827 protein-coding genes, 19 tRNA genes, 9 rRNA genes, 2 other RNA genes, 5 pseudogenes and 3 riboswitches (2 of these 865 cut by a window edge) are annotated in these 910,984 nt (G+C 66.3%); of the genes and pseudogenes, 440 read left to right on the forward strand and 422 right to left on the reverse strand.

The features are described 5' to 3' along the window. On the forward strand, positions 1–74 hold the final stretch of the coding sequence (ribD, locus tag AC731_RS09840; protein ID WP_048705680.1) for a bifunctional diaminohydroxyphosphoribosylaminopyrimidine deaminase/5-amino-6-(5-phosphoribosylamino)uracil reductase RibD. The gene continues 1,021 nt to the left of window position 1, outside the view; 74 of the gene's 1,095 nt are visible here — the last part of the coding sequence; the start codon falls outside the window, past its left edge; its stop codon occupies positions 72–74. Here the strand turns inward: ribD and AC731_RS09845 are convergent. From AC731_RS09845 to AC731_RS09860, 4 genes are read right to left on the reverse strand one after another with little or no spacing between them, the layout of a single operon-like run. Then, the gene (locus AC731_RS09845; protein ID WP_048705682.1) at positions 71–826 is read right to left on the reverse strand and encodes a HesA/MoeB/ThiF family protein; all 756 of its coding nucleotides are present in this window, start codon (positions 824–826) and stop codon (positions 71–73) included. The genes ribD and AC731_RS09845 overlap by 4 nt on opposite strands. A 26-nt stretch (positions 827–852) precedes the next feature. Continuing rightward, positions 853–1,302: a hypothetical protein gene (locus tag AC731_RS09850; protein ID WP_048705684.1), complete on the reverse strand. Its 450-nt coding sequence runs from the start codon at positions 1,300–1,302 to the stop codon at positions 853–855. An 18-nt stretch (positions 1,303–1,320) separates the two neighbouring features. Further along, positions 1,321–2,694, reverse strand: a complete 1,374-nt coding sequence (locus AC731_RS09855; protein ID WP_004291452.1) for a S41 family peptidase — start codon at positions 2,692–2,694, stop codon at positions 1,321–1,323. A 46-nt stretch (positions 2,695–2,740) separates the two neighbouring features. Then, a complete protein-coding gene (locus AC731_RS09860) occupies positions 2,741–4,114 on the reverse strand; it encodes a murein hydrolase activator EnvC family protein (RefSeq protein ID WP_053085814.1) in 1,374 nt (457 codons plus the stop codon). Positions 4,115–4,245: 131 nt separating this feature from the next. Between AC731_RS09860 and AC731_RS09865 the strand changes: the two genes are divergently transcribed. The 6 genes from AC731_RS09865 to AC731_RS09890 are packed head-to-tail and all read left to right on the forward strand — an operon-like array spanning position 4,246 to position 7,277. Next, positions 4,246–4,575, forward strand: a complete 330-nt coding sequence (locus AC731_RS09865) for an ArsR/SmtB family transcription factor (RefSeq protein ID WP_004263063.1) — start codon at positions 4,246–4,248, stop codon at positions 4,573–4,575. Between the two features lie 24 nt (positions 4,576–4,599). Then, positions 4,600–5,016 carry a rhodanese-like domain-containing protein gene (locus tag AC731_RS09870; RefSeq protein WP_004263058.1) on the forward strand — a complete coding sequence of 139 codons (417 nt, stop codon included), beginning with the start codon at positions 4,600–4,602 and terminating at the stop codon, positions 5,014–5,016. A 2-nt stretch (positions 5,017–5,018) separates the two neighbouring features. Then, positions 5,019–5,288 (forward strand): glutaredoxin 3, encoded by a 270-nt coding sequence (grxC, locus tag AC731_RS09875; RefSeq protein WP_198291537.1) that lies wholly within the window; start codon positions 5,019–5,021, stop codon positions 5,286–5,288. Between the two features lie 56 nt (positions 5,289–5,344). Beyond that, positions 5,345–5,809: a protein-export chaperone SecB gene (secB, locus tag AC731_RS09880; protein WP_004263050.1), complete on the forward strand. Its 465-nt coding sequence runs from the start codon at positions 5,345–5,347 to the stop codon at positions 5,807–5,809. A gap of 14 nt (positions 5,810–5,823) precedes the next feature. Further along, positions 5,824–6,288, forward strand: a complete 465-nt coding sequence (locus AC731_RS09885; RefSeq protein WP_048705691.1) for an SH3 domain-containing protein — start codon at positions 5,824–5,826, stop codon at positions 6,286–6,288. Beyond that, on the forward strand, positions 6,276–7,277 hold the full coding sequence (locus tag AC731_RS09890) for an NAD(P)H-dependent glycerol-3-phosphate dehydrogenase (protein WP_048705692.1): 1,002 nt from the start codon (positions 6,276–6,278) through the stop codon (positions 7,275–7,277). The genes AC731_RS09885 and AC731_RS09890 overlap by 13 nt, the downstream gene beginning before the upstream one ends. An 11-nt stretch (positions 7,278–7,288) precedes the next feature. Here the strand turns inward: AC731_RS09890 and AC731_RS09895 are convergent, their stop codons facing one another. Then, complete coding sequence (locus AC731_RS09895; protein ID WP_048705693.1) at positions 7,289–7,753, reverse strand: tRNA (cytidine(34)-2'-O)-methyltransferase; 465 nt, start codon at positions 7,751–7,753, stop codon at positions 7,289–7,291. 53 nt (positions 7,754–7,806) lie between these two features. Next, on the reverse strand, positions 7,807–8,526 hold the full coding sequence (locus AC731_RS09900; protein ID WP_048705695.1) for a ComF family protein: 720 nt from the start codon (positions 8,524–8,526) through the stop codon (positions 7,807–7,809). A gap of 63 nt (positions 8,527–8,589) precedes the next feature. Between AC731_RS09900 and AC731_RS09905 the strand changes: the two genes are divergently transcribed. Together AC731_RS09905 and AC731_RS09910 are read left to right on the forward strand one after the other, a co-directional pair. Then, positions 8,590–9,513, forward strand: coding sequence for a methyltransferase domain-containing protein (locus AC731_RS09905; RefSeq protein ID WP_048705697.1), 924 nt, complete (start codon positions 8,590–8,592; stop codon positions 9,511–9,513). Between the two features lie 32 nt (positions 9,514–9,545). Beyond that, positions 9,546–10,193 (forward strand): pyrimidine 5'-nucleotidase, encoded by a 648-nt coding sequence (locus tag AC731_RS09910; RefSeq protein ID WP_004263036.1) that lies wholly within the window; start codon positions 9,546–9,548, stop codon positions 10,191–10,193. A gap of 3 nt (positions 10,194–10,196) precedes the next feature. Here the strand turns inward: AC731_RS09910 and AC731_RS09915 are convergent, their stop codons facing one another. The 3 genes from AC731_RS09915 to yihA form a co-directional block, all read right to left on the reverse strand. Next, entirely contained in the window at positions 10,197–10,649 is a 453-nt protein-coding gene (locus AC731_RS09915; RefSeq protein ID WP_237266513.1) for a GNAT family N-acetyltransferase, read from the reverse strand. Positions 10,650–10,696: 47 nt separating this feature from the next. Then, the gene (gene hemB, locus AC731_RS09920; protein WP_004263032.1) at positions 10,697–11,713 is read right to left on the reverse strand and encodes a porphobilinogen synthase; all 1,017 of its coding nucleotides are present in this window, start codon (positions 11,711–11,713) and stop codon (positions 10,697–10,699) included. A 196-nt stretch (positions 11,714–11,909) separates the two neighbouring features. Continuing rightward, entirely contained in the window at positions 11,910–12,596 is a 687-nt protein-coding gene (yihA, locus tag AC731_RS09925; RefSeq protein WP_004263031.1) for a ribosome biogenesis GTP-binding protein YihA/YsxC, read from the reverse strand. 122 nt (positions 12,597–12,718) lie between these two features. Between yihA and AC731_RS09930 the strand changes: the two genes are divergently transcribed. The 3 genes from AC731_RS09930 to ccsB all read left to right on the forward strand — a co-directional run bounded on the left by AC731_RS09930 (position 12,719) and on the right by ccsB (position 16,735). Further along, on the forward strand, positions 12,719–13,348 hold the full coding sequence (locus AC731_RS09930; protein WP_004263029.1) for a c-type cytochrome: 630 nt from the start codon (positions 12,719–12,721) through the stop codon (positions 13,346–13,348). A 127-nt stretch (positions 13,349–13,475) separates the two neighbouring features. Next, positions 13,476–15,554: a cytochrome c biogenesis protein ResB gene (locus AC731_RS09935; protein WP_038012017.1), complete on the forward strand. Its 2,079-nt coding sequence runs from the start codon at positions 13,476–13,478 to the stop codon at positions 15,552–15,554. Continuing rightward, on the forward strand, positions 15,551–16,735 hold the full coding sequence (gene ccsB / locus AC731_RS09940; protein ID WP_232435114.1) for a c-type cytochrome biogenesis protein CcsB: 1,185 nt from the start codon (positions 15,551–15,553) through the stop codon (positions 16,733–16,735). The genes AC731_RS09935 and ccsB overlap by 4 nt, the downstream gene beginning before the upstream one ends. 18 nt (positions 16,736–16,753) lie before the next feature. Here the strand turns inward: ccsB and AC731_RS09945 are convergent, their stop codons facing one another. Next, positions 16,754–17,563, reverse strand: a complete 810-nt coding sequence (locus AC731_RS09945) for a ferritin-like domain-containing protein (protein WP_048705701.1) — start codon at positions 17,561–17,563, stop codon at positions 16,754–16,756. 129 nt (positions 17,564–17,692) lie between these two features. Between AC731_RS09945 and moeA the strand changes: the two genes are divergently transcribed. The 3 genes from moeA to phoU all read left to right on the forward strand — a co-directional run bounded on the left by moeA (position 17,693) and on the right by phoU (position 20,414). Further along, a complete protein-coding gene (moeA, locus tag AC731_RS09950; protein ID WP_048705703.1) occupies positions 17,693–18,943 on the forward strand; it encodes a molybdopterin molybdotransferase MoeA in 1,251 nt (416 codons plus the stop codon). Between the two features lie 16 nt (positions 18,944–18,959). Beyond that, a complete protein-coding gene (rpiA, locus tag AC731_RS09955; protein WP_048705706.1) occupies positions 18,960–19,622 on the forward strand; it encodes a ribose-5-phosphate isomerase RpiA in 663 nt (220 codons plus the stop codon). A 96-nt stretch (positions 19,623–19,718) separates the two neighbouring features. Further along, on the forward strand, positions 19,719–20,414 hold the full coding sequence (gene phoU / locus AC731_RS09960; RefSeq protein WP_048705709.1) for a phosphate signaling complex protein PhoU: 696 nt from the start codon (positions 19,719–19,721) through the stop codon (positions 20,412–20,414). A gap of 111 nt (positions 20,415–20,525) precedes the next feature. On the opposite strand, the gene AC731_RS09965 is transcribed toward phoU, so the two are convergent. From AC731_RS09965 to AC731_RS09985, 5 genes are all read right to left on the reverse strand, one after another. Then, positions 20,526–20,798, reverse strand: coding sequence for an oxidative damage protection protein (locus tag AC731_RS09965; RefSeq protein ID WP_004263011.1), 273 nt, complete (start codon positions 20,796–20,798; stop codon positions 20,526–20,528). A 2-nt stretch (positions 20,799–20,800) separates the two neighbouring features. Further along, positions 20,801–22,243 (reverse strand): sensor domain-containing diguanylate cyclase, encoded by a 1,443-nt coding sequence (locus tag AC731_RS09970; RefSeq protein ID WP_048705711.1) that lies wholly within the window; start codon positions 22,241–22,243, stop codon positions 20,801–20,803. Next, positions 22,240–23,574, reverse strand: coding sequence for an amino-acid N-acetyltransferase (gene argA / locus AC731_RS09975; protein WP_004263007.1), 1,335 nt, complete (start codon positions 23,572–23,574; stop codon positions 22,240–22,242). Before argA ends, AC731_RS09970 begins: the two co-directional genes overlap by 4 nt. A gap of 171 nt (positions 23,575–23,745) precedes the next feature. After that, entirely contained in the window at positions 23,746–25,230 is a 1,485-nt protein-coding gene (gene pap, locus AC731_RS09980; RefSeq protein WP_048705714.1) for a polyphosphate:AMP phosphotransferase, read from the reverse strand. Positions 25,231–25,282: 52 nt separating this feature from the next. After that, positions 25,283–26,005, reverse strand: a complete 723-nt coding sequence (locus tag AC731_RS09985; RefSeq protein ID WP_048705716.1) for a 16S rRNA (uracil(1498)-N(3))-methyltransferase — start codon at positions 26,003–26,005, stop codon at positions 25,283–25,285. 50 nt (positions 26,006–26,055) lie between these two features. Here AC731_RS09985 and AC731_RS09990 point away from each other — a divergent pair, with 50 nt between their 5' ends. From AC731_RS09990 to AC731_RS10010, 5 genes are all read left to right on the forward strand, one after another. After that, the gene (locus tag AC731_RS09990) at positions 26,056–26,865 is read left to right on the forward strand and encodes an inositol monophosphatase family protein (protein ID WP_004263001.1); all 810 of its coding nucleotides are present in this window, start codon (positions 26,056–26,058) and stop codon (positions 26,863–26,865) included. Between the two features lie 92 nt (positions 26,866–26,957). Next, entirely contained in the window at positions 26,958–27,833 is an 876-nt protein-coding gene (locus AC731_RS09995; RefSeq protein ID WP_004262999.1) for a phosphoribulokinase, read from the forward strand. Positions 27,834–27,959: 126 nt separating this feature from the next. Continuing rightward, positions 27,960–29,975 (forward strand): transketolase, encoded by a 2,016-nt coding sequence (tkt, locus tag AC731_RS10000; protein ID WP_048705719.1) that lies wholly within the window; start codon positions 27,960–27,962, stop codon positions 29,973–29,975. Between the two features lie 136 nt (positions 29,976–30,111). Next, positions 30,112–31,140 carry a type I glyceraldehyde-3-phosphate dehydrogenase gene (gene gap, locus AC731_RS10005; RefSeq protein WP_048705721.1) on the forward strand — a complete coding sequence of 343 codons (1,029 nt, stop codon included), beginning with the start codon at positions 30,112–30,114 and terminating at the stop codon, positions 31,138–31,140. Between the two features lie 67 nt (positions 31,141–31,207). Beyond that, positions 31,208–32,392, forward strand: coding sequence for a phosphoglycerate kinase (locus AC731_RS10010; protein WP_048705724.1), 1,185 nt, complete (start codon positions 31,208–31,210; stop codon positions 32,390–32,392). Between the two features lie 67 nt (positions 32,393–32,459). Here AC731_RS10010 and AC731_RS10015 read toward each other — a convergent pair whose 3' ends face one another. Further along, entirely contained in the window at positions 32,460–32,858 is a 399-nt protein-coding gene (locus AC731_RS10015; RefSeq protein WP_048705726.1) for a hypothetical protein, read from the reverse strand. Positions 32,859–33,054: 196 nt separating this feature from the next. Here AC731_RS10015 and pyk point away from each other — a divergent pair, with 196 nt between their 5' ends. The 3 genes from pyk (at position 33,055) to fba (AC731_RS10030) (ending at position 36,885) form a co-directional block, all read left to right on the forward strand. After that, entirely contained in the window at positions 33,055–34,515 is a 1,461-nt protein-coding gene (gene pyk / locus AC731_RS10020) for a pyruvate kinase (protein ID WP_004262989.1), read from the forward strand. Positions 34,516–34,593: 78 nt separating this feature from the next. Continuing rightward, entirely contained in the window at positions 34,594–35,619 is a 1,026-nt protein-coding gene (locus AC731_RS10025; RefSeq protein WP_004262986.1) for a peptidoglycan-binding protein, read from the forward strand. A gap of 201 nt (positions 35,620–35,820) precedes the next feature. Beyond that, positions 35,821–36,885, forward strand: coding sequence for a class II fructose-bisphosphate aldolase (gene fba, locus AC731_RS10030; RefSeq protein WP_048705730.1), 1,065 nt, complete (start codon positions 35,821–35,823; stop codon positions 36,883–36,885). Between the two features lie 113 nt (positions 36,886–36,998). Here the strand turns inward: fba (AC731_RS10030) and AC731_RS10035 are convergent, their stop codons facing one another. The 3 genes from AC731_RS10035 to AC731_RS10045 form a co-directional block, all read right to left on the reverse strand. After that, on the reverse strand, positions 36,999–38,243 hold the full coding sequence (locus tag AC731_RS10035) for an OmpA family protein (RefSeq protein WP_048705731.1): 1,245 nt from the start codon (positions 38,241–38,243) through the stop codon (positions 36,999–37,001). Continuing rightward, positions 38,240–39,100, reverse strand: coding sequence for a toll/interleukin-1 receptor domain-containing protein (locus tag AC731_RS10040; protein ID WP_048705734.1), 861 nt, complete (start codon positions 39,098–39,100; stop codon positions 38,240–38,242). Before AC731_RS10040 ends, AC731_RS10035 begins: the two co-directional genes overlap by 4 nt. A 192-nt stretch (positions 39,101–39,292) precedes the next feature. Beyond that, positions 39,293–40,213, reverse strand: coding sequence for a LysR family transcriptional regulator (locus AC731_RS10045; protein ID WP_004262972.1), 921 nt, complete (start codon positions 40,211–40,213; stop codon positions 39,293–39,295). Between the two features lie 121 nt (positions 40,214–40,334). Between AC731_RS10045 and AC731_RS10050 the strand changes: the two genes are divergently transcribed. The 10 genes from AC731_RS10050 (at position 40,335) to AC731_RS10095 (ending at position 52,659) form a co-directional block, all read left to right on the forward strand. Further along, positions 40,335–41,801: a form I ribulose bisphosphate carboxylase large subunit gene (locus AC731_RS10050; protein ID WP_048705737.1), complete on the forward strand. Its 1,467-nt coding sequence runs from the start codon at positions 40,335–40,337 to the stop codon at positions 41,799–41,801. Positions 41,802–41,836: 35 nt separating this feature from the next. Then, positions 41,837–42,262, forward strand: coding sequence for a ribulose bisphosphate carboxylase small subunit (locus AC731_RS10055; protein ID WP_004262967.1), 426 nt, complete (start codon positions 41,837–41,839; stop codon positions 42,260–42,262). A gap of 211 nt (positions 42,263–42,473) precedes the next feature. Next, positions 42,474–43,376: a CbbX protein gene (gene cbbX, locus AC731_RS10060; protein WP_048705739.1), complete on the forward strand. Its 903-nt coding sequence runs from the start codon at positions 42,474–42,476 to the stop codon at positions 43,374–43,376. A 64-nt stretch (positions 43,377–43,440) separates the two neighbouring features. Then, a complete protein-coding gene (locus AC731_RS10065) occupies positions 43,441–44,529 on the forward strand; it encodes a class 1 fructose-bisphosphatase (RefSeq protein WP_048705741.1) in 1,089 nt (362 codons plus the stop codon). A gap of 17 nt (positions 44,530–44,546) precedes the next feature. Continuing rightward, entirely contained in the window at positions 44,547–45,428 is an 882-nt protein-coding gene (locus AC731_RS10070) for a phosphoribulokinase (protein WP_004262957.1), read from the forward strand. A gap of 412 nt (positions 45,429–45,840) precedes the next feature. Beyond that, entirely contained in the window at positions 45,841–47,868 is a 2,028-nt protein-coding gene (gene tkt / locus AC731_RS10075; RefSeq protein ID WP_048705743.1) for a transketolase, read from the forward strand. A gap of 43 nt (positions 47,869–47,911) precedes the next feature. Further along, positions 47,912–49,159, forward strand: a complete 1,248-nt coding sequence (locus tag AC731_RS10080; protein ID WP_048705746.1) for a phosphoglycerate kinase — start codon at positions 47,912–47,914, stop codon at positions 49,157–49,159. A gap of 51 nt (positions 49,160–49,210) precedes the next feature. Further along, on the forward strand, positions 49,211–50,257 hold the full coding sequence (fba, locus tag AC731_RS10085; RefSeq protein WP_048705748.1) for a class II fructose-bisphosphate aldolase: 1,047 nt from the start codon (positions 49,211–49,213) through the stop codon (positions 50,255–50,257). Between the two features lie 341 nt (positions 50,258–50,598). Further along, positions 50,599–51,897, forward strand: a complete 1,299-nt coding sequence (locus AC731_RS10090; RefSeq protein ID WP_048705750.1) for a DUF3422 family protein — start codon at positions 50,599–50,601, stop codon at positions 51,895–51,897. Between the two features lie 99 nt (positions 51,898–51,996). Beyond that, positions 51,997–52,659: a dioxygenase family protein gene (locus AC731_RS10095; RefSeq protein ID WP_048705753.1), complete on the forward strand. Its 663-nt coding sequence runs from the start codon at positions 51,997–51,999 to the stop codon at positions 52,657–52,659. Between the two features lie 100 nt (positions 52,660–52,759). Here the strand turns inward: AC731_RS10095 and AC731_RS10100 are convergent, their stop codons facing one another. Both AC731_RS10100 and AC731_RS10105 read right to left on the reverse strand, forming a co-directional pair. Next, positions 52,760–53,263, reverse strand: coding sequence for a GNAT family N-acetyltransferase (locus tag AC731_RS10100; RefSeq protein WP_048705755.1), 504 nt, complete (start codon positions 53,261–53,263; stop codon positions 52,760–52,762). 182 nt (positions 53,264–53,445) lie between these two features. Further along, the gene (locus AC731_RS10105) at positions 53,446–54,060 is read right to left on the reverse strand and encodes a DNA-3-methyladenine glycosylase I (RefSeq protein WP_048705758.1); all 615 of its coding nucleotides are present in this window, start codon (positions 54,058–54,060) and stop codon (positions 53,446–53,448) included. A 149-nt stretch (positions 54,061–54,209) separates the two neighbouring features. Here AC731_RS10105 and AC731_RS10110 point away from each other — a divergent pair, with 149 nt between their 5' ends. The 6 genes from AC731_RS10110 (at position 54,210) to AC731_RS10135 (ending at position 60,169) form a co-directional block, all read left to right on the forward strand. Beyond that, positions 54,210–55,145, forward strand: a complete 936-nt coding sequence (locus AC731_RS10110) for a phosphoribosylaminoimidazolesuccinocarboxamide synthase (protein WP_048705760.1) — start codon at positions 54,210–54,212, stop codon at positions 55,143–55,145. A gap of 159 nt (positions 55,146–55,304) precedes the next feature. After that, a complete protein-coding gene (locus AC731_RS10115; protein WP_048705763.1) occupies positions 55,305–56,078 on the forward strand; it encodes a DUF2189 domain-containing protein in 774 nt (257 codons plus the stop codon). A 142-nt stretch (positions 56,079–56,220) separates the two neighbouring features. Beyond that, entirely contained in the window at positions 56,221–58,305 is a 2,085-nt protein-coding gene (locus AC731_RS10120) for a M3 family metallopeptidase (RefSeq protein WP_048705767.1), read from the forward strand. After that, positions 58,302–59,075 carry an exodeoxyribonuclease III gene (gene xth, locus AC731_RS10125; RefSeq protein WP_048705770.1) on the forward strand — a complete coding sequence of 258 codons (774 nt, stop codon included), beginning with the start codon at positions 58,302–58,304 and terminating at the stop codon, positions 59,073–59,075. The genes AC731_RS10120 and xth overlap by 4 nt, the downstream gene beginning before the upstream one ends. 40 nt (positions 59,076–59,115) lie before the next feature. Then, on the forward strand, positions 59,116–59,817 hold the full coding sequence (locus AC731_RS10130) for a Crp/Fnr family transcriptional regulator (protein ID WP_048705771.1): 702 nt from the start codon (positions 59,116–59,118) through the stop codon (positions 59,815–59,817). Between the two features lie 160 nt (positions 59,818–59,977). Continuing rightward, positions 59,978–60,169: a YgaP family membrane protein gene (locus tag AC731_RS10135; protein WP_004262927.1), complete on the forward strand. Its 192-nt coding sequence runs from the start codon at positions 59,978–59,980 to the stop codon at positions 60,167–60,169. Positions 60,170–60,252: 83 nt separating this feature from the next. On the opposite strand, the gene rsmA is transcribed toward AC731_RS10135, so the two are convergent. The 4 genes from rsmA to AC731_RS10155 are packed head-to-tail and all read right to left on the reverse strand — an operon-like array spanning position 60,253 to position 65,927. Further along, a complete protein-coding gene (gene rsmA, locus AC731_RS10140) occupies positions 60,253–61,056 on the reverse strand; it encodes a 16S rRNA (adenine(1518)-N(6)/adenine(1519)-N(6))-dimethyltransferase RsmA (protein ID WP_048705774.1) in 804 nt (267 codons plus the stop codon). Between the two features lie 20 nt (positions 61,057–61,076). After that, positions 61,077–62,087, reverse strand: a complete 1,011-nt coding sequence (gene pdxA, locus AC731_RS10145) for a 4-hydroxythreonine-4-phosphate dehydrogenase PdxA (protein ID WP_048705776.1) — start codon at positions 62,085–62,087, stop codon at positions 61,077–61,079. Continuing rightward, positions 62,084–63,400 (reverse strand): peptidylprolyl isomerase, encoded by a 1,317-nt coding sequence (locus AC731_RS10150; protein WP_048705779.1) that lies wholly within the window; start codon positions 63,398–63,400, stop codon positions 62,084–62,086. Before AC731_RS10150 ends, pdxA begins: the two co-directional genes overlap by 4 nt. Positions 63,401–63,431: 31 nt before the next feature. Beyond that, entirely contained in the window at positions 63,432–65,927 is a 2,496-nt protein-coding gene (locus AC731_RS10155; protein ID WP_048705781.1) for an LPS-assembly protein LptD, read from the reverse strand. A gap of 99 nt (positions 65,928–66,026) precedes the next feature. Between AC731_RS10155 and AC731_RS10160 the strand changes: the two genes are divergently transcribed. The 4 genes from AC731_RS10160 (at position 66,027) to AC731_RS10175 (ending at position 70,405) form a co-directional block, all read left to right on the forward strand. After that, the gene (locus AC731_RS10160) at positions 66,027–67,055 is read left to right on the forward strand and encodes an aminoglycoside phosphotransferase family protein (protein ID WP_048705783.1); all 1,029 of its coding nucleotides are present in this window, start codon (positions 66,027–66,029) and stop codon (positions 67,053–67,055) included. A gap of 17 nt (positions 67,056–67,072) precedes the next feature. After that, on the forward strand, positions 67,073–67,753 hold the full coding sequence (murU, locus tag AC731_RS10165; RefSeq protein WP_048709968.1) for an N-acetylmuramate alpha-1-phosphate uridylyltransferase MurU: 681 nt from the start codon (positions 67,073–67,075) through the stop codon (positions 67,751–67,753). A gap of 92 nt (positions 67,754–67,845) precedes the next feature. Continuing rightward, positions 67,846–69,201, forward strand: a complete 1,356-nt coding sequence (locus AC731_RS10170) for an aminopeptidase P N-terminal domain-containing protein (protein WP_048709971.1) — start codon at positions 67,846–67,848, stop codon at positions 69,199–69,201. Then, positions 69,194–70,405: an FAD-dependent monooxygenase gene (locus AC731_RS10175; RefSeq protein ID WP_048705793.1), complete on the forward strand. Its 1,212-nt coding sequence runs from the start codon at positions 69,194–69,196 to the stop codon at positions 70,403–70,405. The genes AC731_RS10170 and AC731_RS10175 overlap by 8 nt, the downstream gene beginning before the upstream one ends. A 104-nt stretch (positions 70,406–70,509) precedes the next feature. Here the strand turns inward: AC731_RS10175 and AC731_RS10180 are convergent, their stop codons facing one another. From AC731_RS10180 to AC731_RS10190, 3 genes are read right to left on the reverse strand one after another with little or no spacing between them, the layout of a single operon-like run. Continuing rightward, positions 70,510–71,310: a MetQ/NlpA family ABC transporter substrate-binding protein gene (locus AC731_RS10180; RefSeq protein ID WP_048705795.1), complete on the reverse strand. Its 801-nt coding sequence runs from the start codon at positions 71,308–71,310 to the stop codon at positions 70,510–70,512. Between the two features lie 23 nt (positions 71,311–71,333). Continuing rightward, positions 71,334–71,993, reverse strand: a complete 660-nt coding sequence (locus tag AC731_RS10185) for a methionine ABC transporter permease (protein WP_048705798.1) — start codon at positions 71,991–71,993, stop codon at positions 71,334–71,336. Continuing rightward, positions 71,993–73,021 carry a methionine ABC transporter ATP-binding protein gene (locus AC731_RS10190; protein WP_048709974.1) on the reverse strand — a complete coding sequence of 343 codons (1,029 nt, stop codon included), beginning with the start codon at positions 73,019–73,021 and terminating at the stop codon, positions 71,993–71,995. The genes AC731_RS10185 and AC731_RS10190 overlap by 1 nt, the downstream gene beginning before the upstream one ends. Positions 73,022–73,238: 217 nt before the next feature. Here AC731_RS10190 and dusB point away from each other — a divergent pair, with 217 nt between their 5' ends. The 6 genes from dusB to hemF all read left to right on the forward strand — a co-directional run bounded on the left by dusB (position 73,239) and on the right by hemF (position 78,899). Beyond that, positions 73,239–74,273 (forward strand): tRNA dihydrouridine synthase DusB, encoded by a 1,035-nt coding sequence (dusB, locus tag AC731_RS10195; protein WP_048705801.1) that lies wholly within the window; start codon positions 73,239–73,241, stop codon positions 74,271–74,273. Then, positions 74,270–74,509, forward strand: a complete 240-nt coding sequence (locus tag AC731_RS10200) for a helix-turn-helix domain-containing protein (protein WP_004262710.1) — start codon at positions 74,270–74,272, stop codon at positions 74,507–74,509. The genes dusB and AC731_RS10200 overlap by 4 nt, the downstream gene beginning before the upstream one ends. Positions 74,510–74,621: 112 nt before the next feature. Then, entirely contained in the window at positions 74,622–76,211 is a 1,590-nt protein-coding gene (gene purH, locus AC731_RS10205; protein WP_048705805.1) for a bifunctional phosphoribosylaminoimidazolecarboxamide formyltransferase/IMP cyclohydrolase, read from the forward strand. Between the two features lie 31 nt (positions 76,212–76,242). After that, positions 76,243–77,520, forward strand: coding sequence for a phosphoribosylamine--glycine ligase (purD, locus tag AC731_RS10210; RefSeq protein ID WP_048705807.1), 1,278 nt, complete (start codon positions 76,243–76,245; stop codon positions 77,518–77,520). Positions 77,521–77,651: 131 nt separating this feature from the next. Then, entirely contained in the window at positions 77,652–77,984 is a 333-nt protein-coding gene (locus AC731_RS10215; RefSeq protein ID WP_048705809.1) for a YegP family protein, read from the forward strand. A gap of 6 nt (positions 77,985–77,990) precedes the next feature. Continuing rightward, positions 77,991–78,899, forward strand: coding sequence for an oxygen-dependent coproporphyrinogen oxidase (gene hemF / locus AC731_RS10220; protein WP_048705812.1), 909 nt, complete (start codon positions 77,991–77,993; stop codon positions 78,897–78,899). A gap of 82 nt (positions 78,900–78,981) precedes the next feature. Here hemF and AC731_RS10225 read toward each other — a convergent pair whose 3' ends face one another. From AC731_RS10225 to hemC, 4 genes are read right to left on the reverse strand one after another with little or no spacing between them, the layout of a single operon-like run. Beyond that, complete coding sequence (locus AC731_RS10225; RefSeq protein WP_048709978.1) at positions 78,982–80,196, reverse strand: heme biosynthesis HemY N-terminal domain-containing protein; 1,215 nt, start codon at positions 80,194–80,196, stop codon at positions 78,982–78,984. A 10-nt stretch (positions 80,197–80,206) separates the two neighbouring features. After that, positions 80,207–81,436 carry a uroporphyrinogen-III C-methyltransferase gene (locus tag AC731_RS10230; protein ID WP_048705815.1) on the reverse strand — a complete coding sequence of 410 codons (1,230 nt, stop codon included), beginning with the start codon at positions 81,434–81,436 and terminating at the stop codon, positions 80,207–80,209. 9 nt (positions 81,437–81,445) lie between these two features. Further along, the gene (locus AC731_RS10235) at positions 81,446–82,249 is read right to left on the reverse strand and encodes a uroporphyrinogen-III synthase (RefSeq protein ID WP_205626584.1); all 804 of its coding nucleotides are present in this window, start codon (positions 82,247–82,249) and stop codon (positions 81,446–81,448) included. 20 nt (positions 82,250–82,269) lie between these two features. Beyond that, positions 82,270–83,202 carry a hydroxymethylbilane synthase gene (gene hemC, locus AC731_RS10240; RefSeq protein WP_048709985.1) on the reverse strand — a complete coding sequence of 311 codons (933 nt, stop codon included), beginning with the start codon at positions 83,200–83,202 and terminating at the stop codon, positions 82,270–82,272. Between the two features lie 94 nt (positions 83,203–83,296). Here hemC and AC731_RS10245 point away from each other — a divergent pair, with 94 nt between their 5' ends. After that, positions 83,297–83,752 carry a thioredoxin fold domain-containing protein gene (locus tag AC731_RS10245; RefSeq protein WP_156480694.1) on the forward strand — a complete coding sequence of 152 codons (456 nt, stop codon included), beginning with the start codon at positions 83,297–83,299 and terminating at the stop codon, positions 83,750–83,752. 60 nt (positions 83,753–83,812) lie between these two features. Next, positions 83,813–86,563 (forward strand): phosphoenolpyruvate carboxylase, encoded by a 2,751-nt coding sequence (gene ppc / locus AC731_RS10250; RefSeq protein WP_048705819.1) that lies wholly within the window; start codon positions 83,813–83,815, stop codon positions 86,561–86,563. Here ppc and AC731_RS10255 read toward each other — a convergent pair whose 3' ends face one another. Next, positions 86,564–87,337 (reverse strand): LytR/AlgR family response regulator transcription factor, encoded by a 774-nt coding sequence (locus AC731_RS10255; protein ID WP_048705822.1) that lies wholly within the window; start codon positions 87,335–87,337, stop codon positions 86,564–86,566. Continuing rightward, positions 87,334–88,362 (reverse strand): sensor histidine kinase, encoded by a 1,029-nt coding sequence (locus tag AC731_RS10260; protein ID WP_048705824.1) that lies wholly within the window; start codon positions 88,360–88,362, stop codon positions 87,334–87,336. Before AC731_RS10260 ends, AC731_RS10255 begins: the two co-directional genes overlap by 4 nt. An 86-nt stretch (positions 88,363–88,448) precedes the next feature. Here AC731_RS10260 and argH point away from each other — a divergent pair, with 86 nt between their 5' ends. From argH to AC731_RS10295, 7 genes are all read left to right on the forward strand, one after another. Then, positions 88,449–89,882, forward strand: coding sequence for an argininosuccinate lyase (gene argH, locus AC731_RS10265; protein WP_048705826.1), 1,434 nt, complete (start codon positions 88,449–88,451; stop codon positions 89,880–89,882). 11 nt (positions 89,883–89,893) lie between these two features. Further along, positions 89,894–91,180 (forward strand): serine/threonine protein kinase, encoded by a 1,287-nt coding sequence (locus AC731_RS10270; protein WP_004262743.1) that lies wholly within the window; start codon positions 89,894–89,896, stop codon positions 91,178–91,180. Beyond that, positions 91,177–92,082: a fructosamine kinase family protein gene (locus tag AC731_RS10275; RefSeq protein ID WP_048705829.1), complete on the forward strand. Its 906-nt coding sequence runs from the start codon at positions 91,177–91,179 to the stop codon at positions 92,080–92,082. The genes AC731_RS10270 and AC731_RS10275 overlap by 4 nt, the downstream gene beginning before the upstream one ends. A 218-nt stretch (positions 92,083–92,300) precedes the next feature. After that, positions 92,301–92,837 (forward strand): hypothetical protein, encoded by a 537-nt coding sequence (locus AC731_RS10280; RefSeq protein WP_156480695.1) that lies wholly within the window; start codon positions 92,301–92,303, stop codon positions 92,835–92,837. 11 nt (positions 92,838–92,848) lie between these two features. Continuing rightward, on the forward strand, positions 92,849–93,130 hold the full coding sequence (locus tag AC731_RS10285) for a hypothetical protein (RefSeq protein WP_048705833.1): 282 nt from the start codon (positions 92,849–92,851) through the stop codon (positions 93,128–93,130). Further along, complete coding sequence (locus AC731_RS10290) at positions 93,127–93,996, forward strand: HprK-related kinase A (protein WP_237266515.1); 870 nt, start codon at positions 93,127–93,129, stop codon at positions 93,994–93,996. The genes AC731_RS10285 and AC731_RS10290 overlap by 4 nt, the downstream gene beginning before the upstream one ends. Next, positions 93,993–95,096 (forward strand): nucleotidyltransferase domain-containing protein, encoded by a 1,104-nt coding sequence (locus AC731_RS10295; protein ID WP_004262760.1) that lies wholly within the window; start codon positions 93,993–93,995, stop codon positions 95,094–95,096. The genes AC731_RS10290 and AC731_RS10295 overlap by 4 nt, the downstream gene beginning before the upstream one ends. 64 nt (positions 95,097–95,160) lie before the next feature. On the opposite strand, the gene grxD is transcribed toward AC731_RS10295, so the two are convergent. The 9 genes from grxD to AC731_RS10330 all read right to left on the reverse strand — a co-directional run bounded on the left by grxD (position 95,161) and on the right by AC731_RS10330 (position 102,290). Further along, on the reverse strand, positions 95,161–95,490 hold the full coding sequence (gene grxD, locus AC731_RS10300) for a Grx4 family monothiol glutaredoxin (RefSeq protein ID WP_004262761.1): 330 nt from the start codon (positions 95,488–95,490) through the stop codon (positions 95,161–95,163). Between the two features lie 90 nt (positions 95,491–95,580). Then, positions 95,581–96,444, reverse strand: a complete 864-nt coding sequence (gene prmC / locus AC731_RS10305; protein WP_418081380.1) for a peptide chain release factor N(5)-glutamine methyltransferase — start codon at positions 96,442–96,444, stop codon at positions 95,581–95,583. Beyond that, positions 96,441–97,520, reverse strand: a complete 1,080-nt coding sequence (gene prfA / locus AC731_RS10310; protein WP_048705837.1) for a peptide chain release factor 1 — start codon at positions 97,518–97,520, stop codon at positions 96,441–96,443. The genes prmC and prfA overlap by 4 nt, the downstream gene beginning before the upstream one ends. Before the next feature lie 54 nt (positions 97,521–97,574). Continuing rightward, positions 97,575–98,828 (reverse strand): glutamyl-tRNA reductase, encoded by a 1,254-nt coding sequence (gene hemA / locus AC731_RS10315; RefSeq protein ID WP_048705839.1) that lies wholly within the window; start codon positions 98,826–98,828, stop codon positions 97,575–97,577. A 297-nt stretch (positions 98,829–99,125) separates the two neighbouring features. Beyond that, positions 99,126–99,593 (reverse strand): DUF6641 family protein, encoded by a 468-nt coding sequence (locus tag AC731_RS10320; protein ID WP_048705842.1) that lies wholly within the window; start codon positions 99,591–99,593, stop codon positions 99,126–99,128. Between the two features lie 100 nt (positions 99,594–99,693). After that, entirely contained in the window at positions 99,694–100,398 is a 705-nt protein-coding gene (locus AC731_RS19575) for a macro domain-containing protein (RefSeq protein WP_082794302.1), read from the reverse strand. Positions 100,399–100,405: 7 nt separating this feature from the next. Then, positions 100,406–101,455: a DUF4433 domain-containing protein gene (locus tag AC731_RS19580; RefSeq protein WP_082794303.1), complete on the reverse strand. Its 1,050-nt coding sequence runs from the start codon at positions 101,453–101,455 to the stop codon at positions 100,406–100,408. Between the two features lie 158 nt (positions 101,456–101,613). Continuing rightward, on the reverse strand, positions 101,614–101,799 hold the full coding sequence (locus AC731_RS10325) for a hypothetical protein (RefSeq protein WP_156480696.1): 186 nt from the start codon (positions 101,797–101,799) through the stop codon (positions 101,614–101,616). 164 nt (positions 101,800–101,963) lie between these two features. Then, on the reverse strand, positions 101,964–102,290 hold the full coding sequence (locus tag AC731_RS10330; protein WP_048705848.1) for a hypothetical protein: 327 nt from the start codon (positions 102,288–102,290) through the stop codon (positions 101,964–101,966). A gap of 138 nt (positions 102,291–102,428) precedes the next feature. On the opposite strand from AC731_RS10330, the gene AC731_RS10335 reads away from it, so the two are divergent. Then, the gene (locus tag AC731_RS10335) at positions 102,429–103,013 is read left to right on the forward strand and encodes a tyrosine-type recombinase/integrase (protein ID WP_205626585.1); all 585 of its coding nucleotides are present in this window, start codon (positions 102,429–102,431) and stop codon (positions 103,011–103,013) included. Positions 103,014–103,204: 191 nt separating this feature from the next. Here AC731_RS10335 and AC731_RS19905 read toward each other — a convergent pair whose 3' ends face one another. The 3 genes from AC731_RS19905 to AC731_RS10350 form a co-directional block, all read right to left on the reverse strand. Then, the gene (locus tag AC731_RS19905; protein ID WP_156480698.1) at positions 103,205–103,906 is read right to left on the reverse strand and encodes a hypothetical protein; all 702 of its coding nucleotides are present in this window, start codon (positions 103,904–103,906) and stop codon (positions 103,205–103,207) included. 212 nt (positions 103,907–104,118) lie between these two features. Then, on the reverse strand, positions 104,119–105,420 hold the full coding sequence (locus AC731_RS10345; RefSeq protein WP_205626586.1) for a tyrosine-type recombinase/integrase: 1,302 nt from the start codon (positions 105,418–105,420) through the stop codon (positions 104,119–104,121). Between the two features lie 101 nt (positions 105,421–105,521). Next, positions 105,522–105,597: transfer RNA gene (locus tag AC731_RS10350), tRNA-Phe, on the reverse strand. Positions 105,598–105,767: 170 nt separating this feature from the next. Between AC731_RS10350 and AC731_RS10355 the strand changes: the two genes are divergently transcribed. Together AC731_RS10355 and AC731_RS10360 are read left to right on the forward strand one after the other, a co-directional pair. After that, on the forward strand, positions 105,768–106,436 hold the full coding sequence (locus tag AC731_RS10355; RefSeq protein WP_048705856.1) for a response regulator transcription factor: 669 nt from the start codon (positions 105,768–105,770) through the stop codon (positions 106,434–106,436). Beyond that, positions 106,426–107,865 (forward strand): sensor histidine kinase, encoded by a 1,440-nt coding sequence (locus AC731_RS10360; RefSeq protein ID WP_048705858.1) that lies wholly within the window; start codon positions 106,426–106,428, stop codon positions 107,863–107,865. Before AC731_RS10355 ends, AC731_RS10360 begins: the two co-directional genes overlap by 11 nt. A gap of 75 nt (positions 107,866–107,940) precedes the next feature. On the opposite strand, the gene AC731_RS10365 is transcribed toward AC731_RS10360, so the two are convergent. From AC731_RS10365 to groES, 6 genes are all read right to left on the reverse strand, one after another. After that, complete coding sequence (locus AC731_RS10365; protein ID WP_048705860.1) at positions 107,941–109,659, reverse strand: cation acetate symporter; 1,719 nt, start codon at positions 109,657–109,659, stop codon at positions 107,941–107,943. Further along, on the reverse strand, positions 109,656–109,964 hold the full coding sequence (locus tag AC731_RS10370; protein WP_004262781.1) for a DUF485 domain-containing protein: 309 nt from the start codon (positions 109,962–109,964) through the stop codon (positions 109,656–109,658). The genes AC731_RS10365 and AC731_RS10370 overlap by 4 nt, the downstream gene beginning before the upstream one ends. 148 nt (positions 109,965–110,112) lie before the next feature. After that, positions 110,113–111,597, reverse strand: coding sequence for a sensor histidine kinase (locus AC731_RS10375; RefSeq protein WP_038011974.1), 1,485 nt, complete (start codon positions 111,595–111,597; stop codon positions 110,113–110,115). Beyond that, positions 111,572–112,258: a response regulator transcription factor gene (locus AC731_RS10380; RefSeq protein ID WP_004262786.1), complete on the reverse strand. Its 687-nt coding sequence runs from the start codon at positions 112,256–112,258 to the stop codon at positions 111,572–111,574. Before AC731_RS10380 ends, AC731_RS10375 begins: the two co-directional genes overlap by 26 nt. A 390-nt stretch (positions 112,259–112,648) precedes the next feature. Then, positions 112,649–114,298: a chaperonin GroEL gene (groL, locus tag AC731_RS10385; protein WP_004262789.1), complete on the reverse strand. Its 1,650-nt coding sequence runs from the start codon at positions 114,296–114,298 to the stop codon at positions 112,649–112,651. 52 nt (positions 114,299–114,350) lie between these two features. Continuing rightward, complete coding sequence (gene groES, locus AC731_RS10390; RefSeq protein WP_004262792.1) at positions 114,351–114,641, reverse strand: co-chaperone GroES; 291 nt, start codon at positions 114,639–114,641, stop codon at positions 114,351–114,353. Between the two features lie 172 nt (positions 114,642–114,813). On the opposite strand from groES, the gene AC731_RS10395 reads away from it, so the two are divergent. The 5 genes from AC731_RS10395 to AC731_RS10410 all read left to right on the forward strand — a co-directional run bounded on the left by AC731_RS10395 (position 114,814) and on the right by AC731_RS10410 (position 120,888). Next, positions 114,814–116,031 carry a glycoside hydrolase family 2 TIM barrel-domain containing protein gene (locus AC731_RS10395; protein ID WP_156480699.1) on the forward strand — a complete coding sequence of 406 codons (1,218 nt, stop codon included), beginning with the start codon at positions 114,814–114,816 and terminating at the stop codon, positions 116,029–116,031. Between the two features lie 69 nt (positions 116,032–116,100). Beyond that, positions 116,101–117,951 (forward strand): AAA family ATPase, encoded by a 1,851-nt coding sequence (locus AC731_RS10400; protein ID WP_237266516.1) that lies wholly within the window; start codon positions 116,101–116,103, stop codon positions 117,949–117,951. Then, on the forward strand, positions 117,945–118,523 hold the full coding sequence (locus AC731_RS20245) for a S16 family serine protease (RefSeq protein ID WP_237266517.1): 579 nt from the start codon (positions 117,945–117,947) through the stop codon (positions 118,521–118,523). The genes AC731_RS10400 and AC731_RS20245 overlap by 7 nt, the downstream gene beginning before the upstream one ends. 72 nt (positions 118,524–118,595) lie before the next feature. After that, on the forward strand, positions 118,596–118,925 hold the full coding sequence (locus AC731_RS10405; RefSeq protein ID WP_048705866.1) for a YMGG-like glycine zipper-containing protein: 330 nt from the start codon (positions 118,596–118,598) through the stop codon (positions 118,923–118,925). Positions 118,926–119,085: 160 nt separating this feature from the next. Next, a complete protein-coding gene (locus AC731_RS10410; protein ID WP_048705868.1) occupies positions 119,086–120,888 on the forward strand; it encodes an SLC13 family permease in 1,803 nt (600 codons plus the stop codon). A gap of 113 nt (positions 120,889–121,001) precedes the next feature. On the opposite strand, the gene AC731_RS10415 is transcribed toward AC731_RS10410, so the two are convergent. The 3 genes from AC731_RS10415 to AC731_RS10425 form a co-directional block, all read right to left on the reverse strand. Continuing rightward, positions 121,002–122,894, reverse strand: a complete 1,893-nt coding sequence (locus AC731_RS10415; RefSeq protein WP_048705870.1) for a propionate--CoA ligase — start codon at positions 122,892–122,894, stop codon at positions 121,002–121,004. A gap of 97 nt (positions 122,895–122,991) precedes the next feature. Further along, entirely contained in the window at positions 122,992–124,191 is a 1,200-nt protein-coding gene (locus AC731_RS10420) for a GGDEF domain-containing response regulator (protein WP_048705872.1), read from the reverse strand. A gap of 12 nt (positions 124,192–124,203) precedes the next feature. Then, positions 124,204–125,199 carry an oxidoreductase gene (locus AC731_RS10425; RefSeq protein WP_004262825.1) on the reverse strand — a complete coding sequence of 332 codons (996 nt, stop codon included), beginning with the start codon at positions 125,197–125,199 and terminating at the stop codon, positions 124,204–124,206. Between the two features lie 162 nt (positions 125,200–125,361). On the opposite strand from AC731_RS10425, the gene AC731_RS10430 reads away from it, so the two are divergent. The 3 genes from AC731_RS10430 to AC731_RS10440 all read left to right on the forward strand — a co-directional run bounded on the left by AC731_RS10430 (position 125,362) and on the right by AC731_RS10440 (position 127,826). Next, complete coding sequence (locus tag AC731_RS10430) at positions 125,362–126,225, forward strand: HDOD domain-containing protein (RefSeq protein ID WP_048705875.1); 864 nt, start codon at positions 125,362–125,364, stop codon at positions 126,223–126,225. A 94-nt stretch (positions 126,226–126,319) separates the two neighbouring features. Further along, entirely contained in the window at positions 126,320–126,895 is a 576-nt protein-coding gene (locus AC731_RS10435; protein WP_048705878.1) for a LemA family protein, read from the forward strand. Positions 126,896–126,923: 28 nt separating this feature from the next. Further along, on the forward strand, positions 126,924–127,826 hold the full coding sequence (locus AC731_RS10440) for a hypothetical protein (RefSeq protein WP_048705880.1): 903 nt from the start codon (positions 126,924–126,926) through the stop codon (positions 127,824–127,826). Between the two features lie 6 nt (positions 127,827–127,832). Here AC731_RS10440 and AC731_RS10445 read toward each other — a convergent pair whose 3' ends face one another. After that, a complete protein-coding gene (locus AC731_RS10445; protein ID WP_048705882.1) occupies positions 127,833–129,752 on the reverse strand; it encodes an ATP-binding cassette domain-containing protein in 1,920 nt (639 codons plus the stop codon). A gap of 141 nt (positions 129,753–129,893) precedes the next feature. Here AC731_RS10445 and AC731_RS10450 point away from each other — a divergent pair, with 141 nt between their 5' ends. Further along, positions 129,894–132,032, forward strand: a complete 2,139-nt coding sequence (locus tag AC731_RS10450) for a site-specific recombinase (RefSeq protein ID WP_048705885.1) — start codon at positions 129,894–129,896, stop codon at positions 132,030–132,032. Positions 132,033–132,049: 17 nt separating this feature from the next. Beyond that, a tRNA-Arg gene (locus AC731_RS10455) sits at positions 132,050–132,124 on the forward strand. A 30-nt stretch (positions 132,125–132,154) separates the two neighbouring features. Here AC731_RS10455 and AC731_RS10460 read toward each other — a convergent pair. The 7 genes from AC731_RS10460 to AC731_RS10490 form a co-directional block, all read right to left on the reverse strand. Then, on the reverse strand, positions 132,155–132,964 hold the full coding sequence (locus AC731_RS10460; RefSeq protein WP_156480700.1) for a S1 family peptidase: 810 nt from the start codon (positions 132,962–132,964) through the stop codon (positions 132,155–132,157). Beyond that, positions 132,961–133,929 carry a lytic transglycosylase domain-containing protein gene (locus tag AC731_RS10465; RefSeq protein ID WP_156480701.1) on the reverse strand — a complete coding sequence of 323 codons (969 nt, stop codon included), beginning with the start codon at positions 133,927–133,929 and terminating at the stop codon, positions 132,961–132,963. Before AC731_RS10465 ends, AC731_RS10460 begins: the two co-directional genes overlap by 4 nt. A 23-nt stretch (positions 133,930–133,952) precedes the next feature. Continuing rightward, on the reverse strand, positions 133,953–135,233 hold the full coding sequence (locus AC731_RS10470) for a nucleotide sugar dehydrogenase (RefSeq protein ID WP_048705887.1): 1,281 nt from the start codon (positions 135,231–135,233) through the stop codon (positions 133,953–133,955). A gap of 46 nt (positions 135,234–135,279) precedes the next feature. Next, a complete protein-coding gene (gene prsT / locus AC731_RS10475) occupies positions 135,280–138,084 on the reverse strand; it encodes an XrtA/PEP-CTERM system TPR-repeat protein PrsT (RefSeq protein WP_082794305.1) in 2,805 nt (934 codons plus the stop codon). Then, positions 138,081–139,445 carry a PEP-CTERM-box response regulator transcription factor gene (gene prsR / locus AC731_RS10480; RefSeq protein ID WP_048705890.1) on the reverse strand — a complete coding sequence of 455 codons (1,365 nt, stop codon included), beginning with the start codon at positions 139,443–139,445 and terminating at the stop codon, positions 138,081–138,083. Before prsR ends, prsT begins: the two co-directional genes overlap by 4 nt. Then, complete coding sequence (gene prsK, locus AC731_RS10485) at positions 139,435–141,519, reverse strand: XrtA/PEP-CTERM system histidine kinase PrsK (RefSeq protein ID WP_048705892.1); 2,085 nt, start codon at positions 141,517–141,519, stop codon at positions 139,435–139,437. Before prsK ends, prsR begins: the two co-directional genes overlap by 11 nt. Positions 141,520–141,596: 77 nt before the next feature. Beyond that, positions 141,597–142,979: a TIGR03013 family XrtA/PEP-CTERM system glycosyltransferase gene (locus AC731_RS10490; RefSeq protein ID WP_048705895.1), complete on the reverse strand. Its 1,383-nt coding sequence runs from the start codon at positions 142,977–142,979 to the stop codon at positions 141,597–141,599. Positions 142,980–143,378: 399 nt separating this feature from the next. Between AC731_RS10490 and AC731_RS10495 the strand changes: the two genes are divergently transcribed. After that, positions 143,379–143,828: a MaoC family dehydratase gene (locus AC731_RS10495; protein ID WP_048705897.1), complete on the forward strand. Its 450-nt coding sequence runs from the start codon at positions 143,379–143,381 to the stop codon at positions 143,826–143,828. 136 nt (positions 143,829–143,964) lie between these two features. Here AC731_RS10495 and rrf (AC731_RS10500) read toward each other — a convergent pair. From rrf (AC731_RS10500) to AC731_RS10525, 6 genes are all read right to left on the reverse strand, one after another. Further along, a 5S ribosomal RNA gene (rrf, locus tag AC731_RS10500) occupies positions 143,965–144,078 on the reverse strand. 106 nt (positions 144,079–144,184) lie between these two features. Continuing rightward, positions 144,185–147,069, reverse strand: a 23S ribosomal RNA gene (locus tag AC731_RS10505). Positions 147,070–147,330: 261 nt separating this feature from the next. Continuing rightward, positions 147,331–147,406 (reverse strand) — tRNA-Ala (locus AC731_RS10510). A gap of 27 nt (positions 147,407–147,433) precedes the next feature. Continuing rightward, positions 147,434–147,510 (reverse strand) — tRNA-Ile (locus AC731_RS10515). A gap of 74 nt (positions 147,511–147,584) precedes the next feature. Beyond that, positions 147,585–149,122: ribosomal RNA gene (locus tag AC731_RS10520) — 16S ribosomal RNA — on the reverse strand. Together the 16S, 23S and 5S rRNA genes with 2 tRNA genes alongside form the textbook arrangement of a ribosomal RNA operon. 404 nt (positions 149,123–149,526) lie before the next feature. Continuing rightward, a complete protein-coding gene (locus AC731_RS10525; protein WP_048705900.1) occupies positions 149,527–150,855 on the reverse strand; it encodes a hypothetical protein in 1,329 nt (442 codons plus the stop codon). Between the two features lie 261 nt (positions 150,856–151,116). Here AC731_RS10525 and AC731_RS10530 point away from each other — a divergent pair, with 261 nt between their 5' ends. Continuing rightward, complete coding sequence (locus AC731_RS10530; RefSeq protein ID WP_048705901.1) at positions 151,117–151,911, forward strand: thymidylate synthase; 795 nt, start codon at positions 151,117–151,119, stop codon at positions 151,909–151,911. Continuing rightward, complete coding sequence (locus AC731_RS10535) at positions 151,908–152,405, forward strand: dihydrofolate reductase (RefSeq protein WP_048705903.1); 498 nt, start codon at positions 151,908–151,910, stop codon at positions 152,403–152,405. The genes AC731_RS10530 and AC731_RS10535 overlap by 4 nt, the downstream gene beginning before the upstream one ends. A gap of 73 nt (positions 152,406–152,478) precedes the next feature. On the opposite strand, the gene AC731_RS10540 is transcribed toward AC731_RS10535, so the two are convergent. The 3 genes from AC731_RS10540 to apbC all read right to left on the reverse strand — a co-directional run bounded on the left by AC731_RS10540 (position 152,479) and on the right by apbC (position 156,694). After that, positions 152,479–154,722: an arginine/lysine/ornithine decarboxylase gene (locus AC731_RS10540; protein WP_004260892.1), complete on the reverse strand. Its 2,244-nt coding sequence runs from the start codon at positions 154,720–154,722 to the stop codon at positions 152,479–152,481. A gap of 148 nt (positions 154,723–154,870) precedes the next feature. Continuing rightward, the gene (dcd, locus tag AC731_RS10545; RefSeq protein ID WP_048705906.1) at positions 154,871–155,437 is read right to left on the reverse strand and encodes a dCTP deaminase; all 567 of its coding nucleotides are present in this window, start codon (positions 155,435–155,437) and stop codon (positions 154,871–154,873) included. A 165-nt stretch (positions 155,438–155,602) separates the two neighbouring features. Beyond that, entirely contained in the window at positions 155,603–156,694 is a 1,092-nt protein-coding gene (gene apbC, locus AC731_RS10550; RefSeq protein WP_048705908.1) for an iron-sulfur cluster carrier protein ApbC, read from the reverse strand. A gap of 219 nt (positions 156,695–156,913) precedes the next feature. Here apbC and AC731_RS10555 point away from each other — a divergent pair, with 219 nt between their 5' ends. From AC731_RS10555 to AC731_RS10575, 5 genes are all read left to right on the forward strand, one after another. Next, positions 156,914–157,507, forward strand: a complete 594-nt coding sequence (locus tag AC731_RS10555) for an OmpA family protein (protein WP_004260905.1) — start codon at positions 156,914–156,916, stop codon at positions 157,505–157,507. A gap of 109 nt (positions 157,508–157,616) precedes the next feature. Beyond that, entirely contained in the window at positions 157,617–159,785 is a 2,169-nt protein-coding gene (gene metG, locus AC731_RS10560) for a methionine--tRNA ligase (protein WP_048705911.1), read from the forward strand. A gap of 162 nt (positions 159,786–159,947) precedes the next feature. Continuing rightward, positions 159,948–161,639: a SulP family inorganic anion transporter gene (locus tag AC731_RS10565; protein WP_048705913.1), complete on the forward strand. Its 1,692-nt coding sequence runs from the start codon at positions 159,948–159,950 to the stop codon at positions 161,637–161,639. Continuing rightward, complete coding sequence (locus AC731_RS10570) at positions 161,632–161,931, forward strand: acylphosphatase (RefSeq protein WP_048705915.1); 300 nt, start codon at positions 161,632–161,634, stop codon at positions 161,929–161,931. Before AC731_RS10565 ends, AC731_RS10570 begins: the two co-directional genes overlap by 8 nt. 111 nt (positions 161,932–162,042) lie before the next feature. Then, positions 162,043–162,963 carry a mechanosensitive ion channel family protein gene (locus AC731_RS10575; protein WP_048705918.1) on the forward strand — a complete coding sequence of 307 codons (921 nt, stop codon included), beginning with the start codon at positions 162,043–162,045 and terminating at the stop codon, positions 162,961–162,963. Positions 162,964–162,979: 16 nt separating this feature from the next. On the opposite strand, the gene dnaE is transcribed toward AC731_RS10575, so the two are convergent. The 4 genes from dnaE to AC731_RS10595 form a co-directional block, all read right to left on the reverse strand. Next, a complete protein-coding gene (gene dnaE / locus AC731_RS10580; protein ID WP_048705921.1) occupies positions 162,980–166,495 on the reverse strand; it encodes a DNA polymerase III subunit alpha in 3,516 nt (1,171 codons plus the stop codon). Between the two features lie 134 nt (positions 166,496–166,629). Beyond that, a complete protein-coding gene (locus AC731_RS10585; protein ID WP_048705923.1) occupies positions 166,630–167,604 on the reverse strand; it encodes a quinone oxidoreductase family protein in 975 nt (324 codons plus the stop codon). A gap of 46 nt (positions 167,605–167,650) precedes the next feature. Then, positions 167,651–168,856 carry a phospholipase A gene (locus AC731_RS10590; protein WP_048705925.1) on the reverse strand — a complete coding sequence of 402 codons (1,206 nt, stop codon included), beginning with the start codon at positions 168,854–168,856 and terminating at the stop codon, positions 167,651–167,653. A 77-nt stretch (positions 168,857–168,933) separates the two neighbouring features. Then, complete coding sequence (locus tag AC731_RS10595) at positions 168,934–171,222, reverse strand: NADP-dependent malic enzyme (protein WP_004260922.1); 2,289 nt, start codon at positions 171,220–171,222, stop codon at positions 168,934–168,936. A 299-nt stretch (positions 171,223–171,521) separates the two neighbouring features. Here AC731_RS10595 and AC731_RS10600 point away from each other — a divergent pair, with 299 nt between their 5' ends. Beyond that, on the forward strand, positions 171,522–172,301 hold the full coding sequence (locus tag AC731_RS10600; protein WP_004260924.1) for a ParA family protein: 780 nt from the start codon (positions 171,522–171,524) through the stop codon (positions 172,299–172,301). A 21-nt stretch (positions 172,302–172,322) separates the two neighbouring features. On the opposite strand, the gene AC731_RS10605 is transcribed toward AC731_RS10600, so the two are convergent. After that, entirely contained in the window at positions 172,323–174,536 is a 2,214-nt protein-coding gene (locus AC731_RS10605) for a UvrD-helicase domain-containing protein (protein WP_048705928.1), read from the reverse strand. Between the two features lie 336 nt (positions 174,537–174,872). Here AC731_RS10605 and AC731_RS10610 point away from each other — a divergent pair, with 336 nt between their 5' ends. From AC731_RS10610 to AC731_RS10655, 10 genes are all read left to right on the forward strand, one after another. After that, a complete protein-coding gene (locus AC731_RS10610; protein ID WP_004260929.1) occupies positions 174,873–175,199 on the forward strand; it encodes a hypothetical protein in 327 nt (108 codons plus the stop codon). 266 nt (positions 175,200–175,465) lie between these two features. After that, positions 175,466–178,093 carry a leucine--tRNA ligase gene (gene leuS / locus AC731_RS10615; RefSeq protein WP_048710004.1) on the forward strand — a complete coding sequence of 876 codons (2,628 nt, stop codon included), beginning with the start codon at positions 175,466–175,468 and terminating at the stop codon, positions 178,091–178,093. A gap of 10 nt (positions 178,094–178,103) precedes the next feature. Then, entirely contained in the window at positions 178,104–178,661 is a 558-nt protein-coding gene (locus tag AC731_RS10620) for an LPS-assembly lipoprotein LptE (protein WP_156480702.1), read from the forward strand. Between the two features lie 27 nt (positions 178,662–178,688). After that, entirely contained in the window at positions 178,689–179,699 is a 1,011-nt protein-coding gene (gene holA / locus AC731_RS10625; protein ID WP_048705930.1) for a DNA polymerase III subunit delta, read from the forward strand. A gap of 59 nt (positions 179,700–179,758) precedes the next feature. Then, positions 179,759–181,036: a glutamate-5-semialdehyde dehydrogenase gene (locus AC731_RS10630; RefSeq protein WP_048705933.1), complete on the forward strand. Its 1,278-nt coding sequence runs from the start codon at positions 179,759–179,761 to the stop codon at positions 181,034–181,036. 29 nt (positions 181,037–181,065) lie between these two features. Further along, positions 181,066–181,650 carry a chalcone isomerase family protein gene (locus AC731_RS10635; protein WP_048705936.1) on the forward strand — a complete coding sequence of 195 codons (585 nt, stop codon included), beginning with the start codon at positions 181,066–181,068 and terminating at the stop codon, positions 181,648–181,650. A gap of 49 nt (positions 181,651–181,699) precedes the next feature. Beyond that, positions 181,700–182,149 carry a methylated-DNA--[protein]-cysteine S-methyltransferase gene (locus AC731_RS10640; protein ID WP_205626587.1) on the forward strand — a complete coding sequence of 150 codons (450 nt, stop codon included), beginning with the start codon at positions 181,700–181,702 and terminating at the stop codon, positions 182,147–182,149. After that, positions 182,146–183,075, forward strand: coding sequence for a site-specific tyrosine recombinase XerD (gene xerD, locus AC731_RS10645; RefSeq protein ID WP_048705940.1), 930 nt, complete (start codon positions 182,146–182,148; stop codon positions 183,073–183,075). Before AC731_RS10640 ends, xerD begins: the two co-directional genes overlap by 4 nt. Before the next feature lie 52 nt (positions 183,076–183,127). After that, positions 183,128–183,616 carry a Cys-tRNA(Pro) deacylase gene (gene ybaK / locus AC731_RS10650; RefSeq protein WP_004260952.1) on the forward strand — a complete coding sequence of 163 codons (489 nt, stop codon included), beginning with the start codon at positions 183,128–183,130 and terminating at the stop codon, positions 183,614–183,616. A 177-nt stretch (positions 183,617–183,793) separates the two neighbouring features. Next, positions 183,794–184,156, forward strand: coding sequence for an H-NS histone family protein (locus AC731_RS10655; protein WP_048705942.1), 363 nt, complete (start codon positions 183,794–183,796; stop codon positions 184,154–184,156). 66 nt (positions 184,157–184,222) lie between these two features. Here AC731_RS10655 and AC731_RS10660 read toward each other — a convergent pair whose 3' ends face one another. Continuing rightward, positions 184,223–184,597 carry a dihydroneopterin aldolase gene (locus tag AC731_RS10660; RefSeq protein WP_004260958.1) on the reverse strand — a complete coding sequence of 125 codons (375 nt, stop codon included), beginning with the start codon at positions 184,595–184,597 and terminating at the stop codon, positions 184,223–184,225. A 123-nt stretch (positions 184,598–184,720) separates the two neighbouring features. On the opposite strand from AC731_RS10660, the gene plsY reads away from it, so the two are divergent. Next, positions 184,721–185,326 (forward strand): glycerol-3-phosphate 1-O-acyltransferase PlsY, encoded by a 606-nt coding sequence (gene plsY, locus AC731_RS10665; RefSeq protein ID WP_198291526.1) that lies wholly within the window; start codon positions 184,721–184,723, stop codon positions 185,324–185,326. Between the two features lie 22 nt (positions 185,327–185,348). On the opposite strand, the gene tsaD is transcribed toward plsY, so the two are convergent. From tsaD to AC731_RS10685, 4 genes and pseudogenes are all read right to left on the reverse strand, one after another. Continuing rightward, positions 185,349–186,383, reverse strand: a complete 1,035-nt coding sequence (gene tsaD / locus AC731_RS10670; protein ID WP_048705944.1) for a tRNA (adenosine(37)-N6)-threonylcarbamoyltransferase complex transferase subunit TsaD — start codon at positions 186,381–186,383, stop codon at positions 185,349–185,351. A gap of 55 nt (positions 186,384–186,438) precedes the next feature. Continuing rightward, a pseudogene (locus tag AC731_RS10675) lies at positions 186,439–186,831 on the reverse strand (transposase); the annotation flags it as partial. Positions 186,832–186,853: 22 nt separating this feature from the next. After that, positions 186,854–187,888, reverse strand: a complete 1,035-nt coding sequence (locus tag AC731_RS10680) for an IS630 family transposase (protein ID WP_048705947.1) — start codon at positions 187,886–187,888, stop codon at positions 186,854–186,856. Between the two features lie 42 nt (positions 187,889–187,930). After that, positions 187,931–188,575: pseudogene (locus AC731_RS10685) on the reverse strand (IS630 family transposase); the annotation flags it as partial. A 148-nt stretch (positions 188,576–188,723) separates the two neighbouring features. Here AC731_RS10685 and rpsU point away from each other — a divergent pair. From rpsU to AC731_RS10795, 22 genes are all read left to right on the forward strand, one after another. After that, positions 188,724–188,936: a 30S ribosomal protein S21 gene (gene rpsU / locus AC731_RS10690; protein ID WP_004260978.1), complete on the forward strand. Its 213-nt coding sequence runs from the start codon at positions 188,724–188,726 to the stop codon at positions 188,934–188,936. A gap of 136 nt (positions 188,937–189,072) precedes the next feature. Further along, positions 189,073–190,929, forward strand: a complete 1,857-nt coding sequence (gene dnaG, locus AC731_RS10695; protein WP_048705950.1) for a DNA primase — start codon at positions 189,073–189,075, stop codon at positions 190,927–190,929. A gap of 48 nt (positions 190,930–190,977) precedes the next feature. Further along, positions 190,978–192,969, forward strand: coding sequence for an RNA polymerase sigma factor RpoD (gene rpoD / locus AC731_RS10700; protein ID WP_004260987.1), 1,992 nt, complete (start codon positions 190,978–190,980; stop codon positions 192,967–192,969). Between the two features lie 9 nt (positions 192,970–192,978). Then, positions 192,979–193,057, forward strand: a tRNA-Ile gene (locus AC731_RS10705). Between the two features lie 412 nt (positions 193,058–193,469). Next, entirely contained in the window at positions 193,470–193,697 is a 228-nt protein-coding gene (locus AC731_RS10710; RefSeq protein ID WP_038011770.1) for a hypothetical protein, read from the forward strand. Between the two features lie 51 nt (positions 193,698–193,748). Continuing rightward, a complete protein-coding gene (locus AC731_RS10715) occupies positions 193,749–195,095 on the forward strand; it encodes a pilus assembly protein TadG-related protein (RefSeq protein ID WP_048705952.1) in 1,347 nt (448 codons plus the stop codon). A 21-nt stretch (positions 195,096–195,116) separates the two neighbouring features. Beyond that, positions 195,117–196,022 (forward strand): hypothetical protein, encoded by a 906-nt coding sequence (locus tag AC731_RS10720; RefSeq protein ID WP_048705954.1) that lies wholly within the window; start codon positions 195,117–195,119, stop codon positions 196,020–196,022. After that, a complete protein-coding gene (locus AC731_RS10725; protein WP_048705956.1) occupies positions 196,006–196,773 on the forward strand; it encodes a hypothetical protein in 768 nt (255 codons plus the stop codon). Before AC731_RS10720 ends, AC731_RS10725 begins: the two co-directional genes overlap by 17 nt. Next, entirely contained in the window at positions 196,770–197,438 is a 669-nt protein-coding gene (locus AC731_RS10730; RefSeq protein ID WP_048705958.1) for a hypothetical protein, read from the forward strand. The genes AC731_RS10725 and AC731_RS10730 overlap by 4 nt, the downstream gene beginning before the upstream one ends. Next, positions 197,435–197,620: a hypothetical protein gene (locus AC731_RS10735; RefSeq protein WP_048705960.1), complete on the forward strand. Its 186-nt coding sequence runs from the start codon at positions 197,435–197,437 to the stop codon at positions 197,618–197,620. The genes AC731_RS10730 and AC731_RS10735 overlap by 4 nt, the downstream gene beginning before the upstream one ends. Before the next feature lie 11 nt (positions 197,621–197,631). Beyond that, the gene (cpaB, locus tag AC731_RS10740; RefSeq protein ID WP_205626588.1) at positions 197,632–198,465 is read left to right on the forward strand and encodes a Flp pilus assembly protein CpaB; all 834 of its coding nucleotides are present in this window, start codon (positions 197,632–197,634) and stop codon (positions 198,463–198,465) included. A gap of 60 nt (positions 198,466–198,525) precedes the next feature. Then, positions 198,526–199,926 (forward strand): type II and III secretion system protein family protein, encoded by a 1,401-nt coding sequence (locus tag AC731_RS10745; protein WP_048705964.1) that lies wholly within the window; start codon positions 198,526–198,528, stop codon positions 199,924–199,926. A gap of 15 nt (positions 199,927–199,941) precedes the next feature. Continuing rightward, positions 199,942–201,609: an ATPase, T2SS/T4P/T4SS family gene (locus AC731_RS10750; RefSeq protein WP_048705966.1), complete on the forward strand. Its 1,668-nt coding sequence runs from the start codon at positions 199,942–199,944 to the stop codon at positions 201,607–201,609. Further along, complete coding sequence (locus AC731_RS10755; RefSeq protein WP_048705968.1) at positions 201,606–202,454, forward strand: type II secretion system F family protein; 849 nt, start codon at positions 201,606–201,608, stop codon at positions 202,452–202,454. Before AC731_RS10750 ends, AC731_RS10755 begins: the two co-directional genes overlap by 4 nt. Then, the gene (locus AC731_RS10760) at positions 202,451–203,362 is read left to right on the forward strand and encodes a type II secretion system F family protein (protein WP_048705970.1); all 912 of its coding nucleotides are present in this window, start codon (positions 202,451–202,453) and stop codon (positions 203,360–203,362) included. The genes AC731_RS10755 and AC731_RS10760 overlap by 4 nt, the downstream gene beginning before the upstream one ends. Further along, positions 203,359–203,715, forward strand: coding sequence for a DUF192 domain-containing protein (locus AC731_RS10765; RefSeq protein WP_237266518.1), 357 nt, complete (start codon positions 203,359–203,361; stop codon positions 203,713–203,715). The genes AC731_RS10760 and AC731_RS10765 overlap by 4 nt, the downstream gene beginning before the upstream one ends. Continuing rightward, positions 203,712–204,410 (forward strand): glutaredoxin family protein, encoded by a 699-nt coding sequence (locus tag AC731_RS10770; protein ID WP_082794306.1) that lies wholly within the window; start codon positions 203,712–203,714, stop codon positions 204,408–204,410. Before AC731_RS10765 ends, AC731_RS10770 begins: the two co-directional genes overlap by 4 nt. Beyond that, entirely contained in the window at positions 204,407–205,369 is a 963-nt protein-coding gene (locus AC731_RS10775) for a TadE family protein (protein ID WP_048705974.1), read from the forward strand. Before AC731_RS10770 ends, AC731_RS10775 begins: the two co-directional genes overlap by 4 nt. Positions 205,370–205,387: 18 nt before the next feature. Next, positions 205,388–210,895, forward strand: a complete 5,508-nt coding sequence (locus AC731_RS10780; RefSeq protein ID WP_048705977.1) for an RHS repeat-associated core domain-containing protein — start codon at positions 205,388–205,390, stop codon at positions 210,893–210,895. Then, positions 210,892–211,599: a hypothetical protein gene (locus tag AC731_RS10785; protein WP_237266519.1), complete on the forward strand. Its 708-nt coding sequence runs from the start codon at positions 210,892–210,894 to the stop codon at positions 211,597–211,599. The genes AC731_RS10780 and AC731_RS10785 overlap by 4 nt, the downstream gene beginning before the upstream one ends. 46 nt (positions 211,600–211,645) lie before the next feature. Beyond that, the gene (locus AC731_RS10790) at positions 211,646–212,278 is read left to right on the forward strand and encodes a hypothetical protein (RefSeq protein ID WP_156480703.1); all 633 of its coding nucleotides are present in this window, start codon (positions 211,646–211,648) and stop codon (positions 212,276–212,278) included. Further along, positions 212,275–214,311, forward strand: coding sequence for a hypothetical protein (locus AC731_RS10795; protein WP_048705981.1), 2,037 nt, complete (start codon positions 212,275–212,277; stop codon positions 214,309–214,311). Before AC731_RS10790 ends, AC731_RS10795 begins: the two co-directional genes overlap by 4 nt. A 256-nt stretch (positions 214,312–214,567) precedes the next feature. Here AC731_RS10795 and ssrA read toward each other — a convergent pair. The 3 genes from ssrA to acuI all read right to left on the reverse strand — a co-directional run bounded on the left by ssrA (position 214,568) and on the right by acuI (position 216,573). Further along, positions 214,568–214,895: a transfer-messenger RNA gene (ssrA, locus tag AC731_RS10800) on the reverse strand. Positions 214,896–214,942: 47 nt separating this feature from the next. Then, entirely contained in the window at positions 214,943–215,521 is a 579-nt protein-coding gene (locus tag AC731_RS10805; RefSeq protein WP_004261052.1) for a peroxidase-related enzyme, read from the reverse strand. Positions 215,522–215,589: 68 nt separating this feature from the next. Next, positions 215,590–216,573 (reverse strand): acrylyl-CoA reductase (NADPH), encoded by a 984-nt coding sequence (acuI, locus tag AC731_RS10810; RefSeq protein ID WP_048705984.1) that lies wholly within the window; start codon positions 216,571–216,573, stop codon positions 215,590–215,592. A 143-nt stretch (positions 216,574–216,716) separates the two neighbouring features. On the opposite strand from acuI, the gene AC731_RS10815 reads away from it, so the two are divergent. Beyond that, positions 216,717–217,961 carry a nitronate monooxygenase gene (locus AC731_RS10815; protein ID WP_048705986.1) on the forward strand — a complete coding sequence of 415 codons (1,245 nt, stop codon included), beginning with the start codon at positions 216,717–216,719 and terminating at the stop codon, positions 217,959–217,961. A gap of 65 nt (positions 217,962–218,026) precedes the next feature. On the opposite strand, the gene gloA is transcribed toward AC731_RS10815, so the two are convergent. Genes gloA through ffh form a run of 5 tightly spaced genes read right to left on the reverse strand, consistent with a single transcriptional unit; the run spans position 218,027 to position 222,146 of the window. Next, positions 218,027–218,416: a lactoylglutathione lyase gene (gloA, locus tag AC731_RS10820; protein WP_004261063.1), complete on the reverse strand. Its 390-nt coding sequence runs from the start codon at positions 218,414–218,416 to the stop codon at positions 218,027–218,029. A gap of 44 nt (positions 218,417–218,460) precedes the next feature. After that, the gene (locus tag AC731_RS10825; protein WP_004261067.1) at positions 218,461–219,243 is read right to left on the reverse strand and encodes a M48 family metallopeptidase; all 783 of its coding nucleotides are present in this window, start codon (positions 219,241–219,243) and stop codon (positions 218,461–218,463) included. After that, positions 219,240–219,989, reverse strand: a complete 750-nt coding sequence (locus tag AC731_RS10830) for a competence/damage-inducible protein A (protein ID WP_048705988.1) — start codon at positions 219,987–219,989, stop codon at positions 219,240–219,242. Before AC731_RS10830 ends, AC731_RS10825 begins: the two co-directional genes overlap by 4 nt. Then, positions 219,986–220,762, reverse strand: a complete 777-nt coding sequence (locus AC731_RS10835; RefSeq protein WP_048705991.1) for an EI24 domain-containing protein — start codon at positions 220,760–220,762, stop codon at positions 219,986–219,988. The genes AC731_RS10830 and AC731_RS10835 overlap by 4 nt, the downstream gene beginning before the upstream one ends. Positions 220,763–220,775: 13 nt before the next feature. After that, the gene (gene ffh, locus AC731_RS10840; protein WP_004261078.1) at positions 220,776–222,146 is read right to left on the reverse strand and encodes a signal recognition particle protein; all 1,371 of its coding nucleotides are present in this window, start codon (positions 222,144–222,146) and stop codon (positions 220,776–220,778) included. Positions 222,147–222,197: 51 nt separating this feature from the next. Between ffh and AC731_RS10845 the strand changes: the two genes are divergently transcribed. The 10 genes from AC731_RS10845 (at position 222,198) to AC731_RS10890 (ending at position 232,494) form a co-directional block, all read left to right on the forward strand. After that, positions 222,198–223,028: a cytochrome C assembly family protein gene (locus AC731_RS10845; RefSeq protein WP_038011754.1), complete on the forward strand. Its 831-nt coding sequence runs from the start codon at positions 222,198–222,200 to the stop codon at positions 223,026–223,028. A gap of 117 nt (positions 223,029–223,145) precedes the next feature. Further along, entirely contained in the window at positions 223,146–224,858 is a 1,713-nt protein-coding gene (gene pilB / locus AC731_RS10850) for a type IV-A pilus assembly ATPase PilB (protein ID WP_048705994.1), read from the forward strand. A 20-nt stretch (positions 224,859–224,878) separates the two neighbouring features. Further along, positions 224,879–226,108: a type II secretion system F family protein gene (locus tag AC731_RS10855; RefSeq protein ID WP_038011757.1), complete on the forward strand. Its 1,230-nt coding sequence runs from the start codon at positions 224,879–224,881 to the stop codon at positions 226,106–226,108. Positions 226,109–226,111: 3 nt separating this feature from the next. Continuing rightward, on the forward strand, positions 226,112–226,963 hold the full coding sequence (locus AC731_RS10860) for a prepilin peptidase (RefSeq protein WP_048705996.1): 852 nt from the start codon (positions 226,112–226,114) through the stop codon (positions 226,961–226,963). A gap of 146 nt (positions 226,964–227,109) precedes the next feature. Continuing rightward, the gene (locus AC731_RS10865; protein ID WP_048705998.1) at positions 227,110–227,373 is read left to right on the forward strand and encodes an FmdB family zinc ribbon protein; all 264 of its coding nucleotides are present in this window, start codon (positions 227,110–227,112) and stop codon (positions 227,371–227,373) included. Between the two features lie 57 nt (positions 227,374–227,430). Further along, entirely contained in the window at positions 227,431–228,054 is a 624-nt protein-coding gene (locus AC731_RS10870) for a DUF502 domain-containing protein (RefSeq protein ID WP_038011779.1), read from the forward strand. Positions 228,055–228,122: 68 nt separating this feature from the next. Next, positions 228,123–229,922, forward strand: coding sequence for an aspartate--tRNA ligase (aspS, locus tag AC731_RS10875; RefSeq protein ID WP_048706000.1), 1,800 nt, complete (start codon positions 228,123–228,125; stop codon positions 229,920–229,922). Between the two features lie 182 nt (positions 229,923–230,104). Further along, entirely contained in the window at positions 230,105–231,754 is a 1,650-nt protein-coding gene (locus tag AC731_RS10880; RefSeq protein ID WP_048706002.1) for a response regulator, read from the forward strand. 18 nt (positions 231,755–231,772) lie between these two features. Then, positions 231,773–232,129 (forward strand): guanyl-specific ribonuclease, encoded by a 357-nt coding sequence (locus tag AC731_RS10885; protein WP_048706004.1) that lies wholly within the window; start codon positions 231,773–231,775, stop codon positions 232,127–232,129. Further along, complete coding sequence (locus AC731_RS10890; protein ID WP_048706005.1) at positions 232,126–232,494, forward strand: barstar family protein; 369 nt, start codon at positions 232,126–232,128, stop codon at positions 232,492–232,494. Before AC731_RS10885 ends, AC731_RS10890 begins: the two co-directional genes overlap by 4 nt. Here the strand turns inward: AC731_RS10890 and AC731_RS19585 are convergent. Beyond that, the gene (locus AC731_RS19585) at positions 232,460–232,684 is read right to left on the reverse strand and encodes a cysteine-rich CWC family protein (RefSeq protein ID WP_082794307.1); all 225 of its coding nucleotides are present in this window, start codon (positions 232,682–232,684) and stop codon (positions 232,460–232,462) included. The genes AC731_RS10890 and AC731_RS19585 overlap by 35 nt on opposite strands. A gap of 139 nt (positions 232,685–232,823) precedes the next feature. Here AC731_RS19585 and AC731_RS10895 point away from each other — a divergent pair, with 139 nt between their 5' ends. After that, positions 232,824–233,261, forward strand: a complete 438-nt coding sequence (locus AC731_RS10895) for an Hsp20/alpha crystallin family protein (protein ID WP_004261107.1) — start codon at positions 232,824–232,826, stop codon at positions 233,259–233,261. A 173-nt stretch (positions 233,262–233,434) separates the two neighbouring features. Next, positions 233,435–234,337, forward strand: coding sequence for an acetylglutamate kinase (argB, locus tag AC731_RS10900; protein WP_048706008.1), 903 nt, complete (start codon positions 233,435–233,437; stop codon positions 234,335–234,337). A 48-nt stretch (positions 234,338–234,385) separates the two neighbouring features. Here the strand turns inward: argB and AC731_RS10905 are convergent, their stop codons facing one another. Then, positions 234,386–235,393 (reverse strand): NAD-dependent epimerase, encoded by a 1,008-nt coding sequence (locus tag AC731_RS10905; protein WP_004261111.1) that lies wholly within the window; start codon positions 235,391–235,393, stop codon positions 234,386–234,388. 123 nt (positions 235,394–235,516) lie between these two features. On the opposite strand from AC731_RS10905, the gene waaA reads away from it, so the two are divergent. Further along, positions 235,517–236,794, forward strand: a complete 1,278-nt coding sequence (gene waaA, locus AC731_RS10910; RefSeq protein ID WP_048706011.1) for a lipid IV(A) 3-deoxy-D-manno-octulosonic acid transferase — start codon at positions 235,517–235,519, stop codon at positions 236,792–236,794. Here the strand turns inward: waaA and AC731_RS10915 are convergent. The 4 genes from AC731_RS10915 to AC731_RS19590 form a co-directional block, all read right to left on the reverse strand. After that, entirely contained in the window at positions 236,772–238,079 is a 1,308-nt protein-coding gene (locus tag AC731_RS10915; protein WP_048706012.1) for a TolC family outer membrane protein, read from the reverse strand. The genes waaA and AC731_RS10915 overlap by 23 nt on opposite strands. Positions 238,080–238,105: 26 nt before the next feature. Further along, positions 238,106–238,429, reverse strand: a complete 324-nt coding sequence (locus tag AC731_RS10920) for a rhodanese-like domain-containing protein (RefSeq protein WP_048706014.1) — start codon at positions 238,427–238,429, stop codon at positions 238,106–238,108. Between the two features lie 10 nt (positions 238,430–238,439). Next, positions 238,440–239,093 carry a protein-L-isoaspartate O-methyltransferase family protein gene (locus AC731_RS10925; protein ID WP_048706016.1) on the reverse strand — a complete coding sequence of 218 codons (654 nt, stop codon included), beginning with the start codon at positions 239,091–239,093 and terminating at the stop codon, positions 238,440–238,442. A 222-nt stretch (positions 239,094–239,315) separates the two neighbouring features. After that, positions 239,316–240,968, reverse strand: coding sequence for a carbonic anhydrase (locus tag AC731_RS19590; RefSeq protein ID WP_082794308.1), 1,653 nt, complete (start codon positions 240,966–240,968; stop codon positions 239,316–239,318). Positions 240,969–241,063: 95 nt separating this feature from the next. Next, positions 241,064–241,159, forward strand: a riboswitch (TPP riboswitch). Here AC731_RS19590 and thiD (AC731_RS10935) point away from each other — a divergent pair. The 3 genes from thiD (AC731_RS10935) to AC731_RS10945 all read left to right on the forward strand — a co-directional run bounded on the left by thiD (AC731_RS10935) (position 241,152) and on the right by AC731_RS10945 (position 245,315). Continuing rightward, positions 241,152–242,039, forward strand: coding sequence for a bifunctional hydroxymethylpyrimidine kinase/phosphomethylpyrimidine kinase (thiD, locus tag AC731_RS10935; RefSeq protein ID WP_048706018.1), 888 nt, complete (start codon positions 241,152–241,154; stop codon positions 242,037–242,039). Its footprint overlaps the riboswitch before it by 8 nt. A gap of 103 nt (positions 242,040–242,142) precedes the next feature. Next, positions 242,143–244,059, forward strand: a complete 1,917-nt coding sequence (gene thiC / locus AC731_RS10940; RefSeq protein ID WP_004293502.1) for a phosphomethylpyrimidine synthase ThiC — start codon at positions 242,143–242,145, stop codon at positions 244,057–244,059. A 155-nt stretch (positions 244,060–244,214) separates the two neighbouring features. Next, the gene (locus AC731_RS10945) at positions 244,215–245,315 is read left to right on the forward strand and encodes an NAD(P)-dependent alcohol dehydrogenase (RefSeq protein ID WP_048706022.1); all 1,101 of its coding nucleotides are present in this window, start codon (positions 244,215–244,217) and stop codon (positions 245,313–245,315) included. A 72-nt stretch (positions 245,316–245,387) separates the two neighbouring features. Here AC731_RS10945 and AC731_RS10950 read toward each other — a convergent pair whose 3' ends face one another. From AC731_RS10950 to AC731_RS10960, 3 genes are all read right to left on the reverse strand, one after another. Next, positions 245,388–246,053 (reverse strand): YiaD family glycine zipper/OmpA-like lipoprotein, encoded by a 666-nt coding sequence (locus tag AC731_RS10950; RefSeq protein ID WP_004293505.1) that lies wholly within the window; start codon positions 246,051–246,053, stop codon positions 245,388–245,390. A 114-nt stretch (positions 246,054–246,167) separates the two neighbouring features. Further along, positions 246,168–246,551: a fluoride efflux transporter CrcB gene (gene crcB, locus AC731_RS10955; protein WP_048706024.1), complete on the reverse strand. Its 384-nt coding sequence runs from the start codon at positions 246,549–246,551 to the stop codon at positions 246,168–246,170. Between the two features lie 104 nt (positions 246,552–246,655). Beyond that, positions 246,656–247,912 carry a mechanosensitive ion channel family protein gene (locus AC731_RS10960; protein ID WP_048706027.1) on the reverse strand — a complete coding sequence of 419 codons (1,257 nt, stop codon included), beginning with the start codon at positions 247,910–247,912 and terminating at the stop codon, positions 246,656–246,658. Positions 247,913–248,075: 163 nt separating this feature from the next. On the opposite strand from AC731_RS10960, the gene AC731_RS10965 reads away from it, so the two are divergent. The 13 genes from AC731_RS10965 to mnhG (AC731_RS11030) all read left to right on the forward strand — a co-directional run bounded on the left by AC731_RS10965 (position 248,076) and on the right by mnhG (AC731_RS11030) (position 262,206). Beyond that, positions 248,076–249,812, forward strand: a complete 1,737-nt coding sequence (locus AC731_RS10965; protein WP_048706028.1) for a glutamine--tRNA ligase/YqeY domain fusion protein — start codon at positions 248,076–248,078, stop codon at positions 249,810–249,812. A gap of 429 nt (positions 249,813–250,241) precedes the next feature. After that, positions 250,242–251,135 carry a restriction endonuclease gene (locus AC731_RS10975; RefSeq protein ID WP_004292770.1) on the forward strand — a complete coding sequence of 298 codons (894 nt, stop codon included), beginning with the start codon at positions 250,242–250,244 and terminating at the stop codon, positions 251,133–251,135. Between the two features lie 12 nt (positions 251,136–251,147). Beyond that, complete coding sequence (locus AC731_RS10980; protein WP_004292771.1) at positions 251,148–252,293, forward strand: efflux RND transporter periplasmic adaptor subunit; 1,146 nt, start codon at positions 251,148–251,150, stop codon at positions 252,291–252,293. Between the two features lie 27 nt (positions 252,294–252,320). Next, entirely contained in the window at positions 252,321–253,016 is a 696-nt protein-coding gene (locus AC731_RS10985; RefSeq protein WP_048706032.1) for an ABC transporter ATP-binding protein, read from the forward strand. Further along, a complete protein-coding gene (locus AC731_RS10990) occupies positions 253,013–254,221 on the forward strand; it encodes an ABC transporter permease (RefSeq protein ID WP_048706034.1) in 1,209 nt (402 codons plus the stop codon). The genes AC731_RS10985 and AC731_RS10990 overlap by 4 nt, the downstream gene beginning before the upstream one ends. Positions 254,222–254,226: 5 nt before the next feature. Continuing rightward, positions 254,227–255,426: an ABC transporter permease gene (locus AC731_RS10995; RefSeq protein WP_048706036.1), complete on the forward strand. Its 1,200-nt coding sequence runs from the start codon at positions 254,227–254,229 to the stop codon at positions 255,424–255,426. 416 nt (positions 255,427–255,842) lie between these two features. After that, complete coding sequence (locus AC731_RS11000; RefSeq protein WP_048706038.1) at positions 255,843–256,076, forward strand: hypothetical protein; 234 nt, start codon at positions 255,843–255,845, stop codon at positions 256,074–256,076. Positions 256,077–256,299: 223 nt separating this feature from the next. Next, positions 256,300–259,098, forward strand: coding sequence for a hydrogen gas-evolving membrane-bound hydrogenase subunit E (gene mbhE / locus AC731_RS11005; protein ID WP_048710020.1), 2,799 nt, complete (start codon positions 256,300–256,302; stop codon positions 259,096–259,098). A 1-nt stretch (position 259,099) separates the two neighbouring features. Then, positions 259,100–259,513, forward strand: a complete 414-nt coding sequence (locus AC731_RS11010) for a sodium:proton antiporter (RefSeq protein WP_048706040.1) — start codon at positions 259,100–259,102, stop codon at positions 259,511–259,513. Continuing rightward, positions 259,510–261,003 (forward strand): proton-conducting transporter transmembrane domain-containing protein, encoded by a 1,494-nt coding sequence (locus AC731_RS11015; protein WP_048706042.1) that lies wholly within the window; start codon positions 259,510–259,512, stop codon positions 261,001–261,003. The genes AC731_RS11010 and AC731_RS11015 overlap by 4 nt, the downstream gene beginning before the upstream one ends. 11 nt (positions 261,004–261,014) lie before the next feature. Beyond that, positions 261,015–261,521: a Na+/H+ antiporter subunit E gene (locus tag AC731_RS11020; protein ID WP_048706044.1), complete on the forward strand. Its 507-nt coding sequence runs from the start codon at positions 261,015–261,017 to the stop codon at positions 261,519–261,521. After that, positions 261,518–261,844 carry an MrpF/PhaF family protein gene (locus AC731_RS11025; protein WP_004292780.1) on the forward strand — a complete coding sequence of 109 codons (327 nt, stop codon included), beginning with the start codon at positions 261,518–261,520 and terminating at the stop codon, positions 261,842–261,844. The genes AC731_RS11020 and AC731_RS11025 overlap by 4 nt, the downstream gene beginning before the upstream one ends. Further along, positions 261,841–262,206: a monovalent cation/H(+) antiporter subunit G gene (gene mnhG, locus AC731_RS11030; RefSeq protein WP_004292781.1), complete on the forward strand. Its 366-nt coding sequence runs from the start codon at positions 261,841–261,843 to the stop codon at positions 262,204–262,206. The genes AC731_RS11025 and mnhG (AC731_RS11030) overlap by 4 nt, the downstream gene beginning before the upstream one ends. Here the strand turns inward: mnhG (AC731_RS11030) and AC731_RS19600 are convergent. From AC731_RS19600 to AC731_RS11065, 7 genes are all read right to left on the reverse strand, one after another. Beyond that, positions 262,179–263,318 (reverse strand): pseudouridine synthase, encoded by a 1,140-nt coding sequence (locus AC731_RS19600; protein ID WP_082794409.1) that lies wholly within the window; start codon positions 263,316–263,318, stop codon positions 262,179–262,181. The genes mnhG (AC731_RS11030) and AC731_RS19600 overlap by 28 nt on opposite strands. Positions 263,319–263,396: 78 nt before the next feature. Continuing rightward, positions 263,397–263,807, reverse strand: coding sequence for a Na+/H+ antiporter subunit G (locus tag AC731_RS11040; protein ID WP_004258593.1), 411 nt, complete (start codon positions 263,805–263,807; stop codon positions 263,397–263,399). 11 nt (positions 263,808–263,818) lie between these two features. Beyond that, positions 263,819–264,088, reverse strand: a complete 270-nt coding sequence (locus AC731_RS11045; protein ID WP_004258591.1) for a K+/H+ antiporter subunit F — start codon at positions 264,086–264,088, stop codon at positions 263,819–263,821. Continuing rightward, positions 264,085–264,612, reverse strand: a complete 528-nt coding sequence (locus AC731_RS11050; protein ID WP_048706048.1) for a Na+/H+ antiporter subunit E — start codon at positions 264,610–264,612, stop codon at positions 264,085–264,087. Before AC731_RS11050 ends, AC731_RS11045 begins: the two co-directional genes overlap by 4 nt. Continuing rightward, the gene (locus tag AC731_RS11055; protein WP_048706051.1) at positions 264,612–266,132 is read right to left on the reverse strand and encodes a monovalent cation/H+ antiporter subunit D; all 1,521 of its coding nucleotides are present in this window, start codon (positions 266,130–266,132) and stop codon (positions 264,612–264,614) included. The genes AC731_RS11050 and AC731_RS11055 overlap by 1 nt, the downstream gene beginning before the upstream one ends. Then, positions 266,129–266,542 (reverse strand): Na+/H+ antiporter subunit C, encoded by a 414-nt coding sequence (locus AC731_RS11060; protein ID WP_048706053.1) that lies wholly within the window; start codon positions 266,540–266,542, stop codon positions 266,129–266,131. The genes AC731_RS11055 and AC731_RS11060 overlap by 4 nt, the downstream gene beginning before the upstream one ends. Beyond that, positions 266,542–269,403: a monovalent cation/H+ antiporter subunit A gene (locus AC731_RS11065; RefSeq protein WP_048706055.1), complete on the reverse strand. Its 2,862-nt coding sequence runs from the start codon at positions 269,401–269,403 to the stop codon at positions 266,542–266,544. Before AC731_RS11065 ends, AC731_RS11060 begins: the two co-directional genes overlap by 1 nt. Positions 269,404–269,604: 201 nt before the next feature. Between AC731_RS11065 and AC731_RS11070 the strand changes: the two genes are divergently transcribed. Then, positions 269,605–270,426, forward strand: a complete 822-nt coding sequence (locus AC731_RS11070; protein ID WP_004258575.1) for an IclR family transcriptional regulator — start codon at positions 269,605–269,607, stop codon at positions 270,424–270,426. A 6-nt stretch (positions 270,427–270,432) separates the two neighbouring features. Here the strand turns inward: AC731_RS11070 and pbpG are convergent, their stop codons facing one another. The 3 genes from pbpG to AC731_RS11085 all read right to left on the reverse strand — a co-directional run bounded on the left by pbpG (position 270,433) and on the right by AC731_RS11085 (position 275,186). Continuing rightward, positions 270,433–271,539 carry a D-alanyl-D-alanine endopeptidase gene (pbpG, locus tag AC731_RS11075; RefSeq protein WP_004258573.1) on the reverse strand — a complete coding sequence of 369 codons (1,107 nt, stop codon included), beginning with the start codon at positions 271,537–271,539 and terminating at the stop codon, positions 270,433–270,435. 170 nt (positions 271,540–271,709) lie between these two features. Continuing rightward, a complete protein-coding gene (locus AC731_RS11080; protein ID WP_004258570.1) occupies positions 271,710–272,846 on the reverse strand; it encodes a patatin-like phospholipase family protein in 1,137 nt (378 codons plus the stop codon). A 66-nt stretch (positions 272,847–272,912) separates the two neighbouring features. Beyond that, positions 272,913–275,186 carry an NADP-dependent malic enzyme gene (locus AC731_RS11085; RefSeq protein ID WP_048706057.1) on the reverse strand — a complete coding sequence of 758 codons (2,274 nt, stop codon included), beginning with the start codon at positions 275,184–275,186 and terminating at the stop codon, positions 272,913–272,915. Positions 275,187–275,611: 425 nt separating this feature from the next. Between AC731_RS11085 and AC731_RS11090 the strand changes: the two genes are divergently transcribed. Together AC731_RS11090 and AC731_RS11095 are read left to right on the forward strand one after the other, a co-directional pair. Continuing rightward, on the forward strand, positions 275,612–277,459 hold the full coding sequence (locus AC731_RS11090; RefSeq protein WP_048706059.1) for a phosphoenolpyruvate carboxykinase (GTP): 1,848 nt from the start codon (positions 275,612–275,614) through the stop codon (positions 277,457–277,459). Positions 277,460–277,563: 104 nt separating this feature from the next. Continuing rightward, positions 277,564–278,736, forward strand: a complete 1,173-nt coding sequence (locus AC731_RS11095) for a pyridoxal phosphate-dependent aminotransferase (RefSeq protein ID WP_048706061.1) — start codon at positions 277,564–277,566, stop codon at positions 278,734–278,736. Positions 278,737–278,781: 45 nt separating this feature from the next. Here AC731_RS11095 and AC731_RS11100 read toward each other — a convergent pair whose 3' ends face one another. The 4 genes from AC731_RS11100 to cysD all read right to left on the reverse strand — a co-directional run bounded on the left by AC731_RS11100 (position 278,782) and on the right by cysD (position 283,399). Next, the gene (locus AC731_RS11100; RefSeq protein WP_038011391.1) at positions 278,782–279,621 is read right to left on the reverse strand and encodes a transglycosylase SLT domain-containing protein; all 840 of its coding nucleotides are present in this window, start codon (positions 279,619–279,621) and stop codon (positions 278,782–278,784) included. A gap of 331 nt (positions 279,622–279,952) precedes the next feature. After that, positions 279,953–280,483, reverse strand: a complete 531-nt coding sequence (ampD, locus tag AC731_RS11105; RefSeq protein ID WP_205626589.1) for a 1,6-anhydro-N-acetylmuramyl-L-alanine amidase AmpD — start codon at positions 280,481–280,483, stop codon at positions 279,953–279,955. A gap of 3 nt (positions 280,484–280,486) precedes the next feature. Then, complete coding sequence (cysN, locus tag AC731_RS11110; RefSeq protein WP_062450104.1) at positions 280,487–282,400, reverse strand: sulfate adenylyltransferase subunit CysN; 1,914 nt, start codon at positions 282,398–282,400, stop codon at positions 280,487–280,489. Between the two features lie 81 nt (positions 282,401–282,481). Then, a complete protein-coding gene (gene cysD / locus AC731_RS11115; RefSeq protein ID WP_205626590.1) occupies positions 282,482–283,399 on the reverse strand; it encodes a sulfate adenylyltransferase subunit CysD in 918 nt (305 codons plus the stop codon). 193 nt (positions 283,400–283,592) lie between these two features. On the opposite strand from cysD, the gene cysQ reads away from it, so the two are divergent. From cysQ to AC731_RS11155, 8 genes are all read left to right on the forward strand, one after another. Beyond that, the gene (cysQ, locus tag AC731_RS11120) at positions 283,593–284,363 is read left to right on the forward strand and encodes a 3'(2'),5'-bisphosphate nucleotidase CysQ (RefSeq protein WP_048706066.1); all 771 of its coding nucleotides are present in this window, start codon (positions 283,593–283,595) and stop codon (positions 284,361–284,363) included. A 16-nt stretch (positions 284,364–284,379) separates the two neighbouring features. After that, a complete protein-coding gene (locus AC731_RS11125) occupies positions 284,380–286,116 on the forward strand; it encodes an SLC13 family permease (protein ID WP_048706068.1) in 1,737 nt (578 codons plus the stop codon). Positions 286,117–286,296: 180 nt separating this feature from the next. Next, the gene (locus AC731_RS11130) at positions 286,297–287,877 is read left to right on the forward strand and encodes an acyl-CoA ligase (AMP-forming), exosortase A system-associated (RefSeq protein WP_048706070.1); all 1,581 of its coding nucleotides are present in this window, start codon (positions 286,297–286,299) and stop codon (positions 287,875–287,877) included. A gap of 42 nt (positions 287,878–287,919) precedes the next feature. Continuing rightward, positions 287,920–289,125 (forward strand): right-handed parallel beta-helix repeat-containing protein, encoded by a 1,206-nt coding sequence (locus tag AC731_RS11135; RefSeq protein ID WP_048706072.1) that lies wholly within the window; start codon positions 287,920–287,922, stop codon positions 289,123–289,125. A gap of 150 nt (positions 289,126–289,275) precedes the next feature. Then, positions 289,276–291,072, forward strand: a complete 1,797-nt coding sequence (locus tag AC731_RS11140) for an asparagine synthetase B family protein (RefSeq protein ID WP_082794310.1) — start codon at positions 289,276–289,278, stop codon at positions 291,070–291,072. Positions 291,073–291,139: 67 nt separating this feature from the next. After that, the gene (locus tag AC731_RS11145) at positions 291,140–292,381 is read left to right on the forward strand and encodes a pyridoxal-dependent decarboxylase, exosortase A system-associated (protein WP_205626591.1); all 1,242 of its coding nucleotides are present in this window, start codon (positions 291,140–291,142) and stop codon (positions 292,379–292,381) included. Positions 292,382–292,549: 168 nt separating this feature from the next. Further along, complete coding sequence (locus AC731_RS11150; protein WP_048706075.1) at positions 292,550–292,930, forward strand: antitoxin Xre-like helix-turn-helix domain-containing protein; 381 nt, start codon at positions 292,550–292,552, stop codon at positions 292,928–292,930. Between the two features lie 61 nt (positions 292,931–292,991). Then, entirely contained in the window at positions 292,992–293,609 is a 618-nt protein-coding gene (locus tag AC731_RS11155) for an RES family NAD+ phosphorylase (RefSeq protein WP_237266520.1), read from the forward strand. A gap of 65 nt (positions 293,610–293,674) precedes the next feature. On the opposite strand, the gene AC731_RS11160 is transcribed toward AC731_RS11155, so the two are convergent. After that, the gene (locus tag AC731_RS11160; protein ID WP_048706077.1) at positions 293,675–296,101 is read right to left on the reverse strand and encodes a hypothetical protein; all 2,427 of its coding nucleotides are present in this window, start codon (positions 296,099–296,101) and stop codon (positions 293,675–293,677) included. Between the two features lie 52 nt (positions 296,102–296,153). Beyond that, positions 296,154–296,348, reverse strand: a complete 195-nt coding sequence (locus tag AC731_RS11165) for a hypothetical protein (protein ID WP_048706080.1) — start codon at positions 296,346–296,348, stop codon at positions 296,154–296,156. A 325-nt stretch (positions 296,349–296,673) separates the two neighbouring features. On the opposite strand from AC731_RS11165, the gene AC731_RS11170 reads away from it, so the two are divergent. The 4 genes from AC731_RS11170 to pth (AC731_RS11185) all read left to right on the forward strand — a co-directional run bounded on the left by AC731_RS11170 (position 296,674) and on the right by pth (AC731_RS11185) (position 303,011). Continuing rightward, positions 296,674–298,260 carry an MBOAT family O-acyltransferase gene (locus AC731_RS11170; RefSeq protein ID WP_048706082.1) on the forward strand — a complete coding sequence of 529 codons (1,587 nt, stop codon included), beginning with the start codon at positions 296,674–296,676 and terminating at the stop codon, positions 298,258–298,260. A 7-nt stretch (positions 298,261–298,267) separates the two neighbouring features. Next, the gene (locus tag AC731_RS11175; protein WP_048706085.1) at positions 298,268–299,392 is read left to right on the forward strand and encodes a hypothetical protein; all 1,125 of its coding nucleotides are present in this window, start codon (positions 298,268–298,270) and stop codon (positions 299,390–299,392) included. 146 nt (positions 299,393–299,538) lie between these two features. Continuing rightward, the gene (locus AC731_RS11180) at positions 299,539–300,882 is read left to right on the forward strand and encodes a UDP-glucose dehydrogenase family protein (RefSeq protein WP_048706087.1); all 1,344 of its coding nucleotides are present in this window, start codon (positions 299,539–299,541) and stop codon (positions 300,880–300,882) included. Positions 300,883–301,103: 221 nt separating this feature from the next. Further along, positions 301,104–303,011 carry an aminoacyl-tRNA hydrolase gene (gene pth / locus AC731_RS11185; protein ID WP_048706089.1) on the forward strand — a complete coding sequence of 636 codons (1,908 nt, stop codon included), beginning with the start codon at positions 301,104–301,106 and terminating at the stop codon, positions 303,009–303,011. Here pth (AC731_RS11185) and AC731_RS11190 read toward each other — a convergent pair. From AC731_RS11190 to AC731_RS11200, 3 genes are read right to left on the reverse strand one after another with little or no spacing between them, the layout of a single operon-like run. Continuing rightward, positions 303,008–303,820 carry a hydrolase 1, exosortase A system-associated gene (locus tag AC731_RS11190; RefSeq protein ID WP_237266521.1) on the reverse strand — a complete coding sequence of 271 codons (813 nt, stop codon included), beginning with the start codon at positions 303,818–303,820 and terminating at the stop codon, positions 303,008–303,010. The genes pth (AC731_RS11185) and AC731_RS11190 overlap by 4 nt on opposite strands. 46 nt (positions 303,821–303,866) lie before the next feature. Beyond that, positions 303,867–304,700 (reverse strand): hydrolase 2, exosortase A system-associated, encoded by an 834-nt coding sequence (locus AC731_RS11195; protein WP_082794311.1) that lies wholly within the window; start codon positions 304,698–304,700, stop codon positions 303,867–303,869. A 2-nt stretch (positions 304,701–304,702) separates the two neighbouring features. Then, positions 304,703–304,951, reverse strand: a complete 249-nt coding sequence (locus tag AC731_RS11200) for an acyl carrier protein (RefSeq protein ID WP_048706093.1) — start codon at positions 304,949–304,951, stop codon at positions 304,703–304,705. A 152-nt stretch (positions 304,952–305,103) separates the two neighbouring features. On the opposite strand from AC731_RS11200, the gene AC731_RS19605 reads away from it, so the two are divergent. After that, entirely contained in the window at positions 305,104–305,793 is a 690-nt protein-coding gene (locus tag AC731_RS19605) for a GNAT family N-acetyltransferase (protein WP_082794312.1), read from the forward strand. A 42-nt stretch (positions 305,794–305,835) separates the two neighbouring features. Here AC731_RS19605 and AC731_RS11210 read toward each other — a convergent pair whose 3' ends face one another. Further along, entirely contained in the window at positions 305,836–306,456 is a 621-nt protein-coding gene (locus tag AC731_RS11210) for a tetratricopeptide repeat protein (protein WP_048710038.1), read from the reverse strand. Positions 306,457–306,559: 103 nt separating this feature from the next. On the opposite strand from AC731_RS11210, the gene AC731_RS11215 reads away from it, so the two are divergent. Continuing rightward, positions 306,560–308,233: a hypothetical protein gene (locus AC731_RS11215; RefSeq protein WP_156480706.1), complete on the forward strand. Its 1,674-nt coding sequence runs from the start codon at positions 306,560–306,562 to the stop codon at positions 308,231–308,233. Here AC731_RS11215 and AC731_RS11220 read toward each other — a convergent pair. The 3 genes from AC731_RS11220 to AC731_RS11230 are packed head-to-tail and all read right to left on the reverse strand — an operon-like array spanning position 308,230 to position 311,794. Continuing rightward, the gene (locus tag AC731_RS11220) at positions 308,230–309,777 is read right to left on the reverse strand and encodes an asparagine synthase-related protein (protein ID WP_048706100.1); all 1,548 of its coding nucleotides are present in this window, start codon (positions 309,775–309,777) and stop codon (positions 308,230–308,232) included. The two genes, AC731_RS11215 and AC731_RS11220, sit on opposite strands and share 4 nt — an antisense overlap. 59 nt (positions 309,778–309,836) lie before the next feature. Beyond that, entirely contained in the window at positions 309,837–310,841 is a 1,005-nt protein-coding gene (locus AC731_RS11225) for a glycosyltransferase family 2 protein (protein ID WP_048706102.1), read from the reverse strand. Next, positions 310,838–311,794, reverse strand: coding sequence for a glycosyltransferase family 2 protein (locus AC731_RS11230; RefSeq protein WP_048706104.1), 957 nt, complete (start codon positions 311,792–311,794; stop codon positions 310,838–310,840). Before AC731_RS11230 ends, AC731_RS11225 begins: the two co-directional genes overlap by 4 nt. Before the next feature lie 132 nt (positions 311,795–311,926). Between AC731_RS11230 and AC731_RS11235 the strand changes: the two genes are divergently transcribed. After that, entirely contained in the window at positions 311,927–313,381 is a 1,455-nt protein-coding gene (locus tag AC731_RS11235) for an oligosaccharide flippase family protein (RefSeq protein ID WP_048706105.1), read from the forward strand. Positions 313,382–313,404: 23 nt separating this feature from the next. Here AC731_RS11235 and AC731_RS11240 read toward each other — a convergent pair whose 3' ends face one another. The 19 genes from AC731_RS11240 to AC731_RS11330 all read right to left on the reverse strand — a co-directional run bounded on the left by AC731_RS11240 (position 313,405) and on the right by AC731_RS11330 (position 335,020). Next, entirely contained in the window at positions 313,405–314,385 is a 981-nt protein-coding gene (locus tag AC731_RS11240; protein ID WP_237266522.1) for a polysaccharide deacetylase family protein, read from the reverse strand. Further along, the gene (locus AC731_RS11245) at positions 314,382–315,740 is read right to left on the reverse strand and encodes a putative O-glycosylation ligase, exosortase A system-associated (protein WP_048706108.1); all 1,359 of its coding nucleotides are present in this window, start codon (positions 315,738–315,740) and stop codon (positions 314,382–314,384) included. Before AC731_RS11245 ends, AC731_RS11240 begins: the two co-directional genes overlap by 4 nt. Before the next feature lie 14 nt (positions 315,741–315,754). Then, the gene (locus tag AC731_RS11250) at positions 315,755–317,113 is read right to left on the reverse strand and encodes a phenylacetate--CoA ligase family protein (protein ID WP_048710044.1); all 1,359 of its coding nucleotides are present in this window, start codon (positions 317,111–317,113) and stop codon (positions 315,755–315,757) included. 5 nt (positions 317,114–317,118) lie between these two features. Then, positions 317,119–318,372 carry a glycosyltransferase gene (locus AC731_RS11255; protein ID WP_048706110.1) on the reverse strand — a complete coding sequence of 418 codons (1,254 nt, stop codon included), beginning with the start codon at positions 318,370–318,372 and terminating at the stop codon, positions 317,119–317,121. Then, positions 318,365–319,579, reverse strand: coding sequence for a TIGR04063 family PEP-CTERM/XrtA system glycosyltransferase (locus AC731_RS11260; protein ID WP_048706112.1), 1,215 nt, complete (start codon positions 319,577–319,579; stop codon positions 318,365–318,367). The genes AC731_RS11255 and AC731_RS11260 overlap by 8 nt, the downstream gene beginning before the upstream one ends. A gap of 35 nt (positions 319,580–319,614) precedes the next feature. Further along, a complete protein-coding gene (locus tag AC731_RS11265) occupies positions 319,615–319,935 on the reverse strand; it encodes a type II toxin-antitoxin system PemK/MazF family toxin (protein ID WP_237266523.1) in 321 nt (106 codons plus the stop codon). After that, positions 319,935–320,087 carry an antitoxin MazE family protein gene (locus AC731_RS11270; RefSeq protein WP_237266524.1) on the reverse strand — a complete coding sequence of 51 codons (153 nt, stop codon included), beginning with the start codon at positions 320,085–320,087 and terminating at the stop codon, positions 319,935–319,937. The genes AC731_RS11265 and AC731_RS11270 overlap by 1 nt, the downstream gene beginning before the upstream one ends. Positions 320,088–320,178: 91 nt before the next feature. Next, entirely contained in the window at positions 320,179–322,131 is a 1,953-nt protein-coding gene (locus AC731_RS11275; RefSeq protein WP_048706120.1) for an XrtA/PEP-CTERM system amidotransferase, read from the reverse strand. Positions 322,132–322,146: 15 nt separating this feature from the next. Next, positions 322,147–323,322 carry a TIGR03088 family PEP-CTERM/XrtA system glycosyltransferase gene (locus AC731_RS11280; protein ID WP_048706122.1) on the reverse strand — a complete coding sequence of 392 codons (1,176 nt, stop codon included), beginning with the start codon at positions 323,320–323,322 and terminating at the stop codon, positions 322,147–322,149. Further along, positions 323,319–324,839, reverse strand: a complete 1,521-nt coding sequence (gene xrtA, locus AC731_RS11285; protein WP_048706124.1) for an exosortase A — start codon at positions 324,837–324,839, stop codon at positions 323,319–323,321. Before xrtA ends, AC731_RS11280 begins: the two co-directional genes overlap by 4 nt. A gap of 6 nt (positions 324,840–324,845) precedes the next feature. Next, entirely contained in the window at positions 324,846–326,078 is a 1,233-nt protein-coding gene (locus tag AC731_RS11290; protein WP_048706126.1) for a TIGR03087 family PEP-CTERM/XrtA system glycosyltransferase, read from the reverse strand. Between the two features lie 4 nt (positions 326,079–326,082). Further along, complete coding sequence (locus tag AC731_RS11295; protein WP_048706128.1) at positions 326,083–327,132, reverse strand: FemAB family XrtA/PEP-CTERM system-associated protein; 1,050 nt, start codon at positions 327,130–327,132, stop codon at positions 326,083–326,085. Positions 327,133–327,161: 29 nt separating this feature from the next. Further along, on the reverse strand, positions 327,162–328,004 hold the full coding sequence (locus AC731_RS11300) for an XrtA system polysaccharide deacetylase (protein WP_048706130.1): 843 nt from the start codon (positions 328,002–328,004) through the stop codon (positions 327,162–327,164). Positions 328,005–328,006: 2 nt separating this feature from the next. Continuing rightward, a complete protein-coding gene (gene wecB / locus AC731_RS11305) occupies positions 328,007–329,203 on the reverse strand; it encodes a non-hydrolyzing UDP-N-acetylglucosamine 2-epimerase (RefSeq protein ID WP_048706132.1) in 1,197 nt (398 codons plus the stop codon). Continuing rightward, positions 329,200–330,276, reverse strand: a complete 1,077-nt coding sequence (locus tag AC731_RS11310) for an XrtA/PEP-CTERM system-associated ATPase (protein ID WP_004258401.1) — start codon at positions 330,274–330,276, stop codon at positions 329,200–329,202. The genes wecB (AC731_RS11305) and AC731_RS11310 overlap by 4 nt, the downstream gene beginning before the upstream one ends. Positions 330,277–330,287: 11 nt before the next feature. Next, the gene (locus tag AC731_RS11315) at positions 330,288–331,778 is read right to left on the reverse strand and encodes a TIGR03016 family PEP-CTERM system-associated outer membrane protein (protein WP_048710046.1); all 1,491 of its coding nucleotides are present in this window, start codon (positions 331,776–331,778) and stop codon (positions 330,288–330,290) included. Between the two features lie 13 nt (positions 331,779–331,791). Further along, positions 331,792–332,745 (reverse strand): XrtA-associated tyrosine autokinase, encoded by a 954-nt coding sequence (locus tag AC731_RS11320; protein WP_048706136.1) that lies wholly within the window; start codon positions 332,743–332,745, stop codon positions 331,792–331,794. Positions 332,746–332,759: 14 nt separating this feature from the next. After that, positions 332,760–334,307 carry an XrtA system polysaccharide chain length determinant gene (locus tag AC731_RS11325; protein WP_004258392.1) on the reverse strand — a complete coding sequence of 516 codons (1,548 nt, stop codon included), beginning with the start codon at positions 334,305–334,307 and terminating at the stop codon, positions 332,760–332,762. 83 nt (positions 334,308–334,390) lie between these two features. Then, a complete protein-coding gene (locus AC731_RS11330) occupies positions 334,391–335,020 on the reverse strand; it encodes an XrtA/PEP-CTERM system exopolysaccharide export protein (protein ID WP_048706138.1) in 630 nt (209 codons plus the stop codon). Between the two features lie 273 nt (positions 335,021–335,293). On the opposite strand from AC731_RS11330, the gene AC731_RS11335 reads away from it, so the two are divergent. Further along, positions 335,294–336,703 (forward strand): MBL fold metallo-hydrolase RNA specificity domain-containing protein, encoded by a 1,410-nt coding sequence (locus AC731_RS11335; protein ID WP_048706141.1) that lies wholly within the window; start codon positions 335,294–335,296, stop codon positions 336,701–336,703. Here AC731_RS11335 and AC731_RS11340 read toward each other — a convergent pair whose 3' ends face one another. From AC731_RS11340 to AC731_RS11350, 3 genes are read right to left on the reverse strand one after another with little or no spacing between them, the layout of a single operon-like run. Further along, complete coding sequence (locus AC731_RS11340) at positions 336,704–338,098, reverse strand: sigma-54-dependent transcriptional regulator (protein WP_048706143.1); 1,395 nt, start codon at positions 338,096–338,098, stop codon at positions 336,704–336,706. It abuts the gene before it with no gap. Continuing rightward, on the reverse strand, positions 338,095–339,690 hold the full coding sequence (locus AC731_RS11345; protein WP_048706145.1) for a sensor histidine kinase: 1,596 nt from the start codon (positions 339,688–339,690) through the stop codon (positions 338,095–338,097). Before AC731_RS11345 ends, AC731_RS11340 begins: the two co-directional genes overlap by 4 nt. Continuing rightward, entirely contained in the window at positions 339,656–339,913 is a 258-nt protein-coding gene (locus AC731_RS11350; RefSeq protein ID WP_048706148.1) for a PP0621 family protein, read from the reverse strand. Before AC731_RS11350 ends, AC731_RS11345 begins: the two co-directional genes overlap by 35 nt. A 164-nt stretch (positions 339,914–340,077) precedes the next feature. Here AC731_RS11350 and AC731_RS11355 point away from each other — a divergent pair, with 164 nt between their 5' ends. Genes AC731_RS11355 through AC731_RS11365 form a run of 3 tightly spaced genes read left to right on the forward strand, consistent with a single transcriptional unit; the run spans position 340,078 to position 343,073 of the window. Then, on the forward strand, positions 340,078–341,235 hold the full coding sequence (locus AC731_RS11355; RefSeq protein ID WP_048706150.1) for a pyridoxal phosphate-dependent aminotransferase: 1,158 nt from the start codon (positions 340,078–340,080) through the stop codon (positions 341,233–341,235). 57 nt (positions 341,236–341,292) lie between these two features. Then, positions 341,293–342,393 (forward strand): S-methyl-5-thioribose-1-phosphate isomerase, encoded by a 1,101-nt coding sequence (mtnA, locus tag AC731_RS11360; RefSeq protein ID WP_048706153.1) that lies wholly within the window; start codon positions 341,293–341,295, stop codon positions 342,391–342,393. Beyond that, a complete protein-coding gene (locus tag AC731_RS11365; protein ID WP_048706156.1) occupies positions 342,390–343,073 on the forward strand; it encodes a class II aldolase/adducin family protein in 684 nt (227 codons plus the stop codon). The genes mtnA and AC731_RS11365 overlap by 4 nt, the downstream gene beginning before the upstream one ends. A 27-nt stretch (positions 343,074–343,100) precedes the next feature. Here the strand turns inward: AC731_RS11365 and AC731_RS11370 are convergent, their stop codons facing one another. Beyond that, complete coding sequence (locus AC731_RS11370; RefSeq protein WP_048706158.1) at positions 343,101–343,982, reverse strand: NAD(P)-dependent oxidoreductase; 882 nt, start codon at positions 343,980–343,982, stop codon at positions 343,101–343,103. An 11-nt stretch (positions 343,983–343,993) separates the two neighbouring features. Next, positions 343,994–344,875 (reverse strand): NAD(P)-dependent oxidoreductase, encoded by an 882-nt coding sequence (locus AC731_RS11375; RefSeq protein WP_004258354.1) that lies wholly within the window; start codon positions 344,873–344,875, stop codon positions 343,994–343,996. An 86-nt stretch (positions 344,876–344,961) separates the two neighbouring features. Between AC731_RS11375 and ybiB the strand changes: the two genes are divergently transcribed. Next, positions 344,962–345,879, forward strand: a complete 918-nt coding sequence (ybiB, locus tag AC731_RS11380) for a DNA-binding protein YbiB (protein ID WP_048706162.1) — start codon at positions 344,962–344,964, stop codon at positions 345,877–345,879. Positions 345,880–345,918: 39 nt separating this feature from the next. Continuing rightward, entirely contained in the window at positions 345,919–346,284 is a 366-nt protein-coding gene (locus tag AC731_RS11385) for a PilZ domain-containing protein (RefSeq protein ID WP_048706165.1), read from the forward strand. Between the two features lie 33 nt (positions 346,285–346,317). Here the strand turns inward: AC731_RS11385 and AC731_RS11390 are convergent, their stop codons facing one another. Continuing rightward, entirely contained in the window at positions 346,318–347,187 is an 870-nt protein-coding gene (locus AC731_RS11390) for a pirin family protein (protein ID WP_048706167.1), read from the reverse strand. A gap of 89 nt (positions 347,188–347,276) precedes the next feature. Beyond that, positions 347,277–347,876, reverse strand: coding sequence for an FMN-dependent NADH-azoreductase (locus AC731_RS11395; protein WP_048706170.1), 600 nt, complete (start codon positions 347,874–347,876; stop codon positions 347,277–347,279). Positions 347,877–347,970: 94 nt separating this feature from the next. Between AC731_RS11395 and AC731_RS11400 the strand changes: the two genes are divergently transcribed. Continuing rightward, the gene (locus AC731_RS11400; protein ID WP_048706172.1) at positions 347,971–348,918 is read left to right on the forward strand and encodes a LysR substrate-binding domain-containing protein; all 948 of its coding nucleotides are present in this window, start codon (positions 347,971–347,973) and stop codon (positions 348,916–348,918) included. 36 nt (positions 348,919–348,954) lie between these two features. After that, entirely contained in the window at positions 348,955–349,470 is a 516-nt protein-coding gene (locus AC731_RS11405) for a disulfide bond formation protein B (RefSeq protein WP_048706175.1), read from the forward strand. A gap of 46 nt (positions 349,471–349,516) precedes the next feature. Here AC731_RS11405 and AC731_RS11410 read toward each other — a convergent pair whose 3' ends face one another. The 9 genes from AC731_RS11410 to AC731_RS11450 form a co-directional block, all read right to left on the reverse strand. Continuing rightward, a complete protein-coding gene (locus AC731_RS11410; RefSeq protein WP_004258327.1) occupies positions 349,517–349,837 on the reverse strand; it encodes a hypothetical protein in 321 nt (106 codons plus the stop codon). Positions 349,838–349,962: 125 nt separating this feature from the next. Then, complete coding sequence (locus tag AC731_RS11415; protein WP_004258324.1) at positions 349,963–350,187, reverse strand: YgaP family membrane protein; 225 nt, start codon at positions 350,185–350,187, stop codon at positions 349,963–349,965. Next, positions 350,184–353,447 carry an efflux RND transporter permease subunit gene (locus tag AC731_RS11420; protein WP_048706178.1) on the reverse strand — a complete coding sequence of 1,088 codons (3,264 nt, stop codon included), beginning with the start codon at positions 353,445–353,447 and terminating at the stop codon, positions 350,184–350,186. The genes AC731_RS11415 and AC731_RS11420 overlap by 4 nt, the downstream gene beginning before the upstream one ends. Positions 353,448–353,461: 14 nt before the next feature. Further along, a complete protein-coding gene (locus AC731_RS11425; RefSeq protein ID WP_048710050.1) occupies positions 353,462–354,532 on the reverse strand; it encodes an efflux RND transporter periplasmic adaptor subunit in 1,071 nt (356 codons plus the stop codon). A 74-nt stretch (positions 354,533–354,606) separates the two neighbouring features. After that, entirely contained in the window at positions 354,607–354,996 is a 390-nt protein-coding gene (locus AC731_RS11430) for a sirohydrochlorin chelatase (protein WP_048706180.1), read from the reverse strand. A gap of 58 nt (positions 354,997–355,054) precedes the next feature. After that, positions 355,055–355,909 carry a tRNA threonylcarbamoyladenosine dehydratase gene (locus tag AC731_RS11435; protein WP_048706183.1) on the reverse strand — a complete coding sequence of 285 codons (855 nt, stop codon included), beginning with the start codon at positions 355,907–355,909 and terminating at the stop codon, positions 355,055–355,057. Positions 355,910–355,925: 16 nt separating this feature from the next. After that, a complete protein-coding gene (locus tag AC731_RS11440) occupies positions 355,926–356,891 on the reverse strand; it encodes an MBL fold metallo-hydrolase (protein WP_048706185.1) in 966 nt (321 codons plus the stop codon). A 109-nt stretch (positions 356,892–357,000) separates the two neighbouring features. Continuing rightward, the gene (ssb, locus tag AC731_RS11445; RefSeq protein WP_004258307.1) at positions 357,001–357,492 is read right to left on the reverse strand and encodes a single-stranded DNA-binding protein; all 492 of its coding nucleotides are present in this window, start codon (positions 357,490–357,492) and stop codon (positions 357,001–357,003) included. Positions 357,493–357,541: 49 nt separating this feature from the next. Then, positions 357,542–358,726 (reverse strand): MFS transporter, encoded by a 1,185-nt coding sequence (locus AC731_RS11450; protein ID WP_048706187.1) that lies wholly within the window; start codon positions 358,724–358,726, stop codon positions 357,542–357,544. A 150-nt stretch (positions 358,727–358,876) separates the two neighbouring features. Here AC731_RS11450 and uvrA point away from each other — a divergent pair, with 150 nt between their 5' ends. Beyond that, complete coding sequence (uvrA, locus tag AC731_RS11455) at positions 358,877–361,717, forward strand: excinuclease ABC subunit UvrA (RefSeq protein WP_048706189.1); 2,841 nt, start codon at positions 358,877–358,879, stop codon at positions 361,715–361,717. 25 nt (positions 361,718–361,742) lie between these two features. Here uvrA and galE read toward each other — a convergent pair whose 3' ends face one another. The 47 genes from galE to AC731_RS11685 form a co-directional block, all read right to left on the reverse strand. Then, a complete protein-coding gene (gene galE, locus AC731_RS11460) occupies positions 361,743–362,765 on the reverse strand; it encodes a UDP-glucose 4-epimerase GalE (protein WP_048706191.1) in 1,023 nt (340 codons plus the stop codon). Positions 362,766–362,847: 82 nt separating this feature from the next. After that, complete coding sequence (gene rplQ / locus AC731_RS11465; protein WP_004258295.1) at positions 362,848–363,243, reverse strand: 50S ribosomal protein L17; 396 nt, start codon at positions 363,241–363,243, stop codon at positions 362,848–362,850. 25 nt (positions 363,244–363,268) lie between these two features. Next, positions 363,269–364,249, reverse strand: a complete 981-nt coding sequence (locus AC731_RS11470; protein WP_048710054.1) for a DNA-directed RNA polymerase subunit alpha — start codon at positions 364,247–364,249, stop codon at positions 363,269–363,271. A 38-nt stretch (positions 364,250–364,287) separates the two neighbouring features. After that, the gene (rpsD, locus tag AC731_RS11475; RefSeq protein ID WP_004258287.1) at positions 364,288–364,917 is read right to left on the reverse strand and encodes a 30S ribosomal protein S4; all 630 of its coding nucleotides are present in this window, start codon (positions 364,915–364,917) and stop codon (positions 364,288–364,290) included. Positions 364,918–364,931: 14 nt separating this feature from the next. Continuing rightward, a complete protein-coding gene (rpsK, locus tag AC731_RS11480) occupies positions 364,932–365,321 on the reverse strand; it encodes a 30S ribosomal protein S11 (RefSeq protein ID WP_002931621.1) in 390 nt (129 codons plus the stop codon). 12 nt (positions 365,322–365,333) lie between these two features. Further along, the gene (rpsM, locus tag AC731_RS11485) at positions 365,334–365,696 is read right to left on the reverse strand and encodes a 30S ribosomal protein S13 (RefSeq protein WP_004258282.1); all 363 of its coding nucleotides are present in this window, start codon (positions 365,694–365,696) and stop codon (positions 365,334–365,336) included. A 53-nt stretch (positions 365,697–365,749) separates the two neighbouring features. Next, the gene (gene rpmJ / locus AC731_RS19610) at positions 365,750–365,863 is read right to left on the reverse strand and encodes a 50S ribosomal protein L36 (RefSeq protein ID WP_004258276.1); all 114 of its coding nucleotides are present in this window, start codon (positions 365,861–365,863) and stop codon (positions 365,750–365,752) included. A 24-nt stretch (positions 365,864–365,887) separates the two neighbouring features. Beyond that, on the reverse strand, positions 365,888–366,106 hold the full coding sequence (gene infA / locus AC731_RS11490) for a translation initiation factor IF-1 (protein ID WP_002931617.1): 219 nt from the start codon (positions 366,104–366,106) through the stop codon (positions 365,888–365,890). A gap of 3 nt (positions 366,107–366,109) precedes the next feature. Next, complete coding sequence (gene secY / locus AC731_RS11495) at positions 366,110–367,435, reverse strand: preprotein translocase subunit SecY (protein WP_004258275.1); 1,326 nt, start codon at positions 367,433–367,435, stop codon at positions 366,110–366,112. Between the two features lie 14 nt (positions 367,436–367,449). Further along, a complete protein-coding gene (gene rplO / locus AC731_RS11500; RefSeq protein WP_048706202.1) occupies positions 367,450–367,887 on the reverse strand; it encodes a 50S ribosomal protein L15 in 438 nt (145 codons plus the stop codon). A gap of 1 nt (position 367,888) precedes the next feature. Next, positions 367,889–368,071: a 50S ribosomal protein L30 gene (gene rpmD, locus AC731_RS11505; RefSeq protein ID WP_004258273.1), complete on the reverse strand. Its 183-nt coding sequence runs from the start codon at positions 368,069–368,071 to the stop codon at positions 367,889–367,891. Between the two features lie 3 nt (positions 368,072–368,074). Then, on the reverse strand, positions 368,075–368,599 hold the full coding sequence (gene rpsE, locus AC731_RS11510; protein ID WP_004258252.1) for a 30S ribosomal protein S5: 525 nt from the start codon (positions 368,597–368,599) through the stop codon (positions 368,075–368,077). A gap of 12 nt (positions 368,600–368,611) precedes the next feature. Then, on the reverse strand, positions 368,612–368,965 hold the full coding sequence (gene rplR, locus AC731_RS11515) for a 50S ribosomal protein L18 (RefSeq protein WP_004258249.1): 354 nt from the start codon (positions 368,963–368,965) through the stop codon (positions 368,612–368,614). 11 nt (positions 368,966–368,976) lie between these two features. Next, on the reverse strand, positions 368,977–369,510 hold the full coding sequence (gene rplF, locus AC731_RS11520) for a 50S ribosomal protein L6 (RefSeq protein WP_038011369.1): 534 nt from the start codon (positions 369,508–369,510) through the stop codon (positions 368,977–368,979). Between the two features lie 10 nt (positions 369,511–369,520). Further along, entirely contained in the window at positions 369,521–369,916 is a 396-nt protein-coding gene (gene rpsH, locus AC731_RS11525; RefSeq protein WP_048706205.1) for a 30S ribosomal protein S8, read from the reverse strand. Between the two features lie 13 nt (positions 369,917–369,929). Continuing rightward, the gene (gene rpsN, locus AC731_RS11530) at positions 369,930–370,235 is read right to left on the reverse strand and encodes a 30S ribosomal protein S14 (RefSeq protein ID WP_004258236.1); all 306 of its coding nucleotides are present in this window, start codon (positions 370,233–370,235) and stop codon (positions 369,930–369,932) included. Positions 370,236–370,242: 7 nt separating this feature from the next. Next, positions 370,243–370,782 carry a 50S ribosomal protein L5 gene (gene rplE, locus AC731_RS11535; RefSeq protein WP_004258233.1) on the reverse strand — a complete coding sequence of 180 codons (540 nt, stop codon included), beginning with the start codon at positions 370,780–370,782 and terminating at the stop codon, positions 370,243–370,245. Between the two features lie 9 nt (positions 370,783–370,791). Further along, entirely contained in the window at positions 370,792–371,109 is a 318-nt protein-coding gene (rplX, locus tag AC731_RS11540; protein WP_004258231.1) for a 50S ribosomal protein L24, read from the reverse strand. An 11-nt stretch (positions 371,110–371,120) separates the two neighbouring features. Then, positions 371,121–371,489, reverse strand: coding sequence for a 50S ribosomal protein L14 (gene rplN / locus AC731_RS11545; protein WP_004258229.1), 369 nt, complete (start codon positions 371,487–371,489; stop codon positions 371,121–371,123). Positions 371,490–371,641: 152 nt separating this feature from the next. Next, positions 371,642–371,911 carry a 30S ribosomal protein S17 gene (gene rpsQ / locus AC731_RS11550; protein WP_004258226.1) on the reverse strand — a complete coding sequence of 90 codons (270 nt, stop codon included), beginning with the start codon at positions 371,909–371,911 and terminating at the stop codon, positions 371,642–371,644. Beyond that, a complete protein-coding gene (gene rpmC, locus AC731_RS11555; RefSeq protein WP_004258225.1) occupies positions 371,908–372,102 on the reverse strand; it encodes a 50S ribosomal protein L29 in 195 nt (64 codons plus the stop codon). Before rpmC ends, rpsQ begins: the two co-directional genes overlap by 4 nt. Before the next feature lie 2 nt (positions 372,103–372,104). After that, positions 372,105–372,521, reverse strand: coding sequence for a 50S ribosomal protein L16 (gene rplP / locus AC731_RS11560; RefSeq protein WP_004258222.1), 417 nt, complete (start codon positions 372,519–372,521; stop codon positions 372,105–372,107). Then, a complete protein-coding gene (gene rpsC / locus AC731_RS11565; RefSeq protein ID WP_004258219.1) occupies positions 372,521–373,291 on the reverse strand; it encodes a 30S ribosomal protein S3 in 771 nt (256 codons plus the stop codon). Before rpsC ends, rplP begins: the two co-directional genes overlap by 1 nt. 9 nt (positions 373,292–373,300) lie before the next feature. Next, positions 373,301–373,630, reverse strand: a complete 330-nt coding sequence (gene rplV, locus AC731_RS11570) for a 50S ribosomal protein L22 (RefSeq protein ID WP_004258218.1) — start codon at positions 373,628–373,630, stop codon at positions 373,301–373,303. A gap of 9 nt (positions 373,631–373,639) precedes the next feature. Further along, the gene (gene rpsS, locus AC731_RS11575) at positions 373,640–373,915 is read right to left on the reverse strand and encodes a 30S ribosomal protein S19 (RefSeq protein ID WP_004258198.1); all 276 of its coding nucleotides are present in this window, start codon (positions 373,913–373,915) and stop codon (positions 373,640–373,642) included. A gap of 10 nt (positions 373,916–373,925) precedes the next feature. Continuing rightward, positions 373,926–374,753, reverse strand: coding sequence for a 50S ribosomal protein L2 (rplB, locus tag AC731_RS11580; protein ID WP_004258193.1), 828 nt, complete (start codon positions 374,751–374,753; stop codon positions 373,926–373,928). 6 nt (positions 374,754–374,759) lie between these two features. Then, positions 374,760–375,065 (reverse strand): 50S ribosomal protein L23, encoded by a 306-nt coding sequence (rplW, locus tag AC731_RS11585; RefSeq protein WP_004258188.1) that lies wholly within the window; start codon positions 375,063–375,065, stop codon positions 374,760–374,762. Further along, a complete protein-coding gene (gene rplD / locus AC731_RS11590; RefSeq protein WP_004258181.1) occupies positions 375,062–375,682 on the reverse strand; it encodes a 50S ribosomal protein L4 in 621 nt (206 codons plus the stop codon). The genes rplW and rplD overlap by 4 nt, the downstream gene beginning before the upstream one ends. A gap of 10 nt (positions 375,683–375,692) precedes the next feature. Then, positions 375,693–376,331 (reverse strand): 50S ribosomal protein L3, encoded by a 639-nt coding sequence (gene rplC, locus AC731_RS11595; RefSeq protein ID WP_048706211.1) that lies wholly within the window; start codon positions 376,329–376,331, stop codon positions 375,693–375,695. A gap of 112 nt (positions 376,332–376,443) precedes the next feature. Further along, complete coding sequence (gene rpsJ, locus AC731_RS11600; RefSeq protein WP_004258173.1) at positions 376,444–376,755, reverse strand: 30S ribosomal protein S10; 312 nt, start codon at positions 376,753–376,755, stop codon at positions 376,444–376,446. Between the two features lie 63 nt (positions 376,756–376,818). Then, a complete protein-coding gene (gene tuf / locus AC731_RS11605; protein WP_004258139.1) occupies positions 376,819–378,009 on the reverse strand; it encodes an elongation factor Tu in 1,191 nt (396 codons plus the stop codon). Between the two features lie 30 nt (positions 378,010–378,039). Further along, a complete protein-coding gene (gene fusA / locus AC731_RS11610; RefSeq protein ID WP_048706214.1) occupies positions 378,040–380,139 on the reverse strand; it encodes an elongation factor G in 2,100 nt (699 codons plus the stop codon). Positions 380,140–380,247: 108 nt separating this feature from the next. Next, complete coding sequence (gene rpsG, locus AC731_RS11615; protein ID WP_004258166.1) at positions 380,248–380,718, reverse strand: 30S ribosomal protein S7; 471 nt, start codon at positions 380,716–380,718, stop codon at positions 380,248–380,250. Positions 380,719–380,751: 33 nt separating this feature from the next. After that, positions 380,752–381,129, reverse strand: coding sequence for a 30S ribosomal protein S12 (gene rpsL, locus AC731_RS11620; RefSeq protein WP_004258162.1), 378 nt, complete (start codon positions 381,127–381,129; stop codon positions 380,752–380,754). 133 nt (positions 381,130–381,262) lie between these two features. Further along, positions 381,263–385,477 carry a DNA-directed RNA polymerase subunit beta' gene (gene rpoC, locus AC731_RS11625; RefSeq protein ID WP_048706216.1) on the reverse strand — a complete coding sequence of 1,405 codons (4,215 nt, stop codon included), beginning with the start codon at positions 385,475–385,477 and terminating at the stop codon, positions 381,263–381,265. A gap of 86 nt (positions 385,478–385,563) precedes the next feature. Beyond that, positions 385,564–389,697, reverse strand: a complete 4,134-nt coding sequence (rpoB, locus tag AC731_RS11630; protein WP_048706217.1) for a DNA-directed RNA polymerase subunit beta — start codon at positions 389,695–389,697, stop codon at positions 385,564–385,566. A 196-nt stretch (positions 389,698–389,893) separates the two neighbouring features. Then, positions 389,894–390,268 (reverse strand): 50S ribosomal protein L7/L12, encoded by a 375-nt coding sequence (gene rplL, locus AC731_RS11635; protein WP_004258155.1) that lies wholly within the window; start codon positions 390,266–390,268, stop codon positions 389,894–389,896. 65 nt (positions 390,269–390,333) lie between these two features. Beyond that, a complete protein-coding gene (rplJ, locus tag AC731_RS11640; RefSeq protein WP_048706220.1) occupies positions 390,334–390,834 on the reverse strand; it encodes a 50S ribosomal protein L10 in 501 nt (166 codons plus the stop codon). A gap of 266 nt (positions 390,835–391,100) precedes the next feature. After that, the gene (gene rplA, locus AC731_RS11645; protein ID WP_048706223.1) at positions 391,101–391,799 is read right to left on the reverse strand and encodes a 50S ribosomal protein L1; all 699 of its coding nucleotides are present in this window, start codon (positions 391,797–391,799) and stop codon (positions 391,101–391,103) included. A gap of 2 nt (positions 391,800–391,801) precedes the next feature. After that, a complete protein-coding gene (rplK, locus tag AC731_RS11650) occupies positions 391,802–392,233 on the reverse strand; it encodes a 50S ribosomal protein L11 (RefSeq protein WP_004258147.1) in 432 nt (143 codons plus the stop codon). A 131-nt stretch (positions 392,234–392,364) separates the two neighbouring features. Beyond that, positions 392,365–392,898, reverse strand: a complete 534-nt coding sequence (gene nusG / locus AC731_RS11655) for a transcription termination/antitermination protein NusG (protein WP_004258143.1) — start codon at positions 392,896–392,898, stop codon at positions 392,365–392,367. A 1-nt stretch (position 392,899) separates the two neighbouring features. Beyond that, positions 392,900–393,247 (reverse strand): preprotein translocase subunit SecE, encoded by a 348-nt coding sequence (secE, locus tag AC731_RS11660; RefSeq protein ID WP_004258141.1) that lies wholly within the window; start codon positions 393,245–393,247, stop codon positions 392,900–392,902. A gap of 24 nt (positions 393,248–393,271) precedes the next feature. Continuing rightward, positions 393,272–393,347 (reverse strand) — tRNA-Trp (locus AC731_RS11665). A gap of 57 nt (positions 393,348–393,404) precedes the next feature. After that, positions 393,405–394,595 (reverse strand): elongation factor Tu, encoded by a 1,191-nt coding sequence (gene tuf / locus AC731_RS11670; RefSeq protein ID WP_004258139.1) that lies wholly within the window; start codon positions 394,593–394,595, stop codon positions 393,405–393,407. 85 nt (positions 394,596–394,680) lie between these two features. Then, positions 394,681–394,755: transfer RNA gene (locus AC731_RS11675), tRNA-Thr, on the reverse strand. Between the two features lie 17 nt (positions 394,756–394,772). Next, positions 394,773–394,846 (reverse strand) — tRNA-Gly (locus tag AC731_RS11680). Positions 394,847–394,932: 86 nt separating this feature from the next. Further along, positions 394,933–395,017: transfer RNA gene (locus AC731_RS11685), tRNA-Tyr, on the reverse strand. A 241-nt stretch (positions 395,018–395,258) separates the two neighbouring features. Here AC731_RS11685 and AC731_RS11690 point away from each other — a divergent pair. The 3 genes from AC731_RS11690 (at position 395,259) to AC731_RS11700 (ending at position 400,427) form a co-directional block, all read left to right on the forward strand. Continuing rightward, positions 395,259–398,789, forward strand: a complete 3,531-nt coding sequence (locus AC731_RS11690) for an indolepyruvate ferredoxin oxidoreductase family protein (RefSeq protein WP_048706226.1) — start codon at positions 395,259–395,261, stop codon at positions 398,787–398,789. 65 nt (positions 398,790–398,854) lie between these two features. Then, positions 398,855–399,607: a class I SAM-dependent methyltransferase gene (locus tag AC731_RS11695; protein ID WP_048706229.1), complete on the forward strand. Its 753-nt coding sequence runs from the start codon at positions 398,855–398,857 to the stop codon at positions 399,605–399,607. Between the two features lie 112 nt (positions 399,608–399,719). Beyond that, positions 399,720–400,427 carry a P-loop NTPase family protein gene (locus AC731_RS11700; protein WP_048706232.1) on the forward strand — a complete coding sequence of 236 codons (708 nt, stop codon included), beginning with the start codon at positions 399,720–399,722 and terminating at the stop codon, positions 400,425–400,427. 15 nt (positions 400,428–400,442) lie between these two features. Here AC731_RS11700 and AC731_RS11705 read toward each other — a convergent pair whose 3' ends face one another. Next, positions 400,443–401,072 (reverse strand): response regulator transcription factor, encoded by a 630-nt coding sequence (locus tag AC731_RS11705; RefSeq protein WP_038011402.1) that lies wholly within the window; start codon positions 401,070–401,072, stop codon positions 400,443–400,445. A 239-nt stretch (positions 401,073–401,311) separates the two neighbouring features. Between AC731_RS11705 and AC731_RS11710 the strand changes: the two genes are divergently transcribed. The 3 genes from AC731_RS11710 (at position 401,312) to AC731_RS11720 (ending at position 404,626) form a co-directional block, all read left to right on the forward strand. Then, positions 401,312–402,211 (forward strand): ABC transporter substrate-binding protein, encoded by a 900-nt coding sequence (locus AC731_RS11710; protein ID WP_048706234.1) that lies wholly within the window; start codon positions 401,312–401,314, stop codon positions 402,209–402,211. Continuing rightward, a complete protein-coding gene (locus AC731_RS11715) occupies positions 402,208–404,130 on the forward strand; it encodes a hybrid sensor histidine kinase/response regulator (protein ID WP_048706236.1) in 1,923 nt (640 codons plus the stop codon). Before AC731_RS11710 ends, AC731_RS11715 begins: the two co-directional genes overlap by 4 nt. 73 nt (positions 404,131–404,203) lie before the next feature. Further along, positions 404,204–404,626 (forward strand): PhaM family polyhydroxyalkanoate granule multifunctional regulatory protein, encoded by a 423-nt coding sequence (locus AC731_RS11720; RefSeq protein ID WP_048706238.1) that lies wholly within the window; start codon positions 404,204–404,206, stop codon positions 404,624–404,626. Positions 404,627–404,680: 54 nt separating this feature from the next. Here AC731_RS11720 and AC731_RS11725 read toward each other — a convergent pair whose 3' ends face one another. From AC731_RS11725 to AC731_RS11760, 8 genes are all read right to left on the reverse strand, one after another. Beyond that, complete coding sequence (locus tag AC731_RS11725) at positions 404,681–405,871, reverse strand: CaiB/BaiF CoA transferase family protein (RefSeq protein WP_048706240.1); 1,191 nt, start codon at positions 405,869–405,871, stop codon at positions 404,681–404,683. A gap of 54 nt (positions 405,872–405,925) precedes the next feature. Continuing rightward, positions 405,926–407,161 (reverse strand): phenylacetate--CoA ligase family protein, encoded by a 1,236-nt coding sequence (locus AC731_RS11730; RefSeq protein ID WP_048706242.1) that lies wholly within the window; start codon positions 407,159–407,161, stop codon positions 405,926–405,928. Positions 407,162–407,222: 61 nt separating this feature from the next. Next, on the reverse strand, positions 407,223–408,038 hold the full coding sequence (locus tag AC731_RS11735) for an ABC transporter ATP-binding protein (RefSeq protein WP_004258106.1): 816 nt from the start codon (positions 408,036–408,038) through the stop codon (positions 407,223–407,225). Between the two features lie 54 nt (positions 408,039–408,092). Continuing rightward, entirely contained in the window at positions 408,093–409,424 is a 1,332-nt protein-coding gene (locus tag AC731_RS11740) for an ABC transporter substrate-binding protein (RefSeq protein WP_048706245.1), read from the reverse strand. A gap of 49 nt (positions 409,425–409,473) precedes the next feature. After that, the gene (locus AC731_RS11745) at positions 409,474–410,550 is read right to left on the reverse strand and encodes a branched-chain amino acid ABC transporter permease (RefSeq protein ID WP_048706248.1); all 1,077 of its coding nucleotides are present in this window, start codon (positions 410,548–410,550) and stop codon (positions 409,474–409,476) included. Between the two features lie 15 nt (positions 410,551–410,565). Beyond that, entirely contained in the window at positions 410,566–411,495 is a 930-nt protein-coding gene (locus tag AC731_RS11750; RefSeq protein WP_048706251.1) for a branched-chain amino acid ABC transporter permease, read from the reverse strand. 12 nt (positions 411,496–411,507) lie between these two features. Then, positions 411,508–412,329: an ABC transporter ATP-binding protein gene (locus AC731_RS11755; protein WP_407084166.1), complete on the reverse strand. Its 822-nt coding sequence runs from the start codon at positions 412,327–412,329 to the stop codon at positions 411,508–411,510. 11 nt (positions 412,330–412,340) lie between these two features. After that, the gene (locus tag AC731_RS11760; RefSeq protein ID WP_048706253.1) at positions 412,341–414,320 is read right to left on the reverse strand and encodes an AMP-dependent synthetase/ligase; all 1,980 of its coding nucleotides are present in this window, start codon (positions 414,318–414,320) and stop codon (positions 412,341–412,343) included. Positions 414,321–414,581: 261 nt separating this feature from the next. Between AC731_RS11760 and AC731_RS11765 the strand changes: the two genes are divergently transcribed. Then, positions 414,582–415,658 (forward strand): flagellar motor protein MotA, encoded by a 1,077-nt coding sequence (locus tag AC731_RS11765; protein ID WP_048706255.1) that lies wholly within the window; start codon positions 414,582–414,584, stop codon positions 415,656–415,658. A 3-nt stretch (positions 415,659–415,661) separates the two neighbouring features. After that, the gene (locus AC731_RS11770; protein WP_048706258.1) at positions 415,662–416,786 is read left to right on the forward strand and encodes a peptidoglycan -binding protein; all 1,125 of its coding nucleotides are present in this window, start codon (positions 415,662–415,664) and stop codon (positions 416,784–416,786) included. A 16-nt stretch (positions 416,787–416,802) separates the two neighbouring features. Here AC731_RS11770 and AC731_RS11775 read toward each other — a convergent pair whose 3' ends face one another. The 3 genes from AC731_RS11775 to icmF form a co-directional block, all read right to left on the reverse strand. Then, on the reverse strand, positions 416,803–417,204 hold the full coding sequence (locus tag AC731_RS11775; RefSeq protein ID WP_048710060.1) for a DUF2721 domain-containing protein: 402 nt from the start codon (positions 417,202–417,204) through the stop codon (positions 416,803–416,805). Between the two features lie 96 nt (positions 417,205–417,300). Further along, positions 417,301–418,935 (reverse strand): methyl-accepting chemotaxis protein, encoded by a 1,635-nt coding sequence (locus tag AC731_RS11780; RefSeq protein WP_048706261.1) that lies wholly within the window; start codon positions 418,933–418,935, stop codon positions 417,301–417,303. Positions 418,936–419,142: 207 nt separating this feature from the next. Then, on the reverse strand, positions 419,143–422,409 hold the full coding sequence (gene icmF, locus AC731_RS11785; protein ID WP_048706263.1) for a fused isobutyryl-CoA mutase/GTPase IcmF: 3,267 nt from the start codon (positions 422,407–422,409) through the stop codon (positions 419,143–419,145). A gap of 229 nt (positions 422,410–422,638) precedes the next feature. Here icmF and AC731_RS11790 point away from each other — a divergent pair, with 229 nt between their 5' ends. The 4 genes from AC731_RS11790 (at position 422,639) to AC731_RS11805 (ending at position 427,179) form a co-directional block, all read left to right on the forward strand. Then, positions 422,639–423,676, forward strand: a complete 1,038-nt coding sequence (locus AC731_RS11790) for an AraC family transcriptional regulator (protein WP_205626676.1) — start codon at positions 422,639–422,641, stop codon at positions 423,674–423,676. 144 nt (positions 423,677–423,820) lie between these two features. Then, on the forward strand, positions 423,821–425,881 hold the full coding sequence (locus AC731_RS11795) for a PAS-domain containing protein (protein ID WP_048706267.1): 2,061 nt from the start codon (positions 423,821–423,823) through the stop codon (positions 425,879–425,881). After that, positions 425,878–426,606, forward strand: coding sequence for a response regulator transcription factor (locus tag AC731_RS11800; protein ID WP_004258058.1), 729 nt, complete (start codon positions 425,878–425,880; stop codon positions 426,604–426,606). The genes AC731_RS11795 and AC731_RS11800 overlap by 4 nt, the downstream gene beginning before the upstream one ends. Positions 426,607–426,696: 90 nt before the next feature. Beyond that, on the forward strand, positions 426,697–427,179 hold the full coding sequence (locus AC731_RS11805; RefSeq protein WP_048706269.1) for a VOC family protein: 483 nt from the start codon (positions 426,697–426,699) through the stop codon (positions 427,177–427,179). Positions 427,180–427,257: 78 nt separating this feature from the next. Here the strand turns inward: AC731_RS11805 and ypfJ are convergent, their stop codons facing one another. Both ypfJ and AC731_RS11815 read right to left on the reverse strand, forming a co-directional pair. Then, positions 427,258–428,124 (reverse strand): KPN_02809 family neutral zinc metallopeptidase, encoded by an 867-nt coding sequence (gene ypfJ, locus AC731_RS11810; RefSeq protein WP_048706272.1) that lies wholly within the window; start codon positions 428,122–428,124, stop codon positions 427,258–427,260. A 71-nt stretch (positions 428,125–428,195) separates the two neighbouring features. Continuing rightward, positions 428,196–429,602 (reverse strand): KamA family radical SAM protein, encoded by a 1,407-nt coding sequence (locus tag AC731_RS11815; RefSeq protein ID WP_048706275.1) that lies wholly within the window; start codon positions 429,600–429,602, stop codon positions 428,196–428,198. A gap of 494 nt (positions 429,603–430,096) precedes the next feature. Between AC731_RS11815 and AC731_RS11820 the strand changes: the two genes are divergently transcribed. The 6 genes from AC731_RS11820 (at position 430,097) to mnhG (AC731_RS11845) (ending at position 436,222) form a co-directional block, all read left to right on the forward strand. After that, a complete protein-coding gene (locus AC731_RS11820; RefSeq protein WP_048706277.1) occupies positions 430,097–433,006 on the forward strand; it encodes a monovalent cation/H+ antiporter subunit A in 2,910 nt (969 codons plus the stop codon). Beyond that, entirely contained in the window at positions 433,006–433,347 is a 342-nt protein-coding gene (locus AC731_RS11825) for a Na+/H+ antiporter subunit C (RefSeq protein ID WP_004258037.1), read from the forward strand. The genes AC731_RS11820 and AC731_RS11825 overlap by 1 nt, the downstream gene beginning before the upstream one ends. A 79-nt stretch (positions 433,348–433,426) precedes the next feature. Beyond that, positions 433,427–435,061: a monovalent cation/H+ antiporter subunit D gene (locus tag AC731_RS11830; protein WP_004258035.1), complete on the forward strand. Its 1,635-nt coding sequence runs from the start codon at positions 433,427–433,429 to the stop codon at positions 435,059–435,061. Next, complete coding sequence (locus tag AC731_RS11835) at positions 435,058–435,582, forward strand: Na+/H+ antiporter subunit E (RefSeq protein ID WP_048706281.1); 525 nt, start codon at positions 435,058–435,060, stop codon at positions 435,580–435,582. Before AC731_RS11830 ends, AC731_RS11835 begins: the two co-directional genes overlap by 4 nt. Then, the gene (locus AC731_RS11840) at positions 435,579–435,863 is read left to right on the forward strand and encodes a K+/H+ antiporter subunit F (protein ID WP_004258028.1); all 285 of its coding nucleotides are present in this window, start codon (positions 435,579–435,581) and stop codon (positions 435,861–435,863) included. Before AC731_RS11835 ends, AC731_RS11840 begins: the two co-directional genes overlap by 4 nt. Next, positions 435,860–436,222 (forward strand): monovalent cation/H(+) antiporter subunit G, encoded by a 363-nt coding sequence (gene mnhG, locus AC731_RS11845; protein WP_048706282.1) that lies wholly within the window; start codon positions 435,860–435,862, stop codon positions 436,220–436,222. The genes AC731_RS11840 and mnhG (AC731_RS11845) overlap by 4 nt, the downstream gene beginning before the upstream one ends. Positions 436,223–436,351: 129 nt before the next feature. On the opposite strand, the gene accC is transcribed toward mnhG (AC731_RS11845), so the two are convergent. The 4 genes from accC to scpA form a co-directional block, all read right to left on the reverse strand. Further along, the gene (gene accC, locus AC731_RS11850) at positions 436,352–438,343 is read right to left on the reverse strand and encodes an acetyl-CoA carboxylase biotin carboxylase subunit (protein WP_048706285.1); all 1,992 of its coding nucleotides are present in this window, start codon (positions 438,341–438,343) and stop codon (positions 436,352–436,354) included. 22 nt (positions 438,344–438,365) lie between these two features. Beyond that, positions 438,366–439,898, reverse strand: a complete 1,533-nt coding sequence (locus AC731_RS11855) for an acyl-CoA carboxylase subunit beta (protein WP_048706289.1) — start codon at positions 439,896–439,898, stop codon at positions 438,366–438,368. A 63-nt stretch (positions 439,899–439,961) separates the two neighbouring features. Then, positions 439,962–440,975 carry a methylmalonyl Co-A mutase-associated GTPase MeaB gene (meaB, locus tag AC731_RS11860; protein WP_048706290.1) on the reverse strand — a complete coding sequence of 338 codons (1,014 nt, stop codon included), beginning with the start codon at positions 440,973–440,975 and terminating at the stop codon, positions 439,962–439,964. 76 nt (positions 440,976–441,051) lie between these two features. Further along, positions 441,052–443,217 carry a methylmalonyl-CoA mutase gene (gene scpA, locus AC731_RS11865; protein ID WP_004263800.1) on the reverse strand — a complete coding sequence of 722 codons (2,166 nt, stop codon included), beginning with the start codon at positions 443,215–443,217 and terminating at the stop codon, positions 441,052–441,054. 368 nt (positions 443,218–443,585) lie between these two features. Between scpA and AC731_RS11870 the strand changes: the two genes are divergently transcribed. Beyond that, on the forward strand, positions 443,586–444,251 hold the full coding sequence (locus tag AC731_RS11870) for a GntR family transcriptional regulator (RefSeq protein ID WP_004263804.1): 666 nt from the start codon (positions 443,586–443,588) through the stop codon (positions 444,249–444,251). A gap of 15 nt (positions 444,252–444,266) precedes the next feature. On the opposite strand, the gene paeA is transcribed toward AC731_RS11870, so the two are convergent. From paeA to AC731_RS11885, 3 genes are all read right to left on the reverse strand, one after another. Next, a complete protein-coding gene (gene paeA / locus AC731_RS11875; protein WP_038012104.1) occupies positions 444,267–445,583 on the reverse strand; it encodes a polyamine export protein PaeA in 1,317 nt (438 codons plus the stop codon). Positions 445,584–445,787: 204 nt separating this feature from the next. After that, complete coding sequence (locus AC731_RS11880) at positions 445,788–447,467, reverse strand: cation acetate symporter (RefSeq protein WP_048706294.1); 1,680 nt, start codon at positions 447,465–447,467, stop codon at positions 445,788–445,790. Continuing rightward, complete coding sequence (locus AC731_RS11885; protein WP_004263816.1) at positions 447,467–447,787, reverse strand: DUF485 domain-containing protein; 321 nt, start codon at positions 447,785–447,787, stop codon at positions 447,467–447,469. Before AC731_RS11885 ends, AC731_RS11880 begins: the two co-directional genes overlap by 1 nt. A 165-nt stretch (positions 447,788–447,952) precedes the next feature. On the opposite strand from AC731_RS11885, the gene AC731_RS11890 reads away from it, so the two are divergent. Continuing rightward, a complete protein-coding gene (locus tag AC731_RS11890; protein WP_048706296.1) occupies positions 447,953–448,735 on the forward strand; it encodes an enoyl-CoA hydratase/isomerase family protein in 783 nt (260 codons plus the stop codon). A 54-nt stretch (positions 448,736–448,789) separates the two neighbouring features. Here AC731_RS11890 and AC731_RS11895 read toward each other — a convergent pair whose 3' ends face one another. Beyond that, positions 448,790–450,250, reverse strand: a complete 1,461-nt coding sequence (locus AC731_RS11895; protein ID WP_048706297.1) for a TolC family outer membrane protein — start codon at positions 450,248–450,250, stop codon at positions 448,790–448,792. Positions 450,251–450,460: 210 nt separating this feature from the next. Between AC731_RS11895 and AC731_RS11900 the strand changes: the two genes are divergently transcribed. From AC731_RS11900 to AC731_RS11935, 8 genes are all read left to right on the forward strand, one after another. Beyond that, complete coding sequence (locus AC731_RS11900; protein WP_232435119.1) at positions 450,461–451,174, forward strand: transglutaminase-like cysteine peptidase; 714 nt, start codon at positions 450,461–450,463, stop codon at positions 451,172–451,174. Between the two features lie 37 nt (positions 451,175–451,211). Then, entirely contained in the window at positions 451,212–453,170 is a 1,959-nt protein-coding gene (locus tag AC731_RS11905; protein WP_048706298.1) for a bifunctional diguanylate cyclase/phosphodiesterase, read from the forward strand. 350 nt (positions 453,171–453,520) lie between these two features. Continuing rightward, positions 453,521–455,644, forward strand: coding sequence for a type I secretion system permease/ATPase (locus AC731_RS11910; RefSeq protein WP_156480708.1), 2,124 nt, complete (start codon positions 453,521–453,523; stop codon positions 455,642–455,644). Then, positions 455,644–457,059, forward strand: a complete 1,416-nt coding sequence (locus AC731_RS11915) for an HlyD family type I secretion periplasmic adaptor subunit (protein WP_004263836.1) — start codon at positions 455,644–455,646, stop codon at positions 457,057–457,059. The genes AC731_RS11910 and AC731_RS11915 overlap by 1 nt, the downstream gene beginning before the upstream one ends. After that, the gene (locus AC731_RS11920; protein WP_038012108.1) at positions 457,056–457,676 is read left to right on the forward strand and encodes a response regulator transcription factor; all 621 of its coding nucleotides are present in this window, start codon (positions 457,056–457,058) and stop codon (positions 457,674–457,676) included. The genes AC731_RS11915 and AC731_RS11920 overlap by 4 nt, the downstream gene beginning before the upstream one ends. Positions 457,677–457,810: 134 nt before the next feature. Further along, a complete protein-coding gene (locus AC731_RS20345; RefSeq protein WP_156480709.1) occupies positions 457,811–461,050 on the forward strand; it encodes a retention module-containing protein in 3,240 nt (1,079 codons plus the stop codon). A gap of 76 nt (positions 461,051–461,126) precedes the next feature. Continuing rightward, a complete protein-coding gene (locus AC731_RS11930) occupies positions 461,127–462,353 on the forward strand; it encodes a glycosyltransferase (RefSeq protein ID WP_048706315.1) in 1,227 nt (408 codons plus the stop codon). A 26-nt stretch (positions 462,354–462,379) separates the two neighbouring features. After that, a complete protein-coding gene (locus AC731_RS11935; protein ID WP_038012110.1) occupies positions 462,380–462,727 on the forward strand; it encodes a hypothetical protein in 348 nt (115 codons plus the stop codon). A 105-nt stretch (positions 462,728–462,832) separates the two neighbouring features. On the opposite strand, the gene AC731_RS11940 is transcribed toward AC731_RS11935, so the two are convergent. From AC731_RS11940 to AC731_RS11960, 5 genes are all read right to left on the reverse strand, one after another. Then, the gene (locus AC731_RS11940; protein ID WP_004263853.1) at positions 462,833–463,642 is read right to left on the reverse strand and encodes an NF038132 family protein; all 810 of its coding nucleotides are present in this window, start codon (positions 463,640–463,642) and stop codon (positions 462,833–462,835) included. Positions 463,643–463,999: 357 nt separating this feature from the next. Then, a complete protein-coding gene (locus AC731_RS11945; protein WP_048706318.1) occupies positions 464,000–464,635 on the reverse strand; it encodes a DUF3299 domain-containing protein in 636 nt (211 codons plus the stop codon). Position 464,636: 1 nt separating this feature from the next. Continuing rightward, the gene (locus tag AC731_RS11950) at positions 464,637–465,923 is read right to left on the reverse strand and encodes an ABC transporter permease (protein WP_048706319.1); all 1,287 of its coding nucleotides are present in this window, start codon (positions 465,921–465,923) and stop codon (positions 464,637–464,639) included. Continuing rightward, positions 465,920–466,651 (reverse strand): ABC transporter ATP-binding protein, encoded by a 732-nt coding sequence (locus AC731_RS11955; protein WP_048706321.1) that lies wholly within the window; start codon positions 466,649–466,651, stop codon positions 465,920–465,922. The genes AC731_RS11950 and AC731_RS11955 overlap by 4 nt, the downstream gene beginning before the upstream one ends. Then, positions 466,651–467,214, reverse strand: coding sequence for a DUF2796 domain-containing protein (locus tag AC731_RS11960; RefSeq protein WP_048706324.1), 564 nt, complete (start codon positions 467,212–467,214; stop codon positions 466,651–466,653). The genes AC731_RS11955 and AC731_RS11960 overlap by 1 nt, the downstream gene beginning before the upstream one ends. Before the next feature lie 84 nt (positions 467,215–467,298). Between AC731_RS11960 and AC731_RS11965 the strand changes: the two genes are divergently transcribed. Genes AC731_RS11965 through AC731_RS11985 form a run of 5 tightly spaced genes read left to right on the forward strand, consistent with a single transcriptional unit; the run spans position 467,299 to position 470,692 of the window. Continuing rightward, a complete protein-coding gene (locus AC731_RS11965) occupies positions 467,299–467,763 on the forward strand; it encodes a Fur family transcriptional regulator (RefSeq protein WP_038012116.1) in 465 nt (154 codons plus the stop codon). Beyond that, positions 467,760–467,984, forward strand: coding sequence for a hypothetical protein (locus AC731_RS11970; RefSeq protein WP_048706326.1), 225 nt, complete (start codon positions 467,760–467,762; stop codon positions 467,982–467,984). Before AC731_RS11965 ends, AC731_RS11970 begins: the two co-directional genes overlap by 4 nt. A gap of 1 nt (position 467,985) precedes the next feature. Beyond that, the gene (locus AC731_RS11975) at positions 467,986–468,810 is read left to right on the forward strand and encodes a metal ABC transporter ATP-binding protein (RefSeq protein WP_048706328.1); all 825 of its coding nucleotides are present in this window, start codon (positions 467,986–467,988) and stop codon (positions 468,808–468,810) included. A 44-nt stretch (positions 468,811–468,854) separates the two neighbouring features. Beyond that, positions 468,855–469,721, forward strand: coding sequence for a metal ABC transporter permease (locus AC731_RS11980; protein WP_048706330.1), 867 nt, complete (start codon positions 468,855–468,857; stop codon positions 469,719–469,721). A 35-nt stretch (positions 469,722–469,756) separates the two neighbouring features. Beyond that, a complete protein-coding gene (locus tag AC731_RS11985) occupies positions 469,757–470,692 on the forward strand; it encodes a metal ABC transporter solute-binding protein, Zn/Mn family (protein ID WP_048706331.1) in 936 nt (311 codons plus the stop codon). A 34-nt stretch (positions 470,693–470,726) separates the two neighbouring features. Here AC731_RS11985 and AC731_RS11990 read toward each other — a convergent pair whose 3' ends face one another. The 5 genes from AC731_RS11990 to ilvD form a co-directional block, all read right to left on the reverse strand. Continuing rightward, entirely contained in the window at positions 470,727–471,533 is an 807-nt protein-coding gene (locus AC731_RS11990; protein WP_004263888.1) for a sulfite exporter TauE/SafE family protein, read from the reverse strand. Between the two features lie 72 nt (positions 471,534–471,605). Then, a non-coding RNA gene (ssrS, locus tag AC731_RS11995) (6S RNA) lies at positions 471,606–471,788 on the reverse strand. A 24-nt stretch (positions 471,789–471,812) separates the two neighbouring features. Further along, entirely contained in the window at positions 471,813–472,109 is a 297-nt protein-coding gene (locus AC731_RS12000) for a cell division protein ZapA (RefSeq protein WP_004263892.1), read from the reverse strand. Between the two features lie 11 nt (positions 472,110–472,120). Beyond that, a complete protein-coding gene (locus AC731_RS12005; RefSeq protein ID WP_004263894.1) occupies positions 472,121–472,315 on the reverse strand; it encodes a hypothetical protein in 195 nt (64 codons plus the stop codon). 36 nt (positions 472,316–472,351) lie between these two features. Next, positions 472,352–474,202: a dihydroxy-acid dehydratase gene (gene ilvD / locus AC731_RS12010; protein WP_048706334.1), complete on the reverse strand. Its 1,851-nt coding sequence runs from the start codon at positions 474,200–474,202 to the stop codon at positions 472,352–472,354. Between the two features lie 99 nt (positions 474,203–474,301). On the opposite strand from ilvD, the gene AC731_RS12015 reads away from it, so the two are divergent. The 11 genes from AC731_RS12015 (at position 474,302) to AC731_RS12065 (ending at position 483,505) form a co-directional block, all read left to right on the forward strand. Continuing rightward, positions 474,302–474,991 carry a YceH family protein gene (locus tag AC731_RS12015; protein ID WP_048706336.1) on the forward strand — a complete coding sequence of 230 codons (690 nt, stop codon included), beginning with the start codon at positions 474,302–474,304 and terminating at the stop codon, positions 474,989–474,991. 42 nt (positions 474,992–475,033) lie between these two features. Next, positions 475,034–475,816, forward strand: coding sequence for a prolipoprotein diacylglyceryl transferase (gene lgt, locus AC731_RS12020; RefSeq protein WP_048706339.1), 783 nt, complete (start codon positions 475,034–475,036; stop codon positions 475,814–475,816). A 165-nt stretch (positions 475,817–475,981) separates the two neighbouring features. Next, positions 475,982–477,364, forward strand: coding sequence for a malonyl-CoA decarboxylase (locus AC731_RS12025; RefSeq protein ID WP_048706341.1), 1,383 nt, complete (start codon positions 475,982–475,984; stop codon positions 477,362–477,364). A gap of 74 nt (positions 477,365–477,438) precedes the next feature. Further along, positions 477,439–479,889, forward strand: a complete 2,451-nt coding sequence (locus tag AC731_RS12030; RefSeq protein WP_048706342.1) for an EAL domain-containing protein — start codon at positions 477,439–477,441, stop codon at positions 479,887–479,889. A 54-nt stretch (positions 479,890–479,943) separates the two neighbouring features. Further along, entirely contained in the window at positions 479,944–480,351 is a 408-nt protein-coding gene (locus tag AC731_RS12035) for a hypothetical protein (RefSeq protein ID WP_205626593.1), read from the forward strand. 82 nt (positions 480,352–480,433) lie between these two features. After that, a complete protein-coding gene (locus tag AC731_RS12040; RefSeq protein ID WP_048706347.1) occupies positions 480,434–480,643 on the forward strand; it encodes a hemin uptake protein HemP in 210 nt (69 codons plus the stop codon). Positions 480,644–480,687: 44 nt separating this feature from the next. Further along, positions 480,688–480,927: a (2Fe-2S)-binding protein gene (locus AC731_RS12045; protein ID WP_048706349.1), complete on the forward strand. Its 240-nt coding sequence runs from the start codon at positions 480,688–480,690 to the stop codon at positions 480,925–480,927. Beyond that, entirely contained in the window at positions 480,924–481,403 is a 480-nt protein-coding gene (gene bfr / locus AC731_RS12050; protein WP_004263943.1) for a bacterioferritin, read from the forward strand. Before AC731_RS12045 ends, bfr begins: the two co-directional genes overlap by 4 nt. A 42-nt stretch (positions 481,404–481,445) precedes the next feature. Then, positions 481,446–482,300 carry an energy transducer TonB gene (locus AC731_RS12055; RefSeq protein ID WP_082794316.1) on the forward strand — a complete coding sequence of 285 codons (855 nt, stop codon included), beginning with the start codon at positions 481,446–481,448 and terminating at the stop codon, positions 482,298–482,300. Positions 482,301–482,303: 3 nt separating this feature from the next. Further along, on the forward strand, positions 482,304–483,074 hold the full coding sequence (locus AC731_RS12060; RefSeq protein ID WP_048706351.1) for a MotA/TolQ/ExbB proton channel family protein: 771 nt from the start codon (positions 482,304–482,306) through the stop codon (positions 483,072–483,074). Continuing rightward, positions 483,074–483,505: an ExbD/TolR family protein gene (locus AC731_RS12065; RefSeq protein WP_048706353.1), complete on the forward strand. Its 432-nt coding sequence runs from the start codon at positions 483,074–483,076 to the stop codon at positions 483,503–483,505. Before AC731_RS12060 ends, AC731_RS12065 begins: the two co-directional genes overlap by 1 nt. Positions 483,506–483,573: 68 nt before the next feature. Here AC731_RS12065 and AC731_RS12070 read toward each other — a convergent pair whose 3' ends face one another. Together AC731_RS12070 and AC731_RS12075 are read right to left on the reverse strand one after the other, a co-directional pair. Next, positions 483,574–483,990: a Fur family transcriptional regulator gene (locus AC731_RS12070; protein ID WP_048706356.1), complete on the reverse strand. Its 417-nt coding sequence runs from the start codon at positions 483,988–483,990 to the stop codon at positions 483,574–483,576. A gap of 139 nt (positions 483,991–484,129) precedes the next feature. Continuing rightward, a complete protein-coding gene (locus tag AC731_RS12075) occupies positions 484,130–485,125 on the reverse strand; it encodes a cytochrome-c peroxidase (protein ID WP_048706359.1) in 996 nt (331 codons plus the stop codon). Between the two features lie 283 nt (positions 485,126–485,408). Here AC731_RS12075 and AC731_RS12080 point away from each other — a divergent pair, with 283 nt between their 5' ends. From AC731_RS12080 to AC731_RS12110, 7 genes are all read left to right on the forward strand, one after another. Then, the gene (locus AC731_RS12080) at positions 485,409–486,677 is read left to right on the forward strand and encodes an efflux RND transporter periplasmic adaptor subunit (protein ID WP_156480710.1); all 1,269 of its coding nucleotides are present in this window, start codon (positions 485,409–485,411) and stop codon (positions 486,675–486,677) included. Further along, the gene (locus AC731_RS12085; RefSeq protein WP_048706364.1) at positions 486,674–488,662 is read left to right on the forward strand and encodes a MacB family efflux pump subunit; all 1,989 of its coding nucleotides are present in this window, start codon (positions 486,674–486,676) and stop codon (positions 488,660–488,662) included. The genes AC731_RS12080 and AC731_RS12085 overlap by 4 nt, the downstream gene beginning before the upstream one ends. Positions 488,663–488,679: 17 nt before the next feature. Beyond that, complete coding sequence (locus tag AC731_RS12090) at positions 488,680–490,092, forward strand: efflux transporter outer membrane subunit (RefSeq protein WP_048710066.1); 1,413 nt, start codon at positions 488,680–488,682, stop codon at positions 490,090–490,092. 467 nt (positions 490,093–490,559) lie between these two features. Continuing rightward, the gene (locus AC731_RS12095) at positions 490,560–492,875 is read left to right on the forward strand and encodes a TonB-dependent receptor (RefSeq protein ID WP_048706367.1); all 2,316 of its coding nucleotides are present in this window, start codon (positions 490,560–490,562) and stop codon (positions 492,873–492,875) included. 144 nt (positions 492,876–493,019) lie between these two features. Then, positions 493,020–494,195: a DUF1513 domain-containing protein gene (locus AC731_RS12100; protein WP_048706370.1), complete on the forward strand. Its 1,176-nt coding sequence runs from the start codon at positions 493,020–493,022 to the stop codon at positions 494,193–494,195. Positions 494,196–494,253: 58 nt separating this feature from the next. Continuing rightward, on the forward strand, positions 494,254–495,375 hold the full coding sequence (locus AC731_RS12105) for an alpha-hydroxy acid oxidase (protein ID WP_048706372.1): 1,122 nt from the start codon (positions 494,254–494,256) through the stop codon (positions 495,373–495,375). 38 nt (positions 495,376–495,413) lie between these two features. Next, a complete protein-coding gene (locus tag AC731_RS12110; protein WP_048706375.1) occupies positions 495,414–496,097 on the forward strand; it encodes a Fe2+-dependent dioxygenase in 684 nt (227 codons plus the stop codon). A gap of 40 nt (positions 496,098–496,137) precedes the next feature. On the opposite strand, the gene AC731_RS12115 is transcribed toward AC731_RS12110, so the two are convergent. From AC731_RS12115 to AC731_RS12150, 8 genes are all read right to left on the reverse strand, one after another. Next, positions 496,138–497,433: an NnrS family protein gene (locus AC731_RS12115; RefSeq protein ID WP_237266527.1), complete on the reverse strand. Its 1,296-nt coding sequence runs from the start codon at positions 497,431–497,433 to the stop codon at positions 496,138–496,140. A 13-nt stretch (positions 497,434–497,446) separates the two neighbouring features. After that, the gene (locus tag AC731_RS12120) at positions 497,447–498,313 is read right to left on the reverse strand and encodes an ABC transporter ATP-binding protein (protein ID WP_048706378.1); all 867 of its coding nucleotides are present in this window, start codon (positions 498,311–498,313) and stop codon (positions 497,447–497,449) included. Further along, positions 498,310–499,101 carry an ABC transporter permease gene (locus tag AC731_RS12125; protein WP_048706380.1) on the reverse strand — a complete coding sequence of 264 codons (792 nt, stop codon included), beginning with the start codon at positions 499,099–499,101 and terminating at the stop codon, positions 498,310–498,312. The genes AC731_RS12120 and AC731_RS12125 overlap by 4 nt, the downstream gene beginning before the upstream one ends. Further along, positions 499,098–500,129 carry an ABC transporter substrate-binding protein gene (locus tag AC731_RS12130; protein WP_048706383.1) on the reverse strand — a complete coding sequence of 344 codons (1,032 nt, stop codon included), beginning with the start codon at positions 500,127–500,129 and terminating at the stop codon, positions 499,098–499,100. The genes AC731_RS12125 and AC731_RS12130 overlap by 4 nt, the downstream gene beginning before the upstream one ends. 1 nt (position 500,130) lies before the next feature. After that, positions 500,131–502,191 carry a TonB-dependent receptor plug domain-containing protein gene (locus AC731_RS12135; protein ID WP_048706385.1) on the reverse strand — a complete coding sequence of 687 codons (2,061 nt, stop codon included), beginning with the start codon at positions 502,189–502,191 and terminating at the stop codon, positions 500,131–500,133. 244 nt (positions 502,192–502,435) lie between these two features. Beyond that, positions 502,436–502,735: a hypothetical protein gene (locus tag AC731_RS12140; protein ID WP_004292424.1), complete on the reverse strand. Its 300-nt coding sequence runs from the start codon at positions 502,733–502,735 to the stop codon at positions 502,436–502,438. Next, the gene (gene rpsD / locus AC731_RS12145) at positions 502,732–503,343 is read right to left on the reverse strand and encodes a 30S ribosomal protein S4 (protein ID WP_048706391.1); all 612 of its coding nucleotides are present in this window, start codon (positions 503,341–503,343) and stop codon (positions 502,732–502,734) included. The genes AC731_RS12140 and rpsD (AC731_RS12145) overlap by 4 nt, the downstream gene beginning before the upstream one ends. 15 nt (positions 503,344–503,358) lie before the next feature. Next, the gene (locus tag AC731_RS12150) at positions 503,359–503,658 is read right to left on the reverse strand and encodes a hypothetical protein (RefSeq protein ID WP_048706393.1); all 300 of its coding nucleotides are present in this window, start codon (positions 503,656–503,658) and stop codon (positions 503,359–503,361) included. A 220-nt stretch (positions 503,659–503,878) separates the two neighbouring features. Here AC731_RS12150 and feoB point away from each other — a divergent pair, with 220 nt between their 5' ends. Both feoB and AC731_RS12160 read left to right on the forward strand, forming a co-directional pair. After that, a complete protein-coding gene (feoB, locus tag AC731_RS12155; RefSeq protein ID WP_048706397.1) occupies positions 503,879–505,840 on the forward strand; it encodes a ferrous iron transport protein B in 1,962 nt (653 codons plus the stop codon). Between the two features lie 13 nt (positions 505,841–505,853). Beyond that, a complete protein-coding gene (locus AC731_RS12160; protein ID WP_048706401.1) occupies positions 505,854–506,108 on the forward strand; it encodes a ferrous iron transport protein A in 255 nt (84 codons plus the stop codon). Between the two features lie 99 nt (positions 506,109–506,207). Here AC731_RS12160 and AC731_RS12165 read toward each other — a convergent pair whose 3' ends face one another. Continuing rightward, a complete protein-coding gene (locus AC731_RS12165) occupies positions 506,208–506,921 on the reverse strand; it encodes a response regulator transcription factor (RefSeq protein ID WP_048706404.1) in 714 nt (237 codons plus the stop codon). Positions 506,922–506,939: 18 nt separating this feature from the next. Next, positions 506,940–508,496 carry an ATP-binding protein gene (locus AC731_RS12170; RefSeq protein WP_048706406.1) on the reverse strand — a complete coding sequence of 519 codons (1,557 nt, stop codon included), beginning with the start codon at positions 508,494–508,496 and terminating at the stop codon, positions 506,940–506,942. 222 nt (positions 508,497–508,718) lie between these two features. On the opposite strand from AC731_RS12170, the gene AC731_RS12175 reads away from it, so the two are divergent. Together AC731_RS12175 and AC731_RS12180 are read left to right on the forward strand one after the other, a co-directional pair. Further along, entirely contained in the window at positions 508,719–510,359 is a 1,641-nt protein-coding gene (locus AC731_RS12175; protein ID WP_048706409.1) for an acyl-CoA synthetase, read from the forward strand. A gap of 113 nt (positions 510,360–510,472) precedes the next feature. Beyond that, a complete protein-coding gene (locus tag AC731_RS12180) occupies positions 510,473–511,891 on the forward strand; it encodes a solute carrier family 23 protein (protein ID WP_004264454.1) in 1,419 nt (472 codons plus the stop codon). 76 nt (positions 511,892–511,967) lie between these two features. Here AC731_RS12180 and AC731_RS12185 read toward each other — a convergent pair whose 3' ends face one another. The 8 genes from AC731_RS12185 to AC731_RS12220 form a co-directional block, all read right to left on the reverse strand. Continuing rightward, the gene (locus AC731_RS12185; RefSeq protein ID WP_004264457.1) at positions 511,968–512,294 is read right to left on the reverse strand and encodes an AzlD domain-containing protein; all 327 of its coding nucleotides are present in this window, start codon (positions 512,292–512,294) and stop codon (positions 511,968–511,970) included. Next, on the reverse strand, positions 512,291–512,995 hold the full coding sequence (locus AC731_RS12190) for an AzlC family ABC transporter permease (RefSeq protein WP_048706415.1): 705 nt from the start codon (positions 512,993–512,995) through the stop codon (positions 512,291–512,293). The genes AC731_RS12185 and AC731_RS12190 overlap by 4 nt, the downstream gene beginning before the upstream one ends. Positions 512,996–513,072: 77 nt before the next feature. Beyond that, on the reverse strand, positions 513,073–513,648 hold the full coding sequence (locus tag AC731_RS12195; RefSeq protein WP_048706417.1) for a TMEM165/GDT1 family protein: 576 nt from the start codon (positions 513,646–513,648) through the stop codon (positions 513,073–513,075). Positions 513,649–513,655: 7 nt separating this feature from the next. After that, positions 513,656–513,839: riboswitch (yybP-ykoY riboswitch) on the reverse strand. A 56-nt stretch (positions 513,840–513,895) separates the two neighbouring features. Continuing rightward, positions 513,896–516,976 carry an efflux RND transporter permease subunit gene (locus AC731_RS12200; protein ID WP_048706419.1) on the reverse strand — a complete coding sequence of 1,027 codons (3,081 nt, stop codon included), beginning with the start codon at positions 516,974–516,976 and terminating at the stop codon, positions 513,896–513,898. Beyond that, a complete protein-coding gene (locus AC731_RS12205) occupies positions 516,973–517,947 on the reverse strand; it encodes an efflux RND transporter periplasmic adaptor subunit (protein ID WP_048706421.1) in 975 nt (324 codons plus the stop codon). The genes AC731_RS12200 and AC731_RS12205 overlap by 4 nt, the downstream gene beginning before the upstream one ends. A gap of 51 nt (positions 517,948–517,998) precedes the next feature. Next, positions 517,999–518,913: an adenylate/guanylate cyclase domain-containing protein gene (locus tag AC731_RS12210; protein ID WP_038012182.1), complete on the reverse strand. Its 915-nt coding sequence runs from the start codon at positions 518,911–518,913 to the stop codon at positions 517,999–518,001. A gap of 207 nt (positions 518,914–519,120) precedes the next feature. Continuing rightward, positions 519,121–520,011 carry a ribose-phosphate diphosphokinase gene (locus AC731_RS12215; protein WP_048706425.1) on the reverse strand — a complete coding sequence of 297 codons (891 nt, stop codon included), beginning with the start codon at positions 520,009–520,011 and terminating at the stop codon, positions 519,121–519,123. Beyond that, the gene (locus tag AC731_RS12220; protein ID WP_048706429.1) at positions 520,011–521,597 is read right to left on the reverse strand and encodes a thymidine phosphorylase family protein; all 1,587 of its coding nucleotides are present in this window, start codon (positions 521,595–521,597) and stop codon (positions 520,011–520,013) included. The genes AC731_RS12215 and AC731_RS12220 overlap by 1 nt, the downstream gene beginning before the upstream one ends. A gap of 605 nt (positions 521,598–522,202) precedes the next feature. Between AC731_RS12220 and AC731_RS20410 the strand changes: the two are divergent. From AC731_RS20410 to AC731_RS12230, 3 genes and pseudogenes are all read left to right on the forward strand, one after another. After that, a pseudogene (locus AC731_RS20410) lies at positions 522,203–522,478 on the forward strand (methyl-accepting chemotaxis protein); the annotation flags it as partial. Between the two features lie 51 nt (positions 522,479–522,529). Continuing rightward, complete coding sequence (locus AC731_RS20415) at positions 522,530–522,892, forward strand: CZB domain-containing protein (RefSeq protein WP_232435123.1); 363 nt, start codon at positions 522,530–522,532, stop codon at positions 522,890–522,892. A 104-nt stretch (positions 522,893–522,996) separates the two neighbouring features. Next, a complete protein-coding gene (locus tag AC731_RS12230; RefSeq protein WP_004264477.1) occupies positions 522,997–523,419 on the forward strand; it encodes a CBS domain-containing protein in 423 nt (140 codons plus the stop codon). Between the two features lie 28 nt (positions 523,420–523,447). Here AC731_RS12230 and AC731_RS12235 read toward each other — a convergent pair whose 3' ends face one another. Next, entirely contained in the window at positions 523,448–524,476 is a 1,029-nt protein-coding gene (locus tag AC731_RS12235; protein WP_004264479.1) for a DUF5924 family protein, read from the reverse strand. Positions 524,477–524,708: 232 nt separating this feature from the next. Between AC731_RS12235 and AC731_RS12240 the strand changes: the two genes are divergently transcribed. After that, complete coding sequence (locus tag AC731_RS12240; RefSeq protein ID WP_048706435.1) at positions 524,709–525,815, forward strand: glycoside hydrolase family 5 protein; 1,107 nt, start codon at positions 524,709–524,711, stop codon at positions 525,813–525,815. On the opposite strand, the gene AC731_RS12245 is transcribed toward AC731_RS12240, so the two are convergent. Continuing rightward, on the reverse strand, positions 525,801–527,567 hold the full coding sequence (locus tag AC731_RS12245; protein ID WP_048706437.1) for an ABC transporter ATP-binding protein/permease: 1,767 nt from the start codon (positions 527,565–527,567) through the stop codon (positions 525,801–525,803). The two genes, AC731_RS12240 and AC731_RS12245, sit on opposite strands and share 15 nt — an antisense overlap. A 156-nt stretch (positions 527,568–527,723) precedes the next feature. On the opposite strand from AC731_RS12245, the gene AC731_RS12250 reads away from it, so the two are divergent. Continuing rightward, positions 527,724–528,380 carry an HAD family hydrolase gene (locus AC731_RS12250; protein ID WP_048706440.1) on the forward strand — a complete coding sequence of 219 codons (657 nt, stop codon included), beginning with the start codon at positions 527,724–527,726 and terminating at the stop codon, positions 528,378–528,380. On the opposite strand, the gene AC731_RS12255 is transcribed toward AC731_RS12250, so the two are convergent. The 7 genes from AC731_RS12255 to ftsY all read right to left on the reverse strand — a co-directional run bounded on the left by AC731_RS12255 (position 528,377) and on the right by ftsY (position 537,513). Continuing rightward, entirely contained in the window at positions 528,377–530,083 is a 1,707-nt protein-coding gene (locus AC731_RS12255; protein WP_048706444.1) for a diguanylate cyclase domain-containing protein, read from the reverse strand. The genes AC731_RS12250 and AC731_RS12255 overlap by 4 nt on opposite strands. Before the next feature lie 86 nt (positions 530,084–530,169). Further along, the gene (locus tag AC731_RS12260; protein ID WP_004264494.1) at positions 530,170–532,059 is read right to left on the reverse strand and encodes an ABC transporter ATP-binding protein; all 1,890 of its coding nucleotides are present in this window, start codon (positions 532,057–532,059) and stop codon (positions 530,170–530,172) included. A gap of 144 nt (positions 532,060–532,203) precedes the next feature. Next, positions 532,204–533,769, reverse strand: a complete 1,566-nt coding sequence (gene ahpF, locus AC731_RS12265; RefSeq protein WP_048706447.1) for an alkyl hydroperoxide reductase subunit F — start codon at positions 533,767–533,769, stop codon at positions 532,204–532,206. Positions 533,770–533,898: 129 nt separating this feature from the next. Continuing rightward, positions 533,899–534,462 (reverse strand): alkyl hydroperoxide reductase subunit C, encoded by a 564-nt coding sequence (gene ahpC, locus AC731_RS12270; protein WP_048706452.1) that lies wholly within the window; start codon positions 534,460–534,462, stop codon positions 533,899–533,901. Between the two features lie 206 nt (positions 534,463–534,668). Then, on the reverse strand, positions 534,669–535,565 hold the full coding sequence (gene ftsX, locus AC731_RS12275; protein WP_004264503.1) for a permease-like cell division protein FtsX: 897 nt from the start codon (positions 535,563–535,565) through the stop codon (positions 534,669–534,671). Next, complete coding sequence (locus AC731_RS12280) at positions 535,562–536,257, reverse strand: cell division ATP-binding protein FtsE (RefSeq protein ID WP_004264505.1); 696 nt, start codon at positions 536,255–536,257, stop codon at positions 535,562–535,564. The genes ftsX and AC731_RS12280 overlap by 4 nt, the downstream gene beginning before the upstream one ends. Next, positions 536,254–537,513 (reverse strand): signal recognition particle-docking protein FtsY, encoded by a 1,260-nt coding sequence (gene ftsY, locus AC731_RS12285; protein ID WP_048706455.1) that lies wholly within the window; start codon positions 537,511–537,513, stop codon positions 536,254–536,256. The genes AC731_RS12280 and ftsY overlap by 4 nt, the downstream gene beginning before the upstream one ends. A 162-nt stretch (positions 537,514–537,675) precedes the next feature. Here ftsY and AC731_RS12290 point away from each other — a divergent pair, with 162 nt between their 5' ends. Genes AC731_RS12290 through AC731_RS12310 form a run of 5 tightly spaced genes read left to right on the forward strand, consistent with a single transcriptional unit; the run spans position 537,676 to position 541,746 of the window. Next, positions 537,676–539,058 carry a M16 family metallopeptidase gene (locus AC731_RS12290; protein WP_048710072.1) on the forward strand — a complete coding sequence of 461 codons (1,383 nt, stop codon included), beginning with the start codon at positions 537,676–537,678 and terminating at the stop codon, positions 539,056–539,058. A gap of 31 nt (positions 539,059–539,089) precedes the next feature. Further along, positions 539,090–540,454, forward strand: a complete 1,365-nt coding sequence (locus AC731_RS12295) for a M16 family metallopeptidase (RefSeq protein WP_048706459.1) — start codon at positions 539,090–539,092, stop codon at positions 540,452–540,454. Continuing rightward, the gene (rsmD, locus tag AC731_RS12300; RefSeq protein WP_004264121.1) at positions 540,451–540,990 is read left to right on the forward strand and encodes a 16S rRNA (guanine(966)-N(2))-methyltransferase RsmD; all 540 of its coding nucleotides are present in this window, start codon (positions 540,451–540,453) and stop codon (positions 540,988–540,990) included. The genes AC731_RS12295 and rsmD overlap by 4 nt, the downstream gene beginning before the upstream one ends. Next, the gene (gene coaD / locus AC731_RS12305) at positions 540,987–541,478 is read left to right on the forward strand and encodes a pantetheine-phosphate adenylyltransferase (protein ID WP_048706462.1); all 492 of its coding nucleotides are present in this window, start codon (positions 540,987–540,989) and stop codon (positions 541,476–541,478) included. The genes rsmD and coaD overlap by 4 nt, the downstream gene beginning before the upstream one ends. Before the next feature lie 16 nt (positions 541,479–541,494). Next, positions 541,495–541,746 (forward strand): YfhL family 4Fe-4S dicluster ferredoxin, encoded by a 252-nt coding sequence (locus AC731_RS12310; RefSeq protein WP_004264114.1) that lies wholly within the window; start codon positions 541,495–541,497, stop codon positions 541,744–541,746. A gap of 126 nt (positions 541,747–541,872) precedes the next feature. On the opposite strand, the gene AC731_RS12315 is transcribed toward AC731_RS12310, so the two are convergent. Both AC731_RS12315 and mutM read right to left on the reverse strand, forming a co-directional pair. Then, positions 541,873–543,834: a dynamin family protein gene (locus AC731_RS12315; RefSeq protein WP_048706465.1), complete on the reverse strand. Its 1,962-nt coding sequence runs from the start codon at positions 543,832–543,834 to the stop codon at positions 541,873–541,875. Positions 543,835–543,972: 138 nt separating this feature from the next. After that, the gene (mutM, locus tag AC731_RS12320) at positions 543,973–544,794 is read right to left on the reverse strand and encodes a bifunctional DNA-formamidopyrimidine glycosylase/DNA-(apurinic or apyrimidinic site) lyase (protein WP_004264108.1); all 822 of its coding nucleotides are present in this window, start codon (positions 544,792–544,794) and stop codon (positions 543,973–543,975) included. 204 nt (positions 544,795–544,998) lie between these two features. On the opposite strand from mutM, the gene AC731_RS12325 reads away from it, so the two are divergent. The 7 genes from AC731_RS12325 (at position 544,999) to pth (AC731_RS12355) (ending at position 550,717) form a co-directional block, all read left to right on the forward strand. Continuing rightward, the gene (locus AC731_RS12325) at positions 544,999–546,711 is read left to right on the forward strand and encodes a tetratricopeptide repeat protein (RefSeq protein ID WP_048706469.1); all 1,713 of its coding nucleotides are present in this window, start codon (positions 544,999–545,001) and stop codon (positions 546,709–546,711) included. Positions 546,712–546,713: 2 nt separating this feature from the next. Beyond that, a complete protein-coding gene (lolB, locus tag AC731_RS12330) occupies positions 546,714–547,295 on the forward strand; it encodes a lipoprotein insertase outer membrane protein LolB (protein WP_232435121.1) in 582 nt (193 codons plus the stop codon). Continuing rightward, positions 547,277–548,152: a 4-(cytidine 5'-diphospho)-2-C-methyl-D-erythritol kinase gene (gene ispE, locus AC731_RS12335; protein ID WP_048706471.1), complete on the forward strand. Its 876-nt coding sequence runs from the start codon at positions 547,277–547,279 to the stop codon at positions 548,150–548,152. The genes lolB and ispE overlap by 19 nt, the downstream gene beginning before the upstream one ends. Positions 548,153–548,201: 49 nt before the next feature. Beyond that, positions 548,202–548,278 (forward strand) — tRNA-Gln (locus AC731_RS12340). A 92-nt stretch (positions 548,279–548,370) separates the two neighbouring features. Continuing rightward, the gene (locus AC731_RS12345) at positions 548,371–549,321 is read left to right on the forward strand and encodes a ribose-phosphate pyrophosphokinase (RefSeq protein WP_004264090.1); all 951 of its coding nucleotides are present in this window, start codon (positions 548,371–548,373) and stop codon (positions 549,319–549,321) included. 88 nt (positions 549,322–549,409) lie between these two features. After that, a complete protein-coding gene (locus AC731_RS12350; RefSeq protein ID WP_048706474.1) occupies positions 549,410–550,006 on the forward strand; it encodes a 50S ribosomal protein L25/general stress protein Ctc in 597 nt (198 codons plus the stop codon). A 45-nt stretch (positions 550,007–550,051) separates the two neighbouring features. Then, on the forward strand, positions 550,052–550,717 hold the full coding sequence (gene pth / locus AC731_RS12355) for an aminoacyl-tRNA hydrolase (RefSeq protein ID WP_048706477.1): 666 nt from the start codon (positions 550,052–550,054) through the stop codon (positions 550,715–550,717). Between the two features lie 18 nt (positions 550,718–550,735). Here pth (AC731_RS12355) and AC731_RS12360 read toward each other — a convergent pair whose 3' ends face one another. Then, positions 550,736–551,605 (reverse strand): ATP adenylyltransferase family protein, encoded by an 870-nt coding sequence (locus AC731_RS12360; RefSeq protein ID WP_048706481.1) that lies wholly within the window; start codon positions 551,603–551,605, stop codon positions 550,736–550,738. A 197-nt stretch (positions 551,606–551,802) separates the two neighbouring features. Between AC731_RS12360 and ychF the strand changes: the two genes are divergently transcribed. Beyond that, positions 551,803–552,894, forward strand: a complete 1,092-nt coding sequence (gene ychF / locus AC731_RS12365; protein ID WP_004264080.1) for a redox-regulated ATPase YchF — start codon at positions 551,803–551,805, stop codon at positions 552,892–552,894. Between the two features lie 171 nt (positions 552,895–553,065). On the opposite strand, the gene ltrA (AC731_RS12370) is transcribed toward ychF, so the two are convergent. From ltrA (AC731_RS12370) to AC731_RS12390, 5 genes are all read right to left on the reverse strand, one after another. After that, a complete protein-coding gene (ltrA, locus tag AC731_RS12370) occupies positions 553,066–554,418 on the reverse strand; it encodes a group II intron reverse transcriptase/maturase (RefSeq protein WP_237266529.1) in 1,353 nt (450 codons plus the stop codon). Positions 554,419–554,900: 482 nt separating this feature from the next. Beyond that, a complete protein-coding gene (locus AC731_RS20155; protein ID WP_048706488.1) occupies positions 554,901–555,908 on the reverse strand; it encodes a PEP-CTERM sorting domain-containing protein in 1,008 nt (335 codons plus the stop codon). 276 nt (positions 555,909–556,184) lie between these two features. Continuing rightward, on the reverse strand, positions 556,185–557,075 hold the full coding sequence (locus AC731_RS12380) for a DMT family transporter (RefSeq protein WP_048706491.1): 891 nt from the start codon (positions 557,073–557,075) through the stop codon (positions 556,185–556,187). Between the two features lie 8 nt (positions 557,076–557,083). Continuing rightward, positions 557,084–557,626, reverse strand: coding sequence for a response regulator transcription factor (locus AC731_RS12385; RefSeq protein ID WP_004264068.1), 543 nt, complete (start codon positions 557,624–557,626; stop codon positions 557,084–557,086). Further along, the gene (locus AC731_RS12390) at positions 557,623–558,960 is read right to left on the reverse strand and encodes an ATP-binding protein (RefSeq protein WP_048710075.1); all 1,338 of its coding nucleotides are present in this window, start codon (positions 558,958–558,960) and stop codon (positions 557,623–557,625) included. The genes AC731_RS12385 and AC731_RS12390 overlap by 4 nt, the downstream gene beginning before the upstream one ends. Before the next feature lie 222 nt (positions 558,961–559,182). On the opposite strand from AC731_RS12390, the gene nosZ reads away from it, so the two are divergent. The 10 genes from nosZ to AC731_RS12440 all read left to right on the forward strand — a co-directional run bounded on the left by nosZ (position 559,183) and on the right by AC731_RS12440 (position 568,994). Further along, positions 559,183–561,135 carry a TAT-dependent nitrous-oxide reductase gene (nosZ, locus tag AC731_RS12395; RefSeq protein WP_048706496.1) on the forward strand — a complete coding sequence of 651 codons (1,953 nt, stop codon included), beginning with the start codon at positions 559,183–559,185 and terminating at the stop codon, positions 561,133–561,135. Between the two features lie 156 nt (positions 561,136–561,291). Then, a complete protein-coding gene (locus tag AC731_RS12400; RefSeq protein WP_048706498.1) occupies positions 561,292–563,472 on the forward strand; it encodes a NosR/NirI family protein in 2,181 nt (726 codons plus the stop codon). Positions 563,473–563,500: 28 nt separating this feature from the next. Further along, on the forward strand, positions 563,501–563,926 hold the full coding sequence (locus AC731_RS12405; RefSeq protein ID WP_048706501.1) for a hypothetical protein: 426 nt from the start codon (positions 563,501–563,503) through the stop codon (positions 563,924–563,926). A 154-nt stretch (positions 563,927–564,080) separates the two neighbouring features. Next, positions 564,081–565,364 (forward strand): nitrous oxide reductase family maturation protein NosD, encoded by a 1,284-nt coding sequence (locus tag AC731_RS12410; RefSeq protein ID WP_048706505.1) that lies wholly within the window; start codon positions 564,081–564,083, stop codon positions 565,362–565,364. Between the two features lie 16 nt (positions 565,365–565,380). Continuing rightward, positions 565,381–566,295 (forward strand): ABC transporter ATP-binding protein, encoded by a 915-nt coding sequence (locus AC731_RS12415; RefSeq protein WP_237266530.1) that lies wholly within the window; start codon positions 565,381–565,383, stop codon positions 566,293–566,295. Between the two features lie 10 nt (positions 566,296–566,305). After that, positions 566,306–567,136, forward strand: coding sequence for an ABC transporter permease (locus AC731_RS12420; RefSeq protein WP_048706511.1), 831 nt, complete (start codon positions 566,306–566,308; stop codon positions 567,134–567,136). A 24-nt stretch (positions 567,137–567,160) separates the two neighbouring features. Beyond that, positions 567,161–567,712, forward strand: a complete 552-nt coding sequence (locus AC731_RS12425) for a nitrous oxide reductase accessory protein NosL (RefSeq protein WP_048706513.1) — start codon at positions 567,161–567,163, stop codon at positions 567,710–567,712. A 15-nt stretch (positions 567,713–567,727) separates the two neighbouring features. After that, positions 567,728–568,000 carry a hypothetical protein gene (locus AC731_RS12430; RefSeq protein ID WP_048706516.1) on the forward strand — a complete coding sequence of 91 codons (273 nt, stop codon included), beginning with the start codon at positions 567,728–567,730 and terminating at the stop codon, positions 567,998–568,000. Continuing rightward, entirely contained in the window at positions 567,997–568,368 is a 372-nt protein-coding gene (locus tag AC731_RS12435; RefSeq protein ID WP_048706519.1) for a toxin-antitoxin system TumE family protein, read from the forward strand. The genes AC731_RS12430 and AC731_RS12435 overlap by 4 nt, the downstream gene beginning before the upstream one ends. Then, positions 568,365–568,994 (forward strand): nitrous oxide reductase accessory protein NosL, encoded by a 630-nt coding sequence (locus tag AC731_RS12440; RefSeq protein ID WP_082794318.1) that lies wholly within the window; start codon positions 568,365–568,367, stop codon positions 568,992–568,994. Before AC731_RS12435 ends, AC731_RS12440 begins: the two co-directional genes overlap by 4 nt. Before the next feature lie 81 nt (positions 568,995–569,075). Here AC731_RS12440 and AC731_RS12445 read toward each other — a convergent pair whose 3' ends face one another. Beyond that, entirely contained in the window at positions 569,076–569,498 is a 423-nt protein-coding gene (locus AC731_RS12445) for a c-type cytochrome (protein WP_048706526.1), read from the reverse strand. Between the two features lie 259 nt (positions 569,499–569,757). Here AC731_RS12445 and gluQRS point away from each other — a divergent pair, with 259 nt between their 5' ends. Together gluQRS and AC731_RS12455 are read left to right on the forward strand one after the other, a co-directional pair. Next, the gene (gene gluQRS / locus AC731_RS12450; RefSeq protein ID WP_082794319.1) at positions 569,758–570,681 is read left to right on the forward strand and encodes a tRNA glutamyl-Q(34) synthetase GluQRS; all 924 of its coding nucleotides are present in this window, start codon (positions 569,758–569,760) and stop codon (positions 570,679–570,681) included. Positions 570,682–570,689: 8 nt separating this feature from the next. Beyond that, a complete protein-coding gene (locus AC731_RS12455; protein WP_048706528.1) occupies positions 570,690–571,115 on the forward strand; it encodes a CoA-binding protein in 426 nt (141 codons plus the stop codon). 19 nt (positions 571,116–571,134) lie between these two features. Here the strand turns inward: AC731_RS12455 and clsB are convergent, their stop codons facing one another. From clsB to AC731_RS12475, 4 genes are all read right to left on the reverse strand, one after another. Then, a complete protein-coding gene (gene clsB, locus AC731_RS12460; RefSeq protein ID WP_082794320.1) occupies positions 571,135–572,298 on the reverse strand; it encodes a cardiolipin synthase ClsB in 1,164 nt (387 codons plus the stop codon). After that, positions 572,295–573,044 carry an endonuclease/exonuclease/phosphatase family protein gene (locus AC731_RS12465; protein WP_048706532.1) on the reverse strand — a complete coding sequence of 250 codons (750 nt, stop codon included), beginning with the start codon at positions 573,042–573,044 and terminating at the stop codon, positions 572,295–572,297. Before AC731_RS12465 ends, clsB begins: the two co-directional genes overlap by 4 nt. 25 nt (positions 573,045–573,069) lie before the next feature. Continuing rightward, positions 573,070–574,170 carry a quinolinate synthase NadA gene (gene nadA / locus AC731_RS12470; protein ID WP_048706535.1) on the reverse strand — a complete coding sequence of 367 codons (1,101 nt, stop codon included), beginning with the start codon at positions 574,168–574,170 and terminating at the stop codon, positions 573,070–573,072. A gap of 100 nt (positions 574,171–574,270) precedes the next feature. After that, a complete protein-coding gene (locus AC731_RS12475) occupies positions 574,271–574,723 on the reverse strand; it encodes a rhodanese-like domain-containing protein (protein ID WP_004264015.1) in 453 nt (150 codons plus the stop codon). Positions 574,724–574,785: 62 nt separating this feature from the next. Here AC731_RS12475 and AC731_RS12480 point away from each other — a divergent pair, with 62 nt between their 5' ends. The 12 genes from AC731_RS12480 (at position 574,786) to yacG (ending at position 586,400) form a co-directional block, all read left to right on the forward strand. Next, on the forward strand, positions 574,786–575,979 hold the full coding sequence (locus AC731_RS12480) for a cation diffusion facilitator family transporter (RefSeq protein WP_082794321.1): 1,194 nt from the start codon (positions 574,786–574,788) through the stop codon (positions 575,977–575,979). Between the two features lie 214 nt (positions 575,980–576,193). Beyond that, a complete protein-coding gene (gene glnA / locus AC731_RS12485; RefSeq protein WP_004264013.1) occupies positions 576,194–577,603 on the forward strand; it encodes a type I glutamate--ammonia ligase in 1,410 nt (469 codons plus the stop codon). A gap of 136 nt (positions 577,604–577,739) precedes the next feature. Continuing rightward, positions 577,740–578,228, forward strand: coding sequence for a DUF4124 domain-containing protein (locus tag AC731_RS12490; RefSeq protein WP_048706538.1), 489 nt, complete (start codon positions 577,740–577,742; stop codon positions 578,226–578,228). A gap of 51 nt (positions 578,229–578,279) precedes the next feature. Further along, positions 578,280–579,347 carry a nitrogen regulation protein NR(II) gene (gene glnL, locus AC731_RS12495; RefSeq protein WP_004292858.1) on the forward strand — a complete coding sequence of 356 codons (1,068 nt, stop codon included), beginning with the start codon at positions 578,280–578,282 and terminating at the stop codon, positions 579,345–579,347. Between the two features lie 35 nt (positions 579,348–579,382). Further along, positions 579,383–580,807 carry a nitrogen regulation protein NR(I) gene (ntrC, locus tag AC731_RS12500; protein ID WP_048706544.1) on the forward strand — a complete coding sequence of 475 codons (1,425 nt, stop codon included), beginning with the start codon at positions 579,383–579,385 and terminating at the stop codon, positions 580,805–580,807. Between the two features lie 76 nt (positions 580,808–580,883). Beyond that, the gene (locus AC731_RS12505) at positions 580,884–581,738 is read left to right on the forward strand and encodes a biotin--[acetyl-CoA-carboxylase] ligase (RefSeq protein WP_237266531.1); all 855 of its coding nucleotides are present in this window, start codon (positions 580,884–580,886) and stop codon (positions 581,736–581,738) included. Further along, positions 581,735–582,469, forward strand: coding sequence for a type III pantothenate kinase (locus tag AC731_RS12510; protein ID WP_048706550.1), 735 nt, complete (start codon positions 581,735–581,737; stop codon positions 582,467–582,469). Before AC731_RS12505 ends, AC731_RS12510 begins: the two co-directional genes overlap by 4 nt. A gap of 18 nt (positions 582,470–582,487) precedes the next feature. Beyond that, positions 582,488–583,852 (forward strand): TrpB-like pyridoxal phosphate-dependent enzyme, encoded by a 1,365-nt coding sequence (locus AC731_RS12515; protein ID WP_048706554.1) that lies wholly within the window; start codon positions 582,488–582,490, stop codon positions 583,850–583,852. Between the two features lie 27 nt (positions 583,853–583,879). Then, complete coding sequence (locus tag AC731_RS12520; protein ID WP_048706556.1) at positions 583,880–584,707, forward strand: SPOR domain-containing protein; 828 nt, start codon at positions 583,880–583,882, stop codon at positions 584,705–584,707. 3 nt (positions 584,708–584,710) lie between these two features. Next, positions 584,711–585,346: a dephospho-CoA kinase gene (gene coaE, locus AC731_RS12525; protein WP_048706560.1), complete on the forward strand. Its 636-nt coding sequence runs from the start codon at positions 584,711–584,713 to the stop codon at positions 585,344–585,346. An 82-nt stretch (positions 585,347–585,428) separates the two neighbouring features. Beyond that, the gene (zapD, locus tag AC731_RS12530) at positions 585,429–586,184 is read left to right on the forward strand and encodes a cell division protein ZapD (RefSeq protein ID WP_004292878.1); all 756 of its coding nucleotides are present in this window, start codon (positions 585,429–585,431) and stop codon (positions 586,182–586,184) included. Positions 586,185–586,190: 6 nt separating this feature from the next. After that, complete coding sequence (yacG, locus tag AC731_RS12535; RefSeq protein ID WP_048706564.1) at positions 586,191–586,400, forward strand: DNA gyrase inhibitor YacG; 210 nt, start codon at positions 586,191–586,193, stop codon at positions 586,398–586,400. Here the strand turns inward: yacG and AC731_RS12540 are convergent. The 3 genes from AC731_RS12540 to AC731_RS20325 are packed head-to-tail and all read right to left on the reverse strand — an operon-like array spanning position 586,397 to position 588,337. Further along, positions 586,397–587,344, reverse strand: coding sequence for a Nudix family hydrolase (locus AC731_RS12540; RefSeq protein ID WP_048706567.1), 948 nt, complete (start codon positions 587,342–587,344; stop codon positions 586,397–586,399). The two genes, yacG and AC731_RS12540, sit on opposite strands and share 4 nt — an antisense overlap. A gap of 8 nt (positions 587,345–587,352) precedes the next feature. Then, positions 587,353–588,216, reverse strand: coding sequence for an ATP-binding protein (locus AC731_RS12545; protein ID WP_048710086.1), 864 nt, complete (start codon positions 588,214–588,216; stop codon positions 587,353–587,355). Then, positions 588,209–588,337 (reverse strand): hypothetical protein, encoded by a 129-nt coding sequence (locus AC731_RS20325; RefSeq protein WP_257721756.1) that lies wholly within the window; start codon positions 588,335–588,337, stop codon positions 588,209–588,211. Before AC731_RS20325 ends, AC731_RS12545 begins: the two co-directional genes overlap by 8 nt. Before the next feature lie 321 nt (positions 588,338–588,658). Between AC731_RS20325 and mltA the strand changes: the two genes are divergently transcribed. Beyond that, positions 588,659–589,705, forward strand: coding sequence for a murein transglycosylase A (mltA, locus tag AC731_RS12555; protein WP_205626679.1), 1,047 nt, complete (start codon positions 588,659–588,661; stop codon positions 589,703–589,705). A 67-nt stretch (positions 589,706–589,772) separates the two neighbouring features. Here mltA and AC731_RS12560 read toward each other — a convergent pair whose 3' ends face one another. From AC731_RS12560 to rpsF, 12 genes are all read right to left on the reverse strand, one after another. Further along, positions 589,773–590,504, reverse strand: coding sequence for a DsbC family protein (locus AC731_RS12560; protein ID WP_048706573.1), 732 nt, complete (start codon positions 590,502–590,504; stop codon positions 589,773–589,775). A gap of 18 nt (positions 590,505–590,522) precedes the next feature. Then, a complete protein-coding gene (locus AC731_RS12565; RefSeq protein ID WP_048710092.1) occupies positions 590,523–591,686 on the reverse strand; it encodes a UbiH/UbiF family hydroxylase in 1,164 nt (387 codons plus the stop codon). Positions 591,687–591,826: 140 nt separating this feature from the next. After that, a 5S ribosomal RNA gene (gene rrf / locus AC731_RS12570) occupies positions 591,827–591,940 on the reverse strand. Positions 591,941–592,046: 106 nt separating this feature from the next. Continuing rightward, positions 592,047–594,931, reverse strand: a 23S ribosomal RNA gene (locus AC731_RS12575). Positions 594,932–595,192: 261 nt separating this feature from the next. Beyond that, positions 595,193–595,268 (reverse strand) — tRNA-Ala (locus tag AC731_RS12580). A 27-nt stretch (positions 595,269–595,295) separates the two neighbouring features. After that, positions 595,296–595,372, reverse strand: a tRNA-Ile gene (locus tag AC731_RS12585). Positions 595,373–595,446: 74 nt separating this feature from the next. After that, a 16S ribosomal RNA gene (locus AC731_RS12590) occupies positions 595,447–596,984 on the reverse strand. Between the two features lie 392 nt (positions 596,985–597,376). Then, complete coding sequence (dnaB, locus tag AC731_RS12595) at positions 597,377–598,774, reverse strand: replicative DNA helicase (RefSeq protein ID WP_004291707.1); 1,398 nt, start codon at positions 598,772–598,774, stop codon at positions 597,377–597,379. 164 nt (positions 598,775–598,938) lie between these two features. Beyond that, on the reverse strand, positions 598,939–599,388 hold the full coding sequence (gene rplI, locus AC731_RS12600; RefSeq protein WP_004291709.1) for a 50S ribosomal protein L9: 450 nt from the start codon (positions 599,386–599,388) through the stop codon (positions 598,939–598,941). Between the two features lie 15 nt (positions 599,389–599,403). Further along, positions 599,404–599,679, reverse strand: coding sequence for a 30S ribosomal protein S18 (rpsR, locus tag AC731_RS12605; protein ID WP_004291711.1), 276 nt, complete (start codon positions 599,677–599,679; stop codon positions 599,404–599,406). Between the two features lies 1 nt (position 599,680). Further along, the gene (priB, locus tag AC731_RS12610; RefSeq protein WP_038012337.1) at positions 599,681–599,995 is read right to left on the reverse strand and encodes a primosomal replication protein N; all 315 of its coding nucleotides are present in this window, start codon (positions 599,993–599,995) and stop codon (positions 599,681–599,683) included. A 1-nt stretch (position 599,996) separates the two neighbouring features. Then, positions 599,997–600,383, reverse strand: a complete 387-nt coding sequence (gene rpsF / locus AC731_RS12615; RefSeq protein ID WP_004291715.1) for a 30S ribosomal protein S6 — start codon at positions 600,381–600,383, stop codon at positions 599,997–599,999. 239 nt (positions 600,384–600,622) lie between these two features. Here rpsF and AC731_RS12620 point away from each other — a divergent pair, with 239 nt between their 5' ends. After that, on the forward strand, positions 600,623–600,961 hold the full coding sequence (locus tag AC731_RS12620; RefSeq protein WP_004291717.1) for a hypothetical protein: 339 nt from the start codon (positions 600,623–600,625) through the stop codon (positions 600,959–600,961). A gap of 28 nt (positions 600,962–600,989) precedes the next feature. On the opposite strand, the gene hrpA is transcribed toward AC731_RS12620, so the two are convergent. Next, positions 600,990–605,210 (reverse strand): ATP-dependent RNA helicase HrpA, encoded by a 4,221-nt coding sequence (gene hrpA, locus AC731_RS12625; RefSeq protein WP_082794322.1) that lies wholly within the window; start codon positions 605,208–605,210, stop codon positions 600,990–600,992. 113 nt (positions 605,211–605,323) lie between these two features. On the opposite strand from hrpA, the gene AC731_RS12630 reads away from it, so the two are divergent. The 11 genes from AC731_RS12630 (at position 605,324) to mgtE (ending at position 615,568) form a co-directional block, all read left to right on the forward strand. Further along, on the forward strand, positions 605,324–605,842 hold the full coding sequence (locus tag AC731_RS12630) for a DUF2478 domain-containing protein (RefSeq protein WP_004291721.1): 519 nt from the start codon (positions 605,324–605,326) through the stop codon (positions 605,840–605,842). Between the two features lie 3 nt (positions 605,843–605,845). Further along, positions 605,846–606,100 (forward strand): zinc/iron-chelating domain-containing protein, encoded by a 255-nt coding sequence (locus tag AC731_RS12635; RefSeq protein WP_048706579.1) that lies wholly within the window; start codon positions 605,846–605,848, stop codon positions 606,098–606,100. Positions 606,101–606,180: 80 nt separating this feature from the next. Further along, on the forward strand, positions 606,181–607,005 hold the full coding sequence (locus AC731_RS12640; RefSeq protein WP_048706581.1) for an undecaprenyl-diphosphate phosphatase: 825 nt from the start codon (positions 606,181–606,183) through the stop codon (positions 607,003–607,005). Positions 607,006–607,018: 13 nt separating this feature from the next. Next, on the forward strand, positions 607,019–607,609 hold the full coding sequence (locus AC731_RS12645) for a YqiA/YcfP family alpha/beta fold hydrolase (protein ID WP_048706585.1): 591 nt from the start codon (positions 607,019–607,021) through the stop codon (positions 607,607–607,609). Next, on the forward strand, positions 607,606–608,487 hold the full coding sequence (locus AC731_RS12650) for a class I SAM-dependent methyltransferase (RefSeq protein ID WP_048706587.1): 882 nt from the start codon (positions 607,606–607,608) through the stop codon (positions 608,485–608,487). The genes AC731_RS12645 and AC731_RS12650 overlap by 4 nt, the downstream gene beginning before the upstream one ends. Before the next feature lie 129 nt (positions 608,488–608,616). Then, entirely contained in the window at positions 608,617–609,537 is a 921-nt protein-coding gene (gene rarD / locus AC731_RS12655; protein ID WP_048706589.1) for an EamA family transporter RarD, read from the forward strand. Between the two features lie 64 nt (positions 609,538–609,601). Further along, positions 609,602–611,509, forward strand: coding sequence for a ribonuclease catalytic domain-containing protein (locus AC731_RS12660; RefSeq protein ID WP_048710098.1), 1,908 nt, complete (start codon positions 609,602–609,604; stop codon positions 611,507–611,509). Positions 611,510–611,518: 9 nt separating this feature from the next. Next, complete coding sequence (locus AC731_RS12665) at positions 611,519–612,430, forward strand: energy transducer TonB (RefSeq protein WP_156480711.1); 912 nt, start codon at positions 611,519–611,521, stop codon at positions 612,428–612,430. An 8-nt stretch (positions 612,431–612,438) separates the two neighbouring features. Beyond that, positions 612,439–613,272 carry a shikimate dehydrogenase gene (gene aroE, locus AC731_RS12670; RefSeq protein ID WP_048706591.1) on the forward strand — a complete coding sequence of 278 codons (834 nt, stop codon included), beginning with the start codon at positions 612,439–612,441 and terminating at the stop codon, positions 613,270–613,272. A 6-nt stretch (positions 613,273–613,278) separates the two neighbouring features. Beyond that, complete coding sequence (gene mtgA, locus AC731_RS12675) at positions 613,279–613,980, forward strand: monofunctional biosynthetic peptidoglycan transglycosylase (RefSeq protein WP_048706594.1); 702 nt, start codon at positions 613,279–613,281, stop codon at positions 613,978–613,980. A gap of 145 nt (positions 613,981–614,125) precedes the next feature. Then, the gene (gene mgtE / locus AC731_RS12680; RefSeq protein WP_004291740.1) at positions 614,126–615,568 is read left to right on the forward strand and encodes a magnesium transporter; all 1,443 of its coding nucleotides are present in this window, start codon (positions 614,126–614,128) and stop codon (positions 615,566–615,568) included. Positions 615,569–615,976: 408 nt separating this feature from the next. Here mgtE and hemL read toward each other — a convergent pair whose 3' ends face one another. The 3 genes from hemL to thiD (AC731_RS12695) all read right to left on the reverse strand — a co-directional run bounded on the left by hemL (position 615,977) and on the right by thiD (AC731_RS12695) (position 618,867). Beyond that, positions 615,977–617,260 (reverse strand): glutamate-1-semialdehyde 2,1-aminomutase, encoded by a 1,284-nt coding sequence (gene hemL / locus AC731_RS12685; protein WP_004291741.1) that lies wholly within the window; start codon positions 617,258–617,260, stop codon positions 615,977–615,979. A gap of 106 nt (positions 617,261–617,366) precedes the next feature. Continuing rightward, positions 617,367–618,005: a thiamine phosphate synthase gene (gene thiE, locus AC731_RS12690; protein WP_237266532.1), complete on the reverse strand. Its 639-nt coding sequence runs from the start codon at positions 618,003–618,005 to the stop codon at positions 617,367–617,369. A gap of 4 nt (positions 618,006–618,009) precedes the next feature. Then, complete coding sequence (gene thiD / locus AC731_RS12695) at positions 618,010–618,867, reverse strand: bifunctional hydroxymethylpyrimidine kinase/phosphomethylpyrimidine kinase (protein WP_048706596.1); 858 nt, start codon at positions 618,865–618,867, stop codon at positions 618,010–618,012. A gap of 114 nt (positions 618,868–618,981) precedes the next feature. Here thiD (AC731_RS12695) and AC731_RS12700 point away from each other — a divergent pair, with 114 nt between their 5' ends. From AC731_RS12700 to AC731_RS12725, 6 genes are all read left to right on the forward strand, one after another. Beyond that, positions 618,982–619,134 carry a rubredoxin gene (locus tag AC731_RS12700; protein WP_004291746.1) on the forward strand — a complete coding sequence of 51 codons (153 nt, stop codon included), beginning with the start codon at positions 618,982–618,984 and terminating at the stop codon, positions 619,132–619,134. A gap of 81 nt (positions 619,135–619,215) precedes the next feature. Beyond that, entirely contained in the window at positions 619,216–619,605 is a 390-nt protein-coding gene (locus AC731_RS12705) for a response regulator (RefSeq protein WP_004291748.1), read from the forward strand. A gap of 26 nt (positions 619,606–619,631) precedes the next feature. Further along, positions 619,632–619,997 (forward strand): response regulator, encoded by a 366-nt coding sequence (locus tag AC731_RS12710; RefSeq protein WP_004291750.1) that lies wholly within the window; start codon positions 619,632–619,634, stop codon positions 619,995–619,997. Positions 619,998–620,004: 7 nt separating this feature from the next. Then, positions 620,005–620,514, forward strand: coding sequence for a chemotaxis protein CheW (locus AC731_RS12715; RefSeq protein ID WP_004291752.1), 510 nt, complete (start codon positions 620,005–620,007; stop codon positions 620,512–620,514). 54 nt (positions 620,515–620,568) lie between these two features. Next, positions 620,569–622,707, forward strand: coding sequence for a methyl-accepting chemotaxis protein (locus AC731_RS12720; RefSeq protein WP_004291754.1), 2,139 nt, complete (start codon positions 620,569–620,571; stop codon positions 622,705–622,707). A gap of 26 nt (positions 622,708–622,733) precedes the next feature. Next, positions 622,734–628,589, forward strand: coding sequence for a hybrid sensor histidine kinase/response regulator (locus AC731_RS12725; protein WP_048706599.1), 5,856 nt, complete (start codon positions 622,734–622,736; stop codon positions 628,587–628,589). Positions 628,590–628,677: 88 nt separating this feature from the next. Here the strand turns inward: AC731_RS12725 and AC731_RS12730 are convergent, their stop codons facing one another. Then, positions 628,678–629,841, reverse strand: a complete 1,164-nt coding sequence (locus AC731_RS12730) for a MalY/PatB family protein (protein WP_048706601.1) — start codon at positions 629,839–629,841, stop codon at positions 628,678–628,680. A 61-nt stretch (positions 629,842–629,902) separates the two neighbouring features. Beyond that, the gene (locus AC731_RS12735; RefSeq protein ID WP_048706602.1) at positions 629,903–631,342 is read right to left on the reverse strand and encodes a cryptochrome/photolyase family protein; all 1,440 of its coding nucleotides are present in this window, start codon (positions 631,340–631,342) and stop codon (positions 629,903–629,905) included. Between the two features lie 86 nt (positions 631,343–631,428). Here AC731_RS12735 and AC731_RS12740 point away from each other — a divergent pair, with 86 nt between their 5' ends. From AC731_RS12740 to AC731_RS12760, 5 genes are all read left to right on the forward strand, one after another. Beyond that, positions 631,429–632,004, forward strand: a complete 576-nt coding sequence (locus tag AC731_RS12740) for a YqgE/AlgH family protein (RefSeq protein ID WP_038012421.1) — start codon at positions 631,429–631,431, stop codon at positions 632,002–632,004. Continuing rightward, a complete protein-coding gene (ruvX, locus tag AC731_RS12745) occupies positions 631,997–632,476 on the forward strand; it encodes a Holliday junction resolvase RuvX (RefSeq protein ID WP_048706603.1) in 480 nt (159 codons plus the stop codon). The genes AC731_RS12740 and ruvX overlap by 8 nt, the downstream gene beginning before the upstream one ends. Next, positions 632,463–632,966, forward strand: coding sequence for a bifunctional pyr operon transcriptional regulator/uracil phosphoribosyltransferase PyrR (gene pyrR, locus AC731_RS12750; RefSeq protein ID WP_004292184.1), 504 nt, complete (start codon positions 632,463–632,465; stop codon positions 632,964–632,966). Before ruvX ends, pyrR begins: the two co-directional genes overlap by 14 nt. Positions 632,967–633,037: 71 nt before the next feature. After that, positions 633,038–633,997: an aspartate carbamoyltransferase catalytic subunit gene (locus AC731_RS12755; protein ID WP_004292185.1), complete on the forward strand. Its 960-nt coding sequence runs from the start codon at positions 633,038–633,040 to the stop codon at positions 633,995–633,997. A gap of 32 nt (positions 633,998–634,029) precedes the next feature. Then, complete coding sequence (locus AC731_RS12760) at positions 634,030–635,310, forward strand: dihydroorotase (RefSeq protein WP_048706605.1); 1,281 nt, start codon at positions 634,030–634,032, stop codon at positions 635,308–635,310. Positions 635,311–635,412: 102 nt separating this feature from the next. On the opposite strand, the gene AC731_RS12765 is transcribed toward AC731_RS12760, so the two are convergent. From AC731_RS12765 to AC731_RS12775, 3 genes are read right to left on the reverse strand one after another with little or no spacing between them, the layout of a single operon-like run. Further along, positions 635,413–635,994, reverse strand: coding sequence for a YggT family protein (locus AC731_RS12765; RefSeq protein WP_004292187.1), 582 nt, complete (start codon positions 635,992–635,994; stop codon positions 635,413–635,415). A 6-nt stretch (positions 635,995–636,000) separates the two neighbouring features. Next, a complete protein-coding gene (gene proC, locus AC731_RS12770) occupies positions 636,001–636,825 on the reverse strand; it encodes a pyrroline-5-carboxylate reductase (protein WP_048706606.1) in 825 nt (274 codons plus the stop codon). Positions 636,826–636,871: 46 nt separating this feature from the next. Next, positions 636,872–637,573: a YggS family pyridoxal phosphate-dependent enzyme gene (locus tag AC731_RS12775; protein ID WP_038012414.1), complete on the reverse strand. Its 702-nt coding sequence runs from the start codon at positions 637,571–637,573 to the stop codon at positions 636,872–636,874. A 91-nt stretch (positions 637,574–637,664) separates the two neighbouring features. Here AC731_RS12775 and AC731_RS12780 point away from each other — a divergent pair, with 91 nt between their 5' ends. Next, complete coding sequence (locus AC731_RS12780; protein WP_038012416.1) at positions 637,665–638,708, forward strand: type IV pilus twitching motility protein PilT; 1,044 nt, start codon at positions 637,665–637,667, stop codon at positions 638,706–638,708. Between the two features lie 81 nt (positions 638,709–638,789). Next, a complete protein-coding gene (locus tag AC731_RS12785) occupies positions 638,790–639,923 on the forward strand; it encodes a PilT/PilU family type 4a pilus ATPase (protein ID WP_048706607.1) in 1,134 nt (377 codons plus the stop codon). Positions 639,924–639,976: 53 nt separating this feature from the next. On the opposite strand, the gene AC731_RS12790 is transcribed toward AC731_RS12785, so the two are convergent. From AC731_RS12790 to AC731_RS12835, 10 genes are all read right to left on the reverse strand, one after another. Next, a complete protein-coding gene (locus AC731_RS12790) occupies positions 639,977–641,146 on the reverse strand; it encodes a THUMP domain-containing class I SAM-dependent RNA methyltransferase (protein ID WP_048706608.1) in 1,170 nt (389 codons plus the stop codon). Between the two features lie 163 nt (positions 641,147–641,309). Then, a complete protein-coding gene (locus tag AC731_RS12795) occupies positions 641,310–642,332 on the reverse strand; it encodes a formate dehydrogenase subunit gamma (RefSeq protein WP_048706611.1) in 1,023 nt (340 codons plus the stop codon). Positions 642,333–642,342: 10 nt separating this feature from the next. After that, on the reverse strand, positions 642,343–642,579 hold the full coding sequence (locus tag AC731_RS12800; RefSeq protein ID WP_004292193.1) for a hypothetical protein: 237 nt from the start codon (positions 642,577–642,579) through the stop codon (positions 642,343–642,345). Further along, positions 642,576–643,208, reverse strand: coding sequence for a formate dehydrogenase FDH3 subunit beta (gene fdh3B, locus AC731_RS12805; RefSeq protein WP_004292194.1), 633 nt, complete (start codon positions 643,206–643,208; stop codon positions 642,576–642,578). Before fdh3B ends, AC731_RS12800 begins: the two co-directional genes overlap by 4 nt. Positions 643,209–643,226: 18 nt before the next feature. Then, positions 643,227–646,130, reverse strand: a complete 2,904-nt coding sequence (locus tag AC731_RS12810; RefSeq protein ID WP_048706612.1) for a formate dehydrogenase subunit alpha — start codon at positions 646,128–646,130, stop codon at positions 643,227–643,229. A 13-nt stretch (positions 646,131–646,143) separates the two neighbouring features. After that, positions 646,144–646,350, reverse strand: coding sequence for a hypothetical protein (locus tag AC731_RS12815; RefSeq protein WP_004292196.1), 207 nt, complete (start codon positions 646,348–646,350; stop codon positions 646,144–646,146). Positions 646,351–646,384: 34 nt separating this feature from the next. Next, a complete protein-coding gene (locus tag AC731_RS12820; protein WP_004292197.1) occupies positions 646,385–647,032 on the reverse strand; it encodes a TorD/DmsD family molecular chaperone in 648 nt (215 codons plus the stop codon). Further along, positions 647,029–649,125 carry a 4Fe-4S binding protein gene (locus AC731_RS12825; protein ID WP_048710103.1) on the reverse strand — a complete coding sequence of 699 codons (2,097 nt, stop codon included), beginning with the start codon at positions 649,123–649,125 and terminating at the stop codon, positions 647,029–647,031. Before AC731_RS12825 ends, AC731_RS12820 begins: the two co-directional genes overlap by 4 nt. A 189-nt stretch (positions 649,126–649,314) precedes the next feature. Then, positions 649,315–649,959, reverse strand: coding sequence for a DUF3306 domain-containing protein (locus AC731_RS12830; protein ID WP_048706615.1), 645 nt, complete (start codon positions 649,957–649,959; stop codon positions 649,315–649,317). After that, positions 649,956–650,423 (reverse strand): DUF3305 domain-containing protein, encoded by a 468-nt coding sequence (locus AC731_RS12835; protein WP_048710105.1) that lies wholly within the window; start codon positions 650,421–650,423, stop codon positions 649,956–649,958. The genes AC731_RS12830 and AC731_RS12835 overlap by 4 nt, the downstream gene beginning before the upstream one ends. Before the next feature lie 158 nt (positions 650,424–650,581). Between AC731_RS12835 and AC731_RS12840 the strand changes: the two genes are divergently transcribed. From AC731_RS12840 to AC731_RS12905, 14 genes and pseudogenes are all read left to right on the forward strand, one after another. Beyond that, a complete protein-coding gene (locus AC731_RS12840) occupies positions 650,582–651,409 on the forward strand; it encodes a formate dehydrogenase accessory sulfurtransferase FdhD (protein WP_048706616.1) in 828 nt (275 codons plus the stop codon). A gap of 61 nt (positions 651,410–651,470) precedes the next feature. Next, a complete protein-coding gene (mobA, locus tag AC731_RS12845; RefSeq protein ID WP_205626594.1) occupies positions 651,471–652,109 on the forward strand; it encodes a molybdenum cofactor guanylyltransferase MobA in 639 nt (212 codons plus the stop codon). A gap of 7 nt (positions 652,110–652,116) precedes the next feature. Continuing rightward, positions 652,117–653,055 (forward strand): helix-turn-helix transcriptional regulator, encoded by a 939-nt coding sequence (locus tag AC731_RS12850; protein ID WP_048706617.1) that lies wholly within the window; start codon positions 652,117–652,119, stop codon positions 653,053–653,055. A gap of 96 nt (positions 653,056–653,151) precedes the next feature. Next, positions 653,152–653,397: a type II toxin-antitoxin system Phd/YefM family antitoxin gene (locus tag AC731_RS12855; RefSeq protein WP_048706619.1), complete on the forward strand. Its 246-nt coding sequence runs from the start codon at positions 653,152–653,154 to the stop codon at positions 653,395–653,397. After that, positions 653,387–653,689 carry a type II toxin-antitoxin system RelE family toxin gene (locus AC731_RS12860; protein ID WP_048706621.1) on the forward strand — a complete coding sequence of 101 codons (303 nt, stop codon included), beginning with the start codon at positions 653,387–653,389 and terminating at the stop codon, positions 653,687–653,689. The genes AC731_RS12855 and AC731_RS12860 overlap by 11 nt, the downstream gene beginning before the upstream one ends. Positions 653,690–653,716: 27 nt before the next feature. Then, positions 653,717–655,057, forward strand: a complete 1,341-nt coding sequence (gene gorA / locus AC731_RS12865; RefSeq protein ID WP_082794412.1) for a glutathione-disulfide reductase — start codon at positions 653,717–653,719, stop codon at positions 655,055–655,057. 93 nt (positions 655,058–655,150) lie between these two features. Continuing rightward, positions 655,151–655,453 (forward strand): nucleotidyltransferase family protein, encoded by a 303-nt coding sequence (locus AC731_RS12870; RefSeq protein ID WP_048706624.1) that lies wholly within the window; start codon positions 655,151–655,153, stop codon positions 655,451–655,453. 319 nt (positions 655,454–655,772) lie between these two features. After that, positions 655,773–655,973 (forward strand): annotated as a pseudogene (locus AC731_RS12875) (hypothetical protein); the annotation flags it as partial. Between the two features lie 282 nt (positions 655,974–656,255). Beyond that, positions 656,256–656,343 (forward strand): annotated as a pseudogene (locus tag AC731_RS20425) (prepilin-type N-terminal cleavage/methylation domain-containing protein); the annotation flags it as partial. A gap of 1,051 nt (positions 656,344–657,394) precedes the next feature. Then, positions 657,395–657,871, forward strand: a complete 477-nt coding sequence (locus tag AC731_RS12885) for a hypothetical protein (RefSeq protein ID WP_237266534.1) — start codon at positions 657,395–657,397, stop codon at positions 657,869–657,871. Continuing rightward, positions 657,871–658,719 carry a hypothetical protein gene (locus tag AC731_RS12890; protein WP_048706631.1) on the forward strand — a complete coding sequence of 283 codons (849 nt, stop codon included), beginning with the start codon at positions 657,871–657,873 and terminating at the stop codon, positions 658,717–658,719. The genes AC731_RS12885 and AC731_RS12890 overlap by 1 nt, the downstream gene beginning before the upstream one ends. A gap of 77 nt (positions 658,720–658,796) precedes the next feature. Then, positions 658,797–659,051, forward strand: a complete 255-nt coding sequence (locus AC731_RS12895; protein ID WP_048706634.1) for a type II toxin-antitoxin system Phd/YefM family antitoxin — start codon at positions 658,797–658,799, stop codon at positions 659,049–659,051. Then, positions 659,051–659,458, forward strand: a complete 408-nt coding sequence (locus tag AC731_RS12900) for a type II toxin-antitoxin system VapC family toxin (RefSeq protein ID WP_048706635.1) — start codon at positions 659,051–659,053, stop codon at positions 659,456–659,458. The genes AC731_RS12895 and AC731_RS12900 overlap by 1 nt, the downstream gene beginning before the upstream one ends. 19 nt (positions 659,459–659,477) lie before the next feature. After that, positions 659,478–660,380, forward strand: a complete 903-nt coding sequence (locus AC731_RS12905; RefSeq protein WP_048706636.1) for an ABC transporter ATP-binding protein — start codon at positions 659,478–659,480, stop codon at positions 660,378–660,380. Here the strand turns inward: AC731_RS12905 and AC731_RS12910 are convergent. The 6 genes from AC731_RS12910 to AC731_RS12935 form a co-directional block, all read right to left on the reverse strand. After that, on the reverse strand, positions 660,377–660,955 hold the full coding sequence (locus AC731_RS12910) for a Uma2 family endonuclease (RefSeq protein WP_048706638.1): 579 nt from the start codon (positions 660,953–660,955) through the stop codon (positions 660,377–660,379). The genes AC731_RS12905 and AC731_RS12910 overlap by 4 nt on opposite strands. 127 nt (positions 660,956–661,082) lie before the next feature. Further along, positions 661,083–661,574, reverse strand: coding sequence for a molybdopterin-guanine dinucleotide biosynthesis protein B (gene mobB / locus AC731_RS12915; protein WP_048706640.1), 492 nt, complete (start codon positions 661,572–661,574; stop codon positions 661,083–661,085). After that, on the reverse strand, positions 661,571–663,682 hold the full coding sequence (locus AC731_RS12920; protein WP_048706643.1) for a sensor histidine kinase: 2,112 nt from the start codon (positions 663,680–663,682) through the stop codon (positions 661,571–661,573). The genes mobB and AC731_RS12920 overlap by 4 nt, the downstream gene beginning before the upstream one ends. A 37-nt stretch (positions 663,683–663,719) precedes the next feature. Continuing rightward, positions 663,720–665,138, reverse strand: a complete 1,419-nt coding sequence (locus AC731_RS12925) for a sigma-54-dependent transcriptional regulator (RefSeq protein ID WP_048706644.1) — start codon at positions 665,136–665,138, stop codon at positions 663,720–663,722. Positions 665,139–665,162: 24 nt separating this feature from the next. Beyond that, a complete protein-coding gene (locus tag AC731_RS12930; protein WP_004291552.1) occupies positions 665,163–665,573 on the reverse strand; it encodes a CopD family protein in 411 nt (136 codons plus the stop codon). An 87-nt stretch (positions 665,574–665,660) separates the two neighbouring features. Continuing rightward, the gene (locus AC731_RS12935; RefSeq protein ID WP_048706647.1) at positions 665,661–666,539 is read right to left on the reverse strand and encodes an SDR family oxidoreductase; all 879 of its coding nucleotides are present in this window, start codon (positions 666,537–666,539) and stop codon (positions 665,661–665,663) included. A gap of 21 nt (positions 666,540–666,560) precedes the next feature. On the opposite strand from AC731_RS12935, the gene AC731_RS12940 reads away from it, so the two are divergent. The 4 genes from AC731_RS12940 to AC731_RS12955 all read left to right on the forward strand — a co-directional run bounded on the left by AC731_RS12940 (position 666,561) and on the right by AC731_RS12955 (position 673,050). Beyond that, positions 666,561–667,583 (forward strand): CDP-6-deoxy-delta-3,4-glucoseen reductase, encoded by a 1,023-nt coding sequence (locus AC731_RS12940; RefSeq protein ID WP_048706649.1) that lies wholly within the window; start codon positions 666,561–666,563, stop codon positions 667,581–667,583. Positions 667,584–667,619: 36 nt separating this feature from the next. Then, positions 667,620–668,756: an EAL and HDOD domain-containing protein gene (locus AC731_RS12945; protein ID WP_048706652.1), complete on the forward strand. Its 1,137-nt coding sequence runs from the start codon at positions 667,620–667,622 to the stop codon at positions 668,754–668,756. Positions 668,757–668,852: 96 nt separating this feature from the next. Continuing rightward, positions 668,853–670,829 (forward strand): ATP-binding protein, encoded by a 1,977-nt coding sequence (locus AC731_RS12950; protein WP_048706654.1) that lies wholly within the window; start codon positions 668,853–668,855, stop codon positions 670,827–670,829. A 52-nt stretch (positions 670,830–670,881) separates the two neighbouring features. After that, the gene (locus AC731_RS12955) at positions 670,882–673,050 is read left to right on the forward strand and encodes an EAL domain-containing response regulator (RefSeq protein ID WP_004291543.1); all 2,169 of its coding nucleotides are present in this window, start codon (positions 670,882–670,884) and stop codon (positions 673,048–673,050) included. 90 nt (positions 673,051–673,140) lie between these two features. Here AC731_RS12955 and AC731_RS12960 read toward each other — a convergent pair whose 3' ends face one another. From AC731_RS12960 to AC731_RS12970, 3 genes are all read right to left on the reverse strand, one after another. Beyond that, positions 673,141–673,449, reverse strand: coding sequence for a c-type cytochrome (locus tag AC731_RS12960; RefSeq protein WP_048706658.1), 309 nt, complete (start codon positions 673,447–673,449; stop codon positions 673,141–673,143). Positions 673,450–673,609: 160 nt separating this feature from the next. Then, positions 673,610–674,455, reverse strand: a complete 846-nt coding sequence (gene queF, locus AC731_RS12965; protein ID WP_048706660.1) for an NADPH-dependent 7-cyano-7-deazaguanine reductase QueF — start codon at positions 674,453–674,455, stop codon at positions 673,610–673,612. Then, a complete protein-coding gene (locus AC731_RS12970; protein WP_048706663.1) occupies positions 674,452–675,954 on the reverse strand; it encodes a cobyric acid synthase in 1,503 nt (500 codons plus the stop codon). The genes queF and AC731_RS12970 overlap by 4 nt, the downstream gene beginning before the upstream one ends. Before the next feature lie 173 nt (positions 675,955–676,127). Here AC731_RS12970 and cbiB point away from each other — a divergent pair, with 173 nt between their 5' ends. From cbiB to AC731_RS12990, 4 genes are all read left to right on the forward strand, one after another. Then, entirely contained in the window at positions 676,128–677,072 is a 945-nt protein-coding gene (gene cbiB, locus AC731_RS12975) for an adenosylcobinamide-phosphate synthase CbiB (protein ID WP_048706666.1), read from the forward strand. Further along, positions 677,065–678,117 (forward strand): threonine-phosphate decarboxylase CobD, encoded by a 1,053-nt coding sequence (gene cobD / locus AC731_RS12980; protein ID WP_048706669.1) that lies wholly within the window; start codon positions 677,065–677,067, stop codon positions 678,115–678,117. The genes cbiB and cobD overlap by 8 nt, the downstream gene beginning before the upstream one ends. Continuing rightward, a complete protein-coding gene (locus AC731_RS12985; protein WP_205626595.1) occupies positions 678,114–679,052 on the forward strand; it encodes a cobalamin-binding protein in 939 nt (312 codons plus the stop codon). The genes cobD and AC731_RS12985 overlap by 4 nt, the downstream gene beginning before the upstream one ends. 119 nt (positions 679,053–679,171) lie before the next feature. After that, complete coding sequence (locus AC731_RS12990) at positions 679,172–680,230, forward strand: MBL fold metallo-hydrolase (protein ID WP_048706671.1); 1,059 nt, start codon at positions 679,172–679,174, stop codon at positions 680,228–680,230. A gap of 13 nt (positions 680,231–680,243) precedes the next feature. Here AC731_RS12990 and AC731_RS12995 read toward each other — a convergent pair whose 3' ends face one another. Further along, positions 680,244–681,392, reverse strand: a complete 1,149-nt coding sequence (locus tag AC731_RS12995; RefSeq protein WP_048706673.1) for a M48 family metallopeptidase — start codon at positions 681,390–681,392, stop codon at positions 680,244–680,246. Between the two features lie 288 nt (positions 681,393–681,680). Here AC731_RS12995 and AC731_RS13000 point away from each other — a divergent pair, with 288 nt between their 5' ends. The 3 genes from AC731_RS13000 (at position 681,681) to AC731_RS13010 (ending at position 685,927) form a co-directional block, all read left to right on the forward strand. Then, positions 681,681–683,225 (forward strand): DEAD/DEAH box helicase, encoded by a 1,545-nt coding sequence (locus AC731_RS13000; RefSeq protein ID WP_048706676.1) that lies wholly within the window; start codon positions 681,681–681,683, stop codon positions 683,223–683,225. A gap of 193 nt (positions 683,226–683,418) precedes the next feature. Further along, positions 683,419–684,717: an acetyl-CoA hydrolase/transferase family protein gene (locus AC731_RS13005; RefSeq protein ID WP_048706679.1), complete on the forward strand. Its 1,299-nt coding sequence runs from the start codon at positions 683,419–683,421 to the stop codon at positions 684,715–684,717. A gap of 103 nt (positions 684,718–684,820) precedes the next feature. Further along, positions 684,821–685,927, forward strand: coding sequence for an HPP family protein (locus AC731_RS13010; protein WP_048706681.1), 1,107 nt, complete (start codon positions 684,821–684,823; stop codon positions 685,925–685,927). Between the two features lie 30 nt (positions 685,928–685,957). Here the strand turns inward: AC731_RS13010 and AC731_RS13015 are convergent, their stop codons facing one another. From AC731_RS13015 to AC731_RS13025, 3 genes are all read right to left on the reverse strand, one after another. Further along, positions 685,958–686,392, reverse strand: a complete 435-nt coding sequence (locus AC731_RS13015; protein WP_004263175.1) for a CBS domain-containing protein — start codon at positions 686,390–686,392, stop codon at positions 685,958–685,960. A 233-nt stretch (positions 686,393–686,625) separates the two neighbouring features. Next, on the reverse strand, positions 686,626–687,480 hold the full coding sequence (gene asd / locus AC731_RS13020) for an archaetidylserine decarboxylase (RefSeq protein WP_048706684.1): 855 nt from the start codon (positions 687,478–687,480) through the stop codon (positions 686,626–686,628). A 107-nt stretch (positions 687,481–687,587) separates the two neighbouring features. Next, entirely contained in the window at positions 687,588–688,193 is a 606-nt protein-coding gene (locus AC731_RS13025) for a LysE/ArgO family amino acid transporter (RefSeq protein WP_048706686.1), read from the reverse strand. 124 nt (positions 688,194–688,317) lie between these two features. On the opposite strand from AC731_RS13025, the gene AC731_RS13030 reads away from it, so the two are divergent. Further along, on the forward strand, positions 688,318–689,202 hold the full coding sequence (locus tag AC731_RS13030; RefSeq protein ID WP_048706689.1) for a LysR family transcriptional regulator ArgP: 885 nt from the start codon (positions 688,318–688,320) through the stop codon (positions 689,200–689,202). A gap of 30 nt (positions 689,203–689,232) precedes the next feature. Here AC731_RS13030 and AC731_RS13035 read toward each other — a convergent pair whose 3' ends face one another. Genes AC731_RS13035 through AC731_RS13065 form a run of 7 tightly spaced genes read right to left on the reverse strand, consistent with a single transcriptional unit; the run spans position 689,233 to position 696,489 of the window. Next, entirely contained in the window at positions 689,233–690,561 is a 1,329-nt protein-coding gene (locus AC731_RS13035) for a cobyrinate a,c-diamide synthase (protein WP_205626596.1), read from the reverse strand. Between the two features lie 3 nt (positions 690,562–690,564). Beyond that, positions 690,565–691,413, reverse strand: coding sequence for a uroporphyrinogen-III C-methyltransferase (gene cobA, locus AC731_RS13040; protein WP_048706691.1), 849 nt, complete (start codon positions 691,411–691,413; stop codon positions 690,565–690,567). A 4-nt stretch (positions 691,414–691,417) separates the two neighbouring features. Then, positions 691,418–692,023, reverse strand: a complete 606-nt coding sequence (gene cobO / locus AC731_RS13045) for a cob(I)yrinic acid a,c-diamide adenosyltransferase (protein ID WP_048706693.1) — start codon at positions 692,021–692,023, stop codon at positions 691,418–691,420. Next, on the reverse strand, positions 692,020–692,814 hold the full coding sequence (locus AC731_RS13050) for an ABC transporter substrate-binding protein (protein WP_004263199.1): 795 nt from the start codon (positions 692,812–692,814) through the stop codon (positions 692,020–692,022). The genes cobO and AC731_RS13050 overlap by 4 nt, the downstream gene beginning before the upstream one ends. A 10-nt stretch (positions 692,815–692,824) precedes the next feature. Continuing rightward, positions 692,825–693,622 carry an ABC transporter ATP-binding protein gene (locus AC731_RS13055; RefSeq protein WP_048706696.1) on the reverse strand — a complete coding sequence of 266 codons (798 nt, stop codon included), beginning with the start codon at positions 693,620–693,622 and terminating at the stop codon, positions 692,825–692,827. Then, positions 693,619–694,599 (reverse strand): FecCD family ABC transporter permease, encoded by a 981-nt coding sequence (locus tag AC731_RS13060; protein WP_048710121.1) that lies wholly within the window; start codon positions 694,597–694,599, stop codon positions 693,619–693,621. The genes AC731_RS13055 and AC731_RS13060 overlap by 4 nt, the downstream gene beginning before the upstream one ends. A 54-nt stretch (positions 694,600–694,653) precedes the next feature. Continuing rightward, positions 694,654–696,489 (reverse strand): TonB-dependent receptor domain-containing protein, encoded by a 1,836-nt coding sequence (locus AC731_RS13065; protein WP_048706699.1) that lies wholly within the window; start codon positions 696,487–696,489, stop codon positions 694,654–694,656. Between the two features lie 131 nt (positions 696,490–696,620). After that, positions 696,621–696,862, reverse strand: a riboswitch (cobalamin riboswitch). Between the two features lie 92 nt (positions 696,863–696,954). On the opposite strand from AC731_RS13065, the gene cobU reads away from it, so the two are divergent. From cobU to rfaE1, 5 genes are all read left to right on the forward strand, one after another. Next, positions 696,955–697,503, forward strand: coding sequence for a bifunctional adenosylcobinamide kinase/adenosylcobinamide-phosphate guanylyltransferase (gene cobU, locus AC731_RS13070; protein WP_048706701.1), 549 nt, complete (start codon positions 696,955–696,957; stop codon positions 697,501–697,503). A gap of 55 nt (positions 697,504–697,558) precedes the next feature. Further along, positions 697,559–698,605: a nicotinate-nucleotide--dimethylbenzimidazole phosphoribosyltransferase gene (cobT, locus tag AC731_RS13075; RefSeq protein WP_048706702.1), complete on the forward strand. Its 1,047-nt coding sequence runs from the start codon at positions 697,559–697,561 to the stop codon at positions 698,603–698,605. A 10-nt stretch (positions 698,606–698,615) separates the two neighbouring features. Next, on the forward strand, positions 698,616–699,422 hold the full coding sequence (locus AC731_RS13080; RefSeq protein WP_048706703.1) for an adenosylcobinamide-GDP ribazoletransferase: 807 nt from the start codon (positions 698,616–698,618) through the stop codon (positions 699,420–699,422). A gap of 14 nt (positions 699,423–699,436) precedes the next feature. After that, a complete protein-coding gene (gene cobC / locus AC731_RS13085; RefSeq protein ID WP_048706705.1) occupies positions 699,437–699,988 on the forward strand; it encodes an alpha-ribazole phosphatase family protein in 552 nt (183 codons plus the stop codon). A 66-nt stretch (positions 699,989–700,054) separates the two neighbouring features. Continuing rightward, positions 700,055–701,368 (forward strand): D-glycero-beta-D-manno-heptose-7-phosphate kinase, encoded by a 1,314-nt coding sequence (gene rfaE1 / locus AC731_RS13090; protein WP_048706707.1) that lies wholly within the window; start codon positions 700,055–700,057, stop codon positions 701,366–701,368. Between the two features lie 47 nt (positions 701,369–701,415). On the opposite strand, the gene AC731_RS13095 is transcribed toward rfaE1, so the two are convergent. From AC731_RS13095 to AC731_RS13115, 5 genes are all read right to left on the reverse strand, one after another. Then, positions 701,416–702,744 (reverse strand): UDP-glucose dehydrogenase family protein, encoded by a 1,329-nt coding sequence (locus AC731_RS13095; protein WP_048706709.1) that lies wholly within the window; start codon positions 702,742–702,744, stop codon positions 701,416–701,418. Between the two features lie 76 nt (positions 702,745–702,820). Beyond that, complete coding sequence (locus tag AC731_RS13100) at positions 702,821–703,483, reverse strand: sulfotransferase family 2 domain-containing protein (RefSeq protein WP_004263223.1); 663 nt, start codon at positions 703,481–703,483, stop codon at positions 702,821–702,823. 39 nt (positions 703,484–703,522) lie between these two features. Further along, positions 703,523–704,620: a glycosyltransferase gene (locus tag AC731_RS13105; RefSeq protein ID WP_048706713.1), complete on the reverse strand. Its 1,098-nt coding sequence runs from the start codon at positions 704,618–704,620 to the stop codon at positions 703,523–703,525. After that, positions 704,617–705,726, reverse strand: a complete 1,110-nt coding sequence (locus AC731_RS13110; protein WP_048706718.1) for a glycosyltransferase — start codon at positions 705,724–705,726, stop codon at positions 704,617–704,619. The genes AC731_RS13105 and AC731_RS13110 overlap by 4 nt, the downstream gene beginning before the upstream one ends. Then, on the reverse strand, positions 705,723–706,841 hold the full coding sequence (locus AC731_RS13115; protein WP_048706720.1) for a glycosyltransferase: 1,119 nt from the start codon (positions 706,839–706,841) through the stop codon (positions 705,723–705,725). Before AC731_RS13115 ends, AC731_RS13110 begins: the two co-directional genes overlap by 4 nt. A 120-nt stretch (positions 706,842–706,961) precedes the next feature. Here AC731_RS13115 and AC731_RS13120 point away from each other — a divergent pair, with 120 nt between their 5' ends. The 6 genes from AC731_RS13120 (at position 706,962) to AC731_RS13145 (ending at position 713,694) form a co-directional block, all read left to right on the forward strand. Beyond that, a complete protein-coding gene (locus tag AC731_RS13120) occupies positions 706,962–708,056 on the forward strand; it encodes a glycosyltransferase (RefSeq protein WP_048710124.1) in 1,095 nt (364 codons plus the stop codon). A 24-nt stretch (positions 708,057–708,080) separates the two neighbouring features. Then, positions 708,081–709,622: a hypothetical protein gene (locus AC731_RS13125; protein WP_156480712.1), complete on the forward strand. Its 1,542-nt coding sequence runs from the start codon at positions 708,081–708,083 to the stop codon at positions 709,620–709,622. A gap of 13 nt (positions 709,623–709,635) precedes the next feature. After that, positions 709,636–710,682 carry a glycosyltransferase family 9 protein gene (locus AC731_RS13130; protein WP_156480713.1) on the forward strand — a complete coding sequence of 349 codons (1,047 nt, stop codon included), beginning with the start codon at positions 709,636–709,638 and terminating at the stop codon, positions 710,680–710,682. Then, positions 710,679–711,767 carry a glycosyltransferase gene (locus AC731_RS13135; RefSeq protein ID WP_048706728.1) on the forward strand — a complete coding sequence of 363 codons (1,089 nt, stop codon included), beginning with the start codon at positions 710,679–710,681 and terminating at the stop codon, positions 711,765–711,767. Before AC731_RS13130 ends, AC731_RS13135 begins: the two co-directional genes overlap by 4 nt. Next, a complete protein-coding gene (locus AC731_RS13140) occupies positions 711,764–712,834 on the forward strand; it encodes a glycosyltransferase (protein WP_048706731.1) in 1,071 nt (356 codons plus the stop codon). Before AC731_RS13135 ends, AC731_RS13140 begins: the two co-directional genes overlap by 4 nt. Before the next feature lie 86 nt (positions 712,835–712,920). Beyond that, positions 712,921–713,694 carry a polysaccharide deacetylase family protein gene (locus tag AC731_RS13145; protein ID WP_048706733.1) on the forward strand — a complete coding sequence of 258 codons (774 nt, stop codon included), beginning with the start codon at positions 712,921–712,923 and terminating at the stop codon, positions 713,692–713,694. Positions 713,695–713,733: 39 nt separating this feature from the next. Here AC731_RS13145 and msbA read toward each other — a convergent pair whose 3' ends face one another. Continuing rightward, entirely contained in the window at positions 713,734–715,515 is a 1,782-nt protein-coding gene (gene msbA / locus AC731_RS13150; protein WP_048706734.1) for a lipid A export permease/ATP-binding protein MsbA, read from the reverse strand. Between the two features lie 342 nt (positions 715,516–715,857). Here msbA and AC731_RS13155 point away from each other — a divergent pair, with 342 nt between their 5' ends. From AC731_RS13155 to rfbC, 20 genes are all read left to right on the forward strand, one after another. Next, positions 715,858–717,729 (forward strand): class I SAM-dependent methyltransferase, encoded by a 1,872-nt coding sequence (locus AC731_RS13155; RefSeq protein WP_082794326.1) that lies wholly within the window; start codon positions 715,858–715,860, stop codon positions 717,727–717,729. A gap of 116 nt (positions 717,730–717,845) precedes the next feature. Then, positions 717,846–718,631, forward strand: a complete 786-nt coding sequence (locus AC731_RS13160) for an ABC transporter permease (RefSeq protein WP_048706739.1) — start codon at positions 717,846–717,848, stop codon at positions 718,629–718,631. Between the two features lie 8 nt (positions 718,632–718,639). Further along, complete coding sequence (locus AC731_RS13165; protein WP_082794328.1) at positions 718,640–719,959, forward strand: ABC transporter ATP-binding protein; 1,320 nt, start codon at positions 718,640–718,642, stop codon at positions 719,957–719,959. 55 nt (positions 719,960–720,014) lie between these two features. Beyond that, the gene (locus AC731_RS19620) at positions 720,015–721,079 is read left to right on the forward strand and encodes an acyltransferase (protein ID WP_082794329.1); all 1,065 of its coding nucleotides are present in this window, start codon (positions 720,015–720,017) and stop codon (positions 721,077–721,079) included. A gap of 112 nt (positions 721,080–721,191) precedes the next feature. Beyond that, positions 721,192–722,355, forward strand: coding sequence for a glycosyltransferase family protein (locus AC731_RS19925; RefSeq protein WP_156480714.1), 1,164 nt, complete (start codon positions 721,192–721,194; stop codon positions 722,353–722,355). A gap of 5 nt (positions 722,356–722,360) precedes the next feature. Beyond that, on the forward strand, positions 722,361–723,635 hold the full coding sequence (locus tag AC731_RS13170; protein WP_082794330.1) for a glycosyltransferase: 1,275 nt from the start codon (positions 722,361–722,363) through the stop codon (positions 723,633–723,635). 465 nt (positions 723,636–724,100) lie between these two features. Further along, entirely contained in the window at positions 724,101–724,697 is a 597-nt protein-coding gene (locus AC731_RS20070; protein ID WP_169800064.1) for a glycosyltransferase, read from the forward strand. Continuing rightward, complete coding sequence (locus tag AC731_RS19630; RefSeq protein ID WP_082794332.1) at positions 724,694–725,935, forward strand: glycosyltransferase family 4 protein; 1,242 nt, start codon at positions 724,694–724,696, stop codon at positions 725,933–725,935. Before AC731_RS20070 ends, AC731_RS19630 begins: the two co-directional genes overlap by 4 nt. Then, positions 725,932–726,786, forward strand: coding sequence for a dTDP-4-dehydrorhamnose reductase family protein (locus AC731_RS13175; RefSeq protein WP_048706744.1), 855 nt, complete (start codon positions 725,932–725,934; stop codon positions 726,784–726,786). Before AC731_RS19630 ends, AC731_RS13175 begins: the two co-directional genes overlap by 4 nt. 12 nt (positions 726,787–726,798) lie before the next feature. Continuing rightward, a complete protein-coding gene (locus AC731_RS13180) occupies positions 726,799–727,809 on the forward strand; it encodes a polysaccharide biosynthesis protein (protein ID WP_048706748.1) in 1,011 nt (336 codons plus the stop codon). After that, on the forward strand, positions 727,802–728,932 hold the full coding sequence (gene wecB / locus AC731_RS13185) for a non-hydrolyzing UDP-N-acetylglucosamine 2-epimerase (protein WP_048706751.1): 1,131 nt from the start codon (positions 727,802–727,804) through the stop codon (positions 728,930–728,932). Before AC731_RS13180 ends, wecB (AC731_RS13185) begins: the two co-directional genes overlap by 8 nt. Positions 728,933–728,936: 4 nt before the next feature. Then, a complete protein-coding gene (locus AC731_RS13190; RefSeq protein ID WP_048706753.1) occupies positions 728,937–729,890 on the forward strand; it encodes a UDP-glucose 4-epimerase family protein in 954 nt (317 codons plus the stop codon). Beyond that, the gene (locus AC731_RS13195) at positions 729,887–730,438 is read left to right on the forward strand and encodes a sugar transferase (RefSeq protein WP_048706755.1); all 552 of its coding nucleotides are present in this window, start codon (positions 729,887–729,889) and stop codon (positions 730,436–730,438) included. Before AC731_RS13190 ends, AC731_RS13195 begins: the two co-directional genes overlap by 4 nt. A 16-nt stretch (positions 730,439–730,454) precedes the next feature. Next, on the forward strand, positions 730,455–732,290 hold the full coding sequence (locus tag AC731_RS13200) for a polysaccharide biosynthesis protein (RefSeq protein WP_048706758.1): 1,836 nt from the start codon (positions 730,455–730,457) through the stop codon (positions 732,288–732,290). A gap of 90 nt (positions 732,291–732,380) precedes the next feature. Next, complete coding sequence (locus tag AC731_RS13205; protein WP_048706760.1) at positions 732,381–732,971, forward strand: nucleotidyltransferase domain-containing protein; 591 nt, start codon at positions 732,381–732,383, stop codon at positions 732,969–732,971. After that, the gene (locus AC731_RS13210) at positions 732,961–733,404 is read left to right on the forward strand and encodes a hypothetical protein (protein WP_048706763.1); all 444 of its coding nucleotides are present in this window, start codon (positions 732,961–732,963) and stop codon (positions 733,402–733,404) included. Before AC731_RS13205 ends, AC731_RS13210 begins: the two co-directional genes overlap by 11 nt. 136 nt (positions 733,405–733,540) lie before the next feature. Next, the gene (locus tag AC731_RS13215) at positions 733,541–733,819 is read left to right on the forward strand and encodes a type II toxin-antitoxin system Phd/YefM family antitoxin (protein WP_048706766.1); all 279 of its coding nucleotides are present in this window, start codon (positions 733,541–733,543) and stop codon (positions 733,817–733,819) included. After that, positions 733,816–734,169, forward strand: coding sequence for a type II toxin-antitoxin system RelE/ParE family toxin (locus AC731_RS13220; protein ID WP_048706768.1), 354 nt, complete (start codon positions 733,816–733,818; stop codon positions 734,167–734,169). Before AC731_RS13215 ends, AC731_RS13220 begins: the two co-directional genes overlap by 4 nt. 45 nt (positions 734,170–734,214) lie before the next feature. Beyond that, a complete protein-coding gene (gene rfbA / locus AC731_RS13225; RefSeq protein WP_048706770.1) occupies positions 734,215–735,096 on the forward strand; it encodes a glucose-1-phosphate thymidylyltransferase RfbA in 882 nt (293 codons plus the stop codon). Continuing rightward, positions 735,096–735,644, forward strand: a complete 549-nt coding sequence (rfbC, locus tag AC731_RS13230) for a dTDP-4-dehydrorhamnose 3,5-epimerase (RefSeq protein WP_048706771.1) — start codon at positions 735,096–735,098, stop codon at positions 735,642–735,644. Before rfbA ends, rfbC begins: the two co-directional genes overlap by 1 nt. 40 nt (positions 735,645–735,684) lie before the next feature. Here rfbC and gmhA read toward each other — a convergent pair whose 3' ends face one another. Both gmhA and polA read right to left on the reverse strand, forming a co-directional pair. After that, on the reverse strand, positions 735,685–736,740 hold the full coding sequence (gene gmhA, locus AC731_RS20460; protein ID WP_048706772.1) for a D-sedoheptulose 7-phosphate isomerase: 1,056 nt from the start codon (positions 736,738–736,740) through the stop codon (positions 735,685–735,687). A 137-nt stretch (positions 736,741–736,877) separates the two neighbouring features. Then, positions 736,878–739,640 (reverse strand): DNA polymerase I, encoded by a 2,763-nt coding sequence (polA, locus tag AC731_RS13240; RefSeq protein WP_048706773.1) that lies wholly within the window; start codon positions 739,638–739,640, stop codon positions 736,878–736,880. Between the two features lie 85 nt (positions 739,641–739,725). On the opposite strand from polA, the gene AC731_RS13245 reads away from it, so the two are divergent. The 12 genes from AC731_RS13245 to AC731_RS13300 all read left to right on the forward strand — a co-directional run bounded on the left by AC731_RS13245 (position 739,726) and on the right by AC731_RS13300 (position 748,755). Next, positions 739,726–740,451 (forward strand): LOG family protein, encoded by a 726-nt coding sequence (locus tag AC731_RS13245; RefSeq protein WP_048706774.1) that lies wholly within the window; start codon positions 739,726–739,728, stop codon positions 740,449–740,451. Positions 740,452–740,550: 99 nt separating this feature from the next. Further along, positions 740,551–740,871, forward strand: coding sequence for a DUF2782 domain-containing protein (locus AC731_RS13250; protein WP_048706775.1), 321 nt, complete (start codon positions 740,551–740,553; stop codon positions 740,869–740,871). Positions 740,872–740,948: 77 nt separating this feature from the next. After that, complete coding sequence (locus tag AC731_RS13255) at positions 740,949–741,413, forward strand: DNA-deoxyinosine glycosylase (protein WP_237266640.1); 465 nt, start codon at positions 740,949–740,951, stop codon at positions 741,411–741,413. 31 nt (positions 741,414–741,444) lie between these two features. Next, positions 741,445–742,398 (forward strand): homoserine kinase, encoded by a 954-nt coding sequence (locus AC731_RS13260; protein WP_048706780.1) that lies wholly within the window; start codon positions 741,445–741,447, stop codon positions 742,396–742,398. After that, positions 742,395–743,207: a BPSS1780 family membrane protein gene (locus tag AC731_RS13265; protein ID WP_048706782.1), complete on the forward strand. Its 813-nt coding sequence runs from the start codon at positions 742,395–742,397 to the stop codon at positions 743,205–743,207. Before AC731_RS13260 ends, AC731_RS13265 begins: the two co-directional genes overlap by 4 nt. A gap of 10 nt (positions 743,208–743,217) precedes the next feature. After that, positions 743,218–744,021, forward strand: coding sequence for a BPSS1780 family membrane protein (locus AC731_RS13270; RefSeq protein WP_048706783.1), 804 nt, complete (start codon positions 743,218–743,220; stop codon positions 744,019–744,021). Continuing rightward, a complete protein-coding gene (gene nadD, locus AC731_RS13275; protein WP_048706784.1) occupies positions 744,005–744,691 on the forward strand; it encodes a nicotinate-nucleotide adenylyltransferase in 687 nt (228 codons plus the stop codon). Before AC731_RS13270 ends, nadD begins: the two co-directional genes overlap by 17 nt. Before the next feature lie 84 nt (positions 744,692–744,775). After that, positions 744,776–745,138 carry a ribosome silencing factor gene (gene rsfS / locus AC731_RS13280; RefSeq protein ID WP_004293110.1) on the forward strand — a complete coding sequence of 121 codons (363 nt, stop codon included), beginning with the start codon at positions 744,776–744,778 and terminating at the stop codon, positions 745,136–745,138. A 1-nt stretch (position 745,139) separates the two neighbouring features. Beyond that, the gene (gene rlmH / locus AC731_RS13285) at positions 745,140–745,610 is read left to right on the forward strand and encodes a 23S rRNA (pseudouridine(1915)-N(3))-methyltransferase RlmH (protein ID WP_048706786.1); all 471 of its coding nucleotides are present in this window, start codon (positions 745,140–745,142) and stop codon (positions 745,608–745,610) included. Between the two features lie 24 nt (positions 745,611–745,634). Beyond that, positions 745,635–746,246 carry a Maf family protein gene (locus tag AC731_RS13290; protein WP_038012577.1) on the forward strand — a complete coding sequence of 204 codons (612 nt, stop codon included), beginning with the start codon at positions 745,635–745,637 and terminating at the stop codon, positions 746,244–746,246. An 84-nt stretch (positions 746,247–746,330) separates the two neighbouring features. Then, positions 746,331–747,785 carry a ribonuclease G gene (gene rng, locus AC731_RS13295; protein WP_048706789.1) on the forward strand — a complete coding sequence of 485 codons (1,455 nt, stop codon included), beginning with the start codon at positions 746,331–746,333 and terminating at the stop codon, positions 747,783–747,785. Positions 747,786–747,810: 25 nt separating this feature from the next. Next, complete coding sequence (locus AC731_RS13300; RefSeq protein ID WP_048706791.1) at positions 747,811–748,755, forward strand: prenyltransferase; 945 nt, start codon at positions 747,811–747,813, stop codon at positions 748,753–748,755. Between the two features lie 38 nt (positions 748,756–748,793). On the opposite strand, the gene AC731_RS13305 is transcribed toward AC731_RS13300, so the two are convergent. Continuing rightward, entirely contained in the window at positions 748,794–749,417 is a 624-nt protein-coding gene (locus AC731_RS13305) for a Crp/Fnr family transcriptional regulator (protein WP_169800065.1), read from the reverse strand. Positions 749,418–749,614: 197 nt separating this feature from the next. Between AC731_RS13305 and cydP the strand changes: the two genes are divergently transcribed. Genes cydP through AC731_RS13330 form a run of 5 tightly spaced genes read left to right on the forward strand, consistent with a single transcriptional unit; the run spans position 749,615 to position 753,036 of the window. Further along, positions 749,615–749,812: a cytochrome oxidase putative small subunit CydP gene (gene cydP, locus AC731_RS13310; protein WP_048706795.1), complete on the forward strand. Its 198-nt coding sequence runs from the start codon at positions 749,615–749,617 to the stop codon at positions 749,810–749,812. Next, positions 749,802–751,364: a cytochrome ubiquinol oxidase subunit I gene (locus AC731_RS13315; RefSeq protein ID WP_048706797.1), complete on the forward strand. Its 1,563-nt coding sequence runs from the start codon at positions 749,802–749,804 to the stop codon at positions 751,362–751,364. The genes cydP and AC731_RS13315 overlap by 11 nt, the downstream gene beginning before the upstream one ends. A 16-nt stretch (positions 751,365–751,380) precedes the next feature. After that, positions 751,381–752,523 (forward strand): cytochrome d ubiquinol oxidase subunit II, encoded by a 1,143-nt coding sequence (cydB, locus tag AC731_RS13320; RefSeq protein WP_048706799.1) that lies wholly within the window; start codon positions 751,381–751,383, stop codon positions 752,521–752,523. A gap of 29 nt (positions 752,524–752,552) precedes the next feature. After that, positions 752,553–752,711, forward strand: a complete 159-nt coding sequence (gene cydX, locus AC731_RS20440; protein WP_048706801.1) for a cytochrome bd-I oxidase subunit CydX — start codon at positions 752,553–752,555, stop codon at positions 752,709–752,711. 16 nt (positions 752,712–752,727) lie between these two features. Continuing rightward, positions 752,728–753,036, forward strand: a complete 309-nt coding sequence (locus AC731_RS13330) for a cyd operon YbgE family protein (protein WP_237266535.1) — start codon at positions 752,728–752,730, stop codon at positions 753,034–753,036. A 31-nt stretch (positions 753,037–753,067) separates the two neighbouring features. On the opposite strand, the gene AC731_RS13335 is transcribed toward AC731_RS13330, so the two are convergent. The 5 genes from AC731_RS13335 to AC731_RS13355 form a co-directional block, all read right to left on the reverse strand. After that, positions 753,068–753,784, reverse strand: a complete 717-nt coding sequence (locus tag AC731_RS13335) for an ABC transporter ATP-binding protein (RefSeq protein WP_048706804.1) — start codon at positions 753,782–753,784, stop codon at positions 753,068–753,070. Further along, on the reverse strand, positions 753,781–754,530 hold the full coding sequence (locus AC731_RS13340) for an ABC transporter ATP-binding protein (RefSeq protein ID WP_048706807.1): 750 nt from the start codon (positions 754,528–754,530) through the stop codon (positions 753,781–753,783). Before AC731_RS13340 ends, AC731_RS13335 begins: the two co-directional genes overlap by 4 nt. Further along, positions 754,527–755,525, reverse strand: a complete 999-nt coding sequence (locus AC731_RS13345) for a branched-chain amino acid ABC transporter permease (protein WP_252100472.1) — start codon at positions 755,523–755,525, stop codon at positions 754,527–754,529. Before AC731_RS13345 ends, AC731_RS13340 begins: the two co-directional genes overlap by 4 nt. An 8-nt stretch (positions 755,526–755,533) precedes the next feature. Further along, positions 755,534–756,454, reverse strand: coding sequence for a branched-chain amino acid ABC transporter permease (locus AC731_RS13350; RefSeq protein WP_048706813.1), 921 nt, complete (start codon positions 756,452–756,454; stop codon positions 755,534–755,536). An 87-nt stretch (positions 756,455–756,541) separates the two neighbouring features. Beyond that, positions 756,542–757,702 carry an ABC transporter substrate-binding protein gene (locus AC731_RS13355; RefSeq protein WP_004292299.1) on the reverse strand — a complete coding sequence of 387 codons (1,161 nt, stop codon included), beginning with the start codon at positions 757,700–757,702 and terminating at the stop codon, positions 756,542–756,544. 302 nt (positions 757,703–758,004) lie between these two features. Here AC731_RS13355 and ruvA point away from each other — a divergent pair, with 302 nt between their 5' ends. The 3 genes from ruvA to AC731_RS13370 are packed head-to-tail and all read left to right on the forward strand — an operon-like array spanning position 758,005 to position 760,044. Continuing rightward, positions 758,005–758,604: a Holliday junction branch migration protein RuvA gene (ruvA, locus tag AC731_RS13360; RefSeq protein ID WP_048706816.1), complete on the forward strand. Its 600-nt coding sequence runs from the start codon at positions 758,005–758,007 to the stop codon at positions 758,602–758,604. A gap of 9 nt (positions 758,605–758,613) precedes the next feature. Continuing rightward, positions 758,614–759,669 (forward strand): Holliday junction branch migration DNA helicase RuvB, encoded by a 1,056-nt coding sequence (ruvB, locus tag AC731_RS13365; protein WP_048706818.1) that lies wholly within the window; start codon positions 758,614–758,616, stop codon positions 759,667–759,669. 21 nt (positions 759,670–759,690) lie between these two features. After that, positions 759,691–760,044: a hypothetical protein gene (locus tag AC731_RS13370; protein WP_048706820.1), complete on the forward strand. Its 354-nt coding sequence runs from the start codon at positions 759,691–759,693 to the stop codon at positions 760,042–760,044. A gap of 18 nt (positions 760,045–760,062) precedes the next feature. On the opposite strand, the gene AC731_RS13375 is transcribed toward AC731_RS13370, so the two are convergent. The 6 genes from AC731_RS13375 to AC731_RS13400 form a co-directional block, all read right to left on the reverse strand. Next, positions 760,063–760,560 carry a helix-turn-helix domain-containing protein gene (locus AC731_RS13375; RefSeq protein ID WP_004292293.1) on the reverse strand — a complete coding sequence of 166 codons (498 nt, stop codon included), beginning with the start codon at positions 760,558–760,560 and terminating at the stop codon, positions 760,063–760,065. A 203-nt stretch (positions 760,561–760,763) separates the two neighbouring features. Next, positions 760,764–761,699, reverse strand: a complete 936-nt coding sequence (locus AC731_RS13380; RefSeq protein WP_048706822.1) for a tyrosine recombinase XerC — start codon at positions 761,697–761,699, stop codon at positions 760,764–760,766. Positions 761,700–761,734: 35 nt separating this feature from the next. Beyond that, complete coding sequence (locus AC731_RS13385; protein WP_004292289.1) at positions 761,735–762,370, reverse strand: DUF484 family protein; 636 nt, start codon at positions 762,368–762,370, stop codon at positions 761,735–761,737. An 86-nt stretch (positions 762,371–762,456) separates the two neighbouring features. Beyond that, positions 762,457–763,290, reverse strand: a complete 834-nt coding sequence (gene dapF / locus AC731_RS13390; protein WP_048706825.1) for a diaminopimelate epimerase — start codon at positions 763,288–763,290, stop codon at positions 762,457–762,459. A gap of 102 nt (positions 763,291–763,392) precedes the next feature. Then, entirely contained in the window at positions 763,393–764,265 is an 873-nt protein-coding gene (locus AC731_RS13395) for a lysophospholipid acyltransferase family protein (protein WP_048706828.1), read from the reverse strand. Then, positions 764,262–765,161, reverse strand: coding sequence for a lysophospholipid acyltransferase family protein (locus tag AC731_RS13400; RefSeq protein ID WP_443080700.1), 900 nt, complete (start codon positions 765,159–765,161; stop codon positions 764,262–764,264). The genes AC731_RS13395 and AC731_RS13400 overlap by 4 nt, the downstream gene beginning before the upstream one ends. Before the next feature lie 277 nt (positions 765,162–765,438). On the opposite strand from AC731_RS13400, the gene metK reads away from it, so the two are divergent. Next, a complete protein-coding gene (gene metK / locus AC731_RS13405) occupies positions 765,439–766,602 on the forward strand; it encodes a methionine adenosyltransferase (RefSeq protein WP_048706830.1) in 1,164 nt (387 codons plus the stop codon). Between the two features lie 124 nt (positions 766,603–766,726). Next, entirely contained in the window at positions 766,727–767,818 is a 1,092-nt protein-coding gene (locus AC731_RS13410; protein ID WP_048706833.1) for a calcium/sodium antiporter, read from the forward strand. 18 nt (positions 767,819–767,836) lie between these two features. Here AC731_RS13410 and AC731_RS13415 read toward each other — a convergent pair whose 3' ends face one another. After that, complete coding sequence (locus tag AC731_RS13415; protein ID WP_048706835.1) at positions 767,837–769,471, reverse strand: methyl-accepting chemotaxis protein; 1,635 nt, start codon at positions 769,469–769,471, stop codon at positions 767,837–767,839. 394 nt (positions 769,472–769,865) lie between these two features. Here AC731_RS13415 and ahcY point away from each other — a divergent pair, with 394 nt between their 5' ends. The 4 genes from ahcY to AC731_RS13435 all read left to right on the forward strand — a co-directional run bounded on the left by ahcY (position 769,866) and on the right by AC731_RS13435 (position 775,039). Beyond that, the gene (ahcY, locus tag AC731_RS13420; protein ID WP_048706838.1) at positions 769,866–771,281 is read left to right on the forward strand and encodes an adenosylhomocysteinase; all 1,416 of its coding nucleotides are present in this window, start codon (positions 769,866–769,868) and stop codon (positions 771,279–771,281) included. Between the two features lie 21 nt (positions 771,282–771,302). After that, on the forward strand, positions 771,303–772,160 hold the full coding sequence (locus AC731_RS13425; protein WP_048706840.1) for a TlyA family RNA methyltransferase: 858 nt from the start codon (positions 771,303–771,305) through the stop codon (positions 772,158–772,160). Next, positions 772,157–772,990 (forward strand): methylenetetrahydrofolate reductase [NAD(P)H], encoded by an 834-nt coding sequence (gene metF / locus AC731_RS13430; RefSeq protein ID WP_048706841.1) that lies wholly within the window; start codon positions 772,157–772,159, stop codon positions 772,988–772,990. Before AC731_RS13425 ends, metF begins: the two co-directional genes overlap by 4 nt. Before the next feature lie 135 nt (positions 772,991–773,125). After that, complete coding sequence (locus tag AC731_RS13435; protein ID WP_237266536.1) at positions 773,126–775,039, forward strand: GGDEF domain-containing response regulator; 1,914 nt, start codon at positions 773,126–773,128, stop codon at positions 775,037–775,039. A 6-nt stretch (positions 775,040–775,045) separates the two neighbouring features. On the opposite strand, the gene AC731_RS13440 is transcribed toward AC731_RS13435, so the two are convergent. Together AC731_RS13440 and AC731_RS13445 are read right to left on the reverse strand one after the other, a co-directional pair. Beyond that, the gene (locus tag AC731_RS13440) at positions 775,046–776,554 is read right to left on the reverse strand and encodes a helicase HerA-like C-terminal domain-containing protein (RefSeq protein ID WP_048706843.1); all 1,509 of its coding nucleotides are present in this window, start codon (positions 776,552–776,554) and stop codon (positions 775,046–775,048) included. A gap of 37 nt (positions 776,555–776,591) precedes the next feature. Further along, positions 776,592–777,236: a hypothetical protein gene (locus tag AC731_RS13445; protein WP_156480716.1), complete on the reverse strand. Its 645-nt coding sequence runs from the start codon at positions 777,234–777,236 to the stop codon at positions 776,592–776,594. Positions 777,237–777,370: 134 nt separating this feature from the next. Between AC731_RS13445 and AC731_RS13450 the strand changes: the two genes are divergently transcribed. The 8 genes from AC731_RS13450 to AC731_RS13485 all read left to right on the forward strand — a co-directional run bounded on the left by AC731_RS13450 (position 777,371) and on the right by AC731_RS13485 (position 780,487). Continuing rightward, positions 777,371–778,096, forward strand: coding sequence for a YebC/PmpR family DNA-binding transcriptional regulator (locus AC731_RS13450; RefSeq protein WP_004293214.1), 726 nt, complete (start codon positions 777,371–777,373; stop codon positions 778,094–778,096). 76 nt (positions 778,097–778,172) lie between these two features. Then, on the forward strand, positions 778,173–779,054 hold the full coding sequence (locus AC731_RS13455; protein ID WP_004293212.1) for a DMT family transporter: 882 nt from the start codon (positions 778,173–778,175) through the stop codon (positions 779,052–779,054). 31 nt (positions 779,055–779,085) lie between these two features. Continuing rightward, positions 779,086–779,403, forward strand: coding sequence for a heavy metal-binding domain-containing protein (locus tag AC731_RS13460; RefSeq protein ID WP_048706846.1), 318 nt, complete (start codon positions 779,086–779,088; stop codon positions 779,401–779,403). Then, the gene (ruvC, locus tag AC731_RS13465) at positions 779,400–779,948 is read left to right on the forward strand and encodes a crossover junction endodeoxyribonuclease RuvC (RefSeq protein ID WP_004293208.1); all 549 of its coding nucleotides are present in this window, start codon (positions 779,400–779,402) and stop codon (positions 779,946–779,948) included. The genes AC731_RS13460 and ruvC overlap by 4 nt, the downstream gene beginning before the upstream one ends. 94 nt (positions 779,949–780,042) lie before the next feature. Further along, a tRNA-Lys gene (locus tag AC731_RS13470) sits at positions 780,043–780,118 on the forward strand. Between the two features lie 78 nt (positions 780,119–780,196). Further along, a tRNA-Thr gene (locus tag AC731_RS13475) sits at positions 780,197–780,271 on the forward strand. Between the two features lie 28 nt (positions 780,272–780,299). Further along, positions 780,300–780,375 (forward strand) — tRNA-Gly (locus AC731_RS13480). 35 nt (positions 780,376–780,410) lie between these two features. Next, positions 780,411–780,487, forward strand: a tRNA-Asp gene (locus AC731_RS13485). A 132-nt stretch (positions 780,488–780,619) separates the two neighbouring features. On the opposite strand, the gene AC731_RS13490 is transcribed toward AC731_RS13485, so the two are convergent. Next, complete coding sequence (locus AC731_RS13490) at positions 780,620–781,201, reverse strand: phasin family protein (RefSeq protein WP_004293206.1); 582 nt, start codon at positions 781,199–781,201, stop codon at positions 780,620–780,622. Between the two features lie 109 nt (positions 781,202–781,310). On the opposite strand from AC731_RS13490, the gene AC731_RS13495 reads away from it, so the two are divergent. Beyond that, positions 781,311–782,000 carry a methyltransferase family protein gene (locus AC731_RS13495; RefSeq protein WP_048706848.1) on the forward strand — a complete coding sequence of 230 codons (690 nt, stop codon included), beginning with the start codon at positions 781,311–781,313 and terminating at the stop codon, positions 781,998–782,000. An 8-nt stretch (positions 782,001–782,008) separates the two neighbouring features. Here AC731_RS13495 and AC731_RS13500 read toward each other — a convergent pair whose 3' ends face one another. The 6 genes from AC731_RS13500 to AC731_RS13525 all read right to left on the reverse strand — a co-directional run bounded on the left by AC731_RS13500 (position 782,009) and on the right by AC731_RS13525 (position 792,547). Further along, a complete protein-coding gene (locus AC731_RS13500) occupies positions 782,009–782,830 on the reverse strand; it encodes a proteasome-type protease (protein ID WP_048706850.1) in 822 nt (273 codons plus the stop codon). Between the two features lie 73 nt (positions 782,831–782,903). After that, positions 782,904–783,851 carry an alpha-E domain-containing protein gene (locus AC731_RS13505; RefSeq protein ID WP_004293200.1) on the reverse strand — a complete coding sequence of 316 codons (948 nt, stop codon included), beginning with the start codon at positions 783,849–783,851 and terminating at the stop codon, positions 782,904–782,906. A 37-nt stretch (positions 783,852–783,888) separates the two neighbouring features. Continuing rightward, positions 783,889–785,337, reverse strand: a complete 1,449-nt coding sequence (locus tag AC731_RS13510; protein ID WP_004293198.1) for a circularly permuted type 2 ATP-grasp protein — start codon at positions 785,335–785,337, stop codon at positions 783,889–783,891. A gap of 129 nt (positions 785,338–785,466) precedes the next feature. After that, entirely contained in the window at positions 785,467–786,402 is a 936-nt protein-coding gene (locus AC731_RS13515; RefSeq protein ID WP_048706852.1) for a transglutaminase family protein, read from the reverse strand. 16 nt (positions 786,403–786,418) lie between these two features. Then, the gene (locus AC731_RS13520) at positions 786,419–789,064 is read right to left on the reverse strand and encodes a circularly permuted type 2 ATP-grasp protein (protein ID WP_048706854.1); all 2,646 of its coding nucleotides are present in this window, start codon (positions 789,062–789,064) and stop codon (positions 786,419–786,421) included. Between the two features lie 6 nt (positions 789,065–789,070). After that, positions 789,071–792,547 carry a transglutaminase family protein gene (locus AC731_RS13525; protein ID WP_048710138.1) on the reverse strand — a complete coding sequence of 1,159 codons (3,477 nt, stop codon included), beginning with the start codon at positions 792,545–792,547 and terminating at the stop codon, positions 789,071–789,073. A 295-nt stretch (positions 792,548–792,842) separates the two neighbouring features. Between AC731_RS13525 and AC731_RS13530 the strand changes: the two genes are divergently transcribed. The 10 genes from AC731_RS13530 to nusB all read left to right on the forward strand — a co-directional run bounded on the left by AC731_RS13530 (position 792,843) and on the right by nusB (position 800,912). Continuing rightward, positions 792,843–793,943 (forward strand): VanZ family protein, encoded by a 1,101-nt coding sequence (locus AC731_RS13530; protein ID WP_048706856.1) that lies wholly within the window; start codon positions 792,843–792,845, stop codon positions 793,941–793,943. A gap of 62 nt (positions 793,944–794,005) precedes the next feature. Beyond that, positions 794,006–794,329 carry a (2Fe-2S) ferredoxin domain-containing protein gene (locus AC731_RS13535; RefSeq protein WP_004292657.1) on the forward strand — a complete coding sequence of 108 codons (324 nt, stop codon included), beginning with the start codon at positions 794,006–794,008 and terminating at the stop codon, positions 794,327–794,329. Further along, positions 794,326–794,991 carry an alpha/beta hydrolase gene (locus AC731_RS13540; RefSeq protein ID WP_048706858.1) on the forward strand — a complete coding sequence of 222 codons (666 nt, stop codon included), beginning with the start codon at positions 794,326–794,328 and terminating at the stop codon, positions 794,989–794,991. The genes AC731_RS13535 and AC731_RS13540 overlap by 4 nt, the downstream gene beginning before the upstream one ends. Positions 794,992–795,152: 161 nt before the next feature. Then, complete coding sequence (locus AC731_RS13545) at positions 795,153–795,764, forward strand: glutathione S-transferase (RefSeq protein ID WP_048706860.1); 612 nt, start codon at positions 795,153–795,155, stop codon at positions 795,762–795,764. A 103-nt stretch (positions 795,765–795,867) separates the two neighbouring features. Continuing rightward, positions 795,868–796,194 carry a divalent-cation tolerance protein CutA gene (gene cutA, locus AC731_RS13550; RefSeq protein WP_048706861.1) on the forward strand — a complete coding sequence of 109 codons (327 nt, stop codon included), beginning with the start codon at positions 795,868–795,870 and terminating at the stop codon, positions 796,192–796,194. A 34-nt stretch (positions 796,195–796,228) separates the two neighbouring features. Then, entirely contained in the window at positions 796,229–798,067 is a 1,839-nt protein-coding gene (gene dsbD, locus AC731_RS13555; protein ID WP_048706863.1) for a protein-disulfide reductase DsbD, read from the forward strand. 58 nt (positions 798,068–798,125) lie between these two features. Continuing rightward, complete coding sequence (locus AC731_RS13560; RefSeq protein WP_048706865.1) at positions 798,126–798,740, forward strand: riboflavin synthase; 615 nt, start codon at positions 798,126–798,128, stop codon at positions 798,738–798,740. Positions 798,741–798,800: 60 nt separating this feature from the next. Next, entirely contained in the window at positions 798,801–799,889 is a 1,089-nt protein-coding gene (gene ribBA / locus AC731_RS13565; RefSeq protein ID WP_048706867.1) for a bifunctional 3,4-dihydroxy-2-butanone-4-phosphate synthase/GTP cyclohydrolase II, read from the forward strand. Between the two features lie 19 nt (positions 799,890–799,908). Then, positions 799,909–800,412 carry a 6,7-dimethyl-8-ribityllumazine synthase gene (ribH, locus tag AC731_RS13570; RefSeq protein WP_048706869.1) on the forward strand — a complete coding sequence of 168 codons (504 nt, stop codon included), beginning with the start codon at positions 799,909–799,911 and terminating at the stop codon, positions 800,410–800,412. Beyond that, complete coding sequence (gene nusB, locus AC731_RS13575) at positions 800,409–800,912, forward strand: transcription antitermination factor NusB (protein ID WP_004292673.1); 504 nt, start codon at positions 800,409–800,411, stop codon at positions 800,910–800,912. Before ribH ends, nusB begins: the two co-directional genes overlap by 4 nt. A gap of 13 nt (positions 800,913–800,925) precedes the next feature. Here nusB and AC731_RS13580 read toward each other — a convergent pair whose 3' ends face one another. Then, positions 800,926–801,594, reverse strand: a complete 669-nt coding sequence (locus AC731_RS13580) for an Lcl C-terminal domain-containing protein (protein WP_048706873.1) — start codon at positions 801,592–801,594, stop codon at positions 800,926–800,928. A 113-nt stretch (positions 801,595–801,707) separates the two neighbouring features. Then, positions 801,708–802,685 (reverse strand): META domain-containing protein, encoded by a 978-nt coding sequence (locus tag AC731_RS13585; protein ID WP_048706874.1) that lies wholly within the window; start codon positions 802,683–802,685, stop codon positions 801,708–801,710. A gap of 126 nt (positions 802,686–802,811) precedes the next feature. On the opposite strand from AC731_RS13585, the gene hypA reads away from it, so the two are divergent. From hypA to AC731_RS13635, 10 genes are all read left to right on the forward strand, one after another. Beyond that, entirely contained in the window at positions 802,812–803,153 is a 342-nt protein-coding gene (hypA, locus tag AC731_RS13590; RefSeq protein ID WP_004292678.1) for a hydrogenase maturation nickel metallochaperone HypA, read from the forward strand. A 42-nt stretch (positions 803,154–803,195) separates the two neighbouring features. Beyond that, positions 803,196–804,155, forward strand: a complete 960-nt coding sequence (gene hypB, locus AC731_RS13595; RefSeq protein WP_048706876.1) for a hydrogenase nickel incorporation protein HypB — start codon at positions 803,196–803,198, stop codon at positions 804,153–804,155. 80 nt (positions 804,156–804,235) lie between these two features. Further along, positions 804,236–805,447: a Kae1-like domain-containing protein gene (locus tag AC731_RS13600; protein ID WP_048710141.1), complete on the forward strand. Its 1,212-nt coding sequence runs from the start codon at positions 804,236–804,238 to the stop codon at positions 805,445–805,447. 2 nt (positions 805,448–805,449) lie between these two features. Continuing rightward, positions 805,450–805,710: a HypC/HybG/HupF family hydrogenase formation chaperone gene (locus AC731_RS13605; protein ID WP_048706879.1), complete on the forward strand. Its 261-nt coding sequence runs from the start codon at positions 805,450–805,452 to the stop codon at positions 805,708–805,710. 8 nt (positions 805,711–805,718) lie between these two features. After that, positions 805,719–806,894: a hydrogenase formation protein HypD gene (gene hypD, locus AC731_RS13610; RefSeq protein WP_048706881.1), complete on the forward strand. Its 1,176-nt coding sequence runs from the start codon at positions 805,719–805,721 to the stop codon at positions 806,892–806,894. Then, positions 806,891–807,952 (forward strand): hydrogenase expression/formation protein HypE, encoded by a 1,062-nt coding sequence (gene hypE / locus AC731_RS13615; protein ID WP_048706884.1) that lies wholly within the window; start codon positions 806,891–806,893, stop codon positions 807,950–807,952. The genes hypD and hypE overlap by 4 nt, the downstream gene beginning before the upstream one ends. 205 nt (positions 807,953–808,157) lie before the next feature. Continuing rightward, positions 808,158–808,856 (forward strand): YXWGXW repeat-containing protein, encoded by a 699-nt coding sequence (locus tag AC731_RS13620; RefSeq protein ID WP_048706886.1) that lies wholly within the window; start codon positions 808,158–808,160, stop codon positions 808,854–808,856. A gap of 136 nt (positions 808,857–808,992) precedes the next feature. After that, entirely contained in the window at positions 808,993–809,796 is an 804-nt protein-coding gene (locus AC731_RS13625) for an amino acid ABC transporter substrate-binding protein (protein ID WP_048710143.1), read from the forward strand. A gap of 179 nt (positions 809,797–809,975) precedes the next feature. Next, positions 809,976–810,626, forward strand: a complete 651-nt coding sequence (locus AC731_RS13630; protein WP_004263598.1) for an amino acid ABC transporter permease — start codon at positions 809,976–809,978, stop codon at positions 810,624–810,626. Between the two features lie 34 nt (positions 810,627–810,660). Continuing rightward, positions 810,661–811,413 carry an amino acid ABC transporter ATP-binding protein gene (locus AC731_RS13635; protein WP_004263600.1) on the forward strand — a complete coding sequence of 251 codons (753 nt, stop codon included), beginning with the start codon at positions 810,661–810,663 and terminating at the stop codon, positions 811,411–811,413. A gap of 31 nt (positions 811,414–811,444) precedes the next feature. Here AC731_RS13635 and AC731_RS13640 read toward each other — a convergent pair whose 3' ends face one another. Beyond that, positions 811,445–812,320 (reverse strand): LysR family transcriptional regulator, encoded by an 876-nt coding sequence (locus tag AC731_RS13640; protein ID WP_048706889.1) that lies wholly within the window; start codon positions 812,318–812,320, stop codon positions 811,445–811,447. A 113-nt stretch (positions 812,321–812,433) separates the two neighbouring features. Here AC731_RS13640 and AC731_RS13645 point away from each other — a divergent pair, with 113 nt between their 5' ends. After that, entirely contained in the window at positions 812,434–813,036 is a 603-nt protein-coding gene (locus tag AC731_RS13645; RefSeq protein ID WP_048706892.1) for a cysteine hydrolase family protein, read from the forward strand. A 108-nt stretch (positions 813,037–813,144) separates the two neighbouring features. On the opposite strand, the gene AC731_RS13650 is transcribed toward AC731_RS13645, so the two are convergent. Both AC731_RS13650 and AC731_RS13655 read right to left on the reverse strand, forming a co-directional pair. Further along, positions 813,145–814,452, reverse strand: coding sequence for a DEAD/DEAH box helicase (locus tag AC731_RS13650; protein ID WP_004263610.1), 1,308 nt, complete (start codon positions 814,450–814,452; stop codon positions 813,145–813,147). Positions 814,453–814,954: 502 nt separating this feature from the next. Further along, entirely contained in the window at positions 814,955–815,230 is a 276-nt protein-coding gene (locus AC731_RS13655; protein ID WP_004263612.1) for an HU family DNA-binding protein, read from the reverse strand. Positions 815,231–815,461: 231 nt separating this feature from the next. Between AC731_RS13655 and AC731_RS13660 the strand changes: the two genes are divergently transcribed. Then, entirely contained in the window at positions 815,462–816,625 is a 1,164-nt protein-coding gene (locus AC731_RS13660) for a hypothetical protein (protein WP_048706894.1), read from the forward strand. A gap of 15 nt (positions 816,626–816,640) precedes the next feature. On the opposite strand, the gene AC731_RS13665 is transcribed toward AC731_RS13660, so the two are convergent. After that, positions 816,641–817,138, reverse strand: a complete 498-nt coding sequence (locus AC731_RS13665; protein ID WP_004263636.1) for a flavin reductase family protein — start codon at positions 817,136–817,138, stop codon at positions 816,641–816,643. A gap of 130 nt (positions 817,139–817,268) precedes the next feature. Between AC731_RS13665 and mutY the strand changes: the two genes are divergently transcribed. After that, positions 817,269–818,336, forward strand: a complete 1,068-nt coding sequence (gene mutY, locus AC731_RS13670) for an A/G-specific adenine glycosylase (protein WP_048706896.1) — start codon at positions 817,269–817,271, stop codon at positions 818,334–818,336. A gap of 7 nt (positions 818,337–818,343) precedes the next feature. Here mutY and AC731_RS13675 read toward each other — a convergent pair whose 3' ends face one another. The 10 genes from AC731_RS13675 to AC731_RS13720 form a co-directional block, all read right to left on the reverse strand. Then, on the reverse strand, positions 818,344–818,955 hold the full coding sequence (locus tag AC731_RS13675) for an LON peptidase substrate-binding domain-containing protein (RefSeq protein WP_048706898.1): 612 nt from the start codon (positions 818,953–818,955) through the stop codon (positions 818,344–818,346). Beyond that, positions 818,952–819,590, reverse strand: a complete 639-nt coding sequence (locus tag AC731_RS13680) for a flavin prenyltransferase UbiX (RefSeq protein WP_048706901.1) — start codon at positions 819,588–819,590, stop codon at positions 818,952–818,954. The genes AC731_RS13675 and AC731_RS13680 overlap by 4 nt, the downstream gene beginning before the upstream one ends. 35 nt (positions 819,591–819,625) lie before the next feature. Continuing rightward, entirely contained in the window at positions 819,626–820,792 is a 1,167-nt protein-coding gene (locus AC731_RS13685; RefSeq protein ID WP_048706903.1) for an ABC transporter substrate-binding protein, read from the reverse strand. Between the two features lie 101 nt (positions 820,793–820,893). After that, positions 820,894–821,820 carry a branched-chain amino acid ABC transporter permease gene (locus tag AC731_RS13690; RefSeq protein WP_048710145.1) on the reverse strand — a complete coding sequence of 309 codons (927 nt, stop codon included), beginning with the start codon at positions 821,818–821,820 and terminating at the stop codon, positions 820,894–820,896. 44 nt (positions 821,821–821,864) lie between these two features. Then, positions 821,865–822,740 (reverse strand): branched-chain amino acid ABC transporter permease, encoded by an 876-nt coding sequence (locus AC731_RS13695; RefSeq protein WP_038012084.1) that lies wholly within the window; start codon positions 822,738–822,740, stop codon positions 821,865–821,867. A 102-nt stretch (positions 822,741–822,842) separates the two neighbouring features. Then, a complete protein-coding gene (locus AC731_RS13700) occupies positions 822,843–823,817 on the reverse strand; it encodes an NAD(P)H-dependent flavin oxidoreductase (protein ID WP_048706906.1) in 975 nt (324 codons plus the stop codon). Between the two features lie 141 nt (positions 823,818–823,958). Next, a complete protein-coding gene (locus AC731_RS13705) occupies positions 823,959–826,124 on the reverse strand; it encodes a phage holin family protein (RefSeq protein ID WP_048706907.1) in 2,166 nt (721 codons plus the stop codon). 120 nt (positions 826,125–826,244) lie between these two features. Continuing rightward, positions 826,245–826,886 carry an MBL fold metallo-hydrolase gene (locus AC731_RS13710; RefSeq protein ID WP_048706908.1) on the reverse strand — a complete coding sequence of 214 codons (642 nt, stop codon included), beginning with the start codon at positions 826,884–826,886 and terminating at the stop codon, positions 826,245–826,247. Between the two features lie 149 nt (positions 826,887–827,035). Further along, complete coding sequence (gene gdhA, locus AC731_RS13715; protein ID WP_048706911.1) at positions 827,036–828,379, reverse strand: NADP-specific glutamate dehydrogenase; 1,344 nt, start codon at positions 828,377–828,379, stop codon at positions 827,036–827,038. 244 nt (positions 828,380–828,623) lie between these two features. After that, the gene (locus AC731_RS13720; protein WP_004263680.1) at positions 828,624–829,103 is read right to left on the reverse strand and encodes an OmpA family protein; all 480 of its coding nucleotides are present in this window, start codon (positions 829,101–829,103) and stop codon (positions 828,624–828,626) included. Positions 829,104–829,294: 191 nt separating this feature from the next. Here AC731_RS13720 and lysM point away from each other — a divergent pair, with 191 nt between their 5' ends. The 3 genes from lysM (at position 829,295) to AC731_RS13735 (ending at position 831,690) form a co-directional block, all read left to right on the forward strand. Then, entirely contained in the window at positions 829,295–829,777 is a 483-nt protein-coding gene (lysM, locus tag AC731_RS13725; protein ID WP_048706913.1) for a peptidoglycan-binding protein LysM, read from the forward strand. Positions 829,778–829,871: 94 nt separating this feature from the next. Beyond that, positions 829,872–830,303 carry an acyl-CoA thioesterase gene (locus AC731_RS13730; protein ID WP_004263682.1) on the forward strand — a complete coding sequence of 144 codons (432 nt, stop codon included), beginning with the start codon at positions 829,872–829,874 and terminating at the stop codon, positions 830,301–830,303. A 37-nt stretch (positions 830,304–830,340) separates the two neighbouring features. Further along, complete coding sequence (locus AC731_RS13735; RefSeq protein ID WP_048706915.1) at positions 830,341–831,690, forward strand: TIGR03862 family flavoprotein; 1,350 nt, start codon at positions 830,341–830,343, stop codon at positions 831,688–831,690. Between the two features lie 79 nt (positions 831,691–831,769). On the opposite strand, the gene AC731_RS13740 is transcribed toward AC731_RS13735, so the two are convergent. Continuing rightward, the gene (locus AC731_RS13740) at positions 831,770–832,795 is read right to left on the reverse strand and encodes a TRAP transporter substrate-binding protein (RefSeq protein ID WP_048706918.1); all 1,026 of its coding nucleotides are present in this window, start codon (positions 832,793–832,795) and stop codon (positions 831,770–831,772) included. Between the two features lie 33 nt (positions 832,796–832,828). Beyond that, positions 832,829–834,133, reverse strand: coding sequence for a gallate dioxygenase (locus AC731_RS13745; RefSeq protein ID WP_048706922.1), 1,305 nt, complete (start codon positions 834,131–834,133; stop codon positions 832,829–832,831). Positions 834,134–834,278: 145 nt separating this feature from the next. On the opposite strand from AC731_RS13745, the gene AC731_RS13750 reads away from it, so the two are divergent. The 4 genes from AC731_RS13750 to AC731_RS13765 all read left to right on the forward strand — a co-directional run bounded on the left by AC731_RS13750 (position 834,279) and on the right by AC731_RS13765 (position 838,287). Further along, a complete protein-coding gene (locus AC731_RS13750) occupies positions 834,279–835,196 on the forward strand; it encodes a LysR family transcriptional regulator (RefSeq protein WP_048706924.1) in 918 nt (305 codons plus the stop codon). A 78-nt stretch (positions 835,197–835,274) separates the two neighbouring features. Then, positions 835,275–836,687 (forward strand): prephenate-dependent tRNA uridine(34) hydroxylase TrhP, encoded by a 1,413-nt coding sequence (trhP, locus tag AC731_RS13755; protein WP_048706926.1) that lies wholly within the window; start codon positions 835,275–835,277, stop codon positions 836,685–836,687. A 58-nt stretch (positions 836,688–836,745) separates the two neighbouring features. Then, positions 836,746–837,414, forward strand: coding sequence for a DsbA family oxidoreductase (locus tag AC731_RS13760; RefSeq protein ID WP_048706929.1), 669 nt, complete (start codon positions 836,746–836,748; stop codon positions 837,412–837,414). 75 nt (positions 837,415–837,489) lie between these two features. After that, on the forward strand, positions 837,490–838,287 hold the full coding sequence (locus AC731_RS13765) for an EcsC family protein (RefSeq protein ID WP_048706931.1): 798 nt from the start codon (positions 837,490–837,492) through the stop codon (positions 838,285–838,287). On the opposite strand, the gene AC731_RS13770 is transcribed toward AC731_RS13765, so the two are convergent. Next, a complete protein-coding gene (locus AC731_RS13770) occupies positions 838,284–840,815 on the reverse strand; it encodes an EAL domain-containing protein (RefSeq protein WP_082794335.1) in 2,532 nt (843 codons plus the stop codon). The two genes, AC731_RS13765 and AC731_RS13770, sit on opposite strands and share 4 nt — an antisense overlap. A 240-nt stretch (positions 840,816–841,055) precedes the next feature. Between AC731_RS13770 and AC731_RS13775 the strand changes: the two genes are divergently transcribed. The 3 genes from AC731_RS13775 to AC731_RS13785 all read left to right on the forward strand — a co-directional run bounded on the left by AC731_RS13775 (position 841,056) and on the right by AC731_RS13785 (position 845,552). After that, on the forward strand, positions 841,056–841,259 hold the full coding sequence (locus tag AC731_RS13775) for a heavy-metal-associated domain-containing protein (protein WP_004263698.1): 204 nt from the start codon (positions 841,056–841,058) through the stop codon (positions 841,257–841,259). Between the two features lie 54 nt (positions 841,260–841,313). Further along, positions 841,314–842,765: a 3'-5' exonuclease family protein gene (locus tag AC731_RS13780; RefSeq protein WP_205626597.1), complete on the forward strand. Its 1,452-nt coding sequence runs from the start codon at positions 841,314–841,316 to the stop codon at positions 842,763–842,765. 129 nt (positions 842,766–842,894) lie between these two features. Beyond that, positions 842,895–845,552 (forward strand): bifunctional diguanylate cyclase/phosphodiesterase, encoded by a 2,658-nt coding sequence (locus AC731_RS13785; protein WP_053085818.1) that lies wholly within the window; start codon positions 842,895–842,897, stop codon positions 845,550–845,552. A 558-nt stretch (positions 845,553–846,110) separates the two neighbouring features. Here the strand turns inward: AC731_RS13785 and rrf (AC731_RS13795) are convergent. From rrf (AC731_RS13795) to AC731_RS13835, 9 genes are all read right to left on the reverse strand, one after another. Next, a 5S ribosomal RNA gene (gene rrf, locus AC731_RS13795) occupies positions 846,111–846,224 on the reverse strand. Positions 846,225–846,330: 106 nt separating this feature from the next. Then, a 23S ribosomal RNA gene (locus AC731_RS13800) occupies positions 846,331–849,215 on the reverse strand. 261 nt (positions 849,216–849,476) lie between these two features. After that, positions 849,477–849,552: transfer RNA gene (locus tag AC731_RS13805), tRNA-Ala, on the reverse strand. Between the two features lie 27 nt (positions 849,553–849,579). Then, a tRNA-Ile gene (locus AC731_RS13810) sits at positions 849,580–849,656 on the reverse strand. A 74-nt stretch (positions 849,657–849,730) separates the two neighbouring features. Next, positions 849,731–851,268, reverse strand: a 16S ribosomal RNA gene (locus tag AC731_RS13815). 347 nt (positions 851,269–851,615) lie between these two features. Next, positions 851,616–851,990 carry a ribbon-helix-helix domain-containing protein gene (locus tag AC731_RS13820; protein WP_048706934.1) on the reverse strand — a complete coding sequence of 125 codons (375 nt, stop codon included), beginning with the start codon at positions 851,988–851,990 and terminating at the stop codon, positions 851,616–851,618. 73 nt (positions 851,991–852,063) lie between these two features. Further along, complete coding sequence (locus AC731_RS13825; protein ID WP_004261372.1) at positions 852,064–852,642, reverse strand: DJ-1/PfpI family protein; 579 nt, start codon at positions 852,640–852,642, stop codon at positions 852,064–852,066. A 217-nt stretch (positions 852,643–852,859) separates the two neighbouring features. Continuing rightward, the gene (gene ltrA / locus AC731_RS13830) at positions 852,860–854,230 is read right to left on the reverse strand and encodes a group II intron reverse transcriptase/maturase (RefSeq protein ID WP_062450116.1); all 1,371 of its coding nucleotides are present in this window, start codon (positions 854,228–854,230) and stop codon (positions 852,860–852,862) included. A gap of 427 nt (positions 854,231–854,657) precedes the next feature. Further along, a tRNA-Arg gene (locus tag AC731_RS13835) sits at positions 854,658–854,734 on the reverse strand. Positions 854,735–854,882: 148 nt separating this feature from the next. Between AC731_RS13835 and AC731_RS13840 the strand changes: the two genes are divergently transcribed. Beyond that, positions 854,883–855,326: a c-type cytochrome gene (locus AC731_RS13840; RefSeq protein WP_004261276.1), complete on the forward strand. Its 444-nt coding sequence runs from the start codon at positions 854,883–854,885 to the stop codon at positions 855,324–855,326. Positions 855,327–855,422: 96 nt separating this feature from the next. Here the strand turns inward: AC731_RS13840 and AC731_RS13845 are convergent, their stop codons facing one another. Together AC731_RS13845 and AC731_RS13850 are read right to left on the reverse strand one after the other, a co-directional pair. Further along, complete coding sequence (locus AC731_RS13845) at positions 855,423–857,417, reverse strand: UvrD-helicase domain-containing protein (RefSeq protein ID WP_048706936.1); 1,995 nt, start codon at positions 857,415–857,417, stop codon at positions 855,423–855,425. Between the two features lie 115 nt (positions 857,418–857,532). Then, positions 857,533–858,210: a DUF4197 domain-containing protein gene (locus tag AC731_RS13850; RefSeq protein WP_048706938.1), complete on the reverse strand. Its 678-nt coding sequence runs from the start codon at positions 858,208–858,210 to the stop codon at positions 857,533–857,535. Between the two features lie 199 nt (positions 858,211–858,409). Between AC731_RS13850 and AC731_RS13855 the strand changes: the two genes are divergently transcribed. Beyond that, positions 858,410–858,907: a TlpA family protein disulfide reductase gene (locus AC731_RS13855; protein ID WP_004261265.1), complete on the forward strand. Its 498-nt coding sequence runs from the start codon at positions 858,410–858,412 to the stop codon at positions 858,905–858,907. Between the two features lie 2 nt (positions 858,908–858,909). Then, positions 858,910–859,542: a pentapeptide repeat-containing protein gene (locus AC731_RS13860; protein ID WP_048706940.1), complete on the forward strand. Its 633-nt coding sequence runs from the start codon at positions 858,910–858,912 to the stop codon at positions 859,540–859,542. 32 nt (positions 859,543–859,574) lie between these two features. On the opposite strand, the gene AC731_RS13865 is transcribed toward AC731_RS13860, so the two are convergent. Further along, a complete protein-coding gene (locus AC731_RS13865) occupies positions 859,575–860,171 on the reverse strand; it encodes a chemotaxis protein CheB (RefSeq protein ID WP_004261259.1) in 597 nt (198 codons plus the stop codon). Positions 860,172–860,197: 26 nt separating this feature from the next. Continuing rightward, entirely contained in the window at positions 860,198–861,070 is an 873-nt protein-coding gene (locus AC731_RS13870) for a CheR family methyltransferase (RefSeq protein WP_004261257.1), read from the reverse strand. Positions 861,071–861,272: 202 nt separating this feature from the next. Here AC731_RS13870 and AC731_RS13875 point away from each other — a divergent pair, with 202 nt between their 5' ends. The 4 genes from AC731_RS13875 to AC731_RS13885 all read left to right on the forward strand — a co-directional run bounded on the left by AC731_RS13875 (position 861,273) and on the right by AC731_RS13885 (position 866,083). Beyond that, on the forward strand, positions 861,273–862,235 hold the full coding sequence (locus AC731_RS13875) for a restriction endonuclease (RefSeq protein WP_048706942.1): 963 nt from the start codon (positions 861,273–861,275) through the stop codon (positions 862,233–862,235). A gap of 56 nt (positions 862,236–862,291) precedes the next feature. After that, on the forward strand, positions 862,292–863,326 hold the full coding sequence (locus AC731_RS13880) for an IS630 family transposase (RefSeq protein ID WP_048705947.1): 1,035 nt from the start codon (positions 862,292–862,294) through the stop codon (positions 863,324–863,326). 425 nt (positions 863,327–863,751) lie between these two features. After that, positions 863,752–864,819, forward strand: coding sequence for a hypothetical protein (locus AC731_RS19930; protein ID WP_156480718.1), 1,068 nt, complete (start codon positions 863,752–863,754; stop codon positions 864,817–864,819). Between the two features lie 79 nt (positions 864,820–864,898). Then, the gene (locus AC731_RS13885; protein WP_156480719.1) at positions 864,899–866,083 is read left to right on the forward strand and encodes an IS4 family transposase; all 1,185 of its coding nucleotides are present in this window, start codon (positions 864,899–864,901) and stop codon (positions 866,081–866,083) included. Positions 866,084–866,154: 71 nt separating this feature from the next. Here the strand turns inward: AC731_RS13885 and AC731_RS13890 are convergent, their stop codons facing one another. Next, positions 866,155–868,176 (reverse strand): sigma-54-dependent Fis family transcriptional regulator, encoded by a 2,022-nt coding sequence (locus AC731_RS13890; RefSeq protein ID WP_004261222.1) that lies wholly within the window; start codon positions 868,174–868,176, stop codon positions 866,155–866,157. A gap of 86 nt (positions 868,177–868,262) precedes the next feature. Then, positions 868,263–869,036: an acetoin reductase gene (locus AC731_RS13895; protein WP_004261220.1), complete on the reverse strand. Its 774-nt coding sequence runs from the start codon at positions 869,034–869,036 to the stop codon at positions 868,263–868,265. Positions 869,037–869,494: 458 nt separating this feature from the next. Here AC731_RS13895 and AC731_RS13900 point away from each other — a divergent pair, with 458 nt between their 5' ends. Beyond that, positions 869,495–871,294: an NAD(P)/FAD-dependent oxidoreductase gene (locus AC731_RS13900; RefSeq protein WP_004261219.1), complete on the forward strand. Its 1,800-nt coding sequence runs from the start codon at positions 869,495–869,497 to the stop codon at positions 871,292–871,294. Between the two features lie 86 nt (positions 871,295–871,380). Then, on the forward strand, positions 871,381–872,448 hold the full coding sequence (locus tag AC731_RS13905; protein ID WP_004261217.1) for a 2,3-butanediol dehydrogenase: 1,068 nt from the start codon (positions 871,381–871,383) through the stop codon (positions 872,446–872,448). A 67-nt stretch (positions 872,449–872,515) separates the two neighbouring features. Here the strand turns inward: AC731_RS13905 and AC731_RS13910 are convergent, their stop codons facing one another. Then, positions 872,516–873,550: an IS630 family transposase gene (locus AC731_RS13910; RefSeq protein ID WP_048705947.1), complete on the reverse strand. Its 1,035-nt coding sequence runs from the start codon at positions 873,548–873,550 to the stop codon at positions 872,516–872,518. Positions 873,551–873,579: 29 nt separating this feature from the next. After that, the gene (locus AC731_RS13915) at positions 873,580–874,830 is read right to left on the reverse strand and encodes an IS4 family transposase (RefSeq protein WP_335338867.1); all 1,251 of its coding nucleotides are present in this window, start codon (positions 874,828–874,830) and stop codon (positions 873,580–873,582) included. 297 nt (positions 874,831–875,127) lie between these two features. Here AC731_RS13915 and AC731_RS13920 point away from each other — a divergent pair, with 297 nt between their 5' ends. After that, entirely contained in the window at positions 875,128–875,736 is a 609-nt protein-coding gene (locus tag AC731_RS13920) for a DUF1294 domain-containing protein (RefSeq protein ID WP_048706945.1), read from the forward strand. Positions 875,737–875,743: 7 nt separating this feature from the next. On the opposite strand, the gene AC731_RS13925 is transcribed toward AC731_RS13920, so the two are convergent. From AC731_RS13925 to AC731_RS13985, 13 genes are all read right to left on the reverse strand, one after another. Further along, the gene (locus AC731_RS13925; protein WP_048706946.1) at positions 875,744–878,812 is read right to left on the reverse strand and encodes an efflux RND transporter permease subunit; all 3,069 of its coding nucleotides are present in this window, start codon (positions 878,810–878,812) and stop codon (positions 875,744–875,746) included. Then, on the reverse strand, positions 878,809–879,858 hold the full coding sequence (locus AC731_RS13930; protein ID WP_048706948.1) for an efflux RND transporter periplasmic adaptor subunit: 1,050 nt from the start codon (positions 879,856–879,858) through the stop codon (positions 878,809–878,811). Before AC731_RS13930 ends, AC731_RS13925 begins: the two co-directional genes overlap by 4 nt. Positions 879,859–880,086: 228 nt before the next feature. Continuing rightward, positions 880,087–881,034, reverse strand: a complete 948-nt coding sequence (gene lipA, locus AC731_RS13935) for a lipoyl synthase (RefSeq protein ID WP_048710156.1) — start codon at positions 881,032–881,034, stop codon at positions 880,087–880,089. A 63-nt stretch (positions 881,035–881,097) separates the two neighbouring features. Beyond that, complete coding sequence (gene lipB, locus AC731_RS13940) at positions 881,098–881,769, reverse strand: lipoyl(octanoyl) transferase LipB (RefSeq protein ID WP_048706950.1); 672 nt, start codon at positions 881,767–881,769, stop codon at positions 881,098–881,100. Continuing rightward, positions 881,766–882,050 (reverse strand): YbeD family protein, encoded by a 285-nt coding sequence (locus tag AC731_RS13945; protein ID WP_004261973.1) that lies wholly within the window; start codon positions 882,048–882,050, stop codon positions 881,766–881,768. Before AC731_RS13945 ends, lipB begins: the two co-directional genes overlap by 4 nt. Further along, positions 882,040–882,903 carry a D-amino acid aminotransferase gene (locus AC731_RS13950; protein ID WP_048706952.1) on the reverse strand — a complete coding sequence of 288 codons (864 nt, stop codon included), beginning with the start codon at positions 882,901–882,903 and terminating at the stop codon, positions 882,040–882,042. The genes AC731_RS13945 and AC731_RS13950 overlap by 11 nt, the downstream gene beginning before the upstream one ends. A 17-nt stretch (positions 882,904–882,920) precedes the next feature. Continuing rightward, positions 882,921–884,048: a D-alanyl-D-alanine carboxypeptidase family protein gene (locus tag AC731_RS13955; RefSeq protein ID WP_048706953.1), complete on the reverse strand. Its 1,128-nt coding sequence runs from the start codon at positions 884,046–884,048 to the stop codon at positions 882,921–882,923. A gap of 125 nt (positions 884,049–884,173) precedes the next feature. Then, positions 884,174–885,280 (reverse strand): septal ring lytic transglycosylase RlpA family protein, encoded by a 1,107-nt coding sequence (locus AC731_RS13960; RefSeq protein ID WP_048706954.1) that lies wholly within the window; start codon positions 885,278–885,280, stop codon positions 884,174–884,176. Positions 885,281–885,295: 15 nt separating this feature from the next. Then, the gene (gene rodA / locus AC731_RS13965) at positions 885,296–886,441 is read right to left on the reverse strand and encodes a rod shape-determining protein RodA (protein WP_004261960.1); all 1,146 of its coding nucleotides are present in this window, start codon (positions 886,439–886,441) and stop codon (positions 885,296–885,298) included. Next, positions 886,438–888,390: a penicillin-binding protein 2 gene (gene mrdA, locus AC731_RS13970; protein WP_048706955.1), complete on the reverse strand. Its 1,953-nt coding sequence runs from the start codon at positions 888,388–888,390 to the stop codon at positions 886,438–886,440. The genes rodA and mrdA overlap by 4 nt, the downstream gene beginning before the upstream one ends. A 12-nt stretch (positions 888,391–888,402) precedes the next feature. Continuing rightward, positions 888,403–888,924 carry a rod shape-determining protein MreD gene (gene mreD / locus AC731_RS13975; RefSeq protein WP_004261954.1) on the reverse strand — a complete coding sequence of 174 codons (522 nt, stop codon included), beginning with the start codon at positions 888,922–888,924 and terminating at the stop codon, positions 888,403–888,405. A 3-nt stretch (positions 888,925–888,927) separates the two neighbouring features. Beyond that, complete coding sequence (mreC, locus tag AC731_RS13980) at positions 888,928–889,809, reverse strand: rod shape-determining protein MreC (RefSeq protein WP_048706957.1); 882 nt, start codon at positions 889,807–889,809, stop codon at positions 888,928–888,930. Between the two features lie 68 nt (positions 889,810–889,877). After that, a complete protein-coding gene (locus AC731_RS13985; RefSeq protein ID WP_004261950.1) occupies positions 889,878–890,921 on the reverse strand; it encodes a rod shape-determining protein in 1,044 nt (347 codons plus the stop codon). A gap of 171 nt (positions 890,922–891,092) precedes the next feature. Between AC731_RS13985 and gatC the strand changes: the two genes are divergently transcribed. The 8 genes from gatC (at position 891,093) to AC731_RS14025 (ending at position 899,229) form a co-directional block, all read left to right on the forward strand. After that, positions 891,093–891,380: an Asp-tRNA(Asn)/Glu-tRNA(Gln) amidotransferase subunit GatC gene (gene gatC, locus AC731_RS13990; protein WP_048706960.1), complete on the forward strand. Its 288-nt coding sequence runs from the start codon at positions 891,093–891,095 to the stop codon at positions 891,378–891,380. Positions 891,381–891,429: 49 nt separating this feature from the next. Continuing rightward, on the forward strand, positions 891,430–892,902 hold the full coding sequence (gene gatA, locus AC731_RS13995; RefSeq protein WP_048706962.1) for an Asp-tRNA(Asn)/Glu-tRNA(Gln) amidotransferase subunit GatA: 1,473 nt from the start codon (positions 891,430–891,432) through the stop codon (positions 892,900–892,902). 11 nt (positions 892,903–892,913) lie between these two features. Continuing rightward, positions 892,914–893,408: a hypothetical protein gene (locus AC731_RS14000; protein WP_048706964.1), complete on the forward strand. Its 495-nt coding sequence runs from the start codon at positions 892,914–892,916 to the stop codon at positions 893,406–893,408. A 34-nt stretch (positions 893,409–893,442) separates the two neighbouring features. Continuing rightward, positions 893,443–894,903 carry an Asp-tRNA(Asn)/Glu-tRNA(Gln) amidotransferase subunit GatB gene (gene gatB / locus AC731_RS14005; RefSeq protein ID WP_048706967.1) on the forward strand — a complete coding sequence of 487 codons (1,461 nt, stop codon included), beginning with the start codon at positions 893,443–893,445 and terminating at the stop codon, positions 894,901–894,903. Between the two features lie 205 nt (positions 894,904–895,108). Then, complete coding sequence (locus AC731_RS14010; protein ID WP_048706970.1) at positions 895,109–896,203, forward strand: YeeE/YedE family protein; 1,095 nt, start codon at positions 895,109–895,111, stop codon at positions 896,201–896,203. A 72-nt stretch (positions 896,204–896,275) separates the two neighbouring features. Then, positions 896,276–897,100, forward strand: coding sequence for a class II glutamine amidotransferase (locus AC731_RS14015; protein ID WP_048706973.1), 825 nt, complete (start codon positions 896,276–896,278; stop codon positions 897,098–897,100). Between the two features lie 76 nt (positions 897,101–897,176). Continuing rightward, positions 897,177–897,590 carry an HIT family protein gene (locus AC731_RS14020; RefSeq protein WP_004261919.1) on the forward strand — a complete coding sequence of 138 codons (414 nt, stop codon included), beginning with the start codon at positions 897,177–897,179 and terminating at the stop codon, positions 897,588–897,590. Positions 897,591–897,621: 31 nt separating this feature from the next. Continuing rightward, complete coding sequence (locus AC731_RS14025) at positions 897,622–899,229, forward strand: hypothetical protein (protein WP_048706974.1); 1,608 nt, start codon at positions 897,622–897,624, stop codon at positions 899,227–899,229. Here the strand turns inward: AC731_RS14025 and phoR are convergent. Together phoR and phoB are read right to left on the reverse strand one after the other, a co-directional pair. Next, positions 899,216–900,484, reverse strand: a complete 1,269-nt coding sequence (gene phoR / locus AC731_RS14030; protein WP_237266538.1) for a phosphate regulon sensor histidine kinase PhoR — start codon at positions 900,482–900,484, stop codon at positions 899,216–899,218. The genes AC731_RS14025 and phoR overlap by 14 nt on opposite strands. Before the next feature lie 76 nt (positions 900,485–900,560). After that, complete coding sequence (gene phoB / locus AC731_RS14035) at positions 900,561–901,271, reverse strand: phosphate regulon transcriptional regulator PhoB (RefSeq protein WP_004261905.1); 711 nt, start codon at positions 901,269–901,271, stop codon at positions 900,561–900,563. 155 nt (positions 901,272–901,426) lie between these two features. On the opposite strand from phoB, the gene AC731_RS14040 reads away from it, so the two are divergent. From AC731_RS14040 to AC731_RS14055, 4 genes are all read left to right on the forward strand, one after another. Then, positions 901,427–901,849, forward strand: a complete 423-nt coding sequence (locus AC731_RS14040) for a gamma-butyrobetaine hydroxylase family protein (RefSeq protein WP_004261901.1) — start codon at positions 901,427–901,429, stop codon at positions 901,847–901,849. A 7-nt stretch (positions 901,850–901,856) separates the two neighbouring features. Beyond that, positions 901,857–902,594, forward strand: coding sequence for a bifunctional demethylmenaquinone methyltransferase/2-methoxy-6-polyprenyl-1,4-benzoquinol methylase UbiE (gene ubiE, locus AC731_RS14045; RefSeq protein ID WP_004261896.1), 738 nt, complete (start codon positions 901,857–901,859; stop codon positions 902,592–902,594). Between the two features lie 19 nt (positions 902,595–902,613). After that, the gene (locus AC731_RS14050; RefSeq protein ID WP_048706979.1) at positions 902,614–903,480 is read left to right on the forward strand and encodes a Tim44 domain-containing protein; all 867 of its coding nucleotides are present in this window, start codon (positions 902,614–902,616) and stop codon (positions 903,478–903,480) included. Positions 903,481–903,566: 86 nt separating this feature from the next. Next, on the forward strand, positions 903,567–904,148 hold the full coding sequence (locus AC731_RS14055; RefSeq protein WP_048706981.1) for a ubiquinone biosynthesis accessory factor UbiJ: 582 nt from the start codon (positions 903,567–903,569) through the stop codon (positions 904,146–904,148). A 109-nt stretch (positions 904,149–904,257) separates the two neighbouring features. On the opposite strand, the gene AC731_RS14060 is transcribed toward AC731_RS14055, so the two are convergent. The 9 genes from AC731_RS14060 to AC731_RS14100 form a co-directional block, all read right to left on the reverse strand. Beyond that, a complete protein-coding gene (locus tag AC731_RS14060; protein ID WP_004261883.1) occupies positions 904,258–904,683 on the reverse strand; it encodes a F0F1 ATP synthase subunit epsilon in 426 nt (141 codons plus the stop codon). 53 nt (positions 904,684–904,736) lie between these two features. After that, a complete protein-coding gene (gene atpD / locus AC731_RS14065) occupies positions 904,737–906,137 on the reverse strand; it encodes a F0F1 ATP synthase subunit beta (RefSeq protein ID WP_004261872.1) in 1,401 nt (466 codons plus the stop codon). 26 nt (positions 906,138–906,163) lie between these two features. Continuing rightward, positions 906,164–907,033, reverse strand: coding sequence for a F0F1 ATP synthase subunit gamma (atpG, locus tag AC731_RS14070; RefSeq protein ID WP_004261869.1), 870 nt, complete (start codon positions 907,031–907,033; stop codon positions 906,164–906,166). A 21-nt stretch (positions 907,034–907,054) separates the two neighbouring features. Then, the gene (atpA, locus tag AC731_RS14075; RefSeq protein ID WP_004261865.1) at positions 907,055–908,593 is read right to left on the reverse strand and encodes a F0F1 ATP synthase subunit alpha; all 1,539 of its coding nucleotides are present in this window, start codon (positions 908,591–908,593) and stop codon (positions 907,055–907,057) included. Between the two features lie 13 nt (positions 908,594–908,606). Next, entirely contained in the window at positions 908,607–909,140 is a 534-nt protein-coding gene (locus tag AC731_RS14080; RefSeq protein ID WP_004261862.1) for a F0F1 ATP synthase subunit delta, read from the reverse strand. 3 nt (positions 909,141–909,143) lie between these two features. Further along, entirely contained in the window at positions 909,144–909,617 is a 474-nt protein-coding gene (locus tag AC731_RS14085; protein ID WP_038011884.1) for a F0F1 ATP synthase subunit B, read from the reverse strand. A 47-nt stretch (positions 909,618–909,664) separates the two neighbouring features. After that, positions 909,665–909,910, reverse strand: coding sequence for a F0F1 ATP synthase subunit C (atpE, locus tag AC731_RS14090; RefSeq protein WP_002925444.1), 246 nt, complete (start codon positions 909,908–909,910; stop codon positions 909,665–909,667). A 65-nt stretch (positions 909,911–909,975) separates the two neighbouring features. Further along, positions 909,976–910,821 (reverse strand): F0F1 ATP synthase subunit A, encoded by an 846-nt coding sequence (gene atpB, locus AC731_RS14095; RefSeq protein WP_048706992.1) that lies wholly within the window; start codon positions 910,819–910,821, stop codon positions 909,976–909,978. A gap of 2 nt (positions 910,822–910,823) precedes the next feature. Next, positions 910,824–910,984, reverse strand: partial view of an ATP synthase subunit I gene (locus AC731_RS14100; protein WP_048706995.1) — the final stretch only. 181 nt of this gene lie beyond the right edge of the window; 161 of the gene's 342 nt are visible here — the last part of the coding sequence; its start codon lies beyond the right edge, outside the window; the stop codon is at positions 910,824–910,826.

The following is a 910,984-nucleotide window of genomic DNA, read 5'->3' on the forward strand; positions in this document are numbered from 1 at the left end:
CCCAGCTGGAGTTGCGCGACGTCCGCCAGGTCGGACGCGACATCCGCCTGATCGCCCGCCTGCCCCGCGCCTAACGCTGCGTCGAACCACAGACGGCGCAACCGGGGTCGCGCCCGAAGCCGACGCTGCGCCACTCCATCGCCAGGCCATCGAGCAGCAGCAAGCGCCCCGTGAGCGGCGTTCCGCAACCGACGATCAGCTTGAGCGCCTCTGCTGCCTGCGTCGTCCCGATCATGCCGACAATGGGAGAAAACACGCCCATCACGGCGCAGCGCACCTCCTCGATGTCCTCGCCTTCGGGGAACAGGCAGTGATAGCAGGCCGCCTCCGGATCGCGCATGTCGAACACCGACACCTGCCCATCGAAGCGGATAGCGGCCCCGGAAACCAGGGGTTTGCGGTGCTTCACGCAGGCACGATTGACCGCATGCCGGGTTGCGAAATTGTCGCAACAGTCGAGCACCAAATCCGCTGCGGCGACCTGCTCGTCGAGCGCCGCATCCTCGAGCCGCGTATGCAGCGGCACGACGTTGGCAAGCGGGTTGATGCGCTGCAGGCTGGCTCGTGCCGACTCGACCTTGGGGTGCCCGACCATCTCGGTCGAATGCATGATCTGGCGCTGCAGGTTGGTGAGATCGACCGTATCGTTGTCTGCGATCACCAGCTTGCCCACGCCGGCGGCGGCCAGATACATGGCAACCGGCGACCCCAGTCCACCTGCGCCGATCACGAGCACCTTCGCATTGAGGATGGCCTCCTGCCCCTCCACCCCGATCTCGGGCAACAGGATGTGGCGGCTATAGCGCAGCAGCTGGTCGTCATTCATGGCTAGGGATCCGTGGCCTTGCTTGCTTACTTGTATTCGCGCAGATCGACCGGCGTGTCATCGTGATCGCCATGCGCGTGCTGGTCCCAGGCCTGGATGTAGACCTCGTGCGACTGCTTGATCAGGCGTTCGGGGGAAATCAGGTTGTGGCGCTGCGTCTCTTCACAGAAGTACACGAGCGCACGGACCAGCTTCGAATACAGCGTGTTGTCGAGCGCATAGCCCGCTTCACGCAGCGCGTCCTCGAGGGTTTCGAGGGAGTAGTCGAGCACCGAGTAGCGAACGCGCAGGCAGAGCGGATCCTGAGTCCGCTCGACATGCAGATCCTTCAGTACCCGCAGGGCCAGCCACGCGCGTTCGACCTGCCCGGGCGGCAAGGGCTTGAAGCGGATCTCCCGCTCCTTCTCGATACCCGTTCCCGGCGCAGGATGGTCGTGATGCCTGCCTGCCAGCTTGTAGGCGGTCTCCCGACGCATCACGTTCCCCTTGTCGCCTTATGGCTTTTTATTCTGGACGATCTGCAGGCCCTTGAGAAGGTTGATCGCCTGCATCAGCTGGTGATCGTCCTTGCTGGCGAGCTCGAAACGGACCGGCTCGGCCTCGTCGTCGCCGTTGTTCTGCCCTGCTTCCTGCTTCGCCTTCTGCTCGGCATCCGGATCCTTGTCGTTGCCCAGGTGACCCTGCAGGTCGGCCTCGCGCACACGGCGGCTGGAGCCATTCGCGCTTTCCTCGACGACGATATCCGGCTCGATACCCTTGGCCTGGATCGAACGGCCGCTCGGCGTGTAGTACCGGGCGGTCGTGAGCTTGATCGCGGTACTGTTGTTGAGCGGCAGGATGGTCTGTACCGACCCCTTGCCGAAGGTCTGCGTACCCATCACGACGGCACGCTTGTGGTCCTGCAGCGCCCCGGCCACGATCTCGGACGCCGAAGCCGAGCCACCATTGACCAGCACCACCATCGGCACGTCCTTCGCACCAGCCGGCAGCCGGCGCAGGAAGTCGTCGCGCGAGCCACGCAGGTAGTCCTCGGGGGTCGCGCGGTACTCGCGCTTGGCATCCTCGGTGCGCCCGTCGGTCGACACGACCAGTTCTCCGGCCGGCAGGAAGGCCGCCGACACACCCACTGCGCCATGGAGCAGACCGCCCGGATCATTGCGCAGATCGAGCACCAGGCCGGACAAGGGGCCTTCGGTCGTCAGCTTGCCCAGGTGCTCGACCACCGCCGCTGCGGTGTTCTCCTGGAACTGGGCGACGCGCAGGTACGCGTAGCCCGGCTCGACGAGCTTGGATTTCACGCTCTGCACCTTGATGACTTCGCGCGTCAGGGTCAGCACGATGGGACGGCTCTCGCCCTTGCGCATGATCGTCAGCGTGATGTCCGTCCTGGGTTTGCCGCGCATGCGCTTGACCGCATCGTTCAGGCTCATGCCCTTGACCGGCGTTTCGTCGAGCTTGACGATCAGGTCACCCGCCTGGACGCCGGCGCGGAAGGCGGGCGTGTCCTCGATCGGCGAGATCACCTTGACGAACCCGTCCTCCATGCCGACTTCGATGCCGAGCCCGCCGAACTCGCCCTGCGTGCCGACCTGCAGATCCTTGAAGGCCTCGGCGTCGAGATAGGCCGAATGCGGATCGAGACCCGACAGCATGCCGCTGATCGAATCGACGATCAGCTTCTTGTCCTCGACCGGCTCTACGTAGCCCTGCTTGATCGCATTGAACACGTCTGCATACGCGCGCAACTCCTCGACCGGCAGCGGCACCTGCGTCGTGCGGTCGGCATTGGCGGAGAAATTGAGACTGAGCATCACGCCGGCGAACACGCCAGTCATGACAAGGCCGAGCTGTTTCAGCTTGCTGCGCATGAGAACTCCATCGGGGAAGCGGCCCTTGCCCTTCGCGCCGGATTAACTAGTTGAGTCGCACCCACTGCATCGGATCGAGCGGACGACCCTGATGGCGGAGTTCGAAGTATAAACCCGATTCCCCGCCCCCTCCGCTGGTGCCCACGCTGGCAATGGCGTCGCCACCGGCCACCGCATCGCCGACCTCTTTCAGCAGGGCATCGTTGTTGCCGTACACCGAAAGATAGTCGCCGCCGTGGTCGACGATGATCAGGTTGCCATAGCCCCGCAGCCAGTCGGAATACACCACCTCCCCGCCGGCGACGGCCCTGACGTCTGCACCGGTGCCAGCCCGGATGAATACCCCCTTCCAGGTCGTACCACCTTCGGCCCTTGGAGCACCAAAGCGCCCCACGAGTTCTCCGCGTACGGGAAAGCGCAACTGGCCGCGGAGCTGGGCGAAGCGCACGCCGGTCGGTGTCGCGCCGGCACTGTTGCGGACTTCCCCGACAACGGGCTCGACCCGCTTCGGCGCGGGGGCTGGCGCACGGCTGGCCGGCGCCGGGGCGCTTCCCGCGCTGGCCTGCGCCTGTGCCGCAGCGCGCGCTGCCGCCGCCCGTTCCTCGGCGGCCCTGCGTTCGGCCGCACGCTGCTCAGCCTGGCGTCGTGCCGCCTCCCGCGCCGCGGCCTCGCGCGCACGCTTGACCAGCGTGTCGATCACGCGCGCTAGACGCTGCTCGTCCTCGCGCAGCGTCGCGACTTCCCGCTTCTGCGTCTGCAACTGCTTGGACAGGGCGGCGAGCGCATCCTTGCGCTGCACGAGGCTCGCCTCGAGCTGCGCGCGCTGGGCGCGCTGGTCGGCCTCCAGCGTCGCGAGACGATCACGACGGGCGACGATCTCCTGCGCCCGCTGCTCCGTGTCGCGCAGATCAGCGCGCATCGCCTCGAGCAGGGTGAGCCTGGCCCGGCCGAGATGCTCGAGATAATAGGCGTCGCGGGCAAGCTGATTGGGATCCCGGGCCGACAGCAAGGGCGCCACGCTGTCGGCCGCGCCATTCACGTAGTGCCGGCGAAGCCATTCGGCCAGCTCCTCGCGCCGCGCGGCAATCCGCCCCTCGACGTCGCGCTGCGCCTGCTCGAGCGCCACCAGCCGGGTTTCGGCCTCGGCGCGCTCACGTTCGAGCTGGAGGGCACGACGCTGGGCGCGCGAGACCTCGCGCTCGGAATCGGCAACGGCCTTCGCGGCACCCGAGCGGTTCGCCTCGGTGCGCGACATCTCCTGCTGCAACTCGCGGATGCGCTTCTTCAGATCGTCGAGATCGGAGCGCTTGTCGGCGATCTCGCCGCCGGCCTGCGCCAGCACCGCCGTCGGCACGACGCCCGACGCCAGCGTGCAGCCGACAACAAGGGCTGCCAAATAGCGACGACCGGCCAGGCTCATGCAGCGCGGGCTCCGAGTAAAAGACGCGGGGGAGTGGGCGGGCTGGCGGGAGCAAACGACAATCGTTCGCGGACCGCGCAAGACCCTAACGCGTTATTTTATACTAGCGTTTTACGTCGGCCCGCCCCATCGTGAACAAAGACGACATTTTCACGCTCATCGACAAGCATGAGCACATCGAGACCGCCGCGCGCGCGCTCAAGGCCATCGCCCATCCCTTGCGGCTCAAGATCCTGTGCGTGCTCGGCGAAGGCGAAGTCTGCGTGCAGGACATCGTCGATGCGGTGGGCACCTCGCAAAGCAACATCTCCCAGCACCTGGCCATCCTGCGGGACAAGGACGTGTTGCAGACGCGCAAGGATGCGAACCGCGTCTTCTATCGCGTGGGCGACCCCCGCACGCTGCAGCTTGTCTCCCTGATGCGGGAAGTCTTCTGCGGCGTCGACAAGGACGACAACTAACCCCCAACCGGAGCACCCCAAGTCGTGGAATTCCTGCAACAGAACTGGTACTGGGCCGCCCTGGCTGCCGCGAGCGGCAGCTGGCTGATGGTCGAACTGATCCGCGGCCGCGGTGACAAGAGCCAGATTTCCCCGGTCGAAGCGACCCTGCTGATCAACCGCGAGGACGCGATCGTCATCGACGTCCGCGAGCAGGGCGAATACGCCCAAGGGCACGTGCCCAACGCACGCCATATCCCGATGGGCGACATTTCGCGCCGCAGTGCCGAGATGGAGAAGTGGAAGAATCATCCGCTGATCCTGTGCTGCGCCAGCGGCGCTCGCTCGGCAGCGGCCGGCGCCCAGCTGCGCAAGGCCGGTTTCGAGAAGATCTACAACCTGCGCGGCGGCATGGCCGAATGGGAAAAGGCTGGCCAGCCCATCAGCCGCAAACGGAAATGAGCATGCAGCCCCGCATCCGGATGTACGCCACCGCGGTATGCCCCTACTGCGTGCGTGCCGAACAGCTGCTGCTCAGCAAGGGCGTCGCCGACATCGAGAAGATCCGCATCGACCTCGACCCGGCCCAGCGCGACCACATGATGCAGCTCACCGGCCGTCGCACGGTTCCCCAGATCTTCATCGGCGACTACCATGTCGGCGGCTGCGACGATCTCTACGCCCTCGACCGCGCCGGCAAGCTCGACCCCTTGCTGCGTGGCGACTCCGCCTGAGCTCCGTCGCCGCAACCTCCCAGCCTCATTCACGCCACTTCACCGGATCAAACCCAATGTCTGAAAACGCGCAACCCGTCTTCTCGATCGAAAAACTCTACGTCAAGGATCTCTCGGTCGAGGTACCCGGCGCCCCGCAGATCTTCCTCGAGCGCGAAGCGCCCCAGGTCAACGTCCAGCTGCGCACCGAAGGCCAGAACGTCGATGACGGCGTGTTCGAAGTCACGCTGACCGTCACCGTGTCGGCCAAGATCGGCGAAGATCGCACCCTGTTCCTCGTCGAGGTCGCGCAAGCCGGCATCTTCCAGATCCGCAACGTGCCCGACGCCGACCTCGAGCCGGTGATGATGATCGGCTGCCCGAACATCCTCTTCCCCTATGCACGCGAAGCCGTGTCCGATGCGGTCACGCGCGCGGGCTTCCAGCCGGTGCTGCTGTCGCCGGTCAACTTCGAGGCGCTCTACCAGTCGCAGCGCCAGCAGGTCGCCCAGCAGGCCGCGGGCGAAGTGCCGATCCAGTGACGAGGCTTCACGCCATGAACCGCCTGCGCCGACCCGCCCTGCCCCGCCTTGCCACGATGCTCGTCGCACTCGCCGGCGCAACGGTCGGCACGGCGCAGGCCATCGAATTCCGCTCGCTGAGCGAACCCGCGATCATGTACGACGCGCCCTCCGAGCAGGGCAAGCGCCTCTTCATCCTGCGAACCGGCACGCCGGTGGAAGTCGTCGTCACGCTGGACAAATGGATCAAGGTGCGCGAGCCGGGCGGCTCGCTCAACTGGGTCGAGCGCCGGGTGCTGGCCAACCGCCGCACGGTGCTGGTCACCGCGGAACGTGCAGCCGTTCGGCGCGAAGCGCGCGAGGAGTCGCCGCTCAGTTTCGAGGCGGCGCGCAACGTCGTGCTCGAGCTGGCCGAACCGCCGAGCCTCGGCTGGGTGAAGGTTCGCCATGCCGACGGCCAGGTGGGCTACATCCGCGCGGGCGACATATGGGGGCTGTAAGCCGCCAGCGCATCGCCGTGTTCGGCGCCGGCGCCTGGGGCACGGCGCTGGCACAGGCCTTCAGCAGCACGCACGACGTGCGCCTGTGGGCCCGCGACATGGCGCATCTGCAGACCCTGGCGCTGACGCGCGAGAACCGTCGCTACCTGCCCGACGTGCGTCTGAGCGACACACTGGTCTTCGAGCCCGACTTCGCCGTCGCCGCCCAGTCCGCGGACCTGCACCTGGTCGTGACACCGTTGGCGGGCCTGCGCGAGACCGTGCGCGAGCTGCACCGGCTCAAGCCTCGCACACCGCTGCTATGGGCATGCAAGGGGCTGGAAGCCGGCACCGGCCGCCTGCCGCACGAGATCGTCACCGAAGAACTCGGCAGCGACGCGGCCTGCGGCGTGCTGACGGGACCGAGCTTTGCCGCCGAGGTCGCGCGCGGCCTTCCAACCGCAATCACGCTCGCCGCGGCCGACGATCACTTCGCCAGCCGCTGGGTCGCAGCCCTGCACCAGCCTCGCCTGCGGATCTACGCCAACACCGACCTGGTGGGCTGCGAGATCGGTGGCGCGATCAAGAACGTCATGGCGGTCGCTGCCGGCGTCTCCGACGGTCTGGGTTTCGGACTCAACGCACGCGCCGCCCTGATCACACGCGGCCTGGCGGAGATCGCCCGCCTTGCCGCCGCACTCGGCGGCCGCAGCGAAACGCTGATGGGCCTGACCGGCATGGGCGACCTGATCCTGACCTGTACCGGCGACCTGTCGCGCAACCGTCGCGTCGGCCTCGAGCTCGCCAAGGGCAGCACGCTGGCGGACATCCTGCGCGATCTCGGCCACGTGGCCGAAGGGGTATCCACGGCGCGCGAAGTCGTCGCGCTCGCCCGCCGCAAGGGCGTCGAGATGCCGATCTGCGAAGCGGTCGATGCGCTGCTGCATCACGGGCTCGACGCCCGCAGCGCGGTCGAGCGCCTGCTCGCGCGCGATCCGCGGCACGAATAGTCCCTGCTCGGCTAAGCGGCCCCGGCAAAGCCCTGCTGGCGCCAGGCTTCATACACCACCACCGCCACCGCGTTGGACAGGTTGACGCTGCGGTTGGTGGGCCGCATCGGGATGCGGATGCGCATGTCGGCCGCGAACTGCGCCAGCAGCTCCGCCGGCAGCCCCCGGCTCTCCGGGCCGAACACCAGCACGTCGCCTTCGCGGTAGGCCACGCTGTCGTGACGGCGCGAGCCGCGCGTCGTCAGCGCGAAGAAGCGCCGGCCTGCCAGGACTTCCTGGCATGCAACCCAGTCGCGATGCACGGTCACGCAGGTCAGGTCGTGGTAATCCAGCCCGGCGCGAGCCAGATGCTTGTCGGACAGATCGAAGCCGAGCGGCTCGATCAGATGGAGCCGGCTACCGGTATTGGCGGCGAGGCGGATGATGTTGCCGGTGTTGGGCGGAATCTCGGGCTGGAAGAGGACGATTTCGAACATCGGGCAGAGGCTTTCGGGCTGCGCCGGCCAGGCGCGAAGGCCGCAACTGTAGCTCAGCCCGGCGTCGGCGTGCGCGCCACGACGAGATTGCCGACCCAGCTGGCGCCCTGGCGCTTCAGGCAGCACGCGAGTGCGCTCAGCGTGGCGCCGGTCGTCATCACGTCATCGACCACCAGCACCCGCGCACCTGCCAGGGCCAGGTCGCAGTCGAACACCCCGCGCGGACTGCGCAGCCGCGCCTCGCGGTCGAGCGTCGCCTGCGCGGGCGTGTCGCGCACCTTGGCGACCCGCGCCAGTTCCATCGGCAGACCGGATACCCGGGCCAGTGGTCGCGCAATCTCGACGGCCTGGTTGAAGCCGCGCTCGGCCAGTCGCCGCGCATGCAGCGGCATCGGCACAAGGAGATCCGCGCGACGGGCGAACGCGCCGCCGACGGCGCACAACTCCTGGGCCAGGTAACGCGCCACCGACAGCTGGTGGCCGTACTTCAGCGCATGAACCAGGCGATCGACCGGGAATGCATAGTCGAACAGCGCCAGTGTGGCGTCGTAATCCGGCGGCTCGCGCAGGCACTGGGCGCAGGGCCCGCCGTTGAGCCCCGGCAGTGCGCAGACCGGACAGGCGGTGGGTGGCCGCCGTGGCAGCTCGTCGCAGCAGTCTGCGCACAGGCCGTCGGACCCGGCAGACTCGCCGCAGACCAGACAATCCTGCGGCATCAGGACGTCGAGGACGCGGGCCAGCAGGCGGCGGGAGTCACGAGCGAGGTTTGACAAGATTTCCGGCCTTGGCAGAACATGCGAACCTCGCAATTACAGCCCCTCGCGCCGGAAATGACAATGAATTCGACCGCGCCGTCCGACGCCGGGCACTTCTCGCTCGACCACCGCCTGCTGCGACGACGCTTCGAGCGCGCCGCCTCGCACTATGACGAAGCCGATGTCGTGATGCGAGAGATCTCGCGCCGGATGGACGAACGACTCGACTACATCCGCATCGAACCGCGACGCATCCTCGACCTCGGCTGCGGCACCGGCGCCGACCTGCCGAGACTTGCACAACGGTTTCCACAGGCCACGCTGCTGGCAGCCGACTTCGCCGCGCCGATGGTCGCCCGCGCCGGTGCGCGCCTGCAGGCCGAAGCACCCCAGCCCGGCCTGCTGCGCCGCCTGCTGGGCGGCAACCCGCCGCCGCCTCATCTGGTCGCCTCGGCCAATGCCCTGCCCCTGGCTCGCGGCAGCCTCGGGCTGGTGTGGTCCAACCTGATGTTTCCAGCGCTGGACGATCCCCTGCCCGCACTGAAGGAGATCCACCGCACGCTCGAAGTCGGCGGCCTGCTGATGTTCTCGACCCTGGGCCCGGATTCGCTGAAGGAACTGCGCGCCTGTCTGCCGGGCGCCGCCGGCGAACGTGTGCATCGCTTCATCGACATGCACGACCTGGGCGATGCGCTGGTGGGCGCCGGCTTCTCCGACCCGGTGATGGATATGGAGATCCTGACACTGACCTACGCCGACCTCGACGGCCTGCTGCACGACCTGCGCACAAGCGGCGCGGCCAATGCAGCCTCGACGCGACCGCGCGGCCTGTCGGGCCGCGCCGGCTGGGCAAAGGCCCGCGCCGCCTACGAAGCCCTGCGCCAGAATGGCCGCCTGCCGGCCACGCTGGAAATCATCCAGGGTCACGCATGGAAAGCCGCCCCCAAGACCACCGAAGACGGTCGCAGCATCGTCCGCTTCCAGCCCCGTCCGACAGCGCGCTGAGCTGCCGCGACACGCCCCATCGCACCAAGCCCATGCATTCCGACCCCGTCTGGCTGTTCGACCTCGACAACACGCTGCACAACGCCAGCCCGCACATCTTCCCGCACATCAATCGCAGCATGACCGCCTACCTCGAACAGCACCTCGCGCTGTCGAGGGAGGAAGCGAATGCGCTGCGCATGCAATACTGGCACCGCTATGGCGCCACGCTGCTCGGACTGATGCGACACCATGGCACGGACCCGCGGCACTTCCTGGTCGAGACACACCGCTTTGACCGACTGCACGAGATGATGGTGTTCGAGCGCGCGCTGCGCGGCCTGCTGCGCAAGCTGCCGGGGCGCCGCTTCGTGTTCTCGAACGCACCGCGCCACTACGCGCTGGCCGTGCTGGACACCATGGGCATCCGTGACCTGTTCGAAGACGTGATCGGCATCGAGGACCTCGACTACCACCCCAAGCCGGGCATTCGCGGCTATCGCAAGCTGCTGTCGTCGCGTCGGCTGAATCCGGCGCGCTGCATCATGCTGGAGGATTCGGCGGTCAATCTGCGCACGGCCAAGCGCCTGGGCATGCGCACCGTGCTCGTCGGCCGCAACCTGCGCACCCCGGCCTACGTCGACGTCAAGCTTGCCTCGATCCTCGACCTCAGGCGCGCGCTGGGCCGCCTGCTGGGCTGAAGTTCAAACGAGCCGCATCAGCACGGCCCCCACGCCGTAGCCCTCAGGCAGCGCCTGCGCACAAGGCACGAAACCGAGCCGGCGCCAGAAGCCGACCGCGTCGGCCAGCGCCACCAGTTGCAGGCCCCGGTGCTCCGCCGCCCGCGACCAGTCAAGGACCTGCGCGAACAGCCGTCCACCGAGCCGCTCGCCGCGCGCACGCGGAGAAACCGCAAGATCGTGCAGGAAGCCGTGGTCGGCCGCAGGCGGCAGGCTGGCGAGCGGAGCATGCAGCCGCGGCGCGCCCGCGGTCCACGGATGGGCGAAGACATAGCCGAGGCCGACGCCGTCGCGCTCGGCGAACCAGCAGGCATCGGGGGCGAGCCGCAGCTTGCGGGCGAGCACCTCGGCGGATTCCTGGTAATCGTCGCCGTAGGCCTCGCGCTGGATGCGGAGCACCGCGTCGAGGTCGTCCATGCGCATCGCCCGCAGCATCACGGGCGATGTATGCGGCACTCGCGCGATCACGCGCCGGACTTCATCCAGCGCGCGGCGTCGAGCGCGTAGTAGGTCAGGATGCCGTCCGCACCGGCACGCTTGAACGACAGCAGCGCCTCCATCGCGCAGGCCTTTTCGTCGAGCCAGCCATTGGCCCCGGCCGCCTTCAGCATCGCGTACTCGCCGCTGACCTGATAGACATAGGTCGGCACCTCAAGCTCGCGTTTCACGCGACGCACGATGTCCAGGTAGGGCATGCCGGGCTTGACCATGAACATGTCGGCCCCCTCGGCGATGTCGAGCGCGACCTCGCGGATCGCCTCGTCGCTATTGGCCGGGTCCATCTGGTAGGTGTACTTGTTGCCCTTGCCGAGATTGCCGGCCGAGCCCACGGCGTCGCGGAACGGACCGTAGAAGCTCGACGCGTACTTGGCCGAATAGGCGAGGATGCGGGTATGGATGTGGCCGGCGCGATCGAGTTCGGTGCGGATGCGGCCGATGCGGCCGTCCATCATGTCCGACGGCGCCACCACGTCGGCGCCCGCCTGGGCGTGACACAGGGCCTGCTTCGCCAGCGCCTCGAGCGTCTCGTCGTTCATGACGTAGCCGCGCGGGTCCTGCGGGTCGATCAGGCCGTCCTGGCCATGGCTGGTGTAGGGGTCGAGCGCGACGTCGGTGATCACGCCCAGCTCCGGGAAGCGCGCCTTCAGCGCCTGCACGGTACGCGGCACCAGGCCGTCCGGGTTCCACGCCTCTTCGGCGCCATCGGTCTTGCCGGCGGCGTCGATCACCGGGAACAGCGCCAACGCCGGAACGCCCAGCGTCAGCGCCTCTTCTGCCACATGCAGCAGGCGGTCGATCGATACCCGCTCGACCCCTGGCATCGATGCCACCGATTCGGTGCGCTGCTCGCCATCGAGCACGAAAACCGGATAGATCAGGTCGTTGGCCGTGAGCACGTTCTCGCGCATCAGGCGGCGGGAAAAGTCGTCGCGGCGCATGCGGCGCATGCGCGTTGCAGGGAAGGCTCCAGTCGGTCGCATCGGAATCTCGTGATCTGGTTGATTTCGCTCCGTTCATCCGCCGCCACGACACATGCGGTAACGGATGGCTTACGGAACTTTCGGTAAGGGCGGTCTATCTTAGCAAGCAGACGGCAGCGCGCCCCCGCGTCATCCCGTCTCCCGCTTCACCTCCCTGAGCGGGTGCCTCACGCCAGTGAGGCATTTTCACCCCCGACTACTCCCCTGGTCGGGGGTTTTTGTTTTCTGCGTCCGCAATGGCAGGCTCCGCCGCAGGCGCTTCGGCCGCAGGCGCTTCGGCCGCGGGCTCACCGAGGCCCAGCCAACCGGCGATCACGCGCTCGGCCTCCTCGACACCACTTTTCTTCAGGCTAGAGAACAGCTGCACGGTTACCTGCGGCCCCAGCGGCGCCAGTTCGCGCCGGACATCCTGCAGTACCGCCGCCGCCGCGCCGCGCGAGAGCTTGTCGCTCTTGGTCAACAGCACGTGCATCGGTCGGCCCGAGGGCGCGAACCAGTCGATCATCTGCCGGTCGAGCGGCGTCAGCGGATGGCGCGAGTCCATGATCAGCACCAGCCCGATCAGGCTCTCACGCTTCTTCAGGTAATTCTCGATCAGCCCCTGCCACTGCCGCCGCACTTTCTCGGGCACCGCGGCATACCCGTAGCCCGGCAGGTCGACCAGCAAGGCGCCACTGTTGAGGCGGAAGAAGTTGATGAGCTGCGTACGACCGGGCGTCTTCGAAACGAAGGCGAGTCGGACATGGCCTGCAAGCGTGTTGATCGCGCTCGACTTGCCCGCGTTCGAGCGTCCCGCGAAGGCGATCTCCGCACCGGAGGGAGGCGGTAAGCCGGACGGCTTGGCGATCGAGATCTCGAATTGTGCGTTGCGGAACAGGGGCATGAATAAGTGGGGTAAAAGGCCGGCGGACTGCGGAACAAAGCCCACATCGCATCGCGCAACGCGGGTTTCCTGATATAGAATACCGCGTTTGAAACAATCACTCACGGCTTTCCGAGGACATCATGATCAAGCGTTCCCTGCTGCTCTCGTCCCTGTTGCTTGTTGCCGGCGGCCTGCAGGCCCAGGAGCAGGCTCCGGACCTCGCCAAGGCGAAACAGACCGCCGAAACGGTCTGCGTCGCCTGTCACGGCGCTGACGGCAACAGCCAGCTGTCGGCCAACCCGAAGATCGCCGGGCAGCACGAGGACTACCTCTACAAGCAGCTGCGCGAGTTCAAGGGCTGGGACGGTGCCAAGCCCCTGCGCGAGAACGCGGTCATGGGCGCGATGGTCGCCGGCCTCGAAGACGCCGACATGAAGGGCCTGGCGAAGTACTTCGCGTCCTTCGAGCTGCAGCCCGAGCCGGCCAAGAACCTCGAAACCATCGAACTCGGCCAGAAGATCTGGCGTGCAGGCATCGCCGCCAAAGGCGTGCCCGCCTGTGCCGCCTGCCACGGTCCTGCCGGCGCCGGTCTCCCCGCCCAGTATCCGCGCCTGTCGGGCCAGTTCGCCGAATACACCGAAGCCCAGCTCAAGGCCTTCCGTGACGGCGGACGCGACAACGACCCGAACCGCATGATGCGCATGATCGCGCTGAAGATGACCGATGCCGAGATGAAGGCGGTCGCCGACTTCGCGGCTGGCCTGCGCTGAGCACACCCGGCCTTTGACGCGTCCCGTGGAGGGGTGGATTGCTCCACCCCTTTTTCTTTTTCCGGCCGGCCCTGCGCCTGACACCTGACGCCATGGCCGACGCCCTGACCCAATGCCCGGGGGCCTGATGCAACGCGGCACCTCACGCGCCCTGTTCGAGCTGTTGAGCTCGATGCGCTTCGCCATCAGCCTGCTGACCATCCTGTCGATCGCCTCGGTGATCGGCACCGTCATCAAGCAGAACGAACCCTTCAACGCCTACCTGAACCAGTTTGGTCCGTTCTGGTTCCCCGTGTTCGACAAGCTGGGCCTGTACTCGGTCTACAACGCGCCCTGGTTCGTCGTCATCCTCGCCTTCCTCGTGCTGTCGACCTCGCTGTGCATCGTGCGCCAGACCGCGCCCATGCTGCGCGAGATGCGCCACTTCCGCGAGCATGCGCGCGAGGCTTCGCTGCGCCAGTTCGGCCACCAGGCGAGCTTTGCGCCCGCACTCGAAGGGCCGGCCGCGGTGGAGCGTACCCAGGCCTACCTCACCCAGGCCGGCTTCCGTTTCCGCACCGATGCGCGGAGCGACGGCACGCTGGTGGCCGCCAAGCAGGGCAGCACGGGCCGCCTCGGCTACTTCCTCGCCCACGGCGCCATCGTGCTGATCTGCATCGGCGGCCTGCTCGACGGCGACCTGCCGCTGCGAATCCAGATGTGGGCCGGCGACAAGCAGCCCACCGCCGGCAACCAGCTCATCGCCGGCATTCCCGACGCGGCACGGATGAGCGAATCCAACCCGAGCTTCCGCGGCAACGTCTTCATCCCCGAGGGCCGCTCGGCGAACGTCGCGGTGCTCGCCGTCGGCGACAACATCCTGCTGCAGGAACTGCCGTTCACGATCTCGCTGAAGAAGTTCCACATCGACCACTACGAGAACGGGATGCCCAAGCGCTTCGCCAGCGACATCCTCGTCACCGACGACGAGAGCGGCGAGAGCTTCGAGCACACGATCGAGGTGAACAAGCCGCTCGAACATCGCGGCATCACGCTGTACCAGTCGAGCTTCGACGACGGCGGCTCGATCCTCGAACTCGTCGGCCACAGCCTGCTGGTGGGTGAAGCCGGCAAGCTGCTCGAGTTCAAGGCCGAGGTCGGCGAAGCGCGCCGGATCGAACACCCGAAGTTCAAGTACACGCTCGAGCTGACGAATTTCAGGGCCTTCAACGTCGAGGAAATGGGCGAAGGCGGCAATGCCACCGAGACCGCGCGCGGCATGGCCAGGCTGCAGGAGCACCTCGGCAGCGGCGCGAAGACGCCGCACGAGAAGGATCTGCGCAACATCGGCCCGAGCTACACCTTCAAGCTGCGCGACGAAGCCGGCCAGGCACGCGAGTTCCAGAACTACATGCTGCCGATCGTGCAGGGCGGCCGCTGGTTCATGTACTCGGGTACGCGCGACGCCCAGTCCGAGCCCTTCCGCTACATCCGCCTGCCGCTGGACGAGGACGGCCGCATCGACACCTGGTTCGCGCTGCGTCAGATGATGTTCGATCCGGAGAATCGCGCCGAGATCGCCGCGCGCTTTGCCGCACGCAGCTTCGGCCTCGACGACGCCCGCGCCCAGATGCGCGATGCGCTGGCCCAGACCGCCGCCCACACGCTCACGCTGTTCGCCGACCGCGGCTACGAGTCGGTGGGCCGCTTCCTCGAGAGCACCGTCGCCGCGGGCGAACAGGAGCGCGCCGCCGACGTGTTCGTCAAGATCCTGCAGGGCCTCGCCTGGGAAGCCTGGGCGCTGGCGCGCGAGCGCAGCGGCATGACGCCGCTCGAGCTGAACCAGGCCCGCGCCCAGTACCTCAACGACACGCTGGCGGCGCTCTCGGACAGCCTCTTCTACGGCGTGCCGGTCTTCCTGCAGCTGATGTCGTACGAGGAACGCCAGGCCACGGTGCTGCAGGCGACCCGTTCGCCGGGCCAGCCGCTCGTTTACCTGGGTTCGCTGCTGCTGGTACTGGGCGTGTTCGCGATGCTGTACATCCGCGAACGTCGCCTGTTCGTGCTGCTGAAACCGAACGAGGCCCTAGTGGCGATGTCTTCGAACCGCAAGGCGATGGATGTGGACGAGACTTTCCAGCGCCACGTGGACGGCCTGCGCGCCGCTCTCGGCACCGCCCCGACCGACTCACCCCTTGCCGCAACCGACCCCGTCAGAGGTTCATGATGGACATCGCCCAGCCTCGCCCCTCCAGCCCGACCAACCTGCCGCCCGAGGCACTGCCCCCCCGGCGTCACTGGCTGCGCCAGCTCGGCGCGCTCGACTGGCTCTATGCCTTCGCCCTGGTGCTCGGTGCGATCTTCGCGCTGCGCGAGTACGGCGACTTCATGGATGTGTACGACAAGGGCATCCTGATCCTGCACGTCCCGATCCTCGCCGCGATCGGCTGGCACTGGAAGGCCTTCCGCCCCTATCTCGCCGCCGTCACCGTGCTGTCGCTGACGGCGATCTGGCTCTATCAGGGCGACCTTGCGCGTGCCGAGCAGACCTTCTTCCTGAAGTACCTGATCTCGAGCCAGACCGCGATCATGTGGATGAGCGCGCTCATCTTCATCGCCACCGGCGCCTACTGGCTGGGCCTGCTGGCGCGCTCGGACTTCGGCGACCGCACTGGCACGGCACTGACCTGGATCGCCGTCGTCATGGGCACGACCGGCCTCTTCGTGCGCTGGTACGAGTCCTACCTGGTCGGCCCCGACGTCGGCCACATCCCGATCAGCAACCTGTACGAAGTCTTCGTGCTGTTCTCGCTGATGACCGCCCTGCTCTATCTGTACTACGAACTGCGCTACGCCACCCGCAAGCTGGGCGCCTTCGTGCTGCTGGTGATCTCGGCCGCGGTGGCCTTCCTGCTGTGGTACACCTTCACCCGCGGCGCACACGAGATCCAACCGCTGATCCCGGCGCTGCAGTCCTACTGGATGAAGGTCCACGTGCCGACCAACTTCATCGGCTACGGCGCCTTCGCACTGGCAGCGATGGTGGGCAGCGCCTACCTGCTGGCCGAACGCGGCCTGCTCGCCTCGCGCCTGCCTGCGCTGCGGGTACTGGAAGACGTGATGTACAAGTCGATCGCGATCGGCTTCGCCTTCTTCACCATCGCCACCATTCTCGGCGCACTGTGGGCGGCCGAAGCCTGGGGCACCTACTGGCAGTGGGACCCGAAGGAGACCTGGGCCCTGATCGTGTGGCTGAACTACGCCACCTGGCTGCACATGCGCCTCACCAAAGGCCTGCGCGGCGCGCTGCTGGCGTGGTGGGCAGTGGTCGGCCTGCTGGTGACGAGCTTCGCCTTCATCGGCGTCAACATGTTCCTGTCGGGCCTGCACTCCTACGGCGCGCTGTAAGCCGCGCCAGGCCCTGCCTCATCCCTTGCGCGGACGGGACAGCCTGTCCAGTTCCGCCGCGCTGAATCCCGCCGCCCGCCGCGCCTCGATGTGGAGCGGCGGCTGCGGCCGCGGTGCGCGGAAGTCGTCGATCAGTTGCAGGTAGGTCGCCTCCGGCTCCAGCCCGCGCGCAGCGCACTGCTGGCGAAACCAGCGGTCGCCGATGGCGACGTGGCCGATCTCGTCGCGCAGGATGATCTCCAGCACGGCAACGCTCTCTGTATCGCCGATCGCCTTCAGCTTCTTCATGATCGGCGGCGTCGCATCCAGCCCGCGCGCCTCCAGCACCCGTGGCACCAGCGCCATCCGCGCGAGCAGGTCGTGCGCCGTGCGGCAGGCCATGTCCCACAGGCCGTCGTGCGCGGGAAAATCGCCGTAATCGAAGCCCAGCGCCTGCAGGCGCGCCACCACCAGCCCGAAGTGATCGGCCTCCTCGGCCGCGACCTTGAGCCAGTCGTCGTGGAAGGCGGTCGGCTGGCCGCGGAAGCGATGCACGCAGTCGAGCGCGAGGTTGATCGCGTTGAACTCGATGTGCGCAATTGCGTGCAGCAGCGCAGCATGGCCTTCGCGACTCCCGGGACGGCGCCCCGCCAACTGTGCCGGCGACACGAGTTCGGGCCGCGCCGGACGCCCCGGCTCGCGCAGCGGCTCGACGATGTCGGCCGCGCGCGTCACGACCCGCGTTCCCGCCAACCAGTCCGCGCGCAGCGCAGTTGTCGACGCGCATTTCTGCCGGGGGTCGCTGATCATCAGGGCGGCCAGCGCCGCATCATGTACCGAGGCTTGCATGGGCGCGGAGTCTAGCAAAAGCCCGCCCCTGCGGCGCCATCGTCGCCGTGCATCCACACCCGGGCCGCCAATGTGGGAAAATGGCGGCCGTCGCGACCCAGCCGGGTCGCCCCTCCCGGACCCACGCAGATGACTCAGTCCACTTCTGGCGGCGACGCGGGACGCAATTTCCTGAGTGTCGCCGATGCACGCAGCCTGATCCTCGATGCCCTGTCGCCGATCGACGGCTGGGAGCGTGTCGCGGTACGCGCTGCGCTCGGCCGCGTGCTGGCGCGCGACGTGATCGCGCCCTACAACGTGCCGGCGCATGACAATTCCGCGATGGACGGCTACGCCGTGCGCGCCGCCGACCTCGCGTCCGACGCGGAAACTGCGCTGGCGGTGGTTGGCACCGCCTTCGCCGGACGCCCGTTCTCGGGCATCGTCGGGCCCGGCCAGGCCGTACGCATCATGACCGGCGCCGCAATCCCGCAGGGCGCGGACACCATTGTCGTGCAGGAAGTCGCCCGCCGCGAACACGACCGCGTCTTCGTCCCCACCGGCCAGAAGCGGGGCCAGAACCTTCGCCATGCCGGCGAGGATCTTGCCGAAGGCAGCATCGCCCTGGCGGCCGGCACGCTCTGCGGCCCGGCGGAACTCGGCCTGATCGCCTCGCTCGGCATCGCCGAGGTCGTCGTGCAGCGCCGCCTGCGCGTGGCCTTCTTCTCCACCGGCGACGAGATCGCATCCATCGGCCGGCCGCTGGCGCCGGGCGAGGTCTACGACAGCAACCGCTACACGCTGTTCGGTGCGCTCTCGCGCCTGGGCTGCGAACTGCTCGACATGGGCGTCATTCCCGACGAGCCGGCCGCGCTCGAGGCTGCCTTCCGCGACGCCTCGCTGGCAGCCGACGTCATCATCACCAGTGGCGGCGTATCGGTCGGCGAGGCCGATTTCATCCGCGAGATGATGGCGCGCATGGGCGAAGTCTCGTTCTGGAAGCTCGCGATCAAGCCCGGCCGGCCGATGGCCTTCGGCCGTATCGGCAAGGCCATGCTGTTCGGCCTGCCCGGCAACCCGGTCGCAGTGCTGGTGACCTTCTACCAGTTCGTGCAGGACGCGCTGCTGACACTGATGGGCGTCACCCCGCTGCCGCCGGCCGAACGCTTCGCGGTCCGCGCCGACTTCGCCCTGCGCAAGCAACCCGGCCGCGTCGAGTACCTGCGCGGACGCCTGCAGCGCGACGGCGCCGAGCTCTCGGTCGCCATCGCTGGCGCCCAGGGCTCGGGCGTGCTGCGTTCGATGTCCGAAGCCGACTGTTTCATCGTGCTGCCGGAAGACTGCACCGCGGTGCAGCCCGGCGACGCTGTTTTCGTACAACCTTTCAATGGCCTGGTCTGAGAACCGGGAAACACACATGACCCAGGACGAACTCAAGAAAGCCGCCGCCCTCGCCGCCCTCGACTACATCGAGGGCGGCAGCATCGTCGGCGTCGGTACCGGCTCGACCGTCAATCATTTCATCGACGGCCTGGCCGGGATGCGCGACCGCATCCGCGGCGCCGTCTCCAGCTCCGAGGCGAGCTCGAAGCGCCTCGCCGCACACGGCATCCAGGTGTTCGATCTCAACGACATCGACAGCATCCCGGTGTATGTCGACGGCGCAGACGAGATCGACGGCAGTTTTGCGATGATCAAGGGCGGCGGCGGCGCGCTGACGCGGGAGAAAATCGTCGCCGCGGTGTCGAAGCGCTTCATCTGCATCTGCGACGCCAGCAAGCGGGTCCTCACCCTGGGCCGCTTCCCGCTTCCGGTCGAAGTCATCCCGATGGCACGCAGCCACGTCGCCCGCGAACTCGCCCGCCTCGGCGGCGAACCGCGGCTGCGCGAAGACTTCGTCACCGACAACGGCAACCTGATCCTGGACGTCCACGGACTGGCGATCAGCGACCCCGTCGGCACCGAGACCCGCGTCAACCAGATCGTCGGCGTCGTCACCAACGGTCTCTTCGCCGAGCGCGGCGCCGACCTGCTGCTGCTCGCCGGCAGCCACGGCGTGGAACGGCTGCAGCGCCCCTGACCCGGTGCCGCAGAGGTTTCAGCGGGATGACTTGCAACAAAACCTTAACCTTGTGCTGCTAGCCTCCATGCTTCTCTCGAACGGATCACGGCGAAGATGACGCAACACACCTACAAGCAGTTCAACGTCGAACTGGAAGAAATCCGCAGCGGCGTGCTGCAAATGGGCGGACTGGTCGAATCACAGGTCAAGAACGCGCTGGAAGGCCTGCGCACCGGCGACCTCGCCCTGCTCGACCAGATCATCGACGAGGACCAGCGCGTCAATCTGATGCAGAAGGAACTCGACGTCGAGTGCAACCACATCATCGCCAAGCGCCAACCGGCCGCGGTCGACCTGCGCCTGGTGATGACCGTCATCAAGTCGGTTGGCGACCTCGAACGCATCGGCGACGAAGCCAAGAAAATCGCCAAGGCCGCAAAGCGCCTTCATTCGAGCGAAGTCACCTTCACGCCGCGCGTCGACCTGTCGCATGCCGCCCAGCTCGCACTGTCGATGCTGCATTCGTCACTTGACGCCTTCGCCCGTGCCGACGCCAGCGTCGCCCCGCGCATCAAACGCCAGGATGCCGAAGTGGACGCGAACTTCAAGGCGACCATGCGCCAGCTGATTACCTACATGATGGAAGACCCGCGCACGATCACCAACAGCATCGAGCTGCTGTTCGCCGCCAAGGCGATCGAACGCGTCGGCGACCACGCGATGAATATCGCCGAATACGTTGTCTTCCTCGTGGAGGGCGAGGACGTGCGCTACGCGAAGGCCGAAGCCCGCCTCGGCGACAAGAGCTGACACGCACAGCAACCGCCCGACTTACGGCCGCAGACAGTAAAAGAGGGATGGCTCAGCCACCCCTCTTTTGCTTTGCAGTGCGTGCGACGGACAGCGCCCGCCGCCCACGCCTTACTGCGCGGGCGGAACGTAGCCGCTGATCTGGTCGGCGCCGCCTTCGAAGAAGTGCTTCTCCATCTGCTCCGCCAGGTACTTGCGCGCACGCGCGTCCATCAGGTTCAGGCGGTTCTCGTTGATCAGCATGGTCTGGTACTTGACCCATTGCTGCCACGCCTCCTTCGACACATTGTCGAAGATGCGCTTACCGAGCGCGCCCGGCACCGGGGGAAGATCCAGGCCTTCCGCCTCGCGACCGAGTTTCACGCAGTTAACCATGCGAGCCATGTTCATTCCTCTCTGCTATCGGGTTCATCGGAGCTCGAAGCCCGCATTCTAGCGGATTCACCCGCCGTCCTCGCGGACAGCGTCCAGCGATTGCGCCCCTCGGACTTCGAGCGGTACATGGCCTCGTCCGCCGCCGCGATCAGTGCCTCGGCGTCGAGCCCGTTGTCGGGGAAGACGGCGATGCCGATGCTCGCCGTCACACCCGCGTCCTTGCCCTCGAAACAGAAGCGCAATCCGGCGACGGTCTCGCGCAACCGGCCCGCCAGCTCGGCCAACTCATCGATCTGGGCATCGGGCACCAGCATCGCGAACTCGTCGCCACCGATGCGGAAGAACATCTCGTGCCGGCGCACGATGCGGCTGACACGCTCGGCAAGTCGCACCAGCACCTCGTCGCCGGCCTGGTGTCCGAAGGCATCGTTGATCGGCTTGAAACCATCGAGATCGATGCCGAGCAGGCCCACCGCGTGCCCGCGCCGGCTCGCATCGGCCAGCGTCCGCTCGAGCTCCTCGTGGAAACGACGGCGGTTGTACAGGTTGGTGAGCGGATCGCGCTCGGCCATCTCGACCAGTCGCGCCGAGATGCGGCGCGCCTCGGTGACGTCCTCGTAGATCCACACGCGCCCGATGCCATGCCCCTCGACCGATCCCTCGACCACCGCCGAGCGATCGGTGACGATGCGCCCGTCGACGAGGCGGAACTCGAATGCATCGCTGACGCCCTGGCGCCGCTCGACCACCTCCGCGACGTGGGCGAAATAGGCATCCGGATCGGCAAGCTGCGGCCTCACCGTCTCCTGCACCACACTTTCGCGCGTGCCGATCAGGTGGGCATCCGGCGGATAGCCCCAGATCTCGAGCATGGCGCGGTTGTAATACAGCACGCGCTTGTCCTGATCCATGAAGAGGATGCCGAGCCGGATCAGGTTGAGCAGCGCGGCCAGGCGCTGGCGCTCGTCGTTGCTGCGCAGCAGGTAGTGTTCACGCAGCGCCTGCGCGCGGCGCAGTTCGGTGACGGTCTCCAGCAGCTTGTACTCGGTCTGCTTGCGCGCCTGGATGTCCTCTGCCGACAGGCGCAAACGCCAGTGGCCGCCGCTGTCCACGCGCCGCCAGTGCGACGCGACCCAGGCCGTCTCGCCGTCACGCCGCACGAACCGCAACTCGAAATCCTGCGGCAGGCCGTCTGCGGCAAGCTGCGCCACGGCCCGCGTGCAGTGCGCACGGTCGGACTCGTGGACGATCAGCGCGAACAGATCCTGCGCGACGAGACAGTCAGCGGGCGCATAACCGGTGACCCGCTCGATCGAGGGGCTGATCCACAACAGCCGAAGCTGCTCGTCGAACAGCGCCTCGACACCGTGCACACCCTCGGCCACCTGGCGACAGTAATCGTCCTGGGCGTTGACCGCCTCGTCTGACGCAGCGCGCTTGGGCCACAGGATCATAGGGACTTCACGAAGACCTTGGAGCGCCGCTGGAAGTTGTAAAGCTCCCGCTTCTGACGCGGCAAGGCCTCGGGACCGATCTCGTTGAAGCCGCGCTCGCGGAACCAGTGCGCGGTGCGCGTCGTGAGCACGAACAGACGCTCGAGGCGCTGAACACGGGCACGACGCTCGATGCGCTTGAGCAGCTGGTCGCCGAGGCCCGCCCGGCGGTACTCCGGCGTCACCGCAAGGCAGGCGAGTTCGGCCGCGTTGTCTTCCGAGAACGGATACAGCGCCGCGCAACCCACCAGCACGCCATCGTGCTCGACCACGGTGAAGCGCTCGATCTCCTGTTCGAGCAGCTCGCGCCCGCGACGCACGAGCGTACCGTCCGCCTCCATCGGCGAGATGAGCGAGACCAGCGCGGCCACGTCATCGACCGTCGCCTCGCGCAGGCGGAACAGCGGGTCGCGCGACACCACCGTCCCGACGCCGGCATGGGTGAAGAACTCGAGCAGCAGGCCGCCGTCCTTGTCACGATCGATCAGGTGGCAGCGCGCCACGCCACGCCGCACCGCGCGGATCGCACAGGGCAGGAAGAGATGGAGGTCCTCGGTCAGCCCTTCGCCGGTCTCGATCTTGGACTGCGCCTCGTCGGCCGTGACCGACTCGACGAGCTGGCCCTCGGCGTCGAGCAGGCCGGGCGCATCGCACAGGTAGATGAGCTTTTCGGCCTTCAGCGCCACCGCGACCGCCTCGGCCACCTCCTCCATCGCGAGATTGAAGATCTCGCCCGCTGGCGAGACGCCGAGCGGCGTGATCAGCACCACGTTCTGCTGGTCGAGGTCGGCGTTGATCTCCTCGGCGATGATCTTGCGCACAGCGCCGGTGAACTGGTAGTCGACCCCATCAACCACGCCGAAGGGACGCGCAGTGATGAAGTTGCCGCCGGTGACGCGCATGTAGCTACCGGCCATCGGCGTGTTCGGCAGGCCCTGCGACAGCAGCGCCTCGACCTCGAAACGCGTCACCGCCATGGCGGATTTGACGCACTCCAGCGCCTCGGCATCGGTCACGCGCAATCCGTGGTGGAAACGCGGTTCCAGCCCGCGCCGCGCCAACTCGACGTCGATCTGCGGCCGCGCCCCATGCACCAGCACCAGGCGGATGCCCAGCGCCGCGAGCAGATTGCAGTCGTAGGCCAGGCTTTGCGCGCGCTCGCCCGCCGCCACCTCGCCGCCGAAGCCGACGACGAAGGTCTTGCCGCGAAAGGCGTGGATGTAGGGGGCCGCGCCGCGCACCCAGGCGACGAACTGCGAGGTGGGATCCTCGGTCGCCGGCACGGCCGGCATGGCGGGTTTCGATTCAGCGTTCACGCATTCACCGCGACAGGAGCCGGCCGGACGGCCACGGGGGCCAACACGAGCGGCAGGATTTCGAATGACGGAATTCTAACGGATGCCACAGCCCTGCGCCGCGGCCTCATCAACACGGTCTCGGCGAGCACGACCTGATCGCCCCCATCATTGCGCAAGCACCGCCTCGAGCCGCTCGCAGATCGTGCGCAACACCTTGATACGCGCGAAGTGCTTGTCGTCGGCCTCGACCAGCGTCCAGGGCACGGTGCCGGTGCTGGTACGATCGACCATGTCGCACACCGCCCGCGTGTAGTCGTCCCATCTGTCGCGGTTGCGCCAGTCCTCGGGCGTGATCTTGAAGCGCTTGTGCGGTTCGGCCTCACGCTCCTTGAAGCGCTCGAGCTGCTCTTCCTTGCTGATCGCCAGCCAGAACTTCACCACCACCGCGCCGGCTGCGGTCAACTGGTCCTCGAAGTCGTTGATCTCGGCATAGGCGCGCATCCAGTCGGCCTCGGAGCAGAAACCCTCGACACGCTCGACCAGCACGCGGCCGTACCACGAGCGATCGAACATCACGACCTTGCCGCGCGGCGGCACATGGCGCCAGAAGCGCCACAGGTAGGGCTGCACGCGCTCCTCCTCGGTCGGTGCGGCGATCGGAATGATGCGGTACTGGCGGATGTCGAGCGCGCCGGCGACGCGGCGGATCGCACCGCCCTTGCCGGCCGCATCCATGCCTTCGAACACCAGCACCAGCGAGTGCCGGCGGAAGGCGTCCTCGCGCGTCAGCAGCGCAAGCCGGCCCTGCAGCAGTTCGAGCTCGCGCTCGTACTCCTTGCGCCCCATGTCCTGGCGCACGAGGCTGTCGACCAAGTTGCGCTGGTCCACCCGCGGCGCGAGCGGCGCCGCCGACAGGCGCGGCTTCCAGTTCTGGGAGGCCGCGTCGAGCCGGTGGCGCAGCGCCGACAGCAGCGTGCGCGCGACGAACAGCGCGCGGTAGTTGGGGTCCGAACCATCGACGATCAGCCAGGGCGCATCGCCCGTGCTCGTCGTGCGCAGCACGTGCCCGGCCACCTCGCGGTAGCGGTCGTACAGCTCGTAGAAGCGCCAGTCGCGCTCGGTGACGCGCCAGCGCGTGCGCTCATCCTTCTCCAGCTCTTTCAGTCGCTTTTTCTGCGCGTCCTTGGAGAGATGGAACCAGAACTTGATCAGCAGCACGCCCTCGTGCGCGAGCATCGCCTCGAAGCGACGGATCTCGTCCAGGCGCTGATCGAGTTCGGCGCGCTTGCACACGCGATCGACGCGGTCGCGGATGGGCTGGGTGTACCAGTTGTTGAACAGCACGCCGATCTTGCCGTGCGGCGGCAGCGCACGCCAGAAGCGCCACATGAACGGATGTTCGGCTTCCTCCGGCGTGGGCGTGTCGAAAGCCCAGGCCTGGATGTGGCGCGGGTCCATCCACTCGTTGAGCAGGTTGGCCGTCTCGCCCTTGCCCGCCCCATCCACGCCGTTGATCAGCACGACGACGGCAAACTGCTTCAGTTGCAGCAGATCGAACTGGGCGTCGAGCAGATCGGCGCGCAACCGCGGCACGATCGCGTCGAATTCTTCCTTCGTGGTCCGGTGACCAAGTTCCGCGGATTCGAACATCGATGCCCCTCGTCGGTTGTCGTCCAGCAGCCGGCACCCGCATGGCACCGGATCAGAAATCGCCCCACTGCGCCTGCAGCACGGCCAGCGCGGCCAGCCCTGCCGTCTCGGTCCTGAAGACCCGCGGCCCGAGCGTCACGCGCCGGAAACCGGCGGCGTCGCAGGCCGCCAGTTCGGCCTCGGTCCAGCCGCCCTCGGGGCCGATCAGGACATGCACCGCGCCCTCGGGCCGCGCCTCACCGCCGAAGCCGGTTCCACCACCGGGCGCCAGCACGTAGCCACGCTCGCCACGCACCGCAGCGAGCCACGGCACCAGCGGCTGCAAGGGATGGACCTGCGGGATGCGGTTGCGCCCGCTCTGCTCGCAGGCCGAGACCGCCACCTGCTGCCAGTGCGCAAGCCGCTTCTCGGCACGCTCGCCGGACAGTCGCAACACCGATCGCTCCGCCTGCACCGGCTGGATCGCCATGACGCCCAGCTCGACCGCCTTCTGCACCACCCAGTCCATCTTGTCGCCCGAAGCCAGTGCCTGCACCAGCACCACCTGCAACGGCGACTCGCGGTCGAGCGTCCGCCGCTCCCCCAGCTGCGCGAACCCTGCCTTGCCGCGCACCACCAGCCGGGCATCGACCTCGCCCCCCCGACCGTCGAACAGCACCATCGGCTCGCCATCGCGCAGGCGCAGCACGCGCAAGGCGTGGTGCGCGAGCCCCTCGGGCAGCGCGACCTCGCCGGACTCGGGCAGATGCCCCGGAAAATGGAATCGAGAAATCATCGTAAGATTATAGGCTCCGCATCCCCGCGCCCGACCGGCAAGGAGCCCACATGCCCACCGCAGCCCAACGCCTCGCCCGCGCACGCGCACTCGAATCGATGGTGCGCGACATCGCGCGCGCGGAAATCCTGCCCCGCTACCTGAAATCGGCACGCAACCGCAAGCCCGACGGCTCGCTGTTCACCGAGGCCGACGTCGAGTCGCAGCGACGTTTCACCGAGGTTCTGCCGCAGTTCCTTCCGGGGGCCGTGCTGGGCGAGGAGATGACCGCCACCGAGCAGGCCCACCTGTGGAACGAGGGCGGGCGCGGCATGTGGTGCATCGACCCGATCGACGGCACGACCAACTTCGCCAACGGCATCCCGCTGTTCGCCGTGTCCATCGCCTACCTGATCGAGCGCGAGCCGGTGCTGGGCGTCGTATACAACCCGATCACCGACGAGTCCTTCTACGCTGCGCGCGGCGCCGGCGCCTACCTCAACGGTACGGAGCTGCCCTTGCGCCAGGGAGCGGCCCGGCTGGCCGACGCGGTGGCGGGCGTCGATTTCAAGCGCATCAGCCACCACCTCGGCGACGAACTGGCGGTTCGTCCTCCGTACTACTCGCAGCGCAACTTTGGCTCCAGCGCGCTGGAATGGTGCTTCGTCGCGGCAGGCCGGCTCGATGTCTACCTGCACGGCGGGCAGATGCTGTGGGACTACGCCGCCGGCCGCCTGATCCTGGCCGAGGCCGGCGGCCAGGCCGAAGCCCTGGGCGGCGGCTCGCTGATGTCGGGGCCCGCGGTCAAGCGCGGCGTGATCGCCGCCGCCAACCCGGGCCTGTTCGCCGAGTGGTCGGCGTGGGTCAAGGCGCGCTCCTGAGCCCCGCAGCGCGTGTAAACGAATCTCACCGCAATTTGCTGCAGCGCAATATACTCGAGTGACGATACCGTTCGCCCAGCGCGGAGACCACCATGTCCATGAAGCACCCGATCATCGCCGTCACCGGCTCATCCGGCGCAGGCACGACCACGGTCAAACACACCTTCGAGGCGATCTTCCACCGTGAGCACGTGAATGCGGCCATCGTCGAAGGCGACAGCTTCCACCGCCACACGCGGGCGGAGATGCAGTTGCTGATCGAGGAGGCCGAGCGTCTCGGGCAACGCGGCATCAGCCACTTCGGCCCCGAGGCCAATCTCTTCTCCGACCTGGAAAGCCTGTTCCGGGCCTACGGCGAAGCGGCAACCGGCCGCCGCCGGCACTACATCCACAACGAGGCGCAGGCCATGCGCTGGAACCTGCCGATGGGCACCTTCACCGAATGGGAAGACCTGCCCGTGGGTACGGACTGCCTGTTCTACGAAGGCCTGCACGGGGCAGTCGTCACCGACACCGTGGATGTGGCACGCCATGTCGACCTGCTCATCGGGGTCGTGCCCACCATCAACCTCGAGTGGATCCAGAAACTGCACCGCGACACCAAGATCCGCGGCTATTCGCCCGAGGCCGTGCAGGACACCATCCTGCGCCGCATGCACGACTACGTGCATTACATCGTGCCCCAGTTCGCGCGCACCCACATCAACTTCCAGCGCGTGCCGGTGGTCGATACGTCGAACCCCTTCATCGCTCGCGACGTGCCGACACAGGACGAGTCGATGGTCGTGATCCGCTTCAAGGACCCGCGCGGTGTGGATTTCCCCTACCTGCTGCGCATGATCCACGACGCCTTCATGAGCCGCGCCAACACCATCGTGATTCCGGGCGGCAAGCTCGACCTGGCGATGCAGTTGATCCTCACCCCGCTGATCTGGAAGCTGATGGAGCGCCGCCGGCAGTGGGTTTGATCGCCCGACACGCTCACCTGACCATCTGTCGCCCGTACAGATGTCGCATTGCAGCATTGGCATCGCCGGGAACTTTTAAGGGATAATTGCGGCTTTTCCGATGGTGGCCTCCGGCCCGAGAACAGCATGCAGTCGACCCGCAACGTCAAAGCCCCGGTCTTCAACCCCATCACCGGCGCGATCCGCGCCCTGGCGATGGACGCCGTGCAACAGGCCAATTCCGGCCACCCCGGCGCGCCGATGGGCATGGCCGAGATCGCGGAAGTGCTGTGGCGCCACCACCTCAAGCACAACCCGGCCAACCCCAAGTGGGCCGACCGCGACCGCTTCGTGCTGTCCAACGGCCACGGCTCGATGCTGATCTACGCGCTGCTGCACCTGACCGGCTACGACCTGCCGATCGAGGAACTCAAGCGCTTCCGCCAGCTGCACAGCAAGACCCCGGGCCACCCCGAATACGGCTACGCGCCCGGCATCGAAACCACCACCGGCCCGCTCGGCCAGGGCATCACCAACGCCGTGGGCATGGCGCTGGCCGAGAAGATCCTCGCCGCCGAGTTCAACCGCCCCGGCCATGAAGTGGTCAACCACCACACCTACGTCTTCCTCGGCGACGGCTGCCTGATGGAAGGCATCTCGCACGAAGCCTGCTCGCTCGCCGGCACCTGGGGCCTGGGCAAGCTGGTCGCGTTCTACGACGACAACAACATCTCCATCGACGGCCACGTCGACGGCTGGTTCACCGACGACACCCCGAAAAGGTTCGAAGCCTACGGCTGGCAGGTCATCCGTGACGTTCAGGGCCATGACCCGGTCGCCATCGAAGCCGCCATCCAGCAGGCCAAGGCCAACACCGCCCAGCCCACGCTGATCTGCTGCAAGACCATCATCGGCGCCGGCGCCCCCAACAAGCAGGACAGCCACGACGTGCATGGCGCCCCGCTCGGCGCCGCCGAGATCGAGGCCGCGCGCGCCCACATCGGCTGGAACCACCCGCCCTTCGAGATCCCGGCCGACGTGTATGCCGCCTGGGATGCGCGCGCCAAGGGCGCCGAACGCGAGGCCGAGTGGAACGCCGCCTTCGCCGCCTACCGCGCCGCCCACCCCGAGCTCGCCGCCGAGTTCGAGCGCCGCATGGCCGGCGAGCTGCCCGCCGACTGGGACGCCCACGTCGCCGCGGTACTCGCCAAAGTCGCCGACAAGGCCGAGACCATCGCCACCCGCAAGGCCAGCCAGAACAGCATCGAAGCCTACGCGCCCAAGCTGCCCGAGCTGCTCGGCGGCTCGGCCGACCTCGCTGGCTCCAACCTCACGCTGTGGTCGGGCGCCAAGGGCGTCAGCAAGAGCAGCGGCGGCAACTACGTCTATTACGGCGTGCGCGAGTTCGGCATGGCGGCGATCGCCAACGGCACCAGCCTGCACGGCGGCCTGATCCCCTACACCGCCACCTTCCTGATGTTCAGCGAGTACGCGCGCAACGCCCTGCGCATGGCCGCGCTGATGAAGGTGCGCCAGATCTTCGTGTTCACCCACGACTCGATCGGCCTCGGCGAGGACGGCCCCACCCATCAGCCGGTGGAGCAGACCGCCACGCTGCGCCTGATCCCCAACATGGACGTGTGGCGCCCCTGCGACACCACCGAATCCGCCGTGGCCTGGGCGAGCGCGATCGAGCGCCGTGACGGCCCGACCAGCATGTGCTTCTCGCGCCAGAACCTGCCCTTCCAGGCCCGCACGGCGGAACAGGTCGCCGCGATCCGCAAGGGCGGCTACGTGCTGTCGGAAGCTGCCGGCGGCAAGCCGCAGGCGGTGATCATCGCCACCGGCTCCGAGGTCGCGCTTGCCATCGCCGCGCAGAAGACGCTGGCCGAGCAAGGTGTCGCAGTGCGTGTGGTGTCCATGCCCTCGACCAACGTCTTCGACCGCCAGGACGCCGCCTACAAGGCGAACGTGCTGCCCGCCGGCCTGCCGCGCGTCGCGGTCGAGGCCGGCTGCACCGACGGCTGGTACAAGTACGTGGGCCTCGAAGGCCGCGTGATCGGCATCGACCGCTTCGGCGAGTCGGCGCCGGCGGGCGAGCTGTTCAAGTATTTCGGCATCACTGCGGATGCGGTGGTGCAGGCAGTGAAATCGGTGCTCTGACGAGAACCTGACGCGGGAGCGGCTCCGGAATCGGACTGCTCCCGTTGCACATCGGGGCTCGGTCCGGCACGCGCCGGCAGGGCATCGGCAAGGACAAACATTCAGTTTTACGACGTTATTTCAGGGAGAAGCATCGATGAGCATCAAGGTCGCCATCAACGGTTTCGGTCGTATCGGTCGCTGCACGCTGCGCGCCATCTACGAGCAGGGCCTGCAGAACGAGTTCGAAGTGGTCGCCATCAACGCCTCCGGCGATCTGGCCACCAACGCCCACCTGCTCAAGTACGACACCACCCACGGCCGCTTCGCGACCTCGGTCGACACCGAGGGCGAGAACGTCATCATCATCGACGGCAAGAAGATCCCCTTCTACTCCACCAAGGACCCCAAGGGCGTCAACTGGGGCAGCCACGGCGTGGATGTGCTGCTCGAGTGCACCGGCGCCTACACCACCAAGGCCAAGGCCCAGGCCCTGCTCGACATGGGCGCCAAGCGCGTGCTGATCTCCGCCCCGGGCGGTGACGACGTCGACACCACCATCGTCATGGGCGTGAACGAAGAGGTGCTGCGTGGCGACATGACCGTCGTCTCCAACGCCTCGTGCACCACCAACTGCCTGGCCCCGGTCGCCAAGATCCTGGCCGACAGCGTGGGCATCAAGCAGGGCCTGATGACCACCATCCACGCCTACACCAACGACCAGGTCACGGTGGACGTGCGCCACAAGGACCTGCGCCGCGCCCGCGCCGCCGCCGCCAACATCATCCCGACCAAGACCGGCGCCGCCAAGGCCGTCGGCCTGGTGCTGCCGCAGCTCGTCGGCAAGGTCGATGGCTTCGCGCTGCGCGTGCCCACCATCAACGTCTCGCTGGTCGACCTCACCTTCACCGCCGAGCGCGCCACCACCAAGGAAGAGATCAACGAACTGATGACCGCCGCGGCCAACGGCCCGCTGAAGGGCATCCTCGCGGTCAACACCGAGCCGCTGGTGTCCTCCGACTTCAACCACACCACCGTGTCCTCCACCTTCGACGCCACCCAGACCCGCGTCATCAAGGGCGAGGACGGCTCGGTGCTGGTCAAGGTGCTGGCCTGGTACGACAACGAGTGGGGCTATTCCTGCCGCATGCTCGACGCCGCCCGCGCCTTCGCCAACGCCAAGTAAGCCCGGCGGCCATCGCAATTCATCGACGCCCTGCCCCGCAGGGCGTTTTCACGAGACCGACACGACCATGCAAGTCAAGAAGCTCAACGAAATCGACGTCCGCGGCAAGAAGGTGTTCATTCGCGCCGACCTCAACGTGCCGCAGGACGACGCCGGCAACATCACCGAGGACACCCGTATCCGTGCCTCGATCCCGTCGATCCAGTACTGCCTCGACAACGGCGCCGCGGTGATGATCACCTCCCACCTCGGTCGTCCAACCGAAGGCACGGTCGGCCCCGACGACACCCTGGCGCCGGTCGCCGTGCGCATGGGCCAACTGCTGCACCGTCCGGTGCGCCTGATCGCCGACTGGGTCGACGGCGGCTTCGAGGTCAAGCCGGGCGAGGTCGTCCTGCTCGAGAACTGCCGCTGCAACGTCGGCGAAAAGAAGAACAACGAAGAACTGGCGAAGAAGATGGCCGCGCTGTGCGACGTCTACGTCAACGACGCCTTCGGTACCGCCCACCGCGCCGAGGCCACCACGCACGGCATCGCCCGCTTCGCCCCGGTGGCCTGTGCCGGGATGCTGATGGGCGCCGAGATCGACGCGCTGTCCAAGGCGCTGCATGCGCCGAAGCGTCCCCTGGTCGCCATCGTCGGCGGCTCCAAGGTGTCGTCCAAGCTGACCATCCTGAAGTCGCTGGCCGACAAGGTCGACCAGCTGATCGTGGGGGGCGGCATCGCCAACACCTTCCTGCTCGCTTCCGGCAAGCGCATCGGCGAATCGCTGGCCGAGCCCGAGCTGGTCAAGGAAGCCCAGGCCATCATGGACATGATGAAGGCCCGCGGCGCCGAAGTGCCCCTGCCGGTCGACGTCGTCGTCGCCGACGAGGTTTCCGCCCTCGCTCGCGCCAACCGCATTTCGGTGGACGAAGTCGGCCCGCACGACCGCATCCTCGACGTCGGCCCGAAGACGGCGGCCAAGCTGTCGGAAATCATCGCCAACGCCGGCACCATCGTCTGGAACGGCCCGGTCGGCGTGTTCGAACTGCCGCAGTTCTCCGGCGGCACCAAGATGATGGCCTCTGCCATCGCCCACTCGGAAGCCTTCTCGATCGCCGGCGGCGGCGACACCCTCGCAGCCATCGCCAAGTTCCACATCGCAGAAGACGTGGGCTACATCTCGACGGGCGGCGGCGCCTTCCTCGAGTTCCTCGAAGGCAAGACCCTGCCTGCGATCGCAGCACTGGAAGAGCGCTTCACCGCCTGATTCGTCTCCGCACGCGGGCAAAAGCAAAGGCCACCCCGCAGGGTGGCCTTTGTCCATTCAGGGGCAGCTAGAGCACCGGCTGGGCCAGCAGGTCCGTCTTGCGCCGACCGCTCGTCACGCGCCGATCCTGCGAAAGCTCGGTGATCGGCGCCCGCCGGGCATGAATGTAGGGGTCGCGGCGATTGTGGTGGCGGCGATCCTCGTAGTGCAGGTAGATGCATTCGCAACTGGTCTGATTGCAGCCCGACAGGGGCAGCTGCGGGGCGTGGGCGGCCAGGAAGCGCTTGCCCGCCATCCGACGCACGGCCTCGCAGCCGCCGCCGCGCGCCTCGACCGCAACGCAATGGTAGGGATGGGCCGGTATGTCGGTCTGCGCAGGCATGGGCTGTGGCCGGCGGCGTAAGGTCGTCCATCCGGTGACGAACAACGCCGCGATCACGATGCTGAGAACGACTGTCAGGTCCATGAGCCTACCCCTCTTGTTTATCCGTCAGTCTAGTACAGCCGCATGACTTTTCCATTTCATCGCGCGACGCGCATCCGAACACTGCACCGCCGCATCGACACGTAGGCGCGGAAGCCCGGTTTAGAATGTGCAGAGGGGCTGCGCAACACATTCCACGCCCCGCCTCGCTCAAAAGAACACGCTTTCGGGAGACCTCATGTCGCGCCATACCAAGATCGTCGCCACCCTCGGCCCCGCCTCCTCAGACCCGCAGGTGCTCGAACGCATGGTGCAGGCGGGCGTCGACGTCGTGCGCATGAACTTCTCCCACGGCAAGGCCGAGGACCACGTCGCGCGCGCCGAGGCCATCCGCGAGGCCTCGGCCCTGGTCGGCCGGCCGGTCGGCATCCTCGCCGACCTGCAGGGCCCGAAGATCCGCATCGGCAAGTTCGTCGATGGCCGCATCACACTCGACCGCGATGAGCCCTTCATCCTCGACGCCCGCTGCGAGATGGGCAATACGCAGCGTGTCGGCCTCGACTACAAGGACCTGCCCAAGGACGTGAAGCCCGGCGACGTGCTGCTGCTCGACGATGGCCGCCTCAAGCTGACGGTCCAGAAGGTGATCGGCCATGAGATCCACACCGTGGTGAAGGTCGGCGGCGAGCTGTCCAACAACAAGGGCATCAACCGCCAGGGCGGTGGGCTCACCGCGCCGGCGCTCACGGCCAAGGACATGGACGACATCCGCACCGCCGCACAGATCGGCGTCGATTTCGTCGCCGTGTCCTTCCCCAAGAGCGCGGCCGACATGTACATGGCGCGCCAGCTGATGCGCGCCGCCGGTGGTGGCGACGCGCTGCTGATCGCCAAGATCGAGCGCACCGAGGCCGTCGCCAACCTCGAGGAGATCCTCGATGCCTCGGACGGCATCATGGTGGCGCGCGGCGACCTCGCCGTCGAAGTGGGTGACGCCGCCGTGCCGGCGCTGCAGAAGAAGATGCTGCGCGCCGCCCGCGACCGCAACAAGCTCACCATCACCGCCACGCAGATGATGGAATCGATGATCACCAGCCCGGTACCGACCCGCGCCGAAGTGTCGGACGTCGCGAACGCGGTGCTCGACGGCACCGACGCGGTGATGCTGTCGGCGGAAACCGCATCCGGCAAGTTCCCGGTCGAGGTCGTCGAGGCCATGAGCCGCGTTTGCCTGGAGGCCGAGAAATCCAACGAAGTCACGCTCGACCGCGAGGTGCTGAACCGCGTCTTCACCCGCATCGACCAGTCGATCGCGATGGCGGCGATGTGGACCGCCTACCACCTCAACGTCAAGGCCATCGCCTCGCTGACCCAGACCGGCTCGACCGCGCTGTGGATGAGCCGCCTGAACTGCGGCGTGCCGATCTACGCGCTCACCCCCGAGGTCCGTGCCCGCAACCAGATGACGCTGTACCGCGAGGTCTATCCGCTGCTGATGAGCCAGACCCACCAGGATCGCGACGTGCTGCTGTGGGAAGCCGAGCAGATCCTGCTCGAACAGGGCGTGGTGGAGTACGGCGACCTCATCGTGCTGACCATCGGCGAGCCGATCGGCGCCTCGGGTGGCACCAACACGCTCAAGATCGTGCGCGTCGGCGACCATCAGGCGCCAGGCGGCCTCGGCGCATCCGACTTCTAGACCTCGGTGGCATAACGCCGTTTCATTTTGTTAAGATCCCCGTTCCTTTCTACAGATACACCGGCACGGGGTTCTTCGATGAAAAACAACAAGCTCAAATTCCTTGCGCTCGCGGCGCTCACCACCACGCTCGCGGGTTGCGTCGGCTCCATGCCGGTCCGCAGCGGCGACGCCGGTGCGAAGACCGTCGCGACCGGTGCAGCCGGTGGCGCCAACGCCGAGAACGCGAACACCGAACTCGAGCGCTGCGACCGCCCGTTCGGCACCATCGCGGTGGTCGAGGACCAGAACGCCGACTGGTATCGCATCCTGTCCGGCCAGTACCGCCTGACCTCCACGGTGCCGGTGCTGCGCCTGCTGATGCAGCAGTCGAACTGCTTCATCGTCGTCGATCGCGGTCGTGCAATGGCCAACATGGCGCAGGAGCGCGCGCTGCAGCAGAGTGGCGAGCTGCGTGCCGGCAGCAACTTCGGCAAGGGCCAGATGGTCAGCGCGGACTACTCGCTGACGCCTGAAGTGCTGTTCAGCGAACGCGGCACGGGCGGCCTGGGTGCCGCAGCCGGCGCCGTGGGCGGCGGGCTGGTGGGCGCCATCGTCGGCAGCATCAAGACCAATGAAGCCGCCACGCTGCTGACGCTGGTCGACAACCGCTCGGGCGTCCAGGTCGGCGTCGCGGAAGGCAGCTCCAAGAACACCGACTTCGGACTGGGCGGCCTGCTGGGCGGCGGCGGCGCGGTCGGCGGACTGGGCGGCTACACCAACACGCCCCAGGGCAAGGTCATCGCCGGCGCCTTCATGGACTCCTACAACCAGCTGGTGCGCGCGCTGCGCAACTACACCGCCCAGGGCATGGGTGACCGAGGCCTCGGCACCGGCGGTCGTCTCGGCGTCGATGGCGCCTCCCAGCCCGCCGGCTACAGCGGCGGCAAGATCAGCCTGCGCGATGCCCAGTCTCGCCTGAACGAGCTCGGGTTCGACGTCGGTACGCCCGACGGCAAGATGGGCGCAAAGACCCAGGCCGCCCTGCGTGACTTCCAGGCCGACCGTGGCATCCCGGTCACCGGCCGGCTCGACGCCACCACGCAGGCCGAGCTGCAGCGCTGATACGGCACGCGCCAGCGTGAGAAACGGCCCGGGTCCGCCCGGGCCGTTTTCGTTTACCGGCGTGCGGCTGCCGGACGCGTGCGCACGCCCTGCGACGCCCAACGCATCGACTCGGCTCGTATTAGAATGCGAAGCTAACCGAACACACAGCGCGGTCCTGCAATGGCCCGCCCTTCTCGCCCAGTCATCAGGAGAACCTACATGCCCCTCGTTTCCATGCGCCAGCTGCTCGACCACGCTGCCGAACACAGCTATGGCCTGCCCGCGTTCAACGTGAACAACCTCGAACAGGTCCAGGCCATCATGGAAGCGGCGGCGGAGTGCGACAGCCCCGTGATCATGCAGGCCTCGGCCGGCGCGCGCAAATACGCGGGCGAAGCCTTCCTGCGCCACCTGATCGACGCCGCCGTCGAGGCCTACCCGAACATCCCCATCGTCATGCACCAGGACCACGGCCAGAGCCCGGCGATCTGCATGGGCGCGATCCGCTCGGGCTTCTCCAGCGTGATGATGGACGGCTCGCTGCTGGAAGACGGCAAGACGCCCTCCTCCTACGAATACAACGTCGCCGTCACCCGCGAGGTGGTGAAGTTCTCGCACGCCATCGGCGTCAGCGTCGAAGGCGAGCTCGGCTGCCTCGGCTCGCTCGAGACCGGCCAGGCCGGCGAGGAAGACGGTGTCGGCGCCGAAGGCACGCTCGACCACAGCCAGATGCTGACCGACCCCGACCAGGCGGCCGACTTCGTCAAGCAGACCGACTGCGACGCGCTGGCAATCGCCATCGGCACCAGCCACGGCGCTTACAAGTTCAGCCGCAAGCCCACCGGCGACATTCTCGCCATCGAGCGCATCAAGCAGATCCACGCCCGCATCCCCAACACCCACCTGGTGATGCACGGCTCCAGCTCGGTGCCGCAGGAACTGCTCGAGATCATCCGCCAGTACGGCGGCGACATGAAGGAAACCTACGGCGTACCGGTCGAGGAGATCGTGCAGGGCATCAAGTACGGCGTGCGCAAGATCAACATCGACACCGACATCCGCCTGGCAATGACCGGCGCGGTGCGCAAGTTCCTGGTCGAGAACCCCTCCAAGTTCGACCCGCGCGAGTTCAACAAGCCCGCGCGCGAAGCCGCCAAGCTGGTGTGCAAGGCCCGCTTCGAAGCCTTCGGCTGCGCCGGCATGGCCAGCAAGGTCAAGCCGGTCTCGCTCGAGAAGATGGCCGCACGCTACAAGGCCGGCGACCTGACGCAGATCGTGCGCTGAGTCTTCGCGGCTTCCCAGGCAGTTCGAAACGCGCCCACGTGGCGCGTTTTCTTTTGCGCGAACCTCCGCGCCGCCCCGGCGACTCCCGCCGGGGCGGCCACCCGATTCAAGCCTCAGGCCGGCGCGCAGTTGACCACGCGGAACTCCACGCGGCGATCCATCGCATCGCTGGCGTCGCCGCGACCGGTGCCGACCATCGCCTCACGCGACCCATAGCCGGCCGCGATCGTGCGCGTCGTCAGCCGTGCATCGTTGGCGACAAGGAGTCCGCGCACGGCTTCGGCACGCAGGAGCGAGAGCCGTTCGTTCAGCGGCTCGGGTCCGCTGCGACTGGCATGCCCTGCCACTTCGAGACAGGCCTCTCGCGCCGCAGCACCGCGCGCGATCTCGGCGAGCCACATCGGATAAGCGCCCGACAACCTGCGTTCAGCAACGAAACCGGTACTGCCGGGACGGAAAAGGAACTTCATCGCCAGGCGCTGCTGCTCGAGTCCGAAATCCACGAGGCGGCCGAAGGCCCGGCCTGCGGCTTCGGCATGCCCCAGGCGCGTGTTCGCCAGATAGAGCCCATTCAGCACCCGCAACTGCCGCCCTGCCGGCGTGGCCTCTGCCGCCTCATAACGTTCGAGCGCTTCTCGATACCGGCCAGCGTTGTAGGCCTCGACCGCCTGGCTGATCAGGCTTGCGGTCAGAATGCCGTCAAGATAGGCGGGCTGGATCGGGTCGCCGGCCTTGGTCCCCTGGCAGGTGCGGATGTAGGCCTCGACACGCGGATCCCGCACCCACGCCGGACTGTCGCGAAAGGACGCCAGCGGCGTGCCATCCACGCCTTCCAGCTGAGAACGCGCCAGCCCTTTGCTGACGATCCTGCCGCTCCCCAGGTCGGCCAGCGCGAGACAGATCCGATACGCGGCCCGGCTGCCCTCGGTGCGCCCCTCTGCGCTGACGGGCGTGAAGGTGCCCACCAGCACCCAGGGCGCGCGACGAAGGCTGGCGCTGTCGAACGGCAGGATCTCGAAGTGTGGATAGCGGCTGCGCGCCAGCTCGGCGATACGCTCACCCATCGCCCGGGTGGCGGCGGTCTGCTCGCCGGCCATGCCATCGACCAGCGGATCGACCACCAGCGCGATGCGCTCCGTGCCCGCGGGTACGCTGGCGCGGGCGAACACGTCGTTGGCAGCAGCGAGCACCGCGTCATCGAACGGCAGGATCGGCGGCGGAGCGGGCGCGGCGGCCTGCGCAGGTGCCGAGGGTGCGGGTGCAGTGGTCGAGCCGCCGAACAGGGGCGACATGTTGGTACAGGCGCTGCTGGCGAGCCCTATCGCGAGGGCGAGAATCGGAATGGTCTTGCGCTTCATCGCGTGCACTCCTTGCGTTCGGCGTCGGATACCGGCTCACCGAGCTGCATGCGCTCGAGCACCGACGCACAGCGCGCCGACAGCGTCGAGCGGCTCACCCGCGTCTCCACCTTCGGTGCGATATCCGGCGACGGCGTGCGCGCCGTCGCTCCCTGCAGATCCACACGGGGGACCGAAGACGGGCCTGCGTCCGGCGGCGGCAGCGCGGCCTCCGGCCGTACGGGCGACGGCACGGACGCCGGACCATCGCCGGGCGCCGGCGCATGATCGCGGGGGGAAGCGTCGACCGGCATCGACGCCGGCACCGCGGTCGGCTGCGTATTCACCGACCACCACAGGCCAGCAAGCACGAGGGCCAATGCCGCCAGGACGATACCGGCTCCCCACGCGTACCGCTCGAGCCCAGGCCGCGGCGGCTCGGGCAGCAGTGGCGACGCGTCGGGTGACGCAGCCCCTCTTTTCGGCGGCCCCGCGAGCGCGGAAATGGCCTTCGTCAGGGACACGAAGTCGGCGGCCTTGAGGTCGCCTTCCCAGCCGCTCAGGTCACACACCTGAACACTGCGAAACCCCATCGGTGGCCGCACCGGCTCGATCAATACCGGGACGAGCCGGGCGCGCGCCAAACCCTCCTCCGCCTCCTCATGCACCCAACGGCTGACGATCGAGCTTTCCGACCACAGCACGACCATGCACCGCGTACCTTCGATCGCACGCTCGATGGTCTCGCGCCACGTGCTGCCCGGTGCAATCTCCCGATCCCACCACACGCTCCACCCCAAGGCTTCGAGCGCGTTCGAAACGGCGCCAGCGCGTGCGCGATCCTCTTCGGCATAGCTGAGAAAGACATCTGCCTGCACCGCGCCTCCCGCAAGCGAACGGGAACCCTGATTGCGTTGTGGCAGACGCCCATTGCGCTGTCAATGCGATTGCAGGCCCCCTACTCGCTCGCCCGGATCAGCACCGGGCACCCGGGCACCGACCGGGGATTGCCCACCCACCGCCGACGCTTCGGGCGGGGCCGGCGCAGGGCTTCGCGCCGGCTGAGGCGCTCACCGCTCCATCGCCCGCATCCGCGCCGCCCCTTCGGTCTGCAGGAACTCCAGCAGCGCGTCGAGCGCCGGCGTCATCGGCCGGTCGGTGCGCGAGACCACGTTCCACTCCCGGATCACCGGCGTATCGGCCACGTCCAGCCGCACCAGGCGCCCGCTTTCCACCTCCATCGCAAACGTGTGGTGCGACAGGAAGGCGATGCCCATGCCGGCCATCACCGCCTGCTTGAGCGTTTCGTTGCTGCCGAGTTCGTCGGCGGCCAGCGGCTTCACGCCGTGCGCGCGCAGGAAACGCTCGAGGTTGTCGCGCGTGCCCGAGCCCTGCTCGCGCAACAGCAGGCGCTCCTCGGTAAGCGCCGCGACCGGGATGCGCTTGCGTCCGGCCTGGCGGTGATCCGGCCGCGCGACGAAAGACAGCCGGTGCGGAGCGAAGGGAATGCGGCGCAGGTCCAGGCCGCGCGGCGGCTGGCCCATGATCGCCACGTCGCAGCGCTGTTCCTGCAGCAGCGTGCGCACGCGCTCGCGGTTCTCGACCGTCAGCCGGAAGGTGATGTCCGGATGGCGCCGACCGAACTCGGCCAGCAGATGCGGCACGAAATACTCGGCGGTGGTGATCGCGACCACGTCCAGCGTACCCGCTGCCACGCCCATGCGCGCCTTCAGCTCGACTTCGGCCAGTTCCAGCGCCTGCAGGGCCTGGCGCGCCGCACGGGCCACGATCTCCCCCGCCGCGGTCAGGCGGATCTCGCGCCGGCCATCGACCAGCACCTGACCGACCACCCCTTCCGCATCGCGGATCTGCATCGAGATGGCTGGCTGCGTCAGGTGCAGCAGGCGCGCCGCCTGCGTGAAGCTGCCACTGTCGGCCACCGCGACCAGCGCGCGGAGCTGCTTGAGCGTGAGGCGTTGGGCCAGCTTCATCAGAAATCCTGATCTCAAATACAGACAAAACGTCATTGGAGCTTATTTTCGAATCGACCTATTGTCCAGTCACCACCGCTTGACAGTGACCACTCGCAGCACACAGGACAAGGAGACCGACATGGGCGCAGCCGAACACCCGCAGCAGATCCTCGACCCCAAGAAGCGCTACCAGGCCGGCGTGCTCAAGTACGCGCAGATGGGCTACTGGAACGCCGATTACGAACCGAAGGACACCGACGTGCTCGCGGTCTTCCGCATCACCCCGCAGGAAGGCGTGGATCCGATCGAGGCCGCCGCCGCGGTCGCCGGCGAATCCTCCACCGCGACCTGGACCGTGGTGTGGACCGACCGCCTGACCGCCTGCGACAAGTACCGCGCCAAGGCCTACCGCATCGAGCCGGTGCCGGGCCAGGAGGGCCAGTACTTCTGCTGGGTCGCCTACGATCTCGACCTGTTCGAGGAAGGCTCGATCGCCAACCTCACCGCCTCGATCATCGGCAACGTGTTCAGCTTCAAGCCGCTCAAGGCCGCGCGTCTCGAGGACATGCGCCTGCCCGTGGCCTACGTCAAGACCTTCCGCGGCCCGCCCACCGGCATCGTGGTCGAGCGCGAGCGCCTGGAGAAATACGGCCGCCCGCTACTGGGCGCGACGATGAAGCCCAAGCTCGGCCTCTCCGGCAAGAACTACGGCCGGGTGGTCTATGAAGCCCTGCGCGGCGGACTGGACTTCACCAAGGACGACGAGAACATCAACTCGCAGCCCTTCATGCACTGGCGCGACCGCTTCCTGTACTGCATGGAAGGCGTCAATCAGGCCGCGGCGCAGACCGGCGAGTCGAAGGGCCACTACCTCAACATCACCGCCGGCACCATGGAGGAGATGTACAAGCGCGCCGAATTCGCCCGCGACCTCGGCTCCTGCATCGTCATGGTCGATCTCATCATCGGCTGGACCGCGATCCAGTCGATCAGCAACTGGTGCCGCGAGAACGACATGATCCTGCACATGCACCGCGCCGGCCACGGCACCTACACCCGGCAGAAGAACCACGGCGTGTCCTTCCGCGTCATCGCCAAGTGGCTGCGCCTGGCCGGCGTCGACCACCTGCACGCCGGCACCGCGGTCGGCAAGCTCGAAGGCGACCCGATGACCGTGCAGGGCTTCTACAACGTCTGCCGCGAGATGGTGACGAAGCAGGACCTGCCGCGCGGCCTGTTCTTCGACCAGGACTGGGCCAGCATCAAGCGCGTGATGCCGGTCGCCTCCGGCGGCATCCATGCCGGCCAGATGCACCAGCTGCTCGACCTGTTCGGCGACGAAGTCGTGCTGCAGTTCGGCGGCGGCACCATCGGTCACCCCATGGGCATCCAGGCCGGCGCCACCGCCAACCGCGTCGCGCTCGAATCCATGGTGCTCGCCCGCAACGAAGGCCGCGAGATCCTCAACGAAGGCCCGCAGATCCTCGCCGACGCCGCCAAGTGGTGCCAGCCGCTGCGCGCCGCGCTCGATACCTGGGGCGACATCACCTTCAACTACACCAGCACCGACACGTCCGACTTCGTGCCGACTGCCAGCGTGGCCTGAAGTCCAGCCCCATAACGGAACCGAGGAGACCCACCATGCGCATCACCCAAGGCTGCTTTTCCTTCCTGCCCGACCTCACCGACACCCAGATCGCCGCGCAGATCAACTATTGCCTGGACCAGAACTGGGCCGTCGCCCTCGAATTCACCGACGACCCCCACCCGCGCAACACCTACTGGAACATGTGGGGCCTGCCGATGTTCGACCTGCGCGACCCGGCCGGCGTCATGGGCGAGCTCAAGGCCTGCCGCGAGGCCAACCCCGAGACCTACATCCGCATCAACGCCTTCGACTCCACCAAGGGCTGGGAGACGGTGCGCATGTCCTTCATCGTCCAGCGCCCCACCGCCGAGCCCGGCTTCCGCCTCGTCCGCCAGGAAACCCGCGGCCGCAACCTGCGCTACACGATGGAGAGCTACGCCGTCGGTCGCAACCCGGAAGGCGCGCGCTATGCGCCCTGATGACTCAAGAGGCTGATCGGGGGGGACGGATAGAGGCTGGACGGGGGATTCCTGGAGGCGGGCGAGGACTGTCTGAGCCCGAAGGGCGAGTTCCGCAGCTCGCCGGAAGGAATCCCCCATCCAGCCGGCGACGATCCAACCGACGTTCCACGAGCCCCTTTGGCCAGCCAGATCCAGCAACCCCGAGACGACACCGACAGGAGACGCGACCATGAACGCCCCCGAGAAGGCCCCCGCCCCCGCCAGCATCGACCTCGGCGCCGAGTTCCGCGACGCCGGCATCGGTGAAGTGCTCGAGTCCCTCGACCGCGACCTCGTCGGCCTCGCCCCGGTCAAGCGCCGCGTGCGCGAGATCGCCGCCCTGCTCCTCGTCGACCGCGTACGCCAGCGCCTCGGGCTGGCCACCGAACACCCCTCGCTGCACATGAGCTTCACCGGCAACCCCGGCACCGGCAAGACCACCGTCGCCATGCGCATGGCCGAGATCCTGCACCGCCTCGGCTACTGCCGCCGCGGCCACGTCGTCGCCGTCACCCGCGACGACCTCGTCGGCCAGTACATCGGCCACACCGCGCCCAAGACCAAGGACGTGCTCAAGCGCGCCATGGGCGGCGTGCTCTTCATCGACGAGGCCTACTACCTCTATCGCCCCGAGAACGAAAAGGACTACGGCCAGGAAGCCATCGAGATCCTGCTGCAGGTGATGGAGAACCAGCGCGACGACCTCGTGGTGATCCTCGCCGGCTACGCAGATCGCATGGAGCGCTTCTTCGAGTCCAACCCCGGCATGAAGTCGCGCATCGCCCACCATGTCGATTTCCCCGACTACAGCAACGACGAACTGGGCGAAATCGCCCGGCGCATGCTCGCCGGCTGGAACTACCGCTTCGACGAGGGCGCGCGCCGCGCCTTCGACGACTACATCGTGCTGCGCCGCCGCCATCCCCACTTCGCCAACGCGCGCAGCATCCGCAACGCGCTCGACCGCATGCGCCTGCGCCAGGCCCTGCGCCTGTTCGAAGCAGGCGGACTGGTCGATGCGGAATCGCTCACCACCCTCACCGAAGCCGACGTACGCGCCAGCCGTCACTTCCAGCCAGCCGAAACCGCCTGAGCCGAGCCGGCGCACACGCACAACGACAAGCACCGATCCGGCACCACGCCGGGGGAGACAGACCATGTTCAGCCTCGACCGCAGCACGCTCACCGAATACCTGATCGAGCACCGCCGCAACAACCCCTGCGCCACCGGCGAGTTCAACGCCCTGATCCTGCAGGTCGCGCAGGCCTGCAAGGCGATCTCGCGCGCGGTCGCGCACGGCGCGCTCGCCGATGTGCTCGGCAGCCACGGCAACGCCAACGTGCAGGGCGAGGAACAGAAGAAGCTCGACGTCCTCGCCGACGAGATCTTCCTGCGCGCCACCCACTGGGGTGGCGACCTCGCCGGCATGGTGTCCGAAGAGAACGAAGCCCCCATCCCGCTGCCCGCCAGCGACCAGCGCGGCAAGTACCTGCTCGCCTTCGATCCGCTCGACGGCTCATCCAACATCGACGTCAACGTCGCCGTCGGCTCCATCTTCTCCATCCTGCGCGCGCCGACGCCGGGCGAAGACGCGCCGGCCGAAGACTTCCTGCAACCCGGCAGCCGCCAGGTCGCCGCCGGCTACGCCATCTACGGCCCCTCCACCATGCTGGTGCTGTCGGTCGGCAACGGCGTCGCCGGCTTCACCCTCGACCCGATCATCGGCGAGTTCTACCTCACCCACCCCGACATCCGCGTGCCCGAGACCACCCGCGAGTTCGCCATCAACGCCTCCAACGCGCGCTTCTGGGAGGCCCCGGTGCGCCGCTATGTGGACGAGTGCCTTGCCGGTCGCAGCGGCCCGCGCGGTGTCGACTTCAACATGCGCTGGATCGCCTCGCTGGTGGCCGAGACCCACCGCATCCTGATGCGCGGCGGCGTCTTCCTCTACCCGCGCGACCGCAAGGACCCGGCCAAGCCCGGCCGGCTGCGCCTGCTGTACGAATGCAGCCCGATCGGCTTCCTCATCGAGCAGGCCGGCGGCCGCGCCAGCACCGGCGTGCGCCCGGTGCTCGAGGTCCAGCCCGAGTCCCTGCACCAGCGCATCGGCTTCGTGTTCGGCTCGAAGGAAGAAGTCGAGCGCATCGAGCGCTACCACCACGAGCCGATCATCGGCGTGGAACAGGAAGAACTCCCCCTGTTCCACGCCCGCTCGCTGTTCCGCGACACCGAATTCGCTCAATAAGCCACCGGGGAACCATCATGTCCGAACGTCATCCGATCGTCGCCATCACCGGCTCGTCCGGTGCCGGCACCAGCACCGTGCAGCGCACCTTCGAGGAAATCTTCCGCCGCGAGAACGTCACCGCGGCCGTCATCGAGGGCGACAGCTTTCACGCCTACGACCGCAAGACCATGCGCGAGAAGCTCGCCGCCTGCGAAGTCGGCGGCGCTTGCCAGTTGAGCCACTTCGGCCCCGAAGCCAACCTGTTCGCCGAACTGGAACAGCTCTTCCGCAGCTACGGCGAATCGGGCGGCGGCATGCGCCGCAAGTACCTGCACAGCCAGGAAGAGGCCGAGCACTGGAAGCAGGAACCCGGCACCTTCACACCCTGGGAAGAACTGCCGACCGGCACCGACCTGCTCTTCTACGAAGGCCTGCACGGCGCCGTGCAGCACGAGGACGTGGACGTGGCGCGCTACGTCGATCTGCTGATCGGCGTGGTGCCGGTGGTGAACCTGGAGTGGATCCAGAAGCTGCACCGCGACAAGAGCACCCGCGGCTATTCCACCGAGGCGGTCACCGACACCATCCTGCGCCGCATGCACGACTACGTGCATTACATCTGCCCGCAGTTCGCTCGCACGCACGTCAACTTCCAGCGCGTGCCGATGGTGGACACCTCCAACCCCTTCATCGCGCGCTCGATCCCGACCGCCGACGAGTCGATGGTGGTGATCCGCTTCGCCAACCCGAAGGGGATCGACTTTCCCTACCTGCTCAACATGATCAACGACAGCTTCATGAGCCGCGCCAACACCATCGTGGTGCCCGGCGGAAAGATGGAGCTGGCCATGCAGCTCATCTTCACCCCCTTCATCTGGCGCCTGATGGACCGTCGCCGCAAGGCACTGTCGCAATGACAACGAGACGCCACCTGGTCCGCCCCAACAGCGTCCCGCAGCACGCGTGTCTTTCACGGCCCCTGTGCACCACCCACATCCAGCGGAGAGCAGGCGGTGTTCCTGAAGCTGGCGAGGACTGTCTGAGCGACCGCAGGGAGCGAGTTCCGCAGCCAGCGGAAGGAATACCGCCTGCTAGGCCGCGGGTTTGTGGAACGGGCAGTGGTTGATCAACCGTTTTTGAAGCAGTCGCAGCCCGACGGCCAGTTCTTCTGAAGCGCGGCGCACGGGGCATTTCTTCCGCAGCCTGCGGAACTCGCCCTGCGGGCTCGGACAGTCCTCGGCTGCTCCAGAAACGCCCCATACGCCACGCTGGCCACATAGGTTTTCAGACGCCGACAAAGCCCCTTCATTTGTGACTGGAGACGTTCCGATGAACATGCGACTCACCCAGGCCCCGATCGACACCCTGTGCGCCAACGCCCTGCGCTTCCTCGCCATCGATGCCGTCGAAGCCGCCCAATCCGGCCACCCCGGCATGCCCATGGGCATGGCCGAGATCGCTGTCGCACTGTGGACCCGGCACCTGCGCCACAACCCCGCCGACCCCGCCTGGCCCGACCGCGACCGCTTCGTGCTCTCCAACGGCCACGGTTCCATGCTGCTCTACGCCCTGCTCCACCTCAGCGGCTACGGCCTGCCGATCGAGGAACTCAAGCGCTTCCGCCAGCTCGACAGCCGCACGCCCGGCCACCCCGAGGTCGGCCACACCCCGGGCGTCGAGACCACCACCGGCCCGCTCGGCCAGGGCATCACCAACGCCGTCGGCATGGCACTGGCCGAGAAACTGCTCGCCGCCGAGTTCAACCGCCCAGGCCACGCCATCGTCGACCATCGCACCTGGGTCTTCCTCGGCGACGGCTGCCTGATGGAAGGCATCAGCCATGAGGCCGCCAGCTTCGCCGGCGTGCAGCGCCTGTCCAAGCTCATCTGCCTGTGGGACGACAACCGCATCTCGATCGATGGCAGCGTCGAAGGCTGGTTCGCCGACGACACCCCGGCCCGCTTCCGCGCCTACGGCTGGAACGTCATCGAGGCGGTCGACGGGCACGACGTCGAAGCGGTCGACCGCGCCCTGCGCGAAGCGATCGCCAACGCCGACAACGACATCGGCCCGACGCTGGTCTGCTGCCGCACCACCATCGGCCAGGGCAGTCCGGCGCGTGCGGGCACGGCCGATATTCACGGCGCCCCGCTCGGTGCCGACGAGATCGCCGCCACCCGCGCCGCGCTGGGCTGGACGCATACGCCCTTCGACGTTCCCGCCGAGATCCGCAGCGCCTTCGATGCGCGCGCGACCGGTGCCCAGCGGCAGGCGGGATGGCAGCAGCGCTTCGACGCCTACGCCGAAGCCTTCCCCGAACCGGCCGCCGAGTTCCGCCGCCGCATGGCGGGCGAACTGCCCAGCGCCTTTGGCGTGCTGTCCCACGCCATCCTGCGCGGCGTGAATAGCGAGGCGGCGACCGTCGCCACGCGCAAGGCCAGCCAGCAGGCCATCGGCCGCCTGGCACGCGCGCTGCCCGAACTGCTGGGCGGCTCGGCCGACCTCACGCATTCCAACCTCACCGACTGGCCCGGCTGTGGCGCGGTGCGGGCCGACGCCGCCGGACGCCACATCAACTGGGGCGTGCGCGAGTTCGGCATGGCGGCGGCACTCAACGGCATCGCGCTGCACGGCGGCTTCATCCCCTTCGGCGCCACCTTCCTCGTCTTCTCCGACTACGCCCGCAACGCCATCCGCATGAGCGCGCTGATGAAGCAGCGCGTGGTTTACGTGATGACGCACGACTCGATCGGCCTCGGCGAGGACGGCCCCACCCACCAGCCCGTCGAGCACATCCCCAGCCTGCGCCTGATCCCGGGGCTGGACGTGTGGCGCCCGTGCGACGCGGTCGAAACCCAGGCCGCCTGGAACGCCGCGGTCACCCGCCGCGACGGACCCACGCTGCTTGCCCTGTCGCGCCAGAACCTGCCGCACCAGACGCGCGACGAGGCCCAGCTGCAGGCGATCGCGCGGGGGGGCTACGTGCTCGCCGACGCACCGCGCCCGGCGCTGGTCGTCATCGCCACCGGATCGGAAGTCGCGCTGGCCATGAGCCTGCGCATGCAGTTGCACGAGCGCGGCATCGCCGCACGCGTGGTGTCGATGCCCTGCACCGCGGCGTTCGACCGCCAGTCCGCCGACTACCGCGCGGCCGTGCTGCCGCCGGACGTGCCGCGACTGGTGATCGAGGCCGCACAGCCCGACAGCTGGTGGCGCTACCTGGCCGGCGTACGCGGCGACGTGGTCGGCATCGCCCGCTTCGGCGAATCGGCCCCCGCCGCCGCGCTGCTGGCGCGCTTCGGCTTCACGCCGCAGACGGTGCTCGACCGCGCCCTCGCCCTGCTCGCCCACGCCTGAACGCTCACCGCCACCCCACCCAATCCAGACCAAGGAGACCCCGATGGACTTCCTGCGCCTGTCCGACATTCCCGCCGCCCAGCTGGCCGGCAAGCGGATCTTCATTCGCGCCGACTTCAACGTGCCCTTCACGGCCGACGGCGCGCTGTCCGACGACACCCGCATCCGCACCGCGCTGCCGGGCATTCGCGCCTGCCTCGACGCGGGCGCGGCGGTCATGGTCACCTCGCACCTGGGGCGCCCGGAGGAAGGTGCGCTGACTGCTGCCGAATCGCTCGCGCCGGTCGCCAGCCACCTCGCCAAGCTGCTCGGGCAGCCGGTGCCGCTGGTACGCGACTGGACGGACGGCCGCTTCGAACTCGCGCCGGGCGGCATCGTCATGCTCGAGAACTGCCGCGGCAATCCGGGCGAGAAGGCCGACGACCCGGTCCTTGCCGCCCGCATCGCCCGCTTCGTCGACCTCTACGTGAATGACGCCTTCGGCACCGCTCACCGCCGCGAATGCACGCTGCACGCGCTGGCGCTGGCCGCCCCCGTCGCCTGCGCCGGGCCGCTGATGACGGCCGAACTCGACGCCCTGGGCCGTGCGCTCGCCCAGCCAGCACGGCCGCTGGCCGCCATCGTCGCCGGCTCCAAGGTGTCGACCAAGCTCACCATTCTCGAGAGCCTGGCCGACAAGGTCGACGTGCTGGTCCTCGGCGGCGGCATCGCCAACACCTTCCTCGCCGCGCGTGGCTGCCCGGTCGGCGCCTCGCTGCACGAGCCCGACCTGCTCGACGCGGCCCGCGCCGTCGAGCGCCGGCTGGCCGAGCATGCTGGTGTGGTCTGGCTGCCCGAGGCCGTCGTCGTCGCCGACCGCTTCGCGCCCGACGCGCTAACACGCACCGTGCATGTCGATGACGTGCCCGAGGGCTGGATGATCCTCGACATCGGCCCGGACAGCCGCGACTCGCTTGCCGACGTGTTGCAGCGCGCCGGCACCATCGTATGGAACGGCCCGGTGGGCGTGTTCGAGATGGACGCGTTCGCCGCCGGCACGCGCGCGCTCGCCACCGCGGTCGCCGCCAGCCCGGCCTACAGCATCGCTGGCGGTGGCGACACGCTGGCTGCCATCGCGCGCTTCGGCATCACCGACCACATCGACTACATCTCCACCGGCGGCGGCGCCTTCCTCGAATTCCTCGAGGGTCGCGAACTGCCGGCGCTGGCAGCGCTGCGCGCCCGCGCACGCCCGGCCAGCCGCCGCCTGCCGCCCGCGCCGGTGTTCGAGAACGAGCCCGAACCGGCCTGAACCGTCCCCAGTTCCATCCCAACGCCACCCCAACCCCACCGGGAGAACCCCATGGCCATGATCGCCCTGCGCCAGCTGCTCGACCACGCCGCCGAACACGGCTACGGCGTGCCCGCCTTCAACATCAACAACATGGAGCAGATCCACGCCATCATGCTCGCCGCCGAGGCCACCGACAGCCCGGTCATCCTGCAGGCCTCGGCCGGTGCGCGCGGCTATGCCGGCGAGTCCTTCCTGAAGAAGATGGTCGAGGCCGCCGTCGAACAGTGGCCCGACATTCCGATCTGCCTGCACCAGGACCACGGCGCCAGCCCGGCGGTGTGCCAGCAATCGATCCGCAGCGGCTTCACCAGCGTGATGATGGACGGCTCGTTGCGCGAGGACATGAAGACCCCGGCGAGCTACGCCTACAACGTGGACGTCACCCGCCGCGTGGTCGAGATGGCGCACGCGGTAGGCGTGTCGGTGGAGGGCGAACTCGGCTGCCTCGGCTCGCTCGAGACCGGGCAGGCCGGCGAGGAGGACGGCGTCGGTGCCGAAGGCACGCTGGACCACAGCCAGATGCTCACCGACCCTGCCGAGGCCGCCGACTTCGTCGCCGCCACCGGCGTCGACGCGCTGGCGGTGGCCATCGGCACCAGCCACGGCGCCTACAAGTTCTCCCGTCCGCCCACCGGCGACATCCTCGCCATCGACCGCATCGCCGCCATCCACGCCCGCATCCCCGACACCCACCTGGTGATGCACGGCTCCTCCAGCGTGCCGCAGGAATGGCTCGCCATCCTCCGCGAGCATGGCGGCGAGATCGGCGAAACCTATGGCGTGCCGGTCGAGGCCATCGTGCAGGGCATCCGGAGCGGCGTGCGCAAGGTCAACATCGACACCGACCTGCGCCTGGTCATGACCGGCGCGATGCGCCGGCTGATGAGCACCGACCGCAAGGAGTTCGACCCGCGCAAGTTCTTCAAGGCGGCGCGCGACGCCGCGCGCGACATCTGCCGCGCCCGCTTCGAGGCCTTCGGCTGCGCCGGCCACGCCAGCCGCATCAAGCCGCTCCCCCTGGACGCCCTCGCGCGGCGCTACGCCGCCACACGCTGAAGGCCTCCTCGTTCCCGGACGCGTCGCCAGCGCTCCCCTTGAGCGGCAACCCGTCGGCGCCCCCTCCTCCGCGCCGGCGCGGCACCCGGCGGCGCGTCCCCCTCCTTTCCCTGCCTTCGGGCCTTGCGCCCGTTTCCCGTCCCGGAAGCGGGCTCCCTTTTGCCGATCGCGTTCCCGGCCCTCCCCCGCCAGCCGCTCACTGTCCGCGCCCGCGCTTGTCACGGCGCAAGGCACTGGGCAAGAATGCCGGCTGGCTTGCCCCGGCGGCCGCGCTGCAACCCGACCTTCCGTCCATTACGCCGCCTATCCCATCGCCGCCCATCCCATCGCCGCCGATCTCCATGTCCCTGTTCGAACAGCACCCCCTGCGCCAGACGCTCAACGACGAGGTGCATGCGCGTCCGCCCGTCCCGCTCGACACGCCGGAATACGTCAGCTACCTCGCCTTCCTGCACCACGAAGGCAGCGCGGGTCGCGAGGCCGCGCACCTCGCCTCGCTGGCCGAGCAGTTCGGACTGCCGGAACCCGGCACCGACAGCGGCCACCTGTTCCTCGACACCGGCAGCTTCCGCCTCAAGTGGGAACGGCACAACGAGTTCTCCAGCTACACCTTCATCCGCCGCATCCAGGCCGGCGACAGCAACGACGAACACGCCCTGCTCGCCGTGCCTGCCGCGTGGCGCAAGGACATCCCCGGCCAGCTCATCGCCGCCACCCACATCGAACTGCGCAACAGCGACGACGTCTCGCCGGAGAGCGTGCTCAACCAGGCCTCGCCGCGCGGCGAAACGCTGGTGGCCGCGCGCGTGGCCGAATGCGCCGGTTGGGTGTTCACCGACTTCCACATCCACGACGGCTTCTCGCGCTTCCTGCTGCTGGACGACGGCCTCACCCCGCGCCAGGCCGGCCGCACGGTGCAGCGCCTGGTCGAGATCGAGACCTACCGCGTGATGGCGCTGCTCGCCTTCCCGGTCGCCAAGGAAGTCGGCCGCCTGCTGTCGCGCGCCGAGGACGAACTCGCCGACCTGATGGACGGCCTCGGCCAGGCCCGCAACACCGAGGACGACCGCGCCATGCTCGGCCGCCTCACGCGGCTCGCCGCCGAAGTGGAGCGCTCGGTGGCACGCACCACCTTCCGTTTCGGCGCCGCCGCCGCCTACTACCGCCTGGTGCAGCAACGCGTCGATGAACTGCGCGAAACCCGGCTCGGCGGCTTCCCCACCATCCGCGAGTTCATGGAGCGTCGGCTCGCTCCCGCCATCGCCACCTGCGCCACCATCGCCCGCCGCCAGGAAGACCTCTCGGGCCGTATCGCGCGCAACTCGCAGCTGCTGCGCACCCGGGTCGACATCGAGCTCGAACGCCAGAACCAGGAACTGCTGGCGCAGATGAACCGCCGCGCCAAGATCCAGCTCCACCTGCAGGAAACGGTGGAGGGCCTGTCGGTGGTCGCCATCACCTACTACGCCTCGCAACTGGTCAATTACGTTGCCAAGGGCGCCAAGGACTACATCGCCCCCACCACGCCGGAGGTGATCACCGCGGTGTCGATCCCGGTGATCGCCGGGCTGGTGTTCATGGGACTGAGGCGGATGCGCAAGCTGCTGAGCGAGGAAGAAGGCAGTGGCGTGAATCCGTGACGCAGAGGCCCGCTGGGTACCAAGGCTGATCGTCGAACACGGCGGAACCGCAGCCAACAGCTAAGGTCCTCAGTGCATCTGCACCACGGGAGTCGCACCATGTCGTCCCACTCCAGACTGCGCCGCCGGGTCATCCTCGGCGGCAGCGCGGCGCTGATTTCCGCGCCGCTCGTCGCGGCACAGCGCGCGCTGACGCCCAGCCAGACCGCCGGCCCCTTCTATCCGCTCACGCCACCGCTGCACAAGGACAACGACCTGACCCGGGTCGAGGGCAGCAGCGTTCGCGCCGCCGGTCAGATCGCCGATCTCTCGGGCCGCGTGCTGGACATGGACGGCCGGCCGCTGGCGGGCCTGCGCGTGGAGATCTGGCAGTGCGACGCCAACGGGCGTTACCGTCATCCGCGCGACCGCAGCGACGCCGATGAGGACCCGAACTTCCAGGGCTTCGGCCACACGATCACCGACGCCGAAGGGCGTTACCGCTTCCGCACCATCCGCCCCGTGCCCTACCCGGGGCGCACACCGCACATCCACGCCGCGGTGTTCCAGGAAGGCGCCCGCCCCTTCGTGACCCAGATCTACGTGGCCGGCGAGCCGCTCAACCTGCGCGACGGAATCTTCATGCGCGTGCCCGAGGCCCTGCGCCCGCTGCTGCTCGCGGACTTCGTCCCGGCGGACGATCCGGTCGCGACGCGCTCGGCCGCGTTCGACTTCGTGCTGTCACCGGTGCTGGCGGGGTTGTTCGAGACGCATTCGGCCTGAAGCGAGCACCGGGAAGGCAACTGGCTCGCGAGACGGATGATCAGCAGGCGCTCCACGCGGAGCGCACGGTATTTCGACGCAAGCCAGCCCCCGCGAAGGCTCAGGCGACGCAGGGGTCAAGGGAGAGACAGTAGAACTTCGTGTCCACAGACATTACGGGGAAGGACTCGGGCAACGCCGTCTTGGCGATCCCGGCAAAACCGCTCTTCTCGTAGAACCGGTGTGCCGCAAGAAACTTGGCGGTCGTGCCAAGGTACACCCTCGCGACCTGCTTCTCTGCAGCCCACTTGAGCAGTTCCTGCAGCAGGCTCCGCGCAACCCCGTGCTCTTTTCCGCGGTAGGGCGCGGCGACGAACATCTTGCGCAGCGCTGCATTGTCGTTGCCGATATCGAGCAGCGCGATTGTTCCAACGATATTGCCGTCAATCTCGGCGACCCAGAAGTTGCCGCAGCCGTGCTGATAGAAGCCGCGAATATCGCTCAGGTCGGGTTGCGCCTCGAGGGTGATCGGGATACCGAACTCAAGCTGCTGGATCGGCAGGATCACCGCGGCGATCACGCTCGCGTCATCGGGCTCTGATGATCGAATGTTCAGCATGGCCATGCCCCCAACGTCCGTATCCGTCAGCCGGCCCGCTGGACGTGATCGATCAGACGGCCGCGATGTCGCTCCTGCGCTTGCATGACGCCTCCCTGCGATGCCGGTCAACTCCCGGTAATAGTAGGTCGGTGGGCGTGGGAATGACAGGCTTGGCCAAAGCTACCTGCCGTTGTGGGGCGCCCCGCTCAGCCAAAGCCAGGCGCACGGAATCGCCTTCGGCTGTCATCAACCTCGCTGCGCACGATGCAGCCCTCGGCATGATCGTTGACGAGTCCCATCGCCTGCATAAAGGCATACATGGTCGTCGGGCCGACGAACTTCCAGCCTTGCTTCTTCAACACCTTCGAGAGTGCGATAGACCCGGCCGATGTCGAGGCCGTTTGCGGCGCGGCAAGCTCGCCCGGCGCTGGCTCGAACTGCCAGAAGTAGGCGGCCAGCGACCCCTCGCTGTTCGCCAGTTCAATCGCACGTTGCGCGTTGTTGATGACCGCCTCGATCTTACCCCGATGCCGCACGATGCCTTCATCCTGCAACAGGCGGGCGACGTCGTCCTGCGTAAACCGCGCGATCCGGTTGTAGTCGAAGCCATGGAAAGCCGCCCGGAAGTTCTCCCGCTTCGCGAGGATGGTGCGCCAGCTCAATCCAGCCTGAAAGCCCTCCAAGCACAGTTTCTCGAACAACCGAAAATCATCATCGACCGGGAACCCCCATTCCCGGTCGTGATACGCAAGGAGCTCTGGCGCCGCGGCGCACCAATGGCACCGTGGTTTCCCGTCAGGCCCTGAAAAGGTGACACTCATCGCTGATTCTCCACGCCTTGCTTCCACAGGAGCGCCCGGCTCCGACCTGGATTCTGCCGGCACGACCACAGAGTCGTTTGGATGCGACACCGCCGGGTACCTCCACCTCCCATATAATCTCAGCTTTGCCAGCAACCCGAGGCCCCACCGTGGCGACGCCCCTTTTCGAAACCTCCATCAAGAGCCTGCCGCTGCTCGGCCGCGGCAAGGTGCGCGACATCTACGCCGTCGACGACGAGAAGCTGCTGATCGTGACCAGCGATCGCCTGTCGGCCTTCGACGTGATCCTGCCCGACCCGATTCCCGACAAGGGCCGCGTGCTGGTGGCGCTGGCGAACTTCTGGTTCGACAAGCTCGCCCACATCCTGCCGAACCAGCTCACCGGCATCGATCCCGAGACCGTGGTGGCCGCCGACGAGCGCGACCAGGTGCGCGGCCGCGCGCTGGTGGTGAAGCGCCTGAAGCCGCTGCCGATCGAGGCGGTGGTGCGCGGCTACGTGATCGGCTCGGGCTGGAAGGACTACCAGGCCACCGGGGCAATCTGCGGCATCGCGCTGCCGGCGGGCCTGCAGCAGGCGGCCAAGCTGCCGGCGCCGATCTTCACACCCTCGTCCAAGGCCGACATGGGCGAGCACGACGAGAACATCTCGTTCGAGCAGGCGCAGGCACGCTGCGAGGCGCTGATGAAGGACGCGCTGGCCGGCACCGGCAAGACCGGCGCCCAGCTGGCCGAGGAAGCGCGCAAGGCCGCGATCGCGCTGTATTCCGAGGCGGCCGACTACGCGGCCAGCCGCGGCATCATCATCGCCGACACCAAGTTCGAGTTCGGCATCGACGCCGCAGGCACGCTGCACCTGATCGACGAAGCGCTGACTCCCGACTCGTCGCGCTTCTGGCCGGCCGACAGCTACCGCGAGGGCATCAGCCCCCCGTCCTTCGACAAGCAGTACGTGCGTGACTACCTGGAAACGCTGGACTGGAACAAGACCGCGCCCGGCCCGAAGCTGCCGGCCGACGTGATCGAGCACACCGCGGGCAAGTACCGCGAGGCCTACGAGCGCCTGACCGGCCAGAAGCTGGCCTGAGCCTCGACGTTCCGCGCGCCGCAGGGGCGCGCGGAACAAGAACAACTCCCATTCGCGAACTCGCGAATGCTGTCCTACTCTAAAGAGCAACCCGACACCGCCACGCGCGGCGGGGCGGTGCGGTGTTTTCCGACCCACGTCCGATCACCGGAGGTTGCCATGGACAAGCCGTTCAACTCCTTGGAGCAGCATTTCCATCTGCCCCACATCCGCGAGGTCGACGCCTCACGGCCGTTCGAGTGGTTGCGCATGGGCTGGAGCGACATGCGCGAGAACCTCGGCGCCAGCCTGTCCTACGGCATCGTGATGGCGGCGATCGGCTACGTGATCCTGTCCTACGCGGCGAACATGCCCTATCTGTTCACCGCGGCCATCTCGGGCTTCTTCCTGATCGGCCCGATCGCCGCCGCCGGGCTGTACGAGATCTCCCGCCGGCACGAGCGTGGCGAGCGGGTCTCGCTGATGAGTTCGCTGCGCGGCCTGCGCCGCCACGCCGACAGCATGGCCTATTTCGGCGCCTTCCTCGCGATTGCCCTGATCGGCTGGGAACGTATCTCGGCGATCCTGTTCGCGCTGTTCTACGGAGGGGAGATCACCGACGTATCGAACTTCTTCCGTGACGTGTTCCTGTCGGGCGACTACGTTCACTTCGTCTTCGCCTACCTCGTGGTGGGCGGCGCCCTGGCCGCAGTGGTGTTCTCGCTGTCTGCCATCGTGATCCCGATGATCATGGACCGCGAGACGGACACGGTCACCGCGGCGATGACGAGCTTGCGCGCGGTCGGGCTCAACCTCGGTGCGATGGCCGTGTGGGCGGCGATCATCGTCGGCCTCGTCATGGTCGGCTTCGCGACCATGATGATCGGCATGGTCATCCTGCTGCCCCTGCTGGGCCACGCAACTTGGCATGCCTATCGCGAGCTGGTCCACTGAGGGGCCACCGACGAAGCCCTGAACCGGGTGCCCGCCCACGGCGGGCGCCATTGGAAACCCTGCGGGCGCCGATAGCGGCGCCCGTGCCATTTTTTGCGGCACAATAGCCTGCAACTCAACCCCCATGCAGAGACCTGATTCCATGAACGATGCCGTCGCCAATCCCCTGCTCGACTTCTCGGGCATGCCGCGTTTCGCCGACATCAAGCCGGAACACGTGGAGCCCGCCATCCGCGGCCTGATCGACGAGAACCGCGCGCTGATCGAACGCCTCACCGCCGACCCCGCCACCCCGACCTGGGACGACTTCGTCAGCCCGATGGACGAGGCCGGCGAGCGCCTCGGCCGCGCCTGGGGCGTGGTCGGCCATCTGCACAGCGTGTTCGACGTGCCCGAATGGCGCGAGGCCTACAACGCGATGCTGCCCGAGATCTCGCGTTTCTACGCCGAGGTCGGGCAGAACCTGGCGCTGTTCCAGAAGTACAAGGCGCTGCACGACAGCCCCGAGTTCGCCACCCTTTCGCCGGTGCGACAGCGCATTCTGGAACACGCGCTGCGCGACTTCCGCCTGTCCGGCGCCGAGTTGCCCGACGACCAGAAACCGCGCTTCCAGGAAATCCAGGAGGCGCAATCCCAGCTCGCCGCCAAGTTCTCCGAGAACCTGCTCGACGCCACCAACGCCCACGCCGAGTGGATCACCGACGAGGCTGGCCTTGCCGGCATCCCCGAGGATGCGCGCGAGGCCGCCCGCGCCGCCGCCGAGGCGGAAGGCAAGGAAGGCTGGAAGTTCACCCTGCAGATGCCCTCCTATCTGCCGGTGCTGCAGTACGCCGACGACCGCGCACTGCGCGCGCGCATGTACCGCGCCTACGCCACCCGCGCCTCCGAGCTCGGCAAGCCGGAACTGGACAACGGCCCGCTCATCGGCCGCATCCTGGCGCTGCGCGACGAGGAAGCGCGCATGCTCGGCTACCGGAACTTCGCCGAGGTCTCGCTGGTGCCCAAGATGGCCGACACGCCGGAGCAGGTGCTCGGCTTCCTGCACGACCTCGCCGCCAAGGCCAAGCCCTTCGCCGAGAAGGACCTGGAAGAGCTCAAGGCCTTCGCCAAGGCCGATCTGGGTCTGGACACCCTCGAGCCCTGGGACGTGGCCTACGCCTCCGAAAAGCTCCGCCAGGCGCGCTACGCCTACTCCGACCAGGAGGTGAAGCAGTACTTCCCCGAGCCCAAGGTGCTCGACGGCCTGTTCGGCGTAATCCGCACGCTGTATCGCGTCGACATCCTCCCCGACGAGGCACCGAGCTGGGACCCGGACGTGCGCTTCTTCCGCATCGAGAAGGAGGGTGCGAACGGACCGGAACTCGTCGGCCACTTCTACCTCGACCTGCATGCACGCAGCACCAAGCGCGGCGGCGCGTGGATGGATTCGGCGCGCAGCCGCCACCGCAACACCTGGGGCAGCGACACGCCGGTCGCCTACCTGGTGTGCAACTTCCCCGGCCCGGTGGGCGGCAAACCCGCCACCTTCACCCACGACGACGTGCTCACGCTGTTCCACGAGTGCGGCCACGGCCTGCACCACCTGCTCACTCAGGTGGACGAGCTCGCGGTGTCCGGCATCCACGGCGTGGAATGGGACGCGGTCGAGCTGCCCAGCCAGTTCATGGAGAACTTCTGCTGGGAGTGGGACGTGCTGCAGGGCATGACCGCGCACGTCGACACCGGCGCGCCGCTGCCGCGCGCGCTCTACGACAAGATGATCGCCGCCAAGAACTTCCAGAGCGGCATGCAGACCGTGCGCCAGCTCGAGTTCTCGATGTTCGACCTGCGCCTGCACAGTGAACTTGATGCCTCCGCCGGCCCGGTGCCGATCGAGCGCGTGATGACCCTGCTCGACGAGGTCCGCCGCGAGGTGGCGGTGATGATCCCGCCTGCCTGGCACCGTTTCCCGCACAGCTTCTCGCACATCTTCGCCGGCGGCTATGCGGCGGGCTACTACAGCTACAAGTGGGCCGAGGTGCTGTCGGCCGACGCCTTCGAAGCCTTCGAGGAAGCTGGCGCGGGCAAGGGCAGCCTGCTCGACCCCGAGACCGGTGAGCGCTTCTGGCGCGAGATCCTCGCCGTCGGCGGCAGCCGCCCGGCGCTGGAGTCCTTCAAGGCCTTCCGTGGCCGCGAGCCCAGGGTGGACGCGCTGCTGCGTCACAGCGGCATGGTGGCGCAGGCATGAAGATCGCCACCTGGAACGTTAACTCCCTGAAGGTCCGCCTGCCGCACGTCCTCGACTGGCTGGCGGCCAACAAGCCCGACGCGCTGTGCCTGCAGGAACTCAAGCTCGAGGACAAGGCCTTCCCGGTCGCCGAGCTGGAGGCGGCCGGCTACCACGCCGTCTTCGTCGGCCAGAAGACCTACAACGGCGTCGCCATCCTCAGCCCGCGGCCGACCGACGAGGCCAGCGTGGTGCGCAACATCCCCGGCTTCGAGGACGAACAGAAGCGCGTCATCGCCGCCACGATCGACGGGGTACGCGTGGTGTGCGGCTACTTCCCCAACGGCCAGGCGGTAGGGTCCGACAAGTTCGAGTACAAGCTGCGCTGGCTCGCCGCACTCACCGACTGGCTGCGCGAGGAACTGAAGACCCACGAGCGCCTGGTGCTGGCGGGCGACTTCAACATCGCCCCCGAGGACCGCGACGCCCACCCCGACTGGAAGGACGAGATCCACGTGTCCGAGCCCGAGCGCGCCGCCTTCCGCGCGCTGCAGGATCTCGGCCTGATCGACGCCTTCCGCCTGTTCGAGCAGCCCGAGCGCGCGTTCTCGTGGTGGGACTACCGGATGATGGCCTTCCGCCGCAACTTCGGCCTGCGCATCGACCATTTGCTGGTATCGCCCGCGCTGCGCGAAGCCTGCCGCGGCTGTGTGGTCGACAAGGAGCCGCGCCGCCTGGAACGCCCCTCGGACCACGCCCCGGTGGTGCTGGACCTGGCGCTGGGCGCGTGACGGCGTCCCGTCCGGTTGCAATCCGTACGACAATGTGCCGATGAGTTCGAACGCCGCGCCCGGCTCCGTGCCGATGACCGAAACCGAGCGTCTGGAAAGCCGCTACCCGGTGCTGGCCGCCCTGTCCGCACCCGCGCGCGCGCTTCTGCTGAAGAGTGCCCAATGGATGCGCGTGCCTGCCGGCGCGATGCTGTTCGACGACCGCCAGGCCTGCGAGGGCTTCCCCTTCGTGGTCGAGGGCACGGTACGGGTCAGCAAATGCGCGGCGAGCGGGCGCGAGCTGCCGCTGTACCGCGTGGGGCCGGGCGAGACCTGCATCATCTCCTCGTCCTGCCTGCTCGGCCACGAGGACTACAACGCGCGCGGCGTGACCGAGTCCGACACCTTGCTGATGCTGCTGCCCAAGGCCGTGTTCGACGAGATGATGGCCGAGCGCCCGTTCCGCGATTTCGTGTTCCACCTGTTCGCCGAACGCATCGCCGACCTGATGCAGCTGATCGAGGAAGTGGCCTTCCGCAAGCTGGACCAGCGCCTGGCCGCACTGCTGCTGGGCAAGGGCCGGCTGCTGCACGTCACCCACCAGCAGCTCGCCGACGAGCTTGGCAGCGTGCGCGAGATCGTCAGCCGGCTGCTGAAGAGCTTTGCCGACCAGGGGCTGGTGCGGCTAGGGCGCGAGCAGGTCGAGATCCTCGACCCGGCCGGCCTGCGCCGGCTGTCGGCCGAAGGCTCGGTAAAGGCCTGAGCTTCGTGCCGGGCGCACCGGCCGCACATGACATCGACGTTCTTCGCAAAATGCCGGCGGGCCATCTATCCTGCAAGGGCTATGTAACCATGGTTACAGACGGCCGACGGGCCGGCGTGATCCAATCGCGCCACTGTCCCATCCCTGCAAGGAGAAACTCATGAAGACGAATGTTGGCGGCATCGACAAGATCCTGCGTATCCTGGTCGGCATCGCGCTGATCGCCTGGGCGCTGATGGGCGGCCCGGTGTGGGCGTGGATCGGCATCCTGCCGCTGGTCACCGGCGCAATGGGCTGGTGCCCGGCCTACACCCTGCTCGGCATGAACACCTGCCCGCTGAACAAGAAGTAAGCGGCTTCCACCGCAGAATGCAGAAAGCCGGCTTGATGCCGGCTTTTCTCTTTTGGGGCGCGGCACTCGCCTTCCGGCGTGGATCAGCCGCGCGCGCAGCAGTGGTTGGCGATGGCGACGAACTGCTCCACCGACAGCTTCTCGCCGCGCAGGCTCGGATCGATACCAAGCGCCGCGAAGTCGGCATCGCCCATGTAGTCGCGCAGCGTGTTCTTCAATGTCTTGCGGCGCTGGCCGAAGGCGGCGGTGACGATCTTGCCCAACAGCGTCTCGTCCTGCGCCCCCAGCTGATCCTTGGGCAGCGGCGCCATGCGCACGATGCTGGACATGACCTTGGGGGCGGGACGGAAGGCCCCCGGCGGCACGTCGAACATCCGGCCCATGCGAAAGCGATACTGCAGCATCACCGACAGGCGGCCGTACTCCTCGGTGCCCGGCTCGGCCACCATGCGCATCACCACTTCCTTCTGCAGCATGAAGGTCATGTCCTTCACACGGTCGGCGTACTCGGCCAGATGGAAGAGGATGGGCGTGGAGATGTTGTAGGGCAGGTTGCCGACGATGCGCAGTGGCTGGTCGCCGCCCGCGCACAGGCTACTGAAATCGAACTTGAGCGCATCGCCTTCGTGCACCGTGATCTGCGCGGGCGCATAGGTCTCGTGCAGGCGGGCGATCAGGTCGCGGTCGATCTCGACCACGTGCAGGTGCCCGAGGCGCTCGATCAGCGGCGCCGTCATCGCGCCCAGACCGGGGCCGATCTCGACCATCAGCTCGCCCGGTTGTGGTCGGATGGCGTCGATGATCTTGCGGATGATGTTGGGGTCGGACAGGAAGTTCTGGCCGAAGCGCTTGCGGGCGCGATGGCCGTCGGTCTCGAAGTCTTGCATGGGCGTCCTTGTCGTGTCGCTCAGCGCACGGCGCGCGCGGCGACCATCGTCGCGGCCAGGTCCAGGGCGGCGAACAGGCTGCCGGGGTCGGCCTTGCCGCTGCCGGCCAGGTCCAGCGCCGTACCGTGGTCCACCGAGGTGCGGATGATCGGCAGGCCCAGCGTGACATTGACGCCGCCGCCGAAGCTCGCATGCTTGAGCACCGGCAGGCCCTGGTCGTGATACATGGCCAGCACCGCGTCGCCCTGCGCCAGCGTGTGCGGCACGAACAGCGTGTCCGCCGGCAGCGGGCCGATGAGCTGCATGCCTTCGGCGCGCAGTCGCTCCAGCACCGGGATGATGACGTCGATTTCCTCGCGCCCCATGTGCCCGCCCTCGCCCGCATGTGGGTTGAGCCCGGCGACGAGGATGCGCGGCGCGGTGATGCCGAAGTGGCGTACGAGATCCGTATGCAGGATGCGGATCGTTTCTTCCAGCGCCGGCGCCGTGACGGCCGCCGGCACCTGCGCGAGCGGCAGGTGAGTGGTGACGAGCGCCACCCGCATGCCGCCACCGACCAGCATCATCACGACGCGTGGCGTGTGGGTTTGCTCGGCGAGGTACTCGGTGTGGCCGCTGAAAGGCATCGCATCGGGCGCACCCAGGCTCTCGCAGATCACGCCCTTATGCACCGGGGCGGTGACCATGGCGGCGAATTCGCCTTCCATGCAGCCCTTGATGGCGCGATCCAGAAGCTCGAGCACATAGCGCCCGTTTGCGGCATCCAGCACCCCGGGCCGGGACGGCCGGGCGAGCGGAACATGCAGGACCGGCAGCGCGCCGTCCGGCGACGCCTGCCCTTCCCAAGGCACGAAGCGCAGCGGACTGCCGGTGAGCGCGGCGCGTGCGCGCAAGAGATCGATGTCGCCAAGGATGACCGGCGTCACCGGCCATTCGCGCCCGGCCAGGCGCGCGCACAACTCGGGCCCTACGCCAGCCGGCTCGCCACTGGTGACGGCGACGACCGGCTTCGCGCCACGGCCTGTGGTCATTCGCGCTCCAGGCGCAGGTCGACGTAGGTGCTGTCGCGGAGCTGGCGCAGCCAGTCCTCGTAGGCTTCTTCCGCCTTGCGGTCACGCAGTGCGGCACGGGCGGCATTGCGCTTGCGCTCGTCGGTGACGTCCTGCACGCGGCGCTCGACGACCTGGATCAGGTGCCAGCCGAAGGGAGACTTCACCGGGGCACTGACTTCGCCCGGCTGCAGCGCGTTCATCGCGCGCTCGAACTCGGGCACGGTGTCGCCCGGGTTCAGCCAGCCGAGATCGCCGCCCTTGGCGGCGGACAGGTCGGCCGAACTGGCCTTGGCCAGCTCGCCGAAATCGGCGCCATTGACCACGCGCTCGCGGATGCCCAGCAGGCGCGCTTCGGCGTCCGTGTCGGACAGCACCTCGGAGGTCTTGATCAGGATATGGCGCGCCCGCGTCTGCTCGAGCTTTGCCACCGCCGCATCGCCACCGCCACGGCGATCGACGAGGCGGACGATGTGCAGGCCGGAGGCGCTGCGCAGCACCTGCGAAGTCTCGCCCGGACGCATGTTGCGGACCGCCTCGGCGAACAGCGCCGGCAGGCGGTCGAGCGGACGCCATCCCAGGCTGCCGCCCGACAGGCCATCGGGTGCGTCCGACACCTCGGCGGCGACGCGGGCGAAGTCCTCGCCCGAGCGCAGTCGGGCCATGACGCCTTCGGCGCGCGTGCGCAGGGCCTCGATCTGCTGCGGCGAAGCCTGCTCCGGGGCGCGCAGCAGGACGTGGGCGACCTCGAACTCCTGGCCCGAGAAGGCGTCGGGATTGCTGGCGAGGAAGTTGTCGATCTCGGCGTCGGTCACGACGACCTTGCTGTCCACCTCGCGCTCGCGCAGGCGGGTCAGCAGGATCTCGGTGCGGATCTCGTCGCGGAACCGCGACCACGTCACACCGTCCTTCGCCAACGCCTCACGCAACTGCTCGACGCTCAGGCGGTTGTTGGCAGCGATACGGTCGATCGCACGCTCGAGCGTCGCGTCATCGACGCGCAGCGAGGTTTCGCGCGCCAGTTGCAGCTGGGCACGCTCGACGATCAGCCGCTCCAGCAACTGGCGTTCGAGCACGTCTGCCGGCGGCAGCTGGCCCCCCTGGCGCTGGAGCTGGCGCACGGCCTGGTCGACACGCGCCCGCAGTTGCAGGGCAGTGACCACTTCGTTGTTGACGACCGCGACGATGCGATCGACTTCGACCGGCCGCGGTGCGGCATGCAACGGCAGACTCAAGGCCAGGCTGCACAGGCCGGCGGCAAGCAGCAAACGGGGACGGGACAGGTTACGGTTCATGGTGTGATTTTGAGGGGTGACTCGCACGGATTCAGTCGACACCGAACACGCGGTCGGCCGAAGAGGCGTTGATCTTGCCATAGCCCGGCACGCTGCGCGTGAGCAGGCTGAGCGGGTTGGAGCCGATGCCGGCCAGATCGTTGAGCTCGAGCTGGACGTAGATGGCCTGTGAAACGTCGTCGCGTTCGATCGCGAAGCGGTGTACCGCCACCCGGAACGCCCAGCAGCCGCCGTCGTATTCAAGGCCACCGATGGCTTCGGTGACCCTGCTTTCCTTGAGCGAGCGGGTCACACGGCCAACGCCGTACCAACCGCGACCGATCGGCCACTGGGCGGAGACATCAAGATCCTCGAGGCCGAGCTCGCCGCCGTAGCCGACGACATTGCGACCGTAGCGATAGCTGACATTGAGGGCCTTGGCATAGGCCGGCTGGTAGCGCATCGTGGCATTGAAACGCTCTGTCTGCCCTTCGCCGGTGTCGTACTGCAGATAGGAGTCGACAGACACGTGCTGCGTCACCTTGCCACCGAGGCCGGCGAGCACGTCCGTCCGTCCGCCAGCCTGGATCAACTCCTGGCCTTCGAATAGCCCGACCTCCTGGTCGGAAAAGTAGTAGCGCTGTCCAATCAACGCACGCAGGCGCTCGGCACCCGTTTCAGGGTCGATAAGCCGCGTCGTGACCGCCGCGGTCAGATCGTTGGCGTCGCCAATGCGGTCGCCGCCGGAGAAGCGGTTCTCGGAAAAGATCTCCGCGAAGCTCTGGGTGTAGAGCGTGGTGTCGAACAACGGGATGTCGCGCTGGTCACGCTTGGGCACACGCAGATAGAACAGACGGGGCTCGAGCGTCTGGACGAAGTCAGTGCCAAACCAGGAAGTTTCGCGTTCGAAGAACAGTCCGCCGTCGAACGAAAGGATCGGGACATTGCGCGAGATCGAATCCGGCTTGCCGGCATCGGCCGTGGGACGGTCGATATCGTAGGACGAGGCGTGGAAGCCTGCCTTAGGCGTCAGGAACCAGGCTGCGCCCTGCATGGGCAGGGACATTTGCGGATAAGCCGTCAGGCGGTCGGCCTCGGCGTAGGCCTTGTCGGGATGGGCGAAACGGACGTACTCCGCATCGAGATCGAACACGAGGCCACCCGGCAAACCCGGTCGGTAACCGTTGAACAGCAGTTGCGGGACCCGGCGGTACGGCGTGGCGGTGATCGAGTCGGGATCCGGGTTCAAGGTCTGGTAGCTCTGCACCAGCGCCGATGCATTCCACCACGAGCCGCTGGAGTAATAGAGGCTCCCCTGCCGCAGCAGATGTACCTGCGAAGCGACCGCAATCCGCGATGACAGATCCTCGAAGTAGCTGTCGTCCGACACCGAATTGAAGTCCAGCGAGCCGTAGAGCTGCGGCGTGATCCGCTGTTCGTGCTGAATCGACGCCAGTCTGCGCTCCTCGCCGGTGAGGTTGTCCTTCGCCATCCACTCGACCCGGGACTCGCCACGGTAGGTTTCGTTCAGGTAGCGGAACTCACCGCCGAGCTGCATGCCGCGCCGGCTCATCAGGCGCGGCGTGATCGTCGCGTCGTAGTTGGGGGCGATGTTCCAGTAGTAGGGCACCGCCAGGTCCGCGCCGGTCTTGTTCGAGGAGCCGAAGGTGGGCGGCAGCAGACCGGACTGGCGCTGGCCCGAGAGCGGAAACTCGGCCCACGGCATCCAGAAGATGGGGACGTCCTGGAACACGATCGAGCCGCCCTGCGCGGTGCCGACCTGACGGTCGTAGTCGAGCTCGAGTTCGCGCGCCTTGATGTACCAGTCGGGGTCGCTCGCCTGGCAGGTGGACCAGGTGGCGTTCTTGAGGCGGTACTGGTTCTCGCCTTCGAGCCGGAGCACATCGGCACTTCCGCTGCCGGAGACCGGGCGGGCGCTTTCACCGGCCGCGGTCGGAGCCCGATCACGGGTCAAGGTGTAAGCCGGCGTCTCGAACTGGCCGGTGCTCTCGCCGATGACCAGCGTGGCCTTCGGCCCGGTGATCGTGTCCTGGCCGGCACGCAGCACGACGTTGCCTTCGGCCACGGCCTCATCCACCGGCTCGCGGTAGGTGACGCGATCGGCGGTCAGCACGGTGTCGTCGCGCTGCAGCTCGGCATCGCCGTCCGCCACGAGTTCGACACTGCGCGTACCGAGGATGCGCTGGGCCTTGATCAGCGTGTCCCCCGCGGCCAACGACGGGTCCCGGGAAGCCATGGGCTTCGGCGCGGGTCCGCGTTCGACAGCGGTCCGGGGCGCGGAAGCGGGCGGAGTGCCGGCGCGCGCAGCGTCCGTGGCTGCGGAGGCCGGCGCAGCACGGGGGGCCGGCGCGGATCGCGTCGCAGGCGCGGGCTGCGCAGCCGCGGCCGGCCGGGGCGTCGCGGCTGCGCGGCCATCGCGGACCAGGTCGGGCGAAACCAGCAGCGGCGGCAGTCCGGCGGCAAGGACCGGGCCGGACATCAAGCACAGCAACAGGGGGATCAGACGCATGCGCGTATTCAGGGGCATGACAGGCTTCGCGGCTCGCGTCGCACGCAGGCTCGTCCCCTGGCGCACGACCGTGTTGATAAACTCGCGGATTGTACACGAACCCCGTGGAGAACCCGTTTGCAACGCCTCGAACAACTGCGCGCCTGGCTCGCTTCCACCCTGCCCGGCCAGGCCTTCGATCTCGCGCCGGCCTCGGCCGACGCCAGTTTCCGCCGCTACTTCCGCGCCACCTTTGCCGACGGCAGCCCCTCTCGCATCGTCATGGACGCCCCGCCCGAGAAGGAGGACCTGCGCCCCTGGCTGCACGTGGCCGAGCTCTTCCGCGTCGCCGGCGCCCATGTGCCCGAGGTGCTCGCCCAGGATCTCGGGCAGGGTTTCCTGCTGCTCTCCGACCTCGGCTCGACGACCTACCTGCAGGCGCTGAAGGTGCAGCCCGACGAACACCGCGCCGCCCACCTCTACGCCGACGCCCTCGGCTCATTGGCCGCAATCCAGTGCGCCAGCCGTCCGGGGGTGCTGCCGGAATACGATCGTGCGCTACTGCTGCGCGAACTCCAGCTCTTCCCGGAGTGGTACGTCGCCCGCCACAAGGGTGTCACGCTGACCGCGGCCGAGACCGCCACGCTGAACGCGACGTTCGACAAGATCCTCGCGACCAACCTCGCCGAACCACAGGTCTTCGTGCATCGCGACTACCATTCGCGCAACCTGATGCTGCTCGAGCCCGCCGCCGGCCTCGGCACCAACCCCGGCATCATCGACTTCCAGGACGCGGTCTACGGCCCGATCACCTACGACCTGGTGTCGCTGTTCAAGGACGCCTACATCCGCTGGGACGAGGCCTTCATCCTCGACCGGCTGATCCGCTACTGGGAAACCGCGAAGAAGCTCGGCCTGCCGGTACGCGAGGAGTTCGCCGACTTCCACCGCGACTTCGAGTGGATGGGCGTGCAGCGTCACATCAAGGTGCTCGGCATCTTCGCCCGCCTCTACCACCGCGACGGCAAGGACGGCTACCTCGCCGACATGCCGCTGGTGATGGATTACCTGCGTCGCGCCTGCAAGCGCTACCGCGACCTCGGCCCGCTGCTGAAGCTGCTCGACCGCCTCGAGCCCGAGGACGTACAGGTCGGATACACCTTCTGATGACCCGCACCCGCGCAATGATCCTCGCCGCCGGTCGCGGCGAGCGCATGCGTCCGCTCACCGACCACACGCCCAAGCCGCTGCTGCCCGTGGGCGGCAAGCCACTGATCGTGTGGCACATCGAGCGCCTGCGCGCCGCCGGCTTCACCGAGTTCGTCATCAACCACGCTCACCTCGGCCACCGTCTCGAAGATGCGCTGGGCGATGGCTCGGCGTTCGGCGTCCGCATCGCCTGGTCCCCCGAAGCCACCGCGCTCGAGACAGCCGGGGGCATCCGGCATGCGCTGCCGCTGCTGGGCGAGGAGCCCTTCGTCGTCATCAATGGCGACGTCTTCTGCGATGCCGATTTCGCCGCTCTGCGCACCGCAGCCGAAAGCCTGAGCGCCGAAGGCCCCCTCGCCCACCTGCTACTGGTCGACAACCCTGCGCACCACACCGAGGGCGACTTCCGCCTCGCCGCTGACGGCCACATCCACGCCGACGGTAATCCGCGCCTCACCTTCGCGGGCCTCGGCGCCTACCACCCGGCTCTGTTCGCCGGCCTGGCCGACGACACGCCGGCCAAGCTCGCCCCCCTCCTGCGCGAAGCCATGAATGCCGGCAAGGTGACCGGCCAGCACCACACGGGTCGGTGGATCGACGTCGGCACCCCCGAGCGCCTGGCGGAACTCGATTGCCAACTCGCCCGCGCACGCTGAACCTCGCACCGGATAGCCCATCGAACCGCAGGGCGCACTGCGCCGGCGCCCCTACATTCGCCCGTCCTACTGCCAGTGCCATAATGCCGCCCATGAACGCTCCCACGATTCCGAACCTGAACACCCCAGGGGACAACACGCCCTTCCGCGCCCGCCGCGACCGCCTGCTCGCCCGCATGCAGGCCGCCGGCGGCGGGGTCGCGATCCTGCCGACCGCGCCCGAGCGCATCCGCAACCGCGACGCTCACTACCCGTACCGCCACGACAGCTATTTCTACTACCTCACCGGCTTCCGCGAGCCCGAGGCGGTCGTCGTGCTCGTCGCCGGCAAGGAAGCGAGGCAGATCCTCTTCTGTCGCGAGAAGAACGAGGAGCGCGAGATCTGGGACGGCTACCGCTACGGCCCCGAGGCCGCGCGCGAGGTCTTCGGCTTCGACGAGGCCTGGACCATCGGCGACCTCGACCGGCGCCTGCCGGACTATCTGGCCGACCAGCCCCTGCTGTGGTCGGGCCTGGGCTACGACAACGACTGGGACGCCAAGGTGCTGGGCGCGCTGAACGCCGTGCGCGACAAGGCGCGCACCGGCCTCACCCCACCGCACTCGGTGCGCGACCTGCGCGCCGAACTCGACGAGATGCGCCTCGTCAAGGACGCCTCCGAGCTCGCCACCATGCGCCGCGCCGCGCAGATCTCGGCCGACGCCCACTGCCGCGCGATGCGCGCCACCCGGCCAGGCCGCTTCGAGTACGAGATCGAGGCCGAACTGCTGCATGCCTTCCGCGCCGCGGGCAGCCAGGCGCCGGCCTACACCTCGATCGTCGCCGGCGGCGCCAACGCCTGCGTGCTGCACTACGTCGAGAACGACCAGCGCCTCCAGGACGGCGACCTGCTGCTGATCGACGCCGGCTGCGAGCTCGACGGCTACGCCTCTGACATCACCCGGACCTTCCCGGTCAGTGGCCGCTTCTCTGCCGCGCAGCGCGAGGTCTACGCGATCGTGCTCGCCGCACAGGCTGCCGCACGCGACGCGACCCGCCCCGGTGCACACTGGAACCAGCCGCACGAGGCCGCCGTCAAGGTGCTCGCCCAGGGCATGCTCGACCTCGGCCTGCTCAAGGGCAGCCTCGACGCCGTGCTGGAGAACGGCGACTACCGCCGCTTCTACATGCATCGCACCGGCCACTGGCTGGGCATGGACGTGCATGACGCCGGCGAGTACAAGCTCGGCGGCGACTGGCGGCCGCTCGTCGAAGGGATGGTGCTGACCATCGAGCCGGGTTGCTACATCCGCCCCGCCGACGACATCCCCGAGGCCTTCTGGAACATCGGCATCCGCATCGAGGACGACGCGGTCGTCACCGCCGACGGCTGCGAACTGATCACCGAAGGCGTCCCCAAGGCGATCGACGACGTGGAGGCGCTGATGCGCGAGGCGCGCCATGGCTGAGACGGCGCCGGAGCGCGTGCATGATCTGCTGATCGTCGGCGCCGGCCCGGTCGGTCTGGCGCTGGCGCTGGCGCTCAAGGATGCGGGACTCGACATCGTGCTCGCCGACACCCGCCCGCGCGAGGCGGTGACGAAGGACCCGCGCGACCTCGCGCTCGCGCACGGCACGCGGCTGACGCTGCAGCGCCTCGGCGTGCGCGACACCCTGCCGACGACGGCGATCCGGCACATCCACATCTCGCATCAGGGCGGGCTCGGCCGCACGCTGATCGACGCCGCCGAACACGAGCTGCCGGCGCTCGGCTACGTCGCCTCCGCCGGCGCGCTCGCCGCCGCCCTGCGCGAAGCGGTCGACGCCGCCGGCATCCCGGTCCTGGACGAAACCGAGGTCACCAATCTGGCCGCGGGCGACGACGACGTGATCGCCAGCCTCGCCGGCCCGGGCAGGCCGGCAGGCACCTTGCGCGCCCGCCTCGCCGCCTGCGCCGAGGGCGGACTGCACGCCGGTGACGCCAACGTCGTCGAGCATGACTACGGCCAACATGCGCTGATCGCCGACGTGCAGGTTGCCGGCGGCCACCGCCATACGGCATTCGAGCGCTTCACCCCGCAAGGCCCGGTCGCGCTGCTGCCCAAGGGGCAGGGTTACGCCCTGGTGCATGTCGCCCGGCCGGAGACGGCGGACGAGTTGCTCGCCCTCGACGACACCGCCTACCTCGCCCGCCTGCAGGCGCACATCGGTGGCCGCGCGCGGCTCACCGGCGTCGGCCCGCGCCTGCGCTATCCGCTGGTGCTGCGCTACCGGCGCTCGACCATTGCCCCACGCACGGTCTGGCTGGGCAACGCCGCCCAGACGCTGCACCCGGTCGCCGGCCAGGGCTTCAACCTCGCGCTGCGCGATGTCTGGGCACTCGCCGAGACGCTGTTGCGCGCCCGTGACGACAGCGCGCGCGCACCATCCGGCGCGACCAGCGAGGCCTTCGATGCCGGTGCGGCGCGCATCCTCGCCGCCTATGCCGACGCCCGCGGGCTCGACCGCCTCGGCACGATCCGCTTCACCGACACGCTGGTGCGGGTCTTCAGCACCGACTTCGCCCCGCTGCGTCACGCCCGCGGCGCCGCGCTGCTCGCGCTCGACCTGCTGCCGCCACTGCGCGGCTTCATCGCGCGGCGGATGATGTTCGGCGCACGCGCCTGGCCCTGAGCCCACCCGACGTTCGCCAATGCAAAAAGGCCTGCGACCCGTGACCGGGAGCAGGCCTTTCGCTTCAGGGGCGCCGCGATTGCGCGACGCGCGCCTGAGTGCGATCAGAACGCCGGCACTACCGCCCCCTTGTACTTGTCGGCGATGAACTGCTTCACCTCCGGCGAGTTCAGCGCAGCGACCAGTTTCTTCATCGCCGGGCTATTGGCATTGTCCTCGCGCGCCACCAGCAGGTTGGCGTAGGGCGAGCTGGCATCCTCGATGAAGAGCGAATCCGTCAGCGGGTTCAGCTTGGCCTCGATCGCGTAGTTGGTGTTGATCACCGCCAGGTCGACCTGGTTGAGGATGCGCGGCAAGGTGGCGGCCTCGAGTTCGCGGATCTTGAGCTTCTTCGGGTTGCCGGCGATGTCCTTCTGGGTGGCCGAGATGTTGTTCAGGTCCTTCAGCGTGATCAGCCCGTTCTTGGCCATCAGCAGCAGCGCGCGGCCGGAGTTGGACGGGTCGTTCGGGATCGCCACGGTCGCGCCCTCGGGGATGTCGGCCGCCGTCTTGTGCTTGCCCGAGTAGGCGCCGAGCGGCTCGACATGGACCTTGGCGACCACCGTCTGGATGTCGTTCTTCTGCTTCTTCTTGAACTCGTCGAGATAGGGCTGATGCAGGAAGAAGTTGCCATCCACGCGCTTCTCGTTGGTCTGCATCGAGGGCTGCACGTAGTCGGTGAACACCTTCACCTCGAGTTCCACGCCTTCCTTGGCCAGCATCGGCTTGACGAACTCGAGGATCTCGGCATGCGGCACCGGGGTGGCGGCGATGACCAGGCGGTCGGCGGCGGACGCCGCGCTGCCGGCGGCGAGGGTCAGGGTGCCGAGGGCGGCGGCGAGCAGCTTGCGCAGGGTAAACGACATCGTTGAAGTCTCCTTCGTGGGGATCACTTGCGGGTGAAATACAGCACCAGGCGGTCGCCCGAGTACTGGATGATCTGGACGAGCACGACCAGCAGGGCGACGGTGATCACCATCACCTCGGTCTGGAAGCGCTGATAGCCGAAACGGATCGCGAGGTCGCCGAGGCCGCCGCCGCCGATCACGCCGGACATCGCAGCATAGGACATCAAGGTGATCGCCGTCACGGTGATCGCGGCGATCAGCCCGGGCAGCGCCTCCGGCAGCAGCGCGCCGAAGATGATGCGGTGGGTGCGGATGCCCATCGCCTGACAGGCTTCGATGACGCCGCGATCGACCTCGCGCAGCACGTTCTCGACCAGGCGCGCGAAGAACGGCGCAGTGCCCACCACCAGCGGCGGGATGGCGCCTTCGACACCGAGCGAGGTGCCGATCAGGATCACCGTGACCGGGATCATCACGATCAGCAGGATCAGGAAGGGCACCGAGCGCAGCACGTTGACCACGAACGAGAGCACCGTATAGACGAAGCCCTGCTCCAGCAGCTGGCGCTTGGCGGTGACGAACAGCAGGATGCCCAGCGGCAGCCCGAGCAGGATGGTGAAGAACAGGGACACGCCGGTCATGACCAGGGTTTCCCAGGTCGCGATCCAGATGTCGCTCCAGTCGATGACGGACAGGTCCATTACTGCAGCACCTCGTGGTGGATCTGGTGGCGGTCGAGCTCGGCGAACACCGCGCGGATGTCATCCTCGCCACCCTCGAGTTCGAGCAGCAGCTGGCCGAAGGGCACGTCCTTGATGCTGGAGACCTCACCCTGAAGGATCGTCACCTGCACCTTGGCGCCGGCCATGATGCGGCTGAGGATGGGCTGGTAGGTCACGTCGCCGATGTAGGTCAGGCGCGCCAGCGTGCCGCGCAGCTTGTCGCTCATGTAGGCGTGTGCAGGATCGAAGCTCGCCGCAGCGAGCGCGTCGCTCTGCGCCACCATGCTGCGCGTGACCGGATGCTGCGGATGCAGGAAGACGTCGACGACCTTGCCCGACTCGACGATGCGCCCGCCGTCGATCACCGCGACGCGGTCGCAGATCGTGCGGATCACCTGCATCTCGTGCGTAATGAGCACGATGGTCAACCCCAGCTGGCGGTTGATGTCAAGCAGCAGGCGCAGGATGGACTGCGTGGTCTCGGGATCGAGCGCCGAGGTCGCCTCGTCGCACAGCAGCAGCTGGGGGCGGTTGGCCAGCGCGCGCGCGATGCCGACGCGCTGCTTCTGCCCGCCCGAGAGTTGCGACGGATACTTGTGCCCGTGCTCGGACAGGCCGACCAGCGCCAGCAACTCCTGCACCCGCGCGGCGCGCGCGGCGGCGTTGGTATGCCCGGTCGCCTTCAGCGGCCAGTCGATGTTGTCGGCGACCGTCTTGGCATTGAGCAGGTTGAAGTGCTGGAAGATCATGCCCACGCGGCGGCGCAGCGCGTAGAGGCCTTCGCTGTCGAGCGTGGTAATGTCCTCGCCGTCGACCAGCACGCGCCCGGCGGACGGACGCTCGAGCAGGTTCAGGGTGCGGATCAGGGTGCTCTTGCCCGCGCCCGAGCGGCCGATGATGCCGAACACCTCGCCGGCACCGATCTCGAGGTTGATGTCGGTGAGCGCCTCGACCTCGCGGCCGTCGGCCGCGCGATAGGTCTTGCGCAGGTTTTCGATACGGATCACGGCAACCACGTCCCGAACGGGAAAAAAGCGCGAATTTTACCTGCGCGCGGAATTCGGCACCATGTTTGCGCGCAAGGCGGCGACACAGCCGTTCGTGCGTTCCGGCCCGGCGGCGGGCCGGTTCACGAACTCGGGGTTGTACCGACGCAACGGCAAGCGCGCCCAAGCACTTGAGCGATGAGGTAAAATGCCGCCTTTTCCCTCGCCTGACCCGTCCATGCAGTTCGCCGGCTTCGCCTTGCGCAATAACCTTTTCGTCGCTCCCATGGCGGGCGTGACGGATCGCCCTTTCCGACAGTTGTGCAAGAAGCTGGGGGCAGGCGTGGCCGTGTCCGAGATGGTCACCTCCAACTCGCTGCTCTACGGCAGCGAGAAGACCCGCCGCCGCGCCGACCACACCGGCGAGGTCGATCCGATCTCGGTACAGATCGCTGGCGCCGACCCGGCGATGATGGCCGAGGCCGCACGGTACAACGCCGACAACGGCGCACAGATCATCGACATCAACATGGGCTGCCCGGCCAAGAAGGTGTGCAACGTGATGGCCGGCTCGGCGCTGATGCAGGACGAGCCGCTGGTCGCGCGCATCCTCGAGGCGGTGGTCAAGGCCGTGCCGGATACCCCGGTCACGCTCAAGTTCCGCACCGGCTGGAACCGCGCCAACAAGAACGCACCGACGATCGCCCGCATCGCCCAGGAATCCGGCATCCGCGCCATCGCCATCCACGGCCGCACCCGCGCCGACCAGTACATGGGCGAAGCGGAGTACGACACCATCGCCCACGTCAAGACGCTGGTGAAGATCCCGGTGATCGCCAACGGCGACATCACCAGCCCGCAGAAAGCCAAGCACGTGCTCGACTACACCGGCGCCGACGGCGTCATGATCGGCCGCGCCGCGCAGGGCCGGCCGTGGATCTTCCGCGAGATCGAGCACTACCTCGCCACCGGCGAGCTGATGCCGCCGCCGCTGGTCAGCGAGATCCATCAGGTCTGCCGCGAGCACCTCGCCGACCTTTACGGCTTCTATGGCGACGAGCGCGGCGTGAAGATCGCGCGCAAGCACATCTCCTGGTACACCAAGGGCCTGGTGGGCTCGGCGGCCTTCCGCCGCGCGATGAACCAGATTCCCGACATTCCCTCCCAGCTCGCCGCGGTGGACGAATTCTTCGGCCTGCTCGCAGAGGCCGACGCCCGCCTGAGCTACGAGACGGACCCGCAAGCCGAATGCCCGCAGGAACTCGCAGCATGACCAGCCGCAGCAACGAGATCGCGGACGCCGTCGTCCGCACGCTGGACCAGTACTTCCGCGACCTCGACGGCGAGAAGCCCGCCGCCATCCACGACATGGTGATCCGCAACGTCGAGCGCCCGATGCTGCAGTTCGTCCTCGAGCAGGCTAAGGGCAACCAGACCGTCGCAGCCGAAATGCTGGGCATCAACCGCAACACGCTGCGTCGCAAACTGACCGACTACGAACTGCTGTAAGAAAACCGGCGCTGCGGCCGTCTCGTGCCGCGCGCGTGCAATTCCTGCACTTCGTGCACCTCGCAGTCCAAGACTTTTCCGCTTCCCCTTCAAACTTGCTTCCGGTCCCACGATGAACGTCACCCAAGCCCTGATCAGTGTTTCCGACAAACGCGGCGTGCTCGATTTCGCGCGCGAACTCGCCAGCCTTGGCATCAAGCTGCTGTCGACCGGCGGCACTGCCAGCCTGCTGCGCGAAGCCGGCCTGCCGGTGACGGACGTTTCCGAGCACACGGGCTTCCCCGAGATGCTCGACGGCCGCGTCAAGACCCTGCATCCGAAGGTGCATGGCGGCATCCTCGCTCGTCGTGACCTCGCCGAGCACATGGACACGATCGCCGCACACGACATCGGCCGCATCGACCTGGTGGTGGTGAACCTCTACCCCTTCCAGCAGACCGTGGCCAAGCCCGACTGCACGCTGGAAGACGCGATCGAGAACATCGACATCGGCGGCCCGACCATGGTGCGCGCCGCGGCCAAGAACCACGGCAACGAGGACGGCGGCGTCGGCATCGTCACCGACCCCGACGATTACACCGGCATCGTCGCCGAGCTCAAGTCCAACGCCGGCAAGCTCAGCCACAAGACCCGCTTCGCGCTGGCAGTGAAGGCCTTCACCCACACCGCGCGCTACGACTCGGCAATTTCCAACTACCTCACCGCGCTGGTCACCAACGAGGCCGGCGACGTGTCGCTGCAGACCTACCCCGAGCGCCTTCAGCTGGCCTTCGACAAGGTGCAGGATCTGCGCTACGGCGAAAACCCGCACCAGACCGCCGCCTTCTACCGCCAGCCCGGCGCAGCTGAGGGCGGCGTCGCCGGCTACACCCAGCTGCAGGGCAAGGAGCTGTCGTACAACAACATCGCCGACGCCGATGCGGCATGGGAATGCGTCAAGGCCTTCGACGGCCCGGCCGCGGCCTGCGTCATCGTCAAGCACGCCAACCCCTGTGGCGTGGCCCTCGGCGCCACCCCGCTGGAAGCCTACAAGAAGGCCTTCTCCACCGACCCGACCTCGGCCTTCGGCGGCATCATCGCCTTCAACGGCGAAGTCGACCGCGCCGCGGCCGAGGCCGTCTCCGCCCAGTTCCTCGAAGTGCTGATCGCGCCCGCCTACACCGCCGAAGCACTCGAGTTGCTGCGCGCCAAGCAGAACGTGCGCGTGCTCACCTGTGCGCTCGGCCAGCCCGCCGGTGCCTTCGACTACAAGCGCGTGGGCGGCGGCCTGCTGGTGCAGAGCGCCGACGAAGCCCGCATCCAGATCGCCGACCTCAAGGTCGTCACCAAGCGCGCGCCGACGGAAGCCGAGCTGCGTGACATGCTGTTCGCCTGGCGCGTGGCGAAGTACGTCAAGTCGAACGCCATCGTGTATTGCAAGGACGGCATGACCATCGGCGTCGGCGCCGGTCAGATGAGCCGTGTCGACTCGGCCCGCATTGCCAAGATCAAGGCCGAGAACGCCGGCCTGCAGATTGCCGGCTGCGTGGTCGCCTCGGATGCCTTCTTCCCGTTCCGCGACGGCCTCGACGTGCTCGCCCAGGCGGGCGCCACCGCGGTGATCCAGCCCGGCGGCTCGATGCGCGACGCCGAGGTGATCGCCGCCGCCGACGAACAGAACATCGCCATGGTGTTCACCGGCTTCCGCCATTTCCGCCACTAAGCATCGTCCCCGCAGAAACACGGAGCGCCTCATGAAAGTTCTCGTCATCGGTTCCGGCGGCCGCGAACACGCGCTGGCCTGGAAGCTCGCCCAGTCGCCCAAGGTCACCCGCGTGCTGGTCGCACCGGGCAACCCCGGCACCGCGCGCGAGCCCAAGCTGCACAACGTCGCCGTCACCGCGGTGTCCGACCTGGTCGAACTCGCCCGCCACGAGCAGGTCGGGTTCACCGTGGTCGGCCCCGAGGCGCCGCTCGCGGCCGGCGTGGTCGATGCCTTCCGCGCCGCCGGCCTGCCGATCTTCGGCCCGACCAAGGCCGCAGCCCAGCTCGAAAGCTCGAAGGACTTCGCCAAGCAGTTCCTGGTCCGCCACAACATTCCGACCGCCAAGTACCGCACCTTCTCCGACGCAGCGGCCGCGCACGCCTACATCGACGCCGAAGGCGCACCGATCGTCATCAAGGCCGATGGCCTCGCCGCCGGCAAGGGCGTGGTCGTGGCCATGAGCGCCGACGAGGCGCACGCCGCGATCGACATGATGCTGCTCGACAACAGGATGGGCGATGCAGGCGCGCGCGTCGTCGTCGAGGAGTTCATGGAAGGCGAGGAAGCCAGCTTCATCGTCATGGCCGACGGCCGCCATGCAATGGCCCTCGCGACGAGCCAGGACCACAAGCGCCTGAAGGACGGCGACGAAGGCCCCAACACCGGCGGCATGGGCGCTTACTCGCCCGCCCCGGTGGTGACGCCCGACGTGCATGCGCGCGTGATGCGCGAGATCATCAACCCCACGCTGGCCGGCATGGCCGCCGACGGCCTGCCCTACACCGGCTTCCTGTATGCAGGCCTGATGATCGACGGCGAAGGCAAGCCGCGCGTGGTCGAATTCAACTGCCGCATGGGCGATCCGGAAACGCAGCCGATCATGATGCGGCTCAAGACCGATCTCGCCGACCTCGTCGAGGCAGCGATCGCCGGCAAGCTCGACCAGACCGAAGCCGAATGGGATCGCCGTTTCGCCCTCGGCGTGGTGCTCGCCGCCGCGGGCTACCCCGACAGCCCGCGCAAGGGTGACGTCATCACCGGCCTGCCCGGCGGCGCGCTCGAGGATGCACACGTCTTCCATGCCGGCACCGCGGAACAGGACGGCCAGATCCTTACCGCAGGGGGCCGCGTGCTGTGCGTCACCGCCCTCGGCGACAACGTGCGCACCGCACAGAAGCGCGCCTACGAGGTGGCTGACGGCATCAGCTTCGACGGTCGCCAGTATCGCCGCGACATCGGTCATCGCGCGCTCTCGCGCAAGAGCTGACCCCTCCGCACCGCAGACGGCGGTCGACCGCGGATGTCCGCATGCGCTGACATCCGCCACCTTCACGACTATCCTATCGCTGCGCACGCATAGGGCGCGCGCATCCCGAGTGATCAGTCATGGAGACACCGATGTCCGTCAGATTCGAGATTACGAAGAACGAAAAGGGCGAGTTCCACTTCAAGCTGCTCAGCGGCGACGGCAAGACGCTGCTGCGTAGCGAGGGTTACAACGCCAAGACGAGTTGCACGAACGGTGTCGAGTCGGTACGCAAGAACGCGGCCGACGACAAACGCTATGACCTGAAGACGGCCTCGGACGGTCGCCCCTACTTCAACCTCAAGGCGAGCAACGGCCAGGTCATCGGCACCAGCCCGATGTTCGCCGATGCTGCCGCCTGCGAAGCGGCGGTCGCCGCGACCAAGGCCGGCGCCGCCGACGCACCGGTCGATGACAAGAGCTGATCCACGATGAATCCTGCCACCGTCAAACCCTGGTTCACCGATCTGCAACAACGCATCGTCAGCCGTCTCGAGGCCTTCGATGGCATGGCCTTCAAGGCGGACGGCTGGGAGCGACCGGGAGGCGGTGGCGGGCTCACCCGCGTCATCGAGGACGGCAACTTCTTCGAACGCGGCGGCGTCAATTTCTCGCACGTGATGGGCGACGGCATGCCGGCGTCCGCCACCGCGCACCGCCCGGAACTCGCCGGCCGGCGGTTCGAGGCCATGGGCGTGTCCCTGGTACTGCACCCGCGCAACCCCTATTGCCCGACGGTGCACATGAACGTGCGCTGCTTCGTCGCGATTGCCGAAGGCAAGCCGCCCGTATGGTGGTTCGGCGGCGGCATGGACCTGACGCCCTACTACCCGTTCGAAGAGGATGTGCGCCACTTCCATGCCACCTGCAAGGCCGCGGTAGTGCCGTTCGGCGGCGAAGCGGAATATGCGCGCCTGAAGGACTGGTGCGACCGCTACTTCTTCCTCAAGCACCGCAACGAGCCGCGCGGCGTCGGCGGGCTGTTCTTCGACGATCTCGGTGCCGACGGCAAGACGGACTACGGCACTGCCTTCGGCCTGACGCAGTCGGTGGGCAACGCCTTTCTCGACGCCTATCTGCCGATCATCGAACGCCGCCGGGACACCCCCTACGGCGAACGCGAACGCGACTTCCAGGCCTACCGGCGCGGGCGCTACGTCGAGTTCAACCTCGTGTTTGACCGTGGCACGCTTTTCGGCCTGCAGTCGGGCGGGCGCACCGAGTCGATCCTGATGTCGATGCCGCCGATCGTGAAGTGGCGCTACGACTGGCACCCCGAGCCCGGTTCGCCCGAAGCCCGGCTCTACGACGAATACCTGAAGCCACGCGACTGGGCCTGAGGCCTCGACTCGAACCCGGGCGCTGTCGCCTCGAGCGCGCGCGCCGCGACAGGCGCGCCCGCCCGAGCAAAACTCGGCTGTTTTACGCCGGCAACAATGCCACCGCAGTCTTCTGCTTGCCGGCCACCATTTCGGCCGCCGCACGATACTGCCCCTGGGCTGCGTCGGTGCGCTCCAGCTTCTCCAGCAGATGGGCAAGCGCAAGGTGGGCGTCGACCGTCGCCCCATGCTGGACCGAGGCCTCCAGATAGCTCTGCGCCTTGCCCCAGAGTTGCGCGTTCAGGCAGAGCTGACCCAGCGCGTACAGCAGGCCGGCATCGCGCGACTGCTGCGGCAGCCAACTCTCGGCCTTCTGCAGACAGGCGCGCACATCGCCTTCGGTCGCCGCACAGTACGCGTACTGGCGCGCCAGCCCCGAGTCCCAGCGCTCATCGAGCAGGCGTTCGACCTGTTTGCGGGCAAGCTCACCCCGCCCGACCGCAGCAAGCAGCGGCAACACGCGCTCGATCAGCCCCCGGTCCTGCAGCTCAACGGAAGGAATGTCTTTCCAGTACGCGGCCAGCGCATCACCGTCGCCCGCCAGCTCGCGCATGCGTTCGACATGACCGCGGCGCAACATAGGCGCGGCCTGCTCGTCGGTCAATGCCTTGTGCTTGCGCAGCTGGCGCACCGTCTGCACCAGCTCTTCCCAACGCCCCAGGGCCGAGGCCACCTGCGCCTCCAGGCGCAGCATGGCGATGTGACGATTTCCGCCTGCGCGCAGCGTGGCCAGCTTGGCCGCGGCCTCGTCGAACCGGCGGGCCTCGATGGCGAGTTCGGCCTCGGTCATCAGCCGCGCCACCTCACCCTGCGCACCGTGCTCGGCCGCATGTTCGAGCCATTCCCGGTACCGCGGTTCGTCCTGCAACGCATGTGCCGCACGGGCCGCGATCAACGCGGCCATCGACGAGCCCTCGCCCGTCTCGTAAGCGCGCGAAGCCGATTTCAGCGACTGCGAGAAGCGCCCTTCGAACAGCGCATTGATCGAATCATTCAACGCACGACCAGCCCGTGCGCGACGGCGGCGTTCCCGCCATTGCGCCACCCGACCGGGCAGCTGCAGGGTGCGGCTGATGATGCGGATCAGCGCATATGCAAGCGCAAACCCCACGACGACAATGACGACGAGCAGGTTGAGCGACAACTGCACGCGCCATGGCGGCGCCACCAGCAGCACGTAACCATCGTTGAGCCCGGCCACCATGGCCACGCCGACGGCCAGGGCGAAAATGCCGATCAGCCAGATCAGGGTACGCATCGTGCCCCCCTCAACGCGCTGGCGCGCCATTCGCGCCGGCAGGGACTTGTTCCGTCGCGGGCACGCTCGGCTCGGCACGCGGAATCGCCGGCTGAAGCGGGCGCTCCGGACGCACCTGCATGGTCCGCAGCGCAGCAAAACTCTCGGTCAGCGTCGGCAGCTCGGTGCGAATCGAAACCGACTCGAGCTCCCGCAATTCCTGCAGCGCCATCTGCACGCGCTCATCACGACGGTCGAAGAAGCGCTCGATCCACACCCTGGCCTGAGCCAGGTCGGCGGAATAGGTGCGGCCATCCCGCGCAAGCAATGCAAGGCGGGCCGTGAGCAGGCGGATCTTCAGGTTCTCGCGCAGGAAAGTGTTCTGCGCCGGCGCCAGCAGCACCGGATCGTCCTGATCCAGCCGCTCCATGCGCACCAGCCCGCGAACCTCGTGCCACACGTCGCCAATCAGCTCGCGCGCATAGCCGAGCACCTTCGTCGTCCACGCATCGGTCGTCGCGTCAGCCTGAGCCTTCGCTGCCGGCGTCTCGGCCACCGTCGCCGAGAGCTGGCCTTCGAATGCGAGCGGCATGGCATCTGCGCGTTCCAGCAGCCGCTCGAGCCGCAGGCCAAGCCCGGGCACATCGATGACCGGCTGCAGCTTCAGCGTCTCGATGTCGCGCGCAAGCGCCCGCCGCAAGCTCGCGTACTGTCCGCGGTCGTGCGCCGCAAGACGTGCATCCGCCTGCTGCAGGGCAATCAGGGCGGCCTCGAGGTTACCCGCCAGCTGCAGTTGCTGGGCTGCGAGCGCAACCGCCTGCTCGACTTCCGCCACCACGCTGTCCTCGCGCGAACGCGAAAACTCCTGATACATCGCTTCCAGCGCCGAAGCCTGACCTTCGGTCGCCTCCACCTTTGCCTCCAGCGCGCCGAGCTTGCCCTGCATCGAGGCGATGGTCTCCTGCTGCTGGCGCACGATGCCCCGCGCCTCGGTGGCAACGCTCTCGCCTTCGGCAAGCCGGCTGGCAAGCGTCTCGCGCAACTGCACCGCCTGTTCGTGGGTATCGCGTGCCTGCCAGGCAGCCCATGCCGCGGCGCAACAGGCTAGCAGCGCAACAAGCAAAGCCCACCAGGCCATGGTCTGGCGTGTCGGCGCGGAAGGCGCGGCGTTCCCGGTCGATCGTTCGGGCATGTCATCGTCCTTGCGGGAAGCTTGGGCCGCGCCCGGCGGTTGAGTCAGTGCGGGGGTTTCGTCGTTCATGGCCAGAGTTTAACCAAAGTGCCTCGTCAATGCCTGCAGCAGTCCTTCGTCACCGGCCGGCGTCTCGATGACCACGGCGAAGCCTGCCTCACGTGCTTCCGCGGCGATGCGCGCATGGGACGCAAACACTGGCACCGCCTGCAGCACACGCAAGTCCCCGGCACCGAACATGCTGCACAGATTGCGTACGCCCTCGCTGCTGGTGAGCAACAAGCCGTCGAGTTTGCCGTGTGCGGCAGGCTGCAGCAGGATCGCGGGGTCGAGCTTCGGGCAGTAGCGCCGGTAACAGGTGACATATTCCACGTGCGCGCCGCGTTCGCGCAAGGTGTCGCGAATCAGGTCGCGTCCACCATCGCCACGGAAGATCAGCACCTTGCGGCCACGGATCGCCCCGGCGGAAAACTCGGGCAAGGCCAGCACCGATTCGCTGTCGAAACCGTCCTGCGGCACCACCGGGTCGCGAAAGCCGCGTTCCAGCAGCACCCGCTCGCTCCCCTTGCCCACCGTCGCCACGCGCAAGCCGGCAGGCCAGGCCCGACGTGCAAGGACGAACTCGAGCGCATGGTGTATCGCATTGGGGCTGACGAAGAAGGCCAGGTCGAACTCGTCCAGGCGCGGCACGATCGCCTCGAGCTGCGCGGGATCGGGTGCCGGTGCAATGGCCAGCACCGGAAAGCGGATCGCCGTTCCGCCCGCCGCCTCGATGCGGCGGCACAGGCTGCCGGCCTGCTCCAGCGGCCGTGTCACGGCCAGCGTGCGCCCTGCGAGGGGGAGGGACTCGCCGTGGGCGGCCGCCTGGTTATCGATGTGCATGCCGGATGCGGGTGCGCCGCTCAGCCGAGGTCGGCGAGGATCGCCTCTGCCCCCTGCGCCCGCAGGTCTTCAGCCAGCGCTCGGCCCAGGGCCTCGGCCTCGGCCGGCGAGCCCTCGCGTTCAGCGCGCACGATCTCGCTGCCATCCGGTCTGGCCACGAAGCCGCGCAACCAGACCCTGCCTTCGCGGATCAGCGCATAGGCACCGAGCGGCACCTCGCAGCTGCCGGCGAGCGCGCGCGCCACGGCGCGTTCGGCCAGCACGCAGGCGGTGGTGTCGGCGTGGACCAAGGGCTGGAGCCAGCCGATCACGTCCTTGCGCGCGGCCAGGCACTCGATGCCGAGCGCGCCCTGCCCGGCTGCCGGCAGCGACACTTCGGCCGGCATCACCGAGCGAATGCGTTCGCCCAGGCCCAGACGGGTCAAACCCGCAGCGGCGAGGATGATGGCGTCGTACTGGCCTTCGTCGAGCTTGCGCAGGCGGGTATCGAGGTTGCCGCGCAGGCTGGTCACGCCGAGGAAGGGATACTGGGCATGGATCTGGGATTCGCGGCGCAGCGAGGAGGTGCCCACCACCGCTCCCGGCGGCATGTCGGCGAGGCTCTCGTAGCGGCTGGAGACGAAGGCGTCGAGCGGTACCTCGCGCTCGGTGATGCAGGGCAGCACGAAATCCCCGCCCATCACCATCGGCACGTCCTTCATCGAATGCACGGCGATGTCGGCACGGCCGTCGAGCAGTGCGGTCTCGAGCTCCTTGACGAACAGCCCCTTGCCACCCACCTTTGCCAGCGGCCGGTCGAGGATCTGGTCGCCACGGGTGGTCATGCCGAGCAGCTCGACGCGGCAGCCGGGATACAATCCCTCGAGGCGAGCCTTGATGTGCTCGGCCTGCCAGAGGGCGAGGCGGCTTTCACGGGTGGCGATGACGATGCGCTCGGGGTTCGCTTGGCTCACGATTGGGATCACTCAAGTACAGGATTCGACCATGCCGGGGAGGCTCGACTTTCGCCGCACCGCAGCATCAGGGTTCGCACCAATGGTGCGCAGGATGGCCGCGATTCTAGCATGCGTGCCGATCGCACTTTCGGCGGCACCGCCGGCCCTGCCCAAGGCAAGCGACCTCGCACGCGATGCGGCAACCATGCGCAGCGAGCGCATGCCGATGGTGGTGCTGTACAGTCAGGCCGGCTGCAGTTATTGCGAAACCGCGCGCAGTTACCTGGTGCCGATGTCGGCCCCCGAGGCCCAGGGCCGACGTGCCCTGTTCCGTCAGATCGACATCGACTCGGATGCCGCGCTGGTGGATTTCACGGGCACCCGGTCAACGCACCGGGCCGTGGCAAGGACGCAGAAGGCACGCTTCACGCCGACCGTCCGCGTGTTCGACGCCGACGGCCGCGCCGTGGGAGACGATATCGTCGGCATGCGGCTTGAGGATTTCTACGGCCAGTATGTCGAGAACGCGATCGACGAGGCGCGCAGCCGCATGGGCGCCACCGACTGAATATTCCGCCAGGTCCCCGATGGGCGCCTGCGGCCCACCAACCTCACTGCCCCATTCGAGATGACCCAGGACAAAGACGCGCCGCTGCGCGAAGACATCCGCCTGCTCGGGCGCCTGCTCGGCGACACCGTGCGCGACCAGCAGGGCGCCGCCGCCTTCGAGCTGATCGAGCGCATCCGCCAGAACTCCGTGCGCTTTCGCCGCGACGACGACATCGCCGCGCGGCGCGAACTCGAGGACATGCTCGATGCGCTGTCGCGCGACCAGACCATCCAGGTCGTGCGCGCCTTCAGCTACTTCTCGCACCTGGCCAACATCGCCGAGGACCAGCACCACATCCGCCGCTCGCGCGCGCACCTGATCGCGGGCTCCGCCCCGCGCGAAGGCAGCCTCGCCCATGCGCTCGAGGCGGCGCTCGCCAGCGGCACGACCGACGCCGCCGGGCTGGTCGAGTTCTTCGACACCGCCCGCGTCTCGCCGGTGCTCACCGCCCACCCCACCGAGGTGCAGCGCAAGAGCATCCTCAACTGCGAGACGGTGATCGCACGCCTGCTCGACGAGCGCGACCGCATGCAGCTCACCCCGGAGGAATCCGAGGCCAACCTCGAGGCGCTGCGCCGCGCGGTGCTCACGCTGTGGCAGACGCGCATCCTGCGCACGGCCAAGCTGTCAGTGATCGACGAGGTCAACAACGGCCTGTCCTACTTCGACACCACCTTCCTGCGCGAGCTGCCCCGCCTCTACGCCAGCCTGGAGGACCGTCTCGCCACCGCCGCGCCGGGCCTGACCGGCACCGAGCTGGCCAACTTCCTGCAGGTCGGCAGCTGGATCGGCGGCGACCGCGACGGCAACCCCTTCGTCACCGCCGAGGTGCTCGACAAGGCGCTGGCGATGCACGCCGCAGTGGCGCTCGAGTACTACCTCAACGAGCTGCACACGCTGGGCTCGCAGCTGTCGATGAGCCACGGCTTCGTGAGCGCCTCGGACGCGCTGCTGGCGCTGGCCGAGCACTCGGGCGACCACTCCCCGCACCGCAGCGACGAGCCCTACCGCCGCGCGGTGTCCGGCCTCTACGCCCGGCTGGCCGCCACCTACCGCGAACTGCTCGGCCACGAACCCGCGCGCCACGCCGTCGCCCGCGCCGAACCCTATGCCGATGCGGCCGCGCTGTCCGAGGATCTCGACACCCTGCACCGCTCGCTGGTGGCCAACGGCTCGGCCGCGCTCAGCCGCGGGCGGCTGCGCCAGCTGCGTCGCGCGGTGAAGGTGTTCGGCTTTCATCTGGCACCGATCGACCTGCGCCAGAACTCGGACGTGCATGAGCGGGTGGTCGCCGAACTGCTCGAGACCGCCCGCCCCGGCACCGACTACCGCGCCCAGGACGAAACCGGCCGCTGCGCGCTGCTGCTCGAGGAACTGGCCACCGCGCGCCCGCTCGCCTCGCCCCACGTGCGCTACTCGGACGAAACCGAAGGCGAGCTGGCGATCTTCCGCACGGCGCGCCGCGCGCACCAGCGCTACGGCCGCGCTGCCATCCGCCACTGCATCATCTCCAAGACCGACGACGTATCCGACCTGCTCGAGCTGGCGGTGCTGCTGAAGGAAGCCGGCCTGCTGCGCCCGCTCGAGAACGCGCTCGACGTCGACATCGTGCCGCTGTTCGAGACCATCGGCGACCTGGAGAACGCCGCCGGGGTCATGGAGCGCCTGTTCTCGCTGCCCATCTACCGGAACCTGCTGGCCGCCCGCGGCCAGACCCAGGAGGTGATGCTGGGCTACTCGGACAGCAACAAGGACGGCGGCTTCCTGACCTCGGGCTGGGCGCTGTACAAGGCCGAGGGCGAGCTGGTGGCGACCTTCGCGCGCCACGGCGTGCGCCTGAGGCTCTTTCACGGTCGCGGCGGCTCGGTGGGCCGCGGCGGCGGGCCGAGCTACCAGGCCATCCTCGCCCAGCCCGACGGGGCGGTGCAGGGCCAGATCCGCCTCACCGAACAGGGCGAAGTGATCGGCGCCAAGTACGGCAACCCGGAAGTGGGCCGGCGCAACCTGGAGGTGCTGGTCGCAGCCACGCTCGAGACCAGCCTGCGCCCGGCCGGGGCCGAGCCCACGCCGCCCGCGTTCATGGACGCGATGCAGGCGCTGTCGGACGCGGCCTTCACCGCCTACCGCGGCCTGGTGTACGACACCGAGGGCTTCGAGCGCTACTTCTGGGAATCCACGGTGATCAGCGAGATCGCCGCGCTCAACATCGGCAGCCGCCCCGCCTCGCGCAAGAAGAGCACCGCGATCGAGGACCTGCGCGCCATACCCTGGGTCTTCAGCTGGTCGCAGTGCCGGGTGATGCTGCCGGGCTGGTACGGCTTTGGCAGCGCAGTGCAGGCCTTCCTCGCCCGGCATCCGCAGGACGGCCTGGCACTGCTGCAGCGCATGCACCGCGAGTGGTCCTTCTTCGCCACGCTGCTGTCGAACATGGACATGGTGCTCGCCAAGAGCGACCTCGCGATCGCCAGCCGCTACGCCGACCTGGTCAAGGACGTGGCGCTGCGCGAGGCGATCTTCGGGCGCATCCGCGCCGAACACCAGGCCACGGTCGAGGCGCTGCTGCAGATCACCGGCCAGCGCGAGCTGCTCGAGGCCAACCCGCTGCTCAAGCGTTCGATCCGCAACCGCTTCCCCTACCTCGATCCGCTCAACCACGTGCAGGTCGAGCTGCTGCGCCGTCACCGCGAGCACGGCGACGACCCGCGGATCCGCAACGGCATCCACATCTCGATCAACGGCATTGCCGCGGGATTGCGCAACAGCGGCTGATCAGAGGCCGAGTGCCTGCCTCACCACCGGCCACTGCCGGCGGCTGACCGGCAGGCGCTCGTCCACGCCCCTCAGCAGCACCTCCCAGCGGCCCTCGCTGTCGCCTTCGCCGACACGCTCGACCCCCTGCACCGCGTCGCGCGCCACCAGGCAGTTGCGATGCACGCGCAGCAGGCGCTGCGGGAACTCCTGCTCCAGTTGCACCAGCGACTCGTCGAGCAGGTAGTCGCGCTCGGCCGTACGCGCCGTCACGTACTTCAGCTCGGCCCTCAGGTAGAGAACATCGGCCACGGGCAGCAACAGGATTCGTCCGCGCTCGCTGACGCTGAAGTGCCGGCGCTCGCCTGGCGCCAGCGCGGCGAGATCGGGTGCTGGCGCGGGCCGACGCGCGCGCAGCTTCTCCAGTGCTGCGGCGAGCCGCTCCGCGCGCACCGGCTTCAGCAGGTAATCCACCGCTGCCAGCTCGAAGGCCTCGACGGCATACTGGTCGTAAGCCGTCACGAAGATCACTGCGGGGGGTGCCGACAGGCGCGGCAGATGACGCGCGAGTTCGACGCCGTCCATGCCCGGCATGCGGATGTCGGCCAGCACCACGTCTGCCGGCTGCAGCTCGAGCAGGCGCAAGGCCTCGACCCCATTGGCAGCCATGCCGACGACCATCGTCGGCTGAGCGTCAGCGATATCGCCCAGCAGGTCGCGCAGCCGGCTGCGCGCCGGCCCCTCGTCGTCGACGATGAGCACGCGCAGGACATCATTCGGGGGTGAGATCGTCATCCCTTGGCACTCCGGAAAGGCAGGCGGATGCGCACGCGATAGCGCCCATCGGCGCAGTCGATGTCGAGCCCCGCCTCGAGGTCGAAGAACAGTGTCAGGCGTTCGCGGATGTTGTCGAGCGCCATGCGGTTGCCGCTGTGATGGCGTCCGGCATCGCAGACCGGGTTGTCCACCTCGACGCGCAGGCTGTCGCTCTGCCGGGCGACACGGACCACGACTTCGCCCGGACCGGTCGAGGGTTCGATGCCGTGATACACGGCGTTCTCGAGCAGGGGTTGCAGCAACAGCGCCGGCACCCGCGCCTGCAACAGGGCGGCGTGTTCGACCGACCCGGCAAGCGGCATCTCCCAGCGTACGCTCAGGCGGTCGCCCAGCCTGAGGCGCTCGAGGTCGATGTAGCGCTCGCACAATGCAAGCTCGTCACCCAGCGGCACCAGCTCGCGGTTCTCCTGCATCAGCGCGCGGAACAGGTCCGCCAGTTCCTCCAGTGCGCGTTCGGCGCGGCGCGGATCGGAACGGATCACGCCCAGCACGCCATTCAGGCTGTTGAACAGGAAATGCGGCCGGATGCGCGCCGTCAGCGCCTGCAATCGCGCCTCGGCCAGCGCCGGTGAGAAACGCCGGCTGCGATACTCGAAATACATCAGGCACAAAGCCGTCGCCGCCAGCGCCCAGACGAGGTGGCGGAACAGGCTGTCGCCCCCGCCCAGCAACGGGTAACTCAGCACCACGGCCAGGACCACGACGGCCACAAGCACCGCGGTCGCCGCACGCGGCGGCAGGGACGCGAGGCGCGGCGAAACGAGATCGAGCATCAGCACCGCGAGCAGCAGGGGGAACTCGACGCGGCCGGCCATCAGCGTCAGCTCGGCTGCAAAGCGCGGTCCTTCGTCCACCCGGATCAGCACGGTGACGAGCGCGAACAGATTCACGGCCAGCAACAGCCGCAGAATCACACCGAGGTTGCGAAAGTCGGGCATGGCACCAGCGCCGAGCGGCATGGTCTTTTGCTTTATACTTTTCATCGTTTCTTCCTGCCGCGACGGCGGCGGAGCCCCTCATGCCAGGCCAGCCGGACCCGGCCAGCCGACATCTTCTTCCGACACGCATTATGACAGACACCACGACGCCGGCCGCTGGCGGCAACGAACCCGCCAAGGCCTGGTCCGGCCGTTTCACCGAACCCGTTTCCGACCTCGTCAAGCGCTACACCGCCTCGGTCTTCTTCGACCAGCGCATGGCGCGCCAGGACATCCGCGGTTCGCTCGCGCACGCAAAGATGCTCGCGCGCCAAGGCATCATCGGCGCAACCGACCTTGCCGACATCGAGCGCGGCATGGCCCAGATCCTGGGCGAGATCGAGCGCGGCGAATTCAGCTGGAACCTCGATGACGAGGACGTCCATCTCAACATCGAGAAGCGCCTCACCGCGCTGGTGGGTGACGCGGGCAAGCGCCTGCACACCGGCCGCAGCCGCAACGACCAGGTGGCGACCGACATCCGCCTGTGGCTGCGCGACGCGATCGACCAGATCCTCGCGCTGATCCGCGCGTTCCAGCACAACCTGCTGGACGTCGCCGAGGCCAACGCCGACACCCCGATGCCCGGCTTCACCCACCTGCAGGTCGCCCAGCCGGTCACCTTCGGCCACCACCTGATGGCCTACTACGAAATGAGCCGGCGCGACGCCGAACGCTTCGCGGATTGCCGCCGCCGCGTCAACCGCCTGCCGCTGGGCTCGGCCGCGCTGGCCGGCACCAGCTATCCGATCGACCGCGAGTTCGTGGCGGCGGAGCTGGACTTCGACGAGGTCTGCTACAACTCGCTGGATGCCGTCAGCGACCGCGACTTCGCCATCGAGTTCTGCGCCGCCAGCGCGCTGCTGATGACTCACCTGTCGCGCCTGTCGGAAGAGCTGATCCTGTGGATGAGCCCGCGCGTGGGCTTCATCGACCTCGCCGACCGCTTCTGCACCGGCAGTTCGATCATGCCGCAGAAGAAGAACCCGGACGTGCCCGAGCTGGTGCGCGGCAAGACCGGTCGCGTCAATGGCAGCCTGATCGCCCTGCTGACCCTGATGAAGGGCCAGCCGCTGGCCTACAACAAGGACAACCAGGAAGACAAGGAACCGCTGTTCGACACCGCGGACACCGTCATCGACACGCTGCGCATCTACGCCGACATGGTGACCGGCATCCGGGTCAAGGCCGATGCGATGCGCGGTGCGCTCACGCAGGGCTACGCCACCGCCACCGATCTCGCCGACTACCTGGTCAAGAAGGGCCTGCCCTTCCGCGACGCGCACGAGGCAGTCGCGCTGGCGGTGCGGGCGGCAGACGTCAAGGGCTGCGACCTGCCGCAGTTCTCGCTGGACGAACTTCGCATCGCGATGGCGCACGTGCCGGGCGCAGCGGAGCGGCTCGGCGACGACATCTTCGCCGTGCTGACGGTCGAGGGCTCGCTCGCCTCGCGCCGCCACATCGGCGGCACCGCACCCGAACAGGTGCGCGCCGCGATCGTGCGTGCGCGCCAGCAGATCGCCTGACGGGCCCCGCCATGGCGGCGGAACGGATCGGCAAGTACGAGGTTCGCCGCCAGCTCGGCGCAGGGGCCACCAGTGTCGTCTATCTGGCCTGGGACCCCTTCAACCTGCGCGAGGTGGCCATCAAGCAGCTGCGCCCCGAGATCCTGCGTGACCGGGAGCGCGGCCGGCTGCATCGTCAGCTGTTCCTGAACGAAGCCGCCTTCTCCGGGCGGCTGCACCATCCGCATATCGTGCAGACCCACGACGCGGTGGTGGACGATCACAACGCCTACGTGGTCATGGACTACGTCCCGGGTGGCACGCTCGAACGACTGACACGCCCAAGCTCGCTCGCGGCCTTCGAACGCGTAATCGAGATCATCTTCAAGGCCAGCCGCGCACTGGACTACGCCTTTCACCAGGGCATCACGCATCGCGACATCAAGCCGGCCAACATCCTGCTGATGACCCCCGAAGGCAGCGACATCCGCGTCTCCGACTTCGGCGCCGCCCTGCACACCGCCCAGGAAACCACGCAGATCGCCGGCGTCGGTTCGCCGGCCTACATGTCGCCGCAGCAGGTGCGCGAGGTGCCGCTCGACCATCGCACCGACATCTACTCGCTCGGCGTGGTCATGTTCGAGCTGCTGACCGGACGCCTGCCTTTCGAGAGCGACAACAACTACACCCTGCTCTACCGCATCGCCAACGACACCCCGCCCAAGCCCTCCGAGCTGCGCCCGGAAGTGCCCGAGGCCCTTGACACCATCGTGCGACGTGCCACCGAACGCGACGTCGAACACCGCTACCAGAGCTGGGCCGAGTTCTCGCACGACCTCGCCCTCGCCTTCCGCAACCACAGCGTCGAGATCACGCGCGGTTCGATACCGGACACCGAGAAGTTCGAAGCCCTGCGCACGATGCACTTCTTCCGTGAGTTCGCCGATGCCGAACTGTGGGAGGTCATCGGCCTGAGCCAGTTCGGCCGCGTACAGCCCGGCACCCTGATCATGCGCGAGGACGAAGGCGGCGACTCCTTCAGCTTCATCCTTGAGGGCGAGGCCCACGTCAAGCGCCGCGGCCACCTGCTCAACATCCTGACGGCAGGCGAGTGCTTTGGCGAAGTCGCCGTCTTCTCCGCGGCTGGGGGCGTGCGGTCCGCATCAGTGGAGGCCGCCACCGAAGTCAGCCTCATCACGATTCGCGCCCACGCACTACGCCGCGCCAGCGACACCTGCCGCATGCGCCTCTACAAGGCCTTCCTCGAAGTCCTGGCGACCCGCCTGTCACTCGCCACTGCCCGCATCAGCAACCTATGAGCCACCCTGCGCTTCCGCTCATCGAGCACGCCATTCGCCAGCGCGTCGGGAACCAGTTCAGCATCCGCGACATCGCCCCCGTCAGCGGCGGATGCATCCACGAAGCCGTCGTCGTCACGGGTCACTGCGAACGCTTCTTCGTCAAGCTGGGCAATGCCGCACGACTGCCGATGTTCGAAGCCGAAGTCGACGGGCTGCTCGCGCTCGCCGCAGCGGACGGCTTCCGCACGCCAACCCCGATCGCCTGTGGCGCTGACGACGCACACGCCTTCCTCGTGCTGGAGCACCTTACGCTCCGGCCTCTTCACTCGGCCGACGAGGGCGCACGCTTCGCCGACGCCCTCGTCCGGCTGCACCGCACGCGCGGCGCGCACTTTGGCTGGCGCCGCGACAACTTCATCGGCAGCACGCCGCAGCGCAACACGCCGGCGGACAACTGGGCGCGGTTCTTCGTCGAACACCGACTTCACCCCCAGTTCGCGCTCGCCCGTCAGCATGGCTTCAGCGGCGAACTCCAGAAACAGGGCGAGCGCCTGTTCGAGCGCGTACCCGCCCTCTTCCTCGACTATCGCCCGACCGAGAGCCTGCTGCATGGCGACCTGTGGCACGGGAACGCAGCCGTCCTCGAGGATGGCACACCCGCGATCTTCGACCCCGCAGTCCATTACGGCGACCGCGAATCCGATCTGGCGATGAGCGAGCTTTTCGGCGGCTTCCCGGGCAGCTTCTACGCCGAGTACCGCAAGGCGTGGCCGATGCAGGACGATTACGAAAAGAGAAAACTGCTATACAGCCTGTATCACATACTTAATCACATGAACCTGTTCGGGCGAGGCTATCTGCGGGAGGCGACGCGGTTGGCGACACGACTGAATGAGGAATTGGGGCGGCGACCGGCTTGAGGCCGTGACGGCAAAGCAGCAAAAGGACTGTCGGATAATCTTACAGTCGCATGCCAAAGGAACAATCTGCCGCAGAAAAACCCCTTCAGAGGCAATTGTTTAACTCGCGACTTTCACTCCGGCGTGAAATTTGCTACGGCTGTACAAGCATACGAATTCCGTCCGCGCCTAAATGGCTATAATTCGATTGGCGCCAACGATCTCAAGGTTAAAGAATCATGAGCAAGACACCGCAAAACAACTCGTCCGAAACACGACGGCGCTTGCTCAAGAGTGTGCTCGGTGCGTCGACGGTGGTCACGCTCGGCTATGGTGGCAACGCAGCCGCAGCGTCGATTTCATGCGTCGCCAAGGTGAGGGATCTGGCGTCCGGCGGTCCCCCCGCAGGCACGGCGCAGTTCACCATGATTGAGCCGAAACCCACTCAAGCTAAGACGAACTGGGGTTGGCTACGGGTTGACGTCAGGCGCTATGATTTATTAAAGAAGGGCCCAGCGTTCGACGCATTCGAGGCTGGCGGGAAGATCTACAAGACGTCTGCGCCCGATGTCGAGGTGGTCGGCGCAAGCCTCGCAAAGAATCAAAATGGCTATCCAAAGGACGCCTGGGTGCTCGCTTATTTTGACGATAGCGGCGCTTTAGTCTCGACCTACCCAAGCGAACAACTCGCTGAACCCGGCGCCACGCCTGCTGCTCAGTCCTGCCTCGCTTCGGTCAATCCGGGCGCCGTCGGCAACTTCACCTTCGGTGGCTGACCCGATACCTGATGCCGTTTCCAGACAGCCCCCGTGACTGGATGAACGCTCACTGCCCGTTGCTCGACGGGCAGTTTGTTTTTCTGGACCCGCAGTGGTGGGACACGCACCTTCTCAGCGACGGCGCCGTCGAGGTGCTGCGTGAAGCTGCACGCGCAATCGAATCAGACCACTTCGAGGCTTTCCTTCAGGATGTCGAAGCAGCAGGCGGCTGGCCACCGGGCTTGGAACGACTGGCTCATGCCTTGACCACCCTGCCGGGTCGCTCCACGACCAAAGGCCAGCCCGAGTGACCCCGTCCGCCTATCGGTTGATCGACCTCGGTGCAGCCCGCGTTGCAGTCAACTCCCCGCTGAACGACTTCAACGCCCACCTCGACTTGGTCTATCAACATCACGGCGACGGAGATCCGCTCAGCTTTGCCGATGTCCGCGTGAGCCTGCTCCCGAGCAGGGGAATGCGGTTCTGGAAAGGCCGGGTTTCGCTGTGGTCCGAGGCGACGTGCCCTTTTGAACCCTACCCGATGCGTAGCGCGCTGCCGCTTTTCGAGTGGGGAAGCAACTGGCTGCTGGCGCAACGTCTCAACGCCTATCTGCTGCTGCACGCAGGGGTGGTCGCGCGGGACGACCGCGCCCTGATCCTGCCCGCTGCACCCGGCTCAGGGAAAAGCACGCTGACCTGCGCGCTGCATCTCGCCGGCTGGCGTTTTATGTCGGACGAGTTCGGTGTGCTGGACCCGGACAGTGGCAATCTGCTGCCGCTGCTCAAACCCGCCGCGCTCAAGAACCGCTCCATCGCCATCATCGGCGCGCACCCGCAGGCCAGGCTTGGACCCGTCTTTCCCGGAACGCGAAAAGGCGATGTGGCCCACTTTGTTCCACTGCGCGACAGCATTGTCGAGCGCCACCGCCACGCTCGCCCGCGGCTGGTCATCTTTCCGCGATACCGCGACGGTGGCACGCTGAAATGTACGCCGCTGGACGCCGCCAATACCGCCATGCGGCTGGGATTGAACAGCTTCAACTACCGCACGCTCGGCGCGGTCGGTTTCGATGCCGTGGTGCGCCTTGCCCGCACGACACGCGCCTTCGAGCTTGAGTACGGCGACCTATCCACTGCGATCGCGCACATCGACACCTTGTTCGCGGAACACGCATGACGCCACCCCTCTCCCGCGAGCTTCAGTTGCTCCTGCGCGCACTGAGCGAACCCCTGGACACCGACAGCGCCACCTGGGAACGCCTGCTGCGGTTGGCGCGCATGACTGCGCTGCATGGAAGGCTGGCTGCGGCCAACCGGGACAACCCCACGGTGCCGGCGCCGGTCCGGCGTCACCTGCTCTCGGCCGAACGGGTCTGCGCCTTCAACAACCAGATGCTGCGGGCAGAACTCGCCGCGCTCGCGGCGCTATGCGATGGGTCGTTCCCCGTGCTGGTCCTGAAAGGCGGCGCCTATGCCCTTCAGAACCAGCGTGTCGGGCACGGACGTTTCGTCTCCGATGTCGACCTGCTCGTTCCGCGCGAACACCTGCGGACCATGGAGCAAGGCTTGCGGGCGGCGGGGTGGGTACCGGCCCAGCTCGATCCGTATGACGAGCGCTATTACCGGGACTGGAGCCACGAGACCCCGCCCATGCGCTTCCCGGGGCGCTTCCTCGAGGTCGACCTGCATCACGCGATAACGCCCGTCACCGGAAGCCTGCATTTCGACCCGGCGCCGCTGTTCGACGCCAGCGTGCCGCTGGCGGACTCCCCATTCCGTACCCTGTCGGCAGAGGACCAGGTGCTGCATGCCTGCGTACACTGTTTCCAGGACGGCGACCTCGCCCTCAGGGTGCGTGAAGTGGTCGATATCGACGGACTCGTGCGCGCGGCGGCCACACAGCACGGCTTCTGGACGCGACTGGTCGGACGTGCCGGACAACTGGGTCTGCAGCGTCCGCTTTGGTACGGCCTGCACTTCGCTCATGCATGGATGGAGACCCCCCTGCCGCAGAGTGCGCTGACCGCTCTGCCCGCCCCGTCCGCCCTGGCACGCAGACTGATGGACCGGCTGGTCCCGCTGGTCATGTTGCCGCCCGACCCCGACCATCCGCCACCCGCATCCGTACGCGTCGCACGGCTGGCCATGCTGGCACGCTACCACCTGCAACGCATGCCGCCGTCCATGCTGCTGCCACACCTCGCCCGGAAGGCGACAGTGCGTCTGCGCGAGCGCTTTACCCACACACCCGCGCAAAATGCAGAAAACCAGCCCTGAGGCTGGTTTTCCATCAATACCGGACGCGGCACGAAACCGCCTGCGCCCTACCGGCGGATCAAATTCAGGCGGCGTCGACGACGCCCGCATCCTTCAGCATCTGCTGCAGTTCACCGCTGTCGTACATCTCGCGCATGATGTCGCTGCCGCCGACGAACTCGCCCTTGATGTAGAGCTGGGGGATGGTCGGCCAGCTGGAATACTCCTTGATGCCCTGGCGGATGTCGTTGTCGGCCAGCACGTTGACGGCCAGCACTTCCTTCACGCCACAGGCTTTCAGGATCTGCACGGCGGCAGACGAGAAGCCGCACTGCGGGAACTGGGGCGAACCCTTCATGTAGAGGACCACGTCGTTGCTGGTGACCTGGTCGCGGATGACGTCTTCGATGCTCATGATGGTTGGGGCCTGAAAAGTTGAGTTTAATAGTCGGGTAATTCTAGTAACGCAACACGAGTGCGTCAATATCGACAGCTCGGCGGCAGGTCAGTCGCGGCCGAGCCAGCGCCCGCCCGAGACACGCTCGATACCGGCAATGTCCTTCCACGAGGCGATCGCCGCGAAGCCGGCATCGGCCAGCAGGCTGCGCACCGCAGCCGCCTGGTCGTAACCATGCTCGAGGAACAGCCAGCCGTCGTCTTCCAGCCGCGACGGCGCCTGCATGACGATCTCCTCCAGATCATCGAGACCGCTCGGCCCTGCCGTCAGCGCTCCAGGTGGCTCGAAGCGCACGTCGCCCTGCTCCAGGTGCGGGTCGGCCGCGGCGATGTAGGGCGGGTTGGCGACGATCAGATCGAAGCGCTCCTCACCCAGCGCAGAGAACCAGTCGCTCTGCACGAAGGACACGCTCGCCCCGAGTCGCGCGGCGTTGGCCATCGCCACCCACAGTGCCTCACGCGATCGATCCAGCGCGGTCACGTCCGGCGCATCGAGCTCGAGCGCCAACGTGATCGCCAGCGCACCGCTGCCGGTGCCCATGTCCAGCACGTGCGCCCCCTTGCGGCCGGAAACATGGGCAAGGGCCAGTTCGACCAGCAGTTCGGTATCGGGACGCGGAATCAGCACCGCCGGCGTGACGATGAATTCGCGGCCGAAGAACTCGCGCTCGCCGGTCAGATACGCGACCGGCTCGCCCGCCAGACGGCGTTCAACCAGTTCGCGATAGGCCGCCCAATCCTCGCCCGCCAGGCGCTGCTCCGGCCAGGCCACCAGCCGCGCAGCCGGACACTGCAACACGTGGCGCAGCAGCACGCGCGCATCCATCAGATCGATCTGCGTCCTCGCCCAGGCCAGCGCACCGGCGATATCGACGCTGTCGGGCGCGCTTGTCGGCGTCCGTTCCGTCATCATTCGTCCGCCAGCGCCGCGAGCAAATCGGCCTGGTGCTCCAGGGTCAGCGCGGCGACGAGCTCATCCAGTTCGCCCTGCATGACGACCTCGAGCTTGTACAGGGTGAGATTGATGCGATGGTCGGTGATCCGCCCCTGCGGAAAGTTGTAGGTACGGATGCGCTCCGACCGGTCGCCGCTGCCGACCAGACTCTTGCGCTGCGCGGCCTCCGCGCTCTGCTGCGCCCGCACCTTCGCGTCGTACAGGCGCGCCGCCAGCACCGACATGGCCTGCGCCTTGTTGCGGTGCTGCGAGCGATCGTCCTGGCATTCGACCACGATGCCAGTCGGGATGTGGGTGATGCGCACCGCGGAGTCGGTCTTGTTGATGTGCTGCCCGCCCGCGCCCGAAGCACGGAAGGTGTCGATGCGCAGGTCGGCCGGGTTGATGTCGACCGCGGCGACCTCGTCAGCCTCGGGCAGCACGGCTACGGTGCACGCCGACGTGTGGATTCGACCCTGCGTCTCGGTCACCGGCACGCGCTGCACCCGATGCCCACCGGATTCGAACTTGAGCTTCGAATACGCGCCATTACCGACGATGCGGGCGATCACCTCCTTGTAACCACCGAGATCGGAGTCGCTGGCCGACACGATCTCCACCTTCCAGCGCTGGCGCTCGGCGTAGCGGGTATACATGCGCAGCAGGTCGCCGGCAAACAGCGCCGCCTCGTCGCCGCCCGTGCCGGCGCGGATCTCGAGGAAGAGGTTGCGCTCGTCGTTGGGATCACGCGGCAGGAGGGCACGCTGCAACGCCTCCTCCAGTTCGGCGATCCGCGCTTCGCCCGCCGCCAGTTCGAGCTCGCCCAACTCGCGCATCTCCGGGTCGGCCAGCAGTTCGCGCGCCGTGGCACAGTCAGCCTCGGCCTGGGTGTAAGCAGCATAGAGCAGGACGACCGGCTCGATCTCGGCGCGCTCGCGCGACAAGTCTCGGAAGGCGTTCATGTCGCGAGCGGACTCCTCGGCCGCGAGGCTGCGGTCGAGTTCCTGAAGGCGCGCGGCGAGATGCTCGAGTTTGTCGCGAATGCTCTGTTTCATGGATGAATGGTGAGCTGCCGCCGCGCCGCAGGCGGGCACGGCGGTCGGCCGGGGCTAGCCCTGGCGCGGGAGGTTGAAGAGCTGGTGCACGAGCTGGCCGACTTCGGCCTTGTGCTCGCCTTCCGCCTGGTTGAGGTAGCGGGTCGGCCCGTGCATCAGCTTGTTGGTGAGTCCGTGCGACAGCGCTTCGAGCACCTTCTGCGGGTTCTCGCCCTTGGCAAGCAGGCGCATGGCACGCTCGAGCTCGGCCTGTCGCAGCGTTTCGGCGCGGTCGCGCAGCGCACGGATCGCGGGCACCGTGACGCGGCCGGCCATCCAGTGCAGGAAACCGTCGACGCGCGTGTCGATGATCTGCTCGGCCTCGATCACCGCCTGCTGGCGGGACTCCATGCCAGCCTCGACGACCTGGGCGAGATCGTCGACCGTGTAGAGGAAGACGTCGTCGAGCGCAGCGATCTCGGGCTCGATGTCGCGCGGCACGGCGAGGTCCACCATCACCATCGGCCGGTGCCGGCGAGCCTTGACGGCGCGTTCGGCCATGCCGAGCCCGACGATGGGCAGGGGCGCGGCCGTACAGGAGACGACCACATCGAAGCGCGGCAGCATTTCGCCGATCTGATCGATGCGCATGGTCTGCGCCCCGAAGCGCTGCGCCAGGACCAGCGCACGCTCGGCCGTGCGATTGGCCACCGTCATCGACTTTGGCTGCGCGCCGGCGAAGTGCGCGGCACACAACTCGATCATTTCGCCGGCGCCGATGAACAGCACATGCTGGTCGGCCACGCTTTCGAAGATGCGCTCGGTCAGATGCACCGCGGCAGCGGCCATCGACACGGTGTTGGCGCCGATCGCGGTCGTCGAGCGAACTTCCTTCGCCACCGCAAAGGTGTTCTGGAACAGCTTGTGCAGCAGCGTGCCCATCGTGCCCGCCTCTTCGGCGTGACGCACGGCATCCTTGACCTGGCCGAGGATCTGCGGCTCGCCGATCACCATCGAGTCGAGCCCGCTGGCGACCCTGAAGACGTGCCGCACGGCATCGCGCTGCGGATAGGCGTACAGGTAGGGCGAAACGTCGTTGAGCGGAACCTGATGAAAGCGTGCCAGCCAGTCGGCCGCATGCTGCGGCTGCTCGGCGGCGAAATACAACTCGGTGCGATTGCAGGTCGACAGAATCGCGGCTTCGCGCACCGAATCGGCATGCGTCAGATCGTGCAGGGCCTGACCCAGCCGCTCAGGCTGGAACGCAACGCGTTCGCGGATGGCGAGCGGTGCCGTGTGGTGATTCAGGCCGAGGGCGTAAAGCTGCATTCGAGATCTGGCTAAGTCGGCGCACTGCGACGCGATGCCGCGGATTATAGCATCGCGGTTTCCGCCCAAAACTTGAGCGGAATCAGCCACTTTCTAACGACGATTGGACAGCTGAAAGCAAAACGGGCCGACACATGGTCGACCCGTTCGCGAAATTCTTGGTGGCCAGGGACGGAATCGAACCGCCGACACGCGGATTTTCAATGGATTCATTGGCGAATAATCCTTTTAAAACATGGATTTAAACGCCAAATTCGGCCTGTGCCACACAATGTGCTACAGCCAAATGCCATGATTTCAGCGCGCCGCTGGCTTTCGGGGCGACGTGAGTATGCCACGCCCGACTGGTCTCTGCACAGCCTCAATGGCCCTATCGAGTTCCCCTGCTTCCACCGCCTGTTTGACAAGCTTCAGCACAGGCACAAGTTGGTCTTTGTCGCCGATGACGATGGTCGTCATCTCATCTCGAACCTTCAGTGTTCTGTTGCCGTACCTTACCTGCAACTTCAACTGACCATCGTCGTCGATCCAGAACCATCGTCTAGCTGGTCGTTCGGTCATCAACGTGACCTGCTGATTGGTCTCTGGATCTGCAGCAGTACGCATGAAGCGTCTCATGTACTGCCGCCCTTGCAGATACTCCTCTGCTACTTCGATCTGCTCGTGCAATGCCTTCATCAACTTGTGACGCCTGAACATCGTTGGCGTCAGCTTCTTGAATCGTTCTTCAGCTGAAACGTTGAGTGTCTCAAGCAGGCTTGTCATTTCGGAATCCTTCGTTGTTCAACACGTTTTGATCCTACGTGGAACAAATAAGGATTCCTAGGAAAGAACAACCTAGCCCCGTCGGCACCTCGTGCAAATCTCAAAAAAGCGACTGCTGCACGTTGTTCTTTAAACTTCCTGCGACAGACTCACTCTGTGCAAGTATGAAAACACGTTCAAGTGTTTTAATTCCGACACCATCAATTCTCGCCAACTGATTCAGCTGAACAATGCTTGGATCACGCACAGCATCGAAAAGAGCCTCAACATAGTTTCTACGTAACCCAGAGACCTCCGCGACAGTCGCTACATCACGTGACAATATCCACGCCTTCATACTCTCAAAGAGGTCATCACCTGCTCTTGGATCGTACCTATAAATCTCCACATCAATTTTTAGGTTACCAAGATACCTCTGCATCAACTCCAAACTTACACTCGGATCAATCCCGCCCTTATCTGCACCCAGCAAAGGAAATGCAATTGACTGCACCCCCCGCTCCTCGTATGTATCTACAAATCGCTTCAGACCCGCATGGAGATACTCAAGCTTCGACGGATACCTCCAATGTCTCTTGGTAGGAAAATTTAATATCCACCTATCCGTACCCTTGTAAATCCAAAGCAACCCTATATCGATTTTTTTCTCTGCGCAAAGCTGAACATACCTCTTGTACAAATCTGGGTAACGCAACCGAATCTCGAGAGCAATACCCGCACCCATCACTCCAACACAGTTAACCGTGTTAACGATAGTCTGGCATTTACTCTTAAATATGTTTCCATTTACCACTAAAGAACCCATGACATTCCTAAAAAAACAATTCTCGCGATACTACTGCCTCGCAACCGTAGCTCCTTACCATCCGAGCCGTCTCTGGCGATGCACAGTGCACCCTGACAATATAATCAGGAGCGACAAATGGAAAAATTAGCACTTCCGCACAACGTTTTCTTTTACCATCAGTAAAGTCATTCCAATACGATGCCCTTAAAACATCCCAAGGCATATATATCAGATCCTTCACCTCTCTATAAAACCTTGTTTCGCGCGACGCTGCATTGCCATCCGTGTACAAATAATCATAACTGTCAAGAACCGAAAGAGAAATCTCCAATAAGCACAGCTCGTTTTGCAAATGCTTCCTAACATAAAGCATCGGATTTCTTACGTTAATGTAAAGCGGAGCATAATCATGAACCTTTCTGTTGTAAAACGGCTCAATCCTTTCCCTCCGCTTTTGAACATCCTGATTTGAAATATCAATAGGCTTAAACTCTGAAAATGCTTGCGTATTGCTTACCACCCCATCATCCAGAATGCTCTTTATATTATCCCGATGCGTGATATGCCAGAGCGAATGAACGCCGAACACTTTTAAATGTGACGCTACCGTCGTCCGTTCCTCGACGTTCAATGTTGGTTGCTGCTCACCGCCCTGGGAATATTTTACTGAACCAGAATCCTCAATGCCGCAAGACACCCCTTGCTGGGACTCACTCTTTGTACGTTTCTCCCCACCAACTGACTGAACATCACTACAAGATTCTACGTTTGATGAAGACACCAAGGTTGTCTGAGAGATCTCAGTCGGCTTAGCTTCTTCATTTTTTTTATCACCCGAAGCAGGAGAGTCTAGAAAAAACTCATTCTCCTCGAGCTGCTTCAGGCGTTTTGCCCTCTGAATAGCTCTCTGAATAGCTTCTTGATTTTTTCTATAAGCAGTCTCTGCCGAATCTTCGACCTTTTCTTTTTTTACACGACCCTCATTTTTTAACTCTCTTCTCTCACCCGCTCTTGAGGAAGCCCCGCTCATCATTGAAATGAGCCATATCACAAACAACCCGACAATCCACTCCATAGACCCACCTCAATGCAATAAATTCATGAAGCTTTGAATTGTCGCCTTTAGTTCCGAAAATGACTTAAGAACTCGACGGGCAATGAGTCTCCGCATTCAATTAAACCTCAAAATAATAGCCTCTCATCCTGATAAAACCACATCCCGAATATAACTAATCACATCATAACCTTCGGAATCTCGACCGTTCTGAATGCTTCTTCCCAATATCCTGCTATCGCAAAATCAGGATCATCGACAAAGTGCGCGAGTTGCTCTTTAAGCGCATACACACTTTTCTCGACCCCGTCATACAGAACTTCGTCTCTTGAAAACGGAAGAAAGCCGCCGCTGCTCACTGGCAAGTGAGACTTCCTGAACCACTCTTTCCTCGACATAAGACGCAGCGCGAAGCGGTTTCGTCGCATCGCCTCATATCTCATCTCGCGATACTTTTGTGACAGAAACTTCTTCGCTAGCTTGAAAGCTGTTTTCGATACGCGATCAAGGCATCTTCCCTGTGCTGCCTCTAGCCTTCGCTCATGAACTCGGTCACTGGCTTTTTTGCTTTTGGCTCTCCTCTCTGGTTCCGCTCTTTCTGAACGATCTCAAGACCAAGTCTTTTTAGACGGTTAATCGCCTTTACAACGTCGATGTTGTTGCACTTGTTCTCCTTACACACAGCGTCCATCGCGGCATAAAGGGCCTCCATCCCTGGCGAATCTTTCTTCAAAACTCCCTCGCCTTTAAGCTTAGCCCTCAACACCTCCAACTTCGCTTGCTGATTCTTCAGTGCAGCTTCAGCCGCTACGATCTGCTCTTCAATCGTCAACTTCTTCTTAGTGCCTGCTCTCATCACGTGCTCCGCAGTTTCACCACATAATGTGTAAATTCTGATTTAATCGTACAGCCTGTTGAATTCCAATCAGGTTTTCTAAGCAGTTCCGTTCTAGGAATCCTCTTTCGCCATCATTAACATGAAGTCATCGATAACATGGTGGCGCTCAAAATGGGACAAGCAAAAACCCTCAACGAGAAAGAGTTCAAACGAGTCTTGGCCATAGTCGCTACGACACGTTATGCAGAGCGTGACCGCATGGTGCTGTTGATGTCGTTCTGGGGTGGTCTTCGTGTCGGCGAGATTGCAGCACTCCGTATCGGCGATGTTGTTGGAGCAGATGGAAGCATCAAGCAGCAGTTCACCCTGACGCCCGAGCAGACGAAGGGGAACAAACCTCGAACGGTGATGGTAGCTGAGAAGCTTCGAAAGGAGCTAGCGTCATATGTCGCTGGCTTGAAGCACAAGGACCCAAAACGGGCACTGTTTGGCTCACAACGCTCACGTGATGGGTTCTCGGCGAACACCTTATGCAAACGTATGAACCACCTCTTCGCACTAGCTGGAATCGACGGTGCAAGCTCCCACTCGGGGCGACGTACCTTCATCACGACGTTAGCGAACAAGGGCGTGGGCGTGCGGGTGCTGATGGCCCTTGCAGGACATCGAAACATCGGCACAACGCAGCGATATATCGACCTCAACGACGAGCTTGTAAAGGTTGCCGTCAACCTCATCTAAGCAACGGCTTCAGACGTGAAAAAGGGGTTGAACTTTGATGCTCAACCCCCTGCCTTGATCTCGTTTGCTTTGACTAAGGGTGTTGCAGACGAGATCAATCCAACACGATCACCGTCACTGCGCCCTTGGCCTGCAGCCTTTTCAACTGCTCGGCCACCTTGCGTGGATCGTCTTCCTCGATCATCAGAAGCTTAAAGGTCTTGGACCTCAGCATCTCGATCAACTCTTGCTTGTTCTTTGGCTTGATCATTCTTGGCTCCCATCTTCATCGCCGCGATGTATTGTTCCCGCTCCTTCCATTCACGTTTATTTATGGTGACGTGCTCTGGCTCGAAGGTGAAGAAATCATCGTTTAGCGTTGGGCCGTCAAGTACTGCGATCTGCGTGGATGCACTTTTGAGAGAGTAGGCCGCAATCCGATCATGATCTTCATTGAGCTTCTGAAACTGCATGTAGCAGCCGCTCTCGTTCTTGTAGCCAATCCCTCTTGATCCGAAGTATGTCTTGAAGCCATCCGTGACGATGTAGCTCGGGTTATTGACCAAACCGTCTAGCTTCATCATCCTTTTGATGAACACCTCTTCATCGCTGGCGGTTTGCTGGATGATCATATGTGAATGCCAATGACCAGTCTCACTACGTTCGACTGCAACAATACCTTTAACGTATCTGTTCCTTGATGACCCATTGTTCAAGAAGCTATTCATGAGCCTTACAAAGCCTTTTGTCGCAATGATCGCATTTTCTTTTGAAGGATCTCTCCAACCTCTTGTCTCAGCATAGCGATAGCCTGGGTGCAATGTGATCGCCCAGTTCGCCTTTGCGTGACCTTGCGACTCCCTCAGCAATCCCAGGATCAACTGATTCATATTTTCTTTAGTGGTTCTTCTCATTCCTCAGCCCAATCCTTACAGACAATACCTCACCAACTAAACCCCAACGGAGTTCAGCGCCAGGCCGCGATATCGAAAACATCAATATGCGTAAGTCGCGTAGCACGTCTTCACGACTCACATTTATTTATGCTTTCGGGGCTTGCGTTATTGTAAAGTTGAGATGAATATTTTAATTAAATTTAGCGCCAGACCATAGGAATTTTTAATTATTAACCCTCGGTCTGTTCTGCCTTGTCGTTTGGACGACGCTTTTTGTTCTTTGCTGATGCTGTCAAGTCTTCGGCCTTTGGCTTCCACCGCTTGCCTGCGATCCTGTCTGCGATCATCGTGGGCTTGAGATGTGAGTAGTGCTTCTCAATCATCTTGACTGACGTGCCCATCTGAATCGCTAAATCATGGATGCTGATGTCGCCGCCCTTGTTCAACATCACGTACGTTGCGTAGGTGTGTCGCAGTGAATACAGGGTTCGCTCATTGCCTTGTGCATCTGTCAGCAGCTTGTATTTCACGAGAAACTGCTTGAACGTGGCGCCGAGGGCGTTGGTGACCGTTCCATCAGAGAGCCTGAACACGAGATCATCACGCTTCTGTTTGAGCAGTTGATCGAATGTCAGGCCCTTGTAGGCCTCAAAGCCGTTCTTGATGTTCGTCAGCCACGTTTCCACGTTGTGACGCGCGATAAGCTCTCGTGGCCCTGTCTTTCCATCGACGTGGAGCTTCAGATACCGCTCCCCGCTTTTGTCGGTGTGCCACTCGATGTTCGACCACTTCAGCCCCAAGCTTTCGGTGCCATGCCGCATCCCTGTGTTGGCAAGGATATTGACGTAGTTGTGCAGCAGCGACCGCATCATGCGTGTCTTGGCCGTATGGCCTTGCTTGGCAAACTCGGGCAAATACCTTTGGACCGTTCTCCACTCTTCACTCGTGAATGCGGGTCGTCGGGTCGATTTCTTGCCTCGGTTCTTCAACTCGGGTATTTGACTCTGCTGCATCCAGCCACGAGCAACCGCCACGTCGAACACTCTGTTCAATGCGCTCACGTGGTTTGTGATCGTTGATGCTGCTGGATCGCGGCCTAGCTTCTCGGCTCGCCACGCATCGAACTGTTCAAGCTCATGCACATCGACGTTGTTGATGTGCTTGCCGCCAAAGTACGGAATGAGCCAACGCTCAAGGACTTGGATGTAGGTGATGTAGGTCTTCTTACCGTGACCTGCATCGAGCGCGTCCTGCATCTCTTTGATCGCGATCCTTGCCACCGCATCAAAACGTCGAGATACCGCAGGCTGACCGAACTTGTGTCGGTACTTCGCCTCCATGTACGCGTCTTTGGCGACCGACTTCGCACGATCCAAATCAGGAGTTTTGGTAGACATGCGATGCCAGCCACCGTCGGCCAACTTGTAACGGGCTTGCCAAGCCTTGATGGCGCCTCGTTTGTACAAGACGACTTCACCATCGAGCAAATGAATCAGAGGATGTTTGTCTGATGGTGGTAGATTCTGGCTCATTCACAGAATCTACCATGGTTGCAGCATTGCGCCGCTTCAGACTGTGCTACGTGTGTGCTATGAGTGCCGTAGCACAGAACCACACGTAACCCATTGAATTCTGGTGGCCAGGGACGGAATCGAACCGCCGACACGCGGATTTTCAATCCGCTGCTCTACCAACTGAGCTACCTGGCCGAAGAGGTCCGCATTATAGCCCGAACGAAGGCTCCGTCAAGATAAATTTTTCACTTTCTTCCATGCCGCGCCCGCCCCGGCTCAAACTGTGCGGCCGGCCACACAGCCCCGCCCGCTGCGCGCTACGATGTCGTTCGCACGGACCGAGGGCCCGGTCGATAGAGGACAAGATGCGCGTACTGCTGGTTGAAGACGACCCGACCCTGGCGGGCGGAATCACTGAATTCCTGCGCGGCCAGGGGGACGAAGTCTGCCACGAGGTGGACGGCCTCGCCGCCGACCGGCGCCTGCAGGACGAGGGCTTCGACTTCGTGCTGGTCGACGTCGGGCTGCCCGGACTCGGGGGCTACGAGGTCGTGCGCCGGATTCGCAGTCGTGGCCAGCGGCTTCCGGCGATCCTGATCACCGCGCGCGACGCACTCGACGACCGGATCTACGGACTCGATCTCGGCGCGGACGACTATCTCGTCAAGCCATTCCAGCTCGCGGAACTGACCGCACGCATGCGCGCCGTGCAGCGGCGAGGGAGCGCCATGGGCGCGCCGCCGCTGAGCTTTGGTCCGCTGCTGCTGGACGCCGAGGGACGACTGGCGGAGCTCGACGGCGAGGCCCTGGCGCTGACCGGGCGCGAATGGGACATCCTCGAAGCCCTCGTGCGCGCCGACGGGCGCACGGTGGCACGGGAACGCCTGCAGGGCGACGGTAGCGGCAACGCGCTGGAAGTGTACGTGTCGCGTCTCCGTCCCCGGCTTGAGGCGGCAGGGCTCCTGATCCGCACGGTGCGCGGCTTCGGCTATCGCCTCGAACGACTGAAGGATCGACGCGACGGTGCAGCCTAGCCTTCGCCGCAACCTGCTGCAGGCGCTTGCCGGCCCGACCACGCTGCTGATGCTCGCCGCAGGTGCCGTGGCCTACGGCACGGCCAAGAGTGTCGTCAACAGCGCGTACGACCAGAACCTGCTCAACCTCGCGCACGGCGTCGCCAGCCATGTCCACCCGATCGGCAATTGGCCCGAGCTGGACCTCCCGGCCGAAGCCGAACGCATGCTGCGCACCGACACCCAGGACGAGATCTTCTTCCGGGTGCGCGACGAACGGAACCGCGTGCTGGGCGGGGATGCCGACTTCCCCATCCTGGACGACCTTGATCCGGCCTCGACCTTGCCGATCCCTTACCAAGCCGAGCCCGCGGCCGGCGCGAACACCCCGCCGCCGAAGCCCCCGCGGACAGCGGTGTTTCGCGAGCTGGAATATCGAGGCGAACCGGTGCGCGCCGTGCGCCTGTACCGCAGCGTGGGCGACGGCGGCATCTACGTCACGGTCGGGGAGACCCTGCACAAGCGCCGGGACGCAATGGATCGGCTGCTGCTGGGCTTCGTCTCGGCCAGCGTACTGCTAGCGCTCGCCGCTGCCGTCGCCGCGCGCTTCGGCATCCCCTCCGGCCTTGCCCCGCTGCAACGCCTGGCCGACTCGTTACGCAGACGTGCCGGCACCGACCTGTCCGCGATCGACCTCGCCGCCGTGCCGGACGAGATCCGCGAAGTGGTCGGTGCACTCAATGCCTTGTTCGAACGCCTGCGCAAGGCCAGCGCCCGGCAGCGCGAATTCCTGCAGGACGCAGCACACCAGTTGCGCACGCCGCTGGCCGGATTGCAGATGCAGCTCGAGCTGCTCGAAGCCCGGCCGCTGGACGAGACCGCGCGGGCCCGCCTGCGGAGTTCGGTCGATCGCGTCACCCGTCTGGCGAACCAGCTGCTGGCGCTGGCGCGCGCCGAGTCCGGCGGTCGCATGCTCGCGGACGCCACGCCGGTCGAACTGGCGCCACTGATCGACGACCTGGTCGAAGGCTGGCTGGAAGTCGCCGACCGCCGCGGCATCGATCTCGGCATCCAGCGCGAGGCGGTGAGTCTCGTCGGCGACCCTACCCTGCTGCAGGAGCTGATCTCCAACCTGATGGATAACGCATTGAAGTACACGCCAGCCGGCGGCAGCGTGACCCTCCATTGCAGCCAGGCAGCCGACGGTCATCGCATCGAGATCGAGGTGGCGGACACCGGACCGGGCATCCCCGAATCCGTCCGCGCGCAAGTCTTCGAGCGTTTCTATCGCCACACCGGCACGACCGTGGGGGGCAGCGGGCTCGGGCTACCGATCGCGCGCGAGATCGTGCACTGCCACGGCGGCCACATCACCCTCGCCAGCGGCGCTCACGGGCATGGCACGGTCGTTCGCGTCAGCCTGCCCGCCTCGAACGACAGGGGGCGGTGAGCCCTCGCTCACCGCCCCCTGTCCGGCCCCAGGCCCTTGGCCCTTCCCGCTTCGGGAACGGGCCGGGGACGCGACTCAGTGGCTCGATGCCGCCGCGGCGCCGATGCCGGTTTCCGCACGCACCCGCTGCGCGAGATAACCGGCGCGGTCTTCACGGGCACGCGCGCTGCCGTCGAGAATCGAGAACAGCCAGATGCCGATGAAGCCGGCCGCCATCGAGAACAGCGCGGGCGAGGTGTAGGGGAAGAGCGCCGACCCCTTCGGATTGCCCAGCGTGGCCTCCCACACCGACGGCGACACGATCGTGAGCGCCACCGCGGTGATGAGGCCGATGAAGCCACCGATGGTCGCGCCACGCGTCGTGCAGTCCTTCCACAGCACCGACATGAACAGCACCGGGAAGTTAGCCGAAGCGGCGATCGCGAAGGCCAGCGACACCATGAAGGCGATGTTCTGCTTCTCGAACGCGATGCCCAGGATGACGGCAACGAAGCCCAGCACCAGCGTGGTGATGCGCGACACCTTCAGCTCGGCCGCCGAGTCGGCCTTGCCCTGCTTGAACACCGTGGCGTACAGGTCATGCGACACCGCCGAGGCGCCGGAGAGCGTCAGGCCGGCAACCACCGCCAGAATGGTGGCGAAGGCGACCGCCGAGATGAAACCGAGGAAGACGTTGCCGCCGACCGCGTTCGCCAGGTGGATCGCCGCCATGTTGCCACCGCCCATCAGGCCACCCTTGGCATCGAGGAAGCTGGGGTTGGTGGACACCAGCACGATCGCACCGAAGCCGATGATGAAGGTCAGGATGTAGAAGTAGCCGATCCAGGTCGTCGCCCAGAACACCGACTTGCGCGCCTCCTTGGCGTCCGGCACGGTGAAGAAACGCATCAGCACGTGCGGCAGGCCCGCGGTGCCGAACATCAGCGCCATGCCGAAGGAGATGGCCGAGATCGGGTCCTTGATGAAGGAACCCGGTCCCATGATGGCCTGGCCGAGCAGTCCGGCCTCCTCTGCCGTCTTGCCTCCGGCGATCGCGCCCTCGGTCTTGATGCGCACCGCGTCGGCGAACAGCGCCTCGGGCGAGAAGCCGTAGGCAAGCAGGACCATGAAGGCCATGAAGGAGGCGCCGCCCAGCAGCAGGCAGGCCTTGATGATCTGCACCCAGGTCGTCGCCGTCATGCCGCCGAACAGCACATACACCATCATCAGCGCACCGACGATCACGACCGCCATCCAGTACTCGAGCCCGAACAGCAGCTTGATGAGCTGGCCCGCGCCAACCATCTGCGCGATCAGGTAGAAGGCCACCACGACCAGCGTACCCGAGGCCGCGAAGGCGCGGATCGGCGTCTGCTTGAAGCGGTAGGCGGCGACGTCGGCGAAGGTGAACTTGCCGAGGTTGCGCAGCTTCTCCGCCATCAGGAAGGTGATCACCGGCCAGCCGACCAGGAAGCCGATGGAGTAGATCAGGCCGTCGTAGCCGCTGATCATCACCGCCGCCGAGATGCCGAGGAAGGACGCGGCCGACATGTAGTCGCCGGCGATCGCGAGCCCGTTCTGGAAGCCGGTGATGCCGCCGCCGGCCGTGTAGAAGTCCGCCGCCGACTTGGTCTTCGCCGCGGCCCACTTGGTGATGTACAAGGTGCCCATGACGAACACCCCGAACATGATGATCGCGGTCCAGTTCGTCGCCTGCTTCTCGGCCTGGCCGAGGTCGCCACCGGCGGCGAGCGCAACGAGGGACAGTGCAGCCAGCGCCAGGCCCGCGGAGAGACGTGCGAGATGAGCGTTCATTTGCCGCTCTCCTTGACGATATCGGCGGTCAGCGCATCGAACTCGGAGTTCGCGCGGCGCACGTAGATGCCGGTGATGATGACGGTGAAAGCGATGACGCCCAGGCCGACAGGAATGCCGACGGTCATCACTCCCTCGCCGAGCCGGACGGCCAGCGACTCCTTGCTGAACGCGATCACCGCGATGTAGCCGTAGTACACGACCAGCATGATGATCGTCAGCAGCCAGCCGTAGGACGTGCGAACCCCCACGAGCTTCTGGTATTTCGGATTGGCGGTGATTTTCTTCACCAGATCGTCTTCCATGTTTCCCCTCCTCGCCTTTAGTGAACCGGCCGGGCAGGCGCCCAGTCCGACACAAGGTAGGGTCGAAGACTTACATTCCGCTTACGCGCTCATAAAAATATCTTTTAATAACAAATACTTAACGCAATCTTAACGCCAGCTGAACGCATCAACCTAGGGGATAGACATCGCCCTGCACCGCCGGCGGCAGCTGCAGATGGGAGCGCGGGAACACCACGCGCGCCAGGGTGCCCTGCCCCGCCGGGTTGGCATCCAGCGTGACGGTCGCACGGTGCAACTCCGCAATCTCGCGCACGATCGGCAAGCCGAGCCCGGACCCGTCCACACCGCTGCCGAGCACACGGTAGAAGCGTTCGAACACGCGCTCGCGGTCGGCATCCGGAATCCCGAGACCGGAGTCCTCGATCTCCAGCACCGGAGAACCTGCGAAGCGCGTGCGTACGGTGACATGGCCACCGCGCGGCGTGTATTTGATCGCGTTGTCCACTAGGTTCTTCACCAGTTCGCGCAACAGCACCGCATTGCCTTCGACGAGCAGCTCGCCTTCGCCGCCCTCCGCGCCGAGATCGATGCTCTTGGTCTGCGCGCGTGGGAACAACTCCAGCGCCACCTCGCGCACCACCGCACCCAGATCCACCGGCTCGACCGCGTACAGCTTTTCAAAGCTCGCCTCGGCCCGCGCCAGCGACAGCAACTGGTTGATGAGGTGGGCGGCACGGTCCGTGCTCTCGGCAATATGGGCGAGCGACTGCCGCAACTGCTCGGGATCGGTCTCATGCAGCGCAAGATCGGTCTGCATCTTCAGGCCGGTCAGCGGCGTGCGCATCTGGTGCGCGGCGTCGGCGATGAAGCGCTGCTGCGCCTGGAGGTTCTCCTCCAGCCGCGCCATCATGTCGTTGAAGGCGATGATCAGCGGACGCACCTCCTCGGGCACGCTGGCCGGCGGGACGGGCGACAGATCGGTCGGACGCCGGCGGCGGATCAGGCTCTGCAAGCGGTTCAGCGGGGCGATGCCGCGCGACAGGCCCACCCATACCAGCACCACCGCAAGCGGGATGATCGCGAACTGCGGCAGCAACACCCCGGTCACGACGCGCGACGCGAGGTCGCTGCGCTTGTTGCGCGTTTCGGCCACCTGCACCAGCACCAGGGGCGATGCGTCACCCTCACCCGGACGCAGCAGACGATAGGCAACACGCGTCTCCTCACCGTGGATGATCTCGTCGCGGAACAGCACCTCCTCGCCCACCGGACTGACCAACTGCTGCGGTCGCGGAATCTCCGGGTCGCCAGTCAGTGTCACGCCCTGCTCGTCCGCCACCTGAAAGTACAGCACGTCGTCCTGGTCGGCACGGAACAGCGCCCGCGGCGGTGCCGGGAAATGCACGACGACCTGGCCGTCGGCGAGCGTCACTAGGCGCGAAAGCGCACGCACGCTGTCGGCCAGTGCAAGATCGTAAGGCTGGTTCGCGATGTTGTCGGCGACGTTGTGGGTGACGATGATCGAGATCGGCCACAGGAACAGCAGCGGCGCGAGCATCCAGTCGAGGATCTCGCCGAAGAGCGAATTCGGCGGCCCGGTGCGCCTGGCGCCGGGCGCCACCTTCTCAGGCTTTCGTCGCCGGGACCGCATCCGAGTTTTCCAGGCAGTACCCCAGCCCGCGAACGGTCACGATCCGCACCCCACTGGCCTCCAGCTTCTTGCGCAGGCGATGGACATACACCTCGATGGCATTGCTCGAGACCTCTTCGCCCCATCCGCACAGATGGTCCACCAACTGGTCCTTGCTGACGAGGCGCCCGACACGCAGCAGAAAGACCTCCAGCAGCCCGATCTCACGCGCGGACAGCTCCAGCACCTGTCCATCCACCTTCACCACGCGGTCAGCCTGGTCGTAGGACAGCCGTCCCAGCTCCAGGCAACGCGCCTGCCCGGTGCCGCGGCGCGTCAGCGCCCGCACCCGCGCCTCGAGCTCCGGCAGCGCAAAGGGCTTGGTCATGTAGTCGTCGGCCCCGGCATCGAGACCTCGCACCCGGTCATCGACGCCGTCCTGCGCAGTCAGGATCAGCACCGGCAGCGCCGACTTGCGCGCGCGCAGCCGCTTGAGCACCTCGATGCCCCCCAGGCGCGGCATGCCGAGGTCGAGAATGAGCAGATCGTAAGGCTGCGAGGCCAGCGCCGCATCGGCCTCGACGCCGTTATCCACGTGATCTACCGCATATCCGCTGCGCTTGAGGGCACGACCAATGCCGTCGGCGATCACTGGGTCATCTTCGGCGAGAAGAATGCGCATGAAATTCCGGATGTAAGTTACGTGTAAGCGGTCGCGCCTAGCATCGGTCCCGCTGTTCTCCTTTTGCTCGGTCATCGGAAGCGCGCCAGCACGGCTTGCGCGCTTCAGGGAGCGGCCTGCTCAAGCCGTCGCCGCTCCCTGCCGACTTTTCTCCGACCGCCCTTGCCTCTTTCCCTGCGCAGATCACGTGCCGGACGAGGTCGTCGATCGTCCCAAGTCCCGAAGATTATCCCACGGTTTGCGCAGCCTTCCGTGATCGCTGCGCGCGGCCCACCGAGGACCAACACGCGTCGCGTGAACGACTCGCGTGAACGACAAAAGCCCCGCTTGCGCGAGGCTTTTGTCTTGAAGCCAGTGCAGCCCCGATGAACCGGGGCTGCGGACCGGGCATTACATGCCCATGTCCATGCCGCCCATACCACCCATGCCGCCCATGCCCGGCATGCCGCCGGCCGGCTTGTCTTCGGCCAGCTCGCCGACCATGCAGTCGGTGGTGAGCATCAGGCCGGCGACGGACGCGGCGTTCTGCAGCGCGGTGCGGGTGACCTTGGTCGGGTCCAGCACGCCCATCTCGACCATGTCGCCGTACTCGCCGGTCGCAGCGTTGTAGCCGAAGTTGCCCGACCCCTCGACGACCTTGTTGACCACCACCGAGGCTTCGTCACCGGCGTTGGCGACGATCTCGCGCAGCGGCTGCTCCATGGCGCGCAGCACGATCTTGATGCCGGCGTCCTGGTCGTGGTTGTCGCCCTTCAGGCCGCCCAGGTTGGCGCGGGCACGCAGCAGCGCAACACCGCCGCCCGGGACGATGCCCTCTTCCACTGCAGCGCGGGTGGCGTGCAGGGCGTCTTCGACGCGGGCCTTCTTTTCCTTCATTTCGACTTCGGTCGCGGCACCGACCTTGATCACGGCCACGCCACCGGCCAGCTTGGCCACGCGTTCCTGCAGCTTCTCGCGGTCGTAGTCAGAGGTCGCTTCCTCGATCTGCACGCGGATCTGCTTGACGCGAGCTTCGATGCGCTCGGCCTGGCCAGCACCGTCGATGATGATGGTGTTTTCCTTGCCGACTTCGATGCGCTTGGCCTGGCCCAGATCTTCCAGGGTGGCCTTCTCCAGCGTCAGGCCGACTTCCTCGGCGATGACCTGGCCGCCGGTCAGGATGGCGATGTCTTCCAGCATGGCCTTGCGACGGTCGCCGAAGCCCGGGGCCTTGACGGCGCAGGTCTTCAGGATGCCGCGGATGTTGTTCACCACCAGGGTGGCCAGGGCTTCGCCTTCGACGTCTTCGGCGATGATCAGCAGCGGACGGCCGGCCTTGGCGACTTGCTCCAGCACCGGCAGCAGGTCACGGATGTTCGAGATCTTCTTGTCGAACAGCAGGACGAAGGGGTTGTCGAGGATCGCAACCTGCTTGTCCGGGTTGTTGATGAAGTAGGGCGACAGGTAGCCGCGGTCGAACTGCATGCCTTCGACGACGTCGAGTTCGTTCTGCAGCGACTTGCCGTCTTCGACGGTGATGACGCCTTCCTTGCCGACCTTGTCCATCGCGTTAGCGATGATGTCGCCGATGTCGCTGTCGGAGTTGGCCGAGATCGAGCCGACTTGGGCGATTTCCTTGTTGGTCGAGCAGGGCTTCGACAGCTTCTTCAGCTCGTCGATGGTGGCGATGACGGCCTTGTCGATGCCGCGCTTCAGGTCCATCGGGTTCATGCCGGCGGCGACGAACTTCATGCCTTCGCGCACGATCGACTGGGCCAGCACGGTAGCGGTGGTGGTGCCGTCACCGGCGATGTCCGAGGTCTTGGAAGCGACTTCCTTGACCATCTGCGCGCCCATGTTCTCGAACTTGTCCTTCAGTTCGATTTCCTTGGCGACGGAGACACCATCCTTGGTCACGGTCGGGGCGCCGAACGAGCGCTCCAGCACCACGTTGCGGCCCTTCGGGCCCAGGGTCACCTTGACTGCGTTGGCGAGGATGTTGATGCCGGCGACCATGCGTTCGCGGGCGGAATCACCAAACTTGACTTCTTTAGCTGCCATTCTTCAGAACTCCGTAAATGTTTCGGTTAGCGTTTCAGGGATTGGCGGAGGCTCAGGCCTCGACCACGCCCATGATGTCTTCCTCGCGCATCACGAGGAGCTCTTCGCCTTCGACCTTGACGGCCTGGCCGGCATACTTGCCGAACAGCACCTTGTCGCCCACCTTGACGGCCATCGGACGCACCTTGCCGTCGTCCAGGATCTTGCCGTTGCCGACGGCCAGCACTTCGCCCTGATCGGGCTTCTCGCCGGCGCTGTCCGGGATCACGATGCCGCTGGCGGTCTTGCGTTCGGCTTCCAGACGCTTGACGATCACGCGATCGTGCAGGGGACGAATCTTCATCGAGTTCTCTCCTATCTACGGTTCAACTGTTTGGGTTGATTGAGTTGCGGGCCGGGCCCGCGGATAAATTCGCAGTCTGCTTCTGCGCGGCGATATCGCTATCGCACGAAGCTTGTTAGCACTCACTGCCAACGAGTGCTAATAATAGGGACGGGTTGGGGGGATTTCAAGGGTGCTTCGAACTAAAAAGTTTTCAGGTCATCTGCTCGGGCTGCTGTCACTGTGTGTGACCCTGCTGAGCCCGTGCGCAACGGCCAGCGGCACACCGTGGCAGGGCGCCGCGTTCGAAGGCGATCGCGCCAGCCTGGCGCGCCTGGCGGCGGCGGGGGCCGAAGTCGTTCGCGTCTATCGGCAGGCCGACGCATGGGTGCTCGACGAAGCCCAGCGGCTCGGCATGAAGGTGGTGATGGGTCTGTGGCTGGAACACCCGCGCCACGGCTTCCGCTACGACGACCCGGCCGCGGTGAGGCGACAGGAGGCGGCCGTGCTCGACTTCGTCGCGCGCCATCGTCACCACCCCGCCCTGCTCGCGTGGGGCGTTGGCAATGAGGTGGAGACCGGCGTGACCGACCCGATGCCGCTGTGGCGCGAGGTCGACCGCCTCGCCGGCCTCGTCCGGCGGGTCGATCCGGCCCATCCGACGATGATGGTGGTCGCCGACACTGGCATGGACGCCTTCCGCGCCCTTGCCGGGTGCTGCCCGAACGTGGACCTGCTCGGCATCAATGTCTATGCCGGCGCGGTGTTCGACCTGCCGCAGCGGCTGCGCGCCGCCGGCATCACGAAACCAGTGGTGGTCGCCGAACTCGGCCCCCTCGGCCAGTGGCAGGCCGGGCGCAAACCCTGGGGCGCGCCAGTCGAACTGACCAGCACCGAGAAGGCGCGCTTCTTCGTGGACGCCCTCGCCTTCCTGAAGACGCACCCTCAGATTCGCGGTGCATTCCCCTTCCTGTGGGGTGCAAAGCAGGAACAGACGGGCACCTGGCACGGACTACTGCTGGCCGACGGCAGTGCCACGGCGATGAGCGACGCGGTGACCACCGCCTGGGGCGGGCAGCCCGGCACGCCGGCGCCGGTCGTGCGCGGCATCGGCATCGCCGCCGACGTCTTCGCGCCGGGGGCGGAGGTATCGGCCGGCATCGACGCCGCGGCCTCCGACGGCACACCCCTGCGCACCGAATGGCAGGTGCTCGCCGAAGCCACCGACCTGCGCAAGGGTGGCGATGCCGAAACGCCACCCGATGCCGCCGACATCCGCGTGCTGCATGAGGATGCTTCCAGCGTTCGCTTCATCGCTCCCCCACGGCCAGGCCCTTACCGCCTGTTCATCACCGTGCGCGACCGTCACGGCAAGGCGGCCACCGCCAACCTGCCCTTCCTGGTGCGCTGAACACGCGTTGCATCCCGCCTCGCCTCGCGCGGTCTATGATGGCGCAAGAAGAACAGCAAGGTCCTGCAGATGCACGTCGCCCCGCTGCCGCCGGAACGCCTCCGTACCGTTTGCGACCCTTCTTCCCTCGGGTTCTCATCCACCGCCGAGATCGACGACGCCGACGTCGGCTTCATCCATGCCCGCGCGATCGGTGCGATCCGGCTCGGGCTGGACATCGAAGGCCCCGGCTACAACCTCTTCGTACTCGGCGACACGGGCAGCGGGCGGCACGACATCGTCGCCCGTCTGCAGGAGAACCAACGCCATCGCGGCGCGCCGCCGGCGGACTGGTGCTATGTCTGGAACTTCGCCCAGGCCTCGCAGCCGCGGCTGCTGCGCCTGCCCTGCGGGCGCGGCGCGGGCTTCCGCAGCGACATGGAGCGCTTCGTCGAGGAACTGATGCCTGCGATCGGCGCGGTGTTCGAGAGCGACGACTACCGCAACCGCATCGAGGCCTTGCAGGAAGACGCCAAGCAGCGCGAGGAGGCCGCCCTGCGCACACTCGGCGACGAAGCGCAGAAACTGGGCATTGCCCTGCTGCGCACGCCGCACGGCTTCGCTTTCCTGCCGATGAAGGACGCCGAGAGCACGCTGTCGCAGGATGAGTTCGAGAAACTGCCCGAGGCGCGGCAGAAGGAACTGGGCGACAACATCAAGCTGCTGCACGAACGCATGCATCGCCTGATGGGTGGCGACTTTCCGCGCTGGCGGCGGGAGCTGCAGAACCGCATCCGCGACGCGGGACGCGACGCGCTCGGCGTGACCGTACGGCACATGATCGAGGAGCTCAAGCCCGCCTATGCCGACCTCCCCGAGGTCAGCGCCCACCTCGACGCGGTCTTGCAGGACATCATCGCCAGCGGCGAGTCGCTCCACGCCGCCCCGCACGCCGACGAGGATGCGGACACCGTCACCTACTCCGGCACGATCACCGTGCAGCGCTATCTGGTGAACCTGCTCGTCGAGAACCCCGCCGACGGCACGCGACCGGTCGTATGCGAGGACCATCCGACCTTGCAGAACCTCGTCGGCCGCATCGACCACCTCGTGCACATGGGTACGCTGGTCAGCAACTTCACGCTGATCAGGGCCGGCGCCCTGCACCGCGCCAACGGCGGCTTTCTGGTGGTGGACGCCGTCAAGCTGCTGTCCCAGCCCTTCGCCTGGGAAGGCCTGAAGCGCGCGCTGAAGTCGGGGCGACTGCGCATCGAGTCCCTGTCCGAGCTGATCGGCGTCACCGGCTCGGTGCAACTGGAGCCCGAACCGCTGCCGCTGGACCTGAAGGTCATCCTGATCGGCGAGCGCCTGATCTACTACCTGCTCACCCAGTACGATCCGGAGTTCGCGCCACTGTTCCGCATCAATGCCGACATGGAAAGCGAGATCGTGCGCACGCAGGAGAACACCGCAGCCTATGCGCGCCTGATCGCCGGCCGCGCCCGGCACGAGGCCCTGCCCCCGCTGTCGGCCGCCGCCGTGGCGCGGCTGATCGACGATGCCGCGCGCCAGGCGGGCGACGCCGAGCGCCTGAGCGCGCGCACCCAGGCCCTCGACGACCGCCTGCGCGAAGCGGCGCGTTTCGCCACCGCGGCGGGCAGCCCGCAGATCGAGCGCGAACACGTGGAGGCGGCCCTCACCGCACACCGCCAGCGCCACGAGCGCATCCGCCTGCACTACCAGCAGGAGATCCAGCGCGGCCAACTGCTGGTCGACACCGACGGCGAGCACGTCGGCCAGGTCAATGGCCTGGCGGTGATACCGCTGGGCGAAGACAGCTTCGCCCATCCGGTGCGCATCACGGCCACGGTGCGCGTGGGCGAAGGCGAAGTGATCGACATCGAGCGCGAGGCGGTCCGATCCACGCCAAGGGCGTGCTGATCCTGTCGTCCTTCGTCGCCTCGCGTTTCGGCATGACCCTGCCGCTGTCGCTCAAGGCGAGCCTGGTGTTCGAGCAATCCTACGGCGGCATCGAGGGCGACAGCGCCTCGCTGGCCGAACTCGCCGCGCTGCTGTCCGCACTGGCAGGCGTGCCCGTCCGTCAGTCGATCGCCGTCACCGGATCGATCAACCAGTTCGGTATCGTGCAACCGGTGGGCGGCATCAACGAGAAGATCGAAGGCTTCTTCGACCTGTGCGCGGCGCGCGGCCTGACCGGCGAGCAGGGCGTGCTGATTCCGCACGCCAACGTGTGCCACCTGATGCTGCGCGAGGACGTCGTCGTCGCCGTACGCGACGGCCGCTTCCGGATCTGGGCCGTGACCGACGTGGATGAGGCGCTGGAACGCCTGACTGGCCTGCCCGCTGGCACGCCGGACGCGAACGGCCGCATGGAACCCGAGGACTCGGTCAATGGCCGCGTGGCCGGGGGCCTGAAGAAGCTGGCGCAGTTGCGACGCGAATTCAACGCATCGCTCGCAGGCCGCCGCAGTGACAAACGCAACATTTCCTGACACCGGGCAATCGACAGGCCGGTCACGCGCCCAGTAACATCCACGCATCATCACAACCTGATTGGAATCGCCATGCTCACCCGCCTCAAGCCCCTGCTGCCAGCCCTTCTCTCGCTCCTTATCGCCGGCACGGCCCAGGCCGGCGGCTCGACCGCGCTCGGCGGCGCCATCGGCGGTGGCGCCGGTGCCGTGATCGGCGAGGCGATTGGTGGACGCGAAGGCGCCATCATTGGCGGTGCCGTGGGCGGCGGCGTGGGTGCTGCTGTCGGCTACGACAATGAAGAGCGCCGCGTGCGCGAACCGGTTCGGCACGAAGAGCGCCGCTACTACGAGGACCGCCGCCACGCTCCGAATCGCGGCCACTTCTGCCCGCCGGGACAGGCCAAGAAAGGGCACTGCTGAGCCCCTTTCCGCGTCGATTCGCCGCCGTCGCCCTCATTTGCCGAGTCAGCCGAAACGGGCGGCGCATTGCACTCGAATGAATAAGCAATCCACTTTTTAATCTAAAACAGTCATAAGCCTGGCGGTAAGCTTCGGCGCTCTGTCGTGCCTTACCGCCACCATGCTCCTGCCGGAAACCCTCGCCGCGCCTTTCGTCGGCCTCGTCCTCGTCGTGCTGTTCGTCGCCTTCGTGCGCGAATGGCTCAAGCCCGACGTTGCGGCGATGGCGGCCGTCGCCGTATTGCTGGCAGGCGGTGTGCTCAGCGCCCGTGACGTCGTGGGCGTATTCGGCAACAGCGCACCCATCACCATTGCCTGCCTGTTCATCATCAGCGGCGCACTGTCGCGCACCGGCTGCGTAGACACCCTGGGTGAATGGCTGTCCGCGGCCGCGGGCGGCAGCGAACGCAAGCTGTTGTTTGCACTGATCGCCACCAGCCTGCTCGTCTCGCCCTTCATCAACAACACGCCGGTCGTGATGGTGATGATCCCGGCCGTCATCGCCGTCGCCAGCCGCAACGGCCTTGCGCCCTCGCGCCTGCTGATCCCGCTCTCCTACGCCACGATCATGGGCGGCCTGGTGACCCTGGTCGGCACCTCGACCAACATCCTCGTCGACGGCGTTGCCCGCGCCCAGGGCCTCACGCCGTTCACGATGTTCGAGATCAGCCTGCCGGCCATGCTGATGGCCTTGGTCAGCAGTGCCTTCATGCTCATCTTCGCGCCGCGCCTGCTGCCGGTGCGCGAGACGCTGACCCAGCAGTTCACCGGCAGCGGCGACCGCTGGTTCATGACCGAGCTGTTCGTGCCCGAAGGCTCGCACCTGCCCGGCAAGTCGCTGCGCGAGGCCCGCCTGAGCAATGGCACCATCCAGGTGCTCAACCTGGTGCGCGGCGAAACCGAGCTTCACTCGCCCGATCCCGCGACCCGGATCGAGGTCGGCGACCGCATCGTCGTGCGCAGCCGCAGCAAGGCAATGATGGAACTGCGCAGCACCGACCTCGTCGGCCTGCAGGCCCAGCCCGGCACCGATCCGCACGAACTCGAGACCCTCCGGCGGCGCGACGTCGTCATGGTGGAGGCGATCGTCGGCCAGACCTCGCGCTACATCCAGCGGCCGATCTGCGACCTCGACCTGCTCGCACGCTACGGCATTCACCTGATCGCGGTGCATCGGCGCGACGCGTCCTTCTCGCAGATCGGCGACGACTTCCAGTTGCTGGGCGGCGACGTGCTGCTGGTCGAGGGCACGCCGGCACAGATCAAGCGCTTCTGCGACAACGGCGACCTGTTCGCGATCACCGAGGGGCGCCAGCTCACCAGCCGGCGCCACAAGGCGCCCGTCGCGCTCGGCACCATCGTGGGCGTGATGCTGCTTGCCGCCCTCGACCTGATGCCGATCGAAGGACTGGCACTGATCGGCGCCGTCGCCGTCATCGTCACCGGCTGCATTACCAGCGACGAGGCCTACAAGTCGATCGAATGGCCGATCCTGACCCTGATCTTCGCGATGCTCGCGATCAGCGTCGGCATGCGCAATTCGGGGCTGGACATCCTGCTCGCCGGGCAGCTCGCAAGCCTTGGCGACGGCCTGTCGCCGTGGATGATGCTGTCGCTGGTGATCCTGATCACCTCGCTCGCCACTGAGGCCCTCAGCAACAACGCGATCGCGGTGCTGTTCACGCCGGTCGTGATCGGCCTCGCCCAGCACATGGGGGTCGATCCGCGCCCTTTCGTCGTCGGCGTCATGTTTGCCGCCAGCTGCAGCTTCGCCACGCCGATCGGCTACCAGACCAATACGCTCGTCTATAGCGCCGGCAACTACCGCTTCAGCGACTTCGCCCGCCTCGGCGTACCGATGAACATCATCACCTGGCTGCTGTGCAGCGTGCTGATTCCGCTGTTCTGGCCGTTCCATCCCTGAGACCGGCAGGCGACAACGCGACGTCGGAAAAACAAGACGGGGGCACGTATGCCCCCGTCTTCATCTGATACCCGTCACGCAAGGCGCCAGCCAGAGCTGGCGCCCGCCTGCGATCAGCCCTTCAGCACCGACTTGATCTGCTCCAGCGTGCTCGGATCGTCGATCGTGGTCAGGTCGCCGGCATCGCGGCCCTCGGCCAGCGCCTGGATCGAGCGCCGCAGCATCTTGCCCGAGCGCGTCTTGGGCAGCCCGTTGATGAAGTGCACGCGGGCAGGACGTGCGATCGCCCCCAGGCTTTCGTCGACCTTCTTCATCACCTCCTTCTCGAGCGCGGCACGCTTCTCGGCGGTGTCGACATCGGCGGCATTCTTGACCACCGCGAAGGCCATCGGCATCTGGCCCTTGAGCTCGTCGGCCACGCCCACCACGGCCACTTCGGCGATCGCCGGGTGGGTCTGCACCGCTTCCTCGATCTCGCGGGTGCCGAGACGGTGGCCGGCGACGTTGATCACGTCGTCCATGCGGCCGAGGATGGTGTGGTAGCCCTTCTCGTCCTTGATGCCCCAGTCGGACGACGAATAGACGACCGGCTCGGTGAACAGGCTGAAATAGGTGCTGACGAAGCGCTCGTCCTGGCCCCACACGGTCGACAGGCAGCCCGGCGGCAGCGGCGGCATGATGCCGACAATGCCCTTCTCGTTGGCGCCGCACTCGGTGCCGTCCTCGCGGAAGATGCGCAGGTCGTAGCCATAGACCGGGAAGGCGGGCGAACCGAGCTTGATCGGGCTGTCCTCGACACCGCGGCAGATGGCGAGCATCGGCCAGCCGGTCTCGGTCTGCCAGTAGTTGTCGATCACCGGGATGCCGAGCTCGCTCATGATCCACTGGTGCGAGGTCTCGTCCAGCGGCTCGCCGGCCAGGAACAGGTGCTTGAGTGAGGACAGGTCGTACTTCTTGAGGAAGGCCGGGTCCTGCTTCTTCAGCACGCGCACCGCGGTCGGCGCCGAGAACATCACGCTGACCTTGTACTTCTCGACGATCTGCCACCAGATGCCGGCATCCGGGCGCAACGGCGTGCCTTCATACATGATCGTGGCCATGCCGGCGATCAGCGGCCCGTAGATGATGTAGCTGTGGCCGACCACCCAGCCAATGTCGGAGGTCGAGAACATGGTCTCGCCTTCGCCACCGGTAAAGATGTGCTTCATCGACGCCGCCAGGGCCACGGTGTAGCCGCCGGTGTCGCGCTGCACACCCTTGGGCTTGCCGGTGGTGCCGGAGGTGTAGAGGATGTAGCTCGGCTCGGAGGACTCCAGCCACTCGACCGGCACCTTCGCGTCCATGTGCTTGGCGCGCAGCTCGGCGTAATCGACGTCACGGCCTTCGACACGTGGGAAGCCCTTGTCCAGGCCGCGGTCGACGATCAGCACTTTGGCGGGCGGGAATTCGGCGAGCTTGCAGGCTTCGTCCACCAGGTGCTTGTAGGGCACCGGCTTGCCGTTGCGCATGCCGGCGTCCGAGCTGACCATCAGCACCGGCTTGGCGTCGTCGATGCGGGTGGCGAGGGAGCCGGCCGCGAAGCCGCCGAACACCACCGAGTGGATGGCGCCGATGCGCGCGCAGGCCAGCATCGCGAACGCGGCCTCGGCAATCATCGGCATGTAGATCAGCACGCGATCGCCGCGCTTGACGCCGAGATCCTGATAGATCGCCGCCATGCGCTCGACTTCGCGCTGCAGCTCGGCGAAGGAATAGACCTTCTCCTCGTTGGTCTCGGTCGAGATGTACACCAGCGCACGGTCATTGGGGCGCTTGGCGGCATGGCGGTCCACTGCGTTGTAGCAGAGGTTGGTTTCACCGCCCTTGAACCACTTCACGAAAGGCGGCTTCGAGAAGTCGCAGATCTGTTCGGCGGGCGTGTTCCAGTGCACGAGCTGCGCCTGCTCGGCCCAGAACCCGTCGCGGTCCTCGATCGAGCGGCGGTGAAACTGCTGGTAATCGGTCATTGCTTCCTCTCCCTTTTCGATTCCCTGTCTTGCAAATGACGTGCTGCCCGAGACGCTGCGCCGGGAAAGCGCCTGCGCCACGCGCAGCCATTTCGACTCAGATGGCGGTCTGTGTGCCATCCATCTCGTCACTGCCGGTTTCCGGCTTGTATTGGTATTGTTCGAGCTGCTCCAGCGGCAACCCGCAGTGCAGGCGTGATTCTATCAACTCGAGTAGCGGCATCAGCGTACCGACGATGTCGGGCAAGCGGGCCTCCACCTCCTTGGTCGTACCGGCACGCAGGTGACGCAGGGCGGCGTCGATGCTGCACAACCGCGTCGTGTTTCCAGCCTGCGTCGCCTGGTCGACCAGGCCGCGGTCGGACACCACGCAGTTGCCACCCACACGCTGCCCCTGCTGCAAGCGCGCGCGCGCCGCGGCGAGCAACTCACTGACCTTGCCCTTGCCGTCGACGGCGGAGTTGGCCACCCCGATCGTGACGGTGATCCGAATGCGCTCCTCGCGGTAGGCCATGACCAGCTTCTCGAGGCTGGCGCGAAGCCGCAGCGCGAACGCACAGCTCGACAACATGTCGATGCCGGGCGACAACAGCGCGAACTGCGAGGGCGAATGCTTGGACAGGCTGTCCTCGGCGCGGATACGCCCGGTCACGATCTTCGAGATCTTGCGGCCGATCAGCTCGACCACATGCAGGCCATACCGCTCGACCAGCTGATCGAACTGATCGAGTTCGATGACGAGTGCCGCGATGTCGGTTTCACGGCGACGCGACTCCGCGAGCGCCTGCTCCCCGCGATGCTCCAGATAGCCACCGGTGACAAGCCCGGTCTCCGGATCCTGCGGGCTCTGCCGCGCCAGCGCGGCCCGGCTCTCCTCGAGTTCGTTCTGCGTCTTGGCCAGCCGCACCAGGGAATCCAGCGTCGCCAGCAGTTCGACGGTGCCGACGCCCTTCGGGATGAAGCCGTTCGCGCCCAGCTTGAGCGCGCGCTCGCGAGCGTTCTCGTCCTCGTCGCCCGAGATGATAACAACAGGCAGGTTGCGTACCCGCGCGACCTTGGATTCGCGAATGCGCTGCAGCAGGCCGAAACCATCCAGACGCGGCATGCCGATGTCGGTGACGACAAGGTCTATCGCCGGATCGACCAGCAAGGCCTCCCAGCCCGCCTCCCCGTCCGGCTCCTCCCGCGCATCGAAGCGCCCGCGGATATGCTTGATGATCGATGCGCGCACCATGCGCGAATCGTCCACGACGAGTACGCGGGCCACCTTGTCGTCTTCAGTCGTCACCGGCCACATCTCCCGAACACCTCAGGCACCAATCCGCACGACCGTACGGCCCTTGACGCGACCCTGGACGAAATCATCAAAAGCGCCCGGCAACGCATCGAAGTCGATCACACGCGTGACCTTTGCAAGGTGGCGCGGCTTGAGGTCGGAGGCCAGACGGTCCCACACGCGCTGGCGGGTGGGGAAACCCATGTAGCCGGAATCGATGCCGAGCAGGCTGACCCCGCGCAGGATGAAGGGAAATACCGTGGTGTTGATGTTGAAGCTGGCGGCGTTGCCGATGCTCGCAACCGTGCCGGCCTGCTTCATCGTCGCCAGCACCCAGTGCAGGATCTGCCCGCCCACGTTGTCGACCGCCCCGGCCCACTGCGCAGCCTCGAGCGGGCGCACCTTGTCGAAGTCGATCTCGGCGCGCAGCTTGATCTCGGCTGCACCCAGTTCGCGCAGATAGTCGGCCTCGGACGCCTTTCCGGTAAGAGCGACCACGTGGTAACCGAGTTGCGACAGCATGTCGATGGCAAGACCGCCAACACCACCGGTCGCGCCCGTGACGATGACCGGACCGTTCGCGGGCGCAAGGCCGTTGTCTTCCATCCGCACCACGCCCAGCGCGGCGGTAAAGCCCGCCGTACCCAGCGCCATTGCCTCGAACAGGTCCAGCCCCGCGGGCAGTGGCACCACCCAGCCGGCGGGCACGCGTGCGTACTCTGCATAGCCGCCGTGATGCGCCACGCCGATGTCGAAGCTGGTCGCAATGACCTTGTCGCCCGCCTTGAAGCGCGCGTCCGTGCTGTCGACCACCTCGCCCGACAGGTCGATGCCACCCACGCACGGGAAGCGCCGGATGATCTTGCCCGCCCCCGTCGCCGCCAGCGCATCCTTGTAGTTGATGCTCGAGTAATGCACGCGAATCGTGACCTCGCCCTCGTCCAGCTGTTCGGGCGCAAGCGTCACCATGCGGCTGACGAGCTTCCTGTTCTCGTCCTGGTCGATCAGGTAGGCCTTGAACGGGCTCATGCAGGCAATCTCCTCGTGGCGTGACGCATTCGTTGCTTGTGCTGCGATTCAGCATGATTATAGCCACATCCCCGGTATGCCCCGTGGTGTCGCTGCGGGCCGCTTCAGTTCGCGCGCGTTTGGACGATAATCCGCGCAACCCATCCACTCAGGTCGCTGAACATGAGCCAGCTGGTATCGCCCCTGCCGACCGTCGACGACTATGTCGCCCACTTCTCGCACCAGCCGCTGCCGGTGCTGCGGCGGACCGTGCGCGAGCTCGACGCGCTGCGCGCCGACATGGACCGGGTGGGGGGCCGCCAGATCGCGGCCGTGGTCCTCAGCGACCCGCTGATGACGATGCGGCTGCTGACCCATCTCGAGACCCATCGCCGTCAGTCGCAGAACCACGACATCACGACGATCGAACGCGCCGTGATGATGCTGGGCGTGGATCCGTTCTTCCGTCTCTTCGATCAGCTCCCCACCGTCGAGGACGCGCTGAAGGCTTCGCCGCAGGCACTCTTGAAGGTGCTGCGCGTCATCGCGCGCGCCCGGCGCGCGGCCGATCTCGCGCGCGAGTTCGCGATCGCCCGTCATGATCTCGACGTGCAGGAGATCACCGTTGCCGCCGCGCTGCACGAAGCGACCGAGATCGTGTGCTGGATCTTCGCCCCCACGCTCACCGAGCGCGTCTATGCCTTGCAGCTGGCCGACCGCACGCTGCGCTCGGGGGACGCGCAGCGCCAGGTGTTCGGCGTCACCGCCGCCGAGATCCAGCTCGAGCTCATTCGCGCCTGGCGCCTGCCGGCGCTGCTGGTGCAACTCCTCGATCCCTCGCTCAAGGACGACCCGCGCGTGCGCACCGTCATGCTCGCCACACGCACCGCCCGCCACCTTGCCCGTGGCTGGGACGACGCCGGCCTGCCCGACGACCTTGCCGACCTCGAAGCGCTGCTGCGCGTGCCGCGCGAGAGCCTGCTCGCACGGCTGGGCGCGCCCGAGGAAGCGCGCGCACGGCTGCTGACGCCCCCCGAACCCGACTGAAGCGTTACCGCACGCACGCCGCAGCGTGCGCCATGCAACAGTCGTGGAACGTGAGCCCGTGTAGCATGTCGCCCTCAAGTCCGGAGCCCATTCGATGAGCATCACCGCTGCAATCATTCTCGGCCTGACCGCAGTGGCCCTGGCCTATGGCGTGCTGGTCTACAACGGCCTCGTGAGCCTCAAGCACAACGTCGCCAAGGCCTGGGCCAACATCGACGTGCTGCTCAAGCAGCGCCACGACGAGCTGCCCAAGCTGGTCGAGGTCTGCCGCCAGTACAAGCAGTTCGAGGAATCCACGCTGACCCGCGTCACCGAGGCCCGCGCCCGCGTCGCCCAGGCGCGCGAATCACACGACGTATCCGCGCTGGGCGCTGCCGAAGGACTGCTGCGCGCCGGGCTGGGGCAGATCTTCGCCGTTGCCGAGGCCTACCCGGAGCTCAAGGCCAACGAGCACTTCATGCAACTGCAGACCCGCATCACCGCGCTCGAGAACGGCGTCGCCGACCGGCGCGAGTGGTACAACGAGGCGGTCAATGTGCACAACGTGCGCATCGAGCAATTCCCCGATCTCATCATCGCGCGCATGTTCGGGTTCGACGCGCAGGCCCTGCTGCAATTCGCAACGGCCGAGAAGGCCGACGTGGACCTGAAGGCGCTCTTCAACGCCTGACCGACACCGACGCCAGGGCCCGACACGCATGCTGGTGCGCCTCAGGCAGCGGCGGCTCGAAACCGTCCTGCCGCTGATCCAGTTCGCCGCGATTGCGCTCGCAGTCCATGCCGACACCGGCAGGGGCAGCGTCGCCGCACTGGCGGTCCTGCTGGTGACCGGGTTCTTCGGCTGGCTGCGCGCCATCCGCCACGCCCGCCTGATCGACGACACGCCCACGTCGCGGATCGCTTCGGCCGCACAAGGCTATGTGGAATTGCGCGGCCGTGCGCAAGCGCTGGACGGCACCCCGCTGCTGTCGCCGGTCGATGGCCTGCCGGTGCTGTGGTACCGGGTGGTGACCGAGCGCAAGCGCAGCGACGGCAAGTGGCATCGCGTCTCGACCGACGAGAGCAACACGTCCTTCCTGCTCGAGGACGGCAGCGGCACATGTGCCGTCGATCCCGAAGGTGCGGAGATGATGGTGGGGCGACGCGACGTCACCCTGCGCGGCGACACCCGCTACACCCAGCATGCGCTGATCCGCAACGACACGGTCTACGTGCTCGGCGACTTCACCACGATCGGCAGCATCGACCCGGACTTCAACGTTCGCGAGCAGGTGCGCGAACTGCTCGCGAGCTGGAAGAAGGACCACCCGCGCCTGCTCGAACGCTTCGATCTCGACGGCAATGGCGAACTGGACCTGCAGGAATGGGAGCTCGCCCGCCAGCAGGCCAGGCGCGAAGTCGAGCGCCGGCGCGACGAGGCCATGGCGGCGCCCGAAGCGCACCTCGTGCGCCGGCCCAGTACTGGCCGCCTCTACCTGATCTCGGATTTCGACCCCGGGCGCATCGCCCGCCGCTATCGCTGGCTCGCGCTCTTCCACATCGTGCTGTTCCTCGCGGCCATCGCGGGCCTGGCCTGGTTCAGCCAGGTCGGGATCATCTGATCCGGCTCAGGACGCCGCAGCGCGCGCCTCCAGCTCTTCCCAGCGCAGCATGGCCGCCTCGATCTCGGCCTCCAGCGCCTCCAGACGGGCCTTGACCTGCGCGACTTCCTGCGGTGCCTGCTGGTAGAGGGCCGGATCGGCCATGCGCGCATGCAGCGCGCCCTGCTCCGCCTCCAGCGCCGCGATGCGGTCGGGCAGGGCCTCGAGCTCGCGCTTGTCGTTGAAGGACATCTTGGCGGGGCGGGCCGTCTTCGCCTCGGCAGCGCGCGGCTTGTCGACCGGCGCGGGGCTGCGCCGGGCACTTTCGCGCGCAGCGGCCTCCTCGGCGCGCGCCGCCTGCACGCGCTGCCAGTCGCCATAGCCGCCGGCGTACTCGCCCCAGACGCCGTCGCCCTCGGCGGCGATGACCTGGGTGACGACGTTGTCGAGGAAGGCGCGGTCATGGCTGACGAGGAACAGCGTGCCGTCGTAGCCCGCCAGCAGTTCCTCGAGCAGGTCGAGGGTCTCGATGTCGAGGTCGTTGGTCGGCTCGTCCAGCACCATCACGTTGGCCGGTCGCGCGAACAGCCGCGCCAGCAAGAGGCGGTTGCGCTCGCCACCGGACAGCGACTTGACCGGCGAGCGCGCGCGCTGCGGCGCGAACAGGAAGTCGCCGAGGTAGCCGATGACGTGCTTCTTCTCACCTCCGATCTCGACGAAGTCCGAGCCCGGACTGATCACTTCGGTCAGCGGCAGTTCCGGATCGAGCTGGGCACGGAGCTGGTCAAAATAGGCCACGCTCTGGCGCGTGCCGCGCCGCACCGAACCCTCGTCGGGCTCGATGTCGCCGAGGATGAGCTTGAGCAGCGTGGTCTTGCCCGCGCCATTGGGGCCGATGAAGCCGATGCGGTCGCCGCGCAGGATGCGGGTGGAGAAGTCCCGCACCACCGTGCGGTGACCGTAGCGCTTGGAGACGTGGGTCAGCTCGGCCACCATCTGGCCGCTCTTCTCGCCGCGGTCGACCGCGAGACTGACGTTGCCAAGCCGGTCGCGCCGCGCCGCCCGCTCACGCCGCAGGGCCTCGAGCCGTCGCACCCTGCCTTCGTTGCGGGTACGGCGGGCCTCCACGCCCTTGCGGATCCACACTTCTTCCTGCGCCAGAAACTTGTCGAAGCGCGCCGACGCCTTTTCCTCGGCCTCGAGCTCCTCGGCCTTGCGCCGCTGGTAGTCCGAGAACCGCCCCGGGTAGCTGGCAAGATGGCCGCGATCGAGCTCGATGATGCGGGTGGCCACGTTGTCGAGGAAGACGCGGTCGTGGGTGATGACGATGACGGCACCCCGGAACTCGCGGATCAGCCCTTCGAGCCACAGGATGCCATCGAGATCGAGGTGGTTGGTGGGCTCGTCCAGCAGCAGCAGGTCGGGTTCGGCCACCAGCGCGCGCGCCAGGGCCACGCGCTTGATGCCGCCGCCCGACAGGCTCGAAACCTTTGCCGCGGGATCGAGTCCGAGACGCGCCAGCATGTGCTCGACACGCTGGTTGAGGCGCCAGCCCTCGGCCGCCTCGACCGCGTGCTGCAATGCATCAAGGCGGGCCATGGCCTCGGCGCTGGCCTGCTCGGCCACCGCGAGCATCGCCGCATGGTATTCGACCAGCAGTTGCGCAGCCTCACCGAGGCCATCGGCGACGGTGCCGAAGACATCGCGCTCGAGATCGAAGTCGGGCTCCTGCGGCACGTACGCGGTCACCATGCCCGACTGGCGCCAGATCGTGCCATCATCCAGCACCGCCTGCCCCGCCAGCGCACGCAGCAGGCTGGACTTGCCCGAACCGTTGCGCCCGATCAGGGCGACGCGCTCGCCGGGCTCGAGCTGGAAACCCACGTGGTCGAGCAGATCGACGTGCCCGAAGGCGAGACAGGCGTTATCAACGGACAGCAGGGGCATGGGAAAGAGTTGGCCAGGTCGGCCGGTGATGATTGAAACCGAATTTTAGCCGCCCACTGCGAATCAGGGCGGATTACCCGATAATGCACCGCACAATTGTCGTCATGTCGGCGACCAGCAACGTGTAGGAGCCGATGATCGATGGAAAGTACGCTTCAGCGCTTTGCGCATGCAGGCGAGGATCCGGTCGCCCTGTGGACCGCCCTCGTCGGCCGTCTGCGCCCCCCGCGCGCCAGCCAGATCGACAAGGCCAGCGAGAACCTGCGCACGCTCACGCACATCCTCGCACGCCGGACCGACCTGCTCGCCGACGTGCGCGCCTCCTTTCTCCGCCTGTTCGCCGAACGCAAACAGGTGTCGCTCTACGTTTCCTCGGGGCTCCTGCCCTCGACCGGCTTCTTCTCCGAAACCTCCAGCCGTATCTCGCGCCGCCTGCTGCCCGACGTACTCGACACCAGCTATCTGCGCGACATGGTGTCGGCGGTCTTTCACCGTGCGGACGATGAGATCTGGGTCAATGGCATCGCCGACGAGGTATGGCTCGACTTCCTCGCCACGCTGGTCGGCGAGGAAACGCCGATGGCCGAGATCGACGCCGGCCCCCTCCCCCCCGCCCTGGCGGAAATCCTCGAAGCCCTGCGGGTGCTGTCGTACCACGTCTCGGCGATCGGACTGGATCCCGAGCTGGTTCGCATCGACCCCAACCTCGAGGAATACGAGTCGCCCTTCCTCGCGCAGAACGCCGAACTCCTGACCTATCTCGAGCACTACAGCGCCTGGTGGACCACGCTCGGCGCGCTGGTGACCGACGACGCCCATCTCACGGTGATGCTCGCCCAGTGCGACGAGGTGCTGCAGCGGGTGCGCAAGCGCGCAACCAAGATCGGCACCAGCCTCACGCTCACCTTCAAGCTCGAGCGCCTGCGCCAGCATCTGGACCGCATCGACGAACTGGTGTCGATGCTGCAGGAGCTGCGCGAGCGCAGGATGTTGCAGGATGTGGCACCGCGCGCCGTGCGGCTGTTCAAGACCCTGGTGCGTGCGGAATGCCGCAAGAACCACCTGACCGACTACTGGGGCAAGAACGTCGAGATCCTGTCGCTGCGCATGACGGAAAGCGCGAGCAAGACCGGCGAGAAGTACATCACCAGCACGCGCAGCGAATACTTCGGCATTCTCGGCTCGGCCATGCTGGGCGGACTCATCATCGCCTGCATGGCGGGGATGAAGGTCGTGCTCGGCAAGCAAGGCCTGGCGCCGCTGAACGAGATGCTCGCTTTCTGCCTCAACTATGGCCTCGGTTTCGTGCTGATCCACGTCCTGGGCGGCACGGTCGCAACCAAACAGCCCGCCATGACGGCCAACGCGATCGCCGCCTCGATCGGGGAGGCGCGCGGCCATACCCGCGACCTCGAAGCCCTGGCCGATCTCATCGCCCGCACGGTGCGCAGCCAGCTTGCGGCCATCCTCGGCAACATCGGCGTCGCGATCCCCGTGGCCATCCTGATCGGGCTGGCGATCCAGAGCGCCACCGGCGCCCATTTCGTCACGCCCGAGAAGGCGCATGACCTGCTCGGCGAGGTCGATCCGCGCAGCGGCGCGCTGTTCTTCGCCGCGGTGGCGGGCGTGTGCCTGTTCCTGTCGGGGCTGATCGCGGGCTACTACGACAACCTGTCGGCCTACAACCGCATCCCCGAGCGGCTGCTGCAGCTGCGCTGGCCACGCCGCCTGCTTGGCGAAGCACGCATGCTGCGCGTCGCAAGCTACGTCGAGAACAACCTCGGCGCGCTCGCCGGCAACTTCTTCTTCGGCTTCCTGCTCGGCGGTGCCACTGCGCTGGGCGTGCTGTTCGGCCTGCCGCTGGACATCCGCCACATCGCCTTCTCGTCCGCCTACGTGGGCTACGCGGCCACGGCACTCGACTTCTCGCTGCCGTGGCAGGCTGCGACGCTCGCCCTCGGGGGGGTGCTGCTGATCGGTCTGGTGAACCTCGCGGTCAGCTTCTCGCTGACGCTGTCGGTGGCGATGCGCGCGCGCCGCATCAGTTTCGCCCAAGGGCAGAACCTCGGCCGGCTGCTGCTGCAGCGCCTGCTGCGCCGGCCGCAGGACTTCCTGCTGCCACCGCTGCGCAACCCGGCGCCCGCGACAAGCCCCGCCGAGGCCAGCAAGGAAGCGCCCCTCACGGAAACGCGCGCCGCACTGACGGCCAGCCCCAAATCCGCCCTCGGCACTGCACCGGGCACCACCCCGCCTATTGGTGAGCCGCCGCCGAACGGCTAGAATGCGCGGCCTGCAGTCTCGTCATAGTTCAATGGATAGAACGGGCGCCTCCTAAGCGCCAGATCCAGGTTCGATTCCTGGTGACGAGGCCACTTCCCTCCGGTGCCGGCCACGATCCGGGTTCAGCGCACTCCCGCCAGCAGCCTGTTCACGTACTCCACCGGAATCGCGTAGCTGATCCCTGATGGATCCGACAGGACGTTTTCCTTGGTCGATTTGACGAAGACCATGTTCAGCACGCCGATCACCTCGCCGGTGCGCGGGTCGAACATCGGGCTCCCGCTGTTTCCGGGATAGGCGGTCGCATCGAGCTGGTAGACGCGGAACACGTCGTTGGCGAGACGGCGAACCAGGGCGGGGTTCAGATCGCGCGCCTTGCCCTGGGGGATGCCGATCGGCGTGATCGCCGAAATGAGCCCGCGGTGCGTGACCGGCGTCAGTCCGAGCACGGCACCGATCGGGAAACCGGTGAACGCGATCTCCTGCCCCTCCTGCACGCGCTCGTCCCGCGCCAGCGCCAGCGCCGGTAGCGGAGGACCGCCCTCGAGCCTCAGCACGGCCAGATCGCGTTCGCGGTCAGCGGCAATACGCGCGACCGGACGCGCCATGGCACTTTCGTCCTCCCCCGGCACGGCGATCACGAGCGCTTCCATCTTGTCTGTCGCCACGGTGTCCGGCAGCACATGCGCGTTGGTGACGATCAGGCGACCATCGCCAACGACGAATCCGGTCCCGCGAAACTGGAATGCGGGGCTGCGCGTGCGCTGGTAGGTACCGACCGCCACGATGGACGGCTTGATGCGAGGAAGGACGCCGACCAGATCGGCCAGGGCCGGGCCCGGCACCATGGCGGTCGCAGCCGCCGCACAGGCTGCAAGCAACAGGCGACGGCGAACCGTCCGGAGCCCCCCGCGGGGCGTCGTATCGTTCATGTCTCGTGATCCTCCTGGCTCGCCAGCCGCAAGGTGCGCAACATCGGGCTAGGAGCCACCACGCTGCGGTCGTAGGGATGCCGGTCCTGGCCGACATGACGAAGGATGCGATCGACGTAGGCGCGGGTCTCGCGGTAAGGCGGCACGCCGCGGAACCGATCGACCGCCCCTTCCCCCGCGTTGTATCCCGCCGCGACCAGCGCCACCTCCCCTTCGAAATAGGCCAGCAGCCAGCGCAGGTAGGTCAGGCCACCACGGATGTTCTGCTCGGGATCGTAGGGCCGCGTGACGTTGAAGCGCTCGGCCGTTTCCGGGATGAGCTGCATGACGCCCATTGCGTTCTTCGGCGACAGCGCATTCGGATTGAGCGCCGATTCGGTCAGACCGATCGCCAGCGCGAGCGCGGGCTCCACACCGTACTTCGGCGCGAGCTCCGCAAGCAGCCGGGCTACAGCCTGACGCTCGGCCGGCAGTCGCGCAATCAGGCCGTCGACCGGCCAGCGCTGTTGCAGGATCTCGGACGGCGTGTGCAGGCATGCCGGCACCGCACCGGTGTAGTCGCCCATGTAACGCTGGATGCGCGCGGCATGCGCGTTGCCGAGAAAGGCCGCCATGGCAAAGAGCGTGTTGGCGTAAGCATCGTTGCGCTCCACACCGCGCCCGTTGGCATAGATCCAGCCCAGTGCGTACATGCCCTCCGCATCGCCGAGACGAGCCGACTCGCAATACAGCCGCGCGGCATAGGGCTGGTCACGCGGCACACCCTCGCCATGTTCGTAGCCGAGGGCTTCGCGTGCGAGGTAGCGGGCCTGCTCGGCAAACGCCTGGGCAACCCGATCGCGGTCGTCAGACCGCGCAGACGCCGGCATCAGCGACAAGGCGATGGCAGCCAGCGACACCGCCGTGCGCAGCTTGCGCGGTAGCGCACCGGACCTGCGTCGAAGCGGAGACTGTCGCCGTGCCATGACTACCTCACCGGTTTACCTCGTCAGAGGCGCCAGACGACCGCCCCCGCTGCGGACAAGGCGGCCGGGTCGTACGACGATTTTACGTCCGCAAACACGCCACCGCTCGAAAGTTTCTCGAGCAGTTTCGGCACCGGCATGGAGAGGTACTGATGATGGGCGACCGCCGCGACGATCGCCTGTACCTTCGGCAAGGCTTCCCAGGGCGTGAGATCGACGCCGTACTCATGCACCGCTTCCGCCGGCGAAGCGACGGGATCATGCACGTGGACCTTGCAGCCATAGCTCTGCAGCTCGCGAATGACGTCGATGACCTTGCTGTTGCGCAGATCCGGGCAGTCTTCCTTGAAGGTCAGGCCCAGCACCAGCACGTCCGCGCCCTTGATGCTGGAACCGGCGGCAATCATCTGCTTGACCGTCTGCTCGGCGACGTACTTGCCCATGCTGTCGTTGATGCGGCGGCCGGCGAGGATGACCTGCGGGTGGTAGCCCAGCATGTCGGCCTTGTGCGTGAGGTAGTACGGATCGACGCCGATGCAGTGCCCGCCCACCAGGCCGGGGCGGAACGGCAGGAAGTTCCATTTCGTGCCGGCGGCCTTGAGCACTTCCAGCGTGTCGATTCCGATCTTGTGGAAGATCACGGCGAGCTCGTTCATCAGCGCGATGTTGAGGTCGCGCTGGGTGTTCTCGATCACCTTTGCGGCCTCGGCCACCTTGATGGAACTTGCCGGATAGACCCCGGCCGTGATCACGGCACCGTAGATGCGCTTCACGACCTCGAGCGTCTCGGGGGTATCGCCCGACACGACCTTGACGATGCGGGTGACGGTGCGCTCCTTGTCGCCCGGGTTGATGCGTTCGGGCGAGTAGCCGACGAAGAAGCCCTCCTTCCATTTCAGGCCCGACTCGCGCTCGATGATCGGGATGCAGACCTCTTCGGTCGCGCCCGGATAGACGGTGGATTCAAAGACGACGATGGCGCCGCGCTTGATGTGGCGGCCGACGGTTTCGGATGATTTCACCAGCGGCGTGAAGTCGGGCTGGTGCGCGTCATCCACCGGGGTCGGCACGGCAACGACGATGAAATCCGCCTCGGCGATCACCGACGGATCGGTATGGCAGCTCAGCTGGGTCGCGGCACGCAGATCCTCGGACGAGACTTCGCCGGTGGGGTCATAGCAATCGCGGTACGCGGCCACCTTCTCCGCAGAGAGGTCGAAGCCGACCGTCTTGTACTTCTTGCCGAACTCCACGGCAAGCGGCAGGCCGACGTAGCCCAGCCCGATGACGGCGATCGTGGTCATGATGTTCTTCCTTGTGTTTCGGTGTTTTCAGATGTGCGGGTTCGGTTCAGAGGGTGCCGAGCAGATCGGTCGCGTCCTTGTGCAGCGGCGTACCGGCCTGCGCCTTCGCCAGCACGGCGTCGAGCTCCCGACGCGCGTCATCCTTGCGCCCCGCCCCGGCATAGGATCTCGCCAGGTTGAGCCGCAGCGGCAGCAGGTCCGGCGCGAGCGACACGGCCTTCTGCAGGTTGGCCAGGCCCTTCTCGGTCTGTCCGCGGTCGATCTGGATCATGCCCAGGGTATCGAGGATCGCAGGATTCTCCGGAGCCAGCTCGTGTGCCAGCTCGGCATACGAGAGCGCCTTCGGATCCTTCGTCTGGCTCGACGCCCAGGCCAGGTTGTTCAGTACCAGCGGGTTGCGCGGCGAGATCTCGTCCATCGCGCGGAACATGGCGACGGCGTCCGCGTAGCGACGCTCGGCCAGCGCACGCTCGGCGACATAACCGCGCATCGAGAGATCCTTGGGCTGCTGGCGCAGCCAGTCCGCGACGAGCTTGTCGGCTTCGGCCTTGCGTTCGGCGCGCAACAAGGTGGTATGCAGCCGGACCGCCACGTCGCCTCCGGCCTTGCGTTCGAGCGCGCGACGATAGGCCGTCACGGCTTCGCCCAAGCGGTTGGCGTTGATCTGGATCTCGGCTTCGAGGATGTGGCCGGCCGGAGCTTGCGCATGCTGCTTCTGCACGTCGCGCGCGATCTTCAGCGCACCGTCGCGATCGCCCTTCTCGAGCAGCAGCCCGGCAAGGCGTTGCTGGACGTCGAGGGCATCGGGGCGGACGCCCAGCGCCTTGCGCAACACCTGCTCGGCAGCGGCATTGTCCTTGGCGCCACGATGCACGTCGGCCAGCATCAGCAGCGGAACCGTCGACTGCGGGCGCAGCCCGGCGAGCTTGTTCAGCGAGGAGATGGCCTGCTGGGTATCGCCGCTGGCCATCTGCGCGCGCGCCAGCATCTCGACGGCGCGCACGTCATTCGGGTACGCCGCGCCCGCCCGCTGCGCGGTGGCGAGCGCCTTCGGGAAATCGCGGTTGCGCAGATGATGCTGGACGATCGCCAGCGCCGGCGCCAGGGTGCCGGGCGCGGCCGCCTCTGCGCGCTCGAGCGTCGCCAGCACGTCTGCCGGTGATGCCCCGGTGGCAGACTGCAACTCCGCCAGCGCCAGACGCGCTTCGGCATTCTTGTCGTTGCGATCGGCCAAGGCCCGCACCCGCGCAAGCGCATCCTGCGGCTTCTTCTCGGCCAGATCGATGCGGGCGAGGTTGAGCACGGCGGCCAGGTAGTCGGGGTTGATCGCCAGCGCCTTGTCGAACGCCGCGCGGGCTGCAACCAGATCCTGCTTTGCGAGCATGACCCCGCCGCGCAGGTTGTGCACCAACGGGTTGTTCGGTTGCTTCGCCTCCAGCTGAGCCTGCGCCGCCAGCGCCTTGTCCGCATCCCCGCGGCGCAGATGCGCCGCCACCAGCGCCAGATCAGCCTGGATGGCCTCCTGATCCATCGCCGAGGCGCTCGAGAAGTCGGCGAAGGCGCCTTGCGCATCACCGCCGAGCAGACGCGCAACGCCCAGCCGCAGGCGTGCGCGCGGGTCTTCCGGCGCGGCCTTGGCCGCGCGCTGCAGGAATTCCTCTGCGCGTTCAGCATCGCCGTTGGCCAGAAAGACCTGGCCGGCGAGCCCGAGCAGGCGCGGATCGTTGATGGGTCGGTCCAGAAGTGGCTGCAGCAGTTCCTGCGCGCGCGCCCCCTCGCCCGAGGACAGGTGGGACAGGATCAGCAGGCTGCGGGCAAGGGTCTGCCCCGGCGCCCGGCTGAGGACCGCATTGAGGTAGCTGCGGGCCTGCGCCTGGTCATTGAGGCGCAGCAACACCGTGCCCGCCAGCAACTGGGCGGGAAGGTAGTCCGGCGTCTGCTTGAGCACCTGCATCACGCCGTCACGCGCTTCGGTCAGCCGATTAGCACGCAGGTCGATGAAGGCCTGGAGGTAACGGGTCGAAGGATGCCCGGGCGCAACCTTCTTCATTGCCTCGAAACGGGCAATGGCGTCGTCCTGACGCTCGAGCTGGAACAACTGCGACACCAGGGCATAGTGGTAAGCGATGGCATCGGGGCGGAGACGAAGCGCTTCCTCGAGCGCCTTCACGCTTTCATCGGGCTTGCCCTGGAACTGCAGTACCTCCGCCAGCGCCGCCTGGGCATCGGCGAACTGCGGTTTTCCGGCAACCAGCTTCCGTGCAGTCTCCTCCGCCTTCGCGGCCTCTCCGCTGAACAGCTGGGCCCGCACCAGACCAATCGCTGAGGCCTCGTCGTCGGCATGCAAGGCCAGCGCGGCTTCGAACGCCTTGCGCGCTTCGGCGACGTTGGCCTTGCCCATGTGCGCATCGCCGATGGCGCCCAGCAGGCTGGCCTGGCCCACGGGGTCCGAAAGGCGCTCGGCAGCGAAATCCGCCAGCACACGATCGAACTCCGCCGCGCGCACGCGCGCACGCGCTAGCAGCGGGATGACCCGCTCGCGCGGATAGCCGAGATCGAGCGCACGCTGCAGTTCCTTGGCCGCCCCCGGAACGTCCCCCTGCTCGAGGTTGACCTTGCCGAGCAGGAACCGGGCCTCGGCCAGGTTCGCGTTCTCCTGAAGGGCGTTCTTGAGCTGGATGCTGGCCGCGTTCAGATCGTCCTTCGCCAGATATCCCTTCGCCGAGTCGAGCATCTGCTCGGGGCTCTCACCGCAGCCCGACAGAAGCAGCGCGGACAGCAGGGTCGCGGCGAGCCCACTCTTGCGACGACTCCAGTGCTGCGACGACATGTCCTTGGTGTTGCTGCTCACGATCCGTTCTCCTTCTTCAGGCCAAAGCGATTCATCAAGTCATACAGGGACGGGCGACTCACGCCGAGGATCTCGGCGGCACGCGCAATGTTGTTGTTGGTGCGCGCCAGCACGCGCAGGACGGCCCTGCGCTCCGCCTCGTCGCGCACCTGCCGCAGATTCAGACGCTCCAGATCCTCCTCCACGGCCTGAAGGCCAAGCTCGTCGGCGGTAATGCGGTTGCCGTCGGCCATGATCACCGCCCGCTTCAGGCAGTTCTCGAGTTCGCGCACGTTACCGGGCCACGGGTGCGCCTCGATGGCAGCGAGCGCGTCATCGGTCAGTGTCATGCTGCCACGCGCGTTCTCACGGGCGAAGCGCTGCACGAAGGCATGTGCAAGCAGTGCCGCGTCGCCTTCGCGATCACGCAGTGGCGGGATATCGACGACGATCTCCGCCAGGCGGTAGTAGAGGTCCTCGCGGAACAAGCCGGCCCTGATCTGATCCTTGAGGTCACGATGGGTCGCGCACACGATGCGTACATCGACTGGAATTTCCTCGCGACCGCCGATGCGCTCGATCACCCGCTCCTGCAGGAAACGCAGCAGCTTCGCCTGCAGCGGCATCGGCAGGTCGCCGATTTCGTCGAGGAACAAGGTGCCCTTGTGCGCCGTCTCGATCTTGCCCAGGGTCTGCTTGACGGCGCCGGTGAACGCGCCCTTCTCGTAACCGAACAGCTCGCTCTCGAGCAAGGTATCGGGGATCGCCGCGCAGTTGATCGCGACGAAACGTTCATTCGCGCGCTGCGACAGCGCATGCAGGCCACGCGCCAGCACTTCCTTGCCCGTGCCACTCTCGCCCAGCAGCGCAACCGTCACCGAGGCGCCCGCGACCTTCTCGATGGTGCGGCCGATCTTCAGCATCCCCGGGTCCCGGGTCAGCAAGCCGGACAGCGGGCTCGCGCTGAGCGCGGCCAAGCGCACATTCTCGGCCTGCAGGTCATGCATGCGAAAGGCGCGCTCGATGGTCAACGCGAGCAGTTCAGGCTCGAAGGGCTTGGCGAAGAAGTCATATGCGCCCAGTCCCACGGCCTTCACCGCGTTCTCGCGGTCGTGCTGACCGGTGAGCACGATGACCTTGGTATCCGGAGCCAGCGCGAGCATCTCGCGCAACAGCGCGAAGCCCTCGGTGACATCGTCGGGCGCTGGCGGCAACCCCAGGTCCATGGTCACAACCGCAGGCTCGTGGCGACGCAGTTGCGCAATCGCGCTTTCGCGATCGTCGGCAACAACCGTCTCGCAGGAATCGAATGCCCACCGCATCTGCTTCTGCAACGCGGGATCGTCCTCCACGATCAATAGCGTTCGCTGCTTATCCGGCATGGATCTCACTGGCTCCGTCTTGAATTGTGTCCCGCGCCAGCGTGGCGCGCGGCAGCTGTATGGTCACACGTGTTCCGCGGCCGACCTCGCTTTCGAATTGGAGATCGCCGCCAATCTCGTTCAGGTACTGCCGGGTCTCGAAGACTCCGATGCCCATTCCGCTGGACTTCGTCGTCTGGAACGGACGCGACAGCCGGTCGCGCAGAAAGTCAGCCGACATGCCACAGCCCGAGTCCTCGACCACGATGCGCAAGCATACGTCATCCGCCGCCTCGAGTCTGACCCGGATCTCGCCGCTCGCTTCCGTTGCATCGATCGCGTTCTGGACGACATGGCCCACGATCCGCTCCAGGCGCTCCGGATGCGCCTTCGCCTGGGCCTGCTGCTCCGCGGGCTCGAGCAATTCGACTTGCGGCAACTGGCCGCGCTTCGACTGGCAGACGTTGCGCAGGATCTGCACCACGTCCACGACACGCGGCGGATCGATCGGCCGTTTCTCCTGCAACTGAAGCATCAAGCCCCGCATCCGGCCCTCGACATGCGCCACCGTCTCCAGCATGTCCTTCTGAAACTCCGGATTGCTCCAGTGCCGCTCCGCATTCTTGAGCATCAGCGACAGTTGCGCGACGAGATTCTTCAGGTCATGGACAACAAACGCGGACATGCGATTGAAGGAGTCGAACTTCCGCGCCTCGAGCAGTGCCTCGGCCGCGAGCATCCTCTCCAGGTAGCCTGCGGCTTGGCGCTGCGCGGTCTTCAGCAGGTCGAGCACCTCCCAGTCGATCTCGAAGGGCGCCCGCGGCAGCGAGAGGACAACGAATCCGACCAGCGTTTCCGAACTCTTGAGCGGAATCACCAGCCAGGCGTCTCCCAGCGTCGACAGCCATTCGGGCAGCACCAGCCCTCCATAGGGCTGCGGCCTGACGCGATACTCCTCCAGGTTGATCACCCATTCCCGATCACTCAGAAAGCGGCAGAGCTCCGACTGCTCGGTCTCGTCAACATCCACCAGCGGCCGGTTCAGGCGCGCGAAGGGCACGAACTTCCCATAGCTGTCGCGGAGCCACAGGACGCCCCCTGGACTCTCGACCAGATCGGACAGCGCCTTGATCACTGACTGCCCGAGATCCAGACCCTTCCCCGCCATGGCGAGAGCCTGCGTGAAGCGCAGCCACTCATTGCGATAATCATAGCGGTATGAGAACAGGTGCTTGCTGAGAAAGACCTTCAACCGGGCGCGTTGCGAACCGGAGAACAGCAGCGCGCCCAGGAGGACAAGGCCGGCAAACAAGAGCGAGAGTTGCAGCGCCCTGCCCCAGTCGCCGCCAAAGTAACGCACGTAGTACGCCACCGCGGCAATGACCAGCAGGTAAGCGCCCGCCGCGGCAAGCGCAGTCGAATGGAACACCATCTCCCGCGACATCGCCATGCGCAACGTCCACGACGGATTGCGCGAGCCCGACAGTGCGATGAGCGGGATCAGCGTCGCGTGCGCGAGCCCGCGCACCGCCCACACGTCCCCGTCGATGCGCGAGAAGAGCGTCGCATCGGCAAACAGATAGAGTTCGAATATGTAGCCGGCACCAAGCGCAATGCAGAGCGGCTTGATCCCCCAGCGCGAAGCCCCGGGCAGGGCGCGATAGAGATGCTCGACCAGGATCAGCCCGACCACTGCATGTGCAAGCCAGGCGACCAGCACCGGGCGCATCGCCGCCCCCTGGAAGTCACCGAAAAACTCGGCGATCAGGCCCAGCACCTGGCCAAGGACGGTACAGGCGGCGAGGATGGCCGGCCAGCGCATGCGCCCCGGCCATAGGGGGCGCATCAACACAATCAGGAACAGAAACCAGGCGCCACCCCGGGCAACATCCAGCACCATGCTGCCCCAGGCCACGACACCGCTGGAAACATGCGCGCTTGCCATGCCTCCAAGCGCCCAGAGAAGGGAACTGACGACGGCGACGAACAGCAGTCCGCCGGGCAGACCACCGCGCCAAGCAAAGAAAACGTAGAGGGCGAACAGGAAGAAGCCTAGCGCCGCGAAACCGTATCCCCAGAATGCGACGTCAGCCACTTACAACTCCCTGAGCCATTGCCCTGCCTGCCTTTTGCGCCGTCCACGCCCTCCAGCGCGTCAACCGCCTCTCGCCTTCAATGCGCGCCCTCACCCGTCAGCACGACGCGGACCGTTTCAAAAAGCACGAGGGTATCGAGAATGAGCGTGTGATTCTTGACGTAATAAAGGTCGTACTGCAGCTTCTCGATCGCATCATCGACCGATGCGCCGTACTGGTACCTGACCTGCGCCCAACCCGTTACACCAGGCTTGACGCAGTGCCGGACGTTGTAGAAAGGAATCTCGCGGGCCAGTTGATCCACAAAGAACGGCCGCTCGGGCCGCGGCCCGACCAGGCTCATGTCACCCACGAGCACGTTGAACAACTGCGGCAGTTCATCGATACGCAACTTGCGGATGATCCGCCCGACCCGTGTGACACGGTCATCGTTCGACGTCGCCCACCGGGGCTTTCCATCCTTCTCCGCGTCCCGCCGCATGCTGCGGAACTTGATCACGCGAAACACGCGCCCCCCGAAACCGACCCGCTCCTGCCGATAGAAAACGGGGGCACCGTCCTCGATCACGATCAACAAAGCCGTGACGAGCATCAACGGAAGCGACATCAGCAGCAGGATCAGCGCCACCACGATGTCGAACAGGCGCTTGACGCAGGTGCGTGCCAACCCCTGGCGGAAACCATCCCCGTAGATCAGCCAGCTCGCCCTGAGCGATTCGAGACGCACCTGTCCCTGCACCCGCTCAAAGAACGACGACAGATCGACGATTCGAACCCCCGCAAGCTTGCAGTCGAGCAACTCCCTGATCGGCAGGACGCCACCCCTGCGTTCGCGCACGGCCACGACGACCTCATTCACCCGCAACTCGCGCACGATATCCAGCAACCCGCGGGGAGCGAGAACCTGCCGAGGATCAACCTCCGGCCTTTCGTCACTGCCCGCACGCAGGAAACCAACGACCTCGACACTCTTCTGCAGCGGGCGGGTGAGGTCCCGGTAAACCGTCGCGGCGTCCTTGCCCGTACCAATGATGAGCACGCGTGGTGCAAACAGCCCCGAGGCCTGGCGCTGATTGACGATCCCCCTCATCAGCAGCGTCGAACTTAGCAACAGCACAACGCTCCACTGCAGTGAATGCGGCGCCAGGTCCGCCCACGGCAGAAGCCCGAACACCGCATAGGCAACAGGCACACTCACTACGAGCGATAGCGCTACGCGCGCGAAAGCCTGCCGCGAACTACGCTGCAATACAGGCCTGTACAACCCCATCGCGGTGTTCAGACCGACCATCAACAATGCGAAAGTGAGCGCGGAGGGCGTGAACACCATCCACTCGGGGTCACCCGGCCCAGCCGACAGACCAACTGCAAGCAGCACCACGACAAAGAGCAGCACGGCATCAAAAAGCACCTGTTGCAGTGTGTGCGACGGAAAATAGTGGCTGAAGACCTTCAGCATGCTTTACCCCTGTTGCCTCGTCATAACGGAACGCAGGTTGTGCCCAACACGGAGGCATTCAACGACCTTACCTTATCCGAGAACGGACTTTACGCCCGTTAAGCCGGTCACGGGCAAATGGCGTCCGCCAAGCCCGAAATTCACGTTTTTTCAGCGATTTAGCAGCTTTGCGCAAAATTCCGCATCTTCAAAATAAATGCCATTTACACACTCACACGACGACCTACGGTTTCCAGTCTTGGGGCAATCGGAGCACCCGCGCCCTTCGGGCAAACCGCATGCGCGACACCGAGCCTTCCCGTCAACCTAGCAGCGACGCATTACCGACACTTGAATCCGCTATAGTGCCGGTACCTTAAGCCCAGTCCGACTCCACTAGCATTTTTCGAGGTATCTATTATGAATGAGACCACGCGTGACTTCACCGAACTGTACGGACATTCTTTCGAAGCACTGCAGATCGGCATGTCTGCGTCGCTTTCGCGCACAGTTTCCGAGGCCGATATCCTGATGTTTGCCGGCGTGTCCGGCGACACCAATCCCGTACATCTCGATGCCGAGTTCGCCGCAAGCACAATGTTCGGCGAGCGTATCGCGCACGGGATGTTCTCCGCAGGTTTGATCTCCGCCGTCTTTGGCACGAAGCTTCCGGGTCCCGGGTGCATCTATCTGTCGCAGAGCCTGAAGTTCAAGGCGCCGGTCAAGGTCGGACAGACCGTCGTGGCAAAGGTGACCGTGAAGGAGTTGAAAGCGGAGAAGCGCCGCGCCGTGTTTTCGACCGTATGCACATGCGGATCGACGGTGGTACTTGACGGCGAGGCGGAGATCATGCTCCCTGCGCGTGGATGAGGGAGTGAGAGGAGACCGCTGCCTGTGTTGATCACAGGCGGTGGCTTTCGCGCGCAGTTTCTGTTTGTTCGGATATATTTGTGTTGACGTAAAAACGCCCAGACATCGTTTTGATGCTGGGCGTTTTTTTTGGTTAGTCTGACGATGACCTACTTTCACGAGGGCAATCCTCACTATCATCGGCGCGTTTGTGTTTCACGGTCCTGTTCGGGATGGGAAGGTGTGGTACCACAAAGCTATGGTCGTCAGACTTTGACTTGTTACCTGGGGTTGATCCAGGCCAAAGCGGGAAGAAGTGTTGTGTGATTGGGTGTTTTTTGACACCGGTGTTACGAGTTTGTCTTGAATAAGGTTATAGGATCAAGCCACACGGGCAATTAGTATCGGTTAGCTTAACGTGTTGCCACGCTTCCACACCCGACCTATCAACGTTGTGGTCTTCAACGACCCTTCAGGGGGCTCGAGGCCCCGGGGAAGTCTCATCTTGAGGCGAGTTTCCCGCTTAGATGCTTTCAGCGGTTATCTCTTCCGCACATAGCTACCCGGCGATGCGACTGGCGTCACAACCGGTACACCAGGGGTGCGTTCACTCCGGTCCTCTCGTACTAGGAGCAAGCCCTCTCAAACTTCCAGCGCCCACGGCAGATAGGGACCAAACTGTCTCACGACGTTTTAAACCCAGCTCACGTACCACTTTAAATGGCGAACAGCCATACCCTTGGGACCGGCTACAGCCCCAGGATGTGATGAGCCGACATCGAGGTGCCAAACTCCGCCGTCGATGTGAACTCTTGGGCGGAATCAGCCTGTTATCCCCAGAGTACCTTTTATCCGTTGAGCGATGGCCCTTCCATACAGAACCACCGGATCACTATGACCTGCTTTCGCACCTGCTCGACTTGTGGGTCTCGCAGTCAAGCCACCTTTTGCCATTGCACTATCAGTACGATGTCCGACCGTACCTAGGTGACCTTCGTACTCCTCCGTTACCTTTTGGGAGGAGACCGCCCCAGTCAAACTGCCCACCATGCACGGTCCCCGATCTGGATTCACAGACCTGGGTTAGAACCTCGACGACACCAGGGTGGTATTTCAAGGACGGCTCCACCAGAACTAGCGTCCTGGCTTCATAGCCTCCCACCTATCCTACACAAATCCCGTCAAAGTCCAATGCAAAGCTACAGTAAAGGTTCATGGGGTCTTTCCGTCTAGCCGCGGGGAGATTGCATCTTCACAAACATTTCAACTTCGCTGAGTCTCAGGAGGAGACAGTGTGGCCATCGTTACGCCATTCGTGCAGGTCGGAACTTACCCGACAAGGAATTTCGCTACCTTAGGACCGTTATAGTTACGGCCGCCGTTTACCGGGGCTTCGATCAAGAGCTTGCACCCCATCACTTAACCTTCCGGCACCGGGCAGGCGTCACACCCTATACGTCCACTTTCGTGTTTGCAGAGTGCTGTGTTTTTAATAAACAGTCGCAGCCACCGATTCTCTGCGGCCCCTTCGCCCTTCGGATGTACTCCTACAAGCTAATGGGGCATACCTTCTCCCGAAGTTACGGTATCAATTTGCCGAGTTCCTTCTCCTGAGTTCTCTCAAGCGCCTTGGTATTCTCTACCAGCCCACCTGTGTCGGTTTGCGGTACGGTCACTCTATGACTGAAGCTTAGAGGCTTTTCCTGGAAGCAGGGTATCACTCGCTTCGGACCCGAGGGTCCTCGTTATCATGCCTCAGCTTAGCCGCGCGGATTTGCCTACGCAGCACGCCTACACACTTGAACCACCTATTCCAACAGATGGCCGAGCTAACCTTCTCCGTCCCCCCATCGCATCATAGAGCGGTACAGGAATATTGACCTGTTTCCCATCGACTACGCATTTCTGCCTCGCCTTAGGGGCCGACTCACCCTGCGCCGATGAACGTTGCGCAGGAAACCTTGGGCTTACGGCGAGGGTGCTTTTCACACCCTTTATCGCTACTCATGTCAGCATTCGCACTTCCGATACCTCCAGCATCCCTTACGAGACACCTTCGCAGGCTTACGGAACGCTCCCCTACCACGTGTCAAAGACACATCCGCAGCTTCGGTTCATGGCTTGAGCCCCGTTACATCTTCCGCGCAGGACGACTCGACTAGTGAGCTATTACGCTTTCTTTAAAGGGTGGCTGCTTCTAAGCCAACCTCCTAGCTGTCTATGCCTTCCCACCTCGTTTGCCACTTAGCCATGCATTTGGGACCTTAGCTGGCGGTCTGGGTTGTTTCCCTCTTGACACCGGACGTTAGCACCCGATGTCTGTCTGCCGTATATCACTTTGCGGTATTCGGAGTTTGCTATCGCGGGGTAGATCGCAGTGACCCCCCCAACGATTACAGTGCTCTACCCCCGCAAGTGTCCGTACGACGCACTACCTAAATAGTTTTCGGGGAGAACCAGCTATTTCCGGATTTGTTTAGCCTTTCACCCCTATCCACAGCTCATCCCCTAACTTTTCAACGTTAGTGGGTTCGGACCTCCAGTACCTGTTACGGCACCTTCATCCTGGCCATGGATAGATCATCCGGTTTCGGGTCTACGCCCAGCAACTCTGACGCCCTTATCAGACTCGCTTTCGCTACGCCTCCCCTACTCGGTTAAGCTCGCTACTGAACGTAAGTCGCTGACCCATTATACAAAAGGTACGCAGTCACCCCTTTCGAGGCTCCCACTGTTTGTATGCATGCGGTTTCAGGATCTATTTCACTCCCCTCCCGGGGTTCTTTTCGCCTTTCCCTCACGGTACTGGTTCACTATCGGTCGATCACGAGTATTTAGCCTTGGAGGATGGTCCCCCCATCTTCAGACAGGATTTCTCGTGTCCCGCCCTACTTGTCGCACGCTCAGACCCGCCACCGGCTTTTCGCATACGGGACTATCACCCTGTATCGTCGGACTTTCCAGACCGTTTTGCTAAGCTGATGGTTTAGTCGTGCAGGCTGCTCCGCGTTCGCTCGCCACTACTTGCGGAATCTCGGTTGATTTCTGTTCCTGCGGCTACTTAGATGTTTCAGTTCGCCGCGTTCGCCTCCTCAGACCTATGTATTCAGTCTGGGATACCCCTTGCGGGGTGGGTTTCCCCATTCGGACATCGTGGGATCAAAGCTCTATTGCCAGCTCCCCCACGCTTTTCGCAGGCTTACACGTCCTTCATCGCCTGTGATCGCCAAGGCATCCACCACATGCACTTAGTCGCTTGATCCTATAACCTTAGTGCCTCTTGTCGAAGCACCGGTCATAAGACGAACTCGTTTGTGCGATCACACCACTGCTGACAACGGTGATGTGATCAATGCAATCACACAACTTGCAGTACGCACCGGCTCGGTACGTACTACACTTCTTCCACTTTGTTAAAGAGCGAACCTCAAACAACCGACAGTTTGCGCTGCCGATCGAGAAGTCAGAGATGATGACATCGCTATCGTCATGTCTGACTACTCGAATGCGTCTGCACGAGTCCTGGTGGAGCTGGTCGGGATCGAACCGACGACCTACGGCTTGCAAAGCCGCCGCTCTCCCAGCTGAGCTACAGCCCCGTCCTTCTCGAGCAACCCAAAAAAGCTTGGTGGGTCTGGTTGGATTCGAACCAACGACCCCCGCCTTATCAAGACGGTGCTCTAACCGACTGAGCTACAGACCCTCACGCCTTCGAGGCTCTTGGTCTGAACAACCGATAAGTTGTGGATACTTGGCCGTACGCGGCCTTTTCTCTTGAAAGGAGGTGATCCAGCCGCACCTTCCGATACGGCTACCTTGTTACGACTTCACCCCAGTCATGAATCTCACCGTGGTAAGCGCCCTCCCGAAGGTTAAGCTACCTACTTCTGGTGAAACCCACTCCCATGGTGTGACGGGCGGTGTGTACAAGACCCGGGAACGTATTCACCGCAGCATGCTGATCTGCGATTACTAGCGATTCCGACTTCACGTAGTCGAGTTGCAGACTACGATCCGGACTACGATCGGCTTTAAGGGATTGGCTCCACCTCGCGGTTTGGCAACCCTCTGTACCGACCATTGTATGACGTGTGAAGCCCTACCCATAAGGGCCATGAGGACTTGACGTCATCCCCACCTTCCTCCGGTTTGTCACCGGCAGTCTCACTAGAGTGCCCAACTGAATGGTGGCAACTAGTGACAAGGGTTGCGCTCGTTGCGGGACTTAACCCAACATCTCACGACACGAGCTGACGACAGCCATGCAGCACCTGTGTTCTGGCTCCCGAAGGCACCCTCGCCTCTCAGCAAGGTTCCAGACATGTCAAGGGTAGGTAAGGTTTTTCGCGTTGCATCGAATTAATCCACATCATCCACCGCTTGTGCGGGTCCCCGTCAATTCCTTTGAGTTTTAACCTTGCGGCCGTACTCCCCAGGCGGTCGACTTCACGCGTTAGCTGCGTCACTCAGTGCATTGCTGCTCCGAACGACTAGTCGACATCGTTTAGGGCGTGGACTACCAGGGTATCTAATCCTGTTTGCTCCCCACGCTTTCGTGCATGAGCGTCAGTACAGGCCCAGGGGGCTGCCTTCGCCATCGGTGTTCCTCCTGATATCTACGCATTTCACTGCTACACCAGGAATTCCACCCCCCTCTGCCGTACTCTAGCCTTGCAGTCACAAACGCAGTTCCCAGGTTAAGCCCGGGGATTTCACATCTGTCTTACAAAACCGCCTGCGCACGCTTTACGCCCAGTAATTCCGATTAACGCTCGCACCCTACGTATTACCGCGGCTGCTGGCACGTAGTTAGCCGGTGCTTCTTAGTCCGGTACCGTCATCCAGCGACTATGTTAGAGTCGCCGATTTCTTCCCGGCCGAAAGAGCTTTACAACCCGAAGGCCTTCTTCACTCACGCGGCATGGCTGGATCAGGGTTGCCCCCATTGTCCAAAATTCCCCACTGCTGCCTCCCGTAGGAGTCTGGGCCGTGTCTCAGTCCCAGTGTGGCGGATCATCCTCTCAGACCCGCTACAGATCGTCGCCTTGGTAGGCCTTTACCCTACCAACTAGCTAATCTGACATCGGCCGCTCCAATTGCGCGAGGTTCCGAAGAATCCCCCGCTTTCCCCCTCAGGGCGTATGCGGTATTAGCGCGACTTTCGCCGCGTTATCCCCCACAAATGGGCACGTTCCGATGCATTACTCACCCGTTCGCCACTCGCCACCAGGCCGAAGCCCGTGCTGCCGTTCGACTTGCATGTGTAAAGCATGCCGCCAGCGTTCAATCTGAGCCAGGATCAAACTCTTAAGTTCAATCCAGCAAAGTACTCAAAATACTGACTTAATCAGCATGAGCACCTAATCATTGCGAAACCAAGCAGCCTAAGCTGCCGACCACAACAACCAAGCACCCACACTTATCGGTTGTTCAATTTTTTAAAGAACCGCTACCACCCGGCAGCGAAGAAGCGAGATTATGTTCAACTTCACACAACCTGTCAAGCATCCACCGAAACTTTTTTAACCGCGTCGCCCGAATCATCGAACAACCCAAAGCCCCGGCGAAGCTCCCGCCTCATCCTTCCAGCCCCGCCGCCGCTTCCGAAGAAACCGCGTCAGCGCTGAAAGAGGTGCGCATTATAGACACACAAACAACATCGTCAACATCAATTCACAATAAAGAAATCTATGGATCGATCAGCCCCGCAGAGCAGCTGTCAGCCCAGTTGATAGACCCTCATTGCAAACCCCTGGCCTACCCACGACGATTCGAGAGGGCGGAGCTTGTACACGGCAGCCGCAGCCCGAAGGAAGAGTGCATCGTCACGGAGCACGCTGGCAGAGGGCGCAATCAGTCTCGCTGCCTCGCCACGGGCTAGGGGGCCGCAAAGCAGAACCTCAGCCGGAGCGCGCCCGTCCTCGACCGTCGCAGTACGCGCAGCGCGGGACACGAGTTGCAGGCCGCACCGGACGCCGCCCGACTCGACGCGCAGGCGTCGCACCAGCCCGAGGTGCACCAGATCCGCATCTTCGAACCGGACGCCTACCAGTTCTCCGATGGATGTGCAGTCGATCGCCGAATCGCTCTCGCTGACGAGACCCATGCTCGTACGGCTGGCATCCAGAACGGACCAGCGTGACGCCGATGCATCGACCTCACCGGCAATCAGTCGCCTGCACTCCTCCACACCGCGCCCCACAATCACACGGCCAGCCATCGGGTGACGCTTGGCTCTCCGCACCGGTGGCTCGTCCGACCAGTGACATAACAGATGCTGCGTAACCGCAAGGTACTCGCGTGGATGCCCCCGATCGAGTGCCGCCGGGCTCAGCCCCTCGGTCAGGCGGCCTGCCAGACCTTGCAGCCACTCTCCGGCCGCTTTCGTCGAAAGATGGAACGCAGCCTCCGGCGGCGCGACGAGGCAACGCCGCGGGGGCATACCCAGTTCGGGAAAGGCAAGGTAGTGAGGCGCGGGCGGCGCCCGCCGCGACATCGCCAAGAAAGGAAGGCTCATCTCGAGCAGATGGCAAGCCGGAACCAGCAGACTCCGGTCAATCTGATCGAGCGCGGCAGCGTGATAAGACACCGCTCGCAAGTAATGCTTGGCGACGGACTCGAGATCCCCGGCGATGAGCGAAAGCCCGGCCTCAAGTTCGGAACGCAACAAACTGCCCAGCCGCTCCCAAAGCATTGGATCCGGCGCCATGCCTCCCAGGGCATTCCACTTCAGCGCTTCGGCGCAGGCCGCAGCGACACTCAAGCGCGAGACTGCATGCCCTTCCTGCACGAACAGACTCCAGTATGCGTCGGCCAGGGCCCGGGTGGCCAAGCGAACCCCCTTCAGCTCCTTGATACGCCCGCCCCCTGCAATGAGCGTACGCAATTCATCCTCGGCGCGCAGGACGCCCTCGAGCGCGACCGCAGGATTGCGGTCCACGGTGGAGAGGGCGACTGACAGGCGATCGGCGAGTTCACGGAGCGCGGCAGCCACGCTGTCATCGGCCTCGCTGGAGGCGCAAGATGCCAAAGGCAACTTAGCGTTCATCGGAGTTCATCCAGGCAGGATAGGGTAATTGACGGCCGGCCGGTCCGAAGAAGCCGGGGGCAGTCGCCCCGACCGACGGCAGCCGCTGAAGCCGCCTCGAAGCCTAGCACAGCGCATATGCAGACACGCTATTCCCTGCACCCCGCACCCACGGTCCGTCGATGCGCGCCACGGCAGAGCGAGACACGAGGCACTGCCGCGGCCGAATCGGTTCGTCCGACGGTGTAACATTGCGACCTCATCAGTCCATACCCTGCAACCATGCGACAGTATCTTGAACTCATGCGTCACGTGCTCGAACACGGTGACCGCAAGACCGACCGGACGGGAACCGGCACCCTGTCCGTCTTTGGCTGGCAGATGCGCTTTCGGCTGCAGGACGGCTTCCCGCTTCTGACCACGAAGAAGCTGCACACGCGGTCGATCATCCACGAGCTTCTGTGGTTCCTTCAGGGCGACACGAACATCCGCTACCTGAAGGACAACGGCGTCTCGATCTGGGATGAGTGGGCAGACGAGAAGGGCGAACTCGGTCCGGTGTACGGAAAACAGTGGCGGCGCTGGGAAACCGCGGACGGCACGACGGTCGACCAGATCACCAAGCTGGTCGAAGGCATCAAACGCAACCCGGACTCGCGCCGCCATATCGTTTCGGCGTGGAACCCGGGTGAAGTGGATAGGATGGCACTGCCGCCCTGTCATGCCCTGTTCCAGTTCTACGTCGCCAACGGACGCCTGTCCTGCCAGCTGTACCAGCGTAGTGCGGACATCTTCCTCGGCGTGCCGTTCAACATCGCATCCTATGCGCTGCTGACGCACATGGTGGCACAGGTGTGCGAGCTCGAACCGGGCGATTTCGTGTGGACGGGAGGCGACTGCCACCTCTACCTGAACCACCTGGAGCAGACCCGCGAGCAGTTGTCGCGCGAGCCGCGCGCACTGCCGACGCTGAGGATGAATCCGGCGGTGAAGGACATCTTCGGCTTCCGCTTCGAGGATTTCAGCCTCGAAGGCTACGACCCGCATCCCCACATCAAGGCGCCGGTGGCGGTATGAGCACCCTTCCCGAACTCGTGATCGTCGCTGCAGTCGCCCGCAATGGCGTGATCGGCCGCGACAACGGCCTGCCCTGGCGCCTGAAGGCCGACCTGCAGCATTTCCGCACACTCACCATGGGGCATCCGATCCTGATGGGCCGCAGGACATGGGAATCCCTGGGCCGCCCCCTGCCCGGAAGGCGCAATCTGGTCGTCACCCGCGATGCGACCTACCAGCCGGAAGGGGCGGAGGTCTTCACCGACCCGGAGGCGGCAATTGCGGCGGCCGCGGGAGCCGAACGCCTGTTCGTGATCGGCGGCGCACAGCTCTATGCCACGCTGTTCCCGCGCGTCGATCGCCTCGAGCTGACGGAAGTCTGGGCCGACGTGCCGGGCGACGCGCACTTCCCTCTGTTCGACCGCTCGGACTTCATCGAGGAGCGGCGCGATGCACGCACAGCGGACGCGGACAACGAGTTCGACTTCGACTTCGTCGAGTACCGCCGCCGCTGATCCACCTGCCGCAAGAACGACAAGGGCCGCTTCAGCGGCCCTTGTCTTTTCGGCATCACAGGATGAGCGCGACTCAGTCCCTGACGCAGTCCACGTGGTAGCGCCCGTCCTCGCCCTTGACCAAACCATGAATGTCGGTCTCGAAGCCGGGGAAGCGCGCGTTGAAATCGCGCGCGAACTTCAGGTAACGCACGATCGTCGCGTTGAAACGCTCGCCCGGGATCAACAACGGAATGCCCGGCGGGTAAGGCGTGACCAGCATCGCGGTGACACGGCCTTCGAGCTCATCCAGCACCACGCGCTCGATCTCGCGGTGCGCCATCTTGGCGAAGGCGTCCGCAGGCTTCATCGCCGGCACCATGTCCGACAGGTACATCTCGGTCGTCAGTCGCGCGACGTCGTGGTCCTTGTAGAAGCTGTGGATCTGATTGCACAGGTCCTTCAGGCCGACGCGCTCGTAGCGGGGGTGCTTGGCGATGAACTCCGGCATCACGCGCCACAGCGGCTGGTTGCGGTCGTAGTCGTCCTTGAACTGCTGCAGCTCGGTCACCATCGTGTTCCAGCGGCCCTTGGTGATGCCGATCGTGAACATGATGAAGAAGGAATACAGGCCGGTCTTCTCGACGATGATGCCGTGTTCCGCCAGGTACTTGGTGACGATCGCTGCCGGGATGCCGGTATGTTCGGCGAAGTCGCCGTCCATGTTCAGGCCCGGAGTGATGATCGTGGCCTTGATCGGGTCGAGGATGTTGAAACCCTCGGCGAGGTTGCCAAAGCCGTGCCAACGCTCGCCTGCCTTCAGCGTCCAGTCCTCGCGACTGCCGATGCCTTCCTCGGCGAGGAACTCCGGCCCCCAGACCTGGAACCACCACTCTTCGTCGCCAAAGTCGGCATCGACCTTGCGCATGGCGCGGCGGAACTCGACCGCTTCCGACAGCGACTCGTTCACCAGCGCGGGGCCGCCCGGCGCCTCCATCATCGCCGCCGCCACGTCGCAGGACGCGATGATCGCGTACTGCGGCGAGGTGGACGTGTGCATCAGGTAGGCCTCGTTGAAGATGTCGCGGTCGAGTTTGCGCGTCTGCGAATCCTGCACCAGGATCTGCGAGGCCTGGCTCAGGCCCGCCAGCAGCTTGTGCGTGGATTGCGTCGAGAACACCATCGACTCGCGGCAGCGCGGCCGGTCGGCGCCGATCGCGTGGTAGTCGCCGTAGAAGTCGTGGAAGGCGGCATGCGGCAGCCAGGCTTCGTCGAAGTGCAGCGTGTCGATCTGGCCGTCGAGCATCTCCTTGATGGTCTCGACGTTGTATACCACGCCGTCGTAGGTCGACTGGGTGATCGTCAGGATGCGCGGCTTCTTGTTTTTGGCCTCGCGCGCGAAGGGATTGGCCTCGATCTTCTTCTGGATGTTCTCCATCGAGAACTCTTCCAGCGGGATCGGGCCGATGATGCCGTAGTGGTTGCGCGTCGGCGTCAGGAACACCGGCACCGCACCGGTCATGATGATCGAGTGGAGGATGGACTTGTGGCAGTTGCGGTCCACGACGACGATGTCGCCGGGCGCCACCGTGGTGTGCCACACCATCTTGTTCGAGGTCGAGGTGCCGTTGGTGACGAAGTAGAGATGATCGCAGTTGAAGATCCGCGCCGCGTTGCGCTCCGAGGCGGCGACCGGGCCGGTATGGTCGAGCAGCTGGCCGAGCTCATCCACCGCATTGCACACGTCGGCCCGCAGCATGTTCTCGCCGAAGAACTGGTGGAACATCTGCCCCACCGGACTCTTCAGGAAGGCGACGCCGCCGGAGTGCCCCGGGCAGTGCCAGGAATACGAGCTGTCGGCGGCGTAGTGCACCAGCGCGCGGAAGAAGGGCGGCGCCAGCGAATCCAGGTAGTTCTTCGCTTCGCGCACGACGTAGCGCGCGATGAACTCCGGTGTATCCTCGAACATGTGGATGAAGCCGTGCATCTCGCGCAGCACATCGTTGGGGATGTGGCGCGTGGTGCGCGTCTCGCCGTGCAGGAAGATCGGGATGTCGGCGTTGCGGAAGCGGATCTCCACGACGAAGGCGCGCAGATCGGCAATGGCCTTGGCCGAAGCCTCGGGCGAGGAAAACTCCTCGTCGTCGATCGACAGGATGAAGGTCGAGCCGCGGCTCTGCTGCTGCGCGAACGAGGTGAGGTCGCCGTAGCTGGTAACACCCAGCACCTCCATGCCCTCGTCCTCGATCGCCTTGGCGAGCGCGCGAATCCCCAGCCCCGAGGTGTTCTCCGAACGGAAATCCTCGTCGATGATGATGATGGGGAAGTGAAATCTCATCCTGGTCGTCTCCAGCGGGGTCCTTGCGGGACGGAAAAAAACGGAAGTGTAACCCCCGGATCATTGCCCGGGCGTTACTGAAATTGAATCGAGAAAAGCACAAGGGGCCGTCAGGCGGCCCCATATTCCGATTGCTGAGCGTCGGCGATCAGATCTTCGGCAGCGTGACGCCGGTCTGACCGAGGTACTTGCCACCGCGGTCCTTGTAGGACGTCTCGCACACCTCGTCCGATTCGAAGAACAGCATCTGCGCTACCCCTTCGTTGGCGTAGATCTTGGCCGGCAGCGGCGTGGTGTTGGAGAACTCCAGCGTCACGTGACCTTCCCACTCGGGCTCGAGCGGCGTGACGTTGACGATGATGCCGCAGCGCGCATAGGTGCTCTTGCCCAGGCACACCGTGAGCACACTGCGCGGGATGCGGAAGTACTCGACCGTGCGCGCCAGCGCGAAGGAGTTCGGCGGAATGATGCAGACGTCGCCGGTGAAATCGACGAAGTTGCGCGCATCGAAGTCCTTGGGGTCGACGATGGTGGAGTTGATGTTGGTGAAGATCTTGAATTCGTTCGCCACGCGCACGTCGTAGCCATAGCTCGAGGTGCCGTACGAGACGATGCGGCCGCTGTCGTTGCTGCGCACCAGTTCCGGCGCGAAGGGCTCGATCATGCCGGCCTCTTGGGCCATGCGGCGGATCCACTTGTCGGACTTGATGGACATGGGCGCGGGTTCCAGCGGTTGCGTTGCGACCGGCGGACGGTCGGAAAAGCCGCGTAGTGTAGGACAAGCGCCGCGGCGGGGAAAGACTCTGCGGCACAAATCGTGCGGCAGCGCAATATCCCCGGCGCGGCGCTCTTGCTGCAGGGCGGAAAGCAACCTGCCCGGTCAGCTGTTCTTGATGACGATGTTGGGGAACTTGTGCGTCATGTCCTTCGACTTCTCGGCGATGCGCACGGCCACCTTGCGCGCGATCTGTTTGTAGATCCCGGCAATGCGCCCGTCCGGATCGGCGACCACCGTGGGTGCGCCGCTGTCGGCCTCGGAGCGGATCTGGATGTCCAGCGGCAGCGCGCCAAGGAAGGGGATGTTGTAGTCCGCGCACATCTTCTCGCCGCCGCCCTGGCCGAAGATGTGTTCTTCATGACCGCACTTCGAACAGATGTGGATGCTCATGTTCTCGACCACGCCGAGGATGGGTACTCCGACCTTCTCGAACATCTTCAGGCCCTTGCGCGCGTCCAGCAGGGCGATGTCCTGCGGCGTGGTGACGATCACCGCGCCGGTCACCGGCACGCTCTGCGACAGCGTCAGCTGGATGTCGCCGGTGCCCGGCGGCATGTCGATGAGGAGGTAGTCGAGGTCGTTCCAGGCCGTGTCCTTCAGCATCTGGTTGAGCGCCTGCGTCGCCATCGGGCCGCGCCACACCATCGGCGTGTCCTGCTCGATCAGGAAACCGATCGACATCGCCTGGATGCCGTAGGCCTCGAGCGGAATCATGGTCTTGCCGTCGTCCGACATCGGCCGCTGGTCGCCGATGCCCAGCATCTGCGGCTGCGAGGGGCCATAGATGTCGGCGTCCAGGATGCCGACGCGCGCGCCTTCGGCCGCCAGCGCCAACGCGAGGTTGACCGCGGTCGTGCTCTTGCCCACACCGCCCTTGCCCGAAGCCACCGCGATGATGTTGCGCACGCCCGGCAGCAGCTTCACGCCTTGCTGCACCGCATGGGCCACGACCTTGCTGTTGACCTTGATGTCCACCCGGCCGATGCCCGGCAACCCCGCCAGCGCATTCGCCAGCTGCGCCCGGATCGGCTCGTGCTGGCTCTTCGCCGGATAGCCGAGCTCGACCTCGAAGGCGACATTGCCGCCATCCACCGCCAGGTTGCGGATGCAGCGGGTGGAGACAAAATCCTTGCCGGTGTTGGGGTCGATCACCTGCTTGAGCGCATCGGTTACGGTTTGCTGGTCAAGACTCATCGCGTTTTCCTCGATAATCGGAGCACCCGCAGCGGGGTGAAGACTGCGGAATCATACCGGAGCCCGTGCGATCGCTCATCCGCGCTACCATCAGGGTTTCCCGAACCCTGACCACCCGCGCCGCGAGCGGCGGGCGCCAACGCCCTGCGGGTCATTCACCGCCCCGACCGAACCCGCCCGCGCGGACCCTGGCCGCGCGTCAACGAATCAACTGCTGCAATGAACCTTCGTCCCCACCTGTCGCTCCTTGCCCCCGTCGTCGCGGCAGTGCTGATGTCCGCCTGCGCCACGCCGGGCACGCCCGACGCCTCGGCTGTCCTTCCTGCAGCCGACGACCCGATCCACCGCCACGCCCTGGTGCGCGAGCCTGCGCCCACCCCCGACTGGACGCGCCTGCGCCAGACGCTCAACGAGGCAACGCGCAACGCTCCCGGCGTCACCGTCGGCGCGGGCGACGCGCAGGGCCTCAAGATCGAGATCCCGGTGGCCGACGGCTTCGCCTCCGGCAGCACCGTGATCCGCCCCTCGCTTGCCTCTGCACTCGACACGATCGCGCCCTCCCTGGCCAGCGAGGCGGGCGTCGCGATCAAGGTCGTCGGCCACACCGACAGCCAGGGCAGCGAGATGATCAATCTGCGCCTGTCGATCGACCGCGCCGAAGCGGTCGTCGCCTACCTGGCCACGCGTGGCGTGGCGCCCGAGCGCCTCACCGCCGACGGCCGTGGCGAGGCGGACCCGCTCACCGGCAACGCCACCGAAGAGGGGCGCGCGCGCAACCGGCGCGTCGAACTGCTGCTGCGTGCAACGCCCTGACTGATGCCGCATGGCGTGCCCTGGCCGAAGTGGGCATGCCCGCAAGCGGCGGGGCGGCCCTGCCTGCGCTTTGTTAAACTTGCATCCTTTGATTCGCGCCGAACAGACCATGCCCCGCAAGATTCTCGTCACCAACGCCCTGCCCTACGCCAATGGCGACATCCACCTCGGCCACCTGGTGGGCTACATCCAGGCCGACATCTGGGTCCGCTACCAGCGCATGCGAGGCCATTCGGTGCACTACGTCTGTGCGGACGACACCCACGGCACGCCGGTCATGCTGCGCGCCGAGAAGGAAGGCCTGACGCCCGAGCAGCTCATCAACCGCGTACATGGCGAACACCTGCGTGACTTCACCGCCTTCGGCGTCGCCTTCGACAATTACCACTCCACGCACAGCGCCGAGAACCGCTTCTACGCCGAGGACATCTACGGCAAGCTGAAGAGCGGCGGGCTCATCGACACACGCTCGATCGAGCAGTACTACGATCCGGTCAAGGAGATGTTCCTCCCCGACCGCTTCATCAAGGGCGAGTGTCCCAAGTGCGGCGCAGCCGACCAGTACGGCGACAACTGCGAGGCCTGCGGCGCCGCCTACGCCCCCACCGAGCTCAAGAACCCCTACTCCGCGGTGTCCGGCGCCAAACCGGTGCTGAAGACCTCGGAGCACTACTTCTTCCGCCTCTCGGACGAGCGCGCGGTCGCCTTCCTGCGCGAATGGACGCACGGCACCAACGCCGCTGGCGAACGCCGCCTGCAGGCGGAAGCGGCCAACAAGATGAAGGAGTGGCTGGGCGAGGAAGGCGAGAACAAGCTCTCGGACTGGGACATCTCGCGCGACGCACCCTACTTCGGCTTCGAGATCCCGGGCGCGCCGGGCAAGTACTTCTACGTCTGGCTTGACGCGCCGATCGGCTACCTCGCCAGTTTCCGCAACCTCGCAGAGAAGCGCGCCGCCGCCGGCGAGGCGATTGCCGTCGAGGACTACACCGACGCCGCCCGCGCCGCCGCAGCCGGCACCGAGATGGTGCACTTCATCGGCAAGGACATCCTCTATTTCCACGCCCTGTTCTGGCCGGCGATGCTGAAGTTCGCCGGCTACAACACGCCGAGCCAGCTGTGCGTCAACGGCTTCCTCACCGTGGACGGCGCCAAGATGAGCAAGAGCCGCGGCACCTTCATCACCGCGCACTCCTACATCGCGCAGAAGCTCAACCCCGAGTGGCTGCGCTACTACTTCGCGGGCAAATCCAACGGCACCATGGAAGACGTCGACCTCAACCTCGACGACATGATCGCCAAGGTGAATTCCGACCTCGTCGGCAAGTTCGTGAACATCGCCAGCCGCTGCGCCGGCTTCATCGGCAAGCGCTTCGACGGCAAGCTGGGCGCGGTCGATGCCGCCGCCTGTGCCGAGTTCGCCGCGGCCTGGACCGAGGGCCGCATCGCCGCCGCCTATGACGAGCTCGACTACAGCCGCGCACTGCGCGAGATCATGCGGCTGGCCGACGTCGCCAATCAGTACGTCAACGACCACAAGCCGTGGGAACTCGCCAAGCAGGAAGGGCAGGAAGCCCATCTGCATGCCGTGTGCAGCACCGCGCTGACGATGTTCCGCGACCTCACCCGCTATCTCAAGCCGGTGCTGCCGGCGCTGGCCGCGCAGGTCGAGGCCTTCCTCGCCATCCCCGCAATGGACTGGCAGGGTGATTGGGCAGCGCTGCCCGCCGGCCACGCCATCCAGGCCTACAGCCACCTGATGACCCGCGTCGAGCGCAAGCAGATCGACGCCCTGCTCGAGGCCAACCGCGAATCGCTCGCGCCGGCCGCTGCCCCGGTGAAGGACGCCAAGGCGGCCTCCTCCCAGCAGCGCCACGCCGAGAAGCAGCAGCACACCGCGCAGGCGGCCGAGACGCCGTCGCCCCACATCTCGATCGACGACTTCACCAAGGTCGACCTGCGCATCGCCCGCATCGTCAACGCGGAGCACGTCGAAGGTGCCGACAAGCTGATCCGCCTGCAACTCGACATCGGCGAGACCGACGAGGCCGGCAACGCCAAGCCGCGCCAGGTGTTCGCTGGCATCAAGTCGGCCTACGACCCGGCAACGCTGATCGGACGCACGACGGTGATGGTTGCCAACCTCGCGCCACGCAAGATGAAGTTCGGCATGAGCGAAGGCATGGTGCTGGCTGCCTCCGACCCGGAAGGCAAGACCGGCGGCCTCTACATCCTGTCGCCGGATGCGGGCGCCGAACCGGGCATGCGGGTGAAATGACATGCTGAATCACACGCGGGCACTGGAACCCTGAGGCCATGCCGCTGACGCCCTCGAAACGCTGGATCATCCTGCATCGCGCAGGTCGAGGGCGGCTGTCTCCCTGATGCCGCCCTGCCGGGCGGCCGCACGAAACGCATCCCGATTCGAAGCGGAGACAGCATGAAGATCCAGTTCCGACCCAAACTCCTAGACACCCTGCCCGGCTACGGCCGGGCCGGATTCACGCAGGACCTGTCCGCCGGCATCACCGTCGGCGTGCTCGCGCTACCGCTGGCCATGGCCTTCGCCATCGCCTCGGGCATGTCCCCCACCGCCGGCATCTGGACCGCCATCGTCGCCGGGCTGCTCATCTCGCTGCTGGGCGGCTCGCGCGTGCAGATCGGCGGCCCGACCGGCGCCTTCATCCCGATCATCTACGCCATCGTCGCCGACCACGGCGTGCAGAACCTGCTGATCGCGACGATGATGTCCGGCGTGCTGCTGTTCGCGATGGGTGCGCTGCGGCTGGGCAACATGATCCGCTTCATCCCGCTGTCGGTCGTCATCGGCTTCACCAACGGCATCGCGGTCGTCATCTTCATCTCGCAGATCAAGGACTTCCTCGGCCTCGAGATCGACAACCTGCCCGGCGAGTTCTTCGCCAAGATGGACGCGCTGTGGGCTGCGTTGCCGACGATCAACCTGCCGACCGTTGCCGTTGCCGTCACGTCGCTCGCCGTGCTGCTGGCCTGGAACCGGCAGGCCAGGAAGGTGCCCTGGATGGCGCGCCTGCCCGGCCCGCTGGCGGTGCTGATCATCATGACGGCGCTCAATGCCCTGTTCGCGCTACCGGTGGACACCATCGGCAGCCGCTTCGGCGGCATCCCGCAGGAACTGCCCCGCATCGGCCTGCCGGAACTCAGCCTCGGCACGCTGGGCAAGCTGGTCACGCCCGCCATCACCATCGCGCTGCTAGGGGCGATCGAGTCGCTGTTGTCGGCTCGCGTCGCCGACAGCCAGATCGACGACCGCCATGACCCCAACCAGGAACTCATGGCGCAAGGCATTGCCAACGTCGCCGCACCGCTGTTCGGCGGCTTCGCCGCCACCGGCGCCATCGCCCGCACCGCGACCAACATCCGCAGCGGGGGCCACACGCCGGTCGCCGGCATCCTGCACGCCGGCGTGCTGCTGGCCATCGTCCTCGCGCTGGCGCCGCTGGCCAGCGCCATCCCGCTCGCCACGCTGTCGGCCATCGTCGTCATCGTCGCGATCAACATGGGCGAGTGGCATGCCTTCGCGCCCAGCGAACTGGCGCGCTACTCGCTGAACTACCGCACGATCCTGCTCGGCACCTTCTTCGTCACCGTGGTGTTCGACCTGACGCTCGCGGTGGAACTGGGCATGGTGCTGGCGAGCCTGTTCTTCATCTACCGCATGTCGGACCTGACCCGCATCGAGCGCGTGCCGCTGGAGGAACATTACGGCACCGAGGCCATGAGCCGTAAAGACGGCACCCCGCGCATCCTCGCCTACAAGCTGTTCGGCAGCCTGTTCTTCGGCGCTGCCAACAAGCTGGAGAACCTGCTGCTGATGCAGGACGGCCACCCGGACGTGGTGATCCTCGACCTGGACAAGGTCATCAGCCTCGACACCACCGGCCTCGACATCCTGCAGACCCTGCACCGCAACCTGCAGAAACGCGGCGCGCACCTCATCCTGTGCGGTCTGAACTCGCAGCCCGGCTCGCTGGTGTTCCGTTCCGGCTTCATGGAGCGCCTCGGTGACGAGAACGTCACCGCCAACATCACCGACGCGCTGCTGCGCGCCCAGTGGCTCAGCGGCCAGAACCCGGAGATCGCCTATGCCTGAAGACGAGGACATCGAGATCGTCGCCCGCCACCTGAGCATCCAAGGGCGGGTGCAAGGGGTGTGGTATCGCGCCAGCGCGCAGGCCGAAGCCCGTCGGCTGGGCCTGCGCGGGTGGGTGCGCAACCGTCACGACGGCAGCGTGGAAGCCTTGGTCATCGGCCTGCAAGCCGCGATCGACGCATTCATCGATTGGGCGCAGATCGGCCCGCCGAAGGCCCAGGTGCTGCGCATCGAGATCAGTACGGCCGACGAGGAACCGACCGAAGGCTTCGAGCAACGGCCCACGTGCTGAGCGCCCCTGACGCCGGAGCGCCCACGCCGCCCGCCCGGCGTCCTGCTATAATGCCAAGCCTCTGAAAACAAAAGGCATTCAATCGCCTTTCACTTCGTCGAAAGGGGCGTCATGAAGGTTCCCGAGTCTGCGCCCTGGCTGCGCAACGCAACCGGTCTCGTCCTGCTGGTACTGACGGCCGTGTTCGCGGAGCCGCTGCTGGGCTTGCTGCCGCCGGGCCTTGCGCTCGAGGAATGGTCCGACGCAGTGCGCAACGCGGCCATCGCCCTGGCGACGTTCACCGGCGCCCATCTCATGCATTCGCTGGCGGCTGCGCGGCTTTCGCAACGCCGCAAGGGGCACAGGCCGGTGCCCAAGGTGCTGCTCGATCTGCTCAGGGTGTTCCTGTACGCGCTGGCGCTGCTGGTCTCCCTGTCATTGCTGTTCCGCCAAGACCTGTCGGGCATTCTCACCGGCTCGGGCCTGGTGCTGGCGGTGCTCGGCTTCGCCATCCGCAACGTGGTCGCGGACACGCTGTCGGGCATCGCCCTCGGGATCGAGGCGCCGTTCCGCATGGGCGACTGGGTGCGGATCGAGACCCTGGCCCAGGGCCGGGTACAGGAGATCGGCTGGCGGACGACACGACTGGTCACCCGCGACAGCACCTATGTGATCCTGCCCAACAGCCAGATCTCGCGCCAGCGCATCACCAATTTCAGCGCGCCACGCAAGGAGTACCGCGACCATGCCGAACTCACCCTGCCGGTGACCCTGGCGGTGGCGGACGCCAAGGCGCTGATCCTCGAGGCCCTGCAGCAGGCCGAGAACATCGTCGGCGAAAAGGCACCCGAGGTCCAGGTGGTGAATTACGGCCCGCAGGGCGTCACCTACCAAGTGAAATACTGGGTGCCGCAGCACGACCGCGAGCCGGTCTGCCGCAACGAGGTCTTCAGCCTGGTCGATGCGGCGCTGCGCGCCCGGGGCACGCCGCTCATGCAGGTCCCGCCCGCGTGCCCCGTGTGCAACGCCGACCGGATCGAAACATGCCCCTGACGCTGCGCCTGCAGCTTCAGGGGTAGATCACCTCCACCGACTCGGGCGGCAACCATTCGCGCAGGCTTTCCAGCAAGGCGTCGTCCAGCCGCACGCGCCATCCGTCGCCGAAGGGCAGGTCGGCCTCGGCCGCGGCGTTGCGATACGTCACCCGGATCGGGCAGCCACCTTCACGGAAAGGCTCGAGCAGGGTCTGCAGCTTGCCGGCTGTCGCAGCCGCGCCTCCGCCCGCCCCGACCTCGCCATTGATGCGCAGCTGCAGCGCGCGCGCAAAACGGCTCCGCGCCTCGCCCAGCGTCAGCAGGCGGTCGGCGATGATACGCAAGCCCCCCGAGAACTCGTCGTTGCTGACCTTGGCCTCGACCACCAGCACCTCGTCGGTGACGATCTTGCCGCGGTTGGCGTCCAGCACTTCGGAATAGACCATCACCTCACGCGGCTGGGTGCCGTCATCGAGCAGCACGAAGGCCATCTTGCCGCGGTTACCCATTTTGGTCCGCGTCTCCATGACCACGCCTGCCAGCATGGTGATGTCGCGCGAGGGCTCGAGCTGCGCAAGCGTGCGGCGTACGAAGCGGCGCACCTCGCCCTTGAAGCTGTTGAAAGGATGGCCCGACAGGAAGAAGCCGATCGCGAGCTTCTCTTCCTTCAGCCGCTCGCGCTCGGTCCAGGGCCGGATCTTCGCGAATGCAGGCGCTGCGCCCGCAGCTTCCGGCATCAGGTCGAACAACCCGCCCTGCATCGCATTCGCTGCAGCCTGCTCGGCCGCCTCCATCGCCAGCGCAACGGTGGCCATCAGCTGGGCGCGGTCCAAGCCCTGGTGGCCGGACAGCGTGTCCATCGCGCCAGCGCGGATCAGCGCCTCGATGACGCGGCGGTTAACCATGCGCCGGTCGACGCGCTCGCAGAACTCGAACAGATCGCGGAAGGCCCCCGCCTTCTCGCGTGCCGCCAGGATCGCCCGCACCGCCGGCTCGCCCACCCCCTTCACCGCGCCCAGGCCGTAGCGGATCGTCTTGCGGTCCACCGGCACGAAGCGGTAGTCCGATTCATTCACGTCCGGCGGCAGCACCGCGATGCCGTTGGCGACCGTGTCCTCGTAGAAGATCTTGACGGTATCGGTGTTGTCCAGGTCGGACGACATCGTCGCCGCCATGAAGGCCGCGCAGTGATGAGCCTTGAGCCAGGCGGTGTGGTAGGTGACGACCGCGTAGGCGGCGGTGTGCGACTTGTTGAAGCCGTACTCCGCGAACTTGGTCATCAGATCGAAGAGCTGCTCGGCCAGCGCCGGATCGTAGCCCTTCTGCTTGGCGCCCTCGGCGATGGTGGCGCGGTGCTTGGCCATCTCCTCGGGCTTCTTCTTGCCCATCGCGCGCCGCAGCATGTCGGCGCCGCCCAGGGTGTAGCCTCCGATGATCTGGGAGATCTGCATCACCTGTTCCTGATACACGATGACGCCGTAGGTCGGCTCCAGGCAGGCTTTCAGGTCGGGATGGAAGTAGTCGATCTCCTGCTGGCCCTTCTTGCGCAGGATGAAGTCGTCCACCATGCCCGAGCCGAGCGGGCCCGGCCGGTAGAGCGCGAGCACCGCGATGATGTCCTCGAAGCGGTCGGGGGCAAGCTTCTTGAGCAGCTTCTTCATGCCGTCCGATTCGACCTGGAAGATCGCCGTGGTGTTGGCGTCCTTCAGGATCTGGTAGGCGGCCGGGTCTTCGAAGCCCAGGCTCATCAGGTCGGGCCGGCTGCCGGTCATGCGCGCGATGTATTCCAGCGCCAGCTCGATGATGGTGAGGTTGCGCAGGCCGAGGAAGTCGAACTTCACCAGGCCGACGGCTTCCACGTCGTCCTTGTCGAACTGCGACACCGGCGTGGCGTCGTCGCCATCGGCGATGTACAGCGGGCAGAAGTCGGTGAGCTTGCCCGGCGCGATCAGCACGCCGCCGGCGTGCATGCCGACGCCGCGGGTCAGGCCCTCGAGCGGCTGCGCCAGGCCCCACAGGGTCTGGACGGCCTCGCCGTCGTTGCCGTCCTTCATCATCTCGCCGATCTGCGGCTCCATCTCGTAGGCCTTGTTCAGCGAGACGGGCTTGGCCCCTTCGATCGGGATCAGCTTGGACAGGCGGTCGCACAGGCCATAGGGCATGTCGAGCACCCGGCCAACGTCGCGCACCACGGCCTTGGAGGCCAGCGTGCCGAAGGTGGCGATCTGGCTCACCGCCTCCTTGCCGTAACGCTCGCGCACGTACTCGATGACGCGGTAACGGTTGTCCTGGCAGAAGTCGATGTCGAAGTCGGGCATCGACACCCGCTCCGGGTTCAGGAAGCGCTCGAACAGCAGCGCGTACTCCAGCGGGTCGAGGTCGGTGATGTCGAGCGAATAGGCCACCAGCGAGCCGGCGCCCGAGCCGCGGCCCGGACCAACCGGCACGCCGTTCTTCTTGCCCCAGCGGATGAAGTCGGCAACGATCAGGAAGTAGCCGGGGAAGCCCATCTGGATGATGGTGTCGGTCTCGAACTTGAGCCGTTCCTCGTAGCGAGGACGTTGCTTCTCGCGCTCCTCGGGTTGGGGATAGAGTTGTACGAGACGTTTCTCGAGGCCGGCCTTGGCCTCCTGCACCAGGAAGTCGTCCAGCGTCATGCCTTCCGGCGTCGGAAACAGCGGCAGGAAGTTCTTGCCCAGCTGTACCGTCAGCGAGCAGCGGCGGGCGATCTCGACCGCGTTCTCGAGCGCCTCGGGGATGTCGGCGAACAGCTCGCACATCTCCGCCTGGCTCTTGAGGTACTGCTCCTCGGTGAAGTCGCGCGGCCGGCGCTTGTCGGCCAGCACATAGCCCTGGGCGATGCACACCCGCGCCTCGTGCGCCCGGAAGTCCTCGCGCTTGAGGAACTGCACGGGGTGGGTCGCCACCACCGGAATCCCCAGTTCGCCGGCGATATCGAGCGCGTGACGGATGTACGCCTCGGTACCCGGATGGCCTGCGCGCTGGATCTCGAGGTAGAACGCATCGGGAAACAGCCGCGACCAGTCGGCTGCGAGTTGTGTTGCCAGCTCGCGATTGCCCGCGGCAATCGCCACGCCGATGTCGCCGTGCATCGCGCCCGACAGGCACAAGAGCTCACTGGCGGCGCCGTTCTCGAACCACTCGCGCCGCATCTCGGCACGGCCGCGGTACTTGTTGTCGAGATAGGCGCGTGTCAGCAGTTCGCATAGCTGGCCATAGCCCACGCGGTTCTTGCAGATCAGCAGGACGCGGTGGGGCTTGTCGCGCTCGGCTTCGTTCTGGATCCAGGCATCGACACCGACGACCGGCTTGACGCCCTTGCCGCGGGCGGTCTTGTAGAACTTGACCGTGCCAAAAAGGTTGGCGAGGTCGGAGATGCCGAGCGCCGGCATGCCATCATCGGCAGCGGCCGCCACGGCTTGGTCGATCTGGACGATGCCGTCGGTGATCGAGAACTCGGAGTGAAGGCGAAGATGGACGAAGCGCGGCTGATGCGGCGTAAGGGAGGAAGAATTCGGGTCGGCAATCATGCGCCGAATTTTACCCGAGCTCGCCCATCTTCACCGGCGCGACGGCGGCAGGCACGGTCACGCCAGCGCTCGGCGGCCGAGCGATCGCGCCGGCCGGATCACCGGCGCGGAGCGAGTCGCCCGGCGACGGAGACTCAGGGCAGCAGGATGGTCGAGCCGGTGGTCCTGCGCCCTTCGAGGTCGCGGTGCGCCTGCTCTGCATCCTTCAATGCGTAGCGCTGGTTGATCGCGATGCGCACCCGGCCCGAGCCGACGACCTCGAACAGGTCGGTGCAGCGTTGCGTCAGTTCTTCACGCGTGGCGATGTAGTCCAGCAAGCCAGGACGGGTCACGTAGACGGACCCCGAGCGCGCCAGCAGCGCACAATCGAACGGCGCCACCGGGCCGGTCGCATTGCCGAAGCTCACCATCATGCCGCGCCGCTGCAGGCAGGATACGGAATCGAGGAAGGTATCGCGGCCGACCGAGTCGTACACCACCGCCACGCCCTTGCCCGCCGTCAGCTCGCGCACCCGCTCCGGAAAGCGCTCGCGCGAATAGACGATCACGTGGTCGCAGCCCAGCGCCTTCGCCTGCACGGCCTTGTCGTCGTTGCCAACGGTGCCGATGACGGTGGCGCCGAGCAGCTTCGCCCACTGCACCAGGATCGAGCCGACCCCGCCGGCCGCGGCATGGACCAGGATGGTCTCGCCCGCCTGCACCGGGTAGGTGCTGTGCAGCAGGTAATGGGCCGTGACCCCCTGTAGCATCATCCCCGCGCCCTGCTCGAAGGAGATCGCCTCCGGCAGGCGTACGAGGTGACGCGCCTCGATGTTGCGCGCCTCGGCGTAGGCCCCGAGCGGCCCGCTGGTATAGGCGACGCGGTCGCCGACCTGCAGTTCAGCCACGCCCTCGCCCACCGCCTCGACCACGCCGGCGCCTTCCATGCCGAGCCCTGAAGGCAGCGGCAGCGGATACAGCCCGCTGCGGTGATAGGTGTCGATGAAGTTCAGACCCACCGCATGGTGACGCACGCGGACCTCGCCAGCGGCCGGTGCCGGCAGCTCGACGGCCTCCCACTGCAGCACTTCGGGACCGCCCGTGCGGTGGAAGCGGATTGCATGGATCATCTCTGTCTCCTTCATTCAGTTGGGGTCGGATCGGCGTCTCGCCGTCTCAGCGCACCAGCGAGAAGCCGATGCGCCACTGGCCGTCGCTCTTCTCGTTGTAATCGAGCAGGGTCTCGCCGTAGCCGCTCAGGTACTGCAGGTGGGCGAAGGCGCCGACGCCCGAGAAAACGCTGCGGCGCAGGGGATAGGAAAGATCGAACTGGCGACGCATCTTGCCGGCCGTTCCCCGGCGCAGCAAGGAGGTCAGCATCAGCCCGTCCTCACGCCCGAGCCGCAGGCCGAGTTCCGCATAGCCGCGGTAGCGCGCGATGTCCGGATTGTCCGCGCGGTCGAGATAGCTCCAGACCTTGGGCTCGATACCGAAGTAGGTGACGCCGTCCTCGAGGTAGTAGCGACCTTCCGCCTTCAGGAACAGCGTGTCGATGCTGCGCGATGATTCGTCGTCCTTGCCGTTCGACTCATGCTCGTAGCCGCCCGACAGGGCGACGAAGCCGCCGCGCTCGGGATCGGACAGCCGCCAGCGGTAGAACAGCGAGGGGCGGAAGCTGGAATCGCGGAAGGGCTTGGAGTCGGACTGCAGGTCCCACAGCGAAGTCTGTGTGAAACCGAAGTACAGCCCGCGCGCCACCGGGAAATGCTCGCCCACCACGCCGTGGTCGTCGAACAGGCGGTAGCGGAAGCTGAACTGGAAGCGGGCAGAGACCGGATCCTCGCCCCCGACGAGGAAATACATCGGCTCGTGGAAACCCAGCGCCGAGGCCTCGACCGCCGGGCCCGAGGCCGCTGCCGCCGGTATCACATCGCCGCGCGACGCCACCGTACCCGACTGCGCGGTCTGCAACGGCGTACGACTTGCCGCACCCGCATCGAGCACGATTCGGGCGGACGCTGCATCCACCAGCGACAGCGTCGCAAAGCCGAGCACCTCCTCCGGCCAGCGTCCGACATAGCGCCGCTGCTGGGCGCGCTCGTCGGTCGGCGCAGCCGCGACCAGTTCGAGCGCAATCCGCGGCCCGCCATCGGGCAACTCGATCTGGGCCGGCAGTCGCTCGGGCAGATCGGCGCCCCCCGGCAGGCCGATCACCACCACGCTGAAGCTGCTGCCCGGCACCACCCGGGGTTCCGGTGAGGCCAGCAGCCAGGCGGAGGCCATGGCCGGCATGGATGCCAGCAGCCCGGTCAGGACGAGCGCGCGACGGCAGATCGACGAAATGTGCATTTTCTCGACAAGCAATGGAAAACGGGCAGCCATGATAAGGGCTGCCCGTTCCCGGGTTGGTGAGGATTCGTGTCGGCGGCCGCCCGCGGCGGGCGGCACGCCGGCAGCGCTCAGCGCGCCCGTGCCTCCTGCGCATCCACCACCGCCAGCGCGGTGATGTTGACCAGACGGCGCACGGTCGCCGACGGGGTCAGGATGTGAACCGGCTTGGCCGCCCCGAGCAGGATGGGACCGATCGACACGCCGTCGCCGTTGGCCATCTTCATCAGGTTGAAGGAGATGTTGGCGGCGTCGAGGTTGGGCATCACCAGCAGGTTGGCCTCGCCCTTGAGGCGCGAGTCGGGATGCAGATTGTCGCGGATCTCCTCGGACAGCGCGGCGTCGCCGTGCATCTCGCCGTCCACGTTCAGGTCGGGCGCGGTTTCGTGGAGGATCTCGCAGGCACGACGCATCTTGCGCGCCGAAGCGGAGTTGGAGCTGCCGAAGCTGGAGTGCGACAACAGCGCGACGTTGGGTTCGATGCCAAAGCGACGCAGTTCCTCGGCCGCCATGCGCGCGATCTCGGCGACTTCCTCCGCGCTCGGGTTTTCGTTCACATAGGTGTCGGTCACGGCCAGCATCCGCTTGGTCAGCATCAGCAGGTTCATCGCGGCGAACTGCTTGGCGCCGGGCGCGAGGCCGATCACGTCGGCGACCTGCTTGAGGTGGTACTCGTAGGTGCCGAAGGTGCCGCACACCAGCGCGTCCGCGTCGCCACGGCGCAGCAGCATGACGCCGATCAGCGTCGTGTCACGACGGATCCTGGCCTTGGCGAGGTCGGGCGTGACGCCGTCGCGGCCCATCAGCTTGTAGTACTCGGTCCACAGCTCGCGGTAACGCGGATCGGACTCGGGATTGACGACCTCGAAATCGCGGCCCGGCTTCAGGTTGAGGCCGATCTTCTTGATCCGCATCTCGATGACTTCGGGACGGCCGATCAGGATCGGACGGGCGACGCCCTCGTCCAGCACCACGCGGACCGCATGCAGCACACGCTCGTCCTCGCCCTCGGCGTAGATCACGCGCTTGTGCTCGTCCGGCACCGCCTTTGCGGCGGAGAACACCGGCTTCATGACGATGCCGGACTGGTAGACGAAGGCATTGAGGCTGGACACGTAGGCGTCGAAGTCCTCGATCGGCTTGGTCGCCACGCCGGAGTCCATCGCCGCCTTCGCCACCGCGGGCGCGATCTTGACGATCAGGCGCGGATCGAAGGGCTTGGGAATGATGTACTCGGGGCCAAAGCTCAGCTCCTGGCCGCCATAGGCGCTGGCGACGATGTCGCTCGCCTCCGCCTCGGCCAGCTCGGCAATCGCCTTGACGCAAGCGAGCTTCATCTCCTCGTTGATCGTGGTCGCGCCCACATCCAGCGCGCCGCGGAAGATGAAGGGGAAGCACAGGACGTTGTTGACCTGGTTCGGGAAGTCGGAGCGGCCGGTCGCGATCACGCAGTCCGGGCGAACCGCCTTGGCGTCGGCCGGCAGGATCTCGGGGTTCGGGTTGGCAAGCGCGAAGATCAGCGGCTTGTCGGCCATCTTCGCGACCATCTCGGGCTTCAGCACGCCGGCCGTCGACAGGCCGAGGAAGACGTCGGCCCCCTCGATGACCTCACCCAGCGTGCGCGCCGCGGTCTTCTGCGCGTAACGGGCCTTGGTCGGCTCCATGTTGGCCTCGCGGCCTTCGTAGATGACGCCCTTGGAGTCGCAGACGGTGATGTTCTCGCGCTTCATGCCGACGCTGACCATCAGGTCGAGGCAGGCGATGGCCGCGGCGCCTGCGCCCGAGCACACCAGCCTGACCTTGTCGATGTCCTTGCCCACGACCTTCAGGCCATTGATCAGGCCGGCGGCCGAGATGATGGCCGTGCCGTGCTGGTCATCGTGGAAGACCGGAATCTTCATGCGCTCGCGCAGCTTCTGCTCGATGTAGAAGCATTCGGGCGCCTTGATGTCCTCGAGGTTGATGCCGCCCAGCGTGGGTTCCAGCGCGGCGATGATCTCGATCAGCTTGTCCGGGTCGTTCTCGGCCAGCTCGATGTCGAACACGTCGATGTTGGCGAACTTCTTGAACAGGCAGCCCTTGCCTTCCATCACCGGCTTGGACGCCAGCGGCCCGATGTTGCCCAGGCCCAGCACCGCCGTACCGTTGGTCACCACCGCGACGAGATTGCCGCGGCTGGTGAGCTCGAAGGCTTCGGCCGGATCGGCGACGATGGCATCGCACGCAGCGGCCACGCCCGGTGAGTACGCAAGCGCGAGATCGCGCTGGTTGGTCAGCCCCTTGGTGGGAACGACCGAGATCTTGCCCCGCGTCGGCGAGCGGTGATAGTCGAGCGCTGCGGCGATGAAATCCTGATCCATGTGTTCTCCCCTCGTGCAAATGAGGTGTGTCTTATTGATTGAAATGGGCGCCAAGCCCACCTGCCGCGCACCACCCGGGACGTGCGGGCGCGATTCGATCGTTGCGGACGTTTGTTGTTGTCGGTCTGTACGCCACGCCTCGGTCCGCTGCGGGCATCGGGTTTACCCTCGATTGACGTCGCGGAAGTTTAGCGCAGCCACCCTGCTTTGGCACGTGCGATGACGGCCGGCTGCAGCGTGAAACCCCTTCTGGGAGCGCATTTTTGGCAGAATGCGGACTCGGACGGAGGGAGTGAAGCATGCGACGTGTGGTATTCAATCAGAAAGGCGGCGTCGGCAAATCGACGATTACCTGCAACCTGGCAGCGATCAGTGCGCAACAGGGCAAGCGCACCCTGGTGATCGACCTCGACCCACAGGGCAACTCGACCCAGTACCTGCTGGGGGCGGCCGTCGATGACCTCGAGGCCACGCTGGCGGACTTCTTCGACCAGACGCTCAATTTCAAGCTCAACCCGCGCGCCACCGAGGAGTTCGTCGTCGCCACCCCGTTCGAGCGCCTGCACGTGATGCCCTCGCATCCCTTGCTCGAGGAACTTCAGAGCAAGCTCGAATCGCGCTACAAGATCTACAAGCTGCGCGACGCGCTCAACGAACTGGCCTCGGAATACGACTGCGTGTTCATCGACACGCCGCCGGCGCTCAATTTCTTCACCCGCTCGGCACTGATCGCCGCCGACACCTGCCTGATTCCCTTCGACTGCGACGAGTTCTCGCGCAAGGCGCTGTATTCGCTGCTCGAGAACGTGCAGGAGATCAAGTCGGACCACAACCGCGACCTGCAGGTCGAGGGCATCGTGGTCAACCAGTTCCAGCCGCGCGCCAGCCTGCCGCAGAAGGTGGTGCAGGAACTGGTCGACGAGGGCCTGCCGGTGCTGCAGCCCTACCTGTCAGCCTCGGTGAAGATCAAGGAGTCGCACGAGCAGGCGAAGCCGATGATCCATCTCGACCCGAAGCACAAGCTGTCGCAGGAGTTCGTCGCACTGCATGACACCCTGGCGCGCACCTACGGCGCCTGAACTGAGCCGGCCGAGCCGGGCTTACACCGGCTCCAGCTTCGCCACCGCCAGCAGCAGCCATTTGACGCCGGCGGGGCCGAAGTTGATCTGCACCTTGGCGTCCGCGCCGCTGCCCTCGGCGGCGACGATCACACCCTGGCCGAACTTCGCGTGGCTGACCGACTGCCCGATGCGCAGACCGTTGGGCAGCGTGGCGAAGGTCGGCCGCGGCGCACGCTGCACCTGCGACGCAGATGAAGGCTTGAAGTAGCCCCCGCCCATGCCACCCATCGCGCCCCCCGCCGCCGAGCGCGGGTTCGGCGGGGTCAGCCACTTGGTCAGCTCCGCCGGGATCTCCTCCAGGAAGCGCGAGCGCAGGTTGTAGCGCGTCTGCCCGTGCAGCATGCGGCTCTGCGCGAAGCTCAGGTACAGCCGCTCGCGCGCACGGGTGACCGCCACGTACATCAGCCGGCGCTCCTCCTCCAGGCCATCGGTCTCGAGGATGCTGTTCTCGTGCGGGAACAGGCCCTCCTCCAGCCCGGACAGGAACACCACGTTGAACTCCAGGCCCTTGGCCGCGTGCACCGTCATCAGCTGCACCGCATCCGCGCCCTGGTCGGCCTGGTGGTCGCCGGCCTCGAGCGAAGCGTGGGCGAGGAAGTCCGCCAGCAGCGCGTGGGGCTGCGCCAGCGCATCCGCATCGGCCTGCGACTCGGCGAGGAAGTTCGCCGCAGCGTTGATCAGTTCGTCCAGGTTCTCCAGGCGCTCGCGGCCTTCCTTGTCGGCCTTGTAGTGCCCGCGCAGGCCGCTGAGGTCGAGCACGTGGTCGACCAGCTCAGGCAGCGGCAGGCTGGCGGTATCGCGGCGCAGGTCCTCGACCAGGCGCACGAACTGCGCCAGCGAAGTGCCGGGCTTGCCGGTGAGATGCGGCACCGTCGCATACAGGCTGGTGTTGTAGACGCGCGCCGCATCGGTCAGCACCTCCAGCGAACGCGCGCCGATGCCGCGGGTGGGAAAGTTCACCACCCGCGCGAAAGACGTGTCGTCATCGGGGTTGGCAATCAGGCGCAGGTAGGCGAGCGCGTGCTTGATCTCCTGGCGCTCGAAGAAGCGCAGGCCGCCATACACGCGGTAGGGGATGCCGGCCGAGAACAGCTGATGCTCGAGCACCCGCGACTGCGCGTTGGAGCGGTACAGCAACGCGGTCTCGCTCCTCAGCGCGCCATCGCGCACCAGCGACTGGATCTCCTCGACGATCCAGCGCGCCTCGTCGCCGTCCGAGAAGGCCTCGAACACGCGAATCGGCTCGCCCGCGCCCTGGTCGGTCCACAGGTTCTTGCCCAGGCGGTTGCTGTTGTGCCGGATGATCGCGTTGGCGGCATCCAGGATATTGCTGTGCGAGCGGTAGTTCTGCTCCAGGCGGATCACGTTCTGCACCCGGAACTCGCGTTCGAAGTCGCGCATGTTGCCGACTTCGGCGCCGCGGAAACGATAGATGCTCTGGTCGTCGTCGCCGACGCAGAACATCGCCGCGCCGCCCTCGCGCCCCTCATCGGCGAAGAGCTTCAGCCAGCGGTACTGCAGGCGGTTGGTGTCCTGGAACTCATCGACCAGGATGTGGCGGAAGCGGCGCTGGTAGTGGCGGCGCAGCGGTTCGTTACGCTCCAGCAACTCGTAGCTGCGCAGCAGCAACTCCGCAAAATCCACAACAGACTCGCGCTGGCACTGCGCTTCATACTCCTGAAACAGCTGTACCCGCTGGCGAGTGTAGTCGTCCCAGGCCTCGACCGCGTGCGGCCGGTTGCCGGCTTCCTTCTGGCCGTTGATGAAGTGTTGCAGTTCGCGCGGCGGGAATTTCTCGTCGTCGACGTTGAGCGTCTTCAGCAGGCGCTTGATGGCGGCAAGCTGGTCGCCCGAATCGAGGATCTGGAACAGCTGCGGCAGCCCTGCATCCCGGTGATGGGCGCGCAGCAGGCGGTTTGCCAGGCCATGGAAGGTGCCTATCCACATGCCGCGGGTACTGACCGGCAGCATCGTGGACAGCCGGGCCAGCATCTCCTTGGCCGCCTTGTTGGTGAAGGTCACCGCGAGGATGCCCGCGGGGTCGACCTGGCCCGACTGGATCAGCCACGCGATGCGGGTCGTCAGCACACGCGTCTTGCCCGAGCCGGCACCAGCCAGGATCAGCGCGTGTTGCGACGGCAGGGTGACGGCCTGCAGTTGTTCGGAGTTGAGATTGGCAAGCAGGTTGGACATCGGCGTTCCTTCGTGAGGACCGCATTGTAGACCGGCACGGCGCAGCGAGCTTCCGCCGGGCGGAACGCCACGGCTCAGGCATGAGCCTGTTGCACCGCAGCAACACTTGACTTGTCAGGACGACAATCGGCAGCTATTTTTGAATTGTGCATAGCAACATTTTTTGAATTCCGGCGGAACCAATTCACACTTCGCCGAACTAAACAGCCGTAAAATCAACGCTTATAAAGAGGCCGCAGCAGGATATTGCGGCACACCATAATCCCTGGGTTTGCGCAGCCCAGAAGGTTTGCGCAGGGACTGGGGCGAGACAATCGCCCTAACGGAGAACGCATCATGAAAACACCGAAACTACTCCCCTGGTACGCCCGCAAGGCGGGCATCTCGACCGAACGCGCCGAAACGCTGTGGCGCAAGGCCGTACGCGAGGCGACCGCAGAAACCGGCTGGGTCGGCAACTCGGAATACTGGGGCGCCTGCATGGACGCCTTCGTCCGCCTGCTCGAAGAAGAACGCAACACCCTCTGCGCGCCCAAGGTCCTGCCCTTCGTGCAGAGCCAGGCCCGCATGTGGCGTCTGCCGCTGCTGGCCATGGAAGACGTCTTCTCGGCCATCCATGCCAACTGGCAGCGCAACCTGGGCGTTCCGCGCAAGGCCGCTTGAAGCGGCGCTGGACACAAACCCGGCGCCTCGCCCTCGAAGACGGGCGCCAAACCTGAATTGCGACGTGCAGCCCCGCGCTGCCCGTCCTGGTCTCCCTCCCTCTCCTTCAATGGAGATTTGGCATCCCGCCTTGCGGCGGGGTGCCATTTTTTTGTCCACGCCCGACGTGGCACCGGTTGTCACTTACTGAGCGCGCCTGCACGGTGGGCCCCGGCTTCGCGGTATACTCGCGCGTTTTCAACGCTTTCAGCCCCGCGCGCACGCTCATGCAGGACAAATACCAGCCCGCCGCCGTCGAGACGGCCGCCCAGCAGCACTGGGACTCCACCGACGCCTTCCGTGTGACGGAAGACGCGAGCAAGCCCAAGTACTACTGCCTGTCGATGTTCCCCTACCCCTCGGGCAAGCTGCACATGGGGCACGTGCGCAACTACACCATCGGTGACGTGCTCGCGCGCTTCCACCGCATGAAGGGCTACAACGTGCTGCAGCCGATGGGCTGGGACGCCTTCGGCATGCCGGCCGAGAACGCCGCGATCCAGAACAACGTACCGCCGGCGAAGTGGACCTACGCCAACATCGAGTATATGAAGGCGCAGCTCAAGCGCCTCGGCTTCGCCATCGACTGGTCACGCGAACTCGCCACCTGCACCCCCGAGTACTACCGCTGGGAGCAGTGGCTGTTCACCCGCCTGTTCGAAAAGGGGCTGATCTACAAGCGCCTCGGGACGGTGAACTGGGACCCGGTCGACGAGACCGTGCTCGCCAACGAGCAGGTCATCGACGGCCGCGGCTGGCGCTCGGGCGCGCTCGTCGAGAAGCGCGAGATCCCCATGTACTACATGAAGATCACCGCCTACGCCGACGAACTGCTGTCCGCGCTGGACGATCTGCCGGACTGGCCGGAGCAGGTCAAGCTGATGCAGAAGAACTGGATCGGCCGCTCGGAAGGCGTGGAGATCAGCTTCCCGTTCGATGTCTCCAGCATCGGCCACGAAGGCGTGCTGAAGGTCTTCACCACCCGTGCCGACACCCTGATGGGTGCGACCTACGTCGCCGTGGCCGCCGAGCACCCGCTCGCCACCCAGGCCGCGGCCAACAACCCGGCCCTCGCCGAGTTCATCGAGGAATGCAAGCGTGGCGGCGTCGCCGAAGCCGACATCGCCACGATGGAAAAGAAGGGCATGCCCACCGGCCTCAAGGTGCGCCACCCGCTCAGCGATGAGCCGCTCGAGGTCTGGGTCGCCAACTATGTGCTGATGGGCTACGGCGAAGGTGCGGTGATGGCGGTGCCGGCGCACGACGAGCGCGACTTCGCCTTCGCCACCAAGTACGAACTGCCGATCCGCATGGTGGTCGGCTCGGACGCCTACACCGACACCGTCGCGCCCTGGCAGGACGCCTACGCCGAATACGGCCATCTGGTGAACTCCGGCAAGTACGACGGCCTGGACTTCCAGGGCGCGGTCGACGCGATCGCCGCCGACCTCGCCGCCAAGGGCCTGGGCGCCAAGCGCGTGCAGTACCGCCTGCGCGACTGGGGCATCTCGCGCCAGCGCTACTGGGGCTGCCCGATCCCGATGATCCACTGCGCCGACTGCGGCGACGTGCCGGTGCCGGACGAGCAACTGCCGGTGGTGTTGCCCGAGAACGTCGAGATCACCGGCCGCGGCTCGCCGCTGGCCAAGATGCCCGAGTTCTACGAATGCAGCTGCCCCAAGTGCGGCAAGCCGGCCAAGCGCGAAACCGACACCATGGACACCTTCGTCGAGTCGTCCTGGTACTTCCTGCGCTACGCCTGCGCCGACAGCAGCACCGCGATGGTGGATGAGCGCGTCAACTACTGGGCGCCGGTCGACCAGTACATCGGCGGCATCGAGCACGCCATCCTGCACCTGCTGTACTCGCGCTTCTTCACCCGCGCGATGCGCGACTGCGGCCTGGTCAACGTTTCCGAGCCCTTCAGCGCCCTCCTCACCCAGGGCATGGTGGTGGCCGAAACCTATTACCGCGATCTCGACGGCGGCAAGAAGCAGTGGATCAACCCCGCCGATGTCCTTGTCGAGCGTGACGACAAGGGGCGCATCGTCGCCGCCAAGCTCGAGTCCGACGGACTGCCGGTGGTCATCGGCGGCACGGAAAAGATGTCGAAGTCGAAGAACAACGGCGTCGACCCGCAATCACTGGTGGACCAGTACGGCGCCGACACCGCGCGCCTGTTCATCATCTTCGCTTCGCCGCCCGACCAGCAGCTCGAATGGTCCGACGCCGGCGTCGAGGGCGCCTCGCGCTTCCTGCGCCGGGTGTGGAACTACGGCCACGCCTTCACCAGCGAAACGCGCGCCGCGCTGCCGGCCGAACGCAAGCTCGCGGCCAACGCGCTGCCCGCTACAGCGGCCGACGTGCGCCGCGAGATCCACACGCATCTCAAGCAGGCGAGCTACGACTTCGGCAAGCACCAGTTCAACACCGTGGTGTCGGCGGCGATGAAGATCCTCAACGCGCTGGAGAAGGCGCACAAGGATCTGGCCGCCAATGAGCCGGCCGCGCATGCCGAGGTCGCCGAGGAAGGCTTCTCCATCCTGCTGCGTCTGCTGTCGCCGATCACCCCGCACATCTGCCACGCGCTCTGGCAGGACTGCGGCTTCGGCAGCGACATCATTGCCGCAAGCTGGCCGGCGGTCAGCGAGGACGCGCTGCGACAAGACGAGATCGAGTTGATGGTGCAGGTCAACGGCAAGCTGCGCGGCAGCATCAAGGTCGCCGCCGATGCGGCGAAGGCCGACATCGAGGCGCTGGCGCTGGCCTCGGAAGCCGCACAGAAGTTCATGGAAGGCAAGCCGGCGAAGAAGGTCGTCGTCGTGCCCGGCCGCCTGGTCAACATCGTCGCCTGAGGACGCCATCATGCACAGCCGCACGCATGCCGCCCTGCCGGCCGGTGACACGAGCACCATCGCATCGACGGCAAGACGGCGCCTGCTGCTCGGCGGTGCCGGGCTCGCCGGCCTGCTGCTGTCGGGCTGCGGCTTCCGCCTGCGGGGGCCGCAGCGGCTGGATTTCGCCACGCTGCATGTGAACGTCGGCGAGCTCACCGAACTCGGTGCCAGCATTCGTCGCCTGATCGCCACGACCGGCAGCACCACCGTCGTCGAGGACGCCGCGCAGGCGGACGCCCGGCTGCAGATCCTCGGCATCGATCGCGGACGCGAGATCCTGAGCCTCACCGGCGCCGGCAAGGTGCGCGAATACCAGCTCCGGCAGACGCTGCGCTTCCAGCTGCTCGACAAGAGCGGCAGGGCCGTCATTCCGCCCACGGCCCTCTCGGCATCGCGCGAGTACACCTTCGACGACTCCCAGGTCCTCGGCAAGGCGCAGGAAGAAACCCTGCTCTACGAGGACATGCAGAAGGATCTGCTGCAGCAGATGATGCGTCGGCTTGCGGCCGCCGAGCGCGCCGGCTGATTGCCTTCACCGGACTCGCACCGCGCCGTGAACCTGCGTCCCGACCAGCTTCCCGCCCTGCTCGACAGGCCGCTGGCGCCACTGTGGCTGCTGCACGGCAACGAACCGCTGCTGGTGCTGGAAGCCGCCGATACGATCCGCGCCGCCGCCCGGCGGCAGGGCTTCGAGGAACGTGAGACGCTCGTCGTCGGCCAGGGCTTCAAATGGGACGCCCTGACGCTGGCCGCCGGCAACATGTCACTTTTCGGTGGCGCCAAACTCATCGACCTGCGCATCCCCACAGGCAAGCCCGGTCGCGACGGCGGCGAAGCCCTGCAGCGCTACGTCGCCAGCCTGCCGATGCAGACGCTGACCCTGATCACCCTGCCCGAACTCGACTGGCAGGCGCGCAAGACGGGCTGGTTCAAGGCCGTGTCCGAAGCCGGCAACAGCCTCGAGTTCAACGCCCCCGAGCGCGAGCGTCTGCCCGAGTGGATCGGCCGCCGGCTCGCCTTGCAGAAGCAGACCGCCAGCGCCGATGCGCTCGCCTTCATCGCCGATCACGTCGAAGGCAACCTGCTCGCCGCACACCAGGAGATCCTGAAGCTCGGGCTGCTGCACCCCGAGGGCGCGCTGACGCTCGACCAGGTGCAGGACGCCGTGCTCAACGTCGCGCGCTACGACATCGACAAGCTGCGCCAAGCCGTCGTCGAAGGTGATCCGGCGCGCTGCGCCCGCCTGCTCGAAGGCCTGAAGGGCGAAGGCGCGGCCCCACCGCTGGTGCTGTGGGCCCTGGCCAACGAGACACGCAGCCTCGCCAACCTCAGCGCCGGACGCGACGCGGGCCAGCCGCTGCCCGCGCTGTTCAAGGCCGAACGCATCTTCGATCCGCGCCGCCAGCAGGCCGTCGGCCGTGCACTCGGCCGCCTCGGCCAGGGCACCCTGCGCGCCGCGCTGATGCACGCCGCGCGCATCGACCGCATGATCAAGGGATTGGTGCCGGGCGACGTATGGGACGAGTTCCTGCAACTCGCGCTACGGCTGGCGCAACGCCCATAGCCCCCGCGCGCTGTTCGGTGTTTTAATTGCTGTTTAGCTCGACACCAACCGACATCGCGATGGACATCCAGAACTACATGCAGACCCTCGGCCGCCAGGCCCGCGCCGCCTCGCGCGTGCTGGCCGCCGCCTCGACCGAGGCCAAGAATGCCGCGCTGCTGGCGATGGCCGCCGAGATCCGCGCCCGTCGCAGCGAATTGCTCGCGGCCAACGCGCAGGACCTCGCCGAAGCCCGTGCCGCGGGCCTCGAGCCCGCGCTGATCGACCGCCTGACGCTCAACGAAAAGGGCGTCGAAGCCATTGCCGTTGGCCTCGAGCAGGTCGCCGCGCTGCCCGACCCGGTTGGCGAGATGACCGACATCAAACGCCGTCCCTCCGGCATCCAGCTCGGCAAGATGCGCGTGCCGCTGGGCGTGATCGGCATCATCTACGAAGCTCGCCCCAACGTCACTGCCGACGCCGCGGCGCTGTGCCTGAAATCCGGCAACGCCGCAATCCTGCGCGGCGGCAAGGAAGCGATCAACGCCAACCGCGCGATCGCCGCCTGCGTGCGCGCCGGCCTCATCGCAGCCGGGCTGCCCGAGCATGCGGTGCAGGTGGTCGAGACCACCGACCGCGAAGCCGTCGGCACCCTGATCACGATGCCCGAGTACGTCGACGTGATCGTGCCGCGCGGCGGCAAGAGCCTGATCGAGCGCATCTCGAAGGACGCGCGCGTGCCGGTGATCAAGCACCTCGACGGCAACTGCCACGTCTACATCGACGACGAGGCTGATCCCGCCAAGGTCGTGCCCATCGTCGAGAACGCCAAGACCCAGCGCTACGGCACCTGCAACACCGCCGAATCGCTGCTGGTCGCGCGTGACGTCGCCGACATCTACCTGCCGGAAATCGGCCGCATGCTCGCGGCCAAGGGCGTGGAGATGCGTTGCTGTGCCGATTCGCTCGCCCTGCTCGCGGAGGCAGGCATCGACGCCGGCAAGCTCGTCGCCGCCACCGAGGCCGACTGGCGCGAGGAGTACCTTGCCCCGATCATCGCCGTGAAACTGGTTGACGGGCTCGACGACGCGATTGCCCACATCAACACCTACAGCTCGGGTCACACCGAAGCCATCGTCACCGAGAACTACACGCACGCCATGCGTTTCCTGCGCGAAGTGGATTCTTCCTCGGTGATGGTCAATGCCTCGACGCGCTTTGCCGACGGCTTCGAATACGGCCTCGGCGCTGAAATCGGCATCTCTACCGACAAGATCCACGCCCGCGGCCCGGTCGGTCTCGAAGGGCTGACCAGCCAGAAGTGGATCGTCTTCGGCAACGGCGAGATCCGTCGCTAACCCCTCTTTCCCCGACAGGCTCCATCCTCATGAATCGGTTCGCACGCAAGCTGCTGGCCACGACCCTGCTGACGGCCAGCCTGGGCATCGCCCACGCCGCCGTCGAAGTCGCCGGCATCGGCTTCAGGTCGCAGGAGACGCTCGACAGTGGTGCGCTCATGCTCAATGGTGCCGGCCTGCGCACCCGGCTGACTTTCAAGGTCTATGCGATGGGGCTGTACGTGCGCACCCCGGCCACCGACGCTGCGGCGCTGCTCCAGGACTCGGGCGAGAAGCGGATCCGCATCGTCATGATCCGGGACCTCGAGGCCAAGCAGTTCGCCGACGCGATGCGCGCCGGCCTCGAACGCAACCACGATGCTGCCGCGCTGGCCAGCCTCAAGCCCTCCACCGATGCGCTGCTGGCAGCCGTAATGGGGAGCGGCGATGCCAGGTCGGGCACCGAACTCATCCTCGATCAACTGGCCGACGGCTCGACCCGCCTGCTGGTCAACGGGCAAGCACGTAGCGACATCGCCGACCCGGCGCTCTACCCGGCCCTGCTTCGGATCTGGATCGGCGACCGCCCCGCGGATGCGGATCTGAAGGAAGACCTGCTGAATCGCAAGAAGTAAGGCAGTGACGAGGGCGCCTGCCGAGCTCCGGACGCAAACGTTCGACGCAGTGATCGCGCTGCCGTTCGGACCGTTCGGCATCCGCACGTCGGGTGGCGCGGTCAGTGAACTGGTGTTCCTTCCCCCGGACACCCCCTTGCAGCCGCCCGCGACCGAGACTGCAAGCGCAGCGGCGCAGGCGCTGCGGGACTGGATCGACGATACCGGTGGCGCCTTCCCTCTGCCGCTGAGGGCGCGTGGCACCGCCTTCCAGCGTCGCGTGTGGGCGGAAATCTCCGCCATCCCCACCGGGCAGACGCGCCGCTACGGCGAGCTTGCTGCACGTCTTGGCAGTGCCGCACGGGCCGTAGGTCAGGCCTGTGGCGCCAACCCCTATCCGCTGGTCGTGCCGTGTCACCGCGTCACCTCTGCCGCAGGGCTTGGCGGCTTTGCCAACGCCCGCGACGGCTGGCTGCTCGAAGTCAAACGCTGGCTGCTACGGCACGAGGGCGCCCTGTGAGCGCACGGCCGCCCGCGGTCGATGCCAGCCTGCCCGCTCACACCCGCGCCGAGCTCGACCGCTTCATCGACAGCCTCTGGCTGGAGCATGGCCTGGCACGCAACACGCTTGCGGGCTACCGCAGCGACCTGACGCTTTTCGCAGCCTGGCTGAACGCACGCGGAACGGCCCTGCCGGCAGCGCGTGCGGCCGACCTCGCCGCCTACCTGGCGGAGTTCAGCCTGCGCGCCAAACCCGCGAGTCAGCGCCGTTTGCTGGCCGCCTGGCGGCGCTACTACCGTCACCTGCTTGCCAACCGCGAGATCGCGGATGACCCGACCCTGATGCTCGACCCGCCGATGCCCGGCCAACGCTTTCCGAAGACACTGAGCGAAGCCCAGGTCGAGGCCCTGCTGGCCGCACCGGATATCGACACGCCACAGGGCCTGCGCGACCGTTGCATGCTCGAGGTGCTCTACGCTGCGGGTTTGCGTGTATCCGAGCTCATCGGGCTGAAGCTCTTTGCCGTCAGCCTCGATCAGGGGGTGATCCGGGTGATGGGCAAGGGCAGCAAGGAGCGCCTCGTACCGCTCGGCGAGGTCGCCGCGGACTGGATCGTGCGCTATGTGCGCGAAGGCCGTCCCGCCCTGCTCGCAGGCCGGCAATGCGACGAAGTCTTCGTCACTCGCCTCGGCGCCGGCATGACAAGACAGATGTTCTGGCGCATCATCAAGCAGAACGCGGTCGTTGCCGGCATTCCCGTCGAGCGCATTTCACCGCACACGCTGCGCCATGCATTCGCGACCCATTTGCTCAATCACGGCGCGGACTTGCGCGTGGTCCAGTTGCTGCTTGGTCATGCCGACATTTCGACGACACAGGTCTATACGCACGTTGCCCGCGAGCGCCTGAAGCAATTGCATGCAAAGCATCACCCGCGCGCCTGACTGGAGTGCAGCACCATTCAGCGTCCGCCAATGGTCTAATTGGAATTTCACCATGAGCCGACAGAACATCCACGCGCCGGAAACGCCGGCCACACGCTTCCTCCGCCAACATGGCGTGGCCCATTCGAATCACCTTTACGAATACGAGGAACATGGCGGCACGACCGTTTCTTCGCGCGAACTGAATGTCAGCGAGCACGCCGTCGTGAAGACGCTGATCATGGAGAACGAAAATGCGCAGCCCCTGGTCGTATTAATGCACGGCGACCGAAAGGTCTCGACGAAGGAACTCGCACGGCAGATCGGCTGCAAGCATGTCGAACCCTGCAAACCCGAAGTCGCCAACCGCCACACGGGCTATCTGGTGGGCGGTACATCACCGTTCGCCACACGCAAGACCATGCCGGTATATATGGAGCGGACGATCCTCGAGCTGCCGCTGGTCTACATCAACGGCGGGCGCCGGGGATTCCTGGTCGGGCTGCACCCGCACGACATTCTACGGGTATTGAAGCCCACGCTCGTCGAAGTCGCGAATTGAGCATTCAACCCGGGAATATCGCCAGACAATTGCCACGAAAAATAAAAATCATCCGCTTCTCCTTCAATTGCTGGCAGAATCCGGATAGTGATATCCGCTAGCGTCGCGTGGTCAGCAGCAATAGTCGCAAAGCCATCGCGGACGGGCACACGAATACAAATATACGAAGGAGAAATGATGGACCTGTCGAATTACTCGCTTCCCGAGTTGCGCCGCCTGGCGGCGAAGGTCGAAACCGAGATCCGCCGTCGCAGCGACACCACGCGCCGCAACCTGCTGAAGCGGGTGCAGAAGATGGCGGCCGAAGAGGGCCTGACGCTCGACGATCTGCTCGAAACCCCTGCCGCCACGCCGGAGACGAAGGCCGCGCCCAAGGGCACGGGCCGCCGCGCCAGCGCGAAGAAGACCAAGGCAGCCCCGGTGGTGAAGTATCGCAACCCTGCCAATCCGGAACAGGGCTGGAGCGGCCACGGCCGTCGTCCGCAATGGGTCCTCGACTGGCTGGCACAAGGCAAGGCAATGGACGAACTGGCCGCCTGATTTCGCGGCGTCGGATCGAATCGCCGGATGGAGGCAGCAGCCTCGATCCGGCGATTTTCATTTGGCTCAGCCGGTATGCGGCGGCAAGCTGCCGTCCCGTCCGCGCTGGATGAATACCCCGACACGGCGAACATCTTTCATCACGCCAATCTTCGCCACTTTCAGCTTGACCCAGGGCGCGCCGAATTCATCGAACAGCATGCGCACGACGAATTCCCCCAGGCTTTCGATCAGGTTGAAATGGCGCTGCCCCAGTTCCTCTCGAATACGCTGCGTCACCACCGCATAGTCGATCGTGTCCGCAATGTCGTCATGCTCGGCGGCGGCGTCGGGAACACCGAAGGTGAGATTGAGCTCGACAGTCTGGGGGCCCGTCTTCTCACGTGCGTAAATGCCGACCCAGGCCTTTACACGCAACTCCTCGATGAAGATGAAATCCATGGTGGTTCCCGTTTAGAATCGCTGCGATTCTATCCTGTGCGCCCGCCGACAGCGGTGCCAGCGCGCCCACGCTGAACCTTTTCTGCATTCGTTCCCCGACCACACGGGGTACGTGGAGCAATGATGTCCCTGCTTGCCCTGCTCGTCGCCGCGTATCTGCTAGGCTCGATTCCTTTTGCCATCGTCACCAGCAAGCTATTCGGGCTGGAGGACCCCCGCAAGTACGGCTCGGGCAACCCGGGCGCCACCAACGTATTGCGCAGCGGCAACAAGGGCGCCGCCGCACTGACTCTGGTTGGCGACTGCCTCAAGGGCTGGCTGGCCGTTTGGGCCGCGGCGCGGCTGGGCTTCGGCCCCACCGAAGCAGCCCTCGCCGGACTGGCCGCATTCCTCGGCCACGTGTTCACGATCTTCCTGCGCTTCAATGGCGGCAAGGGCGTGGCAACGGCGCTCGGCGTGCTCGCGGGTGTGGACGGCCGCATTGCGATCCTGTGCGCACTGGTATGGCTGGCGGTCGCGTTCACCACCCGTTATTCTTCGGCCGCCGCGCTATCGGCGGCCGTGGCCGCTCCGCTTGCCGGCCTCCTCTTCCTCGGACCGCAGGCCAGCGTGATCGTGCTGCTCGCCATGGCGGCCATGCTGATCTGGCGCCACGCGCCCAACATCCAGCGCCTGCGCGCCGGCACCGAGGGCAAGATCGGCGGCAGCAAGAAGCCGAAGACGGACTAAGGCGTCCGGCCGCGCATCGGCATCAGATCGCCGCACCCGGCGGCGGCTGCAGTTCCACCAGTGGCCAGCGCGGACGGATGCGCACAGCCGGCTCGCCGCGCCCACGCTCCCCCGCCGCAAATCGCATCGCCCCGGCAAACGCGATCATCGCGCCGTTGTCCGTACACAGCGCCGGCTCGGGGTAATGCACCCGGCCTCCACGCTTGGCCAGGGCCGCGTCGAGCACCTCGCGCAATCTGCGGTTCGCCCCCACGCCCCCAGCCACGACCAAGGTCTTGAGCCCCACCTTCTTCAGCGCAGCGAGCGCCTTTGCGCACAACACATCGACGACCGCATCCTGGAATTCGGCAGCGAGATCCGCCATTCGCGCGGGGTCCCAGTCTGGCGCGGAGACCACGTTCAGCACGGCCGTCTTGAGACCGGAGAAGCTGAAGTCGAGATCACCCGAATGCAACATCGGCCGCGGCAGGCGGAAGCGCCCTGCCACGCCCTGCGTCGCCAGCTGCGCCAGTTGCGGCCCGCCCGGATAACCGAGCCCCAGCAGTTTCGCCGTCTTGTCAAACGCCTCGCCTGCGGCGTCATCGACAGATTCGCCCAGCAGGGCGTAGTCGCCCACGCCGCGCACCCGCATCAGCTGCGTGTGACCGCCCGAGACCAGCAGGGCGACGAAGGGAAACGCCGGCGGATCGTCCGACAGCAGCGGCGACAGCAGGTGACCTTCAAGGTGATGCACTGGCAGCGCCGGGATTCCGCGCGCCATCGCGAAGGATTCGGCGACGCTGGCGCCGACGAGCAGCGCCCCTGCAAGTCCCGGTCCAGACGTGTAGGCCACGGCATCCAGCGCTCCGCCCTCGAGCCCCGCCGCCTCGAGCGTCTGCTTCAACAGGATCGGCAGGCGCCGGATGTGGTCCCGCGACGCAAGCTCGGGCACGACGCCGCCGTAGGCTGCGTGCAGGTCGATCTGCGAGTGCAGGCAGTGTGCCAGCAGGCCGGTCTCGGTGTCATACACCGCCACGCCGGTTTCATCGCAGGAAGTCTCGATCCCCAACACTTTCATTGCTTGCATCCGTTTGATTCGATGCCGCATTTTACTAACTTTTCAATAAGTAGAGTCATTCCAGGATATAGCGGCACTCTGGCTGCCTGAAAAATGACTTCACGAGTTCAGGGAGCTTCTGGATGCTGCGCAATGCACCGAGTGCGAGTCGCTTCATCTCCTCGGCACTCTCGACCAACTGGCGCGAAACCTTGCGCTTCACATGAGCCCAGACCGTTTCATCGGGGTTCAGATGCGGCGAGTACGGCGGCAGGTAGAAGAGTTTGAGCTTGCCGTCCAAGCCCTCGACGTAGCTCTTGACCATCTTTGCCTTGTGGATCGGATGACCATCGACGATCAGAAACACCGGCTTCTCGGCATTGACCATCAAGCGCTTGAGGAACTCGACGAACACCTTCGCGCCAACCGAGCCTTCATGCAACATGAATCGAAACTCGCCCTGCGTGCTACTAACTTTTCAATAAGTAGAGTCATTCCAGGATATAGCGGCACTCTGGCTGCCTGAAAAATGACTTCACGAGTTCAGGGAGCTTCTGGATGCTGCGCAATGCACCGAGTGCGAGTCGCTTCATCTCCTCGGCACTCTCGACCAACTGGCGCGAAACCTTGCGCTTCACATGAGCCCAGACCGTTTCATCGGGGTTCAGATGCGGCGAGTACGGCGGCAGGTAGAAGAGTTTGAGCTTGCCGTCCAAGCCCTCGACGTAGCTCTTGACCATCTTTGCCTTGTGGATCGGATGACCATCGACGATCAGAAACACCGGCTTCTCGGCATTGACCATCAAGCGCTTGAGGAACTCGACGAACACCTTCGCGCCAACCGAGCCTTCATGCAACATGAATCGAAACTCGCCCTGCGTGCTAACCGCCGAGATCATGTTCAGCGAGAAGCGCCGGCCCGTCGCCTGCACCACCGGCGTCTGGCCCTGCGGCGCCCAGGTCGTGCCGGTGTGGTAATCCGAGCGGATACCCGACTCGTCGCCAAAGTAGATCGTTGCGCCGACCCGCTTGGCTTCGGCGCGGATCGTGGGGTAGGTCTCCGTCTCCCACGTGCGCACCAGCACCGGGTCTTGCTGCCACGCCTGGTAGAGCGGCTTCTGGGCGCTGAAGCCCAGGATCTTCATGAGACGGTGGACCGAGGAGACCGACAACTCCTTCTTGAACTGGCGCTTGATCAGGTGACGGATCAGCGACAGCGTCCACAAGCCGAACTCGAACTTGAACTGCTGCGGGTTATGGTCACGAACGGCATTGGCGATCCACGACAACTCCTCGGCGCTGAGTTTGCTGGGGCGCCCCGGAATCGGCTTGGCCAGCAATGCGTTCTGCCCGCCATTGGCAAAGTCGGCGAGCCACCGGAAAACGCTGCGCTCATTCACGCCATACGCCGCCGCGACGCTTTGCACTGTCTGCCCCTCACGCACTGCTTTGACAGCCTGCTGCCGCATCACCTGCAAGGTGTGATGATCGAGGGCACGGCCGTCGGAAGGTCGTTTGCATTTCATGGGGCATATTATCGCTCACATGACACTACTTACGGGAACGTTAGTAACCGCCGAGATCATGTTCAGCGAGAAGCGCCGGCCCGTCGCCTGCACCACCGGCGTCTGGCCCTGCGGCGCCCAGGTCGTGCCGGTGTGGTAATCCGAGCGGATACCCGACTCGTCGCCAAAGTAGATCGTTGCGCCGACCCGCTTGGCTTCGGCGCGGATCGTGGGGTAGGTCTCCGTCTCCCACGTGCGCACCAGCACCGGGTCTTGCTGCCACGCCTGGTAGAGCGGCTTCTGGGCGCTGAAGCCCAGGATCTTCATGAGACGGTGGACCGAGGAGACCGACAACTCCTTCTTGAACTGGCGCTTGATCAGGTGACGGATCAGCGACAGCGTCCACAAGCCGAACTCGAACTTGAACTGCTGCGGGTTATGGTCACGAACGGCATTGGCGATCCACGACAACTCCTCGGCGCTGAGTTTGCTGGGGCGCCCCGGAATCGGCTTGGCCAGCAATGCGTTCTGCCCGCCATTGGCAAAGTCGGCGAGCCACCGGAAAACGCTGCGCTCATTCACGCCATACGCCGCCGCGACGCTTTGCACTGTCTGCCCCTCACGCACTGCTTTGACAGCCTGCTGCCGCATCACCTGCAAGGTGTGATGATCGAGGGCACGGCCGTCGGAAGGTCGTTTGCATTTCATGGGGCATATTATCGCTCACATGACACTACTTACGGGAACGTTAGTAACCCGCGACCTGCATCTTCTGCGCGCGGAGTACTTGCCATCGCCTGGCGCGTGGTTTATATTCGCCGTCTTTCTGCCCACCAGACACCCAAGGAAGTCCGCAATGCCCGGTATCCGCGTCAAGGAAAACGAGCCGTTTGAAGTTGCGATCCGCCGCTTCAAGCGCACCATCGAAAAGACCGGTGTGCTGACCGAACTGCGCTCGCGCGAGTTCTACGAGAAGCCCACCGCCGAGCGCAAGCGCAAGCTGGCCGCCGCAGTGAAGCGCAATCACAAGCGCCTGCGCAGCCAGATGCTGCCGCCGAAGCTGTACTGATACGCTCCGCACCCGGCTTTCCGGTTGCCCGCACGCCGGGCGAAGGTCACTCGACCTTCGCCCGGCGTGATGCTTTTCCCGTTTCAGTTCCGGCCCGTCATTACGACGGTCCGCAAGCCCCGCTCGCCCGCGTACGATGATCCCTCAGTCCTTCGTTCAGGAGCTGCTGTCGCGCGTCGATATCGTCGACGTCATCGAACGCTATGTGCCACTGAAGAAGAGCGGCGCGAACTACTTCGCCTGCTGCCCCTTCCACGGCGAGAAGTCCGCCTCGTTCTCGGTCAGTCCATCCAAGCAGTTCTACCACTGCTTCGGTTGCGGCGTGCACGGCAGCGCACTCGGCTTCCTGATGGAATACAGCGGACTGGGCTTCGTCGAGGCGGTCAAGGAGCTGGCCGCTCAGGTCGGCCTGCAGGTCCCCGATGACGGACGCAATGCCAGTCCGCAGGACGACAGCAGCGAACGCCTGTACGAGGCGATGGGCCTCGCCGCGCGCCTCTACCGCGAACAGCTCAAGCCCGCCCGCCGCGCCATCGACTACCTGAAGCGCCGCGGTCTTTCGGGCGAGGTCGCAGCGCGCTTCGGCCTCGGCTACGCGCCCGACGAATGGCAGGCCCTGCAGAAGATCTTTCCCGACTATCAGGCAAAGACGCTCGCCGACGCCGGCCTGGTCATCGACAACGACCAGGGCCGCCGCTACGACCGCTTCCGCGACCGCATCATCTTCCCGATCCACGACCGGCGCGGGCGCATCATCGCCTTCGGTGGCCGCATCCTGGACAAGGGCGAGCCGAAGTATCTGAACTCCCCCGAGACACCACTGTTCGAGAAGGGGCGGGAGCTCTACGGCCTGTACCTGGCGCAAAAACCGATTCGCGACGAAGGCTTTGCCGTCGTGGTCGAAGGTTACATGGACGTAGTCGCGCTCGCGCAGTACGGCATCGCCAACGCCGTCGCCACGCTCGGCACAGCAACCACGCCGCAACACGTTCACACCCTGCTGCGCCAGACAGACCGCGTCGTATTCTGCTTCGACGGCGATGCCGCCGGGCGCCGCGCGGCCTGGCGCGCACTGGAAAATGCACTGGAGTCCCTTCGTGACGACGCCACGCTGGCCTTCCTGTTCCTGCCCACGGAGCACGACCCCGACTCCTTCGTGCGTGCCGAGGGCGCCGACGCGTTCCGCAAGGCCGCGACTGCTGCCACGCCACTGGCCCGTTTCCTGATCGAGGAACTGCGCAGCCGGCACGACATGGACGCCGCCGAAGGCCGCGCCGCCTTCGTGCATGAGGCAATGCCATTCATCAACCGCATCTCCGCACCCCTGCTGCGATTGCAGGTGATCAAATCGGTGGCTGAAGCGAGCGGACTGACGCAAGCGGAAGTCGAGCACGCCCTTGACCTCCCGGCGCCAGCCCGGCGGGATCGACAGCCCCGGCGCCCCGAACCGCAGGCCAGCCCGCCCTTCGACGACACGCCCCGCCCGGCCTTCGCCGGCAAGCGCAGGCGGGAGGGCACATTCCGCCCTCGCCCCGCCGGCAGGCGCAAGCCACCTTCGACCGCAGGCACCCTGTTGCGTCTGGTGCTTCAGCACCCGACCTGGGCCGCGCGCATGCCGGTGGATCTGATCCCCTCCGACAGTCCGGAAGGCCTTGCGCTCATCGCCATCATCGACCTGCTGAGCCTGGGGGAGCCCATCCCCGCCGGCGGACTCGGCGCCCTCATCGAGCGCTTCCGTGACACCCCGCACGGCGAAACCATGTCAAGAGTCGCGGCAGAGCTCGTCAACGCCGAGTTCGACGAGGCCGTCGTCGAGATCCTGTTCGAGGACAGCCTGAGAAAACTGCATGCCGACAGCCTCGCAAACGAGATCGCCACACTGCTGCAGCAGGACCGCGAACACGGTCTCGATGCAGCCGGACGCCATCGCCTCGGCGAGCTGCTTCTGGAGAAGCGCGAACTCTCGAATGCGTCGAAAGTCTCAGATTTATAGTACAATTTTCGGTTTCCCATTTTCTTACACCCTCACCTGAGGAGTGCTATGGCACGCGAAACAGCCAAGGATTCGGCGCGCAAGGTCAGCCCCAAGCGGACCTCCAAAGCGAAGGACAAGGCCGCACAGGTCGTCGAAAGCCCCGTCGCAGCACCGCTCGACGCCGAAGTGCGCCGCACGCGGCTGAAGACACTGATCACGCTCGGCAAGGAGCGCGGCTATCTCACGTACGCCGAGATCAGCGACCACCTGCCCGATGATGTCGCCGACGCCGAACAGATCGAAGGCATCATCGCCACCTTCAACAACATGGGCATTCAGGTCTACGACGAGGCACCCGCCGCCGAAGACCTGCTCATGTCGGACAGCGTCGCGACCAATGTCGATGAAGACGTCGCCGAAGAAGAAGCCGAGCAGGCCCTTTCCTCCGTCGACTCCGAGTTCGGCCGCACCACCGACCCGGTGCGCATGTACATGCGCGAGATGGGCACGGTCGAACTGCTGACCCGCGAGGGCGAGATCGAGATCGCCAAGCGAATCGAGGACGGCCTCAAGCACATGGTGCAGGCCATCTCCGCCTGCCCCACCACGATCGCCGAGATGCTCGCGATCGTCGACCGCATCGCCGCCGACGAAGCCAAGATCGACGAACTCGTCGACGGCCTGATCGACCCCAACGCGAGCGAAGGCACGGAACCCGCCGCCGACAGCGATATCGAGGAAGCCAGCGCCGCTGCCGATGAGGAAGCCGACGAGACCGAGGCCGACGAGGACGAAGAAGACGACGCCGCCAGCGCCGAGAGCGCCAATGCGGCCTCGCTGCTGCAGCTCAAGAACGACGCGCTCGCCCGCTTCGCCGCCATCCGTGAGCTCTACGCCAAGCAGATGGACGCCCTGCAGAAGCGCGGCTCGCAGGACACGCACTACCTGCTGCTGCAGCAGCAGATTTCGGACGAACTGCTGAACATCCGCTTCACCGCCAAGGCCATCGAGAAGCTGTGCGACTCGGTACGCCATATGGTCGAACAGGTCCGCGGCCACGAGCGCCAGATCCTGCAGCTGTGCGTCGATCGTGCAGGCATGCCGCGCACGCACTTCATCAAGGTCTTCCCGGGCCAGGAAGCCAACCTCGACTGGCTCAAGGATGAGATCGCCACCGGCAAGAACTACGCTGAAGGCCTGATGCGCATCCACCCGGCGGTGCTCGAAGAGCAGCAGAAACTCATCGACCTGCAGGAAAGACTGGGCATTCCGCTCAAGGAACTGAAGGACATCAACCGTCAGATGTCCACCGGCGAGGCCAAGATGCGCCGCGCCAAGCGCGAGATGACCGAGGCCAACCTGCGCCTGGTGATCTCGATCGCCAAGAAATACACCAACCGCGGCCTGCAGTTCCTCGACCTGATTCAGGAAGGCAACATCGGCCTGATGAAAGCGGTGGACAAGTTCGAATACCGACGCGGCTACAAGTTCTCGACCTACGCCACATGGTGGATCCGCCAGGCCATCACGCGCTCGATCGCCGACCAGGCACGTACGATCCGTATCCCGGTGCACATGATCGAGACGATCAACAAGATGAACCGCATCAGCCGCCAGATCCTGCAGGAAACCGGTGCCGAGCCGGATCCCGCCACGCTGGCCGAGAAGATGGAGATGCCCGAGGAGAAGATCCGCAAGATCATGAAGATCTCCAAGGAGCCCATCTCCATGGAGACGCCGATCGGCGACGACGACGACTCGCATCTGGGCGACTTCATCGAGGACACCGCGACCCTGGCGCCGGCCGAAGCCGCGATGTACTCCGGCCTGCGCGACGCTACCGGCGAGGTGCTCGACTCACTCACCCCGCGCGAAGCCAAGGTGCTGCGCATGCGCTTCGGCATCGAGATGAACACGGACCACACGCTGGAAGAAGTCGGCAAGCAGTTCGACGTTACCCGCGAGCGCATCCGCCAGATCGAAGCCAAAGCCCTGCGCAAGCTGCGCCATCCCAGCCGCTCGGAGAAGCTCCGCAGCTTCCTCGATAGCGACCAGTAAAGCCTCAACGGGCCTCTAGCTCATGCCTGGTTAGAGCAGCGGACTCATAATCCGTTGGTGCTGGGTTCGACTCCCAGGGGGCCCACCAGCAGCACTTGAAGCCGTCAGTCCGAAAGGACTGGCGGCTTTGTCGTTTACGACGCCACGAGGGAGCTCCGGGCCGACTCATGCGGCTACGCGTCACCCTCCCGCCCACTCCATGCCCGCGCCAAAACGCCGTACATCCAGCTCAAGGACGCGATGAGGGCAAGGCGATACGCGGGCCCTTTGCCCTTGATTCGATCTCCGCAAGAGGAGCACCGAGCACCAAACAATGCTTTAAGCATATTCCAATTAATGACAAATGCGTTTATGCTTTAAACATTCGCCGACAACCCGTCTGACGGGATGACGACCGACTCATCAGCCTGTCGTCGGATGGCCTCGTAGATCGACCTCATGGAGACCCGTTCATGCGCAACAGCATCCACCTCCCAGCCCATCGGCAAGGCGGTCAGGGCATGACTGAGTACATCATCATCGTGGCGATGATCGCGATCGCGGCCATCGCGGTGTATCAGTACTTCGGCCAGACCGTCCGCAACCAGACGGCCGCCATCGCCCAGGAACTGTCCGGCCAGGATGGCACTGCCGCTCGGACCGCGGCTCAGACCTCGGCCAACACTGCCCAGACCGTAGGCAACGAGCGCCAGACGCTCGACACCTACGTCAATCAGGTCGCCAAATGACCGGCCACTCCGCCAGGCCAATCGCCGCGGCGGGGTACAGAGGCGCGGGCGATGACCTTTAGCTCCCCTGGACAGCAGCATGGGCAAGTCCTGCCTCTGGCCCTGGTGCTGCTTGTCGCGGTCGCGGCCACGACGTTCTACATGTTCAACAGTGGCCAACTCGTGCAGGAAAAGCTGCGCCTCACCAACACCGCCGACGCAGTCGCTTACAGCGCCGGCGTGTTCGAGGCGCGGATGCTCAACTACGACGCCTACACCAACCGCGCAATCATCGCGAACCAGATCGCGATCGGTCAGGCTGTCGGGCTGGCCTCGTGGGCGAAGTACATGGGTACATCGGCCGACAACATCGGACCCTACCTCTACCTGATCCCCTACGTCGGCCCGGCCCTCAAGGCGGCGATGGACCATGTCGCGTCCATCATGGAGATCTTCACGTCAGCCCTTGCCGCTGCGATCCCGCTGCACGACACAGCGATCCAGGCACTGGCCCTGTCGCAGCAGGTCATGCACGGCCCTGGCGACAGCGTTGCGCTGGGGAACCGCCTGGCCGTCATGCAACGTGTGGCGCGGGAGAACGATCCAGAGGCCGTTGTCGATCCCGTGCCGATCAGCGACGACTTCATCGGCTTCACCCGCAATCATGAATCGCGCGAAGAGCGTCGCCGCATGGGACGCGTCGTCAGCGACAGTCGCGAATCCTTCCTGCGCAGCCGGAACTGGAACTTCGGCCTCGTCGTGCTGTGCACCGGCATCCAGTTGCGCAAACGCGGCGGCACCGAACTCATCGATCTCGCGGACGGTTGGAAATCCATGGACACCCTGTCCGCACACCGCTATCGCATCCGTCGTTTCAGCTGCCGGCGCTCGGAGAGACCGATCGGCTACGGCACAGCGTTCTCCGATGAAGATCTACCGGACAGCGCCTACAGCTACTCGGGCTCACGCAGCACCAACCCCAGGGCAAGCCGGCGCGCTGATTCAGGCGAAGGCATCGCCGAAGGCTTCGATCCCGCACCGAGCACGATAGGCGGTGGCGCGATCCCGACCTTCAAGGAACTCTCATCACGCGCCCTCGAAATGGACGACCCGGTCACGCAGCTCACGATCCGGGTCACGAAGGCCGCCGGCGACCAGCGCTATTCGGGCGGCGCGAGCCTCATCCGGCCCCAGGGGCGGCTCGAACTGTATGACGGCGCCCATTCGGGCGGCCAGAGCGCGGCCGCCGCACGCGTGGAAGTCTTCTTCGAGCGTCCGGACGCAGGCAACCCGCGCCATCCGGACCGTAACGAGCTCGGCAGCCTCTTCAACCCCTACTGGCAGGTCCGCCTCGCCCCGATCACGCCGGCCGAACGCCTCATGGCCCAGTTGCGTCAGGGCGGACTTCAACTTCCCTAGATCCGCCTCAAGCCCACCGCGATGCTGCAAGGTTTCCGCCCCCCACCTCAAAGCCCGCTCGCGTTCGCGCAACTGGCCTTGTGCTGCGCGGTGCTCTGCACGCAAGCAGCCGCGGCGGCACCCGAAGCGGACGGCTACGAAATCCGCCGCGAAGGCACATCCCCCTTTGTCCGTGACGCGGCCATGCGCACCGCCGTTGCACGCGAGGCGCAGTGCAACGCGCTGGCGGCCCAATGCCGTGTGCTCGCGACAACACACGGCAGCGCCGCGGGCGCCGCATGCCTCGCCCGCATGCAATCCTTCGAGCTGATCGGCGACCCCGGCACGGCTGGACGCCGCGAGGTCATCGAATACCACCTGCCCGCCAGGCAGAAGTCCTCGGTCACCGTGCGCACCCTGGAACTGGTTGAAACCGCCGTCTGCCGCCTGGAAGTCCTCGAGCGCGTGACGACCACCATCACCCATCATCGGCCACGGGGGCGACGGGTGTTTACCCGCGTCATCAACCCCCGAAAGGGCGCGCAACCGTGGCGCAGCCAGCAGCTTCCCGCGCTCGGTGCAGACAGCCTGGCCCTGGTCAGCGAACGCTTCGCGATCGACGCGACGATGGTCGTAAGCCCGCTGCCGGAGCGCGGGGAAGAACGTTTCGCCGGTATGCCGTGCCACTGGAAGCGGATCACCGGACCGTGGACGATGGCGTTGTGCGAGTCCACACACAGTCTGGGCATGCCGATCAACCGCAGCCTCAGCACCCAGGTGACCGGACCGGGCGCTGACGGCCCGGAGGTTCTTCTCGAGGAAAAGGTGGTGCTGTTCCGCGGTCCGGTCGCGCTCTCGACAACGCATTTCGAACCCGGCGGGCATCGGACGGACGAGGCCAGCCACGAACCTGCAGCCGAGGAGGACGACAATGCGCACGCCGACTGAACGTCCTCCTTGCCGGCGGTCGCGCGTTGGCGGGCAGTCGACGGTCGAGTTCATCGTCCTGGCACTGGTGCTCATTCCCCTGCTGCTCACCGTGCCGCTGATCGGCAAGTACATGGATTTGGCCCAGACCACCACCTCGGCGAGCCGCTACGTCGCCTTCGAGGGCATGGTGCATCACGGCTCGAGCCTTCACCCGTGGAAGTCCGACGCCGCGCTCGCCGTCGAGGTGCGCCGCCGCTTCTTCAGCAACAACGATGCGCCGATCAAGCACGACGACGTCGCGGGCGACTTCAACGCCCATCGCAATCCCCTCTGGTTCGATCACCGGGGCGACGCCCTGCTGCCGTCCTTCGCGAGCAACGTCGGCGCCTCCAGCCAGCGCGAATCGCTCGAACAGCCCTTTGGCGCGGCGTACGCATCGGGCATGGGCCTGAGCCGGACCAACCTGCACACGGGCGTCGCACGCGTCACGGTCGCGGACGTCGAGGGACTGGCTCCGTTCGACACGCTGGGCCTGGCCATGCAGCGCAGCACGACCGTCCTCGTCGACCCCTGGTCCGCGTCCGGTCCGAACGCTGTCCGCTCGGCAGTACGCAACGACGGCTGGAACCCGCTCGGGCACTTCCCCTATCGCCCGCTTGAAGCCCTGGTGACCCCGATCGAACCCTTCGTCGCGGTCCTCGAGGGCGCCAGTCCGCCCGACATCGGTCGCGTCGATCCCGACTTCGTCCCCGCCGATCGCATCCGATGAAGACCTCGCGCTTAGCACTCTGCCTCCTGATGACCTCGGTCGCTGTCCACGCCGCGCCGTGGCCGCGCGTGAAGCCCCCGCCCGAGGCGCGCGTCGAAACGATCGGCGAGCAGATCCGCCTCAATGGCATCCCGATGCACATGGCGCGGATTCGCTCCCGTTCAGCCACGGCCGAGCTGCTCGACCACTACCGGGAAGCGCTCGGCAAGCCCGTCGCGCATGCGCAGGTTGCCGACACGCACGTGCTGTCCCAACGGCGCGGCGACCACTTCATCACGGTTTCGATCAATGCGACGGACTATGGACTGAGCGAGGCATTGCTGTCGATCGCCGACATGCAGGCCGCCCGCCAGGCGGCCGATCGCCCACTCGCCTTCAGACTTCCCGCTGGCTCCGAAATCCTGTCGGACCTGGAGTCGGTCGACGGACCGATCAGCGCACGCCAGCTCGTGCTGGAGAACGCGCACACGCTGCGCACCAACCTCGAACAGCTCTCCCGCAGTCTCGCCGACCGCGGCCTTACGCCCGATGGGCCACCGCTCACCGACGTGGACACAGCCATCGTGCAAGGTTTTCACGGCCCGGTCGGCGAGGCTCGCCTCGTGCTGGTTCGCCACGACGGCAGCACCCGTGCCGTGCTCACCCTGCGACTCAAGCGCTCATGAAACGCGCCTTCGCCATTGCCGGGCGCGGCCAGGCACTCACCGAATACCTCGTCGCCCTGCTCGTGCTGATGATGCTCTTCGGCATCGCCTTTACCGGTGAGGAATCCGTGGTCGACACCCTGCTCGCCGCCGTCCGCAGGGCCTTCGATCGCCAGAGCGCCTTCATGTCCCTTCCCCTGTGACGTCCACCGACATGCTGAACAAAACCAGGAAAAACTGGCTCATCCTCGTCCTGTCCCTCGTCCTCGGCGCCGCCGCGGCGTTCGGGGCAAGCCGCTATCTTTCGCAACGCATGGCCGAGATCGAGGCACGTGGCAAGGACAGCGACACCGTCCGCCTACTGGTCGCAAAGACGAACCTTGCAGGCGGCGCCACCCTCAGCCCCGACACCGTCGCCGTGCGCGAAGTACCGCGTGCCTGGGCGCACTCCGGCGCCATCACGCCGGACCAGTACAGCCGCGCAGAGGGCTCGGTGCTCGCGCATCCGGCCAATGCCGGGGAGCCCATCCTGTGGGCGCAGCTGGAGGGACGCCGTGCGCCGACCTTCTCCACGCGACTGCAGTCCGGCCAGCGCGCCGTCACGGTGCCCGTCGACGAGATCAGCTCGCTGTCCGGGATGGTGGTACCCGGCGACCTCATCGACATCGTCGTCTCGGTCCGCGACGGCAAGCGCAACTACACCTTCACGCTGCTGCAGCGCGTGCGCGTGCTGGCGACGGGCAGCAAAGCCAACGTCGACGCGCGCGACACCGACGGCCGCCCCGGCTTCACCACGATCACACTCGACACCGCTCCGGACGATGCCAAGCGCGTCATCGCGGCACGCGAAATCGGTCACGTGACGGCGCTGCTGCGCGCGCCAGGCGACGTTGCCGCCGTGTCGGATGCGATCACCGAGGCCCGTAGCCTTCTCGGCCTACCCACCGGACACGACAACGGCGTCAGCAGCGTCCCGGTCATCTACGGCGGCGGCCCGATCACCGAGGGGCTGACCCTTGGACAACGCGCCCCCGCGACCGAGGACTGAGGCCGGCACGGCACACCGTCATCAGCCCCCCATTTCAACCGCCTCCGCCCGCGAACTCCGATGCGCCCATTCCGACAACTCCTGCTTTGCCTGACCGCAGTGCTTGTGACGCCTGCCGTCGCCCTTGCCGACGATCCCGTCGAACTGACGATGTTCGAAGGCGAGACCCGGGTCATTCCCGAACCCAACGCCGGCCGACTCGCGGTCGGCAACGGCCAGGTGCTGTCCGCGGCGGTCCTCGACGACCGCGAGATCCTGCTCATCGCCAACAAGGTGGGCATCTCGTCGCTGCACGTCTGGTCCTCGAAAGGACGTAACCGGCGCGTCAAGATCACCGTGGTACCGGCCGACACCCCACGCGTCAATCGCGAGATCGCGGCGTTCATCGCCGGCATTCCCAATGCGCGTTCCTCGGTCATCGGCGACAAGGTGGTCGTCGAAGGCGACGGCCTCAGCAACCGCGACCAGGCCCGTATCGAGGAGTTGGCCAAGCGCTATCCGCAGATCATCAACTTCACCAACCCGGTGGGCTGGGAAAAGATGATCGTCATGGACGTGCAGATCGTCGAGTTCCCGATCAACATGCTGAGGGAAATCGGCCTGGCGTGGAACGCCACCGGCGGCGCCGCGATCGGGGGCATCTGGATGCCCGGTCGGCGCGGCAATGCGCCACTGCAGATCGACGTCCGCACCGGCACCGAGAACGCCCCGCCCATCGTCAACCCGGACGACGCCATCGGCCCGGTGCCGCTCAGCTCCAGCCTCAACGTCCTGTCCGCCATCAACGTCGGTCTAAACGCGCAACTGCGCCTGATGGAACAGAACGGCTCGGCCTCCATCCTCGCCCAGCCCGTGCTTTCGGCGCGCAACGGCGCCGAGGCGAGCTTCCTCGCCGGCGGCGAATTCCCCTACAGCGTCAGCAACATCAACGGCACGACGATCCAGTTCAAGCCCTACGGCATCCGGCTGGAGATCACGCCCACGGTCGATCACAGCGGCGTGATCCGGGCGCGGATCATGAGCGAGGTCAGCGATCTCGACCTCTCGGTCATGGGCAGTTCAGGCCCCGCGCTGCGGACGCGCAAGACCGAGACCGAGTTCAACGTGTTGCAGGGCGGCACCATCGTCCTCAGCGGACTGCTGAGCCGGGACATCAACGCCTCGATCGACAAGGTCCCCTTCCTGGGCGACATCCCTGTCCTGGGCGCCCTGTTCCGCTCGCGACGTTTCCAGAACAACGAGACCGAACTCGTCGTTTTCGTCACACCGCATGCGGTCGACAAGCACACCGTCGAGCAGGCCGAAACCATGCTGCGCGCCCGGCAACGCCTGGACGGCACGCCGCGTGCCACCGAACCCGATCTCTCGGCCGTGCCAGGCCTTCCCGCAGCCGCCAAGGCGCCGGACGCGGGGACTACGGACAGCGCGCTCGACCAGCCCTTCCCCTGGGTCAACAACTGACGCGGGGGCACCAGTATGTTCCAGGTCACCATTACCGCTCCGGAAGCGCCGCCACGCATCGAGTCGATCACCGACACCTCGGCCATCATCGGCAAGGGGCGGGAGTGCCAGCTGCGCCTGCCCGGCTGGAAAGTGGGTCGCGAGCACGCGCGCATCTTCCGTACCAAGGCTGGCCTCCACATCCAGGACCTCGGCCAGCTCTTCGGCACCAGCGTGAACGGCAACCGCATCCAGCAGTACGGACCGATCACGCGCGGCGACCGCATCGGCGTCGGCCCCTACACCCTCGTCATCGAGGACCGGCTCGAGACGCCATCACTCCCCATCGCCGCGCAGACCTCCGACACCGGCGACAGCCCCGCCGTGGATACACCCAGCCCGCGCAGCGTCAACGACGGCAAGGTGCCAACGCCCCAGCAGTTCTGGCGACAGCGCATCCACGAAGCCCTGCTCGATGCGATCGATCTGCGCCGGCGCGATCTCGTCCGCATGGCCGACGAGGAACTGCGCGCCGAGACCGAGGCCCTGCTCGTCGAGGTCATCGACAAGGAGTCCGCACTCCCCGACAGCATCGACCGCGACAGCCTGCTCCGCGACGTGCTCGACGAGGCGGTCGGCCTCGGTCCGCTGGAGACGCTGCTCGACGACGACACCATCACCGAGATCATGGTCAACCGCCATGACGAGATCTACCTCGAGCGCAACGGTCGGCTCGAACGCCACCCTGGCTGCTTCACCAGCGACCGCGCCGTGCTCGGCGTCATCGAACGCATCGTCGCGCCGATCGGCCGGCGCATCGACGAAGCCTCGCCCATGGTCGACGCCCGCCTCAAGGACGGCTCCCGGGTCAACGCCATCATCCCACCGCTCGCCATCAAGGGCCCGGCACTCACGATCCGCAAGTTCGGGCGCAAGGTGTTCTCGCACACCGATCTCGTCCAGCTCGGCGCCCTGAGCCCGGCCATGGCGGAGTTCATGCGCATCTGCGTGCGCCATCGCAAGAACATCCTGATCTCGGGCGGCACGGGATCGGGCAAGACGACCCTGCTCAACGTACTGTCGAACTTCATCCCCGATGGCGAACGCATCATCACGATCGAGGACGCCGCCGAACTGCGGCTCGGGCACTCGCACCTCATCAGCCTCGAGGCGCGTCCGTCCAATGCCGAGGGGCGCGGCCAGATTGCCATCCGGGATCTCGTCAAGAACGCACTGCGCATGCGTCCGGACCGTATCGTGGTCGGCGAGTGCCGTGGCGGTGAAGCGCTCGACATGCTGCAGGCGATGAACACCGGCCACGACGGCTCGCTGACCACCCTGCATGCCAACAGCCCGCGCGATGCGCTGGCCCGGCTCGAGACCCTGATCCTGATGGCCGGCATGGATCTGCCCTTGAACGCCATTCGCGACCAGATCGCCTCCGCCGTCGACATCGTCATCCAGCAGGCGCGGCTGCCCGATGGACGACGCGTGGTCACCGGCATCGTCGAGGTCAGCGGCGTCGAATCCGGCCGCATCCAGATGCAGGAGCTGTTCCGCCACGAGAAGCTCGGGCGAAACGCCGACGGACGGGTGCTCGATCGTTTCAGCGCCTGCAACGCCGTTCCCGGGTTCTACGAGGACCTGCGCGAGACCGGCGTCCCCCTCGACCTTTCCCTGTTCAACGCGGCAGACGCGCCATGAGCCTGACGCTGCTCCTGATCGTCGTTGCCGCCACCGTGGCCCTGCTGGTGTGGGCCTCGGTGGATGTCGGCACCCGAATGCTGCGGGCCTGGCGAACGCACTTCACGCGCGAAACCGGCTTCCACCTGCGCGAGTTGTTCCTGTTCGTCGACCCAGCCCGACTCTACGCACTGACCCTGGCGCTAACCGTGCTCGCCGCAGGCAGCGTGTGGCTGGTGACCGGCAGCATTGCCCTGAGCCTGGCCGTCGCCCTGCTGCTGGCCCTGTCGCCCGGCCTCGTGTTCCGCTCGCTGCGCACCCGCCGCATCGAGAAGATCGCGCAACAACTGCCCGACGCGCTGCAGATGCTCGCCGGCACCACCCGCGCCGGACTGTCGCTGCCCGCAGCGATACGACAGATCACCACCGAGCTGCGGCCTCCCCTCTCGCAGGAGTTCATGCTCCTCCAGCATGAGCAACGCCTGGGCGTCAGCCTCGACGACGCACTCGAGAGCCTTGCCCTGCGCATACCCGCCCAGCCCGTCAAACTGATGGTGTCGGCCATGCGCATTGCCCACGAGACCGGCGGCGGCCTGGCCGAAACGCTTGAGCGCACGGCCAACATGCTGCGCAGCCAGCATGCGATGGAATTGAAGATCCGCGCGCTGACAGCCCAGGGCAAGCTCCAGGCCTGGGTGGTGGGGCTGCTGCCGCTGTTCCTGCTGTGGGTCCTGAGCCGCATGGAGCCGGATGCCATGGCGCTGCTGTGGACAACCCGACTCGGCTGGGGCGTGCTGGCCGCGGTGCTGGTCATGGAACTCATCGGCGTGCTGCTCATCCGCCGCATCGTGGCCATCGACGTATGAACGCGTCTTCGTCCCTGGTCGAGATACTCGACCCCAGCTGGGTCATCGGTGCGATCGCGCTGAGCACGGGCCTCTCGGTCGCGCTCGTCGGCTGGCTGGTGTCCCGCGCCGCCGCGGCAGTTCCACCGCAGGACCGCCTCTGGCTCGACCCACCGCCAGCGGGCTACCGGATCGTGTGGTGGCCGGTGCAGTGGCTTTCACACTACCTGCAAGCACTCCTACCCGAGCGCCATGCCCAGGCCAGCCTTGCACGCCTGCGCCTGGCGGGGCTCGACTTCGCGCTCGACCCCGGCCAGTTCATCGCCGGACGCCTCGTCTGGGGGCTGCTGTGCGCCGCGTTCGCATTCTGGCAGGCCGAGACCTTCCAGCTTCCACCGGGCTGGCCGATCGTCGCAGGCTTCGCCCTTGGCTACCTCTACCCGCTGATCTGGCTGCGCGACCGCATCGATGCACGACGCCGGCAGACCTTCAAGTCCCTGCCCTTCATGCTCGACCTCATCACGTTGTGCGTCGAGTCGGGCCTCAATCTCAACAGTGCCCTCGCCCAGGCCGTTGCCAAGGGCCCCGCGGGACCGCTGCGCGACGAGTTCGCCCGCCTGCTGCGCGACATGCGCGCCGGCCGCCCACGCAGCGAAGCCCTGCGCGAACTGGCCGACCGGCTCGACATGCCGCCAGTCTCGAGCTTCGTCGCCACCCTCATCCAGGCCGAAGCGACCGGCATGAGCCTGGGCCCCATCCTGCGCGCTCAGGCCGAGCAGCGTCGCGCCGAACGCTTCGCCCGTGCCGAAAAGCTCGCCATGGAGGCGCCGGTCAAGCTGCTTTTCCCCCTGCTGTTCTTCATCTTCCCGTGCGTGTTCGCGATCCTCATGTTCCCCATTGCAATGAAGTTCCTGGCGGCCGGCCTATGACCCGGATGCCACCGCTCGACGGACTCACCTTACGCCGCGCCGAACACTGGCGCGACCGCCTGCGCGGGCTCCTGTTCTCGCCGCCGCCCGCACCGGGGCAGGCGCTGCTCATCACGCCCTGCGCTGCCGTGCACACCGCCTTCATGCGCTATCCGATCGACGTGGTGTTTCTCGACCGGCGCGGCAGCGTGCGCAAGGTCGCCCGCGCCCTGCCGCCGTGGCGCATCGCGATCTGTGTGGGCGCACGCCACACCCTCGAACTTGCCGCCGGCGAGGCGCGCCGGCTCGGGCTGACGCCCGGCCGGACGCTTCCTCGACGTCTCCTCCATCACCATCCGGGGTCAAGCCAATGAGAGTCACCGCATTGATCGCCGGCCTTGTCCTCAACGCCACTGCAGCTTCCCCAGCCCTGGCTGTCGATCCCTTCGGCATCGCCGAGCGCGGGCTCCGCAACATGCGCCCCCCGGCAACGGAGTCGGCCATCCGCAGCCTGGCCGAAGTGATCGTCATGAGCGTGCCAGACGGCACCTACACCGACGATGCGGCAGCGGGCGACCTCATCCTGTACACCCGGCCCGGCTGCGGATACTGCGTCCGCGCCATCCGACATCTGCGATCCCGGGGTACGCCCTTCGTCGAGCGGAACGTCCAGGGCAACCCCGTCGCCCATGCCGAATTCCGCCAGCTCGGGGGGCGTGGCGTACCCCTCCTTGTTGCAGGCGATCAGGTGGTGCACGGCTTCAGCGCACCGCAGTACGACCGCGTGATCGCGCAGGTGAGCGTCCCGGCATCGGCAGCCCGATCCGTCCCACCGACACGCCCCTTCAACTCCCCTGCCCGGACCTACAAGGCGGGCGACCGCCTGTTGCCGGCCTACGGCCCCCTCCACCTGCTCGGCATGCCGCAGGCGAGCGGCGTCCCGATCGGCACGCTTGCCCGCGGTACGCCGGTGATCTTCATCGGCCCGAGCCGCAACGGCTACCTCCATGTCAGCGCCGGTCAGCTCGAGGGCTGGGCCGAAGCCCGAAGCCTCGCACCCTTGCCGTGAAGCACTGCATTGCTACCGCACGATCGCGCGGCGCCACCTTGGTCGAATTCGTCATCGTCGGCCCGTTGGTGCTGTTCATCGTGCTCGTGCTCATGCAATACGCCCTGCTCTTCCACGCCCGGGGACAGCTCAACTACGCCACCTTCGAGGCGGCCCGTGCCGGCACCGTCGCCAACGCCCGGCTCGCCGCCATCCGTGCCGCCTTCGACCGCGCCATGACCGGCTACCACGGCGGCGGCACGACCACCGCCGAACTCGCCATCTCGCGAACCCGCGCGCTTGCCGAGGCACCCTTCACCCGCATCGAGATCCTCTCGCCCACCCGCGAGAGCTTCGACGACTTCCACAGCCCCGCCCTCGCCGCGCGTCTGGGTCTGTCCGCCCGCGTCATTCCCAACACCAACATCGCGCACCTCGACTGCCCGGTCGACCGCCCCGAATGCAACCGCGACCCGGCCACCAACGCCAGCGGCCAAACGCTGCAGGACGCCAACCTGCTCAAGCTGCGCATCACCTACGGCATCCCCGCCCGCAAGCAGATCCCGCTCGCAGGCCCCTTCATGGCCCGCGCGCTCGCGGTACTGAATCCGGCTGACGACGATCCCTTTCGCGCCGCGCTCGTCGCCGGCGGACGGATCCCGGTCATCACCCACACCGTCATGCGCATGCAATCGCCTGCTATCGAGGCCGGCAACCCGTCGGTCCCCGACCCAGGCAACGCCGGCACCCCGACCGATCCCGGCCCGACGCCCGAGGGTACTGGACTACCCAGATGCCCAACCACCGACCCGGCATGCACGGCGACACCCGATGTGCCGGCCCCTGAACCCAGTCCCGAGCCCGAGCCGACACCCGGTTGCAATCCCCTCATCGAACCCGGCTGCAAGCCACTCCCGCCGGCTTGCCAGGCGCCACCCGGCTGGCTCGACAGCCGTCCGGCGCCGGAACAAGCGCCGTGATCTCCGCCCGATCTCGCCATGAACCTGCTCCAGCCCCGCATCGCCATCCTGATCCTCTGCACCCTGCTCGTGCTGCCACCAGCGGCAAGCGCGGCAGCCGCGACAGGAATTGGACAGGCCAGTCCAATCGGAGGCATGTCCCCGGTCTCCACCACGCCCCTTGATCCAGACTGCCTCCCGAGCGACGGTGGTGACCCTGGGGCGAACCCCTGCGGACAGACTGCGCCGGCAAGCCAGGACGACAACGACAAGGTCGAGCAGGGGGCCGGCAACCCGATCGACGTGATCACCGGCAACAAGTACCAGCGCGAAACCGACATGCCGGCCCTGCCCGGCATCCTGGGCATCGAGATCGTGCGCCACTACAACAGCGCACAGGCCGGCCCCGACGCTCCGCTCGGCCTGCTCGGCCGCGGCTGGCGACTCTCGTATGAGACCGACCTGCATGTGATTGGGCAGCAGTTGCACATCATCCAGGCGGACGGCAGGCGGCTGGTCTTCTTCCGCGACGTTGGCGACGCGAGGCGCCATGTCGGTTCAGACCCGATGCGCGGCGTGGTGACGGCCGAGGGGTTGCCAGGGCCGCATGTCCGATACCGCTGGCGCTGGCCGGACGGGCGCACGCTCGATTTCGATGCGCGCGGCAAGCTGGTGCAGATCCAACTTCCAAGCGGGGAGTTCGTCAGCCTGACGCGCGGTCCGCAGGGCGAACTGATGAAAGTCACCGACCCGCAGGGGCGCAGCCTGAGTTTCGAGTACGCCCCTCGGGGTGCCGAAGGATTCCGCGGCGTCGTCGCGATCAGCAGCCCGCTCGGTCGCTTCACCTATGCGCATCAGAACACCCCCTCCCGACCAGGCCTGAGCAATCTTGCGGTTGCAACGCATCCGGACGGTGGCGCGCGGCGTTACCACTATGGCGCTGACCCTGGCGAAGCAACGCCGGCCTGGCCCCATCACCTGACCGGCATCAGCCTCACCGAGAAACCGACCGGCGATACGGCCAGCGCTGCCCCGAACACGCGACGGCTATCCACCTACGCCTACGACAGCAAAGGGCGTGCCGTCATGAGCGTGCGCGGCGCAGCGCGCCAACTCGACGAGGCCGGCAAAGTCGTGCCTGGCACGGGAATCGGGCAAGTCGAACTGGACTTCTCGACGCCAGGCTCGACGCTGCTCACCAACAGCCTGGGCCAGCACACCCGCTATCGTTACGCTCGCCTCGGCGGCGAAGCGCGATTGCTGGAGGCCATCGGCCCTGGCTGCGCGAGCTGCAGCGAGACCAATGTGCGCTATGGCTACGATAACCGCGGTCGGCTGGTCGAAGTCACCCGGCTGGACGCCACAGGGCGCGCGCTGGCCGCGACGGTGATCGAACGCGACGCCATGGGACGCGTCGTGCGAGAGTCGATTCTCCCCCATGCAGGCCGCAATCCCATGCCCGCGCGACTGCTCGTCCGCTACGAGTACGCCGATGACGGCGCACGACCAGTCCTTGTCGCGCGCCCAAGCGTGGTCCGCGGTCGAGAACACCAGTTGCGCTACAGCTTCAACGCGGCCGGACAGATCACCCGAGTGACCGAGCACGGCTTCAGCTCCCTTGGTGGGTCCGGGGTTCCTGCAGCGGACCCCAGCGAGGCAACGCCGATCGAACGCACGACCACCTTCACTTATACGATGATCAATGGCCGCTCCCTGCTCGCCGCCATCGATGGCCCATTGGCCAATGGTCCAGGCGCCTCGCCCGCCGACTCGGACATCGCGATCTTCCACTGGGACCCGCAGGGTTCCCAGATGATCGCGCTCACCAAACCCGGCGGCAGCCGTCACACGCTCGACTACCATCCATTGACCGGCCTGCTGCAGCGCGTGAGTAACGACGAAGGCCAGGCGACCGCGTTTTCGTACAACCCTCGTCAGCAGGTGGTCACGGCAGGTAGCGACATGCCGGGTTGGGCGCAGCCCTGGGCGCAACACTTTCGCTACGACGACCTCGGCCGCGCGGTGGCATCCTCGAATGCCACGCGGCCGGTAGAGAACTGGCTGCGCGCATGGGATGAGCACGGCCGCCTGATGTGGCACGCGAGCGCACTCGGCCTCCTCGACCATTACGCCTATGACACGGAGGGACGCCTGCTCGAGCGCAGCCGCCGCAGCGCATCCTTCGTCCAGACCGAGTCTCGCCGCTACGACGAGCAGGGGCGGCTCATCGCCGTCCGCGACAACGCCGGCCGCGGCCGCCAATGGCATTACGATGCACTCGGGCGCCTGCGATACGCCGTCGATGCTGACGGCCTCGTCCATCCGGCAGCTCGCACGCCCAGCGCCACATCCTTAGCCCCCGAGTCACCAACGCCCCCGCAGACCCTTCGCGACGACTTCGGCCGCATGGTCTGGCTGCACGGTCCGGACAGCGGAACCATCGTGCGCGAGTACGACGAAGCCGACCGGCTGGCCGCCATGCGCGACGCGCGCGGCAACCGCGCCCACTACACCTACGACACCTGGGGGCGCATCCGCTACCAGCGAATCACCGACGCCCGCACCGGCGCCACCGAAGAAACAGAGTGGCGGTATGCCGGGCGTCGTCTGGTCGAGGTCCGCCATCCCACCCAGCACGAACGCTACGAATACGACGCCCGCGGCCTGCGCAGCGCGCACATCGTCACCCTGCCCACCGCCGACGGAGCGCTGACGACGATCACCCGCTACGAGCACGACGACGCCGGTCAACTCGTCGCCACGACGCTGCCCGACGGCAGCCACCTCCGTTACGAACGCAATGGCCAGGGTCAGGTCATCGCGCTCAGGCGCGAATCCGCTGGGGCACCATGGCCAGGCTGGCTCGCGCGCGAGGAACTCATCGCCAGCGAGTTCGAGCGCGACCTCGTCGGCCTACGCCGCTATGTGACGGGCAACGGTATCGAGACCCGCTTCCAGCGGAGCCGCGAAGGCGTGCTCGCACGCGTCGTTCACCGTCATCGTCCACTGCCGCAGCACCGGGTAGCCAACCGCTTGAAGCCCTGGCCGCTCGCCCGCACGCCCGCTGAGGCAGTCGAACAGCTCTTGGGTATCGGCGACGCCCGCGCCCAATCCACCGCGACTGTCACACCTGTGGCTGATATCTCCGCGGAAAGCTCTCTGGCGAATACCGGCAACCTGCCAGGCGCCCTGGGAGATCCTGACGATCCGGCCGCACTGCTCGACCATCGTTACCTCTGGGACGTGCGCGGCAACCTGCTGCACGGCCGCCAGCGTGCCGTCGGCGGAAACGCCCAGCCCACGGCAAGCGGCCACGCCTACGATCGCGACAACCGCCTGCTCGCCTCGGTCCGGTGGCGGATGAAGGACGACACCCTCGTCGAACAGGCCGTCTGGCGATACGCCTACGACCCGTCCCAACGCCGCATCCTGAGCCAGCAGAATGTCGCCTCGCAGCGCGAACTGCAGGCCGGCACCCAGCGCAGCCATTTCGAGCCGCTAACCCACCGCGTGCTGGCTTCGCCCGACTCACCTTCACGCTACAGCACCAGCGGCCAACCCGAGCGGCTCGGGCAGCGCGACTACGAGTGGGATGCCCGCGGCCGGCTCGTTGAAGTCCGCGAGGACAGCACCGTCATCGCCCGCTACGGCTACGACCATCGCGGCCTGCGCAATACCAAGCACGCCGGCGGCCGCACAACACACACCCTCTACGACGAACACCACCAGCCCCTGGCGGAACTCGACGCGAAGGGCCGCATCCTGCGCCAATACATCTGGCTCGCCGACCTGCCAGTTGCCGTGATCGATACCCCGGAGGGCGTCGCCGCCGCCGCAGCCGACGACAGTGCCACCGCCCGTTTCTTCAGTGATCTGCAACGACTTTGGCGCAACGCCTTCGGCTCGAACGAAGGCGTCGCCTGGCTGCACGGCAACCACCTCGGCGCCCCCGAGCTCGCCACCGACGCAGACGGCCAGGTGCTCTGGCGGGCCACCTACGCCCCCTTCGGCGCCGCCACCATCGAGTCCCGCACCCTCACCCTCAACCTGCGCCTGCCCGGCCAGTACTTCGACCCCGAAACGGGCCTGCATTACAACCGCGCGCGCTACTACGACCCGGAACAGGGCCAGTACCTCAGCCCCGACCCACTCGGCACTCCGGATGGGCCGAACCCCTACGCCTACGTCGCGCACAACCCCCTCCGGTTCATCGATCCGGACGGGCTCATCCTGTTCGCGTTCGACGGTACGGACAACTCCCGTGATCGGCGCGAACTTGAGCGCCTCGGTGGCTCCCTGACGAACGTCGCGCGGTTTGTGCGACTTTATGACGATGGTCCGCGCCGCTACGTGTCCGGCGTGGGCACGCACCATTTCGAGGATGGAAACACCAACTATCTGGACGATGAATATCTGGACATCCTGCCGAACGGCCTCGGGCCGATCCCTGATCGCGGCGGCAACTTCACCGGACGCGCGCGCATCGACCGCATGTGGCGCTACTTCATCGACGAGGCCGAGGGCCATCCCGATGACGAGACCATGGACATCGACATCATGGGCTTCAGCCGTGGTGCCGCACAGGCGCGGGAGTTCGCCAGCCGGCTGGCCGCGGCCAGCATCGTGCACGATGGGGTCCGCTACCTCCGGTACACGGCCATCGACAGAGCCTCGGGCCAGAACGTCACACGCTGCCAACCGGTAAACCTGCGCTTCATGGGTTTGTTCGACACCGTCCTGAGCACCGATCTGCCTTGGGGCGCAGCCTATCGCTTGGCGATACCGGCGGAGTTTGCCCACGTGGCGCACGCCGTGGCACTCAACGAGTACCGCAGCCAGCCCTATTCGTCCGACGTGTTCGGCTACCCCTTGAATGCGGCCTTCTGGAATGCGACCCGCCGCAACCTGCCCGACGACCTGCACCAGGGCGGCTTCCCGCTCGAATCCATTGGCGCGAGCCGCTACACCCCCGGACAGGTACGCATCGAGCGCGGCTTCATCGGCGCGCACGCCGATATCGGCGGCGGCTACGAGGAGGGTGAGAACCAGTTGTCCTTCGTGGCACTGAACTGGATGGTCGAGCAGGCGCAGAAGGCGGGGGTCAATATGCGTCCCCCAGATGCCGATAGCAGCATTCCCATGGCCAACCCCATCATCCACGACCAGAGCAACACGTTACGCATCGGCGACCCGCGCGACACGCCGACGGTCTCACGCGAGGTTCAGCAGGGGGACATGACGTTCATCGAAACGGAGCGCCTGCGCGCCGAAGACCGCGAGGTGCGCGGCGCCGTCGGCGGCACTACCCAGCGCGACATGGGCTTTACCGACTTCGGTCCTGACGACCGCAGTCTGACCACGGGCGAGACGCACGACTTCATTGCCTACACCGAGCGTCCTGTGACGGGCAATCCAAGTGATACCTGGAATGCGCTCACGGGCAACCGGACAGGGCTGGTGGACATCGCTGCATACATGGGTTGGCTGTGCCAGCACGGCTATTTCGAGCAAAGCTCGGCACCTTGCGCATCTGGAGTAACACCATGACAAAGAGATCACGCTCCCCGCTGCCGTCCTCTTCCCGACGCACGCTGCTGGCGCTGAGCGCCGCCTTCCTGGCTGGCTGCCGCGGCAGCGCTCCCAGGCTAGAGCAGGCCCCACGCCCCCCTTTGAGCGCGGAGAACGAGGCGCTCAAGCGCAAGTTCCGAGGGCTCGAAGGGGGTCAGTTGCGGGTCGATTCGCTGTTCATTGTTCGTGGGTTGAACATCTTCGACGAACATGGGTGGTTGTTTTTTGCGGCGGCGAGCATGAGCCCCCCCCGCGGTAACTTCATCGGTAGCTATGGTGCGGAGTTTGGCGTGCCGAAGTTCTTGCGGGTGGAGTGGCGAGACCGCTACGTCACCGCGTACGATCCGCCGCAACCTCGGCCACCAGGTCATGTGACTGGGGCGTTTTTTGGAGGGACCGTTTTGGGCGACTACACGATCCCCGTGGCCTCCCGCATCCCCGACGCGCTGCTCGAGGAGAAACGCCGGAACGGCGGCGGGTTCCGGCTGAAGATTCGGATTCACCCCGACGGCCCACTGATTGGCTGGGATCTGGAGCGCGGGCCGGGAACAGCACCCGATGGTTCGAAGTTCCACCATGCCGGGGGCGATTTCCAGGAGGCCTACATCTACAACGGCAAGGTCCTCCGGAAGGGCTGGTACACCCACCCCAGGACCGGTGAGCGCATCGAAACGGATTTCTAAGCGAGGCAACGACATGACATCGTCGAAACACGAAGCGAGGCGAGGCATGCGACTGTCCCTTGTGACGGCAGCAGCGGCGAGCGCCGCGATCGTGCTGGCAGCTTCTGCCCATGCACAGAGCGGGAAATCCGCCGCCCCCCCGACAACCACGCAGCCTGGGGACGGAGATCACGCAAGCCAGCGCTGGCACCTGATGCCCCAGATGGAGCCGCTGCTGGCTTACCTGCGCTGCGAGGAAGTCCCGCTAAACCAGTTCGGCGAAGCCGAGCATCCCATCGAGGCGCTGTCGTTTCTCGCCGAACGTTTCCAGGCGCTCAGGGCAGGGCGCGAACTGCCACTGATTCCGCTGGAGGTATGGCCTGGCATACGGGCCCAGTTGCAGGTGTTGGCGGGATACGGCTTTTTCGGCGTAGTCCAGTTCTATCCCGCAGAGGACAGGGAGGGGCTGTTCAAGGCGCTGACGGCCGCCGGATGGGCGTTGGAGCGTGCCCCTTCGGACGACGCGGCACGGCTTCTTCCTGCGCTTGCCCTCGTCCCTGTGTACCAAGCCTCGAAGCCCATGGGCAAGCTTGTGCGCGACCTGATGTTCATGGACGCACACGTAAACCAGCTCGCAGGAACGGTAGCCGCGAATGGCCTGACCGTGATCTGCACCTACAGAAGGATGAATGACCGATGATGCGCTTCTGGCCATGTCTTTGGATCTTTGGCATCGCGGTGCTCGCACCGCCAGACGCGCGCGCGCAACAGGACGCCGCCGCGTTTGAGTGGATTGCCCGCACCAGCGAAGCCGATCCCAATCTTGGGTTGGATCTCAATGCGTCGTTCGAGCCTCGCGGTGCGGCGCTGCGACAGATCAGGGTTGACCGGAATCTTGTCAAGGTGAGCGACTTGTCGAATGGTCGCTGGGTTACCGTCCGCGCTCTGAGACACCAGATGTCGGGCACGTACTACCCTCGTGTCGCTCCGAGTTTCGACCGGCAAGCCGCTTACCTCTGGAGTTTCGACGGCGAACTGCGCATCTTCCAGTTGGGTGAGCTCGGGAGTCCGGCGCCTTTGCTCTCGCTCCAGGATCCGCGGCTGCGCGATCTCATGTACGCACAAAGTGCCGGGCGGGTGAGTGGCGACGCAGCCCATGGCTTCTGGGTGACGAACGCTTACGCGGGCAGCGCCTTGTTCATCGAGCCGGGCACGTGGGCGATACGCGAGGTTCCGGGGCTCACCTTGCCACCCGACGGAGGGAGACATCAAGCCGCCTTCAGAGCGGCGGCGTTGGGCGCAGAGGGATCATTGTGGGTTATGGAGCCGGGCTCAAGAGATATTGTCCGACGCGATTCGCACGGTGAGGAACTGACCCGGGTATCGTGGCCGTTTGCTGCCGATGTACCGGCCGGCGTGAGTCTCTACGGTGACGGAGCCCTTGAACCATCCAAGGCAGGCGTACTGGCAATCTCGAACACTCGGCTTGAACTGGCGTCCATCAACAACGCCGGCCAGATTCTATGGCGGTTGGCCGTGTGTCCATCGGGCATCGGAGCCCGTTGCGCGCAGGAGGCATCCCAGCGCGGTCAACTGTCGACGATCCAACGCGCGGTGGCAGACGAGGCGGGCCATGCCTGGGTCGCCGACAACACCCGGTCACTGTATGTCCACCGGGGAACAGGGGATCCGGAGCGCCTGTTCGGCAATCTGCCGCCGTGTCTGCCTGAGGGTTCGCCTGCGTCCGCGGGCAAGCAGCAGAGTCCTCCTTGCGTGGGAGCAAACGACCGCCTGGTTCAACTGGCTGATCACCGGTATCTCATCTACTCCCGGTCCGGCGGTTTCTCGGTGCGCCACATGATGCAGATCGAGCCGGGGCAGCCATCACGCATCAGCTTCGAATCGCTGAAAACCGGGGCGGCCGATCTCCCACGGATTGACCGTCAGGCGGTGCTGCAGAGTCTCGCTGACCAGCGGGTGTGGGGATTCGGTGAAAGGCGAAGCGGGCTGGCGGAACGGTCGGATTCGACCGAAATGGGCGTACCGACCCGTCGCGGCATCGCGACCGCCTCAAAGATGATGGGCAAGTACCTGAGCCCGCCGGGAGACGCGATCCGCACGCCAGAAGACGCAACCCTGGCCAAGCTGTTCGAACCAACCCGCCCCTTCGACCAAGGTAGCCATTCGATGGCGCGCTTCGGGGAAGACGCGGTGGTGATCAAGGACCGGCGAGTCCCGCCAACGCAACTGGCCCTCTACGACATGCGCACAGGTGAACTTCGCCAGGGCATCGAGGTTCGCGGCCTGCCGGCACCGGCGGGCTGCGGGCAAGCGCACACCGTGCTGGAGTACGTCTTCAACGACAACGTCGACACGCTGTACATGATGCGGGAATGGTCGGGCGAAATATTCGTCATCGATTCGTCCTTTACGGCAACACGTTTGGCTCGCTTGCCCCACGCAAACGCCGGCCGGTCAGCGGCGTGCGGAGCGGTGGTCGACGCCGGTGCGCGCGTTCCGATTGCTGCGCGGACACCGGGGGGAGATCTGGTGATCGCCACCGCCAATGGCGTGTTTGTCCAGCGCGGCGAAACGTTCGATCGCGTCGAGGCACCCGCGTCGGTCGTACAGTTGGTCGTTCTGAACGACGCCGAGGCACTGGTGGTCGCCAAAGGAGGTTTGGCCAAGCTCAAACTTCCCCCCAAATTTCGTCTTCCAGGAGATGGGGTATAACGCCCCGGCAAACTGGAAGGAGAAAGCGAGTTGAAGATGCCGAAACAGGAGTTCACGGCACTGGCGGTGACGCCGGCAGATGCAAGTCGAGCCACGCAGAGATCACTCGGCGACATGAGGGGAAGGCAGGCGCTGTGAAACGAAGCACGATGCCCGGAATCGACAGCGAATCGATACCCGCCGAGATCAGCTACAAGCCAGAAATTCGATGTGCTTTACGGTTGTTGACGTACCCGACGAACGCGGGCCGTAGACGTGACGATGGGGACCGAAGTCCCCACCGGCTTTTCTTTGGTAACAAGGCTCAAGCAGCCTCGGCATAGGCCTTAAGCGGCCAGTGCGAAACGCTCATCGTTGGCGTTTGTGGTTTTGCGCGGATTACGTCCGTCGCCTCTCGGGTTGCCTGCTCACCTTTGCCCGCCCTGTCGAAACCAGTACACCCCCACCCAAACGCACTCCCGAATGCCCTTGGGTGGAGGTGAGGGGAATCGAACCCCTGTCCAGAACGCCTCCAGATTGCCGGGATTACAACCATGGGCGCCATGTTACGCACTGACGGGCCGGCATTCAATGCCTTGGGGCACCGAGCCGGCCATTCAGTTGTAAGCAGGTCTGTCGTCCCGCCCCATGCTTAGCGCTTGGGCACGCGGCCCATCAGGTAGAAAGGCTCGTTGGGCGGCGTGCCGGTGAGGTGCACGAGACGGTTGCTCATTGCGAAGAAGGCGGTGATGGCGCCGATGTCCCAGATGGCCTCGTCGTCGAAGCCGTGTTCGCGCAGCGCGGCGAGATCCCCGTCCTCGATCTCGCCACCGCGCGTGGAGAGCTTGACGGCGAAGTCGAGCATGGCGCGCTGGCGCGGGGTGATCTCGGCCTTGCGGTAGTTGGTGGCGAGTTGGTCGGCGATGCGCGGGTTCTTGGCGCGGATGCGCAGCACTGCGCCGTGGGCGATGACGCAGTAGAGGCATTGGCTGGCGGCCGATGTGGCAACGACGATCATCTCGCGCTCGGCCTTGGTGAGGCCGACGTCCTTCTCCATCAGGGCGTCGTGGTAGTCGAAGAAGGCACGGAACTCCGCCGGCCGGTGAGCCAGCATCAGGAACACATTGGGCACGAATCCGGCCTTTTCCTGCACGGCGAGGATGCGGCTGCGAACGTCCTCGGGCACGTCGGCGAGGTCGGGAATGGCGAAGCGGCTGATACGGTCGGTCATGTGAAACGTCTCCTCAGTGATGTCGATATGCGGCGGCGGGCAGCATGCCGCCACGGAACTGAACTGCGTCAGCGATTGACGTCGACCACGACACGACCACGCACCTTGCCTTCGAGCAGTGCAGCAGCGGTGTCGATGGTCTCGCCCAAGCCGATTTCACGGGTCATCAATGCCAGCTTCGCGGGATCGAGGTCGCGCGCGAGGCGGCTCCAGGCCTCGATGCGTTCCTCGCGCGGCGCCATCACGCTGTCGATGCCCACCAGTGTCACGCCACGCAGGATGAAAGGCGCGACCGTGGCCGGCAGGTCCATGCCCTGCGCGAGGCCGCAGGCCGCGACCGTGCCGCGATACCTGGTGCTTGCGCATACGTTGGCGAGCGTGTGGCTGCCGACGGTGTCGACCGCCCCCGCCCAGCGTTCGCGTGCCAGCGGCTTGCCCGGCGCGGCGAACTGGGCACGATCGAGGATCTCGGTCGCACCGAGCGCCTTGAGGTAATCCGCTTCGTCAGGACGCCCGGTCGACGCCACGACGGTGTAACCGAGCCCCGCGAGCACCGCCACGGCGACGCTGCCGACACCGCCGTTCGCGCCGGTCACCAGCACCTCGCCCTTGTCGGGCGTCACGCCCTGGCGCTCGAGCGCCATGACGCACAGCATCGCGGTGTAACCGGCCGTGCCGATGGCCATCGCCTCCCGCGGCGTGAAGGCCGCGGGCAGGGGTACGAGCCATTCGCCCTTGAGCCGCGCACGTTGCGCCAGGCCGCCCCAGTGGCCCTCGCCCACGCCCCAGCCGTTGAGCAGCACACGATCGCCCACCGCAATGCCCGGGTGGCTGCTCGCCTCGACCGTGCCCGCGAGGTCGATACCCGGCACCATCGGGAACTTGCGCACGACCGGCCCCTTGCCGGTGATCGCCAGTCCGTCCTTGTAGTTGAGGGTCGAGTACTCGACCTTCACCGTGACGTCACCCTCGGGCAGCGCCGCATCGTCCAGCTCGCGCAGGCTGGCGCGGTAGCCGGCATCGTCCTTCTCGATCAAGACCGCATTGAACATCGTGTCCTCCTCCGTGGCCCCGGGGCCGCATGTAAATATTGGCAGGAAGATGGTAACCGATGCGCGGGACACGAGACGGGACTGGGCCGAAGCCCCCGTCTCGGGTGATAATGGCGGACTGCCGAACTTACGGACTGGAAGTGATGAAGCGCGTTGACGATTTTCGCCTGAAACTCGGATCACACGAGTTGGTACCGATCATGGTCGGAGGCATGGGTGTCGATATCTCGACCTCCGATCTCGCCCTGGAAGCTGCTCGCCTGGGCGGCGTCGGGCACATTTCGGACGCAATGCTGCCGACCGTGTCGGACCGTCGCTACAACACCAAGTACGTCAAGAACAAGCTGCAGCAGTACAAGTTCAACGTCGCCAACACCGACAAATCGGTGGTGCAGTTCGACCTGGGGCTGATCGCCGAAGCCACGGCCACCCATGTCAGCCGCACGATGGAGCGCAAGCGCGGCTCGGGCCAGGTGTTCATCAACTGCATGGAAAAGCTGACCATGAACGCCCCGAAGGAGACGCTTCGGGTGCGCCTGCGGGCAGCCATGGACAATGGCATCGACGGCATCACGCTCGCCGCGGGCCTGCACCTGGGTTCATTCGCGCTCATCGAGAACCATCCCCGCTTCCGCGACGTCAAGCTCGGCATCATCGTCAGTTCGCTGCGCGCGCTGCAGCTCTTCCTGAAGAAGAGTGCCCGCACCGGTCGCCTGCCCGACTACGTCGTGGTCGAAGGCCCACTGGCCGGCGGTCACCTGGGCTTCGGCCTGGACTGGGCGCAGTACGACCTCGCCACCATCGTGGCCGAGATTCGTGACTGGCTGAAGGAACAGCAACTCGACATCCCGTTGATCCCGGCCGGCGGCATCTTCACCGGCACCGACGCGGTGAATTTCCTCGAAATGGGTGCGGCAGCCGTGCAGGTCGCCACACGCTTCACGGTGGCCGCAGAATGTGGCCTTCCCGCCGAAGTGCAACAGCATTACTTCAAGGCCAGCGAGAACGAGATCGAGGTCAACCAGATCTCACCGACCGGCTATCCGATGCGGATGCTCAAGAGCAGCCCGGCGATCGGCAGCGGCATCCGCCCCAACTGCGAGGCCTACGGCTATCTGCTCGACGCCAGCGGTAACTGCCAGTACATCGAGGCCTACAACCGCGAGGTGGCCGCGCACCCGGACGCCAAGAAGATCAAGGTGTTCGACAAGACCTGCCTGTGCACCCACATGCGCAACTTCGACTGCTGGACCTGTGGGCACTACACCTATCGGCTCAAGGACACCACGGTGCGCGAGGAGAACGGCGATTACCGCATCCTGTCGGCTGAGCACATCTTCCGCGACTACCAGTTCAGCACCGACAACAAGATCGCTTTGCCGGCCTGAGCACTGCAAAGCAAAAGGGCGGCCCCGCGGGGCCGCCTTTTTTCGTCCGTAGCGCGGGGACGCCTTCAGAATGTGTGGCGTTCGATCAGCTCGACCTTGTAGCCGTCCGGGTCCTCGACGAAGGCGATCACCGTGGTGCCATGCTTCATCGGCCCTGCCTCGCGCACGACCTTGCCGCCCCGCGCACGGATCTCGTCACAGGCCTTCTTCGCGTCCGGCACCTCGAGCGCGACGTGCCCGTAGGCGGTGCCGAGTTCGTACTTGTCCACGCCCCAGTTGTAGGTCAGCTCCAGCACGGCACCGTCCTGTTCATCCTGATAGCCGACGAAGGCCAGCGTGAACTTGCCGTCCGGATAGTCGTGGCGGCGCAGCAGGCGCATGCCCAGCACCTCGGTGTAGAACGCGATCGAGCGCTCCAGATCGCCAACACGCAGCATGGTGTGAAGGATTCGCATGGTCAGTCTTCCTTAGTGTTCGATTCGCCGCCTCCGGCAAATCCTCAGTCTTCCGAATCGATGAAACCGGTGTCGGCCGCCTCGGCTGCACCGATCACCGGCAGGGTCAGCGCAGCAGCCCGCAACTGTGCCCGCGCATCACGCCAGGCCGGGTAGACCGACTCCACCACAGCCCAGAAGCGCGGAGAGTGGTTCATCTCGCGCAGGTGCGCAACCTCATGCGCGACCACGTAGTCGATCAGCTCCGGCACCAGATGGATCAGCCGCCAGTGCAAGCGAATGCCCGACAGGCTGCTGCAGCTTCCCCAGCGCGTGCGGGCACTCGACAACCGGACCGGTGGAACCGGCAGGCCCAGGCGATGGCAGAACTCCTCCACCCGACCGCGATACCAGACCAGTGCGCGCGCCTGCAGGGCCTTGCGCACCGCTAGCGTGGCATCGACTGCCGACGGCAGATGCAGTTCCTCGACCCCATCCGCCGCAAGCCGCCATTGAGCGCGGCGCGCATCGACGTACCGCAGGCGCAAGGGCCGACCGAACAGCGGCAGCTCCACCCCGTCGGCCGGCACCAGCGTCGGCGCCTGCGGTCTGGCGGCCGAACGCCGCAAGCGATCGAGCAACCACGCCCCGTGCCCGCGCACGAAACGCTCGACCTCGGCGAGCGGCGCACGCAAGGGCACGGATACGCGTGCGCCCCGATGGTCGACCTGCAAGGCGAAGGAACGTCGCGCCGAGCGCCGCAGCACCAACTGGATCCGCGTGCCCCCGATGTCGACGTGATGCGGCTCCTCGGTCGCCGACGTCCCGGCCCTGCGCACGAGGCTCAAGCCTTTTCCTGCCACTCCAGGCCACGCACATCCATGTCGGCCCGGATTCGCGCCATGGCCTCGGCCACGCGCGCGGCCTTGCCCTTCACGCCCAACTCCAACGACCGGCGCTGCCCTTCGGTCGCCAGCGTGGGCAGGCTGAAGAGCGTGGTGTCCGGAAAATCCGCCGTAATCTGGCGCATCAGTCCGATCAGCTGACCTTCGTAGGCATCCCATACGGTGATGGCCTGCTCGACGTAATCCTCGGCGTGATGCAGGTGCGCGTACTTCGTGTCGAGCACCCATTCCACCATCGGCCACGCCATGACCGGAAAGCCGGGCGTGAAGTAATGCTGTTGGATGGAGAAACCCGGGATGCGGTTGTAGCTGTTCGGGATGATCTCGCTGCCGACCGGGTAGACGCCCATCTGCAAGCGCTCGGGGGTGATCTCGTCACCGAAGCGGGCCCGGATCTCGGCCTCTGCCTCGGGGTGCAGCGCCAGTTCGAGACCGAGCGCCGCACCGGCCGCCTCGCGCGTCCGATCGTCCGGCGTGGCACCGATGCCGCCGAAGCTGAAGACAACGTCGTCAGTGGCGAAGGTCTGGCGCAAGGTCTCGGTCAGGCTTCGAAAATCATCACCGCAGTATCGCGCCCACGAGAGCTTGAGACCGCGTGCGCCCAGCAGTTCGATGAGCTTGACGAGATGTTTGTCGCTGCGGCGGCCGGACAGGATCTCGTCGCCGATGATCAGGGCACCAAAGTTCATTGGGTCGTCTGCGGAGGGTTGCGAGGCTCGGCATCGAGCAGCGTCACGCCACGCACCTGACGGTCGTGGCGCAGGCGCTCGAGGAGGTAATGGACGAACGCCAGGCCCGCATAGGCTGGCGCGACGAGATTGACCACCGGCACGTAGGCGAGCAGTGCGCTACCACCGCCCAGCAGCAGCATCTGCGGACGCCAGTCGCGACGCAGGCGGTTCAGCTCCTCTGGATCGGCGTGGAGCATAAGTGCGTCGTAGCCGAAGGCGCGCTGGTTCAGCCAGCCGGTCAGCACGACCGAAGCAAGCAAGCCCACGCCGGGGATCAACCAGAAAGGCAGTGACAGGATCAGGAGAACGATGAAGAGCACGCCCGCCACGACCGAGTTCAGCGCGCTGCCCAGGTTCGATCCGCCACGCCGCTGCACCAGGTCCGCATAATCACTCCGCCCCACCCGTTCGAGCATCAGTGGCAGCGCAATCGCCGCGACGATGAGCGCAGCCGTGACGTAGACCAGGGGCACGAAAGCCAGCGCAACGGCGATCTTGATCAGCACCAGGGTAACCGCGGCAGCGGCGTCCGACGTCGAAATCCAACTGCCGACGAAACTCCATCCCCCTACCCAGGCGAAGATCCAGTCGGTGACCGGCACCCAAGCCACGATGGCGACGACTGTCCACACCAACATCGACACCAGACCTGGCCATACCAGATGCCAGAAGATGTCGCGGCGGAAAAGACTTCGCGTGGCACGACCAAAGGCAACGAGGATGTCCTTCATCGCGGGCGCAAGCTCAACGCGGCATGCCGGGCAGGCCGCCCGGCATCATGCCCTTCATCGCACGCATCATCTTGTGCATGCCCCCCTTCGAGAACTGCTTCATGACCTTCTGCGTCTGCTCGAACTGGTTCAGCAGGCGATTGACTTCCTGCACGGTCACGCCCGCGCCGGCGGCAATCCGCCGCTTGCGGCTGGCCTTCAGGAGTTCGGGCTTGGCACGCTCGAGCGGCGTCATCGAGTTGATGATGCCCTCGATGCGGCCGATGGCCTTCTCTTCGGCGCCCCCCTGCAGCTGGCCGGCCGCCTGGGCAAACTGGGCCGGCAGCTTGTCCATCATCGACGCGAGGCCACCCATCTTGCGCATCTGGGCAATCTGCTCCTTGAAGTCGTTGAGGTCGAAGCCCTTGCCACTCTTGAGCTTCTGCGCGAAAACCCGCGCCTTCTCCTCATCGACCCCCCGACGCGCCTCCTCCACCAGGCCCAGAATGTCACCCATGCCCAGGATGCGGCTGGCCATGCGGTCGGGGTGGAAGGGCTCGAGCCCGGACAGCTTCTCGCCGACACCGGCGAACTTCAGCGGTTTTCCGGTGACATGACGCACAGACAGCGCCGCACCGCCGCGCGAGTCGCCGTCGAGCTTGGTCAGCACCACGCCGGTCAGCGGCAGTGCGTCATTGAAGGCACGCGCCGTATTCACCGCATCCTGACCCAGCATCGCATCGACCACGAACAGGGTCTCGATCGGCGCCACCGCGGCGTGCAGGTTCTTGATCTCGGCCATCATCGCTTCGTCGATGGCAAGACGGCCCGCGGTGTCGACCAGCAGCACATCGACGTGGTGCTTCCGCGCATAGTCCAGCGCCGCCCGCGCGATATCGACCGGCTGCTGACCGACTGCGGACGGGAAGAACTCCACGCCCGCCTGCGCCGCCACCGTCTTCAACTGCTCGATTGCCGCCGGCCGATACACGTCGGTCGAGACCACCAGTACCTTCTTCTTCTGCTGCTCGTGCAGCAGTTTGGCGAGCTTGCCCGTGGTGGTGGTCTTGCCCGCGCCCTGCAGGCCGGCCATCAGCACGACGGCCGGCGGCTGGGTGGCGAGGTTCAGTCCCTCATGGACCGTGCCCATCAGGTTTCGCAGTTCGTCGTGCACCACGCCGACCAGCGCCTGTCCCGGGGTCAGCGAGCCAATGACCTCCTGGCCGACGGCCTTCTCCTTGACCCTGGCGATGAAATCCTTCACCACCGGCAAGGCAACGTCAGCCTCCAGCAGCGCCATGCGCACCTCGCGCATCGCCTCCTGGATATTGTCTTCCGTCAGGCGCGCCTGACCGCGCAAGGTCTTGACGACCTTCGACAGGCGCTGGGTGAGATTATCGAGCATGTGCGAGAGAGCCTTCGTCGGGTGATGACTTGGAGTAAACTTCTGTTCTGTATGCGCACAATTCTACTTCATCTGCTTCCCGCCTCGCTTTACGCCGCACTCGGCGTAGCCTTCTGGCGCAGTTGCATCGCGCGCCCCGCAGGCGCGACACGGGCGAACTGCATGGCCAGGCGGGAGCGCCTCGTCCTGCTCGTTGCCATGCTCGCGCACGGCATCGCGCTGCATGCGTCCATCTTCCCCGCCGACCAGATGCGCTTCGGGTTCGGGGTGGCGGTATCTCTGATGGTCTGGCTGGCGATTTGCTTCTACTGGGTGGAAACCCTCTATACCCGTCTCGAAGGGCTGCATGCAGTCGTGATGCCTGCCGGCGCGCTCGCCAGCCTGCTGCCGCTGTTCTTCCCCGGCGAACACGTGCTCGCCAACGCAACGTCGCCTGCCTTCCGCGCCCACTTCGTCATCGCCATGCTGGCGTACAGCCTGTTCACCCTCGCTGCGCTGCATGCAATGCTCATGTCGGTGGCAGGCCGCCAGTTGCACAATGCGCGCTTCAGCCGTCTGCTGGCCGGCCTGCCGCCCTTGCTGACCATGGAAGCGCTGCTGTTCCGCCTCATCGGCATCGCCTTCATCCTGCTGACTATGACCCTGATCAGTGGCGTGGCGTTCTCCGAAACCCTGTTCGGTCAAGCTTTCCGCCTCGAGCACAAGACGCTCTTCGCATTCATTTCCTGGCTGCTTTTCGGCGCCCTCCTCGTCGGGCGCCACCTGTGGGGCTGGCGAGGCCGCGTCGCACTGCGCTGGACGCTTGCAGGCTTCATCGCACTGATGCTGGCCTACGTTGGCAGCCGATTCGTCATCGAGGTCGTCCTGCAGCGCGTAGGCTGATGCCGGAAGGGTACTTGCCCACACCGCCGGCGTCATGAATATGACCGGCGGCCGGCAAGGTCTTTACAAGGTTTTACGCGGCGGGCAACATCGACGCACTTCAGTCCAAGGCAAGGCATGGCGGCGAATCCCCAACCTGCCCTGAGCGGTTTCGCTCGGGCCCTCATCCAGCATGGACGGCTGTCCGAAGCAGACGCACTCGCGTGTACCGCGCAGGCCAGCGACGGCACCAATGCATTCATCCTGGAGGTCGCGGCACGCGGCCTGATGTCGACGGCGGCCATCGCACGTTTTGCGGCCGACACTTTCGGCTACCCCCTGCTCGACATCGCCGCATTCGACAAGTCGATGTTCGCCAGCGATGCGGTCGACCGCAAGCTGATGCACAAGCACCAGGCGCTCGCGCTCGCCAAGCGCCAGAACCGTGTCACGCTTGCCATCGCCGATCCCTCCAACATGCGCGCGCTGGACGAGATCCGCTTCCAGACCGGCATGCAGCTCGACCTCGTGATCGCCGAGGCCGACAAGCTCAAGCGCGTTGCCGATGCACAGAACGAGTCGACCGAGCAGACCCTGAAGGAGCTGACGGGCGACGAGTTCGACATGGACCTGCTCAAGGAAGAGGCGCCTTCGGAGCACAAGGAAGAGGACACCAGCGACGTCGACGACGCTCCGGTGGTCAAGTTCATCCAGAAGGTGCTGATCGACGCGATCAATGAAGGTGCGTCCGACATCCACTTCGAACCTTACGAGAAGTATTACCGCATCCGGGTACGGACCGACGGCGTGCTGCGTGAGATCGCGCAGCCGCCGCTGGTACTGAAGGAAAAGATCGCCGCACGGATCAAGGTCATCTCGCGCCTCGACATTTCGGAGAAACGTGTCCCGCAAGACGGACGCATGAAGCTCGTGCTGTCGAAGAACAAGGCGATCGACTTCCGTGTCTCGACGCTTCCGACCCTGCACGGCGAGAAGATCGTGATGCGTATTCTCGACCCGAGTTCGGCGATGCTCGGTATCGATGCCCTGGGTTACGAGCCTGACCAGCGCAAGGCGCTGATGGAAGCGGTCGAGCGCCCCTACGGCATGATCCTGGTCACCGGCCCGACCGGCTCCGGCAAGACGGTGTCGCTCTACACCTGCCTCAATATCCTCAACAAGGCGGGCGTCAATATCTCGACCGCGGAAGATCCGGCCGAAATCAACCTGCCCGGCATCAACCAGGTCAACGTCAACGAAAAGGCCGGCCTCACCTTCTCGGCGGCGCTGCGTGCCTTCCTGCGCCAGGATCCGGACGTGATCATGGTGGGTGAAATCCGCGACCTCGACACGGCCGAGATCTCGGTCAAGGCGGCGCAGACGGGCCACCTGGTGCTGTCGACCCTGCACACCAACGACGCACCGACCACCCTCGAGCGCCTCAAGAACATGGGTGTCGCGCCGTTCAACATCGCGTCATCGGTGATACTGATCACGGCCCAGCGTCTGGCGCGCCGGTTATGCTCGTGCAAGAAGCCGGCCGACATACCGCTCGAAGCCCTGCTCGAGGCGGGCTTCAGCCCGGATGAACTCGATGGCAGCTGGCAGCCCTACGCGCCCGGCGGCTGCGACCGCTGCAAGGGCAGCGGGTACAAGGGCCGCGTGGGTATTTACCAGGTGATGCCTATTACGGAAGAGATTGCGCATATCATAATGACCGGTGGCAATTCGATGGACATTGCCGCCCAGGCAGAAAGCGAGGGCGTGCGCGACCTGCGCAAGTCCGGCCTGCTCAAGGTCAAACAAGGCGTGACCTCGCTAGAGGAAGTGCTGGCGACAACCAACGAATAAGGCAAAGGAAGCTCGATCACATGGCAACGGCTAGCCGCGCAATGCGCCCCGCAGGCCCCCAGGAGGATCTGTACAACTGGGAAGGCAAGGACAAGTCCGGCAAGATCGTGCGCGGCGAGATCAGGGCTTCCGGTGACGCGGTCGTCAAGGCCATGCTCCGCCGCCAGGGCATCCTGGTCACCAAGGTCAAGAAACAGAAGCTGTCGCGTGGCGGCAAGATCAGCGAGAAGGACATCGCGCTCTTCACCCGCCAGCTGGCGACAATGATGAAATCCGGCGTGCCGCTGCTTCAGGCCTTCGACATCGGCATCAAGGGTTCTGGCAACCCTGCGCTGGCACGCCTGCTGAACGAAGTCCGGAACGACGTCGAAACCGGCTCGAGCCTGTCGCAGGCCTTCGCCAAGCACCCCGTGCATTTCGATCGTCTGTTCACCAACCTGGTCGCCGCCGGCGAACAGGCCGGCATCCTGGACAGCCTGCTGGACCGGATCGCCACCTACAAGGAAAAGATCCTTGCCATAAAGGGCAAGATCAAGTCGGCGCTGTTCTATCCGATCGCGGTCGTCGTGGTGGCCGCACTGGTGATCTCGGTGATGATGCTGTTCGTCATTCCCGAGTTCAAGAGTGTCTTCTCCGGGTTCGGAGCCGAACTGCCGGCGCCGACCATGATCGTCATCGGAATTTCCGACTTCTTTGTCGAGTTCTGGTACATCGTGCTCGGCATCCCCATTGTCGCGATCATGGCCATCAGCTGGATCTACAAACGCTCCGTCGCCATGCAGATCGCGATCGATCGCCTCGTACTCAAGCTGCCCGTCGTCGGCGACATCATCCGCAAGGCGACGGTGGCACGCTGGACCCGTACGCTGTCGACCATGTTCGCAGCCGGCGTCCCCCTTGTCGAAGCGCTGGATTCGGTCGGCGGCGCCTCCGGCAACCACATCTATCTGACTGCGACCCGCCAGATCCAGAGCGACGTGAGCACCGGCACGAGCCTGACCGTCGCCATGCAGAACGCCAACGTGTTCCCGACCATGGTGGTGCAGATGGTGTCGATCGGCGAGGAGTCCGGTCAGCTGGATGCCATGCTCGGCAAGGTGGCGGACTTCTTCGAGCAGGAAGTCGACGAGGCCGTATCCGGGCTGTCGCAGCTGCTCGAGCCGATCATCATGGTCTTCCTCGGCACCGTTATCGGCGGCCTGGTGATCGCGATGTATCTTCCGATCTTCAAGCTCGGCTCGATCGTCTGATTCATGCTGGCGCTCTTGCAAGACCCGCTCGCCTTCACCGGCGTGGGCGCCCTGCTGGGATTGTTCGTCGGCAGCTTCCTGAACGTCGTGATCCACCGCCTGCCAAGGATGATGGAGCGTGACTGGCATGTACAAGCTGCCGAGTTGAGGGGCGAGGAGGTCCAGCCGACCGAGCGCTTCAATCTCGCGACGCCGCGGTCGCGCTGCCCGCACTGCGGGCACCTCATCGGCGCGCTCGAGAACATCCCGGTCCTGAGCTACCTCGTGCTGCGGGGGCGCTGCGGCCACTGCGGCGCCCGGATCAGCCTGCGCTACCCGATCGTCGAGGCGTTCACCGCCCTGCTCTCGGGCTACGCTGCCTGGCATTTCGGTTTCGGGCTCGCGGCTGCCGGCGCCCTGCTGTTCATCTGGACGATGGTGGCGCTGGCCTTCATCGACATCGATACGCAGCTGCTGCCCGACGATCTGACGCTTCCTCTGCTTTGGCTTGGCCTGCTCTTCAACCTGGGCGACACCTTTACCGATCTGCCCAGTGCAGTGATCGGCGCCATGGCAGGGTATCTTGCGTTGTGGTCAGTGTATTGGCTGTTCAAGCTCGTCACCGGCAAGGAAGGCATGGGCTATGGCGACTTCAAGCTGCTGGCAGCCATTGGCGCCTGGCTGGGCTGGTCGCTGCTGCCGCTGACGATCCTGCTCTCGTCGCTCGTCGGCGCGGTCGTCGGCATCACCCTCATCGTCCTTGCCCGCCACGGTCGCAACGTGCCGATCCCCTTTGGCCCCTACCTGGCCGCAGCGGGCATCATCGCCCTGTTCTGGGGCGAGACCCTGACGTCCCGCTACCTCGGTCTGCTCTGACGCGTCAGCCTTGCAGGCCAGGCACCGCCGGCTTGAACTCGATTGGGCTCAGCCCCATATATGCTTGGGGCGCGCCGTCTGGGTACGCGCCTTTTTCCTTATGCTGCATTGCGTTAGACTTGCGCACTTGTTTTCGGGAGCTTGTCATGCCCATCTACGAATATCGTTGCCCGAGCTGCGGTTTCCAGAAGGAACACCTGCAGAAAATGAGCGATGAACCCCTGTCGTCCTGCCCGTCCTGCGGTGCCACCGGCTACGCCAAACTGCTGTCGGCCGCCGGCTTCCAGCTGAAGGGCACCGGCTGGTACGCCACCGACTTCAAGGGTGGCAGCACCGCCTCTTCGCCCTCTACCGACAGCAGCCCATCGTCCGCCCCCGCTTGCGCCGGCGGCGGCTGCGCCTGTCACTGAGGCCGCTGCACGCGCCATCGTCCGGCCTGCCCCGTGCAGGCCCTGCAAGAAGATTCCGTGAAGAAATACTTCATCACCGGCCTGCTGATCTGGATTCCGCTGGCGATCACCTTCATGGTGCTCGCGTGGATCGTCAACACGCTCGATCAGATCCTGCTCTGGCTGCCCAATGGCGCACAGCCGCAGACCGTTCTCGGATTCAACATCCCGGGCATTGGCGTGCTGATGGCCCTGGCCATCGTGCTGGCGACCGGTCTCGTGGCCGCGAACGTGCTCGGCCAGAAGATCGTTGCCCTCTGGGAGGCCGTCCTCGCCCGCATCCCGGTGGTGAAGTCGATCTACTACAGTGTCAAGCAGGTATCGGACACCTTGTTCTCGAGCAGCGGCCAGGCCTTCCGCAAGGCCCTGCTCGTGCAATACCCGCGCCAGGGCGCGTGGACCATCGCCTTCCTCACCGGCAAGCCCGGCGGAGACGCCGCCCACCACCTCGCCGGCGACTACGTCAGTGTCTATGTTCCGACCACGCCCAACCCGACCTCCGGCTTCTTTCTGATGATGCCGCGGGACGACGTGATCGAGCTCGACATGAGCGTCGACGAAGCGTTGAAGTACATCATTTCGATGGGCGTCGTCGCGCCCCCCAGCCGCCGTGCCGAGCGCCCGGCGCTGCTAAACGAATAAGCCAGCCCACTTTCAAGACCGAAGCGCGGCGTATCGTCGTCGCCCACCAGACCTGCCGGAACCCTGACATGCGAACTCACTATTGCGGACAAGTCACCGCCGCCGACCTCGACCAGATCGTCACCATTTGTGGCTGGGTACATCGTCGCCGCGACCACGGCGGCGTGATCTTCATCGACCTGCGCGACCGTGAAGGCCTGGTTCAGGTCGTATGCGACCCCGACCGTGCCGAGATGTTCAGGCTCGCCGAGTCGGTGCGCAGCGAGTTCGTCCTGAAGATGAGCGGCAAGGTCCGCCGCCGCCCGGCGGGGACCGAGAACGCCAACCTGACGTCCGGCGAGATCGAGATCCTGTGCCACGAGATCGAGGTGCTGAACGCGGCGGCGACGCCCCCGTTCCAGGTGGATGACGAGAACCTGTCCGAGACGGTGCGTCTGACCAACCGCGTCATCGACCTGCGCCGCCCGCAGATGCAGAAGAACCTGATGCTGCGCTACAAGACCACGATGGCCTTCCGCCGCTTCCTCGACGGCGCCGGCTTCATCGACGTCGAGACGCCGATGCTGACCAAGAGCACACCTGAAGGCGCACGCGACTACCTGGTACCCTCACGCGTGCACCCGGGCCAGTTCTTCGCCCTGCCTCAGTCGCCCCAGCTCTTCAAGCAGTTGCTGATGGTCGCCGGCTACGACCGCTACTACCAGATCGTCAAGTGCTTCCGCGACGAGGACCTGCGCGCCGACCGCCAGCCCGAGTTCACCCAGGTCGACCTCGAGACCTCGTTCATGAACGAGCACGAGATCACCGCGCTGGTCGAGGAGATGATCCGCTTCGTGTTCAAGGAGGCGATGGCGGTCGAGCTGCCCGCGCCCTTCCCGCGCATGACCTACGCCGAGGCGATGCGCCGTTACGGCTCGGACAAACCCGACCTGCGCGTCACGCTGGAACTCACCGACGTCACCGACGCTGTGCAGGACGTCGCCTTCAAGGTCTTCAGCGGCCCCGCCACCTCGGGCGGCCGGGTCGCCGCGATGCGCGTGCCCGGCGGCAACAGCCTGACCCGCGGCGAGATCGACGAGTACACCAAGTTCGTCGGCATCTACGGCGCCAAGGGCCTGGCCTACATCAAGGTCAACGACGTCACCCAGCCCAACGAACAGGGCCTGCAGTCGCCGATCGTCAAGAACCTGCACGAGACGGCGCTGCGCACCATCCTCGAGCGCACCGGCGCGCAATCGGGCGACCTGATCTTCTTCGGCGCCGACAAGACCAAGGTGGTCAACGACGCCATGGGCGCACTGCGCATCAAGCTCGGCCACGAGAAGGGCTATGTTACGGGCGAGGCATGGTGCCCGCTGTGGGTGGTCGACTTCCCGATGTTCGAGTACGACGAGGACGACAAGCGCTGGGTCGCCTGCCACCACCCCTTCACCAGCCCGAAGGACGAACACCTCGACCTGCTGACGACCAACCCGGGCGAGTGCCTCGCCAAGGCGTACGATCTGGCACTGAACGGCTGGGAAATCGGCGGCGGCTCGGTGCGTATCCACCGCGCCGACGTGCAGGCCAAGGTGTTCGACGCGCTCAACATCGGCCCCGAGGAGCAGCAGGTGAAGTTCGGCTTCCTGCTCGACGCACTGAAGTATGGCGCCCCGCCGCACGGCGGCCTGGCTTTCGGCCTCGACCGCATCGTCACCATGATGACCGGTGCCGAGTCGATCCGCGACGTCATTGCCTTCCCCAAGACCCAGCGTGCGCAGTGCCTGCTGACCAACGCCCCGGGCGAAGTGGATGAAAAGCAGCTGCGCGAACTGCACATCCGCCTGCGCCAGAAGGTCGAAACCCAGGTCGAAGTCGGCAAGACCTGAGCTTGCCGCACAGCCCCCCAGCGGGCTCCACCGCGCCCTGTATCCCCTGAGGATGCCCGGCGTCGTGGAGCCCGTCTCCGTTTGCGTCGACGACCGACCGAACACCGCCCTTTCAGATTTCGACAGGGATGCCGTAATCTTCTCCTGAAGCACGCCCCTGCGTGCACATGGCGCCATTACAGATGCTCCTGCCGAACGAGCTCGAAGTCCTCGTCGTCGAAAGCCAGCCCAACATGCGTGCGCAGCTGCGCACGATGCTGTCGTCGATCGGCATCGAGAACGCCCAGTACGCGGTTTCCGCAACGGCCGCGATGAAGCGGCTGCGCGAACATCGCTACGACCTGATCCTGTGCGAATACAACCTCGGCGAAGGCCAGGACGGCCAGCACCTGCTCGAGGACCTGCACGCCCACGGCATCATCCCGCTCGACACCGTGTTCGTCATGATCACCGGCGAACGCAATTACGAACGCGTCACCAGCGCGTGCGAGCTCTCCCCCAACGACTACATCCTCAAGCCGCTCAACGCCGAGACGCTGCGCGTGCGGCTGCTGCGAGCCTTCCAGAAACGCGACATCTTCCTGCCGGCATGGCAGTTGATGCGACTTGGCGATCCGGTTGGTGCCATCGAGTACTGCCGCATCGCACGCGACGAGAACCCGCAACACCTCACTGACCTGCTGCGACTGCAGGCGCAGTTGCACGCCAGCATCGGCCAGCTCGACGAAGCCGAGTCGCTCTATCGCGAGATCCTCGGCTCGCGCAGCATCCCATGGGCCGAACTCGGACTTGCCCGACTGCTGGTACTCAAGAAGCGCTACGTCGAGGCCGAGGACATCCTGACAGGCCTGATTGCGCGCCATGACCGCTTCATCGCCGCCTACGAACTGCTCGCCCAGCTCCGCGAAGAAACCGGTCGTCCGGACGAGGCCTGCGCCACCCTGAACGCTGCCGCGGAGAAGTCGCCGCACCGCGTCGCGCGCCTGCGGCACCTCGGCACGCTGTCACTCGCCATCGGAAATCCGGCGGGCGCGGAAGAGGCGCTTGCAGAGGTTGTCCGCAAGGGCAAGTACTCCGAATTCCGCGATCCGGAGGACCACGTCCGCCTCGTCCAGGCACAGCTTGCCCAAGCCAAGGTGCAGGATGCCCAAGGCACCATCGCAGACCTCGACCGCAGCATGGGACGACAACCCAAGGGTGAGGTCTGCAAGGCCGTGTGCACGGCGCTGGTGCATGCCCACAACAACGATCGCGCTCGAGCGCAGGCTGCGCTGAAGGCCGCAGCGCTAGCCGGCGGCACCGTGCGCGAGCTGTCGGTCGGGCTGCGGCAGGACCTGATCAGGGCCTGCTTCGACCAGGACATGCAGGAGCAGGCCAGCGAACTCGTCACCGACCTGTTGCGCAGCTCGGCCGACGAACGCACCATCGAGACCACGCGCGCGGTACTCGACCAGCGCGGACTCGGGCACCTGTCACAGGAGATCGAGGCGCGCATCCAGACCGAGGTCAAGTCGCTCGTCACCACGGGCGCGGAGAAAGCACGCGCAGGCGACTTCGACGGCGCCGTGGCCGAGATGATGAGCGCGGCGCGCAAGCTGCCGGGCAATCCCCATGTGCTGTTCAACGCCGCCCTCGCACTGCTGCGCCACATCGAGAACCGCGGTTGGAACGATGCCTTCGCCACCCAGGCGCGCGGCCTCATCCAGCGCGCCCAGCGCCTGTCCCCCGCCAATCCACGGCTGGCTGCGATCACCGAGTTCATGCACGCGCTCATCAAGCGCTACGGCATCCGGCCGGAAAAGGTCTTGGGCCGCCCGGCACGAACCTTCTGAACACCGCCGACTGCTGCAATGTTCCGCACGCTGCTGCTCCGCCTCGCGCTCCTCCTCGTCCTGCTTGCAGGCTGCACGCCGACCGGCCCGGACCGCGACACGCTCGCCGGCCTGCCGCAGGAGGCGGTCGAGACCATCAGCCTGATCCAGAAGGGCGGCCCCTTCCCCTACCGCAAGGACGGCACCGTGTTCCAGAACCGTGAGGGCCTGCTGCCACAGAAACCGCGCGGCTACTACCGCGAATTCACGGTGCCGACGCCCGGCTCACGCGACCGCGGCGCACGCCGCATCGTCACCGGCGGCAATCCGCCCGAGGTCTTCTACTACACCCACGACCACTACCGGAGCTTCCGCCAGGTGGAGCCGCGCCCATGATTCCCTCTCCTTCCGACTCACCTTTGGACGTGCGCGTCGAACTCGCCGACTGCACGGACAAGGCTGGACTGCTCAGGCGTTTCGCCGAGGCCTTCCGCTTTCCGGACTGGTTCGGACACAACTGGGACGCCCTGGCCGACTGCCTCACGGACCTGTCGTGGCTGCCCGCACCGGCCTACCGCGTGGTCCTGTGCAACTCCTCGACCCTGCGCACGACGCACCCCGACGTGCTGGCCACCACATTCGACATCCTTGACGACACGACGCGCTGCTGGGCTGAGGCCGGCATCGCGTTCAGCGTCGAGGTCATGGAAGACGACGCCCCTTCCGCTAGCGCCCGCCCGCCGCACGACGCGCCTCGATAAGCTCGGCGAGACACCTCGGACAGTAACAGGCGCCGGTCTCGGGTACGGATTCCGGCGCTGGCACGGCAAAAGCGGCCGGGTAGGCCGCACACCAGCAGGCCGCCTCGCCCGCGCGCATGCCACAGGTGAAACGCGCGCCGCAACGCGGACAGAGGTTACTCGGCGTCGAGTCTGGCACTGAGGGGTTCATGATGAATCGGTTTCCTTGAATGCACCGCCCGAATGATAGGACGGATGCAGCCTCGCCCTTGAATCCTCGTCGGCCGGACCTATATTTTGTCTGAGGCCGGATTCCTGCCGGCAGGCTTTGGACAAGAGGAGATCAGGACATGAGCAGCAATCTCACCCGTCGTACCGACCCCCTGGACGACTTCTTCCGCGGCTTCTTCGTACGTCCCGTAGACTTCGGCGGCGGTCCCCTCGCCAATGCAGGCGTGGAGGCCCCGCAGATGCGCGTCGACGTCAAGGAGACCAGCGAGGGCTACGAGGTCCATGCCGAACTGCCCGGCATGAAGAAGGAAGACATCCACGTCCATATCGACGGCCCGGTAGTGTCGATCAGCGCCGAACGCAAGCAGGAAAAGGAAGTGAAGGAAGGCGAGAAGGTGCTGCGGACCGAACGCTACTTCGGCAAGGTGTCGCGCAGTTTCCAGCTCGGTCAGGAAATCGACGAAGCCAAGGCGGCCGCCAAGTTCAAGGACGGTGTGCTCGAACTCTCCCTGCCGAAGAAGGCGGAGGCCCAGGCCAAGCGCCTGACGATCGACTGATCCGCAGTCCCCACGCCGGCCGGCCCGCATGCCTGCTTGCAGGCTGCGGGCTTTTTCATGCGCGGCGGGCCGTAACATGTGTGGTGACAGAATCGGGCCGGCAACACGCCCACAACCGGGACGCCCGCAGTAAACTGCGCGCTGTCTATCCGCACCGCAACAAAGGACACCCCATGACCGACACCCGCCCCGCCGACCCCGTCACCCCCGCCCGCAAGGCCGAGATCCTGGCCGAGGCCCTGCCTTACATCAAGCGCTTCTTCGACAAGACCATCGTCATCAAGTACGGCGGCAACGCGATGACCGACCCGCACCTCAAGGAATGCTTCGCGCAGGACGTCGTGCTGCTCAAGCTGGTCGGCCTGAACCCGGTGGTCGTCCATGGCGGCGGCCCGCAGATCGAGACCCTGCTGACACGCGTGGGCAAGAAGGGCGAGTTCATCCAGGGCATGCGCGTCACCGACGCCGAGACCATGGAAGTGGTCGAGATGGTGCTCGGCGGTCAGGTGAACAAGGAGATCGTCAACCTGATCAACCAGGCGGGCGGCAAGGCCGTCGGCCTCACCGGCAAGGACGCCAGCTTCATCCGCGCCAAGAAACTGCTGATGCAGAAGCTCGACGCGCCGGCGGGTGACCTGATCGACGTCGGCCAGGTGGGCGAGATCACCAGCATCGATCCCAGCCTGATCGCCTTCCTCGACAAGGGCGACTTCATCCCGGTGATCGCGCCAATTGGCGTCGGCGAAGAGGGCGAGACCTACAACATCAACGCCGACGTGGTCGCCGGCAAGCTGGCCGAGATCCTGAAGGCGGAGAAGCTGGTGCTGCTGACCAACACGCCGGGCGTTCTCGACAAGGCCGGCAACCTGCTCACCGGCCTGACGCCGCGCGAGATCGACGAGCTCGTCGCCGACGGCACCCTGTCGGGCGGCATGCTGCCCAAGATCGGCTCGGCGCTGGACGCGGCACGCAACGGCGTGAAGTCGGTGCACATCATCGACGGCCGCGTCGAACATTGCCTGCTGCTCGAGATCCTGACCGACCACGGCGTCGGCACGATGATCAAGAGCAAGTAAGCACGAAGTGAACCGCCCCCGCCGCCTGGTGCGGGGGCGCCTCTGTACTCAGACGCGGTAGTAGTCGCGATACCAGGCAACGAAGCGGGCGACGCCGTCCTTCACGCTGGTCGCCGGCGCAAAGCCGGTCCAGGCGTTCAGCGCCTCGGTATCGGCGTAGGTCGCCGGCACGTCGCCATCCTGCAGCGGCATGAAGTTCTTCTGTGCGGTCACGCCCAGGGTTTCCTCGATCGCCGACACGAAGGCCATCAGCTCCACCGGGTTGTGGTTGCCGATGTTGAACACGCGGTACGGGGCGTTGCTGCGGCCAGGGTCCGGGTTGTCCGAATCGAAGGCGGCATCCGCCGCCGCCGTTCGGTCGAGCGTACGGATCACGCCCTCGACGATGTCATCCACGTAGGTGAAGTCGCGCTTCATCTTGCCGTGGTTGAAGACGTCGATCGGACGTCCTTCGAGGATGGCCTTGGTGAACAGGAACAACGCCATGTCCGGGCGCCCCCACGGACCATAGACGGTGAAGAAGCGCAGGCCGGTCGTCGGCAGGCCGTAGAGATGGCTGTAGGTATGCGCCATCAGTTCGTTCGCCTTCTTGGTCGCGGCGTAGATGCTCACCGGATGATCGACGCTGTCGCGCTCCGAGAACGGCATCTTGGTATTGCCGCCATAGACGCTGGAACTCGACGCATACACCAGATGCTGCACCTTCGCATGCCGGCAGCCCTCCAGGATGTTCATGAAGCCAACCAGGTTGCTGTCGATGTAGGCATGCGGGTTCTGCAGCGAGTAGCGCACCCCGGCCTGCGCCGCGAGGTGGATCACACGATCGAACTTCTCCTCGGCGAACAGGCGCTCCATGCCGGCACGGTCGGCCACGTCCATCTTCACGAAGCGGAACCCCGCGTGCGGCGTCAGCCTAGCCAGGCGCGCCTCCTTCAGCGTCGGGTCGTAATAGTCGTTGAGATTGTCGAGTCCGACCACCTGGTCCCCGCGCGCGAGGAGACGTTGGGACGCATGCATGCCGATGAAGCCGGCGGCACCAGTGACGAGGATTTTCATGACGATGTCGGGTTGGGAGAATCGAAGACGCTGGATTATCGCATGCGCGCACGGGCGGCGTATGACAGTCCCACCCCCTGGATCCTTGCTTATACTTGCGCGGTCGTCTGCTGATCCGCCTTGATGCTCACCCGCCTGCCTTACACCCTGCTGTGGATCCTCGCCCTGCCCCTGGTCGTGTTGCGCCTGCTGTGGCGCGGACGACGCCAGCCGGGTTACCTGAAACACCTCGGTGAGCGCTTCGGCCGCTACCGGATGCGCGCACCAGTGCGCGTCATCTGGGTGCATGCCGTGTCCGTGGGCGAAACCCGCGCCGCCGAACCGCTGGTCAGGGCCCTGCTGAAACGCTGGCCCGAACACACGGTCCTGCTGACGCACATGACGCCCACCGGCCGCGAGACCTCGAAAGCACTGTTCAACGGCGACTCCCGCGTACTGCGCTGCTACCTGCCCTACGACCTCAGCTGCTTCGCGGGCGCCTTCCTGCGCCACTTCCGCCCGCAGTTCGGAGTGATCATGGAGACCGAGCTGTGGCCGAATCTGCTCGCAGCCTGCCGCCGGCGCAGCGTGCCGGTGATCCTGGCCAATGCCCGCCTGTCGGAACGCTCGGCGCGACGCTATGCCCGCCTGCCGGCCTTGAGCGCCCTGACGATGGGCGCGCTGAGCGCGATCGGTGCGCAGACCGCGGCCGACGCCGCCCGGCTGTCGGCGCTCGGCGCCCGCCGGGTAATGGTCACGGGCAACATCAAGTTCGACATCTCGCCCCCCGAGAACACCAAGGCCCTCGCCAGCCTCTTCCGCGCACGCATCGGCTCACGCCAGGTGCTGCTTGCCGCCAGCACGCGCGACGGCGAAGAGGCCCTGCTGCTCGACGCCTTCGCCCGCCTCGCGCCGCCCGAGATCCTGCTCGCCCTGGTGCCTCGCCACCCCCAGCGCTTCGACGAGGTGGCCAGGCTCGCCGCGGCACGTGGCCTCGCGCTTCAGCGCCGCTCGGAGGATCAGCCGGTCGCGGCGCAAACCCGCGTCTGGCTCGGAGATTCGATGGGAGAAATGTTCGCCTACTACGCCAGTGCGGACGTCGCGCTGATCGGCGGCAGCTGGCTGCCCTTCGGCGGCCAGAACCTGATCGAGGCCTGCGCGGTCGGCACGCCGGTGGTCGTCGGCCCCCACACCTTCAACTTTGCTGCAGTGGCCGAACAAGCCATCGCGACGGGTGCGGCCCTGCGAATCGAGACGGCCGATGCGGGCGTCAACGCCGCCCTGGAACTGCTGAAAGAAGCGCGTCGCCGTGGCGACATGGCCGAGGCCGGTTTGCGCTTTGCCGCGGCAGACCGCGGCGCCACCGCGCGTACGCTGGAACTGCTGGAAGGCGTCGCGCTCAGGGCGCCAGCAGCGCGTTGATCTCGCGCACGTCGTCCTCGCCGAGCGTACCGGCAGCAGCCTTCAGGCGCAGTTGGGCGAGCAGGGTGTCGTAGCGCGCACGCGACAGTTGCTGAAGCGTATCGGCCAGTTGCGTCTGGGCGTTGAGCACGTCGATGTTGATGCGCACGCCCACTTCGTAGCCGAGCTTGTTGGCTTCGAGCGCGGAGGTCGACGACACCTTCGCGGCTTCCAGCGCCCTCACCTGCGCCATGCCGCTGGTCACGCCCAGCCATGACTGGCGCGCGGCCAGCGCAGCATTGCGGCGCGCATCCTCGAGATCGGCATCGGCCTTCATTCGCAGCGCCGCCGCTTCGCGCGACACGGACGACACCCGCCCGCCGGCATACAGCGGCAGATTGAGCTGCAGCCCGATCGTCGTCGCCTCGCTGCGCTCGGTCGACACCTGCGGCCGGTTGTTAACGCCATGGGTTGCGACGATATCCACCGTCGGCAGGTGCCCGGCGCGTGCGCGCTCGACCTCACGCGCGGCGATCTCGCGCACGAGTTGCTGCGCCTGCACGCCGAAACTGCCCGCCTCGGCCGCGGTGACCCAGTCCGCGATGTTGTCGGGTTGCGGACGCTGCAGTTGCACGCCCTCTCGCAGACCGGCCAGAGCCTCGGGCTGCTTGCCGATGATCTGCGCCAGCGTCTGGCGCGCGACCTCGAGCTGGTTCTGTGCAGCGATCTCCTGCGCCGAGGCCAGGTCGAAGCGCGACTGCGCCTCGTGGACGTCGGTGATCGTGACCGTGCCGACCTCGAAGCTGGTCTTCGCCAGATCGAGCTGTTCGCCCGCCGCCGTACGCAACTGCGTCACCGCGGCAAGCGCATCCTGCGCATTGAGAACGTTGAAGTAGGCCTCGGAGACCCGCAGCACCAGGTCCTGCCGCGCCACGCCGAACTGCGCCTCGGTCAGCGCGGTCTGCAATTCGCCCTGCTTGAACTGCACCCAGTTCTGCCAGCGGAACAGCGGCTGGGTCAGCTGCACACCGTAGCCGTTGCTGTTGTAGGAGTAGTCCATTGCCCGCGGACTCGAACTCGTGCGCAGCTCGGCGTCGTTCCAGCGCGTTTCCGCGTTCAGTCCGATCTGCGGCAGCAGGCCGGAACGCCCCTGCACGACCTTCTCCTGTCCGGCCTCGAACTCGGCCCGTGCCGCGGAGAACTTCGCATCATTCGCGAGCGCCTCCTGATAGACCTGCATGAGGTCGGCGGCCCACGCGCCGCTCGAGAACAGGCCTGCCACACAGAGTGCTATCGCTCGCTTCATTACGTCCTCCGGAAAATGCTGCCGCGTCAGTACTGCGGCATCTTCGGGTCGACCTGCGCCGCCCAGCCAGCGACACCGCCAGCCAGATTGATCACGTTGCCGAAGCCCTGATGCTCGAGGAACATGCACACCTGCGCGCTGCGCCCGCCGTGGTGGCAGACCACCACGATCTCAGCGTCACGGTCGAGCTCGGCAAAACGTGCGGGCACGCTGCCCATGGGCATCGGCACGGAACCCTCGATGTGACAGATCCCGAATTCCCAGGGTTCGCGCACATCGAGCAGCAGGGGCTTGTCGTCCCCCGCATCGCTCAGGCGGTCGGCAAGTTCGCGCGGGCTGATCTGACGCATGGTGTCGTACTCAGAAGCTGAAGGCGTCGTGGCGCGGCGCGTTGCGCAGCATGGGCACGACGGTCTCGAAGATGTCCTCGGTGCGGAAACGCCCCTCGGCCTCGCAGGTGATCAGGCGTCCCTTCATGACCGGCGCCTCGCCCACGAACGCGAACAGGCGGCCACCCACCTTGAGCTGCTCGAGCAGCGCCTGCGGCACGAAGGACACGCCGCCCGATACCACGATGACATCGTAGGGGGCACGCTCGGCCCAGCCCGCCATGCCGTCGCCCTGCGCCACCACGACGTTCTCGACACCGTTGCGGGCGAGGTTGTCCGAGGCGAACTTCACCAGCTCGGGCTCGATTTCCAGGGTGCGCACCCACTCCGCGCGCGCCGCCAGCAGTGCGGCGAAAAACCCGGAACCGGTACCGATCTCCAGAACCGAGTCGGATTTCGCCAGTTGCAGCGCCTGCAGCACCTTGCCCTCGATGACCGGCTTCAGCATCACCTGGCCGCAGCCGATCGGGATCTCCACGTCGGCGAAAGCCAGCGACCGCGCGCTCGCGGGCACGAACTCCTCGCGCTTGACCGTCATCAGGAGGTCGAGCACGTTCTGATCCAGCACCTCCCAGGGGCGGATCTGTTGCTCGACCATGTTGAAGCGCGCTTTCTCGAAATTCATCAGGAACTCCTGGCGAAATATTAGCACACGCTAATTAATAGCGTCGTCCGTTACGGCAAAACCGCATCATTCTAGCGCAGTTGCTGCGCTGCGATGGGGCGACGCGGCGCCCGTCAAGCAAGGGCAGTGACGATGGACAAGGCCCGCGGTCCCGGGCGCAAACCGCATGCTGGCCCGGGTCTCGCGCCTGGCGGCGAGCCGGGTCGTGCGGACGTTCCGGGATCAACGCGACTCGAGCACCAGGCGACCATTGGCCGGCTGGATCGGGCGGGTGTTGCGCGGGTAGAGGCGCCCGAACACGGCCAACTGGTCGTCAGCCATCGGCATCGGCGTCTTCATCACCACCCAGATGACGTCTTCGGTGCAGGGCGGCACGGGCAGCGAGCCGAGATAGAGGAAGTGCGCGGGATTCTCGGGGACGAAACCATTGAGGTCGATCACGGCATCCGGCACGAACTCGCGCCCGCGATCGAGTGGCAGGTTGTTCCACAAGGTCTGCAGCAAGGCGTTCGGCGCGCCGCCCGCCTCGAGCAGGATCGACACGATCGCCGTGCGACCGTCGGCGCTGCGGTGCTCGAGATAGGCGGCCATGTCATAGGCCATGCCGCCGACACGCTCCTGCGACGGGCGATGCAGGGTGAAACGCTCGAGCGCGTAGCGCGTGCCGCGGATCTCGACCCCCATGCCTTCGCCAACGTCCACCTGCAGCGTGTTGCCGGTGTCGCGGATGCGAAAACCGGTGCTGCGGTAGTGGAACTTGACCGGTGCCAGATCCACCGCCACGCCGTCACGCAGGTCGATCGGCGACTGGCGCGTGCCCTCGCTGCACAGACGCCAGTCGGGACGCAGGCGCCCCCACGCCTCCGGACCCAATTCCCCCTCGTAGCGCCAGCCGGGATCGAAGGCGTTGTCGCGCTGGGCACGCAGCAGCACCTCGACCGGGTCGGGCGGCGCCGGGGTCGCCGGCACCGACGGGGCCTTGACCTGCGGTCGCGCCAGGGCAACGGGCGCCGGAGTCTGCGGACGGGGCGTCTCACGCACCTCCGCGCGTGACGGCTCCGGCCTGCGCTCCGCGCCCGGCCGCGCCGGCGGAGCCGACTTCTCGGCCTTGCGCACCGTCTCGGCGGTCGCAGGCTTGGGTGCCTCGCGCTCGACCCTCTCGGGATCGGGCTTGGCGGGCCGGATGTTTGGCAGCGGCGGCAGGATCAGCTTCTTGTCGCCCTGATCCACCGCACCGTTCGGGGGCGCCGCCTCGACCGCCTTGGGCGGTTCAGCGGCACGCAAGGCCTGCGCCGTCGTCGTAGCGGTTTCGATCGGCGCCGCGCGGGCGGGCTGGGCCGTCGCCGGCTTCGCGGACCGCCCGGCCTTTGCGGGGGCCGGCGCGGACGCCTTGGGTGCTGCGGGCGCAGCGGCTTCCAGCCTCGGCTGCATCGAATCGGCCAGCTTCTGCACCTCGTCCGCCACCCTCTGCAGGTCGGCAACCGACGGCGGGCCGCACACCTCGCGCCACATGCGCTCGTCGACCGAGCTCGGCGTCACCCGCAGCGGCGTCTGGTCCTCGACATTCTCCTCGCGCACCAGGTTGTCATCGGCGTCGAGATACACGCGCTTGATGGTGGAGAAGGTCCGGTTCTGGCAGTCATACCGGTTCAGGGCCTTGATCGTCGCATATCCCGCCGCCGCGACCTCGTTGTTGGCCAACACCACCCGCCCCCACGACACCTTGGTGCCACGATCCGAAGTCAGGATGCTGCCGCGGTCGATCTCCACCCGGCGGTTGCGATCACTCAGCACCAGCTGCCAGTCGGCGGCGAGCGCGACCTGCAGCGGGCTGGCGATCATCAGGGCCACGAGGGCCAGGCGGGAGAGTTTCATCGATGCGGAGAACGGGCAGTAATGCAATCCTATACGGCGTGCGCACCGAAATCTTGAGCACCTTGCCACACACGAGGGCATACAGTATCGTCCGCAGTTCTCGTTGGGGGTGCCCGCTGCGCACGGGCTGAGAAACACCCTTGGAACCTGATCCGGCTCGCACCGGCGTAGGGAAACGTCAATATGCGTTCGTCCGCTTCATCCGCCGCTGCAACCAGCAGCGCGTCCCGTATTTCCAATGTGGTCTCGATCGCCGGCGTGGACCCGAGTGGGGGCGCCGGCGTGCTTGCCGACCTCAAGGCCTTCTCGGCGCTCGGCGCCTATGGCTGCGGCGTCATCGCTGCGCTGACGGCACAGAACACCCAGTGCGTGACCGGCGTGCATGTACCGCCGACCGACTTCCTGCGCCTGCAGATCGACACCCTGTTCGCCGACGTCGCGATCCACGCGACCAAGATCGGCATGCTCGGCAGCGCCGAGGTCACCGCCACCGTGGCCGACCGCCTTGCCCACTGGCAGGCCGCCAACGTCGTGCTCGACCCGGTCATGGTCGCCAAGAGTGGCGACAGCCTGCTGGCCAGGAGCGCGATCGCGATGATGCGCGAGGCGCTGTTCCCGCAAGCCTTCCTGATCACCCCCAACCTGCCCGAGGCGGGCGTGCTGCTCGAACAGCGTGCGCCGGAAACGGTCAAGGAGATGTACCGCGCCGCCGAGCGCCTGCGCGAACTGCTGCCAGTCTCGAGCGAGCGCTGGGTGCTGCTCAAGGGCGGCCACCTGCCCGGCAACGACCTCGTCGACCTGCTGTTCGACGGTGACCGCATGGTCGAACTGCCCGCGCCGCGCATCGAGACCAAGAACACGCACGGCACCGGCTGCAGCCTCTCGTCCGCCATCGCCGCCCTGCTGCCGCAGCGGGCAGGCGGATTCAGGCCGGTGGAGTCGGCCGTGCGCGAGGCACGCCAGTGGCTGCTGGGCGCCATCGCACATTCGGGCGAGCTCGGCGTCGGCAGCGGACATGGTCCGGTCCATCACTTCCACGCACTCTGGCGCAGGAACGCAGTTCCGCACTGAAGCGGCCTCGCCCGCTGATCCCTGCCCGATCGTCGATTGCTCGCGCGGACGCCCAGCCGCGCGCCCTTACACAACACCATAGCGCCCCACGGAGACACCCTACATGAACGCCAACGAAAAATTCATCGCTGCCACGGCCCAGGTGGATGAAGCCGCGATTGCCCCGCTGCCCAACTCGCGCAAGATCTACGTCGAAGGCTCGCGCCCGGACATCCGCGTGCCGATGCGCGAGATCACCCAGAGCGACACCCCCGCTTCCTTTGGCGCCGAGCCCAACCCGCCGGTCTTCGTCTACGACTGTTCCGGCCCGTACTCCGACCCCGCGGCCAAGATCGACATCCGCTCCGGCCTGCCCGCGCTGCGCCAGCGCTGGATCGAGGAGCGCGGCGACACCGAGGTGCTGCCCGGGCTGTCCTCCGAGTACGGCCGCATCCGCGCCGCCGACAGCGCGCTCGACGAGTTGCGCTTCCCCGGCCTGCACCGTGCGCCGCGCCGCGCCAAGCCGGGCGCCAACGTCACCCAGATGCACTACGCCCGGCGCGGCATCATCACGCCCGAGATGGAATACATCGCCCTGCGCGAGAACCTGAACCGCGAGCAGTACATCGCCTCGCTGCGCGCCACCGGCCCCAAGGGCCAGAAGATGGCCGACATGATGCTGCGCCAGCACCCGGGCCAGAGCTTCGGTGCCAGCCTGCCGCCGGTGATCACGCCCGAGTTCGTGCGTGACGAGGTCGCCCGCGGCCGCGCCATCATCCCCAACAACATCAACCACCCCGAATCCGAGCCGATGATCATCGGCCGCAACTTCCTGGTGAAGATCAACGCCAACATCGGTAACTCCGCGGTCACCTCCTCGATCGCCGAGGAGGTCGACAAGATGACCTGGGCGATCCGCTGGGGCGGCGACACGGTGATGGACCTGTCCACCGGCAAGAACATCCACGAGACCCGCGAGTGGATCATCCGTAACAGCCCGGTGCCGATCGGCACCGTGCCGATCTACCAGGCGCTGGAGAAGGTCAATGGCAAGGCCGAGGACCTGAGCTGGGAGATCTTCCGCGACACCCTGATCGAGCAGGCCGAGCAGGGCGTGGACTACTTCACCATTCACGCAGGGGTGCTGCTGCGCTACGTGCCGCTCACCGCCAACCGCATGACCGGCATCGTGTCGCGCGGCGGCTCGATCATGGCCAAGTGGTGCCTGGCGCACCACAAGGAGAGCTTCCTCTACGAGCACTTCGAGGACATCTGCGAGATCATGAAGGCCTATGACGTGGCCTTCAGCCTGGGCGACGGCCTGCGCCCGGGCTCGATCTACGACGCCAACGACGCGGCGCAGCTGGGCGAACTCAAGACCCTGGGCGAGCTCACCGACATCGCCTGGCGTCACGACGTGCAGGTGATGATCGAGGGCCCCGGCCACGTGCCGCTGCACCTGATCCGCGAGAACATGGACCTGCAGCTTGAGCAGTGCAAGGAGGCGCCCTTCTACACCCTGGGCCCGCTCACCACCGACATCGCGCCGGGCTACGACCACATCACCAGCGGCATCGGCGCGGCCACCATCGGCTGGTACGGCACCGCGATGCTGTGCTACGTGACGCCCAAGGAGCACCTGGGCCTGCCCAACAAGCAGGACGTCAAGGAAGGCATCATCACCTACAAGCTCGCCGCGCACGCCGCCGACCTGGCCAAGGGCCACCCGGGCGCGCAGATCCGCGACAACGCGCTTTCCAAGGCACGCTTCGAGTTCCGCTGGGAGGACCAGTTCAACCTCGGCCTCGATCCGGACAAGGCCAAGGAATTCCACGACGAGACCCTGCCCAAGGACTCGGCCAAGGTGGCGCACTTCTGCTCGATGTGCGGCCCGCACTTCTGCTCGATGAAGATCACCCAGGACGTGCGCGACTTCGCCGCGCAGCAGGGCCTGGATGAGGCCGAGGCGCTGAAGAAGGGCATGGAGGTCAAGGCCGTCGAGTTCGTCAAGAGCGGGGCCGAGGTCTACCGCAACGTCTGACCTGGCTTACGGGCGGGGTCGCGGCCGGCAAGCGGCCCCGCCCGTGCGCCGGGTTCGACCCAGATCAAGGTCGCGGACGTCATCATGGTCCATAGTCTACCTGGCTGTTCGCATCGGTTTTCGCGGACCCACCTTCCCCTACCAGGAGACGCCTCATGACTGCCATGATGAAAGCGACGGTCTTCGTCGCCCCCGGCCGCATCGAACTGGTCGACAAGCCGATCCCCGCGATCGGCCCGAACGACGCCCTGATCCGCATTACCACGACCACGATCTGCGGCACCGACGTCCATATCCTGAAAGGCGAATACCCGGTCGTGCCGGGCCTGACCATCGGCCACGAGCCGGTCGGCGTGATCGAGAAGCTCGGCAGCGCGGTGCAGGGCTACCGCGAAGGCCAGCGCGTCATCGCCGGGGCGATCTGCCCCAACTTCAACTCCTATGCCGCGCAGGACGGCGCCGCCTCGCAGGACGGCAGCTACCTGATCCCCTCCGGCCACTGCGGCGGCCACGGCTACAAGGCCACCGCCGGCTGGCGCTTCGGCAACCTGATCGACGGCACCCAGGCCGAGTACGTGCTGGTACCGGATGCCCAGGCCAACCTCGCGCCGATTCCCGACGGGCTGACCGACGAGCAGGTGCTGATGTGCCCCGACATCATGTCCACCGGCTTCAAGGGCGCCGAGAACGCCAACATCAAGCTCGGCGATACGGTGGTGGTGTTCGCCCAGGGACCGATCGGCCTGTGCGCCACCGCCGGCGCCCGGCTGATGGGCGCGACCACGGTGATCGCGGTCGACGGCAACGATCACCGCCTCGGCATCTCGAAGGTCATGGGCGCCGACGTGACGCTGAACTTCCGCAACTGCGACGTCGTCGGCGAAATCATGAAGCTCACCGGCGGGCGCGGCGCCGACTCCGCGATCGAAGCCCTGGGCACCCAGGCCACCTTCGAGCAGGCGCTGCGCGTGCTCAAGCCCGGCGGCACCTTGTCCAGCCTCGGGGTGTATTCGAGCGACCTGACGATTCCGCTGTCGGCCTTCGCCGCCGGCCTGGGTGACCACCGCATCAACACCGCGCTGTGCCCGGGCGGCAAGGAACGCATGCGCCGGCTGATGAACGTGGTCGCATCGAACCGCGTCGATCTCGGCGTACTCGTCACCCACACTTACAAACTCGACGACATCGTCGCCGCCTACGAGCTGTTCGCCAACCAGCGCGACGGCGTGCTGAAGGTGGCGATCAAGCCGAACTGATGCACCGCTGAACACGGCAACGAAAAGGGCGCCCGCGGGCGCCCTTTTCGATCCGCCGCGACGCGGCCCGGATCAACGCGCCGTTTCGGCGACGAAGATCTCCACGCGGCGATTCATCGCACGACCCGACGCCGTCGCGTTGTCGGCGATCGGCTGGCGCGAGCCGCGACCGTCGATCGCGATGCGCTGCGACGACACGCCGCGCGCCACCAGATAGTCGCGCACCGCGGCGGCACGGTTGACCGACAGCGGGTTGTTGATGGCGTCGGTGCCGGTGCTGTCGGTGTGGCCGACGATGGAGATGGTCGTGACCGGATGCTGGTTCAGGCTGTTCGCCAGGCTGTCGAGCACCGGGCGCATGTTCGGCTTGATGTCGTAGCGGCCGGTATCGAAGGAGATGTCGCTCGGGATATCGACCTTCAACTGGTTGTCGGCGGTCTGGCTGACGCCGATGCCGGTGCCCGCCGTCGCCTGCTCCATCTCGGCCTTCTGCTTCTGCATGTTCTGCGACCACAGGTAGCCGCCCGCCGCACCAATCGCGGCACCGACGGCAGCGCCCGTCGCCGTGCTCTTGGTCTTGTTGCCGCCCGCGGTCGCGCGGCCGATGACCGCACCGGTCACGGCACCGATGCCTGCGCCGATGCTCGTGTCGCGCTGGGTCTCGCTCATGTTCGCGCAGCCCACCAGCCCGCTCGCGGCAACGGTGAGCGCAGTCAGGGAAACGACGATCTTGTTCATGGTTCTCAGCCTCCGGATTTGTAACAGGCCAGTCGATTATGGGCGCGAGCCCCGACTCCACGCCTGTGGCAGTGTGCAACAAAGCATGACGACGGCCGATCAGGGATAACGCGATCAGCCGCGCAGCGCGTTGAAGATCGAGTAACCCGCCCAGGTCATCAACACCGATCCGCCGACATGCAGCGCGAGATGCAGCGCCAGCCAACCCGCAGCACCCCGCTGCAACAGGTGGAAGGCCTCCGCCGAGAACGTGGAGAAGGTCGTCAGCCCCCCCAGCAGGCCGGTCGTCAGCAGCAGTTTCAGGGCCGGGCTCATCGCCGGCCACGCCTGGACGAGCCCGAGCGCCACGCCCATCAACAGGCCGCCCACCAGGTTGGCCACCAGCGTGCCGAGCGGCACGAGGGTGAAGAGCGGATTGAGCCAGAGACCCAGCCCCCAGCGCAGCCACGCGCCGCACGCAGCCCCCAGGCCCACGGCAAAGAATGCAGCCGTCCCCATCGCTCCTGCCATCCCCTTGTCCCCCGTCCCGCCGACAAACCGCCGGCATGGGCCGCAGTTTACCCAAGCGCGGGACCGAGGGGCGGGATCGGCGCCCGAGGCACTCAGATGTCTGCCACCGCCGCCAGGTGGCTACCTGCCGCACGCATGTCGGCACCGCTCGGATGCTGGAACACGCGCAAGCCGAACTCCGGGATGATGGCGAACAGATGGTCGAAGATGTCGGACTGGGTCCCCTCGTATTCAGCCCAAACGGTCGTGTTGGCAAAGCAATACACCTCCAGCGGCAGACCGTCGGCCGTCGGTGCCAGTTGCCTCACCATCAGGGTCATGCCCTGATGCACGCCGGGGTGGCGACGCAGGTAACGCTCGACATAGGCACGGAAGGTGCCGATGTTGGTCACCCGCCGGCGGTTGACCACGTCGCGCTCGGCGCGCGGCAGCGTCGCATTCCAGGCCTCGAGTTCGGCCTCCTTCGCCGGCAGGTAGCCGTCGAGCAATGCGAAGCGATCCAGCCGGCGGCGCTCCTCGTCGGTCAGGAAACGCACGCTGTGCTGGTCGACGTAGAGACTGCGCTTGATCCGTCGCCCGCCCGCTTCGCGCATGCCACGCCAGTTGCGGAAGGAATCCGAGATCAGCTTCTTGGTCGGGATCGTCGTGATGGTCTTGTCGAAGTTCTGCACCTTCACCGTGTGCAGGGCGATGTCGATCACGTCGCCATCGGCGTTGAGCTGCGGCATCTCGATCCAGTCGCCCACCCGCACCATGTCGTTGGAACTGAGCTGCACACTCGCCACCAGCGACAGCAGCGTGTCCTGGAAGATCAGCATCAGCACCGCTGCCATGGCGCCCAGGCCGGACAGCAGGATCAGCGGCGAACGGTCGATCAGGCTCGCCACGATGAGGATCGCGGCGACGAGGTAGATGGCGATCTTGAGCACCTCGATATAGCCCTTGATCGGCCGCAGGTGTGCATCAGGGCGACGCCGGTAGAGCGCGTTCAGCAGATTGAGCGCCTCCGCCAGGGCCAGCGCCACCGTCAGCACGATGAAGGCGCTCGACACGTTCTCGACCACGGCAACCAGTGCCGCCGGCAAGGCCGGCACGGCGCGTATGCCAAGCATCAGCACCAGCGCGGGCACCACGTTCGACAGCCGCGACACCACGCGCAGGGGCGTCAGTTCGAGATCGTTCGCGACCACCACCGCGCTCAGCAGACGGCGCAGGCCGCGCAACAGGATGTGCTTCGTCATCCAGTTCGCAAGCCAGGCCACGAGTACCAACCCGACCACCACGACCACGGCATAGGCGGGCGGATGCTGTTCCAGCCAGCCGATGGCGACTGCCATGTCCTGCGTCATGCACACTCCCTGAAAGGCCGCCAAGGGCCAAAAAAACACATTCCGACCAAACAGCACGCACCGTGTTCCCCAGACGCGTCCCGCATCACGGCCGCCAGCCCCGTCGCGACAGGGGGATCGGCTACAATCCTGCGATTCCGTCTTTCAGTTCGCATTGCATCCGATGACCCCCAACGACAAGAAGGCCGACACCGCAGCCGTCGCGCCGAGCAACTTCATCCGCAGCATCATCGACGAGGACAACCGCTCGGGCAAATGGGGCGGCCGCGTCGAGACGCGCTTCCCGCCCGAGCCCAACGGCTACCTGCACTACGGCCACGCCAAGTCGATCTGCCTGAACTTCGGTCTCGCCGAAGCCTATGGCGGCGTCTGCCACATGCGCTTCGACGACACCAACCCCGAGAAGGAAGAGCAGGAGTACGTCGATGCCATCCTCGAGGCGGTGAAGTGGCTCGGCTTCGAGTGGGGCGAACACCTTTACTTCGCCTCCGACTATTTCGACCGCATGCATGCCTGCGCGGTCAGCCTGATCAAGGCCGGCAAGGCCTATGTCGACTCGCAGTCGGCCGAGGAAATGCGCGCCAACCGCGGCACGCTGACCGAGCCGGGCAAGGACAGCCCGTATCGCAATCGCAGCGTCGAGGAGAACCTCGACCTCTTCGCCCGCATGCGCGCCGGCGAGTTCGCCGAGGGCACGCACATCCTGCGTGCCAGGATCGACATGGCGAGCCCCAACATCAACCTGCGCGACCCGGCCATTTACCGCATCCGCCACGCCAGCCATCATCGCACCGGCGACGCCTGGTGCATCTACCCGATGTACACCTTCGCCCATCCGATCGAGGATGCGATCGAGAACATCACCCACTCGGTATGCACGCTGGAGTTCGAGGACCAGCGCCCGTTCTACGACTGGCTGCTGGATGCGCTCGCCACTGAGGGGCACTTCCCGCGCCCGCTTCCGCAGCAGATCGAATTCGCCCGCCTCAACCTCACCTACGTGGTGCTCTCCAAGCGCAAGCTGATCCAGCTCGTCAACGAAGGCCACGTCGCCGGCTGGGACGACCCGCGCCTGCCCACCCTCGTCGGCGCCCGCCGCCGCGGCTTCACCGCCGCCGGCTTCCGCCGCTTTGCCGAACGCATCGGCGTCTCCAAGGCCGACTCGTGGATCGACATGAGCGTGCTGGAAGAATGCATGCGCGACGACCTCAACGAGGCCGCCGAACGCCGGGTCGCAGTGCTCGACCCGTTGAAGCTCGTCATCACCAACTACGCCGAAGGCACCACCGAGCTGTGCCAGGCGCCCAACCATCCGCTCAAGCCCGAACTGGGCAAGCGCGACATGCCCTTCGGCCGCGAGCTGTGGATCGAGCGCGAGGACTTCATGGAGGAGCCGGTCAAGGGCTTCCACCGCCTCTACCCGGGCAACATGGTGCGGCTGCGCTACGGCTTCGTGGTGAAATGCACCGGCTGCGAGAAGGATGCTGCGGGCAACATCACCGCGGTGCTCGCCGAATACATGCCCGACTCCAAGTCCGGCACCCCCGGCGCCGACAACTACAAGGTCAAGGGCAACCTGCACTGGGTGTCGGTGGCGCACGGCTACGAGGCTGAGGTCCGCATCTACGACCGCCTCTTCGCCCATCCTCACCCCGGCCAGCGCCGCGAGGGCGACGCGCCGGACACCGAGCGCGACTTCCTCAACGACATCAACCCTGACAGCAAGCGCGTCATCACCGCCTACCTCGAGCCCGCGCTCAAGGACGCCCGCGCCGAGGACCGGTTCCAGTTCGAACGCCACGGCTACTTCGTCGCCGACCGCGTGGACTCGAAACCCGGCGCGCCGGTGTTCAACCGCACGGTCACGCTGAAGGATTCGTGGGCCAAGGGCGGGAAGTAAGTCAGGTCGGAAAGGAGAGCGAGGATGGCAACGAAGGGTTCGACCGATACGATAGCCGCCTCGCTCGTGCGCCGTTGCAGCCGCCCTGCTCGGGTCCAGGAGCATGCTTTTGCCACTCTCGGCACGAGGATCCCGCCGGTACCGTGCGGGGTATTCCTTCTGCAGGCTGCGGAACTCGCCCTTCGGGCTCGGACAGTCCTCGCCTGCGCCAGGAACACCCCGCACCGCCCCTGCCCGCGCTTCCGGGTTTCGTCGGCCCAGCACAACCTCCTGTCGGCGTCCCCCCTGAGTTTCGGACGGCGCAAGCGGTTCCGGGATGCGTACGTGGTGTTCGTGGAGAGGCGAGGACTGTCCGAGCGAAGCGAGTTCCGCAGCCTCGTAAGGAACATCACGTACGCATCCCGCGCACAAGCCTGAGGCATCACCACAATGAGCGTCCCGAAGTACCACGAACTCATTCGCCCCCTGCTCGATCTCGTCGCCGATGGACGTCCTCGCAACCTGCGAGAAGCGTCGCAAGAGCTTGCAGAGCAACTGCAACTTACCGACGACGACCTGGCTGAAACCCTCCCCAGCGGTTACCCGCGATACCTGAACCGCGTCGGCTGGGCGAAAAGCGATCTCAATAAGACAGGTCTCATCGAGAGCTGTGGTCGCGGCTTGTTCCGGATCTCGGCAAAAGGTCGTGCTGCGCTCCCTGAACTCCCGGGCCAACTCGATCGAAAGTACTTCGAGGCCCGCGGGATGGGGAGTTGGAAAGCCGTCATAGCTCAGAATGCGCCCGATGCAGCACCAGAAGCACGCGCCGACGAGACCCTGACCCCGGAAGAGCAGATCGACGAAACGCTGACTGAACTCCAGGACACGCTTGAACAGGAGGTCCTCGCGCAGCTTCGGTCAATCAGCCCGGCGAGCTTCGAGCGCTTCGTCGTGCGTCTGCTGGCGGCCATGGGTTATGGCGTCGGTGAAGTGACGGGCCGTTCCGGAGACGGTGGAATCGATGGCGTGATCTACGAGGACCGGCTGAAACTGGACCGGATATATTTGCAGGCGAAGCGTTGGGCCGATGCGCCGGTCGGTGGGCCGGAGATCAACGGTTTCCTCGGTGCCTTGGCCAAACATGGTGCCGATCGCGGGGTGTTCGTGACCACCAGTAGATTCACTCAAGACGCCAGACGAGCGGCAGAGCTTCCGCATCTGCGACTCGTCCTCATCGATGGAGAGGAGCTTGCCCGGCTCGCTGTGGAACACAACGTCGGCGTGTCGATCAAGCGCAAGATCGAATTGAAACGCCTGGACACAGACTTCTTCGACGACCTCTGATACCGCTCCGCCATGAAAACCCTCCGCCGCCTGGTTCCTCTCATGATCGCGATCGCACTCATCGGCGCGGCAGGCTGGTGGCTCACCCGTCCGAAGCCGGTTGCGGTCGTGGTGCATGAGGTCGGCCGCGGACTGGTCGAGGCGACGCTGTCGAACACCCGCGCCGGCGAGATCGAAGCCTGCCAGCGCACCAAGATGGCGACCATCGTGGGCGGGCGCATCGATTACCTGGGGGTGAAGGAAGGCGACCGGGTCGAGGCCGGGCAGGTGCTGATGCGGCTGTGGCATGGCGATCTGGACGCGCGCCTGGCGATCAACCAGGCGCAGCGCGCCACCGCGCGCCAGCGCGTGCAGGAGGCCTGCACCGTGGCCGACAACGCCGAACGCGAGGCCGCGCGCCAGGCGCAGCTCGTCAAGCGCGGCTTCGTGTCCGCCAGCGCCGAGGAGAAGGCCCGCACCGAGGCCCGCGCGCGCCGCGCGGCCTGCGACACCGCGCGTGCGGATGTCGCCACCGCGCAGGCCCAGCTCACCGCCACCGAGACCGAGCGCCAGCGCCTGGTGCTGGTCGCGCCCTTTGCCGGCACCGTGGCCAAGATCAGCGGCGAACTGGGCGAGATCTCCATCCCCTCCCCGCCCGGCGTGCCGACGCCGCCGGCCATCGACCTGATCGACGACTCTTGCCTGTACGTGAAGGCGCCGATGGACGAGATCGACGCACCCAAGATCCGCCCCGGCCAACCGGTGCGCATCACCCTGGAGGCGATGGCGGGCACGGTGTTCGAAGGCCGGGTCAAGCGCGTCGCGCCCTACATCACCGCGGTCGAGAAGCAGGCCCGCACCGTCGAGGTGGACGTCGACTTCGCACGCCCGGACGAGGCCCGTGGCATGCTGGTCGGCTACAGCGCGGACGTCGAGATCGTGCTCGACACCCGGCCGGACGTGCTGCGCATCCCGACCGCCGCGCTGCGCGAAGGCCGGCGCGTGCTGGTCGAGCAGAACGGCGTGCTGGTCGAGCGCAGCCTGCGCACCGGCCTGTCGAACTGGGAACAGACCGAGGTCGTCGAGGGCCTGCAGGCCGGCGAGCGCATCGTCACCTCGCTCGAGCGCACGGGCGTTGCGCCCGGCGCACGCGTCAGCGTCGAATCCGTCACCCGCTAGCGCACAGCCACCGGATCGCGGGCAGACATGGCGCAGATCGAGCTCGACGGCATCAACCGCATCTTCCAGCTGGGCGACAGCCAGGTGCATGCGCTGTGCGATGTGTCCTTGCGCATCGAGGCCGGCGAGTACGTCGCCGTGATGGGGCCTTCCGGCTCGGGCAAATCCACGCTGCTGAACCTGCTCGGCCTGCTCGACCGCCCCAACAGCGGTCACTACCGGCTGGAAGGGCGCGACGTCACCACGCTCTCCGCCGACGAGCAGGCCGCGGTACGCAGCGCCCGCATCGGATTCGTGTTCCAGAGCTTCCACCTCGTGCCGCGGCTCACCGCGGCCGAGAACATCGCCCTGCCGCTGATGCTCGCCGGCATGCCGGCCCACGAACGCAACGACCGCGTGGCTCAGGCGCTGAAGGACTTCGGCCTCGGGGCACGCGCCAACCATCGGCCGGACGAGCTCTCGGGCGGACAGCGCCAACGCGTGGCGATCGCGCGCGCGACCATCATGCGGCCCGCGATGCTGCTGGCCGACGAACCCACCGGCAACCTCGACCGCACGACCGGCCAGGAGGTCACGGCCCTGCTCGAGGCGCTGAACGCCGCCGGCATGACCCTGATCGTGGTCACCCACGACCCGACCATGGGCGAGCGCGCCCGCCGCCGGGTGCTGATGGAAGACGGCGCCATTCGCCAGGACGTGCGCCGCGCCCCGGAACCGGCATGAGCCCGGCCGACACGCTGCGCTTCGCCAGCCGCGCCGCGCTCGGCTACCCGCTGCGCACCGCGCTGATGGTGCTGGCGATGTCGATCGGCGTGGCGGCGGTGGTGATGCTCACGGCGCTCGGCGACGGCGCCCGCCGCTACGTCGTCGAGGAATTCTCCGCACTCGGCGCCAACCTGCTGATCGTACTGCCGGGCCGCACCGAGACCGGTGGCGTCAATCCGGGCAGCTTCGTCAGCAGCACGCCGCGCGATCTCACCAACGACGATGCCGCGGCCCTGCTGCGCGTGCCGCTGGTGCAGCGCGTCGCGCCGCTCACCGTGGGCAACTCCGAGATCTCGGTCGGCGGCCGCCTGCGCGAGGTCATGGTGGTCGGCACCACTGCCGACTACCTCGACATCCGCGGTTTCGGCGTGGCCGGCGGTCAGTTCCTGCCGCGCGAGGACTTCGGTCGCGCCACGGCGGTGGCGGTGATCGGCGAGACGATCCGGGCCGAGCTGTTCGGCAACCAGAACGCCATCGGTCGCATGATCCGCCTCGGCGATCGCCGCCTGCGCGTGATCGGCATCATGGGGCCGGCAGGCCGCGGGCTAGGCATGAACTCCGACGAGCTGGTGCTGGTGCCGGTCGCCACCGCACAGGCGATGTTCAACACCAACGCCCTGTTCCGCATCATGGTCGAGACCCGTGGCCGCGAGGCGCTGGCGCCGGCCCAGCGCCAGGTGGAGGACCTGCTGCGCGCCCGGCGCGACGGCGAGCTCGACTTCACCGTCATCACCCAGGACGCGGTGCTCGGCACCTTCGACCGCATCCTCGGTGCGTTGACGCTGGGTGTCGCCGGCATCGCCGCGATCAGCCTGGCGGTGGCCGGCATCCTGGTCATGAACGTGATGCTGGTGGCCGTCACCCAGCGCACCGGCGAAATCGGCCTGCTGAAGGCGCTCGGTGCCAGCGCACGCGCAATCCGTCTCGCCTTCCTCGCCGAGGCCGGGCTGCTGTCGCTGGCCGGCGCGCTGACCGGGTTCGCGCTCGGTCACGCGGGGGCGTGGGCCATACGGCTGGCCTTTCCCGCCCTGCCGGCCTGGCCGCCCGACTGGGCCGTGGCCGCGGCGGTGGGCACGGCGCTCGCCACCGGGCTGCTGTTCGGGGTGATGCCCGCACGCCTCGCGGCTGCACTGGATCCGGTGCAGGCGCTGATGAAGCGGTGAGCGCGATGCGCTGGATCGACTTCCTGCACCTCGCCCTGCGCTCGGTCACCGCGCACCGCATGCGCAGCGGCCTGACGCTCGGCGGTATCGCCGTCGGCATCGCCGCGGTGATCCTGCTGACCTCGATCGGCGAGGGCCTGCACCGCTTCGTGCTGCAGGAGTTCGGCCAGTTCGGCACCAACGTCATCGAGATCAACCCCGGCCGCCAGGGCCCCCGCGGCGGCCCGCCCGGCCTGCCGTCCACCGCGCGCGACCTCACCCTCGACGACGTCGCCGCCCTGGCCCGCCTGCCGCATGTGCGCCACGTCACCGGCAACGTCAGCGGCAACGCCGAGGTGCGCGCCAACGGCCGTGTGCGGCGCACGATGGTGCTCGGCGTCGGCCCCGACATGCAAGCGGTGTACGCGATGCGGGTGCGCGTCGGCCAGTTCCTGCCGCCCGACGACAGCGACAGCCCGCGCGCCTTCGTGGTGCTGGGGCCCAAGCTCAAACGCGAGCTGTTCGATGCCGGCAATGCGCTCGGCGAGCGGGTGCAGATCGGCGACGAGCGCTACCGGGTCATCGGCATCATGGAGGAGAAGGGCCAGTTCCTCGGCATCGACCTCGACGACACCGCCTTCATCCCCACCGCACGCGGCCTTGCCCTGTTCAATCGCGATGGCCTGATGGAGATCGGCCTCGACTACGAAGAGAACGTTCCTGCCGCCCGCGTGGTCGAGCTCGTCAAGGGCAGCCTGACCGCCCGCCACGGCCGCGAGGACTTCACCATCCGCACCCAGGAGGACATGCTCGCCACGCTGTCCAACATTCTCGGAATACTCACCGCGGCAGTCGGTGCCCTTGGCGGTATCTCGCTGCTGGTGGGTGGGGTCGGCATCGTCACCATCATGACCATCGCAGTGTCCGAGCGCACCAACGAGATCGGCCTGCTGGTGGCACTCGGGGCGCGCCGGCGGACCATCCTCGGGCTCTTCCTGGGCGAAGCGGTGGTGCTGGCTGCGGCCGGTGGCGCGGTCGGCCTCGCGATCGGCGCCGGACTTGCCCATCTGCTCGGGCTGATGGTGCCGGCGCTGCCGGTGAGCACGCCGTGGAGCTTCGTCGTGGCGGCCGAACTGCTGGCCGTGTCGATCGGACTCGCGGCCGGGGTTCTGCCCGCACGCCGCGCAGCCCGCCTGGACCCGGTGGAGGCCCTGCGTGCAGAGTGAGCCTCGCCGCCACACCGCCGCCGTCCGCCTTGCACGGGCGGCGACGCTGGTGCTCGGCCTGCACGCACCCGCCGCCATGGCCGCCCCCGCCCCTTGGTACGTCTGGATCAGCAGGATCGATGGACGCCCGTTCTGCACCCAGTCCGACCCGGGCCCCGGATGGACACGGAGCCGCGGCCCCTATCGCGACAGCCAGTGCCACATGCCGCACGAGACGCAGCCACGGCCGCCCGGTGCCCGCCCGCCAGCCCTTGACGCAGGTCAACCTTCGACCATTTCACCCGGCACCCCACGCACCAGCGACTAGACTGGAATCAGTTGGCGTCCGTGAATTTCGTCACGAACATGCGGCGATACAGGCAATACACGCCATAAACGAACTCACGGACCGTTCTGCACCATTGAAGGAGACTGCCATGAGCATCATCGACTCCCCGATCGGGCGCTGCGAAGCCGTCCACGAGATGGTCCTGCTGGACGAGACGCAACAGGAATGCGCCTGCGAGCACGGATGTCCGCCTGGGTTCGACTGCCCGCTGGCCGGCTACTTCGCCGAGGTCAGCGGACTGAGCGAAGTGGACGCCGAAGTGATGAAGCATGCGGGCACCTGCATGAAGATTCCAAAGGAACGCGCCCGCATCGCCGCCTGAGGCGGCCCACCGTTTCACCCTGCGCCCGGCTTACGGGGTCGCGCAACGCAAGGCGCGCACCCGGTAAGCCGGGCGCAGTCACGTCGCGCGGGTCCGCCTTCGGGAACCTCGCAAGCGCGCGTCCTGTCACTTTCCCACCAACACGAATAATGCGGGCCGGCAACAACGGCACGCGCCGCTCACAGGGGGAGACGACAGACATGCTGCTCGGGGAATGCACGCCATGCTGATCAGCATCAGCCTGGTCGCACTGACGATGCTGCTCGCACCCTTGCTGACGCGCTGGCTCGGCGAGCGCGCGGCGTGGGTGCTCGCGCTCGCACCACTGGTCGTGTTCGGCCACTTCGTGTCGCTGACACCGGAGATCGCCGCGGGCGGCGTCATCATGGAGCACCACGCGTGGGTGCCTGCGCTCGATATCGCCCTCGCCTTCCGCCTGGACGGACTGTCGCTGCTGTTCGCGCTGCTGATCAGCGGCATCGGCACGCTGATCGTGCTCTACGCCGGCAGCTACCTGTCGGACCACCATCACCTCGGACGCTTCCATGCGTACCTGCTGGGCTTCATGGCGGCCATGCTGGGCATGGTGCTGGCGGACGACCTGATCGCGATGTTCGTGTTCTGGGAGCTGACCAGCGTCGCGTCCTTCCTGCTGATCAGCTTCCAGCACGACAAGCCTGAGTCGCGCCGGGCCGCGCTGCAGGCGCTGCTGATCACCGGCGGCGGCGGGCTCGCCCTGCTCGCCGGGCTCATCCTGCTCGGCAGCGCCGGTGGAGGCTGGCAATTCTCGACCCTGTCGGCGAGCGCCCTCGAGGGGCACGCGCTGTATCCGGCGATCCTGCTGCTGGTCCTTGCCGGCGCCTTCACCAAGTCGGCGCAACTGCCCTTCCACCTGTGGCTGCCCAACGCCATGGCGGCGCCGACGCCGGTCTCGGCCTACCTGCACTCGGCCACCATGGTGAAGGCCGGGGTCTATCTGCTTGCCCGTCTCAATCCGGTGCTCGGCGGCTCGACGGGCTGGAGCACGATCCTGATCATCATCGGCGCCGCCACGGCGCTGGTGGGTGCGGTGCTGGCGATTCGCCAGACCGACCTGAAGCGGGTGCTCGCCTACACGACCGTGACCGTGCTCGGCCAGCTGACCATGCTCCTCGGGACGAACACCCGCTACGGGCTGCAGGCCTTCGCCATCTATCTCGTGGCGCATGCCCTCTACAAGGCGGCGCTGTTCATGGCGGTGGGCGCCGTCGACCACGCCACCGGCACACGCCAGATCTCGCGCCTGGGCGGCCTGATCCGCTACATGCCGCTCACCGGCTTCGCTGTGGCCCTGGCAGCCTTCTCGAACGCCGGCCTGCCGCCCTTCTTCGGCTTCATCGCCAAGGAGTTCAAGTACGCCGGCCTCATCGAACTGGGCGTCGCCGGCTGGATCACCACCGCGGTCATGATCCTCACCAACGCCTTGCTCCTCGCCGCCGCCGGTCTCGTCTTCGTGCGCACCTTCCTCGGCCGCGAGGGGCGTTATCCGCTTCATCCGCACGAGGTCAGCCTGCCGATGTGGATCGGGCCTATGTTGCTCGCCTGCGGCGGCTTCGTATTCGGTGCGTTCAACAACATCGCCGAAATCTGGCTCATCGACGCCGCGGTTCAGGCCGTGGCGCGCGACGCGGTCAACGTGCGTCTGTACCTGTGGGGCGGACTCACGCCGGCGGTGGTGGCCAGCGTGCTGACGGTGGCCCTGGGCGTTTTCTTCTACCTGCAGCGCACGCGCGTGCGCCGCCGCCTGTCGCTGTGGCGGGTGCTGTGGCGCGTCAGCGGCGACATGCTCTGGGATCGTCTGCTCAAGCGCATCTTCGCCTTCGCCACCCGGATCGCGGACCGCTTCCAGCATGGCTCCCTGCGCCAGCACATCAGCCTGCTGGTGCTGGCGATCGCAGGCTTCACGCTGGTCGGCGTGATCTCCGCGCTCGCCGCCGGCGGCGGTATCCGCTGGCCGATCCCCACCAGCCCGCTATCCGTCGCCGGCACCGTCGGCTGCGTGCTCGCGGTGGCCGGCGCCGCAGCGGCGGCGGTGATGCGCGGCCGGGTCGCGCTGGTCGCCACGCTGGGCACCAGCGGCCTGGGCCTGGCGCTGTTCTTCCTTGCCGCCAACGCGCCGGACGTCGCCATCACGCAACTGATGGTCGAGACCTTGACGGTGATCTTCCTCGCGCTGGTGCTGCGCAAGCTGCCGCCCCTGTCCGGCGTCGGCTCGCGCAACCCGGCGGCCAAGCGCTTCCATGCGATCGTCGCGGCCGTGCTCGGCACCATCGTCACCGCGCTGCTGCTGATCTCGATCAGCGAACCGCTGCCCGGCAACATCGCGCGCTGGTACCTCGACAACAGCCTGCCCGCGGGGCACGGGGCCAATGTGGTCAACGTGATCCTGGTCGACTTCCGCGCGCTCGACACGCTGGGCGAGATCCTCGTCGTGGCGCTCGCCGGCCTCGCCGCCGCCTCCCTGCTCGGCACCGGCCGGAAACGGGCGGCGCCGACGTCCCGCGCCGCGGCCGCCACGGGCAGCACGGAGTTCGGCTCGGTACTGCTGCTACATGGACTGAAGCCGCTGTCCGCCTTGCTGCTGCTGATGTCGCTGGTGCTCCTGTGGCGCGGCCACAACCTGCCCGGCGGCGGCTTCATCGGCGGGCTGGTCGCGGCCTGCGCGGTCGTGCTGCTGGCGCTGGGCGACGGCGCGGAGCAGGCGCGCCGGATGCTGCGCGTGCCACCCGCCATCGTCGCCGCCATCGGGCTGGCGGTGGCTGCTGGCGCCGGCGTCATCGGTCTGCTGCGGGGCGAGGCCTTCCTGGCCGGTAGCTGGATCTTCCCCGGCGGCCTGCCGCTGGGCTCGCCGCTGCTGTTCGATGCCGGCGTGTTCCTGACCGTACTCGGCGCCGTGCTGCACATGCTGCTGCGCCTGGTCGAACGCGAGCAGGCAGACGACGGGATGCGCCAGGGGGCCGCAAGCCGGCCCACGGAGGGCTGACATGGAAATCGTCGCATCGGTCACGGCCGGCCTGCTCGTCGCCATCGGCATCTGGATGCTGCTCGACCGCAGCCTGCTGCGCGTGGTGCTCGGCGTCGTCGTGCTGGGCAATGGCGTCAACCTCGCCGTGGTACTGGGCGGACGGCTGGGCGGCAGTGTCGCCGCCTTCGTCGATGGGGGCCTCAGCGCCGGCATCGGCGACGCCATGGTCAATCCACTGCCTCAGGCCCTCGTGCTGACGGCGATCGTGATCGGCTTCGCGCTGTTCGTCTTCGCCCTCGCGGTACTCAAGCGCACCTGGGAACTGCACGGCAACATCGAGACCGACCGCATCACCGCGGTGGCCGAGGAGCCGGCGCCCGACCTGCCGGACGAGCCCCCGCCCGCAACGGAATCACGCGAGGCGCGCCGATGAACACCCTGCTCGTCTCGCCCTTGCTGATTCCCCTCGCCACGCTGGTGTTGTGCCTGCTCGCGCGGCGCTCGCCGAGGCTGGTCGGCGCGCTCAGCCTGATGGGCAGCGCCGCGCTCACCGCGGCGGGGCTGGCGCTGGTCAGCATCGCCGCCGGCGGCGAGATCATCGCCGGCCAGGCGGGCGGCTGGGCCGCCCCCTACGGCATCACCCTGGTCATCGACCGGCTGTCGGCGGTCATGGTCGCCATCACCGGCATCGTCGGCCTCGCCACCGTCCTCGTGGCGCAGGCGCGCGACACCGACCCCGCGCGCGGACGCGACTTCCACCCGCTGCTGCACGGTCTGCTGGTCGGCGTGTGCGGTGCCTTCATCACCGGAGACGTATTCAACCTCTACGTGTGGTTCGAGGTGCTGCTGGTCGGCTCCTTCGCGCTGATCGTGCTTGGCGGCGGCCGCCGGCGCCTGTCGGGCACCGTCGTGTATGTGGTGCTGAACCTGGTCGCGACGATGATGTTCCTGCTCGCCGCCGGCCTGCTCTACGGCGCCAGCGGCAGCCTGAACATGGCCGAACTCGCGCACCTGTTCGCCTCCGGCGAGGTGCCGGCCACCGCCAATGCCGCGGTCGGGCTGATGCTGGTCGCGTTCTCGATCAAGGCCGCGTTGTTCCCGGTGTTCGGCTGGTTGCCGGCCTCCTATCACCTCGCCTGGACGCCGATCTCGGCGCTGTTCGCCGGCCTGCTGACCAAGGTCGGCGTGTATGCGCTGATCCGGCTCGTGACGCTGCTGTGGCCCGACTCCGGCATCGCCCACGAGGTATTGCTGTGGGTCGCGTGCGCGACCATGCTGATCGGCGTGCTCGGCGCGGCGGCGCAGACCGAGGTGCGCCGCATCCTGTCCTTTCACATCGTCAGCCAGGTCGGCTACATGATCCTCGGCCTCGCGCTCGCCACGCCGCTGGCGCTGGCCGGCGCAGTGTTCTACCTGATCCACCACATCGTGGTGAAGGCCAACCTGTTCTTCATCGGCGGCATCGCGGCGCGCCTGACGGGCGCCGAGCGCCTGGCCGCGATGGGCGGCCTGTATGCGCACGCACCGTGGCTGGCGATCCTGTTCGCGATACCGGCGCTGTCGCTCGCCGGCATTCCGCCGCTGTCGGGTTTCTGGGCCAAGTTCGTGCTGGTGAAGGCCAGCCTCGACGCGAGCGCCTGGATTGCCGCCACCGTGGCGCTGCTCACCGGCATCTTCACCCTGCTGTCGATGAGCAAGATCTGGAACGAGGCCTTCCTGAAACCCTACCCCGGGGGCGAGGGCGCGCTGCGCCGCGTGGCGGGCCTGCGGCCGGCCCTGTGGGCGATTTCGGCACTGGCGGCGATGACCCTGGCGATCGGCCTGCTGGCCGGCCCCGTGATGGACTACGCCAGTGCCGCCGCCGAGCAGCTGGCCGCGCCGCAGGGCTACATCGACGCCGTGCTGGGCACGCCGGCCCGTTAGCGGAGGACACCATGCTCGGACTTCACATCCTCGTCGCCATCGGCCTCGCCGCCTTCGCCAAGACACTGACGCCGCTCGGTGTGCTCGCGGCCTTCGCGCTGGCGCATCTCGCGCTGCGCCTTGGCGCCGACCTGCTCGGGCTGCGCCGCTACGTGCGCCGGCTGGAGCTGGGCGTGCTGTTCGGCGGGTGGTTCGCGCTGGAGGTGATCAAGGCGAGCCTCGACGTCGCGCGCATCGTGCTCGCGCCACGCGTCGATCCACAACCGGCCGTGGTCGCGCTGCAGCTGCGCGAACCGGACGAACGTATCGCCACGCTGCTCGGCTGCCTGCTGACACTGACGCCCGGCACCCTGGCGCTCGACTACGCGGCCGACACCGGCACGATGTTCATCCACGCCATCGATGCACAGGATGCGGACGACATCCGCGATGGCGTGCGCGAGATCGAATCGCGCCTGCTTGCCTGGCTGCACGCGGGCGATCCGGCCCGGACACCTGTGGGAGGAAGCGAAGCATGAATGTCGAATTCGCCGGAGCCGGCTGGGTGCTGCCGCTGGTGTTCGCGCTGCAGGGCCTGTCCGCAGCGCTGATCGTAGTCCGCCTGCTGCGCGGGCCGCGCGCCACCGACCGCGTGGTGGCCATCGACGCGCTGACCCTGCTGGGCATCGGCGTGGTCGCGCTGATCGCGCTCACCACCGCGCAGCCGGTGCTGCTCGACGCCGCGGTGGTGCTGGCGCTGGTGTCCTTCCTCGGCACCGCTGCCTACATGCTGATGTTCCGCCGCCACGGCCGCACGCCGGAGACGGCCGGCGAGGACGACGGCGGGGAGCGCGCATCGTGAGCGGCGGCGTGCTGCCCTGGCTGGCGTCGGCGCTATTGCTGGCGGGCGCGCTGATCGGACTGGTCGGCGCCATCGGCGTGCTGCGCCTGCCCGACAGCTACACGCGCATGCATGCAGCGAGCAAGGCCGGTGCGCTCGGCGCCGTACTGGTGCTGGCCGGCGTCGCCGCGGCGAGCGAAGGCGCGGTGTCGCTGGAGGCCCTGTTCGCGATCGCCGTACTGCTGGCGACCACGCCGCTGGCCGCGCACGCGGTGTCGCGCGCCGCCTACCGCGCCGGCATCCTGCCGCGCACCGGGCCGGTGGGCGACGCGATGGCGCAGGCCGGGGCCAGCGATCAGAAGGATTCGTCCTCGCGCAGATAGCGCCACTGACCAAGTGGCAGGTCGCCCAGCTTGACCTTGCCAATGCGCACGCGCTTGAGGCCCACGACCTTCAGCCCCACGAGTTCGCACATGCGCCGGATCTGGCGCTTGCGGCCTTCGCGCAGCTGAAAGCGCAGCTGGTCGTCATTGATCCACTCGACCTTGGCCGGGCGCAGCGTCACGCCGTCCAGCTCGAGGCCATGGTTGAGCAAGGCCAGTCCGTCGGGCTGCAGCGTGCCCTCGACGCGCACCAGGTACTCCTTCTCGACCTTGGAGTCGTCGCCGATCAACTGGCGCGCGACGCGACCATCCTGGGTGAGCACGAGCAGGCCGGTGGAGTCGATGTCGAGCCGCCCGGCCGGCGCGAGGTTCTTCAGCTGGCTCGGATGGAAGCGCTGCGCGGTGTCGCGGTCGAACTGGTTGTCAGCGCCGATCAGGCTCACCGCGGGCGCGTAGCCCGGCTCGGGCTGGCCCGAGACATAACCGACGGGCTTGTGCAGCAGGATGGTGACGCGCTGGCGCTGCGTGCGGGTCGCCTCGGGCGCCAGATCGATGCGGGCGTCGGGGTCGATGCGGATGCCGAGCTCCGACACCCGCTTGCCGTCAACGAACACCCAGCCGCGCTCGATGAACTCGTCCGCCTCGCGGCGCGAGCAGATGCCGCGCTCGGCCATCACCTTGGACAGGCGTACGCCCTCCGGAGCCGGTGCGGCGCCGTCGGATGCGGGCCGGGCATGCGCGCCCTGCGCCGGTGCAGGCGCCGGCTTGCGGGCCTGCCTCACGGGTTCGGTACGCGAGGCACGCCCCGCCCCGGAAGGCGCAGGCCCGGACGGCTTCGAGCGGGCGCCGGACGCCGGGCGCGCGGGCCTGCCCGCATCGGCGGACTGCGCCGGCCGCGCAGGCCGTGTCGCCGGTTTGGTCGCCGGTTTGGTCGCCGGTTTGGTCGCTGGCTTCTGGTCCGCCTTGGCAACGGGTCGGGCAGCCGCTTCGGGCGCCTGTTCGCCTGCGTCAGGCGCCACGGCCTCGTCGTCGGCCTTGCGCGACCTGAGTCGGAGTGTGCCGCTGACGCGCTGCGGCGCAGGAATGGGAGGCTTTCTGCGAACGGTGTTCAAGGCAATGTCCGGTGAGATCAGGCGCGCATTATCGCCCATTCTCACCTACTCACGCCGCCCGGCGCGTCAGCGCCGTTCTCAGTGATGCGCCGCCTTGTGGTCGTCGCCCTCGCCCTCCTCCTCGGTCGCCGGCAGGCCGTCGAAGGTACTCCAGCCCCGGGGCCGCCCCGTGGGCGGCAACTGCTCGCGTAGATCGGCCGCATGCTCATGCAGGTGCGCCTTGGCAATGAAATGGGCACTGATCGGCGCGGTGAGGAACAGGAAACCGGTGATCAGCAGCTCGTGGATCGTCAGGGAGCCCTCGAACACGGCGAAGAACAGCATCGACGCGGCCAGCGCGCCGCCAACACCCAGCGTGGTCGCCTTGGTCGGCGCATGCAGCCGGGTCAGCAGGTCGGGCAGCTTGACCAGGCCGATCGACCCCACCACCGAGAAGAAGCCGCCCAGCACGATGAGGACGGACACGATCATTTCGAAGACGAAATCCATGCTGCCCCCGCTCATTCGATGACGTCGCCGCGCAGGATGAAGCGGCAGTAGGCGACGGTGGAAATGAAGCCGAACATCGCGAACAGCAGCGCACCCTCGAAGAAGATGGTGGTGCGCTGCTGGATGCCGAACAGGATGATCAGCGCGATGGCATTGATGACCATCGTATCGACCGCGAGCACACGGTCCATCAGCGAAGGGCCGCGCACCAGCCGCCACAGGTTGAGCAGCAGCGCGAGCGAGACCGCACAGAATCCGAACATCAGCGCATATTCGATCACGGGAAGATCTCCATGAGACGGGCCTCGTAGCGTTCCTTCATCTGGCGCACGGCCTCCTCCGCATCCGGTGCGTCGAGGCAATGCACCAGCAGGCTGCGGCCATCGGCCGAGAGGTCGCAGGACACGGTGCCGGGCGTCATCGTGATGGTGCCTGCCAGCACGGTGATCGCCTCGGGCGAGCGCAACTCGATCGGCAGCGTGACCCAGCGTACGTGGAGCTGGTCGGTGCGGCGGAAGAGGATCAGCCGCGTGACATGCAGGTTGGCGACGACCACGTCCCAGAGCACCAGCCCCATGTAGACGAACGCCTTGCCGTAGGCCCGGATCGGCGGCCGCTCCGGCCAGAAAGTGCTCGTGACGCGCGGGATCACGATGCCGAGCACGGCCCCCATCAGCAGCCCGCCCACGCTGAAAGCGTTCAGCAGCAGTATCCACAGCACGATCAGGAGCAGCGTCAGCATCGGATGCGGCAGCCAGCGCTGCACGAAGGTGCGCTTGTCGAGCGCTTCGGTCTTGCCACCCATCAGCGGACCTCCTGCAGCGTGCCCATCACCGCCTCGATATACCCGGCGGGCGCGAATAACTGCGCTGCCGCCGCCTCCAGCCAGGCATGCGCCGGCCCTGCGAACACCGTCAGCGCCACCAGGCAGGCCAGCAGCCCCCCGACGGCGACGAAGGGCGCTGCACCAGGCCGATGCGCCGAGGGCGTCGCCGGCGGCAGCGCATGACTCTTCCAGAACACCAGGCTGCCACCGCGCGAGAAGCCAACGATCGCGATCAGCGAGGTCGACAGGATCAGCGTCCAGAACCAGGCCGCATGTGCCGAATCACGCACGCCATCGAGGATCAGCAGCTTGCCGATGAAGCCCGACAGCGGCGGCATGCCGGTGACGCCGATCGCGGCGACGAAGAACATCGCGGAGATCAGCCCGACCTGGGCGAACCGCGGCGCCGCGACGAAGCGGTCGCGCTGCACGCCGCGGCGCTCGGCGACGAGGTCGGCAATCAGGAACAGCGCACCCGCGGCAAAGGTGGAATGGATGAGGTAGTACAGGGCAGCGCCGATGGCCTGCTGGGTGAACACCGACACGGTGGCGAGCAGCATGCCCATCGAGCCGATCACGGCGAAGCTGGCCATCTGCCCCAGGCTGCGCGCGGCGAGCACGCCGGTCATGCCCAGCACCAGCGTCAGCAGGCTCGCCGGCAGCAGCCAGGGCGCGGCCAGCCAGGCTGCGTCGCCCGCCTCGGCGCCGAAGGCAAGCACGTACATGCGGATGATCGAGTACGCCCCCACCTTGGTCATGATCGCGAACAGCGCGGCGACCGGCCCGGGCGCATTGGCGTAGGTTCCGGGCAGCCAGAAATGCAGCGGCACCAGCGCCGCCTTCACCGCGAACACCAGCAGCAGGAGCACCGCACCGGTCTGCAGCAAGGCCTGGTCGCCCGCCGGCACCTGCGGCACCTTCAGCGCCAGATCGGCCATGTTGAGCGTGCCGGTGACGCTGTAGATGAGGCCGACCGCGATCAGGAACACCGAGGAGCCGACGAGGTTGGTGACCACGTACTGCACGCCCGCCTTCACCCGCAGCCCGCCGCCGCCATGCACCATCAGGCCGTAGGAGGCGATCAGCAGGATCTCGAAGAACACGAACAGGTTGAAGAAATCGCCGGTCAGGAAGGCGCCGTTGAGCCCCATCAGCTGGAACTGGAACAGCGGGTGGAAATGCTTGCCGCGCAGGTCCCAGCCGCCCACGGCGTACAGCAGCACGCCGAGGCCGAGGAGCGCATTGAGCACCAGCATCAGCGCGGCGAGGCGGTCGAGCACCAGCACGATACCGAAGGGCGCCGGCCATGCGCCCAGCGCGTAGGTGCGCACGCTGTCGTCGCTGGCTATCGCGAACAGCGCCAGCGCCACGCCCAGCAGCAGCACCGCCGACGCTAGCGAGAAGGTCCGCGCCAGCACCTTGTCGTAGCGCGCCGCCATCACCAGCAGCGCGCCGACCACGGCCGGCAGCAGGATGGGCAGGATCAGCACATGGTTCATGGCCGCGCTCCGCCGCCGGTTGCCGATGCGGGCGCCTGCTTGCGGCCGCGCAGCTTCCAGTCGTCCTCGCTCGCCTCGGGCGAGGCATCGCCGGGCAGGTCGACGTGGTCGTTGCCGGTCTCCAGATAGGCGCGCAGCGCCATCACGACCACCACCGCGGTCATGCCGAAGGAGATCACGATGGCGGTCAGCACCAGCGCCTGCGGCAAGGGGTCGACATAAGTGCCGGCGGTCGCGCCGATCACCGGCGGCTGGTTGACCGCGAGCCGACCGGTGGCGAACAGGAACAGGTTGGTGGCGTAGGTCAGCAGCGACAGGCCGATCACCACCGGGAAGGTGCGGGCGCGCAGGACCATGTAGATGCCTGCGGCGGTCATCACCCCGATCGCACTGGCGACGAGAAACTCCATCAGTTGGGCTCCTTTGCGCTGACGGCGCTGGGATCGACGTCCATCGCGCTCTGGTTGACCGGCAGCTGGGCCGTGCGGCGGCCCATGCGCGACAGGTTGGCCAGCGCCAGCATCACGGCGCCGACGACGGTGAGGAAGACGCCGGTGTCGAAGGCCATCGCGCTGGCGATCTCGACCTCGCCGACCAGCGGCAGGTGGACGTGGGCGAAGGTCGAGGTCAGGAAAGGCTGCTCCATCACCATGGCGCCGATGCCGGTGGCCGCCGCGACCAGCACGCCCGCGCCGATCATGGCGTGGTAATTCACCCTGACGCGCTGCGCAGCCCAGCCGAAGCCGCTCGCCATGTACTGCATGATCAGCGCAATCGACACCACCAGCGCGGCGATGAAGCCGCCACCCGGCTGGTTGTGGCCGCGCAGGAAGATGTAGGCGCCCACCAGCATCGCCAGCGGCAGCATCACGCGCGTGGCCACAACCATGATCATCGGATGGCGGTCCACCGACTGCGGCAGGTCGGGCGTCCAGGTGCTCAGGCGGCGACCGACGCGGCCGAACAGCGAGCCATCGAGCAAGGCGTAGATCGCCAGCGCGGCGATGCCCAGCACGGTGATCTCGCCGAAGGTATCGAAACCGCGGAAGTCGACCAGGATGACGTTGACGACGTTGGTGCCGCCACCTTCGGACACCGAGTTCTCGAGGTAGTAGCGCGACAGCGAAGTGCCGTCGCGGGTCAGCATCGCCCAGCTCGCCCCTCCCATGCCGAGGCCGGCGACGATCGCCAGCACCGCATCGCGCAGGTGGCGCATCGGGTCGGCCCTGACGCTGGAGCTGTGCGGCCCTTGCTTGGGCAGGAAGTACAGCGCAAGCAGGATCAGGATCACCGTGGTCACCTCGACCGAGATCTGGGTCAGCGCCAGGTCGGGCGCGGACAGGTAGATGAACGCGACGCAGACGATCAGGCCCACGGTGCCGGCAACCAGCACCGCCAGCAGGCGGCGGCGGAACAGGAAGACCGTCAGCCCGCAGCCGCCGACGAGCAGCAGCCAGGCCACGATCGCCACCGGCTCGGCCGGCAGCAGCGGGCGCGTGCCCGGCGCATGCGAGGTGCCGAAGAAGGCGGCGAAGCCCGCCGCCGTGACGGCGGTGATCGCGAACGCGAGATAGCGCTGCAGCGAACCGTTATGCAGGCCGTGGGTGACACGCTGCGCGAGCGCCACGAGCGCCGCGAGGACGGTCTCGAACATCGCCTTCGCCTCCGGATGCGGCCCGGCCGCCCACGCCGCGCGCACCCGCGGGTAGAAGCGCAGCAGCGTCAGGCCGACCGCTACCGCCACCACGCTCAGACCGAGCGCCGGCGTGATGCCGTGCCACAGCGCGAGGTGGTAGTCCATCAACTGGCCGCCCGTTACGGCCCGCGACACCACCGCCACCAGCGGGCCGGCAACGGCATCGGGGAAGAGGCCGATCAGCACCACCAGCACCACCAGCAGCGCGGGCGGCAGCCACATGCCGGCCGGCGGGTCATGCGGCTTGCCGGGCAGGCGGGTGCGCGTGCGGCCGAAGAAGACATGCACGATGTAGCGGAAGGAGTACGCCACCGAGAAGCAGGCCGCCAGCGTCGCCAGCGCTGCGATGAGCCAGCCCGAGCCGAGCCACTCGGCGGCCACGGCCTCGTGCAGCATCATCTCCTTGGAGATGAAGCCGTTGAGCGGCGGCAGCCCCGCCATCGAAGCGCCCGCAACCATCGCCAGCGTGGCCGTGATCGGCATCACGTGGAGCAGGCCGCCCAAGTGCGGGATGTGGCGGGTGCCGGTCTCGTGGTCGACGATGCCGGCGTTCATGAACAGCGCGGCCTTGAAGGTGGCGTGGTTGAGGATGTGGAACACCGCCGCGACCGCCGCCAGCGGCGTGCCGAAGCCGAGCAGCATCGTCACCAGGCCGAGGTGGCTCACGGTGGAGAAGGCCAGCAGGCCCTTCAGGTCGTCCTTGAACAAGGCGATCACCGCGCCCACCAGCATCGTCACCAGGCCGGTCGTGGCGACGATGTAGAACCACTCCGTCGTCCCGGCCAGCACCGGCCACATGCGTGCCATCAGGAAGATGCCCGCCTTCACCATCGTCGCCGAGTGCAGGTAGGCCGACACCGGCGTGGGCGCCGCCATCGCGTGCGGCAGCCAGAAATGGAAGGGGAACTGCGCGCTCTTGGTGAAGCAGCCGACGAGGATCAGCAGCAGGGCCGGCAGGTACAGCGGCGACGCCTGGATCGCCTCGCGCGCCAGCAGGATGTCCGACAGGTTATAGGAGCCGGCGATCTCGCCCAGCAGCAGCATGCCGGCGATCATCGCCAGGCCGCCGGCACCGGTGACCGTCAGCGCCATGCGGGCGCCCTGGCGGCCTTCGGGCAGGTGCTTCCAGTAGCCGATCAGCAGGAAGGACGACAGGCTGGTCAATTCCCAGAACACCAGCAGCAACAGGATGTTGTCCGACAGCACGATGCCCACCATCGCGCCCTGGAAGAGCAGCAGATAGGTGTAGAAACTGCCCATCGGGTCGTCTTTCGACAGGTAGAAGCGGGCGTAGGTGATGATCAGCAGGCCGATGCCCAGGATCAGCCCGGCGAAAAAGAAGCCCAGGCCGTCGAGGAAGAAGCTGGCATTGAGACCAAGGCCGGGCAGCCAGTCCCAGCTGACGCGCACCACCTCGCCGTCGAACACGGCTGGCGCGTGCGACAGCAGCAGCGCAAAGGCAAGCAGGGAAAACGTGAAGGTCGTCGTCGCGCATGCCGTGCGCCCGGCACGGATCATCAGCGCCGGAAAGAGGGCGCCGAGGAAAGGCAACAGCACGATCAGCAGAAGACTCATCGGCGACTCCGGGCCAGCCTGCACACCCCTCGCGCAGGGGCAACCGTATCGCAGGCTACTGTCAAGTAAAAACGCCCGGACCGGATCCGGGCGCAGTGTGTTGCGGCCAAAGTATAAGCCCCTGGCTCGCCTTCACGGAACGGCACTCCATTTCACTAGGCGAAATCGGACCAGACGAGTAACATTTGAGTTCCGCAATCCATGCTCATATCGAGCGTTACCGTGTCCGCCAAGAAGATCGACCCCGCGCCCGCCACCGAGGGCAAGAACCCCATCCAGGTCATCGATCGCATGATGAAGCTGCTGGACGTGCTTGCCCAACACCCCGACCCCGTGCCGCTCAAGCAGCTTGCGCTGGAAACCGGGCTGCACCCGTCGACGGCGCACCGCATCCTCGGTGCGATGACGCAGAGCGGCTTCGTGGACCGTTCCGAAGCCGGCATCTACCGCCTCGGCATCCGCCTGCTGGAGTTGGGGAGCCTGGTGAAGTCGCGCATCTCGCTGCGCGACACAGCCATGCCGCTGATGCTCAAGCTGCATGGCGCGACTGGCGAGAGCGTGAACCTGGGCATCCGCGCCGGGGACGAGATCGTCTATGTGGATCGCACCTCGAGCGGCCGCTCCTCGGTACGGGTCGTGCATATCGTCGGCGCGCGTGCGCCGCTGCACACCACCGCCACCGGCAAGCTGTTCCTGGTCGAGGACGGGCTCGAGCGCATTCGCGACTACGCGCGCCGCACCGGCCTGCCGCCGTCCACGCCCGCTTCGATCACCACCCTGCCCGCGCTGGAGAAGGAACTCGACCGCGTGCGCCGTCATGGCGTGGCCTTCGACCTGGATGAAGTGGAAGCCGGCGTGCGCTGCATCGCCGCAGGCATCCGCAACGACGGCGGCGAACTCGTTGCGGGTCTGTCACTGTCGACGCCGTCCGAGCGCTTCAACCCGGACTGGGCACCACTGGTGCGTGAAACCGCCGACGAGATTTCGCGCCTGCTCGGCCACACGCCCGCACGCAGCGCCTGAGGCCGCTCAACCCTCGCGCCGGATCGGCGCAGCCGCAACGCGATGGGCGGCGGCCTGCTCCAGCCACTTGCGTACCCGCTTGGCGTCGGCCGTGCGCGTGTAGCGCCCGGTAGAATCCATCAGCACCATCACCACCGGCTGCTGGTGCAGCCAGGTCTGCATCACCAGGCAACGCCCCGCCTCGGAGATATAGCCGGTCTTGGACACGCTGATCGACCATTCCGGGCTCTTGACCAGTCCGTTGGTATTGCCGAAGCGGGTCATGCGGCCCCGGACATCGACGTAGCGCTCCTGCGCAGTCGAGAACTCGCGGATCAGCGGATAGGACGCCGAGGCTGACACCATCTTCGCCAGGTCGCGCGGGCTCGACACATTGGCCGGATTGAGACCGGTGCTGTCATGGAAGCGGGTGTTCCACAAGCCCAGCAGTCGGGCCTTGACGTTCATCGCCTCGATGAATGCCTGTTCGCCGCCCGGGTAATGGCGTGCCAGCGCCGACGCGGCGCGGTTCTCGGACGACATCAGCGCCAGATGCAGCATCTCTTCGCGCGTCAGCGTGGTACCGATGGCCAGACGCGAACCGGTGCCCTTCAGCGTGTCGATGTCGCCATTGGAAATGGTCAGCGGCTCGGACAGGCTCTGACCGGCATCGAGCACGACCATCGCCGTCATCAGCTTGGTGATCGAGGCAATCGGCACCACGGACGTGGCGTTGCGCTCCAGCAGCACTTCGCCGCTGGCCGGGTTGACCACGTAGAAGGCGCTGGAACCCAGTTCCGGCAAGCCGTTGGCGTCAAGCGCGAGCGGCAGGTCGTCGGCCTCGGCCGACGGCGCCATCAGCGCAGTCGTCGCAGCGGCGGCGGGCGCCATGCGCACGGCTACGCGCTGCACGTTCTTGGCCGCCGGCTTGGCGCGGGTCTTCGAGACCGCCTTGCGTGGCGCAGACTTGGCAGCAAGCTTCTTCTTTGCGCTGCTCTTGGCCACGGCCTTCTTTGGCGCAGGCTTCGCACTTGCCTTCGTCACCTTGGCGGTGGACGCCTCGGCGAGGTTGGAAACCGGCTGCAACATGAAAAGGCCGAGTACGGCGGCGGCAAGCAGGGAGCGTGGTTTCATGGCGGGCTAGTGCTACGTGAGATGTACCTAGCTTGAATCTGTAACAAAAATAAGCAGATAGCAAGACTTTTTGAAGCTGATTCGCGGAATGCTGAGAAATTGTCACATGAATGCCCACCCTGGAGCACCGACTGATACAAAAAATCCCGCACACGTAGGGGCGTTTTCGCCTAGAGGCGGAGGAAATCCACCACCTCGCCGCGGCGCGCCATCGCGTCCTCGTAGCCGAGCTCGATGAGCGCCTGCGTGAAGGCGGGCTCGAACAACAGGTAGGACAGCAGCGTCGAGCCCTCGCGCCGCATCGCGCCAAAACTGCGCAGCAGCGTTCGCAAGAGCAGCGGCAGCGCCTCGCGATGACGCCCCGCAATGGCATCGAGCCGCTGCGAAGGCAGCATCACCAGCGTCTCGATGGGCTTGAGCGTCGCGCCCGAGGCCAGGCGCTGCTCGGGGCTCATCGCCCCGGCCGTCTGGTTGATGCGATGCAGTCGCTCGAGATCGACCGCAAGCGTGTCGAGGAAGATGCTCGACAACGCGTGGCCCGCGATCTGCGCCGGCGAAGGATAGGACTCGGCGCGCTGGCGCCCCTCCTCCGCCAGCCGCCCCGCACCGATCACCATGATGCGATCGGCACCGAGATGGATCGCCGGACTCACGGGCGCCAGCTGGCGCATCGAGCCATCGCCGAAGTACTCGCGGTGGATATGCACCGCCGGAAACACGAAGGGCAGCGCACTGGTCGCCATCAGGTGGTCGACGTTGATGCGGGTGCGGACGCCCATGCGGTGCGTGCGTCGCCAGGGCTGGATGTCGTCCGCGGCCTCGAAGAAGGCCAGGCTCTCGCCCGACGCGTAGCCCGAGGCAGTGACGCTGAGCGCGCGCAGATGGCCGCGGCGGATGGAGCGGCCGATCGCCGAGAAGTCGAGCACGCGCGCCAGGAGTTCGCGCAGCGGGGCGTTGTCGAGCAGCGAACGCGGCGTCTGCCGGATGGCCCAGCCGGTTCCGATCGCGAGCCCCCAGCGCCCCATGCTGCCAAGCAGCGCGACCGGGTCGGCGCGGTAAACCTGGTCGACGTGAAAATGGCGCCAGATGTACTCGATCTGGTCGACTGCATGATTGAAGCTGCTCGAATACACCGCCAGCGCGGCGGCATTGATGCCCCCCGCAGAGGTGCCGCACAGGATCGGGAAGGGGTTGCCGCCACGGCGCCCGCGCAGCTCGCGAATGGCGGCCAACACCCCCACCTGGTAGGCGGCACGCGCGCCGCCCCCCGTAAGCACCAGCGCAGCCTGCCCGCCCCCATCCTTCATCGTCCACCGTACCCGTCCGCGCTCACCCGGGAAGCATGAACGAGATGAAGCGAGGCGGGCAAGGGCTCAGTCGTGCTGCCCTGCCTCGACCACCGTCAGCGCAGTCATGTTGATGATGCGGCGCACGGTGGCCGAGGGCGTGAGGATGTGCACCGGCTTGGAGGCACCGAGCAGGATCGGGCCGACCGTCATGCCTTCGCCCGCCGCGTTCTTCAGCAGGTTGAAGGCGATGTTGGCCGCATCCAGCGTCGGGAAGATCAGCAGGTTGGCGTCCTCACGCATCTTGGCGTTGGGGAAGATCTGCAGGCGGTGCTTGGCGTCGAGCGCCGAATCGCCGTGCATTTCGCCCTCGACCGGCAGGTCGGGATGCTGCGCGTGGAGCATGCGCAGCGCGGTGCGCATCTTCTCGGCGGTGGGCGAATCGGCCGAACCGAAGGACGAGTGCGACAGCAGCGCCACCCGCGGCTCGACACCGAAGCGCTTCATCTCCTCGGCGGCCAGCAGCGTCATCTCGACGACCTGCTCCGGCGTGGGATCGTAGTTGACGTAGGTATCGGCCAGGAACAGCGTGCGACCCGGCAGGCTCAGCAGGTTCACCGTGTACAGGTGATCCACGCCCTCGCGCCGGCCTAGCACCGTCTCGACGAACTCGCGGTGCAGGCGGTGCATGCCGTAGGTGCCGCAGATCAGGCCGTCGCCGTAGCCGAACTTCAGCAGCAGCGTGCCGATCAGCGTGGTGCGGCGGCGCACTTCCTTCTTCGCGTACTCCACCGACACGCCGCGACGCTCCATCAACGCATGGTAGTGCTGCCACAGCTGGTTGAAGCGCGGATCGGAATCGGGGTTGACCAGCTCGTAGTCGCGGTCGGCCAGCATGCGCAGGCCGAAGCGCTCGATGTTGCCCTTCACGATGTCCGGCCGGCCGATCAGGATCGGGCGCGCCAGGCCTTCGTCGACCACCGTCTGCACCGCGCGCAGCACCTTCTCGGATTCGCCTTCGGAGAAGATGATGCGCTTCGGGTTCTTGTGCGCGGCAGCGAACACCGGCTTCATGATCAGGCCCGAGTGCCACACGAAGTTGTTGAGCTGGGCGCGGTAGGCATCCCAGTCGGTGATCGGGCGCGTCGCCACGCCCGAGACCACCGCGGCCTCCGCCACCGCCGGCGCGATCTTCACGATCAGGCGCGGATCGAAGGGGCGCGGGATGATGTACTCGGGCCCGAAGCCGCCCACCTTCTCGCCGTAGGCGGCGGCGACGATGTCGCTCTGCTCGACGCGCGCCAGTTCGGCGATCGCCTTCACCGCCGCGAGCTGCATCTCGTCGGTGATGGTCGTGGCGCCCACGTCCAGCGCACCACGGAAGATGAAGGGGAAGCACAGCACGTTGTTGACCTGGTTCGGGTAGTCCGAACGGCCCGTCGCGATCAGCGCATCGTCGCGCACCGCCTTCACCTGCTCGGGTAGGATCTCGGGCGTGGGGTTGGCCAGCGCCAGGATCATCGGATTGGGCGCCATCTTCGCGACCATCTCCGGCTTCAGCACACCGCCGGCCGACAAGCCGAGGAAGACGTCCGCGCCCTCGATGATCTCGCCCAGCGTGCGCGCATCGGTCTTCTTGGCGTAGCGCGCCTTGATCGGGTCCATCAGCGCCGTGCGGCCCTCGTAGACCACGCCCTCGATGTCGGTGACCCAGATGTTCTCGACCGGGATGCCCAGCTTCACCAGCAGGCCCAGGCAGGCCAGCGCCGCGGCGCCGGCGCCGGAGGTCACCAGCTTCACCTTCGTGAGGTCCTTGCCCTGCAGGTGCATGCCGTTGAGGATGGCCGCGCCGACCACGATGGCCGTGCCGTGCTGGTCGTCGTGGAAGACCGGAATCTTCATGCGCTCGCGCAGCTTCTGCTCGATGTAGAAGCATTCGGGCGCCTTGATGTCCTCGAGGTTGATGCCGCCGAAGGTGGGCTCGAGCGCGGCGATCATGTCGATCAGCTTGTCGGCGTCAGGCTCGTCGATCTCGAGATCGAACACGTCGATGCCGGCGAACTTCTTGAACAGCACGCCCTTGCCTTCCATGACGGGCTTGGCCGCCAGCGGGCCGATGTTGCCCAGGCCGAGCACCGCGGTACCGTTGGTGACGACACCGATCAGGTTCGAGCGTGCGGTGAGCTCGGCCGCCTGCGCGGGGTCCTCGACGATCGCATCGCACGCCGCCGCGACGCCCGGCGAATAGGCCAGCGACAGGTCGCGCTGGTTGGACAGCACCTTGGTCGGCGTCACCGAGATCTTCCCGGGGCGCGGGTAGCGGTGGTAATCGAGGGCGGCGCTACGGATCAGTTCATCCATGGTCTTCTTCCTGTCTCGTCTTCGGTGTGGAGTGCGCGCCGCGCACGGCCGACGGACCCGACAACTCGGCAAGCCGGACGGCCCTCGCGCGACCCGGGCAGGATACTCCGAAACGCCTTTTTTTCATATCGCGAAAAGAAAACTTGCAATGTGAAACCTGCGTATCGCAGTCGACGTGTCGGCGCCCGCCTCAATAATAGTCCGCGCGCCACTCACCGATAGTTACGTCCCCGTTCATACGAGGGGTTTGGTCGTGGCATAATTACGGGCTTTCACCGATTGCGATCTGACGCAAGGTCTGTCGCAAGCGGAGGTCGGGGCGTCCCAGCAGGCGCCCGAGCAGCCCGCCGGCCAGGCAGCACCTGCTTCAATGATGGCCGACCGACGGGAATGGTTTCGCATCACAGCACGGGAGAGCTGTACACATGTCTCAGAACCACGCCCAGGCGGCCATTGCCGCTGCCCCCGAATACGTTCGCCACGAAGGCCTGAAGCAGTGGGTCGGCGAGATCGCCGCCCTGACCGAGCCCGACCGTGTCGTCTGGTGCGACGGATCGCAGGAAGAATACGACCGCCTGTGCGCAGAGATGGTCGAGTCCGGCATGCTGATCAAGCTCAATCCGGAAAAGCGCAAGAACTCCTACCTCGCCTGCTCCGACCCCTCGGACGTCGCCCGCGTCGAGGACCGCACCTTCATCTGCTCGCAGGACAAGGCCGACGCCGGCCCGACCAACAACTGGGAAGACCCCAAGGTCATGCGCGACACCCTGAACGGCCTGTTCAAGGGTTCGATGCACGGTCGCACGATGTACGTGATTCCGTTCTCGATGGGCCCACTCGGCAGCCCGATCGCCCATATCGGCATCGAGATCTCCGACAGCCCCTACGTCGCCACCAACATGCGCACCATGACCCGCATGGGCAAGGGCGCCATCGAGGTGCTCGGTACCGACGGCGAGTTCGTGCCGTGCGTACACACCGTGGGCGCCCCGCTCGCGCACGGCGAGAAGGACAGCCGCTGGCCGTGCAACCCCACGACCAAGTACATCGTCCACTTCCCCGAAACCCGCGAGATCTGGTCCTACGGCTCGGGCTACGGCGGCAACGCGCTGCTGGGCAAGAAGTGCTTCGCGCTGCGCATCGCGTCGACGATGGCACGCGACGAAGGCTGGCTGGCCGAGCACATGCTGATCCTCGGCGTCGAATCCCCCGAGGGCGAGAAGACCTACGTCGCTGCCGCCTTCCCGTCGGCCTGCGGCAAGACCAACTTCGCCATGCTGATCCCGCCCAAGTCGTTCGACGGCTGGAAGATCACGACCGTCGGCGACGACATCGCCTGGATCAAGCCGGGCAAGGACGGCAAGTTCTACGCCATCAACCCCGAAGCCGGTTTCTTCGGTGTCGCTCCGGGCACCTCCGAGAAGACCAACTTCAACGCCATGGCGACGCTGAAGGAAAACATCATCTTCACCAACGTCGCGCTGACCGACGACGGTGACGTGTGGTGGGAAGGCATGACCAAGGAGGCGCCCGCCCACCTGATCGACTGGCAAGGCAAGGACTGGACGCCCGAGATCGGCCGCGAGACCGGCCGCAAGGCTGCGCACCCGAACTCGCGCTTCACCGCACCGGCCAGCCAGTGCCCGTCGATCGACCCGAACTGGGAAGATCCCGCCGGCGTGCCGATCTCGGCCTTCATCTTCGGCGGCCGCCGCGCCACCACCGTGCCGCTGGTGTACCAGGCCTTCAACTGGAACTTCGGCGTCTACATGGCCTCGACCCTCGGCTCCGAAACCACCGCTGCCGCCTTTGGCGCGCAGGGCGTGGTGCGCCGCGACCCGTTCGCCATGCTGCCCTTCTGCGGCTATCACATGGGCGACTACTTCAACCACTGGCTGAAGATGGGCCACGTGGTCGAGAACACGCCCAAGATCTTCTGCGTGAACTGGTTCCGCATGGACGAAAACGGCAACTTCATGTGGCCGGGCTTCGGCGAGAACATGCGCGTGCTGAAGTGGATCGTCGACCGCTGCAAGGGCAAGATCGCCGCCAAGGAAACCGCGCTCGGCTGGATGCCGCGTTTCGAGGATCTCGACTGGACCGGCGCCGACGTCACCCGCGAGGAGTTCGAAGCCCTGACCCAGATCGACGCCGATGCCTGGCGCACCGAACTCGCCCTGCACAAGGAATGGTTCGACAAGCTGCAGGACCGCCTGCCGCGCCAGCTCGTACTCAAGCGCGAACTGTTCGAACTGGCGCTCAACGCCGACTGAGCCTGCCCGGGCGCTGACGCGCTCCGCACCGAAAAAGCGCCGCCGGTCGGCGCTTTTTCTTTTTCGGGCGACAATGCCTGCCTTTGCTGTACAGGACACATGCCATGCTTCACCGCTCGACCCGCCTCGATGAGATCCAGCCCTTTCACGTCATGGAGCTGCTGCGCCGCGCGCGCGAGCTCGAGGCGCAGGGACGCGACATCATCCACATGGAAGTCGGCGAGCCGGACTTTCCGACGCCGCAGCCCATCGTCGAGGCCGCAACCCGCTTCATCGCCGGCGGAGACGTGCATTACACGCCCGGCCTGGGCCTGCCTGCGCTGCGCGAGGCCATCGCGCGTTTCTATCATGACCGCTTCGGCGCCGACGTCAGCCCCGAGCGCATCATCGTCACCTCGGGCGCGTCCGGCGCGCTGATGCTGGCCCTGGCCGCCACCACCGACCCGGGTGACGAATGGCTGCTGCCCGATCCGGGCTATCCGTCCAACCGCCATCTGGTGCGCAGCTTCGAAGGCTGCGCCCGCGCGCTGCCGGTAGACGCCGCAAGCCGCTACCAGCCCACGCCGGCGCAGGTGGACGCCGCATGGAGCGAGCGCGTGCGAGGTCTGATGGTGGCGACGCCGTCCAACCCGACCGGCACCCTGCTGAGCACTGCCGAGATCGCCACGCTGTACGGCGTCACCCACGCGCGCCGCGGTGTGCTGCTGGTCGACGAGATCTACCAGGGACTGACCTACGGCGTCGAGTCCTCCACCGCCCTCGCCCACCCCGCGCTGAACGCCGCCGACGACCTGTTCATCGTCAACAGCTTCTCGAAGTACTTCGGCATGACCGGCTGGCGCCTGGGGTGGCTGGTGGCGCCAAGCGGGATCGTGCGCGACATCGAGAAGCTCGCGCAGCACTTCTTCATCTCGCCGTCGACCCCGGCCCAGCATGCTGCGCTGGCGGCCTTCCGGCCCGAGACGCTGGAGATCCTCGAAGCGCGCCGCCGCGAGTTCGCCGCGCGGCGCGACACGCTGCTGCCTGCGCTGCGCAGCCTGGGCTTCACGGTCGCAACCGAGCCGCAGGGCGCCTTCTACATCTACGCCGACGTGTCGAAGCTGACAGAGGATTCGGAAGCGCTCGCGCGTCGCCTGATCGAGGAAGCCGGTGTCGCGGCCACGCCGGGGCTGGATTTCGGGCATCACCTGCCGCGCCAGCACCTGCGCATCGCTTACACCACGCGCCGCGAGCGCCTGCTCGAAGCGGCCGAACGCATCGCCCGACTCAAGCTGTAAGGGTCGAGCCCAGGGGAGGAGCCGGCGACGCTCGCCGGCACGGCCTCAGCCGGCGGACGCGGGCGTCTCGTTCCGGACCAGGGCTTCGCGGCCCGAGGCTGCGACCAGTCGCTTCTTCACCGCCATGACCTTGCGCGTGTAACGCGCATTCGGATCCTTCAAGGCGCCGTTGTAGTACTGCAGTGCGCGCTGCATGGAGCCATAGCGTTGCAGGCCCTCCTGCAGCACCTGGGTACCGACGCGGACATTGAGTTCGGGGTCGAACAGCGCGTACTTGCCGCGCTTGGTGCCGATCTTGTCCTGATGGAAGCGCGGGATCACCTGCATCAAGCCCTGTGCCCCCATGTTGCTGACGGCGCGCGGATTGAAGCTGGACTCCACCGCCATGATCGCCACGATCAGCAAGGGGTCGAAGCCGTGCTCCTGCGCCGACTCCTCGGCCGCCATCAGCGCGGTTTCGAGCACCTCGTCGGACACACGATAGGTATCCGAGATCCAGTCGCGCACCCGTGCCATCTCCGGCGACAGGCCGTCGTCGTCCTCGGCAGCCAGGTCGAAGTCGGGCAGCGCCAGCGCCTCGAGCGCCGCCGCGTGGCGAAGACGCGGCGCAGGCACGCTGAGCCCCGGCACAGACTGGCGTGGCGCCTTCAGCGCCGGTAGCGCGCGATCGGCATCGGCCAGCGCCATTGCCGCCTCGCCAACCGTCGGGCCGACCTGCAGGTCACCGCGGGTATTCGCGTAGCTTACCGTTGAGGGCGCACCACCTTCGGTGGCGACGTAAGCCATGCCCATGAGTCCAATGGAAAGAACGGCGCCGTGCGCGATGCTGAACACGACCCCGCCCGCCTGACGCGCGAGCGCACTGATTCGAGTTGCGTGTTTCATGGTGTCCTCCATGCTGTGGCCGGAGGGACTGCGATCGGAGCACCGTGGTTGGAGCATCCGGACTTCCGCGTGGTCGGCAGAAGCGATGGGCCGCGCGGCCGGTAAGCCACGCCTGCGTGCAGTCACGCTCGGTCGCCAGTAGGTGTTCAAGCCTGTCGCCGCAACCAGACGACGGGCCCCGCGGTGCGTGCGTCCATGAAACTGCGTCTCCCCTTGAGGAAGGCGCCGCACCGAGATCGGTCAAGGAATAAGAATGCTGCAAAGCAGCAGGGGGCGGATCTTATTCTCGCCCAAACATTTTGTCAAAACTTGACATGCAGATATGCCGGCTTCAAGCCGTGCGCGCCCGGGCTAGCAGCGCGCCGAACCGCCCCCAGTCGAAGCACGGCCCCGGGTCGGTCTTGCGCCCCGGCGCGATGTCCGAGTGCCCCACCACGGCCTCGATCGGATAGCGCCGCTCGAGCTCGGCGACCAGCCGGGCAAGTTGCTCATACTGGGCAGCCTCGAACGGCAAGGTGTCGCAGCCCTCGAGTTCGATCCCGATCGAGAAGTCGTTGCAGCGCTCCCGCCCCTGCCATGACGACACCCCGGCATGCCACGCCCGCAGGTCCGGATCCACGAAGCGGATCAGCGTGCCGTCGCGACGGATGAAGTAATGCGCGGACACGCGCAGGTGGTGGATGTCCGCGTAATAGGGGTGCTCGCCAGGATCGAGGGCGTTGGTGAACAGCTGCGCCACGCCCGGACCACCGAACTGGTCCGGCGGCAGGCTGATGGCGTGCACCACGATCAGGCGGACGACCTCGCCTTCGGGGCGCAGGTCGAAATTGGGCGAGGGAAGGAAGAGCGTCAGCGCCTGCACGATCTACACTTTCGACCCAAGGATGCCACGCTGGAGCAGGTCGCTCAGCACCTCGTCGACCACTTCCTCCACCGTGCGGTTCGCGGTATCGAGCCGGATCTCGGGCGACTCCGGCGCCTCGTAAGGCGAATCGATGCCGGTGAAGTTCTTCAGCTCGCCCCGCCGCGCTTTCCTGTACAAGCCCTTCGGGTCACGCGACTCTGCCACTTCGAGCGGCGTATCGACGTGGATCTCGACGAACTCACCCTCCTCCACCAGCGCCCGCGCCATGCGCCGCTCCGACTTGAACGGCGAGATGAAGGCGGTCAGCACGATCAGGCCGGCGTCCACCATCAGTTTCGCGACCTCTGCCACGCGGCGGATGTTCTCCACCCGGTCGGCGTCGGTGAAGCCCAGGTCCTTGTTCAGGCCGTGGCGCACGTTGTCGCCGTCGAGCAGGTAGGTGTGGTGGCCCAGCGCGTGCAGCTTCTTCTCGACCAGGTTGGCGATCGAGGACTTGCCCGCGCCCGACAGGCCGGTGAACCACAGCACGCAGCTCTTCTGGTGCTTCTGGGCCGAGCGCGCCGCCTTGTCGACATCGACGTGCTGCAGGTGGATGTTGTGCGCGCGGCGCAGCGCGAAGTGCAGCAGGCCCGCGCCGACCGTGTTGTTCGACAGGCGGTCGATCAGGATGAAGCCGCCGGTGTCGCGGTTGGCCTGGTAGGCATCGAAGGCGATCGGCCGGTCGAGCGACAGATTGCACACGCCGATGGCGTTGAGCTCCAGCGTCTTGGCCGCCACATGCTCGAGCGTGTTCACGTTCACCTGGTACTTGATGTCGGTGATCGTGGCCGTGACCGTCTTGGCGCCGATCTTGAGCAGGTAGGGCCGGCCCGCGAGCAGCGGCTCGTCGTGCATCCACACGATCGTGGTCTCGAACTGGTCGGCCACCTCGGCCGGCGCCTCCACGGTCGAGATCAGGTCGCCGCGCGAGATGTCGATCTCGTCGGCCAGCGTGAGCGTGATCGACTGCCCGGCCACCGCCTGCGCAAGGTCGCCGCCGTGGGTGACGATGCGCGCCACCGTGCTCTCGCGCCCCGAGGGCTGCACCCGGATGCGGTCGCCCGGGCGGATCACGCCGCTCGCCACCTGGCCGGCGAAGCCGCGGAAGTCCAGGTTCGGGCGGTTCACCCACTGCACCGGCAGGCGGAAGGGGGCGCGCTGCATGCGCGCGTCGTCGACCTCCACCGTCTCCAGGTAGCCCATCAGCGTCGTGCCGTGGTACCAGGGCATGGCGCTGCTCGGGGTGGTGATGTTGTCGCCCCTGAAGGCCGACAGCGGGATGAAGGTGACGTTGTCGAGCCCGATCTGCGCCGCGAACGCGGAATAGTCCTCGACGATGTCGCGAAAGACCTTCTCTGCGTAATCGACGAGGTCCATCTTGTTGATCGCCACCACGATGTGGCGGATGCCCAGCAGCGACACCAGGTAGCTGTGGCGCCGGGTCTGGGTCAGAATGCCCTTGCGCGCATCGACCATCAGGATGGCCACATCCGCCGTCGACGCGCCGGTGACCATGTTGCGGGTGTACTGCTCGTGGCCCGGGGTGTCGGCGACGATGAACTTGCGCTTGTCGGTGGAGAAGAAGCGGTAGGCCACGTCGATCGTGATGCCCTGCTCGCGCTCGGCGGCCAGGCCATCGACCAGCAGCGCGAAGTCGATCGCGTCGCCCTGGGTGCCGAACTTCTTCGAGTCGGCCTCGACCGCGGCGAGCTGGTCCTCGAACAGCATCTTCGATTCATACAGCAGGCGGCCGATCAGCGTGCTCTTGCCGTCATCCACGCTGCCGCAGGTGATGAAGCGCAGCAGGCTCTTGTGCTCGTGCGCCTTCAGGTATTGCTCGATGTCGGTGGCGATCAGGTCGGAAACGTGTGCCATGTCAGGCCTCCTGCAGGGCCGCCCCAAAGGAGGCCTTCGCCCCCTCGGGGGGCAACGAACGAATGTGAGTGTGGGGGCGCATCAGAAGTACCCCTCTTGCTTTTTCTTTTCCATGGAAGCGGCGGAATCGTGGTCGATCACCCGACCCTGGCGCTCGGAGGTGCGGGTGAGGAGCATCTCCTGGATGATCGCCGGCAGCGTGTCGGCCTCGGACTCCACCGCACCGGTCAGCGGGTAGCAGCCCAGGGTGCGAAAGCGCACCTTCTTCATCATCGGCACCTCGCCGGGCTTCAAGGGCATGCGGTGGTCGTCGACCATGATCAGCGTGCCGTCGCGTTCCACCACCGGGCGTTCGGCGGCGTAGTACAGCGGCACGATGGGGATGTTCTCGAGATAGATGTATTGCCAGATGTCGAGCTCGGTCCAGTTCGACAGCGGGAACACCCGGATCGACTCGCCCTTGTGCTTTCTGGCGTTGTAGAGCTTCCACAGCTCGGGGCGCTGGTTCTTCGGGTCCCAGCGGTGCTGCGCGGTGCGGAACGAGAACACGCGCTCCTTGGCGCGCGACTTCTCCTCGTCGCGGCGCGCCCCGCCGAAGGCGACGTCGAAACCGTACTGGTCGAGCGCCTGCTTGAGGCCCTCGGTCTTCATGATGTCGGTGTGGATCGCCGAGCCGTGGGTGAAGGGGTTGATGTCCTTCTCCACACCTTCGGGGTTGATGTGCACCAGCAGGTCCATGCCCGTCTCCTGCGCCATGCGGTCGCGGAAGCGGTACATCTCCTGGAACTTCCAGCGCGTATCGACGTGCAGCAGCGGAAACGGCGGCACGGCCGGGTAGAAGGCCTTCATCGCCAGGTGCAGCATGACCGCGCTGTCCTTGCCGATGGAGTACAGCATCACCGGCTTGTCGGCCTCGGCGACGACCTCGCGCAGGATGTGGATGCTTTCGGCTTCGAGCCGTTGCAGGTGGGTCAGATTGATCGACTGAAGGGCTTGCATGGAATCGGAAGGCAGATCTGCCCGAGGAAAAACGTGAAGCGCGAATGATCGCGCATCCTGAGCGCGCACCGGCAGAAAACTTGGATGGGATGTGCTGGATCGGCAGCGAAAGTCGCTCCGGACAGGGATCGCCCGCCCCGACTGCACGGGCAGTCGCTAAAATGCAGCGCCTTGCCCCCTGCGGACCAGCACCGTGACCATCCAGCACCACGCCGACTTGCTCGAGGACCTCCTGCCCATCATCCGCGCTGCCGGCGATGTCGTGATGGCGGTGTACCGCACGGACTTCGCGGTGCGCGGCAAGGACGACGCCTCGCCCGTGACCGAGGCCGACGAACGTGCCGAGGCGCTGATCCTGCCCGCGCTCGAAGCGCTGCTGCCGGGCACCCCCATCGTGGCCGAGGAGGCCGTCGCCGCCGGCGCCCTCCCCGAGGTGGGCGAACGTTTCTGGCTGGTCGACCCGCTCGACGGCACCAAGGAGTTCATCAGCCGCAACGGCGAGTTCACGGTCAACATCGCCCTCATCGAGCACGGCACGCCGGTGCTGGGCGCCGTCCTCGCGCCGGCGCTCGGTCGACTGTTTGCCGGCCGCGTCGGCGCAGGCGCGTTCGTGGAAGAAGGCGGCGAGCGCCGCCCGATTGCCTGCCGCGGGGTGCCGGCCGATGGCCTCACGGTCGTGGCCAGCCGCTCGCATGGCGACGCCGCGGCGCTGGAGGCGTTCCTTGGCGGGCGCAAGGTCGCCGCGCTCAAGAATGCCGGCTCCTCGCTCAAGCTGTGCCTGATCGCCTGTGCGGAGGCCGACCTCTATCCCCGCCTCGGTCGCACCATGGAATGGGACATCGCCGCCGGTCACGCCGTGCTCGCCGCCGCGGGGGGCCGCGTAAAGACCCTGTCCGGCGAACCGCTGCGCTACGGCAAGCCGGGTTTCGACAACCCTCACTTCGTCGCCTGCGGCGCCGCATGACACGCACAGTCCGCAGATGACGGCCTACCTCGTCCTCGGCTCCATCGCCGTCCTGCTCGCCCTGCTCGTGCACGGGCGCATCAGCCCCGCCATCCTGTTCGCCACCTGGGCGGGCGGCTACCACCTGCTGGGGCTGTCGAGCCAGCAGGCCTTCCTGTCCAGCTTCACCAACCCGGCACTGGCCACGCTGATCCTGCTGCTGCTGGTGTCGCTGGCGCTGGAACGCTCACCGCTGCTCGACCGCCTGTCCTCCTCGCTGCTCAAGGGCAGTGAAGGGCGCGCAATACTGAAACTCGGCGGTTTCGCCACCCTGATCTCGGCCTTCATGAACAACACCGCGGTCGTCGGGGCCCTGCTGGGGCCGATCTCGAAACAGCGGCGCCATCCACCTTCGAAGCTGCTGATACCCCTGTCATACGCCTCGATCCTGGGCGGGATCACGACCCTGGTGGGCACCTCGACCAACCTCGTGGTGAATTCCTTCGCGATCGAGGCCGGACTGCCCCCACTGCACATGTTCCAGTTCACCGTGGTCGGCCTGCCGGTGGCGATCATGTGCATCGTGGTCATGGCACTCGGTACGCGGCTGCTACCCACGAATGCGGCCACCGAGGAGGAATCGCGTTCAGCCTATTTCCTCGAGGCCCGCCTCGCGCCCGACTCGCCATTGGTCGGCCGCAGCATCGAGCAGAACCGCCTGCGCAACCTGGAGGGCCTGTTCCTCGTCGAGATCGAGCGTGACGGCCACCTGATCTCGCCCGTCGGCCCCGCCGAGGTCCTGCTCGCGGGCGACGTGCTCGTCTTTACCGGAGAGGTCACCAAGGTTCAGGCCCTGCAGCGGTTTCCGGGCCTTCAGGTATTCGGCGCAGGCGCAGACGCCCTGCTCAAGTCGAACTTGGTCGAGGTCGTCATCTCCAACCAGTCGGAGCTGGCCAACCGCACGCTACGCGATGTCGACTTCCGCACCATGTTCGATGCCGGCGTCGTCGGCATCCGCCGCGGCGACAAGCGCCTCACCGGCCAGCTCGGCCGCATCCCGCTGCGCGTCGGCGACAGTCTGCTGCTCGCCGCGGGACCGGACTTCTTCCAGCACCGCAACCTCGACCGCAACTTCCACGTGCTCAATGGTGCAGGCCTGCGCCCGCGCATGACGGCGCGGCAGAGCACGCTGGCGCTGTCGGGCTTCGCCGCGGTCATCCTGCTGTCGGCACTGGAATGGCTGCCGCTGTTCAGCGGGCTGCTGATCCTGCTGGCGGCCCTGCTCGCGAGCGGCCTGCTGACGCTTGGCGAGATGCGGCGGCGTTTTCCCTTCGAGCTGATGATCGTGATCGCCTCCGCGCTGACGATCGCCGGCGTCATCGAGCGCTCCGGCGCCGCGGAACTCATGGCCGGCTGGATGCGACAGCTCTTCGACGGCTACGGCGTATCCGGCGCACTGGTCGGCGTTTACCTGATCACCCTTGCACTCACCGAACTCGTCACCAACAACGCCGCTGCGGCGCTGGCCTTCCCGATCGCGCTGGGCACCGCACGCGCCTTCGGCGTGGACCCGACCCCGTTCGTGATGGTCGTCGCCTACGGTGCCAGCGCAGGCTTTCTGATCCCCTTCGGCTACCAGACGCACCTGATGGTGTATTCGGCGGGCCGCTACCGCATGCGCGACTTCCTGCGCGCGGGGCTGCCAATCAGCCTGACCTATTCGATCGGCGTGCTGCTGCTGGTGCCGCTGGCATTTCCGTTTCGCCCGGGCTGATTCGCCCCCGTCCGCGTGAAGGCCGCAGCCCTCGACGGAGCAGGCGCGCCTCCGTGGAGCAAAGCACGGCGACGCGCCTCCTGGTCCTTTTTCCGACGCCAGGCGGTTGTCGCCTCAACGCTCTGCGACTAACCTTGTGGCATTGCATCATTCACCGACTGTTGCCGACCCTGGTTCGATATGAACGCCACTCACTTGCTGCATCAGCTTATTCTTTCCTCCGCCCAGCAGACGCCCGAAGCGGCCGCCCTGAGCTTCGGCGCCGAACAGCGCAGCTATGGCGCACTGGCCGCCGAGGTGCAGGCCTTTGCCGCCGGACTGCGCCAGCTGGGCCTGGAGCGCAGCGAACGGGTCGGCATCTACTTGGACAAGCGCATCGAGACGGTGGTGGGCATGTTCGGCGCCACGGCCGCGGGCGGCGTGTTCGTGCCAGTGAACCCGATACTCAAGCCCGAACAGGTCGGCTACATCCTGCAGGACTGCAACGTCCGGGTGCTGCTGACCTCGCCCGAGCGCTTCGCCGCACTCGCCCAGACCCTGGGCAGCTGCCATGACCTGCGCCACGTCGTGCTGACCGGCAATCCGGCAGAGCTCCCTGCCCTGCCCGGCGCATCCGTGCATCGGCTCAACGACCTGATGGCGGCGCCGGCCGCTCCCGGCCACCGCGTCATCGACGCCGACATGGCCGCCATCCTCTACACCTCGGGCAGCACCGGCAGACCCAAGGGCGTCGTGCTCTCCCATCGCAACATGGTCACCGGCGCCAAGAGCGTTGCCGAGTACCTTGGCAACAACGCCAACGACACCCTGCTGGCGGCACTGCCGCTCTCCTTCGACGCCGGTTTCTCACAGCTGACGACCGCCTTCCACAGCGGCGCCCGCGTCGTGCTGCTCAACTACCTGCTGCCGCGCGACGTGCTGAAAGCCATCGAGAAGGAGAAGGTCACCGGCCTGACCGCCGTTCCGCCGCTGTGGATCCAGCTCTCGCAGCTGCAGTGGCCGGAAACCATCACCGAGCACCTGCGCTACATCGCCAACACCGGCGGCCGCATGCCACTCGAGACCCTGACCACGCTGCGCGGCATGCTGCCGAAGACCCGGCCCTTCCTGATGTACGGTCTCACCGAGGCCTTCCGCGCCACCTACCTGCCACCGGAGGAAGCCGACCGCCGGCCCGACTCGATCGGCAAGGCCATCCCCAATTCCGACGTGGTCGTGCTGCGCGAGGACGGCAGCGAATGCGCGCCCAACGAACCGGGCGAGCTGGTGCAGCGCGGCGCGCTCGTCGCGATGGGCTACTGGAACGACCCCGAGAAGACCGCCGAACGCTTCAAGCCCTTGCCCAGCCACGCGCCGGGCCGCCAGGGCGGGCTGGTGCTGCCCGAGATCGCCGTGTTTTCCGGCGACACCGTGCGGCGCGACGAAGAGGGCTTCCTCTACTTCATCGGCCGCCGCGACGAGATGATCAAGACCTCCGGCTACCGCGTCAGCCCAACCGAGGTCGAGGAGATCCTGTACGCGACCAAGCTGGTCGGTGAATGCGCGGCCTTCGGCGTCGCGCACGACACCCTGGGCCAGAGCATCACCGTCATCGCCACGCCACCGCAGGGTGGGTCGCTCGACACCGCGGCACTGCTGGCCGAATGTCGCCAGCGCATGCCCGCCTACATGGTGCCGACGCGCATCGAGATGCGCGACGGGCCGCTGCCGCGCAACCCCAACGGCAAGATCGACCGCAAGACGCTGTCCAGCGAGGTCTGACCGAGCTCGGCGGTGCTCATGTCTCGCGGATATGAAGGGGCCATGCGGCCCCCTCGCCCGATTGCCGCGCGGCGCAGCCGACGCGCGCATACGGCACTTCTCCATGCGGCACTGCTCATAGCCACCTGCATCCTGTCATCGGATCTCGCTGCAGCCGTCATCCGCGTCGGTCCGGGCGAAGCCTTCACGCGCATCGCCGATGCAGCGAAGGCCGCACGGGACGGCGACATCGTCGAGATCCTGCCTGGCGAGTACCGGGGCGACGTCACGGTGTGGCACCAGAAACGCCTGCTCATCCGCGGTATGGGCGAACGGCCAGTGCTGATTGCCGACGGCAAGAACGCGGAGGGCAAGGCCATCTGGGTGATCCGCAACGGCGACATCCGGATCGAGAACATCGCTTTCCAAGGCGCCCGCGCGGCTGACGGCAATGGCGCCGGCATCCGCTTCGAGCGTGGGCGACTGGAAGTGAGCAACAGCAGCTTCGTCGACAACCAGGTCGGCTTGCTGACGGCAAACTTCGAAGAGGCGGAACTCATCATCCGCGACAGCCTGTTCGCACAGGCCCCGCGGCAGCCGCAACCGCTGCCACACCTGCTCTACGTCGGCCGCATCGCCCGTTTCGAGATCAGCGGCAGCCGCTTCCATCAGGGTTACCACGGCCACTTGCTCAAATCGCGCGCGCGCCATAACGACATCCGCTACAACCTGCTCTTCGACGGTCCGGCAGGCGAAGCGTCCTACGAGATCGACCTGCCCAACGGCGGCCTGGCCTTCGTCATCGGCAACATCATCGGCCAGAGCGCCCATACCCAGAACCCGGTGGTCGTGTCCTACGGCGCAGAAGGCGAGGCCTGGCCCGACAGCGCGCTCTACCTGTCACACAACACCCTGCTCAGCGATCGCCTGACCGGCACCTGGTTCCTGCGTACCTTCACCGACAAGTTGCCCGGCAATGTCGAGGTGCTGGGCATCAACAACATCACTGCGGGCATCGGTGCCTTCACACTTGCGGCGAGCGGCGAGTTCCGGGGCAACGTGCCCCTTCCCCCCGGCGGTCTGCTTGCGCCCGACGCACTCGACTTTCGCCCTCGCGGCGCCAAGCTGCTGCGCCACCTCACCACGCCGGCCGGCAGCGCACGCGGCGTTTCGCTCGTGCCCGAAGCGGAGTTCGCACTGCCGATCGGCACCCGTCCGCTCGTCCCGTCGCCAAACGGGTTGCCCGGGGCCTTGCAGAACGACTTCTGAATGCACGAGACGGCTGGGACGCTGACCGGGCATGGGCGATGCGGACTTCTGTCATATCCGGATCGCACTCGGCACTGACAATCCCGCCTTCATGCGGCATCATCCCGTCGATTCGAAACTTTCCAGCCTACGCGGCCAACGGAGTTCAGTGTGCTTGAGCGGTTCTGTGGTGTTCTTCACGCGTCGGACGCAGTCACCGACACCAGCCGGATCTTTCCCGAAACGCTGGCGCGCCTGCAGTTTCCCCAAGGTGCAATCGGTTACCGGACGGATGTAACGGTCTTCCAGGAAGACGGCAGCGTCTGCCTTGCGCTTGGCACGCCCCGCTTCAAGGACGCCGCCCTGCAGCAACTCAAGGATCAGCGCGGCGCGGCTGCGGCCTGGGCGCAAGCCTTCCGCACCCTTGGCGATGACGCCCTGCAGCAAGCCGCCGGCCGCTTCAGCGTCATCCTGATCGCCCGGGATGGCAGCCAGGCATTGCTCGCCACCGACCGCTTCGGCACCTGGCCCATCTGCTATGCCGAACACGAGGGACGACTGCATTTCTCGGACCGCGCCGACACGCTCCCCGGCGTCCCGCGGAAGATCTCGTCGCAGGCGGTATTCGAGTACCTCTTCTTCCACATGATCCCGGCGCCGACGACCATCTTCGAAGGCGTCTTCCGGCTTCCCCAGGGCCACCTGCTCAAGTGGCAGGATGGCAAGGCAGAATGCCGGCGCTGGTGGCAAGCGGTCTTCGAGGAAGACAACACCCCGAGCCTGGAGGAGTCCAAAGCACGCTTCCTCCAGATCATCGAGGACGACGTACGCCGCGAGGCCGAAGGCGCCAGCGTGGGCTGCTTCCTGTCGGGCGGCACGGATAGTTCCACCGTCACCGGCATGCTGTGCAAGGTGCTCGGCCAACCTGCACGCAGTTATTCGATCGGTTTCGACGCCAGCGGCTACGACGAGATGGCGTACGCCCGCATCGCCGCAAAGCGTTTCGGCGCCGACCACCGCGAGTACTACGTCACCCCGGACGACCTCGTAGCAGGCATTCCGCAGGTCGCCACCCACTACGACCAGCCTTTCGGCAACTCGTCCGCCCTGCCCGGCTGGATCTGCGCCGCGCGTGCGCGCGAGGACGGCATCGAGCGCATGCTCGCCGGCGACGGCGGCGACGAACTGTTCGGTGGCAACACCCGCTACGCCAAGCAGCGGGTCTTCGGCTGGTACGACGGCGTGCCCGGTCTGCTGCGCCGTGGCCTGCTCGAGCCCACGCTGGCCCTGCCCGGCATGGACCGCATCCCGGTGGTCAAGAAGGGCGTCAGCTACGTCGAGCAGGCCCGCGTGCCCATGCCCGACCGCATCCACATGTACAACATGCTGGTCCAACTGGGCATGGACACCGTCTTCGCGCCCGACTTCATCGCGCGTGTCGACACCGACCGCCCCTACCGCGCGCAGCGCGAGGTGTGGCAGGCCACCAACGCCCACGCCCACATCAACCGCATGCTCAACTACGACTGGAAATACACGCTGGCCGACAACGACCTGCCCAAGGTCATCGGCACCACCCAGCTGGCCGGCGTGGACGTGGCGTTCCCGCTGCTCAGCGACGAGCTCACCGACTTCTCGCTCACGCTGCCTCCGGAATGGAAGCTCAAGCGCCTGACCCTGCGCTGGTTCTTCAAGGAAGCCCTGCGCGGCTTTCTCCCCGACGAGATCATCGCCAAGAAGAAGCACGGCTTCGGCCTGCCCTTCGGTGTCTGGGCCTGCCAGCACGCGGGCCTCAAGGGGCTCGCGACCGACGCGCTGGGCAGTTTCCGCAGCCGCGGCATCGTCCGCCCCCAGTTCATCGACGAACTGCTGAACACCCACCTGCCTGCCCACCCCGGCTACTACGGCGAGATGGTGTGGATCCTGATGATCATGGAATTCTGGATGCGGGAACACGAGACAGCCTGACGCTCGTCACACGCCACCCGACAACGGATCACGCGCAACGCCCCGCCCTGCCGAATCGAGACTCAAGATGACCGAAACCCGCAAGCTGCCCGAACACACGCCGATGACCCAGTTCCCCGCTGCCAGCAGCGAACTGCTCATCAACGGCCAACCCCTCAGCCGCATTGCCGCACGTGTGGGACGCACGCCCTTCTACGCCTACGACCGCAGCCTCCTCAGCGCCCGCGTGGCGCAGTTGCGCGCCGCCCTGCCGGCCGAGGTCAAGCTGCACTATGCGATGAAGGCCAACCCCATGCCGGCATTGGTGTGCCACATGGCGACGCTGGTCGACGGCATCGACGTGGCGTCCGCGGGCGAGCTGATGGTGGCGCTGGACGCCGGTGCCGATCCGCAGGAGATCAGCTTCGCCGGCCCCGGCAAGACCGACGCCGAGCTGCACCAGGCCGTGGCCGCCGACATCCTGGTCAACGTCGAGTCCTTCCGCGAGGTGCCCATCCTCGCCGCCGCCCAGCAGGCGCTCGGCCTGCCGGCGCGCGTCGCGGTGCGCGTCAATCCGGATTTCGAGCTGAAATCCTCGGGCATGAAGATGGGCGGCGGGCCCAAGCAGTTCGGCGTCGATGCCGAACAGGTGCCCGAGCTGCTTGCCGCGATCGACCGCGCCGGGCTCGCCTTCGAAGGCTTCCACCTCTTCGCCGGCTCGCAGAATCTCAAGCCCGAAGCCATCGTCGAGGCCCAGCAAAAGAGCTTCGCGCTCGCCTGCCGGCTGGCCGAACACGCGCCCTCGCCGGTCAGGTTCCTCAACCTCGGCGGCGGCTTCGGCATCCCCTACTTCCCGGGTGAACAACCGCTCGATCTCGCCCCGATCGGTGCCAACCTCGCCGACATCGTGGCGCAGGCGAAGGCGGCTCTTCCGCACGCCGAGATCGTCATCGAACTCGGCCGCTACCTCGTAGGAGAAGCGGGGTTATACGTCGCCAGGGTTCTGGACAAAAAGGTCTCGCGCGGCCACACCTACCTCGTCACCGACGGCGGCCTGCATCACCACCTGTCCGCCTCCGGCAACTTCGGCCAGGTCATCCGCAAGAACTACCCCGCGGCCATCGGCAACCGCATGGACGCAACCATGCAGGCAACCGTCTCGGTCGTCGGCCCGCTGTGCACACCGCTCGACCTGCTGGCCGACCGCATGAACCTGGCCGCTGCCGAGCCGGGCGATCTGGTGGTCATCTACCAGTCGGGCGCCTATGGCGCCACGGCCAGTCCGCAGCGGTTTCTGGGGCATCCGGCGGTCACCGAAGTACTCATCTGAGCTGCCGGGATCAGCGCGTGGCACATCAGCTCGAAGGGCAGCCGCGCGGCATCGTTCGTCCCAGCGCCCTTGAGCGACGGCATCAAGCCACATTCGCACTTCAACCGACGCCCCTCCTTTGCAGCAGAAATAGATATCAACTAATATTTCAGCAGAAAGGAGAGCTTCATGACTGCGCCTGCCACTGCCACCATCCCAACACCCGATGCCGCGGCCGTGCTCTCGAAGGCCGTCGCACGTGCGGCTGAACGGCTCAACGTTTCGCGGGTAAACCTCGCCAGAATCCTGGGCCTCAGCCCGTCGACCGTCACGCGGCTCTATGCCGGCGACTACCTGCTCGAGCAACACCGCAAGGAGTGGGAGTTCGCGCTACTGTTCGTGCGTCTGTTCCGCTCGCTCGACTCCATCGTCGGCGACGAAAACACCGCGCGCAAATGGCTCAACAGCGAAAACAAGGGACTCAACGCGCGTCCTATCGAACTCATCAGCCACACCGAAGGACTCGTTCGTGTTGTCCATTACCTGGACGCCTCTCGCGGTCTCGTCTGAAGCACGCCCATGGGCGGCACCGGCCTGGCGTATCGTCGAAGCCCAGCACGTCGCATCGACCATGAAGATCGTCGATGACTCAGCCGAACAGGATGTGCTGGAGTTGCTGCTCGAAACCAGCAAGCCACCTCGGCCTGCCAGCGTCCACGCGCTGGACCCTCTGCTGGCAACACCGTTTCGCTACGACTCAAGGCGCGGTGGTTCGCGCTTCAGAGGCGCCACAGATCCCGGCGTGTTCTACGGCGCGGAAAGTGTGCGCACAGCCTGTGCCGAACTGGGGTACTGGCGCTGGAAGTTCCTCCAGGACGCTGTCGATCTCGAGCGCATCGAGCCCGTGGCGCACACCGCATTTCGGGTCAGACTCGCAACCGCTGTTGTCGACCTGCGAGAGCCCCCCTTCGCCGCCGACCTCAACGCCTGGAGACACCCTACCGATTACGGCGCCACCCAAGCTCTCGCACGCGTTGCGCGAGAGGGACGCGTCGGCGGAATCCTCTACCCATCGGTCCGCGCCACGGAAGCCGCGTGGTGCGTCGCCGTTCTCGACCCGGCCGCTTTCGCGTCCCCCAAACCCGATCCCTCCATGCAAACCTGGTGGCTCGCCGTACAGCACGACGCCGTGGTATGGCGGCGGGACAGCGAACGCTTTGTGTTTGCTACAACCGCCTGGCTCTTCTGACCTGCTGCGGGGCCTCGAGCGCTCGAACCCATCCGGAGTCGCCGGAAGACGCCGGGCGCCGAGTGCTAAGGCGCCCGTGCCGCCGCACCCCCGCTCTGCAGCCCCAGCGCCGCGAACATCAGCAGATACGCGAGCATCGCCAGGCGCGGCGCGTCCACCAGGCTATCGAAGGCGCCGACGATGAAGAAGGCGGTCAGGCCGGCGAGCAAGGGCGGGGCCAAGGGGTGCGCTGACGCGCGCCCCAGCGTCAGGCGCGACGCCGCGGCCACGCACAACAGCGAGAACGCGACCAGTCCCAGCCACCCCTGCTCCACAAAAAAGTGGAGCCACAGGTTCTTGGCATGCCAGGGCAAGTGATGACGATCGCTGGAGAAGAACCAGTAATCCGCCCCCTGCTCGAAGTGTCCGTTGCCCAGTTGCTCACGCCCACGCGCATCGATCAGGCTCAGCTCGTCCACCTCGAGCAAGGCACGACTGTCGTTGGCAATCGAGAACACCGTCAGCCGTGGCAAGCCCGCAGCCGGCACACCGAGACGCCCCGGGGGCAACATCAACTGGTAGGTGTTCCAGGCGCTCCCCTGCGGCACCCGAATACCGGCTGTTGTGCACCCCCCGTCGTACAACAGATGCTTGCGGCACACCTCGACCGCCAGGCGGGCATCCTGCTCGGGAGCGCGCAGGCGCACCGCCAGTTGCAAGGGCGAAGCCAAGCCCGGCGACACGCGCTGCGAAACCCGGTACAGCTCACCAAAACCCAGCACGTGACGCGGCGCCCCCAGCTTCAGATAGGGATTCCCCGCATCGAAACCCAGGGTGTGCGACCCCGGGAACACCTCCTGCGGCGCGTGCCAGAAATACGCCTCGGCAAACTGCCCCACGCCCACGCCGAGCCACTGCGCCCCCTGCGCAGACGGCAGCGATGCGGCATAGGACCAGTGTGCAAAGCGGCCTTCCAGATCGGCAGCAGCACGCTCCATGCGCTGGGCCGCGTAGTAGGTGTTGAGGCTCACCACAGTCAGGGCCATCGCGCCCAGGCAGAGCGAAACCAGCACCCAACCATGCACCGTCGGCCGCCAACAGCGCGCGGGCTGCAAGCGCACCCACGCAAGCGGCAAGAGGACGAAGAGCGCGCACAGCAGGGCCGGCAACAATCCGCCTGATTCGGCCCAGTGGTGACTCACCAGCACCGCGTTCGCCGCCAGCCACCCGAGCAGGCCCAGCACCAGACCGACCGCCACACGCTCAAGCCGTACCGGAAGATGCGCGAACAAGGCCCAGCCCAGCGCCACCGCATTGAATGCATAGGCGAGGTACACCCCTTTCGGCACAAGGACGATGGCGATCGCGCTCGCGACAGTCCCCCCCAGTGCAAGCAGCAGCGCAGCCCCCAGCGCACCGCCCGACGCCAGCGCGAACACCGGTGCCACCCCGAAGACTGCCAACGCAAGGCCCAGCATGGCCGCCAACCCACGAAAACCGCCGGCCTGGAACACCCCGCCGAGCAGCCAGATGCACGCCGCCGCAAACCCGGCCCACACAAGCACCGCCGGAAGCGACACCCGCCACGCCCCACGCCGCAGCATCGCGAGCAGAAGTACCGCAACCCCCACCGCCAAGCCCAGGTACAGCCCGCGGGAGAAGGTCGTGAAGCTCGCATAGGCCAGCACGGCAAGCACCCCCGCCCCGATCGCCAGCCGGCGTGCATCACGCTCACCCAGCACCCACCACAAGGCCACGGGCACCGTCAACGCCAGCCAGCCGTCCAGCGTGGCGCCGCCCACGTTCATCTCCCAGAACAGTGCCGTGGTACGGTAATCGCTCGCGAAGTCCGACAAACCGGTGAACGCCCAGCGCTCCCACACCGCAGCCAGCGAAACCAACACAGCCCCCGCCACCAAGCCGAACACCAGCGTCTGCGTCGCCGTCTGCGGTCGGTCGCGCAAGGCCTGCGCCAGCAGCGGCAGCAACAACACGGCCCAGAGAAAACCCTTGGCGAGGCGCGGCCCGTTCAAGGCGGTGCCGTACCCCATCCATAGCGCTGCATCGCCCGCCGCCTCGGCCACCGCAGTCCACTGCGTCGACACCAGAAAACTCAGACCCAGCAATGCGACCACGCCGAGCTGAAGCGGGCCGAACCGCCAGGGCCGCCCGCCCTTAATATCGGCTCGCGCCAGACGCATGGGAGCCATCGACTGCACACTGCCCACCAGCAGCGCGCTCATCACCAGCGCATCGCTCTCGGTCAAGTGAATGGCGCCGGACCAGCCCGCCAGATCGACCACGGGCGCCAGCGCCGGCACACAGAACAGCCAGGCGTCGCGGCGTGCGCTCATCAGGGCAACAACGCCGATTGCGATCACACACCCGGCGACCACGCCGAAAGGGTGACGCAGGGCAAACACCACCAAGCCCGTCAGACCACACAGCGCCAGCAATCCCCAGCCCGTCGATATCAGCGCGCTGCCCTTCAAGCCTCCCGAATGCGCCCCCATGCTCCGCCTTCCCCCTGTCCTCAATGAGCAGCCAGTCTACGGGGCAATCGGGTCAGACTCCATCGATCCTCACATTCTTTGAAACACCGTCCTTGAACGGCAGCAGCACCCGGCACACCACCTCGAAAGACGCACCTGCAGCCTCCATGGTCCGGGCAGCCCTCGACAACGGCATGGACCCGCGCGCAACGGCACGGACGCACAAATCCACCACCCGGCGCAGCTTGGTCTGCGTACGTTGCTCCATTTCCTCTCCTGATCCGCTAAGCAGCCTGCAAACGCACTGCAGTTGCAAAAACACATTTGCATCGATCAAAGCAAGAACCGTTCTTGCTTGATGAGCGCAGCTGAACTTTTTCTGGATCAATAACCTGCGGCACGAGCATCGCGATGCAGGACGCTCAAGACCCCGAACGGTGTAAGAAACCTCGACACCCAGGTGCCCGTCCGCGAGCGCGGCCATGCAACCAAGCAGTGCACCATGCGGGCACGCCCTTTGACCTGCTGACAATGCACTTTTCATCGGTCATTATCACGTGCCACCCCGGGCGCTCCGCGACGCGTGACAGCCAATGCTCTTCAACTCGTACGAATTTCTTTTCCTGTTCCTGCCGATTACGCTCGCAGGCTACTTCTGGGTAGCGCGGCGAGGTCATGAGCCAGCGATTGTCTGGCTGGTGCTGGCTTCGCTGTTCTTTTACGCGTGGTGGCGGCCGGCTTATCTGCTGCTGCTGCTCTTTTCGATGCTCGTTAACTTCGGCCTCGGTAGCCTGCTCGAACTCGCGCACCGCCAAGGCCGTCGGCATGTCGGCAAAGCCTGGCTGACGGCTGGTGTCGTCTTCAACCTCGCCCTGCTCGGCTACTTCAAGTACGCCAACTTCACCGTCAACAGCCTCAACGCCATCGCAGGCACCGACTTCCACCTCGACACCATCATCCTGCCGCTAGCGATCTCCTTCTTCACATTCCAGCAGATCGCCTACCTCGTCGACGCATACCAAGGCCAAGCGCGCGAATACCGGTTCGCCCACTACGCGCTCTTCGTCACCTTTTTCCCACAGCTCATCGCCGGCCCCATCGTCCATCACCGCGACATACTGCCGCAGTTCATGAAGCCCGGTGCGCTCACGCCGCGGGCGCAGAACATGGCTATCGGCGTCAGCATCTTCGCCCTCGGGCTTTTCAAGAAGACCGTCCTCGCCGACGGCGTCGCCCAGTACGCCACTCCGGTCTTCAATGCCGCCGCCGCGGGTAGCACGCTTAGCTTCTTCGAGGCCTGGGGTGGCGCGCTCGCCTACACGCTTCAGCTCTACTTCGACTTCTCCGGTTACTCCGACATGGCAATCGGGGCCGCGCGCATGTTCGGCATTGTCCTGCCGGTCAACTTCCACTCGCCCTATAAGGCCACCAACATCATCGAATTCTGGCGGCGCTGGCACATGACGCTGTCGGCATTCCTACGCGACTACCTCTACATAGCGCTCGGCGGCAACCGCGCAGGGCGGCTCATGCGCTACCGCAACCTCATGCTCACCATGCTGCTCGGCGGCCTGTGGCACGGCGCGGGCTGGGCCTTCGTCGCCTGGGGCGCGCTGCACGGCCTGTATCTGTGCATCAACCACGCCTGGCGGCACACCACCACACGCCTCTGCCCGCAGGGGTTGCTTCCAGCACCGCTTGCCAAGGCCCTGTCGTGGCTCGTCACCTTCGTCGCCGTCGTCATCGGCTGGGTATTCTTCCGCGCAGGCAGCTTCGACACTGCCGTCGCCGTGCTGCAGGGCATGGCCGGCCTCAACGGCATCGCACTGCCCAACGCCATCGCCGCACGACTAGATGCGGTGTGGCCCGTACTCGCCAGCTTCGGCTTCAACACCTACCTCGGCGGCGGCTCGCAGTTCGTCTTCACTTGGCTGTGGATCGCCGCGCTGCTGCCAATCGCTCTCATCATGCCCAACACGCAGCAGATCATGCGCTACTCCCAGCCCGGCCTTCATCTGCATCGAGGTCGCGACGAAGACGAACTCCAGCCAGGCAAGCAACTCACGGACAAACTCGCTTGGCACGAAAGCATCAGCTGGGCCATTGGCATCGGTCTGCTCGCCTCAATCGCCGTGCTCGCCATGACGCGCATCTCCGAATTCCTCTACTTCCAGTTCTGAACCCGCCATGGACAGCCCCACCGCCTCGCGTCGCTTCCTGCTCTGGTTGGCGCTCAGCTTTGCCCTGGTGTGCGCTGCAGTTGCCTGCCTCAATTACCTCATCGACCCCTACGGCCTGTTCGGTACCCCCCGCACCCAAGGCTTCAACGCCATAAAGCCCGCCGCCGCTGAACGCGTGCGAGTTGCCAAGCCCTACATGGCCACCGCTGCACGCCCGGCCACAGTCATCGCCGGCAACTCACGCCCCGAACTCGGTCTCAACCCGCAAAGCCCCTGTTGGCCTGATGACTACAAACCGGTCTTCAACACCGGTATCCCCGGCGCCAGCTTCTACATGCAGACGCAGTACGCAAAGCACGCCCTAATGGCCGGCGGCGGCAAACACGTCCTGCTCGCGGTTGACTTCCTGGATTTTCTGGAGGACGAAGACGCGCCGGCCCACGCGCCCAACTGGCCCGCGCTGGCACGGAGCTACGCCGGGCGCCTTCACATCCGCAGCGAGGATGTTCCCGCCTGGCAACTCATTCAACTGCAGGCCCGGGACAAACTCGGCGCACTGTTCTCACTCACAACCCTGACTGACTCGCTCGAAACCGTGATCCAGCAGCAGGTCCCCCTCACGTCGGACCGTAGAGCCGACGGTTTCAATCCCGGGCGTGACTATCAGGCCATTATTCGGAGCGAAGGACAGCACGTTCTCTTTGCACAGAAAAACGCGGAGCTGCGCACCCGCCTATCCAAGCCTACGCTCGGCCTCCTACCTCGCGGCCAGCAGAGCTCGGAAAGCTTCGACGCCCTGCGCAATTTTTTAGACTGGGCGCGGCAGCACGAGTTATCCGTCACGCTCTTCATCAATCCTTACCACGCCGACTACCACCGAATCATCGCCGAATCGGGATTGGGCGACACCTACGCGCAGTGGGTCAGCAAAATTGAAGAAATAGCGACGACTTCGGGCGTGCCGTTCACGAACTTCAACACGCAAGGGCTCGATCTGGACGAGGAGCCACCTGGCCCGGAGATTCGGAACAAGCACATACGGTGGTTTTGGGAGCCTGCGCACTACACGGCAGAGTTGGGCGAGGTGATGCTTGCACGGCTCCTCGACAACAACAGCTGCCTACCTAACTGAGAGTGATCCACAACTCACCCGCCCCCCGCTCCCCGCGAACCGCCGCCCCTGCCGTTGAAAGCGTCATCCTTGGGGGCTAGGCTTTTGACATTACATCTATGCCTCGTCAAGATCAGCGCCCTAATTAACACAACAGCGAGCCATCCATGAAACTCACCATCTTCGGTACCGGCTACGTCGGTCTGGTCACGGGCGCGTGCCTGGCAGAAGTCGGCCACACAGTCGTCTGCATGGACATCGACCAGAGCAAGATCGACAGGCTCAAAGCCGGGGTCATACCGATCTGGGAGCCGGGCCTGCAGCCCATCGTCGAGCGCAACGTCGCCGAAGGCCGGTTGCGCTTCACCACCGATGTGGAAGATGCGGTCAAACATGCCGAGGTGCAGTTCATTGCCGTCGGTACACCGCCCGACGAAGACGGCTCGGCCGACCTCCAGTACGTGCTCGCAGTGGCCGAGAGCATCGCCCGCCACATGCCGAGCTACCGCGTCATCGTCAACAAGTCCACAGTCCCGGTCGGAACCGCAGACAAGGTCCAGGCCAAAGTCGAACAGGTCCTTGCAGAGCGCGGCGAGCAGATCGCCTTCGATGTCGTTTCCAACCCCGAATTCCTCAAGGAAGGTGCCGCCGTCGGTGACTTCCTGAAGCCCGACCGCATCATCATCGGCACCCGCTCGGCCAAGGCGCAGGAACGGATGCGAGAGCTCTACGAGCCTTTCAACCGCAACCACGAACGGACCATGTTCATGGACGTGAAGAGTGCCGAGCTCACGAAGTACGCCGCTAACGCCATGCTCGCCACCAAGATCAGCTTCATGAACGAGCTCGCCAACATGGCCGAGATCCTGGGCGCGGACATCGAGGAAGTGCGCAAGGGTATCGGCGCCGATCCGCGTATCGGTTACCACTTCATCTACCCCGGCTGCGGCTACGGTGGGTCCTGCTTCCCCAAGGACGTCCAGGCTCTGGGCCGCACCGCCGACCAGATCGGCTACGAGGCCCCGCTGCTCAAGGCCGTCGAAGCGGTCAACAATCGCCAGAAGACCACCCTCTTCGCCAAACTGGCCCGCCACTTCGGCGGTGCCGACAAGCTCGCAGGCAAGACGATCGCCGTCTGGGGACTCGCTTTCAAGCCCAATACCGACGACATGCGCGAGGCCCCAAGCCGCACGCTCATCGAGGCGCTGTGGGGCGCCGGCGCCAAGGTACAGGCCTTCGATCCGGTGGCAATGGACGAGACCCGGCGCATCTACGGCGACCGGCCTGATCTCGCACTGTGCGGCAACAAGTACAGCGCGTTGGAAGGCGCCGATGCACTGGCAATCTGCACGGAATGGCAGCAGTTCCGGGCACCGGATTTCGAGGAGATGGCGAACCTGCTCAAGGGCAAGGTCATTGTGGACGGACGCAACCTCTACAGCCCGAACCGTCTGGAAGAAGACGGCTGGCAGTACTTCAGTGTTGGCCGCCCCGCACGCCAGCGGACATGATGAAGAACTAGACGACCTCCGCGGGATGAGTCATGCCGTCATGGACTCGCGTTGCCGACATAACTCCCCGCCACGTAGCCTGAGCAAGCCCAGCAGTCGTAGCCGCAGTGATATCGCCTCGCAGGCCCAGCGCTCCCTGGAGTGCCCCTGCAAAGCGAGCCGTTTTGCGTCAGCACCATGTAGCTTTTTTCACTTTGAAGTTCGGACGTGAGGAATTCGTCATGAGAGGTGCCGCTGTCAGCCTGCTGGACAACCTGCGACGCGCCGTGGAATGGCGCAGCATAAGGGTGCATGATCGTTGCGTCCTTGCGTTGGCACGCCTCAAGCGGCGACGACTCAAGGATACGGTCTTCGTTGGCATCACCGGCTCAGCCGGAAAAACCACAACGAAGGACCTGGCCGTGGCCATCCTGCGCCGTCTCGGCCCGGTCAGTTGCAATCATGCGTCGCTCAACTACCTTCCGGAAGTCGGAATGGTCATCCTCAACACAGGGGGCCGGGACCATTTCTCTGTCATAGAGATCGCAACCCTTCTGCCCGGCGACATTGCCTGCAAGACCGAGTTGGTACAGCCGAAGATTGGGGCACTGACCGTAGTGCAGCGGGAGCACGTGAAGAGTTTCGAGTCGATCGAGGCAATTGCGGACGAAAAGGCGGCGATGATTCTGGCCCTGCCCGAGAACGGCGTCGCCGTCTTAAATATCGACGACCCTCTCGTGCAATCGATCGGGGCCCGGACCCGCGCAAGATGCCTCTGGTTTGGCAGCGCACCGCAGGCGGACATCCGGCTCATTGAAGCAACATCTTCCTGGCCTGACCCCTTGACGCTCGTCATCGAGTACCAAGGCGTGCAATACCGGTGCGCTACCGCCATACACGGCAAACACCTGGTGGTGCCCGTTCTCGCTGCCATTGGCATCGGCATCGCTGCAGGCGCACCCATCGACACGTGCCTGGCTGCGCTCGGAGACGCGACGACGACGCCGGGACGGATGCAGATTGTCAGCGAATCCGACGGGGTCACCTTCATCCGCGACGACTACAAGGCTCCGTACTGGTCGTTCCCCATAACGCTCGAGTACCTGCGGGACGCCAGAGCAAAGCGCAAGGTCGCGATCATCGGGACCATCTCCGACTATTCGCTTTCCGCATCCAAGCTCTACCCCAAAGCGGCGCGGCTGGCCATGGACGTCGCCGACCTCGTCGTCTTCGTCGGGCCTCATGCCTTGCGAGCGCTGAAGGCAAGACAAAGTGAAGACGATCACTCCCTGGTCGGCTTCACGGAACTCGAGGACGCCCACCGTTTCCTGCAGCGCGAATTACGCGAGGGCGATCTGGTCCTGTTGAAGGCATCGAATCACGCCGACCATCTCTTGCGACTCCTGCTCGCCCGCCGCCGTCAAGTTCTCTGTTGGCGTCGGGACTGCGGCTTTAACCGCTTCTGCGATGCCTGTCCGGAACTGGACAAGCCGGCCCATGGCGCGAACGTGGCGACCGCATCGGTAGTCGCATCCGGCATCACGACAGGCCCCGACATAGCTTCCCCCGGCATCGGATCACCAGCGCACTCGAGCGAATCAGCCCACCCGGGATGGCTCATCGTGGGCATGGGAAACCACGGCGAAGCCTACACCGGCACTCCGCACAACATCGGTTTCGCCGTACTCGACCACCTTGCCGAGCGGCTATCAGCACAGTGGCAGATGACCGACGAAGGGATGCTGAGTCACGCGAAGATCAACGATCACGAAGTCATCCTGTTCAAGCCGTCAACACTGACGAACTTGTGCGGCCCTTTCGTTGCCCGCACCCTGCAACGATTTGGCGTGCACCCCAACCGCATCGCCCTTGTTCATGACGATGCCGACCTCAACCTGGGCGACGTGCGCTCGAAGCACAGTGGGAGTGACGGGGGACACAAGGGATTGCGTTCAGTTTTCTCAGCCTTGGGGAATGGTGGTGCAATCTCGCGCATCCGCGTCGGCGTACGCAAGACGGATCGCGCAAGAAGCTCGGCACGCTCGATCGTGCTCGAACGGTTTCAGGAAGAGGACCACGACCTGCTCCGAAGCGCACAAACCAAAGCGATCGAGCAGGTTCAGACCGTCATTGCGAATGGTGGTCGCTAACCGGTATGTGCCGCGATCCGGTTTAGCCACTCGAGCGTCGCCAACTCGATCGCATGTCGATGCTCCGAACTTGAAAACGTGTGATCAGCATCGTCGAAGTGGCGAAGGACGCAACGCTCTGAGCGGATCAGCGCCGACCAATTGCGGTCGGCGGCCGCGCACTGCTCGAACTCCCGCGCCACATAATCCCGCCCGCTCAGAAAGACGGCAATCGGTACGCTGCACGACTGCAACCCCTCGATCATCCGCACAGGCACGCTCGCCTGCTGGCCGGAGCCGGACGCCTGCCCGTCAGCGCCCGCCGCCTGTCCAACCGCAGATGTCACGCCACCCAAGGCCCTGCGAATGCTGACCCCGCCCCGCAGCAGCTTGAGCCAGAACTGCCGGTCAAAAAGCCGGCGCAGGTAATAGTGCTTGAGCATCGTCCGTGCTTCACCGGAAGCGGTGCGCACCCAGGGATTCAGCAGCACCGCGCCGCCCACGCGCGCGTCGCGTCCAAGGCCAAAACAGATCGCGCTCGCGCCGTCACACAGGCCCCAAAGCACGACCTTGGCCACGCTGGGCACCTCGCTCACGAATGTATTGATGGCCGCAGCGAGATCCAGCGTCACACCCTCGAAGTCCCGCGCAGCGCCAGTCGCATCGCCCATTCCGCGGTAATCGAAGCGCATGCACGGCACGCCGTTATCGGCGAGGAATCGCGCCAGAAGCACGAACTGGCGGTGACTGCCAACGCGATACTGAGGCCCCCCCACCACGATCACCACACCGATCCCGGCGGGCCGTTCACTCGCCGCGGGCAGAGTCACTACACCGATCAGCCGTTCTCCCTCGCAGTCGAAACTTACCGCTCGCTCAGTGTGCACGGCGCCACCCTTCCAACACCTCGCACGATGCCTCGATGAGCGTCGGAGACGTCTCGATCTCCTGGGTCTGCCAGAAGGCAGGCCCCTGAAGGGCCCGCGCCTCCACCGTGCCCCCCTGCTTGCGTAATCGATCCACGAGCAGGCGCAAAGCGGGGGAACACTCGGGCTCCGGCTGGCCTACCAGTTCAAGCATGCAGATCGGTGCGGCATGACCTGGCGCAATGTCCAAAACCGACGACTCCAGGCCATCGACCAACTCCGGCGCAATTGCATACCCCGCAACCTCGACCACCTGTCGCTCGGCCAAAGCCTGTCGCAAAGCAGACATCGTTGCCTTCGCATCCGCCTCAGCCAGCATTTCGCTGACGCCCTTCAGGCGCAAGAACTGCTGCAGATGCTGCTTCCCGTTGCTCACGGGGTGCCATGCCAACCAAGGCAACGCTCTACCGGCCTTCTTCATCCAGTCCGCGGCGAGCAGGCTACCGGCGCGCAGACTCCAGATCACGGTCGGCGCATCGTCGTCCTGTTCCAGCCAGGCACATGCTCGATCGACATCGTCCAGCCAAGCCGCCCAACTGGCATCACCAAAATCGCCTGCGCTGTCACCACAGCCGAGCAGGTCGTGCTGCAGCACACGCCAACCACGCTCGGCAAAAGCCTGGGCAGCCAGCGCCGTCATGCGCCGTGACTTGTTCAGCTCTTCTGCAAACGGCGGCACCAAAAGCACATTGCCGGCGCGCACCGAGGCGTGATGTGTATGCACGCAAAAGCGCCCACCACCCCCTGCTTCCAGAAAGAAGGCCTCGCGGACCACGTCCGTCATGCTCAGGCGAGCTTGCCTTCCACAAACTCCACCAAGGTACCCACGGTCGCGAACGACGATCCGTCGATCTCATCGTCTTCAACAACGAACCCGAAGCGCTCCTCGATCAGGTTAATCAAGCCGACCACCGCCATCGAGTCAAGCTCGGGAACCGCTCCGAGCAAGGGCGTATCCAGGTCAAACGAATGTGCACGCCCACCAAGGCTGAGCACCTCATCGATGACGGCCAGCACTTCCTTCTTGATATCCAAAACAGTCTCCTGTGATCTTGCGTTGAGTTTCGTCCAGCCAGTGCAGCCCGTGCGCGGCCTGGAAGCGCGCGTATTATATGGCCAGCATCCGCTCAACCTGCATAAACAGGCTGGCATTCCGCCTGCCGCCGACACAGCCTCACGACCCACCCATGTTAGCCGCCCGTCTGAAAAGCGTATTCAACCAGTTCGGCGTTCGCGAAGGGCTTTACTACCTCGCAGCCAAGGCACTCTCCGCCGCCAGCCGCGGCCACATCACCTTCATCAGGTACCACTTCGTCGCACAACCCATACCCGAAACCTCCACACCTGGCAACCGCACGTCCGCAAAAAGCACCGTCCGTATCGTCAGCCCTGGGGATCCTGTCGTGGCGAGCTTTCCGCGACCGGCCGAGGTCATCGCCAACCGGTTTGCAAACGGCAGCACCTGCTTCGTGGCCGAAACCAACGGACGTTTCTCAGGATTCCTCTGGCTTGCCCACGGTGCATACGAAGAAGACGAAGTGCGCTGCCGATACGTCCTTGCCGATCCGTCCCGCTGTGCATGGGACTACGACGTCTACGTCGAACCCGACTTTCGCATCGGCCGCACCTTCTCCCGCCTGTGGGAGGCCGCCAACACACACTTGGCTTCAGAGGGGGTGCGCTGGAGTCTGTCGCGCATTTCGGCGTTCAACCCAGCCTCGCTCGCCGCGCATCGACGACTCGGCATAAGGAAGGTTGCCACGGCAAGTTTTCTAAAATGTGGCCGCCTGCAACTCAGCGCACTGGACCGCCGTCCTTATCTGCACCTCAGCCTGTCTGCGCGAAGGCCAGCGCTGCGACTCAGTCCGCCTCACTGAAATGGGACGGGCCCAGCAGGCGATGCCGCGAAACGGTGCGGCTTACTGTGGCAAGTCTCTCCACGCGCCGGCCCTGCGCAGACGGTCCTTCAGCCCCGGGAGCGGAAAACCAAGAGCATAGGCGGCATGCGCACTCTCCAACGCCTTGTCATGCTGCTTCAGGTCCATGTAGGCCAGCCCGAGGTTGTAATGCACATTGGCGTCATCGCCAGCAATCTTTCGTGCCTCCTCGAGCTTCTTCACCGCCTCACCGGGACGCCCATGTTTAAGGTGGTACAGCCCATAGATCACCTTCACCATGCCGTCTTCAGGCTGGTACGTTTCGGCTCTTTGAAGAAAACAGGCAACCGTGTACTTTGCTCCAAGTGGCTGGTTCGTCCTCTCCTTGATCCCGAGGTTCACCATCGCCATCAACGCGCGGTGGTGATTCGGAAACGCCCCCAGCGTATAGCCGATGTCCCCCCCATAAGGACCCGTCTTCTGCTTGGTAAAAGTCTCAACGCCTACATCGAAGTGATATCGCTCAACAAGCGGCAACTTATCCTTCGCAACTCTGTAGTCATATGGGCCATAGCCGCCGGGCTGCTTCTGCACCGTCCCGCACCCCATCGCGTCCAGGTTACCTTGCGCCAGCGCCAAGACAGGCAGCAGGCAGACCGTCATCACGGCCAAGCAGATAGACTTCCTCCGAGCATCCATTTCATTCGCCTTTCATCAAACGTGGCGCACAACGCCTTGATTGCTCTAATCCCGGACACGGACGCTCATGCCTGCCCAGTTCCCTTCCGCGCTCGATCAACTGCTGACTGATTTGGGGACGGCGATCGCACAGTCGATTGACCCCAACCACGGGCTCATCGACACGCACACCGGTAAACCCACGCCACCCGACCACTACGGGCAGACCTGCGCAGCGCTCGCTTTATGTTCCACCATCCACGGGAGCACAAGCAAACGTGATACGGCACTGAGCGCCTGGATACGGACGCCCGACAGCCAGATCGACCATCTGCCCTTCAACCGCCTAGCAATGCACCTGTTGCGCACTCTACACCCAGCGCAACTCGATGTCGGGCTCGCTACTCTCATCGAGCACGGCATCGCCCGCTGCCGGCTTCGTCCCCGCTATCCGTCGAACAACTGGACGCTGCTCGCTGCCACGTGTCGATTGCTCGAAGCTCCGCCAGCAGAGCGCCCCCGCCACGCGCGGACCATGGCCTGCCTGATCCAGCGCTGGACAACGGCAAAAGGCGCCTTCATCGACTACCCTGCCAAACCCGGCGCCAACCTGTGCACGCCGCTCGCCTATCACCACAAGGCACTCTTCCTAGGCGCACTCGCACTGCGGTTCTGCGCCGATGATGGACTGGCGGCACAAACCCGCCGCCTGTTCGACTGGCTGGTCCATTGCTGGGACAGCGCCGGATACGCGGGCGGCTTCGGCCGCAGCACACACGCACTGTTTGGCGACGGCTGCCTAATCGCCACCCTGCTGTTGCTCGACATAGACGAGAGCGGCCCGATCGACGCGATCGCACAACGACTCCTGAAGCAGCGGCGTCCCGACGGTTTCCTGTGGCTTGACCCTTGGGGCCCAACCGAAGGTGCAGCACATTGGGACGACTACATGCATCTGTCGGTGTACAACGCCTGGGCCGCCGCCATGATCCAAGCTGCGCGTGCCATCCGAGCAGGCTATCCGCTCGCACCCCAGATGCAGCACCTTGCGTGGAACGCCAACCGCCCAGGGCTTTTCCACGACGAAGAAGCCGGACTGGCAAGCTGGCGCGACGAAGCCGGCAACGTGGTCCTGCTCAGCACCACCGGCCAACCGCCGCAAGCCCCCGCCAGCTGTACAGCGGATCTGCGATACAGCGGCGGGCGGATCTACCACCTCCGGGTTGGCAGCAGCCCGGCCGTCATGACCCCTAGCTACCGCGGGCCGCTCTCGCAGCTTCAATCCACCCCGGACCTGGCCGACCCCACGCCACTCCTGCGCGAGGGCACCCGGCTGTGTGTCATCGATCGCTACCCAGATCCGGCGCTCGAAGCCACCGCAAGCGGCTTCACGCTCCGCCTGCACGGACAAGCCCATCTGGTTGCCCCCTCGCCCCCTGCATCCCTCCGCGGGCGCATCGTGGCCGCCATCGACTGGCGCTTCCTCGGCGGGCGCCTGGGTCGCGGCGCGAATCTGAAACGTACGCCCCTACCCGGGCACGACGCCACCCGGACGTTACAACTCGACGCCAGCCCCCAAGGCTTCACGGTCACGGAGGAACTTGCGCTCCTGCCTTTCTCCCACGCGCGCTGCGTGCATCCGGCCAGCGAGCAGTTCAGCGAGCCGGCGGGGGCACCGCCGGGGAACACCGCGCCCTACGTCTATCGGCGATGCAGGCGCTACAGTCTCGCCACGGGCACGGCATCCTCCGCGCCTGCTTAGCAGCCCAGCCGCAGACGCTCCAGTTCGATGGTCTGCAGCGCCGGCCGCATGTACCACATGGCCTGGCTCCGCGACGTCAGCAGATCGGTACCGATCCGTGCATACAACTGCGTTTTCCGCAGCGAGGCCGTCGCTGCCACCGGCGCCTGCCGAAGGTAAGAAAAGAATGCCCGTCGCGCCGCGCGATAGTAAGCATGATCAGTTGCCGACATCACCGCCTTGACGCGCTTGTCCTCATAGGGGATGTCAGCGTACTCGGGATAGGCGCGACGGATGGTTGCGTCGTGCAGGCGACCGCCCTCCATCATCGAAGGGTCTAGTGAAAAGAGATAGTCGAAAACGTCATGATCCAGATACGGCACATGCACCACGGGAATCTGATGAAGAATCGCGAACGGGATCGAGCCCACACAGCGCCGTGTCCGATTGGCAAAGAGGAATGAGAGAAGTGGATTGGGACGCCCCGCATGTCTGCGCAACTCCGGCACCAACCTCTCCACCGCCTCATTCAAGTGGATCCGGGAACGAAACCCGTCGGTGAACACGCTGCGCAGCATCGGCTCGGCATTGCTATCTCCCAGAATGAGGTGTGCCAGACCCTCCCACGCCTCCTCGCGAAAAAGCGCTGTCTTGCGGTTATCAAGCATGAAGCCAGCAGAAAGGATTTCTCCGGCCAAACCGTCGTAAACAGTCGAAAACTGACCTACAAGCCGCGACGCGAGCGGCAGAATCCAGCCATGCCCGCCACCGCAGTGGTTGGTCAGGTGAATCTCCTTCAACTCCGCATCGAAAAAGCTCGAGGGCTTGTCGATCTCGATGTGCGCGATCCCCAGCCGATCAGTGAGCAGCCTGGCCACCCGCATGTCCTCGTCGGTCGACGGCGGGCGAAACCTCACCGTTGCGCAAGCCGGCGGACGCACTCCCTGTTTGACGAGTTCAAGGAGGATGTGGCGCGAATCCCGCCCACCGCTCAAGGGCACCATGAAGCGCTCGTCGCCCGGCAACCTGCGTGCGATCGCCCGGGAAAAAAGCGCGCCATAGTTATCCACCGCCTCGTCGAAAGTGGGCGCCAGTACGGACGAGGGCAAGGCGCCCGCACTATGCTGGCGGATGTCTAGGCGCCCGTTCTCCCAGGTCAAGGTGCTGTTGGGCGACATGAAACGCACGTCCTCGAATGGCGTATCGCTCCCGACGAAATGCCCCATGCGAAAGAAGATGGCGAGCGCCGGATAATCCAACTGGCGATCCGAATTGCCCCTCACCACCTGCTCAAGCGAAGGCGAAATGCAGATCGAGTGCGATTTGGCGCAGTAGAACAGGGGATAGAGGCCATATCGGTCGTTCGTCACCACGAGCCGCTGTCCATCCCACGACCACTCCAGGAACACGCCATCGTCAAGCTGGCCCGCAGCTAGAGGCACGCGCCGGCCAAGCAGGCAATGTGGCACCCCCTCGCTCAGTACCAGCCCGTTTTGCAAGCTGGCGCGAAAGAACGGTTTGGGTGCGTGACTGACGTTCGCGATATTGGATTCAGCACCGGACATGAGCTCTGCCTGCGTTTGGGTTGTTGATCACGGGTTCGACACCATCAGGACAGCCCCGGTTAATGCGTGCCTGAGGTACGGCCGCCTTTAAGGCCGAACAACGCGAGAATGGCCGCGGGGTCTCGGCGCAGGGTTCGCAACACCAGCCTCCAGTCGAAACGCATTCGCCGCTTGAGAAGGTGGACGAGGTTTGCCACGAAGTCCTTACGTGCAGAGATCAGTTGCCCGTCAACGTACTGACGCTGCCGTTCATTCAGAGGGAGTTCGGCACGAACGGTCTTCGCGAGCTCGATATAGCTGGAGCTCAACACCAGTGCCTTTGGAGAGCCCCAAGAGGCACTGTCGAATATGTTCACGCCCTCGCCTTCAATGCACAGGACGCGCGGGCTGAAGGCGACTCTTTTCACCCGTCGGCTGAGATGCAGTTTGAACAAGCGATCCTGACCATTGCGCAGCCGCTCGCTGAAACGCAACTCGGATGCAATGCTCCGCCGATAGGCCATTGCTGACGAACTCATGATGCTGCTCCGCCGAACGGCATAGTCGAAAAAGTCTCCGCGATACTGGTACAGCGCCTGATCCGAATCGATCAATAAATGATCTTCTGCGCGCAGATGGAGCGCAGGATCTGCCTCCCAGTGGAAGCGTGTGGCCTGCTGCGAGAACCTCCGGCTGTCGCTAAAAAAGAGGTCGCAGCCCTCGTTCAGGGCATGTACCGCGACAGCGAGAAACCCGTCCGCCCACTGATCGTCTGAGTCCATGAGCGCAACATACTCCACAGCGGCACCGACGCTATCCAGTGCCTTGTTTCGTGCCGCCCCCGCTCCGGCATTCGACTGGCGAACGATGCGCACCCGCGGGTCCATAAAGCCCGCAAGGCGAAGATCTTCTTCGGCAGATAGTGGCGAACCGTCATCGACGATCACCACTTCCAGATCAAACGGCCCTTCCTGTGCAAGGATGGATCTCACACATCCCGCAAGCACACCGAGTTTGCGCTGGTAGTACGGGATGACGACAGCAACGCGCGCGCGCCGTTCGACGCCCGTCAAGCCGCCGCTCAAGCTCTTGCTCCTTTCAGACTCTGCAGCCATGAGAGCGCTGCATAAGCCCACGAACGCAGGTGGGTCGGCTTTTCCCTGGCACTCGCGAGGAACTCGCTCAGGGCCTTGTCGTAGAGGGATTTGCCATAGTGTCGATAACCGCAAGAAAAGTGGATGTGCTGCAGGCGCGCTGAAAGTTGTTGCGGCGTTATCGATTCGCCGTTAGGGCTGGATAGGCCCCATCTGCCCGTCGCCCGCCGGATGATGTGCGCGGCATAGTTGAAGTCGGCACCTCGCGCAATCGCGCTCCCCGGGTGCTGCCGGTAAACGGCAAAGACGCGCTTGAGCACGTGGATCTCAGTCTCCCGTGACGCCCGGAGGAAAAAATCGTAGTCCTGCCCCAGACGTAGCGTCTCATCGAACAGCCCGATCCTCTCCACCAGAGCCCGGCGCATCATGACCGTGGTGGTCCAGACGTAGTTATCCAGCAGCATCTTGTGGTATCCCCAGCCCGACGCATCGGGGTCGACCGCAGCGGGGTCGATGGCCGCGTTGCCAGCGGCGAGTGCGGCCGGGTCGCCGAATCTGCCATCGGCATCGGCCACCCAGGGGGCGAAGCCGGTGCCGAGCATCGCGATGTCGGGGTGGGCCTCGAAGTAGTCGAGCTGGGCCTTCAACTTGCCGGGCAGCCAGACGTCGTCTGCATCGAGAAAAGCGATGTACTCTCCCCTCGCCTCACGCAGCCCCACGTTGCGGGCAGTGGCAGAGCCGCCGTTCTCCTTGCGGAAAAGCCTCACCACCGGGAAGTTTTGCTCGACAAAGTCCGCCGTTCCGTCACGCGACCCATCGTCGATGACCAGAATCTCCACCCCGGGCACGTCCTGCAGAAACACACTGTTGATCGCCTCTGCGATGAACGCCTTCACATTGAAGGCCGGCATGATTACGGACACCTTAGGCACGACCTGACTCATTTCTTCTCCCGAGGACGGCTGCGCAGCATGACACAGCGACGTTTAGTTCATGCGGTTATTATAGGGGCCGTGCGTTTGACAAGCCGTCACTTGCCCGCCATCCACCAGCCCACAGTCCGGACCAGAACCTCGATGGGAACACGCAGGGCCCTTGGCGTCACATCCGCGTCACAACTCATCTCGTTTGCACTGAACCTGCTCAATGTCATCGTCGTGGCACGACTGCTTACGCCGTCCGAGATCGGCGTGTTTTCCGTCGCTGTCTCGTTCCAGGCAATCGTCCATGTGTTCAGGGAGTTCGGCGTCAACCAGTATCTCGTACAGGCCACGTCTGTTGCCGAGGATGACTTCCGGGCTGCCTTTACGCTGACGTTGATGTTCTCGTGGACAGTCGCGCTGTTCTTGTTCGTAGGCTCAGGTCCTCTTTCCGTGTTCTACAACCACGACGGCGTGGCAACAGTGCTTGCACTGCTTGCCGTCAACTTCTTGCTCATGCCTTTTGGCACGCCTTCGCTAGGAATGTTGGTCCGGGAGTTGCGTTTCGAACGCCTTGCAGCAATCCGCATCGCCAATCTCTCCACGGCCACGATCGTGACAATCACTGCAGCATGGCTCGGGCAGAGCTATCTGAGCATGGTTTGGGGTGCAATCGCCGGGCAAATTGCCAATCTCGTGGCCGTATCGATCGCCCGTCCCCAAGGGATCCTGATGTTGCCGACGCTCAAGGGCGTGCGCTCCATCTTCCGTTTCGGCTCAATTTCGAGTGCGGCGACACTGATTCAGGAACTCGGGCGTAGCGCCCCCGACTTGATCCTGGGGCGGACGCTAGGCTTTTCAGCGGTGGCCTACTACAGCCGGGCGGCCGGTTTGCGTGACATGCTGCTTGGGCAACTCGTTGCCGTGGTGAACGGGGTGCATTTTCCAACCTTTGCCCAGGCAATCCGAGATGGCGCCGATCCTGCAGAGCTTTACACACGGGCAACGACCTACCTGATAGGGGTCACAATCCCATTTCTGGCCCTGCTTGCTCTTCTGGCAGAACCGCTGATCCTCTTTTTCTTCGGCGATCAGTGGCTGGTATCCGCACCACTGGCAGCGCTACTGTGCCTCTTCGCGATATTCACGGCGCCCTACGCGCTTGCAAGGCTTTCGCTTATCGCGAGCGGCCAAGTATCCAGTGTCCTGTACCTGGAGTGTGTCGTGCAGGCAATCCGCATTGCGGTCCTGCTCACCTCAATCTGGCTGCCGCTCGAACGCGTGGTCCCGCTTCTCGGGATCGTCGCTGCGATCGAAGCCGCCGCCTACCAGTACGGGTTGCGACGATACCTCGGCGTCGGCTTCGCACAGTTGTGGAAGAGCATCGCCACCGCATCCGTGCTCTCTTTTCTCACGCTCCTTGGTCCAGGCCTTCTGTGGCTGTCGCCGATTGCAGATGCCGACTCAATGTCCATGAGGTTCTCCCTTCTTGCCCTGTCGGGCCTAACAGCCCTTGGAGCTTGGGTTGCCGGACTATTCCTGCTGAAACACCCGTTGCGCGAGGAACTCGTCAACGTGATCAGCACGGCTGTTCGTTTCGTGAGGCGCTAAGCATCAAGAGTCGTCTGCTGCAGTCATGCTCCGGGGTATCGACGCCGCAGGTTTGAAGCAAGGCGCAGGCCGAATCGGCCGGCATCCTTATCCCATGGCGTAAAACGCGGCAACTGAAATAAATCACAACCAGCGCCGGCCGCTCCCCAGTTTGTGGATACGGCCGCCTCGAAACCGAGAGATTTCACAAGCCCGACATGCTCACCGCAGTAATCTGCGTCGAGCTTTCCGTTGGGATAGGCAAACAAGCCTAGCTTTTCGCCCAACAGCGCCTCGAGGACATGCTTGCTGGTTGCGACCTCCTCCTGCGCACGTACGAATTCCAGCCGGGCCAAAATCGGGTGGCTGACGGTGTGGGCGCCCACCACCATGCCACCGTCTCGCAGTTCGCGCACCTGGGCAGAACTCATCATCAAATCGTTTGGCAGCATTGCAGCAGAAGACTCTGCCACTTCAGCAACAGCCTCTGCCCGCTGAGTGGAGGGGAGATGCTTGATCCCGTTGATCAGTGTGGTCAGCGCGCTTCTTTTCTGTTCTGTCGTTCCCAAGGCAAGCGGGGAGATCCCCGCAGTCTTGCAAGCCAAACTATCCAGCTTCGTGCCCCGCACCGACTCGATGATCGTATCGTTCCACATACGACCGCCATCGAGAAAACCGGTTGAGATGAAAAACGCCGCCGACAACTTGTGCTTCTGCAGCAAGGGCATGGCAATCGTTCTGTTATCGGCGTAACCATCATCAAAGGTGATCGCCGCAGCCCTGGGCGGCAAGCTGCCCGCCTTGAGCCTCCGCACCGCCTCGTCGAGCGGCAAGACGTTCATCCAGTGACGCAGCCAGGTCAGCAACTCATCAAAGCGCGCGGCATCGACCTCGTCTGGGAACAAGGGGTCCGGCGTGGGCAGTACCCGATGGAAGATCAGGATCGACAGCCGGCCACGCTGCCCGCCGGGCGAGAGCGCAGACAGCACCAGTTTCGGGACACGCAAACCAAGGGGGCTGATCACGTTTTCACCGGCATTGTTCGATTACTCCCTTGGGGAGTCGGCACAGCGGAAGGTCCGCCCTGCTGGTGCTTGGAACGTCGCAGGCCTGCATATTCTAGGAAAGACACCGGCGCCTCTCGCTCCCAGGCGCGGGTGACGACCCAACGCTTGGCGAGCACCACCATCACCATCACGTTATAGGGCAGGTCAAAATACGAGAGACTCAGAAAGGCTCCTCCGACGGCAAAGCCCACAAAACATACCTGCGCCATCGCGCCCAGATCGGCGGCCCAGCGACTCTCCGGGTTGTCGCGGGCATTCCTGTTGAGCCAGCCAGCCATGCGGTAGGCGGACACCCACATCGCCAGATAGAGAAACAACCCGATGAAGCCGTGGTTGCCGAGGATCTGGAAGTAGATGCTGTGAGCGGCAAGCGTTTTCTGATCGTAAACCCCGTACAGCATGAAAAGGATCTCATGCTGGTAACTCATGCCGGCACCGAAAAAATGATGCTTGGCTACCTCGAAGGCCACGATCCAGGCATTGATGCGCCCCATGGCGGACGCGTCTTCCTCGTAAGTCCTGATCGTATCCATCCGACTCCACCAGTGCTCGGGCATCATCGGCAGCAGTGCAAGTACCACCACGCCGATCATCAGTGCAATCGGGCCCTTCTTCTTGCTGCGCCACCAGAACATGGCGCCCATGGCGGCAATGGCCAACAACGCGCCACGGGAGTGGGAACCCAACGCCGACGCGGCGCAAAGCAGCATGGCGGCGGATATGCCATGGCGGACCCAAGCCTTCCTGACCTGAAGTTGCAAGAAGTGCAGCAACGGGATAGCCATGATCAGGGCAAGCGCAAACTCATTGTTGTCCTGGATGAAGGACCCGGTCGGGCCCCAGGTCCGATAATTGCCCCCGGTCAGGATCGTGAAGACCCCGCCCTTGACCCCAAGCACAGCCAGGGAGCCCGCCGAGACCCAGGCAAACGCAATGATGTGGTGCTTGGAGAACAGCAGTGCAGCCGCCACAAAGGTCATGAAGTAGATCTTCATCACCTTGTTCCACTGCTCGTAATCGCCAGCGGGATCCATGCCCAAAAGCCAGGAAAACGTTATGGCCAATGTGAGCAGCAGGAACCACACCATGGGCGGCCCCTGGAAGGGGCTTTGCCGTTCCCGCGTAAGGAACAGGCCAAGCAGGGTTACTGCGGCCGCGACCGCTGCGAGCGGCGCCGAATAGGCGAAGCCCCATGCATAACGGTGCGGACTCATAATGCTGAGCCAGGTCCAGAGCATTACGCCGATCCAGGGGCGCTTGAGCGCCATCGCCGCCATCACGCCCACGATCGAGACAATCAGCAAGTCACGCATCTGGCTTTGCTTCCTTACCGGACGGCCACGTGGCTGACCACGTAGCGGAACTTCCCGGACTTCTCGGCCGGGATGGATTCAACAAACTCCACCGACACCTGCACACCTGCCCCAAGCCTGCGGCGGAAGCCGTCAATCACGGCGCAGTCCAGCCCATCGGTGCTCGCCCCCAACTCCGGCACGATCAACGCCCGCGTGTGGCTGCGGGTTTCCTGCACGATCTTGAAGGCACGCACCGCGGGGATGTCGCGCAGGATGTAGATCAGCGACAGGCCGTGCAGCACCGTGCCGTCTTCGGCCACCACGAAGTCCGTGCTCCGCCCCTGGATGTCCCTGAGAATGGGCAGCCCGCGCCCGCAGGGACAGGCTTCGTCACCCAGCGTGCCGATGTCGCCAGTGCGGTAGCGGATGAAGGGGTAGTCGCGCGTGGCCAGGTGGGTAACGACGATCTCTCCCGACTGGCCTGCCGGCAGCACCCTGCCCGCCTCGTCGATGATCTCGACGACGATATCCTCGGCGGTGATGTGCATGTTGCCGCTGGGGCATTCGTGGGCGATGAAGCCGGCGTCGCGCCCGCCGTAGCCATTGGCAACCGGGCAGCGGAAGAGCCGGCTGATCGTCTCACGCTGGTGCTCGTAGAGTCGTTCAGACGTGCAGAACACCACCTTGATGCCCAGGTCGTCGAGTCGGACACCACGCTGCTCGGCGCGCAGGGCGATGTGGCTGATGGCCGAGGGGTAGCCGAACAGCATCTTCGGCCGGCGTTCGCGGATGCGGGCGATGAAACCATCGACCTTGTCGTCGGACATCTCGAACGCACGCAGCAGCTCGGTACGCATCAGCGCGTCGCGCACCAGGCGCACGCGGTCTTGCGTGCCGAGTTCGATCGGCGAGCCCCACACCACGATCTCGCGATCGCCAATGTCGACGTCCCACCAGCGCGTGGCGCGCCATTTGGCGGCGACGTCGTGGGTGACGCGCTCGGTGCCGATGAAGAAGATCAGCGGCTCGCCGCTGCTGCCACCGGTGTTGAAGCGGGCCAGACCCACCGCGTTATCGGCGCGCAAGGCGTCGATATGCGCGCGGATCTCGGCCTTGGTGAGGAAGGGTAGCGCCTGCAGGTCGGCCACGCTGCGCACGGAGGCGGGGTCGAAGCCGATGCGGGCGAAGAGCGTGCGGTAGTAGGGCACATGCACGGCCACGTCATTCAGCAGTGCCTTGAGACGCTGGAGTTGCAAGTCCTGGATGCGCTCGCGCGGCCACCACTGCGAGGCGTCCATTTCGCGATGAACGCGCACGGTGTCGTGCTTCTTGAGGCGTTCCTGCAGCGGGAAGAGCACGCCGGAGACGAAGCGGGTGTAGAGGTCGGTCACTTCGATCACACTTTGCTGGATTGCGGGGCCTCTGCCATGGTCGCGCCCGTACTTCGAGTCATCTCGGCAAAAGCCGCGCACAAGAGATCTACGCGGCCGTCCCAGGCATTCTGTTCTGCATGGTGTCGAATCGCGGCACGGTCCCAGGGTGCCGCCAGCGCGCGGTCCAATGCAGTTTCCAAAGCTTCTGCATCGCCAAACGGTACGACAAAGCCCAGGCTTTCGCGGTCGACGACTTCACGGTTGCCGCCCACGTCGGTCGTCACCACGGGCAGGCCGCAGGCCATGGCCTCGAGGAAGACATTGGCCCAACCCTCGTTCCGGGTCGAGAGGACGAACACGTCTGCCGCCGATAACGGCTGCTTGAGCGCATCCGGCGGGAGGCTGCCAAGAAAACGCACAGTGTCACCCAACCCGAGTTGCGCCACCTGCTGCTCTAGTTGCGGACGGTTGTTGCCTTCTGCGCTTGCGCCGCCCACGACCAGGTAGATCAGCCCGGGCCAGCGCTCGCGTAGTCGCGGCAACAACTCGATGACACGATGAAATCCCTTGCGCTCAACCAAGCCCCCAACCGAAACGAGCACCGGTACATCCGATGGAAGGCCTAGCGCGGCGCGCGCGTCAGCGCGATCAAGGGGTACGAAACGTGTGGTGTCGACTCCGTTACCGACCACGGTAACTTTCTCCGCAGGCACTCCGATCGACACAGCCACCTGTTTGAGCGCACCGGCCACCGCGAAAACTCGATCTGCACCGAGAAGCGCCTTCAACAGCAGCGGACGCAACACCGGGTCAGCCGCATGACGCAACTCGGTGCCGCGCAAGGTGATCGTCACAGGCACGCCCAGCCAGCGCCCGAGCAGTACCGCTGCGTAACCATCTGGATAGCCGAAATGGGCGTCGATCAGGTCAAGCCGCCCCATGCGCTTGAGCGCACGAAGGCGAGGGTAGGCGCCAAAAGCCATGGCCAGGCCATCGAGGCGCTTGAGCGCACTGGGCACCGAGAAAAAGCGTGGATACCAGACGTCGAAGCCTTGCTGCTGCTCATAGCCGGGGGCGCCGGGGCGGAAATGCGGCCGCCAGCGGCGCAGCAAGGCCTGAAGGGGAAACCACGGCGAAGGAGCAACGACACACAGCGGCAAGCGCCGGCCGACGCGGAACATTCGCTCACGCACGAACAAGCCTGCACCCGGCTGCACACTGCTGGGAAACAGGCTGCTGAGGACCACGACTGCCGGGCGTTTGCTGGCTTCAGGCATCGACGATGGAATCCTTGCCCGCCAACCGACTATAGACGCTGACATAGTTGGCCACACTGTTCTTCCAGTTGCGCACCTTCTCGACGAACTCGCGCCCGGCCGCCCGCATCGCCGGCCACTGCTCGCGATGATCGAGCATGTCGCCGACGGCGCCGGCGAGCGCATCCGGATCGCCGGCACGGAACAGCTTGCCCGTTTCGCCATCGCGAATCAGTTCCTTGTGCCCGCCGACGTCGGAGGCGACGAAGAGCCGCCCCTGCGCCATGGCCTCAAGCGGTTTGAGCGGCGTGACGAGCTCGGTCAGGCGCATCGAGTGGCGCGGGTAGGCCAGCAGGTCGATCTGGTCGTAGTAGCGGCTGACCTCGCTGTGTGGCACGCGCCCGGTGAAGACGATCTTGTCGGCAATGCCCAATTGCTGCGCCTGCGCCTTGAGGTTGACCTCCTGCGGACCACCGCCGACCAGCAGCAGGCGCAGGTCGGGACGCTTCTGCAGCAGCGCAGGGAATGCGTCGAGCAAGAGGTCTAGACCTTCGTAGGCATAGAAGGAGCCAACGAAGCCGATGGTAGTGCAGCCTTCCAGACCGAGTTGGCGGCGCAGCTCGACGTCCGGATCGCCGGACAGCTGGAAGCCCTCAATATCGACCGCATTGGGGATCACCGTGATCTTGGCGGACGGAATGCCACGTGCGACGATGTCCGCGCGCAGCCCTTCGCAGATGGTGAAAGCGTGATCGACCCGCTTGAGCGCCCAGGTTTCCATGGCGCGGGTGGCGCGGTAGCGTAGGCTGCCCTCGGCCGTGGTGCCGTGATCAACAGCGGCATCCTCCCAGAAGGCCCGGATCTCGTACACCACGGGAATCCCCAGGCGCTTGCCGACACGGATGGCGGGGATGGCATTGAGCACTGGCGAGTGCGCATGCAGGACGTCAGGCTTCAATTCGCGCGCCAGTTGCTCCAGCCGCGCTTCAGTAGCACGCATCAGGCGCAATTCGTTGATGCCGGCCGGCCCTGCTTCAGGCACCGGGCAGCGATAGAAACGCAGGCCGTCGACGTCCTCGACGTCAGCCGCCGTCTGGCCCTGCTTGGCCGATGTCAGGTGAACAGTTTCCCATCCCAGCGCCCGCTGCTCACGCAGGATGGCCGCAGTGCGGAAGGTGTAGCCGCTATGCAGCGGAATGGAGTGGTCGAGGATGTGGAGGATTCGCATGTGCCGAAATCAATGGGGTCAGACTCGACCTATTCTCAAGCCAGCCCTAGGAACAACATCAAGGACCGATTGACAGCAATCTGTGCTTCATCAGACAACCGGCCCAGGCTGGGACCGATCTTCTCCTTGGTCACAGTCTGAATCTTGTCAACCATGATCTGTGATCGCTGACGCAGGCCATTCTCTGGTGATGGCTCGATGGTGATGCGAAACAGCGGTGTGTCGCGTAAATCACTGGTCAGCGGCAGGAGCGTGACCGACGGGTGCTCGTCGAACAAGTCTGACTGAACGACCACGGCTGGACGGGGTTTGCCATAGTCGCCCTGCAAGGCGACGGTAATCAGATCGCCACGCATCACACCCAGCCGTCCGTGTCAGCGACCCGCTCGAGCCAGTCGAGCACTTCCTGCTCCTGCGGATCGCCCTTCAGCAAACTGGACTGCCTGCGGCACTCCTCGGCAAAACCCGGCTTGCGCGTGTCTGGCACCCAGATCTGGACCGGGCGCAAGCCTGCCTCCCGAAGACTTGTGCGGTAGCGCCCAACACGCTCAGAAACACTGGCAGCCATCGAATCCTCCCAATTCCCGCATCGTTACATGCTACGCAGCATAGACCGCACCACCGTTACATGCAACGCCAGAAGCAATCGAGTCTGCCCCCGTTGATCCGTTGTTCCGCACGAACGCCTCGAACATCAACAAGGTCCACAGCGGCGCGCTGTAGTCACGCGCGCCGGACTGATGGGCGTCGACCAGATGCTGCAGGTAATCACGGTTGAATATACCGGTCGCCGCCAACGTCTCGCCCAGCACTGCGTCACGCACGCGCTGCTTAAGCGGACCACGGAACCAGCGCGCCAGAGGCACCGAAAAACCCATCTTCGGCCGGTAGAGCACATCGTCGGGCAGGAAGGGCTCCATCGCCTTCTTGAACAGGTACTTGCCTTCGTTGCCCTGGATCTTGAGGCCCGAGGGCAGCGTGGCGAGCCATTCGACCAGCTTGTGGTCCATCAGCGGTTCGCGCACTTCCAGCGAATGCGCCATGCTGGCGCGGTCGACCTTGGTGTTGATGTCGCCGACCAGGTAGGTCTTGAGGTCGAGGTACTGGATCAGCGCCAGCGGATCGTCGGTGTCGGCATTCGCCGCATGACGACGGAAGACGTCGAGCGCGTCGTAGCCGCCGAGCTTGTTGCGGAAGTCGGCACTGAACAGCTTGTGCCGCATGTCGCCACGCAAAATGGAAACGCTGTGGAAGTAGGCCTCGGTGGCGTCACGCGCCATGGCCTGGAAGGTGGTCTTGGCGCGGAAGACACGCGGCGCCCAGTCGGCCTTGGGATAGACGCGGCCCAGCAGTCCGAACATAGGCTGCCGCAGCCCCAGCGGCAGGGCCGAGCGCATCTTCTCTTCCATCAGGTGCATGCGATAGCGGCGGTAGCCGCCGAAGCTCTCATCGCCGCCATCGCCCGACAGCGAGACGGTGACGTGCTTGCGCGCGAGCTGACACACCCGGTAGGTGGGGATGGCGGAGCTGTCGGCGAAGGGCTCGTCGTAGAGCGCGGCCAGGGTGTCGATGAGGTCGAAGTCGTCGGACTTGACCGTCTCGACGAAGTGATTCGTGCGGTAGCGGTCCGCGACCCTCTGCGCGAACTCGGACTCGTTGAACTTGGGGTCGTCGAAGGCGATGGAGCAGGTGTTGACCGGTTCGTCCGACAACCCCGCCATGGTGGCGACGACCGCGCTGGAGTCTACCCCGCCCGACAGAAAGGCGCCCAGCGGAACCTCGGAGATCATGCGCAGGCGCACGGACTCGCGCAGACGCTCGGTGAGCTCGGCGGTGGCCTCCGCAAGGGAGAGATTGTTGTCGAGCGTGAAGCGCACGTCCCAATACTGCCGGGGCTCGGGGATGGGCTGACCGCGGCGGATGCAGAGCGATTCGCCCGGCCCGAGCTTTCTGGCGCCGAGGAAGATGGTGCGTGGTTCGGCAACGTAGCCGAGCGCGAAGTACTCCTCCACCGCCTGCGGGTCAATGCGGCGATCGAGGTCCGGATGCTGCATCAGCACCTTGAGCTCTGAACCGAAGGCGAGCGTGCCGTCCGGCAACAGCGCGTAGAACATGGGCTTGACCGCGAGACGGTCGCGCGCCATGAAGAAGGTGTCGCGGTTGCGGTCGTGCAGGGCGAAGGCGAACATGCCGCGGAAGCGCTGCACGCAATCCTCGCCCCAGGCTTCCCAGGCGTGGACGATGACCTCGGTGTCGCTGCGGGTGTGGAAGACGTGGCCCAAGGCCTCGAGCTCGGGGACGAGTTCCTGGAAGTTGTAGATCTCGCCGTTGAACACCACCGCCACCGAGCCGTCCTCGTTGAACAGTGGCTGCTGGCCGGTGGCGAGGTCGATGATGGACAGCCGCCGGTGCGCGAGCGCGACACCGGGCTCGAAGTGGTAGCCGCCTTCGTCCGGACCGCGGTGGTGCTGGACGTCGTTCATGCGCTGCATCAGCGCGCGGTCGAAGTTGCGCTTGCCGCGGGTGTCGAAGAGGCCGGCGATGCCGCACATAAGCGAGAGTCCTTGTTATCGGGCGCCCGTCGGGCGCAGCAGGGATTCGTAGAGTTGCGTGTAGCGCGTGACCATGTTGTCGATGCTGAAATTTTGCTCGACGCGCTGCCGTCCGCTGGCGCCGTGCCTTTGCCGCAATGCAGCATCAGAAGTGTAGCGCAGTAATGCCTGTGCCATGGCGTCGGGATTTTCTGCAGGCACGAGCGCCCCGGTTTCACCCTCAACGACGAGCTCGGCATTGCCGCCAACGTAGGTGGCGACCACCGGCAGGCCGCTGGCCATGGCCTCGAGGATGGTGTTGGAGATACCCTCGGCGCGCGAAGGCAATGCAAACACATCGATGGCGCGCATGACCTCGGGCACGTCGCTGCGCTCACCGGCGAGCCAAGTGATGTCGGCGATGCCAGCGGCACGGATTTCGGACGCGACCTCGGCGCGCTGCGGGCCGTCACCGGCGATGAGTAGCCGCAACGCCGACCCGTCCACGCCCTGCTTGCGCGCGATGGCGACTGCACGCACGAGGCTCACCTGGTCCTTGACCGTCTGCAACCGGCCGACAGTGCCAATGACGACCGCCGCCGGGTCGGCAAACGGACTGCCAGCAATACTCGCCCGCTGCACCGCAGGCCGGAAGCGCTGGGTGTCCACGCCATTGCAGATGCGCTCGACACGGCCGCGGGCGATCCCTACGCGATCAGTCAGATAAGACTCGATCTGGCCGGAAAGGGCCACGTAGCGATTGACGAAAGGGCTGTAGGCGCGGCGCAGCAGCTGGTACTTGCGCCGCGTACCGCCGGGGTCGGAGGTATCCCAGCCGTGTTCGCCATGGACACGCGCCCGCACGCCCGCAAACGCGGCCGGCACCGCAAACTCCAGCGCGGCAAGATTGCGTGTATGAACAATGGCCGGGCGCGTCTGGCGAAACAGCCGGTACAGGCGCGGATAGAGCTTGACGCCGTGGCCGGGGGGTTTGTGTAACGAGATGAACTCGACATCCGTTCGTCGTACTCGCTGGCAAAAGCTCGGTGCGCACTGCGCAATCGCCACCACGGCGTGGCGAAACCGGTCGTACGCCATGTGGTTGATGAGATTGACGACGCCGTTCTCGAGCCCGCCCACGTCGAAGCTGTAGAGCACATGCATGACCAGCGGACGCTCGTCACCCTTGCCGACGGAACCCCGGACGATCATCTCGGAATGCTCTGTGCCGGCGCCTCCACCGCTTGCTCGATCGCGGCGGCGTGGCTCGAAAGGAACGCCTGAAGGCGAGCGCGTGCGGCTTCTTCATCCAGCCCCTCGGGCGTAGCGAGCACGACGACCGCGGAGTCGTCGGCCATTCCGAGCAGCCGGTCGAGCACCAGCCGCAGCTTGGCTTCGACATCGCCTACCAGGCTGCGGCCGTTGATGCGGTACCAATGCCAGGTGAGCACGCGCCCCTGTGGCGTGGAGATCAGACTCTCGCGCACCGACTGGCCTGCGAAGATAAGCGTGCGCGAGGTCCGCAACAGGCTGACGTCCTTCATTGAGGGTGAGGCGGGGCCATTGCCCCAGGCCACCATTTCACTGTTCTCGCGCTGGCCGAAGTACCAGGCGGCATGGAGCAGCACCGGCGCTGCGCTTTCATGAGTTGCATAGTTCCGCGAGATCTCGGCACGAGCGCCCGCATACACGGGGCGATAGTCGAAAGACGCGCCAGGAGAATCGATCCAACCTTCGGCCGGCGCGGGCGCGGACAGCGCGACCGGAAACTCGGGAACCGGAGCATCGAGCAGCTTGAGCACGGGAGGGAACAGGGCCACGGTCACCAACACAGGCAGGACCGCGAGCCCGCGCATGACGCGCGCCTGATCACCCTGGGCCGCCTCGCCTTGCGGCACCACGGGAGCCGGCGCCTCCTGCCATCTGCCGCCGATCCAGAACATCAGGAAGATGACCACGCCGAAGAAGACCCAGCCATAGAGGAGGTGATCGACGCCAACCGCGATCTTGTTGTCGGAAAGATAGCCAAGCATGACGATAAAGTACGCCCGCAGCCAGTTGGCGAGGATGGGCACTGCAACGGCGACGAACATGAACAGCAGGCGGCGCTTGAAGCTGGTGTAGTGCAGATAGGCATAGAGCGCCCCCACGAAAAGCGAGGCAATGAGGTAACGCACCCCGCTGCAGGCTTCGACCACGGACCAGCGTCCGTTGGGCACGATGAAATGCAGCCCTTCCTGGTACACGGGCACGCCGGACAGGCGCAACGCCCAAACGGTGAACTCGGCGGTGTAGTGCATGAGCGTGGGCAGCATGAACTCGCCGATCGGCACGCCGAAGAAGAGGAACAACAGCGGAAACAGCAGCACCCGACTCAGCCGCCAGCCGAGCACACCGACGAAGGCAGAAACCAGCAACGCGAACAGCGCAAAGTGCTGTGCCGCTGCGACGCTGACCATACCGCCAAGCAGCCAGAGCGATCCGGCGGCGAGGATGGGTAGCGTCATCCAGGCAGTGGGCTGTGGTTGCAGGCTGCCGACACGATCCCGCGCGCGCCACACCAGCCAGCCGAAAGCAGGCAAGACTGCCAAGCCGTGCGCAAAGGTTTCGGAGTGCCACCAGATACCCGCGATACCCTGCGCCGTCTGCAAGTACCAGCCGAGCACCCACAGAAACGTGAGTGTGAGCGCGAGGGCGACAACGGAAAAGGCACGGTATGTATGGGTCATGGCGGATCAGCGCGCTCGTGGGAGCGCATCCTTTGCGAGCACATCGAGCCGGGCAAGGTGGGCTTGCCAGCTGTAGTTTTCCACCACACAGCGCCGCGCGGCGGCGCCCATCGCGCAGCCGACGTCTGGATCTTGCAGAAGCCGGGTGACCATACGGACGGCCTCCTCGCCATTCTGTGCAATCTCGCAGTCTTCTCCCTTACGGGCGGAAAGCCCAACGGCGGCCTCTGCCGACACCACCACCGGCCGCGCCATCGCCATGGCTTCCAGCACCTTGTTCTGGATGCCGCGCGCGATGCGTAGCGGAGCGACGACGACATCGGCGTGGGCGATGTAGGGACGCACGTCCGGCACCGTACCGGTGACGGTGATGCCTTCGCCCGCCAGGGCCTGGACGGCGGGGGCGGGATTCATGCCGACAATCCAGAAGCGCGCCTCTGGCACGCTGCAGCGGATCTGCGGCAGCAGCTCGGTGGCGAACCAGGTGACGGCGTCGATATTGGGCCAGTAGTCCATGGCGCCGCTGAACACGATCACCGGGTCACCCGCCGGATAGGGCGATTCGCCGCCGTTGGCCGGCGAGAAGAAGTCCGCATCCACGCCGTTCTGCATGACCTGCGTGCGCTCGCGCGCCTCGGGTGCCGAGCGGATGAACAGGGCCGCCTCGGCTTCGGTGACGAAGAGGCTCGCATCGCTGGCCATGGCCGCCCTGCGCTCGAAGGCCAGCAGGCGATCGCCTTCGCGGCGGTAGAGCCAGGACATCGGCCACGGCCGGTCGGCGGCGTACTGCGTCCACTTGGCCGAATCGACGTCGCAGAAATCGACGATGCGACGCTGCAGGCCTGGCACGTCGAGATACTGGGCCATCGGCCCCGAGAAGGCCACCGCCTGAGTGATGCCATGCTGCGCGACTGTGGTGCGCACCCATTGCGCGAGGCGCGCGCTGCGGTAGTACGGGAGGCTCAGCGCCTCGCCGGTCAGCAGGCCGCGCAGGCTCTTGATGCGGCCGAATCGCGGATCGAGTTCGACCGCGCAGACGTCCTCGCACCATTCGCCAAGCCGGGCGACATGCTGGCGGTCGTCGGGATGGTCGACGAAAGTGCCGAGGAAGACGCGCCGGGTGCGCGCCAGCTGGCGCAGGATGTTGAACGAGCGCACCTTGTCGCCCTTGTTGGGCGGGTACGGGATGCGGTGCACCAGATACAGGACCGGAGGAAGGGAAGCGCGCGGATCAGCCAAAGCCCTACCCCAGGTTGCGCACGATGTGCGGCCCGATCGCGTTGGCCACGCCTAGCGGCAGGCGCTTCCACAGCGCGATGAAGGCGCGGTACTTCGGGTTCATCGGGTTGTTCTGCGGCACGCTGTCGCGCTTGTACAGGCGATATTCGTAGGACAGCGGCTGCGGCTCGAAGCCCCAGTTCTTCTTGAAGCTGTAAGGACCGGTGCCGACCTTGCTGCGGCCGTAGTCGAAGACCTTGCAGCCACGCTCGCAGGCGCGGCGCATCAGCTCCCAGTATTTGAAGTCATTGGCGGCCAGGTCGCGCGCGGCCAGGTCGTCGCCGGCGTAGTACGGCAGCACCTCGTCGCGGAAATAGAAGCTGAGCACGCTGGACAGCGGCTTGCCCGCGGGGTCGGTGACGGTGAGCACCTCGCAGGCCTCGCCGAAGCTGTCCTTGAGACGCTGGAAGAACTTCTTCGACAGCGCCGGCGTGCCGTGGCGCCGCACGTTGTCGGCGTAGAGCGCGAAGAAGCGGTCGACGTTGGCGTCGATCTCGCTGACGAGCGCGTTCTTGATGCCCTTGCGCACCATCGCGCGCTGCTTGCGCGGGATGGCGAGCATGTTGTCCTCGACCTCGGGCAGGATGGCCTTGCGGAAGGTGACGTAGAGGTCCTGCCGCGGCCAGTCGTCGTGGCGGACCTGAAGGTTGCGGTATTCGAGGTGCTGCACGCCCAGCTTGCGGGCGAGCGCGTCGGCCTCGGCCTCGAGGGCGGACACGGCCTCGGGCCCGGCATCGTCCGCCGCGGCAATGCCGCCATAGACGCAGAACGGCAGCGAGGTCAGCGCATGGCCGAAGAGCCGGCTCCTGACCTCGGCCAGCGGCAGCACGGCGATGATCTCGCCCGCGCGCTCGGCGAACAGGAAGAAGCAGCGGTGCCGCAGCACGTCCTCGACGATGCCCTGCCAGGCCGACAGGTGGAAGAAGGTCGCCTGCGGGCAGGCGCGCACGAAGGCGTCCCAGCGCGGGACATCGGCGGGCGTGAGTGTGCGGACCTTGATCGGCAGTCTGTCCATGGCGTCCTCAGGGCGAACTCAGGTCGTGTTCAGGCCGCGTCGCGGAAGACTTCATCCGCGCGCCCCCAGGCGAAGTCGGACAGCAGGCGATCGAGGCGCGATTCGGTACGCTCGAGGTTGATGTAGTGGCGGAAGCGGGTCTTGGCCGTGGCCTCGCGCACGCGGGGCTGCCCGGGATCGATCTCCCACGGATGGAAGTAGAAGATCGCCGGGCGCTTGTCCGCCGCATTCACGCGGGCGATCTGCCAGCGCGACACCGTGTAGGGCAGCAGCCGGAAGAAGCCACCGCCACCGGCCGGCCAGTTGCGGCCAAAGGCGCGCAGCGTGGTGACCGGCACTTCCATCAGCCCGTTCTCGAGGCGCCACGGAAAGCGCGGTGCGTCGGGAATGCCGTAGTGGTCGTGCTTGACCGGATAGACGCTCGAACTGTAGGCGTAGCCGGCTTCAGCGATGCAGTCGTGCGCCCACAGGTTGTTGGTACCGATGGAAAAACTCGGCGCCCGATAGCCGCTGACGCCCTGTCCGGTGATGTCCTCGAGCACGGCCTTCGCCAGACGGATGTCGGCGGTGAAGGCCTCGGGCGTCATGGCGCTGGCGCGTTCGTGACCGTAACCATGGCTGGCGACCTCGTGGCCGTTGTCTGCGATGCGGCGGATGAGTTGCGGGAAGCGCTCGGCGATCCAGCCCAGCGTGAAGAAGGTGCCGCGGGCACCGTGGCCATCGAGCAGCGCGAGGATGCGGTCGACGTTGCGCTCGACCCGGCAGGGTACGGCGTCCCAGCCTTCGCGCGGAAAGTGCGGCGCCAGCGCAGAGACCTGGAAGTAGTCCTCGACATCGCAGGTGAAGGCATTGGTGATGCGGCTGCTGCTCATGGTCACACCTTTGCGGCCTGGGGTTCGGCACTGGCCTGTGCGTCCAACCAGTCGTACAGGTGGGCCGCGATCCGTTCGGCGGTATGGCCGTCCCAGTATTCGGGAATGCGACCGGCCTTGCCACCGGTGGCCAGGATCGTGCGCGCCGCCGCCACGATGGCCTCGGGCGCGATCCCCACCAGCGTGTTGGTGCCCTGCTCCACCGTGATCGGGCGCTCGGTGTTCTCGCGGATGGTGACGCAGGGCACGCCCAGCGCCGTGGTCTCTTCCTGGATGCCGCCCGAGTCGGTGAGCACCAGGCGCGCGCCCGACATCAGGCCGAGCATCTCGAGATAGCCCTGCGGCGGAAGGATCAGGAAGCCATCGCCGTCGAGTCGATCAAGCATGCCGAAGCGCTCGAGGTTGTTGCGGGTGCGCGGATGCAGCGCGACGATCAGCGGCAGCGCCTGGCTGACCTCGCGCAGGGCGTCGATGATCGGGCCGAGCGTGTCGGCACTGTCCACGTTGGACGGCCGGTGCAGCGTGACGACCCCATAACCGTTCGCGATGCGGCTGCCATCCAGGCCTGCGGCGGCGAGCAGCTCGGCGGCCGGCACGGCCTTGGGCAGACTGGCGCGCAAGCTGTCGATCATGACGTTGCCGACGAAGACCGCCCGCTCGTCAGGAATCCCCTCGCGCGCCAGGTTGTCGTGTGCGCTGCGCTCGGTGGTGTACAGCACGTCCGACAGCTGGTCGGTGAGGATGCGGTTGATTTCCTCGGGCATGCGGCGGTCGTAGCTGCGCAGGCCGGACTCGACATGCACCACCGGAATGTGGCGCTTGCTGGCGACAAGCGCGCAGGCCAGCGTGGAATTCACGTCACCCACCACCAGCACCGCACGGGCGCCATGCTGGTCGATGACGGGCTCGAAGCGCTTCATGACCTCAGCCGTCTGCACCGCGTGCGAACCGGAGCCGACAGCCAGGTTGACGTCGGGCTCGGGCAGATCGAGGTCGGCGAACAAGCGGTCCTTCATCGCCGGGTCGTAGTGCTGCCCGGTGTGCACCAGCAGTGTCGGAATCGGCGGATTGTGGGCCGCGAAGGCCTTGATGATCGGCGCCACCTTCATGTAGTTGGGGCGCGCACCGACGATGCAGATGACCGGCGCGGCGGACGGAGCGATAGAAAACGGCGGGGCGGTCAACGTCGAGAGGGTCATTGCGTCTTCTCGCTGGCAGGCGCATCGCGGCGCACGGCCTGCAGCAACTGGTTGAGGACATTCAAGGTGGCCGAGACGGAATGCTCGAGGCCGGCCAGGCGGGCCTCGATGCGCTGCATGTCGAACCCGGCCGCCATGCCCGCAACCTGATCGGCCAGTTCGGGCGCGACCTGCAGGCGCTCCAGCGCCAGTTGATCGAATGCCAGGCCCTGCGGATGGTGTGGCGCGCCCGCGGTATGCACTGCACGTGCCCCCGCCGCCGCGAACTCTTCCTTCAGTTCTTCGATGACCTCGCGCACGTCGGCTTCGCCGATCGTATGCCGTTCGGACAGGTAGGCACCCAGCAGCAGACGATCGCACAGGGTGTTGATCTTGCGGGGGATGCCGCCGGTGTAGCCGTAGATGGCGGTGTAGGCGCCGGGCTCGAAGGCGGGGTCGTTGTTCCAGCCGACGTGGCCGAGCCGGTGCTCGATGTAGCCGCGCGTTTCCTGCGAATCGAGCGGCCCGAGGTGGTAGGACGCGATCACCCGCTGGCGCAGTTGCTGCATTTCGCCGCTCTGCATGATGTCGCGGAACTCGGGCTGCCCGACCAGGAAGCTCTGCAGCAGCGCGTGGTCCTCGAGCTGGAAATTCGACAGCATGCGCAACTCCTCGACCGCCGCCGGGGTGAGGTTCTGCGCCTCGTCGACGATCAGCAGCGCACGCTTGCCGGAGGCGGCCACGGACACCAGGAAGGTCTCCAGCGCCAGCAGCAGGCCGGCCTTGTCCAGCGTCCGGCTCGGCACGCCGAATGCGGCGGCAACCATGCGCAACATGTCGCTGGCGTCGATCTGGGTACTGACCAGGTTGGCTGCCACGACCTTTGCGGGGTCGAGGTGCTCGAGCAGGCTGCGCACGATCGTGGTCTTGCCCGCACCGATCTCGCCGGTGATGACGATGAAGCCCTCGCTCTGGTGCAGGCCGTACTCCAGATACGCCATCGCGCGCTTGTGCCCGCGGCTGCCGTAGAAGAAGGACGGATCGGGGTTGAGCTGGAAGGGCTTGCCCTTGAACTTGAAGAAGGATTCGTACATCGGGTGTCCGGTCAGAAGCGCATGCCCAGCGTGGCGGTGACGGCGTTCTCGGTGTAGTCGTCGCTTCCCTCGGCCTTCTGATGTCGGTAGCTGAGACCACCGGTGGTGTCGGGGCCAAGTTTGCGCGTCACACCGAGGGTGTAGATGGAGCGATCAATTTCGCGGTTGCTGTCACCCTGCCCTTCTGACCTGGAGCGCGTGAGCGCGCCGTTCAGCGTCGCGAGGCCCGAGAGCTTGTGCGTCAGCGAGACAGAGGCCGAGCGTGTCTTGATGTAGTCGAACTCGCTGAAGTCGTCGGTCAGCAGGAAACCCGAGAAGGTATTCAGGCGCTGGCGCTCGGTCTGATTGAGGGAAACCGACAGGGTGTTGCGGGCACCGGTGAACGTCACGCCCGCGCGCGCCGAGCGCTGGACGAAATAGGCGTTGGTGCGAATACCCACACCTCCGGCCCGCTCGTAGGCCGAGCGTGCGATGCGAACCCTCTCGGCTTCCGGCAACGCCGGGTCGGTCAGCTGATAGAAAAGCTGGAAAACCGGGTCAAGGACGAACCCACCCGCCAGCTCATCGAGCGAAGAGGTGATGTCGCGGCTGATGGAAACATTCCAGACGGAGCGCGCCATGCGATGGCGGACCTGGACGTCGTAACCGGTGCCGAAGATCCGATCCTCGCCCGTGACCGAGATGTTGGTCCGCTCGGTTGGGTACCAGTCGAACCCCATCCCCCAGATCGCACCCTCTTCGCCGTCGGCGACCGCGTAATCATTCGACTCGTATCCCCCGATCGCGCGCACTCGGAACTGGGGGTCGATATTGACGAACAAGGTGGCACGACCGACGTCCTGCGTCACGTCGCGCCCCTGCTCTTCCTCATAGCTGTTGTCAGTGCGGACGTAATCGACCCCCCAGCCGAAGAGCCTGAACGCCCCCGGATCGGACAGGCCGAGGGTCCAGCGCTTCTGGTGCTGGTCGCCGATGCTCGCACTTCCACCCTGCAGCCAGCGCGACTCATAGCCGAGCCGCCCCGCCCCCGCATCGCCGAACCTGAACTCGTAGCGCGGTGCAATGGACCATACGCGCGTCTCGTTGTCCTCGCTGGCGCTCAGCTCATCGCCGCTATAGCGACGACCGAACGAGGAGGTGCTGTTGCGGCTGATCGAGCCCGACGCCGCGATGAACACCGCGTCTTCGATGGCCTCGAACTCGCCGTTGCCCTGAAACGCAAGATAGGTCTCGTTCTGGTCGGTTTCCCGGGCATGAACGAGGTTACGCAGGCTCGCATCCAGGTAGCCGCGAAACCGGCCCGAAGCGCGCGACACCGATACGCCGGGAGAGACCTCCGCAATCCAGTCCTGCCTGGGATCTTCGCCATCGGTGTCGACGTTGTCGGTCCACGTGAGCCGCGTATTGAGCGTCGGCGTCACGGTCACCGTCTGTGCGAACGCCGGTGCGGTGGCCACGACAGCGAGCGTCAGCACCGACAGCAACGGCGGCATGGCCTGCATGCGTGCGCGCACTTCAGGCCGCCTGTTCCCGCGGAGTATCGCCATAAGAGTAACCATAGCCATAGTAGGAGCCGGGACTGCGCTCGCGCGACTTGTTGAGCACCATCAGCTTGATCGGGCAACTCTCGATCGTTGCCAGTGCCTGCCTGATCGTTGCGTGCGTGGTGCGCTCGGCTTCCACGACCATCACGATCTGCCCCATGTGGGTGGCAAGGACACGGGACTCGGTCGTGACCAGCAGCGGCGGCGAATCGAAGATGATGATGCGGTCGGGATAACGCGTCGCCATCTGCTCGAGCAGGCGCGTCATCGCCTCGGAGGCGAGCAGTTCGGTCGCACGCTGGTGCGGCATGCCGGCAGGCAGGATCGAGAGCTTCTCGATGTTGGTCCGAAGCAGGACATCGCTGAGGTCGGTGACGTCGCCGGCAAGCACGTCCATCAGTCCCTTCTCGGGCGGCAGGCCGAGTTGCCGGAGGACGGAAGGCCGCGAGACGTCCGCATCCACGAGGAGGACGGTGTAGTCCAGCTCCATGGCCATGCTGATGGCGAGGTTCACCGAGTTGAAGGTCTTGCCCTCGCCCGGGAGGGCGCTGGTCACCATGATCAGGTTGCCGTCGTCAATCTTCGCGGCCCCCGTGGCCGTGGCGTTCCGAAGCAGCGGGCGCTTGATGACCCGGTATTCTTCGGCAGTGGTGCTGCGCGGCCGGTCGGGCGTCACCATTCCGAGCGAGTGAAGCCGTCCGAGATCGATCTGGGCAACGCGGGATACGACACGGCTGAAGGTGTGGCTGTCGGCCTTCGGCACCTCCGATGACTGCACACCGGCAGCCTCCGTCGCGGGTGCCGGCTCTGCCGGCGTGGAGGAAGGCACAGTCGCGGCGGGCTTGACGAGCAGTTCGTCCTCGGGCTCGGCCGAGGCCTGCTTCAGCTGGTCTAGCCGCTGTGCGGCTTTTTCGATAAGGCTCATCGTAGCGTTTCCATTCAGCCCTGGATCAGTTTGAGTGCGACGACGGCAACGGCAAAGCTCGCTGCATACGCGAGCACGCCCCCGCCGAACGCAAGCAGCCCCCTCCGCCGCTTGCGCCTGCGCTCATCGGTCTGAAGCATCGACACGACCCCCAGCACCGGAAGGCCGGTGACCTCACGCAACATGCGCCCGTCGGCAAATGCTGGACGGAGCTGGCTGATCAGGAAAGTCAGCGCGAAACCGGCACCCAGGCCTGCCAGGGCCGCAAGTGGCAGCAGCAGGAGACGATTGGGCGCCGACGGCGCGGTCGGCAGCGTCGGCGGATCGATCACGCGGAAATCGGCAATCCCGCCCTGCGTGTTCATTTCGACCGAAATCGCCGCTGACTCGCGTCGGGACACGAGACTGTCGTAGTTCGCCTTGTTCACGTTGTAGTCGCGGTTGAGCTGCGCCATCTCCGCCTCGATCTCGGGCACCCGCTTGGCGAGCTCCTGCAGTTGGTCGAGGCGCCCCTGGTACTCCGCCACGCGCGCGCGCATCGACGCCACCCGCGATTCCGACTCGGCCAGCGCGAGCTTCATCTGCTGGAACACCGGGTTGGAGTTCAGCGCCCCGAACTGCGAACCCCCGCCCGCAGCCCGCATCGTCTCGATCTGCTGGCGCTTCTGCGCCTCGAGATCCTCGATCACGCGGCGGGCGCCGATCACATCCGGATGCTGATCGGTGTAACGCTGCAGGAGGCCGTCGAGGTTGCGCTGGAGCGCTTCGATGCGCCCGTCGATCTCGGGAATGGACACCGCCGAATTCGGTGGCGTCTGCGGCAGCAGGACCGGCTCCTCGCCGACGAGCTGGCGCTGCATGGCGTCGCGCGCGTTCTCGGCCTCGCGAAGCTCGAGTTGCGCCTGCTGGAGCTGTGCATTGAGCTGAGCGATCTGGGTGATGTAGTCGCGTCCGCCGTCGCCGAGCAGTCCCATGTTGCGCAGCCGGAACTCCTTTACCCGGTTCTCGGCTTCGACAAGCTTCTGCTCGTAGTTGCGGATCTGCTCCTCGATGAAGCGGCGGGCAGCGTCCGAGTCCTGCCGCTTGCTGCCCAGCCCGGACTCGACGAACAGCGAAACCAGCGACTGCACGACACGCTGCGCCCGCTCGGGTTTCGTATCGGAGTACGCGAGCGCGAACAGGTTGGTGCGATCCGCCGAACGAATCTGCAGATCCCTTGCGAGACGGGTGATCAAGGCCTCGCGCTGCTCGGGCGTGCGTACGTCGAGATCGAGATCCGCCATGGTGATCAGCTTCTCGACATTGGGCCGGCTGATCAGCGTACGGCTCAGCATGGCGATCTGCTGGTCGATGTTGGGCTGGACCGCCAGCCCGGACATCAGCGGACGAAGAACCGACTGTGTATCGACATGAATGCGGGCGGTGGACTCGTAGCGGTCCGGCATCAGGTAGATGGCCACGCCTGCGGAGAGCCCGACGACCCAGGCGAACGCCAGCCCCCACCACCGGAAGCGCCACATGCCGCGCAGGTATCCGACGATCTGTGTTACGAGTTCTTCCATCGAGTTTCTTCAATCGACACGGAGCCCGCCGTCGCGCACGTGCGCAGGACGAGCGAAGCCCCGGAGGTTGGTGGACTGGCGAATCAGAACCAGCTTTGCGGAATGATCAGGACGTCGCCCGGGCGCATCTCGACGTTGGCCGAAACGTCGCCACGCTTGACGAGATCCTTGATGCGGACGCTGTACTGTTTGTTGCCCTCAGCGGTCCGCAGGATGGTGGCGCTGTTGCCGTCGGCGAACTCGGTCATGCCGCCCACGGCGATCATGACGTCGAGCAGGGTCATCTTCTGGTTGTAAGGGAGGATGCGCGGTTGGGCGGCTTCACCGACCACGCGGATCTGCTCGCTGTAAGGCCCGACGAAACCGGTGACGATGACCGTGACGACCGGGTCGCGGATGAACTTCGCCAGTTCCTTCTCGATGTCGCGCGCCAGCGTGGTGGCGTCCTTGCCCATTGCAGGCAGATCCTCCACCAGCGGCGTGGTGATCTTGCCGTCCGGGCGCACGGGCACGGACATCGAAAGTTCGGGGTTGCGCCAGACGACGATATTGACGTTATCGCCCGGCCCGATCACGTAGTTGTATTCCGAATCGGCTGCCGACGCAGGAGCGGGCGGGAAAGACGTCGCGCATCCAGACAGCAGCAGCCCGGCCAGCGCCAAGGCCACCACCTGCCAGACACGGCCACACACGGACGAAACACACATCTTCATGATCGGGGCTCCCTGTTTTGAATGCGCCATATGATACGTCGACATGCCGCCATTACATCCTACGAAGTCGCCAAATGCAGCCGGCAGGAACAATTGCACACTGACGTGACAACGGTTCGACCGGATTACCCAAAAATCGGCGCAAGTGACGGAGATTTCAACGTATTTGCCGTTTGAAAAACAATACAAGCAAATATCAGCATTTGTACGGCAAATCGTTGCGGCAATCTGCAGGGCTCGCCTGCGATCTCACATGACATATAGAATGATGTCATGAACCCGACCATTCTCCACCACGGCGCCCGTCACGGCGTCACCGGCTCGTGTCATCAGCTCTTCATCGAAGGCACAAACAGCCTGCTCGTCGATTGCGGCCTGTTCCAGGGTGCGGAAACGGCGCCCGACGGCCGGTCGGGTCCCGACCAGCTGGAGATTCCCTTTCCCGTGGACCACGTCGGGGCGTTGATCCTGACCCATGTCCATATCGACCATTGCGGCCGCTTGCCCTGGCTGCTGGCCGCAGGCTTCAAGGGGCCGATCCTGTGCAGCGAACCCACGGCGCGCCTTCTGCCGACCGTGCTCGCCGACGCATTCGAGATCAGCGTGACCCGCGACAAGCGCCTGGTGGAGCGCTACCTGCAGATGATCGAAGCACGCCTGCGCCCCCAGCCCTACCGCCAGTGGCACACGCTCTACCGCAGCGCCACGGCCACCTGCCGCATCCGCCTGCAGCGCGCCGGACACATCCTGGGCTCGGTCTACGTCGAGGTCGAACTGTCTGGCAGTGCCTGGCCAACGCGCCGACGCGTGCTGTTCTCGGGCGACCTGGGCGCGCCGCATGCGCCCTTGCTGCCGGCCCCGCAACCGCCATGGCAGGCCGACATCGTCGTGCTCGAGAGCACCTACGGCGACCGCGTGCATGAGGACCGCAAATCGCGCCGCGAACGCCTGCGCGCCGTGGTCGAGCGCGCGCTGGAAGACGGCGGCACGGTCATCATCCCCGCCTTCAGCATCGGCCGCACCCAGGAACTGCTGTACGAGTTCGAGGACATCCTGCATCGCCAGCGCCAGAAGCCCGGTCCCAACGCGGCGCGCTGGGCCGGGCTTCCGATCTATCTCGACTCACCGCTGGCGAGCCGCTTCACCATGCTCTACCGCGAACTCCAGCCCTTCTGGGATGCGGAAGCGAAGGCCAGGGTGCGCGCCGGCCGCGAACCCCTGAACGACGCGCAACTGGTCGCGATCGATGCGCACGACGCGCATCTCGCCAACGTCCGCCGCCTCGCGCGCAGCGGCGAACCGGCGATCGTGATCGCCGCCAGCGGCATGTGCACGGGCGGGCGCGTCGTCAACTACCTGAAGGCGATGCTGAACGATGCACGCCACAACGTGCTGTTCGTCGGCTACCAGGCCCGCGGCACGCCGGGCCATGCAATCCAGACCTACGGCCCGCGCGGCGGCCATGTCGACCTCGACGGCGAGCGCATCGCGATCCGCGCCGGCATCCACACGCTGTCGGGTTATTCGGCCCATGCCGACCGCGATGACCTCACCCGCTTCATCACCCGCATGCGCCACCTGCCCGCCGAAGTGCGGCTGGTGCATGGCGAGGACACAGTGCGCGAGGCCTTCGCCGCGCACCTGCGGCAAGCAACCGGCAGCCAGGTGCGCGTGCTGGCCTGACTACTCCATGCCCCACTTCTGCAGGCGGTAGCGCAACTGGCGCAGGGTCATGCCCAGATTGCGCGCCGCCGCCGAACGGTTCCAGCGCGTATCCTCCAGCGCCTTGAGCACCCGCATGCGCTCGACCTCGGTGTCGTGACCGTCATGCTCGACAGCATCCGCCCCAGCCGTGGAGCCAGTCTCGGCTGCGGTTGCGTCGGGCCTGGCGGTCGCAGAGGAAAAGCAGGCCGGCTGCAGGTCGATGTCGTCCGGCCCGATCTCGTCGCCTTCGCACAGCGCGCAGGCGCGCTCGAGCAGGTTCTCGAGTTCGCGCACGTTGCCCGGAAAATCATGGCGCTGCAGCGCGACCATCGCCGCCGGGGAAAGCCGGCGCGGCGGGCCGCCTTCGCGCTCGGCGACCCGGGCCAGGATGTGCTCGGCCAGCGCAGGGATGTCCTCGGCGCGCTCGCGCAGCGGCGGGATGCGCAGCGTGATCACGTTGATGCGGAAGAAGAGGTCCTGACGGAACTTGCCATCGGCCACGAGCCGGGAAAGGTCCTGGTGCGAGGCGGACAGGATGCGCACGTCCACGGGCTCCTCCGCATGTGCGCCCACGGGCCGCACGGCCCGCTCCTGGATCGCCCGCAGCAGCTTGACCTGCATGGCCAGCGGCAGCTCGCCGATCTCGTCCAGGAACAGCGTGCCGCCGCTCGCGGCCTGGAACAGCCCTTCCTTGTCGGTCGCTGCGCCGGTGAAGCTGCCCTTGCGATGGCCGAAGAACTCGCTTTCCATCAGTTCGGGCGAGATCGCACCGCAATTCACCGGCACGAAGGGGCCGTTGGCGCGCGCGCCGAGCCCATGGATGAGACGCGCGATGACCTCCTTGCCGGTGCCGGATTCGCCGTGGATGAAGACCGGCGCCTGGTTGCGCGCGAGCTTCTCGGCCTGCGCGCGTAGCTGCAGGAAGGCGGGGGAACTGCCGATCAGCGTGCGTCCGCCGGGCGCGACGACAGCAGCCGAAGGCTCGAGCTTGAGGGCATGGGTGACGAGCTCCCGCAGGCGCTTGAGCTCGACCGGCTTGGTCACGAAGTCGAACGCACCCAGCTTGAGTGCACGGATGGCGGTCTCGATGCTGCCAAACGCGGTGATGACGGCCACCGGCGTGCTCGGCTGGCGCGCCTGGATGAACTCGACGAGTTCGAGCCCGTCGCCGTCCGGCAGGCGCATGTCGGTCAGGCACAGGCGGTAGCGACGACGCTCGATCAGCGCACGTGCCTCCTGCACCGAACCGGCCGTGTCACAGCCCAGCCCCATGCGCATCAGGGACAGCTCGATCAGTTCACGGATGTCGTCCTCGTCGTCCACCACGAGGACGTCGATCGAATCGGGACGATTGCGGCGTTCGGTGACGGTCATGGTCTTTGGCGCCCGCTGAGCATGAAGTTCGCACCCGGCCCGGCTGCCGCAAGCTCCAGCGTGGCATCGTTGGCCTCGGCCAGTTCGCGCGCGATGTAGAGCCCGAGCCCGGTGCCCTTGGGATGGGTCGTGAAAAAGGGTTCGAAAAGATGTCGCCGTGTCGCTTCATCCAGCCCCGGCCCGTCGTCCCGTACGTGCAGCACGATGCGCCCGCCTGCTTGCGGCAAGGCCTGCAGCTGCACCGCGCCGGGCTTGCCCGAACAATGGCGGCAGGCATTGGCCAGCAGGTTGTCGAGGATCTGGTGCAGATGGGCACGGTCGATCGCGAAGGTCAGCGTCGGATCGATGTCGACGTCGACGATATTGTGCTCCTCCGGATGGCGGAACACGCGCTCGTCGATCACCCCGGCCACGAACGCCGCAAGCGGCAGCGCCTCGGGCAAGGCCTGTTCGCGGCGCCCGAGCGCCAGCACATCGCGAATCATGTGCTCGATGCGCAGGGCGTTGTCGTTGATGATGCGCACCAGGCGGCTCTGCATCGCGGCGCGCTTTTCGTCGGCCAGCAGCTCCGCCGCCTGGGTGACGGCCGACAGCGGATTACGGATCTCGTGCGCCATGCTGGCCGTGAGGCGGCCGAGCGCGGCAAGCTTGATCTGCTGCAGCTGGCGCTGGATGTCCTCGAAGTCGGTCAGGTAAATCAGCGTGTCGCCGGCCGCGGCGCTTCCCGGCTCGCCGCACACCGCGCGACAACGCAGCAGCCGGCCGGCCGGCCCGATGCGCAGCAGCCGGCCCTCGTCCGCATCGCAGCGCAGCAGCACCTCGTCGAAGGCCGCGTCGATGTCGGTCAGGCGACGCCCTTCGATCATCGCCGGTCCCGCCTCGCACAAGCCCAGCAGCACCGCAGCCTGCGGGTTGGCCTGCAGCGCGCGGCCATCCTGGCTGGCGACGATCACGCCGTCCTGCATGTCGCGGATGATGCGTTCATTCACCGCCTGCTGCTTGGCCAGCAGCGCGCCGCGCTCGGCGGCCAGCGAGGCGTTGTTCTGCGCGCGCAGGGCAAGCAGGCGCGCGACGAGCGCGATGCCGAAGAAGCCGGTGCAGAAGATTCCGACCTGCAGGAAATCCACCGAATGGCCGCCCACCGCCAGCCGCCACGCATTCTCGACCAGTACCGCGAGCGTGGCGATCGAGGCGAAGAACAGCACCATGCGCCCTTCGGCGACCAGCCCGGCCCCGGCCAGGATCACCATCATCAGCACCGGCATGCCGCTGCGGTAGCCGCCGCTCGCCCACATGATCACCGACAGCGCGAGGATGTCGATGATGGCCTGCAGCGCGATGACGCGATCGACGCCGAAGCGGCGCTGGGCATCGGGGAAGCCGAGCGCGAGCACCGCGGCCAGATAGCCGATGGAGATGACGTTGAAGACGAGCGGCGCTTCGTTGCCGAGGCCGAATTCGCGCCCGGCGACGACGAACAGGCCGGCGAGGAGCAGCCGGAACAGGTTGAAGTAGCGCAGCGAAAGGCGGCGCGAACGCTCCGAGGCCTCGCGCACGTCAGTCGGCACGGGGTCCGGCGATACGGTGCGCATCTGAACAGTAGAAGCGGTCGCCATCGCGCACGCCCTCCGATTCGGGGACGTTGAGGCCGCAGTGCGCGCATTCCCTGATGCGCTCCGGCGCGGCAACGGCACGCCCGCCCGTCTTGCGGCCGTTCCGGCCCGCTGCCGCAGCCCGCTCCTTGGCACGGGCGATCGCGCGCTGCACCCACCAGATACCGGCCACGACGAGGATGAGGATGAGCAGATTGCGCACGATTCAGGGGGCGAGAAGGCACTCGCGGGCTGGATTGGAACGGCCGGATTCTAACATGCGCAAGGGTTGCGCCCCCGGCAGCGGATCGGACCGAGGGCGTCAGCGGCTGCCATCGCCACGCGGTCTTTGCGACAATGCCCGATCCTTCCGCAATCGCTTACGCCATGCCCCACTTTCCTGCCCCTGTCGCATCCCGCCTGCCCGGCGTCGGCACGACCATCTTCACCGTGATGTCGCGCCTTGCGCACGAATGCGGTGCGATCAACCTGTCGCAGGGCTTCCCCGATTTCAACGCCGAGGACCTGCTGTTCGAGCGCGTCGCACACTGGATGCGTGCCGGTCACAACCAGTACGCGCCGATGGCGGGCTGCCTGCCCCTGCGCGAGGCGGTGGCTGCCAAGGTGGAGGCGCTGTACGGCACGCGCTACGACGTCGAATCGGAGATCACGATCACCGCGGGCGCCACGCAGGCCCTGTTCACCGCGGTGACGGCCTGCGTGCGGCCGGGCGACGAGGTGATCGTGTTCGAGCCGGTCTACGACGCCTACGTGCCGGCGATCGAACTCGCGGGCGGCACGCCAGTGCGCCTGCAGCTGGCCGCACCGGACTACCGGCCCGACTGGGCAGTGGTGGCCACCGCGATCACGCCGCGCACGCGCATGATCATGATCAACACCCCGCACAACCCCACGGCCACGGTCTGGACGCGGGCCGACCTCGACCACCTGGCCGCGCTGACGCGCAACACCGGCATCGTCGTGGTGGCGGACGAAGTCTATGAGCACATCGTCTTCGATGGCGCCACGCATGCCAGCTGCGCCGCCCACCCCGAGCTGGCGGATCGCAGCTTCGTGGTCTCGAGCTTCGGCAAGACCTATCACATCACCGGCTGGAAGGTCGGCACCATCGTCGCGCCGCGCGAGCTGATGGCCGAGTTCCGCAAGGTTCACCAGTTCAACGTCTTCACCGTGAACACCCCGGTGCAGCTCGCGCTCGCCGACTACATGACCGACGCCTCGCGCCACCTCGGGCTGGCGGCCTTCTACCGGGCCAAGCGCGACTTCTTCCGCGACGCGCTGGCCGGCTCACGCTTCGAGCTGCTGCCCTCGCGCGGCACCTACTTCCAGCTCGCGCGCTACACCGGAATCTCGGCGCTCGGCGACGCCGCCTTCTGCCAGCACCTGACGCGCGAGGTCGGCGTCGCCGCGATCCCGGTGTCGGCCTTCTTTGCCGACGGCCGCGACGACCGTATCGTGCGCTTCTGCTTTGCCAAGAACGAGGCCACGCTGAGTGCCGCCTGCGAGCGGCTGCTGCGCGTGTGAGCGCGCGGGACACGCTTGCCACGCACCCTTGCCCCTTACCCGCATGAACCGCCGCCCATGACCGCCCAGCCAGCCCTCACACAGCCCACCTTTGTCCAGCCGATCCCGACCCTGCGCCGCGAGGGCGATCAGGTCCTCGTCCTCGACCAGACGCTGCTGCCCTTCCGCACCGAGACACGCACGCTGCGCACCCTCGCCGATGCCGCGCACGCCATCCGCAGCATGCAGGTGCGCGGCGCGCCGCTGATCGGCGCCACCGCGGCCTACGGCGTAGCCCTGGCGCTGCTGCACGAGGGCAGCGAGGACGCCGCCCTGGGCCGTGCGCTGCAGGTACTGGGCGCCACCCGTCCGACCGCGGTGAACCTGCACTGGGCACTGGCGCGCATGGCGCGCCGCCTGCGGCCACTGGCGCGCGCCGAACGCCTCGACGCAGCCTGGGCCGAGGCCGAGGCCATCCGCGCCGACGACGCCGCGACCTGCGACGCCATCGGCCGCCACGGCCTGGCGATCATCGAACGCATCGCCTCGCGCCGCCCCGGCCCGGTACGGCTGATGACGCACTGCAACGCCGGCTGGCTGGCCACCTGCGGCGCCGGCACGGCGCTGGCGCCGATCTATGCCGCGCAGGCCGCCGGCATCGCGGTGGAGGTCTTCGTCAGCGAGACTCGCCCGCGCAACCAGGGTCTGCTCACCGAATGGGAGCTGCGCGCGGCCGGCGTGCCGCACACGCTGATCGCCGACAACGCCGCCGGATTGCTGCTGATGCAGGGCGAGGTGGACATGGTGATCACCGGCGCCGATCGCATCGCCGCCAACGGCGACACCGCAAACAAGGTCGGCACCTACCTGAAGGCCCTCGCCGCGCAGGCCGCGGCAGTGCCCTTCTACATCGCCGCGCCCCACTCCACGCTCGACTTCGCCTGCCCCGACGGCCGCGCGATCCCGATCGAGGACCGCGGCGCGGACGAAGTCTGCGTGCTGCGCGGCCTGGCCGACGACGGCACGCTGGCCGAGGTCCGCCTGGCACCGGCCAGCACGCGCGCGGCCAACCCGGCCTTCGACATCACGCCCGCAGCGCTGATCAGCGGCATCGTCACCGAGCGCGGTATCGCGGCCGCAGGCGAGCTGGCGACCCTGTATCCGGAGGCGGCACGATGAGCGCAGACAAGGAAGACGACCGGGAGGATGCCGGACTGCGCAGCGCGCTGCTCGACACCCTGCGCGCGATGGGCAATGCACGCCTGAACGTCGGCACTGCCGGCAACGCCAGCGTGCGCCTGCCCGGCGCTGCACACGCGACCGTACGCATGCTGATCACGCCCAGCGGCGTACCGGCCGAGCGTTGCCGGCTGGAGGACATGGCCGTGGCCGAAGCCGACGGCAGTTACCACGGTCCGCTCGCGCCCTCGTCAGAGTGGCAACTGCACCGCGACATCTACGCCGCCTTCCCGGCCGCGGGTGCGGTGCTGCACGCGCATTCGCCCTTCGCCACCGCACTCGCCTGCCAGCGCGTCGAGATCCCGCCCTTCCACTACATGATCGCGCGCTTCGGCGGCAGCACCATCCGCTGCGCCGCCTATGCCACCTTCGGCACCCAGGCGCTGTCGGATGCGACCGTCGCCGCACTGCAGGATCGCAGTGCCTGCCTGCTCGCCAATCACGGCATGGTGGTCTTCGGTCGCGACCTCACGCACGCGCTGGCGCTGGCGATCGAGTTCGAGACCCTGTGCGAGCAGTACTGGCGCACGCTGCAACTCGGTGCGCCCGTGCTGTTGTCGGCGGCCGAGATGGCCGAGGTGTTGGAACGCTTCCGCTGGTACGGCAAGCCGCGCAGCTGAGCGCAGCCGCCGCGTCCGGCAAGCCGCTCAGCCCGCGCCGCGCGGCGAAGCGGCCTCCAGCACGCGCAACAGGCTGGACGTATCGTCCCGCCCCCAGCCTGCCCCCATCAGCGCATTGAGCTGCTGCCACACCTGGGCGGCAACCGGCAAGGGCGCGCCAAGCCGTGCCGCCTCGTCCATCAGGAGGGCGAAATCCTTGTGATGGAGCCGTGCCTCGACCCCGGCTGCGAAATCGCGTTCCACCATCTTCGCCCCCATCACCTCGAGCACCCGCGATCCCGCCGAACCACCCGACAGCGCCGTGCGCACCGCAGCGAGATCCACCCCGTGCGCGTCGGCCAGACGCATGGCCTCGGCGCAGGCCTGGATGGCGGCCACCATGATCATCTGATTGCAGGCCTTGGCCACCTGGCCGGCACCCGGCGGGCCGATATGGACGATGCGCTTGCCCATCGCCGCGAGCAGCGGGCGTACCCGTTCAAGCACGTCCGCCTCGGCGCCCGCCATGATCGCCAGCGTTGCGTCGCGAGCCCCCTGGCCGCCACCGGACACCGGCGCATCGACAAAACCGATGCCACGCGCGGCATGGCGTTCGGCCAGGGAACGCGCCATCGCCGGCGCAATCGTGCTCATGTCGACGTGGATGGCACCGGGCGCAAAGCCTGCGGCCAGTCCATCCGGGCCGAAGGCCAGGGCGTCGACGTCCGCGCTGGCGGTCACAATGGTGATCACCACCTCGCTGCGCGCGGCCAGTTCGGCCGGCGTCGCGTACAGCGGCACCCCCTCGGCGACCAGCGCTGCTGCCGACGCCGGGCGCCGCGCCCACACCGCCAGGTCGTGCCCCGCAGCCCGCAGGTGGCGCGCCATCGGCTCGCCCATCACGCCGAGCCCGATGAATCCGACTTTCATTCGCGATGCCCTCATTCGTCCGCACTGCCGCTCATGCGCTCGAGCAGCTTCAGCATCGCGATCGAATCGTCCTCGCCCAGGCCGCTGCCGACCATGGCGTTGAACATCTGCGCCGTCGCCGCCGACGACGGCAGCGCCAGACCGAGGCGATGGGCCTCGTCCATGACGATGCGCAGGTCCTTCTGGTGCATCCAGGCCTTGAAACCGGGCTTGAAGTTTCGATCGAGCATGCGCTGGCCGTGGTTCTCCAGAATGCGCGAGTAGGCGAAGCCGCCCAGCAGCGCTTCGCGCACCTTGGCCGCATCGACGCCACTCTTGTGGGCGAAGTTGAGGGCTTCGGCCACCGCAGCCACGCCCACGCCGGTGATGATCTGGTTACAGGCCTTGGCGACCTGGCCGGCACCGGCCGCGCCAATGTGGGTGGCCGACCGCCCCATCGCCTCGAACAGGGGCCGGACGCGCTCGAACGCAGCAACATCGCCGCCCGCCATGATCGTCAGCGTCGCGTTGATCGCGCCGATCTCGCCGCCCGACACCGGGGCATCGAGCGCCGTCACGCCGCGCGCGGCCAGACGTTCGGCGAGGGACTGCGCAGCGGCCGGCGCAATCGTGCTCATGTCGATGTGGATGTGGCCGGCCGACGCGCCGTCGGCGACACCGTCCGCGCCAAGCGTCACCTGCTCCACATCGGGCGCATCGGCCACCATGCTGATCGTGACCGGCGCGCGGCGCGCAAGCTCGGCGGCGCTCGCGCAGTCACCCGCGCCGGCCTCGAGCAGCGGCTGCATCGACGCACGCCGCCGGCTCCATACATGTACCGTGTGGCCGGCCTTGATGAGGTTGAGTGCCATGGGCCGCCCCATGAGGCCGAGGCCGATGAATCCGACATCCATTGGGGTGTATCTCCTTGTCCGGGGTTCGATGCGCGACACGCGCGGCGGGCTGGCAGGGCGGTGCAAACCTGCCCATAATCGCCGCCATGAACTACGGCCCAATGATCAAGGAAATCGGACGGGGCGCCAAGGGCGCGCGTTCGCTCGACACCGCCACCGCCGCCGCGCTGTTCGGCGACATGCTCGACGGCAAGGTCCCGGACATCGAGCTCGGCGCCATCCTGATCGCCTTCCGCATCAAGAGCGAATCGCTCGACGAACTGATCGGCTTCAAGCAGGCGATGGATGCGCGCACGGTGCAGGTCGCCGTGCCCGACGGCCCGCGCTGCGTCGTCCTGCCGACCTACAACGGCGCACGCCGGCAGGCCAACCTGATGCCGCTGGTGGCGATGCTGCTGGCGCGCGAGGGCGTGCCGGTGCTGATCCAGGGCCGCCACGACTTCGAGACCCGCGTCAGTCCCTTCGAGCTGCTCGCGGCCCTCGGCCTGCAGCCGGCGACCAGCGCGGACGAGGCATCACGCCGGTTGGCGACGGACCGGCTCGCCTGCATCGGCGTCGACAAGCTGCTGCCCGGACTCGATCCGCTGCTGGCGCTGCGCACGCGCATGGGGGTGCGCGCCAGCGGCCACACCGTCGCCAAGCTGCTCGACCCCTGCCGCAGACGCAGCGTGCGCGTGGTTGCCGTGACGCATCCGGAATATCTCGAGCGCATGGATGCCTTCCTGCGCGTCGATGGTGGGCGGTCGATGCTGCTGCGCGGCACCGAGGGCGAGATCTATGCCAATCCGCGACGCTGCCCGGAAATGCAGGTGTATGTCGACGGCAAGGCGTCGATCGGCGTGGCGGGCGAGGATGGCGGCGCGCCGCCGCTGGCCGGGCTGCCGGATGCACCATCGGTGCGCGAAAACGCCGAACTCATCCACGCCATGCTGCGCGGAGAAGCTGCCATCCCCGCGCCCATCCTGGCGCAGGTGGCGACGCTGAGGAAACTGGCGACCGCCTGAGCGACATTCATTTCAACGGATCGACCCCGGAGGCAGCACATGCACACACCGGATCAGCGGCACTTTGCCCGCATCCAGTTCCACCACGGCGCACAGCTTCTCCTTGACGGCAGGCGTACGGGCTGCGAAGTCGTTGACCTGTCGCTCAAGGGCGCGCTGCTACGGCCGGAGCAGGCGCTCGCGGTGGCGACCGGGGCAGTCTGTACCCTGGAGCTCGTACTCGACGACGGCGATTCGGTGGTGCGCATGGAAGGGTCGGTCGCCCATGCCGAAGCGGACCGCCTGGGCCTGGTGTGGTCCTCGATCGACATCGACAGCATCACCCATCTGCGCCGACTGCTCGAACTGAACCTGGGCGACGCAAGCCTGCTCGAGCGGGAGTTCGTCGCGCTGCGACGCGAGTGATCGCAGCGCTGACGTCGACACCGCCCGCGGCAGTCAGGTGGCGAGGCGGCCGGCGCGGTAATCGGCCACCGCCTGGTAGATTTCCTGCTCGGTGTTCATGACGAAGGGCCCGTACTGCGCGATCGGCTCGTTCAGCGGACGGCCGGCGATCAGCAGGACGCGGGTGTCGGGTCCGGCCACGATATGCACACCGTCGCTGCCCGCGTCGTTGGCGAGGATGGCCATGCGCCTGGCCGGCACCCGCGTGTCGCCCAGCGTCAATTCGCCACGATAGACATAGACGAAGGCGTTGTGCCCCGCAGGCAGTGCCTGCGTGAAGCACGCACCGGCCGGCAGGTGCAGGTCGAGATAGAGCGGCGCGGTGGTTTCGCGCGTGACCGCCCCGACGACGCCGTGGCTTTCGCCCGCGATGACCGTGACCTCGACGCCCTCCCCGGTCGCGAAGCGCGGCAGCTCGTCACCCGCGAAATCACGGTACCAGGGGGCGCACAGCTTGTCCTTGGCCGGCAGGTTCAGCCACAACTGGAAGCCTTCCATCAGGCCTTCTTCCTGCTGCGGGATCTCGGAGTGGATCACCCCGCGCCCTGCCGTCATCCACTGCACGCCGCCGTTCTCCAGCAGGCCTTCGTGGCCAGCGCTGTCACGGTGCCGCATGCGGCCGGCGATCATGTAGGTCACCGTCTCGAAGCCGCGATGCGGATGGTCAGGGAAACCGGCGATGTAGTCATCTGCCCTGTCGCTGCCGAAGGCATCGAGCATCAGGAACGGATCGAGCCGACGCTGCAGCGGCTGGGTCAGCACACGGGTGAGCTTGACCCCCGCGCCATCCGAGGTGGCCTGGCCGGCGACGAGACGCTCGACGTTGCGCGGGCGGATGACGGTTTCGGTGGGACGGATGGACATGACGGCTCTCCTCGAGTCGGGACGGGTATCGGAAATGTGCCGGGCACCGTGGCGCCCGGCCTCATCCTGGTGGGACGGCTGCCCGGCGATCAGGCCAGCGCTGCGGCCATGTCGGCCTCGGCTTCGGCAAAGCCCTGCTGCGCCGCGTCCTCGCCCATGTTCAGGCCTTCAGCATAGACAAGGCGAAGGTCGGTCATGCCGAGGAAGCCGAGCACGGTCTGCAGGAAGGGGGTCTGCGTGTCGGCCGGCGTGCCACGGTAGCGGCCACCGCGGGCGAAGGCGAGGATGACCTTCTTGCCCTTGATCAGGCCTTCGGGGCCGTTCTCGGTGTAGCGGAAGGTGACGCCGGCGCGGGCGATGGCATCGATCCAGTTCTTCAGCTGAACCGAGATGCTGAAGTTGTACATCGGCACGCCGATGACGATGACGTCGGCGGCCTGCACCTCGGCGATCAGCGCATCGCTCTGCGCGACGCGGGCGGCCTGTTCGGGCGTACGCTGCTCGGCCGGGGTGAACAGGGCGCCGAGCGCGGCTTCGTCGACCACCGGGGCGGGATTGCGGGCCAGGTCGCGCAGTACCAGCTTCGCCTGCGGATTGGCGACCTTCAGGCGGGCGACGATGTCGTTGGCGACACGGGTGGAGTTGGCGCCTTCACTGCGGGCGCTACCGTTGATCTGCAGGATGTTCATGTTCGCTCTCCGAGGGGGCTGTTGAGGTCCGGGTCTTGTTCCAGGACGGTGATGAGAGTCTAATCGTGCCGACCATAATCATTAACCCACCTTTATGCGCAACATTGTCCCGCAGGCGGAACAATACGACCCCAACGACCTGCTGATCTTCGCCCGCGTGGCCGAAGGCGGCAGCTTCACCGCCGCCGCCGAGCGCCTTGGCCTGCCCAAATCGACGGTTTCGCGGCGCATCTCGCAGCTCGAAGAACGCCTCGGCGAACGGCTGATGCTTCGCACGACACGCCGCCTGACGCTGACCGAGTTCGGCGAGGCGTTGCTGGAGCACGCGCGCCAGGTCGCGAGCGAGATCGACGCGGTGAAGGCGCTGGCCGAGAGCCGACAGGCGCGTCCGAGCGGACGACTGCGGGTGTCGATGCCGAGCGACTTCGCCAACCTGCTGCTGACCGACACCCTCGCGGCCTTTTCGGCGCTGCATCCCGCGGTGTCGCTGGAACTGGATCTGTCGCCACGTCGGGTGGACCTGCTGGGCGAGAACTTCGACGTGGCCATCCGCATGGGCGAGCTGCCAGACGACGCCTTGCTCGCCGCACGCCGCCTGGCCGTTTTCCCCAACGGGCTGTACGCCTCACCCACCTATCTCGCCGAGCATGGTGAGCCCGACCGGCCCGAGGTGCTCAACACGCACCGGGCGCTGCGGCTGCTGGCTCGGACCGGCGAACCGGTCGGCTGGACGCTCATACGCGGTGAGGACCGCTGGCAGGGCACGCCGCCGGGCAGCATTACGGCGAACTCGCCCGAGTTGCTGATCCGGTTGGCCCGGGGCGGCGCCGGCATCACCGCGGTGCCGGACTACTTCGCCGAACCCTATGTGCGCCGGGGCGAACTGCGCCGCGTGCTGCCGGACTGGTGCCTGCCCTCGCACAGCGCCTGGGCGGTGTTTCCAGGCCGCCGGCTGATGCCGGCCAAGACGCGCGCCTTCCTCGACATGCTGCAGACCGCACTGGGAACCTCTGCCGGCACGCCGCGCTCCGAGGGAGCATGACCTACAATGGGCGCCCGCCCTGGAATGCGAAACACGATGCCCCTGCTCCAAACCCTGCTGCGCCTGCCGGCGCGCGTGCTCTACCTCGCCCTCTTCGTCACCGCCATCGGGCTGCTCGGCTTCGGTCTCTATCTGCAGCACGTCAAGGGTCTCGAACCCTGCCCGATGTGCATCATGCAACGCTATGCCTTCCTCGGCGTCGCCCTGATTGCGCTGGTGGGTGGGCTGCACGGTCCGGGGCAGACCGGCAGCCGCGTCTATGCGGGACTGATCGGCCTGGGTGCGCTGACCGGCGGCAGCATCGCCGCGCGCCAGACCTGGATGCAGCTGTACCCGCCCGAAATCCCGGAATGCGGGCCCGGGCTGGAGTTCATGCTGGAGAGTTTTCCGCTCGGCGAGGCGCTGCCGATGATCTTCCGCGGCGCAGGCGATTGTGCCGCCATCGACTGGACCTTCCTCGGCCTGTCGATCGCCAACTGGTCGCTGGTGACCTTCTCGGCGACCGTGGCCTTCGCGCTGTGGATGCTGGTCCGGCGTGAGCCGGCCCGCTGAGGCGCGCCCTGAGGCGCGAACCCTGATCTGAACCGCCGCGCCGGACTTAATCGACCACGCGCACGATCCGCCCGCCGATCTCGTACCGGCCATCACCGAGGGCGTTGCAGCGGATCACTTCGAGCTTGGTGATGAGCGGCGGCCGGTCGGGCGTGGGCGACCCCTGCGGCCCGAGCACCGCAACGTCGATGACTTCGTTGCGCCCCGGCACATAGGCCGCATGCAGCGTCATTCCGCCGACCCCGATCTCGACGCAGACCGCATCGACCCGTTCGCCGTTACGCAGCGCGATGAAGGCGGGACAGCCCAGCGGCAGCCGCCGGTCGAGGCGTCGATCCTGGTACGGCGGAATGTCCTTCATGTTCATGTGCGTACGGGGCAGATCAGAATTACGCGATTCTAGCGCCACCAGCCGCCAGCAGCGCTGCCGCGCGCAGGGCTTTGCGCGCCGGCGTGCACAACATCACGCCGTGCGGGCGCATCCGGCCCGCCTCAGCTCGAACAACTTGCCTTCTCGTCCTTGACGCCGAGCTTGTGCAGGATGTTCACCAGCGGGCACAGGCCGGTGAAGGCGCTCTGGAACAGGTTGGCGCCGACGAAGGCGGTGAACCACAGGAAATGCTGGCTGACGAACAGCGGCGAGGCCTCGACGCCGAGCGCGAGCGAGATCAGGACAAAGCCGCCGGCGAAGGCGCGGACGTATTCATTGGTGGTCATGCGGAGTTCTCCTCGGGGTTTTGCAGGCGGGCGATGCGGCCGCGCATGGCCGCGTAGTACAGGACCGGGATCACCACCAGGGTGAGCACGGTGGACACGAAGATGCCGAAGATCAGGCTGATGGCCAGACCGTTGAAGATCGGATCGTCGAGGATGAAGATGGCGCCGATCATGGCCGCCAGCGCGGTGAGACCGATCGGCTTGGCGCGTACGGCCGCGGCGCGGATCAGCGCCTCGCCGAACGCCATGCCCTCAGCCACCTGCTGATTGACGAAATCCACCAGCAGGATCGAGTTGCGCACGATGATGCCGGCCAGCGCGATCATGCCGATCATCGACGTGGCGGTGAATTGGGCACCGAACAGCGCATGGCCGGGCATGACGCCGATGATGGTGAGCGGGATCGGCGCCATGATGATCAACGGCACCAGATAGCTGCGGAACTGCGCCACCACCAGCAGGTAGATCAGCACCAGGCCGACCGCGTAGGCGGCCCCCATGTCGCGGAAGGTCTCGTAGGTGATCTGCCACTCGCCGTCCCACTTGAGCTGGTAGCCGGCGTAGGGATCGTCGGGCTGGCGGATGAACCATTCGCCGAGCGTGCCGTGCAGCCCCGGCGCGCCCTCCAGCGCCATGCCATTGACGCGCGAACGGATGTCGAACATGCCGTACAGCGGCGAATCGAGCTTGCCGCCCATGTCGCCGGTGACATAGACCACCGGCAGCAAGTCCTTGCGGTACAGGATCTGCTCGCGCCGCGTTTCGGCGACCTGCACCAGTTCGGAGATCGCGATCAGCTTGCCATCGCGGGCACGCACCTGCATCGCCAGCAGGTTGCCGACCTCGGACTGGCGTACCGCCGGCAGCTGGATACGCACCGGGATCTCGTACTTGTTGTCGCCGCCATGCACCGGGGTGACGTTCTCGCCCGACAGGCCGAGGCGCACCACTTCGACGATGTCGGCCTGCGCCACGCCCATGCGCGCGGCCTTGGGCTGATCGACGCGCAGCACCAGCTTGGGCGCGTCCTCGTCCACCGTGTCGTCCACGCCGACGATGTCGGCAGTCGACTCGAACGCCGCGCGCACGCGCCGGGCCACCTCGAGCTGGCCGTCGTAGTCCGGGCCGTAGATCTCGGCGACGATCGGCGACATCACCGGCGGACCGGGCGGCACTTCCACCACCTTGGCGTTGCCGCCGTTGCGGCGCGCGATCTCGGTGACGGCCTCGCGCACCGACACTGCGATCTCGTGGCTCTGCCGGCTGCGCGCGGTCTTGTCGACCAGATTGACCTGGATGTCGCCCTGCTCCGGCGCGCTGCGCAGGTAGTACTGGCGCACCAGGCCGTTGAAGTTGATCGGCGCAGCGGTGCCGGCGTAGGACTGCCAGTCGGTGACCTCGGGCACGGTCGCCAGGTGCGCGCCGATCTCGTTGAGCACGCGCGCGGTGTCCTCGACCGGCGTGCCCACCGGCATGTCGAGCACGACCTGGAATTCGCTCTTGTTGTCGAAGGGCAGCATCTTCATGACCACGAGCTGCACCACCGGCAGCGCCACCGAGGCGCCGATCAGCGCCAGCACCCCGAGCCACAGCATCAGCCGGTTGCGGGCGCCGCGCTGCGCGTCGAGCATCGGCGTCATGATGCGGCGGAAGACGCCGTCGAGGCGCCGGGTCATCTTGTCCTCGCCCTCGTGGTGATGGGCATCGACGCCCTTCAGCATCTTCTGCGCCAGCCAGGGCGTCACGACGAAAGCCACGACCAGCGAGATGAACATCCCCATCGAGGCGTTGATCGGGATCGGGCTCATGTAGGGCCCCATCAGACCGGTGACGAAGGCCATCGGCAGCAGCGCCGCGATCACGGTGAAGGTGGCGAGGATGGTCGGTCCGCCGACCTCGTCGACCGCCTTCGGGATCAGCTGCCACAGCGGCGTGTCGGGCTCGAGCGTGTGCCAGCGGTGGATGTTCTCGACCACCACGATGGCGTCGTCCACCAGGATGCCGATCGAGAAGATCAGCGCGAACAGCGACACCCGGTTGAGCGTGAAGCCCCAGGCCCAGGACGCGAACAGCGTGGCGGCCAGCGTCAGCGACACCGCGATGCCGACGATGATCGCCTCGCGCCGGCCGAGCGCGAAGAACACCAGCGCCACGACCGCGGCGGTGGCGAAGGCGAGCTTGCCGATGAGCTGGTTGGCCTTGTCGTTGGCGGTCTTGCCATAGTCGCGGGTGACGGTGACCTCCACGCCTTCCGGGATGAGGCTGCCGCGCAGCTTGTCGAGGCGCTGCATCGCCGCCCGGGCGACGTCGGCGGCGTTGGCACCGGGCTTCTTCGACAGCGCGAGCGTGACCGCCGGGAACAGGCCCTGCTGCGCGATGCCACTCTGCTCCGCCGCGGCGCCGGTGCCGAACCAGACGTACTGCGAGGGCTGGTCCGGCCCGTCGCTTACCTCGGCCACGTCCCGCAGGAACACCGGCTTGCGGTCCTCCACGCCCACCACGAGCTTGCGCACGTCCTCTGCCGACTCGAGGTAGGTGCCGGTCTGCACCAGCACCTCACGGTTGCCGGACACCAGGCTGCCCGCCGGTTGCGAGGCGTTGGCCAGTTGCAGCGCGCCGCGCAGGTCCTGCGCGGTGATGCCGTGCGCGTTCATGCGCTCGGTGTCCATGTTCACCCGGATCACATGGCCGGGGCCGCCAATGGTGGCGACGTCGCGCGTGCCGGGGATGCGCTTGAGCTCGGTCTCGGTGGCGCGCGCGACCTGCTGCAGCTCGAAGCCGGCGCGCTCGATGTCGGCCGTCCAGAACGTGAAACTGACGATGGGCACGTCGTCGATGCCCTTGGGCTTGATCAGCGGCGTTCCCACCCCCAGTTGCGGCGACAGCCAGTCGGCGTGCGAATGCACGGTATCGTAGAGGCGGACCAGCGCCGTCTGGTTGGGCACGCCCACCTCGAACTGCACCGTGATCACCGCCATGCCGGGGCGCGACACGGTATAGACATGCTCCACGCCAGCGATGCGCGACAGCACCTGCTCGGCCGGTCGCGCGACGAGCGCCTCGACGTCGCGCGCCGAGGCCCCCGGGAAGGGCACCAGCACGTTGGCCATGGTGACGTCGATCTGCGGCTCTTCTTCCTTGGGCGTGATCAGCGTGGCGAAGATGCCGGCCAGCAACAGCACCAGAGCCAGCAAGGGCGTGATCGCATTGCGCTGGAACGCGGCCGCGATGCGGCCGGAAATGCCGAGGCGGTTTTCCATGATCGCCTCCCGGCTCAGCGCTCGGCCGCGGCCGCGCGGGCCTGGATGCCGGCCTGCACCGGATCGAGTGCCAGCGTCTCGTCGCCCTTGAGGCCGGACAGCACCTCCACCGTCTCGCCACCCTGCAGGACACGGCCAAGGCGAATCTGGCGCAGCGCGAAACCGTCTTGGCCGGCAGCGACATACACCGCGGTGAGTTCGCCGCGACGCAGCACCGTCTTGGCCGGAATCACGAGCGGCTGCGATGCGAGCGGCAGGACTGCAGCGGACTGGAAGTGAACGCGGGCGAAGCTGCCCGGCAACACGTTGCCGGTACTGCCCGGCAGATCGACGCGGACCCTGACGGTATGGGTGCGCGCATCGGCCGCCGGCAGCACGGTGATGGCGGCCGCCTCGATCAGGCGGCCATCCGACAGCTCCACGCTCGCCTTGAGCGGTCCGTCGCCCAGCAGCGCGAGGCGCTGGGGCGCCAGGTCGGCGACGGCGCGCATCTGCACAGGATCGTAGACCGTGAGCAGAGCCCGGCCGGGCTGGGCCATTTCGCCGGCCTCGATGTGGCGCTCGGCGACCAGACCGTCGAGCGGCGAGTCGACCGTGGCATAGCCCTGCACCGTCGACGCCTGCACGCGCGCCGCGCGCGCGGCACGCACCTGGGCCTCGGCCGCTTCGAAGCGGGTGCGAACGGCATCGAGCGCCGACTGGCTCAGGAACTTGCGCTCGACCAGGCTGCGGGCGCGGTCGTATTCGGCACGCGCGTTGATCAGCGCGGTCTGCGCCTGGGCGACATTGGCATCGGCCGCCGCCACCGCCGCACTGGCCTCTGCGGGGTCGATGCGCAGCAGCACCTGCCCCCTGCGCACGCGGTCACCGGCATCGACAGCAAGTTCCACGATGCGACCGGGCACCTGCGCTGCCAGCGTGGACTGGCGCACGGCCTCGATGCTGGCTTCCGCCGCCAGGCTGGCCGCCTGCACGCGGGACTCGATACGCACGGTCGGCAGCTCGGCGTGCGCCGACGCGATCGCGAGCACGCCAGCGAGCGCGAAGCCCGCACGCGCAAGCATGGGAATCAGGGAGATCTTCATGCGCATAAGTATATGCTTATATTTATGAAGATCAAGCACGTAGCAGAGCTACGCGCGCCCAGCGCAGTCAGCGCTCAGGAAACGCAGCTGCGCGCGTAATCGGCCATTGCGGCGACAACCGGTTCGGCCTCGCCGGCCGCCGTCGCGAGCGTGATCGCGCACTGGGGATGCGCCTGCCGCACCTCGTCCAGCAGCAGCGGCAGGTCGCGCTTGAGGTGGCCGCCCTGCGCCAGGAAGATCGGCACGACCGCAATGTGGCGCGCTCCGGCGGCCGCCAGCGTGGCGACGGCCTCGGGCAGCGTGGGTTGCATGAACTCGAGGAAGGCGAGTTCAACCGGAGTCGCGTCGGGCTGGGCGAGCATGCGCTCACGGATGCGCCGCATCGGTCCGGCCCATTCGGGATCGCGCGCACCATGGCCGAACAGCACCACGGCAGAAGATTCGGTAGGCGAGGTCTGGCTCATGCTTCAACTCCGGTCAAAGTGAGCTCCGACTCGCGGAACCCGTGATCGTTCGTGATCCTCAACCGGCCAGCCGTGCCCGCCCCGCGCGCAGCAGGTGCTCGATGGCACGCGACACACAGAACAGCCCGACGCTTGCGGTCATGGCCATGCTCGAGCCGTAGCCGGCACAGGCCAGCCCGTGGAGGCCGCGCCGCGTGGCTGGCGCGTCCGCTGCCGCGATCTCGCCGACGTCGCAGGCGCTCGCGGCAGGATAGCGCAGCGGTTCGGTGGAAAACACCGCCTCGATGCCGAACCGCTTCTTCGGGTCGCGCGTGAAGCCATGCTCCTTGCGCAGACGCGCACGCACCTTCGACAGCAGCGGATCCTGCAGCGTGCGGGCCAGATCATCCACACGGATCTGCGCCGGATCGAGCTTGCCCCCGGCGCCGCCGGCCATGACCAGCGGCAGCGCGCGCGCGCGGCAGGTGGCGGCGATCGCCACCTTGGCGCGGACGTTGTCGATGGCATCGACGACGACGTCGAAGCCGTGCAGCAGGGCCCCGGCGTTCTCGACCGTCAGGAAGTCCTCGACCGTGTCGACACGGCAGTGCGGGCTGAAGGCCGCGATACGCGCGGCCATCGCCTGCACCTTGGCCTGGCCCAGCGTGGTGTCGAGCGCATGCACCTGTCGATTGATGTTGGACTCGGCAACGTGGTCGAGGTCGATCAGCGTGAGGCGCCCCACGCCGCTGCGGGCAAGCCCCTCCGCCGCCCAGGAGCCGACGCCGCCGATCCCGATCACGCAGGCATGCGACGCGGCCAGCGCGTGCGCCGCCCCTTGGCCATAGAGACGATCGATGCCGCCGAAGCGGCGCTCGGCATCGACCTCAGGCAAATCGGACGCAGTGGCAGGCAAGGCGGGGACCGGCGACATCGGGCAGCGGCCCTGCTCAGGCCGGCTGGGCTTCGACGGCGCGCTGGCTGTCGAGCCACACGCCCAGACCCTGCGCATTGAGTTCGAGGTCCATGCGCAGCAGCTCGAGCGTCTGCTCCTCGTCGAGCGCCCATTTCTGGCGGTCGGTCTCCTCGCGCATCACCTGTTCGAGACCGGCGAGGATCTCGACGTGGCGTGCGACACCGTCGCCACGCGCAGCCTGCGCCACAGCGACCATGGCATCGATCAGGCGATGGAGATCGGCCGCGAGGCGCGGCACGTCGGTGACGCGGCTGTAGTGGGTCAGGTACATGGCCTGCGGCTGCATGGCCATCATGCGGTCGATCGACTCGTGCATCGCCTGCGGATCGAACTGCGTCGGCGTCGTGGTCGGCACGACGAAGGCGCGCCCGTCCACATCGAGTTCGCGATAGGACAGGCCGAAGGTATCACCGGTGAAGAAGGCGCGGGCGGTGTTGTCCCAGATGCAGATGTGGTGGCGCGCATGACCCGGGGTGTCGAAGACGCGGAAGCGACGGCTGGCCAGGCGCAGCTCCAGCCCGTCGGTCGCGGGCACGATGCGCTCGGCGGACACCGGCACCAGCCGGCCATACAGCTGATAGGCGCGCTCGGCGCCGTAGACGGCCGAAGTGCCTTCCCACAGTTTGCTCGGATCGACCATGTGACGCACGCCGCGCGGGTGCACCAGCAGCTTCGCATTGGGCAGCGCACACATCAGGCTGCCGCCCCCCCCGGCATGATCGAGGTGGATGTGGGTCAGCATGACCCAGTCGACGTTCTCCGGCGGGATGCCCAGCGCAGCGAGTGCCGAGAGCACGCGCGGCACGGAGTCGTTGCTGCCGGTATCGACGACCGCCGCCCGCCCCTCCTCGACCACGATATGGATGGCGGCCAGCAGCGGCCGGCCATAGCCGGATTCGAGGGCATAAATGCCGTCGGACTGGCTGATGAGTTCGTTCATTGTTCTCCCTCCTCGTACCGCAACTTTGGGTTCGAACGCCCAAATTCAATCCTAGGCGCGAGATACGCCCGCGCCCCGGACACACGTCACGTTGTGCAGCGCACTCGTGTCAGAACGGGATGTCGTCGTCGAAATCACCGAAGCCAGACGAGGACGGCGCAGGCTGCGACTGCGGACGCGGCGCGGCAGCCGGAGCCTGCTGGCGCGGGGCCGCTGCGGGAGCGTCGTAGCCGCCGTCGTTGCCGCGCATCGGCGCGTCACCGCCTTCGCGGCGGCCGAGCATCTTCATCTCGTCGGCGCGGATCTCGGTGGTGTAGCGATCCTGACCGCTCTGGTCCTGCCACTTGCGGGTGCGCAGGCTACCTTCGATGTAGACCTGGCTGCCCTTGCGCAGATACTGGCCGGCGATCTCGGCGAGCTTGCCGTAGAACGTCACACGATGCCACTCGGTGGCTTCGCGGCGTTCGCCGGTGTTCTTGTCGCGCCAGTTCTCGGTGGTCGCCAGGCGGATGTTGCAGATGGCGTCGCCGGACGGTGCGAAGCGGCTTTCGGGATCGGCGCCGAGGTTGCCGATCAGGATGACTTTGTTGACGGATGCCATCGGGTTTCTCCTAGGTGTGCAAGTGGCTGCGCGATGCGCAGCGAAAAATTCAGTCCCGCGTCGGTGCGGGTACGACACGCAGCGGCGGCGGGTTCATGCTGGTCGACAGCACCAGCCAGGCCAGCGCCAGCACGCCGCAGAACAGGCTGACGGCACCCGCGCCGAAACGCTGCCCCAGCCAGCCGCCGAGCAGGCCACCGAGGAACAGGCCGACGGACTGCAGGGTGTTGTAGACCCCGAGCGCGGTGCCCTTCGCATGCGCGGGCGCGATGCGCGAAATCCACGACGGCTGCGTCGCCTCGAGCACATTGAAGGCGACGAAGAAGAGCGTCAGCAACAATGCCAATGGTATCAGCCCATCACCGATCAGCCACAGTCCGAACTGAACCAGTGCCAGCAATCCGACCGCGGCATTGAACACCGGTTTCATCAGGTTGCGGCGTTCGGCAATGATCACCGCCGGCACCATGACGACGAAGGACAGCAGCACCGCCGGCAGGTAGACCTTCCAGTGCTCGGGCACCGGCAGGCCGCCGCTCGACACCAGCGCGGCCGGCACCATCACCCACATCGTGGTCTGGATCAGGTGCAGCGCGAACACGCCGAAGTTCAGCCGCATCAGCTGGCCATCGCGCAGCACGTCGATGAAGCGTCCGCCGTTGGAACGCGGCACCGGCGGCGCCTCCGGCACGACCCACAGCAGCACGCCAATCGCACCGAATGCGAGCACCGCCGTCAGCCAGAAGATTCCGTCCATGCCGATGGCGGCATACAGCAGCGGCGCCGCCACCATCGACAGCGCGAACACCAGGCCGATCGAAGACCCGATCATCGCCATGACCTTGGTGCGATGCTGGTCGCGCGTGAGATCGGCGGCCAGGGCGGTGACGGCGGCCGAGATGGCACCCGCGCCCTGCAGCACACGCCCGGCGATGATCATGTGGATGCTGTCGGCCAGGGCTGCCACAACGCTGCCGAGCACGAACAGCACGAGGCCGAAGACGATGACCGGCTTGCGACCGAACCGGTCGGACGCGGCACCATAGGCGATCTGCAGGCAGGCCTGGGTGAGCCCGTAGGCGCCGATCGCCAGACCCACCAGCGTCAGATTGTCACCGCCCGGGATGCCCGCCGCGTGCACCGCGAACACCGGCAGGATCAGGAACAGGCCGAGCATGCGCAGCGCGAAGATCGCGGCCAGGCTCATGCCTGCGCGACGTTCGGCGGAAGTCATCGGATCTCGCGACGGAACGGACATGCAAAAGGCCGGTTGCGATAAAGCGGCGAATTCTAACATTTCCCCACCCTTGGCTCACGGATTGCGTTGGCCCGGACAGGCGTTCTCTCTTATAGTTTCGGGTTACCTACCGCCAGCCCTGCCGCCATGGACGAGATCCGCATCCGCGGTGCCCGAACCCACAACCTGAAGAACATCAACATCGATCTGCCGCGCAACCGGCTGACGGTGATCACCGGGCTGTCGGGCTCGGGAAAGTCTTCGCTGGCGTTCGACACGCTCTACGCCGAAGGGCAGCGCCGCTACGTCGAGTCGCTGTCGGCGTATGCGCGCCAGTTCCTGCAGCTGATGGAAAAGCCGGACGTGGACCTGATCGAGGGTCTGTCGCCGGCGATCTCGATCGAGCAGAAGGCCACCAGCCACAACCCGCGCTCCACGGTCGGCACGGTGACCGAGATCCACGACTACCTGCGCCTGCTCTACGCCCGCGCCGGCACGCCGCACTGCCCGGATCACCCCGAGCACGCGCTGGAAGCGCAGAGCGTGGCACAGATGGTGGACCACGTGCTGGCGCTGCCCGCCGAGACACGGCTGATGATCCTGGCGCCGGTCGTGGCGGGCCGCAAGGGCGAGCAGCACGACCTCTTCGCCGACCTGCGCGCCCAGGGTTTCGTGCGCGTACGCGTCGATGGCGAAGTGATGGAGCTCGATGCGATGCCGCCGCTGGAGAAGGGCCGGCGCCACGACGTCGAGGTCGTCATCGACCGCCTGAAGGTGCGCGACGACGTACGCGGACGCATCGCCGAGTCCTTCGAGACCGCGCTGACGCATGCCGACGGACGCGCGATCGCGGTCGAGATGGACTCCGGCCGCGAGCACCTGTTCTCGGCCCGCTTCGCCTGTCCGGTGTGCAGCTTCGCGCTCGCCGAACTCGAACCGCGGCTGTTCTCGTTCAACAATCCGGCCGGCGCCTGTCCCAAATGCGACGGCCTGGGTCAGGTCGATTTCTTCGATCCGGCGCGCGTGGTCGCCCACCCCGAGCTGTCGCTGGCAGCGGGCGCGATCCGCGGCTGGGACCGTCGCAACCAGTTCTACTTCCAGATGCTGGCCAGCTTGGCAGCGCATTACGCCTTCGACATCGAGGCTGCGTTCGAGACCCTGCCAGAGCGCGTACGCGGGGTCGTGCTGCACGGTTCGGGCAAGGAGAAGATCGCCTTCCGCTACATGGCGGACAACGGCCGCATGGTGCTCAAGGAGCACCCCTTCGAGGGCATCATTCCCAACCTCGAGCGGCGCTTCCGCGAGACCGACTCGATCGCGGTGCGCGAGGAACTGACCAAGTACCGCGCGACCCAGCCCTGCCCCAGCTGCCATGGCAGCCGGCTGCGCAGCGAGGCGCGCCACGTGCTCATTGGCGGGCGTGCACTGCACGAGGTGGGGCATCTGCCGCTCGGCGAATGCCGCGACTTCTTTGCCGGCCTGAACCTGAGCGGCGCGCGCGCCCAGGTCGCCGACAAGATCGTCAAGGAGATCGCCGACCGCCTGAGCTTCCTGATCAACGTCGGCCTCGACTACCTGTCGCTCGACCGTTCCGCCGACACCCTGTCGGGGGGCGAGGCCCAGCGCATCCGCCTCGCCAGCCAGATCGGCTCAGGCCTGACCGGCGTCATGTACGTCCTCGACGAACCCTCGATCGGCCTGCACCAGCGCGACAATGACCGCCTGCTGGCGACCCTGGCGCAACTCCGCGACCTCGGCAACACCGTGATCGTCGTCGAGCACGACGAGGATGCGATCCGCAGCGCCGACTATCTCGTCGACATGGGGCCCGGCGCAGGCGAGCACGGCGGCCACGTCATCGCGCACGGCACCCCGGCCGAGGTCATTGCCGATCCATCCTCCGTCACGGGCGACTATCTCTCCGGGCGTCGTGCCATCGCCGTCCCGTCACGCCGCACTGCGCCCGACGAGACGCGCCAGTTGCGCATCATCGGCGCCCGCGGCAACAACCTGAAGAACGTGGAGGTGTCGCTGCCACTGGGTCTGCTGACCTGCGTCACCGGCGTATCGGGATCGGGCAAGTCGACCCTGATCAACGACACCTTGGCCGCCGCCGCCTCGCGCCAGCTGTACAAATCCGCCACCGAACCGGCCCCGCACGAAGCCATCGAGGGCCTCGACGCCTTCGACAAGGTCATCAATGTCGACCAGTCCCCGATCGGCCGCACTCCGCGATCCAACCCCGCCACCTACACCGGCCTGCTGACACCGATCCGCGAACTGTTCGCCGGCGTGCCGGAGGCGCGCGCACGGGGCTACGGACCGGGACGGTTCTCCTTCAACGTCCGCGGCGGCCGTTGCGAGGCCTGCCAGGGCGACGGCCTGATCAAGGTCGAGATGCACTTCCTGCCCGACATGTACGTGCCCTGCGACGTCTGCCACGGGAAGCGCTACAACCGCGAGACCCTCGAAATCCGCTACAAGGGCCGCAGCATCCAGGAAGTGCTGGAGATGACGGTCGAGCAGGCACTGGAGTTCTTCGCCCCCGTGACGACCGTCGCACGCAAGCTCGAAACCCTGATGGACGTCGGCCTCGGCTACATTCGCCTGGGCCAGAGCGCCACGACGCTGTCAGGTGGCGAAGCCCAGCGTGTGAAGCTCGCGCTCGAGCTCTCGAAGCGCGACACCGGCCGCACGCTCTACATCCTCGACGAACCCACCACGGGCCTGCACTTCCAGGACATCGAACTGCTGCTGAAGGTCCTGCACCGCCTGCGCGACAACGGCAACACCATCGTCGTCATCGAGCACAACCTCGACGTCATCAAGACCGCCGACTGGATCATCGACATGGGCCCCGAGGGGGGCGCCCGCGGCGGCACTGTGGTCGCCTGCGGCACACCGGAAAGTGTCGCAGCGCATCCGCAGAGCCACACGGGCCGCTACCTCGCCAAGGCCCTTGCCGGCGGCGGCGCTGCACACGCCTGACCCAAGCCCGCGGGTCAGGCGCGTTTCAGGTCTTGCGGTAACCGAGCGGATTCATGCTCTGCCAACGCCACGCATCCGCGCACATCGCATCCAGATCTCGCTCAGCGCGCCAGCCGAGCACCGACTGCGCCCGCGCCGGATCCGCCCAGCAGGCCGCGACATCCCCGGGGCGGCGCGCGACGATATCGAACGGCACCGGCCGGCCCGACGCCTTCTCGAAAGCGCGCACCATCTCCAGCACGCTGTAGCCCCTTCCGGTTCCGAGGTTGAGCGTCGTCACGCCCGCCAAGGTGTCGATGCGCTCGAGCGCGCGCAGATGCCCCAGCGCCAGATCGACGACGTGGATGTAATCGCGCACGCCGGTACCGTCCGGCGTCGGATAGTCGTCGCCGAAGACCCGAAAGCGTGGCAAACGCCCCACCGCGACCTGGCTGACGTAGGGCATCAGGTTGTTCGGAAGCCCGTCCGGATCCTCCCCGATGCGGCCGCTGGCGTGCGCTCCGACCGGGTTGAAGTAGCGCAGGAGCACGATATGCCAGCGCGGGTCAGCAGCGCCGAGGTCGCGCAGCATCTGCTCCCCCATGAGCTTTGTCCAGCCGTATGGATTTGCCGCCGCGGTCGGGAAGCTTTCGTCAATCGGCACGCTCGCCGGGTCACCGTATACGGTCGCCGACGAACTGAACACGAGCTTCCGGCAGCCTGCGGCCTCCATCGCCTGCAGCACCGCGAGCAATCCGTTCAGGTTGTTGTCATAGTAGGCGAGCGGCTGCGCGACCGACTCACCGACCGCCTTCTTCGCCGCGAAGTGAACGACCGCGTCGATCTCGTGCGTGGCAAACACCTCACCCATCAACCTGCGATCACGGACATCGCCGCGGATGAAGGCGCGCAATCGACGCCCGGCCAGCTCCTCGATCCTCCGCACCGCCTCCGGCGACGCGTTGGACAAGTCGTCGACGATCACAACGTCTTGCCCCGCACTGAGCAACTCCACACACGTATGCGAGCCGATGTAACCCGCTCCACCGGTAACCAACGTCACAGCCATTTCGTGCCTCTCCACCACCACACTAACCGCAGGCGAAAAAAAACCGGGCGATTGCCCGGTTTCCTCTACTTCACGACCCGACTCAGGCCGCTTCGCCTTCCACGTCGACCGCTTCCCCATCCGGGCGATCCAGCAGTTCGACAAACGCCATCGGGGCGTTGTCGCCATCGCGGAACCCGCACTTCAGGATGCGCAGATAGCCGCCATTGCGGGTGGCGTAGCGCGGGCCCAGTTCGTCGAACAGCTTCACGACCATATCGCGGTCGCGAAGACGGTTGAACGCCAGACGGCGGTTGGACAGGCTGGGCTTCTTGCCCAGGGTGATCATCGGCTCCACCACGCGGCGAAGTTCCTTCGCCTTCGGCAGGGTCGTCTTGATCACTTCGTGACGCAGCAGCGAGTTGGCCATGTTGCGGAACATCGCCTGGCGGTGGCTGCTGGTACGATTCAGCTTGCGAAGACCATTACGGTGACGCATTTCAATTCCTCACTTGCCCGGCGTCTCAACCGAGCTTCTCAAGCCCGGCCGGCGGCCAGTTTTCCAGTTTCATGCCAAGGGTGAGACCGCGCGAGGCCAGCACTTCCTTGATCTCGTTCAGCGACTTGCGACCCAGGTTCGGGGTCTTCAGCAGTTCCGTCTCGGTACGCTGAATCAGATCGCCGATGTAGTAGATGTTCTCGGCCTTCAGGCAGTTGGCCGAACGCACCGTCAGTTCCAGATCGTCGACCGGACGCAGCAGCACCGGATCGATCGTGACCTCGGGCTTCGTCACCTGCGGCGCAGCCGTGCCTTCCAGCTCGGCGAACACCGACAGTTGGTCCATCAGCACGCGCGCAGCGTAGCGGATGGCCTGCTCGGGATCCACGGCACCATTGGTTTCGATGTCGATGACCAGACGATCCAGGTCAGTGCGTTGCTCGACGCGAGCGCTCTCGACCAGATAGCTGACGCGACGCACCGGGCCAAACGACGCATCAAGGACGATGTGACCGATCGCCTTGCTTTCGGCATTGACCGGACGGACGTTGCCAGGCACGTAGCCGCGACCTTCCTCGACCTTGATCTGCATGTCCAGCGTGCCGCCAGGCGCGATGTGCGCGATGACGTGGTCGGGGTTGATGATCTCGACGTCATGACCCAGCTCGATGTCGGCCGCCGTAACGACGCCTTCGCCCGACTTGGCCAGACGCAGGGTGACTTCGCTACGGTTATGCAGCTTGAACACCACACCCTTGAGGTTCAACAGCAGATCGACGATGTCTTCGCGGACGCCATCCAGCGTGGAGTACTCATGGAGGACTCCCTCGATCGTCACTTCGGTCGGTGCATGACCGGGCAGCGACGACAGGAGGATGCGCCTCAGCGCATTCCCCAGCGTGTGACCGAAACCCCGCTCGAACGGCTCCATCGTCACCCTCGCCTGTACCGGCGAGGTGCTCTGGACGTCGATGATGCGCGGTTTCAGCAGTGCATTGCTTTGCATCAGCATTCCCTCGGAACTAGAAGAGGATCAGCCCCCGATTAACGGGAGTACAGTTCCACCACCAGGCCTTCATTGATCGTGGGCGGCAGTTCGGAACGAACCGGGTAGGCCTTGAAAACGCCCTTACCGGCCTTCGTGTCGACATCCAGCCACTCGGGGAAGCCACGCGAAGCAGCCGCTTCCAGCGCAGCCTTGACCCGCAGGTGACCACGCGCACGTTCGGTCAGCTCGACAACATCACCCGGACGCACGACGTACGACGGGATGTTCACGCGCTTGCCATTCACCAGCACGCCATTGTGACGCACGACCTGACGCGCCTCGGCACGCGAAGCGCCGAAACCCATGCGATACGCAACAGAGTCCAGACGACCCTCGAGCAGTTGCAGCAGGTTCTCACCGGTCTGACCGCGACGACGGTCCGCCTCGGCGTAGACCTTGCGGAACTGGCGCTCGAGCACGCCATAAAGACGACGGATCTTCTGCTTTTCACGCAGCTGCACGCCATAACCCGACAGACGCTGACCCGAGCGCTGGCCGTGTTGGCCAGGCGCGTAGGCACGGCGCTCGATGGCGCACTTGTCGGTGAAACACTTTTCGCCCTTCAGAAACAGCTTTTCGCCTTCGCGACGGCACTGACGGCACTTGGGATCGAGATTACGAGCCACTTATCAACTCCTTGTCAGATACGGCGCTTTTTCGGCGGACGGCAGCCGTTATGCGGGATGGGGGTGATGTCCGTGATGCTGGAAATCTTGATCCCCAGCGCGTTCAGCGCGCGAACGGAAGACTCGCGACCCGGACCGGGGCCCTTGATACGCACTTCCAGGTTCTTGATGCCGCATTCCTGCGCGACCTTGCCAGCCGCTTCGGCCGCTACCTGCGCAGCGAACGGCGTGCTCTTGCGCGAGCCCTTGAAGCCAGCGCCGCCGGACGTTGCCCACGAGAGAGCATTGCCCTGACGGTCGGTGATGGTGATGATCGTATTATTGAAGCTCGCGTGAACGTGGGCGATACCCTCAGCCACGTTCTTCTTGACCTTCTTACGAACCTTCGTTCCAGTCTTAGCCATTATCGGTTCCTATTACTTCTTGCCGGCGATCGCCTTGCGGGGACCTTTGCGGGTACGCGCATTCGTACGAGTGCGCTGACCCCGCAGCGGCAGGCCGCGACGATGACGCACGCCGCGATAGCAGCCCAGGTCCATCAGTCGCTTGATGTTCATCGTCACTTCACGACGCAGATCGCCCTCAACAACGAAACGACCGACTTCGTCACGCAGCTTTTCCATGTCCGACTCGGTCAGATCCTTGATCTTCGTCGAGCGAACGATGCCTGCGGCGTCGCAAATCTTCTGAGCACGCGTACGGCCGATCCCAAAGATTGCGGTCAACGCGATCTCGGCGTGCTTGTGATTGGGAATGTTTACCCCAGCAATACGGGCCATCCGTCTACCCCAAAACGCGAAACATTAAATTTTAATAGCTAGAGTTGACTTAATCAACCCTGGCGCTGCTTATGCCGCGGATCGGTGCAGATGACGCGAACGACACCTTTGCGGCGGATGATCTTGCAATTGCGGCAAAGCCGCTTGACTGAAGCCTGGACTCGCATGTTCTTGCTCCTGTTTCTCTATTCTCACTTGGTCCGGAACACGATCCGGCCCTTGGTCAGGTCGTAAGGGGTCAACTGCACCGTAACCTTGTCTCCAGGGAGGATGCGGATGTAATGCATGCGCATCTTGCCGGAGATGTGGCCGAGGACCATGTGTCCGTTCTCGAGCCTTACGCGGAACGTTGCGTTGGGGAGGTTTTCCGTGACCTCGCCCTGCATCTCGATGACATCTTCCTTGGCCATGTCTTACCGGGTCGGGAGACCGGCCCCCTTGAAGTTCGCCTTCTTCAGCAGACTCTCGTACTGGTGCGACATCACGAACGCCTGAACCTGTGCCATAAAGTCCATCGTGACGACCACGATGATCAGCAGGGAGGTGCCACCGAAGTAGAACGGCACGTTCCACTTCAGGATCAGGAACTCGGGCAGCAGGCAGACCAGGGTGATGTACACCGCGCCGGCCAGCGTCAGCCGCATGAGAATCTTGTCAATGTAGCGAGCGGTCTGATCGCCCGGGCGGATCCCCGGAACGAACGCCCCACTCTTCTTCAGATTGTCGGCCGTCTCGCGAGCGTTGAACACCAGCGCCGTGTAAAAGAAGCAGAAGAACACGATCGCCAGCGCGTACAGCATCACGTAGATCGGTTGCCCCGGAGACAACGTGGATGCGATGTCCCGCAGCCAGTACATCCCCTCGGAAGAGCCGAACCACTGCCCCAGCGTCGCCGGGAACAGGATGATGCTCGACGCGAAGATCGGCGGAATCACGCCGGACATGTTCAGCTTCAGAGGCAGGTGGGAACTCTGACCACCGTAAACCTTGTTGCCGACCTGCCGCTTGGCGTAATTCACCAGGATCTTCCGCTGCCCCCGCTCCACGAACACCACGAAGCCCGTCACCAGCGCCACCAGCACGCAGATGAACAGCGCGGTGAAAGGATGCATCGACCCAGTCCGAACCAGTTCGAACAGACCACCGATCGCACTCGGCAAGCCTGCTGCGATGCCTGCGAAGATGATGATCGAGATACCGTTGCCGATGCCACGTTCCGTAATCTGCTCGCCCAGCCACATCAGGAACATCGTCCCCGTGACGAGCGTGGCGACGGTGACGAAACGGAACATGAGTCCCGGTTCCAGCACGAGGCCAGGCTGCCCTTCAAGCGCGATCGCGATACCCAGCGACTGCGCGAAGGCCAGCACGAGCGTACCGTAGCGCGTGTACTGGGTGATCTTCCGACGCCCCGCCTCACCCTCCTTCTTGAGCGCCTCCAGCGTAGGCACCGCCACCGTCATCAGTTGCATGATGATGGAGGCCGAGATGTAGGGCATGATGCCCAGGGCGAAGATCGTGAAGCGCGACAGCGCGCCACCCGAGAACAGGTTGAAGACGCCGAGAATGCCGCCCGCCTGCGACTGGAACAGCTCAGCCAGCCGCTCGGGATCGATACCCGGGACGGGGATGTGCGCACCCAAACGATAGACGATGAGCGCGCCCAGCAGGAACAGAAGGCGACGCTTGAGGTCGCCGAACCGCCCCGGATTGCCCAGCGTGGCAGAAGGAGTAGCCACAGCCTGTCCCTTTATTACTCAGCCGACACGGAACCGCCGGCAGCTTCGATCGCTGCCTTGGCACCCTTGGTCGCACCGACGCCGCGCAGCACAACCTTGCGGTTGATCTCGCCCGACAGAACGACCTTCGCGGACAGCGCATCGCCCGGAACCACACCTGCCTGCATCAGCGTCAGCAGGTCGATTTCCTCGACCGGCACGGCTGCAAGTTCAGACAGGCGCACTTCCACGTTGCGGGCACGCGTCAGCGAGACGAAGCCACGCTTCGGCAGGCGACGCTGCAGCGGCATCTGACCGCCTTCGAAGCCCGTCTTGTGGAAACCGCCCGCGCGGGATTTCTGACCCTTGTGGCCACGGCCGCAAGTCTTGCCCAGGCCGCTACCGATTCCACGCCCGACGCGCTTGGCGACGGTCTTGGAGCCAGCTGCGGGCTTGATGGTATTCAGGCGCATATCAACCCTCACACTTGACCAGGTAGGACACCTTGTTGATCATGCCGCGCACCTCGGGCGTATCCGCCAGCTCAACCGTGTGGTTGAGTCGGCGCAGACCGAGCCCGCGCACGGTGGCGCGGTGCGACTGCTTGGTGCCGATCACGCTCTTGACGAGCGTCACCTTGATTTTCTTGTCCGACATCGCTTACCCCAGGATCTCTTCGACGGACTTGCCGCGCTTGGCAGCAATCTCCGCCGGGGTGTTGATCGCCATCAGGCCGTTGATGGTGGCACGCACGACGTTGTAAGGATTGGCCGAGCCAATGCACTTGCAGATCACGTCCGTCACACCCATCACCTCGAACACGGCACGCATCGGACCGCCGGCAATGATGCCGGTACCGGCCGGAGCGGGCTGCATCAGCACGGACGACGCGCCATGCTTGCCGATCACGGTGTGCTGCAGGGTGCCGTTCTTCAGCGACACCTTGCGCATCTTGCGACGCGCCTCGTCCATCGCCTTCTGAACCGCCACCGGCACTTCACGGGACTTGCCCTTGCCCATGCCGATCGCACCGTCACCGTCGCCGACCACGGTCAGCGCCGCGAAGCCGAGAATCCGACCACCCTTGACGACCTTGGTCACGCGATTGATCGCGACCATCTTCTCCCGCAGGCCGTCATCGCGCTCGTCGGAGGCTTGCGCGCGTTTAGTTTGCTGCTTAGCCATTCGATTCCTCGCTTAGAACTTGAGGCCGCCTTCGCGGGCAGCCTCGGCCAGCGCCTTCACGCGGCCGTGATACAGGAAGCCGGAGCGGTCAAATGCGACCTGCTCGATCCCAGCAGCCTTGGCGCGCTCGGCGATCAGCTTGCCGACGAGCTCCGCAGCAGCCTTGTTGCCACCGTTCGGCACCTGTGCGCGCACGTCGGCTTCGACGGTCGACGCGGCGGCGAGAACCTTCGAGCCGCAGCCCGAGATGACTTGCGCGTAGATATGGCAGTTGGACCGGAACACCGCGAGGCGAACCGCCTTGAGCTCCGCCAGCTTGGCGCGAGTTTTGCGCGCACGGCGAAGACGAGTTTCTTTCTTGTTCATGACGAACCGCCTTACTTCTTCTTGGTTTCCTTGAGCACCACCACCTCGTCCGCATAGCGAACGCCCTTGCCCTTGTAGGGCTCGGGAGAGCGGTAGGCCCTCACCTCGGCCGCGACCTGGCCAACCTGCTGCTTGTCGACACCCTTGATCAGGATCTCGGTCTGCGTCGGTGTCTCGACCTTGACGCCAGCCGGCATCTGATGGACGACCGGATGCGAGAAGCCGAGCGACAGGTTGAGCTTGTCACCCTGAGCCTGCGCACGATAACCGACACCTACCAGGGTCAGCTTGCGCTCGAAGCCCTTGGTCACGCCCGTCACCATGTTGTTCACCAGCGCACGCACGGTACCCGACATCGCGCGCGCATTCGGCACGCCATCGCGCGCCTTGCAGACGATCGCGTCACCCTCGCGCTCGACACTGACCTGACCGGTCAGCGGCTGGCGAAGCGTGCCCAGCGGGCCCTTCACGGCGATTTCAGCGTCGGAAATCATGACTTCGACACCGCTCGGAATCGCCACCGGATTCTTAGCTACACGAGACATGGCATCCCCCTTAGGCAACTAGGCAGATGACTTCGCCGCCGACGCGATTCGCACGCGCGCTACGGTCAGTCATCACACCACGCGGGGTGGACACGATGGCAACGCCCAGGCCGTTCATCACGCGCGGCAGCTCGTCGCTTCCCTTGTAGATACGCAGACCGGGGCGGCTGACGCGCTCGATGCGCTCGATCACCGGACGACCCGCGTAGTACTTCAGCGTCACGTCCAGCGTAGCCTTGCCGGCCTCGTCATTGACGGCGAAGCCGTCGATATAACCTTCGTCCTGCAGCACCTTCGCGATCGCGACCTTCAGCTTCGACGACGGCATCGATACTGACGCCTTCTGAGCCTGTTGGCCATTGCGGATGCGCGTCAGCATGTCGGCGATGGGATCGGACATACTCATCTTCGAATTCTCCTTACCAGCTCGCCTTGGTCATGCCAGGCACTTCGCCGCGGAAAGCGATCTCACGCAGCTTGTTGCGGCACAGACCGAACTTGCGGAACACACCACGCGGACGACCGGTCAGCGCGCAACGGTTGCGCTGACGCGTCGGATTGGCATTGCGCGGCAACTGCTGCAGCGCAAGACGAGCCGTCATGCGTTCTTCTTCGGACAGCTTCATGTCCTGGACCTGCGCAACCAGCGCCGCACGCTTGGCAGCAAACTTTGCCACCAGCTTCGCACGCTTGGCTTCGCGATTGATCAGAGCGAGTTTCGCCATATCACCCTCAATTCTTGAACGGGAACTTGAACGCACCCAGAAGCGCACGCGCCTCTTCGTCCGTCTTCGCCGTCGTCGTGATGCTGATGTTCATCCCGCGCAGAGCATCGATCTTGTCGTACTCGATTTCCGGGAAGATGATCTGTTCCTTGACGCCGAGGTTGTAGTTGCCACGACCGTCGAAACCCTTGGCACCGATACCACGGAAGTCGCGAACACGCGGCAGCGCGATCGTGACCAAGCGATCCAGGAACTCGAACATGCGCGGACCACGCAGCGTGACCATGCAACCGATCGGGTAGCCATCACGAATCTTGAAGCCCGCAATCGACTTGCGGGCCTTGGTGGCAACCGGCTTCTGACCAGCAATCTTGGTCATGTCGCCGATGGCATGCTCGAGAATCTTCTTGTCGCCAACAGCCTCACCCACACCCATGTTGAGGGTGATCTTGGTGATGCGCGGCACTTCCATCACGGACTTGTAGCCAAACTGCTTTTGCAGCGCCGGCGCCACTTCGTCCTTGTAAACCTGTTGCAAGCGAGCCATCGTCACTCCTTAGGCGTTCACCAGCTCGCCGTTCGACTTGAAGAAGCGGACCTTGCGGCCGTCTTCAAGCGTCTTGATCCCGATGCGATCACCCTTCTGGGTAGCGGGATTGAACAGCGCGACGTTCGAAACATGGATCGGCATCTCCTTCTCGACGATGCCACCCACTTCACCCTTCAGCGGATTCGGGCGCACATGCTTCTTGACCCGATTCACACCCTCGACCACGACGCGCTCGTCATCGACGCGGCGCAGCACAGTGCCACGACGGCCACGATCCTTGCCCGTCAGCACCACCACTTCGTCACCCTTGCGGATCTTGTTCATCTAGCGACTCCTCAGAGCACTTCAGGCGCCAGCGAGACGATCTTCATGAACCGCTCGGAGCGCAGCTCACGCGTCACCGGCCCGAAGATACGGGTGCCGATCGGCTCAAGCTTGTTGTTCAGGAGGACGGCCGCGTTGTTGTCGAACTTGACCAGCGAGCCGTCAGGACGACGAACACCCTTGGCAGTACGAACCACCACGGCGTTATAGACGTCACCCTTCTTCACACGACCGCGCGGTGCGGCATCTTTCACGGTGACCTTGATGATGTCGCCAATGCCGGCATAGCGGCGCTTGGAACCACCCAGGACCTTGATGCACATCACCGAGCGCGCGCCGGTGTTGTCGGCCACGTCCAGTCTGGACTGCATTTGAATCATGAAAATATCTCCAACTTATCCCGCATGTGCGGACAGTCTTGGAACCCGTCAGGGTAGGATGCCCCGAGCGAGCCCCGGAGCAAAGAGGCAAAAGTATAACAGCCTGGCACCAAGGCGCCAAGCTGTTTTTTCGTTTGCTACTTACTCACTACTCAGATGACACGTGCCTTCTCGAGCACCTTGGCGACACGCCAGGTCTTGGTGCGCGAGATCGGACGGCATTCCTCGATTTCAACGAGGTCGCCAGCCGCCGCCACGCCGTCTTCGACGTGGGCGTGGTACTTCGCCGAACGCGTGATGATCTTGCCGTAGAGCGGGTGCTTGACCCGGCTCTCGACGAGGACCGTCACGGTCTTCTGCATCTTGTCGCTCACCACACGCCCAACCAGCGCGCGACGAACCTTTTGAACTTGCTCGCTCATTGCTGACCCGCCTTTTCGCGCAGGATGGTACGCACGCGCGCGATATCGCGACGAACCTTCCCGATCTGACTCGTATTGCCCAACTGCTGCGTCGCATGCTGCATGCGCAGCGAAAACTGCGCCTTCAGCAGGTCGAGCAGCTCCGTGTTCAGCTCATCAGCGCTCTTGGCGCGGAGATCACTCGCTTTCATGCTCAAGCTCCCACCATGCGAGTGACGAACACCGTTTCGATCGGGAGCTTCGCGGCAGCAAGCCGGAATGCTTCACGAGCGAGGGCCTCGTCCACGCCATCCATTTCATACAGCACCTTGCCGGGCTGGATCTCGGCAACCCAGTACTCCGGGTTACCCTTGCCGTTACCCATACGAACTTCGGCGGGCTTCTTCGAGATCGGCTTGTCCGGGAAGATACGGATCCAGATGCGACCACCGCGCTTGATGTGGCGGGTCATCGCGCGACGCGCGGATTCGATCTGGCGCGCCGTCAGTCGGCCACGACCGACCGCCTTCAGACCGTATTCGCCGAAGGACACCTTCGCACCACGGGTAGCGATACCCGTGTTGCGGCCCTTCTGCTCCTTGCGATACTTCCTTCTAGTCGGCTGCAGCATCATTCACCCCTGCTTTCTTCTTGCCGGCCTTCGCCACGACGGGCGGGACGACGACCCGGACGGCCTTCGCCATCACGCGGGGCGCCACGGCGGCCACGGCGGTTGTCGGCTTCCGGCTCGGCAGCAACCGGCTGTTCATTGCGACCCAGCATCTCGCCCTTGAACACCCAAACCTTGATGCCGATGATGCCGTAGGTCGTCTTCGCTTCCGAAACACCGTAGTCGATGTTGGCGCGCAGGGTGTGCAGCGGCACACGGCCTTCGCGATACCACTCGGTACGGGCGATTTCGGCACCATTCAGACGACCCGAGCTCATGATCTTGATGCCCTGGGCACCCAGACGCATCGCGTTCTGCATCGCGCGCTTCATCGCGCGGCGGAACATGATGCGCTTCTCGAGCTGCTGCGCGATCGAATCGGCGATCAGCTTGGCGTCGACTTCGGGCTTACGCACTTCCTCGATGTTGACGTGAACGGGCACGCCGACGATCTTCTGCAGGTCGCGCTTCAGCGCCTCGATGTCTTCACCCTTCTTGCCGATGACCACACCGGGACGTGCGCTGTACAGCGTGACGCGCGCATTCTTGGCCGGACGCTCGATGATGACGCGACCCACCGATGCGTGCGCCAGACGCTTCTTGAGGTACTCACGGACCTTCAGGTCCTCGTGCAGCATGCCGGCGTAGTCGCGGCTGGAAGCGAACCAGCGCGAACCCCAGTCACGCGTGACGGCGAGGCGGAAGCCAGTGGGATTGATTTTCTGACCCATGTTTACTCCTTACTCGCCGACAGTCACGTAGACGTGGCAGGTGGGCTTGAGGATGCGGTTGCCGCGACCCTTCGCACGCGCGGTGAAGCGCTTGAGCGTCATGCCCTCTTCCACGTGAATGGTCTTGACCTTCAGCGCGTCGATATCGGCACCGTCGTTGTGCTCGGCATTCGCGATTGCGGACTCGACCACCTTGCGGATGATCTTGGCGCCCTTCTTCGGCGAGAAGGCCAGAATGTTGAGCGCCTGCTCGACGGACTTGCCGCGAACCAGATCGGCGACCAGACGGCCCTTCTGGGCCGACAGGCGTACGCCACGGAGAATTGCTTTGGTTTCCATGTCGTCCTCTTAGCGCTTGGCCTTCTTGCTGGCGGCGTGACCCTTGAAGGTACGCGTCAGCGCGAACTCACCCAGCTTGTGGCCGACCATGTTTTCGGTCACGAACACGGGAATGTGCTGCTTGCCGTTATGCACGGCAATCGTCAGACCGATGAAGTCGGGCAGGATCGTGGAGCGACGCGACCAGGTCTTGATCGGGCGCTTGTCGTTGCTCGTCCGAGCCGCGTCGACCTTCTTCAGGAGGTGCGCGTCGATGAACGGGCCTTTCTTGATAGAACGTGCCATCTTTTACCCCTTAACGCTTATGACGACGCTGCACGATCATGTTGTCGGTGCGCTTGTTGCTGCGGGTGCGATAACCCTTGGCAGGCGTACCCCACGGGCTGACCGGCTCGCGAGCCTCACCGGTGCGGCCTTCGCCGCCACCGTGCGGGTGATCGACCGGGTTCATCGCCACGCCGCGAACGGTCGGGCGAATACCACGCCAGCGATTCGCACCCGCCTTGCCGATCTTGCGCAGGCCATGCTCTTCGTTGCCGACTTCGCCGATGGTGGCACGGCACTCGACATGCACGCGGCGGATTTCGCCCGAGCGCAGACGGAGCTGAGCGTATGCACCTTCACGCGCGAGCAGCTGAACCGAAGTACCGGCAGCGCGTGCGATCTGGGCGCCCTTGCCCGGCGTCATCTCGATGCAGTGAATCGTCGAACCGACCGGGATGTTGCGGATCGGCAGGGCATTGCCCGGCTTGATCGGGGCCTCGGCGCCGCTCAGCAGCTGCTGACCGACTTCGACGCCACGCGGAGCGATGATGTAGCGACGCTCGCCATCGGCGTAGCACAGCAGTGCGATGTGCGCCGAACGGTTCGGGTCGTACTCGATACGCTCGACCTTCGCCGGGATGCCGTCCTTGTTCCGACGGAAGTCAACCAGGCGATAGTGCTGCTTGTGACCACCACCCTGGTGGCGCACCGTAATACGACCGTTGTTGTTACGACCGGCGTTCTTGCTCTGCTTCTCGACCAGGGACGCAACCGGACGGCCCTTGTAGAGGTCTGGATTGACAACCTTGACCTGGGCGCGACGGCCGGCAGAGGTAGGCTTGAGTTTTACGATTGCCATGATCTATCACTCCCCAGCCGCAAAGTTGATTTCCTGGCCGGGCTTCAGGCACACAAAAGCCTTCTTCCAGTCCTTGCGACGACCCATGGTCTTGCCGAAGCGCTTGCTCTTGCCCTTGACGTTCAAGACCTGCACCGACTTGACCTCGACCTTGAAGAGTGCCTCTACGGCCGCCTTCACTTCGGGCTTGGTTGCATCGGCGGCGACTTTGAACACCACCTGCTCATTCTTGTCGGCGACGAAAGTCGCCTTCTCGGAGATCTGCGGGGCGAGCAGCACCTGCAGCAGACGTTCCTGACTGATCGCGCTCATTGCCACGCTTCCTCCATCTTCGCCAGCGCACCCTTGGTGACCAGCACCTTCGGGAAACGCACCAGCGACACCGGATCCGCTTCGTTGACTTCCAACACCAGAACCTGGTGCAGGTTGCGCGAAGACAGGAACAGGTTCTCGTCGATTTCGTCGGTGATGACCAGGACGGAATCCAGGCCCATACCCTTCAGCTTCTGCGACAACAGACGAGTCTTCGGCGCCTCGACGCTGAAGCTATCCACGATCGCGAGACGATCTTCACGCGCCAGCTGCGAGAGGATCGCCGCCACGCCGGCGCGATACATCTTGCGGTTGACCTTCTGGCTGAAGTTCTCGTCCGGCGTATTCGGGAAGATCTTGCCGCCCCCGCGCCACAGCGGGCTCGAGGCCATACCGGCACGCGCATTGCCCGTACCCTTCTGGCGGAAGGGCTTGCGGGTCGACTTGGCGATCTCCGAGCGGCCCTTCTGCTTGCGGTTACCCGAGCGCGCATTCGCCATGTAGGCGGTCACGACCTGGTGCACCAGCGCTTCGTTGTAGTCACGACCAAACAGCACATCCGACGCTTCCAGCGTCGACGCGGCCTGACCCTGATCATTCAAGAGTTTCAGTTCCATTCCGCGCTCCTTAGGCCTTGACCGCCGGGCAAACGACCACGTCGCCGCCCTTCGAACCCGGCACTGCACCCTTCACCAGCAGCAGCTGACGCTCGACATCCACGCGAACGATCTCCAGACCCTGGGTCGTGCGCTGCACATTGCCGTACTGACCAGCCATGCGCTTACCCGGGAAGACACGACCCGGATCCTGCGCCATACCGATCGAACCCGGCGAATTGTGCGAGATGGAGTTACCGTGAGAGGCACGGTTCGACGAGAAGTTGTGACGCTTGATCGGACCCGAAAAGCCCTTACCGATCGTCACACCCGTCACATCAACCTTTTGACCGACCTGGAACAGGTCAGCCTTGATCACATCACCCGCATTGAAGGCGGCAACCTGATCTTCAGCGATGCGGAATTCCTTCATGCCGCGGCAGGGCTCGACACCCGCCTTGGCCAGATGGCCTGCAACCGGCTTGGTGATGCGGCTGGCGCGACGCTTACCATAAGCGACCTGCACCGCGGCATAACCGTCGGTCTCAACCGTCTTGATCTGGGACACACGATTGTCCGACACGTCAAGCACCGTCACCGGGATGGTACGACCATCCTCTGCGAAGATGCGAGTCATGCCGACCTTGCGTCCAACAAGGCCTAGACTCATTTTTTTCTCCTGAATCCCGGTTGCGATTGACCGGGGGTCACAATTAATGCGCCAAAAGGCACAAAGGCCGGATTATACCGGCCTACTCGAAACTTCTGCAAGCAGGGATCACTTACTGAAGCTTGATCTCGACATCCACACCCGCCGGAAGATCCAGCTTCATCAACGCATCGACCGTCTTGTCGGTCGGATCGATGATGTCCATCAGGCGCTGGTGAGTGCGGATTTCCATCTGGTCACGCGACGACTTGTTGACGTGCGGCGAGCGCAGCAGGTCGAAGCGCTCGATGCGGGTCGGCAGCGGAACGGGACCACGAACCACGGCGCCGGTGCGCTTGGCGGTTTCAACGATCTCGAGGGCCGACTGGTCGATCAGGCGGTAGTCGAAAGCTTTCAGACGAATGCGGATTTTCTGGTTCTGCATGGTTTTTCCTAAAGAGCGAAAAGAGCGGAAGGCGGAGCCGCGAAGCTCCGCCCAAATCGAGTCTTACTCGATGATCTTGGCGACGACGCCGGCGCCGACGGTACGGCCACCTTCGCGGATCGCGAAGCGCAGACCTTCTTCCATGGCGATCGGGGCGATCAGCTTGACGGTGATCGACACGTTGTCGCCCGGCATGACCATCTCGGTGCCCTCGGGCAGCGCGATCGAACCGGTCACGTCCGTCGTACGGAAGTAGAACTGCGGACGGTAGTTGTTGAAGAACGGCGTGTGACGGCCACCTTCTTCCTTCGACAGCACGTAGATCTCGCCGGTGAAGTGGGTGTGCGGGGTGATCGAACCCGGCTTGCACAGCACCTGACCGCGCTCGACGTCTTCACGCTTGGTGCCGCGCAGCAGCACGCCGACGTTGTCACCGGCCTGACCCTGATCCAGCAGCTTGCGGAACATTTCCACGCCGGTGCAGGTGGTCTTGACCGTGGGCTTGATGCCGACGATTTCGATTTCCTCGCCAACCTTGACGATGCCACGCTCGACACGACCGGTCACCACGGTACCGCGGCCCGAGATCGAGAACACGTCTTCGATCGGCAGCAGGAACGGCTTGTCGATCGCGCGCTCCGGGGTCGGGATGTAGCTGTCCAGCGCTTCGGCCAGGCGCATGATCGCCGGCTCGCCGATGTCGGACTGGTCGCCTTCGAGCGCCTTCAGTGCCGAACCCTTGACGATGGGAATGTCGTCGCCCGGGAAGTCGTACTTCGACAGCAGCTCGCGCACTTCCATCTCGACCAGCTCGAGCAGTTCTTCGTCGTCGACCATGTCGCACTTGTTCAGGAACACGACGATGTACGGCACACCGACCTGACGCGCCAGCAGGATGTGCTCGCGGGTCTGCGGCATCGGGCCGTCAGCGGCCGAGCACACCAGAATCGCACCGTCCATCTGGGCCGCGCCGGTGATCATGTTCTTGACGTAGTCCGCGTGACCCGGGCAGTCAACGTGCGCGTAGTGGCGCGTCGCGGTCTCGTATTCGACGTGCGAGGTGTTGATGGTGATGCCGCGCGCCTTCTCTTCCGGCGCGCTGTCGATCGCATCGTAGCCCTTCGCTTCGCCACCGAACTTCTTCGACAGGATCGTGGTGATCGCCGCGGTCAGCGTGGTCTTGCCGTGGTCAACGTGGCCGATGGTGCCGACGTTCACGTGCGGCTTGGTACGTTCGAACTTACCCTTTGCCATGTTCGTGAGTCCTTGAGTTGAGTGTGTTGATTACTTACGGCTGCTGATGACGGCTTCGGCAACGCTCTTCGGAGCTTCAGCATAGTGCTTGAACTCCATCGAGTAGGTTGCGCGACCCTGGGTCAGCGAGCGCAGCTGGGTAGCGTAGCCGAACATTTCCGCAAGCGGCACCTCGGCCTTGACTTCCTTCATTCCGCCCGGGATGTCATCCATGCCCTGGACGATGCCACGACGACCCGACAGGTCGCCCATGACGTTACCCATGTAGTCTTCCGGAGTCTCGACCACGACTGCCATCATGGGCTCGAGCAGCACGGGGCTGGCGCGACGCATTGCTTCCTTGAAAGCCATCGAGCCGGCCATCTTGAACGCGTTTTCGTTCGAGTCCACGTCGTGGTACGAACCGAAGTGCAGCGTGACCTTGACGTCGACCACCGGGAAGCCCGCCAGAATGCCGTTGTTGAGCGTTTCCTGGATGCCCTTGTCGACCGCCGGGATGTACTCGCGCGGAACCACGCCACCCTTGACGGCATCGACGAACTCGTAACCCTTGCCCTGCTCCGCCGGCTCGAGGTTGATGACCACGTGACCGTACTGACCACGGCCGCCCGACTGCTTGACGAACTTGCCTTCGACGTCGTTCGCGGCCTTGCGGATCGTCTCGCGATAAGCCACCTGCGGCGCACCGACGTTGGCTTCGACGTTGAATTCACGCTTCATGCGGTCGACGATGATCTCGAGGTGAAGCTCACCCATACCCGAGATGATGGTCTGCCCGGACTCTTCGTCCGTGCGCACGCGGAACGACGGATCTTCGGCCGCGAGTCGCGACAGCGCCAGACCCATCTTCTCCTGGTCGCTCTTGGTCTTCGGCTCGACGGCGACGTGGATCACCGGGTCCGGGAAAACCATGCGCTCGAGGATGACAGGCGCCGACACGTCACACAGCGTCTCGCCGGTGGTGACATCCTTCAGGCCGACCACGGCCGCGATGTCTCCCGCCAGCACTTCCTTGATCTCTTCACGATCATTGGCGTGCATCTGGAGGATGCGGCCAATCCGTTCCTTCTTGCCCTTGATCGAGTTCAGGACGGTGGAGCCCGACTCGAGCACGCCCGAATAAACGCGGATGAAGGTCAGCTGACCGACAAAGGGGTCGGTCATCAGCTTGAACGCGAGCGCCGAGAACTTCTCGTCATCCTTGGCGTAGCGAACCACTTCCTTGTCATCGTCATCAACACCGGCCACAGGCGGAATGTCGATCGGCGACGGCAGGTACTGGATAACCGCATCCAGCATGCGCTGCACACCCTTGTTCTTGAATGCGGTACCGCAAAGCATCGGCTGAATTTCGCACGCGAGCGTACGGGCACGCAGACCGGCAACGATCTCGTCTTCGGACAGTTCGCCTTCCTCGAGGTACTTGTTCATCAGTTCCTCGCTGGCCTCGGCTGCCGCCTCGATCATGCTGGCGCGCCACTCTTCCGCGGTCGCCATCAACTCGGCCGGGATCTCGTGATACTCAAACTTCATGCCTTGGGACGCTTCGTCCCAGATGATCGCCTTCATCTTCAGAAGATCGACGACACCCGTGAAGCTATCCTCGGCCCCGATCGGGATGACCACCGGAACCGGATTGGCCTTGAGGCGCGTCTTCATCTGGTCGACGACCTTGAAGAAGTTCGCACCCGACCGGTCCATCTTGTTCACGAAGGCAAGGCGCGGCACCCGGTGCTTGGTCGCCTGACGCCACACGGTTTCCGACTGCGGCTGCACACCACCCACGGCGCAGTACACCATGCAAGCGCCATCAAGGACGCGCATCGAGCGCTCGACTTCGATGGTGAAGTCGACGTGGCCCGGGGTGTCGATGATGTTGAAACGGTGCTCAGGAAGCGAGCGATCCATGCCCTTCCAGAAGCAGGTCACTGCAGAGGACGTGATGGTGATGCCACGCTCCTGCTCCTGCACCATCCAGTCGGTGGTCGCTGCACCATCATGCACCTCACCGAGCTTATGGCTCACGCCGGTGTAGAAGAGGATACGCTCGGTCGTAGTCGTCTTGCCGGCGTCAATGTGAGCGGAGATACCGATGTTGCGGTAGCGCTCGATGGGTGTCTTGCGAGCCACGTTATACCTGCCTTCTGTTATGCGCGCCGTAGACGCGATCAACGAATTTCTTGCGTTAGAAAACAATCGAGCCCTATACAGGGCCCGAGTTACCGCCACCGACCAGAATCAGAAGCGGAAGTGCGAGAACGCCTTGTTGGCTTCAGCCATGCGGTGAACTTCCTCGCGCTTCTTCATGGCGGCGCCGCGGCCTTCAGCAGCCTCGAGCAGCTCACCAGCGAGACGCTGGGCCATGGACTTCTCGGCACGCTTGCGCGCAGCCTCGCGCAGCCAGCGCATCGACAGCGCCATGCGGCGCGACGGACGCACTTCGACCGGCACCTGGTAGTTGGCACCACCGACGCGACGGCTCTTGACCTCGACCACCGGCTTCACGTTGCCAACGGCAGCGGCAAACACTTCCAGCGGATCCTTGCTGGACTTTGACGTGATGTGATTGAACGCACCATAGACGATGCGCTCGGCAACGGACTTCTTGCCCGACTGCATGATCACGTTAATGAACTTCGAAACGTCCTGGCTACCGAACTTCGGATCGGGCAGGACTTCGCGCTTGGGTACTTCACGACGACGCGGCATGACAACCTCTCGCTAAATTTCTTAGGCCAACAATCAGGCTTTCTTCGGACGCTTCGCGCCGTACTTGGAGCGCGACTGCTTACGATCCTTGACACCCTGCAAGTCGAGGGAGCCGCGAACGATGTGGTAACGCACACCCGGCAAGTCCTTGACACGACCACCCCGAATCAGAACAACCGAGTGCTCCTGCAGGTTGTGACCTTCACCACCGATGTACGAGATGACCTCGAAACCATTGGTCAGGCGGACCTTGGCGACCTTACGCAGCGCCGAGTTCGGCTTCTTCGGGGTCGTGGTATAGACGCGGGTGCACACACCACGCTTCTGAGGACAAGCTTCCAGGGCAGGAACCTTGCTCTTCGAAGCTTCCATCTGGCGCGGCTTGCGGACAAGCTGATTGATTGTTGGCATAGCTTAAGAATTTCCCAAAAAACCGAGGCAGCCCACCACGGGCCGCCTCGGGCGGATTATTCCGGCTGCGACTGACTACGATTGGTCAGTCCACAAAAAGAGGCCGGAGTTTATTCCGAGACGACAGAAAAAGTCAACTGGCCTCGATGTCCTGCTGTGTTTCGCTCGAAGCTTCGACAGGCGCCCAAGCGTGTTCGGCCCCCAGATCCATGCCTTGCTCCTGCGCCTTGCGGCTGCGGTGGTAGGCGAGACCCGTACCAGCCGGGATCAGACGGCCGACAATCACGTTTTCTTTCAGGCCACGCAGTTCGTCGCGCTTGCCCATGATCGCCGCCTCGGTCAACACGCGCGTCGTCTCCTGGAAGGACGCCGCGGAGATGAAGGAGTCGGTCGACAGCGAAGCCTTGGTGATACCGAGCAGCACGTTCTCGTACTGCGCCGGCAGCTTGCCTTCGGCTTCCATGCGGTCGTTCTCGTCCAGCACTTCCGAACGCTCGACCTGCTCCTCGCGGATGAAGCGGGTGTCGCCCGGATCGGTGATGACCACGCGCCGCAGCATCTGGCGCACGATCACCTCGATGTGCTTGTCGTTGATCTTCACACCCTGCAGACGATAGACGTCCTGCACCTCATCGATGATGTAGCGCGCCAGCTCGCTGATCCCCTGCAGGCGCAGGATGTCGTGCGGGTCGGCCGGGCCGTCGACGATGAGCTCGCCCTTGTTCACCACCTGGCCATCGTGGACCATCAGGTGCTTGTCCTTCGGGATCAGGAACTCGTGTGCCGTGCCGTCGGGCTCGGTGATGACGAGACGCTGCTTGCCCTTGGTTTCCTTGCCGAAGGACACCGTACCGGTGTACTCCGCCAGCAGGCCGGCATCCTTCGGTGCGCGTGCTTCGAACAGTTCCGCCACGCGCGGCAGACCACCGGTGATGTCGCGCGTCTTTGCAGACTCCTGCGGAATACGCGCCATGATGTCACCGACGCCGATCTGCTGGCCGTCCTTCACGGTGATCAGCGAACCGACCTGGAAGGTGATCGCCACGGCGTGATCGGTACCTGCGATCTTGACCTCTTCGCCGTTGTCGTCCAGCAGCTTGACCTGCGGACGCACACCCTTGGTGCTGCCGGTGCTGGAACGCCGCTTCGAGTCGATGACCACCAGCGTCGACAGGCCGGTCACTTCGTCGATCTGCTTGGCGACGGTCGCGCCTTCCTCGACGTTCTCGAACTTCACGGTACCAGCATACTCGGTCACGATCGGACGGGTATGCGGGTCCCAGGTGGCGAGTTGCGTGCCCGCCTTGACGGTCGCGCCGTCGTCGACCAGCAGCATTGCGCCGTAGGGCAGCTTGTGACGCTCGCGTTCGCGCCCCATGTCGTCGGCGACCACGACCTCGGCCGAGCGCGCGATGACGACCTTCTCGCCCTTGGCGTTGGAGACGTAGCGCATGTTGCCGGCGAAACGGATCGTGCCGCCGGACTTGGCTTCGACGCCGCTGGCAGCCGCAGCCCGCGAGGCCGCACCACCAACGTGGAAGGTTCGCATGGTCAGCTGGGTGCCCGGCTCGCCGATCGACTGCGCGGCGATGACGCCCACCGCCTCACCGGCGTTGACCATCGAACCGCGGCCGAGGTCGCGGCCATAGCACTTGGCACACAGGCCGTAGCGCGTTTCGCAGGTCAGCGGCGTACGCACCTTGACCTCGTCTACACCCAGGCTCTCGATCAGGTCGACCGCATTCTCGTCGAGCAGGCTGCCCGCCTCGATCGCGGTTTCCTGCGTATCGGGATTCACGACGTCCTCCGCCGTAACACGGCCCAGGATGCGCTCACGCAGCGGCTCGACGACTTCACCGCCCTCGATCAGCGCCTTCATCGCGAAACCGTCACGCGTGCCGCAATCGTCCTCGATGACCACCAGATCCTGCGTGACATCGACCAGACGACGCGTCAGGTAACCCGAGTTCGCGGTCTTCAGCGCGGTGTCGGCCAGACCCTTACGGGCGCCGTGCGTCGAGATGAAGTACTGCAGAACGTTCAGGCCTTCGCGGAAGTTCGTCGTGATCGGCGTCTCGATGATCGAGCCGTCCGGCTTGGCCATCAGGCCACGCATGCCGGCCAGCTGTCGGATCTGCGCCGCGGAACCGCGTGCGCCCGAGTCGGCCATCATGTAGATCGAGTTGAACGACTCCTGGCGGACGGTCTTGCCTTCGCGGTTGACCACTTCCTCGGTGCCGAGCTGCTCCATCATCGCCTTGGCGACCTGGTCGCCGCAGCGCCCCCAGATATCCACGACCTTGTTGTAGCGCTCACCATCGGTCACCAGACCGGAGGTGTACTGCTGGGCGATCTCCTTGACCTCGGCTTCGGCTGCACGGATCAGATCGTGCTTGGCGGTCGGCACCAGCATGTCCTTGACCGCGATCGACAGACCGGCACGCGTCGCCAGCCGGTAGCCGAACTGCATCAGCTGGTCGGCGAAGATCACCGTCGCGCGCAGTCCGCAGCGGCGGAAGGAGGCGTTGATCAGCTTCGAGATCTCCTTCTTCTTCAGCGGCTTATCGATGACGCTGAACGGCAGGCCTGCCGGCAGGATCTCCGACAGGATCGCGCGGCCGGCGGTCGTCTCGTAGCGGTTGATCTTCTCGATGCGCTCGCCGTTGGGGCCAAGATCGGCCTCCTTCAGACGAACGGTGATGCGCGCATGCAGCGCGATCTGGCCGGATTCGTAGGCGCGCTTGACCTCCGCCACGTCGGCGAACAGCATGCCTTCGCCCGGCACATTCACGCCCTCACGGGTCGCGTAGTACAGGCCGAGCACGATGTCTTGCGACGGCACGATGATCGGCTCACCGTTGGCAGGCGAGAGCACGTTGTTGGAAGCCAGCATCAGCGTACGCGCTTCCATCTGCGCCTCGAGCGACAGCGGGACGTGGACGGCCATCTGGTCGCCGTCGAAGTCGGCGTTGAACGCGACGCAGACCAGCGGGTGGAGCTGGATTGCCTTGCCTTCGATCAGCACCGGCTCGAAAGCCTGGATGCCAAGACGGTGCAGCGTCGGTGCGCGGTTCAGCAGCACCGGATGCTCGCGGATCACCTCTTCGAGGATGTCCCACACCACCGGCTCCTGCGACTCCACCATCTTCTTGGCCTGCTTGATGGTCGTAGCCAGCCCCATCAGCTCGAGCTTGTTGAAGATGAAGGGCTTGAACAGTTCCAGCGCCATCAGCTTGGGCAGGCCGCACTGGTGCAACTTGAGCTGCGGGCCCACGGTAATCACCGAACGGCCCGAGTAGTCGACGCGCTTGCCGAGCAGGTTCTGGCGGAAACGGCCACCCTTGCCCTTGATCATGTCGGCCAACGACTTCAGCGGGCGCTTGTTGGCGCCGGTCATCGCCTTGCCGCGGCGGCCGTTGTCGAGCAGCGAGTCGACGGCTTCCTGCAGCATGCGCTTTTCGTTACGCACGATGATGTCGGGCGCCTTGAGCTCGAGCAGGCGCTTGAGGCGGTTGTTACGGTTGATGACGCGGCGATACAGGTCGTTCAGGTCGGAGGTGGCGAAGCGGCCACCGTCCAGCGGCACGAGCGGACGCAGGTCGGGCGGCAGCACCGGCAACACTTCCAGCACCATCCACTCGGGCTTGATGCCGGACTGCTGGAAGGCCTCAAGCACCTTCAGGCGCTTCGAGAACTTCTTGATCTTGGCTTCGGAGTTGGTGGTTTCCAGGTCGCCACGCAGCTTCTCGACCTCGAGGTTCACGTCGAGCGTACGCAGCAGTTCGCGGATGCCCTCGGCGCCCATCACGGCGTCGAAATCGTCACCGTACTCCTCGACCTTGGCGAGGTAGTCGTCTTCGGTCAGCAGCTGAGCGCGGTTGAGCGGGGTCATGCCCGGCTCGACGACGACGAAGGCTTCGAAGTACAGGACGCGCTCGATGTCGCGCAGGGTCATGTCGAGCACCATGCCGAGACGGCTCGGCAGGCTCTTCAGGAACCAGATGTGGGCGACCGGTGAGGCCAGTTCGATGTGGCCCATGCGCTCACGGCGCACCTTCGACAGGGTCACTTCGACCCCGCACTTCTCGCAGATCACGCCGCGGTGCTTGAGGCGCTTGTACTTGCCGCACAGGCACTCGTAATCCTTGACCGGGCCGAAGATCTTGGCGCAGAACAGACCATCGCGTTCAGGCTTGAAGGTGCGGTAGTTGATGGTTTCCGGCTTCTTGACTTCGCCGTAGGACCAGGTGCGGATCTTGTCGGGCGAGGCGAGGCCGATGGTGATCGCATCGAACTCTTCCTCGTTCGGCAGGGTTTGCTTGAACAGATCAGCGAGCAGGCTTTTCATCTATCACTCCATCCGGGCCGCCGCATCGTGTGCGGCGGCCCCGGGATTCAATCGCAGGCGGGTTATCGGGAAGGAATCGGATGCGCTTATTTGCGGTCGAGATCGATGTCGATCGCGAGCGAACGGATTTCCTTCACCAGCACGTTGAAGGACTCCGGCATGCCGGAATCGATCTTGTGCTCGCCCTTGACGATGTTTTCGTACACCTTGGTCCGGCCGGTCACGTCATCGGACTTGACCGTCAGCATTTCCTGCAGCGTGTAGGCCGCACCGTACGCCTCCAGCGCCCAAACTTCCATCTCACCGAAGCGCTGGCCACCGAACTGCGCCTTGCCGCCCAGCGGCTGCTGGGTGACGAGCGAGTACGGGCCGGTCGAACGCGCGTGCATCTTGTCATCGACCAGGTGGTGCAGCTTGAGCACGTGCTTGTAGCCCACCGTCACCTTGCGCTCGAAGGCCTCGCCGGTACGGCCATCGAACAGCGTGACCTGACCGCGGACCGGCAGGCCGGCCAATTCGAGCATCTGCTCGATCTCGGATTCCTTGGCACCGTCGAACACCGGAGTCGCGAAGGGCACGCCCTTTTTCAGGTTGCCTGCGAGATCCAGCACTTCGTCGTCGCTGAGGCCGGCGATGTCCTCGGCCTTGCCGCTGCCGTTGTAGATCTGGTCCATGAAGCCGCGCAGCTCGTCGGCCGACGCCTTGGCCTGCATCATCTTGTCGATCTGCTGGCCCAGGCCCTTCGCCGCCCAGCCGAGGTGCGTCTCGAGGATCTGGCCGATGTTCATCCGCGACGGAACGCCCAGCGGGTTCAGCACGATGTCCAGCGGCGTGCCGTCTTCCATGTAGGGCATGTCCTCGACCGGGACGATCTTCGACACGACACCCTTGTTACCGTGACGGCCGGCCATCTTGTCACCCGGCTGCAGGCGACGCTTGACGGCCAGGTACACCTTGACCATCTTCTGCACGCCCGGGGGCAGTTCGTCGCCCTGGGTGAGCTTCTTCTTCTTGATCTCGAAAGCCTGATCGAAGTCCTTGCGGGTGTTCTCCAGGCCCTCGCGCACCGCTTCGAGCTGGGTCGCCAGCGTCTCGTCGGCCATGCGGATGTCGAACCAGTGGTAGAACTCGAGCGAGTCGAGGTACTCCTCGGTCAGCACGGCGCCCTTGGCGAGCTTCTTCGGACCACCATTGGCCTTCTGGCCCAGGATCATGCGCTTGATACGGGCGAACGCGTCGCGTTCGACGATGCGCATCTGGTCGGCGAGGTCGGTCTTGAAGCTGCGCAGCTGGTCGTCGATGATCGACTGCGCGCGCTTGTCGCGCTCGATGCCTTCGCGGGTGAAGACCTGCACGTCGATGACGGTGCCGACCATGCCCGAGGGTACGCGCAGCGAGGTGTCCTTCACGTCGGACGCCTTCTCGCCGAAGATCGCGCGCAGCAGCTTCTCTTCCGGCGTCAGCTGGGTCTCGCCCTTCGGCGTGACCTTGCCCACCAGTACGTCGCCGGCCTCGACCTCGGCGCCGATGTACACGATGCCCGACTCATCCAGGCGCGACAGCTGCGCCTCGCCCAGCGATGCGATGTCGCGGGTGATTTCCTCGGGTCCGAGCTTGGTGTCACGGGCAACGACCGTCAGTTCCTCGACGTGGATCGAGGTGAAGCGATCGTCGGCGACCACGCGTTCGGAGATCAGGATCGAGTCTTCGAAGTTGTAGCCGTTCCACGGCATGAAGCCGACCAGCATGTTCTGGCCCAGCGCGAGCTCGCCGAGGTCGGTCGAGGCCCCATCGGCCACGACGTCGCCCTTGGCGATGCGATCGCCCACCTTCACCACCGGACGCTGGTTGATGTTGGTGTTCTGGTTCGAGCGGGTGTACTTGATCATGTTGTAGATGTCGACGCCGACTTCACCCGCGAGGGTCTCGTCGTCGTTCACCCGCACCACGATACGGTTCGCATCGACGTAGTCGACGATGCCGCCACGCGTGGCCTGCACGGCGGTGCCCGAGTCGACCGCCACACGGCGCTCGATGCCGGTACCGACCAGCGGTTTCTCCGGACGCAGGCAGGGCACGGCCTGGCGCTGCATGTTGGCGCCCATCAGCGCGCGGTTCGCGTCGTCGTGCTCGAGGAACGGGATCAGCGAGGCAGCGACCGATACGATCTGGCCCGGCGCAACGTCCATGTACTGGACCATGTCCGAGGTCGCCAGCAGGAACTCACCCTTGTGGCGGCAGGACACGAGGTCGCCCGCCAGCATGCCGGCGGCGTCGATCTCGGCGTTCGCCTGCGCGATCACGTACTGGCCTTCCTCGATCGCCGACAGGAAATCGATCTGGTCGGTGACCTTGCCGTCGACCACCTTGCGGTACGGCGTCTCGAGGAAGCCGTGGCGGTTGGTGCGGGCATACACCGCCAGCGAGTTGATCAGACCGATGTTCGGGCCTTCCGGCGTCTCGATCGGGCACACGCGGCCGTAGTGGGTCGGGTGCACGTCGCGCACCTCGAAGCCGGCACGCTCGCGCGTCAGACCGCCCGGACCCAGCGCCGAGACGCGACGCTTGTGCGTGATCTCGGACAGCGGGTTGGTCTGGTCCATGAACTGCGACAGCTGGCTCGAGCCGAAGAACTCCTTGATCGCGGCCGAGATCGGCTTGGCATTGATCAGATCGTGCGGCATCAGGTTGTCCGACTCGGCCTGCGACAGACGCTCCTTGACCGCGCGCTCGACGCGCACCAGGCCGGCGCGGAACTGGTTCTCCGCGAGTTCGCCCACCGAACGCACGCGGCGGTTGCCGAGGTGATCAATATCGTCGATCTCGCCGCGACCGTTGCGCAGCTCGACCAGCACGCCGATGACGGCCAGGATGTCTTCATTGACCAGCACGCCCGGGCCGTCTTCGCCCTGGGCGCCGACGCGCTCGTAGAAGCGCTTGAGCCAGCCCGGCGCCTTGTCGTCGATCTTCTCGGGATAGGCGCGGCGATTGAACTTCATGCGACCCACGGACGACAGGTCGTAACGCTCCTCGGCGTAGAACAGGCCGTTGAACAGACCTTCGACCGCGTCTTCGGTGGGCGGCTCGCCCGGACGCATCATGCGGTAGATCGCGACCTTGGCAGCCCACTGATCAGCGGTCTCGTCGATACGCAGGGTCTGCGAGATGTAGCCACCGCGATCGAGGTCGTTGATGTAGAGGGTACGCAGTTCGGTCACACCGGCGAGACGCAGCTTGTCGAGCAGGTCCTCGGTGATCTCGTCGTTGGCGCGCGCCAGCACCTCACCGGTCTCGGGATCGGCGATGTCGTTGGCGATCACGCGACCGAGCACGAAGTCGTCGGGCACGCCGATCGTCTTGACCCCGGCCTGGTCGATCTCGCGGATATGCTTGGAGGTGATGCGCTTGTCACGCGCGACGATGATCTTGCCATCGGGGGTGACGATGTCGAAACGCGCCACCTCACCACGCAGGCGATCGGGAACGAGCTCGAACTGAGCGCCCTCGCCCTGCAGGTGGAAGTTGTCGAAGTCGTGGAAGGTCGCGAGGATCTCTTCCGGCGTCATGCCAATGGCGCGCAACAGGATCGTGACCGGCATCTTCCGGCGGCGATCGACGCGGAAGTACAGGTAGTCCTTCGGGTCGAACTCGAAGTCGAGCCAGGAGCCGCGGTAGGGGATGATGCGGGCGGAGAACAGCAGCTTGCCCGACGAGTGCGTCTTGCCGCGGTCGTGCTCGAAGAACACGCCGGGCGAACGGTGCAGCTGCGACACGATGACGCGCTCGGTACCGTTGATCACGAAGGAACCGGTCGTGGTCATGAGCGGAATCTCGCCCATGTAGACTTCCTGTTCCTTGACCTCCTTGATGGTCTCCTTCGGCGCTTCGCGATCCATGATCACAAGGCGCACGCGCGCGCGCAGCGGCGACGCGAACGTCAGCCCGCGCTGCTGGCACTCCTTCACGTCGAAGGCAGGCTCGCCCAGCATGTACTGGACGAACTCGAGCCGCGCGTTGCCGCTATGACTCGAGATCGGGAAAATCGAGGAAAAGGCCGCCTGCAGGCCCTGGGTGCGCCTGGCTTCCGGCAGGGTTTCAGCCTGCAGGAACTCGGCAAACGACTCGATCTGGGTGGCGAGCAGGAAAGGCGCATCGAGCACGGCCGCGCGCTTGGCGAAGCTCTTGCGGATACGTTTCTTTTCAGTGTAGGAATACGCCATGGATGCTCCGGCTAGAGGGCTAACATCGGAAAGACAGAACACAGCGTCCGCATGACTTCAAGCCGCCGTGCGGCCCGCAAACGCTCTGCTCTGGCTTCGGACTCGGCTTGCCTGCCCAGATGGGTCGCAAGCTTTGATACAAAGCACGAAAGGGCTGGCACTCCTGAGAGTGCCAGCCCCGCTGGAAAGCCGAATATTACTTGATTTCGACCTTGGCGCCAGCGTCTTCCAGTTGCTTCTTCAGCGCGTCGGCGTCGGCCTTCGAAGCGCCTTCCTTCACGGTCTTCGGCGCGCCGTCGACCAGATCCTTCGCTTCCTTCAGACCCAGGCCGGTGGCAGCGCGGACGACCTTGATGACCTCGACCTTCTTGTCGCCGGCGGCGGTGAGCACGACGTCGAATTCGGTCTTCTCTTCGGCGGCCGGAGCGGCAGCGCCAGCGCCCGGAGCGGCCACGGCCATCGCGGCGGCGGACACACCGAACTTCTCTTCGAACGCCTTGACCAGGTCGTTCAGTTCCATAACGGTCATCGCGCCAACGGCTTCGAGGATGTCTTCTTTGGTGATTGCCATGTCAAAAACTCCAAAAATCTAGAATGTTCAGATTGCTTGTGCGAACTGGTCGAAGATCACCGCGCTCAGGCAGCGGCTTCTTCTTCGCGCTTCTTGGCGAGAGCGGCCATGGCGCAGGCGAAGCCCGACACCGGCGCCTGCATGACACCCAGCAGGGTGGACAGCAGCTCTTCGCGGCTCGGGATCGAAGCGAGCGCCTGCACGCCGGCCTTGTCGAGCGTCTTGCCCGCGTAGGAACCGGCCTTGAGCGAAAGCTTGTCGTTGCCCTTGGCGAAGTCGTTCAGCACCTTGGCAGCAGCGACCGGATCGGTCGAGATGCCATAGATCAGCGGACCGGTCAGTTGATCAGCCAGACCCTCGAACGGGGTACCGGCGATCGCACGACGGACCAGGGTGTTCTTCAGCACACGCAGATACACACCAGCGTCGCGAGCCTTTGCACGCAGCGCGGTGAGATCACCCACCTCGATACCGCGGTACTCGGCCACCGCGATCGACTGTGCGTTGGCCACTTGTGCCGACACCTCAGCCACTACGGCTTTCTTGTCATCAAGATTGAGACCCACAGGTCTTTCCTCCTATCAAGTCAACACGCGAATCGCAAACAGCGCGACTCGCACCTACGGCGACCTGGATCAGGAGCGGGGCTGGGTCACAGCCATAATCCTGTTCTGGGCACACCATCTGCGCAGGCCGTCCTGGGACGATTAGACGGTTGGTCAACGACCCCTCCCGCACCTGCGGTCTTTGACGATCCGTGCCGACGTCGAAACGGCGGCACGGCCCAAAGTTCTGTTGCCGCCTGCCTGAAAGACAGGCAGCGAGCACATCATCAAGCGGCGTTGACGCTGCTCGGCTCGACGCGGACGCCGGCACCCATGGTGCTCGACACCGCGATGCGGCGCAGGTAGACACCCTTGGCAGCAGCCGGCTTGGCCTTGACCAGCGCATCGACGAAAGCGGACAGGTTCTGCTGCAGCGCGTCGACGCCGAAGGAGGCGCGACCGATGGTGGCGTGCACGAGACCCGCCTTGTCGGTGCGGTACTGGACCTGGCCGGCCTTGGCGTTCTTCACGGCCGTGGCGACGTCCATGGTCACGGTGCCAACCTTGGGGTTGGGCATCAGGCCGCGCGGACCCAGGATCTGACCCAGCTGACCGACAACGCGCATGGCGTCCGGCGTTGCGATGCAGACGTCGAAGTTGAGGTTGCCAGCCTTGATCTGCTCGGCGAGGTCGTCGAAACCGACGACTTCCGCACCGGCGGCACGCGCGGCTTCAGCCTTGTCGCCCTGGGCGAACACGGCCACGCGAACGCTCTTGCCGGTACCGGCGGGCAGCACCACGGAACCGCGCACCACCTGGTCGGACTTACGTGCATCGACGCCGAGATTCACGGCGATGTCGATCGATTCGTCGAACTTGGCGGTGGCGCACTCCTTCACCAGCGCCAGCGCTTCGGCGACGGGGTAAGCCTGATTGCGGTCAACCTTGGCGCGCAGCGCCTGAACTCGCTTGGACAGTTTCGCCATGATTACAGGCCCTCCACAGTGATGCCCATGCTGCGGGCGGAACCGGCGATCGTGCGCACGGCAGCGTCCATATCGGCAGCGGTCAGATCAGGCATCTTCGCCTTTGCGATTTCCTCGACCTGCGCACGGGTCAGCGAGCCCACCTTGTCGGTGTGCGGCTTGGCCGAACCCTTCTGCAGACCGGCGGCCTTCTTGATCAACACGGTCGCCGGCGGCGTCTTCATGATGAAGGTGAAGGACTTGTCGGCGAAGGCGGTGATCACCACCGGAATCGGCAGACCCGGCTCCATGCCCTGAGTCTTGGCATTGAAGGCCTTGCAGAATTCCATGATGTTCAGGCCGCGCTGACCCAGCGCCGGACCGATCGGGGGGCTGGGGTTGGCCTTGCCGGCCGGCACCTGCAGCTTGATGTAGCCAATGATTTTCTTTGCCATTGCGGCTTGCTCCTATGATGAGTGCTAGCGCACCGGATTCCCCGGCGCTCCTCGCGATGCACGCCTGATGGCGCACACGGAGGTGCGCGTCAACAGGCTACGGCAGGCCCTCAGGCCTGCCGCTCTTGCACTCAGGTCTTTTCGACCTGGGTGAAATCCAGTTCCACCGGCGTCGCGCGACCAAAAATGGTCACCGAAACGCGCAGCTTGTTCTTCTCGTAGTTCGCATCTTCGACCGAGCCATGGAAGTCCGTAAACGGACCTTCCTTCACGCGCACGACCTCGCCGATCTCGAACAGCACCTTCGGACGCGGCTTGTCGACGCCTTCCTGCATCTGCTGCATGATCTTTTCGACCTCCTTCTCGGAGATCGGGGCCGGCTTGTTGGCCGTCCCACCCACGAAGCCGGTGACCTTTGGCGTCGACTTCACGAGGTGCCAGGTCTCGTCGTTCATTTCCATCTCGACGAGGACGTAGCCCGGGAAGAACTTGCGCTCGGTAATGCTTTTCTGGCCGCCCTTCATCTCGACGACCTCTTCGACCGGAACCAGGATCTGGCCGAAGGAATCCTGCACGCCCGCACGATTCACGCGCTCGATGAGCGCGCGCTGCACCGACTTCTCGAAGCCGGAATAGGCATGCACCACGTACCAACGCTTCGTCATATCACTTCCAACCCAGAACGAGATCGTAAAGAACCCATTCCAGGCTCTTGTCGGTCAGCCACAGGAAAATCGCCATCAAGACGACAAACGCAAACACGAGACCCGTCGTCTGAACCGTTTCCTTGCGACTCGGCCAGACAACCTTCTTGGTCTCGGTGATTGCTTCGCGCGCGAACTCGACGAAACGGCGACCCGGTTCGGAGAACCACGCGACAGCCACGCCCGCCGCCACGCCCGCCAGGACGGACAGCACACGCAACACGAGCGGCTGCTCGGAAAGCAGATAGAAGCCGACAACACCGGCCGCCAGCAGAGCCAGAGCCAGCGCGAACTTCAACTTATCGGCCATTACGGAAAACCACCCGGAAAATTATGGCAGGGGCAGAGGGAATCGAACCCCCAACCTTCGGTTTTGGAGACCGACGCTCTGCCAATTGAGCTATACCCCTGCAGCAGAGACTACAAGGCGCACCCGCACGGATGCGCCCTGCATCGATCAGCGAGTCTTACTCGATGATCTTGGCGACGACGCCGGCGCCGACGGTACGGCCGCCTTCGCGGATCGCGAAGCGCAGACCTTCTTCCATGGCGATCGGGGCGATCAGCTTGACGGTGATCGACACGTTGTCGCCCGGCATGACCATCTCGGTGCCCTCGGGCAGCGCGATCGAACCGGTCACGTCCGTCGTACGGAAGTAGAACTGCGGACGGTAGTTGTTGAAGAACGGCGTGTGACGACCACCTTCTTCCTTCGACAGCACGTAGATCTCGCCGGTGAAGTGGGTGTGCGGGGTGATCGAACCCGGCTTGCACAGCACCTGACCGCGCTCGACATCTTCACGCTTGGTGCCGCGCAGCAGCACGCCGACGTTGTCACCGGCCTGACCCTGATCCAGCAGCTTGCGGAACATTTCCACGCCGGTGCAGGTGGTCTTGACCGTGGGCTTGATGCCGACGATTTCGATTTCCTCGCCAACCTTGACGATGCCACGCTCGACACGACCGGTCACCACGGTACCGCGGCCCGAGATCGAGAACACGTCTTCGATCGGCAGCAGGAACGGCTTGTCGATCGCGCGCTCCGGGGTCGGGATGTAGCTGTCCAGCGCTTCGGCCAGGCGCATGATCGCCGGCTCGCCGATGTCGGACTGGTCGCCTTCGAGCGCCTTCAGTGCCGAACCCTTGACGATGGGAATGTCGTCGCCCGGGAAGTCGTACTTCGACAGCAGCTCGCGCACTTCCATCTCGACCAGCTCGAGCAGTTCTTCGTCGTCGACCATGTCGCACTTGTTCAGGAACACGACGATGTACGGCACACCGACCTGACGCGCCAGCAGGATGTGCTCGCGGGTCTGCGGCATCGGGCCGTCAGCGGCCGAGCACACCAGAATCGCACCGTCCATCTGGGCCGCGCCGGTGATCATGTTCTTGACGTAGTCCGCGTGACCCGGGCAGTCAACGTGCGCATAGTGGCGCGTCGCGGTCTCGTACTCGACGTGCGAGGTGTTGATGGTGATGCCGCGCGCCTTCTCCTCCGGCGCGCTGTCGATCGCATCGTAGCCCTTCGCTTCGCCACCGAACTTCTTCGACAGGATCGTGGTGATCGCTGCGGTCAGCGTAGTCTTGCCGTGGTCAACGTGACCGATGGTACCGACGTTGACGTGCGGCTTCGTCCGCTCAAACTTACCCTTAGCCATATCGCTATCCTTAAAATCAGAACCAGAAAAACCAGTGCGGCGCCCAATCGTGTTGGCCGCCGCGCCAGGCCAGGCAGAAAATGAGTGGTGCCCTTGACGTGGATTGAACACGTGGCCTCTCCCTTACCAAGGGAGTGCTCTACCACTGAGCTACAAGGGCGCCGAAAACAGCACATCTGGAGCGGGTGAAGGGAATCGAACCCTCGTCGTAAGCTTGGAAGGCTTCTGCTCTACCATTGAGCTACACCCGCGCCTGCCACTGCAAAACAAACCGCAGTCGATTCACTACAACCGCCACGCCAACCGCGCCATGTGCGCACCTGACGTTAAGTATTACTGGTGGAGGGAGAAGGATTCGAACCTTCGAAGGCTGAGCCGTCAGATTTACAGTCTGATCCCGTTGACCGCTTGGGTATCCCTCCACGCGGGAAGCCCCGCACTATAGGGGACACCCTTTACCCTGTCAAATACTTTTTGCGTCGCAGGTCAAAAAAGTCCGAGCCTGCGTCCTCGTGGGGCTCCATTCAGGGTTTGCCGCCATTGAGCCCCCCCCGGTCTCCGCCCTAGTCTGGACGTGACTTAAGCGCGCCGCGCCGCGCGCCAGAGTGCGGCAGCGCGGCCGGCCCGACCTCAGGAAGACTGACTCTGGAAGGAGACGGCATCATGGGCGACCCCGGATTTTCGGCTGCATCCGGCAGCGTCAGCCTCGACGACAAGTACACGCTCGAGTCCGGGCGCGTCTACATGACGGGCTACCAGGCACTCGTCCGGCTCCTGCTGATCCAGAAGGCTCGTGACGAGGGCGCAGGCCTGGATACGGCGGGCTTCGTGTCCGGATACCGCGGCTCGCCGCTGGGAGGGCTGGACCAGACCCTGTGGAAGGCACGTGCGCACCTCGAGCGACACCGCATCGTCTTCCAGCCCGGCGTAAACGAGGACCTCGCGGCGACGGCCGTGTGGGGCACGCAGCAGCTTCAGTTGTCGCCGGGTGCGCGCCACGCCGGCGTGTTCGCGATGTGGTACGGCAAGGGCCCCGGCGTGGATCGCTGCGGCGACGTGTTCCGCCATGCCAACGCGGCGGGCAGCGCGCGATTCGGCGGCGTGCTGGTCGTGGCTGGCGACGACCATGCTGCCAAGTCGTCCACGCTGCCCCACCAGACCGACCACTTCTTCAAGTCGATGATGATGCCGGTACTGGCTCCGGCGGGGGTACAGGAGTACATCGACTTCGGCGTGCATGGCTACGCGCTGTCACGCTACTCGGGATGCTGGGTGGCGTTCAAGGCACTGGCGGATACCGTCGAGACGTCTGCCTCCGTCGCGATCGACCCGCACCGGGTGCAGGTGTCGATGCCAACCGATTTCGCGTTGCCGCCGGGCGGCCTCAACCTGCGCTGGCCCGACCCGCCGCTGGTGCAGGAGAAACGCCTGCTGCACTACAAGCTCTACGCTGCGCTGGCCTACGCGCGCGCCAACGGGCTCAACAGCATCATCATCGACTCACCCCACCCCAGGCTGGGCATCATCACCAGCGGCAAGAGCTACCTCGACGTGCGCCAGGCGCTCGACGACCTCGGCATCGACGACGCACTCGCCGGCGTGATCGGCCTCAGGCTGTACAAGGTCGGCATGGTGTGGCCGCTCGAAGCCGACGGCGTGCGCAGTTTCGCCGAAGGGCTGGACGAGATCCTGGTGGTCGAGGAAAAGCGCCAGCTGCTCGAGTACCAGCTGAAGGAAGAACTCTACAACTGGCGCGAAGACGTGCGCCCGCGCGTGGTCGGCAAGTTCGACGAGAAGGGTGAATGGGCCCACGTGCTGCGGCCGGACGGGACGATCGACCATGGCGACTGGCTGCTGCCGGCCGCCGGCGAGCTGACCCCGGCGATGATCGCCCGCGCCATCGCCAACCGCATCGGTCGTTTCTTCACCTCCGAGCGCATCGAGGCCCGCCTCGCCTTCCTGCAGGCCAAGGAAGCGGCGCTGGCACGCCGCGCTTTCCAGGCGGACCGCGTGCCGACCTTCTGCTCCGGCTGCCCGCACAACACCTCCACCCACGTGCCCGAAGGCAGCCGCGCGCTGGCCGGCATCGGCTGCCACTACATGGTCACCTGGATGCCGGAACGTCGTGCCGGCACCTTCACCCACATGGGCGGCGAGGGCGTACCCTGGGTCGGGCTCGCCCCCTTCACCGACGAGAAGCACATCTTCGCCAACCTCGGCGACGGCACCTATTTCCACTCCGGGCTGATGGCGATCCGCCAGGCGGTGGCCGCCCGAGTCAACATCACCTACAAGATCCTCTACAACGACGCGGTGGCGATGACCGGCGGCCAGCCGCACGACGGCCCGCTCGACGTGCCGACCATCGTGCGCCAGTTGCAGGCCGAGGGCGTGCACAACATCGTTGTCGTGACCGATGGCACCGAGCGCGCCTACGGACCGTCCGACCTGCCCCACATTCCGATCCGACACCGCGACGAGCTCGACACCATCCAGCGCGAGCTGCGCGAGTCGGGCGGGGTCACCGCACTGATCTACGACCAGACCTGCGCTGCCGAGAAACGCCGGCGCCGCAAGCGCGGCACCTACCCCGACCCGGCACGCCGCGTCTTCATCAACGAGGCGGTATGCGAGGGGTGCGGCGACTGCGGCGAGCAGTCGAACTGCATGTCCATCCTGCCGGTCGAGACCGCCCTCGGGCGCAAGCGCCGCATCGACCAGTCCTCCTGCAACAAGGACTACTCCTGCCTCAAGGGCTTCTGCCCGAGCTTCGTCACCATCGAAGGCGGCCGTCTGCGCAGGGGCCAGGCGCTGCAGACCGCGACGACCGAGTTCGACGCGCTGCCACCCCCGCGACTGCCCTCAACCGCACGCCCCTTCGGCATCCTCGTAACCGGGGTCGGCGGCACCGGCGTCATTACGATCGGCGCGCTGATCGGCATGGCGGCCCACCTCGACGGCAAGGGCGTGACCGTGCTCGACATGACCGGACTGGCGCAGAAAGGGGGCTCGGTCTACAGCCACGTCCGCATCGCCGATCATCCGGACGCACTGCACGCCGTCCGCATCGCCGCCGGCGAAGCGGACGCGGTGATCGGCGGGGACCTCATCGTCAGTGCCAGCACCGAGGCCCTGGCCAAGATGGCGCCCCGCCGCACCCGGGCCGTGATCAACGTCGCCGAGATCCCGACTTCGGAATTCGCCCACAACCCGGGCTGGAAGTTTCCGCAGGCCGAGATGATCGCAACGCTGCGCGAAGCCATGGCGGACGGCACGGACTTCATCGACGCTCAGCGCCTGGCCACCGCGTTGCTCGGCGACGGTATCGCGACCAACCTCTTCCTGCTCGGCTTCGCCTGGCAGCGGGGCATGGTGCCGGTTTCAGAGGACTCGCTGATGAAGGCCATCGCCCTCAATGGCGTCGCCATCGACCTGAACCGCAGCGCCTTCGTGTGGGGACGGCGGGCAGCCCATGACCTCGCTGCCGTCGAACGCCATGCGGCGCCCCAGGTGTCCACCGAACCCATCCCGGCGGACCTTGATGCGCTGGTCGCGCACCGCATGGCACTGCTCACCGCGTATCAGGACGCCGCCTACGCCGAACGCTTCCGCGGGCTGGTCCACCGCGTGCGCGACATCGAGGCGCAGCGGGTCGGCGCGGGCAGCACACGCCTTGCCGAGGCGGTCGCCCGCAGCTACGCGAAGCTGCTGGCCTACAAGGACGAGTACGAGGTCGCGCGGCTCTACACCGCACCGGCTTTCCAGCAGGCGCTGGCGGCCACCTTCGACGGCGATTACACCATCCGCTTCCACCTCGCGGCGCCCTTGCTGGCGAAACCCGATCCGAATACCGGCCTGATTGCCAAGCACAGCTTCGGCCCGGGCATGCTGAAGGTCTTCCGCGTCCTGGCGAAGCTGAAACGGCTGCGCGGCACGCGCTGGGACCTTTTCGGCCACACGGCCGAGCGCCGCGCCGAACGCGCCCTGATCGAGCAGTTCGAAACCGACGTCGACGAGCTGCTGTGCACGCTGAACTTTGCACGCCTGCCGCTGGCCGTGCAGATCGCCTCGCTGCCCGAGCACATCGGCGGCTTCGGCCACGTCAAGGCGCGGGCGATGGCACGTGCCGCAGAGCGTCGCGCCGAGCTGCTCGCCGAATGGCGAGCCCTCCCCCAGCGGCAGACGAGCGCTTGAACGCGGGTGCAGGGAGCTGCGTCGGGACGCTATGATCACGTCCTCCCACCTTCACCTGCGCCCGCATGCCCCCCGCCGCCAAAGCCCTCCTGGCCCAGCTCGCTGGCGCCGCTGGTGCCCTCGTACTCGCCCGCAACGGATGGCTGACCGGACTCTGGCCGCTGGTCGGGGCTCAGGCGGGGCTCGCCGCCGCCGTGGCGTTCGGCATGGGCAGCGCACGCTGGTGGCTGCCGATCCATCTCGGCTTCCTGCCACTCGCAGTCGTCGCCCTGCAGCTGGGCATCGCCCCGGCGTGGTACCTCGCGGCCTTCGTGCTGTTGCTGCTGGTCTACTGGACCAGTTTCCGCACCCAGGTGCCGCTCTACCTCAGCAACCGCCCGACCGCCGCGGCGGTGGCCGGGCTGCTGCCGGCCAGGCCCCTGCGTCTGCTCGACATCGGGGCCGGCACCGGCTCGCTGCTCCGTCCGCTGGCGCGCGCGCGCCCCGAAAGCCGCTTCACCGGCGTCGAGCTCGCCCCCGCACCGTGGCTGATCGGGCGCCTGCTGTGCGCGCCGCTCTCCAACATAGACTGGCGACGCGCCGACCTTTTCGCACCCGCGTGGGCAGACTACGATGCAGTGTATGCCTTCCTCTCCCCCGTGCCGATGCCGGCCGTGTGGGCCAAGGCCGTTGCCGAAATGCAGCCGGGCAGCCTGCTGATCAGCAACAGCTTTGCCATTCCGGACGTGCAACCCGAGCGCATCGCGGAAGTGGGGGACCGGCGCGGCACGCGCCTCTACGTCTATCGCATCCCGAGCCCGACGGACAGCGGCCGATAGATCGAAATGGCGCCACGAAGCATCGCTTTTCCGGCGCTTACCGCACGTCCCGGCTCGCGATAATCCTGATCGTGCGGCCACTGGCGGTCGCAAGCAAAGGACGAAGGGATCCATGGCTGAGATCATCTGCGTGATCGGCAACAAGGGCGGCACCGGCAAGACCACGCTGTCGCACATGCTGTGCCAGGGGCTGGGGCTGCTGGGGCAACGCGCCGCCTGCGTGCTCACCGACACCTCGCGCGAACCGCTGTTGCCCGGGGGGCGGCGCTACGTGACCGCCGATGCGCGCACCCGCGACGCCCTGACCAAGGTCGTCGACAAGCTGCGCAGCCTCGACGACTGGATCGGCGTCATCGACGGCGGCGGCAACCGCACCGAGATGGACCGCAAGCTCTATGCACTGTCCGACATCGTGCTGCTACCCTTCCGCGAGTCGCACGAGGACATCCGCACGGTGGTCCGCGACCTCGAGATGTTCCCGCGGGCCTATGCCGTGCCGACGCAATGGCCAACCAACGCCTGGCAGCGCGATGCGGCCGACCGCAACGTCGCGCAGTTGATGAGCGCCTATCGCCACCGCATCCTGCGGCCGGTCAACGCCTTGTCGTCGACCAAGCTGCTGTTGCAGAAGCAGGTGCCGGAGCAGATGCCCACCCCGCTCGCCAATGCCTGCCGGGCCATTGCGCGCCAGGTCCTGCAGGTGCTGGAGATCGACTTCTCGGAAACCACGGTGGACGAGGACCTGATCGACGAGGTCGAGCCGCTGCCGGCGGCGGAGATGCCGTTGCGGCTGACCAACGCCGCGCGCCGCTCGCACTGAGGACAGCGGGCGCCCTCAGAGGCGCGTGCCGCTGCGCGACATGACGACGAGCGCCTGGGCGCGATTGGATACGCCCAGGGCGCGGAAGATCGCGGTGACGTGAACCTTGACCGTGCCCTCGGACAGGCCGAGCAGGTCCGCAATTTCGCGGTTGGTCTTGCCGCTGGCGAGCAGATCGAGCACGCGGGACTGCGCCGTCGTGAGGCCAAAGCGCTCGCTCGGGGGTACGCGGCGGCCACCGGGCGCCGACGCGGAACGAGTCGCCGGGGTATGCACGCCGCCGGCGAGCACCACGCGCACGGCCTCGAGCAGCACGTCGCCCGGGTTCGACTTCGACACGTAGCCCGAGGCGCCCGCCTTGATCGCTCGCCGCACCGACGCCTCGTCGTCGATGGCCGAGACAACGATCGCCGGGACATCCGGAAAGCGCTTGGCCAGCACCCCGAGCAGCGAGAAACCATTCATGTCCGGCAGCATCAGGTCGATGATCGCGAGGTCGATGTCCGCATCGGTTTCAAGCCGGACAAGCGCCTCGTCGGCGCCACTGGCCTCGATGCACACCAGCCCGGCCTGCAGGCGCGCGAGGCTCTGTGCCATGGCTTCCCGCACCAGGGCGTGATCTTCGACGATGAGAATCCTGCTCAAGAATGACTCCAGGCGCGGCAGAGCGTAGGCATGCGGATGCGTGAAGCATAGCACGCCCCCCATACCCTCCCTCTACCGGCAAGCCGCGAAAGCACGCACAATCGCGCTACCGCGCCACCCGATCGAGATATCCCGGTTTGTTCCCGTTTTGCCTTCCGGCCCATGCCACTCCACAGGAACACGACCGGGCAACCCCATGCTCAAGGAGGCGGGGCGAAACCTTCAGCCGCTGGCTGCTCGTGCTGCTGATCGTGCTGCTGATCGTGCTCGGACCGCTGGCGCCCGCGCAGGCCGCCCAACGCATCCTGATCGTCACGAGCACCGAAACGCCGGCGCAGACCGAGGCCGTCAGCACCTTGCAAGCCGAGCTGGAGGAGCGCGGGCGCGCACTCGAGACCCGCCCCTGGGATCAGACCTCGGCCGAACAGACGCGCGCCGTCGACATCGTCGTCACGGTCGGCACGCCGGCAGCGCGCGCCGTCGCGAATCACGCCAGCCCGGCACCGGTGCTGCACATCCTGCTGTCGGCCCACAACTACGCTTCCCTGCCCGCCCGCGCCAGCGGGCGCCAGTCGGCAATCGTGCTCGACCAGCCTCCTGCGCGCCTCGTCGCACTGGTACAGCTCGCCTTGCCGGCGCTAGAGCGTATTGCCCTGATTGGCGGGCCGCAGAGCGAGGATCTCGTCGCCCAGCTTGCGCAGGCTGCGGCGCACGCGCGCCTCGGCATCGCGCAGGCTTCCATCGTCCGGGAAAACGAACTGTTCGGAGCGCTGCAGGCCGTGCTGGCCGAACCCGCGGTGCTGGTCGCCACGCCCGATCCGGCGGTCTTCAACCGCTTCACCGTGCAGAACATCCTGCTCACCGCCTTCCGCCATCGCTCGCCGGTACTCGGTTTCTCGGCAGCCTACGCCAAGGCGGGTGCCCTGTTGAGCCTGTATTCGACCCCCGCCCAGATCGGCAGCGATGCCGCACGGGTGGTCGAGTCCGTGCTGCGCGGCGGCGCCCTGCCTGCGGTCTCGGGGCCGCACAGCTTCGAGGTGCAGACCAACCCCACGGTGGCACGCTCGCTGGGCATCGAGCTGCCAGCGGCCGAGACGCTGACCGCTCGGCTGCGCAGCCTGGAGGAGGCGAAGCCATGATGCGCAACTGGGGCATCCGTGCCCGGGTGATGTTCGTCACCATCGTGCCGATGCTGGTGCTGGCCGCGCTGATGACGGCCATCTTCACCAGCCTGCGCCTGTCCGACCTGGATGACGCGCTCGGCGCACGCGGCCAGGCCTTTGCCCGTCAGATCGCCGCCGCGAGTGAATACAACGTCTTCGCCGGCAACCGCGACGCCTTGCGTCTGCTGGCCCTCGCGGCAACGGGCGAGGAGGATGTGCTCGCGGTACGGATCCTGGACGCCGACGGCCAGACGCTTGCGGCGGTCGGCGCTCTGGCCGCCGACCGCCTGCCCGCGGCGATGCCGACCTCCCTGCCGCCGCTCACGGTCGCGGAAGGTGCACGCCTGCGTGTCATCGAGCCGATCCGGGCGAGCCCGATCGACATCGACGACGGCTTCACCCTCGATGCATCGCCGACACCGCGCCGCGATGCCATCGCGCAGGGCAGCATCGTCCTCGAGCTGTCCCTCGAACGCATCCACCAGCACCGCCGGCAACTGCTGCTGGCCGGCGTCGGCGCCATGCTCGCGGTGCTCGTGGGCAGCGTGATGCTGGCAGCGCGCATGAGCCGCGGTGTCAGCGGCCCGATCCGCGAGGTGGCGGACGCCGTGCTGCGCATCGGTCACGGCGCGCTTCACGAGCGCCTGACCGTGCGGGGCGGCGGCAGCCTGCGCCGGCTTGCGGTCGGCGTCAATGACATGGCCGCACGCCTCGAGCATGCCCACGAGGACATGCGGCGCCAGGTGAGCGACGCCACGGCCGAACTGCGCGCCCGCACGCTCGAGGCAGAGCAGGCGAACGTCGCCAAGTCGCGCTTTCTGGCCGCGGCCAGTCACGATCTGCGCCAGCCGATGCATGCGCTCGGCCTGTTCATCTCCGAACTTGCCCAGCAGTCGCTCGATGCCCGCAGCCGTCAGATCGTGGATCGCATCGCAGCCTCGGCCAATGCCATGGACCAGTTGCTCGACGGCCTGCTCGACATCTCGCGGCTCGATGCCGGCGTGATGACACCCGTCGTGCGCGCCTTCGACCCGCAGCCCGTGCTCGAACGCATCGTCGCGGAGCGGACGTCTGCCGCGCGCAGCCGGGGCCTGCGGTTGCGCCTGCGTCCAGGTCGTGGCTGGGTGCGCAGCGACCCGATACTGTTCGAGCGCATCGTCGGCAACCTCGTCGGCAACGCGATACGTCACACGCAGTACGGCAACATCCTCGTCGCATGCCGCCGCCGCGGTGACCGGCTGCGCATCGAGGTGCGCGACAACGGCCCGGGGATTGCAACGGAATCACAGGAAATCATCTTCCACGAGTTCGTCCAGCTCGGAAATCCCGAGCGCGCACGCGACAAGGGGCTGGGACTGGGCCTGGCGATCGTGCGTCGCCTCGTCGACCTGCTGGCCCACCGTCTCGAGCTGCGCTCCGCCCCCGGTCGGGGCTCGACCTTCGCGGTCGAGTTGCCCCTGACCGCCCCCGAGGTCGAGGGCCGTCCAGCGGAGGACGCGCGTGCGCTGGGCAGCCTCGACGGGCTGCGCGTCGCGATCGTCGAGGACGACCCGCTGGTCCGCGACGCGATGGCGGGGCTGCTGTCCTCGTGGGACTGCGAGCTGACCATCGCCGGCAGCGCCGAGACCCTGCTCGCGCTACACGCAGCGTCGCCTCAGGGCTTCGACGTCGTGATCACCGACCTCCGCCTGTCCGGTCCCATGGATGGCATCGATCTCGTCGCGGAACTGCGCGCCACGGGCGACGGCACGGGTCCGCAGGCGATCCTCATCAGCGGCGACACCGCGCCCGAGGTCCTCGCCCGCGCCCGCGCGGTCAGCCTGCCGCTGCTCTACAAGCCGGTACGCCCGGCCAAGTTGCGCGCCCTGCTCCAGCGCATGCTCGGCGCCAGCTGACACGCTCCGCCACAGCGTTGCATGGCTTCGGTTACTATTGGTCCATTCTCAAGACACAGCCGGGAGAACGCCGATGTCGCAAGATCAGAACGCTCAGGACCCGCTCGAATTCGTCCGCGGCATGTGGAACAGCATGGGCTTCTCCCTGCCGGGCATGGTGACGCCGACGCTCGATGTCGACGAGCTCGACAAGCGCATCGCCGACATGAAGGCGGTCGAGGGCTGGCTCAAGATGAACCTGAACATGCTGCAGATGAGCATCCAGGGCCTGGAGATGCAGCGCGCGGCGATCGCTGCCGTCAAGGCAATGAGCCAGCAGGCCAAGGCCGGCGACGACCAGGCCGACGCCGGCGCCAACCCGTTTGCCGCCGCTGCCGCGATGTGGCCGTGGAACTTCATGAATGGCGAACAGGGCACTGCGGCCGACGTACCACCGTCTGCGTCCGAACCCAAGACGACGCGCAGCACGCGCCGCAAACCCTCCGACGGCAAATAGGCGTCCGCCTTCAGCCCGGCACACGGCCCATCCCGCGGATGGGCCGTTGTGTTTTCAGATGGCGCCGGCCCCGCGCAGGCGTTCGATATCGGCCGGCGAAAAGCCCGCCTCTGCCAGCACCGTATCGCTGTCCGCGCCGGCGACGACCGGTGCGGGCCGGGCCTGCACGGCCGGCATCCCGGACAGTCGCACCGGCGGGCCGAACTGCCTGACCCCGCCCACCTCCATGACCATCCCGCGCGCGCGCAGCTGCGGGTTGTCGAGGCTTTCCTCCATCGTCAGCACCGGGGTCACGCAGCAATCGACGGCATCGAACACGCCGACCCACTCCGCCTGCGTGCGTGCGCCGAAGATGGCGGCCACCTCCGCCCGTGCCGCCGCGCCCGCCGCGCCGGTGGCCAGGTGCGCCGGCTTCAGGTCGGGACGGCCCAGCGTGTCGCACACCAGATGCCAGAACTTTTCCTCCAGCGCGCCGACCGCCATGTAGCGCCCGTCCGCCGTGCGATACACGCCGTAGCACGGCACCTCGCCGGTCAGCAGGTCCTCGCCGCGCGGCCGCACGCGGCCATTGGCCAGCACCTCGGTCAGCGGAAAGATCGCATGCGCCATCACGCCATCGGTCATCGAGACGTCGACGAGACGCCCCTTGCCGCTCGCGCGCGCATCGACCAGGGCCACGAGCACCCCGAACAGCGCGCTCATCGTGCCACCGAGGAGGTCACCCAGTTGCAGGTTGGAGATCGCCGGCGCGCCGCCCGCGGTGCCGATCTGGTCGAGCACGCCGGCGTAGCCGATGTAGTTGATGTCGTGCCCGGCGCGCAGCGCATACGGCCCGGTCTGCCCATAGCCGGAGATGCTGCAGAACACCAGTCGCGGGTTGATGCGCGCCAGCGCCTCGTAGCCGAGGCCCAGCTTGTCCATCACCCCGGGGCGAAAACCCTCGATCACGATGTCCGCGGTTTCCACCAGCTTCTCGAACGCGGCCTTGCCGTCCGGGTGCTTGAGATCGAGCCGCAGGCTGCGCTTGTTGCGGTTCACCACCTGGTACAGATAGCTGGTGTCGCCCCCCATCGCGCCGAGCGTTCGCGCGTAGTCGCCCGCGCCGGTGTCCTCGATCTTGACGACATCCGCGCCGTAATCGGCGAGATGCTGGGTGGCGAGCGGACCAGGCAGCAGGCGGGTCAGGTCGAGCACGCGCACACCCGCCAGCGGCAGGCGTGCTGAAGCATTCAGGGTATCGGTCATGAGCGTGAAAGCGGCGCCCCGCAGGCGCCGCGCAGAATGAAGACGAAACCGAGCTTACGCGTAGGTGCGCACGTCGTCGATGACCTTGCCATCGTTGGCCAGCGCACCGTTCGGCAGGAAGGCGACCTCGCCACGCAGCTTGGTCACCTCGCGGATGCTGGCCGCGACCGCCGTTGCCAGGGCTTCGCTGCCGCCGCCAGCCACTTCGCACATCAGGGTCATGCGGTCGTTGAGATCGGGGTTGTCCACCACCAGTCGCGCCCGCACGATCTCGGGGTGACGGCGCACCACCTGTGCGATCTGGCCTGGATGCACGAACATGCCCTTGACCTTCGTCGTCTGGTCGGCGCGCCCCATCCAGCCCTTGATGCGCAGGTTGGTGCGACCGCAGGGCGAGCTGCCGGGGAGCAGCGCCGACAGGTCACCGGTGCCGAAGCGCACCAGCGGATAGTCGGGATTGAAGGTGGTGACGACGACCTCGCCCACCTCGCCCGGCGCCACGGGATCGCCGGTGCCCGGACGAACGATCTCGAGCACGATGTCCTCGTCCACCACCAGCCCTTCGCGGGCCTCGGTCTCGTAGGCGATGAGGCCGATATCGGCGGTTGCATAGGCCTGGTAGGCCGAGATGCCACGTGCGGCGAAGGCGTCGCGCAGGCTGGGCGGAAAGGCCTCGCCCGACACGAAGGCCTTGGTGAAGGACAGCTTCACGCCCAGTTCATCCGCCTTCTCCAACAGGATGCGCAGGAAGGACGGCGTGCCGACGTAGGCATTGGGCTGCAGGTCGGCGATGGCTGCCAGCTGCTGCTCGGTCTGGCCGACTCCGGCCGGGAAGACCGTGCAGCCCAGCGCATGGGCCGCGGTTTCCATCATCGAACCGGCCGGCGTGAAGTGATAGGAGAAGGCGTTGTGCACCAGATCGCCGGCGCGGAAACCTGCGGCGAACAGCGCCCGCGCCAGGCGGTAGTAGTCGGGACCCGCCCCTTCGGGTTCGTACAGCGGCCCGGGCGACGCAAACACGCGACGGCAGGCACTGCCCCAGCCGACGGCGGCAAAGCCGCCGAACGGGCGCGCCGCCTTCTGCATCTCCAGCAGTTCCGACTTTCGTGTCACCGGCAAGGTGGCGAGCGCCGACCGGCTCGTCACCGAGTCGGGTTCGACGTCCGCCAGCAGGCGGCCGAAAGCCGGCGCACCGGCACGGGCGTGGGCGATCTGCGCCGGCAGTCGCTCCATCAGCTCGCGCTCGCGCGCTTCGGGGGGGCGGGTTTCCCGCGTGTCGTAGAAGTTCATGTCGGCATCCCTGCTCGATGCAATGTGGTGTTCCGTCTTGCCTGCCGCCCTTTCGGCCGGTTCAGCTCAGCCAGCGCTTGCGCCGGCGGTAGTGCTTGATCTCGCGGAAGCTCTTGCGCCCTTCGCCCGACAGGCCGAGGTAGAACTCCTTCACGTCCTCGTTGTTCGACAGCTCGCTGGCGGCGCCTTCCATCACGATGCGGCCGTTCTCCATGATGTAGCCGAAGTCGGCATAGCGCAGCGCGACCATGGTGTTCTGTTCGGCGAGCAGGAAGCTCACCTTCTCCTTGGCGTTCAGATCCTTGACGATCTCGAACACCTCCTCGACGATCAGCGGCGCGAGGCCCATCGAGGGTTCGTCCAGCAGCACCAGACGAGGCTTGGCCATCAACGCACGGCCAATCGCGCACATCTGCTGTTCACCGCCGGACGTGTAGGCCGCCTGGCTGTTGCGACGCGTCTTCAGACGCGGGAAGTAGTTGTAGACCTTCTCCAGCGTTTCCTCGACGGCCGCCTTGCCGTCGGTGCGGGTGTAGGCGCCGGTGCGCAGGTTCTCCTCGATCGTCAGGTGGCCGAAGCAGTGGCGGCCTTCCATGACCTGCACCACGCCGCGCTTGACGAGGTCCGCCGGCGTCATCGCCTCGACGCGCTCGCCCTTGTACTCGACCGAGCCCTTCGTCACCTCGCCGCGCTCACCCTTCAGCAGGTTGCTGACCGCGCGCAGCGTGGTCGTCTTGCCGGCGCCGTTGCCGCCGAGTAGGGCCACGATGCTGCCCTCCTGCACCGACAGGGACACGCCCTTCAGGACGAGGATCACGTGGTTGTAGATGACCTCGATGTTGTTGACGCTGAGGAATGCTGAGTTCGGAGCGTTCATCTCGAATTCCAGGCAATGGCCCCCGCACCCTGCGGCACGGGGGCATGTTTCAACTTACTGCGCGCACTGCTCGGCGGTACGGCGCTGGATGTTCTTCTCGGCCGCATACTTGGACGCAGCCTCGAGCACCATCGGGCGCAGCACCTTGTCGTCGGCCTGGTACCAGTCGGACGTGAAGCCCCACTTCGAGCCGTCCCAGGTGTGGACGCGAACCCACGACGAGCCCATGTGGTCCGTGCAGGTCGTCTGGACCGGGCGCATCACGCCGGCAAAGCCCATCCCGTCAAGCTTGGCCTGATCGAGGTTGAGGTTCTCCAGACCCCAGCGCACCTGCTCGCCGGTCATGACCTTGCCCTTGCCGTAGCGCTCCTGCGCCTGGCGCACGCCCTCGACACCCAGCATGGCGGAGATCAGGCCGCGCATGTAAAGCACGGAACCGACTTCTTCCTTCGGACCCGTACCCTGGCCCTTGTCATGCAGCGCGGCGAGGATGTCCTTGACGACCTTGCTGTTCGGCTCGGCGCCATGCTGCAGCGCGAGCGCGCTGTAGCCCTTGGCACCGGCGCCGACGTCCTTGACGTCCGGTTCGGCACCGGCCCACCAGATGCCCAGCATCTTCTCGCGCGGGTAGCCAGTGGCCTGGGCTTCCTTGATGGCGGTGGAGTTCATCACGCCCCAGCCCCACAGCAGCACGTGATCGGGACGGTCGCGGCGGATCTGCAGCCAGGTGGCCTTCTGCTCAACGCCCGGGTGGGCGACGGGCAGCAGCTGCAGGTCGAAGCCGTGCAGCTTGGCGCGCTCCTGCAGCACCGGGATCGGCTCCTTGCCGAACGGGCTGTCGTGGTAGACCAGGGCGATCTTCTTGCCCTTGAGCTTGTCCAGCCCGCCTTCCTGCTGGCCGATGTGCTGGATGGCAACGTCGGCGCCCACCCAGTACGAGCCCAGCAGCGGGAAGTTCCAGGCGAACACCGAACCGTCCTGCGATTCGCTGCGGCCGTAGCCGGCAGTGATCAGCGGAATCTTGTCGACCGCGGCCTTGTCGGTCAGTGCGAAGGTGACGCCCGTCGACAGACTCTGGAACAGGGTGGCGTTCTTGCCCTTCAGGCGCTCGTAGCATTCCACGCCACGGTCGGTGGCATAGCCGAACTCGCATTCCTCGAACGACAGCTTCACGCCGTTGATGCCGCCCTGCGAATTGATGAACTTCAGGTAATCGACATAGCCGTTCGCCCAGGGGTTGCCGTTGGCGGCATAGGCGCCGGTGCGATACACCAGCACGGGGAAGAACTGTTCCTGCGCCTGGGCGTTGGCGGCAGGCGAGAACGCGGCGGACGACAGCCCCACCGAGGCAATGGCAGCCGCAAGGGCCAGGGAACGGAATTTCATGAGTCTCCTCCTTGTAATAAGCATCATGGGCACTGCGAACGGCACTGCATCAATGCGGGAAAGGCCACAGACGCAGTTTCTGCTTGGCGATCGACCACAGTCGGGCGAGGCCATGCGGCTCGACGATCAGGAAGAAAATGATCAGCGAACCAAAGATGATGAACTCGGCATGCGAGATGCCGGCGGTCGACACCGTCACACCCACCAGGCTGCCGAGGAAAGGCAGGAACTGGTTCAGGAAGATCGGCAGGACCACGATGAAGGCGGCGCCGAAGAAGCTGCCCATGATCGAACCCATGCCACCGATGATGACCATGAACAGCAGCTGGAAGGAGCGATCGACCGAGAACGCCGCCGGCTCCCACGAACCCAGGTGCACGAAGCCCCACAGCGCACCCGCCACACCGACGACAAAGGAGCTGACCGCGAAGGCCGACAGCTTGGCGTACATCGGGCGGATGCCAATCACCTCGGCGGCCACGTCCATGTCGCGGATCGCCATCCACTGGCGGCCGATGGTCGCGCGGGTCAGGTTCTTGGCCAGCAGCGCGAACACCACGACGAAGGCCAGGCAGAACAGGTACTTCTCGGCCGGCGAGTCGATGATCCAGCCGAAGGCGTCGAGCTTGGCGACCGACACCGAACCCGAGCTGGAGTTGTTGGTGAACCAGCCGATGCGCAGGAAGGCCCAGTCGCACAGGAACTGCGCGGCCAGCGTCGCCACCGCAAGGTAGAGGCCGCGCACCCGCAGGCTGGGAATGCCGAACAGGATGCCGAAGCCCGCCGCCGCCACACCACCGAGCAGCATTGCGAGGATGAGCGGCATGCCGTCGATGCGCACCATGAAGTTGTATGCGGCATACGCCCCGATCGCCATGAAGGCGCCCGCGCCCAGCGTGATCTGGCCGCAGTAGCCCACCAGCAGGTTCACCCCCAGCGCCGCCAGCGACAGCACCAGGAAGGGAATCAGCACGGCACGGAACAGATACTCGTCCGCGAGGAGGGGCACGCCGATGGCGGCGAAGGCGATCAGGCCGAGGACAAACCACTTGTCCTGGGCAATGGTGAAGATCTGTTGGTCGGCCAGGTAGCTCGTCTTGAACTGGCCATTCTCACGATAAATCACAGTGTGTTCTCCAGGTCAGACGCGGTTGATGATCTTCTCGCCGAACAGGCCCTGCGGCCGGAACAGCAGCACGATGAGCGCCATCACGTAGGCGAACCAGATCTCGATGCCGCCACCCACCATCGGCCCGATGTACACCTCGGACAGCTTCTCGCCGACACCGATGATCAGGCCGCCGACGATCGCGCCCGGCACCGAGGTCAGGCCGCCGAGGATGACCACCGGCAGGGCGCGCAGGGCGACGGTGACGAGCGAGAACTGCACGCCCATCTTGGAGCCCCAGATGATGCCGGCCACCAGCGCCACCAGACCTGCCACGCACCACACGATCACCCAGGTCTTGTTCAGCGGAATACCGACCGACTGCGCGGCCTGGTGGTCGTCCGCCACCGCGCGCAGCGCACGGCCGATCGCGGTCTTCTGGAAAAAGATGGTGAGACCGCCGACCAGCACCGCCGCCAGCGCCGCGGCGATGAAGTCTTCCTTGTTGATCATGACGCCGCCTTCGATCAGGCCTTCGAACATGATCACCGGGTCCTTCGGCATGCCGACGTTGATCGAGTAGATCTCGCTGCCGAAGAAGGTCTGACCGAGGCCCTCGAGCACGTAGGCGATGCCCAGCGTGACCATCAGCAGCGTCGCGCCTTCCTGATTCACCAGCTTGCGCAGCACGAAGCGCTCCACGCCCCACGCCACGATGAACATCACCACGCCGGCACCGATGATGCCGATCACGTTGGCCAGGAACAGGCTGTCACCGCCCAGCGCGGCGTTGGCCCATTCCGAGAAACGCGCCATCGCGAGCGCCGCCACCAGCACCATCGCGCCCTGGGCGAAATTGAACACGCCGGAGGCCTTGAAGATGAGCACGAAGCCCAGGGCGACCAGCGAGTACAGCATGCCGGTCATCAGCCCGCCCAACATCGTTTCGATAAAGAATCCCATGTCCCGCTCCGCTCAGTGACCGCTGCCCAGATAGGCGTTGATGACGTCCTGGTTGTTCCGGACTTCGTCCGGCGTCCCGTCGCCGATCTTCTTGCCGTAGTCGAGCACCACGACGCGGTCGGAGATGTCCATCACGACGCCCATGTCGTGTTCGATCAGCACGATCGTGGTGCCGAACTGGTCGCTGATGTCGAGGATGAAGCGGCACATGTCCTGCTTTTCCTCGACGTTCATGCCGGCCATCGGCTCGTCGAGCAGCAGGATCTGCGGCTCCATCGCCAGCGCGCGACCGAGGTCGACGCGCTTCTGCAGGCCGTAGGGCAGCGCGCCCACCGGCGTCTTGCGGATGTGCTGGATCTCGAGGAAGTCGATGATCTCCTCGACCTTCTCGCGGTGCGCGATCTCCTCGTTGCGTGCTGCGCCGATCCACAGGGCCTGCTGGAAGATGTTGGTCTTCATCTTCAGGGTGCGGCCGGTCATGATGTTGTCCAGCACGCTCATGCCCTTGAACAGCGCGATGTTCTGGAAGGTGCGCGCGATGCCCTGCTGGGCCGCCATGTGCGGCTCCATCTTCTTGCGCTCCTCGCCGCGGAACATGATCTTGCCTTCCTGCGGGTGGTACACGCCGTTGATCACGTTCAGCATCGAGCTCTTGCCGGCACCGTTGGGGCCGATGATGGCGCGGACCTCATGCTCGCGGATGTTGAAGCTGATGTCGGTCAGCGCTTTCACGCCGCCGAAACGCAGCGAGATGTTCTGCAGGTCCAGGATCACGTCGCCGAAGCGGCGGCCCGGCTGGGCGACGGCTGCGGGGTTCATGTCGGTCATGTTCATTCCTCGTTTCCTCAGGCCGCGCGCTGGCCGGCCTGCGGCGCAAAGGTCTTCACTTCCTCGATGCGCAGGTCGGCGGAGACCTTGCCGGTACGGCCGTCCTCGTACTTGACCTGGGTCTCGATGAACTGGCTCTTCCTGCCCTCGAACATTGCGTCGACCAGCACGCCGTACTTCTCGGCGATGAAGTTGCGGCGCACCTTGCGCGTGCGGGTCAGCTCGCCGTCGTCGGCATCGAGTTCCTTGTGCAGCACCAGGAAGCGCTTGATCTGGGCGCCGCTCATCTTCGGATCGGTCGCGAGGTCGGCATTGATCTTCTCGACGCAGCCGCGGATCAGCTCATACACCGCCGACTGCTGGGCCAGATCGGCGTAGCCGGAGTAGGCCATGCCCTTCTTCTCCGCCCAGTTGCCCACCGCCTCGAGGTCGATGTTGATGAAGGCGGTGACGAAGTCCTTGCCGTTGCCGAAGGTCACCGCTTCCTTGATGTGCTGGAAGAACTTGAGCTTGTTCTCGATGTAGTTGGGCGCGAACATCGAGCCGTTCGACATCTTGCCGACGTCCTTGGCGCGGTCGATGATCTTCAGGTGGCCGTCCTCGTCGAAGTAGCCCGCGTCGCCGGTCATGAAGTAGCCCTCGGCGTTGATCGACTCGGCGGTGGCGTCCGGGCGCTTGTAGTAGGCCTTCAGCAGCATCGGCCCCTTCACCAGGATCTCGCCGTTGTCGGCCAGCTTGACCTCGACGAAGGGCGCGGGCTTGCCCACCGAATCCAGCTTGATCTGGCCGTCGGGCTGCAGGCACACGTAGGCGCAGGTTTCGGTCTGGCCATAGAGCTGCTTGAGGTTGATGCCGATCGAACGGTAGAAGCGGAACAGGTCCGGCCCGATCGCCGCGCCGGCGGTGTAGGCCACGCGGATGCGGCTCATGCCGAGCACGTTCTTGAGCGGGCCATATACCAGCAGGTTGCCCAGCCAGTACTGGAAGCGGTCGCCCCCCGACACCGGCTTGCCGTCGAGGATGTCGGCGCCGCAGCGGCGGGCGACATCCATGAAGTGATGGAAGACCTTGCGCTTGAGGCTGCCGGCGTCCTCCATGCGGATCATGACCTGGGTCAGCAGGTTCTCGAACACGCGCGGCGGGGCGAAGTAGTAGGTGGGGCCGATCTCGCGCAGGTCGGTCATCACCGTTTCGCCGGATTCCGGGCAGTTGATGGTGAAACCGGCCACGGTCGCCTGGGCGAAGGAGAACAGGTGGTCGCCCACCCAGGCCATCGGCAGGTACGAGAGGATGTCCTCTTGGTCGGTGAGCCTGTCGAACTGCATGCCACCGCGCGCCGCCGAGATGAAGGCCTCGTGCGTCTGGCACACGCCCTTGGGCTTGCCGGTGGTGCCCGAGGTGTACAGCATTACCGAGATGTCGTCGGGCGAACCCTTGGCGATCTCGCCGTCGAGAAAGTCCGGCTGGTTGCGGTCGTGGATGCGCCCCATCTCCTGCAACTCGTCCAGCCCCATCAGCAGGGTCTGGGTGTAGTGGCGCATGCCGCGGGCGTCGTCGTAGATCACATGCTCGAGCAACGGCGCCTCGCCGGCGATCTCGAGCATCTTGTCCACCTGCTCCTGGTCCTCGACGATGGCGAACTTGATCTCGGCGTCCTGCAGCACGTAGACCATTTCCTGCGCCACGGCGTCCTGGTACATCATCACCGGAATGCCGCCGAGGCACTGGCAGGCGGCCACCGACCAGTACAGCCGCGGCCGGTTGTCGCCGACGATGGCGATGCGGTCGCCGCGCTTGAAGCCCAGTTGCGCCAGCCCGCAGGCGATCGCCCGCACGTTCTCGGCCACCTGCGCCCAGCTATAGGTCTGCCAGATGCCGTATTTCTTCTCGCGCATGGCGGGCCGCTGCGGCCGCACCTGCGCATGGTGCATCAGGTAACGCGGAAAGGTATCCAGCCCCCCTTCCTGCCCTGCATTCCGCACTTGCTTGTCGGACATGCCCCTTTCTCCTCCGGTGTCGTACTGCCTGTCTCCTCACCCGCCCCCCTCGGCTTGTTCTTCGGGGCCGGACGCGACACGGCGTGCTGCCCGTGTCGATTCAGGCTGCAGTCTCGCAAGGCATGTTTGCGCAACTGTTTGTGGAATGTACTGAATTGTTGCAGTTGCCGGGCCGACCCGGCGCAGCGCCGGGCGAAGGCGTCTGGCGCTCGAATCGCGCTAGACTGCGGGTCACGCCGAACCCTGCGCAAGAGGTCGCCGATGGAACACAAGGTCTTCACCAAACCGGTCCATGTCACCACCTGGATGGGCGTCTTCCTGGCCCTGGTCGCGGTGCTCGCCGCAGTGCTGGTGCCACAGCTCAAGCACGCCTTCCTGGCCAACGCCGCCTTCAATGGCCTGATCGTGTTCGTGCTGGCGATCGGCATCGCGGTGAACCTGCGCCAGGTCTGGCGCCTGCAGCGTGAAGTGCTGTGGATCGAGGCCTTCCAGCAACACCCGGATGCCACGACCGACACCCCGCGGCCCACGCTGCTGGCACCCATGGCGCGGCTCCTGTCGAGCCGCAAGCGCGGCCAGTTCCACCTGTCGCCGGCGTCGATGCGCACGCTGCTCGACAGCGTGCAGATCCGCCTGGAGGAGCAGCGCGACCTGTCGCGCTACCTCATCGGCCTGCTGATCTTCCTCGGCCTGCTCGGCACCTTCTGGGGCCTGCTCGTCACGATCCGCTCCATCGGCGAGATCATCGGCAACATGAGCGTGGGCAGCGATCCCGTGGCGATGTTCGAAGCGCTCAAGACCAAGCTCGACGCGCCGCTGGGCGGCATGGCCACCAGCTTCTCGACCTCGCTGTTCGGCCTGGCCGGCTCGCTGATCGTCGGCTTCCTCGACCTGCAGTCGGGCCATGCACAGAACCGCTTCTACAACGAACTGGAAGAATGGCTGTCGCACATCACCCGCCTGCCTTCGGGCACCGGCATCGAAGGCGAGGCGAGCGTACCCGCTTACGTGCAGGCCCTGCTGGAACAGACCGCCGAGGGCCTGGACCGCATGCAGCGCTCCACGGCCGAATCCGAGCGCGAGCGCCGCACCTCCGCGGAACACCTCGCCGAGCTCAACACCCAGCTTGGCCGCCTGGCCGAACTCATCGGCCGCGAATCGCGTGACCTGTCCGCGCTGTCGGCCTCGCAGGACGAGTTGCGCGGCCTGATCCGCCAGCTCGCCCAGCAGCCGGCACAAGGTGTGCAGTTCTCGGAAGACCTGCGCGCCGAACTGCGCCTGCTGTCGCGCACCATCGCCGCCGCACTGGGCGGTGCAGGCAGCCAGAAGGCGGACTGAGCCATGGCCCGCCTGTCCCGCCGCCGCGCGCTGGACTTCTGGCCCGGCTTCGTCGACGCCCTAGCCTCGCTGCTGATGGTGTTGGTGTTCGTGATCCTGATCTTCGTCATCGGCCAGTTCGTGCTCGCCGACGCGGTGAGTGGACGCGACCGCGCGCTGGCGCAACTCAACGCCGAACTCGCAGCCCTGGCGAAGACGCTCAGCCTGGAGCAGTCGGCCCGCGAACTGGCTGACGTCCGGGTGGGCGAACTGAGTGCCTCGCTCGCCGGTTCCGAGCGCGAGCGCGAAGCCCTGTCCACCGAGTTGCTCAGCGCCCGCGGCGAACTTCATGCCGCACAGGATGAAGCCAAGGCGCAGCGCGAGGAAGCCGCCCGCCTGTCCGCCGACATCGCGGCGCTGGCGCGGCTCAAGAGCGAACTCGAGGCCGAGGTCGCGCGCCTCGCCAGCGCCCTCGACACCTCGGAACGCGGCCTCAAGGAGCAGACCGCGATGTCGGAGCAGGCGATCGCCCAGGTCGAACTGCTCAACCGCCAGCTGGCGGCGGTGCGCACCCAGCTCGAACAGCTCAACGCCGCGCTCGCGGTCGCCGAGGCTGCGGCCCGCGACAAGGACCTGAGGATCGAGGAGCTGGGCCGCGAGCTCAACCTGGCGCTGGCCGCCCGGGTGAAGGAACTGGCGCGCTACCGCTCCGAGTTCTTCGGCCGCCTGCAGGCGGTGCTCGGCAATCGCAAGGACATCCAGATCGTCGGCGACCGCTTCGTGTTCTCGAGCGAGGTGCTGTTCCCGACCGCCTCGGACGAGGTCAGCGCGGAAGGCATGATCCAGCTCACGCGGCTGGCCGAGACGCTGAAGACGTTGTCGGCAGAGATCCCGGCCGATCTGCCCTGGGTGCTGCAGGTCGACGGCCACACCGACCGCCGGCCGATCTCAACGGCGCGCTTCCCGTCGAACTGGGAACTCTCCACCGCGCGCGCGCTGGCCATCGTCAAGTTCCTGCGCAGCCAGGGCATTCCCCCCCAACGGCTGGCGGCGACAGGCTATGGGGAATTCCATCCGCTGGATTCGCGCAACGCCGAGGACGCCTACGCCCGCAACCGCCGCATCGAGCTGAAGCTGACGAGCCGCTGAGGCGAAGCCGCGCCGCTCAGCCCTGCGGCGGACGGCGGGCGTCCTCGAGATCCTTCACCACCACCGACAGGGCCTCGGTCGAGATCAGCACCTCGACCAGCGACAACACCAGGGACAGCGCCAGCGTGAGGATGCTGGCGCCGAACAGCAGCTTGCCGGGCAACTCGGACTCCATGAACAGCGCGAACATCGACAGGGCGCACAGCAGGAAGCTGAACACGCCGAAGCTCTGCATGTACTTCGTCAGCAGAATGCGGCGCTTGAGCCCCGGCAACTGGCGCTGGACAAGATCCGCGCTTCGATCGGCCGAGACATTCAGCTGGCGGATCACCTGGGCCAGCGTCAGGAAGCGGTTGGTATAGGCGAGCAGCAGCAGCGAGATGGCCGGAAAGAGCAGCGCGGGCGTGGTCAGATTCATCATGCGGCGAGTGTAACCCGAGCCCGGCCGGCTACCTCCGCCACAACCCTTGGCGCCATGGCCCAGACCGCCCCGCCACGTTGCGTCGCACCCGCGTCAGACCTTCACTCGCGCCAGGGCTGCATCCAGGGCGCTGGACACCTCGGCAAGCCCGCGCGAGGTATCGGCGATCCCGGTCACGGCCATCGCGGAATCCTCGGCACGCCGTGCGATGTCCTCGACACTGCCGGCGATCGCAGCGGCAGCGCTCGCCTGTTCCCGCGTCGCCAACTGGATTCCGTCGCTGAGGCGCAGGCTGTTCTCCGCAGACTCGCGGATTTCCGTCAGCGCAGCGAGCGCCTCCTGGATCAGGCCCACGCTGAACTGGACGCGGGCGCTTCCGGACTCGGCACTGCGGACCGCCGCGAGGGTCTCGGTGTGCAGCGTCTCGATGATGGCGCCGATCTCCACCGTTGCAGTGGTCGTCCGCTCCGCCAGCTTGCGCACTTCGTCCGCCACCACCGCGAAACCGCGCCCCTGCTCGCCCGCCCGCGCCGCCTCGATCGCCGCGTTCAACGCGAGCAGGTTGGTCTGGTCCGCGATCTCCTTGATCACGGTGGCAATCTTGCCGATCTCCTCCGACGACAGGCGCAGTCTGTCCATGGTCGCCGTCGTCTCGCTGACTGCCTGCGCGAGTTGCTCGATCTCGCTCACCGCATGGCCCGCCTGCTCCATGCCTTCAGCCGCCATGCGTCGTGTCTCGCGCGCCGCCCCGGCCGACGCCACGGCATTCTCGGCCACCTCGCCGACAACCACCGTTACCTGCTCGACGGCAGCGGCGGTATTGGACGCCGAATCGCTGGTCCCCGCGGCGCTGTCCGAGACATGGTCGCTCGATCGTTGCAGCGTGCGCGACTCCGCCACGATCCGGGCGCCCGCTTCGCGCACGTTGATCATGATCGCCTGCAGGTTAGCCATCATCGCGTTGTAGGCGTCGCCGATGGCTTGCAACTCCCCACCTCCCTGAAGGCGTGCGATACGTCTCAGGTCACCATCCTGTTGTGTCGCAGCCATCGTCTCACGCAGGCGTGACAGATCTGCGGACATGCCGCGCACCACGCCGAACTGCAGCCACACGCCGACGAGCAGGGCCAGCGCCAGCAGGCCCCACAACCATGCGTCAGGCAGCGCAGCGCCACTCAGCGCGGCCGCGGCGAGGAACGCGGCCGCCGCCGTCATGACGCCAAGCCCGCAACCGAAACGCCCCACCAGCGACCAGTTCGTCAGCCGCCCGAGCATTCCGGCACGGACCACGCGGCCGTCACGCACATCGAACTTGCCGGGACTGGCGCGCATGCGGCGGTAGGCCGCATCGACCCGCGCGATGACCTCGCGATCCGGTCGGCGGCGAACCGATTCGTAGCCCACCACCTCGCCGTTCTCCCTCACCGGCGACGCGAAGGCGTGCACCCAGTAGTACCCGCCATCCTTGCGCCGATTCTTGACGTAGCCGCTCCAGGACATACCGGCCTTCAAGGCACGCCACAGGTCCGCAAAGGCCTCCGGCGGCATGTCGGGATGGCGAACGATGTTGTGCGGCTGTCCGATCAGCTCGTTGCGGTCGAATCCGGACAGTGCGACGAACAGATCGTTTGCCACCTCGATTCGCCCGGCACGATCCGTCCGGCTGTAGATGAACTCCCCGTCGGGGACGATGGTTTCGTCCGAGCTGACTGGTTGGTTGATGCGCATTTATTCCTCCCTCGGGTACTTGCATCCTTCACATACGGCGCATCCTGGTACCACGAGGGCATTCCTTGAGCGTGCACGTGCATATGGCTGCGGATTTTGCGCCATATCAAGGAAATGCCAAGCGAAACACGCCACGTACAGGCAAAAAAAACGGCGCCGAAGCGCCGTGTCCCATTAGGGAGAGGGGAAGCCGGGAGAGACTGTCCGTTACATGCTGCGGCGGTACTGGCCGCCGACCTTGTAGAGCGCATCGGTGATCTGACCCAGCGAGCAGTAGCGCACCGCGTCGACCAGCACCTCGAAAACGTTGGAATTGGTGATCACGGCCTGCTGCAGCTTGGCCTGCCACTTGGGCGCCTCGGCCTTGTTGCGGGCATGGAAGTCGGCCAGGCGCTTCAACTGGCCCTGCTTCTCTTCCTCGGTCGAGCGCGCCAACTCGATCTCCTGCTGGGCCTGGCCCTTCGGGTTGAGGAAGGTGTTCACGCCGATGATCGGGTAGGAGCCGTCATGCTTCTTGTGTTCGTAGTAGAGCGACTCCTCCTGGATCTTGCCGCGCTGGTAGCCGGTTTCCATCGCACCCAGCACGCCGCCGCGGCTGGCGATCGCCTCGAACTCCTTGAGCACGGCTTCTTCGACGAGATCGGTGAGTTCCTCGATGATGAAGGCGCCCTGGTTCGGGTTCTCGTTCTTGGCCAGGCCCCACTCGCGGTTGATGATGAGCTGGATCGCCATCGCACGGCGCACGGACTCTTCGGTCGGCGTGGTGATCGCCTCGTCGTAGGCGTTGGTGTGCAGCGAGTTGCAGTTGTCGTAGATCGCGATCAGCGCCTGCAGCGTGGTGCGGATGTCGTTGAAGTCCATCTCCTGCGCGTGCAGCGAGCGGCCCGAGGTCTGGACGTGATACTTCAGCTTCTGGCTGCGCTCGTTGGCGCCGTACTTGTTCTTCATCGCCACCGCCCAGATGCGGCGGGCGACGCGGCCGATCACCGAGTACTCCGGGTCCATGCCGTTGCTGAAGAAGAAGGACAGGTTGGGCGCGAAGTCGTCGATGTGCATGCCGCGCGCGAGGTACGACTCCACGTAGGTGAAGCCGTTCGACAGCGTGAAGGCGAGCTGGCTGATCGGGTTCGCACCGGCTTCGGCGATGTGATAGCCGGAGATCGACACCGAATAGAAGTTCTGCACCTTGTTATGGACGAAGTACTCCTGGATGTCGCCCATCATCTTCAGCGCGAATTCGGTGCTGAAGATGCAGGTGTTCTGGCCCTGGTCTTCCTTCAAGATGTCGGCCTGCACCGTGCCGCGCACGGTCGACAGCGTCCAGGCCTTGATCTTGGCGTACTCGTCCTCGGTCGGGTCGCGGCCGTTGTCGGCCTTGAACTTGGCGATCTGCTGGTCGAGCGCGGTGTTGAAGAAGAAGGCGAGGATGATCGGCGCCGGGCCGTTGATCGTCATCGACACCGAAGTGGTCGGCGCGCACAGGTCGAAGCCGTCGTACAGCACCTTCATGTCGTCGAGCGTGGCGATGGACACGCCGGAGTTGCCGATCTTGCCGTAGATGTCCGGACGCGGATCCGGGTCGCAGCCGTACAGGGTCACCGAGTCGAAGGCGGTCGACAGGCGGTGCGCCGGCATGCCTTCCGAGACCCGCTTGAAGCGGCGGTTGGTGCGGAAGGCGTCGCCCTCGCCCGCGAACATGCGGGTGGGGTCCTCGCCCTCGCGCTTGAACGCGAACACGCCGGCGGTGTAGGGGAAGGAGCCGGGAACGTTCTCCTTCATCAGGAACTTGAGCGTCTCGCCCTCGTCCTCGAAGCTGGGCAGCGCGACCTTGCGGATCTTGCTGCCGGCCAGCGAGGTGTGCGTGAGCTGGGTGCGGATCTCCTTGTCGCGGATCTTCACCACGTACTCGTCGGCGGCGTACAGCGCCTTCTCGGTCGGCCACTGCTCCAGCAGCTTCTTCGCTGCCGGGGTGAGCTCACCGTCCTTCCAGTTGATCAGCTCGTCGAACGAACCGGCGTCCTTGCCGCACTGCTCGAACAGCCCCTTGGCAATCTTCAGCGACTGGCGCTCGCGGGCGACGCGGGCCTGCTGCTCGACGTGCTTGTGATAGCCACGGACCGTGTCGGCGATCTCGGCGAGGTAGCGGATGCGCTCGGCGGGGACGATGGCACGGCCTTCCGAGGACGCCTTCACGCTCACTGCAGGCAGCTTGCTCTTGGCGGCCTTCAGGCCCTTTCCGACCAGGGCCGGCAGCACGGCCTGGTACAACGCGGTGACGCCATCATCGTTGAAGCGCGCCGCCATGGTGCCGAAGACCGGCATCTCGTCGGTGTTCTGGCCGAACAGTTCGCGGTTGCGCTGGTACTGCTTGCGCACGTCGCGCAGCGCGTCCTGCGCGCCCTTGCGGTCGAACTTGTTGATGGCGACGAAGTCGGCGAAGTCGAGCATGTCGATCTTCTCGAGCTGGCTGGCGGCGCCAAACTCGGGGGTCATCACGTACAGCGACAGGTCGACGAAGGGCACGATCGCGGCGTTGCCCTGGCCGATGCCGGAGGTTTCGACGATCACCAGGTCGAAACCGGCCAGCTTGCATGCGGCGATGACTTCGGGCAGCGCGGCCGAGACTTCGGAGCCGGTGTCGCGGGTGGCGAGCGAGCGCATGTAGATGTTGTCGTGCTCGATCGCGTTCATGCGGATGCGGTCGCCCAGCAGCGCGCCGCCGGTGCGCTTGCGCGAGGGGTCGATCGACACGATGGCGAGCTTGAGCTTGTCGTCCTGGTCGAGACGGAAGCGGCGCACCAACTCGTCGGTCAGCGAGGACTTGCCCGCGCCGCCGGTGCCGGTGATGCCCAGCGTCGGCACCTTGGTCTTTGCCGCGGCGTCGATCAGCGCCTTCTTGACGTCGTCGCCGTAGCCGCCGTTCTCGAGCGCGGTGATGATGCGCGACAGCGCACGGCGATCGCCGGCGGCCAGCGCCTTCAGCACCGCGTCGGCCTTCTGCGGCGCAGCCTTGGTGATGTCGGTGTCGCAGCGCTCGACCACGCTGTTGATCATGCCCTGCAGGCCCATCTTGGCGCCGTCTTCGGGCGAGAAGATGTGGGTGACGCCGTACTCGTGCAGCTCCTTGATCTCGGCCGGCACGATCACGCCGCCGCCGCCGCCGAAGACCTTGATGTGCTCGCCGCCGTTGGCCTTGAGCAGATCGATCATGTACTTGAAGAACTCGACGTGGCCACCCTGGTAACTCGTGATGGCGATGCCCTGCACGTCTTCCTGCAGCGCGGCATTGACGATCTCGCCCACCGAACGGTTGTGGCCGAGGTGGATGACCTCGGAGCCGGTCGACTGCAGGATGCGGCGCATGATGTTGATCGAGGCATCGTGGCCGTCGAACAGCGCCGCGGCGGTAACGAAACGCACCTTGTTCTTCGGCTTGTAGGGCTGCAGCTTGTGCGCAACGCTCAGGTCGGTCATGTCGGTCTTCCCCCGGACGTGTTGATGATGGTGGTGCTGCTGTTATGGCCTGAATGGTAGAAGGCGCCCGGCGCCTTTGCCATTGCGCTTGCCGACGGCAATCATGCAAAATCCGCCAATCTTCGATGCAGCACGGCGCCTACCCGTCCCCTCCGACACCATGCTCCCGAACAAGCGCGAACGACAGCGCGGTCATCGCCAGGCAGCCCGAAATCAAGCCACTGTGGCGATGGGCTTCGTCGACGGCATGCTGTCGGGCCTGCGCCGCCGGGGTCACGACCCCACCCCGCTGCTGACCGCGACCGGCATCAGCCTTGCAGATGTCGCCAGCCGCGTCCCGGTCGACCGCTATGCCGCGCTCTACAACCTGATCATCGCCGAACTCGACGACGAGGCCTTCGCCCTGTTCTCGCGACCGATGCCCACCGGCAGCTTCGAGTTCCTCTGTCGCGGCATGCTGGGCGCGGCGACGCTCGACGACGCCCTGGCGCGGGCCTACCGCTTCCTGCGCATCGTGCTGCCCGACCTGCGGGTGAGCGTCCGCCGTGACGGCACGCGCGCCGAGCTCGAGATCGCGGAGGCGCAGCCCGTGTTCGCCGGGCGCGAAGACCCGGCCCGCGTCTTCGCCTTCGAATGGCTGCTGCGACTGGTGCATGGCGTGGCCTGCTGGTTCGTCGGCCGCGGCCTCGCGCTCGACAGCGTGCGCTTTCCCTACGTCCGGCCGGCGCATGCGGACGACTACGCGCTTGTCTATACCGAACGCTCGAGCTTCGAAGGCGACACCCTGCTGGCCCGCTTCCACGACAACCTGCTCGACCTCCCCATCCGGCGCGACGACCCCGCGCTCGGCCGCTTCCTGGAAGGCGCACCGGGCCGCATCTCGATGCTCTATCGCCGTGACCGCGAGATGGTGCTGCGGGTGCGCGACCTGCTGCGCGCCGCGCTGCCGGACAACCTGTCGATCGAACAGGTCGCACAGCAGTTGCACCTGTCGACCCGCACCCTGCACCGCCGGCTCGAGGACGAGGGCTCCAGTTTCCGCCTGATCAAGGAAGCCACGCGGCGCGACATCGCCTACGCGCGCCTGACGAAGACCGCGCAGCCGATTGCCCAGCTGGCGGCGGACCTGGGCTACGCCGACACCTCCACCTTCTACCGGGCCTTCGTCGCGTGGTCGGGACAGTCGCCCGAGCAGTTCCGCAGCCAGCTGGCCGCACGACACGGCGCCATGACAGGCGGGAAGCCCCAGAGAAGCGAACGGCGATAACGTTGACGTAAACGTCATCATTTCGTCAGGATGCCGGATTGACGCGGCTTGCCACGGATGTGACGCCTGCCCTGCCCGGCAGCGACGAACTGTGCAACCATTGGTCAGAAGACACGCGAGAGACACAGGAGGCGCGCCGGGATCATGGCGAAAGCAGTCGAGGACGAACTTCAGTTGACCGCATCGTCGCCCGAGCAGCGCCGCCGCTACGACCTGCTGATGGCGGGTCTCGACCTGCTGGATCAGGCTATCGCCGTGTTCGATGCGTCGCCGAAGCTGGTGACCTGGAACAAGGCGCTGCTGCGCCTGCTCGACTTCCCCGAATCGCTGGTCCGCGTCGGCACGCCGTTCGAGGCCTTCGTGCGCTTCAACGCCGAGCGCGGCGAATACGGCGAAGGCGACATCGAGAAGCTCGTCGCCGCGCGCATGGCCTCGGCCCGCGCCTTCGAACCGCATTACGTCGAACGCGTACGCCCCAACGGGCGCGTGCTGGCCGTTCGCGGCGTGCCGATCCCCAACCTGGGCTTCGTGTCGCTGTGGACCGACGTCACCGAACAGCGCCGTGCCGAGGCGCTGATCCAGGAACAGAACGCGCGCCTCGAGGCCCGCGTGCGCGAACGCACGGCCGAACTGGAAAAGGCCAACCGCGAGATCGACCAGATCGCCGAGGCGCTGCGCCTGTCCGAGGGCCGCATGCGGCTGATCCTCGACGCCATCCCGGCGATGATCGCCCATGTCGACGCCGGCCGCCGCTACCGCTTTGCCAACCGCGCCTACGCCGAATGGTTCGGCCTGACGAAGGAGAGCATCGTCGGCCGCTCCATCGTCGAGGTGTTCGGCGACGATGCCTACGCTGCGATCGAACCCTATCTCGAGGACGCCGAGAACGGCGAGCGCGTCAGTTACGAGTACGCACGCAGGAATGCCGAGGGCCGGCTGGTCCATGCACGCAGCGCGGTCGTGCCCGACGTGTCGCTCGAAGGCGGCTTTCGCGGCTATTTCGTGATGTCGATCGACATCACCGAGCAGAAGGCCAGCCAGGCCGCGCTGGTGCAGGCGCAGAAGATGGAGGCGGTCGGGCAGCTCACCGGCGGGCTGGCGCACGACTTCAACAACCTGCTCACCATCATCATCGGCAACCTGTCGGCCCTGCAGGGCAAGCTGGCGGGCGGCGAGGGCAGCGAATACGTCGACCCGTCGCTGCAGGCGGCGCGGCGCGGCGCGGAGCTGATCCGCCGCCTGCTGACCTTTTCGCGCCGCCAGACGCTGGAGCCGACCGCGGTCGAGGTTGGCGAGCTCGTGCGCAACATGACGCAACTGCTGGTGCGAACGCTGGGCGAAACCATCGCCGTGCATCTGCAGTTGCCCGACCGGCCGATGTACGCGCTGGCCGACGCCAACCAGCTCGAGAACGCACTGATCAACCTCGCCATCAACGCACGCGACGCCATGCCGGAAGGCGGCGAGCTGACGATCACCGTGCAGCCGCGTCGGGTCGACGGCGCGCTCGCGAAGCTCGGCGAGGTCGCGCCCGGGGACTATGTGCAGTTCGATGTCAGCGACACCGGCAAGGGCATCGAGCCGGCCGTGCTCGCGCGTGTGTTCGAGCCTTTCTTCACGACCAAGCCCTTCGGCGGCGGCAGCGGCCTGGGGCTGTCGATGGTGTACGGCTTCGTGCGCCAGTCGGGCGGCAACATCCGCATCCTCAGTACGCCGGGCAAGGGGACGAGCGTGCGCTTCGTGCTGCCCGAGACGCCACCGCTCAAGCAGGCCCCTGTCGCGGCCGGCCGCCGCGACGCGCCCGCGGCCGTGCTCACCGGCCCCATCCTGCTGGTGGAAGACGAGCCCGAGGTGCGCAAGGTGATCCGCATGCAGCTCACGGCACTCGGCCATGCGGTGCTCGAAGCCAGCGACGGCGTCGAGGCCCTGGCGCTGCTCGAAAGCGTCGAGGACATCGCGGTGCTGATCAGCGACACCGTGATGCCGGGCGGATTGAACGGCCGCGAACTGGCGCAACGCGCCCGCGCCCTGCGCCCTGCGCTGCCCATTCTGCTTGTCACCGGCTATGCGCGCGATTTGCCGGCCGGCGACGATGCGGCTGCCGGAATCCCGGTGTTGCGCAAGCCTTTCGACCCGCCGGCGCTCGCCGCCGCGCTGGCCAGCCTGACCCTGACGGACCCGACCACGGAGCCTTCCGCCACATGACGATGAACGCAACGGATACCGGCAACCCGATCATCTTCGTGCTCGAAGACGAGCCGGACATTGCCCGCCTGATCTGCAGCAGCCTCGCCGAGTACGGTTTTCGCTGCGAGCACCTGCGCACCGGGCGCGACCTCCTGGTGCGCGCACGCTCGACGACGCCCGACCTGTGCATCGTCGACCTGGGCCTGCCCGACATGGACGGCATGCAGGTCGTGCGCCAGTTGCAGGAAGGCACGCCGTGTGCGGTCCTGATCCTGACCGGCCGCAATGACGTCACCGACCGCGTGCTCGGCCTCGAACTCGGCGCCGACGACTACATCGTGAAGCCCTTCGAGCCGCGCGAGCTGGTCGCCCGCGTGCGCTCCATCCTGCGCCGCTACCAGCGTTCGGCGGCGGCTGAGGCGATCACCGAGCGCAACATCGCCAGCTTCGCCGGCTGGATCTTCGATGGCAACCGCCACACCCTCACGGCCCCCGACGGTCGCGAGATCGGCTTGTCCGCCGCGGAGGCCGGCCTCCTCGCCACGCTGCTGCGCCGCCCGAACAAGATCCTGTCGCGCGAGCAACTGCTGGGCGAACGCGACGTCGATCCCTTCGACCGCAGCATCGACGTACGCATCTCCCGCCTGCGGCGCAAGCTCGACGACGACCCGCAGAACCCGAGGCTCATCAAGACCGTTTACGGCGCTGGCTACCTGTTCGCGGCCCAGGTGTCATGGCAGTGAGCCAGCGGCACGGGATGGCAGGAGGTTTTCAAGTCTGGTCGCGCCGTTCATAATTATGAGTTATTGATTAGCCACTACCGGAGTCCCCCAATGTCGTCCCCGCGCCCCTTCAAGATCCTCGGCATCCAGCAGATCGCCATCGGCGGCCCGAGCAAGGAAAAGCTCAAGACCCTGTGGGTCGACATGCTCGGCCTGGAAGTCACCGGCAACTTCGTCTCCGAGCGTGAGAACGTCGATGAGGACATCTGCGCGATGGGCGCCGGCCCGTTCAAGGTGGAGGTCGACCTGATGCAGCCGCTCGACCCCGACAAGAAGCCCGCGGTGCACACCACGCCGCTGAACCACGTCGGCCTGTGGGTGGACGACCTGCCGAAGGCGGTGGAGTGGCTGAGCGCCAACGGCGTCCGCTTCGCCCCGGGTGGCATCCGCCGCGGCGCAGCGGGTTTCGACATCACCTTCCTGCACCCGAAGGGCAACGAGGAATTCCCGATCGGCGGCGAAGGCGTGCTGATCGAGCTGGTGCAGGCGCCGGCCGAGGTGATCGAGGCCTTCGCCAAGCTCGCCGCGGGCTGAGCACTGCACTCGTCGCTCCAAAGGGGCACGGCCTTGCGGGCGTGCCCCTTTTTCACTCGCCGCCCCGCGGCGCGAAGACTACAGCGCCGCCACCGAGAAGGTGTCGCACGCACGCAGGTCGCCCTGCGCCAGGCCGACACGGAACCAGCGCACCCGCTGCGCAGCACTGCCATGGGTGAAGCTGTCGGGCACGGCATAGCCCTGCGCCTGCTTCTGGATGCGGTCGTCGCCAATCGCGGTGGCGGCGCGCAATGCCTCATCGACGTCGCCCTGCTCGAGGACCTGCCGCGTGCGATCGGCGTGGTACGCCCACACCCCGGCCAGACAGTCGGCCTGCAGTTCGAGCCTCACGGACAACTGGTTCGCCTCCCGCTCGGACAGGCGCTGGCGTGCCTGCTGCACCTTGTCGGAGATGCCGAGCAGGTTCTGCACGTGGTGGCCGACCTCGTGCGCAATCACATAGGCCTGGGCGAAATCGCCCGGCGCGCCGAAACGACGGTGAAGATCGTCGAAGAAGGACAGGTCGAGATACACCTTGCCATCGACCGGACAGTAGAAAGGCCCCATCTGCGCCTGCCCGACGCCACAGGCACTGCGCGTAGCGCCAGTGTAGAGCACCAGCTTCGGTTCCTGGTACTGGCGGCCGCCGGACTGAAAGATCGGCCCCCAGGTGTCCTCGGTGTCAGCCAGCACCATCGAGGTGAAACGCGCCAGCTCATCCTCGGCCGCCGAGCGCGGCACGCCCGGCTGCGAGGACTCGATTGCCGGCGGCTGCACCATGGTCGCGGTGTCGAGCACCACGCTCGGGTCGATGCCGAAGTACATCGCCACCAGCACCAGCACGAGGGTGCCGATCCCGATCTTGCCGCGCCCGCCCAGGTGAGGCCCGCCCTGTCCGCGGCGATCCTCGACGTTGCGGCTTTCCCTGCCGTTGCGAAAGTCCATGATCCTCTCCCGCCGTTTCCTGTTGGCATGCTACTCCGCCAACCGTGGCGGCGGGAAAGGATGTCGCGCGCTCAGTCCGCGTGAGCTGCCGCGGCGAGCTTGTCTTCGCGGATCGCCTCGTACTCGTCTTCCCAGAACCACTTTTCGTCGCCGAAGGCCGGCTTCAGGTGGTGCAGCCAGGTGGCCTGGTCGTCGTACCGGGCGAAGAACGGACGCTGCACCCAATCCGGATTGCGGCCCTGGATGAAGCGCAGCGCGAACACCTTCTCGCCGGCGATCTCGGCCACGCCCTGGATCTCGATCTTGCCAGGGCTGGCGCTCATGCTCGGCCCGCGCGCGGTGCGGGCGAGACCCGACACCTGCTGCATGGCCTCGCGGTAGATCTGCCAGGCACGCGCCAACGGCACCTCGAAGTAGGCGCGCGCGCCGGTGTCGCGCTCGGCGAACAGGTAATAGGGGACGATGCCGAGCTTGACCTGCAGCTTCCACATCTTCGCCCACACTGCGGGGTCGTCGTTGATGTGCGCCAGCAACGGCCCCTGCGCGCGGATCACCGCACCGGTGCTGCGGATGCGACGGATCGCAGCCTGCGCGACCTCGGTGTCGAGCTCCTTCCAGTGGTTATAGTGCGCCATCAGCGCGACGTGCTTCCCCGCCTCGACCAACTGCGTCAGCAGGCGGATCAGGTCGTCGGCGTCCTCGGCCCCGAGGAAGCGATGCGGCCAGAAGGTCAGCGCCTTGGAGCCGATGCGGATGGTCTGGATGTGGTCGAACTCGGGCTGCAGCAGCGGCTCGAGATAGTCGCGCAGATGGCGCGTCTTCATCACCATCGGGTCGCCGCCGGTGAACAGCAGGTCGGTGACTTCGGTGTTGCGACGCAGATAGTCGTGCAGCGTCTTGGCTTCGGAGGCGGCGATGCGCAGTTCCTTGTCGCCGACGAACTGGGCCCAGCGGAAGCAGAAGGTGCAGTAGCTGTGACAGGTCTGGCCCTGGCTGGGGAAGAACAGCACCGTCTCGCGGTACTTGTGCTGGATGCCGTCCAGGCGCGTGCCGTGCTCGTCGCGCGGCATGTTCATCTCCATCTGGTCGGCCGGATGCGGGTTGAGCTCGTGGCGCACCTCGGCGATGGCCTGCTCCAGTTCGGCCTTGTCGGCACCGTTGCGCAGCAGGGTGGCGATGCGTTCGAAGTGCGCCGGCGCCAGCATGCCGCGTTGCGGGAAGGTGAGCTGGAAGATGGGGTCGGCCGGGATGTTGTTCCAGTCGATCAGTTCGTCGATGACGTACTGGTTCACACGGAAGGGCAGTACCGAGGACACCACCTTCATCTCGAAGCGCTGCGCAGCGGAAAGTCCTTCGAGCTGCGGGATGCGATCGAGGTCGCGCTGCGTGTAAACCTTGAACGGCACCGGCTCGAAAGCGGCCTGGGCGGCCTCCTCGATGCGCCAACGGGGCTGGAGGGCCTGCACTTGAGCACTCATCTGTCGTCTCCTTGCGGTCTGGTCTTGCAATTTGCGTCGGCGCCACGGAGGCGGCGCCCACAGCCCTGCGACCGGATGCAGTTGGATCGGTCGGACGGTCGTCAGGGAATCAGGGAAAGCGTCCGGCGGCGCAGAGGGATGGCGCCAGGCTCCGGATCGGGATGCGCCCGCTTCCGCGGGCTCGATGGAAGTGGGCGCATGTTATTTCACGAAGTTAATTTGTGCAAATATGATTGAGCGGCCCGCAATTTAGTTCCCGACGGAATCGCCTGCAGCCTTCGCGCGCGGCATCTCGGCCCGCTGGCGCCCATCGGCATCCGGCACGCGCAAAGTCCGCCTGAAATGGAGGGAACCCGGCGCGAAAAAATGCATCCCTCCACCCTTGGCATCAAAGTTGCTGTGTTACCTTTAACCTCACTCCGGCCATCCCTCAGGGACCCTGCCGGATCGCGCTGCGCCCGGTCGCCACTCGATTCGCCGCCTGATCACGTTCAATGCTGCTCGCCTCACTCATCCTCATCCCGTTCCTCGGCAGTGCCCTTGCCGCACTGATGCCGCAGGACGCGCGCAACCGCGAATCCTGGCTGGCGATCGCGGTTGCGGTTTGCGGTCTGCTGATCGCACTCGCCCTGTTTCCGCAGATTGCGAGTGGCGAAGTGCTGCGCGAGGAGTTCGCCTGGCTGCCTGCGCAGGGTCTCTTCTTCGTGCTGCGGGTCGACGGGCTGGCCTGGGTGTTCACCATCCTGGTGCTGGCCATCGGCCTGCTGGTGGTGCTCTACGCACGCTACTACATGTCGCCCGACGATCCGGTGCCGCGCTTCTTCTCCTTCCTGCTCGCCTTCATGGGCTCGATGCTGGGCGTGGTGCTGTCGGGCAATCTGGTTCAACTGGTGGTGTTCTGGGAGCTCACCAGCCTCACCTCCTTCCTGCTGATCGGCTACTGGCACCACCGGGCCGACGCCCGTCGCGGCGCGCGCATGGCCTTCACCGTGACCGCCACCGGCGGACTGTGCCTGCTCGCCGGCGTGCTGGTGCTCGGTCATATCGTCGGCAGCTACGACCTCGACACCGTGCTTGCAGCCGGCGACCAGATCCGCGGCGACGACCTGTATCTGGCCGCACTCGCCCTGATCGCGCTCGGCGCGCTGACCAAGAGCGCGCAGTTCCCGTTCCATTTCTGGCTGCCGCACGCAATGGCCGCGCCCACCCCGGTGTCGTCCTACCTGCACTCGGCGACGATGGTGAAGGCCGGCGTCTTCCTGCTGGTGCGGCTGTGGCCGGCACTGGCGGGCACGCCGGAGTGGACCTGGATCGTCGGCGGAGCCGGCGTCTGCACCCTGCTGCTCGGCGCCTTCATCGCCATCTTCCAGCACGACCTCAAGGGCCTGCTGGCGTACTCGACCATCAGCCATCTCGGCCTGATCACGGTGCTGATCGGCATTGGCACGCCGCTGGCAATGGTCGCAGCGATCTTCCACATCCTCAACCACGCGACGTTCAAGGCCTCGCTGTTCATGGCCGCCGGCATCATCGACCATGAATCGGGAACGCGTGACCTGCGCCTGCTGCGCGGGCTGCGCCACAAGCTGCCGGTCACCGCCACGCTGGCCATCGTCGCCAGCGCTGCGATGGCGGGCGTGCCGCTGCTGAACGGCTTCCTGTCGAAGGAGATGTTCTTCGCCGAGACGCTGCACGTCGGCGGCGACCGCAACTGGTGGATGTCCTTCGCCGCGGTGGCGATGGGGATGTTCAGCGTCGCCTACTCGCTGCGCTTCATCTCGATCTTCTTCGGCACGCCGGCGCAGGACCTGCCGCGCGATCCGCACGAACCGCCGCGCTGGATGCGCTTTCCGGTCGAGCTGCTGGTGCTCACCTGCCTCATCGTCGGCATCGCACCCGGCATCAGCATCGAACCGATCCTGAACATCGCGGTGCATTCGGTGCTCGGCAGCGCTGCCCCGGACTATGACCTCGCGGTGTGGCACGGTCTGAACCTGCCGCTCTTCATGAGCGTGCTCGCGCTCGCGGGCGGCGTGTTGCTGTACATCGTCCTGCGGCGCCACTTCGATCTGCAGCAGCGCGAGCAGGTGCCGCTGATCCACCGCTTCAACGGCGCGCAGGCCTACGAGACGACGATGCTGCAGCTGACACGCTCGGCAGGCTGGCTGCTCAGGCGCATCGGCACCACCCGGCTGCAATCGCAGTTGGTGCTGCTGATGCTCATGCTGCTGGTGGTGCCGCCGATCCTCGTCGGCGCGCCGCCCGCGTGGACGCGCATCCCGCTGCAGGACTTCGACCCGCTGTTCGCTGCGATCTGGGCCATCGGCGGCGCCTGCGCCGTTGCCGGCGCCTGGATGGCGAAGTATCACCGCCTGGCCGCGCTGGCCCTCATCGGCGGCACCGGCATCGTCACCGCAGCGACCTTCCTGTGGCTGTCCGCGCCCGACCTGGCGCTGACCCAGCTGATGGTGGAGACCGTCACCACCGTGCTGATCCTGCTCGGCTTGCGCTGGCTGCCGCCACGGCTCGAGTCGGTCGACACCCCCGCGCAATCGCCCACCCGCGTGTGGCTGAGGCGTTCGCGCGACCTGCTGATCGCGGTCGGTGGCGGCCTCGCGCTGGCCGCGCTCACGTATGCGGTGCTGGTGCATCCGGCCTCGGACACGATCGCCGACTTCTTCCTGCTCAACGCACTGGGCGGCGGGGGCGGCAGCAACGTGGTCAACGTCCTGCTGGTGGACTTCCGCAGCTTCGACACCCTGGGCGAGATCACTGTGCTGGCGATCGTCGCCCTCACGGTGTATGCCCTGCTGCGTCGCTTCCGCCCGGCCCCGGAAAGTGCAGGCGTCCCGCCGCAGCAGCGCTTCGAGGCGGACCCCGCCAGCAGGCAAACCCCTGCGCAACAGGCGGACAGCGGCTACCTGCTGGTCGCCGGCATCTACATGCGCCTGCTGCTGCCCTTCATGGGCGTGATCGCAGTCTATTTCTTCATGCGCGGCCACAACCTGCCGGGGGGAGGCTTCGTCGCCGGCCTCATCTTCGCCGTCGCCATCCTGGTGCAGTACATGCTTGCGGGCACGGTCTGGGTCGAGAGCCACATCAACCTGCGCCCGCATCGCTGGCTGGGCTTCGGCCTGGTGCTGGCCTGCGTCACCGGCCTGGGTGCATGGCTGTTCGGCCATCCCTTCCTCACGACCCACACCGCGCACGTGGACTGGCCGCTGGTCGGCGAGCTGCACCTGCCGAGCGCCTTCGTGTTCGACCTTGGGGTGTTCACGGTCGTGGTCGGCACCACCATGCTGATGCTGGTCGCGCTGGCCCACCAGTCGCTGCGGGCACACCGCCTGCCGGGCGAGGAGGCCCAGGCCGTCGAACAAGGCAACGCCGACGGGAGGGCGAACTGATGGAACTGGTACTGGCGATCGCCGTCGGGGTGGTGTTCGGCTCGGGCATCTGGCTGATCCTGCGCCCACGGACCTTCCAGCTCATCACCGGCCTGCTGCTGATGTCCTATGCGGTGAACCTGTTCATCTTCGCGATGGGCCGCCTGTGGGTGGACAAGCCGCCGATCACGCCCACCGCCGGTGTCGATCCCGCCCAGTTCGCCGATCCGCTGCCGCAGGGCCTGGTGCTGACCGCCATCGTGATCGGCTTCGCCACCACCGCGCTCTACCTGGTGATGATGATCGGCGCGCGCGGCCTGAGCGGCAGCGACCACGTCGATGGCGAGGAGCCGCGCGAATGAGCGCGCCCGCACGGCCGCCCGAAGGGAAGCGCTCTCCTCCCCCGGGGAGGATGTCGCGCAGCGACAGGAGGGTAGTCCAATGAACCCGCTGCCCTGGATGCACCACCTGATCATTGCCCCCGTGCTGCTGCCGCTGCTGGTCGGCGCGCTGCTGATCCCCGTCAACCAGAAGCGCCACGCGCGGAAGTTCGCCTTCAGCGTCGCCAGCGGCGCGCTGCTGTGGGGGGTGGCGATCGCCCTGCTGGTGCTGGTGGACCAGGAACACTGGCCGGATGGCATTGGCGTGTATCTCGCCTCGAACTGGGCGGCGCCGTTCGGCATCGTGCTGATGGTCGACCGCCTTGCCGCGCTGATGCTGGTGCTGACCTCGACCATCGCACTGGCCGTGCTGGTGTTCTCGGCACGGCGCTGGGACCGGGTCGGCGTGCATTTCCACTCGCTGTTCCAGTTCCTGCTGATGGGGCTCAATGGCGCCTTCCTGACCAACGATCTGTTCAACCTCTTCGTGTTCTTCGAGGTGATGCTGGCGGCGTCCTACGGTCTGGTGCTGCACGGCTACAACCTGCGCCGCATCCAGGCCGGCATGCAGTACATCGCGATCAACCTGGCCGCTTCGCTGCTGTTCCTGATCGGCGTGTCGCTGATCTATGCGGCCTCGGGCACGCTCAACATCGCTGACCTCGCGACGCGCGTGAGCGGCCTCGGTGCCCAGGACACCTGGCTGTTGCAGATCGGCGCCACCGTGCTGGCGCTCGCCTTCCTGACCAAGGGCGCGATGTGGCCGCTCGGGTTCTGGCTCCCCACCACCTATGCGTCCGCCTCCGCACCGGTCGGCGCGATGCTGGTGCTGATGACCAAGGTGGGGGTGTATGCGGTGCTGCGGGTGTGGCTGGCGGTGTTCGGCGAGGGCAGCGGCGAAGGAGCGAGCGCGCTCGCCGGCTTCGGCCTTGCGGCGCTGACCGTCGGCGGGCTCGCGACCCTGCTGTTCGGTGCCGTCGGCATGCTGTCCAGCGAGGACGGCGGGCGCATGGCGGGCTACGGCGCGATCATCTCGTCCGGCACGCTGCTCGTGGTGATCGGCCATTCCGGCAGCGCGGTGCTGGCCTCGGGGCTGTACTACCTGCTCGGTTCCACGCTGGCAATGGCGGCCTTCATGCTGCTGATCGAACTCACCGAGCGCATCCGCCCGCCGGGCGCGGCGCTCCTCGCCATCACCATGGAAGCCTTCGCCATCGAGGACAAGCCGGAAGACCCGGTGGGCGTCGGCATGCCGGGAACCCTCACCTTTCTCGGGCTGAGCTTCGCTGCATGTGCGCTGGTGATCAGCGGCATGCCGCCGCTGTCGGGCTTCGTCGCCAAGTTCAGCCTCTTCCACGCGATGCTGGGCGCGACGCAGGGCGAGGTGCCGGCCACCACCTGGCTGATCATCGCGCTGATGGTGCTGGGCGGACTAGCGGCGATTATTGCCCTGATGCGGCTGGGTGTGCGCACCTTCTGGGCGTCGGGCGCCGTGACCGCGCCGCGGCTGCAGTTCTCCGAGGCCGTGCCCGTCGGCGCACTGGTGTTGGCGTGCGTGCTGCTGACGGTGCAGGCGGGGGCGGTGTTCGACTACCTCGGGCGCACCGCCAACGGCCTGCTGCGCAGCACCGATTACAGCGCGCGCGTGCTGGGCGAACCGCCCGTGCAGCGGGCACCGGCAGGAGGCGCGCAATGAGACGCTGGCTACCCGCACCGCTGTTGTCGGTCTGCCTGTTGCTGACGTGGCTGCTGCTCAACCAGAGCGTCGATGCCGCACACTGGCTGCTGGGCGGCGTGCTCGGCATCATTGCGCCACTGCTGGCGCGTCCGCTGCAGCCCCACGGCCATGCCCGGCTCCGCCGCCCGCTGGCGCTGTTCCGGCTGCTGTGGTTCTCGGCGATCGAGATCGTCCGCTCATGCTTCAACGTCAGTCAGATCATCCTGCTGCGCCGCTCGGCCGACGTGAACTCGCAGTTCATCCGGATCCCGCTCGACCTGCGCAGCCCGCACGGCCTGGCCCTGCTGTCCTGCCTCATCAACTCCACGCCGGGTACGGTGTGGGTGGAACTCCTGCCCGACAGCCACGACCTGCTGCTGCACGTGTTCGACCTGCACGATGCACAGTGGTGGGTGGAGACGATCAAGACGCGCTACGAGCAGCCGATCATCGAGGTCTTCGAGTCGGCCGGCGCGAGAAGCCAGGGAGAAGCTGCATGACGACCGTGACGCTGCTTTCGGCGGCAATCCTCTTCGCGCTGGCCTGCGTGATCCTTGCCATGATCCTGTGCACCCTGCGCCTGCTGATCGGGCCTTCGGCCCAGGACCGCGTGCTGGCGCTCGACACGCTGTGGATGTGCACGATGGTGCTCGCCCTGATGCTGGGCATCCGTCACGGCAGCCAGATCTATTTCGAGGCGGCGCTGATCATCGCCCTGCTCGGCTTCGTGTCGACGATCGCGCTGGCCAAGTTCCTGATGCGCGGCGAGGTGATCGAATGAGCACGGTTGCATCCCTGCCCTGGTGGGCCGCGGTGCCGGTGGCCATCCTGCTCGTACTGGGCGGACTGATCACGCTGCTCGGCACGCTCGGCCTCCTGCGCCTGCAGACCTTCTATCAGCGCATCCACGGCCCCGCCATCACGACCACCCTCGGCGCGGGCTGCATTCTCGTCGCCTCGATGGTGTATTTCACCGTGGGGCAGTCACGCCTCGTGATCCACGAATTGCTGATCAGCGCCTTCGTGCTGATGACGGCGCCGGTCGTGGCCATGCTGATCATGCGCGCCGCCGTCTACCGGGACCTTCGCAACCACCGCGACCCGGTCGCAACCGGCGATCAGCCGCCAGAGCCGGACTGATCCGTAACCTCGAGCGCTTCGTGCAGAAAAAAAACGGGCCTGCTCGCGCAGGCCCGCCGATTCGACAGGCACCCGGACACAAGGCCCGGATCTCCCTCCCCATCGATCAAAAACGTCTCATGGGTTCGATCACTCGAACTCGATGATGACCTCGTCCACCGACAGGCTGGCGCCCGGCTTGGCGACGATCTTCTTGACCTTGCCGTCCTGCTCGGCCCGGAGCAGGTTCTCCATCTTCATCGCCTCGATGACGGCGAGCTTCTCGCCCGCCTTCACTTCCTGACCTTCGGCCACAGCGATCTCGCGCAGCAGGCCCGGCATCGGCGACAGCAGGAACTTCGACATGTCGGGCGGCAGCTTCGCGGGCATCAGCGACAGCAGGTGCGCGGCACGCACCGTCATCACCATCGGCTCGACCTGCAGGCCGAAGTGCGAGATGCGGTAGCGCAGGCCGCGACGCTCGATCTGCAGGCCGATTGGCGCGCCATTGACGGTGCCGCTGAACAGCAGGTCGCCGAACTTCCAGTCGGAGACGATGTTGTAGGTCCTGCCCTCATGGGAGACGGCGAGCCCGCCTTCAATCGGCTGGGTGCTCATCGCGTACTGCTTGCCGCCCATGACCACCACCCACTCGCTGGCGACCTTGCGGCCGTGGCCGGCAAGCTGGCCCTCGATCTGCACCGCGCGCTCGATGTAGCGCATGCGGGCGAAGGTGGCGACGGCGGCGAGCAGCGCCGGATCGTCGTGCGGCACCATCGAGGCGTCGAAGCCCTGCGGATACTCCTCGGCGATGAAGCCGGTGTTGAAGTTGCCCGAGCAGAAGCGCGGGTGCTGCAGCAGCGCGGCCTGGAAGGGAATGTTGGAGCTGATGCCACGGATCACGAAGTGGTTCAGCGCGTCGCGCATGCGCTCGATGGCCTGCTGGCGGTCCTTGCCGTGCACGATGAGCTTGGCGATCATCGAGTCGTAGTACATCGAGATCTCGCCGCCTTCATACACGCCGGTGTCGACGCGCACCTGGCCCGGGACCTCCTGCGGTGCCTGGAACTTCACCAGACGACCGGTGGAAGGCAGGAAGCCGCGGAACGGGTCTTCGGCGTTGATGCGGCACTCCATCGACCAGCCGTCGATCTTCACGTCGGCCTGGGTGAGCGGCAGCTTCTCGCCGTAAGCGACGCGGATCATCTGCTCGACGAGGTCGAGGCCGGTGATCAGCTCGGTGACCGGGTGCTCGACCTGCAGGCGGGTGTTCATCTCCAGGAAGTAGAACTCCTTGGTCGCGCCGCTGACCACGAACTCGACCGTACCGGCCGACTCGTAGTTCACCGCGCGTGCCAGCGCCACGGCCTGCTCGCCCATCGCCTTGCGCATCGCCGGATCGACGAAGGGGCTCGGCGCCTCCTCGATGACCTTCTGGTGACGGCGCTGGATCGAGCAGTCGCGCTCGTTCAGATAGACGTAGTTGCCATGCGAGTCGCCCAGCACCTGGATCTCGATGTGGCGCGGCTCGAGCACGTACTTCTCGATGAAGACGCGGTCGTCGCCGAAGGCGTTCTTCGCTTCATTGACGCAGGAGGCGAAGCCCTCGTGGGCCTCCTTGTCGTTGAAGGCCACGCGCAGCCCCTTGCCGCCACCGCCGGCGGAGGCCTTGATCATCACCGGATAGCCGATCTTCTTCGCGATCTCGACGGCCTCGTCGGGTCCCGCGATCGCGTCGTTGTAGCCGGGGATGGTGTTCACGCCCGCTTCGATCGCCAGCTTCTTGGACTCGATCTTGTCGCCCATCTTGGCGACCGAGTAGTGCTTCGGGCCGATGAACTTGATGCCTTCCTCTTCCAGGCGGCGCGAGAACTCCGCGTTCTCCGACAGGAAGCCGTAGCCCGGGTGCACCGCTTCGGCGCCGGTCTGCTTGCAGGCGGCGATGATCTTGTCCATCACCAGGTAGGACTCTTTGGACGGCGCCGGGCCGATGCACACCGCCTCGTCGGCCATCTCGACGAACAGCGCGTCCTTGTCCGCTTCCGAATGCACGGCGACGGTCTTGATGCCCATCTTGCGGGCGGTCTTGATGACGCGGCAGGCGATCTCGCCGCGGTTTGCAATCAGGATCTTCTTGAACATGTATGTATTCCTCGTGCGCGGATCAGAGCGGGATGTTGCCGTGCTTGCGCCACGGGTTTTCCAGTTCCTTGTCCTTGAGCATCGCCAGCGAACGGCACACGCGCTTGCGGGTCTCGTGCGGCATGATCACGTCGTCGATGAAGCCACGCGCGCCGGCCACGAAGGGGTTGGCGAAGCGGCGCTTGTACTCGGCCTCGCGCTCGGCGATCTTGGCCGGGTCGTTCTTTTCCTCGCGGAAGATGATCTCCACCGCACCCTTCGGCCCCATCACCGCGATCTCGGCGCTCGGCCAGGCGAAGTTGACGTCGCCGCGCAGATGCTTGGACGACATCACGTCGTAGGCGCCGCCGTAGGCCTTGCGGGTGATGAGGGTGACCTTCGGCACGGTGCATTCGGCGTAGGCGTACAGCAGCTTGGCGCCGTGCTTGATGATGCCGCCGTATTCCTGCGCGGTGCCGGGCATGAAGCCGGGGACGTCGACCAGCGTGACGACCGGGATGTTGAAGGCGTCGCAGAAGCGCACGAAGCGCGCGGCCTTGATCGAGCTCTTGATGTCCAGGCAGCCGGCCAGCACCAGCGGCTGGTTGGCGACGATACCCACCGGGGCGCCTTCCATGCGCGCGAAACCGATGATGATGTTCCTGGCGTAGTCCGGCTGCAGTTCGAAGAAGTCGCCGTCATCGACCATCTTGATGATCAGCTCCTTCATGTCGTACGGCTGGTTGGGGTTGTCCGGCACCAGGGTATCGAGCGAGTAATCCAGACGGTCGGCCGGATCGACGCAGGGCACGACCGGCGGCTTCTCGCGGTTGCTGGCGGGGATGAAGCCGACCAGGCGGCGGGTCATCATCAGCGCCTCGACGTCGTTCTCGAACGCGAGGTCGGCCACGCCCGACTTGCTCGTGTGGGTGACGGCACCGCCCAGTTCCTCGGCGGTCACTTCCTCGTGGGTCACGGTCTTCACCACTTCCGGACCGGTCACGAACATGTAGGACGAGTCCTTGACCATGAAGATGAAGTCGGTCATCGACGGCGAATACACCGCGCCGCCGGCGCACGGCCCCATGATCAGCGAGATCTGCGGCACCACGCCCGAGGCCAGCACGTTGCGCTGGAACACGTCGGCGTAGCCGCCCAGCGAATCCACGCCTTCCTGGATGCGCGCACCGCCCGAGTCGTTGAGGCCGATCACCGGCGCGCCGACCTTCATCGCGTGGTCCATGACCTTGCAGATCTTCTCGGCGTGGGTCTCGGACAGCGAGCCGCCGAACACGGTGAAGTCCTGCGAGAACACGAACACCAGACGGCCATTGATCGTGCCGTAACCCACCACCACGCCGTCACCCGGAATGTGGTCGGCGTTCATGCCGAACTCGTTGCAGCGGTGCTCCTTGAACATGTCCCATTCTTCAAAGCTGTCGTCGTCGAGCAGCAACTGGATACGTTCGCGCGCGGTGAGCTTGCCCTTGGCGTGCTGAGCGTCGATGCGCTTCTGGCCACCACCGAGGCGGGCCTTCTCGCGCTTCTCCTCCAGCTGACGAATGATGTCGTGCATTGATGATCTCCTGTCAGATCCTGGGATTGTCGGCCCGCGACCGGCACGGGCCCTTGATGTGATTCATAGATGGCCGAGCAGGCGCAATGCGGCGATCGAGGGCGTGGTGCTGCCCTCTTCCACCGCCCGCGCCAGCGCCGGCAGTTCGTCCTTCACCTGTGGATGGCTGCGGAAACGGCTGCGCAGTCCGGAATCGATCAGTTCCCACATCCAGGCCAGCGCCTGGTGGCGGCGCTTGGCGTCGAGTTCGCCCGACGCGGTCAGCGCCTTGCGGTAAGCCATCACCGTGTTCCAGAACTCGGCGATGCCTTCCTTCCTCAGCGCCGACAGCGTCAGCACCGGCACGGTCCAGTTCGGACTTGCCGGACGCAGCATGTGCAGCGCGGTCTTGATCTGCGACTTGGCGCGCATCGCCGCCGCGGGATCGATGTCGGCCTTGTTGATGACGATCAGGTCGGCGATCTCCATGATCCCCTTCTTGATCGCCTGCAGGTCGTCACCGGCGTTGGGCAGCTGCAGCAGGCAGAAGATGTCGGCCATGCCGGCCACCGCCGTTTCGCTCTGACCCACGCCGACGGTCTCGATGATGATGACGTCGAAGCCCGCGGCCTCGCACACCAGCATCGACTCCCGCGTCTTCTCGGCCACGCCGCCCAGGCTGCAGGCCGAAGGGCTCGGGCGGATGAAGGCGCCGGTGTTCTGGCTGAGCAGCTCCATGCGCGTCTTGTCGCCGAGGATGGAGCCGCCCGTCACCGACGAGGACGGGTCCACCGCCAGCACGGCCACGCGCAGGCCCTGCTCGATCAGGTACAGCCCGAGCGCCTCGATGAAGGTCGACTTGCCCACGCCGGGCACGCCGGAAATGCCCACCCGCATGGCACCGCCGGTATGCGGCAGCAGCGCCTCGAGCACGCGCTGGGCACGCAGCTTGTGGTCCTCGCGCTGCGATTCGACCAGCGTGATGGTCTTGGCCAGCGGTCGCAACTGACGCGCAAGCACGCCCTCGACGAGGCTGCGGTCGGCGGCATCGAGCTCGGGTTGCGCTACGGACGGGAGTTCGGGTCTGTTCATCGGCATCGGGACACGGATTGCGCGGTGTGGCGCACGACCCCGCACGGCGGACGCACCGCACGGGGCCGGGAATGGCGCGAACTCAAGCGGCCTTGCGCGCGGCGCGGATCTGCTTCAGCACTTCGCGCGCGGCGGCCGGGATCGGCGTGCCGGGGCCGAAGATGCCCTTGGCGCCAGCGGCGTACAGCGTGTCGTAGTCCTGGGCCGGAATCACGCCACCGACGAAGGTGATGATGTCGTCGGCGCCGAGGCGCTTGAGCTCATTGACGATCTGCGGCACCAGCGTCTTGTGACCGGCGGCAAGGCTGGAGCAGCCGACCGCGTGGACGTCGTTCTCGACCGCGTGGCGGGCGGCTTCTTCCGGGGTCTGGAAGAGCGGGCCGATGTCGATGTCGAAACCGAGGTCGGCAAAGGCCGAAGCCACCACCTTGGCGCCGCGGTCGTGGCCGTCCTGGCCGAGCTTGGCGATCATCACGCGCGGGCGGCGACCCTCTTCGGCGACGAAGGCTTCGATGTCGGCCTTCAGGGCCTTCCAGTCTTCCTGTTCTTCCACAACCGCTCCATACACGCCGGACACGGCTTGCGGGTTGGCACGATAGCGGCCGAAGACGACCTCGAGCGCGTCGGACACCTCGCCCACGGTGGCGCGCAGGCGGATGGCCTTGACGGTCAGGTCCAGCAGGTTGCCCTGGCCGGTCTTCGCGCATTCGGTCAGTGCCGCCAGTGCAGCGTCGACCGCGGCCTGGTCGCGCATCTTGCGCACGCGCGCGAGGCGCTCGATCTGGGCCTCGCGCACCGCATGGTTGTCGATGTCGAGGATCTCGATCGGATCTTCCTTGGCCAGCTTGTACTTGTTGACGCCGACGATGACGTCCTTGCCCGAATCGATGCGCGCCTGCTTGTCGGCAGCACACTCCTCGACCTTCATCTTGGCCCAGCCGGACTCGACCGCCTTGGTCATGCCGCCCATGGCCTCGATCTCCTCGATCAGCGCCCAGGCCTTGTCGGCCATGTCCTGGGTGAGCTTCTCCATCATGTAGGAACCGGCCCACGGGTCGACGACGTTACAGATGTGGGTCTCTTCCTGGATGATGATCTGGGTGTTGCGCGCGATGCGCGCGGAGAACTCGGTCGGCAGCGCGATCGCTTCGTCGAGCGCGTTGGTGTGCAGCGACTGGGTGCCGCCGAACACCGCCGCCATCGCCTCGATGGTGGTGCGCACGACGTTGTTGTACGGGTCCTGCTCGGTGAGCGACCAGCCCGAGGTCTGCGAGTGCGTGCGCAGCATCATCGACTTGGGGCTCTTCGGGTTGAACTGCTTCATGATGCGCCACCACAGCAGACGCGCGGCGCGCATCTTGGCGATCTCGAGGTAGAAGTTCATGCCCACCGCCCAGAAGAAGGACAGGCGGCCGGCGAAGGTGTCGACGTCCATGCCGCTGGCGATGCCGGTACGCACGTACTCGAGGCCGTCCGCCAGCGTGAACGCCAGTTCGATGGCCTGGTTCGCGCCTGCTTCCTGGATGTGATAGCCGGAGATCGAGATGCTGTTGAACTTCGGCATGTGCTGCGCGGTGTAGCCGAAGATGTCGGCGATGATCTTCATCGACGGGGTGGGCGGATAGATGTAGGTGTTCCGCACCATGAATTCTTTGAGGATGTCGTTCTGGATCGTGCCCGAGAGCTTGTCCTGGCTGACACCCTGCTCCTCGGCGGCGACGATGTAGCCGGCGAGGATGGGCAGCACGGCGCCGTTCATGGTCATCGAGACGGAGATCTTGTCGAGCGGGATGCTGTCGAACAGGATCTTCATGTCTTCGACCGAGTCGATCGCCACGCCGGCCTTGCCGACGTCACCTGTGACGCGCGGATGGTCGGAGTCGTAGCCGCGGTGCGTGGCCAGATCGAAAGCCACCGACACGCCCTGGCCGCCGGCGGCCAGCGCCTTGCGGTAGAAGGCGTTGGACGCCTCGGCCGTCGAGAAGCCGGCGTACTGGCGGATGGTCCACGGCTTGACCGCGTACATGGTGGGTTGCGGACCGCGCAGAAAGGGCTCGAAGCCCGGCAGCGTATCGGCATGCTTGAGACCCTCGGTGTCGGCCTTGGTGTACAGCGGCTTGACCGTCAGGCCTTCGGGCGTGATCCAGTTGAGCTTCTCGACATCACCCCCGGGGGAATGCTTGGCGGCGGCTTTGTTCCAGGCCTCGAGATCGGGCTGGGGATAGGTCGGCTCGTTGGCGTTCGACATGGAAACCTCTTGGCATCAGGCGCCGCTGGCGCGGCAGTTCAATTTCGACATCAGGTCACGACGGCATCGTCTGGCGGCGCCGGCCGTCTTGCACAGACGGACCCGCTACACGCCCGGACGGCGACGAAACCGCCCGTGGCGTGCTGCCACGAGCGGTCGTCGACGCTCCGTCACGCCGCGCGGCCCCTCTCCTGTTCGCCGGGCTGTCGCCCGACGCCTCCCACGCCGCGCAGCGCGAAGGAAGTTGACTTGTTGCATCGACAAAATAATACTTTATCCATAATTATGAACGCAATCCTTACCGACAGTGCAGAAATGACGGCCCACGGATTCAGACAGGCGCGCCCTGCTCACACCACACCTTGCTCATGAACGCATCCCGCATCGCTCCCCTCGCCCTGTACCAGGAAGTCGCCGAACGCCTGCGCGAACGGATCTTTTCGCACGAACTCCCCCCGGGCACCTGGGTGGACGAGCAGGCGCTGGCCGAGCAGTACGGAATCTCGCGCACGCCGCTGCGCGAGGCGCTCAAGGTTCTGGCCTCGGAAGGCCTCGTGACGCTCAAGCCGCGCCGCGGCTGTTACGTGACCGAGATCTCCGAACGGGATCTCGACGAGGTGTTCAGCGTGATGTCGATGCTGGAAGGCGAGTGCGCGCGCGCGAGCACGGAGCACGCCAGCAAGGCCGACCTGGAGCGCCTGCAGGCCATCCATGTCGATCTGGAGAAGGCTGCCGCGGCAAACGACATCAATGGCTTCTTCGAGGCCAACCAGGCCTTCCACCACGCGATCCAGGAAATCGCCGACAACCGCTGGCTGCTGCACGTCATCGAGGACCTGCGCAAGGTCATCAAGCTGTCGCGCCACCATTCGCTGTTCTCGGAGGGGCGGCTGGAGCAGTCACTGGCGGAACACCGTGGCATCCTCGACGCCCTGCTCGCCCGCGACCCCGCGGCGGCCGAGGCGCGCATGCGCGAGCACATCCGCAGCGGTCGCCAGGCACTGGCGCGGATCGCCAAGACACGCGCTGCCTGACCGCCCTCGAGCCCCTCAGGCCGGTACGGCAGCGGTCCTCGCTTCGCTCGCGCCCTCGCGCGTCACCAGCACCTGGTCGATGCGGTAATTGTCGATGTCGACAACCTCGAACTTGTAGCCCTCGTACACCACGAAATCGGTCCGCTTGGGCACCTTGCGCAGGCGGTACATCAGGAAGCCAGCCACCGTCTCGTAGTTCTGGAAGCCTTCGAACACCTCGATGTCGAGCGCCTGCATCACGTCCTCGATCGGCGTGACGCCGTCGATCAGCCAGGAGTTGTCGTCACGGCGCACGATCAGCTCCTCCTGGAAGGGGCTGACGAGGTCGCCCATCACCGTGTTCATGACGTCCTGCAGCGAAAGCAGCCCCACCACCAGGGCATACTCGTTGATGACGAGAGCGAAGTCCTCCTTCGCGTCGCGGAAGCGCTCGAGCGCCTCGAACAGCGTCAGCGAGTCGGGCAGCATCAGGATCTTGCGCACGATGGGCTGGGTGCGCAGCGACAAGTCCTGTCCCTGCACGATCCGCGGCAGGATGTCCTTCGCGTCGACATAACCGATCACGCTGTCGATGCCATCCTCGCAGACCGGGAACTTGCCATGCGGGTGCTCGGCGATCTTGCGCCGGATGCTCTCCTCGGACTCGGACAAGGTCAGGAAGACGATGCTCTCGCGCGCGGTCATCGCCGACGGCACGATGCGCGCGTCCAGCTCGAAGACATTGCTGATCAGATACTGCTCCTGGCGCAGCAGCGCACCGGTCTGCGCCCCGGCATCAGCCATCGCGACGATGTCGGCCGCGGTGATGTCCTCGGTGCGCTTGCTCGGCACCTTGAGCCAGCGGAACAGGAGGTCGGCCACGCTGCTGAAGACCCACACGAGCGGCGCGAAGATCCACATGCAGATCTGCATTGGCCGCACGACGCCGACGGCGATGCGCTCGGGCTGCACCATCGCCAGGCGCTTGGGCATCAGGTCGGCAAAGAGCACGAACAGCGAGGTCACGAACACGAAGGACAGCACGAAGCTCAGCGTACCGAGCAAGGGGCCGTCGTAGAGCGGCCGCAGCAGGTCGGCGACATGGGGCGACAACGCCTGCTCGCCGACGATGCCGCCGAGGATGGCCACCGCGTTGAGACCGATCTGCACCACGGTGAAGAAGTTGCCCGGACTGTCCTGCAGGGCGAGTACGCGCTGCGCGTTCGTGTGTCCGCCCTCGGCCATCAGGCGCAGCTTGATCTTGCGCGAGGCGGCGAGCGAGATCTCCGACATCGAGAAAAAGGCACTGACTGCAATCAGCAGCAGGATGATGAACAACTGATCGAGCAACACAAGGACTCCTTTGGGATGGGGCCCGCCGGAAGGCAAAACCGCAGGACAACACCCCGGAGTCTATCACTTCGCCATTTCGGCCCCACCGCCCCCGCGTTGCCGGCCCCTGCCGGACGAAAGGAAAAACCCCGCCGGACATCGCTGTCGGGCGGGGTTCTCGATGAATGCCGCGGGGTGGCAAACCACCTCGCGGCGATACGGCGATCAGTGCGAGGCCGCGGTAGCCGCCCCGACGCCCGTCTGGGCGCGCACGTACTGGTCCTCGAAGGCTTCGATCTCGGCCTTCGCCGCGGTGCTGCTGTCCATCTTCGACACCAGGATGGTGGCGAGGAAGGCGATCGGCATCGAGAACAGCGCAGGCTGGGTATAGGGGAAGATCGCCGAGGTGAAGCCGAGCACGTCAACCCACACCGACTTCGACAGCAGGACGAAAGTCACCGCGCTGAAGAGACCCAGGTAGCCGCCGGCCAGCGCGCCCTTGGTGGTCAGCCCCTTCCAGTACATCGACAGGATCAGCACCGGGAAGTTGGCCGAAGCCGCCACACCGAAGGCCAACGCGACCATGAACGCGATGTTCATCTTCTCGAAGGCCATGCCCAGCAGCACCGCCACGACGCCGAGGCAGATGGTGGCGTACTTGGACACGCGCAGCTCCTTCGCCTCGTCCGCCTTGCCCTTCATGATCACGCGCGAGTAGATGTCGTGCGAGATCGCCGAGGCTCCCGCCAGCGCCAGACCCGCCACCACCGCGAGGATGGTCGCGAAGGCCACGGCCGACAGGAAGCCGAGCAGCAGGTTGCCGCCGACCGCATTGGCCAGGTGCATGGCGATCATGTTGCCGCCGCCGACGACCTTGCCGCCGATCTCGCCGCCTTCGAAGAACTGCGGGTTCTGGCCGACGATGATGATCGCGCACAGACCCATGATGGCGATGACGTTGAAGAAGTAGGCCACGATGCCCGAAGCATAGAGCACCGACTTGCGAGCTTCCTTGGCGTCGGTCACGGTGAAGAAGCGCATCAGGATGTGCGGCAGGCCTGCGGTACCGAACATCAGGCCCAGACCGAGCGAGATGGCGGTGACCGGATCGGCGAGCAGGCTGCCCGGGTTCAGCAGCTTCTCGCCCAGCTTGTGCACTTCCATCGCGCGGTTGGTCAGTTCCTCGAAGCTGAAGTTGAACTCGCTGAAGGCCAGCACGCCCACAGCCGTGCCGCCGATCAGCAGCATGCAGGCCTTGATGATCTGCACCCAGGTGGTGGCGACCATGCCGCCGAAGGTGACATAGACCATCATCAGCGCGCCGACGACGACCAGCGCGACGTTGTAGTCCAGGCCGAACAGCAGCTTGATCAGCTGGCCGGCACCGACCATCTGTGCCACCAGGTAGAAGCACACCACGGTCAGCGAGCTGATTGCCGCCATCGTGCGCACCTTGCCCTGGTTGAGGCGGTAGGCGGTGATGTCGGCGAAGGTGAACTTGCCCAGGTTGCGCAGGCGCTCGGCCATCAGGAACAGGATGATCGGCCAGCCGACGAAGAAGGACAGCATGTAGATGTAGGCATCGACGCCCTGCATGTACATCATCGCCGTCAGACCCAGCAGCGTGGCGGCCGACATGTAGTCACCCGCGATGGCAAGGCCGTTCTGGAAACCGGTGATGCCACCCCCGGCCGTGTAGAAATCAGATGCCGACTTGGTGCGGCTGGCCGCCCAGTAGGTGATCCCCAGGGTCAGCAGCACGAACACGAAGAACATCGCGATCGCGTGCAGGTTGAGCGGCTGCTTCTGCATCGCGTCCATCGCGGGGCCGGCTGCAAGCACGGGCACCGAAACGGCGAGCGACAGCAGGCCCGCGCCGAGGCGGGATACGAGTTTGCTGTTCATCATTTTTCCGCCTTCCATGCAGCCTGGACGAGTTCCTTGTTGATGTCGTCGAATTCGCCGTTGGCGCGACGCACATACACCAGGGTCAGGACCCAGAAGAAGATGAACTGCAGCAGGCCGGCGAGGATACCGAAGGTCAGGTTGCTGCCCTCGAACAGGCGCTTGCCGATCAGCTCGGGCGCGAAGGCCACGAGCAGCACGAAGCCATAGAAAACCACCAGCACGACGGCCGCGAGCAGGCCTGCAAAGCGGGTGCGCTTGGCCACCAGTTCCGCAAAGCGCGGATTGCGCCTGATGTGCGCATAGACAGAGCTAGACACTTTCTCCCTCCTCAAGGAAAAGCAACGTTGAAAACGCCACCCCTCCACCCTCCTTTTTCCGACGAGCCGTCTGACGCAGCCGTTCGGATTAATGAATGATATATCATCGATAAGACTCCATACATGTCCGTATGGAAATTTTTTATCTTTTTATCCAGAAACCGCATGGAATCAAAGATTGCGTTCGACCTCGCCGACGGCATCGCCACCGTCACCCTGCACAATCCGGGCAAGCTCAACGCGGTCAACGCCGCGATGTGGCGTGGCCTCTCCGCCGCGCTGCGACGCGTCGCCGACACCCCGGAGGTACGCTGCGTGATCCTGCGCGGCGCCGGCGAGGAGGCCTTCGCGGCCGGCGGCGACATCGAGGAGTTCCTGACCGTGCGTGCCACGGTGGAGGATGCCCTGCACTATCACGAGGAACTCGTCGCCAATGCGCTGGATGCCATCCGCGACTGCACGGTCCCGACCGTGGCCGCCATTCGCGGCGCCTGCATTGGCGGCGGACTCGAGATCGCCGGCTGCTGCGATATCCGCATCGCCGGCGAATCCTCGCGTTTCGGGGCGCCGATCAACCGCCTGGGCTTCTCGATGTATCCGGGCGAGATGGCCGGCCTGTTGGCGCTGGTCGGCCCCGCGGTGATCCTGGAAATCCTGCTGGAGGGGCGCATCCTGAGCGCGCGCGAGGCGCTGCAGAAGGGCCTGCTGTCGCGTGTGGTCGACGACGAGCAGGTGTTCGACGAGGCTGCTGCCTGTGCAAGGCGCATCTGCGCGGGCGCGCCGCTGGTGGCGCGCTGGCACAAGCAATGGGTGAAGCGGCTGATGACGGGAGCACCGCTCACCGAGGACGAGAAGCGCCAGGCATTCGACTTCCTCGCCACCGAGGACTACCGCGAAGGGCTGGACGCCTTCCTCGCCAAGCGCTCCCCCGTGTTCAAGGGACGCTGAACGGCGCGCCCCGCCCGCCGTCGTGAAGCCGGGGCGGGACGGGAACGGACCGGGTCAGCGCGCGGGGGACGCGCCCGCCTCCCGCAGCGCTTCCTCGAACAGCGCCTTCTTGTCGATCTCGAGCGGCGTCGGCGCCTCGGGCGGGCAGATCGAGGCCGGATCCAGGACTTCCTGCTCCGCGCCGAGTTCGGCCTGGGTCGGCATGTCCTCGCGCGCAACGTCGAGCGCACGCATCAGCGTCCCCATGCCGGCGAGCGTGCGAGCTTGCGCCAGCACGAGATCGTAGCGGGCATTCACGTAAGCACGCCGGGCCTGGAAGTACTCGTTCTCGGTGTCGAGCAGGTCGAGCAGCGTGCGCTGGCCGATGTCGAACTGGCGCCGGTAAGCCTCGCGCGCCTTCTCGATCGACAGCTGGTGCTGGTCGAGATAGCCCAGCTGCTCGCTCAGGCGCTGACTGTCGTTGTAGGCGATGGACAGGGTCTGACGCAGGTCGCGGCAGGCCTTCTCGCGCAGGTCCTTGGACAGGTTCAGCTCATCGGCAGCCTGGCGGATGCGCGCCTGATCCGCACCGCCGCGGTACAGGTTGTAGTTCAGGACGAGTTCGACCACGCCTTCGCGCGTGGTGCCGTTCACACCATCGAGATTGCGATCCACGGCCTGACGGGCACGCAGGTCGAGACGCGGCTGATTGGCCGCCCGACGACTATCCACCTGCGCCTGCCCGGCACGGACGTTTTCCACCGCAGCGTTGAGCGCCGCGTTGGTGCTCAGCGCGGCACGCAAGGCATCCCCCGCCGAAGCCGGAATCAGGCTGGCGCCGATCGATTCGGGCATCGGCGCCAGCGTGTCGGCCGGCGCGGCGCCGACGATGCGCAGGTAGCGCGCGCTGACATCGTGCAGGTTCGACACCTCGGTCAGCAGGTTGGATTCGGCCAGCGCCAGACGGCCGGTCGCCTGCTCCAGATCGACACGCCGGCCGACGCCCGCGTTCGCGCGCTCCGCGATCTGGTCGTGCACCCGCTTGTGCTCGACGTAGTTCTGTTTGGCGAGCGTCACCTGCTCGCGGTAGCGGAGCACGTCGGCGTAGGCACGAACCGCCTCGAGCGCAGCCGACTCCGACGCGTCGACCAGTTCGTGGTAGCGCACCAGCCGGGCATGCCCCAGTCGCTTGACTTCGTTACGTGTGAAGAAGCCGTCGTAGACCATCTGGTTGAGCGACAGCACCGCGCCTCGACGGTTGAAACTCTCGGTCGACTCGCCCGGCTGCCGGAGGCGCTCACGCCCCACGCCGGCAGTCAGATCCACCTGCGGCAGGAAACCGCCGCGGGCGACGTCCTGTTCGGCCTCCGCCGCCCTGAACGCGTTCCAGCGGGCCTGTACCTCGGGGTTCGACACGACGGCCTGGCGCGCGGCATCGCGCAACTGCGGCGGCAACTGCGGCGGCAACTGGGCTGCGGCCAGCGAGGGCAGCACCGCAAGCAGGGCGAGCGACAACAGGGAGCGAAGATTCTGCATGGGTTATTGTTCCTCTGGATGTTCGACAAAGTGCGACCGGCGCCGGCTGACGACACATCTCGTCCACTATTGCTTCGGGGCCGAATAATAGCCCGTCGGCATCGCCCCGACTGCCAACTAGTTATCGGGCAGGCGAACATGTGCGGCGGGCGAACGTCCCGAGCGACAAGCAATGCAGGATAATTCCGGGCACTAAACCCGCGCCCGTCCATGCCTTCACGCCCTCTCGCCCATCGTCCGCCTCCGCCAGCGTCGCCTGCGCTCGCGGCACGGCTGTGCGCGTTGTGCTGCGGCATCGTCGCCTGCGTTGCACTGGCCCTGCCCGAGTTCGACCGCATGCAGCAAGTCGCCGCCCAGCGTTACGGCGAAACCGCTGTGGAGTCGGTCAACGCCTGGCGGCGACTGGTCGGAGAGGCGCGGGATCTGCCCGACGAACAGAAGCTCGCCCGCGTGAACGCCTTCTTCAACGCGCGGGTCAGCTTCGACGACGACCTCCTGGTCTGGCGCACGGCGGACTACTGGGCCACCCCACTCGAGACGCTGGCCCGCAGTGCGGGCGACTGCGAGGACTTCGCCATCGCCAAATACATGACGCTGCGCCTGCTCGGCATTGCCGACGAGCGCCTGCGCCTGATCTACGTGCGCGCCCGCATCGGCGGCGCCAACAGCAGCGTTTCGCAGGCGCACATGGTGCTGGGCTATTTCCCGAGCCCCGCCGACGAGCCGCTCATCCTCGACAACCTCATCCGCGACATCCGGCCCGCGGCACGGCGGCCGGATCTGTTCCCGGTCTTCAGCTTCAACGGCGACGGCCTGTGGGTCGCCGGCGCGCAGCAGTCGTCCGCTGACCCCACCGCTCGCCTGTCGCGCTGGCGCGACGTGCTCGAGCGCGCACGCCAGGAAGGCCTTGCGATCCAGCCATGAACCGACACGACACGCATCCTCACGGAGCCTTTGCCCCATGTCCCTGATCAAGCAACTCTGGCTGGCGATCAGCCTGATCACCTTACTGTCGCTCGGCGGCAGCTTCATCGTCAGCACGCTGTCGGCCCGTCACTACCTGCAGCAGGAACTGGCGGTGAAGAACATGGACAACGCCACCTCGCTGGCGCTGTCGCTGTCGCAGATGCCCAAGGACCCGGTGACCGTCGAACTTCAGATCTCGGCCCAGTTCGATGCAGGGCACTATCGCCAGATCCGCTTGACGAGTCCGACCGGCGAAGTGCTGGTCGAACGCAAGTACGACGGACGAACGGCGAAAGCGCCGCACTGGTTCATGGCGATGGTGCCGATAGAAACCCGTGCCGGCATCGCCCAGGTTCAGGACGGCTGGCGCCAGTTCGGAACGCTGCAGATCGAGACGCACGACCACTACGCCTACGACTCGCTCTGGGCGGCAACCGTGCAACTGCTCTGGTGGTTCCTTGGCGGCGGACTGCTGACGGGACTCATCGGAACACTCGCGCTGAAACTGGTCACCCGCCCCCTCGGACGCATGGTCGAACAGGCGGAGGCCATCGGCAACCGTCGCTTCGTCACCACGCCCGAGCCACGCACCCGGGAGTTTCGCAGCGTTGTTCGCGCCATGAATTCATTGTCCGGACGTATCCACACGATGCTGATCGAGGAATCGCAAAGGCTGGAACAACTACGCCGCCAGACGCAGCATGACGAACTCACCGGCCTGTTCAACCGCTCGCAGTTCCTGAACCAGCTCGATGCCGCCCTGTCTCGCGATGACGCCAACGGATTCATCTACGTCGTTCGCATCTCCAACCTGACCGGGATGAACCAGCTCGCGGGACGTGCGAAGGTGGATGAAGTACTCGTTCATCTCGCCGCCGCGTTACGCACCTTCCCCCTCCCGGCCGACCGGATCGAGCATGGGCGCCTGAATGCATCCGAGGTCGCGCTGCTGACCCTCGGCGAGGACGAGGACAGCATCGCCGCACTCGACACTCTGACCACACAACTGCGCACTCTTGCAGCCAAGGAGCTGCCGGGCGCGGAGCTCCGTGCCGCGGCCGCTCGCTACGCGACCGGCGAGGCCCGCGGCACCCTGCTGGCACGTCTAGATGGCGCACTCGCCGGCGCGGAAGTGGACGGCGCCGCCCACACCGTGTTCGCAAACGCGCACCAACCGCTGCACACCAGCGTGGCCGACTGGCGCCAGGCCATCGTGGATGCCCTGGAACAAGACGGGCTCGCCCTGCATCGCTTTCCGGTGCTCGACCTGGCGGGTCGCGTGATGCATTTCGAGTCCCCCGTCCGCCTCCGAATGGCCGGCCGCTGGCTCAACGCAGGCCAGTTCCTGCCGTGGGCGGCACGCTGCGGCCAGATCGAGCAGATCGATGCGCGCGTGGTCGCAAGCGCGTGTGCCGCACTGGCCGACGACCCGACAGGCCCCGGACTGGCGATCAACCTTTCCACCGAAGCGCTCAGCAGCACCCGGGGCCGCGAGGACTTCATCGCAACCCTGAAGGCCCACCGCCACATCGCGCATCGACTGTGGGTGGACGTGAAGGAAAGCTCCGCCCTGCGCTACCCCATCGAGTTCCGCATGCTCTGCGTTGCGCTGAGCGCGCTCGGCTGCAAGATCGGACTGAAGCACGCCGGCGAGGACGTTGCACGCTTCGCCGAACTGCACGATCTCGGACTCGACTACATCAAGATCAGCGCTGCCTTCATCCGCGACATCGACGCCAACCCGGGCAACCAGGCCCTGGTCCGGGGGGTGTGTACCCTCGCACACTCGATCGGGCTGAAAGTGATTGCCGAAGGCGTCAGCAGTCACGGCGAAGCGTCGGTGCTGGCCGATCTGGGACTGGATGGCATGACCGGCCCCCGGATTGTCGAGAACAGTCGATCCAGCGGCGACGTGTCGCGGGATCCGGCGGGCCAGGCCATGACTTCGCAATAAGCCCGGGGGCGGAGCGCGTCCGCGCAAGCGCCTCCGCGCCTCGCTTTCGGGCCTGCAGGCAGGGGCCCATTCTCGAGCCATCGAGGAACACGATCACGCTTGCGGATGGTAGTCGCATGCGAAAATTCCCTTGTCGGGGCATGGATTCACTCTGCTCGTCGCAGGCCTCCGGCCCGCACTTCACGACGGCGCCTGGTCGCTACACGGACGTCGCGTCCAGCCCCCGGTGCGCATGATCACCATGCGCCATTTCATTCTGAGAGGTTGCCTGACTCGTGGCTGAAGGATCTGCAGCGGACTTTCCGCACACGTCAAAACACCCCGATGTTGCCGGGCCGGCAGCAGATGCAGTGCCCGGCAGATCCGATGATCTGCTCGAATGCCTGCTGCTGGTGGCGCGCGCCCACGGCCGCACGATCACGCGTGACGCAGTGCTCGGCGGACTGCCTGTGGCCGACGAGGGCCTGAAGCCCTCGCTGTTCGAGCGCGCAGCCAGGCGGGCAGGCTTCACCAGCCGCATCGTGAGCAAGCCGCTCGGCGGACTCAACGACGCACTGCTGCCAACCATCCTCCTGCTGCACGGTGACGCGGCCTGCGTGCTGACGGGCTGGAGCGAAGATCGCAGCCACGCCCGCGTGGTCTTCCCCGAACTCGGCGACACGGTGGTCGATCTCCCGGTGCAGGCCTTGCAAGCGCGCCATAGCGGCCGCGCGATCCACGTACGGCCACAGGTGCATTTCGATGCCCGCACCCCGATCGTGCGTGCGCAGCGTGGCAACCACTGGTTCTGGGGCGCGATCATCGAGAACCGCTCGCTGTACCGGGACGTCCTGCTGGCCGCTTTCATGATCAACGTGTTCGCGCTCGGCGTCCCGCTCTTCACCATGAACGTCTACGACCGCGTGGTGCCGAACAACGCGGTGGACACCCTCTGGGTACTCGCCGCAGGCGTCGTGGTCGTGCTGCTCGGCGACCTCGTGCTGCGCACGCTGCGCGGCTACTTCGTCGACCTGGCGGGCAATCGCGCCGACGTGCGGATCTCTGCCCTGATCATGGAGCGGGTGCTCGGCATGCGCATGGAAGAGCGGCCCCCTTCGGCCGGATCCTTTGCGGCCAACCTGCGTGCCTTCGAATCGGTGCGCGACTTCATCGGCTCGGCAACGGTAGTGTCCTTCATCGATGTGCCCTTCGCGCTCGTCTTCCTGGTGGTGATCGGCTGGATCGCATGGCCCATGCTGTTGCCCTTCTTCCTCGGCGTGGCCGTCGTACTGCTCTACGCGCTGAGCGTGCAGCGTCGCATGCACGAGCTGTCGGAGCTGACCTATCGCGCCGGCGCCCAGCGCAACGCCACGCTCATCGAAGGACTGGTCGGACTGGAAACCGTGAAGTCGCTCGGCGCCGAAGCGCCGCTGCAACTCAAGTGGGAGAAAAGCGCCGCGCTGCTCGCACGGGTCGCCGCGCAGTTGCGCCTGTTGTCGGCCACCGCGACCAACGGCACATCGACCGTGCAGCAACTGGTCAACGTGTCCATGATCGTGCTCGGCGTCTATCTGATCAGCCACAACGAATTGTCGATGGGCGGCCTGATCGCCTGCTATCTGCTGTCGTCACGCGCGATGGCGCCGATCGGGCAGGTCGCCGGGCTGCTGATCCAGTACCACAACGCATCCACCGCACTCGAGTCGCTGGACCAGATGATGCTGCGCGAGGTCGAGCGCCCCGAGGGCAGCGCCTTCATCAGCCGCGGCAGCTTTCGCGGCGAGATCGAGTTCCGCGATGTCAGCTTTGCCTACCCGGGACAGCAGACGGAGTCGCTGCGCGCGGTATCCCTGCGCATCCGCCCGGGCGAGCGGGTCGGCATCCTCGGTCGCATCGGCTCGGGGAAGACGACACTGGAGAAACTCATCCTCGGTCTGTACCGGCCGACCGCCGGTTCCGTACTGATCGACGGCATCGATCAGCGCCAGCTCGATCCGGCCGAACTCCGTCGTCACATCGGCTACGTGCAGCAGGACATCACGCTGTTCTACGGCGCGCTGCGCGAGAACATCACCATTGCAGCCCCGCATGCCGACGACGCCGACGTCATTCGCGCCGCGGAAACGGCCGGCATCCTCGACTTCGTCAATTCGCACCCACGCGGCTTCGACATGCTGATCGGCGAACGGGGCGAGTCCCTGTCGGGCGGCCAGCGCCAGGGCGTCGCGATCGCGCGCGCCGTCATCAAGGATCCGCCCATTCTGCTTCTGGACGAGCCGACCGCTTCGATGGACAACTCGAGCGAGGAAGCCATCAAGCGCCGCCTGACCGAATTCGCCCGTCACAAGACCTTGCTCATCGTCACTCACCGCACCTCGCTGCTCGACCTGGTCGATCGCGTCATCGTGCTCGACGGCGGGCGCATCGTCGCCGACGGCCCCAAGGCCCAGGTCGTCGAAGCCTTGCGTCAGGGCCGTATCGGAAGGGGGTCGTGATGGGAGGTATCGAAGAGCGCGCCTTCAAGCGTATTGGGGACCTCGCCGATCGTCCCTCGGGTTTCGGCACCCGTGTTTTTGGCGGGCTGGTATCGCGGCTGGCGTCGATCGAGCGCGACGACAGCCTCGACTGGTCGAGCGACGCTGACTGGGCGCGCTTGCAGCAGGAGCCGCTGCGCGCGCGCGCCCTGCTGCGAGTCGCCGCGGTGGTGGTGATCGTGCTGCTGCTGTGGGCCGCCTTCGCAAAAGTGGATGAAGTCACGCGGGGCGAGGCCAAGGTGAGCCCTTCGCGCCAACTGCAGATCGTGCAGTCGGTCGATGGCGGCGTGGTCGAGAACATCGCGGTGCGCGAAGGCCAGATCGTCGAGACCGGCGACCTGCTCCTGCAGGTAGACCCCACCCGCTTCATGTCCTCGCTGCTGGAGAACCGTGCCGAGTACCTGTCACTCGAGGCCAAGCGCGCGCGACTGGAGGCGCTGACGCAGGGCACGCCGTTCTCGCCGCCGCCGGAGGTCGAACAGGAAGCGCCCGACATCGTCGCGCACGAACGACGGCTCTATGGATCGACCCGCGCCGAAATGGAGGCACAGCTTTCGATCGCCCGCGATCAGCTGCGCCAGCGCGAACAGGAACTGAACGAGGTCCGCGCACGCAATACGCAGGCAAGTCGCGCCTTCGAACTGGCCCAGCAGGAACTGACGGTCACCAAACCGCTGGCCTCGTCGGGCGCGGTTTCCGAGGTCGAACTGCTGCGCCTGGAGCGCGACGTCGCGCGTCTGCGCGGCGAGCGCGAACAGTCGGCGGCGCAGATCTCACGCGTGCAGTCCGCGATCACGGAATCGACGCGCAAGATCCAGGAAATCGAACTGAATGTCCGCAACCAGCTACGGGGCGAACTGTCCGAGACCATGTCCCGCCTCGGCAGCCTGTCGCAGGGCAGCCGGATGCTGGCCGACCGCGTCAAGCACGCCGAGATCCGTTCGCCGGTGCGCGGCACCGTTCAGCGTCTGCTGGTGAATACCGTGGGCGGCGTGGTCCAGCCGGGCAAGGAAGTGGTGGAAATCGTCCCCCTCGACGACGCCCTGATCCTCGAGGCCCGGATCAAGCCGAGCGACATTGCCTTCCTGCGCCCCGGCCAACAGGCACTCGTGAAGTTCTCCGCTTACGACTTCGCCATTTATGGCGGGCTTGAAGCCGAGGTCGAACACATCTCTGCCGACACCGTGATCGATGACAAGGGCAATGCAGCCTATGTCGTTCGCGTCAGGACACACGCGTCGACGCTGGGCGAAAATCTGCCCATCATCCCGGGCATGATGGCCGACGTGGACATCCTCACCGGCAAGAAAACCATCCTTTCCTACCTGCTCAAGCCCGTGCTGCGGGCAAAAGCCAACGCACTGACCGAACGATGAATCGACACATTTTCATGAGCGGCCACTCGCTGGCGGCGGCCCGCTGGCAAGAGGCGATCCCGCACGCGCTGATCGTCGAGTCTGGACGTGGCCTCGGCATCGGCCCGAACGACGTGGTGTGGCTGAGCGCCGAAGTCCCCGATTGGCGTACCCGGATCGTCGATCTGGTCACGCAGAATGGTTGTTGCGTCGTGGTGCTTTCGCTGCAGCCCGACCAGAACGAGGCGATCGCAGCCCTCGAACTGGGCGCTCGCGGTTATGCACATGCGCTCGCCACCCCGACCTTGCTGCGCGAGATCGCCGCGGTGGTGAAGCACGGTGGACTCTGGGTGGGGGAGGATCTGATCGGCAGACTCCTGGGCGCACTGCAGGCACGCTTGCCGGCGGTGCGCAACCACGCACTTGCCGGACTGTCGCAACGCGAACTCGAGGTGGCGCATGCAGTGGCCTCCGGCATGAGCAACAAGGAAGCGGCCCGCGTCCTCGGCGTCACCGAGCGCACGATCAAGGCCCACCTCGGCGCCATCTTCGAAAAACTCGGGGTGCGCGACCGACTTCAACTTGCGCTACGCGTCGGTGCCAGCAAGGTCGAACAAAGTACACGCGTCCCCGCATGACGGCATGAGCGCAGCCTGCCGACCCTGTCCTTCCGTCCAATAGTCGGACTCGTCGGCGCGGGATAGGATCGAATCGTCATCGAATTCCGCACGGCCGCGCCTGCGTCCGCACCATTCCCATTTAGAGGTTTACAATGGCTACCGTCCTTCCTCCCATCGCTACAGTCGTCGCAATCAAGGGGGCAGCGTTTGCCCGTGACGCAGACGGCAATACCCGCCCACTGAAAGCGGGCGACGTGCTCCGTGAAGGCGAAACCATCGTCACCTCGCCCGGCGGTCGCGTCGAACTGGCCATGGCCGACGGCGCACGCCTGGAGATCCCCGACAACCAGACGGTCACCCTCAGCGCAGAGATGGATGACACCATCCGCCCGGGTGCATCCGACGCCGAACTGGCCCTTGGCGATATCGATCGCGTGATCCAGGCACTCGAGCAGGGTGGCGATCTCGGCGAAACGCTCGAAGCGCCTGCGGCCGGCCTGGCGGGCGGCGGCGGGGGCGAGGGCAGCAACTTCGTCCGCCTGCTTCGTATCGCCGAAGGCGTGACGCCCTTGGAATTCGATTTCGGCTTGCTCACGCAGGACGAGACGCCGCTCTTCCTCGGCGCCGCAAACGACGACTCGCCCGAATCTCCAAGCAGTGTGGTGCCGCCGTCGACGGAGAACGTCACCGAAACCATCACGATCACGGTCACCGACACCGTCACGCTCACCGAAACCGTCACGCAGCCGATCACGGACACGGTGAGCGGCATCATCACCGACACGATCACCGGCATCGTCACCCAGACCGTAACGGGTACCGCGCTGACCGAAACGGTGACGTCCGCGACTCTTACCGTCACCGGTACGGCACTGACCGAAACCGTCACCAATGGCACCCAGACCGTCACCGGCACCGCAAACACCGAAACCGTCACCAATGGCACTCAGACGGTCACCGGTACGGCACTGACCGAAACCGTCACCAGCGGCACCCAGACCGTCACCGGCACCGCACTGACCGAAACCATCACCAACGGCACCCAGACCGTCACCGGCACCGCATTGACCGAAACCGTCACCAATGGCACTCAGACGGTCACCGGTACGGCACTGACCGAAACCGTCACCAGCGCCACCCAGACCGTCACCGGCACCGCAGCGACCGAGACCGTCACCAGCGGCACCCAGACCGTCACCGGCACCGCAATGACCGAAACGGTCACCAGCGCCACCCAGACCGTCACTGGAACTGCAGACACCGAAACCGTCACCAGCGCCACCCAGACCGTCACCGGCACGGCGCTCACCGAAACCGTCACCAGCGCCACCCAGACCGTCACCGGCACGGCGCTCACCGAGACCGTCACCAGCGGCACTGAGACCGTCACCGGAACTGCAGACACCGAAACCGTCACCAGCGCCACCCAGACCATCACCGGCACGGCGCTCACCGAGACCGTCACCAGCGGCACCGAGACCGTCACCGGGACCACACTGACCGAAACCGTCACCAGCGCCACCCAGACCATCACCGGCACAGCGCTCACCGAGACCGTCACCAGTGGCACCGAGACCGTCACCGGGACCGCACTGACCGAAACCGTCACCAGCGCCACCCAGACCGTCACCGGCTCCGCACAGACCGAAACGGTAACGAGCGCCACGGAGACAGTGACGGGCACCGCAATGACCGAAACCGTCACCGCGGCCACCGAGACGGTTGCGACCACCACCACCACTCCATTCGCCACGACGGATCATGCCATTCAGCCGGGTGGACCGTCCTACGGCTACATCACTACAGACCGCATCCAGATCAAGTACACGCCCGACGCTGGCCACACCGTCAACACCAATCAAGGGTGGCTGGGTGTCGACAACACGCATATGGAAGGAGGCGAAGCGGTCAACGTCGCCATCACGATGCTGGATGGAACGCCTGCGAACATCCATTCGCTGGTGATGAAGATCGACGGTGCAGGCAAGACCACGACGTTCGACATCACCGTCAATGGCGTAACCACGAGCTACTCAGTGCCAAAGGGCATATCCAGCATCACGATCACTTCTGACACCCCATTCAACGACTTCCGAATCAAACATACGGAAGGCCGATTCCAGATCGGCGGTATTCAGGCCGGCGGCGAACGGGAGATCGCAATCACCCAGACCGTCACCGAGACAGGGACGATGATGACGGAGACCGTCACCAACGGCACCGAAACCATCACCGGTACCACGTTGACCACAACCGTCACCAACGGCACCGAAACCATCACCGGTACTGCATTGACCGACACTGTGACCAGCGGCACCCAGACCGTCACCGGGAGCGCCATGACCGAAACCGTCACCAGCGGCACCGAGACCGTTACGGGCACTGTCTTGACCGAAACCGTTACCAGCGGCACTCAGACAGTCACCGGCACTGCCGCGACCGAAACCGTCACCAGCGGTACCGAGACCATCACGGGCACCGCCCTGACGGACACAGTGACCAGCGGCACCCAGACCGTCACCGGTACCGCCATCACCGAAACCGTGACCAACGGCACCGAAACCGTCACCGGCACCACATTCACCGAAACGGTCACCAGTGCCACCCAGACGGTCACCGGCACGGCCATGACCGAAACCGTTACCAGCGGTACCGAGACCATCACGGGCGCCGCATTGACGGACACGGTGACGAACGGCACCCAGACGGTGACCGGCACCGCCATCACCGAGACCGTCACCAGCGGCACGGACACCGTGACCGGCACCGCGCTGACCGAAACCGTCACCAACGGCACCGAAACCGTCACCGGCACCGCACTGACCGAAACCGTTACCAACGGCACCGAGACCGTCACCGGCACCGCACTGACCGAAACCGTCACCAACGGCACCGAAACCATCACCGGCACCGCACTGACCGAAACCGTCACCAACGGCACCGAGACCATTACCGGCACCGCACTGACCGAGACCGTCACCAACGGCACCGAGACCGTCACCGGCACCGCACTGACCGAGACTGTCACCAACGGTACGGACACGGTGACCGGCACGGCGATGACTGAAACCGTCACCAGCGACACGGAAACCGTGACCGAATACACCGAGACCGTCACCCTCAGCCAATGGACGGAGACGGTGACGCTCGCAACGGCCACGGAAACGATCACCGACACCGCGACCCTGACCGACACCGCGACCGATACGGTACAAAGCCAGACGGTTACGGGCCAGGCGCTTTCCGCAGGCGACGTGCTACCTCAGGACGACGACCTTACCGGGGGCGGCACCGCGGGCGGCGGGAGCGCCGATACGGGCGCAGACGTACTCGCAGCCTTCCAGCCGGACCCGATCAATCAACTGCTGCAAAACACACCGACTGTCGATTGAGCCGCAGTCGGTGTCGTGAAATGGCGGCGGGCTCCCGGCCTGCCGCCGTGCTCTTTTCTGAAGAGGCAAACAATCGATGAGGATACTGTTCATCCACGAGGGACTTGGCCAGTTCCAGACCCTGCATGAACACCTGAACAGCGAAGGGCTGGCGCACTCCTGGTTCCTGTGCACCGCTGGCGTCTATAACGCCAACAAGGACAAGATCCCCAACCTCGTACCGTTCGCCGTAGCCGGCGAAAACCCGAACAGCTACTTCTACACCAAGAATCTCGAAGCCCGGATCCAGCGCTCCTTCCTCATCAAGCAGGCAATCGGCGAACTGCTCAAGAAGACCGGCATCGACCTCATCGTCGCCCACGGTTCGGGCGGCTTTCCGCTGCAGCTTTTCGACGAATTCGACATCCCCATCATCACCTACATCGAGTTCCCGTCCTTCGGCCATCACGGCCACGACCCGAAGTATCCGCAGCCGGACTACGCGACCTTCCGCGACAAGGTCTTCGAGATGACGAGCTATCACCAGGTGCTCAAGAGCGACCTGGTGATCGTGCCCAGCGCCTACGCCAGGGACATGTTCCCGAGCTGCCTGCACGAACGCATCGTGCCGCAGATGGAAGGCTTCGACATCACCCGCAAGCCGTCGACCTTTGCCAAGGAAGAGGGTGTGTTCCACATCGGCTTCTCGGCACGAGACCTCTCGTCGGCGAAAGGCTTCGAACAGTTCATCCTGATCGCCAAGGAAATCCTCAAGGTCCGGCCGCAAGTGCGTTTCGTCTTCTGCGGCGCCCCAAAGGTGCTCTACAGCTACGAAGAAGCCTTCCTGCAGAACAACTTCCCGGTCGAATCGCGGCCGGAATCCTTCATGCAGTATGTGTTGCAGCGCGAAGGCATCACGCTCGGCGAGGGTGCGAGCTTCCAGCATGTCAGCTTCGCCGGCTATGACGACTTCGCGAGCTACGTCGAGGCGATGGACATGTTCCTCTACCCGCTGCAGTTCGGCTCGGCCAACTGGGGGCTGTTCGAACTGCTGTTCCGTGGCAAGAAGATCGTCGCCAGCGACCGCTGCTTCGTCCCCGAGGTCATCCGCCACGGCTACAACGGGCTACTGTGCAAGTACGACGACATGGCAAGCTGGGTGCGCTACGCCACCGAGATCATCGACGCCCCGCACAGTTTCGCCCATCTGGGCGAGAATGCGCTGGCCGATGCCCACCAGCGCTTCCACATCAGGAAGGTCGCGCCGCGCTATTTGTCGATCTTCGACACCGTTATCCAGCGCCGCAAGCTCGGCGTCTTCTGAACAACAGCAGCGACGGAGGCGGCGCCATGCCGTACGTAGAGCGAAATTCCAGCGGAGAGATCATTTCAGCGCGGCTTGTGCCGTCGGCGACAGCCGACGAATGGGTCGAACCCGGCAGCGCAGAACTCGCTGCGCTCACCGGCATCAGCCCGCCCAAGCCCGACCCCGGAAACGTCCGTGCGTCCCTCGAGCACTCCGATCAGGGCCTCATCCGCGTGCTGGAAGACCTCATCGACACCCTGCTCGCCAAGGACGTCATCTGCTTCACCGACCTCCCCCTGCCAGCACAGAATCGTCTGCTGCAACGGCGCTCGCTACGCGATTCGCTCAATCGGAATGCCGATCTTCTCGATGACGATAGCGGCTTACTGTAGCTCGAAACGGTAATGCTAAAAAACCGGGGCCAGGTGGATCCTTGTCCACCTGGCCCCGGTTTCGCGGTGGTGCGCCGGCACCACCGTACGGATCATGACACGCGATCAGGCCGCCTGACGACGACGCCCCCAGGCAAGGCCGGCAAGGCCGAGGCCGAGCAGGGCCAGCGAACCGGGTTCCGGAATCGGGTTTTCCACCGGCGTGCCACCGACGGTGATGCCATCGAAGGCGAGACCGGATTGATAGCTCCCGTCCTCCCAGTTCGCAACGCCGAACTCGAGAATATAGTTGCCAGCATTGAGAATGCTGTACTTCGACTTGATCCAGCCCGAGTAACCGCAGCCTTCGTCAAAACAGGTGTTAGAGCTGCTGCCCAGGGGTGACCAGGTCGGGGCTCCTTCGTTGATCGTCACGAACGACGGCTCGATTTCCGCTGCAATGTCAGGAAGGCCCACGCCGGGAACACTGTTTCCGTCCGGGGTCGTGCGAGCAGTGAACAACACCGCGACCTGGGTCAGGTCCGAAAGCAGCAAGCGCGCCCAAGCGTAATCAGAGTAGGCGCCGCCGTCGGAGGTGACGTAGTTGAAATGGAACTCCAGGCTGTCACCCGCACTTGCCGAGAAAACGCTGCTCAGCACACGCGACCCGTTCGTGCCACCGACGCCGGCCAGCGTGGCGCCGCTGACGCCATTGTTCGTCGACACCCAACCATAGGCACCGCCTTCGGGCGAGGCCGTCACCACGCCATCGGCGCCCGATGTGCCGAAACCGCCGACACCCGTCCAGCCGCTCGGGAGCCCCCCATCGAAGGCCGTGGGCGCTGCGGATGCCATCGCCGAGAAGCACAGCGCCGTGGCCGCAGTCAGGCTCGACAGCATTACCCGCTTGGGCAGGAACAAGTTCTTGTAAGACATGACAGACCTCGCATTCATTGTTTATTTGAATCGATACCACTCACCCTAAAAAATAAGCAAAAGACGTGCCTGTCATTTCAAGCTCAATCGGGAAACTCTTAAAATAACGTGATAACCCGCTGATTTTCTGCTCTAAAGCCCTTTTTACTGCATTGATTTTACTGGGCGATTCCGGGCACTGTGATTTTTATCACGGAGACTGCACGAAACTTTCCTGGGCCTTATCTGATCAGTTTTTCTGATGGAATTCCGGGGCGACTGTAAGATTTTTCGACACTTTCAACGCGCAGCCCCCCCCGAGACACGCAGGGCAATACGCCTTTGAAGCGTCAATCGAACTGCCGGATTCGTACCCCCTCAGCGCGGTAGCGGATCCTTGTATTCCTCGACCTTGATGCCGCGCATCTGGTATCCGGCACTCCCCATCTCCGATTCGACCCGGCCAACATTCAGCACGCCATTGACCCACACCGGCGACATGTTCAAACCCGCCGGCACGGGTTTGTCCGGAATCACGTGGATGAGCTGGTTGGCCGGTGGCGGCGGCACATGCACGCAGGCGCCGAAATAGGGCACGAGCAGGAATTCGCGGATCGTCTTGCCGTCGCTCTCGAGCGGCACCACGAAACCCGGGATACGCACCTGCTGGCCGGAGAAACGATCGACCACCGGTGCGCGATCCCATTCCGCACGCATGCGTGCCATCACGTCGGCGACGCGCGGATCGTTGTCCTGCAGGTCGTCGAGATCCAGGTCCGCGAAGAATTTCTGCGGATCCCAGTCAGCCGGGATCAGGTCGTCCCAGCTGATCTCGCGAAAGCCCGCCCTGGCCGCGGCCTTGCCACTCTTCGCCGGCGCGGCGAGCCGGTCGCCCACCTTGTAGTCAGCGCCCGCCGCACTATCGGACTGTGCCGCGACCGATGCCGACAGGCCAATCCCGGCCGCCATCAGGACGGCCACGACTACAGACTGCAAACGTCTCGAAAACTCCATCTCAGATCCTTATCGTCAGACCATCGGCCAGCGAGTAACGGTATGCACGCCAGGCCGGCACCAGGCTCGCCAGCAGGCTGGCAGCCATCACTGCGACGAGCAGACGCCACTCGCCTGCGGATGGCCAGCCCAGCCCAAGTTCGAGACCCCAACCCGCGGCCAGCCCGGGCGCCGCCAGCGCGCCCGCACCATACAGCAGCCCGAGACCGAGCACGATGCCCGCCAGCGACATCAGCACGCTCTCGAGCGCGAGCAGCACGAACACCTGCGGCGGACTGGCACCCAGTGCGCGCAGGATCGCCAGTTCGCGCCGGCGCTCGCCCAGGCTCGCAACCACCACGGCGACCAGGCCAGCCAGCCCCACGACCACCACCAGCGCCGACACCGCCAGCAGCGCCCGTTCGGCGACGCCGACCAGCGACCACAGTTCCTGCAGCGTGGCGCCCGGCAGGATCGCGGTCAGCGGCTCCTCGTCCATCGTGTTGATCTGACGCTGCACGCGGAACACCGCGATTCGGCTGTCGAGCCCGACCAGTGCGGCGGTGACGGACTTCGGGCTCAGATCGAACTTGCGCACATGCTCGGGGCCGATCGTCAGACCGGGGATCGGGGCGCCGCCGTGCCAGTCGACATGGATCGCCTCGATGCCCTCGAGCCCCACCAGCACCGCCCGGTCAACCGGCGTTCCGCTGCGCGCCAGCACGCCGACGATGGGGAACGGCTTGTCGGCATGATCGGCGAAACGCGGGCCACCGTCCCCACCCAGACTGCCGTGGCTGAGCACGATCCGCTGACCGACGCTGTAGCCGAAACGCATCGCCACCTCGGCGCCGACGACCGCCTCGAACAGCCCCTCGGGCGCAGGCGCGAAGGGCCGCCCGTGCGCGAAAGCCAGCGCACGGTCCTCGCCGTGGCGGTAGTGGCGGAAGAAATCCGCTGTGGTGCCGACCACGCGCATGCCGCGGTGCGAGTCCCCGAGCGACAGCGGCACCAGCCACTTCACCTGCGGCAACGCCGCCACGCGCTGCATGCTCTGCCACGACACGTTGTTGCTCGCGTGGCCGATGTGGAACACCGAGTACAACAGCAACTGCACCGCCCCGCCACGCGGGCCGACGATCAGGTCGGTGCCCGACACCGTCTGCGCAAAGCCATCGCGCGCATCGTTGCGCACGCGCTCGACCCCCAGCAGCAGCGACACCGACAGCGCGACTGCGACCACGGTGAGGAGCGCCGACAGACGCCGGTTGGCGATGCTGCGCAGGCTCAGGCTCAGTAGCGGCGTCATGCGCCCGCCTCCGCCACGACCCGGTTGAGCTGCACCAGATCGACGACGCGGTCGAAATGGTGCGCCAGGCGCAGGTCGTGGCTGACGAAGAGCAAGGCCGCACCGGCCTCGGCGCACTCGTCGAGCAGCAGGTCGATGAAGGCCTGCTGGCGGTCGGCATCGAGCGCAGACGTCGGCTCGTCGGCCACGATCAGCCCCGGCTGGCCGATCAGCGCCCGGGCGGCGGCAACACGCTGCTGCTGGCCGACCGACAGTTCCGCCGCCGGCCGGTGCAGGACCGCGCCAAGCTCGAGCCGGCTGGCCAGACGCTCGGCTTCGGCGTCCGCCGACGTACCGCGCGCGGCCAGCCGTGCCCGCCGCGTGGCAGAAAATCGACAGGCGAGCAGGATGTTGTCGCGCGCCGACAGATAAGGCAGCAGGTTGAAGAGCTGGAACACGAAGCCCAGGTGGTCGGCACGAAACCGATCGCGCGCGCCCGCCGACAACTGCGCCAGCGGCTGCCCCGCAATGCTGACCGTACCCGCCTGCGGCAGGATCACGCCGCCCACCAGCGACAGCAGCGTGGTCTTGCCGCTGCCGCTCGGTCCCCTCAGGAACACGCGCTCGCCAGCCTCGATCTCGAACTGCTCGATCGACAGGCAGTCATCCGCCGCACCGGGCCAGCGATAGCGCATCGCCGCCACGCCGACGGCCGGCACAGCCTGCGCCGCAAGCGTCTCGCGCTGCATCACAGGGGCAGCTCGGCCTGCCCGGCCTTCAGCACCGCCGCGCCCTGCCCGCGGGCAGTCGCCCGCTCCGCCCGCAGCTCCCGCAAGCGGGGAAAGGCGTCGAAAAGCCCAATGCGCAGGCTCTCCAGTGCCGCCGGCCGGGCGCACTCGAACCGATACCCTGCCACCAGCTCCGCGTGCCCGTCACTTGCCGGTTCGGCATGCGCATGGGCGTGGTCATGGCCATGGTCGTGGTGCTTGCCCTGCAGCCAGGGCGAATCGAGCGCGACATCCGCCAGGCGGCAATTCGCCGCCGCGGATGGCTGGAACAGCCCGGCACCATTGCGCAGCGCCGCCTCGGCATCGGTCATCGCCTTGCGCTCGGCCGGCGTGCGGGGCGGGTGCTCGAAGCCCACCAGATTGTCGAGCGGACTGGCGAACTCGACGACCAGCGCCTCGCCCTCGGCCACGACCCGCAACTCGGCAACGCCATGCTCGTGCGCCGCATGCGCATGCTGAGCCCGGGCGGGGGCGCCGGCGACAACGCCGGCAAGCACGACGGCGGCAAGGACTGCAGATTTCATGTCATCTCCCAAAGCGGTCACGTACTGACGACCCATTCAAATGCTACAATGTTGCATCAAAAGCCGGCCCACGACCAGACTGCCATGCCTGATTACGCGCCTTACCGCCATCCCCTCCCCAGCGCCCGCGAGCTCATCTCGGCCCACGGCGGCCGCGTCACGCGCACGCGCATTGCGGTCATCGAGACCCTGCAGGCCGGCCAGCATCCCCTGTCGCACGACGAAATCGGCGCAGCCCTGACAGCCGCTGGCGTCGTGCACGACCGCGTCACGCTCTATCGCGCGCTCGACTGGCTGGTGGAACAGGGCATCGCACAGCGCATTGCCGGCGGCGAACGCGCCTGGCGCTTCGAGATCCGCCACGATGGTGCGCACCGCCACGCTCATTTCCACTGCGACCGCTGTGGCCAGATCCTGTGCCTCGAGGATGTTCCGACCGAGAGCAGCCCGACACTTCCCGCGGGCTTCGAGTTGGACCGTGCCGAACTGGTTCTCCATGGCGCCTGTGCCGACTGCGGACGACAGGGCATCAAGGCTGGGACGCGATGACGACACCGACCTCCCACGCGCACGAACACGCCCCCGCCGGCAGTCACGATCACCTGCCGTCCCACGTGCATTCGCACGCACCCTCGCACTCCCACGCGCCGTTGCTGGCGCGCGCCTTCCCGCCTCGCAGCCTGCTCGGCCTCGGCGTGCCCGCGCGGCTTGTGCTGGCAGCGCTCGCCACCGGCCTGCTGTGGCTCACCGTGCTGTGGGCCTTGAACTGACATGCATCCCGTTCCTCCGCCGCTGATCCGCATCGAGAACCTCACGCTGGGCTATGACCGCCATCCTGCGGTCCACCACCTGAGCGGCGACATTCCCGCGGGTGCCCTGGTGGCCGTCATCGGTCCGAACGGCGCCGGCAAGTCGACCCTGCTCAAGGGATTGGCCGGCGAGTTGCGTCCGATCGGCGGCCGCATCCTGATGCCGACGCTGCCACCCGGCGCGCTGGCCTATCTGCCGCAGCGCGGCGAGATCGACCACAGCTTTCCGGTATCGGTGTTCGACGTCGTCGCGATGGGCTTGTGGCGCGAGATCGGCGCTTTCGGCAGCCTGTCCCGCACACAACGCCAGCAGGTACGCGACGCGCTGGCCGCGGTGGGTCTGTCGGGCTTCGAGTCGCGCCCGATCGGCTCGCTGTCCGGCGGACAGTTGCAGCGCGCGCGCTTCGCCCGCCTGATCCTGCAGGACGCGCCCTTGATCCTGCTCGACGAGCCCTTCGCCGCCATCGACAGCCGCACGGTGGACGACCTCGTGCAGCTCATCGTCGCCTGGCATCGCGAGGGGCGCACCGTGCTCACCGTGGTACACGACCTCGAGCAGGTGCGCCGCCATTTCCCCACCAGCCTGCTGCTGTCGCGCGAACCGGTGGCTTTCGGCCCGACGCCCCAGGTTCTCACCCCCGAGATGCTGGCGCGCGCGCGCCGCCTGTCCGAGGCCTTCGACGAAGACGCACCCGAGTGCCACATCGAGCTGCCGGAAGACACACCTTCCTTGGCCGCCACCGCTCACGCGCATCACGCCCCTGCCGGCACGCCTCACCGGCACTGAGCCCGCCTCGCCTCACACCGCCGTCCACCCGAGTTGCCCGCAACGTGACCGAATTCCTGATCTCCCCCTTCACCGATTTCGCCTTCATGCGCCGCGCGCTGGCCGGCTGCCTGGCGCTCGCACTCGGCGCCACGCCCGTCGGCGTGTTCCTGCTGCTGCGCCGCATGAGCCTGATGGGCGATGCGATGAGCCACGCCATCCTGCCCGGCGCGGCGCTCGGCTATCTCGCGTTCGGCCTGTCGCTCGGTGCGATGACGATCGGCGGCATCGTCGCCGGCCTCGTCGTGGTGCTGGCCGCAGGCCTGGTGACGCGAGCCTCGGTGCTGAAGGAAGACGCGAGCCTCGCCGCCTTCTACCTGCTGTCGCTGGCAGCCGGGGTGATGATCGTGTCGCTGCGCGGGCGCAACCTCGACCTGCTGCACGTGCTGTTCGGCTCGGTGCTCGCGCTGGACGACGGCTCGCTGCTGCTGATCGCCTCGATCGCCAGCGTCACCCTGTTCTGTCTGGCGCTGCTGTTCCGGCCGCTGGTCATGGAGTGCTTCGATCCGGCCTTCCTGCGCGGCGTCAGCCGCTGGTCGCCGGTGGCGCACTACGGCTTCCTGATGCTCGTGGTGCTCAATCTGGTCAGTGGCTTCCATGCGCTCGGCACGCTGATGGCGGTGGGCATCATGATCCTGCCCTCGGCCGCCGCACGCCTCTGGGCGAAGGGGCTGCCGATGTTGCTCACGCTGGCGGTGCTGTTCGCCTTCGGCAGCGGCGTGGCCGGCCTGCTGCTCTCCTTCCATGCCGACGTGCCTGCCGGGCCGGCCATCGTGCTGGTGTGCGGCGTGGTCTATTTCTTCTCCCTGCTCGCCGCGCCCGGCGGACTGCTGGTCGGGCGACTGCCCGTCCGTCATCACCTCAAGTCCTGATTGCCCCGCCTCCCCTGTCTCACGGAAACAGTCCCATGAAGAACACCCGTCTTATGCAGCGCCAGCTCGCCGGCCTCTGCGCCCTGTTCGCCCTTTCGAGTTCGGCCGCGCTGGCCCAGACGCCACCGCTCGAGGTCACGGCCAGCTTCAGCATCCTCGGCGACCTGGTCCGTCAGGTTGGCGGCGACAAGGTCAGGGTGCGCACCCTGGTCGGCCCCGACGAAGACGCTCACGCCTTCCAGCCGCGCCCGTCGGACGCGCGCGACATCGGCGCCTCGGCGCTCGTGGTGGTCAACGGCCTTGGCTTTGACGACTGGATGACGCGGCTGGCGCGCTCGGGCGGCTACAAGGGCGACGTGGTGGTCGCCAGCAAGGGCGTGAAGACGCTCGAGATGGACGGCCACGGACACGACCACGCGCACGACCACAAGCATGGGCATGCAGCCGACCCGCACGCCTGGCAGGACGTCGGAAATGCGCAGCAGTACGTGGCCAACATCACGGCAGCGCTGGTCGCGGCCGATCCGGCCAACGCGGAAACCTACCGGCACAACGCCGAACGCTATGACGGCGAACTGAAGGCCCTCGACGCCGAAATCCGCAGCGCCTTCGCCGCGCTGCCGGCCGAGCGCCGCAAGGTCGTGAGCTCCCATGACGCCTTCGCCTACTTCGGCGAGGCCTACGGCATCCGCTTCCTGTCGCCGGTCGGCGTGTCGAACAATGCCGAGCCGACCGCCAAGGGTGTCGCGCGCCTGATCGGGCAACTGAAGAAGGAGAAGATCCCGGCGGTCTTCATCGAGAACGTCGCAGATCCGCGCCTGATCGAGCGCATTCGCGCCGAAAGCGGCACCCGCGTGGGCGGCACGCTGTATTCCGACGCCCTTTCCGCGTCAGCCGGCCCTGCGCCCGACTACCTGTCGATGATGCGCTCGAACTTCAGGACACTTCACGACGTGCTCGTCGCCGAGTAAGCCGGCAGCGGCCGGGCGCCGGGCCCGGCGCGCCTCAGCCGAACACGCTGTGCAGCATCTTTGCGCACAGCGCCATGAGCAGGCCGGCAAAGATCTTCTTCAACGTGGCAACGGGCAAGCGGTGTGCGAGCGACGCACCAATCGGTGCCGCCCACATGCTCACCAGCGCCATCAGCACCAATGCCGGCACATAGACATAGCCGAGCGTGAGCGGCGGCGTGCCCGGCGCGTTCCAGCCATTGACCAGATAGCCGACCGTGCCGGCAATGGCGATCGGCAGGCCGATGGCCGCCGAGGTGCCAATCGCGTTCTGCACCTTGACGTTGCACCAGGTCATGAAGGGCACCGACAGCGAGCCGCCACCGATCGCAACCAGCGCCGACACGCCGCCGATGCCCAGTCCGGCGACCGTCATGCCCGCCTTGCCGGGCAGGTCACGACTGGGCTTGGGCTTGATGTTGAGCAGCATCTGGATCGACACGTAGGCCATGAACACGGCGAAGAAGATCGCCAGCGCCGCCGTATCGACCCGCGAGGCGATGAAGGTCGCGCCGAAGGTGCCGACCAGGATGCCCGGCGTGATCTGCCGCACCACGTCCCAGCGCACGGCGCCATGGGCATGGTGCGCCCGCAGGCTAGACACCGAGGTCAGCACGATGGCCGCCATCGAGGTGCCGAGCGCCATATGGACGACCTGCTCGAGCGGGAAGCCCTGCGCCAGGAACAAGGTGGTCAGCATCGGAACCATGATGCCGCCGCCGCCGACGCCAAGCAGGCCGGCGAAGAAGCCGACAACAGCCCCCAGCACGGGGTAGGTCAGCCACCAGATATCGAAAGTCATGCGAATCAGTCCGTTATGCATCAGGTGCCGTAGACGAAAAAGGCGCAACCCGATGGCTGCGCCTTTTTTGTTTGGCCCCCCGCCTGTGCCGTCTCCGCCGGGCATCCTGAACCATGGGTTCAGGGAGGTCGCATCCCTTCCGCTTCAGGATCACCCGCAGGGGGCGTTCACACCAGCGGCATCGATGGTCAGCAACCGTGTCTCTCGACTATTGGTTCAAGGAATCTACGACTTCGACGAACACTGCAGGGGATTGATCGGTATTGCCTATAGGCACCCTCAGAAGAGTTTTTCCTGCTGGGCCAGCACCCCGTCGAGGCGTGCTTTCATGAGTCCGATTCTACGCTTCACGCCCGGTATGTCAAACCCGTTGCCACGCTGGTGCTGCAAGAACTCATGGGCGATGTTGAGGGCCGTCATGACTGCCAGCTTCTCGCCGGATGCGTTCGACTTGGCGCCAAGTTCGCGGAACTTGTCATCAAGATAAGCCACGGTTGCCAGCAGCGCGTCCCTTGTCTCGGGGGTGCAGGAAACGCGATATTCCTTCCCGAGCAACATCACGTCCAGATGATCCATCGACACGTTCTTCAGGCCTCCGGCAGTTTGTCGAGCAGGGCTTCGAGGCGCTCGATGGCCCGCTTGAGCTTGGCAGCAAGCTGGCGATTCTCCGCGTCGAGCTGGGTAACGCGGCCGTGCAGGCCGATGTTCTCGGCCTTGACCCGGTCGTGCAGGCTGATGAGTTGCTCGAGCTGGGCTTCGAGCTGGGCGAGTTCGCTATCCATGGCGCCGATCGTAGACAGGGGATCGCGGCCGGTCAATCAGCGCTGGACCTGGGTGACGTCGCGCACCGCGCCGGTGTCGGCCGAGGTCGTCAGCGCCGCGTAGGCCTGCAGTGCGGCCGAGACGACACGCTGGCGGTTGGCGGGCTTCCACGCCGCGCTGCCCTTCGCCTCCATTGCCGCGCGTCGCGCAGCGAGTTCGGCGTCGGAGACGGCGAGGTGGATGCGACGGTTCGGGATGTCGATCTCGATGGTGTCGCCATCCTCGACCAGCGCAATCGCGCCACCGCAGGCCGCCTCGGGCGAGGCGTGGCCGATCGACAGGCCGGAGGTGCCGCCCGAGAAGCGACCGTCGGTCAGCAGCGCGCACTGTGCGCCCAGGCCACGGCTCTTCAGGTAGGAGGTCGGGTACAGCATCTCCTGCATGCCGGGGCCGCCCTTCGGACCTTCGTAGCGGATCACCACCACGTCGCCTGCCTGCACCTGCTCGCCGAGGATGCCCTCAACCGCGTCTTCCTGGCTCTCGTACACCCGCGCCTTGCCGGTGAACTTCCAGATGGATTCATCCACCCCGGCGGTCTTCACGATGCAGCCCTTCTCGGCGATGTTGCCGTACAGCACGGCAAGGCCGCCGTCCTGGCTGAAGGCGTGCGCCTTGTCGCGGATGATGCCCTGCGAGCGATCCATGTCGAGCTCGTTCCAGCGCCGGTCCTGAGAGAACGCGACCTGCGTCGGCACGCCACCGGGGGCGGCACGGTAGAGGGTGAACACCGAGGTGTCGTGCGCCTGCATGATGTCCCAGCGCGACAAGGCGTCCGCCATCGTCTTGCTGTGGACGGTCGGCACATCGCGGTTGAGCAGGCCGGCGCGGTCGAGTTCGCCGAGGATGGCCATGATGCCGCCGGCACGATGCACGTCCTCGATATGCACGTCGGCCACGGCCGGCGCAACCTTGCACAGGCAGGGCACGCGACGGCTGATGCGGTCGATGTCCTTCATCGTGAAGTCCACGCCGGCCTCGCGCGCCGCCGCCAGCAGGTGCAGCACGGTGTTGGTCGAGCCGCCCATGGCCACGTCCAGGCTCATCGCGTTCTCGAAGGCTGCGAAGCTGGCGATCGAACGCGGCAGAGCCGATTCGTCATCCTTCTCGTAGTAGCGACGGGCGAGGTCGACGATGCGGCGGCCCGCCTCCTTGAACAGCTGCTCGCGGTCGGCATGGGTCGCCAGCGTGGTGCCGTTGCCCGGCAGCGACAGACCCAGCGCCTCGGTGAGGCAGTTCATCGAGTTGGCGGTGAACATGCCCGAGCACGAGCCGCAGGTCGGGCAGGCGGAACGCTCGACCGCGTCCACTTCCTCGTCCGAACAGTTCTTGTCCGCGGCCTTCACCATCGCATCGACCAGGTCGAGCGAGATGACCTTGGCCTCCCACTTGACCTTGCCCGCCTCCATCGGCCCGCCCGAGACGAAGATCGCCGGGATGTTGAGGCGCAGCGCGGCCATCAGCATGCCCGGGGTGATCTTGTCGCAGTTCGAGATGCACACCAGCGCATCGGCGGTGTGGGCATTGCACATGTACTCGACGCTATCGGCGATGAGCTCGCGCGAGGGCAGCGAATACAGCATGCCGCCGTGACCCATGGCGATACCGTCATCGACCGCGATGGTGTTGAACTCCTTGGCGACACCGCCTGCGGCCTCGATCTCGCGCGCGACGAGCTGACCGAGATCCTTCAGGTGCACGTGGCCGGGCACGAACTGGGTGAAGCTGTTGGCGATCGCGATGATCGGTTTGCTGAAGTCTTCGTCCTTCATGCCCGTGGCGCGCCAGAGTGCGCGGGCACCTGCCATGTTGCGGCCGGCGGTGGAAGTGCGGGAACGATATTGGGGCATGACGACGCTCCGGAAAAGCTGCGGGAAAGCGTGTGATTCTAACGCGGGCGACGAAGCATGCGTATCATCCGTGGCTCTCGACTTTCGCCAGGAGCCGTCATGCAGGACACCCCCGTCACCGACACTGCCAGCGAACCGGGCTTCGATCTGGACGCGGCCGAGATCCGCGTGCTCGGCGTGCTGATCGAGAAATCCTTCATCACCCCCGACGCCTACCCGATGTCGGTCAACGCCATCGTCACCGGCTGCAACCAGCTGACCGCGCGCGAACCGGTGATGAGCCTGTCGGAATCCGAGGTCCAGTCCGCAATCGACAGCCTGATCGGCCGCCGCCTCGTCGCCAAGCGCGACCAGCCCAGCGCGCGCGTCGCCAAGTACGAACACCTTGTGCGCCTGCGCCATTCGCTGCCGCCCGCCGAGCAGGCCGTGCTGGCCATGCTGATGCTGCGCGGCGCGCAGACTGCCGGCGAACTGCGCCAGCGCTGCGAGCGCCTCCACCGTTTCGACGACATCGCCGCGGTGGATGCGGTGCTCGAGCATCTGGCGGAGAAATACCCGCCGCTGGCCGCTGCCCTGCCGCGCGCGCCCGGCACCAAGGAGACGCGCCACGTGCATCTGCTGGGCGGCCAGGCCGCCGTCGAGGAGATGGCCGACAGTCTTCAGGCCGGCGGCGGCACGCCGGGTGGCCGCGGCCGCATTGCGGAACTCGAGGACGAGATCCGCCGTCTCCGGGAAGATTTCGACGCCCTGCGACGCGAGTTCGACACCTTCCGCCAGCAGTTCGACTGACCGCCGCGAAACCTCGCTTCCCGGCCCCGCTTCCTCACGCCCATGCTGACCCACCCGCAGTTCGACCCCATCGCCCTCTCCATCGGCCCGCTTTCGGTACGCTGGTACGGGCTCATGTACCTGATCGCCTTCGTGCTCTTCGTCGTGCTCGGCCGCCTTCACGCACGCCGCCGCCCTGAACTGGGCTGGAATGCGCAGATGATCGACGACCTGCTGATGTATGGCGTGCTGGGCGTGATCATTGGCGGGCGCCTGGGCGAAGTGCTGTTCTTCCAGCCAGGCTATTACCTGCAGCACCCGGGCGAGGTCCTCGCGATCTGGAAGGGCGGCATGAGCTTCCACGGCGGCTTCCTCGGCGTGCTGGCGGCGATGTGGCTCTACGGGCGGCGTCACGGCAAGGGCTTCTGGCAGGTCACCGACTTCATCGCGCCACTGGTACCGACCGGCCTGGCGGCCGGTCGCATCGGCAACTTCATCAACGGCGAGTTGTGGGGGCGCCCGGTGGCGACCGACCTGCCTTGGTCGATGATCTTTCCGTGGGTCGACGCCCTGCCCCGCCATCCGTCGCAGCTCTACCAGGCGATGGGCGAAGGCCTGCTGCTGTTCGCGATCCTGTGGTGGTACTCGGCCAGCCCACGTCCGCTTCGCGCCGTGTCGGCCGTCTTCCTGATCGGCTATGGCAGTCTGCGCTTTGCCGCGGAGTTCTTCCGTACGCCCGACCCCGGTATCTTCGGCACGCTTGCGCTGGGTCTATCCACTGCGCAATGGCTGTGCGTGCCCATGATCATCATCGGTGCAGGCCTGCTGTTGCGCAGCCGCCGCTGAACCGGACCGGCAGGCCATCAGTCGAATCGCAGGCGCGCGCGCCGACGGTATCGGCACGTGCAAAAAGATCCTGCCATTTCCTTCAATTCCTGCCCATTTCGGGCCCAAGACGGCCGCCCCGCGTTATGATCCGTGGGAACGGGCATGACGTATGAGGGGGAACACATGACTGCCGCAGGACTGGTTTCGAGAAGCCTTTCGAAGATGCGTCAGCTGGTCGGCGGGCAGGCACGGCGCGATGTCGAGCCGAGCACGCGCGACCTCGAGCGCATCCGCGGCCAGCTGCAGGAGTGCGCGGAAGGAAGGGGGGGCGAGATCTCGACGCGACAGCGCGCCGCCCGACTCGCCGAGACCTATCTCCGCCTTGACGAGGCGGGCCGCCGCGCCGTGCTGAAGATGATCGCGCTCGAGTTCGGCCCCGACCCGGCACGTGTCAATGCGGCCCACAAGGCCTACCAGGCCGCCGTCGGCACGCGCGACCAGTGGGACGCCGAAGCCCAGCTGCGGGCAGCGATGCGGTCGCGCCGGCTGCGCATCCTCACTCAATTCAATGCCATCCCGCAGGGCGTCAAGTTCCTGGTCGACCTGCGCGCCGACCTGTTGCGCTTCGTCGCCGACGATCCGCAGCTCAAGCCGCTGGACCGCGAACTGGAAGCCCGCCTGTCGGCGTGGTTCGACGTCGGCTTCCTGGAATTGCAGCGCATCACCTGGAGCTCGCCCGCCGCGCTGCTCGAGAAGCTCGTCGAATACGAGGCGGTGCACGAGATCCGTTCGTGGGACGACCTCAAGAACCGGCTCGACTCCGACCGCCGCTGCTACGCCTTCTTCCATCCGCGCATGCCGCTCGAGCCGCTGATCTTCGTGCAGGTCGCGCTGCTCGAAGACCTCGCCGACGACGTGCAGCGCCTGCTCGATATCGAAGCGCCGCTCACCGATGCGAGCAAGGCCACGACCGCCATCTTCTATTCCATCAGCGCCACGCAGACGGGCCTGCGCGGCGTGTCCTTCGGCAACTTCCTGCTCAAGCGCGTCGTCGAGGACCTGCAGCGCGACTTCCCGCGCCTCAAGACCTTCGCCACGCTGTCGCCGATTCCCGGACTCGTGCGCTGGGCGCAGAGGAATCCGCAGGAGCTCGCCGCGGCGATCACGCCATCGGACTGGAAGCGCCTGGCTGCGGCCGGCATCGAGGACGCGGATTCCCCGCGCCTGGCCCGCATTCTCGAGGCCACCCCGGAATGGACCGAGGACGAAGCGCTCGCGCGCGCCTTGCGCGACCCGCTGCTCAAGCTGGCGGCGCGCTACCTCGTGCATGCCAACCGTGACGGCAAGCCGGTGGATGCGGTCGCCCGCTTCCACCTCGGCAACGGCGCCCGCGTGGAACGGCTCAACTGGCTCGCCGACACCTCTGCGAAGGGGCTCGGGCAATCGTGGGGCATCATGGTCAATTACCTCTACGACCCAGACCGCATCGAGACGAACCTCGAGGCCTTTGCCAGCGAGGGCCGGATCGACGCATCGGCCGCCGTCAAACGGCAAGCGCGACGCTGACGCCGCGCCCAAGCCCATGACCGGTTCGCGCCTGCTCCCTTCACGCCGACGCCCTGCGCGCTGAGGACTCTCGCATGCGCCTGCCCTTTCACCGCGCCTCGATCCGGGTCCGCCTGCTGCTCGCCAGCACGACCGTGCAGGTCGTGCTGCTGAGCCTGCTGCTGGCCAACAGCGTGCGCCTGATGAACGACGCCGCATCGGCCAGCCTCGACACGACCATCAGCCAGAACGCCAGCATGCTGCATGCCATGGCGACGGCCTATGGCGAGCAGCAACGCTACGAGGCGCTGGAGGACGTTCTCGGCGAACTGCTGGAAGGCAGCACGGAAGGCCTGGTCTATGTGCGCATCGTCGCACCGGATCAGACGCCGCTCGTCAGCGCCGGACTGCCCGACATGGCGCAACTGCCTGCGCCAACCGAGATGGGCGGCGGATTCTTCTCGCGCCTGCGCGGCGACACCCTGGTGCACGTGCGCCACCCACTGCTGCTGCCACGGAACGAGGTGGGATTCATGCAGTTCGGCGTATCGGTGGAAACGCTTGCCGCCGCTCGACGTGCCATTACCGAACAGGGTCTGGTGATCGCCCTGGTCGAGATCGCGCTGACCTTCCTGCTGCTGTCGACCGTCGGCTACTTGCTGACGCGTAACCTGGGACGGCTCCTGGCCGGCAGCCGGGCGATCGCCGACGGACACCTCGATCATCGCGTCCCGGCACGAGGCGACGACGAACTGGCAGTCATCGCCCGCCACTTCAACATCATGGCCTCGACCCTGCAGCGGCGCGTTGCCGAACTGCAGGAGAGTGCCGCACGCCTGAAGGCCAGCGAGGAGCGACATGCGCTGGCCATGCGCGGCGCCAACGACGGCCTGTGGGACTGGGACATCCCGGCCGGTACCGCCTATTACTCGGACCGCTTCTGCGAGATCCTCGGCCTGGCACCCGGCACCCTGCCGAACGTACCCGAGGCCTTTCTCGAATACATCCACCCGGACGATGTCACGCCGTATCGCGAACGGATGATCGCCCACCTCAAGGGCGAGAGCAGTCAGTTCATGATGGAGCACCGGGTACGCCAGCCAGCCGGCGACTACCGCTGGGTGCTCACACGCGGCGTCGCGCGCCCGAACGGCAAGGCGCGCGTCGGCCGGATGGCGGGCTCCATCAGTGACATCGACCAACGCAAGCGCGCCGAGCAGCAGCTGATCCATGACGCGCTGCACGACGGGCTCACCGGCCTGCCGAACCGGGCGCTCTTCATCGAGCACGTCAACCGTGCGCTGGCGCAGCGGCGCCGTGACGAAGGCTTTCAGCTGGCGGTGCTGGCCATCAACGTCGAGCGCTTCAGCCTCGTCAACGACAGCTACGGCCATGCCATCGGCGACGATCTGCTTCGGCGCGTGGCGAACCACATCACCTCGATGATGCGCGAAGGCGACGTTGTCGCCCGCGTCGGAGGCGACCAGTTCGCCGTGCTGCTCAACGGCCTGCAGAACTCGGCCGAAGCGCTGCGGATCGGCGAGTCGCTGATCGCGCTGCCGGCCTTCGTCGTGCGCAGCGCCGACCGCGTCCTCCATCCCCGCTGCCGCATCGGCATCGCGCTGAGCGAGGACGAGGAAGATGCCCAGGCGCTGCTGCGCGACGCCGACAACGCCTTGCACAAGGCCCGGCAGAGCGAATCGGCGCCAATCGAATTCTTCCATGCATCGATGCACGCACAGGCCGTTCGGGCCCTGCAACTGGAGTCCGACCTGCGCTGGGCGCTCGCCCATGGCGGACTGGCGGTGCATTACCAACCCATCGTATCGCTGACCACACGCCGCACGTCGAGCTTCGAAGCACTGGTGCGCTGGCCGCACCCCACCCATGGCCTGCTGTCACCGTCCGAGTTCATCCCGCTGGCCGAGACGCTGGACCTGATCCACGACCTCGGCATGGAAGTGCTTCGCATCACCTGTGCCGACCTGCGCCGCTGGCGCGATACCGCACCAGGCATCCCGCCCGCACGCATCAGCGTCAACCTGTCGGCGCGTCAGCTGGCTCGCCCGATGCTGACCACCGAACTGCTCGCGGTCATCGACCGCCATGGCGTCGCGCACGACCAGATCCGCTTCGAGGTCACCGAAAGCCTGCTCGCGCATCCTGCCGGACCGGCGATGAAGACGCTGCGCGATCTGCGCGCAGCCGGCATCGAGATCCTCATCGATGACTTCGGCACAGGCTACTCGACACTGAGCTACCTGCACACGATGCCCTGCAATCAGGTGAAGCTGGACGGCTCCTTCGTGCGCTCGATCACCGAGGACCTCCGGCTGCGCGCGATTGTCCGCCGCAGCATCGAGCTCGCGCACGACCTTGGCATAAGCGTTGTCGCCGAATGCATCGAGAACGAACAGCAGCTCGAGGTCCTCCTCGGGCTGGGCTGCGACTTCGGCCAGGGCTATCACTTCGCGCGCGCGATGGACCGCGACGCGGCGCATGAATGGCTGCGCGGCGAATTGCCGTCGCGACAAGCCGCGCACTGAAGGATCCAGCCGATGCCCCCCTCACCCCGCTGCGCTGCGCTCCGGATCTGGGCCGTGCGCTTTGCAGCGCTGACGGTCCTGCTGGCATCCGCGGCACACGCGGAGGTGATTCTCGTCACGTCGGCCGATTCGAGCGTGGAAACGCTGAATCGTGAGGACGCGGAGCAGCTTTACCTCGGCCGCCGATCCTCGCTTTCGGGTGGTTCCCCCCTGCTGCTGCTGGACCTGCCACCGGGCCCGGTACGCGATCGCTTCTACCGCCTGCTGACCGGGAAGAACCCGAGCCAGATCCGGGCTTACTGGTCGCGCATGGTCTTTACCGGCCGCGCCTTGCCGCCGCGCGAATCCGCCAGCATTGAAGATGCCCGCCGCCTCCTGCTGGAAAACCCGGGCACCGTCGGTTACCTGCCAGCCACGTTCTCGACCGACCCAAGCCTGCGCATCCTGCTCCGCCTCGAGTAGCGAACACCAAGCCCACAGAACAATTGACGCATTTTCGCGCCCATGTTGTAATGCGAATCGTTCTTGTTTTTGTAATCAGATCATGTCGCCAACCCCGACCGACCTGGCTTCCAGCGCAGAACCGGCTCACGCCGGCGCCCCCGCATCACGCACCGTGCAGCCGAGCGTCGCGGGCCAGCCCCTATCGAGCGATGCGCTGCTCGCCGGGCGCACGGCAGTGACGATCGAGCATCTAGGCGAACGTTACGTCCTCCGCGCAACGCGCTCCGGCAAGTTGATCCTGACCAAGTGAAGCGCCCGCAGGACCGGGCAGAATCCAGCATCGAGGCTTAAACTATGTATGTCTGTGTGTGCAATGCCGTCACCGAACGCCACATCGTCGCGGCCGTGCGCGACGGGTCCACGACCCTGCGCCATCTGCGGCGCGATCTCGGCGTGACGGCCGAATGCGGTCGTTGCGCCAGGTGCGCGCATGACTGCCTTCGGGCTGCTCTTGCCGAGCACACCAGCGAGCCCGCCGCGACACAGCCCGTGTTCGCGCGGCCTACGTTCCCGCTCGCTCTGGAGGCGATATGAAAGGCGACAAGAAGGTCATCCAGTTCCTCAACAAACAGCTCACCATCGAACTGACCGCAATCAACCAGTACTTCCTGCATGCACGCATGTACAAGAACTGGGGTTTCACCCGCCTCGGCAAGCACGAGTACGAGGAGTCGATCGAGGAGATGAAGCATGCCGACATGCTGATCGAGCGGGTGCTGTTCCTCGAGGGCCTGCCCAACCTGCAGAACCTCGACAAGCTGCTGATCGGCGAGAACGTGCCCGAGTGCATGCAGGGCGACCTCAAGCTCGAGCACGGCGGCCGGGCCAACCTGATCGAGGCGATCGCCTACTGCGAGTCCTGTAAGGACTACGTCTCGCGCGAACTCTTCGAGCACATCCTCGAAGACACCGAAGAGCACATCGACTACCTCGAAACCCAACTGGGTCTGATCGACAGCGTCGGCCTGCAGAACTACCTCCAGTCGCAGATGGAGCCCAGCGCTTCCTGACACCGACCATGCGCGCCCCACGGGGCGCGCATTCAATTGCCGATGACATCCGCTGCCCACGCGTTCCCGCCGTTGCCACTCTATCCGCCCCCCGACCCGCACAAGTACCGGCTCGAGACCGTCAGTGTCCCCGTGCGGCGTTCCGGCGCGGGGCTGCGACTCGCGCGCGGCAACCGCATCCAGCGCGCTGGCGTGGCGACCCTGGTCGTATTCGCCCATCTGGCCGGCCTCGCAACTCTGGCTCACCTGGCAAGCCGCCCGGTCGTGGTGCCCGAGCTGACGAGCATCACCCTTGCGCTGATCCCGGCCGAACCCGCGGTACAGCCTGTTTCGCCCACGCCGGTGGAGACGCCTCCGCCCCCCGCTCCACCGCCCCCCAAGGTCGAAAAAGTCGAGCCGCCGAAGCCGCAACCGCCCAAACCGACCCCGACGCCCAAACCCAAGCCCCACCCCGCTCCGCTACCGAAAGTGACGGAGTCGCCGACCGCCCTGACGCAGGAAGCACCCACGCCCGAGCCGAGCCCGCCGGCGCCCGCAGAGCCTGCCGCCGTGGCACCCGCCGCTCAGCCCACGCCGCCGGTAGCCGCTGCGCCGACCGCGGCTGCGCCGATCACGGCGGCACGCTTTGATGCGGCCTACCTCAACAATCCGGCGCCCGCCTACCCCATGCTGTCGCGCCGTCTGCGCGAGGAAGGCCAGGTCATGCTGCGCGTGCTGGTGTCGCCCGATGGACGACCGAATCGTATCGAGCTGCGCACCAGCTCGGGCTCCGAGCGTCTCGACCGCGCGGCCGAAGAGGCCGTCGCACGCTGGCGTTTCGTCCCCGCACGCCAGGGCGAAGCAGCCGTCGAAGCCTGGGTGCTGGTGCCGATCGTCTTCAAACTCAAAGGGAACTGAACAATGGAAACAACGCAGGCCTTCGGCCTTGCTCACCTGTGGGCGCAATCCGACGCCGTCATCCGCGCCGTGGCCCTGATGCTGCTGCTGATGTCGGTCACGAGCTGGTACCTCATCCTGGCGCGCGCTCTGCGCCAGCTGCGGGCGCGTCATCATGAAGGTGCAGTGGAGGCCTTCTGGGCCGCACCAGACCTGGAGAGCGGCCTGAAGCGCCTCAGCACCCAGGCGCCCGAGTCACCGTTCGAGGCACTGGCCCAGCAGGGCGCCGCCGCCGCGCAGCACATCCGTCGCCACACCGCCAGCGAAACGCTGGGCGGCAAGCTCGATGCGGACGAGGTGATCACCCGCGCGCTGCGCAAGTCGATCGCCTTGTCGACCGCGGGTCTCGAATCGGGCATGACCGTGCTCGCCTCGATCGGCTCCACGGCCCCCTTCGTGGGCCTGTTCGGCACCGTATGGGGCATCTATCACGCGCTGGTGAACATCAGCGCCTCGGGCATGGCGACGCTGGACAAGGTGGCCGGACCGGTCGGCGAAGCGCTGATCATGACCGCCTTCGGCCTCTTCGTCGCGATCCCTGCCGTGCTGGCCTACAACGCCATCACCCGCGCCAACCGCGTCGAGCTGTCCGAACTGGATGCGTTCGCCCACGACCTGCACGCCTGGTTCTCGACCGGTGCCCGCATTGCCCCGGTGGCCCTCCAGGCCGCCAACGAGCGTACGTCGGCGCGGGCGGTGGCACCGATCGACGGAGCAGCAAACGGAGCGGCATGATGGCCTTCGGCGGTTTCAACAACGGCGACAGCCGTCCCCTGCAAAGCGAAATCAACATGGTGCCGCTGATCGACGTCATGCTGGTGCTGCTGATCGTGTTCATGATCACCGCGCCGCTGCTGACGCACTCGGTCAAGATCGACCTGCCGCAGGCCTCGAGCCAGCCCACGCAGGAGAAGCCCGAGACGGTATCGCTGTCGATCAACGGCGAAGGCAAGCTGTTCTGGAACAACGACGCGCTCGATGACGCGGCGCTGCCGGCCCGCCTGAAGGCCGCCGCCGAACAGACGCCGCAGCCGGAGCTGCACCTGCGGGCCGATCGCGAGACACGCTATCAGAAGCTGGCCGAAGTGATGTCGCTGGCACGCGAGGCGGGCATCGAGAAGATGGGTTTCATCACCCAGCCAAGCAGCGAGCCGAACACCCGCTAGACCGCGGGCTGAAGACAGGAAAGGAACGCGGCCGCCCTTGGGCGGCCGTTCTGTATCCGGCAGCGCGATCAACCGCGCTTGCCGCGCACCCGGATGATCACATCGACCTGCTCGAGCTCGACGCCCTCGGGCAGACGCGGCACGCCGACGACAGTGAGCTCGTCAGCCGCGACATCGCGCACTTCGCCGGTATCGACGTCGTACAGGTGGTAATGCGGATCGGTGTTCGAATCGAACACGACCCGGTCCGGATCGACGATCAGTTCGCGTACCAAGTTTTTCTCGCGGAACAGGCGCAGCGTGTTGTAAACCGTGGCGCGCGAGGTCTCGGGCGCATTGACACGCACCCGCTCGAGCACCTGATCGGCCGACAGATGCACGGGACGCGCGAACAAGACGCGCGCGATCTCGATGCGCTGATGGGTGACAGGGACGCCGACGCTGCGCAGGCAGGCAATCGCGTCTTCGGTGGCATCTACATTCATGTCTCTCTCTGGGCCCACCCGGGTCTTGTCTTGTCTTCGGAACGAATACCTAGCTGCGTCGAGTCTACGCCTGCCAGCCCGTCCCTGCAAAAAAACCGGCCCTCCACACGGGGAGTCGGCCGGGTTCGTACAGCAAGGCTTACTGCCAGGGATTCGGCTTCGGCGTCGCGTTGGACGACGGCGGCAGGATCGGCATCACGAAGGTCGGCTGGTCGCCGGTCAGCGTCTTCAGGAAGGCGACGATGTCGGAGATCTCCTGTTCGCTGTACTTGCGACCCAGTTGCAGGCGGCCCATGAGCTCCACCGCCTGTTCCAGCGTCGCGGCTTCGCCGTCGTGGAAGTACGGGTAGGTGAGCTCCACGTTGCGCAGTGTGGGCACCTTGAAGTTCATGCGGTCTTCATCCTTGCCGGTGACGCCCGCGCGGCCTTCGGCCGGGTTGTTCGTCTTGTACGGCTCGAACAGACCCATCTTCTGGAACGAGGTACCGCCCGCCGCCGGACCGTTGTGGCAGGCCACGCAGCCGCTTTCCTTGAACAGGCCGTAACCGGCGAGCTCGCGGTCGTTCAGCGCCTTGTCATCGCCCTTCAGCCATGCATCGAACGGCGAGTTCGGCGTGACCAGCGTTTCCTCGAAGGCGGCGATCGCCTGGGTGATCTTGTCGATGTTGATGTCGGCCGAGCCGAACACCGACTTGAATTCGGCCACGTAGCCCGGGATGGTGCGCAGCGTGCCGACGGCCAGGTCGTGCGTGAAGGCCATTTCGCCCGGGTTGGCGATCGGACCGCCCGCCTGCTCCTTCAGGTCAGCCGCACGGCCGTCCCAGAACTGCGCCACGGCCAGGCTGGAGTTCAGCACGGTCGGCGAGTTGATCGGCCCCTGCTGCCATTTGTCGCCAATCGAGGTCTTCAGGTTGTCGCTGCCGCCCATCGACAGGTTGTGACAGGAGTTGCAAGAAATGAAGCCCGAGCGCGACAGGCGCGGATCGAAGTACAGCTTCTTGCCCAGTTCGACCAGCGCCGGATTGGTGACCTGCGCCGGCTGGATCGGCTGGATCGGCTCGTCGCGGGTCGTCGCGGCCCAGGCGGTGCCGGCCACGGCCAGCGCGGAAGCAATCGCAATCGCCTTCAATTTCATGGTGCTCTCCTTGCTTGATTGAAGCCTTGTTTTAAGACTGTTTTAGACTCGATCTAAATTTGAGCCCCATTAGACCCGCGCCTGCAGCCGGCTTTCTTGATCCAGATCAGAAGTCATGCGCGGGCCGGTCCGTGGCTTCATTACGATACAAAGCCCTCCCCGACGAACGTCTATGCTTGGCGCGCTGTCTTCCAGAGGCCACGCACCGGCTCTTCCGAACCTTCCACGCACCACAATGAACCAGAACACAGCCTCTTCAGAAGCCCGATCCCCACGCCGCGGCTTGCGCACCAGCCTCGTCCTCATCGTGCTCGGTCTTGCCGGCGCCGGAACCTGGCTGGCCTGGCCGCAGCTGGTCGGACGGACCGATCCACTCGCCGCCTATCAGTTCGCCACCGTGCAGCGCGGCGATGTCGAAGACCTCGTGACCGCCACCGGCACGCTGCAGCCACGTGATTACGTCGATGTCGGCGCCCAGGTTTCCGGCCAGCTCAAGAAGATCCACGTCGAGGTCGGCAGCGAGGTGAAGGAAGGCGAGCTGCTTGCCGAGATCGACCCCACGGTCTATCGGGCACGCGTCGACGCCTCGCGCGCGCAACTGCGCAACCTGCGCGCATCGTTGAAGGAGCGCGAGGCGCAACTCACGCTGGCGCACATCCAGCTGCGCCGCCAGCAGGCTCTGATGGCCGAAGACGCGACCACCAAGGAAAGCCTGCAGACCGCCGAAGCGAGCGCCAAGTCGGCCGAGGCGCAGCTCGAGGCGCTCGGGGCCCAGATCGAGCAGATCGAATCCACGCTGCGCGCCGACGAAGCCAACCTGCAATACGCACGCATCCTGTCGCCGATGAGCGGCACCGTGGTGTCGATCACCGCCCGCCAGGGGCAGACGCTCAACACCAACCAGCAGGCGCCGGTGATCCTGCGCGTAGCCGACCTCAACACCATGACGGTGCAGACCCAGGTGTCGGAAGCGGACATCAGCCGGCTGAAGCTCGGCATGGACGCCTACTTCACGACGCTGGGCGGTGGTGGCAAGCGCTGGCAGGGCAGACTCGAGAAGATCGAACCGACGCCGACCGTGACCAACAACGTGGTGCTCTACAACGCACTGTTCGACGTGCAGAACCCCGACGGCCTGCTGATGACGCAGATGACGGCGCAGGTCTTCTTCGTCGTCGCCCAGGCGAAGGATGCCTTGCTGGTGCCGATGGCGGCGCTGGCTAAGGGCGCCATCCGGCCCGCACCGGCGGCCGGCGGCACCCGCACCGGCGGTGGCGCGAGCGGTTCGAACAACGGCGGCGGCGAAGCCTCTGGCGCCAGTCGCACTGGCGGTCCGCGCCCTGGCACATCGCGCGCCCCACTTTCGGGCGGCACGGTCAAGGTCCTCAACGCGGGCGGCGTGCTGGAGGAACGCAAGGTGCGCATCGGCGTATCCAACCGGGTGCAGGCCCAGGTTCTGGAAGGCCTCGAGGACGGCGAGCGCGTCGTCGCCGGCCTTGGCAGCAGTGGCGCCGAAAGCAGCAACCGTCCGCAGATGCCGCCCAGACTATGAAGGCCGAACGTCTTCCACCGCTGGATTCGACCGCGTCGTCCACGCCCGCGTCGACCACCACGGCGCCGCTGATCGCACTGCAGGGCATCACGCGCAGCTTTCGCAACGGTGAGGTCGAGACCCAGGTGCTGCACGGCATAGACCTCGAGATCTACCCCGGTGAGTTCGTTGCGATCGTCGGCGCCTCCGGTTCGGGCAAGTCGACGCTGATGAATATCCTGGGTTGCCTCGACCGTCCGACCAGCGGCACCTACCGCTTCATGGGCGAGGACGTCGCCGGCTTCGACCGTGACGCGCTGGCGCGGGTGCGGCGTGAGGCTTTCGGCTTCGTGTTCCAGAGCTACAACCTGATCGGCGGCGCCACCGCGCGCGAGAACGTCGAGGTCCCGGCCGTGTATTCCGGCATGCCGCCCGACGAACGCCACCAGCGCGCGTCCGAACTGCTGTCGACGCTGGGGCTGGCCGAACGTGTCCACCACCGCCCCAACCAGCTCTCGGGCGGTCAGCAGCAACGCGTGTCGATCGCGCGCGCACTGATGAACGGCGGTCGCATCATCCTCGCCGACGAGCCGACCGGCGCGCTCGACAGCAAGAGCGGCGCCGAGGTCATGAAGCTGCTGCGCGAGCTGTCCGCAGCCGGCCACACCATCGTGCTGATCACGCACGAGCGCGAGGTCGCCGAGCAGGCCCAGCGCATCATCGAGATCCGCGACGGGCGCATCGTATCCGACCCTGGCCCGCGGCGGTCGCAGGAACCCGAACCCGACTTCGCCCCGCACATCGATCGCACCTCGCAACTGTCGGATGTCGTCGAGGCCACCCGCACCGCGCTGCGGGCGCTGCGGGCCAACCTGTTCCGCGCCATCCTGACGCTGCTCGGCATCGTCATCGGCGTGGCTTCGGTGATCGCGATGCTCGCGATCGGCGACGGCGCCAAGCAGAAGGTCATCGACCAGGTGAGCGCGATGGGCACCAACCTGCTCACGATCCGCCCCGGCGCGCCCAACACCCGCGGACGGGATGCGCCCGCGACGCTGGTGATCGAGGACGTGCAGGCCATCGCCGAACTGCCGAACGTGCTCGCCTCGGTGCCCGAGCAAGGGGGCACGATCACGGTGCGCACCGGCAACGTCGACCACCGCACCAGCGTCAACGCCACCTCGGCCGACTACGTCGTGGCGCGCAACTGGGCGCCTGCCGCCGGCACCTTCTTCAGCGCCGAAGACGAGGCGCGCTACGCCACGGTCGCCGCGCTCGGGCAGACGGTGGCCAGGGCCCTGTTCCCGGCCGGTGACGGTATCGGCCAGTTCGTACTGGTGAACAACATCCCCTTCCAGGTGGTCGGCGTGATGACGCCCAAGGGCGCCACGCCCTGGGGGCAGGACCAGGACGACATCGTGTTCGTGCCCTACACCACCGGCAGCCTGCGCATCACCGGCCAGCGCTTCCTGCGCAACGTCACGGTGGCGGTGGAGGACGTCGCACAGATCGACGACACCCAGGCCGAGGTCACGAGCCTGCTGCTGGCACGCCACGGCGTCGAGGATTTCCAGATCCGCAACATGGCCTCGGTGATCGACACCGTGTCCGAGACGCAGAACACGCTCACCATCCTCCTCGGCACGGTGGCGGCGATCTCGCTGCTGGTGGGCGGCATCGGCGTCATGAACATCATGCTGGTGTCGGTGACCGAGCGCACGCGCGAGATCGGCATCCGCATGGCTACCGGCGCACGCATGAAGAACATCCTGCAGCAGTTCCTGATCGAAGCGCTGGTGGTGTCCGCCGTCGGCGGGCTGATCGGGGTAGCGGTCGGGCTGGGCAGCGCGGCGATCATCGCGCGCTTCGGCACTGCGGTGCAGTACTCGCTCACGCCGGTCGTGCTCGCCTTCAGCTGCGCCTTCCTCACCGGCCTCATCTTCGGCTACCTGCCGGCACGCAAGGCCGCCCGGCTCGATCCCGTCGTCGCCCTGGCGTCGGAATGAAACAGAACCCCCCGAACATGCACCCCATTCACGCCCGCTCGAACGCAAGCCGCACCACCACCGGAAAGCGCGTCGCACTCGTCCTTCTGACCACCGGCGTCCTGGGTGGCTGCGCCATCACAGAGCCGGTCGTGCGCCCTGAATTCGCGCTGCCCGACCATTGGTCCGAGGCCGCATCCGGCACCGCAGCGAAGCTTCCCGACACCTGGTGGCAGGACTTCGGCTCGCCGCAGCTCGACGCGCTGGTCGCCGAAGCCCTGCTCGCCGCGCCCGACCTGCTGATCCAGGCCGAGCGCGTGGTACAGGCCGAACTGGCGCTGCGCCAGGCCGGCGCCTCCTTGCTACCCTCGCTGTCGCTCGCCGGCGGCAGCGGTGTGCAGAGCGCGGAAGGGGACGAATCCGGCTCGACCAGCGTCAACCTCAACGCACGCTATGAAGTCGATCTGTGGGGCCGCCTGGCCGCAAGCCGCGACGCAAGCCGCGCCAACCTCACAGCGACGCGCTTCGACCGCGACGCGGCGCGCCTGTCGATGGTGGCCAACGTCGCCACGCTGTGGTTCCAGAGCCTGGCGCTGGCAGAACGCGTCGACATCGCGCGCAACAACCTCGCGATCGCTGAACGTGTGCTGCGCGTGGTGCAGGCGCGCTACGACAACGGTGCCGCTTCGGCGCTGGAGCTCAGCCAGCAGCGCAGCACGGTGCTGAACCAGCGCAAGGCCATCGAGCCGCTCGAGGTCACGCTGCGCCAGACGCGCTCGGCGCTCGCCATCCTGCTCGGGCGCAATCCGCAGGCCGGCTTCATCGTCGGCGAGCGACTCGCCGGACTGCAAGTGCCCGCGGTCTCTGCCGGGCTCCCGTCCGAATTGCTGTTGCGTCGTCCCGACATCGCCGCGAGCGAAGCCGGCCTCGCCGCCGCCGCCGCCAATGTTGCCGCGACGCGCGCAGCCCTGCTGCCCAGCATCAGCCTGTCGGCCGGCGCTGCAACCAGCAGCGCGGAGTTGCTGTCGCTGGTCGGGCGCAACAGCGTGCTGTCGCTGTCGGCCTCGCTCCTGCAGACGATCTTCGACGGCGGACGTCTCGCTGCCGATGTCGACATCCAGCGCTCACGCCAGCGCGAGCTGGTCGAGACCCACCGCCGCACCGTGCTCGCCGCGCTGAAGGAAGTGGAGGACGCACTCGCCGACAGCGCCCGCGACGCCAACCAGGAAACCGCACAACGCGAGATCCTGGCCGAAGCGCAGCGCAGCCTGCGCCTGGCGGAACTGCGTTACCGCGAGGGCGCCGACAGCCTGCTGACGGTGCTGGATGCACAGCGCACGCTGTTCTCCGCGCAGGACCAGATGGCGCAACTGCGACTGGCGCGGCTGACGGATGCGGTCAACCTCTACAAGGCGCTCGGTGGCGGCTGGCAGGCGCCGAGCGACGGCTAGCCCGAAGCGGCTGCCACGGCCGAGCACTGCCCGGTACTGATCCGGCACACTCCTCAGCCATCCGGCCCACGCACATAGCGATGGTTTGCGTGTTGTATTAATGCGAACCCTTCTCAGTCGCGTTGACACATGCAGCTCTCTTACTGAGAATAGTAAGCATCTGCAACAGCAGAGGTGGGATAGGTCGTCTGCGCTTCGCCACACGATCGATTTCCCGCCCTAGCCAGCCACTCCGCGACGTCGGATCAGCCAGCCAAGCCAGCCCTTCATCGCTTGACCCGGGGATCCGTACGTCCGATCACGGCGCACGCCACGAGCTGTTCGCCGTCTTCCCGCTCGACGCGAGCACCCACGCCATGCGGCCAGCCGTGCCGGCGTGAGCCGCTCGGCGAACACGGACTCGACATCCCCGCCAGGCCAGGGCTGATCACCCGAACGTTCTCGCAACCCGTGATCAGGAAAACTCGATGTCCATGAAGAACCCTCACGCCAGGCAGCCCGCATCGCTGCGCAAGCGCCCCGCCGCCATTGCCCTTGGCCTGTCGACTGCCGTGCTGATGCCGATGGCCGCCATCGCGCAGGAGCAGAAACCCGCCGACGAATCCAAGCTGGAGACCGTCAACGTCGTCAGCACTGCGCTCGAAGCCAATCCGAATGCCGAACCGGGCGTGCCCTACAAGGCGAAATACTCGGGCGACGAGCGCCACAAGCGTGCGCTGGCCGATACGGCCCAGAACATCCAGGTCCTGACCAAAGCCCAGATCGAAGACTCCGGCTACACCGACCTGCGCGAGATCCTCGACGCCCAGCCCGGCATCACTCTCGGCACCGGCGAGAACGGCAACGCCTTCGGCGATCGCTACATCATCCGCGGCCAGGAGGCCCGCAGCGACGTCTTCGTCGACGGCCTGCGCGACCCCGGCATGACCATCCGCGAAAGCTTCGCCACCGAACAGGTCGAAATCTCCAAGGGCCCGAACTCCAGCTTCGCCGGCCGCGGCACCTCGGGCGGCGCGGTCAACTCGGTGACCAAGCAGGCCACCACCGACTACTCCTACACCCGCCTGTCGACCGGCTTCGGCACCGACAAGCACACCCGTCTGACGCTGGACACCAACCAGGTCGTCAACGAAGACCTCGCCGTGCGTGCCAACCTGCTGTACGGCTACGAGGAAGTGCCCGACCGCGCCCCGACCGACCGCGAGCGCAAGGGCCTGGCGCTGTCCGGTTTCTGGACCCCGACCGACGACCTCGACATCACGCTCGATTACTACGGCCTCGACGCGGACGACAACCCGGACATGGGCGGTTTCCTGGTCGGGACGGTACCGAACCGCAAGCCGGCCAAGAATGTCCCCGTCTATGCGCAGAAGCAGGATTTCCTGAGCTCGGACATCGACACTCTCACCGCCCGCCTGCGATATCAGTTCGACCGGGACACACGGATCACCAACCTGACTCGCTTCGGGCAGACAGACAACGGCTACGTCGTCACCGGCGCGCGGGCCAACGTGTTCGCCGCGAGCGATCCACGCGCGGGCGCACCCACCATCAGCCTCAGTACCCATCAGGGCTGGCAGGAGGTCGAATACTTCGTCAATCAGACGAACCTGCATCTCGATCGCGAAATCGGCGGCTTGAAGCATGAGTTCATCCTCGGTGTCGAGTACTCCGATCACAGCGTGCTGAACGGGGTCTACAACGTCGCCAACTCGGGCGAAAACTGCATGGCCCCCGGCCGGGGCGGCGTCTCCTCGGGCTGGTGCATCACGGATGCGAGCGGCGCCCTGCTCAACGGCATCGATACGATCATGAACCGCAACGTCACCAAGGGCGCGTGGGATAGCGACTGGAACGTGAAGACGATCTCGCTATCGGCTATGGATACTGTCGATCTCTCGGACAAATGGACAGCCTTCGCCGGCCTGCGCTGGGACCATTTCGACTACGACCTCGGCACGCAGAACACAACGACCTTCGCGCGCACCGACTACAGCACCTCCGACAGCCTGTGGAACGGCCATATCGGACTGACCTACAAGTTCCGTCCCGACGCAAACGTGTATGCCAGCTACGCCACCGCCAGCGACATCAACGGCGGCGAGTCGGATGTGGGCACCAACGCCGGCTATGGCGGGTTCATTCCCGGCTCGGCCAAGCCCGAGAAGACCAAGCTGATCGAACTGGGTACGAAATGGAACCTGATGGGCGAGAAGCTGCTGGCGACCGCTGCCGTCTTCCAGATCACCAAGTCGGACGTCATGGAAGGCAATGGCTACGAGGCGACCGGTACCTTCAACTCCAGCGAGAACCGCGTGCGCGGCATCGAGCTCGGCCTGACGGGCATGATCACAGACAAACTGACCGGCCAGGCCGGCATTGCCATCATGGACGCCGAGGTGCTCAAGTCCGCAACCCCCTCGCGTAAAGGCAAGACGCTCAGCAACTTCGCGGACAAGAGTGCGTACGTACAGCTCAAGTACCAGGCGACTGACAAGTTCTCCTTCGGCGGCGCGGTGAAGTACGAAAGCGAGAAGTACGCCGGTCAGCCGGATACGGCAGCAGGATTCGACGCCACCACCGGCAAGTACAGCAACCCGATCCCGGCCTACACCGTGCTCGACCTGTTCGCCAACTACCGCATCAACAAGAACATGGACGTGCGCCTGAACGTGGGCAACGTGACCGACAAGGATTACTACACGGCCGCCTATCAGTCGGGTTCCTTCCTGTACAAGGGTGACGCACGCAACGCCCGCGTGACCCTGAACTATGACTTCTAAGTCCTAGCGCTTCGTCCGGCCGGGTCGCGCGTCAATGCGCCGCCCGGCCTTCTTCATTGCGGACGGGCTCGCCTGACCCATTGTCTGGCCCATTGCGGAGACGAATGGGTCGGCTGGCACGTTCGTCACCTTCTGGAATCGTCCATGCACGCCCAGTCCGCTCACCAACTCACACCGCAGTCCTTCCACCTCTCGCGCCGACGCGCCCTGCAGGCCCTGGCGGCCAGCATCGCCGGCACCACCTTCCCTCGCCTCGTCCAGGCGAATCCGGGCGGAACCCACGCAGTCATCGGTGCAGCCTGGCGCGGTCCGCGCGAGCGTGACCCGAACTTCGCCGGCACCCTGGTCGCAGACTGGGAAGCGCGCAAGCTCGCCTTCGGCTATGCGGTGCCGCTACCGAGTCGGCCTCACGGCCTGATGGCCGAGCCCGGCGGCGGGCTGCTGGTGTGCAGTGCCCGGCCCGGCACCTGGATGCTGCGTTGCGATGCGCAGGGCAAGGTGGTGCAGCAGATCGACGTGCAGGAAGAAGGCATGTGCCGCCTGGGCGGCCATGTCATCGCCTCGGCGGATGGCGAGCGCCTGTACACCACCGAAACCGATTTCCGCAGCGGCAAGGGCAGGATCGGCGTGCGCGACCGCCGCAACCTGCGCAAGCTCGCCGAATGGGACACCCACGGTCTCGACCCGCACCAGCTGCTGCTCGACGCCCAGGGCCACCTGTTCGTCGCCAATGGCGGCATTCCGCGCACACTGAGCGACAAGAAGGTCGACCTCCACCGCATGGACGCCTCGCTCGTGCGCATCGACACCGCCAACGGCGCCCTGCTCGGTCACTGGCGCGTCGACGACCCACGGCTGAGCCTACGCCACATGGCCTGGAGCCGCCCGCCGCAGGATGGCGACGCCCTGCTTGGCATCGCCATGCAGGCCGAGCACGACCTCGAGGCCGACCGTCGTCGCGCCCCCATCCTGGCCGTGTTCGATGGCGACCACCTCAGCATCCCGACACAGGAGAACGACGGCATCGGCTACGCCGGCGACATCGCCCCGGCACTCCACGACGGCTTCGCGCTCTCCAGCCACCAGGCCGACGTCACCAACCTGTGGCACCCCGGCCTGCCCGAGAGGATGCGGCCCATCGTGCAGCTCAAGGCGTCCTATGCCTTGACCGGCTGGCACGGCCCGCAGGACGGCGGCGGCGTGCTGGTCGCCACCGCCTACGGACTGGGCCGCTGGCATCCGAGCGCCCCCGCCAACCTGCTCGCGTGGCCGGAGCCGATGGCGCTCGACAATCACTGGATTCTGATCGAGGAAGCCTGATCCGCCGGGTGCCAGAGCCTGCCGTCGGCGGCGCCCCGGCCCCTGCAAGGCATATCGAATGAACGACACCACAACGCCGCACGCGCCCCTGTCGCGGATTCCATCCGACATCCTGTGCGCACAGGACTACGAGGCCCTTGCCGCGCATTTCCTGCCGGCCACGCACCACGCCTACATCGCCGGCGGCAGCGGCTTCGAAGCCACGCTGCGCGCCAACCGCGAGGCCTTCGAACGCGTGCAGATCCTGCCGCGACTGCTGCGGGACGTTACCACAGGGCACACGCGCCTCACGCTCCTCGGCCAGTCCCTGCACCACCCCATCCTGCTTGCCCCACTGGCCTTTCAGGCGTTGGCTCACCCCCGGGGCGAACTCGACAGCGCACGCGCCGCGGAGGCGACCGACACTTGCCTGGTCGCGAGCACACTGTCGTCCTGGCCGCTGGAAGACATCGCAAGGGAAGGCTGCGTGGAGAAGTGGTTCCAGCTCTACTTCCAGCCCATGCGCGACAGCACGCTCGATCTCGTCCAGCGCGCCGAGGCTGCGGGCTACCGCGCACTCGTCGTAACCCTCGACGCGGCCGTGCAGCGTCCCAGCCTGCGCGCCCAGAGGGCAGGCTTCCGCATGCCCGACACGGTGCGTCCGGGCAACCTCATCCATCATGCAACGCCGCCACCAGTCGAACTCGAGCGCGGCCAGAGCCGCATCTTCCAGGGCCTGATGCGAGAGGCGCCGACCTGGGATGACCTCGACTGGCTGATGCGTCACACCCGCCTGCCGGTCATCGTCAAGGGCGTGCTGCGGGCCGACGACGCGCTGGCGCTGAAGGCGGCCGGGGTTGCGGGGATCATCGTCTCCAACCACGGCGGCCGCGCCCTCGACGGCGTGCCAGCCAGCCTCGACGCGCTGCCTGCCGTGCGCGCCGCGGTCGGTGCGGACTACCCCGTCCTGCTCGACAGCGGCGTCCGCGCCGGCAGCGACGTCTTCAAGGCGCTGGTGCTTGGCGCCGACGCGGTGCTGGTCGGGCGTCTGCAGGTCTTCGCCCTGGCCGTTGCCGGCGCGCTCGGTGTTGCTCACATGCTGAAGCTGCTGCGCGAAGAACTGGAGCTGTGCATGGCACTCGCCGGCTGCGCCACACTGCCGGAGATCACGGCGGACTGCGTCACCCACCGCCACGCCTGAAACTCAGTCCAAACCCTGTCCTGTACGCGATTCACATCATGCTCATTTCGATCGAGAAGGTCCTCACCAAGGATGAAGTCCGCCAGTTCCGCCAGCACCTCGACCAGGCGCAGTGGAAAGACGGGCTGAAGACCGCGGGCACGCTCGCCAGCCAGGTCAAGCGCAACCTGCAACTGGCAGACGGCTCGGATCTGGCCACCCGCCTCGGCAACCACATCCTGCGCAAGCTGGGGAGCCACCCGGAATTCATCTCCGCCGCCCTGCCGCAGCGCATCTACCCGCCCAAGTTCAACTGCTACCGCGGCGGCGGCACCTACGGCGCCCACGTCGACAGCGCCCTGATGACGGTGCCGGGCACCGACATTACCGTGCGTACGGACGTGTCGGCCACCCTGTTCCTCGCCGAGCCGGACGAGTACGAAGGCGGCGAACTGGAGATCGAAGGTCCGTTCGGCGTGCAGACGGTGAAGCTCGAGGCGGGCGACATGGTGCTCTACCCTTCGACCAGCCTGCATCGCGTCACGCCGGTCACACGCGGCGCGCGCATCGCCAGCTTCTTCTGGATTCAGAGCCTGGTGCAGGACGAAGGCGAACGCACGCTGCTGTACGATCTGGATCAATCCATCCGGGGTCTGACCGCCTCAGGACGCCAGGACGACCCCGACCTGCTGCGGCTCACCGGCGTGTATCACAATCTGCTGCGGCGCTGGGCGAAGCCCTGAATCAGGGCAGCTGGGCCACAAGCGCCCACTGTCCCCCGTCCTACGCCTCGCTGAGCACTTCCTCGCAGCCCGTCCCCGAATCCGGCCGGGGACCGACGAACACCGTGCCAAGGTAGCGAGCTGCAAGGCCATAGCCCAGCACCCAGGCGGCCACGCTCACCGCTTGCAGGCCGAGCACCGGCATCCCCGGCAGGCCGGATGCCGCGCGTGCCAGCGCGGCGGCCACCAGCCCGGCCGCGGCCACCAGCACCCAGGGCCGCAGATCGAGTTCATGGCCCGCATGCGTGCGTCCGGCGATGCACAGCACGCCGAAGATCGACACGCCCATCGCGCCGACCGTCAGCAGGTGCAGTCCCGCACTGGGGATCACCGGCGCGCCGAGCAGGGATAGGCCGATCAGCGCGTAACCCGCTGCCATGAGCCAATACACCGCGTAGAGCATGAAGGCCCAGCGCGACAGCAGGGCGCGGCCGACATGCCAGTCGTTCAGCAGGTTCAACACCGCCGCCGCGGCCGCCAGCGCCACCCAGCCGCCAATGACCGAGCCGGGCAGCACGAACTCGACCACGGTGTACAGTGCCACGCCGAAGATGGCGAGATTGCGCCGCGGGGGGCGCGCACGATAGTCGGGCAGCTCGTCGTCCTCAGCATGACGGCGGGACGTGCCGCCATTGCGGCGCAATCGCTCGGCATCCAGCGCATCGTTGACGATGCGCATCGAGATGCGGCTGAGCGCGACCACGATCAGCACCATCATCACGCCGACGCCGACCCGCACCCAGCGCATCGGATACGCGCCGCCGAGCGCATCGGCATGGAAGCCGGCCAGCGCGATCCACATCGCACCCAGCCCCCACAGGAAGGCGAGATGGCGCCGCTCGGGGTCGCGCCACAGCCGTGGCGCGACGATCGCAATCAGCGCACCTAGAAAACCCACGTTGAGCACCGCGGCCAGCACCGCCCCCGTCAGCCCCAGGGTTCCCGACAGCCAGAACGCCAGGCGTGCAGCCGTCCACAGCAGGAACATGCCGAGTGCGGTGCGACGACCGAAGGCGGGCGTGGCGGTGAACTCGGGCACCGCGGTCAGCAGGAAACCGGCCACCGCCGCGAGCCCGAAACCGAACATCAGCTCATGCGCATGCCACACCACCGCGCCGCCGGGCACGGCCGGCACGCCCAGCCCCGCAGCGAGAAAGCCCAGCCAGATCAGCAGCAGGAGCACCGCACACAGGGCGGTGGCGAGGAAGAAGGGGCGGAAGCCGCACATGAACAGCGGCCGTGCCGCGAGCCGGTCGAACAGCCGGCCGAACGGCTCGTGGTCGATGGGATGAAACATCGCTGCGTGCTCCTCAGCCGCCGCAACGCGCGCCACCGCGCGCGCTCAGTACCGGCTCGGCCGGCACGACCAGACGCAGACCCGACGCCGGACGCGCCGCCGCCCCGGTCTGCGGCGCGAGGCCGGCTGCAGGGGCCACCACGGCAGGCGGCAATCCGAAGCTCTCGCGCACCGCCGCCGTCTGCAGCAACTCGGCGGTATGGTGATAGACCCAGGCATCGTCGCGGGTCGCCGCAGGCTGGCCGAGCGCGAAGCGGCACACGATGCGCCCGGGCTCGGGCGCCATCACCAGGATCGCGTCCGACAGCCTCACCGCCTCCATCAGGTCGTGCGTGATCATCAATACCCCCATGCCGCGCTCCGCCTGCTGGGCCAGCAGCAGGCGGTAGAGCTCTTCCTTGAGGCCGACGTCGAGCGCCGAGAACGGCTCATCGAGCAGCAACAGATCGGGCGCCAGCACCAGCGCGCGCGCGAGCGCCACCCGGCTCTGCATGCCGCCCGACAACTGGTGCGGAAACTTGTCGAGGTCGCGATGCGCCAGACCCAGGCGCAGCGCCAGTTCGCGCGAGCGGAACTGCCGTTCGTCGCGCCCGACGCCGACTGCCTTGAGGCCGAGCGCGATGTTGTCGATTGCCGTCTTCCACGGCAACAGGCGCGGTTGCTGGAACATGAAGGCGGTGGTCCCAAAGCGGTTCGACACCTCGCCCTCCTGCACCGTCAGCAGGCCGGCCGCCAGGTGCAGCAAGGTGGTCTTGCCACAGCCCGAGGGACCCACCAGCGCCACCACCTCGCCCGCGCACACGCGAAAGTCGATGCCTGCCAGCACCTCGTCGCGCGCGAAGGCGTGCGACAGGCCACGGACGCGCAGTTCGCCGCTCATGCGCCCTGCTCCCGCCAGCGCTCCACCTCGCGCTTGACCGGCTCCAGCACCAGGTACTCGACGGCCAGCAGCAGGCCGACCACCGCGGCAATCCAGGCCATCGTGGCCGCCGTGTCGAGATGCGAGCGCGACACCGCCAGCGCTGCGCCCACACCGTCCTGGGTGGCAAGCAGTTCCGCCATCACCACCACCTTCCAGGCCGTGCCGAGCGCAGCGATCCAGGCCGGAAACAGGTAGGACACCACATGCGGCAGATAGACATCGAGGAACATCATGCGGCGCGGCAGGCGAAAGGCCTCGGCCATGCCGCGCAGCTGGTTGTCGAGCGTGCGCGTGCCCTGCAGCGCGCCGATGAAGATCACCGGAAAGGCGGCGACGAACACGGTGAACACCGGCGTGCCGTCGCTGGCGCCGAACCACAGCATCGCCAGCACCAGCCAGGCGATCGGCGGCGTGCCCATCAGCACGGTGACGAGCGGGCGCGACATCATGGACGCGGTCATCGACAGCCCGGCGACGAGACCGAGCACGCTGCCGCCCAGCACCGACAGGGCATAGCCCGAGAGCGCACGGCGTGCGGTGGCGGCGAGCTCCGGCCAGGCGGCGCCGCTGTCGATGAGGCCCCACAGCGTGGCGAAGGCCGAACGCGGATCGGGCATGACCAGCGGGCCGTAAACCAGACTGACCGCCTCCCAGGCGGCCAGCAGCAGGAACAGGCTGGCGATCGCCCCCCAGCCGCTCCACAGGTACGCAGGCAAACCGGCGAGCCAGGCACGCAGCAGGCTCATGGCTTTGCGGCTCCGCCATAGAAGCCGTCATCGGGCAGCCTGCCGCCGACCAGCGCCGGATTCTTCTTCACCAGCTGGCCGAACATGAACTCGAGTTCGGCGCGCGCGGCCTGCACCGGCACCGCGTCCATCTGGCTGACCGCGATCGAGTCGGCCACCGCCTCGGGCGTCAGCAGGTCGATGCGGGCGGCGACGCCACGGCCACAGGCCTCCGCGTTGGCCCGACACCAGGCCAGCGAGCGGGCGTATTCGGCCTCGATGCGTGCAACCACGTCCGGACGCTCGCGCAACGCCCCCATCACCGCGATGCCGGCCTGCGGGATGCGCGTGGCGCGTGCGAACACCCGGCCCCACTCCTGCTGAAGGTCCACACTGCGATGCAGCTCCGGCGCAATGACGCTGATCGGAAAGGAGCCCGTCTTGCGCAGCGCCATCGACACCGCCGGCTCAGCCAGCAGCGCATGATCGACGCGACGCATCACCAGCAACTGCATCGCGTCGATCGGGCTGGCGACGTAGCGCAGGCTCAGGTCCTTGCGGACGTCCAGGCCCTGCTGCTCGGCGAGCAACTGGAACACAATGTCCGGCATGTCGCCGCGGAAGGGCATCGCCAGTTCCTTGCCGCGCAGGTCGGCAAGCGACTTGAGCGCCGGGTCGCGCGACACCAGCCACAGCACGCCCCAGGTCGACACATTGAGCATCCGCAGCTTCGCGCCGCGGTTGTAGAGGTTGGCGGCAACGTTGGTCGGCATCGCCAGGACGTCGGCACGGCCGTCGAGCGCCATCACGCGCAACTGGTCGGGGTCGCGCCAGGGCACGAACTCGACAACCTCGGCAACGTCGGCCAGCGCACCGGAGTCGACCATGTGGATCAGCGGATTCGACACCGCCGCCGACGGGCCCGCAAGCGTCAGCCTGGGCAGCTTCTGCGCGTCGGCGGTGCCGGTCACGATCAGGAATGCGAGCACCACGCACGCGTGCAACAGGATCCGGCTCCAGCCGGGCAAGGGTGGGCGTGGTGCCTGCATGTCAGAAACTCCCGGAAAGACTCAAGGTGATGCCGCGGCCCGGCGCCGCCAGCTCCTGGCCCGACACGCCATCGGTCAGGTGCTCGTGGTAGCGCTTGTCGGCAAGGTTGTGCAGGCCGACGGCCAGCGTGGCCGCGTCGAAGGCGCCGACCGTGCCGAAACGCCAACCCAGTTCGGCGTCGGCGGTGACGAAGCCGGAGGTCGCGTCCTCGGTGCCATTGGAGAACTTCGTCGCGATGCGATCCTGATCGGCCACCGCGCGCAGCTGCGCGCGCCAGTAGAAGCCGCGCTCGGCCGGCTGGCCGATGCCCAGCGTCAGCTCGGGTGCCGGCGTCTGGTACAGCGGCTCGTCGTCCTGATGGTTCTTGCCACGCAGCCAGGTGAAGCCGGCATCGGCGACGTAGGCGCCCACTGGCGCGCTGAGACTGCCTTCGACGCCGTAGATCGTGACCTTGTCGAGGTTCTCGGTGCGCTTGAGCGGCAGTCCCGTGCCCGGATGGGACGCACCGGTGATGCGTCCGGCGATGTAGTCGTCAATCCGCGTGTAGAAGGCCGCCAGCTGGTAGTTCAGCCCGGCACCTGCGCCCTTGAGGCCGAGTTCGAAGCTGGTCGAGACCTCCGGGTCGAGTTGCGGGTTGCCGACGTGGTAGTAGCCGTCGCCACGCGCCGAATCCTCGAAGCGCTCACGCATGTCCGCGGCGCGGTAGGCGCGGCCGACGTTGGCGTAGACGTTGAGATTGTCGGTCAGCGGATGGACCGCCCCGAGCGACCACGACAGGTTGTTGTCCGTGCTGTCCAGGCCGGTCGTCTGGGCCGACGGCCCCGTCCCCTTCTGCGCCGCGTCACCGCTGACGCGGTCGTAGCGCAGTCCGGCAACGATGCGGGTGGCGCCAAGCGCGAACTCGTCCTGCACGAACACGCCCACCGCCTCGATCTCGCCATCCGAGAACGGATCGTTGCGCACGTTGTTGTTGAAGAACGGCGCGTTGTTGTCCATGTAGCGCTCGGGATCGCCCTTCATGCGCCAGGTTTCGGCCCCGACCGTCAGCAGATGATCCCCGCCGACCGGGAACACGTACCTGGCGCGCGCGCCGTCGGTCGTGAAGGAGACGTCGTTGCGCACGTAGTCGCGACCGAGGTTTTCGCCGCGGGCACGGATCTGGCGGAACACTTCCTGGCGATAGATCTCGGCCGACAACTGCCCTTCGCCGAGCTTCGCATCGACGCCCAGTTCGTAGAGCTCGCGGCGCTGCTCGGGCGAATGGATGGTCGCCACGCCGAGCGGACGCGGAATGCCCGCGCCGGTGCGGGCCGAGCCCGGATACCACACGTCCTCGTCCTCATGACGCTGCAGATTCAGACGCAGGCTGACATCGTCGGTCAGGCGATGACGATACTTGGCCAGCAGGGTGTCGGACTGGTAGCCAGTCCGGTCCTCGCGCCCGTCGGGGCTGCGGTAGTCATCCACGTCGCGCCCGGCCACACCCAGCACCAGCGCGTGATCGGCGTTCGAACGCTGCACCAGCAGCGCACCGGCCACGCCCTTGTCGACACTGCTGAAGCGCACGCCGGCACGGCCGCCCATGCGCTCCTCCGCGGTAAAGGCGGCCTCGGGCGTGAGCAGGTTGACGACCCCGCCCATCGCACCGCTGCCATGCAGCACCGAGCCCGGCCCCTTGACGACCTCGACACGGTCGAGCAGCCCGAGATCCATGAAGGACGCGATCGCCCCCTGAGGCTGGGCCGAGTTCACACGCAGACCATCGACCATGACGACGACGCTCTCCTTCTTGAGACCGCGCAGCACCGGGTTCTGTCCCCAGGCACCGTCGGACTGGGCCGCCAGCCCCGGCTTGCCTCGCAACAGATCACCGACGACCGTGGCGCCCGCCGTGGCCGGACGCAGGACCTCGATCGCCTGAGGTGTCTCCTGCACGTCGGCGGCGTAGCCTTTGGCGGTCACAACCTGCTCGTCGAGCACGGTTTCACCTGCGGCGAGCAGGGATGGTGCGAACGAGACACCCAGCAGTGCCAACGCCATTGCGCGCATGCGCAGTTCCATAAACAACTCCATCGAGTAGTCGAGCTGGCTGGCGACGGCTGGCTTGCCCGGGATGATTCGGATCAGGTGAGACAACTTTACTTAAACGCGAATCATTCCTATTTGATTTCAATCAAATCTGCATGCGCTCGCTTGCCGAAATCACTTCTTGAATCTCGGGCAGCCCTTGCAGGGCTTGTCCTTCTTGCAGCACTTCTTGCTCATCAGGATCTCCAGAACGGTCCCGCCCCAGGCCGGAACCGTCTCAGTGCGAAACGCGCGAGGCTTCAACCGCTGGCTGTTCGCTCAGCAAGGCATACGCACGCCAGTCCTCCACGAGGCTGGACGCGCACTCGCGCACCTCGGCGGCAATGCGCTGATCGGCGCCGATCACCTGCAGATGATCGACAATGGCCCGTGCAAGCGCGGGGGACTGCCGCGCCGGAAAGCGCGACAGCAGCTGAAGCACGGCAGCCAGCGCCAGCTCGGGTCGCGTACCGTAGTGCGGCGCCGACTCGCGCGAGGCACTGAAGTCCTGGCCGCAGCAGGGAGGCAGGCCGCTCACAGCCGCACCGCGTAGTATTCGACGACCTGCTGGACGTCGACCGGGAACGGGACCTCGTCGGGCGAGGGCGTGCGCGTGACGCTGGCAGCGAAGGCTGCTTCGTCAATGCTCAGCCACTCCGGCCGCGTCAGTGCAGGCTCGCCGATCGTCTCGACGACGAAGGGAATTCGGCGGCCACGCTCGGTGAGCTGAATGCGGTCGCCCGGCTTGATGCGGATCGAGGGGATATTCACCGAGCGGCCGTTGAGCAGCACGTGCTTGTGGCGCACGAGCTGGCGCGCCGCCACCGCAGTGGGGGCGAAACCGGCGCGGAACACGAAGTTGTCCAGACGGCGCTCGAGCAGTTCGAGCAGCTTGTCGCCGGTCGGCCCGCGGTCGCGCTTGGCCTCGCGGAACAGGCGCTGGATCTGCTTTTCGCCGAGGCCGTAGTTGAAGCGCAGCTTCTGTTTCTCGATCAGCTGCACGCCGAAGCCCGACTTGCGCTTCGGCCGCTGGCCGTGCTGGCCCGGCGGGTAGTTGCGCTCACCGAGCGGCTTGCGCGACAGGCCGGGCAGTTCGGCGCCGAGCGCACGCATCACTTTCAGACGGGGGCCGGTGTAACGGGACAAGATGATCTCCTTCGATCAGTTCGGGAATGAAGCGGTTGAAACGCAGCTGCGCGAAGAGCGCGAGCGAAGCCGACTCGAAGTCGAGGCATCGCCGACTGCATTCGCGCAGCCGAGATGTCGCGGATGGGATATCGCCTGGTCGAGTTGTTCGCACGATGTCATCAGCTCCTGATCCAGGGCGCTGGCGTCAAGGCAACGCAGCAGCAAGCCCGCCCGGTGCGCAGCACGGGGACAGCCGGTATCGAGGTAGCGCGACACGTGCATCAGCACGCCGGTCAGCAGACGGGTCTGCTCGAGGGTCGAATCCCTTGCCATGGAACACCTCTCTTATTTGCGAATGATTCGCAATATCATCGATGCACTGTGGCTTGTCAACACGTGATGAAAGATCGCGCCCCGCCTTCGCTGCCCGCCGACGGATCGAATGCCGGTGCGCACTCGGACCGAGCACGAAACTTGAGATAGATCATGAAGCAATTAATGAGATCCGTTATCATTAACGATATCTGCTACCTCGGCCTCCTCTGCCCCTACCATGCACCACGCTGCCTCGCTTGCCACACCCTCCGGCGCCCTGCGCACCCTGGCCCTCGTCGGCCACCCCAATGTCGGCAAGTCGGTGCTGTTCCACCGCCTCACCGGCACCTACGTCACGGTGTCGAACTACCCCGGCACCACGGTCGAGGTGTCGCGTGCCGCGCCGCGCTTCCACCGCGAGGCCTCGCTGCTCGACACCCCGGGCGTGCTTGCCCTGCCCTCGCGCAGCGACGACGAGCGCGCGACCATGCGCGCGCTGCTCAATGAGGACATGCGCACGCTGATCCAGGTCGGCGACGCCAAAAATCTGCGCCGCACACTGAATCTGACCGCCCTGCTCGCCGAACTGGGCGTACCGATGGTGATGGCGCTGAACATGACCGATGAAGCGAAGGCACGCGGCGTGAAGGTCGACGCTGCCGCACTGGCCGAGGCCCTCGGCGTGCCGGTCGTCGCCACGGTGGCCACCGGCGGCGAAGGCGTCGCCGCCCTGACCGACGCCCTGCAGCGCGCCGCCGCGCCCGCTCCGCTGCTGCGCTACGACCCGGTGCTGGAGCGCGACATCGTGCGCATCGAACAGCTGATCCTCGGCACCTGCCCGCATCCGCGCCTGGCCGCGCGCGGGCTGGCCATCCTCGCCATCGGCCGTGACCCCGAGGTCGAGGCCTGGCTGGCAGCGCAGCCCGGCAGCGAGCCGCTGCGGGCGGCGCTGGCCGAACTCACCGCCGCCATCGGTCGCGACTCGCTGCCCGCCCGCCTCGCGCGCGAGCGCGGCGGCGCGGCCGAAGCCCTCGCACGCACCGTCACCCAGCAGGCCGGCGGCAAGGACCGCACGCTGTCGATGCTGCTCGGCCGCGTCGCAGTGCACCGCCTGTGGGGCTGGCCGATGCTGCTCGGCGTGCTCTATGCGGTCTATCTCTTCGTCGGCGACTTCGGCGCCAGTACGCTGGTCGGGCTGCTGGAAGAGGACTTCTTCGGCGAAGTGCTGAACCCGGCGGTGACGGACTTCGTGCGCAGCCACGTTTCCACGCCCTGGCTCGCCGACCTCTTTGTCGGCGAGTACGGCCTGTGGACGATGGGCATGACCTACGCGCTGGCGCTGATCCTGCCGATCGTCACCACCTTCTTCCTCGCCTTCGGCGTGCTGGAGGACTCCGGCTACTTCTCGCGCCTGTCGGTGATCGCCAACCGCATGTTCGCCGCCATCGGCCTCAACGGCCGCGCAGTGCTGCCGATGGTGCTCGGCCTGGGCTGCGTGACCATGGCCACGCTCACCACCCGCATCCTGCACACCCCGCGCGAACGCCTCATCACCATCTACCTGATGGCACTGGCGATTCCCTGCTCGGCGCAGCTGGGCGTGGTGCTCGGCCTGCTGGGCGGCATTTCCTTCGGCGCCACGGTGATCTGGGTCGCGGCGATCGTCCTGGTGCTGCTGTTCACCGGCTGGCTGGCGAGCAAGGTCGTGCCCGGCCGGCGCGTGCCGCTGATCACCGAGCTGCCGCCGATGCGCATGCCGGTGCTGGGCAATGTACTGAAGAAGACCGGCGGACGGCTCAAGTGGTACCTGATCGAGGTCATCCCGCTGTTCCTGATCGGTACGCTGATCATGTTCGTGCTCGACCGCAGCGGCGCGCTGCCGTGGATCATCGAGGCCGGCAAGCCGCTGGTGGTAGGCTGGCTGGGCCTGCCGCCCGAGGCCAGCGCCGCCTTCGTCATGGGCTTCCTGCGCCGCGACTTCGGCGCCAGCGGTCTGTTCGCGCTCCAGGGCGAGCTGTCGATGGTGCAGGCGGTGGTGGGCATGGTGACGATCACCCTGTTCGTGCCCTGCATTGCGAGCCTGATGATGATCGTCAAGGAACAGGGGATGAAGGTCGCCGCGCTGATGCTGGCGATGATCATCCCCACCGCCTTCCTCGTCGGCGGCCTGCTCAACCACGGCCTGCGGCTGTTCTTCTGAAGGAGGCCGACACATGAACGCCAACCGCACGCCCACCCACGAACGCATCCGCCTCACCGGCACGCCGCTCGGCCGCATGGTCCGCATCACCGATTTCGGCGACGAGATCGACCCGCTGCAGCGCGAGCAGCTGCACGCCTACGGCCTGTCGGCGGCGCAGGCCGTCAAGGTGCTGCAGCAGACGCCGATGACCGTGCTGCTGTGCGAGCACGTCGAACTCGCCATCGAACACGCAGTGGCCCACGAAATCTGGGCAGAACCCACCTGAGTGATCGGAGCGGCTACGCTGAGACAGACCCTGTTCGCGGCATAGCCGCTCCCACCAGACAGAAACCAAGGTTCATCGCCACAAAGCGGAGGCCCGCGCTCAGCTCCAGCTCACCGTCGCCGCCAGCAGGTAACCCGCGCCATACACCGTCTTGATGAACTTGCCGCTGTGCCCGCCCTGCTCGAAGCGTTTGCGCAGGCGCGACACGCGCAGGTCGATGCTGCGGTCGAGCGCACTGACATCGCGCCCCGACAGTAGTTGCTCACGCGACAGAATCTGGTTGGGGCGCTCGAGAAAAGCCGTCAGCAGTTGAGACTCGGCCAGGCTGAGCGTGTCTTCGACCCCGTCGGGCGAGACCAGGCGATGGGTGGCGCACTCGAAACGCCAACCGGCGAAGGCCGCCACCCGCAAGCTGCTGTCGTCAATCTGCGGCTCGGGCTGGTAGCGGCGCAGGATGCTGCGCACGCGGGCGATCAGTTCGCGCGGCTCGAACGGCTTGACCACGTAGTCGTCGGCGCCCAGCTCCAGCCCCATCACCCGGTCGTAGGTGTCGACGCGGCCGGTGGCGATCAGCAGCCCGAAACGGTAGCGGTTGCGCAACTGCTGCAGCACCTCCATGCCATCCATGTCGGGCAGGCCGAGGTCGAGGATCGCCAGATCCGGCGCCTGCGCCCGCAACTGTCGCAGAAAGTCGCCACCTGACGAAAAGACGGCATGGCGATAGCCGAACCGTTCGAGCGTGCCGGTGATCAGGCGCGCCACATTGGCATCGTCCTCGACGACATGAATGAGGCCCTGTGCTTTGTCGTTCAATCCCCTTCCCCCGGATGGTCAGGTGATCGCCGCGTGCAGGACCTCGACCAGACGCTCTTGGGTGAATGGCTTGTCCAGCATCGGCACATCGGCATCCTCGCGGCCCGTCTCCGTCCGCTCGGCATAGCCGCTCATCAGCACCACCGGCAGTTCAGGCCGGAAACGGCGCACAAAGCGCGCCAAGGCACGCCCATCCATACCACCCGGCATGACGATGTCCGACAGCACCAGTGCGATCGCGGGGATATTTTCAATCATGTCAGCGGCTTCGTGGCCACTTTCGGCCTCGAGGACTGCGCAGCCCAGGGACGACAACTGCTTTCGCACCACTTCGCGCACCTTGTCATCGTCCTCGACGAGCATCACCAGGCGTCCGTCCAGCCGCTTGGCCGGCTGAGCCTCGGCCGCCTGCGACACGGGGCGGAGCAAGGTCGAACGTGGGGCACACGGCAGCAACAGGGACACCGTCGTTCCCACCGCCTGCCGGCTACGGATCCGCACACCGCCACCCGACTGCTTGATGAAGCCATACACCATCGCCATGCCCAGCCCGCTGCCGAGGCCGAACTTCTTGGTCGTGAAGAAAGGCTCGAACACATGCGTCAGGGTCGCGCTGTCCATGCCGGTGCCGTTGTCGCTGACCGCAATCTGCACGTAGCAGCCCGACGCCAGTTCGAGATCGGCGGCGACGGCGCCGTCGATGCAGTCGAGCGAACACTCGATGCGCAGTTCGCCACCGTTGGGCATGACATCGCGTGCATTCAGCGCCAGATTGAGCAGGGCGCTTTCGAGTTGATTGGGGTCGACCAGCGCATGCAACTCCACATCGCGCGACGCGGTGGCGATATTGATGGTGTTGGGCAAGGAGCGTCGGATCAACCGTGCCATGCCGAGCACCAACTCATTGACCTCGACCACCATCGGCACGATCGGCTGCTGGCGTGAGAAGGCGAGCAGCCGACGGACCAAGCCGGCGCCCCCTTCGGCCGCAGCCATCGCAGGTTCGACGTATTCGGCCGCTATGGCGGCGGCCTCGGGGTGGTCAGCCAGCGCCTCGGCGAGCCCCTGGAGATTGCCCATCACGACCGTCAACATGTTGTTGAAGTCGTGCGCCAGTCCGCCCGTGAGCTGTCCGATGGCCTCCATCTTCTGCGCCTGTGCCAGGGCACTTTGCGTGCGACGCTGCTCGGTGATGTCGACCGCGTGCACGTAGCACCCCACCACCTCCCCTTCGGGGCTGAAATCCGGCACCAAGGTGCTGCGCGCATACAACGCGCTGCCGTCACGGCCGGGCATGCTGTACTCGTAACTCACTTCTTCCCCTGCCAGAGCGCGTCGAACCTTGTCCTCGACCTGGTCGAATACATGCTGGCCGATCACTTCCAGGATGGAACGATCCTTCATGCCTTCGCTCGTCGTGCCGAACCACTGTGCATAACGCCTGTTGCCGTAGCGGAACACCCAGTCGTGGTCGAAGTAGCCCACATGGGCCGGGATGGTATCGGTAATCTGGCGCAAGCGCAGCTCGCTATGGCTGAAGCGCTCCTCGCCCGACAGGTTTTGATCCCGACTCATCGTTGCCGCAGCTCCACATCAACCCGCTGTCGCAGGTCCAAAACATTCGATTCTATGCCCGCACCACGCCAGGAAAAGCGTCGGACAAGATTGAGTACATTCCCGCATAATTACCGACAAGATTTTTTGTCATTCTTCATACTCGACGGTGCGGGTATGGAGATTCAATCTGCGTAAGCCCGTCCGATCGTCAACCTGTTGTACCTCTGGGAGTGGAGAAGGATGTCGAAAACTGCATACGAACAAGGACTGGACAAGAATCCGGCGAACTACGTCTCACTGTCGCCGCTAAGCTTCATCGAGCGCACAGCGATGGTTTACCCCAATCGCGCCAGCGTCGTGCATGGCCCACGCACCTACACCTGGGGCGAAACTTACGCCCGCTGCCGCCGCCTGGCGAGCGCGCTGGTCGCCCACGGCGTCGGCAAGGGCGACACCGTGGCGGTGATGCTGCCCAACGTACCGTCGATGTTCGAGGCCCACTTCGGTGTGCCCATGACCGGCGCCGTGCTCAACACGCTCAACACCCGCCTGGATGCCGAAGCCATCGCCTTCATGCTCAAGCATGGCGAAGCCAAGGTGCTGATCACCGACCCCGAGTTCGCTGCGGTGGTCCGTCCCGCACTCGAACTGCTTGATGGCGACAAGCCGCTGGTCATCGACGCCCTCGATGACGAATATCCCGGCACCGAGCGTGTCGGCACCCTGCTGTACGAAGACTTCATCGCCGGTGGCAACCCCGAATTCAAGTGGAGCCTGCCTGCCGACGAATGGGATGCGATCGCGCTCAACTACACCTCCGGCACCACCGGCAACCCGAAAGGCGTGGTGTACCACCACCGCGGCGCCTATCTGAACGCAGCCTCCAACATCATCAGCTGGGGCATGCCGCAGCACTCGGTGTATCTGTGGACGCTGCCGATGTTCCACTGCAACGGCTGGTGCTTCCCGTGGACCATGGCCGCCAACGCCGGCGTCAATGTCTGCCTGCGCAAGGTCGATCCGGCACTGATCTTCGAGCTCATCCGCAGCCAGAAGGTCACCCACATGTGCGGCGCGCCCATTGTGTACGGCATGCTGATCAACGCCCCGGACGGCCTGCGCGCCGGCATCGAGCACAGCGTCGCCGGTCTCATTGCCGGTGCCGCACCGCCCGCCGCGATCATTGAAGGCGCAGAGCGCATCGGTTTCGACATCACCCACGTCTATGGCCTGACCGAAACCTATGGCCCGGCCTCCGTATGTGCCAAGCATCCTGAATGGAACGACCTTCCGATCGACCGCCGCGCCGAGCGCAATGGCCGCCAGGGTGTGCGCTACCACATGCAGGAAGCGATCACCGTGCTCGACCCGATGACGATGGAGCCGGTACCCGCCGATGGCGAGACCATGGGCGAGATCATGTTCCGCGGCAACCTGGTCATGAAGGGCTATCTGAAGAACGAGAAGGCCACCGACGAAGCCTTTGCCGGCGGCTGGTTCCACACCGGCGACCTGGCGGTGATGCACCCGGACGGCTATGTCAAGATCAAGGACCGCTCCAAGGACGTGATCATCTCCGGCGGCGAAAACATCTCCTCGCTGGAAGTGGAGGAAGTCCTCTACCGTCACCCCGCGGTGATGACCGCCGCTGTCGTCGCCAAGCCGGACGAAAAGTGGGGCGAAGTGCCCGCGGCCTACATCGAGGTCAAGGACGGCGCCGGTGTCACCGCCGACGACATCATCGCTCACTGCCGCGAGCACCTGGCGCGCTACAAAGTGCCCAAGCACATCGAGTTCTGCGTCCTGCCCAAAACCTCCACCGGCAAGATCCAGAAGTTCGCGCTGCGCGAAATGGCCAAGTCGGCCTCGGCGATCGAGTAATTCCCTAGCACGTCCCTTTCCAAGCCCTTCCCCGCCTGACCGGCCCGCTGTCGCGAGACACGGGCCGGAGGGGTGGCTTTTACCCAAAAAAACAACAACCCCCGGAGTTCAACATGGCTATCCAACGCCAACACGGTGCCGAGCACCCATACTGGCCGCTTGGCCCCTTCAAGGTCCGCCTGCCCTTCATCCATTACCGTTGGGAATACCCGGAGATGGTGCAGGGTCTGTTCATGTTCGTGGTCAGCCTCGGCATGATCCCGCTGCTGATGAAGTACCTCGGCATGCCCTATGAGGCCGCGCTGGCCTTCTGCGTGGTGGCCGGCATCGGCTACCTGCTACCGGCGCTGTTCGGCGTTCCGCTCGTGCCAGGCTGGATTACCCCGGCGATACCGGTCGTGCTGCTGTTCCTGCAGAACTTCGAACCCGGCCCGGAGGCAGTCAAGGCGATGTTCGCACTGCAGCTGGAAGTGTTCATCATCTTCCTGTTCCTCGGTCTCACCGGCCTCGGCAACAAGCTGGTCACGGTGATCCCCAATTCGCTCAAGAGCGGAATCATCATCGGCGCAGGCATCGCGGCGATGATGGGCGAGCTCAAGACCGGCGGCCGCATCGACAACACACCGATCTCGCTGCTGATCGGGTCGATCGTCTCGGCCTACATCCTGTTCTCGCTGTCCTTCAAGCACATCGTCGAGACCAACAAGATCGCCAAGACGATCTCGAACTTCGGCATGATCCCGGGCATGTTCATTGCCATGATCCTGGGCTGGATCGTCGGCGAGTACCCGCTGCCCGACATCGAATGGGGCATCACCCAGCCCGATTTCGGCGGCATGATGAATTACCTCGTGTTCAACACCGGGATGCCGAGCGCGGACATGTTCCTGCTCGCGATTCCGACCGCGATCATCGCGTACGTGATCGCTTTCGGCGACATTCTGGTCGGCTTCACGCTGTGCAAGCGCGTCGACCACCTCCGGCCGGATGAAAAGATCGAGCTCGACGTCACCCGCGTGCACCTCGTGACCGCGATGCGCAACGGCCTGCACGCCGTCCTCGCCCCCTGGCCCGGCCTCGCCGGCCCGCTATGGACCGCAGCCCACGCCACCGTCGCCGAGCGTTACGCTCTGGGCCGCAAGGCGATGGACTCGATCTACTCCGGCGGCGGCACCTTCTGGGTCACCGGCCTGATCGCCGTGTTCATCCTGCCGCTGGTATCGGTGTTCAAGCCGGTGCTGCCAATCGCGCTTTCGCTCACGCTCGTGCTGACCGCCTACATCTGCATCATGGTGGGCATGGAAGAGCTCAAGAACTCGACCGAGCGTGGCGTGGCCGGCATCGTCGCGGTGACGCTGGCGATGCCCGACCCGAAGGCCACCGTATACGCGGTGGTGATCGGCTTGGTGCTGTACTGGCTGATCGAGCGCCCGAACGCGGCACAACGCGCCAAGACCGATCTGTCGATCATCGGCGATAACACCGCGGCCATCGAGGCCGGCGACGAGCACGGCGTGGCGCAGAAGCGCTGACCTGCGCAGCGCCCACGGCGAACCTCAAGGGTTCGCCGTCAAGCCGAACAGCTGGGGGCTGGGTTGGTAGCGAACGCTACCAACCCAGCCCCTTTCTCATCAGCAACAGCAAGCCCATGCCCAGCAGGAAGGGCAGCCAGGGATTGCGCCAGCGCAGCGCCACCGCGATGACCACCAGGCCGGCGGCCAGCTTGGGATTGAAGGGCGACACCTCGCCGCCATCGATCAGCAGGTCGGGCATCACCAGCGCGGACAGTGCCGCGGCCGGCGCGTAGCGCAGCGCGCGCTGCAGGGCCGGCGGCAGGCGTCCCTTCTCACCGAGCAGGATGAAGCTGCCGCGGGTCAGGATCGTGGTCGACCCGATTGCCAGCAGCGTGAGCCACAGCCAGATGCCCTCGCTCATCGTGGCGCCCTCCCGGACAGCGCCCGCTCGGCGAAGAACCCCGCGGCAATTCCGAGCGCGATGCCCACAATCAGGCCCAGGCGCAGCGGCAGGTCCCGCAGCAATACCGCCCCCAGGCCGCCCACCAGCGCTGCCAGCCACATCGGCCTCGCGCGCAGCATCGGGATCACCATCACCATCAACGCAATCGTGGTCATGAACTCGAGTGACCAGTCGCGCGGCATCACCCCGGCACCGAGCACGCCCACCAGCGTGCAGCACTGCCACATCAGCCAGGAATAGACTGACGGCGCAATGTAATAGCCCCAGCGCCATTGCGCATCATCCGACCGGGTGAGCTTCTCGGCGCCCACGGCGAAGAGGCCATCCACCAGCAGGTAGCTGGAGGCCAGCCGGCGCATGAAGGGATGACCGTGAAAGACTGGCGCGAGCGCGGCACTGAAGATGATGAAGCGCAGGTTGAGCACCATCGCGGTGACGAAGATCAGCCACAGCGGTGCGCCGCTGGCAATCAACGGCAGCGTGCCCAGTTGCGCGGTGCCGGCATAGACCAGCACGTTCATGCCCATCGCCTCGAGCGGCGACAAGCCGATCGAGCGCATCGCGATGCCGGTCACCATGGCCCAGGGCAGGAGCCCGACCGACAGCGGCAGAAAGTCGCGCAGCCCCTCGCGGGCGCCGCGCCGAAAAGCGGATTCCATTCGGCTGAGATCGCAAAAGCGGCCAAGCATAGCAGCCAAAGCCGAAAGGACTCAGCTTCCCGGACTGCGTGCCTGCATCAGAAGCCGAATGATTCGCCTGCACCCAGCAGTGTCGCCCCCCCCAGCACCGCAAAGATCGCTGCCGCGACGCCGTGCACCAGCCGCACCGGCATGCGCTGCGCGATGCGATCGCCCAGCAGCACCGCCGGCACGTTGGCAATCATCATGCCCAGCGTCGTCCCGGCCACCACCGCCAGCAGGGCCTGGTACTGCGCCGCGAGCGCCACCGTGGCGACCTGCGTCTTGTCGCCCATCTCCGCGAGGAAGAAGGCCACCACCGTGGCACCGAACACCCCGAGGCGCGGCAGGCGTGTGTCATCCGCGTCGAGCTTGTCGGGTATCAGCGTCCACACCGCCATCGCGAGGAAGGACAGGCCCAGCACCCAGCGCAGGGTTTGCGGTCCCATCAGCGTCGTCAGCCAGGTGCCGACCGCAGCCGCAAAGGCGTGGTTGGCGAGCGTTGCAACGAGGATGCCAGCGACGATCGGCCAGGGACGGCGGAACTTGGCGGCGAGGATGAAGGCGAGCAGCTGGGTCTTGTCGCCGATCTCGGCGAGCGCGACGATGCTGGTGGAGACGAGGAAGGCGTCCATTCGATTCGATCGCTGGCCGGAAGAGCACGATGACCCTGCGCCACCCCGGCCATCAATGGCGGCGGCAGGGTCAAAGGTCTTGCCAGATTCGTGAACCCGTGCGCACCACGGCCGGACGGCCGAGCATGTTGACGCGCACCCCTCCAGAACGCCGGAAGGCGGCTACTCCCCAATGACGGCGCGGATTCTAGCCGAGAGGGGCACCACGGTCAAAGCCAGCCGTCCCCTCGTCACCCCCAGCCTGGCATCAGGCCGTACGGCGCTGCATCGACATGCGATACACGAGCGGAATCGCGAACAGCGTCAGCAGGGTCGAGAAGCCGAGCCCCCACACGATGCTGGCCGCGACCGGCCCCCACATCAGCGATTTGCCCCCCAGGCCCACCGCCAGCGAGAACAGGCCGCCGATGGTGGTCGTGGAGGTGATCAGGATCGGCACCACGCGCCGCCGTGCGGCGTAGATGACCGCGTGCTGCACGCTCATGCCCGCCTCGCGCCGCTCGTTGGCCGCGTCGATCAGCACGATGGCCGAATTCACCGCGATGCCGGTGAGCGCGATCACACCGTACAGCGTATAGAGCGACAAGGGATTGCCCGAGACCAGCAGGCCGAGCACGACCCCGGTGAAAGCCAGCGGCACCGTGACCAGGATCATCAACGGCTGCCAGTAGCTGCGGAACTGCGCCGCCAGGATCAGGTAGATCAGGCCCACGCCGAGCGAGAACAGGCGGGTCATTGAATCCAGGCTCTCATTGATGTCCTCGAGTTCGCCCGAGAAATCGAGCTCCACGTCGGGAAAGCGCGGCTGCAGCCCGACCCAGGCAGCCTTGAGGCGATCGTTCGCCGTGACCGTGTCGATGAGCTCGCGATCGAGATCGCCCTCCACCGTGATCGCGCGCGTGAGCTGGTAGTGGCGGATGTAGCCCTTCGACAGGCGCAACTCGTGATCCACGAGTTCGCCAAGCGCCACGCTGCGCCAGCCGCTCTCGTCCCCGATCGGCACGCGCCGCTGCAGCAGCTCGGTGACATCGACGAAGGCCTCCGGTCGCGCGCGCACCACGACTTCGATCTTCTCGCCGGCGTCACGCGTGGTGCCGACGACCTCGCCCTCGCCGTACAGGCGCAACAGGCGCGACACTTCGTCCGGGCCCACGCCGGCGCGTGCGAGCTTCTCGCGGTTGAGCACCAGGCGCATCTCGTTGCGGCCGGGCACGTCGTCGTCGGTGATGTCCTTCACGCCCGGCAGCTTCGCCACCTCGGCCAGCAATGCGTCAGCCGCCGCGCGCAGCTGCGGATAGTCATCGGACTTCACCTTGATGCTGATGGGCTTCGCCGTCGGCGGCCCGCCCTTCATCTCGAGGAAGGACAGGCGCGCCTCACCCCCCAGCGCCTCGATCTGCGGACGCAGCGCGGCGATGATCTCGCCGGTGTTGCGCCCGTCGTCCGGGCGCGGCAGCAGCGACACCAGCACCTGCGCGTACTGGTCGCCATAGACCGGCTCGGTGTCGGTGAACTTGAGGCCCGCATATGCGGTCACGGCGCGCATCTCGCTGGTCGGCAACTCGCGCTCCACGACCCGGGCGACACGCTCGGCCTCGGCCAGCGAACGCTCGAGCGTCACCCCTGCCGGCATGTCGACGCTGACGTAGAACAGGCGCATCGAATCGAAGGCGAAGAACTCCATGCGGACGAGGCCGGTGGCGATCGCGCCGCCCGCCGCCGCCATCACGAGCACGAGGGCCGCCAGCCCGGATCTGGGCCGGCGCATCACCGCGACCAGCAAGCGCGCGTACTTGACCCGCAGGGCATGGGTGAGGCGCTCGCGCACCGGCTGCAGGCGGCTGCGGCGGCCGTCGAGCCCCAGCGTCATGATGTGCGTCGGCAGGATCCAGTAGGCTTCGAGCAGGCTGACCATCAGGCCCACCGTGACCACGAAGGGGACGATGAACATGAAGTCGCCGAGGATGCCCGGCAGCAGCATCAATGGCAGGAAGGCCGCGATCGTCGTCAGCACCGACGACAGCACCGGCAGGCCGACCTCGGCCATGCCGCTGATGACGGCCTCGCGCGCCGTCTCGCCACGCTGCAGGCGGTAGTAGATCGCCTCGACGATCACCACCGCGTCGTCGACCAGCATGCCGAGTGCGATCACCACCCCGAGCAGCACCGTCAGGTTGAGCGTGGTGCCGATGAGACCGACGGCGATGAAGGTGCCCGCGAGCGCGAACGGCACGCCCAGACCGACCAGCAACGCGAGTCGCGAGCCGAGGAAGATCCAGCACATGCCGAGCACGGCGAAAAAGCCGAACACGGCATTCGACTCCATGATCGAGATGGCGTTGCGCGTGGCGTGGGTCTGGTCGTCCACCAGGCTGAGACGCATGCCCTGCGGGCCGAGCAGCACGTTGCGCGCATCGGCGAAGGCCTGCAGGCGCTCGACCAGTTGCAGCGTGTTGGTGCGCGCCTGCTTGGTGATCGAGAGCATGACCGCCGGCTGGCCGTTGTAGCTGACGAGTTGCGCAGAGCGCTCGTGGCCGCGCGCAACGGTCGCGACCTCGTCGAGCGCGACGCGCCCTCGGGGCGTCACGATCGCCGCCTGCGCCAGCAGCTCAGGGTCCGCCGTCTTGCCTTCGAGCCGCGCCAGCCATTCGCGGTCCTGCACGCGCACGCGCCCGCCCAGGGTGTTGCGAAACCAGGCGCCGACGCCATCCGACAGCTGGATCGGCGACACCCCGGCGGCCTCGAGCCGCGCCGGGTCGAAATCCACATGCAGCTCGGGATCGTCGAACCCGGCCGCGATGACCTCGTCGACGCCCGCCAGGCCCTCGAGGTCCTTCTTCAGCGCGAAGGCCTGCGCCCGCAGCGTCTCCCCCGCCGCGCCGTGGAGCACCAGCACTGCCGTCGGAAAACCGTTCGAGCTGGTGATCTCCAGCACCTCGGGGTCGGTCGCCTCGACCGGCAGCTCGGCCGAAGCCTTGTTCTGGATCTCGCGCCGCAGGTCGTTCACGCGCTTGTCGAACTCGCGCTCGGACAGTTCCTCGAAGCGCACCAGGATCGAGGACACGGTCTCGCGGCTCGACGAGGAGACGAAGCGGATGTCCTTGACCTGCTTGATCGCATCCTCGAGCGGCCCGGTCAGCTCGCGCTCGACGTCCTCGGCCGAGGCGCCGGGCAGCGTGGTGATGATGCTGACCCAGTTGAAGTTGATCTCGGGGTCCTGCGCGCGCGGCAGCGTCAGGTAGGTGACGATGCCGCCCAGCAGCACGACCAGGAAGGCAATGTTGGCGAGGGGGTGATTGTCGATCAGCCGCCCATAGAGCCCTTTCATTGCGCGCCCCGCGGCGGCAGGTTGAAACGGCCCTCGTCGACGATGCGCGTGGCCGGCGGCCAGTCGACCGTCACCGGCCGGCCGGCCTGCGCCTGCGGCAGCACGACGAAGACCGTTACGCCTTCACGCTCGACCCAGGCACCGAGCGCACCGTCGCGCTGCTGCACGTAGGCGGGCGGCAACTGCGGCGCCGTACTGCGCCAGCGCAGCTCGCCCCCCAGCCCCGGCGGCAGCGGCCGCGCCGAGTCGAGAATGACTTCACGCGCCTGCCCGGCGGCATCCAGCAGCGGCGAGATCCGCCGCAGGCGAACGGCATGGGTTGTCCCGCCCGCCACCAGGCTGAGGCCTTCTGCCGCTTGCAGGCTCTCGATCTGCGCTGCCGGCACGCGGGCGCGGATCTCGGCGTCAGCACTGGCGGCCAGCACGACGAGCGGCGTACCGACGACGGCCAGATCCCCCACGGCCGCACTGCGCTCGCGCACCACGCCGTCGTAGGGCGCGCGGATCACGCAGCGCGCCAGCGCAAGCTCTGCGCTGGCCAGCGCCGCGCGGGCCGCATCGCGTTCGGCCACGAGTACGCCGAGTTCGGTCTCGCGGATGCGCAGGCCATCGGCGCTGATGAAGCCACGCCCGGAAAGCGAACGTGCCTGATCGAGTTGGGCGCGCGCCAGCTGGATGCGGTTGTCGACCAGGTTCAGCTGGGCGCGGGCACGCTGCACCTCGAGGCGATAGCTGGCATCGTCGAGCCGCACGAGTTCCTCGCCGCGCCGCACCTGCTCGCCCTCGCGCACGGGCATGGCGACGATACGTGCGCCAACCTCTGCCGCCAGGCGTGCCTCGTCGCGCGCAACCACGGTCGCCAGGGCGCGGAATTCGGGATAGACGGCCACCTCGGACAGCGGACGCGTGGTCCATTGCGCCGCGGCGGACGCCAGCGGCCACAGGAGAAGCAGCAGAATCAGTGTTCGCATGGTGTGGCTCACAAAGTTCGTTCACCGGCACCGGATGCAGCGCGGCGGCGCTCAGTTCTCGTCGATGACGTGAAACGCGAGTGTGGGCGCGGTGAAGTCGTCAGGCTGCGCGCCAAGCCCGATTTCGCCCTCGCCGTAAAGAGTACAGCTATCCCGCCTCAGGAACACCGGCGCGGGCGAGCTTGCAAAGCGCACCCAGCTGCCATTGCTGCTGAAGTCGGTCAGTACGCATTGTCCGCCGGTCCATTCGATGCGGGCATGGCGACGCGAGACGCGCTGATCGTCCACCGCAAAGCCGACGCCTTCGCCACGGCCGATGATCAGCGGACCATCGTCGGGATGCAATGCGAGATGCTGGTCGAGACGATGGATGTCCAGGCGCTGCACGGCCCGCGGACCATCCATCAGTTGCTGCAGGTCGAGCATGGACGTGACGGTGGTCTCGGCCGTACGCGCCCAGTCGATACGCCACACGCGCATCGGCTCGGCCTTGCCCTTGATCGTGATGCGGTCGAGGCTCTGGCAGGCCAGGCGCTGGGCATCGGCCAGGCAGGCGAAGACCGATTCGCCGATCAGCGTCTCGCCCGCCTGGGCGCGATCGCTGAGACGGGCCGCAACATTGACCGCATCGCCATAGCAGTCGCCATCGTGCTCCACGATCGGGCCGCGCTCGATGCCGGTCTTGATGCCGAGCGCGCCGCCGCTCGGCAAGCTCTGCGCCTGTTCCTTGAGGACGTCCCGCATGCGGGCGGCAGCTTCGACCGCCGCGATGGTGTCGTCGAACAGGACGAGCACACCATCACCCAGATACTTGACGAGCTGGCCGCCGGCCTGGACGAGATGGCGACCGAGCGTGTGCGTGCAACGGGTGACGATGCGGGTCGCGACCACGTTGCCTGCCGTCTCGAAAAGACCGGTGCTACCCGTCAGGTCGGCAAATACCACGGTCCTTACCGATTGCTTCACACGTCTCCCCGTCATGGATCTCGAACCCCTCGCCCACCGCACACCCTCGCATGGGGCGCGACAGCCTGCCGCGGAGGCTCAGGAAGCACCGATGCTAGCATCAAGACTGTTGATCGTCATCGGCTCGCTCGGCGCGAGCCGTTGCGATGCGGCACGAACCGCATGGAAATGCCAGATTCGACAATCAGGCAGACGATCGACGGACGATCAGGCGATGCCGATCTGGCGCAGGGCCTCGGCGAGCAGGGGCGCGACGCTGACAGCATTGCTCGGGTGCGCGATGCAGTCGGTGCTCCACACCTGGCCGACGCCGGCCGCCTCCAACTGCGCGAGGGCATCTCCGGCGAAGAGCGCATGAGTCACGGCGACATCGACCGAAGCCGCCCCCGCCGCCCGCAGCAGGCGGGTTGCACCGGCAAGCGTGTGACCGGAGCTGACCACGTCGTCGAGCAGCACCACCGCTCGGCCCGACACGTCCAGCCCCTCGGGCAACAGGATGTCCACATCGCGGTCACCGTGGCGAACCTTGGTGCACACCGCATGCGCGAAGCCATGGCGTGCGGCCGCGGCGGCGACCCATTGTGCAGACTCGGCGTCCGGCCCGAGCAGCACGGCACCGGGGCGCACCTGCGCCACGATGTCCGCCAGCAGCGGCGCACCCGACAGGGCAATGGCGTGCGGCACGGGCACGGCCTCGGCCAGCGTATTCACGCGATGCAGGTGCGGATCGACCGTGACCACACCGTCGAACAGACCCGCGAGGAACTCGCCCACGATGCGCTGGCTGACCGCCTCGCCGGAACGGAACGCGACATCCTGGCGCATGTAGGCCATGTAGGGGGCGACCAGCGTCAGGTGTTCCGCCCCCAGCCGCCCCGCCGTGCGCGCGACCAGCAGCAGTTCGAGCAGCTTCTCGTTCGGCCGGTGCAGGCTGCGATAGACGACGACCCGGCCAGGCAGGCGCTCGGGCAGACGCAGCCGCAATTCGTCATCGGGGAAGCGGTGACGCTCGATCACCGCACATTCCAGGCCCGCTGCCCGGGCCAGGCGCCCGGCTTCGAGCGTCTCGTCCTCGAAATGCAACAGCAGCGCTTTCATCAGAACTCCACGAACAGGTGCGGCAGCTGGTCTGCCGCACCGATGGCATAACCCGACGAGCGCACCGCGGCCTGGCGGGCGAACTCGAGATCGGAGGGATAGTCGGCGTGGACACGGTAGAGCAGTTCGCCGCGCGCCACGGTGTCGCCCAGCTTGCGCAGCAGGTCGACGCCGGCGCCCTGCACCTTGGGCGCGCCAGCGACGCGCGCGATGCGGGCGAGCTGGTGGTTGTCGATGCCGATGACGACGCCGTCGGCCTCGGCCATGACCTCGAAGCTGAGCCGCGCCAGTTGCGGCGCATTGTGGTCGAAGGGCTTGCCGCCCTGGGCACGGATGATCGCGTCCATTTTGGCCAGCGCGCGACCGGAGTCGAGGATGTCGCGCGCGATGCCAAAGCCGTCGCCACCGCGCACGTCGGGGTCGAACTCGAGCATGCGACCGGCCAGGCGCAACGCCTTCTGGCGCAGGTCGTTGGGCGCGCGCGGGTCGTTCTCCAGTACCCGCATCACGTCGCGCGCCTCGAGCACCGGGCCGATGCCGTTGCCGACCGGCTGGCGGCCGTCGGTGATGACGACGTCGATCGTCAGGTTCATGCGCCCGGCGACGAACTCGAACAGCTTGCGCAGCCGCTGCGCCTCGGGCATCGAACGCACCTTGGCGGTCGGCCCGACAGGGATGTCGAGCAGCAGGTGGGTGGAGCCTGCCGCCACCTTCTTCGACAGGATGGACGCCACCATCTGGCCGGGCGAGTCGATCGACAGCGGACGCTCGACCGAGATCAGCACATCATCCGCCGGCGACAGCGCCGCCGTGCCGCCCCAGGCGAGGCAGCCGCGGTGCTCGCGCACGATCTCGGACAGACGCGCCATCGGCAGTTCGACATTGGCCAGCACCTCCATGGTGTCGGCGGTGCCTGCGGGCGATGTGATCGCGCGCGAGGACGTCTTGGGACACAGCATGCCGTGCGCGGCGACGATGGGCACCACCAGCATCGAGGTCCGGTTGCCGGGGATGCCGCCGATGCAGTGCTTGTCCACCACCGGGCGCTCGCGCCAGTCGAGGCGCTGGCCAACTGCGGCCATCGCTTCGGTCAGGAAGTACACCTCCTCGCGGTCCAGCTCGCCCTGGTTCGAGGCGACGACGAAGGCCGTCAGTTCGATCTTCGAATAACGGTGCTCGGCGATGTCGCGCACGATGGCGCGGAAATCGTCACGATCGAGGCGCTCACCGGCGATCTTGCGGTGCAGGGCGGGGATTGAGGTCGGCGGCTCGGCCTGCGCGACCTTGGCCGGGTGGCCGTTCTCCACACCGAGCTGCGCGAAGGCGTCCAAACTCAGCCCGATCTCGTTGCAACGGACGATGCGCGGATCGTCGACCACGTTCAGCGTGGCGAGCACGCGCCGACCGTTCGCCTGCACCTCGACCTTGGCCAGCGCCTGAAAGCCTTCGGCGCGGTAGATGGCGCAGTCGCGGTGCAGGTAGGCGACGTTCTCGCGGTAGGTGTCGATCGCGACGCGGCGCAGCGCGAGCGGGAAGGTCTGCTCGTTGCGGACAGCTTCGGCGGGCGTCGAGTCGGGGGTATCCATGGCTCGAAGGGTACTCTTGCGCCCCCGTGGATTGAAGGCGGAAATCGCTGCCGGCGAGAAACATGCCACGCTCCGCGAGCTTCCAAATCCGCTAAAGTCACCCCGAAAGCCGTCGTTATTAAATATATTAATATTGTCGGCAACGCCATAAGAAAAACAGAGGCGCCGTTCTGCGCCTCCCCTTGATCCGTGGAGCAGCAATCATGTCGTGGTGGAACAGCAAGAAGGAAACCGACGCACTGCGTCGCCAACTGAGCGACAGCGAGCGCGAACTCGCCGAGGCCCGGGCGCGGGTCGCGCGCCTCGAGAGCGAGCTCGCGCACCAGCAGGCCGAATGCACCGAAGTGCGCCGGCGCGACAGCCTGCACGATGCCCTGTTCGGCAACCTGCGCACCTACGCCGAGACGATGGGCTCGGTGCAGCATTCGTTCGCGCATCTGGCCGAGCAGCTGGCCACGCAGGAGTCCGCCGCGGCCGACTCGACCCGTGCCGCCGACGAGAGCAGCAAGGCCATCGCCAGCGTGTCGGGCCACCTCGGCACCCTCGCCACCGAGACCGGCAACACAACCAGTTCCGTGCGCCAGCTCACCGCACGCGCCGCGCAGATCGACGGCATCGTGCAGCTGATCCGCGAGATCGCCGACCAGACCAACCTGCTGGCGCTGAATGCGGCGATCGAGGCGGCACGCGCCGGCGAGCAGGGCCGCGGCTTTGCCGTCGTCGCCGACGAAGTGCGCAAGCTCGCCGAACGCACCGCGGGCGCCACCAACGAAATCTCCGAACTGGTCAGCGCCATCCAGGGCGAGACCGGCCAGGTCGAGAAGGTCATCGGCGAATTGTCCGACAAGGCCGCCAGCGCAGCCAGCGAAGGGGGCGCCGCGCGCGGCAGCATGGACGCGCTGTGTGGTCTGGCACGCGGCATGGCCGGCACGATGAAGCAGGCCGCGCTACGCAGCTTCGCCGAGTTGGCCAAGCTCGACCACCTCGTCTTCAAGCTCGACGTGTATCAGGCGTTGACCGGGCACTCCACGACCGAGGCTGCGACGTTGTCGACCCACACCAGCTGCCGGCTGGGTCGCTGGTACCAGAATGCGGGGCGCCAGTTCGCCCACCTGCCGGCCTATCGGCAGCTCGAGGCTCCGCACGCGCGCGTGCACCAGAGCGGCAAAGCCGCACTCGAGCGCGTCGTCGCGGGCGACTTCGAAGCTGCGGTGGCGGCTATCTCCGACATGGAGTCGGCCAGCATCCAGGTGCTCGAGAACCTGCAGCGCATCGCCGACACCGCCGGCGGCTGAGTGCCGTCGCAACGCGATCGAGAATTGCCCCTGCCGCGTTCCGGTTTTCGGCCTAGAGTGCAGGTAGATGATGCCTGCCACGCAACCTCTGACCGGAGCGCGACATGACCAACCGCAACATCTCCTTCATCGTCAAGGATCAACAGCCGCTGATGTTGCGCCCGACCGACTCGGTGCAGATGGCCTGCCGGCGCATGTGCGAGCGCAATGTCGGTGCCGTGCTGGTGACCGACAGCCACCACCACCTGAAGGGCATCTTCACCGGCCGCGACGCCGTGCAGATGATCGGCGCCGGTGGCCACCCGGCCGAGACCTCACTGAGCGAAGTCATGACGCCGGACCCCGACACGATCGGCCCCGAGCACAAGGCGATCGAGGCGCTGCACATGATGTGTGACGGCGGCTATCGCCACCTGCCGGTGGTGGCGGACGGCAAGGTCGTCGGCATCGTGTCGCGCAGCGATTTCAAGGGCCTGGAGCTCGATCAGTTCGAGGACGAACAGAGCCTGTGGGAACGCATCTGCTGAGGTGGCTGCGCCATCCGGGAGGTTCGACCTACTGGCCGGCGTCTGCCGGCCGCACGCGGAAGCGCAGCGTCCCGATCATCTGATCGTCCTCGGTCAGCACTCTCACCTGCCAGCGCCCGGCCGGATCGGACGGGAAGTTCTGCTTGCGCGTCCAGGCGCGATAGCCCTCTTCGCGTCCGCCACGAATGTCGAGCGCGATGCGGTCGATCTCGCGCCCCTCGTGGATCCACACGTGCTGCACGCGCTCGCGCAGGCCCAGCGGCGCACGGATCGCGGTGTAGGCGTAAAGACCCTGCGCGACAAGCTGGGCCGCATCGATCTCGACCAGATTGTGGGTGGGCGCGCGATTGACGTCGTCGATCGCCGTCGCCAGGGCCATGTCCGTCAGGCGCAGCGTGGCGGGCGGCACCCACAGCCGCGCCAGCCAGCCGGTGGCCGCCAGAGCCAGCATCAGCACCGCCACCAGCACCCCGCGCCACCAGCGTGGCACCGTGATCGAGCCCAGCAGGCTCGGGAAGGCCAGCAGCACCGCGATGCCCAGCGCCAGTTCGTAGCTGCGGGCGGTCGGCACGTGCAGGATCAGGGGCATGGCCACCAGCAGCACCGCGAACAGCGTCAGCGTGTGGTAGGTCAGGAACAGCCAGCGCCGCGGCGCGAGCCGCTTGTAGTAGATCGGATCGATCAGCGCCACCAGCGCGGCCAGGATCAGACCGCTGGTGAACACCGCCTGCCCGCTGTTCCAGGATGTGCTCGCGAAGAAGAAGGGCAGCGCGAAGAACAGGCTCTCCTGATGGATCATCTGCGTCGCGTAGCGCAGCACGGTCGGCGGCAGCCGCAGGCCGAAGCGCGCCGCCAGCAGATCGCTGAGCACGCGCTCGAGCACCAGCCACACCCAGCCAAGCAGCATCACGACTGCGATGATGCGGGCGAAACCCTCGTGCCGCTCCACCAGAAAGAAGCTGGCCACGCCGGAGACGAAGCCGAAGGCCGCGATCACGCCGGGATAACGGCGGGCGAGCACGATGAGGCGCAGCAATCGGATCTTGAGTTTGGCCATCGGATGAACGTGTGGCGATGCAGCCGGCGCAAGCGATGGGTGGGGACCACGCCGTGTCGCGCCGCAGGAGGCGGCAGACCTTACCGCACCGAACGCGCTACGGCACGTCATGACGAAAATTCTTGCCATTGTGCGCCAATGCGCGAGCGCCGGTGTTGACGCCACGCGCAGCAGACGCGGCTCATTGAGCGCACAATCAGCGTCATGACACGGCTCGCCAGGGAGGCGAAAGATGGACAAGACTACGATGAAACTGCGCGGGGTCAACCTGGGCAGCTGGCTGGTGCTCGAGAAGTGGATGGTACCCAGCCTGTTCGAGGGCCTGCAGGCCACCGACGAGACCACCTGGTGCGCGGAGATGGGACCGCGCGCGGCCGAACGCCTGCGCGCCCACTGGAACAGCTTCATCACGCGCGAGGACTTCCGCTGGATTGCGGGACACGGCCTCAACGCGGTGCGCATCCCGGTCGGGCACTGGATCTTCGGCCCCGACTACCCCTACCACCCGAAGTACGGCGACAACCGCCACCCTTTCGTCACCGGCGGCATCGAGGTGCTGGACCGCGCGATGGACTGGGCACAGGAATTCGACCTGCGCGTGGTGCTCGACCTGCATGCAGCACCGGGTTGCCAGAACGGCTTCGACAACGGCGGCATCAAGGACGTGTGCGAATGGCACACCAAGGCCGAATACCGCGAGCATTCGCTGGCGGTGCTCGAACGCCTGGCCGAACGCTACCGCGACCATCCGGCGCTGCACGCCATCGAGGTGCTCAACGAGCCACGCTGGGACGTGCCGACCGACTACATCAAGGCCTATTACCTCGATGCCTACGAACGGATCCGCCGCCACTGCCCGCCGGAGCGCGTCGCCGTGGTGTTCCACGACGGCTTCCGCTCCTTCCGCGAGTTCCTCGGCTTCATGCAGCCGCCGCATTACCAGAACGTCATCTTCGACATCCACCGCTACCAGTGCTTCGAGCGCTGCGACATCGACGCCGACATCCACGCCCACCTGCGCAAGTCGGCCGGTGACTGGAAGGACGAGGCCGACGCGATCATCACCGAGCTGGGACTGCCGACGATCTGCGGCGAATGGAGCCTGGGGCTGGATCTGAAGGTGGTGTCGCTGTGGGCCGAGGGGCCGTTCAACCACGCGCTGGAAAACATGGACCAGTTCCAGCAGAACGTCGCCAGCCGCGGCTACGCCGACGCGCAGTTGCTCACCTTCGAGAAATACCAGGGCTGGTTCTTCTGGAGCTACCGCACCGAGACCACCCCGGCCTGGAGCCTGCGCAGCAGCGTCGAGCGCGACTGGCTGCCCTCAAGCTTCGCCTAGGAGCGCGCCCGCCGGCGCCGCCTGCACGTACTTCTCCTCGTGCAGGCGATTGACCGCCAGCTTGTGGGTGAAGTGGTGCGACATGCCGTTGTGGAAGCTGATCATCAGCAGCGTGGAGTCGGGCAGCTCGCGGTGCAGGAGCTCGATCATCATCAGCTCGGTGTCCGCATCGAGCGCGTTGGTCGCCTCCTCCAGGAACACCCAGGCCGGGCGCTGCAGCAGCACGCGCGCGATCGCCAGCCGCTGCCGGGCACGCAGCGGCAGGGCATGGTCCCAGCTGTCGCTCTCTTCGAGGCGCGGCGCCAGCCAGGCCACGCCGGCACACTCGAGCACGTGCAAGAGGTCGCCGTGCGCGAACTCCGTCTCCGAATGCGGATAGCACAGTGCCGCCTTCAGCGTGCCGTCCGGGAAGTACGGCCGCTGCGGCAGGAAGACGATGCCGTGGTCTGCCGGCAGCACGATTTCGCCCTGCCCCCACGGCCACAGCCCGGCCACGGCCTTGAAAAGGCACACCGCCACCGAGGTGTCGCCGCGGATCAGCACGCGCTCGCCGCGGCGCACGACGGTGTCGAGGTGCTCGGCCAGCACGCGGCCATCGGGGTTGGCCAGCGTGAGGTTGCGCAGCACCAGCTTGCGCTCGGTGCCGACGCGGACGTCGATGCGGTTGTGCGCGCGGGCGCGTTCCTGCGCGGACAGCGCCTCGAGATCCTCATAGAGGCTGACGATGCGGTCCATCGACGCGCGGCAGCGGGCCAGCTCGCCAAGGTTGTCGATCGGCCAGGACAGCGCCGAGGTCAGGCGCTGGAAGGCCTGTGCGGCCTGCATCAGCACGCCCAGCGTCATCACGCCGGCGATGTACTGCGGCGCCGCGACCAGGATGGGAAAGACCGGCAGCAGCGTGCCGTAGGCGGTGGAAAACGACACGATGCCGAGGTAGCCGATCGTCTGCCGGTTCCAGCCGCGTCCGACGTCGTCGAACAGCGCATCGGCATGGCGGCGTTCGACCGCCTCGCCGCGCATCAGGGCGATGGACTCGGCGTGCTCGCGCTCGCGCGCCAGGCCGTAGCGCAGGTTCGCCTCCACGGTCTGCAGGCGGTTGGTCGCCTTCACCAGCGGCCGCCCGAGCAGCGCGCCCAGCACCGTGCCCAGGCCGGCGTACATGAAGGCCAGCCACACCAGATAACTCCCCACCACGATGTCCGTACCCGGCACCTCGAAGCTGCCCGACACGCTGGACAGGATGTCGGCGAAGCTGCCGAGGATCAGCAGCGAGAACAGCAGCGAATGCGCCAGCCCGATCGCCGACTCGGTGGCGATGCGGATGTCCTCGGCGATGCGGCCGTCCGGATTGTCGTGGTCGCCGACGGTGAAACGCAGCTGGTACAGGTGCCGGTCCGCCAGCCAGGCATCGAGCAGGCGCCGCGTCAGCCATTGCCGCCAGTCGAGCTGCAGCCAGCGCTTGATGTGCAGGTGTGCCGCCGTCACCGCCACGGTGAGCGCGAAGATCAAGCCGAACACCGCCGCCTGCACCAGCACTTCGCGCATCGAACGCGCCTCGAGCGCGTCGAAGAGTTCGCGGTGCCAGTAGCTGATCCAGATCGCCAGCGCCACCTGCGCCAGCGTCAGCAGCACCAGCAGCAGGGTCGCGATACCCGCCTTCCACTTGCGCTCGCTGCGCCAATAGGGCATCGACAGGCGCCAGAACTGCCTGATCGAGCTGCCACCGGCGGGCGGTGAGGAAGGAGGCTGCAAGGACGGAACTCCGGTTCGGCAAGGATGATGGCCGGAGCGGCCTGCTCCGGCGGAGGCGTATTTTGCTCGAACGCGGCGGACTGCACCATGACGGATGTGGCGCCGGCGATCCAAGTCCGTAGAATGCCGCTTTGCCCACCGTTCCCGTCCCGTACCATGCCCCGCTACCGGCACGTCCTGTTCGATCTCGACGGCACCCTGATCGACTCCGCCCCGGCCATCCTCGCCAGCTACCGCGAGGCCTTCGCCAGCGCGGGCTGCACGCCGGTCCGCGCCATCGACGCATCCATCGTCGGCCCGCCGCTGACCGAAACGCTGCAGCTTCTGACGGGCCGCAGCGACGCCGCACTGATCGCGGAGCTCGCGGATCACTTCAAGGCCAGCTACGACACCGCCGGCTACCGCCAGACCGCCGCCTACGCCGGCGTGGGCGAGATGCTCGAGCGGCTCGCGGCAGGCGGCTGCCGGCTGTCGATCGCCACCAACAAGCGCCTGCTTCCGACGCAGCTGATTCTGTCTCACCTGGGCTGGGCGGAGCACTTCGAGGCGGTGTACGCGCTGGACATGTTCCAGCCCCGCCTGCCCGACAAGGCAACGATGATCGCCCGCCTGCTGGCCGACCGCGGCATCGCGCGCGAGGACGCGATCTACATCGGCGACCGCGCCGAGGACGGCGAATCGGCCGACGCCAACCGCCTGCCCTTCATCGCCGCGACCTGGGGCTACGGCAGCCTAGAAGCGGGCGACATGGCGCCCCACTGGCGGGCTGCGGACACGCCAGCAGCGCTGGCCGCCGCCCTCCTCGCCGGCTAGACGGGCGTCCCGCCGTCGATGTCCTGCGCATAGACGCGCCAGCCATTGCGGCCGGCGCGTTTGGCCGCGTACAAGGCCTCGTCGGCATGCTGCTGCAGCAGTTCCGCATCGGTGCCATGCTCGGGCGCGATCGCGACGCCGATCGAAGCGGCAACCTGCGCCTCGCCCTGGGGTAGCTCAAATCCCGCGGCCAGCTTGACGCAGATCCGCTGCGCGATGTCCTCAACGGCGGCGCGCGCCTCGATCTCGGTCAGCAGTACGGCGAACTCGTCGCCGCCGAAGCGCGCCACCGTGTCGGATTCGCGCAGGCAGGACGCGATCCGCGCCCCAGCCTCCACGAGGAGCGCATCGCCAGCGGGATGGCCGAGGCGATCATTGACCGCCTTGAAGTGGTCGAGATCGATGAACAGCACTGCGAACGGTCGCTGGTGGCGATGCCAGGCAGCAATCGCGGCGTCGAGCCGGTCCGCGAACAAGGCACGGTTGGGCAACATCGTCAGCGCGTCGTGGTTCGCACGGAAATGCATCCGCTGCTCGACTTCCTTGCGCTGCGTGATGTCCGTCAGCGTGGCGACGTAGGCACTCTCTTCGCCGGGCAAACTGGCGCGCGTGATCGACATCCACTGGACGTAGGCGTCGCCGCTCTTGCGCCGATTCCAGATCTCGCCCTGCCAGTAGCCGGTGCCCAGCAAGGCCCTGCGGATGTCGTCGAAGAAGCCCTGGCCGTGGCGCCCTGCGCCGAGCATCTCGACACCATGCCCCTGCACCTCGCCGGCCTGGTAGCCGGTGATCGCGGTGAAGGCCGGATTGATGTGGTGGATGCGCGCCTCGGCGTCGAGCAGCATGATGCCCTCGGCCGTGCTGTCGAAGATCGCCCGGTAACGCGCCTCGCTCGCCGCGAGTTCGCCCGTCCGCCGTGCGATCAGCTTTTCCTGATCGGCGTTCATGCGGGCAATGGCCCGCACGTGGCGCCTGTTCACGATCAGCATGTAGTGGATCAAGCCGGCAGCCAGGAGAGCGGCCGCCAGAAACAGGCCGCCCGTACGCACGCGCTGTGCGTCGCGCAGCACGAGCAGGGACTCCGCCGGCATCGTCACCGAGATGCCGCCACGGATATCGCCGAGCTTGTAGCCGTAGCGATCATGGCACTGGAGGCAGGGCTCCGTCATGCGCAGCGGCGCCATGTAGCGGTGGATCGGACGGCCGTCCTCGCGCAACAGGCTCATCACCTCCGGCGCACCGCGCTCGAAGGCTGTCAGCGACGCGGTCTCCCACGGGTCGGGATCGTTGCCCGGCCGAATCGGCCGGAGGCTGGTGATGTGCAGTCGCACGCCCTCGGCGCGTTCGGCCAGCTCGGAAATCTGCCGCGTCATAAAGGCCGGATTGACCATCGTCAGCGCGCGTCCGTCCACCGTCACGATGTCGCGCCTGGGATGGGAAAGGTGGGGATTCGGCCGGGTGTCGGGCGTCACCGGCACATAGACCCCGTCGTGGCGTGCGTTCCAGTCACGCGTGATCTCGATGAGGCGGAACAGGGCCGCGCCGCGCTCGCGTGCCGCCGCCATGGACGCGCGATCGATACGCGCCAGCTCGACCCAGAGCAGAGCGCCGAACAGAAGGGCCGACACCAAATAGACCAGGATGACGCTGCGGCGATGGCGGGCGTCATCCACGGTCAGACGGGTATCTCGCTTGCGTGACATGCCTACATTCTATTGCTCCGCCCGGGCCCGGGCACGGACCACTGTCACGCCGGCGTGACAATCGCCCGCGCAATGATGCCGCCCGCTCAGGCGGGCGTCACGTCCGCCCGCAGGATCTCCTCGTCCTCGTTCTCGCCGGCCTCGCCGAGGAAACCGCCGCTCTGGCGTGCCCACAGGCGCGCGTAGAGACCGCCGCGCGCCAGCAGGCTGCGATGGTCGCCCTCCTCGACGATGCGCCCCTTGTCCATCACCACCAGGCGGTCCATCGCCGCGATGGTCGACAGGCGGTGCGCGATCGCGACCACGGTCTTGCCTTCCATCAGCCGGTACAGGCTCGCCTGGATCGCGGCCTCCACCTCGGAGTCGAGCGCACTGGTGGCTTCGTCGAGCAGGAGGATGGGCGCGTCCTTCAGCATCACGCGCGCGATCGCGATGCGCTGGCGCTGGCCGCCGGACAGCTTCACGCCGCGCTCGCCGACATGGGCGTCGTAGCCGTGGCGCCCCTTGGGATCGGTCAGTCCGAGGATGAAGTCGTGCGCTTCGGCGCGTTCTGCCGCCGAAACCATGTCGGCGTCGGTCGCAGCCGGCCGGCCGTACAGGATGTTGTCGCGCACCGAGCGGTGCAGCAGCGAGGTGTCCTGCGTCACCATGCCGATCTGCGCGCGCAGGCTGTCCTGCGTCACGGTGGAAATGTCCTGGCCGTCGATCAGGATGCGGCCCTGTTCCAGGTCGTAGAAACGCAGCAGCAGGTTGACCAGGGTCGACTTGCCCGCCCCCGAGCGGCCGACGACGCCGATCTTTTCGCCCGGCCGGATCGTCAGCGAGAAGTCGTCGATCACGCGCTTCGCCTCGGGACCGGTGGCGCCATAGGCGAAGCCCAGGTGCTCGAAGCGGACCTCGCCGCGACTGACCACCAGCGGCTTCGCATCCGGCCGGTCGACGACCGCATGCGGCCGCGACAAGGTGTTGATGCCGTCCTGCACCGTGCCGACGTTCTCGAACAGCGAAGCCATCTCCCACATCACCCAGTGCGACATGCCATTGAGGCGCAGCGCCATCGCGGTGGCCGCCGCCACCGCGCCGACGCCGATCTCTCCGTGACTCCACAGCCACAGCGCGACGCCGCCGGTGGACAGGATCAGCAGCATGGACAGGCTGTGATTGACGATCTCGATGCTGCTCACCAGCCGCATCTGCGCATGCACCGTGTGCATGAACTCCTGCATCGCGCCGCGCGCGTAGCCCGCCTCGCGGCCCGCGTGCGAGAACAGCTTGACGGTGGCGATGTTGGTGTAGGCGTCGGTGATGCGGCCGGTCATCAGCGAGCGCGCATCGGCCTGCGCCCGCGACACCTTCGACAGCCGTGGCACGAACCAGCGCAGCGAGGCCGCATACAGGGTGAGCCAGCCGAGGAAGGGCGCGAGCATCCACAGGTCGAAGCTCGCCACCACCGCAGTCAGCGTGACGAAGTAGATGACGACGAAGACCAGGATGTCGGTCATGATCAGGCAGGTGTCGCGCACCGCCAGCGCGGTCTGCATGACCTTCGCCGACACCCGGCCGGCAAACTCGTCCTGATAGAAGCTCATGCTCTGGCCGAGCATCAGGCGGTGGAACTTCCAGCGCAGGCGCATCGGAAAATTGCCGGCCAGCGCCTGGTGCTTGAGCATGGTCTGAACCGCCACCAGCGCGACGCTGCCGAGCACGATGGCCGCCAGCAGCAGGAGCTTGCCGCCCTCGTCCGCCCACAGCCGCGCCGGCTCCACCGCCGCCAGCCAGTCGACGACCTTGCCCAGCATGGCGAACAGCAGCGCCTCGAAGGCGCCGATGGTCGCGGTCAGCAACATCATGCCGAGGATGAAGGGGCGCATGCCCTCGGTCCCGGCCCACAGGAAGGCGAAGAAGCGCTTGGGCGCCGGCAGCGGCGGCGTATCGGGATAGGGGTCGACGCGGCGCTCGAACCAGTTGAACAGCAAGGGAAGACTCCGAGTTGAGGCCGGACGACACGCCCGGGCAGGACATTGCGGGCTGTGACAGCGCGCTGCGCGCGAGAGTGCCCGCGCAAAACGAAATGCCCCGCACTGGGCGGGGCATCCATTCTACGACAGCGAACGCGCGGTTCAGGCCGGCGTGCTGGTGCGGATCAGGTGGTCGAAGGCCGACAGCGAGGCCTTGGCCCCCTCGCCCATCGCGATGATGATCTGCTTGTACGGCACCGTGGTGCAGTCGCCGGCGGCGAACACGCCCGGCACCGAAGTCTGGCCCTTGGCGTCGACGATGATCTCGCCGAAGCGGCTCAGTTCGAGCGAACCCTTCAGGAAATCGGTGTTCGGCAGCAGACCGATCTGCACGAAGATCCCTTCCAGCTCGATGCGGTGCGTCTCATCGGTCTTGCGGTCCTTGTACACCAGGCCATTGACCTTGTCGGTGCCGGTGACTTCCGTGGTCTGCGCGCTCTTGATGACGGTGACGTTGGGCAGGCTGTAGAGCTTCTTCTGCAGCACGGCGTCCGCACGCAGCTCATCGGCGAACTCGAGCAGGGTGACATGGGCCACCACACCGGCGAGGTCGATCGCCGCCTCGACGCCGGAATTGCCGCCGCCGATCACCGCTACGCGCTTGCCCTTGAACAGCGGACCGTCGCAGTGCGGGCAGTAGGCCACGCCCTTGCCGCGGAACTCCTTCTCGCCCGGCACGTTCATCTCGCGCCAGCGCGCGCCGGTGGCGACGATGACGGTGCGCGATTTCAGCGTGGCGCCATTCTCGAGCTGGACTTCAGCCAGCGTGGTGCCGTCCTCGCTGCCCGGCACGACCTTGGCGACGCGCTGCAGGTTCATCACGTCGACTTCATATTCCTTGACGTGCTCCTCCAGGCTGGCCACCAGCTTCGGACCTTCGGTGTACTTCACCGAGATGAAGTTCTCGATCGCCATCGTGTCCATGACCTGGCCACCGAAGCGCTCGGCAACGATGCCGGTGCGGATGCCCTTGCGCGCGGCGTAGATTGCCGCGGCCGCGCCGGCCGGTCCGCCGCCGACGACGAGCACGTCGAAGGCAGCCTTGTCCGACAGCTTCCTGGCATCGCGCGCCGCGGCGCCGGTATCGACCTTGGCGAGAATCTCGCCCAGCTCCATGCGGCCCTGGCCGAACTCCTGGCCGTTCAGGTACACCGTCGGCACCGCCATGATCTGGCGCTCTTCCACTTCCTTCTGGAACAGCGCGCCATCGATCATGGTGTGGCGGATGTTGGGGTTGAGGATCGCCATCAGGTTCAGCGCCTGCACCACGTCCGGGCAGTTGTGGCAGGACAGCGAGATGTAGGTCTCGAAGTTGAACTCGCCTTCGAGGCTCTTGATCTGCTCGATCACGTCGGCCTCGACCTTCGGCGGGTAGCCGGCCGACTGCAGCAGGGCGAGGATCAGCGAGGTGAATTCGTGGCCCATCGGCAGGCCGGCAAAGCGCACGCGGCCCTCACCGCCCTTGGGGCCGACCGAGAAGGACGGCTTGCGCGCATCGTTGCCGCTCTCGGTCAGGGTGATCAGTGCGGACTGCTCGGCGACATCGCGCAGCAGTTCGCGCATTTCCTGCGACTTGGGACCGTCGTCCAGCGACGCCACGATCTCGATCGGCTGCGTCACCCGCTCCAGGTAGGCTTTCAGTTGAGTCTTGATATTGGCGTCAAGCATGACGGGGTTTCCTTGATTGTTTGCGACCGCCGCGGTTTTCGGGGGTCCGGATACGACACAGCCGGCGCGTGGCCGGCTGCGTAGCGTGCAGCCCGGGCCGGGTCGGCCCGGGTGATTGCAGCGAGCTGCTTAGATCTTGCCGACCAGGTCGATCGACGGCGCCAGGGTCTTCTCGCCTTCCTTCCACTTGGCCGGGCAGACTTCGTTCGGGTGCGAAGCGACGTACTGGGCAGCCTTCAGCTTGCGGACGGTCTCGGTCACGTCACGGGCGATGGCGTTGTCGTGCACTTCCATCGTCTTGATGACGCCTTCCGGGTTGATGACGAAGGTGCCGCGCAGGGCCAGGCCTTCCTCGTCGATATGCACGTCGAAGGCACGGGTCAGCTGGTGGGTCGGGTCGCCGACCAGCGCGAACTGGGCCTTGCCGACGGCAGCCGAGGTCTCGTGCCAGACCTTGTGCGAGAAGTGGGTGTCGGTGGTAACGACATACACCTCGGCACCGGCCTTCTGGAACTCGGCGTAGTGATCGGCCGCGTCCTCGATCTCGGTCGGGCAGTTGAAGGTGAAGGCGGCCGGCATGAAGATCAGGACGGACCACTTGCCCTTCAGATCGGCATCGGTCACTTCGATGAACTTGCCGTTCTTGTAGGCTTGGGCTTTGAACGGTTGAACCTGGGTGTTGATCAGCGACATCTGAAATCCTCCAGAAGGGTTGTTGGTACGGTGTGTCGAAACTCGATGGAATGCAGTTTAGACCCCATCCTTGAATTGCTCTAATTGATTATCGAGATCTACTTGATTGCTTGAGCCTATAGTCAAGCCACTCGACGATGATAGCGCCCGGCCGGAAGGCCGCGCATCTACCAACCTCAATTAGATAAGGGCCCGATGACAGGAAATCAAGTGCTCGCAAGGTGCCGGCGCACCGAAATCGCCGCCCCCAGCCAGCCGAGGAAGGTGGCGAACAGCACAATGGCAAGCGCCGCGCGCCAGTCCGGCCCACTGAGGGTGAACACGGCACCATAGGTTTCGGCCAGGCGTGCGACCGGCTGCGCCAGCGCCCCCACCCCGAGCCACACCGTACCCAGCGCCACCAGACCGCCCAGCGCCCCCTGCAGCCCGCCGAACCAGTAGAAGGGGCGGCGGATGAAGGGATCGGTGGCACCGAGCAGGCGGCTCACCTCGATCTCCTGGCGCTGGGTGAGGATCTGCAGGCGGATGGTGTTGAAGGTGACGATGACGAGCGCGAAGCCGAGCAGCCCGGCCAGCATCAGCACGGCCGAACGACCGAGCGCCAGCAGCGCGTGAAGGCGCTTGACCCAGGCCGAGTCGAGCTGCACGTGCGCGACCCTGGGCCAGGCACGGATCTCGGCCGCCAGTCGTTCGAACACCTCGGGGTCCTCGCCGTGAGGCGTCAGCACGAAGGCATCGGGCAGCGGGTTCTGGCCGAGTCCGCCCAGCACGTCGCCCAGTCCGCTGGCGGCGAGCTGCTTCAACGCCTCGTCGCGTGGCACGTAGCGGTAGCTGGCGAGCGCCGGCAGCCCCTTCAGCCGCTGCTCGAGCACCTCGGCATCGGCCTTCTGCGCGCCGGCATCGAGAAAGACGCTGATCTCGGGCGTCCCCGACACGCCGCGCGCAAGCGACGCAACGTTGTCGAGCACCAGATAGCCGCCGCCGGGCAGGGACAGCGCGATCCCAACCACCAGTGCCGACAGCAAGGTGCCCACCGGTTGTCCGAGCATGCGGCGCAGCGCATGGGCAATGGCACGAAAATGGAGGTAGAACCAGTTGCTCATGCCACCTCCTCGTGCGCGGCACGGCCGGTCGGGCGCGTGTCCTCGGTCAGCAGGCCCTTGGCCAGCACAAGGCGACGCGGGCGGCAGGCGGCGAACAGCGAGGCATCGTGGGTGGTGACCAGCACCGTCACGCCGGCTTCGTTGAACGAGCGGAACAGATCGGCGATGTCGGCCGCATAAGCCGGATCGAGGTGCGCGGTGGGCTCGTCGGCGATCAGGATCGACGGCCGGTTGACGATGGCGCGCGCGATCGCCACCCGCTGCTGCTCACCACCCGACAGGCCGGCAGGCATCTCCTTGCCACGCCCGTCGAGCCCCACGCGCTCCAGCGCGGCAGCCACACGCCGGGCCGCATCGCGTGGCGGATGGCCGGTGATCACCAGCGGCAGCATCACGTTGTCGAACACGCTGCGGTCGAACAGCAGCCGGCTCTCCTGCAGTACCAGGCCGAGGTTGCGCCGCAGGTAGGGCGTCGCCGCCCTGGGCAGGTGCGAGACGTCCTGGCCATTGATCAGCACACGCCCGGACGTCGGGCGCTCGATGACCGGGATCAGTTTCAGCAGCGTGCTCTTGCCCGCGCCCGAATGGCCGGACAGCACCACCAGCTCGCCGTGGCGGATCTCCAGGCTGACGCCAGCCAGCGCCGTGTAGCCACCCGCATAGCGTTTGGCCACCTCGTCGAAGACGATCATGCGCGTTCGCCCGCTCCGCTCTTCACCGCCGCCGCACCGGGCTCGAACAGCGCATCGACGAATTCACGCGCCTTGAACGGCTGCAGGTCGTCGATGCCCTCGCCCACGCCGATGAAGCGCAGCGGCTTGGGACACTGGCGCGCGATCGCGGCCAGCACGCCGCCCTTGGCGGTGCCGTCGAGCTTGGTCACCACCAGGCCGGTCACCCCGATCGCCTTGTCGAAAGCCTTCACCTGCGCCAGCGCGTTCTGCCCGATGTTGGCGTCGAGCACCAGCAGCACCTCGTGCGGGCCGGACGCATCGGCCTTGGCGATCACCCGCCGGACCTTGGCGATCTCTTCCATCAGATGAAGCTGGGTCGGCAAACGGCCGGCGGTGTCGGCGAGCACGACGTCGATTCCGCGCGCGCGCGCAGCGCTGATCGCGTCGAAGATCACCGCCGCGGCATCACCGCCGTCCTGCGCCACGACGGTGACGTTGTTGCGCTCGCCCCAGGTCATCAGCTGCTCGCGCGCCGCCGCGCGGAAGGTGTCGCCCGCAGCCAGCAGCACGCTCTTGCCCTGGGCCTGGAAATACTTGGCGAGCTTGCCGATGGAGGTCGTCTTGCCCGAGCCGTTGACGCCCGCGATCATGATGATGAAGGGCTGGTGGCCCGCGATGTCCAGCGGCTGTTCCAGCGGCGCGATGATGCCGTGCAGCCCGTCGGCGAGTGCCTGCTGCAACTGGTCGGCGGTCTCGAGCCGGTCGCGCTTCCAGCGCAGGCGCAGGTCGTCGATCAGGTGCTGGGTGGCCTCGACGCCGCAGTCGGCCATCAGCAGCGTCGACTCCAGTTCCTCGAGCAGTTCCTCGTCGATCTTGCGCAGGCCGAACAGGCTGGCGAGGCCGCCCCCCAGTTGCTGGCGGGTGCGTGCCAGGCCCGCCTTGAGACGATCGGTCCAGGAGCGCTTCACCGGCGCCTCGGCCACCGCCGGAGGGGTGACCACGGCGGCGACCAGCACCGGCGCAACGGGCTCGTCCGGCACGACGGCCGGCTGGATCGCTTCGACAGGTGCTTCCGCCTGAGGCACCTGCCCGGCAGGCGGAACGGCATCGACTGCGACCTGCTCGACCACCGCCACGGACTCGGCAGCGGCGGGCGTCTCGACAGCCGGCGCGACGACATCGGTCGCCTGCGGCTGGACGATTTCTTCGGCCGATGGCGGGGCCGATTCGGCCTGCTCGTTCTTGCCGAACTTCTTCTTCAGGAAACCAAACATGAAACGCTCGAGTCAGAGGGGACGTTTCGCGTCGGCACGGCCCCACGCCAGCCGTGGGCACCCGTCGCCGATCACGTTAAGATGCGGCTCCCCGTCCGACCGGCGCAATCGCCACCGAGCCCCGCGGAGCGCCGCGAATTCTAACAGATGCTGGACATGTCCATGTTTCTCCAGACGTTTGCCCGCACCCTCCTCCGCGCTGTCCTTATCGGCGGCGCCCTCGCCACGCCGGTGACGGCGCTCGCCAATCCCTACGAGACCACGCTGACCAATGGCATGAAGGTCATCGTCAAGGAAGATCGCCGCGCCCCCTCCGTGGTGCACATGGTGTGGTACCGCAGCGGATCGATGGACGAACCGGAAGGCGTGTCCGGTGTGGCCCATGTGCTCGAGCACATGATGTTCAAGGGCACGAAGAACGTCGGCCCGGGCGAATTCAACAAGCGCGTGGCCGCGGTCGGTGGGCGCGACAACGCCTTCACCAGCAAGGATTACACCGCCTACTTCCAGCAGGTGCCGCCCGACCGCCTGACCGAGATGATGGCGCTCGAGGCCGATCGCATGCAGCATCTGGTGCTCGACGACGACGCCTTCCGGCGCGAGATCGAGGTCGTCAAGGAAGAGCGCCGCCTGCGCACCGACGACCAGCCACGCGCCCTGGTGTACGAACAGCTCATGGCCACCGCCTTCAAGGCCCATCCCTACCGCCGGCCCGTCATCGGCTGGATGCCCGACCTCGAGGCCATGCAGCCGGACGACGCCCGCGAGTGGTACCGGCGCTGGTACACCCCGACCAACGCTTATCTGGTCGTCGTCGGCGACGTGGATCATCGCCGCGTGTTCCGCGATGCCGAACGCCATTACGGCCCGATCGCCGCACGCGCGCTGCCCGCGCGCCGGATCACCGCCGAACCGCCGCAACAGGGCCCGCGCCAGGCGGTCGTGCGCGCGCCCGCCGAGCTGCCCTACGTGACGCTCGCCTGGCACGTGCCCGCCCTGCGCGACCCGGCCGCCGATCGCGACGCCTACGCCCTGCAGGTGCTGGCCGCGATCCTCGACGGCTACGATGGCGCGCGCCTGACCCGGCGCCTGGTGCGGGACAGCGGCATCGCCGTCTCGGCCGGCGCCGGCTACGACGGCAGCGGCCGCGGCCCCTCGCTGTTCTACCTCGACGGCGTGCCGGCAGCGGGCCATACCACGGACGAACTCGAGGCCGCGCTGCGTGCCGAGCTGCAGCGCATCCGCGACGAGGGCGTCAATGAAGCCGAGCTCGCCCGCGTCAAGACCCAGGCCGTGGCCAGCCGCGTGTACAAGCGCGACTCGCTGATGGGCCAGGCGATGGAAATCGGCTACCTCGAGGCGGCTGGCCTGTCGTGGCGCGACGAGGAGCGCCTGCTCGAGGGCCTGCGCAGCGTGACGGCCGATGAAGTGCGGTCCGTCGCCCAGCGCTACTTCGGCGACGACAGCCTCAGCGTCGCCCGCCTCGATCCGCTGCCGCTCGAAACGGCCCGCCCGCGCTCGCCCTTCGTCGGCGTGCGCCACTGAACCTTCCGCGAACCGAGCCGACCGCCCCGCCATGATCCTGACGCCCCGCTTCCTCGCCCCCGCCCTCGCCGGCCTCGCCCTGGTCGCGCAACTGGCGCTTGCCCCGGCCGCCGTCGCCGGCCCGAAGATCGAGCAATGGACCGCGCCCTCCGGTGCACGCGTGTCCTTCGTCGAAAGCCGCGCGCTGCCGCTGGTCGACATCCAGGTCGACTTCGCCGCCGGCTCCGCCTTCGAGCCCGCGGACAAGGCCGGCCTCGCGAGCCTGACCCGCAGCCTGCTCGATGCCGGCACCCGCGCGCTCGACGAACAGCAGATCGCCGAGCGCATCGCCGACATCGGCGCACAGATCGGTGGCAGCACCGACAATGACCGCGCCAGCCTGTCGATCCGCAGCCTGTCCTCCGCGCCCGAGCGCGATGCCGCGGTCGACCTCGCCGCTACCCTGCTGGCGCAGCCCGTCTTTCCGCCCGAGATCCTCGAACGCGAACGCCGCCGCGCCATCGCCGGACTGCGCGAGGCACTGACCAAACCCGCCACGCTGGCCGCCCGCCGCTTCAACGAGGCGCTCTACAGCGGCCACCCCTACGGCACCACCACCTCGCCGGAATCGCTCGAAGCGATCACCCGCGACGACCTGGTGAACTTCCACCGCCGCCACTTCGGCCCCCAGCGCGCCGCCATCGCCATCGTCGGCGACGTCGACCGCGCCACGGCCGAGCGCATCGCACAGCGACTGACGGCAGGCCTGCCGCCGGTCGAGGCGGCTGCGCCGCTGCCCGCGCCTGCAGCGCCGCAGGCGGAGACGCTGCGCATTCCCCACCCCTCGGCCCAGGCCCACATCCTCGTCGGCCAGCCGGGCATGGCGCGCGAAGATGCCGATTACTTTCCGCTGCTGGTCGGCAACTACGTGCTGGGCGGCGGCGGCTTCGTGTCGCGCCTGACGCAGGAAGTGCGTGAGAAGCGCGGTTTCGCCTACAGCGTCTACAGCTACTTCGCACCGCAACAGGTCGCCGGCCCCTTCCAGATCGGCCTGCAGACGCGCGGCAGCCAGGCGGAGGAAGCCCTCGGCGTGGTACGCGACACGCTGGCCGGCTTCATCGCCAAGGGGCCGAGCGAGACCGAGCTGCAGGGCGCCAAGGACAACCTGATCAACGGTTTCGGCCTGCGCCTCGACTCCAACGCCAAGACGCTGGACTACGTGGCGATGATCGGCTTCTACGGCCTGCCGCTCGACTGGCTCGACACCTACCCGCACAAGGTCGCGGCCGTCACGGTCGATCAGGTGCGCGACGCCTTCTCCCGCCGCATCCGCAGCGAGCACCTCGTCACCGTGATCGCAGGCGGCGACGGCGACACGCAGGCAGCACCCGCGACTGCCGCAGAAACGCGCGAATGAGCCGCGTGCGCATCGTCGGCGGGCAGTGGCGCTCGCGCCTGCTCGATGTCACCGACGTGGCGGGGCTGCGCCCCACGCCCGACCGCGTGCGCGAAACCCTGTTCAACTGGCTTGGCCAGGACCTCGACGGCCAGCACTGCCTGGATCTCTTCGCCGGCAGCGGCATCCTCGGTTTCGAGGCCGCCTCGCGCGGCGCGGCATCGGTGGTGCTGGTCGAGCGCGACCCGCGCGCGCTCGACGCACTGCACAAGGCCGCAAAGACCCTACAGGCGTCGCAAGTAGAGATCGTGCGCGGCGATGCGGTAAGATTCGCGCAAACCACGCCGCGAACGTTCGACGGCGTGTTTCTCGACCCACCCTACAACCAGGGCTGGGTCGAGCGTGTGGAACCCTGGCTGGACAGGCTGGTGAAGGCGGACGGATGGCTCTATGTCGAGTCCGAGGTCGCGATCGACAGCCTGGGCAACTGGCTCCCGGCCAAGCAGGGCCGCGCCGGACAGGTCCATTTCCATCTGATGCGCAGGAGCCGGGCATGAAGGAAGCGGTGGCGGTATATCCGGGCACGTTCGACCCATTCACCCGCGGGCACGAGGATCTCGTGCGCCGGGCGTCGGTGCTGTTCGACCGCGTCGTCGTCGCCGTTGCGCGCAGCAACAGCAAGAACCCGATCTTCTCGCTCGACGAGCGGGTCGAGATCGCGCGCCTTGCCGTGGCCGCCTTCCCGAACGTGATCGTGGTCGGCTTCGACTGCCTGCTGATGGAGTTCCTGAAGCAGCAGGACGCACGCGTGATCCTGCGCGGCCTGCGTGCCGTGTCGGACTTCGAGTATGAATTCCAGATGGCGGGAATGAACCGCAAGCTCTACCCGGACGTCGAAACCGTGTTTCTGACGCCGGCCGAAGAGTACATGTTCATTTCCGCCACGATGGTGCGGGAAATCGCCCGCCTCGGCGGCGATGTGAGCAAGTTCGTGCAGCCTACCGTGCTGGCACGGCTGCAGGAAAAACTGAACTCAAAGCGATAGCAAGGAAGCAAAGATCATGGCTCTGATGATTACCGACGAGTGCATCAACTGCGACGTCTGCGAACCGGAATGCCCCAATGGCGCCATCTCCCAGGGCGATGAAATCTACGTCATCGACCCGAACAAGTGCACCGAATGCGTCGGCCACTTCGACGAACCGCAGTGCCAGCAGGTCTGCCCGGTCGACTGTATCCCGCTGGATCCGGGTCATCAGGAGACCAAGGACCAGCTGATGGACAAGTTCCTGAAGCTGACCGGCAAGGCCTGACGCCCCCCGGCACCGGACTGCAACACGCACGAGGCCTTCCGCGGACATGCGCCGCGGAAGGCCTCGTGCCGTTAACTTTCGGTCGCTGGCGGCAGGCGCTGCCCGCGCCAGCCTCTTCAGCTTTTTTCAGGCGGCCCGCCGGGTTTCGGTGGCCTCACCGTGTTCCACGCCCAGCCTCTGGGCCAGCTCCTGCTGCAGGGCCTCGAGCTCGTCCAGCATGCCCAGCACGCTGGTCTCCCCCTGGCGCAACTCTTCGACGCGATCCTCGAGCGTGTCGGTCGCCTGGTGGATGCGTTTGACGCTTTCGAGGCGACGCTTGAGCTGGATCTGGTATTCCCGCACCTGCGTCTCCAGCGGAGACATCACCGCACGCAGCCATTGCTCGACGTCGCGGTTGGCGAGTTCGAACGTACGTCGCGCCTGCACCGCGACGGTCTCGAAGAACTTCTGCGTGAGGGTGTGCTTTTCGGTCGTGACCAGCGTCAGCGTGGTGTTCAGCTGGCGATTGAAGGCCGACTCGAGGCGCTCGATCTCCTTCTCGTAGCGCAGTGTCGAGAAGGCCTCGGGTGGCGGCAGCTTGAGGCCGTGCTCCACACTGAAGCGCTTGTACATCGCATCGAGCATCTTGATGATCTCGGCGATCTCCCCGGTCGAGCGCTGCAGGTTGCTGCGCAGGTGCTGGAAGAACCCCTCCATCGCGTCGCGCAGGCCCTTGGTGAAGGTGGACTCCATCATCGCCTCGCGCGTGCGGCGTGTCTCGTCGCGCAGCGCATCCATGCCGATGTTGGCGAGCAGGCTGTTGGTGAGATTGGAGAATACCGAGCGCACCGCGTAGTACTTCTGCAGACCCTGCTCGAAATCCTCCTTCTCGGTGCGGATCTTGCGCATCATGTATTCGATGACGCTCTGATTCTTGCCGCGCAGGTCGGTGAGCTCCTGCAACTGCTCGCGCAGGCTCGCCAGGCGAGCCTCGAGCAGGCCGCGCGTCTGCGCGAACACCTCGCTCGTTTCCGCCAGCGCGTCGTCACGCACAATGTCCTGTTTCGCCGGCAGCAACTCGCCGGTCAAGGCCTGCTCCAGCGCGGTCATGCGGCTGCGCTCGAGCAACTCGGCATCGCCATTGATGCGCGCGACCAGCCCCTTCTGTGCCGAAACCGGGAACACCGCGGACGCGTCGATATCCAGCGTATCGGCGACCGAGCTGACCTGCTTGTCGATCTCGGCCGCGATCTGCGCGTCGTCGCGCAAACCGTCCCACAAGCCGTCGATCTTGTTCAGCACCACCAGACGGCCACGCTGGCGCGAACCAGCGCCCTGCACGTAGTCGCGCCACACCGCGAGATCGCTCTGCGTCACGCCGGTGTCGGCGGCAAGGATGTAGAGCACCGCGTGGGCGCTCGGCAGCATCGACAGCGTCAGTTCCGGTTCGGCACCGATCGCGTTCAGGCCCGGCGTATCAAGCACGACCAGCCCCTGCTCGAGCAGCGGATGCGGGAACTGGATGACGGCGTGGCGCCACGACGGCATCTCGATCAGCCCGTCGGCGCCGGGTTTCAGTCCCTGCTCGCCCTTGGGGTCGATGATGAACCCCAGGCGTTCGGCCTCTTCCTGGCTCACCCGGGTGGTCTCGCCCACGCGCGCCAGCGCAGCCTGCAAGCCGGCCGCATCCAGCGCCTGCAGGGGCACGACCTGCCATTCTTCCGGGTAGCGCTTGAGCTCGCTCACCGGGGCCTGGCGCTCGCGCGAGCGAATCGGCAGCAGGCGCAGTTCGGGCCTCGCGCCCTTGCTCCACTGCAGTTCGGTCGGGCACATCGTGGTGCGGCCCGCGCTCGACGGCAGGATGCGGTCGCCGTAGTCGGCGAAGAAGATGGCATTGATGAGCTCGGACTTGCCGCGCGAGAACTCGGCAACGAAGGCCACGGTGAGCTTGTCATCGCGCAGGCGGTCGAGCAGGTACTGCAGCCGCAGGTCGGACTGGGCATCGCCCACCTCGTTGCGCGACAGCCAGTTGCGCAGGCGCGTCACGGTCTCTGCGGCGGAAGCACGCCAGTCGGCGTAGGCGGAAAATTGGTCGATCAGCTGGGTCATCGGCTCACTCGTCGGACTGGATTCGCGCACCACGGCACGGGGACGATCCTGATAGCGGCAGCATAACGGCGAACCCGCTTTCCTTCCATCCTGGCGTTGCGCGGCAGGACCGGCGGCCCGCTCCGTGCGACGAACGCCTCAGGCTCGCCGCCGCTGGCAGCGGGGACAGAAGTACGTGGCGCGCTGCCCGCTGACGATGCGCTGCACGGGCGTGCCGCAGTGCCTGCACGACTCGCCCTCGCGGGCATAGACGAAATACTGCTGCTGGAAGTAACCCGGCCGCCCGTCACTGCCGACGAAGTCACGCAAGGTGCTGCCGCCTGCGGCAATCGCCGCGGTGAGGGTGTCGCGCACCGCGGCCACGAGCCGCGCGCAGCGCCGCGGCCCGAGCGCGCCCGCGGGCTCGAGGGGGTGGATGCCTGCACGGAACAGGCTCTCCGACGCATAGATGTTGCCCACGCCGACCACCCTGTGGCTGTCCATCAGCACGTGCTTGATCGGCGCACGCAGCCCGCGCGTGACGCGATGCAGCCACGCACCATCGAAGGCCTCGCTCAGGGGCTCGGGGCCGAGCCGGGCCAGCAGGGGGTGGGCATCGGCGTCACCCGCCTGCCACACGATCATGCCGAAGCGGCGCGGATCGCGCAGCCGCAGTGCCAGATCCCCGAACACGAGGTCGACATGGTCGTGCGCCGCAGGCGGCAGCCCGGCCGCCACCACGCGCAGGCTACCCGACATCCCCAGATGCAGGATCACCGAGCCCGTCCCGAAGTCGAACAGCAGGTACTTCGCGCGCCGCGACACCCGCCTCAGGTCACGCCCGACGAGTCGTTCGGCGAGGTCGTCGGGCACCGGCAGGCGCAGGCGGGCATTGCGGACGACCAGCGCGGTCAGCGCCCGTCCCTCGACGTGGGGCTGCACGCCGCGGCAAGTGGTCTCGACTTCGGGCAGTTCGGGCATGACATCCTGCGGGACGGAACAGCACGGGCGGCGCGCCGCACCCGTCCGTCTTGCGGGCACGGCGCCGATCTGCATACCATGACGCGAACCGAATTCTAGAGCAGCGCTCAAACTCGCGTCTAAACGAAGGGGCTGCCGTCACCGCCCCGGGGCGAGGCCCTGCAGCGCCCTTCGACGCCTCGCCGCATCCGCCGGATCAAGTTCATGAAAACCCAGCCTGCCCGCATCCTCAGAACCCTTTGCCTCGCGCTCGGCCTCGGCGCGGCGACCAGCCTCTCCGCTGCCGAAAACGACGGAGCGGGTGGCCCGCTTCCGGCCCAGGAGCTGACGCCGCGCACGGTGTACCAGTTCCTGCTCGCCGAGATCGCAGGCGCCCGCGGGCAGATCGGCCTGTCGGCACAGCTGTATCTCGACCTTGCCCGCGCGACCCGCGATCCGCGGATCGCCCGCCGCGCCACCGAGATCGCCATGTATTCGCGCAACCCGCAGATGGCCGGCGAGGCCGCGAGCCTGTGGGTCGAGGTGGCGCCCAATTCGGAGGAAGCCCGCCGCATTCTCGCCGGCGTGGGCGGCCCGACCGGCGGCGCTGCGAACCTCGACAACGTCCAGACTCACCTTGCGCGTGCCCTCGCCCAATCGAACGGGCGGCTGCCGCAGAACCTGCTCGGGCTCAATCGCGCACTCGCCGGCATCCCGGACAAGGATGCGGTGCTGCGTATCGTGCAGCGCCTGACCGAGCCCTATCTGGACGTGCCCGAAGCCTACATCGCGCGCGCCCAGGCGGCGATGGTCGCGCAGGACCCGATGCTCGCGCTGGGCGCAGTCGACCTGGCACTGCAGCTTCGTCCCGGCTGGGAGCCGGCCGTGATGCTCAAGGCGCAGATCCTGCAGCATTCCGGTGCCAATGCCGAGGCGGCACGCCAGCTCGAGGCCGAGGTCCAGCGCAACCCCGACAACAACGCATTGCGCCTGGCCTACGCCCGCGCGCTGGTCAGCGCCCAGCGTTTCGAGGACGCACGCAGCGAGTTTCGCCGCCTGCTCGCCTTCAGCCCCAACGACGCCGAGCTGCTGTACGCGGTGGGCCTGCTGTCGGCGCAACTCGACGACAAGGCCGAAGCCGAGTCCCACTACCTGCGCGCCCTCGACAACGGCCATCCGCAACCCGACCTGATCCGCCTGCAGCTCGGCCTGCTTGCCGACGATCGTGGCGACGGCGCCGCCGCACGCAAGTGGTTCGGCGAGATCACCGACGAACGCCATGTTCCCGAAGCCATGATCCGCAGCGCCCAGAGCATGGCCCGCGAAGGCCGCGTCGACGAGGCCCGCGCCCTGCTGAAGGCGCAGGACGGCAACGACGAGCTCAAGCGCCGCTACCTGATCGCCGAGGCGCAGGTCCTGCGCGAGGCCGATCGCACTGCCGACGCACTGGTCGTGCTCGACGATGCGCTGCGCGAACATCCGGACGACACCGACCTGCTGTACGAGACCGCCATGCTCGCCGAACGGCTCGACCGCATCGACCTGATGGAGAGCCGCCTGTGGCGCGTGATCGAACTCAAGCCCGACCACGCCCATGCGCACAACGCGCTCGGCTATTCGCTCGCCGATCGCAGCCTGCGCCTTGATGAGGCCGAGGCACTGATCGTGCGCGCCCTCGAGCTGCTGCCGGACGACCCCTTCATCCTTGACAGCATGGGCTGGGTGCGCTTCCGCCGCGGCGACGCCAAGGAGGCCGTGGTCCATCTGGAGCGCGCGTACGCGATCCGTGCCGATGCGGAGATCGCCGCGCATCTGGGCGAAGTGCTGTGGACGCTGCAGCGGCAGGGCGACGCCAACCGCATCTTCGACGAAGCGCTGAAGGCTCATCCGGACAACAAGCTGCTGGGCGACACCGTGCGCCGCCTGCGCGGCCAGTGATCGTGCGGTCCCGCTTCACGCTCGGCGCCGCCATGACGGCGATCGCACTCGGACTCGCGGCCTGCGCCCCGCTGTCCGTCACGGCGCCGGACACGGTCGTCACGCGCAACGCGGCACCGGCCTTCGAATTGCAGGGCCGCCTGTCCGCCAGCGATGGCCAGCAGGCCGCGAGCGGCCGCGTCGAATGGCAGCACGTCCGCGGCACCCACCATTTCACGCTGCTCACCCCACTCGGCCAGGTCGTCGCCCAGCTCGATGCGGACGCGCTGGGCGCCCGTCTGCAGACCGCCGACGGCCAGGTGCTGAGCGCGGACTCCGCCGAAGCCCTGCTGCCGCAGGTACTGGGTGTCGATGTCCCGATAGGCCGGCTCGGTCTTTGGGTGCAGGCCGCACCGGGACCTGAGGCCGAAATCCGTAACCGCGACTCGGCCGGCCGCCCGGCGCTGGTCATCGACCTGGGCTGGCGGATCGAGTACCTCGACTACGCCGGCGAGTCTGCCGACGCCCCGCCCGCACGCCTCGACATCTCCCGCGGCGACGCCCGCATCCGCCTCGTCATCGATTCATGGACCACCCTGCCCTGAGCCGGCCCGACACTTCGGACCCGCAACGCCTGACCGGCTGTCCCGCGCCGGCCAAGCTCAACCTCTTCCTGCACGTCGTCGGACGGCGCGCCGACGGCTATCACCTGCTGCAGACCGCCTTCCGCCTGCTCGACTGGGGCGACACACTCGATTTCGCGCTACGCGAGGACGGCGAGATCCGCCGCACCAACGCAGTCGCCGGCGTCCCGGCCGAGCACGACCTCGTCGTGCGGGCCGCGCGTCTGCTGCAGGCACGCACCGGCTGCACGCGGGGTGCCGACATCGCGCTGCACAAGGTGCTGCCCATGGGCGGTGGCCTCGGCGGCGGCAGCTCGGACGCCGCCACGACCCTGATCGCACTGAACCGCCTGTGGGGCACCGGACTCAGCCGGACCGAACTGCAAGCCCTGGGCCTGCAGCTCGGCGCCGACGTGCCGGTCTTCATCTTCGGCCGCGACGCCTTTGCCGAAGGCGTGGGCGAAGCCCTCCAGACGCTCGAACTGCCGCCCGCGTGGTACGTGGTCCTTTCACCGGGGGTTTCGGTCTCGACCGCCGAAATTTTTTGCGCAGAGGACTTGACGAGAAATACGGCTCTGATCAAAATACCGGACTTCGCAGCAAGCACCACGCGAAACGACCTGCAGGCAGTGGCCTGCAAACGTTACCCGGAAGTGCAAAACGCGATCGACTGGCTGGCGCAATTCGCACCGGCCCGGATGACAGGCTCGGGCGCCTGCGTCTTCGCCGAAGTGTTTTCGGCAGATGACGCGGAACGCATCGCAGTCAGCTGTCCTGAACGATGGACAGCCTGGAAAGTGCGATCTGCCTCTCGCCATCCGATGTACGAGTGGCTATAATCGCCGCCGCTTCATCAGTCGATGTGTAACGCTGACGAAACAGGTTTCTTGGGGAGTCGCCAAGTCGGTTAAGGCACCGGATTTTGATTCCGGCATTCGAGGGTTCGAATCCTTCCTCCCCAGCCATACAACGACGGGCAGACCACGGGTCTGCCCGAGTCGTTTTTGCGCGCACAAGATTGTGCGCGTCGATTCTTACGGCACTCGGAGTAGCAGAAATGCCCCACGGCAGCCTGATGGTCTTCACCGGCAACGCCAACCCCAAACTTGGCGCCGACGTGACGCGACGTCTGGGTATCTCCCTCGGTTCGGCCACGGTCGGCCGGTTCTCGGACGGCGAAGTCAATGTCGAACTGCTCGAGAATGTGCGCGGCAAGGACGTGTTCGTTCTGCAGCCTACCTGCTCGCCCACCAACGAGAACCTGATGGAACTGCTGGTGCTGGTCGACGCGCTCAAGCGCGCCTCCGCCGGCCGCATCACGGCAGCCATTCCCTACTTCGGCTACGCCCGCCAGGACCGTCGCCCGCGCTCGGCGCGCGTGCCGATCACGGCCAAGGTCGTCGCCAACATGCTGCAGGCCGTGGGCGTCCAGCGCCTGCTGACCATGGACCTGCACGCCGACCAGATCCAGGGCTTCTTCGACATCCCGGTCGACAACGTGTACGCCGCGCCGGTGCTGCTCAACGACCTCGACAAGCAGAAGTACGACGACCTGCTGGTCGTGTCGCCCGACGTCGGTGGCGTGGTGCGCGCACGCGCCTTCGCCAAGCGCATGGAGTGCGACCTGGCGATCATCGACAAGCGCCGTCCCAAGGCCAACGTTTCCGAAGTCATGAACATCATCGGTGAGGTCGAAGGCCGCACCTGCGTGATCATGGACGACATCGTCGACACCGCCGGCACGCTGTGCAAGGCCGCCGCTGCGCTCAAGCAGCACGGCGCCAAGCGTGTGCTGTCGTACTGCACCCACGCAGTGCTGTCGGGCGCCGCGGTGTCGCGCATCAACGACTCCGAACTCGACGAACTCGTCGTCACCGACACCATCCCGCTGCGCGAGGACGCCAAGGCCTGCCCGCGCATCCGCCAGGTTTCGGTCGCTTCGCTGCTGGCCGACACCATCCTGCGCATCAGCAACGAAGAGTCCGTCTCCTCGCTGTTCATGGAATGAGTTTCGTGCCCGCCCCTTCGGACGAAGGGGCGGGCGCTCAACGTTTTCGCCTGGTCGCGGGCGAAGACATCACCACTAGGAGCAACACATGCAGATCCAATTCAAGGCCACCAAGCGTGACGCCCAGGGTACGAGTGCGAGCCGCCGCCTGCGTCGTGCCGGCCAGCTGCCGGGCATCATCTACGGCGCTTCGGGCGACGCCCTGCCGGTCACCTTCGACCACAACGAGCTGTACCACCTGCTCAAGAAGGAAGTGTTCCACTCGTCCGTCCTGACCATCGACGTCGATGGCAAGAAGGAAACCGTCGTCCTGCGCGACACCCAGTGGCACGCCTTCAAGCCGCAAGTCCTGCACATCGACTTCCAGCGCGTGGCCGCCGACCAGAAGATGCACCTGAAGGTGCCGCTGCACTTCGTCGGCGACGACGTGAGCCCCGCCGTCAAGCTGGGCGGCTGCATGATCTCGCACGTCGCCAACGAAATCGACGTCCAGTGCCTGCCGAAGGATCTGCCCGAGTTCGTCGAAGTCGACCTGTCGGCGCTGGAAGCCGGCCAGTCGGTGCACGCCTCCCAGATCAAGCTGCCGGCCGGCGTCGAGCTGGTCCTGCACGGCGAAGGCGACCCGGTGGTTGCCAGCGCACTGAAGGTGAAGGGCGCGGCGGAAGGCGAAGGCGAAGCCGCCTGAGCTACCTCCCGGCCTGCCCCAACGGATGCTGAAGACCGAATACCGATGAGCGCCGCGCCTTCGCGCCCCCTGCGTCTCGTCGTCGGTCTCGGCAATCCGGGGGCTGAATACACTGAAACCCGGCACAACGCCGGGTTTTGGTTTTGTGAGCGGCTCGCCGACAAGCTCGGCGTGCGCTTCTCGCACGAATCCCGTTTCCACGGTCTGGTCGCCAATGCGCGTGAAGCCGGTGTGTGGCTGCTGATGCCGCAGACCTTCATGAACCGCTCCGGCCAGGCCATCGGCGCGCTTGCGCGCTTCTACCGCATCGAACCGTCGGAGATCCTCGTCGTGCACGACGAGCTCGACATCCCGCCCGGCCAGCTGCGGCTGAAGTTCGGCGGCGGGCTCGGCGGCCACAACGGGCTGAAGGACACCTCCGCCCACCTCGGCACCCACGACTACTGGCGCCTGCGCATCGGCATCGGCCACCCGGGCGACCGCAGCGAAGTGGTGAACTTCGTTCTCAAGCCGGCACGGCGCGAGGAACAGCAGCAGATCGACGAAGCGATCGACAAGGCACTCGTCGCCTGGCCGCAACTGGCGCGCGGCGAACTCAACGCCACGGCCACCAAGCTCAACGCGCGACCTGCGCCCCCAAAGCCGCCGAAAGCACCCAGGCCACCGAAGGACGCGACGCCGGGACCGGCGCCCGAAGACGCCGGAACCTGAACGCCGCGGCCTTCCGTATCAGCAGCCCACCGCCGCCAGCGCGCGCAGCGGACCGACCCGGCGAATCGCTTCGATCTGTTCCGGCTGGCGCGTGTACAGCGTGCCACCGAAGCACACCGCACTGATCGAGATCCCCTCGAAGCACTCCTGGCTACGCGGCAGCATCAGCAGCCAGCCCTCACCCACCAGCAGGTTGCACGGCGGCAGCAGGCCATCCTCGCCCGGCACCAGCCCCAGCTCGTCGCACGCATTGCGATACCCCGCCAGCAGGCTGTCGGCCGCCGCCTCGACCGGCACGTCGCGCCCGCTCAGCACGCGGACGAACACATGCTTCATCGGCAGCGCCGGGTGCGTCGCCACCCCCTGCTCGGGCAGCCCCAGCGGCAGGCCGCCTGCAAACAGCCGCAGGCTGGCGTTGCCCTCGGCTTCGGGCATCCACTGCACATGCTTGTGACGCTGGCTGGCGCCAGCCGCCGCGCCGCCGTTGTACAGCCCGATGCCGCCCGCTTCGACCATGATCGTCGCCAGCGCGGCGAAGTCGCTGTATTCGAGCGGCTGCAACTGCTCCTCGAAGGTCCGCCGCGCCAGCACCAGATGGCGCTCGCACAGCGGAAACTTGTTCAGGATGACGACATGCGCGTCGCCCACCGGGCCGACCGTCAGCGCCGGATCCGGATTGAGAAAGGGGTTGAAGTTCGGGTCGCGCGGCCCGCCCGGAATCGCCACCTTGGCCGCGTCCTTGACCGCCAGCGACGACACCCAGCGCACGATGAAGCGCATGCCGCCATCCTCCATCTCGGTCTGTTCGGCCTGCACCGGTTGCAGCGCCCCGGACGCGAGCGCGGCCGCGCTGCGCTCATCGATTGCATCCAACCATGTTCCACCCATATCGCCTCCTTCCTTGGTCTACTTTTGGGCCAATGCAAGCCGGGCATTGTAGGCCGGCAGGGCGTGATTTGCGCACGCCATGGGCGCGGAGGCTTTGAACGCCCCCCCGACGACACGGTACAATTGCGAGTTTTCCACACCGGATCAAGGCCGTAGCGCGACGTCCACGCGCCCGCCCCGGAACGACAAGGATTCACATGAGCCTGAAATGCGGAATCGTCGGCCTGCCCAACGTCGGCAAGTCGACCCTGTTCAACGCCCTGACCAAGGCCGGCATCCAGGCCGAGAACTACCCCTTCTGCACCATCGAGCCCAACGTCGGCATCGTCGAAGTGCCGGACCCCCGCCTCGATGCGCTGTCCGCGATCGTCAAGCCGCAGAAGATCCAGCCCGCCATCGTCGAGTTCGTCGACATCGCCGGCCTGGTCGCCGGCGCCTCGAAGGGTGAAGGCCTGGGCAACCAGTTCCTCGCCAACATCCGCGAGACCGACGCCATCGTGCACGTCGTGCGCTGCTTCGCCGACGACAACGTGATCCACGTCTCGGGCAGCGTCGACCCGATCCGCGACATCGAGGTCATCGACACCGAGCTCGCGCTCGCCGACATGGCCACCGTCGAGAAGGCGCTCAATCGCTACAAGCGCCCTGCCGCCTCGGGCGACAAGGAAGCCAAGATCCTGGTCGCGGTGCTCGAGAAGTGCTTCGCCCAGCTAGACCAGGGCAAGCCGGTGCGCGCGCTGGACCTGTCGAAGGAAGAATGGGCTTCGCTCCGCCCCTTCTGCCTGATCACCGCCAAGCCGGTGCTGTATGCCGCCAACGTCGCCGAGGACGGCTTCGACAACAACCCGCATCTGGATGCGGTACGCGCCCACGCCGCGGCCGAAGGCGCCGAAGTCGTGGCCCTGTGTGCCGCGATCGAAGCCGAGATCGCTGACCTCGACGATGCCGACAAGAAGGATTTCCTCGCGTCCATGGGTCTCGACGAGCCCGGCCTCGACCGCCTGATCCGCGCCGGCTACACGCTGCTCGGCCTGCAGACCTACTTCACCGCCGGCGTGAAGGAAGTGCGGGCCTGGACCATCCACGTCGGCGACACCGCCCCGCAGGCCGCGGGCGTGATCCACACCGACTTCGAACGCGGCTTCATCCGCGCCCAGACCATCGCCTACGAGGATTTCATCCAGTACAAGGGCGAGGCCGGCGCCAAGGAAGCGGGCAAGATGCGCGCCGAAGGCAAGGAATACGTGGTGAAGGACGGCGACGTGCTGAACTTCCTGTTCAACGTCTGAACGCGGCCTGACCGAGCGCTGCACGACACGCCCCGCGGATCCCGAAGGACCGCGGGGCGTTCTGTTATCCGCGCCGCGCCAATCGGGATAGGGGCGGCCAGGTTACCTGACCGTTCCCCTCCCACACCACCCGGCATGCGGGTCCGCACCGGGCGGTTCGAGTCGTTGAGGTCATGAGAGCCGGGGCACACCGAGCCGATCAAAGTAGGCAACAGGCATTGCGCGGTTCAGCAGGAAGCGGCTGTTACGCCACCACCTTCGACTGTTCGCCGCCACCTGTCGAGCGTCCGTTTCCGAAGCGCCCAGAGCCTTCAATTCCCGGTACATCGTCGTACCCCGACGCCAGTGCTTGAGCTGCACCGCACGCAGCCGGTGTCGAATCCACTCGTCGAGTTCGCGGAACACCTTGGGTGTCTGCGCGAGCTGGAAGTACGCCTTCCAGCCCGGCATGTAGGCCCGCAGCCGTTCGGCAGTCTCGGTCAGGTTGCGCCCGCCCGAGCGACACGTGAATTGCCGGATGCGTTGCTTGAAGGCGTTGAGCGCCTTGTCGGCCACCCTGCACTTGACCTGTCCGCCTGGGCCGTACCAGAAGGCATAGCCCAGAAACTTGCGGCGCGAGGCCGGCGCGACGGCCGTCTTGGCGTCGTTCACCTTCAGGCGGAGTCGCTCGTAGAGCTTGGTCAGGCCCGCTAGCACCCGTTCGCCTGCACGGCGACTGCGCACATACACATTGCAGTCGTCGGCGTAGCGCACGAAGCGGTGCCCCCGCCGCTCCAGTTCCCGATCCACCTCGTCGAGCAGCACATTGGCCAGCAGCGGCGACAGCGGCCCGCCTTCCGGCGTGCCCTCAAACCGCTCCATGACCACGCCGCCACCCATGATCCCGGCCACGAGGTAACAACGGATCAGCCGCAGCACGGCCTTGTCCTCGATTCGCCTCGCCAGGCGTTCCATCAGGATGTCGTGATTGACCCGGTCGAAGAACTTCTCCAAATCCACATCGACCACCACCCGGTAACCGTCCTGCACGTAGCGCTGTGCATCGAGCACCGCGTCGTGCGCACGGCGTCCCGGGCGAAAGCCATAGCTATGGTCAGAGAACGTCGGATCAATCCTGGGCTGCAAGACTTGCAGCAGGGCTTGCTGGATCAGCCGATCCGTCACCGTCGGAATCCCCAGTTCGCGCACCCCGCCATCGGACTTCGGGATCTGGACGCGGCGCACCGGAGAAGGCCGGTAGCTGCCATCCAGCAAGGACTCCCGAATCCGAGGCCAGTGCGCTCTCAGGTAGGCCGCCGTCTCGGCGATCGACAACCCATCCACCCCAGCACTGCCGCGATTGGATTTGACGCGTTTCCACGCCGCCTCCATGTTCGCTTTCGCGAGCGCCTGAAGAAGCAGGCCATCTCGCCCCGGGCTTCCGGTTTCATGCCGCGCCGTCCGTGCTTCATCACGCACCGCTTCGGGATCGGCTTCACCTCGCCCTCCCGCGTTGCGCCCCGGCCTCCCGAGCTTCTGATGCATTGCACGTCCGAGCGACACGGCCTTCGGCCCTCCTACTCGTTCGGCCCTTCCCCGGCGGTCTCCAGCCTCAACGGCCCTACCACCAAGTACTACAGCCTCTGCTGACTTCTCGCTCCGGCTCAGCACCGTCGCCCTTTCAGGCATAAGGCGAGATCTCCCCAGGTAAGAACGCACTCCTTCGCTGCACAACCGCCGGATCTACGCCACTTCGCCTTGATCACGAGAGCTTCCCGATTACGTGCTCGCTCGCCCTGCTCCGCAGCGCCTTCTATCCGATTCTTGTCCATCGGCTCGCAGCTTATGCTCCACGCTTCCTTCCCACGCTCGGTCACCCTCACGCAGTTGCGCTTCACTTCGTTCGCTGTGATCAACTTACGGCGGGACTTCCACCCGCAGGAGTGCGCCCATGCTGGGCGCACACGAAAAAGGCCTCCCTCTATCGAGGAAGGCCCAAGTCCCTCACACCCAAAAGCTAGGGCGCGTCAGCTGCGCAGCTTGCGACGCCCGGCGCCCAGGCCCAGCAGACCGATACCGAGCAGGGCAAGCACACCCGGTTCCGGAACCGGCGTGGGCGGGATGTTGATGATGTTGACCAGCGCCAGTTCCTCGCCGCCGGAATCCAGACCCGTCATGCGCAGCTGGAAGTACAGCTGGTAATCATCGTTGTAGTTACGCAGATCGAGGGTCGGCGCGTAGGCGAAGAAGTCGGGCTTGCCGCTGCCGACGTTGTTGTCGACGTTCATCGTGCACAGACCGCTCAAATCGCAGTTCGGGTTGCCCGGATCAAACCAGGTGACTTCAACCTCGGGAAGCGCCGGCACGAACGAATTCGGGTCGTACGCCGAGTTGAAGATGTTGTCGAAGGCGAAGGTATCGATGACGGTCTTGCCGATGATCTTGCCATCCTCGTCACGCACGACGTCGGTCACGATCTCGAACACGCCGTTCAGCGACAGCAGGTTCTTGGCCGTGTTGTTCAGGTCGAACGAGAACACCGGCGAGTAACTGCCTTCGCCCAGGAAGTTCTTGAGGTCGCCCACGGTCACGACCGCGTCGAACGGCCATTCGCCCATGTAGAGCGTGTCGTTCTTCGGTGTCTGGTCACCGTCCGGCGAGGGTGCATGATTGTCGCCGGTGCCACCAGTGGCCGGCGGCAACGGAAGGTTATTCGAGTTGTTGAACGAGAACAGTTTGACGATCTGTCCGGAACCGAAGGACGGCAGGCTGTCCCACTCCGAGAACTCCGTATAGCCGTAGCTCGAAAGCTGAGTCAGGGCATTGACCGAGTAGGAGATGTAGTCGTCGTGCTGGCTGGCAACGTACACCTTCGCACCGGTCGAGGTCGTCACGCACAGCAGGTTGGCAAGGTTCGGGTCGGCAAAACCACAGCTCGACACCGGCGGCAGTGACAGCGCATGCGCCGCACCCGGGCCCATGAACGTACCTGCAAGCAGGGCCGTGGCGCACAGGGTTCTTGTGATTTTTTTCATTTCGGGCTCCTTGAACAGGTACTGCTTCTGTCAAAGCAAACCCCATGCCAGATCTGATTTGAATATTTTTCTCCTTATTCAACAGCAGCTTAGTTGAAAAGTGCGTAAAACACCCAAAGTGTGCAATTCTCGAATGTAAAGAAATCCGACAAAACACTGCGTGACGGATGGGGCGACTGCAGCATCCAGGACTCTCGATGTCACACCTTCGATTTGGCGAACATCGAACGCACCGAGCACGGTATGCCAGATACCACCCGGCGGCGGGCGGGACGTCTACCTCAGCACGGTCCGCAGCAGCGCGCGGACCCAGGGCCAGCGGCTCAGCACCAAGGCGGAAAAAATCAGCGCGCAGCCGACGAACTGCAGGTTGCTCATGCGCTCGCCGTACCACCAGGCGGCCAGCATCGCGGTCCACATCGGCTCCAGCATCAGGATGACTGCGGCATGGCTGGGTGTGGTCAGGCTCTGGCCGTAGAGCTGGGTGAAGAAGCGCAAGGTGGTGGCGATCAGCGCGCTGGCGAGCACCCACCCCAGCACCGGCGTCGCCACCGCCTCGGGCCAGGTTTCCAGCAGGGCCGATAGCGGCAGCATCAGGATGCCGACCATCATCACCTGCACCGTGCTCAGCGCCAGCGGCGACACATTGCGCACCACGCGACCATTGAGGTTGATCAGCACGGCAAACACCAGCGCCGCCGCGAGGAAGAACCACTGGCTGGGTTCGAAGCGAAAGCCGTGCTCCAGCGACAGGCACGCGAAACCCGTCAGCGCGAGCGGCATCGCCACCCAGGCGATCCGCGGCGGATGCTCCCGGAAGAACACGCGCGCGACAACCGGCACCAACACCACCCCCAGGGCGGAGATGAACGCCCCCTCGCCCAGGTGCGTAGCGTGCTGCAGGCCGCTGATCCACAGCGCCATCGCCAGCGCAAACAGCGCGCCCACGACGAATGATCCCCGCCAGCCGGCACGGTCGAGCACGCGCAGTTGCGGCCAGCTGAAGGCGGCCAGTACCACCCCTGCGAGCAGAAAGCGGATGCCCACGAACAGCAAGGGCGGCAGACCGACGAGCGATTCCTTGGAGAAAATCCAGCCCGCGGCAGCGACCAGCGTGGCAAATACAAGCAGCAGATCCGCCTTGAGCGGATGACGAACATCGGACATTCGGGGACTCAGGCGCCGGCCGGCGGACGGGCGAGCTTGCGCTGCAAGGTGCGGCGATGCATCTGCAGCGCACGCGCCGTGGCGGAGATGTTGCCCTCGTGTTCGGCCAGCACGCGCTGGATGTGCTCCCACTCCAGGCGGTCGACCGACAGCGGCGCATCGGGCGCACGGTCGTCGATGACCACGTCCTCGGCGCGCAGGGCCTTGATGATGGCGTCGACTTCGGCCGGCTTGGCCAGGTACTGGATGGCGCCGAGCTTCACCGCATCGACCGCGGTGGCGATGCTTGCGTAACCGGTCAGCACCAGGATGCGCGCCCCCGGGCTGGCCTCGAGCAGCGGACGGATCAGTTTCAATCCGGATTCGCCCCCGATGTTCAGGTCGAGCACGATGAACTCGGGCGCATGATCCTGCGCCAGTTCCAGCGCGCCCTCGCTGTCGGTCGCACCATAGGTGTCGAAGCCGCGTTGCGCGAGCGCCCGAACCAGCACACGGTTGAAGGCGGGATCGTCATCGACGACGAGCAGGGTCGGAGCATGTTCGACGGTCATTCGGCACTCGAGCGGAGCGGCAGGACAAGGCGTGCAATGGTGCCACCGCCCGGACGCGAATGGAACGACAGTTGCCCGCCATGATGTTCGACGGCCGCATGCGCCAGCATCAATCCCACGCCCATGCCCGACGAATGGCTGCCCAGCGGCGCATGCCGCGCCGCCGCCACGCGCTCGGCAGACAGCCCGGGACCGCGGTCCGCCACCTCGACATGCAGCGTCGCGTCCGCCAGCCACGCGCGCACCTCCACCGCCTGCGCGGCGTGTCCGGCGGCGGCATTGGCATTGGCGGCGTTGTCGATGAGGTTCTGCAGCCCTTCGCCCAGGCTGGCGTCTGCGACGATGCCGTGCAGTGCCAGCTCGGGCGAAACATCGAGCCGCAGCGCTGCCGCCGGCCGCAGGCGCTGCCAGCGCGCAACGCACTCGCGCAGCCAGGCCGCCGCCGCCGCCTGCCCGCCGCCCTCGGCACGCTGCTGCCCGGTTTCCTGCGTCAGGCTGTTGAGGAGGTCGCGGCAATGATCGATCTGCTCGCGCATCAGCGCCACGTCGTCCTCGACCTCGGCCGGCAGGTCCGTGCGGCGCGCCATCTCGTCCGCCACGATGCGCAGGGTGCCGAGCGGGGTGCCCAGTCGATGGGCGGCGCCTGCCGCCAGATTACCCAGGCCGACCACGTAGGCGTCACGTGCGCGCGCCGCCTGCGCCTGCGCCAGCGCCGCCTCGCCCCTGGCGATGGCCGCGTTCAGGCGGACGATGAACCACACGACGGTGACGGCAGCCAGCGCGAAGCTGGCCCACATGCCGGCCAGGTGCCAGAACATGGCGGACGCCGCGTCAGCCAGACGGACCGGATGGTGGAACTCCCACAGCAGGGCGTAGACGCCGACGGCCACCGCGGCCAGCGCCCAGGCCTGGCGCGACGGCAGGATGGACGCACCGACGGCGACGACGGGCAACAGCAGCGAGATGGCGGGATTGGTCACGCCGCCGCCGAAGTACAGGAAGGCCCCCCAGGCGACGAGGTCGAGCACGAGCTGCACGAACGCGCCGCCACGACCGTCGAGCCAGCGTGCCAGCCCCCCCTGCAGCGCCAGGTTCACCGCAGCCAGCGCCAGCGCCACACCGAGCAGGGGCTGTGCGGGATGCCCGGGCGCCAGCAGTGGAAACGCGATCACTGCCATCGCCACCATGGCCGCGACGGAGAACCAGCGCAACTGGATCAGTCGGGACCGATCGACACGCAGGGCGGCGATCTCGGCGACGGCGAAACGCGGCCCGCCGGGGCCATCGGCTCGGTGACTGGACGGTCCGTCGGGTGGGGCCGGTGGCGGGTGCATGCTGATCAGATCCTCTGATGGGTCGCGCAGATGGCTTTCCAAGGGAATGTCCGCGTCTTTAACCAAGATCAAGGTTTGCGCAAGCAGGCAGACCTAGAGTGCACCTGCGACAAAACGCCACAGGACATTTTGTCACAGGCATCCGCCTACCCTGCGCCACGGCGCACGAACCCCGGATGACTGGACGAACACCGATCACGTCAGTAACGGGAGCGAAAGATCATGAACGAAGACGCCAAGATGAACCAGGTCGACGCGATGCCCGACCCGAGCCGCCGCAAGTTTCTGAATTCGGCTGCGCTGGCCGGCCTGGCCGGTGCCGGCCTGTCTGTCGGCCTGTCGGCCTGCAACAAGGACGCGCCCGCGCCTGCTGCAGCCCCCGCTGCCGCCCCCGCACCCGCCGCGGCGGCGAAAGCGGTCCACGACTCGGTGCACCTGAAGCCGGGCGAGCTCGACACCTACTACGGCCTCTGGAGCGGCGGCCACACCGGCGACTTCCGCGTCCTCGGCCTGCCCTCGGGCCGCGAACTGCACCGCGTGCCCTGCTTCGTTCCCGACGCGCTGGTCGGCTGGGGCATCACCAACGAGTCGAAGGCGGTCATGGGCACCAAGCCCGACGGCAGCCTGCGCTACACCGTCGGTGACACCCACCACACCCACGCCTCCTACAAGGACGGCAACTACGACGGCCGCTACGCCTGGATCAACGACAAGATCAACAGCCGCATCGCCCGCATCCGCCTCGACTACCTGATCTGCGACAAGATCACCGAGCTGCCCAACGTGCAGGGCTTCCACGGCATCTTCCCGGACAAGCGCGATCCGGTCGATCCCGCGATCAACTACACCACGCGCGTGTTCTGCGGCGCCGAGTTCCACACTCCGCTGCCCAACGACGGCCGTGACGTCAACGCGCCGGAACAGTACCGCGCCCTCTTCAGCTGCGTCGACGCCGAGAGCATGGAAGTGCGCTGGCAGGTGCTCATCGACGGCAACTGCGACCTCGTCGCCACGTCGTTCGACGGCAAGCTGGCCGCCTCGAACCAGTACAACACCGAGGGCGGTTACCACTACGAAGGCATGATGTCGGCCGAACGCGACGCCTGCATCTTCTTCAACATCGCCCGCATCGAGCAGGCCGTGAAGGACGGCAAGTTCAAGACCTTCGGTGCATCGAAGGTGCCGGTGGTCGACGGTACCAAGGCCTCGAACGCCGATCCCGCCACCGCCCTCGTCGCCTACGTGACCGTGCCGAAGAACCCGCACGGCGTGAATGCCAGCCCGGACGGCAAGTACTTCATCTGCGCCGGCAAGCTGTCGCCCACGGCGACCGTCATCGAGCTGGCCAAGGTGCTCGAATGGTTCGACGGCAAGCTCGACGACCTGGACAAGGCCATCGTCGCCGAAGTCGAGATCGGCCTCGGCCCCCTGCACACCGCCTTCGACGGCCGCGGCAACGCCTACACCACGCTGTTCCTGGACAGCCAGATCGTGAAGTGGAACGTCGATGCTGCCATCAAGTTCCACGCCGGCGACAAGAACGCGCAGTACGTGGTCGACCGCCTCGACGTGCATTACCAGCCGGGCCACATCAACGCCTCGCAATCGGAAACCATGTTCGCCGACGGCAAGTGGCTGTGCGTGGGCTGCAAGTTCTCGAAGGACCGCTTCCTGCCGGTCGGCCCGCTGCACGCCGAAACCGAGCAGCTGGTCGACATCTCGGGCGAGAAGATGGTGCTGATGGCCGACCACCCGGTCCGCCCCGAGCCGCACGACTTCATCATCTTCAAGCGCGAGCTGCTGCAGCCCAAGCAGGTGTACGACATCAACGAGTTCCCGCTCGCGGTCAAGGATCCGAAGGAAGCCGGGGTGTTCCGCGACGGCAACAAGGTCACGGTCAAGATCACTTCGCTGGCCCCGGCCTTCGAGCCACGCGAGTTCAAGCTCAAGGTCGGCGACGAAGTCACCATCATCCTGACCAACCTGGACAAGATCGAGGACCTGACGCACGGCTTCGCCATCCCGAAGTACAACGTCAACTTCATCTGCAACCCGCAGGAAACCAAGTCGGTGACCTTCAAGGCGGACAAGCCGGGCGTGTTCTGGTGCTACTGCACGCACTTCTGCCATGCCCTGCACCTCGAGATGCGCAGCCGCATGATCGTCGAGGCGTGAGTCAGACGAAGTAGCACTGCATGACAACAGGGGGCGACGAGCCCCCTGTTGCTTTTTGGGCGGATGGCATCGACGGCCACGGCAAATTGATACGAAACAAATACATCACCGCCCCGCTTTTCTAGACTCCATCGTAATTTCCTTATGGAGCGCGCCATGAAGTTGTTGTCCGCACTGTGCGGCGCCCTGTCCTCGCTGATCCTTGCCGCCGCGCTGGCAACGACGGCGACGCCGGCCACGGCCCAGACCGCCTACGAGGCCGCCCTGCCGGCCGAACTGAGCACCTCTCCAGCCCTCTGCAACTACGTCCCGTGTGCCGACGTGCTGCCGGGCGCCACCTCATTCTCCGAACGCAAGGGCCAGCCGCCCTACGTCGAGGCCTATGCCGAGGAGGGCGGACAGCGCAAGCTCGTCGGCTACGTCATGCTGTCGACCGACATCACCGACACCCCCGCCTACTCGGGCAAGCCGGTCGTCACGCTGATCGGCATGAATACCGAGGGACGCTTCGTCGGCGTGAAGATCCTCAAGCATTCCGAGCCGATCCTGCTGCTGGGCATCCCCGAAAGCGCGCTGATCGCCTTCAACAACCAGTACCTCGGCAAGTTCGTCGGCGACAACATCGAGATCGGCCGCTCCCGCCCGGAAGAGGAGATCATCGGCCTGGATGCGATTTCCGGCGCAACCGTCACCGTCATCGCCCAGAACCAGGTGATGATGACCTCGGGCGCCGCGGTGGCGCGTCAGGTCGGCATTCTCGAGCCGACGATCCGGCCGCAGGCGAAGTTCGTCGATTCCGGCCGCACGCTCGACTGGGCCACGCTGGTGGCCGAAGGTGCGGTCCGCAACCTGAAGGTGGCGACCGAGCAGGTCGGCCTGCCACGTAGCGCCACCCCGTTCATCGACCTGTGGTTCGGCTACCTCAACCATCCGGAGATCGGACGCTCGATCCTGGGCGAGAGCGGCTGGCGCGCACTGATGGCCCGGCTGGGCGAAGGCGAGCACGCCCTGTTCGTGATCCGCACCGCCGGCGACGAGTCCTTCAAGGGCTCCGGGTTCGTGCGCGGCGGCATCTATGATCGCGTGCAGATCCGCCAGGGCCAGGACGCCTTCACCTTCCGCGACCTCGACTACCTCAACCTGTACGGCATCAACGCCGCCGGCGCGCCGGGCTTCAACGAATCGGCAATCTTCATCGTGCGCTCGCCCGCCTTCTCCGGCGCCTTCCCGTGGAAGTTCATCTTCCTCGGCAACCGCGTGGACCGCGAGACCGGCGCACGGACCTTCGTGAACTTCGACACCGAATACTGGCTGGCGGACCGCCATCTGGACGGCGGCCGGCCGAAGGTGGTCAAGCCCGACGCGCCATGGGTGAAGGTCTGGAAGTCGCGCGCGCTCGAGATCGGCCTGTTCGCCGCGCTGCTCGTCGCCGTGGCCGTGGTCTATGCGAACCGCGATGCGCTGACCCGCCGCTCGACGCGCAAGAACAAGTGGCCGGTCAACGCCTTCAAGTACACCTTCTGGGTGATCAGCATCGGCTTCGTCGGCTTCGGCCTGCTCGCCCAGCCCTCGATCACCCAGGTGCTGACCTGGTTCCATTCGCTGCTGTTCCAGTGGCAGTGGGAGCTGTTCCTCACCGATCCCTTCATCTTCCTGTTCTGGATCTTCATCATCCTCACCACCTTCGTGTGGGGCCGCGGTCTGTTCTGCGGCTGGATGTGCCCCTTCGGCTCGCTGTCCGAGCTGATCTACAAGGTCGCCGGCGCCATCGGCCTGAAGCGCTTCCAGTTCGCCCTGCCGATGAAGTGGCACAACCGCCTGAAGTGGATCAAGTACGGCGTGTTCTTCGCCCTGCTGGCGGTGTCGGTGTTCTCGATGGGGCTGGCGGAGATGCTCGCCGAGGTGGAGCCGTTCAAGACCACCTTCCTCGTCGGCATGTTCAACCGCGCCTGGCCCTACACCCTGTTCGTGGCGGTGCTGCTCGGCCTGTCGATCTTCATCGAGCGGCCGTTCTGCAAGTACCTGTGTCCGCTCGGCGCCTCGCTCGCGATGCCGTCGACCTTCCGCTGGTTCGGCCTCAAGCGCAAGCAGGAGTGCAACAGCTGCAAGGCCTGCGCGGTCGGCTGCGGCTCGCTGGCGATCGACGAGCACGGTCGCATCGATCACCGCGAATGCATGCACTGCCTCGACTGCATGATCCTGTACACCGACGAGCACGCCTGCCCGCCGCTGGCACAGGAACGCAAGCGCCGCACGAAGGCCGGCCTGCCGCTCACGCCGATCGGCAAGGACGGCTACTACATCCCGATCAAGCCCGCGCCGGCCGCCAAGGCCTGAGCGCCGCCACATCGACGAGGAGCGCATCATGATCGACCCCCGCAGCATGACCGAACCGGTGACCCCGCCCTATGCCGGCGGCGGCGCCCTGGCGCGCATCGGCGCCGAGATCTGGGACCACCTGTGGCCCTGGAGCCGCAGCGGCTTCCAGCGCCAGCGCGCGATCCAGGCGGCCGGCCTGGCGCTCGCGCTCGCCGCCACCGTCGCCTGGGTGCTGGCGGCGATGGGCAACCTGACCCCCGGCGCGATCATCGGCTGGTGGTTCGGCTGGAGCGTGTTCGAGGTGGTCGTGCGCCTCGGCTCCAAGCCCTATGTGAAGGAGGGCCCGTGGTGGGGTCAGCGCTACCGCAAGGCCAGCCCGATGGACATGATCTGCTATGTCGGCTTCAAGAACCTGCTGATCGGCGCCACGCTGTTCCTGGTGCTGAAGAGCCTGGGGTTCATCCAGCTCTGAGGCGCCGGCATTCCGCTCGCGCACGGCGCCGCCCCCAGAGGCGGCGCCGTGCTTTCAACCGCGCGGGTTCGCGCCCGAAGCGCTTCACCTAGATCAAGTACCGATGCGACATTACGCCGCATACTGTGCACCAATGTCCAACGCGTCTCGTGCAATGCACCGTTCCTTCCGCCTTCTTCGCACCCTTGCCGCCGCAATGCTGATCGCGGCGCTGGCCGGTCCGGCTGCGGCTGCGGTGTGGCAGATCAAGGCCGGCGAGTCCATCCAGGCGGCGATCGACCGCGCCGCCCCGGGCGACACCCTTGAGATCGAGCGCGCCCGCTATGTCGAAAACCTGCTGATCACCAAGCCGCTGACCCTGCGCGGCCTCGACCGCCCGACGATTTCCGGCGGCCTGCGCGGCGACACGATCCGCATCAAGGCCGAGCGCGTCACGATCGAAGGCCTGATCATCGCCGACTCCGGTGCCAGCCTGCGCGAACAGAACGCGGGCATCTACGTCTGGCCGGGCTCGCACCATACGGTGGTGCGCAACTGCGACTTCTCCTACACGCTGTTCGGGCTGTGGATCGAGCAGTCGAACGACGTGCTGATCGAAGGCAACCTGATCACCGGCAAGCGCGAGCTGCAGTCGTCGCAGCGCGGCAACGGCATCCAGCTCTACAACACCCGGCGCGCGCAGATCATCGGCAACAACATCAGCTTCGTGCGTGACGCCCTGTACGTCGATGTCTCGCATGACGCGGTGTTCCGCAACAACCGCCTGCACCACAGCCGTTACGGCACGCATTACATGAATGCCTACGACAACCTGTGGGAAGGGAACGACAGCTGGATGAACCGCGGCGGGCTGGCGCTGATGGAAGTGCGCCGCCTCACCGTGCGCAACAACCGCGCCTGGGCCAATTCGGACCACGGCATCATGCTGCGCACGATCCAGGACTCGGTGATCGAGAACAACGTCGTCGCCGGCAACCAGCGCGGCTTCTTCATCTATGACGCCGAATACAACGTCCTGCGAGGCAATGCCGTGATCGACAACCTGGTCGGCGTGCATCTGTGGGCTGGCTCGAAGAACAACGAGGTCGAAGGCAACGACTTCATCGCCAACCGCGAGCAGGTGCGCTACGTCGGTGCCCGCGACATGCCCTGGGGTGTCAAGGAAGGCAACTACTGGAGCAACTACCTCGGCTGGGACCGCAACGGCGACGGCGCCGGCGACGTGCAGTACGAGGCCAACGACATGGTGGACCGCCTGTCCTGGCGCCACCCGATGATGAAGCTGCTGCTGGCAAGCCCGGCGGTGCAGACGCTGCGACTGGTGGGCCAGCAGTTCCCGCTGCTGCGCGCGCCGAGCATCGTCGACCCCAAGCCGCGCATGCAGCCGCACAACCCCGACTGGAGCCAATGGCGTGGCCGATACTTCCCCCGCTCCTAAGCACCCGCAGGCAGGCATGAAGCCGGTGATCGTCGCCCGCGGCGTGCGCAAGCACTACGGCAGCATCCATGCGGTCGACGGCGTCGACCTCGAGGTGCAGGAAGGCGAGCTGTTCGGCCTCATCGGCCACAACGGCGCCGGCAAGAGCACGATGTTCAAGATGATGCTCGGCCTCATCCCGCTCACCGGCGGCGAGATCCGCATCGACGGCGCACCGGTCGGCGGCTCGGGCGGCGACTTCCGCACGGTGCGGCGCAAGATCGGCTACCTGCCCGAGAACGTCGTGCTCTACGACAATCTCACCGGCCTGGAAACCCTGCACTTCTTCGCCAGGCTCAAGGGCGTGCCGGGCAAGGACAACCTCGCCCTGCTCGAACGCGTGGGCCTGATCCATGCCGCGAAGCGCCGCGTGCGCGAGTACTCCAAGGGCATGCGCCAGCGTCTCGGCTTTGCCCAGGCCCTGCTCGGCAAGCCGCGCATCCTGTTCCTCGACGAACCCACGACGGGCCTCGACCCCGAGGCGATCCGCGGCTTCTACGCCATCCTGCGGCAGTTGAAGAGCGAGGGCGTGACCATGGTCATCACCTCGCACATCCTGGCCGAAATCCAGGAACGGGTGGACCGCCTGGCCATCATGGCCGCCGGCAAGGTGCAGGCCACCGGCACGGTGCAGGCACTGCGCGAGCAGATGGACCTGCCGCTGTGGTTCAGCGTGCGCGTCGATCCGGCCGACTTCGAGGCGGTGCGCGCCGCATTGGGCCACCTGCCGGTGGGCGCGATCGAGGCGCGCGACGGACACATCGCGGTGCAGTGCCAGCGCGACGCCAAAATGGCGGTGATCGCCGCCCTGGCCACGCTGGACGGCAAGGTGCGCGACCTCACCGTGCGCGAACCCTCGCTCGAAGACGTGTTCTTCGGCTTCTCCGACTAAGGGGCGGACCATGGAGTTTTCGCAGATCGCCGCCATCGCCGGCAAGGAATTCTGGGACCGCATCCGCAACCGCTGGGTGCTGGCCGTGGCGCTGGTGTTCACCGCCTTCGCGCTGTCGATCGCCTATTTCGGCGCCGCACAGCAGGGCACGGTGGGCTTCCGCTCCATCGAGGTCACCATCGCCAGCCTCGTCAGCCTGGTCATCTACCTGATCCCACTGATCGCGCTGGTGCTGGGTTTCGATGCCATCGTCGGCGAACGCGAACGCGGCTCGCTCGACCTGCTGCTGTCGATGCCCATCACCCGCCTCGAACTGCTGCTCGGCAAGTACCTCGGGCTGGCCGGCGCGCTGACCTTCTCCACCGTCGCCGGCTTCGGTCTGGTCGGCGTCGTGCTGTCGGCCCAGCTCGATCTCAACGCGCTGTTCCACTACGTCGGCTTCATGCTCAGCTCGGTGCTGCTGGGCTGCGCCTTCCTGAGCCTGGCGGTGATGCTGTCGGTGTTCGCCGCCGACCGCACCCGCGCCTCGGGCCTGGCGATCGCGATGTGGTTCTTCTTCGTGCTGATCTTCGACCTGCTGCTGCTGGGCGTGCTGGTCGTCACCGCCGGCCAGTGGGGTGGCGAGGCCCTGCCCTACCTGCTGCTCCTGAACCCGGCCGACGTCTTCCGCATCCTCAACATCTTTTCGCTGGAAGACGTGCGCACGCTGTATGGCCTGGCCACCGTCTTCCCGCCCGCGCTGGCCCAACCCTGGCTGCTGGGGCTGGTGATGGCGGGCTGGATCGTCGTCCCGCTGGCGGTCGCCGCCTGGCGCTTCCGCCTGGGCGCGGGCCGCGCGTAATCGAACGGACTGGAGACTCTCCCGATGTGCACACACCATGGCTGCAAGCATTCTCCCTTCGACCGACGCCGCTTCCTCATCGCCGGCGCCGCCACCGGCCTGCTCGCCGCCTGCGGCGCGCCGAGCGGCGGCAGCGGCTCGGTGGTGGCGCTCGAGATCGACCGCAGCACCAGCTGTTCGCTCGACGGCATGCTGCTCGGCGACTACCCCGGACCCAAGGCCCAGATCCACTACAGCGGCCTGTCGCAACCGGACTGGTTCTGCGACACGCTGGAGATGTTCAACGTCTACCTGAACCCCGAGCAGGCACGGCTCGTGACTGCACTGTTCGTGCAGGACATGGGCAAGACGGACTGGGACAAGCCGGTCGGCAACTGGATCGACGCGAAGAAGGCCTTTTACGTGCTCGGTTCGAAGCGCCTCGGCTCGATGGGGCCAACCGCTGCGTCGTTCTCCTCCCAGGCCGATGCCCAGGCCTTTGCCGCCCAGCACGGCGGCAAGGTGCTGAAGTTCGATGAGGTCACGCCCGACATGGCGAACCTGGACGGCGGCGCCCTCCACGACCAGACAATGTAAGGAACGCACCAGGACATGAATCCGATCTACGACGCATTGCCGCCCGACGCGGCGGCCGAACTGCAGCCCCTGTCGCGCCTGATCTACGAAGCCCGGGAGAACCGGCGTGCCGTGCTGCAGGCCGTCGGCGCCACCGACGAGCACGCGTTGCTGGCCCGCATCGTAGCGGGCGACATCGACGCGCATCCCGCGTACGAGCACTACCTCGCTGCGCGCATCCTCGCCGAGACCCACCAGGCGGCACGGACGGCGATGAGCGAGCGCCTGAAGGAGGTCAACGGCCAATGAACCTGCATCCAGCCATCCTCGAGCACGTCGCTCACGCGCACGGCGACCTGCTGGCCGCCCCGCCCCAGCTGAACCAGGACGCGCTGACCATCGGCTTGCGCAATGGCGTCACGCTGACGGTGCGCTATGCGGCATCCGACGCCTACTCGCTGCGCTGGCGCACCGGCATGACGGACGATGCCGCAGAACTCTGCATCGATACGGCCCCGACACACCCTCATCTGACGACGGCGCCGAACCATCTGCACTGCGCCGACGGCGCCGTGGTCGCCGACCCGGTCACCCGGATCGACGCCAGCCCGGAAGCCAACGTGTCGGCGCTGCTCGTCGCACTGGCGAGCGACCCGCTGCTGGGGGCATCGGCGTGACCGCCGCCGCCCGCACGCTGCTGCTCGGCTCCGCCGCGGCATGCGTCGTGGCGGCAGGCACGCTCTTCTGGCAGTACTCGGCGCGCCCGACGAGCGTCGCGTTCTCGCCCCCGGACGAGGATATCTGCATCGTCCCGCCCGCGCGCGCATCCGCCGCGCACCCCTACGACCCCGCCTCGGGACTGGCCATGTACGACGCCCGGCCAGTTCCCGCCGACGCCCGCTGCCCGGTATGCGGCATGTATCCGGCGCGCTTCCCGAAGTGGGCGGCACAGGTCATCTTCAAGGACGGCTCGGCGCATTTCTTCGATTCGCCGGTCGACCTCTTCATGTTCCTGGAAGAACCCGGACGCTTCGACGCCATCCACACCGCCGAGGATGCGGCCGCGATGTACGTCGCCGATTTCAGCAGCGGCACCTGGCTCGACGCACGCCAGGCCGCCTTCGTGATCGACTCCGGGGCGCGCGGGCCGATGCGCGGGCCCGACCTGCCGGCCTTTGCCGACCTTGCTGCTGCGCAGCGCTTCGTCACCGAGCATGGCGGCCGCGCCCTCGCGTTTCCCGAGGTCGACCGCCGCGTGATGAATGGCCTGCGCAGTTCGACCCACTCCGGCCATACCCACTGAAGCACGCCCGACATCGGGTCCCGTTAACGAAGGACGGAGGCTCTCGCCTCCGTCTCGATTGCTGCGGAACGCGCTGCGGGCTTACTGCGACTTCGCCACCATGAAGTCGACCGCGGCCTTGACGTCGTCGTCGCTCAGCGTCGCCGCGCCGCCACGGGCCGGCATCATGCCCTTGGCGCCGGTAAAGCCCTCAATGGCGTGCTTGTACAGCGTGTCCTTGCCTTGCGCGATGCGGGGGGCCCACTCGTCCTTGTTGCCGGGCAAGGGCGCACCGGCAACGCCGGCGGCGTGGCAGAGTGCGCAGGTCTTCTTGTAGATGCTCTCACCCGCGGCATTGGCCGGCGCTGCGGCAACCGGAGCCGGAGCCGCAGGTGCAGGTGCCGCCGCAGGCGCGGCGGCCGTAGGCGCCGGCGCGGAGCCTGCCGAACTGCCCGAATCCTGCCCGCCACAGGCAGCGAGCAGGACGGAAAGCACGGAGGCGAGGATTAGCGGGGTCTTTTTCATGGGAACTCTCCAGTCGTATGGGGCAGACGATGCGTGACGGACAACGACGCTTCGAACTTGACCCGATGCTACCCGCCCGGTGCCGGGTAGTGGATTGACAGGAATCAATTCCCCCCCGGCAAGCGTCTCGAAATGCAAACCGCTCCACCCCGTGCCGCTCGAGGGCAATTGATGCAGAATCCCACCCATCGCGCGGAGCTGGCACCATCGGCTTCCGCCCAATCGGCTTTCACACCTCACCGCCCACCCGTTTGCTCACGTGACCGTTTCAGCCCCCCTGGCGTCGCGCCCGCCCACTGGCCGCTTTGCCCCCTCACCCAGCGGCCCCCTGCATTTCGGCTCGCTGGTGGCGGCCGCAGGCAGCTACCTGGATGCGCGCAGCCGTGGCGGCCGCTGGCTGCTGCGGATCGAGGACGTAGACACGCCACGCACGGTGGAGGGCGCCGCTAACGGCCTCATCGCCACGCTGGCACGCCTCGGCTTCGAGTGGGACGGCGACATCGTCTGGCAAAGCCGTCGCACCGCGGCCTACGCCGCCGCCCTCGAGCGCCTGAAGGCTGCCGGCCACGCCTTTGCCTGTGCCTGCACCCGGCGCGAGATGGCCGACTCCGCACTGACGCGCGATGGCTCGCGCCGCTATCCCGGCACCTGCCGCAACGGCCTGCCACCCGGTCGCAGCGCGCGGGCCTGGCGCGTACGCGCCGACGGCGTCGTCGCCTTCGACGACGCCGTCCAGGGGCCTCAGCGCGAGGATCTCGCGCAGGACTCGGGCGACTACGTGGTGCTGCGCGCGGACGGCCTGTTCGCCTACCAGCTCGCCGTGGTCGTCGACGACGCCGACGCCGGCGTCACGCACGTGGTGCGCGGTGCCGACCTGCTCGATTCGACTGCGCGCCAGATTCACCTGCAACAGCTGCTCGGCTTCCCGCAGCCCGCCTATGCGCACCTGCCGGTGGCAACCAACGCGGCCGGCGAGAAGCTCTCCAAGCAGACCCTGGCCCGCGCGGTCGACGCACATCCACCCGCGGGGGCGCTGGTCGCGGCCTTGCGCTTCCTCGGCCAGGCCCCGCCTGCCGGACTCGACCGCGCAGCGCTCACCGAAGTATGGAGCTGGGCGCTGCACCACTGGCGGCTCGCCGCCGTCCCGCGCTGCCGCCATGCGCCAGCCCCCGACATCGACTGAGGAGTCCCATGCACATCAACGACATCAGCGCAGACCGCGCCGCCACCCGCGCCCTGTTGCAGGACACGCGGACCATCGCCATCGTCGGCCTGTCGCCCAACCCGCAGCGGCCGAGCAACGAGGTCGCGCGCTACCTGCGCGCCGCCGGCTACACGATCATCCCGGTCAATCCGGCCTGCGACCAGGTGCTTGGGGAAAAGTGCTACGCCAGCCTGCGCGAGATCCCGGGCCCGGTGGACCTGGTCGACGTGTTCCGCCGCCCCGAGGACGTGATGCCGATCGTCGACGACGCGATCGCCATCGGCGCACGCGGCCTGTGGCTGCAGCTGGGCGTGATCGCACCCGAGGCGGCACGACGCGCCGCCGACGCCGGGTTGAAAGTGGTGATGGACCGCTGCACCAAGGTCGAGCACGCCGTCCTGATCGGGCGCTGAGGGCACGCCGTCGGCAGACTCAGTGCTTGCCGCCGTAGCCGGCCAGGCCGATCGCGAGGCGAACGAGCTGGTAGGAGACCCAGTTGAGCGCGCGCTGCAGCAGCGACAGGCGCTGCCAGTCGGCCGGACGCAGTTCGGTCGCGCCGCTGCAGATGGCACGCTCGAGACTGTCTCGCAATTGCCGGGCAAAGGCGCTGTCCTCGATCACGACATTGGCCTCGCGCGCCAGCAACAGGCTGAAGGCGTCGATGTTGCTCGACCCCACTGTTGTCCAGTAACCATCCACCACCGCCACTTTGGCGTGCAGGTGGCTTCGGTGGTACTCGAACAAGCGGATGCCACGCGCGAGGAAATACGAGTAGAGCGCGCGCGTGGCATAGCGCTGCATCGGATGATCTGCCACGCCCTGCAGCAGCAGCGTGATGCGCACCCCGCGCGCAGCCGCATCGGTCAAGGCCTGGCGGAAACGCCGCCCCGGAAAGAAGTAGGCGTTGGCGATCACGATCTCGTGGCGGGCGCGACCGATCGCCGACAGATAGGCGTCCTCGATCGCGTGACGAAAGCGCAGGTTGTCGCGCACGACGAAGGCGGCGCGGATGTCACCAACGACGGCCGTCTGCGCCGGCGCGATCAAGGGCGCATGCTGGCGACGGCGAAAGCTCGCCCACACCACCAGGCGCCACAGGCGGTGCACGGAGGCGACGATCTGTTCGAGCACCGGCCCCCGCACCTGCACCGCATAGTCGAAACGCGGATGCGGTACCGCCGCGCCGTGCTCGTAGTCGTCGATGATGTTGATGCCGCCGACAAAGGCCTCCCGGCCGTCGATCACCACGACCTTCCGGTGCAGCCGGCGCAGGCGGTGGCGACGCAGCGACAGCGGCCGCAGCTCGCGCCGGTAGATCAGCACCTGCACGCCCCGCTCGATCATCCGCGGCATCAGCTGGGCCACGAAGCTGCGCCCGCCGAAGCCGTCGACCATGACGCGCACCTCGACCCCGCGCGCCGCCGCGCGCTCGAGCGCATCGGCGACGCTGCGGCCGGTCTCGTCCGGCTCGAAGATGTAGGTCTGCAGGAAGATCTCGCGCTCGGCGCCGTCGATGGCGGCACGCAGCGCCGGGAAATACTGCTCGCCATTCTCCAGCAGCGTCAGGGCATTCCCTGGCAGCGGGCTGGGAATCAAGCCAGCGGCTCCAGTTCGGCCGTCAGGGCCGCATGGTCGGAGATCTGCGCCCAGGGCGCGCCGAAATGCACCTCGGCACGTCGCACACGGAAGCCGCGCACGTAGATGCGGTCGAGTCGGAAGAAGGGCAGCGCGCTCGGATAGCTGCGTGCCGGCCGCCCGCGGCCGCTGCCGAAGGCCTCGGTGAGACCAAGGCGATGCGCAAGCAGGTTGTCGGCGCGGTTGCGCCAGTCGTTGAAGTCGCCGGCGATGATGAGCGGCGCGCCGTCGGGCGCCAGACGCTCCATGCGCTCGGCCAGTGCCTCCATCTGCCGCCGGCGGCTGCCGCCGATCAGGCCGAGATGCACGCAGACACAATGCACCGGCACATCGAAACCGGGCAGCTCGATCTCGCAATGCAGCAGGCCGCGGCGCTCGAAGCGATGGTCGGACACGTCCTGGTTGGCCTGACTGAGGATGGCGTGGCGGCTGAGGATGGCGTTGCCGTGGTGGCCGTGGTCATACACCGCATTGCCGCCATAGGCGGTCTCGTGCCAGGCCTCTTCCGCCAGGAACTCATGCTGCGGCAGCGCCGGCCAGTTCGGATGGCGGTTGGGATGCACGAGGTGCAGGCCCTGCACCTCCTGCAGGAAGACGAGGTCGGAGTCCAGCGTGCGCAGGCGATCCCGCAGTTCATGCACCACCATGCGGCGGTTGAACTGCGAGAAGCCCTTGTGGATGTTGTAGCTGCAGATCCTCAGCGTCATGGCCGCCGGGCTCCGGGGTAGCGGCTCAGGACACCGCCAGCATGCGATCGAGGGCGATGCGCGCGAGTTCGGCCTCGTGCTGCGGCACCTTGATCTGGTTGACGACATTGCCTTCGGCAAGATTCTCGAGCGTCCATGCCAGATGCTGCGGGTCGATGCGCTGCATCGTCGAGCACATGCACACCGTGGGCGCCATGAACTGCACGACCTTGCCCTGCGGCTTCATCTCTTCGGCCAGGCGACTGACGAGGTTGAGCTCGGTGCCCACCAGCCAGTGCGTGTTTGCGGGTGCGGCCGCAATCGTGTTGATGATGTATTCGGTGGAACCGACGTAGTCGGACTTCTGGCACACCTCGAGGCTGCTCTCCGGGTGCGAGATCACGAGGCCCTGCGGGTTCTTCTCGCGCCAGCGGTCGATATGCACCGGCTGGAACATCTGGTGCACCGAGCAGTGCCCCTTCCACAGCAGGATCTTGGCCTTGCGGATCTGCTCGGGCGTCAGCCCGCCGTATTCGAGATCCGGGTCCCACACCACCATCTCGTCGAGCGGGATGCCCTTCTTGTAGCCGGTCCAGCGCCCCAGGTGCTGGTCGGGGAAGAACAGCACCTTCTCGCGCTTCGAGAACGCCCAGTCGAGGATGGTCGGCGCGTTGGTCGAGGTGCACACGATGCCGCCGTGCTCACCGCAGAAGGCCTTGAGATCGGCCGCCGAGTTGATGTAGGTGACCGGCGTGATCCGTTCGTCAGGCCGGTCGAGCACTTCGGCAAGTTCGCGCCAGCAGCGCTCGACCTTGGCCAGGTTGGCCATGTCGGCCATCGAACAGCCGGCGGCGAGGTCGGGCAGGATCGCGATCTGGCTCGGATTGGAGAGGATGTCGGCGACTTCGGCCATGAAATGCACGCCGCAGAACACGATGTACTCGGCGTCGGTCTGCGAGGCCAGGCGGGCGAGCTTGAGCGAGTCACCGGTGAGGTCGGCGTGCTGGTACACGTCTGCACGCTGGTAGTGGTGGCACAGCAGCACCGCCCGTTCGCCGAGGCGGGCGCGGGCGGCACGGATGCGCTCCTGCGCCTCGTTGTCGGCGAGCACGTTGAAGCGGTCGAAGCTGATGGTGGCTACTTGCATGATGCGAATCCGGCTCCTGTGGGGCGTTACCTTCGTATGTCGGACCGGCGGGCGCCTGGAGGGGTTCCGGCGTCGCTCCGGCCCGTGTTGTCGGGATGTGTCAGCCCTGATGCCAGGGCAGACCGGCGTGACGCCAGCCGCCGATGCGGTTGCGCTGGCCGTTGGCATCCCTGTCGCCCTCGAAGCCCTCGAGGACGTTGTAGCAGTTGCTGTAGCCGGCCTCGACGGCCGCACGCGCGGCACCGTCCGAGCGCGCACCGGAGCGGCACATGAACATGACAAGCGCCTCCGGATCGACCTGATGCCTGAGCTGGCTGACGAAGTTGGCGTTGCGCTGCATGCCCGGCCAAGAGGCCCACTCGATCTCCACCGCGTCGGGCACGCGCCCGACCCAGTCGAGTTCAGCGCGGGAGCGCACGTCGACGAGCCTGGCTCCGGGTGCAAGCTGCAGCACCTGCCACGCCTCGCCGGGCGTCAGCGCGCCCTGGTAGGGCACGTCGAGATTGAGCGCACGTTGCTGCGCGAGCGCAAGCAGATCTGACAAGGTTCCCATGCGGACATCCGTCTAGAATCCAATATTGACCGAAGTATAGCGCGTCCATCCCGCCCCCCTGCATGAACGACCCCGATCTGCCCCTCTCCGCCGCCCGTCCCTCACGCGTCCAGCACACCGACGAAGCCGTTCGCGGCCGCGACATCCAGCGCGCGACCATCGTCGCCATCATCACCAACGCCACCCTGTCGGTCGCGCAGGTGGCGATCGGCTTGTTCGCGAACGCGTTCAGCCTTGTTGCGGACGCCGCCCACACCCTGTCCGACCTGGTCACCGACCTGCTCGTGCTGCTGGCGGGCCGGCGTGGCGCGGACCCGGCCGACACCAATCACCCCTACGGCCACGGCCGCATCGAGACGGCAACGACGATGCTGCTCGGTGGCGTGCTTGCCGCGGTCGGCATCGGCTTTCTGTGGAGTTCGGGCCTGCGCCTGCAGAACATGGGCGCCCAGCCTGGGCTCCACCCGGCCGCGCTGGTCATGGCGCTGCTCACGCTGGCGGCCAAGGAAGGCCTGTTCCGCTTCACGCTCGCGGCCGCGCGGCGGCTCAACGCCCCCATGCTCGAGGCCAACGCATGGCACGCCCGCTCCGACGCGGCGTCGTCGCTGGTCGTCGCCGCCGGCATCGGCGGCAGCCTGGCCGGCTACCCCTTCCTCGAGCCACTCGCGGCAGCGGTCGTCGGCTTCCTGATCCTGCACATGGGCCTTCGCCTCGCCTGGAAGGCGGTGCGCGAACTGATCGACACCGGACTGTCGGAAGAGGAGCTCGCGCGCATCCGCCAGACCATCGAGCAGACGCCCGGCGTGATCGGACTGCACGACATGCGCACGCGGCGCATGGCGGACCGCGTGCTGTGCGACGCGCATGTCCAGGTCGCACCGAGGCTCACGGTGTCGGAAGGACACCGCGTGTCCGACGCGGTCTATCTGCGCGTACGCTCGGCGCATCCGGAAGTGCAGGACGTCCTGGTCCATATCGACCCGGAGGACGACGGCGATCTGCAGACGGTACCCCCGGGGCCGCTGCCCGAACGCGACGAGGTCGTCGCGATGGTGCATGCGCTGCTCGGCACCGACGCCGTCGAGCCCAAACGCATCCAGATCCACTACCTGGGCAACCGCGTCGATGTCGAGGTGCTGCTGCCTGCCGCCCTGCCACCCGACAGCGAGTCGGCGCTCCAGCGACGGCGGCAAGCCTGGCTGGCAGAGCACGCCCACTACCGTTCGATCAGCTTCTACGGCCAGTCCGCACCATAATGGTGCATTCAACGCATCAAACGCACCATAATGGTGCGTTCGCACAACCCCAAAGGCACCGCTTTCGCACATCCCCCTTGTGGCACAATGATCTGCAGGTGAAACAAGGGCTGGCACGCTTAGTGCTTTGTCTGAACCACGAAATTCACGCACTGGTGACCGCCGGTGCAAGACCGCTCGTTACAAACACCGCCTCATCTCACCAGGAGTGAAAATGAACGCTCAAGACGTCATGAAGATGATCCAGGAAAACGAAGTCCGCTTCGTGGACCTGCGCTTCACCGATACCCGCGGCAAGGAACACCACGTCGGCCTGCCTGTTTCGGCCTTCGAGGAAGAGCACTTCGAGCACGGCCACCCGTTCGACGGTTCGTCGCTGGCCGGCTGGAAGGGCATCCAGGCTTCCGACATGATCCTGATGCCGGAACCGAGCTCCGCCTACATCGACCCCTTCTTCGACGAGACCACGCTGGTCATCACCTGCGACGTCATCGAGCCGTCCGACGGCAAGGGCTACGACCGTGATCCGCGCTCGATCGCCAAGCGCGCCGAGGCCTACCTGAAGAGCACCGGCATCGGCGACACCGCCTACTTCGGCCCGGAACCCGAGTTCTTCATCTTCGACTCGGTCGAATGGTCGGTCGACATGTCCGGCGTGTACAGCAAGATCATCTCGGAAGAGGCCGCCTGGTCCACCGCCGACAAGTTCGAAGGCGGCAACACCGGCCACCGTCCGCGCGTCAAGGGCGGCTACTTCCCGGTGCCGCCGGTCGACAGCCTCAACGACGTGCGCGCCGCCATGGTGCTCGCGCTCGAAGCCTGCGGCGTGCCGGTCGAAGTGCACCACCACGAAGTGGCCAACGCGGGCCAGTGCGAGATCGGCACCAAGTTCAGCACGCTGACCAAGCGCGCCGACTGGACCCAGGTGCTGAAGTACATCGTGCACAACGTCGCCCACCAGTACGGCAAGACCGCCACCTTCATGCCCAAGCCCATCGTCGGTGACAATGGCTCCGGCATGCACGTGCACCAGTCGATCTGGAAGGACGGCCAGAACCTGTTCGCCGGCAACGGCTACGCCGGCCTGTCGGAGACCGCGCTGTACTACATCGGCGGCATCATCAAGCACGCCCGTGCGCTGAACGCCATCACCAACCCGGGTACCAACTCGTACAAGCGTCTGGTGCCGCACTACGAAGCCCCGACCAAGCTGGCCTACTCGGCCCGCAACCGTTCGGCCTCGATCCGCATCCCCTACGTCGCCAATCCGAAGGGTCGCCGCATCGAAGCGCGCTTCCCGGACCCCCTGGCCAACCCCTACCTGTGCTTCGCCGCACTGATGATGGCGGGCCTGGACGGCATCCAGAACAAGATCCACCCGGGCGACCCGGCCGACAAGAACCTGTACGACCTGCCGCCGGAAGAGGACGCGCTGATCCCGACCGTGTGCACCAGCCTCGAACAGGCGCTGGAGTACCTGGACAAGGATCGCGAGTTCCTGACCCGTGGCGGCGTGTTTTCCAACGACTTCATCGACGCCTACATCGCGCTGAAGCAGGAAGAAGTCGACCGCATGCGCATCACCACCCACCCGGTGGAGTTCGACATGTACTACAGCCTGTAATCCCCGGATTACTGCGCTCCCAGAAAAGGACGGGCATTGCCCGTCCTTTTTTTATCGGGTCTAATCGGGCTTCATACCGTCAGGATGGCGCAGGCCGGACCTTTCCGCCTGGCGCAGCAAGCCCGCGGACACGAACATGCGACTGTTTCGAATCCTCCCCCTGATCCTGCTGTTGGGTACCGTTCTTCCTGCGCAGGCCGAGGTGTACAAATGCACCGATGCCGAAGGCCGCATCACCTACACGAATGACCGCAACGTGGCGCGCGGCTGCAAGGCACTCGATACCGACCAGACAATCTCGACCGTGCCCGCGCCGGTCCGCCGCCCGGCCGCAGGCCCCGCCGCCAGCCCCGCCGGCACGCCGTCCGGCTTCCCGCGCGTGAGCCCGGCCGACCAGCGGGCCCGGGACGACTCCCGCCGCCAGGTCCTGGAAGCCGAACTGGCCACCGAAGAGGGCGCGCTGACCGCTGCCGAGCAGGCGCTTGCCGAACAGGAGTCGGTGCGCATGGGCGACGAACGCAACTACCAGAAGGTGCTCGACCGCCTGCAGCCCTTCAAGGACAAGGTCGAACTGCACAAGCGCAACATCGAAGCCCTGCGCCGGGAGATCTCGGGTCTGAGATAAGTCGCTGGCGCGCATCTTGCATGTCATCGGGAAGACAAACAGGACGCGCCCATGCCGAAGTCTCCGCCCCCTATCGCCACAGGCCCCTTCGCAGGCCTCGAGCTGCTGTCCTCCGCCGTCGTGCTGGTGGATGGCAAGCTCGTCATCCGTTACATCAATCCGGGCGCGGAAAACCTGTTTGCCATCAGCCAGCGTAAGCTGCTGGGCTTGCCGCTGAGCCGCCTGCTCGGCGAGCCGACGGGACTCGGCGCCGCACTCGAGAACGCGCTGCATACCAACTGGAGCTACACCGGCCAGGATCTGACGATCACCCGCGGCGACGCCGACCCGATCCGGCTGGACTGCACCGTCAGCCCCGTCGACACCGCCGGCGTGCGCCTGCTGCTGGAGTTCCGCCCGATCGACGCCCAGCTGCGCGTCGCGCGCGAAGAACAACTGCTGCAGCAGCAGCAGGCCAACCGCGAGCTGATCCGTAACCTCGCGCACGAGATCAAGAATCCGCTGGGCGGCATCCGCGGCTCGGCGCAACTGTTGCAGCACGAACTGGACGACCCGCAACTGCGCGAGTTCACCGACGTCATCATCGCCGAAGCCGATCGCCTGCAGGACCTGATGAACCGGCTGCTGAGCTCGCACTGCATGATGCGTCCTGCGCCGCTGAACATCCACGACGTGCTCGAGCGCGTACGCCGGCTCATCCTGGCCGAATTCCCCGCCCTCGACATCCGCCGCGATTACGATCTCAGCCTGCCCGAACTGACCGCCGACCGCGAACAGCTGATACAAGCGATCCTCAATATCGTGCGCAACGCCGCCCAGGCGCTGGAGGGCCACGGCGAGATCCGCCTGCGCACCCGCATCGCGCGCCAGGTCACGCTGGCCAAGCGTCGCTTCAAGCTGGCACTGGACTTGCAAGTGATCGACAACGGTCCCGGCATTCCGGTGGAAATTCGCGACAAGATCTTCTATCCGCTGGTTTCGGGACGCGATGGCGGCAGCGGGCTGGGCCTGTCGCTGGCCCAGAGCTTCATTGAGCAACACCAGGGCATGATCGATGTTGACAGCCGCCCGGGGCGCACCTGTTTCACGATCCTGCTGCCGATTTCAGACCGCGCGTAAGCCACGAGCCGCGCACCATCACAGTGCATACAACAATGAATAACGTCTGGATCATCGACGATGACCGCTCCATCCGCTGGGTCCTCGAGAAGGCGCTGAGCCGCGACGACATCCCCTTCCGCAGCTTCAGCTCCGCCAGCGAGGCGCTCGAGACCCTCGAACACACGAGCCAGCCACCCGCAGTGATGCTTTCGGACATCCGCATGCCCGGCGAGTCGGGCCTCGACCTGCTGCAGAAGGTGAAGGCCGCCCATCCGCAGCTGCCCGTGATCATCATGACGGCCTACTCGGATCTGGACAGCGCCGTATCGGCCTTCCAGGGCGGGGCGTTCGAGTATCTGCCCAAGCCGTTCGACGTCGATCAGGCGGTTGCACTGGTTCGGCGCGCACTCGAACAGGGCATGCACCAGAACAGTGCAGCAGAAGAGGCGGCGCTTGCACCCGAAATCCTCGGCCAGGCGCCTGCGATGCAGGAGGTGTTCCGCGCCATCGGCCGCCTCGCCCACTCCCACGCGACCGTGCTGATCAACGGTGAGTCGGGCAGCGGCAAGGAACTCGTGGCGCGCGCCCTGCACCGCCACAGCCCGCGCCGCGACGCACCGTTCATTGCCATCAACACCGCGGCGATCCCGCGTGACCTGCTCGAATCCGAGCTGTTCGGACACGAGCGCGGCGCCTTCACCGGCGCCGCCACGCAACGCCGCGGCCGCTTCGAGCAGGCCGACGGCGGCACCCTGTTCCTCGACGAGATCGGCGACATGCCGGCCGAACTGCAGACGCGCCTGCTGCGCGTGCTGTCGGACGGCCACTTCTACCGCGTCGGCGGCCAGCAGCCGATCCGCGCCAATGTGCGCGTGATCGCAGCCACGCACCAGGATCTTGAAGAGCGCGTACGCCAGGGCCTGTTCCGCGAAGACCTGTTCCACCGCCTCAACGTCATCCGCCTGCGCCTGCCCCCGCTGCGCGAGCGGCGTGAGGACATTCCGCTGCTGGTCAGGCATTTCCTGCAGCGCAGCGCGCAGGAGCTCGGCGTGGAGCGCAAGCGCATCTCCGATGCCGCCATCGAATACCTGCAGAGCCAGCCCTTCCCCGGCAACGTGCGACAGCTCGAGAACCTGTGTCACTGGCTGACCGTGATGGCGCCCGCCCAGGTCGTGGAAGTGGCCGACCTTCCACCCGAGATGCGCGATCAGCCGGCGCGCGAGACCCCGACGAGCTGGATCGACGGCCTCGGCCAGGAAGCCGACCGCCTGATCGCAGCCAGCCCCGGCGCGGTGTTCGAGAAGCTCACGCACGACTTCGAGCGCACCCTGATCCGCCGCGCGCTGGCTGCCACCGGCGGGCGGCGGATCGAGGCAGCCCAGCTGCTGGGCATCGGCCGCAACACCATCAGCCGCAAGATCCAGGAGCTCGGCATGGAGGAAGATCGCAACGGTCATGGCGATCACGGCAGCGACTGATGCGCGGCTGATCACCTCCCCCACACGTACCACACTGTTGGCACCACACTCGTGCGGGTGCGCGGGATGACGGATAATGCGGCGGTCACCTATCACGCCACCCGACACCTTGTCCGCCACGCACGCCACAGCCGCTCTACGCTCCGCCACCATCGCCCACCTCGGTGCGCAGGCGCCGCATTTCGTGATCGACTGGGTCGAGGAGTGCGTATCGACCAATACCGCGCTGATGGAGAACACGCCGGCCGATGACGGCCGCGTGCATGTCCTGGCGGCCGAACGCCAGTCCGCCGGCCGCGGCCGTCGCGGCCGGCAGTGGCAGTCCTGGCCGGATGGCAGCCTCACCTTCTCCAGCGTCTGGCATTTCGCCCGCGGCACGCCGGCCCCCGCCGGCCTGTCGCTGGTGGCCGGCCTGGCCGTCGCACAGGCCCTCGAGCGCTTCGGCGTCGTCGGCCTGCAACTGAAATGGCCGAACGACGTGCTGGTCAATGGCGAGAAGCTGGTCGGCATCCTTGTCGAGCTGAGCACGGGCCACGCGCGCGGGCTTGCCGCGGTCATCGGCATCGGCATCAACCTGCGCCTGCCGCCGGATGTCCGCATCGAGGCCCAGACCGGCGTGACCGACCTTGCACGCGCGCTCGACGGCGACGTGCCGAGCCGGCCTGCCCTGCTCGCTGCCATCCTCGCTGAACTGGAGCGCCTCTGCGCGACCTACGCCAGCGGCGGGTTTCCCGCGCTGAAGGACGCCTGGGAGCAGCGCAACGCCTTCGCCGAGCTGCCGGTGCGGATAAGCGGAGACCACACGGCCCTGGAAGGCATCTGCGCCGGCGTGGACGACGACGGTGCCTTGCTGCTGCGTACGGACACCGGCATGCAGCGCATCCTCGCGGGCGACGTGTCGCTGCGCCCGCTCGGCGGGGAGGCACCATGATCCTGCTCGTCGATGCCGGCAATACCCGCATCAAATGGCGTCTTCTCGCCGACGACGCAGTGCAGGCAGTGCTGGACGAAGGCGCATTGGGGCATGACGGGATCGATACGATCGGCCGGCTGCGCGAGCGCCACCGCGGCCCGCTGCGTGTCGTCGGCAGCAACGTCGCCGGCACCGCCGTGGCCAAGCGGATCACTGCCGCGCTCGGTGTCGACGCCGTGGAGTGGCTGCGCCCGGCGCCGCAGGCCTGCGGCGTGCGCAACCTCTACGACCATCCGGAGCAGCTCGGCGCCGACCGCTGGGCCGCGCTCATCGGTGCGCGTCACACGCATGCGCAGGCCAGCCTCGTGGTGACCGCCGGCACGGCCACCACGGTCGACCTGCTGTCGGCCGACGGCGACTTCCTGGGCGGGCTCATCCTGCCCGGGGTCGACCTGATGCAGCAGTCGCTTGCCCGCGGCACCGCTCAGCTGCCGCTCGCCGATGGTCGCTACGTGCCGCAGCCACGCCGTACCGTCGATGCGATCCGTTCGGGCTGCCTGCATGCACAGGCCGGCGCCATCGAACGCATGTTCCGCCAGATCGCGGCCGAGCCCGGCGCCCTGTGCCTGCTCGGCGGCGGCGCGGCCGACAGCTTCGCCGCACTGCTCGACATTCCGCTGCGGCGCATCGACAACCTCGTCCTGTGCGGCCTTGCCGTCGTCGCCGGACTACATTCCGCCAACGCATAACGACACTGGAGACCCAAGATGGAAGCCACCCGCATCCTGCTCGAAGCCAGCGACATCCCGACGCACTGGTACAACATCGTCGCCGACATGCCGAATCCGCCCGCTCCGCCACTGGGCCCGGACGGCAAGCCGGCCACGCCCGAGCAGATGGGGGCGATCTTCCCCGGCGCCATCCTCGAACAGGAGATGAGCGCACAGCGCTGGATCGAGATACCGCAGGAAGTGCGCGAGATCTACCGCCTGTGGCGGCCGAGTCCGCTGGTACGCGCGGTGCGCCTGGAGCAGGCGCTGGGCACGCCGGCGAAGATCTTCTTCAAGTACGAAGGGGTATCCCCGGCCGGCTCGCACAAGCCGAACTCCGCCGTACCGCAAGCCTTCTACAACAAGCAGGCCGGCATCAAGCGCCTGACCACCGAGACCGGCGCCGGCCAGTGGGGTTCGTCGATCTCCTTCGCCGGACAGATGTTCGGATTGGACGTGCGGGTCTACATGGTCAAGGTGAGCTACGAGCAGAAACCCTACCGCCGCCTGATGATGCAGACCTGGGGCGCCGAGGTGTATCCGAGCCCGTCGCCGCTGACCGAAACCGGTCGCCGCCTGCTGGCCGAGAACCCGGACAACGAAGGTTCGCTCGGCATCGCCATCTCCGAGGCGGTCGAGGAAGCCGCCAGCCGTGCCGACACCAACTACACGCTGGGCTCGGTGCTGAACCATGTGGTGCTTCACCAGAGCATCATCGGCCTCGAGGCGAAGAAGCAGTTCGACAAGGTCGGACTCTACCCGGACGTGGTCATCGGCCCCTGCGGCGGCGGCTCGAGCTTCGCCGGCATCGCCTTCCCCTTCCTTGCCGACAAGGCCAGCGGCGACAAGCGCGCCGCGCACCTGCGCTGCATCGCGGTGGAGCCCAGCTCCTGCCCGACCCTGACCAAGGGCCAGTTCGCCTACGACTTCGGGGACGCCTCGGGCTTCACCCCGCTGATGAAGATGTACACGCTGGGCCACGACTTCATGCCCCCCGGCATCCACGCCGGCGGCCTGCGCTACCACGGCGATTCGCCGCTGGTGTCGCAGCTGTTCCACGACGGACTGATCGAGGCCCTCGCCGTGCCACAGCTCGCCACATTCGAGGCCGGCGTGCAGTTCGCCCGCGCGGAGGGCATCATTCCGGCACCCGAGTCCTGCCACGCCATCCGCGCCGCGATCGACGAAGCCCTGCGCTGCAAGGCAACCGGGGAGAGCAAGACGATCCTGTTCAACCTGACCGGACACGGCCATTTCGACATGAGCTCCTACGAGCGCTACTTCGCCGGCAAGCTCGAGAACTACGAGTACCCGGCCGAAGCCGTCGCTGCGTCGCTGGCTCACCTCCCCAAGCTCGGCTGACCCCACACGACCGGCCTATCTTTTCGAATGAGCACGACGCGCCTTCTCGTCATCGTCCTGATCCTCCTCAACGCGCTGGCTTTCGCCGGCGTGAAGGGCTGGATCGCCGGCACCGCCCCCCGCACCGAGCCCGAGCGGATCACGAACCAGCTCAATCCGGAACGGATCCGGCTGAGCGGCGGCGTCGGGCGGGAAGACGCAGACGCGACGCCGCAGATGCCCCCGTCGGCACCCGCCGAAGCCGTGGCGGCGCCGGAGCCATCGCCTCCGCCGGTCGCGGAAGCGCAGCCGACAACGGAGGAGGCCGGCAGCAGCACGGCCGGCTCGACGCCGGACAGCGATGCGCTCGTCGCCGCCGCGAGCACTGCTGCCCCGGCGACTGACGTCCCGCCCGCCCCACCGCCGCCTGCACTGGTGTGCCAGGCCTGGGCCGGACTCAGCGAGGAGGAGGCCAATGCCCTGACGCGCCGACTGCGCCGGGGCGGCTTCGAGGCTGAACGCCGCCGCAGCGAGACGCCCGCTTCGTGGTGGGTAAGGGTGCCGCCGCAAGGCAGTCGCGACCAGGCCGAACGCCGGGCGCAGGAGTTGCGCGATCTTGGCGTCAGGGATCTGTTCATCGTGCAGGAGGCCGGGCCGAGCCAATATGCGATCTCGCTGGGTCTCTTCAAGACCGAAGCGCGCGCTCAGCAACTGCTCGGTCAGTTGCGCACCCGCGGCGTGCGCAACGCCGGCGTCGAAGCCCGCATGAGCACGAGCTACCTGATCCAGGCGCGCCTGACCGACGAAAGCGTGCGCGCCGTCGAGGCCGACGTGCGCGGCATCAGCGCTCGCCGCACGGCCTGCAACGGACGCTGAAACATGCATCCCACCCCCTCCACTGCCCGGCGCCCCTTCATCGTCGGGCTGACCGGCGGCATCGGCAGCGGCAAGAGCGCTGTCGCCGACCACTTCGTCGCGCTGGGCGCCAGCCTCGTCGACACGGACGCCATCGCCCATGCCCTGACGGCCCCGAACGGGGCCGCCATGCCCGCGATCGGCGACCGCTTCGGTGAAGGGGTCGTCTCCGGCGACGGCAGCCTCGACCGTGCCGCCATGCGATCGCTGGCCTTCAGCCGGCCCGAGGCGCGCAAGCAGCTCGAAGCCATCCTGCACCCCCTGATCCGGGATGAAAGCGCACGACAGTGCCTCGCCGCACCCGGCCCCTACGTGATTCTTGCCGTCCCCCTGCTGGTCGAGTCGGGAACGTATCGCGACCGCTGCGACCGCGTGTGCGTCGTCGACTGCCCGGAGGCCCTCCAGATCGAACGCGTGAAGGCACGCAACGGACTCGACGAGGCCCAGATCCGCGCGATCATGGCAGCCCAGGCAAGCCGCGCGACGCGGCTGGCGGCCGCCGACGACGTGATCGACAATGGCGGCACCCTCGCGCACCTTCGCACCCAGGTCGAACACCTGCATCGCCAGTACATCGACCTTGCCGCAAGGCGCGTGTGAAGGACCGTTTGGCAAGACCCCTCAGGCCGCTGTGCTATTATCCCGCAACTTACGGGAGCGCAATTCTTGCGGAAAGTGTGCGGTGATTAGCTACGAATATCCTCTCAACGAGCGTATCCGCACGCTGCTGCGTCTCGAGGACTTGTTCGTCAAGCTCGCGCACTTTGCCGGCCACGACGCCCCACAGGATCACCACGTCGCGCTGCAGACCATCTTCGAGACGCTCGAGGTTGCGAGCCGTGCCGACCTCAAGGTCGATCTTGTGCAGGAACTCGAACGCCAGCGCCAGATCCTGATGTCCTTCCGCAACAACCCCGACATCTCCGAAGAGGCGCTTGCGGGCGCACTGTACGAGATCGAACAGGCGTCGACCGGCCTGCTGGCGATGGCCGGCAAGATCGGCCAGTACCTGCGCGAGAACGAGTGGCTGATGAGCATCCGCAGCCGCGCCGCGATTCCCGGCGGTGTGTGCCAGTTCGATCTGCCCTCTTACCACTACTGGCTGAACCGCGACCCCGAAGGGCGCCGGCGTGACCTCGACAGCTGGATGGCGCCGATGACGCCGATCCGCGAAGGGCTAGAGATCGTGCTGCGCCTGTTGCGCGCCAGTGGCCGCCCCGAACTGCAGGTGGCCCGCTGCGGCGCCTACCAGCTGACGATGGCCGGACGCTCAGCCCAGATGCTGCGCGTGCGCGTGCCACGCGCCGACGCCGTGGTGCCGGAAATCAGCGCCAACAAGTACGCCCTGAACATCCGCTTCATGCTGCCCGAAACGATCGCCCGCCCCCGCCTCGCCGAGCGCGACGTGCAGTTCGAGCTCACCTTCTGCAGCCTCTGAACCGTCATGAGCGATACGCCGCGCACCGTCCGCTGCCCGACCTGCGGCAAGTCCGTACCCTGGGTGGCGGAGAGTCGCTTCCGACCCTTCTGCTCCGCCCGCTGTCGCCAGATCGATCTTGGCGCCTGGGCCTCCGAAGCCTATCGCGTCCCCTCATCGCCGCCCGATGCGAACGAGGACGAAAGCTTCGCCCCGCCGGGCCAGACGCGCGACTAGGCGCCTGCCGCCCAGATGCCGCGTATGCCTGCGATGCCGTGCGCGCCGGCGTCGCGCGCTGTCTCCATATCGTCAGGCTTGAGCCCTCCCAGCGCGAGCACCGGCATCGGCAGCCCTTCCGACAAGGCCCTGAAGTCGCCCCAGCCCAGCGTCGGCTCTCCGGGATGCGAGTCCGTGGCAAGCACCGGGCTCAGCAGCGCATAGTCGAGCATCAGAGCAGCCGCGTGCTCGAGTTCCGCACGGTCATGACAGGAAGCGCCCACCCACTCGAACGCCGGGCGCTGTGACAGCGCCATCAGGCGGCGCGCCGGCAGATGCACGCCGTCCGCGCCGATCATCTGCGCCAGTTCGATGTCGTCATTGATCACGACCAGCCCACCGCGGTCACGGGTACGGGCGAGCACCTCGCGGGCGAAGCGGATGCGCGCATCTGCAGCGAGTCCGGCCTCGCGCACCTGGACCAGCCGCAATCCGGCATCCAATGCCCGATCGAGCGCCTCGAGCTGGGCGTCCACACCCATCCGGGTCGCCTCGGTGATGCCCATCGTGCGCGGCAAGCGAAGCGCCTTCAGGATCGGCCCGTTCGCAGGCAGCATCGGCTCACGCGTCGCCGCAGCCGGCTCCACCCAGTCCAGCGCACTATGGACCTTGTCGTCGAGGCTGCCTTCCCACGCACAAACCTCGAAGAAGTGCAGGCGCACATGGGCATGTTCATAGAGGTGTTCGCGACGCAGCCAGGGCCGCAGACGGGTGACGCGGATGCCCAACTCCTCGTCCAGTTCACGGCACAGGGCCTGAGACGGTGTTTCGCCCGGCTCGACCTTACCTCCCGGGAACTCCCAGTAGCCGGCATAGACCGTGTCGGGCCCGCGCTGACCAAGCAGGTAACGACCATCCGGACGCAGCAGCACCCCGGCGGCGACATCGACCAGTTTTCGCGTCATCGTCCGCCTCAGCCTTCGATCTGGCCGGCGAAGTCGCGGGCAAACTGCCACGCCACCCGTCCCGAGCGCGAGCCGCGCATCAGCGCCCACTGCAGCGCATCCTGCCGCGCCGCGGCAATCCTGCGCTTGGGCACACCGAACTGCGCGAGCCAATGCGCGACGATGTCGAGATACTCGTCCTGACTGAAGGGGTAGAACGAGATCCACAACCCGAAGCGCTCGGACAGGGAGATCTTCTCCTCCGTCGCCTCACCCGGGTGGATCTCGCCGTCGACATGCCGCGCCTGCAGGTTCTCGTCGTGATACTCCGGCATCAGGTGGCGACGGTTCGAGGTGGCATAGACGAGCACGTTGTCCGACACGGCCGACACCGAGCCATCGAGCACGCTCTTCAGGGCCTTGTAGGCATCCTCGCCCTCCTCGAAGGACAGATCATCGCAAAACAGGATGAAGTGCTCGGGCCTTGATCCGACCAGGTCGACAATCTCGGGCAAGTCGACGAGGTCACTCTTGTCGACCTCGATGACGCGCAGGCCCTGGTCGGCAAATTCGTTGAGCAGGGCCTTGATCAGCGAAGACTTGCCCGTCCCCCGCGCCCCCGTCAGCAACACGTTGTTCGCGTGCCGGCCGGCAAGGAACTGACGCGTGTTGCGCTCGATACGTGTCTTCTGCGCATCGACGTCCTGCAGGTCCGCGAGGCGGATGCGATGCGGCATGCGCACCGGCTTCAACTCCGCACGCCCGTGGCGGCGCTGCCAGCGGAAGGCGACCGCGCTGCTCCAGTCGGGCTGTGTTGCCGGTCCCGGCAGTACGGCTTCGAGTCGCTCGAGCACGCGTTCCGCGCGACTCAGCAGATCGGCTAGTTCAGTCATGTTCTTCATTCTTGGGATTCGTGTCGGTTTCGGACGCCTCGTCTCGCCGCGGCCAGGTTGCCCAGACGATGATGAGCAACAGCAGCAGCGCAAGTCCGGCCTCGAGAAAGATCACCCACATCGCAAGCCTCCGGCGCAAAGCCCGCCCTGCCGTCGGTATACTCTGACGGGCGAAAGTCCCGCAGTTTAACCGATCCCCTCCATGACGCTTGCCCCCACCCGCCTCGCCCTTCCCGCGCTGCTCGCCCTGCTCGCCCTGCTCTCGGCCTGCGCGACGCCCTCACGCGCACCCGACGTAGAAGCAGGCAGCAAGTGCCCGCAGCACCAGCCCTGCCCGGCCTGCCCGAGCTGCCAGGCGCCCACGGCCGGAACCCCGACGGTGGCGCCCGTAACGCCGAGCGCACCGCGCCCGCCCGAGACCACGGCCGAGCCCCCGGCACCCGTGGCCGCATCCTGGTCGGAAATCAAGGGCTGGTCGGAGGACGATCCGTCGGCGGCCTGGTCCGCACTGCTTACATCCTGCACCAAGCTCTCGCGACAACCGCAGTGGAAGAGCGCCTGCGACGCCGCAGGCACGCTGGGCACCCAACCCGGGAGCACACGCGCCCGTCACTACTTCGAGCAGCACTTTTCGCCCTGGCTGCTTCGCAATACGGAGACGTCGACCGAAGGCCTCGTGACGGGGTATTACGAACCCTTGATCCGCGGCAGCCGTAGCCGCAATCAGCGCTACGCCTGGCCCATCCACGGAGCGCCCGCCGACATGCTCACGATCGAGCTGGGTGACGTTTATCCGGAACTCAAGCACCTTCGCCTGCGAGGCCGCGTCGTCGGCAACAAGGTTCTGCCCTACTGGACGCGCGAGCAACTCGCAGAACGCGGTGATCAGGTACCCGCGCCCGTGCTGCTATGGGCGGATGATCCGATCGACCTGTTCTTCCTGCAGGTGCAGGGCTCCGGGCGGGTGCAGTTGCCCGATGGCCGTACCGTGCGCGTGGGCTACGCCGATCAGAACGGCCATCCCTATCAGTCGATCGGGCGCTGGCTGGTCGCTCAGGGCGAACTGACGCTCGACCAGGCCTCGATGGACGGCATCAAGCGCTGGGCGAGCGCCAATCCACAGCGTCTGCGCGAACTGCTGAACACCAATCCCAGCTATGTATTCTTCCGCGAACTGCCGGCATCGAACGGCGGCCCCATCGGCGCGCTCGGCGTCCCGCTCACAGAAGGGCGGAGCATCGCCGTCGACCCGCGTTACGTCCCGTTGGGCGCGCCGGTCTTCCTCGCCACCACCTATCCGCTCAGCAACCGTGCGCTGAACCGGTTGATGCTGGCCCAGGATACCGGGAGCGCGATCAAGGGCGCCGTACGTGCGGACTTTTTCTGGGGCTTCGGCGAGCAGGCCGGACGGGAGGCCGGACGAATGCGCCAACAAGGTCAGATGTGGGTCTTGCTGCCAAAGGGAATCCGGCCTCCAGGCGCCCGCTAGGCACGTCCTTCAGTCAAGACACGGTGAAGCAATGCCGTTTCCGGACGCCGCTTCACCGTGGCACGGCTCACTTGGCCTTGACGTCTGCGAGCGCCTTCTCGAGTTCCGTCGCCGGCACAAATCCGCCGATCCGTCGCCCATCGGCGAGGAACAGCGTCGGCGTTCCCGTGATCCGCAGCTTCTGCCCCAACTCCACGTTCTTTACCACGGCATTCACGTCGCAGTCTGCGTTTGCAGGCACTTTGCCGTCGAGGATCCAGCCGTTCCACGCATTGGCGCGATCCTTGGCACACCAGATGTTGTTCGACTTGCTCGTCGAATCCGGGCTGAGGATCGGGTACAGGAAGGTGTAGATCGTCACATCGTCCATGCCGGCAAGTTCCTTGGCCAGACGCTTGCAGTAACCGCAATTCGGATCCTCGAAGCTCGCGATCACCCGTGTTCCCTTGCCCCTGACCTGCTTGATCGCCTGGTCGAGCGGCAGGGTTGAAAAGTCGATCGCAGCCAGTTCATTGAGCCTGGCCTGGGTAACGTCGCGGCGAGTCTTCATGTCGATGACGCTGCCATCGACGATGAAGCTCCCCTTTTCGTCCGAGTAGACGAGTTGACCGTTCTTCAGCAACACCTCGTACAGACCACCGTAAGGCGTCTTGGTCACAGACTCGACCGCAGGCGCCCCGATGAAGGCTTCCATATTCTTGCGAACCGCCTCTTCAGAGGCGCTGGCAGACAGGCTGGCAACCAGACCCAGCACCGTTGCGACGGCAAGAACTGCGGTACGTTTGGCAAAGAAACTCATCAAGCTCTCCGAAAGGAATCAAAATCGGCCATTGACCGCATAGCGAATCAGGGCATTGTGTAGGACCGGCAGGCGGCCCGTGAGGTTCATGCCGGCGTTCCGAAGAGCCCCGGCAACCGGATTCCGAACCCCGAAGAGGCGGTTCAACCCATGCGTCAGGTACTGCAACAGGAAGGGCTCTTCGGCTCGCGCACGCGCGTAGCGCCGCAGCACGGCCAGTTCCCCCGCATCCTGCCAACTCTGAAGCCCCCCGAGAACTTCCGCCAGCACCTTCGCATCCTGGAACCCGAGGTTGATGCCATGTCCCGAAAGCGGATGAATCGCATGTGCGGCATCGCCGATCAGCGCGACACGTTCCTTCACCACCGCGTCGACCCGCATCAAGCGCAGGGAGAACGCCGCGCGCGGCGTAAGCAAGCCGAGAGCGCCGAGCACGCGACCGCCCGCCCCCTCAACGCGCGCTACGAACGCGGCCTCGTCCATCCCCATCAGGTCATCGGCCATCTCGTCGGGGGCCGACCAGACCATGGACATCCGATTGCCCGGCAGTGGCAGCCAGGCCAGGATGCCGTCATTCCTGAACCATTGATACGCAACGCCTCGATGCGGCTGCGAACACTCGAAGTTTGCCACCACGGCCCGCTCACCATAGGCCGACACCCGCGCCTCGATCGCGGCCTGCGCACGTACCCAGGAGTCCCGTCCGTCGGCACCCACGATCAAGCTCGCTGATAGGGTCCGGCCATCATCCACCCGCAATGCCGCGCCTGTTGGCCGAATCTCGAGCGCCTGCGGCCGAGCAGGACAAAACAAGGTCACATTATGCTGTCGCCTGAGGCTTTCCCACAGCTCTAGATGAACGCGGCTCGACTCCCCGATCCATGCGAGCTCGGACAAACCTGATTCATACGCTGAGAAACAGATCGCTCCACCGTCGTCGCCAAACACCCGCATCTCGGAGACGGGCTGCAGACGCGCCGGATCGATATGGCGCCAGGCGCCCAACTCATCCAGAAATCGCGCGCTTGCCGGACTGTATGCATAGACTCGCTGGTCCCAAGACTCCAACCGCACCGGAGGGCTCACCTCCACGACAGCGATCCGGAGGCTCGAGCGCCGCAAGGCTACCGCCAGGGCTGCGCCGGCGAGCCCACCGCCAACAATCACAAGATCGAAATCCATTCCGGACACCATGTGCTGTTACCGAGATTCCACGATTCTGCCGCGGCACTCCCGGCGCGTCATGCTGAATCTCTTATTTCGTTCGCTACAAGCGTAAAAACGCCCAGACATCGTTTTGATGCTGGGCGTTTTTTTGGTTAGTCTGACGATGACCTACTTTCACGAGGGCAATCCTCACTATCATCGGCGCGTTTGTGTTTCACGGTCCTGTTCGGGATGGGAAGGTGTGGTACCACAAAGCTATGGTCGTCAGACTTTGACTTGTTACCTGGGGTTGATCCAGGCCAAAGCGGGAAGAAGTGTTGTGTGATTGGGTGTTTTTTGACACCGGTGTTACGAGTTTGTCTTGAATAAGGTTATAGGATCAAGCCACACGGGCAATTAGTATCGGTTAGCTTAACGTGTTGCCACGCTTCCACACCCGACCTATCAACGTTGTGGTCTTCAACGACCCTTCAGGGGGCTCGAGGCCCCGGGGAAGTCTCATCTTGAGGCGAGTTTCCCGCTTAGATGCTTTCAGCGGTTATCTCTTCCGCACATAGCTACCCGGCGATGCGACTGGCGTCACAACCGGTACACCAGGGGTGCGTTCACTCCGGTCCTCTCGTACTAGGAGCAAGCCCTCTCAAACTTCCAGCGCCCACGGCAGATAGGGACCAAACTGTCTCACGACGTTTTAAACCCAGCTCACGTACCACTTTAAATGGCGAACAGCCATACCCTTGGGACCGGCTACAGCCCCAGGATGTGATGAGCCGACATCGAGGTGCCAAACTCCGCCGTCGATGTGAACTCTTGGGCGGAATCAGCCTGTTATCCCCAGAGTACCTTTTATCCGTTGAGCGATGGCCCTTCCATACAGAACCACCGGATCACTATGACCTGCTTTCGCACCTGCTCGACTTGTGGGTCTCGCAGTCAAGCCACCTTTTGCCATTGCACTATCAGTACGATGTCCGACCGTACCTAGGTGACCTTCGTACTCCTCCGTTACCTTTTGGGAGGAGACCGCCCCAGTCAAACTGCCCACCATGCACGGTCCCCGATCTGGATTCACAGACCTGGGTTAGAACCTCGACGACACCAGGGTGGTATTTCAAGGACGGCTCCACCAGAACTAGCGTCCTGGCTTCATAGCCTCCCACCTATCCTACACAAATCCCGTCAAAGTCCAATGCAAAGCTACAGTAAAGGTTCATGGGGTCTTTCCGTCTAGCCGCGGGGAGATTGCATCTTCACAAACATTTCAACTTCGCTGAGTCTCAGGAGGAGACAGTGTGGCCATCGTTACGCCATTCGTGCAGGTCGGAACTTACCCGACAAGGAATTTCGCTACCTTAGGACCGTTATAGTTACGGCCGCCGTTTACCGGGGCTTCGATCAAGAGCTTGCACCCCATCACTTAACCTTCCGGCACCGGGCAGGCGTCACACCCTATACGTCCACTTTCGTGTTTGCAGAGTGCTGTGTTTTTAATAAACAGTCGCAGCCACCGATTCTCTGCGGCCCCTTCGCCCTTCGGATGTACTCCTACAAGCTAATGGGGCATACCTTCTCCCGAAGTTACGGTATCAATTTGCCGAGTTCCTTCTCCTGAGTTCTCTCAAGCGCCTTGGTATTCTCTACCAGCCCACCTGTGTCGGTTTGCGGTACGGTCACTCTATGACTGAAGCTTAGAGGCTTTTCCTGGAAGCAGGGTATCACTCGCTTCGGACCCGAGGGTCCTCGTTATCATGCCTCAGCTTAGCCGCGCGGATTTGCCTACGCAGCACGCCTACACACTTGAACCACCTATTCCAACAGATGGCCGAGCTAACCTTCTCCGTCCCCCCATCGCATCATAGAGCGGTACAGGAATATTGACCTGTTTCCCATCGACTACGCATTTCTGCCTCGCCTTAGGGGCCGACTCACCCTGCGCCGATGAACGTTGCGCAGGAAACCTTGGGCTTACGGCGAGGGTGCTTTTCACACCCTTTATCGCTACTCATGTCAGCATTCGCACTTCCGATACCTCCAGCATCCCTTACGAGACACCTTCGCAGGCTTACGGAACGCTCCCCTACCACGTGTCAAAGACACATCCGCAGCTTCGGTTCATGGCTTGAGCCCCGTTACATCTTCCGCGCAGGACGACTCGACTAGTGAGCTATTACGCTTTCTTTAAAGGGTGGCTGCTTCTAAGCCAACCTCCTAGCTGTCTATGCCTTCCCACCTCGTTTGCCACTTAGCCATGCATTTGGGACCTTAGCTGGCGGTCTGGGTTGTTTCCCTCTTGACACCGGACGTTAGCACCCGATGTCTGTCTGCCGTATATCACTTTGCGGTATTCGGAGTTTGCTATCGCGGGGTAGATCGCAGTGACCCCCCCAACGATTACAGTGCTCTACCCCCGCAAGTGTCCGTACGACGCACTACCTAAATAGTTTTCGGGGAGAACCAGCTATTTCCGGATTTGTTTAGCCTTTCACCCCTATCCACAGCTCATCCCCTAACTTTTCAACGTTAGTGGGTTCGGACCTCCAGTACCTGTTACGGCACCTTCATCCTGGCCATGGATAGATCATCCGGTTTCGGGTCTACGCCCAGCAACTCTGACGCCCTTATCAGACTCGCTTTCGCTACGCCTCCCCTACTCGGTTAAGCTCGCTACTGAACGTAAGTCGCTGACCCATTATACAAAAGGTACGCAGTCACCCCTTTCGAGGCTCCCACTGTTTGTATGCATGCGGTTTCAGGATCTATTTCACTCCCCTCCCGGGGTTCTTTTCGCCTTTCCCTCACGGTACTGGTTCACTATCGGTCGATCACGAGTATTTAGCCTTGGAGGATGGTCCCCCCATCTTCAGACAGGATTTCTCGTGTCCCGCCCTACTTGTCGCACGCTCAGACCCGCCACCGGCTTTTCGCATACGGGACTATCACCCTGTATCGTCGGACTTTCCAGACCGTTTTGCTAAGCTGATGGTTTAGTCGTGCAGGCTGCTCCGCGTTCGCTCGCCACTACTTGCGGAATCTCGGTTGATTTCTGTTCCTGCGGCTACTTAGATGTTTCAGTTCGCCGCGTTCGCCTCCTCAGACCTATGTATTCAGTCTGGGATACCCCTTGCGGGGTGGGTTTCCCCATTCGGACATCGTGGGATCAAAGCTCTATTGCCAGCTCCCCCACGCTTTTCGCAGGCTTACACGTCCTTCATCGCCTGTGATCGCCAAGGCATCCACCACATGCACTTAGTCGCTTGATCCTATAACCTTAGCGCCTCTTGTCGAAGCACCGGTCATAAGACGAACTCGTTTGTGCGATCACACCACTGCTGACAACGGTGATGTGATCAATGCAATCACACAACTTGCAGTACGCACCGGCTCGGTACGTACTACACTTCTTCCACTTTGTTAAAGAGCGAACCTCAAACAACCGACAGTTTGCGCTGCCGATCGAGAAGTCAGAGATGATGACATCGCTATCGTCATGTCTGACTACTCGAATGCGTCTGCACGAGTCCTGGTGGAGCTGGTCGGGATCGAACCGACGACCTACGGCTTGCAAAGCCGCCGCTCTCCCAGCTGAGCTACAGCCCCGTCCTTCTCGAGCAACCCAAAAAAGCTTGGTGGGTCTGGTTGGATTCGAACCAACGACCCCCGCCTTATCAAGACGGTGCTCTAACCGACTGAGCTACAGACCCTCACGCCTTCGAGGCTCTTGGTCTGAACAACCGATAAGTTGTGGATACTTGGCCGTACGCGGCCTTTTCTCTTGAAAGGAGGTGATCCAGCCGCACCTTCCGATACGGCTACCTTGTTACGACTTCACCCCAGTCATGAATCTCACCGTGGTAAGCGCCCTCCCGAAGGTTAAGCTACCTACTTCTGGTGAAACCCACTCCCATGGTGTGACGGGCGGTGTGTACAAGACCCGGGAACGTATTCACCGCAGCATGCTGATCTGCGATTACTAGCGATTCCGACTTCACGTAGTCGAGTTGCAGACTACGATCCGGACTACGATCGGCTTTAAGGGATTGGCTCCACCTCGCGGTTTGGCAACCCTCTGTACCGACCATTGTATGACGTGTGAAGCCCTACCCATAAGGGCCATGAGGACTTGACGTCATCCCCACCTTCCTCCGGTTTGTCACCGGCAGTCTCACTAGAGTGCCCAACTGAATGGTGGCAACTAGTGACAAGGGTTGCGCTCGTTGCGGGACTTAACCCAACATCTCACGACACGAGCTGACGACAGCCATGCAGCACCTGTGTTCTGGCTCCCGAAGGCACCCTCGCCTCTCAGCAAGGTTCCAGACATGTCAAGGGTAGGTAAGGTTTTTCGCGTTGCATCGAATTAATCCACATCATCCACCGCTTGTGCGGGTCCCCGTCAATTCCTTTGAGTTTTAACCTTGCGGCCGTACTCCCCAGGCGGTCGACTTCACGCGTTAGCTGCGTCACTCAGTGCATTGCTGCTCCGAACGACTAGTCGACATCGTTTAGGGCGTGGACTACCAGGGTATCTAATCCTGTTTGCTCCCCACGCTTTCGTGCATGAGCGTCAGTACAGGCCCAGGGGGCTGCCTTCGCCATCGGTGTTCCTCCTGATATCTACGCATTTCACTGCTACACCAGGAATTCCACCCCCCTCTGCCGTACTCTAGCCTTGCAGTCACAAACGCAGTTCCCAGGTTAAGCCCGGGGATTTCACATCTGTCTTACAAAACCGCCTGCGCACGCTTTACGCCCAGTAATTCCGATTAACGCTCGCACCCTACGTATTACCGCGGCTGCTGGCACGTAGTTAGCCGGTGCTTCTTAGTCCGGTACCGTCATCCAGCGACTATGTTAGAGTCGCCGATTTCTTCCCGGCCGAAAGAGCTTTACAACCCGAAGGCCTTCTTCACTCACGCGGCATGGCTGGATCAGGGTTGCCCCCATTGTCCAAAATTCCCCACTGCTGCCTCCCGTAGGAGTCTGGGCCGTGTCTCAGTCCCAGTGTGGCGGATCATCCTCTCAGACCCGCTACAGATCGTCGCCTTGGTAGGCCTTTACCCTACCAACTAGCTAATCTGACATCGGCCGCTCCAATTGCGCGAGGTTCCGAAGAATCCCCCGCTTTCCCCCTCAGGGCGTATGCGGTATTAGCGCGACTTTCGCCGCGTTATCCCCCACAAATGGGCACGTTCCGATGCATTACTCACCCGTTCGCCACTCGCCACCAGGCCGAAGCCCGTGCTGCCGTTCGACTTGCATGTGTAAAGCATGCCGCCAGCGTTCAATCTGAGCCAGGATCAAACTCTTAAGTTCAATCCAGCAAAGTACTCAAAATACTGACTTAATCAGCATGAGCACCTAATCATTGCGAAACCAAGCAGCCGAAGCTGCCGACCACAACAACCAAGCACCCACACTTATCGGTTGTTCAATTTTTTAAAGAACCGCTGCCACCCGGCAGCGAAGAAGCGAGATTATGTTCAACTTCACACAACCTGTCAAGCATCCACCGAAACTTTTTTAACCGCGTCGCCCGAATCATCGAACAACCCAAAGCCCCGGCGAACCGCCCGCCTCGCCCCTCCAGCCCCGCCGCCGCTTCAGAAGAAACCGCGTCAGCGCTGAAAGAGGTGCGCATTATAGACACACAAACAGCATCGTCAACATCAATTCACAATAAAGAAATCTATGCGCGCATACGCAAGTCAGAAGCCGGGCGCGGCGGCGTAATTCTCGAAGCGAGTGTTCTCGCCGATGAAGGTCAGGCGAACGGTGCCGGTCGGACCATTACGATGCTTGCCGATGATCAGCTCCGCCGTCCCCTTGTCCGGAGAGTCGGGGTTATAGACCTCATCGCGATAGATGAACATGATGATGTCCGCGTCCTGCTCGATAGCGCCGGATTCGCGCAGATCGGACATGACCGGGCGCTTGTTGGGGCGCTGCTCGAGGCTTCGGTTGAGCTGCGACAGCGCGATGATCGGCACATGCAACTCCTTGGCGAGCGACTTCACCGAGCGCGAGATCTCCGACAGCTCGGATGCGCGGTTGTCGCCCTCGCGGGTACCGCTCATCAGTTGCAGGTAGTCGATGACAACCAGACCGAGACGACCGCATTGGCGCGCGAGCCGACGCACCCGCGCACGCAGATCGATCGGATTGAGACCCGGCGTCTCGTCGATGTAGAGCGGGGCATCGTAGAGCTTGCCCATCGCCATCGTCAGCCGCTGCCAGTCGTCATCGGTGAGGCGGCCGCTACGGATCTTCTGCATGTCGATGCGCCCGACGGACGAAATGAAACGTGTCGCCAACTGGGTGCCAGGCATTTCCATGGAAAAGATGGCCACCGGCAGACGCTGTTCGATGGCGATGTGCTCGGCGAGATTGAGCGCGAAGGTCGTCTTGCCCATGGCGGGACGGCCGGCGACGATGATCATGTCCGACGGCTGGAGACCCGAGGTCTTGTCGTCGAGATCGACGAGGCCGGTCGGCACCCCGGTGACCTCGGACGGATTGTCGCGGTCGTAGAGTTCCTGGACCCGGTCGACGACCTGCTTGAGAATCGGCTGAATGGAGACGAAACCACTGGCGTGACGCGCACCCGCCTCCGCGATCTCGAACACCTTGGCCTCGGCTTCGTCGAGCAGGGCCTTGGCATCCTTGCCGGATGGACTCAGCGCGCTCGCCGCAATCTCATCCCCCACGGCGACCAGTTTGCGCAAGATTGCCCGCTCACGAACGATTTCGGCGTAACGCCGGATGTTCGCCGCTGACGGGGTGTTGTTGGCAATCTCGGCGATGTAGGCCAGGCCCCCCGCCTGCTCCGCCTCGCCATTTTTTTCCAGCGACTCGAATACGGTCACGACGTCTGCCGGCCGCCCCTGATCGATGAGCTTGGTGATGTGGCGGTAGATCCGGCGATGATCGTCCCGATAGAAATCCGCCTCGTTGGCGAGGTCGGCAACCCGCTCCCAAGCCTGATTGTCGAGCAGGATGCCGCCAATCAGGGACTGCTCGGCTTCAAGTGAATGAGGCGGAAGCTTGATCTGCGCGACCTGGGGATCGGACGCGTAGTCGGAAAAACGGGAAGACGAAGAACTCATCACGAACACCCTTTGAAACCGATGCATCGCATTCTAGCGACGCACGTCATGCCCGAACGTGCGGCAATACGTAACGGAAAGTCCGCAGCCCGAGCGCGCCGACAGGAAGCAAAAAGGGCTGCACCAGGCAGCCCTTTTCATCAGCGCGCAGAAAGCGTGCGGAATTACTGCTCGCCGACCACCGAGACGGTGATGGTGGCGACCACGTCGGCGTGCAGACCAATCTCCAGCTGCACTTCGCCAACCTGCTTCAGCGGGCCTTCCGGCATGCGGATGGCAGCACGATCGATGGTGAAGCCCTGCGCGGCCAGCGCTTCGGAGATGTCGGCATTGCCGACCGAGCCGAACAGGCGGCCATCCATGCCAGCCTTGCGGGAAACCTGAACGGTCACGCCTTCCAGCTTGGCGGCAGCTTCCTGCGCAGCAGCCAGCTTTTCGGCCTGGACGCGCTCGAGTTCGGCGCGACGGGCTTCGAACTCGGCCAGGTTGGCTTGCGTGGCACGCTTGGCCTTGCCTTGCGGAATCAGGAAGTTGCGGGCGTAGCCGTCCTTGACCTTGACCACGTCACCGAGGCCACCGAGGTTCACGACCTTTTCGAGAAGAATGATTTGCATGAGTTCTATCCCCTCTTACAGGTGCAGGTCGGTGTAGGGCATCAGGGCCAGGAAGCGGGCGCGCTTGACGGCGACCGACAGCTGGCGCTGGTAACCGGCCTTGGTGCCGGTGATGCGCGCCGGCATGATCTTGGCGTTCTCGGTGATGAAGTCCTTCAGGATCTCGACATCCTTGTAGTCGACTTCTTCGATCTTCTCGGCCGTGAAGCGGCAGAACTTGCGACGCTTGAACAGACCACGACCACCGCGATCATCTTTCTTCTTGAACTTGGACTTGGGCTTGAAAGCCATTTCAGTTTCCTTCGAGAAATTCGATTGTATTCAGGTGCAGCACCGGACTCCGACTCCGCAGGCTTCTTGCCGCGAGGAATCCGCTGAGCCGCACCGCCGCCCCGGGCTTCGCTGCCGCCAGCACGCTGGCGAGATCGCCAACGGCCACCGCCTGCACTTCCACCGAAACGTCTCGGGTCAGCCCCGCTTCGACCTGTTTCGATTCGTGTGCCAACACGCAGCTTGCGATCGGCACTCCGGCAGGCGTTCGACGCAGCGGCAGCAACTCGGCCACGCGCGCATCGAGGCGCAGTTCATTCAATCCCGGGTCAGGCAACTCAGGCGGCAGCCGCTTCGCTGTCGGCCGGCTTCGCTTCGTCGGACGCCGTGCTCAGCGAGCGCGACTTCTCTTCCTTCATCATCGGCGAAGGCGTGGTGACCGCCTTCTTCATCTTGATGGTGAGGTGGCGCAGCACTGCATCGTTGAACTTGAAGGCGTGCTCGAGTTCGTTCAGCGTCTCGCCGTCGCACTCGATGTTCATCAGCACGTAGTGAGCCTTGTGCACCTTCTGGATCGGGTAGGCCATCTGGCGGCGGCCCCAGTCTTCCAGGCGGTGGATCTGCCCGTTGCGGCCGGTCACGAGCGTCTTGTAGCGCTCGACCATCGCCGGCACCTGTTCCGATTGGTCAGGGTGGACGATGAAGACGATTTCATAATGTCGCATGCAAACTCCTTGCGGTTGGTTGTTGCAGCCCCCCGGCATGCGGTCCGGTGGAGCAAGGGAAGCCCGGCAGTCTATCAAGAACTTCTGAAGAATCAAAGCCCGGCGCATTGTTACCGCCTTGTCTCGGCTGCGTTACAAAAGCCTGCTTACACTCTGCCGCAGCGCGCAGATGACCGCCTCGCCTAGTATCCAGTGCATCGGGGCCCTGCCCTGCAAGGACAACACGAACGAGGCAGACCATGAATACCACCCTGACCCGCAGGCTCGCCGCCACCCTCCTCTGCGGCGGCATCCTTTCGGCTTTCGCGCCGGCCGCACTGGCTGACCGCGATGATCGCGGCCCGTACTGGGGCCACCAGAAGCACGCCCACAAGCACAAGCACCACCACCGCCACCACTGGGACGAACGCACCGTCTATCGCGAGAAGGTCATCATCCGCGAGCGTCCGCGCTATTACCGCGAACCGATCGTCCATCACCACTACTACGAGCCGGCCTACCGCTCGTACAGCCACAGCCGCGCGCCGGCAGTGGTGATCGGCGTGGACATCCCGCCACTGGTGATCCCGCTGCGCTGACGGCCAGCACCGGGACCGCCTCCACGCGTCAACGCGGGCGGCTGTCCCAGATCTTCTGCAGGCGCTTTACCGACACGGGCATCGGCGTCCTGAGTTCCTGGGCGTAAAGGCCGACGCGCAACTCCTCCAGCAACCAGCGGAACTCCTCCAGCGCGGGGTCCTCGACGCCGGCCCGACGGCGGGCGAGGCGCTCGCGCTCCCAAACCTGTGCGAGCTGCTTCCATTCGGCCATCGCCTGTGCGTCGCGCGCCGGATTGTTGCGAAGTTTGTCCAGCCGCACCGCGTCGCCCTTGAGGTAGCGCGGGAAGTGCGCCAGCCTTTCCCACGCAAAGGCGACGAGAAAATCCTTGGGCAACAGCGCGGCAAGTTGCGCCTGGATGTCGGCGACAACCTCGGGGAAGGTCTTCAGTCCGGCCAGGCGCTTCTGCAGCCCCGCATACTCGGCAAGGAGCTGCCCGGTGAGACGCATGAATTCCTGCGCAACCAGACTCACCCGCGTCTTGGCCTCGGCGCAACGCTTCGCGAACGCATCCGCATTGGCAGGCAGCGGCTCGAGCAGGCAGCAGCGATTCAACGTCGCCTCGACCAGCCTCGCCTTCAGCTCGGCCTCGGTGCCGAAGTTCATGTACTGCAGCGCGAGTTCACGCAGGCCGGGCAAACGCTCGACCGCGCGCACCTGATCTTTCAGGCTGAGCGCGAACAAGCGGGCGAGGCCGCGCCGATGCACGCTCGCCGCCTCTTCCGGCGTGTCGTAAGGTCGCAGGGAAACGCTGTCGCCATCGTCGTGCAGGGCAGGAAACCCGATCACCTCGCGGCCCGCGACGCGGACTTCGAGCAGTTCGGGCAGTTCGCCGAACGTCCATGCGGTGAAACCGGACAGAGCCGGCGCTGCCGTGGCCGGCGCCACCGGTGCATTGCCCCCTCGCCCCGCTGGCGCGCCCTGGACGGCACGACGCTCGGCCTCAGCGCGCCCGCGCATCGAAGCGTCGCCGGACGCCCGCGCAGCCTGGCCTGCATCATCGCCGGCCGCTGCCGCCGCCCCGACGCCCGCGGCCGACAGCGCGCCCGCAAGCGCACCGCCGATCTTCGCCGCGGAGAAACGCGCCGCCACCTGCTCACGGAAGCGCACGCGCAACTCCATCAGGTTGCGCGACTGGCCCATCACCCGGCCGTGCTCGTCGATCACGCGGAAGTTCATGAAGCAGTGCGGCTTGAGGTTCTCCGGGCGGAAGCTCTCGAGCGGCAGCTTCAGCTGCACACGCTCCTCGACGAAGCGCTGCAGCATCTTCAACAGCGGCTCGTCGGTGTCGAACTCGCCAGCCTCGAAGGCAAGCATGAACGCCGCCGCGCTCTCGGCCACCGGCTGCAGGCGGTGGCGGTGTTTCTGCGGCACGGTCTTCATCAGCGCCGCGACCTTCTCTTCCAGCAGGCCCGGCACCAGCCACTCGCAGCGGTTGGCGGGAATCTGGTTGAGCATGGCGAGCGGCACGGCGAGCGTCACGCCGTCGTCGGCTTCGCCGGGCTGGTGCAGGTAGGTGAGCTTCAACTTCTGCCCGAGCACCTCCAGCGTCGGCGGGAAACGGTCCGTGGTGACCCCTTCCGCCTCGTGGCGCATCAGCTGCTCACGCGACAGGTGCAGCAGCTTCGGCTCGGCCTTCTCGGCCTGCTTGCGCCAGGCCTCCAGACCGGCGACGTCGCAGACCTCCGCCGGGAGCTTGCTGTCGTAGAAGGCCTCGATCAGCGTCTCGTCCACCAGCACATCGGGCCGACGCGACTTGTGCTCCAGACGCTCGATCTCCGCCACCAGACGCTGGTTGTGGGCGAGGAAGGCCATCGCGCGCGCCGGCCCCTCGGCGATTTCGCCCTGCACCAGGCCCTCGCGGATGAAGAGCTCGCGGCACAACGCGGGGTCGATGTCGCGGTAGGCCACGCCGCGACGCGGGTAGATCACCAGGCCGTACAGCGTGCCGCGCTCCCAGGCGCGCACCGCACCGGAGGACTTGGACCAGTGCGGCTCGAAGACCTGGCGCTTGATCAGGTGGCTGCCGACCTCCTCCACCCACTCCGGCTCGATGCGCGCGATGCAGCGGCCGAAGAGGCGCGAGGTCTCGACCTGCTCGGCGGCCACGATCCACTTGCCCGCCTTCTTCGCCAGCGACGAACCGGGATGCGGCCAGAATCTGATGCCGCGCGCGCCCAGATACGAACCCGCCTGCGGCCCCTTGGTTGCGTACTCTCCGTCGTCCACCTTGCAGCCGACGTTGCCGAGCAGGCCGGCGAGCAGCGCCTTGTGGATCGCCTCGTAGTTGGCCGATTGCGTGTTCTCCTTCCAGCCGTGCTCGGCGCACAGCGAATGCAGCTGGGTGAACACGTCGCGCCACTCGCGCATGCGCATGTAGTTGAGGAAGTGCTTCTTGCACCAGGCCTTCTGCTTGCTGGACGACTCATGGCGCTGCACCTCGTCCCAGGCCTTCCACAGGTGCCAGTACCACAGGAACTCGGACTTCTGGTCCTGTTCCCCGCCGCGGAACTTCGCATGCGCCTGGTCGGCGCCGCCGGGGCTGTCCTGCGGGCGCTCGCGCGGGTCCTGCACCGACAGCGCGGCGGCGATCACCAGCAGCTCGGCGAGCGCGCCACGGTCCCGCGCGGCGAGGATCATGCGGCCGATGCGCGGGTCGAGCGGCAGCCTGGCCAGCTCGATGCCGATCGGAGTGAGCTTGCGCTCATCGTCGTCGCTGACGGCGCCGAGCTCGGCGAGCAACGCGTAGCCGTCGCCGATCAGGCGCGAGCCGGGCGCGTCGATGAAGGGGAAGTCCTCCACCGCGCCCAGCTTCAGGGCCTTCATGCGCAGGATCACGCCCGCGAGCGAGGAGCGCAGGATCTCCGGGTCGGTGTGCGCCGGACGACGATTGAAGTCGTCCTCGTCGTAGAGGCGGAAGCAGATGCCGTCCATGACCCGGCCGCAGCGGCCGGCGCGCTGCTGGGCCGCCGATTGGGCGATCTTCTCGACCTGCAACTGCTCGACCTTGTTGCGCGGCGAGTAGCGCTTGATGCGCGCCAGCCCGGTATCGACCACGTAGCGGATGCCGGGCACGGTCAGCGAGGTCTCGGCGACGTTGGTCGACAGCACCACCCGGCGCCCGTTGGAGGCCGAGAACACCCGCGCCTGCTCCTGCGCCGACTGGCGTGCGAATAGCGGCAGGATCTCGGTGCCGGGCAGGTGATGGGCCTTTCTCAGTGCCTCGGCGGCCTCGCGGATCTCCCGCTCGCCGGGCAGGAAGACCAGCACGTCGCCCGGGCCGCAGCGCTGTGCCTCATCGACCGCGTCGACCAGCGCGTCCAGCAGGTCACGGCTCTTGTCTTTCGACTTGTCGCCTTTCGCCGCCGCCGTGCGTGCTGCGGCAGCGGGGTCGACCTCTTCGCTCTCCACCGGCCGGTAGCGCATCTCGATCGGATACAGCCGGCCGGAGACCTCGATCACCGGCGCCGGCTTGCCTGCGGCGTCGGCGAAGTGATTGGCGAAACGCTCCGCGTCCAGCGTCGCCGAGGTCACGATCACCTTCAGGTCCGGCCGGCGCGGCAGCAGCGTCCTGAGGTAGCCGAGCAGGAAGTCGATGTTGAGGCTGCGCTCGTGGGCCTCGTCGATGATCAGGGTGTCGTAGGCGGCCAGCAGCGGGTCGGTCTGGGTCTCGGCGAGCAGGATGCCGTCGGTCATCAGCTTGATGTGGCTGCGCTCGCCGGTCTTGTCGGTAAAGCGGATCTTGTAGCCGACCACCTCGCCGAGCGGGCTCCTGAGCTCCTGCGCGATGCGGGTCGCGGTGGCGCGCGCGGCCAGCCGGCGCGGCTGGGTGTGGCCGATGAGGCCGGCGACGCCGCGCCCGAGCGTCATCGCGATCTTGGGCAGCTGGGTGGTCTTGCCCGAGCCGGTCTCGCCGCAGACGATGATGACCTGATGCGCCGCGAGCGCCGCCGCGATCTCGTCGCGGCGGGCCGACACCGGCAGCTCGGGCGGAAAATCCGGCGCCGGCAACGCAGCGCGGCGGGCAAGGAGTGCCGCGCGCGAACGCGCGCACAAGGCGTCGAAGTCGGCCTGCAGCCGCGTACGCTGCGCCGCAGCGCGCTCGTCGCCCTTCGCCGGGCGTGCGAGGTCCCGCGCCATGCGGCGCAGTCGCGGGCGATCGGCGCTCAGGCAGTCGTCGAAGTTCGGCAGGTCGGACGGGCGCCGTGCGCCCCGATGGTCAGCCCTCATGGATCCGTTTCAGCTTCGTCAGGGCGCGCATTATCCTCCGCATCGTCGCCTTGTTGGCGCCGCGGTGCGACAATGACGACTGTCCAAGCACGACCCGCCAGTCAAGACCGACCATGCCCGCCCACGCCATCGCCGCCGTCGTCTACACGCCCGCCGACAATATCGAGGCCCTGCTCGCGCAGGCAGCGCGCGAACTGGCCGCACGCGGCGTGAAGCTGGGCGGCGTGCTGCAGCACGACATCGCCGGCGTCATCGACGACCCCTGCGCGATGGAGCTGGAAAACCTCGAGACCGGCGAGAGCATTCCGCTGTCGCAGGAACTCGGCCGCGGCTCGGTGGCCTGCCGCGTCGATCCGGATGCGCTGGCACGCGGTTCGGTGGCGGTGCGCGGCGCGATCGCGCGCGGCGTCGGTCTGGTCATCATCAACAAGTTCGGCGCGCAGGAGGTTTCGGGCGCCGGCCTGCGCGACGAGATGGCCGAGACGGTGCTGGCTGGCGTACCGCTGCTGACGGCGGTGGGCGAGCGCTTCCTCGACGAATGGGGGGCCTTCACCGGTGGCGACAGCGTCCTGCTGCCCCCCACGCTCGAAGCCATCCTGCAATGGTGGTCGGCGTTGCAGTCGCAGGCCTGAACGATGGACTGCCGCCCCGGTTGCGCCGCCTGCTGCATCGCGCCCTCCATTTCCTCGCCGATTCCCGGCATGGAAGGCGGCAAGCCCGCCGGCACGCGCTGCATTCAGCTCGATGAGCGCGATCGCTGTCGCCTGTTCGGCGATCCGCGGCGCCCCGCCGTGTGCGGCAGCCTGGCACCGTCGGTCGAGATGTGCGGCGCCGACCAAGCGCACGCCCTGCACTTCCTGACACGTCTGGAGATCATGACGGCGGCCTGAGACGCACACGTCGCGCGCCGCGGCGCAACATCCGGCCGGCTATAATCCTGCGCTTCCCCGCTCCGGACTCCCACAGCCGCATGGACTTCTCCCTCCTCCTCGTCGCCCTCGTCCTCGGCATCGTCGAAGGCCTCACCGAATTCCTGCCGGTGTCCTCCACCGGCCACCTCATCATCGTCGGCGATCTGCTCGGCTACAACGACGACACCAGCAAGGTGTTCAAGATCGTCATCCAGCTCGCCGCCATCCTCGCGGTGTGCTGGGACTACCGCGAACGCCTGATCAAGGTCGCCGTAGGCCTGCCCACCGAGCGCAGCGCACAGCGCTTCGTGTGGATGCTGTTCATCGGCTTCCTGCCTGCGGCCGTCCTCGGGCTGATGTTCCATTCCACGATCAAGGGCCTGCTGTTCAACCCGATCACGGTGGCGACCGCGCTGGTGGTGGGTGGCCTGATCATCCTCTACGTGGAAAAGCGCGCCTACCATCCGCGCATCAACGACGTCGACGACATGCGCTGGACCGACGCGCTCAAGGTCGGCTTCGCCCAGGCGCTGGCGATGATCCCGGGCACCTCGCGCTCGGGCGCGACCATCATGGGCGGGCTGATCTTCGGCCTGTCGCGCAAGACGGCGGCGGAGTTCTCCTTCTTCCTGGCGATCCCGACCATGTTCGCCGCCACCGCCTACGACCTGTACAAGAACTGGGCGCTGCTGCGCCTCGAAGACCTGCCGGTGTTCGCGGTCGGCTTCGTCGCCTCCTTCGTCGCCGCGATGTGGGCGGTGAAGAGCTTCATCAAGTTCATCTCCAACCACACCTTCGTCGTCTTCGCCTGGTACCGCATCGCCTTCGGCCTCTTCGTGCTGGCGACCTGGTATTTCGGCTGGGTGGAATGGTCGGAACCCTGATGGAGGCACGACGATGATCGTCTATCTGCATGGTTTCCGCTCCGCCCCGGCCTCGATCAAGGCCCGGGCGCTCGGGGCGCGCATGGCCGAACGCGGCCTCTCCGACCGCTTTTGGTGCGAGCAGCTGCCGGTGTCACCGCGCGCCGCGATCGCGCTGGCCGAGGCCGAGATCGCACGGGCCCGCGCCGCGGGTCTCACGCCCTCCGTGGTCGGCAGCTCGCTGGGCGGCTATTACGCCACCTGGCTCGCCGAGCGCCACGGCCTGCGCGCGGTGCTGGTCAACCCGGCGGTCGTCGCGCCCCTGTCGCTCGAAGCCTACGTCGGCACGCAGACCAACCTCTACACCGGCGAGTCCTTCGACTTCACCCGCGAGCACATCGACGAGTTGCGCGCGCTCGAAGTCCCGGCGATCACACGGCCCGAGCGCTACTGGCTGCTCGCCGAAACCGGCGACGAGGTCCTGGATTACCGCCACGCCGTGCAGAAGTACGCCGGTGCGCGCCAGACCGTGCTGGAAGGCGGCGACCACGGTTTCTCGCGCTGGAACGACTACCTCGATGCCGTCATCGCCTTCGCCGGACTGGACACGGGAGTCACGCGATGAGCACGCCCGGTTCCGCAGCAAGCGCGTCCGCCCCCGACTTCGATGCCCGCCGCTTCAAGGCGATGGAGCGCGCCGGCTTCAACCGCATCGCCGCGCGCTACGCCGAAGGCGCCCACCTGCGCGCCGATCTCGCCGCGGCCCTGCTTGACGCTGCGGCGCTCGAACCCGGCCAGCGTGTGCTCGACCTTGCCAGCGGCCCCGGCCTGCTGGCGCGCGAGGCGGCGCAGCGTGTCGTCCCCGGCGGAAGCGTGCTCGCCACCGACATCGCCGAAGGCATGCTGGCCGAGGGCGCACGCCGCTGCGGCAACCAGGCCGACGCACCCTGCTTCGCGGCCGCCGACGCCGAACGGCTGTGCATCGCCGACGCACGCATGGACCGCGTGCTGGCCGGACTCGCGCTCTTCATCTTTCCGCACCCCGAGCAGGCGCTGGCCGAAATGCATCGCGTGCTGGCGCCCGGAGGACGGGTCGTGTTGTCGGTGTGGGGGCCGCGCGAGACGGTACCGCTGATCCATCGCGCGCAGGACTGCATCGCCCGGCTGCTGCCACCGCCCAAGGTGGCCCGCCCCTCGGTGTTCCGCTACGGCGAACCCGCTACGCTGCACGCGACGCTGGCGGCCGCGGGCTTCGACGACATCGACATCCGGCCCTGCGCGTTCAGTTGCCACTTTGCCGACGCCGATGCCTACTGGCAGGCCTTTCTCGATCTAGCCGGCGGTGCGGCCGAAGCACTGGGCCGTCTGCCGGAGGCAACGCAGCGCGCGCTGCAGGCGGCAGTCGTGGACGATCTCGCTGCGCATTGCTGCGACGACGGCAGGGGGGGCTACCTGCTGCCGGCACGCACCCTGATCGCCAGCGCCCGCCGTCCGGGCAACTGAGGCCCGCACCGGACAACGCTCCAACGGCCTCGTGCCCGCCCCCCCAAACACGCTCACCGCATCCCCTACGTGTCCGCTCCTTCCTCCGTGCCACCCTCCGCCACCGATGTCCAACAGGCGCGCCATGGCATGCTCGCCGCATTGGCCGCGTTCTGCATCTGGGGCCTTGCACCGCTGTACTTCCGCGCCATCGGCAGCGTGCCGCCGTTCGAGATCGTCGCCCACCGCGTGCTGTGGTCGGCGCTGTTCCTCGCCGTGCTGATCGCGCTGCTGCCCTTCGCCGGCGGCTTCGGCCGTGTGCGCAGCGTGCTCGCGCAGCCGAAACTGCTCGGCCTGCTCACCATCACCGCCCTGCTCACCAGCAGCAACTGGCTGGTGTTCATCTGGGCCGTCGACGCCGAACGGCTGCTCGAGGCAAGCCTGGGCTACTTCATCAACCCGCTCGTCAGCGTGGCGCTCGGGGCGATCTTCCTCGGCGAACGCCTGCGACCGCTGCAGGCCGCCGCGGTGGCGATCGCCTTCGCCGGCGTGGGCTGGCGCGTATGGCAACTCGGCACCCTGCCCTGGATCGCACTCTTCCTCGCCGGCACCTTCGGCCTGTACGGTCTGCTGCGCAAGCGCGCCCCGATCGAGGCCGCAAGCGGGCTCTTCATCGAGACCCTGCTCGTCGCACCGCTGGCGCTGGGCTGGCTGGCATGGCTCGCCTACCGCGGCGACTTCAGCTTCGGCAGCGGCGCCCACACCGACTGGCTGCTGCCGCTGTCGGGCATCATCACCGCCGTACCGCTGATGCTGTTCGCCATCGGCGCACGCCGGCTGCCGCTGGCCACCGTGGGCTTCCTGCAGTATCTCGCTCCCAGCATCAACTTCGTCATCGCGGTCTGGCTCTTCCGCGAGCCCTTCGATGCTGCGCAATTCATCGGCTTCCTGCTGATCTGGACGGCACTGGCGATCTACTCCGCCGACATGCTGCACGCCGCACGCGGTCGCCATGCGGCCGAGGCCGGGCGGGCGTCCGCTGAAACCTCGGCTCGCTCCGACAGTCGATAGCGTTTTAGGGCAAGTCGTCCGAATCCAGTAAACTACGCGACTTGCTTTCTCCAGGCGGATGCCGATGTTCGTGCTGTATGAAGAGGACGGGGCCTTCAAGGCCGGCACGGTCCTCACCGATAACGAAGCCACGCTGCAGGTCGAGAACACCCACGGCAAGCGGGTGAAGCTCAAGCGCGCCAACGTGCTGCTGGAGTTCCGCGAACCCGGCCCCGCCGACCTGCTGAGCCGTGCCGAGGCCGCCGCGGAGGAACTGGACACCGAGTTCCTGTGGGACGTCTGCGGCGATGGCGAATTCGGCTTTGTCGACTTCGCCGCCGAATACCAGGGCCGCACGCCCAGCGCAGTGGAATCGGCGGCAATCCTGCTGCGCCTGCACTCCGCCCCGATCTGGTTCCACCGCAAGGGCAAGGGGCGCTTCCGCAAGGCGCCGGCCGACATCCTGCAGGCCGCGCTGGCCGGCCTGGAGAAGAAGCGCCAGCAGGCCGCCGCCATCGAGCACATGCGCGGCGAACTGGTCGAAGGCCGGATGCCGCCCGAACTCGCCGCCCTGCTGCCGCAGGCGCTGTATCGCCCGGACCGCAACCGCCTCGAGATCAAGGCGCTGGAAGCGGCGTGCGTCGACACCGGCCTGTCGGCCGCACGGCTGCTGCTCAAGTGCGGTGCGCTCGGCTCGAGCTACGATTTCCACTACAACCGCTTCCTGTTCGAGCATTTCCCCGAAGGCGCGAGCTTTCCGGCGTTTGCACCGGCCACGCTGCCGGCCGAATTGCCGCGCGCACAGGTTGCGGCCTTCTCGATCGACGATGCGTCGACCACCGAGATCGACGACGCCTTCTCGGTCACGCCGCGCGCCGAAGGCGGCTGGCGCATCGGCATCCACATCGCCGCGCCGGCGCTGGGCTTTGGCCGCGGCACCGCGCTCGACGCCATCGCGCGCCGCCGGCTGTCCACCGTCTACATGCCCGGCGGCAAGATCACCATGCTGCCCGACGACGTGGTGCAGACCTTCACCCTGGCTGAAGGCCGCGACTGCCCGGCGGTGTCGCTGTACCTGGACCTCACACCCGGGCTGGCCATCGTCGGCGAGGAAAGCCGGGTCGAAATGGTGCCCATCGTCGCCAACCTGCGCCATCACGACATCGAGCCCGTTTTCAACGACGACACCGTGCATGGCGAGGGCCCCGACTTCGCCTGGAAGCGCGAGCTGACGCTGCTGTGGGATCTCGCCACGGTGCTCGAGGCCGGGCGCGGCAAGGCCGGAGGCAACGAGGATCGCATCGACTTCGGCTTCAGCGTCGACTGGACGCAGGAGACCGCCGACGGTCCGGGCCACGTCAGCATCAGCCGGCGCCTGCGCGGCTCGCCCATGGACAAGCTCGTGGCCGAACTGATGATCCATGCCAACGTCACCTGGGGCCGCCTGCTCGACGAAGCCGGCGTTCCCGGCCTGTACCGTGCCCAGGGCGGCGGCAAGGTGCGCATGACGACCGTCGCCGCGCCGCACGAGGGCCTGGGCGTGGAATGCTACGCCTGGTCGAGTTCGCCGCTGCGCCGCTATGTCGACCTGATCAACCAGTGGCAGATCGTGTCGGTGCTCAAGGGCGAGCCCCCCGCTTTCGCCCCCCGTTCGGCCGACCTGATGGCGGCGCTGCGCGACTTCGAGCTCACCTACGCCGAGTACGCCGAATTCCAGCGCGGCATGGAGCGCTACTGGTGCCTGCGCTGGCTGCGACAGCATGGGCGCGGCGAGGTTGATGCGGTGGTGCTGCGCGAGAACGTCGTGCGCCTGACGGAGATCCCGCTCGTGTTCAAGGTGCCGTCGATGCCGCTGCAGTTGCCGGGCAGCGAAGTACGCCTGTTCGTCGAGCACACCGACCTGCTCGATGTGGAGATCGAGGCCCGCTTCGTGCGCACTCTGTCCGAGCCGGACCCGGCCGGTTCGACGCCCCATCCCTTCGACCCGCTCTGACACGGCGCGATGAAAGCACGCCCGCCCAATCCCGACCTCAAGACCCCGACGCCCGCCGCGCGGCGCATCGGCTTGCGGCGGTTCGGCGGCCCCGTGCTGGCGACGGCCTTCGTGATCTCGCTGGGCGTGCATGCTGCGCTGCTGAGCCTGCAGTTCCGCATGCCCGAAGCCAAGCCGACCCGGGACAAGGGGCTCGAGGTCGTGCTCGTCAACGCCCGCCACGCCAAGGCGCCGGCGCAGGCCGACGTGCTGGCGCAAGCCAACGTCGACGGAGGCGGCACCTCGGAGCAGCAGGCGCGCCCCAAGTCGCCGCTGCCGCCCCAGCCCGCCCGGCGTGAAGGCGACGCGCTGGTCGAAGCCAAGCGCCGCACGCAGGAGCCCGTACGCGAGCAGAAACAGGTGCTCACGCGCGACAAGGCACCCGCCAAGGTGGCCGCAGCGCCGAAGCAGGTCGAGCAACCGACGCCGGCGCCGCAGGTGAGCGGGCTGGACCTGCTCGACAGCGCCGCTGCAGTCGCGCGCCTCGAGGCCGAGATCGACCGCAAGCTGGACGATCTGGCCAAGCGCCCGCGCAAGCAGTTCATCGGCGCCAAGGCCAAGGAGTACCGCTTTGCCCAGTACGTCGAGGACTGGCGCCTCAAGGTAGAGCGTGTCGGCACCCTGAACTACCCCGACGCCGCGCGCGGCCGCCTCTACGGCAGCCTGCTGCTGTCGGTCACGATCCGCGCCGACGGCAACGTCGACAAGGTCGAGGTGCATCGCAGCTCCGGCCACAAGGTGCTGGACGAGGCCGCGATGCGCATCGTCAAGCTTGCCGCACCCTACGCCCCCTTCCCGCCCGACATCCGGCGCGACACCGACATCATCGAGATCACCCGCACCTGGTCCTTCACCAATACCGACCAGGTTCGCGCCAACTGAGACCCACCATGGACCGCTACGCCGTCATCGGCCATCCGATCGCCCACAGCAAGTCCCCGCAGATCCACGCCGCCTTCGCCCGCCAGACGGCGCAGGATCTCGGCTACGAGGCGATCCTCGCACCGCTCGACGGCTTTGTCGCCACGGTGCAGGCCTTCCGCGCAGCAGGCGGCCGCGGCATGAACGTGACCGTGCCGTTCAAGCTCGAAGCCTTCGCGCTCGCCGACCGCCACACACCGCGTGCGCGGGCCGCCGGTGCGGTCAACACCCTGGCGTTCGACGCTGACGGCATCCTCGGCGACAACACCGACGGCGCGGGCCTGGTGCGCGACCTCACGGTCAACCTCGACTGCCCCCTGCAGGGCCGCCGCGTGCTGCTGCTCGGCGCCGGCGGCGCGGCGCGCGGTGCCATCCTGCCCATCCTCGATGAACGCCCGACCGCCCTGGTGATTGCCAACCGGACCGTCGCCAGGGCCGAGGAACTCGCCCGGGTTTTCGCCGCCGAAGCCGGCGACACGCAGCTGAGCGCCAGCAGCTTCGCCGCGCTGGCCGGCCAGTCGTTCGACGTCGTCATCAACGCCACCGCCGCCAGCCTCGACGATGACGTGCCGCCGCTGCCGCCAGGCCTGTATGCATCCGGCGCACTCGCTTACGACATGATGTACGGCCGGGGCGACACGCCGTTCATGACGGCGGCCCGCGCCGATGGCGCGGCCCGCGTGGCAGACGGCCTCGGCATGCTGGTCGAGCAGGCCGCCGAAAGCTTCACCCTGTGGCGCGGCGTCCGGCCCGACAGCCGAGCGGTGCTGGCCGAGCTGCGGCGCCAGATCGACGCCGGCTGAGACCGGATGCGGCCGCCACGCACCTGGCTGGGCTGGCTCGGACGCGCGCTGCTGGCGGCCCTGCTGCTGTTGTTGTTCTGGCAGGCCATCCTGTTCACGCAGGTCATCTGGTGGAGCCGCTTCGACCCCGGCAGCACCAGTTTCATGCGCATGCGGCTGGCCGAGCTGCGGCAGACCGACCCCAAGGCCACGCTGCGCCACCAGTGGGTGCCCTACGAGCGCATTTCCGTGCATCTCAAGCGTGCGGTGGTCGCCGCCGAGGACGATCGCTTCCTCGACCACGAGGGCTTCGACTGGGAAGGCATCCAGCGCGCACTGGAAAGGAACGAACGCAAGGGGCGGCTCGCCGCCGGCGGCTCGACGATCTCGCAACAGCTGGCGAAGAATCTCTTCCTGTCGCCATCCCGGAGCTGGCTGCGCAAGGCGCAGGAAGCGGTGATCACGGTGATGATCGAACGCACCTGGGACAAGCGCCGCATCCTCGAGGTCTATCTGAACGTGGTCGAATGGGGCAACGGCCTGTTTGGCGCCGAGGCTGCCGCGCGTCGCTACTACGGCGTCCCGGCCTCGCAGCTCGGCCCCGGACAGGCTGCGCGACTCGCGGTGATGCTGCCCAACCCGCGCCGCTACGAGCACAACTACGGCCCGCGCCTCGCCGCCCACGCCGACCGCATCCAGCGCCGCATGGCAGCCTCGCAGGTGCCCTGACGCCCGACCGCGAGGCACTCGCGGTGCACTGCAGCAAATCCTGCCCTCGATCAAGCGGAACTGCGGCCACAAGACGTTCGCGAAGGGTCGCGTGCGGCGCACCAAGCCCGTAGAATTCGGGTTCAAACCGCAACCGGCCGCGCCCATGACGCAGGAAGAGGAACTCCACCCCGACGACGTTCAACAGCACCTGCGTGAAGTGCAGGAGCTGCTCGCACGCCAGAAGGTCGTCGAGGACCTCGTCCATCGCCAGGACATGCCGCGCCACGAGCTGGTCGAGAACCTCGTGCACAAGCAGCATGAGGCCAGCCTGCGCGCCAAGCTCGACGAACTCCACCCGGCGGACATCGCCTACATCCTCGAGGCGCTGCCGCTCGAGGAGCGTCTGTACGTCTGGGACCTGGTCAAGGCCGAGCGCGACGGCGAGATCCTGCTGGAAGTCTCGGATGCGGTACGCGAATCGCTGATCGAGACGATGGCGCCGGAAGAGCTGAAGGCCGCCGCCGAATCGCTCGACGCCGACGAACTCGCCGACCTCGCGCCCGACCTGCCGCCGGAGGTCATCCAGGACGTCTTCCAGTCGCTCGACACCGAGGGGCGCGAGCAGTTGCGCACTGCGATGTCCTACCCGGAGGACTCGGTCGGCGCACTCATGGATTTCGACATGGTGACGGTGCGTGAGGACGTCACGCTCGAAGTGGTGCTGCGCTACCTGCGCCGCTTCGACGAACTGCCCGACCACACCGACAAGCTCTTCGTCGTGGACCGCGAGGACCACCTGAAGGGCATCCTGACGCTGGAAAGCCTGCTGATCAGCGACCCCGAGCTGGAGGTCGCCGAGGTCATGCGCTCGGAGACGGTGATCAGCTTCACCCCCGAGGACGAGGCGGACGAGGCCGCCCAGGCCTTCGAGCGCTATGACCTGATCTCCGCCCCGGTCGTCGACAGCGAGAAGCGCGTGATCGGACGCCTGACGGTGGCCGATGTGGTCGACTTCATCCGCGAGGAGTCCGAGGCCGAGATCCTGAGCAAGGCCGGCCTGCGCGAGGAGGAGGACATCTTCGCGTCGGTGTGGGACTCGGTGAAGAACCGCTGGGCGTGGCTGGCGATCAACCTGGTGACGGCCTTCGTGGCCTCGCGGGTGATCGGCCTGTTCGAGGATTCGATCGAGAAGCTGGTAGCGCTGGCTGCGCTGATGCCGATCGTGGCCGGCATCGGTGGCAACTCGGGCAACCAGACGACGACGATGATCGTGCGCGCGATCGCGATGGGTCAGGTGGAGCAGTCGGCCATGCAGCGCCTGCTGAAGAAGGAACTGGGGGTAGCGCTGTTCAACGGCCTGGTCTGGGGGGGGCTACTGGGCGTGCTGGCATGGTGGCTGTACGGCAGCGCGTCGCTGGGTGCGGTGATGACCAGCGCGATGACGCTGAACCTGCTGCTGGCCGCGAGCGCCGGGGTGATGATCCCGATGCTGCGCCAGCGCTTGGGCGCAGACCCAGCAATTGGCGGCTCGGTGATGATCACCGCGCTCACGGATTCGGGGGGCTTCTTCATCTTCCTGGGGCTGGCGACGCTGTTCCTGATGTAAGCAGAATGCGCCGCTGGTGAGATGCGGCCGCGTTACCGGACGCTCGCAGGCGTCTCCGCTCGATCGCTCGCGGCGGGGACGCGCGCGGGGTGCTCCTTCCGGGTCTGCGGAACTCGCTTCGCTCGGACAGTCCTCGCCCCTTCAGGAGCACCCCGCACGCATCCTTGAATCGTGCAAGGTGCTCAACGCAAAGCGCCCAGCGGGTCAGCGCTGCCGGCAACGCTCGAAGCGACGGGACCCACTGTCGACATGCGCAGGTCTTTCAGCCTGCGAGCGACGACCACCGTAGCCGGGGAGGCGCGGGGTATGCGTGAAGAGGCGAGGACTGTCTGAGCCCGAAGGGCGAGTTCCGCAGCCTCGGAAGGCATACCCCGCGCCTCCCCGGCGGATCGACAAACCAAACCCTTGTCAGCCCAGCTGCGCAAACACCTCACGCGCCGCCGCCACCGTCGCGTCGATCTCCGCAGCGCCGTGCGCCGCCGATACGAAGCCGGCCTCGAAGGCCGAGGGCGCGAAGTAGTGGCCGGCCTCCAGCATGGCGTGGAAGAAGCGGTTGAAGCGCTCCTTGTCGGAGGCCATCACATCGGCGAACGAAGCCGGCACCTTGTCGGCGAAATAGACGCCGAACATGCCGCCCACCGAATCCGCGCTGAAGGTGATGCCAGCGTCCTTGGCCGCCGCGGCAAGCCCGCTGACGAGGCGCTGGGTGCTGGCGGCCAGGGCTTCGTAGAAACCGGGTTCGCGCGTCAGCTTCAGCGACACCATGCCCGCGGCCACCGCCACCGGGCTGCCCGACAGCGTGCCGGCCTGGTAAACGCTGCCGAGCGGCGCGATCTTCTGCATGATGTCGCGGCGACCGCCGAAGGCGCCCACCGGCATGCCACCGCCGATGACCTTGCCCAGCGTCGTCAGGTCGGGCGTGATGCCCGTCAGCCCGGCCACGCCCTGCGGACCGACGCGGAAGCCGGTCATGACCTCGTCGAAGATCAGCACCGCACCGTATTCGGTGCAGAGGCGGCGCAGGCCCTCGAGGAAGCCCGGCTGCGGCTTGATCAGATTCATGTTGCCGGCCACCGGCTCGACGATGATGGCGGCGATCTCGTCGCCGCGCGCCTTGAACGCGTCCTCGACCTGCTGCAAGTCGTTGAAGTCGAGCACGATGGTGTGCTTGGCGAAGTCGGCCGGCACGCCGCCCGAGGACGGGTTGCCGAAAGTCAGCAAGCCGGAACCGGCCTTCACCAGCAGGCTGTCGGCGTGGCCGTGATAGCAGCCCTCGAACTTGATGATCGCGTCGCGACCGGTGAAACCGCGCGCCAGGCGGATCGCGCTCATCGTCGCTTCGGTGCCGGAACTGACGAGGCGCACCATCTCGACGGAAGGCAGCAGCGCGCAGATCAGCTCGGCCATCTCGACTTCGCTCTCGGTCGGCGCGCCGAAGGACAGGCCCTTCAGCGCCGCCTCGCGCACCGCCTCGACGATGGCCGGGTGGGCATGGCCGGCAATCGCCGGTCCCCACGAGCCGACATAGTCGATGTAGGCCTTGCCGTCGGCGTCCCACACGCGCGCACCCTCGGCGCGCTCGAGGAAGCGCGGCGTGCCGCCGACCGAACGGAAGGCACGGACGGGCGAATTGACGCCCCCGGGGATCGTCTGCTGGGCGCGGTGGAAGAGGGTTTCGTTGCGACTGGTCATGGTGCTTTGGTCCTGGACTGCATTCGAAAGACGGCATTGTCGCGCCCCGGGCCGGGTCGGTCCACCACACGGATCAAGAACGCCGCGGGACGCAGGCCGCCCCGCGTCAGAAAAGCGCGCGATAGGCGGCGGCGCGCGCCGTCGGGTCCGCCGCGCCGAACACGTCGCTCACCACGGCGATCAGATCGGCCCCGGCCGCGATCACCTGCGGCGCGTTCTCCAGCGAAATGCCGCCGATCGCCGCCACCGGCAGGCCGAGTTCGTCGCGCGCGCGCGTCACAAGCGCGAGTGCCGAGGGCGGGGCGTGAGGCTTGGTGGGCGAGGGGAACATCGCACCAAAGGCAAGGTAATCGACCCCCGCTGCAGCGCCCGCCTCCGCGCGCCCCCAGTCGGCGTAGCAGGTCACGCCGAGGATGCGGCCTTCGCCCAGCGCGCGACGCGCCACCGCCGGATCGCCGTCGTCACGCCCCAGATGGACACCGTCTGCGCCGATCTCGAGCGCCAGCGACAGGTCGTCGTTGATGATCAGGGGCACCCCGGCCGCGCGGCACAACGCCAGCAGCGCCTCCGCCTGTTCGCGCCGTTCGGCGCCGGCAACACGCTTGTTCCGATACTGCAACAAGGCCGGCCGACCGGCGAGCACGCGGCGGGTCAGCTCGACGAGGCGCGCGCCATCGGTCTCGTCGGGGGTGATGGCGTACAAGCCGCGCAAGGGCCCGGATGCCCGGACCTGCGACGAAGGCATCCGCTCACTCATCTTCCGCGCCCTTGCCACGTGCCCAGAAGAAGCGGTCCGGCAGTGCAAGCCCCATGCCCGGCCGATAGGCATGGCGCAGCGCCTGCTGGGTGAACTCCTGCGCCTCGCGTACCGCCTCGGCAACCGCCATGCCGTGCGCCAGCGCGGCGGCCACCGCAGCGGCCAGCGTCGTCCCTGCGCCCAGATAGCGCTCGGCCAGCCGCGGCCAGGCATCGGTGCGCAGCACGCCGTCGTGTGCGACCAGGGTGTTGACGACCTGTGGCCCGTGCGCAGCCCCGTCGGTCAGCAGGATGAACTCCGTGCCGCAGGCCAGCACCCGCTCGAGCGCGTCATCGACGCCGGGCTCTTCGCCCTCCTCGCCCTCGTCCTCGGCGAACTCCCCCGTCATGCCGGCGAGCCGGCACAGCTCATGGCGCCCCACCACCAGCAGCGTGGTCTGGGGCAGGATCAGGTCCGCCAGCGCAGACGCCATCTCCTCGCCGCGTTCGGTCGTGTCGTTGGCTGAATACAGCGCGGGCTCCACCACGAGGGGCAGCTCGGGATAGTCGGACAGGATCTCGGCGATGGCCGCGATGTTCTCCACGCTGCCCGCGAACCCGAGCTTGAACCCCGCGACCGGGATGTCCTCCAGCACGGCCCTCGCCTGTGCCACGACCACCTCGGGCGCCTGCGTCCACGCCTCCTCGACCGCCCGCGTGTCACGCGCGATCGCCGCCGTCTGCACGGCCAGCGGATGGCAGCCCATGCTCGACAAAGTCAGCACATCGGCGACGATTCCGCCGCCGGCGGTCGTATCACCCGCCCCTAGACAGAGCACTGCTGGAGGCACTTCCGGAATCTCGATTGGCATGAGCGAGAAGTCCGCCACAGGAGGTGGCAGGAACTATGCGTTAATATTGCACCCAATTTTACTCCTGCCTCCGGAATGAGTCGAAAGATGGCCGATACGCCTTACAAGACCTACATGTGCCTGATCTGCGGTTTCATCTACGACGAAGCCGCCGGCCTGCCCGAAGAGGGCATTCCGCCCGGAACGCGCTGGGAAGACGTCCCGCCGAACTGGACCTGCCCTGAATGCCAGGCGCGTAAGGAAGATTTCGAACTCGTCGAGATCTGAGCACCGCGCCACTCCCCGACGCCCGACGCCGGATCGAGATCCCGACGGGCGCGCACCACGTACAACCCGAGGACAGCTTGCATGGACCTTGCCGGACTGAAGGTGATGGTCATCGATGACAGCAACACGATTCGCCGCAGCGCAGAGATCTTTCTCGGCCAGTCCGGCTGTCAGGTGCTGCTCGCCGAGGATGGCTTCGACGCCCTGGCGAAGATCGCCGACCACAACCCCGACGTGATCTTCGTCGACATCATGATGCCGCGGCTGGACGGCTACCAGACCTGCGCCCTGATCAAGAAAAACCCGCGGCTGGCCTCGACCCCCGTGATCATGCTGTCATCGCGCGACGGGCTGTTCGATCGCGCGCGCGGCCGCATGGTGGGTTCGGACGAATACCTCACCAAGCCTTTCACCAAGGACAGCCTGCTGAAGGCCGTTGCCCAGCACTCCGGTCGCAGCAGCACCACCTGAATCAACCCTCCCCAGGACTTCACACGATGTCGATCCGCAAAATCCTCGTGGTGGACGATTCGCCCACCGAACGTCTCGCGCTCCAGGAAGTGCTTGCCCGCAACGGCTACGAGATCATCACCGCCGAAAGCGGCGAAGAAGCGATCCAGCGCAGCAAGGCCGACAAGCCCGACCTGATCCTGATGGACGTGGTCATGCCCGGCATGAACGGCTACCAGGCCACGCGCACGATCTCGCGCGACGACGCGACCCGCAACATCCCGATCATCATGTGCACCACCAAGGGCGAGGAGACCGACAAGATCTGGGGCATGCGCCAGGGCGCCTACGCCTACCTGGTGAAACCGCTCGACCACAACGACCTGCTCGCCCGCATCCGGGCCATCGGCTGAGGCGATCATGGCCCGACGCAGCAGTCTGCGCGAATTCCAGGAAGGTCTCGCCCGCCGGCTGGCGGAGGCCCGCAGCACAGACCGGCGCGGCCTGCTCGGTTTCCAGGCCGGTAGCGAGAACTGGCTGATCGACCTGCCCGAGGCGGGCGAGATCCTGCCACCACCACCGCTGTCGTCGGTGCCGCTGACCCGCCCGTGGTATCGCGGGCTTGCAAACGTGCGCGGCACGCTTTTCGGCGTGGTGGACCTCTCGCAGTTCCACGGCCACGCCCCGGTCATCGCCGCGGGTCGCGCCCGCCTGCTGCTCGTCGGCGCCAAGCAGGGCGTCAATTGCGCGCTGCTGGTCAGCAGCTCGCTGGGCTTGCGCAGCCAGGACGACTTCGAGCCCGACACCGAGGTCGACGCGCGGCCATGGGTCAAGAACCGGCTGCGCGACGCCCAGAACAACCTCTGGCTGCAACTCGACGCCGGGAAGCTCCTGACCAGCTCCGACTTCCTGGATGCCGGCCTGGCCTGACACCGCACCCATTCCCGATCCCGCACATTCCTCCAACAAGGCGGAGCACGCATCATGGCATTCAAGCTCTTCGGCAACAAAGCATCGGCCCTCGAAGCACGGGGCAGCGACACCTCGACAATCATCGATACAGGCGCCGCCATGGCCGCCGCCAAGGCGAGGCCCCAGCCGAAGGCTAACAGCTCGGCGCCCAAGCCCCGGACGATTGCCGAGCGCATGCGCAACCTGGGCCTGCTGTTCGGCGCGCTGGCGGTCACCACCGTGGGCCTGGCCCTCTATCAGGGGCAGCAGACGGCGAACGGCACACTGCACGTCACCGCATCGAGCGAGCTGCAGATGCTGTCGCAGCAGATCGCGAAATCCGCCCAGCTTGCCGTACGCGGCAACGCCAGCGCCTTCAACGAACTCGATGGCAGCCGCACCCGCTTCGTCGAACTGCTGCAGGCACTGAACCAGGGGGGCGCAGTCGGCGACACGATGGCGCCACCGGCGCCGGCAACGGTGAGGTCGCAGCTCGATGCGCTGGGCCGCACCTGGCAGGACACCGAACGCAATGCCGCGCAACTGCTGAAGGAGCGCAAGAACCTCATCGCGCTGTACTCGGTGGTGTCCGCACTGAACAATTCGAACGCCGAACTGCTCGACCTCAACGAGCGCGTCGTGCAACTCGCCGAGCAGGGGGGCGCCCCCCTGGCCGGACAGAGCGCGGCCCACCGCAGCATGATGCTGACGCAGCGCCTGGCAAAGAACGCCAACGCCCTGCTCGCTGCCGACGTCATCGACCCCGAAGTCGCCTTCCTGCTGAACCGTGACGCCGAGGCACTGCGTGCCCAGCTCGAGACGCTGTCGCGCACCGCCAGCGACAGCGAGCTGCGCCGCCAGGTGGAAGCGCTGACCGCCGCCGCCAAGCCGACTTTCGACGCCGCCGACGAGATCCTCGCCAACATCCAGAACGCCGTGCTGGCGAAACAGGCCGGCAGCCGCATCTTCAGCGATTCGGTGCCCCTGCTTGCCCGTGCCGGCGAGCTCACCGATGAACTGAGCCGCAGCTACCGCGGTTTCACCCTCATCCATCTGCTGATCGCCGCCGGCGCCCTGCTGAGCGTGCTCATCCTGGCAGCGATGGTGCGCGCTTACCGCACGGACGTGGCCGAACGTAGCGCCGAACTGGAATCCCAGCGCAGCAGTGCGGAAAGCGAACGTAACCTGACGCAGCAGGCCATTCTGCGGCTGATGAACGAAATGGGCGACCTTGCCGACGGCGACCTGACCGTGCGTGCAACCGTGACCGAGGACATTACCGGCGCCATTGCCGACTCGGTCAACTACACGGTCGAGGAACTCTCGGTGCTGGTGCGCCGAATCAACGACGCCGCAAGCCGCGTGACCAACGCCACCGAATCCGCCCAGCGCACCTCCAAGGAGCTGCTCGAGGCCACCGAGCGCCAGTCGCGCGAGATCGAGGAAGCCGGCGCCACGGTCCAGCGCATGGCGCAGTCGATGACGGACTCGTCCGAGCTCGCCAGCCAGTCCGCACTGGTTGCACGCCGCTCGCTGGATGCGGCACGCAAGGGCGCGGAAGCCGTGGAGAACACCATCCGCGGCATGAACGACATCCGCAGCCAGATCCAGGAAACCTCCAAGCGGATCAAGCGCCTGGGCGAGTCCTCGCAGGAGATCGGCGAGATCGTGGAACTGATTTCGGACATTACCGAGCAGACCAACGTGCTGGCGCTCAACGCCGCCATCCAGGCCGCGTCGGCCGGCGAAGCGGGCCGCGGCTTCACCGTGGTTGCGGAAGAAGTGCAGCGCCTGGCCGAGCGCTCGGGCGAGGCAACGAAGCAGATCGCAGCGATCGTGAAGACGATTCAGACCGACACCCAGGACGCCGTGGGCGCCATGGAGAACGCCACGCGCGACGTGGTCGAGGGCGCCCAGCTGTCCGACGCCGCGGGCCAGGCCCTGTCCGAAATCGACAAGGTTTCGCTCGAGGCCGCACGCCTGATCGAACAGATCTCGACCGACACCCAGCAGCAGGCGGCCACCGCCGACCGCGTTGCCGCAACGATGAAGGACATTCTGACCATCACCGAACAGACCACGCTCGGCACACAGCAGACCGCGGTGTCGATCGGCCAGCTGGCTGACCTTGCCGTCGAACTGAAGGGCTCGGTTTCGGGCTTCAAGGTCTGAACGCGATCATCGTCGGGAATCAAGTCATGACATTAGCCACCGAGACGGATCTGGGCCCGCTCACCTGGGTGAAGGGCGAGATCGATGCCGCCCTGCAGCGCACGGCGGACGCCCTCGACCGGGCACGGAGCGCGGAGGATGCCGCGAGTCAGGTGCAGTTTGCGCAGACGCATCTCCACCAGGTCCGTGGCGCGCTGTCGATCATCGGCCTCGATGGCCTGACCCAGTTCGCGGATGCAACCGAGCTCCTGCTCGGCCTGATGGCGCGCGGCGACGTGCCGGTCGACGAGACGACGCTCATGCTCGCCGTCCGCGCAGTGCACAGCCTGGGCAACTACCTCGAGGAACTGGCCCACGGCGTGCCGGACCAGCCCATGCGGCTCGCCCCCCTGTACGAGGAAATCGCCGTCGCGCGCGGACTCCCGCTGCCCTGCGCCGCGGACCTCTTCTATCCCGACCTGTCGCGCCGCCCGCCGCGACGCGCCGCGGCGGCGCACGACCCCGCCACCGCCCAGGCCATCCTGCGCCAGGCCCGGACGCGTTTCGAGCGCGGCCTGCTCGAATGGCTGCGCGGCCATGCCGCCGGCGCGGCCGCGATGCGCGAGGCCATCGCCGAGGTCGAGTCGGTACAGGCGTCCGCGAGCACTCGCAGCCTGTGGTGGGCCGCACTGGCCTTCTACGATGCCCTCCTCGACGGCAGCCTGATCAACGACATCGGCGTCAAGCGCCTGTGCACCCAGATCGATGCCCAGTTCCGCCGCTTGCTCAAAGGCGCCCCCTCCGCGCCCGACCGCCTGTTGCGCGACATTCTCTACCAAGTGGCCGGCAGTCCGGCACGTACCGCGCACCAGCACGAAGTCCGCGCCTGCTGGCAGCTCGATGCACTGATGCCCGCAGCCGGCGCCCGCGTCAGCGACATGCCGCTGGCCCCCCTGCTGCAGAACCTGCAGCAGATGCTCACGCCTGCGCGCGAACAGTGGGACGCCTTCTGCGAAGGCACGGCGGTCGCGCTCGGCCGCTTCGACGAGCACATGAAGGCGCTGACCCAGGCCTGCGCCGCGCTCGCGCGCCCGGCGACCCTGCAGCTCGTCGCTGGGCTGAGCGACCTCGCCCAGTGGCTGCGCCGTGACCCCTTGAAGCACACGGACGCCATCGCGCTCGAAGTCGCGTCCGCCCTGCTGCTGCTCGAAGGCGACTTCGGACAGCGCTTCACCGACGGCGCGCTTGCCGAACAGATGAGCCTGCGCCTCGCGCGCCTGGAAGCGCTGCAGCGCGGCGAGCTGCCGCCTGCGGAAATGGCCGGACACGGTCTGCTGCATGCCCGCGAGAGCCAGGAGAAGGACGCGATCGCCCAGCTCTGCCGCGAGATGCGGTCGAGCCTGGCGCAGGTCGAGCAGACCCTGGACGACTACTTCCGCAACCAGAACAAGCATGAGTCGCTCCCGCAGTTGCACCAGCCGCTGCAGCAGGTGGTGGGCGCGCTGAGCATGCTCGGCGAAACCGAAGCGCTGACCCTGGTGCGCGACGCCGCGACCCGCATCGCCAGCCTCGCCAGCGCACCGAACGAGGCGAATCCTGCGGAATTCGAAACCCTGGCGCACCAGTTGTCCGCCCTGGGTTTCTACCTCGACGCCCTGCCGCTGGGCGGCGCAACGCTCGAGGACTTCCTGCATCCCGAACGCCGCCGCTCCGAGGCCGAAGACGTCGAACCCGAGTCCGAATCCGGGTTCGCGCCCATTTTCGAACCCCCGCCTCAGGCCGTTGCCGAGCCGGAACCGAAGGTGCCGCCCCCCCCTGCCGAAGTCGCGCCAGCCACACCCGAGGTCGCGGCAACGCCAACGACGGAACCGGTTGCGACAGCCGAAGCGCTGTTCGTCGAAGAACTGGAAGATCTGGAAGAGCTCGAGGACCTCGCCGTCGAGGAAGCGGTCGCAGCCCAGCCCACGGCGCAGGCGCCTGCGGCAGCGCCCGTCCTGCCGGAAAGCGACGCGGAGATCGACGCCGAACTTCTGGAGATCTTCATCGAGGAGGCCACCGAAGTCCTCGCGACGATCCGCGAGCAGCTCGAGCTTGCACGCACGGCGCCACACGACGGCGAGCATCTGACCACCATCCGCCGCGGTTTCCACACCCTCAAGGGCAGTGGCCGCATGGTCGGACTCAGCGTCCTCGGCGAGGCGGCATGGGGGCTGGAACAGACCCTGAACCGCTGGCTGCAGCTCGAATGGCCCGTCACCCCGGCGCTGCTGCACCTTGTCGATGCCGCGCACCAGGTCTTCTCCGCCTGGGTCGAGCACCTTCAGACCGGATGCGGACAGCCCGACCCGAGCTCGGTGCTGAACGAGGCCGAGCGCCTGCGCAGCAGTGACGCCGCAACCCTGGAGCCGGGCGAAGTCACCCCCGCGACGCAGCCTGAGACGGCTGCCGAAGAGCGCGGCGCCGACAAGGCATGGCCGGAGTTCCCCAATCTGGACCTGTCCGAGACCGGCGAGATCCTGCCGCTGTACGACGAAACCCTGCTCGAACTGGACGCGTCCTTCCTGGGCGAGCAAGAGGCGCAGCCGGTGTCCGGGCAGGAAAGCGCCGGCGTCGACGAGATCGACTTCGGCGCCCTCCCGGAACTTGTCGTGGCTGAAGAGGCATCGGCCACCGCCGAACCGGGCGCGGCGGCGAGCGAGTCGATCGAAGGCGAGGTGCCGGAGACCTCCGAGGGCGAACGCTCCGCCGCCGTAACGCTCGCGTTGGCCGAGGAAGACCTCGAACGGCTCGAGGCGCTGGAGATCGAGGCGCTCCAGCCCGAGGCCCTGCCGGGTGCCGCCGAAACCGTCGCCGAAACCGAAGCCGAAGCCGCGGAAGCCGCGGTCATCGCGGCAGCACTGCCCCAGGCGGGCCCGGTGGAGGACATCCCGCCGATCGCCGCCGAAGCCGGCCCCGAAGCCGAAGCGGAGCCCGCGATCGAGCCCGAAGCCTGGAACGCGCCGGAAACGATCGTCGAACACGAGGCGACGCCGGAATCCGCCTTGGAGGAACTCGCGCCGTCCGCTGAAGGCGAAGCGCAGCGTGCAGCCACGCCGCCAGCCGCCCCCGTGACCGTGCGCATCGGCGACATCGAGATCTCGCCGGCCCTCTACGAGCTCTACCAGTCCGAGGCGCGCCAGCACCTCGCCACCCTCGCGCAAGACTTCGAGCGCCTCGCCCGGCACGCCGATGCGCAGCCGACGGAATCGGCAATGCGCGCCGCGCACACGCTCGCGGGCATCTCGGGCACCACCGGCTTCAACGCACCGCACGAACTGGGTCGTGCCCTCGAGCATGCAATCGAGCGCCTGCGCGAGCAGGGGCGGGCACCCCAGCGCGACGAACTCTCGGTGCTGAACAAGGCCCAGGCTGCCCTGCAAGGCATGCTGGCGCAAGTTGCGCTGAAGGTCGTTCCCGAGGCTTCGGGCACGCTGGTGGCCGAGCTCAATGCAAGCTGCCACGTGCCGGCGGCCAGCCCGATACCTGCCACGCCCGAAGAGGCGTTCGCCGAAACGCCGGCGATCGACGACACCGCCGGACCCGTCGAGCCGGCCACCGCAGCGCCAGGCGCTGCGGCAGCCGCGCTGCAGCCCGTTCCGCAGGACGAGATCGATGCCCAGCTGCTGCCGATCTTCCTTGAGGAAGCGGCCGAACTCATGGGCCAGCTGCACGCCGCGGTACGCGCCTGGCACGCCGCACCGGACGGGACGCAGTACCCGACGACCATTGCACGCCAGCTGCACTCGCTCAAGGGCAGCGCGCGCATGGCCGGCGCGATGGCGCTGGGCAGCCACCTCCACCAGCTCGAATCCCGGCTGGAAGACGGGCTGGCAGACAAGGCCGGCCCCGGCACGCTGTTCGAAGACCTCGCCTTCGGTCTCGACCTGTGCGAACAGATGATCGATGGTCTGGTGGGCCTGCCCGGCGCTGGTGCCGACACCGACAAGGCCGCCCCTGTCGAGCGCGCCGCCGCCCCCGGTGCTGCAGCGCCGGTCGCCACGGTCACCGGCGAGACGGCGGCCGAAGTCGAAGCGATCGCTTCGGCGACACTGCGCGTGCGCGCCGAACAGATCGACCGCTTCGTCAACGAGGCCGGCGAGATCGGCATCGCCCGCACCCGCATCGAGGGCGAGCTGCGCACGCTGCGCCGCTCGCTGCTCGACCTGACCGAAAACGTGATCCGCCTGCGCAACCAGCTGCGCGAGGTCGAGATTCAGGCCGAAGTGCAGATGCAGTCGCGCATCGCCCAGGCCGAATCGCATCACGCCGAGTTCGATCCGCTCGAGATGGACCGCTACACGCGACTCCAGGAACTCACGCGGATGATGGCCGAGAGCGTGAACGACGTGACCACCGTGCAGCAGACCCTGCTGCACAATCTGGACGGCGCCGACCTCGCCCTGAACGGCCAGGGCCGCACCACCCGCGAGCTGCAGCAGGGGCTGATGCGCGTGCGCATGCTGCCTTTCGACAGCCTGGCCGATCGCCTCTATCGCGTTGTGCGCCAGAGCGCGAAGGAGCTCGGCAAGCGCGCCAGCCTCGACCTGCGCGGCGGCCGCATCGAGATCGACCGCAGCGTGCTGGAACAGATGGCCGCACCGCTCGAACACCTGCTGCGGAACGCGGTGGCGCATGGCATCGAGGGCCCGGCCGAGCGCGCGACCGCGGGCAAGCCCGAAACCGGCCAGATCGTGCTGACCGTCACGCAGGAAGGCAACGAAATCGCCATCGACCTGCAGGACGATGGCAGTGGCCTCGATTTCGAGCGCATTGCCGAGCGGGCGCGCAGGAACGGGCTGATCGGGCCGGACGAACATCCGGACACCAAGCGCCTGACCAACCTGATCTTCCTGTCCGGCTTCAGTACCGCCGGCCAGCTGTCGGCCGTGTCCGGCCGTGGCGTGGGCATGGACGTGGTGAAGGCGCAGACCGCGTCGCTGGGCGGGCGCATCGACGTCGCCAGCACGGCCGGCCAGGGGACGCACTTCCGCATCTACCTGCCCCTGACGCTCGCGGTGACGCAGGCCCTGCTGGTGAAAGCCAGCGGACGCAACTGGGCGATTCCGTCGAACATGGTGGCCCAGGCGATGGAGCTCAAGCCCGATGCGCTCAAGCGCGTGCAGGACGAGCGCGGCATCGAGTGGCAGGGCCAGCACTATGCCTACCGCTACCTGCCGCGCCTGCTGGGCGACCGCCAGAGCCTGCCCGAAGAGCAGCGCTACAACTGGCTGCTGTTGCTGCGTGCCGGTGCGCAGACGCTGGCGCTGCATGTCGACAGCATGCGCGGCAACCAGGAAATCGTGGTCAAGAACGCCGGACCGCAGCTCACCCGCATCGTCGGCATGACCGGCGCCACGGTGCTCGCCGACGGCGAAATCGCGCTGATCCTGAACCCGGTCGCCCTTGCCAGCCGCAGCCTCGACACCGGCGCTGAAGCGGACGAGGCGCGCATCGTCGCCGAAGCGCCGCCGGTGGCGGTGCATCAGCCGACGGTCATGGTGGTCGACGATTCGCTGACGGTGCGCCGCATCACCGGCCGCCTGCTCGAGCGCGAGGGCTACCGCGTCATCACCGCCAAGGACGGCGTGGATGCGCTGGAGCAACTGGTCGACATCGTGCCCGACGTGGTGCTGTCGGACATCGAGATGCCGCGCATGGACGGCTTCGACCTCGTCCGCAACATCCGCGCCGATGCGCGCACGCGCCAGGTGCCGGTGATCATGATCACCTCGCGTCTGGCGGACAAGCACCGCCGCTACGCGGAGGAAGTGGGCGCCAACCACTATCTCGGCAAGCCCTATCAGGAAGAGGAGCTGCTGGCCCTGCTGGCGGGCTACACTCGGGCCGAGACCACCACGGTCTGAGCCGTATCGCGCCAGACGCCCCGGTTTCCGCCTCACGCAGGCGGGCCGGGGCGTCTTGCTGCAGGACGCCCGTTTCAGGCCACCGGTGTCAGGCGGACAGGGCTGCCGCCAGGCGCGCGAGCGCCTCGTCCAGCGTCGCCCGCGGACAACCGAAGTTGAGCCGCAGCCAGCCCGGCGCGCCGAAGTAGCGTCCATCCGACAGGCCGACGCCGGCCGCCTCGAAGAAGGCCGTCGGCTCCTCGATGCCGCGCGCCGCCATCATGCCGCGGCAGTCGATCCACGCCAGGTAGGTGGCCTCGGGCGACGTCGCCGCCAGTCCGGGCATCGCCGCCACCGCCTCGAGCACGCGCGCACGGTTGCCGCGCAGGTAGTCGAGCAGCGCTGCACGCCAAGGACCGCCGTCGCGGTACGCGGCCTCCGTCGCCACCATGCCGAGCACATTCACATGCGGGATCAGTCCGCGCATGGCGTGGCGGTAGCGGCGGCGCAGTGCGGCATCGGGAATGACGGCGAACGCGCAGTACAGCGCGGGAATGTTCCAGGTCTTGGACGGCGCCATCAGCGTGATCGTGCGCTTCGCCACCGCGTCGTCCAGCGCAGCGATCGGGCGATGCGGCCTGTCCTCGTCGAGCACCAAGCCGCAGTGGATCTCATCGGAGCAGATCAGCAGGTCGTGGCGCGCCGCGAACTCCGCCAGCCGCCGCAACTCCGTCTCGTCGAACACGCGCCCCACCGGGTTGTGCGGCGAGCACAGCAGCAGCATCCGGCTGCGCGCATCCGCCGTCCGCTCGAGCGCGTCCCAATCCCATTGCCAGCGGCCATCGGCCAGCACCAGATCGCAGCGCTGCAGCACACGGCCGGTGTTGCCGGGTGCGGACAGGAAGGGCGGATACACCGGCGCGGCGGTGACGATGCCGTCCCCCGCTTCGCCGGCGATCGAACAGGCCAGATTGAAGCCGGTCACCACGCCGGGCAGCCACACCAGCCAGTCGGCCTCGATCGCCCAGCCGTGGTCGCGCCGCAGGCCCTCGACCACGGCCTCCACCAGCGAAGTCCAGGCGTCGGTGTAGCCGAACACGCCGTGGTCGATACGTCGGTGCAGGGCCTCGATGACCGCCTGCGGCGCCGCGAAATCCATGTCCGCCACCCACAGGGGCAGCACGTCGCGGCCCGCATAGCGGCCCCATTTCTCGCTCGGCAGGCTGCGGCGGTCGATGATGCGGTCGAAGTCGAAGGCGGCGGCGTCGCTCATGGGAACATTCCGGTCATGAAATCAGACGGGATTGTCCCGCATTCGCGCGGCGGGCGGGCGCTCAGCCCTTGAGCACCCCGAAGCGCTGCAGGGTGCGTTCGCGCGCCGCCGCGTGATCCACGACCGGGCCGGGGTAATCGACGCCGATCCTGGTCCGGCACGCGGTCTGGTCGATGCCGCCCATGGTCCACGGCGCATGGATGAACTTGTCCGGCACCCGCGCCAGCTCGGGCAGGTAGCGGCGGATGAAGCGCCCTTCGGGGTCGAACTTCTCCGACTGCGTCACCGGATTGAAGATGCGGAAGTAGGGCTGCGCGTCGCAGCCGGTGGAGGCCGCCCACTGCCAGCCGCCATTGTTGGCGGCGAGGTCGTAGTCGTTCAGATGCACGGCGAAGTAGCGCTCGCCCAGTCGCCAGTCGATGCCCAGATCCTTGGTCAGGAAGGAGGCGACGATCATGCGCAGGCGGTTGTGCATCCAGCCGGTCTGGTTCAGCTGGCGCATCGCGGCGTCCACGATGGGGTAGCCGGTGCGCGCCTCGCACCAGGCGGCGAAAAGTTCCGGGGCGTCGTCCCACTTCACCGCGTCGTACTCGGGCCGGAAGGCGCGTTCGACCACCTGCGGGTGGTGCCACAGGATCTGGTGGTAGAAGTCGCGCCAGATCAGTTCCGACAGCCAGGTCTCCGCCCCCTCGCCACCGTGCGCGCGGGCATGGGCGGCGAGCTGGCGGATCGACACGGTGCCGAAGCGCAGGTGCGTCGACAGGTAGCTGACGCCCTTGACCGCCGGAAAGTCGCGCGCGCGCTTGTAGCGGTCGATACGCGCGGCGAAGTCCTCGAACAGGCGCCTGCCGCCGCGCATGCCCACCGGCATCTGCAGTTCGGCCAGATTGGTCGGCTCGAAGCCGATGTCAGCCAGGCTGGGCAGGGTCTCGCCCGCCGGCTTGGGGGCGAGATGTGCAGCGTATTTGTCGACCGGGTAGGACTTGAGCTGGAAGGCATCGACCGCTTTCAGCCACGCGTTCTTGTAGGGCGTGAACACGCTGAAGGGCTTGCCCGCCTGGGTCAGTACCTCGTCGCGCTCGAAGATCACCTGGTCCTTGAAGTCCGCGTAGCCGATGCCCTCCCCGGCCAGCGCCTGCGCCACGCGGCTGTCGCGCACGATCGCATCGGGCTCATAGTCACGGTTGGCGAAGACCTTGTCGACGCCCAGCTCGCGCGCGAGGCGCGGGATCTCGTCCTCCGCGCGGCCATGGCGCACGATGATTCCGGCACCCGGCGCGCCCGCCGCCCGGGCCATCGCGTCGAGCGCCACATCGAGTTCGGCCACGCTGGCGTGGATGAACTCGACGCGGCGGTCGCGGCGCGAGGGCAGCGCATCGAGGATGGCGGTATCGAAGACGAAGGCGCAATGCACGCACGTGGCGAAACGCAGCGCATGATGGAGCGCGGCGTGGTCGAAACTGCGCAGGTCGCGGCGGAACCAGACGAGGGCGGAGGGCATCGTTTTGTCCTGGACAAAGTGGGCGCATTATGACGCATCCGCAGGTGCGCGGGGCCAGCGCCAAGAACCCCGGCGATCGGCGTAAAATGTCGCGCATGGAAACACCTACGGCCAACTTCACGCATCACTTCCTGATCGCCATGCCCAACATGGCCGATCCTCATTTCGTGCGCACGCTGACCTACATCGCCGAGCACAACGAACAGGGCGCGCTCGGCATCATCGTGAACCGCCCGATCGACATGACGCTGGCCGCGCTGTTCGAACGCATCGAGGTGCCGCTCGAAGCCCAGGGCTTCGAGGCCCAGCCGGTGTATTTCGGCGGCCCGGTACAAACCGATCGCGGCTTCGTGCTGCACCGGCCGGTGGGCGACTGGCATTCGACGCTGAAGGTCAGCGAAGACGTCGGGCTCACCAGCAGCCGCGACGTGCTGCAGGCCATCGGCGCCCACGGCGAACCCAAGGACGTGCTCGTCACGCTCGGCTACGCCGGCTGGGCCGCGGGCCAGCTCGAGCAGGAACTGATGGACAACGCCTGGCTGACCGTGCCGGCCGACATGGCGATCGTCTTCGACCTGCCCCCCGAGGAGCGCCTGGCCGCCGCAATGCAGAAGCTCGGCGTGGACTTCGCCAACCTCAGCGAGGTCGCCGGGCATGCCTGACGCGGCACCCGCCGCCGCCCGCCCCCAGGCCGCCCTGCCCGCGCGCGGCACCCTGCTCGGTTTCGATTTCGGCCTGGCGCGCGTCGGCGTCGCCACCGGCGAACTCGAGACCGGCCAGGCCAACGCGCTGGTCACGCTGCACGACGAATCGAACGACGCCCGCTTCAAGGCCATTGCCCGGCTGATCGCCGAATGGCGTCCGGTGGCGCTGGTGGTGGGCATCCCCACCCACCTCGACGGCAGCGAGCACGAGCTCACCACGCGCTGCCGCCGCTTCGCCAACCAGCTGCACGGCCGCTTCGGGCTGCCGGTGTTTGCCGCCGACGAACGCCTGTCCTCGGTCGCGGCCGAATCCGAACTTTCCACCGCCAGCCTCAAGGGCTGGCGCGAGCGCAAGGCGGTGCTCGATGCCGTCGCCGCCCAGATCATCCTGCAAACCTTCCTGGACGCCCGCCGCCATGAATCAACTTGATGCCGAAGCGCTGTGCCGGCAGCTCGCCGAACAGATCCGTCCCCACGTCACGCCCGCCACCGCACTGGTCGGCATCTACACCGGCGGCCTGTGGCTGGCCGAGCGCCTGCACAAGGAGCTTGGCATCCAGCCGCCGCTGGGCGCGATCGACGTGTCCTTCTACCGCGACGACTACGGCAGCAAGGGCCTGCACGCCAAGCCGCAGAAGACCGAGATCCCGTTCAACGTCGATGGCGCACATGTGATCCTGGTGGACGACGTGCTCTACACCGGCCGCACCACCCGCGCCGCGCTCAACGAGCTGTTCGACTTCGGTCGCCCGGCCGCGGTGGAGCTGGCGGTACTGGTCGACCGCGGCAGCCGCGAGCTGCCGATCGCCGCGCGCTACTGCGCCCACACCCTGCCCGAGGCCCTGCCGCACGACCAGAGCCTCGAACTGCAGCGCGACGCCGCCGGCGGCTTCACGCTGAAGCTGACGCAGCGCGCCTGACGCACGGCAGGCCCGCCGCATGACCCCGACCCACCTTTTCCTGCCCACTCGCTGACTCCGAGGCACGCCCGATGCGCAACCCCCAGCTCAACCAGCACGGCGAACTGCAGCACCTGCTCACGCTAGACGGTCTGCCGCGCGACATCCTCACCGCCATCCTCGACACCGCCGCGCCCTTCACCGAGGTGGCCGAGCGCGAGGTCAAGAAGCTGCCGCTGCTGCGCGGCAAGAGCGTGTTCAACCTGTTCTTCGAGAACTCGACGCGCACCCGCACCACCTTCGAGATCGCCGCCAAACGCCTGTCGGCCGACGTGGTGAACCTCAACATCAACACCAGCTCGGCCGCCAAGGGCGAGAGCCTGCTCGACACGGTCGACAACCTGTGCGCGATGCAGGCCGACATGTTCGTCGTGCGCCACGCCGCGAGCGGCGCGCCGATGCTGATCGCCCAGCACCTGCAGAACACCGGGCGCGACCACATCCACGTGGTCAACGCCGGCGACGGCCGCCATGCGCATCCGACGCAGGGCCTGCTGGACATGTACACGATCCGTCACTTCAAGCAGGACTTCACCAACCTGACGGTGGCGATCGTCGGCGACGTGCTGCACTCGCGCGTGGCGCGCAGCCAGATCGCCGCGCTGACCACGCTGGGCGTGCCCGAGGTGCGCGTCATCGGCCCCAAGACCCTGCTGCCGACCGAGGTCGAGAAGCTTGGCGTGCGGGTGTTCCACGACATGCGCGAAGGCCTCAAGGGCGTGGACGTGGTGATGATGCTGCGCCTGCAGAACGAGCGCATGAACGGCGCGCTGCTGCCCACGCCGCAGGAGTACTACAAGATCTGGGGCCTCACCGCCGAGAAGCTGGCGCTGGCCAAGCCCGACGCCATCGTCATGCACCCCGGCCCGATGAACCGCGGCGTCGAGATCGACTCGGCGGTGGCCGACGGCGCACAGGCGGTCATCCTGCCCCAGGTCACCTTCGGCATCGCCGTACGCATGGCGGTGATGAGCATGCTGGGCAGCCACTGAGCCCCGGACAGCACAGGCACAAGGATTCACGCATGAACATCCTGATTTCCAACGGCCGCGTCGTCGATCCGGCCAACCGCACCGACGCGGTGCAGAACGTCTACGTCGCCGGCGGCAAGATCGTCGCGCTGGGCTCCGCCCCGGACGGTTTCCAGGCGGACCGCAACATCGACGCCAGCGGCCTGGTCGTCGCCCCCGGCTTCATCGACCTCGCCGCGCGCCTGCGCGAGCCCGGCTTCGAATACCGCGCCACGCTCGAGTCCGAGATGGAAGCGGCGATGGCCGGCGGCGTCACCAGCCTCGCCATCCCGCCCGACACCGACCCCGCGCTCGACGAGCCCGGCCTGGTCGAGATGCTGACCTACCGCGCGAAGAAGCTGAACCGCGCCCACATCTATCCGGTCGGCGCGCTCACCATCGGCCTCAAGGGCGAGCGCCTGTCGGAGATGGCCGAACTGGTCGAGGCCGGCTGCGTCGCCTTCTCGCAGGCCAACGTGCCGATCGTCGACAACGGCGTGCTGATGCGTGCGCTGCAGTACGCCGCCACCTTCGGTTTCCGCGTCTGGCTGCAGCCGATCGCGCCCTTCCTCGCCCGCGGCGGCAATGCCCACGACGGCGAGGTCGCCACCCGCATGGGCCTGGCCGGCATTCCGGTCGCGGCCGAAACGGTGGCGCTGTACACCTACCTGGAACTGGCCAAGATCACCGGCGCGCGCCTGCACATCACCCGCCTGTCGTCCGCGGCCGGCCTCGCGCTGATCGAGCAGGCCCGGGCCGAAGGCATGGACGTCACCTGCGACGTGTCGATCAACCATGTACACCTGTGCGACATGGACATCGGCTACTTCAACCCCAACTGCCACCTGATCCCGCCGCTGCGCAGCCAGCGCGACCGCGAGGCGCTGTGCAGGGGGCTGGCCGAGGGCCGGATCAACGCCCTGTGCTCCGACCACACCCCGGTGGACGACGACGGCAAGCAGGCCCCCTTCTCGGAATCCGAGCCCGGCGCCACCGGCCTCGAGCTGCTGCTGCCGCTGACGCTGAAGTGGGCCGGGCGCGCCGGCCTGTCGCTGCTCGACGGGCTGGCCCGCATCACGTCCGATGCCGCGCGGATCGTCGGCATCACCAAGGCCGGCCACCTGTCGGTGGGCGCACGTGCCGACGTCTGCGTGTTCGACCCGGACGCCCACGTCGCCGTCACCCGCGACAGCCTCAGGAGCCAGGGCAAGAACACACCCTTCCTCGGCATGGAACTGCCCGGCCAGGTCCGCTACACCCTGGTCGAAGGGCAGGTGATGTACGAGGGGCGCTGAGTCCGGGACGCTGGCGGCAAGATCGTCAGCGATTGCAGAAAAAGGAAAGGGCGGCCAGACGGCCGCCCTTCTTCATTGGGAATGCTGCGAGTCAGGCGCCGATCAGGCGCCGAACAGCAGCGGCGCGAAGCTGTTGCGGATGCCGCCGAGCACCATCAGCACGATCTGCAGCACCAGCAGCAGCACCAGCGGCGACAGGTCGACGTTGGCGATGGTCGGCACGATGCGGCGGAAGGGACGCAGGAAGGGGGTGGCGAGCGAATGCAGCAGCGGCGCGAGCGGCGCATGCGGGCTCACCCACGACAGCACCGCGGAACCGAGCACGACGGCGAACACCAGATACACCATCATGCGCATCAGCTCGATCAGGCCCACGCCCCACAGCCCCAGCAGCACCGCGCCGGCGTTGCCACTGAACACCGCGCCGCGCAGGCTCAGCTCGAACAGCACCAGCAACACCTGAACCAGCCAGGCCGGCAGCAGGCTCGCCATGTCCAGCCCGAACAGGCCGGGGATGAAGCGGCGCAGCGGGCGCACGATCCAGTCGGTCGTCGTGACGACGAACTGCCCGATCTGGTTGCGGAAGGAAATGCGCTGCCACTGCATGTAGAAGCGCGCCAGCAGCATCAGCGTCAGGAAGCCGCCCGCGGTACTCAGGATCAGCAGCAGGATGTTGGTCAGCATGGCGGATCAGTCCCTGCCCAGTTCGGCACCGAGCTCGCGCCCGCGCATTTCGGCCGCCTTCACCGCGCTGACCAGCGCATCGTGCCAGCCCGATGCGGCCAGGCTGCCGAGCGCGGCTTCGGTGGTGCCGCCCTTTGACGTCACCTTCTGCCGCAGCACCGCAGGGGAATCCTCGGAACCGGCGGCGAGCTTCGCCGCGCCGAGCACGGTGTCGATCGCCAGCCGGCGCGCACCCGCCTCGTCGAAGCCCAGCGCACGCCCCGCGGCCTCCAGCGCCTCGATGAAGTGGAACACGTAGGCCGGCCCGCTGCCGGAGATCGCCGTGACCGCGTCCATCTGCGCCTCGGTCTCGGCCCACACCGTGCTGCCCACGGCAGCCAGGATGCGTTGCGCGGCCTCGCGGCCGGCCGCGTCGACGCTCGGGTCGGCGAACAGGCCCGTCACCCCCGCACCGATCAGTGCCGGCGTGTTGGGCATGCAGCGCACCAGGCGGGTGTAGGGCGCGCCGGCGCTGCCCAGCCAGCGTCCGAGGTCGGCCAGGCGCAGTCCGGCGGCGATGCTGATCACGAGCTGGCCGCCGAGGCGGCCGGCGATCGGCGCCAGCGCTGCCTTCATCTGCTGCGGCTTCACCGCCAGCACCAGCGCGTCGCAGCCCAGCGCCAGGTCGTCCACCGCCTCCACCGTCCGCACGCCGAAACGCTGGCTCAGGCTTGCGCGCGCCTCTGCGCCCAGTTCGATGACCTGGATGTCCGTCGCCGCGAAACCGCGCTCGACCATGCCACCAATCAGCGCAGCCGCCATGTTGCCGCCGCCGAGGAAAGTAATCTTCATGCCTGTGTTCTCGTATGGATTGCGAGACCGTGCCACGCGGACGGTCTCAGTGGGATTCTTCCGGGCGCGTGCGCTCGCCGAAAATCGCCGTGCCGACACGCACGATCGTGGCGCCTTCGGCGATGGCGGGCTCGATGTCGTGCGACATGCCCATCGACAGCGTGTCGAGCGCAAGGCCCGCGGCGATCAGTTCCGCCTGCAGCGTGCGCAGCACGGCAAAGCGCGCGCGCAGCAGGGCGAGATCCCCGGTCGGTTCGGGAATGCACATCAGGCCGCGCAGCCGCAGACGCGGCAAGTCCGCGACGGCGTGCGCGAGCGCGGCGACTTCGTCCGGAGCGACGCCGCTCTTGCTGTCTTCGCCGCTGACATTGACCTGGATGCAGACATTGAGCGGCGGCAGATGCACGTCGCGCTGCGCCGACAGGCGCTCGGCGATCTTCAGCCGGTCGATGCTGTGCACCCAGTCGAAAGCGCTTGCGACCTGCCGGGTCTTGTTGCTTTGCAGCGGGCCGATGAAGTGCCACTCGAGACCGAGTTCGCGCAGCGCATCGATCTTGTCGACACCCTCCTGCACGTAGTTCTCGCCGAAGGCCTGCTGCCCCGCCGCGGCGGCCTCGCGCACGGCGGCGGCCGGCCAGGTCTTGCTGACGGCAAGCAAGGTCACCTCTTCGGGCGCACGCCCGGCCGCCACGGCAGCGGCGGCCACCCGGGCCCGAACGGCCTGCAGCCGGTCCGAAATTGTCATCATGTCCGTGGTCTTTTTCCTCTGGCAAAGGCCGCGAAAAGTATAACATCCGGGCATCTGCGTTCTTTTCGCACCCGCTCGTCAAAGGGATCCGATGGACATCACCGAACTCCTCGCCTTCGCCGTCAAGAACAAGGCTTCCGACCTTCACCTTTCGGCGGGCCTGCCGCCCATGATCCGTGTGCATGGCGACGTGCGCCGCATCAACCTGCCGCCCATGGAGCACAAGGAAGTGCATGCCATGGTGTACGACATCATGAACGACGGGCAGCGCAAGCAGTTCGAGGAAACCTGGGAGTGCGATTTCTCGTTCGCGGTTCCCAACCTCGCCCGCTTCCGTGTGAACGCGTTCAACCAGAACCGCGGCGCCGGCGCCGTGTTCCGGACCATTCCGTCCAAGGTGCTGACGCTCGAAGAGCTGAACTGCCCGAAGATCTTCAAGGAGATCGCCAACCAGCCGCGCGGCATCGTGCTGGTCACCGGCCCGACCGGCTCCGGCAAATCGACCACGCTCGCGGCGATGATCGACTACGTCAACGAGAACGAGTACGGCCACATCCTCACCGTCGAGGACCCGATCGAATTCGTGCATGAATCCAAGCGCTGCCTGATCAACCAGCGCGAGGTGCACCGCGACACCATGTCCTTCAACAACGCGCTGCGCGCCTCCTTGCGCGAGGACCCGGACGTGATCCTGGTGGGCGAAATGCGCGACCTGGAGACCATCCGCCTGGCGCTGACCGCGGCGGAAACCGGCCACCTCGTGTTCGGCACGCTGCACACCTCGTCCGCCGCCAAGACCATCGACCGTATCGTCGACGTGTTCCCTGCCGCGGAGAAGGACATGGTGCGCTCGATGCTGTCCGAATCGCTGCGCGCGGTGATCTCGCAGACCCTGCTCAAGACCAAGGACGGTGCGGGGCGCGTGGCCGCGCACGAGATCATGATCGGCACCCCCGCCATCCGCAACCTGATCCGCGAGAACAAGATCGCGCAGATGTATTCGGCGATCCAGACCGGCCAGAATGTCGGCATGCAGACGCTGGACCAGTGCCTCGCCGACCTCGTGCGCCGCAACGTGGTCTCGGCCGCCGAGGCGAAGCTCCGCGCGCAGAACAAGGACAACTTCGCCGTTTGATCCCAGGGTCGCGCACGCACGCGACGCAAGCACCGGACACGCACAAGGGGCCGCGAGGCCCCGCCCGCAGGAGCAAGACCAATGGAACGCGACCAGGCACTCAAGTTCATGCACGACCTGCTGCGGCTGATGCTGCAGAAGAACGGCTCCGACCTCTTCATCACCGCGGGCTTTCCGCCGGCCGTGAAAGTGGACGGCCGCATCACACCGCAGTCCAACCAGGCGCTGCAACCGCAGCACACGGCCGAACTGGCCCGCGCGATCATGAACGACCGCCAGGCTGCTGAATTCGAAGCCAGCAAGGAATGCAACTTCGGCATCTCGCCGGCCGGCATCGGCCGCTTCCGCGCCAATGCCTTCGTGCAGCAGGGCAAAGTCGGGCTGGTGTTGCGGACCATCCCGCAGCGCATCCCGCAATTCGATGAGCTCGGCCTGCCGCCCGTGCTGACCGACATCGCGATGAGCAAGCGCGGGCTGGTGATCTTCGTCGGCGGCACCGGCACCGGCAAGACGACCTCGCTGGCGTCGATGGTCGACTACCGCAACGAGAACAGCTACGGCCACATCATCACGGTCGAGGATCCGATCGAGTTCGTGCATGCGCACAAGAACTGCATCGTTTCGCAGCGCGAGATCGGCATCGACACCGACTCGTGGGAAGCGGCGCTGAAGAACACCCTGCGCCAGGCGCCGGACGTGATCCTGATGGGCGAGATCCGCGACCGCGAGACGATGGACTACGCGATCGCCTTCGCCGAAACCGGCCACCTGTGCCTCGCGACACTGCACGCCAACAGCGCCAACCAGGCCATCGACCGCATCATCAACTTCTTCCCCGAGGAACGCCGCCAGCAGCTGCTGATGGACCTGTCGCTGAACCTGCGCGCCATGGTCTCGCAGCGCCTGCTGCCACTGAAGGACCGCAAGGGCCGGGTGCCGGCCGTCGAGGTGATGCTCAATTCGCCGCTGATCTCCGACCTGATCTTCAAGGGCAACGTGCCCGAGATCAAGGAGATCATGAAGCGCTCGCGCGAACTGGGCATGCAGACCTTCGACCAAGCGCTGTTCGACCTCTACGAGGCGCAGAAGATCTCGTACGAGGACGCGCTGCGCAACGCCGACTCGATCAACGACCTGCGCCTTCAGATCAAGCTGCACAGCAAGCTGGGCGAGCGCGATCTCAGCAGCGGCACCGAGAACCTCGGCATCGTCTGATCGCGCTGCAAGACGAGGCCGCCGGACTCATTTGCCACGCTCAGTTGGCAAACTCAGTCGCCGGCGGTTTCCTCGCGCTCCTTGCGCCGGTTGCTGCCGGCCACCATGCGGTATTCGTACAGGCGGCATTCCAGCGCGCCGTTGAACAGCGGCGTGCGCTTGCTCGCCTTCAGGCCGATGAGCTTGGGCAGATTGGCGTCTGCCGTGAAGAAGTAGCAGCGCCAGCCACCCCAGCGCTGCTTGAGCGCGTCGCCCAGTTTCGGATAGAGCGCGGCCAGTTCCTCGGCCTCGCCGATGCGCACCCCGTAGGGCGGATTCGTCACCATCACGCCTTCCGCCGCGGGCGGCACGCGCTCGAGCAGGTCCGCGCGCTCCAGCGTCACGCAGTCGGCCAGCCCGCCTGCCTCGAGATTCACCCGGCTGCGCCGTACCCATTCGCCGACGATGTCCGAGCCGTGGATCGCGAGCCGGCGCGGCGCCTGCCGGCGGTTCTCGGCCGCCTTGCGCACCGCCGCCCAGCCGGCGCGGTCGTGGTGGCGGAACTTCTCGAAGCCGAAGCGCCGCCCCAGCCCGGGCGCAATGTCCAGCGCCATCATCGCCGCCTCGATCAGGAAGGTGCCGCTGCCGCACATCGGGTCGAGCAGCACCTCGTCCGGCTGCCAGCCCGACAGGCGCAGGATGCCCGCCGCCAGGTTCTCCTTCAGCGGCGCCTCGACGGCGGCCGGCTTGAAGCCGCGCTTGTAGAGCGGTTCACCCGAGGTGTCGATGTAGAGGGTCGCGGTGTCCGCCGTCAGGAACAGGTGGATGCGCACCGCCGGGTTCGCCGTATCGACGCTGGGGCGCTTGCCGCTCACCGTGCGGAAGTGATCGCAAACCGCGTCCTTCACCCGCAGCGTGATGAACTCCAGGCTCTTCAGCGGCGACTTCTGCGCCGTCACGTAGATGCGGATCGTGTCGTCGGGCGTGAACCACTTCGCCCAGGTCACGCTGTAGGCCAGCTTGTAGATGTCGACCTCGGCACGGTAGCGCCCCTGCGCCACCCGCCACATCACCCGCGTCGCCAGCCGGCTCTCGAGGTTCGCGCGATGGCAGGCTGCCCAGTCGCCTTGCCAGGCCACTCCGCCATGCAGGGTCTGGATGCCCGACGCGCCGAACGAGCGCAGTTCATCGGCCAGCAGGGTTTCCAGTCCGCGAGGACAGGGGGAAAAGAACGCTTCGGCCATCGCGGGCTCCTTGCACAGTACGGCCCGCATTGTACCGCCGGCCGCGAGGCGAGCCGGACACAAAAGAAAACCCCGTCCGCCACCTGGGCAGAACGGGGTTGAAAGGTCCGGGCGTTGAGGGAGGGAGGTGCCCGAACCGGGAAAGGGCTGTGGCCGTGAGCGCTCAGGGGCGGCCCGACTTGCCCGCCTTGACGTCCTCGTACCAGATCTCGTGGTGCTCCTTGGCCCAGGTCTCGTCCACGTAGCCGGTCTTCATCGACTCGTAGGCGCCTTCGACGCCGACCGTGCCCATGTAGATGTGGCCGAAGGACAGGGCCAGCAGCACGATGGCACCGACCGCATGCACGACGTTGGCGATCTGCATCTCGCCGCGGGTCCAGCCGTAGTTCGGGAAATCCAGGACCAGCCCGGAAATCGCCACCGCCAGCCCGAGGACGGTCACGCCCAGCCAGAACCACGTCTTCTCGCCGAAGTTGAAGCGGCTCGAAGGCACGTGGTCGCCGCCCAGCAGCCCGCCGGCGCGGCGGATCCAGATCGCATCGCAGGCCTGCCACACGTTGTCGCGCAGGAAGGTCAGGATCATCAGCACCAGGAACACGCCGAACACCGGCCCCACGTAGTTGTGGATCAGCTTGCCCGCGGTCAGCAGCAGCGCGAGGAAGTCCGCACCGAAGATCGGTGCCAGCACGTGCTTGCCGAACAGGATCGCCACCCCGGTGACCGCCAGCAGCAGGAAGCTGATGGCCGTGCCCCAGTGCACGAAGCGCTCGAAGCCGGAAAAGCGCTTCATCCTGCGGCCGGTGCGCGCGCCGTGCAGCTTCATCGTGCCCTTCACCAGCCAGAACAGCGTGATGGCCGAAGCCATGACGATGAGCAGCGCGCCGCCATACACGGTGATGGGACCGTTGCGCAGATGGCGCCAGGTGTTGCCTTCGACCTGGATCAGCACGCCGGTCTCGGGACCACGCACGGTGGTGAAGTGCGCCTCGCCCGAACGCACCGCGCGCCAGACCGGCGCGTTGTTGCCGGGACGCTCCTGCTGCCGCTCGGCCTGCTCGGCGGCCGTGCTGCCGGTGTGCGCGTGATCGTCCGCACGCACCGGCGGCGCCGATGCGAGCAGGGTCAGCACGAGCAGCAGCACGGCGAGCAGCGCACCGCCCGGCCGTCGCATGAAGAATGCCTTCATGGTGCTCTCCTCAATCGCCGCGGTTGTACTCGTTCTGGCCGCGCGCACGGTTCTTCAGCGCAGCCTCCCAGGCAGCCTTGTCACCCTTGAACTCGGCGCTCTCCCACGGCCGGGTGTCGGCCTTGCCGGAGTACTTGCCGTCCTCGTACACCGGCACCTGCGACGTCTCGCCGCAGGCCGACAGGCCCAGCGCCAGGACGCCGCCCAGCGCGGCGGTACGCAACAGCTTCATGGTCGGCGTGCTCATTTCTGCCCCTCCCGCTCGCGTTTCTGTTCGCGCTTCTGCTCGCCGCCGCCATAGGCGGTCTGCCAGCCCCAGGCATCGGTGCCGCCGCCGCGGCGCAGCACGCGCTCGCGGAAGATGTCGGCCACCACGTTGGCGTCACCCGCCAGCAGCGCCTTGGTCGAGCACATCTCGGCACACAGCGGCAGCTTGCCCTGGGCCAGGCGGTTGGAGCCGTACTTCTCGTACTCGGCCTGCGAGCCGGTCTCTTCCGGACCGCCCGCGCAGAAGGTGCACTTGTCCATCTTGCCGCGCGCACCGAAGGCCGCCGGGCCGTTCGGGAACTGCGGCGCGCCGAACGGACAGGCGTAGAAGCAGTAGCCGCAGCCGATGCACTGGTCCTTGTCGTGCAGCACCACGCCTTCTTCGGTCTTGTAGAAGCAGTTGGTCGGGCACACCGCCATGCACGGCGCGTCCGAACAGTGCATGCACGCGACCGAGATCGAGCGCTCGCCCGGCACACCGTCGTTCATGGTCACCACCCGGCGGCGGTTCACGCCCCAGGGCACCTCGTGCTCGTTCTTGCACGCGGTGACGCAGCCGTTGCATTCGATGCAGCGCTCGGCGTCACAGAGAAATTTCATGCGTCCCATCTTTTCTTCTCCTCGCCCTTACGCTTTGCTCACGCGGCACAGGGTGGTCTTGGTTTCCTGCATCATCGTCACCGGGTCGTAGCCATAGGTCGTGGCGGTGTTGACCGCCTCGCCGCGCACGATCGGTGCCGCGCCCTCGGGGTAGTACTTGAGCATGTCCTCGCCCTGCCACCAGCCGGAGAAGTGGAAGGGCAGGAACACCGTGCCCGGCGCCACGCGCTGCGTGACCTGGGCGCGCACCTTCAGCCTGGCCTTGGTGGGCGATTCGACCCAGATGTAGTCGCCGTTGCGGAAGCCGGCGTCGTTGGCGTCCTTCGGGTTCACCTCGGCGAACATCTCCTGCTGCAGTTCGGCCAGCCAGGGGTTGGAGCGGGTTTCCTCGCCGCCGCCCTCGTACTCGACCAGGCGGCCCGAGGTCATGATCAGCGGATACTCCTTCGAGATGTCCTTGACCTTGTCCTGCAGCGACTTGTACAGCGTCGGCAGGCGCCAGAACTTGGCCTTGTCGTCGTGGGTCGGGTACTTGGCGACCAGATCCGGACGCGGCGAGTAGATCGGCTCGCGGTGCAGCGGCACCGGATCGGGGAAGTTCCACACCAGCGCGCGCGCCCTGGCGTTGCCGAAGGGGTGACAGCCGTGGTTCTTCATCGCCACGCGGATGATGCCGCCCGACAGGTCGGTCTTCCAGTTCTTGCCCTCGGCCTCGGCCTTCTCCGCGTCGGTCAGTTCATCCCACCAGCCCAGCTTCTTCAGCAGGGTGTGGTCGAACTCGGGGTAGCCCATCTGCAGGTCGGCCCCCTTCGAGGCCGAGCCTTCGGCCGCGAGCAGCGACACGCCGTCCTTCTCCACGCCGAAGTTGGCGCGGAAGTTGCCACCGCCGTCCATGACGTGCTTGGAGGTGTCGTACAGGTTGGGCGTGCCCGGGTGCTTCAGCTCCGGGTTGCCGTAGCACGGCCACGGCAGGCCGAAGTACTCGCCGTCGCACGGGCCACCGGCCGCCTTCAGCGTCTTCACGTCGAAGGTGTGCATGTTCTTCATGTGCAGCTTCAGGCGCTCGGGCGACTGGCCGCTGTAGCCGATGGTCCAGGTGCCGCGGTTGATCTCGCGCAGGATGTCCTCGATGTTCGGCTCGTCCCAGCCCTGGGCGTCCTTCTCGAGCTTGATGTTCTTCACCAGCTCGTCCGCCCAGCCGAACTTCTTGGCGAAGGCGTACATGATGGTGTGGTCGGGCTTGGACTCGAACAGCGGCTCGATGACCTTCTCGCGCCACTGGATCGAGCGGTTCGACGCCGTGGCCGAGCCGGTGGTCTCGAACTGGGTGCAGGCCGGCAGCAGATACACACCGTCCTTGCGCACCATCGCCGCCATCGAGGCGGTCGCCGACGGATAGGGGTCGATCACCACCAGGGTGTCGAGCTGCCTCATCGCCTCGACCATCTCGGCGCCGCGGGTCTGCGAGTTGGGCGCATGGCCCCAGTACACGACGGCGCGCAGGTTGCTCGGCTGGTCGATCAGCTCCTTGTTCTCGGTCACGCCGTCGATCCAGCGCGACACGGTGATACCCGACTTGGTCATCAGCTCTTCGGAGGCGTAGCGGCCCTTGACCCACTCGTAATCGACGCCCCACACGCGGCACCAGTGCTTCCACGAACCGGCGGCCAGGCCGTAGTAGCCGGGCAGCGAATCCGGGTTGGGGCCAACGTCGGTCGCGCCCTGCACGTTGTCGTGGCCACGGAAGATGTTGGTGCCGCCACCCGACACGCCGACGTTGCCCAGCACCAGTTGCAGGATGCACATCGCGCGCACGTTGGCGTTACCGACGGTGTGCTGGGTCTGGCCCATGCACCACACCACGGTCGAGGGCCGGTTCATCGCCAGCGTCTGGGCGACCTTGAACACCTGCTCCTCGGGGATGCCGGTCACTTCCTGCACGCGCTCGGGCGTCCAGGTCATGATCTCTTCCTTGACCTTCTCCAGACCGAAGACGCGGTCGTCGATGTACTTCTGGTCTTCCCAGCCGTTCTTGAAGATGTGGTACAGCATGCCCCAGATGAAGGGGATGTCGGTGCCCGAGCGGATGCGCACGTACTGGTCGGCCTTCGCCGCGGTGCGCGTGAAGCGCGGATCGACGACGATCATCTTGCAGCCGTTTTCCTTGGCATGCAGCATGTGCAGCATCGACACCGGATGCGCCTCGGCGGCGTTCGAGCCGATGTACAGCGCCGCCTTCGAGAACTGCATGTCGTTGTAGGAGTTCGTCATCGCGCCGTAACCCCAGGTGTTCGCCACGCCCGCCACGGTGGTGGAGTGGCAGATGCGCGCCTGGTGGTCACAGTTGTTGGTGCCCCAGAAGGACACGAACTTGCGCAGCAGGTAGGCCTGCTCGTTGCTGTGCTTCGACGAGCCGATCCAGTACACTGCATCCGGCCCGGATTCCTCGCGGACCTTCAGCAGGCGGTCACCGACTTCGTTGAGCGCCTGTTCCCACGAGATCTTCTGGTACTTGCCGTCGACCAGCTTCATCGGATACTTCAGGCGGTGCTCGCCGTGGCCGTGCTCGCGCAGCGAGGCGCCCTTGGCACAGTGCGCGCCGAGGTTGATCGGCGAATCGAACACCGGCTCCTGATGCACCCACACGCCGTTGCGCACGATGGCGTCGGTCGCACAGCCCACCGAGCAGTGGGTGCACACGGTGCGGCGCACCTCGGCCTTGCCTTCGCCGCGCGACACACCGGGCGCGGCGGCTTCGGCGGCGCCGATGAGGTTGTACGGCAACTGGGTGGCGATCGCCCCGGCGCCGACGCCCAGGCCGGAGCGCTTCAGGAAGGCGCGGCGGTCCATGGTCTGGCCCAGGGCACGCGCCGCGGAACCCCGCAGGCGGCGGGCGCTGCCGGTGGCGGCGCTGCTTTTCTTGGTCAACATCGTCGCGTCCTCCTCAGACCCGCGCGCTGCGGTAGTAATTGCGCATGTGTTCGCTGATGCCCTTGTCCGCTTCCTCGCGGCGGGCGGTCTCGACGGCCTGCGCAGCGCCCGGCACCGTCTTGGTCGCGGTGGCAGCCAGCGCCGCAGCGCCTGCGGCGCCGCTGGCACCGACCGCCATCAGGAAATTCCGCCGCGACAGCTTGGTGTTGTCGTCTTTCATCCTCGCTCTCCCCTTCGATAAGGTGCGGCGCCGCTCATTGCGCGGACGCCTCCAGCATGTCGAACGCCTCGCGTTCGATGTCCATGAAGGCCAGCAGCAGCGCGCCGACCTTCGCATAAAAACCCGCGCCCGGCGCCTTCGCCAGCGCGGCCGCAAAGTCCGCATACCAGGGCGCGATGTGGCGACCGAAGAAACGCTGCTGGCGCAGCAGGCCCGCCTCGTCCGGGCCGGTCAGCACCAGGTGGCGCATCACCTCGGCCAGCGCGGAAATGTGGTCCTCGGTCTCGGTCACGCCCTGGCGGCGCCCCAGGCCGAGCTCAAGCAGATCCTCGCGCAGTTCGGCCAGCGGCTCTTCCTGCAGGAAGCCGGTGATGTACCAGGAGCCGTTCATCATCACGACCGGCTTGGACACGCTGACGAAGAGCGCATCGAACTCGTCGCGCACCGCCTGCAACGACAGGCTGGATGCGGCCGCCGCGAGCGCGGTCCAGGCCTGCGGGAGGGCACCCTCATTTTCACCCCCAGTGCCGCCCAGGCTACGGCCGGCCTGCACCAGCGCGTCGAGCAGCACCGCGTCGGGCGCGGCATGAAACAGCCTCGCCAGCAGCGCGTAGTGATCGGCGCGGGCGCGGTCCTCCTCGGACCAGGTCGGCTGGGTCTGGATGGAAATCGGCGCGCTCATTCGCTCAGGTCCCAGGCTTTGACCGCCGGTTCGGTCTTCATCATGTCGATCACGCGGCAGTCGGCACACATGCGCAGGCGGGCACGCTCGGCCTCGGTGGCGAACATGGAATGGCCGGACAACCGGGCGATCATGGCTTCGATCAGGGGCGTCGCGCCCATCGCCTTGCCGCAGGCGGTGCAATGGAAGATGTCGGCCTCGCGCAGCGCGCGGGCGCGGCGTGCGTCTTCCGTCAGCAGCAGGCGCGGCTCGAGGCTCAGCGCCGACTCCGGACAGGAGCTCACGCACAGGCCGCACTGCAGGCAGTTCTTCTCGACGAACTCGAGGCGATAGCTGTCGCCCGATGCGCGCAAGGCACTCGCCGGACAGGCGCCGGTACAGGCCATGCACAGCGTACAGGCGTCGGACGCGATGACCTGGCCGAAGGGCGCGCCGGCCTTCAGCGCGATCGCCGCCGGCAGACCCGCCTCGTCCTTCGCCGCGGGGGCGTGCTCGACCAGATGGCGCAGTGTGAACTCCAGCGTCTCGCGCTTCTTCGGCAGCAGGCGGAAGCGCGCCGGCACGGCGACAGCGGTGGCGGGCGCCCACGACCACAGCGCGCGCTCCAGCGCCTGCCAGTCGTCGGCATCGGCCTCGATGACGCGCAGGTGTTCGCCGGCGTAACCGAGCGCCGAGAGGATGGTCTGCCCCTGCCCGGCCTGCGCCCTCAGCGGCGCAGCGTCGTGGCTGCCGGCAGCGAGCACCGCCACCTGACAGGCGCCCAGCGCCAGGCTGCCGAGCATCAGGTCCAGCCCGACCGCATCCGCGCTCCACACCTCGACCGGGATCACCCGCGCCGGCAGGCCGCGGCCGCGCCGCGCGAGCCGGCCGATGGCGGCGGTGCCGGCCTCGGCGGAATGGAACAGGATGCAGGCCTCCTTGCCGCCGGCCTGCGCGTACTCGGCCAGCAGCGTCTTCACCCGCTGCCCGACGTCCGGCACGCGCGGAAACTGGAAGCCCAGCGCGCCCGACGGACACACCGTGCTGCAGGTGCCACAGCCCTTGCACAGGTAGGGATCGACCGCGATCACGTCGCCATTGGAGCGGATCGCCTCGGTGGCGCAGACTTCGATGCAGTTCGTACAGCCTGTCTTCTTCGAGCGGCTGTGCGCGCACAGGCCGGCGTCGAAGGCGACGTAGCGCGGCTTCTCGAACTCGCCGACGAACTCGCCCAGCGCCTGCACCGCCAGCGCCTGCTCGAACGGGTCGCGGCCCGGTGCGGCATAGCCGTCGGGCAGCTCGACGCGCTTCAGCAAGGGCTCGGCGGACAGGTCCAGCACCAGGTCGAAGCGCTCGCTGCGGGCGACATCCTTGCGCGCAAAGTCGATCGCGCCGATCTCGCCACAGGCGGCGACGCAGGCGCGGTGGCTGCGACAGGCGTCGAGATCGACCTGCAGGTCGAAACCGATGGCGCCTTCCGGGCAGGCCTTGACGCAGGCGTTGCAGCGCACGCACAGCTCGAGGTCGATCGGGTTCTGCTGCGCCCAGTGCAGCTCGAAGGCGCCGAGGTGACCGGACAGCTTCACCGGCTTGCCCGACCACACCGGGTATTCATTGACGGCCGGCAGCTCAATCTCACCGGCGCGCTGGGTGATCAGCACGGCCGGCTCGAAGCTGCCCGCCAGGCGCTCGGCCCAGCCCAGCGCCGCCCCCGCCTCGCCGATGATCAGCAGGCTGCGGCCGGCGCGCATCTGCACCGCGGGCACCGGCTCCGGTTCCGGCAGGGTGGTCGCAGCGGCGATCAGCGCGGCGAGCTTGGGCGTGGCCTGATCGGATTCGGCCGACCAGCCGGCGTTCTCGCGCAGGTTGAAGAAGTGGATGCGCTGGCCGGCCTGCTGCGATTCGGCCAGCTCGCCGAACAGTGCGGTTTCCTGCGTACAGGACACGAAGACCTCGCGCCCGGCGGCCAGGTCATTTTCCAGCGCGGGCAACTCGGCGCCGCACAGGGCGTGATGGCACGACAGCGCGCCCGACGCAGCGGCCAACCGCTCGGCGTCGAGACTGAAGCTGCGATTGCAATCGCAGAGATGGATCTGTTTCTGGGTGTTCTGCATCGATGCATCCATTTGATCGGTTCACCACAAGCACTCGCCGGGCCAGCAAGTCATGAAGGATTGGCCCCACAAGCGACCGCAAAGGCACGTAGGGCAACCATCCGAAACCGCGTGCGCGACAAATTGTCCATTCCGCGCCGTTTTGTCCCGATCGGCGTACACCGATCGCCGCGCGTGCGATGCCGGCCCTCAGCCCGCGCGCTCATCCCGGTTGCCGGCCGGCACCGTCTCGCAGGGCGGGCGGTCGTCGCCCTCACCGGAAGACACGCCGCCACCGGTACGAGCCGGGTCGCAGCCAGCCTCGTCCTGCACGCCCGCGGCAGCCCCCGAGGGCACGACCTCGCCGTCCGTCACCGGTGGCAAGGCCACGTCAGCCGCCGCCTGCGTCTCCGTCTCGGCCGGCGCGTCCGGCTCACCCAGCCACTCGCGCGCGTGCTTGAGCTTCTCCATCATCGACGGCGGAATCGGGTCGGCGATCGAGTAATCGTCGATGTAGATGTCCAGCCCGTCCATCTGGTTGAAATGCGGATCGGCGAAGAGCTTCTTCAGCGCCTGCCTGCGCAGCGACTCGCTGACCTCCTCCTTCAGGAAGGCGGTGAAATCGGACGCTAGCGTCAGCTCCTCGACCGGCGGCAGTGCAGCCTCGACGGCAGCACGGTCCCGCGCCTCAGCGCTCGCGCCTGCAGGCGGCACCGCCGGCGCCGGTGCTGCGGCGGGGGCGGCCGCGACCTCCACGGTCACGTCCGCGTCGGCCGCCGCGGGCTGGCGGGCGGCCTCGAGCGACGCCGCCAGCTTGCGCTTCGACCAGCGCGACAGGAAGCCGCCCGCGCTCACGCCGGCCCCCGGTCCTGCGCCAGCGGATCATTGCGCCGCACCTTCTTGCGCGGTGCCGGCTTGTAGTGGGTGTTGACGAAGTCGCCCACCCAGTCGGCGATCTCGCGCGACATCGGCACGCCGTCGACCTGCTCGCCGGAGTCCAGCCAGCGCGCCGCCTCGCCGTAGCTCGCCGACACCGCGGCCGGCAGCGCCAGCTCGCCTTCCTTGCGCCACATCACGAACACCTTCGGGATGGGCGAACTCATGTTGAGGAAATAGTTGTCGGCCTCGTCGCGGAACAGCTCGATCGCCCAGCCACCGATGCGCCACTGGCGCCGGTCCGGCTCGGACACGATTTCGACCGGCGCGTGCTCGACCAGATCGAAGGCCGGAACCACGCCCACCGCCTCCCACGCCTCGTCCACCCAGGGATTGTTCAGGCGGCGACACTCCATGACCACCGCGACCGGAAATTTCTCCATGCCTCGCACCTGCATCTTTGATCGTCCTATGTAGTCCACAGCATACGTCGCCGATCGCCGCATCGCGACCGTGAAAACCCGCGCACCCCGCCACCCCCGCGCCGGCAAGCCGCTACAATCGACCGCCTGACCCCCGCCCACCGACACCACAGGTCCCGATGAACCCGCCCCAACTCCCCCTGCTGAGCCGGGCCAGCCGCCCGCTCACCGTCGAGATCCCGGCCATCAACGAGCATGGCGACACCGTGCCGACCTCGATCGCCGGCGAGCATCCGCTCACCCTCTACGTGGACAAGCGCGAGATCGTCACCCTGATGACGCTGGGCGCTGCACCCGAGGCGCTGACGATCGGCTGGCTGCGCAACCAGCGCCTGGTGCGCAGCCTGGAGGAGATCGCCTCGGTGCAGGTCGACTGGGAGGTCGACGCGGTGTCGGTGACCACCCGCAACGGCCTGCGCGACGCCGACGAGAAGCTCGGCAGCCGCACGGTGACGACCGGCTGCGGCCAGGGCACGGTGTTCGGCGGCCTGATGGACGAGATCGACCAGTTGCGCCTGCCGCACGACCGCCTGCTGAAGCAGTCGACGCTGTACGCGCTGATGGACGCCGTGCGCCACCACGAGTCCATCTACAAGCAGGCGGGCGCGGTGCACGGCTGCGCGCTGGCGCAGGCCACGCCCGGCGGCTGCGACATCCTGATGTTCTTCGAGGACGTCGGCCGCCACAACGCGGTGGACGCCATCGCCGGCCAGATGTGGCTCGACGGGCTCGAGGGCGCGGACAAGATCTTCTACACCACCGGCCGGCTGACCTCGGAGATGGTGATCAAGACCGCGCAGATGGGCATTCCCTTCCTCGTGTCGCGCTCGGGCCTGACCCACATGGGCTGGCAGATCGCGCAGAACATCGGCCTGACCATGGTCGGACGCGCCCAGGGCAAGCATTACCTGCTGTTCACCGGTGCCGACCGATTCATCCGGGAATGAAGCCGCACGACACCGCGCAAGCAAGCGCACACCCGACCACCGCACCCCATCGAGCCTGACCATGACCACGCCTCCCGCCACGCCGAACGCCCCCCGCCCCGCCGACTGCCGCATCACCGGCGTACTGCTCGCCGGCGGCCAGGGCAGCCGCATGGGCGGCGTCGACAAGGGCCTGGTCGAGCTTGCCGGACGGCCGATGGCCGCGCACGCGCTGGAACGACTGGCACCGCAGGTCGACGAGCTGATCATCAACGCCAACCAGAACCTCGCGGCCTGGCAGGCGTTCGGCTACCCGGTTTTCGGCGACGACATCGGCGGCTTCGCCGGCCCGCTCGCCGGGCTGCACGCGGCCCTGTCGCGCGCAGCCCACCCGCTGGTCGTCACCGCGCCCTGCGACTCGCCCTTCCTGCCCACCGATCTGGTCGAGCGTCTGGCCGCCGCCCTGCACGCAGCCGACGCCCAACTGGCGGTCGCCAGGACCTTCGACCAGCCGCACCCGGTGTTCTGCCTGTGCCGCCGCGACCTCGCCGGCCACCTCGGCGACTTCCTGGCCGGCGGCGGGCGCAAGATCGACCGCTGGTACGGCACGCTGAAGATCGTGGAAGTCCCCTTCGACGATCAGGAAGCCGCCTTCCGCAACATCAACACCCGCGACGAACTGGCCGAAGCGGCGCGCGACCTGCCGGCCGGAGCCGGCTGAGGCCTGCATGAGTCCGCGCAACGTCCGCGTTCCGGGACCGGCCACGCCGCGCGATGAAGCCTCGCCCGGCGCCTGCTTCACCGTCCGCGAAGCCGCCGCCTTCCTCAACCTGAACGAGAAGAAGCTCTACGAGCTCGCCAACAGCAAGGACATCCCGGCCGCACGCATCGGTGGCAAGTGGCTGTTTCCCCGCGCGCTGCTCGAGGAATGGCTGCTGGAGCAGGCCCACGGCGGCGCCCTGACCGACCGCCTGCTCATCACCGGCAGCGACGACCCGCTGCTGGCCGCCACCGTGTCGGCGCTGGCGCCTTCGCTCGGCGCCGCGGCCTTCGTCGCCTACAGCCCCACCGGCACGCTCACCGGGCTGGAGCTGCTCGCCCGCCGTCGCGCCAACGTCTGCGCCCTGCACTGGGGCGGCGTCGAGCACAGCGAACAGCAGCACGCCACGCTGCTGCGCAGTTTCGGCGGTCACCGCCAGTGGGCGCTGGTGCGGCTCGCGCTGCGCGAACAGGGCGTCATCCTGCGCCGCGGCCTGCACATCGACGGCATCGAGACGCTGGCCGGTTTCGACTACCGCTGGGCAATGCGCCAGGCCGGCGCCGGCTCGCGCCACTTCCTCGAATCCGCGCTCGCCAGCCGCGGCTTTTCGGCCGCCGACTGCACGGTCGTCGCCACCGCCCACACCGAACGCGAGGCCGCCGGCATCGTCGTCCGCGACGACGCCGACTGCGCCCCCGGCACCCGCGCCGCCGCGGCGGAGTTCGGGCTGGACTTCCTGCCGCTCGGCTGGGAAGCCTTCGACCTCGCCCTGCCCCGCGACATCCTGTTCCGCCGCCTGTTCCAGGACCTGCTGCGCGCACACGCCGGCCCGGCATCGCAGGCCCTCGCGCAGCGCCTCGGCGGCTACGATCTGTCGCCCCTGGGGCAGGTCATCGGGCTGGACTGAGGCCGGTCCGGCGAACGTCCCGCCACCCCACCAAGGGCCAATGCACGGATTTGAGTGCTATATTCAGCACCAAATCCATCACCTTTGGAGACCGCAATGCAGACCATCATGGCCGACCTGACGGTCAGCGTCACCGAACTCAAGCGCAATTTTTCCAGCATCCTCGCGCAAGCGGACGACAGCCCGGTGGCCGTGCTCAACCACAACCGCCCCGAGGCCTACCTCATCTCCGCCGCGCACTACGAACGCCTCATGGCTTACCTGGAAGACCTCGAAGACATCGCGCGCGTGCGCGAGCGCAGCACGGGGCCCTTCGTCGAGGTGAGCCTGGATGAGCTATAAGCTGCGCTTTCACAGCCTTGCGCTCGCGGAATGGAGAAAGCTCGACGGTAGCCTGCGGCTGCAGTTCAAGAAGAAGCTCGAAGAGCGCCTGATCACCCCTCGCGTCCCCTCGTCTGCCCTCTCCGGCATGCCAGACTGCTACAAGATCAAGCTGCGCGCAGTCGGCTACCGCCTGGTCTATCGCGTCGATGAAGACGTGGTGTTCGTGACCGTCATCTCGGTCGGTCTGCGAGACAAGCAGCGAGTCTATTCAAAGACCCACGCCCGCCTGGATGAGCCAGAGCAGGACTGAGTGTCTTTGAAAACAATGGAGTACATGATGAAGACCTACGACTACATCGTCATCGGCGGCGGCAGCGGCGGCGTCGCCACTGCGCGCCGCGCGGCGGAATACGGCGCCCGCGTGCTGCTGGTGGAGGCCGCGCGGCTTGGCGGCACCTGCGTGAATGTGGGCTGCGTGCCCAAGAAGGTCATGTGGTACGCCTCGAACATCGCCCAGGCGATGCGCGACGCGCCGGGCTACGGCTTCGCCGCCGCAGCGGTGTCCCTCGACTGGGCCACCCTCAAGACCCGGCGCGACGCCTACATCACCCGCCTCAACGGCATCTATGCCGACATGCTGGGCAAGGCAGGTGTCGAGGTCGTTCATGGCTTTGCGCGCTTCGCCGACACCCACTGCATCGAGGTCGACGGCCAGCGCTTCAGCGCGCCGCACATCGTCATCGCCACCGGCGGCCGCCCGGTCGTGCCCGACATCGAGGGTGCTGAACTCGGTATCGACTCCGACGGCTTCTTCGCGCTCGAGCATCAGCCGCGGCGGGTCGCGGTCGTCGGCGCGGGCTACATCGCGGTGGAACTGGCCGGCGTGTTCAATGGCCTCGGCAGCGAGGTCGACATGCTGGTGCGCGGCGCGCAGCTGCTGCGCCCCTTCGACGCCCTGCTGCGCGACGAACTGGCCAGCCAGATGCAGCAGGACGGCGTGCGTATCCACTTCGGCGCCCAGGTAAAGCGCGTCGCCCGCGAGGCCGACGACAGCCTGCGCATCGAGCGCGCGGACGGTCCGCCGCTGCAGGTCGATGCGCTGGTGTGGGCCACCGGCCGCCGCGCCAACACCGACCGCCTGAACCTTGCCGCTGCCGGACTCGCCGTGGATGCGAAAGGCCTCATTGCCACCGACGCCTTCCAGAACACCACCAGGCCCGGCGTCTACGCTCTCGGCGACATCACCGGCCGCGCCGAACTCACCCCGGTCGCGATCGCCGCCGGGCGCAAGCTGGCCGCGCGGCTCTTCCTCGATCAGCCCGACAGCCGGCTGGATTACGACTGCATCCCCACCGTGGTCTTCAGCCACCCGCCGATCGGCACCGTCGGCCTCACCGAGGACGAAGCGCGCGCCCGCTTCGCCACGGTCAAGGTGTACGCCACCCGCTTCACCGCCATGGCTCACGCACTCACCGAGCATCGACCGAAGACGGCGATGAAGCTGGTGTGCACCGGCGACGACGAGCGCATCGTCGGCCTGCACGTGATCGGCGACGGTGCCGACGAAATGCTGCAAGGCTTCGCCGTGGCCGTGCGGATGGGCGCCCGCAAGGCCGACTTCGACCGCACGCTCGCCATCCACCCCACCAGCGCCGAAGAGTTCGTCACCCTCCGCTAGGGCAAGAGGGCGCAGCCAAGGCCCGCACGCGCTTGACGCTAAGCTCATCCATGCCTAGGCTCGATGACGACTCGACAGACGCAGGAAGCACGCATGCACAAGCACTGTGAACCCGATGAAAAGATGCTTATCGCATTCTGCCGCGCTCACGGCATCCGCAAGCTGTCGCTCTTTGGCTCCACGCTCAAAGGCACGGCAAGGCCCGACAGCGACATCGACCTGCTGGTCGAATTCGAATCCGATCGCGTACCCGGCTTGCTTGGCATGGCCGAACTCGAAGCTGAACTCTCGACCCTGTTTGGCGGCAAGACGGTCGACCTGCGCACGCCGGGCGATCTGAGCCGCTATTTCAGGGATGACGTAGTTCGAACAGCGGAAACACGCTATGCCGCCTGAGGATCACGGCTACTTCGATATCGATGCTGAAGTTGTCTGGCTAACCGTAACCAGCGAACTACCGACTTTGATTCCAAGAATTCAGCGCGCCCTGGACACCGAGCGCAGCATGTAGGGCGCTCCACTCGCGGGCAAGCCACTCCCGCGGAAACTCCGTATCGTCGGCCTGCAAGTCATCGGCGACGGTGCCGACGAGATGCTGCAAGGCTTCGCCGTCGCCGTGCGGATGGGCGCCCGCAAGGCCGACTTCGACCGCACGCTCGCCATCCCCCCACCAGTGCCGAAGCGTTCGTCACCCTCCGCTAGGACGAGACCCACCATGCCCATGACCTACGAACAGCACCTCGACGAAGTCGCCACCCTGCTCTACGAGCGCTTCGACCAGAGCGAGGAGGCCGCCATCAAGCTGGTGATGGCCGCCCAGGCCGACGACTTCTTCAGCGGCCACGACGACGACCCGTCGATCTGCACACAGGAGCGCGCCGAGGCCGATGCGCGGGCCGTGTTCCGCAAGTACGGTGCGCAGCAGAAACCAGCCAGCTCGAAGGCGTCGGCCCGGCGGGGGGCGCCCAAGAAGTAAAGCGCACAGACAAATCTCGTGTATTTATTATTATTTTTCTTTTTTATTTTTATGCCGTTTGTACACTCGTGACATTCGACGACGTGTTTGTCATGGGTGAACCCGGTCGAGTGTCAAACCGCGGTACTGCGTCACGGAAACTGCGGGTTTTTGAGCTGGCACGCCCTTTGCTGATATGACGACAAGCGGAAACGACCGCCGAACCTCGAAGGAGAAACTTCAATGAAAAAGATTCAGAAGGGCTTCACCCTGATCGAACTGATGATCGTCGTGGCGATCATCGGCATCCTGGCTGCGATCGCGATTCCGCAGTTTAACGAATATCGCGCCAAAGCGAACGATACAACCGCAATCGCTGACGTAAAAAACGGCATTACTGCCGTCATTTCTTCGCTGCGCTGACCTGAATTCGGACCCTGGAGATACTCATGAAAAAAATTTCTGCTCTTTTCCTTGGACTCGTAATTTCGGGCGCGGTATTCGCCCAAGCCGCACCGTTGCCGGCGTCAGGTGAGGGCGCTATCGGCCGGACAACTGACGATTGCGTACTTCTCAACGAGAACATCAGGATCAATCTATCCGGAGGCGTTAGTGGCGCGCTGCATTGCAATCCCGATAGGATCGCGATTTCCGCATGCCATGTTAGTGGGCGGCAAGTGAGTCGTGAGGTGGACATTTTTACACCCACCGGTTGCATTGAAGGAGCAGAGGGCTGCGTGAAAACCCGTGGAACCCGAACGGGACCGACTGTACCCGTTGCCAGTACTCTGCAGGGAACCGTCCAGCCGGACTACCCGGGAGGCGACTGCACTGCTGAGGTAGCTCTCTCTGTCGCGACGAGCGTCGGAAACGAATAACCTTCTTGATTCCACGCAGCCAAACTGCAGAATTAAATTTCACTTTTCACACTTACACTCAGCCCACGAGTGGCGAGTGTAAGTGTGAACTCTTTGGAGTTTTAGCCACCTTACTTAAGCCTCAGTTTAAAATGAAAAATGTAGCGGCCAAATAGGCAATTGAGCCACATGATGCACCTCTATCAGCACACTCAACTCGCTTTTAAAGTTATTTCTAGGACTCGCTTTCACGCCTTAGTCGCTGTAATTTCAATCGGCCTCTTCGCCGCTACTATCCTCTCTGCACAATTCAGTGGGCGTCAAGCATGCTCTGTAGCACTAGATACTGGACTATCCGTTATTAGACTTGTACTTCCGCTATTTGGCGTACTTCTTCTCCAGGAACTTCTCGCCCGAGAGTTTGACCGCAAACTTTACCTCACTTCACTCACTTACCCCCGCCCTCGCCATCAGTTCCTGCTTGGCCGCATTGGTGCTCTTGTCGTCTTTCTGCTAAGTCTGCTAATGCTCCTGGCTGGCCTGCTTGCAGCGGTGACCGCCTGGATCGGCCATAGCTACACCCAAGCCACGCCGCCCGGCCTTGGCCTGCCCTACGTCGTCACCATCGCCTTCATCGCACTCGACCTGCTCGTCGTGCTCGCCATCGGCACTCTGATCGCCGTCACCACCACCACCCCCAGTTTCGTGCTCATCGGCACCCTCGGCTTCATGCTGGTTGCACGCTCGTATTCAGCCATCGTCGCGCTACTGACGCGCGACACCACGCTAGTTGGGAACTCCGACACCTACCAGTCTTCCCTCAGCCTGCTCGGCTATCTGCTACCCGACCTGGCTGCGCTCGATGTGCGCATGATTTCGCTCTACGGCCAGTGGCAGTTCCTGCCCGACGACTGGCCGCTGCGCGTGGTCTCCACGCTGGCCTATGCCGCAGCTTTGTTCGCACTGTCGGTGTGGGCGCTGAACCGCAAAAAGTTCTCCTGATGAAGGCGCGCAATGCAGTGCCGCTCGTCATTGCAGCACTGGGATTCGGCCTTTTCGCCGCGATCTGGGCCATGCGTTCGCCTGCCAGCGCCGAGCCGCCGCCCGAAGTATTCGACCGTGTCGTCGTCTCCGCCCCGGTGCAACTGCTGCTCACCGGCGGTGACCGCTTTCTGGCCGCCAACATCGAATCCATCCGCGCCGTTGCGACCACCAGCGACAACCCCGAAGCGGCCGAAGCCAACGCCTCCTTCGCCATCCGTGCGCGTCGCGTGGTCGCGCAGTTGAACCCCTGCCACGAAGACAACTACTACCAGGGCAACGCCCTGCTGACCTGGGGCGGGGCGGTGGCCGAAGGCAACGACTTGCTCAAGCGCGCCACCGAGTGCCGCACCTGGGACGAGATCCCGCCCTTCTTCTACGGCTTCAACCAGTATTTCTTCCTGCACGACGTCGAAGGTGCTCGCGCCTCGCTGGAGATTGCCGCCGAACGCGCCACCGACAACGCCGCCGGCTTCCGCAAGTTCGCCATCATGCTCGCAGCAGGCGAACTGAAGGACGACAGCGCCGCACTCGATTTCCTGCAGCAGGAGCGCACCCAAACCAGCGACCCCAAGCTGCAGGGCATGCTCGACAAGCGCATCGCCCGCCTGCAAGGCCTCATCACCCTGCGCGCTGCCCAGCAACGCTACGAAGCCCGCTTCGGCCAGCCCCTGACCAACCCGCGGGCGCTGATCGACAGCGGCGAACTTGAGGCCTTCCCCAACGACCCGCTGCGCATCGGCTACGAATTCGCCGATGGCCGGTTCCGGCTGAAGGAACTGAAGATCGCCGGGCTGGAGCGGCCATAGCCGGAAGCCGGGTTCGCTTTCTTTTCCAAGTCGTGCCGCCTAGAATATAGCTAGCCATATTAAAAATTGGGTTAGCCATGAAAACCGTTCCCGTTTTCGAAGCCAAGAACCGCTTCTCCGAACTGCTCGCCAGTGTGGAGCGGGGAGAGGAGGTTGCGATTACCCGGCGTGGCGTTGCTGTTGCACGGCTCGTGGTCATGGACAGCCATGCGGAGGCAGAGGATCAGCGCCGGCAGAACGTTCGTGAGACGTTTGCCGAACTGCGCAAGCTACGCGAGGCGATCGAACTGGAGGGCGATCTGAAGCAACTGGCAAGGGAAGGGCTGGCCTGATGGCTTTCATCATCGACAGCTCGGTCGTATGCGGCTGGTTCATCGCGAACCAGGCCACACCCTACGCCGAAGCCATTGCCCAGCGACTCGAGACGGAACGTGCAGTCGCCCCCACCCTGCTACAACTCGAGTACACCAACGTGCTTCGCACTGCCTGCAAACACGGTCGCGTCGTTGCGCAGGCCGCACGCGAAGTGGTCGACCGCATCCAGGCGCTACCGATCGAGTTCGACGCGCAGTCGCCTGCACCCAGCACGGTGCTGTCGCTGGCGCTGCGCTTCGACCTGACGACCTATGACGCAAGCTATCTCGAACTCGCACTACGTGAACAGCTACCGATCGCCACCCAGGACGAAGCACTGGCCGAAGCCGCCTGGGCTGCGGGCGTTGGCGTGGTGAAGATGTGAGAACAGGAACGACATTCCGATGACCCCCGCCCTCGAATTCCACTCCGTCAGCAAGATCTTCCGCTCCCGCGGCAAGACCGTACAGGCGCTGCGCAACGTCAGCTTCGATGTCACCGAAGGCGAGGTGTTCGGCTTCGTCGGCCCCAATGGCGCGGGCAAGTCGACCACGATCAAGGTGATGCTGGACGTCATCAACGACTACGAGGGCGAGGTGAAGCTGTATGGCGTGTCGGCGCGCGAGGCGGAGTCGCGCAAGGGCATCGCCTACGTGCCCGAATCGCCCGCGCTGTACGAGCAGTTCACCCCGCTCGAGATCCTGCGCATGGCGCTGGACATGTACGGCATCCGCCGGCCGGATGCCGACGCCTGGTGCATGCAGTGGCTGGAACGCTTCTCGGTGGCGCAGAACGCCAAACGCCGCATCCGCGAGCTGTCCAAGGGCAACGCGCAACGCGTGGCGCTGGCCCATGCGCTGGTCGTCAGCCCTCGCCTGCTGGTGCTGGACGAGCCGCTGTCGGGCCTGGACCCGGTGGGGCGCAAGGACGTGGTCGACATCCTGGCCGAATACAAGCGCGAGGGCGGCGCGATCTTCTTCACCTCGCACGTGCTGCACGACGTGGAGCGCATCGCCGACCGCTTCGGCTTCATCCATCAGGGTGAACTGTTGACCACCCGCTCGCCGCGCGACCTGGTGAGCGAGCGCGCCGACCGCTTCATCGTGCGCTACCAGGCCAGCACCCCGCTGGACGGCGAACACGCGGCGATCCGCGAAGGCGAATACGAACAGGAACTCGACGAAGCCGCCCTGCCGGCTTTCCTGACGCGGCTTCAGGCCGAAGCCGGCCGGCTGGTGACGGTGAAGCCGGCGGTGTCGCTGGAGACGGTGTTCTTCAAGATTCTGGAAGGGCAGAAGCCGGCTTAGGCGTAATCGCCCTCGACGCCCTCGAACACTTCGGCAACCGCGCAGCGGAAGTCGACGCTGGTCAGTTCAAGTTCTTCATCGAGCGCGAAGGGATACAGCACCCAGTGCCCGGTGGCATCGCGGCGGAAGACCTCGATACGGCGCTGCTCGATGGAGACCAGCACATATTCCTGCAGCGACGCCAAGGTGCGATAGGCAGCGAACTTGTTACCACGGTCATAGGCCTCGGTGCTCGGCGACAGCACCTCGACGACCAGCACCGGATGATGCTTGACGTGGCTTGCCTCGGGCGTGCGATCGCGCGGGTCGCAGGTGACGAGGATGTCCGGATAGAAGAAGCTGTTGGCGGCCTCGACATGGACCTTCATGTCGGCGATGAAGGGCTTGCAGGGCTTTCCCCGCAAGGCGACTTTCAGGCCGGCAGCCAGGTTCAAGGCTGCAGTCCCATGCGCGTCAGACGCGCCACTCATCGCGAAGACCTCGCCGTCCATGTACTCGTTGCGGATCGGCTGATCTTGCTCCCATGCCAGATAGTCGTCGGGCCCGAAGGCTTCTTTGGGTTGCGGCAGGCTCATGCTGTGTCCTCGCAGCGCATCAGGGTTTCCGAATCGAGCATAGCGCCCGATCTCGCGCGGGGCAATGTCGCGCGCGCCGCGGTAAGTGCAAGCCTCATTGGTCAACCACCAGCCCCGAACCTGTAATTCACAGGGCCAGATACCCCACCACGAAATCCGCCACCGCCTCTGGATCGTTGATGTCCAGCGTGGGCAGGGTGGTGGGCACCTCGGTGTCCGTCGCCACTGCGACGATGCGGCCATCCTCCGGGAACAGCAGCGCTTCGGTCACCACGGCGCGATGGACCTCGATCTTAGGGATTTCGGCGCGCTTGAAACCTTCGACGAGCACCACGTCACACGGGCCGAGCTGATCGAGCAGTTCGTCGAGCGTGGCCTCGGGCTCGCCGCGCAGTTCTCGCGTGAGCGACCAGCGCTGATCGGAGCTGATCATGACCTCGCGGCAGCCGGCCTGACGGTGGCGCCAGGAGTCCTTGCCGGCGTGGTCGATGTCGAAGCTGTGGTGTGCGTGCTTCACCAGCGAGACCACGTAGCTGCGCGCCGTCAGCACGCCGATGACCTGTTCGACCAGTGTCGTCTTGCCACTGCCGGACCAGCCGGCAAAACCCATCACTTTCATGTTGCGTGTGCGTCCGTTGAGTCGTCGGCGCCCCGGCCGTCCGGGGCGGTGTCGTTGCGATAGACCGGTTCGGCCAGCAGGCTGACGGTGAAGGTCGCACCGAGGCCGGGGGCACTTTCGACCTCGATGCGGCCGCCGTAGCGCTCGACCAGCGTGTGGCTGATCGACAGGCCCAGCCCGGTGCCCTGCCGCTTCTTGGTGGTGAAGAAGGGGTCGAAGATGCGCGCCAGGTCCTCGCCGCGGATGCCGCTGCCGGTATCGCGCACGGTAATGCGCACGCCGCGGGCGTCCGTCGCCGGGTCGCGGTCGGCCGTCTCGAGCGTGAGGGTACCGCCCCCGGGCATGGCCTGCACGGCATTGACGATGAGGTTGATGAGCACCTGCTGCAGTTCCTGCAGGTTGATCTGCACCCGCTCGCGCGCCAGTAATTGCTGCACCACCTTCACCTCGGCGCGCGCGAGGTGCTGGCGCGTCAGCACCAGGCAATCGGCCACGGCGGCATTGACGTCCACCGCCTCGACGTAGCCGGCGAACTCGCCCGGCCGGGCAAACTGCAGCAGCTTGGTGACGATGACGCGAATGCGGTTGACCTGCTCGTGGATCAGCCGCATTTCGTTGGCGACCGGCTGTGCCGCAGCGCCGAGTTCCTCGCGCATCAGGTCCAGGTTGCCTTGGATGACGGCGGTGGGGTTGCTGATCTCGTGCGCGACGCCGGCCGTCAGCTCGCCGATGGCGGCGAGCTTCTCGCGCATCACCAGCTGACGTTGCGCGGCGCGCAATTCCGCGTTGGCGGCGGCGAGGTCGGCGGTGCGCTCGGCCACCTTGCGGTCGAGCGAGGCGTTGAGCGACTGCAGCTCGGCACGCTGCGCGGCCTGGCTGTCGAGCAGGCGGTCGAACTCGGTCGCCAGCCGCCCGAGTTCGTCGCGGCTGTCGATGCGGCCGACGCGCGCCGTGGCGTCGCCCGCCTCGATGCTGCCGATGGTGGCGTGCATGCGCTCGATCGGGCGGAAGACGCTGCGCGCCCAGTGCAGCGTCCACAAGGCACCAAGCCCGCTGATGATCAGCGAGATCGTCGCCACCACCGCCAGCGCCACGTACTTCGCGACGCGATAGGGGGCTTCCTGGAAGCCGACGTAGAGCATGCCGACGCGTTCGCCGAGGCTGTCGACCACCGGCTCGTAGCCGGAGACATACCAGTCATTGACCACGAAGGCGGTTTCCAGCCAGGTGCGGCCGTCGCGCAACACGTGGTCGCGCACGACCTGCGAGGCGCGCGTGCCGAGCGCACGCTCGCCCTCGAACAGGCGCACGTTGGTGGCGATGCGCGCATCGCCGAGGAACAGCGTGGCCGTGCCCTTGCCGCCCAGCGGCAGCGTGCCCTCGCGATAGACGATGGCGTTGATATTGTCGACGAAATCGAGGTTGCCGTTGAGCAGCACGCCGCCCTCGAGCACCGCGACCAGGTTGCCGCGGGCATCGCGCACCGGCGCAGCGGCATGGATGACCATGCCGCGCTCCTCGACCCGGCGCCCGTCCTGCACCGCGCGCGGCGTGTCGATCAGCGTCAGGCGGGCGCGCTCGCGCAGGGCGGGCGACAGGGCACCGAGCTCATCCGCGGAGAACAGGTCGATGACGCTGTCGCTACCCGAGCGGATCGCCTGCGCCACCACCGGCCACCCCATGCGGTCGCTGCCCGGGGCGAGGTTGCCGGAAGACTGCAGCACACGGCCGCTGACATCGAGCAGGTTGAGGAAATCGAGGGCGTGCTCGGCGCGGCGCGCCTTCAGCACCGCGTCGAGCATCTCGAGTTGCAGTGCCAGCGCCAGTTCGTGCGAATTCGCCAGCCCGGTCACGCGCATGCCCACGTTGTCGATGACACGCTCGAAATAGCCGTGCGCGGTCGACATGTCGCTGCCGACCTTGGACACCATCAGGCGGTGGTAGTAGGTCTCGCCCCAGTACCAGGTCAGCCCCATGATGATCGGGAAGCCGAGCATCAGCGGCGCCAGCACCAGGAACAGCAGCTTGGCGCGCACCGACGCGCGCAGCGCGGCAAGCGGGTTGCGCCAGCTGAGTGGCGAGAGCGCGGGGGGACGGGGCGGAGTCATCGGCTGCGCGGCATGCAGGAACCGGGAGGCCGCGCCCTCAGGCGCGGCGCTCCAGCGCGTCGGCGACGGCAGCCTCGCTCCACTCGGCGAACTTGCGCTCGAGTGTCTTGCGCGATACGCCGAGCCGGCGTGCAGCCTCGGTCTTGTTGCCGCCACAGGCCTCGGTGACGCGCTCGATGTGACGGCGCTCGACCTCGGCCAGGCTCAGCCCCAGCTCGTCGGCCGGGAGCGGCGCCACGTCGGCGCCGGACACCGGCTCGGACGGGAAGCTGCCGAGGATCATCGAGCGCTCGACGTAGTTGCGCAACTCGCGCACGTTGCCGGGCCAGGGGTAGGCGGCCAGCCGGCTCACCACTTCATGCGACAGCGGCAGGGGCGCGACGCCCAGCTGCACCGACAGTTGCTGCATGAAGTGGCGCATCAGGTCCGGGATGTCCTCGCGCCGTTCGCGCAGCGGCGGCATGCGGATATCCACGACCGCGAGGCGGTAGTACAGGTCCTGGCGGAAACGGCCGGCCCTCACCTCCGCCGCGAGATCGCGGTTGGAGGCGGCGATGATGCGCACATCCACCGGCACCTCGCGCTCGGATCCGACCGGGCGCAGCCTGCGCTCTTCCAGCACGCGCAGCAGCCGCGTCTGCATCGCCAGCGGCAGGTCACTGATCTCGTCGAGGAACAGCGTGCCACCGTGGGCGTAGTAGAACAGGCCGTTGCGGGTCTCGGTGGCGCCGGTGAAGGCGCCCTTCACGTGGCCGAACAGCTCGCTTTCGATCAGCTCGGACGAGATCGCCGCGCAGTTCAGCGGCACGAAGGGGCGCTGGGCGCGCGGGCTGGTCTGGTGCAGCGCACGCGCCACGACCTCCTTGCCGGTGCCCGATTCGCCCAGCAGCAGCACGGTGCTGGGCATCTGTCCGACGCGCCGCACGAGGCCGCGCAACTGTTCGATCGCCGGCGAGTGACCGACCAGGCCGATGGGGTCGGCCGCGAGGCCAGCCAGTTCGCGCCGCAGCACGAAGTTCTCGCGTGCCAGGCGGGCGCGCTCGAAGCAGCGCTTGATCGAATTGAGGATCTGGTCGACGCGGAAGGGCTTGAGGATGAAGTCGGACGCGCCGCCACGCAGCGCATCGATGGCAGTCTCCATGTCGGCGAAGGCGGTGACCAGGATGACGTCGCCGGTATAGCCGTGCTCGCGCAGTTCGTGCAGCCACTCGATGCCCGACTTGCCCGGCAGCGCGATGTCGAGGATCAGCAGATCGAAATGCAGCCGCGCCATCAGCTCGGCGGCATGCTCGGCGTCGGCCGCGGCCTGCACCATGCCGCAACGCCGGGCGAGCGTGCGCTCGAGGAAGTTGCGCATGCCCTCCTCGTCATCGACCACCAGCACCGAATGGGCCTGCCAGTTGTACTCGGCCAGATCCACCGGTCTTTCCATGCCCGTTGCCGTCTGCTGCGGCATGTCGTCTCCTCCGCGGACCATGGATCAGAAGGGTTTCAGCACGACGAGGAAGACCACCACGGCCAGCACGATCACCGGCACTTCGTTGAACACACGGAACCACACATGGCTGCGGGTGTTGCGCCCGGCCGCAAAGTCGCGCAGCAATCGGCCGCAATAGAGGTGATAACCGATCAGGAAGATGACCAGCAGGGTCTTGGCATGCAGCCAGCCACCGGCGAAGCCGTAGCCGAACCACAGCCAGAAGCCGAACACCACGGCCAGGATGCCGAGCGGAGTCATGAAGCGATAGAGCTTCATTTCCATCATCGCAAGGCGCTCGCGTGTGGCGGCGTCCTCGACCATGGCGTGGTTGACGAACAGGCGCGGCAGGTAGAAAAGGCCGGCGAACCAGCTCACGACGAAGATGATGTGAAGGGCCTTGAGGGTCAGCATGTCGATAGGAAAACGCTCTGAATGTCGGTCGGAGGATGGAGGGATACGAGGGCCGCGCAGCGTGCCGAAGCACGACGGCCCGCGGGTTCAGCCATTGCGGCGCACTGCGTCGCGCAGTCCGTCGGCAATCGTCGGATAGCCCAGTCCGGCGCACAGTTCCCGCTTGAGGCGACGATTGTCCAGCCGGCGGGATTCGCTCATGAAGGACAGCGTCAGCGGCGACAGGCGCTGCGCGATCTCGCCGCGGGGCAGCCGCGGCGGACGCGGCAGGCCGAAGGCATCGGCCACGGCGTCGAAGTAGTCGCCCATCTTCAGGTCGGAATCGTCGGTGGCGTTGTACACCCGCCCCGCCGGCGCGCGAAACAGGGCCAGGCAGGCGAGCCGCGCCAGATCCTCGGCATGGATGTGGTTGGTGAACACGTCGTCGTCGTCGGTCAGCACCGGATCGCCCCGCTGCAGGCGGTCGAGCGGCAGGCGGTCGGCGGCATAGATGCCCGGCGCACGCAGGATGGCGACGCGCACGCCGCTGCGGCGGCCGAAATCGCGCAGGCGACGCTCGGCATCGACACGACGCTGCGCACGCGCGGTACTGGCGCGGCAGGCCCGCGTCTCGTCGACCAGCGCGCCGCCGCAGTCGCCGTAAACCCCTGTCGTGCTTATGTATATCAGGCCCTGTGGTAGACTCCGGCCGGCTCCGAGCGCCGCCAGAAGCCGCGCCATGCGGGGATCTCCGGCCCCTTGCGAGGGCGGTGGCGCCAAGTGCAGCACGGCGTCTGCCAGCCCCGCCAGCCGCATCAGGCTGCGACGGTCGTCGAGGTCGGCCCGCACCGGCACCGCACCGGCGGCACGCAGGTCCGCAGCGGCCTCGGGACGGCGCACCAGCGCGAACACGCGGAAGCGGCGCGTCAGCCAGGGCAGGCAGCGGATGGCAACGTCGCCACTGCCGACGATCAGAATTCTTTTCATTTTGTAATTATCACACGCACCATGACCTACCGGATTTCCCTCCAGCCCGGCGGCCACGAATTCGACGCTGCTCCCGACCAGACCGTGCTCGAGGCCGCGCTCGGCGCCGGCCTGTTACTGCCGCACAGCTGTCGCGACGGCGCCTGCGGGGCCTGCAAGGGCAAGGTCCTGACCGGATCGGTGGAGTACGGCAAGTATTCCGCCGGGGCGCTGAGCGACGCCGACCGCGCCGAGGGCTATGCGCTGTTCTGCTGTGCCAAGCCGTTGTCCGACCTGGTCGTGGAGGCGCGCAACGTCACCCGCGCCGGCGACATCCCGGTCAAGAAGCTGCCCTGCCGCGTACAGAAGCTGCAGCGTCTGGCCGACGACGTGATGCTGATCGACCTCAAGCTGCCCGCCAGCGAGAACTTCCAGTTCCGCGCCGGCCAGTACATCGACATCCTGCTCGCCGACGGCCAGCGCCGCAGCTTCTCGATCGCCAACGCACCGCACGACGGCGGCCATATCGAGCTGCATGTACGCCGCATCGACGGCGGCAGGTTCACCGCCCACGTGTTCGAGGCGATGAAGGAAAAGGACATCCTGCGTTTCGAAGGTCCGCACGGCAGCTTCTGGCTGCGCGAGGATTCGGCGCGCCCGATCGTGATGGTCGCGGGCGGCACCGGCTTTGCGCCAATCAAGGGCATCGTCGAGCACGCCATCGCGATCGGCCTGAAGCGCCCGATCACCCTCTACTGGGGGGCACGCGACCGCGCCGGCCTGTATCTGGACGATCTGGCGCGCAGCTGGGAAGCCACGCTGCCCGGCTTCCGCTACATCCCGGTGCTGTCGGACGCGCCTGGGGCCCCCGACTGGGCAGGGCGTCGCGGCCTGGTTCATCAGGCGGCGCTCGACGACTTCGCCGATCTGTCGGGCCACGAGGTCTATGCCTGTGGTGCGCCGGCCATGATCGACGCTGCACGTACGGACTTCTGCGGCCAGCGCGGCCTGCCGGGCGACGCCTTCTTCGCCGACGCCTTCACCTTCGCCCCGCCCACGAACTGATCTGACGCGTCACCCGCCGCCGACTCCGGAGCCTCCATGAGCCAGACCACCCTGCTGACCCGCGAACCCGTGGTGAACAAGAATCGCGCGATCACCGCCAACCGCCTGATCGCGCATGGTCCCAACGTGGCTGCGGTCGTCGAGACGCTGAACGCGCTCGGCGACGTCTGGCCGACCCACCATCCGGTGTTCGTGAGCCTGGGCCGCCTGGTACCGACGCTGGAGCTGATGGACTGGAAGATCCCGGACAACACGACGATCGAGATCCCGGCCCAGACCCTGGCCCACCCGCAGACCCAGGCGCTGATGCCCCGGCTGCGCGACAGCGGGGTGCCGATGAACCTGACCTGGTTTGCCGCCGGCACCGCCCTGCCGCCCGACATCGACTGGCGCTTCGCGATCCTCGACGTGCGTCGCGGCATGGCGCCCGCGGGTGCGCCCGGCCTGAAGCTGGCCTGGGGCCTGCCCGATGTCAATGCCTTCCGCCAGGCGGTGGGCGCGGGCTTCGACGGCGCCTCGGGCTGGTTCTTCCTGCACGGCAACCCGCCAGCCAAGGAACTGTCGCCCGGCCACGCGCAGATCGTCCGCCTGCTCAACCTGGTGCGCAACAACGCCGAGATCCGCGACATCGAGAACGTGCTCAAGCAGGACGTGGCGCTGTCGTACAAGCTGCTGCGCTACATCAACTCGGCCGGCTTCGGCCTGATGTGCGAGATCCAGTCCTTCCGCCACGCGGTCAGCATCCTCGGCTACAACGCGCTCAACAAGTGGCTGTCGCTGCTGCTGGTGACGGCCAGCCGCGACCCGAGCGCGCCATCGATGATGCAGACCGCGATCGCCCGCGGCCGCTTCATGGAAGAGGTCGGCACCAGCTACTTCGATGCCTCGGAACGCGACAACCTGTTCATCACCGGCGCCTTCTCGCTGCTGCACCTGCTGCTCGGCACCTCGATGCAGGCCGTGCTCGACGAGATGAACCTGCCCGCCAGCGTGACCGATGCGCTGGTGCATGGCGAAGGCGAGTTCGCCCCCTTCCTGCGCCTGGCGCAGCACTGCGAGGCCTTCGACGGCGCCGGCTTGAACAAGGCGGCCGAAGCGCTGCACCTGCCCTTCGATCGCATCAACCGCGCCCTGCTGACGGGGCTCGCCTTCGCCGACAGCCTGCAGGCGTGATGTCCGGCGCGGCGTCCACCGCAAACTGCATCACGCCACGCGCGCGCCCGGCCGTCTAGAATCGGTCATCCAGTACGACTAGCGGCCGTCGCCCTCATGCATCCTGCCGTCCCCAGCCACTTCGAGCTTCAGCCACGCGCAGACGGCGCCGCGACGATCCTGCGCCTGCTGTCGGCCAGTTCGCCGAACTGGCCCGAGGTCGCGCTGGTGGTCGCGCGCGATCCGGCACTGAGCCTGGCGCTGCTGGTCGCGCAGCCACTGGCCGAGGGCGAACTGGCGGACGGACTCAACACCGTGTTGCGTCGCCGCCTCGAACGCATCGGCAGCGACCTGCTCCGCGCCTGGCTGCTGGGACTCGGCAGCCGCGCCAGTGCAATCGGCGCCGCGCCCGACCACGCGCTGCTGCGGGCCGAATGCGCGCTCCACCTGGCGATGGAAACCGGCTACGCCCGGCCCGACGAGGCCTATCTTGCCGGCCTGTGGCGCGGATTCGGCACCGGCGCACGCGGCCGAAGCGGCACCTCGGCTGACAGGCGAACGACGCGCCCCCTGGCAGATCTCGTGCGTGACTGCGGCTTGCCCGCCAGCCTTGGCGATGCGCTCGAGCTGGGCACGGCCATGGAAGAGCAACTACTGGGCGCGCATCCGCTGCTGCGCCTGAGCGTTGCCGCGGAACGCCTCGCCGACGACGACTGGCAGGCGCGACTCGGCGAGATTGCGCGTTTGTGCGGACTGGCCGAACCGACGCTGACCAGCCTGCGCACCGACATCGGCTACATCGTATCCGGCCATGCGGCCTACCCGCCGCCCGCCACGGGCAGCACGGCGCTCGAGGCCCGGCCGCCGGCCAGCCTCGCCGACGATCCCTATCGCAGCGCCGGCATGCTGGGCCTGCTGACCGCCGCCTTCGTCGACCTCGAGCGTGAGGAGATCGAGGATCGGCTGGCCATCGCCTGCCCCCTGTTCGGCCTGCCTGCGGCGCCGGTGCTGCTGTCGGCAGATGGCGCCGGGCGGCTGGCGCCGATGCTGCGCATGCCGCCCGGCTCACCCACCGGATTGATCGAGGAACTGCACCTGCGCCTGGACGACGAAACAAGCGTCATCGCGCTGTGCGCACGCAGCGAACAGGTCACCGTGTTCGCGCCACAGGGCGGGCGCCCCGGCCGCAGCCTGGCCGACTGGCAGGTCGCCCGCTGGCTGGGCGGGCGCGGTTTCTGCTGCCTGCCGCTGACCGCCAATGGCCATCCTTCGGTCGCGCTCATCGCCATCGAGCAGGACGACGAGCTGAGCAGCGAACTGCAGTGGCGCTACGCGGCCCTGCTGGGGGCGGCCGTCCGCGCCCTGCGCGCTGCCCTGCGCCAGCAGCACGCGCTCGCCGATCGCGAGGCGATGCTCCAGCAACGCTTCCGCGAGCATGTGCGCAAGATCGCCCACGAAGCCACCAACCCGCTGACGGTGCTCAAGAGCCGCCTCGAGATGCTCGGACTCGAACGTCCGCAGGACGCGCCGCTGCAAAACGAGATGGTGCTGCTCAACACCGAGCTCGACCGCATCGACAACCTGCTGCGCAGCGCCGGCGACCTGCCGGTCGAGGCCGTCGAGCCTGCCCGCTGCCGCGTGCCCGAGCTGCTGCTGGACCTGCGCTCGATCTACGGCGACGCGCTCTTCAACCAGCACGGCATCCAGCTCGAACTGCGCGCCGCAAAAGGCGTGCCGATCGCCGCCATTCCGCCATCGGCGCTGAAGCAGGTGCTGCTCAACCTGTTCCGCAACGCCTCCGAAGCGCTGCTGCCCGGCCAGCGCCTGGTGGTGTCGGTGTCGTCGCAGGTCTCGGTCGACGGCAGATCCTGCGTCGAGATCCGCCTTGTGGACAACGGTCCCGGCCTGCCCGCCGACCGCATGGCTGACCTCTTCTCGCCCCGCCCGAGCAGCAAGGGCGGCGGACACCAGGGCGTGGGCCTGTCGATCGTGCGCGAAATCCTGTCGCGGTGGAACGCGACCATCCTGTGCCGCAGCCAGCCGGGCAGCGGCACCAGTTTCCAGGTTTTCCTGCCGCTGGAACATTCCCTCTGAGTGTTGCATCATGCTCGTTGCGAATAATCCTCCTGACGAGCGCTGACGCCACATGTCGATTCCGGGCGATCAACCCTTCCGGCCCCCGCGAGACGCAGGCGCCAGCGAAGCCGTGTTCCGCATCCTGATCGTCGATGACGATCCGGCGCTGCGGCGTACTTTCCCGCACGTCCTGGCTCATGCCGGTCGCACGTTCGACGAGACCGGCAGCATCGCCGAGGCCATCTCGCAGCTCGAGCACCAGCACTACGACCTCGTGCTTCTCGATTACCGGCTGCCGGACGCCACCGGCCTGGCGCTGCTCGACTGGCTGGTCGAACACCGCCGCGACGAGGCCGTGATCATCATCAGCGGCGAGGACGCCATCGACGCCGCCATCGGCGCACTGCGCCGCGGCGCCGACGACTACGTGCGCAAGCCCTACCATGTCGCCCAGCTTCAGCGTGCTGTCGACAGTGCCCTGCACAAGGCCGCGCTCGAGAAGGCCAACCGCGCCATGAGCCAGCGCCTGAAGGCCTCGGAACGCCTGCACCGCTACCTGGTGGAAAGTTCGCCCGACCTGATCTTCACGCTCGATGCCGAAGGCCGCTTCAGTTACATCAACCCACGCGTGAAAGCCCTGCTCGGCTACGAGCGCAACAGCCTCATGCGGCGTCCCTTCACCACACTGGTGATGCCGGAGGATGTCGAGCGCATCTGCACCCTGCTGGCACAGCCGAGTGCCCTGCCCGGCGAGAGCTTCAACGTCGAACTGCGGCTGCGCCGCAATCGCGGCGCAGCCCACGAGGACGACAGCGTGACCGTCTCGCTTACCGGCATCCCGATGCAGGCGCAGGGCGCCGATCCACGCAAGGCAGGTCTCTATGGCGTGGCGCGCGACATCTCCGAGCGCAAGCGTGCCGAGGAGATCATCTCGTTCCAGGCCTATCACGACCAGCTCACGCACCTGCCCAACCGCGTGCTGTTCAAGGACCGGCTCGAACTCGCCATCGCCCAGGCCCAACGCCGCACCGGGGCGCTGGCCGTGATGTTCGTCGACATCGACCGCTTCAAGCTCGTCAACGACACCTACGGCCACGCCGAAGGCGACACCCTGTTGCGCGCCATCGCCGCGAGGCTGTCTGCCACGCTGCGACGCGGCGACACGCTGGCGCGACTCGGGGGCGATGAATTCACCGTACTGCTGCCCGACATCAACACGCCGGAAGACGCCGAAGTCATCGCCGCCAAGATCCTCGACGCCCTGGCTGCGCCGATCATGCTGAGCCAGGGTGAGTACCGCGCCACGGTCAGCGTCGGCATCTCGCTGTTCCCGCGCGACGGCGCCACCGCCGAGGATCTGACACGGCATGCCGATATCGCGATGTATCAGGTCAAGCGCTCGGGCAAGAACGCGTTCCGCTTCTTCGACCCGGCACTGAACACGCATCACCGCGAACGCATCACGCTCGAGAACGACCTCCGCGACGCCCTCGGCCGCGCCGAATTCGAACTGCACTACCAGCCCCAGGTCAGCCTCGCCCAGCGCCGGATCGTCGGCCTCGAGGCCCTGCTGCGCTGGAACCACCCGGTGCTCGGCAGCCTCGGGCCGGCCGGTTTCATCCAGGTGGCCGAGGAACTCGGCCTGATCGGCGAGATCAGCACATGGGTGCTGGAGCAGGCCTGCGCACAGCTGGCGCAGTGGCGCCACGAAGGCCATGACCAACTGCGCATGTCGGTGAACCTGTCGCCTTTCGATTTCGACAAGCGCGACATCGTCAGCTCGGTCACCGAATGCCTCGAACGGCACGACCTACCCGCCGGGCAGATCGAGCTGGAGATCACCGAAAGCATGATGATGAACGACTCGGCCGGCGTCGCCGCCAAGGTGCGCGCGCTGCGTGCGGCCGGCGTCAGCGTGGCGATCGACGACTTCGGCACCGGCTACTCGGCGCTGGCCTACCTGCAGAAATTTCCCGTCAGCACGCTGAAGATCGACCGCAGCTTCGTGCGCGACCTCGAAGGTCCGATGACCAACCCGATCATTTCCGCGATCACCGGCATTGCGCGCGGTTTCGATCTCGACATCGTCGCCGAAGGCGTCGAGCAGGCGGAACAGGCCGAGGCGCTGCAAATGCTGGGCTGCGACATCATGCAGGGCTACTACTTCGCCCGCCCAGCACCCGCCGCCGAGGTGCGTTCGTGGCTGCAGCAACCGTCCATGGTGTTCCCGCTGCATTGAGTCGGGTCCGAACGGCTCGACATACAAAAAAGGCCGACACTGTGTCGGCCTTTCTGTTTCGGGCCCGTCATGCGGGCCCGGTGCGCGAAATCACTTCTGCGCCAGGATCCACTCGACCAGCGTCTTGGCGTCGGCGTCGTTGACCTGCGGGTTGGGAGGCATCGGGATCTGGCCCCAGGCGCCAACGCCACCCTTCTGCACCTTGGTCGCCAGCTTGGCGACGGCGTCGGCCTGGCCGGCGTACTTGGCAGCGACGTCCTTGTAGGCCGGGCCGACCAGCTTCTTGTCCACCGCGTGACAGGCCATGCAGTTCTTGGCCTTGGCGAGGTCCGCACTGGCGAAAGCCGGAGCGCTCGAGAGAAGACCCGCGGCAACCGCGGCTGCGACGAACAGTTTCATATTCCTTTCCTCGTTGATGTGATGGCCCGCTTGAGGCAGGTCCGATGGTAAACCAGAGGCCCGCATTTTCCCACTTGCGAACACGATCGGAAACACCTTTTTCGATCGAAAAATGGTGAAAAAAGTCATGGGCTTAACACAAGTCAAAAACGCGCGTCGATCACTGCCGGATCTCCATGCGCTCGTCCGCCAGCAGCCCCGGACGGCTCGCCCGGAAGGGGTTGATGTCGAGTCCGCCGCGCCGGGTGTAGCGCGCCCACACCGCAAGCTCACGCGGCCGGCAGCGCGCAAGCACGTCGCAGAACACACGCTCGACGCATTGCTCATGGAACTCGTTGTGCTCGCGGAAGGACACGATGTAGCGCAGCAGGCCCTCACGCGCGATGGCAGGCCCGGAGTAGCGCACCACCAGCATGCCCCAGTCGGGCTGGCCGGTAACCAGGCAGTTGGACTTGAGCAGGTGCGAATACAGCGTCTCGCTGACCTCCGTCCCTCCCGCTGTCAGCAGTTCGGGCGCGGGCTGGTAGGTATCGATGGCGATGTCGAGCGTGTCGAGGCAGACGCCGTCCGGGTAGCCGAAGGCACGCTGCGGGCGCAGGGCGAGCGGCTCGACCTCGACCCCCACCTCGGCACCTGCCGCTGCCGACAGGTCGCGCGCGATCGTCGCCTGCACTTCGGCCGCATCGGCGCAACGCTGCTGGTTGAAGGCGTTCAGGTAGAGCTTCAGCGACTTCGACTCGATCAGCCGCGGCGAGGACGCCGGCACCCGGAAGCGCGCCAGCGCCACGACCGGCTTGCCGCGCGGATCGAGCCAGGAGAGCTCGTAGGCGTTCCACAGGTCCTCGCCGACGAAGGGCAACGCCTCGGGTTTCAGGCCCAACTCGTCGCGCTTGAGCTGGCGCTCGATCGGGAACAGCAGTTCGGGCGCGTAGGTGTCGCGGTAGGCGACCGGCTTGCCGAGCGGGGAGGTTTCGGCGCCGTGCAGGCGCGGGGTGTCGGTGCTCATCGGGACGATTTCGCGGGCAGGAGGTTGTCGAACAGAGCGTCGAGATCGCAATAGGTTTCAACCGCGTCGGCCAGGCGGTCGAGATCGGCCTCGCGGCGGGCAGCGAGATCGACCCGGTGGGCGTTCTTCAGCCCGGCCCAGTCCAGCAGGGCAGCCAGCGCGTCGGGCGAATCGAACAGACCATGCAGGTAGGTGCCGAGGATCTGGCCATCGTCGGACACGGCGCCGTCAGCCCGCAGGCCCTCGCCCGACGCCAGCCACAGCGCCGGGCGCTGCAGCGCCGCGCCGCGCGACACGCCCATGTGGATCTCGTAGCCGGCCACGACCGCAGCTTCGCCGCCGAGCGCAGCATCGAGATGGCCGGTCGCATTGACGAGCTGTTTCTCGGCCTCGAGCACCGTCTCCATGTCGAGCCAGCCGAGGCCGCCACGCGCGCCCGGCGCGCCCTCGAGTCCGAGCGGGTCGGCCAGGCTGCGGCCGAGCATCTGGAAGCCGCCGCAGATGCCGACGAGCTTGCCGCCGTAGCGCAGGTGGCGGCGGATCGCCGCCTCCCAGCCCTGCGCGCGCAGCCAGGCCAGATCCGCCTGCACGCTCTTCGAGCCCGGCAGCACGATCAGGTCGGCTGGCGGAATCGGCTGGCCCGGCCCGACCCAGCGGAAATCGACCTGCGGATGCAGGCGCAGCGCATCGAGGTCGGTATGGTTGGAGACGCGCGGGTACACCGGCGCCACCACGCGCAGCGCGCCCTCGCCCGCCTTCACGTCGGCCGCGCCGTCGGCCAGCGCGTCCTCGGCATCCAGGAACAGGCCGTGCAGGTAGGGCAGCACGCCGAACACCTTGCGCCCGGTGCGCGCCTCCAGCCAGTCTAGGCCCGACTGCAGCAGACCGATGTCGCCGCGGAAGCGGTTGATGACGAAGCCCTTCACCCGCACCTGCTCGGAGGGTGACAGCAACTCGAGCGTGCCGACCAGATGGGCGAACACGCCGCCGCGGTCGATGTCCGCCACCAGCACCACCGGCACGTCGGCCGCTTCGGCGAAGCCCATGTTGGCGATGTCGCGGTCACGCAGGTTGATCTCGGCCGGGCTGCCCGCGCCTTCGACCAGTACCGCCTCGTACTGCGCGCACAGGCGATCCCAGCTCTGCATCACCGCCGCCATCGCGGTGGGTTTGTAGGCGTGGTAGTCGCGTGCCGACAGGCTGGCGATGGCGCGGCCGTGGATAATGACCTGGGCGCCGATGTCGCTCGAGGGCTTGAGCAGCACCGGGTTGAAGTCAGTGTGGGGCTCGACGCCGGCGGCAAGCGCCTGCAGCGCCTGGGCACGGCCGATCTCGCCGCCATCGACGGTCACGGCCGAGTTCAGCGCCATGTTCTGCGGCTTGAATGGCGCCACGCGCAAACCTCGGCGGCGCAGCGCACGCGCAAGGCCGGCGACCAGCGTGCTCTTGCCGGCATCGGAGGTGGTGCCCTGCACCATCAGGGTGATCGGAGGAGACATGGCGTAGAATCCGGGGTCCTCGGTTTGGGGGACGGATTATCGCCGATCGCGCGGCCGTAAGCGCGAACGCTGGAGACAGGCAGGCGCGCGAACCGGTCCAACGGTGGCACCCCACGCCCGCGCCGCCTTCGCGGCAGTGCAGCATCGCGTTTCGATTTCGACTCCTCCCGTTCATGTCCTTTGCCCTGATCCTCGTCGCCAAGTTCGCCGCCGGCCTGCTCGCCGACCGCCTGTTCGGCGAGGTGCGCCGCTTCCATCCGCTCGTCGGCTTCGGTCGCTGGGCGCGCGCCGTCGAAGACGCCGTGCGCCGCATCGTCGGCGAGCACCGCCTCGCCGGCCTGCTGGCGTGGGCGCTCGCGGTGCTGCCGTGGGTGGCGCTGGCGCTGATCGCGAGGGCAGCGCATCCGCTGGCGCACTGGCCGGTGGATATCGCCCTGCTGTACTTCAGCCTCGGCGGCCGCAGCCTGGCGGAGCACGCCGAGGCGGTCGCCGCGCCGTTGGCCGCGGGCAATCTCGCAGCGGCGCGGGAACGCGTGGGCTGGATCGTCAGCCGCGACACGCGCGAACTCGATCCTGCGGGTGTCGCCCGCGCCGGCACCGAATCGGTGCTGGAGAACGGCAACGACGCGGTGTTCGGCGCCCTGTTCTGGTTCCTGCTCGGCGGTGGTGCTGGCGTGCTGCTGTTCCGGCTGGCGAACACCCTGGACGCGATGTGGGGCTACCGCACGCCGCGCTACCTGCGCTTCGGCTGGGCGGCCGCGCACATCGACGACGTGCTCAACGCCCTGCCCGCGCGCCTGACCGCGCTGACCTACGCCCTGCTCGGCAACACCCGTCGTGCGCTCGCCTGCTGGCGTGTGCAGGCGCCGGCCTGGGACAGCCCCAACGCCGGCCCAGTCATGGCGGCTGGCGCCGGCGCCCTCGGCGTGGCACTGGGCGGTGGTGCGATCTACCACGGCCAGTGGGAGGAGCGCCCGCCGCTGGGCGAAGGCCCAGCACCGGATGCCGGCTCGCTCCGCGCCGCCATCGCGCTGGTGCGTCGCGGCACGCTGCTGTGGCTGGCCGTCGCCACCGGCCTTGCGCTGATCCTGCACTTCACGGGGCTAGCCCATGCTTGAGCACGGCGGCCGCCTGCGTCGCGCGGCGCAACGCTACGGCATTCCACTGGACGACTGGCTCGACCTGTCGACCGGCATCAATCCGCATGCCTACCCTGCGCCGGCTATCCCGGCGTCGGCCTGGCACCGCCTCCCGGAAGAGGACGACGGTCTGGAGGCCGCCGCCGGCGCCTATTACGGCAGCACTGCGCTACTGCCCGTCGCCGGCTCGCAACCTGCAATCCAGTGCCTGCCCTCGGTGTTGCCCGGCGCACGTGTCAGTCTGCTGGCGCCGAGCTATGCGGAGCATGCCCATGCCTGGCGCGAGCGCCGGCCTCGCTTCTTCACCGCCCACATCCACGCGGCGGAAGCTGCGGTGGACCACAGCGACATCGTCGTGCTGGTGCAGCCCAACAACCCGACCGGCGCCCATTTCGAGCGCGCCCGGCTGCTCGACTGGCACGCCCGGCTCGCTGCCCGCGGTGGCTGGCTGGTGGTGGACGAAGCCTTCATCGACGACACGCCGGCGGCCAGCCTGGTCCCGCTCGCGGGCGCCGACGGGCTGGTGGTGCTGCGCTCGCTGGGCAAGTTCTTCGGCCTCGCCGGCGCGCGGGTCGGCTTCGTCTTCGGCCCCGAGGCCGTGCGCACGCGGCTGGAGGAACGGCTGGGTCCATGGACGATCGGCGGTCCGGCACGGCATGTGGCGCGCGTGGCCCTGAACGACACGGTCTGGCAGGCCGCCATGCGCGAGCGGCTAGCCAGTGAGGGCGAGCGCCTCACGCAGGTGCTGAGCGCTGCCGGACTCGGTGCTGCCACCGGACCCTCGCTATTCAAATGGGTGCAGCGTGCCGACGCCGCACAGTTGCACGACGCACTGGCGCGGCGCGGCATCCTCGTCCGCCTGTTCGAGCAGCCCGCTGCGCTGCGCTTCGGCCTGCCAGCGGGCGAAGCCGGCTGGACACGGCTGGAGCAGGCCCTGGCGGAATGCCTCGGGGCACCGCGAGACACGGGCTGGCAAGGCGTGCGACACCCGCCCCCGACAACCGCAACGGACTCCACGCAATGAACCGACCCTCACACCGCCCCGGCATCGCCCGCAGCTTCGTCTTTTTCACCCTCTGCGTCGCGGCCGCCCTGTCACAACCAGCGCACGCCGCCATCGACCTCACCGACGACGCCGGCAACACCGTGCGGCTCGAGACGCCGGCCAAGCGCATCGTCAGCCTCGCGCCGCACATCACCGAGTTGCTCTTCGCCGCCGGCGCGGGCCCGGCGGTCGTCGGCGTGGTGGCCTACAGCGACTACCCGCCCGAGGCGACGGCGCTGCCCCAGGTGGGCGGCTACACGAAGGTGGATCTCGAGGCGGTTGCCGCCCTGCGCCCCGACCTCGTCGTCGCCTGGCGCAGCGGCAACCGCGATACCCACCTCGACCGCCTGCGCGCACTGGGTATCCCGGTATTCATCAACGAGCCGCGCAGTCTGGACGACGTCGCCCGCAGCCTCGAACAGATCGGCCAGCTGGCGGGAACCGACGGCGTGGCGAACGAGGCTGCGCAGACGTTCCGCGCGCGTCATGCGGCCCTGGCCACGCGCTACCGCGAGCGCCCGGCGGTGCGCACCTTCTACCAGATCTGGGACCGGCCGCTGATGACCGTCAACGACGAACACCTGATCGCCGACGTCATCCGCCTGTGCGGCGGACGCAACGTCTTCGGCGAGCTCGGTACGCTGGCACCGACCGTTGGCGTGGAAGCGGTGCTGGCGGCCAACCCGGAGGCCATCGTCGCCAGCGGCATGGGCGTCGCCCGCCCGGAATGGCTGGATCAGTGGAAGCGCTGGCCGGACCTCAGGGCCAATGCCGGCGGCAACCTGTTCTTCATCCCGCCCGACATCCTGCAGCGCCACACGCCGCGCATCCTCGACGGCGCCACCCAGTTGTGCGAGCAACTCGAGACGGTGCGCGTGCGCCGCGGCGATGCGCCCGCACCGGCCGTGCAGTAGGACGACGCCCGCTGCCACACTCCGCAAGCCGGATGCAGCCCGTCGGCGGACGGGCCCGGCACGATTGATCAGTTTTCGTTAATATTCTGCGCACTCGCTCCACACTGCAGGAGATTGCGATGCGCACCCCCTCCCCGCCCTCCAACCCGCACCCCGCCGCGGCCACCGTCTCGCGCAGGCGCTTCCTGCAGATGGGGCTTGCCGGCGCGGCCGGCGTCGGCCTGGCTGCGAACTGGGCCGATCTGTCGGCCTTCGCCGCCGACCTGCACGACTTCATCCGCGGCCCGGCCGTGCCCGACATCGCGCCCCAGCGCCTGTCCGAGCACGTGTGGATGATCTGGTCCAAGGACGGTTTCCCCACCCCCGAAAACCAGGGGATGATGAGCAACATCACCTTCGTCGTGACGCAGAAGGGCGTGGTGATGCTGGACCCCGGCGGCTCGGTGCAGATCGGCGAGATGGCGCTGCGCATGATCCGCACGGTCACCGACAAGCCGGTGGTGGCGATCTTCAACTCCCACTACCACGGTGACCACTGGCTCGCGAACCATGCCTTCGAGGACGCCTTCGGCAAGGACCTGCCGATCTACGCCCATCCGGTGACGAAGAAGGAGATCGAAGGCGTGCAGGGCAGCATGTGGCACAGCCTGATGGAACGGTGGACCAACCAGGCCACGGCCGGCACGCGCATCGTCGCCCCCAACCACACCGTGGAGCACGGCGCCACCTTCGACTACGGGGACGTCACGCTGCGCATCCATCATTACGGCGTCGCCCACACGCCCGGCGACATCTGCATCGAAGTCGTGCAGGACGCGCTCACCCACGTCGGCGACATCGCCATGGACCGTCGCATCGCCAACATGGACGACGGTTCCTACGTGGGCACCTTCCGCTTCTACGACGCGCTGGAGAAGAACGCCCCGTCGAAGATCTGGGTGCCGGGACACGGCCATGCCAGCGCCGAGGTGCTGAAGTGGAACCGCGCGTTGTTCGAAGGCATTTACGAGAACTGCGTGAAGGCCGTCGAGGACGGACGCGACATGGCCAGCGCGCGCGCAGCCGTGCTGAAGGATCCACGCGTCGCGGGCAAGGCGGCGGACACTGCCGGCTTCGACGCGAACATCGGCAAGTACGTCAGCCTCGCCTATCTCGAAGCCGAGAAGGAAGCCTTCTGAGCGCCGGCGGGACTCAGTCCTCGCGCACCATCTCGTAGCGCGCACGGCTGCGTCGCTGCCGGCGGTTCTCGCTTGCGGCATGCCACCAGGCGCAGTCGAACACCCACGCCAGGCTCGGCAGCAGCGGTGCCAGATAGCGGTCCGCAGCCGACACGGCTTCGCCTTCCGGCACGCGGCAGCGCAGTCCAAGCGCGCTGAGGCGCTGATGCAGCGAAGGATGGAGGGCGAAGCGTTCGCCGCCGGCCTCTTCCAGTGCGACCGCATGCTCGGACACCGTGCGCGTGAAGCCGGCCTCCACACCAAGCGCAAGATCGCGATAAGGCCGCAGCCGCGGACGGCGGCGCCGGGCGCCGTGCGCATCGACCTGGGGCCAGAAATCGCGTTCGAGGAAGCGCGCCTTGAGCCCCACCTCGACGAGCGCATCGCCCATCAGGCCGCGACCGACGAGACTTGCCGCCAGCGCGTCGGCCTCGAACTCCTCGATCCGGGCGAGGCGGAGCATCGCGATGCAGTAGCGCTGCGTCATCCGCTCGAGCGGGACTTCCAGCCAGGGGAAGCGATCTGCGGCGCGGTCGACCGTGCGCATCCACCATGCCCGCAGATGCGCTCCGACGCCGCCCCAGCCCAGTCGCTGCGCGGACAGATGGGCCAGTTCATGCGCCAGAACCGCACCGAACTGCGCCGGCGACAGGCTGTGAGCCAGCGGAAGTCCGATCATCAGGCAAGTCTGTAGCGGCCCGACGCAGCCCCAACGCGGCCGCTGCGCGACGTGGGCGTTCATGTGGTCGGTGACGAACACCTGGCGCACCGGCTCGATCCCGAGGCGCACCGCCGTGTTGTCGAGCAGGGCGAACAGATCCTCGGCCGCGCGGCGCGGCAGGCGAATGCCCTCGGCCCGAGGCGGCGCACTCAGCAATATCCCGGCGAGCCCCCCGCTCGCGAGCCCCGCCAGCACGGCCAGCAGGCTCCACATGCCGGCGAAGATGGGTAGGCCCGCATTGATTGCGGCCCAGCTGCTGCCCAGCGCGTGCAGGGTCAAGGTCGCGCTGGCGAGCGTGAGCACGCAGAGCAGGCCCAGACCGGCCGCGGCACCGAAGGTCAGGCGCCGGGCGAGTTTCGATCGCAGCGCGAAGAGCCTTCGGGGACGGACGGAGCGGGCCATGGTGACGCCTCATCAGCGAATTTGTAACTATACGTCAGTTAATGCAGCAGCCAACACAGGGCGCCGCCCGCGACGCCCCACCCCGAGCGGCATGCCATCGCGCGCTGCATTGCACAAAATGCTCGCTTCCCCCTTCGCAAGCCTCTATAGTGCCGGTTCGCCGCGAATTGACCGATCGATCGCGGCAGTTCCCCCAACGATCCGGCTGGCATCCTGCCGCGGATCTCTCCCGCCAGTCCGGATTGGTGTCGCCACGAAGCGCGACGGCCTGGCGCTGGAAACCACTGAATGAATTCCGAAGTCACTTTCGTCAGCCTCGGGCTGGCCGAACCCATCCTGCGTGCCATCGGCGAAGCCGGTTACACCCACCCCACCCCCATTCAGGCGCAGGCCATCCCGCAGGTGCTCGCGGGCGGCGACCTGCTTGCCGCGGCCCAGACCGGCACCGGCAAGACCGCCGGCTTCACGCTGCCGCTGCTGCACATCCTGTCGCAAACTCATGCTCACCCGCATCCGCCGGGCCGTCCGCGCTGCCTGATCCTCACCCCGACGCGCGAGCTCGCCGCCCAGGTCGAGGAGTCGGTACAGACCTACGGCAAGCATCTGCCACTGAACTCGCTGGTGATGTTCGGCGGTGTCAACATCAACCCGCAGATCAGCGCGCTGAAGAAGCGCGTCGACATCCTCGTCGCCACCCCCGGCCGCCTGCTCGACCACGTCGGCCAGCGCACCCTGGACCTCTCCGGCGTCGAGATCCTGGTGCTGGACGAAGCCGACCGCATGCTCGACATGGGCTTCATCCGCGACATCCGCAAGGTGCTCGCCCTGCTGCCGAAAAAGCGCCAGAACCTGCTGTTCTCGGCGACCTTCTCCGACGAGATCCGCGAACTCGCCCACGGCCTGCTGCACAACCCGGGCACGGTCGAAGTGGCGCCGCGCAACACCACCGCCGAACGCGTCGACCAGGCCGTCTACATGGTCGGCCAGAAGCACAAGCGCGAACTGCTCGCCCACCTGATCAAGGAAAAGCAGTGGTTCCAGGCGCTGGTGTTCACCCGCACCAAGCACGGCGCCAACAAGCTGGCCGAGTACCTCAGCAAGCACGACATCCCGGCGGCGGCGATTCACGGCAACAAGAGCCAGGCGGCACGTACGCGCGCGCTGTCCCAGTTCAAGGACGGCTCGCTGCCGGTGCTGGTCGCGACCGACATCGCCGCGCGCGGCCTGGACATCGACCAGTTGCCGCAGGTGGTGAACTTCGAGCTGCCCAACGTGCCCGAAGACTACGTGCACCGCATCGGCCGTACCGGTCGCGCCGGGGCCGCAGGCAACGCGATCTCGCTGGTCGACAGCGAGGAAGCCAAGCTGCTGACCGCCATCGAGCGCCTGATCAAGCGCCGCATCGACCGCGTCGTGGCCGAGGACTTCGTGCCCAGCGCCGGCGCCGAAGCCGCGCACGATGCCGACCACCAGCGCGAACCCCTGCCGCGTCGCGGCGGCGGTCGCGCAGGCCAGGGCCGACCGAGTGAGCGGCCCGCGAACGGCGGACGCAACGCTGGCACCGGCAAGCCCGGCGGCCGCGCACCCCAACGCCCGCGCGGCGAGGCGGACGGCAATCGCGCCCCCGCGCAGCCCCAGCGCCGTGAGGTGGACGGCAACCGCATGTCGCCGTCCCGCCCCGAAGTCGATGGCAACCGTGGTGCGCAGCAGCGTCGCCCGGAAGCGGACGGCAACCGCCGCCCCGCCGCCAGCCACGCACCCCAGGGCCGTGACCGCCGCCCGGCGCCGCGCGCCGCGCTGTTCTCGGCCAAGCCGGGAGACGGCAACCGCTGACCCGGCCCGGCCCTTGCCCTGCTCAGCCGGGGCAAGGGCGTCATGCCGTACCTTGTCGATAGCCCCGCCCCGCGAACCACGGCGAGGGCGGCAACCGGCATCCAAGACCTCCACGCGCAGTCCCATACGCCTTAGTATGGAAAAAGCTATAATCCGGGCGATACCAGACCGATAAACCGCGCCCGGAGACAGCATGAGCACGCCGGAATCCCTGTACCAGCAAAAACGCATGACCGCCTCGGATGCGGTTTCCATGATCCGCGACGGCGACACCATCGTCGTACCCACCGGCGTCGGCGAACCGCCTGCGCTGTTGCATGCCCTGTCCGGCCGCCGTCACGCGCTGCGCGACGTGGCGGTGAGCCAGATCCTGCCGCTGCGCAAGTTCGCCTACCTCGATCCGGAAACCCGGGCCAACATCCGCCACGACGCCTACTTCTTCGGCGGCGCCACCCGTGCCGGCGGCCAGGCGGGCTGGGTGGATTTCGTCCCCGCCTACTTCTCCGAACTGCCGATGCTGATCGACCGCGGCCTGTCGCCCGCCGACGTCGTGGTGTCGATGGCCTCGTCGATGGACGAGCACGGCTACTTCAGCCTGTCGCTGGCGCCCGACTACACCATGGCCGCGATCCGCCGCGCGCGCGTCGTCCTGCTGGAAGTGAATCCGAACGTGCCTTTCGCCAACGGCGACTGCCACATCCACATCTCGCAGGTCGCCGGCCTGGTGGAAAGCGACGAGCCGCTGTTCGAAGTCGGCCTGCCGCAGATCGGCCCGGTGCAGGAGGCCATCGGCAAGTACGTCGCCGACCTCATCGACGACTGCGCCACGCTGCAGATCGGCTACGGCGGCATTCCGGATGCGGTGGTGATGCAGTTGCAGCACAAGCGCGACCTGGGCATCCACACCGAGATGATCGGCGACGGCATCCTGTCGCTGATCGAATCCGGCGCGGTCACCAACCGCCGCAAGACCTTCATGCCGGGCAAGACCATCGCCACCTTCGCGCTCGGCTCGAACCGCCTGTACCGCACGCTGCATCGCAATCCGGCGATCGAAATGCATCCGGTGGATTTCACCAACGATCCCTGGATCGCTGCGCGCAACGACAAGCTGTGCGCCATCAACGCCACGCTGCAGATCGACCTGATCGGCCAGTGCGGCTCGGAGAGCCTGGGCCACGTCCCCTATTCGGGTACCGGCGGGCAGGTGGATTTCGTGCGCGCCGCCAACCGCTCGAACGGCGGCAAGGCCTTCATCGTGCTGCCGTCGACGGCCAAGGACGGGACCGTGTCGCGCATCGCGCCGGTGCTGTCGCCGGGCACCCATGTCACCACCAGCAAGAACGACATCAACTACGTCGTCACCGAGTACGGTGTCGCCCAGCTGCGCGGCAAGACCGCCAAGCAGCGCGCCGAAGCACTGATCGGCATCGCCCACCCGGATTTCCGTGGCGAGCTGCGCGAGGCGGCGAAGCGCCTGAACCTCGCCTGACGCCGCCGAGGGCATGCACCACCTTGGAGCAGGACGCGGGTCGCGCTAGAATCCGAGCTCCTTGTCCCGCTTCACCCGGCCACCTTCCTGACCGGGACATCTCGTGCCCTCCCTGCTTGACTGGCTGAAGACCTTCTGGCCGGCGCCGCTGCCGGTCAGCCTGCGCGAACGCACCTTGAGCGGGATCGGTGCGCTCCTCGGCCTGCTGGCCACGGAGATCGTGAGCCGCAGCGTCCTGGGCGCGTCCGTCCCGTGGTTCGTCGCACCAATGGGGGCCTCGGCCGTGCTGCTGTTCGCCGTGCCCGCCAGCCCGCTCGCACAGCCCTGGTCCATCGTCGGCGGCAACCTGCTGTCGGCGCTGACCGGGGTCGCCTGCGCCCGCTGGATCGACGACCCGGCGCTGGCCGCGGCGCTCGCCGCCGGCCTCGCCATCGTACTGATGTTCCAGCTCCGCTGCCTGCATCCGCCTGGCGGCGCGGTGGCGCTGACCGCCGTGATCGGGGGCCCGGAAGTTGAGGCGCTGGGCTTCGGGTTCGCGCTCGTGCCCGTCCTGCTCAACTCGCTGTTGCTGCTGTTGATCGCACTGCTGTTCAACGCCGCCATGCGCCGGCGCTACCCGCAGCGGATCGCGGAAAAGCCCGCGGCCCGCACCCACCACACCGCCGACCGGCCACCGAGCGACCGGCTGGGCGTTCGCCCCGACGACCTGCAGGCGGTGCTCGAGGAGCGCGGCGAGATGATCGACATCAGCCGCGCCGACCTCGAGGAGATCCTGCTCGCCGCCGAACAGCGCGCCTGGCGTCGGCGCTTCGGCGACCTGCGCTGCGCCGACGTGATGTCACGCGACGTCGTCACAATCACACCCGACGCCACGCTCGAGGTCGCCTGGTCGCAGCTCGCTCATCATCGCGTCGAGGCGCTGCCCGTGGTGCAGGCGGGCGAACGGCTGGTCGGCATCATCACCCTGCACGACTTCCTCATCGCGCAGGACATGCCGTGGCGGACGGTGGGCGAGGTGATGACGCAGGATGTGTTCTGCGCCAGCCCCGACCGGGCGATCGTCGAACTGGTCCCGGTCTTCTCGGACCGCGGCCTGCATCAGGTACCGATCGTCGAGGCGGACCGGCGCGTCGTCGGCATACTGACGCAGTCCGATCTCGTCGCCGCGCTGTTCCAGGCGGGGCTCGACCAGGCGCTCGCGGGCCGCTAGCGCCACGGGCGCGTGCAGCCCGCGGGGGCCTCAGAGGATGACCGTGATCTCCTCGCGTCGCACCAGTTCGGCGCCAAAGTCGAGCGCATCCAGCGCCAGGGCGTCGCGCGCGGTAACGACGCCGAGCGGACGCTTGCTGGCATCCACCACCGGAACGTGGCGCACACCGTTCTCGTACATCAGGTGCAGGGCGTGGCCGAAGGGCCTGTCCTCGGTCAGCGTCTGCGGGTTGTGGGTCATGACGGCGCCGACCGTCGTGGTCTCGGGATCGAGACCTGCGGCCAGCACGCGGAAGGTGGCATCGCGCTCGGTGAAGATGCCGGTCAGCACACCATGCTCGACGATCAGTGCGGCACTGCGCTCCTGCGCGTTCATGAGACGGGTGACGGCACTGACCGGCATGTCGGCCGGTACGCAGACGAAGGGGCGGTCGGCAAGGATCTGGTGGATCGGACGGCTGGGCATGATCTGTCTCCTGATGCTTATTGTGGAAAGGCACGGAAAGCCAAGCTTCAATCGTGCCAACTTGAACGCCCTTGCCGAAGATCGGAAAGTCGCGCCCAAGCCACTGTTTTATCGCATCTTTCTTTCAGTTCGATGACCATGCCGACGTGCTGCATCGCAGCATCCGGGGCTGCGCACGCACCCTCGCCGTGCATGCGCCCGCGGCGGCGCCCCGTTCCGGTGCGTGGCCGGGCTCAGGCCGACGGCGGACGCTGCCCCATCGCCTCGCCCAGGCGCACCGGACGCGCCGCCGCCCAGTCGGACGCGAAACGCATCGTGCCCTTCGGGAACAGCATCACCACGGTGGAACCGAGCAGGAAGCGCCCCATCTCCTCGCCCTGGCGCAACGCGACCTCGCCGGGCGCGTAGGCGTGCTTCTCGATGTCGGCCTGGCGCGGCGGATTGACCACGCCATGCCAGGTCGTCGCCATGCTGCCGACGATGGTGGCGCCGACCAGCACCATCACGAAGGGGCCGGCCGCCCCCTCGAACACGCACACCACGCGTTCGTTGCGCGCGAACAGGCCGGGCACGCCACGCGCGGTGGCCGGGTTCACCGAGAACAGTTCGCCGGGCACGTAGATCATCTGCGTCAGGCGGCCATCGCAGGGCATGTGGATGCGGTGGTAGTCGCGCGGGCTGAGGTAGAGGGTGGCGAACTCGCCATCCTCGAACTGCGCCGCCAGACTGCGGTCGCCGCCGATCAGCGTGGTGGTGGTGTAGAAGTGGCCCTTGGCCTGGAAGATCTGGTCGCGTTCGATCGGACCGAACTGGCTGATCGCGCCGTCGACCGGGCACAGGTAGTCGGCCTCGGCGAAGGGCCGTACGCCTTCGCGCAGCGGGCGGGTGAAGAATTCGTTGAAGGTCGGGTAGCTGGCGGGATCGGAATTCGCCGCTTCGTCCATGTTCACGCCATAGCGCTTGATGAACCAGCGGATCACTGCCGTCGTCGCTTTGCCGCCCCGCAGGCCGGCGAGCTTGCCGGCGAACTGGGTGAGCAGGCGCTTGGGAAGCGCGTATTGCAGGGCGACGGCTAGACGTTCGGACACGGCGTGATCCAGGGGAATTGAAGGCAGCGAATTATAGCGCCATCATCCCGACGCCCATGGCGGGAACGGCGCCCTTAGCGGCGCCGGCCCGGTGTCGGACGAGTCGTTCAGGCCAGCAGCAGCGAAGCAGCGATCGCCCACAGCATCAGCGCCACCAGGGCGTCCAGCACGCGCCATGCAATCGGTCGGGCGAACAGCGGCACCAGCAGGCGGGCGCCATAGCCGAGCGCCACGAACCACACGACCGACGCCGTGATCGCGCCCGCGGCGAACAGCGGGCGCAGGTCCTCGGCCTGCTGGCTACCGACCGAGCCCAGCAGCACCACCGTGTCCAGATAGGCATGCGGGTTGAGCAGGCTGAAGCCGGCCGCCGCGAGCAGCGCCTGGCCGCGCGACATGCGCGCGTGTTCGGCAAAATCCATCGCCCGGCCGCCACGCAATGCCGAACGCAGCGCACGTGCGCCGTACCACAGCAGGAAGGCCGCGCCGCCATAGCGCGCTGCCGCCATCAGGTCCGGGCTGGCAACGAACAGGCTGCCCAGGCCGGCAATGCCGAGCGTGATCAGCAGCATGTCGCACAGCGCCGACACGCACACCGTCAGCAGGACATGCTCACCGCGCAGGCCCTGGCGCAGCACGTGGGCGTTCTGCGCCCCGATCGCCATGATCAGGCCCAGCGTCAGCAGGAATCCATTGAAGTAGACGTGGCTCATGATGCATTCCGTTGTTGTTATGGTCGGCCGCCCGCAATGGCGGCACGACAGGCCGGCATGCTAGGCCCGGCGGCGTCGCGGATTAAGTAGAATCGATTTAATTCGATTCACTCCATTTTTTCTTATGATCGACCACCGCCTGATCGCCTTCGAGGCAGTCCTGCAGGAAGGCAGCTTCGAGCGCGCGGCGCGGCGGCTGGCGCTGACGCAATCGGCCATCTCGCAGCGTGTGAAGCTGCTCGAGGCCGAGCTTGGCCAGGTGCTGCTGGTGCGCAGCAAGCCGGTGCGGCCGACGCCGGCGGGTCGCCGCCTGCTGCCCTATCTGGCGCAGTTGCGCCTGATGGAGGCCGAGGCGCGCCGCGCGCTCGCCCCGCGTCAGGCGCACGGCCCGCTGCGGCTGGCGGTCGGGGTCAATGCCGATTCGCTGGCGACCTGGTTCATCGGCGCCGTGGCCGAGGTCGTGAGGGAGGAAGGCCTGGTGCTGGACTGCGTGGTCGACGACCAGGACCACACCCATGCGCTGCTGGCCGATGGCGAAGTGCTGGGCTGCGTGTCCACCCGCCCCGACCCGATCCGCGGCTGCACCGTCGAGCGCCTGGGCGTGATGCCCTACCTGTGCGCCGGCTCACCGGCCTTCCGTGCGCGCTGGTTTCCGCACGGTCTCACCCGCGGCGCGCTGGCGAAGGCGCCGGCCATCGTCTTCGGCCGCCACGACGACATGCACGACGCCTTCCTGCGCCGTCACTTCGGGTTGGACGCGGGCCAGTATCCGCACCACGTCGTGCCCTCGTCCGAGGGCTTCATGGCGTTCGCGGTCGCCGGGCTGGGCTACGGCTTCATTCCCGAGATCCAGGCGCGCGAACACCTGGCGCGCGGCGAACTGGTCGATCTGGCGCCGGAGCGCGAAGACGTGGTGCTGTACTGGCACCACTGGCAGGTGCAGTCGCCGGTGATGGCGCGGCTGGCAAAGGCCATCGGCGAGGCAGCAGGCCGGGCGCTCGAAGGCTGAGCACCGCGCCTGCGAACGGCCCGCGTACGCTCAGGCGACGCCGAACAGCGCGGCCACCGCCGCCGGGTTCGACGGAAACCAGAAATGCACGTAGGACGCGGTGATCGACCCGAGGCGATACACCGCCTCGCCCTCGCTGCCGTCGGTGCCGTGCGCATGCAGCCAGGGCGCGAGGGTCGTCTCGGTCCTGGAGTAGTGGAAGGTGTGGCCGGTCATCCGCCCTTCCGGCAGGTCGACCGCCTGCATGCCCAGTGCGGCGAGCCGCTTCTGCATCACCGCGCGGCCGGGCAGCAGGCCGCCGAAGGCGTGCTCGACACCCGCCTTGTCGACGATGCTCTGCAGCAGGCTCATCAGCCCGCCGCACTCGGCCAGCAGCGGCCTGCCCGCAGCGACATGCGCGCGAAGGTCGTGCCAGAAGCGCGTGTTCGCGGCCAGCGTTTCGCCGTGGAGTTCGGGGTAGCCGCCCGGCAGCCACACCGCGTCGCAAGCTGCAGGCAGGGTGTCACCGGCCAGCGGCGAGAAGAAGGCGAGCTCGGCACCCAGCGCCTGCAGCGTGTCGAGGTTGGCCGGGTAGATGAAGCCGTAGGCCGCATCGCGCGCGACCGCGACCCGCCTGCCGGCCAGCAGCGGCGGAATGACGGGCGCCGGCACGGCCGGAAACTCGACCGCGGGCGGCAGTTCGGCCGCCCCGGTGGCCTGGAGATGGTCGGCCAGACGGTCGAGGCGCTCGCCCAGGTCGGCGATCTCCTCGGCCTGCATCAGGCCCAGGTGGCGCTCGGGCAGCGCAGCGTCGGCATCGCGCATCACCGCGCCGAACCAGCGCATGCCGTCCGGCAGCGCGGCGCGCAGCATGTCGGCATGGCGTGCGCTGCCGACGTGGTTGGCGAGAACGCCGGCGAACGGCAGGCCGGGCTGGTAGTGCGCGAGACCGTAAGCCACGGCGCCGAAGGTCTGCGCCATCGCCCGCGCATCGATCACCGCCATCACCGGGATGCCGAAACGGCGCGCGATGTCGGCACCCGAGGGCGCACCGTCGTAGAGGCCCATGACCCCCTCGATCAGGATCAGGTCGGACGCGCGCGCGGCCGCGTGCAGGCGCCAGGCGATGTCCTCCGCCCCGCACATGCCGAGGTCGACGTTATGCACCGGCGCGCCACTCGCCACCGCATGGATCTGCGGATCGAGAAAGTCCGGCCCGCACTTGAAGACCCGCACCCGGCGCCCGAGACGGGTGTGCAGGCGTGCAAGCGCGGCGGTGATGGTGGTCTTGCCCTGGCCGGACGCCGGCGCGGCGATGAACAGCGCGGGGCAGCGCACCGCACTGATGGGCGGGTCGGACGAAATCTTCGCTTCGGGCACGGCTCAATCCTTGTTGTTCGAATGCACGACCGCACAGCCGGCATGCGGCAGCGGCGAGGACGGAGGTGGTTCGCCGGGCTGGAACCAGGTCAGGCGCGGATACAGGCTGACGACGTCGCCCACCACGGTCAGCGCGGGGGGACGGATACCCTGGCGCCGGACCTCGTCGACCAGCGTGGCGAGATCGCCCTTCGCCACGCGCTGCGCGTGCGTCGTGCCGCGCTCGATGACCGCCGCCGGCGTCGTCGCCGGCAGGCCGTGGGCAACGAGCTGGGCACAGATTTCCGCCAGACGCGAGATGCCCATGTAGATGACGAGCGTCTGGCCGCGGTGGGCGAGCAGCGACCAGTCGAGATCGAGCCCGCCGTCCTTCAGGAAGCCGGTGGTGAACACCACCGACTGCGCATGATCGCGGTGCGTGAGCGGAATGCCGGCATACGCTGCCACGCCCGCCGCCGCGGTCACGCCCGGCACCACCTCGACGGTAATGCCGGCCTCGAGCAGGTCCTCCATCTCCTCGCCGCCACGGCCGAAGATGAAGGGATCGCCGCCCTTGAGCCGCACCACGCGCTTGCCCGCCTGCGCCAGGCGCACCAGCAGCGCGTTGATCTCGTCCTGCGGCAGCGCATGGTCGGCCGCCTTCTTGCCGACGTAGATGCGCTCGGCCGCGGCGGGCGCCAGGTCGATGATGGCGGGCGCGACGAGGTTGTCGAACACCACCACGTCCGCGCCCGCCACCAGCCGCGCACCGCGCAGCGTCAGCAATTCAGGATCGCCCGGCCCGGCACCGACCAGATAGACATGGCCGGGCAGCGGCCCGGGACGGAAGACGGACAGATCGGGCAGGCTCATGGACTCACCACTCCATGCCGGGCATCGCCTTGATACCCGCGGCAAAGGCGTGCTTAACCGGCGTCATGTCGGTAACGGTGTCGGCGGCCTCGACCAGTTCGGGCGGGGCGCCGCGGCCGGTGACGACGACGTGCTGCAGCGTCGGCCGCGCCAGCAGGTCGGCAACGACGGTGTCGGCTTCAAGATAGCGGTACTTGAGCGCGATGTTGAGCTCGTCCAGCACCACCAGTCCGATCGACGGGTCCTGCAGCAGGCCGCGCGCGACATCCCAGGCCGCTTCGGCGGTGGCGACGTCGCGGGCGCGGTCCTGGGTTTCCCAGGTGAAGCCCTCGCCCATCACATGCCAGCTCACGCCCGGCTGATTGCGGAAGAAGGCCTCCTCGCCGGTGTCCGAGCGGCCCTTGATGAACTGCACCACGCCGACCTTCATGCCGTGGCCGAGCGCGCGCGCCACCAGGCCGAAGCCGGCGCTGGACTTGCCCTTGCCGTTGCCGGTGTTGACCAGCAGCACGCCGCGTTCGGCCTGGGCGGTGGCGATCTTCTCGTCCACCACCGCCTTCTTGCGCGCCATGCGTTCGTTGTGGCGGCTGTCGCGATCCTGTTCGCTCATTGCTGGGTGTGCTCCGCGAGTTGGGCCAGGCCGGTGAGCAGCGCCGGGCCGGGGTTGAAGAAGTGCCGCCCTTCGAGGCCGACGACGGGCACCGACACCAGGCCGAGTTCGGCACTGCAGGTCTCGGCGTTCTCGGGGGTGAGCGAGAACAGCAGCTCGGGCTTGAAGCGTTCGACCGCGGCAACGATGCCCGGGATCTCCTCGCCGGGCCGCAGGTGGCGGATGCGCTCGGCCGTCTCCACCACCTCGAAGCCGGCGTGGGCGAAGGCGTCGCCCACCACATGGCCGCGGCCGAAGGAATATGGTTGGGCCGAGCAGGCCGAGATCACCAGCACGCGCTTGCCGCCCCCCTTCACCGCCGCCGCACGGGCGCGCCACTCGCGGGCATAGGCTGCGACCTTCGCCTTGCCGTCGGCCACGCCGGCCGCCTCGGCCAAGCGGGCGAGCATCGCCTCGGTCTGGGCCATCGAATCGAAGCCGTCGACCTGCAGGATGCGCGCCTCGGGCTCCAGCATGTCGAGCTGGGCCGGATCGGAGCCCTTCGAGATGACGACCAGGTCGGGATTCAGCGCGGCGATGGCGCCGACATCCGGGTCCTTGACCCCGCCGGTGCGCGGCAGGTCGCGCTTGTCGTAGCGCGACACCCCGACGATGCAGTCGCCGCGGCCAAGCCAGTCGAGCGCCTGGGTGATGTAGGGCGACTGGCTGACGATGCGCGGACAGTCCGCAGCCGCGGGCAGGGCAAGAACCAGCAACAGGCCACCCAGAAGGTGGCGAAGCGTGTGCTTCATGATGGGGATCTCAATCGGGAAGGAACAGGACGCGCCCTTCGCTCTCGAAGCGGCGCAAGGGATGGCCGAAGGCCTGGCTCAGCAGGTCTGCACGCAGCACGCTGTCGCGATCACCCGCTTTCACCCCGCCGCGGCCGTCGAGCAGGATGATGTGGTCGGCGTAGCGGGCGGCGAGATTGATGTCGTGCAGGACCATGACGACGCCGTGCCGTGTGTCGCCGCCACGGACGATGCTGCGAAAGAGCTCGAGCGTGGCGATCTGGTAATGCAGGTCGAGATGGTTGAGCGGTTCGTCGAGCAGGAAGAGCTGCGGCGACTGTGCCAGCAAGGTGGCGATGGCGACGCGCTGGCGCTCGCCGCCGGACAGCGTCAGCACGTCGCGCGTCTCGAACCCCTGCAAACCGACATCGGCCAAGGCCCGGCGGGCGATCGCCTCGTCCTCGGTCGTCTCCCAGCCCCAGCGGCCCAGATGAGGGTGACGGCCGATCAGGACCGTTTCCAGCACGCTGGCGCCAAAGTGATCGGGCTGTTGTTGCGGCAACAGGCCGCGGAAGCGCGCCGCCTCCAGCGCCGACCAGGCGGCGTAGGGCAGACCGCCCAGCCTCACCTGCCCCACCGAGGGCTCGCGCAGGCCGGCCAGGGTGTGCAGCAAGGTGGTCTTGCCCGCACCATTGGGGCCCAGCAGGGCAAGGCATTCGCCCGGTGCCAGGCTCAGGCTGAACTCGCAGCACAGCCAGCGCTCGCCCACCTGCAGGGCGAGGCGCTCGGCCTCCAGCAGCGGCACCGCATCGGTACGCGACGCGCTCACCGCGGGTGCCTCGCGAGCAGGAACAGGAACACCGGCACGCCGATCAGCGCGGTGAGCACGCCGACCGGCAGTTGCTGCGGCGCGATCACGGTGCGCGCCGCGGTGTCGGCCAGCGTCAGCAGGGTGCCGCCGGCCAGTGCGGCGGCGGGGATGAGCACGCGCTGGTCGTTGCCCAGCACCAGCCGCACGAGGTGCGGAATGATGAGGCCGACGAAGCCCACCGAGCCCACCAGCGTCACCGCGGTCGCGGTCAGCAACGAGGCCAGCACGTACAGGCCCATGCGCAGCTTGCGCACGCTCACACCCAGCGCACGCGCGTTCAGCTCGCCGCGCGCGAGCACGTTCAGGTCGCGCGCGAAGGGCATCACCGCGGCCAGCCCCAGCACCAGCACCACCAGCCCAGGCCAGGGCCGCGCCGCGCCACTGGCATCGCCCATCAGCCAGAACAGCATCGACTGCACCCGGGTATCGGGCGCCAGCGCCAGCATCAGCGTCACCGCCGCGCCGCATCCGGCGGCGACGATGACCCCGGTCAGCAGCAGCCGCGTCTGCGTCCAGCTGCCGTCGCCATGCGCCAGGCCGAACACCAGCAGCATCGCGGCGAGCGCGCCACCGAAAGCCAGCGTATCGACCCAGATCGAGGCCGCGCCGAGCGTGAGCGCCACCAGCGCCCCCACCGCCGCACCACCGGAGATGCCCAGGATGTAGGGATCGGCCAGTGGGTTGCGCAGCAGCACCTGCATCAGCGCACCCGCCGTGGCGAGCAGGCCGCCGCAGACGAAGGCGGCGAAGGCGCGGGGCAGGCGCAGCTCGCGCACGATGTCCGCCGCCATGCCCTCACTGCCGGTCAAGGCAGCGAATACTTCGGACAGGCCGATTGGCATGTCACCGGCCACCAGCGCCCATAGCAGTGCAAGCGCCGCCGCCGACAGCAGGCTGAGGGCGAGCAGCATGGGATGGTGGCGGCCGGGCAGCATCAGGGCCCGACCCCCGACGACACGGAGACGGTCGGTGGCAACGAGCATTGCGGCTTAGTGCATCGCGTAACGCACGGCCACGAAGGCGTTGGCCTCCTGGGTGCCGTAGTTCTGGGCAAGCTCGTAGTCCTTGTCGAGAAGGTTGTTGGCGCGCACTTCCACGCTCCAGTCCGGCGCCAGCGCGTAATGCACGTAGGCGTTCAGCAGGCCGTAGCCGCCCATGCGGTTGGCCGCGTTGTTCGGGATTCGATCATACCGCCGCCCCTGCGCGTTCCACTCCATCCCCCAGGTCCACGGCCCGGTGGCGCGCTCGATGCCGAGCGAACCGCCGATGCGCGCACGACGGCCGAGCTCATCGCCGGTTTCCTCGTCTTCCGTGTCGAGGAAGTCGATGCTGGCCCGCACGCGGTAATCCCACAGCATCGTGCTGGCAGCCAGCTCGACGCCCTGGATCGAGGCCTCCGCCACGTTGGCCGGCGCCCAGTCGCCCATCGGATCGGCCGGGTTCACCGGCGCCCACGCGATCAGGTTCTTGATGCGGTTGTTGAAGTAGGTCGCGCTGAGGCTGGTGCCGCCGCGCTCCCACACCAGGCCGGCCTCGCGGTTCAGCGCCTCCTCGGGCTTCAGGTTCGGGTTGCCGCTGAACGGAAAGTAGAGGTCGTTGAACGTGGGCGCCTTGAACGCCGTGCCGATGCTGGCACGCGCGCGCCACTCCGGCGTCAGCCGATAGCCGTAGGCCAGCGCACCGGTGGTCTTGCTGCCGAACTGCGAATCCTCGTCATGGCGGGCGTTGACCTGCAGGTGATGGCGATCGAACTGTCCGCTCCAGCCGAGCAGCACCGAATTGGTGTGCCGCTGGGTCTTGTCATAGTCGGCCGTCGAATCGACTTCCTGCTCGAGATACTCGTAGGCGGCCAGCAGCGAGCCGACGCCCAGGGCGATGTCGTGCTGCCAGGTGAACTGGCGCTGCGCGGTCTCGAACGTGGATTTGGCGTTACGATCAGAATAGTTGTGCGACTCGTCCGCGCCGTAGCCGAAGCGCAAGGTGCTGGTCCAGTCGGCGGTGATCTGGTTGCGCATGTGCAGCCCCAGCGAGTCGGTGCGCTTGTCCAGATACGAGTTGAACACCTTGGCGTTGTCGTACCAGTTGCGCATGTCCGAATGCAGCACGGTCAGGCCGATCTCGTCGGCGTCGCGGAAACCGAGCGACACCGAGCCGCTGAAGTACTCGTTGCGGAAACCGTCGTCGTCGGGATCGCTGCCGCGCGTCGACTTCGGCTTGGCATCGATGCCGTCACTGCGTTCGCTGCCGGCGGACACGTTGTAGCGCAGCCGCTCGACCCCGCCCGCCAGCGTCGCACCCAGCGTGCGCGCACCATCGGTGCCGACGCCGGCACGCACGCTGGGCTGGAAACCCTCGCGTCCCTTGCGCGTGAACACCTGGATCACGCCGCCGATCGCATCGGAACCGTAGAGCGCGCTCGCCGGGCCGCGCAGGATCTCGATGCGGTCGATCAGCTCGAGCGGAAGGTTCTCGAGCGTGGGCGAGCCGCTGGTCGCCGACCCCACGCGCACGCCATCGATCAGGAGCAGGGTGTGCCCCGAGTTGGCGCCGCGGAGGTACACGCTGCTGCTCGAGCCCGGACCGCCATTGCTCGCCACCTGTACGCCGGGACGGCTGGACAGCAGTTGCACCAGCGTGGCATTGCCGGCACGGGCGATCTCGTCGCGGTCGATCACGTCGACGCTGGCAAGCGCCTCATCGGCCGTGATGGGCTGGCGGGTGGCGGTGACCACGACGTGGCCAAGCTGGGCATCGTCGGCCTGGGCCGGGACGAACGGGTAAGCGAGCGCGCACGCGGAAACCAGCGCGGAAAGGCGGATCTTCATTGTCGGAACTCCCTTCGCCATGCCGCGCGTCCCCGCACGCCATGGCAACTTCACATGGACGCGCCGACAGCGTGGGAGAACCGAAGAGAGCAGGACAAACCGCGCCCGTCGCCGCCACCCCGCGGCACATCCGCCAATTCGCGTTCCGGCCGGTCTCCGGGCTCGTGCGCTGTACCGGCCGCAGGGCCGGACGGGTGGATCGCCTTCCCGGGAGTCGTCCTCCCAGTGGCTGCGTGATCCGCCTTGCGCGCACTTACCGTTGCGGGGGCAGCACAGGCATTGCGGCCATCGAGCAGAGGATGGTCCGCGCACCTGTTTCCCGTTTAACCCTGGGCGAGAATCGCCCGTGGGCACCGATAACGCGCCGCCCCTTCCGAGGCAGTGGGGGCGGATGATACCGTACGGGCGAGTATCGTGCACTGCAATAAATGACAGTCCTCTTTCCGGACAGGAGCCATCAGAACAATGACATGCGAGCTGATCCTGGGCGGCGCGCGCTCGGGCAAGAGCCGCGAGGCCGAGCGCCGCGCGACCGAATCCGGGCTGGCGGTGACCGTGATTGCGACCGCCGAGGCGCTCGACGACGAGATGGCGGCACGCATCCGCCGCCATCAGGCGGACCGGCCCGCAGGCTGGCGCACGGTGGAGACGCCGGTGGCGCTCGCCGACACGCTGCGGCGCGAGGCAGCCCCCGACCGCTGCCTGCTGGTCGACTGCCTGACGCTGTGGCTGAGCAACCTGCTGGTGGACGCCGAGAGCCTGCCGCCCGGCGCCGATGCCGAAGCCCTGCCGCTGTTCCGAGCGCAGCGCGACGCGCTGCTCGCGACCCTGCCGCGACTGCCTGGCCGCATCGTGCTGGTCGCCAACGAAGTCGGCCTCGGCCTGGTGCCGGAGCACCCACTCGGCCGCCTGTTCCGCGACGAGGCCGGCCGGCTCAACCAGGCGGTCGCCGCGCTGTGCCCGCGTGTGGTGTTCGTCGCCGCCGGCCTGCCGCTGGTGCTGAAGCAGGACTAAACTCGCTCCCCACCCAGCCGCGGCCCCGACGCCGCTCCACCGGAAACCTCGCGTCATGAACCTCGCCATCACCGCGCCCGACCAGGCGATTGCCACCGAGCTGCAACACAAGATCGACCGCAAGACCAAGCCGCTTGGCGCCCTCGGCCGGCTCGAGCCGCTGGCGCTGCAGATCGGCCTCGTGCAGCAGACGCTGACGCCCCAGTTGCGCCAGCCCCACATCGTCGTCTTCGCCGGCGACCACGGCGCGGCGCGGGCGGGCGTGTCGGCCTACCCGCAGGACGTGACCTGGCAGATGGTGGAGAACTTCCTGGCCGGCGGCGCCGCAATCAATGTCTTCAGCCGGCAGATGGGGCTGGGGCTGACCGTCGTCGATGCGGGGGTCAATCACGACTTCGGCAAGCGCGCCGGCCTCATCGACGCCAAGATCGCGCCGGGTACGGCGAACTACATCGAACAGCCGGCGATGAGCGCCGAACAGCGCGACGCCGCCCTGCAGCGCGGACGCGAGATCACCCATGCGCTGGCGGACAACGGCTGCAACTGTGTCGGCTTCGGCGAGATGGGCATCGGCAACACCGCCTCGGCCTCGCTGCTGACGCACTGCCTGGTCGGTGCCGAGCACGGCGCCGACCTCTACACCGTGACCGGCCGCGGCACCGGACTGGATGACGCCGGCCTCATCCACAAGCGCGCCCTGCTCAAGCAGGCGCTGGAGCGCGGCGGCCGCCCAACCGATCCCCTGGCGGTGCTGGCCGAGTACGGCGGCCTCGAGATCGCCATGATGGCCGGCGCCATGCTCGGCGCCGCCGAGCGCAGGATGCTGGTCCTGATCGACGGCTTCATCGTCACCTCTGCACTGCTGGTCGCCCACGCCATCGACCCGGACGTGCTGCCCTACTGCGTGTTCGCTCATCGCTCGCAGGAACCCGGCCACGGCATCCAGCTCGACCACTTGGGAGTGGAGCCTCTGATGTCGCTGGATCTGCGCCTGGGCGAAGGCACCGGCGCCGCGCTAGCCTGGCCGCTGGTGCAGTCGGCGGTGAGCTTCCTCAACGAGATGGCGAGCTTCGAGTCGGCCGGCGTCAGCGACCAGGGCTGACGCACACGGCATGCGCTACCAGCTCGAACTGTTCTTCACCGCGCTCGGCTTCTTCACCCGGCTGCCGGTGCCGGCCTGGGTGCCGTGGTCGCCCGAGCGGCTGAACCACGCGGCGCGCTTCTTCCCGCTGGTCGGCTGGGTGGTGGGCGCAACCGGCGCGGCAGGCTACGCGGTGTTCGCGCTGGTCCTGCCCGCCTCGCTGGCGGTGATCCTGTCGATGGCGGTGACGATCCGCCTCACCGGCGCCTTCCACGAAGACGGCTTCGCCGACACCTGCGACGGCCTCGGCGGCGGCTGGGATAAGGCGCAGGTGCTGGCGATCATGAAGGACTCGCGCATCGGCAGCTACGGCACCATCGGCATGGTGCTGATGCTGATGGCGAAGGCGGCGGCACTGATCGAACTCGCCCGTCTCGGCGCGACTGCCCCGCAGGGCACCGTGGCGGGCGTTGCCGCCGCACTGCTGGTCGCCCACCCGCTGTCACGCCTGGCGGCCACCAGCCTCATCCACCTGCTGCCCTACGTGCGCGAGGACGACAGTGCCAAGTCCAGGCCGCTCGCGCGCCGCCTGACGCCTGGCGAACTCACCGTCGCCGGCACCTGCGGCCTGCTGCCGCTCGCCCTGCTCGCACCCGCGGAGGCGCTGGGCGCATTGGTCGCGGTCATCGCCGTCACGACCTGGGCCGCCCGCCTGTTCGTGCGCCGCCTGGGCGGCTACACCGGCGACCTGCTCGGCGCGACCCAGCAACTGGCCGAACTCGCGGCCTACCTCGGCCTGCTCGCCGCCGCGCACATCGCGCCCCTGGCCACCGCATAGGACATCACTCCGTCATGGAACTGCACCTCATCCGCCATCCGCGCCCCGCGATCGAGCCGGGGGTCTGCTACGGCCAGCACGACATCGGCCTTGCCGAATCCGCCACTGAGGTCGCAGCGCGCCTGCGCCCGCTGCTGCCCGACCGCTTCGCGCTGCACGCCAGCCCGCTGATCCGCGCCCGGCTGCTCGCAGAGGAACTCGGCACTCCGCAACTGGACGCGCGCCTGAAGGAGATCCACTTCGGCGAATGGGAAGGCCGCACCTTCAGTGCCATCGGCACCGCCATCGACGACTGGGCCGCCGACCCGCTCGGCTTCCGCGCGCCGGGCGGCGAATCCGCGCGCGAGATGACGACCCGCGTGCTGCACTGGCTCAGCGACCTGCAGCTATCCGCACCGGAAGAGCCGGTGGTGATCGTCGCCCACGGCGGCCCGCTGCGCGCGATCGCCGGCCACCTGCTCGGCCTGCCGCCCGAGCGCTGGCTGGGGCTGGACTTCGGCTGCGGGCAGGTGACGCGGCTGGACGTGGAGAACTGGGGGGTGGTGCTGCGGTGGTTCAACCGCTGAGCCGGGCGCCTGACGGCCGGCCGCTTCGTGGGATAATCCGGCCGTTCCAAGGCTCACGGTCCGCCCATGCTTTCAGCGCTGCCCCAATTCGCCAACGCCCGCGTGCTCGTCGTGGGCGACCTCATGCTGGACCGCTACTGGCATGGTGCGACCGCGCGCATCTCGCCGGAGGCGCCGGTACCGGTGGTGCAGGTCCGCGATGACGAAGTGCGCGCAGGCGGCGCCGGCAACGTCGCACTCAACGCCGCGGTGCTCGGCTGCACGGCCCGCCTCGTCGGCCTCGTCGGCGAGGACGAAGCCGGGCGCCTGCTGGCCGAGCGCCTTGCCGCACGCGGCGTGGATTGCCGGCTCCAGATCGTCGCGGATGCGCCCACCATCACCAAGCTGCGCGTCATCAGCCGCCACCAGCAGCTCATACGCCTCGATTTCGAGGAACGCTTCGCCCCGCATCACGCGGCGCGCGTCACCGCGACCACGCACGATGCACTCGAGGGCGTGCAGGCGATGATCCTGTCGGACTACGCCAAGGGCACGCTGGGCGACCCTCAGGCCCTAATCCACCTGGCGCGCGAACGCGGCGTGCCGGTGATCGTCGACCCCAAGGGCCAGGATTTCGGCCGCTACCGCGGCGCCACGGTGGTCAAGCCCAACCTTGCCGAGTTCGAGGCGATCGTGGGTCCGTGCGCGGACGATGACGAACTGGTGGAACGCGGCAGACGGCTGTGCGCGGATCTCGAACTGGAAGCGCTGCTGATCACCCGCAGCGAGCGCGGCGTGACGCTGATCCAGCGCGGACAGCCCGCCTGGCACCTGCCTGCCCATGCGCGCGAAGTGTTCGACGTCACCGGCGCAGGCGACACGGTCTCGGCCACGCTGGGCTGCAGCCTCGCCGCCGGCCTGTCGCTGCGCGACGCCACCGCACTGGCCAACCTCGCGGCCAGCATCGTGGTCGGCAAGCTCGGTACGGCCACCGTGTCGGTGGATGAACTGCGCGCGGAACTGAACGCCCACGCCCCGCGCCCGCGCGGCCTGATCGAAGCCGCCGAGGCGCGCGACGCCATCGCCACCGCGCGCCGCCTGGGCGAACGCACCGTGGTGGCGGTCGGCCCCTTCGCCCCCTTCGACACACCGCGTCTCGCCTACCTCGAAGCGGCCGCCGCGCGTGGCGACCGGCTGCTGGCGCTGCCGCTCGCCGACGACGCCAGCGCCGGACTGCTGCCCGCACTGCGCATCGTCGACTGGGTGGTGGCGGCCCGGGACGCGGCGGAGCTGCACGACCTGCTGCAGACCCTGCAGCCCGACCTCATCGCTCTGCCGGCCGCCCACGCCGGGAACATTCCACAGACGACCGCCGAAGTGGTCGTGCTGCCCGGCGGCTGATCCTTCAGGACGGACCGGCCACCGGAGCGCAGCGCAGCGCCGCGCGCTCAGGCGCGGCCGATGCCGTAGTAGGTCCAGCCCTCGCTGCGCAGGCGCTCGGGGTGGTAGAGGTTGCGGCCATCGACGATGACCTTGGCGCGCAGGCGGTTCTGGATCTCGTCGAAATCCGGCGCGCGGAACTGCTGCCACTCGGTGCAGATCGCCAGCGCGTCGGCGCCATCCAGCGCTGAATACTTGTCGGCGGCGAGGCTGAAGGCGGGCCCTTCGGGATAGATGCGGCGCGTCTCTTCCATCGCCACCGGGTCGAAGGCCTGCACCTTCGCGCCCGCCTGCCACAAGGCCTCGAGCAGCGCGCGGCTCGGCGCCTCGCGCATGTCATCCGTGTTGGGCTTGAAGGACAGCCCCCACACCGCGATCGTCTTGCCACGCAGCGCCTGCGGCCCGCCGAAATGCTTCGCCAGCTTGGCGAACAGCACCTGCTTCTGCCGGTTGTTGACCGCCTCCACCGCCTTGAGCAGCGAGGCCTCGTAGCCGATCTGCTGCGCAGTACGCTCGAGCGCCTGCACGTCCTTCGGGAAACAGCTCCCGCCGTAGCCGCAACCGGGGTAGATGAAGTGGTAGCCGATACGCGGATCGGCGCCGATGCCCTTGCGCACCTCCTCGATGTCCGCGCCCAGGATCTCGGCCATGTTGGCCAGTTCGTTCATGAAGCTGATCTTGGTCGCCAGCATCGCGTTGGCAGCGTACTTCGTCAGTTCGGCGCTACGCACGTCCATGAACATCGTGCGCTCGTGGTTGCGGTTGAAGGGCTCGTACAGTTCGCGCATCAGTTCGCGCGCGCGCGGCGAGACGGTGCCGATGACGATGCGGTCCGGCTTCAGGAAGTCGCCGACGGCCGCCCCTTCCTTGAGGAATTCCGGGTTGGAGACGACATCGAACGGCACCTCCACCTTGCGCTCGGCCAGCACCTGCTCGACGCGGGCGCGCACCTTGTCCGCCGTGCCCACCGGCACCGTCGACTTGTTGATGATGACGCGGTAGCCGTCCATGTTGCGCGCGATGCTCTCGGCCACCGACAGCACGTACTGCAGATCGGCCGAGCCGTCCTCGTCCGGCGGCGTACCGACGGCGATGAACTGGATCTCGGCATGCTTCACCGCCAGCGCGGTGTCGGTCGTGAAGCGCAGGCGACCCTCGGCGACGTTGCGTTCGACGATCGCCTCGAGGCCGGGCTCCCAGATCGGCAGCACGCCGCGGTTGAGGTTGTCGATCTTGCGCTGATCGATGTCGATGCAGACGACGCTGTGCCCCACTTCCGCGAGGCAGGCGCCGGTGACGAGGCCGACATAGCCGGTACCGAAGATGGTGAGTTTCATGATGGGCGACGTAGGAAGAAGAAAACGGTTGGATTCATGACCCGGCGATGTTACCCGCCGATGTCCGGCAAGGGGCTCATTCGGGATCGAAACGGTAGCCGAAGATGCGGATGTCCGGCTCGAAATGGCGCGCCACCATCTCGGCCAGTTCGTCCGTGTAATAGCTGCGGTAGTCCTTCTTGCGGTCGGTGGCCTGGCGCTTGTGCAGCAGCGCCGGCGGCTTCACGCCGATGCGACGACAGGCCTCGTCGAAGTCCGCAGCCAGGTTCTCGTAGCGCCCCATGAAGTCGACCAGCACCTTGCCGTGCAGGTCGATGACGTAATCGCTCTGCAGTTCGATGCTGGTATCGACGTGGAACTGGTAGGGTCGCTCCGGATCGAGCTTCCAGCGCATGAACTGGTCGAAGGTCTCGATATGGCTCATCAGGTGCGGCCGCTCGCGCCGGATGTGATGGAAGGAGCTGACCTGCAGGTCCCACGGGTTGCGCACGAAGACGAACTTGAACAGCGTGTCGAAGGTCTCGGCCGGCAGCATCTCCTTGGCGGCGATGATCTTCGAGTGACGCGGAAACTTGATGCCGAGGCGATGACCGGACAGCGCCGACAGGCGCGAGCACAGGAACTGCACCGGGTACCACGGATCGCGCAGCCGCAGCGGACGCAGGGAATCGCGCACCGAGGTGCCGCCGGTCTTGGCAATGTGGACGAACAGGAAGTTGTACTTCAGCGACAAGAGCATTCAGGCATCTCCACAACCCGCAACCCGCGGGCCGAGCATTCACACCAGGCCGAGGGCCTCGAGATAGGCGGCCGCCGACGCATCGCGGTTGTAGGCCGCCACGGAGCCTTTCAACGCATCGGCCGGCAAGGGCGCATCGAGGGTACGCGCCATCGCGTCCCCCAATGCATCGGCGTCGCCCACGGCCACCAGGGGGCCAAAACGACCGCCGGCCAGCACCTCGCACGGGCCGCTCGGGCAGTCGGTCGCCACGCTCGGCGTACCCAGCGCCAGCGCCTCGGTCAGCACGTTGGGCGATCCCTCCCACGCCGAACTCAGCACGAACAGATCGGCGCGCGCCATCCACGCATACGGGTTGGGCGTGAAGCCCGGCAGGGCCACGTCCCCGGCCACACCAAGTTCCGCGGCGAGCGCTTCCAGCCGGCCCCGGTGGCGGCCCTCGCCGAGGATCACGAGGCGCGCCGGGCGCTGACGCCGCAGGCGGGCGAAGGCGCGCACCAGGGTCGGGAAGTCCTTCTGCTCGGTGAGCCGGCCCGCGCCGAGGATCAAGGGTTGCGCGCGGTCGCCGAACCACGGGTGGTCGACCACCTGCGCCGCCTGCTCGGCCAGCCGCGGCGTCACCACCGGATTGCGGATCACCTGCAGGCGCTCGCGCGGCAGGCCGGTCAGGCGCACCGTGTCCTCGAGCACGCCGTCCGACACGCACACCACACGATCGACCGAGGTGTAGAGCAGCCGCATCGGCGCCACCCTCAGCCAGCGGGCAATGCCCGAACGCCCCTCGAGTGCAGCCGACAGGTTCGTGCCGAGCCGGCCGACGATGCGCACCGTGCTGCCGGCAAGGCGGCGCGCCATCACCGCGGCCCGGATCGCCCTGTCCTTGGCAGCGAGCAGCGCATCGGGCCGGTTCTCGCGCAGGTAGCGCGCCAGCGGCCACACCGCCAGCCCGCTATGGCGCACACCGAGGTCAATTAGGCGTACCCCGGGCGGCAGCGTGCCGAGATGCGCGCTGTCGGCACGGATCGCGAGCAGGTCGACCTGCACGCCGCGCGCGGCGAACCCTTCGATCAGGTTCAGCACCATGCGCTCGACGCCACCCTCGCCAGAGAACGAGATGAACACCGCCAGACGACTCATTGGAACTCCCTGAAGCCAAGCGCGGCAAGGTAGGCGCGGGCGCTGGATTCGTCCGTGTACCCCTGCACCGCGGCGCGCGACGCCGCGGCGGAGGTCGGCGCGTCGAGCTGCCGCAGCAGGCCCGCCGCCAAGGCATCGACAGCGCCCACCGGCACCAGCGGACCATGACGGCCCCCCTCCAGTACCTCGCGCGGCCCGCTCGGGCAGTCGCACGCCACGCTCGGCACCCCCAGCGCCAGCGCCTCGATCAGCACCACGGGCATCCCCTCCCAGCGCGAGGTCAGCGCGAACACGGCCGCACGCGACATCCACGCATAGGGGTTGGGGCAGAAGCCGGGCAGCGCCACGTCGGCCGAGACGCCCAGTTCGACCGCCAGCTTCTCCAGCTCTCCGCGGCGGCGGCCTTCACCGAGAATGAGCAGGCGGCAGGGGCGCTGCGCACGCACGCGGGCGAAGGCACGCAACAGGGTGGCGAAATCCTTGCGCTCGGAAAGTTCGCCGACCCCGAGGATCAGCGGCGGCTCGCCGGCGCCCAGCCACGGATGCTCGACCGCCTCGGCCGCCCTGGCGGTCATCGCCGGGGTGATGATCGGGCTCGGGACGACGCGGATGTGATCGCGCGCAAGGCCCGTATAGGCCGCGAGATCGTCGGCCACCCCGCGCGAAGGCACCAGCACGGCTTCGGCCGCCGGATACATCCAGCGCATCGACGTGCGCTGCAGCCAACGCTCGAAGGCGCCGCGGCTCGCCAGATTGACCGACACCGTCGTGCCGAGGCGCACCCCGACCCGCGTGGGCACATGCGCCATCCAGCGCGCGAACAAGGCCGCGCGGTTTACGCGGTCCTTGTCCGACAGCATCGCCTGTGGCCGCTCGCGGCGCAGGTAGCGGACCACACCCGGAATCGCCGTGTTCACGTGACTCACGCCCAGCGGCAGGTAACGGACGCCGTCGGGCAGCGCATCGAACCTGGGTCCATGTCCGTCCACGCCGAGCACGTCGACCCGCAGGCCCAGGCGTGCAATCGCCGGCACCAGATTGCGCAGCACGCGATCGACGCCGCTGTGGCCGGAGGTGGCCGCGAAGATGGCGAGATCGGTGCTCACGCGCGCGCCTCCCCGCCGGCCAGCAGGCGCTGGAACAACTCGTGGTATCGCCGGGCGCAGGTCTCTACGGTGTATTCGCGCACGGCTTCGCTGCGCCGCTCGACGTCGCCGGGATGGTCCAGCGTCGCCGCCATCGCCGCGGCCAGGGCATCGACATCATCGACCGGCACCAGCGGCGCCACCTCGCCGCCGCGCAGAATCTCGCGCGGTCCGCTCGGGCAATCCGTCGCCACTACCGGCACGCCGATCGCCAGCGCCTCGGTCAGCGCATTCGGCGACCCCTCCCAGCGCGAGGAAAGGACGAACAGACCGGCACGGGCAAGATAGCGGTAGGGATTCGCATCGAAGCCCGGCAAAGCGAAGTCCTCCGCAACACCGAGCCGCGCCGCCTGCTCGCACAACTCGCGGCGCAATCGGCCCTCGCCAAGGATCATCAGGCGACACGGACGCCCGGCGCGGACGCGGGCAAACGCGGACAACAAGGTGTCAAAGCCCTTCTGCGTGCGCAACCCACCGACGGCGATCACCACCGGCGGTTGCCCGGGGGCAAACCAGGGATGGTCGAGCGCCTCGGCCGCATGTTGCCGCAGGGCCGGCGTGACGACCGGATTCCGGATCAGGTGCGTGCGTTCAGCCGGCAGGTGTGCAATGGCGGCAATGTCGCGTACGACGCCCTCTGAATTGCCAACCACCGCTGCCGCTGCGCCGTATGCGCCGCGGATCAAGCGGTAGGCGCGCCAGCGCTTGAGTACATTGCGCTGGGCAAGGCGCTCGGACACCGTCGTGCCCGGCCGCATCACGAGCTTGAACGGCACGCCCGACAGACGCCGGGCCAGCACCGCGGTCCGCCCCGCCTTGTCCTTGCCGCACAGCACGAAATCGGGACGGAACTGCTTGAGGTAGCGGCGCATGAAAGGCTGGATCTCGAACACGCCCGAGCGCCCCGACTCGACCAGGCGGACGCGCCGGTCGAGTTGATCCAGATAGGGCTCGTGCCGCGACCGCGTGACGAAATCGACCTCCACGCCCAGATCCGCGAGGCCACCCGCGAGATTCACCAGCATGCGCTCGACGCCGCCATCACCGAACGAGGGCATGAAAATAGTTAGGCGCATCCACGGGCTCCAGACGAAGGGCGAAAGTATACCGGAACCCTCCGCGCTCAGTTCATGCCGCCTCGGGCCTCTCAGGCGTGCGGCTATAATCCCGCTTCTTTGTCCCTGCCCGTGGGCGTGATGCCGCCACAGATCATCTACCTTGCCCGAGGTCGCCCACAGCGGCCGCGGGCCAACCTGATCCAGACCCTGCATACCGTCGAGGCCCTCGGCGTGGCCGGAGCCAAGGTGCGCCTGTATGTCCCGCCGGTGCCGCGAGGGTTCGACATGGCAGACTTTCTGGCTGGCATGGGCATTCGCCACCCGATCGACATCCACCCCACCTGGATGCTGCACAGCCGCTGGAAGGGCTGGCCGCTGGCGCTGCTGCAGCGCGGGGCCCTGCGCCGCGCCGACGCGGTCTACACCCGCGTGCCCGATTTCTCGCTGCTGCTGGCCCGCGCCGGGATTGCGCACTTCCTGGAAGTCCACGACACGGCCAGCCTCTCGGCCGAAGGCCTGATCGCACCGCTCCTCGCCGCGCAGGCAAAGGGCCTGCTCAGGGGGCTGACCGTGATCACCGCCGCCGGCCGCGACGCGCTGGCCGATGTGGGTTTCGATCCCTCGCGCATTGCGGTCCTGCCCAGCGGCGTGGATCTGGAGGCCTTTTCCCGGGTACCGTTGCCCTCCGCCGACGATTTCGCCCATCCCAGGCTCATGTACGTTGGTCGGATCAGCGCCGACCGCGGCCTGCCCCTGTTCGAACGAATCGCATCGGCTGGATTCCCCCTCGTCCTCATCGGCCCGCAGGACGGCACGGTGAAATGCAGCGCGGAGAACCTCGCGCTCGAGCCCGCCATCCCCCACGCCGCCGTCCCGTCCGCACTCGCACGGGGCGCCATTGCGCTGATGCCCTATCAGACGGACCTGCGCCACGCGGCAACGATCAGCCCGATCAAGCTCTTCGAGGCCATGGCCGCCGGGCGACTCGTCATCGCCTCCGACCTGCCACCGATCAGAGAGGTCGTCCGGCACGGCGAAAACGGCCTGCTGGTCCCGGCTGACGATCCCGTGGCGTGGGTTGAGGCTGTCCGCCGTGCCCAAGGCGCCCCAGGCCACGCGGTGGCGATGGCAATGAAGGGCCGGGAAACCGCGGCGGAGTATGACTGGGGCACGCGCGCAAGACGGTTGCTGACGTTTTGCTGCCCCGATCACCCACAAAGCCCGTCCGACTGACAATACCGCGTCAAACGCCGCTTCATGACCAACTCAATCGGCCCCAGCCACCGCTCGATCTTTGCTCGCCTATCGCCTGCAAGCATCCGCGCGTGGTCGACCAGCCTAACCGGCACCCGGCTTCTCGGAGCAGTCGCGCTGTTGCTGTCGATGATGCTCGCAGCGAGCATGGGCGAGATCATCAACCGTGACGGCATCATCTATGTCCGGTCAGCTCAAGCGTTCCTCGATGATGGCCTGAGCGCCGCCATGGAGGTGTACAACTGGCCAGCCTATTCCATCCTCATTGCACTTCTTTCGGGCATGAGTGGTCTTTCGCTCGAAGCCGCTGCCCATTTGGTCAATGCGGGCTTGATGGTCCTGCTACTGGACTCCTTTATCCGCCTGTGTAGGCAGCTCGATCCCGTCAGCGCGAGACCATGGATCGCTGCGCTGGTGTTCCTGACCTTTCCGCCGCTGGCGCACAGCCTGGAGATTTACCGGGACTGGGGCTACCTCGCCTTCGCAATGTTCGCATTCACTCACCTGCTGCGCTTCTGGCAGGACGACGTTGGACAGATCAAGGATGCGCTGCTTTGGCAAGGCGGGATGTTCGCAGCCACCCTGTTCCGCGTCGAAGGTGCGGCCCTCCTTGTACTCGCTCCGCTCGCTCTGATTTTTCAAGCCAGACCATGGCGCGCGCGAATGTGGCGGACGTTTCTTGCAAGTTCGTGGTCGTTACCTGCCCTGCTCCTCGGCATCGCCCTGCTCGCCTTGGGCGAAGTCCAGCTGGGCAAGTTCAGGGATCTGCTCGTCTATTCAAATCCGAGCACCGTATTTGGCGCGTTCAACGACGTCGCACAACAGTTCTCATCAGCGCTAAACAAGTACAGCGACGACTTTGCTCCACATATGCTGGCCAGCGGCATCGTCACCGTGGCCACGTGGATGGCATTCAAGAATCTTGGCGCATTCATTGGGTTGATCACGCTCTTTGGCGCGTACCAATTCGGCCTACCTCGCCAGAACGGGCATCGGTTGATCTATGCGCTGATCGGCATCGTCACCCTCATTGTCATTACGTTTCTCGCGGCTCGCTTGATCATAGTCGGGCGTTACGCGCTGCTTGCGTCATGTCTGCTGATGACGATCACAGTCTGGGTGTCGACCCGCTTGTTCGAAGCAAGCAAGCGCAATCGACGCGGCTATCGGTGGGCGTGGCTTGTCGTATTCACTGGACTGGTTATCGGCGCCCTGGTCAACATCGGCGCACGCCCCGACTACAAGGCGTACATCCGCGACGCCGGGCAGTGGATAAAGCACAGCGTCCCGGCCGATACGTTGGTCATCACCAACGATTTCATCATTGACTACTATGCTGAACGCCCCCACGGCCCCAAGCTCGACAGGCTCGACAAGGTACGTGACCACTTGGCGGCCACTTCGCCACCCTACTATGTGGTGCTGCGCATCAAGGACCACGACATGGACGAGGCGCGTGCCCTATTCGCGACAGATCCAGCCAAGGAGTTCAGAAGTTCGCGCGCGCCGGAAGGCATCCTCATCTTCCATGTCGAAACGCCCTGAGCCAAGCCCTGCCATGAACCGCCTCCTCATCGTCCGCACCTCCGCCATCGGCGACGTCGTCTTCGCATCGCCCTTCGCTGCGGCGGTCAAGCGCACGTGGCCGCAGGCGCATGTGGCGTGGCTGGTCGAGCCGGGCATTCACGAGCTACTCGCGGCCGATCCCTGCATCGACGAGCTGATCCTGTGGCCGAAAGGCGAGTGGAAGCAGCTCTGGCATAACCGCCGGTACGGAGAGCTGTTCCGACGCATCCGCGCGTTCCGCGCCCTGTTGCGGGCAAAGCGCTTCGACACCGCCATCGACATGCAGAGCCTGCTGAAGAGCGGCCTGCTGACCTGGCTTTCAGGCGCCCCGCGCCGCATCGGGCTCGGCTCGCGCGAAGGCAGCCAATGGCTGATGACCGAGCGCGTGCCCAAGGGCGGCATCGCGCGCCGTATCGGCTCCGAGTACCGCTATCTGGCCGAACAGCTGGGCCTTGATGCCGGCGAGTTCTTGCCGCGGCTGTGTGTCGGCGACGATACCGAGGCCAAGGCGCAGGCGCTGATGGCGGCACACGGCCTGGCGCCGAAGCGGTTCGCCGTGTTTGCCCCCTTCACCACGCGACCGCAGAAGCACTGGTTCGAGGACGCCTGGCAGGCGCTGGCGCCAAAGGTGCGTGACGAACTGGGGCTCACGCCCGTCATCCTCGGCGGTCCGGCGGACCGCGAGGCCGCGGCGCGCATCGCCGGAAACACGCCCGGGGTGATCTCGCTCGCCGGCGCCACCCGCCTGCCCGAGGCGGCCGCGCTGATCCGCCATGCCGGCCTGCTGGTCGGCGTAGACACCGGACTCACCCACATGGGCACGGCCTTCGCCACCCCCACCGTTGCGCTGTTCGGCTCCACCCGCCCCTACCTCGACACCGGCCGCAGCAACGGCCGCGTGATCTGGCTCGGGCTGCCCTGTTCGCCCTGCCGCCGCCGCCCGACCTGCGACGGCGCCTTCACCTGCCTGCGCGAGATCACCGCCGACCGGGTCATGGACGAGGCTCGCGCCGTGCTCAGCGTGGAACACGCATCATGAAGGTGCTGCACGTCGAAGCCGGCCGCCACCTCTACGGCGGCGCCAAGCAGGTGCTCTACATTGTCGAGGGCCTGGCCCGGCGCGGCGTGGAGAACCTGCTCGCCTGCCCGACCGGCGCCCACATCGCAAGCGCCGCGGGTGCCCATGCCCGCGTGTTCGAGATGCCGATGAAGGGCGACGTCGACATCGGCCTTGCCTTCCGCCTGCGCCGCCTGATCGCCACCGAGCGCCCCGACCTCGTGCACATCCACAGCCGCCGCGGCGCAGACCTTTGGGGCGGGCTGGCGGCGCGGCTGGCCGGCGTGCCCTGCGTGCTGTCGCGCCGTGTGGACAACCCCGAGGCACGCTGGGTGGTGGCGGCGAAATACCGGCTGTACGATCACGTGATCACCATCTCGGACGGGATCCGCGACGTGCTGCTGGCTGAGGGTCTCGCACCCGACCGGGTGTCCTGCGTGCGCAGCGCGGTCGACCCGGCACCCTACCTGATCGACTACGACAGGGCCGGCTACCGGGCGCAACTCGGGCTGCCCGCCGATACCCTGCTCGTCGGCATCGTCGCGCAGCTGATCGCGCGCAAGGGCCATCGCCACCTGCTCGCGGCGCTGAAGGACGTCCTGCCTCACCACCCCCACCTGCAGGTGCTGGTCTTCGGACGCGGCCCGCTCGAGGCGGAATTGCGCCAGGCCATCGTGGACCAGGGCCTCGCCGGCACGGTCCGCCTGATGGGCTTCGTCGACAACCTGCCCGACATCCTCGGCTGCCTCGACCTGCTGGCGCACCCGGCCGACATGGAAGGCCTGGGCGTGTCGCTGCTGCAGGCCTCGGCAGCGCGGGTGCCGATCATCGCGAGCCGGGCCGGTGGCATGCCCGAGGCCGTGCGCGATGGCGAGAACGGCCTCCTGATCCCGCCGGGCGACGTCCCGGCCCTGGCCGCGGCCATGAACCGCCTGCTCGGCGATGCAACCTTGCGCGCCTGCATGGGCGAGGCTGGCCGCGCCCTGGTACTGCGCGAGTTCTCGACCGAGGCGATGTGCGACGGCAACCTCGCGATCTACCGCAAGGTCCTGGAGGAACACCGATGAAATCGCTGCACATGATCGGCAGCACGCACATGGGCGGCGCCGAGCGCTGGTTCACGCGCTTTCTCGCCGCCATGCTGCGCCAGGGCGAGGACGTCGAGGCTGTGGTGCGACGCGGGTCCGAACTCGCCCAGCATCACCTCGCCGGCATTCCTCATCACGAGCTGCCGTTCCGCACCGTCTGGGATCCGTTTTCGCGCCATGCCGTGTCGCGGCTCATCGCCCGCAGCGACGCGCCCATCGTGCAGACCTACATGGGTCGCGCCACCCGCCTCACCCATCTCAAGCGCGGCCGCGGCAAGGTGCATGTGTCCCGCCTTGGCGGCTACTACAAGCTCGCCCCCTTCCGCCACGCCCATGCCTGGATCGGCAACACCAAGGGCCTGTGCGACTGGATGATCCAGGGTGGCCTGCCCGCCGAGCGCGTGTTTCACATCACCAATTTCGCCGATCCGGCCCGTGCGGTGGCCGCGGACGAACTGCATGCCCTGCGCCAGCGCATCGGCGTGCTGCCAGAAGACTGGATCATGGTGACCGCCGGGCGGCTGATCGACGTCAAGGGACACCGCTACCTGGTCGACGCGCTCAGCAGCCTGCCCGCCGAGATCGACGGCCAGCGCCTGCGGCTGGTGGTCCTGGGCGACGGCGACCTGGCGGCGCCCCTTGCCGAACAGGCGCGCCAGGCGGGCGTGGCCGACCGCATCCTGTGGGCGGGCTGGCAGCATGATCCGGCGCCCTGGTTCCACGTCGCCGACATGGTGGTGTTCCCCTCGCGCGACGCCGAGACCCTGGGCAACGTCATCCTCGAAGCCTGGGCCTATGGCAAGCCGCTGGTCGCCAGCGCCTTCCGTGGCGCGCGCGAGATCACCCGGCCTGGCGAAGACGCCTGGGTCGTCCCGTGCGACGATGGTGCGGCGCTTGCGGCCGGCATCGAACACGTCATCCGCAACCCCGGCCTGCAACGACAGATGGTGGCGAACGGCCTCGCCCGCATCGAGCGCGACTTCTCCGAGACCGCGGTGATCGCACAATACCGTGCGCTCTACGCCCAATTGCTCGACAATCGCTGAAGTGGCACGACCCCCACGCTCACTTCGTTCGCTGCCCCCCGAGGGGGCGCAGGCCTCCCTTGGGGCGGCCCGGCGGGAGGCCTGACATGGACACCGGCATCAACATCCTCATGTACCACCAGGTCGGCGAGTTCGCACCAATGAAGGCGCACCGCTCGACCTACTGCGACCATCGCCGCTTCGCCCGCCAGATGGCCTTTCTGGCGCGCTTCGGCTACACCGTGCTATCGATGGACCAGGTGTTGGCCTGCCTGCGCGGCGAGGCGCCCGTCCCGCCCAAGGCGGTAGCGCTGACCTTCGACGACGGCTACGAGAACTTCTACGAGTACGCCTTCCCGGTGCTGAAACAGCACGGTTTCCCGGCGATGGTGTACCTGATCTCGGGCCTGCTCGGCCAACCCTCGAGTTGGTTCGCCAAGGACGGCCGCGACACCCCGCCGCTGATGAGCGCCGAACGCGTGCGCCAGCTGCATCGCGAAGGCATCGACTTCGGCTCGCACTCGGCCACCCACGTCAAGCTGGCCGAACAGGACACGAACCGCATCCGCGAGGAAGTCACCCGCTCCAAGCGCGAACTGGAAGACGTGCTCGGCGCCGCGGTCGCGCATTTCTGCTACCCCTACGGCAGCCACGACATGCGTGCGGTCGAAGCCGTGGCCGAAGCCGGCTACCAGTGCGCAACCACCTGCGTGCGCGCGCCCGCGACGACCGACGACGACCCGCTGACCCTGCCACGCAAGGCCGTGTCCTGGGGCGACAACCTCATCGGCCTGTGGTGGCGCCTGCACATGAAGAACACGCCCAAGCAGGCACCGATCAGGCGGCCGGACAGCAGCTTCAGCGCAGCAGGCAGTCGGTAGGCAGGTCGATCGCGCCGGCTCGGCTGGTCCTCAGTTGCCCTACTCCTCGCCCCCTACGGCCTGCAGCCGCGCATAAGGGCCGCCGCGAACAGACAGCTCGGCATGCGTGCCGCGCTCGACGATGCGGCCGTTCTCCATCACCAGGATCTGGTCCGCCTTTTCGATCGTCGACAGCCGGTGCGCGATCACGATCGTGGTCCGCCCGACCATCAGGCGCTCGATCGCCGCCTGGATCAGGCGCTCGGACTCGGTATCCAGCGCCGAGGTCGCTTCGTCGAGGATCAGGATCGGCGCGTTCTTCAATAGCGCACGCGCAATTGCCAGCCGTTGCCGCTGGCCGCCGGAGAGCATCACGCCGTTCTCGCCGATCTCGGTATCCAGCCCATTCGGCAGCCGGTCGATGAACTCCTTCGCCGCGGCGGCCTCCACCGCCGCCTCGATCGCCTCGCGCGGCGCGTCGGCCAGGTCGCCGTAGGCGATGTTGTTGGCGACCGTATCGTTGAACAGCGTCACCTGTTGCGACACCAGCGCCACGTGGCGGCGCAGGTTGCGCAAGGTGTAGTCGCGCACGTCCACACCGTCGATACATATCTCGCCGCAGTCGTGGTCGTAGAAGCGGGTGAACAGGCTGGCGAGCGTGGACTTGCCGCTGCCCGAGCGCCCCACCAGCGCCACCATCTGTCCGGGCTGCACGTCGAATGAAAGCTCGTGCAGCACCTCGCGCTCCGTTCCCGGATAGCGGAACGACAGCCCGCGCACCTCGATGCGGCCCTCGACCCGCTCACGCACGACCGTGCCCTGGTCAAGCTCCGAGGGCTCGTCGAGTTGCTCGAAGATGCTCTCCGCCCCTGCCACACCCCGCTGGATCTTGGAACTCACCTCCGACAACTGGCGGATCGGCTTGGGCAGCATCGCAGCCGCGGTGATGTAGGCGACCAGGTCGCCCGCGCTCGCGTCGCCGCGCAGCAGCAGCACCAGGAACAGCACCACCGACATCGCCGAATAGATGACGACCTGCAGAATCGGCGTGTAGGTCGCGTTGGTCTTGCCCATGCGCAACTGCTTGCGCGTGTTGTTCTCGCTCGCCTCGCGGAAACGGCGGGACTCGTAGTCCTCCCCGCCGAAGCTGCGGACCACCCGGTAGCCCTGGATGGTCTCTGACACCACATGGGTCACGTCGCCCATCGCACGCTGGATCTTCTTCGCCTGCTTGCGAAACTTGCGCGACGCCCGCGACACCAGCACGCTGATCACCGGCAGCACCGCCACCATCACCAGCGTCAGCTTCCAGTTCATCCAGATCAGGTAGCCGAACAGGAAGACGACGCTGAGCCCTTCGCGGATCACGATCTTGATCGCATCGGTCGCCGCCGCGGTCACCATCGTCACGTTGAAGGTGATGCGCGAGATCAGGTGCCCCGAGTTGTGCCGGTCGAAGTAATGGTTGGGCAGCCGCAGCATGCTGTCGAACAAGGCCAGGCGCAGGTCATGCACCAGTCCGAGCGACACCTTGCTCATGAAGTAATTGCCCAGGTAAGACCCCACCCCCTGCCAGATCGCGATCAGCACGATCATCACCGGCACGGCCTTGACGAGGTCAACGCCGTCAAGGAACGGCACGCCGAGCTGCAGACCCTCCGTCGCCCCCCCCAGGCCATCGACGAAGTACTTCATCACCCCGGCCAGCATCGGCTGGGACGAGGCGAAGATCATGAAGCCGAGGATGCTGACCGCGAACGTGCCCACGTACGGGCGCACGTAGCTGAGCAGGCGGAAGTAGATGCGCAGGCTGGAGGGGGGTGTTGCCTGAAGGGGTGTCATTGGAGCCTGAAGCGGGGAAAGCCATCATGGGCGCACTCGCCCGGGCCTGAAGCCCACGTGCGGCGCGCAAGGACGCACATGATAGCGCCGGAGACGGCGGGCCAGAACCGGCGCGGTTTTGGCGATTTGCGCACCCCTAGTTTTGTGCAGTTTATATCTCTCGCTGCAGGTGCGATAATTCCAGCTGTCGGATACCAGCTCCCCGCCACGCAGACCTAGAATAATGACATCAGCCTTTTATATATGGGTCGGAGCTGTCATCTGAAAACGACTTACAACGGATGCGTCTGCTGCAGTTGTGCAAGCTCTGCTTCTGCGCAGTCCAATTAAACGGGATTAATTATGGGCTATTTGATCGAAAAGTACACCGAAGAATATTTTCTCCGAGAAGGCGAATCTGGCCAGGTACTTCACTATGGCGTAGAAGGAGTTGAGTCGTTTCGGCGAGGAAATCTGCGCGAGCATGACCAAGAAATCCTTGAGCATATTAATTTTAATGGCGCACGTGTTCTTGAGTTCGGATTTGGTCGCGGAGAGACCATTAAATATGTATGGGAACGAAAAGCCGCCAGCTATATTGGAGTTGACTTTTCTGAAGCGGCCTGCCGCATTGCGAGGGAGTTTCTAGAACGCTACGCTATTTCAGGGCCGACGATCTATCAGTCGGATGCCTTGGACTTTGTGCGGGCCTATGCAGGCGGTCAGATTGGCAACGCCTCTGGCCAACTTGATATCGTGATGATGCTTGACTTCATCGAACATGTACCCCGAGCGGAACTGGTGGAAATTTTAACCGCTCTGAGACCATGCATGTCTGCATCTGCTGTTGTCGTTGTCAATACGCCCGACTTTTTCGTTGATAACGATGTCGTTACGGAGGGTCTTAACGAGCTAGGGCGCGATTCATCGGATTTTGTAGCCGAAACACAGGGAATGCATTGCAATCGTTACACCCTCGACAGTCTACGCCAGTTCTTCGCTGGCCTTGGGTATCTCGCGGTATCGCGTGGGCATTATTTCGTTCTGGCGACAACACCGCAGAATAACTGGCTGGGGGAGTTGAGTTACCGGCAACTGTGGAATGAAGCGCGGGATCGCGGTTGCAGGTTGGCTGGCGCGTGGCCGCGCGAGAGCTTTGAAGTTCCTTACCCAGTTGCCGAAACACCCGAGCTTAAAACCTTTGGTGAAGGGAATCTTTCGGGAGTTTCCCTATACGTCACGAAGAGTTATGAAGAATATTACCGGAACGGCAACTATGACGATTTCTTGTCTGAGTACCTGACCCGCTTCGATTTGTCAGGCCAAACGGTGTTTGATATCGGCGCTTTCGTCGGAGCAAACACTCTGCAATTTTCTCGCATGGTCGGAGAGGGGGGACTAGTCTGCTCCTTTGAGCCCAATCCCTTTAATCGAGATCGCCTGCGCCTCAATTTATCAGAGAATCCCCACCTTGATGAGCGCGTAAGGGTCTTCCCGTTTGCGGTATCTGACCAAGAAGGGCAGATTAACTTCCGGCTTCATCGCAATGTGGATGCGGGAATCAGCAGCGCATCATACATCGATGGCGCTCATACCACGATGACGGACGTCGAGTTGTCAAACTTCGGATTCACAGATGTTTCCGTGGACGTCTGCACGATTGATGAGTTTGTCGAGCGGACTGCTTTTTCGCCAAAATGCATCAAGCTGGACATTGAAGGCGCAGAACATCTCGCGCTATTTGGGGCGGCGAAAACGCTGGCCACACATCGTCCGATTCTTTTGATCGAACTGCATTCGACCTTCTGCGCAGCAACCGTTATCAATACTCTGGCAAAATTTGGCTACACGAGTGAAGTGTTGTTCGTTGAGCCTGATGGCCGCTGTTTCATTGGATCAAATTCAGCGGCGCCAATTGATGCAAAACCTGAAACAGGGGTTTTGCAATTGAAGTTTGACACTTTGCGTGCCGAGATGGCTCACATACGGCGAAAGTCTGAGGCAGACGCCGCGCGCCTGAGTGCTTCGACCCAGGAGTGTTCCAGTCTGAAGCTAGAATTAGCCGGGGCAAATGATCGCGTGCGAGAATTAGAAGTTCAGCAGTTGGATTTGCAGCGCCGCTTTAACGAGCAGCAGGTCATATTGGCTTCGGTCCAGGCTAACTTGTTGCGCTATCAACTCTTCCCCATCATACGGCTAGCCCGCAAGATCAAGCGGATTTTCAGCGGGAGCTAACAAGACTAGCGATTCGGCAGGCACCCCTATGAAAATAGCGACAGGGGGACTGCCGGGCCCCGCCACCTCTATCTGTGCCGTATGCATGTAACTGCAATTCTTTTTGGAATGCTTTTGTGATACTTAAAAAAATTTCCAAGTATTTGCCGGTTTTTTTTGACTTGGTTAAGTCTGATTTTCAGCGTCGCTACCTTGGAACATATCTTGGGGCATTCTGGGCAGTAGCTGCGCCATTTTCAATCATTGGCGTATTGCTGTTCGTTTTCAATGTGGGTTTTCGCTCTGGCCCTGTAGCTGGCGTTGATTTCGACGTTTGGCTCGTATCAGGCCTAATAGTCTGGTTTTACATCAGCGACGCCATCGTTTCGGGAGGCAACTCCATAACGGAATATGGCTTTCTCGTGAAAAAAATTCGATTCATGACCGAACTGCTGCCGGTCGTTAGAATTACATCATCTCTTTATATTCACTTGATTAATTTTTCTCTTCTGTTGGTTTTGCTTCTCTTTCGCGGGCATTATCCAACCTTACATTGGGCGCAGCTTCCGTATTATTTTGTCGCCCTATATATTTTTGTCCTAGCGCTTGGAATGATCGCTGCCGTGATACAGGTTTTTGTGAAAGACTTCGGCGGAGTAATCGCAATTCTAATGCAGATCGGATTCTGGGCAACACCGATTTTGTGGGACGCCAAGATTTTGCCAGATCATTTTAGATTCATAGTGACGTACAACCCTGCTAATTACCTTGTTCAGGGCTACCGCGAAACCTTGTTGTTTGAAAAGTGGTTTTTCGATCGTCCGCTAGAGAGTTTATTCTTTTGGGGGCTGACCTTGGCGCTCTTTACCGTCGGGCTCACACTATTTAATCGAACCAAACATCAATTTGCAGACGTACTTTAATCCTGCCGATGAAAAATGCTATTTCCGTTCGTAATCTGACAAAAACTTATCGCCTTTATCGGTCCAAGGCGGATCGTGCCGTAGATATTTTCCTACCGTTTGGCAAGGTTCGATATCAAAACCATCATGCCCTGCGTGACATTACCTTTGATGTTGATGTGGGTGAGTGTGTTGGCATTATTGGTCGGAACGGCTCTGGGAAGTCGACCTTGCTAAAGATTCTTACTGGTGTTTTGGCGCCGACCCAAGGGGAGGTAAAGGTCCATGGAAAGATTGCCTCTCTGCTCGAACTAGGCGCAGGTTTCAACCCTGAACTGACGGGCCGAGAGAATATTTTTTTCCACGGCACGCTGATGGGCTGCACGCGGAAAGAGATTGAGACACGTCTTGACGAGATTATAGCTTTTGCTGATATCGGGGAGTTTATCGAACAACCGGTCAAGGTGTATTCCAGCGGGATGTTCGTTCGGCTCGCCTTTGCTGTTTCGGTGCATACTGATCCGGACGTCTTGATCGTCGATGAAGCCCTCGCGGTCGGCGATGTACGGTTTCAGAAAAAATGCATCGACTTTATGCGACGCTACAAGGACAGTGGCAAGACCATTTTGTTTGTGAGTCATGACATTTTCACCGTTAAATCTTTCTGCAATCGCCTTGTACTGCTCCATGATGGCCAGATTGAACTGATCGGTAATCCTGACGAGGTGGCCAATCGATATCACCAGATAATGTTCCCAAAGTCGGCAGAAGCACCGACCCATGCCGTGACCTCAGGGGCTCATCTCGATCTAGGCGTCGAAGTCTATGATGGGAGTTACTGGCTAGATGTTGACGTTGATGTTGCCGATCATCAGTGGGGCGACGGTGCTGCTTGGATTAAACAACTACGCGTAGGCGGGATTCGCGAGCCGAATCTTTTCGGATGGCAGGATGAGGTGGTGATCGAGGCTGTGGTTCAATGGAGTCCCGATGCGGCAGGTCGGATATCTCTTGAGCACAACGTCCCTCCGCGTTTATTGATTGGTTACCGTTTTGAAAACAGTCAGGGATGGGTCATAACCAATTTCACAAATGCCATGATTGCAGACGATGCTATTGATGTTGATCTTTTGACGCATTCGAGCTGCCTCATTCGCTGTCGGATTGGCGCAATGCAATTGGCATCCGGGCATTACTTCATTACCCCAGGTATCGCGATCGGCACAAAGGACAATCTGTTTCCAGTTAAGGAATACACCAATTTGATTCATTTGTATTGCGATACAAATGAATCGGTACTTGGGCAGATTATTTTGCCATATGACATTCATGTTGTGGACAAGGCATGACCCCCTTTGGCGAAAAATTAGAACTAATGAAGATCCGGTGGATTGAGCAAACAATATGGATAAGATTCCCGTCGTTTCATCTGCCCCGAGTGCTGTTTCGATTGGGCGACAGGTATGGGCTGACTTCGCCAGGGTTGTCGCCGTTTATGGTGTGGTGCTTATCCACTCTTGCGGTGCTGCGTTTTATCAGTACAGCAAAATCCCACTATCAAGTTGGTTGCAGGCGGTCGTACTCGACTCTGTAGTGCGGAGCGCGGTGCCGCTTTTCGTGATGCTTTCCGGGGCCTTGATTTTCGGCACTGCTGCCAAAGGAGGCACAATTGTTGAAACCATTCATCAAATCCCTCGGCGTCTGATGCGAGTTTTTGTCCCACTAGTTATATGGAGTGGATTGTATCTTTTGTACCTCGCTCAATCTGGGCTTGAGGTTGATATAAAGAGCATTTTGATAAAGCCTGCGATGTACCACCTATGGTTTGGGTACATGATTCTAGGGATTTATTTTTTGTTACCCATTCTTCGCCCGATTTACACATCGATGCAGGGCTCCGTAAGCTTTGCTTCGTATTTCTTTGTCGTTTGGATTGTTTTGACTTCGGTGTCAGTTTACTGGCCGATTTCTTTCCTGTCCCTTCTACAACAAAATAGCCTGTTTGGCTACGGTGGGTATTTCATTCTTGGGGCTCTGCTCGCCACGGTTCAAATACCCTTCTCATCGATTGTGTGGGCAGTAGTTTGGGGGGCTAGTGTCCTGCTGACAGCTTGTATAACTTGGCTCAAATCAGAATCTGCCGGATTGCCAGTAGAAACGGCTTTTGACTATTTTAGTCCAAATGTTGTAGTAGCTTCGGTGGCAGCTTTTGTTTTGTTAAGTCGGATCCGCATTGCCAATCACCTGACCGATTTTATTAAAGCCCTTAGTGACCTGAGCTTCATCGTCTATTTCGTCCATGTATTGGTTTTGGAATATGTCCGCTTTAATCCAATTTTAATACAAGAAACAGAAAAATGGCCCGTAGGGTTGCTCATCATAGCGATTTCGTTAATCACCTTCTTACTTAGTATGCTTATTGCGTCCACTATTCGATTAGCTCCTGGGAGCCGACATGTATTCGGATGATAAGGAGGCGAAGGGCAATGCGTCTGGAGTACTTCCCAACGCCTTCCCGAGACAGCCATCCCGTGGAAGGGTTCTGTTGTTTAGCTATGCCTTTCCTCCGATGCAGGTACAAATGACCCCTGCCGTTTTTAAGCCGATGGCAGCGATCGTTCAGCAAGGCTATGACGTCGATGTCGTATGTGCCGACTCTTTTTGCCGCGAGCTCCCGCTCGATGCAAGTTTGCTACCGCATGCCAAAAAACTTTTTCCGAATATTACCCGCCTTAATCCGCCGGCGGGACTTCTGGGGTGGATTCGAAGGAAGTCTAATGTGCTGTCTCGTATTCCCGATTTAATGACGGTTTTAAGCAGAACGGCTTATGAGCATTTGATGGATATCGACCTTGATCAATATGAATCAGTGATTACCTGGTCGCCGTTTCATTCCATAAATCCCGTAATGGTTGAGGTCAAGAAAGCCAGAAAGAGAGTTCGCTGGATTGCCCAATTCAGCGACCCTTGGGCGGGCAACCCATTAGAGGTCCATCGACTAACTAAGATGTGGAATGCTTACCATGAGCCGCAGACAGTGAGGTCAGCTGATCATATTGTTCACAGCTCTGCGTATTCCCGTAATCTGATGATGGGAAGTCACCCTGATCATCTGAACCGGAAAACCAGTGTTTTGCCACACGTGTTTAACTCCGATCTTTATCCCCAACGCCCCAAAGCGAAAAATGAGAAAATAGTAATGCGCTACGTTGGCGTGTTATATGGACGGCGCTCTCCGGAACCTTTGTTCGCTGCGCTAAACAATCTTTTTGAACGCCGTAGGGATTTGTCAGATCGTTTGGTAGTCGAGTTTGTAGGGCATGTTCCCCAAGCCATGTTGCAAACGGCGGCTGCGCGGGCATTGCCGCCTGGCTGTGTTCGTAATGTTCCTACAGTGGACTACTTGAAGTCTCTGGAGTTGATGTACGACGCGGATATCCTTCTGCTGATCGAGGCTGATATTCGCCAGAATCTGTTTCTCGCTAGTAAGGTGTCGGACTATTTTGGCGCCAATACTCCGATTGTTGGACTGTTGCCACCGGGAGCGTCTGAAGATGCTTTGGCTGGATTGGGGGGCTGGCATGCGCGCCCAAACGATATTCCTTCTATTTCTAATAGTTTGCAATTAGCCTTGTCGCACGTAATTGCCAATAGGGGAGAATCTTGGTGCAACGATGATTTCCGGTTGACCTTTGGGGGTCAATCGGTTGCTGAACGATTCCTCCAGATTTTCCGGGGGTTTTGATAACTATGAAAAAGAAGATTCTGTTTGTTGCGATGCAAATGAGCCAGCACACCGTTCGCTGGATCAATCAGATTTCTGATGCAGGGTGGGATGTTCATCTTTTCCCGGTGAACTATCTCCCGGTGCATGGAGAACTTCGCAACGTTACAATCCATCAGCCGTGGTACGTTGTTAGACCGCGCGTTTTGTTGCAGCGGCTTTTGAGAAGCCCAAAGACGCTATTCCATAATGTCGAGAGCGAGTTACATCCGAACCGTTGTCCGTCCAAGGCAATCTATCCGTTACCAGTTCTTGCGCGATGGCTGCCCTATCTGAATGGATTTAAGCGGGTACGCTTGGGAGAGTCGGACGCTAGCGCACCGTTGCTCTACGGACCCAAAGTGCTGGCTAGGCTAATCCGCAAGCTCAAGCCAGACTTGGTTCACTCTCTGGAGTTTCAACACTGTGGCTACAATGTGCTGAAGGCGAAGGAACTCTATGGCTCGGGCTTTCCGAAATGGTTGGCGACGAACTGGGGTAGCGACATCTATTACTATCGCCAGTTTGAGGATCATCAGAGTCAGATCTCCCGCCTGCTTAAGTCTGTGGACTACTATTCTTGTGAGTGCGAACGGGACGTCCAACTGGCCTTAAAGCTTGGCCTGACCGCACCAGTAATGTCGGTAATGCCAAACACGGGTGGATTTGATCTGAGTAAACTTGAGGGTGTTCGAGCGATTCACCCACCCTCGAAGCGTAGAATCCTCATGGTCAAAGGTTATCAGCATTTCGCTGGCCGGGCGCTGACTGCGCTTGATGCTCTTGAGCGTTGCGCTCAAGAATTGAAGAGCTATCTCGTGGTCGTCTTTTCTGCGTCTCCGGAGATATATGCCCGGGTCGATGAGCTACGTGACTACGTGGGCATCAACATCCGGATCCTGCCTCATACTAGTCACGACGCAATGCTGCGCATGTTCAGTCGCGCCAGGATTTATCTGGGTGTAAGCGTTTCAGATGCCATCAGTACATCAATGCTTGAGGCTATGGCGATGGGAGCGTTCCCGATACAAACTGATACCTCTTGCTGTACCGAATGGATTGAATGTGGGAAAAGCGGCTTTCAGATTCCAGCGGACAATCCAGAAGTGATCGCAGAGCGTATTAAAATGGCATTGGCTAACGATGATTTGGTTGAGGTTGCGGCCGAGTTGAATTGGAAAACAACGCAGGAGCGTCTAGACCGCCGTCTGCTCAGCAAAAAAGCTGAGGGATTTTATCGCGCTATTTTTTCTGCTGAGTGACTCAAGACAACTGGCCTCATGATGCAGCCACCACGTAATAAACTTGTTATTCATGCGCCGAACGTTCATACGGGCGGCGGGCTGGTTTTGTTACGTGCATTACTGCAGTATGAAGCCCAACCCCTTCGCCTCGCATTCCTGGATACGCGGCTCATGCAGAACATGCCAAGGATCACTGAAGCAAAGTTCATATATGTGCGGCGCTCTTTGATTTCTCGTTTGCGGGCTGAGTTACTGCTGTGGTTCAGTGCTAGATTTGACGACACTCTTTTATGCTTTCACGGCCTACCGCCCCTTTTGCCTTATAGGGGATCGGTAGTAGTGTTCCTACAGAACCGTTTATTGATCGAGTGTTGCAGTCTGGCAGGCTACCCATTACGTGTCCGAGTGAGACTTTGGTTGGAACGAATTTGGTGCAGGCTGCTTCAGCGGCGCTGTTCACATTACATCGTTCAAACACCCTCCATGGCTGCCTTATTGAAGAATTGGCTGCGGCGAGATGTGCCTATTTCGGTTATCCCTTTTGCTCCGACAGATCCAGTCAAGTCGCCTACTGGTAAAATCTTTAACGGCTGGAGGTTCGATTTCGTATATGTATCCTCTGGCGAAGCTCACAAGAATCATATGAACCTAGTCGAAGCGTGGCGGCTTCTGGCTGCGTCGGGTTGCAGGCCATCGTTAGCGTTGACCCTGGATACTCAAGCCTATCCCGAGTTGTGCACTCATATTTCACGCGTTGCTGATGAGTACGCTTTGACGGTTACTAACCTAGGTTTGTTGTCTAAAGAAGCGGTCAATAGTTTGTATCAGTCGGTTGGAGCAATGATCTATCCTTCTACCACCGAATCGTTTGGACTCCCGTTAATCGAGGCTGCCAAGTGGGGCTTGCCGATCCTGGCACCTGAGCTCGACTACGTGCGTGATGTGGTTAACCCCACCGAAACCTTTGATCCTAACTCTCCTGTGTCGATCGCAAGAGCGGTCAGCCGTTTTCTTGGTGTTGCCGAAAAACCGATCGAGATCAGGACAGCCGCTGCGTTTCTGGAAGAAGTTTTGCGATGAACGTTTTGCTTTGGAGCCAATACTTCTGGCCTGAAAGTTTCCGCATTAACGAGTTAGCCACTGCGCTCCAGCAGCATGATGTTCAGGTAACAGTCTTGACAGGCAAACCGAATTATCCGGAGGGCGAGATATTTCAGGGATACAGCGCTCTCGGAGTCCAGCGCGAATTATATGCTGGTATTGAGGTGGTTCGGATGCCGCTGCTGCCCCGGGGTAATGGTTCGCCGGTGCGTATGGCGATGAATTATCTTTCTTTTATTTTTTCAAGCACAATCCTTGCTCCGATTGCGCTCAGAAAGCTGCATTTCGACGTCGTATTTGTATATGCTCCGTCCCCCATTCTTCAGGCGCTACCGGCGATCTTGCTTGCGTGGTTAAAGGGGGCACCACTGGTTGTGTGGGTGCAGGATCTTTGGCCTGAAAGCCTCAAGGTGACAGGTTATGTGAAAAACCGCTTGGCGCTAAGGGTCGTGGAGACCTTGGTGCGTTATATCTATCGTCGCGCAGACTCCATCCTGATTCAGTCGGAGGCCTTTCGTGACTCAGTTACGCGTTTGACAAGAGCCCCCGAAAAAGTACGATACTACCCGAATACTGCCCAGCCATTCCAAGATGAGAATGCGGAAATGGTTGAGTCTCAACTTGTTTCCCGAGTCCGCATGTGCTTTTCTTTGGTGTTCGCCGGGAACCTTGGCGCCGCACAGTCGCTGGAAACAATCTTACTCGCTGCTGAATACCTGAAAGACCAACCAGATATTCGATTTTTCATCATCGGAACTGGAAGCCGAGGGGCGTGGCTCACGCAGGAGGTCGTTCGCCGAAAGTTAGCTAATGTGGTGCTGACCGGACGCATGCCCTACGCGGAAATGCCGGCAGTTTTTGCCGCAGCTTCGGCCTTGCTCGTGACCTTAGCGGACTCTCCCGCCCTTGCGCTTACCATTCCAAGCAAGCTGCAAGCCTATTTAGCAGCTGGAAGACCTGTGATAGCTAGTCTTAATGGTGAAGGCGCAAATATTGTAAAGGAGTCTGAAGCTGGATTCACTTGCCCGGCTGGGGACGCAGAAGCGTTGGCGGCTGCAGTGCTGAAGCTCTATGGTTTGGCACCGAGCGAACGAAATCGCATGGGCAGCAATGGTCGCCGCTATTTCGACAAACATTTTGATCCATCAAAGCGATTGAGAGAGCTCATTGAGCTATTTCAGAGCCTTTCAAGAGAGAAGAAGGAAAAGGTGCAATGAGAGTATTGGTTTTGGGTGCATCAGGTATGCTCGGCAACGCAATGTTGCGATCACTTTCAGAGTACGGAGAAATTCAGGCCTTTGGAACTGCGCGCTCTTCTTCTATTCAGCGCCATTTCGCCCGAGAGATTTCTAGTAAAATCATCGCTGGCGTGGATGTTGAAAACCAGGATGCTTTGACACATGCGTTCGCCAAGGTGAAGCCTCAGGTGGTGATCAACTGCATTGGCGTCATTAAGCAATTGGCGGCTGCAGATGATCCGCTTCAGGCACTGCCGATCAACGCCATGCTGCCCCATCGTTTGGCACGACTTTGTGAGCTGAGCGGCGCGCGCTTGGTGCACGTCAGCACGGACTGCGTATTCGCGGGTACCAAAGGTGACTATCGAGAATCAGATCCTGCTGATGCCGTCGACCTTTACGGAAGGTCCAAACATCTAGGCGAGGTAGCCTATCCACACACCGTTACGCTGCGCACATCAATCATTGGAAATGAATTATCTAGCGCGCATGCGTTGCTTGGTTGGTTTTTGGCCCAGGAGGGTCGGGTCAAGGGGTACACCAAGGCTATTTTCTCCGGATTGCCGACTGTTGAACTGGCGCGGGTTGTACGCGATGTGGTGCTGCCGAGGCCTGAGCTTTCTGGCCTCTACCATGTGGCCTCAGCACCTATTGCTAAGTATGACCTGCTCAAACTGATCGCAGATGTCTATGGCAGAAAGATTGAAATCATTCCGGATGATTCGCTGGTAATTAATCGATCGCTGAATTCGGAGCGCTTCAAAGATGCGACAGGTTATGTCGCGCCAACATGGCCAGAGTTGGTGAAGCGCATGTTTGAGTTCAAGTAGGGGAGGTATCCAATGTTCGATGATAGTGTCTTGATGATTACGGGTGGAACAGGATCCTTCGGGAATGCGGTTCTCAACCGCTTCCTGCATACGGGTGTTCGTGAGATCCGAATCTTCAGTCGAGATGAGAAGAAGCAAGAGGATATGCGCATCGCGCTTAATAATGACAAGCTTAAGTTCTATATCGGCGATGTGCGTAATGAATGCAGTATTGCGCAGGCCATGAAGGGGGTTGACTACGTGTTCCACGCGGCCGCACTTAAGCAAGTGCCGTCCTGCGAGTTCTATCCCATGGAAGCGGTTCGGACCAATGTTATTGGTACAGAAAATGTCTTGAATGCGGCGGCCGCTAACGGTGTGCAACGCGTGGTGGTGCTTAGCACCGACAAGGCGGTCTATCCAATCAACGCCATGGGCATTTCCAAAGCAATGGCGGAGAAAGTTACGGTGGCCCGATCGCGCATGCAGCGCAAGGGTGAAACGGTATTCTGCGCTACCCGCTACGGGAACGTGATGGCCTCTAGGGGATCCGTGATTCCGCTGTTCGTTTCACAAATCAAAGCCGGCAAGCCTCTGACGGTAACCGATCCGAACATGACTCGATTCCTGATGTCACTCGAAGATTCGGTGGACCTTGTTCTCTATGCGTACGCTAACGCAGAGCAAGGCGATATCTTCGTTCAGAAAGCACCTGCATCAACGGTGGGAGATCTTGCCCAAGCGTTACAGGAGTTGTTTGATCGTCATGTTGGTGTCCGTGTGATCGGCACGCGCCATGGCGAAAAGCTTTACGAATCGCTGATTTCGCGCGAAGAAATGGCTCACGCTCGCGATCTAGGCGGCTATTACCGAATTCCGGCAGACAATCGAGATCTGAATTACGCGAAGTACTTCAGCGAAGGTGAAGAAGAAATCTCTCGTCTGGACGATTACACTTCTCATAGTACTACACGGTTGAACGTATCTCAGGTCAAGGAACTGCTGCTAAAATTAGACTACATCAAGGATGAGTTGAATGCTTAAGGTCATGACTATTGTCGGCACTAGGCCGGAGCTCATCAAGATGAGTAGGGTGATTGCTGAATTCGATCGCCACACTCAGCATGTGCTGGTGCACACGGGGCAAAACTACGACTATGAACTGAATCAGGTTTTTTTCGATGATCTTGAGATCCGCAAGCCTGACCACTTTCTGGAGGCCGTGGGCGATAGTGCGGCACAAACCATTGCAAGGGTGATTGAGAAAGCCGATGAGGTTTTGGCCACAGAGCAGCCGGACGCCGTGATGCTGTACGGCGACACCAACTCCTGCTTGGCAGTTGTTGCGGCAAAACGGCGGAAGGTGCCGGTATTTCACATGGAGGCGGGCAACCGCTGCTTTGACCAGCGCGTGCCCGAAGAGCTCAATCGCAAGGTGTTGGACCACCTGAGCGACATCAACTTGGTGCTGACCGAGCACGCCAGACGCTACCTCATTGCGGAGGGGATCCGGTCTGAAACCATCATCAAGACCGGATCGCACATGCGTGAGGTGCTGGATCACTACATGCCCAAGATCCAGGCCTCTGACGTACTCCAACGCATGCAGCTGTTGCGGGGGCGCTACTTCATTGTCAGCGCACACCGCGAGGAGAATGTGGACTCAGAGGAGAACCTTCGGGACTTGCTGCAAACGCTGAATGCACTGGCCGAGGCTTACGACGTGCCTGTGATCGTTTCGACTCACCCGAGAACCCGCAAGCGGCTGGATGCCCTGTCGGGAGTGGAGCCAGATTCCAGAATTCAGTTCATGAAGCCATTTAGCTTCTGTGACTACATCCGCCTGCAAATGGAAGGTCTCTGCGTCATTTCTGACAGCGGAACGATCACCGAAGAAGCGTCGCTCCTGAATCTGCCCGCCATCACGATTCGCAATGCCCACGAGCGCCCTGAAGGCATGGATGCCGGGACGCTGATCATGGCGGGTCTGAAGAAGGATCGTGTGCTGGATGCGGTTCGGATCACAGTGGCTCAACACACTCATGAGAAAGCCTCCGTTCGCCCGGTGCAGGATTACGAGAACCCTTCAGTCTCCAAGCAGGTGCTTCGTATTGTGGAAAGCTACACCGATTACGTTAACAGAACGGTGTGGCATACGGCTTCATAGACCCATGGGGCGAGATGACGGATGGACACTGGTAACAGGCGCAAACGGATTCGTCGGTTCGGCGCTGATGGGGCGGCTGCAGGCGGAAGGTCTGCAGCCCCTTGGCACGTGTCGCGGCACCTCGTTGAATGAGCGTTGCGTTGCTGCGCCACCACTCGAAGCCGGCGGTGATTGGTCTGGTCTGCTGAAGGGTGTTGATACGGTGGTGCATACCGCTGCGCGGGTTCATGTGATGCGGGACACTTCATCGAACCCGTTGGACGCGTTCCGCGCTGTGAATGTGACAGGCAGCCTGAACCTTGCGCGCCAGGCCGAGTCCGCGGGGGTAAAAAGGTTTGTGTTTATCAGCTCCGTGAAGGTCAACGGCGAAGAGACTCGCCACGGACGACCCTTCGCCGCCGGGAACGATCCGGCGCCCGAGGACGCCTACGGCATCTCGAAGGCCGAGGCGGAAGCAGGACTCAGGGCCATCTCGGCGGAAACCGGCATGGAGCTCGTCATCATTCGGCCGCCCCTGGTGTATGGGCCAGGCGTCAAAGGCAATTTCGCTGCGATGATGCGTGCGGTGGCGCACGGACTGCCCTTGCCTTTCGGCGCAGTGACCGACAGCCGCCGTAGCCTGGTTGGACTGGATAACCTGGTGGACCTGATTGTGACCTGCATCGATCATCCGGCGGCAGCCAACCAGACTTTTCTGGTGAGCGACAATGAGGACCTGTCGACCGCCAATCTGCTGAGGCGTCTTGGCGCTGCCATGGGCAAGGGGGCACGCTTGCTCAACGTCCCACCGGCCCTTTTGAGTGCCGCTGCTGCAATGATCGGCAAGCGCGCCATCGCCCAGCGCCTGCTCGGCAATCTCCAGGTGGACATCAGCCACACCTGCAGGACGCTGGGCTGGAAGCCGCCCATCTCGGTGGACGAAGGGTTGCGGCGCACTGTGCAAGGTGGAATACGATGATCCGGTTTTTCGACATACTGTTTTCCGCACTCGGTTTGTTGCTCGGTTGGCCAGTGCTGGCGGTGATTGCGCTGATCGGCCTGTGGGACACCGGCTCGCCGCTGTTCTGTCAGCAGCGAGTCGGACGCTTTCAGCAGCCGTTCATGCTGGTCAAGTTCCGCACGATGCGCCCCGGCACGGCATCGGTGGCCACGCACCTGGCGAGCGCCAGCGCCATCACGCCATTCGGCCGCTTCCTGCGCCGTACGAAGCTCGACGAGTTACCTCAGTTGTGGAACGTGCTGAAAGGCGAGATGAGCCTGGTCGGGCCGCGGCCGTGCCTCTTCAACCAGCACGAGTTGATCGAGGAGCGTGCGCGGCGCGGCGTCTTCGATGCGCGTCCGGGAATTACCGGGCTGGCTCAGGTCAATGAAATCGACATGTCAACACCGAAGTTGCTGGCCGAGACGGATGCGCGCATGCTGCGCTCCCTGAACACGGCGGTCTATTTCCGCTACATCCTCCTGACAGTGACCGGCAAGGGGGCCGGCGACCGGGTTCGTTCTTGAGACCCTCACGTTCTTCATGATCACTCGCCACGCGCGATCGACGCTCGTTTTTCTCTTCGACCTGCTGGCTGCCATCGCTGCGTGGCTCGGAGGTTTCCTGCTGCGCTTCAACTTGGAATGGCCGGTGCATTACGAGAGCAAGCTGCTGGTGGCTGGCGCGATGCTCTTGTTCATACATGCCATCGGATGCAGGGTCGCGGGCCTATACCGCGGCATGTGGGTTTTCGCCAGCCTGCCCGACCTGAAGCGGGTCCTGAAAGCGGTAGCCCTCTCCGCGCTCGCGCTGACCATTCTGATCGCACTCGACCGCGGCACCCCCGCGCTACCGCGGTCGATGATCGTGCTTTACCCGATGCTGTTATTGATGATCATGGGCGGCGGGCGCGCGGCCTGGCGCATGTGGAAGGAGCACCGCCTGTACGGCGATCTGGTTGCGGCAGGCAAGCCGGTGATTGTGGTCGGCGCAGGCAGTGGCGGGGCCATGCTGGTTCGGGAGCTCGAGCGAAGCCCCGATTGGCGCGTCGTGGCGATGGTCGATGACAATCGCGACAAGTGGGGTCTTGAACTGAATGGTCACCCCGTCGCGGGTGGCATCCACACTCTACCGGCCGTGCTCAAGGAGTACCGCGCTAATCACGTCATTCTCGCAATGCCGTCAGCGGCGTCGGACGCCCTGAAGCATGCGACCGATCTCGCGGTACGGGCGGGTGCGCATGTGTTCACCGTGCCGGGGATCGAGGACCTCATGAACGGCAAGGTGGCGATCAACGCCATGCGTCCGGTCGATATTGAGGACTTGCTGGGCCGGGACCCTGTGCACATCGACACCGCACACGTCCACCACATGATTACCGGCAAGACCGTGCTGATCACCGGCGCCGGCGGTTCAATCGGCAGCGAACTCTGTCGCCAGCTCGCCCGCTTCGCACCGGCGCGGCTGGTGCTGGTGGAGACGAGCGAGTTCGCGCTGTACAACATCGAGCAGTGGTTCCGCATCCACAAGCCCGAAACGCAGATCGTGCCGCTGGCCGGTGACGTGAAGGACGCGGCGCGACTCGAGGAGATCTTCGCCAACTGGAAGCCGCAACTGGTCTTCCACGCCGCCGCCTACAAGCACGTGCCGCTCATGGAGGTCGGCAACGCCTGGCAGGCAGTGCGCAACAACGTGCTCGGCACGCTGCTGGTGGCAGCGCACGCGCAGCGCCACGGCGCCGAGCGCTTCGTGCTGATCTCCACCGACAAGGCGGTGAACCCCACCAACGTGATGGGCGCCACCAAACGCCTCGCCGAGATGGCCTGCGAGGCACTGCACAGTTCGGGCAAGGGCGGCACGCAGATGGAGATGGTGCGCTTCGGCAACGTTCTGGGCAGCACCGGAAGCGTGATCCCCAAGTTCGCCGAACAGATCGCCCGCGGCGGGCCGGTGACGGTGACCCACCCGGAAATCAACCGCTACTTCATGTCCATCCCCGAGGCAGCGCAGCTGGTACTACAGGCTGCGGCCATGGGCCATGGCGGCGAGATCTTCGTGCTTGACATGGGCGAGCCGGTGAAGATCGTCGACCTCGCGCGCAACATGATCCGGCTGTCGGGCTATACGGAAGACGAGATCCGCATCGAGTTCACCGGGCTACGGCCGGGCGAGAAGCTGTACGAGGAGTTGCTGGCGGATGCGGAGGAAACGCGCGAGACACCGCACCCCAAGCTGCGCATCGCGCGCTCGCGTCCGGTGGCCGAGACCTTCCTGGACGAGTTGGGCACCTGGCTGTCGCAGACGGGGCCGGTGAGCGATGATGAGGTGCGCGAGGGTCTGAAGCGCTGGGTGCCGGAGTATGAACCCGCGAGGCATTGAGACGACGCGGTCGCAAGCAGGAACAGTGCTACACCGGCCGACGTGCCCTACAATACCCTTGTTTCTCATTAGGCAACATTCGTTTCTTTTTTGAAAACATACGCCCCCGCCTCCGACCTGCTCTTCCCAAACCAGTACCGGCGCAAGGTGTTGGGACTGTTGCTCATGCGGCCCGACCAGCAGATTCATTTACGCGAGCTTGCAAGGATGATCGGGGCCGCACCGGGAACACTGAAGAAGGAGCTGGATGCGCTTTGCGAAGCGGATTTGCTGCGTGCCGAGCGCACCGGCAACCAAGTGCGGTTCTGTGCAAACACCGAACATCCCGTATTCCCCGAGTTGCAGGCCTTGATCAGAAAGACGATAGGTCTTGCCGACACCCTGAGGCTGAGCTTGGCCCCGCTCGCCGACCGGATCGACGCAGCCTTCATCTTCGGCTCCATGGCCAGCGGAACTGAAAACGCCAGTAGCGACATCGACCTCATGGTGGTCGGCAATGCCAGCTTCGCCGAAATCGTCGATGCGACCTACGAGGCACAACTCGCGCTAGGGCGCGAGATCAATCCCAAGGTGATGAGCACGCGCGAGTGGCAGACGAAGAAGGCCGAGCGCAACGCCTTCCTTCAGGACGTGCTGCACAAGCCCCGGATCATGCTGATCGGAAACGCCGATGCCCTCTGACGCTGCTCTCGAAAACCTCGCCCGCATCGGTCAGCTGGACAAGGTGCCGTTCTCGCAGGATCTGATGACCAGGATGCTGGCGACCGCACGAAGCAGACTGACTGATGCCCAACGCAACGAGAACAGCACGGAGACCCGCTTCGACTGCGCTTACACTGCGATTCGTGCGATCGCGGACGCAGCATTGCTGGCGCACGGTTACCGGACCTCTACGAGCAAGCCCGGACACCACCAGACGACGATTCAGTGCTTGACGCACACGCTCGGCGTGAGCGTTGGCATCGTGCGGGTACTCGATGCGCTCAGGAAACAGCGAAACCTCAGCGACTACGATGGCGAATCGATCACCGAACAAGCCCTGACGGAGTGCATCGATCAAGCATTGCGCCTGCAGGAGCTCGCTGTGGCGAAGCTCCCTGGTGCTGGGACGTGACTCGAAGGTAAAAATGATGCACTTCGACAACGTACTCTTGAGGAAGCCCGGGGACCGCCCCCGATTTGCCCCTGCGCCTTGCTAAAGACTTTAAAAAGACTATATTCAGTCTCATCTAATCGCCCGGATGGCAGCCATGCGCTACTCGACGCAAGTCAAACCGATCAGCTACCTCAAGGCCCATGCGGCCGAGGTGCTGGTTCAACTAGCCGAATGCCGGGAGCCCTTGGTGATCACCCAGAACGGTGAAGCCAAGGCGGTATTGCAGGACGTGGCAACGTTCGAGGAAACGCAAGAGACCTTGGCCCTTCTGAAGCTCTTGGCGCTGGGCAACCAGGAGGTCACGGCAGGCAAGGTCAGACCAGCGACCGAGGTCATTTCCCGCCTGCGCTCGAAGCGAGCCAGCGCGGAGTGAGGGAGTCGTCCTCCACGTTCGAGGTTTTGCTCACCGAAGGCGCCGAGCAGGACCTCGAGTCGATCTACGACTACATCGCCCAGTTCGACTGTGCAGCGAGCGCTGACTACGTACTCGACCAGCTTGGCAGCGTCATCGAAAGCTTGACGAAGTTTCCAGAGCGCGGCAGCTATCCCAAGGAGTTGCTCGCGCTCGGCATCAAGGAGTACCGACAGACCTCGTTCAAGCCGTACCGGGTGATCTACCGCGTCATAGGCAGGCAGGTGGTGGTCTACGTGATCGCCGATGGTCGGCGCGACATGCAGACGGTGCTTACGCGAAGACTGCTCAGGGGCGGCGAGCTGCGCTGAAGCGCAGCTGAAAAGCCATCTGCTCGAAACCAGGAATATGACCTCATGACCCGCAAAGGCATCATCCTCGCCGGCGGCTCCGGCACCCGGCTCCACCCGGCCACGCTGGCCATCAGCAAGCAGTTGCTGCCGGTGTTCGACAAGCCGATGATCTACTACCCGCTCAGCACCCTGATGCTGGCGGGTATCCGGGACATCCTCATCATCTCCACGCCGCAGGACACGCCGCGCTTCCAGCAGTTGCTGGGGGACGGCGCGCAATGGGGCTTGTCGCTGCAGTACGCCGTACAAGCCTCGCCGGACGGCCTGGCGCAGGCCTTCCTGATCGGCGAATCCTTCCTGGCGGGCGGCGACTGTGCGCTGGTGCTCGGGGACAACATCTTCTACGGCCACGACCTGCATCGCCTGCTCGACAGCGCGATGGCCCAGCGGGACGGCGCCACCGTGTTCGCGTATCACGTTCAGGACGCCGAGCGCTATGGCGTTCTCGAGTTCGATGCGCGGGACCGCGTACTGTCGATCGAGGAAAAGCCGGCCCAGCCGAAATCAAACTATGCGGTAACGGGGCTCTACTTCTACGACGGCTCGGTGGTCGATCGCGCAAAGCGCCTGCGCCCCTCGGCACGGGGCGAACTGGAGATCACCGACCTCAACCGTCTTTATCTGGACGACGGCGCGCTGCAGGTCGAGATCATGGGGCGCGGCTACGCGTGGCTGGATACCGGAACGCATGAATCCCTGCTCGACGCGAGCCAGTTCATCGCCACGCTGGAACGCCGCCAAGGGCTCAAGGTGGCCTGCCCGGAAGAGCTCGCCTACCGCCAGGGCTGGATCGACGCAACGCAGCTCGAACGCCTGGCCCTGCCTCTGGCCAGGAACGGCTACGGCCAATACCTGCTCCGTCTGCTGACCGAGCGGCCCTACTGATGCAGGCCACACGACTCGCGATCCCGGATGTGATCCTGCTCGAACCCAGGGTATTCGGCGACGATCGCGGCTTCTTCATGGAGACCTTCAACCATCGCGACTTCGAGGCCGCCACCGGCTTGCATCCCGACTTCGTGCAGGACAACCATTCACGCTCGCAGCGAGGCGTGCTGCGCGGCCTGCACTACCAGATCCGGCAGCCGCAGGGGAAGCTGGTACGGGTCGTGGGCGGTGAGATCTTCGATGTGGCCGTCGATCTGCGGCGGCGTTCCCCAACATTCGGCCGCTGGCTGGGCTGTGTGCTTTCTGCGGACAACAAGCGGCAAATGTGGATCCCCGAGGGCTTCGCGCACGGCTTTCTCGTGCTCAGCGAATCCGCCGACGTGCTCTACAAGGCAACGGACTACTACGCCCCGGCGCATGAACGCTGCCTGGCGTGGAACGACCCGAGCGTCGGCATCGAGTGGCCACTGGAAGGCATCCAGCCCCTGCTGTCCGCCAAGGATCAAGGCGGCCTTCCATTGGCCGACTGCGACACCTTCGACTGAGACCGGCCTGGCGCATTGCCCCGCCGGCCACGCGGAGAGCTCAGCCGCCCTCGCGGATCCGCTCGATCAGCCCGGTCGTCGAATGCCCTTCGACGAAGCCCAGCACCTTCACCTCACCACCCGCGCGTCGCACGCATTCGCCGCCCGCGATCTGATCCGGTGTGTAGTCTCCGCCCTTGACCAGCAGGTCGGGGAGCACTGCGCAGATCAGGCGCTCGGGCGTGTCCTCGGCGAAGGGCACGACCCAGTCCACGCAGCCCAGCGCGACCAGCATGCGCAGGCGGTGGGCCAGCGCATTGACCGGGCGACTGTCGCCCTTGAGGCGGCGCACCGAGTCGTCGTCATTCACCGCGACGATCAGGCGGTCGCCAAGGGCGCGAGCCTGTTCCAGGTACTCGATGTGACCGGGATGCAGGATGTCGAAGCAGCCGTTGGTCATCACGACCCGTTCGCCGGCCTGGCGCGCGGCGCGCACGGTCTCGATCGCCTGCGCCTCGGTCAACACACCCGCGGACGAATCGGTGTTCGCCACCGCGTCGGCAAGGTGGGCATCGACGTGGGCGCACCACATGTGGCCGACCATGATGTGGCATTCCTGGATGTGCGCCGTCTCGGCCACGCCGACCGTCACCGCCAGGTCCACCAGTTCGCGCAGCTTGCCGCCATCGCGGCCGAGCAGGCCGACGACCTGCACGCCACGCTTCCGCGCCGCTTCGACCGCGGCGATGACGTTGGGACTGTTGCCGCTGGTGGAGATGCCGACCAGCACGTCGCCCGACTGGCCGAGGGCCTCGACCTGGCGCGCGAAGACGTCGTTGAAGCCGTAGTCGTTGCCGACCGCGGTGAGGATGGAGGTGTCGGTGGTCAGCGCGATGGCCGGCAGGCCGCGACGCTCGGCGACGAAACGGCCGACCAGTTCGGCAGCGATGTGCTGCGCGTCGGCCGCGCTGCCGCCATTGCCGCACAGCAGGACCTTGTTGCCACGGTTGATCGCGGCGCTGATGCGTTGCGCCGCAGCCTCGACCGCCGGCTCGATGGCACGCAAAGCGGCGACGGCGGCGAGGTGCTTGTCGATGTAGTCGGAGATGGCGCTCATGCGGTGTCTCGCAGTTTGCCTTCGCTCGTGGGGAGCGCAGGCGTTCAAGTCGGTCGGGATGCTAGCACGCCGGATTTGCGGAGGCGGCTATCGGGGCCATTGCTGCGGCCGGCTCAGTGCGCCTGCAGTGTGCGCCCTCAGTGGGCTTCATCCCAGTTGTCCCCCGCCCCCACCTCCACCAGCAGCGGCACCTTGAGGTCTGCCACGCCGCCCATCAGCCTGGGCAGCTCGGCGCGGATCGTGTCGAGCTCGGCCTTCGGCACCTCCAGCACCAGTTCGTCGTGCACCTGCAGCACCAGCTTCGACTTCAGCCCCGAGCCCGCCAGCCAGTCGCTCACCGCGATCATCGCCTTCTTGATCAGGTCGGCGGCCGTACCCTGCATCGGCGCGTTGATCGCCGCGCGCTCGGCGGCCTGGCGGCGGCCGGCCTGGCTGGCGCGGATGTCGGGCAGGTAGAGGCGGCGGCCGAACACGGTCTCGACGAAGCCCTGCTCGCGCGCCTCGACGCGGGTGCGCTCCATGTAGTCGGCAACGCCGGGGTAGCGCGCGAAGTAGCGGTCGATCCAGCCCTGCGCCGCGGCGCGCTCGATGCCGAGGTTCTTCGCCAGGCCGTGCGCGCTCATGCCGTAGATGAGGCCGAAGTTGATCACCTTGGCGTAGCGGCGCTGTTCGCTGGTGACCTCCGCCGGCGGCACGCCGAAGACTTCGCCGGCAGTGGCGCGGTGCACGTCCTCGCCGTGGGCGAAGGCTTCGAGCAGGCGGGCGTCGCCCGACAGGTGGGCCATGATGCGCAACTCGATCTGCGAGTAGTCGGCCGATACGATGAAGTGGTCCTTGGGCGCGATGAAGGCGGCGCGGATGCGGCGGCCTTCCGGCGTGCGGATCGGAATGTTCTGCAGGTTGGGCTCGGAGCTCGAAAGCCGGCCGGTGACGGCGGTGGCCTGCGAGAAGCTGGTATGCACCCGGCCGGTCTTCGGATTGACCATGCGTGGCAGCTTGTCGGCGTAGGTGCTCTTGAGCTTCGACAGGCTGCGGTGTTCGAGCAGCAGCTTGGGCAGCGGGTAGTCCTCGGCAAGCTTCTCCAGCACCTCCTCGTCGGTGGAGGGCTGGCCGGTGGCGGTCTTCTTGACCACCGGCAGGCCGAGCTTGCCGAACAGGATCTCGCCGAGCTGCTTGGGCGAACCGAGGTTGAAGGGCTGGCCAGCGAGGTCATGGGCCTCGCGCTCCAGCTCGTGCAGGCGGCGGCCGAGTTCCTCGGAATGCTGGCTGAGCAGGAAAGGGTCGATGAGCACCCCGGTGCGCTCCATCTGCTGCAGCACCGACAACACCGGCAGCTCGATGTCGCGGTACAGCGCAGCAAGCTGCGGCGTGGCTTCGAGCTGCGGCCACAGGTGCTCGTGCAGGCGCAGGGTCACATCCGCGTCCTCGGCGGCGTACTCGGTGGCGCGGTCGATGGCGACCTCGTCGAAGCCGATCTGCTTGGCGCCCTTGCCGCAGACCTCGGTATAGGGGAGTGTCGTCAGCCCGAGGTGGCGCTTGGCGAGCGAATCCATGTCGTGCGGCTTGTCGGACTCCAGCACGTAGGATTCGAGCAGGGTGTCGTGCGCGATGCCGCGCAGCCTGATGTCATGGTTAGCGAGCACGTGGGCGTCGTACTTCAGGTTCTGGCCCAGCTTGGCATGCTGGTCCGACTCCAGCCAGGGCTTGAGCCTGTCCAGCACCTCGGCCAGCGGCAGTTGTCCAGGCACGTCAGCGCCGCGATGCGCCAGCGGCAGGTAGGCGGCTTCGCCCGCGTCGGTCGAGAAGGACATGCCGACCAGGCGCGCAGCCATCGGTTCGAGGCTGGTGGTCTCGGTGTCGAAGGCAGTGAGTTCGGCCGCCGTGATCTTCGCCAGCCAGACGTCGAAGCTGGCCCAGTCGAGAATCGAAACGTAGCCGCCGCGATGCGCCCCCGGCTCGCCCGGTGGGTCGTCGGCCACCTCGGCCACCTCGGCCGGCTCGGCGGCGAAGCGGCGGCTGTCGGTCGCCGCCTTCGACGCCGCGACGCTCGCCGCGCCGCCGTCCAGGTCCTTGAGCCAGCCGCGAAACTCGAAGCGCTCGTACAGCGCGCGCAGCGCCGCCTTGTCGTCGTCGCGCGCCGGCAGCTCGTCCAGTGCCACGGGCAGTTCGACGTCGGTCGCCACCGTCACCAGCCTGCGCCCCAGCGGCAGGAAGTCCAGGTGCTTGCGCAGGTTCTCGCCAACCTTGCCCCCGACCTTGTCGGCGTTAGCGACCAGGTTGTCGAGGGTGCCGTACTCGGTGAGCCACTTCACCGCGGTCTTGGGACCGCACTTCTCCACGCCGGGCACATTGTCCACCGTGTCGCCGACCAAGGCCAGGTAGTCGACGATGCGCTCCGGCGGCACGCCGAACTTCGCTTCCACGCCGGCCGCGTCCAGCACCTCCTCGCTCATCGTGTTGACCCAGCGCACCCCGGGACGCACGAGCTGGGTAAGGTCCTTGTCGCCGGTCGAGATCACGACTTCCCAGCCGCGCTCGAGCGCCTGGCGGGTCAGCGTGCCGATGACGTCGTCGGCCTCCACGCCTTCCACCGACAGCAGCGGCCAACCCTCGGCCTGCACCGCCTCGTGCAGCGGCGCGATCTGCGCGCGCAGGTCGTCGGGCATCGGCGGACGGTGCGACTTGTACTCGGGATACCAGTCGTCGCGGAAGGTCTTGCCCTTGGCGTCGAACACGCAAGCGCGGAATTCCGCCTTGTAGTCGCTTTCCAGCCGACGTAGCATCGAAAGCACTCCCCGGATCGCCCCCGTCGGCTCGCCCTGCGAATTGCGCAGGGCGGGCAGCGCATGGAAAGCGCGATAGAGATAGCTGGAGCCATCGACGAGCAGCAGGGTCGGCATGGTGAAAAATCCTTGCGGGGAAACCGCGTGGGCAAGGCCGCACTCAAACCGACATGGGCGCCCGACGCACAATCAAGAGAACAACATGACCGCGAAAGAAAAACTCCCCCGCAGCGTGCCCGACAGCACCGCACCGCGCTACAACGCGCGCGAGTCCTGGCGAATCTTCGGAATTATGGCAGAGTTCGTCGAGGCGACCGAACGCCTCGCCTCGATCCGCCCCGCCGTGTCGATCTTCGGCAGCGCACGCACGCCGCCCGACCACCTGTACTACATCCTCACCGAACAGATCGCCCGCCTGCTGTCCGATTCGGGCTTCGCCGTCATCTCCGGCGGCGGACCGGGCATCATGGAAGCGGCCAACAAGGGTGCCTATTTCGGCAAGAGTCCGTCGGTGGGTCTCAACATCCAGCTGCCGCTGGAGCAGAGCGCCAACCCCTACCAGGACATCTCGCAGACCTTCCAGCACTTCTTCGCGCGCAAGTTCATGTTCGTGAAGTTCGCCGCGGCCTATGTCGTGATGCCCGGCGGCTTCGGCACGCTCGACGAGCTGCTCGAGGCGATGACGCTGGTGCAGACGAAGAAGAGCCGCCGCATCCCGATCATCCTGGTGCATCGCCCGTTCTGGCAGGGCCTGCTCGACTGGCTGCGCGACCGCTTGGTCGCCGAAGGCATGATCAGCGCCGAGGACCTCGACCTGGTGCAGGTCATCGACAAGCCCGAGGAGGTCGTCGAGGCCATCTTCAAGCACTACGAACGCCGCGGTTTCCAGCCCCTGCCGGCCGAACACGAGATGATGCTGAACCTGTGAGCGCCGTTCCCCTTGCTGCCCCTCTGGCCGGCAGCGAGGCGCCGGCACAGCCTTGCACGGCTTAAACCGCTAGAATTACGGCATCTCCAGGAGAACACCATGCGCCGCACCCTGATCGCCCTCCTGCTGGCCGCCGCCGTCCCGGCTTTCGCCCAGCAGCCCCCTGTCCTCGAGCCCATCCCCGAGCCGCCGCCGATGCCGACCGGCGCCGAGACCGACGAGCCCGAGGTCACCATCGTCCAGCGCGGCGAGGACACCGTCACCGAGTACCGCATCCGCGGCAAGCTCTACATGGTCAAGGTCACGCCACCGCATGGCGTGCCCTACTACCTGATCGACAAGGAAGGCACCGGCCAGATGGTGCGCCACGATGGCGCGGCCGACCTCGCCGTGCCGATGTGGGTGATCAAGTCCTGGTGAGCACTCCGGTGCCGGCCCGCCTGCGCAGCTTCGCACCGGTCGCCCGCGCCGATGCGCGGGTGCTCGTGCTCGGCAGCATGCCGGGCGCCGCCTCGCTGGCTGCGGCGGAGTACTACGCCCACCCGCGCAACGCGTTCTGGCCGATCATGGGCGCGCTGTTCGGCGCCGGTCCGGCCCGGCCCTACGCCGAGCGCCTGCAGCGCCTGAGCGCGGCTGGCATCGCGCTGTGGGACGTCATCGCCGCCTGCGAACGCGACGGCAGCCTCGACAGCGCCATCGCGCCCGACAGCGTCGAGCCGAACGACTTCGCCCGCCTGTTCCGCGACTGCCCGCATATCGCCCACGTGTTCTTCAACGGCACGGCCGCCGAAACCGCCTTCCGCCGCCACGTGCGCGGCCGCATCGCCCTGCCTGCCCTGCGCCTCACCCGCCTGCCCTCGACCAGCCCGGCGCATGCCGCGCGCGGCTTCGATGCGAAGCTCGCCGCCTGGCAGGTGGTGCGCGAGGCCGCAACGGCTGCCGGTCACGCCCTCGCGGCCTGATCCCTTCCAGCGTTTCGCTCCCGGAGCCTGCATGTCCGTCTTCACCCCCGTTCCCGAACCCATCCTCGCCGACTGGCTGAAGGACTACGCCATCGGCCGGCTGGTGGAACTCAAGGGCATCTCCGCCGGCGTCCAGAACAGCAACTTTTTCGTCACCACCACGCTCGGCCGCTACGTGCTGACGCTGTTCGAAGACATGTCGCGCGCCGAGCTGCCCTACTACCTGCACCTGATGGCGCACCTCGCACGTCACGGTCTGCCGGTGCCCGGTCCGATCGCCAACCGCCACAACGAATACCTCGGCACGCTGCAGGAGCGCCCCGCCGCACTGGTCGTGCGCCTGTCGGGCGCCTCCGAGATGAACCCGGGCGTCGCGCACTGCGAAAAGGTCGGCGCCATGCTCGCCGGCCTGCACCTGGCCGGCCAGTCCTACGGCCGCCGCCAGGAGAACCCGCGCGGCGCGGGCTGGCGCAGCGCCACGGCCGCCGTCGTGCGGCCGTTCCTGCCCGCCGACGAACAGGCCCTGCTCGACGCCGAACTCGCCTTCCAGGCCAGCGTGGACATCGAATCGCTGCCCGCCGGCGCCATCCACGCCGACCTGTTCCGCGACAACGTGCTGTGGGACGACGACGATGGCACGCCGCGCATCGGCGGCGTCATCGACTTCTACTTCGCCGGCTACGACGCACTGCTGTTCGACGTCGCCGTCACCGTCAACGACTGGTGCGCCCAGCCCGACGCAGCGCTCGATCCGCAGCGCACCGCCGCCCTGCTCGAGGCCTATCACGCCGAACGCCCCTTCACCGACGCCGAGCGCGCCGCCTGGCCCGCCATGCTGCGCGCCGCCGCGCTGCGCTTCTGGCTGTCGCGCGCCGCCGACTTCCACCAGCCGCGCGCGGGCGAGATGGTGCTGGTGAAGGACCCCGACGAATACCGCGACATCCTGCGTCTGCGCGCCGCCTGCGTGCCGCCCCTGCCGCTATGAACACGCACCGGCGTCACCCGCCCCCGCCCGCCCCAGGCGACGTCGTCCCCGGCCACGCCCTGCAGTGGCTCGCCGACGGCTGGCGCCTGTTCTTGAAGGCGCCCGGCGTATGGGCCATCCAGGCGCTGATCCTGTTCGTGATCCTCGCCGCGCTCGGTGTCCTGCCCTTCCTCGGCTGGGCCGCGGCGCCCATCGCCCTGCCGGTGCTGGTCGGCGGCATGCTCGCCGGCGCGCAGGCGCTCGACCGCGGCCAGGCGCTGCGCGTGGACCACCTGTTCGAGGGCATCCGCCGCCATGCCGGCAACCTGCTGCTGGTCGGCGTCTTCCACCTGCTCGGCGCGCTGCTGGCGGCGCTGATCGCCGCGGCCATCGGCGGCAGTGCCGTGCTCACCGGCATGGTCGTCGGCGCGGTGCCCGGCGCGGGCGTGGCGGCCGGCGGCATGATGCTCGGCGTGCTCGTGTTCACCGTGCTGTGGGCGCTGCTGATGATGGCGCTGTGGTTCGCCCCTGCGCTGGTCATGCTGCACGACGTCGCCCCGCTCGACGCCATGAAGCTGTCGGCGCGTGCATGCATGCACAACCTGCTCGCCTTCCTCGTGCTCGCCACCCTGCTCTACGTGCTGGTGTGGGTGGCCATGATCCCTGCCGGGCTCGGCATGCTGGCGCTGATCCCGGTGATCGCCGGCGCGCTGTATGCGGCCTGGCGCGAGACCTTCGCGCCGGCACTGCCCGCCCTGCCGTCGCCGGACGCCCTCGTAGCCGACGCCCCTCCCGCACCGCCCCCCGGCGACGTGCCGCCCCAGACCTGAAGACCCACTCATGCAAGCAAACCAACTCCCCTCCCAGCGCGGCTGGGCCTGGCTGCGCGAAGGCCTGCAGCTGTGGCGCCGCAACCCGGCGCTGCTCACCTTCGCTGCCTTCGGCTACCTGCTCACGCTGGTCGTAATCAGCATCGTGCCGCTCATCGGTCAGCTCGCCTCTTCGCTGATCATGCCGGCGCTGTCGGTCGGCGTGCTCAACGCCTGCCGCGCCATCGACGCAGGCCGCAAGGTCGGCCCCGACGTGCTGTTCTCGGGCTTTCGCACCAACCTGCAGGCGCTCGTCACCATCGGCGGCATCTACCTCATCGGCACCCTTGTCGTGCTGTTCCTGGTCGGACTGGTCGACGACGGCACGCTGGCGCAGGCAATGCGCAGCGGCGAGATCGACGAACAGGCCGCGGCCGACTCCAACCTCGGCTTCTCGCTGCTGGTGGCGCTGCTGCTGTCGACCCCGCTGATGATGGCCTACTGGTTCGCGCCGATGCTGGCCGCGTGGTGGAAGATACCGGCCCCCAAGGCGATGTTCTTCAGCTTCTACGCCTGCCTGCGCAACTGGCGGCCCTTCCTGGCCTACGCCGTGGGGCTGCTGCTGTTCGGCGCTTTCGTCCCCGGCCTCGTCATCGGCGTCCTCGGCCTGGTGTCGCCGACACTCGCCACACTGGCTTCCTTCCCGGTGCCGCTGATCCTGATCCCGGTGCTGTTCGCCAGCTTCTTCGCCAATGCCCGCGACGTGTTCGGCCTGCCCGAGGGCAACGCCGCGCGCGTGCTGACCCCGTCCGACAACGATGCCACGCCCGACTGAGCAGCCGGACGGCAGCGGCCCGCTGGGCCTGCTCGGCGGCACCTTCGACCCGATCCACCTCGGCCACCTGCGGCTGGCCGAAGAGGCGCGCGAAGCACTTGGGCTGGCGCGCGTGCGCCTGATCCCCGCCGGCCAGCCGCCCCACCGCGGCGAGCCCGGCAGCACCGCCGACGACCGGCTGGCCATGGCGCGGCTCGCCGCGGCCGGCAATCCCGGCTTCGAGATCGACGATGGCGAGGTCCGCAGCGAACGCAAGAGCTATACCGTGCTCACGCTCGAACGCCTGCGCGCCGAACTCGGTCCGCAGCGTCCGCTGGTGCTGATCCTCGGTGCCGACGCCTTCGAAGGCCTGCCGGCCTGGCACCGATGGCAGGAAATCTTCGGCCTGGCGCACATCGCCGTCGCCAACCGCCCCGGCTATTCGCCGCACGCCCGCCGCTGGCCGGCCACGCTGTCGCCGGCGCTCGCCGCCGCCTGCCAGGACCGCCACGCAGCGGACCCCGCCGAGTTGCGCCACACCCCGGCCGGCCGCGTCCTGCCCTTCGACATGACCCCGCTGGCGATTTCGGCGTCGCTGATCCGCGACCTCATCGGCCACGGGCACAGCGCACGCTATTTGCTGCCCGATTCCGTTCTCGACTATATTGAAACGCATGGGCTTTACCGCTGAGGCGGTTACGAGCCCTTTTGTTTTTCACCGTATTCCCTGTTTTTTGTCCTCCCTCACCCAACCAACCGGACCTGCCCCCTCTTGATGGATACCCCCGCCCTGCAGCAGATCGTCGTTTCCGCCCTCGAAGACATCAAGGCGCGCGACATCGAAGTCATCGACACCTCGCGCCACACCCCGCTGTTCGACCGCATCATCGTCGCCAGCGCCGAGTCGAACCGCCAGACCCGCGCCCTCGCGCGCAACGTGCATGACAAGGTGCGCGAGGCCGGCGCCGACGTGATCAGCATCGAAGGCGAGGAAACCGGCGAGTGGGTGCTGGTCGACCTCGGCAGCATCGTCGTCCACATCATGCAGCCAGCGGTGCGCAGCTACTACCGGCTGGAAGAGCTGTGGAACACCACCCCTGCCTCGCGCAAGCCGGCTCACGCCGCCGCGGGCGAGTGAGTTGAAGCTGTTCGTCGTCGCCGTCGGCCATCGCATGCCCGCCTGGGTCGAGGCCGGCTTCGACGAGTTCGCGCGCCGCATGCCGCGCGAGCTGCCGCTGCAACTGGTCGAGGTGAAGGCCGAGCCGCGCACCAGCGGCAAGACGGTGGACGCGATGATGGCGGCCGAGGCCGCGCGCATCGAGGCGGCCCTGCCGCCGCGCTGCCGCCGCGTCATCCTCGACGAGCGCGGCGCCGACCTCTCCACCGTGGCGCTTTCGCGCCGGCTCGAGGCCTGGCAGGGCGAAGGCCAGGACGTCGCGCTGATCGTCGGCGGCCCCGACGGTCTGTCGCCCGGCTTCAAGGCCACGGCGCACGAGGCGATCCGCCTCTCCAGCCTGACCCTGCCGCACGCCCTGGTGCGCCCGCTGCTGGCCGAGGCGCTGTATCGCGCGTGGACGGTGCTGCGCAATCACCCCTATCATCGCGAATAAATATCCCTTGCTGCCAACGCACCGATGAGCCTGCGCATCTACCTTGCCTCCAAGAGCCCACGCCGGCGTGAACTGCTGCGCCAGATCGGCGTGCAGTTCGATGTCCTGACCTTCCGCGGCGGCGAGCGCGGCGAAGACCCGGACGTCGACGAAACGCCGATCCCCGGCGAAGCCGTCGAGCACTACGTCGAACGCCTGGCACTGACCAAGGCCGACGCCGGGGTGCGCCGCATCCATTGGCGCAAGATGCTGCGCCGCCCGGTGCTGGCGGCGGACACCACGCTCGAACTCGACGGCGAAATCATCGGCAAGCCGGTCGATGCCGCCGATGCCCAGGCCATCCTGCGCAGGCTGTCGGGTCGCAGCCACCGCGTGCTGACCGCACTGGCCGTCAGCGACGGGCAGCGCACCCGCAGCAGACTGGCGGTGAGCACGGTGAAGTTCCGCGAACTGTCGGACAGCGAGATCCGCCTGTATGTCGCCAGCGGCGAACCCATGGACAAGGCAGGCGCCTACGGCATCCAGGGCAAGGCGGCGATCTTCATCGAGGAGATCCACGGCAGCTACTCGGGAATCATGGGCCTGCCGCTGTTCGAAACCGCGCAACTGCTCGAAGGCTTCGGCTATTCTTTCTAGCCTGCGCGCGATGAGCCATGCGCAAGGGCGGCCCGCATCGCGAGACGGGCCGCCCTTGCGCATTTCCCATTGACGCAGGCTTTCATGAGCACCGAATTCCTCATCAACTTCACCCCGCAGGAGACGCGGGTCGCGATCATCGAGCAAGGCGTGGTGCAGGAGCTCCATGTCGAACGCACCGCCAGCCGCGGTATCGTCGGCAACGTGTATCTGGGCAAGGTGGTGCGCGTGCTGCCCGGCATGCAGTCGGCCTTCATCGACATCGGCCTCGAGCGTACCGCCTTCCTGCACGTGGCCGACATCTGGAGCGACCGCCAGAACGGCGAGCCGGCCCGGCCGATCGAGCGAATCCTGGCCGAGGGCCAGAGCCTGATGGTGCAGGTGCTGAAGGATCCGATCGGCACCAAGGGCGCGCGCCTGTCGACACAGATCAGTCTGGCCGGCCGGCTGCTGGTCTATCTGCCGCAGGAAAGGCACATCGGCATCTCGCAGCGTATCGAGGACGAGGCCGAGCGCGAGGCCCTGCGCGGCCGCCTGACGGCGCTGGTGCCCGAGGACGAAGCCGGCGGCTTCATCGTGCGCACGATGGCGGAGTCCGCGTCGGACGAGGAGCTCGCGGCCGACATCGGGTATCTGCGCAAGCTATGGCGCGAGGTCCAGAACAGCAGCACCGGGCTGCTGCCGCCCCAGTTGCTGCACGAAGACCTCAGCCTCGGCCAGCGCGCGCTGCGCGACATCGCCAACGAGGAGACCGCACGCATCCGGGTCGACTCGCGGGAGAACTACCAGAAGCTCACCGCGTTCGCGCAGGAATACACCCCCAAGGTGCTGCCGCTGCTCGAGCACTACAGCGGCGAGCGGCCGCTGTTCGAGCTCTACAACGTCGAGGAGGAGATCCAGAAGGCGCTGGCACGGCGCGTGGACCTCAAGTCCGGCGGCTACCTCATCATCGACCAGACCGAGGCGATGACCACCGTCGACGTGAATACCGGCGGCTTCGTCGGTGCGCGCAACTTCGACGACACCATCTTCAAGACCAACCTCGAAGCCACCCAGACCATCGCCCGCCAGCTGCGGCTGCGCAACCTGGGCGGCATCATCATCATCGACTTCATCGACATGGAGAACGCCGAGCACCGCGAGATGGTGCTGGACGAGTTCCGCAAGGCCTTGTCGCGCGACCACACCAAGATGAGCATCAACGGCTTCACCGCGCTGGGCCTGGTCGAGATGACGAGGAAGCGCACGCGTGAATCGCTGGCGCACCTGCTGTGCGAGCCCTGTCCCACCTGTGGTGGTCGCGGCGAGGTGAAAACTGCGCGCACCGTGGCCTACGAGGTGCTGCGCGAGCTGCTGCGCGAGGCGCGCCAGTTCAACGCCCGCGAGTTCCGCGTGCTCGCCGCGCCGGACGTGATCGACCTCTTCCTCGACGAGGAGAGCCAGTCGCTCGCGATGCTGTCGGATTTCATCGACAAGAAGATCTCGCTGCACGCCGAGGCCAGCTACACGCAGGAACAGTACGACATCGTGCTGCTGTAAGCGCCCAGTCCCCGGATCCGTTTCCATGCCCGCCCAGAAACCGGCCGAGCCGCAACCCGACGCGTTCGGCAGCCCGCTGGGCCGCTACTTCGCCGCCACCCGCCCGGCCTTCCTGTCGGTGACGCTGGTCGCCTGCCTGATCGGGCTCGCCTCGGCCTGGCGCAGCGGTCTTGCGCCGGACCCGGCCACCGCCGTGGTGACGGTGCTGTTCGCACTCGTCGCGCATGCGGCCGGCAACGTCATCAACGACTATCACGACGCCATGAGCGGAGCCGACGACGCCAACAGCGGGCGTCTGTTTCCGTTCACCGGTGGCAGCCGCTTCATCCAGAACGGCGTGCTCGGCCTGCGCCAGACCGCCCTGCTCGGCTACGGCCTGCTGGCGGCGGTGGTGCCCGCGGGGCTATGGTTGAGCTGGCAGGCCGGACCGGGCCTGGTGCTGATCGGGCTGGCGGGCCTGGTGCTGGGCTGGGCGTACTCGGCGCCACCGCTCAAGCTCGTCAGCCGCGGACTGGGCGAGCTGGTGATCGCCGCCTGCTGGCTGCTGGTGGTGGTTGGCACGGATTACGTGCAGCGCGGCGCCTTCGATGCACTGCCCTTCGTCGCCGGCCTGTCTTACGCGTTGCTGGTAGCCAACCTGCTGTTCATCAACCAGTTTCCCGACCATGCCGGCGACGCGGCAGCCGGCAAGCGCACCCTGGTCGTGCTGCTCGGCCCGCAGGTGGCGAAATGGGGCTACCTGCTGATCGCGATCCTCGCTTACGGCTGGCTCGTGGCGATGGTCGGCAACGACACCCTGCCGCAGAAGACCGCCGCTGCTGCGATGACGCTGGTCCTGTCCTTCTCCGCCGGACGCGACTTGCTGGAATACGCCTCGGAGCCGGCGGAACTCGTGCCCGCGATCAGGCGCACCATCCTCGCGACCAACCTCCACGGCCTGATCCTCGCCGGCGCACTGGCGTTCGGCTGAGCGTCACGGCGCCCGCGAGCGCTTGCAGGAAGCCGCAGTCACCGGCCTGACGCGTCGTCTTCCCTCTCCACCGCAGACAGCCCGCCCGAAAGTCCGGGCAAGCCCTCGCCCCGAAGCTGCTTGATCGTGCGTGAAACGGTTTCGATCGTCAGGCCCGTGATCTCCGCAATATCCCGGAGACGGGGCAGGACCTGGCCGGCCCGGGCACGCCGGCCGACGACGCCAGAACTCATGATCGAGAACAGGCGGGCGACGCGCTCGGTGGCGCGTCCGGTACGCAGCGCCAGAATGTCGGCGAAGCGCTGCTCTGCGCGCGCGAGCGCCTTCAACAAACCCTCGTGTCCGGGACGCTCGCCGTACTCGTTCCACGGAATGAGCGTGCAATCGGAAAGTGCGCGCGCCGTGAAGGTATAGCGTTCGAGCAACAGCGTTTCGGCGCCGATGATGTCCCCGACGACGGCAAGGCTGGCAAGGGCGTCGTGACCGTCTCCATCCAGCCCACGGTCTAGACGGACCGTCCCGGCGACCACCCGCCACGCGCCACCCTTCTCTCCCGCCTGATAGATGGAAAAACCGCGCGGGAAATGCCTGGGCGTGTTCACGACCAGGTCCGAAAGATCCCCGTCCATCCCAAACCCGTCGGATCCGCTGAATTCCACCATCCTGCGCTGCTCCATGCCACGGCGAGGCTCGAGCGGCCTCACGAGGGACGAGATTCTCCGCGTATCGCCCGTTTAGGCAAGGCCATTCACACGAACAGCCGCGCGATCTGTCCCGAAGTTGATCCATGTCAAACAACTGGCCGCGGTGCTTCGTGCGGACGAAACTACCTCGCCTCCACCACCCGGGAATCAGCCCCATGACCCTTATGGAACGTGGCCTGTTGCGTCATCTCACCCTCGCCATCGTGATCAAGCTGGCGCTGATCACCGCGCTGTGGTGGGCGTTCATCCGCGACGCGAAGGTGGCGGTCGACGCCGGCGCGATGGCCGCGCAGGCGCTCGCCCCGGCCAGCGTAAAACAACACACGACATCTGGAGAAACCCATGGTCAGTGAGCAACTCGTCGACCTGTCGCGGCTGCAGTTCGCCGCCACGGCGATGTACCACTTCCTCTTCGTGCCGCTCACGCTCGGCATGGTGTGGATGCTGGTCATCATGGAAAGCGTCTATGTCATGACCGGCAAGACGATCTACAAGGACATGACCCGCTTCTGGGGCAAGCTCTTCGGCATCAACTTCGCGCTGGGCGTCACCACCGGCATCACGCTGGAGTTCCAGTTCGGCACCAACTGGGCCTACTACTCGCACTACGTGGGCGACATCTTCGGCGCACCGCTGGCGATCGAGGGGCTGATGGCCTTCTTTCTCGAATCGACCTTCATCGGCCTGTTCTTCTTCGGCTGGGACCGCCTGTCGCGCCAGCAGCACCTGCTGGTGACGATCCTGATGGCGGTGGGCACCAACCTGTCGGCGCTGTGGATCCTGATCGCCAACGGCTGGATGCAGAACCCGGTGGGTTCCGAGTTCAGTTTTGAAACCATGCGCATGGAGCTCACCGACTTCTGGGCGGTGGTGTTCAACCCGGTGGCGCAGGGCAAGTTCGTGCATACGGTGTCGGCGGGCTACGTGACCGGCGCGATGTTCGTGCTGTCGATCTCGGCCTGGTCCCTGCTGCGCGGGCGCGACGTGGAGTTCGCCAAGCGCTCGTTCCGCATCGCGGCGGCCTTCGGCTTCGCCTCGATCTGCTCGGTGATCGTGCTCGGCGACGAGTCGGGCTATGCGATCGGCGAAGCGCAGCAGACCAAGCTCGCAGCGATGGAGGCGATGTGGGAGACCGAGCCGGCGCCGGCGAGCTTCAACGTCATCGCGCTGCCCAACGAAGCCGAGATGAAGAACGACTTCGCCCTCCACATTCCCTGGGTGATGGGCCTCATCGGCACGCGCTCGCTGGACAAGGAATTGCCCGGCCTCAACCAGATCTACGCACTGAACCGCGAGCGGGTGACGGTGGGCGTGGAGGCGGTGAAGCTGCTCGAGGCGCTGCGCAAGAATCCGCAGGACGCGGCGCTGCGTGAGGCCTTCGACAAGGTCAAGGCCGACCTCGGCTTCGGCCTGCTGCTCAAGAAGTACGTCGCCTCGATGGACGACGTCACGCCCGCGCTGATCGAGCGCGCCGCACGCGACACGCTGCCCAAGGTGGCGCCGCTGTTCTGGACCTTCCGCATCATGGTGGCGCTGGGCTTCGCGATGCTCGCGCTGTTCGGCCTGGCCCTGTGGTACTCGATCAAGGGCGACTTCGCCCAGCGGCCGTGGCTGCTCAGGTGGGCGCTGTGGTTCCTGCCGGTGCCCTGGCTGGCCTGCGAGATGGGCTGGTTCGTCGCCGAGTACGGCCGCCAGCCGTGGACCATCTACGGCGTGCTGCCCACCCACCTGTCGGTGTCCACGCTGACGGTGGAAAGCCTGTACGGCTCGCTCGCCGGTTTCGTCGGCTTCTACACCCTGCTGCTGATCGTCGAGATGGTCCTGATGGTGAAGTTCGCCCGCCAAGGACCGGGGAGTCTCGGCACCGGCCGCTACATGAACGAAACCCACCACGCCCACGCCTGATCCCGTAGCGGACATCATGATCTTCGACTACCCGACCCTGAAACTCATCTGGTGGCTGCTGGTGGGCGTGTTGCTCGTCGGCTTCGCCATCATGGACGGCCACGACATGGGCGTGGGCACGCTGCTGCCCTTCGTCGGCCAGAACGACGAGGAGCGCCGCGTCGTCATCAACACCGTCGGCCCGCACTGGGACGGCAACCAGGTGTGGTTCATCACCGGCGGCGGCGCCATCTTCGCCGCCTGGCCGATCGTCTATGCCACGGCCTTCTCGGGCTTCTACTGGGCGATGCTGGCGGTGCTGTGGGCGCTGTTCTTCCGCCCGGTGGGCTTCGACTACCGCAGCAAGATCCACAACGCCACCTGGCGCAGCACCTGGGACTGGGGGCTCTTCATCGGCGGGGCGGTGCCGCCGCTGATCTTCGGCGTGGCCTTCGGCAACCTGCTGCAGGGCGTGCCCTTCCACTTCGACGACTCCCTGGTGCCCTATTACACCGGCTCGTTCTGGGGCCTGCTGAACCCCTTCGCGCTCCTGGCCGGCGTGGTGAGCACGGCGATGATCACCTTCCACGGCGCGATCTATCTCGCCCACCGCACCGAGGGCGACATCCAGCGCCGTTCGATCACCGCCGCGCTGATCTTCGGCACGCTGATGCTGGCCGGCTTCAGCGCCGCCGGGCTGTGGATCGCCAACGGCGGCTTCGGCTATGCCATCACCTCGGCGGTGGACACCGCGGCGCTGCCCAACCCGCTCGCCAAGACGGTCGAACTGCAACCGGGCGCCTGGCTGGCCAACTACGCCAAGGCGCCGCTGACGCTGCTGGTGCCGGCGCTGGCCTACGCCGGCGGCATCGCCGCGCTGTGGCTGGTGTGGAAGGGCCGCACCCTGGCCGCATTCGTCGCGTCGTCGTTCGCCCTCGTGGGCGTGATCGGCACCGCCGGCGTGTCGATGTTCCCCTTCGTGATGCCCTCCTCCACCGTGCCCTCGGCGAGCCTGACCGTGTGGGATGCGGTCTCGAGCCAGCGCACGCTGGGCATCATGTTCTGGGCCACGCTGATCTTCATGCCGATCATCGTCGCCTACACCAGCTGGGCCTACAAGGTGATGGCGGGCAAGGTCACGACCGCCTACATCCGCGAGAACGAACACTCCGCGTACTGAACCCACACGAACCGAACAAGGAGAACGACATGTGGTATTTCGCCTGGGTCCTGGGCATCGGTTTCGCCGTGCTGCTGGCCATCCTGAACGCCCTGTGGGGCGAGAATGAAGAGGCGCGTGCCGAGGCGCTGCGGCAGGCCCGTCTCGACGCCGCCCCCGCCGACCCGAACGGCAGTGGTGCGCACTGACCGCGGCAAGGAGGCCATGATGAACACGAAGCTCGCCGGCCCGGCCGCCGCGCCGACCGGTGGCATCCGACTGCTGCCGCTGCTGGCCGCCATCGTGATCATGCTCGGCATCACCGCCTGGCCCGCCACCCTCTCCGGTCCGCAGGGCGGTGCGGACCACTGGGCCGCCATGGCGCTGTTCTGGGCCATGAGCGCGGGCTTCGTGCGCGGCGTCGGCTTCGTGCCGCGGCACCGGGCCTGGCGCCTGCTGTTCTCGGGGGGCGCCTGCCTGCTGGGCATTGCCCTGGCAGCAGCGCGCATGGCCCTGCTGAACAGCCCGCAATAGCGGGCGCTGGCGCGTCCCGGCGCGGGATACATCAGACGCCCAGATAGCGATGCCAGACTTCGCGCTGGGCGTCCAGTTCGGCCGAACTGCCCTGCCAGGCGATGCGCCCGCGCTCCAGGATCAGGTTGCGGTCGGCCAGCGGAAGCAGCTTCTCGACGTACTTGTCCACCACCAGCGTGGTCTGGCCCTGCGCCTTCAGCAGCGCGAGACAACGCCAGATCTCGTCGCGGATCACCGGCGCGAGGCCTTCGGTGGCTTCGTCCAGGATCAGCAAGCGCGGATTGGTCGACAGCGCCCGCGCAATCGCCAGCATCTGCTGCTCGCCGCCCGAGAGCTGGTTGCCCATGTGGCGAGCGCGCTCGGCCAGGCGCGGGAAGAGGTCATACAGGCGTTCCAGCGTCCACGGCTCGGCCACGCCATTGCGGCGGTCGGCGAAGGCGACGAGGTGCTCGCGCACGGTCAGATTGGGGAAGCACTGCCGGCCCTCGGGCACGATCGCCACGCCGAGACGGGCGATGTGGTCGGCGCGCGCGGCCTGGATCGGCCGGCCGTCGAAGAGGATCTCGCCGCGCTGCGGGCGCAGGCCGCCGACAATCGTCCTGATCGTCGTACTCTTGCCCATGCCGTTGCGTCCGAGCAGGGCGACCACATCGCCCGGGCGGATGTCGAAGTCGAGCCCGAACAGCACCTGGCTGGCGCCATAGCCCGCCTCCAGGCCGCGGCAGCTGAGCAATGGCGAGGCGTTCATGCGGCCACCTCGGTCCCGAGATAGACCGACTGCACCTCGGGATGCCCCTTCACATGCGCCGCGTCGCCGGAGGTCAGCACGCGGCCGTACACCAGCACCGAAATCCGGTCGGCGAGCTGGAAAACCGCATCCATGTCGTGCTCGATCAAGAGAATCGCCGTGTCGCGCCGCAGGCGGTCGATCAGCGCCACCATCTGCAGCGAATCCTCCGGCCCCATCCCCGCCATCGGCTCATCGAGCAGCAGCAGCTTGGGCCGCGCCGCCAGCGCCAGCGCGACGTCGAGCTTCTTCTGCATGCCGTGCGGCAGCGTGCCGGCCGGACGATCGAGCACATCGGCCAGGCCGACCTTGTCCGCCAGCGCCAGGGCGCCGTCCATCAGCGCCGTCTCGGCCTCGCGCCGCCGCAGGCAGCGGAAGCTGGTGCCCGCCTGCGCCTGCACCGCCAGCAGCAGGTTGTCGCGCACGGAATCGTTGCGGAACACGCTGGTGATCTGGAAGCAGCGCGCCAGGCCATGGCGCACGCGCATGTGCGGCGCCAGCGCGGTGAGATCGACGCCGTCGAGCACGATGCGTCCGGCATCGGCCGGCAGCAGGCCGCTGACGAGATTGACCAGGGTGGACTTGCCGGCACCATTGGGTCCGATCAGCGCATGGATCTCGCCCGGCGCCACCGTCAGGTCGACCTGGTCGGTCGCAAGCAGGCCGCCGAAGCGCTTCACCAGGCCCTCGGTCACGAACAGGCTCATGCCGCGCCCCCCTGGCCGCCGCGGCGCTCGAGCAGCGCCGCCAGCCCCTGCGGCGCATGGAAGACGACCAGCAACAGCAGCACGCCCAGCGGCCAGTGCCAGTAGTCGGTGTGCATCTTCAGCACTTCCTCCAGGGTCAGCCACAGCGCCACACCCAGCGGCGCGCCCCAGCGCCGGCCAAGGCCGCCCAGGATCACCATCACCAGCAGCAGCGCAGACTGCGTCCAGTGCATCACGCCGGGGCTGACGAAGGCGTTGTGGCTGGCGAGCAGGCCGCCGGCCAGCCCCGCCACCGCGCCGGCGGCAACGAAGCCGGCGAGCTTGAGGCGGAAGACCGGGTAGCCGAGCGCGACCATGCGCGTCTCGTTGTCGCGGATGCCGCGCAACGCATGGCCGTAGCGCGAATGCGCAACCCGGCTGAAGAGCGCGAACACCCCGGCCGCGATCGCCAGCACCACCCAGTAGAAGACGTCCGGGTGTGCGCCATCGAGCCAGGCGCCCATCGCCAGCGGCGTGTACAGCCCGTAGCCGTCGTCGCCGCCATAGGTGCGCAGCGACACCGCCAGGTAGTAAAGCATCTGCGCGAAGGCGAGCGTGATCATGATGAAGTACACGCCGCGCGTGCGCAGCGACACCATGCCGATCAGCGCTGCCGCCACGCCAGCGACCGCCAGCGCGCCGCCCCAGGCCAGCCAGGCCGACGAGACGCCCGCCTCGACCAGCGCCACCACCGCATAGGCGCCGACGCCGACGAAGCCGGCGTGGCCCAGCGCCGCCATGCCGCCGTAGCCGAGGATGAAGTTGAGGCTGGTCGCGGCAATGGCGACGATCAGCACCCGGCGCACGAAACCGACGTAGTACTCCAGCCCCAGCGTCGGCGCCAGCAAGGGAAAGACGGCCAGCAGCGCCAGCACCAGCCAAGGCAGGCGGCGCACCGCGCCGGGAAAACGGGTGGCGAAGGACGGGTGCGCCACGGCGGAAGCAGGATTCGTCACAGCGGTCTTCAGGCGCGGGCGGGGAACAGGCCCGCGGGTTTGAGCGTAAGCACGGCCGCCATCAGCACGTACATCGCGATGCCGGCCAGCGCGGGCCCGAGGTCGGCCGCCACCGAGGGCGGCAACACCGCGCGCAGCGCCGGCGGCAGGAAGGCGCGGCCGGCGGTATCGACCAGGCCGACCAGCAGCGCGGCAACGAAGGCGCCGCGCACCGAGCCGATGCCACCGATGACGATGACCACCAGCGCCGGAATCAGGATGGCCTCGCCCATGCCGACCTGCACCGAGCTGATCGGCGCCATCAGCGCCCCGGCCAGGGCCGCGAGCCCGGCGCCGAGCGCGAACACGAAGGAAAACACCGCCCCCACGCGCACGCCCATGAATTCCGCCATCTGCCGGTTCGAGGCCCCGGCACGCACCAGCATGCCGACGCGGGTGTTGTTCACCAGCAGGTAGAGCCCGAGCGCCACCAGCAGGCCTGCACCGATCAGGAGCAGGCGGTAGGCCGGATAGGGCAGCCCCTCGAACAACTGCACCGGTCCGGCGAGCGCGGCCGGCGTCGAGGCCATCAGCGGCGCCACGCCCCAGATCGCCTTCACCGCATCATCCGCGATCAGGATGATGCCGAAGGTGGCCAGCACCTGGACCAGATGGTCGCGACGATAGAGGTGGCGCACCACCAGCAGCTCGAGCACGGCCGCCACGGCCACGGTGACGAGCACCGCCGCAAGCACCGCGCCGGCGAACGAGCCGCTCGCCTCGTGCACGCGCGCGGCGACGTAGGCGCCCGCCATGTAGAGCGAGCCGTGGGCGAGGTTCATCGTGTCCATGATGCCGAACACCAGCGTCAGGCCGGCGGCAATCAGGAACAGCATCAGGCCGTAGCCGAGGCCGTTGAGCAGTTGCTCGAAAACGAAGATGGCATCCATCGGGGAGATCCGGAGGCAGTGCGGCAAGGCACGCCGCACCGCAGTGCGGGACGGACACGGGGACGCCCGCCCCCGTCCCGCGCGGTCTTACATCTTGCAGGCGCCGACGTAGGCGTCCTGGTGCTGCTCGAGCGTGGTGCCCACCAGCTTGTTGGTGATGCGGCCCTCGGCGTCCTTGCCGACTTCGCGCAGGTAGTAGTTCTGCACCGGGAAGTTGTTGACGCCGTACTTGAACTCGCCGCGCACCGACTGGAAGCTCGGGCTCTTCAGCGCCTTCAGCACGGCCTCGCGGTCGGCGACCTTGCCGCCGACATCGCGCACCGCGGCATCCATCGCCATCAGCGTGTCGTAGGCCATCGCCGCATACACCGAGGGGTAGCGGCCGTCGTACTTCTTGCGGAAGGACGACACGAACTCGGCGTTCGCCGCATTCTTCAGATCGTGCGTCCAGTGCGCGGTGTTGAGCACGCCGATCATCGGCTCGCCCACAGCCTGGATCACGTCCTCGTCGGCCGAAAAGCCGGGGGCGATCAGCGGGATGTCCTTCAGGCCGCCGCCGACGAACTGCTTGACGAAGTTGATCCCCATCGCACCGGGCAGGAAGAAGAACACCGCGTCCGGCTTGGCGGCGCGGATCTGGGCGATCTCGGCGGCATAGTCGATCTGGCCGAGCTTGGTGTAGATCTCGTCCTTCACCTCGCCCTTGTACAGGCGCTTGAAGCCGTTCAGGTGGTCCTTGCCCGCCGGGTAGTTGGGGGCGATCAGGACCACGTTCTTGTAGCCCTTCTCGTTGGCGACCTTGCCGGCGGCCTCGTCATAGGTGTCGTTCTGGTACTGGGCGAAGAAGTACGGGCTGCACTTGTCGCCGGCATAGGCGCTCGGGCCGGGGTTGGCCGACAGGTAGGGCACCTTGGCGGCGAACAGCGCCGGCCCCACGGCGAGCGCCGCGTTGGAACCGATCGGGCCGGTGAAGAAGTCGATCTTGTCACGCTGCAGGTAGCGGGAGACGAGCTGGTTGGCCTGCTCAGGGTTACCGCCGAAGTCGGTGCGCAGGAACTCCGCCGGCTGGCCGCCGAGCTTGCCGCCCAGCTTCTCGATCGCCAGCTCGAAGCCGTCGCGCGCCTCGGCCCCGAGCGCCGCGAACGGGCCGGAAATGTCGAGTGCGATGCCGACCTTGATGTCGGCGGCATGCGCGGCAGCAGCGCCGCACAGCGCCAGGGCGACGGCCAGGTTCTTCATCTGCAGCATTGAGTGTCTCCTCGTTTTGTATCGACAGGGGGTACGGAAGCGGCGCGGCACCGCAGGGATCGCGCACGATCGGTGCAAGCGCACGAAGTTGCCCGATTCTAGCCTGAGCACGATGCCCGTCAGCAGGAAAATGCCCTGCACGGCACGGGACACAAGCGCAGGGCAGCACGCCCGTTTCCGGCTGGCGCCCCGCGGCGCGCCCGGACTGTATGAAATTTCACCTCCCGATGCAGGCAGCCACCGGCTGCACTGGTAGACTTGCGCATCCCCACAGTGACTGCCCGAGGCCCAGGACCGCGATCATGATCGGACGCATCACCGGCACCTTGCTGGAAAAGAATCCGCCGCAGATCCTCGTTGACGTGCACGGCGTCGGCTACGAGATCGACGTGCCGATGAGCACCTTCTACAACCTGCCCGCAACGGGGGCCCAGGTCAGCCTGCACACCCATCACGTCGTGCGCGAGGACGGCCATTTCCTGTTCGGCTTCGCCACCGAGGAAGAGCGCGCCACCTTCCGCCAGTTGCTCAAGGTATCGGGCATCGGCGCGCGCATGGCGCTGGCCGTGCTGTCCGGGCTGTCGGTCAACGATCTCGCCCAGGCCGTGGCGCTGCAGGAAGCCGGCCGTCTGGTGAAGATCCCGGGTATCGGCAAGAAGACCGCCGAGCGCCTGTTGCTGGAGCTGCGCGACAAGCTGGGCAAGGCGCTGCCGAACATGGCCGGCGCCCGGCTCACGGCCGCGCCGGGCACCGCCCCCGACGCGAAGAGCGACATCCTCAACGCGCTGCTGGCCCTGGGCTACAACGAGCGCGAGGCGCTGGGCGCGATGAAGGGCCTGGACGAGGCGGTGGGCGTGTCCGACGGCATCCGCCAGGCGCTGAAGCTGCTGTCGAAGGGCTAAACTGCCACCATGATCGAGACCGACACGCTGCGCGCCGGAAGCCCCGAGCGCCTGATCTCCGCCCAGCCAGCCGACCGCCAGGAAGACGCGATCGAGCGTGCGCTGCGGCCCAAGCGCCTTGCCGAGTACGTCGGCCAGGCCAAGATCCGCGAACAGCTGGAGATCTTCATCCAGGCTGCGCGCAATCGCAGCGAGGCGCTGGACCACGTGCTGCTGTTCGGCCCGCCGGGGCTGGGCAAGACCACGCTGGCTCACATCGTCGCTGCCGAGATGGGCGTAAACATGCGCCAGACCTCCGGCCCGGTGCTCGAACGCGCTGGCGACCTCGCCGCGCTGCTGACCAACCTCGAGCCGCACGACGTGCTGTTCATCGACGAGATCCACCGCCTGTCGCCCGTCGTCGAGGAAATCCTCTACCCCGCGCTGGAAGACTTCCAGATCGACATCATGATCGGCGAAGGGCCCGCCGCGCGCTCGGTGAAGCTCGACCTGCCGCCCTTCACGCTGGTCGGCGCCACCACCCGCGCCGGCATGCTCACCAACCCGCTGCGCGACCGCTTCGGCATCGTGTCGCGGCTGGAGTTCTACACGCCCGAAGAGCTCGGCTTCATCGTCAGCCGCTCGGCGCGCCTGCTCAACGTCGAGATCGACGACAACGGCGCACTCGAAATCGCACGCCGCGCGCGCGGCACGCCGCGCATCGCCAACCGCCTGCTGCGCCGCGTGCGCGACTATGCCGAGGTCAAGGCCGGCGGCCACATCACCGCCGCGGTAGCCGATGCCGCGCTGCGCATGCTGGATGTGGACAACCTCGGCCTCGACCTGATGGACCGCAAGCTGCTGTCGGCAATGCTGGAGAAGTTCGGCGGCGGCCCGGTCGGCCTGGACAACCTCGCTGCGGCGATCGGCGAATCGACCGACACCATCGAGGACGTCATCGAGCCCTACCTGATCCAGCAGGGTCACCTGCAGCGCACACCGCGCGGGCGCATGGCGACGCATTCGATCTGGCAGCATTTCGGGCTGGCGCCGCCGCGCACGGGCGGTGACCTGTTCGACGCCTGACACCCGAGCCGGGGACTGGCGATGCGCTCGGTTCAGGTCGTGATGTTCATGCTGTGCGTGCTCGGCGGCCTCTACCTGCTGACGCAGGCGCCGCCCTTCTTCCTGCCCAGCCGCGGCAACCCCGCCATCGGCCTGCAGTTCGACGCCACGGCCTCACGCCTGCTGGGTGCCGGCCTGCTCGCACTGGCGGCCCTTGGCAGCCTGTATCTGCGCACGATGTACTACTCGGGAGAACGCCGCCTGCCTGGCCCGGTGGCGCAGCGTCGTTACTTCGGCCTGCTGCTGCTGGCGCTGGCGCTGCTGCTGGCGGCCATGCTCAGCGCCGAGATCAGTCCGAATCCCGACTATCGACCCCGCGTAGAACTGCCAGGCTGAGGTCGTGGGCGCACGACCTTACTCCTGGAGCAGCTTGCGCGCACGATCCGCGGTTTCGATGACTTCCGACAATTCGCGCGAAGTCAGCACCTTGCCGAAATGATCGAAAGCGACCTCGGTAACGAACAGGTGACCATTGCCGCGCCGCTCGACCCAGCCGAGCTCGACCAGGCGCACGATCTTGCGCCGCACGGTCTCGCGCGGCAAACCGGTTGCCGCAGCGATCGAATAGGCATTGCAGGGGCGCAGCGTGCAGGTTCGCCAGGCATCGGGGCTGCTTGGCAGGCCTTCCTCGGCACGCCCGTTGCGCCCGCCATTGCCGTTCGCCGACGCATGTTCGAACGCACCGGTGTTGTGCATCGCGATCTCGCCGAGCAGGATCGGCAGCAAGATGTCGCGATCGAACTCTTCGAACCAGCGCCGCAGGTTGCGGATCTCGTGCCGCATCAGCAACAGCGCGACGGTGCGGATGGCAGCGTGCGAGGATTCGGAGGACTGTTGTTCAGTCTCGACCATTCCCTCGCTGGTCGAGCTCGCCTTGGGGGGGGCTGTGTTTGACATGTGTTCCCGAGCGGGGCTCGCTCCGGTGCAGGAGAGGCCGCATGAGCTTGGAATATTAAATATTTATCAAGTGCTCCAAGACTAAAAGCATAACGCAAGCCCCTGAAAGACATGCGTTAAAAAATGCCCAATTTGGGCAAAAATGCGGGAATTGCAGGTCATTTCCGCGCACGTGGGTGCGCTTTGTCATACACGCTGGCCAGATGCTGGAAATCGAGGTGGATATAGACCTGGGTGCTGCGGATGCTCGCATGGCCGAGCAGCTCCTGCACGGCACGCAGGTCCCCGCTCGACTGCAGCAAGTGACTGGCGAAACTGTGGCGCAGCATGTGGGGATGAACATGCACACCGAGGCCGAGCACACGGGCCCGATGCGCCAGCCGGCTGCGGATGCCGGCGGGTGACAGCCGCTGCCCGGTACGGCTCAGAAACACGGCCTTCTCGCCAGCGGCGGCGAGTTGCCCACGCAACGCGAGCCATTGACGCAAGGCCTCGAGCGCCTTCCCGCCCACCGGAACACTGCGGCTGCGCTGACGCTTGCCGGTAACGGTGACCATCGCCTCGGCCAGATCGAGACCGCCATCGACGTCCAGCGCCGCCAGCTCGGCCAGGCGCAGACCCGAGGAATAGAACAGCTCGAACATCGCCACGTCGCGCACTTCAAGCACGCTCTCGGCCTCGGGATCGAGCAGCGCCTGAGCCTGGTCGGGCGATAGCGCGCGCGGTAGCGTGGTGGCAGATCTTGGCGCCCGGATACCCTCGACGGGGTTCGCCTTGAGGCCATGGTGGCGTGCCAGCCAGCGATACAGACCGCGCCAGGCCGACAGGTTGCGGGCGATGGAGCGCCCCGACAGGCCTTCGCCGTGCAGACGGCCGACGAAGCGGCGGATGTCATGCACCGCCAAGTCCGGCAGCGGTCGTCCTTCAGCCAGGCGCAGCAGGTTGCCGAGGTCGCGCCGGTAGGCCGCCAGCGTCAGCGGCGACGCACGTCGTTGACTGGCCAGCCAGCCCAGCCAGGCCTCGACCTCGTCCGGCAGTGGCAAGGCGCCGGCTGACGGCGTCGCGGAGGACGGTCCCGAGGGCTGCGCGCTCATGCGATGTCAGCGCAGGGATTGGCGCGGCGCCGGCATCAAGGCTGGGGCTTCAGGGCCGCTGCGGCAAGCTCGCCGATGCGGCCGAGGTAGAGCGTGCCCATCTCGGCATAGAAACGCTCAGGTTCGGCACCTCCGAGGGCCAGCAGACCGAACACGGCACCGGCCGCACGCAACGGAATCAGCGCAACGGAGCGGACATGCGGCGCGGATTCACCGAAGCAGGCCAGCAGCTCCATGCTCTCGGGCGCACCGCAGTAGGGGTGACGCATCGCCTCGAGCTGGCGCTTCAATGGCTCGGCAAAGCGGCAGGACTCATCATTGCCACGCCACAGCTCGAGCGCGACATAAGGCACGGCGAAATCCTCGCGCAGGCTGGCCACCAGCAACTGTCCGGCCAGCTGCGGCTCGCGCGCCTCCAGCAGCTGCGCCGCAAGGCCATGCACCTTGGCGCTGATGTCGTCGTTCTCCTCGCCGAAGCGGATCAGCTCGTCCAGCTTGTGCTCGAGCTGGCGGATCTTGTCGCGCAGTGCGTGCAGCTGACGTTCGGCAAGTGAGATCGCCTGGCCGCCATGCTGCGGATGCGGCACCGTGAGCTGGGTGAACAACTCGCCGTGCTCGGCGAGGAAATCGGGGTTGTCGCGCAGGTAGCGCGCAACGTCTTCGGCGTTCATCGGCAATACTCCCGTCGGGCGACGCATGCGCCCGTCATCATACATGGCGCAACGGCCGACGGCCGCGCGCAGCGAATTCCGTGATTTCAGTCGAGCGACATCTCGCCCTCGAACACCGTGACCGCCGGTCCGGTCATCAGCACCGGCGTGCCGGGACCGCCCCATGCGATCTCGAGTTCGCCGCCGCGGGTCTCGACCCGCACCGGCGACTCCACCAGATTGCGCACAATACCCGCAACCACGGCGGCACAGGCGCCGGTGCCACAGGCGAGCGTCTCACCCGCGCCGCGCTCGAACACGCGCAGGCGCACCCGGTGCGCATCGACGATCTGCAGGAAGCCCGCATTGACCCGTGCCGGAAAACGCGGGTGGCGCTCGATCAGCGCGCCCTGCCCGGTCACCGGCGCGGTATCGACGTCGGCCACCACCTGCACCGCATGCGGGTTGCCCATCGACACCGCGGTGATCGCCACCGTCGCGTCACCCACCTGCAGCGGCTGCACCAGGGCGTCGGAATCGGATACGAAGGGCACCTTCGCCGGCATCAGCTCGGGCACACCCATATCGACCGTGACGAGCCCATCCTCGCGCAAGCGCGGCGCAATCACGCCGGATTTCGTCTCGACGCGGATCTCGCGCTTGTCGGTCAGGCCCTTGTCGTGCACGAAGCGTACGAAACAGCGCGCACCGTTGCCGCACTGCTCGACTTCGCCGCCATCGGCGTTGAAGATTCGATAACGGAAGTCGACGCCGGGCTGGGTCGCCGGCTCGACGACCAGCAACTGGTCGCAGCCGACGCCGAAGTGGCGGTCGGCGATGGCCTTGACGCGCGCCGGCGTGAGGTCGACCGGCGCGCGCGTGGCGTCAATGACGACGAAGTCGTTGCCGAGTCCATGCATCTTGGTGAAGCGCAGTCTCATCGCAGCTCTTTCAGGAGTAGGCGGTTGCAGGGCAGACCGGGTCTGCAGGCGGCGATTGTCCTCCACCATGCCGACCAGCGTCCACCGGACCGGCACGCCACCTCAGTAGAAGCGCGGCTCGCCCTTGGGCCGCGTCTTGAAGCGGCGGTGCACCCAGTAGTACTGCTCGGGCATGGTGCGCACCACGCCTTCGAGCCAGCGGTTCATGCGCAGGGTGTCGGCCTCGACGTCGTCGGACGGATAGTCCGCCCACGGCTCGCCCAGCTCCAGCACGTAGCCTTTGCCGCCGGGCAGGACGCGCGCGATGCTGGGCACCACCGCGGCACCGGCCAGGCGCGCCAGGCGCGGCAGACCGGTGATGGTGGCGGCCGGCACGCCGAAGAAGGGCACGAAGATCGATTCTCGGCGTCCGTAATCGAGGTCGGGCAAGTAGTAGAGCGGGCGGCCGGCCTTCATCGCCTTCACTGTGGACCGCACACCATCGCTGCGCGACAGCAGCAGCTGGTCGTTGAAGCGGCTGCGGCCATGATGCAGCCAGTGGTCGAAGACCTCGTTCTTCTGCCGGGCATAGACGCTGACGAAATCGCCTTCCATCGACAGCCGGGTGCCTGCCATGTCGAGACCGACGAAGTGCGGCGTGAGCAGAATCACCGGCCGCCCTGCGGCCTTCAGCGCGTTCAGGCGCTCGAGGCCCTCGATGCGCACCAGCTTGCGCAGGCGCTCCGGGCTTGCCCACCAGGCCAGGCCCCGCTCCAGCATGCTGCGCCCGGTGACGGCGAAGTGCCGCCGCGCCAGCGCACGGCGCTCGGCCTCGGACAGTTCCGGAAAGCACAGCCGCAGGTTGGTCAGCGCCACCTTGCGCCGCGGCGCCACGAACACGTAGAGCAGCAGGCCGAACGCTTCACCGATTCGCGACAGCAACGACAAGGGCAGCCAGTGGAGCAGCCAGAAGATCCCGATGGCGAGGCGACTCATTGCCCGGCCTCCGCGGCGGCGGCGACACGCTCGCCGCGCGGCTGCTTGTAGCGGTTGTAACCCCACAGGTACTGCTGCGGGCACTGCAGGATGATGCGCTCGACCTCGCGGTTGATGATGGCGACGTCGGTTTCGAGCTCGCCGGTCAGCGCCTCGGTCGGCGCCTGCAGGCGGAACACGAAGCCCTCGCCGCGCGGCAGACGCTCGGCCCAGGTGTAGATCACGCGCACCCCCTTCACCGCGGCCAGGCGTGCCGCTAGCGTCATCGTCCACGCGGGCTTGCCGAAGAAGGGCGCCCACATGCCTTCGCCTTCGCCCGGCACCTGGTCCGGCAGCATGCCCACCGCTTCCTGGCTGCGCAGGGTCTTGACCAGCTTGCGCACGCCCGACAGGTCGGCCGGAGCAGTGCGCATCTGGCCGCGCGCGCGGCCCGCTTCCATCAGCGGCTGCAGTTCGGGCTTGCGGGGCGGGCGGTAGAGCACGGTGATCGGGATCCGGGCCGCGATGCACTGCGCGGTAATCTCGAAGCACCCCAGGTGCGGCGTGATGAAGAGGATGCCCGCGCCGTCCGCACGCGCCTGCTCGACGAGCGCCCAGCCTTCGGTACGCACGGCGCCCGCCACGACTTCCTCGGCCGGGCGCAGCCAGATCCAGGGCAGTTCCAGCGCCTGCCGCCCGGCCTCGGCGATGGCCGCACGCAGCACGCGCTCGTCCTCGCGCCCGAGCGCATTGAACAGGTTCTCGCGCAGGCGCCGTGCATAGGAGGGCGACGCGCGATACACGAGCCAGCCCGCCCACGCGCCAAGACGGTGCAGCCAGGACAGCGGGAGGCGGGATAGAAGACGAAAGGAAAGATTGACCAGCACGTCAGAGTCGGGCGAATGGAAACCGGCCAGGAAACGAAGGTCCGCCGCAGCCGGACGACGAAAATCGGTCACCCGGCGCGCGACTTCACACCGGATTCAGGGGTGAATGCTTACACAGCAGACGATCCGGGTCTATAATCGCGGCGACCGCCGAGTTAAATCGACAACTTGCAGGGCGGCGACGTGGCAAGGGTGCACGCGTCACAAATACTGCTAAAGCGTCGGCTGCTCGACGAAATCCCCGGAGCTGGCCGCAGACGCAAGTCATTGGCTGATCGGGGATTTTCTGTTTCTGGAGCAGAGCAACATGGCTGAATTTCTGTTTACGTCCGAGTCCGTTTCCGAAGGCCATCCCGACAAGGTCGCCGACCAGGTCTCCGACGGCGTCCTCGACGCCATCCTGGCCGAGGACCCCAAGGCCCGCGTCGCCTGCGAGACGCTGGTGTCCACCGGCCTGGTTGTGATCTCGGGCGAGATCACCACGACCGCCCACCCCAACTATCGCGAAATCGCGCAGGAAGTCATCCGCCGCATCGGCTACGACAATTCCGACATCGGCTTCGACTACAAGAGCTGCGCCGTGCTGGCCGCGATCAACCGCCAGTCGCCCGACATCGCCCAGGGGGTGAATGCCGCCAACGACGACCCGCTCGATCAGGGCGCCGGCGACCAGGGCCTGATGTTCGGTTACGCGACCAACGAAACCCCCAGCCTGATGCCGCTGCCGATCTACTACGCGCACCGAATCATGCAGCGCCAGGCCGAAGTGCGTAAGGACGGCCGCCTGCCGTGGCTGCGCCCGGATGCCAAGAGCCAGCTGACGGTGAAGTACGTCGATGGCAAGCCGGTGGCGATCGACACCGTGGTCGTCTCCACCCAGCACGACCCGGACGTGACCCAGGAGCAGATCCGTGAGGCGGTGATCGAGCTGATCATCAAGCCGGTGCTGCCCAAGGAGCTGATGCAGGGCGATGTGCGTTACCTGGTCAACCCCACCGGCCGCTTCGTGGTCGGCGGCCCGCACGGCGACTGCGGCCTGACCGGGCGCAAGATCATCGTCGACACCTACGGCGGCGCGGCCCACCACGGCGGCGGCGCGTTCTCGGGCAAGGACCCGTCCAAGGTCGACCGCTCGGCCGCCTACGCCGGCCGCTACGTGGCGAAGAACATCGTCGCCGCCGGCCTGGCCGACAAGTGCGAGGTGCAGGTGGCGTACGCAATCGGCGTGGCGCGCCCGGTGAGCCTGATGGTCAACACCTTCGGCACCGGCAAGGTCGCCGACGAGAAGATCGTCGAACTGGTCGGCAAGCACTTCGACCTGCGCCCGAAGGCCATCATCCAGACCCTGGACCTGCTGCGCCCGATCTACTCCAAGACCGCCGCCTACGGCCACTTCGGCCGCGACGAGCCGGAGTTCAGCTGGGAGCAGACCGACAAGGCCGCCGCACTGCGCGCCGACGCCGGACTGTAATCCAAGCCAGTCCCATGCCCCTCGCCGGCAGCGGCGGGGGGCGTTTCGTTTTCAGGGCACGGCGCCGCGAACGCGTCGACGCCTATACTGTCTGTCAAAACTCCCCAGCACGCTCGATACGCCCATGCTCCAGCAAGTCCTGATGTTTGGCCTCGGCCTCACCGTTCTCGTCATCGGCGCCGACGTACTGGTGCGCGGCGCCTCGCGCCTGGCGGTCTCCTTCGGCGTATCGCCGCTAGTGGTGGGCCTCACGGTGGTCGCCTTCGGCACCAGCGCACCGGAAATGGCGGTGTCGGTCGGCTCCGCATTGGCCGGCAGCCCCGACCTCGCGATCGGCAACGTGGTGGGCAGCAATATCTGCAACGTGCTGCTCATCCTCGGCATCTCGGCGCTGATCACACCGCTGCTGGTCGACGAGCAAATCATCCGCCAGGAGATCCCGATCATGATCGGCGTCTCCGCGCTGCTGGTGGTGATGGCGCTCGACGGCCGGATCGGCATTCTCGAATCCGTCGTCCTGTTCGCACTGGTCATCGCCTACACCATCTTCCTGGTCGTACAGTCGCGACGTGCCTCGAAGGCGGCGCAGGACGAGTTCGAGACCGAGATTCCGACCTCCACCTGGGACCGCCACTGGGCGGTGCAGGTGGCCCTGATCGTGGTCGGCCTGGTCATGCTGGTGGTGGGCGCGGACTGGCTGGTGGACGCTGCCGTCGCCTTCGCGCGCGCCTTCGGCATCAGCGACCTGGTGGTCGGACTGACCGTGGTGGCCGTTGGCACTTCGATGCCCGAGATCGCGACCTCGATCGTCGCCGCGATGCGGGGCCAGCGCGAAATCGCGGTCGGCAACGTGGTCGGCAGCAACATCTTCAACATCCTGGCCGTACTCGGCGCCTCGGGCATCGCCTCGGGCATCACCACCGGCGCAGGCCTGCCGGTGTCGGAGGCTGCACGCAACTTCGACCTGTGGGTGATGCTGGCCGTCGCCTTCGCCTGCCTGCCGATCATGCTCTCGGGCCGCGAGATCGCACGCTGGGAAGGCGGCGTGTTCCTCGCCTACTACGCCATCTACACCGCCTGGCTGGTGCTGCAGGCGCAGCAGCACAGCAGCCTGCCGGCGTTCTCGGGCGTGATGCTGGGCTATGTGCTGCCGATCACTGTGATCACGCTGGTCGTCAGCATGGTCCGACAATCGGGCAGCACAGCCAGTCGCTGATCACCCCGGCGCCGGCTCTCAGGGCGACACGCGGAAGCGGCGTACCGACTGCTCGAGCGCGTCGGCGAGCTGGCTCAGCTCCCCGGCGCGCTGCAGCGAATCGCGCGTCGTACCGTGGCTTTCCTCGCTCATGCGGGCAATGCGCTCGACGCTCTGGGCGATGTCCGTACTGGCCTGGCGCTGTTCGCCAAGGGCGACGTTGATCGATCCGACCACCTCGCGCACCTCGACCGCGCTGCCCTCGAGCGCGGCCACGGCGGCACGCGCACGCTCGGCGTTCTCGGCGCCGCGCTCGGCGAGCTGACGTCCGTCCTCCATCGTCCCCACGGCCTGCCGGGCATTGGCCTGCACGCGCTCGATCATGGCGTTGATCTCATGGGTCGACTGGCGGGTACGCTCCGCCAGCTTGCGCACCTCGTCGGCGACGACGGCGAAACCGCGCCCCTGCTCGCCCGCGCGCGCAGCCTCGATCGCCGCATTGAGCGCCAGCAGGTTGGTCTGCTCGGCGATGTCCTGGATCACCTGCGCGATGTTGGAGATGCTCTCCGCGCTGACGCCCAGGTCCGCCACCACCGCGGCCGATGCGGTCATGCGCTGCGCCACCAGGCCGATGGTCTCGACCGCCTGGTTGATCACCTTCACGCTGTCGCGCACCTGTGCTTCCGACTCGCCGCTGAGGCGGTCGGCGTCGTTCGCATGCTCGGCCACCACCGAGATGCTGGTACTCAGCTCCTCGATCGAGGCTGCGATCGCCTGCGCGGCATCGGTCTGCACGAGCGACGCCGCGGCCACCTTCTCCTCGTTGCTGCGCAGGGTGTCGGCCGCGGCCACAAGCCGCCCGGCATCGGCACGGATGCCACGGATAATGGTTTCCAGTCCGCCCTGCATGCCCTGCATCGCGGCCAGCAGGCTGCGTCCGTCGCCACCGCGGACCACGACGCGCTGCTGCAGGTCTCCGTCGGCGATGCGGTGCGCGACCTCCGCAGCATAGGCGGGCTCGCCACCCAGTCGGCACAGCACGTTACGCGTCACCAGCACCGAGGCCACCACGCACACCAGCAGCGCAAAGGCGCCCAGCCCCAGCACGACGAGCCGGCTGCGCTCCAGCGCCTGGGCCGAATCCGAGCGCATCCCGGCGGTCAGCTTCTCGAGATGCTCGATCTGCTTCAGCAGTTCGCCGCGGATCTCGCGCCAGGCCGGCGTCTCACCGCGCACCAGCACCTCGCGCGCAGCCTGCAGATCGTCGGCCCGCACCTTGGCGATCACCTCCGCCTGCAGCGGCGCCCAGCGCTGGACGACCTCCTGCATGCGCGCAGCCGCCGCCGCGCCGCCATCGAGAACATGCCCGCGCGCGACGATCTGCGCCAGCATGGCGTCGAACTGCTTTTTGGCCTGGTCGAAGTTCTCGTAGGCCTTCGAGTTGGCCGGGTCGAGCAGGATGTTGCGCAGCGCCTGGCCCATCTGCAGGCCCTGCGCGTAAGTGCGGGTGACGTCGCGCTCGACGGCGAGCTCGGTGTCGATGAAGCCGGACAGGCGCTCGCCGCCGAGCTGCATCTGCCACAGTGCGCCACCCAGGGCGAGCAGGAAAAGACCACAGGTCGCGGCGGCCAGCAGCACCAGCTGGGATCTTACGGACAGGGTGTTGGAAGCCATATCTGTTCTCTTGCGTGCAGTAAGGGAGAGTGCCCCGGCGCCGGGCCCGGGCTGTAATAAGAATATTCTTATAAGCATATCGGCAGCATGACGAAAGCCTTTAGGGACGATGTCACGCTCGGGAGGCTGGTCGCGCATCGCGCGCCAGCTGCATCACGGTTCACGACCGCCGCCATCAGCTATAATCCGAGCACTCCGAGGAGCGCTGCGAGGCGCCGGGCCGTCCGGCCCTGGCCCCCAGGCTCGGACCCCGCCGCCATGGCGGGCAGCAGTCAACGGCGCTCACCCTGCTAATCATCTTCAACCCTGCCGGGTTCGGGATGTCGGGTGAGCCCCTTGCAGTCAGTTCGCGCTGCCCTCTCCCCTCCCGCCCGGCCATAGCATGGAGCTTCACATGAACGCTGTGGCTGACAAGAACTTCACCGATTTCGTCGTTGCCGACCTGTCGCTCGCCGACTGGGGTCGCAAGGAAATCCGCATCGCCGAAACCGAAATGCCCGGCCTGATGGCGATCCGCGAGGAATACGCCGCCAGCCAGCCGTTGAAGGGCGCGCGCATCACCGGTTCGCTGCACATGACCATCCAGACCGCGGTGCTGATCGAGACGCTGACCGCGCTCGGCGCCCAAGTGCGCTGGGCCTCGTGCAACATTTTCTCGACCCAGGACCACGCCGCCGCCGCCATCGCCGCCTCCGGCGTGCCGGTGTTCGCGGTCAAGGGCGAGTCGCTGGAAGACTACTGGGACTACACCCACCGCATCTTCGAATGGGCCGACGGCGGCTATTCGAACATGATCCTCGACGACGGCGGCGACGCCACCCTGCTGCTGCACCTGGGCGCGCGTGCGGAAGCTGATCTCGCGGTGCTGGCCAATCCGGGCTCGGAAGAGGAAACCATCCTCTTCGCCGCCATCAAGGCCAAGCTGGCGCAGGACCCGACCTGGTACTCGACCCGCCTGGCGCAGATCAAGGGCGTGACCGAGGAGACCACCACCGGCGTGCACCGCCTGTACCAGATGCACGCGCGCGGCGAACTGAAGTTCCCGGCGATCAACGTCAACGATTCGGTGACCAAGTCCAAGTTCGACAACCTGTACGGCTGCCGCGAGTCCCTGGTCGACGGCATCAAGCGCGCCACCGACGTGATGGTGGCCGGCAAGATCGCCGTGGTCTGCGGCTACGGCGACGTGGGCAAGGGCTCGGCGCAGGCGCTGCGCGCGCTGTCCGCCCAGGTGTGGGTGACCGAGATCGACCCGATCTGCGCACTGCAGGCCGCGATGGAAGGCTATCGCGTGGTGACCATGGAGTACGCCGCCGACAAGGCCGACATCTTCGTCACCGCCACCGGCAACTACCACGTGATCACCCACGACCACATGGCGAAGATGAAGGACCAGGCCATCGTGTGCAACATCGGCCACTTCGACAACGAGATCGACGTCGCCTCGGTCGAGCAGTACCCGTGGGAAGAGATCAAGCCGCAGGTCGACCACATCATCTTCCCCGACGGCAAGCGCATCATCCTGCTCGCCAAGGGCCGCCTGGTGAACCTCGGCTGCGCCACCGGCCACCCGAGCTACGTCATGTCGAGCTCCTTCGCCAACCAGACGATCGCGCAGATCGAGCTGTTCACCCGCACGGCGGACTACCCGGTGGGCGTCTACACCCTGCCCAAGCACCTCGACGAGAAGGTCGCCCGCCTGCAGCTGAAGAAGCTCAACGTGCAGCTCACCGAGCTGAGCGACGCGCAGGCGGCCTACATCGGCGTGCCGAAGCAGGGCCCGTACAAGACCGACTCGTACCGCTACTGAGCGACGCCGGAGGCCGTCCCGATGAGCATGAATTCCTTCCATGCCCGCCAGGGACGGCCGCGCCATGCGGCCGAGCACAGGCAGCCGGTCGATCGCCACGGCCTGCTGAGGATCGACCAGCTGCTGGTGGCGCAGGGGCTCGCGCCCTCGCGCACTGCGGCGCGCGCGCTGATCGAGGCCGGTCGCGTCAGCCATGAGGGCCAGCCGGTCACCAAGCCGGCGCTGGAACTGCCGCCCGACGCCCGGCTGGCCGTCATTCCGGACGACAGCGACCGCTTCGTCTCCCGCGGCGCGCTCAAGCTCGAAGGCGCGCTCGCGCGCAGCGGCCTGGACGTGCGCGGCACCATCTGTCTCGACATCGGCCAGTCCACCGGCGGCTTCACCGACTGCCTGCTGCAGGCCGGTGCGACGAAGGTGGTCGGGGTCGAGGTCGGCCACGACCAGCTCCATCCGCGCCTGCGCAAGGATCACCGCTGCGTCACGCTCGAAGGCCTCAACGCCCGCCAGCTCACCACGGCGGATCTCGGCACGCACTGCCCGCCGCACGGTTTCGATCTGCTGGTGTGCGACGCCAGCTTCATCTCGCTCGCCCTGCTGCTGCCGCAGTGGGCGGACCTGCTGTCGCCCAGCGGCCATGTGCTGGCGCTGGTCAAACCGCAGTTCGAGGTGGGCCAGCAAGGCCTGGGCAAGGGCGGCATCGTGCGCGACGCCTCGCTGTACGCCGAGGTCGAAACCCGCCTGCGCGAAGCGGCCCACGCCGCCGGGCTGATCATCCTCGACTGGTTCGATTCGCCCATCACCGGCGGCGACGGCAACCGCGAATTCTTCTTCCACGCCATCCGCACGCCGGGTGGCGACACCGATCCGGACACACCATGAGCATCGACATCTCGATCGAGTTCTTCCCCCCCAACACCGCCGAAGGCGCCGACAAGCTGCGTGCCACGCGCGACAAGCTGGCGGCCCTGAAGCCCGCCTTCTTCTCCGTCACCTATGGCGCCGGCGGCTCCACCCGCGAGCGCACCTTCGCCACCGTCAAGGAAATCGCCGCCGCCGGCTACGAGGCGGCACCGCACCTGTCCTGCATCGGCTCGACCCGCGACAGCATCCGCGAGATCCTGCGCGAATACGCCGACGCCGGCATCCGCCGCATCGTCGCGCTGCGCGGCGACCTGCCTTCGGGCGCAGGCGCGGCAGGCGAGTTCCGCTATGCCAACGAGCTGGTGGAGTTCATCCGCGCCGAAACCGGCGACCGCTTCCTCATCGAAGTCGCCGCCTACCCGGAATGGCACCCGCAGGCCCGCAGCCCGAAGGACGACCTGCTCGCCTTCAAGCGCAAGGCCGACGCCGGCGCCAATTCCGCGATCACGCAGTACTTCTACAACCTCGACGCCTACCTGCACTTCGTCGATGCGGTGCGCAAGCTGGGTGTCGACATCCCCATCGTGCCCGGCATCATGCCGATCGGCAGCTTCAGCAAGCTGGCGCGCTTCTCCGACGCCTGCGGCGCCGAGATCCCGCGCTGGATGCGCAAGACCTTCGAGAGCTACGGCGACGACGCCGATGCGATCCGCGCTTTCGGCCTCGACGTGGTCACCCGCCTGTGCGAGAAGCTGATCGCCGAGGGTGCGCCTGGACTGCACTTCTACAGCATGAACATGGCCGGCCCGACGATCGAGATCTGCCGCCGGCTCGGGCTGCACCACTGACGCCCGTCACGGCCGCAGTTCGGTCGGCGGCCGTGACCAATCGCACTTCGTCCCGCGCTTGCTCCACCGCTCCGCCGTGCGGGCTAACATGCAGGCATCGCCTGCGGCACGCGCCGTCGCCTGACGAAGGTCATCATGATCAAGACACTTCAACACATCCCGCTGACCGGCGAACTGCCGAGCCCGAAGGGCGTCGCGCTCGCAATCCTGGAGATGTGCCGCAATGAAGACACGACGATCAGCGAGATCGCGCACATTGCCCAGACCGACCCGGCGCTGGCGGGGCGGCTGATCCGCAACGCCAACGCGGCCAGCAGCGGCGTCCGACCGATCGCCTCCGTCACCGACGCGATCATGCGCCTGGGCATGGGCACGGTCCGCAACCTGGCGATGGGCTTCTCGCTGATCGACCAGTATCACTCCGGTCCCTGTGCGGGATTCGACTACGAACGCTTCTGGTCCTACTCGCTGCTGGTGGCGCTCGCGATGCAGGAGTTCGGCCGGATGACGGGCGCGGGTGCGGCCGAGGAACTGTTTGCCTGCGGCCTGCTGTCGCAGATCGGGCGGCTTGCGCTGGCGACCCTCTATCCGCAGGAATACGCCGGGCTGCTGAACGAGACCAACGCGAGGGCAAGGCTGGCCGAACTCGAGCACGAGCGCCTGCACACCGACCACAACGAACTGACGGCGGCCCTGCTGTCCGACTGGGGCCTGCCGCTGGCCCTGATCGAGCCCATCCACTACCACGAAGCACCGGACAAGGCCCCGTTCACACCCGGCTCGCGCCCGCACCAGCTGACCCACCTGTTCTACCTCGCCAAGCGCATCGGCGACCTCGGCCTCTCGCCCGAATCCGAGCGCAACGGGCACACGGCCGAACTCCTGCTGCTGGGCGGCAAGATCGGTCTCGACGCCGACCAGCTCGGCGCACGCATCGACGGCATCGTGACGGCCTGGCACGAATGGGGCGAACTGCTGAAGGTTCCCGCCTCGGCACTGCCGAGCTTCAAGCAGATGTGCGCCGGCCAGGCCCCGCGTCCGGAAGACGGCGACAGCCCGGCCTCGCTGCGCGTGCTGCTGGTGGACGACGACGCCACGACACGCCACATGCTCGAAGGCGTGCTGGGCGATTCGCTCGGCCACACCGTGCAGTCGGCAGGCAGCGGCGAGGAAGCCCTGGCGACGGCGCTGCAGTTCATGCCGCAGGTTGTCGTCACCGACTGGCTGATGCCGGGCATGAGCGGTATCGAGCTGTGCCGCGCCTTGCGGGCAACCGACTGGGGGCAGACGATTTACATCATCATGCTGTCCGGCATCGACACCCGCGACGAAGCCACCGAAGCCTTCGAGGCCGGTGCAGACGATTTCGTCGCCAAGCCGGTCGACCTGCGCACCCTGCGCGCCCGCCTGCGCGCTGCCTGGCGCTACGTGCATCTGCTCGATGCCTGGGAGACGGACCGCGCTCAGCTGCGCCAGTTTGCCGCCGAGCTTGCGATCAGCAACCGTCGCCTGTCGCATGCGGCGATGACCGACCAGCTCACCGGCCTGCCCAACCGCCGGGCCGGCATGAGCGAGCTGGAAAAGGCGTGGAGCGCGAGCGGGCGCGCGGTACAGCCGATGGCGGTGCTGGTCATCGACGTCGATCATTTCAAGCGCATCAACGACAGCTACGGCCATGCCGTGGGTGACCATGTGCTGCGCGAGGTGGCGCAGACCCTGCAGCAGTCGGCACGGCGCGAGGACGTCGTCTGCCGCCTGGGCGGCGAGGAATTCCTGATGGTGTGCGCCAACACCGACCTACGTGCAGCGCTCGGCGCCGGCGAGCGCCTGCGCAAGCTGGTGGCGGCGCTGGCGATCAAGGTCGGCGGGCACGAGATCCAGCTGTCGATCAGCATCGGCATCGCCGCCCGCGAAGCTTCGATGACCGACGCCGACATGCTGGTCAACGCCGCCGACCGTGCGCTCTACCGTGCCAAGGAAGGCGGCCGCAACCGCAGTTGCATCTGCCTGCAGGGACAGCTGCGCTGCGGCCCCTGGCAGGCACGTTGAGCGGCCTTAGCGCCGGCTGCTGCCACCGAGCAGCGAACCGAGGATGCCGCGCACGATCTGGCGGCCGATGCTGCTGCCGATGGTGCGCGTGACCGTCTTCGCCGCAATCTGCACCAGGCCGTCGCGCTGCCCCCCGCGCGGACCGGTGGATCCGAACAGGATGTCGTTGAGCCCGCCGCCGGCCTGACCGGCCTTCGCAGTCTCGACGGCCTGCGCCTCGGCACGTGCCGCCGCGCCTTCGGCCTGCGCGCGCAACATCTCGTAGGCCGACTCGCGGTCGACCGCCTTCTCGTAGTGGCCGTAGATGACCGAGCCGGCGATCGCCGCCTGGCGCTCGGCTGTGGTCAGCGGACCGAGGCGGGAGTCGGGTGCGATCACGAAGCAGCGCTCGGTGACCTGCGGCCGGCCCTTCTCGTCGAGGCAGGAGATCAAGGCCTCGCCCACGCCCAGTTCGGTGATGGCGGCCACGGCATCGAAGGCCGGGTTCGGGCGCATGGTGTCGGCCGCGGTCTTGACCGCCTTCTGGTCGCGCGGGGTGAAGGCGCGCAGCGCGTGCTGGACGCGGTTGCCGAGCTGGCCGAGCACGGTCTCGGGCACGTCCAGCGGGTTCTGGGTGACGAAATACACGCCCACGCCCTTGGAGCGGATCAGGCGCACCACCTGCTCGATCTTCTCCACCAGTGCCTTCGGTGCATCGTTGAACAGCAGGTGGGCCTCGTCGAAGAAGAACACCAGCTTGGGCTTGTCCGGGTCGCCGACCTCGGGCAGCTGCTCGAAGAGTTCCGACAGCATCCACAGCAGGAAGGTGGAGTAGAGCTTGGGCGAGTGGAAGAGCTTGTCGGCGGCCAGTACGTTGATCACGCCGCGGCCGTCGGCGTCGGTCTGCATCAGGTCGGCGATGTCGAGCATCGGCTCGCCGAAGAACACGTCGCCGCCCTGCTCTTCCAGCGCCAGCAGGTTGCGCTGGATGGCGCCGATGGAGGCGGTGGAGATGTTGCCGTACCCGGTGGTGAAGCTCTTCGCGTTCTCGCCTACGTACTGGACCATCGCGCGCAGGTCCTTGAGGTCGAGCAGCAGCATGCCGTTGTCGTCGGCGATCTTGAATACCAGCGTCAGCACGCCGGTCTGGGTGTCGTTGAGGTTGAGCAGGCGCGCGATCAGCAGCGGCCCCATGTCGGAGATGGTCGCCCGCACCGGGTGACCCTGCTCGCCGAACACATCCCAGAACACCGCGGTGTTGGCACGCGGCGTGAACTCGGTGATGCCGATGGCGGCCAGGCGCTGCATCAGCTTGTCGGACCTGAGGCCCGCGGCACCGATGCCCGAGAGGTCGCCCTTGATGTCGGCCACGAACACCGGTACGCCGATGGCCGCAAAGGACTCGGCGAGCTTCTGCAGCGTCACCGTCTTGCCTGTGCCGGTCGCCCCGGTGATCAGGCCGTGGCGGTTGGCCAGGCGCGGGAGCAGGTGGATCTCCTTGTCGGCGGTCTTGGCAATCAGCAGCGCTTCGGTCATCGCAGTCCCCGGGGTGGTCGTGTTGCGCCCGAGTGTATCAGGGCGCCCCGCAGCCCGCGATGCAGCGCGCGTAGGCCGATTCGCAGTCGGCGCAGCTGCCCGCCGCGCAACGTGCCTGGCAGCGGTAGAGCGGTGCGGCGCAGGCGCGCACGCAGGCGTTCCAGCCCGGCTGCCCCGCCTCAGGCAGGCCGTACAACCCGCGGCCCGAGCCCGCCGGGCAGGCGTCGAGGGCAAAGCTGCGGCGCGGGCCCGGCACCCACGCCCATTCGTCGTCCGCCAGGCTCAGGTCGGCCTCGAGAGCGGGCTGGGCGCCTGCCGTCAGCAGGCCGGAACGGCGCAGGCTGTCGGCGGCCGCGCAGTCCGCCCGTCGCGCCTGGCCGGCATCGAGCTCACCAAGCGCTGGATAGCCGAGGTTGATGCGCGCGCAGGCCTGGGCGAACAGGAAGCTGCGCGTCACCGGCAGCAGGCGCGGCAGCACGGCCGGGTTGTAGCGGATGACGGCCCGCCCCGCCTCGATGCCGGTGGCGACCACGGCCGGCAACTGGTCGTCGCTCAGGGCCGGCACAGCCGCCCCCTGCGCATCCACGCAACCACCGTAGATCGGCTCGCCCGCGTCCGCGGCGCGTGCGCCGCCCGCCAGCAACGCCAGCACCATCCCCACAACCCATATCGCTCTGTGCATCGTCCCTCCGGGCAAAACGCAGCGTCATTGTCGTGGCCCGACCGCATTTTCCGCGTCCCGCGCAGGTGCAGCCGACCTCCCCCGGGTTGTATACTGCGCCACTTTCAACCGCTTACGGCAGTATCGAGGGGCATATGGCTGGTCATTCCAAGTGGGCCAATATTCAGCACCGCAAGGGGCGTCAGGACGAGAAGCGCGGCGCCGCGTTCTCCAAGCTGGCAAAGGAAATCACCGTCGCCGCCAAGATGGGCGGAGGTGACCCGGGCTTCAACCCTCGATTGCGCCTGGCGGTGGACAAGGCCAAGGGCGTGAACATGCCCAAGGACAAGATCGACAACGCGATCAAGAAGGGCACCGGCGAACTCGAAGGCGTGAGCTACGAAGAGATCCGCTACGAAGGCTACGGCATCGGCGGTTCGGCGGTGATGGTCGATTGCCTCACCGACAACAAGACCCGCACCGTGGCCGACGTGCGCCATGCCTTCTCCAAGTACGGCGGCAACATGGGCACCGACGGCTGCGTGGCCTACCAGTTCAAGCACTGCGGCCAGCTGCTGTTCGCCCCCGGCACCAGCGAGGATGCACTGATGGAAGCCGCCCTCGAGGCGGGCGCCGAGGATGTGGTCACCAACGAGGACGGCTCGATCGAAGTCATCACCGGCCCGTGGGAGTTCACCGCGGTCAAGGAAACGCTGGAGAAGGCGGGCTTCACCGCCGAGTTCGGCGAAGTGACGATGAAGCCGGAGAACGTCATCGAACTGGCCGGCGACGACGCGGTGCGCATGCAGAAACTGCTCGACGCCCTGGAAGCCCTGGACGACGTGCAGGAGGTCTATACCTCGGCGGAGTTCGACGAGTAAGCTGTCGCTCCTCGTTCCGCATCCCTCGCAAAGCGGCGCCCAGCGCCGCTTTTGCTTTTCCGGCCCCCTTCCCGACATGACGACCGCCTCCCTGTTCCAGCGGGCCACGCCGCTCCTCTTCGTGCTGCTGTGGAGCACCGGCTTCATCGGCGCCAAGTTCGGCCTGCCCTATGCCGAGCCGCTGACCTTCCTGAGCACCCGCTACGTGCTGGTGATCGCGCTGATGACGCTGCTGGCACTGGCGATGCGCGCGCCCTGGCCTGCGAGCCCGCGCGAGGCCTTCCACATCGGCGTCACCGGCCTGCTGGTGCATGCGCTGTACCTGGGCGGGGTGTTCATGTCCATCCATCGCGGGCTGCCGGCCGGCGTGTCGGCCCTGGTCGTGGGCATGCAGCCGCTGCTGACGGCCGCCGCCGCGGGCCTGCTGCTGGGCGAGCGGGTATCGCGCTGGCAATGGCTGGGGTTGGCGATGGGCTTTGCCGGCGTAGGCCTAGTGGTGGGCAGCAAGACCACGATCGACGCGGCAGCCCTCGCCGAGCTGGGCCACATGCTGGCACCGGCGCTGGCGGCGCTGATCGGCATCACTGCCGGCACGCTGTACCAGAAGCGCTTCTGCCCGCGCTTCGACCTGCGCACCGGCTCGGTGGTGCAGTTCGTGCCCTCGCTGGCGATCACCGCGCTGCTCGCCAGCCGGACCGAGACGATGGAGATCGCCTGGGACGGCGAATTCGTGTTCGCCCTGCTGTGGCTGGTGCTGGTGCTGTCGCTCGGCGCGATCAGCCTGCTCAACCTGCTGATCCGCAGCGGCAGTGCGGTGAATGTCGCCAGCCTGTTCTACCTCACACCGCCCACCACGGCGCTGATCGCGTGGGCGATGTTCGGCGAGACCCTGAGCGCGCTCGCGCTCGCCGGCATGGCCATCGCAGTGGCCGGGGTCTGGCTGGCACGCAAGGGCTAGAATGCAGGCTCCACTTCACGGAGGGACCACCATGCTGATGACCACCACCGCCACGCTCGATGGCCGTCCCGTGCGCCAGTACCTGGGCGTCGTCAATGGCGAAGCCATCATCGGCGCCAACCTGTTCAAGGACATGTTCGCGTCGATCCGCAACGTCGTCGGCGGCCGCGCCGGCAGCTACGAGCGCACGCTGGCCGACGCCCGCCGCATCGCCATGGAGGAGATGGAGGAAGAAGCGAAGAAGCTCGGCGCCAACGCGGTGATCGGCATCGACGTCGACTACGAGGTGCTCGGTGCCGACAACGGCATGCTGATGGTGTGCGTCAGCGGCACCGCGGTGCAGGTTTGAGCACCGCCTCGCGCAACGTCGCCACGCGCATCCTCGGGCTGGACCCGGGGCTGCGCATCACCGGCTTCGGCCTGGTGGACCACCTCGGCAGCCAGCTGCGCTACGTCGCCAGCGGCTGCATCAAGACCCGGGACGGCGAACTGCCCGGCCGCCTCAAGACCCTGCTCGACGGGGTGCGCGAGGTGATCGCCACCTACCAGCCCGACGTGGTCGCGGTGGAGAAGGTGTTCGTCAACGTCAACCCGCAGTCCACCCTGCTGCTGGGCCAGGCACGCGGCGCGGTGATCTGCGGCGCAGTGTCCTGCGACCTGCCGGTGGCCGAATACACCGCGCTGCAGGTCAAGCAGTCGGTGGTGGGCTACGGCAAGGCCGCCAAGGAGCAGGTGCAGCACATGGTGCAGCGCCTGTTGACGCTCGACGCCAGCCCCGGCCCCGACGCCGCCGATGCGCTGGCCTGCGCCATCTGCCATGCGCACGGCGCCCAAGGCCTGGGCGGTCTCGCCGGGGTCGGCACGCGACGCCGCGCTGGGCGCATCCTGGCCTGAAAAAAATTTCGCCACGGGTGTTGCGCTGCGGGGAAGTGATCGGTATCATTCGCGGCTCTTGATCGACGGCAACGGCGATCTGCCGAAAGGCACCGGGGGTATAGCTCAGTTGGTAGAGCAGTTGACTCTTAATCAATTGGTCCTAGGTTCGAGTCCTAGTGCCCCCACCAGATTCAATGAAAGGCCGATTCGAGAGGGTCGGCTTTTTTGCTCCCGAGGGTAGCAAGTTCGGAAGCAGGCAGGGGTCTGCCCATGTAGCTCAGTGGCAGAGCACTCCCTTGGTAAGGGAGAGGCCGGCAGTTCAATCCTGCCCATGGGCACCAAGCGGGCCCTGCCGACACACGGTTTCATGCGGGAATAGCTCAGTTGGTAGAGCGCAACCTTGCCAAGGTTGAGGTCGCGAGTTCGAGACTCGTTTCCCGCTCCAGTTTCAGCGCTGGATGCCGCCAGGCATGCAGCTCCGGAGTGGTAGTTCAGTTGGTTAGAATACCGGCCTGTCACGCCGGGGGTCGCGGGTTCGAGCCCCGTCCACTCCGCCACGCATCGCACGCAAAACGCCAGTCCTCCGGGACTGGCGTTTTGTTTTTGTGCGCCCGCCTGCAGCGGTGGCGATCCCCGGGCGTAAAAAAGCCAGCCGCGCGGGCTGGCTTTCTGTCGTGCGGGTGAGACGATCAGGCGGCGGTCTTGAACAGCGAGACGGTCGCCGTCGTGCCCTTGCTGACCGCATCGACCGTGGCCGCTGCGGCCTGGTCGACGTTGGCCTGGGCCACCTCGGACACCTGCCGCACCAGCTGGGTCGCGCCTTCGTAGGCGGACGAGGCATTGACCACGGCGGTCTTGAGCGCGGTGACGGCGAAATCCGAGCCCATCGGCGCATTGCGGTTCAGGCCTTCGAGCGTCACGATCACGCCCTGCAGCCACTGCGACATGCCGGCCTCGACCAGCTTCAGCAGTTCGGCCTGGGTCTGGCTGGCGACGCTGCCGACCGTCTTGGCATAGGCAAAGCTCTTCTGCAGCGCAGGGGTAACGGTGCCGAGCTGCAGCTCGACCAGCGCCTTGGGATCGCGCGCGGCGAGCAGGGCCTGGCTCAGCGCGATGCCGTCGTCGAGCAGGGCGCGGGTGGTGTTCAGGTTGAGGGCGGTCAGATGCTCGGCAGCCGACATCAGGCTGTCGCCGGCGGCGGACAGGTCGGCGACGCGCGCTTCGGTGGCGGTCTTGAAGGTGGCGAGCATTTTCTCGGGCGAGGCGTTCATGGTGTACTCCTTTGCGTGGGTGACACCGAAGCAATCCTGCGGTGTGGTTTTATGTTGCACTGCAACATAGATTAACGCAAGCGTTTTTTATGCGGGGACTTCCGAAACCATGACACTGTCGGCGATTCAAGTCGTGCTGCTGGTGCTGGCCTGGAGCGCCTACGCGGTGCTGCATTCCGCGCTCGCCTCGCTGACGGTCAAGCGCTGGGTCGCCGCGCGCTGGCCGCACCGGGCGCACGGCTACCGGCTGGGCTTCAACCTGCTGGCGGTAGTGTTGCTGTTGCCCCCGCTGTGGCTGACCTTCGACTGGCGCGGCGCCCTGCTGTGGAGCTGGAGCGGGCCGTGGGCCTGGATGGCGAACGGGCTGGCGCTGGCGGCCGTGGCGGGCTTCGTGTGGTCGACGCGCTACTACAACATGGCGGAGTTCAGCGGCGGCGCGCAATGGCGCAAGGCGCACTGCGCGGTCGAGGATCCCGGCCGGCTGCGGCTGTCACCGCTGCACCGCTACGTGCGCCACCCCTGGTACAGCCTCGGCCTGGTGATCCTGTGGACGCGGGACATGGACGAGGCTCGGCTCGTGAGCACGCTGTGCATCACCCTGTACCTGTGGCTCGGTTCGCTGCTCGAGGAGCGCAAGCTGCTGGCCTTCCACGGCGCGGTCTATGCGGATTACCGTCGGCGCGTGGCCGGTCTGGTGCCCTGGCCCGGGCGCATCCTGCGCCGCGAGGAGGCCCGCGCCCTGGAGGCGCGGGCACGGACGGCAGCGGCCGCGGAGGTGCAGCCGCGGCCCCGCGGCTGAAGCCCGCCTCAGTCGGCGGACACGTCGCCCGCGGCCGGCTCGCGCAACATTGCCTCGGGCACGTCCTGGATGCGCGGCCGCGGCTCGATCTCCTGCGGCCAGGTCGTCCAGTCGGGATCGGGCAGTTCGGCGAACACCCGCCGCAGGCTGGCACCCCACTGGCCGTGGATCATGTCGAAATAGGGATTGTCCCAGTCGATGCTGACGTGGCGGGTCACCTTCAGGCCGTCGCGCCTGTAGATCAGCAGATCGAGCGGCAGGCCGACCGACAGGTTGGAGCGGATCGTCGAGTCCATCGAGATCAGCGCGCACTTGGCCGCCTCGTCGAGCGAGGTGTGGCAGTTCACCACGCGGTCGATGATCGGCTTGCCGTACTTGGACTCGCCGATCTGGAAGTACGGCGTGTCGCTGGAGGCCTCGATGAAGTTGCCCGCGGCGTAGATGTTGAACAGCCGCGGCGGCTCGTCGGCAATCTGGCCACAGAGGATGAAGGAGGCGTTGAAGTCGACGCCGAACTGCTGCAGCGCCTCGGCGTCGCGCTGATGCACGCGGCGGATCGTGTCGCCGACCAGGCGCGCACACTCGAACAGCGTCGGCGCGCTCCACAGGCTCTGGCGGTCCTGCACCGCCGCATGCTCGCGCAGGATGTTGATGACCGACTGCGTGATGGCGAGATTGCCGGCGCTCATCAGCACCAGCACGCGGTCGCCGGGGCGCTCGAACACCGTCATCTTGCGGAAGGTGTTGATGTGGTCCACGCCCGCGTTGGTGCGCGAGTCGGACAGACAGACGAGCCCCTCGTCGAGGCACATCGCAACGCAGTAGGTCATGCAAGCAATCCTGTCAGGTCATTGCTCGACGACGACGCCCGGCGGATCGGCGGGCGGCAGCGCCATGAAGCGTTCAGGCGGCGACCGGAACGAGAAAGTTGTCGCCGATGCGGTCCCCCAGGCGGTTGATGCGCTCGAGGAAACGCTCCAGCCACGGGTGCAGGCCGGTGTCGAAGATGTCGTCCATGCGGCCATAGTGCAGGGTCGCGTGCAGTTCGCCCGCCTGGCGTGCGGCCTCGGCCGAATGCAGGTTGGCGATCTGGCCGAGGATGTCGTTGACCGCGTCCACGCAGGAATGCAGCGAACGCGGCATGGCATCGTTGAGGATCAGCAGCTCGGCGACCTTGTACGGCGTGATGACGTCGCGATAGACGTGGCGGTAGGTCTCGAAGGCCGAGACCGAACGCAGCAGCGCGCCCCACTGGTAGTAATCGGTGGTGCTGGTCGGGCTTTCGTTCTGCGGCAGCAGGCTGTGATACTTCACGTCGAGCAGGCGTGCGGTGTTGTCGGCGCGCTCGAGGAAGGTGCCCAGGCGCACGAACTGGAAGGCGTCGTCGTGCAGCATGGTGCCGAAGGTGACGCCGCGCAGCAGGTGCGAGCGGAACTTCACCCACTCGAAGAACTCGCCGAGGTCGGTGGCCTGCAGCTTCTCCGGCGTCATGTCGCGGATCTCGAGCCAGGTGGCGTTGGTGGTTTCCCACATCTCCGCGGTGAGCGTGCCGCGCACCGCATGCGCGTTCTCGCGCGCGGCGCGCAGGCAGTTCCACACGCTCGACAGGTTGTTGCGGTCGAGCACGACGAACTCGATGACGTCGCGCGGCGTCAAGGGCCGCCCGGTGCGGGCGAAGGCCTCGGTCAGCTCGCTGATGGCGAGGATCGCGCCCCAGCCGTCGTCGTAGCAGCCGTTATTGCGTGGCAGCAGCGACATGCGGTACGACACGTCCAGCATGCGCACGGTGTTCTCGGCACGTTCGGTGTAGCGTGCCATCCAGTACAGGTGGTCGGCGGTGCGGCTCAGCATGATGATTCTCCCGGCGTGATTCGATGCGCGATCGGATTCAGTTGACGACCCAGGTGTCCTTGGTGCCCCCGCCCTGCGAGGAATTGACCACCAGCGAGCCGGCCTTCATCGCCACACGGGTCAGGCCGCCGGGCACCATGCGGATCTCCTTGCCCCCGGACAGCACGAAGGGGCGCAGGTCGATGTGGCGCGGTGCGATGCCGGCGTCGACGAAGGTCGGGCAGGTCGACAGGGACAGCGTGGGCTGTGCGATGTACTTCTCGGGCGCGGCGAGGATGCGCTGGCGGAAGTCCTCAATCTCGGCACGGGTCGCGGCCGGGCCGACGAGCATGCCGTAGCCCCCGGCGCCATGGACTTCCTTCACCACCAGTTCGGGCAGGTGCGCAAGCGTGTAGGCGAGGTCGTCCGGCTCGCGCAGCATGTAGGTCGGCACGTTGTTGAGGATCGGTTCCTCGCCGAGGTAGAAGCGCACCATCTCCGGCACGTAGGGGTAGATCGACTTGTCGTCGGCCACGCCGGTGCCGACCGCGTTGGCCAGCGTCACCCGCCCGGCGCGATAGGCGGACATCAGGCCCGGCACGCCCAGCATCGAATCGGGGCGGAACACCTGCGGGTCGAGGAAGTCGTCGTCGAGGCGGCGATAGATCACGTCGACCCGGCGCGGTCCCTGGGTGGTGCGCATGTAGACGGTGTCGTCCTTGACGAACAGGTCCTGCCCCTCGACCAGCTCGACGCCCATCTGCTGGGCGAGGAAGCTGTGCTCGAAGTAGGCGCTGTTGTAGGCGCCGGGTGTCAGCACCACCGCCGTCGGGTCGAGCACGCCGGCGGGCGCGACCGCACGCAGGGTCTCGAGCAGCAGATCGGGGTAGTGCTCGACCGGCTGCACGTTGTAGCGCGAGAACAGGTCGGGGAAGAGCCGCATCATCATCTTGCGGTTCTCCAGCAGGTAGCTCACGCCCGAGGGCACGCGCAGGTTGTCCTCCAGCACGTAGTACTCGCCCTTGCCGTCCGCGCCCGCCGCCCGCACCAGATCGATGCCGGCAATCATCGCGTACAGGCCGCCCGGCACCTCGACGCCCTTCATCTCGCCGCGGAACTGGGCGTTGTTGAGCACCTGGTCGGCCGGCAGGCGGCCGGCGCGCAGGATCTCCTGGCCGTGGTAGATGTCGGCGAGGAAGGCGTTGAGCGCTTTCACGCGCTGGCGCAGGCCGGCTTCGAGCGCCGTCCACTCCTCGCCCGGAATGATCCGCGGCAGCAGGTCGAAGGGAATCAGGCGCTCCTTGCCCCCTTCGGCGCCATACACGTTGAAGGTGATGCCGACGCGGTGGAAGGCGACGTCGGCCTCGCTGCGCTTGCGCTCGATGCGCTCGCGCGGCGTGTCGGCCAGCCAGTCGGCGTAGGCGAGGTAGTGCGGACGGACGGCGCCATCCGGGGCGTGCATTTCATCGTAGGGTTTCGCGGCGGTGGTCGTGCTGTCTGCGGTCATGATTGGGCTCCCTTGCGACGCGATTCAGCAGAAAGCGTGCCAATCCCGCGAAGCACGCACGGATGCGGCTTCGCAGCCTGCTGCGCGGCGGGCACTGCGGTGGTGCGCACCACCACGGCATCCGATGCATCAACATGGTGCGCGGATGTCGTCGCACGGGGCCTCCACCGGCATCACCGTCACCGCCACCTCGACGGCATGCCCGGCCCCACCGAGGATGACGCCGCGCAGCGGACACACGTCGCCGTAGTCGCGCCCCCAGGCCAGCGTGATGTGGCCATCGCCGGGCTGCATGTCGTTGGTCGGATCGAACTCCACCCAGCCCACGCCGGGACACCACACGCCCACCCAGGCGTGCGAAGCGTCGGCCCCGACCAGCCGCGCCTGCCCCGGTGGCGGCGCGGTCAGCAGGTAACCCGACACGTAGCGCGCCGCCAGCCCGAGCGAACGCAGGCAGGCGATCATCAGCTGCGAGAAGTCCTGGCACACGCCGCGCCGCGCGGCGAAGACCTGGGCGACCGGCGTGGCGACGTCGGTCGCGGCCGGATCGAAGCGGAAATCGGCGTGGATGCGCGCAGACAGCGCCGCGCTCGCCTCGAGCAGCGGACGCTCGGGCGTGAAGCACGGCAGGGCGTAGTCCGCGTAGCGCGCCGCCTCGGCGCCGAGCGCCACGAAGGGCGAGGCGAAGCGGTACTGCCCGGCGTCGCGCGCCTCGGCCTGCAGCGGCGCATGGCCCGACAGGGCATCGCGCAGATGGTCGCGCGCCGCCTCCCACGGCAGGCTGGCAGCCGGGTCCGGCCAGTCCGGCGCGAGCACGCCGACGCGGCTGCGCGCCCGCACGCTCAGGCGGTCGTGCGCGGCATAGAGGCTGAAGCAGCTCACCGGATTGCCGAAGAAGTCCGTCCGCTCGCGCCGCTGCGCCGGCACCGGATCGATCTCCAGCACGTACGACACCAGCCGCTGGCGCAGGCTTTCACGCGGCCGCAGGTGCGCGACCTGCTGCGACAGCAGCACCGGGCTGGTGTAGCGGTAGGTCGTGTCGTGAAGCAGCTCGTAGAACTGCATCGCGTCGGCGGGCCGTTCAGCGGGAGGCCGTGGCATGGCTGCGCGCGTCCAGGTGGGTGAAGTAGCGCTGCGAGAGGACATCCGACAGCGTGTTGCCGGCCGCCCAGATGCGCTGAAGCAGGCCGAAGACCGTGGCGCAGGCCGCGGCGGCGTGGGTCGCCCGGCCGTCGGCAGCGAGGCCGGCCAGGCAGTCGCAGTCGGCGACGGCATCGAGCTCGCGCATCAGCACGGCCAGGGGCTCGCCCAGCGCGGCGCCATCGGGCAGGCGCGCCAGGTGGTCGACCAGCGAATCGAGCTGGTAGCGCAAGGCGCGCGGGTTGTCGCCGTCGAACATCACCAGCTCCGCGACCGGCCGCGGCGCCAGGCCGCGCGCATGACGGCTGCGGTAGCGGATCTCGCCGTCGGTCACGGCCAGCAGGGCCTCGAGCGCGCCTCGCTGCGGCACCGCCAGCAGCACCGCCAGCGCCGAAGCGAGGAACTGCAGGCGCTCGATGCGGCGGCCGATCGACAGGAAGCGCCAGCCGGCGTCGCGCGGCATGCTCTCGATGACGAAGCCCGACAGCGTCACCAGCGACAGCAGCGATTCGTCGAGGCGGTGCATCGCCTCACCCAGGCCGGGCGCCTCGGTCACCGGCGTCGCAAATCCGGCGAGGCGGTTGTAGATGCGCCAGCTGTCCGGCGACAGGCGGTCGCGCAGTTGCGCGGCCAGCCGCAACACCATGCGCAGGTTGGCGACGACGCTGCCGCTGCGCGTGTCGTCGAACAGGGCGCACGCCAGCGCCTGCGCACTTGCGCCGCCTTCGCCACCCTCCGCGTCCTCCGCGCGCTCGCCCGCCCGCGGCAGCACGCCGCAGCGCCGGCACAGCTCGGCCAACGCGGCCACCGTGGGCGAATCCGCCTGCGCAGCGGCCTCGCCCGCGGCCGGCCCGACGTGGTCGAGCACGGCCAGCCCGCCGACGCGGCCCAGCGTCTCGCGCCCCAGGCGCGCTGCGCCGTCGGCACGCTCGCTGTAGCGGCCGAGCCAGAAGAAGCTCTCCGCCACACGGCTGGCCAGTCCCGGTGCCGCGAGGCTACGCTCGCGCAGCGCGATCTGCCCCGGCACCGCGGGGCGCCGGCTTGGTCGCACCGTTTCCGCCGGGCCACTGAGCACCCACGCATCCTTGCTGCCGCCACCGTGCTGCATCGACACCACGCGCATGTCGGTCTCGGGTGCCACCCGCACCAGGCCGCCCGGCATCACGCGAAAACCGTCGGGGCCGACCGCCGCGAACACCCGCAGCCCGATGTTGCGCGCCACCAGGCCCGCGGCCGGTTCGTCCTCAGCCGCCAGCACCGGCGCCTGCGAGATGTTCACCATCTCCTGCGCGACGAACTCGAACGGACGTGCGGCAATGCGCGCGGCGAGGCCGTCGAGCTCCGCCGCCGGCAGGTCGCGACAGAACAGCGGACCGGCGCCCACGGTCGGGTAGGCCGGCTTCACCACCAGCTCCCGCAGGTGCTTCAGCGTGTAGTCGCAAGCGGCCTTCTCGCCGCACCACCAGGTCGCGACCGAGGGCATCCTCAGCTTCTGGCCGAGCAGGTGTTCGGCCAGGCGCGGCAGGTAGCCCAGCAGCGCGCCGGTCTCGAGGATGCCGCTGCCCAGCGCGTTGGCCACCGCGACCTGGCCGGCGCGCACCGCCGCCACCAGGCCGGCCACCCCCAGCGCCGAGTCGTCGCGCAGCTCGAGCGGGTCGCACCAGATGTCGTCGACGCGGCGCAGGATGACATGCACCCGGCGCAGGCCCTCGAGCGTGCGCAGGAAGACCTTCTCGTCGCGCACCGTCAGGTCCTGCCCCTCGACCAGCGGAAAGCCCATCTCGCGCGCCAGGAAGGCGTGCTCGAAATAGGTTTCGTTGTACGGACCGGGCGTCAGCACGACGATCAGCGGGGCATCGCCGTCCCCGGCCCGGCCCGGCCCCTTCTCCTCTCCTCCATCCTCCGGGGCCAGGGCCGCCAATCCGTCACGGAAGGTCTCGAAGAAGGGCACCAGCGGCTGCACGCCCGCAGCGCGATACAGCTCGGGCAACGCACGCGCCACCACGCCGCGGTTCTCCAGCGCATAGCCGGCGCCCGACGGGGCCTGGGTGCGGTCGGCCACCACCCACCAGCGGCCGTCCGGCGAGCGCGCCAGATCCACCGCATACAGATGCAGGAACAGGTCGCGCGGCGGCCTGGCCCCGACCAGCGGACGCAGGAACCCGCTGTGGCCGTAGATCAGCGCCGGCGGGATCAGCCCCTGCTGCAGCAGGTTCTGCTCGCCGTAGAGGTCGGCGAGGATGCGGTTGAACAGCGTCGCGCGCTGCAGCACCGCCGCCTCGATCTGCGCCCATTCCGCCGCCGGCAGGATGTAGGGCAGCAGGTCGAGTTCCCAGGGCCGCTCGAAGCCGCGCGGATCGGCATACACGTTGTAGGTGATGCCGTTCTCGTGGATCTGCCGGCGCAGGGCCTCACGCCGCGCCGCGGTCTCGGTCGCCGGCATCGCCGCCAGGCCGTGGAAGAAATCGCGCCAGTGCGGTCGCAGCACCACCACGCTGCCGATGCGCTGGCACAGCTCGTCGTAGCGATCGGGCCGTGCAGCGTAGTCGGCGAGCAGTTGGGGCGGGCTGTGCGGCTGGACCTGCATGCTTCTTCAGCCCTGTCGACGCAGGTCGAGCGTGAACGGGAAGTCGGCGTTGCGCTCCGCCGCCACCGGCGCGATCCGGCCCGGCGTGTGGCCGGTGGTGGTGAAGCGCGCCAGGCGCCGGCCTTCCGCTTCGTAGGGATTCACCGGGTAGGTCTCGTAGTTGCGCCCGCCCGGATGCGCCACGTGGTACACGCAGCCGCCCATCGAGCGCTGCATCCAGCCATCGACCAGATCGAACACCAGCGGCGCATGCACACCGATGGTCGGATGCAGGCAGGACGGCGGCTGCCAGGCGCGGTAGCGCACGCCAGCGACGAACTCGCCCACCGTGCCGGTCGGCTGCAGCGGCACGGCGCGGCCGTTGCAGCTCAGCACGTGACGGTCGTCGTTGAGCCCGGACACCTTCACCTGCAGCCGCTCCACCGAGGAGTCGACATAGCGCACCGTGCCGCCGGGCGCACCCTCCTCGCCCATCACGTGCCAGGGCTCGAGCGCCATGCGCAGTTCGACGCGCACGCCGCGCGCCGCGAACTCGCCGTACTTCGGGAAGCGGAACTCGAAGTGCGGTGCGAACCAGTCGAACTCGAGCGGGTAGCCGAATTCGCGCAACTCGGTGACGACGTCGCGGAAGTCCTCCGCCACCCAGTGCGGCAGCAGGAAGCGGTCGTGCAGCTCGGTGCCCCAGCGCCGCAGGCGGCCGGGGGCGTAGGGCTGCTGCCAGAAGCGCGCGATCAGCCCGCGCAGCAGCAGTTGCTGGGCGAGGCTCATGCGCGCATGCGGCGGCATCTCGAAGGCCCGCAGCTCCAGCAGGCCGAGCCGGCCGGTGGCGCTGTCCGGGCTGTAGAGCTTGTCGATGCAGAACTCCGAACGGTGGGTGTTGCCGCTGGCGTCGATCAGCAGGTTGCGCAGCAGGCGGTCGATGAGCCAGGGCGGCACCGCCTTGCCGATCTCGGGGAACTGCTGGAAGGCGACCTCCAGTTCGTGCATCGAGTCGTGGCGCGCCTCGTCCACCCGCGGCGCCTGCGAGGTCGGGCCGATGAACAGCCCGGAGAACAGGTAGGACAGGCTGGGGTGGTTGTGCCAGTAGCTCACCAGGCTGCGCAGCAGGTCGGGCCGGCGCAGGAAGGGTGAGTCGGCCGGCGTGGCGCCGCCGAGCACGAAGTGGTTGCCGCCACCGGTGCCGGTGTGGCGGCCGTCGAGCATGAACTTCTCGGTCGACAGCCGCGACTGGTGGGCTTCCTCGTACAGCGTGGTGGTGCGTTCGACGAGTTCGTCCCAGCTGCCCGCGGGGTGGATGTTGACCTCGATCACGCCTGGGTCCGGCGTGATGCGGAAGTGCTGCAGGCGCGGATCGGACGGCGGCTCGTAGCCTTCGAGCACCACCGGCAGCTTGAATTCGGCGGCCGTGTCCTCGATGGCGGTGACGATCTCGAGGTAATCCTCCAGCGCCACCGTCGGCGGCATGAAGAGATGGAGCAGGCCGCCGCGCGGTTCGGCGCACAGCGCGCTGCGGGTGATCCAGGCCGCCGACTCGAAGGGCGCCGGGCGGCGTGCCGGGTCCACAGCTTCGTCGCGGCTCGCCAGCGCGGCCTCGGCGGCGCCGGTAAGCGGCATGGCGGCCTCGCCCTGCGTGCCATGGAAACCGGCATGCGCGGCGCGACCGGGCGTCCAGCCGCCACCGTGGGCGGTATAGCCAAGCCCGCTGTCGGCGCCGACGGTCGCCCCTGTCGGCCGCAGCTGCTGGCGCAGTTCGGCATGCGCCGGCAGCGCGGGGAAGGCCTGGTTGGGGTCGGCGGCATGGATCCACGGGAAATCGCCCTTGCCCACCCAGGGCTGCGAATCCAGCGGCAGGCGGTAGCCGATCGGCGAATCGCCCGGGATCAGGTACAGGCGTTCGGCACGCAGGAACCACGGACCGCTCTGCCAGCGGCCGGCACCGCCGTGATTGCGCACGATCGGCAGCACATGGCCGATGACCTGCTTCAGGCCCCGGTCGAAGACCTTGGTCAGGCGCGCGCGCTCGAGCGGATCGTCGACGCGCGAGTCGTGCGGATCGACGTTGGCCGGCAGCCGGCGCTCGCGCCACAGGTAGTACCAGGCGTCCTCGAAGGCCGGCATCATCCACTGCGCCTCCACGCCCAGGCGCTCGCCGACGCGGACGAGGAAGCGCGCCGCCATCGCCTCGTCCACCGCGGTGGCGGAGAGTTCGCGCGCGAACAGGTCCGGATCGCGCCAGATGGGTTCGCCGTCACGGCGCCAGTAGCAGTTCAGCGACCAGCGCGGCAGCTGCTCGCCCGGGTACCACTTGCCCTGGCCGAAATGCAGCAGGCCCTGCGGCGCGTAGTGGTCCTTGAGGCGGAACATCAGGTTCTCGGCCAGCGTGCGCTTGCTCGGCTTGCTGGCATCCCGGTTCTGCGGGTCGAGCGCGTCGCTGTTCCAGGCCGCGCCGTCGCGGTCGTCGAGCGACACGAAGGTCGGCTCGCCGCCTTGGGTGAGACGTACGTCATTGGCCGTCAGGTCGCCGTCGATGCGGTGGCCCAGCGCCTCGATCGCCGCCCACTGTTCGTCGGTGTAGGGCTTGGTGACGCGCGGCGCCTCCCACACGCGCTCGACCTTCATGCGGTGCTCGAACGCGCACTCGCACTCATCCGAGAAGCCGGTGACCGGCGCCGCGGACGAGGGCTCGGGCGTGCACGCCACCGGGATGTGGCCCTCGCCGGCAAAGAGGCCCGAGGTCGGGTCGAGGCCGACCCAGCCTGCACCGGGCAGGTAGACCTCGCACCAGGCGTGCAGGTCGGTGAAGTCCACCTCGGTGCCGGAAGGGCCGTCGAGCGACTTCACGTCGGGCGTGAGCTGGATCAGGTAGCCGGACACGAAGCGCGCCGCCAGCCCGAGGTGGCGCAGCAGCTGCACCAGCAGCCAGGCCGAGTCGCGGCAGGAGCCGCTCGCCAGCGTCAGCGTCTCTTCCGGGGTCTGCACGCCGGGCTCGAGCCGCACCAGGTAGCGGATGTCCTGCTGCAGGCGCTGGTTGAGCGCGACGAGGAAATCGACGCTGGCCTTCGGCTCGCGCGGGATGGCTTCGAGGTAGTCGAGGAACTTCGGCCCCAGCGCGGTAGCCGGCGCCTTCAGGCGGTAGGGCGCCAGCTCCACGCTCAGGCCCTCGTCGTAGGCGAAGGGGATCTTCTCCGCCGCCGGCTCGAGGAAGAAGTCGAAAGGATTGATGACCGACATCTCGGCCACCAGATCCACCTCGATGCGCAATTCGGTGGTCTTCTCGGGAAAGACCAGGCGCGCGAGGTAGTTCGACTGCGGGTCCTGCTGCCAGTTGATGAAATGCCCGGCGGGCTCGACCTTCAGCGAATAGGCATGGATCGGCGTGCGGCAATGCGGCGCCGGACGCAGACGCACGACCTGCGGCGACAGGCTGACCGGGCGGTCGTAGCGGTAGTGGGTGACGTGGTTCAGCTTGACGTGGATGGACACGAAGGCCTCGCGATGCGCAGATGGGCAATGCCAATCGAACAGCAAGAAGCGTGCGCGGACGACGATGCGCCCCGGCGCCTGCGGAGGGTCCGCCAGGGCCGACGCCTCGCCCGCGCACATGCACCTCCACGGCGCATCGCGCACCAGCCCGGTGCGGGCTCGCGCCACCCGCATCAAGGAATGCCGCCGCGGGAACTGGCAGAATCGGGGGGCCTCAGAGAAGGACACTGGCCCGGCCCCAGGACGGGACCGCTTCGCGCCCCCTGTCGGCGCCGCCCGCCGGCGCTCCACCCCGATGACCCGAACCGCACCCGCCTCGCTGCCACGCACCCTCGCCCTCGCCTACGCGCTGCTGATCGCCTACGCCTGCCTGCATCCGCTGACCGGCTGGCAGGCGAGCGGACTGCCCCTGTTCGACTACCTGATCGCGCCCTGGCCGAAGTACTTCATCCTCGAGGACTTCGTGTTCAACATCCTCGGCTACCTGCCCTTCGGCTTCCTCGCCGCCGCGGCGATGCCGGCCACATGGCCCGCGTGGCGCGGCATCGCGCTGGCCACCCTGCTCGCGGGCCTGCTCAGCCTCGGGCTCGAGACCGCACAGAACCTGCTGCCGAGCCGCATCGCCAGCAACCTCGATCTGGGGGGCAACATCCTCGGCGGCCTGCTCGGCGCGCTGCTGGGCGTGCGCTGGGGACAGGCCTGGTTCGGCGCGCGAGGCTTCTTTCACCGCTGGCGTGCCGAGTGGGTCATCGGCGGGCGCACCGGCGAGGCCGGGCTGATCCTGCTCGGGCTGTGGCTGCTCGGCCAGCTCAGCGCCACCGACCTGCTGTTTTCCAGCGGCGACCTGCGCAGCCTGCTGGGCATCGCCGCCCCATTGGCCTTCCAGCCCGAACGCTTCATCGCCTTCGACGCCGCGCTCACCGCAGCCTCGATCCTCGCCGTCGGCCTGTTCGCGCGCTGCATGATGCGCGGGCGCAATCCGCTGCCGATCGTGCTGTTGCTGGCGCTGGGCATCGGCGCCAAGTCGCTGGCGACCGCCACCTTCTTCGAACCCGGCACGCCCCTGGCCTGGCTCACGCCGGGTGCCGAACGCGGTCTGGTGATCGGCGGCGCCCTGCTCACGCTGACGCTGCTGCTGCCACGCCTGCTGCAGCACGCGCTGGCGGGCACCGCGCTGCTGGTGGCGACGGCCCTGGTCAACCTGATGCCCGAGAATCCCTACCTGGCCTACAACCAGCGCCTGGCCCAGTACAGCAACATCCTCAACTTCCACGGCCTGACCGAACTCGTCGACAGCCTGTGGCCCTTCGTCGCGCTGGCCTACCTGTCGGCGCTCGGCCTGTGGCGCGGCGAACACCTGACCGCCCGGGCGGGGCAGGCCCGCCGCGGCCTATAATCCGCTCCACTTCCCGGTGCGCCGCGCGGCGCACCCGAACCGCTGCGAGACACCGAGACCCCATGAGCTACTTCAAACACCACGTCTTCTTCTGCTGCAACCAGCGCGCCGCCGGCGAAACCTGTTGCAACGACCACCAGGCCAGCGAACTGCAGACCTACGCCAAGGAGCGCACCGCCGCGCTCGGCCTGAAGGGCAAGGGCAGCGTGCGGGTGAACAAGGCCGGCTGCCTGGGCCGCTGCGACGAAGGCCCGGTGCTGGTCGTCTACCCGGACAACGTCTGGTACACCTACGTCGACAAGGAAGACATCGACGACATCATCGACAACCATCTGGTGCATGGCCGCGTCGTCGAGCGCCTGCGCCTGCCGGAGGACGCTGCATGAGCCGCCCGCTGCCCACCGAATCCGCCCTGCTGCGCGGCCCCGAAGGCCAGATCGAGGTGCTGATCGACGCCCCGGAGACGGTCCGCGGCATCGCCCTGGTCTGCCATCCGCACCCGCTGTTCGGCGGCGCCAACACCAACAAGGTGGCGCACACGCTCGCGCGCAGCTTCCGCGACCTGGGCTTCGCCGCGATCCGGCCGAACTTCCGCGGCGTGGGCCAGAGCGACGGCACGCACGACGAAGGCGTCGGCGAGACCGAGGACATGCTGTCGGTGCTGAGCTGGGCGCAGTCGCGCTGGGGCAGCCTGCCGCTGGCGCTGGGCGGCTTCTCCTTCGGCAGCTACGTGCTGACGCGCGTCGCCAACCGCCTCGCCGACGGCATCGCGCCGCCACGCCAGCTGATCCTGGTGGGCATGGCGGCCGGCGAGACCACCGGCAGCGGGCGCCGCTACGAAACGCCGACGGCGCCGGCCAACATCCCGACCCTGGTCATCCACGGCGAGAACGACGAGACCGTGGCGCTGGCCAACGTGCTCGACTGGGCGCGGCCGCAGGAGCTGCCCGTCACCGTGGTGCCCGGCGCCGACCACTTCTTCCACGGCAAGCTGCACGTGATCCGCGACGTGATCGCGCGCAACGTCAGCCGCGCCGACGCGGGCTGAACGCGGCGCTCAGAACCCGAGGCGGGGCTCGCCCGCGACCAGCGCCTCGCCCGCCACCGGCGCGCCAAGACACATCCCCCCGCCTCTCTGCAACAATAGCCGTGCGCCCGGCGGCGATGGGCTCACGCCGCGCGACCACCCCGTCCAAGGAGACTCGCCCCATGAAACTGCTCGCCTCGCTCACCAGCCCCTACGCGCGCAAGATCCGCGTCGTGCTTGCGGAAAAGAACTTGCCGTTCGAACTCGTCGTCGACTCCCCGTGGGAAGCCAACACCCGCGTGCCGACGCTCAATCCGCTGGGCAAGGTGCCGGTGCTGGTCGCGGACGATGGCGAGACCTTCTTCGACTCGCCGGTCATCGTCGGCTATCTCGAGACGCTCGGCGTCGCGCCCGCGCTGTTGCCGGCCGATCCGCTGGCGCGCGTGCGCGCCCGTCAGGCCGAAGCGCTGGCCGACGGCATCACCGACGCCGCGGTGGCTGCCTTGCTGGAGTCGCGCCGCCCGGACGGCGAGCGCAGCGCACGCGAGATCGAGCGCCAGCACCACAAGATCGAACGCGGACTGGTCGAACTCGGGGCGCGGGTCAGCAGCCAGCGCGGCTTCGACGGGGCTGCGCTGCAGATCGGCGACGTTGCCGCCGGCTGCGCGCTGGGCTATCTCGACCTGCGCTTTCCCACGCTCGACTGGCGCGCCAGCCACCCGGTACTGGCCGCCTATGCCGCCCGCCTGCTAGCACGCCCGAGCTTCGTCGACACCACGCCGCCGGCGGGCTGAGGCCGGCCGTATCGGCCGGCGCCGCGCGTCGGCCAATTGATGCGGAGCAGGTCAAACGGCCGGCGACTCTGGGACAATCGCGGTCTGCCACTCGGAGACCGCCATGGCCGATACGCTGCTTGTCCTGACCAACCTGCCCGACCGCGACAGCGCGGACGCGATGGCCGCTGCGCTCATCGAGGCGCGGCTCGCCGCCTGCGTGAACGTCCTCGCGCCCTGCACTTCGGTCTATCGCTGGCAGGGCGCGGTCGAGTCCGCGACCGAGGTGCCGCTGCTGATCAAGACCACCGCCGGGCGCTACCATGCGCTCGAGGCTGCGATCCGCGCCCGCCACCCCTACGAACTTCCCGAGATCGTCGCGGTCCCTGTGGTGCTGGGCTTGCCCGGTTATCTCGACTGGGTCGCGCGCGAGGTCACCACGGATGCCTGAGCCCCGCCCTTCACTCCCCGCCACGAAGAACACGATGCACCGCCTGCTGATCCTGCTTTCACTGCTCGCCAGCCTGCTGCTGCCGGGCCTGTCCCACGCCGACCCGATCGAACCCGAGAAGGCCTTCAAGCTGCGCGCCCAGGCACTGGATGCGCAGACGGTCGAGGTGGTCTTCGAAGTGGCCAAGGGCTACTACCTGTACGGCGACAAATTCCGCTTCGAGGCCGAGCCCGCCGACGTCAGCTTCGGCCCGGCGGAGAAGCCGGCGGGCAAGACGCACAAGGATGACTTCTTCGGCAACGTGGAAACCCACCGCGGCGAGTTGCGCATCCTGCTGCCGGTGCAGGCGCCGGCGGGCGTGACGCGTTTCGAACTGATCGCGACCAGCCAGGGATGCTGGGATGGCGGCATCTGCTATCCGCCGACGGCGCAGACCGCCGCAATCGACCTCGCCGCACCGCCGAAGAAGGCGGGTGGCGGCTTCCTCGACAACGTGCTGAGCGGCGGTTTCGGCTCGGCCGCTTCGACGCCGGCCGCGCCCGCGGCGTCGGGTGGAGGTGCGCAGGCGGGCAGCGCCGTCTCCAGCGACGAGACGGGCGACATCGCGCGCCTGCTGTCGGGCGCCAGCGTGCCGCTGATCCTGCTGAGCTTCTTCGGCTTCGGCCTGCTGCTGGCCTTCACGCCCTGCACCTTCCCGATGATCCCGATCCTGTCGGGCATCATCGTCGGCCAGGGACACGCCGTCTCGCACATGCGCGCCTTCGTGCTGTCGCTCGCCTACGTGCTGGGGATGGCCGTCACCTACGCACTGGCCGGGGTTGCCGCCGGGCTGTCGGGCACGATGCTGACCGCCGCCCTGCAGAACGTATGGGTGCTGTCGGTGTTCGCGCTGCTCTTCGTGCTGCTGTCGCTGTCGATGTTCGGCTTCTACGAGCTGCAGCTGCCGTCGTCCCTGCAGAGCAAGCTGGCCGACACCGCCAGCCACAACAAGGGCGGCAGCCTGGGCGGCGTGACCGTGATGGGCGTGCTGTCGGCGCTGATCGTCGGCCCCTGCGTGGCTGCGCCGCTGGCCGGCGCCCTGCTCTACATCGCCCAGACCGGCGATGCGGTGCTGGGCGGCTGGGCGCTGTTCGTGATGGCGCTGGGCATGGGCGCGCCACTGCTGGCGGTGGGCGTGGCCTCGCGCAGCCTGCTGCCCAAGGTCGGGCCGTGGATGGAAGGCGTCAAGAAAGCCTTCGGCGTGATGCTGCTGGCGGTCGCGCTGTGGATGATCACGCCGGTGATCCCGCCGCTGGCGATGATGCTGGGCTGGGCGGCGCTGCTGCTGTTCTCGGCCATCTTCCTGCACGCCATCGATCCGTTGCCGCCGCAGGCCAAAGGCTGGCAGCGCTTCTGGAAGGGCGTCGGGGTCGTGCTGCTGCTTTCGGGCGCGGCGATCCTGGTCGGTGCGCTGGCCGGCTCGCGCGATCCGCTGCAGCCGCTGTCGATCCTGCGCGCCCAGGCCGCCGCACCGGTGAATGTGCCGCAGTTCGAGAAGGTGAATTCCGTCGCCGAGCTTGATGCGCGACTCGCCGCCACCGACCGCCCGGTGATGCTCGACTTCTATGCCGACTGGTGCGTGTCGTGCAAGGAGATGGAGCGCTTCACCTTCAGCGACGCGCGCGTGGCCGAACGGATGGGGCAGATGCTGCTGCTCAAGGCCGACGTCACCGCCAACGACGACGAACACAAGGCACTGCTCAAGCGCTTCGGCCTGTTCGGCCCGCCGGGCATCATCTTCTTCGACGCCGAGGGCCAGGAGCGCGAAGGGATGCGGGTCGTGGGCTTCATGAAGGCGGAGCCGTTCGCGACGGTGCTGGATCGGGCGCTCTGAGCGAGGGCGGGTTTTTTCCCCTACAATCCCGCCTTTCCCCTTTCGGTTCAAACCCTTCATGTTCTCCGGCATCGTCGCGGCCGTCGGCCGCATCGAACATATCGAGCCGCTCGCGGATGGCATCCGCCTCAGCGTCGACACCAACGGCCTCGACCTGTCCGACGTCATCCTCGGCGACAGCATCGCGCACAGCGGGGTGTGCCTGACCGTGGTCGAGATGAACGGCCCCAGGCTCAAGTACGACGTCTCGCGCGAGACGCTGAACTGCACCGTGGGCCTCGACGCGGTGGGCAACGAGGTGAACCTGGAGAAGGCGCTGCGCCTGGCCGACCGCCTGGGCGGGCATCTGGTCACCGGCCACGTCGACGGCGTGGGCGAGGTCGTGAAGTTCGCCCCTGTGGGCGAGAGCCACGAGCTGGTGATCCGCGCCCCGGCAGCCATCGCCGGCTACATTGCGAAGAAGGGCTCGATCACCGTCAATGGCGTCAGCCTCACGGTGAATCGCGTCGAGGGCCGCGACTTCTGGATCAACCTGATCCCGCACACCGTGGCGATGACCAACCTCAAGCACCTGCAGGCTGGCAGCAAGGTCAATCTCGAGATCGACCTCATCGCGCGCTACGTCGAGCGCATGCTCGCCTGGCGCAGCGAGGAAGCGGCCGCGCAGGGCTGAATCACGCACACCGCAACGCGTCTTCAGAACGCCCGCAAGAACACCGAAAAAGGACACAGCATGAGCGCACTCGCGCCGATTACCGAGATCATCGCCGACATCAAGGCCGGCCGCATGGTCATCCTGGTCGACGAGGAAGACCGCGAGAACGAGGGCGACCTCGTGATGGCGGCCGAATTCGTCACGCCGGAAGCAATCAACTTCATGGCCAAGCACGGCCGCGGCCTGATCTGCCTGACGCTCACCGACGAGCGCTGCCGCCAGCTCGGCCTGCAGCAGATGGTGCGCGACAACCGCACCCCGCACGGCACCGCTTTCACGGTGTCGATCGAGGCTGCCACCGGCGTCACCACCGGCATCTCAGCCCACGACCGCGCACGCACCGTGCAGGTGGCCGTCGGCCGCCACGCCAAGCCCGAGGACATCGTCACCCCCGGCCACATCTTCCCGCTCACCGCGCAGAAAGGCGGCGTGCTGATCCGCGCCGGCCACACCGAGGCCGGTTGCGATCTTTCACATCTCGCCGGGCTGGAGCCGGCCGCGGTGATCTGCGAGATCCTCAAGGACGACGGCACCATGGCGCGCCTGCCCGACCTCATCGAGTTCGGAAAGGAACACGGTCTCAAGATCGGCGCCATCCGCGACCTGATCGAATACCGCGCCGCCACCGAGCACCTGATCGAGAAGGTCAGCGAGAAGGACGTCGACACCGCCCACGGCCCCTTCACGCTGTCGGCCTTCGAGGACAAGACCTCGGGCGACGTGCATTTCGCGCTGTCGCGCGGCGACATCGCACCCGAGCGCGAGACCCTGGTGCGGGTGCACGAGCCGATCTCGGTGGTCGATTTCCTCGACCCGGCGAGCGGCCGCCACAGCTTCCCGGTGAACGACTCGCTCGCGACCCTCGCCGCAGCCGAGGCCGGCGTGATCGTGCTGCTCTACCGCCCGATGTCGGGCCGCGAGCTGCTCGCCAGCCTCAACGGCACGCAGGACCGCCCGGTGAAATGGGACGCGCGCCTGTTCGGCGTCGGCGCGCAGATCCTGCGCGCGCTGAACGTCGGCAAGATGCGCCTGCTCGCCAGCCCGCGCAAGATCCCGAGCATGACCGGCTTCGGGCTGGAGATCACCGGCTTCGTCGACAAGAACTGACCGAATCACAGAGAACCGCATGCAACGCAACCAACCCGAAAACGCCCGCCAGGGCGCCCGCTACGACGGTATCGACGAGATCGACCCCAACTTCGATGGTGCCGGCGTGCGCGTCGGCATCGTCATGGCGCGCTTCAACCTCGACATCTGCGAAGGCCTGCTGTCGGCCTGCACCGACGAGCTGCTGCAGCTTGGCGTGGCACGCGGCGACATCCGCATCGTCACCGTACCCGGCGCGCTCGAGATCCCGCTGGTGCTGCAGACCATGGCCAGGAGCGGAAACTACGATGCGCTGGTGGCGCTCGGCGCGGTGGTCCGCGGCGAGACCTACCACTTCGAGCTCGTCTCGAACGAAATGGGCGCGGGCGTCACCCGCGTCGGCCTCGACACCGGCCTGCCGATCGCCAACGGCGTGCTGACGACCGAAGATGACGACCAGGCGATCGCGCGCATGCGCGAAAAGGGCGCCGACTGCGCCCGCGCCGTGGTGGAAATGGCCAACCTGCTGAAGGTGGTGCGATGAGCGACATGGACAACACCAGCCCGGCGCCCGAAGGCGCCGGCGCCCCCAACCCGACGAGCAAGATGGCCCGCCGCCGCGCGCGCGAGCTCGCGCTGCAGGGCGTCTACCAGTGGCTGCTGTCGGGCAACACGATGGCCACGGTGCAGCGCCACCTCGAGTCGGAAAGTGAGAACCTCGACAAGACCGACCGCGAGCTCTTCGTCAGCCTGCTGCGGGGCGCCATCGGCAGCGCCGACGAACTGCGCGGCTGCTTCGAGCCGCTGCTGTCGCGTCCGCTGGCCGAACTGTCGCCGATCGAGCACGCGATCCTGCTGCTCGGCACGCTCGAGCTGCGCCACAATATCGACACGCCCTACCGCGTGGTGATCAACGAGGCCATCGAGCTGGCCAAGGGCTACGGCGGCACCGACGGTCACAAGTTCGTCAACGGCGTGCTCGACAAGCTCGCCGCCCGCCTGCGGCCCGAGGAAGTCGCCGCGGCGCGCGCAGCGCGCGGCTGAGCCGCAAGCCGGCCTAGTTACGCGCCGCCGCGGCGCTGCCGCGCACCAGCCGCACATTGACGTAGTCGGTGTGCGGACCGATGCCGGTGGCGCCGTTGTAGAAGGACACGCCCCAGGCGGCAAAGCGGTAGCGCTCGTCCGGCGTCGCCGACCAGAACTTGTGCGCGGGCGAATTCGGGAACACCGTGACGAGCAGCGTGGGCGTGCGATACCCCCCTTCGCAGCTGCCCGGCACCCCTTCGCGCTCCGGCGCCCGGCGCACGCCCGAACTGCAGTAGATCAGCCCCGCCAGTTCGTCGCGCGTCGGCACGCGCCAGTCGGCATGACCGGCAAAGACCATGTCCTCGCCTGCCTTCTGCGCCTGATCCCAGCTCGACAGCTTTGGCTCGCCCACGCACACGCCCGTGTGCCAGGCCTGGCCCACCGCGCAGCGCATCCACATCAGCCCGGAGGCGGTATCGACCGCTGTGCCGTCGTCGCGCAGCTCGAAACCCGCCGTGAAACCCTGTTCCCGCTCGTCCACCTTCTGCAAGGCCTGCTGGTGTGCCGCCTGGGCTACGGCGAGTGCCTCGGCTGAGACGACCGCAGCCGTTGGCGGCGCATCGGAACCACACGCGGCGAGCAGGCTCGCAGCCAGGGCCGCGATCAGGGTGAGGAAGCGGGAAGGCGGAAGAATCGGCATCGTTTCTCCATCGGCCGCCGGCTACGGAACGGCATCGGATTGGGCGCTGGGCGCCGGGCAGGCGATCGTACGCGGAATCGTCGCGGGTGGGGCGGGCTCGCAGCCGGTGAGGATCAGTTGCGCCGTGCGCGCATCACGACGCGTGTACCGTCCCGCAGTTCGAGGCTACCCTCGCGGGTGAGGGCGACCCCCCTGATCCGGTCGGCGGCGGACAGGAAACGCTGCTCTTCCTCCATCAAGCCGGGTTCGCAGGCCATCCGCGTCGCGGCCAGTTGCGAAAGACGCAAGCCCTCACCCGTCAGTGCGTAGCGACCCGCATACCGGTTGCACGCTGCAATGCCAGCGACACGGCCATCGTCCGAGAAGCTCAGCGTTAGGTGCGTCGGGTCATCCACCCGACGGCCATCCACTTCGAGCACCTGCCATGGCTCGCCCTGAATCAGCTCGGCCGGGTCGCCGCCGCAGCCCGTCAGCACGCGCGCCTGCCAGCGCACCTCGACCGTTTTCGGGTGCGGCAAGCCGCTCATGGTATCGGCGCAGAGGCGATCGAACACCGTCACCGACATCTCGCCGCCGGCCGTCATGCCCTGATAGCTGCGCTGTCCCGGCGTGTCGATGACCAGCGGCCCGGGTGCGAACGCGCGCAGATCGCCCCCCTCGGTAAGCAACTCCATGCCTTGCGCCCCGATGTCCAGCCGCCAGGCCGGCTCGTTGCCAACCGCGCGGAACTGCGGTTTCGCGCCTTCGATCCGGCACTCGGGCAGATCCGCGCCGTTCAAGCGCAGGCGCGCCGCGTTGCCCTTCACCCAGATCTCGGTGTCGTCCTCATCCACCGACACTATCCGCATGCCCGAGGCGCTGCGCTCGGGACGCAACGTCCAGTTGCGGCCCTCCACGCTCAGCGTCGCCAGTTCGCCGAAATGGCGCAGGCTCACGACGCGCTCACCGCAGCGAAAGCTGACCGGCGGCTGCGGGTCGAGCTCGAGCACCGCGGCCCGTTCGGACGAAGAGGCAGAAGAACCAAACATCGAGCAGCCCGCCAGCACGAGGGCCGCAGTGCTCAGCAGGACGCAACGAGAGATCGAAGACATGGGGGATCCGGACTGGAAAGCGTGTCCGCGCATTCTATCCGCTTCGCGTACCCGGCTTCCCTGTCGCAGACAACGCTTACACCTGCCCGCGGGTCGCGGTAAGCTCGGCTTGCGAGGAAAAGTCCCATGCATGAAATGTCCCTGGCCGAAAGCGTACGCAGCATCATCGAGGACGCGGCGGAAGCGAACGGCTTCACCAGGGTCCGCCGCGTGATCCTCGAGATCGGTGAGCTTGCGGCGGTCGAAGTCGATGCGCTGCGCTTCTGCCTCGACGTGGTGCTGCAGGACACGCCGGCCGCGGGCGCGGCAGTCGTGGTGGAGCGTGTTGCCGGTGCCGGCTGGTGTCCGGTCTGTGCGAAGACGGTACCGATGCGCGGACGCTACGATGCGTGCCCCCATTGCGGCGACTATCAGCTCAAGGTCACGGCGGGCGAGGAACTGCGCGTCAAGGCACTGGATGTGGCCTGAGCGAAGCCGTGCCCGGCGCGCCAAACCAGAGGAAACCCTGCAATGTGTACGGTGTGCGGTTGCGGAACAGGGGAAACACGAATCGGCGCATTCGGGGGCGGCAAACCGCCAGCACGCGCGCGGCCGACCCCGGGGACGACGCGGGCGTGGCGCCCCCTCGCCAGCCCCACTGTCATCACCGGGTCGACCACCCCTCTTCACGGGGACGCAGCCGCCACGAATGCGACGCAGGACGCGGCCGCACGCGAAACACGCGCCCCGCCCCACCCTCAACGCCTTGACTTCGGCACGGGCCCCGCGCGGGCCCATGCGCCTGGCTTGAGCCAGGGCCAGATGCTGAAGATCGAGCGCGACATCCTCGGCAAGAACGACACCCGCGCCGCCGGGAACCGGGCCTGGCTGCGTGCACGCAGCATCTTCGCGCTCAACCTCGTCTCCAGCCCCGGTTCGGGCAAGACCTCCCTGCTGGTGCGCACCCTGCAGGCGCTGGGCGGACGCGTGCCGGCCGCGGTGATCGAGGGCGACCAGCAGACCGAGTTCGACGCCGAGCGCATCCGCGCCACCGGCGTACCCGCGCTGCAGATCAACACCGGCAAGGGCTGCCACCTCGATGCCGACATGGTGGCGCGCGCGCTGCCGCGCATGGCACTCGCCGACGGCAGCCTGCTGCTGATCGAGAACGTCGGCAACCTGGTCTGCCCGGCGGCCTTCGATCTTGGCGAGGCGCACAAGGTCGTGATCCTGTCGGTCACCGAAGGCGAGGACAAGCCGCTGAAGTACCCGGACATGTTCGCCGCCGCCGACCTGCTGCTGCTGAACAAGGTGGATCTGCTGCCCTATCTCAGCTTCGATACCGCACGCGCCATCGACTACGCGCTGCGGATCAATCCCCGCCTGCGCGTGATCCGCAGCTCGGCCACCAGCGGTGAAGGCATCGACGAATGGCTGGCGTGGATCGACGCGGGCCTGGCCGCCGCATGCGCCTCGGCGCGGCCTGCATGAACGGCTCGCCCGAACCGCGCCGGCTGCCGCCCAAGGACGGCCCGATCGTGACGCCCTCGCCGGCTCCCGGCGGCGGCGAGATGGCAACCGCCCCGAAGATCCGCTTCACCGGGGGGCTCGCCGGTGCGGGGCACGCCCTGCCCATCCTCGCCCTCGGCGCCTGGTTCAAGCACGCGGCCTGCCTGCTGGAACACGATCGCGCGCAGTTCGGCCCCAATCTGGGCGACCTCGACAACGCCGATGCCTGCCGCAGCGTCGAGCCGGCTGCCGCAGCCCTGCTCGCGCAGGCGGACGGCCGGGTGCGCGCCGTTGCGCACGACCTCCACCCCGACTTCCACTCCACCCGCGTCGCCGCCGCGCTGGCGGCGCGGCTGGGGGTGCCGGCGATCGGCGTGCAGCACCACCATGCCCACGTCGCCGCGGTGATTGCCGAGCACGGCCGCTTCGACGCGCGCCCGGTGCTCGGCCTCGCGCTCGACGGCGTCGGCCTCGGCACCGACGGCGAGGCCTGGGGCGGCGAGCTGCTGTGGGTCGCCGGCGCGCGCTTCGTGCGCCTGGGCCACCTGCGCCCGCTGCGCCTGCCCGGCGGCGACCGTGCGGCACGCGAACCCTGGCGCATGGCCGCCGCGCTGCTGCACGCCTGCGGCCGCGGCGACGAAGTCGCACACCGCTTCTCCCGGCAGCCAGCGGCCGCGCTGCTCGGCCAGGTCCTCTCGCGCCCGGCCCTGTGTCCGGCCACGTCCAGCCTCGGCCGCCATTTCGATGCCGCCGCCGCCCTGCTCGGGCTGTGCGAAGTGATGCAGACGGAAGCCGAAGCCGCCGTCGCGCTCGAACGGCTCGCTGCCGGCAGCACCGCCCCCCCCGTCTCGCCGGCCGACTGGCAGATCACACAGGCGACGGCAACGCACGGCCCCTCCGGCCCGTCATCCGAAGCCTCACCACCGGTCGGCGAATTGCCGCCCGACCTCACGCTGCAGCTCGATCTGCACCCCCTGTTGCTGTGCCTCGCCGACGCGCCCGATGCCGGGCGGGGCGCGGCCCGCTTCCACGCCACGCTGGCCGCCGCCCTCACCGACTGGGTCGCCACGGCACGCCGCCTGACGGGCTGCGACACGGTGGTGCTGTCCGGCGGTTGCCTGCACAATCGCCTGCTGTCGGCCGCGCTGCACGCCAGCCTGCCGGCCGTGGGCTGCGAGGTGCTCGGCGCGCAACGCCTGTCGCCCGGCGACGCCGGCCTCGCGCTGGGCCAGGCGTGGGTCGCCTTGCACCAACTCGCCGCCAAGGAAACCTGAACATGTGCCTCGCCCTTCCCACCCGCATCGTCGAATTGCTCGACGGCGACCAGTGCCGCGTCGAGCTGGGTGGCGTGCGCAAGGAAATCTCGCTCGCGCTGATCGACGGCGCCGCTGTCGGCGACTACGTCATCGTGCACGTGGGCTACGCACTGACGAAGCTCGATCCCGAGGAGGCCGCGCAGACGCTGGCGCTGTTTGCCGAGGCCGGGCTCGATCCGGCCACATCCTGCGCGCAGGGTGACAGGGCCACGCCGCGATGAAGTACGCGATGAAGTACATCGACGAGTTCCGCGACCAGGCGCTCGCCGCCGGCCTGGCGCGCGCGATCGCGCACGAGGCCGGTACCGGCCGTGACTACGCCTTCATGGAGTTCTGCGGCGGCCACACGCACACGCTGTCGCGCTACGGCATCGCCGACCTGCTGCCGCCCACCCTGCGGATGATCCACGGCCCCGGCTGCCCGGTCTGCGTGCTGCCGATCGGCCGTGTTGACATGGCGATCCGGCTCGCGCTGTCGCGCCCCGAGGTCATCCTGTGCACCTACGGCGACTGCCTGCGCGTGCCCGCATCCGACGGCCTGTCGCTGCTGAAGGCGAAGGCCCATGGGGCCGACGTGCGCATGGTGTATTCCACAGCCGACGCGCTCGCGCTGGCCCGGCGCGAACCCGGGCGCGAGGTGGTGTTCTTCGCCATCGGATTCGAGACCACCACGCCGCCCACCGCGCTGGTGCTGCGCGAGGCAGCGCGACAGGGACTCGCCAACTTCAGCGTGATCTGCAACCACGTGCTGACGCCTGCGGCAATCGCCGCCATCCTCGAGCCGCCCGGCGGCAACGCGCCGCAGGCGGTGCAGATCGACGGCTTCGTCGGCCCGGCCCACGTATCGACGGTCATCGGCAGCCGCCCCTACGAGGCCTTCGCCTCGACCCACCGCAAGCCGGTGGTCATCGCCGGCTTCGAGCCGCTCGACGTCATGCAGGCCATCCTGATGCTGCTGCGCCAGGTGAACACCGGTCGCGCCGTCGTGGAGAACGAATTCACCCGCGCCGTCACCCGCGACGGCAACCTCAAGGCCCAGGCCCTGGTCGCGGAGGTCTTCGAGCCGCGCCCCGGCTTCGAGTGGCGCGGCCTCGGCACGCTGCCGGACTCGGCGCTGCGCATCCGTGTCGCCTTCACGGCCTGGGATGCCGAAGCGAAGTTCGACCTCGGCTACACGCCCGTGCCGGACAACAAGGCCTGCGAATGCGGCGCCATCCTGCGCGGAGTGAAGTCGCCCATCGACTGCAAGCTCTTCGGCACGGTGTGCACGCCGGAAACACCGATGGGCTCGTGCATGGTGTCCTCCGAAGGCGCTTGCGCCGCGCATTACACCTACGGGCGTTTCCGCGACCTGCCGCTGCGCGCCAGCGACACCGCCACGCCCGCGAACCAGGACACCGCATGAGCGCCGTCAAACCCGGCTACGCCCGCCCGCTGGACCTGCGCACGGGCCGCGTCGGCCTCGCCTTCGGTGCTGGCGGGCGCGCGATGGCGCAACTCATCGCCGAACTGTTCGCGCGCGCCTTTGCCAACGACTATCTGGGACGCGGCGATGACGGCGCGGTGCTGCCCGCCCCGGGTCCGGGCGAACGCCTGGTGATGTCGACCGACGCGCACGTGGTCAGCCCGCTGTTCTTCCCCGGCGGCGACATCGGCAGCCTGTCGGTGCATGGCACGGTAAATGATCTCGCGGTGATGGGCGCCCGTCCGCTGTATCTGGCCGCCAGTTTCATTCTCGAGGAAGGCTTTCCGCTGGCCGATCTCGCCCGCATCGTCGAATCCATGGCCGCTGCCGCGCGCACGGCCGGCGTCCTGGTCGTGACCGGCGACACCAAGGTCGTCGAGCAGGGCAAGGGCGACGGCGTGTTCATCACCACGACCGGGGTCGGCGCACTACCCGCCGGACGCGATCCAGGCGGCGCACGGGCACGGCCGGGCGATGTGGTGCTGGTGTCCGGACGCCTCGGCGAGCACGGCATGGCCATCATGGCGCAGCGCGAATCGCTCGCCTTCGAGTCCGAAATCGTCTCCGACAGCGCGGCGCTCAACGGCTTGGTCGAGGCGCTCTACGCGGCCGTGCCCGCCGACGCGATCCGCGTGCTGCGCGACCCCACGCGCGGCGGCCTGGCAAGCACGCTGAACGAGATCGCCGCGCAATCGGGCGTGGGCATGGAGCTCGACGAGGCCGCGATCCCGGTATCGCCGCCGGTGCGGGCAGCCTGCGAGCTGCTCGGGCTCGATCCGCTCTGCGTCGCCAACGAGGGCCAGCTGGTTGCACTGTGCGCGCCCGAGCACGCCGACGCCCTGCTCGCGGCCATGCGCGCGCATCCGCTCGGCGCCGAGGCGTCGCGCATCGGCACGGCCACCTCCGACCCACAGCATTTCGTGCAGATCCGCACCGGCGTCGGCGGATGGCGGATGGTGGACTGGCTGTCCGGCGAGCAGCTGCCGCGGATATGCTGAAACCGGCTGCCGACGGGCAACCCGGCCACCTTCCCGTTCCCAGGCGGGGCCGCGTCATGCCGCCTTACAACTCATTACCGCGCGACACACACAAGGGCAACGAGTCGGCCTATTGTTCAATCCGAGACAGCAGGGAAGCTTGGACCGGGTGACCGGGGCAATCGCCCCGGCGCCCGCCTCCAGCCGACATGCAAAGGACGATGCGATGCGATTCCCTCACCGACTGTGGCCCCTCGGCCTTGCCGCCAGCCTGCTGCTTGGCGGCTGCGCGGTCGTGCCCGCCGAGCGCTACGAGGTTCGTGAGCACCGGGATTACTACGGCTACGGCGACGAAACGGTGATCATCACCTCGACGCCACGCGTGGAGTATCGCGGCTATCCGCCCGGTGCCGGCTACATCTGGATCGACGGCTACTGGAACCGGGTCGGTGCGCGTCAGGTATGGGTGCCCGGCTACTGGCGGCCGCCGCATGCGCATCCGCGACCGATCGTGCGCGATCGCGACCGGGACCGCGACGACGATCGCCGGTCTCACTGGCGCGAGGAACGTCGCGACCATGATCGAGATCGTGATCGCGTACGCGACCGCGATCACGACGGCGACCGCGACCGTGACCGTCCGCAACCCAGCCCCCGCGAGCGCTTTGTGAATGACCGGCACCGCGATCGTCTGGAGGACACCCGGCCAGAGCGCATCGAAGGACGTCTGCCGGTGGTGCCGCGCAGCCTCCGCAACCGCAGCGACGAGCCAGTCACCGCGGGCGAACGCCGCGAGACGCGGCGGGACGAGCGGGACGACCGGCGGGACGCCGTGCGTGCGATACGCGATCGCGAGCGGGACAATGACGGGCGGGACGCGAGGCCCGACTGGCGCACGCGCATGCAGTCGATCCGCGGCGAGTAGACGCCTGCACCGGGCGCCAGCAAGGTTGCTCAGTTGCCGCATCGCGGCGAGAATCACGCCTTTGGCACCGCCACCCGCGGTGCCGCAATCCGGCGTGCCCATCCTGCGCGCCTTCTTCACCCGCCCAGGCAAAACCATGAAGAAACTTTCCTCGCTGCTCGTGCTCTCCCTCACCGCCGGCGCCCTGCTCACCGGCTGCGGCAAGAACGAATCCGCGCCGTCCCCCCAAGCCGCCGCACCGGCGCCCGCCGCCCCGACGAAGATCGTCATCGGCCTGGACGACAACTTCCCGCCGATGGGCTTCCGCAACGAGAAGAATGAACTCGTGGGCTTCGACATCGATCTGGCGAAGGAAGCGGCCAAGCGCCTCGGCGCCGAAGTCGAGTTCAAGCCGATCGACTGGAGCGCAAAGGAAGCCGAGCTCAACGGCAAGCGCGTCGATGCGCTGTGGAACGGCCTCACCATCACCGAAGAGCGCAAGAAGAACATCGGCTTCACCACCGCCTACATGGAAAACCACCAGATCATCGTGGTCCCGGCCAACTCGGCGGTGAAGACCAAGGCCGACCTCGCCGGCAAGGTCATCGGCATCCAGGACGGCAGCAGCGCGATCGACGCGGTGCAAAAGGACCCGGTCGCCACCTCGTTCAAGGAGCTGAAGAAGTTCGGCGACAACGTCACCGCGCTGATGGACCTGACCACCGGCCGCCTCGATGCCGTGGTGCTCGATGAGGTCGTGGGCCGCTACTACACCGCGAAGAAGCCCGGCGAGTACGTCGTGCTGGACGACCACTTCGGCACCGAAGAGTACGGCGTCGGTACCCGCAAGGACGACACCGAGCTGCTGGCCAGGCTGCAGAAGGCGATGGACGACATGAAGGCCGACGGCAGCGCCGGACGCATCTCGACCGAGTGGTTCGGCAAGGACATCATCAAGTAAGCCGACCCGGGACCGTGCAGGCGGGGCCACCCCGGCACGCCTGCCCCCCTCCGACGCTGTACGGCGCCTGACACGGCGCCGCATTTTTTGCCGGCGCCGTGATCGCCCCTGCGGCCCTCGCGACCGGGCTCTCCGCCCCGCCGGCTTCGCGCCCCGCGCGCCCTGCCCGGAGTCCGCTCATGGACTACATCCTCAGCATCCTCGGCCCGCTCGCCGAGGGCTCGCTGGTCACGCTCAAGCTCTTCTTCATCACGCTCGCGCTGGCGGTGCCGCTCGGCCTCGCGCTGGCGCTGATCCGCATCTCGCGCTTCACTGTCGCCAGTCAGGCGGTCAATGGCTACATCTGGCTGATGCGCGGCACGCCGCTGATGCTGCAGCTGCTGTTCATCTACTTCGCGCTGCCCTTCGTGCCGGTGATCGGCATCCGCCTGCCGGACTTCCCGGCGGCGATCGTGGCCTTCGCGCTGAACTACGCCGCCTATTTCGCCGAGATCTTCCGCGCCGGCATCCAGTCGATCGACCGGGGCCAGTACGAAGGCGCCAAGGTGCTCGGCTTTTCCTACGGCCAGACCATGCGCCGCATCGTGCTGCCGCAGGTGGTCAAGCGCATCCTGCCGCCGATGAGCAACGAGACCATCACCCTGGTCAAGGACACCTCGCTGATCTACGTGCTCGCGCTCAACGACCTGCTGCGCGCAGCGCGCGGCATCGTGCAGCGCGACTTCACGATCACGCCCTTCATCGTTGCCGCCGGCTTCTACCTGCTGATGACGCTGGTGCTGACCTGGCTGTTCCAGCGCCTGGAGAAACGCCATGCCGTCTATGACTGAGGCCGCAGCGATGAGCACACCGATGCCCGAACCGATGATTCTCGCCGAAGGCATCCGCAAGCGCTTCGGCACGCACGAGGTCCTCAAGGGCGTGTCGCTGACGCTCGCCAAGGGCGAGGTGGTGGCGGTGATCGGCCCGTCGGGCTCGGGCAAGAGCACCTTCCTGCGCTGCCTGAACCATCTGGAAACCATCGACAGCGGCCGGCTGGTGATCGAGGGCGACGTGCTCGCCGACAACGACGCCAGCGGCCACGCACACTACGTCGCCGAGGCCGAGGTGCGTCGCATCTGCCGCCGCATGGGCATGGTGTTCCAGCACTTCAACCTGTTCCCGCACATGACGGTGCTGCAGAACGTCATCGAGGCGCCGGTCACGGTCAAGGGCCTCAAGCGCGAGGCGATCCTGCCGACGGCCGAGGAACTGCTGCGCAAGGTCGGCCTGTTCGACAAGCGCGACGCCTACCCGTCGCGACTGTCCGGAGGCCAGAAACAGCGCGTGGCGATCGCGCGCGCGCTCGCCATGGAGCCGGACATCATGCTGTTCGACGAGCCCACTTCGGCGCTCGACCCGGAGCTGACCGGAGAGGTCCTGCGCACCATGCGCCAGCTCGCCGACGAGCATATGACCATGCTGGTGGTGACGCACGAGATGGGTTTTGCGCGCGAGGTGGCGAGCCGGGTGGTATTCATGGACGGCGGCGAGCTGATCGAGTCCCAGCCGGCGGCGGCGTTCTTCGCCAGCCCGCAGCATCCGCGCACGCGCGCCTTCCTCGACAGCATGCTCTGAGGCCCGGGCGCAGCGCCGCTTTCGTCCCCGGCTATGGACGCACCAGGACTCCCGACAGCCGCCCGGCCTCCTCGCCAAAGCACGCCACCAGCCAGTCCGCCGTTGCAGCCACTCTGGGCAAGGGGCGCGCATCCGGATGGATCAGCATCCAGAGTTCCCGGCTCAGAACCGGGTGCGGTCCGGACAGGCGGGCCAGGCGCGGGTCCGGGTCGGCGAGAAAACAGGGCAGCAGGCCCTGCCCGACGCCGTCCGCCACGGCCCTGGCCAGCCCGCGCACGCTGTTGGCACGCAGCCGGATACGGCCACTGCCGAGCATGGCCTGCAGGCGCCGCATCTCCGGCGTATGTGCCAGATCCTCGTTGTATGCCACCCAGTCGCCGGCACTGACCTGCAGGTCTCCGCGCGCCGCCCCATAGAGCGCGAAACCCACGTCCGCCAGTTTGCGGATCAGGAGGTCACCACTCGCAGGGCGCGCCAGGCGTATGGCGATGTCGGCCTCGCGGCGGGCGACATTGAGGTTGTCGTTGCTGGCGACGAGATCCACGCAGAGTTCCGGGTGGCGGGTGTAGAGGCCGGGCAGGCGCGGCACCAGCCAGTCGCCAATGAAGGCGCCGACCGCGGTGATCCGCACCACGCCGCCGACCGCAGCGGCGCCGGCCTCGGCCAGGCGGCTGATCCCGGCCACGTCTTCCTCGATGCGCCCCGCCCGCTCCAGCACCCGGCCACCGACCGCCGTGGGCCGCCACAGGCCGTCGTTGCGCTCGAACAGCGGCGTGCCCAGATCCTGCTCGAGTGTGCGCAGGCGGCGGGCGACGGTGGTCTGGTCCACGCCAAGCTGGCGCGCAGCCGCGGCCAGCGTGCCCTCCCTGCCAAGCGTGACGAGAAAACGCAGATCGTCCCAGTTCATGTGCGCAGAACCTGCAAATTTGCAGCAGCATAGCGCATCGCCGCACATTTACGCTGGCACACGGCGGGATGTAGTCTCATGGTACGTTCCATGACCTCGCGAGGATCCTGCCCATGAGCACCGCATCGCCCACCCTGCGCCACTTGTCCGGCCTGCCTGTCGCACCGGCCCGCCTGTCCGAGTCCGCCCTGATCATCGTCGACGCCCAGAACACCTACCGCAGTGGCGTCATGCAACTCACCGATGTGGAGCCGGCACTCGATGAATGCGCACGGCTCCTCGCCCGCGCCCGCGCGCTGAGGGTGCCGGTGGTGCACATCCAGCACGATGCCGGCCCCGGGTCACCCTACGACCCAAAGGCCGAATGCGGCGCGATCGCCGACAAGGTGGCACCGGTCGTCGGCGAGCCGGTGGTGGTCAAGCATTATCCGAACTCCTTCGTCGGCACCGAACTCGACGGACATCTCAAGGCGGCGGGGGTGAAGAACCTCGTCATCGTGGGCTTCATGACCCACATGTGCATCAACTCCACCGCGCGCGGCGCCTTCAACCTCGGCTACGCGGTGACCGTCCCGGCCGCCGCTACGGCCACGCGCGCGCTGCCCGCGCCCGACGGCAGCGTCATCGAAGCGGCGACCCTGCAGTCCGCCGCACTGGCCGCACTCGCCGACCTGTTCGCGGTCGTGGTGGCCAACGGCGCAGCCATTCCGGACTGAGCCGCGGCGGGTGAGACCGTAGACGGCCCACGGCCCCCGACAGCGGATGCGCTGAAGGGGGCCGTGACGGTTCACGAGGCCGGCGAACCGGCCGGCGTCAAGACTCGGTCAGCCGCGCGAGCGACGGTCGCCGTGGCTGCGTTCGCTACGCGACGGATGACCATCACGGCTGAAACCACCGGCGCGACGACTGTCACCGCCCGGACGGCCGAAGCCGCCGCCGCTGCCGAAGCGACGACCGCCGTTGCCAGCAGGACGCGGGCCCGCCGGCTTGCGCGGCGAAGGCTCCATGCCGGGGATGGTGTGAACTTCCAGGCGGCCGCCGGTGAAGCGTTCGATGGCACGGATCAGGCCGGTCTCGCGCGGGCCCGACAAGGTGATCGCGACGCCGTCGCGACCGGCACGACCGGTACGGCCGATGCGGTGCACGTAATCCTCGGCCTGGCGCGGCGGATCGAAGTTGATGACATGGCTGATGCCGGCGACGTCGATGCCGCGCGCGGCGACGTCGGTCGCCACCAGCACGCCGATGCGGCCCTGGCGCAGGCGATCGAGGGTGCGGTTACGCTGGGTCTGGTGCATGTCGCCATGCAGCGCGGCCGCGGCGATGCCTTTTTCCTGCAGCGACAGCGACAGTTCGTCGGCGCTGCGCTTGGTGGCGGTGAAGACCACGGCCTGGTTCATCCCCTCCTCGCCGAGCAGGGCGTGGAGCAGGCGGCTCTTGTGGCCAAGGTCATCGGCGAACATCAGACGCTGCTCGATCTGGCCGCGGTCTTCCTGAGCCACTTCGATCTCGATGCGCTGCGGGTCGCGGGTCATGCGGGTGGCCATGCTGCCCACCACGCCATCAAGCGTGGCCGAGAACAGCAGGGTCTGGCGCTTGGCCGGGGTGGCGGCGACGATGGCATCGATGTCTTCGGCGAAACCCATGTCGAGCATGCGGTCGGCCTCGTCGAGGATCAGCACCTCGACATCGGACAACTTGATCTTGCGACGGGTCAGGTGGTCGAGCAGACGGCCCGGCGTGGCGACGACGACGTCGCACTGGCGCTGCAGCTGCTTGATCTGGGCGAACATCGGCGCACCGCCGACGAGGCAGGCGGTGTTGAGCCAGCGCAAGGCCTTGCCATAGGTCTGAACGGCCTTCTCGACCTGCTGAGCCAGTTCGCGGGTCGGGGTCAGCACCAGCACGCGCGGGCCGCTGCCCTGGGCAGGACGGCGATCGATGATCTTGTGCAGCGCGGGGAGCGTGAAGGCAGCGGTCTTGCCGCTTCCGGTGTGGCTCGACACCAGCAGGTCGCGACCGGCGATGGCGGCGGGAATGGCCTGCATCTGCACCGGGGTCGGCGTGGTGTAGCCGGTCTGTTCAACGGCCTTGAGGAGTTCTGCGGCGAGGCCGAGGCTCTGGAAAGTCATGTGATTCTTCCTGTGTCTTGCACGCCGGCCTCGATCGAAGCGAGGGCCGGACGGGTTCGGGCCCTGGAGTGGGCCTCAATGGCATCGCGCCGCGCCGTACCGGATCGTCCGGAACGGAAGCGGGATCGCAAGGGCGACAAACGCGCGATGGGCGTGGCTGGTCTCGTCGGCCTTCGGAAAAGCCTGCTAGACCGCGCATCGGCACCAACCGGTTGTCACGATGCCAGACGCTCGGAAGAACGTATGGGGTTCGGCGGGAGGTCGGGGGCGATGGGGCTGTGGTTACAGTCCCTCGGGCCGGGCTGGCGGGCATCCTTGTCCGCGCCAAAAACCGCTATGGCCCTGCTGCTGCATTGCACAACGAGGCGCAGTATATCGACTTTCGCCGCCGCTGTCGCTGAAATCTTGAGAAAAGTGCTTGACCAAAACAAAAAGCGGGTTGGCGCCCCAGGCACCGACCCGCTCTGGAAGGGGCGACGCCCCGCCCGACTTACGTGCTTGCTTACTTGTTGACCGCGGCCTTGAGCGTGGCGCCAGCGGTGAACTTGGGCACGCTCGACGCAGCGATCTCGATGGTCGCGCCGGTCTGCGGATTACGGCCGGTACGGGCAGCGCGCTTCGAGACTTCGAACGAGCCGAAGCCGGTGAACGCAACCTTCTCGCCCTTGCCGAGCTGCTCGGCGATGATGTCGAGCACGGCGGACAGCGCGCGATCAGCCTGTGCGCGGGAAACGTCCATACGGTCAGCCAGTGCTTCGACGAATTCACCTTTGTTCATGCTTTTCCTCGATTGGTGTGAGTGGAGTGTTCTGGAGAGTCCGATCTACGCGGCGGATTCTAGCACCGTCGCGGCTTGTGGGGCATTTCGTAACACGCTGGCGTGACGTGTGGCATAAGGCGTCTCCGGTCTGCGGCGCCGACCCCAGAATCAAAGGCCGCACGGGCTGCATGTGCAGCCAACTTCCGCGCTATCCTTGCAGCACGAAGGAACCCGTGCCCGAGGGCCGTAATGCAGCAGCAACCATCCGCCGACGACGAAGGCGTTGTCCGCATCACCGCACACCGCCGCGCCAACCGCATCGTCAGGACGACGGTGGCCATGCCCGGCGCGGCTGCCCGCAGTCGTCTTCTCATCGGACTCGATCCGGCCGCGGCGATCGACACCCTCGCCGCCCACGCGACGCACAGCCCGCGCGCCCATGCGCTGGCGCTCGGCCAGGCCTGTGCCGCCGCGATGGGCGACGCCCCGCCGGACCACGCCACGCTCGTCGCCATCGAGCGCGAACTGGCGGCCGAGGCGGCCGGCACGCATCTGCGCCGGCTCCTGATCGAATGGCCCCAAGCGCTCGGACATGATGCGCGCCATAGCCGCTACAACGAGTTCCATCGCCGCCTGAGGACGAAAACCGACGCCGCCTCGTTCTTCGAACTCGGTGGCGACGTGCTTGACCTGGTGGCGCGCGAGATGCTGGCGGGCTTCTTCAACCGCATCCGCATGCCGCACAACCTCGCCGAGTTCATCGAGCGGGCGGACACCGGCAGCATCCTCGGCGCCGTGTTGCGCGACATGATCGAGCTCGGCCCCTCGCAGCCCAGCGCGGGACGCGGCGTTGCCATCCTCGGCACGCAGACCGCCGCCGCGTGGGTGGCGACGATCGGAGCCTGGCCGTCGGACGAATTTGTCGCCCATCCGACCTTCGCCGGCGAACCGGCAGAGACGGGCCCGCTGGCACGGCATGCCGCCTCGCCGCTGGTGCGCCTGCTGCTGGACCGCGGCCACCGGCTGTCGGCGCGTCTGTTCTCGAAGATCATCGACCTGGCCGACTGCGCCAGTCGCATGCGTTATCCGCTGACTGACGAAGTTCCCCCGCTGCTCGATGCGGCAGCGGCGGGTCCGGGAGTCGGCATGGCCCGCGCCAGCACGGCGCGCGGCGTGCTGTTGTGCTGGGTCAGGATGGAGGCGGGACGCATCGCCGACTGTCGCATCGTGCCCGCGGCGGCATGGAACTTCCATCCGGAAGGCGCCTTCTGCCGCGAAGCCTGCAGCAGCATCGACGAAAGCCCGGAGGCCGCGATGCGCCGCCTGTCACTGCTGGCGCTGGCGCTGGACCCGTCACTGCCCTATCGCATCGAGCTGGTCGAAGACACGGGCAAGGGCCGCAAACGCGCCTGAACGCGGCGCGCCCGGTCAGTCGGCGACGCGGCGATAGGCGCCACCGAAGTACAGCAGGGGCAGGCGCTCCTCGCGATCGAAATCGACCACTTCGCTGATGAACACGATGTGGTCGCCACCGTCGTGACGCACGGTGTTGCGGCACACGAAGCGCGCGCAGCAGCCCTTGAGCAAGGGCACCCCGCCCTGCCCGACCTCGACCTCCAGCCCGGCGAAGCGCTCGCCGTTGCGGCTGGCGAAGCGTTGCGACAGTTCCATCTGGTCTTCGGCCAGCACGTTGATCGCGTAGTATTCGCAGCCCTCGAACAACGGCCGGCTCGGCAGATCGTTGGCGAGGCTCCACACGATCAGCGGCGGATCGAGCGACACGGAGTTGAACGAATTCACCGTCAGCCCGATCGGTTCGCCGGCCGGCGTGCGCGTGGTCACCACCGTGATGCCGGTCGCGAACATGCCGAGGGCGTTGCGGAAACGGCGGGAGAAGTCCTCGCCGGAGAGCGTCTGCTGGGTCATGGGGGCGTCGTCGCGGTGGGATCCGCGCCTGTAGTAATACGAACGAAGGCGCGGATTATGGCCGCACGGGGAACCTACGTCGAGGGTGGGCGCCCTGATTCATCACAAAAAACGCAGGAAAAACCGTGACATGAGTGATTTCGCCGACCGCCTGATCGCCTGGCAGCGCCACCACGGGCGCCATGACCTGCCCTGGCAGGGCGGACACGACCCGTACCGCATCTGGCTGTCAGAGATCATGCTGCAGCAGACCCAGGTCGACACCGTCATCCCCTACTACCAGCGCTTCCTCGCGCGCTTCCCGGATGTTGCCAGCCTCGCGGCGGCGCCGGTGGAAGACGTGATGACCCTGTGGAGCGGCCTCGGCTACTACGCGCGCGCCCGCAACCTGCATCGCGCGGCATGCACGATCGTCGAGGCACACGGCGGGGCCTTTCCGCGCAGCGCGGCGGAGATCGCCGGCCTGCCGGGCATCGGGCGCTCGACTGCCGCCGCCATCGCCGCCTTCGCCTATGGCGAGCGCGCCGCCATCCTCGACGGCAACGTCAAGCGCGTGCTGTGCCGCATTTTCGGCGTGGAGGGGTTCCCTGGCGAGAAGGCGGTGGAGAACCGCCTGTGGGCACTGGCGGAATCACTGCTGCCCGAGCATGAGGTCGGACGCTACATCCAGGCCCAGATGGACCTCGGTGCCACCCTCTGCACCCGCGGCAAGCCGGCCTGCAGCCGCTGCCCCTTCGCCGACGACTGTGTCGCGCGCCGCGAGAACCGCGTCGCCGAGCTACCGACGCCGCGGCCGAAGAAAGTCGTGCCGCGCCGCCAGGCACGCTTTGCGGTCATCACGCACGAGGACCGGGTGCTGCTGGAGCGTCGGCCGCCGACCGGGATCTGGGGCGGACTGCTGGCCCTGCCCGAGATCCCTGACGAAGTGGCCGACGTGGGCGCCTGGGCTGCAGCGCGCTTCGGGCTCGCCTGCGCGGCGCCGCAGCCGCTGGCCCCGCTGACGCATGCGTTCACCCATTTCGTGCTCGACATCGAGCCGCTCCGACTGCAAGCCACCGCGAATGCAGCGCCGCACACCCTGGCGGATGAGCCCGCCCTGCTGTGGCAGCCGCTTGCCGGCGCAGACGAGGCCGCGCTGCCGACCCCGGTGCGCCGGATCCTCTGCGCCTTGCAGACGCCGGACCTGTTCTCGGGCTGAAGCGGGCTCAGGCGAGCTTCGGCAACAATCCGTGCTCGCGCAGGAACTGCTGCAGGATCTCCAGCCGGCTGATCACGTCATCGAGTTCGAGCAGACGCTGCTTGGCCTCCAGCGGCACCGGCAGCAATTCTGCGTAGCGCGCACCGACCCAGCCCGCATCGTCGAAGCGGTGCGGCGGCGGCAGGCGGTCGCCGAGTTCGGCGACGATGGTCTTCAGCAACGGCAGCAGGTCGAGCTGGGCAGTGGGCATCGGCTGCGGCGCGGGCTCGTCCAGCCAGCGCACCTCGCCCACCAGCAGGCCGTCGCGTTCGACCTCGTGATCGACGACGCGAAAACGTCGGCCGCCGCGCGTCACCAAGGTCAGCAACCCCGCCTGCTCCATGTCCCACTGCTCGATGTGCGCAGCCGTACCCACCGGATGTGGCACCGCCGTCTCGCCGACCTCCTCGCCAGCGGCGATCAGGCATACGCCGAACGGCGAGCCCTCCCGCATGCAGCGCGTGACCATGTCCATGTAGCGCGGCTCGAACACGCGCAGCGGCAGCACGCCTTCGGGGAACAGCACGGTCTTGAGCGGAAACAGCGGCAGGCGCGTCAACGTGCTGGATGTATCGCTCATCGGTCACGGCCCTCGGCTTGCGCGGCGTCCTCGCCCCAGCGCGCCATCAACGCATGCGCGACGCCGAGCTGGTCGAGGATGCGTGCGACAACGAAGTCAACGAGGTCTCCGACCGACTGCGGGTGGTGATAGAAGCCCGGGTTGGGCGGCAGGATGCACACGCCCAGGCGCGCGAGCCTGAGCATGTTCTCGAGATGGATCGCCGAATACGGCGTCTCCCGCGGCACCAGCACCAGCTTGCGTCCTTCCTTGATCACGACGTCGGCCGCGCGCTCGATCAGGTTCTGGCTCAGTCCGCCGGCAATGGCGGCCAGCGTCGCCATCGTGCACGGGCACACCACCATCGCGTCGGGCGGATTCGATCCCGAGGCCGGCGGCGCGAACCACTCCTCGCGGCCGAACACGCGCAACTGGCCCGGCGCCGCGCCGAAGCGCGCCGACAGCTCGGCCTCGACCTCCGCCGGGCGCGCCGGCAGGTTCCAGTCCATCTCCTGCCGGGCGACGATCTGCGCCACCTGCGAATACAGCAGCCACACGCGATGTCCGGCCTGCAGCAGGCATTCGACCAGCCGCACCCCATAGGGCAGGCCGGACGCGCCGGTGAATGCGACGGTAATGGTACGTGGGGGGCTCATCGGCCTCCTTCAGCCAGAAATGACGGCGCGCAAAGTCAGCGCAGATAGTCCGTGATCAACTCCCAGCGCCCGTTGCGGATCTGCGCCAGACGCCCATGGCGGTTGCCGAGGTGGTCGTCGGCACTGAAGCGGTACGCCGGGCTGCCGAAGTAATCACGGGTGAATTCGAGGCGTTCGAGGGTGCGCGCGAACGCCTCGGGCGTCAAGTCGCGACCGGTCGCCTCGGCGGTGCGCACGAACATGTCGGCCAGCGAGTAGCCCATCACGCTCCAGACATTGGGCGCCGCACCGAAACGCGCGCGATAGCGCTCGATCCAGCCGGCGAGCTGGCTGTTCGCGCCCTCGGCATACGGGTGCGGCAGCACGCTGACGCCGTACAGGCCCTCGACCGCCTCGCCGCCGAGTTCGTGCGTCTGCGCCGAATAGCCCGAAGCCGTCACCAGCATGTCGACCTTCCAGCCAATGCGCCTCGCCTCGGCCATCGCCGCCACGGTTTCGCGCACGACGGTGGCGAGCACGACCAGGTCGCACTCGGCCGCGCGCAGGCGGGCGATCTGGCTCGACAGGTCGGTGGCGCCGCGCTTGTAGCCGGTGCGCTCGAACAGCGTCTGACCGAGCTTCTCCAGGCCGGTCTCCACCCCCTTCATGACCTCGAGACCGTAATCGTCGTCCTGGTACAGCAGGCAGGTGCGGCGATAGCCGCCGGCCTGCACCATGTGCCGCGTCGCGGCTTCCATATAGTCCTGGTAAGGCGCGAAGTTCTGGAACTTGAGCGGATGCAGCGGTTCGTAGGTCGCCTTGTGCGGCGAAAACGGAAACAGGTGCAGGCGCCCGGCCTCGAGCACCACCGGCATCGTCGCCATCACCACCGGCGTCCCCATCGTGGCGATGAAGGCAAAGGCCTTGTCGCGCTGCACCAGCTTGCGCGCCGCCAGCACCCCACGCTTGGGATCGTAGCCCGCATCCTCGACCGCCAGCCGCAGCTTGCGACCGTGCACGCCGCCGGCAGCATTGGCCTCGTCGAAGCGCATCAGCATGCCGTCGCGCACCGGCGTGCCCAGCATCGCGATCGGCCCCGACAGATCCGAGATGTGGCCGACGACGATCTCTTGCGTGCTGACCCCGGCGACATCGGCCGCATGAACGGACGTGCCCGCCAGGGCGGCAAGCAGGGCAAGGGCTGGTCGGCGCAGGCATTTCATCGCAGAAGGTCTCCTGGAAGGGTTCGAGACGGCAGGCACGCTGCCATCGAGGGCGTCAGATTGTCGACGGATCCAAAATTATCGACAAGCGGGTATCGCCCTCATCCGCCGCGCGGACCACTGGCCAGCCCCTGTGGTCGCAGCAGGACGACCGCCACGATGATCGCACCGAACAGCACCAGCTCCAGTCCTGCGGCGCGCGCCCAGTCGCCGGGCAGCGCATCGCGCAGCACGGCGATCGCCTGTGGGATCGCCACCACCACCAGCGCGCCCCACACTGCACCGGACAGGCGCCGCGCGCCGCCGATGAAGGCCAGCATCAGCAGCTCGAACGAGAACACGAGGCCGAACTGCTCCGGGCTGATGAAACCGATCCAGTGCGCGTACAGGCCGCCGCCCAGTGCAGACAGGCTGCCGCCGACGATGAAGGCACGCAGCTTGGCCGCGCCAGGCGCGATGCCGCAGGTGTCGGCAGCTGCCTCGTCCTCGCGCACCGCACGCCACGCCCGTCCGAGGCGCGAGCGCAGCAGGCGGGCGGCGAGCGCGAGCGCGACCAGCAGCACGACGCCGCTGACTGCCGCCTGCGCCAGTGGCGTGTCGGCCTGCCACCCGCCCGCGCCGAATGCCGGCACGACCAGGCCCGCCGGGCCATGCGTCAAGGACTCCCAGCGCACCAGCGCTTCCTCGACGATCAGCGCGAACGCCAGCGTGCTCATGCCGAAATACAGTCCGCCAAGGCGTCCCGCCGGGAGGCTCGCCAGCACCCCGCCCAGCGCACCGACTCCGGCCGTCAGCGGCAAGGCCAGCAGCGGCGCCACGCCTGCCTGCACCAGCAGGGTCTGGGCATAGGCGCCCAGCGCGACGAGCGCGCCCTGCCCAAGCACGATCTGCCCCGCCTGACCGACGATGATCACCACGCCGAGACCGGCGATCGCATAGGTCGCGACCAGCGTCGCCTGGCCGAAGGCGAAATCGGCACCGAGCCAGCCCACCGCCAGGGCCACCATCAACCCCACGACGAGGACCATCCGCAGCAGGCGCAGCCCGCCCGGCGCCGCCACCGGCGTCGCGTTCATCGCCCGGCCCTGCCCGCACGCCCGGCGGCCAGCCCCTGCGGAAACAGCAGCAGCGCGGCCATCAGCAGCACGTAGGGCACGACATCCTTCGCCCCCTCCGGCAGCACCAGCCCTGCGAGCGCCTCGACCACGCCGAGGAACAGGCCGCCAGCCAGGGCGCCCGGCAGGCTCGTGAGCCCGCCCAGCACCGCCGCCGGAAAGGCCTTCAGCGCGATGAAGCCCATGTTGAGATGCACGAAAGTGATCGGGGCCAGCAGCAGGCCGGCCACCGCCGCCAGACCGGCGCCGAGCGCCCAGGCCAGGGTGTGCATGCGCGCCACGGGCACGCCCATCAACGCTGCGACGCGCGCATCCTCGGAGCAGGCGCGCAGCGCGAGGCCGACGCGGGTGTGACGGAAGAACAGCGCGAGCAAGAGCACCAGCACGACGGTGGCGAGCACCACCCACACGTGGCTTGCCGCCAGCACCAGCGGCCCGGCGCTGAGGGTGTCGGCGGCGAAGGGCAGGCGGTACATGTCCTGCGCCGCGGCCGGCACCGAAGCCACGCCGCCGCGCATCATCATGCCGAGGCCGAAGGTCAGCAGCACCGCCACCAGATGCGGCTGGCCGATCGCACGCCGCAGGGCGACCCGCTCCAGCCCCGCGCCGAGCAAGGCCACCGCCAGCACCGCGCCAAGGGCCGCTAGCGCCAGCGGCCAGCCCGCCGCAAGATGCAGCGCCAGCCCGGCAAAGCCGCCCAGCATCAGCAGGTCGCCCTGCATGAAGCTGACCGTCTCGGTGGCCTTGAACACCAGCACGAAGGAGAGCGCCACCAGGCCATACACGCAGCCGATGGCGATTCCGCTGGACAGGACCTGGAGAAAGGAAAGCATGGGGGCGAAGCATAGCAGCCGTTCCGCCCCCTGCACCGCTGCCCTGCAGGCAGCCGGGCGGCAGGCTGCCGTGGTCAGTCGGACCTGATCACGCCGACCTGATCACGCCAACGTCAGCGCCGCGCTCGGCGGCAGGGCGCAGGCGGCACGGTACTCGCGCGCCAGGCGGGCGACCAGTTCGGCCGTGGTCGGGACGTCGTGGATCGTTGCCACGCCGTGGCCAGCACTCCACACGTCGCGCCAGGCCTTGGCCTCCTCGGCGAGGTCGTGCAGCTTGCCCTTGCCGAAGCCGGCAGCCAGTTCCTCGCGCCGGTAACCGGCACGTTCGAGGCTGGGCCACATGAAATTGGCGTTGGTGCCGGAAATGGCGTCGGTATAGACGATGTCGGCGGGCGCGCAGTCGACCACCATCTGCTTGTACTCCGGCTGGGCCATCGCCTCGCGGGTGGCGATGAAGCGCGTGCCCATGTAGGCAAGGTCCGCGCCCAGCACTTCGACCGCGCGGATCGCCGCGCCGTCCGAAATCGCACCGGCCGCGACCAGCAGGCCGTCCCAGAACTCGCGGATCTCGCGCACCAGGCTGATGACGTTCTGCCCGCCGGCATGCCCGCCCGCGCCGCCGGCCACCGCGATGATGCCATCGACACCGGCCGCGATCGCCTTGCGCGCGTGGTAGGCATGGACCACGTCGGACAGCACCAGGCCGCCGTAGCCGTGCACCACCTTCACCACCTCGGCCGGATTCCCCAGGCTGGTGATCACGATCGGCACCCGGTGACGGACGAGGATTTCCAGGTCTTCCTGCAGCCGCACATTGGACGCATGCAGGATCAGGTTGACGCCGTGCGGTGCGCACGGCGCATCGGGGCTGGCCGCGCGATGGGCCGCGAGTTCGGCATCGATGCGTGTGAGCCACTCGTCGAGCTGCGCGGCGGGCCTGGCATTCATGGCCGGGAAGGTGCCGGCGACACCGGCCTTGCAGGTCTCGATGACGAGTTCCGGCCCGGACACGAGGAACATAGGGGCGGCGATCGCCGGTACGCTGAAACGTCCGCGCAGGCTGGCGGGAAGGCTCATGGGCTTGTCTCCTTGAAAGATCGGCACGCCTTCGCGAGGGGGCGTCTGCCAGACAGCGACTCTAACATCGCTCCGGCAGGATTCAAACGCTCGTTTAAATCGATGCGCTACGCCCCGGCGTCCCGACCGTCGGCAGGGACCTCAGCCCAGGAAGCGGTCATAGACGCCCTGGCGCCACAGCACGATCGCGATGACCACGACGATCAGCAGGAACATCCACGTGCCCCACGGCGTTTCCTTCTCGGCGTAGGGGTCGGCCATGGAGCGCGAGGCGCCGGCCGGCAGACTGGCGACGCCGGTGAGCGCACTGCCGAACGGGATGTTGATGCGGGCGCGGGTGTTCACCGCCCAGCCGTTGGCGTCGAGCAGCGGCCCGAGGTTGCGCTGGCGCAGCTTGAGCCAGGCCAGCAGCATCGAGGGCCCGGAGATCAGCAACAGGATGCCGGCGATCACCAGCGGCATCTGCCAGCCCGGCAGCGACAGGAAACCCGTCACCACCGCCGCCAGCGCGGTGCCGAGGGCACCCAGCGCAAGGCCGATGGCGGCGAAGATGCCGGCGAACTTGGCGATGTCGAAGGCCTGGGGCGCGGGGGCCGGAGCGGGGGCGGGCGCTTCGACCTTGGCGCCGGCGCCGGCGACACCGGCCGCGGCCTTGTCCTCGACCGCCTTGTCGCGGGACGCGGCGAACTTCTGGATCTGGTCGCCGATCATGCGGCCGACGCGCTTGTACGGCGACCAGAAGGCCTGGCGCACGCTGATCGGCGCTTCCACGACCTTGACCACGGCAGCGTTCCAGTCGCGCCCCTGGCGATCGTAGAACACGCCGTTGCGGCCCGGCACCATCATCTCGTCGGCATCGCCGCCGGTCATCGCCGCGACGATGGTGATCGGCGCCTCGCCCTCGCGCCGGCACTCGCAATACACGAGGTAGGCGCCGGAAAGCGGCGCCAGTGTGGCATGGCGCCCCATGTCGGCGACGCGCAGGCACAGCTCGCAGCTGCGCTGGTCGAGGTAAAGCGTGCCGGCCTGGAAGATGGCCTTGTTGCCGGCGTTGTAGAAGTCGCTGAGGGTGACGAAGTTGCGCAGCAAGGTGACCAGGTCGCGGTTGTAGCGCACCAGACGCTCGAGCGCATCGACCTGGGCGGCGGCAGTCTCGGCCGCGAGGTCCTGCTGGATCAGCGCCGTCAGCTCGGCCTGCACGGAACCGGCAAGCAGCGCACGCAGGGTGTCGGCGGGCACGGCTGCAAGCGGCGTCGCCGGCGTCGCGGCGAGCCAGGCGCGATAGGCGTCGAAACGGGCGGCGATATCCTGCCACTCGGCGTGAGACAGCGTGGTCCGCGCGCCGAGGATGGGCTTGATCACATCATCGCGCAACGCGGCGATGCGCGCCTCCCAGGCCGGGTTCAGCCCGTCCTGCAGCGGCAGGGCACGGCCGGCACCGACCTGGGCCAGCGGCAGCGCGGCCACGCCTTCGGTGTCGGTGGCCAGCGTCTGCACGGCAAGGCCGACGTAAGTGGTATCGGCGGGGTTCAGCGCAGTGGCGGCGCGTTCGTCGAAGGCGGCGAGGCGGCAGCGGGTGAAGTAGTCCTCCACCTTGGCACGCACCGCATCGAACACCGCAGCCGCTGCCGCCGTGCCCTCGCCCAGCGGCAGCACGCTGTCAGGGCTGGCCACGGCCTGGTCGTGCCAGTCGACCACTGACTGCGCCGCGGTGAAGAAGGCATTCACCTTGTCCTGATCGATGCCCGGCTTGCCACTGCGATCCTCGAGGGCGCCGAAATGCTCGATGACGAGGCCGATCGTCTTCGCCAGCTCGGCATCCGGGGTGAGTTCGGCGGGCACGATGCCATCGCCGTTGTAGTGATCGGGCGCGAACAGGCGCGAAGGGTCGGCCAGGTCGGCAACCCCGACCGAATCGGCGTCGGGCCGGCCCATGTAGGCGAGCACCTTCTTCGCCGTGGCCAGCAGCTTCGCGCCCTCGGGGTGATCGTCCGCGATCGCCGCGAGTGGCAGACCGTCCACGCCGCGGAACAGCACGTCCGGTGTCTTCAGCACGGTGCACACCCAGTTGGCCGCGGCGATCACCTCGGGTGCGCGGATGCGACCATCGCCATCGGAGTCGAGCAACTGCAGCGTACGGGTATCGAACTCGAGCCCGGAGGTGGGGCAGGCGAGCACGGACCACAGTTTCTGGTCGAGCTCGCCGAGGTGACGCAGGTCGTCCGCGTTCTCGATCAGGACCTGGTCGAAGCCACCGGAGCGGAAGAAGCGCCACCGATAGCCCTTGCTGTTCTCTTGCGTGCTCATCTTTCACACTCCCTGTTGAGATGCGGGCATTGACCGAAATGACTACACCGCCGGAATACTGCGCTGGAATCGGATCGCGGACAACCGCTGGGCATCCGAAGCGGATTTGCGGAAACGGCGTCAGCCGTAGGCGCCGACGAAGGGGTTGGTCTCGCGCTCCTCGCCGAAGGTCGAGGTCGGACCATGGCCCGGGATGAAGGTGATGTCGTCACCGAGCGGAAACAGCTTCTCGCGGATCGAGCGGATCAGGGTCTGGTGGTCGCCGCGCGGAAAATCGGTGCGGCCGATTGAGCCGGCGAACAGCACGTCGCCGACGATGGCGAGGCGTGCGCCCTCGTGCACGAAGACGACGTGACCGGGCGTGTGGCCCGGCGTGTGGACAACCTTGAAGACCTCCTCGCCGACGGTAACGGTGTCGCCGTCATGCAGCCAGCGGTCAGGCTCGAAGGTCTCGACGTCGGGGAAGCCGAACATCTTGCTCTGCTGCGGCATGCCCTCGATCCAGAAGCGGTCCTCTTCCTGCGGCCCCTCGACCGGTACGCCGAGTTCGCGTGCCAGCCTGGCCGTGCCGCCGGCATGATCGATGTGGCCGTGCGTGATCAGGATCTTCTCCACCGTCACGCCCAGCTTGGCCACCGCCGCGAGGATGCGATCGATGTCGCCCCCCGGGTCGACAACCGCCGCCTTCTTCGTCTTCTCGCACCACAGGATGCTGCAGTTCTGCTGGAAGGGCGTGACCGGGACAATGCTGGCCTGGATCATGGATCGTGCTCCTGAACGCTGGAAATCGGGCGGCAGTTTAACTGATCAGGCCGAACGACTCGGTGAACGAAAAACCCGCCTGTCGGCGCGCGGCACGACAGGCGGGCTTGGACTGCTGCCGGGCGCGGCAGCGCCACGGACTCAGGCGATCAGATGACGCCCTGCGCGAGCATCGCCTCCGCCACCTTGACGAAGCCGGCGACGTTGGCGCCGTCGGCGTAGCTCACGCTGCCGTCCTCGCGCTTGCCGTACTTCAGGCAGGCCGCGTGGATACCGAGCATGATCTCCTTCAGGCGGGCGTCGACTTCCTCGCGGGTCCAGGACATGCGCATCGCGTTCTGGCTCATCTCCAGACCCGAGGTGGCCACGCCGCCGGCGTTGGAGGCCTTGCCCGGTGCGTACAGCACGCCGTTGTGCTCGAAGATCTTCACGGCTTCGGCGGTGCTCGGCATGTTGGCGCCCTCGGCAACCGCGATCACACCGTTCTTGACCAGGTTGGCGGCATCGTTGGCGTCGAGCTCGTTCTGGGTCGCGCACGGCAGGGCGACATCGACCGGCACGTGCCACGGACGCACGTTGGGCTCGAAGCGGGCGCCGACACGCTCGGCATAGTCGGACACACGGCCATAAAGGTGATTCTTCACCTCCATCAGCACCGCCAGCTTCTCAGGCGTGAAGCCTTCCTCGTCGATCACGGTGCCGCTCGAATCCGAGCAGGTGATGGGCTTGGCACCCAGTTCGAGCAGTTTCTCGATGGCGTACTGGGCAACATTGCCCGAACCCGACACCGACACGCGCATGCCACGAATGTCACGACCCGCGTGCTCGAGCATCGCATTGGCGAAGTAAACGGTGCCGTAGCCGGTCGACTCCGGACGGATCAGCGACCCGCCGAAGGTCAGGCCCTTGCCGGTGAATACGCAGGCCGCGTTGTTCGACAGCTTCTTCATCATGCCGGCCATGAAGCCGACTTCACGACCGCCCACGCCGATGTCGCCGGCCGGCACGTCGGTGTCGGGGCCGACGTGGCGATACAGCTCGGTCATGAACGCCTGGCAGAATCGCATCACTTCGCCCGGGCTGCGGCCCTTCGGGTCGAAGTCGGAGCCGCCCTTGCCACCGCCCATCGGCAGGGTCGTCAGCGCATTCTTGAAGGTCTGCTCGAATGCCAGGAACTTCAGGATCGACAGGTTCACCGAGGGATGGAAGCGCAGGCCGCCCTTGTAGGGACCAATGGCCGAGCTGTGCTGGATGCGGTAGCCGCGATTGACCTGCGTCTCACCTCTGTCGTCCACCCAGGACACGCGGAACATGATCACGCGCTCGGGTTCGATCAGTCGGTCGAGGAGCGAATGCTCGGCATAACGTTTGTTGGCGGAAATGAAGGGCCACAGGCTCTCCATCACCTCGGTCACCGCCTGCAAAAATTCGGGCTGACCGGGGTTGCGTTGCTCAACGTATGCCAGGAACTCCTCGAGAGACTGATATTTCATGATGCTTGGCCTGTTAGATGGATGGACACGCGCGCGCGACCGCCTCGGTGTTACCCGAGGCGGTCGCGCGGATTCCCCGATATTGTGCATCAAATTCCCACAATTGGTGCATGCCTTTGCGCAGCAAGCCTTGAAATGCCCTCATGGCATGGCACACGCACCTTTGCGGTGCGTGCACACGGTTTGAGGGCAACAAAAAGGCCGGACATTCCCAGCCTTTTTGTGTGAACGCCGCTGGCGACGCTTACTGCACGCGCACCTCGACCCGGCGCGCCTCGGCTGCGTCGCCCTCGCCCAGGGTCACCGCCGGACGGCGCATCAGCACACGCTTGGCGGACACGCCTGCGGCCAGCAGCGCTTCGCGCACCGACAGGGCGCGATTCTTCGCCACCTCGGCATTGATCGCGGCACCGCCCGTTTCGTCGTGATAACCGGACAACAGCGCATGAGCCTCGGGCGCCGCCGCCAGCGCGGCGATCACGGTTTCGATCTGCGCCGCGGCCGTCGGGGGCAGCGCCGTCTCACCGAGGTCGAAGTGGATCTTCACCAGCGGCTCGCCGACTTCGGCCACCTCCACGAACATGTCCTCGACCTGCGCGACGGGCGTCTGCGCCCCGCGCAGCTGATACACACCCAAGCCGATGACGAAGGCAATGACCAGCGCAATGATGCCGAACACCACGCCCATGACGACGTTGAGCTCGCTGTCTTCCTGATCGAACATGTGCTGCACTCCCTTGAAAAGATGAACCCAACGATCGGGTCGCTGCGATTCTAGCCGAATGCCATGGCCGCCTCGATGGACGCCCATGCGTCCTGGCGGGAACTGAATCAATTGTTTGCTTCAAATACACTTGCCCGCCACGAATCGTCTATTCTGAGCGTCCTGTCATACGGCCCAACACGGAGGCACATATGGGATTCTTCGATTTCGTCAAGGAAGCGGGCGAGAAGCTCTTCGGTGGCAACGAAGCCAAGGCGGCCGAGACGGCGCCCGATCCTGCAGCGGCCAACGCCAAGGCCGCATCGGCCATCCACAACTACATTGCCGCCCTCCAGCTCGCGCCGGCGGACCTGGCGATCAGCTTCGACGGCGCCGCATCGGTCGTCACCGTGACGGGCACGGCGCCCGACCAGGCGACACGCGAGAAGATCCTGCTTGCAGCCGGCAACGTCGCCGGCGTCGCCAAGGTCGAGGACCGCATGACCGTGGCCCGCAGCGAACCCGAGGCGCAGTTCCACACCGTCGTGCGCGGCGATACCCTGTCGGCGATCGCCAAGCAGTTCTACGGTAACGCCAACAAGTACATGGCCATCTTCGAAGCCAACAAGCCGATGCTGACCCACCCGGACAAGATCTATCCGGGCCAGGTCCTGCGCATACCGCCGCAGGCCTGATCCGCACCGGCGGCCGACAGGCCGCGCTTGCAACGCCGAGGCCCGGGCCGTTACGCTCGGGCCTCTTCACGTCAACGTCCGGAACTGCCCCCTCATGGCCCGCGTCCGCATCGAGCTGCCCGACCACTTCGCCTTCCGCACCGCCATCCCGCTGCTGATCTCTCACATCAATTACGGGCGCCACCTCGACAACGCCCAACTGCTTGGCCTCGTGTCCGAGGCGCGCGCACGCTTCCTGAAGTCCGAGGGCTACACCGAACTCGACATCGACGGCGTCGGCATCATCGTCGCCGATGCGGCCGTGCAGTACCGCTCCGAAGCCTTCCACGGCGAGACGATGGTGGTCGAGATGGCGGCCGAGGACTTCAGCGAGTTCGGCTGCGACCTGGTCTGGCGCCTCACCGACGAGGCCAGCGGACGGGAAGTCGCACGCGGCAAGACCGGCATCGTGTTCTTCGACTACGGCGAACGGCGCAAGGCGGCGGTGCCCGAAGGCTTCCGCCGCCGATTCGCACCGGCATCATGAGCCTGATCTTCCCGGCAGACGCGGCGGAACCCAGGTCATGAACGCCGGCGCTCGCCCTCCCGTTGCGCCGCCGAGGACACCACACGTCGCCATCGTCGGCGGCGGTCCGGCGGGACTGATCGCCGCAGAGACGCTTGCTGCTGCAGGCGTGCGCGTGACCGTGTTCGACGCCATGCCCTCGGTCGGGCGCAAGTTCCTGCTCGCCGGACGTGGCGGCCTGAACCTGACCCACAGCGAGGCGCTGGACGCCTTCCTGTCGCGCTACGGTGCGCGGCGCGAGGTGCTCGTGCCCATGGTGCAGGCCTTTGGTCCGCAGGCGCTGCAGGACTGGGCACACGGACTGGGGGTGGACACCTTTGTCGGGACCTCGGGCCGCATCTTCCCGCGCGAGATGAAGGCCGCCCCGCTGCTGCGCGCCTGGCTGACACGCCTGCGCGCCGCGGGCGTGCAGTTCGCCGTGCGCCACCGCTGGCTCGGCTGGGCCGACAGCGATGGCGATGACGGTCCCAACCCAACGAACGACGCACCGACCAGCGACACACCGCTGCGCCAGCACCTGCGCTTCGCAACGCCCGAGGGCGAGCACCGGGTCGAGACCGACGCCCTGCTCCTCGCCCTTGGCGGCGGCAGCTGGGCCAAGTTCGGCTCGGACGGTGCCTGGGTGCCGCTGCTGCGCGCGACCGGCGCCGACGTTGCCGAGCTGCGGCCGGCAAATTGCGGCTTCGACGTCGCCGCGGGCGGCGAAGGTGGCACGGCCTGGAGCGCGCATTTTCTGGAACGCTTCCGCGGCCAGCCGTTGAAATCGGTCGTGGCCCGCTTCACCGATGCCGCCGGCCAAGCACAGGAGCGGGCCGGCGAATGCCTCGTCTCCGCCACCGGCATCGAAGGCGGTCTGATCTACGCCCTTTCCGCGCCGCTGCGCGACGCGATCACCGCGCAGGGCGAGGTCACGCTGCGACTCGATCTCGCCCCCGGCCGCAGCCTCGAACGCCTTGGGGCGGACCTCGCACGCCCGCGCGGCAGCCGCTCGATGGCCAGCCACCTGCAGGGACAGGCCGGCATCAAGGGCATCAAGGCCGCCTTGCTGCGTGAATGCCTCTCCAGGGACGATTTCGACGACCCCCTGCGCCTGGCGGCCGACATCAAGGCCCTGCCGCTGCGGCTGACGGCGCCGCGTCCGCTCGACGAAGCCATCAGCAGCGCAGGCGGCGTGCGTTTCGAGGCGCTCGATGCCCACCTGATGCTGCGAGCCCGGCCCGGCGTCTTCATCGCCGGCGAGATGCTCGACTGGGAAGCGCCGACCGGCGGCTACCTGCTGACCGCCTGCTTCGCCAGCGGAGCGGCGGCCGCGCACGGTGTGCTGGACTGGCTGCGCCCCAAGACCTGAACGCATTGCGCCACAAACAAGACGGGCCACCCGCGCACGAGACCGTGCGTGGATGGCCCGGACGCATCGCGCGGCGCGCTCAGTTCTTGCTGTAGCGCGCTACCAGCGCCGCCGCGGCGTCATGCATGGCCTTGCCGTCGACACCGGTGGCGCTGAGCTCCTCGATCCAGCCCTGGACGACCGGGCGGGTCGCGGCTTCCCAACGCGCCAGCTCCGCACCCTCGATGGCGTAGATGGTGTTGTTGTTGGCCACGGTGGCTTCACGGCCGATGACGTCGGCCTTGATGAACTGAGTCGCGACCCAGGCGGAGGTCTCCGCACCGCTGTTGTCGTCGATCACCTTCTTGAGATCGTCGGGCAGGCTCTCATACTTCTTCGCGTTCATCAGGAAGACCATCGTGGCGACAGTCATCGCCTTGGGCCCCTTGAACTCGGCGTGGTAGCGGGTCAACTCCTGCGTCTTCGTCGCCGGCACCACCTCCCAGGGCACCAGCGCCCCCTCGATGACCCCCTTGGACAGGCTTTCGGCCATCTGCGGAACCGGCATGCCCACTGGCGTTGCGCCCAGTGCAGCCAGCATCTTGTTGCCCAGGCGCGACGGCGCACGAACCTTGAGGCCGTTCAGCTCATCCAGCGTCTTCACCTGCTTGCTGCGCAGATGCAGTACGTTAGGACCATTCACCCAGATCGCGATCGGTTTGGTGCCCGCGAACTCCTTGGCGGCATGCGCCTGGGAGAAATCCCACAAAGCGCGCGAGGACGCTTCGGCCGTGGTCGTGAAAAACGGCAGTTCGAACACTTCGGACACCGGGAAGCGGCCCGGCGTGTAGCCCGGCAGCGTCCACACGATGTCCGCCACGCCGTCGCGCACCTGGTTGAGCAATTGGGGTGGTGTTCCGCCGAGCTGCATCGACGGATAGATCTGGCACTTCATGCGGCCCCTGCTCTCCGCCTCGATCTTGTCGCACCAGGGTTGCATGAACTGAGTCTGGGCCAGCGAGCTGGGCGGCAGGAAGTGCGAAACCTTCAGCACGACCTCCTGTGCGGCGGCGGGCAAAGGCAGCAGCGCGGCAGCCAGCAGGCCAATCAGGGTACGGGATTTCATCGATGTCTCCTCCTCGGGGCTTGAATTGTCGGGTCATGCAGTTTCGGGACGCTTGCCGGCGTCCCAATCGAGGGCAGGCGCTTCCCTGCCGGCGACCGAGTACAGCGCCCCGGGCGCATTCCGGGTGCGCTGGAACTGTTCGAGCGATTCTCCACGCATGGCAGCATAGATGTGCAGGTTGGACACGCCCAGCACAGCCCCGAGCTTTTCCAGCATGAAGAAGATCACGCCATAGTGGATCAGCCCACGCCAGTCCCGCCTGCGAACCAGGTCACGCTCCTGCTCGATCAGCCCGGCGGCCTCGAAGCTCGCTTCCTCGTCGGCGAGGAAGCGCTGGCGATGCGCCGGCACGATCATGTCGTGCAGGAAGCGGTTGAGGCGGTAGGCGCGCTGGCTAGTGGCCAGGCTGAAGGGATAGGTGCCGGCCAGCGCCTGCGCGCCCGCCAGTTGCGTGGCAACATGGGCGCGGTGGCGCTCGACCTCGCCCGCGACCGCGGGGGCGGCCCGGTTCTCGTAGATCGCGGTGGCGATGCCGGTCATCGACGGCAGGTAATAGGTCTGGTGGATCTTGTTCACCGAGGCGGACAGGGCGCCGCGCATGACCAGCCACATGATCACCTCGGCCCCTTCCAGCCCGCCGAGCGTGGCGTATTCGGCCTGAGTCAGCTCCGTCAGCCGTACCGGGTCATGCTCGAACAGCGCCAGGAACTGCTCGTCCCAAGGCGTGTTGTTGAACCCGGCCCGCTCACCGTGCACCTGGTGCGACAGGCCGCCGGTGGCGACGATCGCGACCGCGAGGTCTTCCGGATAGCTCTCGATCGCACGACGCAAGGCCTGCCCAAGCCGGAAGCAGCGCCGCGCTGTGGGGATCGGGAACTGCAGCACGCCGACCTGCAGCGGCACGATCGAAACCGGCCACGCCGGTTCATGCGGGCACAGCATCGACAAGGGCGAGAAGCAACCGTGGTCCAAGGGCTTGTCCTGGAAGAAGGACATGTCGAACTCGTCCGCCATCAGCGAATGGCCGATGTGCTGCGCCAGTCCGGGATGGCCCGCCACCGGCGGCAGGTCGCGCGCGCCGCCGCCCTCGTCGGCCACGGCGTAGTGGTCGCCGATCCCCAACGCGAACGCCGAGTAGTGGTCGAAGAAGAACGACGTGACGTGGTCGTTGTAGATGAAGAGCAGCACATCGGGCTGCGTGTCCTTCACCCACTGACGAACCGGCGCGAAGCCGTCGAAGATCGGTTTCCAGACCGGATCGTCCTGCTTGTTCTTGTCGAACGCGAAGCCGATGGTCGGTGTGTGCGAGCAGGCGATGCCGCCGATGATGCGTGCCATGCAGGTGTCTCCCTCCTGGTCGATCGTGTGCCGCGGGCGAGACCGGCCGCCCGAGCCCGAAGTGCGTGCAGAGTCTAGACAGGCATCCCGCTGTGGATAAGATGTCTGGATCAGTAGCGCGATAACCGGCGGTTATCACAACACCATGAAACTCTCCGCACTCCAGGCCTTCGTGGCCGCAATCAACGACGGCAGCCTGCGCAAGGCGGCCGCCCGGCTCGGCCTGTCGCAGCCGGCGCTGAGCAAGATGCTGCGCGAACTGGAGGTCGAGCTTGGCGCCTCCCTCGTCGTGCGTTCGACGCGCGGCGTCATCCCGACCGCCCAGGGCAAGGTGCTGTACGAGCGCGCCAGCGCGGCCGACCGCGAGCTGACCCGGGCGGTCGAGGAGATCGGCCAGCTCGGCGGGCGCATGGTGGGCGAGTTGAGCATCGCCGCCGTTCCCCTGGCGGTGATGCTCGTGCTGCCCGAAGCCGTGCGTACCTTCAGCCAGCAGTTCCCCGAAATGCGCCTGCGCATCAGCGAGGAGCTCTACATCGCCCAGCTCGCCTACCTGCGCAAGGGCGAGGCCGACGTCGCCATCGGCCCGATCCCGGAAGGCCTGGCGCAGGGCGAATACCTGGTCGAGCCCCTGCTGCCGATCGACATGGTGGTGGCGGTACGCAAGGGCCATCCGCAGGCCCGCTGCACCCGGCTGGCCGAACTGAGCGAGGCGCGCTGGGTGTACACAGGCTTGTCTGGCGCCACCGGCTACGCCCGCGAACTGTTCAGCCGCAACGGCCTGCCCCCGCCGCCGGTGGCCGCCACGGTCAATTCGACCCTGGCGCTGCTCGCCCTGCTCGGCTCGGGCGACTTCATCGGGCTGATGCCGGCCCCCCTCGCCCGACACCCGGTGACCTCGAGCTACTTCGACGTCGTCCCGCTGCAGGAAGGTCCGCTGCGGCTCACGCTGGGCGTGATGGTGCGCGAGGAAATGGCCATGTCCGTCATGGTCCGCCACTTCCTGTCGCATCTCCACCGCGCCGCCCACCATCTGGGCGGCATGGCCAGCACCGTAACCAGCTGAAAAGGCCTGCGCCCTGCGGACGGCGCGACCGGCACACTCGGCTAGAATGCGCGCCTTCAAGACCAAGAGTCCGGTTCGATGCCCACACCCCCTCACCGCCGCCCCGAACTGCTCGCGCCCGCCGGCACCCTCGACATGATGCGCACCGCCTTCGCCTACGGCGCCGACGCGGTGTATGCCGGGCAGCCGCGCTATTCGCTGCGCGTGCGCAACAACAGCTTCGGCCAGCTCGACACGCTCGCCGGCGGCATCGACGAGGCCCACGCCGCCGGCAAGCTGTTCTACCTGGTCGCCAACATCTACCCGCACAACGCCAAGATCCGCAGCTTCGAGGACGACATGGCGCCGGTGATGGCCATGAAGCCCGATGCGCTGATCATGGCCGACCCCGGCCTGATGATGATGGTGCGCGAGCGCTGGCCGGAGACGGACATCCACCTGTCGGTGCAGGCCAACACCACCAACTACGCCTCGGTGCGCTTCTGGCAGTCCGTGGGGGTGAAGCGCATCATCCTGTCGCGCGAGCTGTCGCTGGACGAGGTCGCCGAGATCCGCGACGCCTGTCCGGACATGGAGCTCGAGGTGTTCGTCCATGGTGCCCTGTGCATCGCCTACTCCGGCCGCTGCCTGCTGTCGGGCTACTTCAACCACCGCGACCCCAACCAGGGCACGTGCACCAATAGCTGCCGCTGGGACTACAAGCTGCACGAGGCGGGCGAAGGCGGCGCCGGCGACCTGCAGGCCCGCGGCAACATGCCGATCGGCAATCCCAGGGACGCCGGCGCGGTCGGCACCGCCACCCGCAGCAAGCTCGACACCGTGCAGGGCCTCGCCCTGGGCGGCGGGCCGCGCCACATCGGCGGCAGCAAGGTCTGGCTGCTGGAAGAAGGCACCCGCCCCGGCGAGCTGATGCCGATCGAGGAAGACGAGCACGGCACCTACATCCTCAACTCCAAGGACTTGCGCGCCATCGAGCACGTGCAGCGCCTGGTGGAGATCGGCGTCGATTCCCTGAAGATCGAGGGCCGCACCAAGAGCCCCTACTACGTCGCCCGCGCGGCCCAGGGCTACCGGCGCGCGATCGAGGACGCGGTCGCCGGGCGCCCCTTCGACCCGCGCCTGCTCGGCGAGCTCGAAGGGCTGGCCAGCCGCGGCTACACCGACGGCTTCTACCAGCGTCATTCCACGCCCGAACACCAGAACTACCTGCGCGGCCACTCCGAATCGGGCCGCAGCCTGCTGGTGGGCGAGGTGGTTGGCTGGGACGCCGCACGCGGCCTGGCCGAAGTCGAGGTCAAGAACGGCTTCGGCGTTGGCGACCGGCTGGAGTTCGTGCAACCGGGCGGCAATCATGAACTGCTGCTCGACCGCATCGTCGACGCCAACGGCGACGCCGTCACGCGCATCCCGGGCAGCGGCCGGCGCGTGTGGCTGCCCTTGCCGCAGGGCGCCGATCCCGCACAGCCCTGCTTCATCGCGCGCTTTCTCTGATCCCGCGCGGCAGAGCGGCTACCCTGTCGCCTTCTGCCCGCCCGCACGGCCCAACGCCATGATCCTGAACATCGACCTCGTTTCCGACTTCGTCTGCCCCTGGTGCTTCCTCGGCAAGGTGCGGCTCGACCGTGCCCTCGAGGAGCTGAAGGCTTCGCGCCCCGACCTCGACGTGCGCGTCAACTGGCTGCCCTTCTTCCTCAACCCGGACACGCCCGCAGCCGGGGAGCCCTACCGCGCGTTCCTCGAAGCCAAGTTCGGCGGTCCGATCAAGGCCGAGGCGGTGCTCGACAAGGTGCGCGACGCGGCCTCCGACGACGGCCTGCAGTACGCCTTCGAGCGCATCCAGACCCGTCCCAACACCTTGCAGGCGCACCGCCTAATGTACCGCGCCCAGTCCATCGGCCAGACGCCGGCACGCATCCGCATGCTGGCGAGCGCACTGTTTGCCGCCCACTTCCAGGAGGGTCGCGACATCGGAGACAAGGACACGCTGGCCGACATTGCCGCCGCGTGCGGCGAGCGCCGCGATGCAGTGCGTGCCTACCTCGATGGCCGTGAAGACCTCGACAAGGTCAAACGCATGGCCGAAGGCGTGCGCAAGCAAGGCATCGAGGGCGTGCCCTTCTTCATCCTCAATCGCAAGCTGGCGGTGTCGGGTGCGCAGTCGGCAGCGGTGCTGGGCGCGGCGATCCTGCAATCGCTCGAGACCGGCAAGCCGTCCTGAAGCGACGGCGTGGCGTCACGGAACGCATGACGCCGGCGCGCGTCTGACCGAGCGACGACGTTCACCGCTGCCCGCATGACCACGCCACTGCTCTCCCCCGCCGACCTCGACGCCCTCGCCCGCGCCCGTGCGCTGCTCGAGCGCCCGAGCCTGACCGCGCGGCTCAGCAGCCTCGTCGGCAGCCCGCTCGAGAAAGGCATGGCGCATCTGCCCGCGAGCTGGCGGGGCAAGGTCGGCGCAATCGCGCACGACGCGCTGCTGAAGGCGATGGACACGGCGGCGAAGACACTCAAGCCCGAAGCGCGCGACGCCTCGCCGCGCCTGCACAAGCTGCTCGGTTCGGTCAGCGGCGGCGCTGGTGGCGCCTTCGGCCTGGCCGGACTGGCGGTGGAGATCCCGGTGTCGACGGTGCTGATCATGCGCGCCATCCTCGACATCGCCCGCGCCGAGGGGGAGGACATCGGCAGCGCACGGACGCGGCTGGCCGCGCTGGAAGTGTTCGCGCTCGGTGGCAGCAGCCGCAGCGACGACGCGGCGGAGTCCGGCTACTACGCGGTCCGTGCGGCGCTGGCGACGACGGTAGGCGAGGCGGCCCGCCATCTGGCGGAAAAGGGCCTGACGAGCGAAGGCGCGCCGGCGCTGGTGCGGCTGATCACGCTGGTGGCCGCACGCTACAAGGTCCAACTGACACAGAAAGCCGCCGGCATGCTGGTACCCGGCATCGGCGCAGCCGCCGGCGCCGGCATCAACCTGATGTTCATGAACCACTTCCAGGACGTCAGTCGCGGCCACTTCACCGTGCGCCGGCTGGAGCGGCGCTACGGCGCCGAGGCCGTGCAGGCCGCCTGGCAGGCGCTCGAGGCCGCGCGCTAGCCACCCAGGGCCATGAACGCAGGCCAGGCTAGGGGCACGCTGAAGTGGAAGCCTTGCGCCACGTCGCAGCCCTGCTCGCGCAACACCTTGAGGTGGTCCTTGTTCTCGACGCCTTCGGCGACGACGCGCAGGTCCAGGCTCTGCCCAAGCGAGATGATGGCTGCCACCAGCGCGGCATCGCGCGTGTTGCGGTCAATGCCACGCACGAACAGGCGATCAATCTTGAGCTCCTCGATCGGGAAGCGCTTCAGGTAAGCCAGCGACGAATACCCCGTACCGAAGTCGTCGAGCGCCAGCCGGACGCCTAGCGCGCGCAGCCTGTGCATGCGCACGATCGACGAATCGACGTCGTCCATCAGCATGGTTTCGGTAACTTCGAGCGTCAGCAGTTCCGGCGGCATGCCCGTCTCCTTCAGCACGCGGTCGACGACCTCGACGAAGGCGTCGTCACGGAACTGGCGGGCCGAGATGTTCACCATCATGCGCAGGTCGCCGCGCCCGGCCTTGCGCCACGCGCGATGATGCTCACAGGCATTGCGCAACACCCATTCGCCGATCGGCACGATGAGCCCGGTTTCCTCAGCGAGCGGAATGAAGTCCGCCGGCGACACCAGATCGAGTTCGGGATGGCACCAGCGCAGCAAGGCCTCGGCGGCGACGATCGCTCCGCTCTGCAGGTCGATCAGCGGCTGGAAGTGCAGCAGCAGTTCGTCGCGCTTGAGCGCGCCGTGCAGCGCGGTCTCCAGCGCAAGGTGCTCGAGCGAGCGGGCGTTCATCGCCGGCTGGTAGAGCTGGTAGCTGTTGCGCCCGTCGTCCTTGGCGCGATACATCGCGACGTCCGCGTTCTTGATCAGCGTCGTCGCGCTCTTCGAGTCATCGGGGCAGATGCTGATGCCGATGCTGGTGGTCACCACCAGCTCGCGGCCGTCGATGACCACCGGCCGGCGCAGCGCCTCGACGATACGGCGCGCGGTGACGACCGCATCCTCGGGCCCGTCCAGGTTGCACAGCACGATCAGGAACTCGTCGCCGCCCATGCGCGCGACGGTGTCGTCCTCGCGCAGACAGGCGCGCAGGCGCTTGGACACCTCGACCAGCACGCGGTCGCCGATCTCGTGGCCGAGGCTGTCGTTGATGCGCTTGAAACGGTCGAGGTCGACGAACATCACCGCCAGGCGCTTGCCCGATCGCGACGCATGCGCGAGTTCGACGGCAAGCCGGTCTTCCAGCAGGCGGCGATTAGGCAGGCCGGTCAGCGGGTCGTAGTAGGCGAGGTCGCGGATGCGCGCCTCGGTTTCCTTGAGCGGGCTGATGTCGGTGAACAGCGCCGCGTAGTGGGTCAGCGTGCCGTCGTCGTCGGTGATCGCCGCGATGTGCAGCAGGGCGGGGTAGATCTCGCCCGACTTGCGGCGGTTCCAGACCTCGCTCTGCCACTGGCCCTCGGCCTTGAGCCGCTCCCACATGCGGGCGTAGAAGGCGCCGTCATGCCGCCCCGAGGACAGCATCGACGGACGCTGGCCGACGACCTCTTCGGCGCTGTAACCGGTGAGGCGGCAGAACGCGGGGTTCACCGACACGATCCGTGATTCGGCATCGGTCACCATGACGCCTTCGAGCGAGTTCTCGATCACCTTCTCGGCAAGGCGCAGGCTGCGCTGCGACGAATGCAGCGCCTGGTCGCGCGCCTGCAGCGCATGCTGCAGCTCGTGCAGGTAAGCGAGTTCCATGCCGCCGATGATGTCGCCGAAGCTGATCAGATCGGCCAGGGTGCCATCCTGCCGCAGCACGCCGATGTGACGGAAGCGACGCTCGGCGAGCAAGGTGCGCACCCGGTACAGGCTGTCGTGTTCCTGCACCGTCAGCAAGGGGCGGTTGGCGACCGCGTACAGCGGCTGCTCGGCCTCGCACTGCGCCACCATGCGCGTGACGTCGCGCTCGGTGATGATGCCGTAGCGCCCCAGCGGATCCTCGGCGGCCTCTGGCCCGAAATCGACCACGATCGCATCGGTCGCCTGTTCCCGCATGCAGCGCGTGGCCTGGCCGAGCAGGGCGTCCGCGGGCAGGGTGCGCAGCCCGCCCTTGACCAGGGACTCCACCTTGCGCAGACGCAGGTAGTGCTCCACCCCCTGGTTGAGCACGACATCCGACTGCGAGACGATGCCGCAGGGCCGCCCCTGGTCGTTCTCGACCAGGTAGTGGCGCACATGCTCCTCACGGAAGCGTAGCGCGAGTTCATGCAGCCCGATCGTCGCCGGCACGGTGCGCACCGGCGCACTCATCACACTGCGAATCGGCTGCGAGAATGTGCGCACATCGCGGAAATCGATCGCAAGCGCGTCGCGTTCGGTCCATATGCCCACCACGTCGTCGTCATCGACGACGACGATGGAGCTGACACGATGCTCGCTCATGAGGCGCGCGGCTTCGAACACCGGCAGTTCGGGCGAGCATTCGAGCAGGTCGGGACGCGCAATCGCGCCCACGCACACAGCATCGTTCGCCGTGAGATGCAGGGAATCGTCAAGCATGCGGCGCAGGCAATCTTGTTGGGACATCGGCAAAGGACCCGACTCGCGCCGAGACGGTGCGAAGCAGGCCATGGAAACGGCGACCCGCGATTGTCGCACCCAAAACGGGGAATGAACGCCCACTATTCAACACTTGCTCGTAATTCGTCGATGTCATGACGGCATGTCGCACTGACCGCCCGCTTGCGCCAGAGCCGTCCTGCGAACACCATGCAGGCTGTTCCACCCGGAGTTCAAGCGATGCAGACCACCACCCTGACGATCAGCGGCATGCGCGACGAGCAATGCCTGCGCCTGGTCACCAACGCCATCCAGGACCTGCCGGGCATCGGCTATCTCGAGATCTCGCTCGAGACCGGACAGGCGACGATCGAGCACGGCGTTTTCGTGTCCCCGGCCGACATCTACCAGGCCGTCGAGGACGCCGGTTTCAGCGCGCGCTGAGGCTTGCGGCAAACCGCGGGGCGCAGGAAACCTTCGGCGGCGTCGCCCGGTCCATTGCGGGTGTCTTCAGCAACCCTGCTCTCCATTCCGCGCTTCGCCTCCGGCGGCCTTGCCTTCGTGGATATCGAAACCAATGGCGGCCCCGCACAGCGCGCGTCGATCACCGAGATCGGCATCGTCCAGGTCGACGAGGACGGCGTGCGCGAGTGGTCGACGCTGATTCGTCCAGCCTCGCGCATCCCGGATTACATCCAGCGCCTGACCGGCATCGACAATGACATGGTGGCCGATGCGCCCACCTTCGCCGAAGTGGCCGACGAAGTCTTCGACCGCCTGGATGGACGGCTCTTCGTCGCGCACAACGCACGCTTCGACCATGGCCACCTGCGCGCGGCCTTTCGTCGCGCCGGGCTCGACATCCGGCCGCAGGTGCTGTGCACGGTCAAGCTGTCGCGGCGACTGTTCCCGGAATACCGCCACCATGGGCTTGACCACCTCATTGCGCGCCACGGCCTGGCCGCCAGCGCCCGCCACCGTGCACTCGCCGACGCAGCGCTGCTGTGGCAGTTCTGGCAGAAGATCCACTCGCATTTCGCGCCCGGCCACATCGAGCAGCAGGTCCGCGAGCTCATTGGTCATCCGAGCCTTCCGCCACATCTGGCCGCCGAACAACTCGCCGACCTGCCCGACGCCCCAGGCGTCTATCTGTTCTACGGCGAGCGCGACGGCCACGCCAGCCTGCCGCTCTACGTCGGCAAGAGCACCCGCCTGCGCAGCCGCGTGCTGTCGCACTTTGCCGCCGACCACCAGAGCGACCGCGAACTGAGCCTGAGCCAGCAGGTGCGGCGCATCGACTGGATCGAAACCGCCGGGGAGATCGGTGCGCTGCTGAAGGAAGCCGAACTGATCAAGCAGCTCCAACCCACCCACAACCGCCTGCTGCGACGCAACCGTGACCTGTGCACCTGGCGGCTCTCGGCCGACATGGTCGGTGACTGGCAGCTCGAACTCATGCATGCCGCAGACCTCGACTTCGGCCGGCACGATGACCTTTTCGGCCTGTTCCGCAGCCGGCGCGAGGCGACCAACCGTCTGCGCGCGCTCGCCCGCGACCACGCACTGTGTCCGCCATTGCTGGGGCTCGAGAAGCACACCCCCGGGGCACGCTGCTTCGACTTCCAGCTCAAGCGCTGCCGCGGCGCCTGCAACGGCGGAGAGTCACCCGCCGCGCACGGCCTGCGACTGATCGAAGCACTGCACGGCCTGAAGCTCGAAAGCTGGTCCTGGACCGGACCAATCGGCCTGCGCGAGGGAACGACACTTCACGTTGTCGACGGCTGGCGCTTCCTCGGCAGCGCGCGCAGCGAAGACGAACTGGCCGACGTGCTCGAACGCGGCCGGCCGGCGTTCGACATGGATATCTACAAGATCCTGGTGAGGGCGGTCGGGCGCCTGCCTGTCGTGCCGCTGCATGCCGTCCCACCCCCTTCAGGCGCGGCTCGCTGACGGGATACGTGCACAAATTCCTTTGGCACGCATGTCTCCCGCCCTCAGGCATCCATCCGGGATGGGCAGTCGATGACATCCGTGGCAGCATAGCCGCTCGACTCAAGAACGAATCCGCATCGGTCGCGCATGAATCTGGATCAAAGCGTTCACCTGCAGCGCCGAATTCACCGCTTTGCCGTGATGGGCATTCTCATCACAGGGCTGCTCGTGGCGCTCGCAACAGCGATCCCGATGTATCGCCATGCGTACACCCTGGTCTCGAACTCGCACATGGAAGGCGTGCGTGCGCAGGCGCAGGCGGTCGGCCAGTACCTCGAGAAGGCTACCGAGCTCGCACGGCAGATCGCGAGCCGCAGTGCCGTGCGCGACAAGCTTGCGCAGTACAACCGCTGGGAGATCAGTCTCGCGGAGATGGTCCAGTTCTCGGCACCACGTATCCGCGAAGCGCTCGACCAGGCAGGCAACATCGCGGGCATGGTCCGTTACGATGCAGAAGGAAACCCGGTACTCGAACTCGGTATCGCCCTGCCTGACGCTGCGCAGGCCCTGGCCGGCCCGAATGCCATCGCCACCCGGCGCACCGGGCCGGTCACGACCGCCGACGGTCACTATCTGCTGGTAAGCGCGCCGATCCTGTCGCGAGAAGGCGAACTTGTGGGTACCGACGTGCTCGCTTTCGGGCTTTCGCAGCTGCAGGCACCTTTGACGCTCGCGCATGGCTCCCTGCCACGCACCCGGCTGCTGGTGTTCAACGGCGAAAGCGGTACCACCGTTGAACTGGCGGCGACGGGCGCCGTCCTCCGCATCTTCGACGCGACGGAGTCAGCGCCCGTCTATCTGCGCCGTGCCGTCGATGGACCGGCAGGCCAGCAGCACGTGGCACGCAACGGGCCGGATGACATGGTGTTCTATACGGCAATTCGCGAGATGCCGGGCTGGAGCTTCGCCTACTCGATCCAGGCCAGCGACTTCTACCGCCCCGTGCTGTGGCAGATCCTGCTGCCACTGTCGATGATCGCGCTGCTGGTCAGTGCAGGCGCCGTACTCACGGCACGGACCATCCGGCCCATGGCCGAACGCGCACTGCAGCAAGCGCGCGAGCTCGCTGAACTCGGCGAAAGTCGGCAACTTGCCGCCAGCGTTTTCGACGCCAGTCCCCAGGCAGTCCTCATCATGGACGCTTCGCACCGCATCATCGAGGCCAATCGCGCAAGCATCAGCATCACCGGCTATCGCCAGTCCGAACTGCATGGCAAGCCGCTGTGCGAGACCCTGTTCCGTCCCGAAAGGCGCGCCGCATGCGACGAAATGCTGTGGCAGCGCGTCGATGCGCACAACGGTTGGCAGGGCGAAACCGAGCTCGTGCGTCGTTCCGGAGAGGTCTTTCCCGCCTGGCAGAGCGTTACCCCGGTTCATGACGCCAGTGGCGTCATACGCCACTATGTCTGCATGTTCACCGACATCGGCGACGAGAAGCGGGCCGAGGAGAGGATTCGCCATCTCGCTCATCACGACCCCCTTACCGAGCTTCCGAACCGTGCCCTGCTCACCGACCGCCTCGCACACGGGCTCGATCGCGCGCGCAGGCACGGAACCAGGCTGGCCGTCCTTTTCATCGATCTCGATCGCTTCAAGTACATCAACGACAGCCTGGGCCACCCTGTTGGTGACAAGCTGCTGAAGGTCGTCGCCGACCGTTTCACCACGGCCTTGCGGGAAGAAGACACCCTATCGCGCATCGGCGGCGACGAGTTCGTAGTGATTCTGGAGGATCTCGGTGCCACCGATGATGCCGCCCGGGTCGCCGGAAAGTTGCTCGAGGTGCTGGAGACGCCCCTGCAGGTGGAAGGTCATGAGCTCTTCATCGGGGCGAGCATCGGCATCAGCCTATTCCCGACTGATGGTGACTCGATCGACGCGCTCGTCCGCTGCGCCGACTCGGCGATGTATCGGGCAAAGGAAGCCGGGCGCAACACCTTCCAGTTCTTCACGCCCGAGCAAGCCCGTGAGAGTCGCGAACGCTTCGAGCTCGAACGCGATCTGCGCCAGGCCGTGGAGCGGGGCGAGTTGCGTCTGCTCTATCAGCCACAGGCGGACTGCGTCACTGGCCGCATTGTCGGTGTCGAGGCACTGGTGCGCTGGCAACACCCGACGCGTGGGCTCGTTTCCCCAGACCTCTTCATACCCCTCGCCGAAGAAGTCGGCTTCATCGGCAAGATCGGCGCTTGGGTGCTCCACACTGCATGTGCGCAAGCGCGTCGCTGGGAAGAAGAGGGTCACGACCTGCGCATCGCAGTCAACTTGTCCGGCCAGCAGATCTCGCGTGATGGCCTCGTTGAGCTCGTACATGATGTGCTCGCCAGGACCGGACTTTCACCCCAGCTACTGGAACTCGAGATTACCGAAGGTCACCTCCTGCAACGCGTTGAGCATTGCATCTCGACCTTGCGGGATCTGAAGTCGCTGGGCGTAACCCTCGCGATCGATGATTTCGGCACGGGATACTCCTCGCTCAGCTACTTGAAGAAGCTACCTGTCGACCGCCTGAAGATCGACCGTAATTTCGTCGAAGGAATCCCTGACGACCGCGACGACGTCGCCATCGTCGCCACCATCCTGTCCATGGCCCGCAACCTCGGCCTCGAGGTGATCGCCGAGGGCGTGGAAAACGATACTCAACTCACTCACCTCCGCAACGCCCACTGCACCGAGTATCAGGGCTACCTCCTCAGTCGCCCTGTGCCGCCAGCCGAAGTCGAAGCTTTGCTGGACGCTGTAGCGTAAACCTCGTGGCACAAGCTGATCTGTCTCGGGATTTCCGGACCACGTGAAGCTTTAGAGCAAGGCTTCCTTGCGATGAGGAAGTCATGAGAAAGAGTCGTCTTCCCGAAGCCCAGACGCTTGCGATCCTGCGTCAAACCGATAGAAATTCGGTCGCGGAGTTCGCCAAGAAGCACGGCATCAGTGATCAGACAACGTAAGGCTGAAGCCGGCCCGGCGGCATGATGCCGCGCTCGCGCATCCAGCGATGGAGCTGTTTGGCGTTCAGCCCGTTGGCCAGTGCCACGCCGGCCACTGACATCCGGGCTCACGGCAGACCGAGATCACCGACTGTTTGAAGGCTTCGCTGTGCGTGCGCCGCGTCCGGCGCGGGATGACGACATCCATCGTGTCCACCATCGAACTTGATGGACACGATCTTCAATGGGCTAAGCGGTTAGGGGAAGGTGGTTTCGCTGGACGCTTACGGCCTTGGCGCGCAGTTTCTGTTTGTTCGGATATATTTGTGTTGACGTAAAAACGCCCAGACATCGTTTTGATGCTGGGCGTTTTTTTTGGTTAGTCTGACGATGACCTACTTTCACGAGGGCAATCCTCACTATCATCGGCGCGTTTGTGTTTCACGGTCCTGTTCGGGATGGGAAGGTGTGGTACCACAAAGCTATGGTCGTCAGACTTTGACTTGTTACCTGGGGTTGATCCAGGCCAAAGCGGGAAGAAGTGTTGTGTGATTGGGTGTTTTTTGACACCGGTGTTACGAGTTTGTCTTGAATAAGGTTATAGGATCAAGCCACACGGGCAATTAGTATCGGTTAGCTTAACGTGTTGCCACGCTTCCACACCCGACCTATCAACGTTGTGGTCTTCAACGACCCTTCAGGGGGCTCGAGGCCCCGGGGAAGTCTCATCTTGAGGCGAGTTTCCCGCTTAGATGCTTTCAGCGGTTATCTCTTCCGCACATAGCTACCCGGCGATGCGACTGGCGTCACAACCGGTACACCAGGGGTGCGTTCACTCCGGTCCTCTCGTACTAGGAGCAAGCCCTCTCAAACTTCCAGCGCCCACGGCAGATAGGGACCAAACTGTCTCACGACGTTTTAAACCCAGCTCACGTACCACTTTAAATGGCGAACAGCCATACCCTTGGGACCGGCTACAGCCCCAGGATGTGATGAGCCGACATCGAGGTGCCAAACTCCGCCGTCGATGTGAACTCTTGGGCGGAATCAGCCTGTTATCCCCAGAGTACCTTTTATCCGTTGAGCGATGGCCCTTCCATACAGAACCACCGGATCACTATGACCTGCTTTCGCACCTGCTCGACTTGTGGGTCTCGCAGTCAAGCCACCTTTTGCCATTGCACTATCAGTACGATGTCCGACCGTACCTAGGTGACCTTCGTACTCCTCCGTTACCTTTTGGGAGGAGACCGCCCCAGTCAAACTGCCCACCATGCACGGTCCCCGATCTGGATTCACAGACCTGGGTTAGAACCTCGACGACACCAGGGTGGTATTTCAAGGACGGCTCCACCAGAACTAGCGTCCTGGCTTCATAGCCTCCCACCTATCCTACACAAATCCCGTCAAAGTCCAATGCAAAGCTACAGTAAAGGTTCATGGGGTCTTTCCGTCTAGCCGCGGGGAGATTGCATCTTCACAAACATTTCAACTTCGCTGAGTCTCAGGAGGAGACAGTGTGGCCATCGTTACGCCATTCGTGCAGGTCGGAACTTACCCGACAAGGAATTTCGCTACCTTAGGACCGTTATAGTTACGGCCGCCGTTTACCGGGGCTTCGATCAAGAGCTTGCACCCCATCACTTAACCTTCCGGCACCGGGCAGGCGTCACACCCTATACGTCCACTTTCGTGTTTGCAGAGTGCTGTGTTTTTAATAAACAGTCGCAGCCACCGATTCTCTGCGGCCCCTTCGCCCTTCGGATGTACTCCTACAAGCTAATGGGGCATACCTTCTCCCGAAGTTACGGTATCAATTTGCCGAGTTCCTTCTCCTGAGTTCTCTCAAGCGCCTTGGTATTCTCTACCAGCCCACCTGTGTCGGTTTGCGGTACGGTCACTCTATGACTGAAGCTTAGAGGCTTTTCCTGGAAGCAGGGTATCACTCGCTTCGGACCCGAGGGTCCTCGTTATCATGCCTCAGCTTAGCCGCGCGGATTTGCCTACGCAGCACGCCTACACACTTGAACCACCTATTCCAACAGATGGCCGAGCTAACCTTCTCCGTCCCCCCATCGCATCATAGAGCGGTACAGGAATATTGACCTGTTTCCCATCGACTACGCATTTCTGCCTCGCCTTAGGGGCCGACTCACCCTGCGCCGATGAACGTTGCGCAGGAAACCTTGGGCTTACGGCGAGGGTGCTTTTCACACCCTTTATCGCTACTCATGTCAGCATTCGCACTTCCGATACCTCCAGCATCCCTTACGAGACACCTTCGCAGGCTTACGGAACGCTCCCCTACCACGTGTCAAAGACACATCCGCAGCTTCGGTTCATGGCTTGAGCCCCGTTACATCTTCCGCGCAGGACGACTCGACTAGTGAGCTATTACGCTTTCTTTAAAGGGTGGCTGCTTCTAAGCCAACCTCCTAGCTGTCTATGCCTTCCCACCTCGTTTGCCACTTAGCCATGCATTTGGGACCTTAGCTGGCGGTCTGGGTTGTTTCCCTCTTGACACCGGACGTTAGCACCCGATGTCTGTCTGCCGTATATCACTTTGCGGTATTCGGAGTTTGCTATCGCGGGGTAGATCGCAGTGACCCCCCCAACGATTACAGTGCTCTACCCCCGCAAGTGTCCGTACGACGCACTACCTAAATAGTTTTCGGGGAGAACCAGCTATTTCCGGATTTGTTTAGCCTTTCACCCCTATCCACAGCTCATCCCCTAACTTTTCAACGTTAGTGGGTTCGGACCTCCAGTACCTGTTACGGCACCTTCATCCTGGCCATGGATAGATCATCCGGTTTCGGGTCTACGCCCAGCAACTCTGACGCCCTTATCAGACTCGCTTTCGCTACGCCTCCCCTACTCGGTTAAGCTCGCTACTGAACGTAAGTCGCTGACCCATTATACAAAAGGTACGCAGTCACCCCTTTCGAGGCTCCCACTGTTTGTATGCATGCGGTTTCAGGATCTATTTCACTCCCCTCCCGGGGTTCTTTTCGCCTTTCCCTCACGGTACTGGTTCACTATCGGTCGATCACGAGTATTTAGCCTTGGAGGATGGTCCCCCCATCTTCAGACAGGATTTCTCGTGTCCCGCCCTACTTGTCGCACGCTCAGACCCGCCACCGGCTTTTCGCATACGGGACTATCACCCTGTATCGTCGGACTTTCCAGACCGTTTTGCTAAGCTGATGGTTTAGTCGTGCAGGCTGCTCCGCGTTCGCTCGCCACTACTTGCGGAATCTCGGTTGATTTCTGTTCCTGCGGCTACTTAGATGTTTCAGTTCGCCGCGTTCGCCTCCTCAGACCTATGTATTCAGTCTGGGATACCCCTTGCGGGGTGGGTTTCCCCATTCGGACATCGTGGGATCAAAGCTCTATTGCCAGCTCCCCCACGCTTTTCGCAGGCTTACACGTCCTTCATCGCCTGTGATCGCCAAGGCATCCACCACATGCACTTAGTCGCTTGATCCTATAACCTTAGTGCCTCTTGTCGAAGCACCGGTCATAAGACGAACTCGTTTGTGCGATCACACCACTGCTGACAACGGTGATGTGATCAATGCAATCACACAACTTGCAGTACGCACCGGCTCGGTACGTACTACACTTCTTCCACTTTGTTAAAGAGCGAACCTCAAACAACCGACAGTTTGCGCTGCCGATCGAGAAGTCAGAGATGATGACATCGCTATCGTCATGTCTGACTACTCGAATGCGTCTGCACGAGTCCTGGTGGAGCTGGTCGGGATCGAACCGACGACCTACGGCTTGCAAAGCCGCCGCTCTCCCAGCTGAGCTACAGCCCCGTCCTTCTCGAGCAACCCAAAAAAGCTTGGTGGGTCTGGTTGGATTCGAACCAACGACCCCCGCCTTATCAAGACGGTGCTCTAACCGACTGAGCTACAGACCCTCACGCCTTCGAGGCTCTTGGTCTGAACAACCGATAAGTTGTGGATACTTGGCCGTACGCGGCCTTTTCTCTTGAAAGGAGGTGATCCAGCCGCACCTTCCGATACGGCTACCTTGTTACGACTTCACCCCAGTCATGAATCTCACCGTGGTAAGCGCCCTCCCGAAGGTTAAGCTACCTACTTCTGGTGAAACCCACTCCCATGGTGTGACGGGCGGTGTGTACAAGACCCGGGAACGTATTCACCGCAGCATGCTGATCTGCGATTACTAGCGATTCCGACTTCACGTAGTCGAGTTGCAGACTACGATCCGGACTACGATCGGCTTTAAGGGATTGGCTCCACCTCGCGGTTTGGCAACCCTCTGTACCGACCATTGTATGACGTGTGAAGCCCTACCCATAAGGGCCATGAGGACTTGACGTCATCCCCACCTTCCTCCGGTTTGTCACCGGCAGTCTCACTAGAGTGCCCAACTGAATGGTGGCAACTAGTGACAAGGGTTGCGCTCGTTGCGGGACTTAACCCAACATCTCACGACACGAGCTGACGACAGCCATGCAGCACCTGTGTTCTGGCTCCCGAAGGCACCCTCGCCTCTCAGCAAGGTTCCAGACATGTCAAGGGTAGGTAAGGTTTTTCGCGTTGCATCGAATTAATCCACATCATCCACCGCTTGTGCGGGTCCCCGTCAATTCCTTTGAGTTTTAACCTTGCGGCCGTACTCCCCAGGCGGTCGACTTCACGCGTTAGCTGCGTCACTCAGTGCATTGCTGCTCCGAACGACTAGTCGACATCGTTTAGGGCGTGGACTACCAGGGTATCTAATCCTGTTTGCTCCCCACGCTTTCGTGCATGAGCGTCAGTACAGGCCCAGGGGGCTGCCTTCGCCATCGGTGTTCCTCCTGATATCTACGCATTTCACTGCTACACCAGGAATTCCACCCCCCTCTGCCGTACTCTAGCCTTGCAGTCACAAACGCAGTTCCCAGGTTAAGCCCGGGGATTTCACATCTGTCTTACAAAACCGCCTGCGCACGCTTTACGCCCAGTAATTCCGATTAACGCTCGCACCCTACGTATTACCGCGGCTGCTGGCACGTAGTTAGCCGGTGCTTCTTAGTCCGGTACCGTCATCCAGCGACTATGTTAGAGTCGCCGATTTCTTCCCGGCCGAAAGAGCTTTACAACCCGAAGGCCTTCTTCACTCACGCGGCATGGCTGGATCAGGGTTGCCCCCATTGTCCAAAATTCCCCACTGCTGCCTCCCGTAGGAGTCTGGGCCGTGTCTCAGTCCCAGTGTGGCGGATCATCCTCTCAGACCCGCTACAGATCGTCGCCTTGGTAGGCCTTTACCCTACCAACTAGCTAATCTGACATCGGCCGCTCCAATTGCGCGAGGTTCCGAAGAATCCCCCGCTTTCCCCCTCAGGGCGTATGCGGTATTAGCGCGACTTTCGCCGCGTTATCCCCCACAAATGGGCACGTTCCGATGCATTACTCACCCGTTCGCCACTCGCCACCAGGCCGAAGCCCGCGCTGCCGTTCGACTTGCATGTGTAAAGCATGCCGCCAGCGTTCAATCTGAGCCAGGATCAAACTCTTAAGTTCAATCCAGCAAAGTACTCAAAATACTGACTTAATCAGCATGAGCACCTAATCATTGCGAAACCAAGCAGCCTAAGCTGCCGACCACAACAACCAAGCACCCACACTTATCGGTTGTTCAATTTTTTAAAGAACCGCTGCCACCCGGCAGCGAAGAAGCGAGATTATGTTCAACTTCACACAACCTGTCAAGCACTCACCGAAACTTTTTTAACCGCGTCGCCCGAATCATCGAACAACCCAAAGCCCCGGCGAACCGCCCGCCTCGCCCCTCCAGCCCCGCCGCCGCTTCAGAAGAAACCGCGTCAGCGCTGAAAGAGGTGCGCATTATAGGCGACAAAACGGCGGCGTCAAGCAACAGACGAAAAGAATCTGGAGCGCTCGTCGGCGAGGACCTTGCCGGCGTCGAGCGAACGGATGGCAATCGAGCGATCTGTGGGAATCAAGCCTGCGAGCTGGAGCTGAAGCTGCAGGTAGCGCGTGCAGGTAACGCGCAAGAAGGACGTGAAGTTGGCACGATCACCGAGGGCACCCGCGTGGTCGAGTTCATCATGCAGGCGACTGACGAGTTGAGGCACGGTCAAACCATCGCGCACGCCGATCTCTTCAAGCGTGTTCCAGTAGATGTTCTCAAGCCGGACGCTGGTGGCGACACCGCGCAGGCGGATCGAGCGTGAGCGGCACGCGTAAAGCTCGGGGTCGGCGGTGGTGAATATCTGACACATGGCTCGCTCCGCGACGGGTCGGGTGATGGAATCCTAGCGGGATTCGGCTTGGGCCGTCGCGGGCGAAAGAGGGTCAGTGCGTGATCCGAGTGCCAAGAACGGCCAGGAACTGCGCGATCCAGGCAGGATGTGCGGGCCACGCCGGCGCCGAGACGAGATTCCGGTCAGTGACCGCGGCGTCGATCGCGATGTCGGCGTAACGCCCGCCAGCCAGTTCGACCTCGGCACGGCAAGCAGGATAGGCGGAACATAGACGCCCCTCCAGCACACGGGCACCGGCCAGCAACTGCGCCCCATGGCAGATCGCGGCCACGGGTTTGTCGGTGTCGAAAAAGTGCCGGACCATGGCGACGACCGCGTCGTTCATGCGCAGGTATTCCGGGCCGCGACCGCCGGGGATCACGAGCGCATCGTAGTCCGCGGCACGCACATCGGCGAAGCTGGCGTTGAGCGCGAAGTTGTGGCCCCGCTTCTCGCTGTAGGTCTGATGCCCCTCGAAGTCGTGGATCGCGGTGGCGATGACGTCGCCCGCCTTCTTGTCAGGGCACACCGCATGCACCGTATGCCCCACCGCCTGCAGCGCCTGGAAGGGCACCATCGTCTCGTAGTCTTCGCAGAAATCGCCGCAGATCATCAGAATCTTCTTACCCATCGTCTCCTCCTGATTTTGGAAGCTGGCGGCGGAGCGCCGGCCCATGCCAGGCCAAACCTGCCGCCGCGACGACTGTGCGCGCACCGGCAGCATGGAGGGTGGTAATCGGTTACGACGAGAGGCGGGAATCGGGATAGGGGCGGCCAAGTTTCCTGACCGTTCCCCTCCCACACAACCCGGCATGCGGGTCCGCACCGGGCGGTTCGAGTCGTTGAGGTTATGAGAGCCGAGGCACACCGAGACGGTCGAAGTAGGCGATAGGCAGCGCGCGGTTCAATCGCATGCGGCTGTTATGCCACCAGCACCGACTGTTCGCCGCCACCTTGCGGGCGTCCGTCTCCGAAGCGCCCATCGCTTTCAACTCCCGATACATCGTTGTGCCCCGACGCCAGTGCTTGAGCTGCACCACACGTAGCCGGTGCCTGATCCACTCGTCGAGTTCGCGGAACACCTTGGGTGTCTGCGCAAGCTGGAAGTACGCCTTCCAGCCCGGCATGTAGGCCCGCAGTCGTTCGGCAATCTCGGACAGGTTGCGCCCACCCGAGCGACGTGTGAGTTGCCGAATGCGTTGCTTGAAGGTCTTGAGCGCCTTGTCGGCCACCCTGCACTTGACCTGTCCGCCTGAGCCGTACCAGAAGGCATAGCCCAGAAACTTGCGGCGCGAGGCCGGCGCGACGGCCGTCTTGGCGTCGTTGACCTTCAGGTGGAGTCGATCATAGAGCTTCGTCAGGCCCGCCAGCACCCGTTCGCCCGCCCGGCGACTGCGCACATATACGTTGCAGTCATCGGCGTAGCGCACGAAGCGGTGACCCCTTCGCTCCAGTTCCCGATCCACCTCGTCGAGCAGCACATTGGCCAAGAGCGGCGATAGCGGTCCGCCTTGCGGCGTCCCCTCGTATCGCTCCATGACCACGCCGCCATCCATGATCCCGGCCACGAGGTAACGACGGATCAGCCGCAGCACGGCCTTGTCCTCGATTCGCCTCGCCAACCGTTCCATCAGGATGTCGTGGTTGACCCGGTCGAAGAACTTCTCCAGATCCACATCGACCACCACCCGGTAACCGTCTTGCACGTAGCGCTGTGCATCGAGCACCGCGTCGTGCGCACGGCGTCCCGGACGAAAGCCGTAACTGTGTTCAGAGAACGTCGGATCAATCCTGGGCTGCAGGACTTGCAGCAGGGCTTGCTGGATCAGCCGATCCGTCACCGTCGGAATCCCCAGTTCGCGCACCCCACCATCGGGCTTCGGGATCTGGACGCGGCGCACCGGCACAGGCCGGTAGCTGCCATCGAGCAAGGATTCCCGAATCCGGGGCCAGTGCGCTCTCAGGTACTCCGCCGTCTCGGCAATCGACAACCCATCCGCTCCAGCACTACCGCGATTGGATTTGACGCGTTTCCACGCCGCCTCCATGTTCGCTTTCGCGAGCGCCTGCGCAAGCAGGTCATCTCGCCCTGGGCTTCCAGTTGCATGCCGCGCCGTCCGTGCTTCATCACGCACCGCTTCAGGCTCGGCTTCACCTCGCCCTCTCGCGTTGCGCCCCAGTTTCCCAGGCTTCTGATGCATTGCACGTCCGAGCGACACGGCCTTCGGCCCTCCTACTCGTTCGGCCCTTCGCCCCAAACCAGCGACTACTACGGCCTCTGCTGACTTCTCGCTCCGGCTCAGCGCCGTCGCCCTTTCAGGCACAAGGCGAGATCTCCCCAGGTAAGAACGCACTCCTTCGCTGCACAACCGCCGGATTTACGCCGCTTCGCCTTGATCACGAGAGCTTCGCGGCTTCTTGCCCGCTCGCCCTGCTCGGCAGCGCCTTCTATCCGATTCTTGTCCATCGGCTCGCAGCTTATGCTCCACGCTTCCTTCCCACGCTCGGTCGCCCTCACGCAGTTGCGCTTCACTTCGTTCGCTGTGATCAACTTACGGCGGGACTTGCACCCGCAGGAGTGCGCCCATGCTGGGCGCACAAGAAAAAATGGGCCAGGTCCGCAAAGACCTGGCCCACTGTATTCTTTGGCGCGCCCGAGACGATTCGAACGTCCGACCCCTGCCTTCGGAGGGCAGTACTCTATCCAGCTGAGCTACGGGCGCGTGCCGTGGCGCCAAGGGCACTCACGTAAGGCGCGTAAGCATATAGTGCGCCGCATACAAAGTCCATGCCGCGCTGCCACAATGGTTTTTCGCCCGCTATAATCGCGGCTTTCGCCTTGCGCCATAACACAAGTCAAAGGACTCGAGCATGTCGAACCATCGCGCTCTCACCCGCTTCGCAACGCCTGTTGTCGCCATGGTCGCAGCCGCAGCGCTGGCCGGCTGTGGCAAGCAGAGCTCGGTCGATCCCGAGCTGACCGCCACCCTCATCCAGCCAGTTGCACGCGTCGAGATCCAGGCCGTCAAGATCACCCCGGGCACCCGCACCGGCGAGCAGATCTACAAGGCCATCTGCGCCGCCTGCCACGACTCCGGCGCCGTCGGCGCACCGAAGACCGGTGATTCGGGCGCCTGGGCGCCTCGCCTGGCACTGGGTCACGACGGTCTGACCAAGTCGGCCATCGCCGGCAAGAATGCGATGCCCCCGCGCGGTGGTGGCAGCGACCTGACCGACACCGAAGTGAAGCGCGCGGTGGCCTACCTGGCCAACACCGCCGGCGCCAACTTCACCGAGCCCCCGGTCGAGCAGTAATCGACCACCCCGCTTGCGGGGACGCTCGCAGCAAAAAGGCAGCCTCGGCTGCCTTTTTCTTTGTCCGCCCCGCGGCAATGGCGCCTCGGTAAGGCGTCAGCCGCCCTTCTCGCGCGATTCGAACATCGCCATGAGATTCGCCAGGCGCGCCTTGCCCTCTTCCTTCGACACCGGCGTGGCCGTCTTGCGGTCGTTCATCTTGATGTCGTCCCCCATCTCGGCGATAAAGCGGCTCGGTTCGCAGGGGCGGAACTCGCGACCCGACTTGCGGCGCTCGCACCAGGTGATGTTGAGGCTGCGCTGCGCCCGTGTGATGCCGACGTACATCAGCCGGCGCTCTTCCTCCACCTTGTCCTCGTCGATGCTGCTCTGGTGCGGCAGCAAGCCTTCCTCCACGCCGACCAGGAACACGTGCGGAAACTCCAGCCCTTTCGAGGCGTGCAGCGTCGCCATCTGCACGCCGTCGAAATCCGGGTCTTCCTTATCCAGCATCGAGATCAGCGCGATGGTCTGGGTGAGCTCGACTAGGTTCTTGCCGTCCTCCTCGCCCTTGCGCCCCAGCCAGCCGACGAAGTCGCGCACGTTGCTCCACTTGGATTCCGCCTCGCGCGTGCTGCAGTGTTCGAACAGCCAGGCTTCATACTGGATGGCGGCCAGCAGATCCTCCAGCAGTTGCGCCGCCGGTTCGCGCGGGGCGCGGTACTGCAGGCGATTGATGAAGCCGGCGAACTCCTGCACGCCGTGCAGTTGCTTGGCGTTCAGGTGCTGGGTCAGCCCTTCCTCGAACACCGCCGCGAACAGGCTGATGTGACGACGGCCGGCGTAGCCGCCCAGCGCCTCGAGCGTGGTCGGCCCGACGCCGCGGCGCGGCGTGGTGATGGCGCGGATGAAGGCGAGGTCGTCGTCTTCATTCACCAGCAGGCGCAGGTAGGCGATCAGGTCGCGGATCTCGGCCTTGTCGAAGAAGCTCTGCCCGCCCGACATCACGTAGGGGATACGGTTGTTGCGCAGCTGCTGCTCGATGATGCGCGCCTGGTGATTCCCCCGATACAGGATGGCGTAGTCCTTGAAGCGCGTGCGGTGCTCGAACTTGTGCGCGGCGATCTTGGTGGCCACCCACTCGGCCTCGTGATCGGCGTCGCGGCAGTTGGTCACGACGATCTGCTCGCCCGTGCCGTGCTCGGACCACAGCCGCTTGTCGAACAGCTTCTCGTTGTTGGCGATGACGGTGTTGGCGGCTTCCAGGATGCGGCGCGACGAGCGGTAGTTCTGCTCGAGCTTGATCACCCTCAGCTTCGGGTAGTCCTGCTGCAGCAGGCGCAGGTTCTCGACGTCGGCGCCACGCCAGGCGTAGATCGCCTGGTCGTCGTCGCCCACCGCAGTGAAGGCGCCACGCACGCCCGAGATCAGGCGCAGCAGGCGGTACTGGGCGCGGTTGGTGTCCTGGTATTCGTCCACCAACAGATAGCGCAGCTTGTTCTGCCAGCGCTCGCGCACCTCGGGATGTTCGTCGAACAGGCGCACCGGCAGCGAGATCAGGTCGTCGAAATCCACCGCCTGGTAAGCGCGCAGCGTGCGTTCGTATTCCTTGTAGAGCTTGGCGGCGACCGAGGCGATCTCATTGTCGGCCAACTGCGCGGCTTCCTCGGGCGTGATCATCGCGTTCTTCCACGACGAGATCTGCCACTGCATCTGCTTGGCGATGCCCTTGTCGCTGTCGCCCGCCACGTCGGACACGATCTGCACCGTGTCGGACGCATCCAGGATCGAGAACTGCGGCTTCAGCCCGCAATGGACCGCCTCCTGGCGGATGATGCGCACGCCCAGCGCATGGAAGGTGCACACCGTCAGCCCGCTCGGCGCGCGGCCGCCCATGATGTGGGCGACGCGCTCCTGCATTTCCTTGGCCGCCTTGTTGGTGAAGGTGATGGCCGCGATGTTGCCCGGGTTCAGCCCGCACTCGTTGATCAGGTGCGCGATCTTGTGCGTGATCACCCGCGTCTTGCCACTGCCGGCGCCGGCCAGCACCAGACAGGGGCCGTCTAAATAACGGATGGCTTCGCGCTGGGGCGCGTTGAGGAGGGCGGACATCGTGGCGGGGGCGTTACCAGAAAACAGAAGCCGCCCGACAGGGCGGCTTGGCGCGCAAGTTTAGCCGATCACGCCGGCACGATGCGTCCCCTTACATCTGCATCACGGCAAGGCCTTACAGCGCGCCGAACACCTTCTTCGCCAGGCTGCCCGCCGCGCCCATCGGATTCTTGCGGATCGCGCGCTCTTCCTCGGCAATCATCAGGTACAGCCCGTCCAGCGCCTTGCGCGTCACATAGCCTTCGATCTTCGCGTCCTCGCCCTTGACCAGGCCCACGCCGGCGGCCTGGCCGGCCAGCTGGTTGTACTGGTTCGACACCGCCAGGCGCTCGGTGTGCTTCTTCACCACCGGAATGAAACGCTGCGTCAGCGCGTCCTGCGTCTTGCTGCGAAAGTACTGCGTCACCGAATCGTCGCCCCCGGTGAGGATGGCCTTGGCGTCCTGCACCGTCATCGACTTCACCGCCGCCAGCAGCAGCGCCTTGGCCTCGGGCACCGCGTCCTCGGCCGCACGGTTCATCGTCGTCACCAGCTGGTCGACGTCCTTGCCGCGGCCGGCCATGCGCAGCAGCGGCTCGGCCTGCTGCAGCACGCCGGGCAGCGGAATCTTCACCTTCGGGTTCTTCAGGAAACCGCCGTCGCGGCCCAGCATTTCAACCGCCCGGCCCGCCCCCTGGGTCAGCGCCTCCTTCAACCCGCCCGCCGCATCGGCGTTGCTCAGGCTGCCCAGGTCCAGCGCCCACGCCGGCGCACTCACCAGCAGGATCGCAATAGCACGAAAGATGGCACGCATCAGGCTCTCCTCAAGTTTGAGCACTCCGGTTCCCAAGGTGCACAACGATACGCCTATTGCACGCGCTGCGAGATCGAACCTTTCACCGCCACCCCGCCTCAAACCCCGCAAATGCGCGATCCGCCGGCCAACACAACGGGTGACATCCCGCGCCTGCTCGCGGACAATCGCGGCGCATCCCGCCCAACCGGAATCCAACATGAAGATGAAGATCCTGGCCGCCGTCGCGGTCGTCGTGCTCGCCATTGCCGGCGCCTTCGTATTCACCCAGAAACCGGCCGCCCCGGACGTGGCCTTCAACACCCTGCAGGGCCAGAGCTTCCGCACCGCCGACCTGCGCGGCAAGGTCGTGCTGGTGAACTTCTGGGCCACCACCTGCACCACCTGCATCAAGGAGATGCCCGGCCTGCAGGCCACGCACGACAAGTTCAAGGCGCGCGGCTTCGAGACCGTCGCCGTGGCCATGGACTACGACCCGCCGGCCCAGGTCGCCGCCTATGTCGAGCGCAGCGGCCTGCCCTTCACCTTCGTGCTCGACCGCGACGGCAGCATCGCGCGCAGCTTCGAAGGCGTGCGCCTCACGCCCACCACCTACATCGTCAACAAGCGTGGCGAGATCGTGCAGAAGATCCTCGGCGAACCCGACTTCACCAAGCTGCACGCCCTCATCGACCAACTGCTGGCGGAGTCTGCGTGACGATGCGATCCCGTTCCGGCCTGATCGTCGCGCTGCTGTTGTGCCTGCCCCTGCTCGCCCACGCCCAGCGCGCGGGCAGCGTGGGCGGCTGCGACATCCGGCGCGGCACGCTGTGCACCAACGCCAACCTCAACGGCGCCGATCTCACCGGCGTCAATCTGGCCAACTCGCAATTCACCCGTTCCGACCTGTCGGGTGCAAACCTCAGCGGCGCCACGCTCAACGAGGCCAACTTCTCCAGCACCGAACTCACCGGCACCAACTTCACCGGCGCCTCGATGACGCGCATCAACCTGCGCGCCGCCCGCCTGGGCCAGGCAAAGCTGGTCGATGCCGACCTGCGCAACGCCGTGCTGCAGAACGCCGACCTGCACCAGGCCGACCTCACCGGCGCCCGACTGGCCAACGCCGATCTCACCAACGCGCGGCTCGACGGCGCCATCCTGAACAACGCCGACCTGCAACGCGCCAACCTGCGCGCAGCCAAGCTCAAGGGCGCTTCGCTGGTGGGGGCCAACCTGCAGGGCGCCATCCTCACCCGCGCCTCGCTGGTCGATGCGGATCTCACCGGCGCCAACCTCGACCAGGCCATCTTCCTCAACGCCCAGACCGAAGGCTGCACCGGCTGCCCCTGAACGGGGCGGCTTGAAAAGGCCGCGGGGCGCCTTCAGCGCCGCAGCGGATTGCGCAGCGCCTCGACGATGCGCGCCGCGATCGCCTGCACGTGCAGCGTCTCGCACGCCGCGCCAATCTCCACCGCCTCGCGCGGCATGCCATAGACGACGCACGAGACCTCGTTCTGCGCGATGGTGAAGGCCCCGGCGCGGCGCATCTCCAGCAGGCCCAGCGCGCCGTCCTTGCCCATGCCGGTCAGCAGCGCGCCCACCGCGTTGCCGCCCGCCGCGCGCGCCACCGAATGGAACAGCGCATCCACCGACGGCCGGTGGCGATTCACCGGCGGGCCGTTCGACAGTTCCAGCACGTAGTGCGTGCCACTGCGGCTCACCGCCAGGTGCGAATGCCCCGGCGCCAGATAGGCGTGGCCGGCGCGCACGCGCTCGCCGTGCTCGGCCTCCTTCACACGCACCGCGCACAGGCGGTCCAGGCGCTCGGCAAAAGCCTTGGTGAAGCGCTCGGGCATGTGCTGCGTCATCACGATGCCGGGCGCATCCGCCGGCAGGCCGCTCAATACCTCGCGGATCGCCTCGGTGCCGCCGGTCGATGCGCCAATGGCGATCAGCCGGTCGGCGCCTTCGATGCGCAAGGGCGCGGGCCTGTTCAAAGCGCCGTTCAAGTGCGCACCGGGCCGGCAGGCGTATAGACCGTGTGCCCCAGGTTGCGGAACAGGTCGGCGTGGTGCTGGAAACTCTCGGAATGGCCGCAGATCAGCAGGCCGTCCGGGCGCAGCATCGGCTTGAAGCGCTCCAGCAGCTTGCGCTGCGTCGGCTTGTCGAAATAGATCATCACGTTGCGGCAGAAGATCACGTCCAGCGGCCCGCGCACCGACCACGTGGGGTCGAGCAGGTTGATCTTGCTGAAGCGGATGCGCTCGATCAGTTCGGGCTTGACCCGCGCCATGCCGGCCGGCACGCCGGCGCCGGTGATGAAGAAGCGGCTCCGACGCTCGGCGCTCATCGCGTTCAGGCGCACCAGGGGATATTCACCCTGCTGCGCCGTCGCCAGCACCTGCGTGTCGATGTCCGACGCCAGAATCTCCACCCGCCGCGTCGTCGGCAGGGCCTCGGCCAGCGTGATCGCGATGGAATACGGCTCCTCGCCGGTCGAGGACGCCGCGCACCACACCCGGAACGGCTCGTGCGCCGGCCGCTTGCGCGCATGGTCGGCGAGGATCGGGAAGTGATGCGGCTCGCGGAAGAAGGACGTCAGGTTGGTCGTCAGCGCATTGATGAAGGCCTCGCGCTCCGCCCCGCGATCGCGCTCGACGAAATCCAGGTAGGCCTGAAAGCTCGTGTGCCCCGTCGCGCGCAGACGCCGCACCAGCCTGCCATACACCAGATCCTGCTTCAGATCCGACATCGAAATGCCCGCCAACTGGTAGATCAGCCGGCGCGCCTGCTGGAACTCCCGGTCCGAAAACGGAAACTCCCGCGTCTGCCGGATCTGGCTGGTCTGCAACTGGAAATCGCCCAGACGTTTCTCCATTCCCTCTCGCCCTGCGCGATGAACTGTCGGCCGATATTAACACCGGCCCGATTCCCCCGCCCCGACTGGCCCCGAGCCAGATCGGGCAGCGTGCGAAACCGCACACCGGCCGCACCCGGCTCGACGCCATGCCCGAGAACTATGTCGCACCCGCCAGCAACATGCCCATGACCTGAAGCATTGCCCCAAGCATAATCACGGCATGACACGTAGAAGCCGCAGATCCCGGCGCGAACCGGGTCTCATCGAGATCGCCTTGACCTCGGACTGGAAAGTCTCCGCCGGCATGTCCGTCTTCTGCGCGCTGGCGGGCGGCGTCGTCATCCCCGCCCTTTTCGGCGGCAGCCGGATTCTGACCTCGCTGGTCATCCTGCTCAGCCCGATCGCCTGGATCATGGCCGCGGTGTTCGGCTTCATCTCGCTGATGCGCTACCTGAAGACACGACCCGCCCCGGTCTCCCACACAGCGCGCACGCCATACAGAGCGGCCCCCATCGCTCGCAGCGCGCCTGCCACCACCGCAGTCAGTCAGCCCTTGTCCAGTCTCGACAAGGCCTTCCTTCACCGCACCCCCGAACCGCCCGCGACCGCAGCAGTCGCCGAACGCTCGACAGCGTGGTCGCGCGAACTCATCGACCGCATCGAATGGAAGCGCTTCGAAGACCTCTGCTGCGAGTTCTACCGCATCAAGGGCATCCGCGCGGAAACGACCCGCCTCGGTGCGGATGGCGGCGTCGACATCCGGCTCTTCCAGGACGACAGCGATCCACAACGCTGCACCGCCGTCGTGCAATGCAAGGCATGGAACCAGGCCGTTGGCGTGAAGGCCGTGCGCGAACTACGCGGCGTCATGGCGCACGAGAAGGTTGAAAAGGCCTTCTTCATGGCCCCCAACGGCTTCACCGACGACGCCCGCGCCTTCGCCGCCGAAAACCGCATCACCCTGCTCGACGGCAAGCTCTTCCTCGCCATGCTCGAACGCCTGCCCGCCGAACCCCGCCAGCAACTGCTCGACTTCGCCACCGCCGGCGACTGGACCACGCCTACCTGCCCGTCCTGCGGCATCAAGATGACCGCGCGCGCCAGCAAGCGTGGCCGCTTCTGGGGCTGTGCCAGCTACCCAAAATGCCGCGGCATGCTGCCAATGCGCGCCGCCGCGACCTGAGCCCCCTTAATACTAACGTTCCCGTAAGTAGTGTCATGTGAGCGATAATATGCCCCATGAAATGCAAACGACCTTCCGACGGCCGTGCCCTCGATCATCACACCTTGCAGGTGATGCGGCAGCAGGCTGTCAAAGCAGTGCGTGAGGGGCAGACAGTGCAAAGCGTCGCGGCGGCGTATGGCGTGAATGAGCGCAGCGTTTTCCGGTGGCTCGCCGACTTTGCCAATGGCGGGCAGAACGCATTGCTGGCCAAGCCGATTCCGGGGCGCCCCAGCAAACTCAGCGCCGAGGAGTTGTCGTGGATCGCCAATGCCGTTCGTGACCATAACCCGCAGCAGTTCAAGTTCGAGTTCGGCTTGTGGACGCTGTCGCTGATCCGTCACCTGATCAAGCGCCAGTTCAAGAAGGAGTTGTCGGTCTCCTCGGTCCACCGTCTCATGAAGATCCTGGGCTTCAGCGCCCAGAAGCCGCTCTACCAGGCGTGGCAGCAAGACCCGGTGCTGGTGCGCACGTGGGAGACGGAGACCTACCCCACGATCCGCGCCGAAGCCAAGCGGGTCGGCGCAACGATCTACTTTGGCGACGAGTCGGGTATCCGCTCGGATTACCACACCGGCACGACCTGGGCGCCGCAGGGCCAGACGCCGGTGGTGCAGGCGACGGGCCGGCGCTTCTCGCTGAACATGATCTCGGCGGTTAGCACGCAGGGCGAGTTTCGATTCATGTTGCATGAAGGCTCGGTTGGCGCGAAGGTGTTCGTCGAGTTCCTCAAGCGCTTGATGGTCAATGCCGAGAAGCCGGTGTTTCTGATCGTCGATGGTCATCCGATCCACAAGGCAAAGATGGTCAAGAGCTACGTCGAGGGCTTGGACGGCAAGCTCAAACTCTTCTACCTGCCGCCGTACTCGCCGCATCTGAACCCCGATGAAACGGTCTGGGCTCATGTGAAGCGCAAGGTTTCGCGCCAGTTGGTCGAGAGTGCCGAGGAGATGAAGCGACTCGCACTCGGTGCATTGCGCAGCATCCAGAAGCTCCCTGAACTCGTGAAGTCATTTTTCAGGCAGCCAGAGTGCCGCTATATCCTGGAATGACTCTACTTATTGAAAAGTTAGTACATGCTTCACTGGCGCGCGGTTGAGAACAAAATGATCGACCGTCCCGATGCCCGAGTGGCCTTGCCCAGAGTGAGCTTCCGGCGTCAGGCTGCAGACTGGGTTATCGGAGTGGCTGAGGCCTGGGAAGAAGTGCCGCTCGATACATAACTTCGAGGCAGCGGCATGAGGCCTAACCACCCGCTGGAGCGGCAGCTTTCTTCAAAGTCCAATGGCGGCAGTGGGTCGGCTCCTGTCGCACGGGGCAGGAAATCCCGGGGCTTCGCACAAGCGGTGGCGCAGCCCGAGGCGGAAGGATCTGTGTCCGCTAGGAGTTGCCCGTTGCTGTCACGTTCCATCTCATCGACATACATGTTTGTCAGCTGGCTGAAGCGGTGACAAGCGTTACGATTTGCACTTGACCCATGGCCTCATACGTAAGCCCAGAGCTCATCAGCGCGATGGGGTTTGAAGACACTCTAGTACCTGAGCGACTGATCGCCACGTTCTCCGGGTTTACCGTGTTCGAAGTCCGGGGAATTACGATCACTGACGAGCTTTCTCGGTCCGTTACAGGCATCGCAGCTGGTGTCAACTATCGGATTGGCGTCAGTGCAAGCGTGAATTCAGCATGCCGCGCAATCGCAGATGATGACTTCGTCGATGCCGAGATTGAGTGGATGAAAGAACACCAGGCTCAGGGACCATTTGCGCTCGTTCAGATTGGTCCAACCGAGGCTTACGAAGCGGAGGTAACGCACATTCGGCGCGGAGCTGATGGATCAATTACGACATATGATGCCTTCGCGTCCTCACGTGAAGAGATTCGGCGTTTGGAGCATCGAGCGTTGCCTCGGATCGCTGCAGCTCTCGCGTGCGCCTTTAACGAGCAAGATCGCTATGTCCGGCTGAAAAAAGTCGCACGAACGACTGTTGGCGAGCTACAGGACGGAACCACGCTTCATGATGTACGTTTGGAGTTTAGAGGCGAACTCTCCACTTCCTATGCAATAGGCCAAGAGGCCCTTCAGGCCAAGTTGGAAACGACTACATCGCTTGCGCAGTCCTTGAACGATCGGGTTGCGAAATTTCTCGCTCTAGGCCAAAGCGAGGAGGACCAGATGAAGAGGTTTCTCTACTTCTTTCTGGCACTAGAGATCGAAACTCATGCCACCTTCGGACGTCTTGATCACGGACAAGAGCTAGCAGCTCTACTGCACGAATCGGCGGCCACGCCCCCTACGCGATCACTTCTAGGCACGCAACTCTCCGGCCTAAAGAGCCTGCACGACCGGTTTGTCTGGTGCTCAGCGTGTTCGTGGACTCACCTAACTACCGATGACGTCGCCCTGTTCAAACAGCTTAAACAAGCGAGAGACGCCATCGCTCACGGAAATGTGTCGGACCCGCCGGCCGCAATGCTCTCAACTTTAGCTTATAGCCCTTGTGAACCCTATGGGAAACGGGTAAAATGGCGTTCGTTAAGTCATTGATAAATAGACAATATGAACTCGAATACTCGACCACGAGTCGCTGCTGTCCGAGTTCGCTGACTTTCTGCTCGACCCCGCGCTGGCCGAGCAGGTACGTCTTCGGCCTGGGGCCTTCACCCGCGATCGCAAGCTCACCCTGCCGCGCCTGGCGGCCATGATGATCTCGGGCATGTGCGCGAGCGTTCAAGCCGAACTCGACGCCTTTTTCGGTCGCCTGCATGCGGTGCCCGGGCGGATCCGCGAGGTCAGCGCACAGGCCTTCAGCAAGGCCCGCCAGGGGTTTTCGGGCCGGCTGTTCGAATTGGCCAGTGCGCACCTGCTGCACCTGGCGCGCCCGCACATAGAGGCGGCACGCTGGAATGGCCGCCGCGTGGTGGCGGCTGATGCGTCGCGCCTGCGTGTGTCGACACGCAAGACGGCCGCACTGACGGCGGACCACTACGCGTTTGCCTTGTTTCTGCCGGGCACCGAACTCACGCTGCACGCCAGTCTGCATCCGGCCGACGGCTCGGAGCGGCAGATGCTGTTCGAGCCGCTCGACGCACTCGATCCGGCGCAGGATCTGCTCGTGCTCGACCGAGGTTACGTCGGCAACACCATGGCAGCGACGCTGGCGCAACACGGCATGGCCTTCTGTCTGCGCGTCGATGCCAGCGGCTGGCGTTGCGTCGCCGACTTCCGACGCTCGAACGAGGCCGAGCGCGTGGTCACACTGTCGCCGCCCACCGCACGCGATGCCAGCACGTTCGATCTGGCCCGCACCGCCACCACCGTGCGCCTGATCCGCAACATCGCTCCGAACGGCCAGATCCGCGTCCTGATGACCAACCTGCTCGATGCCCAGTCGTATCCGGCCGCGCAGTTCAGCGCGCTCTATCACCAGCGCTGGCGCGTCGAGGAGGCCTTCAAGCGCATCAAGCATCGTCTGCGCCTCGAGGCCACGACGGGGTTGAACTACCTCGCCCTGCAGCAGGACTTCGCCGCCAAGATCCTGGCCGACAACCTGTGCGCACTGCTCAGCGGCAGCGGCACTGACGACGCCATCCAGACCGGCTCCCGCCCGAATCGCACCTACGCATTCGGCGCACTCAAGCCCATCCTCGCCGGGTGCCTGCTCGGCATCGCTCAGGCATGGGCGGCATTGCCCGATACCCTGGCCGCCATGGGCCGCAGTCGATGCCGCATCCAGCCAGGCAGAAGCTACCCACGACCGCCCCGAAGCAAGCCACATTTGCATATGTCCTATAAGGGAGCGTTAAGTTGAGAGCATTGGGCCGCGATGGCCTCGACCTCGTTGAGGCAGCAGGCGCGGCAGGCGCTCGATCAGCGCGGCGATCAGGACGGCCTCTTGCTCCAGCGGGCGCAGCGCACGCCCAGCTGCAGGCGCTGGATGCGCCGGTGTACCGTGGAACGGCTCACGCCCAGCCGCCGCGCCACTTCCGAGACGTTGCCGTGGCATTGCGCCAGCAACTGTTCCAGCTCCACGACAGTTCCGGGCTGGCAACGTCCGCCAGCGCCACCCGCCGCGTCCAGCCCTGCGGCGCTGTCCATCGGCAGCAGGGATGGCCCGGCATCCAGCACATCGGCCGCCTGCAGGCTGTCGGGCAGATGGGCCGGCTCGATGACGCATTCCCAGGCCGCCGCGCCGGCCTGCGGCCCGTCGCCGCACAGCGCGACGGCGTAGCGCAGCACGTTGTTCAGCTCGCGCAGGTTGCCGGGCCACGGGTGGGCGAGCAGCATCGCACGCGCCGCCTCGCCGAGGCTGTGCTGGCTGCCCAGGTCGACGAGCATCCGATCCATCATGCCGCCGAGATCGCGGCGCTGGCGCAGCGGTGGCAGGTGCAGTTCCGCGGCGTTGAGGCGGTAGAGCAGATCCTGGCGGAACTGGCCGGACTGCACCAGTTCGGCCAATGGCCGATGCGAAGCCGACACCACACGGATATCGACCGTGCGCGGCTCGCGCGCACCCAGCGGCAGGACTTGAGACTCCGACAGCACGCGCAGCAGCTTGGCCTGCAGCGCCAGCGGCATGTCGCCGATCTCGTCGAGGAACAGGGTGCCGCGATGGGCGGCTTCGATCAGGCCCTGGCGGCCCTTGCTGGCGCCGCCCGTCCATGAGCCGGGCAGGTAGCCGAACAGCTCGCTCTCCAGCAGCGACTCGGGAATGGCGGCGCAGTTGATGGCGACGAACGCGCCGCTGCGGCCGCTGGCGCCATGAATTGCACGGGCGAGGAATTCCTTGCCGGCGCCGGTTTCGCCCTGCACCAGAATCGGCAGGTTCTGCGGCGCCAGCCTTGCGGCCTTGTGCAGCAGCGCGTCCATTGCCGGATCGCCGGCGCTGAGCGCCTGCAAGGCGGAAGACAGCGGCGCAGGCGTCACCGGGCGCGAGGCCGGGCTCAGCACACGCATCGGCTCGATCGCATGGGCGAACAGGACCCTGCCGTCGCAGGCGCGGACGATGCGTTGCTGCGCCGGACGGTCGGCGCGCAGATTGGGCAGGTGGCGCGCGTCGAACTGGAAGAAGCGTTCCAGCGGCTGGCCGATCAGCGCATGGCGCTGCCGCCAGTCCAGCCGTGCCGCCGCAGCCAGCAGGCGTGCGCCCGCGTGGGTCATGGCGTTGATGCGGCCATGCGCATCGAGGGCGATGGCGGCGTCCGGGTCCACGTCGAGGAAGTCCGGCGACTGGGAAAAGCGCAACACCCAGTCCCTGCGCGACTGCGCCATCAGGTTCGCCAGTTCCACGCGCCGGGCCGCCGCGACCACCAGATTCAGCGCCAGCCCCTGGCTGGCGCGTTCCTCGGGGGACCTGAGCTGGGAAAGATCGAGCACCGCCGCCAGTTCGCCGCGCAGGTCGTAGATCGGCGCCGCAGTGCAGGACAGCCGCGTGTGGGTGAAATCGAAATGGTCGCTCTGATGCACGATCAGGGCGTCGCCGGTGGCCAGGCAGGCGCCCACGGCAGAAGTGCCGGCACGGTCCTCGCGCCATTCGGCGCCCAGGTACAGGCCGGCGCGGCGCAGGTCGCCGGTGTCGGCATCCCGGCCGAGAAAATCCACCGCCACGCCATGGCGGTCGGCCAGCAGCAGCACGTAGTCCAGGCCCTTCAACTGCTGGTAGAGCCGCTCCAGCCCGCTGCGGGCGATGCGGATCAGCGGCTCGGATTCTTCCTGGTGCTGGCGCAGTTGCCCTTCGGGAACGATGACGGCTTCGCAGGTCCGGGCCGGATCGAGCCGGTGGTGGTCCAGGCAGCGGCGCCAGCTGCCGAGCACGGCCTCGTCCCTGCTGCCCCCATGCATGGGCTGCCCCAGCCCGAAGGCTTCGATCTCCTTGATGTGCGAGACGTAGGACTGGGGCGGCATCGCAGGCCCTGGCGCTGAGTATTTGCACTCGGACGATGGGCCTCCGCAAGCAAGACCCTCGTCCATCCACTGCAGTTTAGCGGCAGTCAGCGCAGCACGATACCGCCATCGATCATGATGGATTGCCCGGTCATGTAGTCCGAATCGGGCGAGGCCAGGTAGTGAACGAAATCGGCCACGTCCTTGGCCGTTTGCGGGCGGCCCAGCAGAATGCCCGACGAAAACCGCTCGAAGGCTTCGCCCGGTTTCGTGCCGAGGTATTTGCCCATTTCCTCGTCGATGCGGTCCCACATCTTCGTGGCGGCGACGCCGGGGCAATAGGCATTGACGGTGATCTTGTGCCGCGCCAATTCCTTGGCGGCACTCTGCGTCAGCGAACGCACGGCATGCTTGGTTGCGCAATACACACTCAGGAATTCGTACGATTCATGCCCGGCAATGCTGCAGGCATTGATGATCTTGCCGCCCGTGCCCTGCTTCTTCATTTGTTCGGCCGCGGCCTGCGTGCCATAGACCACGCTGTAGACGTTCACCGAAAAGACTTTTTCCAGGTCCGGCTCGCGCACGGCATCCAGCGGCATCACGTCTTCGATGCCCGCATTGTTGATGAAGACGTCGACCTGGCCGAAAGTGGCCACGGCATGAGCCACCAGCGCGAACTGGTCGTCACGCCTGGCGACGTTGCCGACGAAGGAAGTGACTTCGTGGCCGTTGCGCTTGAACTCCTGCTCGGTCGCGGCGAGTTGCCCGGCATTGATGTCCGACAACACGATACGAAAACCATCCGCAGCCAGGCGTTCGGCAATCCCCTTGCCCAGGCCATCGGCGGAACCGGTGATGACTGCGACTTTCTTGCTCATGATGCCTCCTGATGATCGAACGATCGAAAAAACCGGCAACGCCGAAAGGGAAAAACCAGCCAGCCGGCACAGCAGCTCATTCAGGCCCGTCTGCTTTCGATTGGCTGGCAATGGGTATTCAGCATGTCCGCGCCCGGGGCCTGGCTTGCCTGGATGGCGAAGCGTGTTGCGCGGCGGAAAGTGCCAGGGATTCTGGAATCAAAGCGCCTGCACGTGAATGAAGGTTTACCCACAAATGACATTGCACTGCAGCAAAGAGAATGCGACACCTGTCGCATGCATTGCCACACCTGAAGCGCCGAAATGGGCCACTGCATTGCGGACGCCCCATCCGCCATTCATCAAGCCATTGATTTCATGGCGCCCGAGCGACCGAAACAGGCATGGCACGGCGTTTGCAATGCCTGTTCCTGTCCGCATTCCCAAGCGGACACACCAACAACAATCCAGGAGACATCATGACCACAACCCCCGCCGCCCGCGCCCAGGCAATGCTGGACCAGTTCAACGCCGCACTGGCCAGACGCGATACCCAGGCCGCATCCGAACTGTTCGCCGACGAATCCTACTGGCGCGACCTGGTGCTGCTGACCTGGAACCTCAAGACCCTGGAAGGCCGGGCCGCCATCCGGCAGATGCTGGACGCGCAACTGGATGCCGCCTCGCCGGTCGTCTTCAGCCTCGCCCCCGGCGAAACGGTGGACGAAGCCGATGGCGTGGTTTCCGCGTGGATCGACATCGACACCAAGCTCATCGCCGGCCACGGCCACATCCGCATCAAGGACGGCCGCATCTGGACGCTGCTGACCACCGCGCAGGAACTCAAGGGCCACGAGGAGCCGCTGAACACGCGCCGCCCGATGGGCGCCGAGCACGGCATCCAGCGCGGGCGCAAGACCTGGCTGGAGCGCCGCGAGGAAGAAGCGGCCGAACTGGGCCGCAGCCAGCAGCCCTTCGTGCTGGTGATCGGCGGCGGCCAGGGCGGCATCGCACTGGGCGCGCGGCTGCGGCAACTGGGCGTGTCGCACATCGTCATCGACCGCTACCCCCGCCCCGGCGACCAATGGCGCAGCCGCTACAAGTCGCTGTGTCTGCACGACCCGGTGTGGTACGACCACCTGCCCTACCTGCCCTTCCCGCCGAACTGGCCGGTGTTCGCACCCAAGGACAAGATCGGCGACTGGCTGGAGATGTACACCAAGGTCATGGAAGTCAATTACTGGTCTTCCACCAACTGCGTGAAGGCCCGCTACGACGCGGCCCGCAAGGAATGGGAAGTGACGGTGGAGCGCGACGGCGAGACGCTGGTCATCCGGCCGAAGCACCTGGTGTTCGCGACCGGCATGTCCGGCAAGGCCAACGTGCCGAAGATCGAGGGCCAGGACGTCTTCAAGGGCGAGCAGCAGCATTCGTCGCAGCACCCGGGGCCGGATGCCTACCGCGGCAAGAAGGTGGTGGTGATCGGCGCCAACAACTCCGCGCACGACATCTGCGCCGCGCTGTGGGAACACGGCGCCGACGTGACGATGGTGCAGCGCTCCTCCACCCACATCGTGCGCTCGGATTCGCTGATGGACATCGGCCTGGGCGACCTGTATTCCGAGCGCGCCGTCGCCAACGGCGTGACGACGAAGAAGGCCGACCTGATCTTCGCCTCGCTGCCCTACCGCATCATGGCGGACTTCCAGATCCCGCTGTACGACCGCATCCGCGAGCGCGACGCCGAGTTCTACCGCAAGCTCGAGGAAGCCGGCTTCATGCTCGACTTCGGCGACGACGGCTCGGGCCTGTTCATGAAGTATCTGCGCCGCGCTTCGGGCTACTACATTGATGTCGGCGCCTGCGATCTGGTCATCGACGGCAGCATCAAGCTGCAGTCGGGCAAGGACATCAGCCACCTGACCGAGAACGCCGTGGTGCTGGACGACGGCACCGAATTGCCCGCCGACCTCGTCGTCTATGCCACCGGCTATGGCTCGATGAACGGATGGGTCGCCGATCTGGTCAGCCAGGAAGTGGCCGACAAGGTCGGCAAGGTCTGGGGGCTGGGTTCGGACACGACCAAGGACCCCGGCCCCTGGGAAGGCGAACAGCGCAACATGTGGAAGCCCACGCAGCAGGAAAACATGTGGTTCCACGGCGGCAACCTGCACCAGTCGCGCCACTACTCGCTATACCTGGCGCTGCAGTTGAAAGCGCGCCAGGAAGATCTGCCGGTGCAGGTCTATGGCCTGCAGGAAGTGCATCACCTGCGCTGACCAGCCGGTTTCCGGAGTGCCTCCCCAGCGAGGGGCGAGACACTCCGGCGACAACCACAGAAGATCACGAGCACGGAGTTTGACCCATGAAAGCAGCACGTTTTTACGACCGCGGCGACATCCGCATCGAAGACATCCCCGAACCCGTCGTGGCGCCGGGCACCGTCGGCATCGAAGTGGCCTGGTGCGGCATCTGCGGCACCGACCTGCACGAGTTCATGGAAGGGCCGATCTTCATTCCGCCCTGCGGCCATCCGCACCCGATTTCCGGGGAATCCGCTCCCGTCACCATGGGCCACGAGTTTTCCGGCGTGGTGTATGCGGTCGGCGAAGGCGTGGACGACATCGAAGTCGGCCAGCATGTGGTGGTCGAACCCTACATCGTGGCCGACGACGTGCCCACGGGACCGGGCCAGAATTACCACTTGTCGAAGAACATGAACTTCATCGGCCTGGGCGGCCGCGGCGGCGGCCTGTCCGAAAAGATCGCCGTCAAGCGCCGCTGGGTGCACCCGATCTCCAGGAACATCCCGCTGGACCAGGCCGCCCTGATCGAACCCTTGTCGGTGGGCCACCACGCCTGGAGCCGCAGCGGCGCCAAGGCCGGCGATGTGGCCCTGGTCGGCGGCGCCGGCCCGATCGGCCTGCTGCTGTCGGCGATCCTGAAAGCCAAGGGCCTGACCGTCATCATCACCGAGCTGAGCGCCAAGCGTAAGGAAAAGGCCCGCGAATCCGGCGTCGCCGATCACATCCTGGACCCGTCCGAAGTGGATGTGGTGGCGGAAACGATGAAGCTCACCGGCGACAAGGGCGTGGACGTGTCCTTCGAATGCACCAGCGTGAACAAGGTGCTGGACGCCCTGGTGGCCGCGACCAAGCCCACCGGCGTGGTGGTGATCGTGTCGATCTGGAGCCATCCGGCCACCATCAACGTGCACAGCGTGGTGATGAAGGAGCTGGACGTGCGCGGCACCATCGCCTACTGCAACGACCATCGGGAAACCATCAAGCTGGTGGAACAGGGGAAGATCGACCTGGAGCCTTTCATCACCCAGCGCATCCAGCTGGACGACCTGGTTTCACAAGGCTTCGACACCCTGATCCACAACAATGAGTCGGCGGTGAAGATCATCGTTCAGCCGCGATTGAAGTAAGCCGGCCTTTGCTCCCATCCTCCTTTCACCCAATGCTCTCAACTTACTAACTTTTCAATAAGTAGAGTCATTCCAGGATATAGCGGCACTCTGGCTGCCTGAAAAATGACTTCACGAGTTCAGGGAGCTTCTGGATGCTGCGCAATGCACCGAGTGCGAGTCGCTTCATCTCCTCGGCACTCTCGACCAACTGGCGCGAAACCTTGCGCTTCACATGAGCCCAGACCGTTTCATCGGGGTTCAGATGCGGCGAGTACGGCGGCAGGTAGAAGAGTTTGAGCTTGCCGTCCAAGCCCTCGACGTAGCTCTTGACCATCTTTGCCTTGTGGATCGGATGACCATCGACGATCAGAAACACCGGCTTCTCGGCATTGACCATCAAGCGCTTGAGGAACTCGACGAACACCTTCGCGCCAACCGAGCCTTCATGCAACATGAATCGAAACTCGCCCTGCGTGCTAACCGCCGAGATCATGTTCAGCGAGAAGCGCCGGCCCGTCGCCTGCACCACCGGCGTCTGGCCCTGCGGCGCCCAGGTCGTGCCGGTGTGGTAATCCGAGCGGATACCCGACTCGTCGCCAAAGTAGATCGTTGCGCCGACCCGCTTGGCTTCGGCGCGGATCGTGGGGTAGGTCTCCGTCTCCCACGTGCGCACCAGCACCGGGTCTTGCTGCCACGCCTGGTAGAGCGGCTTCTGGGCGCTGAAGCCCAGGATCTTCATGAGACGGTGGACCGAGGAGACCGACAACTCCTTCTTGAACTGGCGCTTGATCAGGTGACGGATCAGCGACAGCGTCCACAAGCCGAACTCGAACTTGAACTGCTGCGGGTTATGGTCACGAACGGCATTGGCGATCCACGACAACTCCTCGGCGCTGAGTTTGCTGGGGCGCCCCGGAATCGGCTTGGCCAGCAATGCGTTCTGCCCGCCATTGGCAAAGTCGGCGAGCCACCGGAAAACGCTGCGCTCATTCACGCCATACGCCGCCGCGACGCTTTGCACTGTCTGCCCCTCACGCACTGCTTTGACAGCCTGCTGCCGCATCACCTGCAAGGTGTGATGATCGAGGGCACGGCCGTCGGAAGGTCGTTTGCATTTCATGGGGCATATTATCGCTCACATGACACTACTTACGGGAACGTTAGTAACGCTCCCTTATAGGACATATGCAAATGTGGCTTGCTTCGGGGCGGTCGTGGGTAGCTTCTGCCTGGCTGGATGCGGCATCGACTGCGGCCCATGGCGGCCAGGGTATCGGGCAATGCCGCCCATGCCTGAGCGATGCCGAGCAGGCACCCGGCGAGGATGGGCTTGAGTGCGCCGAATGCGTAGGTGCGATTCGGGCGGGAGCCGGTCTGGATGGCGTCGTCAGTGCCGCTGCCGCTGAGCAGTGCGCACAGGTTGTCGGCCAGGATCTTGGCGGCGAAGTCCTGCTGCAGGGCGAGGTAGTTCAACCCCGTCGTGGCCTCGAGGCGCAGACGATGCTTGATGCGCTTGAAGGCCTCCTCGACGCGCCAGCGCTGGTGATAGAGCGCGCTGAACTGCGCGGCCGGATACGACTGGGCATCGAGCAGGTTGGTCATCAGGACGCGGATCTGGCCGTTCGGAGCGATGTTGCGGATCAGGCGCACGGTGGTGGCGGTGCGGGCCAGATCGAACGTGCTGGCATCGCGTGCGGTGGGCGGCGACAGTGTGACCACGCGCTCGGCCTCGTTCGAGCGTCGGAAGTCGGCGACGCAACGCCAGCCGCTGGCATCGACGCGCAGACAGAAGGCCATGCCGTGTTGCGCCAGCGTCGCTGCCATGGTGTTGCCGACGTAACCTCGGTCGAGCACGAGCAGATCCTGCGCCGGATCGAGTGCGTCGAGCGGCTCGAACAGCATCTGCCGCTCCGAGCCGTCGGCCGGATGCAGACTGGCGTGCAGCGTGAGTTCGGTGCCCGGCAGAAACAAGGCAAACGCGTAGTGGTCCGCCGTCAGTGCGGCCGTCTTGCGTGTCGACACACGCAGGCGCGACGCATCAGCCGCCACCACGCGGCGGCCATTCCAGCGTGCCGCCTCTATGTGCGGGCGCGCCAGGTGCAGCAGGTGCGCACTGGCCAATTCGAACAGCCGGCCCGAAAACCCCTGGCGGGCCTTGCTGAAGGCCTGTGCGCTGACCTCGCGGATCCGCCCGGGCACCGCATGCAGGCGACCGAAAAAGGCGTCGAGTTCGGCTTGAACGCTCGCGCACATGCCCGAGATCATCATGGCCGCCAGGCGCGGCAGGGTGAGCTTGCGATCGCGGGTGAAGGCCCCAGGCCGAAGACGTACCTGCTCGGCCAGCGCGGGGTCGAGCAGAAAGTCAGCGAACTCGGACAGCAGCGACTCGTGGTCGAGTATTCGAGTTCATATTGTCTATTTATCAATGACTTAACGAACGCCATTTTACCCGTTTCCCATAGGGTTCACAAGGGCTATAAGCTAAAGTTGAGAGCATTGCCGCCGGCCGGCTATGCAAAGAGCGCAGAGCAGTTGGCAATTCGAATCCTCAGTTCTCGAAGCGGTTAGCATGTTGTCTGGTCTAGGTACTGATGCGCAAGCTCTGTATTGGGCGACAGCTTTCTATCGATACCAATGACCACTTTGGGTCGATAGCGGACAATCCGATCACTCTCCCCGACTCTCTCCACGCCCACCATGCGCCACCAAGGCCGAATCACCACCTGGAAAGACGACAAAGGCTTTGGGTTCATCACGCCCAATGGCGGCGGCGAGCCGGTCTTTCTCCACATCAGCAGCTTCTCGGGCCGGTCGCGTCGGCCGGAGGGCAACGAACTGGTGACCTACGAGCGCGTCACCGACGACAAGGGACGCACGCAGGCAAGGAAGGTGGCCTATGTGGGCGAGCGGGTCGAGGGTGCCCCCGGGCGCAGCGTGCTGCCGTTGCTCTTTGCCGCGGCATTTCTGCTCTTCATCGGCGCGGCCGTCATCTACGGTCGGCTTCCGGTGGCGATCCTCGGACTGTACGGGGCGGCGAGTGTCGTCGCCTTTATCGCCTATTGGGCCGACAAGTCGGCGGCGAAGCGCAACCAGTGGCGCACGCAGGAGAGCACCTTGCACCTGTTCGCGCTGCTCGGCGGCTGGCCGGGCGCGCTGGCAGCGCAGCGGGTGTTCCGACACAAGACCTCCAAGTCGTCGTTCCAGGCGGTGTACTGGATCACCGTGGTACTGAACTGCGCGGCGCTCGGCTGGTTGCTGTCGCCTTACGGCGCGCAGGCGCTCGAGACCGTGCGCGGGGCGATCTGAGCCCGCCTCACCCCCGCCCCAGCCTGAACCACAGCGCGTACAGCGCCGGCACGAACAGCAGCGTAATCGCCGTGCCCACCGCAACGCCGCCGATCAGCACGTAGGCCAGCGGGCCCCAGAAGGTGTCGAGCGTGAGCGGGATGAAGGCGAAGGCGGCGGCGAGCGCGGTGAGGATGACCGGGCGCGCGCGCTGCACGGCGGCTTCGACGACGCCGTCGAAGGCGTTCATGCCTTCCTCGAAGTTGTCGGCGACCTGCTGGGTGAGGATGAGCGTGTTGCGCATGAGGATGCCGGCCAGGCCGGTAAGGCCCAGCAGCGCGACGAAGCCGAAGGGCTGGTTGAACAGCAGCAGCGCCAGCACCGCGCCGATGAGTCCCAGCGGGGCGGTGGCGACGACGATGAAGGTGCCGGAGAAGGTGCGCATCTGCAGCATGATGAAGATGAGCATGAAGGCGACCATGACCGGCTGCAGCTTCTGGATGGAGGCGTTGGCCTTGCCCGACTGCTCGACCGCGCCGGAGATCTCCAGGTAATAGCCGGCTGGCAGCTGGCTGTGCAGTTCGGCCAGCGCCTTCCAGACCTCGGCGGTGACGTCGTTGGGCTGGGCGCCTTCGACGTCGCCCTGCACCGATAGCGACAGCTCGCGGTTATAGCGCTTGATGACCGGCTCCTCGAAGCGCAGCGCGAGGCGGCCGAGCTGGCTGGCGGGCAGCTTGCGGCCGTCGGGGGTCAGGATCTCGAGGGTGGACAGGCTTTCGGCGTCGAGCCGCTGGCCGCCGTTGGCGCCGCGGGCGATGACGTCCACGGTGCGCACGTCCTGCCGCACCTGGGTGACGCGCACGCCGCTGAAGTGGAACTGCAGTTGCTGCGCCACGTCCTGCGGGGTGAGGCCGAGCAGGCGCAGGCGCTCGGTGTCCATTTCCAGGTGCAGCACCGGGGCGCGCTCGTCCCATTCCAGATGCGGCTCGACCACGTGCGGGTTGGCGGCCATGATCTCGCGCACCTGATGCGCAATGCGGCGCACTTCCAGCGCGTCGGCGCCCACCACGCGGAAGGCCACCGGCCAGATCACCGGCGGGCCGAACAACAGGCGCGACACGCGCACCCGCGCCTCGGGAAAGGCGCCTTCGTCGATGTGGCGCTGCAGCTCGGCCATGACCCAGGTGCGCTCGGGCACGCCTTGGCTGACGGCAATGATCTTGGCGAAGGCGGGGTCGGGCGGCTCGGGGTTGGCGGCCAGGAAGAAGCGCGGCGCGCCGCCGCCCACGTAGCTCGACAGCGTGCGCACCTCGGGCATGGGTGCGAGGATGGCTTCGATCTTGCGTACGGTGGCGTCGGTGGCGCCGATGCTGCTGCCCTGCGGCAGATAGACGCTGACGAGCACCTCGGGGCGGTCGGAACTGGGGAAGAACTGCTTCTGCACCAGCGTGACCATGCCGACCACGGCCAGCACGAGCAGGCCGAGCGTGCCGAACACCACCGACTTGCGCCAGGTCACGCACCAGGTGATGAGCCGGCGCAGGCGGCGGAACATGGGCGTCTGGTACACGCTGGCGTGGTCATGCACGTTCTCGCGCGCCACCTCGGGCAGCATCTTCACGCCCAGGTAGGGCGCGAACACCACCGCCACCAGCCACGACACCAGCAGCGACAGCGACAGCACCCAGAAGATGTTGCCGGCATACTCGCCCACCGACGAGCGCGCGAAGCCGATCGGCAGGAAACCCGCCACCGTGACCAGCGTGCCGCACAGCATGGGCGCGGCGGTCACGTTCCAGGCGTGGGCGGCGGCACGCACGCGGTCCCAGCCTTCCTCCATCTTCACCAGCATCATCTCGACGGCGATGATGGCGTCGTCCACCAGCAGGCCCAGGCCGATGATGAGCGCGCCGAGCGAGATGCGGTCGAGGTTGATGCCCATCAGCTGCATCACCAGGAAGGTGATGCCCAGCGTTAGCGGCACCGCGATGCCCACCACCAGCCCGGCGCGCCAGCCGATGGCCAGCATGCTGACGGCGACCACCACCGCCACGGCGACGAGGAACTTGATCTGGAAGAGATTGACCGCGCCGGCGATGGCCTCGGCCTGGTTGGTCAGCACCTCAAGCGAAATGCCCAGCGGCAGGCGTGCGCGTTCGGCCTCGATGAAGGCGCCCAGCCTTTTGCCCAGTTCCAGCCCGTTCTCGCCCTTGGCCATGACCATGCCCAGCAACACCGCATCCTCGCCGCGCGAGCGCACCAGATAGCCCGGCGGGTCTTCGTAGCCGCGCTCGATGGTGGCGATGTCGCCCAGATGCAGCACGCGGTCGCCAGCGGGGTCGGAAATGCGGATGGGCACGGCGGCGAGCTGCGCCGGGTCGGAGAGGTCGGCATCGAGCCGCAGGTACAGGCGCGGACCGTCGGTCTCGATGCTGCCGGCCGGCAGCAGGCGGTTGTGCGCGGCGATGGCGTCGAACACCGCCTGCGGCGACAGGCCCAGGTTGACCAGCGTGGCGTTGTCGAAGGACACATACACCCGCTCCGGGCGCTCGCCCAGCACCTGCGCCTTGTGCACCCCGGGCACGTGCTGCAGGCGATCGCGGATCGCCTCGGCTTCGCGCACCAACTCGCGCATCGGCATGCCCGGCGCGGTCAGCGCGATGAGGCTGAAGTAGGTGTCGGCGAAGTCCTCGTTGACGATGGGGCCGATGACGCCCGCGGGCAGGCTGGCGGCCTCGTCCTGCATGCGTTTGCGCACGTCGTACTTGAGCGCCGGCACCTGCGCCGGCGGCGTGTAGTCGTGGAACTCCACCTGCAGGTTGGCCGAGCCGGGGCGCACCGTGGTGATGATCCGGTAGATGTTCTCGACGTCCTGGATGCGCTTTTCCAGCCGGTCGACGACCTGCTCCTGCATCTCCTGCGGCGTGGCGCCGGGCCAGACCGCATTGACGACCAGGACGCGCATCGTGAATGACGGATCTTCCGCGCGCCCGAGCGACAGGAAGGCATAGATGCCGGCCAGTATCGACAGGACGAGGAAGAAGAACGTGACCGAGCGCTCGCGCACGGCGAGCGCCGACAGGTTGGGGAAGCTCATCGCGGCAGCTCCCGCACCGCCATGTTGTCGACCAGCAGGTGGGTGCCGAGGGAGACGACGCGATCATCCGCGGCCAGCGCGCCACGCACGCGCACGGTGTCGCCGTCGGTGGCGAGCAGCGTGACCGGCACCGGGCTGACGGTGCCCTCCTTCACGCGCCACACACGCGGCCCCTCGCCGCGTTCGTTGAGGGCGCCCAGCGGCAGCACGAACTCGCCTTCGGCCGCGGCCGCGCTGCGGAAGCGGGCACGCACCACGGCGCCCAGCACCAGCGCGTCCTGCGCGCCGCGCACCGTGTAGCGCGCGCGCAGCGTGCGGCCCTGGCGCTCGACGGCGCCGGCGGTCTCGCGCAGTGCCAGCGGCAGGCTGGCGCCGTCGGCCAGCGTGGCCTCGCCTTCGGCAGGCGGCGTCGCACCGGCGGGGAAATGCACCTCGATCTCGCGCTCGCCGGCCTGCGCCAGCAGCGCGACCTGCTGCCCGGCGCCGACGACCTGGCCGGCTTCGCCGACGACGTCGATCAGCACGCCGGCCGCGGGGGCCTGCAGGCGACCGTAGCCCAGCGCGTTGCGCGCCTGGGTGAGGCGCGCGGCAGCGGCATCGCGCCGGGTGCGAGCCTCGCGCTGCGCCAGCTCGAAGCGCTGCAGCGCCTGTTCGCTGGTGTAGTTGCGCTGCTGCAGCTGGCGGTTGCGCACCAGGTCGGCGCTGGCGGTGGCCAGTGCGGCCTCGGCGGCGGCAAGGTCGGCCTCGGTCGCGCGCACCGCCTGCTCCAGGTCGCGGGTATCCAGTTCGAACAGCACCTGCTCGGCGGCGACATGCTGACCGGCATCCACCGCGCGGCGCGCGATGCGCCCGCCCACCTGGAAAGCGAGCGGCGACTCCACCCGCGCCCGCACCGTGCCCGACAGGCCGAAGGCGGTGTCGCCCGCGGCGGCCACCGCCACCGTGCGCACGAAGGGCGGGGCCTTGGCCTGCGGGGGCGGCGTGGCGTCGCCACAGCCGGCGAGAAGGAGCACACCGAGGAAGAGCGGGAACATCGCGAGGCGCATGGAATTCTCGTAGGTTGAACGCGCTTGGACACCGTCATGCCGGCCAACCCGCCGGCATGTCACGCAAAGCGCCGACATTACGCCTGTCCGGCCGCCATTTCCATACTCAAACGGACGGTGTCCGGGCGTGCCGGGCAGCCCCGCGCGCGGCCGTAAACGGCGAAAGGCGGCATGCCCACGCACCCCGCCTTTCGCACCCGCATTCGCGCCCATGCGGGCGCGCGGACATCAGACCACGCCGGCGCCGTGCGCCTGCTGGTCGGCCCAGTAGCTCGAACGCACCATCGGGCCGCAGGCCGCGTTCTTGAAGCCCATCTTCAGAGCTTCGGTCTCGAACATCTTGAAGGTGTCCGGATGCACGTAGCGCAGCACCGGCAGGTGGCCACCGGAGGGCTGCAGGTACTGGCCGATGGTGAGCATGTCGACGTTGTGGGCGCGCATGTCGCGCATGACCTCGAGGATCTCCTCGTCGGTCTCGCCCAGGCCGACCATCAGGCCGGACTTGGTGGAGACCTCGGGGTGGCGGGCCTTGAACTGCCTGAGCAGCTCCAGCGAGTAGGCGTAGTCCGAACCCGGACGGGCCTGCTTGTAGAGGCGCGGCACGGTCTCGAGGTTGTGGTTCATGACGTCGGGCGGCGCTGTATCGAAGATGTCGAGCGCGATCTCCATGCGACCGCGGAAGTCCGGCACCAGCACCTCGATGGTGGTCTTCGGCGACACGGCGCGCGTCTCGCGGATGCAGTCGACGAAGTGCTGGGCGCCACCGTCGCGCAGGTCGTCGCGGTCGACCGAGGTGATCACCACGTAGTTGAGGCGCATCGCGGCGATGGTCTTGGCGAGATCGCGCGGCTCGTCGGCGTTGAGCGGCTCGGGCCGGCCATGCCCGACGTCGCAGAACGGGCAGCGACGGGTACAGATGTCGCCCATGATCATGAACGTCGCCGTGCCCTTGCCGAAGCATTCATGGATGTTCGGGCAGGAGGCTTCCTCGCACACGGTGTGCAGCTTGTGCTCGCGCAGCGTCTCCTTAATCTCGTTGAAGCGCTCGGCCTCGTGGCCTGCGCCGAGCTTGATGCGGATCCAGTCGGGCTTCTTGAGGCGTTCGGCCGGGACGATCTTGATCGGGATGCGCGCGGTCTTCTCTGCGCCGCGCTGTTTGCGGGCTTGGGTTTCCACCGGCTTTTCCATAGTGGCTGTTCTCTGGGGGTTCAGGAGTCGCGCTCGTCGCGCAGACCGCGATTATGAGCCTGCCGGCAGGGCTTGGGCACCCTCGTCCGACAGATTGTCGTTATCCGTACGTCCGCCCGCAGGCGGCAACAGACGCTGCAGGTGGGCCAGCAGGCGCTCGCCGACCTGCTCGACGCCGTCGGTGACGCCGAAGTCCTTCATGCGGATCGTCTTGAGGCCTTCGTAGCCGCAGGGGTTGATCCAGCCGAAGGGAGCGAGGTCGGCATCGACGTTGATCGCCAGCCCGTGGTAGCTGCAGCCGCTCTTCACCCGCAGGCCGAGCGCGGCGATCTTGTCGCCGGCGATGTAGACGCCGGGGGCACCGTCCTTGCGTTCGGCCGCCAGGCCGTACTCGGCCAGCGTATCGATGATCGCCTGCTCCATCAGGTTCACCAGCTCGCGCACCTTGAGCCGCCGCCGCGGCAGGTCGATGAGCAGGTAGGCCACGAGCTGGCCGGGGCCGTGGTAGGTGATCTGGCCGCCGCGGTCGATGTGCACCAGCGGGATGCCGGCCGGGTTCTGCAGCAGGTGTTCGGGCTTGCCCGCCTGGCCCAGGGTGTAGACCGGCGGGTGCTGCAGCAGCCAGATCTCGTCCGGCGTGTCGTCCGTGCGCTCGGCGGTGAATACGCGCATCGCCTCGAGCGCCGGCGCGTACTCCACCAGGCCGAGGCGCTTGACGATCACAGCACCACCTTGACCATCGGGTGCGAGGTCAGCTCGCGGTACATCGTGTCGACCTGCACCTGCGACACCGCGCGGAAGGTGCAGGTGACGGCGAGGTAGTTGCCCTTGCTCGACGGCCGCATCTCGACCCCCGCCGGGTCGAAGTCGGGCGCGTGGCGCAGCACGACTTCGATCACCGCCTGGGCGAAACCATCCACCCGCGCCCCCATGATCTTGATCGGGAAATCGCAGGGATACTCGATCAGGGTCTGGCGCGTCGGCGCGCCCGCGTTATCCACCATTGCGCATCACCGTCTGTTTGAATTCCTGGTACCAGACATACATCTGCCGCCCCATCGGGCCAGGCTGGCCGTTGCCCACCGGCTGGCCGTCGAGCGAGGTGATGGGCAGCACTTCCTTGGTGGACGAGGTCATCCACAATTCGTCGGCGCTGCGTACCTCGGCTTCGAGCACCTCGCGCACCTCGTGCGTCATGCCATGCGCGCGGGCCAGTTCCAGCACCACGTCGTAGGTGATGCCGGGCAGCATCAGGTGGCTCTTGGGCGGCACCAGCAGCACGCCGTCCTTGCACACGAAGATGCTGGAGGCCGCGCCTTCGGTGAGGAAGCTGTCGCGAAACAGCACGGTCTCGGCGCAGCCCTTGTCGATGGCGTGCTGGCGCAGCAGGCAGTTGGCCAGCATCGACACCGTCTTGAGGTCGCAGCGCAGCCAGCGGATGTCCGCAGCGCTGGCGGCGGACACACCGGTCGCCAGTTGCTCGGCGCTCGGCGTGACCAGCGGCTCGCTCATCAGGAACACCGTGGGCGTGACCTCGGGGCCGGGGAAGGCGTGGTTGCGCTTGGTGTCGGCGCCGCGCGTGACCTGCAGGTACACCGACTGGTCGTCCCACGGGTTGCGGGCGACGATTTCGCCGATGATGGCTTTCCATTCCTCGGCGCCGTGCGGATTGGCAAGCCGCATCGCGGCCAGCGTGTTGGCCAGCCGCGCGACGTGCTCGTCGATGCGGAAGGCGCGGCGCGAATAGACCGGGATGACTTCGTAGGCGCCGTCGCCGAACAGGAAGCCGCGGTCCATCGGCGACACGCGGGCTTCGGCGAGCGGGACGTACTGACCGTTGACGTAGGCGGTGATCACACTGGGCTCCCGCTGGCTCAAAGGCTCTTGAAGAACATCACGATGGCGTCCCACAGGCGGCCGAAGAAGCCCGCCACCGGCACGTCCTTGAGGGCCACGACCGGGTAGTCGCCGATCGCCTTGCCGTCGACGCTGAGCTTGAGCGTGCCGACCTCCTGGCCCTTCTCCAGCGGCGCGACCAGCGGCTGGCGGCTCTCGAGCGTAACCTGCACCTTCTGCGCGGCTTCCTTGGGCAGCGACATCACGAAGTCATGCGTGAAGCCCACGGCCACCTCGTTTTCCTTGCCCTTCCACACGCGGAACTGCGACAGCGACTCGTCGGCCGAGTAGAGCTTCACCGTGTCGTAGAACTGGAAGCCGAAGTTCAGCAGCTTCAGCGACTCCTGCGCCCGCACCGTGTCCGACGCCGCGCCGAGCACCACCGAGATCAGGCGGCGCGTGCCGCGCTGGGCGGTCGACACCAGGCAGTAGCCGGCGGTGCTGGTGTGGCCGGTCTTCATGCCGTCGACGGTGGCATCCATGTACAGCAGGCGGTTGCGGTTGGGCTGCTTGATGTTGTTGTAGGTGTACTCCTTCATCGAGTACAGGCTGTAGTGCTCGGGGAAGTCGCGCACGATGGCGCTGGCGAGGATGGAGAGGTCGCGCGCGGTGGTGTAGAGCTGCGGGTCGGGCAGGCCGGTGGAGTTGGTGAAGTGGGTGTTGGTCATGCCCAGGCGCTGGGCCTCGCGGTTCATCAGCGCGGCAAAGGCTTCCTCGCTGCCGGCGATGGTCTCGGCCAGCGCGACGCAGGCGTCGTTGCCCGACTGCACGATCACGCCACGGATCAGCTCGTCGACCGTGACCGGCTTGTTCGGCTCGATGAACATGCGCGAGCCTTCCATGCGCCACGCCTTTTCCGATACCGGCACCACCTGGTCGGGCGTCAGCGTGCCGGCCTTGAGCGCGGCGAAGGTCAGGTAGGCGGTCATCAGCTTGGTCAGCGAGGCCGGCTCGATACGGGCGTCGGCATCCTTGTCGGCCAGCGTCTGGCCGGTCGCGTGGTCGACCAGCACCCAGGCCTTGGCGGCGAGCGCCGGCGGCGGCACGGACTGCGCCAGCGCGGTGAAGGAGAACAAGGAAATCAGTAAAGCAAGGAAAAGACGCATGAGAGGAACCCGGGAAGTGATGAAGGAGACAGGCGGGAACGCCGAATTATAGGCGCCCGCCCAAAGGCAGACCAAAAGCGAAAGCCTTTGTTTCAACCCAATGTTGCGTTGCGCAAGCCGCCGCGTCAGCGCACGATGACGAATGGCTTGAGCTGCAGCGTCGAGCCGATGCGCTCGGCCGCGGCACGAGCCGCATCGACCGTGTCGTAGGGACCGGCATGCAGGCGGAAACGCTCGCCGTCGGCGAACAGTTCGAGGCGCTCGGCATGCTCGGCTACCTCGCGCTCGACCGTGGCGCGAAAGCCTTCGGCATTGGCACGCGAGGCAAAGGCGCCGAGCTGCAGGAAGATGCCGGCGCTGGCCGACGCGATGTGCGGCACCAGGCCGTCGCCTTCGGCATCGGCAGTGGCCGCGGCGACCGGCATGGACGGCGAGGCCTGGGGCGCCGGCTCGAGCGGCGCCAGCGTGCGCGATTCGACCGCCGCAAGCGGGGGGCTGGCCGGCGCGGGCGTCTCGGCGACGGCCACCGGCGTACGCCCGGGCAGCGGCGGCACGGGCTTGGCGGCCGCCATCATCGGCACCTCGTCGGGCAGGATCTGCTCGATCTCGACCTCGGCACTGCCGGCATTGATGTAGCCGAGCTTGTGCGCCGCGGTATAAGACAGGTCGATGATGCGGCCCTTGTGGAAGGGCCCGCGGTCATTGACCCGCACCACCACCGTGCGGCCGCTGCCGGCGTGGGTGACGCGCACGTAGCTCGGGATCGGCAGCGTGGGATGGGCCGCGGTCATCGCGTACATGTCGTAGGGTTCGCCGCTCGAGGTCGGCTTGCCGTGGAAGCGGCGGCCATACCAGCTCGCGCGGCCACGTTCGCGGAAGGGGCGCAGTTCGGTGGCCGGCACATAGCCCTGGCCGAAGACGTTGTAGGGCCGGTTGGCAAAGCGGTGCAGCGGCTCGAGCCGTGGTTCGGCGTCGGGGATGGCGTCGAGGTTGTCGGGCGGCACGTCGTCCGGGCCGTCGTCCTTGTAGTAGCCGCCACCGCGGCGCGCGGTCGTGGCGGCCGGGGCCGAGGGCTTGGACGCAACGGTGTCGTCGCTGCGCTTGGGCGCCGAACCGCAGGCCGACAGCAGCATCGCGGCGGCGGCCACGAGCGCGAGACCGGCCAGCGACGGGGCACGGGCGGCATGGCGTGCGACGGGGGGCGGCGGAACGGCGGCGGAATCGGACTTCATCGGCACTCCGGGACGTCAACTGCTGCGCGCCGCGATGCGGCTGCGCTGGATGCTCATCAGGATACCGATGCCCAGACACAGGGTGACGAGCGCAGTTCCCCCGTAGCTGACGAAGGGCAGCGGCACGCCCACGACGGGCAGGATGCCGCTGACCATGCCCATGTTCACGAAGGCATAGGTGAAGAAGATCATCGTCACCGCGCCTGCCAGCAGGCGCGAAGCGTGCGTGGGCGCGAACGCGGCGATGGTGAAGCCGCGGATGAGCAGCAGCAGGTAGGTCGCCAGCAGCACGACCGCGCCGACCAGCCCGAACTCCTCGGCGAGCACCGCGAAGATGAAGTCGGTATGGCGCTCGGGCAGGAAGGCAAGGTGCGTCTGCGTACCCTCCATCCAGCCCTTGCCCGACACGCCGCCCGAGCCGATGGCGATGGTGGACTGGATGATGTGGAAGCCCTTGCCCAGCGGGTCGCGGGTGGGGTCGAGCAGGGTGCACACGCGCTGCTTCTGGTATTCGCGCAGCACCTGCCAGTCGACCTCGGGCTGGCACAGGGTGTCGCCGAAGGCGACGATGGAACCGATGCCGATCACCGCCGCCAGCACCAGCGGCACGATCAGCTTCCACGACAGGCCGGCGAAATAGATGACGTACAGGCCGGACGCGGCGACCAGCAGGCTGGTGCCGAGGTCGGGCTGGATCAGGATGAGGCCGAAGGGAACGACCAGCAGCAGGCCGGCGATGAGGAAATCGACGAAGCGCGTCTGCCCCTCGCGCTGCTGGAAGTACCAGGCGAGCATCAGCGGCATCGCGATCTTCATGATCTCGGACGGCTGGATGCGGGTGATGCCGATGTCGAGCCAGCGCTGCGCGCCCTTCGACACCTCGCCAAAGAACTCCACGCCGAGCAGCAGCACGACGCCCACCGCGTACAACGGCAGTGCGAGGTTCAGCATGTGGCTGGGCTTCAGCCATGCCATGCACCACATCGCGCCGAGCGCAATGCCGAAGTGCAGCAACTGGTTGTCGAGGCGCTCGGGCGAGGCGCTCTGCATCAGCACCCAGGCGTAGCCGAGCAGCACGCCGAGTAGCAGCAGCAGCATGGGGTCGATCGGGCGCAGGAAGCCGCGCAGCAAGGCCACCGGGTTGAAGCGCCAGCCGCTCATCGCACCGCCTCCTCAGCGGATGGCAAGGCGGGTTCCGCCGGCGCGCCGGCGTCTCCCTCACCGAGGCTCTCATCGGCGCCGGGATCTTCCGCAGCGGGCTGGCCGGCACGCTGGTGCAGCAGGTAGTAGTCCATGACCTGGCGCGCGATCGGTGCGGCCGACTGCGCGCCGAAACCGCCGTTCTCCACCAGCACCGCCAGCGCAATCTTCGGCGCCTCGGCCGGCGCATAGGCAACGAACCAGGAGTGGTCGCGCAGGCGCTCGCGCACACGGCCTTCGACATAGCGCTGGCCACGCAGCGAGAACACCTGCGCGGTGCCGGTCTTGCCACCCGAGGTGTATTCCGCGCCCTGGAAGGCGCGCCGGCCGGTGCCGCTGATGTTCACGCCCACCATGCCGTCGAGCACGGCCTTGACGTTGGCCGGCTTGAGGCCGATCTCGCGCAAGGGCGCGGGTTCGATCACACGTCGTTCGCCGCTGCGCGAATCGATCACGTGGCGCACGATGTGCGGCCGATACAGCTTGCCGTCATTGACCAGCGCGGCCAGTGCATTCGCGAGCTGCAGCGGCGTGAAGGCGTTGTAGCCCTGGCCGATGCCGACCGAGATGGTCTCGCCGGCGAACCACTGCTGCTGCTCGGGCCGGCGGAAACGCTGGCGCTTCCACTCCGGCGACGGCAGCACGCCGGCGGCCTCGCCGGGCAGGTCGATGCCCGTGCGCGCGCCGAAACCGAAGGGCGCCATGAAGTTGGCGATGTTGTCGATGCCCAGCTCGTGCGCGAGCTGGTAGTAGTAGGTATTGCAGGACACCACGATGGACTTGTGCAGGTCGACCATGCCGTGGCCGCCGATCTTGTCGTCCATGAACCGGTGGTTGCCGAGATTGAAGTAGCCGAAGTCGGAGATCGCCTGCTTGGCCGTGCGCTTGCCCGTTTCCAGCCCGGCGAGGGCCATGAAGGGCTTGAAGGTCGAGCCCGGCGGGTAGGCCGAATAGATTGCGCGGTTCAGCAGCGGATGGTCGGGCGATTCGTTGAGCGCCTTCCAGTCCTGCGTGGAGATGCCATCGACGAACAGGTTGGGGTCGAAGGTGGGCGTCGACACCAGCGCCAGCACGCCGCCGGTGGCGGGCTCGATCGCGACCAGCGCGCCCCGGCGATCACCGAAGGCGTTCTCGGCGATACGCTGCAGCTCGATGTCGAGCGTCAGCTCGAGGTCGTTGCCCGGAGTCGGCGGCGTACGTGACAGCCCACGCACCGCGCGTCCGCCGGCATTGACCTCGACCTGCTCGACGCCGGTGGTGCCGTGCAGTTCGTTCTCGTAGAACTGTTCCAGCCCGGCCTTGCCGATGTGCTGCGTGCCGCGGTAGTTGGCGGTGTTGCCCGCCTCCTCGATGCGTTCGACGTCACGCTGGTTGATGCGGCCGATGTAGCCGACGACGTGCGAGCCCACGCTACCCTGCGGGTAGTCGCGCAGCAGCCGCGCCTTCACCTCGACGCCGGGGAAGCGGTAACGATGCGCGGTGATGCGGGCGACTTCCTCGTCAGTGAGGCGGCTGCGCACCGGCACGCTTTCGAAATTCCGGCTTTCCTCGAGCAGCTTCGTGAAGCGGCGCCGGTCACGCGGCTCGATCGCGACCAGCATCGCCAGTTCGTCCAGCGTGGCCTCGACGTCGCCGACCTGCGAGGGCGTGATCTCCAGCGTGTAGGTGGCGTAGTTGCGCGCCAGCACCACGCCGTTGCGGTCGACGATGGTGCCGCGGTTGGGCACCGTGGGCAGCAGGGCGATGCGGTTGTCCTCGGCACGGGTCAGGTAGTAGTCGTGCCGCACCACCTGCAGGTAGTAGAAGCGCGCGGCCAGCAGCCCGAGGCAGACGCACACGAACAAGGCCGCGACCACCACGCGCAGGCGAAAACGTGCGAGCTCCTGGGCAGGCGCGCGTAGCTCGGTCATCGCCCGCGACCCTCAGATCGGCCGGTTGTCATCGCGATCCACCGGCTGATACTGCGGCACCATCAGCAGGATGGACAGCGGCGCCCACAGCAGGGCACTGCTCAGACTGGACAGGAAGTACGACCACCCCGGGAATTCCGCGCCTGCCAGTACGCGCACGACCAGCATCAGCACCTGGATGAGCAGGAACAGCGGCAGCATGTGGATCGCCTGCTGCAGCAGCGGGAACCACAGCACGCGACGGGCGGCGCCATTGGCGACATAGGCCAGCACCACGTAGGCCAGTGCATGCTGCCCCATCGCGGCCCCCTGGCCGACGTCGACCAGCAGGCCGAAGACGAAGCCCACGCCCATGCCGATGCGCAGCGGCTCGCGCACGCACCAGATCGCCAGCACCAGCGCGACCCAGTCGGGAATGCCCGGCACGCGGCCGGTGGGGATGTACTCCAGTCCGAGCGCCACGATCAGGCTGAGGTACACGAACCACAGCTTGACCGGCAGCAGGATGCGGCTGGAAAGATTGGTTGGCTGCATGCTTCAGCGCTCCCGGGCAGCCGGCGGTGGAGGCGGTGGCGGTGGCGGGTAGGCGGTGCGCCCGATCACCAGCACCTGAACGCTGGTCTCGACGGCGGCCAGCGGCGTGGCTTCGATGCGGGCAAAGGCGTCCGTCTCGCGGTCGACCGCCACGACGGCGGCGACCGGCAGGCCGGGCACGAAAACCCCGTCCAGTCCGGAGGTGACGAGCTGGTCGCCCTCGCGGATGTCCGCATCGGCCAGCACGAAACGCATCTCCAGCCGGCCACGGCCGGTGCCGAACAGCACGCCGCGTACGCCGTTGCGCACCACGCTGACCGGAATCGACTGCGTGCGGTCGGTCAGCAGCGTCACCTCGGACTGCACCGGATGCACGCGCGTGACCTGGCCCACCACCCCCTTCGGGTCGACGACCGCCAGCCCGGGCTCGACGCCCTGCTGGGCACCGCGGTCGAGGATGACCTTGCGCGCGAAGGGATCGGGGGCGTTGTACAGGATGTCGGCGGCGATGCTCTCGACCTCGACACGGCGCGACATGCCGAGCAGCTCGCGCAGATGGGCGTTCTCCTGCTCGAGCAGCTCGAAGCGCAGCAGGCGCTCGCCCGACGTGAGCTGCTGGCGCCGCAGGTCGGCATTCTCGATCTGGACCTCGAGCAGCGTGGCGAAATAGCGCGAGGCGTTACGCACGAAGTCGGCCGGCGTCGCGGCCGCCATCTGCAGCGGATAGGTGACCACCGACAGCGCGTTGCGCATCACTTCAAGATAGCGGAAGCGCAGGTCGGCCACCAGCAGCGCCAGGCAGATGGCGACGAAGGCAAACAGGCGCGCAACGGGCGCTGGTCCGCGCTTGAAGATCGGAGGAGGCTGATGGCCGACGAAAGACATCCGAAAAACCCGGGGCCGTCAGGTGGAGGGAAGCGAACGCCCCCCGGCACGCACGCCGGGGCCGGTCATCACTCGGACGTGAAGATGGAAGCGAGCTTGTCCATCTTGTCGAGCGCCATGCCGCAGCCGCGCGCGACGCAGGTCAGCGGCTCCTCGGCCACCACCACCGGCAGGCCGGTCTCTTCCATCAGCAGGCGGTCGAGATCGCGCACCAGCGCGCCGCCGCCGGTCAGCATCATGCCGCGCTCGGCGATGTCGGCGCCCAGTTCGGGCGGCGTCTGCTCGAGGCCGATCTTGACTGCGGAGACGATCTGGTTGAGCGGCTCGGTCAGGGCCTCGAGGATTTCATTGGACGAGATCGTGAAGCTGCGCGGGATGCCTTCGGCGAGGTTGCGGCCCTTGACCTCCATCTCGCGCACCTCGGAGCCCGGGAAGGCGGAGCCGATCTCCTTCTTGATCTTCTCGGCGGTGGTCTCGCCGATCAGCATGCCGTAGTTGCGGCGGATGTAATTGACGATGGACTCGTCGAACTTGTCACCGCCGACGCGGATGCTGCCCGAGTACACCATGCCGCCGAGCGAGATCACGCCGACTTCGGTGGTGCCGCCGCCGATGTCGACCACCATCGAGCCGGTCGCGTCCGACACCGGCAGGCCGGCGCCGATCGCGGCCGCCATCGGCTCCTCGATCAGGAACACCTGCGAGGCGCCCGCCGCCAGGGCCGCGTCGCGGATCGCACGGCGCTCGACCTGCGTCGAGCCGCAGGGCACGCAGATGATGATGCGCGGCGACGGCGACAGCAGGCGCGAGTCGTGCACCTTCTTGATGAACTGCTTGATCATCTGCTCGGTGACGACGAAGTCGGCGATCACGCCGTCCTTCATCGGGCGGATGGCGGTGATGTTGCCCGGCGTCTTGCCGAGCATCTGCTTGGCCTGGTGGCCAACCGCCTGGATCGAGCGCTTGGCGTTGGGCCCGCCTTCGGTACGGATCGCCACCACCGAAGGCTCGTCGAGCACGATGCCCTTGCCGCGCACGTAGATCAGCGTATTGGCGGTGCCGAGGTCGATCGCGAGATCGTTGGAAAAATAGGAGCGCAGGAAACCGAACATGAAACCTTCCGAAACCGGTGGAGTGGTTGTGCCGTGCGCCGCAGACAAGGTGATCGCGCGCCGCAACGCCAGCGCCTCGCCCGCTACCGCCAAGCGGTGTAGCCCCGGGCGGGGCAAAGACGATTATGATAACCTACAAACCTTTGTGGATTCAGCAGGTTTTGTTACCTCATGTCGCTGTCCAATGAACAAGTCGGGCACATCGCCCGCCTCGCGCGGATCGCACTTTCCGACGCCGAAGTGGATGCCACGCGCGCCAAGCTCAATGGCATTTTCGACCTCATCGAGCAGATGCAGGCGGTGGACACCACCGGCGTCGAACCGATGAGCCACCCGCAGGAGCTCGCCACGCGCCTGCGCGAGGACGTCGTCACCGAGACCAACCGCCGCGAAGCCTTCCAGAAGGTCGCACCGCAGACCGAAGCCGGCCTCTACCTGGTGCCGAAGGTCATCGAATGATCCGCATCGCGGCCGGCCTCGCCGCGATGCCCACTTTCTTGCCGAACCCATGATCAACGCTTCCCTCCCGGAACTGCGCCGCGCGCTCGATGCGCGGCAGATCTCCAGCGTCGAACTCGCGAGCCTGTTCCTCGACCGCATCGACGCGCTGAATCCCGAGCTCAACGCCTTCATCACCGTTGATCGCGACGGTGCACTCGCCGCGGCCCGTGCCGCCGACGAGCGCATCGCAGCCGGTACGGCCGGCGCGCTCACCGGCATCCCGCTCGCGCACAAGGACGTGTTCTGCACCGAGGGCGTGCTGACCACCTGTGGCTCGAAGATGCTGTCGAACTTCGTCAGTCCCTACGACGCCCACGTCGTCAGCCTGCTCAAGGCCGCCGGCGTGGTGAGCCTGGGCAAGGCCAACATGGACGAGTTCGCGATGGGCTCGTCCAACGAAAGCTCGTACTACGGGGCGGTGAAGAACCCGTGGAACACCGCCCGCGTGCCCGGCGGCTCGTCCGGCGGCTCAGCCGCCGCGGTTGCGGCGCGCCTGGCGCCGATCGCCACCGGCACCGACACCGGCGGCTCGGTGCGCCAGCCGGCAGCTTTCTGCGGCATCACCGGCATCAAGCCGACCTACGGCCTGGTGAGCCGCTACGGCATGATCGCCTACGCGTCCTCGCTGGACCAGGGCGGCGCCTTCGGCGCCAGCGCCGAGGATTGCGCGCTGCTGCTGTCGGCGATGACCGGTTTCGACGAACGCGACTCCACCAGCCTCGAGCGTCCGACCGAAGACTACGCCGCCGCACTCGCTGCGCCGGCTTCGGCAAAGCCGCTCGAAGGTCTGCGCATCGGCCTGCCGCGCGAGTTCTTCGCCGAAGGCATGGCCGACGACGTGCGTGCCGCGGTCGAGGCCGCACTTGACCAGTACCGCGCGCTCGGCGCCACCACGGTCGAGGTATCGCTGCCCAACGCGAAGCTGGCGATCCCGGCCTACTACGTGATCGCGCCGGCCGAGTGTTCGAGCAACCTGTCCCGCTTCGACGGCGTGCGCTACGGCCATCGCGCCGCGGACTACGGCGACCTGGCCGACATGTACAGCAGGAGCCGCGCCGAGGGCTTCGGCGCCGAGGTCAAGCGCCGCATCCTGGTCGGCACCTATGTGCTGTCGCACGGCTACTACGATGCCTACTATCTTCAGGCACAGCGCCTGCGCCGCCTGATCGCGCAGGACTTCCAGGCCGCGCTGCAGCAGTGTGACGTGATCGCCGGCCCGACCACGCCGACCACCGCCTGGGCACTGGGCCAGATGGCGGACGACCCGGTACAGATGTACCTGTCGGACATCTACACCATCGCGGTGAACCTCGCCGGCCTGCCCGGCCTGTCGCACCCGGCCGGCTTCGGTACCGACGGCCTGCCGGTGGGGCTGCAGCTGATTGGCGACTACTTCGCCGAAGCACGGCTGCTGAACGCCGCACACCGCTTCCAGCAGGTCACCGACTGGCACGCCCGCCGGCCGGCCACCGCCGCCTGAGACAGACCGCGATGCGGGCAGCGCTGCGCCACACGCTCCGTCACGGGCTTTTCGTGCTCGCCGGCGGGCTGCTGGCGTCCTGCGGCGTGCTGCCGCCGGCACCGCCTTCGGCGCAGCCGGACGTCGCACGCCCGAGCGAGGCGCCCGGCCGCCTGAAGCCGATGCCGGTGCGCCCGCTGGACGTGAAGGCCAGCTGCCGCTTCCGCGACGAAGCCGGCTACGCAGCGACGGCCGTCCTCGACATCAGCCACGCCGAGGTGAAGGCATTCAGCGCCACGGTGGACATACCGCGCCGCGGCAGCTGCCGCTTCGACGGCCCCTTCACCCAGACGCGCAGCCTGCCCAGTGTGGAACTGCGTGCGCAGGACGGCTGCACCGTCAATATCTGGGAGCAGGGCGAGCAGGTGACGGTGGGCTTCTCCAACTGCGCGCGGCGTTGCAGCCGCGGCACTTTCGACTACGTATGGCCGATCATCGTCGATCGGACCAGCGGTGAATGCCACTGAGCATCTGCCGCGAACCGCAACAAGAGAAACGACCATGAGCAGAACGGATTGGGAAGTCGTGATCGGGCTGGAAGTCCACGCCCAGCTCAACACCGCCAGCAAGATCTTCTCCGGCGCCAGCACCGCCTTCGGCGCCGAGCCCAACGTGCAGGCGAGCGCGGTGGACATCGCACTGCCCGGCGTGCTGCCGGTGCTGAACCGCGGCGCGGTCGAGCGCGCGATCCGCTTCGGGCTGGCGATCGGCGCCCACGTGGCGGACAAGAGCGTGTTCGCACGCAAGAACTACTTCTACCCCGACCTCCCCAAGGGCTACCAGATCAGCCAGATGGACCTGCCGGTGGTGGTCGGCGGCGAGATCACGATCCGTGTCGGCGAGGGTGAGCAGGCCTACGAGAAGACCGTGCGCCTGACCCGCGCACACCTCGAGGAAGATGCCGGCAAGAGCCTGCACGAGGACTTCCACGGCATGACCGGCATCGACCTCAACCGCGCCGGCACGCCGCTGCTCGAGATCGTCTCCGAGCCCGACATGCGCTCGTCGGCCGAGGCCGTGGCCTATGCGCGCGCGCTGCACGCGCTGGTGCGCTGGATCGACATCTGCGACGGCAACATGCAGGAAGGCTCCTTCCGCTGCGACGCCAACGTCTCGGTACGCAAGAAGGGCGCGGCCGAGTTCGGCACCCGGCGCGAGATCAAGAACCTCAACTCCTTCCGCTTCCTGCAGCAGGCGATCGACTACGAGGTGCAGTGGCAGATCGACACCATCGAGGACGGCGGCCGCATCCAGCAGGCCACGGTGCTGTTCGACCCCGACACCGGCGAGACGCGCATGATGCGCAGCAAGGAAGACGCCCACGACTACCGCTACTTCCCCGACCCCGACCTGCTGCCGCTGATGATCTCGGACGAGTGGAAGGCGCGCGTGCAGGCGGCGATGCCCGAGCTGCCGGGGGCGATGAAGGCGCGCTTCATGGACGCATGGGGCCTGTCCGCCTACGACGCGACCACGCTCACTGCATCCAAGGAAGTCGCCGACTTCTACCAGGCCACGGTGTCGGCTGCCGGCGCGGCGCTCGCCAAGCCTTGCGCGAACTGGGTGATGGGCGACCTCGCCGCGCGCCTGAACAAGGCCGAGCTCGACATCGGCGCATCGCCGGTGTCGCCCGCACAGCTGGCCGGACTGGTGGCACGCATCGCCGACAACACCATCTCCAACGCCATCGCCAAGAAGGTGTTCGAAGCGCTGTGGAACGGCGAAGACGCCACGGCAGACGAAGTCATCGACAAGCAGGGCCTCAAGCAGGTCACCGACACGGGCGCCATCGAAGCGATGATCGACGAGGTGCTGGCCGCCAACCAGAAGTCGGTCGACGAATTCCGCGCCGGCAAGGACAAGGCCTTCAACGCGCTGGTCGGCCAGGTCATGAAAGCCAGCAAGGGCAAGGCCAGCCCGGCGCAGGTCAACGAGTTGCTGAAGAAGAAGCTCGGCGCCTGACCGCCCGGCGCCCGATTCAGGCGCCTCGACCGACCCCGCGTCCGACCGCCACGGCGGCAGGACGCGGGGTCGGTCCGTTTACGGCCTGCACCGCACTTGCCCTGCATCAATAACATCTCCAGCAATTCGTCACATTCTTATATTCTTCGACACTGACGAAGCCGGCCTCGAATCGCGGACACAAGTCACCGGCGCTGGAGGAGAGATGGATGCATCGGTCGACCTGATCGACTGGCTGGGCGAAGACCTGAGCCTCGCGCTCGGCGGCCTGGTCATCGGCGCGCTGTTCGGCTTCTTCGCGCAGCGCTCCCGCTTCTGCCTGCGTGCGGCAGTCGTCGAGGTGGCGCGCGCCCAGGCAGGTGCCAAGCTGTCGATCTGGCTGCTCGCGTTCTCGTCGGCGCTGATCCTGACGCAGACGCTGATCCTGCTCGGGCTGTTCGACACCGCCAACGTGCGCCAGCTGTCGAGCCAGGGCAGCCTGTCGGGCTCGCTGATCGGCGGCCTGCTGTTCGGCATCGGCATGGTGCTGGCGCGCGGCTGCTCCAGCCGCCTGCTGGTGCTCGCCGCCAACGGCAATCTGCGCGCACTGCTGTCGGGCCTGATCTTCGCCGTCACCGCGCAGGCATCGATGAACGGCATTCTGTCGCCGTGGCGCGAAGCCCTGGCCCAGTTGTGGACCATCGAGGGCGGCAACGCGCGCGACCTGCTGGCCTGGGCGGGCATCGGCAACGGCGGCGGGCTGCTGTTCGGGCTGCTCTGGCTGGCGGCCGGCGCCTGGTTCGCGCGTCGTCAGCGGATCGACGGCTGGGGCTGGGTCGGCGGTATCGCCGCGGGCCTGATGGTGGGTTGCGCCTGGTGGTTCACCTACCGCATGGCCGGCCTGCTGTTCGATCCGACACCGGTGCAGAGCATGTCCTTCACCGGCCCTTCGGCCGACGTGCTGATGCGGGTGCTGTCGCCCCCGGGCCAGCCGCTCAACTTCGACCTCGGCATGGTGCCAGGCGTGTTCCTCGGTTCGTTCATCGCCGGGCTGTTCGCCCGCGAACTGAAGCTCGAGGGCTTCCAGGGCGGACATGCGATGCGGCGCTACATCGCCGGCGCGGTGCTGATGGGATTCGGCGGCATGCTGGCGGGCGGCTGCGCGGTGGGGGCCGGCGTGTCGGGCGCCGCGGTGTTCGCGGTGACGGCGTGGGTGACGCTGGCCGCGATGTGGGTCGGCGCGACGCTGACCGACTGGCTCGTGGATCGCCCGGTGGCCGCTGCGGCTGCCGGCACGGCACCGGCGCCGAGCCAGCCCTGAGACGCAATGCCGGGGCAGGCCGCAGCGCTTCGCTATACTTCGGATTCCCCCACCGACCACGCGGAGTCTCCGATGTGCCAGCTGCTCGGCATGAACTGCAATGTGCCGACCGATATCTGCTTCTCCTTCGCGGGTTTTCGCGCCCGCGGCGGCCTGACCGACCATCATCGCGACGGCTGGGGCATCGCCTTCTTCGAGGGTGCGGGCGCACGGGTCTTCCTCGACCCCAGCCCGAGCGCGGATTCGCCGGTGGCCGAGCTGGTCAAGCATTACCCGATCCGCTCCCTCAACGTCATCGCCCACATCCGCAAGGCCACGCAGGGCGAGGTGAGGCTGGAGAACACCCACCCCTTCCAGCGCGAACTGTGGGGACGCTACTGGATCTTCGCCCACAACGGCAACCTGAAGAACTTCGCGCCGACGCTGACGGGCCGCTTCCTGCCGGTGGGCACGACCGACTCCGAACTCGCCTTCTGCTACCTGCTCGATCGCCTCGCGCAGCGCTTTCCGCAGGGCACCCGCGACATCGCCGAACTGCACGCCGAGCTGCGCGTGCTCGCCATCGAGATCGGCAGCCACGGCGAGTTCAACTTCCTGCTGTCGGACGGCGACCAGTTGTTCGCGCACTGCTCTTCGCGGCTGTGCTACATCGTGCGCAAGGCGCCTTTCCCGGTGGCCCATCTGGCCGATGAAGATCTCACCGTCGACTTCAACGAGGTCACGACGCCGCTCGACCGCGTTGCGGTGATCGCCACCACGCCACTGACCGACAACGAACGCTGGACGCAGATCGTGCCGGGCAACCTGCTCGCCTTCCGCGACGGCGAACCGGTCGCGCTGCGCGACACGTCAACCGTTGCGCAGGACTATCCGCGTGGCACAGTGACAAATGCGTAGCAGTTCCTCCCCCCGCGGCAGCAAGACCGGTTAGAGTTCATATCCGCCCGGGGTTTCGAGTCGTCGAGGTTTGATCATGGACTGTCCGTTGTGCACGCCCTCCGCCGAGCAGGTCGTCTGGGAGGACGATCGCTGCCGTGTGATTCGCGTTGACGACCCTGTCCATCCCGGTTTCTGCCGGGTGATCTGGCGCGAGCACGTGGCAGAGATGACGGACCTGCTCACGGCTGACCGGCGCCACCTGTTCGCGGTGGTCATGGCGACCGAACGCGCGCTGCGCGACCTGCTGCATCCGGACAAGATCAACCTCGCCAGCTTCGGCAACATGGTGCCGCACGTGCACTGGCACGTGATCCCGCGCTACCGTGACGACAGCCACTTCCCGGAGTCGGTGTGGGGCACGCCCCAGCGCCCCGGCGTCGCACATGCTGCAGCCGACCCTGTCGCCCTGGCGCGTGCGATCGACAGCGCACTTTCCGCCGGTCAATGACCCTGTCGCTTCCGACCGAGGCCCTCCGACGATGGACTTCTCTAGCCCCGCTGCCTGCCTTGACCAGCTGCAACGCCTGCATCCGATCGACATTCCGGCGACCCAGGCGACACTGACGCGCATCATCGAAGGCCTGCTCGGCGCGAAGCCGGCGCCCAACCAGCATCTCGAAGTCCTGGAGGCCGCGCGCGAAGTCATCGCCTACGCCCAGCATGAAACGGCGCGCCGCTATGCGGCCCAGCCGCTGCCGCCCGACAGCGAGGAAAACCGCACCCTGCTGGACGTCGTGAACCTGTGGCGCAAGCTGTCGGCCTCCTATGCCCAGATCGCCCGCGCCGACGCTGCAGGCGGCACGCTTTTCGACCAGCGCGCCTTGCTGGCCCAGCGCCGCACGCACTACGCCGGCCTCGCCTTGTTCGAGTACTTCCGCGCCCATCGCGCCGTGCCGGCCGGATTCTGGACCGAGATCCATACCAGCTACCGCGACGCCATCGAGGCCGGCGTGCATCGCACGCGCGTGGCCGATCCGCTCAACGAGGTCTGGCGTGCTCAGAGCCCGCTCGAAGCCTACGTCTCGATCCTGTTGCTGGACCTGGCCAACCCCTACGGCCGCAGCGAGCGCGAGCTGAACTGGGTCATGCGCTGGGCGCAGCGCTTCGCGCCCTATTGCAGCCTGTCGCAGGATACGCAGCAGTTCAAGCCCACCGAATACGGCGTGGAACTCAGCGGCGACATCGGCCTGCGGCCGCTCGGGGTGCAGGCAACCACCGACACGCTGCAGCGCTTCGACGGCAGTACCCTCGCGAGCCAGATCCAGGCGGTGCTCGAGCAGTTCAAGCGCGGCGTCAAACCGGCCTCGCTCGGGCTGGGCGAAGACTGCCCCACCGACGCCAGCGCGCGGCTGCTGCTGTCGCTCTACCGCCCGTGGGGACGGGGCACGGCCGGCCGTCGCTTTCCGCGCCGTCACAAGCAGGGCAGTGCCGAGTTGAGCGGCGACTGGCTCACGATCGGCTTTGCGGTCGAAGGCGAGATCTTCCGCCAGCCCAGGCTCGAGAGCCCGCTGCACCTGCTGCGCGACGACATCTCGCTGTTCACCTTTGGCGAGCGCGCAATGGCGGTCACCGACAGCCATCAGGTGCGGGAACGCAACCTGCGCGACGCCGAACGGCTCGGCCTCGACTACGAGCAGTGGGACCTCATGGACCACTCGGTTGGCGGCTTCCGGCTGCGACGCGGCATAAGCGGCGAACGTCTCGCCCACCACCAGCTGGTGGGCGTACGGCCGCTCGATGCCGACCGCTTCGTGCTGGGCGATCTCAGCTGGCTGATGTATCGCGAAGACGGCGTACTGGAAGCCGGTGTCGAAGTGCTGCCCGGCGTGCCGAACATGGTCGCCGTGCGCCAGACCGGTCCCAAGGATGGCCGCAAGCCCTACCAGCAAGGCTTCCTGCTGCCGGAGTCGCCCTCGATGAAGTCGCCCGCCGCATTGGTGCTGCCCGTGCTCTGGTTCCAGGCCGGTCAGCTCATCGAGATCCGCCATCGCGACCAGCGCCGCCAGGTCCGCCTCAGCAGGGTGCTGAGGCGTGGCGCGAACTTCGACCTGTGCACCTACGAGGCCGTCGAACCTAGTCCTGCCTGATACGAGCCGCCGGGAAGCGCATCGCGAAACGGCTGCCCTTGCCCGGCTCGCTGCTGACGGCGAGTTCGCCCTGGTGGCGGGTGAGGATATGCTTGACGATGGCCAGGCCCAGGCCGGTGCCGCCGGTCTCGCGCGAACGTCCGCGGTCGACGCGGTAGAAGCGCTCGGTCAGACGCGGAATGTGCTCCGGGTCGACGCCGATGCCGTCGTCCTTGACCCAGTACTCGCCGCCTTCGCGGTCGACCCGCCAGCCCAGTTCGATGTGGCCGCCTGCGGGCGTGTAGCGCACCGCGTTGCTGGCGAGATTGGAGAACGCGCTGTGCAGTTCCTTGCGGCTGCCCAGCAAGGCACCGCCGCCTTGCAGCGCCAGCTTCACGCTGTGCCGGCCAGCCGACAGGAGCTCGGTCTCGCGCGCGACTTCTCGCATCAGTTCGGGCACGTCCACCGCCTCCTCCAGCGCGGCCGGCGCCCCGGTCTCGAGGGCCGACAGGGCCAGCAGATCCTCGATGAGGCGCTGCATGCGGTTGGACTGTTCGCTGGCGAGCTTCAGGAAGTGCAGCACCTCCTCGCGGCTGAAGTCGTCGAGGCCGTCGATCAGCGTCTCGAGAAAGCCGCCGACCACGGTCAAGGGCGTACGCATCTCGTGCGACACGTTGGCGACGAAGTCCCGGCGCATGTTCTCGAGCCGCTCGAGCTGCGAGATGTCGCGTGACACCACCATGCGCCGACTGCCTGCAAAGCGGATGATCTGCACCTGCAGCGTGCGCTCGCGACGGCGCAGCGAATGAATGACCAGGGGTTCGGCATACTGCCCCGCCTGCAGGTAGGCGACGAACTCGGGCTGGCGTACGAGGTTGGTGATCGGGGCACGCAGGTCTCGACGGCGATCGAGATCGAAGTGCTGCTCGGCCATCACGTTGAGCCACTCGATGCTGTCGTCGTCGGCGAGGTAGACGAGACCCTCGGGCATCGCCTGCGCCGCCTGCTGGAACCGGCCCAGTTCGGCCGACAGCTTGTCACGCACGATCAGTTCGCGCTGGAAACGGTCTCCCAACTCGGCGAACACGCTGCCCCACAGGCCTTCGACCTGCGGCGGCATGCTGCCCACGGCCTGGCGGGTCCATTCGACCAACTGGCGCATGTGGCGTGCAAGCAGGATGGCTGCGGCCAGGAAACCCAGGATCACGAGCGCAAGCGCTGCGTCGGTGCCGCGGTAATGCCCGGCCAGCAGGGCGAGGGCCAGCACGGCCGCCACGGGCAATCCAACGCCTGTGGCAATATAGCGAAGGGGACGATGGATCACTCGCGCTCCGTTGATCGGCAAGTACCGATTATCGCGCGGCGGAAAGCTGCGGTGCCTGGGTCGAGAATCGGTAGCCACTGCCACGCACCGTCTGGATCAGGGCGTCATGCCCGGTGGGTTCGAGCGCACAGCGCAGGCGGCGGATGTGGACATCGACCGTTCGCTCCTCGACGAAGACGTGATCGCCCCACACCTGGTCGAGAAGTTGCGCCCGCGAATGCACACGCTCGGGGTGGGTCATCAGGAAGTGCAGCAGGCGGAACTCGGTCGGTCCGAGCGCCAGCGCCTCGTCTCCCGCGGTGACGCGGTGGGTGGTCGGGTCGAGGCGCAGGCCACCGAGTTCGACCGCGTCTTCCGTCGCCTGCGGCGCCCGGCGACGCAGCACCGCCTTGATGCGGGCCACCAGTTCGCGCGGACTGAAAGGCTTGGTGATGTAATCGTCTGCCCCGGTCTCCAGCCCCATCACCTTGTCCTGCTCCTCGCCACGGGCGGTGAGCATGATGATCGGAATCGCACGGGTACGCTCGTCAGCGCGCAGGCGGCGGGCAAACTCGATGCCGGATGCGCCCGGCAGCATCCAGTCGAGCAGGATCAGGTCGGGCAGCGCCTCGCGCACGATGCGCTGGGCCGACTCGGCATCCGATGCACGCACCACGTGGTGGCCGGCACGATTGAGGTTGGCGGCGATCAGCTCCTGGATCGCCGGTTCGTCTTCCACGAGCAAAATGTTTGCTGGCATGCTGTTGACTCCGGTTGGCTCGCGCAGTGTATTTCAGGTATTTGACGTTTTGATGACGCGTCATGCACCTGAAACACGAATGCGGCTTTGCCGTGCCAGGGCTGGGGAGGGGTGATTCGGGTATGATTGTGGCCCCCGAATGCGAGGCTATCGCCATGGCCGGACTGGATCAGAACACCCCGCTCCCCACCGAGATCACGCTGCACAGCCAGTCGAGGCGGCTCGAGATCGCCTTCGACGATGGCAGCCGCTTCACGCTGCCCTTCGAGTTCCTGCGCGTGCATTCTCCGTCGGCCGAGGTGCGTGGTCACGGCCCCGGCCAGGAGACGCTGCAGCAGGGCAAGCGCGACGTCGACGTGGTCGACCTGCAGCCGGTGGGCAACTATGCGATCCGCCCGGTGTTCTCGGACGGCCACGACAGCGGGCTGTATTCCTGGGACTACCTCTACATGCTCGGCCAGCAGCAGGACGCGCTGTGGCAGGACTATCTCGACCGCCTGGAGCAGGCGGGCGGCACCCGCGACCCCGCCAAGGTGCCTCCGCCGGCACCCAAGGGCGGCTGCGGACACCATCACTGAGACGATCATGAGCGACAAGACCACGCACTTCGGCTTCCAGACGGTTGCCGAGGAGGCCAAGGAAAAGAAGGTGGCCGAGGTGTTTTCCTCGGTCGCGCAGAAGTACGACGTGATGAACGACCTGATGTCGTTCGGCCTGCACCGGATCTGGAAGCACTTCACGATCCAGATCTCCGGCGTACGCGAGGGTGACCGTGTGCTGGACGTCGCCGGTGGCACGGCCGACCTGTCGCTCGCCTTCGCGCGCAAGGTCGGCCCCAAGGGCCAGGTGTGGCTGACCGACATCAACCACGCGATGCTGTCGCGTGGCCGCGACCGCATGGTCGACCACGGCTTCACGATGCCGACCGCACAGTGCAACGCCGAGAAACTGCCCTTCCCTGACGACTGGTTCGACTGCGTCACCGTGGCCTTCGGCCTGCGTAACATGACGCACAAGGAGGTCGCGCTGGCCGAGATGCGCCGTGTGCTGCGCCCCGGCGGCCGACTGCTGGTGCTCGAGTTCTCGCGGGTGTGGAAACCGCTGTCGCCGCTCTACGACCTCTACTCGTTCAAGCTCCTGCCATGGATGGGCGAGAAGGTGGCAAACGATGCGGAAAGCTACCGTTACCTCGCCGAATCGATCCGCATGCACCCTGGGCAGGAAGAACTGAAGGCGATGATGGAACAAGTCGGCCTTGCGCGTGTCGATTACTTCAACCTCAGCGCGGGCGTCGTCGCCCTGCACCGTGGCTACAAGATCTGAACCTGGAGACTGACCAAAGATGAAAAACTTCTTCCTCACCCTGATCGTTGCCGTGCTGTCGTTCGGCTTCGGCGTGCCCGAAGCGGAGGCCAAGCGCCTTGGCGGCGGCAGCAGCTTCGGCATGCAGCGCCAGGCGACGCCTCAGCAGGCGCCGCGCCAGCCTGCCGCCACCCAGACGCCCGCCTCGGCCGCAACCCCGGCCGCCGCACCGAAGCGCTCGTGGATGGGTCCGGTCGCCGGCCTCGCCGCTGGCCTGGGTCTTGCCGCCCTGTTCTCGCACCTTGGCCTCGGTGAAGAAATGGCATCGTTCATGATGATCCTGCTGCTGGCCGTCGCAGCCTTCTTCATCTTCCGCCTGCTGTTCCGCCGCGGCGGTAGCACCCAGCAAAGCCAGAACCTGCAGTACGCGGGCGCAGGCGCCGCTGCGGGTGGCGCCACGCCGCTGCGTCCGGCTCCGGTCGCTGCCCCGATGTCGGGCACCAGCGCTGCCGCCTCGGGCCTGGACAAGGCGATCGCGGAGGGGTTTGACGTGCAGGGTTTCGCACGCCAGGCCAAGCTCAACTTCATCCGCCTCCAGGCTGCCAACGATGCCGGCAACCTCGAAGACCTGCGTGAATTCACCACGCCGGAAGTCTTTGCCGAGATCCGCATGCAGCTCAGCGAGCGCGGCACCGTGGAGCAGCGTACCGATGTGGTCGAGCTGAACGCCGACGTGGTCGACGTCGAAGAGGACAATGGCCGCTACGTCGTCAGCGTCCGCTTCAACGGCCTGTTGCGCGAGCATGAGGGCGCTGCCCCGGCCCCCTTTGACGAGATCTGGCACCTGACCAAGCAGGTCAGTGGCAGCGGTGGCTGGCTGATCGCCGGCATCCAGCAGATCAGCTGATCGTCGTATCATCGACGGGGAGGCCCAAGGGCCTCCCCGTTTTGTTTTCAGCACCGCCTTTTCGTACCTTTCCCGGCTCAGACACCATGCTGTCCAGCGCTTTCCTTTCCGCTACCAATCACCTGTTGTCGCAATCGGGCTGGGCGCGCACCCGCCTGCAGCCGCACGCCGGACGTACCGCGCGCCTGGCGATTGCACCGCTCGCGGAACTCGACTTTTCGGTTTCCGCGGAAGGCTATCTTGCGGCCTGGTCGGGCGAGGACGCGCCCGAAGTGCTGTTGCGGCTCGCGGCAGTCGATCTGCCCAGGCTCCTGGTCGATGGCCTCGAGACGGCAATGCGCCATGTACGCATCGAAGGCAATGCGGAGTTCGCCGACGCTCTGGGTTTCGTGTTCCGCCACCTGCGCTGGGATGCGGAAGAGGACCTGTCGCGCGTGTTCGGCGACATTGCCGCCCATCGCCTGGTCGAAGGCGGCAAGCACCTGGTCGGCGAGGGTCGGCGGTCGCTCGAACGCGCGAGCGGCAACCTGGCCGAGTACCTCACCGAAGAGTCCCCGCTGCTCGTTCCGCGCAATGCGCTTGCCGAGCTGTCGCAGGACGTCATCGCACTGCGCGACGCGCTGGGCCGCCTCGACAAGCGGGTGTCCCGCCTCGAGGGGCGGCGCTGACCGGCACGCCATCCGAGTCGGACAGGCCAAACACCGAACCAAAAAAAAAGCAGCTCCGGAGAGCTGCTTTTTTCTTCCTGCTCCATCGATCGACGGAGCGGAGACGCGATCAGTGACCGCGCTTGCGCAGGCGCTCGATCGCAGCGAGTTGTGCCACTGCTTCCATGAGCTCGGCCTGGGCCTTGGCATAGTCCAGACGCGCGGTCTGGTTCGCCATCGCCTCTTCGGCTTTCTTCTTGGCTTCCAGCGCCTTCGCTTCGTCCAGATCCTTGCCGCGGATCGCGGTGTCGGCAAGCACCGTCACCAGACCCGGCTGAACCTCGAGCAAACCACCGGCAACGAAAACAAGCTCTTCTTCCGCCTGATTCGGAACCTTGACCCGCACCGCACCCGGTTTGATCCGGGTCATCAGCGGCATGTGGCCGGGCAGAATGCCGAGTTCACCCGCCTCACCAGGCAGCGCGACAAATTCTGCCAGCCCGGAGAAGATCTGCTCTTCCGCGCTGACGATGTCGACATGAACCGTCATAGCCATGTTGTTTCCTTTTCAAATCCGCGCGACACCGAGGCGCCGCGCGGGCGGACGAATTACTGCAGCTTCTTCGCCTTCTCGATGGCCTCGTCGATGTTGCCGACCATGTAGAAGGCCTGTTCCGGCAGGTTGTCCAGTTCGCCGCTGACGATCATCTTGAAGCCGGCGATGGTGTCCTTCAGCGAGACGTACTTGCCGGGCGAGCCGGTGAACACCTCTGCAACGTGGAAGGGCTGCGAAAGGAAGCGCTGGATCTTACGCGCACGGGCCACGGCGAGCTTGTCTTCCGGCGACAGTTCGTCCATACCCAGAATCGCGATGATGTCACGCAGTTCCTTGTACTTCTGCAGCGTCATCTGAACCTGACGCGCCACGTTGTAGTGCTCTTCGCCCACAACCAGCGGATCGAGCTGGCGCGACGTGGAGTCGAGCGGATCGACGGCGGGGTAGATACCCAGCGCGGCGATGTCACGCGACAGCACGACGGTGGAGTCAAGGTGCAGGAAGGTGGTCGCGGGCGACGGGTCGGTCAAGTCATCCGCCGGCACATACACGGCCTGGATCGAGGTGATCGAGCCGACCTTGGTGGAGGTGATGCGCTCCTGCAGACGGCCCATTTCCTCGGCCAGCGTCGGCTGGTAACCCACCGCGGAAGGCATACGACCCAGCAGCGCGGACACTTCGGTACCGGCCAGGGTGTAGCGGTAGATGTTATCGACGAAGAACAAGATGTCGCGGCCTTCGTCACGGAAGCGCTCGGCCATGGTCAGGCCGGTCAGCGCCACGCGCAGACGGTTGCCCGGGGGCTCGTTCATCTGACCGAACACCATCGCGACCTTGTCGAGAACGTTGGAGTCCTTCATCTCGTGGTAGAAGTCGTTACCCTCACGAGTACGCTCACCCACGCCAGCAAACACCGACAGACCGGAGTGCTGCTTCGCGATGTTGTTGATCAGTTCCATCATGTTCACGGTCTTGCCCACGCCGGCGCCACCGAACAGGCCCACCTTGCCGCCCTTGGCGAACGGGCAGATCAGGTCGATAACCTTGATGCCGGTTTCGAGCAGTTCCACCGACGGCGACAGCTCGTCGAACTTCGGCGCCTTCTGGTGAATGGCGCGCAGTTCGTCGGTTTCGATCGGGCCTGCGTCGTCGATCGGGCGACCCAGCACGTCCATGATGCGGCCCAGGGTACCCATGCCGACAGGAACCGAGATCTGCTTGCCGGTGTTGCTCACCTTCATGCCACGGCGCAGGCCGTCGGAAGAACCCATCGCAATGGTACGCACCACGCCGTCGCCGAGCTGCTGCTGGACCTCGAAGGTCAGGCCAGCTTCGGCGAAGGAGTCGGCAGCGTCCTCGAGCTTCAGGGCGTCATACACCTTGGGCATCGAGTCGCGCGGGAACTGGATGTCCACCACGGCGCCGATGCACTGAACGATCGTACCTTGACTCATCGTCATATCCTTAAATCAATAATCCGTTACACCGCGGCGGCGCCGCCGACGATTTCCGACAGCTCCTTCGTGATCGCGGCCTGGCGGGTCTTGTTGTAGACCAGCTGCAGTTCGCCAATCACGTTCTTGGCATTGTCGGAAGCGGCCTTCATTGCCACCATGCGCGCGCTCTGTTCGGATGCCATGTTCTCGGCCACCGCCTGGTACACCAGTGCCTCGACGTAGCGCACCAGCAACTCGTCGATGACGACCTGCGGATCAGGCTCGTAGAGGTAATCCCACGAGCTCTCGGGCGTACCGAGCTGGTCACCGGTCAGGGGCAACAACTGTTCGAGCACCGGCTCCTGCTTCATCGTGTTGATGAAGCGGGTGTAAGCCACGTAAACCGCGTCGAGCTCGTCGTTCTGGAACGCATCGAGCATGACCTTGACCGGACCGATCAGCTTTTCCAGGTGCGGCGTGTCACCCAACTGCGTGACGTTCGACACCACCTTGGCGCCCATGCGCTGCATGAAACCCAGACCCTTGTTGCCGATGGCGCAGGCACGGATCTCGGTCACGCCCGAGGACTCCCAGTCCTTCATCGCGTTGAGCGCGATACGCTGGACGTTGGTGTTGAGGCCACCGCACAAACCCTTGTCGGTGGTCACCAGGATCAGCCCCACCCGCTTGACCTGGTCCTTATGGACCAGGAACGGGTGCTTGTAGTCGGTCACATTGGCCTGGGACAGGTTCGCGGCGAGTCGGCGGATCTTCTCGGCAAAGGGGCGGGCGGCACGCATCCGGTCCTGCGCCTTGCGCATCTTGGATGCAGCCACCATCTCCATGGCCTTCGTGATCTTGCGCGTGTTTTGCACGCTCTTGATCTTGGTACGGATTTCCTTACCGCTAGCCATATTCCGTCTCCCTCGCCGGCCTTAAGCCCAGCTCTTCTTGAACTCGGCGATCGCGGCAGCCAGGGTCTTTTCGCCGTCGGCGTCCAGTTCCTTCTTGCTCAGGATCGAGGAGACCAGATCGGCCTGCTTGGTCTTGACGAACTGCAGCAGCGCGGCTTCGAACGGCAGCACGCGGGCGACGTCGACATCATCGAAGTAGCCGTTGTTCACCGCGTAAAGCACGATGGCCATATCGGCGATCGACATCGGCGAGTACTGCGCCTGCTTCATCAGTTCGGTCACGCGACGACCACGCTCGAGCTGCTTGCGGGTCGCATCGTCCAGATCGGAAGCGAACTGGGCGAATGCGGCGAGTTCGCGATACTGTGCGAGGTCGGTACGGATACCGCCGGACAGCTTCTTGACGACCTTGGTCTGCGCAGCACCACCGACGCGGGACACCGAGATACCGGCGTTGATCGCGGGACGGATACCGGCGTTGAAGAGGTCGGTTTCCAGGAAGATCTGGCCGTCGGTAATCGAGATCACGTTGGTCGGAACGAACGCGGACACGTCGCCGGCCTGGGTCTCGATGATCGGCAGGGCGGTCAGCGAACCGGTCTTGCCCTTGACTTCACCATTGGTGAACTTCTCGACGTAGTCGGCGTTCACGCGCGCGGCGCGCTCGAGCAGACGGGAGTGCAGGTAGAACACGTCACCCGGGTAAGCTTCACGGCCCGGCGGACGGCGCAGCAGCAGCGAAACCTGGCGGTAAGCCCAGGCCTGCTTGGTCAGATCGTCATAAACGATCAGCGCATCCATGCCACGGTCGCGGAAGTACTCGCCCATGGTGCAGCCGGCGTAGGCGGCCAGGTACTGCATGGCGGCCGATTCCGATGCGGTGGCGGCGACGACGATGGTGTATTCCATCGCGCCGTTTTCTTCCAGCTTGCGCACGACGTTGGCGACGGTCGAGGCCTTCTGGCCGATGGCCACGTACACGCAGTACATGTCCTGGCCCTTCTGGTTGATGATCGCGTCGACGGCCACGGCGGTCTTACCGGTCTGGCGGTCGCCGATGATCAGCTCGCGCTGGCCGCGGCCGATCGGCACCATCGAGTCAACCGACTTCAGGCCGGTCTGCACCGGCTGCGAAACGGACTGACGGGCGATGACGCCCGGCGCGACCTTTTCGATCTTGTCGGTCAGCTTGGCGTTGATCGGGCCCTTGCCGTCGATCGGCTGACCCAGCGCGTTGACGACGCGACCAACCAGCTCGGGGCCGACGGGCACTTCGAGAATGCGACCGGTAGCCTTGACGGTGTCGCCTTCGGTGATGTGCTCGTACTCGCCAAGCACCACGGCACCAACGGAATCACGCTCGAGGTTGAGCGCCATGCCGAAGGTATTGCCGGGGAATTCCAGCATTTCGCCCTGCATCACATCGGTCAGGCCGTGAATGCGGGTGATGCCGTCGGTGACGGAAACCACCGTGCCCTCGTTACGCGACGTGGCGGCGAGCTGCAGGTTCTGGATCCGGCTCTTAATCAGATCACTGATTTCAGAGGGGTTGAGTTGCATAGTTTTTATGCTCCTAGTTCTTTAGCGCAGCGGCCATGTTCGCGAGCTTGCCGCGGACCGAGGCGTCGATGACTTCGTCGCCGACGGCGATGCGAACCCCGCCGATGAGGGCAGGGTCGATGTGGACCTGGACATTCAGTTTGGCCTTGAAGCGCGCTTCGAGGTCAGCCTTGAGCGAGGTCAGCGTTGCATCGTCGAGGGGGAAGGCAGAGGCGATTTCCGCCTCGAGGACACCTTCGTGTTCGTTCTTCAGTGCAACGAACAGGTCACGGATCTCGGGAAGCACCTGCAGGCGTTCGTTATCCACGAGGACACGGACGAAATTCTGCTGTTCTGCGGACAGGGTCCCAGCCACATCCAGCACCAGCTGCACGAGCTGGCCGGCGGTGAGCTTGGGATCGGAAATGCAGGCCCGCATGGTGGAATCGGCCGCCAGTGCGGCGAGCCGATCCAGTGCTTCCGACCAAGGCCCCAGCGCACCTGCCCCGCGAGCCAGCTCGAAGGCGGCATCCGCATAGGGGCGCGCGATGGTGACGTTCTCGGCCATGACTTATTGCAGTTCCTGTTTCAGGTTGGCAAGCAGTTCGCCGTGCACCTGGGCGTTGATTTCACGGCGCAGAATCTTCTCGGCACCAGCAACAGCCAGATTGGCGACCTGGTCGCGCAGAGCTTCCTTGGCGCGCTGTGCGGCTACACCGGCTTCGGCCTCGGCGGCTTCACGGGCGGCCGCGATGATGCGGCTGGCTTCGGCGCGGGCTTCGTCGATCAGCTGGCTCGCCTGCTTTTCAGCAGAGGACCGCACATCACCCGCGGATTCGCGGGCCTTGCGCAGTTCCTCGACGACCTTCTTCTCGGCGAGTGCCAGATCAGCCTTGGCCTTGTCCGCAGCTGCCAGCCCGTCGGCGATTTTCTTCGCACGCTCGTCCAGTGCCTTCACGATGGGCGGCCACACGAATTTCATCGTGAACCACGCCAGAATGAAGAACACAACGAGCTGGGCTATCAGAGTTGCGTTCAAATTCACGGTTCTTGGCCCTCAGGTTGGTTCAAAAAAGGATGAACTCGAACCGATCAGAGCTGGAACGGGTTGGCGAAGGCGAACATCATGGCGATACCGACACCGATCAGGAACGCGGCGTCGATCAGGCCGGCCAGCAGGAACATCTTGGTCTGCAGGGCGTTCATCAGCTCAGGCTGACGAGCGGACGCTTCGAGGTACTTGGAACCCATGATGCCGATACCGATACAAGCACCGATGGCGCCCAGACCGATGATCAGACCAGCAGCCAGAGCAACAAAACCCAGAACGTTTTCCATGACAACTCCTTAGTGGGGAAGGTGAGTTTAAAAAACCAGTACTGCTTTGAAGATGAAACTGAAACTTAGTGGCTTTCGTGCGCCTGACCGACGTACACCAGGGTCAGCATCATGAAGATGAAGGCCTGCAGCGTGATGATCAGGATGTGGAAGATCGCCCAGATGGTGCCGGCGACCACATGACCGACGAAGCCGAACACGGTGGCGGTACCGCCCAGCAGCGCGATCAGGATGAACACGAGCTCGCCAGCATACATGTTGCCGAACAGTCGCATGCCGTGCGACACGGTCTTGGCGAGGAACTCGATGATCTGCATCGCGAAGTTCACCGGGTACAGCAGCGGATGGCTGCCGAACGGCGCGGTGAAGAGCTCGTGCACCCAACCCGAAACGCCCTTGATCTTGACGTTGTAGTAAAGGCACAGCAGCAGCACACCGATCGACAGGCCCAGCGCGGCGGAAAGGTCGGCAGTCGCCACGACGCGCATGTAGGCATGGGCGGGGTCACCACCGGCGGCGGAATAGATGCCGGTCCAGATCATCGGAATCAGATCGACCGGCAGCAAGTCCATCGCGTTCATCAGGAAGATCCAGACGAAGACCGTGAGCGCGAGCGGCGCGACGAAACGGCGCGACTCGGCGCTATGCACGATGCCCTTGGCCTGGTCGGCCACCATTTCGACGAGCAGCTCGACGATGCCCTGGAAGCGCCCGGGAACGCCCGAGGTGGCCTTGCGGGCGGCAAGCGCGAGAATGAATACGGTGAGCAGACCCAGCAGGATCGAGAAGAACATCGAGTCGATATTGATGACGCTCCAATCGACGATGTTTTCCTGGGGGTGCCCAGTGTTGTTGAAGTGTCCGAGGTGGTGAATTACGTACTCGGATGCGGTGGGAGCGTTTCCAGCCATGATCAGGTCTTCACCAAAAATGCAAACAAATTCGCTTTAAGTGCCAGAATCAGGCCGATCAGCATCGCACCCCAGTGGAGCGCCGGATAAAGGGCCCAAACCAGCACCAACAATCCCACGATCGAGGCGACCTTGAAGAGTTCGCCTGCGACGAAAGCGGCCA

It is taken from the genome of Thauera humireducens (genome assembly GCF_001051995.2).
Taxonomy (GTDB): Bacteria; Pseudomonadota; Gammaproteobacteria; order Burkholderiales; family Rhodocyclaceae; genus Thauera; species Thauera humireducens.

Excerpts from the sequence above, each read along its gene's own strand:
- AC731_RS09845 (WP_048705682.1), bottom strand. The coding sequence starts at position 826 with ATGAATGACGACCAGCTGCTGCGCTATAGCCGCCACATCCTGTTGCCC.
- AC731_RS09850 (WP_048705684.1), bottom strand. The coding sequence starts at position 1,302 with ATGCGTCGGGAGACCGCCTACAAGCTGGCAGGCAGGCATCACGACCAT.
- AC731_RS09855 (WP_004291452.1), bottom strand. The coding sequence starts at position 2,694 with ATGCGCAGCAAGCTGAAACAGCTCGGCCTTGTCATGACTGGCGTGTTC.
- AC731_RS09860 (WP_053085814.1), bottom strand. The coding sequence starts at position 4,114 with ATGAGCCTGGCCGGTCGTCGCTATTTGGCAGCCCTTGTTGTCGGCTGC.
- grxC (WP_198291537.1), top strand. The coding sequence starts at position 5,019 with ATGCAGCCCCGCATCCGGATGTACGCCACCGCGGTATGCCCCTACTGC.
- secB (WP_004263050.1), top strand. The coding sequence starts at position 5,345 with ATGTCTGAAAACGCGCAACCCGTCTTCTCGATCGAAAAACTCTACGTC.
- AC731_RS09885 (WP_048705691.1), top strand. The coding sequence starts at position 5,824 with ATGAACCGCCTGCGCCGACCCGCCCTGCCCCGCCTTGCCACGATGCTC.
- AC731_RS09890 (WP_048705692.1), top strand. The coding sequence starts at position 6,276 with ATGGGGGCTGTAAGCCGCCAGCGCATCGCCGTGTTCGGCGCCGGCGCC.
- AC731_RS09895 (WP_048705693.1), bottom strand. The coding sequence starts at position 7,753 with ATGTTCGAAATCGTCCTCTTCCAGCCCGAGATTCCGCCCAACACCGGC.
- AC731_RS09905 (WP_048705697.1), top strand. The coding sequence starts at position 8,590 with ATGAATTCGACCGCGCCGTCCGACGCCGGGCACTTCTCGCTCGACCAC.
- AC731_RS09910 (WP_004263036.1), top strand. The coding sequence starts at position 9,546 with ATGCATTCCGACCCCGTCTGGCTGTTCGACCTCGACAACACGCTGCAC.
- AC731_RS09915 (WP_237266513.1), bottom strand. The coding sequence starts at position 10,649 with ATGGACGACCTCGACGCGGTGCTCCGCATCCAGCGCGAGGCCTACGGC.
- hemB (WP_004263032.1), bottom strand. The coding sequence starts at position 11,713 with ATGCGACCGACTGGAGCCTTCCCTGCAACGCGCATGCGCCGCATGCGC.
- yihA (WP_004263031.1), bottom strand. The coding sequence starts at position 12,596 with ATGCCCCTGTTCCGCAACGCACAATTCGAGATCTCGATCGCCAAGCCG.
- AC731_RS09930 (WP_004263029.1), top strand. The coding sequence starts at position 12,719 with ATGATCAAGCGTTCCCTGCTGCTCTCGTCCCTGTTGCTTGTTGCCGGC.
- AC731_RS09935 (WP_038012017.1), top strand. The coding sequence starts at position 13,476 with ATGCAACGCGGCACCTCACGCGCCCTGTTCGAGCTGTTGAGCTCGATG.
- ccsB (WP_232435114.1), top strand. The coding sequence starts at position 15,551 with ATGATGGACATCGCCCAGCCTCGCCCCTCCAGCCCGACCAACCTGCCG.
- AC731_RS09945 (WP_048705701.1), bottom strand. The coding sequence starts at position 17,563 with ATGCAAGCCTCGGTACATGATGCGGCGCTGGCCGCCCTGATGATCAGC.
- moeA (WP_048705703.1), top strand. The coding sequence starts at position 17,693 with ATGACTCAGTCCACTTCTGGCGGCGACGCGGGACGCAATTTCCTGAGT.
- rpiA (WP_048705706.1), top strand. The coding sequence starts at position 18,960 with ATGACCCAGGACGAACTCAAGAAAGCCGCCGCCCTCGCCGCCCTCGAC.
- phoU (WP_048705709.1), top strand. The coding sequence starts at position 19,719 with ATGACGCAACACACCTACAAGCAGTTCAACGTCGAACTGGAAGAAATC.
- AC731_RS09965 (WP_004263011.1), bottom strand. The coding sequence starts at position 20,798 with ATGGCTCGCATGGTTAACTGCGTGAAACTCGGTCGCGAGGCGGAAGGC.
- AC731_RS09970 (WP_048705711.1), bottom strand. The coding sequence starts at position 22,243 with ATGATCCTGTGGCCCAAGCGCGCTGCGTCAGACGAGGCGGTCAACGCC.
- argA (WP_004263007.1), bottom strand. The coding sequence starts at position 23,574 with ATGCCGGCCGTGCCGGCGACCGAGGATCCCACCTCGCAGTTCGTCGCC.
- pap (WP_048705714.1), bottom strand. The coding sequence starts at position 25,230 with ATGTTCGAATCCGCGGAACTTGGTCACCGGACCACGAAGGAAGAATTC.
- AC731_RS09985 (WP_048705716.1), bottom strand. The coding sequence starts at position 26,005 with ATGATTTCTCGATTCCATTTTCCGGGGCATCTGCCCGAGTCCGGCGAG.
- AC731_RS09990 (WP_004263001.1), top strand. The coding sequence starts at position 26,056 with ATGCCCACCGCAGCCCAACGCCTCGCCCGCGCACGCGCACTCGAATCG.
- AC731_RS09995 (WP_004262999.1), top strand. The coding sequence starts at position 26,958 with ATGTCCATGAAGCACCCGATCATCGCCGTCACCGGCTCATCCGGCGCA.
- tkt (WP_048705719.1), top strand. The coding sequence starts at position 27,960 with ATGCAGTCGACCCGCAACGTCAAAGCCCCGGTCTTCAACCCCATCACC.
- gap (WP_048705721.1), top strand. The coding sequence starts at position 30,112 with ATGAGCATCAAGGTCGCCATCAACGGTTTCGGTCGTATCGGTCGCTGC.
- AC731_RS10010 (WP_048705724.1), top strand. The coding sequence starts at position 31,208 with ATGCAAGTCAAGAAGCTCAACGAAATCGACGTCCGCGGCAAGAAGGTG.
- AC731_RS10015 (WP_048705726.1), bottom strand. The coding sequence starts at position 32,858 with ATGGACCTGACAGTCGTTCTCAGCATCGTGATCGCGGCGTTGTTCGTC.
- pyk (WP_004262989.1), top strand. The coding sequence starts at position 33,055 with ATGTCGCGCCATACCAAGATCGTCGCCACCCTCGGCCCCGCCTCCTCA.
- AC731_RS10025 (WP_004262986.1), top strand. The coding sequence starts at position 34,594 with ATGAAAAACAACAAGCTCAAATTCCTTGCGCTCGCGGCGCTCACCACC.
- fba (WP_048705730.1), top strand. The coding sequence starts at position 35,821 with ATGCCCCTCGTTTCCATGCGCCAGCTGCTCGACCACGCTGCCGAACAC.
- AC731_RS10035 (WP_048705731.1), bottom strand. The coding sequence starts at position 38,243 with ATGAAGCGCAAGACCATTCCGATTCTCGCCCTCGCGATAGGGCTCGCC.
- AC731_RS10045 (WP_004262972.1), bottom strand. The coding sequence starts at position 40,213 with ATGAAGCTGGCCCAACGCCTCACGCTCAAGCAGCTCCGCGCGCTGGTC.
- AC731_RS10050 (WP_048705737.1), top strand. The coding sequence starts at position 40,335 with ATGGGCGCAGCCGAACACCCGCAGCAGATCCTCGACCCCAAGAAGCGC.
- AC731_RS10055 (WP_004262967.1), top strand. The coding sequence starts at position 41,837 with ATGCGCATCACCCAAGGCTGCTTTTCCTTCCTGCCCGACCTCACCGAC.
- cbbX (WP_048705739.1), top strand. The coding sequence starts at position 42,474 with ATGAACGCCCCCGAGAAGGCCCCCGCCCCCGCCAGCATCGACCTCGGC.
- AC731_RS10065 (WP_048705741.1), top strand. The coding sequence starts at position 43,441 with ATGTTCAGCCTCGACCGCAGCACGCTCACCGAATACCTGATCGAGCAC.
- AC731_RS10070 (WP_004262957.1), top strand. The coding sequence starts at position 44,547 with ATGTCCGAACGTCATCCGATCGTCGCCATCACCGGCTCGTCCGGTGCC.
- tkt (WP_048705743.1), top strand. The coding sequence starts at position 45,841 with ATGAACATGCGACTCACCCAGGCCCCGATCGACACCCTGTGCGCCAAC.
- AC731_RS10080 (WP_048705746.1), top strand. The coding sequence starts at position 47,912 with ATGGACTTCCTGCGCCTGTCCGACATTCCCGCCGCCCAGCTGGCCGGC.
- fba (WP_048705748.1), top strand. The coding sequence starts at position 49,211 with ATGGCCATGATCGCCCTGCGCCAGCTGCTCGACCACGCCGCCGAACAC.
- AC731_RS10090 (WP_048705750.1), top strand. The coding sequence starts at position 50,599 with ATGTCCCTGTTCGAACAGCACCCCCTGCGCCAGACGCTCAACGACGAG.
- AC731_RS10095 (WP_048705753.1), top strand. The coding sequence starts at position 51,997 with ATGTCGTCCCACTCCAGACTGCGCCGCCGGGTCATCCTCGGCGGCAGC.
- AC731_RS10100 (WP_048705755.1), bottom strand. The coding sequence starts at position 53,263 with ATGGCCATGCTGAACATTCGATCATCAGAGCCCGATGACGCGAGCGTG.
- AC731_RS10105 (WP_048705758.1), bottom strand. The coding sequence starts at position 54,060 with ATGAGTGTCACCTTTTCAGGGCCTGACGGGAAACCACGGTGCCATTGG.
- AC731_RS10115 (WP_048705763.1), top strand. The coding sequence starts at position 55,305 with ATGGACAAGCCGTTCAACTCCTTGGAGCAGCATTTCCATCTGCCCCAC.
- AC731_RS10120 (WP_048705767.1), top strand. The coding sequence starts at position 56,221 with ATGAACGATGCCGTCGCCAATCCCCTGCTCGACTTCTCGGGCATGCCG.
- xth (WP_048705770.1), top strand. The coding sequence starts at position 58,302 with ATGAAGATCGCCACCTGGAACGTTAACTCCCTGAAGGTCCGCCTGCCG.
- AC731_RS10130 (WP_048705771.1), top strand. The coding sequence starts at position 59,116 with ATGAGTTCGAACGCCGCGCCCGGCTCCGTGCCGATGACCGAAACCGAG.
- AC731_RS10135 (WP_004262927.1), top strand. The coding sequence starts at position 59,978 with ATGAAGACGAATGTTGGCGGCATCGACAAGATCCTGCGTATCCTGGTC.
- rsmA (WP_048705774.1), bottom strand. The coding sequence starts at position 61,056 with ATGCAAGACTTCGAGACCGACGGCCATCGCGCCCGCAAGCGCTTCGGC.
- pdxA (WP_048705776.1), bottom strand. The coding sequence starts at position 62,087 with ATGACCACAGGCCGTGGCGCGAAGCCGGTCGTCGCCGTCACCAGTGGC.
- AC731_RS10150 (WP_048705779.1), bottom strand. The coding sequence starts at position 63,400 with ATGAACCGTAACCTGTCCCGTCCCCGTTTGCTGCTTGCCGCCGGCCTG.
- AC731_RS10155 (WP_048705781.1), bottom strand. The coding sequence starts at position 65,927 with ATGCCCCTGAATACGCGCATGCGTCTGATCCCCCTGTTGCTGTGCTTG.
- murU (WP_048709968.1), top strand. The coding sequence starts at position 67,073 with ATGATCCTCGCCGCCGGTCGCGGCGAGCGCATGCGTCCGCTCACCGAC.
- AC731_RS10170 (WP_048709971.1), top strand. The coding sequence starts at position 67,846 with ATGAACGCTCCCACGATTCCGAACCTGAACACCCCAGGGGACAACACG.
- AC731_RS10175 (WP_048705793.1), top strand. The coding sequence starts at position 69,194 with ATGGCTGAGACGGCGCCGGAGCGCGTGCATGATCTGCTGATCGTCGGC.
- AC731_RS10180 (WP_048705795.1), bottom strand. The coding sequence starts at position 71,310 with ATGTCGTTTACCCTGCGCAAGCTGCTCGCCGCCGCCCTCGGCACCCTG.
- AC731_RS10185 (WP_048705798.1), bottom strand. The coding sequence starts at position 71,993 with ATGGACCTGTCCGTCATCGACTGGAGCGACATCTGGATCGCGACCTGG.
- dusB (WP_048705801.1), top strand. The coding sequence starts at position 73,239 with ATGCAGTTCGCCGGCTTCGCCTTGCGCAATAACCTTTTCGTCGCTCCC.
- AC731_RS10200 (WP_004262710.1), top strand. The coding sequence starts at position 74,270 with ATGACCAGCCGCAGCAACGAGATCGCGGACGCCGTCGTCCGCACGCTG.
- purH (WP_048705805.1), top strand. The coding sequence starts at position 74,622 with ATGAACGTCACCCAAGCCCTGATCAGTGTTTCCGACAAACGCGGCGTG.
- purD (WP_048705807.1), top strand. The coding sequence starts at position 76,243 with ATGAAAGTTCTCGTCATCGGTTCCGGCGGCCGCGAACACGCGCTGGCC.
- AC731_RS10215 (WP_048705809.1), top strand. The coding sequence starts at position 77,652 with ATGTCCGTCAGATTCGAGATTACGAAGAACGAAAAGGGCGAGTTCCAC.
- hemF (WP_048705812.1), top strand. The coding sequence starts at position 77,991 with ATGAATCCTGCCACCGTCAAACCCTGGTTCACCGATCTGCAACAACGC.
- AC731_RS10225 (WP_048709978.1), bottom strand. The coding sequence starts at position 80,196 with ATGCGTACCCTGATCTGGCTGATCGGCATTTTCGCCCTGGCCGTCGGC.
- AC731_RS10230 (WP_048705815.1), bottom strand. The coding sequence starts at position 81,436 with ATGAACGACGAAACCCCCGCACTGACTCAACCGCCGGGCGCGGCCCAA.
- AC731_RS10235 (WP_205626584.1), bottom strand. The coding sequence starts at position 82,249 with ATGCACATCGATAACCAGGCGGCCGCCCACGGCGAGTCCCTCCCCCTC.
- AC731_RS10245 (WP_156480694.1), top strand. The coding sequence starts at position 83,297 with ATGGCCGCGATTCTAGCATGCGTGCCGATCGCACTTTCGGCGGCACCG.
- ppc (WP_048705819.1), top strand. The coding sequence starts at position 83,813 with ATGACCCAGGACAAAGACGCGCCGCTGCGCGAAGACATCCGCCTGCTC.
- AC731_RS10255 (WP_048705822.1), bottom strand. The coding sequence starts at position 87,337 with ATGACGATCTCACCCCCGAATGATGTCCTGCGCGTGCTCATCGTCGAC.
- AC731_RS10260 (WP_048705824.1), bottom strand. The coding sequence starts at position 88,362 with ATGAAAAGTATAAAGCAAAAGACCATGCCGCTCGGCGCTGGTGCCATG.
- argH (WP_048705826.1), top strand. The coding sequence starts at position 88,449 with ATGACAGACACCACGACGCCGGCCGCTGGCGGCAACGAACCCGCCAAG.
- AC731_RS10270 (WP_004262743.1), top strand. The coding sequence starts at position 89,894 with ATGGCGGCGGAACGGATCGGCAAGTACGAGGTTCGCCGCCAGCTCGGC.
- AC731_RS10275 (WP_048705829.1), top strand. The coding sequence starts at position 91,177 with ATGAGCCACCCTGCGCTTCCGCTCATCGAGCACGCCATTCGCCAGCGC.
- AC731_RS10280 (WP_156480695.1), top strand. The coding sequence starts at position 92,301 with ATGAGCAAGACACCGCAAAACAACTCGTCCGAAACACGACGGCGCTTG.
- AC731_RS10285 (WP_048705833.1), top strand. The coding sequence starts at position 92,849 with ATGCCGTTTCCAGACAGCCCCCGTGACTGGATGAACGCTCACTGCCCG.
- AC731_RS10295 (WP_004262760.1), top strand. The coding sequence starts at position 93,993 with ATGACGCCACCCCTCTCCCGCGAGCTTCAGTTGCTCCTGCGCGCACTG.
- grxD (WP_004262761.1), bottom strand. The coding sequence starts at position 95,490 with ATGAGCATCGAAGACGTCATCCGCGACCAGGTCACCAGCAACGACGTG.
- prmC (WP_418081380.1), bottom strand. The coding sequence starts at position 96,444 with ATGATGACGGAACGGACGCCGACAAGCGCGCCCGACAGCGTCGATATC.
- prfA (WP_048705837.1), bottom strand. The coding sequence starts at position 97,520 with ATGAAACAGAGCATTCGCGACAAACTCGAGCATCTCGCCGCGCGCCTT.
- hemA (WP_048705839.1), bottom strand. The coding sequence starts at position 98,828 with ATGCAGCTTTACGCCCTCGGCCTGAATCACCACACGGCACCGCTCGCC.
- AC731_RS10320 (WP_048705842.1), bottom strand. The coding sequence starts at position 99,593 with ATGACAAGCCTGCTTGAGACACTCAACGTTTCAGCTGAAGAACGATTC.
- AC731_RS19575 (WP_082794302.1), bottom strand. The coding sequence starts at position 100,398 with ATGGGTTCTTTAGTGGTAAATGGAAACATATTTAAGAGTAAATGCCAG.
- AC731_RS19580 (WP_082794303.1), bottom strand. The coding sequence starts at position 101,455 with ATGGAGTGGATTGTCGGGTTGTTTGTGATATGGCTCATTTCAATGATG.
- AC731_RS10330 (WP_048705848.1), bottom strand. The coding sequence starts at position 102,290 with ATGAGAGCAGGCACTAAGAAGAAGTTGACGATTGAAGAGCAGATCGTA.
- AC731_RS10335 (WP_205626585.1), top strand. The coding sequence starts at position 102,429 with ATGGTGGCGCTCAAAATGGGACAAGCAAAAACCCTCAACGAGAAAGAG.
- AC731_RS19905 (WP_156480698.1), bottom strand. The coding sequence starts at position 103,906 with ATGAGAAGAACCACTAAAGAAAATATGAATCAGTTGATCCTGGGATTG.
- AC731_RS10345 (WP_205626586.1), bottom strand. The coding sequence starts at position 105,420 with ATGAGCCAGAATCTACCACCATCAGACAAACATCCTCTGATTCATTTG.
- AC731_RS10355 (WP_048705856.1), top strand. The coding sequence starts at position 105,768 with ATGCGCGTACTGCTGGTTGAAGACGACCCGACCCTGGCGGGCGGAATC.
- AC731_RS10365 (WP_048705860.1), bottom strand. The coding sequence starts at position 109,659 with ATGAACGCTCATCTCGCACGTCTCTCCGCGGGCCTGGCGCTGGCTGCA.
- AC731_RS10370 (WP_004262781.1), bottom strand. The coding sequence starts at position 109,964 with ATGGAAGACGATCTGGTGAAGAAAATCACCGCCAATCCGAAATACCAG.
- AC731_RS10375 (WP_038011974.1), bottom strand. The coding sequence starts at position 111,597 with ATGCGGTCCCGGCGACGAAAGCCTGAGAAGGTGGCGCCCGGCGCCAGG.
- AC731_RS10380 (WP_004262786.1), bottom strand. The coding sequence starts at position 112,258 with ATGCGCATTCTTCTCGCCGAAGATGACCCAGTGATCGCCGACGGCATT.
- groL (WP_004262789.1), bottom strand. The coding sequence starts at position 114,298 with ATGGCAGCTAAAGAAGTCAAGTTTGGTGATTCCGCCCGCGAACGCATG.
- groES (WP_004262792.1), bottom strand. The coding sequence starts at position 114,641 with ATGAAGATTCGTCCCCTGCACGATCGCGTGATCGTCAAGCGTCTGGAA.
- AC731_RS10400 (WP_237266516.1), top strand. The coding sequence starts at position 116,101 with ATGCACGTCGCCCCGCTGCCGCCGGAACGCCTCCGTACCGTTTGCGAC.
- AC731_RS10405 (WP_048705866.1), top strand. The coding sequence starts at position 118,596 with ATGCTCACCCGCCTCAAGCCCCTGCTGCCAGCCCTTCTCTCGCTCCTT.
- AC731_RS10410 (WP_048705868.1), top strand. The coding sequence starts at position 119,086 with ATGCTCCTGCCGGAAACCCTCGCCGCGCCTTTCGTCGGCCTCGTCCTC.
- AC731_RS10415 (WP_048705870.1), bottom strand. The coding sequence starts at position 122,894 with ATGACCGATTACCAGCAGTTTCACCGCCGCTCGATCGAGGACCGCGAC.
- AC731_RS10420 (WP_048705872.1), bottom strand. The coding sequence starts at position 124,191 with ATGTGGCCGGTGACGACTGAAGACGACAAGGTGGCCCGCGTACTCGTC.
- AC731_RS10425 (WP_004262825.1), bottom strand. The coding sequence starts at position 125,199 with ATGAGCCCGTTCAAGGCCTACCTGATCGACCAGGACGAGAACAGGAAG.
- AC731_RS10430 (WP_048705875.1), top strand. The coding sequence starts at position 125,362 with ATGAGCCAGCTGGTATCGCCCCTGCCGACCGTCGACGACTATGTCGCC.
- AC731_RS10435 (WP_048705878.1), top strand. The coding sequence starts at position 126,320 with ATGAGCATCACCGCTGCAATCATTCTCGGCCTGACCGCAGTGGCCCTG.
- AC731_RS10440 (WP_048705880.1), top strand. The coding sequence starts at position 126,924 with ATGCTGGTGCGCCTCAGGCAGCGGCGGCTCGAAACCGTCCTGCCGCTG.
- AC731_RS10445 (WP_048705882.1), bottom strand. The coding sequence starts at position 129,752 with ATGCCCCTGCTGTCCGTTGATAACGCCTGTCTCGCCTTCGGGCACGTC.
- AC731_RS10450 (WP_048705885.1), top strand. The coding sequence starts at position 129,894 with ATGGAAAGTACGCTTCAGCGCTTTGCGCATGCAGGCGAGGATCCGGTC.
- AC731_RS10460 (WP_156480700.1), bottom strand. The coding sequence starts at position 132,964 with ATGAACGATACGACGCCCCGCGGGGGGCTCCGGACGGTTCGCCGTCGC.
- AC731_RS10465 (WP_156480701.1), bottom strand. The coding sequence starts at position 133,929 with ATGGCACGGCGACAGTCTCCGCTTCGACGCAGGTCCGGTGCGCTACCG.
- AC731_RS10470 (WP_048705887.1), bottom strand. The coding sequence starts at position 135,233 with ATGACCACGATCGCCGTCATCGGGCTGGGCTACGTCGGCCTGCCGCTT.
- prsR (WP_048705890.1), bottom strand. The coding sequence starts at position 139,445 with ATGCCGGATAAGCAGCGAACGCTATTGATCGTGGAGGACGATCCCGCG.
- AC731_RS10490 (WP_048705895.1), bottom strand. The coding sequence starts at position 142,979 with ATGCTGAAGGTCTTCAGCCACTATTTTCCGTCGCACACACTGCAACAG.
- AC731_RS10495 (WP_048705897.1), top strand. The coding sequence starts at position 143,379 with ATGAATGAGACCACGCGTGACTTCACCGAACTGTACGGACATTCTTTC.
- AC731_RS10525 (WP_048705900.1), bottom strand. The coding sequence starts at position 150,855 with ATGAACGCTAAGTTGCCTTTGGCATCTTGCGCCTCCAGCGAGGCCGAT.
- AC731_RS10530 (WP_048705901.1), top strand. The coding sequence starts at position 151,117 with ATGCGACAGTATCTTGAACTCATGCGTCACGTGCTCGAACACGGTGAC.
- AC731_RS10535 (WP_048705903.1), top strand. The coding sequence starts at position 151,908 with ATGAGCACCCTTCCCGAACTCGTGATCGTCGCTGCAGTCGCCCGCAAT.
- AC731_RS10540 (WP_004260892.1), bottom strand. The coding sequence starts at position 154,722 with ATGAGATTTCACTTCCCCATCATCATCATCGACGAGGATTTCCGTTCG.
- dcd (WP_048705906.1), bottom strand. The coding sequence starts at position 155,437 with ATGTCCATCAAGTCCGACAAGTGGATCCGCCGCATGGCCCAAGAGGCC.
- apbC (WP_048705908.1), bottom strand. The coding sequence starts at position 156,694 with ATGAGTCTTGACCAGCAAACCGTAACCGATGCGCTCAAGCAGGTGATC.
- AC731_RS10555 (WP_004260905.1), top strand. The coding sequence starts at position 156,914 with ATGAACCTTCGTCCCCACCTGTCGCTCCTTGCCCCCGTCGTCGCGGCA.
- metG (WP_048705911.1), top strand. The coding sequence starts at position 157,617 with ATGCCCCGCAAGATTCTCGTCACCAACGCCCTGCCCTACGCCAATGGC.
- AC731_RS10565 (WP_048705913.1), top strand. The coding sequence starts at position 159,948 with ATGAAGATCCAGTTCCGACCCAAACTCCTAGACACCCTGCCCGGCTAC.
- AC731_RS10570 (WP_048705915.1), top strand. The coding sequence starts at position 161,632 with ATGCCTGAAGACGAGGACATCGAGATCGTCGCCCGCCACCTGAGCATC.
- AC731_RS10575 (WP_048705918.1), top strand. The coding sequence starts at position 162,043 with ATGAAGGTTCCCGAGTCTGCGCCCTGGCTGCGCAACGCAACCGGTCTC.
- dnaE (WP_048705921.1), bottom strand. The coding sequence starts at position 166,495 with ATGATTGCCGACCCGAATTCTTCCTCCCTTACGCCGCATCAGCCGCGC.
- AC731_RS10585 (WP_048705923.1), bottom strand. The coding sequence starts at position 167,604 with ATGATCCATGCAATCCGCTTCCACCGCACGGGCGGTCCCGAAGTGCTG.
- AC731_RS10590 (WP_048705925.1), bottom strand. The coding sequence starts at position 168,856 with ATGGCTGCCCGTTTTCCATTGCTTGTCGAGAAAATGCACATTTCGTCG.
- AC731_RS10595 (WP_004260922.1), bottom strand. The coding sequence starts at position 171,222 with ATGGATCAGGATTTCATCGCCGCAGCGCTCGACTATCACCGCTCGCCG.
- AC731_RS10600 (WP_004260924.1), top strand. The coding sequence starts at position 171,522 with ATGCGACGTGTGGTATTCAATCAGAAAGGCGGCGTCGGCAAATCGACG.
- AC731_RS10605 (WP_048705928.1), bottom strand. The coding sequence starts at position 174,536 with ATGTCCAACCTGCTTGCCAATCTCAACTCCGAACAACTGCAGGCCGTC.
- AC731_RS10610 (WP_004260929.1), top strand. The coding sequence starts at position 174,873 with ATGAAAACACCGAAACTACTCCCCTGGTACGCCCGCAAGGCGGGCATC.
- leuS (WP_048710004.1), top strand. The coding sequence starts at position 175,466 with ATGCAGGACAAATACCAGCCCGCCGCCGTCGAGACGGCCGCCCAGCAG.
- AC731_RS10620 (WP_156480702.1), top strand. The coding sequence starts at position 178,104 with ATGCACAGCCGCACGCATGCCGCCCTGCCGGCCGGTGACACGAGCACC.
- AC731_RS10630 (WP_048705933.1), top strand. The coding sequence starts at position 179,759 with ATGGACATCCAGAACTACATGCAGACCCTCGGCCGCCAGGCCCGCGCC.
- AC731_RS10635 (WP_048705936.1), top strand. The coding sequence starts at position 181,066 with ATGAATCGGTTCGCACGCAAGCTGCTGGCCACGACCCTGCTGACGGCC.
- ybaK (WP_004260952.1), top strand. The coding sequence starts at position 183,128 with ATGAGCCGACAGAACATCCACGCGCCGGAAACGCCGGCCACACGCTTC.
- AC731_RS10655 (WP_048705942.1), top strand. The coding sequence starts at position 183,794 with ATGGACCTGTCGAATTACTCGCTTCCCGAGTTGCGCCGCCTGGCGGCG.
- AC731_RS10660 (WP_004260958.1), bottom strand. The coding sequence starts at position 184,597 with ATGGATTTCATCTTCATCGAGGAGTTGCGTGTAAAGGCCTGGGTCGGC.
- plsY (WP_198291526.1), top strand. The coding sequence starts at position 184,721 with ATGTCCCTGCTTGCCCTGCTCGTCGCCGCGTATCTGCTAGGCTCGATT.
- tsaD (WP_048705944.1), bottom strand. The coding sequence starts at position 186,383 with ATGAAAGTGTTGGGGATCGAGACTTCCTGCGATGAAACCGGCGTGGCG.
- AC731_RS10680 (WP_048705947.1), bottom strand. The coding sequence starts at position 187,888 with ATGAAATGCAAACGACCTTCCGACGGCCGTGCCCTCGATCATCACACC.
- rpsU (WP_004260978.1), top strand. The coding sequence starts at position 188,724 with ATGCCCGGTATCCGCGTCAAGGAAAACGAGCCGTTTGAAGTTGCGATC.
- dnaG (WP_048705950.1), top strand. The coding sequence starts at position 189,073 with ATGATCCCTCAGTCCTTCGTTCAGGAGCTGCTGTCGCGCGTCGATATC.
- rpoD (WP_004260987.1), top strand. The coding sequence starts at position 190,978 with ATGGCACGCGAAACAGCCAAGGATTCGGCGCGCAAGGTCAGCCCCAAG.
- AC731_RS10710 (WP_038011770.1), top strand. The coding sequence starts at position 193,470 with ATGACTGAGTACATCATCATCGTGGCGATGATCGCGATCGCGGCCATC.
- AC731_RS10715 (WP_048705952.1), top strand. The coding sequence starts at position 193,749 with ATGACCTTTAGCTCCCCTGGACAGCAGCATGGGCAAGTCCTGCCTCTG.
- AC731_RS10720 (WP_048705954.1), top strand. The coding sequence starts at position 195,117 with ATGCTGCAAGGTTTCCGCCCCCCACCTCAAAGCCCGCTCGCGTTCGCG.
- AC731_RS10725 (WP_048705956.1), top strand. The coding sequence starts at position 196,006 with ATGCGCACGCCGACTGAACGTCCTCCTTGCCGGCGGTCGCGCGTTGGC.
- AC731_RS10730 (WP_048705958.1), top strand. The coding sequence starts at position 196,770 with ATGAAGACCTCGCGCTTAGCACTCTGCCTCCTGATGACCTCGGTCGCT.
- AC731_RS10735 (WP_048705960.1), top strand. The coding sequence starts at position 197,435 with ATGAAACGCGCCTTCGCCATTGCCGGGCGCGGCCAGGCACTCACCGAA.
- cpaB (WP_205626588.1), top strand. The coding sequence starts at position 197,632 with ATGCTGAACAAAACCAGGAAAAACTGGCTCATCCTCGTCCTGTCCCTC.
- AC731_RS10745 (WP_048705964.1), top strand. The coding sequence starts at position 198,526 with ATGCGCCCATTCCGACAACTCCTGCTTTGCCTGACCGCAGTGCTTGTG.
- AC731_RS10750 (WP_048705966.1), top strand. The coding sequence starts at position 199,942 with ATGTTCCAGGTCACCATTACCGCTCCGGAAGCGCCGCCACGCATCGAG.
- AC731_RS10755 (WP_048705968.1), top strand. The coding sequence starts at position 201,606 with ATGAGCCTGACGCTGCTCCTGATCGTCGTTGCCGCCACCGTGGCCCTG.
- AC731_RS10760 (WP_048705970.1), top strand. The coding sequence starts at position 202,451 with ATGAACGCGTCTTCGTCCCTGGTCGAGATACTCGACCCCAGCTGGGTC.
- AC731_RS10765 (WP_237266518.1), top strand. The coding sequence starts at position 203,359 with ATGACCCGGATGCCACCGCTCGACGGACTCACCTTACGCCGCGCCGAA.
- AC731_RS10770 (WP_082794306.1), top strand. The coding sequence starts at position 203,712 with ATGAGAGTCACCGCATTGATCGCCGGCCTTGTCCTCAACGCCACTGCA.
- AC731_RS10780 (WP_048705977.1), top strand. The coding sequence starts at position 205,388 with ATGAACCTGCTCCAGCCCCGCATCGCCATCCTGATCCTCTGCACCCTG.
- AC731_RS10785 (WP_237266519.1), top strand. The coding sequence starts at position 210,892 with ATGACAAAGAGATCACGCTCCCCGCTGCCGTCCTCTTCCCGACGCACG.
- AC731_RS10790 (WP_156480703.1), top strand. The coding sequence starts at position 211,646 with ATGCGACTGTCCCTTGTGACGGCAGCAGCGGCGAGCGCCGCGATCGTG.
- AC731_RS10795 (WP_048705981.1), top strand. The coding sequence starts at position 212,275 with ATGATGCGCTTCTGGCCATGTCTTTGGATCTTTGGCATCGCGGTGCTC.
- AC731_RS10805 (WP_004261052.1), bottom strand. The coding sequence starts at position 215,521 with ATGACCGACCGTATCAGCCGCTTCGCCATTCCCGACCTCGCCGACGTG.
- acuI (WP_048705984.1), bottom strand. The coding sequence starts at position 216,573 with ATGTTCAATGCGGTCTTGATCGAGAAGGACGATGCCGGCTACCGCGCC.
- AC731_RS10815 (WP_048705986.1), top strand. The coding sequence starts at position 216,717 with ATGAAGCGCGTTGACGATTTTCGCCTGAAACTCGGATCACACGAGTTG.
- gloA (WP_004261063.1), bottom strand. The coding sequence starts at position 218,416 with ATGCGAATCCTTCACACCATGCTGCGTGTTGGCGATCTGGAGCGCTCG.
- AC731_RS10830 (WP_048705988.1), bottom strand. The coding sequence starts at position 219,989 with ATGAACTTTGGTGCCCTGATCATCGGCGACGAGATCCTGTCCGGCCGC.
- AC731_RS10835 (WP_048705991.1), bottom strand. The coding sequence starts at position 220,762 with ATGAAGGACATCCTCGTTGCCTTTGGTCGTGCCACGCGAAGTCTTTTC.
- ffh (WP_004261078.1), bottom strand. The coding sequence starts at position 222,146 with ATGCTCGATAATCTCACCCAGCGCCTGTCGAAGGTCGTCAAGACCTTG.
- AC731_RS10845 (WP_038011754.1), top strand. The coding sequence starts at position 222,198 with ATGCGCACAATTCTACTTCATCTGCTTCCCGCCTCGCTTTACGCCGCA.
- pilB (WP_048705994.1), top strand. The coding sequence starts at position 223,146 with ATGGCGGCGAATCCCCAACCTGCCCTGAGCGGTTTCGCTCGGGCCCTC.
- AC731_RS10855 (WP_038011757.1), top strand. The coding sequence starts at position 224,879 with ATGGCAACGGCTAGCCGCGCAATGCGCCCCGCAGGCCCCCAGGAGGAT.
- AC731_RS10860 (WP_048705996.1), top strand. The coding sequence starts at position 226,112 with ATGCTGGCGCTCTTGCAAGACCCGCTCGCCTTCACCGGCGTGGGCGCC.
- AC731_RS10865 (WP_048705998.1), top strand. The coding sequence starts at position 227,110 with ATGCCCATCTACGAATATCGTTGCCCGAGCTGCGGTTTCCAGAAGGAA.
- aspS (WP_048706000.1), top strand. The coding sequence starts at position 228,123 with ATGCGAACTCACTATTGCGGACAAGTCACCGCCGCCGACCTCGACCAG.
- AC731_RS10880 (WP_048706002.1), top strand. The coding sequence starts at position 230,105 with ATGCTCCTGCCGAACGAGCTCGAAGTCCTCGTCGTCGAAAGCCAGCCC.
- AC731_RS10885 (WP_048706004.1), top strand. The coding sequence starts at position 231,773 with ATGTTCCGCACGCTGCTGCTCCGCCTCGCGCTCCTCCTCGTCCTGCTT.
- AC731_RS10890 (WP_048706005.1), top strand. The coding sequence starts at position 232,126 with ATGATTCCCTCTCCTTCCGACTCACCTTTGGACGTGCGCGTCGAACTC.
- AC731_RS19585 (WP_082794307.1), bottom strand. The coding sequence starts at position 232,684 with ATGAACCCCTCAGTGCCAGACTCGACGCCGAGTAACCTCTGTCCGCGT.
- AC731_RS10895 (WP_004261107.1), top strand. The coding sequence starts at position 232,824 with ATGAGCAGCAATCTCACCCGTCGTACCGACCCCCTGGACGACTTCTTC.
- argB (WP_048706008.1), top strand. The coding sequence starts at position 233,435 with ATGACCGACACCCGCCCCGCCGACCCCGTCACCCCCGCCCGCAAGGCC.
- AC731_RS10905 (WP_004261111.1), bottom strand. The coding sequence starts at position 235,393 with ATGAAAATCCTCGTCACTGGTGCCGCCGGCTTCATCGGCATGCATGCG.
- waaA (WP_048706011.1), top strand. The coding sequence starts at position 235,517 with ATGCTCACCCGCCTGCCTTACACCCTGCTGTGGATCCTCGCCCTGCCC.
- AC731_RS10915 (WP_048706012.1), bottom strand. The coding sequence starts at position 238,079 with ATGAAGCGAGCGATAGCACTCTGTGTGGCAGGCCTGTTCTCGAGCGGC.
- AC731_RS10920 (WP_048706014.1), bottom strand. The coding sequence starts at position 238,429 with ATGCGTCAGATCAGCCCGCGCGAACTTGCCGACCGCCTGAGCGATGCG.
- AC731_RS10925 (WP_048706016.1), bottom strand. The coding sequence starts at position 239,093 with ATGAATTTCGAGAAAGCGCGCTTCAACATGGTCGAGCAACAGATCCGC.
- AC731_RS19590 (WP_082794308.1), bottom strand. The coding sequence starts at position 240,968 with ATGAAACTCTCCCGCCTGGCCCTCGTGGCCCTGATGATCGCCAGCCCG.
- thiD (WP_048706018.1), top strand. The coding sequence starts at position 241,152 with ATGCGTTCGTCCGCTTCATCCGCCGCTGCAACCAGCAGCGCGTCCCGT.
- thiC (WP_004293502.1), top strand. The coding sequence starts at position 242,143 with ATGAACGCCAACGAAAAATTCATCGCTGCCACGGCCCAGGTGGATGAA.
- AC731_RS10945 (WP_048706022.1), top strand. The coding sequence starts at position 244,215 with ATGACTGCCATGATGAAAGCGACGGTCTTCGTCGCCCCCGGCCGCATC.
- AC731_RS10950 (WP_004293505.1), bottom strand. The coding sequence starts at position 246,053 with ATGAACAAGATCGTCGTTTCCCTGACTGCGCTCACCGTTGCCGCGAGC.
- crcB (WP_048706024.1), bottom strand. The coding sequence starts at position 246,551 with ATGGGGACGGCTGCATTCTTTGCCGTGGGCCTGGGGGCTGCGTGCGGC.
- AC731_RS10960 (WP_048706027.1), bottom strand. The coding sequence starts at position 247,912 with ATGACGCAGGACATGGCAGTCGCCATCGGCTGGCTGGAACAGCATCCG.
- AC731_RS10965 (WP_048706028.1), top strand. The coding sequence starts at position 248,076 with ATGACCCCCAACGACAAGAAGGCCGACACCGCAGCCGTCGCGCCGAGC.
- AC731_RS10975 (WP_004292770.1), top strand. The coding sequence starts at position 250,242 with ATGAGCGTCCCGAAGTACCACGAACTCATTCGCCCCCTGCTCGATCTC.
- AC731_RS10980 (WP_004292771.1), top strand. The coding sequence starts at position 251,148 with ATGAAAACCCTCCGCCGCCTGGTTCCTCTCATGATCGCGATCGCACTC.
- AC731_RS10985 (WP_048706032.1), top strand. The coding sequence starts at position 252,321 with ATGGCGCAGATCGAGCTCGACGGCATCAACCGCATCTTCCAGCTGGGC.
- AC731_RS10990 (WP_048706034.1), top strand. The coding sequence starts at position 253,013 with ATGAGCCCGGCCGACACGCTGCGCTTCGCCAGCCGCGCCGCGCTCGGC.
- AC731_RS10995 (WP_048706036.1), top strand. The coding sequence starts at position 254,227 with ATGCGCTGGATCGACTTCCTGCACCTCGCCCTGCGCTCGGTCACCGCG.
- AC731_RS11000 (WP_048706038.1), top strand. The coding sequence starts at position 255,843 with ATGAGCATCATCGACTCCCCGATCGGGCGCTGCGAAGCCGTCCACGAG.
- mbhE (WP_048710020.1), top strand. The coding sequence starts at position 256,300 with ATGCTGATCAGCATCAGCCTGGTCGCACTGACGATGCTGCTCGCACCC.
- AC731_RS11010 (WP_048706040.1), top strand. The coding sequence starts at position 259,100 with ATGGAAATCGTCGCATCGGTCACGGCCGGCCTGCTCGTCGCCATCGGC.
- AC731_RS11015 (WP_048706042.1), top strand. The coding sequence starts at position 259,510 with ATGAACACCCTGCTCGTCTCGCCCTTGCTGATTCCCCTCGCCACGCTG.
- AC731_RS11020 (WP_048706044.1), top strand. The coding sequence starts at position 261,015 with ATGCTCGGACTTCACATCCTCGTCGCCATCGGCCTCGCCGCCTTCGCC.
- AC731_RS11025 (WP_004292780.1), top strand. The coding sequence starts at position 261,518 with ATGAATGTCGAATTCGCCGGAGCCGGCTGGGTGCTGCCGCTGGTGTTC.
- AC731_RS11040 (WP_004258593.1), bottom strand. The coding sequence starts at position 263,807 with ATGGATTTCGTCTTCGAAATGATCGTGTCCGTCCTCATCGTGCTGGGC.
- AC731_RS11050 (WP_048706048.1), bottom strand. The coding sequence starts at position 264,612 with ATGGGTGGCAAGACCGAAGCGCTCGACAAGCGCACCTTCGTGCAGCGC.
- AC731_RS11055 (WP_048706051.1), bottom strand. The coding sequence starts at position 266,132 with ATGAACCATGTGCTGATCCTGCCCATCCTGCTGCCGGCCGTGGTCGGC.
- AC731_RS11060 (WP_048706053.1), bottom strand. The coding sequence starts at position 266,542 with ATGGAGTTTCTCGTCGCCAGTGCGATCGGGGTGATGACCGCCGCAGGC.
- AC731_RS11065 (WP_048706055.1), bottom strand. The coding sequence starts at position 269,403 with ATGAGTCTTCTGCTGATCGTGCTGTTGCCTTTCCTCGGCGCCCTCTTT.
- AC731_RS11070 (WP_004258575.1), top strand. The coding sequence starts at position 269,605 with ATGCTCATATCGAGCGTTACCGTGTCCGCCAAGAAGATCGACCCCGCG.
- pbpG (WP_004258573.1), bottom strand. The coding sequence starts at position 271,539 with ATGAAACCACGCTCCCTGCTTGCCGCCGCCGTACTCGGCCTTTTCATG.
- AC731_RS11080 (WP_004258570.1), bottom strand. The coding sequence starts at position 272,846 with ATGAAGGATGGGGGCGGGCAGGCTGCGCTGGTGCTTACGGGGGGCGGC.
- AC731_RS11085 (WP_048706057.1), bottom strand. The coding sequence starts at position 275,186 with ATGGATGAACTGATCCGTAGCGCCGCCCTCGATTACCACCGCTACCCG.
- AC731_RS11090 (WP_048706059.1), top strand. The coding sequence starts at position 275,612 with ATGTCTCAGAACCACGCCCAGGCGGCCATTGCCGCTGCCCCCGAATAC.
- AC731_RS11095 (WP_048706061.1), top strand. The coding sequence starts at position 277,564 with ATGCTTCACCGCTCGACCCGCCTCGATGAGATCCAGCCCTTTCACGTC.
- AC731_RS11100 (WP_038011391.1), bottom strand. The coding sequence starts at position 279,621 with ATGAAACACGCAACTCGAATCAGTGCGCTCGCGCGTCAGGCGGGCGGG.
- cysN (WP_062450104.1), bottom strand. The coding sequence starts at position 282,400 with ATGGCACACGTTTCCGACCTGATCGCCACCGACATCGAGCAATACCTG.
- cysD (WP_205626590.1), bottom strand. The coding sequence starts at position 283,399 with ATGCAAGCCCTTCAGTCGATCAATCTGACCCACCTGCAACGGCTCGAA.
- AC731_RS11125 (WP_048706068.1), top strand. The coding sequence starts at position 284,380 with ATGACGGCCTACCTCGTCCTCGGCTCCATCGCCGTCCTGCTCGCCCTG.
- AC731_RS11130 (WP_048706070.1), top strand. The coding sequence starts at position 286,297 with ATGAACGCCACTCACTTGCTGCATCAGCTTATTCTTTCCTCCGCCCAG.
- AC731_RS11135 (WP_048706072.1), top strand. The coding sequence starts at position 287,920 with ATGCGGCCCCCTCGCCCGATTGCCGCGCGGCGCAGCCGACGCGCGCAT.
- AC731_RS11145 (WP_205626591.1), top strand. The coding sequence starts at position 291,140 with ATGACCGAAACCCGCAAGCTGCCCGAACACACGCCGATGACCCAGTTC.
- AC731_RS11150 (WP_048706075.1), top strand. The coding sequence starts at position 292,550 with ATGACTGCGCCTGCCACTGCCACCATCCCAACACCCGATGCCGCGGCC.
- AC731_RS11155 (WP_237266520.1), top strand. The coding sequence starts at position 292,992 with ATGAAGATCGTCGATGACTCAGCCGAACAGGATGTGCTGGAGTTGCTG.
- AC731_RS11160 (WP_048706077.1), bottom strand. The coding sequence starts at position 296,101 with ATGGGGGCGCATTCGGGAGGCTTGAAGGGCAGCGCGCTGATATCGACG.
- AC731_RS11165 (WP_048706080.1), bottom strand. The coding sequence starts at position 296,348 with ATGGAGCAACGTACGCAGACCAAGCTGCGCCGGGTGGTGGATTTGTGC.
- AC731_RS11170 (WP_048706082.1), top strand. The coding sequence starts at position 296,674 with ATGCTCTTCAACTCGTACGAATTTCTTTTCCTGTTCCTGCCGATTACG.
- AC731_RS11175 (WP_048706085.1), top strand. The coding sequence starts at position 298,268 with ATGGACAGCCCCACCGCCTCGCGTCGCTTCCTGCTCTGGTTGGCGCTC.
- AC731_RS11180 (WP_048706087.1), top strand. The coding sequence starts at position 299,539 with ATGAAACTCACCATCTTCGGTACCGGCTACGTCGGTCTGGTCACGGGC.
- pth (WP_048706089.1), top strand. The coding sequence starts at position 301,104 with ATGAGAGGTGCCGCTGTCAGCCTGCTGGACAACCTGCGACGCGCCGTG.
- AC731_RS11195 (WP_082794311.1), bottom strand. The coding sequence starts at position 304,700 with ATGACGGACGTGGTCCGCGAGGCCTTCTTTCTGGAAGCAGGGGGTGGT.
- AC731_RS19605 (WP_082794312.1), top strand. The coding sequence starts at position 305,104 with ATGTTAGCCGCCCGTCTGAAAAGCGTATTCAACCAGTTCGGCGTTCGC.
- AC731_RS11210 (WP_048710038.1), bottom strand. The coding sequence starts at position 306,456 with ATGACGGTCTGCCTGCTGCCTGTCTTGGCGCTGGCGCAAGGTAACCTG.
- AC731_RS11215 (WP_156480706.1), top strand. The coding sequence starts at position 306,560 with ATGCCTGCCCAGTTCCCTTCCGCGCTCGATCAACTGCTGACTGATTTG.
- AC731_RS11220 (WP_048706100.1), bottom strand. The coding sequence starts at position 309,777 with ATGTCCGGTGCTGAATCCAATATCGCGAACGTCAGTCACGCACCCAAA.
- AC731_RS11230 (WP_048706104.1), bottom strand. The coding sequence starts at position 311,794 with ATGAGTCAGGTCGTGCCTAAGGTGTCCGTAATCATGCCGGCCTTCAAT.
- AC731_RS11235 (WP_048706105.1), top strand. The coding sequence starts at position 311,927 with ATGGGAACACGCAGGGCCCTTGGCGTCACATCCGCGTCACAACTCATC.
- AC731_RS11245 (WP_048706108.1), bottom strand. The coding sequence starts at position 315,740 with ATGCGTGACTTGCTGATTGTCTCGATCGTGGGCGTGATGGCGGCGATG.
- AC731_RS11255 (WP_048706110.1), bottom strand. The coding sequence starts at position 318,372 with ATGCCTGAAGCCAGCAAACGCCCGGCAGTCGTGGTCCTCAGCAGCCTG.
- AC731_RS11260 (WP_048706112.1), bottom strand. The coding sequence starts at position 319,579 with ATGCGAATCCTCCACATCCTCGACCACTCCATTCCGCTGCATAGCGGC.
- AC731_RS11265 (WP_237266523.1), bottom strand. The coding sequence starts at position 319,935 with ATGCGTGGCGATCTGATTACCGTCGCCTTGCAGGGCGACTATGGCAAA.
- AC731_RS11275 (WP_048706120.1), bottom strand. The coding sequence starts at position 322,131 with ATGTGCGGCATCGCCGGCCTCTTCGACACCCGCGGCAAGCGCAACTTC.
- AC731_RS11280 (WP_048706122.1), bottom strand. The coding sequence starts at position 323,322 with ATGATCGTCCGGGGTTCCGTCGGCAAGGGTGACGAGCGTCCGCTGGTC.
- xrtA (WP_048706124.1), bottom strand. The coding sequence starts at position 324,839 with ATGACCCATACATACCGTGCCTTTTCCGTTGTCGCCCTCGCGCTCACA.
- AC731_RS11295 (WP_048706128.1), bottom strand. The coding sequence starts at position 327,132 with ATGGACAGACTGCCGATCAAGGTCCGCACACTCACGCCCGCCGATGTC.
- AC731_RS11300 (WP_048706130.1), bottom strand. The coding sequence starts at position 328,004 with ATGAGCAGCAGCCGCATCACCAATGCCTTCACCTGCGATGTCGAGGAC.
- wecB (WP_048706132.1), bottom strand. The coding sequence starts at position 329,203 with ATGACCCTCTCGACGTTGACCGCCCCGCCGTTTTCTATCGCTCCGTCC.
- AC731_RS11310 (WP_004258401.1), bottom strand. The coding sequence starts at position 330,276 with ATGTACGAATCCTTCTTCAAGTTCAAGGGCAAGCCCTTCCAGCTCAAC.
- AC731_RS11315 (WP_048710046.1), bottom strand. The coding sequence starts at position 331,778 with ATGCAGGCCATGCCGCCGTTGCTGTCGGTGCTGACGCTCGCTGTCGTG.
- AC731_RS11320 (WP_048706136.1), bottom strand. The coding sequence starts at position 332,745 with ATGAGCCTTATCGAAAAAGCCGCACAGCGGCTAGACCAGCTGAAGCAG.
- AC731_RS11325 (WP_004258392.1), bottom strand. The coding sequence starts at position 334,307 with ATGGAAGAACTCGTAACACAGATCGTCGGATACCTGCGCGGCATGTGG.
- AC731_RS11330 (WP_048706138.1), bottom strand. The coding sequence starts at position 335,020 with ATGAAGATGTGTGTTTCGTCCGTGTGTGGCCGTGTCTGGCAGGTGGTG.
- AC731_RS11335 (WP_048706141.1), top strand. The coding sequence starts at position 335,294 with ATGAACCCGACCATTCTCCACCACGGCGCCCGTCACGGCGTCACCGGC.
- AC731_RS11340 (WP_048706143.1), bottom strand. The coding sequence starts at position 338,098 with ATGACCGTCACCGAACGCCGCAATCGTCCCGATTCGATCGACGTCCTC.
- AC731_RS11345 (WP_048706145.1), bottom strand. The coding sequence starts at position 339,690 with ATGCGCACCGTATCGCCGGACCCCGTGCCGACTGACGTGCGCGAGGCC.
- AC731_RS11355 (WP_048706150.1), top strand. The coding sequence starts at position 340,078 with ATGCCCCACTTTCCTGCCCCTGTCGCATCCCGCCTGCCCGGCGTCGGC.
- mtnA (WP_048706153.1), top strand. The coding sequence starts at position 341,293 with ATGACCGCCCAGCCAGCCCTCACACAGCCCACCTTTGTCCAGCCGATC.
- AC731_RS11365 (WP_048706156.1), top strand. The coding sequence starts at position 342,390 with ATGAGCGCAGACAAGGAAGACGACCGGGAGGATGCCGGACTGCGCAGC.
- AC731_RS11370 (WP_048706158.1), bottom strand. The coding sequence starts at position 343,982 with ATGAAAGTCGGATTCATCGGGCTCGGCGTGATGGGCGAGCCGATGGCG.
- AC731_RS11375 (WP_004258354.1), bottom strand. The coding sequence starts at position 344,875 with ATGGATGTCGGATTCATCGGCCTCGGCCTCATGGGGCGGCCCATGGCA.
- ybiB (WP_048706162.1), top strand. The coding sequence starts at position 344,962 with ATGAACTACGGCCCAATGATCAAGGAAATCGGACGGGGCGCCAAGGGC.
- AC731_RS11385 (WP_048706165.1), top strand. The coding sequence starts at position 345,919 with ATGCACACACCGGATCAGCGGCACTTTGCCCGCATCCAGTTCCACCAC.
- AC731_RS11390 (WP_048706167.1), bottom strand. The coding sequence starts at position 347,187 with ATGTCCATCCGTCCCACCGAAACCGTCATCCGCCCGCGCAACGTCGAG.
- AC731_RS11395 (WP_048706170.1), bottom strand. The coding sequence starts at position 347,876 with ATGAACATCCTGCAGATCAACGGTAGCGCCCGCAGTGAAGGCGCCAAC.
- AC731_RS11400 (WP_048706172.1), top strand. The coding sequence starts at position 347,971 with ATGCGCAACATTGTCCCGCAGGCGGAACAATACGACCCCAACGACCTG.
- AC731_RS11405 (WP_048706175.1), top strand. The coding sequence starts at position 348,955 with ATGCCCCTGCTCCAAACCCTGCTGCGCCTGCCGGCGCGCGTGCTCTAC.
- AC731_RS11410 (WP_004258327.1), bottom strand. The coding sequence starts at position 349,837 with ATGAACATGAAGGACATTCCGCCGTACCAGGATCGACGCCTCGACCGG.
- AC731_RS11415 (WP_004258324.1), bottom strand. The coding sequence starts at position 350,187 with ATGACCACCAATGAATACGTCCGCGCCTTCGCCGGCGGCTTTGTCCTG.
- AC731_RS11420 (WP_048706178.1), bottom strand. The coding sequence starts at position 353,447 with ATGGAAAACCGCCTCGGCATTTCCGGCCGCATCGCGGCCGCGTTCCAG.
- AC731_RS11425 (WP_048710050.1), bottom strand. The coding sequence starts at position 354,532 with ATGAAGATCTCCCTGATTCCCATGCTTGCGCGTGCGGGCTTCGCGCTC.
- AC731_RS11430 (WP_048706180.1), bottom strand. The coding sequence starts at position 354,996 with ATGAGCCAGACCTCGCCTACCGAATCTTCTGCCGTGGTGCTGTTCGGC.
- AC731_RS11435 (WP_048706183.1), bottom strand. The coding sequence starts at position 355,909 with ATGTCGCCGGTCCCCGCCTTGCCTGCCACTGCGTCCGATTTGCCTGAG.
- AC731_RS11440 (WP_048706185.1), bottom strand. The coding sequence starts at position 356,891 with ATGAACGAACTCATCAGCCAGTCCGACGGCATTTATGCCCTCGAATCC.
- ssb (WP_004258307.1), bottom strand. The coding sequence starts at position 357,492 with ATGGCATCCGTCAACAAAGTCATCCTGATCGGCAACCTCGGCGCCGAT.
- AC731_RS11450 (WP_048706187.1), bottom strand. The coding sequence starts at position 358,726 with ATGACTTCCGCCGAACGTCGCGCAGGCATGAGCCTGGCCGCGATCTTC.
- uvrA (WP_048706189.1), top strand. The coding sequence starts at position 358,877 with ATGGACGAGATCCGCATCCGCGGTGCCCGAACCCACAACCTGAAGAAC.
- galE (WP_048706191.1), bottom strand. The coding sequence starts at position 362,765 with ATGGCTGTGACGTTGGTTACCGGTGGAGCGGGTTACATCGGCTCGCAT.
- rplQ (WP_004258295.1), bottom strand. The coding sequence starts at position 363,243 with ATGCGTCACCGTAATGGTCTTCGCAAGCTGAATCGTACCAGCAGCCAC.
- AC731_RS11470 (WP_048710054.1), bottom strand. The coding sequence starts at position 364,249 with ATGCAAAGCAATGCACTGCTGAAACCGCGCATCATCGACGTCCAGAGC.
- rpsK (WP_002931621.1), bottom strand. The coding sequence starts at position 365,321 with ATGGCTAAGACTGGAACGAAGGTTCGTAAGAAGGTCAAGAAGAACGTG.
- rpsM (WP_004258282.1), bottom strand. The coding sequence starts at position 365,696 with ATGGCCCGTATTGCTGGGGTAAACATTCCCAATCACAAGCACGCCGAG.
- rpmJ (WP_004258276.1), bottom strand. The coding sequence starts at position 365,863 with ATGCGAGTCCAGGCTTCAGTCAAGCGGCTTTGCCGCAATTGCAAGATC.
- infA (WP_002931617.1), bottom strand. The coding sequence starts at position 366,106 with ATGGCCAAGGAAGATGTCATCGAGATGCAGGGCGAGGTCACGGAAAAC.
- rplO (WP_048706202.1), bottom strand. The coding sequence starts at position 367,887 with ATGCGCCTGAATACCATCAAGCCCGCAGCTGGCTCCAAGACCGTCGCC.
- rpmD (WP_004258273.1), bottom strand. The coding sequence starts at position 368,071 with ATGTCGGACAAGAAAATCAAGGTGACGCTCGTCAAGAGCGTGATCGGC.
- rpsE (WP_004258252.1), bottom strand. The coding sequence starts at position 368,599 with ATGGCTAAGCAGCAAACTAAACGCGCGCAAGCCTCCGACGAGCGCGAT.
- rplR (WP_004258249.1), bottom strand. The coding sequence starts at position 368,965 with ATGAACAAGAAAGAAACTCGTCTTCGCCGTGCGCGCAAAACTCGCGCC.
- rplF (WP_038011369.1), bottom strand. The coding sequence starts at position 369,510 with ATGTCTCGTGTAGCTAAGAATCCGGTGGCGATTCCGAGCGGTGTCGAA.
- rpsH (WP_048706205.1), bottom strand. The coding sequence starts at position 369,916 with ATGAGTATGTCCGATCCCATCGCCGACATGCTGACGCGCATCCGCAAT.
- rpsN (WP_004258236.1), bottom strand. The coding sequence starts at position 370,235 with ATGGCGAAACTCGCTCTGATCAATCGCGAAGCCAAGCGTGCGAAGCTG.
- rplE (WP_004258233.1), bottom strand. The coding sequence starts at position 370,782 with ATGGCTCGCTTGCAACAGGTTTACAAGGACGAAGTGGCGCCGGCGCTG.
- rplX (WP_004258231.1), bottom strand. The coding sequence starts at position 371,109 with ATGAACAAGATCCGCAAGGGTGACGAAGTGGTGGTGCTGACGGGCAAG.
- rplN (WP_004258229.1), bottom strand. The coding sequence starts at position 371,489 with ATGATTCAAATGCAGTCCAGACTGGACGTGGCCGACAACACCGGCGCG.
- rpsQ (WP_004258226.1), bottom strand. The coding sequence starts at position 371,911 with ATGAGCGAGCAAGTTCAAAAGGTTCGTCGCGCGCTGGTTGGGCGTGTG.
- rpmC (WP_004258225.1), bottom strand. The coding sequence starts at position 372,102 with ATGAAAGCGAGTGATCTCCGCGCCAAGAGCGCTGATGAGCTGAACACG.
- rplP (WP_004258222.1), bottom strand. The coding sequence starts at position 372,521 with ATGCTGCAGCCGACTAGAAGGAAGTATCGCAAGGAGCAGAAGGGCCGC.
- rpsC (WP_004258219.1), bottom strand. The coding sequence starts at position 373,291 with ATGGGTCAGAAAATCAATCCCACTGGCTTCCGCCTCGCCGTCACGCGT.
- rplV (WP_004258218.1), bottom strand. The coding sequence starts at position 373,630 with ATGGAAACCAAAGCAATTCTCCGTGGCGTACGCCTGTCGGCCCAGAAG.
- rpsS (WP_004258198.1), bottom strand. The coding sequence starts at position 373,915 with ATGGCACGTTCTATCAAGAAAGGCCCGTTCATCGACGCGCACCTCCTG.
- rplB (WP_004258193.1), bottom strand. The coding sequence starts at position 374,753 with ATGGCAATCGTAAAACTCAAGCCTACCTCTGCCGGCCGTCGCGCCCAG.
- rplW (WP_004258188.1), bottom strand. The coding sequence starts at position 375,065 with ATGAGCGCGATCAGTCAGGAACGTCTGCTGCAGGTGCTGCTCGCCCCG.
- rplD (WP_004258181.1), bottom strand. The coding sequence starts at position 375,682 with ATGGAACTGAAACTCTTGAATGATCAGGGTCAGGCCGCGTCGACGCTG.
- rplC (WP_048706211.1), bottom strand. The coding sequence starts at position 376,331 with ATGAGTCTAGGCCTTGTTGGACGCAAGGTCGGCATGACTCGCATCTTC.
- rpsJ (WP_004258173.1), bottom strand. The coding sequence starts at position 376,755 with ATGCAGAACCAGAAAATCCGCATTCGTCTGAAAGCTTTCGACTACCGC.
- tuf (WP_004258139.1), bottom strand. The coding sequence starts at position 378,009 with ATGGCAAAGGGTAAGTTCGAACGTACCAAGCCGCACGTGAACGTCGGC.
- rpsG (WP_004258166.1), bottom strand. The coding sequence starts at position 380,718 with ATGCCGCGTCGTCGTGAAGTACCCAAGCGCGAAGTCCTGCCCGATCCG.
- rpsL (WP_004258162.1), bottom strand. The coding sequence starts at position 381,129 with ATGCCAACAATCAATCAGCTTGTCCGCAAGCCGCGCCAGATGGAAGCT.
- rpoC (WP_048706216.1), bottom strand. The coding sequence starts at position 385,477 with ATGAAAAGCCTGCTCGCTGATCTGTTCAAGCAAACCCTGCCGAACGAG.
- rpoB (WP_048706217.1), bottom strand. The coding sequence starts at position 389,697 with ATGGCGTATTCCTACACTGAAAAGAAACGTATCCGCAAGAGCTTCGCC.
- rplL (WP_004258155.1), bottom strand. The coding sequence starts at position 390,268 with ATGGCAATCACCAAAGAAGACATCCTCGAAGCCGTTGGCGCGATGACC.
- rplA (WP_048706223.1), bottom strand. The coding sequence starts at position 391,799 with ATGGCGAAACTGTCCAAGCGAGTTCAGGCGCTGCGCGCCAAGGTTGAC.
- rplK (WP_004258147.1), bottom strand. The coding sequence starts at position 392,233 with ATGGCAAAGAAAATCATTGGCTACATCAAGCTGCAGGTGCCGGCCGGC.
- nusG (WP_004258143.1), bottom strand. The coding sequence starts at position 392,898 with ATGACGAAGCGTTGGTACGTGGTGCATGCCTATTCCGGCTTCGAGAAG.
- secE (WP_004258141.1), bottom strand. The coding sequence starts at position 393,247 with ATGGCCGATAAGTTGAAGTTCGCGCTGGCTCTGGCTCTGCTGGCGGCC.
- tuf (WP_004258139.1), bottom strand. The coding sequence starts at position 394,595 with ATGGCTAAGGGTAAGTTTGAGCGGACGAAGCCGCACGTCAACGTCGGT.
- AC731_RS11690 (WP_048706226.1), top strand. The coding sequence starts at position 395,259 with ATGGGCGACCCCGGATTTTCGGCTGCATCCGGCAGCGTCAGCCTCGAC.
- AC731_RS11695 (WP_048706229.1), top strand. The coding sequence starts at position 398,855 with ATGCCCCCCGCCGCCAAAGCCCTCCTGGCCCAGCTCGCTGGCGCCGCT.
- AC731_RS11700 (WP_048706232.1), top strand. The coding sequence starts at position 399,720 with ATGGCTGAGATCATCTGCGTGATCGGCAACAAGGGCGGCACCGGCAAG.
- AC731_RS11715 (WP_048706236.1), top strand. The coding sequence starts at position 402,208 with ATGATGCGCAACTGGGGCATCCGTGCCCGGGTGATGTTCGTCACCATC.
- AC731_RS11720 (WP_048706238.1), top strand. The coding sequence starts at position 404,204 with ATGTCGCAAGATCAGAACGCTCAGGACCCGCTCGAATTCGTCCGCGGC.
- AC731_RS11725 (WP_048706240.1), bottom strand. The coding sequence starts at position 405,871 with ATGACCGATACCCTGAATGCTTCAGCACGCCTGCCGCTGGCGGGTGTG.
- AC731_RS11730 (WP_048706242.1), bottom strand. The coding sequence starts at position 407,161 with ATGAACTTCTACGACACGCGGGAAACCCGCCCCCCCGAAGCGCGCGAG.
- AC731_RS11735 (WP_004258106.1), bottom strand. The coding sequence starts at position 408,038 with ATGAACGCTCCGAACTCAGCATTCCTCAGCGTCAACAACATCGAGGTC.
- AC731_RS11740 (WP_048706245.1), bottom strand. The coding sequence starts at position 409,424 with ATGAAATTCCGTTCCCTGGCCCTTGCGGCTGCCATTGCCTCGGTGGGG.
- AC731_RS11750 (WP_048706251.1), bottom strand. The coding sequence starts at position 411,495 with ATGGGATTCTTTATCGAAACGATGTTGGGCGGGCTGATGACCGGCATG.
- AC731_RS11755 (WP_407084166.1), bottom strand. The coding sequence starts at position 412,329 with ATGAACATGACCGACATGAACCCCGCAGCCGTCGCCCAGCCGGGCCGC.
- AC731_RS11760 (WP_048706253.1), bottom strand. The coding sequence starts at position 414,320 with ATGTCCGACAAGCAAGTGCGGAATGCAGGGCAGGAAGGGGGGCTGGAT.
- AC731_RS11765 (WP_048706255.1), top strand. The coding sequence starts at position 414,582 with ATGGAACACAAGGTCTTCACCAAACCGGTCCATGTCACCACCTGGATG.
- AC731_RS11770 (WP_048706258.1), top strand. The coding sequence starts at position 415,662 with ATGGCCCGCCTGTCCCGCCGCCGCGCGCTGGACTTCTGGCCCGGCTTC.
- AC731_RS11775 (WP_048710060.1), bottom strand. The coding sequence starts at position 417,204 with ATGAATCTGACCACGCCCGCGCTGCTCTTTCCGGCCATCTCGCTGCTG.
- AC731_RS11780 (WP_048706261.1), bottom strand. The coding sequence starts at position 418,935 with ATGCGCATCAACCAACCAGTCAGCTCGGACGAAACCATCGTCCCCGAC.
- icmF (WP_048706263.1), bottom strand. The coding sequence starts at position 422,409 with ATGACCGACCTGAGCGTTGCGCACAAGCTGCAGCCCTACAAGCCGAAG.
- AC731_RS11790 (WP_205626676.1), top strand. The coding sequence starts at position 422,639 with ATGGGCTTCGTCGACGGCATGCTGTCGGGCCTGCGCCGCCGGGGTCAC.
- AC731_RS11795 (WP_048706267.1), top strand. The coding sequence starts at position 423,821 with ATGGCGAAAGCAGTCGAGGACGAACTTCAGTTGACCGCATCGTCGCCC.
- AC731_RS11800 (WP_004258058.1), top strand. The coding sequence starts at position 425,878 with ATGACGATGAACGCAACGGATACCGGCAACCCGATCATCTTCGTGCTC.
- AC731_RS11805 (WP_048706269.1), top strand. The coding sequence starts at position 426,697 with ATGTCGTCCCCGCGCCCCTTCAAGATCCTCGGCATCCAGCAGATCGCC.
- ypfJ (WP_048706272.1), bottom strand. The coding sequence starts at position 428,124 with ATGGACTTTCGCAACGGCAGGGAAAGCCGCAACGTCGAGGATCGCCGC.
- AC731_RS11815 (WP_048706275.1), bottom strand. The coding sequence starts at position 429,602 with ATGAGTGCTCAAGTGCAGGCCCTCCAGCCCCGTTGGCGCATCGAGGAG.
- AC731_RS11820 (WP_048706277.1), top strand. The coding sequence starts at position 430,097 with ATGCTGCTCGCCTCACTCATCCTCATCCCGTTCCTCGGCAGTGCCCTT.
- AC731_RS11825 (WP_004258037.1), top strand. The coding sequence starts at position 433,006 with ATGGAACTGGTACTGGCGATCGCCGTCGGGGTGGTGTTCGGCTCGGGC.
- AC731_RS11830 (WP_004258035.1), top strand. The coding sequence starts at position 433,427 with ATGAACCCGCTGCCCTGGATGCACCACCTGATCATTGCCCCCGTGCTG.
- AC731_RS11835 (WP_048706281.1), top strand. The coding sequence starts at position 435,058 with ATGAGACGCTGGCTACCCGCACCGCTGTTGTCGGTCTGCCTGTTGCTG.
- AC731_RS11840 (WP_004258028.1), top strand. The coding sequence starts at position 435,579 with ATGACGACCGTGACGCTGCTTTCGGCGGCAATCCTCTTCGCGCTGGCC.
- mnhG (WP_048706282.1), top strand. The coding sequence starts at position 435,860 with ATGAGCACGGTTGCATCCCTGCCCTGGTGGGCCGCGGTGCCGGTGGCC.
- accC (WP_048706285.1), bottom strand. The coding sequence starts at position 438,343 with ATGTTCAAGAAGATCCTGATTGCAAACCGCGGCGAGATCGCCTGCCGC.
- AC731_RS11855 (WP_048706289.1), bottom strand. The coding sequence starts at position 439,898 with ATGCACGACATCATTCGTCAGCTGGAGGAGAAGCGCGAGAAGGCCCGC.
- meaB (WP_048706290.1), bottom strand. The coding sequence starts at position 440,975 with ATGCCGATGAACAGACCCGAACTCCCGTCCGTAGCGCAACCCGAGCTC.
- scpA (WP_004263800.1), bottom strand. The coding sequence starts at position 443,217 with ATGTCGAACGCCAACGAGCCGACCTATCCCCAGCCCGATCTCGAGGCC.
- AC731_RS11870 (WP_004263804.1), top strand. The coding sequence starts at position 443,586 with ATGAACGCATCCCGCATCGCTCCCCTCGCCCTGTACCAGGAAGTCGCC.
- AC731_RS11880 (WP_048706294.1), bottom strand. The coding sequence starts at position 447,467 with ATGAACAGCAAACTCGTATCCCGCCTCGGCGCGGGCCTGCTGTCGCTC.
- AC731_RS11890 (WP_048706296.1), top strand. The coding sequence starts at position 447,953 with ATGGAATCAAAGATTGCGTTCGACCTCGCCGACGGCATCGCCACCGTC.
- AC731_RS11895 (WP_048706297.1), bottom strand. The coding sequence starts at position 450,250 with ATGCAGAATCTTCGCTCCCTGTTGTCGCTCGCCCTGCTTGCGGTGCTG.
- AC731_RS11900 (WP_232435119.1), top strand. The coding sequence starts at position 450,461 with ATGCCTTCACGCCCTCTCGCCCATCGTCCGCCTCCGCCAGCGTCGCCT.
- AC731_RS11905 (WP_048706298.1), top strand. The coding sequence starts at position 451,212 with ATGTCCCTGATCAAGCAACTCTGGCTGGCGATCAGCCTGATCACCTTA.
- AC731_RS11915 (WP_004263836.1), top strand. The coding sequence starts at position 455,644 with ATGGGAGGTATCGAAGAGCGCGCCTTCAAGCGTATTGGGGACCTCGCC.
- AC731_RS11920 (WP_038012108.1), top strand. The coding sequence starts at position 457,056 with ATGAATCGACACATTTTCATGAGCGGCCACTCGCTGGCGGCGGCCCGC.
- AC731_RS20345 (WP_156480709.1), top strand. The coding sequence starts at position 457,811 with ATGGCTACCGTCCTTCCTCCCATCGCTACAGTCGTCGCAATCAAGGGG.
- AC731_RS11930 (WP_048706315.1), top strand. The coding sequence starts at position 461,127 with ATGAGGATACTGTTCATCCACGAGGGACTTGGCCAGTTCCAGACCCTG.
- AC731_RS11935 (WP_038012110.1), top strand. The coding sequence starts at position 462,380 with ATGCCGTACGTAGAGCGAAATTCCAGCGGAGAGATCATTTCAGCGCGG.
- AC731_RS11940 (WP_004263853.1), bottom strand. The coding sequence starts at position 463,642 with ATGTCTTACAAGAACTTGTTCCTGCCCAAGCGGGTAATGCTGTCGAGC.
- AC731_RS11945 (WP_048706318.1), bottom strand. The coding sequence starts at position 464,635 with ATGGAGTTTTCGAGACGTTTGCAGTCTGTAGTCGTGGCCGTCCTGATG.
- AC731_RS11950 (WP_048706319.1), bottom strand. The coding sequence starts at position 465,923 with ATGACGCCGCTACTGAGCCTGAGCCTGCGCAGCATCGCCAACCGGCGT.
- AC731_RS11955 (WP_048706321.1), bottom strand. The coding sequence starts at position 466,651 with ATGCAGCGCGAGACGCTTGCGGCGCAGGCTGTGCCGGCCGTCGGCGTG.
- AC731_RS11960 (WP_048706324.1), bottom strand. The coding sequence starts at position 467,214 with ATGAAATCTGCAGTCCTTGCCGCCGTCGTGCTTGCCGGCGTTGTCGCC.
- AC731_RS11965 (WP_038012116.1), top strand. The coding sequence starts at position 467,299 with ATGCCTGATTACGCGCCTTACCGCCATCCCCTCCCCAGCGCCCGCGAG.
- AC731_RS11970 (WP_048706326.1), top strand. The coding sequence starts at position 467,760 with ATGACGACACCGACCTCCCACGCGCACGAACACGCCCCCGCCGGCAGT.
- AC731_RS11975 (WP_048706328.1), top strand. The coding sequence starts at position 467,986 with ATGCATCCCGTTCCTCCGCCGCTGATCCGCATCGAGAACCTCACGCTG.
- AC731_RS11985 (WP_048706331.1), top strand. The coding sequence starts at position 469,757 with ATGAAGAACACCCGTCTTATGCAGCGCCAGCTCGCCGGCCTCTGCGCC.
- AC731_RS11990 (WP_004263888.1), bottom strand. The coding sequence starts at position 471,533 with ATGACTTTCGATATCTGGTGGCTGACCTACCCCGTGCTGGGGGCTGTT.
- AC731_RS12000 (WP_004263892.1), bottom strand. The coding sequence starts at position 472,109 with ATGGATCATCTGGACGTGATGTTGCTCGGGAAGGAATATCGCGTTTCC.
- AC731_RS12005 (WP_004263894.1), bottom strand. The coding sequence starts at position 472,315 with ATGGATAGCGAACTCGCCCAGCTCGAAGCCCAGCTCGAGCAACTCATC.
- ilvD (WP_048706334.1), bottom strand. The coding sequence starts at position 474,202 with ATGCCCCAATATCGTTCCCGCACTTCCACCGCCGGCCGCAACATGGCA.
- AC731_RS12015 (WP_048706336.1), top strand. The coding sequence starts at position 474,302 with ATGCAGGACACCCCCGTCACCGACACTGCCAGCGAACCGGGCTTCGAT.
- lgt (WP_048706339.1), top strand. The coding sequence starts at position 475,034 with ATGCTGACCCACCCGCAGTTCGACCCCATCGCCCTCTCCATCGGCCCG.
- AC731_RS12025 (WP_048706341.1), top strand. The coding sequence starts at position 475,982 with ATGACTGCCGCAGGACTGGTTTCGAGAAGCCTTTCGAAGATGCGTCAG.
- AC731_RS12030 (WP_048706342.1), top strand. The coding sequence starts at position 477,439 with ATGCGCCTGCCCTTTCACCGCGCCTCGATCCGGGTCCGCCTGCTGCTC.
- AC731_RS12040 (WP_048706347.1), top strand. The coding sequence starts at position 480,434 with ATGTCGCCAACCCCGACCGACCTGGCTTCCAGCGCAGAACCGGCTCAC.
- AC731_RS12045 (WP_048706349.1), top strand. The coding sequence starts at position 480,688 with ATGTATGTCTGTGTGTGCAATGCCGTCACCGAACGCCACATCGTCGCG.
- bfr (WP_004263943.1), top strand. The coding sequence starts at position 480,924 with ATGAAAGGCGACAAGAAGGTCATCCAGTTCCTCAACAAACAGCTCACC.
- AC731_RS12055 (WP_082794316.1), top strand. The coding sequence starts at position 481,446 with ATGACATCCGCTGCCCACGCGTTCCCGCCGTTGCCACTCTATCCGCCC.
- AC731_RS12060 (WP_048706351.1), top strand. The coding sequence starts at position 482,304 with ATGGAAACAACGCAGGCCTTCGGCCTTGCTCACCTGTGGGCGCAATCC.
- AC731_RS12065 (WP_048706353.1), top strand. The coding sequence starts at position 483,074 with ATGGCCTTCGGCGGTTTCAACAACGGCGACAGCCGTCCCCTGCAAAGC.
- AC731_RS12070 (WP_048706356.1), bottom strand. The coding sequence starts at position 483,990 with ATGAATGTAGATGCCACCGAAGACGCGATTGCCTGCCTGCGCAGCGTC.
- AC731_RS12075 (WP_048706359.1), bottom strand. The coding sequence starts at position 485,125 with ATGAAATTGAAGGCGATTGCGATTGCTTCCGCGCTGGCCGTGGCCGGC.
- AC731_RS12085 (WP_048706364.1), top strand. The coding sequence starts at position 486,674 with ATGAAGGCCGAACGTCTTCCACCGCTGGATTCGACCGCGTCGTCCACG.
- AC731_RS12090 (WP_048710066.1), top strand. The coding sequence starts at position 488,680 with ATGCACCCCATTCACGCCCGCTCGAACGCAAGCCGCACCACCACCGGA.
- AC731_RS12095 (WP_048706367.1), top strand. The coding sequence starts at position 490,560 with ATGTCCATGAAGAACCCTCACGCCAGGCAGCCCGCATCGCTGCGCAAG.
- AC731_RS12100 (WP_048706370.1), top strand. The coding sequence starts at position 493,020 with ATGCACGCCCAGTCCGCTCACCAACTCACACCGCAGTCCTTCCACCTC.
- AC731_RS12105 (WP_048706372.1), top strand. The coding sequence starts at position 494,254 with ATGAACGACACCACAACGCCGCACGCGCCCCTGTCGCGGATTCCATCC.
- AC731_RS12110 (WP_048706375.1), top strand. The coding sequence starts at position 495,414 with ATGCTCATTTCGATCGAGAAGGTCCTCACCAAGGATGAAGTCCGCCAG.
- AC731_RS12115 (WP_237266527.1), bottom strand. The coding sequence starts at position 497,433 with ATGTTTCATCCCATCGACCACGAGCCGTTCGGCCGGCTGTTCGACCGG.
- AC731_RS12120 (WP_048706378.1), bottom strand. The coding sequence starts at position 498,313 with ATGAGCGGCGAACTGCGCGTCCGTGGCCTGTCGCACGCCTTCGCGCGC.
- AC731_RS12125 (WP_048706380.1), bottom strand. The coding sequence starts at position 499,101 with ATGAGCCTGCTGCGTGCCTGGCTCGCCGGTTTGCCTGCGTACCTGTGG.
- AC731_RS12130 (WP_048706383.1), bottom strand. The coding sequence starts at position 500,129 with ATGCAGGCACCACGCCCACCCTTGCCCGGCTGGAGCCGGATCCTGTTG.
- AC731_RS12135 (WP_048706385.1), bottom strand. The coding sequence starts at position 502,191 with ATGGAACTGCGCATGCGCGCAATGGCGTTGGCACTGCTGGGTGTCTCG.
- AC731_RS12150 (WP_048706393.1), bottom strand. The coding sequence starts at position 503,658 with ATGGCAAGGGATTCGACCCTCGAGCAGACCCGTCTGCTGACCGGCGTG.
- feoB (WP_048706397.1), top strand. The coding sequence starts at position 503,879 with ATGCACCACGCTGCCTCGCTTGCCACACCCTCCGGCGCCCTGCGCACC.
- AC731_RS12160 (WP_048706401.1), top strand. The coding sequence starts at position 505,854 with ATGAACGCCAACCGCACGCCCACCCACGAACGCATCCGCCTCACCGGC.
- AC731_RS12170 (WP_048706406.1), bottom strand. The coding sequence starts at position 508,496 with ATGAGTCGGGATCAAAACCTGTCGGGCGAGGAGCGCTTCAGCCATAGC.
- AC731_RS12175 (WP_048706409.1), top strand. The coding sequence starts at position 508,719 with ATGTCGAAAACTGCATACGAACAAGGACTGGACAAGAATCCGGCGAAC.
- AC731_RS12180 (WP_004264454.1), top strand. The coding sequence starts at position 510,473 with ATGGCTATCCAACGCCAACACGGTGCCGAGCACCCATACTGGCCGCTT.
- AC731_RS12185 (WP_004264457.1), bottom strand. The coding sequence starts at position 512,294 with ATGAGCGAGGGCATCTGGCTGTGGCTCACGCTGCTGGCAATCGGGTCG.
- AC731_RS12190 (WP_048706415.1), bottom strand. The coding sequence starts at position 512,995 with ATGGAATCCGCTTTTCGGCGCGGCGCCCGCGAGGGGCTGCGCGACTTT.
- AC731_RS12195 (WP_048706417.1), bottom strand. The coding sequence starts at position 513,648 with ATGGACGCCTTCCTCGTCTCCACCAGCATCGTCGCGCTCGCCGAGATC.
- AC731_RS12200 (WP_048706419.1), bottom strand. The coding sequence starts at position 516,976 with ATGAAAGGGCTCTATGGGCGGCTGATCGACAATCACCCCCTCGCCAAC.
- AC731_RS12205 (WP_048706421.1), bottom strand. The coding sequence starts at position 517,947 with ATGCGAACACTGATTCTGCTGCTTCTCCTGTGGCCGCTGGCGTCCGCC.
- AC731_RS12215 (WP_048706425.1), bottom strand. The coding sequence starts at position 520,011 with ATGAAAGCGCTGCTGTTGCATTTCGAGGACGAGACGCTCGAAGCCGGG.
- AC731_RS12220 (WP_048706429.1), bottom strand. The coding sequence starts at position 521,597 with ATGGATACCCCCGACTCGACGCCCGCCGAAGCTGTCCGCAACGAGCAG.
- AC731_RS20415 (WP_232435123.1), top strand. The coding sequence starts at position 522,530 with ATGAAGCAGGCCGCGCTACGCAGCTTCGCCGAGTTGGCCAAGCTCGAC.
- AC731_RS12230 (WP_004264477.1), top strand. The coding sequence starts at position 522,997 with ATGACCAACCGCAACATCTCCTTCATCGTCAAGGATCAACAGCCGCTG.
- AC731_RS12235 (WP_004264479.1), bottom strand. The coding sequence starts at position 524,476 with ATGGCCAAACTCAAGATCCGATTGCTGCGCCTCATCGTGCTCGCCCGC.
- AC731_RS12240 (WP_048706435.1), top strand. The coding sequence starts at position 524,709 with ATGGACAAGACTACGATGAAACTGCGCGGGGTCAACCTGGGCAGCTGG.
- AC731_RS12250 (WP_048706440.1), top strand. The coding sequence starts at position 527,724 with ATGCCCCGCTACCGGCACGTCCTGTTCGATCTCGACGGCACCCTGATC.
- AC731_RS12255 (WP_048706444.1), bottom strand. The coding sequence starts at position 530,083 with ATGTCACGCAAGCGAGATACCCGTCTGACCGTGGATGACGCCCGCCAT.
- ahpF (WP_048706447.1), bottom strand. The coding sequence starts at position 533,769 with ATGCTTGACGCCAATATCAAGACTCAACTGAAAGCCTACCTGGAGCGG.
- ahpC (WP_048706452.1), bottom strand. The coding sequence starts at position 534,462 with ATGTCGCTGATCAACACCCAGGTTCAACCGTTCAAAGCCCAAGCCTAC.
- ftsX (WP_004264503.1), bottom strand. The coding sequence starts at position 535,565 with ATGAGCAACTGGTTCTACCTCCATTTTCGTGCCATTGCCCATGCGCTG.
- AC731_RS12280 (WP_004264505.1), bottom strand. The coding sequence starts at position 536,257 with ATGATCGTCTTCGACGAGGTGGCCAAACGCTATGCGGGTGGCTACACG.
- ftsY (WP_048706455.1), bottom strand. The coding sequence starts at position 537,513 with ATGTTTGGTTTCCTGAAGAAGAAGTTCGGCAAGAACGAGCAGGCCGAA.
- AC731_RS12290 (WP_048710072.1), top strand. The coding sequence starts at position 537,676 with ATGTTTCTCCAGACGTTTGCCCGCACCCTCCTCCGCGCTGTCCTTATC.
- AC731_RS12295 (WP_048706459.1), top strand. The coding sequence starts at position 539,090 with ATGATCCTGACGCCCCGCTTCCTCGCCCCCGCCCTCGCCGGCCTCGCC.
- rsmD (WP_004264121.1), top strand. The coding sequence starts at position 540,451 with ATGAGCCGCGTGCGCATCGTCGGCGGGCAGTGGCGCTCGCGCCTGCTC.
- coaD (WP_048706462.1), top strand. The coding sequence starts at position 540,987 with ATGAAGGAAGCGGTGGCGGTATATCCGGGCACGTTCGACCCATTCACC.
- AC731_RS12310 (WP_004264114.1), top strand. The coding sequence starts at position 541,495 with ATGGCTCTGATGATTACCGACGAGTGCATCAACTGCGACGTCTGCGAA.
- AC731_RS12315 (WP_048706465.1), bottom strand. The coding sequence starts at position 543,834 with ATGACCCAGCTGATCGACCAATTTTCCGCCTACGCCGACTGGCGTGCT.
- mutM (WP_004264108.1), bottom strand. The coding sequence starts at position 544,794 with ATGCCCGAACTGCCCGAAGTCGAGACCACTTGCCGCGGCGTGCAGCCC.
- AC731_RS12325 (WP_048706469.1), top strand. The coding sequence starts at position 544,999 with ATGAAAACCCAGCCTGCCCGCATCCTCAGAACCCTTTGCCTCGCGCTC.
- ispE (WP_048706471.1), top strand. The coding sequence starts at position 547,277 with ATGGACCACCCTGCCCTGAGCCGGCCCGACACTTCGGACCCGCAACGC.
- AC731_RS12345 (WP_004264090.1), top strand. The coding sequence starts at position 548,371 with ATGCCCCACGGCAGCCTGATGGTCTTCACCGGCAACGCCAACCCCAAA.
- AC731_RS12350 (WP_048706474.1), top strand. The coding sequence starts at position 549,410 with ATGCAGATCCAATTCAAGGCCACCAAGCGTGACGCCCAGGGTACGAGT.
- pth (WP_048706477.1), top strand. The coding sequence starts at position 550,052 with ATGAGCGCCGCGCCTTCGCGCCCCCTGCGTCTCGTCGTCGGTCTCGGC.
- AC731_RS12360 (WP_048706481.1), bottom strand. The coding sequence starts at position 551,605 with ATGGGTGGAACATGGTTGGATGCAATCGATGAGCGCAGCGCGGCCGCG.
- ychF (WP_004264080.1), top strand. The coding sequence starts at position 551,803 with ATGAGCCTGAAATGCGGAATCGTCGGCCTGCCCAACGTCGGCAAGTCG.
- ltrA (WP_237266529.1), bottom strand. The coding sequence starts at position 554,418 with ATGCATCAGAAGCTCGGGAGGCCGGGGCGCAACGCGGGAGGGCGAGGT.
- AC731_RS20155 (WP_048706488.1), bottom strand. The coding sequence starts at position 555,908 with ATGAAAAAAATCACAAGAACCCTGTGCGCCACGGCCCTGCTTGCAGGT.
- AC731_RS12380 (WP_048706491.1), bottom strand. The coding sequence starts at position 557,075 with ATGTCCGATGTTCGTCATCCGCTCAAGGCGGATCTGCTGCTTGTATTT.
- AC731_RS12385 (WP_004264068.1), bottom strand. The coding sequence starts at position 557,626 with ATGACCGTCGAACATGCTCCGACCCTGCTCGTCGTCGATGACGATCCC.
- AC731_RS12390 (WP_048710075.1), bottom strand. The coding sequence starts at position 558,960 with ATGCACCCGCCACCGGCCCCACCCGACGGACCGTCCAGTCACCGAGCC.
- nosZ (WP_048706496.1), top strand. The coding sequence starts at position 559,183 with ATGAACGAAGACGCCAAGATGAACCAGGTCGACGCGATGCCCGACCCG.
- AC731_RS12400 (WP_048706498.1), top strand. The coding sequence starts at position 561,292 with ATGAAGTTGTTGTCCGCACTGTGCGGCGCCCTGTCCTCGCTGATCCTT.
- AC731_RS12405 (WP_048706501.1), top strand. The coding sequence starts at position 563,501 with ATGATCGACCCCCGCAGCATGACCGAACCGGTGACCCCGCCCTATGCC.
- AC731_RS12410 (WP_048706505.1), top strand. The coding sequence starts at position 564,081 with ATGCACCGTTCCTTCCGCCTTCTTCGCACCCTTGCCGCCGCAATGCTG.
- AC731_RS12415 (WP_237266530.1), top strand. The coding sequence starts at position 565,381 with ATGAAGCCGGTGATCGTCGCCCGCGGCGTGCGCAAGCACTACGGCAGC.
- AC731_RS12420 (WP_048706511.1), top strand. The coding sequence starts at position 566,306 with ATGGAGTTTTCGCAGATCGCCGCCATCGCCGGCAAGGAATTCTGGGAC.
- AC731_RS12425 (WP_048706513.1), top strand. The coding sequence starts at position 567,161 with ATGTGCACACACCATGGCTGCAAGCATTCTCCCTTCGACCGACGCCGC.
- AC731_RS12430 (WP_048706516.1), top strand. The coding sequence starts at position 567,728 with ATGAATCCGATCTACGACGCATTGCCGCCCGACGCGGCGGCCGAACTG.
- AC731_RS12435 (WP_048706519.1), top strand. The coding sequence starts at position 567,997 with ATGAACCTGCATCCAGCCATCCTCGAGCACGTCGCTCACGCGCACGGC.
- AC731_RS12445 (WP_048706526.1), bottom strand. The coding sequence starts at position 569,498 with ATGAAAAAGACCCCGCTAATCCTCGCCTCCGTGCTTTCCGTCCTGCTC.
- AC731_RS12455 (WP_048706528.1), top strand. The coding sequence starts at position 570,690 with ATGCACATCAACGACATCAGCGCAGACCGCGCCGCCACCCGCGCCCTG.
- AC731_RS12465 (WP_048706532.1), bottom strand. The coding sequence starts at position 573,044 with ATGACGCTGAGGATCTGCAGCTACAACATCCACAAGGGCTTCTCGCAG.
- nadA (WP_048706535.1), bottom strand. The coding sequence starts at position 574,170 with ATGCAAGTAGCCACCATCAGCTTCGACCGCTTCAACGTGCTCGCCGAC.
- AC731_RS12475 (WP_004264015.1), bottom strand. The coding sequence starts at position 574,723 with ATGGGAACCTTGTCAGATCTGCTTGCGCTCGCGCAGCAACGTGCGCTC.
- AC731_RS12480 (WP_082794321.1), top strand. The coding sequence starts at position 574,786 with ATGAACGACCCCGATCTGCCCCTCTCCGCCGCCCGTCCCTCACGCGTC.
- glnA (WP_004264013.1), top strand. The coding sequence starts at position 576,194 with ATGAACGCTCAAGACGTCATGAAGATGATCCAGGAAAACGAAGTCCGC.
- AC731_RS12490 (WP_048706538.1), top strand. The coding sequence starts at position 577,740 with ATGCGACTGTTTCGAATCCTCCCCCTGATCCTGCTGTTGGGTACCGTT.
- glnL (WP_004292858.1), top strand. The coding sequence starts at position 578,280 with ATGCCGAAGTCTCCGCCCCCTATCGCCACAGGCCCCTTCGCAGGCCTC.
- ntrC (WP_048706544.1), top strand. The coding sequence starts at position 579,383 with ATGAATAACGTCTGGATCATCGACGATGACCGCTCCATCCGCTGGGTC.
- AC731_RS12505 (WP_237266531.1), top strand. The coding sequence starts at position 580,884 with ATGCGGCGGTCACCTATCACGCCACCCGACACCTTGTCCGCCACGCAC.
- AC731_RS12510 (WP_048706550.1), top strand. The coding sequence starts at position 581,735 with ATGATCCTGCTCGTCGATGCCGGCAATACCCGCATCAAATGGCGTCTT.
- AC731_RS12515 (WP_048706554.1), top strand. The coding sequence starts at position 582,488 with ATGGAAGCCACCCGCATCCTGCTCGAAGCCAGCGACATCCCGACGCAC.
- AC731_RS12520 (WP_048706556.1), top strand. The coding sequence starts at position 583,880 with ATGAGCACGACGCGCCTTCTCGTCATCGTCCTGATCCTCCTCAACGCG.
- coaE (WP_048706560.1), top strand. The coding sequence starts at position 584,711 with ATGCATCCCACCCCCTCCACTGCCCGGCGCCCCTTCATCGTCGGGCTG.
- yacG (WP_048706564.1), top strand. The coding sequence starts at position 586,191 with ATGAGCGATACGCCGCGCACCGTCCGCTGCCCGACCTGCGGCAAGTCC.
- AC731_RS12540 (WP_048706567.1), bottom strand. The coding sequence starts at position 587,344 with ATGACGCGAAAACTGGTCGATGTCGCCGCCGGGGTGCTGCTGCGTCCG.
- AC731_RS12545 (WP_048710086.1), bottom strand. The coding sequence starts at position 588,216 with ATGACTGAACTAGCCGATCTGCTGAGTCGCGCGGAACGCGTGCTCGAG.
- AC731_RS20325 (WP_257721756.1), bottom strand. The coding sequence starts at position 588,337 with ATGTGGGTGATCTTTCTCGAGGCCGGACTTGCGCTGCTGCTGTTGCTC.
- AC731_RS12560 (WP_048706573.1), bottom strand. The coding sequence starts at position 590,504 with ATGAGTTTCTTTGCCAAACGTACCGCAGTTCTTGCCGTCGCAACGGTG.
- AC731_RS12565 (WP_048710092.1), bottom strand. The coding sequence starts at position 591,686 with ATGGATTTCGATCTTGTGATTGTTGGCGGTGGGCTCGCCGGCGCAGCC.
- dnaB (WP_004291707.1), bottom strand. The coding sequence starts at position 598,774 with ATGAGTTCTTCGTCTTCCCGTTTTTCCGACTACGCGTCCGATCCCCAG.
- rplI (WP_004291709.1), bottom strand. The coding sequence starts at position 599,388 with ATGCAAATCATTCTTCTCGAAAAGGTCGTGAACCTCGGTGGCCTCGGT.
- rpsR (WP_004291711.1), bottom strand. The coding sequence starts at position 599,679 with ATGGCTTTCAAGCCCAAGTCCAAGTTCAAGAAGAAAGATGATCGCGGT.
- rpsF (WP_004291715.1), bottom strand. The coding sequence starts at position 600,383 with ATGCGACATTATGAAATCGTCTTCATCGTCCACCCTGACCAATCGGAA.
- AC731_RS12620 (WP_004291717.1), top strand. The coding sequence starts at position 600,623 with ATGAATACCACCCTGACCCGCAGGCTCGCCGCCACCCTCCTCTGCGGC.
- hrpA (WP_082794322.1), bottom strand. The coding sequence starts at position 605,210 with ATGAGGGCTGACCATCGGGGCGCACGGCGCCCGTCCGACCTGCCGAAC.
- AC731_RS12630 (WP_004291721.1), top strand. The coding sequence starts at position 605,324 with ATGCCCGCCCACGCCATCGCCGCCGTCGTCTACACGCCCGCCGACAAT.
- AC731_RS12635 (WP_048706579.1), top strand. The coding sequence starts at position 605,846 with ATGGACTGCCGCCCCGGTTGCGCCGCCTGCTGCATCGCGCCCTCCATT.
- AC731_RS12640 (WP_048706581.1), top strand. The coding sequence starts at position 606,181 with ATGGACTTCTCCCTCCTCCTCGTCGCCCTCGTCCTCGGCATCGTCGAA.
- AC731_RS12645 (WP_048706585.1), top strand. The coding sequence starts at position 607,019 with ATGATCGTCTATCTGCATGGTTTCCGCTCCGCCCCGGCCTCGATCAAG.
- AC731_RS12650 (WP_048706587.1), top strand. The coding sequence starts at position 607,606 with ATGAGCACGCCCGGTTCCGCAGCAAGCGCGTCCGCCCCCGACTTCGAT.
- rarD (WP_048706589.1), top strand. The coding sequence starts at position 608,617 with ATGCTCGCCGCATTGGCCGCGTTCTGCATCTGGGGCCTTGCACCGCTG.
- AC731_RS12660 (WP_048710098.1), top strand. The coding sequence starts at position 609,602 with ATGTTCGTGCTGTATGAAGAGGACGGGGCCTTCAAGGCCGGCACGGTC.
- AC731_RS12665 (WP_156480711.1), top strand. The coding sequence starts at position 611,519 with ATGAAAGCACGCCCGCCCAATCCCGACCTCAAGACCCCGACGCCCGCC.
- aroE (WP_048706591.1), top strand. The coding sequence starts at position 612,439 with ATGGACCGCTACGCCGTCATCGGCCATCCGATCGCCCACAGCAAGTCC.
- mtgA (WP_048706594.1), top strand. The coding sequence starts at position 613,279 with ATGCGGCCGCCACGCACCTGGCTGGGCTGGCTCGGACGCGCGCTGCTG.
- mgtE (WP_004291740.1), top strand. The coding sequence starts at position 614,126 with ATGACGCAGGAAGAGGAACTCCACCCCGACGACGTTCAACAGCACCTG.
- hemL (WP_004291741.1), bottom strand. The coding sequence starts at position 617,260 with ATGACCAGTCGCAACGAAACCCTCTTCCACCGCGCCCAGCAGACGATC.
- thiE (WP_237266532.1), bottom strand. The coding sequence starts at position 618,005 with ATGCCTTCGTCGCAGGTCCGGGCATCCGGGCCCTTGCGCGGCTTGTAC.
- thiD (WP_048706596.1), bottom strand. The coding sequence starts at position 618,867 with ATGCCAATCGAGATTCCGGAAGTGCCTCCAGCAGTGCTCTGTCTAGGG.
- AC731_RS12700 (WP_004291746.1), top strand. The coding sequence starts at position 618,982 with ATGTGCCTGATCTGCGGTTTCATCTACGACGAAGCCGCCGGCCTGCCC.
- AC731_RS12705 (WP_004291748.1), top strand. The coding sequence starts at position 619,216 with ATGGACCTTGCCGGACTGAAGGTGATGGTCATCGATGACAGCAACACG.
- AC731_RS12710 (WP_004291750.1), top strand. The coding sequence starts at position 619,632 with ATGTCGATCCGCAAAATCCTCGTGGTGGACGATTCGCCCACCGAACGT.
- AC731_RS12715 (WP_004291752.1), top strand. The coding sequence starts at position 620,005 with ATGGCCCGACGCAGCAGTCTGCGCGAATTCCAGGAAGGTCTCGCCCGC.
- AC731_RS12720 (WP_004291754.1), top strand. The coding sequence starts at position 620,569 with ATGGCATTCAAGCTCTTCGGCAACAAAGCATCGGCCCTCGAAGCACGG.
- AC731_RS12725 (WP_048706599.1), top strand. The coding sequence starts at position 622,734 with ATGACATTAGCCACCGAGACGGATCTGGGCCCGCTCACCTGGGTGAAG.
- AC731_RS12730 (WP_048706601.1), bottom strand. The coding sequence starts at position 629,841 with ATGAGCGACGCCGCCGCCTTCGACTTCGACCGCATCATCGACCGCCGC.
- AC731_RS12735 (WP_048706602.1), bottom strand. The coding sequence starts at position 631,342 with ATGCCCTCCGCCCTCGTCTGGTTCCGCCGCGACCTGCGCAGTTTCGAC.
- AC731_RS12740 (WP_038012421.1), top strand. The coding sequence starts at position 631,429 with ATGTCGCGCATGGAAACACCTACGGCCAACTTCACGCATCACTTCCTG.
- ruvX (WP_048706603.1), top strand. The coding sequence starts at position 631,997 with ATGCCTGACGCGGCACCCGCCGCCGCCCGCCCCCAGGCCGCCCTGCCC.
- pyrR (WP_004292184.1), top strand. The coding sequence starts at position 632,463 with ATGAATCAACTTGATGCCGAAGCGCTGTGCCGGCAGCTCGCCGAACAG.
- AC731_RS12755 (WP_004292185.1), top strand. The coding sequence starts at position 633,038 with ATGCGCAACCCCCAGCTCAACCAGCACGGCGAACTGCAGCACCTGCTC.
- AC731_RS12760 (WP_048706605.1), top strand. The coding sequence starts at position 634,030 with ATGAACATCCTGATTTCCAACGGCCGCGTCGTCGATCCGGCCAACCGC.
- AC731_RS12765 (WP_004292187.1), bottom strand. The coding sequence starts at position 635,994 with ATGCTGACCAACATCCTGCTGCTGATCCTGAGTACCGCGGGCGGCTTC.
- proC (WP_048706606.1), bottom strand. The coding sequence starts at position 636,825 with ATGAAGATTACTTTCCTCGGCGGCGGCAACATGGCGGCTGCGCTGATT.
- AC731_RS12775 (WP_038012414.1), bottom strand. The coding sequence starts at position 637,573 with ATGATGACAATTTCGGACCGGCTGCAGGCCGTTCGGGCCCGGGTGGCC.
- AC731_RS12780 (WP_038012416.1), top strand. The coding sequence starts at position 637,665 with ATGGACATCACCGAACTCCTCGCCTTCGCCGTCAAGAACAAGGCTTCC.
- AC731_RS12785 (WP_048706607.1), top strand. The coding sequence starts at position 638,790 with ATGGAACGCGACCAGGCACTCAAGTTCATGCACGACCTGCTGCGGCTG.
- AC731_RS12790 (WP_048706608.1), bottom strand. The coding sequence starts at position 641,146 with ATGGCCGAAGCGTTCTTTTCCCCCTGTCCTCGCGGACTGGAAACCCTG.
- AC731_RS12795 (WP_048706611.1), bottom strand. The coding sequence starts at position 642,332 with ATGAAGGCATTCTTCATGCGACGGCCGGGCGGTGCGCTGCTCGCCGTG.
- AC731_RS12800 (WP_004292193.1), bottom strand. The coding sequence starts at position 642,579 with ATGAGCACGCCGACCATGAAGCTGTTGCGTACCGCCGCGCTGGGCGGC.
- fdh3B (WP_004292194.1), bottom strand. The coding sequence starts at position 643,208 with ATGGGACGCATGAAATTTCTCTGTGACGCCGAGCGCTGCATCGAATGC.
- AC731_RS12810 (WP_048706612.1), bottom strand. The coding sequence starts at position 646,130 with ATGTTGACCAAGAAAAGCAGCGCCGCCACCGGCAGCGCCCGCCGCCTG.
- AC731_RS12815 (WP_004292196.1), bottom strand. The coding sequence starts at position 646,350 with ATGAAAGACGACAACACCAAGCTGTCGCGGCGGAATTTCCTGATGGCG.
- AC731_RS12820 (WP_004292197.1), bottom strand. The coding sequence starts at position 647,032 with ATGAGCGCGCCGATTTCCATCCAGACCCAGCCGACCTGGTCCGAGGAG.
- AC731_RS12825 (WP_048710103.1), bottom strand. The coding sequence starts at position 649,125 with ATGCAGAACACCCAGAAACAGATCCATCTCTGCGATTGCAATCGCAGC.
- AC731_RS12835 (WP_048710105.1), bottom strand. The coding sequence starts at position 650,423 with ATGGAGAAATTTCCGGTCGCGGTGGTCATGGAGTGTCGCCGCCTGAAC.
- AC731_RS12840 (WP_048706616.1), top strand. The coding sequence starts at position 650,582 with ATGAACCCGCCCCAACTCCCCCTGCTGAGCCGGGCCAGCCGCCCGCTC.
- mobA (WP_205626594.1), top strand. The coding sequence starts at position 651,471 with ATGACCACGCCTCCCGCCACGCCGAACGCCCCCCGCCCCGCCGACTGC.
- AC731_RS12850 (WP_048706617.1), top strand. The coding sequence starts at position 652,117 with ATGAGTCCGCGCAACGTCCGCGTTCCGGGACCGGCCACGCCGCGCGAT.
- AC731_RS12855 (WP_048706619.1), top strand. The coding sequence starts at position 653,152 with ATGCAGACCATCATGGCCGACCTGACGGTCAGCGTCACCGAACTCAAG.
- AC731_RS12860 (WP_048706621.1), top strand. The coding sequence starts at position 653,387 with ATGAGCTATAAGCTGCGCTTTCACAGCCTTGCGCTCGCGGAATGGAGA.
- gorA (WP_082794412.1), top strand. The coding sequence starts at position 653,717 with ATGAAGACCTACGACTACATCGTCATCGGCGGCGGCAGCGGCGGCGTC.
- AC731_RS12870 (WP_048706624.1), top strand. The coding sequence starts at position 655,151 with ATGCACAAGCACTGTGAACCCGATGAAAAGATGCTTATCGCATTCTGC.
- AC731_RS12885 (WP_237266534.1), top strand. The coding sequence starts at position 657,395 with ATGCTCCTGGCTGGCCTGCTTGCAGCGGTGACCGCCTGGATCGGCCAT.
- AC731_RS12890 (WP_048706631.1), top strand. The coding sequence starts at position 657,871 with ATGAAGGCGCGCAATGCAGTGCCGCTCGTCATTGCAGCACTGGGATTC.
- AC731_RS12895 (WP_048706634.1), top strand. The coding sequence starts at position 658,797 with ATGAAAACCGTTCCCGTTTTCGAAGCCAAGAACCGCTTCTCCGAACTG.
- AC731_RS12900 (WP_048706635.1), top strand. The coding sequence starts at position 659,051 with ATGGCTTTCATCATCGACAGCTCGGTCGTATGCGGCTGGTTCATCGCG.
- AC731_RS12905 (WP_048706636.1), top strand. The coding sequence starts at position 659,478 with ATGACCCCCGCCCTCGAATTCCACTCCGTCAGCAAGATCTTCCGCTCC.
- AC731_RS12910 (WP_048706638.1), bottom strand. The coding sequence starts at position 660,955 with ATGAGCCTGCCGCAACCCAAAGAAGCCTTCGGGCCCGACGACTATCTG.
- mobB (WP_048706640.1), bottom strand. The coding sequence starts at position 661,574 with ATGAAAGTGATGGGTTTTGCCGGCTGGTCCGGCAGTGGCAAGACGACA.
- AC731_RS12920 (WP_048706643.1), bottom strand. The coding sequence starts at position 663,682 with ATGACTCCGCCCCGTCCCCCCGCGCTCTCGCCACTCAGCTGGCGCAAC.
- AC731_RS12925 (WP_048706644.1), bottom strand. The coding sequence starts at position 665,138 with ATGCCGCAGCAGACGGCAACGGGCATGGAAAGACCGGTGGATCTGGCC.
- AC731_RS12930 (WP_004291552.1), bottom strand. The coding sequence starts at position 665,573 with ATGCTGACCCTCAAGGCCCTTCACATCATCTTCGTCGTGAGCTGGTTC.
- AC731_RS12935 (WP_048706647.1), bottom strand. The coding sequence starts at position 666,539 with ATGAAAAGAATTCTGATCGTCGGCAGTGGCGACGTTGCCATCCGCTGC.
- AC731_RS12940 (WP_048706649.1), top strand. The coding sequence starts at position 666,561 with ATGACCTACCGGATTTCCCTCCAGCCCGGCGGCCACGAATTCGACGCT.
- AC731_RS12945 (WP_048706652.1), top strand. The coding sequence starts at position 667,620 with ATGAGCCAGACCACCCTGCTGACCCGCGAACCCGTGGTGAACAAGAAT.
- AC731_RS12950 (WP_048706654.1), top strand. The coding sequence starts at position 668,853 with ATGCATCCTGCCGTCCCCAGCCACTTCGAGCTTCAGCCACGCGCAGAC.
- AC731_RS12955 (WP_004291543.1), top strand. The coding sequence starts at position 670,882 with ATGTCGATTCCGGGCGATCAACCCTTCCGGCCCCCGCGAGACGCAGGC.
- AC731_RS12960 (WP_048706658.1), bottom strand. The coding sequence starts at position 673,449 with ATGAAACTGTTCGTCGCAGCCGCGGTTGCCGCGGGTCTTCTCTCGAGC.
- queF (WP_048706660.1), bottom strand. The coding sequence starts at position 674,455 with ATGAGCACCGACACCCCGCGCCTGCACGGCGCCGAAACCTCCCCGCTC.
- AC731_RS12970 (WP_048706663.1), bottom strand. The coding sequence starts at position 675,954 with ATGTCTCCTCCGATCACCCTGATGGTGCAGGGCACCACCTCCGATGCC.
- cbiB (WP_048706666.1), top strand. The coding sequence starts at position 676,128 with ATGTCCTTTGCCCTGATCCTCGTCGCCAAGTTCGCCGCCGGCCTGCTC.
- cobD (WP_048706669.1), top strand. The coding sequence starts at position 677,065 with ATGCTTGAGCACGGCGGCCGCCTGCGTCGCGCGGCGCAACGCTACGGC.
- AC731_RS12985 (WP_205626595.1), top strand. The coding sequence starts at position 678,114 with ATGAACCGACCCTCACACCGCCCCGGCATCGCCCGCAGCTTCGTCTTT.
- AC731_RS12990 (WP_048706671.1), top strand. The coding sequence starts at position 679,172 with ATGCGCACCCCCTCCCCGCCCTCCAACCCGCACCCCGCCGCGGCCACC.
- AC731_RS12995 (WP_048706673.1), bottom strand. The coding sequence starts at position 681,392 with ATGGCCCGCTCCGTCCGTCCCCGAAGGCTCTTCGCGCTGCGATCGAAA.
- AC731_RS13000 (WP_048706676.1), top strand. The coding sequence starts at position 681,681 with ATGAATTCCGAAGTCACTTTCGTCAGCCTCGGGCTGGCCGAACCCATC.
- AC731_RS13005 (WP_048706679.1), top strand. The coding sequence starts at position 683,419 with ATGAGCACGCCGGAATCCCTGTACCAGCAAAAACGCATGACCGCCTCG.
- AC731_RS13015 (WP_004263175.1), bottom strand. The coding sequence starts at position 686,392 with ATGCCCAGCCGTCCGATCCACCAGATCCTTGCCGACCGCCCCTTCGTC.
- AC731_RS13025 (WP_048706686.1), bottom strand. The coding sequence starts at position 688,193 with ATGAGCCACGTCTACTTCAATGGATTCCTGCTGACGCTGGGCCTGATC.
- AC731_RS13030 (WP_048706689.1), top strand. The coding sequence starts at position 688,318 with ATGATCGACCACCGCCTGATCGCCTTCGAGGCAGTCCTGCAGGAAGGC.
- cobA (WP_048706691.1), bottom strand. The coding sequence starts at position 691,413 with ATGAGCCTGCCCGATCTGTCCGTCTTCCGTCCCGGGCCGCTGCCCGGC.
- cobO (WP_048706693.1), bottom strand. The coding sequence starts at position 692,023 with ATGAGCGAACAGGATCGCGACAGCCGCCACAACGAACGCATGGCGCGC.
- AC731_RS13050 (WP_004263199.1), bottom strand. The coding sequence starts at position 692,814 with ATGAAGCACACGCTTCGCCACCTTCTGGGTGGCCTGTTGCTGGTTCTT.
- AC731_RS13060 (WP_048710121.1), bottom strand. The coding sequence starts at position 694,599 with ATGCTGCCCGGCCGCCACCATCCCATGCTGCTCGCCCTCAGCCTGCTG.
- AC731_RS13065 (WP_048706699.1), bottom strand. The coding sequence starts at position 696,489 with ATGAAGATCCGCCTTTCCGCGCTGGTTTCCGCGTGCGCGCTCGCTTAC.
- cobU (WP_048706701.1), top strand. The coding sequence starts at position 696,955 with ATGACATGCGAGCTGATCCTGGGCGGCGCGCGCTCGGGCAAGAGCCGC.
- cobT (WP_048706702.1), top strand. The coding sequence starts at position 697,559 with ATGAACCTCGCCATCACCGCGCCCGACCAGGCGATTGCCACCGAGCTG.
- AC731_RS13080 (WP_048706703.1), top strand. The coding sequence starts at position 698,616 with ATGCGCTACCAGCTCGAACTGTTCTTCACCGCGCTCGGCTTCTTCACC.
- cobC (WP_048706705.1), top strand. The coding sequence starts at position 699,437 with ATGGAACTGCACCTCATCCGCCATCCGCGCCCCGCGATCGAGCCGGGG.
- rfaE1 (WP_048706707.1), top strand. The coding sequence starts at position 700,055 with ATGCTTTCAGCGCTGCCCCAATTCGCCAACGCCCGCGTGCTCGTCGTG.
- AC731_RS13095 (WP_048706709.1), bottom strand. The coding sequence starts at position 702,744 with ATGAAACTCACCATCTTCGGTACCGGCTATGTCGGCCTCGTCACCGGC.
- AC731_RS13100 (WP_004263223.1), bottom strand. The coding sequence starts at position 703,483 with ATGCTCTTGTCGCTGAAGTACAACTTCCTGTTCGTCCACATTGCCAAG.
- AC731_RS13105 (WP_048706713.1), bottom strand. The coding sequence starts at position 704,620 with ATGAGTCGTCTGGCGGTGTTCATCTCGTTCTCTGGCGAGGGTGGCGTC.
- AC731_RS13115 (WP_048706720.1), bottom strand. The coding sequence starts at position 706,841 with ATGCGCCTAACTATTTTCATGCCCTCGTTCGGTGATGGCGGCGTCGAG.
- AC731_RS13120 (WP_048710124.1), top strand. The coding sequence starts at position 706,962 with ATGCCGCCACAGATCATCTACCTTGCCCGAGGTCGCCCACAGCGGCCG.
- AC731_RS13125 (WP_156480712.1), top strand. The coding sequence starts at position 708,081 with ATGACCAACTCAATCGGCCCCAGCCACCGCTCGATCTTTGCTCGCCTA.
- AC731_RS13130 (WP_156480713.1), top strand. The coding sequence starts at position 709,636 with ATGAACCGCCTCCTCATCGTCCGCACCTCCGCCATCGGCGACGTCGTC.
- AC731_RS13135 (WP_048706728.1), top strand. The coding sequence starts at position 710,679 with ATGAAGGTGCTGCACGTCGAAGCCGGCCGCCACCTCTACGGCGGCGCC.
- AC731_RS13140 (WP_048706731.1), top strand. The coding sequence starts at position 711,764 with ATGAAATCGCTGCACATGATCGGCAGCACGCACATGGGCGGCGCCGAG.
- AC731_RS13145 (WP_048706733.1), top strand. The coding sequence starts at position 712,921 with ATGGACACCGGCATCAACATCCTCATGTACCACCAGGTCGGCGAGTTC.
- msbA (WP_048706734.1), bottom strand. The coding sequence starts at position 715,515 with ATGACACCCCTTCAGGCAACACCCCCCTCCAGCCTGCGCATCTACTTC.
- AC731_RS13155 (WP_082794326.1), top strand. The coding sequence starts at position 715,858 with ATGGGCTATTTGATCGAAAAGTACACCGAAGAATATTTTCTCCGAGAA.
- AC731_RS13165 (WP_082794328.1), top strand. The coding sequence starts at position 718,640 with ATGAAAAATGCTATTTCCGTTCGTAATCTGACAAAAACTTATCGCCTT.
- AC731_RS19620 (WP_082794329.1), top strand. The coding sequence starts at position 720,015 with ATGGATAAGATTCCCGTCGTTTCATCTGCCCCGAGTGCTGTTTCGATT.
- AC731_RS19925 (WP_156480714.1), top strand. The coding sequence starts at position 721,192 with ATGACCCCTGCCGTTTTTAAGCCGATGGCAGCGATCGTTCAGCAAGGC.
- AC731_RS13170 (WP_082794330.1), top strand. The coding sequence starts at position 722,361 with ATGAAAAAGAAGATTCTGTTTGTTGCGATGCAAATGAGCCAGCACACC.
- AC731_RS20070 (WP_169800064.1), top strand. The coding sequence starts at position 724,101 with ATGGCTGCCTTATTGAAGAATTGGCTGCGGCGAGATGTGCCTATTTCG.
- AC731_RS19630 (WP_082794332.1), top strand. The coding sequence starts at position 724,694 with ATGAACGTTTTGCTTTGGAGCCAATACTTCTGGCCTGAAAGTTTCCGC.
- AC731_RS13175 (WP_048706744.1), top strand. The coding sequence starts at position 725,932 with ATGAGAGTATTGGTTTTGGGTGCATCAGGTATGCTCGGCAACGCAATG.
- AC731_RS13180 (WP_048706748.1), top strand. The coding sequence starts at position 726,799 with ATGTTCGATGATAGTGTCTTGATGATTACGGGTGGAACAGGATCCTTC.
- wecB (WP_048706751.1), top strand. The coding sequence starts at position 727,802 with ATGCTTAAGGTCATGACTATTGTCGGCACTAGGCCGGAGCTCATCAAG.
- AC731_RS13190 (WP_048706753.1), top strand. The coding sequence starts at position 728,937 with ATGGGGCGAGATGACGGATGGACACTGGTAACAGGCGCAAACGGATTC.
- AC731_RS13195 (WP_048706755.1), top strand. The coding sequence starts at position 729,887 with ATGATCCGGTTTTTCGACATACTGTTTTCCGCACTCGGTTTGTTGCTC.
- AC731_RS13200 (WP_048706758.1), top strand. The coding sequence starts at position 730,455 with ATGATCACTCGCCACGCGCGATCGACGCTCGTTTTTCTCTTCGACCTG.
- AC731_RS13210 (WP_048706763.1), top strand. The coding sequence starts at position 732,961 with ATGCCCTCTGACGCTGCTCTCGAAAACCTCGCCCGCATCGGTCAGCTG.
- AC731_RS13215 (WP_048706766.1), top strand. The coding sequence starts at position 733,541 with ATGCGCTACTCGACGCAAGTCAAACCGATCAGCTACCTCAAGGCCCAT.
- rfbA (WP_048706770.1), top strand. The coding sequence starts at position 734,215 with ATGACCCGCAAAGGCATCATCCTCGCCGGCGGCTCCGGCACCCGGCTC.
- rfbC (WP_048706771.1), top strand. The coding sequence starts at position 735,096 with ATGCAGGCCACACGACTCGCGATCCCGGATGTGATCCTGCTCGAACCC.
- gmhA (WP_048706772.1), bottom strand. The coding sequence starts at position 736,740 with ATGAGCGCCATCTCCGACTACATCGACAAGCACCTCGCCGCCGTCGCC.
- polA (WP_048706773.1), bottom strand. The coding sequence starts at position 739,640 with ATGCCGACCCTGCTGCTCGTCGATGGCTCCAGCTATCTCTATCGCGCT.
- AC731_RS13245 (WP_048706774.1), top strand. The coding sequence starts at position 739,726 with ATGACCGCGAAAGAAAAACTCCCCCGCAGCGTGCCCGACAGCACCGCA.
- AC731_RS13250 (WP_048706775.1), top strand. The coding sequence starts at position 740,551 with ATGCGCCGCACCCTGATCGCCCTCCTGCTGGCCGCCGCCGTCCCGGCT.
- AC731_RS13255 (WP_237266640.1), top strand. The coding sequence starts at position 740,949 with ATGCCGGGCGCCGCCTCGCTGGCTGCGGCGGAGTACTACGCCCACCCG.
- AC731_RS13260 (WP_048706780.1), top strand. The coding sequence starts at position 741,445 with ATGTCCGTCTTCACCCCCGTTCCCGAACCCATCCTCGCCGACTGGCTG.
- AC731_RS13265 (WP_048706782.1), top strand. The coding sequence starts at position 742,395 with ATGAACACGCACCGGCGTCACCCGCCCCCGCCCGCCCCAGGCGACGTC.
- AC731_RS13270 (WP_048706783.1), top strand. The coding sequence starts at position 743,218 with ATGCAAGCAAACCAACTCCCCTCCCAGCGCGGCTGGGCCTGGCTGCGC.
- nadD (WP_048706784.1), top strand. The coding sequence starts at position 744,005 with ATGCCACGCCCGACTGAGCAGCCGGACGGCAGCGGCCCGCTGGGCCTG.
- rsfS (WP_004293110.1), top strand. The coding sequence starts at position 744,776 with ATGGATACCCCCGCCCTGCAGCAGATCGTCGTTTCCGCCCTCGAAGAC.
- AC731_RS13290 (WP_038012577.1), top strand. The coding sequence starts at position 745,635 with ATGAGCCTGCGCATCTACCTTGCCTCCAAGAGCCCACGCCGGCGTGAA.
- rng (WP_048706789.1), top strand. The coding sequence starts at position 746,331 with ATGAGCACCGAATTCCTCATCAACTTCACCCCGCAGGAGACGCGGGTC.
- AC731_RS13300 (WP_048706791.1), top strand. The coding sequence starts at position 747,811 with ATGCCCGCCCAGAAACCGGCCGAGCCGCAACCCGACGCGTTCGGCAGC.
- AC731_RS13305 (WP_169800065.1), bottom strand. The coding sequence starts at position 749,417 with ATGGTGGAATTCAGCGGATCCGACGGGTTTGGGATGGACGGGGATCTT.
- cydP (WP_048706795.1), top strand. The coding sequence starts at position 749,615 with ATGACCCTTATGGAACGTGGCCTGTTGCGTCATCTCACCCTCGCCATC.
- AC731_RS13315 (WP_048706797.1), top strand. The coding sequence starts at position 749,802 with ATGGTCAGTGAGCAACTCGTCGACCTGTCGCGGCTGCAGTTCGCCGCC.
- cydB (WP_048706799.1), top strand. The coding sequence starts at position 751,381 with ATGATCTTCGACTACCCGACCCTGAAACTCATCTGGTGGCTGCTGGTG.
- cydX (WP_048706801.1), top strand. The coding sequence starts at position 752,553 with ATGTGGTATTTCGCCTGGGTCCTGGGCATCGGTTTCGCCGTGCTGCTG.
- AC731_RS13330 (WP_237266535.1), top strand. The coding sequence starts at position 752,728 with ATGATGAACACGAAGCTCGCCGGCCCGGCCGCCGCGCCGACCGGTGGC.
- AC731_RS13335 (WP_048706804.1), bottom strand. The coding sequence starts at position 753,784 with ATGAACGCCTCGCCATTGCTCAGCTGCCGCGGCCTGGAGGCGGGCTAT.
- AC731_RS13340 (WP_048706807.1), bottom strand. The coding sequence starts at position 754,530 with ATGAGCCTGTTCGTGACCGAGGGCCTGGTGAAGCGCTTCGGCGGCCTG.
- AC731_RS13350 (WP_048706813.1), bottom strand. The coding sequence starts at position 756,454 with ATGGATGCCATCTTCGTTTTCGAGCAACTGCTCAACGGCCTCGGCTAC.
- AC731_RS13355 (WP_004292299.1), bottom strand. The coding sequence starts at position 757,702 with ATGCTGCAGATGAAGAACCTGGCCGTCGCCCTGGCGCTGTGCGGCGCT.
- ruvA (WP_048706816.1), top strand. The coding sequence starts at position 758,005 with ATGATCGGACGCATCACCGGCACCTTGCTGGAAAAGAATCCGCCGCAG.
- ruvB (WP_048706818.1), top strand. The coding sequence starts at position 758,614 with ATGATCGAGACCGACACGCTGCGCGCCGGAAGCCCCGAGCGCCTGATC.
- AC731_RS13370 (WP_048706820.1), top strand. The coding sequence starts at position 759,691 with ATGCGCTCGGTTCAGGTCGTGATGTTCATGCTGTGCGTGCTCGGCGGC.
- AC731_RS13375 (WP_004292293.1), bottom strand. The coding sequence starts at position 760,560 with ATGGTCGAGACTGAACAACAGTCCTCCGAATCCTCGCACGCTGCCATC.
- AC731_RS13380 (WP_048706822.1), bottom strand. The coding sequence starts at position 761,699 with ATGAGCGCGCAGCCCTCGGGACCGTCCTCCGCGACGCCGTCAGCCGGC.
- AC731_RS13385 (WP_004292289.1), bottom strand. The coding sequence starts at position 762,370 with ATGAACGCCGAAGACGTTGCGCGCTACCTGCGCGACAACCCCGATTTC.
- dapF (WP_048706825.1), bottom strand. The coding sequence starts at position 763,290 with ATGAGACTGCGCTTCACCAAGATGCATGGACTCGGCAACGACTTCGTC.
- AC731_RS13395 (WP_048706828.1), bottom strand. The coding sequence starts at position 764,265 with ATGAGTCGCCTCGCCATCGGGATCTTCTGGCTGCTCCACTGGCTGCCC.
- metK (WP_048706830.1), top strand. The coding sequence starts at position 765,439 with ATGGCTGAATTTCTGTTTACGTCCGAGTCCGTTTCCGAAGGCCATCCC.
- AC731_RS13410 (WP_048706833.1), top strand. The coding sequence starts at position 766,727 with ATGCTCCAGCAAGTCCTGATGTTTGGCCTCGGCCTCACCGTTCTCGTC.
- AC731_RS13415 (WP_048706835.1), bottom strand. The coding sequence starts at position 769,471 with ATGGCTTCCAACACCCTGTCCGTAAGATCCCAGCTGGTGCTGCTGGCC.
- ahcY (WP_048706838.1), top strand. The coding sequence starts at position 769,866 with ATGAACGCTGTGGCTGACAAGAACTTCACCGATTTCGTCGTTGCCGAC.
- AC731_RS13425 (WP_048706840.1), top strand. The coding sequence starts at position 771,303 with ATGAGCATGAATTCCTTCCATGCCCGCCAGGGACGGCCGCGCCATGCG.
- metF (WP_048706841.1), top strand. The coding sequence starts at position 772,157 with ATGAGCATCGACATCTCGATCGAGTTCTTCCCCCCCAACACCGCCGAA.
- AC731_RS13435 (WP_237266536.1), top strand. The coding sequence starts at position 773,126 with ATGATCAAGACACTTCAACACATCCCGCTGACCGGCGAACTGCCGAGC.
- AC731_RS13440 (WP_048706843.1), bottom strand. The coding sequence starts at position 776,554 with ATGACCGAAGCGCTGCTGATTGCCAAGACCGCCGACAAGGAGATCCAC.
- AC731_RS13445 (WP_156480716.1), bottom strand. The coding sequence starts at position 777,236 with ATGCACAGAGCGATATGGGTTGTGGGGATGGTGCTGGCGTTGCTGGCG.
- AC731_RS13450 (WP_004293214.1), top strand. The coding sequence starts at position 777,371 with ATGGCTGGTCATTCCAAGTGGGCCAATATTCAGCACCGCAAGGGGCGT.
- AC731_RS13455 (WP_004293212.1), top strand. The coding sequence starts at position 778,173 with ATGACGACCGCCTCCCTGTTCCAGCGGGCCACGCCGCTCCTCTTCGTG.
- AC731_RS13460 (WP_048706846.1), top strand. The coding sequence starts at position 779,086 with ATGCTGATGACCACCACCGCCACGCTCGATGGCCGTCCCGTGCGCCAG.
- AC731_RS13490 (WP_004293206.1), bottom strand. The coding sequence starts at position 781,201 with ATGAACGCCTCGCCCGAGAAAATGCTCGCCACCTTCAAGACCGCCACC.
- AC731_RS13495 (WP_048706848.1), top strand. The coding sequence starts at position 781,311 with ATGACACTGTCGGCGATTCAAGTCGTGCTGCTGGTGCTGGCCTGGAGC.
- AC731_RS13500 (WP_048706850.1), bottom strand. The coding sequence starts at position 782,830 with ATGACCTACTGCGTTGCGATGTGCCTCGACGAGGGGCTCGTCTGTCTG.
- AC731_RS13505 (WP_004293200.1), bottom strand. The coding sequence starts at position 783,851 with ATGCTGAGCCGCACCGCCGACCACCTGTACTGGATGGCACGCTACACC.
- AC731_RS13510 (WP_004293198.1), bottom strand. The coding sequence starts at position 785,337 with ATGACCGCAGACAGCACGACCACCGCCGCGAAACCCTACGATGAAATG.
- AC731_RS13515 (WP_048706852.1), bottom strand. The coding sequence starts at position 786,402 with ATGCAGTTCTACGAGCTGCTTCACGACACGACCTACCGCTACACCAGC.
- AC731_RS13520 (WP_048706854.1), bottom strand. The coding sequence starts at position 789,064 with ATGCAGGTCCAGCCGCACAGCCCGCCCCAACTGCTCGCCGACTACGCT.
- AC731_RS13530 (WP_048706856.1), top strand. The coding sequence starts at position 792,843 with ATGACCCGAACCGCACCCGCCTCGCTGCCACGCACCCTCGCCCTCGCC.
- AC731_RS13535 (WP_004292657.1), top strand. The coding sequence starts at position 794,006 with ATGAGCTACTTCAAACACCACGTCTTCTTCTGCTGCAACCAGCGCGCC.
- AC731_RS13540 (WP_048706858.1), top strand. The coding sequence starts at position 794,326 with ATGAGCCGCCCGCTGCCCACCGAATCCGCCCTGCTGCGCGGCCCCGAA.
- AC731_RS13545 (WP_048706860.1), top strand. The coding sequence starts at position 795,153 with ATGAAACTGCTCGCCTCGCTCACCAGCCCCTACGCGCGCAAGATCCGC.
- cutA (WP_048706861.1), top strand. The coding sequence starts at position 795,868 with ATGGCCGATACGCTGCTTGTCCTGACCAACCTGCCCGACCGCGACAGC.
- dsbD (WP_048706863.1), top strand. The coding sequence starts at position 796,229 with ATGCACCGCCTGCTGATCCTGCTTTCACTGCTCGCCAGCCTGCTGCTG.
- AC731_RS13560 (WP_048706865.1), top strand. The coding sequence starts at position 798,126 with ATGTTCTCCGGCATCGTCGCGGCCGTCGGCCGCATCGAACATATCGAG.
- ribBA (WP_048706867.1), top strand. The coding sequence starts at position 798,801 with ATGAGCGCACTCGCGCCGATTACCGAGATCATCGCCGACATCAAGGCC.
- ribH (WP_048706869.1), top strand. The coding sequence starts at position 799,909 with ATGCAACGCAACCAACCCGAAAACGCCCGCCAGGGCGCCCGCTACGAC.
- nusB (WP_004292673.1), top strand. The coding sequence starts at position 800,409 with ATGAGCGACATGGACAACACCAGCCCGGCGCCCGAAGGCGCCGGCGCC.
- AC731_RS13580 (WP_048706873.1), bottom strand. The coding sequence starts at position 801,594 with ATGCCGATTCTTCCGCCTTCCCGCTTCCTCACCCTGATCGCGGCCCTG.
- AC731_RS13585 (WP_048706874.1), bottom strand. The coding sequence starts at position 802,685 with ATGTCTTCGATCTCTCGTTGCGTCCTGCTGAGCACTGCGGCCCTCGTG.
- hypA (WP_004292678.1), top strand. The coding sequence starts at position 802,812 with ATGCATGAAATGTCCCTGGCCGAAAGCGTACGCAGCATCATCGAGGAC.
- hypB (WP_048706876.1), top strand. The coding sequence starts at position 803,196 with ATGTGTACGGTGTGCGGTTGCGGAACAGGGGAAACACGAATCGGCGCA.
- AC731_RS13600 (WP_048710141.1), top strand. The coding sequence starts at position 804,236 with ATGGCAACCGCCCCGAAGATCCGCTTCACCGGGGGGCTCGCCGGTGCG.
- AC731_RS13605 (WP_048706879.1), top strand. The coding sequence starts at position 805,450 with ATGTGCCTCGCCCTTCCCACCCGCATCGTCGAATTGCTCGACGGCGAC.
- hypD (WP_048706881.1), top strand. The coding sequence starts at position 805,719 with ATGAAGTACATCGACGAGTTCCGCGACCAGGCGCTCGCCGCCGGCCTG.
- hypE (WP_048706884.1), top strand. The coding sequence starts at position 806,891 with ATGAGCGCCGTCAAACCCGGCTACGCCCGCCCGCTGGACCTGCGCACG.
- AC731_RS13620 (WP_048706886.1), top strand. The coding sequence starts at position 808,158 with ATGCGATTCCCTCACCGACTGTGGCCCCTCGGCCTTGCCGCCAGCCTG.
- AC731_RS13625 (WP_048710143.1), top strand. The coding sequence starts at position 808,993 with ATGAAGAAACTTTCCTCGCTGCTCGTGCTCTCCCTCACCGCCGGCGCC.
- AC731_RS13630 (WP_004263598.1), top strand. The coding sequence starts at position 809,976 with ATGGACTACATCCTCAGCATCCTCGGCCCGCTCGCCGAGGGCTCGCTG.
- AC731_RS13635 (WP_004263600.1), top strand. The coding sequence starts at position 810,661 with ATGATTCTCGCCGAAGGCATCCGCAAGCGCTTCGGCACGCACGAGGTC.
- AC731_RS13640 (WP_048706889.1), bottom strand. The coding sequence starts at position 812,320 with ATGAACTGGGACGATCTGCGTTTTCTCGTCACGCTTGGCAGGGAGGGC.
- AC731_RS13645 (WP_048706892.1), top strand. The coding sequence starts at position 812,434 with ATGAGCACCGCATCGCCCACCCTGCGCCACTTGTCCGGCCTGCCTGTC.
- AC731_RS13650 (WP_004263610.1), bottom strand. The coding sequence starts at position 814,452 with ATGACTTTCCAGAGCCTCGGCCTCGCCGCAGAACTCCTCAAGGCCGTT.
- AC731_RS13655 (WP_004263612.1), bottom strand. The coding sequence starts at position 815,230 with ATGAACAAAGGTGAATTCGTCGAAGCACTGGCTGACCGTATGGACGTT.
- AC731_RS13660 (WP_048706894.1), top strand. The coding sequence starts at position 815,462 with ATGCAGCAGCAACCATCCGCCGACGACGAAGGCGTTGTCCGCATCACC.
- AC731_RS13665 (WP_004263636.1), bottom strand. The coding sequence starts at position 817,138 with ATGACCCAGCAGACGCTCTCCGGCGAGGACTTCTCCCGCCGTTTCCGC.
- mutY (WP_048706896.1), top strand. The coding sequence starts at position 817,269 with ATGAGTGATTTCGCCGACCGCCTGATCGCCTGGCAGCGCCACCACGGG.
- AC731_RS13675 (WP_048706898.1), bottom strand. The coding sequence starts at position 818,955 with ATGAGCGATACATCCAGCACGTTGACGCGCCTGCCGCTGTTTCCGCTC.
- AC731_RS13680 (WP_048706901.1), bottom strand. The coding sequence starts at position 819,590 with ATGAGCCCCCCACGTACCATTACCGTCGCATTCACCGGCGCGTCCGGC.
- AC731_RS13685 (WP_048706903.1), bottom strand. The coding sequence starts at position 820,792 with ATGAAATGCCTGCGCCGACCAGCCCTTGCCCTGCTTGCCGCCCTGGCG.
- AC731_RS13690 (WP_048710145.1), bottom strand. The coding sequence starts at position 821,820 with ATGGTCCTCGTCGTGGGGTTGATGGTGGCCCTGGCGGTGGGCTGGCTC.
- AC731_RS13695 (WP_038012084.1), bottom strand. The coding sequence starts at position 822,740 with ATGCTTTCCTTTCTCCAGGTCCTGTCCAGCGGAATCGCCATCGGCTGC.
- AC731_RS13700 (WP_048706906.1), bottom strand. The coding sequence starts at position 823,817 with ATGAGCCTTCCCGCCAGCCTGCGCGGACGTTTCAGCGTACCGGCGATC.
- AC731_RS13705 (WP_048706907.1), bottom strand. The coding sequence starts at position 826,124 with ATGAGCACGCAAGAGAACAGCAAGGGCTATCGGTGGCGCTTCTTCCGC.
- AC731_RS13710 (WP_048706908.1), bottom strand. The coding sequence starts at position 826,886 with ATGATCCAGGCCAGCATTGTCCCGGTCACGCCCTTCCAGCAGAACTGC.
- gdhA (WP_048706911.1), bottom strand. The coding sequence starts at position 828,379 with ATGAAATATCAGTCTCTCGAGGAGTTCCTGGCATACGTTGAGCAACGC.
- AC731_RS13720 (WP_004263680.1), bottom strand. The coding sequence starts at position 829,103 with ATGTTCGATCAGGAAGACAGCGAGCTCAACGTCGTCATGGGCGTGGTG.
- lysM (WP_048706913.1), top strand. The coding sequence starts at position 829,295 with ATGGGATTCTTCGATTTCGTCAAGGAAGCGGGCGAGAAGCTCTTCGGT.
- AC731_RS13730 (WP_004263682.1), top strand. The coding sequence starts at position 829,872 with ATGGCCCGCGTCCGCATCGAGCTGCCCGACCACTTCGCCTTCCGCACC.
- AC731_RS13735 (WP_048706915.1), top strand. The coding sequence starts at position 830,341 with ATGAACGCCGGCGCTCGCCCTCCCGTTGCGCCGCCGAGGACACCACAC.
- AC731_RS13740 (WP_048706918.1), bottom strand. The coding sequence starts at position 832,795 with ATGAAATCCCGTACCCTGATTGGCCTGCTGGCTGCCGCGCTGCTGCCT.
- AC731_RS13745 (WP_048706922.1), bottom strand. The coding sequence starts at position 834,133 with ATGGCACGCATCATCGGCGGCATCGCCTGCTCGCACACACCGACCATC.
- AC731_RS13750 (WP_048706924.1), top strand. The coding sequence starts at position 834,279 with ATGAAACTCTCCGCACTCCAGGCCTTCGTGGCCGCAATCAACGACGGC.
- trhP (WP_048706926.1), top strand. The coding sequence starts at position 835,275 with ATGCCCACACCCCCTCACCGCCGCCCCGAACTGCTCGCGCCCGCCGGC.
- AC731_RS13760 (WP_048706929.1), top strand. The coding sequence starts at position 836,746 with ATGATCCTGAACATCGACCTCGTTTCCGACTTCGTCTGCCCCTGGTGC.
- AC731_RS13765 (WP_048706931.1), top strand. The coding sequence starts at position 837,490 with ATGACCACGCCACTGCTCTCCCCCGCCGACCTCGACGCCCTCGCCCGC.
- AC731_RS13770 (WP_082794335.1), bottom strand. The coding sequence starts at position 840,815 with ATGCTTGACGATTCCCTGCATCTCACGGCGAACGATGCTGTGTGCGTG.
- AC731_RS13775 (WP_004263698.1), top strand. The coding sequence starts at position 841,056 with ATGCAGACCACCACCCTGACGATCAGCGGCATGCGCGACGAGCAATGC.
- AC731_RS13785 (WP_053085818.1), top strand. The coding sequence starts at position 842,895 with ATGAATCTGGATCAAAGCGTTCACCTGCAGCGCCGAATTCACCGCTTT.
- AC731_RS13820 (WP_048706934.1), bottom strand. The coding sequence starts at position 851,990 with ATGTGTCAGATATTCACCACCGCCGACCCCGAGCTTTACGCGTGCCGC.
- AC731_RS13825 (WP_004261372.1), bottom strand. The coding sequence starts at position 852,642 with ATGGGTAAGAAGATTCTGATGATCTGCGGCGATTTCTGCGAAGACTAC.
- AC731_RS13840 (WP_004261276.1), top strand. The coding sequence starts at position 854,883 with ATGTCGAACCATCGCGCTCTCACCCGCTTCGCAACGCCTGTTGTCGCC.
- AC731_RS13845 (WP_048706936.1), bottom strand. The coding sequence starts at position 857,417 with ATGTCCGCCCTCCTCAACGCGCCCCAGCGCGAAGCCATCCGTTATTTA.
- AC731_RS13850 (WP_048706938.1), bottom strand. The coding sequence starts at position 858,210 with ATGCGTGCCATCTTTCGTGCTATTGCGATCCTGCTGGTGAGTGCGCCG.
- AC731_RS13855 (WP_004261265.1), top strand. The coding sequence starts at position 858,410 with ATGAAGATGAAGATCCTGGCCGCCGTCGCGGTCGTCGTGCTCGCCATT.
- AC731_RS13860 (WP_048706940.1), top strand. The coding sequence starts at position 858,910 with ATGCGATCCCGTTCCGGCCTGATCGTCGCGCTGCTGTTGTGCCTGCCC.
- AC731_RS13870 (WP_004261257.1), bottom strand. The coding sequence starts at position 861,070 with ATGGAGAAACGTCTGGGCGATTTCCAGTTGCAGACCAGCCAGATCCGG.
- AC731_RS13875 (WP_048706942.1), top strand. The coding sequence starts at position 861,273 with ATGACACGTAGAAGCCGCAGATCCCGGCGCGAACCGGGTCTCATCGAG.
- AC731_RS13880 (WP_048705947.1), top strand. The coding sequence starts at position 862,292 with ATGAAATGCAAACGACCTTCCGACGGCCGTGCCCTCGATCATCACACC.
- AC731_RS19930 (WP_156480718.1), top strand. The coding sequence starts at position 863,752 with ATGGCCTCATACGTAAGCCCAGAGCTCATCAGCGCGATGGGGTTTGAA.
- AC731_RS13890 (WP_004261222.1), bottom strand. The coding sequence starts at position 868,176 with ATGCCGCCCCAGTCCTACGTCTCGCACATCAAGGAGATCGAAGCCTTC.
- AC731_RS13895 (WP_004261220.1), bottom strand. The coding sequence starts at position 869,036 with ATGAGCAAGAAAGTCGCAGTCATCACCGGTTCCGCCGATGGCCTGGGC.
- AC731_RS13900 (WP_004261219.1), top strand. The coding sequence starts at position 869,495 with ATGACCACAACCCCCGCCGCCCGCGCCCAGGCAATGCTGGACCAGTTC.
- AC731_RS13905 (WP_004261217.1), top strand. The coding sequence starts at position 871,381 with ATGAAAGCAGCACGTTTTTACGACCGCGGCGACATCCGCATCGAAGAC.
- AC731_RS13910 (WP_048705947.1), bottom strand. The coding sequence starts at position 873,550 with ATGAAATGCAAACGACCTTCCGACGGCCGTGCCCTCGATCATCACACC.
- AC731_RS13920 (WP_048706945.1), top strand. The coding sequence starts at position 875,128 with ATGCGCCACCAAGGCCGAATCACCACCTGGAAAGACGACAAAGGCTTT.
- AC731_RS13925 (WP_048706946.1), bottom strand. The coding sequence starts at position 878,812 with ATGAGCTTCCCCAACCTGTCGGCGCTCGCCGTGCGCGAGCGCTCGGTC.
- AC731_RS13930 (WP_048706948.1), bottom strand. The coding sequence starts at position 879,858 with ATGCGCCTCGCGATGTTCCCGCTCTTCCTCGGTGTGCTCCTTCTCGCC.
- AC731_RS13945 (WP_004261973.1), bottom strand. The coding sequence starts at position 882,050 with ATGGTGGATAACGCGGGCGCGCCGACGCGCCAGACCCTGATCGAGTAT.
- AC731_RS13955 (WP_048706953.1), bottom strand. The coding sequence starts at position 884,048 with ATGCGTCTTTTCCTTGCTTTACTGATTTCCTTGTTCTCCTTCACCGCG.
- AC731_RS13960 (WP_048706954.1), bottom strand. The coding sequence starts at position 885,280 with ATGAAGTCCGATTCCGCCGCCGTTCCGCCGCCCCCCGTCGCACGCCAT.
- rodA (WP_004261960.1), bottom strand. The coding sequence starts at position 886,441 with ATGAGCGGCTGGCGCTTCAACCCGGTGGCCTTGCTGCGCGGCTTCCTG.
- mrdA (WP_048706955.1), bottom strand. The coding sequence starts at position 888,390 with ATGACCGAGCTACGCGCGCCTGCCCAGGAGCTCGCACGTTTTCGCCTG.
- mreD (WP_004261954.1), bottom strand. The coding sequence starts at position 888,924 with ATGCAGCCAACCAATCTTTCCAGCCGCATCCTGCTGCCGGTCAAGCTG.
- mreC (WP_048706957.1), bottom strand. The coding sequence starts at position 889,809 with ATGTCTTTCGTCGGCCATCAGCCTCCTCCGATCTTCAAGCGCGGACCA.
- AC731_RS13985 (WP_004261950.1), bottom strand. The coding sequence starts at position 890,921 with ATGTTCGGTTTCCTGCGCTCCTATTTTTCCAACGATCTCGCGATCGAC.
- gatC (WP_048706960.1), top strand. The coding sequence starts at position 891,093 with ATGTCGCTGTCCAATGAACAAGTCGGGCACATCGCCCGCCTCGCGCGG.
- gatA (WP_048706962.1), top strand. The coding sequence starts at position 891,430 with ATGATCAACGCTTCCCTCCCGGAACTGCGCCGCGCGCTCGATGCGCGG.
- AC731_RS14000 (WP_048706964.1), top strand. The coding sequence starts at position 892,914 with ATGCGGGCAGCGCTGCGCCACACGCTCCGTCACGGGCTTTTCGTGCTC.
- gatB (WP_048706967.1), top strand. The coding sequence starts at position 893,443 with ATGAGCAGAACGGATTGGGAAGTCGTGATCGGGCTGGAAGTCCACGCC.
- AC731_RS14010 (WP_048706970.1), top strand. The coding sequence starts at position 895,109 with ATGGATGCATCGGTCGACCTGATCGACTGGCTGGGCGAAGACCTGAGC.
- AC731_RS14015 (WP_048706973.1), top strand. The coding sequence starts at position 896,276 with ATGTGCCAGCTGCTCGGCATGAACTGCAATGTGCCGACCGATATCTGC.
- AC731_RS14020 (WP_004261919.1), top strand. The coding sequence starts at position 897,177 with ATGGACTGTCCGTTGTGCACGCCCTCCGCCGAGCAGGTCGTCTGGGAG.
- AC731_RS14025 (WP_048706974.1), top strand. The coding sequence starts at position 897,622 with ATGGACTTCTCTAGCCCCGCTGCCTGCCTTGACCAGCTGCAACGCCTG.
- phoB (WP_004261905.1), bottom strand. The coding sequence starts at position 901,271 with ATGCCAGCAAACATTTTGCTCGTGGAAGACGAACCGGCGATCCAGGAG.
- AC731_RS14040 (WP_004261901.1), top strand. The coding sequence starts at position 901,427 with ATGGCCGGACTGGATCAGAACACCCCGCTCCCCACCGAGATCACGCTG.
- ubiE (WP_004261896.1), top strand. The coding sequence starts at position 901,857 with ATGAGCGACAAGACCACGCACTTCGGCTTCCAGACGGTTGCCGAGGAG.
- AC731_RS14050 (WP_048706979.1), top strand. The coding sequence starts at position 902,614 with ATGAAAAACTTCTTCCTCACCCTGATCGTTGCCGTGCTGTCGTTCGGC.
- AC731_RS14055 (WP_048706981.1), top strand. The coding sequence starts at position 903,567 with ATGCTGTCCAGCGCTTTCCTTTCCGCTACCAATCACCTGTTGTCGCAA.
- AC731_RS14060 (WP_004261883.1), bottom strand. The coding sequence starts at position 904,683 with ATGGCTATGACGGTTCATGTCGACATCGTCAGCGCGGAAGAGCAGATC.
- atpD (WP_004261872.1), bottom strand. The coding sequence starts at position 906,137 with ATGAGTCAAGGTACGATCGTTCAGTGCATCGGCGCCGTGGTGGACATC.
- atpG (WP_004261869.1), bottom strand. The coding sequence starts at position 907,033 with ATGGCTAGCGGTAAGGAAATCCGTACCAAGATCAAGAGCGTGCAAAAC.
- atpA (WP_004261865.1), bottom strand. The coding sequence starts at position 908,593 with ATGCAACTCAACCCCTCTGAAATCAGTGATCTGATTAAGAGCCGGATC.
- AC731_RS14080 (WP_004261862.1), bottom strand. The coding sequence starts at position 909,140 with ATGGCCGAGAACGTCACCATCGCGCGCCCCTATGCGGATGCCGCCTTC.
- atpE (WP_002925444.1), bottom strand. The coding sequence starts at position 909,910 with ATGGAAAACGTTCTGGGTTTTGTTGCTCTGGCTGCTGGTCTGATCATC.
- atpB (WP_048706992.1), bottom strand. The coding sequence starts at position 910,821 with ATGGCTGGAAACGCTCCCACCGCATCCGAGTACGTAATTCACCACCTC.